Source organism: Priestia sp. JNUCC 25, from assembly GCF_053667915.1.
The window spans coordinates 2,434,913-3,351,909 of record NZ_CM132211.1 but is presented as its reverse complement, the minus strand read 5'-3'; the positions used below and the strand labels follow the sequence as shown (position 1 = coordinate 3,351,909).

Sequence of the window (916,997 nt, the reverse complement as noted above, 5' to 3'; positions counted from 1 at the left end):
CATTGAATTTGGGTGGGCAATTGAAGTTTTTGCTCATAGTCTGACTTCATACCAAGCCTTTTTTAAAAGCGACTGTAAGAGGGCTAGACCGTCACTCCCAAGAATGATTTCCGAGGGAATTATTTTAGTGGATAATGGGATTGTTCAGTCTATAAAAAAAGAAGCTGCACAATTACTAGAAAAAGGTCCGGAAAAATGGCCGGAAGAGACGATTAGATTAAAAAGATATTTTATAAGTGATGCCTTAGATGATTTAATCGGTTCTTCAAATACAGGTGAATCACTTTTTATTGCTAACACGCTCGCTTACATAACGCATGAATTTGTATTAAGAACGAACGGTCATTGGATCGGGGATTCTAAATGGATTGTACGGTCTTTGAATAACTACAATAAAAACTTTAGTAAAGAGTTTGTGGAGGCATTCGAAATCTTTTATAAAACAGGGAGTAAAGTTAAAGTAATTCAACTAGTCGATAAAGTGTTAGCACCCCATGGAGGCCGGCTGTTTGAAGGGTTTTCCTTGGGGAAAGAATGATAAAATCAGTAGCAGAGAGCTTGTTATAACCCCACTACTATTTCTTGCTAGTAGTGGAGTTGTTTTTTAGAAATATTTACGTATGCTTAAAGAGTTTGTCCGTTATCGATCGTAAACACTTGGCCGGTCACGGACTCTTGTTTTAACTGAAACAGAATAGCATCTGCGATATCTTCGGGAGAAGAAATGCGCTGAAGAGGTAAATTTCCCGCAAGCTGATACATTTTGTCTTCGTTGCCAGACCACCACCCTGTGTCGACTGCACCAGGAGAGATGCAGTTTACTCGAATATGTGGTGCCAGTGCAATCGCTAACGATTTCGTCATCGTATGAATTGCTGCTTTTGTCGCTGCATAGGGAATAGACGAGCCGATTCCAGTTGTACCCGCAACGCTTCCTACATTAACAATCGCCCCTGACTTTTGCTTTTTCATATGTGGAACGGCTGCTTTTACACAGTGAAACATACCTTTTACGTTTACATCATATAAGGAGTCCCATACGTCATCAGTTGCAGACTCTAAGTCATTCATGGGGATTTGAGCTGTAATACTAGCGTTATTCACTAATCCATCTAACCGTTCGAATTGTGCAATGGTTTGATCAATCATATTATTAACTTCGTGCTCACTGGCTACGTTCGCTTTAAAAGCAAACGCAATGCCTCCTTTTTCAGCAATCTCCTCCACAACTTTTTTCGCTTCTGTTTCTGAGGAACTGTAGTTTATCACAAGTTTTGCCTCTCTATCTGCTAACTTTAAAGCCGTTGCTTTGCCTATACCAGTGCCGCCGCCCGTAATAATAAATACTTTATTTTTAAAATTGTTCACTTCTATAAACCTTCCTTTCTCTTAACATCTTTTATTATATCTTCGATCAGAAAAAGGATATAATAGGTAATACTAAGAGCGGTATCATTTAAAATGATATCAACGGAGGAATTGAAATTGGAAAGCCAAGACTTACGAATTTTCAAATGTGTGGCAGAAACAAAATCACTATCAAAAGCTGCGGAGGTATTAGGATATGTTCAACCGCATATTAGCCAGCGGATTAAAAATCTAGAGGAAGAATTAGGCACCAAATTATTGATACGTACAAATCGAGGAGTTACGTTAACAAATGAAGGGGAAGCTTTGTTTAACTACGCCCAGCGTATTTTACTGTTAATGGAGGAAGCTAAAGCAGAAGTTAATCCGAATAAGTTTAAAAGATCCTTGATCATTGGTGCCTCGCAGACGGTTTCTGCTACTAAAGTTCCTTCTTTATTCTCATCTTTTCTGAAAGAACATCGGGATATTGAAGTTAAAATAAAAACAGATAGAAAACAAGTCTTGCAAGAAATGCTTTCGTACGGAGAAATTGACGGACTTTTTCTTAGCGGTACCTATAACGAGGCTCAGTTTGAAACGGTTTATCACTATGCAGAAAAAATGGTGCTTATCTCACCTCTATATGAAGCTCGAGAAGAAAAAGACCAACCAACGCTACTCATCAATAGTGATGGAAACTGCATCTATAGAAACAGACTATTAGAGTTTTCAAAAGAACATCATCTACATAAAGCCAACATCATGGAATTTGATTCATTAGAAGCTATTTTACAAGGCGTTCGTGATGGACTTGGAATGAGTGTAGTCCCCGCTAGTGTAGTAAAATCTCGCGGTGATATGAAAAGCATTGAATACCAAGAGCTTTCAGAAGACGTTCATATTGATTTTGTAGTAAAGAAAGGGAAGCAGCGCTCTCAAAGTCTTAAAAAGTTTATTCATTTTTTAGAGAGTTTATAAATCAAGTTTTTATCTTAAGTTCAAATCTATATGATTTGAACTTTTATTTTTGTCTACATTATGATTAAATGTTACTCCTTTTAAAATCTACTTTGATATATTGAATATATGTTTTTATAGCCGAATACTCGTCATGATTTGAAAGATAAATGGATGATATGCCAGGGACTTGTATCTTGGAGGCCGAAATAGTTTATATAAAAACAAAAGGAGTAGATTCTATGAAGGTTTCCTTTTCAAATTCTATAGAAAATGTTGAGTGGTCGAGAATGAAAGAAATTTACCGCTCTGTAGGGTGGAAGAACCATGATGAAGAAAAGGTTAAAAAAGTATTCCAATCAAGCAATGTAGTAGCGGTTGCTTATGATGAAAATAAAATAGTAGGGTTCGGCAGAGCTCTTTCAGACGGTGTGTTTAATGCTGCTATCTATGATGTTGTGGTTGACAAGCATTATCAGAATCAAGGAATTGGACAGCAAATTATAGAAAACCTGCTTGCTCAGCTTAATGATATTTCATGCGTTCATCTTGTTTCTACAGCGGGTAATGAAGAGTTTTATAGAAAAGCAGGATTTCGGAAAATGAAAACAGGCATGGCTCGTTATTTAAAACCTGCTTTAGAGGAAGAATATTTAGAATAAGTTATGTGTTAGATTGTAAACCAAGGGACATTTTAGAGTATGTACCAAATGAATAATAAAGAGAACGTAGAAAAATCTAACGTGTTCCCTTTTGGGGTGCAAACATTGCAAATCACCTCACACTTTTTGTCACCAATATTAATATAATTCTCAATGGAATTCTCTAATTAAATAAATCAATAAAAGCAGAGAAGGGACAGTAATTAAGCTGCCCCTTCACTTTAATTTCACTACCTAATCCTCATGGTTGAAGAAATTTGTTGTCTTTTATTATTGATTGTCTTCGTCGCTTTTGTACTCCAAAATATCACCTGGCTGACAATCCAAAGTCTTACATATTGCTTCTAATGTTGAAAAACGAACCGCTTTTGCTTTCCCATTTTTCAGAATGGAAAGATTCGCCATAGTAATTCCAACCCTCTCTGAAAGCTCCGTTACGCTCATTTTTCGTTTTGCTAACATCACATCAATATTAATAATAATTGCCATATCCTCCACCTCAGACCGTCAAATCATTTTCTGATTTTATGTTAATCGCTTCTTGCAAAAGCCTTTGGAGAACAGCAGCAAAAACTGCAATAACCAACGAAGCAAAAGGAATGACCATTCCAACAAATATGAGACCTGGGGCATCGTCTTTATCTGCCACGAGATAATAGACGGGCAAACCTAAGACATGCAAACTACAGATAGAAATGGCGCAGTATTTGATTCCCATTAAAATTCGAACAGACAATTCAGAGAAAGCAATGTTCTTGTCAATATAACTCAACAGTTTAACAGCTTGATAAAGGGCGAAGTAAAAAGGTAATGTTCCTCCATATAAAAGGATGAAAATGATATATTTTATGGAATGAATACCTAAGAAATCCGCTACCGCATCTGCCAGTTCAGGAACTAGAAATATGCACAAAGTGAGAACCAGAATTCCAATGAGAATAATTGCTATCTTCAAAAATAATGTGGTTGCTATCTTCATAAAAAACACCTCTCCTATATTTCGAAATGTTAATTGTTTTTTGGCTGTGAATCCATGACATTCTTTATAGGTTTTTGAAACACGTCCACAATGGCTGCGATGATACTTGTTGCCAAGATGCCCATTAGACCTAGAGATATTGGACCTGCTGCATCATCACCTGTGAATTGAGCATGCGCCCTTAAATAAACTATTGCTAACAAAATAAAGAAAATGACAGTAAAAGTGCATTTTTTTATTACCTTCAAAGATTGAAGAGATAACTCAGAGAAAGCGTTATTCTTCTCGATATAGGTTAAAAGCTTAAAAGCTTGATACCACGCCACAGAAAACGTAATACATATTCCATATGTACATACCAAAAGTGGATATAACGAATAATCACCAGGACGCTCTATAGCATCTCTTCTGGCTGCTTCAGGCAACAAAAATATACATGCGGCAAGCACTGCAATTCCAATCAGAAAAATTATTACCTTTAAGAAAGTGGTAGAACCTCGTTTAACATTCATAAAAAACACCTCACTAATAATAATACGAATTTAACATATGATTTATCGTTTTACAATAAATTATTATCGTTTTTTATTATATTATTGTTGTTATTGAAATATCCTTTTAATTTTAAACAAAATAAAAAGCATTTCTCAATACAAAGAAATGTTCTTACTTTAGAATGTTAAATTTACAACTTGTTCAACAAAACTTCCAAACAGTTTAATAAAGTGAATCAACAACGAAAGATATCAGAACCTACTTAAAATAAATAATATCCTTAAAACTCACTAAATAATTCACGGTTAAATTCAAATAACTATTTCCATATTGGAGAATTTTTATGCGAATTCCTGCTTGAATTTAAGGGGAAATAGCAAATATAGAAGTAATACCAAGCAAATAAAAAAACATGAATTCACGCTAAAAGTGCATTATGAAATTAAATTTTGCCCCTCGGAAAAGAATCCGTAAATAAAAATCTATGTCCTTTTTTCTTTTTGATGTTGAGACTATGGAATCTGTATATTTCTATTTAATAATATATGGTATTATTTTCTTTATATGGGATGTATTTAAAATGAGTATTCCGAAGGAAAATAAGCCGATTTTACTGACAGTTATTTTGATGGCGGCTGCGTTTGTTGTATTTTTTGCAAATTGGCTGTTTCCGCAAAATTCAATTTTTCCAAATGAAACCGGTGATTTGACGATGCCGCTGTGGCTGTTTTTCGCGATAGACGCTGGCTTTATTGTGGCATTAGTTTTAGGAGTCCGAACGAAAAAACCGAGCGTTGTGTGGTTTAGCATTATAGCAAACAGTATTTTTTTTATTTTGCTTTCTGGCTTAATTTTTTTACTAGCAATTGCGAATGGCATTTCTGAACCGTAAGCTTATTATTTTTATTAATGGATCGTTGCGCTTGTAACGTTTTTATCGTTAGCCAGTCCGTTTCTTTACTTTTACTTGTTTGCTTATTTGTTTGGAAGACGATTTAGTAAAAAAATTGAACGGCCTTTTAACGAGCTGATGACGGCCGCGAAAAACATTCAGCATAATAATTTGGATTTTTCGCTGTCCGTGACTCAAGACGCAAAAGAATTAAGCCAGCTGCTGCATGCCTTTGAAGAAATGCGAAAAGAATTAAAGCAATCGCTAGCTAAACAGTGGCAGCTAGAAGAAGACCGCAAAGATATGACGGCTGCGATTGCACATGATTTACGAACGCCTCTTACAATTATTCACGGTCACACCGAAATTTTAGTAGAAGGAAGCAAAAAGGACCCAGAGAGGCTTAGTCGATATTTACATACGATCTACACAAATACACAGCGTTCGATTCAACTATTAAATCAGCTGCAAGAAGTATCAGTCATAGAAAATCCAGGCTTTGCCGTAAAGAGTGAGCCTATTAATATCAACACATTTGTTCATGAGAAAGCAAATGAATTTCAGCTTTTATGTCAAAAAAAAGAGATTACATTTGTGTCGTCGCTTAGTGAAACAGAAGGGCCAAACCAATTTTACGGAGATCCTCAGCGCATTTCTCAAGTGTTAGATAATATCATCACAAACTGTATTCGCTACACGCCTGAACGCGGAGAAATAGTTTGGAATATCGTGATTCATCACAACGAAGTAATCTTTGAAATACATGATACGGGCCCTGGGTTTACACTATCCAACAAAGAACAGCTGTTTAAAAAGTTTTACAGAGAAGATGCGTCAAGGGCAAGCGGCCACGGAAACTTAGGGCTAGGTCTTTATATTGCTCATTCCATTGTGAAAAACCACGGAGGAAGCATTACGGCCGATAATAAAGAGACGGGAGGAGCGTTGTTTAAGATTGTTCTTCCGGTGGGGAAAGAAGTAAAACCATAAAAAAGAACCCTCCAAAAGGAGAGCTCAAAAAAGGGTAAGTAAGAAAGAAATGTACATGTTCCTTTGGGGAGACTGCATCTGTACAGTAAAATTTATACCCGGTATACCTCTATTGAAACGTTGAAAAATAATTCAATTTTATTTGTTTAAGAAGTCTCTCATAAATTCATTCACTTTTTCTGGCTGCTCATGTTGGGGCGCATGTCCCATACCGTCTAAGCGGTGGATCGTTACATTTGGAACGTACTCTTCAATGCCATCTAAATTACTGTTTTCAAACGCTTCGTCCGCATTTCCCCATACAATTAAAGTCGGAGACTGAAATACTTTATGCGGCAGGGCTACAGGTTTATGAACGCGCTCTTCAAATGGATAAAGAGAAGACGCACGGTAGTAGTTAAGCATGGATTTCATTGCATTTGGCTGGTTCCACGCCTCTACATATTTAGCTTCTTCTTCTTTGGTTAAATAGCCTTTTTTAATGCCCGGCTCCGTCAGCATTTTTCTTAATTTTTCACTATTATTCGCGAGTAGCTCATCTTGAGAATTTGGCTGTTGGAAAAAGCTCATATAGCTGCTGGCTTCTCGTTGAGCAGGATTTTCAGCAAGCTCTCTTATAAATGTGTAAGGGTGCGGTGCATCAAACATCACTAACTTTTTGACATACTGGGGATATGTATAAGCAAATGCCCATGCAACAGCGCCGCCCCAATCATGTGCCACTAACACACACTCTTTTTCATCAAACGCTTCAATTAACTGTTTTACATCTTCCATGAGAAGGGGCATGCTGTAAGAAGAAATTTCTTCTGGCTTATCTGATAAGTTATAGCCTCGCATATCTACAGCTACCACGCGATAATCTTTCGAAAACTCTTCTAACTGATGGTGCCACGTATACCAAAAGTAAGGGAAACCGTGTAAAAACAGCATTAGTTCGCCTTCACCTTTTGTCACGTAATGAAGGTTTACATCATTCACTTTTACATAACCATCTTTAAACATCCTACTCATCCTTTCGCTTTTAACCTTTATTATAGAAAAACTTTACTCTTTATTAGTTGAGGTATCAAATAATAAGCTTTCCTTATACAATAAATGAGCTATAAATCTCTTTTAAAACCCTTATTTTGGTTATTGTTTGTGAAATATAAATCAAGTCTTATTTTAAATAATCGTAATCTATTAGAAAAACTTGGAATTTTAAAGGTTATGTAATAAGATAGTATATGATAAATATTTCCATATATAGGAGGGGCATATGCAAAAAAAAATTCTACATACGGTGCTTTCACTTGCGGTAGGAGCAGGAGTGTTTGCTGTTGGCGGAGTTCTTACTCAAGCTAAGAGTCAAGATGAAAAGATAAGTAACACATACGCAATTGCTTTTAAAAATGGATTACCAGACAACTATCAAGAGATTATTCAAAAAGCTGGTGGGAAAGTCACTAAAGCTCTGCCGGAAGTAGGAGGAATAGAGGCTCAATCTGAACAGTCTTCTTTTCTTAACAATTTAAAAGGAAATTCTTCAATCGAAGCTGCTAACAGGGAAATTCCTCTAAGCTTGAAAAAAACAGCAGTTAGTCCTTATAACTATCAGTCTAGTATAATCAGCTCACAGAATTCAGAGAATTATTGGGACTCTCAATGGGATATTCAACGAGTGACAAATGACGGAAAATCTTATACGGTAGAAACAGGCGGGTATAAAAATAAAGATGGTAGTACAACTCATAAAGCAGTGGTAGGAGTAATTGATACCGGTATTGATGAGTCTCACCCTGATTTAAAAGATAATATACTAGGCGGACGTAATCTTGTTCCGGCTGGAATGGACGAATCGGAAACAGGGGATCCTGCAGATATAAAAGATCGTAACGGACACGGTACGCACGTTGCTGGAATCATTGGAGCGAATGGAAAAGTAAAGGGAGTGGGACCGGAACTTGGAATACGTTCTTATCGCGTACTGTACTCAGAGCAAGCTCTAGGACTGCCATCTTGGATTATAGACGGAATTATTGCCGCAACTAATGATAAAGTAGATGTTATTAATATGTCTCTTCGTTTCTATAATAATAACAAGATGACTATTGAAGGAGAAAGTTATAAATCAATCGCTGAAACGCTGCTTTGGAAAAGAGCCATTCAGTATGCCGTGAAAAATGGCGTAACGGTCGTAGCCGGTAGCGGAAACGAAAGTTTAAATTTGGATAATAAAAAGGAAGTAAACGACTTTTTAAATACCTTGTATGAACCATATGGTATAAGTGTCAAAGGGCCAGCAACTGTCGTACCGGCGCAAATGCCAGGAGTGATTAATGTTTCGGCTTCCACAAAATGGTCGACTCAGCAGCTTGCTTTCTACTCTAATTATGGAAACAGTGCCATTGACGTGGCGGCTCCAGGAGGGGATTTTGGAGAGAAATATGCCAAAACCAATGATCCTGCAGCGGCTGATCCAAGCAATTTAATTCTGAGTACATGGCCTACGTATTTAGGAACTTCCTATGAGTTAAACGCCGGTACTTCCATGGCAACTCCTCAAGTAGCTGGAATTGCAGGAGTTCTTAAAGCAGCTCATCCTGAGTATAAACCCGCTCAAGTAACAGCACGTATTAAGCAAACAGCTTTTGACTATGGAAAAAAAGGACAGGACGCTTTATTTGGTTCAGGAGAAGCAAATGCCTATAGAGCGTTAAAAGATATAAAGAACTAGCGCTTGTAATAAATACAGCAAAAAAAGCCTTTCTAAAAATAATTTTTTAGAAAGGCTTTTTTAAAATTCACCGGCCTTGGCAATTCCTAAATTAGATTCAAAGTCGGTAATGTATACACAGGCATTTGTATATTTATCATAGGAATTATAGCTAAGGTCTCTGCTTACATTATAATCTCCACTTATAGGTTTATAGAATTGAATCGATTTAATTTGATCGTTGAGAGACAAATCAAAATTATAAGTGGCTTTTTTTAATTGTTCGAGCTGCAGCTTGGTGAAACTATCGCGATGCTTTTGGATTTCATCTTGCATGAGCTCTATTTTATATTTAGATACGGTGTTGATATGATCAATCGCAGGCCCCATATCTTTTTTTATTTGTGCTTCAGAAGAATGGAAGTGTTTATCATCAAATGAATCTGACACGTTATTGCTTCCTTCCCAAGTTTTTGTTGCATCTATAACGTCATGCATATTGTTCATGAGCGTAACTTCATAGATGGTCTTGCTTGAATTAAATCTTTAATAGGATTTTACATATTCTTTTTCTGTTAATGCATCTACATCTCTTTTTAATTGCGCTATGCTTTCTTTTAGTTCACTATCACTTTGTGTTTCTATTTTTGTTGTACTACTAATAGACGCAGACAGCAGGTTAAAATCGTTTTTGTAGCTTTGAAACGTTTTATCCTCTATCTTTCCATCTTTATTAATTAAGCGTTCACACTCGTTTTCCAGGAATTTCAGCTCTATGGCCAGCTCTTTTTTTGCCTCGCTTCCATCTATGCTTTCATTGTTTGAACGTGTAGGACTGCACCCCATTAATCCAAGCGCCAAAGCTATCGTAATGGTCCCTGTTGTTATCTTGCTTATGCTCCTCATGTTGAAACTCCATTTCTATTTGTTTATTACTTACGTATAAAAACTATATCATATAAATGGAATATTTATCTTTATATACTATTAAATGTTACATTTCGTATAGATAAACTAAAAAAAGTATTATAATGGAATTCATAAAAGTAGTGCTGAAAGAAGATAAATATAATAGAAAAAAATAACCATGTACTTATACTATTAATGTGACTTCTAAAGGAGGAAATCAATATGACTGGAATTGCCAAAACCCCCGAACCGCCTTATTATGCCGTTATTTTTGCTTCTGAAAGAACAGAAGGCGAGAAGGGTTACGGAATCATGGCAGACAAAATGGTAGAGCTTGCATCTGTACAAAAAGGCTTTTTGGGAATAGAAAGTGCCAGAGATCAAGATTTAGGTATTACCGTTTCATATTGGGATTCATTAGAATCAATAAAAATGTGGAAAGAAAACTCAGCGCACCGTGCAGCTCAGCACAAAGGAAAAACAGAATGGTATCAAACGTTTTCGCTTAGAGTGTGCAAAGTGGAAAGACATAGCTTTTTTGAGATGTAGGGCGTATATGCTTAATTGTTTTAAAAAGGGGAGAAGCCGTTATGTTTTTAGCTATTATAGGATTTATAGCCGTTTTTATCACTTTGTGTTCATTAGAAGCAAAGCTAAGAACGATTGTCAAACAAAATGATAGAATCATTGAATTACTTGAGAGACAGAATAGAGAGTAAGAAAACGCTAATGAACTCAACGTTTATGATATCATCTCCTGACTTTAGTTACGGGAGACGTTTTATTTTAAGAGTGCATAAAAAAAACCTCAGTAGGAGGTCTAGTTATTGCTTTTAAAAGCACTTATAACAAGCTCATTTACTGTCGGATGTCATCTAGAGGCTGTATTAAAAGCTAATTATAAAGTGAGGTTATTATTTATCGTTTCACCAGAAAATATGAGCTCAATTTCTTTATTTCTTACTTGTGATCTTTCATTTAATCACCGTATTTTTTTCTGTACATGAGAAACGTTATTAAATATACAACTGAAATTGTCGTTAGAAACATTAACGGCGAAATGCCATTGCCATCATAAGAACTTTTCCCTTGAAAAGTCCGATAAATGGACTCTACAACATCTAAAATTAGTACACCAATAACGATCATAAATGAATATGATTGAGCCTTCGTGCTGATAAACTTCTTTCTTTCGTCACCTTTTCGCGAAGATGATGAAACAAAAATCAAAATTCCGCAAACTAACAGGATGAATGAATACACAATTTTAACCCAATCCATTTTACTCCTCCTTATAATAAATGTAAAAAGTATTTTACATTTATTATTGTAGCATCAGTTCCAAAAATGTCAAACTCTTTTTACATTGTAAATTATTTGTATGGAAGAACTGCTATAAAAAAGTCGATATCTTTAAAATGGTTTTATAAAACAAAGTCACGTTACAAAGTGACTTAAATCAACTTCACTGCTAAAATGGAAGTAACAGGAATTTTTGTGTTTCACCAACTAAAAGTGAGGTGGGTTGTTTGATTCTTCATAAAAAAGCAGTATCCCTTGCCGCTTTTTTCTTACTGCTGTTAGTAATAAGCTCAAATTACGTATTGTATCATTCCTCTTTTGGACTTCAGTCGTTGCCTGCTGATCTAACCGGAGTGGTAGTAGGTTCTATTTTAGATTTAAGCCTTGTCGCTCCGCTCTTGTTTTTAGCTTGGCAACGTAAGTTCAGCGTAAAATATTTTATCGTATTAATGGCCACAGGCCTTATTGCTGCGCGTTTTATCATTCCAAGTGAATACTTCGCTTCTTTTCAGTCGGTTATGTGGCTAGGAGTTGGCATAGAAGGACTACTTATTTTGTTTGAACTTTCACTGCTATTTATGCTAGTTAAAAACGTACCGCCTATTTTAAGAAGGATTAGATCAAGCTCTTTACCGCTTTTATTTTCCTTTTCGCATGCTATAAACGAAAAGTTTCCCAAACAACCGTTTATACACGTACTGTGTTCAGAAATGCTGATGTTTTATTATACGTTTGGAACGTGGAAGAAGCAGCCGAGTACTGAAGGGAATACGTTTACTCTGTATAAACGCTCAAGTTTTATTACGTTTCAAATTATGATTATTCATGCGATTGTCATTGAAACATTAGGTCTTCATTGGCTGCTGCATAATACGTCTATAATTCTTTCAATCGTTTTACTGATCCTTAATATTTATAGCATTGTTTTCTTCATAGGAGATATTCAAGGATTAAGGCTTAACCCTTTACGAGTGGAAGATGATTGTATATACATTTCGTTTGGCTTAGCTAAGCGTATGGAAATCTCTTTTAAAGATATTGAAGAAATAGTAGAAGACACTCACATCCTCCAACAAAAAATCCCTAACACCACGATTGAATTTATCGCACGCGATTTTGAAAAAGTTTATCCTGATCTTTTACTAATACTAAAGTCTCCAATTGAAGCGACGCTTTTTATGGGAATCAAAAAGAAATATCAGCAGGTCGCCATTCGAGTAGATGATCCTCATGTGTTTAAAAAAATAGTTAAAGAGCGTTTGGAGAAAGCTCAGCGGGATGAGTTAATCTAGAGTTCTAGAAAGATAAGGCCTTATAGAGATATCTATAAGGTCTTTTTGCTAATGATTAGCTACCGGACATAAATAGTGAAGTGTTAGCTTTATTTTAGTAAAATGGAAGTAATAGGTAAAGTGGTAAAGGGGGATAGGATATGGGGATTTTTTTTAGAGGACAAGAGAAATATTTAAACTCTGTAGAATGGTTATCTAAAAACTCAATCCATTTAAGCGAACCGACTGAATGTACGCCTCAAGAGTTTGAATTTCTCCGTCATATCGTAAAAGATAAGCGAATTGTGTGGTTAGGGGAAAACGGCCATAACATAAGAGAACATAATATGATGAAGTCAAAAATAATAGAATTTCTACATAAAGAAATGGATTTTACCGTACTGGCATTTGAAAGCGGCTTAGCCGAATGCTTCAGCGCTAATGAGTTAAAGGAAGAGTTTACAGATGAAGACTTTTTAAAAAACGCGATTTATTCTTTATGGGCAACAAAAGAAAATCTGCCTTTGTTTCAGCTAATGAAAAAATCAGATTTAAGTTTAATAGGAATAGATATTAATCCTTCTTCTAATCCTGATCTTTTCGTAAAATTTGTTCAGCAGCTGAGTTCCGTAGTGTCTGAAGACGCGATAGAAAAGATAGAATACATTGAAGCAGGCGTGTATAAATGGTACTACCAACTAGGGCAATATAAAGCGAGAAGAAAAAAAGTTCCAGCAGAAATGCTACATGAGTTTGCAGAGTTTAAAGAAAAAGCAAGCGCAGTCATAGGAGATTTAGAAGCCTCTCTACATGAAGAATACGTTTTGCGTCTTGAAAATCACGAGCTTGTACGTCAGTTTAAAATAATCCTTCGTTGCCTGCAAAATCGCTTGTATTTTATAAACCATTTTCATAACAACTACCGAACATATAAAAAAGTAAGAGAAAAACGAATGAAGGAAAATTTAGAATGGATTTGTCAAGAACTGTATCCTAATGAAAAGATTATTATCTGGGCACATAACCTTCATATTTTTAAACAATACAAAACGTTTACAGGGTTTGAACCATTAGGAGCAATTGTCTCTAATAAAATAAAAGAACAGTCTTATTACTTAGGCCTATTTATGTATGAAGGTGAAATACATACGGACACGGGACAGCCATATAAAATGGAGAAGCCGCCTAAAAAAAGTCTAGAGGACTATATGCATCAAGTGCAGTCACCGGCTTTATTTACGGATTTTTCACAGCTTGAAAAAAACTCAGGCAACAAGTGGATATTCACTAAAACCATCTTTTTAGAAAGTGGTACCATGCCAACTTTATTTGTACCGCGTGACCAGCTAGATGGTGCTTTACTTGTTGAGTCTGTTTCTCCGCCCGAGTATCTTAAACGCAAAAAAAATAAATAAGAAAACGTAATGAACAAAGAGGTCATGCACATTGAAAATCTATAAATTCAGCAAAGAACATGGCAAAAAAGTAGAAAGATATCAGTCGCATTTAGCCACTTACGTAAAAATGGCACAAACAAAGGAAGCAGCTACCATTGGCTGTATGTATATAGAGGGAGAAGGAACAGTAGGGTATCACGAAGCGCCTATCGCTCAGCTGTTTATCGTAGTCGAAGGTGAAGGGTGGGTAACAGGAGAGGATCAAAGACGAATTCCGATTAAACGTGGAGAAGCGGCACTGTGGGAAAAAGGAGAATGGCATACTTCGGGAAGTGCAGAAGGCATGACGGCGATTGTCATTCAATCGGAGGTTTTACACCCCGAAGAATTTATGGAGGCGAAAGAGCATGCTTAGATAGAGTTATCCAAGCATGCTCTCTTTTATAGGACTTTAAATTTTTTAAGCGCAAACTCAATTCCGTCTTCACCGGATTTCTTCGTAACAAAATCAGCGGCGCTTTTTAACGTATCAGATCCGTTGCCCATCGCAATTCCAAGGCCGGCTAATTCTATCATATCAATATCATTTTCTCCGTCGCCAAATGCGATGGCCTCAGATTGATGGATGTTAAAATAATGTAAAACCTTCAGGATAGCTACCGATTTTGTGATTTCTTCTTGAAGAACACTTACGACAAAAGGGTGCCACCTTTTAAACAGTAAATGAGGAAATCGCTGTGCATAATGCTCTGCGGTTTTGTCATCGGCATACAAGCACATTAAATAAATGTCTTCATCATAAATACGCTTATTCATTTTAGGATAATCATTGAGAGATAACGTTTCCTTCAGTGCTTTTAAAATATTGTCATCTTTAATCCCGTTCATGCTGAGCTCTTTTGTGTAAAATGAAAGACCGTGATTTTCTGATGCTGCGTATTCAAAAACTTCGCGCGCAACGTGCTTATCCATGGACAGCTTATGAATAACTTTTTCATTGTGTACAGTAAACGCTCCGTTCGCGGTAATGAGCGTATCTATACCTAATTCTCTAATTTCTTCACAGAGAGATAAAGGCCTGCCTGTCGCGGCTACGACTTTTAATCCTTTAATTTTTAGGCTTTTTACAATCTCTCGAGTCTTAGCGGAGATCGTCCCTTTTTCGTGGTGCGTAAGGGTTCCATCTACGTCAAAGAATACAATTTTATAGCTCATCGTAATCTCCTTATTTAAACAGCTCGATCTTTTTTTACATTTACAAATAATAATGCACAAACTAAGATAGCTGCCGCATATAAAAACGCCGAAACAACTGGTTTATGTAAAAAAGCAGTATGGTTGTATGAAGAGTCATACAAATAAAGAGCGGCTAAAAATAGAAAAGGCAGTAGTTTTTTCATGCTGTCACCTCCTGGTTTTATTATACATATTTTCCTTGGATTTGTATGTAATCTTAGTGAGAGCGATAGAATAATAGTATTTTACATAAGCAAAGAGAAAGAGAAGTGACGAGTATGACTGTACATCACTATATAGGTTCTCCTCATGAATTACCGACAGGAAGCTTTGGCATAAAAGAAAAGTTGGTGACTTTATCCGAAGTTTCTTCTTTTAATCGAAATCCAAAGAAAGAAAAGCTGATTACAATCTATGAAAAAGAAGAAGATGCGTACGGTATTAGTATCAATTACTTAACCGACGGGTACAGCGATATAAAGCATGTATTCACCTTATCATATATCTACGAATTATCTTGCGATGTGCACCCTAAATCCATGAGAGAGCTTTTTACATATATTGAAGAACACCTTATAGAAGGCTGTCATATCGAATTATATTCTTGCTTGGACGGTGATGAAGCGGAAGAAAAAGATTCAAGTCTAGATACGAGTATTAACTTAAAAACCTTGTATTTTGGAAAGCATTACAAATTAGACAAGAAGAAGTACATCTATGAATTAGGGGAAGTGTTTACATTTGAAGACAAACAATTTGTAGTGGTGGTTAAGTGAGTTGGTTAGCCTATAACTTCTGGTTAAGAGTTATAGGTTAACCGCATTGATATTTACAAAAAAGGCTTAATATACGGAAGACTTAAACCAAAATAAATAACAAACGACATCAGTAAGTAACAGCCAATAACACTTCTTCTAACGGGTTTAGAAGCTTTCTTCAACCAGCCCCAGTGCTTATCGTCATAGTCAAAAATAAAGTAATCCAAAATGACGGAAAACGTGATAATAGCAGCAATCATTAATAGGCCCATATGTATCCTCGCTTTCGATTTATGAAATTATTCCTATTTATAATAATATACCTTATTATTCCATTCATTACAAAGTGATACTTCTATAAATGGTTTATTGATACTACTATATTATGGTAAAATTCACAGAGTATAGTAGTATCATTTTTTAAAGAAAGATGGGAAGAAGTTGGACGTAGTAAAAGAAGTAAAATTATTAAAATACCAAATGAGTCTGATGAAACATATGGTTAACGCAGAGGAACATCCTTTTTTTATGTTTGCGATTGATCATGAATTTGAAGAAAATCAAGTAAATGCATTCTTAAAAGCACTAGGTGTATTTAGCCTCCGAATAAAAGGTGAAGACATTTCAGTATTGTATCAAGATGATTATTTGTTCTCTCAATTTAATCTTCCGTTAGATAACGTATATGCGTCATCACAACCTACTTTAGAAGAATTAGAATTATATGTTTCTAAAATCTTTTATCAGAAATTTGAACTAAAGTATTTATTGTACAGTTTAAAGAAGCAGTTTATTCAAACTGAAGTCTGTGATTTTTTCTTGCAGCGTTTGAAAACAGATTTGAAATAAATAATTTAAGAATGTGTTTAAACGTGGAAGTTTCAAAGGTAGAGGAGGTTAGTTGAAATGGCACGAATTATTAATTTCTGGTCATTTATCTTTACGCTACTGTGCGTTGGTTTCTTTTTCATTGCCTTTTATTATCCAGCATTATTGAATACAAATCTTTGTTTAGCAATCATTCTATTTTTAACAGGAATCGCAGGGTTCTTTGGAATAAACAATTGGGCATCGGCTCTAAGAAGTATTCTAACAGTGGTAATTAGTGCTGGGTTAATTCTAGTTACAGGATTTATTATCTTCATCGGCAATCTTTTTTCATAGTAGGTACATAAAGGTACGACTAAAGGTTCTCGTTTAGAGAACCTTTTTTAGTGCAGACGCAATTATCCAGAAAATAAAAATGAAAATATAAAAACCTTTTTGCAAAACGCTTCGTCTAAGAACAAGAAAGGAGAGGCAAAAGTGAAAGAACTGACCGTAGAATGGATACAAGTACAAGACAAAGAACTAGTTATAGATGAAATTATGGATCGACACGGACAAGAAATCCTGCAGCTTGCTTACTCATATGTAAACAGCGTAGCCGTTGCAGAGGATTTAACACAGGAGATTTTTATTAAATGCTACAAAAACCTATACAGGTATAGCGGTAAATCTAAGTTTCGAACGTGGTTATGGCGAATTGCAATCAACCACTGTAAAGACTTTCTGAAAAGCTGGTACAACAAAAACATAATACCCACGACAGATTATTTCCCAAATCATATAAGTGAAAAAGAAGATATAGAGGAAGCTGTTATTCAACATGAAGAAGATCACGAGCTGATGTCAGCTATTATGAAGCTGCCGACTAAATATAAAGAAGTGATTTACCTCTTTTATTATGAAGAATTATTGATTAAAGACATCGCGTTAGTAACCAAAACCGGAACGAATACAGTAAAAACGAGACTGAGACGTGCAAAATCACTTTTAAAAGAAATATTGGAGGAATGAGTCATGGATAAACGTCTTAAAAACCTTAAAAAAACAATGAATCGTGAAGTATTTGCTCAGCTGAAATTTACGGAAAATCATAAGAAAAGCATTCGAGAAAAAATTAAGCAAGAGACTCATAGTGACGAAGAAATTTTGATTGCTATTATGCAGCTACTTTTACAGAAAAAAACCGGCTATCAGTTAATCAGCTTACTACAAAGCCGAGGAATTTTAAACTTTAAAGAAAACGAAGGTTCTTTATATGTCATCCTGCATCGATTAGAGCTAAGAAACTTATTGACGAGCAGTTGGCAAGAAGACGGAGCTAAGTTCTATCAATTAAATAAAAAGGGACGCAAACTGCTCAAAAAAGTGGAAGAGCAGCCATTATCTAACCATTTAAGTTTTAAAGAAATACTAGAGGGGTGAAGGAGTATATGAGTGAACAAAGAAATTCGTTTTTGGAACAAGTGCAATCGCAAATTAAATCAAAAGAAGCCAGAGCATTTGTTTCGGCAGAATTGCATCATCATTTAAACGAAGTAAAAAACTATTGGCTTCAAAAAGGAATAAGTGAAGACCAAGCAGAAGAAAAGGCCGTTACTCAAATGGGAAACCCTATCAGCATTGGTCAAAACCTTAACCGTATTCATCGTCCAAAAGTAGACTGGATGACCTTAATTTTATTTGCAGCAGCCCTCTTTTTGGGGTTTCTACCACTATTGTTTCAAGGGAATATAGCCAACCATCATTTCTCTACGTATAAGGTTGTCTTTATTATCATGGGAGGGATGCTAGCTTTAATTATGATGTTTATAGACTATAGAAAGTTAGCCAATAAAGGGTGGTTATTCTATTTATTAGGTACCTTACTCTTATTATTTCTGACAAAGAATTTTAACACATTTACAGAAGGTCAATTCGTTTTCAAAGTAGGGCCTCTAAAAATTGAAGGTTTAATGACCATTCCTTTTTTCTTTTTAGCATGGGCGGGGTTCTTTCAAAGCAATCGCTTTAAAATGTGGAAATTTCTTCTTTTATTTGTTCTGTCACTGTATTTCTTTTTAGAATTTAGCCTTACAACCCTCTTCATATATGTAATCATGACTTTTACGATGATCTGGTGGAGTAAGTTAAATAAGAAGAAGATAGCGATTGTGTTAGGATCTGTCTTTGCATTAGTTGCTACCTGGGGAGTAATTGGATGGATGACCGTTGCTTATTATCAGAAGAAAAGACTGCTTTCATTTATAAACCCTTATAATTCAGAAGAGTACTTTGATCTTTCAAAGGTTCATCATTTATTTATGGATGCAGGATGGTTTGGGAAACATTTATTGGTTGATCAAATGATTCCTCAAGCAAACACAAACTTTGTATTCCTAAGCTTTACTTATTATTACGGGTGGCTGTTTGCAGCTATTCTTTTTCTAGTTCTTTCTTTAGTTTTCGTCAGAATTGCGTTTATTGCTAAAAGAATTGGTGATTCGTATACTAAACTGCTGCTAGTAGGAGTTATGATAATTTATACGATACAACTTGTTGGTCACGTGGGAATGATTGTCGGATTCTTCCCTATGACAAACATGTCTTTACCGTTTATTAGCTATGGATTAATGCCGGTTCTGTTAAACGCATTCTTAATAGGAATTGTGCTGAGTATTTATAGACGCAAGGATTTACTGTCTACAAACACCGTGCATGCTAATCAGCAATAAATTATAAATTGAGAGACTCTTTTATAAACAAATAATGGATTATTCACTTTGTAAAGACAAACAAAACAAACGCTGGCATTCATTTGTCAGCGTTTGTTTATAGGTCTCTTAACCCTTTGGTGTAGCTGCTCGATTCTCGTATATCTTTTCAATAATTTTATACGTAACTCCAGTTAAAACAGACAGTATTAACACCTTTCCTATAAGGTTAAGACCATAGTTATATTTTAGGTAGTCTAGTAGTACTGCATATACAAAGACGCAGATACCTAATATGACATGTTTCATAAATAACTCCTTTGTCATTGACTTAATACAGCTATATTTTAACGTATAGAAGAGGGTTAAATCGTTAACCCTGTTTTAAAAAAGCTTGTTGAGTGATAAGGTGCAGTCTAAGCCAGTTATTTGCATTCAAAAGAATAGTCATTGGTAATTGAATTATGTATTTCTACTCTTGCTTCTCCGCCGTTATCATAACATTTTGAGGTGAACGTTTTTATCTCTGTACTATTAAAATAGCTAGCACAGTTAATCAACACAGAGACTACTAGTAGTAAAATAAGTAAAACAATTACTATTTCTTTTATTTTGGATTCAACGATAGGTTTAATTTTTTATTCTCCTTTGCAATTTACATTAAAAGCTATAGGCGTAGTAACCATAAAACATAATAAATGTTTAGCTTTCAAGAGCTTGATCTTCGGATAGTCGAAAATCAAGCTTTTATTCTTTAATATAGAAATTTCAATAATCCTATCTAAACCACGATTTTCTTAAATTTTTTAATTTGCCTGTTTTATTCATAGTCAACCGTCGTCCCCGCAAACATAAACGTAATAATTCCTAATACAAAGAACAGCTGAGAAATTACGCCTACTATACTGCAAATCAACCCGGCAATCGCGAGTCCTTTACCGCCTTGATTGGAAGCAGCTATTTGATTTGATGCTTTTTTGTAGAAGATAATGCCAATAATACCTGTAATAAACCCGATGATTGGAATAAAGATGGATACGATGCCTAGAGTTAGAGAAACAATAGAGTTGGTGTTTATTTGAGGTTTTGTATTAGTTTCCAATAGATTCACTCCCTATTAATTATATTTTTCGATTATACCATAAAAAGGAATAATATCCTTTTTGCTAATAAAAGTAGAAATTTTTAGAATTATATGTGTCCCAGTATATTTTCTATACGTCATTTCATCAAACGTATAATGACATGTATAAAAAGAAACCTACTTTTTTGACTCCTATAAGGAAATCGGTTTTGCGGGCTACCTTAGATTAAATGTGCTTCACAAAACATTTAACCTAAATTAAGGAAAATATGATACAATAATCCATAAGGGTGTGAATAAAGTGAAGAAAAAGGATCTTTTATAGGAGATCTTTTTTTATTTGTGATTTCGCTAAATAGGTAAGGCAAGAATAGTACAGGCAGATGTTGTCATACACATTACGGTCATAAAAAATGAACGAAGAAGCAATAAAGCCTTATGTTGTCATCGAATTTTTGTAGTTTACTAGTTATAATTGGTAAAGAATGGTCGTTTTTGTAAATAAAAGGTGATGTTTCGTATCATCAAAACGGTTAAATCTTTGATTTTTATGATTACACCTAACTACTAATAGAGAAAGTGAAGTGAGCAAATGACAAATCTTTTAGAAGTTAGAAACATAGCAAAATCGTTTGGTCAAAATGAGGTTTTAAAAGATGTTTCATTTCATGTACCCCCTGGATCAATTGTAGGATTTATTGGTGACAACGGAGCGGGGAAATCAACGACGTTTAAAGCAGTACTAGGATTAATTTCGAGAGATAGCGGCACTGTAGAAATATTTGGTGAAGACAATTTGAATAAAAATGCCACGATTAAAGAAGATATTGGAGTGGTATTTGATGCGATTAATCTGCCGGTTTCTTTAACTATCAAACAGCTAAACAAAGTCTTCAAAAGTCTATTTAACTCTTGGGATGAAGCCGATTTTTACCGGTTGATTCGTTCTTTTTCACTGCCAGAAGATAAAAAAATACATACGTTTTCACGAGGCATGTCGATGAAATTATCTCTAGCTGTAGCGCTGTCTCACCGTGCTAAATTATTGCTGTTAGATGAAGCGACAGGAGGACTGGATCCTTCGTCTAGAGAGCAAATATTAGATGAATTAAAAGCATTTGTCAGCAATGGCAACAGCGGAATATTACTTTCGTCTCACATTATAAGCGACGTCGAAAAAATCGCGATTCATCTTGTTGTGATTAAAAATGGTGAGGTTTTATTAAATGAAGAAAAAGAGAAAGTTTTTCGGGAGTATGCAATTGCCGTTATGAATGAAGAACAGCTGAACTTACTTCCAGAAGATATAGTCGTGGCAAAAAGAACGTATGATAAATCTATCCCCGTACTAGTATCAGATAAGCATCAGCTGCCAGATAGAACTTTAACTGAACCGATGTCGATGGAAGAACTAAGCGTGCTTTTAACAAGGAGTGAAAGATAAATGAGAGGTCTGTTGTTAACGAACTACTACCTCATTCACCGAAGCTTTTTGACGTACACAGCGCTCGCCATAGTTATTTCTGCGGTCATCTTTTATTTTGCGGATCCTTCATTTTACCGTATTATAGCGATGTTAATTATTTTATTGATGGCAATGCCAGTGCTTGAAGTGATCAAATTAGAAAGTAAGACCGGCTATGACAAATACGTGCTTACTCTTCCGGTTAGTCGAAAAAATGTGGTGCAAAGTCACTATGTTTTTTACTTTTTAATTGTCGTCAGCGGAACCATCCTATCCTATGGTGTTTTTTCAATGTATTCGCTTATTTCCAAGAGTGCAGTAGAGGATATAGTAAATATCGTTGCGTTTGGTACATTTATCGTACTTTTTGCAGGTGCACTTGCTTATCCGCTTCTTTACGTATTCGGGGCAGAGAAATCTGACGGAATAGTACTTGGAGGTGGAATGGGCGGCCTTTTCGTTGCAATTGCTTTACAGGGAGCTGTTGGTTATTTCGTCGAGATATTAGCGGCATCAAGCTTACCGATCGCTTCTTCTTTGCATGTTCCTATCTTATATACTCTTTTTGGGATGGTAATGTATATTGCTTCTTACTTTATTGCGCTGTCTATCTACCGGAAGAGAGAATTTTAGTATGAATTGTTTTTAAAGTAAATACTACAAAGCGTTCTTCAAGGCTATTTATCAACAAATACTTCAAACAAAAAACAGCCACAACATTTGATAAACTAAGCAAACAAGATTTCAAAAATATAACGAATATGATTGGCGATAAAGCTTAAGTGATGAGCACTTTAAAAAAAGTTAATTGTGTCCTCTATGCACATGTATTATAGTAAAAGATGCAGTTTTAAAATGGGAAAGGAGATTATATGGGGAATTTGTTTAAACAGGCTTCAAACGTATCAAAAAACGCTTTTATTGCTACACTGATTTTGTATATCGTTATTGTAGCATCTTTTATTCCGTCAATTGTATTTGCAGGAGCTTTCTTTGCTATAGTAATTAAAATAGCAGCAGCACTTTTAATCTTAGTAACAATCCTAGGAATGATTTATTCGCTCTTCATTAAAGGCGGTCAAAAATTTCTTTTTTTACTGTTACATGCCGCTTCTTTATTTATTGTTTTGTTTAGTATCTCTGCTTTTATGCTCGCTAAAAGCGCTGAGTTGACATAGTGAAGAGGAATTACATATGCAAAAAGGCAGGAGAAATCCTGCTTTTTTATTTTTGTGCAATTTCAAGGTGGTTTGTATTTTCTGGAGAAACGCTGCTAACTATTTGCTTTTCCTTAAAGAGACTTGTTTAACAAGAAAAAAAGAAGAAAAAGGAGATGTTTTAATTTGGAAATATTCATAACCTTAGCAGCAGGTGTGGGGTTTCTTTTCTCTTTTTTATATTCATCCTGTTATAAGTAAAAGAAAGGGGAAACCTTTGAGTGAAAGTGAAAGCCAAAGCTATATATTGAGAGGAGTAGCTGTAGTCGCTCTTTTAGCCAGCTTTATTTTAGGAAGTTACTTTTTATAAAAGAATGATAGATACATAATGTTAAGCGCATCTCTCAATCTAAAAAAAGTGCTTATAAATAAACGATGTACTAAGACTCTCCGCTGAAGGTGACGAGAAAAACTTACACATGATGTAGTGGGTCTAGGCAGGGCATAGAAAGGAGCATAAGATGACGAAAAGGTATAAGCATCTGTTGATTCCCTTTGCTATAGGCTTTTTAAGCTTCGTATGTTTTATGATGTATAGTAAAGCAGCAGGAAATACGAGTCTTCAGCTAAACCAGGCGCTGTTTATTTCAATAGGTATAGGTATTGGTGCAATCCCGGTCTCATTTTTTATAGAGTACCAAAAGAAAAAAGGAAATAAAAAGTTTCATAGCTAATCTATATACCGAATGCCCTCTAGTTGTTTATTCTGTTGAAATAGATGTGATGAAATAGATGTGATGATCTGTTTATTTTTGCAAAGATTGGTATGTTTGCCTTCGTTATTTTACTGCATATTGCCTTTCGAAAACTGGTTTTTTATGCTCATGAAAAACAAAAAACATCCCCAAAAGAAGCAAGCAGGGTATGAATAGGAGGAGTTTTGGTTGTTTTGGTTATTTTGATCATCTTGTTATCTATCCTAAACCTTTTGGAGTTTTATTATGGTGATTAGATATAGAAGTAAAAGAATTGCCTCCTAGCAAGTAGGAGGCAATTCTTAATCGCTGTCTAGGTAAGATAGCTCCGGTTTTAGTTTAAGCTCATGCTACAATCATTTTACTTTCTTTATTAGGAAGGTTGAAAGTCTTAATTAATCTTTCATTTCTTTTTTCGAAGGTAAAAACATTTATCTTTAATTACTCTTACTATACAAGCTGAAATGTAGATGGTACTTATTTTAAAAGGGAGCTTTCTGTTGACTCGGAATATACCAAGTTTGGCATTGTAATTTCAAGGAAATGCTTAATTACTAATGCGCATGCACCCAATTCATATGCCTTTTTTCCAGTTGAGGAGATTAATAATTCACGGTAGTGACTTATAGAGGAAGAAAGGCTGCTCTTAATTTTTTGTATAGAATCTGGGTATCGAGAAAGTAATTCACTATCGATAATTAAAATTTCAGGATTGTAGATATTAATGACATTATTCAAACCAATTGAAAGGTAATGAATAAAATTCTCCATTTCTTGATGGGTTTCAATATCTTTTCTATTAAGCTCTTCTTCAATATGTTTAAAAGACATATTACGAACTTGTTTTCTTTGGGAAAGGTTCTTTAAAAAGCTTGACTCAGATGCATATTTCTCCCAGCATCCTTTGTTTCCACAGGCACAAAGCTCTCCATTTGGTTGAACAATCATATGACCAATTTCTCCTGCATAGCCATCATGACCTTTAGATAATTTGTTGTTTATTAAGATTCCAAGACCTATACCTGAACGAAGCGTTATACATACTAAGTTATCAGATTTATGATGTGTATAAGCTCGTTCAGCAAAAGCTAGTAAATTTGCATTGTTTTCAAGATAAACATTCACCTTTACTGCTGCTTCTAAGTCTTCTTTTAAAGCAATTTCATGCCACTGCAACCTAGGGATGTAGTGAATAATTTCATCAGTGGTAACAAGACCATGTATCGAAATAGCTATACCAATCAGGCCGTATCTAGACATAAGACATTTATCTTTATATTCATTAATTTTTTTTACTAATACACTAAGTATATTTGAGTAATTTGTATCGTGTATTTTGACTTTATCTGAAGAAACTGGACGTCCAAGAAGATTAGAAAGAGTAAATGAGATTTGACCATAATCTAGATCAATTCCTAGTGCATATCCTGCCGTTTCGTTCAAAGATAACATTATAGGCTTTCTTCCAACGTTTGAATAGTCTTGCTGTGTCTCAATAATAATATCTTCTTCAAGTAGACTTGCAACTTGTGCTGAAATAGTAGCTTTTGTTAATGCTGTAACCTTAGACAATTCAGCTCGTGAAATCATTCCTGCCTCTACAATTTTGCTAATAATTAAAGATCGATTTAATTTTTTGATATAAGCTGCATCACCGTTAGGCATAAATATATCCTCCAAATTTTCGTTGACATTGTTTTTTTATTATAGCATCTTCGTGTGGAAAAATATTAATTGTAAAATTTAAAATATTTAATTGACTGAATTTTGTATACATGCTAAATTATTTCTATAATTAATTAGTTTAGTAAACGAACAAATTAATTATAACAGAAAATGAAAGTGTTTACATATCCTTTTAGCCATAAAGTCAATTTTGTTTCCTTAGGAGGAAAATAACATGAAAGAGTTTTTAGCAGACGATTTCTTACTATACACACCTACAGCTGTTAAGTTATATAAATACATTGCTAAAGAAATGCCGATCTTTGATTTTCACTGCCATTTAGACCCAAAAGAGATTTTAGAAAACAAACAATATAAAAACCTTACTCAGCTGTGGTTAGCAGGAGATCATTACAAGTGGCGAACAATGAGAATGAATGGTATAGCTGAGCATTTCATTACGGGAGAAGCTAGTGATTGGGAAAAATTTTTTGCTTGGGCAGAAACGGTGCCCTCTTTAATTGGAAATCCGTTGTACCACTGGACTCATATGGAATTAAAGAATTTTTTTAATATTGATAAAAGGCTTAGCCCGGATACGGCACTTGAAATTTGGAACGAATGCAACGAAAAACTGCAAAGTGCCGAGTTTACACCTCAATCGTTAATTAAGAAATCTAATGTACAATTTATAGGGACTACGGATGATCCTACCTCTACTCTTAAATATCATCAATTGCTAAAGCAAAATTCTACGTTTGAAACAAAAGTTGTTCCAACCTTTCGTCCTGATGGAGCAATGTTTATTGAACGTCCAACTTTTCAGAGATGGATCAAGAACCTTGAACACGTAGCTCAGAAACAAGTAACATCTTTAGCAACTTTAATTAAAGCTCTTAAACAGCGAGTTGATTATTTTCATGATAATGGGGGAAGAGCAGCGGATCATGATATTCCTTACATGAAATACCAAGAGGTGACTCTAGCAGAAGCGGAAATAATTTTTACGAGACGTATGAATGACGAACTTCTTTCACAAGATGAGTTAATTAAGTACCGATCGTTTCTTTTAAAAGAACTAGGAAAAATGTACGCTCACAAACAATGGGTAATGCAACTACACATCGGAGCTATGCGAAACAACAATACAAAAATGAAAAACCTTTTAGGAGCGGATGCAGGGTTTGATTCAATTGGAGAAGCTGATATCGCACGAGGATTATCGGAATTTCTGAATGCGCTTGATCAAGAAGATGCGCTTCCGAGAGTCGTGTTATTTAATTTGAACCCTAAAGATAATCCTGTACTTGCCGCTATGATGGGGAATTTTTATGAAAATGGCGTTCCTGGAAAAATTCAGTTTGGGACAGCTTGGTGGTTTAACGACCACATTGATGGAATGGAGAGACAAATGAAAGATTTTGCTAACGTTGGGTTACTCAGTCATTTTATCGGTATGTTGACAGACTCTCGCAGCTTTCTCTCCTATGAAAGACATGATTATTTTCGTAGAATACTATGCAATTTAATTGGCGAATGGGTAGAGCAAGGAAAGGTTCCCAATGATTCTACAGTTCTGCAAGCGCTGATTGAAAATATTTCTTATTACAACGCAGAGAGATACTTTTTACAACGTTAACATGAATAAAGTTCTTTTTCTTATTACGGATAATTCTAATGTTACAGATTAAAAGAAAGGAGAGAAAAAGATGGGTATTTTGCAAGATTTATTAAAAGATATTCCTATTCCTAAAATGGCCAAGGTACAAGTGGCATTTGATGATACAAAAATTCATGACGTTCAACATGTATTAACGGAAAAATTAAATCAAGAAAACATAAAAAGAAGAATAACACCTGGAATGGAAATTGCCATTGCAGTAGGTAGTAGAGGGCTTGATCAAATAGTCGAAATGACAGCTACCACAGTACAATTCTTAAAAGGACTTGGAGCTAATCCTTTTATTGTTCCAAGCATGGGTAGTCATGGCGGAGCAACTGCTGAAGGCCAGCAAGAAGTTTTACGCCATCTTGGAATAACCGAAGAGAGTGTACAATGTGAGATTCGTTCTTCAATGGAGGTAGTGGAAATTGGACAATTATCCAATGGATTACCTGTCTTTGTAGATAAGCATGCTTCAAAAGCTGATGGAATTATCGTTGTAAATCGAATAAAACCACATACAGCTTTTCGCGGTCCAGTGGAAAGTGGTCTCATGAAAATGATTAGCATTGGTTTAGGAAAACAAAAAGGGGCAGAAGCTTGCCATCAGCTAGGATTTAAATATATGGCTGAAAACGTTCCTGCAATGGCTAAAGTTATTATGCAAGAACTTCCTGTTCTATTTGGCATTGCTAGTATTGAAAACTCATTTGATAAAGTAGCTGTAATAGAAGTATTGCCGTCTGAACAAATTGAGGATAAAGAGACGAATCTACAAATTATAGCTAAACAGCTTTTACCGAAACTGTACTTTGATGAGCTAGACGTGCTGGTTATTGATGAAATTGGTAAAAATATTAGTGGGGATGGAATGGATCCTAATGTCACAGGACGCTATCCAACTCCATATGCTCATGGCGGACCGGCCGTTAATAAGATGGTTGTTTTGGACTTGACTCCCCAAACAGAAGGAAATGCAAATGGAGTCGGAACTGCAGACTTTACAACTCAAAGATTAGTAGATAAAGCAAACCTAGAATTTATGTACGCCAATGGCTTAACTTCAACAGTTGTGGCGCCTACAAAAATACCTACTACGTTACCTAATGATCGCCAAGCCATTCAGGCAGCTATTAAAACGAGTAATATATTAGACTTTACTCAAGTAAAGATGGTGCGAATTAAAAATACGTTAGAGCTAAGTGAAATTGAGGTTTCTGAGGCATTGCTAAATCATATCCATTCTCATCCTCATATGCAACAAAGTTCAGAGCTGTATTCTATATCATTTAATAAAGAAGGAAATTTTTTGAGAGTGGAGGACAGAAATGAAACAATTATTTGATTTAACTAAAAAAACTGCAGTCGTAATTGGTGGAAATAGTGTTTTAGGTTCATCTATAGCGATAGGACTAGCTAATCATGGAGCAACAGTTGCTATTGTAGGACGTAATTTAGAAAAAGCAGAAGATGTAGTGAAGGAAATAGAACGTAATGGAGGAAAAGCAAAAGCTTTTCAAGCTGATGTCAGTGCTCGTGAATCCTTAATTGAAGTAGCTAGTGCAATTGAAAAATGGTCAGGAGGATGGGATATTCTTCTTAACGCTCCTGGTAAAAATAGTGGAACTCCTTTTTTTGAGCTAGATATGGACGAATGGGATGATATTATGGATGTCAATCTAAAAGGGGTTGTACTTACGTGTCAAATTTTTGCTGAAAAAATGATCGAACAAAAAAGAAAAGGCAGTATTATTAATATTTCTTCTGTTTCTTCGACTACTCCGTTATCTAAAGTATTTACGTATTCTGTGTCAAAAGCCGGTCTTAATAGTGTAACGCAATTTTTAGCTAGAGAGTTAGCTCCGAACGGTATTCGAGTCAACGCAATTATTCCTGGATTTTTTCCAGCAGAACAAAATAAAAAATTACTAAGTTCACAGAGGGTAGATTCAATTATGGGACATACACCTATGAAGCGGTTTGGTAAGCCAGAAGAACTACAAGGAGCAGCTGTTTGGCTTTCTTCAGAAAAGGCTTCTAGTTTTGTAACAGGAACGCTAATACGGGTTGATGGTGGATTTGGAAGCATGACAATTTAAAAGTAAGAAGATTGTCAAAGACGGGAGGATAAGAACATGTTGGGCAAAAAATACGAGATTTTAACTTCTATTCTTCGAGATATGGAATCAGTTGTTGTAGCTTTCTCCGGAGGAGTCGATAGCACTTTCTTATTAAAAGTGGCTGTTGAAACATTAGGAAATGAAAATGTGATTGCAGTAACTGCAGATTCGGAGACCTATCCATCAAGTGAACTGGAAGAAGCCAAGGTGCTAGCAAGGCAAATTGGGGTAAGGCATCAGATCATTGAGACATCAGAATTAGCTATTCCAGGCTATTCGGAAAACAACAAAAATAGATGTTATTTTTGTAAAAGTAGCTTATTTGATCATCTGAAGCCAATTATTGAAGAATACCAATTTAAAACGATTGTATATGGTGCTATAGCGGATGATATGAATGAACACCGACCTGGCATGAAGGCTGCAAAGGAAAAAGGAATACGAGGACCTCTACTAGAGGCTAATTTGTTTAAAAAAGAAATTAGAGAGTTATCTCAGCAATTAGAGTTACCAACTTGGAATAAGCCTTCATTTGCTTGCTTATCTTCTAGAATTGCTTACGGTGAGTATATTACGAAAGAAAAATTAACCAAAGTAGAAAAAGCAGAAGCCTATTTAAAAGAGCTAGGTGTTGGTCAAGTGAGAGTTCGAACCCATAAAGAGATTGCTAGAATTGAAGTGGAACCTCAGGATATGAACTTTATTATGGAAAAAAATAATATCATTACTAAGAAATTGAAGGGACTAGGCTATAAATATATTACATTAGATTTGACTGGTTATCAAAGTGGTAGCATGAATCAAGCCTTATCCAAAGTGGAATAGTGACACTAAACTTCACTGAATAAACAATCTAAGGTGTGTGACGAACAATGATAAAAGAAATTTTGAAACAAGTTCAGCAAGGGAAACTAACTGTGGCAGATGCTGAAAAAGAGTTAGCTACATATGAGGATCTAGGTTTTGCTAAGGTAGATTATCATCGAAAAAAACGTCAAGGTTTTTCAGAAGTAGTATTTGGTGAAGGGAAAACAGCCGAACAAATCATTTCTATTATTAAAGCGCTGCAACTGAAAGATAAGTCGGTGCTTGTGACGCGAATATCAAAAGAAAAAGCAAATCAAGTGCTTGAAGCATGCCCAAGTTTTGCATATAACGAGGTAGCAAAAATTCTCTTTTGGAAGGACTCGGATCAGGATTCTTTTTTTGAAGGATATATTGCCATTGTTTGTGCAGGAACCTCTGACTTGCCTGTGGCAGAAGAAGCTGCAGTAACTGCAGAAATACTCGGGTGTAAAGTTCGCCGTATTTATGATGTAGGAGTAGCTGGTATTCATCGACTCTTAAATAATATTGATGAGATTCAAAATGCTACTGTGACAGTGGTAGTAGCTGGGATGGAAGGAGCTCTTCCAAGCGTTGTTGGTGGGTTGGTTTCTCATCCTGTCATTGCTGTACCTACTAGCATTGGTTACGGAGCAAATTTTAATGGATTATCAGCTTTATTAACTATGCTAAATTCATGTTCTTCCGGAATTAGCGTAGTTAATATTGATAATGGGTTCGGCGCTGCTTACAACGCTGCTTTGATTCACCGATTAATTCAAAAAGGAGCTAAACATAATGAGAACGCTTTATCTTGACTGCTTTTCAGGCATTAGTGGTGATATGTTCATTGGTGCACTTATTGATGCTGGAGGAGATTCAACTCTTTTAGAAGAGGAGCTTCAAAAACTAAATATTTGTGAAGAGTATAAATTGAGCTGGAGAAAAGTTGTGAAAAATGGAATCTCTAGTACGAAGCTTGATGTAGAGTTAGCGGAAACAGTTGATCATGCGGATGGCCATCAGCATGATCATAAACATAATCATAAACATGAAGATGTCGACCACAATCACGAACATGAACATACCGACCATCATCACAAGCATGAACATAGCGATCATCACGAACACAGCCATCACCATCACCATAGTCATCGTGCCTACCAAGATATTGTAAAGCTGATCGACGGAAGTCAATTATCTCAAGAAGTGAAAGAAACTTCGTTGAAAATTTTTAGAAAAATTGGGGAAGCTGAAGGTCTTATTCACGGTATTTCTTTAGAAAAAGTACACTTTCACGAAGTCGGAGCTGTAGACTCGATTATAGATATTGTAGGAGCTTCTATTTTGATAAACAAACTAGAAATTCAAAAAATAAAATCATCACCTGTTTGTGTAGGTGCTGGTAAAGTACATATTGATCATGGGATTTATCCAATCCCTGCACCTGCTACTTTAGAAATATTAAAAGGTGTTCCTCTTCAGCAAAGCAATATAAAAAGCGAGTTAACCACGCCTACAGGTGCAGCTATTGTATCAGTGCTTTCAGAAGAATTCTGTACAGTTCCTTCCATGACAGTACAATCAGTGGGGTATGGAGCAGGAACAAAAGATTTTGAAAAACATCCTAATGTGCTCCGAGTAATTATTGGTGAGGAAAATTGAAAGTCTGAAGTATCCTATCTCAAAGTAAACAGGAACTAAAAGAAAGGAGAGACTATTTTGTCTTCACACATTCCTCCTAACTTGGAGCACATCGATCGTAAAATGATAAAAATGGAAGTGAATCTTGACGATATTTCTGGCGAATTACTGGGATATATTATGGACTTGCTTTTAGAGTCCGGAGCCAACGACGTCTTTTACACGCCTATTTACATGAAGAAAAACAGACCAGGTGTTTTACTTCAGCTGCTTTGTGCAGAGGCATATGTAGATAAAATAAAGGAGATTTTATTTCAGGAAACAACAACTTTGGGAATTCGCTATTATCCATTGTCGGTTCACCGGCTGGAACGAGAATTCCATAAAGTAGAAACCGAATGGGGAAGCGTTACAGTAAAAACCGGACTTATGAAAGGTGAAGTTGTACAAAGGGCACCAGAATTTGAAGATTGTAAGTTCATTGCTGAGACTTACAGCGTTCCTTTAAAAAAAGTATATGAACAAGTGTGGAAAGAGTTAAAGAAAAGAGAAAATTGATGCTTTAAGTTTGTGGGCTACTAACTTAAAAAGAGACATCTGAAAGGAGTGTGATAGATTTTAAATATTGAAACATCTATGTCTACTTCTTAATGAAAGGGTTTACAAAAGGGGATTGTAAATGGGAGAAAGAGGGGATAGTTATATGGCATTACCAGTGGTTCCAAGTAAAAGGCCAGTAGTTACGGTTTCTAAAAAGCTAACTTTCAAAGAAAAGATGTCTTATGGTTTTGGTGATATTGGTAACGGACTTATGTTTGATATGGGACAGTTATACCTTCTGAAATTTTATACAGATGTTTTGGGAATCTCTGCTTACTGGGGAGGGCTAGTATTTTTAATTTCTAAAATATTTGACGCGTTTGCAGATACAAGTGTTGGTGCATTTGTAGATTCAAGAACAAATATCTCAAAAAGAGGAAAGTTCCGACCTTTCATTTTATGGGGAACAGTTCCTCTAGCATTAATGACGGTCATCTCGTTTTTGGCTCCAAACTTTTCAGACACCGGAAAGATTGTTTGGGCATTTGCCACCTATATGGGATTTGGGCTAGCCTATTCATTTGTTAATATCCCATATGGTTCTTTGTCTGCAGCGATGACACAAGATCCAATTGACCGTGCATCTTTGGGTTCATTTAGAGCAATTGGTAGTCAAACAGCTCTTCTTATTTCAGGAGTAGTGGTAATTCCTATTGTGCTACAGTTTGCTAATAAAGAAGTCGGGTACATCGTAGCTATATCTGTGATGTCAATATTCGGAATTTTGTTTCATTTAATTTGCTATCGTAATACTAAAGAAAACGTTATTAGAGCCCCAAGAAAAGAAAAGGTGCCTTTATCTAAACTATTCAAAGCATTGTTTTCAAACCGTCCTCTTATTGTATTGTGTTTAGCAGCGTTATTCATGATTGCTTCTTCCAATATTCGCAACGCTGTTCAGTTGTACTATTTGGAGTATAATTTAAAAAGCCCAGAATTAATGGCAATACTTTCCTTTTTGAGTATAGGGCTTGCTGTAGTTGGTTCAATGTTCATTCCGGCAATGGTAAAAAGAATAGGGAAGAAAAATACATTCATGCTTGGGCTTTTAGTTTGCATTGCCTGTGACGTTTTAAATTTTATATTACCAACGAGTACAGTAACGTTTTTAACTGTTTTTTCATTAGGAAACTTTGCATTAGCATTTGCGCTTGGTCTACCGTGGGTAATGATTGCTGATTCCATCGACTATCATGAGTGGAATTCGGGAGAACGTACAGAAGGCATTGTTTACTCAACATACAGTTTCTTCCGAAAGCTTGCGCAGGCTTTGGCAGGTTTTATTCCAGGAGTTGCACTGAGCTTAATTGGGTACGTTCCAAATATTCAGCAGTCTTCAGATACATTGTTAGGTCTTAAGGGGTTATTATTTCTTGCTCCGGCGGCTCTTAATATTATTGGATTAATCATTTTATTTTTCTTTTATAACCTTACAGATAATTTATACAGTAAAATTGTTGCCGACTTGAAAGAGAGAAGCAGCTTTAAAAAAATTTGATAAAAAGTATTTTGAATAGGGGCTACTAAAGACAATATTTATAAACTTTTATTAGGAAGCAGCTTGACACACTATTTTATAATACATGCATAGTAAAGGAGATACCACATGAGTATTAAGGAAAATTATCAATTTACTTTCATAAATGAAACTGATAACATTCTTCAATTTGAACTAGCAGAGAATAACATATATGCGAAAATTATGATACTTGAAACAGATATTATCAGGATTTTGTTTACAGACGGTGAGGAATTACAACTAGATAAAACTTGGAGTGTCGCACCCGGGCAGTCAGATGTTCCATTGGAGGGGCGCAAACGTTTGGATACAAGCGGTTTTTCACTACCAAGCTATGAGTTTAGTAATAATAACGGTGAATGTACCGTAGAAACTTCAGCATTAAAGCTTAATGTTGATTTAAATGGATTTAAGATTAGCTGGTTTTACCGTGAGGATTCTGGGTGGGTGAATTTTGCGAATGACCGAAAAACTCAGGCGTATAATTTTGATGGTTCACTTGGTGAGGGGATCGTTCATTATTTAAAGCGTGATTTAGGTGAACAATATTTTGGATTAGGAGAAAAGACAGGATCAGTTGATAAACATGGAAAGCGCTATCGAATGCAAGCAATTGATGCAATGGGGTATGATGCAGAATATAGCGATCCTCTTTATAAACATATTCCTTTTTACATCACAAGGCATAGAGAAACAGGATTCTCATTTGGGGTCTTCTATGATAATTTGTCCAGTTCAATTTTCGAACTAGGTACGGAACTCGATAACTATCATGAGCTATACAGATACTATCAAGCTAAACAAGGTGATTTAGATTACTATATTATTGGAGGCCCAAAAGTTAAAGATGTTACTCGGAAATTTTCATGGTTAACTGGACAAACAATCTTTCCACCGAAGTGGAGCTTGGGGTATTCTGGATCGACAATGAGTTATACCGATGCTCCAGATGCACAAATGCAGTTAAACGAATTCTTAAAGCTGTGTGAAAAACATGATATCTTATGTGATTCATTCCAATTGTCGTCGGGCTATACGTCAATTGAAGATAAGCGTTATGTATTTAATTGGAACCAATCAAAAATTCCTTCACCAAAAAAGATGGTAAACGACTTTCATGATAAGGGTTTACGTTTATGTGCAAATATTAAGCCCTGTTTATTAAAAGATCATCCCTTATTTAATGAGTTAAAAGAAAAAAAGATGTTTATAACAAATAGTCATAAAGAAGAACCTGAAATGGCACAATTTTGGGATGAAATAGGTGCTTATTTAGATTTTACCAATAAAGAAACCTACGACTGGTGGAAAGGGCAAGTAAAAGAAAAGCTATTGGATTATGGAATTGATTCCACTTGGAATGATAATAATGAATTTGAAATCTGGAGTAAGGAAGCCATCTGTCACGGTTTTGGGAACAATAAAGAGTTTGAACTGATTCGTGCACTTCATCCACTGCTTATGATGAAGGCTTCCTATGAAGCACAGTTGGAACATAACCCTCGGTTGCGTCCTTATTTAATATCACGATCCGGCTCTGTGGGAATGCATCGTTATGTGCAAACATGGACAGGCGATAATCGCACCAGTTGGAAAACGTTAAAATTCAATATCAAGATGGGGATAGGGCTAAGTTTATCCGGTATTTATAATTTTGGACATGACGTAGGTGGATTTTCTGGCCCTGCTCCTGAACCTGAATTATTCGTAAGATGGATACAAAATGGAATTGTTCATCCGAGATTCACTATCCACTCTTGGAACGATGACGAGACAGTTAATGAACCTTGGATGTATCCTGAAGTTCTAGACTCAATTAGAGAATTAATTAAATTTAGAACAAAAATAATTCCATATATTTATAGTGAGTTGCGCGAAACCTCTAATAGCTACCATCCTATTATAAGGCCTACTTTTTATGATTTTGAACATGATGAAACTACCTTTGAAGAAAATGACGACTTTATGCTAGGCGATTCTCTGCTGGTTGCTTCCGTTGTTGAAAAAGGAAAGAAAGAGCGAGAAGTGTATTTGCCAAATAATCCTGGAGGATGGTACGATTTTCATGTTGGAACGTGGTATGAAGGGGGAAAAAAGGTTGAAATTCCTGCACCTTTACACTATACGCCGCTGCTAGCTAAGGCGGGAGCAATCATCCCGATTAATGAAGCAGAAGTAACTTTTTCAACGAAGAATATGGATGAAAGAGGATTTTTATTATTTCCTTGTAGAGGGAAAGGGAAATCTTCTTATAGCTTATATGAAGATGATGGGTTAACAAACGAATATTTGCACACATTTGCGTACATTCATGTTGATATGGAAACTACAGAAGATGAGATTCAAATAAACATTAACAAGGAAGGTTCTTATGAATTGCCTTATAACCAGATTACGTTTCACCTTCCGGAAAAAGAGCAGCGCAAGCTAACTATCAATGGATTAGATCAAAATGTTGGAAAAGGAACATTTAGTTATAATCTGAGCTGTTAATAAATATAATCATTGACCCTATAGCTACTATAGGGTCTAGTTGTTTTTATTTCTACATTTATAGCGCAGTTGAGTAAAAAAGATTTATTTACAGCGATAAGTATCAAAAATTGTATGCCTAGAAGACTCTGTTTCAAGCCTCTACCTAGGGTCTGCGTGAATAAAGACTTCATTATTCCCTCAGTTTATAGCTCTTAAAGTCTTATATCGAGAAAATCGTACCGGTTTTACCTAGCTCTATCTAAAAAATAACTAAAAGAATAAATAGTAAGAATTCTTAAGAAAATTTTAATAACTTGCTAATAAACTTCTAATTTCCTCTTTATTTTTTTGTAAGTTGTCTCCTTTAAAATAGAAGTAATCGAGTAGCCCACCTTATTTTGAACGAATGAAAGTTAAATAAGGTTGTATGACCAAAATACGAATGGGTAACCTCACTACTTAAAATGGAGGCTGATGTAGACTTATGAATCTAGAGGTTTTTCGAAATTACTCCTTGCAGCATTTGAAGAAAGATATACTATCAGGTATTGTTGTTGGCATTATAGCTATACCTTTAGGGTTAGGATTTGCGATAGCTTCTGGAATATCGCCTGTTACAGGACTTTATACAACGATTGTAGCAGGGCTGCTAATTGCTATTTTAGGTGGATGTAGGTTTCAAATCGCGGGACCTACCGGTGCGTTTGTTCCTGTTTTATTAGGGATTGTGTTGCAATATGGCTATGAAAACTTATTAATTGCCGGCTTTATGTCCGGAATTCTCCTCATTATCTTTGCGCTATGTAAAGTAGGAGCTTTAATCAAGTATTTTCCTTCGTCCATTATTGTAGGGTTTCAGTCAGGGATTGCGCTGATTATCTTCAGCGGGCAGATTCCAAACTTCCTTGGGTTACACGCTATTGAAAAATATCAGTATTTTCATTTGAATATAAAAGAGATCTTTGGTAATTTACATTTCATCAACATCTATAGTATTGCTACGGCAGCGATATGCTTACTAACCATTTTAATTGTTCTTTATTTTTCACCTAAGTCGCTTGGGATGTCCTATCTACTCGGAATCATTGTATCAACGGGCTTGGCATCTTTTTTCTTTTCCAATCAGTTTGAAACCATTGGCTCCATTTATGGAGAGATACCTCGCCATTTCCCGGCCCCAGCGTTTCCAGATATAACAGTAGAGCGGGTTGTCACTCTTTTACCTTCTGCGTTTGTGATTGCTGTACTTGTAGGGTTACAGTCTTTGCTGACAGCTCGCGTTGCAGATGAAATGACAAAATCAAAGCACAGCAGCAAAAAAGAACTGATCGGTCAAGGAATTGTAAATATGGTAACGCCGATGTTTTCAGGTATTCCCGCAGCAGGAGAGATTGCAAGAACCGTTACCAATATTAAAAACGGCGCTTCCTCTCCAATTGCAGGCATCACGCATGCTATCTTTGTTTTGATTGTGCTGTTAGTGTTAGCTCCGTACGCTTCATACGTGGCGCTTGCCAGTCTTGCACCAGTTCTAATGGTCGTGGCATGGAATATCAGTAAAAAAGAACAGTTTGCAAAGGTGATAAAAGAAAAATCATTCCATTCATTGGTTTTACTTACGACATTTTCGTTAACGGTGTTTACAAACCTGACGATCGGAATAGCCGTTGGATTATGTTTGTGTGGTGCACACTTTATGATAAAAAAGAGCAAAGAAAAACAAAAGTTATTAAGAAAAACGAGTTAATTTTACTAAGTGAGATGAATGAAGTAATAGAAAAAGGCCTCTAAGATAGAGGCCTTTTTTTCTTTGGTGGAAAATTTTATAGTTATTGACAATCGTTATCACTGACGTATAATATATACAGAGTAATAATTGATAAAGATTATCATTATCAAATAAGAACAACGTGAAAAAGGAGAAGGTTAAACTGAAGAAGCTATTTTTTATACCATTTCTACTTATACTGGCTATTATCGTGAGCGCTTGTGGAAACAGCGAAACGACAAACGGAAAAGATAAGGGAGATACTAAAAGTGAAACAATTACATATAAATCAGAAGCTGGACCTGTCAAAGTTCCTAAAAACCCTAAAAGAATAGTGGCTCTTAGCAACGGCCCTAATGTAATGTCTTTAGGAGGAAAGCTCGTTGGGATTGATGAATGGAGCAGTATGAACCCGCTTTTTAAAGAAAAAGTAAAGGGAGTAGAAGTAGTATCAGAGGATGATTTAGAAAAGATTATGGAGCTGAAACCAGACTTAATTATTGCTGGATCTGAAATGAAGAACATCAAGAAACTAAATAAAATAGCTCCTACCGTTGTCTTTACTTGGGGTAAATTAGATTATTTGAATCAGCAAATAGAAATTGGAAAGCTTTTAAACAAAGAAAAAGAAGCGAAAGAATGGGTGAATGATTTCCAAAAACGCGCAGCGGCTGCAGGAAAAGCAATTCGCAAAAAAATCGGTAAAGATGCGACTGTTTCTGTGATTGAAAGCGGCAATAAAGAGTTTTATGTATTTGGAAATAACTATGCGCGCGGAACAGAAGTATTGTATCAGGCAATGAAGCTAAACATGCCTAAAAAAGTAAAAGAGAAAGCACTTGAATCGGGTATCTATACGTTTTCTTCAGAATTACTTCCTGAGTTCGCGGGCGATTATATAATCTTGAGTAAAAGTACGGATGGCGATAATTCGTTTTTAAAAACAAGTGTGTGGAAGAACATACCTGCGGTTAAGAACAATCGTGTGTTCGAAATTAACACAAAAGCTTCGACCTACAGTGATCCAATAACATTGGAATATCTTTTAGGATTTTTCGAAAAATCGTTTCTTGAAAAATAATAGGTGAGATATATTTTTTATTTGAAAATTAGCACGGTTCTACACGAACAAAGCTTAGATATAAACGGAATGGATACGCCCTCTATAAACTATTATTTCAATTTATAGGAGGCGTATTGTCCGTCTTCATTACTTTCCTTCAAACCAGCAGCGAGCGTTATCAAAAAGCATATGCTGAATCTGCTGTTCCGTTACGCCTTTTCTTTTTAACTCAGGAACGACTTCTTCTAATACAAAGCTCATCGACCATTTTGGAAAACGTTCTTCAATCACGCCTTCTGGAAACCAGTCCATTGTACAGCAGTAGTCTTGTGAGAGAAACATGCGGTTTGAATATCCTTGTTTAGCTAACTCAATAACCGTGTTGTTTCTATTTTCAGTTGAACATTCTCTTGTTAGGCCGTAGCGGTCCATTCCAATAAAAGCACCTTGAGTTAATATGTTTGAAATATACTCAAGATTATCCGTATCTCCCGTATGTCCAATCAGAATTTGATTTGGATTAGCGCCTTCATCCAGTAAGATGTCAAGCTGCTTCAAGCCCGTACCGCTTGCAGGATGTGAATGCGTCATAATCGGCACGCCTGTTTTTTTATGAGCTCGTGCTACAGCGCGCATTACTTTTTCTACATCAGCCGTTACGCCAGGTGCATCCGTAGCGCATTTTAGAAAACCTGCTTTGATCGACGTGTTTTGAATGCCGACTTCAATGTCTCGAACAAACAGGTCTGCCATATAGTCAATGCTTCGAGTTTGAAAATGGGTAGGGATGTAGTTATACGTATAAATTCCTGTGGCTGCGACGATTTGAGTGTCCGTTTCACGGGCAATTCGTTCAATAAAACGAATATCCCGTCCTTGTTCCATCACCGTAGGATCACAGATTGTTTTGACTCCGAGTGCCTTCGCACGATTTACTTGTTCTACTGCTTTTGCAACTTCTTGTTCTTCATCATACAAATGAGGAAACTGCGCATGAACAGATTCAGAACGAACGCGCATATGTTCATGGATTAACGTTAGCCCTAGTTCTGACGTATGGACTGGGCCTGTTACCGAATTGATAAATGTCATAGTACGATTCCTTTCATCATATACCTGTAAATCAAACAGCGAGTGATTAGGTACAGTTTTAATATAATCTGTTTTTATATATAGACTACTGTTATAAAAAACACATATTGCATTATACAATATATGTGTTGTCTTACACAACAGGCGGGACTTTTACTCACTATGACAAAAAATCCTTCTTTCCAAACAGAAAGAAGGACTAGTTATATTGATGATTACCCAGCATTTACGCTGTAATTATCACCGTTTAATTTACGGAATTTCATATAGCTGCCAACTCTCCAAATGACAATATATATAAAAGCTAGTGTCATCGTTAAGACCGCGAAGTCTATGGAATCTAAGCCTTTGAAGTATTGGCTCAAAGCCATTCTTATAAAGATAATGGCGATAATCACATATTTAAAATTCTTATTTGGCTTTGAATAAATAAAGCCATCTTCTCTTACTTCATAGTCTGTTTGGCTAAGCATAATGAGTCCGAATATAGCACCTAGTACACCAGCAATCATCATTTCCCAGTAGGGAGGTAAGTGAAAGGGCTGGCCTGGTATGTGCATCATCTGACTTAGACTAAGTGAAAATGCAATTAATATGAACAAAATAGGAGCTAATATACCAAGTCCATTCCTTTTAATGGGTCTATGTCTCCTTTTAACCCTTCTCCAAATAATGAATCCAATAAGAGCGATAACCAATATATAAATAAATAGCATTTCCATCGTCATGTTTCCTCCTTTTTTATTTCGATGTTCGTACAATCCACTATTTAGTATAAACAATAAAAGGATGGAGATAAAAGTGCATTCTTTCATTTTTACACATGAGAATTCTCATTATTTTTTATGACTGCCGTTTTAGTTTTTTGTATATGCTTCATTAACTGTTTATCTCTTTTTTACCATAATATGTTAGAATTATAGGAAGCGTAGGGTAAATAAATTTTGTTTGCACGCTGTCATAGTTATAGAGGTGAATGAGTTGAGGTTAGGAAATCAATTGCAAAAGTTAAGAGAAGAACAAAAGATGTCGGAAGAAGAGGTTGCTGAGCAGCTGAGTGTATCGGTACAGCACATACATAAGTGGGAGAATAATAAAAGCTATCCTGACATTCAGCATCTTTTAAAATTAAGCGACATCTACGAGACGACTATTGATGAATTTATTAAAAAGGATGCCACATTACAAAACAGAATAAACATTCGTGAAGAAGAAAAAGAGGACGACGATGAACTGTTTCACCCAGGTTTTTATATCGGAATAGGTATTATGTTTCTTGGTACTTTACTTAGCCTGATTATCGGCAATCTTACAATTACGATGGTGTCCAATATCGCTGGAATGTTAATTACTTGTTTTTATAAAGATATCTTAAAACTTTTAAAAGACGTCAAAAAGGATTTTTATGAACAAGGATGAAATAGCAGAAAAACGATGAGGTGTACCAGGTGAAAGAATTGAATTTGAATTTTATGATCATATCTCTTTTATGTTTAGCCAGCTATTACTTATTTCGAGTGGTTGCATACGCTTTAGCAAGAAAGTATGTAGATAAAACGTCTGAGGGAAATGTTTTGAACTGGGCTGTAAATGTACTTGTTAGAGGCGGTAAAAAGATCGAGCTCAGTGATTATGTCACATGGGCAGGATTTTGTGCGTTTTTGTACCTTGTATAATCACAGTAAAACAGTAGAAAGCCATCTCCTTATTTTAAACGGATAGAACGTTGCCTTAAACTTTACTCAGTACTTTCTACGAGCTCAAATGATAAAAGAGTCAGTAACATATAAAATTCTTAAAGCGAATAGTATAGGTTATTAATGAACGCTAAAGGAGAAAGTTGGTTTAGTAATGATTAAGTCAAAACTTTTGTGGAAAGTTATTGGTCTAGAAATCTTAGTCATTTTTTGGTTTGTGGTAAACGGTGCATACGTGAGCATGACGCATCCTACTACACATTATCTTCAGTTTTTAGGAATCGTCCCTTTGGCGATTGGAATAGCATTTTATCTAACAAAAACAAAAAAGTGGCCGCATTTTTTCTCCTTTCAACAAAACATGTCGTTTAGAACGAGAATCTATTTTTAAGCGGTTATGCTTTCTATTTATGGAATCGAAAATCTACTTTATCTGTATCTGTTTCTCATAATCAAGTTAGTGGCTAATTAAAAGAGGTTGAGACAAAAGTAGTTTAGTTGAAGGTGAATCCGAACGAGGGATGGAGAATCAAACTCGTTCGGATTTTTTTGTTATTGTGATGGACGTAGGTTTCGTTTATGTGGGTAGGTGCTTCTAGCGGTTGATTGGAGGGCATGGCGAAGACTCCTGCGGGAAAAGCGGAATAGGTGAGACCTCGCAGGAACGTAAGCGACGAGGAGGCTCAGCGGGCGCCCGCGGAAAGCGAAGCCTTGCACGGAAATCAACAGCGATGTAGCGAGTGACCTAAACTAGCTCATGTATCCAATTTGCTAGCCTTTAGATTGAATTGCTTTAGTTGTGTCTTACTCTCTTTTTAGTGTTTCGAAGCAGGTATTAATCTACCCAAAGCTGAATAACTTCTATGGCTAATGTTACTACATTTAATTTGTTGGGACTTCATTAAACGCAAAAGGGGAGAACTATATGTTTGAAGAAAAAGTAGGGATTATTACGGGTGGAACGTCGGGGATTGGCTTAGCTACAGCGGAATTACTCGCAAAAGAGGGCATGCATGTTGTGATCGCTTCTAGAAACAGTGAAAAAGGAGAAGAAGCTCTTTCTATATTAAGAAAGTGGTCTCCTCGATCTATTTTTATCAAAACCGATGTAACGAATAGTCAAGATGTTAAAAACCTTGTTAGCCAAACATACTCTACATTTGGAAAAATTGACGTGGGCTTTAACAATGCGGCTAACACTGAGGCTTCCTCTAGTGCTACCCATGAATTCAAAGAAGAAGACTTTGACCATTTAATAAACGTTACGTTAAAAAGTGTATGGCTTTGTATGAAATATCAGCTGCAGGTAATGACCAAACAAAATAGCGGGGTCATTGTAAATACATCGTCAATGGACGCTATTTTATGTTCAGCAGGGACTGGCGTATATGCGGCTGGGAAAAGCGGTGTGATTGCTTTAACGAAGTCAGTTGCTCAAGAATATGGCCATCAACATATAAGAATTAACTCTCTGTGCCCAGGTGCATTTCGTACGCCTATGTTAGAAGAAAGGTTTTCAAATCTATCTGAAGACGAAAAAGCAAAGCTCAATGAATCCTATCAAAAGCTAAACGCGCTGGGCAGAATTGGTGATCCGATTGAAGCCGCAAAAGCAGTAAAGTGGCTTCTTTCGGATGACGCATCTTTTGTTACGGGTCAAAACATTATTGTAGACGGTGGGATTGGATTTAGGTTTGAGTAAGAATAATGGAATAAAAAGATATTTAAGGGGATGCGTATGTCTTTCATTCTTAATAATTGTATGGCCATTAGCATAATTTTTGTCTTAATACTGTTTGTAAGTATCGTATGTAACAAAAGAACAGTCGCCCTTGTTATTTCATTCGTTACTATGTTATTTGGTTCATTTTTACTTCTTTATGCTTTTGCGAAAATAAGCGGGTTTGATGCTCTAGACATTCAAATAAAAGGTTTAATGATTATCGGAGAAGGTTTACTCTTACTTGTTGTTACAAGCGTATTTATTTCCGTCCAAGAGGCAAAAAAGAAAACGATGTAAAGTAAAAGAGAAACTGGCTGCTAAAGGCGGTGATGAAATGGCAATTGGAGTGGCATTAACAGTTTTAGTAGTAGGGCTTATGTTTGCAAGCGGACTAAGCCGAGGGAAAACAGCTAAAAGAAAATATATAGTGTGGAGAACAACGATTATATTGATCGTAGCTCCATTTTTTTCATGGGTGGTTTCGGTTCTATATGCTATTAGTCAGGAAGAAGGTTTTGCAGGAGTTGCATTAATGATGTTATTGTTTCCTATTTTCTTTTTAATAGGACTCGTTACGCTTTTAACAGGAGTCTTTAAAAAAGAGAGTGTGAATAAATCTATTTAAAAAAAGAAGGAACAATCAAGAGTACAATTGATGGTAATATAAATCCGAAATAACTAAGGTAAAACCTTTAATCTATTAATAAAAAAAGCCAATTCGAGTTAAATTCGAATTGGCTTTTGCATTTTTCGGAACGACTGTTGTACAAATACACCTTTGGCTAAAGCAAGAATCTCTTCTATTACTCTTCTGATTTTGAAGATAGCACTTCTTTTTTTAGAAAGAAGCATAAAACAAAGGCAATGATCGTAAGTACAAATGCGTAAGTATAGATATGCTGAAACGATTCAATAAATAAAACTTTAATTTTCATAAATAATTCTGGAGTAAGTCCACTTGGAATTCCTCCTGCTGCCAGGCTATTCATGTTATTTGCCATACTTTTAGGCAATTCATCGCCTAAACTGCTTAGATTTGACGTAAGTGTGGAAGATAATAGCGTCCCAAACATACTTACTCCGACAGTTGCGCCAATAGACTGAAACAATGGAACGGTTGCCAAGGCAATTCCTTTGTGTTCTTTTTCTACAGATTCTTGAACAATTAAGTTATCTCCACCGAACATAACGCCTAAACCAAGACCGGTGATAAAAAAGAAAATAATGACCTGCAGGGTAGTGGTACTAATATCTAATTTAGAAAATAAATAAAAACCGATAACAGGCATAATGAAAGAAATCACGAATAATTCGCGGTACCGAACTTTTGTTAATAGAAATCCAGAAACGATTGAGGTTGCAACAGCACCTACCATCATGGGCAAAGTTAAATACCCAGATTCTGTAGGAGTAAGGCCTAATACATTTTGTGCAAAGTAAGGGAAAGATGAGAATGAGCCCATCAATCCACAGCCTACAGTAAAAACAAGCAGTGACAATACTAAAATATTACGATTTCTAAATAGATGCAGCGGTACAATAGGTTCAATCACTTTTGATTCCACCCAAATAAACAGTCCAATTAAAATCACGCCTACACATAGTAGCGAAACGATAAATGGAGAGCTCCACGTATACCCTTCGTTCTCGACTAAAACAGGCGTAATTAATAACGAAATGATTGCAGCTACTAGAAGAATAGCTCCTGCCCAATCAATTGTTACTTTTTTTCTTTCATGTACTTCTTTTAACCCACTTGCTAAAAAAATGACTGCTATTAATCCCACTGGAATATTCACGAAGAAAATCCAATGCCAGCTTGCTTGATCTACAAAAAAGCCTCCCATTAGCGGGCCTAAAAGCATAGGGATAAACATTACTGGTCCCATAAACGCTTGAACTTTTGCTCGTTGTTCAACAGGGAACAAATCACTCGAAATCGTCATGGCTAATGGCATGAGGCCACCCGCGCCAAGTCCTTGAATTCCTCTTCCAATTAAAAGCATAATCATTGAATGAGAAAGCCCGCATATAATGGAGCCTCCAATAAAGAAAGCCATAGAAGCGAAGTAGACTTTTTTTCGACTAAATAAATCGGCTAATTTTCCTAGTATAGGCATGAAAGCAGATAGAGCTAGCATATAGATGCCTGCAACCCAGCCATACATAGATAATCCGCCAAGATCACGTATAATCGTTGGCATGGCTGTATTTACAACTGTTTCATCAAGCTCAGAAAAAATAATTCCAATCATTAATCCAGTCATTACTAGTATTTTATTGTTTTTATTATTTAAAACTTGTTCTCCAACATTTGAGATGTTTTCCATATTGCGTTTCCTCTCGTGAAATTATTAGAAATGATCACTAAACAGCATGTGAATCATTTCTCGTTATTATCTCTATTAGTCTCTCGGGGATTTCGGTTTCTAAATCTCGGTGTTCTAAATTCAGCACCGTCTCCCCAAGGTCCGCGCCCAAAACTTCTTGGACCATGCTCTGGATCACCACCAAAAAATCTGTGGTGAGGTCCAAATCCTCGTAGGTCATTATGGCGTCGAAATTCTTGATTTTCATCATGACCTTGTTTTAACATTTCTTCATCTAAATAAGTATTTAACTTTTGCATTAAATGTGAAAGAGTATCCTGCTCTTCTTCTGAAAGAACATCAAAGATGCCTGAGTTATTGTCTTGTTCCTCCGTAGCCTCGATAGCTTCTAGTCCAGCTTCTGTTAGCTCAACGGAAAGTACTCGCCGATCTTTCTCAGATGGCGTACGAACAATGTAACCTTTTCTTTCTAACTTACTAAGTAATTCACCTATTGACTGAGGTCTCATATCCAGTAAGTACGACAGCTCTTTTTGTGTAGTTTTAGGCTGCAATTTTAATAATTTTAATATCCGTCCTTGCCCCCGGTGCTGATCACCTAGTGCTCCAGCATCTCTTCGATTAATAAAGTAGTGTCGCTGGTATCTTGCCAGCTGTCTCTGGAACCTGAAAAATTGATCAATCAAATCTTGCTCGTGTAAATATTCGTTATCTCTTTCATTCATGATAAAAGCCTCCTTACTAATTTAACGCTGCACTTATCTACATAAAAAATTTTATCCTTTTAATAAGATAGGAAGGATTCATTTGAAATAAAAATAAGGTACCTTATCAAATAATAAAGGTACCTTACTAAAATGTCAATTTCTTATAAAAAAGATACTTTGACAAAGTTAAACATATGCATAAAAGCTGTATATTCTATAGAAATCCCTTACTTGATTAAGTAAGTTTGCTAAAAGATATGATTACAAAATAAAGTGATAAAGCTAACTGTACTAAGTTAGCTTTATCACTTCATGGCGTTTTTCAATACGTTTTTCGATTTTCTCCATTGCTTTTTTATCTTTTAATAATGCTTGTTTATTTTCTTTTACTAGCTCTTCAAAAGATTTTTTCTGTTTAAACAAACTAACACTTCTTTCTCACTATCGTGTTTTTGAATGATGAGGGGTATGGTTATTTGTCCTCGGCATTAAAATGAAACGACTTCTCAGACTTTGCGATAACAACAGTAGCTAAAGAGTTTCCTACGACATTTAATGCTGAACGGCCCATGTCTACAAAGAAATCAACTGCTAATAATAAAGCGACTCCTTCTGCAGGTAAGCCAATTTCTTTCGCGGCAGCTAACAGTACAACGATGACAGCCGAAGGAACGCCTGCTAATCCTTTCGTCATAAGCATTAATAAACCAATGATCACAATAATTTGTTCAAGACTAAGAGGTAGGTTATATACATTGGCAAGAAAGATAATCGCTACACTAATATAGATGCTAGCTCCATCTAGATTAAAAGAATAGCCGGTTGGTAATACAAAAGAAGTGACAGAACGTGACACTCCGAACTTTTCTAATCGATGAATCAGCAGCGGCATAGAAGCCTCTGAGCTGCGCGTTGTAAACGTTAATAAAATCAAATCTCCGGTTCTTTTTAACAGTTCCTTGTAAGGGATACGGAAAATAAGTGCGATAATCGGAAACACAACAAATGCCGTAACGGCAAAAGATAAGTACGTAATACCTACAAATTGACCTAAAGAAAGCAAGCTGCCAATCCCGTATTTAGCCACGCTAAATGAGATAAATCCAAATACGCCAACTGGGGCAAACGATACCGCGTATTCGACTACTTTAAACATAGCTTGTAGCCATGCTTCAAAAAATGTAATAACCGGCTTCGCTTTATCTTCAAGTGATGTAAGAGCTAACCCTACAAAAATACCAAAGAAAATAATCGGCAACAGCTTTCCTTGTGCCATTGCTTCTACAATATTGCTTGGAATAATACTTAAGAAAAACTCTCCAAAGTCGATGCCTTTTGCTAGGTTTCCTAACGAGGAAGTATCCACTGCACCTACATGCATATGTCCACCTACATTTGTTACTTTAGCAATGAGTATTCCTAATATAATTAATACTGTAGTCACAATCTCAAAATAGAGAAGCGTTTTAAACGCTACTCGTCCCAGCTTTTTTGTATCATGCATCCCTGTGATTCCTAATACAATCAATGGGAAAACAAGAGGGACAATAACCATTTGAATAAGCTGGATAAACGCTTTTCCTACTATTTCTAACTTTAAACCAACTTCTTTACTAACATAACCAACGATCAATCCAAGAATTAATCCGATAATTACTTTTAATCCTAAATTAAGCTTAAATTTCTTTTTTGCAGCCATCTGTCCAATTCTCCTTGTAGTGTAGTATTGTTTTTGCTTTAGTAACCTTTGAGAATTAGACAAGTACACATGCTATTATTATGCTTATTCACTATCGAAAGTGCGTTCACCTAAAATACCTCCTTAAAATATCTTTTTACATACTAAAACAATTATTCCTATAAGTAAAGTGTGGATTTTGTTTATTCTTCGGGTTTTTATCTAAAATTACTGGGTTTACTTCTAAAAAAAGTAATATAAATAAAGTCGAAAAAAGCACAAAAACTCTGATTTACTAGGGTTTTTGTGCTTTTATTAATGACTAACAAATTGATGAAGATATCATATCTTATAATTCTTATAAAAATACTATAAATTATATTTTATATATGGTATTATGTTTACAGAATTTAAAGGAGTGTGTATGATGCCGTTTAGTTATGTTTCTCACTTATATTGTCCTAAATGTAAAAATGAATATAGTCCAAAAGAAAAACATCAATTATGTGAATGTGGCTCACCTTTATTAGTAGCGTATGATTTAGAGAGACTGAAAGACAATCTAAGTCCAGAAGATGTCCAAAGCAGAGAACCAAATCTATGGAGATATCATGAACTGCTTCCAGTAGAAGATCCAGAAAACGTCGTTTCCTTAGGAGAAGGGATGACTCCGCTTATAAAAATGCCTAAGCTAGGTAAAGAAATGGACATTCCAAACTTATATATGAAAGATGAAGGTATTATTCCAACGGGATCATTTAAAGCTAGAGGCGCCGCTGTAGGGGTGTCAAAAGCAAAAGAACTTGGCGTTGAACAGTTAGCGATGCCTACAAATGGGAATGCCGGAGCCGCTTGGTCGCTTTATTCGTCACGCGCTGACATAAAAGCAACCGTTGTAATGCCAAAAGATGCGCCTGTTATTACACGAAATGAGTGTGCTGTCGCTGGAGCTGACCTTTACCTAGTCGATGGACTCATCAGCGATGCGGGTAAAATTGTCGGTGAAGCTATTAAAGCCTGGGGTCTTTATGACGCTTCTACGCTTAAAGAGCCGTATCGAATTGAAGGTAAAAAAACAATGGGCTTGGAAATTGCTGAACAGTTTTCTTGGAATCTTCCTGATGTAATTTTATATCCAACAGGAGGAGGCGTTGGATTAATCGGAATCTACAAAGCGTTAAATGAATTAAAAGAGCTTGGCTGGATTAAAGGTGATCTTCCTCGTTTAGTTGCGGTACAAGCTGAAAACTGCGCGCCTATTGTAAAAGCATGGAATGAGAGAAAACAAGAATCTGAATTTTGGCCGGATTCTTCAACCATTGCCTTTGGTATCAACGTACCAAAAGCAATCGGGGACTTTCTTGTTTTAGAGGCCGTATACAATACAAATGGATGCGCGATTGCGGTGGACGAAGATAAGATTGTGGAGGAACAAAAAAAGGTTGCGCAGCTTGAAGGTTCGTTCATTTGTCCTGAAGGTGCTGCTACATTCTTAGCTGCACGCCGTTTAAGAGAAGAAGGCTGGATTAAAGAAAACGAAACGGTTGTTGCTTTAAATACAGGGCTTGGAGTTAAATATCCAAACACGGTAGATATTGAAGTACCTATTTTAGAGCGAAATGGCAGCCTTACTAAAAAATAAAATAAAAAAACATCCAAATAGATCTCCGACTTTAAGCAGTCTAAGCGGAGATCTATTTTTTAATTTGATCCTGTCCAAATCATAAATAGTAAATTCAAAATTTAGATTATTTTAAATATATTGACTTATTTTTGTTAGTAATCTATTATTCAATTAAACAAATTGATTTACTAGGAATTAAAGCTGAATGTAATGCTACCAGGCAACTGGGGCCGGACGATCGCTCAAGCGAATAGACTGGTCCTTTTTGTTTTTTAGAAATACGGCTATACTCACTCTAGAAAATGAATTTGTCATAAAAAATGAAAAGCTCTCTTTTTAGGGAACTTACGAGGAGGACGTATCATGAGTACAGTTAGCAAAAGCGCAGCAAATTCGGTTTTAGAAGTACAGCCCATCGCTGGTCACATTGGAGCAGAAATAAAAGGAGTGCATTTATCTTCAAATTTAAATGCCGAGACACTCAATGCCATTAACAAAGCTTTGCTAAAGCATAAAGTGGTCTTTTTTAGAGGCCAAGGGCATATTGACGATGCTGAACAAGAGGCCTTCGCTGCGTTATTTGGTGAACCGGAAGCGCATCCTACCGTTCCGATAAAAGAAGGCAGCAATTATTTATTTGAACTTGATTCTGAACGAGGAGGACGAGCTAACTCTTGGCATACCGATGTAACGTTCATCGATACATACCCGAAAGCATCGATCCTTCGAGCTGTAGTTGTCCCAGAAGCAGGAGGAGATACAGTTTGGGCAAATACAGCCGTTGCCTATCAAAACCTTCCTTCAGAGCTGCGTCAGCTAGCTGATCAGCTTTGGGCCGTGCATACGAATGACTATGATTACGGAGGAAGACATCCTAATCGCTCACAAGAAGATTTAGAGCGTCACCGTAAAGTATTCGCTTCTACTGTATATGAAACAGAACATCCAGTCGTAAGAATTCACCCGGAAACGGGAGAGCGTACGTTAGTGTTAGGACATTTTGTTAAAAAAATTAAAGGGTTATCTTCTTCGGATTCAAATCATCTTTTTTCAATTCTGCAAGACCATGTAACAAGACTAGAAAACACGGTTCGCTGGCACTGGAAAGCAGGTGATATTGCGATTTGGGATAACCGCGCAACCCAGCACTATGCAATTAATGACTACGGAGAAAAGCACCGCGTGATGAGACGAGTTACTTTGGCTGGAGAAGTGCCTGTGAGTATCGACGGGCAAACGAGTATTACTTATAAAAAAGAAGAATGAAATCAGGTTCTATTTTGTACCAGCATGTTTCTTTCAAAGCAAAGGCAGGTGAGAAAAGTTTCGCACTTATAATAAGAAGAGGCTGAGACAAAAATCTTTTAGTTGAAGTGAAATCCGAAATGTTAATCAAAATTATTGATTAACATTTCGGATCTTTTTGTCATGGTGAACATAGATTTAATGTGTTTGGCTGCTTCTAGCTTTTGGTTGGAGGGCAAGGCGAAGACTCCTGCGGGAAAAGCGGAATAGGTGAGAGCCCGCAGGAGCGTAAGCGACGAGGAGGCTCACCGGCCGCCCGTGGAAAGCGAAGTCTTGCACGGAAATCAACAGCGTTGTAACAAGCAGTTCAGCTCATTTATCCCATTTGTTCGTCTTTAGATTGAATTGATTTCGTTATGTCTCAATGCCTTCTTATGGGTCTTTATACAAAGTGACACGCTACAAAATGATTAGAACCGACATCTTTGTAGTCAGGTGGAATATCTGCACATTTCTTCTGGGCAATCGGACATCTTGTCCTAAACTTACACCCAGAGGGAGGTGTAATCGGACTTGGTATTTCACCTTTCAAAATGATTTTTTCTCTTTTGATGGTTGGATCAGGTATCGGTATGGCAGATAAAAGCGCTTTTGTATAAGGGTGCAGTGGATTTTTGAATAATTCATCTCTTGATGCTTGCTCCACAATATTTCCTAAATACATAATAGCAACCTTGTTACACAGGTGCTCGACGACGCTTAAATCATGTGAAATAAACAGATAAGACAAATTTTCTTTTTCTTGAAGTTCACTAAACAAATTAATAATTTGAGCTTGAATTGATACGTCCAGTGCAGATACTGGCTCATCTGTTACAACAAATTCAGGGTTTAAAGCCATGGCTCTGGCAATGACAATTCGCTGACGCTGTCCGCCTGAAAATTCGTGCGGGTATCTGTCTATATGGTAAGGAGATAAACCGCATTTCTCCATAATCGACAAGACGTGATCTCTTACGTTAGTTCGGGAAGCTAATTTATGTTGAATCATAGCTTCTCCAATCGCTTCGCCTATTCTAATTCGAGGGTTTAAAGAACTAAAAGGATCTTGAAAGACGAGCTGTGACTGCAAACGGTAATGAATCAGCTCTTTTTTTGACAGCTTAAAAACGTTCTTTCCTTTAAAAAATACGTCTCCGCTTGTTTTATTATGAAGTCTTAAAATGGTTTTTCCTAAAGTAGACTTACCGCTTCCTGACTCACCAACCAATCCGAAAATGTCACCTTTTTTAATTGAAAAAGTTACTCCGTCCACCGCTTTTACTTGTTCGTTTACTGATTTAAATAACGTAGATTTGGAGGAGTAAAATTTTTTTAAGTTGTTTACTTCTAACAGCGTTTCACTCATTGATCTTTACCTTCCTTATAAAGCCAGCAGGCTGTGTAGTGGTCATTTTCTGAAATGAAGGGAGGAGCTTGTGTTTTGCAAATATCCATACAGTGTTCACAGCGCTCGCTGAAATAACAACTTTCTGTAAGGTCCGTAAGTTTTGGTACTTGCCCTGGTATCGAATGCAGCCTTTGTGTTCGTTTGCCGATAACCGGCTTTGAGCGAAGCAGACCCTTCGTATAGGGGTGTTTTGGATTTTGAAATAGCTCAACTACCTGTGCTTTTTCTACGATTTTACCTGCATACATCACCATTACGGTATCAGCCATTTCAGCTACAACGCCGAGATCATGTGTGATAAATAAGATTGATGTACCAAGATCATGTTTTATAGTTTGTAATAGATCTAATATTTGAGCTTGAATCGTTACATCTAGAGCAGTAGTAGGTTCATCGGCAATTAATAGCTTAGGGTTGCACCCGAGTGCAATCGCAATCATAATCCGCTGAAGCATACCGCCGCTTAGCTCGTGCGGATAACTTTTTACTATTTTTTTAGCATTGGGTATCCCTAAAAGCGTAACAAGTTCAATGGCTTTATCATAAGCTTCAGCTTTACTAATAGATAGATGCTCTAATAGAGTCTCGGTAATTTGGTCTCCAATAGTGAATACTGGATTTAGAGATGTCATCGGTTCTTGAAAAATCATCCCAATGTCTTTTCCTCTAATTTTTCTCATCTCTTTTTTTGTTTTTTCTAATAGATTTGATCCATTAAATAAAATCTGACCGTCTGTAATTTCCCCTGAATCAGAAAGCAGCTGCATAATGGATAGAGCCATTACGCTTTTCCCGCATCCTGATTCACCAACGATACATACCGTTTCACCGGGATTAATGGAAAAGCTGACGTTGTTTACTGCTGTAACCGTACCTCCTTCCGTATGAAAAGAGGTGTGTAAGTCTTTTAATTCTAGTAAAGGTGTATTCATCTATTCATTACCTACCTTTTCATTTTAGGATCAAGCGCATCTCTTAAACCGTCTCCAAGAAGATTAATAGAAATGACCGTTAAAAAGATGGCAGCGCCTGGTGGAATCCAAAGCCAAGGTCGCTTTTTAAAATCAACTAAATTATTAGCTGCATCAATCATATTTCCCCAAGAAGGTGTAGGGGGAGTGACGCCTAGTCCCAAGTAGCTTAAAGCAGACTCACTTAAAATAGCTCCTGCTACGTTTAAAGTAGCAACAACCAATAATAAAGGGAAAATATTAGGGATTAAATGATAAAAAATCTTTCTTTTATCGCTTAAACCTAATATTTGTGTGGCTTGAATAAAAGGCTGTTCACGCAGTGAAAGAACTTGGCCGCGAACAAGCCTTGCAAGTCCCGGCCAGCCAATTAAACTGAGCATTAGCATAATAATATAAATACGGTATTCAGAAGGCGTTTTCCATTCTGATAAAATAGCGCCCATGATCAATAAAAGAGGAAGGCCAGGTATAGACATCAATATGTCAGCTAGCCGCATCAGCACTTGATCAATGATACCTCGGTAAAAACCAGCAACGGCTCCTAAAACAGAGCCAATTAAAACGGATAGAACCATAGAAGCAATTCCTACAGTGAGAGAAATTTGACCAGCAAGCATCAAGCGGGTAAGTACATCTCTTCCGTACTTATCTGTACCTAACCAATGCTCTGCGCTTGGCGGATGATTCATTAAATTAACGTTTACGGTACTATTAACATAAGGAGAAAACAAAGGGCCAATAAAACTAAAAGCAATCATGGCAAGCAAAAAGAATAATCCGCTTATCGCTAATTTATTTTTTCGCAGCCGCATATACGTTTGTTTCCATAGTGATATTGGTTTTGAAACTGCGTCTTTTTGCGGCTGATCTGTTACTAATGAAGTTTCCATACAATAATCGCCTACTTTAACCGGATTCGCGGATCGACCGCTGCATATGTAATATCTGCTAAAAAGTTACCTATAATCGTTAAGAAAGAAAGTAGCATCGTAAAAGACATTAAGACTGGATAATCTCTAAAGCTTAATGCTTCGAGCTGAATTCTGCCCACCCCGGGCCAGTTGAAAATTTGTTCTGTTATAATCGCACCGGAAAATAGCCCGGGCAGTTCAAAAGCTAACAGCGTAATAGCAGGAAGCAACGCATTTTTTAACGCGTGCTTAAAAATGATAGAACGTTCTTTTAATCCTTTTGCACGTGCTGTTCGTATATAATCTTGCCGAACGACTTCAAGCATTCCTGTACGAAAATATCTGGTTAATGAACCTACGCTTAGAAGAGTCAAAATCGCCACCGGCAGTACCATATGTTTACTCACTTCTAGCAGATAAGCTAGCTTTGTTGTATTGCTGCCTGTATCAATCATCCCTCCAATTGGAAGAATTCCTAAATCAACAGCAAAAAATTTAATAAGCAATAAACCAATAAAGAAAGAAGGGAAGGACATAGCAGCAAAAACACCAAGTGTAACGAAACCATCGAACCAAGAGTACTGTTTTACAGCTGAAATAACCCCTGTAAATAGAGCGATTGTCCAGGTGAAAAATAGAGAAACTGCAGCTATAAGAAATGAGTTCCAAATGAATTTATTTAATAATGACGTTACAGGTTCTTGGTACTTTAATGAAAAACCAAAGTCACCTTTTACTAAATCTGTAAACCACCTTACGTATCTTTCTAAAATCGGCTTATCAAGTCCATATAATTTTCGTAGTTCCTGAGCTCTTTCCGGAGTCAGTTTAGGGTTTGAATCGATATAATCCCCGGGCAATAAAGCAAAAAGAACAAAAATAAGAAAAGATGTTCCAATTAAAATAGGAATCATTTGTAAAAATCGATAAAAAATATATTGTTTCAATACGTGTTCCTCCCTAAAAGTGCCCGGGGGCTAGGACCAGGCACTATTTTTTACCTATACATGAAAGGAGACTTCACTCTTTAATTGAAAGGTTTGGAAGGCTCGAAGAAATCCCAGTGAAATTATCTGGATTAAGTCCACTAATGCGTGCATTATTAGCGTGAATGACTTTGCGGTAATTCAGTAAAATAACGGGTGGATCATCAGATAATTCTTTATACAGTTCATGGTAAATCTTTTTGCGTTCGTTAATATCCGTAGTGCTAACGCTTTCTTCTAGCAATTTATCTACTTTAGGATTTGAATAGCCTGCTGAATTATCAGGATGAGTCGAAGCTAAATCAGCGACTGCATCGTCAGGATCAGAAAGCATAGGGGTAGAAACGGCAGCTAAGTCGTAATCTTTTTTATTCAGCTTAGTCAAAAGCGTATTAAAGTCTAATACTTCCGGGTTAAATTGAATGCCGAGCGCCTTGTAATTTTCTTTTGCGATTGGAATAAAGTCGTCGTCATTTCTGCTTGTTAAATAACTAATTTTCAGCTTCGTTTCACCTTTAGCTCGTATTCCGTCTTTTCCGACTTTCCATCCTGCTTCATCTAATAGCTGTTTAGCTTTTTTGACATCATATTTATATTTGTTGATACCATCCTCTGTGTATGCCCATGAAACAGGAGAAACAGGTACATTGGCGACAGTGCCATATCCTTTATACGTAACATCCGTAATTTTTTGACGATCAAGTCCGTATATCAATGCTTGTCTGACGGCTTTATCTTTCAAATAAGGCTTAGTATTGTTAATATACGCGTAGCTATAAGAGTTAGCGGTTGTCACTTTGATATTTGCAAAACCTAGCTCTTTAAGCTGCTCTACGCTTTCCGGTTCTGCTGGAAAACGGTCATAGTCTGTTTCGCCTGCTTCAAATAGCTGAGAAGTTGTTTCCGGCGTGGTTACTTTATAAATGAAATTCTTCACTTTAGGCGGGCCGTCATAATAGTTTTTATTTGCAACATAGCGTATTTCTTGACCGGGAATATATTTTTCCAGTTTATAAGGTCCAGATCCTACAGGCTTAGAGTAGAGCTTCTTTAAATAATCTAAATGAGCGTACGTATAGTCTTTTCCGTAATAATCTTTTGATAGCACGATACCGCCTAGTAATAAAAGAGCTTTTGCGTTTACTTTTTCCGTTGTGATTTTAATTGTTAAAGGATCAACCACTTTGATTCCTTCTATTGTTTTTGCTTTTCCATCTTTATAGTCTTTTCCACCTTTAATTGTAGCGGTCGCTAAGTCACCCCATCCGTCATAAGCTGGATCGTGAAGAAGTGTTAATGTAAAAGCTACGTCATCGGCAGTAAGAGGGGAGCCGTTGCTGAATTTTAAATCATCTTTTAAGTGAAACGTATAAACAAGCTGATCATCTGAGATTTCCCAACTTTTTGCTAAAATCGGAATGGGTTTTCCGTTTTTATCTAAATCTACTAAAGGGCTAAAGATAGGACTTGTTGCGTTTCCATCCCAGCCGTTGTCGTAGAAATAAGGCAAAAAGACGCCTCCGGGAGCTGACATTCCAGCAATAAACGTATCTTTTCTTTCTAGCGCTTTGGCTGGAATATTTCCTGTGTTAGAAGCCTTTATTACCTGATCTTTTATTTGTTTAATATCGGCCGTCTGTACAGCAGAAGTTGTTTCCTTATTAGCTTTTTCATCTGTGCTACTATTTAGTGCACATGCCGATAAAAAGCTAGCAAAAGTCATTGTTAACACTAAACCAGTCATTTTTTTCATCATTTTCCACCCCAAGTTATATTTTATTTGTGCAAAACCAGTAAACTTTTTTATCACTTCCAGTTCTATGTATAATAAAACATGTAATTCTTATCGAAAAAGTATGTTTTATTTTATGATATTTCTAAGATATGGGAGAGTCAATAAGTATCAAAGTGACTTCAGTTAAAGAAATATGACTTATCATAAAAAGTAATTTCTTGAAAATAAAAACTTAAAAACAGCACGCCGCACATTGTAAAACGTTTTCATTTATCATAGAAAAAATGTAAAAAAAGTATTATGTGTAAATTATTGTTATAATTGTGAATCTTTATATTCAATATAATACGGATACATTTAGGTTTAAAGTTTGTCTTAGGGGGTATTCGAAAAAGGAGAGATGGCATCTTTACATCCAGAGAAACAGCTTGGTGAGGAAGTTGAATTCATTTGGTATATACTCAACTTGAAGAATATGCCAAAAGTCGCATTGTAAACCCGCTTGCTTTTACAGTAGAAGACCTACTTGAAGCCACGAACGATTATACGGAGAAAGGAGTTGAATTTCTATCCCTAGAACCCCAGCCAACTCTTAAAGTTTTATTCTATGGACCGAATCATCCATTGCTGCACTTGTTAGAACGAGCTTTATATTTATTTTTAAGGCTACATAATTTTTGTAATAGAAACAGTGTATCTATTACAAAAATAAAGCTTATATCTAATGGGTTGTAACAATAATTGTCAGATAACCTGAGTGGAAATTGCTACCAAGCACATTGTGAACCAGATGCGCTATCTTTAATGACAAATTACTATTTCAGTGACTGTAATTCCATCGAAAACGATCCCTATTTTAGGCGAAAATCGTTTTTTAAATAGCAATGAATTGTACGTTGAAATAAAAAAAGTTTATTTTGGTTTTAATTCATTTATTTGTTAGCGTTCCTTCCTCAGCATTTTTTGGCTTCAATCCCTTTAGCCATAACCTTTTTTAATATTTAACATCACATGAATAGTTTTCATTTTTTACTTAAAAATAAGGAGTGTTCCAACACATTTAAGTGTGAAATACAGTAAGTCAAATTTGACTTTACTACTCAGTCTTGTATAATCGTATACCGCGGAGGTGACGTAATGAAATGAAGTTTAATAAGAAAAAAATTAACGTCGTAGATATTGACAATGCTAAAAAAAGCGTCTTTGCTACAGGAGTAGGAAACGCGATGGAATGGTTTGACTTTGGCTTGTATTCATATTTAGCCGTAATTATTAGTCAAAACTTTTTTAGCGCAGTTGAAAATGATCAGCTCAAATTAGTGTTCACATTTGCCACATTTGCGATTGCCTTTTTAATGCGTCCATTAGGCGGTGTTATATTCGGTAAAATTGGGGACAAGTTAGGAAGGAAAGTCGTTTTAACCACCACCATTATTTTAATGGCCTTTTCCACATTACTCATTGGGTTGTTACCTACATATGATCAAATCGGTATATGGGCACCCATCCTTTTATTAATTGCACGAATCATTCAAGGTTTTTCAACTGGTGGTGAATATGCTGGTGCGATGGTGTATATTGCAGAATCGTCTCCAGATAATAAGCGAAATGTACTTGGAAGTGGACTAGAAATCGGTACACTTGTTGGTTATATTCTTGCTTCACTGCTAGCTAGCTTACTATTTTTTATTCTGTCGGATAAACAAATGGCCTCATGGGGCTGGAGAATTCCCTTCTTATTAGGATTACCTTTAGGACTTATTGGTTTTTATTTACGAAGAAGTTTAGGGGAAACACCTATTTTTGAAAATGAACTTTCCAACGAAGACGAAGTTGAAGAAGAAAGCTTCCTCTCTATTTTAAAAAATCACAAAAAAGATGTGTTTGTTTGTTTCGTAGCCGTGGCTTTCTTTAACATTACAAACTATATGCTATTATCGTACATGCCTTCTTATTTAAATGAAATTATTGGTTTATCAAACACAGTTGGTACGGTATTAATTACGGCAGTTATGATTTTAATGGTGCCGCTTGCTCTTATGTTTGGAAAACTGAGTGACAAAATCGGAAACAAGAAAGTTTTCTTAATCGGTTTAGGCGGATTGAGCTTACTGTCAGCCTTTTCGTTCTATTTAATTAACTTAAATGGTTTAGTCTTTGTTTCAATCGGTATTCTTATTCTAGGTGTTTTACTTGCTACGTATGAAGGAACAATGCCAGGAACGCTGCCAACAATGTTCTACACAGATATTCGCTACCGAACATTAGCGATCACGTTTAATGTTTCAGTTTCTATCTTTGGAGGAACGACGCCATTAGTTGCGACATGGTTAGTTCACGCAACAGGCAATCACTTGGCTCCAGCGTTTTATTTAACCATTGTGAGCATCATCGGATTTTTCGTGATTTTATTCTTGTTTGCGAACACAGCAGGAAAATCACTCAAAGGTTCATACCCAACGGTTGCTTCTAAATCTGAATACAATGAAGCTGTTGAAAATCCAAAAGATTCATTATGGTGGCACACAGAGCAAACAGAAAAATAAAGTAAATAAAAAGCAGCTGCTACATTAACTGCTGCGCAAAATATGAACACTGAAAAAGAGTCTTCTCCTTGTATAGCATAGAGAAGGCTCTTTTTATCATTCAATAATTTATCCCATTCCCTGTATTTGCTATCTTTGATTCTGTATGTTACGATTAAGTTAATTATTTTTGTTCGGTATAAGATTGAGAGAAGAGAAATCTCTTCCATAGAATTTTTTATCTTAAGATAGTATGGTTGGACAAGGGTAGTAATACAAGCGTGGAGTATTCCACACCAGGAGGCACTATTATGGAACAAGGTACAGTGAAATGGTTTAATGCAGACAAAGGCTTCGGCTTTATCGAAATTGAAGGCGGAGACGATGTATTCGTACATTTCAGCTCTATTCAAGGTGAAGGCTTTAAATCGCTAGAAGAAGGTCAAAAAGTGACGTTTGATATCGAACAAGGCCAACGTGGAGCACAAGCTGCTAACGTTCATAAAGTAGCATAATTAAAACTAAAAAAGACTCCACATAGGGGTCTTTTTGCTTTGGATTTTAATAATTTAAAAAGATTACTTAAAAAATAAGTAAAGACATTGGAGACAGAATGCTATTAAAGAAGAGTTACCTATATGTAAAATCCCGTGTCGCAAAAAAATAGAAAAAACCCCCTTATGGTTATAGAACTGTATGCTTTAGGAGTACATATACGCCTGAAGGTATCAAAAATAACTAACCTTCGCTGGATTAGCCTTGAGAGATGCACATTATATTTCCCGATAAATAAAGTTAAAAATTTGATTATTTTTGATACGAGAGAGGATGAGGAATATGAGTATAGGCTTATTTTCTAATGGAGAAATTGTAAATATAAAAGCATCTAATGAAAGAGTAATCATCTTAAAAAGCCATTATGTAAAAAATATGAAAAGATACTCTTATACAGTGGATAAATATCCAAGTACGTTTTTCTTTGAAGAAGAATTAATGAAACATGAATAAATATTGATTTATAGTTTGGATTTTGTCTATACTGTGCTATACTGAATTTACCATTTGTATTACCGATTACTATTTTTGTATTAATAAGCCCTATTCCTCAGTGGATAGGGTTTTATTATGACATTTTCAAGGAAATGAAAAAGACAGACTCCATGGAGTCTGTCTTTTTATATTTATGATGGATTAAGCTTTTTGAACGTTAGAAGCTTGAGGGCCGCGTTGACCTTGTTCTACGTCAAATGTAACTGCTTGACCTTCGTCTAAAGATTTGAAGCCTTCGCTTTGGATTGCTGAGAAATGTACAAATACATCGTCTCCGTTTTCGCGTTCGATGAATCCAAAACCTTTTTCTGCGTTAAACCATTTTACTTTACCTTGTTCCATAATTGTTGCCTCCTAGTGTGACACGCACACATTGTGTTACTATCCTTGCCCAAATCTACAGACGAAAGTTATTTAACTTATCAATCTTTACCGAACAAAAATAATTCTTCTTAAACTTAACAGAAATAGGGACTTATTGCAAGGATAGAGTCTGTACAGCTAGAATTTCTCTTTTATCTATGTTTGCACTATGTGAGCTAAAAAACGATACGTAAGCCTCCTCAGTTCAAATAAAGAGAATGTTTGTGGTACACTTAAATAGTAAAAAACATTTAAAAGTGAGGAATTATATGAACACAACTAAAAAACATCACAGGCCTAAGCGGCTAAAAATTGCTTTCCGAGCATTAATGGTCATTATCGGAGGAATTATTGCAGCTTACGGCTTAGAAACTGTCTTAATTCCAAACCATGTTTCAGATGGAGGGGTAACAGGCATTAGCATCGTCGCTTCAAACCTATTTGGCTTGCCACTTGGGGTTCTCATCGCCGTTATCAACATTCCTTTTGTATGGTTAGGATATCAACAAATTGGGAAAAGCTTTGCCATATTTTCCATCCTCGGAATTGTCTCATTAGCTGTCGGCACTAGCCTCATGCATCACACTCCAGCAATTATTGAAGGAGATACACTACTCGTAACCGTTGTTGGCGGTATTATCCTTGGGTTTGGAATGGGAATTGCACTTCGTAACGGCGGGGCCTTAGATGGCATCGATATGCTGGCCGTGCTGCTTTCTCGAAAACTGCCGTTTGGAACAAGTGATCTTATTTTGTTCTTAAATGCATTTGTATTTATTTTCGTTTCATTAGTATTTGGTCTGCAAGGCGCGATTCTTTCTGCAATTGCATACTTTATTGCATCCAAAGTTATTCACATCGTAGAAGTAGGGCTAAGCGGATCGAAAACTTTCCAGATTATCACTTCTCAGCCTGCGTTAATGGTAGAGACAATACGTGATCGTTTAGGTCGAAGCGCTACATACAAAGAAGCTTACGGCGGTTATTCTCATGAGAAATTTAAGGAAATCACATGCGTAATCAACCGCTTGGAAGAAAGCAAAATGAAAGAAATTATCAACGAAATTGACCCGACGGCTTTTGTTACGGTATATGACGTAGCGGAAGTTAAAGGCGGTAATTTCAGAAAGAATAATATTCACTAAGTACACGAATCACTATATTTGTACGAACACTCTACCATATTCTCTTTTAGTTAGGCGTGTAGAGATAAGAAAAAGCAGCGTGATATCTTGCATCCGCTGCTTTTTCTTATCATAAAATCCATTTGCCACAAGCCGCCTGTTATATAGCTAACTTGCTCAGCGGAGGTTTTTAAAACGTGATACTTTGAAAAAGTGAAGCGGTCAGAATTAAAGTAGATAGGGTACCTGCAGACATTAATGTGAGGATTTTTCCTTTGTTTTTCTTCTTTGAAGATTTGAGCATTTTTTGTGATACAGCATTCCATATTATAATAGAAGCAATTGCTACTAGTAAAAGCCAAATATGATTTCCTTCTTTGTTAATGAATAAACAGAAAAAATCTCTGAACATAAAAGAACAGAGATTCAACAGAATGATGGTTCTTATATAATACAAAGGATGACTTTTCCTGTCTCAGAAAGGTCATCTTTATCGTACCATCACCAAGGACTTGGCGCTGTGCGTTTTCTCACAGCGGGGGAAGAAAAAATCTGCTATTGTATAGAGGTCGGAGTAAACTTTCTTGATTATGTACGCTTCTTTCATATGTATCGAACCTGCTGATCTCAGTCAGCAGGTTTTTTTATGTTATCACTTAGTTTTCATCTTTAAGCGGAAAAGGCCGGTTAATCTTTATGGACAAATAGACTTTATACCATTTTACCTATACGTAAAATAGGTTAAAATAAAGAGGTGAGGCATGGAGAGAAAAGAGTTAAATAAGAGGTGCGTAACATTATAATCACAATTTATCTTACAGGGTTATGACGGTGATTATACTAAATGGTGAACGTTGAAAGGGGATACATAGTTTTGAACACAAAATATCTAGATTTACTTGCACAAAAGTATGATACGGAAGAAAAAGTGGTAACCGAAATTATTAACCTTGAAGCTATTCTTCATCTGCCAAAAGGGACCGAGCATTTTGTCAGCGATTTACACGGCGAGTATCAAGCCTTTCAGCATGTGCTGCGAAACGGTTCGGGGAATGTAAAAGAGAAAATTAAAGATCTTTTTAAAAACGTATTATCTGACAAAGAAATCAATGAATTTGCGACATTAGTCTATTACCCTGAAGAAAAATTACGGTTGATCAAAGCACAGTTTCGAAACAAAAAGGAACTCTATCAATGGTATACAGAAATCATTGATCGTATGCTTAATCTTATTTCGTACGCTTCTTCTAAATACACGCGTTCTAAACTGCGTAAAGCATTGCCAAATCAATTTGTGTACATTATTGAAGAACTGCTATATAAAACGGATGAATTTACAAATAAAGAGCAGTACTACACGAAGATTGTTCAGCAGATTATCTCTTTAGGACAGGCTGATAAGCTTATCGTAGGCCTTGCTTATACAACACAAAGGTTGGTTGTTGACCATCTGCACGTAGTAGGGGATATTTATGACCGTGGACCTGAACCGGATAAAATTATGGATACGCTGATTAACTATCACTCCGTTGATATTCAGTGGGGAAATCACGATGTGCTATGGCTAGGCGCTTTTGCGGGTTCGAAAGTGTGTCTTGCCAATATTATTCGTATCTGCGCAAGATACGACAATCTAGATATTATTGAAGATGTATATGGCATTAACTTGAGACCGTTGCTTAACCTGGCGGAGAAATACTATGATGATAATCCTGCTTTTAGACCAAAAGTAAGCTCGAGTGACAAACTATCCGATCACGAGCGACTACAAATTACGAAAATTCATCAGGCCATTGCGATGATTCAATTCAAGCTTGAAAGTCCGATTATAAAAAGACGTCCTTTCTTTAATATGTCGGAAAGGCTTTTGCTTGAAAAAATTGATTATGATAAAAATGAAATTACGATATACGGAAACACGTATCCGCTAGAAAACAGCTGCTTTGCAACGGTTAATCCGGCGCAGCCTGATCAGCTATTAGAAGAAGAAGAGCAGGTAATGGAAAGACTGCTGCTTTCTGTGCAGCATTCGGAAAAGCTGGCGAGACATATGAAGTTTCTTATGAAAAAAGGCAACCTTTATTTGAAATACAACGGAAACTTATTAATACACGGCTGCATTCCTTTAGATGAAGAAGGAAACATGGAAAAAATGACGATTGAAGATAAAACGTATGCAGGCCGCAACTTGCTTGATGTGTTTGAACATTATTTACAAGAGGCTTTCGCACATCCTGAAGAAACGGATGATTTGGCAACAGATATGGTCTGGTACCTATGGACAGGAGAATATTCATCACTCTTTGGGAAACGTGCAATGACCACGTTTGAAAGATATTTTATCAGTGATAAAACAACGCATAAAGAGAAGAAGAATCCGTATTATTACTTACGGGAAAATGAGGAAGTCTGCCGAAACATCCTGGAAGAATTTAATCTAAATCCTGATCATGGTCATATTATTAATGGTCATACGCCAGTCAAAGAAATTGAAGGAGAAAACCCGGTCAAAGCAAATGGAAAGATGATTGTCATTGACGGCGGCTTTTCAAAAGCGTATCAGTCCACAACAGGAATTGCTGGCTACACTTTATTATATAATTCTTACGGCATGCAGCTAGTCGCTCACAAACACTTCAATTCAAAAGAAGAGATTTTATTAGAAGGAACGGACGTCTTATCCGTAAAGCGATTGGTTGATAAAGAACTAGAAAGAAAAATGGTTTTAGAAACAAACGTCGGAGAAGAATTGTTAAAAGAAATTTCTATTTTAAAAGATTTAAGAAAATATCGCTATAGTTAAAGATAAAAAAGAGCAGTATGCCCCTGGGGCTTCTGCTCTTTTTTATTTAGCGGTACTACACCGTCATTTCCCAGCTCGACATTTCCAGCCAGTTCTCTTGTTCACGATAATCAGGCATGATTTTCCCGACAAGACGCCAAAAGGACCGGTCATGATTCATATGAACCATGTGGCACATTTCATGAACGACTACGTAATCAATGACGTGCTGCGGTGCCATTGCCAGCCGCCAGTTAAAGGTTAGCTGACGCTTAGAATCACACGTGCCCCACGCTTTTTTGCTATCGGAAATCGAAATGGAGCGCGGCTTTGTTTTAAAATGTTTTTGATAGGAGGAGATACTCTTGGTTACTAACGCTTTACATTGTTGATAGTAAAAGCGTTTGAGCGCTTGTTTTATCGCTTCATCGTCGTGCTGATTGACATAAATCTGAAGCGTGTTCGCTTCAAACAATACAGAATCCTTTGTAATGGTCGAATCGTGATGAATCTGTATCGGATAGTTTTTTCCTACATACAAAAAGCGTTCTCCGTGTTCATAGACTTTTTTCTTTGGTCCATGCGTTCTATCTTTCATTTCGTTTATTTTTTGCTGAATCAATGCCCAGTTGTTCTCTAATAAGATACATACTTGTTCAGTAGACGTTCCTTTAGGAGCAAGAACTTCGACCGTTCCGTATCCGTCTACTTTAATCGCAAAAGAACTTCGGTTTTTATATCGTATTTCGTAATGGATACTCTGATTTGAAAAAGTGTGTATCATTTTATCCTCTATATTGTACGGTTAAGCCTCTTAGGAATTTTCGAGCAAAATTCTCTTTGCACGGTTTGTAATTTTTGTGGCCTTTTTTTCGTAATAAAGCACCTAATTCTGCTTTAGATACGCGTATTCCACCGTCGTCGAATACTTCTAACATCTCTTCACTGGTTAGGGACAAAGCAATTTTTACTTTCTTTAATAAGACGTTGTACATATTTTGATTGCTCTGAACCGGCGCTGGCGGTGCTTGCCCTGGTTTAGGGTCTTGTTTTCCTCTTTTAAAGGTAATAAAACCGTTTAAAAAAGAATCTAACATACCGTTACTGCACGAGATGTGTTCGTCCGCATGAACTGCATCCTCGTCTTCTTCGTCCGGTGTTCTCGTAAGGATCTTTAATACGTCTTCTTTTGTTACGTCTACTCCGCCAAGATTAAAGATCTCTACCATTTCTGTATTTTTTAAATCCAAGGCATATCGTAATCTAATTAAAATATCGTTATTATCCATTCTTGCTCCTCCTATAACTTGCTTGCTGTATGTAAAAATCGTGACTGCCACAATCTGAACGGACTTGGTTAATATCAGTACAATTATAGTAACAGGTTCCGCTGGAATTCTAAGTTATTCCATTCATTTCTACAAACATATAACTTCTCATATTTATCAGCCTTCGTCAACTCTTGAAAAAGAAAGATTTGCTCATATTATGCCCGAAGAGACTCTTTACCATAACAAAAATTAGGCGCCGCAGTCTGCTAAAGGAAGCAGAGGCAGCTTTCTTTTTTTAAGAACGTTTAGGACAATTTTTGAAGTTGGCGGATCCCTGTGTGCTGCTAGAATGATATATCTTACTAAATAAATAGTTTTACGTATTTATTAAGTATGTAATTAGGAGTATGATAGTAGTAAAAAAAGAAAGAGGTCAACAAATGAATTCAACGTACTCACCAAGAGAATCAACCAAAATCAAAGCTTTATCCATGCATGCGCTTTTTATCGCACTGACGTTTGTAGCGACAATGTTTATCAACATCAAGCTTCCAATCATGGGTAACGGAGGCCTTATCCATTTAGGCAACGTTCCTCTTTTTATAGCAGCCTTTCTTTACGGCAAAAAGACAGGAGCCATCGCTGGGGCTTTTGGAATGGGTTTATTCGACCTCATCTCCGGCTGGACAGCATGGGCGCCGTTTACGTTTATTATCGTAGGTACAATGGGCTTTTTAGCAGGTCTTATCTCAGAAAAAGCACCTGGTAAAAGAGCACTTGTGAACACACTGGCAGTTGTTGCTGCGCTGATTGTAAAAATCGTAGGCTACTATTTTGCCGAAGTGATTCTTTACGGTAACTGGATCCTTCCGCTTGGCTCTATACCAGGAAATGTGATGCAAGTTGTTATCGCCGGTATTATCGTCGTTCCGCTTGTAGGACGTTTAAAGAACAGAGCGGTACAGATTTAATTGGTCAATCGTAAGTCGTTTTACCATTATCCTATCCTTAAGTGATATACTTGATAGATATTCATCAAGTGAAAGGAGCGGAAAACACCATGAAATATTTAAAATCACAGATGAAGCAGCTCATTAAAGACAATCAGGAACTGCAAGGTAAGCTGAACGGACTGATGAAAGAGCACAGCCTTGAAAAAAACTTTGCTCTTAAAGCTCTGTACCATGCAGAAGTAGCTGAAGGCGGGAAATATCAGCTTGCCTATCAAGCATTAGACGCACCGAAAAAGTAATGGCCTTGTTGCTCATTCGTATATTTCTTCATTATAAAAAGGCAGCCAAATCGCGTATTTGGCTGTCTTTTTTAGCAAATAGAATGACATAGAATTATTTTGGGTTTTGCACAACTTCTTTCTAACTGCTTAAATCTTGATAAATAGGGTATTGAAAAATAAATGCTAGCGATCGTTCTAATTATATAAGAAAAGAGGAAAATAGCGATGACCGTATCTGCTTTAGAACAAGCAAAAGTAGAATTATCAAATGGAGAAACAGTAAATTACCGAATGAAAAAGGGCGGAAAAGAGGTACTTTTGTTAATTCACGGAAACATGAATTCTTCCCTTAACTGGGATGTGTTAATGAACGAACTTCCAGAACATATCACAGCTTATGCGATCGACTTAAGAGGATTTGGAGACTCCACTTATCATACACCTATTCACACAATCAAAGACTTATCAGATGATGTCAAACTGTTTGCAGATGCTTTAAAGTTGTCTGCTTTTACAATAAGCGGGTGGTCATTAGGAGGAGCAGTTGCTATGCAATATGTGATTGATCATCCGAATGATGCTAAAAAATTAATTTTATTAAGCTCCGTCAATATCAAAGGCTATCCGATTCCAAGAAGAACGTTTCTAGAACTGCCTATTCCTAACAACTTTATACAAACCAAAGAAGAAGTAAAAGAAGCATTTAGAATGGTAGAAAACGCGAAAGAAACAAAAAACACATGGTTTTTAAAAATGATGCTGCGTCAATTTTTATATACAAAAAATAAGCCGTCTGCTGATCAATTTGAAAAATATTTAGAAGAAACGATCAAGCAGCGCAACTTAATTGATATCAATTACGCACTCATGAGATTTAATATTTCAAACGATTTTAATGGTGTTGTGGAAGGGACAGGAGAGGTGGGAAAAATCACGATTCCGACTATGGTTATTCAAGGAGACGAAGATAAGATGGTTTCGACAAGAGATGCATCTGACATCGCGAAAGGCATAGGGGAAAATGCGACGTTAAAAATTATGAAAGGTGTAGGTCACTGTCCGTTGTTAGATGATTTAAGCAGTTTAATGGACTTATACAACACTAATTTAAGCATGGCTTAAATTAGTGAGATTTTCGCTGTTAACAGAAGTTTTATTATTGCTAGATGCAGCATGTTCTAAATCCACACAAGCAAAATGAGCTGCCTGCAAAATGCTTTGAGATGAACAAAGCCTGTTACCTTCTGAGGAAGCAGACAGCTAGTAAATAAAACAATCACAAAAAACGTAAGGTCTTTTCAAAAAGGCTTACGTTTTTTTATTGAGTGGACTTATTATATTTAATGTTGTTTTTCAAAATAAAGAAACAGATTGGTAATCCATTTTGATAGCAGTATCACAGCCAGATAAAATACAAATAAATAACCGTAAGTAGCCCATTCATGCAGCTGGAAAAAGCCAATCCCTGTTAATAGCGGTTTGAAAATAAAAGCAAAAAACAAACAAAGAGCAGTTGCATATACATAGTAATTTTTATGATGGTTAATTGTCCACTGATAAAGAAGCATAAAAGAGACAGGAATAAGCGAAGCATCTAGGCTAAAGCTTACGGGTATGATTGTGTTGATTTGGTAAGGATACGTCCACAGCCCGTTATAAACTCCAGCGGTGTCAATATAGTGAAACCAAACGTGCACGTTAAATCCATAAAACCCTAAGTGAAAGGCTTTTTTTCGGTCAATTAAAAAATAGAGAATGACTAAAGGTAAAATGAAAGCGCCCAAGGTAACCCAAAACTGCCAAGAACTTGGAGTGGAGTAGTGCTGCCAATATTCAGCCCACGTTTTGGCTAGATTTTCTTGTATGCTATGTATTTTTTTAAGATATTCCTGTTGGTTTGGTGTCAATGCAATCCATCCTTTTTAAGTAAGCAAAATTTCGTTACTTTTAAAATGCCCTTTTCTTAAATTTTGGATACCTTTTCCTATTAAGATGTTCGTAACTTTCTGAGGAGAAATTATGCTTTTGATACATTAAGTGTAAAGTATGTAGTATTTCATTCTTTTATAGGCACTCCTCGGCTTTCCGCTATGCTAAAATAGTAGCTATAAAAAAGAAGAAATAAGGGAGCGTATAAATAGTCATATTTTAAACATAGTGATAGCAGTTTTGTGTATGATGGTTGGTTTAATGATCCTTTCTTTATCTCGGTCATTATCCGATGAATCAATGAAGCGGGTTCGGATTAAAGGTCTCCTTATCCCCATGTATTGGATAGCTAAAGGATGCTTTGGCGTATCGTTTGAGCGGTTTGTACGTAAATCGATGTATGTATTTGGAGTGATCTGCATGCTTACGTCGGTCTTGCTGCTCGGAGAGGCCGTTTATCAGCTCATCATTTAAAAAGCAGTTACAGCGACTGCTTTTTTTCCATTTTTATGAAACTTTTAGCGCAGTTTTTACGTATAAAAGGTATCAAAAAAATAGTAGAAAAAAGGAGTGGTTTTTTGTCTCCAGAAAAGAAAAAGACAGATTATCTAGGAATGGGGTTAGGGATGGGCGTTGCGATGGGGGCTTCTCTCGGTATGCTTATGGATAATATTGGGTTCGGCATTGCGATTGGAACGGCCTTAGGAGTTGCTTTTGGAACGGCAATGAACCAAAGGAATAAAAAGGAATAAAGTTTTGAAAGAAGGAGTTCAGAATGAAGTATTTTGACGAAGCAAAAGAACTATGGTTAAACTATGTCCCGAGAAATGGGCAGTCGGATATCGTAGAAGGAGAAGTCATCCGGGCCATTGAAAAGCTTCGCTGTGAAGCTCAAGGCAACGGAAATGCCAATTGGGACGGCGGATTTGAGATGCTGGTGTTATATATACTAGACGTATTGAATGATCCGGACGTATTCAGCACAGCTATGTTAGCCGAAATAAAAGCCGATGTTCACACCTTGCTCACTTCGGCAGAAGATCCGTATTTAGAAGACGACGTATACGATCGTTTGACCGACCGCGTCATTGAGTGGCATATAGCCAAAGGCGGACCTATCAAACGAGAAAAAAATCCTCAATTGTATAGATAAACGTGAGAAAGGAGCTGTTTTAAACAAGCTCTTCTTTTTTTGAGTTTCTGAAGCTTTATTTAACCAACGGGTATCTAATTGCATCATGTGCTAAATAAATACATATAAAAAAGCAGCGGTTTACATCGCAGCAGTGTAGCATAAGCTTCTTAAAAAATCGATTCATAAATGGTTAAATGTTTGCTGACCTCCATAAAAAGTTCATAACTGACGCTGTTGCAAACACGTATAGTATTATATCTTTTACTAAATAAGAGATAAAGGAGAAGCGCCGATGTATATTCCAAAGTATTTTAAAGTGAATGAGGAACAAATAATGTATGAATTTATTGAAGACAATGGATTCGCCACTTTGTTTTCGTATCATAATGAAAAGCCTTATGCTACTCATTTGCCCCTGATGTTAAACCGGAAAGAAAAAGCTTTATACGGACATTTTGCTCGTCCGAATCAGCAGTGGAAAGATGCTGAAAATCAAGAAATTTTGGTTGTGTTTCAAGGGCCTCACTGTTATATTTCACCTTCTTGGTATGAAACGAATCAAGCTGTACCAACATGGAATTATGAAGCTGTTCACGTGTATGGAACCATGAAAATGATTGAAGAACCAACAGAACTGCTTGGGCTGCTGAGAAAGATGGTGGAGAAATATGAAAGCCCGAGCAGTACATATACACTAAATGACGTTGATCCTGCTTATATGAATGGTTTAAGCAAAGGAATCATTGGGTTTAAAATCGACATCAGCAAAATGGAAGGTAAACAAAAGATAAGTCAAAATCATTCAGTCGAAAGACAGCAGTTAGTCATAGAAAAATTAGAGCAGACATCTCGTGAAAATGAAACAAAAATTGCGGAGCTGATGAAGCAAAATGTGCAGCGCGTGCTTAAGAAGTAACCGCTGTTGGAAAAGATCAGCAGTTTGTTAAAGGGAAGATAAAGAGAAACTAACTATGTGTTTAGTTTCTTTTTTATGTTCACAACATTTTCTTGTTATTGACAAACAGGCTGTATATCCTTTAAAATTATCTTTAATTAAAGATAATTAAATTAAAGATAATTTTAGTGGAAGTTAAAAAATTTATATATTATGAAAAGAGGCGGAGCAGATGGAATTGTTAGGGTTGCATCATGTATCTATTTTGACGGGGAAAGCTGAGAAAAACTATCAGTTTTTCACCAAAGTTTTAGGCATGCGATTAGTAAAAAAAACGGTTAATCAAGATAACACTCAGTCTTACCACTTGTTTTATGCAGATGGAGAAGGGACGCCAGGAACGGAAGTAACGTTTTTTGATATTCCGGGGCTTGCAAGAACGCATCAAGGTGCATCTGACATTTCGACTGTTTCGCTTCGCGTTAAAAGTACGGATTCTTTACACTTTTGGAAAGAGCGCTTCGAGCAGTACGGAGTGGAATATGAAGAAATAGCTAAACGAGCTAATCGTGATACGTTAGCATTTAAAGATTATGAAGGGACACGTTTGCTTCTTGTTGCGGACAACGGTGAAAAAGGGGTAAGAGCAGGTGTGCCGTGGAAGCGCGAAGACATTCCGTTAGAACATGCGATTATCGGTTTAGGACCGGTCACGCTAACGGTGGGTACGGCAGAACCAACTGTTGACGTACTGACAAATATTATGGGATTTCGCTACGTGGGTTCTTATCCATCTCTTGCAGGAGATCATAGAGATATTTTGGTTTATACAACAGGTGAAGGCGGAAGCGGAGCCGAAGTTCATATTGAAACGAGACCCGATTTGCCGAAAGTTCGCTTAGGGCGCGGTGGCGTTCATCACGTTGCATTCCGTGTTCCAAATGAAGAAGAATACAATAAGTGGGCAAGTCGATTAAATGAAAACAGTCTGCCGAATTCCGGTAAAGTAGAACGATACTATTTTAAAGCACTTTATTTCAGAGAACCAAACGGCATTTTATTTGAATTATCAACGGACACACCTGGATTTGCGACCGATGAACCGCTTGAAACGATGGGCCAAACATTAGCGCTGCCGCCATTTTTAGAGCCTAAGCGCAAAGAAATCGAAGAGAAGCTGAGACCGCTAGATTTGGACGAAACGCTATAGAATTCTTAAGGTGCCTGCCGCCTATTAAGACATTAAAAAACTCCAGTATTAATACTGGAGTTTTTTAGGTTAACACTCATCGTGCCAGAAACCGCAACCACATGCACCAATAATAATGAGTAAAATAAACAGTACGATGATAATGGCGAAACCATTACATCCATGGTGAGGAACGCCATATCCACATTCAGGAACCACATATCCATAGTCAGGCATTGAATATCCGCAGTGTGGAATCATATGATCATAAGCAGGAGCTGTATAGCCGTGGTGAGCCATAGCAGGTGAGAACGGCATATTTTCATTAGAACTAAAAGGTGCGTTTACGTTATTATGCATTTTGATATCTTCCCTTCATTTATAAAGCTTTGATAACTTATTCATATGTTCCAAGGTCCTCATATGAAGCTTATTCACAGCCCAATTATGGTTGATTAACTATATTTTATGGTGAATGGAAATGAAGCAGTGAGTTTTACGATGCTTGCGGCCTTATAAGTTATGTCAGAAGGGAAGGGGTTTACCTGATTTTGATTGCATACCGCTGTTTCTAGAACGGGTTATGATGAACGTTTTGATTTTCTTAATTCTATATCGTATACGTACCCAAGCTTTCGATGGTTCATAACGTCTTCAGGGGTTGTATTCCAAGGATACATCGGATCTCTAAAGTTTTGACCAAATGGCCCGTTTTTCATCGGCTGATAGTTTTGATTGCGATGAAAAATTTGCCATACAGCCCAAATACGATCCACATTTGCGTGGTGTAAAAAGAAGACAGGATCATTCGGAGCAGTAGGGACAACGCCCATCTGTCCGCCAACCCAACGGTGTACGCGATTGTGAAGCTGTGGCCCGTTAATAAATCCTTCAAGCTGATTACGAAAGCTGTTTTGGCTGGTCATATCCCAAGGCGGCGTGTCATATTGAGTTATTTTTAAAGCATCGAGCACATCATCTCGAGTAGGCAATGTAGGTGCCTCTTTAGTTGCTCCAAAATTACGTTTTAGCCCTCCAGAAGGATTTCCTTGTTCATCGATCGTCGTCCAGCGCCCAGCTGCAAATGGCCCGGTATCGACGATAAAATCTTTTTTTGGATTTCCGTTTCCTCCCATAAAATCTGCACTCCAAATTTGTGACTGTGAGGGATCCTGCAGCTGTGCGTCCGTTTCCCATTCCCAATAAGGAAGGGTTACTTCTGGATTGATTGATTGAAGGTCACGTTCGAATCGTAAAAGGTATTCACGATGCCACGGCAAAAAAGCAGAACTCATATGTGCTGCATTTCGATCGCTGCCCGGAGGAGTATGAAATTTACCTGCTGCACCATGCCAGGCTATATAGCGGTCATATATCCCTTTTTCCTTTAGTATTAGCACGGTACGAACAAAATCTCTTTTTTCCGTGTCGGTAAGCCGTAATACGTTTTTTCTAACTCTGTACTTGTTACTCATTTTTTAACCTCTTTCTAAAAAAGAAGCAAGGGGCTGTTTCTTTTTTATATTTAGAATATGTCCAAGAGGTAAGAGTGCTACTGTAAATTTACAGAGACTTTTTTAAAGGTGTAAATCATAAATAGAGGTAAAATAATAAAAGCAGGCATGCGCCTGCTTTTATTCACTGCATTATTATTAATGACCAATTGGATACATGGTCGTTACGCTGTAGTCGTAGTCTTTGCCTCTGTAGTCAGTATACACAACTCTAACTTCTTGGTTTAAGGAACTAATATACTTTTCTTTAACGTAGTTGCCAGATTTATTATTGGTGCCGTCGTCACCTTCGTTGATGACTTCTTCAGCAACAGACATCGCTTGTTTTTCATTTAAATACTTGCTGAATTGGCTTTTACCTTGGTAATTGTCAACGCCTGGTTTTTGCATATGCGCGACAATGTGGCAATATCCGTATTTATCATTTCCTTCTTGTAAGACAAGTTCTTTGCCGGTAAATAACCTGTCGCTTTGAGTCTCTGCAGAGCATTGGTTGCTTGATGTAGTGTCCGATGTGCTACTCGATGTGCTGCTTGAATTTTCATGCTGCTGAATGAGGGAAATGGGCGAATTGTTGGTAAATACAGCGATGAGAGCAATAACAAGTGCTACAATAGTGTATAGTATTTTGCTGTTTTTAAAAAAATCCATTTCTTTATGTGTCTCCTTTTTGAATCAACGTTAAAATCAAATCGACTTTCTTTTCTAGCTGATCAATTAAGTTTTGTTTTACTTGTTCTGATTGTAATAAAGCGCTTCTTAGTTCGTCCATATCTTTTTGCATATACGCACGGTTTTCTTTTTCTTGCTGCAGCTCTTTTTGAAGAGCGTGTATCGTGGACAGCAATTCTTTATCTTGGTTCATTTCTGCGTTCACCGCCTCTGTGTTGATAAAAAGCAACTTATGCCTACTATATAAAATACCACTATCTCCGCTGTAAATCGACTATTTGGATAGGAAATGAGTCCTCCCGGGTGAGGTTTTAGCAGGATATTGCTAGTTGAGAGGAGAATAGTATGGTTTACCGTAGGTAGATAAGCTGCGCAGAAAAGAGGGAAGAAAATGTTTCCGGAATTAGAGACAAAACGGCTGATATTAAGAAAAATTGTAGAAGATGATGCCGGTGAGATTTTAGAATGCTTTTCTGATGAAGAGGTGCTGCGCTATTACGGGCAAAAACCTTTAGAATCGATCAACCAAGTGAAGGAGATCATTAAGGATTTTTCCAAAGGCTACGAAGAAAAGCAATTGATTAAATGGGGGATTCAGCTAAAAGGAAAAGAAAAGCTGATTGGAACAATAGGGTTTCAAGAGTGGTCTTCTGAGCATAAGAAAGTAAACGTAAGCTATGCTCTTTTTCCAGAGTATTGGAACAAAGGATACGCAACAGAAGCCGTTCATGAAGCGATTTCTCATGGCTTCAACGAACTTCAATACAATCGCATAGGAGCGATTGTATTTACACAAAATAGTGGATCTATCGCCTTGTTGAGCAAATTAGGATTTAAAAAGGAAGGGATGCTAAGAGAGTACATGTTCCAAAACGGCATCCCGTTTGATACATATGTTTATTCGCTGCTGCGCGGGGAAGCCAAGATATAATTGTGAGCATAAAAAAAAGGAACATGGGGAGATGTTCCTTTTTTTATGCTTACATTTTTTGTTAGAACGTACGTGCAGCTTCTTTAGCGCGAGCAATGCCGTCTTCTTTAATTTCTTGTGCTTTATCTGGCATTGCAGCCTGTCCTTCTACAAATAGGCTTCCAATAGAAGGAACCCCGAAGAAGTTCATCATAATGCGCATATAGCGGTGACCCATTTCTAGTTCACCAGCAGGGCCGCGAGAGTAGATACCGCCGTTTGCTTGAATATGATACGCTTTTTTATCTGTTAATAGACCTACAGAACCTTCTGCTGTATATTTAAATGATTTTCCAGCTACTGCTACAGCATCTAAGTATGCTTTCATCACTGGTGGGAATGAGAAGTTCCACATTGGTGTAACAAATACATATTTGTCTGCTTGAGCAAATTGGTCACTTAACTCGTTTAAGCGAGCAACTTTGCGCTGTTCTTCAGGAGTAAGCGCGTCAAATTCTGCGCCGCTTCCAAGTTTACCCCATCCGCTGAATACATCGCCGTCGATGTGAGGGATATGTTCTTGATATAAATTAACATGAACAATCTCATCCGTTGGGTTTACTTCTTTATACTCGTTAATGAATGCGTCTCCCGCAGCCATACTGAATGATTGCGTAGCATCGTTAGGGTTTGCTGTAATATATAATACTTTTGCCATAATTCTTTTCACCTTTCTGTCTTCAATATATAAATGTTGTTTCATGAATTAAAGATAATATGTTCGAAAACATCTACTACGTTATTAATAGTAACTTACGTAACAAATTTAGTCAAAGGTTTTTTATTTGGTTTTATCATGTTTAAAACTTTTCTTGCTGATAACATATTTTCTGTTTTTATGCGTAAACCCTTTTAAGAAAAGGATTTACGCGTCTTACAGTACGATTTTAAATGTTATGATTTGAAAATAAATATCTTTTTTTGAAGGTGAATAATTTAAAAAAGAAAAAAGAAAAACATATATTTACATAACCTGCGTTATGAATAGTAACAAAAAATAACAGCGTTTCATCTTTCCTTTAAACCTATTTTCAGTGCAAACCGAGCAGGAAGGTGATCATTATTTCAAGGGAAATATAAGGGAGGGAAGAGTAAAGAAAAAGACCTCGATCTGCTTCGAGGTCTTTTTCGTTTCTATTGAATTTAAAATGTTTTGGCCATTGAATGGGCTTTTTGGAATGCTTTTTCTTTAATTTGCGGAATTTGATCCGGGAATTTTACTTGTCCTTCAATAATAATGCTTTCAAACGCTTCAATGCCAAAGAAATCCATCATAATTTCTAAATAGCGATGACCCATTTCTCTTGCCATTTCAGGGCCTTCTGAATACACGTCTCCGCGGGATTGAATGTGTATCGCTTTTTTTCCTTTAAGCAATCCCTGAGCGCCTTCTTTTGTATATGTAAAGGTTTTACCTGACACGGTGATCGCATCAATGTACGTTTTCATAATCGCAGGAACCGAAAAATTCCACATTGGCGTGACAAAAATATATTTGTCAGCGAGTACGAACTGTCCGCCTAGTTCGGCTAATCGTCCCACTTTTAATCGTTCATCCGTTGATAAATCCTGAATGGAAGAGTGAGAACGAAGCTTTTTCCATCCGTTAAATACGTCTGCATCTAAGTATGGAATATCTGCTTGATATAAATCTAAATGAACCACATCATCTTCTGGATGTGTTTGCTTATACACGTCGATAAATTCTTTCCCCACAGCCATGCTAAGCGATTCGTCTTCAGCTAAAGGGTGTGCAGTAATATAGAGAACATTTGCCATGATGCTCATCCTTTCTACGGAGTAATTTTAGTAACTGACATTAATCTTGGACCCAGCTTTCTGCCCACTGGCTAATCGGCCCTAATATTTTGCCTAGCTCTGTTCCTTTTTGAGTCAGCGAATATTCAGAACGAATAGGGCGGTCGGGAATAACATTTCGGACAACGATGCCGTGGTCTTCAAGCTCTTTAATCCGTTCTGTCAAAAGCCTTCTGCTTAAGGCTGGTATACTTTCATTTAATTCACTAAAGCGTTTAGGACCGCTCATAAGTACATAAATGATTAATCCTGTCCACTTCTTGCCAATCAGTTCGAAACTTTTTTCTACTTTAGGTTGAATATCTTTTGGTTCGTCCATATTACGTATCCTCCTTCAAACAATATGGATGAAAAATAACTTATGCATTTATTGTAACAGAAAAAGCATAAAAACATGTGGAAACTTTGGGTGAAGCAGGGTGAAATGAATAATTTCACTAGTATTTGTACCTTGCTTTTCACTTTTTGAAAATCTTTCACACATAGGCTTGTTACAGCATACGATGTACGAATTCATTTTAAGAAAAGGTGGTATGGCCATGGCAGGAGTTATTAACATCTGTAACACAAGAATTAATGGTATGGCGAGGAACGGATCGATGAATTTTGGAGAAGTTCTTCACAACGGACACACAGCGGATGTTAAATCTGTTGGAATCAACTCAACCTATGGAGACATTTCAGCTGCTTGTGCGCGAATGAAAAACACAAATATGGATGCAGATATATTTGATCAAACGGCTGTTGCGAATATTGACGGGGTATATGGAAATCAGCAATAGAAATCATAGAGATAAAGCGGCTTATAACAAGCAAAGTTATAAGCTGTTTTTTAATGTTGTTGTATAGTAGGATACCTTCTATTTACTAATGATAAGCGAATGTAAATGTTCGTTCTAATTATAATGATAGAGCGAATCTGTTATATACGCCTTTTCTAAAAAAATTATATATTGTACAAGCACCCGGTCATTTATTGAATAGTATATAGAGGAAAAACAAAGAAAGGATGATTAAAATAGACTTGTATGATTCCTATTACAACCGTTCTGATGGAAAATACTATATTAAAAAGAAAAGAATCTTAAACCCTTAAAAGAGTCTAAAAATAAAAGGGATAAAGTAGATAATCCATTATATAAAATGAGTATAAAAAATAATCACAAACACCCTATTAAAGTTAGCATCGTTATGCCCACTTATAATAAATATTATCAAACCTCTCTTTCGCTTTACGGTTTATCAAAACAAACGTTTCCTTAAGCTGAGTATGAAGTCATTTTAGTGGATGACGCTTCTTCCGATAATACGCCCAACATTTTTAAAGAAGCTGATGTCCCGTTCAAATTTAAGTATATCGGTATGAAACAAAATAAAGGGCGTTCCTCAGTACGTAATATAGGAATTAATCATGCTGAAGGAAATCTTTTAATCTTTTTAGATGGAGAAATGCTAGCGCCTCCTGCTTTTATTGAAAATCACTATAAACATCATGTGCATGAATCCAATCTTGTGGTTACTGGTGCCATGCATTATGAGGGAGTCTACACGTTTATTATGCCAGACTATAATGAAGATCAAGTGGCTCACTTGAAAGAACTAGTCAGCAGGGATCCTGAGTATAGAAGATTGTATGAAAACTATGAACAGACGCAGCAGCATTCAAATGTTCCTTGTCCTCTTGTAACAAAAGAAGATATTAATACAAACCGTTTTCAACGTTTATCATTTCCTAATCGTTATTTCCTTAACAGCGGGCTAAAACATTTCGGAGAGCGACTTGAAGGATTTACACTACCTTATATTGCATTTTTAAGTGGAAATGTATCAGTAAGAAAAGCGAACTTAAAAAAATCCGGTCTTTTTGATGAAACGTTTGTTGGCTACGGGGCAGAAGACTGGGAGCTTGGATATAGATTGTATAAAAATGGGGTGCAGTTTGTTTTAGATCCCTCTACGGTTGCCTATCATCAGGAACATGGGATATCGAAGCGGAAAGTGAAAGAGCAGTGGGGCAATCACTATCGTTTTGTTAAAAAACATCCCAATATAGACGTTCTTATTCTATCTCTTGAATGGAAAGAGCTTCCGTTTATGCATATGCACCAAACACTAGTTGAATATAAAGAGCTGAAGAAGCGTTTTCCTGACGAATACAATGAACTTACACATGCTTTTCGCGTCATGCTTTTTAGAATTATTGAGTATTTAAATAATGGATAGCCTGTGACGAAACTATATGAACTTCCTCCAGGCTCGGAAGAAAGAATAAAAATTCATCAGCAGCTTGAAACGCTGCGCCCCCGCGGATTTGACTACTTGGCGAGTTCTTTTGAACAAATCTATTACCTTTAGTAATTAACACTTTCAAAGAAAATATAGTATCGTCTCGTGAAAATCGTCTCACTGCAAAAACCCCTCAACTTACGCAAAAAAATTGAGGGGTTTATTTCTATATCTATTTTTTATATAAGGGGAGAACACATGAATCAAAATTCACCAAAATATGTTGCTTTAACGTTTGATGATGGGCCCTCAGCCTACACCGTTGCTATTTTAAAAATTTTAAAAAGATATAATGTACGTGCGACATTTTTTGTCGTAGGTGCAGAAGCGGAAAAATTTCCAAGATTAATCCGACGTATTCATAGAGAAAAGCACGTAATTGGAAATCATACGTGGAGTCATCCTGATATTACAACTCTTTCTAAACGCGAATTATGGAAAGAAATCACTTCTACAAATGCTCAAATAGAGAAAATAATAGGTTGTTCTCCAAAGCTGTTTCGTCCACCTTACAGTTCGATAAATGATACAGCTCTTGCTGATATTAAAGAATTGGGAATGACGTCTGTTCTATGGAATGTAGATAGTCAGGATTGGCGTGAAGAAGATCCATTGGCCATATGCAAACATACGATTAAAAATCTACAAGAAAAGAATCTTATTGTCATGCACGATGGGGATCGATACGGCAGCGGAGCGCGAGACCAAATTGTTACTTCATTGCCGAAACTTATTAAGTATTTAATAAATAACGACTATCAATTTGTAACGGTTCCTGAATTTCACCGAGTGGCATTCAAAATTGAAGGATGGTCTTAAGCAAAAAAAGGAATACCCAAGAGGTATTCTTTTTTCTATTGTGAAACAAGATAAAATCGAGAAGGGTTACATGTGCTAATTGATAGAAAGACTAGGTAGAGAAAAGTATTTCACCTTATAGAGGAATTGATTGTTAGGAGATGTCTTACTTATACGTTCAATATAAATAAAATTGGTAAAAAATGAATCTTTTTAGAGCATGATTCGTACTAGTAAGTAGATACATAATTTTGATGAAGAAAAGAGGTAGTACATTGAAAAACAAAGGTTTGATCGCTACGATCATTGTGCTAGTGCTTGTTGTAATTTACGGAGTGAGCTCTTACAATAGTCTCGTTAGCGCAGAGGAAGATGTAGATAATAAATTTTCACAAATAGATAATCAACTGAAAAGAAGATCTGATTTAATTCCGAACTTAGTGGAAACCGTAAAAGGCTATGCTAAGCATGAGCAGGAAGCAATTGATTCGGTCACTCAGGCAAGAGCGCAGCTAGCGGGAGCTAAAACTCCTGAAGACAAAGCTGATGCTAATCAACAGTTAAGCGGTGCATTAAACCGCCTGCTCGTAGTGGTTGAAAAATATCCGGATTTAAAAGCGAATGAAAACTTCAGAAGCTTAATGGACAGTTTAGAAGGAACAGAAAATCGACTCGCTGTAGCGCGTAAAGACTATAACGATGAAGTTGCAAAATACAATAAATCGGTTAAGAGATTTCCTAAAAGCATGTTAGCGGGTACGTTCGGCTTTGAAAAAAAGCCATATTTTGAAGTAACAAATGAAGAAAAAGAAGCGCCGAAAGTTGATTTTGGGAGCGATAAGTGATGAAATTTCTTGCTTCGTTTGCTTTATTATTGTCTCTTTTATGTAATACGGTAAGCGTTGCTTTTGCTGCACCTGATATTCCAAATCCGGTAGGCGATATTTATGTTCAGGATTTTGCTCATTTATTAAACGATCAGGAAAAAGCTGATATAAATCAAATGGGCAGAAAGTTAGATGATGAAACGAAAGCTCAAGTAGCGATTCTTACCGTGAATTCATTAGGTGATGCGGATGTAGAAGAGTACGCAAATGAAGCGTTTCGAAAGTACAAACTTGGTGATAAAAAGCTGAACAATGGCGTTCTTATTTTGCTCGCTAAAAAAGAACGAAAAGTTCGAATCGAAGTAGGATACGGGTTAGAAGGAGCCATCACCGATATCAAATCGGGAGAAATTTTAGATTCTTATGCTATTCCTAACTTAAAAAATGGCAAATACGATACGGCGCTAGAAAGCACATACAAAGCTGTTTATAACCAAGTCGTAAAAGAGTATGATTTAGGAACAGATTTTGAACAAAAAGTACCAAAAGCAGATGCTCCCTCTGATAGCGGCGTTCATTTAACAACTCTTCAAACGCTGCTGATTGCAGCTGTTATTGTGGGCTTGCTTATTCTCGACTTCGTCTTTTTTAAAGGAGCGATTACACAATTTCTGCTAAACTTCCTTGTGATGTTTGGAGGAAGAGGCGGTGGCAGCGGCGGCAGCGGTCCTCGCGGAGGTGGAGGCGGCAGTTCTGGAGGCGGTGGAGCGAGCCGAGGCTGGTAAAAAGATAAGAGTAAAAAGAGGCTGGGATAAAATTAGGTTAGTGGAAGGAAGATACGAACGAGATGGATTCTTAATTGAGAATCCAACGCGTTCGGTTTTTTTATTTGTATGGTGAACATAGCTTTCATATCTTCATTCAGTTCCTTCTAGCAGTTGATTGGAGGGCAAGACGAAGACTCCTGCGGGAAAAGCGGTACAGGTGAGACCCCGCAGGAGCGCAAGCGACGAGGAGGCTCACCGGCCGCCCGCGGAAAGCGAAGTCTTTCACGGAAATCAACTGCGGTGTCAAAAGCGGTTCAACTCATGTATCCTAGTTGTACGTATTTAAATCGAATTAATTAGGTATGTCTCAACCTCTTTTTTGCTTTGTACAGTTATACCTTAAAAAATAGATTTTTTCCATTATATAAGCATAATCAGAAAAATTTAGGGAACTAAGAAAAAAGTTAGAGATTTACAAATAAAAAGGAAGGTTTTATATGAATACATTTAGATGGATAGCGGCAAGGAAACAGCTCTCTCCTCGTGCTTTTAAAGATGAGCTAAATAGCCAAATATGGTTTAGTCCCTTAATTTATGCTCTTTTTTCTGTCCTTTTAGCTGCATTGACGCTGTTTCTTGATTATTACTGTAAAGTAGGAGAGAAGGTTCCTTCATTTTTTTCAATCAACATGGATTTAACCAATACGTTAGTGAGTACGATTATGCCCGGAATTCTATCGATTACGACGTTTACCTTTAATTTAATGCTTGTTGTGTTTACATCATTTGCAGCTCAGTTTTCTCCTCGCGTGTTAAAAAACTTTGCTTCTTCTAAATCTACTCAGCGAATTCTGGGGATTTTTATAGGGAGTTTTTTGTATACACTTTTTGTTTTTTTATTTTTAAACAGCTCTCAAGTAGACGGATATTTTGCGATTCCATTTGTGACGACGGCGCTATCGGTTTTTAGTGCGGGCACGTTTGTCTATTTTATTAATCACTCTGTGAAGTGGCTGCAAGTAAATCATATGACTCAATCGATGAAAACAGCGTCCATAAAAGCAATTAAGACAACAATCCGCGAGGAACTGGAGATTCATCGAACGCAGTCTAGTCATAGCGAACAATTTTCCTTTCCAGAAGGAGAAAAAAAGCCGGTATGTATTCAAACATCTGGCTATATTCAAACAGTGAACTACAGCCAATTGATTCACTGCGCCAAAGAGCATAATTTAGTTATAAAAATGGAGCGTGAAGTAGGGGATTATGTGCTCAGCGGAACCGTATTATTTTATTATTGGCATAGAGATTCGACAGAGCAGGATGAAATGGATTGTACCGCCTTTCACCAATATATCCATGTAGGGAAATCTCAGACTGATATTCAAGATACTACGTATATCATTACGAAGTTTGTGGAGATGGCAGTTAAATCACTAGGGAATGATGATTTCAAAACGGCGGTTAACTCCATTCATCAAATTAGCGATATTCTTCGGGAAATTTGTGAAGCTAGTCAATTTTCTTCTTATTTAGTGGATGACAGCGGCGTGATACGAATGGTGATTCCTGATAAAAAATTTGAGGACTTTTTATATGATGGATTCGCTAATATCCGGCACTATGCGAGGCGGAATATTATCATTACGATGGAGCTGCTCAAAACGCTTGGAAATCTCGCTGAGACTATTGGACCAGCTTTTTACGATGACATCTGGGAGTTTGCTGTATACATTTCTAAAGGCTTTGAAGAAGAGTATTTATTTGTTCAAGATAAAAAGTACTTTTTACATATTCTTTATGATTTAGCTATTTCTACAAAAAAAGAAGAGCAATATGAACAAATCGCCAAACAAATGAAGGGATAAAAAAGCCGAAGTCAGACGCTGACATCGGCTTTTTCTTTATTTATTTGAACGTTTTAAGATGCTTTTAGTATGTGAAAATGTATCGAAGCTTGCTTTTCCGTGATACGCACCCATTCCGCTGTCACCAACGCCTCCAAACGGAAGATAGTGAGATGTCATATGGTTAATCGTATCGTTAATAGAACCGCCGCCGAATGACACGCTGTTTAAGATGCGATCTTGGACTGCTTCATCTTCAGAGAAAAGATAAAGTGCCAATGGTTTTGGACGTTTTACGATTGCTTCAATTACTTCTGAGATTTCATCGTATACGATGACTGGAAGAATTGGTCCAAAGATTTCATCTTGCATCACATTGTCTTCCCATGAGATGTTGTCAAGAACAGTTGGTTCAATAAACAGACGAGAACGATCCGTTTTGCCTCCAAAAACGATATCTCCGTTTGTTAAGAAGCTGTTAAGACGATCAAAATGCTTTTCGCTCACTACGTGAGGGAAGTCTAGATTTTGTGAAACATCTTCGCCGTACGTGTTTGTTACGACTTGTTTTAGATTAGCTAGCAGCTCGTCTTTTACATTTCGTTGAACAAGAATGTAGTCTGGCGCTACGCAAGTTTGGCCAGCATTTGCAAATTTACCGCGCGCAATGCGTTTAGCTGCTTCTTCAATATTAGCATCTTCGTGTACAATTGTAGGACTTTTTCCGCCTAGTTCTAGCGTAACAGGCGTTAAATGTTTAGCAGCAGCTTCTGCCACAATTTTGCCGACCATTGTACTTCCTGTAAAGAAGATGTAATCAAAGTTTTCTTTTAGTAAAGCAGTGCTTGTTTCCACTTCACCTTCGACTACAGTCATGTATTCTTCAGGGAAGTTTTCATTAAACATCTTAGCAAGAAGGCTTGACGTATGAGGTGTTAATTCAGAAGGCTTTAACACCACGCAGTTACCTGCAGCAATCGCGCCTACTACTGGTGATACAGCAAGTTGGAACGGATAGTTCCAAGGTGCAATCACTAGAGCTAAACCGTACGGATCTTGATAAATATAGCTTTTTGCTCCGGCGTGAGTAGATGGTGTTTCTACTTCTTTTGGCGCTGCCCATTCTGCAAGATTCTTAACTGCAAAGTCGATTTCGCTTAGCACAAGACCAACTTCTGCACGTTTTGCTTCAAATTCTGGTTTGTTAAGGTCAGCTTTTACTGCTTTTAAAATGTCGTCTTCATGACGTACAACAAGTTCTCTTAATTTCTTTAGCGTTTCGATACGGAACGCAACGTCTTTTGTTTTACCGCTATTAAAGAATGAAAGCTGTTTTTTTGTAAGTTCTTGATAGTTATTCATTGGAAAGTCTCCTTTTACTTCACATTTTTAGCTCTTTATTTATTGAATAGAACTAGCTGCTTATTTCCAAGTTGTAACCGTATTGACCGGTAAACGGTAAGAAGCATGGCCTTCGCTTGCTGCTTTTCCGATTGAGATAAGCATAATCGGAACATAACGTTCTTTATCCAGACCGAATGCTTCTGCGATTAATTCTTTTTCGTATCCGCCGATTGGATTTGTATCATATCCGTGAGCGCGAGCAACAAGCATAAGCTGCATAGATACAAGACCTGAATCTATTAAAACGATGTCTTTCATATCAGCTTTTGGCATGTTTTCGTAAATCGGCTTAAAGAAATTTAGCTGCTGTTCTTTAATGTCTTGAGGCATATAGCCAAGCTCTACGGCTTTGCCAAAAATTTCGTCTGCATATTCGACGTTGTTCATGTCGCCAAATACAGCAATAACAGCTGAAGATGTATTAACTTGTTCGCTGTTAAATTTCGCAAGTTCAGCTAATTTTTCTTTTCCTTCGGGTGTTTCAATCACAACAAAGCGCCATGGCTGCATATTAACAGAAGAAGGAGCGCGCATAGCTTCGGTAAGAATTTCCTCCATTTCCTCACGGCTGATTTTTACTGAAGGATCATATTTTTTAATTGAACGGCGTTTTAAAGCAATTTCGTTAAAGTCTTTTGTAGTCATAGTCATTATTCCTTTCTTTTTAGGCGTTAAACTTATTTATTTTCATTTCCATATTTTTGATTGTGGACAATTGTTTGATATATCAATAATTGATACATCAACAATATAATACATTGATTTAAGAATTGCAAGGGAAAAAGTTTAAACTTGTGAAAAGGTGTTAACTTAGAAGTGGGAAGACTCATTCTCCAGGGAACAAACAAATATGAGGAAAGTGAGAGATAAAAATAAATTATAAAAATGATCAAACAAAAAGTTTGACTACTTTATCTCTCTTAGTTACGATAAGTAACGAAAAGAAACAAAAGTGAATTTGTCTCTTTTTAAATGACGTACAGTTTGAGAAAGAAGAGACAAAGAGATATTTCTTCTCTATTTAAAAACCTAAACTGTATTTATAATTAGTACAGTATAGCAAGACATATCACGCAGGAAAAGTAGGAGGACTTCAAGATGTACACAGATTTAAAAGATAAAGTAGTAGTTGTAACAGGCGGATCAAAAGGATTGGGTCGCGCAATGGCCGTTCGTTTTGGTCAAGAGCAGTCAAAAGTGGTTGTAAACTACCGCAGCAATGAAGAAGAAGCGCTAGAAGTAAAAAAAGAAATTGAACAAGCTGGTGGCCAAGCAATTATTGTTCGAGGCGACGTAACAAAAGAAGAAGACGTTGTGAATCTTGTAGAGACAGCTGTTAAAGAGTTTGGCACATTAGACGTTATGATTAACAATGCTGGTGTTGAAAACCCGGTTCCTTCACATGAATTATCGTTAGAAAACTGGAATCAAGTAATCGATACAAACTTAACAGGCGCGTTTTTAGGAAGCCGCGAAGCGATTAAATATTTTGTTGAAAATGATATTAAAGGAAACGTTATTAACATGTCCAGCGTTCACGAGATGATTCCTTGGCCACTATTTGTTCACTATGCAGCAAGTAAAGGCGGTATGAAACTAATGACAGAAACATTGGCTCTTGAATATGCGCCAAAAGGTATCCGCGTAAATAACATTGGACCAGGCGCGATCGATACGCCAATCAACGCTGAAAAATTCGCAGATCCGGAACAGCGTGCAGACGTAGAAAGCATGATTCCAATGGGCTACATCGGCAACCCGGAAGAAATTGCATCAGTTGCAGCATTCTTAGCATCGTCACAAGCAAGCTACGTAACAGGTATTACACTATTTGCTGATGGCGGTATGACAAAATATCCTTCTTTCCAAGCGGGAAGAGGTTAATAAATAAAGCTGAAAGAAAAAAGACCTTGGGATATCCCGAGGTCTTTTTTGTATGCAACAAACACAGGTTTAATTTACTAAATATTGAAACTTTTATTGAAGTATTACGTATATAAACTAACGACAAATAAAGGACGTGTTGATATGCTACCGGAAACGATTCAACAAAAAGTAGAGCAGTATAGAGGTTTTTATATCAGCTTAAAAAATGAACTCAAATGGAAAGTGGCAGATCACAAGCAGTTTATGGCTATCGCTTCTATGTATGTAGTGAAAGGCAAATCGCTTCAGCTTCAGCCTTATATTGAGTTAAGTGACTATATTAAAAATCAAGTAGGAATGTTTTCTACATTAAAATCATCGCAGCGGTTTACGATCGCAGCCATGCTGGATACCCGCTATGAGAATCCAAAAGAAACGTTTCATGAATTTCTGGATGTATATGATAAATTGGTACAAGGCGGGTTTACTAGAGGCGCATTTACGTATATCGCGGCTTCTGTTATGCTGTCGAATGAGTCGAGTCGAAGTCATAAAGAAATGGTTCGAAGGTCAGTAGAAATTTATCAAGGCATGAAAAAAAAGCATCTCTTCCTCACATCAAGCGGTGATGTACCTCTTGCCGTTTTATTAGCTGAAACGAGCGAGTCTGTTGATGATTTGATGCATGAAATTGAACACTTTTATACCACATTGGCGCAGCATGGATTTAAAAAAGGAAATGACCTTCAGTTTTTAAGTCATATTCTCGCAAACGATAAAAACTTACATGGAGATACCCTTATTGAAAGGTGCCTAGCAGTAAAAGAAATCTGTGAATCGGCAGGTATGAAAGTAAAAGCAATGCATTACCCAGTCCTTGGCTTATTAGCACTGTTTGAAAAACCGGAAGCTGAAATTGAAATTATCCATGAAGCGGTAAAGCAGCTGAATGCAGATAAACTTTTTAAGTGGCAGAAAGACATCAATGTTATGCTGGCGGTTAATCTGGTTATCAGTGAAAAGCTAAAGGATTCTAGACTGGTCGAAACAGGCATCTATACAACGATTGAAACGATAATTCAAGCCCAGCAAGCGGCTATGCTAGCGGTTATTGCGAGCACTTCAGCGGTTGCTACTACGACTACTACTTGATAAATGAAACGGCTATAAAAAGAGGCTGGGACATAACTACATGAATCTAACCTAAAGGTGAATCAATGGGATAAATGAGCTGAACCGCTTATAACACCGCGGTTGATTTCCGTGCAAGGCTTCGCTTTCCGCGGGCGGGAGCTGAGCCTCCTCGTCACTTACGCTCCTGCGGGGTCTCACCTGTTCCGCTTTTCCCGCAGGAGTCTTCGCCTTGCCCTCCAATCAACCTCTAGAAGTACCATATACATGAAACCTACGTTCACCATGCCGATGAAAAAATCCGAACGAAGTTGATTCTCCATCAAGAATCTTGATTCCTCGTTCGAATTTACATTTAACTAGAATACTTTTATCTCACCTTTTCTCTTAAAAAGTATAAACCTCGCCATCATCTGGAATAAAGACGCGGGACGCCATATCTTTTTCGTTGATAAAGCCTTTTAGCTCTTCTCTTGATAACGTCCAGTGATTTACAGCTTCCATATGGACAGAAACAATCGTAGCATGAGGGGCCGCTTTAAAAACTTGGTAAATATCTTCTTTCCCCATCACAAGAGAACCGCCTTCTAAAAATTGATTATCTCCGCCGTTTACGACAATGATCTCTGGTTTATATGTATTGATTTCTTCTTCAACAGCGGAATACCATACCGTATCTCCAGCTACATAAAGCGTTTTTTCATTCTTATGTTTAAAAACAACGCCGCACACTAAACCAGTACGCTTTAAAATTTCTCCTCTTCCGTGTTCACCTTTTGTTTTGATTAATTCAACGCCTTCAAAAACCGTGTTTTGCGTAAGTACTTCTACATTTTTAAAACCAGCTTCTTTTACTACTGCGGCATCTTCTTCATTTTGAACGAACATTTTGATGTCTTTTGGCAAAGCCTGTTTAGCAGCATCGTCAAAATGGTCTAAATGGAGGTGAGTGACAATAACCGCATCTACATCAGCAATAATTTCTTCAACGGATATCGGTAAGTTCACTAAAGGGTTGTTTTGATCTTGTCTGATCGAATTTGGGAAAGGAGGGTACGTGCCTTTCTCCGCTAACATAGGATCAATTAAAAACGTTTTTCCTCCGTATTCAACAATTAGAGTAGCGTTACGAATATGTCTAATCTTCATCTGTATCTCTCCTTTTTTTGATCTACGTATAGTTTATAGGATACTCTAGTTGCAAATACATAGATAAAATCAAGTCTTTTAACACTTTCACTTGATAAATGAAAGAATAGTAGTCAAAAGCAAAAAGAACCGAAACAGTGCTGTTTAGGTTCTTTTTAGGATTTCTTTTATCTCTTTATATATACGTACTTGGTTGCGTCCATGTTGTTTGGCAGCGTACAGGGCGATATCTGCTTTATTCAACAGCTCATCTAACGTTTCATTTTCTTGTTTTTCCGCTTGTGCTACTCCAAGACTTAGCGTAATAGAAATGGTTTCTTCATTAATCAGTAAGGGCTGAGTCTCGACGTGACGGCGAATTTGGTCAGCCAGCGTTTCGCCTTCGGATAAAGTATAGCCCTTTAGCGCGAGTACAAATTCTTCACCGCCGTACCGAGCAAAAAGGGCTCCTTGCGGTAATACGGACTGGCAGGCTTTTACGACATGTACAAGCACCTGATCGCCGGTATAATGACCATACGTATCGTTCACTTTTTTAAAATAATCTATATCAAGTAAAAGAAGCGTAAAAGAAGATGCGGGCTTTTTTGCTTCATCGAATGCTTGCTTGCTGTGCTGAAAAAATGCCCTGCGATTATAAATTTGCGTCAGCTCATCGTAATAAGCTTGATTTTCAAGCTTTAGCTGAAGTCTTTTTAGCTCTGTGATATCCGTAAAAATAAGCAGCAAGCCGTGACTGTTGTTGGCATACTGCAAAGGAGAGGTGCGAACTTGATACGTATACTGAGATTGATCCCCAGAAAAAAGCTGCAGCTCTTGACTGCTGTTTTTATTTTCTAATGTAAAAGGAAATGAATTGCCCGATAGCGTGAACCAAATATCAGCAAAACGTTTTCCAAACATCGCTTTTTTCAGCTGCGGAAACATGTTCTTCGACGCTAAGTTAAATTCAATTAATCTGTAAGCTTCATCAAGCACGATAACACCGTCATTGATGCTGTTAAATATCGCATCTTTCGCAACGGGCATGACTGTAAACATACGCGATGAGTTAATGGACCATAAATATAAAAAAGAAGAAATCCATAAAACCATGGGAACTGGATCAATTCCCTGCGGCGTAAAGCCCATTAAATAGACAAAAGCTGTGACGATAGGGACTAATTGCCCGACCATTAATGCAATTAACTGCAGGCGGTAAGCTTTAGCTGTTTCTTTCCAGCGGTAAACGGCGAGCAAAAAAGCAACAAACATAGACGAAAAGATGAACATTCCATGAATCATGTACCAGGTCCCAATTTCTTGATGAATGTAAGGAGCACCTAAAACTGGGTCAATTTCAAACACTCGGTAATGAAGGTGATGCCAGTCATTTGTTGCGACCATGATCAAACTAATAAAAGGAATGATAAAAAGGGAAAAAATATGTTTTTTCCTTACTTTTATGCCGACATACTGCATAACAAACAGCAGTCCTGCAGGGGGCGAAAAAGGCATGCCCACGTATTGAATGACGGTCCAGAACTTCATTTCCTCAAGGTTAACGGATAGCAAGCTAAATGCCGCACCCATACAATAAATAGTGGTGAAACCTGTATGAAGAATAAATAAATGCGCAATGTTAGCGTAGTGGTGACGCTTAATAAATACGTAAAAACATAAGTATAGATTAAGAACACCGGACGTGCAGATAAGCGTTATATAAGCTGTTAAATCTAAATTCACAATTGTATCCCTCATTAAGAAAGCATTTTTAGTTAAATGTAGCACAGTTGAAATAAAATGTGGATGTTTTATGTAGGAAATGAGCAGTGCCGGAGATAGTAGAGGGATACCTCGTTTATAAGCAGCTTCTTTATGAGAATAGTAGATTGTTAAAAATTCAGCATTTTATGTATTGACATCGCTTTCATAGTGGAATATAATTTCAGTAATAACTTAAAACTGGATTGTTACTGATTCGATCAGGCATTACCTGTGTTAAAAATACGTGAGGTGTTCATGTGTTTTTAAGATGGGATTTTTACGTTTGTTCTGATGTGGGGGAAGCATCTATGAAATTTGTTAAAGTATTTAATAATAACGTAGCATTGGTCAAAGACTCCTCTAATGTAGAATGGGTCATCATGGGAACAGGCGTCGGTTTCCAAAAGAAAAAAGGTGATCCAGTTGATAAGGCTGTCATTCGACGAAAGTTTGTGGCGGAGTCGTCCAATATTCGTAGACCGCTGGCTCAAATTCTAGAGAGCATCAAACCAGAAATTCTCGAGGTTTCTGTAGAGTTAATCAAGCAAGCAGAAAGAGAAATAGGTGAGCCTTTTCGCACCAATATTCATTTGACTCTTGCGGATCACTTAAATTTTGCGATTGAACGAAGCCATAATGGCCTTGAATACGCGCAGCCAAGCCGCTGGGAAGTCAAGAAGCTTTATCCGAAAGAGTATAATGCTGCGGTTAACGCGATTCGACTAGTGTATGACCGGCTTGATGTGCTGCTTCCTAAAAGTGAAGAAACGTTTCTCACCTATCATTTTGTAAACGCACAGAATGTACAAGCAAAAGTGGAAGAAACGATGAAGATGACTGAAGTGATTAATCGAATTATCGATGTTGTTCAATATCATTTTCAGCTCAAACTTGACGAAGAATCCATGAACTATTCTCGCTTTGTCACGCATCTACGATTTTTTGTTTTACGTCAGCTGGATCAGAACCCACATGTTTCTCCGGAAGTTGATGCTACGCTGCTGGATGTCGTAAAAACAAAGTATGAAAAAGCATATAAAGCTGTTGAAAAAGTGGCTAATTTACTTCATAAACAGCATGGTTGGTCTTTAACTTCAGATGAAAAGCTTTACTTAACGCTACACATTTGGCGAGTGACGAATCTAGTAGAAACTGAATAATCGTTCTTCATTGGAGGATTGTTACTGACTCGATCAGGCATTACCCAAGCAGACATTTGCATGTATCAAACATGCGGTGATCTGTTTGGGTTTTTTTATTGAAAAAAGGAGGGATATAAATGACTTCACATAAAGAAACGGCTAAACAAGTAGTAGATAAAATCGGTGGAGCACAAAATGTTAATCAGGCTTGGCACTGCGTGACGAGACTTCGCTTTAATCTCCATGACAAGAATAAGGTGCAGGTGGAGGAAATTAAGCAAATAAAAGGGGTGATGGGCGCTCAATTTTCCGGTGATCAGTTTCAAGTCATTATTGGAAACAGAGTCGCTGAAGTCTTTGAAGAAGTTGAACCATTGCTGGGCAGTGGAAGAGCTACCGAGGATAAAAGCAGCCAAAAACAAGGCGTTGTTTCACTTCTAATGGATAGTATTTCAGGAATTTTTACTCCTATCTTACCAGCCCTTATTGGTGCGGGTATGCTAAAAGCTTTTGTCGCTTTATTTGCTACGCTAGGATGGCTGAGCATAGAAAGTGATACGTACGCAGTGCTGAATGCAATTGGGGACGGAGTCTTTTACTTTCTGCCATTTTTCTTAGCTGTTTCAGCAGCTCGCAAGTTTAAAACAAATGAATACTTAGCGCTTGCTTTAGCAGCTGCCATGCTGTATCCGACCTTTGTAGATGCAGCGAGAGGCATTACGAAAATAAAAGAATTTACGTTATTTGGAATCGATTTTATATCCATTCCAGTGGTTAACTATACGTCTAGTGTAATACCGATTATTTTAGGTGTACTTCTATTAAAATATATATACAAATTTGTTCGTTCATGGATGCCGGCTACCGTTACGGTCATGTTTTCACCACTGCTTGCACTTCTAATCGCCGCACCTATTACGTTATGGTTAATCGGTCCGCTTGGAACGTATATGGGAGACGGATTAGCAAGTATGTTCTCATGGATGTTTGAAACAGCAGGTCCGCTGGCAGGTCTTTTACTAGCAGGTCTTATGCCTCTTATTATCATGACCGGTATGCACTATGCAATAGCTCCTATTGCGATTCAAAATCTAAAAGTATATGGATTTGACAATGTTTTGATGCCGATGATGTATATCAGCAACCTTGCTCAAGGAGGAGCCGCTTTTGGAGTAGCGTTGAAGACAAAAAATAAAGATTTAAAACAAGTTGCGTTTTCATCAGCTATTTCAGCTGTTATCGGAATTACAGAGCCTGCCATGTACGGGGTAAACATGAAGTTGAAAAAACCTTTTTATTACGCTATTGCCTCTAGCGCACTGCTCGGTGGCTTTGCTGGATGGTATGGGTTTAAAGCTTTTACATTAGGAGGATTAGTCGGAATCTTTGCTATTCCTACGTTTGCAGATCCAAGCGGGGCAGCAGGCAATTTGATTGTCGCAGTAGCGCTGCTGGCAGGGGCCGTTATTTTACCAGCCGTCTTGGTCCTTACTCTTGGGTTTAAAGATATTGCTTCAGAAGAACCAGAAAAAAATACAATAAAACTTGAAGAACATCCTGTCAAGGAAGAAGCGCCACTGCAAAATGTTTCTCTAGCAGTAGAGGAGAAAAAAAGTGGTAAAACAAAAAGCGTCTTCTCTCCGTTACACGGAGAACTTGTACCGCTGCATCAAGTGTCAGATCCAACATTTGCTCAAGAAATTATGGGTAAAGGAATTGCGATTAAACCTAGTGAAAACCGCGTAGTCTCGCCTATCGCTGGAACGATTATGGTGTTGCCTGATTCTCAACACGCAATTGGCATTAAAGGAGAAGACGGAGAGGAAATTTTAATTCATATTGGAATTGATACCGTTTCTTTAAAAGGAGAGCACTTTAAGGCGCTGGTGAAAGAAAAAGATCATGTAAATGCAGGGCAGCCGCTAGTTGAATTTGACCGACATGCGATTGCAGAAGCTGGATTTGAAACTGTTACGATGGTTATTGTCACAAACACCGCAGAGTATTTAGATGTGCTGTCTGTCAATGAAATAGGTCTAATTTTTGAAGGGGAACAGCTACTTTCTGTAGTAAAATAAATGCTATTTTTAATAAAAATATGAGAAAAGGACGTGGGGACTATGTTAACAAATGATACTGTATTTAAAAAGGGATTTTTATGGGGAGGAGCAACAGCTGCTAACCAAATTGAAGGAGCTTATGACGTTGATGGAAAAGGGCTGTCTACTGCAGATATGATCCGATTTGTCCCAAAAGACGAACGAACTGGTTATTCGATGGATGTAAAAGCAGATTATATTGAAGATGTGCTTAACAACAAAGTAAACGATCGTTTTCCAAAGCGTACGGCTATCGACTTTTATCATCGCTATAAAGAAGATATCGCATTATTCGCGGAAATGGGGTTTAAAACTCTTCGCATTTCGATCAACTGGGCGAGAATTTTCCCTAATGGAGATGATGTGAAGCCAAACGAAGCAGGGTTGCAATTTTACGATAACCTATTTGATGAAATGTTAAAGTACGGAATTGAGCCGTTAGTGACGCTTTCGCATTATGAAACGCCGCTGGAGCTTACGCGTAAATACAACGGCTGGTACAGCCGCAAGCTAATTGGCTTTTATACACGCTACGCAGAAACGGTATTTACACGCTATAAAAACAAAGTGAAATACTGGCTGACGTTTAATGAAATCAATGTGATTACCCATAGTCCTTATACAGGCGGCGGTATTTTAGTTGAAAACGTTCCAAATCAGTCAGCAGAACAAATTGCGTATCAAGGAGCGCATCATCAGTTTGTTGCGAGTGCACTTGCCACTAAGCTAGCTCACGAGATTATTCCTGATGTACAAGTAGGGTGTATGCTTGCGCGTATGACAACGTATCCTGTGACGAATCATCCGGACGATATTTTACTAGCACAGCATAAAAATGACTTGAACTTATTTTTTACAGATGTTCAAGTGCGCGGAGAATATCCAAAGGTAATGGAGCGTTACTTTAAAGAGAACAACATTCAAATCGTAAAAGAAGTAGGGGACGATGAAATTATCAAACAATATCCCGTTGACTTTATTTCATTTAGCTACTATATGTCTCTTTCTGTCACAACTCAAAGTGAAGAAGAAAATGTCCTAGGAAATATGATTGCGGGAAGTGTAAAAAATCCTCACCTTCAAACGTCCGATTGGGGATGGCAAATCGATCCGAAAGGACTTCGCTATACGTTACAAGATTTTCATAACCGTTACGGCAAACCGCTGTTTATTGTTGAAAATGGGTTAGGAGCTCATGACAAAGTAGAAGAAGACGGCTCGATTCATGATCCGTATCGTGTAGATTACTTAAGACAGCATATTGAGCAAATGAAAGAAGCCGTCAAAGATGGTGTAGACTTAATGGGCTATACAGCGTGGGGACCTATTGATTTAATCAGTGTGTCAACAAACGAAATGTCAAAACGATACGGCTTTATTTACGTAGATCAAGACGATGAAGGAAATGGTACGCTTGAACGATCTAAAAAAGATTCCTTTTACTGGTATAAACAAGTGATTCAGACAAATGGAGAAGATTTATCTTCATCTCCAAAAATCAAAGTTTCTCAGTAAAAAACACATGCCTGAAAACACGAGATGTTCCTTAATCTGCGTGTTTTCAGGCATATTTTAATTGGTGCACAGCCTATTTAAGTTCATCGTTTTACAAAGATGCCACCTGCATTTTTTTCTGTCTGAAAAAGACCCAATCTTTAAAACCTATTTCTTTAAGGCGCTTTTTTACTAGTTCAAAGTCGTCTCCAATGCGCTTCGGGTCATGGGCATCGGAACCAAATGTAATGCGTACCCCGTAGCGCAGAGCTCTTTCCAAAATGTCGTCTGCAGGATACCAGCCTCCGCAGTCTTTGGTTTTGCCTGATGTATTCACTTCTATGGCAATATCATGTGCTGAAATCACTTTTAGCGTCTGATCAATGACAGCCGTCTCGATAGAAGAAAAAGAAGGGTAGAATCCTTTCATGGCATCAATATGGCCAAGAATCTGAAACATTCTGCTCCGGGCGGATTCTTCGATCAATTGATAATACGTTTCTTTCGTGCGCTGCTTTTCTTGCTGAGAAAGACCTTCCCAGCGCGTTTTATGAAAGATGCTGACTTCATCAACTCGATGGACAGAGCCGATTATGTAGTCAAACGGATATTTTTCATAGTAGCTACGATATATCTTCGCATGCTGGGGAAAGAAATCAGACTCTACGCCTAACAGCACTTCAATTTTTTCTTTATATTCTTCTTTTAGTTTCAAAATCTCAGCTACATATCCGGAGAATGCGCTTTTTCCCATAGCAATGTGAGGATACGGCTGGTCTTCTTCGCTCGCAAAATAAGGAGAATGATCCGAAATCCCAATGATATCAAGGCCTTTATCAATAGATGCCTCTATATAATCTCGAATCGTTCCGCGAGCGTGTCCGCATCGGTCGTGATGGGTATGAAAATCAAATTTTAAATCAGCGTTCATTTTTCATCACCTCTGTTACCTTTTTATGTAGTGTATAAAATATTCTACAAAGAAACAAAGTATCCCCCGTAGAAATGGATGAAGAGAATATTTCTTGGCTTGCTGGTGAGTCATCTACTAAAAAGATTGTACAGAAAGAGGTTATTTTATTTAATTTGCTGCAAAAATTGACATGGAATCCATACCAAAAGTTACATTTGATTCGGCAAGCTAAAACGCATATACTACTCATACACGATCTGAAATAACGTTCAGGTAATCGCTGCATCATTTGATGTAGAGGAAAGTCCATGCTCGCACGGTGCTGAGATGCCCGTAGTGTTCGTGCCTAGTGAAAAAATAAGCTAGGGCAGCTTGGCTTATAGCTTAGCTGACGGCGGGAAAAACCACCTAAGTCTTTGGATATGGTTGAGTATCCCTGAAAGTGCCACAGTGACGAAGCTTTGCTGGAAACAGCAAAGGTGGAACGCGGTAAACCCCACGAGCGAGAAACCCAAACAATGGTAGGGGAACTGTCTCAAAGGAATCTAACGGAGAGACGGACGGTTACATGCGTAATCGTAGATAGATGATTACCGCCTGAGTACGAGATTAAAATCGTTTGCAGTACAAAGGTACAAAACATGGCTTATCGAACGTTGTTGAAACAGAGACTGACTATAAAATACGTAACTCAAACAAACCAGTGAGGTTTGTTTTTTTATTTGTTCTTTTTTTAAATTATAGCGCAAATGCGTTGATGGAGTGCTTGAATTTTCCTTATCGTAGCAAGAGGAATTAAGGTATATGTAAATACATATTAACTAAATTGCTGTATAGTTTACTTGTACTCACTAAACATGGGGAAAGGGAGAATATTCATGATTAAGAAAATGGAACATACAGCCATTATTGTTGGAGATATGGATGAAACGATTCACTACTACTCGGATATGTTTGGCTTTAAAGTTCGCCTTAAAGGCTCTACCGAAAAAAGAGAGATGGCTTTTTTGTATCTTGAAGAACAGCCAGGAATTGAAATTGAGCTCATTCGAGATATTGATCCGATTGGCAAGTATAACAAAAGTGGGATTGTTAACCACCTTGCATTTACGGTAGAGGATATAAATAAGGCGATTCAACATTATAAGAGCAAAGGAATTGAATTTTTATCATCGGAGCCTCAGCCAACGCTCGAAGGGGGACGTATGATTTTATTTCACGGACCTAATGATGAATTGCTGCAGTTAGTAGAACGAGTTAAACTCTAAAAAAGGTTACTTTAAGGGGTACATACAAGAAAAAATGTGTTTTAGATTCTCAAAAAAGACCTTTCTTTTATGGTGATAGAAAGGTCTTTTTGATGTGTAGTTACTATGATAGATCAAGTATCTTTTTAATAATTTTCTTTAATATTGGCAGCGCGTCTTGTCTTTATTGAGCTTTTTAAAAGAAAACCAGAAAGGATAAAAGCAATTAGTAAAAAAACAATAATCATACAAATCAAGCCTTTCCAGCCAAACATTGACCAAAAGACTCCTCCTAGCGTTCCGCCTACGCTTGAACCCGTGTAATATAGAAACAAATAAAGTGAAGAAGCCTGAGCTTTATTTGTTAAAGCGCGCTGACCTACCCAGCTGCTGGCAATCGAATGGCTCCCGAAAAACCCAAACGTAAACAAGCCCAAGCCAGCTACTTTAGCAAGTAAAGCAGGATCTAACGTTAAAACGACACCAGCTAGCGTAATCGAAAGGTTGGTCATAAGTATTTTTTGTTTTCCGTAGCGGTCTACCAGCCTGCCGGTCCACATCGAACTAAACATTCCGATAATAAGAATTAAAAAGATCCAGCTGACAATCGTTTGGCTTAAGGAATAAGGGGTAGCGGTTAGTACATAACCGATATAGTTAAATAAGGCGACGTTGCTGCCTAACAGCAAAAAGCCTAAGCCGTATAAACAAACTAATCCTGGATCTTTAAGATGATCAAGCAGCGATTTCCCTAGCTTTCCAACCTCTAATTTACGAGATTGAAAGTGCTGTGAAGGAGGCAGGCTAATCCAAAAGATAACGGTCGCTGCTATACTTATAATACCAATTCCTGCTATTGCACCGTGCCAGCCGAAATACTCACTAAGCGTGCCGGAGATCACTCTTCCGCCAACGGCGCCAATTGCATTGCCGCTTATGTAGAGGCCCATTGCTGAACCTAGACTTTTTGCTTCGATTTCTTCTCCTAAATAAGCCATTGCCACTGAAGGCAGCCCGGCTAGCGTAATTCCTAGCATTGTTCGAAAAAACAATAGAACGTGAAAAGTAGGACTACATGCAGTCAATAGGCATAACACAGAAGCAGCAAGCATGGAATAGACCATAACAGGCTTTCTTCCCCATACTTCCGATAACGAACCGAAAATAAGCATACTAATAGCCAAAGCTATGGTTGTAACGGAAAGCGATAGGCTAGAAGTCGTCGGAGAAATATGAAATTCTTTTGTGAACGCCAGCATTAAAGGCTGAGCGCAGTATAAAATCGCAAACGTATTAAACCCTGCTGCAAAAAATGCAAAGCTCGTTTTGCGAAAAACGGGCGTTCCTTTCTTTATGTAACTCATAGAGCAACCAGCTTACGCTTTCTCAGATGTACGATACGTTTCATAACAAATCCTTCTTTCTGCTAGAAAATGATGATTATAAAATTTTGTAGGAGCTGTATACAGCAGTCGTTAAAAGAAACTAAAAACATCCTCGAGTATGTTTCCATTTTTTATCGTAACACCAGCTATTTATAATGTATAATTCATTATAATCATATTTTTCATACATCTATGTAATGAATAGAACGGTTAATAAGGAGATGGTACAAAGTGGAGTGGCAGCAGTTTAAATACTTTCAAACGCTTGCACGTACGCAGCATATGACGCGCGCCGCAGAAGAGCTGTTAATTACGCAGCCTGCGCTCAGTCGTTCAATTGCTCGTTTTGAAGAAGAAGTAGGAGCGCCGCTATTTGACCGGCAAGGACGTTCCATTATATTAAATCAATATGGTAAAGTTTTTTTAAAGCGTGTAGATAACATAATGAAAGAATTTGATAAAGGACAGGAGGAAATTCAAGCGCTGCTAGATCCTGAAAAAGGGCAGGTGTCACTTGGATTTTTACATACGCTCAGCACAGATTTGATTCCAGATTTAATCGCTTCGTTTCGCAGTTTGTATCCTAAGGTGAATTTTCAGCTGAGGCAAAGCCCTTCTCACGTTCTTCTTGAGCAGCTGCAGGTGGGCGAACTAGATCTTTGTTTGATTGCGCCTATGGAAGAGAAATCGATCATCAAGTGGCAGCACCTTTGGAGTGAAGAGCTGTTTGTGATTGTGCCAAAAAATCATCGGTACGCTCGCTGTGAGAGTATCCCACTAGAAGAAATTGCTGAAGAATCATTTATTCACTTAAAAGAAGGCTTTTCTCTTCGTCTTACGTTTGAGCAGTTATTTGAAGAGACAGGGGTAAAGCCTCACATCATGTTTGAAGGAGAGGAAGCTGATACCGTAGCGGGACTTGTAGGAGCCGGCTTAGGAATTTCTATCCTTCCAGATTTACACGGAATAGATCAAAGTAAAATAGTGAAAATCCCATTAGCTAAAGCCAATTGCCACCGAGTAATTGGACTAGCTTGGATTGAAGGAAGATATCTATCACCGGCTGTTAAACAGTTTAGAAACTTTGTTTTACATAAATTCCATGAGCAGAAATAAAGGTGTTTCGTAGCCTAGACTTGTTTACAAACTCAGTCCTTTTTTCTTTTAAATAACCTTTTTAAAATTGATCTCTTTTTACCTACTACGCTGCTTTCTTTTGAAGCTTCTACTAATTCTGAAATGGCCTGCTGTTCACGCAAGCTTTTACGCAAAGATTGAATAAGCTGCTTATCTTTTTCCTGAAGAATTTGTTTTGTATCAGGCTCTTGTTGGGGTGAAGGCTGTACCGGCTGTTCGGGAGGTGTCGGCTGCTGGTCAGCTGCTTCTGCTGTGTTCTCTGTGTTCTCTTTGTCTTCGGCTTCTTCTAGAGACACGGCAGCTTGATCCTCGCTTGTAGTTAAAGAGAATTCTTTTTGCAGCGCTTCATTGATTTCTTCTGCTTGACAGCCCTCATCATAAAGCTGCTTAATTTTCAGTAAAACGGTCGCAGCCGCAGCTTCATATTGTTTTGGTCGATGATCCTCTTTTTGTATAAAGAAATATTGGAATTTATCTATATATCTTCTAATCGTTGAAGTAGGAATACTCGTTTCTTCAGATAACTCTTTTACACTAAGCCATTTTGTCATTTTCTCACCACTTTTTAAATGATTACTTATTCGTCAGCATCAATTTGAAATTGTACTAGTATCTACTGTTTATCTTATCATGTAACGCTTCTACGTACCTTGCTGTGTTGGTTTCTGTAACGTTTTTATAATCACAGTGTCATAAATGAGGTATAAGCTGCCACTCGCACAAAGATTTGTTAGTTGAAGAATAGGAAATAATCAGTAAGCATTTGTTTGGAGTATGTTGAACAATGATGAGCGTACTTCTTATTATTATCTTATAATGTTGCTGAAGAAAAATCGAGTGATTACTTCACTGTTTAATGATTATGGTAATGTTGTACTAAAGAATAAAAGGAGGGGCAGCATGAGTTTTACAGAACGAGCAGTAGCACTTATTAAACAAATACCATCCGGGAAAGTAATGACATACGGACAAATTGCCGGCCTGGCCGGTAGTCCGCGAGGTGCAAGGCAAGTTGTACGAGTACTGCATTCGATGAGTAAGAAACATAATCTCCCCTGGCACAGAGTCATTAATTCTAAAGGAGAAATTGGGTTTAAAGACGAAGAAATGTACGTTGTTCAAAAACTTTCACTTGAAGCGGAAGGAATACTCGTTTCTTCGGATGGAAAGCTTGATCTTAAAGTCTATCTCTATGAACCTGACGAGCATAAATGACAAAACAGATTGAGACAGAACGAAACCAATTCCATCTAAAGGCTAACAAATGAGATAAAGGAGCTGAACCGCTTGTGACACCGCTATTAAATTCCGTGCAAGACTTCGCTTTCCGCGGGCGGTCGGTGAGCCTCCTCGTCGCTTGTGCTCCTGCGGGGTCTCACCATTTCCGCTTTTCCCGCAGAAGTCTTCGTCTTGCCCTCCAATCAATAGCTAGAAGCACTTACATTTACCCTGCCAATGAAAAATCCGAACGAGTTTGATTCTCCATCAAAAATCAAACTCGTTCGGAACTTCCTTCAACTAACATATTTTCTTATTTATGTTTTTCAAAAGCCAGCTTTAATCCAAACCCGATTAAAACGACTCCTGTTGCTTTATCCATAAAGCGCTGAACGCTAGGTGTTGTGAGCCATTTTCGTAAGTAGTTAATAAAAAAGACGAATACGAAAAACCACGTGATAGCAAGGATCGTATACGTTATTCCCATAAGCAGTAATTGAAGCGTTACGTTTTGATCACTTTGAACAAATTGAGGTAAAAAAGTTAAGAAAAACACCGCCACTTTTGGATTAAGGACGTTTGAGACAAGACCTTGACGAAAAGCAGACGTTTCTTTTGACTTCTCCTCTTTTATAGGAGAAACTGTATCGCTTTTTTTAGAAAGAAAAGCAGAGATTCCTAAGTACATTAAGTACAGGGCTCCTGCGTATTTTACCACTTCAAAAGCCAAAGCTGACTGAAGAAGAAGAGCAGATAAACCAAACGCGGCGGCGAGTGTATGAACTAAAGAGCCGCTCGCTAAGCCTAATGCCATTTTATAGCCGCCCGTTTGCCCATCTGCCATCGTTCGTTTGGTGATAAGAGCCGTATCGATACCAGGGCTCATAATAACAAATAATGTGAGAACCAAAAAAGTGAAGATGTCGTTCATTTTTTTCTTCCTCCTTACTGTGATAGTATTAAACTGTCTTTTATTTATTAAATATAATTTAACATAAGTAGCGCCATTTATTAAGTTTAATTTAATAAAATTAAATGTAATTAAACATATTTTACGGAGGAATCATCATGGAAAACATAGATATTGGAAAAAAAGTAGAGAAATTTCGAAAAGCAAAGGGGCTAAGCAGTCGAGAATTAGCCAAATTAGCGGAGATTACGCCGTCTATGTTAAGTCAAATTGAACGGGGATTAGCTAATCCGTCCATTTCAACGCTTAAAATTTTAGCTAAATGCCTCGATGTTCCTACTTTCAGCTTTTTACTTGAAGAAATAAATACCTCTCATTTAGTCGTACGGTCGAACGAGCGTAAAACGATGAAAGTAAAAGAGTTAACGTATTCGCTAGTATCACCAGACTTTACGGGAAATCTAGCTACGGCGATCATGGAAGTACCGCCGATGAAGTCTTCATCAGAATCTCCTTTAGCACATAAAGGGGAGGAAGTGGCATATGTCTTAGAAGGAAAAATTAAGGTGTATTTGGAAGAGGAAGTATACGTGCTAGAAAAAGGAGACAGCGTCAAAATCCCTTCGCATCTGAAGCACAAATGGGACAATCCGTTTGAGGAGAAAGCGGTGATTTTATTCTCAGTTACACCGCCTGTTTTTTAAAATACTTACGGTTTTCATACTGCTCATCTTCAGTGTTAGCCACTTTTATTATATAAATGTGATAAAGCTATCATGTTCGTGGGGATAAACAATTGATAAAATAGCATTGTTGGGAATCTCTACCTAAGAGAATACATACTAAATACTTTTTTGAAAGGTGTTGAAGGGTAATGAAGACATGGAAAGAGATGTTTCGTACTTCAAAGCTTAAAAAAATGATGCCTGTACTCGCTCTGTCGTGCGCGGCGGCTGTAAGCTTTTCAAGCAGCGAGGTACATGCTGAAACGGTAAAATGTCAAAGACAAGAAACTAAGAGTGATCGAGAGTTTGCTAAGCTTGAAGAAAAATATGATGCGAATCTTGGCGTTTTTGCATTAGATACGGGTACCAATAAAACGGTAACGTATCATCCGGATGAGCGTTTTGCTTATGCGTCTACTCATAAAGCTCTTGCTGTCGGTGCACTTTTACAGCAGAAGTCAATCGAAGATCTCAATGAACGAATCTTTTATACGCGCGATGACCTTGTAAACTATAATCCCATTACAGAAAAGCACGTGGATACAGGCATGACTCTTCGAGAACTTGCGGATGCATCGCTTCGCTACAGCGACAATACGGCAGGGAACTTAATTCTGCAGCAGCTGGGCGGACCGGATGGATTTAAAGAAGCTTTAGAAAAAATAGGAGACGATGTAACGCTGCCTGAGCGGTTTGAGCCGGATTTAAATGAAGTGAATCCAGGAGAAACCCACGATACAAGTACACCGAGAGCGCTCGCTACAAGTCTTCAAAAATATGTACTTGGACAGGCACTTCCTGAAGACAAACGTGCACTTTTAACAGATTGGATGAAGCGAAACACAACAGGGAATGCGTTAATACGAGCGGGCGTGCCGAAAAGCTGGGAAGTAGCCGATAAGACAGGCGCAGGCTCGTACGCGACGCGAAATGATATTGCCATCCTTTGGCCGCCAAAAGGAGATCCAATTGTTCTTGCGATCCTTTCCAATCGTACGGAAAAAGATGCGGAGTATAATGATAAACTGATTGCAGAAGCGGCTAAACAAGCGGTGAAGACCCTTAAAGTTACTCGGAAATAAAATTGGATAATAGTAGTTTAAATGTAAAAGAAAGATTGAAAAGATTGATAGAACATTCTATTATTAATTAGAAAAAATACAGGAAGGAAGTATCTCTTATGAAAAAGATTTTTCCAATTGTTCTATCTTTCGGTTTATTAACGAGCGTATCTTTTAGCACAGTTTCAAACGTAGATGCGGCAGCTAAATCTTACAAAAACTGCACGGAATTAAACAAAGACTATAAAGGCGGCGTAGCTCGTGCGGCCAATGTAACAAATAAAGGCGGCAAAACAAAGTACAAACCGTATGTGTCAAAATCACTGTATGATGTCAATAAAAAGCTAGATCGAGATAAAGACTACATCGCCTGTGAAAAATAAATACTAGCTGACTCATCCAAGCGCCTATTGTAAGCGCTTGGATTTTTTAATATCATCAACTTCTGTATGTTGCGAGCTGAGGTCAAAAATTAGTCAAATCGCACAAAATAATATCAGAAAATTCACATAAATAATAATGAACTTCTGTTGGGATTCGTATACACTATGTACATGTTAAGTTAACTTAACTTACATCTAATGTTAGAAGCTAGAGGGGAAACATCATAAAAAAGGAGTTGAGTATATAGTGTCTACAAATGCAACAAGTTCCGTTATAGAAGAGATGCATTCTCATCAAGATAGAAGTCTTGATCCGTCACTAAAGCCAAAAGTGGAAAGTGATCGAAAGCTAACTCCGATGTCCTATATGTTTATGTGGATTGGAGACGGCGTTAATTTAGGAAATATGACGCTTGGCGCAAGCTTAGTAGTAGCAGGTACTGCGGTATTAAATCTTTTTCAAACGTTTGTGGCAGCGAGTATTGCCATTGGTATTATTTCTACTTTTTTTGTATTAAACGATCGAATTGGCTATAAGACGGGCATACCGTATGTGATGCAGCTTCGAATGTCTTTCGGAATAAAAGGATCCGTCATATCGTCTCTTTTACGAGGTATTCCAGCTATCATTTGGTACGGTTTCCAAAGCTGGACAGGCGGTACCGCTTTAAACGAAATCGGGAAAATTGTGAGTAAAGGGTCTTTTGACAATCTTGTTCTTTGCTTTATTATCATTCAGCTGCTGCAAATTGTGCTTTCTCTGTACAGCTTCCACGCGGTTAAATGGGTAGAGATGCTTGCTTCAATCATCATATTGCTTGGTCTTGTTTACGTATTTGGCGTTCTTTTAACTTCTCATAGTGAGGTAGTAGGGGAGAAGTGGGTACATACAAAAGGTTCATGGGGACTTCCGTTCTTTTCTTTCATTATGATGTTTATGGGAAATTATGCAGCGATTTTTCTAAGCGCAGCCGATTACTCTAGAGAACTGAAGACAGGAATTAGCGACACAAAGCGTGGGTTCTTATACTTTACACCGATTCTAGTAGCCTACGGATTCGTTCTTACAATCGGGGCAATGCTTGCTTCTGCTACGGGTATTTCCAATCCAGTTAAAGCGTTCGCGGTTGTAGTGGATAATTCATATATTACCGTCGCTGTATCAGCTTTTATTGTGATTGGGGTTATTGCCGTAAACATGGTGGCGAATATTATTCCACCTACGTATGTGATTACGCTGCTGACAAAAGCAAATTATAAAGTGGCGGTGACCATTACTGGACTGCTTGCCTTTTGCTCGTTCCCTTGGGTGCTTGTTCAAGATTCGTCAGCTGCAGGTCTTGGGCTGTTCATTTTGATTTACTCTGCTTTTTTAGGTCCAATTGTTTCTATTTTACTAGTTGATTACTATATTTTACGAAAACAAAGAGTAAACGTAGAAGAATTGTATCAAGAAAAAGGGCCGTTTTCCGGCTACAATCCGTGCGCCATGCTTGCGATGCTCATCGGCGCAGGTGCTGCGTTTATCGAAGTCGATTTAGGCTGGATTATAGGAGTGGTAGTTGCAGGAGTTACGTATATTCTTTTAACGAAATTTGCTTTTAAACATTCAAAATTTAAAAAAGGAACCATCTTTGAATACTAACATTCCATCGATAAAAGCCTTTGCTTTCTGCAAAGGCTTTTATCGCGTCAGATTAAATCTCTTTGTCTAGTTTCCTAAAAAGTGGGTAAAGTAAAGAAGAGAAAAAAGTTACCTCTATTATGAGTTGCTTTTACAGGAGCGCATCTAATGTATCGCATCAATCATAGTTTAAAGGAGAGGGCAGAGTATGTATGAATTTAGAGTGTATACTCTTCGAGATGGAAGCGAAAAGGTAATCAAAACGCTGAAACATGAATCGTTTGCTGATGAAATTCAACGAGCGGGAATTAAGCAAACAGAAATTGCTCAAACACAGCTAGTAGATAAACCGAGATAAGGCATTTGCCTTTATTTTTACACGTTTTAAAAAAGCCGGATTCCTATGTCTTTACGCGGGAGTCCGGCTTTTTCTAATTTCTTATAGTTCTTCACCATTTGTTTCAATTACATGTTTATACCAGTTAAAGGAATCTTTTTTGTAGCGCTTCATTGATCCGTTTCCTTCGTTGTCACGGTCGACATAAATCATGCCGTATCGCTTTTTCATTTCGCCTGTTGTAAAGGAAACAATATCAATAATTCCCCACGGCGTGTAGCCCATTAAATCAACACCATCGTACGTCACAGCTTTTTCTAACGCTTCGATGTGGGATTTTAAATATTCAATTCGTGATGCGTCATGAATGGATCCGTCTTCTTCAACTGTATCGATAGCGCCAAATCCGTTTTCTACGATGAACAGCGGAATTTGATAGCGGTCGTAGAAGCGGTTTAACGTATAGCGCAAGCCCGTTGGATCAATCGACCAGCCCCAATCGCTTGATTTGATATAAGGATTTGCTACGCCGTTTGGCAATCCTCCGTTTACGATATCGCCTGTGTTATCAGCTTCAACGTCGCTTTTAACCGTTGTTGACATGTAATAGCTGAAGCCTAAATAATCCACCTTTCCGTTTCGTAAAATTTCTTCGTCGCCTTCTTCAAACGGAATACGATAGCCTTCTCGTTCGAACTCTTTTAACGCATAGCTTGGGTAGTAGCCGCGAACTTGAACGTCAGGGAAGAAGTAGCGCTGTCTCATTGTTTCTTCTGCTAACATCACGTCTTCAGGGTTTGAAGAATACGGATAGATTGGTACATGTGACACCATCGCTCCGATTTGGAAATTTGGATTAATTTCTTTTCCTTTTGACACGGCAAGAGCACTTGCCAGCAGTTCATGATGTCCTGCTTGATACATCACTTCTTTTGCGTTTTCACCCGGTTTTACAGAAACGCCGGAGTTCGTCCATAAGAATAGAGGGTTGTGTACGTCCATTTTGTTGTTGATTTCATTAAACGTCATCCAGTACGTGACTTTGTCTTTGTAGCGGTCGAAACAAACTTCAGCGAACTTCACGAAGCAATCTACTGTTTTTCGGCTTCTAAATCCGCCGTATTCTCGAGCCAAATGCAGGGGCATTTCAAAGTGAGACAGCGTAATAACCGGCTCAATGCCGTGTTTTAACAGTTCATCAAATACATCGTCGTAGAATTTTAGTCCTTCTTCGTTTGGCTCAGCTTCATCGCCCTTAGGAAAAATACGACTCCAGCCAATAGACGTTCGTAAACATTTTAAGCCCATTTCTGCAAACAGTGCGATATCTTCTTTGTAGCGGTGGTAAAAATCAATTGCTTCGTGATTTGGATAGAATTTATCTTCTTCCACTGTTTCAGTAATTTGTCGCGCTACACCGTGCGCACCTGCAGTCATAACGTCTACTACGCTCGGTCCTTTTCCACCTTGGTTCCATCCACCTTCAAATTGATGAGCTGCTAATGCGCCGCCCCATAAAAAATCTTTTGGCATCTTTGTCATTGTTAGTTCCTCCTTATTTCACTACGGTAAATAATGTTTGATCTAGCCCGCTATTTTCAACATCTTCAACAATCACTTCGCGGTAAGCGCTTGAATTTGTGATAATAACCGGCGTAATGGTTTGTAATCCTTGTTTTTTAATAAATTCTTTATCAAATTCTATTAGTAAATCGCCTTTTTTAAATTTTGTACCGTCTTCTACATGCAGCGTAAACGGCTTGCCGTCTAACGTAACGGTATCTAACCCAATATGAACAAGCAGCTCAACGCCGTATTCTGAACGAAGGCCAATGGCGTGCTTCGTTGGTGCTACCATGACTACCGTTCCGTCAAAAGGTGCATAAAGCTTATTATCTGAAGGATCAATCGCTAATCCTTCTCCCATCGCACCTGAGCTGAATACTTCATCGGGTACGCTAGAAAGAGGGATGACTTTCCCGCTAAACGGTGCGCTGATTGTTTCTTCATTTTCTTTTGGATTACTTACAGCTACTTCGTTTAAAGGAGCAGCAGCTGCGTCTTTTGCTGCATCTTCTCCGTAACCAAATACTTGAATAAGCAGAACGGGAAGAATGATTGCAATGGCACATCCAATTAAAATGCCCCAGATCGACATCGGGTAGTCCTGACTGATACCGTTTACAATGGTCAGCGGTCCAGGCAATCCTGCGTAAGCAAAGTAGTAAGGGTGAAAGAAGCTTGCTACAACAGCACCAATAGCACCTGAAACGCATCCAAAGATAAACGGCTTTTTAAAACGTAGGTTTACGCCGTAGATGGCTGGTTCGGTAATACCGAATAATCCTGTTATCCCAGCTGATACGCTGACTTTGCGTGCTTCTTGGCTTTTTGCTTTTAAAATAACCCCAAGTACCGCTCCGACTTGAGCTACCACGGCAATTGTTTGATACGCTTGAAACGAATCTCTGCCGTTTAAATCAAAGTTTGCAAGCACCATCGGCGTAATTCCCCAATGTACGCCAAAGATAACAACAATTTGCCAGAAGCCGCCAATGATTGCTCCAGCTAAGGCAGGTACGTTTTCAGCTAAAAAGTTATAGCCATGAGCGATTCCATTAGCGCCCATCGTGGTAACAGGACCAATAAGCAAAATTGTTACAGGAACCATAATTACCATACATAAAAATGGGACAAACAGCGGTCTAACCACTTCATGAATGCTTTTGTTTAGGAACCTTTCAAGATAAGACAAAATCCATACTAAAAATAAAGGCGGTAAAACAGAAGAAGTATAGACCGTTTCGGATAAGGGAAGACCTAAAAACGAAATGCTGCTTCCATCGGCAATTTTGGCCGCCATTTCTGCCCATGTTGGACTGACTAATGCGGCACAGCACGCCACTGCGATGTAGGTGTTGGTTTTAAAATGCTTGGATGCTGTGATGGCAATAAAAATAGGTAAAAAAACAAATGGTGCCCATGAAATGAAGCTTAATACTTGATATGTGCCCGTTTTTGCAAAGCTGTTAGAGACTAAGTTAATTAAAATTAACGAGCCCTGTAAAATTCCTGCTGCTGCTAGGATGTATACAAACGGCGCAAACACCGCTGACATCGTAGCAATCACACGATTTAAGATTGTTCCTTTGTTTTCAGATTGTTCCTCTGTGGTATCCAAGTTTACTAAACTAGCAAATTCTTCATAAACATCTCCTACGTGCTGCCCAATAACAACTTGAAACTGTCCGCTGTTTTCAACGACTGTAATAACACCAGGCATAGAAGACACCTTGCGTTTGGCTTCTGGCTTTGAGCGCTTTAACACAATTCGCAGTCTCGTAGCGCAGCGTGTAGCGCTTACGATATTCTCTTCGCCGCCTACCGCATCTAAAATGTCTGCTGCAAGCTTGTGATAATCTCTAATTTTCCCTCCCATATGTTCAACCCCCTTGTTGAGTATACGCTTTCAGTATAATTGTACCGATACAATTTATCAATACCCAAATAAAATAATAATTAATGAATAATTTAAGTTTATGGTATGGAGTTAGATTATGGTATAATCGTGTTATTCTTGAGACAAATTCAGTAAAGAGGTATAGCTATGATTAAATACCAACAAATTGCAATTGAAATTGAAACCTATATTGAAGAACACAAGCTTCAACAAGGAGAAAAGCTGCCGGTATTAGAAACGCTGATGGCGCAGTTTAAAGCAAGCAAAAGTACCGTAACAAAAGCCTTAGATCTGCTAGAGAAAAAAGGCGTTGTTTTTCAAGTGAGAGGAAGCGGCATTTTTGTCCGTCGCCATAAACGAACAGGCTATATTGGCTTGCTTTCCAATCAAGGATTTACGAGTGAACTTGAAGATTTTCAGTTAACGTCGGAAGTGATTGAGTTAGATGTACGAAAGCCGACGCAAGAAGCCGCGTTAAATTTAAACATAGAAGAAAATAGTGACGTCTATTATGTAAAAAGAGTACGGTATATTAACGGCCAGACGCTTTGTCTAGAAGAATCGTTTTATAATAAATCCATCGTTACGTACTTGAATAACGAAATTGTTTCTCAGTCTATTTTTCATTACATTAAAGAAGGACTTGGCTTAAAAATCGGGTTTTCTGATCTATATCTTCACGTCGGCAAGCTGAACGGAGAGGAAGCGAAGTACCTAGGATTAAAAGAAGGAGATCCTAAATTATTTATTGAAACACTCTTTCACTTAGCTAACGGACAGCCGTTTGATTTTTCAAAAGTAACGTATAACTACGAACAGTCTCAGTTCTTTTTACAAGCAACGAGTCACGTTTTATAAAAAAAGTGTCCGTCTCTCAATTCTTGCAGGTGCTATGATTGGTTTTGTAGTTAACATAAGTTGTGCATTATTAAAGTTAATTAAAAATAAAGTGGAGTAAACTTATTCGGGGCGGTGGAGGTTTTGAGTGAAAGTATCATTATTCAGCCATATACGAGCAAGTATCAACAGCAAGTAGTGGATTTAATTCTTCATATTCAGCAGCAAGAATACCAAATTCCAATAACGGAAAAAGATCAGCCTGATTTGTTTGAAATCGAAAGCTTTTATCAACAGGAGAATGGAAACTTCTGGGTTTCTGTTTGCGACGAAAAAGTAGTAGGAAGCGTAGCTTTAATAGACATTGGCAGCCGTCAAGTAGCGCTGCGGAAAATGTTTGTAGCAAAGCCTTATAGAGGAGCAAACTTCAAAACAGCTCACCGGTTATTGCATACAGCCATCGCGTGGGTAAAAGAGCAGGAAGTGGAAAGAATATATCTAGGAACCACATTACAATATAAAGCTGCTCATCGATTTTATGAGAAAAATGGGTTTCAACATATAGAGAAAGAAAAGCTGCCTAAGAATTTCCCGGTGATGAACGTAGATAAAAAGTTTTATACATATAAGGTATAAGCTAAGCCTTTGTGCAAAATCATATCGGTTATTGTAATGAACGGTAGATATGAGAGCTGTGTTTGTAGCAAAACATATAAAAAAGACGGTCTATGCATATTAGATCGTCTTTTTATATAGCCTGTTTATAAGGATGGATGATAACCCAAACGGTAATGAACAGCTCAACGTTACAATGAGGATTCGCGGGAAGAGACTAAAAGCGGATATCCCGTCGCTTAGCAAAAATAAAGTTAATACGGCGAGTGCTCCAACGATACCGAAAAGAAGATATAGAATTAGTTCAATTAATATCTTAAGTGAATTTATGTATTTCATGATGCTTGTTATAGCTATTGAACAGGGGATGCCTACTATAATGATGAATGGAGTCGTAAGATACACACCAATAAGCAAAATTGATAGATAGTCTAGTATACCTGTATAGCCAAGGGAATTTAATTCAAATATTTCGATGCAAACTGCACCGCCGCATATCGATGAAGCAATAGTTGCAAGTATTTGTTTAATAAGCTTCACAGTCGTTCTGCTAGACGTACTTTTTTATCTAGAATAGCAATATAGTTTGAAAAATACTAGCATCTATTAAAAGAAAAGTGGATATAGGCGTTGGAACTGCTAAAAGAAAGCTTATACCTTAGCTTAATGACAAAAGCCGCTAGGTCAACGAATCTAACGGCTTTTACTTTGGCAATGTCTCTTGATAATGAACTCTTTTTTCAAGTAGGAAATTGTCTAACTGAGCAATTAAAATCCCCGCAACCACAATAACAGAACCAATCAGTTCTTTAAGCGTAAACAGCTCATGCAAAAAGAGAACGGCAAACAGCGCAGCAAAAATAGGCTCTGTTGCAAAAATAAGTCCTGTGTGAGTAGGAGTTGTATAGCGCTGCGCAATAGCTTGACAAATGAATCCAATCGCGCTGCAAAGAACGCCAAGACCTAATATTGCAATCCATGATGATAAAGTAGTTGGGATGCTAGGGTGTTCAAATAAAAAGCTGCAAGTCAGTGCAAATAATCCAGCAAACCCTAGCTGTAAAATGCCGAGAGCAATTGGGTTTTCGTTTTTCGTAAACGTGCCGGTCAGCGTGATATGAATGGCATAACATAGCGCCGTTCCAATGCAAAGTAAATCACCAGCATTCATATGAAAGGAGTGCTTTAAAGTTAAAACACCTATACCAGTTAGGGTAGTGATAACGCCAAGCCCAATCGGCCAAGAAGGAAGCTTCTTCACTAAAAAGCAGTTAAGCAATGGAACAAAAATGACCGTTAAACTGACAAGAAATCCGGCATTTGAAGCAGACGTCATGCTGACGCCAAACGTGACAAATGAAAAAACGGAAAACAGTAAAAAGCCTAAAATAGCTGATGATCCAATTGTTTTGCGTGTGATTTGTCGTAAAGGCTTATAGAAAAAGAGTCCGGCAATAAAAAAAGCAATCAAACATCTAAGTGCAATAATAGTAAATGACCCGAGCGAACTCAGCCCCATTTTCATAAACACGTACGACATGCCCCAAAATACGTTTACCCCAATCATCATCATATTTGCTCGCGTGCGGTAACTCACGTTCAACCCTCCATTGTTTATAATATACTCACAGTATACAAAGGAATTTGATATTAATAAAATGAATCTTTATAATGATGAACGTGAATTAAATTCATGTTGAGGCGGGAGAAAATGAGCTTAGTAAAATATGAAATATTAAATAAAGTAGCGGAAGTGAAAAGCTTTACAAAAGCGGCAGATGCGCTGGCGCTCACGCAGTCAGCGGTCAGTCATGCCATTACAAATCTTGAATCGGAATTTGGATTTCTGCTTGTGAATCGAAACAGATCAGGTATTACCTTAACAACAGAAGGCGAAACGATGCTTCTTGCCATTCGGAAAGTGCTGCAAGAAAATGAAAAAGTTCATCAAGAAGCAGCCAGTCTGTTAGGTCTTGCAAAAGGAACGATTAAAATCGGTATTTTTAAAAGCGTGTCAACCAAATGGCTTCCTGAAATTATTCGGCTGATGGAAAAAAACTACCCTGAGATTCAAATTCAGCTCAAAGAAGGCGACTACCTTGAAATTGAACAGTGGCTGCTAAGCGGAGAAATAGACTGCGGTTTTATTAACATTACGCATTCAAGTCAATTTCATATTATTTCTTTAAAAAAAGACCGGCTGCTGTGTGTCGTATCGGATCAAAGTGCTCTATATCATCAGAAAACCGTTTCTTTTGAAGATTTAGAGAAAGAACCGTTTATTATGCCGACGTACGGCGGTTATCATGATATTAAGCAATTGTTTGAAGAACATGGCATTCAGCCTGACATCCGTTTTGAATTAATGGATGAAAGTGCTATTTTATCGATGGTTACGCATCACTTAGGAATTAGCATTTTACCTGAAATGCTTTTGGATTCGATCCCGCAGGAGCTGCGTGCGATTCCGTTTCAAGTAGACAGCTACCGTTCAATTGGTCTAGCTACTCGTTATCATCTTTCACCTGCAGCCAAAAAATTTGCTGAAACAACGCAAGCATGGCTGCAGGATTCGGATAAGTAGGAGATTATTTATAGAGCAAAATCGGTTAATTCATAAGACTCTTAGGAACTAAGCGCATCTTTGTGCTATAATAAAGCTATACAATTACCTATTAGTCATCATTGATGACTAATTTTTTTTGGAGGATAATATGGAAGATTTATTACAATTAAAGAACAAGAACTTTGTTATTATGGGAGTTGCCAACGACAGAAGTATTGCTTGGGGTGTTGCAAAAGCCCTTCATCAAGTAGGAGCAAACTTAATTTTTACATACCGTAAAGAACGTTCACTAGGAAAATTGAACAAGCTGTTAGAAAAAAATGAAATGCAAGCGACATTAATTGCAGAATGTGATGTAAACAGCGACGAAAGCATTGAAGCAGCTTTCAAAAAAATCGGAGAAGAAGCAGGCACAGTTCACGGAGTGATTCACTCTGTTGCGTTTGCTCACTCAGAAGATTTAAACGGTGAGTTCATCAATACATCAAGAAGCGGATATGCATTTGCTCAAGATACAAGCGCTTATTCATTTATCGCCGTAGCGAAAGCAGCAAAACCTCTTATGACAGAAGGCGGTTCTCTTGTAGCGATGAGCTATCTTGGTGCAGAGCGCGCAGTTGAAGGCTATAACGTAATGGGCGTAGCAAAAGCAGCGCTTGAGTCTTCAGTAAAATACTTAGCATTAGACTTAGGGAAAGACAATATCCGCGTAAATGCGATTTCAGCAGGCCCAATTCGTACACTTGCAGCGAAAGGCATTTCTGACTTTAACCAAATTCTTCACCATGTTGAAGAAAAAGCACCTCTTAAGCGTAACGTAACGCAAGCAGAAGTTGGCGACATGACGGTTGTATTACTGAGCCACCTTTCACGCGGCGTAACGGGAGAAATCGTACACGTGGACGCTGGTTACAATATTGTAGGTTAATTCCTAAACACCTTCTCGAATGAGAAGGTGTTTTTTTCATGGGAAGACAAATGCATCCAAAAAAACACAGACCTCTTAAAGAAGTATTATTAGCAATAAGGTGAATCATAAGAAATATTCATTCTATACTTCTAGATAAATACGTGCTTCCACTTGTAAACCAAAAGCTCATGCCTATAAGTAAAGAGAAAAAAATACGTAATTTAATTCACAATTAATCAAACGCCTATATTTTAAAATAGATAAGCTCTAAATCCTAAAAAGAACATATGATGTGGCAAAGGAAAAGGAGTTGACGAAATATGCATCAAGGACAGCAACATTATATTCCATGGGAACAATGGCATCATCAGCATCCTCAAGGCACGTGGAATCAGTGGCATCAGCAACATCCTCATGTACCTTGGGAGCAGTGGCATCATCAGTATCCGCACGGTACGTGGAATCAATGGCATCAACAACATCCATACACACCATGGAATCAGTGGCATCATCAGTATCCGCACGGTACGTGGAATCAGTGGCATCAGCAAAATCCATATGTGCCATGGAATCAGTGGCACCAGCAGCATCCACACAGTTCATGGAATCAATGGCATAATATTTATCATCAAAGCTAATCAGCTTTTTACCATGAAAGGTCCGGTTCTCCTTAAGAACTGGACCTTTTGTGTGTAGACGTGAATGGTGCAGTGAGCTTGATTTTTAGCGCTGTATATGAGCGACGATGATGAAAAATATGTTTGGTCGATAGGGTAGGGGGTACATATATAAAGCGAGTGAAAGACCAACATTCATAATGCCTAAGCTGTATAAAAGGGACTAGTTCGAGGTAAAACAACTATGTAAATGAGCAAAATTAAATATAATTTTCCCGCTTGACAATATACCTGTAGGGGTATAATATAGAGCGTGTAAACAACATTAATTCAATAGTAAGGCGGTGATGGTTATGCTGTATATAGCAGTGTTGTTGCTTGCTATTTTATTTATTGCATACAGACGTTATTATCCCGTTAAAAGAATACAGTGCATACGTGAATCTGAAGCGAAAAAACTTGGGCGAACGGTTGTAGATATTCGTCATTATCATGAAGTTCGCGATTCTATTGGTATAGTTATTCCGTATGCGTACCTCAAACGCTTTTATTCAGAAATTCTACAGGGCAGCGTTCATCTAATTGCCGGAGATAGAGTGGAATTAAATTTAAGCGTAAGTTTCTTACAAAAAAGAGGTTTTAAATTGCGCAGCTATGAGTTAGCAGCGTGTAAGTGTAAAAGTAAAGGAAAGAAAGGGGTATTCGATTATGGAGTATAACCAACAAGTGAAAAATCGCCTGCGCCGCATTGAAGGGCAGCTAAAAGGCGTACTCAGCATGATGGAGCAAGGAAAAGACTGCCGAGACGTCGTGACTCAATTATCTGCTGCAAGAAGTGCCATTGATCGCACGATGGGAGTCATTGTGAGCAGTAATCTTGAACAGTGCGTCAGAGAAAGCCTGGAGCAAGGAGAGCCAACGGAAGGTTTAGTGAAAGAAGCTGTACAGCTGTTAGTGAAAAGCCGCTAAGTGTCATCACCTTATTAAAGTTGACGAATATCATTATTTAGTATAATATACCCTTACAGGTATATGTATATAAAAAGGAGAGATAAATACTATGAAAATTGATCAAGTTTTAGATGCAAAAGGATTAGCTTGTCCAATGCCAATCGTAAAAACAAAAAAAGCAATGGATACTTTAACAACAGGCCAAGTATTAGAAGTGCAAACGACAGATAAAGGTGCTAAAAGTGATTTAACAGCGTGGGCAAAATCAACAGGACACGAGCTTATTGATTTTAAAGAAGAAGGCAGCATATTTATCTTTTACATTCAAAAAGGCTAATTTTTTTTAGAATTAAATATACCCCATGGGGTAATAGGAGGAACAACATGACTGAACAAAAGAAACGAACAACGATTGTATTATTTAGCGGGGATTATGATAAAGCGATGGCAGCTTATATTATTGCCAACGGAGCGGCTGCTTATGACCATGAAGTGACGATATTCCATACGTTTTGGGGATTGAATGCGCTTCGTAAAGAAGAAATGGTGCCGGTGAAAAAAGGATTTTTAGAAAAGATGTTTGGCAAAATGATGCCGCGCGGTGCGGATGAAATGGGCTTATCTAAAATGAACTTTGCAGGTATGGGACCTAAAATGATTAAAAACGTAATGAAAAAGCATAACGCTCTAACGCTGCCGCAGCTTATTGAAATGGCGCAAGAACAAGATGTGAAGCTAGTGGCTTGTACGATGACGATGGATCTTCTAGGATTACAGGAGAAAGAGCTGCTAGATAATATTGAATATGCGGGCGTAGCAGCATATTTAGCCGACGCAGAAGACGGAAACGTAAACTTATTCATCTAAAAGATAACTCATGAAGCGAGGGTCAATATGATTATCAATGCGCTTATTATCGTCTTTCTGTTGTGGTTTTTGTATCAACGTTTTGCACCAGTAAAAGGTATTCAGCAAATAGCCACAACGGAGTTAAAAGCAAAGTTAAAAAATAAAAATAACCAGTTTATCGATGTGCGAACACCGCATGAATTTCGTACCAAACATATTAAAGGATTTCGAAACATTCCTTTATCAGAACTGCCAGCCCAAACAGGCCAGCTTTCAAAAGACAGAGAAGTAGTCGTTGTTTGTCAAAGCGGAATGAGAAGTATGAAAGCAAGTAAACTGTTGAAAAAGCAAGGTTTTACATCCATCACCAACGTTAAAGGCGGCATGAATACGTGGAGATAAATCAAAAAGGAGGAGACGTAGCGTGAAGACAATAGCAGCACAAGAAGTAGAACAATTAGTAAAAAAACAAGAACAAATTCACATTTTAGATGTACGTGAAGTAGAGGAAGTAAAAGCAGGTAAAATTCCAAACGCGTTAAATATCCCCCTTCCTTTATTGGAATTCCGTATGCATGAGTTAGACAAAGCAAATAATTACATTGTCGTCTGTCGTTCTGGAGGCAGAAGCGGAATGGCAGCTCGTTTTCTTGAGCAGCAAGGCTATAGTGTAACGAATATGACCGGCGGAATGATGGAGTGGAAAGGGGAAACGGTCTAATTTTTTTGGATAAAAATATACCCCTGCTAGTATTTAAATCAAGGAGGAAAAAGAAATGATGCAAGCAAACTTCGTATTAGATGCAAAAGGACTAGCATGTCCAATGCCAATCGTAAGAACAAAGAAGAAAATGAATGAATTAGAAGCAGATCAAGTACTAGAAATTCAAGCAACGGATAAAGGCTCTACGGCTGACTTACAAGCGTGGGCAAAAAGCACAGGTCATGAGTATTTAGGTACCGAGACAGAAGGTGACGTTCTTCACCACTTTCTTCGTAAAGGCGGTGCCGAAGAAAACGTAACGCCCATTCCTGAAATTTCATTAGAAGAATTTGCGAAAAAAGTAGAGAATGAAGAACATCTTCATATTTTAGACGTTCGTGAAGTAGAAGAATACGATGAAGCTCATATTCCAGGCGTAGTTCATATTCCGCTTGGTGAAGTAGAAAAACGTTCGAATGAGCTAAATAAAGAGAATGAAATTTATATTATTTGCCACTCTGGAAGACGAAGTGAAATGGCAGGGCAAACGTTGAAAAAGCAAGGATTTAAACACTTAGCTAACGTGGTTCCTGGTATGCGTGACTGGACAGGTAAAGTAGAATAACCAATGAATCATAGTGAATTAAAAATTTTGATGTTTTATATACCCAAGGAGGTATTTTAATATGACAGTACATTTTCTTACTGCAAAAGAAGTTACATCTAAAATTATTAATAAAGAACCGCTATTTATCTTGGACGTTCGTAATGAAAGTGATTTTGGCGATTGGAAAATTGAAGGTCATCAATTTCAGCATTTAAATGTTCCATACTTCGATCTTTTAGACGGAGTAGAAGAAATCTTAGAAAAAATCCCTTCTGATAAAGCAGTGTTAGTTGTCTGCGCCAAAGAAGGTTCATCGGTGATGGTAGCTGACATGCTTTCAGAAGCTGGCCTTACAGTATCGTACCTAAAAGGCGGTATGAAAGCGTGGAGTGAATATTTAGAGCCTGTTAAAGTCGGAGATTTAAAAGACGGCGGAGAGATCTATCAGTTTGTTCGTATCGGTAAAGGATGCTTATCTTATATGATCGTATCGAACGGTGAAGCTGCTATTATTGATGCGACGCGTATGGCGGATGTGTATATTAGCTTTGCCAAAGAACTTGGTGTCACAGTTAAGCATGTGTTTGATACTCACCTTCATGCAGATCACATTTCAGGAGGAAGAGTTATTGCTGAAGCAACAAATGCAGCTTACTGGCTGCCTCCAAAAGATGCAGAAGAAGTGATTTTTGACTACAAGGCGTTAGAAGAAGGCAGTGATGTCGTGATTGGTAACACAACGATTACGATTCAGCCTCTTTATTCACCGGGTCATACGATTGGATCAACTTCTTTTATCGTAGACGATCAATACTTGCTTTCAGGTGATATTTTGTTCATCGATTCAATTGGACGTCCTGATTTAGCTGGTATGGCTGAAGACTGGGTAGGCGATCTGCGCGAGACGCTTTATACACGCTATAAAGCATTATCAGATGAGTTAATCGTATTGCCAGCTCATTTTATGATTATTGATGAGCTAAATGACAACGGCAGCGTGGCTGAAAAGTTAGGTACTTTGTTTGCTAAAAATCATGGATTAAATATTGAAGACGAAGCAGAGTTCAGACACTTAGTAACAGATAATTTACCGCCGCAGCCAAATGCATATCAAGAAATCCGTGAAACTAATATGGGAAAAGTAAGTCCAGATGAAGAAAAACAGCGTGAAATGGAAATTGGACCAAACCGCTGTGCGATTCGCTAAGTAAAAAATTCAACTCAAACAAAGGAGAGAGAGAAATGGAATCAACTAAAATACTAGATGCAAAAGGGCTGGCATGTCCAATGCCGATTGTTAAAACAAAAAAAGCAATGAATGAACTAGAAGCAGGTCAAGTGCTAGAAATTCACGCAACGGATAAAGGGGCGAAAAATGACCTTGCAGCCTGGGCAAAATCTGGCGGTCATGAGCTTCTTCAGACAGAAGAAGGCGACGTTTTTAAGTTTTGGATTAAAAAAGGATAAGAAATAATGGACGAAAAGGGTATCTCTTGTAAAAGGTACCCTTTCCTTATATGAAACGGAGCGACTATAGATGGACGTTACATTTATCATCACGCTTTTTCTTATTGGATTTATTGGGTCGTTTATTTCCGGTATGGTCGGTATTGGCGGGTCTGTTATTAATTATCCGATGCTGTTATATATCCCTCCATTAGTAGGAGTAGGAGCATTAACGGCTCATCAAGTCTCAGGTGCAGGAGCTGTTCAAGTGTTCTTTGCGACAATAGGCGGCGTATGGGCGTATCGAAAAAGCGGATTTTTAAACAAATCATTAATTTTATATATGGGCAGCAATATTCTAATCGGCAGCATGCTTGGAAGCTACAGCTCACATTATATGAGTGAACAAGGATTAAATGTTGTATATGGAGCTTTAGCTCTTATTGCGGTTATTATGATGTTTATTCCAAAGAAAAATTTAGATGAGATAAAAGAAGGCGAACTTCAATTCAATAAAGGATTAGCTTCTATTTTATCACTGCTTATCGGAGCCGTAGCAGGCGTGTTAGGAGCAGGAGGAGCCTTTATTTTAGTTCCTGTGATGCTCGTGGTACTTAAAATTCCAACTCGAATTACTATCGCAACTTCACTAGCCGTTACCTTTATTTCTTCCATTGGTTCGACGGTTGGAAAGCTGATAACGCAGCAAGTCCCTTTTATACCTGCACTTATTTTAGTTGCTGCAAGCCTAATTGCCTCTCCAATTGGTGCAAAAGTGGGGCAGAAAATGAATACAAAAGTGCTTCAGTGGATCCTTGCCGGTTTAATTTTAGCAACGGCAATTAAGATTTGGTGGGGGCTAATATAAAAAAGCTATGGATTCCCATAGCTTTTTTATATTGTTTCATTACTTTCCACATACGTTTCAAGCGCAGGATGAAATTCTTTTTGATAGTGGTTAGACGGACATACTTTCACAACAGTAGAGCGAAGAGCATTGGATTTTGATGTATTTAACACTTGCTTGCATTTAGGGCATCGTTCATTAAACAGAAAATGAAGCCATTTCACTTTTCATCACTCCTGTACTAAAACCTTTAAATCTTATCGAGTTAATAAGGACTATAACGAGTTTTATACGGCAGGTCAATGAAAAGGGAAGGAATCTTACAAAATAGTTTACTGAGATAAATATATTCGCATAAAAAATTAAGAATTTATAGAATTTATTGTTTATTTATTTGATTTTTATGTTATCCTTTTTAACATACATTAAATACAAGGCCATAATTATCGTACGACCTTTGATTTGTATTACAAATAGTGAATGAGAAAAATATGTACCGAAAGGAGAACGTGGCATCAAGAAGAAATGAATAGTCAGAGAGCAAGCAGATGCTAGTTGTCTATTAAAAAGGAATCTCCCAAGGCTTCTGCTTTAATTTTTCTGACTATTCGAATAATTAACTGGTTATTAAAAGTTTAAAATCTAGAAAAGGAATGATCATCAATGAAAGATAAATTTGCCCAACGAGCTAGTCTTGTAAAATCCTCTGAAACGCGCGAAATTTTAAAAGTAACGGAACGACCAGAAGTGATTTCATTTGCAGGAGGACTTCCAGCGCCGGAGCTATTTCCCGTTGAAGCAATGAACGATGCGTGCCGCGCCGTATTAAATGAAGACGGAGCCGCTTCGCTTCAATACAGTACAACAGAGGGGTATATCCCTTTAAGAGAAGCAATTTCTAAACGAATGCAGGACATCGGCATTGAGTCCACTGTTTCTAACATTTTAATTACGTCCGGATCTCAGCAGGCAATCGATCTTACCGGAAGACTGTTTCTTAATGACGGAGACGTGGTAATCTGTGAAAGTCCAACGTATCTAGCAGCCATTAACGTCTTTAAATCTTATAATGCAACGTTTGTAGAAGTGGACATGGACGAAGACGGAATGATTATGGAAGAGCTAGAGAAAAAGCTTCAGGAAAATCCGCATGCGAAATTTATCTATACAATTCCAGATTTTCAAAACCCTACAGGGCGCACATTAACGCGAGAAAGACGTCAGCGAATGATCGAGCTTGCGAACGCATACGACGTTCTAATTGTAGAAGATAATCCGTACGGAGGCGTTCGATTTGCAGGAGAAACGCTGCCGCCGGTTAAGCATTTTGATACAGAAGGCAGAGTTATTTATATCAGCACATTTTCTAAAATCTTTGCACCGGGTCTTCGAATCGGCTGGGTGTGTGCAGATGAAGCTTTTATTGATAAGTACGTAGCGTTTAAGCAAGTGGCTGACTTGCATACGGACAGCTTTGCTCAGCGCGTAACGGCTAAGTACATGGAGCTTTATGATATCGAAGAGCACATTCAAAAAATTAAAGCCGTATACAAAGAGCGATGTACCCAAATGTTATCGTGCATCGAAGAGTTTTTCCCGGAGAATTTGTCTTACAGTAAGCCAGAAGGCGGATTGTTTATTTGGGTGGAACTGCCCCAAGGAATTGATTCAGCGCATATCTTTTCAGAATGTCTAAAAAACAACGTAGCCTGTGTTCCGGGAACTCCTTTCTTTCCAAACGGAACAAGAAACAATGCGCTGCGCTTGAATTATTCTAATATGTCTGCTGAACAAATCGTTGAAGGCATGAAGCGTATGGGAGACGTATTGCATCGTGAATTGACAAGGGAAACGACTGTTTTATAAAAAGATGGAAAAATCAAATAAAGCAATTTTATTGATTCATGAAATATACGGTGTGAACAATCATATGAAGTTTATGAAAGAGAAATTGTCTAAGTTAGAGGCAGATATTATCTGTCCTAACTTATTATCTAAAGACGCTCCTTATAGCTATGAAGAAGAACGAATGGCATATCAAAACTTTGTTCAAAACATTGGTATTGATGAGGGTTCAAGACAAATTACTAACATGTTAATTCAACTAAAACAGGAATATGAAGAAGTAGGAGTTATAGGCTTCAGTGTAGGAGCCACAATATCGTGGCTATGCAGTGAAAACAATTTGTGTGACTTTGTGATAGGCTGTTACGGATCGCGTATTAGAGATTATATAAATAGACGTCCTGTGTGTCCAACTCTTCTTATTTTTCCTGCTGAAGAGCAAACATTTGATGTAGACTCTTTAATAAACTCATTAGAGCAAAAAAGAGAGCCGCTTTTGAAAATCAAAAAGTTTTATGGATTTCATGGGTTTATGAATCCTTTTTCAAAAACCTTTAATAAAGAATCAGCAGACCAAGCCTTCCAAACCATAAGTGATTTTCTCGAAAAAAACTTAGCTGATAACCAGTATTATAATGAAAGTGATACCTTACAATAAGCAGAAACTGACCCTTTTTCAGTACATATACATGTATTAACATTTTCTTTAGACGTATTGAAAAGGGGCGAGGTTATGCTAAAGTCAGTTGAAATTGTAGGAACAGCAGTAAAGCTAGTACCGCTTGAAAAAATGCATGAGCAAGGACTCTATGAAGCTGCAAAACCGAAAGAAATTTGGGAGCATCTCCCGGTAAAAGTTCATAGTCTAAGTGATATAAAACGGCTGATTGAAAGTGCTTTAAAAGCCAAGCAAGAGGGAAGAGAGCTGCCTTTTGCTGTATTTGATATAGAGTCACATTCGATTGTAGGAAGCACGAGATTTTTAGATATATCGCTTCCTAACAAAAGCGTAGAAATAGGGTGGACGTGGTATCATCCATCCGTGTGGCGAACGCGAGTTAATACGGAGTGTAAGTATTTATTATTAAAATACTGTTTTGAAGAGCTGAAGCTTCATAGAGTTCAATTTAAAACGGATGTGCAAAACAAACGGTCCAGAGCGGCCATTATGAGGTTAGGGGCCACTCAAGAAGGCATTATCAGAAAACACATGGTTTTACCTGAAGGATACGTCCGAGATTCGGTTATCTTCAGTATTATTGATGACGAATGGCCGGCGGTAAAAAAGCGATTAGAAGAATTTTTGCACGCAGCCAGTAAGGTAAACAAAGAGAATGTAAGTAATTAATTGCATGTAAACAAGAAAAAGCACAAGCTTAGCCTGTGCTTTTTATCTTTAGAGAGCCGCTTTAATAATTTTTTTGTAGTAAAGAACAGACAGAATACCAAAAATAGAGTAGAGGGCGGTATAGATAATCATGACGATAATCATAGGTGTCCAAAGTTCAGTTCCAAACAAGAACCAGCCGGATTGTACGGCAAAATAGCTGTGAAGCAAGCCTACGATTAACGGAATGCCGAAGTTAAAAAGCTGCTTAATTTTTATTCCTGTTAACAAGTCTTTTTCGGTAAAGCCTAGTTTTCTAAGAATTGTATAGTTTGGCTTTTCACCTTCACTTTCATCCATCTGTTTGAAGTAAAGAATACACCCTGATGTGATTAAAAAGGCCAGTCCTAAAAAAGCGACAATAAACATAACTAGACCCATAGTTTGCTTTTGACTTTTTACCATTTCGATACGCGAGTCATTTAAGCTATCATCGCTGAATTTCATCTCTCCGAAAAGCTGATTTGCTTTTGGTAAGTCATCTTCTTTTGATATATCTATCCCTGTGTACACAGAAGATTCTTTTTGAATAGAAGGATCGGCGTCTTTTTCCAGTTCATTAAACACGGAATCGTCTACAATCACAGTAGGCATACCGCTCGTAAAATAGGTAGATAAGAGAAATTTTCGATTTAAACCTATATACTTTTGCGGAATGACTTCTTTCTTTCCTTTTAGCTCGATTTCTCCGGAATCTTTAAATGAATTTACTCGTTGAAGCATATCATTATAGCCGGTAAATAAAGTTTCATTTTGAGCTACGTTTACACCACTAACAGATTTTTCACTCACAACCGAAAAAATCATAGCGGACGAGTCTACCATTGGGCCTTCCAAATTATTTTCTAAGATGTTTTTTACGTTTGCTTTTACTTGGATGACGTCGATCTTTTTTTCCGTATAGGCTATTTTCTTTTGATTTAGCGCGTTTTTAAACGAAGCAGCGTCTTTTGGACTGTTGATAGAAAAATTATTAGGTACATAATCTTCAGCCGACTTTTCAGCAGAGTAATAAGAGATGTAGCTCAAGCACAACAGACCAATAGCAAGAGCCGATACGGTTGTAATAACCGTCAGCAATAATGCGTTTGATTTCATCCGAAACATAATAGAAGAAAGAGATAATACGTCGTTAATTGACAAATAGCCTTTTTTGCTTTTTCGCATAAGATTTAATAAAAATCGAACCGAGCCTTTATAAAACAAATAGGTTCCGAGGATAACTGAAGCTAAAATAGACACCATTGCGATTGACAAAGCATTCATGCTTGTAAAAGAACCGTCAAACAATTTAGCAGAAATATAGTAGCCGGAAGCAATAAAGATTATGCCAAGAATTCCGATAATAATTTCAAGTATACTGATTTTTTTTGTTTTGCCTTCTGTTGATGAAGTAACGCGGAATAGTGCTAAAATGGTCTGTCTTTTAATAAAAAGATAGTTCATCGTCATAATTAGCAAATAGATGACTCCAAACACAATCAGCGTTTGAATCAAGGCTTTTTCTGAAAAGTGAAGTTTGGCAATGCCTTTTGTATCGGTGATTTTAAATAAAATCATAATAATTACTTTAGAAAACGAAAATCCAATTAAAATGCCGACAATCAGCGAGCTAAAGTACAGCATAAAATTTTCAGCCGTCAAAATACGGAAAATTTTTGTTTTGGTCATGCCAATTAGCTGAAATAAGCCAATTTCTTTGCTGCGTCGTTTGATAAAAATGGTATTTGCATATAAAAGAAAGATAGAGACAATGGCTACTAGTAAAACGGAAGCCGCTCGAACTGCTGCGCCTCCTTTAATGGAACCTTTGGTTGCATCAAGAGCCGGATCATACTGCAGCGTTACAAAAGCAAAATATAAAGCAGCGCTGAAAACCAGTGCAAAAACGTATAAATAATAGTTTTTTACATTCTTTTTGAAGTTGCGGAAAATCAGCTGATTAATGTTCATGTTGAACTCCGCCTAGCACGCCTTGAGTTTTCATAATATCGTCAAAAAAGGCTTTTTGCGTTTGATCGCCTTTGTACAGCTGCGTATAAATTTGTCCGTCTTTTATAAAAATGACTTTGCTGCAGTAGCTGGCTGCCACTGGGTCATGCGTTACCATCACAATACTTGCGCTTCTTTTGTCATTAAGCTCGGTCAGTTTGTTTAACAAATCGCTTGCCGCTTTTGAGTCAAGTGCACCGGTTGGTTCGTCAGCAAAAATCATGCTTGGCTCATGAATAAAGGCTCTTGCAGCGGAGGTACGCTGTTTTTGTCCACCGGAAATTTCACTTGGATATTTGTCTTTCAGCTCATAGATGCCAAGCTGTTTGGCTAGCGCGTCAAATTTTTTATGAGCTACTGCTGAAGGAGTTTTCGCAACGGAAAGAGGCAAGAGAATATTTTCTTTTACTGTAAGCGTGTCGAGTAAGTTATAGTCTTGAAAGATAAAGCCCAAATGTGTTTTTCGGAAGTTTGCTAACTGCTTTTCTTTCATTCTGCTAATTTCATTTCCTTCGATTTTGATGGTTCCTCCGTTGATTTTATCAATGGAGGAAAGCACGTTCAGAAGCGTCGTCTTGCCTGAGCCTGAAGCGCCCATAATTCCTACAAATTCTCCTTTCATAATGGTAATATCTACGCCTTTTAATACTTCTTGTCTATTAAATTTATTTCCGTAGCTTTTATGAATATTAGTTGCTTCTAATATGTTCATATGTATTCACTCCTTTAATCTGATACGTTTATTATAGAAAAAGGGCTTTAGCTTTTCCTTTGATTCACCGAACAAATAACGAAAGCATGTGACATTTTTGTCACATGCTTTTCATATCCACAAAATCATTTGATTTAGGAAAGGCAAGTGTAAACGTTGTGCCTTCATTAAGAGCAGACTGCACGCCAATGTGAATCGAAAGAGCGTGGGCAGCTTTTTGAGCTAGATACAGACCCATGCCAGTGGCACGGCTGTCTTCATGCTGCGTAGTTGAGGTGAAACCTTTCTCAAAAATGCGGGGCATATCTTGAGGAGAAATGCCCCGTCCGTTATCTTTTACCTCGATGTATACTTGACCATGGTGCTCGTAGCTTCTAATCATCACATCAGATTCTTCACTGTACTTGACTGCGTTTGTTAATAGCTGTCTCATAATAAACGAAAGCCACTTTGCGTCACACAGTACACGTTCTGCCTGTAGGTCCACATCAAACCCAATATTTTTTTGCATGCACCAAGCTTGCAGCGTTTTGATTTCAGTGAAAATAAGGGACTCTAAATCCAGATGTTCAATATACATATCATTTTCGATAAAGAAAATGCGCTTTTGATGCAGCTGTTGATCAAGTAAAAAGTGAATACGGAGCCACTCGAACGTCAAGTTTGCTTTAACTTCTCGATTTTCTAAGCGTTCAATTATTAAATGCATTGCAGTTAACGGCGTTTTAATTTCGTGAATCCAAGCTAACAGTTCATCTTTTTCCTGCGTCACGTGCAGCTGAGTTTGCACGCCATCTTTTTTCGCTTGTTCTAATTGTTGCATCAGATTTCGCTGAACAATCTTTTCAAAAGGACGCAGCGGATGAGAAAAAGTAGAAGAATCAAAGAAGTCTTCTTCATCTTTTAGCTTTTGATAAAATTTCGTTTCTTTGTGATAGCGGAAGACGCAGAAAATAAGAAAGATAATGGATGATAAAAACACGATATAGAGAATCGAAGACAGAGGAATAGATTCATCAATATACGCGATAAATAGCATAAAAAAATGTATGATAAAAAAGAAAAGGATCCAGCTTAGACGCTCGCGAATAAAGAGTTTAATCATAGCGTTCCTCTTCAATGGCTACGTAGCCTTGGCCGACTTTTGTTTCAATAAAAGTTCCCAGTCCAATTTCATCCAATTTTTTTCGCAGGCGATTGACGTTTACCGTCAGCGTGTTGTCACTGATAAATCGTTTATCTTCCCACAAACTATTAATCAGTTCATCTCGGCTTACAATCGTATTCTTTTTATGTATTAAGCATTTTAAAATAAAGATTTCATTTTTGGTTAAATCAATAGCTGTAGATTCGGTTGATACTTTATTTTTTTCGTAATCAATCGTTGCGCCTTGCCACGAAAGAAGGTTTACTTGCTCAACGCTGTAATTATACACGCGGCGGAGAAGGGCTTGTATTTTTGCTACAAGCACATCAAAATGAAACGGCTTTTGCACAAAGTCGTCTGCTCCAAACTGCATAGACATTACCATATCAGAAGGATGATCACGTGAAGATAGAAAGATGATAGGGATTTTTGAATGAGAACGAATCATTCTGCACCAGTGAAATCCGTCATACTTCGGCAGCTGAATATCCATAATAACCAAATCAGGTTTTACCTCGCTAAACTCCTGCATAACGTTACTGAAATCACGGATGCCGTAAACATCATAAGACCATTGCTCCAACCGCTCTTTCAGTTCGTTAAACAGCGTTACATCGTCTTCAATTAAAAAAAGTTTAAACAATAACACGTACCACGCTTTCTGTTTTTATACTTATTTTATAGCAATATCCTTTTATTTACCATATGTGATAGTAGATTCACCGGCGTTCTTTATAAAATGTGAAAGAATAGCTTTCGACGAGCATAGTTTATAAACATATATTGAACTCTAGCGAGAAAAGGAGAGCTGTTATGAAAGCAATGGTATGTACAAAGTATGGTAAACCAGATGTTCTTCAGCTTCAAGAAGTGGAAAAGCCTATTCCAAAAGAGAATGAAATACTGATAAAAATTTATGCCACCACGGTCACATCGGGCGACTGCAGAGTGAGGAGCTTTAATAGTCCACTGCTGTTGTGGCTTCCATTGCGAATAGTTTTGGGGTTACGGAAGCCTAGAAAATCAATACTAGGTGTAGAGCTGGCCGGAGAAGTAGAAGACGTCGGAAAGAACGTAACGCGGTTCAAAAAAGGCGACCAGCTGTTTGCAATGACAGGTATGAAGTTCGGAGGATATGCGGAATATATCTGCTTACCAGAAAAGGGGACAATAGCCGTAAAGCCAGAGAATGTAACCTATGAAGAAGCCGCCTCTATTTCTTTCGGCGGCACGACGGCTCTGCATTTTTTTAGAAAAGGAACCATTCAAACCGGGCAAAAGGTGCTTATCTACGGTGCTTCAGGTGCCGTAGGAACTGCCGCTGTACAGCTTGCTAGCTATTACGGAGCTGAAGTGACAGGCGTGTGCAGTGCTAAAAATAGTGAACTAGTAAAGTCTTTAGGAGCAGACCGCGTCATCGACTACCAAAACGAAAATTTTACTGAAAAACAAGAAAAATACGATCTTATCTTTGATGCCGTTGGAAAAATCACAAAAAATCAGTGCAAGGAAGCGTTAGCCTTAAATGGACGCTTTGTTTCGGTCGAAGGGCAAGGAATTGCTAAAGTGCAGACGAAAGATTTATTACTTCTTAAAAAACTGATGGAAGAAGGACAGATCCAATCAGTGATTGATAGATGCTACTCTTTAGAACAAGTTCCAGAAGCTCATGAGTATGTAGAAACCGGACATAAGATAGGGAGCGTAGTCATTACGTTAAAAAAGTAAAAAAGAGAATCTCTATAAAAGATCCTCTTTTTTATGATATTAAACTTTACTCTCCGCCTTTAATCCAAAGTTCAAGAGGAAGCCCTACAAGGTTCTTTCCGATCCATTCTCTGGCAATATTATTAGAAGGGCCCATAGCAATGCCCGCTCTGGCATCTCGGAACAAACGTTCAATAGGGCCTTTTTTATAGCCGTATCCGCCGCTTACATCCAATGCAATTCGCGTTGCTTTGTTGGCTACTTCTGAAGCGTGCACTTTAAATTCAGTCAGCGGGAGGGTAAGGACACCTTGTGCTTTTTGTTCAGCTTGTAAAATATCAAGCTGTTCTGCCAAGTCAATTTGCCATGGTTTTGTGCTTTCAATGAGGACTTTTGCTTCAGCAATCTGCTGGCGAATGACTTGATAGTCGCTAAGCTGGTTATTAAAATCGCGGTGAATCGTTCGCGTTGCATGGTTAACCGCAAGCTCTAGCGCATGTTCCGCTACTCCAAGCCAAGCAGAACCAAGGCCAATTAAATAAATAGGGGAAACGCCGTTTAAGACGATTTCTTTCCCTGTTTCTTCACTGCCTAGAAGATCTTCTTTTGGCACGTGTACATTTTTATAAGAAATCGGACCGCTGTGATTACCGCGAACGCCCAGCGCTTCCCATGGACTTGCGGTGATGCCGTCTGATTTTCCATCTACAATAAAAAAGCTAATATCCGTTGCTTCTTGTGCTTCAGGGCTGCGTGTTTGAACGACATAAAAATCAGCTTGCCCGGCGCTCGTAGTAAATGATTTGTCAGCATTAACTACATAATCTTCGTCATTTCGCTGCGCTTGACTGAAGTTGTACCACCAGTGTCCTCCTGAGGCTTTTTCACTTGTAGAGTACGTACCAATCAGCCCTTGGTCAATTGGTTGTAACCAACGTTTCTTTTGATCGTCATTTCCGTACAGCGTGATAGTTTGAATCGCTCCGACATGCATCACGTAAACTAAAGCAGTAGAAGCACAGGCTTTTGCAATTTCTTCAGCTACAATCGCAAAAACCACGTGATCAAGTTCTAAGCCGCTGTATGCTTTTGGTACAAGAATATTTCCCCAGCCTGCTTTAATAAGCGCTTCTAAATTTTCTCGTGGAAAAACGCCTTCTTCATCTGTAAGGGCTGCATTAGGCCGGATCACTTCATCTACAAGAGAAGCGATTTTCTCGCGGATGGACGCGTAATAAGCGCGCGTTGATTGATTGTATACAGGACGTGCAGAAATTTCGACTGACATAACATACCTCCAAAAATTTTAATGTTTGTTACGATAAACTATTTACAATGCGCCCGCTTTTTCTTTTAGTTCCTGTTCTTTTTGTCTTACGAGCGGAATGATGGTTTCGCCAAACGTTTTGATTTCTTCTTCATAATGTAAAAAGCCTGTCAAAATAATGTCCACGCCGATTTTTTTCAGTTCGATAATTTGATTGGCGACTTGTTCGGCTGTTCCGATAAGGCCAGTTCGAAAGCCATCATTGTACTGAACTAAGTTTTCAAATGAAGAGTTTGCCCACATGCCTTCACCTTGAGGAGAAGCTTTGCCCGCGAATTTCACTTGACTTTCAAACCCTTCAACGGCTTCTTTATCCGCTTGTAGAACAATTTCTTTTAGCACTTGTTTTGCTTTTTCTTCTGTTTCACGGACAATGACAAACCCGTTCACGCCGAATTGAATATCACGGCCGTTTGCGTTTGCTTTTACATCTTCAATTTGGTTTTTTAAGTTTTCAATCGAGTTGCCGTTCATGAAATAAACGTCTGATACTCGGCCTGCCATTTCACGGGCGGCTTTAGAGTTTCCTCCTTGAAATACTTTTGGCGGCTGAAGAGGCTTTGGTTTTAGCGGTGCGTCATTTAATCGGTAAAAGTCTCCTTTGAACGTAGTCGTTTCGTTTTTCCATAGTTCTCGAAGCACGTTAATAAATTCTTCAGAACGGCGGTAGCGCTCGTCATGATCTAACCATGGTTCGCCGTAGCCGTTAAATTCGCCTTTAAACCAGCCGCTTACAACGTTCACAGAGACGCGTCCGCTGCTGATATGATCAATAGTCGAAATGATTTTAGCAAATACGCCGGGATGCCATAGCCCCGGAAGAACCGCTGTAATAATGTTGATTTTTTTAGTAGTGGCAGCCAGTGCAGAAGCGAGAGTCGCAGCTTCTAGTTGATTTTCAGCTCCATAGCTTGCAAAAAATCTAGTTTGCAAGAGAACATAATCAAAGCCCACCTGCTCGGCAATTTGCGCATACCGGCTGTTTGCTTCAAATGACCACTCTGTTTTTTGAGGAATGTTGGAAATGACAAGGCCTCCGCTTACGTTCGGGGCCCAATAAGCAAATTGCAAACTCATATGTAACGCCTCCTTAGTTAAGTAGTGAAAATAAATGAGCTGGGTAAAACATTCATCTCCTTAAATGCCAAAGACTCTTATCTCGCTTCAAGTTGAAGAGAAGATAAGAGCCTTCAGTAGCCTGACAGGCGGTACGGATGCTGAATGTACATATAGTAGTTATATCACCGGTTATTCCGATAGTCAAAGTGAGTTTTAAGAAATTTAAAAAGAATGAAATCGTAATTAAGTTTAACTAAAGAAGGAAGAGATCATCTATTTTAACCAAAAACAAACTTGACTTATAGGAATAGTGAGTATACTATTCAAATATGTTAAACAAATGAGAAATAAACATCTATTTTTTCTAAATAAATAGCCGTTTAAAAACGATCGACCAGACGACTGGAGATGCTTTGAACAATCAAAGCATCTCTTTTTTATTTGTCGTAAAAAGGAGGAAGTATACGTTGAGTGAAAAAAGAAAGCTGAAGCTAGGAGCAAATATTAAAGGACTTGGAAATACGACGGATGGATGGAGACATCCGGACGTAGAGCCTGATGCGAGCATTAATATTGAGTTTTACAAGAGGCAAGCGCGTATATTGGAAAAAGGACTGTTCAGCTTTGTCTTTATTGCGGATGGGTTAGCAATATCAGAAAAGTCCATTCCTCACTTTTTAAATCGTTTTGAGCCCATTACGCTGCTGTCAGCTATTGCTGCTTCTACGAGTCACATTGGACTAGTTGGGACCGTTTCAACAAGTTTCAGTCAGCCTTTTACCATCGCTCGTCAGCTGATGTCTCTTGATCATATCAGCGGCGGGCGAGCGGGATGGAACGTAGTCACTTCTCCGCAAGAAGGGGCAGCGCGCAATCACAGCAGAGGATATCTTCCTCTTCACAGCGAACGATACGAAATTGCAAAAGAGCATCTCGACGTAGTAAAAGGGCTGTGGGATTCGTGGGAAGATGATGCTTTTACCTATCAAAAAGAAACCGGTCAGTTTTTTGATCCAAAGAAAATGCATACGCTTGGATTTAAAGGCAAGCACTTTCAAGTTCAAGGGCCGTTAAATATTGCTCGTTCAAAGCAGGGACATCCTGTTGTGTTTCAAGCGGGTTCATCAGAAAGAGGAAGAGGATTTGGCGCAGAAAATGCGGATGCGATTTACACCAATGCACATACACTAGAAGAAGCGCAGGCATTCTATCAAGATATGAAAAACAGAGCAAAAAATCACGGGAGAAATCCTGAAGAGCTTCTCATTTTTCCAAGTATTGATTTAATTATAGGAGATAGCGAGGAAGATGTAGAAAGAAGATATGGAGAGCTTGCCGCTTTCATTCCAATTGATCATGCCATTACATATTTAGCTCGTTTTTTTGATGACTACGACTTTCAGCAATTTGACGTAGACGCACCGTTTCCAGAGTTAGGCGATATCGGAGCAAATGCGTTTCAAAGCACTACAAATAAAATTAAACAAGCGGCGGCCGCTCGAAAGTTAACGTTAAGACAAGTGGCACTTGAAACGGTTTTACCGCGTTCACCGTTTTCAGGAACACCTGAGCACGTAGCGAATGAAATGCAAAAATGGCATGAGCAGGAAGCAGCGGATGGATTTGTGCTTCGCCCGTTTATGAGCGAAACGTTTCATCAGTTTGTGGAAAAAGTGGTGCCTATTTTACAAGAGCGTGGGCTTTACGATACTGCTTATAAAAGCGATACGCTGCGCGGAAATTTGAACCTTTCCGTTCCAGCCAATCGATATAGTCAAACAAAGGAGGAGTATGTGTATGACAGTCAAATTAATCAGTGAATACAGCGTCACAGAAAGCTTAAAAAAGCAGGTAATTGAGTGGAGAAGACATTTTCATCGCTATCCTGAATTATCGTTTCAAGAACACCGAACGTCTCAGTTTGTTGAAGATACGCTTCGTTCGTTTGGAAGCTTTATCATTACTCGTCCTACCCCAACAAGCGTGGTGGCTAGATTAGTAGGAAAAGAAGAGGGAAAAGTGGTTGCGATCCGGGCGGATATGGACGCGCTGCCGATTGAAGAAGAAAACACGTTTGCATTTGCCTCGGTTCATAAAGGCGTGATGCATGCATGCGGACATGACGGTCATACGGCTATTTTATTAGGAGTAGCTTCTGTTCTTTCTCAGTTAGGAGATGAATTTAAAGGAGAAATCCGCTTGATTTTTCAACACGCAGAAGAGCTGCTGCCAGGAGGGGCACAGGAGCTTGTTAAAGAAGGCGCGATGGAAGGTGTGGATTACGTAATTGGCACGCATTTGAATTCTAGTCTTCCCATCGGAGAAATCGGCGTGCTTGCAGGTCCTATGATGGCTTCGCCTGACATGTTTAATATATCGATTAAAGGAAAAGGAGGACACGCCGCAGCGCCTCACGAAGCAGTTGATGCTATTGTTGTAGGAGCGCAAATTGTGACGAACCTTCAAACGATTGTTTCAAGAACGACCAATCCAATTGATAAATTAGTCGTATCGGTTACACAATTTCACGGAGGAACTACGCACAATGTACTTCCTGATAAAGTGGAGCTTAACGGTACCGTTCGCAGCTTTGACGCAGCTCTGCGAGAAAAAGTTCCGGCACAAATTGATCAAATTGTAAAAGGACTAACAGAAGCCTACGGTGCAGAGTACACGTTTACGTATGAAAAAGGCTATCATCCCGTCATTAATTCTGAAGAAATTACAAGGTTAATTGAAGAAACAGCTATCGAAGAATATGGAGAAGAACGTGTAAAGACGCTGTCTCCTAAAATGGGAGGAGAAGATTTTTCAGCTTATCTGCAGGAAACGGAAGGAGCATTTTTTAACATCGGAGCACGAAATGAAGAACAGGGCATCGTATACCCTCATCATCATCCGAAGTTTACGGTAGATGAAGACTCGCTTGAAATTGGAGTAAAGATGTTTTTGCGCATAACAGAAAAGCTATTGGCTCGTTAAAAAAAGAACAAGAACCTATTTGGTTCTTGTTCTTTTTTATGTATTCTTATTTCGTATCCTTATAATTCGTCGCAAATCCTGCTGCAATTAAACCAATCAAACCCAGCACTCCTACAATAACGGTTATGACCATTACGTTCACCTCAGTCGCCCTTAATAATACGCTATCATTTGTTTAATTTTACCATTAGTCTTCATATGAAAGAAGCTTTTCTTTTAAAGACTCTAGCTTTTTAAATTTTTGATCATAGCTTTGCCGTTTTAACATGTCGTTGGTTATTATCAGCGCATCTTCTTTACGCCCTGCATACAAGTAGGCTTCAATGACTTCGTCGAATCCTTCTGAGTAAGGGAATTCTTCATATTTTGCTAGTTTAAATGAGGCGTCGTAGTGTTTCGTTGCTTTTTCGTATTGCTTTAGTTTTAAAAGCATACGCCCATTTGCTAAATGTAAATCTGCTCGTTCTAAATTGGTAAGGGTATGGAGTTCAATCCCTTGGTTGCGTATATCAAGGGCATCTTCATAGCGCTTTTTTTCTTCTAGCTCAAACGCTTTCTCATAAAAATGGTCAAACTTCGTTAGGGGTCTTCTTGATTTATAGAACTTGTAAATGCCGTATAGGATCAAAAGCAGTAACCAGAGCAATTTGTTCAACTCTCTTTCATCTCTGTATGTATAATATTTATATTAAAGGAAATTAAATTCAGTTGATAGATTTATTCAAATAAAGACGTTTGAGGGGGAATACGATGGTCATCAACCAGCGAATCTATAATGTAAAAGGACTTCAGTACATCATTCGCTCAGCTGCCACTAGCGATGCAGATGAATTGTCTCACCTAAGAGTTCAGCTAGACGGAGAAACGGAAAACTTAGATCGTGAACCAGGAGAAGGGTATATGAATAAAGGGGACTTTGAAGAGCTTATTAGTCGTGACACGGAAAGTAAACGAAACTTATTTTTAGTAGCGGTTGTACATAATGAAATTGTCGGATTTTCAAGGTGCGAAGGTAATGAGTTGAAACGATTTGCCCACAAAGTAGAGTTTGGCGTATGCATCGCACAAGAACGTTGGGGATACGGAATTGGCAAAGAGCTTTTACAGCAGTCTATATTATGGGCAGATAGTGCGGGCATGAAGAAAATGACGCTGAATGTGCTAGAGACCAACAAAAAAGCGATTGATTTATATACAAAGTTCGGGTTTGAAATAGAAGGGGTATTAAAAAATGACAAGCTGCTGTCAGACGGCAAGTTCTATGATACGGTTGTGATGGGGCGCTTTGTAGAGCTTTTTTTGCGTCCTTATTCTATCGATATTTAAAGAAAAAAACACCTTCAAGCATACTGCACTTGAAGGTGTTTTGCGTGTTTTCCGTTTTTACTAGAATGATGGTTAATGATAGACCTCGCTTTTTTTACTAAAGCTTTTATTGCTTTCAAATCCTTGTTCTTCTTCTTTTTCGACATCTGTGCCAATAGGCTCCCACTTAATAAGAATCGTCGCGATCAATCCAATAACGGGAACGATTGTAAGGACGAGAAACGTCGTATAGATCCCGCCAATTGAAAGGACAACCGGAAATAAGTAAAAACCTAAAATACTGCCGATACGCGTTGTTCCTTGTCCCCATCCAGAGCCCAGTCCTCTCAGTTCAGTCGGGTAAGAAAGAGTGGCCATTGTCATTCCTTGCGCTCCGGGGCCAAAAGATTGACCAAAAATAAATAAAGCAATAAATAAAATCGGCAGCGCAATAAAATGTGTATCGCCTGTGAGCCCCATCAGGACTAAGCTTAAAGAGCAAATGGTATACCCTGTAATGGCAAGTTTTCTTATGCCGACTTGTTCAGTTAGCCTTGATTGTGTAAAGCCGCCAATAATACCAAATAAATTAAAGAAAAGAGTACCGATAATTGCATAAATCATTCCTTTGCCAAAAATAAGCGTGGAAATGGTTGGGATATAGAAGCCAACGGCAAAGTACTGCATACTTTGAGTAGCCGTAATGATGGAAGCTAGAAATGTCCGAGCCCGATACTTTCCTTGGAAAATCGCTTTGTAAGACAGTTTTTTTGAACGAGATAAAGGTTCTTCTTTTGCATTATTGGCTACTGTGACTTCTATGTCATAGGTTTTCTCTAACACTTTGACCGCTTCTTTAAGCGGAAGGTGATGAGCGGCCCACATCGGGCTTTCATCCATGTAGCGGTAGCGCAAAATTAGCACGATTAGTGCAGCAACAGCTCCAAATCCTACTGACCAGCGCCAAATATCCTCATGCTGCCCGAGCAGATAAAAAGGCAGAACAACAAGTCCAGTAACAGTTGCGGCCACGTACCACAGGGGACACCACAAGTTCACGTATTGACCTTTTTTCTTTAAATCGCTGAACTCCGCAATAAAGCTGAGCGCTACCGGAACATCTAGCCCTACACCTACACCCATTAAAAACCGAAAGATAAATAACCAAACTAGATCAGTCGCTAAAGCAGCGCCAAGAGCTGCGAACACCATAAAAAATAAATCAATTAAAAACATTTTGTTGCGGCCGAATTTGTCGGTGTAATATCCTCCTACAGTAGCCCCTAACAAAGCGCCAAAGGCCATAATAGCGGTGAGGCTTCCAAGACCCGCAGGAGAAAGGTTAAACTGTTCTTTTAACTGATCAGCTCCAATTCCGAGACTGGTAAAGTCATAGGCGTCGACAAAAATGCCGCCTAAAGCTACCAAAATGATTTTCCAGCTTTTAGACGTAACTGGATTTGAATTAACAAAGTTGATAATGTCTTGACGCGATTGAATTACGTGTGTGTTGCTGCTTCCCATTTCTTAACCTCCAATCTGCATGTAACGAATGTTAAAAAGGACGATCGCCAATAATAGCCGCGCGCTCAGCTTTTCGGATATGAGGATAATAGTCCGATACAGCATAATGCTGTGTTGCACGGTTATCCCAAAAGGCAATTGAATTTACTTCCCAACGAAACCGTACTTGGTATTCTGGAACATGAGCTTGCCTAAACAAAGATTGAAGTAACTGTTCGCCTTCAGAATGTTCTAAACCTACAATATGAGTAGTAAAGGATGAATTGACAAAAAGCGTTTTACGACCTGTTTCAGGGTGAGTACGTACAATAGGATGTTCAACCGCTGGAAACTCTCGTTGAAAAGCCTTCAGTTCATCTGGTTGTAATAAATGAGCAAAAGAAGGAGTGAAGTCATGAATAGCCTTCAAATGTTCAATTTGTTTTTTTATGGACTCAGGCAAGTTGTCATATGCTGCAGCCATATCTGCCCAAAGCGTATCGCCGCCCACAGGAGGCACTTCAATTAATCGAAGTACTGAAGCTTTAGCAGGGCTTTCGCGGAATGTGACGTCTGCATGCCAAACATTTTCAGATCCTCCTTGTTTCTGATTTCTAGAGAATTGTACAATTTCTTTCGCTTGCTCTTGTGAAGCAGGTTTGTAAAAAGGGTGTACTTCAAGATCTCCCCATAGCTTTGCAAAAGCAAGATGTTGTTCGCTTGTAATTTCTTGATTGCGAAAAAAAAGCACTTTCCATTCTAAAAAAGCCCGATTTAATTCTTCTTGCACTTCTTTTGCAAGAGGCTTGGATAAATCTAGACCTTCGATTTCAGCACCGATAATCGGTGTGAGGGGCTTGATGGAAAAGAAAGTATAAGGCTTTTCTTCAACACCATCTGGCAACCGTTTTAACAAACGAGGACCTTCTTTTACCTCGCGGTTAAGAAACTGAAGTGGCCTTGGGTAGCTAGAAAGATTATTAGACACTGTGTTCATCTCCTTATGCTTGTTCTCTTATCTTTGAAATGAAAAACTGTCGCAGTTCCATGAACTTTTCGTGATATTGAAAAGTTCCTTCTTCGTAACGTCCCGACTGTAATGGATTTTGCGTATCTAAGACGACTCTTCCGGGCTTTGGGTGCATCACAATGATTCGAGTTGCGAGTTTAAGAGCTTCTTCTACATCATGAGTAATAAAAAAGATGCACTTTTTTGTTTGGTTCCAAATGGTTAATAAATGTTGCTGCATCGCTTCCCGCGTTAGCGCATCAAGAGCACTAAAAGGCTCATCCATTAAAATAACTTTAGGGTCTGTCGCGAGTGTTCGAGCAATGGCTGCTCGCTGCTTCATTCCTCCTGACAACTGATGGGGAAGTTTTTTAGAAGCAGACGTTAGATCAACCAGCTGCAGGTAATTTGCAACAAGCTGTTTACGTTCTTCTTTGGCGACTTTTTGCATCTTCAATCCAAATTCAATGTTTTTTTCAATAGTCAGCCAGGGAAATAGATTAGGATGCTGAAAAACAACGCCAACGTCTGGATTAGGCTTGGTCTGTTCATCTCCATGAATCATGACTGTACCTGTTGTAGGCTGTTGGAAGCCTGCTAGAATATTTAAAAGTGAAGATTTGCCACATCCAGATGGCCCTAATACACAAACAAGCTCATGCTCATATAAAGAAAGATTAATATTTTGTAGTATGAGATGCTCACGTTTTGTTTGAGCATAAGCGAAATCAACGCTTTTTACATCGACGACTTTAGGCTTATGGACACGTTTAGGTCTTTCTTCAACAGCAACACTAGTTTTCAAATGTATCACTCCTTTTGACCGAGAAAGTATCCCTCGACTGACCGCAAGAGATACTTCCCGCTACTATTTAGAAAAATTATTTAGCAGTGCTTGTTGATACGTTTTTAAATCGGGAGAAGAAGGAATATCTTTTTGAGCTTCTAGAAAATCTCCTGTATCTTTTAACACATGCGCCAACTTACCATTAGATTGAAAGTATGCTTTTTGATCTGATTTATTTAGCCAGGTTAGCTGCTGCATCGTTTTTAAGCTTTGTTTTGGTGTTAAGTTCAATTCTTTAGCCAATAGTTCTGCTGATTTTTCTGGATTTTTGTGATAATAGTTAACGGATTCATTTAAGATCGAAATATATCCTTTCACAATATTCGGATATTTTTTAGCGAAATCCTCATGAACAATTCCAAATTCTCCTGTAATGCTTCCTTGCTTGGCTACTTCTTTGGATGAAATCAACACGTTTCCGTCAGCATGAATTAAATTTGTTTGCAGAGGCTGCCATACATACGCACCGTCAATATCACCGCGATTCCAAGCGGCTAAAATATCGGGAGACTGCATGTCTAATAGTGTGATATTTTCTTTTTTAAGATCAATGTTTTTGTTTTTTAACGCACTTAGTAAGCTGTAGTGGGCCGTTGAACTAAAAGTAGTGGCAATTTTTTTTCCTTTTAAATCCTCTAAAGATTTTATGTCCGCACCTTTTTTTACTACTAAGGCTTCACTTTCGCCGATAATATCATGTAAATAATACACTTTGTAAGGAAGTTTATTAGCCACTCCTATTGCGCCGGGCGGTGTTCCAACGAGTCCAAAATCAATGCTTCCTCCCGCAATGGCATTGTTGATATCTCGGCCTGACTCAAATTTAATCCATTTAATTTGAGTTTCTGGATATTTCTTTTCTAATGAGCCACGGGCTTTTGCTAACAATTCTCCATTAGGTGAAGCTTGATAGCCTAAACGTATTTCTTTCGGTACATCATTTTCAGAACCAGATGTAGTGCTCGAACAGCCGGAAACGACTAATATAAAGCATAGCAATAAACCAAGTATTCCTTTTTTCATCCATGTTCCTCCTAAGTAAGCTCTATTTTCCTACCCATGAAAAGGCTAAGCGTTGGTAAAAGCGAATAATGCTATCAATAAGTATAGCGATTAGACCCATGATAATAATGCCCACAAAGACAATATCACTTCGCATATATTTGCTTGCATCAAGTACCATCCAGCCAATTCCTGAAGTAGCTGCAACCATTTCAGCAGCGACTAACGTTGCATAGGTGATTCCAATGGACGTGCGTAGTCCTGTCACAATATCCGGCAGAGCAGATGGAAGAATGATGTGAATAAATACATTAAACTTTGATGCACCTAATGTTAGTGCCCCGTTAATTCGGTCCTGCGGTACGCGTTGTACGCTTGCAACTGTTGCGATAAATAGTGGAGCGAAGGCACTTAAAAACAGTAGTGCTACTTTAGATCCTTCATCAATTCCTAACCATAAAACAAGAAGTGCATAGTAAGCTAACGGAGGAAGCGGACGATAAAATTCAATAATTGGATCAAAAATTGCCAGTATGTATTTAGAGTAGCCACATATAATCCCAAGCGGAATAGCTGTAAGCAAAGCAAGCAGCAAGGCTGTAAATAACCTATACAAGCTTGCAGACAAGTGAGTAACAAGAGATGTTCCTTTGTATCCTTCTACTACTAAACTAATAAATGAATGCAAAACGCTCTGAGGCGTAGGTAGAAAAATTGGATCTACCCATTTAAGTGTACTTAAAAGCGTCCAAAGCAGGAGGATCATAAGTACACTCAGAAAAGATAGTCCTTTTACTTTAAATGATTTAGTTGCCACCAACGTGTTTTTCACTTTATCCCTCCTTTTTAAGTTTTTCTAAACAAAAAAGACTCTCATCTTTTAAAAAGAATGAGAGCCTCCAGTTGACTGGTAGGTTTTTAAATCCTATATGTTTAGTGAGATTAATTTACCAAAAAATTCATAGAGTTGTCAATAAGAGATAAAAATAATCGAAATAAATTCTAAGAATAACATAATCATTGACAATCCTAGCATAAACTTTTAATATATAATTAAACAAAGTGAATTACTTGGTATTAGTGATGCTGTACGAAAAAACGCGCCTACTAGGCAACTGGAGGCCAGACCATTGTGGTGAAACAAATGGACTGGTCTCCTTTTTATATTGAATGGGTATTATGGAAGAGTTGAATTCTGGAACAGAATAGTTGGTATAGATTTAGCGATGAGGAAAATAGTCGAGTGGATAATAAGTAAGGTTTTTCTTAATAAGGTTTTTGAGAGCGTAAACATTTTAAGAGGGGGATCCGTATATGACTGCCGACTTTCATTTTCATACTGATGTATTAATTATTGGAGGAGGCCCTGCTGGTGCATGGGCAGCTCTGCAAGCAGTTAAAGAAGGTGCAAAAGCTGTACTTGTTGATAAAGGATATTGCGGAACGAGCGGAGCAACTGCGCCTTCTGGTACAGGAGTTTGGTATGTAAAGCCTACTTCTGATGAACAGATGAAAGCAATGAAAAGCAGGGAAGCGCTTGGGGGATATTTAGCTGAAAGAAGCTGGATGAAACGAGTGCTTGATTGTACGTTTGAACAAGTAAATGAATTAGCTCATTTTGGCTATCCGTTTCCAGTAGACGAAAAAGGGATTTCTCAGAGAACGACGCTTCAAGGGCCTGAATATATGAGGTTAATGCGGCGGCAGCTTCAAAAAGCAGGGGTTCAGATTTTGGACCATAGCCCGGCACTGGAGCTTCTTGCAGATGAACACGGTGTGGCAGGCGCTTGCGGAATCAATAATCAAACGCAAGAAACTTGGAGAGTGGAGGCTGCTGCGGTTGTGATTGCAACGGGAGGGTGTGCATTTCTAAGCGGAGCACTCGGTACAAATGTTTTAACAGGAGACGGTTACTTATTAGCTACAGAAGCAGGTGCGGCGCTTTCCGGCATGGAGTTTTCAAATGCTTATTCGATTTCGCCAGCTTTTTCTCCAATCACAAAATCTGCATTTTATAAATGGGCTACATTTTATTATGAAGACGGTACAGTGATTGAAGGAGCCGGTTCTCATAAAGGACGTTCCATCATTGCCAAAACGTTAATGACCCAGCCCGTTTATGCAAGGCTGGACAAAGCGGATGAACGTATTCAAAAAGCCATGCGCTTATCACAGCCAAATTTCTTTTTATCATTTGATCGTCTTCATATAAATCCTTTTACTCAAATGTTTCCAATCACCTTGCGCTTTGAAGGAACCGTTAGAGGAACAGGAGGTATTCACATTGCAGATGAAACGTGCAGAACCGACATTCCAGGTTTATATGCAGCCGGAGATGCGGCAACGCGCGAATTAATTTGCGGAGGATTTACCGGAGGAGGCAGCCATAATGCAGCGTGGGCTATCTCTTCAGGCTGCTGGTCAGGAAAAGCAGCGGCAGCATTTGCTGTTAAGCAAGGGCGAAATGCCGCAAATCGACATGCCAAAGGCTTATCAGAAGCGTCAGGAGTCACAAAGTCAGTAGCTTCTTCTGATGCAGCTGATACGAAAGAAATGATAGCATCGGTTCAACGCGAAGTCTTTCCGTATGATCGAAACTGGTTCCGTTCAGAAGTAAGACTGCAAGATTCACTTATGAGGTTAAATGCAGTGTGGAATGAGTTGAAAAACGGAGTTTATGATAAAGAAAGAAACATCGTGAGAAGTCGAGAGCTTGCGGCCATGACGGCAACGGCGCGATGGATGTATACAAGTGCATTAGAAAGAAAAGAAACGAGAGGAATGCACCGGCGTGACGATTTTCCGTTTATGGATTCCAAGCAACACTACCGTATTCTAAGCGGAGGCGTACAGGAAGTCTGGGCGAGACCCTTAGGTACAAAATCTTCTAATCACGTAAAGGGGGTTATTTAATGATCGAGCTTCTTAGTGAAGACCGATGTATTAACTGCAATCTTTGTGTATCCGTTTGTCCAACAAATGTCTTTGACCGCTCTCGAATGGGAGGTGCTCCTTCCATAGCTCGTCAATCCGATTGTCAAACTTGCTTTATGTGTGAACTGTACTGTCCGGTAGATGCTTTATATGTGACGCCTTTAGCTGAACAAACTGTAGAAGTAAATGAACAGCATGTAATAAACCAGCATCTGCTTGGAAGTTACCGGGAAGCTGTAGGCTGGGGAAAAGGAAGAAAATCCACCGCTTCTTCCGATCAGTCACATATCATCTTAAATAAGAAATAAAGAAAAAAGAGCGGGCAAAGCCGCTCTTTTTTCTTTACTTTTGCGTTTCACGAACCCATTTGACAATATCATCAATGACATAAGAAGGAATGTTGGCTGAAACAGCATATTCATCGGGCGTGCTTTTTTCACCAGTTCCTTCTGTGAAAAAGTGGTTGAGCATTGGATAAAGCTTAAAAGAAGTGTTAGAACGCTGAGATAAGCTTTGTTTCCAGCCTTCAAAATCTTCCGTCGTTACTTGATAATCACGCGCTCCTTGTAAAAAAAGCCGATGCGTTATGAATATGGTAAAATAAAGAAGTTATATTATTTAGAAAATTTAAATATCTAAAAAAGGAGGCGCTTTTATGAACTATGATCCGCATTATCATCCATATCCATCATCCCGAGTTCCCGTCTATGCTAAAAAAGGAATGGTAGCTACATCTCAGCCGCTTGCAGCGCAGGCAGGCCTTGATATCTTAAAAAAAGGCGGCAATGCAATTGATGCAGCAATCGCCACAGCTGCAAGCCTCACAGTGTTAGAGCCCGCGTCAAATGGAATCGGAGGAGACGCATTTGCGCTTGTTTGGGCCAATGATCAGCTGTACGGACTGAATGCTAGCGGCCCTTCTCCTCAGTCTATTTCCATTGATGCGTTAAAGGAAAAAGGATACAGAGATATTCCTAAGTACGGAATGATTCCCGTTACGGTTCCCGGTGCTCCGGCTGCTTGGGCTGCTTTATCGAAGCGATTTGGCAAACTGCCTCTTTCTCAAGTACTGCAGCCTGCTATTCAGTACGCCAAAGAAGGATTTCCGCTAGCGCCTACTCTCGCGAAACAATGGAAACAAGCGTACGATACGTTCAAACGAGTACATACAAGCGAAGAATTTGAGTCATGGTTTCAAACGTTTGCCCCAAATGGACGAGCACCAAAAGCAGGAGAAATGTGGTCATCCACCCACCATGCCCGTACGCTTCAGCTCATTGGCGAAACAAATGCAGAAGCGTTTTATAAAGGCGAGCTTGCGGATCGTATTGATGCATTCAGTAAAAAACACGGCGGCTTTTTATCAAAAGAAGATTTGGCTGCTTATGAGCCTGAGTGGGTGAACCCGATTTCCGCTCACTACCGTGGATATGATGTGTGGGAAATTCCTCCGAACGGTCAGGGGCTTATTGCGTTAATGGCATTAAATATCGTAAAAGGTTTTGAACTTCAAGAAAAAGATGCTGTGGATACGTATCATAAACAAATAGAAGCGATAAAGCTTGCGTTTGCGGATGGAGAAAAATACATTACGGAAGAAGCAAAAATGAGCGTGTCTGTTAGTGAGCTTCTGTCTGATACATATGCAAGCTATCGTCGAAGCCTTATAAAAGAACATTCCCTGCAGCCTGAAGCGGGAGAACCTGTTGGAAGCGGAACGGTGTATTTAGCAACGGCTGATGAAGAAGGAAACATGGTTTCATTTATTCAAAGTAATTATATGGGCTTTGGTTCTGGAATCGTTGTGCCAGAAACGGGAATTGCCTTGCAAAACCGCGGCCACAATTTTTCAATGGACCCTGATCACGATAACTGTCTTGCTCCTAATAAAAAAACGTTTCATACCATTATTCCAGGGTTTCTCACCAAAAATAATGAGCCCGTAGGACCGTTTGGCGTGATGGGAGGCTTTATGCAGCCGCAGGGACATATGCAAGTTGTCATGAATACAATTGACTTTCATCTTCATCCTCAAGCCGCTTTAGACGCGCCAAGATGGCAGTGGAAAAAAGATAAAACGGTGCTTATTGAGCCGGCTTTTCCATCCCACGTGGCACAAGCGCTTGAAGGAAAAGGACATAAAATTGAAGTAGCCGTGGATTCAATGGCATTTGGGCGCGGACAGATTATTTGGAGAGATCCTGAAAGCGGCGTGCTATGCGGAGGAAGTGAATCACGAACGGATGGATTTGTAGCTGGATGGTAACGTTTAAAAAAACACAATAGGTGGAGGAAGAAGCCCGTACTCATTAGAGTTGGGCTTGTTTCATGTCTCAACCACATGTATAAATCTCTTCAAAGAACTTAAAACTAAAACAAACATTTACGTATGTATGGATAACGTGAACTTAGGGGTTATGTACGGGAAATTTACATTAGACGCTGCTGCGTATCTTTATAAATTAACATAAGCAATAATTGAGCGTGGTGAGAACAGCCGTCTCAAGCTGCCAACTGACATGAAGGTAGGCTAACAACACTTGGTGAAAGGAGCGAAAAGGTGATGAGAAATAAAAAGTTTGAAGTGGAATTTTTACGTGTAATGCTACTTATCGCCCTGGGGATTCTCCCTTTTTTATTTAGAAAACCACCGATTAAAGACTGGCTGCTGGCCTATGTATTTAACGCCTTAACAAATGGTATTATTGATAAATTTATTGTCACTCACGGCCTTCTTCGATATCCAACTCGCTTATTGAAAAAACAGTTTAGAATTAACGTGTTGTTCGATTTTTTGCTGTATCCTATGATATCCGTCATGATTAATCAAGCTACGTATTACGATAAAGGGTTAAAAGTTTTATATAAAATTATGCTTTTTACGATCCCGATGTTTTTTATTGAATTATGGGCTGAAAAACGAACGAAGCTTATCGAATGGAAAACTGGCTGGATGTGGTACCACACCATTGCTAGCGTGACGTTAAAATCGTATCTTAATCGAATGGTGATTGGATGGATTCGAAAAGTTGAAAAGAAGCAGGAAGAAATAAAAATACAATAACAGAGGTTCTAAAAACGATGTTAGAGAGGTGAACAAAGGTGCATATTTCTATCCTTCTATGGCTGATTTTTCAAAATATCCAAAAGAAAACGTGGAAAAAAATTCACGAGCTTTATGCTGGGGGATTATACGTGAGTTTTTTTAATATTCTTTATTACTTTCTCTGTAACGATAAATTGCTTTGGGATTTTAAATCTTCCCATCTTTCACTAAAAGGACTGCGCGTGCTGCACCTTATCTTCATTACACCTCTTATGATTTGGTCGTTTTTAGCTACGTATCCGCCCACACTCGTCAAACAGGTGAAGTATATCGCAAAATGGGTATGTACAGCTTCATTTATAGAATGGATTGGACTCAGGTGTAAAGCCATTACCTTTAGGCACGGCTGGCATTTAGGCTGGTCAGCACTTATTTACGTAATGATGCTTATCTTCTCGAGATGGTTTCAAAAAAAGCCTTTTGCGGTCTTGCTGCTCTCGGTTTTAGCAACAGTGGTCCTCAGCGTTATCTTTAAAGTTCCAGTGAGCAAACGGATGCTAAAACATCCGCTGAAACGAATATTGACTCGGCCTTTAAAAGATCATGTGACTCAAGCTGTTGCGAATAAAGTAAAGCGAAAATGCCTGCTTCTCAAGCTGTTCTCGTAAGTTCCTGCTCTCTGTAAAGAGCAGGTTTTTAGCTTGCTGGAGGAATAACGTCCGTCAGCAGCAGAATAAAAAAAATCAGGTCCACTCCGGTAAAGCTTAAAGAAGCAAGAAAATAAGCCGTCCAGCGCAAACGAAACGGATTATGTTCAATATTGGCTCCAGACATTAGCCTCATGGAATGAGTTTTATAGTGAGAATGAGCGCTGTTGCTTCCGCTGCTTGAAAACCAAAAAGTCAAAACTGAAAACAAAAGTCCGCTAAAAAACATAAGCTCAATAAAGCGAATAGACAAAAAAGATGAGCACGCATAGGTTAATCCAGCTTCAATAAGCAGGGTAATAACAAAAACAAGCTGAGTTTTCTTCAAAAAATCCCTCCCTTTTTTCTCTTTGTCTACTTTTCATTATACAATAATTTACATGTGTAAAAAGTCTCGAAAATGCCTTTATTATGATATAATGGTAATAAATGTATGATTGAAAAAGTATTCAAAGTTCGTATGCATCACGATTATAAGCTCTTTTATAATGATGAGACTTACTATATACGCTCCGCTTAGCTTCAAGTGCGTAGAATGAAAGTGAGGAGTGTGTATGGAGTTAGGAGAGACTGTGATTGCGATACTAGCAGCGGGAGCACTTTTGTTATACGGCACGTTAGAGCTTTAGTTTGCGCCTCGTAATTCTTCTTTTTTTAAAGGGTGGAAGCGAAAACTAGCCGTCATTTTACCGTTATATGCGGTTACATTCGGCATATGGTTCGTGTTTTTTTCGTAACAAAAAGTCTTACAAAAAGGAGGAATGAAAGATGGAAATCAATTCATACCTCACTCGGTTTTCATGTATGCTGATGCTCATGTTTGGAGGATTATTTATTATACGGTATGTAAAAACAGGTGACCTTTATTTAGATCAGCTTCTTGTCTTTGGAGCGGGTTTTGTTCTGTTTATCGGCTCACTTATTTGGAAAAGAAAACATCAGCAGCAAGGAAATAGAAAAGCTTGTTAATTCTATAAAACTGTGACAGTATAAAACAGATAAAAAATGTAATCTCGTGACCGTACTATTGTTTACGAGCTGGTGGAGGAAAAGAAAATGAATGTACCTAATTGTCCAAGCTGTCAATCACAGTATACATATGAAGATGGAAGCCTGTTTGTCTGCCCGGAATGTGCGCATGAATGGGGACAAGATGAAAAAACAGAAAGCACGGAAGAGCAGCTTACTGTAAAAGATGCAAACGGTAATCTTTTAAAAGACGGAGATTCAGTTACCGTCATCAAAGACTTAAAAGTAAAAGGAAGCTCATCGGTTGTAAAAATCGGAACGAAAGTAAAAAGCATTCGTTTAGTAGAAGGCGATCATAACATCGACTGCAAAATTGACGGATTTGGAGCGATGAGCTTAAAATCTCAGTTTGTGAAAAAAGCATAACGATAAAAAAGTCAGGATGAAGAAGACTTTCATCCTGACTTTTTTTATGCATTTTAACGGGTAAGGTGAAATATATAGACCATTTTGTCTATTTTAGAAGGAATTTAGCCCAATGTCCCGAACTTACATAAAGTGTATGAAATTTGGATATTAATGGAATGGTTGTCCGTTTCATGAAGTCAAAGGGGAGGGAGAAATGTGAAAAAGTTTTTAGCGTTTCAAATTTTAATTGCATTAGTAATCGGAGCTGTCATCGGGCACTTTTTTCCGGATTTCGGAATGGCTTTAAGGCCGGTAGGAGACGGGTTTATCCGCCTCATTAAAATGATTGTGGTGCCGATTGTCTTTTCAACCATCGTCATAGGTGCTGCGGGAAGCGGCAGTATGAAGCAAATGGGGAGTCTAGGGTTAAAGACGATTATTTGGTTTGAAATCATTACTACCATCGTATTAGGAATTGGGCTGCTGTTAGTGAATTTGCTAAAGCCCGGAGTAGGCCTCGATCTTTCTCATCTTGTTAAAAAGGATATTGGTGAATTGTCTCAGTACACCGACAAAGTCGTAGACTTTAAACAAATGATTTTGAACATCATTCCAACAAATATCGTAGATGTGATGGCAAAAAATGATTTGCTAGCCGTGATTTTCTTTGCTATTTTATTCGGTGTTGCCGCTTCAGGAGTTGGTAAAGCATCCGAACCTGCAATGAAATTTTTTGAATCTACGGCTAAAATTATGTTTAAATTAACGCAAATTGTTATGGTCACAGCGCCTCTTGGTGTACTAGCGCTAATGGCTGCATCTGTAGGGCAATACGGCATTGCACTTCTGCTTCCAATGCTAAAGCTAATTGGAACCGTCTTTTTAGGTCTTTTTATTATTTTATTTGTTTTATTTCCGCTTGTTGGGTTTTTATTCAAATTCAACTACTTTGAAGTATTCAAAATGATTTGGGATTTGTTTCTTATTGCGTTTTCCACAACAAGTACAGAAACGGTGCTGCCACAGCTGATGGAGCGGATGGAAAAGTACGGATGCCCTAAACGAGTTGTGTCGTTCGTTATTCCGTCGGGTCTGTCGTTAAACTGTGATGGATCCACGCTGTATTTATCCGTTTCATGCGTCTTTTTAGCACAGGCTTTTAACATCGATATGCCATTAACTCAGCAATTATTTATGATGCTTATACTGGTGATGACAAGTAAAGGAATTGCGGCTGTCCCGTCAGGTTCACTTGTTGTTCTTTTAGCAACAGCCAACGCAGTAGGTCTGCCGGCTGAAGGAGTGGCAATTATTGCAGGAGTAGACCGCATCATGGATATGGCCAGAACAGGAGTCAACGTCCCAGGCCACGCCATTGCCTGTATCGTCGTCTCGAAATGGGAAAAAGTATTCCGCACCCAAACGCCAATCCCGCCCGGATCTCACACGGAATCTCTATAAAACCAACCTCCGCTTTAGTCTATAGAGCGGGGGTTTTTTTGTTAAAGTTTCAAAGGGGCAGATTAGATTTTCCATACTCATTCCTCCACAAAAAAGGGGCAGCAGCCGCTTTCGTTTAGAAAATCCCCTGTGCCGTTTTTTAATCACAGGGGATTTTCTCCATAAATGTTCACAAATTGTTCACTTACGAAGAAGGAAGATAAAAAGCTATACTAAGCCAAGTAAAAAACATGAAAAGGATGAGGAATGTGCCAACAACTAAAAAAGAAAGTATGTATTTTGGAATGATGATGTGCGGAGGGATGGTGCTTGTGATGACGGTGTATAACATGTTAATGAATGACGTCATCGGGCATATCACGCTTGCAGAAGGTATTTTGAACTTGGTTATCACGTTTGTAGTCGCAATGGCTGTCGAAACTTTTTTCGTCGGTCCCGCAGCAAAAAAAGTAGCATTTTCACTGCCGTTTGATAAATCGAAACAGTTAAAAGTCGTGTTGATTTTGTCATCATGTATGGTGATCGGAATGGTGCTTTGCATGTCTGTATACGGGTTAATTACGATGTCACTTACAAAAGGTTTAGACGGAGAGCCGCTTCTTTCAAGCTATGCATTGATCGTTATGAAAAACTTTATCGTGGCATACCCGCTTCAGCTTCTCATCATGGGTCCTTTAGTTCGCGGACTGTTTATGAAATTTGTGAAAAAGAATCCGGCAGCTGCTTAAGCCAAAACCCTAAGAACGCCTATTTTCTTAGGGTTTTGTTATGCAAATCTGTTTGGTAAGAAGAGAAGAAAATTCACGTAAAGCCGCCGATACAAAGGCATCTTTTCGCGTAATAAAAAAAGTGGGAACCTTTTTATACGGTTCTGGCAGCGGAGTTAACGTTAATGAATGGTCGTGATTAGATACAATGGATTTCATCATTACAGCTACGCCCATACCAGCTTTTACACACCCAATAATCGCTTCAATCGTACCAAATTCTAATATTCGTTTTGGAAACACGCCTTCTTTTGTCAACAGCATTTCTAACGTATGTCGATATGCGCATCCGCTGCTGAAGGCTAATAAATTCATATCTTTTAGGCTGTAAAGAGAAGGAAGAGGGTGGCGGCTCACAAGTACAAGCTCTTCATCTTGAGTAAATAAAGAGTTTAGATCAGGATGTTCACAGCTGCCTGCAACAAATGCACCTTCAAGTTTTCGGGTTAAAACCAGGTGAATAAGAACATCGGTTGTATGTGTTTCTAAAATGAAGTCTACATCCGGGTAGGCAGTGCAATAAGTAGAAAGCAAAGGCGGTAGCCGAAGAGCCGCAGTAGATTCAGTTGCACCTATTTTTAAAGGCCCTATCGGTGTATGCGCACTGCTTTGCACAGTTGCCGTGGCTTCATTGGTTAAACGAAGAATTTCTTCAGCATAACGAAGCAAAAGCTCTCCGCTAGAAGTTAACGTTACGCCTTTACCGCTGCGTTCAAATAGCTGTGTGCCGAGTTCAGCTTCTAGCTGCTGAATTCGCATCGTCACATTCGACTGCACGTAGCTTAAGATTTTGGCTGCCTTTGAAATATTTTTTTCTTCTGCTACCGTTGTAAAAACAAGCAAATCTTTTATATCCATCAAATCTCCTCCTCCTCCTTCAGCTATCATTTTTATTGATGACTTTTATCTTTATTGCTTATTTTACATGATATCACCGCTACTCTACACTGAAAATAAAGGTGGAGGATAGAAAATGAGCAGACAAAAAGCTTCTTATAAGTGGATGATTTTATTTATTGCCACTCTTTCTCAGGCGTGTGCAACGTTTGTCACGTACGGGGTAGGACCATTGGCAGCGTTTTGGCAAAGATTATATGATTTATCGCAGTTTCAAACAGGACTGCTCGTATCAGCTGTTCAAATTGGCCCGATTTTTTCCATGCTGCTTTTTGGGAACTGGATGGATCGTTATGGAGAAAGGTGGCTTGTAGGAGGAGGATCTATTTTGCTGGGGATAAGCATGCTTTTTGCCTATAGCGCTGATCATTATTTGTATCTAACAGGCGTACTTCTCGCAGCAGGCGTGTGGTATGGAACAGCACAGCCAGGAGGAAGCAAAGCAGTGGTGAAGTGGTTTCCTTCTCATCATAGAGGCCTTGCCATGGGGATTCGGCAAACGGGGATACCGATTGGAGGCGCTGTCGCTTCAGCAGCATTACCGCTGCTGTTTCATCAATACGGATGGCATGGGGCTGTTCTCGTACAGGCAGCGGCAGCTATCGGAGGAGGCCTTCTTTTTTTTGTATTCTACCGAGAGCAATCATCATCGTCAGAAAAAAAGGAAACATTTACACTTCGTCAAAAAATCAAGCGCATTTCTCAAGATAAAACGCTCTATCCGCTGTTTTTTGTAGGTGTTTCAATGATTTCTCTTCAAATGATTATCGTTGCGCACTTTATGAGCTATTTAACGAAAGCCCTAAAGATGGATTTTGCTTCAGCTGGCATCCTGCTGAGCATCACATTGTTAGGCGGAATGGTGGGGAGAATTGTTTTAGCTTGGGTAAGTGATTATGTGTATAACGGAAATCGGAGAACTCCTTTGCAAGTGACGGTTTGGATGACTGCAGGACTAACAATAGCTATTTCTTATATTGGATTTACTTTGCCTTTTTGGCTACTAACTGCTTTTTGTTTTAGCCTTGGCTTTTTTGCAATTGGCTGGTTTAGTTTGTTTATCGTGCTAATAGCAGAAAAAGCGGATGATCGTTTTATTGGTTTAACGGTAAGCATTGCGTTAACGCTCAATCAATTTGCCATCGTGCTCGCACCGATTTGGTTTGGGCTCCTTGTGGATTGGCTCCGGAGTTACACGTTGGCTTTTAGTGCGGTTGCATGCTTCATTGCTTGTGGAGGAATATGGTTAAAAAAAGAGCGAGTTCCTTCATTTTTAAATAAAAACGTCACTAAATAAAAAGTGATTTAGGGCTATTTATTTAAGAATAGAGAAGACCTCTTATCCTCTAAAACGTTTCAAAGCCATGCTCCCGGGTACACACAACATTAATGAGGAGGAGATAGTATGGAAGCAAAAGCAAAGAATGTTGTGGGGGTATACGAAACGGAACAAGAAGCAGTTCATGCCGTAGAGAGTTTAAAAAAAGAAGGGTATACATCAGAAGAAATATCTATCATCGGCAAACATAAAAAGACCAAAAACGTTCAGAAAGAAACGAATACAAAAGCAGAAGGAGCAGCAACTGGAGCACTTACCGGAGGTACGCTGGGGAGCTTGACCGGAATATTAGCAGGTGCCGGGGCTCTTGCCATACCGGGAATAGGTCCAATTGTGGCGGCTGGTCCGATTGTAGCTACATTAACAGGTGCGGCAGCTGGTGCGAGCGTAGGAGGTCTGTCTGGTATTTTAGTAAGTATGGGAATTCCAAAACAGCAGGCCGAACAATATAATGATTCAGTCAAAGAAGGCAGCTTGCTTGTTTTAGTAGACAAAGAAGACTCAGATCATGATGGAAACCCGAAAGCTCCTTTAACCGGAATGATTTTATAGAACGTATGATACGTAGGAGAAATCTGTCGCAGTGCGGCAGATTTTTTTATGCGCTGGTTTTATTTAAGTGAACTTAATTAACTACAATATTCCATAATAGTTAAAAATATTAAAATATTTCATGGTGTATCGAGTAATAATATGCCTTAAATTATAATGTAATATTATTGTAACAATAATGTATTTATTGTTTTATTTTGGGATTGAAATCTTGATGAAAGCTTTAACAGAAGGATTTACGCGCAAATTCCATCCAATAATTAACTGTTAATTATTATACGCAGTAGAATAATTTTCTAATTTATTTTCGGGAATTACTTTTTAGCAAATTATTCATGTTTGAAAGAGGGCTAAAAAGTATATTTCAAAAGTATGTTTACTTAAAAAGTTAAGCAGGTTCATTAGTAGCATCATTCATTTAGCTAAATTTCGAAAGGAGCTGCTAAAAATGAGTATTCAAAAAAGTACAGATAGTTCTAGTTTAGCAGAAGTGATTGATCGAATTCTCGACAAAGGGATTGTCATCGATGCTTTTGCCCGAGTATCTCTCGTAGGAATTGAAATTTTAACGATTGAAGCACGAGTCGTTATTGCAAGTGTCGATACGTGGCTTCGCTACGCAGAAGCCGTTGGGTTATTAACCGACAAAGTAGAGGAAGAAGGGCTGCCTGGCCGAACAGAGGAGCGAGGAGCAGGGCTTAGCTTTTAAGTCTTTCAATCGTAAGAAAATTCATTAAATAAATAATAATAAGAGAAAAGAGGATGAAACATGTCAACAACTGATAATAAGGTGCAAAGTGAAAAACAAGAAAATCAGCAGCAGGAAGAAAAAACGCAAAACTCTTTAAATCTTGCTATTTTAGGAGGCGTAGTAGGAGCGGGAATTGGACTTCTTTCAAGTCCTCAAACGAGTAAAAAAGTACTCAGCCGCTTAGGACAATCAGAAATTGTACGTGCGACAGGACAAGAGTTAAGAAGAAACGCACAGGATATTCTAACGCAGCAAGCGATGGGGGCATTAAGACAGACGGCTACAGGCTATCTTGAAAAAGATAATTTAAGCAAGCTGCTGGCACCTAAAAAGAAAAAAGAAGATGCATCAAATGAACAGGGAGATTCGCAGGAAGAAGTCAGCCAAAGCGCAGAAATGGAAACGTCTCAGTACGAAGAGCTAAAAGAAGAAAATAAAAATATGAACGACCAGCTGCAGCGCATTGAAGAGATGCTAAACAAACTCATGGACGCGAAGAAGTAAGATATCCGTCCTGAAGGGGAATTTCATGGATAAAAAAGATGTGGAGAAAGCAGCCTTAAAAGCAGGAAAAAAGATCATCGATCATACGCCTGAACCTGTTAAGGAAAAGGTTAAAGAAAAGGTTAAAGAAAAAGCGAAAGAGAAGTTTGTTGAAAAAACCGAAGGGAAACTGCAGGAAAAAGCAAATGAAGCGTCAGAAAAACTGCAGAAAGCAAAAGAGAGAAACGCCAGTAAAGTACACGGCAAAGGGGAAGACGCAAAAGAAAAGCTCCAAGACGTCTTACTATCAGTAAAAAATAAGCTTAGCGATGTGAAAGAAGCTGGAGAAAACTTTCAAGAAAAAGTTTCTTCTTCAGACGATAAAGAGAAGTCAAAAAATAAGCGGAAAATAAAAGGCGCAAATCAGATTAAAAAAGCAACGGATATTAAAAGCTCTACTAAGATTAAAAGTTCCAATGATATTAAATCATCTACAGATTTAAAAACAATGGGATCATAAGCGAAAGGAGAAATGAGATATGTCTATTCAAAAAAGTACTAATAGTTCAAGTTTAGCAGAAGTCATTGACCGTATTTTAGATAAAGGAATTGTTATTGATGCTTTTGCAAGAGTTTCTGTTGTAGGAATTGAGATTTTAACGATTGAAGCACGAGTGGTTATTGCCAGTGTTGATACATGGTTACGCTATGCAGAAGCAGTAGGGCTTCTTCGTGACGACGTAGAAGAAAACGGTCTTCCTGAACGTTCAAATTCAAGTGAAGGACAGCCGCGTTTTAGTATTTAATATGAAGTGATATGGAACCTTCCTTTTTTGAGGGTGGTTCCAGCTTTTAGATTTAACTATTGGAGGCTACTAAAAATGGAAATTAAAAAAATTATGCAAGCCGTGAACGACTTTTTCGGTGAACACGTAGCTCCTCCTCATAAAATTACCTCGGTGGAAGCTACTGAAGATGAAGGCTGGAGAGTTATTGTTGAAGTCATTGAAGAACGAGAATACATGAAAAAATACGCCAAAGATGAAATGCTCGGAACGTATGAGTGTTTTTTAAATAAAGAAAAAGAAGTCATTTCATTCAAACGACTCGACGTCAGATATAGAAGCGCCATTGGCATTGAAGCATAGACGATAAGATGGCAGGAGGAACGTAAAAATGACCGTCTTAACAGACAAAAGGAAAAAAGGCAGTGGAGCTTTTATACAAGATGACGAGACAAAAGAGGTTCTTTCAAGAGCGCTGAGCTATTTAAAATCCGGCTATTCCATTCATTTTACAGGTCCTGCCGGCGGAGGCAAAACCTCTTTAGCGCGAGCGCTTGCTAAAAAGAGAAAGCGTCCTGTAATGCTGATGCACGGGAATCACGAGCTCAACAACAAAGATTTAATTGGCGATTTTACGGGATACACGAGCAAAAAAGTAATCGACCAGTACGTTCGTTCTGTCTATAAAAAAGATGAACAAGTGAGTGAAAACTGGCAGGATGGCCGATTGCTTGAAGCTGTAAAAAATGGCTATACGCTGATTTACGACGAATTTACTCGTTCTAAGCCTGCGACGAATAATATCTTTCTATCGATATTAGAAGAAGGCGTGCTGCCGCTGTATGGAGTAAAAATGACCGATCCTTTTGTGCGCGTGCATCCCGATTTCCGCGTCATCTTCACAAGCAATCCAGCTGAGTATGCCGGCGTATATGATACGCAAGATGCGCTTCTCGACAGGTTAATTACCATGTTTATTGATTATAAAGACATCGACAGAGAGACAGCGATTTTAACGGAGAAAACGGACGTAGAAGAAGATGAAGCGCGCACAATTGTAACGCTCGTAGCAAACGTGCGAAACCGCTCTGGAGACGAAAACAGCAGCGGACTTAGCCTGCGGGCTTCGCTTATGATCGCTACCCTTGCCACGCAGCAAGACATTCCTATCGATGGAAATGACGAAGATTTTCAAACGTTATGTATCGATATTTTGCATCATCCGCTTACCAAATGTTTGGATGAAGAAAATGCAAAAAGCAAAGCCGAAAAAATCATTTTAGAAGAATGTAAGAATATAGACACTGAAGAAAAGTAAAGGAGCTTGAAAACATGAGTGAAACAAACGAAACAGGTATTTATATTTTTAGCGCCATTCAAACGGATAAAGACGAAGAATTTGGCGCCGTGGAAGTAGAAGGAACAAAAGCTGAAACATTCTTGATTCGCTACAAAGACGCGGCTATGGTAGCAGCTGAAGTACCGATGAAAATTTATCATCCTAATCGCCAAAATTTATTAATGCATCAAAACGCAGTAGCAGCGATTATGGACAAGAACGATACGGTTATTCCAATCAGCTTTGGGAATGTATTCAAATCAAAAGAAGACGTAAAAGTTCTTTTGGAAAACCTTTATCCGCAGTTTGAAAAGCTGTTTCCAGCCATCAAAGGAAAAATTGAAGTCGGTTTAAAAGTAATTGGGAAAAAAGAATGGCTTGAGAAAAAAGTAAACGAAAATCCTGAACTTGAGAAAGTATCAGCATCCGTAAAAGGAAAATCAGAAGCAGCCGGTTATTATGAGCGTATTCAACTTGGAGGAATGGCTCAAAAGATGTTTACTTCCCTGCAAAAAGAAGTCAAGACAGATGTGTTTTCTCCGCTTGAAGAAGCAGCGGAAGCAGCAAAAGCAAATGAGCCAACGGGCGAAACGATGCTTTTAAACGCGTCTTTCTTAATTAACCGAGAAGATGAAGCGAAGTTTGATGAAAAAGTGAATGAAGCGCATGAAAACTGGAAAGACAAAGCCGATTTTCATTACAGCGGTCCTTGGCCTGCTTATAATTTTGTGAACATTCGCCTAAAAGTAGAAGAGAAATAACGTGCTTCACAAATTAGTAACCGCACCCATTAACCTTGTAGTGAAAATCGGCGAAAAAGTACAGGAAGAAGCTGATAAACAGCTATATGACCTTCCGACGATTCAGCAAAAACTCATTCAGCTTCAAATGATGTTTGAGCTTGGTGAAATTCCGGAAGAAGCGTTTCAAGAAAAAGAAGATGAATTGTTAATGAGGTACGAAATTGCGAAACGCAGAGAAATTGAACAATGGGAAGAGCTAACACAAAAAAGAAATGAGGAATCCTAGATGGGAGAATTACTATATTTATACGGTTTAATTCCAACAAAAGAAGCAGCAGCCATAGAGCCGTTTCCATCTTATAAAGGGTTTGACGGAGAACATTCACTGTACCCAATTGCGTTTGATCAGGTGACGGCTGTAGTTTCTAAGCTGGATGCTGACACCTATTCAGAAAAAGTGATTCAAGAAAAAATGGAGCAGGATATGAGCTGGCTGCAGGAAAAAGCATTTCATCATCACGAAACGGTAGCCGCTTTGTACGAAGAATTTACGATCATTCCATTAAAATTTTGTACCATTTATAAAGGTGAAGAAAGTCTGCAAGCAGCTATTGAGATTAACAAAGAAAAGATAGAGAATTCACTGACGCTGCTTCAAGGAAATGAAGAGTGGAACGTGAAAATTTACTGTGATGATACAGAGCTTAAAAAAGGAATCAGCGAAACGAATGAAAGCGTGAAAGTGAAAAAAGAAGAAATTAGTCACTTATCACCAGGAAGACAGTTTTTTGAAAAGAAAAAAATAGATCAGCTGATTGAAAAAGAATTAGAGCTTCACAAAAATAAAGTGTGTGAAGAGATACATGACAAGCTTAAAGAATTATCGCTTTATGACTCTGTTAAAAAGAATTGGAGCAAGGACGTAACGGGCGCAGCTGAACAGATGGCGTGGAACAGCGTGTTTCTTCTCCCGTCTCTGCAGATCACTAAATTTGTAACCGAAATAGAAGAGCTTCAGCAAAAGCTTGAAAATAAAGGCTGGAAATTTGAAGTGACGGGACCATGGCCGCCCTATCATTTCTCCAGCTTTGCGTAAAGTGAGGAATTAACATTATGTCTCTTAAACAATCCATGGAGAATAAAGATATTGCTCTTATTGATATTTTAGATGTCATTTTAGATAAAGGAGTCGCCATTAAAGGAGACTTAATCATTTCCATAGCTGGCGTCGATTTAGTGTATTTGGATTTGCGGGTGCTTATTTCTTCGGTTGAAACGCTTGTCCAAGCAAAAGAAGGAAATCGCAAACCAATCACTTCTGAACAATTTGATAAACAAAAGGAGGAATTAATGGATGCAACGGGTCAGCCAAGCAAATGGACGAATCCACTTGGATCCTGATCAAGCTGAACAAGGCTTAGCGCAGCTTGTGATGACAGTTATTGAGCTATTGAGGCAAATCGTTGAACGTCATGCCATGAGGCGGGTGGAGGGTGGAACGTTGACGGACGAACAAATTGAAAACTTAGGAATTGCACTAATGAACTTAGAAGAAAAAATGGACGAGTTGAAAGAGGTGTTCGGTCTGGATGCAGAAGATTTAAATATTGATCTTGGACCGCTAGGCAGCCTGCTTTAAGCGGTCAGTAGGAGGAACAGTATGGCAGTCGAACATAATATGCAGTCAAGTACGATTGTAGATGTGCTCGAAAAGATTTTGGATAAAGGAGTCGTTATAGCGGGGGACATCACCGTAGGAATTGCAGATGTCGAGCTATTAACGATAAAGATCCGCTTGATTGTGGCTTCGGTTGATAAGGCAAAAGAAATCGGCATGGACTGGTGGGAAAATGATCCGTATCTCAGTTCAAAAGGAGCAAATAACAAAGCGCTCGAAGAAGAAAATAAAATGCTGCATGAGCGGTTAAAAACGCTTGAAGAAAAAATAGAAACGAAACGTTAAAAACTGTACGCTACTTAAAAAATGGAGGGATTTACAATGGCAACTGAAACAAAATTAGATAACACACAGGCAGAAAACAAGGAAAATAAAAATGCGGAAAACGGTTCAAAAGAAAAAAACGGTTCAAAAGCAAGCAAAACAACAAGCAGCGGGCCAATCAAACGAGCGGTAGCAGGAGGCATCATCGGTGCAACGATTGGATACGTATCGACTCCTGAAAATCGAAAAAGTCTCCTTGACCGCATTGATACAGACGAATTAAAAAGCAAAGCATCTGATTTAGGAACAAAGGTAAAAGAAAAATCAAAAAGCAGCGTGGCCAGCCTGAAAACATCTGCGGGAAGCTTGTTTAAAAAAGATAAAGATAAATCAAAAGATGATGAAGAAAACGTAAATTCTTCTAGTAGCGAAACAGAAGACGATAACGTTCAAGAGTACGACGAGTTAAAAGAAGAAAATCAAACTCTTCAAGATCGCTTATCACAGCTTGAAGAAAAAATGAACATGCTTGTTGAGCTTAGCCTCAATAAAAATCAAGACGAAGAAGCGGAAGATACGGATTCCGACGAAGAAGAGAACGATGAGAACGAGCAGGACGATGAAAACGAAGAAGAAACATCTAAGCCACGTAAAAAGGATAAAAAAGAAGCTGAGCAAGAAGAGGAAGAAGAAAGTGAAAGTGACGAAGACAGCGAGGAAGAAGAGGAAGATTCTCGCTCAAACAAAAAAAATAAAAAAGTAAAAACAGAAGAAGAAGACGAAGATGAAAGCGAAGAAGAAAAAAAGGAAGGGAAACCAAAAAAGTCAACAGCTAAAAAATCAAAAAATACAAAAGCAAAGAAAAACACGGACGAAGAAGATGATGAAGCAACATCTCTTTCTAGTGAAGACGATACAACAGCCTAAGACGTAAAGGAGGAAAGAAAGACATGAGTACAGGCCCTTCTTTTTCAACTAAAGACAATACGCTTGAATACTTTGTGAAAGCTTCTAATAAACACGGCTTTTCACTTGATATTTCATTAAATGTAAACGGCGCTGTGATTTCCGGTACCATGATTTCAGCAAAAGAATACTTTGATTACTTAAGCGAAACGTTTGAAGAAGGCAGTGAAGTGGCTCAGGCGCTAAGCGAACAATTCTCTTTAGCAAGCGAAGCGAGCGAATCAAACGGAGAAGCAGAAGCCCATTTTATTCATTTGAAAAATACAAAGATTTACTGTGGAGACAGTAAATCTACTCCTTCTAAAGGCAAGATCTTTTGGAGGGGGAAAATAGCAGAAGTAGACGGGTTTTTCTTAGGAAAGATTTCTGATGCAAAATCAACGAGTAAAAAGAGTTCATAAAAAACGGCGGGGTGATTGCCCCGCCGTTTTTTAGTGATGTGATGAGATGTGCAGCTTCTTTTTTCGATACATGAGCGGAGTCATCTTCATTTCTTTTCGAAACTGATTAATAAAATAGCTTGTACTATTAAACCCTACTTGATAGGCGACTTCCGTCACATTTGCTTCTGCTTGCTGCAGCATAACTAAGCTTTGCTGAATTCGATAGTTTAATACATAGGTCAAAGGCGATTTTTTTAACATTTTCTTAAAATATCGACAGCATTCAGAACGGCTCAATTGTCCGGCTTTGGCAATATCATCGAGCGTAATCTTTTCAGCAAAGTGCAAATGAATCCAATTGAGCATTTGCTTCATCCGCTGATTTTTGATCATTTCTTTTTCATTGTATTTCAGCTGCAACCCGTTAAGAATTAAATTTTTCCACAGTATGCTGAGTTCAGAGGCAATCTCTATTTCATAGTGGTGTGGCTGCTTATGAATCCATGTGTGTATCTTATGTATAGACTCTAACACGTTATTTCCCCAGGCTTGCTTTGGACTGATGAATAAATGTGATAGATTCGTTGCATGAATGTAGGGATAAACGTAATTTGTAAAAAGCTCTTGCGGCACAAGAAAATGAGGAGAAACATTTAAACAAATGTACACGCAGCCGGATTTGTTTATATCTTCAGTCATATGAAGACATCCGCTGTTAATAAACAGTCCGTAGCCTTGTTTTACAGTCACTGTTTTTTCATTTATTTGAAAAGACGCATCACCTTTTATAACCAATACAAATTGAAGCTCATCATGCCAGTGAAGAGGGATGTAGCCGTTTATGTGATCGCCGATCGTCGTTTGATAACATGCTACTGGTAGCTCAACGGTGCGATGGGTCGTTAGCTCTTTTAAGTTTTCATCAATTTTAAAATGGGCTGCTGGCATACATGGTCACCTCAATATATTTATATTTTTTAATGCAATATGCGTATTTTTCGCCCCGTTTTTCACTTATTATAACACTATTCTTATAATAAAAGTGAGGGATGAAAGATGAACGATCTCAGCAGAAAAAAAGGGTTCTTCTTTGTAACAACTGGAGCTATATGTTGGGGGATGGGAGGAACGGTTGCTCAAAAGCTTTTTCAAGAATTTGAAATCAGTGTAGACTGGCTTGTTTCAGTACGGCTGCTCATTGCGGGTTTTTTGCTGCTAATGATTTCATGTATAAAGAGTAATCGTTCTCACATACTTGGAGTATGGAAGAACCGAAAGTCAGCTTTTCAGCTCGTCGTTTTTGCCATAGTTGGTATGCTTGCCGTTCAGTATACGTATATGGCTTCTATTAAGCATGGAAATGCAGCAGTAGCTACGCTGCTGCAGTATTTATCACCGGTGATGATTATCATCTATTTGCTTTTGCGCAAGCAGTCTATATTTACGCGACAAGACGTCATCACTGTTTTGCTGGCACTGGGGGGCTGCTTTTTTTTATTAACAAACGGCTCTATTTCTCAGCTGTCTGTTCCCGTATCTGCCGTTGTTTGGGGAGTGCTGTCAGGCGTAGCGGCTGCTTTTTATACGCTGTATGCGGTGCCGCTGATTAAAAAGTACAGTTCGCTTGTCATCGTTGGCTGGTCAATGGTAATTGGGGGAAGCGTAATGAGCTTTATTCATCCTCCTTGGGAAGCGTCAAGCTTATCACCAATAACCTGCGGATATATTTTATTTGTCATTATTTTTGGCACGATGCTTGCTTTTTGGTTTTATGTAGAAAGCCTGCAAAGTCTTTTACCTAAAGAAACGAGTTTGCTTGGAAGTTTAGAGCCTTTAGCCGCTGTTATTACAACCGTTGTTTGGCTGAAAGAGCCTTTTGGTTTTTATCAATGGATTGGCACAACTTGTATTATTGGATTAGTTCTATTACTCACACGAACGAAACAAGCATCTTCTGAGACGACACTTTCAGCATAAATGGGGGCTTGCTAAAAGAAGAAGCAAACAAATGTCACTTTGCCGCCGAATCTGTAGAAACTCGTTTGACTTTTAAAATCTTTACATATTGAATAAACACTCTTTCTTTTGTAGAGACATTTAATTTAGCAAGTCTTGATGCGTCATCTCGGTTTTTAGCAGATTCTATCACAAAAGTTCCTTTGATTTTGGCTTCATCTTTTAGAACGGAATACTGTATTTCAAATCGTTTTGCTTTCGGTTTCTGCATAGTGATTGATAAGCTCCTTTGCCTGATAGATTAATGTATTGCTATGAAATAAGCTTCGATAAAAAGGAAGAAAACAACGTAACATATACTACTAAATGAAATGCACAGCGGCAGTGACTTTTATCACACCACAACCTAGTATTTCATCTTTTTACCAAAAAAGATAGGGTGTTTTACCGTCGTTGCTTATAAAATCTTTTATTCTTTCTGCTTGACCTAGAGTTAACTCTATGGTTTATCTTGTAGTAGTATCATTTCAAGGAGGGGCTTTATATGAAGTATCATACAATTGCTAATACTGACTTACACGTATCAAATTTAATTATGGGAAATATGCGTTTAACAGAGCTTTCTTTACAAGAAGCAGAGAAGCTAATCCGCACAGCGATGGAAGAAGAAATTAACTTTTTTGACCATGCTGATATTTATGGTCCTGATTATGTAGGACAATGCGAAGAGTATTTTGCAAACGCTATACAAATGAATTCAAGTCTTCGTGAGAAAATGGTGATTCAAAGTAAATGCGGCATTAACTCAGCGAAAAATTACTATGACTTTTCAAAGAAGCATATTATAGACTCTGTTAACGGCAGCTTAGAGCGTTTGAAAACAGATTACTTAGATCTTTTATTACTTCATCGCCCAGATCCGCTAATGGATCCTGAAGAAGTAGCAGAAGCGTTTAATGAGCTTCAAAGCAGCGGAAAGGTACGTCACTTTGGTGTGTCGAACCACAACCCAGCGCAAATTCAGCTGCTTGAAAAATACATCGGCCAAAAGCTTGTCGTAAACCAAGTGCAGTTCAGCATCGCACATACGCCAATCATTGACTCTGGTATTTCTTTAAATATGGGCATCGACCAAGCTGTGAACCGCGACAGCAGCGTGCTTGAATATTGCCGTTTAAATGATATAACGCTTCAAGCGTGGTCGCCATTCCAAAACGGATTTTTCGAAGGACCTTTCCTAGGGGATAAAGAGAAATTTGGAAAGCTAAACGAAGTGATTGATCGCATCGCAAGTAAATATAGCGTGACGAATACAGCGATTGCCGTTGCGTGGATCACAACTCATCCTGCAAATATTCAAGTAGTGCTTGGTACTACAAATATTCAGCGTATGAAAGATGCAAGTAAAGGTTCAGAAATCAAGTTAACGCGCGAAGAGTGGTACGATATTTATAAAGCCGCTGGCAACATGGTGCCTTAAGCGCTGCAGTTCTTAAAATAAAGAAGGTAACTCCGTTCGGATATAGAACGGAGTTACCTGCGTTTTACGATAAGTAACTACTGGTTAAGCTAGAAAAAGATTTAGCAGCAGCTCAATTATTTTTGTGACGCCAAGACCTAACAAAAAGGCAATAAAACCGCCAATTACAATGGTAAGCATCATGCGAGCAGTATTCATCGTATTCATCCTTTCAGGTTTAAATATATGTTGCTTGCTGCTTGTACAAAAAATCTGCAGCATAAAGAGCTCAATGAAGAAGACTATAAAAGAATAAACCCTCGAGATAACTAGAGGTCAAGACAAACTCATCATGTTTTTCTGAGAAGTTTAAGGTGTAGGAGGAAGCAGTATGACGTATACCATTTCACAAGTTGCAAAGAAATTGAACGTGACAATTTATACCATTCGCTATTATGATAAAGAAGGGCTTTTTCCATTTTTAGATCGTACAGCGTCAGGGAATCGTATTTTTAAAGAACAAGATATTGAATGGATTGATTTAATTTGCTGCTTAAAAAGCACAGGTATGCAAATCAAGGACATTCGGACGCTTATTGAAAACTGTACGCTTGAAAATGCCGTGCTTGATAAAAGTCTGCAAATGCTGATGGATCATAAAAAAGCGGTACAAAAAGAAATCGAAGAAATCTATCACAAGCTTGAGACGATTGATTATAAAATTAAGCACCTGCCGGAAATGTACGAGCGAATTGTTAACAAGCCTTCAAACTAAACAAAAAAGGAAGCATAAAAATGATCGAAAAAGTAGTACCTCTCACTGGAGAGAATATGCAGCAGTGCATTAACTTGTATATGAATGTATTTACAAAAAAACCTTGGAATGAGCCTTGGACAGAGAAATCAGCTAGAGAAAGGCTGACTGATTTACTGAACACACCTAAATTTATGGGTTATTTATTTTATGACCAAGGAGATTTGATTGGAATGATTGCAGGTCACGCGAAAAAATCATACAGCGGTATGACCTTTTACGTGGCCGAGCTTTGCGTCAGCGCAAGCGTGCAAGGAAAAGGATATGGTTCAGCTATCTTAAGCCGGTTTGAGAATGAACTTCAAAGACACGATATCAACAGCTTGTATCTCTTGACGGCGACTAGAGGAGCTGCACAGGCGTTTTATGAAAGAAACGGCTATACTGTAAATGATCAGCGCGTTGTCTTGAAAAAAACGTTTGTTTAATGTTTAGCATCTACATAGAGCAGGAAGAGAGTTGCGGAGTGACTCTCTTTTTAATTAATCTTTTTATCTTCTATTAATATGTAGAAGAAAAGGAACTATGAACAAGAAAAATAAGATGATGGGAAGAAGTAGACAAGAAACCGCAGGTTAAAAAATCCATTTTTTTACGTTAGTCTTATTATTATCCGGTTCATAAGCACATTTAAAAACAGTGCCCATTATGTGGACACTGCTTTTTCATAATAAAGTGGAAAGCTAGCTTTTGGTAAAAAAATTAGTGGAAATGAAGCTGTTCATCATTATTTCTAATGATTAGCAACCGCCAAATCCTCCCCAGCAAGCACAGCCGATGATGATTAATAAAATGAATAATACGATGATTAAAGCAAAGCCACTGCCAAACCCGCAGCCGCCGCCGTAACCGTAACCGCCATAACCACAGCCACCATAGAAGCCCATATATTTCACCTCCAAGTTCTGAGTACATTTTTAACATATGCCTGAAATGCAAAAGTGCTCCAAAAATATCCAATGATTTCAATGAAAATAAAAAAAGATAAGAAAATAAGATGGACACGGTACTTTTTTTCACTTTCTACATAGGATGAATCATCCCAAGATCTCATATATGAGCCCCCATGTTATAACGAAGCAGGCTAATACCACTTCCTCCTTAGCCTGCGTACATAATGAAAAAGAAGCCGAAGAATTTTTTCTTCGGCTTCTTATTTTTTACTATGAAATAAACACGTTAGTACTTTCCGTATACCATTCTAAGTCAGGATCCGCTTCTTTTTGTATGTATTAGGTACTAAAGAGAAATCAAGCTCATTTTCATATAAATCTAGTAATTTGCTTTTTTTCGTAATTCTTTTCCCTTATTTTCAGCATAACCAAGATATTTGCCTAAGACAGCGAATAGGTAAATGCATATTCATGAGTGAAAGCAAAAACAAAAAAACGGAGGTTTCTCTTATGAATTCAGAAATGCATTTTTTACCTACTATGTATTCTCAAGATCATCATCAACTACAACACGCAGATGAAAGGTTTATTGGCAGACCGTTTGGTTTCGGACGCCCGTTTGGCTTTGGCAGACCATTCGGCTTTGGCTTTGGGGGTCCATTTTTAGGAGGATTAGCAGGAGGGCTAGTAGCAGGCTCACTGTTATCACCATATGGCTATGGTGGCTACGGCTACGGTTACGGTGGTTATCCGTATGGCGGTTACGGCGGCTACGGCGGTTATGGCTTTGGCTGCGGCTGTTAAACGCAAGTAAAAGAAAAATCTCAGAAGAAGTCTTTTTTACATCATTCTTTTCTATAAAGAAGTCTGTTTTGGAACGTAAGGATTTATATCCATCAGCAGTTAATCAGAGCGTGCACTCCGCTTAATATAAAAAACCATCTGGTGATTTTCCAGGTGGCTTTTGCGTGGAGTTTTTTATGTAGTGAAGAAGTTATATATTTACGCACTTACTGGAAGTCTGTGTCTAAAGCAGAAGATCACAACATGATGTTTATCAATACTTTAGTCGTGCACTTTATATGCTCATGGTATTAAGAGTCATGATTAATTCTATTGTATAGAAGATTAGTTTAATGAATGGCTTCTTTAATCACTTGACCTCTACGTTAATAACCTGCTTACTATTCTCGAAAAGCTTAACCCACATACTTTCATCCTGCTGCATGCAAAAATTAGCTTATATTGGGCATAATACAGAGAAGAAAGGAGGCGTTTGCATGGATTTATTATCTGGAAACCCTTATTGGCAGACAACTGTAGCGAAGCCGCCTGTATACCCATCTCTAGAGGAAGATATTGAGTGCGATGTTCTTATTATTGGAGGAGGAAGTTCAGGTGCACAATGTGCTTACTATTTATGTGAGCAGGGGCTTGATGTTGTGGTTGTTGATAAACGTAAAGCAGGGCATGGAAGTACAATTGTAAATACCTCTCTTATTCAATATTTAGGAGATAAATTGTTTTACGAATTAGTCAACACGTTTGGAGAAGAAAAAACAGTCCGTCATTATAAGCTGTGCGAACAGGCTATTACAGATATTGAGGAAGCAGCTAAAAAGCTTCCGATTAATGCAGAATTTATAAGAAGAGACAGCTTGTATTATGCAAGTTATGAAGAAGATATCACGAAGATAAATAAAGACTATTTTTATATGCAAAAGCATGGATTTGAAGCTGAAATCTTATCAGAAGACCAAATTGAAAAAGACTATGGATTTAAAAAACGAATGGCAATGCTTATTAAAAATGATGCAGAGCTGAACCCTTACAGCTTTACACTCGGTCTGTTAGAGTATGGAAAACAGCATGGGGTTCGGATGTTTGAAGAAACAGAAATTGTCGGTCAAAAGTTAGAAAAAGATGAAGCTGTATTTTTCACTAAAAATAAATCACAAATCAAAGCTAAATATGTCATTATGGCAGGAGGCTATGAAAATCAAGAATTTAAGAGAGAGAAAAAAGCTGTACTCACAAGTTCCTATGCTATCGTTACGACTCCTGTAAAGGATTTTACAGGATGGAAAAATCGAAATTTAATTTGGGAAACCGCTCGACCGTATATTTACATGAGAACAACTTCCGATAATCGGGTCATTATAGGCGGTCTTGATGAAAACACGATTGTGCCGCAAGAACGTGATGCCAAACTCGTTCATAAAAGAGACAAACTTTTAAAAGAGTTCAATAAGCTTTTTCCTCATCTTCAAGTTGAAGCTGATTATTACATAAGCGCTTATTACGGAGGCACTCATGACGGGCTTCCCCTTATCGGAATATATGACGAAATGCCTAACTGTTACTTTCTAAGCGGATATGGAGATAACGGAACGGTGTATAATATGGTGCTAGCTAAAATCATAGCAGAACATATTACAACGAAGAAAAGCAGTGATTTAGAACTTTACATTCAAACGAGAAAAGTTTAATATGTGAGAAAATGGAAGGTTTTTAAAAAGCCTTCTTTTTTTACATATATTTCTTGAAGTAGAGGAGAGACATAGTATGATAGAGGGTCACTCTATTTATTTACGCCCGTTAACTGTCAGCGATGCGCATGACAGCCTTCGGTTACAAAAGGACAATCGCGGCTTTTTTGAACAGTTTTCTATGATTCGAGAGCATTCTTTTTATACGTTGGAAAGCCAAGTAGAAAAAATTCAGCGTCATGAAGAGAATAGGAAAAACGATGAAGAATACTATTTTGGTCTTTTTCACAAAGAGAATAATAAGTTGATTGGCACCATTAGTCTTTTTCAAGTGCTGCGCGGATCTTTACAAAGCGCGTTTATCGGCTATTTTCTAGATCAGCATCATAATGGAAAAGGGTACGCAACAGAAGCTGTAAAAGTACTTGTTGGCTATGCGTTTGAAGAGCTGCATCTTCACCGCATTGAAGCCGGCGTCATGCCACGTAATTTGCCTTCTCAGCGCGTACTCGAAAAAGCAGGGTTTCATAGGGAAGGAATTGCTAGAAAAAATGTAAATATTAATGGCATATGGGAAGACCATCAAGTCTTGGCTATCCTTAACCCTAATGATGAAATAAAAGAAATAAACGAGTTCTTAAAATTTTGATATACGTTTTTACATTTAAAATTTATAATGAGAATAAGAGAATAGAACAGTCTATATTTAAATAGTAGGTGACTAAGGTAATGGAAGAGAGGAACATCAATGAAAAAGCCGTTTGGGATGTATTGCAGATGGCTAGCGAAGTAGTCGGAAGCAGGACGCTGTTTGTAGGGATTTTCGACGAACAATTTTCAGTTATGAAAGCCTTTAATAAAGAAGGGGGCAGCCTTGTAGAGGATGGACTGACGCTGCCGTTAGAGCTTGCGGTATGCAACTTAGTCACGTGTGATGAACCCCTTGTTATTCCCAATACAATACGCGATGTTAGAACGTCTAATTTAGCCATCATTGATGGTGCTCGGGTAGGTTCTTATTTAGGAACACCTATCGTGCTAGAAGACGGGAGAATGTTTGGTACCTTATGCGCGGTCGATCCGGATCCTTATCAGTTTAGCGAAAGTGAAATTCAAGGGTTAAACCGGCTGGCTGGTATTTTGTCTCATATTATTTATAAAAATCAAGCGGCTGTTTTGCCGAAAATTGAAGAGAAAATTCTGCAGCTTGATAAACTGGCGCTCGTAGGGCAGCTAGCAGCAGGGTTAGCGCATGAGATTCGAAACCCGATGCAGTCGGTGCGCGGCTTTATCCAATTTCTATTTAATGAAAATGAACAGGCAGAGCCTTTTCAAAAAATTGTTCTTGATGAACTGGATCGTATGAATGAACTCATTAACAACTTCTTGCTTGTTACGCAGCCAACAGCGCCTAAAAAAGAAATCGTATCGATTGTAGAAGTTATTCATGATACCGTTGCTTTCTTGAAAAGTGAAGCTGCGCTGTATAATGTCGAAATGAACGTAAGAATAGAAGGAGCCATTCCGCTTGTATCAATCGATCCTGCTCAAATGAGACAAGTGTTTATGAATCTTTTGAAAAACGCCATTGAAGCAATGGAGAAAAAGAAACGCGGCGAAGTAAATCTTATTATCAAAGAATGGGAAGGTTGGGCTCTTATTGACATTCAAGATACCGGCTCTGGCATTCCGCTATCCATTATTAATAAAGTAGGAAATCCATTTTTCTCAACAAAAGATGGAACAGGCATGGGGCTAGGGCTTTCTATTTGTAAAACGATCATCAACGAGCATAACGGTAAGCTTGCGATTGAAAGTGATGAGAACGGGACGGTAGTGACGGTGAAGCTGCCTTTGACGCTTTAAGATAAAACAAAAAAGAAAGGAGAGCAAGCACTCATCCTTTCTTTTTTGCTGACCTTTTTAATATGCTGAACTGTCTTCAATCCAATATTCATAGTCTTCCGCATCTTTTTTATTTAACTTTTTACCGTTGATGTAAATTTTGTCCCATTCGTAAATTTGTTTATCCAAATAAACGTTAAACACAATGCGTACATGCTCTTTTTCTGTATAATCGTAGCCGGTAAATTGTACAACATGATGACGGCCTTCTTTTTTAATATAGTTCCATTTTGGATGATCGTTGTACGTTTCAAGCGTAATTGCTTCGTCGCCGTAGCGAACTACATCTTTAATATTCGTTTTTGTTGGTAAAAATGATAATCCCGCTCCGACTCCAAAAGTAATTACAAGCACCAAGATGCTTAAACCAATAGCAATTCCGATGTGAGTGCCGCCTTTTATTTGCAGATAAGCTTCTTTCCGCTGCTCCGGCTGAGCTTCGGCTCGAGCTAACACGTTTTTAACATGCTTATAATACCAGCGGTTTGCACATAGCCCTGTAATAAGTGAAGCGCCGCCGAACACAATTGCATCGGACCACTCTGGTATGTCTACAAAGCACAAAAGGGAAAACCAAATTACTTCAATAAGCGATAAAATAAAAAAGTGCTTATACATTTTTCGGTATGCAAACCAAGCGCTTGTCAGAAAAAAGGCTGCCCAGTTCCACGTTTTGTTTTTAGCTGGATTGGCTGTTTTTCCCCATTTTAAATCATAATACGACGTATTCGTTCGAACTACTTTATGCTCTTCTTCAAAAGAAACGAGTTCATTTACTGCTTGTTCTTCCATTTAAAACACCTTTCGTTGGTTATAATCTATCATCTAAAATGACTCTATTATTATACATTATTTCTAGTATTTTTCTATTCTTCCTTAAATTATTTTTAAAGTAAGAATATTTGTGCTATGGGTTTTTCAACAAGAAGTTTCATAAAAAAGAATAATATGGTAGATTTGAAGAAAAAGGAGCTGCTTGAGCATGAATCATTTAAAGAAAGCCCTGCACCAATCGTGGTCAATTCATTCAAGCACGAAGTGGACGGCTGATAATCCTTCTAAGGGACAGTGCGGCGTAACGGCCCTTGTCGTTCAAGATCTAAAAGGAGGATATATTTTAAAAACTCCGTGTAAAGAAGGCTGGCATTTCTATAATCAGCTTGATGGACAGCGCTGTGATTTTACACAAGAACAATTTCGCGAGCCTCTCCATTATGCAGACATTTTATCCAGTCGGGAAGAAGCGTTTATGGATACGAATAAGGAGCAATATGAGGCTTTAAAGAAAAACGTAATGACCTATTTTATACATGAAAATTTGCTTTAGAAAGGAACACATAAATGAAAAGTATTCAGTATTCCATTGTTGATGTATTTGCACAGAGAAAATATACGGGAAATCAGCTCGCAGTTTTTAAAGACGCAGGAAACCTTTCAGACAAAGAGATGCAGCAAATAGCTAAAGAAATTAATTTCTCTGAAACGACGTTTATTACGTCTTCTTCTGCAAAAGGGGAATATAACGTGCGAATTTTTACGCCTAATGAAGAAGTGCCATTTGCAGGACATCCGACGCTCGGAACCGCTTATGTTATCCGAGAAGAACTAGAAGAAAAAGATACAGAGGAGCTTATTCTTCATTATAAAGCAGGTCCTACGCCCGTTACATACGATGAACCAAAAGATGTGCTGTGGATGACACAAGGTCAGCCGACGTTTGGGAAAGTGCTTGATAAAAAGCGAGTGGCGGACGTGTTAAACCTTGATAAAGCTTATATCGACACGCGTTTTCCTGTTCAAGAAGTATCCACCGGTCTGCCGGTTATCCTTGTCCCGTTAACATCATTAGAAGCAGCTAAAGAGATAAATGTAGACAAAGAAAAATATTTCAAACTGATAGAAGACACGGAAGCAAAAGCAATTATGGTCTTTTCGCCGGAAACCTATCACCAAGATCATCAGCTAAACGTGCGAGATTTTGCCGACTACTACGGCGTTCCAGAAGATGCGGCAACCGGCAGCGCCAACGGCTGTTTAGCAGCATATTTAGTTAAATGCTGCTATTTTAATCAACCAGCTATTGATATACGTATAGAACAAGGATACGAAATAGGAAGACCTTCACTGCTGTATGTAAAAGCTAGTTATGACGGAGAGAAATTTCACATTCAAGTAGGCGGAAAAGTAGAGATGATTGCGCGCGGTGAATGGATTTTGTAACAAGCTGTTCATCTGCTGTTCACAATAAGTTCTTATCCTAATAAAAACGCAATAGGACCACGGCGTTTGGTTACACTAGTAAACAGATAGATACTGAAAGAATAAATAATGGCGGCCAAAAGGCCGCCATTTTAAATGGTTGATAAAAGGAGTGGCAGAAGAAATGATTCACATTTTACTGGCGGATGACGATGAGCATATGCGGCAATTAGTTCGTCACTATTTGCAGCTTGAAGGCTATGTGGTGCATGAAGCAGAAGACGGTGAGGAAGCTTCGGGTCTGCTGGCTAAGCAGCACATTCATTTAGCGGTTGTCGATATTATGATGCCTCATAAAGACGGGTATGAAGTTTGCGAAGAAATACGCAGCTATTATGATTTTCCCATTATTTTATTAACGGCAAAAGATCAGCTGGAAGACAAAGAAAAAGGCTTTTTAGCAGGAACAGATGACTATGTGACAAAACCGTTTGAACCAAAAGAATTGATTTTCCGAATCAAAGCCCTGCTTCGCCGGTACGAAGTGGTAAATGAAAAAATGATCGTGCTGAACAACACCTCTATCGACCGAAAAAGCTATGAAGTGCACTGCAGCGGGCGACTGTTAATTCTTCCAATGAAAGAATTTGAATTATTAGCTCAGCTTGCGAGCTATCCAGGAAGAATTTTCACAAGAGAAGAATTAATTCATCTGATATGGGGAGCGGATTTTAACGGAGATAACCGCACAATCGATGTACACGTAAAAAGGCTGCGCGAAAGGTTTGAACATACCGATGATTTTGTCATTACGACGGTTCGAGGAGTCGGCTATAAGCTTGAGGTGAAGGCAAAATGAAGACGCTCTATTTGCGGATTGTCCTGACGACCATCGCTGTAATGGTATTTAGCAGTCTCCTAGCGTTTATTTTAGCAAACGTTTATTATCAGTACAGCTTAAAACCTTATAACGATCAAAAGCTTACGCGTATGGCAAAAGACATTGCGAGCTTTTACGAAAGCAATAGGGGCGTGGATCAACAAGCTTATTTACAGCATATTAGTAAATTAGGCTATCAAATATATGTGGTGGACAGCAGCGGACATGAGACGTTTTACGGACGGAAATTTAGAAATCAGCGCTTAGAAAAGAGTGCTGTCAAACAAGTACTGGACGGAAAAATGTATCACGGAATTGCAGAATTTCCTTCACAGGTGTTTGTGACGGGATTTTTTGATAATGAGTTAGCCAATACCATCGGCGTGCCGTTAAAAGGAGAAAGTAATAAGCAGCAAGCGCTGTTTATCCGCCCTGATATTCAGCTGCAGTTCGGGGAAATGCGCATTTTTTTCTCGGTTATTTTACTGGTGATGATTATATTAAGTATTTTATTTGTACTTATTAGTACGCGTTATTTAGTAAAACCAATTGTCAAGCTAACGGAAGCGACAAAACAAGTGGCAAAAGGAAAATACAACGTCGAGCTGTACGTAAAGCGCCGAGACGAAATCGGCGCGCTTGCTTCACACTTTTCTGAGATGGCTAAAAGTTTAGAGCAGCTTGAAGAGATGCGCCAAGAATTTGTATCCAACGTGTCGCATGAAATTCAGTCTCCGCTGGCGTCCATTCAAGGATTTTCGAAAACGCTCCGTTCTGCACATCTTTCTGATGAACAAAGAAATGAGTATCTGTCTATTATTGAAGAAGAAAGCCGGCGCATGTCGTCGCTCAGCAAACAACTGCTTACGCTTGCTTCACTTGATAAAGAAAGTCAGAATATCGACAAAATCCCGTTTGATGTTGCAGCTCAAATCAAGCAAGTGCTGTTTATGACAGAGTGGAGCTGGCGTGAAAAAGAGTTAGCTATTGAAATGGATCTTCCTTCAACGATGATTTCAGGCGATCAAAAACTGCTTCATCAAGTGTGGACAAACTTGATTACAAACAGCGTAAAGTTTACGGAAGAAGGAGGAACGCTGTCTCTTCGCGTGCAGATGGAAGAAACGCATTGCCACGTTGAATTTCAAGATACGGGAATCGGCATGTCAAAAGAAAGCCTCCCGCATATTTTTAATCGTTTTTATAAAGAAGATAAAGCAAGAAGCCGGACGGAAGGAAGCAGCGGTCTTGGTTTAGCGATTGTGAAGCAAATTGTCGAAATGCACGGAGGTTCCATTCACGTTGAAAGTGAAAAAGGAAAAGGCAGCACCTTTCACGTTTATCTTCCGAAAATGTAATGAGCCGTTCATCTTCCATTCATTTTTTATTTTTATACTTTAAATAGAATTAAAAAAGGAGATGAAAGAAAGATGTTTTTGGCTTTACGTGAATTGAAACATGCGAAGCTGCGCTACTTACTCATTGGCGTGATTATGGTGTTAATTGTATGGCTTGTGCTTTTTGTATCAGGCTTAGCAAAGGGGCTTTCCTCTGACAATGCTTCAGCTGTTCAAGAAATGAAAGGAAATTACGTTGTGCTTCAAAAAGAAGCGGATCAGCGCCTGACGCGCTCTGTTATATCCGCAAACAAAACAGAAGATATTCAACAACTAAGCGGCAAGAAAAATGCTGAGCCGCTTGGTGTGATGATGACAGCCGTTATAAATGAAGGAAAACAGAAAAAAATAGACGCCTCGTTTTTTGCCATAAGCACAAGCGGCTTTTTAGCTCCGAACGTAATAGAAGGGAAGATGATTACGGACGATGCGAAACATGAAGCCGTGGCGGACTCTTCGTTAAAAGAAGAAGGAGTAAAGCTAGGTGATACGATAAAAGATACGGCTTCAGGAAAAAGCTTTAGGATTGTTGGTTTTACAAAAAATCAGTCGTTTAGTCACGCGCCTGTTATTCATATTAATCTTACAGAGTGGAAGACAATTGAAAGCACAGGTGCCTTTAATGCAGTCGTATTGAATATGAACAGCCAGCAAGCACAGACTCTTCAAAAAAAAGAAGCTGAAATCGATGTAATCAGTAAGGATGAAGCGTTAAAAGGAATTCCGGGTTATCAAGAAGAACAAGGCTCACTTTTAATGATGGTCGCGTTTCTGTTTATCATTGGAGCTTTTGTATTAGCCGTTTTTTTCTACGTGATGACGCTTCAAAAAATGAATCAGTTTGGGGTGTTAAAAGCGATAGGAGCAAAAACAAGCTATTTAGCGCGAACGATTTTATCTCAAGTGGTTGTGTTAACTTTATGCAGTCTTGCTATTAGTATTGGATTGACATACGGAGTAGCTGCTATATTGCCGGATTCGATGCCATTTCACTTGGATTTATCGCTAATCGCAGGCTGTTCGGCGCTGTTTATAGCTGTTTCTGTACTGAGTTCATTATTGTCGCTGTATCGCGTAGCAAAAGTAGATGCGGTTGAAGCGATTGGGAGGGCTGTATAATGAGTGAAGAAAAATTAGTTTTAGAGAGTGTTAGCAAGTCGTTTGGAGAAGGAGAAAACGCTGTAGTCGTGTTAAATGATCTATCGCTGCGTGTAAAAGCCGGAGAGCTTGTGGCGATTGTCGGTCCTTCAGGTTCTGGGAAAAGTACCTTTTTATCTATTGCAGGGGCGCTGCTTTCACCGTCTAGCGGACGTGTAATTATTGATGGAGACGAGATTAATAAAATGTCTCCCGGGCAAATGAACAGCATCCGCTTGAAGAAAATCGGCTTTATCTTTCAATCAGCTAATTTAATTCCGTATTTAACGGTTCGCGATCAGCTTCTTCTTGTAACGGAACTAGAAGGAAATCGAAATAAAGAAGCGAAAAAAAGATCGGATGATTTGCTTGAAAAACTAGGGCTTGCTCATCGAAAACATCACTACCCTGAAAGTCTATCCGGCGGAGAGCGTCAGCGGGTAGCGATTGCAAGAGCGTGGATGAATAACCCTGAAATTATCTTTGCAGACGAGCCTACAGCAAGCTTGGATTCAGAGCGAGGAAGAGCAGTCGTGCAAATGCTCGCAGATGAAGTGAAGCTAAGGGGCAAGTCAGCTGTAATGGTTACCCATGATCAAAGAATGCTGGATTTATGCGATCGCGTTGTGTGGATGGAAGATGGGAAATTAGTAGAATCAAATAGCGTGCAAGTCTAAAAAAGTGCTGCTCTTGTCAAGAGCAGCACTTTTTTTATGGTATAAAATTAAGCGATGGAGGCGTACTTTCTTGTTCTTCGTTAAATAAGTTAATCTCTCCTGCCGTTTTTAATGACGTTCCAGCAATTTCATTTTTCTGTCCCTGAAGCATCACTTCATCACTTGGCTCTCCTAGCTGCTGAAAAATTCCGGTCGTATGAATAATTTGACCAATCGTTTGAAGCACAATTCCCGATACGACTTGTTTGTCTCCAGGAGTTGGTCGTTCATTAAGAGAAAAGAGATTTGTAGCTCCAATCAGCTCCATAATTTGACCGATTGTTTTTAAAGAATTTCCTGCAGCAAGTAGCTCTTCAAAACTTACTTTGCTTTCTTCATTATGGGTATATTTGTCATCTTAATTTGGCGCCTCCATACGTTCACTCCTTTGTTAGTAGATGGGTTAGTTATTCATATTCCACTTCTGTAAAAAGCGTGTAGCGAAAATAAAATAACGCTATTTAGGAAGGAATAAAATAAGAAACAGGAAATGAAAGAGCCATGAAGAAATAATAAAAAGGTGATGAAATGATGAGAACATAGAAAACAGCCGCGTTTGGACTTCTCATGGCAAGCTTTACAGGATGTTCAAGCAGTGGAGTTCTTGAAGAATCTCCGCCAAAAGCGTATCTCGAAGCAAGCAACCATCTTTATGAAACAAAAGTTGGCACGTACTGCTGGAAAAACACGTGTGTGGATAAAGCAGGCCCTTTAGAATTATTAAAAACCGAAAAGCCTATTAAAGTAAAAGCAAATGAATCGCTATCGCTTGTTATCAAGTATAAGCGGCAGCCCAACGAAAAGCATATGGCACAAATACAAAACAACCATGAAGTGGAAATACCACTGAAGAAAAATAAGCTGAAAACACCTTCTAAAGCAGGCACGTACTACTACTCATATTCAGTGTGGTGGATGGATGAAAGTCAAAAAAATGTATCTAATGGAGATGCATCGTACGCGTTTGTATTGGAAGTGAAATAAGGAGAGAGCATATGCAAACCCCTATTATTCTCATTGGACCTATGTGCGCTGGAAAAACGACGGTCGGTGAAAAAGTGGCAGCCAAACTAAAGATTCCTCAGTGCTCAATGGATGAAGTGCGATTTTCCTACTACCGGGAAATAGGATTCAGCAAAAAAACACAGCAACAAATTCGAGAAAAACAAGGATTTCAAGGCATGTACGCCTATTGGAAACCGTTTGAAGCCTATGCTGTTAAAAGAATACTAGAAGATTACAAGCACGCGGTAATTGATTTTGGCGCCGGTCACTCGGTGTATGAAGACATAAAGCTGTTTCAACAAGTGGAAAAGACCTTAAAACCTTACCAGTCTCTGTTTTTACTGCTTCCGAGTACTGACAAAGAAGAGTCCATACAAATATTGCATCAAAGATTGCTTCAAATAACGGATGACAACGATGTTTTTGAACTTAACAAACATTTTGTAAAGCACCCATCCAATCAAAAGTTGGCAAAGCAAACGATCTACACAAAGGAAAAGTCGGCAGATACAGTAGCGGAAGAAATTATTTCATGTATATCAAATATATCAAAGGAGTGAAAACAATGATTACAAAAGTCGGTCAAATTATGGTATATGTAAACGATCAAGATCAAGCGGTAAAGTTTTGGACAGAAAAGATGGGATTTCATGTTATGTCTGAACAAAATAATGAACAAGGTATGAGGTGGATTGAGCTGGCACCGGCAGCGAATGCTGAAACAACCATTATCCTTCATAACAAACAGCTAATAGCAAAAATGCAGCCAGAATTAAATGTTGGGACTCCTTCACTGATGTTTTTTACAGAGAATGTGGATGAATTATACAGAGATTTAACAGCTAAAGGCGTAACGGTGGGAGAAATCGTATCTATGCCTTCAGGAAAAGTCTTTAACTTTTCAGACAGTGAAGATAATTATTTTGCAGTTATGGAAAACGCGAATAATGAATAGAGCAAAAACAAAAAACACCGGGAGCATATATATTGTCTCGGTGTTTTACAGGCAAAGCAGGATAAGTTACTTTTCATTTTCATCTGCTGATTGGCAGTAGCAATAATATTCTTTATAAATTTACTCCTTTTCTTCATTATTCAACGCTATGATTGTACAAATGTGTATTAAGAATCGCTTTAAGTTTCTAGAATTTAATAAGCCATTTCATAAATCAAGGAGTAATGCCTCTCATGATAAAACTAATAGGAAAAAAAGTGTTGCTAAGAGAAGCGACACAGGAAGATGCTAATACGCTCTATTACTGGAAATATGAAGAGAAAAAACAAGAAGCGAAAAAATGGAATGCTCCTTACATACTAGAAGAAAGGCTTACGAAAGAAAAATATATGAATTCATTTGACAAAGAGCATGAGCTTTTTCCAGACGTTCCTCAACTCCTTGCGGTCATCATTGATGAAAAAGCTGTGGGAACAGTGAGCTGTTACTGGGTGGACAAATATACAGACTGGCTGGAAACTGGAATTGTCATTTACGACTCAGACTATTGGAGCGGAGGATATGGGACAGAAGCTTATGGAATGTGGATCAACTTTTTATTTGAGTTTACACCTTTGCATAGACTCGGCATGTCTACGTGGTCAGGCAATATCAGAATGATCAAAACAGCGGCAAAAATAGGTATGAAAGAAGAAGCAAGAATCAGAGAAGCTCGTATCGTAAACGGGGAATATTTTGATAGTGTCAAAATGGGAATTCTGCGAAGAGAATGGAACAACCGGATGAAGCAGAAGCTCTAATACCCTGTGTTCTATGCTTTCCTTGCATAGAATGCCAATCTCGCTGTTTTTCTATAAGTGTTTGCTTTTTGATCCATAATTGAATTAGGCAGTTTAGTTTGATATATCCTAATAGAGGGAACAGAGGGAAGATGGGGACGTGTAAGATTTTTATATAATTTAAAACTTCTTCCTTCATGAACGGAAGAAGTTTTTCTTATGTGAAATCATGTCATATGTCAAATCTAGCATGTATAAGATAGAAAAGAGGCAATATAGCCGTCCTCTCTCATACTACAAAAAAGTTATAGCCAAGCTGTGCGTATCTTTATGAAAGAATGCACTTATGGCAGAGAGAATGATAGTTGCGATGGAGGTAACTAAATGAACGTTGATGGAGAAAATAAAGTTCCTCATTTTTATTCACTGCGGTCTGTTTCGCAAAAATTATTTGAGGTTATTACCAAACAGCTGAATGTCAGCACAACGTACGTAACTAGAAGAGGAGAAACAGCGATGACGGTCCTCAGCTCATATAACGAGGAGGAAGAGATTATTCCTGAAGGATACAGCGTTGAATACGGAGGTACATACTGCCGCTTAATTATTATGAATGACGGAGACGTTATGCATACGGCAAATCTGATGAAGGATGCCGTTACAAGACAGCTAGAAGTAACGGATCAATTGCAGGTAAAAGGTTTTTTAGGTGTCACATTAAAAGATTTAAAAGGAAATGTATTTGGAACACTCTGTGTAATGGACAAGGAAGAAAAAGAATTTTCAGGAGAAGACATTGATTTTTTACAATCAATGGCAGGTATCTTATCCCACATGATCGATCTGGATGAAACACGATATCAGATGGGATTTTTAAGCGTCCCAATTATTCCAATTACAGAAGGTGTTTCGATTCTTTCTCTTCAAGGTATTATTGATAAAGAGCGGGCGGATCAGATTATGACAGATGTGCTTCACGATGCATCTCATAATGAAATAGATTACTTTATCATTGATTTATCGAAGCTGCTTTTGAGAGAAAAAGAGTTTCCGAATTTCTTCTTTAAAATGATTACAGCACTTCAGCTCATGGGTGCACAAGCAGTTATAACAGGTGTAACGCCAACATTTGCGAAAGAGCAAATTAAAAATCATGATTTGAGAAACTTACAGTTAAAAGTCGTGAAAAATATTCAACAAGCTCTTCAATGTGTAGGGTATAACTTAATCAAAACGTGAAGCAAGCCTTGGCTCTATCAGCCAGGGCTTATTTTTGTGTACGTATATAATTCAATACGAAACGAAAAAGACAAGCTGGTATGCTCAGAAGCTGTGAAAGCATCAAATGCAGCATAAAGTGAATATAGATAAAGAATATAACTTCATTGAAGCCTTGCGTGATGATCATTACGCATCTTTTGATAGCCGTTGGAGAGGCCTGCGTATGGCTAACGATCTTTTTTGTTGTATACAAGGGGGGAAAATACATACGAGCAAACTTCAAAGAATCTACAGAAATAAACGTGAATACGAAAAAGGAGAGAACGCTCCAGCTGACGTTAAACGTAGTTGGAATCCTTATGTTTATGGGGGTTTTGATAAGGTGGTGGACCGTACCATTTTCTGTCAGCAGGGACCTTCAAATTTATTATAATCAAGGTTTTTAAATGACATTGAACGAGTGTAAAGAGTTTCTTGCGTTCGTTTTATGCGCAGCAAGCGTGTATTTTAGTTTAGTAAACGTCTACTTTTTAGGCAAAACAGGTAGAAGACTAGTCTATACCGTTCTTGTTTTATTTGCTGTTTTTAGCCTCTATATGATGCTTACGCTTCTTGCTGTAGCCACGCATTAAAGGTGTGCGTGCAGCTCAAAAGAAAGAGCTCAAACTTCCTTTCTCCTTTAAAGTGTTTTACAATTTTTCTATGTAAAAAACAGATAGGTCTTCAAACATCTTCATTAGTTGAGCTTTCATATCACTTCCACCTTTTGATATTTTTCCCCGGCATATATGCAAACATTATGTATGCTTTTACTTTCATACAATTCTATCAAATCCATTAAAGCAGTTTTATTTTCTAAATTCAACTAAAAAGTATTTTCATTATTTTTCCATAAGCTAACCGAGATAAGCTGCTATAAGGTTTAAAGAAAAAATGAAAAAATGAAATGATTTTTTACGAGTTTTATATCTTGACGAAAAAATATTTCAGGAATAAGATAGGTTACATAAAGTAACGAGTAAAAAAAAAGTTACTTTTTAAAGATTATATTTTTCCTAACAGGAGGAAGAGATATGGAAGCGATGACTTTTGTTTTATTCGGTTCAACAGGTGACTTAGCGAAACGTAAAATTTATCCTGCACTCTATAATTTATTTGTAGACGGGAAAATTCCTAAATCAATTTCTGTTGTGGGACTAGGCAGAAGGGAGATGTCAGACGCTGACTTTCAGGAAAAAGTAGAAGAGTCTATTCATACTTTTTCACGTCGCGTCGAAAAAGATTCATCTCTTATGCAGCATTTTCTTTCAGCTTTTCGCTACAGCCAATTGGATGCAACGAATACTGAAGATTATAAAAAATTGTTAAACCTAGTAGAAGCACGCGAAGCAGAACTAAACATTCCAAGCAACCGAATGTTTTATCTCTCCGTTGCACCAGAATTTTTCGATACAATTGCCGAGCATATTAAAGACAGTGGCTTAGGTGCTACAAAAGGTTGGAAACGGTTAATTATTGAAAAACCGTTTGGCCATGATCTACAGTCAGCTCGACAATTAAACGAAAACTTAAGCAAAGCGTTTAAAGAAGAAGAGATTTACCGCATTGACCACTATCTTGGCAAGTCGATGGTGCAAAATTTAGAAGCGTTGGAATTCGCTAATCCTATTCTTCAATCATTATGGAATAACGAACATATTGCGAATATACAAATTACAGCAAGTGAAACGGTCGGCGTAGAGGAAAGAGCAAGCTATTATGACCATTCAGGAGCCATTCGAGATATGGTCCAAAATCATATGCTGCAAATGCTGATGATGACGGCCATGCACTTACCGGCTCGCATTAGCGCTGATGATATTCGAAACGAAAAAATAAATGTGTTAAAAGCACTTCGTCCGCTTGTAAAAGAAGATATGGATCTAGACGTTGTTCGCGGTCAATATGAGGCCGGAAAAATAAACGGGTCTTCAGTGGAGAGCTACGTAAATGAGCCCGGCGTATCACCATCTTCGCAGACGGACACGTTTTTAGCAGCCAGACTATATATCGATAATTCGCTTTGGAAAGGCGTTCCTTTCTACATTCGTACAGGGAAAAGAATGGCTGAAAAAGCGACGCGAATTGTTATTGAATTCAAAGACTCGTTAAAAGAGTTGTACTTAGACAAAGGAGAAACAACATCTCCAAATCTGTTAATGATTGAAATTAACCCGCATGAAAATATTACGCTGCAGTTGAACAGTAAAAACCCATTTAATCATGGTCATATTGAGCCTGTACAAATTAATTTTTCAGGTCAACAAGAAGGAGCACCGGAAGCATATGAGCGTCTTATTGCAGATGCATGTGCGGGAGATTCTACATTTTTTGCTCATTGGAAAGAAGTAGAGCTAGCTTGGGAATGGGTTCAGCCGCTTCTTGAAGCATTTGAGGAAAATACAGTGCCGCTTTATAAATATGCAGCTGGTTCACACGGCCCTGATGCATCAAATGCACTTTTAGAAAAAGACGGTTTTAAATGGTGGCTGGATGAAGAAGCAGCGAGCCAATCACGCGAAGTGCAGCCAGTTTAATACAAACAAAGCGAAAGAAGGATGACACATGAGTACCAACATAGACACACTTGCAGTTAATACGATTCGCACCCTGTCAATCGATGCGGTGAACGCAGCCAATTCAGGCCACCCCGGGCTTCCGATGGGAGCGGCTCCGATGACCTATGCGCTATGGGCGAATCACTTACAGCATAATCCGGCAAATTCAAGCTGGTTTAACCGAGATCGTTTTATCTTGTCAGCCGGGCACGGTTCAAGCTTGCTGTATAGCATGCTTCATCTAAGCGGATACAATGTATCAATAAAAGATTTAAAAAGCTTCCGCAAACTAAACAGTAAAACACCGGGACATCCTGAATTTGGCCATACGGACGGCGTAGAAGCCACAACAGGTCCTTTAGGTCAAGGAATTGCAAATGCAGTGGGAATGGCAATGGCAGAAGCCCATTTAGCGGCAAAATTTAACCAGTCAAAATTCCCTGTCATTGATCACTATACGTATACGTTAGTAGGCGATGGTGACTTGATGGAAGGCATCTCTTATGAAGCGATGTCCATGGCTGGCCATATGAAGCTTGGCAAACTTATCGCTTTATATGACTCCAACGATATTTCGTTAGACGGGGAATTAAATCTTTCGTTTAGTGAAAATATCCAAAAAAGAGCGGAATCTGCAAACTGGCAGTATTTACGTGTAGAAGATGGAAATGACGTAGATGAAGTCACAAAAGCAATCGAAAAAGCGAAGCAGAACAAAGAACAGCCAACGCTCATTGAAGTGAGAACAATTATTGGATACGGAAGTCCAAAAGTAGCGGGAACAAATAAAGCACACGGCAATCCGCTTGGAGAAGAAGAAGCAAAAGCAACAAAACAAGCCTATGGCTGGGAAACGGAAGAAAACTTCTATGTTCCAGAAGAAGTAAAAGCCCATTTTGAAATGCTAGAAGAAAAAGGGATGAAAGCAGAAGCAGAGTGGAACGAGCTGTTTGCTTCTTACCAAAAAGAACACCCCATGCTCGCTGATGAATTAGAACGTGCCATCACAGGCGAAGCGTTAATTGAAGTGAATGATATTTTAACATTCTCATCAGAAAAAGCGATTTCGACTCGTGTTGCAAGCGGAGAAGCTATTAATTATTTCACTAAATCTGTGCCATCTATTTTTGGAGGCAGCGCTGATTTATCGCATTCCACGATGACGGACATTAAAGAAGAAGGCCCTTACGCACCTGGATATTTCGGTAACCGAAATATTTATTTTGGAGTACGCGAACATGCAATGGGAGCGGCCGGTAATGGAATGGCCCTTCACGGCGGTGTGAAGCCGTTTGTCAGCACATTTTTTGTTTTTAATGATTACTTGCGTCCAGCGATTCGTTTAGCTGCACTGCAAAAGCTGCCGGTCACATATGTGTTTACTCATGATTCCATAGCAGTAGGAGAAGATGGACCAACTCATGAGCCCGTTGAACATTTAGCTTCTCTTCGTGCAATTCCAGGGCTTACCGTAATCCGTCCGTCTGATGCAAATGAAACAGCAAGCGCTTGGGCTTATGCGCTTCAGCAGGTGGAAGGTCCTGTAGCCTTAGTGCTTAGCCGTCAAAACTTGCCTGTATTTGAAGAAACAAAACGAAATATCAACGACCTAGCTAAAGGAGCTTACGTACTAACCGAAACAAACGATAAACCGGAGCTGATTTTCATCGCTACAGGTTCTGAAGTAGCACTAGCGGTCAGTGCTAAAGCTCAGCTAGAACGTGAAGGTACATCCGTACGGGTTGTGGCAATGCCTAGCTGGGAGCTGTTTAACAAGCAGTCAAAAGAGTATCAAGAGCGCGTCTTGCCTGAATCTATTTCAAAACGAATCTCTCTAGAAATGGGAATTTCACTTGGCTGGGAACGTTTTGTAGGACCAAAAGGAAAAGTGTTAGCCATTGACACATTTGGTGCTTCAGGAACGGGAGCTGATGTGATGAAGCTGTTTGGATTTACAGAAGAAAACGTAGTGGCACAAGCAAAAGAATTGCTAAAGGCTTAAATAAGAAGATGAAAAGATAAATAGAAGGAGCTGTTCACATGAAAGTAGGATTAGTTGGTTTAGGGAAAATGGGGATTAACTTAGGACAAAACTTATTGGATCAGCGTCATGACGTTGTAGCATTTGACGTAAATTCAAACGCAGTGGAACAAATGAAAGGGTACGGTGCTTCAGGAGTATCAAGCTTACAGGAGCTTGTTCAGTCACTAGAAACACCAAGAGTTGTATGGCTGATGGTTCCTCATACGGTTGTTGATTCTGTTATTAGTGAAGTGAAGCCTTTTTTAGCTGAAGGAGATATCGTAATTGAAGCCGGAAACTCTCATTACAAAGAGTCTATTCGACGCTATAACGAGTTAAAAGAAAATAAAATCCGCTTTATGGACGTTGGAACATCTGGCGGAATGGAAGGCGCTCGTAACGGAGCTTGTTATATGATTGGCGGAGATCGTGAAGCGTGGGAAATTGTTGAACCTATCTTCCGCGATACAGCAGTAGAAAACGGATATTTATATGCTGGAGAAGCAGGGAGCGGCCACTTTTTAAAAATGGTTCATAACGGCATTGAATACGGCATGATGGCTGCAATCGGAGAAGGATTTGAAGTTCTTGAAAAAAGCCAATTCGACTATGATTACGAAAAAGTGGCGAGAGTATGGAACAATGGATCTGTTATTCGTTCATGGCTAATGGAATTAACAGAAAATGCATTCTCTAAAGATGCTAAGCTAGATGACATCAAAGGAGTTATGAACTCTTCTGGTGAAGGGAAATGGACGGTAGAAACCGCTCTAGACCTTCAAACAGCTACGCCGGTTATTGCGATGTCTTTACTGATGCGCTATCGCTCGCTTGAAGATGATACCTTTACAGGAAAGGTAGTTTCCGCACTTCGAAACGAGTTTGGCGGTCATGCTGTGGAAAAGAAATAACAAGTGAAATAGTGGGTATAGTAAAAAAAACTAATGGAGGAATGAAAAAATGAAATTTTTTATTGATACTGCAAACCTTGACGATATTAAAAAAGCATACAAAGTGGGCGTTTTATCTGGCGTCACAACAAACCCTTCTCTTGTTGCAAAAGAAGGCGTAAAGTTTGAAGATCGTATTGAAGAAATTTTAAAAACTGTTCCAGAAGTAGAATCCGTTTCAGCAGAAGTGACGCCGGATGCAGAAACAGCAGAAGACATGATTGCGCAAGCAGAAGAACTCATTAAAATTAACGGCGGGGACCAAAATATTACGATTAAGCTTCCAATGACAATCGCTGGATTAGAAGCGACTCGCTACCTTGCTAAAAAAGGTGTAAAAACAAACGTAACGCTTATTTTCACTGTGAACCAAGCGCTTTTAGCAGCTCGTGCAGGTGCAACATATGTATCTCCGTTCCTTGGTCGCCTTGATGATATTTCAGAAGACGGCGTACAGCTTGTGGCTAAAATTGCCGAGCTGTTCCGCATTCAAAATATCGACTCTCAAATCATTGCGGCTTCTGTAAGACATCCGGATCACGTTACACGTGTAGCCCTTGCCGGAGCCCATATTGCAACTATTCCATATTCAGTAATCGAGCAGCTTGTTAAACATCCTTTAACAGAACAAGGAATTGAAAAATTTGCGGCTGATTGGAAAAACGCTGTTCAAAACTAAGTAAAAGATAACGAACGTGCGCATTCTAGAGAAGGAATGCACGCGTTCTTTCATAATATCCCTAAAGAGGTAAACATCATGAATACAGTAGACGCTAAGATTATTAAAACCCAATACGGTTCAGAGGTTTATGTAGATGACGTAGAGCATATTAACTTTAAAAGCCTTCACGCGCCGAAAGTTAATATGCCGCTCTATCGCATTGAATTTGAAATTGGCTACTTTTTATTAAAAGAACACAGATATTACGAGTACGAAAAAAACTATTTTTGGCTTGCAGTAAGCGAAGATTTTAGTAAGCTAATTATTCAAGAACCTGATATGGAGAGCTTATTTGGAGCTAAAAGCGAAGACGAAAGAAAGGCGACAAAAGAGCTTTTAAGTCAGTGGCTCATTCATACAGAGGCTTACAAAAAGCAATTAAATCAGCATATTAATGACTGCAAGAAAAGTAATAAAACAAATGAGGGCATAACGGCTGTTTTAGAAAAGTTGCTGCATATTTCAGCAGCAGACATTGAACAAGCCCCCATTGAGAAATTAGCTTCCTCACGGTCAGTTTAACTTAAAAAAGTAGGTAGGCATTCATAGCTGCACTAGAAAAAGATGCTTCGTTTAAAACGCGAAGCATCTTTTTTTCATTCTTTATAAAGAGAGGGTTTATCTTTAGGAAAGGCTCTTTTCGCATAGAGTATTTCCTGATAAGAGGTGATAAGATACTCTTTCAGGAGGCGGTTTCTCAATGATTAAAGACATCTATGCCACGCTTTCGGACTTCACTAAAGAAGAGCAAATTCAACTATTTAACTCTTTAAAATTCCTATGTTGAAACGACTGTATTATTTATTCCGCTAAAGCCCCCGTTACTTGAATAACTTATACCAGTATAAAGTGGTTTCAATAGTAGGGTTATATGACTGTTTTAGTGTGTCAACTCCACCTAGTATGAATCCTTGTTTTACATAAAATCTGCATGCACCAAGATTATCATCTTGTGCTTCCAAGGACATTCCTATAAGTTTTCTTTGTTTTGCCCACTCTTCTGCTTTATTTAAGAGCAACTTTCCGACTCCACTGCCTCTATAATCTTTTTTAGTAGCAATGTTTTCAATATAACAAAAGTGATTCCAATCCTTAATTATTCTAATCTGTCCTATGCAAGTATTATTCATATAAGCTAAAAACAAAGCTTTATCCTCTCGGTTTATATATTGGCTCCAATCAAGTTTGTCATCTGGAAAACGTGTTTTTCTAGTTTCATCAAAAAGAACTTCTTTATAAGACCACCTTCCTGATTGTAAACTGGGGACAACTCTGCCATATAGCTTAAAATAATCATTTGTCATATTGATATTCTCTATTAAGTCATTATTTAATGGAGAAATAATGAGTTTACTTTCACTACCCAATATTACACACTTCCTTTTATGATGTTTTAAAAATATTTTATTTAAGGATAAGTAAACCCTATCTTATTCAACATTTCTGCCCGTTAGCTGACTAAGCCTTTCTTTATACAATACTATAAAAAGGAAATTTTCCCTTGTTATAATTAAAAGCAGCAATCTTTACAAAAAGTGCCTTAGGAAAATAAAGGATAGTAATAAAAAACGACATAATTGTCGTTTTTACATTGACGAATCAATTTCAGGAGGTTACATTATATTAAAACGACAACGTTGTCGTTTTAATATAAGGAGGCTGAAATGATGCTTATTACGATGTTAACAACAGGAACGCGAGGAGACACCCAGCCTTTTATGGCTTTAGGATTAGAGTTAAAAAAGAAAGGATACCGTGTGCGAATTGCGGCTTCAGAAGCTTATCAAGACTTCATAGAATCGTATGGATTCGAATATGCCATGCTTCGAGGTGATGTTTCTAAAATTATAGAGAGCGGAGCAGCAGACGATGCAATTAATGCAGACAATCCTCTCAAATTTTTTTCAAGCTTAAAAAATGAAAAGATGATGGGTATGATGGTTAATATACAAGAAGATTTGCATAAAGCCTGCAAAGGAGCCGATGCAATTGTATATCATCCAGGCGCGGCAATTGGATATTTTGCTGCTAAAGAGATGAATATACCAAGCATCTTAGCCAGCCCTTTTCCAATGACACCAACAAAAGATTATCCAGCTCTAATTTTTTACGACCGACCACGATTTGGAAAAATATATAATAAGCTGACGCATCGTATTTTTGAATGGGGATTTTGGAAGATAGTAAGTGGTCCTTTAAAAAAATATTGGGTGCAGCAGTATGGAGAAGGACCTAACGATTTTTCATGTCCGTATCCAAAGCAGCGTACAGCAGCTAACCCAACCATTATTTCATCAAGTCCCACTGTATTTTCCGTATCTAAAGATTGGCCTGAACACGTTCATTCCTACGGAAATTGGTTTATGGACAGTGACCATAGCTATCAGCCGGAAGAGAAGCTGGAAAGGTTTTTAAAGGCTGGAGAACCGCCAGTTTATATTGGATTTGGAAGTGTTGGGGATAAAAAAAATGCAGGCGAAACGACTGCTTTAGTGATTAAAGCCTTAAAACTTGCCGGGAAACGAGGTATCATCAATACAGGAGGAAGCGGAATGAATCAGACGGAAGAGATAGCAGAAGACATTTTATTTGTAAAAGATATTCCTCATGAGTGGCTGTTTCCTAAAATGTCTGCCGTTGTTCATCATGGAGGAGCAGGAACAACGGCGGAAGGCCTTCGAGCCGGTGTTCCAAGTATTATTGTTCCTTATGGAAATGACCAATTCGCTTGGGGAAGAAAAATTCATGAGCTAGGAGCTGGAGCAAAAGCCATTCCGAGAAAAGAATTGACGGCTGAAAAATTATCTGCAGCCATTTCCTATACGCAAGTTAATGAAATTCGATCCAAAGCACAAGAAATCGGAAAACAAATCCGAGCTGAAAAAGGAGCCGAAAAAGCAGCTCAGGTGATTATTGATACACTCGAGACATTCGGAAATAAATAAAAAAGTAAGCGAGCGTGAAAAAAAATGCCAAAAGTAAGGGAAGGATACGCTGAAAAAAAAAAGCAAGAGATTTTAGAAGCAGCCAAAAGAGTATGCAAGAGCAAACCGGTGCATGATGTAGCCATGCGAGATATTGTTTTGGAATCAGGAATGAGTCAAGGAGGCGTGTACAAATATTTTTCAAATCTTGATGAAGTATTTGTCGGACTTCTTAATCAAGAAAGCGTCAGCTATAAAGTAAAAGATAAAATTGAAGCCCTACTCCAGACAAAAAAAGATCCCTTTGAAGTGCTGCATAATTTTATTATGTATATTGGAGAGCATATCCAAGAATCGATGACAGCAGGAGGAGAAATTTACTTTGAACTAGTAGCGTTGTATTCAAAAGACCCTCAGCGTTTTATGAAAATTGAAGATCAGCTAGTTGAAGTATCTAACCTTAAATATATTCAAAAAAAGCTTCACGACTTTATCACGCAGCAAATAGAAGTAAAGAATTTCTCTCCGTCTGTACCAACAGATGATCTGCTAGCTTTTATGGCTACAACGATCAACGGAATTACACAAAATCCAGCGCCGGTTTACAACGTCGATGAACAGAAACAAGTTGCTGAGGCGGCAAACGTAGAACGCCATGTCAATACGCTGTCAATAGCTGTCCGAAAGCTATTAGGAGAATAAGTACAGCTGTAACATTAAAATGTGTCTTGTAATATTGCTAGCAGCATTAAGTATATTTTTAAAAAAGGTTTTTTCACTTCTCCGTCTCGCTTTGAATAGTTTTGCAAAAATTAAGCATAATACGACTGCAAACTATATTTAAGGAGATGGAAAAAATGAAAAAAGGACTTATCATTGCTTCTTCGGTTCTTTTCCTTTCAGGCCTAGCTGCGTGCGGAGGAAATAAGGACAATAACGCAATGGACAATACTCAAAATGACTTACGCAACACTTCTACAAACGACGGAGTTGATAACAATATCCCAATGGATAACACGGATCAGCCGACCAAGTCAGTTGAAGCAGCGCAAAATGTAGAAGATATGAAGGAAGTCGATGATGCATATGTGCTTCGCGATAATAATAATGCCTATGTAACGGTAGATCTAGCTGGAAATGACGCAGCGGACAACAATGATAAGGGCAAGGTCAACAACGTAACGTATAACGGCGATACTTACCATGAAGTTTCAACTGATTTTGAACAAAAAATTGCGGATCGTGTGAGAGAAGCAGATAGTAAAATCGACAAAGTATACGTAGCGTTTGTAAACACGGGCTTAGACAATATGAACAACAACAATAACGTACCTGGCGTAGATAAAAATGACAAGATGTATCGAGATGATGAAAAAGATAACAACCGTGATCCAGAAGATATTGTAGAAGATCCAAAAGATATGATGGACCGTAACAACAAAGATCAATAACATCAAAAAGGCCTCTGAATCACCAGAGGCCTTTGGTTCATTAACTAAGTTCAAGTAAAGAAATAAAAATCGGAAGAACACAGCAAGAAACGGCTGAAATAAAATCAAGCTCGTTCTGTTTTTTTGCAGAAAGCGTGAACTCCATCAAAATAATTGTCAGGATACTCATGAAAAGCGTTGCATAAAAAAGAAAATCGCGCTGACTTTCCACTAAAAACAACACCGCATTTAAAATCAAAATAACGGCATAAAGAAACTTAAGCAGCACGTGAAGCTGCATGCTGAATTTATTCTCTTGTTTGTAGCGCAAGATATAGACAAAAAAGAAAATAAATAAAGTTAATTGCCATGAGGCAGGAAGTAACTGCTGCCATAGATTGTCCAAGAAACTCATTCCTCCTATAAAACGATGATGCATATATGTATAACATACATTTTTATTTTAAAAGTGAAGAGTATCTTTAGGCAAGCACAATTCTACTTTTTTATTCTTTTTCTTATACAGACTCTCAACATAAAAAAAGAACGGTCGCGATGACCATTCTTTTTACTTCACTTCAATTAAAACCTTCGTACCGTCAGGAAACTCGTCTACTTGATGTGAGATCCAAGACCCGGCGCCTCGATTGTCTGAAGGCTTTACATATTCAATATCGGCACCGCTTCCGCCTTCTTCACAAAAGGCCATCGGAAACTCATCTCGGTCATAGCCGCTTTTAGTCGGAATGCCTTTTAAAGACTCACGGCGGTTTTCCTCAGCCCCGTCTCGGTCGATTGTACAAACAGCCGATTTTCCTTTATCGATTGCATGTTGAATGTGCGCTGCAGTTTCAGGGTAACGATCAGCAGGGAAGGTAATTACTTCATCGTAGGAGGTATTCGTTGAAGAGTTCTGCTCTAACGGATTTCCTTCAATCATAACAATAACGGCTAATACTAAAATTAAAATACCAGAAACAATTTTTTTCAATCTGTAAAACTCCTTTATAAAACGTTTATCACTTTTATTTTAAAGTAATAAGAAAAAAATGTAAAAACATATAATGGAACTAGCTAGAATTCATAAGAAAAACATAAGCTCACGTACAGCTGCTAAACGTGAGCTTATGTCTAATGATGAGAGTGATGATGATGCGTTTCGTTTTCAGCTGGCTGCAGTGAACGTAACTCTTCTTTCGATAATTTGCCTACTGCGACTTGCTGAGTAGGAAGGATGTGTTCACCGCGCGCGTTAATATCGGTTTTAACATAATAAATACCATCCTCTTTAAAGGTTGTTTTTGCTTTATACATACTGCCGTCATAGTGCGCTTTTACTGTTTCAACTTTACGGGGGGCATCTTTTTTCCACACTTTAAACTGAACGCTTTTTGCATCATCCACCGTTTTATTTTCTTGCATCACATGTACTTCTAGTACTTGTATGCTCCGTGGTTTTATAGTTTCAGGAAGCATCACATGCGCAGACAGAGGCTTTGGCTGCTTGTAGAGCTTGTCTGCGTTACTGTTTACAGAGCACGCGGAAAGTAAAATCGTACTGAGTATGACCAATCCGGGTATTTTCCATTTGTTCATTGTTACTGCACCTCACATCGTTTCATAAATCATGCGTTTAAAAACCGCTTCAATGCTGGAATTCGTTTGATGACAAAGAAATCTAAAAGCCACACGATAACTAAGGACAGTCCAACTAAAGGAAAAAGGATACCAAGCACCACGATTATACACGTCACGATTCGCATTGCATTTCCTTCAGGAACTTTAGGAGCCCCTATGTTTTTAGCTGGTTTTCGTTTCCACCACAGTAAGGATCCGCTGATGGCGATACCAGCAATTCCGATACAAATAATAAGGCCCATAAGCTGATTCATAAATCCAAACTGTGTGCCTTTATGAAGCGTAATACCGAGTGCAATCAATTTGCCCATAAATCCATAGTTGCCGTACCGATAATCAGCTAAAACAGCTCCGGTATATTGATCAAGGTGAATGGTTGCTTCATCCTGAGCTCTTGGTGAAAAAACAGAGAGCGTATACACACCTTGGGGCTCTTGCGGAATGGAAATGGTGTAGCCACCGTGAATATGCTGTTCTTTTGCAATACCTACAATGTCATCAAGCGATACTTTTGTATATTGCTGAGCTGTGGAGCTTGGAACTTCTAACGTTTCAGCTCCCCAAGGCACGTCCGCTACATCTTTTGTTTGCACGGTTGAAGTAGGGGCACTGCCTACCCAAATAGACGGAGGGTACCCAACGCCTGCGTTTGTGGCGATTTGCTGAAACGCATTGCCCCACAGTCCTGACCACGGAAGGCCTGTTAGTACGAGAAAAAGCATACCGGCTGAAATCCAAAAGGCCGGTACCGCATGAAGGTCTCGTGCAAGCACGTTTTTACCTTTTGAAAAACGAGGAATCAGTACGCCTTTTATTTTGTCTTTTTTGCGCGGCCACCATAAAAAAGCACCGGTTACAATTAAGACAATCGCCCAGCAGGCCGCAAGTTCTACGATACGATCACCGGCTGTTCCTGCCATTAGCTCTCCGTGGAATTCTTCAATTTGATTCATTAAGCGACTCGAATCATCTAATTTTCCTATGATGTGACCATTGTGAGGATTAACGAAAATCGTATATGTATGGTCTTTTAATGAGATTCCTACTTCTGAAGAACGAGTGGAGCGATCACTGGGCTTATACGTCAACACGTCAGCGCCTGGATACTTTTCCTTTACAGCCTGTACTTGTGCTGAAGGAGATACGGACTGTGACTGAGCTTGCACATGATACAAGTCGTGGTACAGTCTTTCTTCAACTTGAGGCTTGAATAAATACATGCCTCCAGTAACAGCTAATATAAGAAGAAACGGAGTAAACACTAAACCTGCATAAAAGTGCCAGCGCCATATAGCTTTGTATAGACCTTGAGAACGTGCCGTGCTTTTTTTAGTTGTACTCGTTGTTTCTTCGCGCTTTTCCTGCATCATTTTTTCCTCCTTTTTACTAACTAACGTGCTTTTATTATAGAAGGAAAGGGAGAATTAGCCATCACTCCTGAGAGTGATTGTTGGGACTTATAAGAGGAAGGTGCTAATAAAAAAACAGCTCGTGAAAGCTGTTAGTTCATTAAGCCATTTTGAAACGCATAGCTTGTCAGCTGCACGCGATTTTCTAAATGAAGCTTGCTTAAAATGTTTTTTAAATGGCTTTTTACCGTATGTTCAGAAATAAATAAATGCGCGGAGATATCGCGGTTTGACAGTCCTTTAGCCACTAATTGAAGCACTTCAAGCTCTCGTGCAGAAAGGGGAGTGTCGGGTTTTGTAATGGACGTTTCCTGAGGAAACTCTTTTAAAATTTGAAACGCAATTTCTTTTGACATAGGAACTTCATCTAAAGCGAACGCACGCAAATAGTCGTACCACACTTCAGACTGCAGGTTTTTTAACAAATAGCCCTGTGCGCCTTTTTTCAGCGCATCAAATAAATCCGTAATATCGTCTGAAACCGTGATGACCACAATTTTAACGTATGGAAACCGAAACTTAATTTGTTTAGTTGCTTCTAAACCGTCCATAACAGGCATTCCAATATCCATTAACACGATATCGGGCATTAATTTTTCGGTCAGTTCAATGGCTTCTTGCCCGTTGGTTCCTTCGCCAACAATAATAAAATCTTCATATTCTTCTAAAATATCGCGAATGCCTTCTCTCGCATGAGCATGATCATCTACAATCAAAATACGAAACGGCTGCATTTACGTAACCTCCTTTTTAATACTAACAGTCGTTTGGTTCTGTTTTCGCTGAATAGAAAAGTCCCAGTTCATATCTTTAGCACGATCTTTCATAATTTGTAAACCAAGCCCGGCCTTGAGAGATTCCGAAGTAAAACCTATACCAAAATCTGTAATTTCACAAATCCATCCGCCAGCCGTTTCACTGGCTGTAATCCAGATTTTATTTGTTTTTGCATGTTTAATGACGTTCATAGCAGCTTCTTTCACACAGGCAAACAGCTCATTTTTTTCTTTTCTGGACAGCGTTGTGTCTGACAGTCTCCAATCTAAATTTACATCTAGTAAATGAGTATGTGTTAAATCATCGACGTATTGATGAATGCTTTCAGTCCAGCTTTCTGAAGTGTCTGAAGGAGAGTGCTTTAAATTTGTAATCGCTTGGCGCGTATCGTCATGAACATGCTGCAGAGTTTGTTTCATTCGTATAAAATCAGGATCCTGCTCTAAGTTGTTTTTTCTTCCAAACTTGTTCATTTTAACAGATAAGAGAAACAGCGACTGCGCAATGCCGTCATGCAGTTCTCTCGCTAATTTTTCACGTTCAATAAGCGCAGCTTTCTTTTCTTTTTCTTGCCTTAGTTCCTCTTGTATTTTTTCTAAAATAGAAAATAAATAGCGGACAAACACAAGCGTGACAAAAAAGACAAGCAGCGGAGAAAGCACATTTCCCATATCCATTGAGATGTAAGGGAGCAAAAAGGCATGGCGAACATACTCCCAAAGCGCGATGGTCAGAGTTGGAAGAAGCAAAATCAGCCATTTGATTTGTCTATATTTCACGGTATCCCTTCTTTCGTCCATAAAATGTGTCTATATTTTATCATTTGAGCGGAAAATTACTAGAGGAAAGGAGAGAAATCACTCTTAAGAGTGATTAGTACCACCTGTAGCTGAACGGATAAAAGTAATGGAAAAAAGTCTTATCTGCAATATCATACAAGAAAAATTTTCGAGTGAATGGTATGGTTAAAAAGCTTAGTATGTGACAAGGAGGGGTCGATTGATGACAAAAGAAATTCGCACGGCGCACGTTGACGCCGATTTACATATTGAAGCTTACCGTTTTAAAGGAATTATGCAAAATTTTCCTGCTCATTTTCACGAGTATTATGTGATTGGATTTATTGAAGAAGGTCAGTGTCATTTAATTTGCCAAGGCAAAGAATACATCATTAACCCAGGAGATTTGCTGCTGTTTAATCCGTATGATGTCCATAGCTGTGAACAAATAGACGGCAAAACGCTTGATTATCGCTGTATTAACGTGACGCCAGAAGTAATGAAAAAAGCTGTTTTTGACATTAACGGCAGTGAAAGTCTTCCGCGTTTTAACAGCAGCGTGGTGCAAAGAAGTGATGCTGTCTCTAGTTTAAAAGAGCTTCATTTGCAAATTTTAAATGGTGAACGTGAGTTTAAGAAAGAAGAGTTATTTTTATATTTGCTAGAAGAACTCATGCAGGATCATTCAAATCTTTCTTTTCTTTCGTCAGCCGTTGACACGTCTCATGAAATCACAACGATCTGCAGCTATTTGGAAGACAACTATACAAACAAGATCACACTGGATGAATTAAGTCAGCTAATTGGATGGAGTAAATACCGGTTGCTGCGCTCTTTCACAAAGCAAAAAGGAATCTCTCCATACAGCTACTTGGAAACAATACGAATCAATCAGGCTAAAAAACTGTTAGAGCAAGGAAAAAAGCCGATTGACGTATCGTTTTTAACGGGATTCAGTGATCAAAGTCATTTGACTCGATTTTTTAAAAGTCAGGTTGGGTTAACACCAAAACAATACATGAAAATATTTGAAAATGAAAAGAAAACAGGATGCTAGTAATAGCTTAGAAGGGAGAGAAGAGATGTGGATCATTTAGCTGCTTACATGCTGATGGCATTGGTCATGTCCATGATACCTGGTGCTGATACAATTCTTATCATGAAAAATACGCTTCATCACGGAGCAAAAGCAGGACGTTTTACCATACTCGGCATGGCTACAGGCCTCACGTTTTGGACGTTAATTGCTGTGCTTGGCTTGTCTGTTGCTATTGCGCAGTCGGTGTATCTGTTTAACACGATTAAATACATAGGGGCAGCGTACTTATTTTACTTAGGCATCAAAATATTTCTGACAAAAAATACGCTCTCATTGGAGGCCATTTCAGAAGAAACAAAAACTGTAAAGTCTTCATCTAATCGCTGCTATAAAGAATCATATATGCAAGGGGCTCTTAGCAATTTTCTTAATCCTAAAACGGTATTAGTTTATATTACGTTTATGCCACAGTTTATTAACTTGGATGCACACACAAATCAACAGCTGCTTATGCTTGGCTTTATTCTGACGCTTATAGCGGTAGGGTGGTTTTTAATCTTGGTGTATGTAATAGATTACGTAAAAAAATGGCTTAAAAAACCGGTGTTTCAAAAAGCCTTTCAACGATGCAGCGGAGTGCTGCTGATTGGTTTTGGGATAAAAACAATAGTGTAATCGTAGTTAGTAAGCAAAAAAGCCTTATTGAAAAATAAGGCTTTTTTTACGTTTAAAAACACGTAAACGAAACAATTTGTCGTGTATCGACACCGAAAATGGTCCAAAAACGTCCGTTCCATCTAAATCCTGCAACCGATCGCGGTCCTACAAAAATAGGAAAATACCAGAAGCTAGAGCCGTTTCTAAGCCATATAAACGTATTGCGGAATAGACAAAGAGAAATGGCTCCTGGGTCAACAGCAAATGGAGTTGCCGTTTGTTGAGCTGGAATAAATGCCGGCGGAGGGGAAGTTGGAGCTTGCTGCGGGTTAGGTGTAGGTAAACCGCCTGGTGGCCTAGGTGGACCGGCCGGGAGTTGAGGTCCAGGAAATCTTGCTGGGTAAGAATAAAAATCCATATAATTAATGTCCATTTTTTTAATCACCTCTATTTTTTATCACTATTTTATAAAGTATGAGAAAGCTGCCTAAAGGGATTGGGCAACTATAACGTTTTTTACATAGGTCTTTTTTATGAAGAAAAGTTTGGTTCTTAAGTCGGGAATAAATTCCTTCATGAACTCGATAAAAGCTGAATAGGATAAAACAGAGTGTGTTTTTAGAGGAGGACTTTTCATGGATAACAATCCAAAAAAGATGTTTACACCGGTTAAGACCTATCAACCTTTCCACAGTATCTATGATCCGTGCCGGCCGATAGGAGTTAAATATTATTCTACGCCGCCTCAATTATACATGGGATTTCAGCCGCCGAATCTGCAGCAGTTTTCACCGAAAGAAGCGCTAAAAAAAGGAACGCTGTGGCCGGCTTTTTGGGACTACTATGAAAATCCATACAAAGATAAGAAGAGGGATGAAGAATGAAAAATCTACCTCCGGAGTACTATCAGGATTTAGAAGAAATACAGGCGATTGATTTTGCACTGGTAGAATTAACGCTGTATTTAGATACCCATCCAAATGACCAGCAGGCTATGCAGCAGTTTAACGAATACGCGCAGCAGGCTATGCAGTTAAAAAGAAACTTTGAAACAAAGTACGGGCCGCTCCAGCAGTATGGAAACAGCTATACCGACGGAAATTGGAGCTGGGGAACAAGCCCTTGGCCATGGCAAATATGAGCAGGTAAAGGCGGGAACTATATGTGGGTGTATGAAAAGAAATTGCAGTATCCAGTGAAAGTAAGCACGTGTAATCCAACGCTTGCAAAATATTTAATGGAACAGTACGGGGGCGCGGACGGAGAGCTTGCAGCAGCACTTCGTTATTTGAATCAGCGCTATACGATTCCCGATAAAGTTGTTGGATTACTAAACGATATCGGGACAGAAGAGTTTGCTCATCTTGAAATGATTGCTACGATGATTTATAAGTTAACAAAGGATGCAACGCCGGAGCAGCTGAAGGCAGCGGGATTAGCAGAACACTATGTGAACCATGATAGTGCACTTTATTACAATAATGCTGCTGGGGTTCCGTTTACAGCTACTTATATACAGGCAAAAGGAGATCCGATCGCAGATCTTTATGAAGACATAGCTGCAGAAGAAAAAGCAAGAGCTACATATCAATGGTTAATTGATATATCAGATGATCCTGATTTAAACGACAGCTTAAGATTCTTACGAGAAAGAGAGATTGTTCACTCACAGCGGTTCCGTGAGGCCGTGGAGATTTTAAAAGATGACAGAGACAGAAAGAAAGTCTTTTAACTAGTAAAAAAACATCCCCCTTGGCGAATGCAAACGAAAGGAGGGATGTTTTTTGTTGTGACTGCGTTGATTATACGCTAGAACTGCAGTGACAAGAAACAACCTTTAATTTCCCTTCAACATCTTTCCAAACTCGCGTATAGCTGTATTCGCCTCCGATCGATTCACCGGTTGCCAGCGACCCATTTAACGCTATTTTTGTAACGGTAACGGCAAGTTCTTGAAACAGTTTAATTTCTTGTTCCAACACTTCGATGCCCGCTATATCAAGACTTTTTGAACGATGAGCATTTATATCTTGCTCTTTTGACACCCATTGCCCAAGGTGATTCACAAAAATAAGCTCATCTGAAAGTAATTCTTCTAATAGCTCTACGTTATTAGAAAGCATGGCTGAACGAAGCATTTCTTCGTATTCTATAACTCTTGCTTGGTTCATTTTTTATCCTCCTTTACGCCTTGTGTAACTCTTTTCTATTTCCACGTTGCTTTTCCTTTAAACTTCTGCTCTTAATAAAATGTGTTAATTTATGTTAATAGAGGGGATAAGTGGACTAATTTTCTGTAAGCACAAAAGATTCTGAAAGACTCGGTTAATTACCTTTAAATGGTATAAAATTAGAATGAAAGAACCTTTTCTTTCCACTTTTTCAGTTATCTTTTTACTATTAAGATGCAGTTTTTTATACTTGTAATTGTAGCGGAATGAACGTTCATTCCGTTTTTGGAAAGAGGTGATAAAGTGGAATCTACTCCAACAAAACAAAAAGCGATTTTTTCTGCTTCGCTTCTGCTGTTTGCAGAAAGAGGATTTGATGCAACAACGATGCCAATGATTGCAGAGAATGCCAAAGTAGGAGCAGGAACAATTTATCGCTACTTTAAAAATAAAGAAAGTCTTGTAAATGAATTATTTCAGCAGCATGTGAACGAGTTTTTACAGTGTATTGAAAGCGGTCTGGCAAACGAAAGAGATGGATACCGAGATGGGTTTCATCATATCTTTGAAGGTATGGTGGCATTTACTAAAAACCATCCTCGTGCTCTTGGATTTATTAAGACTCATAGCCAAGGAGCTTTTTTAACGGAAGAGAGCCGCTTAGCATATCAAAAGCTGGTGGAATTTGTTTGCACGTTCTTCAGAGAAGGACAAAAGCAAGGTGTGATTAGAAATCTTCCTGAAAATGCGCTAATTGCTATTTTATTTGGAAGTTTCATGGAAGTATATGAAATGATTGAAAATAACTATTTATCTTTAACTGATGAACTTCTTACCGGTGTAGAAGAGAGTCTGTGGGCAGCACTTAGCAGACAATCTTGAAACTTAACAAGTGAAAGAGGGATACGATGCCAATTAAAGAAATGCCTCAGCCAAAAACATTTGGAGAGCTTAAAAACTTACCGTTATTAAACACAGATAAACCGATTCAAACTTTGATGAAAATTGCGGATGAATTAGGAGAAATCTTTAAATTTGAAGCGCCTGGCCGCGTGACGCGCTACTTATCGAGTCAGCGTCTAATCAAAGAAGCATGCGATGAATCACGCTTTGATAAAAACTTAAGTCAAGCGCTTAAATTTGTGCGTGATTTTGCAGGAGACGGTTTATTTACAAGCTGGACCCACGAAAAAAACTGGAAAAAAGCCCATAACATCTTGCTTCCAAGCTTCAGCCAGCAAGCAATGAAAGGCTATCATGCGATGATGGTAGATATCGCTGTGCAGCTTATTCAAAAGTGGGAGCGTCTAAATACAGATGAGCATATTGAAGTACCGGAAGATATGACGCGTTTAACACTTGATACAATCGGTCTTTGCGGCTTCAACTATCGCTTTAACAGCTTTTACCGAGATCAGCCGCATCCGTTTATTACAAGTATGGTTCGTGCACTAGATGAAGCAATGAACAAGTTGCAGCGAGCAAATCCAGATGATCCAGCTTACGATGAAAATAAGCGCCAGTTTCAAGAAGATATCAAAGTGATGAACGACCTAGTAGATAAAATTATTGCAGACCGCAAAGCAAGCGGTGAACAAAGCGATGATTTGTTAACGCATATGCTAAACGGAAAAGATCCAGAAACAGGTGAGCCGCTTGATGACGAGAACATTCGCTATCAAATTATTACGTTCTTAATTGCGGGACATGAAACAACAAGCGGTCTTTTATCATTTGCGCTGTATTTCTTAGTGAAAAATCCACATGTATTACAAAAAGCAGCAGAAGAAGCAGCACGAGTTTTAGTAGATCCTGTGCCAAGCTACAAACAAGTCAAACAGCTTAAATATGTGGGCATGGTCTTAAATGAAGCGCTGCGCTTATGGCCAACGGCTCCTGCGTTTTCCCTATATGCAAAAGAAGATACGGTGCTTGGAGGAGAGTATCCTTTAGAAAAAGGTGATGAACTGATGGTTCTGATTCCTCAGCTTCACCGTGATAAAACAATTTGGGGAGACGATGTAGAGGAGTTTCGCCCAGAGCGTTTTGAAAACCCAAGCGCGATTCCACAGCATGCGTTTAAACCATTTGGAAACGGGCAGCGTGCGTGTATCGGTCAGCAGTTCGCTCTTCATGAAGCAACGCTTGTACTTGGTATGATGCTAAAACACTTTGATTTTGAAGATCATACAAACTACGAGCTGGATATTAAAGAAACTTTAACGTTAAAACCTGAAGGCTTTGTTGTAAAAGCAAAATCGAAACAAATTCCGCTTGGCGGCATTCCTTCACCAAGCCGAGAGCAGTCAGCTAAAAAAGAGCGCAAAACCGTAGAAAACGCTCATAATACGCCGCTTCTTGTGCTATACGGTTCAAATATGGGAACAGCCGAAGGAACGGCGCGTGATTTAGCGGATATTGCGATGAGCAAAGGATTCGCACCGCAAATCGCAACGCTTGATTCCCACGCAGGAAACCTTCCGCGTGAAGGAGCTGTTTTAATTGTAACGGCTTCTTATAACGGTCATCCTCCTGATAACGCAAAGGAATTTGTTGACTGGTTAGACCAAGCGTCTGCTGATGAAGTAAAAGGCGTGCGCTACTCCGTATTTGGATGCGGTGATAAAAACTGGGCGACAACGTATCAAAAAGTGCCTGCTTTTATTGATGAAACTCTTGCCGCTAAAGGGGCAGAAAACATAGCTGAACGCGGTGAAGCAGATGCAAGCGACGACTTTGAAGGCACATACGAAGAATGGCGTGAACACATGTGGAGTGACTTAGCAGCCTACTTTAACTTAGACATTGAAAACAGCGAAGAAAATGCGTCTACGCTTTCACTTCAATTTGTCGACAGCGCTGCGGACATGCCGCTTGCGAAAATGCACCGTGCGTTTTCAGCAAACGTCGTAGCAAGCAAAGAGCTTCAAAAGCCAGGCAGTGCACGAAGCACGCGTCATCTTGAAATTGAACTTCCAAAAGAAGCTTCTTATCAAGAAGGAGATCATTTAGGTGTTATTCCTCGCAACTATGAAGGAATAGTAAATCGTGTAGCAACAAGATTTGGTCTAGATGCATCACAGCAAATCCGTTTGGAAGCTGAAGAAGAAAAATTAGCTCATTTGCCACTCGGTAAAACAGTATCAGTAGAAGAGCTTCTGCAATACGTGGAGCTTCAAGATCCTGTTACGCGCACGCAGCTTCGCGCAATGGCTGCTAAAACAGTCTGCCCGCCGCATAAAGTAGAGCTTGAAGTCTTGCTTGAAAAGCAGGCGTACAAAGAACAAGTGCTGGCAAAACGTTTAACAATGCTTGAACTGCTTGAAAAATATCCGGCGTGTGAAATGGAATTCAGCGAATTTATCGCACTTCTTCCAAGCATGCGTCCGCGCTATTACTCAATTTCTTCATCACCTCGTGTCGATGAAAAACAAGCAAGCATCACGGTCAGCGTTGTTTCAGGAGAAGCGTGGAGCGGATACGGAGAATACAAAGGAATTGCATCGAACTATCTTGCCAATCTGCAAGAAGGAGACACGATTACGTGCTTTGTTTCCACACCGCAGTCAGGATTTACGCTGCCAAAAGGCCCTGAAACACCACTTATCATGGTAGGACCGGGAACAGGCGTCGCGCCGTTTAGAGGCTTTGTGCAGGCTCGCAAGCAGTTAAAAGAACAAGGACAGTCGCTTGGAGAAGCGCATTTATACTTTGGCTGCCGTTCACCTCATGAAGATTATCTGTATCAAAAAGAGCTTGAAAACGCCCAAAATGAAGGCATCATTACGCTTCATACCGCTTTTTCTCGCGTACCAAATCAGCCGAAAACATACGTTCAACACGTGATGGAACAAGACGGCAAGAAATTGATTGAACTTCTTGACCAAGGAGCGCACTTCTATATTTGCGGAGACGGAAGCCAAATGGCACCTGACGTTGAAGCAACGCTTATGAAAAGCTATGCTGAAGTTCACCAAGTGAGTGAAGCAGACGCTCGCTTATGGCTGCAGCAGCTAGAAGAAAAGGGCCGATACGCAAAAGACGTGTGGGCTGGGTAAATTAAAAAGAGGCTAGGATAAAAGTAGTTTAGTTGGTTGAAGGAAGATCCGAACGATGAGTCGTTCGGATTTTTTTATTGGTAGAGTGAACGTAGATTTCATTTATTTAGTGGCTTCTAGCGGTTGATTGGAGGGTAAGGCGAAGACTCCTGCAGGAAAAGCGGAACAGGTGAGACCCCGCAGGAGCACAAGCGACGAGGAGGCTCACCGGCCGCCCGCGGAAAGGGAAGTCTTGCACGGAAATCAACCGCGGTGTCTAAAGCGATCTATACGAATTCATTTCTTCCATTTATTCGTCTTTTGTCCCCGCCTCATTTTTATAGTGTCTTAGCGTTTCTTCTGCGTGATAGCAAATTTTTTCAATTAGCTCCTGAGGTTCTTCAATAAAAGCATGGGCCCCTAAGGTATAGAAAAAAGAAGCCATGTAGTTTAATTCATTTCCATCAGTTATTGTATCGATATAGCCATTCCCATCACGCGCCATCTTTACATGATTTTCAAGCCAAGGAACGCCTTTACACTGACGAACGCCTTCGTGCGTCAAGGTTACTTTTAACGAAATCGGCTGTGAGTTTACCGGTTCTGTTTCAAGCCATTCCTTTAACGTAAGAGACATATTTTCGTCTTTTTCTAAAACCTTTAACGAGTGAATACGATCCGCTCGAAATAATAACACTTTTTGCTTATCGCAGGAATAGGCAGGGCAGTACCATAAACCGTTATGAGCATAAATGCCAAGGGGTTTGACTTGTTTTCTTGTTTGACCGGTCTGTGAATCATAAAGAAATTCAACATATTTTCCTGCAAGGCTTGCTTCTAAAAGCTCTTTTAAATAAGGAGTGTCAAGGTTTCTTTTAGGATTCCAAAACGCAATATGAGCACTCATTTTATCTACTTTTTTCTTTGTTTCCTCAGACAGGTACACATAAAATTTTTGAAGAGCCGCATGAATTCCTGCATCAAACGGAAGGTCATGATAATACTGCAGAGCCTGATAAGCAAAAAAGATAGAGATAGCTTCTTCTTCCGTAAACAAAATAGGAGGGAGAATACGATTTTTTAGCACTCTGTAACCGCCGCTCCGTCCTTTTTCACTGTAAAGAGGCAGTCCTAATTCACTTAAGTCCAGTAAATAGCGTTGAACGGTCCGCACGGAAAGACCAAATTCCTCCGCTAGTTCTTTTGCCGTAAACGTTCTTTTTGTATTAATAAACATGAGCATATCAACAAGTCGTCTAGACTTAGCCATTTATTTTCACCTTTTTCTTTTAATATGACAAAAATTGTCGTATTAAGATGATATCATACAGAAACAGTAAAGTTGAAAGGAGAAAAGGAAATGAAGAAAAAAATCGTCGTATATATTGCGGCAAGCTTAGACGGGTATATTGCAAGAGAAAACGGAGAGATTGACTGGCTGGAAAGCGTAGAAGGAGAGGGAGACAACGGCTACGAAGCATTTTATCAAACGTGTGATGCGGTCGTTATGGGAAAGGCTACGTACGACCACGTGCTGAAGCTCATATCAAATTTTCCTTATCACGATAAAAAGTGCTACGTGTTTAGCCGCTCATCTCAAGGAAAAGATCAGTATGTAGAGTTTGTAAACGAAAGCGTGGCGTCATTTCTCAACAACCTCAATCAAGATACGAAAAAAATATGGCTAGTGGGAGGTGCTGATATTCTCGCTGATTTCTTAAAAGCAGAGAGGGTAGATGAATTTATCATATCAGTCATTCCCATTTTGCTCGGGGGTGGTATTCCGCTGTTTAAACGAGGAATTCCCGAAATAAACTTGAAGCTGACTCATATGAAGCAGTACGGGCAAATTGCTCAGCTTTATTACGAAAAAGAATAAGCTTTTCGTAATAAAAACTCTTTCTGTAGTGTCAGTGTGCTCATCGTGTATTTAACATACAGCTATTGTTATTTTAGGGACAGTGACATCAAGACTGGCTTTTTTTCATAGTATATTTTTGGGGTGAGAAAATGCCAAGAGTAAATTATCGAGATTCAGACGTTGCTTTAATGGCAAGAATGATGAGAGCAGAAGCTGAAGGCGAAGGAAAACAAGGAATGCTGTATGTTGGAAATGTCATTGTCAATCGCCTGAAAGCAAACTGTTTAGATTTCAAGAATTTAAGATCCGTTCCGCAAGTTATTTATCAGGTGCAGGGTGGCAACTATTCGTTTGAAGCTGTTCAAAAAGGAAATGTATTTTATCAAAGAGCAAGAAGTGTTGAAAAAAGGTTAGCCAAAAAGAATTTGGATTATTGGAGAGAACATCCGGGGAAATATGCCCTGTGGTACTTTAACCCATCCGCTCCATGCCCTCCAACCTGGTACGATCAACCTGCTTCTGGTCAATACAAAAATCATTGTTACTATGAGCCAAAACCCGGAACATGCGCTAGCGTTTATAACGGGTAGATAGCCTGGGAAATATGCTGCATTCTGAAGGTTGGGCCTCACATCCGAATCTTTAGCTGCAGGAGACAAGGTAGTCGTTCTTCATATAATAAGAGAAAGCCCTCTTTTAATAAAGGGGGCTTTTGGTAATTGGTTCATTCATCATTTTGCTTCAAATTTTATGTTTTTACCAGCAGCAAATTCCTCTTGATTCTTCGTTTTTGTATCCTTCAATACCCAAGACGTCTTGATCTTACCTGTTGCTAAAATTTCTTTAATTTGCTTATTGTTTAAGCCTTTCGTATAAAGGACAAATTCTCTTGCATAGATGTTTTTATTTTCTTGCTCTTCATCTGCACCGCTGCCAAACCAATATCTTATTTGCTGATCGTCTTTCATGTTATTAAAAGCTTGTTTATAATTAGGCAGCTTAACTTGAATATTCGACAGGTAATCCGTACCGCGTAATGTAAGAACCACATGCACTTTGCGAAAATCTTGTTTAGAGGGGCTTGTTAATTCGGATATTTCAACTTCACTAAATTCTTTTTTCGTCAGCGGTTTAACTGTAGTAGAAGCAGAAACTTGCGGGTCTGAGTGATTTGTCGTAACTTCTTCGGTACTGCAGGCGCTTAAAATGATCACCGTTAAAAGAGCATAAACGAACCCCACTGCTTTTTTATTCATGCACGTTCTCCTTTGTCATTAATAGATAATGGTACTCATTCGTCGTATTCATTGTATTTACCTCTATTTGTTCCAATGTCTTAATCAACGAAGAAAATCGTAAAAGTATAAAAAAAGAAATGCCGAGGCATTTCTTTTTTCGTTCTATGAGTCTGGATTAAGCGAAGTATGCGTATACTCCGGCATACGCTCTTCTTTTTCCGTTAGCTGAGTATCGGGGCTTTGCTGCTCTTGTGAAATAGGAGACAGCGTAGATTTTTGTTCATGATTCATGTTTGTTATTCCTCCTTATATAAAGTGAGCTGTTAATCAAGCGAAAGCAAATCATCTTGAATTCGCTGCGTTAAAGATGCCACTTGCTGCGTTAAACTGTCATTTTCCGCCTGGAGTTTTTGATAAGACTGATTTGCTTTTGAACATAGGTAAGGGTCTGTTTCCCACCAGTCCATGCCAATTTCTCTTGCTTTATCAATAGAAGCGACAAGCAGCCGGATTTTTATTGTTAAGAGTTCAACATCAGCAATTTGCACTTTAATATCTCCAGCAATGACAAGACCTTTATCTAATACTTTTTCCAATACTTCCACAATGGTGCCCAGCTGCCCGTTATGTTCCGCCGCCATTTTTTCACTCCTTGTTATAACACTTTTCCTAGGGGACCTAGATCAATATTTAAATCTTCATTTGTAAAGTTAAATACTGATTTTAGCTCCTCCATTTTGTTCTCTAACTTCATCAACGCCACGCCCAGGTCTTCGATTTGAGCGTCCGTCAGGTTTCCGCTGTCGACTCGGCGAATCGCATGTTTTTCAATGAGCTGCCGCAGTAATTCAATGACGGTTAAAACAAGCTGCGCTAGGCCTTGTTCAGCATTTTCCGCACTCAGCTCAATGCGACCGTTTCGTTTGAGGTTATTTTCCATTTCGCAACGCCTCCGTTTCCTGTTCAAGCTGCTGAGAAGAAATGATTTGACGATCATGAGAGCCTATCAGCGTTTCTACAGAAGAAATCAATACCCGCAAATCAAGATAGACTAAATCAATTCCGGCAATTGAAATCAATAAATCACCTTTAATGGCAATTCCTTTATCGAGGATCACATCTAATATATCAATGAGGGCGATGTCTTTTTGCTCGAGCGTTTGTTTTCGCAGCGATGTCATCCCGCATCTTTCTCCGAGCGCAGAGTGTCGATATGATAAGCAGGCCATGGTCCCGTTACTTCAATGTTCAGTCCCATTTTATTGTAAAACGTTTGCTTGTCGCTAATGGCTTTTAGAAACGATTCCACATTGTTCTTTGAAAGAAGGTAGATGCTGTTCCAGCACATGCTGTAGCTCTCGCCGGTTATTTTTTGACTCCAGTTATTTTTGATTTTATGATAAGCGGCGTAAGGACTTATCTCACTGTGCAAGTGATCACAAAGCGAAAGCTGTTCTTTTTCTGTTTCTTCTTCAATCAGCCTTTCTATCTTTTTACGTTCGAAAAACTGCCTGCCCGGAGGCAACGTAGTTATTTCTTCTTTTTTCTCTTGGATAGTTTCATTATGGGTTAGCAGATAGTTCTTTAAAGAATTCGTATGGGCATACACTTTTATATTCCATTCTTCAGATCTTTTTAAAAGTTGAAGAGAAGAGAGGGTTTTTTCTTTGTTATTGACAATACTTTCTCGACAGCTTTCCTTGCTTTTGTAGACCGTACAAAATTTCATGGGAAGAAGCGTGTAGTGACTTTGTAAGAAAAGAAGAGTCTCATGGTGATGCATGGCTTTGTCCTGCAGCCATTTCATATCGTGCTCGATCTTTTCTTTCAGCATTTCTTCCGAATACTCATCGCTTGGCAAGTCGCATACAAATGCGGTAATGTCATCAAAGTAAAGAGCATAGATAGGGTTGTTCTGATCCATGCCTTCAAGTGAAGGAAAGGGCATTTCCTTAGCTTCTTCGGTTGGAACTAGACCATATAAATAAATGAGCTTTTCCATCTTTTAACCTCACTTTTGTTTCTTCGTCATTGATTCCCATTTTTTTAATTCATATTCTTTTGCTGCTTCATACCTCAGCAGCAGTTCTTTTTCTTTTTCCATATATGCATCTTCTGGTATTTCTCCAAGCTCATACATCATTTGAAGATGAACGATTTTTTGCTGAATAAAAGAGACATCGTACAGTTCTTTATCCGCTTCTTCGTTGATTTTCTGTCCGACTTTTACAATGAGCGTAACTGGAGACAGCAGCAGTTTATGAATCATACATTCTCTTCTACTTTTAGTTGAATATTAATAAAGTTATAAGCAGCCCACGGTCCGGAATATTTAAAATCGGCTTTGTGCTTCCATTTTTCATACAGGTCATTTACACGTTCATCAAACGCTGCTTCTTTTTCTCGGTCAATTAAAAAAGAAGCGTTCAAAAGCATCGTTTCGACAATAGGAGGGTTGAGTCTCGACGCTTCAGCTATCGGTTCTAAATGTTGATACAGCTCTTTTTTACAGTCGTGCTGAAGCTTTAAAAAGAATTTCTGAGCTGTTTCTCCGTGCGCAATTTGTTTATAAAAATCAGCACTGGCAGAACGCGGGTTTCGTACTTGCTGCAAAGAAGAATCTTGATTCACTTTTTGTTTCAGCCAGTCCGGTTTCCCAATTACTTTTAGTCCGACTTCTATTTTTCCTTTTAACTGTGGGAAAAGGGAGGCGAACTGTGGATATAAGTTTTCTAACAGCATTTCAACATCTTGTTGACTATGAAACACGTTGCCAAAGCTGATTGGAATAACCGAATCATGCTCATTCATTACTTTGGAAATCACCTGCTGGTGCGCTGTGACGTTCTCTTTTGTAGGATGATAAATTTTAAGAGGAAAGGCAGCGGCCACTATAGCTGCATCTCGGTAATGAATGGTAAAAGTAGCTCTTTCCTGATGATCAATCGTGACGCTGCCAAACGTATGCGCCTCGGTGGCGGGAATACTGCAAAAAATATAAATGCCCGTTTCTTCACTCATCGATTTCTGTTTCATTCCTTTCCATTAAAATAATCAGCTTACTTCTCTGCTGGAGAGCTTCGATAGCGCAGGCTGGTGCGTGAAAAAGACGTAATGTTATGCTGCTTATTGACCAGCACTTCATAGATACCAAGCAGTTCATCTTTTGCATAGCGCCTCATATACTCCTGTTCTTCAAATGCTTCAAGTGTTATTTTCCATCCTCCATTTTGAATCGATTCATACGAAATAATTCGGTGAGGAGGAGCAACGTGTTCTTTAAAAAAATCAGTCACGGATTCCATGATTTCGGCTACTTTCACTTCTCAAATCCACCTTTATGAGTTTATAAATCTAAATCTTGTAAAAGGTTTAGCTGTTCAAGTTTTTTTCCGCCGTTATTCGAAGAAAGAAAATCTTCTCTTTCATTATGAAGCAGCCGAACTGCCTCAGCATACCTCAGCCATGTGTCCACACTGGCAATAACGATTCGAGCTTCGATGGTAATTAATTCAATACCAATAACGGAAATACGAGCGAATACGTCAATTACGACGCCTTTATCTAAGATGCGGTCAACTACTTCAGCTAGACTAGAACAATCGTTTGATTTGTTAATCGTCATGATGAAATTCCTCTCATGTTGCATAGTAAAATATATACGTTTGCTAATCTTGCTATTAATGTGCGTGATATTGTTAAAAATATACAAATAAAACGCGCATAAATTAAAAAATAGTATAAAATACCATGATTATTTTTGTTTAGATACGGGTAGAGTTAAGTACATTACTTTTATCCATTGATGAATGAAAACACATACATAAAACACATACATAAAACACAAAAGGAGTGGAGAAAGATGAGAAAAGAAGAGCAGCCGGTATTATCTGATTTTATTGAAAAGGACCAATTTGAGTTAAATTCATATTTAACTTCTTTATTTGAAACGACAAGTGAAAAGGAAGAAAAAAACGGTTGATAAGCTGAGAGTGTATAGGGCTACTTTCCATGCGGAAAGTAGTTTTTTCATTTGTGAACTTGATATACTGATTGGATAAAGAGGTGAGAAAGGTGAACGAAAGAGACGTGGTTTCGAGAAGTATTTTAACAAAAGCGACGGGCTTTTTGGCATCTGGTTATACTCATAGTTTAAATCCGTATGCTGGATGTGCATTTTCCTGCAAATTTTGCTACGTGCGAGAACTGCCAATTCAGCGTTTTAAAGAGATGGAGTGGGGGACATGGCTAGAGCTTAAAGTCAACGCAGCTGAAGTCTATCAAAAAGAAATACAAAAACTGCGAAAAAAAGGGCAGCCGGTGCGCATCTTTATGTCTTCAGCGACAGATCCCTATCAGCCTGCTGAGCGTAAAGCAGGCATCACACGTGCCCTTTTAGAAACGATGATCAATCATCCGCCTGATTTTTTATTGATTCAAACAAGGTCGCCCCTTGTGACGAGGGATATTGATTTGCTTTTACAGCTTCAAAAAGTATGTGATCTTCGCGTATCGATGACTGTTGAAACGGACCGAGAAGATGTAAAACAAATTTTTTCTCCTTATGCTCCGGGGATGAAACTTCGTATGAACGCGTTAAAAAAAGTAAAAGAAAGCGGAATTTCAACGCAAGTAACCATTGCTCCAATGCTTCCTTTCACGCCTGAATTTCCTAAAAAAATAGAAGGAATGATGGACCGAATTTGCATTGATACCTTGTACTTAGGAGACGGTTCCTTAGGTAAAACGTCTAAAAGGCTAGGGATGCCTGAATTATTTGAGAAGTACGGTTTCCTAGACTGGTATGACAAAGACATTCATATCAAAGCCATTCGTTATTTTGAAAAATTTTATCCTTCTTCAATGATTTATCTTTCTCAAGAGGGATTTGCCCCATAAAAAAAGAAGGGCTAGAAGAACCCTTCTTTTTTTATATTAGTTTTTATACGTATCAAACATGTTCGTATCGTCAGGTACGTTTTCTAAATAGCTGATTTTCCCGTTTTCATCTAGCTTAGCAATATCTTTTCCCGTTTGAGTAAAGACGCTGCCAGATGCACGTTTACCGCATACTGCCCAAGGCGTTTCAAACTTATCTGTACCTTCAACTGCTTTCCAGCCTTCGAACATATGCTTAATATCAGCATTTTCTTTAAACACCATTTTCACAAACAGCTTCCAGTTTTCAATGCCTTGCTTTTCGTGGCCGTTTAAGACAAATACGATATCTTCTGAAAAAAGCCCCACTAATTCTTCAAATGCTTGTTCGCTTGTACGTGATTGATCGAATAAATCAAAATATCTATTTAAGTTTTCCATGATGATCTCCTTTGGGTGCTACAGCACCATTTTTTCTTCTACTGTTGCTTTTAGCATGTCCAGGTTTTCTTTTGGACATTTTTTGTGAATTTCATTTGTGAGCGTAGCAATGGTTTGCCGTTTTAAGATAGACTGCCACGAAGATTCGGCTTCTTCCATTAAATCGGATAATAAGCAAATATCTTTGTCTTTTAAGTTAAGCATATCGTGAAAAATACCGCTTGATGAGTAAAGAGACTGCTTACCTTCAATGGCTACGTATACGTCATAAATACGAATTTCTTCCGGCGTTTTCTTTAAGCGAAATCCACCTTTGCTACCAGGAACGGAAGCAAGTAAATCAGCGCTAACCAGCTTGCGAAGAAGCTTTTGGAAATACGTAGGCGAACCACCAAGCTGAGTGCTGATGACATCTCCTGGCAACACAGCTTTTTCAGGTAAAAACGTAAGCAGCAAAATGGCATACACCGATTGCTCAACGCCTGTTTTCATGTGCAAAAACATCATCTCCTGCTTTATGTGTACAAAGTGGATAATGATTATCCACTTTTAAGTTATCATACCGCTTATGAATCAAAAAGTAAAGCAGTTACTTAATATGCACGCGATATTCGTGTATACTGTGAAAGAAGCAGCAACAAAATACGGAGATGAGAGAATGACAACTATTGCAGATATCGCTCAGCTTGCAGGAGTAGCAAAAAGCACTGTATCCCGCTACCTTAACGGAGGGTCTGTGAGCGATGCGACGAAACGAAAAATCGAAGAGATTATTAAAGAAACAAACTATAGCCCAAATGCGTTTGCTCAAAGCTTAAAAGCGAAAAAAACAAATATCATTGGCGTAATTGTTCCGCGCATGGGTTCTTTTGCGACTTCCCGCACATTAGATGGTATTGACCAAGAACTTAGAGACCACCACTATCAAATGATTATTTCCAATTCTAATCAAGATTTAGAAAGAGAAGTCGAAAATATCTATACGCTGGCTAAGCAGAAGGTAGCAGGTATTATTCTTCTTGCCGTTCAAATCACAAAAGCTCATTTGGAAGCGTTCCGCACAATTTCAATTCCCGTTTTGCTAATTGGACAGCAGCATGAAGAAGTCCACAGTTTAATTCACCAAGACTACGAGGCTGCATGCGACATTGGAAAGTACATAGGGGAAAAAGGGCATAAAAAAATCGCTTTTTTAGGCGTAACCGAAAAAGACATAGCTGTAGGTGTAAAGCGAAAAGAAGGCTTAAAGCAAGGTCTTAAAGACAGAGATTGCGAGATCCGCTGTTATCAAACAAGCTTTAACATGAGCGATGCAATCGGGGCCGCTACGGCTGTGATGAAAGAATTTAATCCGTCCATTATTGTATGTGCGACCGATAACATTGCGCTTGGTACGTTAAAGGCAGCTTATTTAAACGGACTGCGCGTTCCTGAAGATGTATCCATTACCGGCTTTGGAGGCTATGAAATTACAGGTGTGATTCATCCCAGCTTAACAACCGTAAAATATTACTATAAAGAAGCGGGACAAATGGGGGCACAGCGAATCATTAAGCTAGTTAACGGAGAAGAAGTCGAAAAGCTTACGCTTTCGAACTATGAATTAATTGAAAGAGAGAGCGTTGATAATCGTTTTACATAAAAAACGATTGACAGAATGTAGGAGATGCTATAGTATAAGTGGTGTAAATACAAACAAATAATTGAACGTATCTCCTAAAGGGGAGTAGCTTTAACAGCAAAGTCGTCATTACAGAGATTATCTCTCGGCTTTGTTGGCGACATTATGTTGTTAGCAAGACCTTTACCGCTTATTTGGTAAGGGTCTTTTTTGTATTCAATTATAAAAAGGGAGGAAAAGGCTCGGACATTTAAAGGAGAAACGTTACATAAAAAGAGAAGGTGGAGGTAACTATGGAGGAACTAATTGGCGTATCAGTGCAAGGTTTGCTGCAAATTATTTTTCTTGATTTAATTTTAAGCGGGGATAACGCAATTGTTATTGCAATGGCGGCTCGTAACGTACCAAAAAATTTACAAAAAAGAGCGATTTTAATTGGAACAGGCGGCGCGATTGGTCTTCGATTATTATTTGCGGCTATTATTGTCCCTTTATTGAAAATACCATTAATCGGAGCGGTCGGCGGTTTGATGCTAGTGTGGATTGCATATAAATTATTAGCGGACAATCACGATCACGGTGACAATCCTCAAGGTGGAGCAACGGTATGGAGCGCGGTTAAAACCATCATTATCGCAGATGCGGTCATGTCATTAGATAACGTATTAGCTCTAGCAGGTGTAGCTCACGAATTTGTCCCGATTATGATTGGTGTATTAATTTCAATTCCGATTATTATTTGGGGAAGTAGCTTTATTATGAAAGCAATGGAAAAATTTTCGATTATCATTTACGCTGGAGCAGCGATGCTTGCATGGTCTGCTGGAAAAATGATTGTGGAAGATAAAATTATCGGCGGATTTGTTCCAACTACAGCCTTACATCTCGCTGTTCAAGTTATCTTAACCATTGCAGTTGTAGGCATTGGGTACATGAAAAACAAAAAAATGAAAAAAGAACAAGCCCACGCAGCTTAAAAAAAGAGCGTACGGATCATCCGTACGCTCTTTTTTTATGATTCGGGGTAGTGCATAAGTAAAAAAAAGCTTGCTTCTTCTTCAGAAGAATTGATATAGCTGTGAGAGGTATTTCCTGAAAAATGCAGAGCGTCTCCCGAGACTAATTCATGTTCTTCATTTTCAAAACGAACCGTTAATTCGCCTTCTTTAATAAGTAAGTATTCATCTCCTAAATGAGTTTTCGCTTCGTGCACGCATCCGGGCTTTAATGTGACGATGTAAATTTCAAACTTTTTTTCCGGATGATAAGGAAAAAAAGAATACACTAAGTAATCACCTTTGTTGTCCGTGATGGGATCTAGCTGTTTTATGCTTACTTTCTGCACATCCGGGGTGTCTTCTTTCATAAATACAGAAAAAGAGACTTGAAGGCCGTTGGCGATTTTCCAAAGCGTGGTAACCGTGGGACTGGATTTACCTTTTTCAATTTGTGCAAGCATTGCTTTACTAACACCCGTTAATTCGGAAACTTGATCAAGCGTCAAATTTCGATTTTTTCGTAATTTAACAAGATTTTTAGCAATAATATCTTGAATCGCGTCCATTGTTGTACTCCTTTAATTATTATAAAGATAGTATAACATACTGTTGTTTAATATAACGTATAGATGTATAATATAGCAGAAAAGGAGGGAGTACGGTGATTGCAGAAAAAGCAGTACAGCAAAGAGAAAAAGTGGACTTAACGTTCAGACAAGGGGCTAAGGATTGTATCCCTACGCTACTCGGTTACATAAGCATAGGGCTTGCTGCCGGGATCGTTGGAGTGTCCTCGCATCTTTCCATTATGGAAGTTACTTTATTATCAGCGCTCGTGTATGCCGGGGCAGCACAGTTTATTATTTGTGCACTGATGGTTGCGAACAGCTCGATTTCAGCTATTATTCTCACAACATTTATCGTTAACTTAAGACACTTTCTTTTGAGCGCTACGATCGCGCCTGAATTTACAAAATATTCGTTATTAAAAAACGTCGGAATTGGAGCCCTTCTAACGGACGAATCATTTGGGGTGTCTTCCAGTAAAATTGCAAAAGGTGAGCCAATTAATGACCGCTGGATGAATGGATTAAATATAACGGCTTACGTCAGCTGGATTATCGCCTGTACGACAGGAGCTATTTTTGGCCATATGCTATCTAACCCGGAAGCCTTTGGGTTTGATTTTGCCTTAACAGCTATGTTTTTAGCTCTGCTTGTTTTACAAATCGAAAGCGTGTTACCTTCAAAGCTTAATCATTACTTACGTTTAATTCTTTATATGGCGATTATTATGATTGTGCTGTCTTTTTTCGTACCTTCACATGTGGCTGTATTAATTTCAACGATTATTGTAGCGACAATTGGGGTGGTGACGGATAAATGAGTATCCACTACCCAACACTCATCATTATTTTAGGGTGTGCCCTTGTTACCGTAGTTCCTCGCATTGTTCCGTTTTTAGTTGTACGTAACATCGCGCTGCCAGAACCCGTATTAAAATGGCTATCCTATATTCCTATTTGTATTTTAACCGCACTTGTTGTAGAAAATTTTATCATTCAAGCAAATGACAGCGTAAAGATTAACTGGCCCGTCATTATCGTAGTCATTCCAACCTTACTGATTGCCCTGAAAACCAAAAGCTTATCCATCACCGTTATTAGCGGAGTTGGAATGATGGCGCTGCTTCGTTTTTTTCTTTGGTCATGAAAGCTCAAGTTATGCTCTTGAGCTTTTTTACTGTCTCCTTTACGTACGCTTTTTCATATAGTATGATAAGAGTGTAAATTAGAAGCCAATGAAAACAAAAATATAAATGAGGTGCTTTTATGAGCGGAGTAGTATCTAAATAGGAAAAATTAAATGAAATAAATTGAATAAGTAAGATGGGTATTTTTTAAAAAAATAAGGTACCCTTTGTTTGCTTATGAATTTATTTCACTGCCTATGAAGATACCTACAATGCTTTATAAAGGGTTCGGCATTTGTCGTCAGGGAGGCGTCTGTTTTTACAGAGCTTTCTTTTGTGATATGTGCCCTAGACGCCTGATTAACGCAAAAAGCTGTGGGATCACCACAGCTTTTTTTGTTTACCTTTTTCATTGCCTTCTAATAAATAGGTATCTTCATATGTGATGACAAATCATAGTGAGGAGAAAAACCATGAATACGATGACATTTGAAAAATTGCAGTATCATGAATTAAAAAAAATCGTAAAATCTCACTGCGTAAGTGAGCTGGGAAAACAATTAATGGATAAACTTCAGCCGAGCACATCTCTTAAAACAGTAAAAAACCGACTTAAAGAAACAACGGAAGCACGAAGACTTCTAGATGCTGAGAAATCACTTCCGCTATCAGGTGTCTCAGGTATAGGAAGAGTCATCGAAAAGCTTGAAAAAGGCATGATTTTAGAGCCCGAAGAGCTAATGCGCGTATCCGATTTTTTAAAAGGCTGCAGAAAAGTAAAACAATATATGGTGGATAAAGAATTTTTTGCTTCGCTCTTAAGTTCCTATGCCCATTCGATGAAAGAACTGACAAGTATAGAAGAGGAAATTAATTTTGCGATCAAGGCTGGAAAAGTAGACGCTGCGGCAAGCAAAGAGCTCAAGCGTATCAGAAGACATATAGAAGGAACGGAAGCTAAGATTTCAGAACAGCTTGCGAAATTTTTACGAAACAGTAAAAACAAAGAGTATATTCAAGACTTTTTTATCAGTAAAAAAGGAGACCGCTATACGATTCCGATTAAGGCCTCCTATAAAAATCACGTTGGAGGAACAATTGTTGAAACATCCTCTAAAGGGTCAACAGTGTTCATAGAGCCGGCATCTATTACAAAGCTGAATGCGGAACTAGCGATTTTGAAAGCAGAAGAAGAGGTAGAAGAATATCAAATTTTAGCGTCTTTAACAGGTTTAGTGTTAGAGAAGCTAGCTGATATTCATATTAATTTAGAGCTAATTAGCCAATACGACATGGTGTTTGCCAAAGCAAAATACAGTAAACAGGCAGACGGAATCGAACCTAAAATTAATGATTATGGATATATTCATTTAAAAGGCGCATATCACCCGCTGTTAACTGGTGAAATTGTTCCGCTTCACTTCGAAATTGGCGAGAATTATCGAAGCTTAATTATTACGGGACCTAACGCAGGAGGAAAAACCGTTGTCTTAAAAACGATTGGGCTACTGACACTCGCTACAATGTTAGGATTTCATATTACAGCTGATGAAGGAACAGAAATTGCATTGTTTGAGCATGTTTTTGTCGATATCGGCGACAACCAAAGTATTGAAAATGCGCTGAGTACCTTTTCCTCACACATGAAAAATATATCGGCTATTTTGCAAAAAGCAACAAACAATACGCTGCTCCTATTCGATGAAATTGGCAGCGGCACCGAACCGAATGAAGGAGCTGCACTTGCGATTGCGATTTTAGAAAAGTTTTATCATATGGGCTGCATAACGGTCGCGACTACGCATTACGGAGAAATTAAGCGTTTCTCAGAAATTCATCCTGACTTTATGAATGCCGCAATGCAGTTCAACAGTAAAACATTAGAACCGCTGTATCAACTGTTAATTGGAACATCTGGAGAAAGCAATGCGCTTTGGATTTCAAAGAAGATGAAGGTAGAAGAAAAGATTTTACAAAAAGCAAAGTTTTATATGGAAAGCAAATCGTATGATACAGAAGTCGTCAGAGAAAATAAAATAAAAAAACCAACTATTTTGAAGGAAAAGAAAAAAGACCGTGTTGAATACCAAATGGGAGATCGAGTCAAACTGTTAGATTATGAAAATCATGCGATTGTTTATAAGTCTAAAGACAACACAAACAATATAGTCGTACTCTATCAGAAGGAGTTAATTGAAGTAAACGTTAAGCGAGTAGCTCTTGAAATCAAAGCTGCTGAATTATATCCCGAAGGCTATGACCTCGATTCGTTATTTATTAGCTATAAAGATCGAAAAGAGCAGCATGATCTGCAGCGAGGATCAAAAAAAGCATTGCGGAAAATTGAAAAAGATATACGCGAAAATAGATAAAGCAGAAACCCATCACTTATAAGAAAGTGGTGGGTTTTGTTTTTATGTAGCTTCTCAAAACTACATAGAACAGATCTCCAAATAAATCTTAAAAGAATTTACATCACTTTTATAGTTGTTTATTGTTGTGGTTTTTTTGTTGTTTTAACGTGTTATAATATGAAATAGTTATAAAAACAACATAAACAACAACAATCAACATCTAAAACACTTTCATTTTGTTAAGTGTAAAAAACAGCCTCAGATATAAGTGCACTCATTATTTTTACCGCTTTCGCCCATCGTAGGAATTCTCTACGAATGAGAAAACTATTTATCAAAAACATTGTAAATGGCAAATTAAATAACGAAAGGAAAGAGGAAAATGAAAAAAATCGAAGCTGTAGTATTTGACTGGGCTGGAACAATGATTGATTACGGGTGTTTTGCTCCGCTTGAGGCGTTTTTAGAGGTATTTAAAAGACATAAGGTAGAAATTACAATTGAAGAAGCTAGAGAGCCAATGGGCATGCTGAAAATTGAACATATCCGAGCGCTTCTTAAGATGCCGCGTATTCAACGGGAATGGAAAAAGGCACACGGATCAAAGTCAACAGAACAAGATGTTGCAAAACTGAATGATGAATTTGAATCAAGCTTATTTTGTATATTAGAAGACTTCACCACGCCTATTCCTGGAGCTGTTGAGCTTTCAGAGCGTTTGCGAAACAGAAATATTAAAATAGGTTCTACGACGGGATATACGAAAAAAATGATGGCGATTGTTGCGCCAAAAGCAAAAGAAAAAGGATATTCACCGGACTGTTACTTCACAGCAGATGATGTAAAAGCAGGCCGGCCGTATCCATGGATGTGTTACCGTAATGCCATGGAGTTAGATGTCTTTCCTATGAATCGTATCATAAAAGTAGGAGACACCGTAACAGATATGCAAGAAGGAAAAAATGCCGGCATGTGGACAGTAGGCGTGATTTTAGGAAGCAGTGAGATGGGACTTTCTGAAGAAGCAGAAAAGAATATGGATCAAAAAGAATTAAAAATAAAAATGGAAGAAGTGAGAAGCCGTTTAGAAGAAGCCGGGGCAAATTTCGTAGTGGATCGTATATCTGACCTTGATCAAGTGATTAATCAATTGGAACAACAATAAAGAGGAGGATTATCATGAAAAATCCATATTTGCTTTTAACTCCAGGTCCATTATCTACGACAGCTTCGGTTCGCGAAACGATGCTGAAAGATTGGTGTACATGGGATGATGAATATAATCATCTCGTCCAAGATATAAGAAAGCGTTTAGTCAAGCTGGCAACGGCGTCTTCTTTATACACTGCTGTGTTAATGCAGGGAAGCGGCACGTTTTGTGTAGAAGCAGCCATCGGAACGTTCGTACCGAGAGTCGAAGGGAAAATCCTGATAGCAGCAAATGGAGCTTACGGCTTAAGAATGGTTCATATGTGTGAAGCAATCGGAATTAATAACACTGTATATAAAGTAAATGAAACTGAGTCTTTTGATACAGATGTGATTGAACGAATGCTTCAAGAAGACGAAGACATCACTCATGTAGCTGTCGTTCACTGTGAAACGACAACAGGAATTTTAAATCCTATTGAAGAAGTATGTTGTATTGCTAAGCGCTATAATAAAATGACCATTGTAGACGCCATGAGCAGTTTTGGCGGTATACCCATGGATATAGAGCAGCTGCAAATTGATTTACTTATCAGCAGTTCGAATAAATGCATTCAAGGCGTTCCTGGATTCGGATTTGTCATTGCTAAAACAGATGAGCTTGAAAAATGTAAAGGAAATGCCCGTTCCCTTTCACTCGACCTTTATGATCAATATAAAACGATGGAAAAGGATAAAGGGAAATGGCGCTTTACCTCCCCAACTCATGTGGTCCGGGCATTTTATCAGGCGCTACTCGAACTTGAAGAAGAAGGGGGAGTCCAAGGTCGCTTTAAGCGGTATCGAGAAAATCAGCACTTGCTAGTGACAGGGATGAGGAGGCTAGGGTTTAATACGCTGCTGCAATCAAAACAGCAGTCACCTATTATTACATCTTTTCTTTACCCTACCTATTCTTTTTTTACATTTCAAGGGTTTTATCAATCTTTAAAAAAACAAGGTTTTGTCATTTATCCAGGAAAAGTTTCTCAAGTGGACACCTTTAGAATTGGAAACATTGGAGACGTACATAAACAAGATATCGAAAGGTTGCTAGAAGCGATTCATTCGACAGTGAAGAGGAAGGAGATTCAGCAATGAACGTGTTTAGGCGGTGCCGGCAAAATTTCTCGCGAATCAGTATAAAATTTAGCGTAATACTATCTTTCAAGAGTTAAAGAAGCAAGGTCTGCATGAAGAAAAAAAATATCATCTTTACATGAGCAAATTTTTTCGTAGAGTTAGGAGTGCAATAATGTGTCTTTATTGGCCGAACAACGTAAAAAAACAATTTTAGATATGATTGAACATCAAGGGCAAGTCAAAGTAAACGACTTAGCGCACGCTTTTGATGTATCGACTGAGACTATTCGCCGTTATCTAGAAGAATTAGAAGGAGAAAAAAAGTTAAAAAAAGTGTATGGCGGGGCCGTGAAAATAGAAACAGAAATTGCTGAGCCGCCTATGTTTGAGCGAGAAGTCATAAGAAGCAAAGAAAAGAAAAAAATAGGGAGTAAAGCAGCTGAGCTGATAGAAGAAGGCAACGTTATTTTTATAGATGAAGGCAGCACGACCATGCAAATGGTTTCGTCACTTGTCAATATTTCTAATATAACGGTTATTACAAATTCCTTTCCTCTTGTGACTATGCTAATCGACTACCAAAACAAGCAGGTTTTCAGCGGAGAAGTTATTTTTCTAGGAGGTCATGTAAGAAGCAAACATTTTCGGGCTTCTGGATCCCTAGCAGAAAGGGTTGCAAAAGAATTTTATGTAGATAAAGCCTTTATTTCAATTGACGGCCTTCATCCCGAAGCTGGGATTACGAGCTTTGACTTAGAAAAGTGCCTGCTGTCTAAAATCTTCATCGCTAATGCAAACCAGACCATTGTATTGGCTGATCATTCCAAGCTAGAAGTGAAGGCGAACTACAAAATAGATTCTTTAAAGCACATTGATTATATTTTATGCACTGCTTCTCTTCCGGAAACTTGGGGAGATTTGGATGCAAGCTGGATTAAATGTTAAAAATAACAAAAGGGGAATGTTTTATAAACATTCCCCTTTTGTTAAGTACTTAAAAGGTAAGGAGGTTTTTTTAGCTATATTAATAATCTATAGGTACAAAAAAACATCTTTCACCGCTCTAATGTACTCGAGAGATGCGTTTAATAAATTATTCGTTCGTTGGAACAGGAAGACTTTTGAGCATTGAAAAACAATAAGCCATTTTTTTTGCAAAATGTAAAGGAGGCTCTACAGATTGAATATGCAGATACATAAGGACCGGTTCTGTAAAAAGCCAATGGTTATGCAAAGCGCTTACGATAAGACCTTGCCGCGCAGCAGCTTCTGTAAAACGAGGGATTTCTTCTTGTAAAATAGCAATCTCAGCCAAGTTTAACGCGTTTCCCTGTGCGTCTATTGCCTCAAATGATACACCAACAGGAACGACAGAGCTGCTTTTTCGCCCTTGAACATGAGCTTGAAAGCTTCTTTTAAGCGACACTGAGCATCCTGTTGGACTAACTTTGCTTTTAGCGTTTAAAATCTGGCCAAACTGCTGACAAATTTCACTTGTAGTATACATTATAAGCTCCTGCCTTTCTTCTATACTCTTAGTAAGCTTTATGACATAAGAGCTTCACTTATGCAAACGGTGTTCTTATAAAAAAATCCCCTTCACGATGAAGAGGATTTTTTTATTATTCAGCATGCGATGAGCGTTCGTTTAACAAATTTTCATAAAAACGGGCAAGTGAAGCAGAAAGGTATGGAATAGACCATAAAAAGCCGATTCCTAGTGTAATAATACTTAATAAAAACCAGCCAAGAAAGCTTAGCAGCAGCAGGAAGTACTGTCCTTTGTAACCATTCATCAACCTGCGGCTTTCTGTAATCGCTTGATTCATCGAATAAGTAGGATTGTCTTTACAAATATAGTACGTTTGTGAATATGCCAGTGCTTTGATAATTCCAGGAATTAGTAAAAGCAGTGACCACAGCATCACATAAAGAGTCATAAGTACATAAATCCCTAATGACTTTACATAAAGACCGAAGTCTTGGAATGTTTTGAACAAATGTCCCAATTGGACAGATTCACCTCGCGCTAAACCTAAAAATGCCCAGTAGTTCGCCATGAGAAGAGGCGAAAAGACAATAGCAAAGGCAGTTGAAATCCATGACGCCGAATCAGATTCATCTTTCATCCAATTGTCATAGCCGCCGCTTGCCACAATTTCAAATGGAATAGGCAGAAGCGTATATACTCCGTACGTCACCACCGTAAGTAAAATCGCTAGTCCCCAGCGATTTTTCAAAGAAGCTTTAGCTTCTCTTTTAATCGTCCCAATATTCATGTTGTTCCTCCTTTAATGTTGCAAAACAGTATCTTTTTGCTCGTATTAACATGTAAACCATGCACAATTGTTAATTTTGTATGAAATGAAAATAATAGTCAATAGGTTCTAAGATGAAAAGCAAAGCTCCTGTGAAAAATTTTTACTAGACAGATAGAAATCGCTAAATAGGTACAATCTGCTTTTGAAGAAGATGGATGTAAGGAAGAAAAGCACCATGCGTGATTTGGCATTTTTATATGAAGTGAAACCCTCATGGAAAGACTTTCTAAGATAAGAGGGATTTCTATGTTTGAAATGATCAAAATGATGCAACAAGTCTTAAATGAAAAGGAATTTTCTTATTGCGTTCATCAAGATCTTTTTAGTTTTCAATGGTGGCTCATAGTGGTGATAAATGCTCTTTTTCTACTGCTTTTTTACTTTTTTATGGATAGACAGCGCCTCTTTTTTATGCTGCTCGTTTTTTTATCAGCTTTGACATAGTCGGTTTGGTAGATGAATTCGGGAAATTTTTTAACCTGTGGTGCTACCCTCACCAGATGCTTCCGTTTACAGATCGCTTCAATACGGTTGACTTTGCTATTATTCCCGTAAGTATCGCACTCGTCTACCAATTTTTCAGCAAATGGAAATTTTTCTTTATCGCACATATCGTTACGTCTGCTGTTATTGCTTTTATAGGTATTCCGATATTCAAAGCGCTGTATTTGTACCAATTGCTGAACTGGACGATGTTTTATTCATTTCTTACAGTATTTATCATAGGACTTGTGGTGAAAATCATTAGCAATTGGATTGCAGGTAAGAATAGACGCTATAGCGTCAGCTGATCAACCCATACTCATATCTATACGGGATACGGGATATGAGTATGGGTTGTTTGTGTGAAAATAACGCGTTATTTCTTTATAATAGGCGTAAGAGGAGATGAATAAAAAATGGAGAACGCTACCCAAATATTTTATGAATTAGAATGCATGCACTTAAAATCAGAAGTACGAACCTCTGCTAAAGAGCTTTCAAACATTCTTTCAGATGATTACGTGGAGTTTGGCAGCTCGGGCAGGGTATGGAAACGAAAAGATTACAATAACAATCATGTACTCTCGCCAGATGTATTCGAAATCTCTCATTTTCATGTAGACGTATTGTCTTCAGACTGCGTATTAACTACCTATCATCTTATGAACCATACGGCAGAAAAAAAGACGCTTCGCAGTTCTATTTGGCGAAAAAGAGAAGAAAAGTGGCGTTTGTTTTTCCATCAAGGCACAGTGACAAACGATGATCAATAAATAAGATTATTCGGTTATTATTATACTTTCCCTCTATTTGATGCTATGATGAAAGTATATTTTGACGTAAGGGATGTTTTGAGATGAGCAAAAATAACGTAAAAAAAGAAGTGTTTTCATGGCTTAAGTCCATTGTTATTGCATTGGTTATTGTAGTGGGAGTTCGCCATTTTTTATTTGCGCCAACTACGGTTCACGGTGAATCGATGTATCCAACGTTTGAAGATTCAAACCGCGTCATTTTAAATAAAATCAGTGATGTTGATCGCTTTGATATGATTGTATTTCATGCACCGGATGCAGATGAAAATTATATTAAACGTGTAATCGGCTTGCCAGGAGATACGGTAGAAATGAAAAACGACGTTCTATATATTAACGGTAAAGCTTATAAAGAGCCGTATTTAAAAGAATCTAAAAAATCTCTTGCACCTAATGAAAAATTCACGGAAGATTTTACGCTTCAAACGCTGCCTGCAACTGATGGCAAAGTGAAGGTGCCGAAAAATTCACTGTTTGTAATGGGGGACAACCGTCCTGTAAGTCATGATGGACGAGCATTTGGCTTCATTCCACAAAAATCAGTTATCGGAAAGGTGCAGTTTCGCTACTATCCGTTAAATGAAGTAGGCGAACCGAAATAAAAAAAGGGAAAAAGGCTGGCGGAATTTAATTCGCCAGTCTTTTTTATTGGGTTAAAAGAACTGATTTTAAAAAAACGATTTGCTTTATGCAAGTTAAACATCTTCTAAAGAATTAGTAAATTAGACCTTGTTTTTTTCTTTGTTTAGGAAATCATAAGGGTGTTTAAAAAGGGACTTCTAGGTACCTATGTTACTTCAAAGTAAGAGGTGGTACTGATAGGTAAGTAGTTTTTATGGGTATACAGATATATGAAGATAAAGAAGCAAGGATTTTGGAAAGGAGCAGGTCAGCATGAAAAACGTATTAATCATTAATGGACACGAGTATTATAAAAAGTCAAAAGGAGAGTTAAATCAGACGATTTTTAACGAAATGCAGCATTTACTCACTGATCAATTTGACATTAAAACAACGGTGGTTGATAAAGGCTACGAAGTAGAAGAAGAAATTGAAAAGTGGCTATGGGCTGATGTTGTGATTATGCAGACGCCTATTTACTGGTTCAGCATTCCCGGAAAGTTTAAGCAATATATTGATCGCGTGTATATGGATAACATTTTCTTTAAAGGCTCCAGTCAATACGGGCGAGGCGGTTTATTAACGGGAAAAAAATACATGTTTTCTCTTACATGGAATGCGCCGGAAGCTATTTTCGACAATGACGAAGCTTTCTATGAAGGAAAAAGTTTAGATGAAGCCATTATGCATTTGCATAAAATGAATCAGTACGTCGGTATGAGCCCACTTCCAACGTACACTATTCATGATGTAGTCAAACATCCAAACATTGATCACTACAAGCATAAATTAGAAAATCATGTAGCAGAAGTATTTGGAATAGGAGAGCATCATTGAACTACCCCCACTTAGCAAGCCTGAAGTGGGGGATTCCTAAAATCTTTAAAGACTTAGGAACCCTTCCCGATAAAAATCGATATCTACAAAAAACCTGACTAAACAGTCGGGTTTTTTTATTCACTTTGACGCAAAAATCGTAGTCAAAAACAGTTTTTCTTTTTCTTTCTGAGCACTAGCGAAATGTCTACAATGGTAAGGAAGAGTTAACCATCAAGTTGCACAATAATTGGACCAGAAGTGGTAATGAAAGCGTAAACATTTTGGTAGAGATCAGTGATAGAATAAATTTAAGCAAGGGGGGAGCAATTGATGCATCTAGATGAAAGGAGCAGTTTAATTTTAAAACGAGTGGTTAGTAATCCAGGTATTTCCAATACGGAATTAGAGAGAAAGTATCATCTTTCACGGAGGCAGATTAGCTACAGCTTTACAAAAATTAATGACTGGTTAAAGAGTAATAACTATCCGAAAATTCAGCGAACGAACGGGGGGAAATTTATTATTGATCCTCTTCTAATGGAACTGTTTGCTGAAAAAGTCGAACACTCTGCTGGAAGTTATATTCCGTCTGAAAAAGAAAGAGCTCAATTGGTTTTGCTTATGCTATTAAGTAGCGAAGAAGAATTATCTTTACTTCATTTCTCTAGCTCGCTATCAGTGAGTAAGAATACGGTATTAAGAGATATGAAATATACACAGAAAATTGTAAATGGTTATCATCTTGAAATTGTTTATTCGCGAATGTATGGATACGACATAGTAGGAAGTGAGTGGAATAAAAGGAAGCTGCTTATTGAAGTACTGCGGACCGCCTATGACATGTATCAAGGCGAGACGTATATTCAGGCGTATACAGGAACTTCAAGAGAAGAAATTCAGAGATTAAAAGAGCAAATGGAAAAAGTAGAAAAGCGTTTAGCACTTCAATTTATCGATCAAAAAATAAAACTTCTTCCATATACAATAGCTATTTTGCTAAAACGAATTAAAAAAGGAAACTTAATTAAAGATTCTTATCATATCGACTATGAAGAACTGTCGGATACAAAAGAGTTTGAAGCTGCCGAAATTTTAATTGAAGATGCTGCTTGCATCCCAAAGGAAGAACGTTTATTTATTACATTACAATTGCTTACTTCTAACGTTCTATCCTCCCAATTTTTAAGAGAGGAAGAAACTCTTGAATTAAAATCTTCATTAAAAAGCAGCCTTGCGTTATTTGAGAAAAAAGCATGTATCACTTTTAAAGAAAAAGAGAAGCTGCTTCAAAAATTAGTGCTGCATATGAAACCAGCTTACTACCGCATTAAATATCAGCTAACTACTAACTATTCAATAATTGAAAAAGTTAGTGAAGAGTTCGAAGCCATTCACTACATTGTAAAAGACTCATTAAAGCCTTTTGAAACTTATATTGGCTGCTCTATTCCTGAAAGCGAAGTGATGTTTATTACCGTTTTTATTGGCGGACATTTAATTAACAGTGGCGAAACAATACAGCTTAAAAAGCGAGCGGTTGTTGTTTGTCCTAACGGGGTATCCATTTCACATTTGATGGAGCACACGCTGCGTGATTTATTTCCAGAGTTTTATTTCTACGAAGCTCTTTCGATTCGAGAATTTGAGCAATCAAAAGCAGAATTTGATATGGTATTTTCTCCTGTTCCTGTTCAGACTTCTAAGCATTTATTTATTGTGGAACAATTTATTACCGATTTTCAAAAGTTGCAGCTTCGGCAGCGAGTCATTCAAACCATATTCGGTTTAAATACATCCGTGGTAAACATTGAACAGTTAATAAGTGTCATTGAAAAATACGCAAAAGTTGATCAGAAGTCTCAACTTCAAAAAGCACTGCAAGATTATTTTTCTCTCCAAGTATTAAACGAAACAAGTAAAAATCAAGAATACAGTTTAGCAGATTTAATTACACCCGAAACAATTGTGCTGCGCGATCAAGTGGAAAGCTGGAAGGAAGCTATTTCAATAGCCGCTGCCCCGCTTTTACATAAAGGTATTATTACTGAAGCTTATATTGATAAAATGCAGGAACAATATCCGTCTATGTCTCCACATATTGTACTAAGACTTAATGTTGCAATACCTCACGCAAGCCCTGAGGATGGTGTTCAAGCAGTAGGCATGAGCTTACTTAAGTTAAAAGAAGGCTTATTGTGTGGAGAGCAAAAAGTTCATTTTATTGTTGTTATCGCAGCTATTGATAAAAAGAAACATTTAAACGCTATGCTGCAGCTGATGAAGTTAGCGGAAATGAACGGGGTAATAAATGAGATGAAACGGCTAAATGAAAAATACAAAATCTATGAAATAATTAAAACGCACTCTATCTAATCATGGTACAGAATGTATAGCAAGGAGGATACAATCGTGACATTACAGCCTTTTTTAAAAGAAGAGTTATTGAAGTTGAATAGTGTATGTAAAGATCAAGCCGATATTTTTGAAATGGTGTACAAAGAGGCATTTGGCAAAGGGTATGTCAGTGAAAACTTTCTGACAAAAATTAAAGAAAGAGAAGCATCTTTTCCGACAGGCCTCCAAATAGGCGATTACAGTGTAGCAATTCCTCATACAGATCCAGAGCACGTTTTTGAACAATTTATTAGTGTGGTTACCTTACAAAAACCTGTATCGTTTTATTTAATGGATGATAATACAAAAAAAGTGGATGTGCGCATTGTGCTTCTATTAGGGTTAAACCAGCCTCACACCCAGTTAACAGTACTTCAGGAGCTGATGCAAGCAATTCAAGATCAGCAAAAAATAGAGCAATTATTACAGGCTGAAAATCAAAGGGATGTTCAAGCTATTTTTAAAAGAGTTGAAAAAATTAGTACAAAAGGGGAGAAGTAAAATGAAAAAGTATACGGTATTAGTAGCGTGCGGAGCGGGAATTGCAACATCAACAGTGGTGTGTGAACGAGTAGAAAATTTATTAAAAGACAACGGCATTAACGCAGAAGTTGTGCAGTGTAAAATTGCCGAAGTAGCTTCTCGCCAAGAAGGAGCGGATTTAATTGTATCGACAACGATTTTACCCACAACGTACAGCATTCCAGCATTAAGCGCAACCTCCTATATCACAGGGATTGGCATGGAAGCACTGGACCAAAAAATAATAGATGCCTTAAATAAAACCTTTGCTAATTAATAAGTCTGAAAATTTAAAATAATAAATTAGGAGCTGAACAAAATGAAAAAATATACGGTATTAGTAGCATGCGGAGCGGGAATTGCAACATCAACAGTGGTGTGTGAACGAGTAGAAAATTTATTAAAAGACAACGGCATTAACGCAGAAGTTGTGCAGTGTAAAATTGCCGAAGTAGCTTCTCGCCAAGAAGGAGCGGATTTAATTGTATCGACAACGATTTTACCCACAACGTACAGCATTCCAGCATTAAGCGCAACCTCCTATATCACAGGGATTGGCATGGAAGCACTAGATCAAAAAATTCTGACGCATTTACAAGCATAGGTACCACGCGTTGCCTCCATTTTAGGAAATGACAAAAGAAAAATGAGGGATGGATATGGATAAACTTCTATCAGGTGTGCAAGCAGTATTAAATCTAGGACCTACAGTTATTTTACCAATTGCCATTTTTATCTTAGGCCTGTTATTTAAAACAGGAGCAAAAAAAGCGTTTAAATCCGGAATTACAATAGGAATTGGTTTTGTCGGCATCAACTTAGTTATTGATTTACTTGTAAAAAACTTAGGACCAGCAGCACAAGCAATGGTTGAACGATTTGGATTAAATCTAACTGTTATCGATACAGGATGGCCTTCTGCCGCTGCAATATCATGGGCATCTCCCGTTGCAGCTATACTAATTCCTGTTTGCTTGTTTGTAAATATTATTTTACTTTTGTTAAAACTGACTAAAACGCTTGATATTGATATTTGGAACTATTGGCACTTTATCGCTGCTGGTGCAACAGGATACGTTGTCACAGGAAGCTGGTGGTTTGCAATACTGTGTACCGTTCTGTATGAAATTGCTGTTTTATTTGTAGCAGATAAGACAGCGCCAATGGTTCAAAAATTTTACGGGTTAGAAGGAATTTCTCTTCCTACGGGCTCTACAGCTGCGTTTGGACCAATTGGTATTTTGGTAGGTATGGGTGTATCAAGGATTCCAGGGATTAAAAGGTTGAACGCAGATCCCGAATCTATTCAAAAACGTTTTGGTATTTTCGGTGAACCAATGATGATGGGTTTAATCTTAGGGTGTGTAATCGGTATATTAGCAGGGTATGACCTTGGTAAAGTTTTTCAAGTAGGTATTTCAATGGGAGCGGTTATGCTTTTGATGCCTAGAATGGTTAAAATCTTAATGGAAGGACTTATTCCAATTTCTGAAGCAGCTCGTTCTTTTCTTCAAAAACGATATGGTGATCGTGAAATATATATTGGATTAGATGCCGCTCTTGCAGTAGGACATCCATCCGTTATGGCTACAGCACTGTTACTTGTCCCCATTACATTACTTTTAGCTGTCATTCTGCCTGGGAATAAAGTATTGCCGTTTGGGGATTTGGCTACCATTCCTTTCTATGTAGCTTTTGTTGTAGGCTCATTAAGAGGGAATATTATACACTCTCTTATTTCGGGCACTGTTATGGTAGCGCTATCACTTTATATGGCAACGAATTTTGCTGATGTGCATACGCAAATGTTATCAGGAGCTCAGTTTTCTATGCCGGAAGGTGCAACACAAATTTCAAGTTTAGACATGGGAGGAAACTTATTTAACTGGCTTATTCTTAAATTCTCTCAGCTGTGGGCTTCTATTTTTTAAAATAGGCATAAACAGGAGGTAAGGCAATGAAAGCGGCTGTGCTACATGAAAAAAATAAAATTATTTATCAAGATATTGGAATTGATTCCTGCCGAGCGAATGAAGTCAAAATAAAAGTAATGGCAGCAGGAATATGCGGATCGGATACACACAAAATGACAAGCAGATGGAAGTATCCGCTGCCTGCCATTATGGGACATGAATTTGCTGGGTATATCGTTGAAAAAGGGGGAAAAGTAGTAGATTTGAACGTTGGAGACAGAGTAGCTGCTATTCCGTTTAAACCGTGCAGCGCATGTGAATATTGCCAAAAAGGGCAGTATTCACTATGCGAAAACTATGGAATGATTGGCGCGCAATCATTTGGCGGATTTGCTCAGTATGTCAATATTCCAGCTTCAAATGTTATCCAAGTAGGAGAGATGGACTTTGAAGAAGCAGCTATGATAGAACCTTTAGCAGTAGCGCTTCATGGAGTACTTAATATTCATCCGCAAATAGGAGACATTGCAGCGGTCTTTGGAGCAGGAGTCATTGGCATGCTGACGATTCAATGGTTGAAAATTGCGGGTGTAAAAGAAATCATCGCCATCGACATTTCTAGTGAAAAGCTTGCAGAAGCGAGGGCCATGGGTTGTGAAAAAGTGATTCATGCCCGTTATGAAAATGTCCTTGAAAAAATTAATGATTATACAAAAGGAAGAGGGGTGGATCTTGCACTCGAATGTGCAGGTTCCCCTTTCACTCAAGAGCAGTGCCTGCTCGTTACTCGTAAAAAAGGGAAGGTTGGATATTTAGGTATTGCTTATTCAGATGTGTGTTTATCTGAAGCAGCATTTGAGAGTATTTTTAGAAAAGAGCTTACATTGCAAGGTTTTTGGAACTCTTATTCTGCACCGTTTCCCGGGAAAGAGTGGAAAACAAGCGTTGACTTTATTTTAAATAGAAAGATTAGATTAAAAGAATTAATTTCTCATCGATTCAAGTTAGAAGACACGCAAAAAGCATTTAATATGATTATTAATCGAGAAGAAGCTTATGGAAAAGTGTTAATAATTCCAAATAAGGAGTGAAAAAAATGAAGGCAGTCATGAAGGTAGAGCCAGGCTACGATAAGATGCTGTTAAAAACAATCCCTGAATTAGAAGTTCAGAAAAACCAAGTGAAGATTAAAGTAGCGTATACCGGAATATGCGGTACGGATATTCACACGTTTACAGGTCAATATAAAAATTCCCAGACGCCGGTTGTGCTTGGGCATGAGTTTTCCGGTATAGTCGTTGAAGTAGGGGAAGCTGTAACAAAAGTAAAAGTTGGCGATAAAGTAACGAGTGAAACAACATTTGTGACGTGCGGAGAGTGTGATTATTGCTTAGAAAAAGACTATAATCTGTGCGCTCATCGAAAAGGAATAGGCACACAAATAAACGGCAGCTTTGCTGAATATGTTATTTCACGTGAGGAAAGTGTCCATGTGCTACCAGATGCAGTCGACCTAAAAGCAGCTGCTTTAACTGAGCCTCTAGCTTGCTGCGTTCATGCAGCTTTAGAAAAAACAGTTGTTAAAAAAGAAGATAAAGTATTAATTTTTGGTCCAGGTCCCATTGGTTTACTGCAAGCGCAAGTTGTAAAAGCACAAGGAGCGTTTGTTATATTAGCAGGTATAACAAAAGATCAGAAGCGTTTAGAGTTAGCTAAGTCTTTAGGAATCGACGTAACTGTAGATATCCAAAATGAAAGCTTAGAAGAAATTGTGCTAACCTATACAAAGGGATACGGTGTTGACAAGTTATTTGAGTGTTCAGGTGCTGTCCAGGCGTTAAACCAAGGGTTGCCTCTGGTTAAGAAAAAAGGAACGTTTGTACAAGTAGGGATTTTCTCCGAAAAATTAAACCTTTTAGATCAAGAATCTATCATTCAAAGGGAAATTACATATATTGGAACGCGTTCTCAGAAACCAAGTTCTTGGCATATTGCTTTGAAACTTCTTGAAGAAAAGAAAATTAATACAGAGAAAATGATCACTAAAATTGTACCTCTTGATTATTGGCGTCAAGGATTCGAAGCCGTTCTATCAGGTAATGAAATAAAAGTGCTTGTTCAGTCGTAGAAACGAACTATATAAATAATGTAAATCAGGGAGGGAGGAAGTGTGAAAGATACCCAAATGGAAGCAGGTTTATATTGTAACAGTTGCAAAGAAGAGCTTCCTCACCACGTTTATTATATTAACGGCAAAATTGTACGCGTAGAGTGTCAAGAATGTAGGCGTACAATGGTATTTAAAGTTGATGTTTTGAAAGAGTTCTATAAAGAGGTCTACAAGCGTGTCTTTACTAAACCTAACCGAGTATCAAAAGAATATAAAAAAGATATAAATAGATTTTTAACTGGAATTCCGATAAGGTTAGTGAGCAAGCCTTATCGTCTAATGAAAGATTTTAATGAATCCATGCATACTATTCACCGTTACAAAAAACGAACTGCTAGAAAATAAAGGGCGGGTTGCCTGTTGTTATAGCTGGTGCATCAATGCGTTTTTTCTAGCTACATAAAAAAGCTGCTTTCTATACATTAGATGTATAGAAAGCAGCTTTTTTACGTGACAGTTTCAAACTTCAGGGTGTGAGGTGGGATAGTTTTTGTTTACCCGTCTATATCTAAATAAAACAATCTAAATGATAATGAAGTAGAAATTATTTATTCCGTTTGTTTATAAATTGTTTAAATATAAGATGAAGCAGTTTAGCTTTGGAAAATAAGGGAAGAAGCATACTAACTTGCCTGTGTATATTTAGAAAAGGAGGGATAAAGATGTCGTTAGCTCATTTTGATGATATTTCAGAAATTTGCTATGCATGTGAAAAACAGCCTCTTGGGAAAAGACAAAAACGCATTGGCGTATGGACGGAAAAAGAAATGAGAAAGCCTGTTGAAGAGAGAGTAGAAAATCAGAAGGTGGTCGCACTTTCTCGTTAATGCAAAAAAGCCTTTAGCTCATCTAAAGGCTTTTTTACGTATTGGCGTTTGGACATGTGTGAAGGATCATAGAAGCAATCGTTATAAATCTTCTAGTCTTTGAACTTTTTTGCCTTCTATTTTATGCTGTTCCATCGTTTCTTTTAACTCTTTGTTCGCCGTTGTCATCGTTGTTTCATTTGTTACGCCCATAAATGACCAGCCGTGAGATTCAAGCCAGTACTTGAATTCCCGCAAAAACTCTTCCTGCGTTCCTCCCGTATGATAAAAAGCTCCTTGAATTGTAATAGCCGGTTTCTCCGTGTTATACGTCACATACATTTTATTTGCACACATCCAAATAGACCTCCTTTATTAATAAACAAACGTAAATTGACAAAGAAGCGCTGAACCATTCCTCAATAGTTACACTATTTCTCTATTTAACTGCTGTTTTCCTTTTTATCTCTGCGATTAATCATAATTAAATCAAGTTTTTTACAGAAAGAGGAATGTAAGTAAACAGATAAAAAGCTCGTTTCGCAATGAAATCGTCATATTTCTACATATTCTTTAAGGGTCATGTAAAAGTTGTAACATAATGAATGGCACTGTAAGAAACTTAATCCAATTAGAACAAATGTTACTGTTTTTTTTAATGAAAAGGCGAATCTATGTGCTAAGGTAATAACAGGTTCAAATTTTAGGAGGTAGTTTTTGTGAGTAAAAAACGTGTAAAAAAATGGGCAGTTGCTTCTGCAGCGTCTGTAGCATTTCTAGCAAGTCAAGGAACAGCATCAGCAGCAGCTTCGCACAAAGTCGTAAAAGGAGATACCTTGTGGGGGCTTGGCCAACAAAATGGGGTTACGGTAGATGAGCTGAAAGGTGCTAATAACCGCCAAAACGACATGATTTACGTTGGAGAAACATTAACGATTCCTGACCAGGGACAAGCACAACCTGCCGCTAGTCCGGCAACATCTGTACATACAGTAGCACAAGGCGAAACGTTATATCATATTGCAACACAAAACGGCATGACTGTGGATCAGTTAAAAGCTGTTAACGGTTTACAAAGTGATATCATTACCATCGGACAAACATTAAAACTTCAAGGAGAAGCACCGGCGCCGGCACAAACTGCTCCGTCTACATCGGTTTCTGCACAAGATCAAGATTTACTAGCTAGATTAGTAGAGGCAGAAGCAAAAGGTGAGCCGTACCAAGGAAAAGTAGCGGTAGCAATTGTGGTATTAAACCGTGTAGCTTCACCGGAATTCCCAAATAACATTCACGACGTTATTTATCAGCAGCTAGGAAACGGCGTATATCAATTTTCACCAGTAGCAAACGGAGCAATTAATCAGCCTGCATCAGAAGAATCAAAACGAGCGGTAAGCGAAGCATTATCAAACCCGCATGAAAACGATGCGCTGTTTTTCTATAATCCGAAAATCGCTGAAAGCCAATGGGTTGCAACGCAGCAAGTAACGGCAGTTATCGGAAACCATGTATTTGCAAAATAAGTAGATTTCTCTCAAATATAAACATATATTTCATATATATGTAATGTTGATGCAAAGAGTCTGCTACAGAAGTATCTTGGTTAAAGTAAAATCCAAACTATTAATATTAATAGTTTGGATTTTTAAGTCTAATTGAACCTTAAAATACCTTAACAGATCCATCTGTTAAGGTATTTTTTTGCTTAAATTTTGAGAAAACCATTGATTATTTAGAGAATAATGATATGATAAAGAAAGTCAATTGATAATGATAATCATTTACACATGATGAAGGAGGAGATAACTAGACTTATAGAGGGAAGAAAGGAGTAAGGAAAGTTGAAGTTTTATCAGTTAATTCTTGTGTTTGCTGTACTATCGATTTTGTCTCTTTTTGTAGGAGTACAAGATCTGTCAGCGATGGATCTGTTTCATTTAACAAAAGAAGAAAGCCAAACGCTGTTTTTCAGTCGTTTTCCTAGGCTTTTGAGTATTATTATGGCGGGAATGAGCCTTAGTATTTGTGGATTAATTATGCAGCAAATTACGCGAAATAAGTTTGTATCTCCAACAACGGCAGGAACGATGGACTGGGCAAGGCTTGGTGTGTTGATTTCTCTACTAGTATTTGCTTCAGCAAGTCCTCTATTAAAAATGAGCATTGCTTTCATTTTCTCACTGGCGGGCAATCTATTGTTTATGAGAATACTAGACAGAATTAAATTTAACGATACGATTTATATTCCACTAGTCGGTTTAATGCTCGGTAGTATCGTAAGTTCCTTAGCTACCTTCATTGCCTACAAATACGATTTGATTCAAAACCTTTCTTCATGGCTGCAAGGCGACTTTTCGCTAGTAGTCAAGGGGAGATATGAACTTTTATACCTTAGTATACCGCTCTTAATAATTGCTTATCTTTACGCAGATAAGTTCACGGTTGCTGGTATGGGAGAAAGCTTTTCAATCAATTTAGGCGTGAAATACAAACAAATCGTAAACATTGGATTAGTCATTGTTTCGCTTATTACTTCGATTACGATTTTGACCGTTGGCATGCTGCCTTTCTTAGGATTAATCATCCCAAATATCGTATCGATTTACCGTGGAGATCATTTGCGCAAAAGCCTGCCTCATACAGCGCTGCTTGGAGCTGTGTTCGTACTTGCGTGCGATATTTTAGGCAGAGTCATTATTTTCCCTTATGAAATCTCTATTGGGTTAATGGTAGGTGTAATAGGAAGTGCGATCTTTCTTTTTATGCTGATAAGGAGAGGTCGTTATGCATAACAAACATAAAATTATCATTCTCGCCGCGCTGGCCATTTTATCAGTGGCGCTGTTTATCAGCTATGATTTAGGCTACTGGCAGTACACGCTGCCGCGAAGAATTGAAAAAGTCGCTGCGATTGTTTTAACTGGAGGAGCCATTGCGTTTTCATCCGTTATCTTTCAAACGATTACCAATAATCGAATTCTAACTCCTAGTATTCTAGGACTAGATTCACTGTATTTATTTCTGCAAACGTTTATTGTGTACATCTTTGGCTCAACGAATATTATCATCATGAACAAAAATCTTAATTTTCTTCTTTGCGTTTCGCTGATGATTATCTTTTCGGTCTTGCTTTACATACTGATGTTCAAAAAAGCCGGTAAGAATATTTTCTTTATTTTACTGGTTGGAATTGTGTTCGGAACGTTATTTAAAAGCCTGTCTTCATTTATGGAAATGCTCATTGATCCCAATGAATTTCAAATTGTACAAGATAAATCATTTGCAAGCTTTAACAATGTTAATACCGATTTGCTATACATAGCAGCCGTCATATTTATCCTGCTTGGCATTTACGTGTGGCGCTTTACATCCATTTTTGATGTACTGTCGCTAGGAAGAGAACATGCGGTAAATTTAGGGATTGATTATGACGGGCTCGTCAAAAAAATGCTGATTGTGATTGCCATTTTTGTCTCAGTGGCTACAGCGTTAGTTGGACCGATCACCTTTCTTGGACTGCTTGTTGTGAACCTTGCGAGAGAGCTGTTCAAAACGTACAAGCACACCTATTTAATGATGGGATCACTGCTGCTTAGTGTTATAGCCCTCGTCGGAGGAGAGTTTATCGTTGAAAAAGTGTTCACCTTCAGCACCACGCTGAGCGTCATCATTGACTTTGCCGGCGGAATTTACTTTATTTATTTGCTGCTAAAGGAGAATAAATCATGGTAGAAGTAACAAATGTCAGTAAAACATACGGAGAAAAAACCGTTTTAGAAAAAACATCCGTCGTGATTCCAAAAGGGAAAATCACGTCATTTATCGGTCCAAACGGAGCGGGGAAAAGTACGCTGCTTTCAATTATGAGCCGTCTCATTAAAGCCGACTCAGGATCAATATCAATAGAAGGAAAAAATATAGAGAATATTGACAGCTCAGATTTAGCCAAAAAAATGAGTATTTTAAAACAGTCCAATCAGCTGAATATCAGGCTTAGCGTACGTGAACTCGTAAATTTTGGCCGGTTCCCTTATTCAAAAGGCCGGTTAACAAAAAGCGATGAACAAGCGGTTGATCAGGCGCTGAGTTACATGAAGCTTGAAAGTATTCAAGATAAATACTTGGATGAACTGAGCGGGGGACAGTGTCAGCGAGCTTTTATCGCTATGGTCATCGCACAGGACACGGAGTATATCTTCTTAGATGAACCGCTCAATAACTTAGATATGAAGCATTCTGTTGAAATTATGAAGCTGTTGAAACGTCTCGTAGAAGACTTAGGCAAAACCATTGTGATTGTCATTCACGATATTAATTTTGCGTCTGTCTATTCGGATTACATCGTGGCGCTTAAAAACGGTGAAGTGATCCGTGAAGGCCCAACAGAAACCATCATTCAAACGTCTGTATTAAAGGATATATACGATATGGATATTCCAATCGAAACGGTTGGTGGACAGCGTATTTGCGTGTATTTTTCATAAAATTTATTCATGAGGTGACGAAAGTGAAAAAAGTGTTATTAATGTTTGTAGCAGTCTTAACTGCGATTGTTGTAGCTGCTTGCGGTAATCAAGGAGCAAAAGAAACAACAGGTGGAGAAAGTAAGCAAAAAGAGACGGTAACAGTAACCGATCAGTTCAATAAAGACGGAATTAAAATTGAGAAAAACCCTAAAAAAGTTGTAGTATTCAGCATGGGTGCACTTGATACGCTAGATAAACTAGGGGTTGAAGTAGCGGGCTTACCAAAACAAGCGATTCCTGAGTATTTATCAAAATATCAAGATGATAAGTACGCAAATGTAGGTGGATTAAAAGAACCTGATTTTGAAAAAATTGCAGAGCTAAATCCAGACTTAATTATTATTCAAGGCCGCCAAGCAGATTCATTTGATGAATTCTCAAAAATTGCGCCGACGATTTATATCGATACGGACAACCAGCACTATATGAAGTCATTTAAAGAAAATACAAAAGTACTAGGACAAATTTTTGATAAAGAAGATCAAGCGAAAAAAGAGCTAGCAGCGATCGATAAGCAAATTGCAGATTTGAAAAAACAAGCGGACAAACTAGATAAAAAAGCGCTTGTAATGATGGCAAATGATAGCAAAATGACAGCGTTTGGTCCCGGTTCTAAATACGGATTAATCCACGACGTATTCGGTATTAAAGCTGCAGACGACAGCCTAGATCCATCGGCTAAGCACGGTCAAAGCATTGCATATGAATATTTAGTCAAACAAAATCCAGACTACTTATTCGTCGTTGACCGCGGCGCCGCAATTGGTGAAAAATCATCTGCTAAACAAATTGTTGAAAATGAATATGTAAAAGAAGTCAACGCAGTGAAAAACAATCACGTTGTGTACCTTGATCCAGGCCTTTGGTATTTATCTGGAGGAGGCCTTGAATCAATGACAGGCATGATTAAGGAAATTAAAGCAGGTATAGAGAAGTAATAGAGAAAAAGAGCTGGTTTTAACCAGCTCTTTTTTTGTGCATTCAAAGTATTCACTGTTCCGTATAAGGAATGTAAAAAGACTGCTACGAGCAGTTTTTTTGCTTATAACAAAGGGTGTTATCCACGTGTTTCAATGACGTTGTCTTTTGACTACCCAGAATAAAAAGACCGCATATGGAAACAGTAGTTATGTGCACATGTTAGAAAGATGGCACCACGGAATATGTTAGGAAGAAAAGCAACAGGTACTGTAAGTGAAAAATCCTATAGCGGACAAAAATCTACATAAGCTAGTTCAAAAACAAGCAATGTCAATAAAAGGAGTGTTTGATATGTATTATTACAAAGAAGGATTAATCAATGGCATTAAACCGGATAAGCCCGATCCTGCGGCCGCGAAGGTACTGCAAGAAGCCTTAGGCGGGCAGTTTGGTGAAATGCGGACGATGATGCAATATTTCTTTCAAAGCTCTAACTTCAGAGGAAAAGAAACGCAGTATCGCGATTTAATGAAAGGTGTTTTTTTAGAAGAAATTGCTCACGTAGAACTCGTTCAAAATACTATTAATGCATTGTTAGATGAATCTGGCGGAGCCGGGGTAGGAAGTCAAGGTTCAGATCAGGCTCCTCTTGATGAAGCCGTAAAACATGCTAATCCTCATCACTATATCATGGGCGCTCAAAGCTCACTGCCAGTAGATGCGGGCGGAAATCCATGGAACGGCTCGTGGGTTTATAATCACGGAAATCTAGTGGCTGATTTACTGAATAACGTTGTATTAGAATCAACCGGTGTTTTACAAAAAACAAGAATATACGAAATGAGTTCTAACCAAACGTTAAGAGAAACGCTAGGTTTCTTAATTGTTCGAGATAATGCTCATCAAAATGCGTTTGCAAAAGCTCTTGAAACATTAGGCGTGGACTGGGGAAAACTATTCCCTGTACCAAATTATGATATTAACAAATACCCTGAATGCAGAAAATTTGTCGAGATGGGGTATCATAACACGCAATTTGATTTTAGGTTAGATCCGCACCGAATGGGAGAAATATTCCAAGGGCAGACGCCAAGCAGAAATGGCGGAGACTTGAGCGTAACACCTCCACCGGAAGCTTTTCCAGTCCCTCATTTATCTGAAATGCCAAATGAGCATGCTCCAGGTTTAGGAGATATGAACGCATAAAAGTATGTGAATCGACTTTAATTAAACAAAGCTAAAATAAAAAACATTGACTGGGAGCTAGTAGTCAATGTTTTTTTATTTGCTTTAGCGAAATTCTTTCATTTGTCTAGCGCAAAGCACATCTCGCCATTCCTGTAAGTGCATGGTAAAGGGCTTTTTTACATCTGTTTGTGAATTTATTTGTTTTTTACAAGAAGAAAAGGGAATACTTTCTTTAATCGCTTGTGATAGAAAGCTAATAAGGGGTATGCTGCTATGAGTAACCAAAAAGATGAATTTTTATTTAAACGAGAGCTCTATCGCTTAGTACAAGAATACAAATGCTGTAAAGTTGAAGAAATTAGACGGGCAATTAAAAAGGATATTCTTCTTTTGAAGAAGGTTATAAATAACTAAAATAGATAAACACCGGCAAAAAAGCTCATGTTAGTTAATAAATGAGCTTTTTTTGCTGCTTTAAACTTGTTCAAACGAATTAGTATGTCTATAAATAGTCTCAGGAAGATTATGGACCATGTTAAACAGAGCTAACGCAGTTGTTTCTGGTTCCTCATAACGATAAATGATATCGTTTTCAATGTCGCAGATTTGAAAACCGTTTAATTGTTTTGAATAACTTAGTGTAAACCTATTGGCAAGAGTATGAGTAATGTCGCTATCTCTATAATTTACTAAATTTGCTATCATGTGCTTAATTTCAGTTAGGTTCATCCACCAAGTCACCCTTTCATGTTATTGAAGTTATCATACCATGTACAGGTAGTTTGAATGCTTTTTTTTACAATTTGTAACAACAATTTTCAAAATGAAACATAAAGGTAATAAAAAGTTAAAACGAGCAGCTTAACGCAAGCTGAACATTTCCTATGAGGGGGTAGGTTTTTCTTTGCAGTAGGTCAACTCCAACTTTTTATCTGCGATTTCTTTTAGCCCAATACGAATCATACTGAATACTAAAATCCATAATATAACCGTTAAAATTGTATGTCCAGCGGGCAAAATACCTAGTATAGGTGAGTCCCAAAGAGCGTGCATAAAAACGACAAGCAAAAATACACCGAGAAATTTTGGTTTTATCAACATGCTCCACTGAAATTTCTTATCTCCTTGGACGATGCAGACGGCAGCTCCAGTCAAGGCAGCCCAAGCTACATGTCCTCCAGGAGCAAAAATACTGCGCCAAAGTATTGTAGAATAAAGCATGTGAAAGCTGCCGGAAAGAAGTGCCCGTAAAGCATAGCCAGCGGTTTCAAAAGCAGCAAAACCAGCTCCTATTGCAGCTCCCAAGAGGAGTCCGTTAAGGATATATCTATATTTAAGATTGCGCACAAAATAAATAACCGCGATAACTTTAGCCAGTTCCTCGCATATTCCAATCACGATCACGTTTGTGTTATTTCCAAGAATATCATAAAACACAAGTGCTAATAAAAGTGAGAGGATTCCGCCAATAAAAACGACATAAACAATTTTGTAAATAGCAATATTCTGCGGAGCGTTCATTTCCCAAAAGAAAATGAGCGTAGTAAATGGCACTGCAAAAGCACCGACTACAATAAGACCGGGTATGAAGTTGATGTTTTCGAACAAGCTTACGCCTAGATATAGCCCTAAGTATGCGATAAGCGCAATAAGAAAGACCCTTGCAAAAAGCCAAGGCTTTGGCCATGTATTTACAACTTCTTCTATTTTAGGAGTCGTAAGTCCTGTTCCTACAATAAAAAGCCGTTCAGCTTCCATTTCACTGTGCTGTCGGAAGACTCGAGAGAATATATTTCGAAATTTAGGTTCAACCGAACGTTCATTTCTTGGTATTTTATCAACACGATGGGCAAACAAGTAGAATATGCTGTAGTTTTCATCACGGTCCACGATTTCATGGCCGCAATTTAAGCAGAATTTTACCCCTTCCGGATTAGAATAAGCGCAATGGGGGCATTTCATTTATCTTCCTCCTTTTTCTAGATACAAATCGTTTGACGCTTGTCTTATGACATCTTCTACATATATTATGTGAACTGATGAAAAAAGCATAAGAGGGGTTGATAGGTAATTTGCTTAAATAATGGAATGGTATGTATATAAAAGACAGAAGCTATTGCTAAAAGAGACCTCATGAAACCAAAAAAAGGCTGCGTCATAAGCCGAACATTCGACTTACAGCACAACCTTTTATATGATTGAAAATGTGGATTTAAGCCTGTTTTCTTTACAATGCTTCTACGCAATAAAAAAGCTTCCTGAAATAAAAACGATGACACCAATGACCATCATTAATATTTCGCGGTCTTTTTTTCCTGTTTTTTTATTAGCAGGAAGCAGCGATTTTGAAAGAGGCTTGGCAAAAATTATGACAAGCATGCAAACAGCAGCAAAGATGCCAAGCGCCACCTGAAAATTACCTTCAATAAAGACGCATGCCATTAAAAGTACAAGACTTATTTTTAGAAAAATTTTTGATAGGTTCACTATCAACACTCCTTTAGAACATTTAATACGAAAGACTTAGTGATTTTTTTATGTGCCTGTTGTTTTCTACGGCTTGAAGGAGAAAATGAGCGACGTCAGAACGGCTGATGTTGCGTCCGTTTTCTGGTACGCTAGCTTCTCCTATACGATAATACGTAGTTAATGGACCGCTCGTTAACCCCATTGGCCGAGCAACAGTCCAGTCGAGCCCGCTTACCTTCAAGAGCTTCACGGCTTCGTAATGATCGCGAAGCACATTTTTTAAAATACGCTGAGCAAGCCAGCCCGTCATGCCTGGAATTTCTCCGTCGATTCCGGCAGAAGCCGTGTAGGCGATACGCTGAATTCCGTTTTCGTTCATACATTGAATCAGCAGATTTGTCGTTTCTACTAAAAGGGTAGAATGCCCTAGATTTTCGGTCCCAAGACAAGAAATTACTGCATCACACCCTCGCATGGCCTGACACACTTCATAATAATCAAGCACGTCGCCTTGTATGATGTGTACGTTCGCATGCGTTATCTTAAGCTTAGATGGATTTCTCACAAATGCTTTTACATAATGTCCGTTTTTAATCGCTTGCTTTATTAATTCCTGTCCGGTCCTACCGCTTGCGCCAATCAAAAAAATGTTCATACGATCAACCCTTTCGTTTCAATGTAGGTAGTAAAAACGAAATTTTCTTTTACCATAACACATTTTTCTCGATTTAGCTTGTCAAAACATAAAAGCTGCTTACGAGATTCATCAAAGTAAGAGGTATCCTCTGTTCTTTTTTAAAACTTATGTCATAGACTGTCTAGAAAACAAAGAATTGTACGAACGGTTTATAAAGGTGTTTAATGCTATAGAAGCGAAAGGGTATTATAGGAATAAGGGACGAACAGAAGGGGCGATGCACTATGAAAAAATCGGTAAGCCGAGCACGTATCATCATAGTACTAATAGGTTTTCCGCTCATCTTTTTCATTATGGCGCTTGTGACGGGTGAGTGGCGATATATGACTTGGACCATTCCGCCGGCACTGATGTCATGTTGGACGGCACTCTTTGTATTAAGGAAGCAAGAAGAAAGATAACAGGAAATTTGAACTATTGCATCGAATTTATAGAAAAAGTATAAAATGATAGAAAGCTATAGTAAGAAAATTTAATGAAGGACGGTGTGAAGATGAACGGACAACAGTTATTGTATGGGTTGCTTACGTCTAAAGGCGATATCCTAAGAGCTGCTTATGTGTTATGTGACCACCGCATTTATACGGAAATGTCAGCACAGTATCAGCAAACGGAGCATACGGATTTTCAAGCGTCATTGGTAGAAGAAATGAAATTGCTTGAAAAACAGCCTGAAGTAGACATGCATCTGCATATTTTGCTTGAAATGGCGAAGTTTTTTGAACTTCCCGTTTCTCATGCTACAACAAATGGCGAGCTGTACGAGTTAAGCGATAACATTGGAAATTTGCTTGTATCTAAATACAATGAGCTGTTTTCAATTGCACGCTGTCATACGCTAGAAGACGTAATGCGCCATCAAATCCGACTGTTCTTTCATCTAATTGATTCGCAATACATGATTGCTACAAATCGTCAGCAAGCTGTGTTTCAGCAGCAGCTGATGAATTGGATTGAACAGCTGCCCCCCATGTATCAGGAAAGAATGATTGATGCATTAGGAGAATATCAGCAGGAAGCGCTTGTGAAACTGCTGCAAAAAAAAGGGACAATCGAGCTATACAAACAGCTTCCTCCGCACGCATACCCTGCTATTTCAGACCTTATGGCAACCGTAATGAGTATCTTTATTCCCGTTAATTACCCGCCAGCACTGCTATTTAGTATGAATGCGCCGCTGTTTTTAATGGCGAGCTTTGAAAGTCACGAAATTATTGCAAAACGCAAAGAAGCTGGAACTTTTTTACCGCTGTTATTGGTAGTTGTTCAGCTGATGTGGACGTACAAGCTTGAGCATCAGGATGAGCTGTTGAATTATCAGTCTCTGCTGATCAAGTGGTCATCTGTACACACAGGGTATCAAGATTATATGAAAAAGAAAGAGCAGTCACTGTTTGACCGTGAACGGTTAGACAGCTTTATTTATAAAACAGAGCAGTATGTTAAGCAGCTCCGCGCTACGGAGAAAAAGACGGTGAAACAAATTGAAACGCTCAAAACAGCCATCCGCCATCAGCTTGATGAAATGGAGCTCACATCGTTAAATGGAGGGCTTGTGCTTCAAAAAATGATTGAAGAGCATGAATCATTAAAACAAGATGTAGAAGAACTGCAGCGCAAGCTTTCGATTAAAGGTGACTTCTTCTCTAAAGTAAGGCTGACGTTCCGTTCTGCAGAACGGGCCGTCAAAAGCAAAGTGAAAGAGGTAGAGCGTAAAAAAGTGCTTATGCAAATGACGGACTTTATTTTAGCAAATCGCTTGCCCGTATGCGTGGATATTCAAAATGAAATTTATGATTATCAAGACGAGCTGACGACGACTATTTTTCAAATTAATCAGCAGGTCGAGCTGCTTGAAGAAACAAAACAAAGCCGCCAGCTAGCCGATGCAAAAGTACGCCGCTATGATCAAGAAATAAAGCGATTTGAACGGAACTACTATGGCTTAAAAGAAGGAACCGTTGAAGAAATGGCACAGTGAAACTGGGACAAACATATTTTATCCGAACGAGTTTGATTCTTGATGGAGAATCGAACTTGTTCAGATTTTTCATAGTGGTCGTGAACATAGGTTTTATGTATGTAATTGCTTCTAGCTGTTGATAGGAGAGCAAGGCGAAGACTCCTGCCGGAAAAGCGGAAGCAACGAGGAGGCTCACCGGCCGCACGCGGAAAGCAAAGCCCTGCAAGGAAATCAACAGCCATGTCAAGATAGATCCATACGAACTCATTCACCTCATTTGTCTGTCTTTAGATTGGCGTAATTTAGTTATGTCTCAATCTTATTCTCTGTCTGTAGGAGCGGACAGCTGATCTTTATACTCATCTACATAGAGCATGCCGTTTGTTGACACAACTGCATACAGCACTTGGTTCAACTGAAGCTGACGATTTGAAAGCTCAAGGTTGATCCACTGTTCGGTATATTGAGATGTTAAATTTTTATGAATAATTTCTCCGTCCATGATGAGTTCTACCGGTAAATTCATTTCTTTAAACGGCTTAGACAAAACGTCCTGTTTGGCAATGTTTTGATAAGCAGTTTTCTTTAATACCGACAGTTTTCCGCTTACTTCTAAAACAGCAAATTCTACTTCAGCAATGTTGAACGTTCCTAGTTCTCGTAAATGCTGATTCAAGTCGTCAATAGAATATTTGACTTTTTTCATATTTGCTTCAAGAAGCTTTCCTTTTTCCATAATAACCGTCGGGCGTCCTGTAATCCATTTTCGCAAGCGCCTGCTTTTTAGAGCTGTTGATGCTAAAAGAAAATGAATGGCTACAAGAAAAGCAAAAGAAGCGAACATCGGCAGAAATTTTAATTTTAAATCAAATCCCATATTTGCGATGAACGACCCAATAATGATGGACATCGCAAATGTAAAATGATTATTATGCGTGTTAATTTGTTTTCCAATCAGGAAAGTTGTAATGCTTAAGATAATGAAAGAAACAAAGGTTCTAAGAAGGGACGTGAGAATGTCTTCCATAGGTTGTGATGTCACCTGCTTTCTTATAAATAGAAAGAGTATCTATCTCTATAGCGTTATCCATTTAAAGGATCGTTATACAAGAAAAAACACCAAGAAGAAGTGCGGATAATGCGTTCACATTCGGCTGCTTAAAAAGGGGTGGAAAGGCTGTAGGTAAGGGATCAAAGCAAACAAAAAGAATGTGCAAATTCCTTTGAAATTTTTTGGAGGATTTGTTACAATAAAGGTGCTTATTTTTGTTCGGTAAGGATAGTTCGAAGTGTTCGTCTTGACTTATTGTAAGAGCAGGAATAGAGTAATACACAATGTGTGGATTGTCACACAAGGAGGAAAAGAGATATGTTACAAGGTAAAGTAAAATGGTTCAACGCTGAAAAAGGTTTCGGTTTCATCGAAGTAGAAGGACAAGACGATGTATTCGTTCATTTCTCTGCTATCCAAGGCGAAGGTTTCAAAACTTTAGAAGAAGGTCAAGAAGTTACATTTGAAATCGTTGAAGGCAACCGTGGACCACAAGCTGCTAACGTTCAAAAGTAATTTTTTTTATAAAGTTTAAGCCGATCAGCAGAACGTTTCTCTGGTCGTTCGTTAAACTAAACTGGGAGAAGGCCCCTTTTATAAAAGGGGTCTTTTCTTGTTCGCTTTTTACACCTTGTTGACGATTTCTTTGATTTTGTAGAAGCATTCAAATATGAAAAAAACTAGTCACGCAGTATAAAAAAAGCGTATAATGAAATGATGAAAATAGGAATTGTAGAGCAGAAAGGATTTTAAAACGTATGAACAACCAACTTCAAGAAACGATGGTCGATTCACGTCGTACATTCGCCATTATTTCTCACCCGGATGCCGGGAAAACAACGTTAACAGAAAAAATGCTGTTACTGGGCGGAATGATTCGTTCAGCGGGAACGGTTAAAGGAAAAAAATCAGGCAAGTTTGCTACATCTGACTGGATGGAAATCGAAAAACAACGTGGAATTTCGGTTACATCAAGTGTTATGCAGTTTGAGTATAAAGATCACTTTATTAACATCTTGGATACACCAGGACACGAAGACTTCAGTGAGGATACGTATCGTACCTTAACGGCTGTAGACAGTGCGGTCATGGTTATTGACGGAACGAAAGGGATTGAAGCACAAACGCTTAAACTTTTTAAAGTTTGTCGTATGCGTGGTATTCCTATTCTAACATTTATCAATAAATTAGACCGTGAAGGAAAAGAGCCGCTTGAGCTGCTTGAAGAAATTGAAGATGTACTCGGTATTGAATCATACCCTGTAACGTGGCCAATTGGCATGGGGAAACGATTCCAAGGAACGTATGACCGTTTTTCAAAACAAATTGAAGTATACCAAGGAAACAAAGAGTCATATTTTGCAGACTTTGACGGTGAAAATATCGACGATGAAATTAAAAAACACATCGATGAAATGTATTTACCAGGCTTAGTGGATGATTTATCTCTATTAGACGAAGCAGGTAATGATTTTTCAATTGAAAAAGTAAAACAAGGCCTATTAACACCTGTTTTCTTCGGAAGTGCGATTGCAAACTTTGGTGTACAGTCTTTCTTTAATTCATTTTTACAATTAACATCACCGCCGCAGCCTCGTGAATCAACGAATGGCACCGTTCAGCCTACGGATGAAAACTTCTCAGGTTTCATCTTTAAAATTCAAGCGAACATGAACCCAGCTCACCGCGACCGCATTGCGTTCGTACGCGTATGTTCAGGGAAATTCGAGCGTGGAATGAACGTGACGTTAGCAAGAACGAACCGTAAAATGAAGCTAGCGCAGTCTCATCAGTTCTTGGCATCAAGCCGTGAAACAGTAGATACAGCGTATCCAGGCGATATCATTGGCTTGTATGACTCGGGTACGTATCAGATTGGCGATACCATTGTAGGAGAGGGAAAAGTATTCGAATTTGATGCTCTTCCAAAGTTCCCGCCTGAACTGTTTGTAAAAGTTCGTGCGAAAAATGCAATGAAATCTAAGCACTTTGAAAAAGGGATTAATCAGCTTGTACAAGAAGGAGCCGTACAGCTTTACCGTACGCCGTTCTTTGGAGATTATATTTTAGGAGCAGTCGGTGAACTTCAGTTCCAAGTGTTTGAACACCGTATGAAAGGTGAGTACAACGTCGATCTTGAATTCACGCGCATGTCTCATAACATTGCAAAATGGGTAGACAAATCAACAATTGAAGATCGCATGCTAGATTCTCGCGTGATGCTAGTAGAAGATCGTGATAAACATGCCGTTCTTATGTTTGAAAACGATTTTGTATGGCGTTTGTTCCAGGACAAATATCCATCTGTTAAATTCCTAGACCCGTTTAATCTATAAAAGAGTATAAAAAAAGGAAAACGATACATACTACTTTCATAAGTAGACAGTCGATTTTCCTCCTTTGCTTAAGAGTCAGTATTTACTGGCTCTTTTTTTAGTGAGCCACTGATTTTAAATTTAAAAGAATGACTCCTGCAATGATTAATACGATGCCAAATACCATCGTGAGACTGCCGCTTTCTTTCCAAATAACTACGCCAATCACAGCTGTCACAGCAGTTCCTACACCAGACCAAATGGCATACGCAACGCTGAGTGGAATGTGCTGAAGCGATGTGGAAAGCGCATAGAAAGCAAGACCAAACCCTAATAAAACACCAAGGCTAGGCCAAAATTTTGTAAATCCGTTTGATGCTTTTAACATAGATGTACCAAATAACTCTGAACTAATTGCAATGGCTAAAAATAAATAGGCTTTCATCGAAAACCCTCCTCTGTTAATTTCCGAAGTTGTTGTTGAATCTGTTTTTGCATGTCTGGATCCACGGGTGCGAGCCCAAACATTTGACTGAACCATAATCCGTCAGCTGCTAAACGCACAATGGTAGCAAGGACTGGATCAATGGCGTCTTGTTCAATGTGCTGCTGCCACTTTTCGTATTGCTTTTGAAAGTGCTGCAGGAGTTCAGGATTGGTTGCAATACCTGCAAGTAATCCCGCGCTCATCACTTGTTCACGCTGCAAATCATGAAGCGTCTCAGAGAGATAAGCCCGGCTCCATTTGCCAGGAGAATCGTCATGTTCAACTTGTACGTTTAGTCCGTCATCATATTTCTTTGTGACTGAATACAGCATTTGCTTAATCAATTCATCTTTTGAAGAGAAGTGATACAACAAACCGCCTTTACTGACGCCGGCTTCTTTTGCTACTTTTTCAAGCGTTAACTTTCCAACACCGTCACGCTGTACAACCTGCGTAGCTGCAAGCAATATATCATCAAATGTAGACACATGAATTTCCTCCTTTTTGATTTTCCCTAGAATACTTTACCGTCTGGACGGTTTGTTTGGCAATACTTTTATTTCGAATTTCAAAAAAAATTTTTGTGCACACTAAAATATAAAGTATAAAAACAAAAATAAACGAGTAAACAAAGGGTTAATACCTTTACTATATGAAGAAAAAGAAAAAATAAAGCCTGGGTATATGAAAGAAAGGTGTGAAGAAACAGATGAGGGATGTGTATCAAAGTTTTCAAGAACTATCACAGTGTGAACGAGCGGGAATTGATTACGAAATAGAATGTGTCATTCGCCGGAGAGAAATTGTCGTGCTTGCTATTCACGGAGGAACGATGGAAATTGGGACAGAAGAAGTAGCAGAAAAAATAGCAGAAAAGCTGAACGCAACGGTGTACGTATTTAAAACGCTGAAAACAGAAAATCCGTTTGAATTGCATGTTACGTCTGCAAACTACGATGAAGAAATGGCGCGTCATCTCGTTAAAAAATCAGCGGTCACAATTTCTCTTCACGGTGCCTACAGCGACGTCTGCACGACTTATATCGGAGGAAGAGACGAAGAGTTAGAAAAAGCGGTGCGTCATGCACTCTCAGGTTTTCCGATCAGTGAAACGCCCGTACATTTAAAAGGCGTTTCACCTCGAAATATCGCAAACGGCAATCAGCGGCATAAAGGACTGCAGCTTGAAATAACCACTCCGCAGTATGAACAATTATTGAAGGATAATCAGCTGTTTAACGAGTATGTGAATGCGGTAGTATCGGCTGTGAACTCAGTGATGTAAAGATAAATTCAACAGCTTCCTGTATATTGGCTGCAATAAAGGCTGCTTGTACGTCAGCCCATTTTTCCCGTGCATGTAACGTGTCGTGCCCAGCTCCTGTTAACACTAAAATACATTGTGCTCCTGCTGCACGGGCCGCTACGAGGTCTTTCCACCGGTCGCCAATCACGATGCAGTTAGCCAAATTTAAGCTGTGCTCCTCGGCTGCTTTTAACAGCATGCCCGTCCTTGGTTTGCGGCACGAACAATTGTCCGAATCTTCATGAGGACAAAGGTAAACATCATCAAATCCAAAAGCTAAAAGCTCAGAGATAAAGTCTGATTTCTTTACCTTTCCTTTTGCAATATCGGGCTGATTCGTAAAGGAAAACAACGGAATGTTTTGTTTCTTTATGTCTATAATCGCTTGTTTTGCTTGGGGGAATAGCTGAAAATCACCTGGATATTGTATTTCATTACTGCCGCCAATTGTTCCGTCTCGGTCTAAAAATATTGCTTCAATCATATTAATCACCTCTTTTTCTATCATAATATAAAACAGGATTAATTTGGTAAAAAATTGTTTTTTGAAAAAAATCAAAGAAATATGACTGTCTTTTTACTTCTCATCATATGGATAAGTTAAATAGAAGTGGTGAGGAGGGGAAGACAAGTGAACGAAGAATCGTTTTATTCACCATTTATAAGCGAAGACGGAAAGAAAAAAACAATTGGAGAAATTGAGTTTTCAGATGTGCAGCGCATGATGGAAAAACATTTAGAAGAAGGCTATCAGCTTGAGTTCAAGCGCGAAGTAAGCTCAACGGTCAAACGGAAAATCCCAAATATCATCGCTTCGTTTGCCAATGAAAAAGGAGGGTGGCTTATTTTTGGCGTAGATGAAGACGACCATTCCATTAACCTGCTCGAGCGCAAGGAATATGAGCTGTTTATTAATAATATGCTTAAAGATGTCACCAATCCCATTCCTCGTATCGTTACGCGTTTTTTATCACCTGAAGATCACCCCAGGCAAGGTGTTTTTGTTATTTGGATTCCCGAAGGTCCGAACCCTCCGTACATGTCTTACGGGAAAATTTACAGAAGAATTGGAAGCGGCACATCTCCGGTTACGGAAATCGATGATCGCTATCATTTAGATCGACTCTATCAAAAATCCGAGGATCAAACGCAGCGAATAGAGGAATTTTGCACAAAAGAACTGTCTATCTATAACAGAAAATGGCCGATGCATGGGAAAAGCTATATTCATTACGGGATGTGTAATATGTACGTGCTGCCACTATATGATTTGCATTTAGTTGAACAAATGGAAGAAGAACGGTTAAAACAATATATTTTAAGCAAGTCTAGCGAGCCAAAACACTATCGTTTGGACGACGAGAGTACGGTGATGCTGCATACACCGTTTGTTAAAGCCTCTTATTCAGCGGAATCCATCATTTTTCGAAGCACAGATGTGATTGATGCGTATGATAAAACAATTGCGTGGGAGCAGTTTTATAACGGATCAGCTAAGTTTCATATTCCTATTCCGTACATGGAAGAATCAAAACAAATTCATGACGTATTAAAGTCAAGTATCTCAAGCTACATCGATGAGACGATTTTTGAGCAGTTTCAATATATAAACGGACCCTTTTTTCTCACATCTTTAATCAGCTGCATCGGCGGATACATTGATTGTATGATGGAATTAAAAGCAGAGCTGGAAGATATGATTATTGTGATTGACTTAGAGAACGTTCGAAACGATGTGCTTTACTTTCCGCATGAGCAATTTCAAACATTTTTAGAAGAAGAAGGGCTCGTCTTTTCAGATAAAAAGCAATACCGATTTAATCGATCATTTAAAACGACAAAATTGGGAGGTAATCTGGAGCTTCTTGCCTACGTTGATTATATCGTGACAGCGTTTGGCCTTTCAAAAAACCAGTCCATTGACTTTCTTAAACACTCATTAAATCAAGGATAAAATATACAATTTTTTGACAATAACTAAAAAAATGACAAAAGTGAAAAAAAGTATGATAATATCTTTCGTAAGTAATGAGCAAGTAAAGAAGAGAAAGGGGACTCTTTTTTACGGATGCCGTTGCTAGGTAGGGTTAAACATAAGGGGAGAAAAGGCAATGAAAAAAGCGACATCCATACTTCTAATTGTCCTAGCACTGGCTGGGTTAGGAGGAGTATGCGCTGCTTATTACCATTTGGAGCAGCAAAAGCAAACGAAAGAAATTACGTATGAACAGAAGTACATAACCGTAAGAAATGCATGAAAAAACCAGCCGATCGGCTGGTTTTTTTGGGTTTCAAGTCATAGTAAGTAAAATAAAGATTTTGCTTGTTCAGTTTTTTTAAATAACTCCAATGATGTATAGACGCAAAATAGAAAGCCAACGCTTGAAAAAACAAAAAACAAGCGGAGAAAAGGGCGTTTTTTTTGAATGCGAAAGTACGTAAAAACAACGAGTGAACATACAAGCAGTACGCTCATAGCAGCAAATCGAATCGCGAGGTCTGCTAAATCATCAACCGTACGCTGAAACAATTTTAGCGTTTCATCGTTCAAATCAGTCTCAGGAATGTTTGTTTTGTCTTGCTGATTTAACACCCCTACATCCCATTTTTCTCGACTATAATCATGAGAAACCGTGTAGTAAAACGGACCAAGCTTTTTTTCATCTGCACCTTCGTCAGCAAGTGCTGAAGCTGGATGCATGAATGCTAGAACAAAAAATAAAAAGCTCCACTTTCTCATTACCAAAGCCTCTTTCTAACTCAGACTATCTCCCATTATAAACCAAAAATTTTTATGTTTCCATCATCCCTCTTTCCTATTTCCATTTCTATATATAAAGTGAAAGGGGGAATAAAAGATGGCAGAAAAAATTCAGCATTCAAGCCAGCTTCGCTTAGTATTAGAACAAGGAATAAAAGAGGATGGAAAACCCGATTTAAAGACAAAATCCTATATGAACATTCAGCCTGGAAGTTCTGCAGATGCACTCATTACAGCAAGTGAAACCATTGCCAGCCTGCAGTCACTGCCGCTTGTTGAAATCAACGAAGTTGTCACGTTTTCACTTTTAAAATAAGAAAAGAGGTAGAGTATGAAAACTTTAACGATGCAGTTTTTGAATGAGTCACAAAAAGCAGTAAGCCTATCGATTGAATCACCAAAAGATACGTTAGACGCGGCAGCCATTACAGCAGCAATGAATGCGCTGATCGCAAGCGATGTCTTTACTTCAAGCGGCGGAGCGCTCGTTGCCAGAAAAGGCGCTCAAATCGTCGAGCGAAATGTAACCGAATTTACGATTTAAAAATGAGAGTCCTTCCACTTCGGTGCGAAGGGCTTTTTTAAAAGGAGAGAGGAAGATGACAGAGTGGTTTACGCTTGTCTCAGACGTTGGTTTTCCCGTTGTGGTGACGCTTTATTTACTTCACCGAATCGAAGCCAAGCTCGATACAGTTGTGCTATCCATTCAGCATTTAACCGATGAAGTAAAAAAGTGATTATGACAATTGTAAGGCAGTTGTCATGGAAAAGTTGACGGATTTGACACCTCACACTACAATTGGTAGTGTGAGGTGTCAAATATGAAAATTGAAAAATTCAAATTTAACGAAACCGGCCTTAATCGCTTTTTTGGCCCGCTTGAAGCAAAAATTATGACGGCTTTATGGAACGGAAGTGAAATGTCCATTAAAGATGTGCAGCACGTGCTTGAGAAAGAAAAAGCAGTTAACTTCAACACCGTTATGACCGTTATGAATCGATTGGTGGAAAAAGGCGTGTTGCAAAAGCGTTTAAAAGGACGTACGTCGATGTATCAGCCGATTCTTTCTAAAGAGGAATTTATCGACGCTCAGTCGAAAGAGTTAACGCACGAATTGATCGACGAATTTGGCTCGCTTGCTGTTACTCATATGCTTGATGCGTTAGAAGAAGTCGATGATTCACTGTTAAGCATGCTCGAATCAAAAGTCAAACAGTTAAAAAAGGATGAATAATCAATGAATCAAGGAATACTAAAGCGTTCTAAGCTTATTTTTAACCTGTGCTTTTTTATTGCCGTGACGTTGCTTATGCAAATGGGCATGTATGTGCTGCATTTGCTGTTTGGATGGAATTTATCATTTAACTTAATTTTACTTTGTAACAAAGTAGCCCACTTTTTCGGCTTGTTTTTTATTGAATACATGCTGAATGCGGTTATTTTTCATACGATGTTTGTACTGTTCATTAAAGCTGTAAAGCAAGTGATTCAAATGCGGAAAGTCCGTAAAATGATTACGAAGCTGCGAAATGAAACAACAACGGCTCACCTGCAAAAAGCGTACGGAAAGAATTTAACAGTTTTAACAACAGATCAGCCCATTGCATTAACAATGGGGTTGTTTACACCGCACATCGTTCTGTCTACAGGGTTGCTCTCAGTGCTTGATGAAAATGAACTAGAAGCTGTTATTTACCACGAGCAGTCACACGTTGCAAACAAAGATCCGCTCAAAACATTTTTACTAAGCACGCTTGCTTCTGCATTATGGTATATTCCGTTTATTAAATGGAGCCATAAACGTTTCAAAGTCATGCGTGAAGTGCTGGCTGATCAAGATGCCATTGTGAAAAATGGCACGTCTGCTCACATCGGCAGCGCCCTTTTGAAAATGGTTAAAACGGGACAAACAAGTCTTTCGTGTGCGCACGTATCGTTTGCTGATACGTCGGTTAATTATCGCATTCAATATATTTTAAATCCGGAAACGAAAATGCCGATGCAGCCTCCTGTTATTTTAACGCTGACGTCGCTATACGTGTTTTTTATTTTGTGTGCGCTAATTTTTACAGCTCTAACAGCTTTGTAAGTTTGTAAGAGAGAAAGAAAAGAAGGAGATGAGATTGTGTCAAAAGCAAAGAAAAAGAAAAAAGTAACGCCCAATCAGCAAACGTCCTCGAGCAAGTGGATTTTTTGGGTGATTGGAATTATTGCGGTCTGCATTTTAGGGTTAATCGTCCTTTCTAATATGTCAAAGGGCGGAGGAGATGAAAGGGCCGCTCTTACATATGATAATCAGCCGTATCTTGGAAAAGAGTCAGCTCCGGTAGAAGTAGTAGAGTTTGGAGATTACAAATGCCCGGCTTGTAAAAACTTCACGGAATCCTTTTTCCCGCTGATTCAAAAAGATTATGTAGATACGGGCAAAGTCAAATTCTACTTTATGAACTATGCGTTTATCAACAATGACTCATCTCGTGCAGCAGAGTTTGCCGAGACGGTATATAAAGAGCTTGGAAACGATACATATTGGAAATTCCATGAACTTCTTTATAAAAAGCAAAACGCAGCGGACGAAAAGAAAGATGTCTTAACGGAATCCTACTTAGAAGATACGCTGAAAGAAGTATCTAGCGATGCCGATGCGAAAAAAGTAGCGAGTGCATTTAAAGACGGAAAAGGAAAAGATGCGTTTGATCAAGATATGAAGACAGCCAATGATTTAGGCATCACAGGTACACCAACCATTTATGTAGGCGGCAAAAAATTCGAAGGAAAAACAATCGATGACTTTGATCAAATGGTCAAAGATGCGGCTAAGGAGAACAAATAATGAACAAGTCTTTGGTTTTCGGGTGGATTACAGCGCTTATCGCGATGCTTGGAAGCTTGACGTTTAGTGAAGTACTTCACTTTATCCCGTGTGAACTTTGCTGGTATCAGCGAATTTTAATGTATCCGCTCGCGATTGTGCTAGGTATAGCCGTGTATCGGAATGATACGTTCATCTACAAATACGTCCTGCCGTTTTCGGTGATTGGTATGGCGCTTTCAGGCTATCATTATTGCCTGCAGAAGATACCGGCTCTTAAAGCATTTGAAACGTGTACAAGCGGTGTTCCTTGCTCAGGTCAATATATTAACTGGCTTGGGTTTATCACCATTCCTTTTTTAGCGTTTATTGCGTTTACCATTATTACGATTATGATGCTTGTTCTTCGCAAGCAGACGAAAAAAGCTTAACCTCGGGGTTAAGCTTTTTTGTATGGAAACAAAAAAAGTCCCGCTTACAAGAAGCGGGTGCAAATAGGGTACATCTATGAAAAATGATGAAATTGTTTTGACAAGAACAGTATATAAAAGAAAAGTGAAAAAACGGTGAAAAGAGAAAAGCTTTTTTAAAAAATAAGGGGAAAATATGCTTTTCTTATAAAAAAAGCCCCGCTCACAAAAAGCGGGGAATAAATAGGGGTCATTTATGAAAAATGATGAAATTGCTTTGACAAACTTAGTATACAAAAGAAAAGTGAAAAAACGGTGAAAAGATGGAAGCTTTTAGAAAAAATAAAAAAAGACCTGTTTTGGGGAAACAGGTCACTAGAAAGGGAGTAAAACTATGAAAAAATATGCTAATTGGCTTTACACATACTATCTTACCGCCCAATAGTGAAAAAACAGTGAAAAGAAACATCAAACAAAAAAAGACCTGCTCTGGGGAAGCAGGTCTTCACAAAGGAGTAAAACTATGAAAAAAATATGCTAATTGGCTTCGTAAGTACTATCCTATACCTTTATGGTGAAAAAATGGTGAAAAGAGAAACGGGATATAAAAAAGACCTGTTTTGGGGAAACAGGTCATTAGAAAGGGAGTAAAACTATGAAAAAATATGCTAATTGGCTTCGCAAGTACTATCCTATACCTTTATGGTGAAAAAATGATGAAAAGAGAAGCGGGATATAAAAAAAGACCTGCTCTGGGGAAGCAGATCTTCAAAAGGAGTAAAACTATGAAAAAAATATGCTAATTGGCTTCGCAAGTACTATCCTATACCTTTATGGTGAAAAAATGGTGAAAAGAGAAGCGGAATATAAAAAAGACCTGCTTTGGGGAAACAGGTCATTAGAAAGGGAGTAAAACTATGAAAAAATATGCTAATTGGCTTCGCAAATACTATCCTATACCTTTATGATGAAAAGATAGTGAAAACGATATTAGGATATAGCTCCTATTTTTCCATATTATAGATTCATTTCTCTTTAATAGGGTATACGTTCATTAGAATCGATATAAACTTAAAGAGCTGCCAGGGAGGTATATATATGGAAAAGAAACACGAAGCAACTACAAATCAGCGCGTGGTTCACCGCGCTCGAAATAGCTGGTCAGGCTTTTTGTTTGGCGTAGGGTTAGTTGCTTTTATTGATGAAGCAGTGTTTCATCAGCTGCTTCATTGGCATCATTTTTATGATAAGTCCACAACGTCCGCTGGTTTAGTGTCGGACGGTTTGTTTCATGCATTCAGCTGGTTCGCTACAATTGCATCACTTTTTATGGTGGCGGATCTCAGGCGCCGGGGCGGCTGGTGGGTGAAAAGGTGGATAGGAGGAGTATTGCTTGGAGCCGGTGCGTTTCAGCTTTATGACGGGACCGTGCAGCACAAGCTTATGGGACTTCATCAAATTCGGTACGGAGTGAAGATTGCACCTTACGACATTACGTGGAATGTACTTGCATGTTTGATGCTGCTTATTGGCATCATTTTAACATGGTTTACACGTAAACAAGGTGCACATCATGATTAAATATGAAGTATTGTCTCAGCTTTTATTAGCTCTGCCTTTTGCCGCTGCCTTTTTTTTATATATGTGGGCTGTAGCGTCTTCGAATGCGACGTATAGAAAATGGTCATTATATAGGACGTCCAGCTGGACACTTGGTATTTTATGCGCCATATCTTCTGTAGCAGGACCGCTCGCAGCCCGTGCTCATATGGACTTTACCGCGCATATGACGGGGCATTTGCTTTTAGGTATGCTAGCTCCGCTTTTAATGGCGTTAGGAGCACCTCTTACGCTGCTGCTTCGCACGCTTCCGGTTCATGCAGCCAGAAAAGTGTCAAAACTTTTAAAAGGACGGTTTGTTCGGTTCATCAGCAGTCCGGTGACAGCTTCTGTTCTTAACGTAGGAGGACTTTGGATTCTTTATACAACAAGTCTGTATGGCATGATGCATCACTCTTTTTTCGTGCATGTCGCTGTACATATTCACGTATTTTTAGCCGGCTATTTATTCACCGTATCGATGATTTCAATTGATCCTTCACCGCATCAAAAAACTTTTACGCACCGAGCATCCGTATTGGTTCTTGCTCTTGCCGCTCACGGTATTTTATCAAAATATGTGTACGCTCACCCGCCTATGCACGTCTCGGCGGAAGGGGCGCAGCAAGGGGCTATGCTGATGTATTACGGAGGCGATTTAATCGACTTATGTTTAATTGTGCTTCTTTGTTATGAATGGTTTAAGCGGGTTCAAAAAGTATCTCTTATATAAAAAAACGCGCAGAAAGCATCATGCTTTCTGCGCGTTTTTTTAGTGAATGTTTCGTTTTTTAAAGCGTCCGCCGCGGACTTCGGTAATATCTGCAACGGCTAAAAAGGCAGTAGGGTCAAAATCTTCAACAATGGTTTTTAGCTTTGATTCTTCAAGGCGCGTAATGATGCAGAAAATCACTTTTTTATCATCGCCCGTATAAGCACCTTCACCGTGCAAATAGGTAACGCCTCGACCTAGACGCGCATTAATCGCATCGCCAATTTCGTCGGAATATTCACTAATAATCCAGGCTGATTTTGATTCTTCCAATCCTTCTACAACCGTATCAATGGCTTTAGCTGCAATGATATAAGCAAGGATGGAATACATGGCGCGGTCCCACGTGAACACAAATCCCGCTGCTCCTAAAATGAAGAAGTTGAAAAACATCACAATTTCTCCCACAGAAAACGGAATTTTTTTACTGATTAAAATGGCAAGTATCTCCGTACCGTCAAGCGCTCCGCCGTAGCGAATTACGAGTCCAATTCCAATTCCGAGAATAATTCCTCCAAAAACGGTAGCAAGGAGAACGTCTGCGGTAAACGCGGGGACTTCATGAAACATAGAAGTTAAGATGGATACAACCAGTATGCCAAAAATAGTGGAAAGGGCAAATGTTTTCCCCATTTGCTTGTACCCGATAAATACAAACGGAAGATTTAGTACAAAAAGAAAGATTCCTAGATTTACGCCAGTAATATGCGAAAGCATGATGGAAATACCGGTAATTCCTCCGTCGACAACGTGGTTTGGGACAAGGAAAATTTCAAGTCCTGTGGCCATGAGCAGCGCACCGATCGCAATGGCGACGGCCCTTCCAAATACCTGTCCCTTGGACAGCTTTCGGTGCTGAATTTTCGCTTTTTCGAGTTCTGTCATTTGCATGTCTCCTTTGATGCCTCATATGTATTTCTCACTTTAGAAAAGTGAAACTATCTTTAATTATACCTTACTATGCACAATTAGTGGGGATAGACGGCTTAATTACTTGTTTCACCATGTAAAAAAAGCCTGCTTTAGAGTCATAAGCAGGCTTTTTAAAGAGTAAAACGATGAAAAAAGATAGTTGGCTTCACGGCTTTAACTATATAGAAACTTGATGAAAAAACAGTGAAAACGCCGGCATGTGCGGTAAGAAAATCGGGGATACTAGTTAAAAAAGCCAAAAGGAGATGACGAAATGAGCGTGTGGATGATGTATAATCACTTGATGCATTCGCAAATCTTTTTAAGCAGCGTATTAATTAGCGGTATTCTTCTTGTTAGCGGAGGATTTGTGTACGGCAGAATAATGAGCAAAAAGTGAACCTAATATTGCCACGGATAGGTTGTTAATGGAAGATGCTCAATAGCTGCTTGGTTAATGTTATACTTGCTCCATAAGCTTAGCGTGGAGGTGTCAGCATGAGCAAGCATCATGATCTAACAGCATCATACGGAGAATCGTTAGTGACGTGTGAACATCAGTTTGAAGCTAGCTATTACTATCATCAAGTGCGCGAACAGTGCATGAATCACATTCATGAAATAAGCAAAGCGGTAGATGAATTCACCGTTGATTTTACAGATGAAAGCTTGAAAATATTAGAGCTTCTTTACTATGATCTAGAAGACAGCAATTGTTTTGACTATTTTTCGATGACAAAAGAAGAATTCGAAGAGTGCATGGGCGTATACTTTGGTGAAGTGGTTACGTCTACTATTGACGAAGCGCGCTGGGTTGTGAAAGAATATCCGCTTATGGAAAACAAGTATGTGACCGGAATTGAAAAAGGGAATCTTTCACTCATGTTTCCCCATGGATTTTTTAACCATAAAGAGCGTCATCCAGAGTGCGTTTTTACTCTTTATCATTTATATAAACAGCTGCAAAAATAGGAAAAAGGTGAACTTAAGTTCACCTTTTTTATTGTCCCAGCTTTATGGGAATATAAATATCCATTTCATATGTATCACTATATAAATTGCTGTGTATAGCTGTATTTACAATTTCAAGAGCAGGACCTTCAATCATGCTGTAAGGAGAGTTCGGAAGCCATTCATTCCAGATGCTGTTATACGTCGACCCAAGCGATGTAATGGGACCTCTGTGTTTAAACTGCAGGTATGTAAACGAAGGAAACGTATGAACGCTCATACCGTTTGGAATACAAGCCGTATCAGCCACTTCTGTCCCTGCAATATAAAAATAATTTTCTTTTTTCGGAGCCATGCAAATGCCTGTAACCATATGAGGTTCTTTTGAAGAGCTAATCATTTCTTTTTCTTTAAGTATTTGCTTCAAAAGATTCTCTTTTTGATACTCTCCGTTTTTTGCTATGCCTATCACTGAAAATCCTTCTTTATATACAACTTTACCTTGCATAATCCACCTCGAATTTTTCAAGCTCTAGCTTTTATTCTATCAATCATAAATTACTTTACCGTGATTGTAACATAATCTTAAGTAGATATCGATGCAGAAAATGGAACATTATAAAAGATAGCTTTTGTGAATCAAGAGATAGTTCTGGCAAGCTGATTAGTGGAGATTAGTAAACTCTTAGTCATGTTAAATAAAAGGAGAGTATATACTTTATTACCATGTAATTCATATTGGAGGTAGGAAGATGGGAGACGTAATTCAAGGTCAGCTGAACATATTTTCAGCGCAGTCTCAAAACGTGCAGACATTGACTTATGGTTCGGAAACGAGCATTTTAAGTGTAGACGCTAAGACGAAAAAAACCAACCAAAAGATGAAAATAGACGGTTTTGCTACAATTGAATCGAGTATTCCCCTTGGATTAACTAGTTATCAATATGGAGTAACACTTAGAGTATATAGAAATTCTCAGCTTTTGTTTTCACAGAATTTACAGCAGGGAGCTGCAGCCGTTTTAACACTATCATTTACTCAGCAAAACGCTCTTTCTTTTACATGGGTAGATACAGTAACATCAATTGGTACATACACGTACTCAGTGAGAATAGAGTTTTTTAGCCGGTCTTCAACCGGGGTGACTGCTCAAACAAATACACGTGCAATTGCGATTACTACATAAAAAAACAGCGCCAGAATTCTGGAGCTGTTTTTTACTGATGCAACACTTTATTTATATAACGTTTATGAAGAGTAAATCCGGGAAACTCCTTAATATAAGTCAAAATGGTAGCTAAACCAGTAGTCGTCCTGCACATTCTTTGTGTTTGAAGCGACAATATGCTCATGACCTTGTTCATCCGTGGCAATCCAATTATAGTTGATATCCATTTTAATCGGATACATATTGCCTTTTTTAAACAAAATAACGGGGGGAGTTACTTCAACAAACTCGTTTAGTTTTTTAACAACATTTTCTTTACAGCGAATTAGCTCCATGTCTTTTTCTCCTTTGGTGTTATTGCACAATCATATTTTTTGCGTTGTGCACAATATATAATTTAAAATAACAAAGGTAAGTTTAGCACATTTTACAAAAAACAGAGAAATAAAAAGGAGCGATATCGATGAATGAACAAATTTTATTAGCAGAACGCCCAAAGGGAATGCCAACAAAAGATACGTTTAAATACGAAAAAATTGAAATGCCTACAGCGAAAGAAGGCGAGGTACTTGTTCAAACACTGTACCTTTCTGTTGATCCGTATATGAGAGGACGCATGAACGATACAAAATCATATGTTCCTCCATTTGAGCTAAACGCACCGCTTGCAGGCGGCATTGTAGCACGCGTAATGGAATCAAAATCAGATCGCTTTAAAGAAGGCGATATCGTGACGGGTATGCTTCCTTGGAAACGCTATTCAGCTGCAGAAGCAAAAAACTTACAGAAAGTTGATCCAGAGCTAGCGCCAATTACAACGGCTATCGGCGTTCTTGGTATGCCTGGTCTCACAGCTTACTTTGGATTGCTTGAAATCGGTCAGCCAAAAGAAGGCGAAACAGTAGTCGTTTCCGGTGCAGCAGGTGCTGTTGGATCTGTTGTTGGTCAAATCGCTAAAATTAAAGGCGCACGTGTTGTCGGCATCGCAGGTTCTGAAGATAAAATTGCTTATTTAAAAGATGAGCTCGGATTTGATGAAGTGATTAATTATAAAAAAGGAAATGTGAAAGAAGCGTTGAAAGAAGCGTGTCCTAATGGCGTTGATGTTTACTTTGAAAACGTCGGCGGAGAGATTTCAGATGCAGTTGTTAGCTTATTAAATAAGTTTGCGCGCATTCCGCTTTGCGGCCAAATTTCACTGTATAACTTAGAAAAACAAGATGTTGGACCGCGTGTTCAAACACCTTTATTAATTAACAGTGCGTTAATGAAAGGCTTTATCGTAGCCGACTATGCGGACAAATTCCCTGAAGGCATTAAGCAGTTAGGCGAATGGGTGCAGCAAGGAAAAATCAAGTACAGCGAAAACGTTGTAGAAGGTTTTGAAAATGTACCTGAAGCGTTCCTTGGTTTATTTGAAGGAGCAAACTTAGGAAAACAGCTTGTAAAAGTAGCAGAATAAGCGTAAAAAACCGTGCGGGAATAATCCCGCACGGTTTTTTTTACATCGTTGAAGCCGTTTGTTGTTTCGCTTCTTCTTCCATATGTTCACCAGTTCGTTCGATTGGCGAGCGTTTGTGATAGCGTCCAAGCAGTCCTGTCATGATGAAGATACCAATTAACGAATAAAGAACTTGAACTACGCCGAATACCACTGTTGCAGAGCCTACAATCAACACATCTGTCAAAAGCATTGTTTTACCTGGATTAATGCCAAAGCGTTTATCAAGAAACACGCATAGCATGTTGATTCCGCCAAGAGAAGAGCCGTGGCGAAACAAAAAGATCAGTCCAATGCCGACAATAATGCCGCCCACAATCGCAGCTACAAGCGGATGCGGAAGCTCAAACGAAAAGTTGGCAGCTAATAAATCGGACATCACTGACATCAGGCTAACGCTGATGAAGCTTTTTATCGTAAATTGCAGCCCGATTTGCGTAAGAGCCATAAAATAAAATGGTAAATTGATGATGAAGAACAATACCCCAAATGAAATACCGGTTAAATGCTGCAGGACGATTCCAAGTCCTGCTGTTCCGCCAATAACGAGGTTAGAAGCGGTTAAAAATTGAATTCCGATGGCAACGCACAAACAGCCAAAGGTAATCCATCCCCATTGTTTTACGTGATTCATATCTCCATCCCCTTTTGTATATTTATACAATACTTTCGATAGAAAACACCGTCTTTTAATTCACAAAATCTATTTTACTATATATCTTTTCAAAAAAAAGCACTTTTGTGAGAGAATCTAACACAAGATTAAAAGTTAGATAATTCAGATTTATTAAGTTTTTTTGAAGCGAATGAGCGATAAACCAATATGTTTCTAAAAAAAGATTACAAAGAAAGAATGAGAAAAACGGATTTTGGAAAATGTATAAACAAATATTTGGATAATGGTTAAAAAAAGGGAGGAAACATTAGTTTGAACGAACAATTTTAACTAAAATTAAAATATAATTCGGATTTTAGTTAATATTTTGTTTAATTGAGGTAATATATAACATTATTAGTATGAAAATATGTAGAGATGGAAGTGGATGCGAAATGAATAAGAAATTATCAGCGTTGACAGGGGTGGCTGTACTTGCTTTTTCAATGACAGCATGTGCCCCTCAGCAGGAAAAAGAAGTGTCTGCTGAGAAAAAAGAACCCGCTCAACACCTCGCTGATCAGCAAATCATGGCCGACGCTTGGTACCAAACATCCGGCGAAATGAAAGCTTTGTATTACCAAGGCTATAATACAGGAAAGCTTCGTTTAGATGAGGCGCTTGCAAAAAGTACCGATAAAAAGCCTGCCATTATTTTGGATTTAGATGAGACCGTGCTTGATAATAGTCCATTTCAAGCATCAGCAATCAAAACCGGCAAAGGATTTCCTTATAAGTGGGATGAGTGGGTGCAAGCAGCAAAAGCGAAAGCAGTACCAGGTGCTGTTGATTTCTTGACGTATGCGGATCAAAAAGGCGTAGATATTTACTATATTTCAGGCCGTACAACTTCTCAGCTTGAGGCAACAATTAAAAACCTAAAGAATTTACATATTCCTCAAGCAACCAAAGACCATGTGCTATTAACGGGTCCAAAAGATGAAGGAAAAGAAACGCGCCGTCAAAAAGTAGCGACGAATCATAATGTAGTCCTGCTGTTTGGGGATAATTTATCTGATTTTAGCGGCTTTGATAAAAAGTCCATTACTGATCGAAATAAGCTTGTAGAAGAGCAAAAAGAAGCGTTTGGCCAAAAGCTAATCGTATTTCCAAATCCAATGTATGGAGATTGGGAAGGAGCTATTTATAACTACGACTACTCAATTTCGGACAAACAAAAAGATAAGCTTCGCCGCGAACAGCTTCAGTATTTCAACTAAAAAAGAGATGGAGACATAACGAAATCGCTCCAATCAACAGCTAGAAGCACCTGCATTGAAACCTTTGTTCACCATCACAATAAAAAATCCGAACGAGGTTGATTCTCCATTAAGAATCAACCTCGTTCGGATTTCTCTTCAACTCACATATTGTTGTCCCAGCTTCTTTTAATCTTTTTACTATAGCTTGTCCAACTGATCCTGCCTTTTAAGAAAGAAGCCAAGGAGCATAAGGAGCTTGCTTCCACTCGTGTTTTAACATGCCATAAATCACAAGGTCGTGGTAGTGATCATATAGGTATTCACCTTCTCTGCAAAGGCCTTCTTCTGTAAAACCTAGACGCGTAGGGATGGCTTTACTTTTTTCGTTATTAACGCCGCAGCGTATTTCGACTCGATGAAGGTTTAACGTATTAAATGCATAGTTCAGGCATCCGTGTACGGCTCTTGTCATAATACCTTTTCCTTGAAAATCATGTCCAATCCAATAGCCGAGGCTTGTACTTTTGTTTCCCCAATTAATTCCGTGAAAACCAATCATCCCGGCGATTTCTCCGTAGTACCGAATGATGGCCTGGAACCCTTGGTTATTATAGTATTGAGCTCTCCATTCAGGGATAAGTTCATCATAGTCCGCAATACTTTGCATGCTATCTACCCATGGGAGCCATTCTTTTAGGTAAGGTCTTGACTCGTTAATAAGAGAAAGCAAGGGGAAAGCGTCAGTTGATTCAATCAAATGCAAACTAACTTCGTCATCAATTTTGTATTCAAACATACGAAAGCCTCCTGTGATGATGGGCCTGCTGAGATAAGCGTAGCGTGTAGGCAGTTCTAACATCTAGTTTTTCTTTATTCTACCACAAGTAACAGAGAGGAGAACGAGGAAGTTTAGGCTAAAAGTAAATAACGCATAAAGTCGATAGGATTTTAATGATTAAAAAAATTAATAATTGAAAGCACTTTTATCAATATTTTTACAGAAAAGAAGCATATACAGTGATACAATGGAAGAAAAGATAAGGCGTTGTATGTATACATACTTTATAACAAACATGATATTGGATTGATAAAAGCAGGTGGTAAAAACATGGATGTACAACTATTAATAACGGTATTTGCACTCGGGTTTTTCGGGTCATTTTTAGCAGGTATGCTTGGAATTGGAGGATCAGTTGTTTTGTACCCGCTGTTGCTATTTGTTCCGCCTCTTGTAGGAGTGGGAATGTTCAGCGCGCACGAAGTAGCTGGTATAGGAGCCGTACAGTCGCTGTTTGCGTCTGTTTCAGGAGCTCTTGCTTACAAAAAGGGCGGCTATTTGAATAAACCGTTAATTTTATATATGGGTATCAGCGTCTTAGTTGGCAGTCTCATTGGTTCAACGCTATCAAACTCGTTTTCAGAAGGAATGATCAATTTCATTTACGGCGTGATGGCAACAATTGCTGCAGGATTAATGTTTATGCCCAAAAAAAATAATCCAGCGGCCGATTCATTCGAAGTGACGTTTTCAAAACCTTTGGCAGCAGCTCTGGCGTTTTTAGTTGGAATTTGCGGGGGGATTGTCGGAGCAGGAGGCGCATTTTTACTTGTTCCTATTATGATTACCGTGTTAAAAATTCCTGTGCGCGTAACGATTGCAAGCTCATTAGCCGTGACGTTTATTTCGTCTATGGGAACAACATTCGGTAAAGTAATGACGCATCAAGTCCTTTTGCTTCCGGCGCTTATGATTATTGGAGCAAGCTTACTAGCAGCTCCAATCGGCGCTTTTGTCGGGCAAAAGACGAAGGTAGCGTCGCTGCAAGTTATCTTAGCGATCGTTATTACGGCGACTTCGCTGAAAATATGGTTTGATTTACTAATGAAATCTATTCATTAAAAAAAGCTGCCTTTTTAAGGACAGCTTTTTTATTTTGTTGTTGATGACACAAGGTGAGCGACTAAAATATAGCGTTCAGGTGCTGAACCAACGTAGTTAAATGGATAACAGGTGCTGACGGTTAAAGTGGCTCTAGGCTTTGGCACAATAACAGTCCGGTCATCCGCATCAACGATTCGTACTTTGTTCACTTTGTATGTGAAGGTGCCTGCTGCCGTGTTCACCACGAGCGAATCGCCTTCACCCACGTCGCCAAGCTTACGAAAAACCGTATCGCGATGTCCTGATAGAACAGAATTGTCGTTTTGACCAGGCAACACGCTTCCTGCAAAATGACCCACGCCTTTTTCTAATTCATCTTCGTTCGTACCGTGATAAATCGGCAGCTTAGCGTTTAATTTAGGAATATATAATTCTCCCATTAAATCACCGATTTTTGGCTGTTTCGGGTAAGACACATTTGACACTTTCGGCTTTTTTTCCGAGCTAGCAGTACGAGAGTGTACCGCTTTTTTAGCTTCAACAGAAGAAGCTTCAGCAGAAGAGTCTGCTGTTGAAGAGTCCTTGCTTTTAGAAACTGAAGCTGCGGCTGGTTCTTCTGTATCCATTGTTTTAAATGCCAAATAGCCTCTTGCAAATTTATAGGCGTTTGTTGTTGTAAACCAAAGACCAAAGCAAATGACGGCGGCTAAAAGGGAAAGAACAATCAACCGCTTTTTGCGATTGATTGTTCTTCTTGTTTTTCTTGGTTCCATTTTATGCGCGTCTCACTTTGCGGAAAAGAACAAAGCCAGCTGCTACAAGCACTAATCCAATTAATGTATTTGTTACATAATTAGAAGCCGTTTCGGGAAGTTTTCCACCTTTAACGGTTTTTTGTACAGCGCCATTCGTTTGTTTCTTCACCGGTTCTTGTTTCTTTTCTACTGCTGGTTTTTGCGCTTGAGCTGGTTTTGCTACAGCTTCAGCAGATTTTTCTACTTCTTTTCCTGTGTCTGTGATGATATCAGAATTAAACATATCGCCTGTAATCACCATGTCTGCTAAAAATTTACCGTCTGTTGTATAAAGAGAAATTTTTAGACTTGCATTTTTTAATTCTTCTAAATTGATTAAATCAGTAAGAGAAAGCGGTCTTTCATTTCCGCCTTGTACAAGTGCAAACTTAGCGTCTAAATGGAAGATTGATAGCATTTCTTTATAAATAGACATTAATTCAGCGATTTGATCAGCAGATAATTCTGTTGCTGTATCAAAATCTTCGAATGCCGCTAAGCGCTCGCCTAATTGATCTAAGCGGTTAAGCGTTGCTTCATTTGAAAGCTCATCTTCTAACGATGTAAAATGTGCTTCAATTCGATTTAACTCTTCTGAAGTTAAGCCTAATTCAGACTGCATAAACGATAGTAAGCCGCTTAAATCTTCTTCGCTTAATTCATCATCGTAAGAAGCGTCTTCTTCGTCATATGACTCATCATCTTCATACCAGTCGTCGCCCTCTAGATAGAAGCCAACATCCTCATATAAATCATCTAGGTACACATAATCGTCTAAGCTTTGGCCATTCTCTTTTAATAACGCATTTAAGCTTGTTTTGTCTAAGTCAAAATCTGCATACACATCTTGCACGTTATGTAAGTCAGCTGCAATTGGTTCACCTAAAAAGTCTTCTAAATCTGCGATTGTATCGAAGTTTTCAAGACTTTCATCGTACAGTGAAAGCGAATATTCAACGTCGTCTTTGGTTACTTCAAAGCCTCGCGTTTGGCTTACCGATTTTAAATACTTGTTGAAATCTGCGTCAAATGTTGACGCTGCTGCGAATGAAGACGTTGGAAATACGCCTACAAACAGCAGAAATGATAATAGTATTGCCCCCAGTTTTTTCATCAATTTTCTCCTTTTTTTTACGTTTTCTACAAGATTATATAGGAAGAGTTATAAATTTACAATATATACTTATATTATATATAGCTTGAATATAGTGGTAATTTAAGGGATTTATAGAACTATAGATTTTGAGAATCCCGTATGAAAGGGAGAGGAAAGCCTCAGATAGAAAAAGGAGGAAATAAAGAAAAAGGTTTATAATTTTTTTGACAGAGGCAGAAATATAAAAAAGTACCAAAAAAGAACAGCACTTAGAAGCTGTTCTTTTTGAAATGATATGTAAGCCTTAGCATAGATAGTTGAAATTCGATACCGTTCCGCTTTAGAAAAAGATGGTTACGAGTTATGATTTTAGTAAGGATAGTGAAGAAAAGTGAGAGCGCGGTTTTGTCAGCTCTATTTTGATTCCTTTTAGCCTTAAACGTTCTACAAACTGTTTGCGTTTTTTTCGCTTTTCATGCGGGGATTGATTCATATTTGCCTCATCCTCCATATTTAGTCAAGTAGCTAACATATCATTATCATAATCAAAAGATGACGGTTACACAATAAACATTCTCAAATATTCACAAAGATTTAAAATTTGTTACATTGATAGTGTACATGTACCCCATTCTCTTTTTTTATAACATCTCAATGTGCTGTTTTTAAATTGAAGTGTTGTAAATCCTGTCGCAGGCTAAAAAACGGGATTAAAAAAACGCGCTGACTTTTATATTTTGATTCGCTGTGCTTAAAAGCTATACTAGTAGTGCGTATAGAAAAGAGTAAACCGAATTTTTATATCTCATCTATTCGTATACAAAAAAGAAAGAGGGATTTTGATGAAAACAGAACAGCAGTATTTTGAAGAAGGAAAATCAATTCAAACATATATGAACGACATGAGTACATTAAAAGAGGAAAGTTTAGCTGTTTATGAACAATTTCAGCTTCCTAAAGATGGACTCGCTGACAAATTAAAGGCTCACAAGCTTCACTTCTTAGCGATTACTGAAGATTGGTGCGGAGATGCGATGATGATTAACCCAATCATTCGTAAAGTAGCTGAAGCTGCCGGCATCGATGTGCGCGTTGCACTGCGAGATGCGGACACCGAATTAATTGACCGCCACTTAACAAACGGAGGGCGTGCCATTCCGATTATTTTAATTTTTAATAATGAGGGGAATTTACTAGGAAAATGGGGTCCTCGCGCTCCTGAAGTTCAGCAAATCGTCGATGAGCTTCGTGCCGAGCTTCCTTCAAAAGAAGACCCTTCGTTTGAAGAAAAACAAAAAGAAGTCTTTTCTTCGTTACGAAGAAGATATAAAGAAGAACCGGCTCTTTGGTCGTATGTTTATAACAGCTTTAAAGAAACGGTATTAGCTGTTGTGAAATAACTTAAAAAAGCAAGATAAAATGAAGCGCTCATTTTATCTTGCTTTTTTTCTGGTTATTGCAACAAGATCGTTTGTATATCACTTTAATGGAAAGGCAGCTCTTATGAATGTTAGTGTTCAAATCGCGCACTTTTAATTGAGAAAACGTACAAAATTCTAAAAATAAAAATATTTTTTATTCAAAACGCGTACTTTTCAACTTGATGATGATATAATAACAAATAATAAATGAAGAAAGGGGACGCGTGAATGAATGGAAAAGCTTTTGGTCAGTATTTTTAAGCAGCATTTTTAGAGTTCAACATGAATTTTATTTTTTAAATTTAATGAAAGCGCTTAATAACTAACTTCTCAGAAAATATAGAAGAAAGGTGTTAGATACATGAATAACTTACATAGAAAAATGGGAACGTTTTCTCTCATGATGGTCGGTCTTGGATCTATTATTGGATCAGGATGGCTGTTTGGGGCATGGAGAGCTGCTCAAATTGCAGGACCGGCAGCAATTGCTTCTTGGATTATTGGAATGATTGTTATTTTATTTATAGCTCTTTCTTACAGTGAACTAGGGTCTATGTTTCCAGAAGCAGGAGGTATGGTTAAGTATACGCAATACTCGCACGGCTCATTTCTTGGCTTTATTGCGGCTTGGGCAAACTGGATTGCAATCGTATCGGTTATTCCTGTTGAAGCGGTTGCTTCTGTTCAATATATGAGTTCATGGCCATGGGAGTGGGCGAAATGGACAGGCAGTTTAGTAGAAAATGGGATTCTTACTGGAAAAGGCTTGGCTATTGCTACAGGACTATTAATCATTTATTTTCTTTTAAATTATTGGACCGTAGGCTTATTTTCGAAAGCTAATTCGCTTATTACCGTTTTTAAGATTGTAATTCCAGGGCTTACAATTGGTGCTCTTTTATTCGCAGGGTTTCACGGAGGAAACTTCTCCTCTGCAGGAGGCGTTGCTCCAAATGGATGGGCAAGCGTTTTGACAGCTGTTGCTACGTCTGGGATTGTGTTTGCTTTTAACGGTTTTCAAAGCCCTATTAATATGGCGGGAGAAGCGAAAAACCCGGGACGCTCTATTCCTATTGCGGTAGTAGGATCCATTTTAATTGCGACCGTGATCTATGTATTGCTTCAAATTGCGTTTATTGGAGCGGTAAATCCTTCAGAAATCGTAAAAGGATGGAGTCATCTTAACTTTAATTCGCCGTTTGCCGATCTAGCGATTGCCTTAAATATTAACTGGCTTGTTATTGTTTTATATGCCGATGCTTTTGTATCGCCATCAGGAACAGGTATTACGTATACAGCTACCACGTCACGCATGATTTATGGTATGGAAAAAAATAAATATTTGCCGAATATACTGGGACGAGTTCATCCGCTTTACGGAGTTCCGCGTCAAGCCATGTTCTTTAATTTATTTGTCTCATTCATCTTTTTATTTTTATTTAGAGGCTGGGGAATATTAGCCGAAATTATTTCTGTAGCTACATTAATTTCATATCTTACCGGTCCTATTACCGCTATGACGTTAAGAAAAACGGGGACCGATCTTTATAGACCTTTACGTATAAAAGGGTTAAACGTAATAGCGCCTCTTGGATTTATTTTTGCTTCACTTACTCTTTACTGGGCAAGATGGCCGTTAACTGGACAGGTATTATTTATTATTTTAATTGGTTTGCCAATTTATTTTTATTACCAAGCAAAATCAAAATGGAAAGGCTTTGGTCAAAACTTCCGAGCTGGCGTTTGGATGATTGTCTACTTATTATGTATGATGACAATCTCTTGGATAGGAAGTGAAAAGTTCGGGGGACTCAATATTATTAAATACGGCTGGGATATGGGTCTGATTGCAATTGTTGCACTTTTCTTTTATGCTTGGGCACTTAAAAGCGGATACAAAACCGAGTATTTAAAAGAAGCAATCAATGTTAATAATGAAATGAAGGCAGCGGAAGCACAGACTGCCTCAGCTAAAGAACAGATCATAGAAAAACAAATTAAATAAGTAGTAAAAATGAGGCTGGGACAAAAGTATTTCAGTTGAAGTCAAATGCGAACTATTAATTATTTTTTGATTGGTAGTTCGTGTTTTTTTGTTGTTATGTTGAATATAGATTTTATGTGTATAGTTGGTTCTAGCAGTTGATTGGAGGACAAGGCGAAGACTCCTGCGGGAAAAGCGGAAGGGATGAGACCCCGCAGGAGCGCAAGAGACGAGGAGGCTCATCGGCCGCCCGCGGAAAAAGCGAAGCCTTGCACGGAAATCAACTGCGGTGTCACAAGCAGTCCAGCTCATGTATCCAATTTGTTTGTCTTTAGATTAGATTGATTTAGTTATGTTCCAGCCTCTTCTTTTGTGGATAAATTTTATTTTTTTGAATACTAGATAGTAAAAAATGCTATAATGGTGGGCAAAATCATGCAGGGGGAGAACGACTTATGGATATCGTATCAATCACTTCTTTTTTAGGCGTAGCCGCTTTGCTTACGGTTATGCCTGGACCTGATAACTTATTTGTTTTAGCACAAAGCATATCAAACGGTAGATATGCAGGAATCTCGACTTCATTAGGGCTTTGTACGGGCTTGCTTGGTCATATAGCTGCAGCAACATTGGGTCTATCGGCCGTTATCTATCAATCGGCTTTAGCGTTTGCTATTGTAAAATACGCTGGAGCAGCTTATTTATTATATCTGGCTTATAAGACGTTTACAGCAAAAGATTCCGCTCTCGCTGTTGAAAACAAAGAAGCCGTTGAGTACAAGGTGCTATATAAAAAAGGAGTGATTATGAATCTGCTAAATCCAAAAGTTTCGCTTTTTTTTCTTGCTCTTTTACCTCAGTTTGTTAATCATTCAACCGGACACGCCACACAGCAAATGCTTGTTTACGGCGCTGTGTTTTTAGTTCAAGCGCTGATTATTTTTACGTTAATTAGTCTATTTGCAGGGAAAGTAGGAGAGTTTTTGCGAAAATCTCCGGCGCTGTCTAAGCGGCTTAATCTTGTGCAAGGCTCTATCTTTACGCTTATTGGCTTAAAAATTGCTTTCAGTGAGAAATAGCAAAAGATACGACGGTAAACCTGCTTTTTATCTCTATTAAAAGGCGTGGACATAGGTTATTTAAAGGGAGATCCGAACGATAAATCCAATTCGTTCGGATTTTTTATGTCTATAGTAAAAGTAGGTTTCATGTATGTAGTTGCTTCTAGCTGGTGATTGGAGGGCAAGGCGAAGACTTCTGCGGGAAAAGCGGAATAGGTGAGACCCCGCAGAAGTGCAAGCGACGAGGAGGCTCACCGCCCGCGGAAAGCGAAGTCTTGCACGTAAATCAATAGCGGTGTAACAAGCAGTCCAGCTCATGTATCCCATTTGTTCATCTTTATTTTGTGCTTTAAAACAGCAGAGAATACCTAGCAAAATCCTGCTTTTTTGAGTGAATATTCTCGAATGTTTTAAGGGGACGAACCCTTCTTGTCCAATCACATATATATATAGAATGAGAGATAAAACATCAGGCAAAGCCGGTGTTAATCACAAGTTCTTTCATATTATGATTGAAAGGAAAGGTTCACATGAAAAAAGTATGGCTAGATGCAGGACACGGCGGTACAGATTCAGGCGCTTTAGGAAATAATTTGCGTGAAAAAGATATTACGCTGCAGCTTGTACTACACGCGCGGGCGTATTTAGAACATAACTATTCCGTAGATGTTCAAGTAACCCGTTCAACCGATGTGTTTGTTTCATTATCAGATCGAGCGAACCGGGCTAATGCATGGGGAGCGGATATTTTTGTTTCTATGCACATCAATGCTGGCAGCGGTACTGGATTTGAAACGTATCGGTATCCGTCACAAGAGGGAAGTCAATCTTCTCTTTTACAAAAAGAGCTGCACACAGAGATTTTAACAATCATGCGGAAATTTGGGACGATTGCAGATCGCGGTTTAAAAACGGCTAATTACGCTGTACTGCGTGAAACAAATATGCCAGCTGTTTTAACAGAAAACTTGTTTATCGATACGACAGCCGACGCTGAAAAATTAAAAAACGCTACGTTTCTTCGGAAAGTGGGAGAAGCGCACGCGCGTGGAATTGCTAAGTATTTAAACTTACCTTCTAATCAAATTACATTCTATACCATTCAATCTGGAGATACATTTTATAGCATTGCAAAGAAGTATAATATCACCGTTCAGCAGCTGCAGGATGCAAATCCTGGCGTAGATCCTACAAAACTGCAAATTGGTCAGCAAATTGTTCTTCCTGTCACTACGTATACCGTACAAGCAGGAGATACGTTTTATAGCATCGCGAAAAAATACAGCATGACCGTTCAGCAGCTGCAGGATGCAAACCCCGGCGTAGATCCTACAAACTTACAAATTGGTCAGCAAATTATCATTCCCGCTGTTTAATATCTGTAAATAAAAAAGATGACACGGCAGCGTGTCATCTTTTTTATTTATTGAACTAATCTTACAAGCATATGGGCAAGGTGATGCTGCTGTTCTTTGTCTCCAACCTTCCACAGTTCGTGAAGCAGGTTTTCCTCTCGATTGCGCGGCTCTTCATGCTTAGCAAGGTAATCAGCTACTTTCTGAGCTGTTTTAGCCAGCTGTTCCTCATTCATCCCTAACTTTTCGCCTTTTGAGACCTTGTCCCCTAGATAACTTTTAAATCCTTCGAAGCTAGAGAGAATATCCTCTTTTTTCTCCTCGCTCATAGAATTAATTGCTCCTTCAACTTTTGCTGAATGATTTGTTTCTACAGAATTACTCATAGTTTTTTTCTCCTCTCATGGTTATATTTGGGTGTTAGAAAGCATATTCCCTGAGGATTCAGTAAATAAACGTCCAAATGTGTTATTTTTACATTATGACATTTTACAAGGACTTAAAAAGGTGAGGTCAACCGAGAGTTTATCAACCAATAATAAAATGACAAAAAGACTTTGAATAAAGAAATCAAAGTCTTTTACTAATTTTTATTTTATACTGAAGCATCATACCTCGGGCGTAGGAGTAGGCGTAGCATAGCCTTCCTTATATTTATCATCGATTTCTTGGCGAATGTCTTCGATGCTTTTGCCTTTGCTGTAGTCTACTACAGCTTGAGCCGCTATTTCTAAACAGACGCCGCATTTTGTTCCGTGATCATCCCACGTCACTGCGCCGTTTCCTTTGTTTTCGAAGATAAAACAGTCGTAGTTGTTTTGATGATTAGCTTCTTCTCCACATCCGCAGTAGCAAGGAATGTTTTCTAGTAAGGTTTGATGCTTAGCAGCGGCTGCATAAATAAGCTGCATGTCTTCGGGCTTGTCATTCAGAAAAGAGGGAAGAGTTTCACTATTTTTTGTTTCTTCTCGTTTATCACCTAATGTGTGCTGCTGATGTTCTTCATGTTGTGTTGCTTCTGTACGTTTGCTGCCTGAACTTTCTTTACTTTCGTTTCCGGAGCCGGAGACCATGCTTGCTGCAAGGACAACTGTTATGACCTTTGATTTCATCATCAAAATGTTCATCCTTTCTTCAATTAAAGATAGAAAATGATATGTACATCCATCATGTGAAAAAGACATTATTCGTCTTTGAAGTCATTCATCAACTTTCTGCAAAATAATTTTCCGATACATACCTTTCAACATGACGCTTGAATTTTCCTTTAAGATAAGCTGATCCCGGCTTGCTTCAAACACATGTTCAAAAGAGAGCCCAATATCCGTTCCTAGTAATTTTACGAAAGGGCGGAATATTTTTTTAGCAAAAGCCGCTGATTTCTTTTTAGTTTCAAATTTATCAAAAATCAGGATAGTTCCCTTAGGCTTTACTACTCTTGTCATTTCTTTTAAAGCTTGCTCCGCATCAGGTACTACGCTAAGAATTAAGCTTGCTACAACTACATCAAACGAAAAAGAGTCGAATGTTAGCTGCTGAGCGTCCATTTGGTGGAAGGTTATAGATGGATTTTTGTATTTATCTTTTGCTTTTTGAAGCATTTCACTGGAATAGTCGATGGCTGTTACATTTACTTCATGAGGAATAAAAGCTAAATCTGCACCCGTTCCAACACCTACAAATAAAATGCGCTGTTCAGATGAAAAGTGGACGTCTTGAAAGACTTTTTTTCTGGCTTGATAAAACATCCCATTATTAAAAAACGCATCATAAAAAGGGGCCCAACACTTATAAATAAATTGATTCCAGCGGTTATTCACGTAAACCCTCCTAGAAAATAAGCTTTCCAACGCCTGCTGGAAAGCTTATGGATTATATTTATTTTTTCATTTTGAGTAAGCGAAGACTGTTTAAAATAACAAGTAGCGCTGCTCCTGTATCGCTTAAAACGGCAATCCACAGAGTAAGCCACCCTGGGAAGATAAAGGCTAAGGCAATGACTTTAACAATAATAGAAAACCAAATGTTTTGTTTGATGACAGCTAACGCTTTGCGGCTTAGCTTCATCGTATGAGGAAGCTTTTCTAAATTGTCTGCCATGAGAACAATATCAGCTGTTTCCATGGCCGTATCAGTACCAGCACCGCCCATTGCAATGCCAAGATCAGCAGTTGCGAGGGCAGGGGCGTCATTAATTCCATCTCCAACCATAGCCGTTTGATACCCTTCATGTTGAAGCTGCTGTATGGCTTTTACTTTGTCTTCAGGCAGCAAATCGGCGAAATAGCGGTCTACCCGCGACTCAGAGGCAATCATTTTAGCTGTTCCCTCGTTATCACCGGTTAACATCACAATTTGCTGCATTCCGTTTTGTTTGAGGCTTTCTAAAGCAGATACGGTTGTATGTCTGATGGTATCAGCTACGCTAATAATACCTAGAACACTTTTAGCTGTTCCGACAATAATAATCGTTTTACCTTCGTTTTGAAGCTTTTCAATATGAGACCAGCAGTGGGATAGAGGTGTTCCTAAATCTGAGAATAATTTTGCATTACCTGCGTAATAAACCGTTTCTTGAATTGTTGCCTGAACGCCTTTTCCTGTAAGGATTTTAAAATTTGATCCTTGTAAAGAATCGACTTTTTTCTCCGCTGCATAATCCACGATAGCACGGGCAATGGGATGATTCGAATAGTCTTCAAGCGTTTTTGTTATCGCTAAAAGCTGATTTTCTTCAGCAGCAAGGGAAACAACCTCTGAAACGGCTGGTTTACCTTCTGTTAGCGTTCCTGTTTTATCAAAAGCAATCGCATTGATTGCACCAGCTTTTTCTAAAAACGTCCCGCCTTTAATGAGCACGCCATTTTTCGCCGCGTTTCCAATCGCAGATACAATGGCGACGGGAGTAGAAATGACTAGCGCGCATGGGCAAGCCACAACTAATAATTCAAGCCCCTTGTAAAACCACTCACTCCATGCACCATCAAACAGGGGAGGGATGACCATAATGAATAAAGCTAAAATAAAGACGATAGGCGTGTAAATGGTTGCAAATTTATCAACAAATGCTTGAGTAGGCGCTTTTTTCTCCTGTGCTTCTTCCACTAAATGAATAATTTTAGAAATAGTCGTATCTTCGACTAGCTTTGTTACCTTAATTTCTAACGATCCGCTTTCGTTAATGGTGCCTGCATAAACAGCATCACCGATTACTTTATCAACTGGAATAGATTCACCTGTAATAGGAGCTTGGTTGATACTGGATTCGCCGTTTATAATTTCACCATCTAGCGGAATTCGGTCTCCTGGCTTTACGACAATCGTAGTGCCGATTGAAATATCTTCCGCTGCTTTTTTAATCAGCTGGCCGTTTTCTTTCACCCATGCTTCAGAAGGAGCTAAATCCATCAAACCTCGTATGGAGTTTCTTGTTTGTTCAATCGACCTTGTTTGTAGAGCAACACCTAAAGCAAATAGCCAAACGACCGTAGCACCTTCAAGCCACTCACCAATAACAGCTGCTCCAAGTGCTGCAACGGTCATTAAAACATTCATGTCTAAAGAACGGCTTTTAATTCCGTAATAAGCACTTTTAGCCGGTTTATATCCGCTAACAATCATGGCAATAGCGTAGAGTACAGTTGTCATATAAGAAGCAATTCCTGTATGAGAACCGATAAAACCTAATGCGATGAGAATACCCGAAAAAACAATCGGTCCATTTTGGCCTTTATGGTGCCGCGACTCAGCAGACTGCCTGCTGCTGGTTACTAAAGTAGCGGTATACCCAGCTTTAGATACTTCTTTAATAATGTCATCCGCTTCGTTATCGTGCTCAATTTGTGCTTTTCCCGTTGAAAAGTTAACGCGTACATCTTTGACAGCAGGAACTGTTTTTAAATGATTCACAATTGTATTCGCACAAGCCACGCAGTCCATTCCTTCAATCAAATACGTTTTCATTTTTTTATTTGATTGGATAGTCTCAATGTTAAACCCTAGTTTTTCTACTGAGCTTGGAATGAGTAACAGAGCTGACTCACTTGCCGCCGCTACCTGGAGCTTCCCTGTATTATAGTTGAGGGTTACGTGTTGAATATCGTTTAATGTTTTTAAACTTTTTTCAATCGTCGCGGCGCAGGAAGGACAATCCATTCCATATACGCGGTATTCAGCCGTTTCTTCTATGTCACTGTCGCCTGATACTATATCGTGATCACTGCAACAAGAATGCTGGCCTTTGTCGGTCGTTAACGCAATCGTATCTGAACAGCAGCTGTGACTGTGTTCATGACTCTTTGTGCCGCAGGAAGAAGGCTCTTCAGTAGATGCGGCTTCTGAAGAAGAGGAGCAGCAGGTCTTGCTTTCAATTTCTGGTGAAGAAGATCCGCTGCAGCAGCTTCCGGTATGCTGATGATTTTTTTTATCTTCGTGTTTCATTGTGTCCCACTCCCTATACGGTAAGAAAAACTTAAATGGTTACGTCTTCTTTTTTAGCAAACATGATATCAATTACTTGTTTAATATGTGCATCCCTTAAAGAATAAAAAGCTAACTTTCCTTCTTTGCGATAATTGGCAATTCCTATATTACGCAGCAGTCTTAAGTGATGAGAAGCAGTCGCAACTGTAGAGCCTACAATATTGGCTACGTCACATACACATAATTCCTCGCCTTTATACAGAGCCAAGACGATTTTAAGCCTCGTTTCATCTCCTAACGCTTTGAACAGGGCAGAAACACCTTGAACAGCTTCGGCATCGATAGCAGGCTTAATACGATTTACTTTTTCTTCATTAAAACAATAAATATCACAGCGGTCTTTTGGCATGATTTCCTCCTTCATTCAAACATTCAAATGATTGTTTGTTTATAATATATGTCAATTTTAAAAAATGTTCAAACATTTATTGATTATTCGGAATTTTTTTCTGAGCAAAACATAAATATAGAAAGTATGCCTATTAGTGTATGTACTCTGTACTAAATGGTGCGGGCGAAAAGAGAATGACTTTACATGCAGGCCAAAACAAAAAGCCACCCCTGTAGGTAGCCTTTTAATGATTTTAAAAATGATAGAAATAATGGAATATAGCTTAGACTTTGTTTACTTAATTAGCGTTTTAATCGGTTAAATAATAAATCTGCTGAATTATTTAACACCTTGTCCGACTCTTTTAATCGTTTGTCCGAGTTTTCTAAATAGGATTGAGCAGATAATACAACATCTAACGGATCCTTGACATTCTTCTTTTCGGTACATACTAAATGCCCTACACCATTTTTCCAATGAATCGTGCATTTAAAATTCACAAATGTATCATCGGTCGTTCTCAAACGCAAATGCCTGATGATGGGGTTAGATGAGGAGTGCTGTGACAGCATCCACATTGCCTGTTTCCGGTCGTCTTTATGAATAATGCTCCACAGACTGGAGACTGAAGAAAAATAAGAATGTGCTTGACTAGAAAAATGAAGGATTTCACCTTCTTGATTTAATTGAAAGTAAGGAACGGGGATCCATTTAAGTATGTTACTTTCCATCATGCACCTCTCCCAACTTAAGTAATCCCTTTTACCATATCACAATTACCTAATATTTGTATGATTTTTATTATTTTCCCCATGCTTTTCCCCGTTTTAAGCTGTAAAAGCTAAAGAATTATTCAGTTTAAAACACTTGAAAAAAGAACATACGTTCGATAAACTAAAAATTAAAGGAGCGAATTCTATGCGACAGCTACTTCAAGAAAGCTACTCTTCAAAACGACCTGTTGAAATTATTTATATGGACGATAAAGGATGTTTGACACAGCGATTTATTATTGTGTATAAAATTTATCCTCAGAGCGTAAAAGCTTGGTGCTTACTAAGGAACGAGAAACGAACATTTAAAATAGAGAATATCCTTTCATGCGGATTCAGCAATAAAAGGAAAAGCAGTTTTAGGCAGAAAGCTCACTCAATTTAAGAGGGGCTTTTTCATATCATTTCCTCTTATGGCGTGTGAGTTATTTTCATACACTATATCCACCAGAAAGGGGAATGAACATGACATTAAACCAAGGAAATAAAACTAAACACATCGCTAAAGAAAGAACGGAAAAAGATGATATGACAATGCAGGGTGAGAAAAAACAGCATGAAGCACAAAGTACCTCTTTGTCTCATAATAATTGTCGGGCAAACCTTGATGGAGATTAATCTAAAAAAGGAAAGCTTTCGTTTCCGAAGCTTTCCTTTTTTGTGTGTATCGCATTTTTAAGTTAACTCATATTTTTCTGAGCCAATTACAATATAGTCTCTCGCTTGATAGATGAATTTTACGGATTTCTCACAAACTTCGTACGAATAATTTTCTAAAACATTGTTTTTTTGATTAATATATTGCATAAAAACGCTTTGAAAATAACCGTTCTCCACAAAAAGTTCCCCGGCTTTGCACAGCTTCTCATGTGCTTCTTCCAGCCATTTTGCAATTTGACTGTCGTTGTTAGCAAATGTAAGGATGTGTGCATAGTGACCTGATAAATCCGTCATATCCTCTTTATCCCGGTCAAAATAAAACACTTTTTCTTTTTTTGACTGCAGCCTTTGTTTATGCAAAGTGATATTTTTTAACAGTTCTTTTTCAACGTCTTCTTCGGGACTTATATAGATGGGGCAGGTGCCTGCTACCTCACCTTGATCTGTAAATAATACAACATAGTACAAATCAAACATCATATCTCTCCCTTCACGTGTTCATACTATCCTATCTCGCATCCTTCACTTTTAGAATCATTTTTCTGACGTTTGTGCAACATTGGTTCTAATGTATTACTCATAAGCGAACCTCAGTTTTAACGGGAAAGAAAAGGGGAAATGAAAATAAAAATTCTGCGTTTCTTCATTATAATAAGAAAAAACGATCTGTTTACTAGTATTTAAATCTTTTGAAAAATCAAAATAAATAATGATTGATTTCGTCACTTTATTGTGGTTTCATAATAAAGTGTAAAAAGACCATTTTTCTTTCAGAGAGAAATGAGATAGAGTGCTTCTGTGTTGATTCTTTCTTTTGAATATAGTATACATACAGGGGTATAGAAATTAATTGGGAGGAAAACATGGCGATACTATATATGAGCATAGGTATTTTACTTTTATTAATTTGTTACAGTTTTTATAAACGCTATGTGCCGGTGCAGGGAATAAAGAAAGTGACGACCGTCGACTGTGCTTCTACAACAATTTCGTATGTAGATGTTCGTCATTTTCATGAAATGAAACAAAACCCCTGTCAAAAAGCAATCCATATTCCGCTTCCTTATTTAGAGAGACAGCATGCAGAAATTCCATATAAAGAAGTGGTCGTAATTGTTCCTGACAGCATTTCCCGAAATTTAAGCATTCGGCAGCTCAAAAAGCATGGGTATCAGGTCAAGGGATACATGTGTGCGGAAAGATGTGTGTAATAAAAAGAACAGCAAATGACCCTTTATAGGGTTTCCTTTTGGAAAGCTGTGATATATAAGCTGAAAGATACCTGTGTCAAAACGGGTATCTTTTTTTGTTATGAAGACGAGAAGGGGGCAGGGATCGGTTTCTTTTGGTTCAACAGCTACTGAGTCTTTTAGCGTATTTTTATGACAAAAGGTTTGAAAAATCCCTTTTGTGGTAAAAAAAAACGTAGTTCTCCTAGTGCATAGACAGAGGTTTAATAGGAAGTTATAATTTAGGCAATTACATAAAAGGGGAGTAAGCTAAGGAAGGTGAATAGATGTGCGAAAGATAAAGCGGTTGCTATTTCTGTTCATTTGTATAGCGGTTGTAATTGTTGCGTATGAGATGATTCGATATCCGATTGAAAACAATGCTGCAAGTGTGCAGCAGCATTTGCGAAATTGGGAGCATAAAGAAAGTATTGATGGTTCTGCAAGGATTACGCTGCAAGATTTTAAACGGGTTGATCACTCTAATACATACATAGCCTTATTCTCCATACCTGGTGATAAAGAAGGAATGGCCGTATTGAAGCAAGGATGGAACAAACGCCTGCGTATTGAAGTCAGTACCAAAATGAGCAATTTAGTGGATTATGATGATATCCATACAAATAAAGGGACATATGCGCTGTTTACAGGAACAAATAGAAGTAAACAAATTGAGCGAGTAAAGGCGGCTTTGGTGCACGATACATATACAATTGATGCCGCGGTCCCAAAAAGTGATTATTTTGTGCTGTATGAAAAGATACCGAGTCATATTAAACATCCGTTTCCAGCAACGACAACGCTGCTAGATAAAGCAGGGGATGATATCACGGTTAAAGAATTTATGGATCAAGAGCTGCGTGAATAACACGCAGCTCTTTTCTATAATAAAAAGCTTTTTAAAAAAATTCACGTTTTGTTCATATTTTCGAAAGAAAGAATTTTAAGCAAAAAAATCAAATATTTGCTACAAAGTAAAGGGGAATTAACGGGCAAAATAAGTTTCATACAAGGCGTCACATTTTCTTTGAAAATTTGTCACAAAATATTCAATTATGTCGATGTGTATTGATATATCAATGTTGAAGCAAACGTACAAAGCTAATTTTGCAGTTATTCCTAAAGAAATAGTTAAGAAATGGGAGCTAGATCCTTTTATTTACATTTATTCATACCAAATTATGTGATAGAATATCGCAAGGTTGAAGCACTCTAACCCCATTGGTACAGTCACTATATTAGAATATTTTTAATATAAAAAAATAAAGCAAAAGGGACGAAAAAAATGTCATTTTGTATTACAATAGTAGTGGCCTACAAATAAGGGGGAAGAGAGTCTGTATAAAAATGTCGTTATCTAGCGAAAGATAGCGCATTTTGAATGTTCATCAATATAGGCTTCGCATCATGTGTTGTTAGAAAGGAGAGTTTTAAGTGAAACCAAAAAAAGGATTTTGGAAGCTAGTAGGTTTACTATCTGCGCTTTCACTAGTATTTTTGAGCGGTTGTTCAAAGCTTGCTGTATTGAACCCGCAAGGTCCTGTTGCAAAAACGCAATCTGATTTAATCATTTGGTCTATGTGGATGATGTTGATCGTGGTTGTTGTCGTATTTGCTATTTTTATATTTGTTCTTGTCAAATATCGTGAAAAACCTGAAAACATGGACTATGAGCCACCTGAGCAAGAAGGTAACTTAAAGATGGAGGTTATTTGGACAGCATTCCCAATCATCATCTTAATTCTATTAGCAGTGCCAACTGTTAAAGCGATCTATTCTGCAGAAGAAGTACCGGCAGAATCAAAGGATAAAGATCCAATCGTGATTCACGTTACATCTGCAAACTGGAAATGGATTTTCAGTTATCCGGAACAAAATATCGAGACGGTTAACTACGTAAACATTCCAGCGGATACGCCAGTGAAATTTGAGTTAACAGCTCAAGGGCCTATGAACTCATTCTGGGTACCAGAACTTGGCGGACAAAAATATTCGATGAACAACATGTCAATGCCATTATACTTAGAAGCTGATAAGCCTGGTTCTTATATGGGACGTAGTGCTAACTTCTCTGGTGAACATTTCACTCAAATGCAGTTCGAAGTTCAGGCTCAAACGGACAAAGACTTCAAAGAGTGGGTTAGCGACGTAAAAGGCACAGCTGGTAAACTGACTGAAAAGAAATATGATCAAATCCTAAGCCCAGGCGTTGTTGGTCGTCAAACTTACAACGGTACACATTTAAAATGGATTGACCATGCAAAAGATGTATACATTCCTGGCAAAGAGCTAGAACGTGGTACAGGACATGATCACAGCAAGATGAAAGAAGACGAAAAAACGAGTAATGAAGAAATGGAAAACATGGATCACTCAAATCATGAATAACATTCATTTATTACACTAAATAACGTAATGATTGGGGGAAGACATAATGAAGCTAGATGAATTTTTCGTCACTGGCGAACCTATGATTTACGCTGCTGATGCAGCAATCGCTATGACGGTCATCGGTATCGTTTTTGTCTTAACATATTTCAAGAAATGGAAATGGTTATGGACAGAATGGTTAACAACAGTTGACCATAAAAGACTCGGTGTCATGTACATCCTTTCAGCTGTATTAATGCTTTTCCGCGGCGGAATCGATGGAATCATGATGCGTATGCAGCTTGCATTCCCGGGTATGAACATTTTAGATGAACATCACTACAACGGAGTCTTCACGGCTCACGGTGTTATCATGATCTTATTCATGGCAATGCCATTTATTATCGGACTAATGAACGTAATCGTTCCATTACAAATTGGTGCGCGTGACGTAGCATATCCGTTCTTAAACGCAATTAGTTTCTGGACATTCTTTATGGGAGCAATGCTATTTAACCTTTCTTTCGTAATCGGAGGAGCTCCTGATGCAGGTTGGACAAGTTACTTCCCGCTTGCAGGTAAAGAATTCAGTGAGGGCATCGGAAATAACTTCTATGCCGTTTCACTACAGATTGCTGGTGCTGGTACATTAATGACTGGTATCAACTTCTTTGTAACAATTTTAAAAATGCGTGCTCCTGGCATGACAATGATGAAAATGCCAATGTTTACTTGGTCAATCTTCATCACATCAATTATTATCATTTTCGCGTTCCCTGTATTAACAGTAGCGCTTGCACTTATGACACTTGACCGTGTATTCGGAACAGCCTTCTTTACAATGGCTAACGGCGGTCTTCCAATGATGTGGGCTAACTTATTCTGGATTTGGGGTCACCCTGAAGTATATATCGTTATTTTACCGGTATTCGGTGTCTTCTCAGAAGTTATCAGTACACATTCTCGTAAGAACTTATTCGGTTATAAAGCAATGGTTGTATCAATGGTCGGTATCGCATTCTTAAGTTACCTTGTATGGGTGCATCACTTCTTTACAATGGGTAACTCACCGTCAGTTAACTCGTTCTTCTCAATCACAACGATGTTAATTGCCGTACCAACCGGAGTTAAAATCTTTAACTGGCTCTTTACAATGTATAAAGGCCGTATCAAATTTACGACTGCGATGCTTTGGTCATTAGCGTTTATTCCAAACTTCGTAATCGGTGGGGTAACAGGGGTTATGCTTGCGATGGCATCAGCCGATTATCAATATCATAACAGTTACTTCCTAATCGCTCACTTCCACTATGTATTAATCTCTGGTACAGTGTTTGGCTGTTTCGCAGGTTTATACTTCTGGTATCCAAAAATTTTCGGTCACACGTTGAACGAAAAATTAGGAAAAATTTCATTCTGGATTTTTGTTGTTGGATTTAACGTATGTTTCTTCCCACAATTCTTCCTAGGTTTAGACGGTATGACTCGTCGTATGCAAACTTATGCAGACAACCTTGGCTGGAACGGATTAAACTTAGTTTCAACAATCGGTGCATTCTTAATGGGTCTTGGCTTCTTCGTATTAGTAGTTAACTTATTATACAGTGCATGGAAAAACAAACGCGACACTGCAAACGATCCTTGGGATGGTCGTACACTTGAGTGGTGGACTAAATCACCAGTTCAAGCTTACAACTTTGCAGTAATTCCTCATGTGAAAGAAATGGATGCATTCTGGCACATGAAAAAACGTAATGAAACAGAAATTAAAGCAGAAGACTTAAAACCAATTCACTTACCAAGCAATTCTGGTGTGCCGTTTATCTCAGGTATTTTCTGGTTTATCGGTGGATTTGGCTTAGTATTTGAATGGATTCCAATGGCAATCGTTGGATTAGCAGGTATTTTTGCTTGTATGCTTGCTCGTTCATTTGATTATGATCCGGGCTTCTATGTAAAAGTAGATGAAATCAAGAAGGTTGAAGGAATTACAGGGGGTGACAAATAATGGCAGGACATTTAGATAAATCATTGCCGTTAGAATACCAAGAAGAACAAAGTCGCCTGAATATCCTTGGATTCTGGATTTTCTTAGGTGCCGAGATCGCGTTGTTCTCTACGCTGTTCGTAACGTACTTAACGTACCATACGCGTACAGCGGGTGGCCCTACTGCAGAAGAACTGTTCGTTGTTAAAGATTTTATGATCGAAACGCTGTTACTACTATTCAGTAGTTTCACGATGGGAATTGCCATCTTTAAAATGCGTAATAATGATTTAAAAGGACTTTTAGTTTGGTTCGTTATTACGCTTGTCCTTGGTGGAGGATTCCTTTTCTACGAAATTCGTGAGTTTTACATGTACGCAGTTCACGAAGGTGCAACAATGCAAACAAGTGCCTTCTTATCAGGGTTCTTTACACTACTTGGAACGCACGGTCTTCACGTAACAGTCGGTGTATTCTGGGCAATCAGTATTATTATTCAATTAGTAAGACGAGGATTAACACCAGTTACTGCTCGTAAAGTATTTATTATCGGTTTATACTGGCATTTCCTTGATGTTGTATGGATCTTCATCTTCACGCTTGTATACTTGAACGGATTGGTGGGATAAGACATGGAAAATAAACAAGGCCAAAAAGCAGGTTTTCCGCTTAGTCATGTATTTGGGCTTATCCTTTCACTAGCCTTAACATTCGCAGCGCTTGGTTTAGTAGTGCTAGCTGATCTATCAAGAAGCATTACGATGACTCTTATCATGATCCTAGCGTTATTACAAGCAGCAATGCAGCTAGTAATGTTCATGCACATGACTGAAAGTGAAAATGGTAAAGTACAGGTTGCAAACATTCTTTACAGTTTCTTTATTGCACTTTGTATCGTTGTTGGTACACTGTGGATTCTTGCAGCTCACTTTAACCATTAAAAATAAAACCACTTACTTCGGTAAGTGGTTTATTTTTTTTCATTCAGTTTATATTTCAACGTTTGATATTCTCCTGTGGGAACTTTTTTTACTACTTTTCCTTTATCATCTCTATAAACATTTACTTGTTCGTACACTTCAATTCGGTATCCGCCTCTTTTTTCTGTTTTAACATGAACTTCTTTGACCGACATGTTTAATTGTTCCGCCTCGCCTTCATCTGCAGAGGTTTCAACAGCTCCTCCATCAAGTGAAAGGTGAGATAAGCTGTCAAACGACTGCTGGGAATTGTTATCAACATAGCTTGTCACGACTAAAATGCAGGCAAAAAACAATACTAAAAAAAGCGTCCGGACTTTCATCTTCATCTTAAAACACCCCCGTAAACTGACAAACCAGCACGACTGCACCTAATATCCAAACGTAAATTGCAAACGTTTTTAATGAATGATGCTTTAAATAATTGATCATCCATTTTACCGCTACATAACCAAATAAAGCAGATGAAAGGGTGGCGACGAATAAAAAGAAAACGGAAAGCTGCTCGACTTCACCTGTGACTACATCTTTTAACTGAAGTAACACCGCTCCGCAAATAGCGGGAGTCGACAATAAAAATGAAAAGTAAGCGGCTGTTTCACGGTCTAATTTTCGCATTAACGCAGCTACCATCGTTAAGCCCGATCGAGATACAGCAGGGAATATCGCAGCTGCTTGAAACGAGCCGATAAAAAAGGCATCTCCGTATGAAATATGATCCATTTTTTTATAGCCATTTTTTACGGAATCACCAAACCATAAAAGCAGTCCCGTCGCAAGAAATTCCCAGCCAATCGTTAAGCCAGATTTAGAAATACTGTCAAAATAGTCTTTGAACAAAAGACCAATCGCAACTGCAGGGATTGTTCCTATCACTAAAAGCCCTGTAAGCTTGCTAAAGGGATGACGAATAATATGCCATAGCTCACGCTTATAAAAGACAAACACAGCAAGCAGAGTGCCCATATGCAGCATCGTATCTAAATACAGTCCTGCATCGTCTAAGCCAAATAAGTGGCGTCCTAAATACAAATGCCCCGTGCTGCTTATCGGTAAAAACTCTGTAAGCCCTTGAATGATTCCCAAAATAAATGCTTCAAACCACGACATCTTATCACCTCATACAGCGTGTCCTTATTAGTAGTGTATAGAGGAAGTTCTGAGAACATGACAAAAACATGGAAGTATAGGCATTCATTTAGTGAAATAAATACATAAAAATAGGTCATAGTATAAGAAGAGACGACCATTCTTATCTCCATCTCATCCACAATGAATGGAAAGAGGTGCTAAAAATGATACGAAAATGGGTTGCTGTATGCGTCGTATTCGCTGCTTTTATTTTTCCGCAGGCAGTAAGTGCTGAACAGCCAAAAGTAGAGATATTTCAAATTGAAACGGGCAGAGTCGTTCGTTCAACGCTCAAACCCCCAAGTGTTCAAAAAGAAGCCGAAAAAAGTATTGCGTCCATTACTGGTTTATATAAAAAGGCAAGTCCGCTTCCTAAAAAAGGCTATCTTGTTAAAGTGCCTCTTGATCCAGCCGTAAAAATTGAAAATAGTGCGGTCAACACGCTGGCAAGTGAAGTTATTTTTGTTCTTGAGCCGAATCAAAAGCCAATCATGATGGTATTTGACAATGAAAATAGAACCTATTTTTTTGAATTCACTCATGATTTAACTCTTCTCAGAAAAGCATTACAGCTATAAGTCATCGAAATGATGGCTTTTTTTTACATAGACAGTTGACAGTTTATTATGATAAATGTAATATATTTAGAAAAGTCAGAAATAATAAGGGGGAGAATTATGTGATAGCTCTACGACCGTTCTCCAAAAAAGACTTTAAACAGCTAATGGATTGGATTCCCTCCGAGTCATTTATGGTGCAATGGAGCGGCTCTAGCTTTTCTTTTCCGCTTACTCCTAGACAGTTAAAACACTACATTCGATATGCAAATGAAGATGGTGCTTCTACCTATGCTTTTTCCGTCATAGATGAAAATGAACAGCTTATTGGGCATATTTCTCTTGCTCATATTGATTATTATCATAAAACAGGAAGAATTGGCCGAGTACTGCTTGGTGAAAAGTATAGAGGAAAAGGGCTTTGCTCGCACATGTTTGAAAAAGTGTTAGCTTTCGGTTTTGAAGAACTGGGTCTTCACCGAATTTCGCTCGGCGTCTTTGATTTTAACGAGCGGGCGATTCAGTCCTATGAACGAATTGGCTTTACACGCGAAGGCCTTCTTCGAGATGTCCGGCTTGTAGATGGACAGTACTGGAGCTTAATTGAAATGAGTATGTTAGAAAGTGAATGGGCACAGCGTGATGTGCATCAAAAATCAAGCTAAAATCTACTAGTGAAAAGCCAGCTTCTCAACAAGCAGGCTTTTTTGACGTGTGCTTAAATTTCTCTAAAAAGGTATAAATTTTCATTCATTAAGGCATATAGAGAGTAAGTGATGTGTAAAGGAGACCGTATGAATGAAAAAATACAAAATAGGGATCTTAGCGGCATGTATTTTGCTTTTAGGAACCGCTGGATTTGGAATTGCCTATCAACAGCAAACATCTGCTAAAGAGCAGTCTCACTCGTTTAATGTACTGGTGATGGGCGTAGATGAAAGGCCGGGAGATACAGGCCGCTCAGATGTATTAATGGTGGTCAACTTAGATACGAGCCACAATAAAGCAAAAGTTATGCCGATCCCTAGAGATACACGCGTGCACATTGATGGAAAAGGAACGGATGAGAAAATTAATCATGCTTATCGATACGGAGGGATTCCTTTAACCGTGCGCACGGTTGAGAAATTCTTAGATATCGATGTCGATTATTATGTGAAAGTAAATATGGAAGGCTTTAAAGATGTAGTAGATGAACTTGGCGGAGTGAACGTTAAGAACCCGTTTCCTTTTGTGTTTGATTCATTTATCTTTCCTGAAGGAGAAAATGCGTTGAACGGCGAAAAAGCTCTTGCTTATGTGAGGATGAGACACGAAGATCCAAAAGGAGATTTAGGAAGAAATAATCGCCAGCGCCAAGTAGTGGAAGCTCTATTAGATAAAGGAATGAACATGTCAACGGTGAAAAACATTCCAAGTCTCCTCACGCTTGTAAAAAAGCATATTCGAACGAATATTGATGTCAGCGATGCATTTACGATGTATAACATCATTAAGAATGGCCGGCCTGATTTCGAAACGGTAACGGTAAAAGGAGAAGGGCAAATGGTAGATGGTACATGGTATTATGTTGTCAAACCATCTGAAAAAAAACAGCTGAGCGCTATGTTTCAACAAACCAATGAATAAAAAAGAGGGCTGAAGAAATTCAGCCCTCTTTTTATTCACCAATTTCTTCTTGACGCTGCAAGCAGGAAATTTGTTTTTTCTCTGGATGGACACCAAATGTATAGCCCCACGTTTGCAATTTATCTAGAATGATTTCGTCTTTTTTAAAGCCAAAGATCATCACTACATCTTGGTTTTCATCTAAAAGCAAATACTTTTCATCTTTGCGCCACATCGTTAAGTTTGACGCGTAGAAAAGATTCCAGCCGTTATTCATGCGATGACCGGTTGCTTGGTTTTTATAGTTGACAATCATATTTCTTCCTCCATTAGTGAATCTTTCTAAAAGTAAAACTTCAAAGAATATTATAAACGTTCTATTCCTAGAAATCTATTATTTATCCTGTTGAGGGGAACTCGCCGTGATGTTTATAAAATACATGTGATAAAAGATTTAGTATATAAGGATATAGTTGTATAAAACGAGAGTCGATAAGTAAGAAAACGGAGAAAAGGAGGGTCTAAAAGCGTATATAATTGAAAAAAATATAAGTTATCTAGCTTTAAAGACTTAAAAACACGCTTTTCAGACCATGGACATGCTTTTTCAAATTTCTACCTACAAGAAAGAAGGCAGAGGTGCGAAATGTGTAGGTGAATCTAAATGAGTTTACGGTAAACATGAGGCCCCAAAACGTGGTACATGCTAGAAAAGGGGGAAATTCAACGATGTCAAAAAAAGCGCTATGGATTAAAAATGCTTCGCAAGTTGTAACGGCCAAAGAAAATAAAGGTCCTTTAGCTGGAAAAGAAATGAGGAACTTGACGGTGATTGAAAATGGCTCAGTCTGGATAGAAGGAGATCAAATTGTGACCGTAGGTACAACAAAAGAGCTAGAACAAAAATATGAAAGGGAAAGAAATGACGCAACGATTATTGATGCTTCTCATAAAATTGTGACTCCGGGTCTGATTGATCCCCATACACACGCTGTGTACGCTGGCTCGCGTGAAGAAGAATTTTATAGGCGGTTTGAAAGGCCAACTTCTTACTTGGATTTATTAGAAGAAGGTGGAGGTATTCACTCCACTGTCGTTCAAACACAGGAAGAGTATGCGTACCGGATTTATCAGCAGAGCTATGAGCGTCTTACGTCTTTTCTAGCTCACGGAGTCACAACTATAGAAGTGAAAAGCGGGTATGGCTTAGAACTAGAAACAGAACTAAAGCAGCTGCAAATCGCTAAAATGCTGAATGATACGCACGCAGTTGATGTAGTAAGTACCTTTTTAGGCGCACACGTCGTACCTCTTGTATATAAAAAAGATACGCAGAAATACGTCAATTTACTTATTCACGAAATGATTCCTCAAATTTCTTCTTATAACCTTGCAGCATTTAATGATGCTGTATGTCTTCCAAATGCTTTTTCATTCAAACAATGTCAAGAAATACTCGAAGCCGGGAAAAGATATGGCATGCTTCCTAAAATACATGCCGACCCCTTTGAATACTGCAGAGGAGCGGAGCTCGCAGCAGAGGTAGGAGCGATATCAGCAGATTATCTTTTGTATGCTTCTGATAAAGGATTAAAGAAACTGGCTGAAAAACGGATCGTAGCCACACTTTTACCCGGGAATTCCTTATTTGTTGGAATGAAATGGCCAGATGCTAGAAAAATGATCGATTTAGGAGTTCCGGTTACTCTTTCTACAGACTGCAATCCAGGTTCATCTCCAACGACTTCACAGCAATTTGTGATGAACCTGGCATGTATGAATATGAACATGAGTCCTGAAGAAGTGCTTGTAGCCACAACTCTTAACGCAGCTCATGCTATTAATCAAGGAGATAAGATTGGGAGTATTGAAGCCGGAAAACAGGCTGACCTAGCGATTTTTAATGTCTCTAGTTATCGAACCCTTCAATATCAGTATGGCTTAAATCATATTGACTGCGTAGTAAAAAAAGGAGAAGTAGTTGTAGAAAACGGAAAAGTTTTGTAAAACAAGTTTATAGAAAAAGAGAAAAGGGTAAAGAATAGAGAATTTGTCACACATGCAAAGGCAGGGAATTTAGATATGATTACAAAACAAAATGTTATTCCATTACTAAAAGAAGCTTGCCCATCTTTTGAGCCAAGCGAAGAAGTGGACCTCAACGATAAAGACGAGCTGCAGCATGAATTAAGCCGTGTTGCGGGTCATTTAATCTCTCTTGAATATAACGGCCAGCTCCAGCGTGAACCGGACGTATTTGAAGCGATTGAACAGCTGTATATAGAAGGTGAAGCTGATGTGAAAGAAGCTGTTACAACGGGACTCTTTCAAGCAATGCATGAAATGATTATAGATCAGCAAATTAGCCCAGAAGAAATTGGAATGCTATTAAAACCTCACTCACTGAAGTGGTGGAAAACGATTGACCATTTTAGCGAAAACAGTGCTGAACAGTAAGGAAAAAGAACGTCATGGAAACATGATGTCCGTGACGTTCTTTTCTTTTACTGTTCTTTTTTCAGCTGTCTCTCTAAAATAAAAGGACCAAATGGAATAACCGACATAAGAAATGCAAATAAAGAGCGGCCGATTGACCATTTATGCGCGAATTTCACATGAACGACTGCAAGAGCGTACAGCACAAAAAGTGCACCGTGTGCTGCGCCTACAACTGATACAGCTTCGGGTATGCCTGCTGCATATTTTAGCGGCATAGCAATGCCAAGCAGCAGTAAAAATGAAATTCCTTCTAAAATTCCTACTAAACGCAGGCGACCGATTGGTGATGTAAGAACCATGTTTTCTCCTCCCGTAACGACGGAATAAATTTCTGTATCAATGACAAAAATGTACCATAGCGAGCTCTTCATATACAAGCATCATTTGTATCTGTCACAAAAAAGTCGAAAACGCTTTAATTTGCTTTATAGAAGTATTTTGTTTGAAAAACTGACATACTCTTGTGATGCAAGGGATAAAAGAGCACACTACGTGTTGACAAGTTATTTTAATTATTTTATATGTATAGTATCGAAAACGTATGAGAGGATTTTTTACCATGACAAACCGAAAACAGCAAAGAGAGAAAATTTTAGATGCTGCTTTTGAAGTGTTCGGATCCAAAGGCTACTATGAAGCAAAAATGATTGATATTGCTAAACTAGCAGGTGTATCTAAAGGAACGCTTTACTTGTACTTTTCGTCTAAAGAGTCGCTTTATATCGCTGTGAACAATCGTTCGTTTGATGAGTTTTTGTATCATGCAAAGCGAAGAACGGATGAATGCCAAACGTTTCATGAAAAGCTGTATTCAATTGCGAAGCATCACCTGCTCTTTTTTTACGAAACTAAAAAATATCCGGACTCTTTTTGGCAAGCCCCTCACCAAATGCCAGAAATGATGGGTCGTCTTCATCAATTTTTTGAGGATTATCACGGGCTTGTTGCTAAATTGATTGAAGAGCAGAAAATAAAAAATGCTTTCTTACACTCAAAAGCGTTTTGCAGCATGTTAAATGGGTATAAGATGGATATCGTTTCCGACGATGATATAACAGAAGAAGATATCATGAACTATGCGGAGTTCATTGTGAACTTATACATTGAAGGCTGCTATTTTGAGACCCAAAAATGACTCGTCGGTACTGGTTGATAATGGAGGGATATGATGAATACCAGCAGCACAGTAATTAATTTTTCATATTTTCAAGAACAAACCGTTACCAAGGTTAACACAGACAATACCCTGCCGTTTTCTCTTGGATTTAGTAAAGGTGGACTTGTGGCAGAATGTCCATGGAGACTAAAAAACAAACGCAGCATCTTGCTTGGTCAAGCGGACTGGAAATCGCTACATTCTGCCGAGCAGCGTCAGCAAGTCGAAGCACTGCTGCTTGGCCAGCACATTATCTCTATACAGTGGTATGAAGATATCGGTATACTTCGAATTACATTTTCTAATGGGTATGCGCTAGATATGTTTCACGACAGCTCTTTTTTTGAAGGTTGGGATTTATATGGTCAAGACGGCTTTTCTTTTATCTCGCTGCCAGGGGGAGCGTGCGACCATCAAATTTCAGTTTGTATAGACAGTTCATCAGCACATGAAAGGAGGTGAGTTTTTTTTGCGAAAAACTGACCCGCGGGTACTCTAAAATTGTTAAAAAAAAATAAAACGGGTCTGCAGCTATTAAAGGATGAAGGCTTTTCAAATAACTTAGTTACGTAACGGAGGAAAAAGATGAATTTTTTGACGAGATTTAGTTTAAAAAATGCGGTAGCTGTGTTTATCGTTTCATTTTTACTTATTTTAGCGGGGCTATATTCATTTTCAAAACTAAAAATTGATTTACTGCCGAATATCGAATTTCCGCAGCTGTCCATTGAAGCAACGTATCCCGGGGCTTCTCCTGATGACGTAAATGAAAGCGTCACGTCGAAAATCGAAGACCAAGTGAAAGGAATTGAAGGCGTTAAAAGCGTACAAAGCGTATCGTATGAAAACGTCGGTATTATTAATTTAGAATTCCCGTTTAATACGGATTTAGATAAAGCTGAACAGCAAATTAACTCGTCGATAAAAGAATTAGATTTACCAGAGTCATCAAATGTAGACGTAAACCGTTTTTCATTTGGTTCATTCCCGATTTTCAACATTTCACTGTTTGCGAAAGATGATGCAAATCTTGAAAAAGTATTAAACGATGAAGTGATTCCTGAATTGAATAAAATTCAAGGTATTAACTCCGTCTCAGTTGGCGGCGTGAAAGAGGACCTTTTACAAATTACGGTCGATAAAGAAAAAGCAGCTCAAGCTGGCTTAACGCTTGATGGGATGAAAGAACAAATTAATCAAAAAGCTGTTTCATTCCCAGCAGGAACATTAAACGGAAAAGAGCTTCAAATTCCAGTGCGAGTAGAAGAAAAAGTTGCGACGATCGATGCATTAAAGAAAATCCAGCTGAAATCTACGATGAATCCTGAAGCAAAGCCTGTGAAGCTTGGCGATATTGCCAAAGTCGAAGCCGTAACAGAACAAGGCGAATATACACGCTATGACGGCAAAGATGCACTGTCGATGGCCATCACAAAAAAACAAGATGCTAATACGGTTGAAGTGGCGAGCGAAACGATGAAAATTTTGAAAAAATATGACGATCAGTTAGACTACGCAATCGGCTTTGACTCAGCTGACGGCATTGAAAAGTCTGTTGAAACATTAGTGCGCGAAGGATTGCTCGGAGCATTATTTGCGTCACTTGCCGTGCTGATTTTCTTGCGTAACTTCCGCGCTACGATCATTGCCATTATATCGATTCCATTATCGCTGTTAGTATCAGCTATTTTCTTAAATCAGCTTGATATTTCACTTAACATTATGACACTAGGCGGAATGGCTGTAGCCGTTGGGCGCGTAGTGGATGACAGTATTGTTGTGATTGAAAATATTTTTAGACGCGTTCGCCGTTCAGAAGAAGGCATGAGCAACGAGCTTGTCGAATCGTCCACAAAAGAGATTTTAAAAGCCATTACCTCGTCTACCATTACAACGGTTGTCGTATTCTTGCCAATCGGCTTTGTAGGAGGAATTACAGGAGAGTTCTTCTTGCCGTTTGCCTTAACAGTTGTTTTTTCACTGTTAGCATCTCTTCTTGTAGCGATTACAATCGTGCCGATTTTAGCAAAGTTTGCATTTAAAAAAGTCCCGCCTGAAGAAAAAGAAGGAAAGCTGCAGCGCGGATATGCAAAAGCGATTGCATGGTCGCTTAATCATAAAATCAAAATTTTAATTTTATCCTTTATTTTACTGTTTGGCTCATTTGCGCTTGTTCCTTCACTTGGCTTTACGTTTATTCCAAATGAAGAACAAAAAATGCTTCAGGCCAACGTTCAATTACCGGCATCTACATCACTTGAAAAAACAAACGATGTATCTTTAAAAATTGAGAAGATGTTTGCGGATCAAAATGAAATTTCAGATGTGACTACGGAAGTTGGATCACGCGACTTTTCAACAGGTGTAAAACGCCCGAACCAAGTTGGCTATTTCTTGAACGTAAAAGAAGGCGTGAATGTTGATACGTTTATTGATAAAGTTCAAAAGAAAATGGAAAGCATCACGAAAGAAGAATCACCGAAAGCAACAGTTAATGTACAAGAAGCATCAACAGGAGGGCCTCCTACAAATAATAACGTAACGGTTGATTTATATTCTTCTAATTTAAATGACTTGCAAAAGGCAGCTAAGCAAGTGGAAAACCACTTAAACAAAGACAAACGTCTTAAATATGTAACAAATAACTTCTCAGATAAGCAAAAGCAGCTTGTAGTAGAAGTAGATCCTGATAAAGCCGCAGAGTACGGAGTATCTGGATTTCAGCTGCTTGGTACAATCTCTGATCAAACCAAACCAGTATCCGTTGGAGACTTAAAATTAGATAATACAAAACGAGCGGTTCAGCTTTCGTACGATAAAGACCTTAGTTCAGTAAAAGAAATTAAAGATCTTCAAGTATTTACAGAACGAGGGCCTGTGTTAGTAAAAGATATTGCTGACGTTCGTACAATTGATACGTTCGCTTCTATTCAAAAGCTTGACGGCAAAGTATTTGCGCGAGTGGAAGCAGATATTAAAGGCGATGATGTTCAAGCTGTGACCAAAGATGTTGTAGATGGAGTAAAAAAGTTAGACTTGCCAAAAGATGTGAGCTTGGACGGTGGAGGCGGAAGCGACGAGACAGTGGAAGTCTTCCAATCTCTAGGTCTAGCTATTTTAACGGCAATCGGCCTTGTGTATTTAACGATGCTCGTTACGTTTGGAAAAGCGCGTATTCCATTTATCATTTTATCGTCACTCATTTTTGTGCCAATCGGTTCGTTAGTTGGTCTAGTACTTGCAAAAGAACCGCTGTCCGTCAGCGTCATGATTGGATTCTTAATGCTGATTGGAATTGTTACAACAAACGCGATTGTACTTGTAGATCGAATTACCCAAAATCGTGAACAAAAAGGCATGACGATCCGCCAATCCCTTATTGAAGCTGGGAAAACGCGCTTGCGTCCAATTTTAATGACGGCGTTTGCTACCATTGCTGCATTAATTCCGCTGGCGCTTACTACATCAAGCGGAACGCTGATTTCAAAAGGCTTAGCTATCACGGTGATCGGAGGGCTTGCGTCATCTACCCTTCTTACCTTAATTATTATTCCAGTGGTATACGAACTCTTCTTCGCAAAGCAAGTGAAAAGAGAAAAACAGCTGGAAAAAGAAACGACATAAGAACTATTTTCTAATAGAGGAAAATATGACCATAGACTATATGTTATAATAAAAGTACGTTTTAACCCCTTATATTATAGAAAAAGAAGCGGCGCTTTCAAGCGCCGCTTCTTTTTTATGTAAAATCATTATTTACAAAAAATGATTAAATGTCTTGTATGGAGGGAAAGAGTGTTAACAGGAAGCTTTACTATATCATCGTAGAGTTATCTAAAAAACATACAAAGTACAGGAGTGTCGTTTTCGTGAGTTCAACAAAGAAAGTTGTATTTATCAGTTCCATTATCTTAAATGTCCTTTTCATAGGTGTTTTTGCTTTTTATGCAACAAGCAGCAGCGCGATGAAAAATCCGCTGTCATCTAAGGATTCGTCTAAGCAAAGCTATAGAGATAATCCTTATTACATTGAACGGACCACTTTGTTCAAGCAATTAAGTATTCCTAAAGAGTCAATCGTATTTCTCGGTGATAGCATTACCCAGCGCTCTGAATGGAGCGAACTTTTTCATAATAAGCAGATTGTCAATCGAGGCGTAGCCGATGATACAACAGAAGGGGTATTGCATCGTCTAAAAAGTATTACAGATGCTAAGCCAAAAAAGATTTTCTTAATGATTGGCATTAACGATTTAAATGAGCAAAAATCTGTAAAAAAAACCAAAGCCAATTACGCTGAAATTCTTGAACGTATTCATAAAGAATCACCGAATACAAAAGTCTATATTCAAAGTGTACTGCCCGTGAACAATAAAAAATGCGGCGACGCAGTGGACAGTAAAGATGTTATCGCATTAAATAACTATTTAAAGCGTCTAGCTAAGAAACACAATGATTCTTACATTGACCTGTATTCGAAAGTATCTACACATAATCAGTTAAAAAGTAATTTCACGGTTGATGGTCTTCATTTAAAAGGCCAAGGCTATGCTATTTGGAAACAAGAGGTTCAGGCATACGTAAACCAATAAAAAAAGCGCTCCGAAAGGAGCGGTTTTTTTTAGATAAGCTCTGGTAAATGTTTTTTAGCATCGTATTCGACAAGAGCATCTCCGTTTTTGATGCGCTGTAAATAATCAGGATTTGAAATAAGCGGGCGGCCAATAGCAGCTACGTCGATCCAGCCGGCTTGCAGCGCTTTTTCAGCTGATTCAGGCGTTAAGTCACCTACGCCGATAATCGGTCCATCCCAGTACTTACGCGTAATTTCATAAAGATTTTGACCGTTTTGAACATCTTCATAAAAATCCAGCATAGACGGATGGATGATCTCAATTCCTGTTTCTTTAAACGCTTCTGTATACGTTTGAATAGCTTTTTCAGTGTCGTCCCAGCGGTAGTCTGGTTTATCAAGCTTATGAGGAGAGAAGCGAATCACAACGCGCTCTTTTCCAATGGCGTCGATAACAGCCGAAATCACTTCTTTCATAAACGTTAATCGCTGTGCAAGGTCGCCTCCGTATTCATCAGTGCGTTTATTAGACCAGTCTGAATTAAACTGATCGATTAAATAGCCGTGAGCACCGTGAATTTCAACGCCATCAAATCCTGCTTCAATGGCATTTTTAGCGGCTTGAGCGTACTGTTCTACAACTTCTTTAATATCTTCTTTTGACATTTCTTCAGGCTCTTCGTAGGGCTTGCGGAAACGAGGCACTTGGCCTTGTGCCGCAATAGCGGAAGGGGCCTGAGGCTTATGCCCATTGATTAACCCGGAATGACTCAAGCGGCCAACGTGCCAAATTTGAGCGATAATCGTGCCGCCTTCTTCATGAACAGCTTCTGTTACAGGCTTCCATGAATCAATTTGTTCTTGGGTATAGATACCCGGAACGCCAGGATTTCCTTTTGCGCGTTCGCTGATAACAATTCCTTCACTAATAATTAAGCCAATACCATCCTTTGCGCGGCGGCGGTAATAGTCTACAACGTCTTGACCGACTACGCCTGTCTCTGGATCAGCAAAGCATCTTGTCATCGGTGCCATTGCTGTACGAGTGTGTAAATCAAATGCTTCAATGTTTGTTGGTTGGAATAGTTTTTCAAATTTACTCATTTTATATTCAGCTCCTTAAGAGGAAAGTATAGCTGCGAACGTTTTGCAGCGGGTTCAGTTTATTGTAACAGGGGATTTGTTTTATCTTCAAACATTTCGACTTCCGAAAAAGTTCAGAAAAAAAAGCCGGCTGTCTTTACAGCCAACTTTTACAACATTAATGCTGTTTGTTAGGAAGTTTTTTCTCAGGATGCCCAGTAGCTTGACCCTGCTTGTTTTTACGCTGCTTTTCTTGATTGTCATTCAGTTTTTGAACAAATTCATTTGTGTTTTCCATTATCCAAACCTCCTTTATGAACTTTCCCTGTTACTATAACCCATTGCACGTAAAAACATGACGCGAATCCGTTAAAAGCAACTTCATATGTGCACTGGTATATAGAAATCAACAGGAAAATCGTGTATACTGTTGTAAAAATAATGTTAATGTTTCGTGAGTTTATAATTTCTTATTCATTCATGAACAAGAAAAGGTGTTACGCAATGAGTGATTTTTTTAGCGGGAAAGAAATGTCGTTTATTTTGATTTTGACATTCAGCGTATACATATTTGTCTGGAATGTGCCCCTTCAGGCGACAAATGCCATGATGATCTACTTTATCCTGCTGTTTTTGTATACAGTCAGTAAACTGCTTTTTTCTCCTCAGTTCCGACAATTTCCGCTTGTTAAGGTGCTTTTGGCCATTTTATTCGTTCTTATGCTGGCTGAAATAATCGTTGCTTACAGCACTCATAGCATAAAGATTACAGATTTAAATCATATTTTCGATTATTTTAGTCATATGGATTTGTATTCATAGTATGTACAGCAAACAAATGATTTACGACGATATCCTCTCCGAGTGCTGGCTGTGCTTTTTTATATTTTTTACACACTGCTTGCACAAGGAAAGAGAAAGCGTACGTTCTTTGACCAAAAGATCAGGGGAATGCCAAATTTCTTTGAATAGCTCTGTTAAGATGCTTTCGCAAGCATGTGGATCTTTTACTGCTGAATAGACAAGACGATACAAAAGCGATTCATATCGATTGTAAAGCTGATGAAGTGCTTCTTTCTTTCGGATTTTTATCTCTTGAATGAGTAAAAGATCATTGTTCATAACCGAGCCCCTTCGAAAATCAATTATAGTTCATTGTACCCTCGTTAAGATGAGTATAAACACCTAAAAAGGAGAGGCTTATGAGCGATGTAGTATCAAAAAAAACAAGGCAAAATATTCAACGAGATATCGAACAAGGGAACTTGGGGAAAGTGAGAGACCGCCTGCACGGTTTGCTCGTTACCTATCCAAATGAGCTGATAAACTTATTGTAGCTGGATGTGCATTGATTTTCCTTACAGTCGTCAGTTTACTAATCATTGGCGTATATACAGTTTGTACATGGCTGTTTTCATGAAGAAAAGGTGCACAGATGTGCACCTTTTCTTTATGAATGCTGCTTCACTACGTGATTTACAATTTTTTCGGCTGCAGCGGCGGGTCCAGCTGCCTGTTCGAAACTTACGTTGATTTCTTTTATCCCTTTCTTGTAGCGGTCGTCATGTATGACTTCGTCAACGGCACTCCTTAAAAGCGAGGCATTTACCGTTTCTTTTGCTAAGCGATACCCGGCGTTTAGCTCCACGAGCCTTTGAGCAACGAGCGGCTGATCTTTTCCGTGAGGTAAAACGACTAACGGTACGTTAAAATGAATAGCTTCATTTACACTGTTCATGCCTCCGTGCGTGATAAAAACGTCAGCTTCTTTTAACACGTCAAGCTGAGGAACATAGGGCGAAATAATAAAATGCTCTGGTGCTTTTCTTATCTTTTTAAAATCAGCCCGGTCTCCTGCTGCAATCACAACTTTTCCATCAAAGTCGCTAAATGCGTCGATGCAAAGGTTAAAAAAGCCTTCTACATCGTCGAGTACTGTTCCCATTGAAACATAAAGAACTTTTTCATCTTTTAGCTTTTCTAACGGAAAATCATGAGAGGTGTGACGCTTTGGAAAGCTTGGCCCAATAAATAAACAGGATTCATCAAAACGTTCATGAAGCGGCTGAAAAAAGCGGCTTGTGTATACGACCGTTAATTCGCCTTCATTGTTCATAAATTGAAGCAGATTTTTAGGTTCTACGCCAAACTGATTTTTGAGCAAGCTGAGCCCGTACTGAGCTTTTTCGTCAGGTTTAAATGGAACGTCTGAATCGGGATGCAGAGGCATCATTGCTAAGCGTTCTTTTGGCATTAAAAAAGAAGCAGATGATACAATCCCGGGAATTCGCAAATAATCACGTACTAATTCCCCTGCTCCAAACTTGTCGTAAAACACAAAGTCAAAGTCAATTTTTTTTGATAATGTATGAACAAGCTTCAGCGTATCTAAAGACGTTTGGATGTGGATATTTAAAAAGGCGTTGATTCCTTGAGCAGTTTCAGGCTTGATGGATACACCGGTTAATAAGTCCCGGTGAGTGTGTACGATAGCCCCGGCGTTTTCAAGACGCTCTTTAAAACGCTCGGCCGTAATGTAATGAACGGTATCACCTCGATCTGAAAAAGCTTTTACCATTCCAAGCGTTGGGTTTACGTGACCTTCAGCGGGAAAATTGATCATTAAAATGTTTGCCATTTTTTCACTTCACTTTCGGTAAGATTTCTTCAAGCGTAATCAAATATAAGGAAGTTGACAACTAATTTGGCTAGCGCATTTATCTTTTAAAACCTTAACTTTGTGTATAAAATGTGAAAAAATATAACTTTTTTCCTAAAAAATAACATCATTAAGCGGAGGTTATGGTAGAATTTTGAGAGCACTAGAGAGAAAGAATCATTTTTGGAGGTTGCTATTTTGAGTACGTTATCAACAAATTCAGAGCCGGTTTTAAAGCCTAAAAAGAAAAAAGAGTTTACTTACTTCACGCTGCTTCTATTTATCGTGTTAGGCTTTGGCCTGCAGATTATAGCCGGAATTGGAGTAGCTATTTACGATGAAGTTACGGGTTCAAATATGACGGGAATTTTATTAGAAGGGCCATATGCCCTGCTGGTAGACGCGGCGTTTTTTCTAGGCGTTGCGGTGCTGTACAGGCCTGTGCGCAGATTTTTAAAGCCTATGTGGAACGTCTCAGTATTAAAAGAAAGAAAAACGTATGTATATATTGTGGTAGGCTTTTTAATTGTAGCCGCGGTGCAGTACGTGATGCTTTCATTTTTAAACGTAGAAAGCGCAAATCAGCAGCAAAAAGATTTAAACCAAGGCAGTTTTAATCAAACGCTGCTTTCAAGCTGGATATTCTTTATAAGTGTAGCAGTCATTACGCCTATTAAAGAAGAGCTGCTTTATAGAGGTGTTTTATGTGGTTTTTTAACCAAACGCCATCACGTGTTTGTAGGCATTTTCGTTTCCGCTATTGTATTCGGTCTGTTACATATTGGCTTTCCGATTACAGCTACCGTCATGGGACTTGTCTTTGCCATTATTTATTATCGAACAAAATCTATTTTTCCATCTATGATTTTACATATGCTGTGGAATGGATTAGTGAGTATAACCGTCTTCTTTTAAAAGCCGCTTAAGCGGCTTTTTTATTTGGATAAAGATGCAGAATGCTTTACGCGAATTTTCCCAACAATTAATAATCCAAGAGGGTAAAATAGTCCAAATAACAGACTATACGGAATCCACGTATCTCTGTCCCACGTTTGTTCATATGGAATGCTTGGATACACGATAAGTGAAAATGTAACGGCAATAATGCCTAGCGGAAGAGTTAAAATTCGGTAGTTTTTTAATTCAAGAATTTGAGCGAGTCCAGAAACGGTCGCATAATAGTAGAGAGACGTTTTAAAATAAAGAGATAAAAACCACATAATAGCCATAATTACTTCAATATTTTTCAGAAAATCCGCAACTTCGATCCGTCTTGCAAGCTCATAGCTTGGATATAAAGCAATACGTGTATACGTATTTCCAAGTACAAGAATGCCAAGCAATAAGATAATAATCATAATGCCTCCGCCGATTAAGCTTCCCGTAAAAAAAGCGCGGTTTCGCTGATCTGGTTCCGCTACGTGAGCAGGGAAAACGGTTAGCAATACAATAAAAGTGAGAGAAGTAATACTTGTAAATACCAGAATAGATCTGATAATAGGCTTAACGCCTACCTCTAACAAAGGCTGCAAATTCTCATAATGAATTTGAGGGAAGATCGAAAAAACTAAGATTAAGAACGGAATAACAAACCAAGGAAAGAGAATTTCAGCACAGCGGGCAATCGTTTCAATGCCAAGCCGAACGCCGACAATCACAATTCCCATAAACAAAATATGAACAGCAAGCATAGGTGTTTGAATAATAATGCGAGTTGTTAGAAACGAGCCCACGTAAAACAAAACTTGACTGCAAAAAAGAAGAGTAGAAGCGACAAATAAAAGAGATACAAACTTTCCTAGCCACTTGCCTAAAATGGCTTCGTTTAGTTCCATGAGCGTTTTATTAGGATAAAGGCTAGAAAGTTTGATATACATCCATACAAGAAAAACGCCTACACCTACGCCTAAAATAGCTGGAATCCATGCCTCTTGTTTAGAATCAGCCGTTAAGCTTCCAGGAACGACTAAAATGGTGTCGCCTAAACTATAAAAAATGACGAGTATTCGAAACTGTGCTGCGGATAAATTCATCTGACTATGCACATTGTTCACTTCCTTTTATTTCAACAGACTGAACAAAAAATCACTAAAAGGTTTTAATAAAAAAGCAATGCCGTCCCCGGGGTTAGGAACCTCCACACCGCCGTATTTTAAACTAACAATTAAAATACTTACTATGAACAAACTCCAAAAAATTTGCTTTTCTTTTTTACTGTTCACTTTTTTTAAATAAGGTATTTCTACTAAACAAACAGCTGCACAAAGTAAAAAAATCCCTAAAAATATAAGCATGTATCAACCTCAATTAGTAACCCTTTAAAAATGATGAAGGGATGTTAAAGACGCCTGTGTTTCAAATATAGTATGATCCAAAAAGGCTTGATTTATGAAAAGTAAGACTAAAGCCAGGGCAAAACCGTGTTATAATGACCAAGTTGAGCGTTATAATAGAAAAAACAGCATGATTACAAACAAGTAGATACATAACAAGGCAAGGATGGGAGAGATATATATGGCAGATGAGCTCAAAAAAATGCTAGATGACAAAGAAAAGGTGCAGCTTATTATCGCCGCTGTTGTCATGCTTGGAGGCCTGGTCGTTTTGTTAAAAAGCGTTGCAACAGGGCAGGCCATGGGTCAAAAATGGCTAGAAAGTCAAGGGAACGCAGACACGGATCTGTATCTTGAAACGATAAAAAGCTACATACATCTGTATCAAATTGTGGGTGGCGTCATGTTTGGAGGAGGCCTTCTCACGTTACTTCGTGCTAAACTAAAGAAATAAAGCGGCAGCAAAATAAAAGATCATAGTCCAAAAGAAGTGTCATATCTTTTTAATAACTTAAAAAATAGTGAAAAGGAGTTATGTATGAATAATGAAGAAAATACACCGGCTTATCATCTGTTTATGATGATAGGAGCGCTTGCTATGCTGATTTTTGGTGTTGTCGGTTTCTTTATTCAGTATCCTGCTACGTTAAGTTTTGTGATGTGTATTGGTGGAAGTATCATATTTTTGCTGCATTTATTTGAATATATGAAACCTAAAAATGAACTATAGCATCTTCAAACGAGGAAATCTAGAAGCAAAGGAAGATGAGAAATGCGGAAACACCGTACGTATGAAACGCTAGTTGATCTTTATCAAAAAAGCGCCAAAATTCATTATGAAATCGATTATCGAGATAAAAAATCTGTAAAAAAAGGCAATCGAGCTGCAGAAGATATGAAAAAAATTGCGCAGCTCATTCATTTATATTATCCAGGCATGCTGTTTGAATTTGCAACATTGCTGACGAATCCTACTTATCGAATTGACCTATGGGCTGCACATCATATTTTAGAAATCATGAGCTATTCACCAATGCTTGAGGACAACGCGCTTTCCGTCATTGAACGCTACGCCGACGAAAATGATTTTACAGCTTTAGGAAATCGCATGTGGTTAGATCAGTGGAGAGAAAAACAGCGCTAAAATTGGGCTAAGCAAACAAGAATAACCAAAAGGAAGATGGATATATGAGTTTATGTACATTAAAGAACGGTATAGGCATCAGCATTCGAGAAGCAGCACCGAAAGACGCAGAGAAAATGATTGCTTTTTACAACCGGGTAGGAGGAGAAAGCGATTTTCTTTCATTTGGAGAAGGTGAGTTTCTTACACCTCTTTCAGAGTACGAACTGTTTTTAGCTTCTGTAAAACAAGAGCAAAATGCTCTTATAGTTGTGGCTGAAAAAGAAGAGAAAATCATTAGTATTGCATCCATCACCTCGTCTCAAAACCCGCGTAATAAGCATGTGGGAACCCTCGGTATTGTAGTAGAGAAATCTTATAGCGGGCTAGGGTTAGGCAGACAGCTAATGATTGAGCTGATTGAATGGGCACGTACGAATAAACAAACAAAAAAAATCGAACTTGTGACGCGAGAAGATAACCAAAGAGCTATTTCTTTATACAAGCAGCTAGGGTTTCAAACAGAAGGATTAAAAGAAAAAGACACCTATATAAATGGCGTGTACTATAATACAATGCTTATGGGTCTTCACTTATAAAAAGAGGCTGGGACAAAAGTATATTAAGTGAATGAAAATCCGAACGATGAATCGTTCGGATTTTTTCATTGTGGTGATGAACATAGGCTTCCTATAGGCAGATGCTTCTAACGATTTTGGAGGCTCAGCGGCGCCCGCGGAACGCGAAGCCTTGGACGGAAATCAATGGCGGCGGAACAAGCAGGTCAGATCATGTATACCAATGGTTCGTCTTTAGATTGAATTGACGTAGTTATATCTCACTCTTTTTTTGTTTATTGTTTTTTAGCTTCCGCAAATACACTCATCGCCTCGTTCATAAATTTGGCTAATCCTTTTCCATAGCGATCAATGTTAGTTGTAAATCGCTCATCTTGCACATACATTTCTCCAAGACCTTTAAAGGCTTCTAATGAATATGTTCCAAAGTTCTCATTTAAAAATTGATACCATGTCGCAATAGCTTTTTGAGCTTCTGTAGAGGATGGTGACAGATCACGAAGCGAAGCTAAGTGAGTGTAGATACTTTCCCATTCATTTGATATGCGCTGCTGTTCTTCTTGTGAGAAGCTTTGTACTTTTTCATTCGCTTCATCTACCCGCTGATTTCCCCAGCGCTTCCGTGCTTCTTCTTCATAGGGGTTATGCGAAAAATCCAGTCCTTTAAACCGCTCTTTTTCGTTCATTTCAATCGCTCCTTTTTCATATTGAATCGTTTTATTAATGGTTACAATCATTTGATCGAGCCGACTGCGTTTTTCAATCAGCATGTTTTTTTGCAGTATCAACGCTTCTGTGCGGTTAAACGTCGGATCTGTTATAATCTCGTGAATTTGTTTTAAAGGGAAGCCAAGTTCTTTAAAAAATAATATTTGCTGAAGCATATCGAGATTAGCCAGTGAATAAAGCCGGTAGCCGGATTCACTAACGGCATCAGGTTTTAATAGCCCGATTTCATCATAATGATGCAGCGTGCGGACGCTGATTCCTACTAAGTCAGCAACTTCTTTTACTTTTCTGTTCATTCTTTCATCTCCCTTCTGAAATCTACTATAAAATATAACGCAGCGTAAGGGTCAATACTAAAAAAGAAATAATTGACTTTTAGTTTATATGCATTTATATTTAATTAGCATTAACTATTTATAACATGAAATAAATAAGCAAGCCTGGAGGAATAGATGTGACAAAAAGCAATCAGTATCTTGGAGAGATTCGTTCATCGCTTCAAGTGCTATTTGAAAAAATGCAACCTGAAATGATGGAGAGCCTAAATGAGCATGAGATGACTCCTACGCAATTATTTGTTCTTTCTTATTTAAAGAAAGTAGGGAGCAGCAAGGTTTCTCAAATTGCAGAACTCATGGATGTCAAACCGAGCGCCGTGACTCTTTTAGTAGATCGTCTTGAACAACACAATTTTGTTGTAAGAGAACATAATAAAGAGGACAGACGAGTCGTTGATATTACCTTAACGGAGTTTGGGCATCGCAAGCTTGAAGATGTGCTGAATGGTCGAAAAGCCATTATGGACCGCTATCTTTTGCATTTAACAGAAGAAGAGCTTTCTATGATGGCTTCTATTACGAAAAAGCTTGCAACGTCAGCTGCTTCTTATAAAGATAAGCAGCAGTAACAAAAAAGAGGAGAGACACACGATGGAAAATCAAAAAAATTCAAAGCGCACGCTCTTATTAATTGGGTTAATTATTGCGATGTTCTTTTCTGCACTTGATGGAACCATTGTCGGAACAGCTATGCCAAGAATCGTAGGAGATCTTGGTGGATTGAGCATGATGACATGGCTGACAACAGCCTATTTATTAACGTCGACAACGGTTGTTCCGATTGCAGGGAAACTCGCTGATTTAGTAGGACGCAGAGTAATTTATGTTACAGGACTTATTATTTTTATGGTCGCTTCTGCTCTATGTGGAATGGCAAATAACATGACAGAGCTTATTTTATTCCGTGCATTACAAGGAATTGGCGGTGGCGTTATGATGCCGATGGCAATGATTGTAATCGGTGATTTATTTACAGGAAAAGCACGAGCAAAATTTCAAGGAGTATTCGGAGGAATTTACGGCCTTGCTTCTGTCATTGGTCCACAAATTGGCGGATGGATTGTTGATTCACTGAATTGGAAATGGGTGTTTTACATCAACTTGCCGGTAGGGATACTCGCTACCGTTTTTATTGCACTGGGACTTCAAGGAAAGAAACATACGGGACCTGTGAAATTCGATGTAGCGGGTATGTTCACAATGGTTATCGGAGTAGTGAGCTTGCTTCTGGCCCTGAGCTTTGGAGGAAAAGACTACGACTGGAACTCTTGGCAAATTGTTAGTCTATTTACACTGGCTGTTGTTGGGATCATAAGCTTTATTATTGTGGAAACGAAAGCCAAAGAGCCGATTCTTCCGATGTATTTATTTAAGAACCGAACGTTTACGCTTTTAAATATCATTGGCTTTTTTATGAGCATCGGCATGTTCGGAGCCATTACGTTTGTTCCGTTCTTTATGCAAGGAATCGTTGGAGTCAGCGCCTCGGAATCCGGTACCATTATGACGCCGATGATGATTTCAATGATTGTAACAAGTATTATTGGAGGGCAGCTTGTTTATAAAGTTGGAATCAAGCCTCAAATCGTAACGGGTATGCTCATTATGGCAGGAGGGTTCTTCTTGTTAACAACATTAGACCTTCATACTAGCAAACTTGTTGCCACTTCTTATATGGCCATAATCGGTTTAGGAATGGGTCTTGTGATGCCAATTTTAACACTTGCTCTTCAAGAGAGCTTTTCAAAAGAAGAGCTCGGTGTGGTTACATCATCAAGTCAATTTTTCCGTTCAATTGGAGGAACGTTCGGTATTACCATTTTAGGAGCGGTGATGAATGCAAAATCAGGTACGCTTCTTACTGACAAACTCGTTCCATATTTAAACACATTGCCTGCTCAAGCAAGTGCTTTTGCGGACGGGTTTAAAAAAGCGATTGATACGAATCCTGAAAGTGTGCTGCAGATGCTGTTTAGCCCCCAAGCGCTAAAGAGTATTCCAGCTGCCCTTTCAGACAGCATTGTGCCAATTTTGAAGACCTCGCTAATGAGCGCATTACACAGCGTCTTTTTCATGGGCTTAGCTTTTATTATTTTAGGAGCGGTATGCACATTGTTCTTAAGGCAGATCAAGCTTTCAAATAAAAAAGCCGAAGAAAAACCAGAAGAAGGCATTGCTGAAGTAGAGCCATCACGTTAAAAAAAGCGCACAAATTTGTGCGCTTTTTTCTATATTAACTAGTTGTTTCATTAGGCTTACGAAGAAAAGGGGATTGTTTAGACGTGTCATACGAAATTTGATCAAGCAAATACGTTAAATATAAGTTCAGTTCAAACCGATCTTCCGACACAAAATCTGTAAGCGCTTGCTTATTATCTTTCCACATGAGAATTCCTCCTTAATTTTACATACTAATGAATGGATTTAATATCAGAAAGCTGAAGGGAAACAACGGCTTCATTTTCGTCTTTTACGGATAGAATTTGCTGATGGAGATTTAAGTTGTGCACGCGGCCTTTGCACGTTTGCAACGTTCCATCTTTATAGTAAGAAACAGTTATCGTCCCACTTTTCGTTAATTCTCGTAAAAACATTCGAGAAGCCTCCTTAAAAAAGATTACCTGATTTAAAAGCCAGTCCTTTCATTTGAGATGAGCAAAAGGGAATTTTATGTACTGCAAGCTTCCCTTTATATTCTCCAACGTGTATGAATAGATCGAATAAAAGGTTGCTAGCCCACCTATAAACTGTCCTAAATTTCAGAATATACTGTCTTTTCTGTATAGTGTTTTTTAAAAGGATTAATGTTACATTTATTATGTAACATTCTGATGAGAAAGAAAACCGTTTCTACAAAACTTATCTAAAAATTACAAAATATTCATATTCATGTGAAGGATGTAGAATGAACAAATATAGAAGTAACTGTGTTTATAAAAAACGTAACTACAGCTTCAATTATTAATGATCTTAATACTAGTTATCAATTATATGTATTTTACTAATTTATTCTTCTCCGATAAAATGCAGGTAGACGAATTTGATAAGAATTTTCTAATGATTTATATAATTAAATTTGATATAATCTATAGGAATAATAATGTATGAAGGGAAACATCATTGATTAATTAGACACAGGTATTAAATGTTGTTGAAGATGATTCGTAAAAGCATACATATTTAAATTATATATTTTTGTGAGGTGGACAGTGTTGCAACTTAAGGTAGTAAACAGCCCTTTTAATCAAGAACAAGCAGATTTGCTTAATCGCCTTCTGCCGACATTAACAGAAGCACAAAAAATGTGGTTGAGCGGTTATTTAACAGCATCTCAATCTACGTCTGCCGAAGGAACGCCAGACGTTTCTACAGCAGCGCCTGCTCAAACGAAACAGACAGTTTCAAAAGACGTAACGATTCTTTATGGATCACAAACAGGAAATGCTCAAGGACTTGCTGAAAATACAGGCAAAACGCTTGAAGCAAAAGGCTTTAATGTAACCGTATCTTCTATGAATGATTTCAAACCAAATAATTTAAAGAAACTTGAAAATTTATTAATTGTCGTAAGTACACATGGAGAAGGAGAGCCGCCTGATAATGCGCTATCTTTCCATGAATTTCTTCACGGCCGTCGAGCGCCAAAACTTGAGAACTTCCGTTTCTCTGTTTTATCGCTTGGAGACAGCTCATACGAATTTTTCTGTCAAACAGGAAAAGAATTTGATGTGCGCTTAGCAGAACTTGGCGGTGAAAGACTGTATCCGCGCGTTGACTGTGATTTAGATTTTGAAGAGCCCGCAAATAAATGGCTTAAAGGTGTTATTGATGGATTAAGCGAAGCGAAAGGACACAGCGCTTCGGCAGCTGTTCCAGCGGAAGCTCCTGCAGGAACTTCACCATATTCAAGAACAAATCCTTTTAAAGCAGAAGTGCTTGAGAACTTAAACTTAAACGGCCGCGGATCAAATAAAGAAACGCGACACTTAGAACTATCTCTAGAAGGTTCAGGTTTGACGTATGAACCAGGAGACAGTTTAGGTATTTATCCTGAAAATGACCCGGAGCTTGTTGATCTTCTTCTTAACGAATTCAAGTGGGATGCAAGTGAAAATGTAACGGTTAATAAAGAAGGAGAAACGCGTCCTCTTAGAGAAGCGCTAATCTCTAATTTTGAAATTACCGTTTTAACAAAGCCGCTTTTAAAGCAAGCAGCTGAGCTTACTGGAAACGATAAGTTAAAAGCGCTTTTAGAAAATCGCGAGGAATTGAAAGCATACACACAAGGCCGTGATGTGATTGACTTAGTTCGTGACTTCGGCCCATGGAACGTATCGGCACAAGAGTTTGTAGCCATTTTACGTAAAATGCCAGCGCGCCTTTACTCGATTGCAAGCAGCTTATCAGCAAACCCTGATGAAGTTCATCTAACAATCGGAGCGGTACGCTACGAAGCGCATGGACGCGAGCGTAAAGGTGTTTGTTCCGTCCTATGTTCAGAACGTTTGCAGCCAGGCGATACGATTCCTGTATATCTTCAAAGCAATAAAAACTTTAAGCTTCCTCAAGATCAAGAAACGCCAATTATTATGGTAGGACCTGGTACAGGTGTGGCTCCGTTCCGCTCATTTATGCAAGAGCGTGAAGAAACAGGGGCAAAAGGCAAGTCATGGATGTTCTTTGGAGATCAGCACTTCGTAACAGACTTCCTTTACCAAACAGAATGGCAAAAGTGGTTAAAAGATGGCGTACTGACAAAAATGGACGTGGCGTTTTCACGCGATACTGAAGAAAAAGTATACGTACAAAACCGTATGCTCGAACATAGTAAAGAATTATTCCAATGGTTAGAAGAAGGCGCATCTTTTTATGTGTGCGGAGATAAAACAAATATGGCACGCGACGTGCACAACACGCTAGTTGAAATTATCGAAACAGAAGGCAAGATGAGCCGTGAACAGGCGGAAGGTTACCTTGCTGAAATGAAGAAACAAAAACGTTATCAGCGTGATGTATACTGAGGATTGAAAGGAGATTTTCAACATGGTAAACAAAATTTTAAAAGCGCCCGAAGGTCCTCCAAGTGACGTTGAGCGCATAAAAGATGAAAGTAATTATTTGCGCGGTACATTAGGAGAAACAATGCTCGACCGCATCAGCTCAGGTATTTCTGAAGACGATAATCGTTTGATGAAGTTCCACGGAAGCTACTTGCAAGATGACCGAGATCTTCGTAATGAACGTCAAAAACAAAAGCTAGAGCCAGCTTACCAATTCATGCTTCGCGTCCGTACGCCAGGCGGTGTTTCAACACCAGAACAGTGGCTAGTGATGGATGATTTAGCACAAAAATACGGAAATGGAACGTTAAAGCTGACAACTCGTCAGGCATTCCAAATGCACGGAATTTTAAAGTGGAACATGAAGAAAACGATTCAAGAAATTCATGCTTCTTTATTAGATACAATTGCAGCTTGCGGAGATGTAAACCGTAACGTAATGTGCAATCCGAATCCGTATCAGTCAGAAGTGCACGCTGAAGTATTCGAATGGTCAAAAAAATTAAGTGATTACTTATTGCCTCGTACAAGAGCGTACCACGAACTTTGGCTAGATGAAGAGAAAGTGATCAGCACACCGGAAGTGGAAGAAGAAGTGGAACCAATGTATGGTCCGCTCTATTTGCCAAGAAAGTTCAAAATTGGCGTAGCGGTTCCACCGTCTAACGATATTGACGTGTATTCACAAGACCTTGGCTTTATTGCCATTTTAGAAGACGAGAAACTTGTTGGGTTTAACGTAGCAATCGGTGGCGGTATGGGTATGACGCACGGAGATAAAGCAACTTACCCTCAGCTTGCAAAAGTGATTGGATTCTGTCGACCTGATCAAATTCTAGAAGTAGCTGAAAAAGTCATTACGATTCAACGTGATTATGGAAACCGCTCTGTACGTAAAAACGCGCGTTTTAAATACACGGTTGATCGTCTTGGATTAGAAACGGTAAAAGAAGAGCTTGAAAATCGTCTGGGCTGGAGCTTAGACGAAGCAAAATCTTATCACTTTGATCATAACGGCGACCGCTACGGCTGGGAAAAAGGTGTAAAAGGAAAATGGCACTTTACTCTTTTTGTTCAAGGTGGACGTATTGCTGACTTTGAAGACTATAAGCTTATGACGGGTCTTCGTGAAATTGCAAAAGTTCATAGCGGTGATTTCCGTTTAACGGCCAATCAAAATTTAATTATCGCGAACGTATCAACTGAAAAGAAAAAACAAATTAGTGACCTCATCGAACAATATGGACTAACTGACGGCAAGCATTATTCGGCTCTGCGCCGCAGCTCATTAGCTTGTGTATCGCTTCCAACTTGCGGGCTTGCTATGGCGGAAGCTGAGCGTTATCTCCCAGTTCTTCTTGAGAAAATTGAAGCAATTGTAGATGAAAACGGCCTTCGCGATAAAGAAATCACCATTCGTATGACGGGCTGTCCTAACGGCTGTGCACGTCCTGCTTTAGGTGAAATTGCTTTTATCGGTAAAGCACCGGGCAAATACAATATGTATCTTGGAGCAGCATTTGATGGAAGCCGCTTAAGTAAAATGTACCGTGAAAATATCAGTGAAGAACAAATCTTAAACGAACTGCGCGTCTTACTTCCTCGCTATGCAAAAGAGAGAGAAGAAGGCGAGCACTTTGGTGACTATGTCATCCGCGCTGGTGTAATCGAAGCTGTAACAGACGGCACGAATTTCCACGCATAATACGTATGAAGGGACCTTTCTAAACTTACAGAAAGGTCCCTTTTTTCTATTTTAATATTCTCTAACAAATACTGCTACTCCAAATACTCCTAATCTTTCAGCGGTAATTTGTTCAAATCCGTTATCAAGTAAACAATGTGCTGCACTTCGGTAGCGCTGACCTTGAGCTAACAAGCGTCCGCAAGGATTTGCGCTGCCGATTACCGTTGCTTCTACGACAGTACGAGGGGCTTGTCTATCCAAAGGATTTCGCTCCCACAGAATTGTCACCACATCCGGAGGACGTGGGATAGATACATTACCTGTGTGTTCATGCATAGCCATCACCTCCTTACACTATAGTAAATGCAAAAAATGGAAGACTGCTTGTACACACGCTGATTTTTATTAAAAAAGGCGTTCACCTATGCCTAACTCGGCTGATTTCATAGCAATGAGGTGATCAATAGAAACGGCTGGCAGAAAAAAAGAATGCTATAATGTAAAAGAAAGGAATTTTTATCAAGGAGGGAGAAACATGCAGCAAAAACGAGTAGTGGTTATTACAGGGGGAGCAAGCGGAATTGGCAAAGAAACTGCCTTAAAGTTTGCGCAAAAAGGAGACGCGGTGGTCATTGCTGATTATGATAAAGGGAAAGGAAAAGAGACCCTTCAAAAAATTGAAGAAGCTGGAGGGAGCGCTTTATTTGTGCAAACAGACGTCACAAAGTTTGAAGAAGTGGAAGCGCTGATTGAGGAAACTGTGAACCGCTTTGGGCGAATTGACGTGATGTTTAACAATGCAGGTATTGGACGCCCTACATCTATTTTAGATCAAGACTTAGAAGAATATCATCGTATTATTGACGTGAATCAGCACGGCGTTACATATGGGATTATGGCAGCGGGCAGGAAAATGAGAGAGTTAGGTATTAAAGGCGTCATTATCAATACGGCATCTATTTTTAGCTTCTTAGCCTCACCCGGTACCTATGCCTATCACGCAACAAAAGGAGCTGTTGTGATGATGACGAAATCAGCTGCGCTAGATCTCGCTAAATACGGTATTCGCGTCGTCGCCATTGCGCCAGGATTTGTTGATACGCCCATTATTCAAGGCTATAAAGACAACGGTATGATTGAAGGAATGAAAGCTAAAACGATGAGCAGGGAGCTCACTACACCAAAACAAATTGCAGATATGGTTTATTTGCTTTCCTTAGAAGAAGCGGGAGCTGTAAACGGCAGCGTCATCATGGCTGATGATGGGTATGCGGCATTTAAATAAAAGGAAAAAGGATTCTTTTTAAGAAAAGAATCCTTTTTTATTATGTAGTAGGCAGGGAACTATAAACAAACGTATCGTGAGCTTTTCCGTTTTGATACATATAGTTTTTTAACACTCCTTCTTTTTGAAACCCGAGCTTTTCAAGCACATGCTGTGATGCTTTGTTTTCAAGAAACACAACAGCTCCAATCCGCACTAGCTGAAGGGTATCAAAGCCATAAGCCATAACAGCCGAAGCAGCTTCCGAAGCATAGCCGTGACCCCAGTGCTGAGGGTGCAGCTCATAGCCAATTTCCGCGCGCTTATGCTTTTGGTTCCACTGATTAAATCCAACTGTCCCAATTAATTCCCCCGTATCGAGCCGTTCAATTCCCCAGCGCATGCCTTTTTGATTTCTGTAATTTTCAGCAAAAATATCAATCAGAACCAGAGCTTCTTGAATAGTTGTGAATTTTTCTTGCCCGTAATATCTAATAACTTCTTTCTGAGAGAAGCAGTCAAAAATAGTATCTGCATCGACTTCTGTTATTTCACGCAGTGTAGTGCGAGGTGTAAGAAGAATAGGAAACATACTTTTCTCCTTTCTATTTTATATAGAAAGATTTCGTCAGCTCAGAGAAAATACCTTTTATTTTATTTTTCTGTTATAAATTAAGTGGAAATACGAGCTAAACGACTGAGAAAAAGACAGGAAAAACTTCTAAATAACGCAAACAGTTGTTACATACTAGCACTAAAAACAGTATACTAAAAAAACAAATAGAGCTAGCTGCACGTAGAGCAGCTAGCTTTCCTGTAGGAAAGAACCTATTTTTTAGTTAACTGATTGCGATCTTCAATTTGAGGAGGCTCTTCAAGCCATCCGTTTTGAATCATAATTTTGCCGCCTTCTTTCGCCAAACTGTAAATGTCTTTTGTAAGCTGGAGCATCTTTAATGGCAAATCACTTCTTAAACTAAAGGCTCCTCCTAAAGCATTACTCCCCAGACCGAACGTACTCAAAAGACTCGTATTGTACATCATCAGCTTATCTGAAAAAGGAGGAACGGTTGAATTCGTCGCTTTTCCGGCATGAGTAGCCGGGGGTTCTATGTAGCTATGGCGTAAAATATCACCTAGTTCTGTTTCAATTTTCTTCGAAAGCTTCATACCCCTGACAAAATGCTGCTGTGCTTCTTTGTTGTTGGCCACTTGAGCAAAACCAATCATCAGCTGCATTCCTACAAGATTTGTATCAACAGCATGTTGAATAAGTGACACTTCAATGGTATTCAGCGATCTTTTTTCGCTAAACCAGCTCAATCCGCCTATATAGTTTTGTTCATGGACAAAATGGACTTCCTTAGGCATAGAAACGTATGGGGGTTTTGCGATGACACCCGTTTCTAGCAATACTTGTGTGGATTGATTGTATATGTCCTGTGCTTCTGCTGTTGCCTCTACGAAGAAATTTCGGACATCTTCTCGGTAAGACATGGTCGAATGCAAAGCAAACAGTCCTGTTTCAATTTGAGACATTAAGCGTATATACATGACTTCGAACATGTGGTCATATAGTTTAGGAACTCCTACATTCACGTCATCTTTCGTAAAACCAATTGGGATAACAGCGCCTTCGTTCTCAAATATTTCTTTAATTCGAGCTACACTTTTTAAAGATCGGCTATAATATAGCTCAAAAAGTTCTTTGTAATCTTGTTTATCTTCCAGAAAATATTCTAGAAACCTCAAAATCATCGTTTTTTCCTGATAAGTCATCCATAAGTTAGCAAGCTCCGAGGACGTGAGCGGCGGAAGTTTTGATGTGCTCATTGTACACATTCCTCCTGAAAATAGTGATAGGTAAATATTTATAGCTTCATTAGTATTTCTTTTATTTATAGGAATATTCTTCTTTTTAATTTATTGAAAAGCTTCATTAGCCGTTATTATAGTAAGATAATTGAAGGAAATAAAGCTTACCAACAAGTCAGTTGTATGATAACTGATATGAATAAAACTAAGTTTTTCTATTACTTTAAATAATTTGACAATTGATGTTATTCTTACTATTATGGAAACATAAGTTTTACATATATTGCTAGAGTTCGACAACACATTCTCGCAGCACTATAAGTAAGGAGCTTACGATGAAGCACATTGTCCAAGCAACAGATCATCCTAGAACGAAAGACACATTAAAAGAAGATTTACGCAGGTTAGGCATAACACAAGGGATGACTATCATCGTTCATTCTTCGCTATCTTCATTAGGGTGGGTAAACGGAGGTTCAGTAGCCGTTGTTCAAGCTTTAATGGAGACAGTGACAGAGGAAGGAACGATCGTGATGCCGTCACAGTCGGTCGATCTTTCGGATCCATCAGAATGGGGCAATCCGGCTGTGCCAAAAGAGTGGTGGGAAACTATTCGGGAAACGATGCCTGCATATGATCCGGCCCACACGCCAACAAGCGGGATGGGACAAATCGTGGAAACTTTTCGAACATACTCTGGCGTAAGAAGAAGCAGCCATCCAATGTATTCATTCGCCGCTTGGGGAAAGGACAGCGAAGACCTCTTAAGAGATCATCCCCTTGAATTCAGTTTAGGCGAAAATTCTCCTCTTGAAAGGCTTTACAAAAAACATGCCTTTGTTTTATTATTAGGTGTCGGGTTTGGGAACAATACTTCTTTTCATCTAGCGGAATATCGTATTCCATATCGAAACGTGATTCAAAAAGGGTCTCCAGTTATGGATGCAGGAAAGCGAGTATGGAAGACATATAAAGAATTAGAGTTTCGAGAAGAGCTGTTTGAAAAGATAGGTGAAGCGTTTATTGAAGCAAAAGGAATAAAAGCTGAAAAAATCGGTTCAGCACGTGCATACTTCTTTTCAATGCCTAAAGCCGTTGATTTTGCTGAAACGTATTTGAAAGCGCTACAGTAAGTGGTTGTATGCTTTTAAAGTTGTCTGTATATCAGACAACTTAAAGTGAGAGCCAGCGACCCCTCTGGAATCTAAATTAAACAAGCGCAGAAGTCATTCAAGCAAGATAGTTTACTTTTTATGTTCCTTGTTTCATAATGGCACTTGTCTGTGAATTTATTCGGTCAGGTTGTCTTACAATTATGGAGATAAAAAGCAAGTGTTAAATAAATTCATTAAAAAATTTAAATGTATAGAAAAAAGGAGAGAATACAATTATGTCACTACGTGATCAAGCACTACATATGCATCAAGAAAAACAAGGTAAGTTAGAAGTTAAATCAAAAGTTGAAGTTCAAAACGCTCAAGATTTAAGCTTAGCTTACTCTCCGGGAGTAGCAGAACCTTGTAAAGAAATTCATGAACATCCAGAAACGGTGTATGATTACACAATGAAAGGAAACATGGTCGGCGTTGTGACAAATGGTACCGCTGTTCTTGGCCTTGGAAACATCGGACCTGCGGCTTCACTTCCCGTTATGGAAGGAAAAGCAATTTTATTTAAAAGCTTTGCAGGCGTAGATGCATTCCCAATTACACTTGATACAACAGATACAGATAAAATTGTTGAAACTGTGAAATTAATGGCTCATACATTCGGAGGCATTAACTTAGAAGATATCGCAGCTCCACAGTGCTTTGAAATTGAAGAGCGCCTGAAAAAAGAAGTAGATATTCCTGTGTTCCATGATGATCAGCACGGCACAGCAATCGTAACGGTAGCAGGACTTGTAAATGCACTGAAAATTGTCAATAAATCAATGAAAGACTTAAAAATCGTCTTAAACGGAGCAGGAGCTGCCGGCATTGCCATTACAAAGCTTCTTTATTCTTACGGTGTACGTGACATGATTATGTGTGATACGAGAGGTGCTATTTATGAAGGCCGCTCTCAAGGTATGAACAAAGTGAAAGCTGAAGTGGCTTCTTATACAAACGTAAATAAAGAATGCGGTACGCTAAGCGATGTAATTAAAGGCGCAGATGTATTTATCGGTGTATCTGCAGCAGATGCATTATCTCAAGAGATGGTTAAATCAATGAATGAAGATGCAATTATCTTTGCGATGGCAAATCCTAATCCAGAAATCAAGCCAGACGCTGCAAAAGAAGCAGGAGCGGCTGTTATTGGAACAGGTCGTTCAGACTTCCCTAACCAAGTAAATAACGTTCTTGCATTCCCTGGAATTTTCCGCGGTGCGTTAGACGTTCGCGCTACTCATATCAACGAAGAAATGAAAAAAGCTGCTGTTGAAGCAATTGCAGCCCTTATTACAGAAGAAGAGCTAAACGCAGATTACGTTATCCCTGGACCATTTGATCCTCGCGTAGCGCCAGCTGTAGCAGAGTCTGTAGCAAAAGCGGCAATGGATTCAGGCGTTGCCCGCATTACAATTGATCCAGCACGTGTAAAAACACATACAGAACAATTAACAAAAATCGAAAACTAATAACGGGTAAAAAAGCCCTTTGAAACGCTGTTTCAAAGGGCTTTTTGTTTTAAAGACCTGCTGTAACCGCTGTGAAATCTAAACGTAACACCATTTCATCTCCCATATGATGTACAATAAAGAGAAAAGAACCCAGGTTTTGTATCATAAAGGGAGGAACAAAGATGTACACCGTATTTTCAACATTTAATGTACCGGATGAAAAAGCTGAAGAAGTGATTGGAATTTATAAAAATCGTTCAAAATCAGTCGACGAGGCTCCAGGATTTGTAGACTTTCTACTTCTTCAAAACGATAAGCGAGCAGGGGAGCTCACCGTTCAGCTTACATTTGATACGAAAGAGAATTATTTAAGCTGGGTACGAAGCGAAGATTTCAAGCGTATTCATGATTTAGAGAAAAAGTACCCTGATCAAGAACTGGCAGCCGTCATCCCAAAAGTTTCTCAGTACAAAGTGGTGGCACGATGAGTTCACTTCCCGTTAATAAGATCGTCGAAAGAGTAACGGAGAAAATCTACGAGTTAGAACCTTCTTTGCTCGAAAAATTCGGAGAGCGCGGTAAAGAAAGATGCCATGAAGATAATCATTATCATATGAAGTATCTTGAGACAACATATAAGTTAGACAACCTGAAAATTTTTACGGACTATGCCTTATGGTTAAACAATTTACTCACAAGTAGAGGCATGAAAACACAGCATATTATTGATAATTTTAATTTTATACAAGAAGCGCTGTTTGAATTAGATAATTACGGTGATAAACAAGTACAGGCGTATGTGACTTACTTAGAAGAAGCAAATCATATACTGAAGCAACAGCAGCTTTAAAAAAGAGGCTAGAACAAAAGTGTTTTAGTTGAAGGGAAATCCGAACGGGTTTGATTCTTGTTAGAGAATTCAATCTGTTCGGATTTTTTCATGGGTAGGGTAAACGTTGGTTTCCTGTATGTAGTTATGTCTCACTTTTTTTGTTTTACATATGTATAAAGGTGGAAATAAAAAAGAAAAAGGAGAATACATATGCAAAAACAGCTAACAAAAGGAATCCTTTTCTTAATTACTCTATGTATGATTGGAAGTGCGGCAGCTTGTTCAGGTGAACCAGCTAACAAGACAAAATCTGATAATCATAAAGCAGAGGAAAAACCAATTGAAGACCGTCAAGAATTGACAAAGCTACAGCAGTATTCGAGCGACCCAGACATTAAAAAGGGGAAAGATGAAGATTTTGACTTGATCGGTACGTTAAAAAAAGACGCTGAAAAAGAAATGACGCTGAATATCGATGATCAACTCGTTAAAGTACCAAAAAGCTCTGGGATGGAAGTGGAAGGCTCACAGCTAAAAGATATGATTAATAAAGAAGTAGAAGCTGAAATTGACGCAGCTAAACAAGAAGCAACTAGTATTGAATTAACTCCAAAAGCAAAAGCAGATAAAAATGGTGTGTATGAACAAGATGGAGACGAACGTAAAATTGTAGGTGTTTTTATAGAAGAAAGTAACAAACATATAACGGTAAAAGTTCCAAACGGCAAAAAAACGTATCAAAAAAGCACAGACTTTGAAAAAGAAGAAAAGGGCAGTTTAAAAGAAAAGACGGTATACCTTGAAATCAACTCAGCTAATGAAGTAGAAAGTATAGAAAAAGAAGACCGTGAATAAATAAAGCTAAAGTTCTTCTTTCCCTCCTTGCTCTCTTGACTTTTCCAACTGTGTCACTTAACGTTACAGTAGAGAAAGAAAAAAGGTGGTTTATGGAAGATGAACAGTGAATTTACCATTGCCGTGCACAGCTTAGTGTTCCTAGCAAATTTACCAGATCACCGAGCAAGCAGTGAATTGATTGCTTATAACATCTGTACCAATCCTGCACGGGTTCGGAAAATAATGAGTACACTCAGAAAAAACAACTTGGTTCGGACAAAAGAAGGGCTAGGCGGCGGTTATACTTTAGGCTGCAGTCCTGCTGAAATAAGTCTTGGATTGATTTACCGAGTTATATCGACAGGAACGCTGAAGCCTCACTGGTGCAGCGGCGACCCTGACGCTGACTGTATTGTGAAATCAAACATTCAAACAGTGATGGACGACATTTTTACAGAGAGTGAGCAAAGCGTAATCAGGCATTTAGATCAAATTACGATCGAAGACGTGCTGAAAAAAGTTAGAACTGCTCACTAAAAAGCACCTTGCTCATGCAAGGTGCTTTTGTTACGACTCTTCGGAAGCGGCTGTTTCAGCCGCTGCTGCTTTTAAGCCGTCATTTACTTTTCTTCCATTCTCTAAATACTCTGTTTTGAAACCGCTTTTTAAAGCCCATGTGTAGAAGAGAAGAGAAACAACAACAATAATTCCCATATCCCATCCATATTTAATGACATTAAGGCCCCCAAACTTTTCGCTTCCAAGCCATGAAATAGTCATCATACAAAGTAAGTATACAACCATCCATACGCCGCCTTTGAAGTTCTGTCGAAAGCCTTTCCATTTAGCCTTTGCTTGATAATAAAAATAAATAGGCAGGCCGATTAAAATAATAAACAAAACTTGTCCAGTTAGCGGCCAGCGCGCCCAATATAGCGTTAATGAAGCAAAAATAAAGCCGAGCGGCGCAATAATGCTTAATCCTTTTAAACGAAGGGGACGATATAAATCGCTTCCAGTTCGTCTTAGCGTCATAACTGTAACAGGACCTGTAATGTAAGAAATAAGCGTAGCGACTGAAATAATTTCAGCAAGCACGCCCCAGCCCCGAAATAAAAACAAAAAGACAAGAGAAACAGCTAAGTTAAAAAACATGGCTTGACGCGGAACACCATAAATAGGATGAAGGCGTCCTAGAACACTTGGCAAATATTTATTTTGTTCCATACCATAAATCATTCGAGCAGTAGTAGCTGTATACGTAATACCTGTTCCAGATGGTGAAACAAACGCATCTGCATACAGGACAATTACAAGCCAGTTGATGTTAAGCGCAATGGCTAAATCTGCAAATGGAGAGTTGAAATTTAAATGACTCCATCCCTTCGCAATATCAGAAGGGTTTACCGCACCGATAAAAGCAATTTGAAGAAGCAAATAAATGACTGTAGCCACTAAAATTGAGCCTACAACCGCAATCGGAATAGCTCTTCCAGGATTCTTTGCTTCTCCAGCCATATTAATGGGGCTTTGAAAGCCGTTAAAAGCGAACACAATTCCAGACGTAGCAACAGCTGTTAGCACACTAGCCCAGCCGTTTGGTGCGATGCTGCTTCCAGAAGTGAAGTTCTCTCCGTGAAAGCCTACAAATAAAAGTGCTCCAATTGTAAGTCCCGGTATAACAATTTTAAAAATAGTGATTAACGAGTTGGCCTTGGAAAATAGTCCAACTGTCCAATAATTCAGTAAAAAGTAAATAATCAATAGCACAGTAGCGATAGCTAATCCTTCGCCAGTTAACGTTCCTTTTTCTACGAGGTGGCTTGTCCACTGTGCCCACTTCCAAGGCCATGAGCTCATATATTGTACAGAAGCTACTGCTTCGACTGGAATAACGGATACAATCGCAATCCAGTTTGCCCAAGCAGCAATAAAACCAATAAACGAACCGTGCGAGTACTGCGTATACTTGACCATCCCGCCAGCTTCGGGAAACATGGATCCTAATTCACTGTAAGAAAGTGCAATAAATAAAATAACGACCATTCCAATGACCCATGATAAAATAGCAGCCGGACCTGCAATTTGAGCTGCTCGCCACGCTCCAAATAACCAGCCGGAACCAATAATTGATCCAAGTCCCGTCATGGTTAACGCGAATGTTCCCATTCTTCGATGTAAATTGTTCATCTGACTAACACCTTTCATATAAAATAAGTCTTTCAATTAAACGTTGTTGCTTTATTATTATTATTCTGAAATCTTTGGTTGTCAACTTTTGTCGTTACATGCAGTTCTTGATACCTATTGATTTCCATTTATGCAGGACAGCTATCCTCAACCTTTCTGCCAAGGTAATTAAAGCGCTTTACTTTCTTTTTTATCCTACAGGAAACCCTACAGAAATAGATACAATCCGACAAAAAGTTATCAACTTCGTACCTTATGCACTAGCAATATGAAAAAATTAGGGGATAAGTGGTAGTTATATTCCCTAAATACGTGAAGAAAAAACATACTCCATAATAAAGCCCCCTTTGAATAGAGGAATAAATACCTTCAAAAGGGGGGAGAGTTGGAATTTTATCTTTCTTGATGTTTATACTCGAGTAGTTTTACGACGTTTTCTACATCATTTTCAGCAGAAAGTTCGTTGATATTCACTTTATAAATAAGCGTATCCGTTGCAAAAAATTCATCTTCTCCCTCGGGTTTTACTTTTAAGTTCAAGATTTTCACCCGCACAATATGAGTGAACTTACCGCCTTTGCCGGGCTGTATTTCACCCATTTGTATCCCGATATCATCTTTTTTAATCGGGCGAACTTTTACTTTTTTATGCTGTTTACCGTAAACCTTCTCATAATGAGAAGTAATATCTTGATGTACCCAAGGTTCAAGAGATTGATAAATAAAATCTTTTACAACAGGCTGACTTACGTGTGATTCTATATTTTCTTCTGGTATATTTTCTTCTGCGGAAATGGAAAGCGTAAAACAAAAAAAGACAAATGCTGCTAAAAATAAAAATTTTCCCACGAAAAAACCCACCTTACCTGTTCGTTTATGTAGCTGATTTTCTAGATCTGCCTCTTTATCTTTTGAACAAAGGCAGGAAGGTATGCACAATTTTTTTTGTGGAATTTACCTTATTTAAAATCAATTTAGTTTAAATAAAATATGTTCTAAATAATTGATTGAAAATTCAGATGTGGTTTACGTACAAAAAATAGCCAAGTGTGCCTTTACATAAGGACACTTGGCTATTTTCATGAACATTTTATGCTGCTGTTTTCTTATTGCCTTTAAAAATAAAATAAAGAGCTAATAGCATAAATGCTACACCAATCCAGCGGGATAGATCAAAGGGTACTTCCTTGCTTCCAAACCAGCCAAAATGGTCAATAATCATACTTGCAAATAACTGACCGATAACAGTTGAGATATTAGCTGCTGTTACACCAATTTTAGGTACAGCTAAAACAGTTAAAAATAAATAAGATGCTCCGAATAAGGCGCAGGTAAGCTGCCATTTAGGGACATCAAAAACAGAGAGAATGTTTCCTTGACCAAAGAATACAACGACAATCGTTAAAATCATGGCACCTATCGCAAAGGTTAAAAAAGCTGTTTCAAACGTACCTGTTTTTTTACTTAGTGTACCGTTAATAGAAGACTGAGCGCTTAGCGTTAATCCTCCTATTAAGGTAAGTATCACCATCAATAAACTCATCGTAAAACCCTCCTAGAAAATAAGCACAAGCGCAATTCCCATACATACAATAGCCATTACGCGTTCTTTGTTAATTTTAATTTTGCTGCTGCCAAGCCAACCAAAATGCTCAATGATCATGCTTGTAATCATTTGGCCCACAATAACAGCAACCATTGAAACGCCAATTCCGATAAAGGGGATACTAATCACTAGAATTGTTAAATAAACCGTACCTAATAAACCGCCGGTTAAATTCCACTTAGGCGCTTTTAAGACGTAAGGTAAATCTCCCTTTCCAGCAAATAAAGTGGTCAGACCTAAAATGAGCGTTCCCATAATAAAAATATAATAACTGCTTTCAAGTTTTCCCACTGTTTTTCCGAGTTCTCCGGCAATAGCGCCTTCCATACTTAAAGCCGCGCCGCCTAGAACCGCAACCAAATAAACCAACAACTTCACATTTATCACTCCAACACTTCTTTATATTTGTATATCTAGAAAAATAGATATAATGAGTGAAAAAAACTCGTTAAAGTTTTTTTCGTAAGAATGAAGAAAGCTCTTGAAGCGTTTCTTCATTTCGGCGATAGTATGTCCATTGACCGTGCCGAATTGACTCTAACAAACCTGCTTTTTGCATCATGGAAAGATAACTGGACACTGTGGACTGAGACAGCTGAGCTTTTTCCTGAATATCTCCCACGCAAACACCGCCTCTGCTGCTGACCTCCTTAGGCAAATGTGCTTGTTTGTCTTTAAAATGCTTTTCAGGTTCTTTTAACCACTCCAATATATTTAATCGAGTTTCATTAGATAATGCTTTAAAGATATCAATAGGTTTCATACTTATTATTTTATTCGTCACAGCTCAGATGTCAAATGTTCAAGTTTGCATTTTATAGCTAAATAAAAAGCGATGGGTTGAATTATAACAGCTGTAAACAAAAAGTCAACTTATAAAAGAGTATAAAGAAGAACGTTTTATTCGGCTGTTTTTCTACTTATATAATTAAAAAGCACCTTATTTTTTGAGTAGAACAGATGACATATTCCTTATTTTTTAAGGGGTAGTTTAGTAAAATAGAAAAAAGTGAATAACAAAAGAAGCTAGTCTATTTACTCAGGGGGAGGGCTGCATATGCAAGGGAAAACAAAACAAGTGCGCTTTCGTAATATGGTAGCGTATGGATTTGGGGATTTGTTTGGCGGAGGATCCTTTTTTATTATCGGCACATTATTTATGGTTTTTTTAACAGATGTAGTCGGGCTTTCTCCTGTAGAAGCAGGAACGATTGTAGCTCTTGGAAAAGTGTGGGATGCTTTGTTAGATCCAACCATTGGGTACATATCTGATCATCTTCAGACAAAAAAAGGACGAAGAAGAGTCTTTTTTCTTTTTGGAATCATTCCAGTTGCCATCACGTTCAGCATGCTTTGGATTCCTATTGAAGGTTCGCATATGTTCAAATACACCTATTTTATCTTAGCCTATCTTTTGTTTAACACGGCGTTTGGTATGGTGATGGTCCCTTACAACACGCTAGCAGCAGAAATGACTACAGATTATAGTATTCGTTCGAAAATGACGGGAATACGCATGGTCTTTTCACAAGGCGCTTCATTTTTAGGCGCTTTCTTTCCAAAACGAATCATTGATGCATTTCCAGGTGGACAAGGGTATTTAATCATGGGAATTATCTTTGGTCTTCTTTTTGCTCTTCCATGGATTTTTGTCTATAAAGGAACTTGGGATAGCGGAGAAGTAGTGGAACGAAAAAAGAAAAGCGGATTTTGGTTAGAATTTAAGCAGCTTTTTATCAGTTTTGGAAGTGCATTTAAAAATAAGTCGTTTAACGTGTATCTTGCCATGTACTTAGCATCTTACATTGCAATGGATGTATTTAATGCTCTTTTCTTTTATTTTATTGCCTATTACATGCTGCGCGAAGCTATTTATGCAGACACCCTAAGCTTTGTGCAAATTACACAAGTGCTATTTATTCCTCTTGTTACGTACATAGCCATTAAGTTAGGAAATAAATTAACCTATAACTTCAGCATGATCATCTGGGGAACGGGCATTGTTTTATTCAGTTTCCTAACAACAGATAGCTCGTTAGTTCTTATTTATTTAGCAGCATTTTTCTTAGGAAGCGGTCATTCTGGAGCGATTATGATTCCATGGAATGTACTGCCGTTCGTATCAGATGTAGATGAAATGATTACGACAAAAAGAAGAGAGGGCGTGTATGCAGGGCTGATGTCGTTTATTCGAAAATCTTCTCAGGCGCTTGCGATTTTTCTTGTTGGTGTTGCCTTAAAGAATATTGGTTATGTACCAAACGCCGAGCAGTCAGCGTCTACGCTGGCCGGCTTACAAAAGCTGTTCATGATTGTACCTGCTATTTTGATTCTCGCTGGAATTATCGCAACCATATGGTTTAAAATAAGTCCGGAAAATCACAAAATCTTATTAGCTGAAATTCAAAGAAGAAAAAAGGGAGGCCGAGCGAAAGACGTTACTCCTGAAGCGCAAGCGGTTTGTGAAAGTTTAACGGGTTATAAATACGAACAGCTTTGGAAAGACGTAACCATTTCAAAAGAAATTCGAGATAAAACGGTTGTTTAACCTTGAACTTCGCGAAAAAGCGCAAAATTTTCCGCGCAAGCATTCGCTAATTATATCCAATAAGAAACTTCCTCTGACGTATTGCCTTTTGACAAGAAAAGAAATTCTCCTGTCTATCGACTCATTTTTCAGGTGAATTTTAGAAAGGAAGGATTTCTTACCATTAAAGATGTGCAATTTGGCACGTCTTGATAGGGTGGATTGTACAACTTATAATAAAACTATAAACTAGCCACAGGCGCTTTCAAGGCGCAGGTATAAATTAGAAAGAAGGAAGGTACAGTTTATGCCAATTCGATATGTTTGTCCACAATGCCAAGGAGCCGGTAAGAAATTTGGATTTATAAAGTGCAAAGTGTGCAACGGCGAAGGAAACATTATCATGTCTTCTAATGAGCCAGATCCAACTAAAAATAAAAAATTAAAATCATCTTCTAAACAAGACAAAGCAATGTAAGCTATTGCTAGTAAAGGTATGTATGAACCCCGCTTTTCTATAAAAAAGCGGGGTTTTCTGCTAGACAGACAAACGCTTTTCTTATGATACAATAAAATGAAAATCGCTAAAATAAGGGATAGGGAACTGAAAGAAGAGGGAGATAGATGGAATACATCGCAAAACAATTTACGCCGCAGTTAGAACAACATATACATACAGTTGAAAGATCTATGCAAGAACTTCTCAAATCAATATATGCACAATATAAAGAAGCTTTTGAAAAAAAAGGGATGGAGCTTTCTGTAGGTGTGATCCGTGAAGGAGAAAATCCTTTTCAGCTCGGTTACCACGCCACTATTCACGTGGGTATTTTGGAAAAAGATGAGTTTTTAGACGGTCTTTTTATTCCTGTCTGGCACTGTGTACGCACGTTTTGGGGCATCCGTTCTTCGAGGAAGCTCCCAGGCAGCAAGATAACCGGAGAGCTGGTGGAAGAAACAGAAGAGGAAATAACAAAAGAAGTAGTAGGCTATTTAGAAATGCAGCTAGAAGATTAGAAGCACCCTGCTTCTAATCTTCTTTAAATTGAAGAAGGTGTAGTTTCTTTTTCAATTTGTCTTTTAGCACGAATAAAAGCTGTCAGCTGCTGAATTTCTTCTTGAGATAGTTCCGCACCGTCAACCGTAATCGTATGAGTTTGAGGCGATGTTAATTCAATGGGTGCATCTGAAAGAGAATGAGGTTCCTTTTCCTTACCTAGCAAGTAGTCTGTTGATGTATCAAATAGTTCTGCGATTGTAACGAGTGCTTCAAGAGAAGGACGACGATAGCCAGATTCGTATCCTGCGTAGGTGCTTTTAGCAATTTCAAGCTGGTCAGCTGTATATTGAAGAGACCATTTTTTTTCTTTCCTGAGTTGAGCTAATCTGCTTAACATTCATGACGCTCCTTTGTAGGTGTAGTATGTAAAAAACCGAGGCATTCAGCTCGCGCGCAGATCTTTGTAATCAAACCGTGAGCTAATTTACATTTTTATTCATTATATCATTGCTGCAGAGAAAAGTGTACGCGAAACGAATAATTTTTCTCTTGATTTATTGATTTTTCGTTACTATAATTACAGGTGAAGTACGCGAAATGAATATAATTTATTTGATAGATTGTCAGGTTTTTTTACAAAAATTAAGCAAAGGGGATGTCGGTTTTGAAAAAACTATTATTGTTATCAACTGGTGGAACGGTCGCTTCACTTGAAGGTGAAAATGGACTTGTTCCTGGAATGGAGCCAGATCAATTACTAAGCTACATACCTGATTTAAATGAACACTGTCAAATTGACAGCAAATCTCTTATGAATCTTGATAGTACAAATATGCAGCCAGAATGTTGGATAGAGATGGCAAAAGCGATCGAAGAGCATTATAATGAATACGATGGTTTTGTTATCACCCATGGAACTGATACAATGGCCTACACATCGGCAGCTCTTTCTTACATGCTTCAGCATTCTAAAAAACCAATTGCGATTACAGGATCTCAAATTCCTATTTCATTTAGTAAAACGGACGCGAAGCGCAATATTGCAGATGCGATTCGCTTTGCTTGTGAAGAAACAGGCGGAGTCTATGTAGTCTTTGACGGTCGTGTGATTCAAGGCACAAGAGCAATCAAGCTTCGTACAAAAAGCTATGATGCATTTGAAAGCATTAATTATCCATACGTGGCGTCTATCCATGATAATACGGTGGAATATACAAAACCCGTTCGCTCTAGTAAAGAAGAGTTGACGGTTAATACATCTCTTTGTACGGATGTAGCAGTTGTTAAACTGTTTCCCGGCATTAAACCTGAATTTTTCGATGGATTAAAGGATGTATATCAAGGCGTTGTTGTTGAAAGCTATGGAAGTGGAGGTATTCCATTTCAAGTTCGCAACATTTTAGCCAAGCTTGTTGAGTTAACAAACCACGGTGTATCCGTTGTCATTACGACTCAATGTCTTGAAGAAGGAGAAGACATGGGCATTTATGAAGTAGGCCGAATGATTAATCATGACAGCGTCGTGCGCTCAAAAAACATGAACACAGAAGCCATTGTTCCTAAATTAATGTGGGTGCTCGGACAAACGAAAGACCCTCACCAAGTTAAAAAGATGATGGAAACGTCGATTGCAGAAGATATTAATTAAAAAGAAAGCAGGTACAGCTATGAAACAAGAAACAGCAGGATATCGTACAGAAGCTGATTTTCTAGGAGAAAAACAAATCCCAGCAGACGTATACTACGGTGTACAAACCGCACGTGCCGTAGAAAATTTCCCGATTACGGGTTATAAAGTACATGAAGAAATGATTAAAGCGCTTGCTATTGTAAAAAAAGCGGCAGCGCTTGCAAATATGGATACAAAGCGCTTGTATGAGGGTATTGGAAATGCGATTGTGCAAGCAGCTGATGAAATCTTAGCAGGTCAGTGGCATGAATACTTTATTGTGGACCCTATTCAAGGTGGAGCAGGAACGTCAATGAATATGAATGCTAATGAAGTTATTGCAAACCGTGCTCTTGAAATTATGGGAAATAATAAAGGGGAGTATGGTAAATTAAGTCCTAACAGCCATGTGAATATGTCTCAGTCAACAAATGATGTATTTCCAACGGCTATCCATATTTCAACGCTGAACTTATTAAATAAACTTCTTGTTACAATGAATGATATGCATGATGTGTTCAAGCGAAAAGCGCAAGAATTTGATCATGTAATTAAAATGGGCCGTACGCACCTTCAAGATGCTGTACCCGTTCGTCTTGGTCAAGAGTTTGAAGCATACAGCCGCGTGTTAGCGCGCGACATTAAGCGTATCAGCGCAACGCGTGACCACTTGCATGAAGTAAATATGGGGGCGACAGCTGTTGGAACAGGCTTAAATGCAGATCCTCGCTATATTGAAAATGTAGTCAAACACTTAGCCGATATCAGCGGTCTGCCGCTTGTGCATGCAGAGCATTTAGTGGACGCTACTCAAAATACAGATGCTTATACAGAAGTATCTGCAGCGCTTAAAATCTGTATGACGAATATGTCTAAAATTGCAAATGACCTGCGTTTAATGGCCTCTGGACCTCGTGCAGGTCTAGGAGAAATCAGCCTTCCAGCCCGTCAGCCTGGTTCTTCAATCATGCCAGGAAAAGTAAACCCGGTTATGGCTGAATTAATCAATCAAATTGCGTTTCAAGTAATGGGAAATGACCAAACGATCTCTCTTGCTTCAGAAGCAGGTCAGATGGAGCTTAACGTCATGGAACCTGTGCTTGTATTTAACTTGCTTCAATCAATCAGCATCATGAACAACGGTTTCAGAAGCTTTACAGATCACTGTTTAGCAGGAATTGAAGCAAACGAAACGCGCATGAAAGAATATGTAGAAAAAAGCGTAGGAATTATTACAGCTGTTAACCCTCACTTAGGCTATGAAGTCGTATCGCGTATTGCGCGTGAAGCGATTTTAACAGGAAAACCAATTCGTGAGCTTTGCCTTCAATACGATGTGTTAACAGAAGAGGAATTAGATCTCATTTTAAATCCATTTGAAATGACGAACCCTGGTATTGCAGGAAGTTCATTGTTTGATCGACAATAAAAAGAACGGCTTCCTTATGGAAGCCGTTTTTTTTATGAAGACATGTGATGAATGACGCGGCGCATTTTCTGAGCTGTTGCAGCCAAGACGTCATCTTTTTCAGCATATTGAGGAATTTGCGTATAAAAACCTCCGAAACACTCCTCTTTATATCTCGGAACGATGTGCATGTGAAAGTGAGTTAACTCGTTAAACATCCCGCCGTTTTGAGAGAGAGTAACTCCGTCTGGAACAAAGAGCGTCTTCACTGCTTTTGTCATTAGCTTCGCTGCATTCATCACGGCCAGTATGTGTTCAGTATCAAATTCGTCGATTTCCACTATATGTGTTTTAGGAAGAATTAAGACGTGTCCTTCGTTAAATGGCTTGTGATCTAATAGGCACGTCACAAACGAATCTTCAAATATCACATGCGATTTCTCTTGGTTATTTGCTAATCGACACCCTAAGCAATCTATACGTGGATTCACCATCATACGTTCTCTCCTTTTTAAGATAACTAAAGTGTAGCACGAGAAGTATCAGGAGGAATAGTTTGAAATATACACAGGTATTTTTTCGCTTAGTAAAGAGAGCCCGGATATATGACCTGGGCTCTTTGTTTTGTTCTTTTTATATGGTTAGTTGTTTTATCTAAAATTTACCATGGTTTTAATTGTAAAAATAAAATCTTTACAGTATAATGATAGTGTAACAGTTAACTGTAACTAATAAGGGGGGATTGTTTGAATACATATACAGGAAAGCAAATTACGGAGTTATTAAATAATGAAGGTGCGGACTTGAACCTGCGTACGGTACGGTATTACACGCAAATAGAAATTGTTCCTCCGCTAGTGCTAGTAGGGAATAAGCGTGTCTATACAGATCAGCACGTTCACTACTTTCGAGCCGTTTTAACATTATCAAAAGCAGGTGAGTCACTAGCTTCCATTCAAAAAACGCTGTGTTCCATGAGTGATGAAGAAGTAAAAAATATCGGTGCGCAGCTCCCTCTTTACCAAAGCAAACAAATTCAAAATCAAGAAATGCATCAAGTCAATGAAGATGTGTTTGTAGCTATGAATCGAAATTTATCAGCGGACGTACGGCAAAAAGTAATTGAGTCTGTTACTCAAATTTTAAAGGATCATTCATCGCATGATTAAATTAGCTGTGGCAAAATCAGTAATGGAAAAAGAAGAAGGAATGAACCACCTTTGTATTACATTTGAACGTTCGCAAGTAAAAGTAACAAATATCACGATTGATATTCAGCTGCCCGAAGGTCTGTTTAAAACGACAAACTTAAATGGATACCGGGAAAACAGACAGGGGCAAATCGAAGTAAAACATATCGACGATGAACCTCTATTAATAGAGCTCTACACGGAAGAGACTGTTTTATATCCACAGGCAGAGATTGCAGTTGCTGTGACTTACCGCGATGAAACCTTGCATATACAGCAAGAAAGGCATTCTCTAATGATTAAATTTACGGATGAAGAGTTGATAGGGGATTCATTTTTAAATCATGAAATCAGTGCAAAAGTGAAAAAATTTTCTCGTACTAATTCAGTGGAAAGAGGCGGTCACATGAACTTAACTCCATATGTAGTAGAACAAACAAGCAAAGGAGAGCGTGCCTATGATATTTATTCAAGGCTGTTGCTCGACCGAGTGATTATGCTCACAGGTGAAGTTACGGATGAGGTGGCTACTAGCATTATTGCTCAGCTTTTATTTTTAGATGCAGAAAACCCAGAAAAGGATATCAGCATTTATATTAATTCACCGGGAGGATCTATTACAGCGGGCATGGCTATTTTTGATACGATGCAGCTTATACGTGCAGATGTAAGCACATTGTGTATAGGGCTAGCGGCATCTATGGGTTCATTTTTACTAGCGGGCGGTCAAAAAGGGAAACGTTTTGCTCTTCCTAATAGCGAAGTGATGATTCATCAGCCGCTAGGAGGAGCAAAAGGACAAGCAGCTGAAATTGAGATTCGAGCGAAGCGTATTTTGCGGTTAAAAGACCACCTAAATGAACTGCTGTCTGAACGAACAGGGCAATCGCTGTCAACGATTAAAAAAGACACTGATCGAGATACATTCTTTACAGCGGATGAAGCAAAAGAATATGGCATGATTGATCAAATTTTAGTTCATCAATAAGGAGGATACCGTGTGGAAAAAACAAATCGTTATTCAGTAGAATATGAATGGGCGAACGTGATTTTTTATCAAGAAGTAGAAGCAATGACTATACAAGAAGCAAAAGAGCGAATTCAACATGCAAAAATAAACGCCGCTATTCGCGCTGTTCATGTCATAGAAGATGTCGAATCGTAACGAAAAACTGGATCCTTTCGGGGATTCAGTTTTTTTGAGCAAATGAAGCAGGGATTTATATGAAGAAAGGAGAATGCAAAAAGAGATTTAAAAACGAGCAGCTGGTAGCATCATTCAGCAAGAACATCTCATTTCAATTACACAAAGAAAGGTAGATGTAAATGAAAAAAGTATGGTCTGGATTAGTTGTTCTCATTGCTATTTGTTGGGTGATAACAGGATGTCAGCAAAGCAGTGCTTCAAGCGGTACTGTTGAACAAAAGCTCGTGATCGAAAAATACATAGCCGATAATCAATATGGCCATGCGGTTAAAATGAAAGATCAAAATCAAGTACAGAAAGTGCAGCAGTGGTTAAAAGATGTATCATGGAGAGAAGAAAAAGCTGAAATGATTCGAAAACCTAACTACATTCTTCACTTTGAACCGGTGGAAACAAAAAAGGATATAAAGGTACAATCTTATCGGATGTGGGTCAACTTAGGAAACGAAACCGTTGAATTAGCTACAGATACACACTACGCACAGTTAAAGGGCAAACAAGCAAGATCATTTATTGAATTAGTAGAGCCCAAATAGAAAGCAACTATAAAACAATGTCCAATGAAAGCTAAAACTGCACTTGTTCATATTGGAGCTACCTTCACCGATATGCTTGATGATCTCGAAGGCACAGGGCTGCTCCTTACTAACGCGCTTGATATGAGGGTGTAGAAGTATTAAATGTGAGAGGTGACAAGCAGCCATTTTTAAATGTAGCAATAAAGAGTTACACTTACAGGTAGGTTCATTGTTAAAACATTTTGCTATAAGAAGTAAGGGAAAAAGAGAAATCAAGACGCTGATTTCTCTTTTTTATTCAGGCATGTCGATGATTATTATTTCCGCGCATTTTGCGTAAAACAAAACTCACAATTAAGACTAAAATAACAGCACCAATAATAGCAGGAACAATTGCGAATCCGCCAATCTCTGGACCAAAATCTCCAAAAATTAGAGAGCCTAACCATGCTCCAATAAACCCGGCAATGATGTTTCCGATAATTCCACCTGGAACATCTCGTCCTGTCAACGCACCGGCAAGCCAGCCGATAAGTCCTCCAACAATAAGCGTCCAAATAAATGACATATACCTAACCTCCTTTTTATAGGGAATTCCTTTTCAGTCTTTCCTAAAACACACTTTGTCATGCGACATGCTTGCTGCATACCCTTTTACATTTTTTTATCTATTTATCATATATGCTAAGATAGCCCAACATTAAATTGAAGAGTTATGTATGAGAATCCACTGTGAAAGTAACGATAAAATGAAGGAGAGAAGTTCAGCTCGTGTACGTTTTAGATTCAATTTAGCTCATTCTATTCGTAAAAGGGGACATCCGGTTCATTTTTTAAAGCTTTTTCCCTTAGTTTTACTTTTTTTAACGGTATTTGTGATATCATTTTAAGTAAACAAATTCTTAACGGGAGAACAATATGGAGTCATTATTATTAGATAAAAAGCTTAAACACATTACGAATTTAATTTTAGAAAAAAAAGAAGAGTTCTCAAAACAAAAAAAATATGAAGAAAAAGATATTCAACAACAACTAGAACCGTGGCGCGTTCATTTAATTCAAATATATGCTGATTCTGTCTCAACAAATGATACCAAAAACTTTGAAGTACTTGAGGAATGGGGAAGAGAAGTAGCGAATTTACTCGTTGTCCTTCAGCTTCCGTTGGATGTAGCATTAGAAGAAATCAGCTATTACCGAAATGTTATCGGAGAAATTATTAAAGAAGAAGCAAAAGCTGAGACGTTTACGTTTGATGCCTTCTATCAAGTTATTTCTCGTTTCAACGTAGTAGTAGACAAGGCTGTACACTGGGTTAGTAAATCATATATGACGGACTTTGCAAACAAAATTCAATCCGCACGCTATGCAATTGATGAACTTTCAATTCCTGTGGTACGCATTACGAAAGAAATTGGCGTGATTCCTCTTGTTGGCGATTTAGATACAAATCGCGCTCAAATTTTAATGGAAAATGCGCTTCAACACGGCAGCGACTACAAGCTAAATTGGCTGATTATTGATTTATACGCGGTTCCAATTATTGATACGATGGTAGCGGACCAAATTTTTAAAGTAATCGGTGCTTTAAGATTATTAGGAATTCAAGTGGTTTTAAGCGGGATTCGCGCTGAAATTGCTCAGACGATGGTGAACTTAGGGTTAGATTTGGCTGACATTACGACTTTCAGCAGCCTTCACCAAGCAGTGGAATACGTTAATCAAGCGGACTAATACAACACAAAAGCCCATGATATGGTTACATACTCACGGGCTTTTATTGGTAGAAGAAAATTTGAAGTTTATTTAATAAAGCATCTAATGATTGACTAACTTGAAGTGTGTTAGGACTTGTCATTCCTTCACGGACAGCCGTTTGAATCATTAACGTTCGTGTCTGTTCGATTTCTTCTATTAGTATTTGGTACATGGATTTGTCTTTTGAGTGGGTTGAAAGCAGCATGTTAATTCCTCTTTTTTCTATAGTGATTATGGTTAAATTAACATTAAGAGGTTTATTTTTCAATATTATGAAATTAAAAATAGTAAATTTTAAGAATTTTTCATATAAAAAAAGAACCTCTTTTTCAACAGAGGTTCTTTTTCTAATATAATAATTTATTAGGCATGTTTATGATTACCACGCATTTTTCTCATAATGAAACTTACGATTAACACTAAAATGATTGATCCGATAATAGCAGGAATAATAGCAAATCCACCTACAACTGGTCCGAAGCTTCCAAAGATAGCTGAACCTAACCAAGAACCGATAAAACCGGCAATAATGTTACCAATAATACCTCCTGGAACGTCTCTTCCCGTAATTAATCCGGCAAGCCACCCAATAATACCACCTACAATAAGTGCCCATAAAAATGACATAAATATCATCCTCCTTTTTAATGATGTATTGCTTATATAGGTTAATACCCCACTTAAAAGAAAACTATTCACTGAATAGCAAAAAAAATAAAAAAAACTTGTAAAAGGATTTAAGAACTGCGATAGAGTCATAGAAAATAGACTAACTAGTATATAATAGAAAAAGGAACATAGTTTAGAAGAGAAAGGAGACATGAAGTGAAAATAAAAAATCAAAGCGATGTAGTAGAACAGCACTTGATTCAGCACTGGATGTATTTTCAGCATACGAAGAAATCTGTGAAGGTGGATACGTCAGAAATTAAATGGATTTCTGCATCTCCTTACAATCGGGGTATATATGCAGGAACCCGTCATATTGAGCCTGCGTTAGGGATATGCTCTCGGGAAGGGGAGGAACCTTTATGGATTGTTGGTCCATCTTCATATGATAACCTTGGGCCAGTTCTTCATAAAAATGGATTTGTTCCTTATGAAAAATGGATCGGAATGATTCAGCACATTCAAGAAAAAGAATACATACATACAGGAGTAGAAGGGTTTCAATGTAAGCGAGTGCGCACAGAAGCTGAATTGAAAGAATGGATAACGGTATACATAGACGGCTATCAAAAACCAAAAGAATATCAAGCTGACTTTCTTGAAAGGTTTAGGCAGCTTATGCAGCACACTGACCAATATCAGTTATATCTGGGTCTTTATCACAACCGGCCAGCTGTAGCTGGGTCTCTCTTTTTTTATGACGGTACAGCGGGTTTGTATTGTATCACTACAGCTAGACATATGAGGAGAAAAGGCCTGGCCACCGCATATTTGAAGGAAGTTCTTACTGAAGCAAAAAAACAGGCGGATACGTGTATTTTGCATGCTACAAATGCAGGAAAGCCAGCCTATGAAAAACTTGGTTTTACAGCGGTTAACGAATTTGATGTATATAGATGGAGAAATAGAGATAGAACATAATGTGTTGCGGTTTGTGAGGAAAGAGACAAATTTCGACAAATTTTTAAAAAAGTGTAGCTTCCACTTCGTTTTTGGTGTATCCTAGGAAAAAGCAGCAGCATGAGCTAGTGTTGTACAGAGAACACAGATAAAAGGAGTCATTATGAAACATTTTTTTAAAACGAGCACGTTTTGGATAGGTTTGGTTATCGGAATCGCGCTCACATTTGGAGGATATTTTACTGTTACTAGTATTTATGATTATTATTTAGGACGAGAACAGCTGAAAGTATTGACTGCCTCTCAGAAAAACCTTCAAACTGCTTTTAAAGAGTATAATCAGCTTATGTCCGAAAAAAAAACCAAAAAGCAATTTATCAATGAACTCGATGATATTTCAAATACTATAAACTATGAATATAATGAATTAGCTTCCCTTGATCCTACGATGAAAACGATGTATAAGCATACGGGCGTCATCGATGATATGGAACTGATGATTGATAATATCGATAGCATTTATGAATTAACGATGAATGATCACAAAGACGCAACAAAACCGCTTCAAACCTACGTATCTGATTTAATGGAATATGTAGAAAAAGATATGAAAAAAGAAATAAGCATGCTAAGTAAATAGAAAAAAACAGCTGTCTAAACAAATAGGCAGCTGTTTTTTTGTTGATTATAAAAGGAATCTTTTGGTTGCAGGCGAAAGAGTATACTATGCACCCACTCACTTACGTGCACCACGTTTACAAAAAAGGGAGGACATAGTATGAAAAAAGTGGTGGTTATTCTATTTAGTTTGTTTTCATTAGCCGCATGTCAGGTTCCTACAGCTGAAACGCTTGAAGATCCTTATCCACCCGCTATAAAAATAATAGCGGAAGGCAAAGAAGCCATCATCAAGCCTTTATTTTTTTGCTGGACCGAATGTGAAGCTGATTTTGGCGAACGAAAAAATTTTAGACAAATTGTTATGAAAGATAGTATTCCCGTCTCTCAAGGTGGTCAAGTGTCCATTAAAATAGATGGTAAAAAACCTAATGCGCTTTATTACAAACAAATTCGCAATCAGTCTATTTACGAAAACATAGTAGAAAAAAAGGACATAAAAAAAACATCTGCTATTACAGTAGATTCTACCTCTCGCAGTGATCGGTATATACTCGTAGCGGACTGGAAAGATAGCAAAGGAAAAAAGTTAATCGGGCGTGTCTACTATACTCCAGTAAAATTTGAAACGCCATAGATATGGCTCTCTATACTGTTGTAATAGAGAGCCATATGCTTAACTAATAGAATTAAGTGCTTGTGCAAGAGAAGAAGTAGTTTTAACATGTTCAAATGAAAGCCCTAAGCGAATGGCAGTTTGAGAAATTTCCGGTCGAATTCCAGATAAAATTGTTTGCACACCAATTAAACGAAGAGCTTTTACCAAATTAAAAATCTCTTGTGCCATCATCGTATCAATCGTAGCTACACCGAGCAGGTCAATACATAAATGTTCAACGCCTTTTTCCGAGCATTGCTGAAGTGTATTTTCTAAAATAAACTGACTTTTGACCGTTCCAATATCCCCCACAAGAGGCAAAAGTGCAACTTTGTTTTGAAGCATGATGACAGGAGAACTTAATTCATTAATTAACTCTTTCTGAGCGTTCAGCTGTTCTTGCGTATTTTTATGATATTCTTGAATAAAGATATAAATAGATAGATCAAAAGCTTTAACAATAATGTCATACCACATAAATATCTTATCTACGCTTACCTCATTGGAATGCAAAGAGATAAACTTCTTTAAATAATTAACGACAATTTTTTGTGAATTAAAATATTCTCGAATAATAAAGTGAAGAGGCGTACTTAAATGCTTTGGATCACGTGCTAGTTCTATCGACCACTGCTGAAAATCTGAAAAAAAATACTCCTCATCCTTTATAAATACGTCAAATAAATGCTGAAAATAATCTTGATTTTGCTGCTTCAGTTCTTTCACAATTGCTGGATTTTCACTCGAATAGACAGAAAACTCATTTTCATCGTCGAGCTGATTGTACCAGTCTTCAGTTAATTGAAGAGAATGTTCTTTGAAAAAATGATATAAGTCCTGATTTTTATGCATGAAGACTCTCCTTATATATGTATAGTCTAATTGATTTATAAATAAAGGCATAAAAGCATCCCCTGATCTAGAGTGAGGATGCTTATAAATAAATCCATTATGAAGCGCATTTATTTTCCTATACGCCTTATTTTCCCTAACTGTATACTCTCAAACCCAATTTATAAAAAAATAAACATTTTTTAACTAGCATATTCATGCATTTTAACTATTTTTCATAAAGAACCACTTCTTATGCTTATAGCTTTAGCTTCGGCAAGGCATCTTTAATGCTTTGATAGACTAAAATAAAGGACATATCATCTTCTATAGTGCTCATATGTATGGCCATGTCAGGAGAAATTCCTGTTAAAACAAGCTGAGTTCCCATGAGCTTCAGCCAATTGTAAATATTAAGAATATCACGGCCGAATGAATCATTAAATTGCGCTAATCCTGAGACGTCTAGGATTAAATAACGATCTTTGCTGCTTGTATTACGCGCGGTGAAGCTATTAAATAGCATTTCTATACGCCGTTCGTTTAACGTTCCGATTAATGGAAGAACAGAGATTCCTTCCTCTATTGGCACGATAGGAGTGGATAGCCTTTCCACTTCTTCCAAAGCCTGCTGAAGCTGTTCCTGGGCTGTAATTTCTATTGTTACGTCTTTTTGAACACCGATAAAGTAGTATTTATCTTCTTCTTCTATATATGTTGGGTCAATCGTTAGCTGATTATGAAAGAAAGAGCCGTCTTTTCGATAATTAACAAGCGTAACAGAGACTGACTGATTGCGGCTGATAGCGCTGCGAATTTCATCAACGTGGTGCGGGTTTGTAAGAGGACCTTGTAGAAAACGGCAATTTTCCCCTAATACTTCTTCTTCCTTATAGCCGGTCATAAGGGAAAACCCTTGATTGAGGTAAATAATTGGGTTATCAGGCAAAGAAGGGTCTGTCACGATAATACCAGATTGTGAGCTATGAAGGGCTTTATTTAAAATGGACCATTTTGAATCTTGAGCTTCAGGTGTAGTCAATGCATTCCCTCATTCCTTGGAATTTTTATAAAAATATTGTGACATAAACACGTCAAAAAAACAATTTTCGACGCGTTTGCTTCTAGAGAAAGAATGAAGATAAGGAAAAATATGTTATAATAATTTCAGGAGCAAAGGGAGTGTGAACAAACGTGATAACCATCAATTTATTTAACGTTAGTTTCTTTGTGATGGCGCTAGTAGGCTTTATTCTCATTTTTTGTTTGCGGCTAAAGTTCAAGCGGCCACTGTCATTATTTAAATGGTCTTTTTTGTTCGGAACGATGCTGCTGTCGCTAAGTTTATACTTGTTTATGGCGACCAGCCAATATATTCATTTGATATGCAATACAATCGGCTCAGTTATGACAGCGCTCTATCTTATCAGTATTATGGTCGGAGCAGAAGAGTCATAAATACATATGTTTGAAAGTCTATTGAAAGTGGAAGATAAGTAGAAATGCTTAAAAGAGAACGAGACGAACTTACATTCTTTGAGCCGAAATGATGACAACTGGAAAAACACCTCGGTAAAAAATGCCGAGGTGTTTTTCGTAAATAAAAGGGAAAGGAGAATATTTAGAGAAATACTAGTCATATTTTACTGAGTGTAGTAGAATAAAAAGTTATTATTCTATTTTTAGGTTGTTGCTATTGGCAACATGTGTTAGTCTAAAAGTGGTATACATTTTAGGCGATCTTGAAAAAGAGAGACGAGAAGCTTTTATTCAAGTTTCTTAAAAGCTTTACGTTTACTGAGGTGAAACAATGAAATCTCAAGTACAAAAATTTGTAGGCTATTTATTAGCTGGTGATCAAGACAGCGCTTGGGAAATTGTGCTAGAAGAAATCCAACAAGGAAAGAACAGCCTAGATATTTATGAAAATTTAATTACAACCGCAATGCGAGTAACTGGAGATATGTGGGAAGAAAATATCATTTCTGTAGCTGATGAGCACGTCGCCACTACGACATGTGATTATGTGCTAACTCGCTATCGCTTTTATAAAAAAATTCAGGGACACGCTTCAGACATCGCTCCAAAGGCACTGCTTCTATGTTTGGAACAAGAACAGCACTTTATTGGTTTAAAGATGGTGGCTTTATTGTTTGAAGAACACGGGTGGAATACTCGCTTTTTAGGGGCTAATCTGCCTCTGGAATACGCCGAGAAAATGGCTATGGAGTGGAAACCACAAATGGTAGGATTATCTGTCAGTATTCCTTATCATATTGAGAGGCTTGCTGAATATACCAAAACTTTGGACAAATTAGAACCAAGACCAACTGTAATGGTAGGAGGGCGCTTAGTTTCTCAAATTGATTTCCGTTCCTACTGTTCTGAGCATACACGCCTAATTCCGGATCTTCACCAACTAAATAACTGGTTAATCAGTTATCACAAAGGAGTGGAAGTTAATGTCGATGCTTGAATATGTTCCAATTCCTTACTTTTTAGTGGATACTGAATTTAATATTTTGGAATGGTCGCAACAATCAGGTCATTTATTTAAGCCTTCAGCTAATTTTTTAGATCTTGTAGACGTATTTAGTCAAGAAAAGGCGAGAAAGTTTTTAAGCTTGCGCCAAAAAGATTCTCGAGAACTGTCGGTAGACGAACCCCATGATGAGCAAACTCTTGTCCAAAGCCGAGGCCAGGCTATTCAGAAAGTAGAGCTTGTGATGCAAACCAATGATTCGCCTTATTCACTGTTTGAATGCTTAATTCAATGGGATAGTGATATAGGTCATTTAGTTTGTATTCGCCAAGATGAACGTATACAAGAGCTAACGAATCTTGTTCAAGACCATCGGAAACGATTAGCAGATACAGATTTTGAACTGCTTGAACAAAAAGAACGTCTTGAAAAATCATTACAAAAAATTAAGCAATTGTCCGCTTCTTTTATTAAATTATCCTCTAAAGTAGGACTTATACCTCTTTTTGGAGACTTAGATACAGATCTTGTAGCTGAAAATACGTGCATTTTGCAAAACTTTGCGCATGAAGGAAATTACACCACGCTTCTATTTGACTTTGGAGGCTTAGATATATTAACAACCGAAGGAATTCAAGCTTTTGCAGGCTTTATGCAGTCCTTCTACCTCATGGGTATCACATGCTACATTATCGGCATGAAGCCTCACCATACGGCTGCTTTGAAAAATAGAACGTTTGGTGATCAAATTATTTATATGAATAATCTTAGTGAAATTATTGCTGTGAATAAAAATGTGAGTTAAAAGAGTGGAGGAGAAGAAAGAATAACTTTCTTCTCCTCTTTCTGTATACACTTCTTCGCTTACAATTAAACATTCTTTTTATATTTCAGCTGAAAGGATAGCATTAAGACGTTGAAGTCCAATATTCAAATCAGTATCACTAAGAAGGGAATAGCTTATTCGAATGTAAGCATGAGGAGGTTTGTGAACGAAACAAGCTTCACCAGGTAAAAAGCAAACATTATGCTCCTGGGCTTTTTTTAATAATGCGAATGTGTTTACATTTTGCGGCAGTTTTAACCATAAGTTGAAGCCTCCTTTAGGGACTTGGAATTGAACGTAGTCGGAAAGAGGCGAAAGCAGGTCGCTTGCATGATCTCTTCTCAATTGCAAAGCGATCCTCAGCTTTTCCATATGCTGTTTCATTCGCTCAGTGCGTAAGAAAGCTAGCACAGCTTTTTGAGTTAGTAAGGGACTACCAATATCCATCAATGCTTTAACCGCATATAGCCAATCAAATACAGAACCTTGTGCATAAAGTAATCCAATTCGAAGTCCTGGAGCCAAAGTTTTACTAAACCCCTTCAAGAACAAAACATGCCCATTTTTATCAAACGTTTTTATCGGTGGAGGCACTGATATATCATCGAAATAAATCTCTCCAAACGAATCATCTTCAACAATAAAAAAGTGATACAATTCGGCCAAATCAACTAGTTCTTTGCGGCGCTGTCTGCTCATTAGTATACCTGTAGGGTTTTGAAAAGAAGGGTTTACGTACAAAAGCGAAGGCTTTATTTTTTGGCAGACTTCTTCTACTAAATCAGATTGTATTCCTTCTTCATCTAGTTCAATTGAAATGACGTTAACACCTTTATTGGTGAAGACATCAATTGCAGCTCCGTAGCATGGACTCTCTACTATAACCGTATCCCCTGGCTTTAAAAGCGTTTGAGCAATTAAATCAATACCTTGCTGAGCGCCACTTGTAATCATGATTTCATGAGGATCAGCTTTTATTCCTTGCTCTCTCTGTAAATAAGAAGAAAGCTCTATGCGAAGCTCACGATCTCCTTGAATTGGACCGTATGTGGCTAAAACAAGCTCATTGGTACGTAAAAGACTTTGCATTTCTTGCGCTAAAAACTGATTAGGAAGGAGACGAGGGAAAAGAATAGCCTGAGAGAAATCATAATATTTACGATCACGATTTAAGCTATACTGAGAGCGCGTGATATTTACGTTTAATTCATCTTGCCATGAAAAATTATTTAATACCTTGGAAGAACGTTTAGTAACCCCTTTAACAAAAGCTCCTTTTCCTGACTGTATTACGATTAATCCTGATTTTTGTAAGAGCTGATACGATTTTCGTACCGTTAATAAGCTTATTTCTAACTCTTGTGATAGCTTGCGTAAAGAAGGGAGCTGATCACCAGGTTTTATCATGCTCGTTTGGATGCGATAACGAATCTGCTCATAGATTTGCTGATAAATGGGGGTAGAAGATTTTTTATGTACATTAAATCTCATTGTGTCACCTAACTATTCTTTTTCTTTAGTTAACCTCAAAATAAGCATGGGCGCAACTGGAAAAACAGCAACTGTTATAGTCAAGGTTTTACTGTTATACTTCCTTTCTTTTATACTCGTGGCATGTTTAAAGGAGGAAGATATATGATTATTATTAATTACGTACTTATCTGTTTTATTTTCGGCACGACATTCTTAACTATTAAATTAGGGATTGAAGCAGGAATGCCTCCACTTTTCTCAGCTGGAACTCGCTTTCTTTTAGCAGGAATATTAGTAATCTCGTACTTTGCATATAAAAAAGACGTTCGACGCTCGTTATTACTTTCAAAAAAAGTGATGATGGTAGGGTTTTGTTTGACCTTTATGACATTTTCAACACTCTATTGGGCAGAACAACATGTGACATCGGGTCTTGCAGCTGTTTTATCTGCTACTGGCCCAATGATGATATTGCTTATTCAAGTGATGCAAAGAAAAATGGAATTAAAAAAAGAGCAGTTATTCGCTTTGCTTCTGGCTTTTACCGGTGTTATTTGCATTTCACTTCCAAATGTGACAGCCACTATGTCTTATTCGCGGACGTTAGGGTGTATCATTATCATAGTAGGAGAAGTATTTTACGGCATAGGCAGCAATTATTCGAAAGCTTTGTTAAATAAACTAAAAGAAGTATCACCGTTTTTAATTAACGGTATTCAAATGTTTTACGGGGGAATATTTCTACTGGTGCTATCTTTATGTACAGAGCAGATCCATGTTTCCACTATTATGCCTTGGAACGCAGTATGGTCTATTGTATATTTAATTTTTGTTGGTTCAATTGCTGGACACGGCTTATATTATTGGCTAATAGCCCAAACAAATCCGGTTTTTCCATCTACGTGGTTGTATGTATCTCCTTTAATCGCGGTGTTAATCGGTTATGTAGTCTTAAATGAAGCTATCACGCCTTCTATTATTGGCGGAGGCCTTCTTATTTTAATAGGAGTGTTTATGGCCAATCGTGAAGCTTTGGGAGTACATTTTAAAAAAGGTGTGCTATTCAAAAAGCAGCTGTAAAACAAGTCGCCATTTGCTGACTTGTTTTTAGTCAATCGGATGACAAAGAAGATTGAAGAAGATATCAAAGATGACTAAAAACCTCTTCCTAATGAAAGAAGAGGCTTTTTTGTTAAGAGTTTGCTGACATCGTATGAGACGGTAAAATGATATCTTGGTCGACGAGAAAGGACAAAAGTTCTCGTGTAGCATATGACATATAGCGATCTTTTTTCAAAATGATCCCGAGCTCCCACATTGGAGTAGGGGCGGCAATTGGAATACTTTTAATAAAGGGATTATTGATTTTCGGAAACACGGACTTTGGTAAAATAGCAATACCTAATTCAGAAGCAACTAGTTCAATAATCAAATCCCATTGAGAACTTTCGTACGCTATTTTTGGATGAAAACCCGCTTGAATGCACTCATGAATAATGCGATCATGAAGAGAGAAATCTTTGCTGAACAGAACAAACGGCTCTTCTCTAAGCTCGCTCAAAGCAACAATTGATTTAGCTGCCAGCGGATGCTCATGATGAATGTATAAATTAAACTCTTCTTCAATAAACGGATAGATGTGAAAAAGAGGGTTTTGAATAGGCAACACGATAATGCCAAGGTCTACTTGTTCGTTTTCTACAAGTTCGACAATTCGCTTTGCGCCAAGCTCCACAAGCTCTAATTTCACCTGAGGATGTTTTGATGTAAAGTTTTTTGCAATCATCGGGAAAACAACAGTCCCTACTAAAGGAGGAATTCCTACTTTAATATCTCCTGTAGGCAGATTCCGTAAATCATCTAACAGAGCATGCAGCTCGTGAAGAGTGGATACCAGCTTTTGGCTTTGCCCATACACAATCTGTCCTGCATCGGTTAACGTCAGCTTTCGAGTAGAGCGATCAAAAAGATCTACGCCGAGTTCTTCTTCTAGTTTCTTTACAATTTTACTTAATGCTGGCTGAGACAAGTGAATTGCAGCTGCTGCTTTCGTGAAACTTTTTTGATTAACTACTTCCATGAAATGTTGCAGTTCTCGAATATCCATAAATTCTCCTCACTAGTATTCTTAGTTTTCATACTATTTATTCTATTTATCTATTTTACTTATGATTCAAATAAATGTAAACTCTTACATAAGGAAGTGAATAGTGATTCATCTAAAAATAGTACATCAAATTCCTCTAAATACGTTAGAAACCCGCATGTTTGTAAGCGTTAACAAAAAGCACCCTCGAAGAAAATTCTAGAAAAATATTTTTTTCTCCCGTAAAACAAAGCCGCGAGCGCAGAAATAACAAGTGTTGAAATGTTCATTTTGTATACTGTTCTGACAATTAAGAAAGAGGAATAAAATGGTATAGTGCACCACTAAGGTGAGTCTATTCATTCTGCAAACGAGCCGTACATAGAAAAAAGGCCTGTTTGTTAAAAATAATTGGGGGAGTGGTTGAGATGACATACGTTAAAGGACTAGAAGGAATCATTGCAGCTGAAACAAAAGTCGGGCATGTTGATGGAGAGAAAGGTCAGCTGATTTATCGCGGATATTGGGCAAAAGATTTGGCGATCAATTATTCTTTTGAAGAAGTTTCTTATTTAATTTGGAACGGCACGCTGCCAAATCATGATGAGTTAAAAGCATTTAAACAAAAAATGGTGACTCATCGTACGCTTCCAGCTAATATTGTTGCGTTAATGGACTGTTTGCCAAAAGATACAGAAGTGATGAGCGCGCTTCGCACATGTATCTCAGCATTAGGAGACCCTTCATACAGCTGGCCTCCGACAAAAGAGCAGGCGCTTGCGATTACAGCGGTAACACCTACCATTATTGCCTATTGGTATCGTAAAATGAATGATTTAGAAGTAGTAGAACCTAACGAGCATTTGGATCATGTAGCAAACTATTTATATATGATTAACGGGGAAATTCCAGATCAAAGTTTGGTTACTGCGCTGAACGCATATTTTGTTTTGACAATTGAACATGGGATGAACGCCTCAACCTTCTCATCACGCGTTATTTCATCTACCGAATCTGACATGGTTTCAGCTATTTGCGGAGCAATTGGCGCGATGAAAGGTCCGCTTCACGGAGGAGCTCCTTCTGGTGTTATTACCATGTTTGATGAAATTGGAAGTGAAGAGAATATTGAGCCTTGGGTTCGTAAAAAATTAGATAATAAAGAGAAAATTATGGGATTTGGTCATCGCGTTTATCGTACACATGACCCAAGAGCAGAAGCATTAAAAGAAGTATCGAAACAAATCTCAGGAGACAACGGGCTATTTGATTTAATTGTTAAAATTGAAGATAAAACCATTGAATTACTCAATGAATACAAGCCGGGTCGAGGCATTTATACCAATGTAGAATATTTCGCTGCAGCGGTTATGAAAGCGGTTGAGCTTCCGTCTGAACTATTCACACCAACCTTCACAGCAAGCCGTGTAGTTGGATGGACAGCTCATGTCGTAGAGCAGTCAGAAAATAATCGTATTTACCGACCTCAGTCTGCGTATATAGGTTATACGCCAGTTGAACAAAATCAATAAATAAACTCGGTTTCACATAAAAAACGTCGGTAGATCCGACGTTTTTTTCATATGGTTAAATATATTCTTTTTGAGAATAAAATCGCTTTAATAAATAGAATAATCCGACTGCTAAGCATAAACTTGCTGCAGCTAAGCTAGAGGTAATCATGGCGTGCTCACCTTCGGTAGGGGTATGTGAAAGTTTATAGCTGCTGTAGCATAAGAGAGCTGTGATACATAAACAGCAGGAACTAATCAATCCATAACGCTTTTTGAAGCCAATAATAGATAGTAATACAATCAAATAAATTCCGCTCACCATCATCATAATTGGAAACTGAGGGTGGAATTTAATTGTATATAACAAATAATCGATGTGAGAATAGTGATGAACCGCCGAGGACTTTGTTAGCCCTCCGGTCAAACTAGCTGATAAAGGTCCTTCAAGCATCGAAGAGTCGTTATACCAAGTAGCGACTGAGGAAAGTAAAAAAACAAAACAACTTGCAAATAGCTGCGTCATGCATTTTATTGACACGTATAGAAAGCTCCTCTCAATAACCATCTTTTGTTAATACAAGTCCGAAAATTATTATAGCAGGTTTTGAAAGTAAAAAAAGTACTATTGGAATGGTTTCATAAAACGTTCATATTTGAAAAGGTTTGTTTTTTAAAGAGAAAGGGAAAAAAAGTGAAACGGAAGATATGAATAGAGGAGAGAGAAAGATGAAAGCAGCAGTGATTTTGAATCCAAACGCAGGAAACAAAAAATTAGTAAATGAAATTGACTTTATATGTGATCGGTTAAACACTGCATTTGAGACGGTTACTTTATATAAAACAGAGCAACCTGGAGATGGTGCCGATCTGGTAAGAAAATTGGAAGGCAAAGCGGATGTCATTATTGGAGCAGGAGGAGACGGGACAATTTATGAGCTCATCAACGCTCTTGCTCCGCTGCAGCAACGTCCTGTATTTGCTATTTTACCTGGAGGAACGTGCAACGACTTTTCGCGTGCAATTGGAATGAATCAAAATCCTTTAAAAGCGGTGGAGCAAATTATAGAAAAGCAGACGGAGGCAGTGGATGTTGGAAAACATGGCGAAGATTATTTTTTAAACTTTTGGGGAATCGGCCTCGTAGCTGATGTATCTGAAAATATTTTAGAAGAAAATAAAGAGAAATTTGGTAAGCTCTCTTATTACATGAGCGTAGGTAGAACTTTAAATCAAGCAGAGCCTTTTCAATTAAAAATGACGAGCGAAAAAGCTTCCTATGAAGGAGAAGCTGTTATGGTGTTAATTGGAAACGGTCCCTTTTTAGGAGGAACTCGCGCTATGCTAGGAAACAGCTCATTTCAAGACGGATTATTAGATGTATTCGTTATTAAAGAAATGGGAATCGAGCCGGTTATGGCATGGTTACAAACAAGCCCTGATGAGGAACAGCTTAACCCTGAAAGCAACCTTATGCATTTTCGTGCAAAAGAAGTTCATATTGAAACTACTCCTGAAAAAACGGTAGATTGTGATGGAGAAAAAGAAACGACGACACCTTCAACGATTACGGTTCTCCATAATCACATAAATATGATAGTCGGAAACAGATAAAAAAACGCTGGAAGTTCCAGCGTTTTTTTTATGAAGACAGCCATCGCGGAGAAGTAAAGAGCATAATCATTATGCTGCTCATCGTAATAACAAGCATGGAGTAGCAAAAAGCAGTAAATCCGATAATATGTAAGCCCACTATCATAATCGTACTGTCTAAGATAAAAATGGTTATTCCTATATTGATTTTCCATTTTTTTGATACAATAATGGCAATTAAATCAAGCCCGTCCGAACTGATGCCGTAGCGAAGCATCAGTCCTATTCCCATTCCTACGAGTGCGCCTCCAAGCAGTGAGCTAAAGAGCAAAGGAAGCTCCAGCGTGCCTTCGAGAATAGACAGCCATTCTGTCATAAAAAAAGAAACAAATAAACCTATACTTCCATAAAAAAAGTTTTGACGATGACGAAAAAAAGCATATAAATAGACAGGTACGTTCAAAAAGAAAATGGACATTCCGATAGGAGTTCCAAACACATAATATACGATAAGCCCAAATCCTATAAGTCCACCGTCTAGTAAGTGATACGGAGCAATAAATCCGTTTAGCCCTAGTCCAATTAATAAGCTGCCACAGCAAATCGAAACCACTCTCGAAAAAATATTCCTCACCCTATACGTTAAATTTTAATAGGAGTAATCGTTCATCTATATATATGGCAAGCTTGGGTTATTTAGAAGCAAAAAGAAAATTATGTAAAAAGTATTGATTCTATAACTCTGATATTCTATAGTTAATCTAACTTCGTTTTCACGACAATTTCTTGATTTTTTACGATACTGTTTAACTGTTTGTATTTTTAATATATAAAAAAGTTGTGTTCGGTAAAAAGCATACGATTGTAATAAGTCGATAAAAGCAAGCCGCTATATAAAGGGGTTGATTACGTGTAGGATTCTCTTTCTTTTCAGTCATACTAAAAAGAAAGAGGGATTGTCGTGAAAAATCGTTCCGTAATTTTTTATGGTTTGGTCAAAGTCAAGCCGATTTAGCAGATGTATTATATATTGTTGCGTTAATCAGCATTCTTTATGCTCAAAATAGTTCTCCCGTGCTGCTTTCATGCATTCCGTTTACCATTACGACTGCTAAGTTTTTGAGCAGTTTTACTGTGCCTTTTCTTATAGATCGCTACAGGGCTAAGCGTATTCTTGTTGTGTCTCAGCTGTTAAAAACCAGTGTTTTGTCTATGTTTTTCTTGTGGCATATGTCGCTTATCAGCATGCTGTGCTGCGTGGCGCTTATTGCTTTTTTCGATGGGTGGGCAGCTCCGGTTCAAAGCTCTATGCTTCCTCATTTAGTAGATAAAGAGAAGCTGTTGAAATGGAACAGTATGTTTAATGTCACCGATCAAACGATTCAAATTGCAGCCTATCCGCTTGGAAGCTTTCTGATCATTAGCTGGGATGCTACTGGCCTTTTATGGCTGTCATTTTCGTTATTCAGTTTGTCAATCGTATTTATGCAGTCCATTCGCATTAACGCTCATTCTTCTAAAACGAAGCAAAAACAAGGGTTAAAAGAGGGATGGAAGCTAATTTGGCATTATCCGCGCCTGCGGGTTTTATTAGTCATGGAGGTTTTAGAAGGGATGGCTGCCGGCGTTTGGGCATCAGCAATTGTCTACGTGTTTGTGAAAGAGATATTAAATAAAAATGAAGCTTGGTGGGGATATATCAACAGCAGTTTTTTTGTTGGAACGGTTCTTGGAGGTTTCGTTTTGTTGAAGATTTCAGTTGAACAAGAGAAAAGTCTTTATCATATCGTAACATTAGGCAGTCTTTTATCAGGTTTCTTTACATTATTGTTCGGAGTGATGCCTGCTCCTTTTCTTTCACTTTTACTTAGTTTTGCTATTGGTATTGCCCTTCAAATAAGCGCTACGTGTTCTTACACGCTTACACAAACGGCCGTTCCTTTAGAAAAGCTTTCTAAGGTACTTTCCGCTACGCTTAGCGTTTCATATGTTACGTTTGGGCTTTCGGTGCTGCTGCTTGGAGCTGTTGCTTCGCTAAATGTGACGGCGGCGTTTCTAACAGCAGGAGGACTGATTGTAATCAGCGGCTGTGTAGGTTTATTCTTACGAAATTATGCGCTTGCTAACTAAAAAAGGTTGCTATTTGCAACCTTTTTTAAAACATTGTATTTTCTCTCCTCAACCATAAGCCATATAAGGTTGTTTGCTTTAAATATCCCTTATGTAAAAGTAGGGAGCTTTTCACGAAAACGAAAGGAAAAAAAGTATGGTTATCGAATTATGTTAAGAGCGTTGAGCTAAAAGCGTTGAGCTAAAAGGAGTGATTAAATGGTTGTCATTCGACAGGCGGTTGAAACTGATCGAGAGCGACTGGCTACGTTAATGCAAGAATATATAGTAAAATTCTGTGAGCAGCCTGCCCCTTCCCGGAAAGCTTTAACTTTACATATTAAGCGCTTATTGAATAATCCTTCCTATGGTATCCAGTTTGTTGCTGAATTGGAAGGGAAACTAGTAGGTTTTGCGACGGTGTACGTATCGTGGAGCACCTATTATTTTAAAGAAACAGCCATCTTAAAAGACTTGTACGTATCTCCTTTAAACAGAGGAAATAAAATTGGTGAACGTTTGTTTAAGATCTGCCTTGCCTATTCTCAAAAGTATGAGTTTGCAGGTATGACCGCTGAGTGCAGCAGTGAAAATAAAGTTGCTCAAAACCTTTATCAAAAAATGAACGGTAAAGAAAATGCAGGGGTTCAATACCGTTTTTTTTAAGAGAAGTGCAGCTTTTACTTTTAAGACTTCTACTAAATGGCAAAAATATGTTATAGTATGAAAAGTGAAATTGATGAAAATGTCGGTGGGCTATATGTTAGATGATCGTATCAATAGTAGGGGGAAGTTGGACTAGCTGTTTGAAAGGCGGCCATCCTATTTTTAGTATAGCCGCAAGGAAGGAGCAGGACCTTGAAAAAAAATCCAATCTTAAACGCGTGGAAAATAGTAACTGCAACGAGCGGTTTTTTACTTGCGCTGTTTATCTTTAAAGTCCGAAAAGGAAGATAACCATATAAAGAAAGCTCCTCGATTGAGGAGCTTTTTATGATTTAAGAATAGGAAACGTCAAGGGAGTCACTGTTGATAAAGAATCTCTGTAAGAATGATAGGTGAAATAATGACGTGTTGGACTATAAATAGTCATGTAAAGTAAATAATCATAATTCGTTTCCATATAGAAAAAAACGCCGTCTACGTGGAGTGTATAGAAAGAGTACGACATCCCGAGCAGCGTTTGCTTTTGTACGCTTGTGCTTGGGTTTTCTTTAATCCATTCATACAGTTCAAACGCACTCACTCCTGGTGATGATTGCAGCGTATGTACTTTGTCATATAACTTATCAGATACATCGGAAACCGACTGTTTTAATTGGTGAAATAAGTTGGACATTTGTTCTTTCATTATGGTGAGCTCCTTTACGGGTAGTCAGCTATTAGCATGCTCAAAGAAATCCACGCTTATGTATAAGTTAGTGGATGGCTGATTTGAATTTGCCGCCATGCGCTTCTTGGGTATCCATAATGGTTGTAAATGCATGCGGATCTATTTCGGAAATAATGGTTTTAAGCTTGGTAATTTCTAAACGCGTCACAACTACGTATATGACTTCTTTTTCTGTACCTTCAAATCCGCCTTTACCGTAAAGCTTTGTAACGCCGCGTCCTAGACGATGTGTAATAGCATCTGACAGCTCTTCGTAGTGATTTGAAACAATAAAGGCTGCTTTTGTTTCATCAAGACCCTGAATAATCGCATCGATTGTTTTAGAAGCAATATAGTACGTAAGGATCGAGTACATGGCCTGTTCCCAACCTAGCACAAACCCTGCCCAAGCAAAAATGAAGATATTTAAAAACATCACAAATTCGCCCACAGAAAACGGGATTTTTTTTGTTAATAAAATACCTAAAATCTCAGTTCCGTCTAACGCTCCGCCGTGACGAATGACCGTTCCTACACCTGCTCCTAACAGTAGCCCGCCAAATACAGTAGCAAGAAGCGGTTCAGATGTTACAGCTGGAACATGGTGCAATTGAGATTCTACAATGGATAAAGCAACAACTGCAAACATAGATGAAAAGCAGAAGTTACGACCAATTTGTTTGTATCCACTATATAAAAAAGGGAGATTAAAGATGATGATAAGAAGACTGAACGGCAATTTCGTTAAGTAAACTAAAATTAGAGAAATACCGATAATACCGCCATCAATTACGGAATTTGGGACTAAAAATAATTCGATAGAAACGGCAGCCAAGGAAGCCCCAATTAACATCATAATGTAGCGATAAATGAGCCGACCTGCCTTTTCCTTTTTGTGCTGTTTCGTTGTCATAAAATCTTTCCTTTCAAAATACTGCCTATACGCAACTCTTACTAGTATAACTAAGTCTTGGGAACTCTATCCAATTATCTATTTTAAAAAAGACTAGCCAGAATAAACAAAATCCTGTTAAATTAAACGGTAGACATTTGCTGAAATAAAGGAGCTGTACATATGATAAACGTTTATATTCCAGCGCTTCAAACAAGCGCTGGCGAAAAAGCGGCACGCTATATTGATACATTAACCAAACCGATAGGAAGCCTTGGAAGACTCGAAGAAATAGCAGTGGAATTAGCGGCCATGACCGGGGAAGTTTTTCCGACAGTCACGCCGCCAGGAGTCCTCGTTTTTGCAGGCGATCATGGAATTGTAAAAGAAGGAGTTTCAGCTTATCCGCAAGACGTAACGGCACAAATGGCGCTGAATTTTTTGCAGGGAGGAGCAGCTATTAACGTGTTTAGTCAGCAAATAGATGCACAGTTCAAACTGATTGACATCGGCATTGCTTCTGACCTTTCCCATAAGGACCTTGTACAACGCAAAGTGAAGCTGGGGACAGCAAGTTTTTATAAAGAAGACGCGATGACGCGCAGTGAGGCAGAACTGGCTGTTCAAGTCGGATATGAAGAAGCTGAAGAGTTTATTGCCCAAGGAATTAAATGTTTGATTGTAGGAGAAATGGGCATCGGAAATACTACGTCAAGCACGGCTATTTTAGCTGTATTGACAGGAGAAAAAGTCTCTAAGCTTGCGGGAATGGGCACAGGGATTTCTGATGAACAACTGCGCCACAAAGTGAACGTGATTGAAGAAGCGCTGCAAAACAGGCACATTAACCCTCAGGATCCGATTGATATTATTAGTAAAATAGGGGGTCTTGAAATTGCCGGGATGACAGGTGCTATGCTGGCGGCAGCTGCTCACCGTATTCCTATTTTAGTAGATGGTTTTATTTGTACAGTTGCAGCCCTTCTAGCAACAGAAATCAATACACAAGCAAGAGACTATATGTTTGCTAGTCACGAATCTGTTGAACAAGGCCATGCGTGTGCAATGAAGCTTCTTGGCAAGAAACCGCTCCTCAACCTCAATCTTCGTTTAGGTGAGGGAAGTGGAGCTGCTGTTACATTTCCGCTGCTGCACTCGGCTTCACTGATGATTGCCAATATGGCTACGTTTCAATCTGCTGGAGTGTCTGAGAAAGAATAAACCTAAAAAAGACATGGAAACAAAACCATGTCTTTTTTCTTTATTTTATAAAAAAATCTTATATTTTTAACATCATAAACCAATAAATGCTAAAGCTAGCACCTGTTAAAATAAATGATCCAATAATTAACAATACCAGTGCAACGCGTCGTTTAATCGCTTGAATTTCTCTATCTTTTGGCAAACGTCCCATTGGTCTTCCTCCATTATGTAAATATTTCACGTATTTTCCTATTTTACTCCGCTTTAAAAAGAGAGAACATATGTCAAAGTTACTAAAAACCAAATTATTTTACAAAAAAATTGTATCCCCATTACAGCAGGGCAAAGAATACGTATTTTTTCAGTTAGAAAAGGACTGCTCTAAAGGTTTACTTACATGGCAACAACCTTTATCATATAACTGACTATACTATGATGTTATCCAAAGTTGGAAGAAATCTCAATAAATGTGAGTGTTATAATTACATGATAAGAGTCAGAAAATTTTAAAAAAGAGTGTGAGCAAACAATGAACGGTATGTTGATTATTCGGAACGGTGCTCCTTTTTATGAAGGAGCTTCCGTGCCTATTCCAAAAGATAAAGCCTGTATTATCGGACGAAGCAGTGAAGAATGGGAGCCTTATCTGGCCTTTCAAAGTGCTTACATTTCGCGCAAGCATTTTGAAGTAACGTACGAAAGCAATGCCTTTTTCATTACAGACTTGTTTAGTAAACACGGGACAAAAGTAAACGGAGAAGAGTTACAGCCTGGAACCCCTCGTTTATTGAAAGAGCAGGATGTCATTACCTTAGCAAATGAAGAGGCAGCTTTAGTATTTAGAAATGATGATATGGATGCAACCCTCGATTTAGGACCTTTGCTAAAACAAATAAATAAGCCATTTTACACATTAGATCCAATTTTGCAGAAAGTAAAAATAAAAGAGGAAACGTATATTCTGTCAGATAAAGAATACGCGTGCTTAGCTTATCTTCTAGAATACAACAATCAATTTGTTTCAAAAGAAGCATTAAAAAAAAGCATTTGGCCTGAACGAGTAGAGTCAAATGGAGAAATTCTAGTAGCAGCGGAAGAGCTGAATGCGCTGATTTACCGGGTTCGCAAAAAAATAGGAACATATTTAGAAATCGAAGTGATTCGAGGAAAAGGATATTGGCTGCACTTTAACGAAAATGGACGTGAATAGAATCACGTCCATTTTTTAATCTCGTTTTACAGCATGTACACGTATATGTTTAGCTTCTGCTAGCCAAGATCCATTTTGAAATAGTTTATCTTGCATTCGATTTTCTAAGCGCGTAATGAGGACATTTTTAGTTTCTGTCGTCACGTGAGCAAAAAGAGGGGCTGCATTTGTTTCCAGCCAATTACGCAAGCCGTTTTCCCCTTTTAACAAGAAGGGACGGCTGTAGTGAATAGCCGTGGTGACTTGAAAATTCTGTGATTCCAAAAGAGAAGAATATTCAGCTACAGAAGGAAAGTACCATGGGAAATCTACATCGTTATAAGGGATATCAAACGTTTTAAATTGACGAATGATTTCTGTGAAAATTTCGTCCATGTTTCCTTTTCCCCAAAATTCTGCTACAAATCGGCCATTTGGTTTTAAAGCATTGTAAATGTTTTTAATGACAAGGTGAGGGGGACGGATGTCGTGTAAAGTTGCATTTGAAAAAACTGCGTCAAATTGTTCGTAATAAGGAAGGTTAAGGGCATTTAACTGTTCAAAGGATAAAGTTGGGTACTGATGACGAGCCTGTTCAATCATATTTTCAGAGCAATCGATGCCCGTTGCACGGACATGAAGCTTATTGAGCTGCGAAATAAATTCGCCAGTGCCGCAGCCAATATCTAAAATATGTTCGCCAGCTTGAGGAGAAAGAAGGTTCATAGCACTTCCTCCAAATGAAGAAACAAACGGAAGATGATACACTTGAGCAATTTTTTGTTGATTAACAGTTTGACTCATGAAGTGATTCCTCCTTTGTAAAAGATGATGACTATCGTTTTATAAGAAGAAACAAGCTTTGAATAGTAGATATGAAGTTATTGATAGAATTATACCATATATCTTACTTATTATGGCGAAAACTGCAAAGAAAAAGCGCACCAAACTTCTAGCTTGAGCGCTTACAAGCACGAACTATTTTATAATCATTAACCAAACTGAACAAATAGAGGAAGATCTGTATGACCCATCTCACGTACGTAGACGTATAAATTTCCTTTATGATGAATTTCATGGTCAATGGCCATTTGTAAGAGTTGACTTCCGGGAAGCTTTCTTCCAAACGCTGCAGTGGTGTCAATTGTTTTGTTTAAATCATCTTCGCTAAGTGAACGTAATACGTCTACTGTTTTTTGCGTATATTCAGCTGCAAGGTCCGATAATGATTTACCGCTAAAATCAGCTTTTTGACCAAGTGGAGATAAATCACCGGATTTTACCACTGATGCAAATGCATAAAAAGATGTTAAAATATGCGTAGATAAGTCAAAAGCGGACATAGATGTCGGGGCAGGATTGTATTCGTAGTGACCTGCTTCAATTTTGTTGATTAATTCATTAGTTACGTTTCGATGTGCTAAAAAGTGATGAGTAATTTGTTCAACTGTCATGATGAAAGGCTCCTTTATTATGTATTTCGCTTCTGAGTATAGCATCTGAAACTCAGAAGGCGAAGAAAAAACTTTAACAAAAAGAAAAACAGCTGCATATGAGCAGCTGCTTTTCTTTTTATTAGAAATTACGTTGTTTTAACTCTTCAAGTAATAACTCCATACCTTCGCGGCTTAAAGTTAATTTGCCATCTGCGATTGTTACGTTGTCAGAAGATACTTCGCCAGTAATCGCACAAGCACCGTTCGGCTCATATTTCTTTAAAATAATTCGATCTGTTTCGACAAAAATTTCAACAGGATCTTTTACATCTATTTCAAGAACACGTCTTAACTCTTTAGGAATTACGATACGACCTAAATCATCTACTTTTCTTACAATACCAGTCGATTTCATTTTTTAATCACCTTTACTTTTATATTTTATTGAGTACGCAAAATATTATTTTTGGAATTTCTAAGATGATTATATACTAGATAACCGCTAAATTTGTCGAAGTTATTAATATGTAAATGAACTGTAATATTATTGAAATATTATCTGTAAATACAAATCCTCCTACAATATGGAATATGTAGGGCTCTTTGTATGATATAGGAGATGCAGGAATTAATTACATTTGACATACCATTTTTTTTATGTTTATGCAGCAGCCTGGGGGTAGGCTACATGTAAGCGTGGAAGCAAACAAGTTGAAAAAATGAAGAAAATATGATTAAATTTAAAAAGTAACTTGTTCAAAATAATTAAATCGTAATGATTACGTATTTCAAATAAAAAATTGATAAAACGAAAGGATGACAAAGAGTTTGGCTAAAAAATCAAAAGTTGTGAAAGAACAAAAGCGTCAAGAGATGGTAGCGAGATATGCGCAATTACGCCAAGAGCTGAAGGAAAAAGGAGATTACGAAGCGTTAAAAAAATTGCCTAGAGATTCTTCACCAACCCGCTTAAATAATCGCTGCCGTGTTACCGGTCGTCCGCGAGGCTATCTTAGAAAATTTGAAATGTCACGCATCGCTTTTAGGGAATTGGCCTACAAAGGACAAATTCCAGGTGTTAAAAAAGCAAGCTGGTAGTATAAAAGCCCTCATTATGAGGGCTTTTATTATTTATTAGCTGCAAAATATCGAGCAATTCCTTGGTAAATACCTGTAGATATTTGCTGCTGATACGCGTTAGAAGAAACAATTTGCTCATCGTGAGCATTTGATAAAAAGCCTAGTTCAAGAAGTACAGCACGCTGGTTGTTTTCTCGAGTAACATAATAATCTCCAAAACGAACCCCCATATCCTTCATAGAAGGCGCGTTTTCAGCCATGCTTTCTTGAATGTATTTTGCTAATTCTTTATCTTTGGCTTCACTGTAATAAAATGATGCGATGCCGTTTGCAGAAGATGAAGTAGAAGCGTTATAGTGAATGCTGATAAATGCATCTGCATGCTTTGCTTCACTAACGTTCACTCGTCCGCTTAGTGAGATAAAAGTATCGTTTGAACGCGTCATAAATACATTTGCTCCAGAATTAGCTAGGCGGCTTGCCACAAGTTTTGCTGTTGTTAACGCTAAATTTTTCTCAATCGATGACTTGCCTGAAGTGCCAGGATCATATCCGCCGTGCCCAGCGTCTACTACAATAATTTTATCTTTTAAAGCAGCAGATGAGGAAGGCAAACTAGCTGAAGTTGTAGAACCAGCCGCAGCTGTTAACCCTTTTGACACCCATGCTGTTTGACTTGCAGAGTACTGAATTTGCACCCAGTCATTCGTTTCGCCTACTTTTTTGAATCGTTCACCTGCTTTTGCTACACGAATGATTCCCGCACTTAAGCTAGGCTGACTGCGCAAATTTGAAGCTTTTGTAATTTGAATCGACTGGGCTGGTTGTGAAGACTGTCCAGAATCAGCTTTTAGATACTGACTCGCCACCCAGCCGGTTTGACCCGATGCCGTTTTAATCTGCGACCAAGATCCGCTTACTTTTACCACCGTTACTTTTGAATTGCGCGATAAGCTCGTCACGATGGACGCGCCTGTGCTTGCAGAAGAACGAACGTTTAATGAGCTCGCGTTAACGACCGCTGAGTGTGATGATGTGGACCCAGAATCTTTAGCTGGCGCAGAAGAAGCAGAGCCTGCTTGTAAATACTGACTCGCCACCCAGCCGGTTTGACCCGATGCCGTTTTAACCTGCGACCAAGATCCGCTTACTTTTACCACCGTTACTTTTGAATTGCGCGGTAAGTTTGTCACGATGGATGCGCTTGTGCTTGCAGAAGAACGAACGTTTAATGAGCTCGCATTAACGACCGCTGACTTCGATGTCGAATTTGCGGTAGACGTACTGTTTGTTTGCGTTTTATTTATGTATTGAGATGAAATCCAAGCTTCTTTACCGCTATAGGTAATTTTAGCCCATCCTTTGCTTTCATCTACTATATCAACGGTGTTTCCCTTCGTTATTTTTCCAACGATAGCACCGCTTGTACTAGGCGTTGCACGTACATTTAACGATGTAGCAGTTACTTTGGCCGATTCAGCTGCATCTGCATCAATTGAGTGCAAAAGCAATGAAGAGCTTAAAAGAACAGAAGAAACGGCTGTGTACATGACATGTTTTTTACTCATTTTTTCCTCCTTGCAAATTACAAATTTCAACATAAGGTTATTGGTATACAAAGCATATATCGGCAAATAGTCCAAAATTTTGAGTGAAATCTACTATTATCTCATAATACCGATATTATCCATCATACTATATGTCGAAATTCAATTGTATAATGAATTTGAACTATCTGCCATCCTTACCGATAAAATTTTACATTAATGTAAAATATAATTATGTTAAAGGTGGAATATAGAGATATTAAAAGCATTTAGTCCTTTGTTTATCGACATTTTGAGGACGTGTTTTATACTAGAAAAAATGTAAAATAGTATAAAACAGCCGGATGTGAATAGGATAGAGGAGAGATGGAAGATAAAATCGTGTCTATCTTTTGGAGGAGGAAACATCCACAATTATGAAACATTTAGAATAAAAATAACAAAAATATATAAAATAATAAAAAGCCTGTCTATATTGCTGTAAAGCTCGTAGCATAAACTAAAAGTGAATAGTTAGAAAATTCTTTCTTTTTATTTTGAAACATGATACAGTATAAAAAAGTGAAAGGGTGGAAACTGATATGCGAAAGATTGTTCAGTATGAAACAAAGTGGTCGCTTTTGTATCAAATGGAAAAAGAAGCGTTGCTTAATACACTAAAAGACTTTTCAGTAGACATCGAACATATTGGAAGCACGTCCGTTCCAGGATTGGCAGGTTCACCAATCGTTGATATTTTAATCGGAGTCAAACGCGAAGAAGACATAAATGAAGTGCGGGCTATATTAAAAAATAAATCTCACGTATATGTAGGGGAAAAAGAGATGTTTGTCTTATTAAAAGAAGGCGTTCCAGCTGCACACTATCCTCCAATTATGACAGCTAAAAATGCCCGTAGGCTCATTCCACATGATGCTAGAAGAAGTCATGTGTATGTAACGGTCAGTGAATCTCCTTACTGGAACGAACGAATTAATTTCAGGGAGCAGTTACGCTCGAGCGAACGTGCTAGAAAAAAATATGAAGGTATGAAATACGAGCTTTCAAAACGATTGTGGAACGATATTTCTACCTATGAGTACAAAAAAGAAGAATTCATTCAGCGCAGTCTATAAAAAACGTCATTTCAATTGAAATGACGTTTTTTAATTAATTATCTTGTAAAACAATGGTCTCAAGCTTGTCAGCAGTATTTACTGCGAGAACCGTATAGTTTTTACCGCTTTGAAGATTTGTTCCAGGAAGACTTAGTATTTCTTTTCCATCTGCTGTGGAAACAGATAGATCATACGAACCCGGATTTACTACTTGATAACCTGAAATGCTTTTAAAAGACAGATCTTTAAATAAAGGAGCAGCACCTTTAGGACCTACGTTTACCGCAGGAGCATCAGGAGATAAATGAGCAACACGTAAGCTTGCTTTTCCATCCATTCCTTGCTTATTATTCGTGAAAGCCTGTAGTTCAAGATTTTCCGCTTTATTTACAGCGGCCACTGTATACGATTTTCCACCGTCTACAACAAGGGTAGCTTCGATGATGGAATCTTTTGTTCCTTTTGTCTTCGCTTCGTATACTTCTACTTTATGAGAACCGGCTGACAAAGGCAAGGAGTTGGAGACATCTTTAAACTTTGCTCCTTCTACTATAGCTTTGTCATCCACAAAAATGTCTACAGCCGGAGCATCCGGTGAAGCATGAACGATGCGAACTTCTGCATTTTGAGCTGTTCGCTCATCTGCAGCAGGAGGTGTTTCAGCGGCAAATACTAACATGCGGCTAAGTGCCAAGAAGGCAATCACTGCTGCCATTACGAATAGTCGTTTCATCAAGTATCACTCCTTTTTTAGTATACACAGCTTTATGTAAAGAGAAGGACTGTGCAGTTGTTAGCGTACACTAAATAAAATCAACTATTCGTTTGTTTGTTAACTTTTGATATGTTTACTGAGATTTCTGACGAAAAAATCGAAGAATAGCCAAAATATTGTACAGAGCTGTTAAGAGCCATGTCAATAAAAAGCTTAGGCCAAGCCCAATATTGGCATCTATATACGTATGCGTGAAGTCGTCATATACGACGTAGGAAAGAGGAGCAATCGACAGTAAAAATAGAAGAAAAAACAAAAGCTTTTTCCATCTGTTTAAAGTGAAGGTTAAATAAAAGAAAAGGAAAGCGGCGAACAATAGAAGACCGTCTCGAATAGCCCAAGGCAAAACGCCGATATGTGGATTAGCGAGAAGAAAAGTCGGGACAATCGAAAGGAGGAAAAGGAGAGAAAGTAAAGTTACGTGAAGTGTGTGCTTTTTTGTAAAAGCCGGCACCAATAAAAACGCTGCGGTTGCACTTAAAAGAAAATTACAAATTAAAATAAACTCCATATCAACACCTCATTTATTGAGTATTACTTTTAGTCTATTCAGCACGCTGTTAAAGTAGATAAAAAAGCTGCGATGTTCATCGCAGCTTTTGGTTATTCGAATTTAAATCCTTGTTTTTCAAGCATCGCTCGAACTTCTGGATAATAAATGGTTTTGTAAATAGCTGATACAGTTTGTGACCAGTTGCGGTCATCAGCACCGTTTGTTCTCTTTTTCATATACTCTGCCATTTCAGCATCATAGTCTTGAATCAATGACTTCAAGTCGTGATTATAGCTTTCACGATGGTGCACAGCAGCTTGTGGCAATCGAGGCTTTTTCGCAGAATGATCTGACGGATGTCCAACCACAAGACCGCTTACTGGGAATACGTATTCCGGTAAATCGAGCAGTTCAATGACTTCTAGCGGCTTTCTGCGAATTCCTCCGATTGGGACTGTACCTAAACCGAGTGATTCTGCTGCAACTGTTGCGGCTTCTAAAGAAATTCCAGCATCAGTTGCCCCGACTAAAATTGATTCAAGCCCATCGGTTACGCCAAGAGGGGCATCGTTAAGCTCAGCTGCAATCTTAGCACGATTAAAATCTGCACAAAAGATTAAAAATAGAGGAGCTTGGTCAATCCACGCTTGGTTGCCGGCAAGCTCTGAAAGTTTTTTCTTCTTTTCTTTATCTTGGACGCTAATAATAGTTACTTGCTGTCCATTAATAGAAGAAGCGGCTGACTGAGCAGATTGAATAATCGTATCTAAATGTTCGTCACTTACTGCTTCGTCTGTATACTGACGGATAGAACGATGATCTTGAATTGTACGAATTGCTTCATTCATGATGCGTCATCCTTTCAAAGAAGTTATGATTAACCTTGTAATGTTTTTACATCTAAAGGTGCTACAAGTACGCCAGTTTGAGCAAATGCTACAAAACTTTGGAAGTGAGCTGATTTATTGTGTGCTTGAATTGCTTCTTTGCTTTTCCACTCTTCAATCATCATAAATGTGTTAGGTGTAAAAGCATCTTCAAATAGTTGATAGTTGCTGTTTCCTTCTTCTTGTAAAGAATGCTTAATTAGTTCTTGTACGTTTTCTAAAAATTCTTCTCTTTTTGCTGGGTTAACTTTCATTGAAGCTTGTAAATGAATCATGGGTGATTCCTCCTTTAATAATGATGGTGCTTTATATTATTTGTTTTGTTTTTAATCTTTCATTCAATTTACGATTAAAATGAAGATAAGTTCGAATATCATCGAACAATGAAACTATAACACCGATTAAATAACAGTGCAAGGAATTTAGTTCGAAAGTTATCGAACATTGATACACAAAAGAAGCTGTGTTATATTTTAAGCATGAGAAAACCTTATCAACCACCGAAATCTGAAATTAAATTAACGCCTATTTTACATGCGTTGAGTGATCCTAACCGGCTGCGAATTGTACAGTGTTTAGCGACAAGAAAGGAGCAGACCTGTTCGTATTATCAAAAATTAAATGTATCAAAATCAACGCTATCACATCATATTAAAGTACTTCGCGAAGCTGGAATTATCAAACTACGTATAGAAGGTACGCAGCACTATTATTCCTTGCGTTTAGAAGAACTTGAGGAATTGTTCCCAGGTCTGCTTCCTTCCATTATAAATATAGATGAGCAATTATTTTAAAAGCTGAACGATGTTTTGTTCAGCTTTTTTGTTCAAAATAAATGTGTGCATGCAGGCTGCATCCGGGATTAAAAGAAGAACGACAGTGAGGGCAAGTCGAGTTACAGGTTAAGTATTCATTAATTGATAGCTCATGTTTACATACTCCGCAAAGAATAGCTTTTTTATTAAACATAGCTTTTGGCCACCTTTTAATATCATGATCAGCATGTCCGTTATGACATTGATAGCATGGATAATATGTATTACAGCAATAAAATTTTATTGCGATAATATCTTTAGCTGTATGATAGTGCGTACAGCGCGTTTCAGAATCCACCGTATCACCTTTTACTGCAGGTACAGATTTGTTCATTATCATCACTCCCTATGAAAAGTATAGCATGCTTTTATACGCCTTATCATACATATGTAAAAAGAAAAATGCTATAATAAAACCATCGTTTTACATGTCAGATTGCATGCTAAAAAGATCAGATAAAAATTGATGTCAAAACAGATCGATTAAGTGAAGTAAAGAGAGGAAGAAAAAATGAGTAAGCAAGTTATCGTTTTTACCGGAGGCGGAACAGCTGGACACGTAACACCAAACATTGCCATTATGAAAGAATTAGACAGTGAAAAATGGGATATCCATTATGTCGGTTCTCACAATGGTATTGAGAAAGAATTAATTACAAAATTAAACGTTCCATATCATGCGATTTCAAGCGGGAAGCTGCGTCGATACGTAGATATGGAAAATGTAAAAGATGTATTTCGAGTAGCAAAAGGAGTTGGCGATGCACGTCGCGTGCTGAAAAAGTTAAAGCCTTCTCTTGTGTTTTCAAAAGGCGGTTTTGTCACAGTTCCTGTTGTAATGGCTGCTAAATCGCTAAACATTCCCGTGTTCATTCATGAAAGTGATTTAACACCGGGACTGGCAAATAAAATTGCGCAGAAATTTGCCACTAAAGTTTTCACTTCTTTTGATGAAGCGGCAAACTATTTTCCAAAAGAAAAAGTGCAGGTTGTTGGTTCACCTATTCGAAAAGAATTATTTAGCGGAAGCGCAGCGAACGGGGAAAGCTGGCTTCGCTTTTATGATAAGCGCCCAATTTTAACCATTATGGGCGGAAGTTTAGGAGCACGTCGCATCAATGAAATTGTTCGAGAGTCCTTGCCTGAACTGCAAAAGAAATTCCAAATTGTACACCTGTGCGGAAAAGGCAATGTTGATACAAGCCTTGAAAAAGAGTCGGGCTACCGTCAGTTAGAATATGTAAATGAACAGCTTCCAGATGTTCTAGCGGCCACTGATTATGTGATTACACGCGGCGGATCAAATGCTATCTTTGAGTTTTTAGCCCTTCATAAACCGATGATGATTATTCCTTTGTCAAAAGCACAAAGCCGCGGAGATCAAATTTTAAATGCACAGTCCTTTAAGAAAAAAGGCTACTGTATGGTTGTGGAAGAAGAACAGTTAACAAAAGAAGTGTTTTTGCGGGAAGTAAATGAGCTTCAGCAGCAGGCAAGTACGATGAAGCGTACAATGCGTGAAGCAACAAAAACGGATGCCATTTCAATTCTTGTAAATGAAATTGAGAAAATGAGTTAAAAAAAAGGCTGGGACAAACGTACTTTAGCCGAAGTGAAAAACGAACCATTGATCAAGGTGTTTGATTAGTGGTTCGTTTTTTTTGTTAAAGTGAACGTAGGTTTCACCTGTTCAGATCCTTCTAGCAGTTGATTGGAGGGCAAGAAGAAGCCTCCTGCGGAAAGCGAAGTCTTGCACAGAAATCAACTGCGGTGTCACAAGCGGTTCAGCTCATGTATCCCATTTGTTCATCTTTAGATGGGCTACATTCAGTCACAACCTTTTTTTCTTCGAATCTATTATTTTAAAATAATGAATATACATAGAAAAATAAAGCTTTTAAAATTTCAAAAAATGTTGTTGACAGTAAATTTTAACAGGAGTAAGATTACTCTCATGAAACGTTCCACTGTGAAACGCTGAGTCTTTTCTGAAAGAGAAGGAAAGAGCGGAGGACCCAATTATCAGGGGTGAATCTCTTAATTGAGTAGGGTTACTTTCTTGACCCGAACCCGTCAGCTAACTTCGTAAGCGTTAAGAGAGAGGATGGTGTAATCGTGGTCGTTTTCTATAACAGCGGATAGTACGCTCCTTTCAAAATATAGGTGAAAGGAGCGTCAAGATGCATTTATCTAAGCAAATGATTCAATTGATTGAATACCGAGCAATGTGCGACCAGCAATCTTTTGATCTAGCAAACCGCTATTTGTCTACGTTAGCTAATCAAAGTTTTAAACGCAGCAGTAAAAAACATAATTAAGTCTAAAAATTAAATAACAAATATACGCTTAATCAATTATGAGCGGGGGACCCAATATTTTGTACGTATGTACTAGGGGTGAATCTCTTAACTGAGTAGGGTTACTTCCATAACCCGAATCCGACAGCTAACTCCGTAAGCGTTTTGGGAGTAAAAAAATTCGTGTCGATCACGGCTTATTTGTCGTGCATTAAACCGCGGAAGAGAACTCTCTTCTGCGGTTTTTTTAATGGGGAAAATAGGAGAGCAGGCTATGTCTGCACCGTAAAGAGGATATAGTAGGGCTTTTAAAACGAGAGCAACAATACGTGAGGATTAAACAATCAAAGATAACCTTTCGCAGCTAGCTCACTTGGGCGTGATGCTTTACGCACAGAAACAGTCACTACGCTTAATCATGGGTGGTAAGAAACAGTTAGGAGGGAGCAACTTGGATATAATCATGCTTGGAACGCTTGCCATATTAACAGCTGCTATGTACGGAATTATTTGCTGGTCGTCTCATGTAGTAGACGAAAGAGAGGAGAAGTGAACATGTCGTTCATTTTGTTAGGTATTTCAGTTCTCGTTTTAATTTATTTAGTATATGTACTGTTAAATCCAGAACAATTTTAATAAGCGGAGGAATAAAACGTGGGAATTTTTCTACTATCAGTTGCGCTGCTGCTTGTTTTTGTAGCGCTTATTGCAAAGCCCGTAGGTATTTATATAGCGAATGTGTTTTCAAACGATAAAAACACTAGCTTGGTAGGGAAGATAGAATCGGTGATGTTTAAAGCGGCAGGAATTAAAGGGCATAATCAGACGTGGAAGCAATATGCACTTGCTCTCGTTTTGGCGAATACGTTTATGATTTTTGTGGTGTATCTTATCTTCCGGTTTCAAGCGGTACTGCCGCTTAACCCAAGCCACATCAAAGGAATGGATCCGGCCCTTGCTTTTAACACGGCCATTAGTTTTATGACAAATACGAACTTGCAGCACTACAGCGGTGAATCAGGTTTGTCTTATTTCTCGCAGATGGCCGCCGTTGTATTTATGATGTTTGCTGCACCAGCAACAGCCCTTGCAGTAGCAATCGCTTTTATTCGTGGGTTGGCAGGGAAGGACATGGGAAACTTTTTTGTTGATTTTGTGAAATCAATTACGCATGTTTTACTTCCTATTGCTTTTATAACAGGCATTTTATTTGCGTTTTTAGGTGTTCCTCAAACGTTAAGCGGAACGGTGACTGCCCATACATTAGAAGGGGCATCCCAGCAAATAGCAAGGGGACCAGTTGCTTCTTTTCTTTCAATCAAAGAGCTAGGCAACAACGGAGGGGGATTTTTTGGTGTCAATTCAGCTCATCCATTTGAAAATCCTAATGCGTGGAGCAATGTATTACAAATCGTCCTTATGCTTTTGTTGCCAACCGCACTTCCTTTTACGTACGGAAAAATGATCGGACAGCGTAAACAAGGTCGCATCTTGTTTATATCGATGAGTATGCTCTTTATTGTTATCTTAAGTACAGCGTTTGTAACAGAGTGGGGTGGCAACCCTAGACTTGATGCTTTTCATTTGAATGAAGCGAGCGGTTATATGGAAGGGAAAGAAGTTCGTTTTGGTGTCGGCATGTCAACTCTGTACGCCATCGTGACGACAGCAAGTGAAACAGGCGCAGTCAATGCCATGCACGATACCCTTACGCCTCTTACCGGGTTATTGACACTTGGAAATATGATGTTAAATACCGTATTTGGCGGTGTCGGAGCAGGATTTATGAATGTCATGATGTACGTCATCATCGCCGTATTTTTATCAGGTTTAATGGTTGGAAGAACCCCGGAATACGTAGGTAAAAAAATTGAAGGAAAAGAAATGAAGCTCATTGCCGTGACGCTTATTCTGCAGCCGCTGCTAATTTTAGGGGGAACCGCCGTAGCGTTCACTACTCATTTAGGAATGGAAGGTATATCAAACCCAGGCTTTCACGGGTTAAGCCAGGCACTGTATGAATTTACGTCGTCAGCAGCAAACAATGGATCCGGTTTTGAAGGACTCGGTGACGCAACTCCGTTTTGGAACATTTCTACGGGAATTGTTATGTATATTGGACGCTACTTCGGACTAATTACGATGCTGGCGGTATCGAGCTCACTAGCATCTAAGCAGCTTGTTCCTGAAACACCTGGGACATTTAAAACGGATACGTCTTTATTTAGCGGCATTTTAATTGGAACTACCGTTATTGTAGGGGCGCTTACGTTTTTCCCGGTGCTTGTACTTGGGCCGGTTGCTGAGTATTTGACACTGTAATCAAGAAAGCGGAGGATTATAATGAATAAACGGAATTTTACGAATAATCTTGAATTAGATCGTAACAGTCACATTCAAGGTACTGTAGATAAACAAACTTCATCGATTTTTATTCAATCAGTAAAGCAGGCTTTTATCAAGCTAAGTCCAATAACGATGATAAAAAACCCTATCATGTTCGTAGTAGAAATCGGGTTTGTTATTACGCTTTTTTTAGCTGTTGTTCCAGACCTTTTCGGAGAAAGTACAGTAAGCGCAGGCTTTAATATTGCCGTATCCCTCGTTTTATTTTTCACAATTGTTTTTGCTAATTTTGCAGAAGCATTAGCAGAAGGACGAGGAAAAGCGCAGGCAAACTCATTAAAGCAATCGAAAGGTGACATTACAGCTAATAAACTTCAAAACGGGCAAATGATACAAGTTTCGGCATCGCAACTAAAAAAAGGAGACATCGTCGTCGTTTCACAAGGCGAGATGATTCCTGGAGATGGAGAAATCATTAAAGGACTGGCGTCTGTTGATGAATCGGCTATTACGGGTGAATCGGCACCTGTTATGAAAGAAGCAGGGGGAGATTTTAACTCTGTAACGGGAGGTACAAGAGTTGTCAGCGATGAAATTACAGTTAAAATTACGTGTGAGCAAGGTGAATCATTTTTAGATAAAATGATTTCGCTTGTTGAAGGAGCAGAGCGTCAAAAAACGCCAAATGAAATTGCGCTAAACACGGTTTTAACAAGTCTGACGATTATTTTCTTACTAGTTGTTGTGACGCTTCCTGTATTTACAAATTACTTACATTTTCAGCTCGACACGGCTATTTTAATTTCACTGCTCGTCTGCCTCATTCCTACGACAATTGGAGGATTATTATCGGCTATTGGAATTGCTGGGATGGACCGAGTTACTCAGTTTAACGTGATCGCCATGTCAGGAAAAGCAGTAGAAGCAGCTGGTGACATCAATACAATTATTTTAGATAAAACCGGCACCATTACGTTTGGAAACCGAATGGCTCATCAATTAACGACTGTAGAAGGCATAGACGAACGTGAACTTTACAAATGGGCGTTTGTTTCTTCTCTTTACGACGAAACGCCAGAAGGGCGCTCAGTTGTTGATTTTATTCAAAACCGTATGGGAGTAGAAGATCTTAGAAAAACGCAGGGAACATTTGTAGAATTCAAAGCTGAAACGCGAATGAGCGGTATTGACTTAGAGAATGTATCTGTACGAAAAGGAGCAGTGGACGCCGTCACGGCATGGGTAGAGTCAAAGGGCGGGAAGGTTCCTTCTGATTTGCAGCAAAAAGCAAACGAAATTGCAGGAGCTGGTGGCACGCCGCTTGCCGTCGCCGATGATGATAAAATCTATGGCTTAATTTATTTAAAAGACACGGTAAAACCAGGAATGAAAGAACGCTTTGATGAACTTCGTAGAATGGGTATTAAAACGGTTATGTGTACAGGAGATAATCCGTTAACCGCTGCAACCATTGCAAAAGAAGCTGGAGTAGATGAATTTATTGCGGAATGCAAGCCAGAAGACAAGATTCAAGTAATTAAATATGAACAGCAGCAAGGAAAGCTAGTTGCTATGACAGGTGACGGGACAAACGATGCCCCTGCGCTTGCTCAAGCTGATGTTGGCTTAGCAATGAACAGCGGAACCTCAGCTGCTAAAGAAGCAGCAAATATGGTGGACTTAGATTCTGATCCCACTAAAATCATTGAAGTCGTTTCAATTGGAAAACAGCTATTAATGACAAGGGGTGCCTTAACTACATTCAGTATCGCAAACGATATTGCTAAGTATTTCGCTATTATTCCAGCCATGTTTACCTTGGCGATTCCGCAAATGGAGGCTCTTAACGTAATGAAGCTGAATTCACCTCTATCTGCCGTATTGTCAGCGCTTATTTTTAATGCGGTCATTATCCCGCTGTTAATTCCCTTAGCCATGAAGGGAATTGCGTATAAGCCGATGAGTTCTAACGCCCTGCTGCGAAAAAATTTGTTCATTTACGGATTAGGTGGGGTATTGGTTCCCTTCATTGGGATTAAAGCGATTGACTTACTACTTTCATTTGTAATGTAGAGGAGAAGAAACGATGATACAAACAGAACGAATGGGAAGCATTATTGTTCGCTTAACAATTATGATGATAATTCTTTGTGGTCTTATTTATCCTGTTGTGATGACAGGCATTGCTCAGACGGCTATTCCAAGTAAAGCAAATGGCAGCTTAATCTATTCAAACAAGCATCAAGTTATCGGTTCTAAGCTGATAGGGCAGCAGTTTACGAGCAATGCATTTTTTCATGGCAGAGTCTCTAGTATTGATTATAACGGGGCAGGGTCTGGCTCGTTGAATTTAGCACCTTCAAATAAAGATCTTACGAACCGTATCGAAAGATCAGTAGCGGCGTGGAAAAAAGAAAACGAGGTACCAAAAGGCGGAATTCCAATTGATGCCGTCACAAATTCGGCTTCTGGACTCGATCCGGATATTACGCCACAAGCTGCATATGCACAAGTAGAGCGCGTAGCAAAAGCAGCGCATATTAACACCAACACGCTAAAAGAGCTGATCAAAGAACATACTCAGCAAGGAGCTTTTGGTGCAAAACGAGTAAATGTAGTAGAGCTAAATTTAGCTGTTCAACGAGAGCGCTAATTACATGCACTCGCTTCATGTATTGAAGCGAGTGTGATAAAGGGGCCTGAACAATGAAAGAAAAAGAAGCTCATCCATACTTTCGAAGAAAAACTCCGGAAGAACTATTGCGTGAACTTCATGATCAGAAGCGCGGAAAGCTTAAACTCTACATCGGTGCGGCGCCGGGAGTAGGAAAGACGTATAAAATGCTTCAAGATGCGCACGATTTAGTCAAAGAAGGCGTAGATGTCGTAGTTGGATATGTAGAAGCACACGGCAGGAATGAGACTGAGGCGATGATCGGAAATCTAGAAGTAATCCAAAAAGAAACCATTTTTTATAAGGGAAAAGAATTACAAGAGCTTGATTTGCTGGCGATTGTAAGAAGGCGGCCAAAAGTTGTAATTATCGATGAACTCGCTCATACAAATGTGCCGACAAGCCGCCATAAAAAACGTTTTGAAGATGTTTCTTACCTGCTCAACCAAGGTATTTCAGTCATGTCAGCAATGAATATTCAGCATATGGAAAGCGTACATGATCTCGTATATGCTGTTACCCAGGTAAAAGTTCGTGAAACAGTGCCAGATTTATTTATCCAGCAAGCAGATGAAATTCAGCTTGTGGATGTTACGCCAGAACAGCTGCAAAAGCGTCTTCGTGAAGGCAAAATATACGAAGTTCATAAAATTGAACAAAGCCTGCAGTCTTTTTTTAAGCTCGCAAATCTCCATGCCCTTCGTGAATTAACGCTCAGAGAAATAGCGGATGAAGTGGACGGTAAGCTCATTCATTCCCATGAAATTGGCGTAACAGGTATTTGCGAACGCATTTTAGTATGCATTCAATACAGTGAAACAGCTGAAAAATTGATTCGAAGAGGCTGGAGAATGGCAAACCGATTGAAAGCAGATTTGCTGCTGCTTCATGTTTTGACAGGCGAGCAAACTGAAAGGCAAAAAGCACAAATCAAAGAGTGGCAGGAATTTGCTGATCGCTTTCACGCATCGCTAATTGTTGAAGAAGCTAAAAAGCAAAAACCAGCTGCAGTGATTGTGAACGTAGCCAAGCAGTATCGCGTTACTCAAATCTTACTAGGACAATCAGCGAGGACAAGGTGGGAAGAGATTCGAAAAGGGTCTATTGTGAATACGATTATGAGACAGACTCATAACATCGACATTCATATTGTTTCAGATTCAGCAAAGCAATGACAATAAAATGGATGTATAATAAAAGGAGAATATGAGTGAATATTGCGTTCTTTTTACTCCCCAAAAAAGAAGTCGTTACCCTGTCGACACAGTCAACTGTTCGTCAAGCATTGGAGAAAATGGAGTATCATCGCTACTCTTCTGTACCGCTCATTAACCAAAAAGGAGAATATGTAGGGACTTTGGCAGAAGGAGACTTGCTATGGAAAATAAAAAGCCTAAAGCATATAGAACTTCATGAGCTAGAACACCTACGAATTGAAGAGGTCCCAAGGCATCGCGATTATGAACCTATCACCATTAATGATGAAATGGAAAGTATTTTGTCACGCGCGTCTGAACAAAATTTTGTACCAGTTGTAGATGATCAAAATATTTTTATTGGACTCGTGCGGCGAAGAGAGATTATAGAGTATTGTATCTCTCAACTTTTTATACATGGAGAAACGCCTTTAAATGTGAAGATTTAGTTAAGTTTGCGTAAAAAACGTAATTTTTACATAAAAGGTAGTCTGTTTTTATATAATTAATGTTATAATAAGAGATGTAAAGACGAAACTTGCGTAATGTAAGCCTCTAACATTTGTTAGAGGTTCTTTTTTTACATAACATAAAACATTTGATTTCAGTTCTTCCTATGATTAAGTTAGAATAAGTGTTAAAGTAAGAGGTTTCTTGCTTTTTTACATAAGAAAAGTGAGCTGTACAAAGGAGACAAAGTATATTGACTACGGAAAAAACAAAAAGCGATCAATTACGCAGCATATTCAAAACTATTATCTTCGCTATCGCTCTAGTATTTATGATTCGCGCATTTTTATTTTCTCCGTATATTGTAGAAGGCGCTTCAATGAACCCAACGCTGCATAACGGAGAGCGTTTGTTTGTGAATAAACTGTCGTATTCGCTCCATGATATTCGCCGCGGAGATATTGTGATTATTAAAGATGAGGCTAAGAATAAGCATTATGTAAAAAGAGTAATCGGTCTGCCAGGTGAAAAAATCGAAATGAAAAAAGATCAGCTTTATATTGATGATAAAAAAGTAAGTGAACCTTATTTAAAAACGAATCGTCAAATTGCCAATAACATGGATATGGAGCTCACAGGAGATTTTGAACCCGTTCAAATACCTAAAAACGAAGTATTTGTAATGGGTGATAACCGTCTGTACAGTATGGATAGCCGCAATGGTCTAGGTCTCATTGATGAGAAACGGATTGTCGGAAAAAGCGAATTTGTATTTTACCCCATTAAAAAAATAAGAAAAACAACGTAAAAAGAAATGCCGGCGAAGGTATTTCTTTTTTTGTGCCTATGTCTACTCGGCTTCTAGATGGGCAAGCTAAGGAAAAAAGGTGTGAATTAATTGAAGACAGCCTATGAAAAATTATTTAAACATTTTAAATTTGTTGATGCTCTTGAGATGAAAAACCGATTAGCAATGGGACCTATACTCACATACGCTTCACGGGAAAACGGAGAAATATCCGATATCGATCTGACTTTTTACGAAAAACGAGTAGGGGGCGTCAGTACGGTAATTGTCGGCCCCGCGTTTATCACAGAAAATGGCCAAGTAGCACATGGTCAAATCGGCATTCATCGTGATCAGGTCATACGAAAGCTTCATCAACTAACTCAAATGATTCATAGGAGAGGAGCTAAAGCGATTCTTCAACTATCGCACGGGGGAAGAAAGTGCGTAGAAATGAAAAATAAATGGCAAGCCATTAGCCCAAGTGAAAAGCCTCATAAACGTAAAGGCAAAAAGCCTGTTCAAATGAACGAGCGCGATATAACTTATATTGTTCAAGCGTTTGGCGAAGCTACCACTAGAGCTATGGAAGCAGGATTTGACGGAGTGGAAATTGACGGAGGAAATGAATGTTTACTGCAGCAGTTTATGTCAAGGCAAGCCAATGAACGAAGCGATTCTTATGGGGGAAGCGCAGAAAACCGCTTCACTTTTGCACTTGAAGTTATTCGTGAAGTGACGCTTCGAGCAGCACATGCGGGCAAACCATTTATTGTGGGGTATACATTAGCGCCTAAAGAAAAAGGCTATTTAGGAAATAAAGTGGAAGATACATTTGAGTGGATTGATCGTCTTGTTCATACAGAAATTGATTATTTACATATCAGTGCTTTGCATGAATCTACCTTGGATAGTGAAGAAAATCGTTCACTTCTTTCTTCGATTATTAAGCACGTCAATCACCGTGTCCCTCTTGTAGGTACAGGAGGACTTACGGCAACAGAAGTAGCAGAAGCTTTTGAGCAAGGTCTGGCTTTAATTACGATTGAACAAGCATTAGTCGTACAGCCAGATTGGGTAGAAAAAGTGATAAATAGCGACGAGCCTGCTTCTATGGATATGACGTCATTAGATAAAGATGTGAGTTTGCCTCCTGAAGTGCTGGCTCATTGGAAAGACATGCATAAAAACGACCGCCCTTATTAAGTGAGCGGTCGTTTTTATGTGGTTGACTTAACAAGAAGAATTTTATTTTACTGATACTATAACCAAGCAGCATACATAGACTAAAAGAAAAAATCAAAAACACAGTTGACTTCTAGGAATAGTTAGGATTACAATATAAACAACTTATTCATAAAACGGACAGCTGATCGGACATACCGAAGGCTTCTAGCAAACAACTGTTGGAGGCCTTTTTGTGCTTTCTAACAGAAGATGAAAGTGGAGGGACAACATGAAAAAGTTAATTACGTTTGCACTTATTGGCTTTTTAGCTCAGTTAATTGATGGATCACTCGGAATGGCATACGGGGTGACATCAACTACGCTGCTTTTAACGTTTGGAATTGCACCAGCTGTGGCTTCCGCATCTGTTCACTTAGCAGAAGTTGTAACAACAGCAGCTTCTGGTGTTTCACATATTAAATTTGGAAACGTAGATAAATCGATGGTGTTAAAACTAATTATCCCAGGTTCCATCGGAGCTTTTGTAGGAGCCTGCTTTCTAAGTAATTTACCTGGAGATGCAGTAAGGCCTTACGTTTCAACATTCTTATTGCTCCTAGGAGTTTATGTGTTATTTCGTTTTTTATTTACGTTTAAAACAAACGAAGAAAAGAGCACCAAACCTTTATCGACGAAGCAGTCCATTCCGTTGGGATTAATTGCTGGATTTGCTGATGCTACAGGAGGAGGAGGCTGGGGGCCGATAGCAACGCCTGTATTGCTAGCTAAAAAAGGCACAACAGCCCGGAAAGTCGTTGGAACCGTGGATACAAGTGAATTTGCTATTGCCGTCTCGGCTACACTTGGCTTTTTAATTTCTCTTGGCTGGGAGCAGGTAAACTGGTTCTGGGTAGGCGCCCTTATGATTGGCGGAATTATCGCGGCTCCGATTGCTGCATGGTTTGTTCGTATTATCCCGGCTCACTTGCTTGGTTCACTTGTTGGTGGATTTATCATTTTAACAAATGCTCGAACACTCTTAAACACATGGGTATCCAGCAGCTCAACTCAGATAGCTGTATATGCATTCATACTTATTGTGTGGGCCGCAGCGATCATTTACTCACTGTTACAAGGAAAAAAATATAATCAAAATCGAAACGTAGAAGTTTCGTAATAAAGAGGATGGAATAAAAGTAGCTTAGTTAAAGGAAGATCTGAACGCATTTGATTCTTGATGGAGAATCAAATGCGTTCAGATTTTTTTATGGTTAGAGTGAAGGTAGTTTCATGTATGTAGTGGTTTCTAGCTGTTGGTTGGAGGGTAAGGCGAGGACTCCTGCGTGAAAAGCGGAACAGATGAGACCCGGCAGGAGCGGCCGCCCTCGGAAAGCGCAGCCTTGTACGGAAATCAACAGCGGTGTAACAAGGGATCCATATTAGCGTATTATCCTATTTGTTCGTCTTTAGATTGGGGTGATTTCGTTATGTCTCAATCTCTTTTATTATCTGAATTCCGTAAAATAGAGAAGCGTAGATATTTTTTTTGCGTCTTATGATACAATAGACGAGTTCATTCATGAGTGGGAATACTTTCTAACACATATAAAATTCATTGAATCGTCGAGGTGTGAAGAGTAAGTGGTCTATTTTATTTTAGTATTAGTAGCAGCTATCGAAGTAATTGTCTTATTGATTAATCGACCTGTATTTGCAAACATTCCGTATGTTCAAGTATATATTGTTCCTTTGTTAGTAGTAATTGTGATCACGATGTTGCTTTCGCGAAATCCAAAGAGATTTATGCGGTGGTTTAAACAAGGGCTTATTACGATTTCAGTCGTTGTGCTTGTATTCGTACCGGTTCTCTATGCCAAAAATCTCCCGCTGTATGGTTATAATGAAGCAAAAAAAATGCTTGCGCAAAGAGAACAGCTCTTGCTAAGTCAGTTCCAAAAAGGAAAATACGTATATCCAGCAAAAGACAGCCCTAAAAAATACCGTTATCTATTTAAAGTCAATCGTGGAAACGGCATGCTTGAATATGTATTCGACCCATACACAGGCGGTTATGAAGTTGTGACAGATGTGATAAAAAAATAAAGGTTTAGCTTATCTAAAGCTAAGCCTTTTAATATGAGAAAAATTGAAACTTTTTGAAAATCTGTACGTATTTATTAAAGAACGTTCACAAAAAAGTCACAAAAGGAGTTGCATAATGGGAAAGTTAGAATACCGACTGCTAAAGCCTGATGATACATTTGTATCTATTTATCACTATCAATCTATTGAACTTGAACAAATTTTAGCAAGAAGAGAATGCGAATTTTTTGTTAAAGAAGGAGTAACGTATAAACAAACTTCATCTGCAGTCGAAGATGATATACATATTATTTATGTAAAAGAACATGAACATGGACCGAAAGAGCAAGCAGAAGATGATCACAGAGAGATTACATTAGAAGTCCGCGAACTGAATTCTCTTCGAGGACATCCGATTTTATTCGTCTCTTCATTTCATACGCATTTGGACGTACTAAGCTATATCGGAACAGTTTATACATACTACAATGGATGGGAATGGGAAAGAGACTCTGCGGAAATTGATGAAGATCGCAGCGTGTACAGTTTATATGTAACAAAAACAGGCGTAACGTATGAAGGGGGAAAGGCGTAATGTCAAAAACAAAAAAAATGATGACCGGGGTTTTGACCACAGCTTTAATGACATCGCTCGTTGCCTGTGGTTCAACTGATCAGGCAAGACCAGCTAAACCGAAAGATAAATCGTGTGACAAGTGGAAATGGGATGAAGATACCCAAACGTACTACTGTTCAGATTCTTCTTCTTCCCACAGCGGCTCATATTATCACGGAGGCCGCTACTACGGCTCTAAAAAACAGTTGACCTCATCATCGGCCTATAAATCATTTAAATCAAGCAGCTCGTATAAATCTGGAATTGGGAGCGGCTCTAAAGGCGGTTTTGGCGGGTAATGCATAAAGAAAAGCGAGAAATGTTTTATAAAGAAATTGAAGATTTTTGGCACGATTTATACGGAACAGAGTATGCTCTTTATGACGTACATATAGAGTCTTCTCATATCATTGATTCTATTAAAGAAGCTTCAAATCAAATTGGGGAATTATTTTTTAAAACTGCACCTTTACTTCGTTCGTTAGATGATCAGACGCTTTTTTCTTTAGGATTTCCAAAAGACAGCCTCCCGTACCTACGACTGAAAACGATGGAAACGGAAAGTGTGATTTTGCGCCTTGATTTTGCTGTTACGACTGATCAAATCAAGCTTTTAGAACTAAATGCGGATACGCCTACGTTCATTAAAGAATTATTTCATGTAAATGAGTTAGTCTGTCGTCATTTTCAAGTGCAAAACCCTAATAAGCTTGAGGAAGAAAAGCTTGCTTTAGCATTAAAACACGCCATTTTTGAAGCTTATAACGAGCTCGATAGAACGAACTATCCAAACGTCGTTTTTTCTTCTCATGATACACATGAAGAAGATAAGCTAACGACTCTTTATTTAATGAAGCTAGCCGATGTAGATGCTACATACGTTCCATTATCGCAGCTTCGAATTGTCCCTTCCTCTACAGTGGAAGAAGGTGAACATATAGAAGCGGGCGTGTATGATCAATATGGACAAAAAATAGACGTACTTTATCGCCAAACTTATCCGCTTGAACATTTAATTGAAGATGAAGATCCGAGCACGCATGAAAAAGTCGGACACATGCTTTTAACATTGGCACAGCAAAAAAAAGTAGCCATAATCAACCCGCCTTCTGCATTTTTACTGCAGTCCAAAGCCGTGCAAGCACTCATTTGGGCTTTGTATGAACAACATCACCCTTTCTTCACTAAAGAAGAGCATCACATCATTGAAACGTACTTTTTACCAACGTATTTAGAAGAAGATCCATTTATTGAAAGAAAACAAGCATTTGTGAAGAAACCATCTTTTGGTCGTGAGGGAGATACCGTTGAAATTTATAATGAAGATGGAATCAAAATAGACGAAGATCAGCATAAAACATATCAAGAATACACGGCTGTGTATCAACAGTTTATTCCATTGCCAACTGCAACGATGAAGACTCAAACGCAAACAATAGAGGCTCATATTATGTACGGGTGCTTTTTATTAAATGGAAAAGCAAGCGCAGTAGGAATACGAGCTGGAAATCAAATTACGGATAACGAATCGTATTATTTGCCGATTGGATTAAAATGAAAAGGGGAATAAAAATGACACAATGGATTGATTGGGCTAGTATAGGGAGTTTTTTATCTCACGTAGCAGTAGGGTTAGGGCTATTATTTATCGGAGTTATGGTATTTGAATTAACAACAAAGTTTAATGACCGTGAACTCATAAAAAAAGGCAATGTGGCGGTTGCTTTGAAGTTATGGGGAAAAGGAATAGGGCTTGCTATTGTCATTTTTACTGTATGGAGCAACAGCTTAAATTTGGTAGATGCAACTCTTTGGGGAGTAGTAGGTATCATTACTCAAGTAGTGGCATATTGGGTTATTGAATTTATCATGACGCCTAAAACGAGCCTAGCCAAAAAAGTAGAAGAAGGAAATGTAGCGGTTGGAGTAACTCTTTTTGCAGCGTCGGTTGCCGTCGGCCTTATTGTGGCCGGAAGCTTAACATATTAAAAGAAGGCGATTCCTGTTTTACGGGGAATCGCTTTTTTTATGTCCCGATTGCTCGTGTTCACTTAGTAATAATGTACGTGTATTTTCACGATCGGCACGAACAATTTTTTGCTGTGTGTAAAGCGGAATGACAAAGAGCAAAATAAATAAAAAAACATAGCTCATTTTTGTTATCCTCCCATGTAAATTGTAAACGCCTGCTAATAGTGTGTGACAAACAATACGTAAATATAGCATATTTGATTGGATGAACTGGAAAAAATTGAGGGATACAAAAAGAATATAATCTTACCTTCAACAAAAACTAAAAGCAGTATAGAGGCACGTCTTTTATTAAGAAAGGAGTTGGGAAAAGTGAAAAGGTGGCTCATTTTGTGCTTAATGATTATAATCGCAGCTGGATGTGGACGCCCAGATGAAACGTCTCAACCGAGCATTTTCCTTATACCAGAAGGGTACAAAGGATGGGTTATGGTCGAATATGACAAAGATAACGGAAATCCCAGCAAGACAGAAGGAGACTACATTGTATTTAAAGTAAATGACCAGGGAGTCGGGAAAACCAAAACGCTTTTAAGCGGCGGCGGCTGGGCAAGAAATAAATATTTCTATGTAAATAAAAATGGAGAGCGAAAGCAATTGAAGCAGGGGAAGATGATTCATGGAACGACTCAAGGTAACAAAAATCATACGGTAACCTACTTTTTCGTCGGCACCGCAAAAGAGTTCGATAAGGCCGGAGACTATCGAAGAAAACTTACCGAAGAAAGTTCTTCGTAAAAAAAGAAACGTTGCCTCTTCGGCAACGTTTCTTTTCTATCTTCATTTGAATGTGCAAAAGACGGTGTCTTTTAAACGTTGAATTTCGTTTAATGCTTCTTTCTGCTTATGAATTACCCAATCTGGCAATGAATGTTCAACCGACAGCTCGTCGAAACAAGCCCCGCATGTTTTAACTTCAATATAAGATTCAATATACTGAAGGTGATCTAAGTTATAAGCCCAAAGTCGACGTTCAGGGCATATCGTTTCTAAGTAAAGCGGGAGCTGAAAAAAAGGATCTACTGCTTCAGAAAGTTCTAACGGTCCTTGGCTATCAGCATTGGTTACGTCTAGATAACCGCAGTGAGGACACGTGCATGAGTGCGTTGACCCGCTCAATTTTTTATCCAGTTTTACAACTCGCGCACATAGTTCGCAGTTTGGACATTTTACTAAGATAAAATCAAGGAACTTATCTAAAAATTGTTGCTGTATTACTTGCTGATTTGTCATTTTTTGTACCTCTAACTGTCAAACTTTTTTTAGTTACGAAAATAAATCATGAAACCTACATACTATTCATAACACATGATGGGGGTTAAAACAACAAAAACCCTTTTCGACAGAAGGGTTGTATGATATAGTATGACAAATCAGAATAAATAAAGAAAAATGGTGAGAAAAAATGAGTCAAAACGAACAATGGACCTCAAAACTCGGCTTTATCTTGGCATCTGCCGGTTCCGCGATTGGAATCGGAGCCATTTGGAAACTGCCTTATGTAGCCGGAACAAGCGGAGGAGGGGCCTTTTTTTTACTGTTTATCTTGTTTACAGCAATTATTGGTTTGCCGCTTTTGCTTGCTGAATTTGTACTAGGTAGACATACACAAAAGGAAGCAATTCGTGCTTATGATGCAGTTGCTCCCGGTTCTCTATGGAAAGGAATCGGGTATTTAGGTGTGATTACATGCTTCATTTTATTATCTTTCTATAGTGTAGTAGGAGGATGGATTTTACAATATATTTTTGCAAGCGTCACGGGTCAGCTGAATGGAGTAAGTGACTACGGGAGTTTATTTAACTCGACCATTGCTAATCCAACAAGTGCTGTTATCTCTCAATTTGTTTTTCTTCTTTTAACAATTGTTGTAGTCGCAAGAGGCATTCAAAATGGTATTGAAAAAGCAAACAAAATTTTAATGCCTGCTCTCTTTATTTTATTTATTATTATCATTATTCGTTCTTTAACATTAGACGGAGCGATGGAAGGCGTATCTTTCTTTTTGTATCCAGATTTTTCAAAGCTTACATCCCAAACCATTTTGTTTGCCATGGGACAAGCATTCTTTTCGCTTAGCGTAGGCGTTTCAGTTATGGTTACGTACAGTTCGTATCTATCTAAGCAGCAAAACTTGCCAAAATCGGCTATTTCAATTTCAGCGTTAAATATTTTGATTTCTTTACTAGCAGGACTGGCAATTTTCCCTGCGGTCTTCTCAATGGGTGTAAAACCGACGGAAGGACCAGGTCTTTTATTCATTGTATTGCCTTCTATTTTTGAACAGCTTCCGTTCGGAATTGTGTTTCAAACTTTCTTTTTGGCGCTGTTTTTATTTGCCACTTTGACATCTGCGTTTTCGATGTTAGAAATTATTGTTGCTTCTTTAGCCAAAGGAGAGCAGCATAAGCGTATAAAGCTATCTTGGATTTCGGGCTTGCTAATCTTCGTGGTAGGAATACCTTCAGCGCTATCGTATGGTTTATTAAGTGACGTATCGATCTTTGGAAAAAGCATCTTTGACGCTTTCGATTTTCTTGTAAGTAATATCCTTATGCCACTAGGTGCTCTTTTAATCGCCATCTTTGTTCCTTGGAAAATGAAAAAAGATGTGCTAATTGAAGAATTTAAGCACGGTTCAACGAATGTGAAGCGCTGGTTCTCTTTATGGCTTCTTGCTATTCGATACATTGCACCTGTTTTAATTATCATTGTATTTCTTAATATGCTAGGCTTTATCTAACGAAAAAACGCTGTTAAAACGCTTGGTTTTAACAGCGTTTTTTTGAAGGAAGAGGAGGAGTATGATGCTTGATTTCTTGTATGATATGTTTGTAGGGGCAGGGGTATTTATTTTATTAATAATTCTGTTGCTAGTAGCGAGAACGTCAGGGAAACGCAAGAAATAGGCGGGTATAATTCCCAGTGTAAAAACCGCAAAAAAGACTAACACCACAGAATTAAACTATGATAATATATTATCCTATGAGCATAATCAATGCTCACATATGTTGTGATGAAGCGTTTTTTTAGAAAGAGGGATCATCTTGAGTGGAGAAGTTCTTGTCAAGATTTTATCTCAAGCGTATGAACAAAAAAAGACATTACCAATCGTCTCATTCTCGTCTTTTTTTGAACAAAAAAAGGTGGGCTTTCGTTTAAATAACGATGTGTCCGCTGATATTATCTACCATACGCTTATGTGTATTCAGAGAAAAACGTGTGTCCAAGATGTGTTAGTGGAAGTACTAAAAGTTGATAGTCCAAACAATGACGGGGCATTTTCTGATTGTGTATATATTTTAGCAAATGGTACAAAACAGCAAGTGAAAGAATGGGTTCAACCCTTACATCCTAAAAGAGTGAAACAAGGATATCAGCACGGGACACCCATTGATGCGCCACAGTTAAAAAATGACTACCACGTGTTTGCCGTTACTTGGTCATAAGCGTTTAACCCAAAAAACATCCTGCTGTCGCTGCAGGATGTTTTTTGTTAATAAGGATGAGCATCGTGACCTTTTTCATTAGCTTCTTCTACCGCATCAGCAGCTTTGTTGCTTCCTAAGGGTGAACCGCCTTCTTTTGGCAATTTCCCGTATGTAGGAGTCATTTCTGCTCCCATTTCAATTTCTAGGGAACCATCATCATGCATCAGAAGACCAATGCCATTTGCTACTCGATTGCCGTAGTCAAAATCACATTGAGTTAAAAGCTCAATCATCTTTGTTTGAACGGTATGGTGACAACATTTTAAGCCGTCTACTAAATTTTGAATAAGCTCATCACGTTCCCAGTCCTCTAGTAAACGATAGCGTTCACCAGCTTGCTTAAAGTCATTTGTACGATCAATTTTTTCTTTTTTTACATTTCCTTCAACATAAGGCTGATGAGGTTTTGGATGGTCATGCGCTTCTTGAAGACCTCCAAGAGAAGAAGGCTCATAATTCACGTGCGGGTTCTGACCTGGAGCAGCATCTACATGATAGGCCATTTGACCGTCGCGTTGATTTGTTGCTACATGTTTTTTCGGCGCGTTAATAGGCAGATGCAAGTAGTTTGTTCCCACCCGGTGACGCTGCGTGTCGGAATAGGAAAACGTTCTTCCTTGCAGCATTTTATCATCAGAAAAATCTAGCCCGTCTACAAGTACACCCGTACCAAATGCGACTTGCTCCGTTTCAGCAAATACGTTGCTTGGATTTTTATCTAGGACCATTTTACCTACTGGGAGAAATGGAAATTGGTCTTCCGGCCAAATTTTCGTGTCATCAAGCGGATCAAAATCCAGTTCAGGATGCTCTCCATCTTCCATGATTTGTATACAAAGTTCCCACTCGGGGTAGTTACCGCTCTCAATCGCTTCATACAAGTCTTGAGTGGCGTGACTGATATTTTTAGCTTGAATTTCTTCTGCTTGCTTTTGGGTCAAATTTTTAATTCCTTGTTTTGGTTCCCAATGGTATTTCACAAGAAACGCATCGCCATCTTTGTTTACCCACTTATATGTATTAACACCGGAACCTTGCATTTGCCGATAGTTAGCAGGTATTCCCCAAGGTGAAAATAAAAAAGTAATCATATGCATAGCCTCAGGGGTGTGAGAAATAAAATCAAAAATACGCTCGGTATCTTGACGGTTTGTCACAGGATCGGGCTTAAAAGCATGAATCAAATCAGGGAATTTAATAGCATCGCGGATAAAAAATATTTTAAGGTTATTTCCTACTAAGTCCCAGTTTCCGTCTTCTGTGTAGAACTTTACAGCAAACCCCCTTGGGTCTCGCATTGTTTCTGGAGAGTCCTTTCCATGAGTTACGGTAGAAAATCTCACAAACACGGGCGTCTGTTTGCCTGCTCCTGAAAAAACTTTTGCGCGGGTGTATTTTTCAACGGGCTCGTCTCCAAGCTTTCCGTACGTTTCAAAATATCCGTGAGCTCCCGTTCCCCGGGCATGAACAACACGTTCCGGTATACGTTCACGATCAAAATGCGAAAGCTTTTCAATCAGCTGGTAATTTTCAAGAGTAGCAGGTCCTCTGTTGCCTACCGTTCGAGAATTTTGGTTATCACGAATGGGGTGACCTTGACGCGTCGTAAGCGTCTGCTCGTTTTCTCCGGCTGCATAGCGTTGGTCTTCCGAGTCACCTGATCCGCTAACATTTGTACCATGAATGCCTTTATGGCTCATAAAATAATCCTCCTTGTTTCAAACATAACAAGACTATTTTTTTCAGCCTTCGCTTTTTTATTCATTAATATGGAAACAATATAAATTTTTAGAAGAAAAGCTGTTTTACTAAAGAGGGGAACAAGTCCGCTAAACGAATAAATTTTAAAAAAGTTTCACATTTCAAAAAAAAATAAATTGTTTTTTTTGAAATATAAAGATAATGTTACGGGTGATTTTTTACCTATTATTAGTGTAGGAAAAGGAATAATATTGGAATATATTAGCTTTTTTGTCGAACTTATTAAGTGTTAAACGACAATAAACTACGACAATATACACCATACAGCTGCGCTACTGTCGTTTCCTGTAACATAAATGTAATATTAGTGATGTTATTTTGTAATAATGTGTTGTTACAATGTAAACGTCTTATAGATTAGTAGATTATGGCATTGGAGGAACCTTTTTTTATGAAAAAGTTGATATATTCGTTAGCGTTATGTGGATCTTTAACAGTAGTACCTACAATTAGTGAAGCTGCTTTAGGAGATGCTACGCTACACCCAGGAACAAGTAATTCAGATGTGAAAGAATTACAGCAAAAATTAAAAAACAAAGGTTATTTTACATACGGTACAACAACAAACTATTACGGTTCAATCACGACTAGCGCAGTAAAGTCGTTTCAGCGTGCAAATGGTTTATCTGCAGATGGTATTGCAGGTCCATCTACATTTAATAAGCTGCTAGGAAGCGGAAGTTCATCAATTAGCTCAAGTTCATTGCTGCGCGTTGGTTCAACTGGACCAAACGTACAATCTTTACAGCAGCAGCTAAAGAATAAAGGCTATTTTAAAGGGACTACGACTCAATACTTCGGTTCAATTACAAAAAATGCAGTAATGGCATTTCAACGTGCAAACGGACTGTCTGTGGACGGAATTGCGGGTCCAGCTACGTTAAGTAAATTAAAAAATGGCGGTTCTAGCGCTTCAACTGGTGGTTCTAGCTCTAGCAACTCAACTATTTTACGTCAAGGTATGAAAGGTTCAGCAGTAAGCAGCCTTCAGCAAAAACTAAAAAATAAAGGTTACTTCTCAGCTGGTGTAACAGGCTACTTTGGCTCAATTACAACAAGTGCAGTAAAATCATTTCAACGTGCAAATGGTTTATTAGTAGACGGAGAAGCGGGTCCAGATACGCTGAATAAATTAAATTCAAGCAGCTCTAGCAGCTCAAAACCTTCAACATCAACAGGAAGCAGCACAAGCTCAAGCTCAGCTTCAAAAGTTATTTCATATGGTAAACGTTTTATGGGAACACCTTATGTTTGGGGTGGAGCTGCGCCTGGAGGCTTTGATTGCAGTGGTTACCTTAACTATGTATATCGCAATGCAGTAGGTGTAAGTCTTCCTCGTACAGTTGCTAGCATCTATCAAACTGGTACGCGTGTAAGTTCACCTCAGCCTGGCGATATCGTTTTCTTTGAAACGTACCAACCAGGAGCTAGTCATGCTGGAATTTATATCGGGAACGGTCAATTCATGCATGCAGGTTCTTCAACAGGCGTGACAATCACATCACTAAGCAACTCTTACTGGTCAAAACGTTACTTAGGAGCAAAGCGTTACCTATAAGAGTGTAACAAAAAGGAGTAGTTGCAGAACTATTCCTTTTTTCTATGCAACATAAACGTAAAAGTAGGAAATTTTTGCGCGATTTGGTATGATAACTAGGGAACAAATAAAAGGAGTGTATAACATGGCTATTGTAGATGTAACCATTATTCCGGTAGGTACGGAAACGCCAAGCGTGAGTCAGTACGTAGCTGATATTCAAAAAGTGTTGGCCAAGCATGAAGATGAAATTACATATCAATTAACCCCTATGAATACATTGATTGAAGGGGAATTAAGCACGCTGCTAAAAATTGTTCAAGAGATGCATGAAGTACCTTTTGAAAATGGTATTCAGCGCGTATGTACAAATTTACGAATTGATGATCGCCGTGATAAAGAAAATCATACGATGGCTGGGAAATTACAATCAGTACAGTCTAAATTAAAAGCAAAATAAATAATATGCAATACAATAAAAAACGCTTGAGTATCCACTCAGGCGTTTTTTATTGTATTTATACTTAATTAGCATGCACAAGAGAAAAAATTTGAAAAGCTACGCGCAGCCGAAGGGTTTCCTCTGACGTGTGAATAGGTCTTTTTAATAATTCTTCGCATTTTTCAATTCGATAGATCACCGTGTTCCGGTGAACGAATAACTGCTTAGCAGTCTCTGAGATTTGGCAATTGGAATTTAGATATGTTTCAAGCGTGTCAAGTAAGATGGAGCGATCTTTCTTGTCGTACTGCAGCAAACCGTCTAATGTTTGAGAATAGTAATCTTGTAAATCGTTTGCTGGAAGCAACCTCAGCAGTTCTTTAAACTGTTTTGGCTGATAAAATTGAATAAGCTTCGACTGATCTTTAAAATGGATGGTTTCAAGAGCTTCAACAGCTTCTTTATATGAGTCAGCGATTGTAAGTAGGGATTGGCTTTGGTTTCCAACTCCAAATGACATTCGCTTATCGTAGTGACGGTAAACAGCTTCCTGCAAGCGATGCAAGCATTCTATAATCATAGGTTGAGAATGAGGTGTAAACAAAAGAATATAAAGATTGTCATAGAAAAACAAAACGGCCTCTGTATGACCTGTTGATAACTCATATTGAAGGAGCTCATAGATCATATCATCATCGCTGTAAGGCGTGAATGTAGAATGGATTTTCCCGACGGCGCAAATATAGCTGTTTCCTGCTGATAAGCCCATCATCTGTGCTTGAAAGGAAGCATCTTCAAGCGTTTTATAATAATTGTTAACAAGCTGATTAAAAAAATCGTTTTTTCGTCGCCGTTCAGCTTCATACAAAGCCTGCTGTCTCATCATTTCGAAGGATAAAACGTTTGTCGCTTGTTCAATCGTTAGGAGCGCTGAATCGGATAAAGAAACTTGGTGTTCAATAAGTAAATAACTGTACTTTCTTGTATGAGTAGCAATCGGAAAAAGCGTAACGGTTTTTTTGGTGTGTAAAAAGGAAAAGGTTGTATATTTTGACGTTCGTAAAAACAGCTGCTTAGCGCCCGCTACCGCTTCTTCCATCGGGAGTGGAAAGGGTTCGCGTTTGTTTGTATAAAAGAGTTCATGGCCATGGGTATCAAAAAGGGCAACGTGAGCATTGCATAACGTTTGAATAGATTGCATAATTTTCTCAATGCCTTTTCCTTGTAAGATGTACGAGGAAAATAGCTGATGTGTGACCATCGCTTGCTGAAGCTCGGCTGTTTTTTTATCTAAAATAAAGCTGAGAGATTCGTTAATAACTGCGCCTAACGTTTCGTCCGTTTGGAAATCAATGATCGGAAAGTGAAGTTCATCAGCTAGCTGACAAATAGAAGCAGGAACGTGTTCGAAAAAGCGCTTCGTTTTGATGGCCAATCCTGCACATTTCTTTTTAGCCATTCCTTCTACAAGTTTTGCTAAGCTTTCTTCATGTTCTTTGAAATGATAACCCGTTGTAATTAAAAATTCTCCTTCTTTTAAAAAAGATAAAATATCGGGTGCGTCCATCATATTGACGTTATGTACTTTGCGGGTGACTCCTTTTTGCCCGGCTACTACAGATGCTTTTTCATAAATTGGAATGCGTAAAAGAGTTTGTAGTTCCATTATTCATTACTCCTTTTGTTAAAAATTCTCACATTTCCCTGCGCATATCTTTATCTATCTTTTATTTTATAAGAAAGTTTAGTTAAAATAAATAAAATTTTCAGAAAAAAATGTATAAATTGTTAATGAAGAAGTGTATTCAATTCTGTAAGATAAAATAAATAACATATAATGTTAGAAAAAGTTACGTATATAAGACTTTGTATATTTAGTGATAATAGCCAAAAAAACACTAAATCATTGTAGGAAGTGTCAATGAAAACAATCAGTCATTTTCTTAAAATGAAGATAGCAGGAGGGATAGCAATGGTTGCAGATATGACGGGAAAATCTAAGCTTTGTCAGCAAATCGAAGAAAACGTTAGCTGGTTGTCACAGTTTGGGTTAGATGAAAAAAAAGGCGTTACGAGGCTTTTATATACCGAACAGTGGAATGCAGCTCAAAAAGCATTGGAAGAAAAAATGAAGGGACTTCACCTCAAAACGTATTACGATGATGTAGGAAATTTATTTGGACGGTTGCAAGGAACGGGTTCAGAACAACAAGTTATTTTAACAGGATCCCATATCGACACCGTGATAAACGGAGGAAAGTATGACGGGGCGTTTGGTGTTGTGGCAGGTATCATTGCTCTGCAGTACCTATATGCGCATTACGGCTCCCCTACAAAAACCTTAGAGGTCGTATCACTTTGTGAAGAAGAAGGTAGCAGATTTCCTCTTACGTATTGGGGATCAGGTAATATGAATGGATTACACAGCAAAAGTGATGCAAAACATGTTATAAATAAAGAAGGGGTTAAGCTGGATGACGCAATGAAACAGCTTAATTTCGGAAAAGGCCTCCACAGCGAGCCATACCGCACGGACATCGCTTCTTTTATTGAACTGCATATCGAACAAGGAAAGCAGCTTGAAATGTCTCGTTGCGATATCGGAATTGTTTCTAGTATCGTCGGGCAGAAACGATTTACAGTATCTGTTAAAGGTGAAAGTAACCATGCGGGCACAACCCCGATGAACATCAGAAAAGATGCATTTTATGTGAGCTGCAAACTTGCTAAAGCATTTATTGAATTGAGCGAAAAATATCATAACGCTTTATACGTAACGGTTGGCAAAATTACACTTTCTCCAAATGCACCGAATGTAATACCAGGATATGTAGAATTCACGGTCGATATAAGACACCATGAATATGAGGTTTTACAAGAGGCAGAACGAGAAATGAAGGAAATTATAAAGCGAACAGCAGGGGATTTAGAAGTGAATATCGACTGCTGGATGGATGAAAAACCTGTCGCCATGAGCGAAGAATTATCTGAACTTTCCAAAATTATTTCCTCGGAAAAGAATATCTCCTCCCGAGAAATAGTAAGCGGTGCAGGACACGACTCGCAGGTATTCGGACGAAGAGTTCCCACATGTTTGTTATTCGTACCGAGCCAAGATGGAATCAGCCATTCCCCAAAGGAATTCACCAAAGGAGAACAGTTAGAAAAAGGAGTAAAGGTCTTAATAGAACTATTATATAAACTTGCCTACTAGGAGGAATTTGACATGACTATAACAAAACAGCTTCATACACCGCCGCGTACGATTATGACACCCGGACCCGTAGAAGCAGATCCCCGCGTATTAAGAGCATTAGGAACACCTATTTTAGGTCAGTTTGACCCCGCATTTACGCACATTATGAACGAAACGATGGAAATGCTTCGTGAACTATTTCAAACCAAAAACAAATGGGCTTTTCCCGTTGATGGAACGTCTAGAGCTGGGATTGAAGCAGTTCTTGCAAGTGTAGTTGAGCCTGGAGATAAAGTATTTGTCCCGATTTTCGGCCGCTTCGGCTATTTATTAACGGAAATTGCCGAGCGCTACGGAGCTGATGTACACAATATTGAATGCGAATGGGGAGAAGTGTTTGACCCTGAAACAGTTATCCATGAAATAAAAAAAGTGAATCCGAAAATTGTTGCAATGGTTCATGGTGAAACGTCTACAGGAAGAATGCAGCGGCTTAAAGAAATTGGTGCTGCATGCCGCAACCAAGATGTTTTATTTATCGTCGACGCAGTAGCCACTATTGGCGGTACGGATGTAAAAGTAGATGAGTGGAACATTGACGCATTGATTGCAGGTACACAAAAGTGTTTATCTGTTCCGTCGGGCATGGCACCTATTACGTACAATGATCGTATTGAAAAAATTATCATGGAACGAAAAAAAGTTGAAAAAGGAATCGCAACAAAAGCGGATGCTCAAACTGTTCGTCTGCGTCCGAATATTATCAGCAACTATTTCGATTTAAGTCAGCTTCAAGACTATTGGAGTGAGCGCAGGCTAAATCATCACACGGAAGCAACGTCCATGCTCTATGCTTTAAGGGAAGGGCTGCGCGTTATTTTAGAAGAAGGATTAGAGGAAAGATTTGCAAGGCATCGTCTCCATGAAAAAGCACTTGTAGCCGGTATTAAAGCAATGGGATTATCGTTATTCGGAGATGAGCATTCAAAAGTTCCAACCGTTACTTGTGTTTTAATTCCCCCAGGTATTGACGGAGAGACAGTTCGTTCTACGCTTCTTGAACAATTTGGGATTGAAATTGCAAGTTCTTTTGGGCCGATGCACGGAAAAATATGGCGTATCGGTACAATGGGATACAGCTGTCGAAAAGACAACGTTCTATTTACATTGGCTGGTCTTGAAGCAGTGCTTATTCGAAACGGGGCAAGCGTGAATGCAGGTGCTGCTTTGCAAGCAGCATTAAAAGTTTACGAGGAAGAAGTAGCGTTGTCTAGCCTGTAGAGATTCGTTTTATTCATCATATAAAGAAAAGAGGAGATTTTCTATGAGTGAATACTTTTTTACACACCCCTATGCATCGCAGCGTACGTGTACGTTTGGAAAAAACGGAATGGTAGCAACCAGTCAGCCTCTTGCCGCTCAAGCGGGTCTTGAAATGTTGAAAAAAGGAGGCAATGCGGTAGATGCTGCTATTGCCTCCGCGGCTTGTTTAACGGTTGTAGAGCCTACGTCAAATGGAATTGGCGGAGACGCATTTGCTCTCGTGTGGATAAATGAAGAGCTATACGGACTCAACGCGAGCGGTCCTGCTCCTGCTTCTATCTCTATTGAGGCTCTGCGTGCCATGGGGATAAAAGAGATGCCCGCTCGCGGTTTTGTTCCTGTTACGGTCCCAGGTGCCCCGAGTGCGTGGGTAGAACTGTCAAAACGCTTTGGGCGGCTATCGTTAAAAGAAGTGCTGCAGCCTGCTATTTCATATGCACAAGAAGGCTTCCCAATCTCCCCGATTTTAGGGTACAATTGGGAACGAGCGTTTGAACGATTTACACACGTGTTAAAAGGTGACGAATATAAGCAATGGTTTGAGACGTTTGCCAACAATGGATCAGCTCCTAAAGTAGGGGAAGTGTGGCGATCACCGGACCATGCTGCTACGCTGCTTGAAATTGCCGAAACGAATGGAGAATCTTTTTACAGAGGGGATTTAGCTGATAAAATAGCAGGTTTTTCGAAAAAATACGGCGGATTTTTAGCAAAAGAAGATTTAGCAGCTTTTAAAGCAGAGTGGGTGAAGCCAATTTCAACTTCTTACCGAGGATATGATGTGTGGGAAATTCCGCCTAACGGCCAAGGCCTTATTGCACTTTTAGCTTTAAATACGCTAAAAGGCTTTTCTTTCGATGCCAAAGATTCTGTCGATACATATCACAAGCAAATTGAAGCCATGAAGCTAGCGTTTGCAGATGGACAAAAATTCATTACAGATGCTGATAAAATGACAGTAGCAGTTGAAGATTTGTTGAATGATTCTTATGCAAACAAGCGCAGAGGACTGATTGGTGAAAAAGCGCTTATTCCCGAAGCCGGACAGCCGTCTCATAGCGGCACGATCTATCTAGCGACAGCTGATGGAGAAGGAAACATGGTATCATTCATTCAAAGTAATTACATGGATTTTGGCTCAGGACTTGTCGTACCTGATACGGGCATATGCCTGCAAAACCGCGGGCATAATTTTTCGTTAGACCCACAGCACCATAACCGATTAGAGCCAGGAAAACGGACCTATCATACCATTATTCCTGGATTTTTAACAAAGAATAAAAGTGCTGTAGGTCCATTCGGTGTAATGGGCAAATTCATGCAGCCTCAAGGACATGTGCAAGTCGTCATGAATATGATTGATTTTCATCTAAATCCTCAGGCAGCTTTAGATGCACCAAGATGGCAGTGGATTGAACATAAAAAGGTTCTTGTGGAAAAAGAAATGCCTTCACATATTGTAGAAGCATTAGAACGCAAAGGGCATGATATTCATGTGGCTACGAGCAGACATACGTTTGGAAGAGGGCAGATTATTTTGAGAGATGAACAAACCGGCGTATTATACGGCGGCACAGAAGCGCGAACAGACGGAGCGGTCGTTGCTTATTAGATCACAGAGAAAGGAGCGCGAGAAATGCGACAATTGGATATTTTTATAGCGTTTTTTCGCTCAGGTATGCTCGGCTACGGAGGAGGACCTTCAGCTATTCCACTCGTAAAAAAAGAAGTGGTCGATACGTACAAATGGATGGATGACGATGAATTTGGCGATTTGTTAGCAATCGCCAATACGCTGCCTGGGCCTATTGCTACAAAGCTGGCTGGATACATCGGCTATCGAGTCGGCGGTATTTTGGGTCTCGGGACAGCTTTATTTGCAGCCGTTATTCCAACCGTTTTTTTAATGGTATTGCTGTTAACAACTTTAACGCAATTTAAAGATCAGCCGTGGGTTATGGGCATGACCAAAGCAGTTGTTCCTGTAGTGGGAGTTATGCTCGCGGTTATGACGTGGGACTTTTTTAAAAAATCAACATCTGGTTTAGGGTGGACGCCAGCTATTATCTTACTGATTATTAGCTTAGGATTAATGGAATTTGCCCATATCCATCCAGCGGTCATTATTATTGTTCTTATGGCGGCAGCTTGGATTCCGCTAAAACGAAAAGGAAAAAAAGGCGAAAGTGCTGAACACAAGCAGAAGAGGGAATCGGTATGATTTATATTCAGCTATTTATGGCGTTTTTTGTTTCAAATATTTTAGGCTATGGAGGCGGACCTGCGTCGATTCCGCTTATTCAAAAAGAAGTCGTAGATCGCTACCATTGGCTTACCGTCAAAGAGTTTAGTGAAATGCTGGCAATTGGAAATGCGCTTCCTGGTCCGATTGCAACAAAAATGGCGGGGTTTATCGGATATCAGCAGGCAGGGATTTTAGGCTCTGTGATTGCTCTTTTTGCAACGATTGCTCCATCGGTTTTACTTTTAGTTATTTTACTTCGAATATTATTTAAGTATAAAGATTCGCCAAATGTTAAGAAAATGACGAACTACATTCGTCCCGTTATCGCCATTTTACTGGGCTTGATGGCGTATGAATTTTTTATGAATTCATACGGTGATTCAGGTATATGGCAAACTTTATTTTTAGTAGTAGCCAGCTTTCTTTTATTGGAAAAATTACGTGTGCATCCAGCGTTCGTTATTGTCGGAGCACTCGTATACGGAGCTGTTTTTCTTGCTTAAATGAAGCTCTCAAATAATGAGAGTTTTTTTGTGTAAAAGAGACGAAAAGAGGGGAAGTCATGGTTGAAAAAGCAGCGCTAGAAAACGTTCAGGATTTGGTTAAACTGCGAATGTTGCTCATGAAAGAACTAGGAGAATTAAACGGGAACGAGGAGCTGTTTCAAAAAGCTACAGAAGAATATTTTACTGCAAATATAAATAATCCAAATAGCTATACGGCTATTTTAAAAGCGGATGGAGAAATTGTATCAGCAGGAAGCATCGTCTTTTTTATACGTCCGCCTTCACCGAGTAACCTCCAAGGAAAAGAAGCATATGTTATGAACATGTATACAGCTTTTGATCACCGAAAGCACGGCTACTCTTCAGCTATTTTAAAGCATTTGATGCAGTACTGCCAAAAAAGTGGTGTAAATCGAATATGGTTAAATGCTTCTTCCGCTGGAAAAAGCTTGTATCAAAAACATGGGTTTATTGAATGTGAATCTGAAATGGAATACAAGTTTGAAAAAAATTAGAGCAGCAAAACTCTTGATAGAGATGGGTTTGAAGGAGCTATGGTTTTTAAAAAATAAAAAAAATTGATAAAAAGTGTTGACGAACATAAAAAAACCATTCATAATACAAATCAACATCACACAACATTACACACAACTTGGAAGCGACAAACAGTTTCAAACGATCGGAACTGATTATCCAAGTACACATACATAGTCAATACTGAGCGTTGATAGGAGCACTAGTAGAAAAAATTTCCCTGTAACAGAGAGCTGACGGTTGCTGCGAGTCAGAACACAAATTTTTTCGAAGTACATTCCTTGAGCATCTTTTCCGAGTAGGAAAAGACGGCCTGGCCGTTATTTTAATGAAGAGGCAAGCAAAATGCTTGCAACTAGGGTGGTACCGCGAATTTTCGTCCCTACTGACTCTTAAGAAAAATCTTAAGGGTGAGTAGGGACTTTTTGTATTTCGGTCCATTATAATTTTATATCCATTACAAGCGATGAAAAGAGCATAGTAGCAAAATCTTCCCTGTATTCAGAGAGCTGATGGTTGGTGCGAATCAGTACAAAAGAGATTGCGAATTACATTCTTGGAGCTTTCTTTTGGCGATAGTCAAAAGCGGCAATAGCCGTTATCTTAATGAAGAGGCAAGCAATGCTTGCAATTAGGGTGGTACCGCGATCAATTCGTCCCTACTGATACAATCAGTAGGGACTTTTTGTATATCCGCATAAGCGGCTGTGTAGGTGTAAAACGGATTTTTCAATACAAACTAAACGAGAAGATCCGTTCAAGGTTATAAAATCAAAGGAGGATTTTTAAAATGACAAAATCACTAGAACAATTACGAGGACAAATCGACGAAATAAATTTAGAAATTTTAGAATTATTAAATAAACGCGGTGAAATCGCACAAGAAATTGGAAAAGTAAAAGGTACACAAGGTGTGAATCGCTTTGATCCAGTGCGTGAACGTAAATCGTTAGATCAAATCTTAGCTAACCATAATGGACCATTCGAAGCTTCAACAATTCAGCATATTTTCAAAGAAATTTTCAAAGCAAGCTTAGAGCTTCAAGAAGACGATCACCGCAAAGCACTTCTTGTATCTCGTAAAAAGAAATCTGAAGATACAATCGTTGACATCAACGGTACAAAAGTAGGACCTGGAAACTTAGAATTTGTAATGGGACCATGTGCAGTAGAAAGCTACGAACAAGTAAAAGAAGTGGGCTTAGCCCTTAAAGAACAAGGCATTACGTTAATGCGCGGCGGAGCGTTCAAACCACGTACATCACCTTACGATTTCCAAGGTCTTGGAGTGGAAGGGTTAAAAATCTTACGTCAAGTAGGCGATGAGCTAGGCCTATCAATTATCAGTGAAATTGTTTCTCCTCAAGATATTGAAACGGCTCTAGACTACGTAGATGTGATTCAAATTGGTGCACGTAACATGCAAAACTTCGAGCTATTAAAAGCTGCAGGTTCTGTAGACAAACCGATTCTTTTAAAACGCGGATTGGCAGCAACAATTGAAGAATTCATTAACGCTGCTGAATACATTATGTCTCGCGGAAATGGAAACATTATTCTTTGTGAACGCGGTATCCGCACATACGAACGTGCAACACGCAACACATTAGATATCTCAGCTGTTCCAATCTTGAAAAAAGAAACGCATTTACCAGTTGTAGTAGACGTAACGCATTCAACAGGACGCAAAGACTTATTATTACCATGTGCAAAAGCAGCGATTGCTATCGGCGCAGATGCTGTAATGGCAGAAGTTCATCCAGACCCAGCGGTAGCACTATCAGATTCAGCACAACAAATGAACATTCCTGAATTCCACAAATTCATGGAAGAATTAAAAGGTGCAGCAGTAAAATTATCTTAATTTCATAGTGATACAGTGATAAGAAACTAGTAGCAAACATTTCCCTGTCTCAGAGAGCTGACGGTTGGTGGAAGTCAGTACACAAATGTGAGCGAATTACACTCTTTGAGTACTCTTTTACAGAGCGGTCAGCAGATCGTTAACAATTCGAGGTGGCAAGCAATGTTTGCAACTAGGGTGGTATCGCGAGAAAAACTCGTCCCTATGACATAGGGGCGAGTTTTTTTATTTTTTATAACAGAAAGGAATCGATAATATGAGATATTTAACAGCAGGAGAATCGCACGGACCTCAATTAACAGCGATTATTGAAGGAGTACCGGCAGGGCTTGAATTAACAGCCGAACATATTAATGAAGATTTAGCAAGAAGACAAAAGGGACATGGGCGCGGACGCCGCATGCAGATTGAAAAAGATCAAGTTCAGATTAAAGGCGGGGTTCGCCACGGTGAGACGCTTGGTTCACCCATTGCTTTAGTCGTTGAAAACAAAGATTTTACTCACTGGAGAAATATTATGGGTGCTGATCCAGTTGATCATGATGAAGAAGTAAAGCGACAAATTACAAAGCCTCGTCCAGGTCATGCGGATTTAAATGGAGCGATTAAATACGGTCACAGAGATATGCGAAACGTATTGGAACGTTCATCTGCTCGTGAAACGACGGTGCGAGTAGCCACAGGCGCAGTTGCCAAACAAGTACTAAAAGCTGTAGGCGTAAATATTGCGTGTCACGTGCTTGAAATCGGCGGTGTGAAAGCTGAAAAAACGGCATATGAGTCACTGACAGAACTTCAGGAAAAAACAGAAGCGTCACCTGTTCGCTGTTTAGATGAAGAAGCAGGACAGAAGATGATGAAAGCAATCGATGATGCAAAAGAAAATGGAGACAGCATTGGTGGCGTAGTGGAAGTAGTAGTAGAAGGAATGCCTACTGCAGTGGGAAGTTACGTGCACTATGATCGTAAGTTAGATTCAAAGCTAGCTGCTGCTATTATGAGCATTAACGCGTTTAAAGGCGTTGAAATCGGCGTAGGCTTTGAAGCAGCTCGCAGACCGGGAAGCGAAGTTCATGATGAAATTCTATGGGATGAACAAAACGGCTATACGCGTAAAACGAACAATGCAGGAGGTTTAGAAGGAGGCATGACAACAGGGATGCCGATTGTTGTGCGAGGCGTCATGAAACCTATTCCTACCTTATACAAGCCGCTGCAAAGTGTAGATATTGATACAAAAGAACCATTTGCTGCAAGTATTGAACGCTCAGACAGCTGTGCAGTACCGGCGGCAGCGGTTGTAGCAGAATCAGTGATTGCTTGGGAACTAGCATCTGCTATTATCGATCAATTTGGGGCAGATCGAATTCAGTTAATTCAAGAAAACGTAAAAAAACATGAAGAATACGCAAAGCAATTTTAATGAATAGAGGAGAATGAAAGGTGAAAACACGTGTATTACTTATTGGCGTCGGCCTTATTGGAGGATCATTAGCGCTAGCTATGAAGAAGCATCGTCACGTCACAGTCGTTGGAGCTGATATCAATACAAATGAAGTACAAGTAGCCAACCAGCTAGGTATCGTTGATTATGTAGCTGAAGATATAAAAACAGAAGCAGCCCAAGCAGATTATATCGTGCTTGCTACTCCAGTAGAGTACACGACAGCATGGATACACGACCTTTCTACTTGGAAGCTTAAAGAAACGGTTATCGTAACGGATGTCGGAAGTACCAAAGGTGAAATTATGAAAGCAGCCGAAGCGCTGAATAAGAAACGTATTTCATTTATTGGGGGGCATCCGATGGCTGGTTCTCATACGAGCGGTGCAGTCAATGCACGAGCGGATTTATTTTGTTCGGCGCGCTATATTTTAACGCCGTTTGAAAATGAGCAAAAAGAAAAAATAGATGCGCTTATGCATTTGCTAGAGCCTACAGGTGCACAATTTGTACCGCTTGATGCAGCTACTCATGACCAAATCACTGGAGTTGTCAGTCATTTACCTCATGTGATTGCGACCAGTCTTGTAAGACAAGTAAAAGGATATTCAGCACAGAATCATCTTGTCACGGAAATGGCAGCAGGCGGTTTTCGAGATATTACGAGAATTGCTTCAAGCAATCCTCATATGTGGAGAGATATACTAAAACAAAACCGTTCTATGCTTTTAACATTGCTTGATGACTGGATGAAAGAAATGGAACAAGTAAAACTATTAGTAGAAAAAGGTGACGGTCACGAATTATTTGATTACTTTTCAGATGCCAAAGAATTTCGTGATTCGCTTCACGCATAAAAGGAGAGACATATTGTGACAGTAAAAGCTTTACGAGGAACGATTCAAATTCCAGGAGATAAATCCATTTCTCACCGCTCCGTTATGTTTGGTTCAATCGCAGAAGGAACAACAACGATTAAAGGGTTTTTGCCAGGTGACGATTGCCTTAGCACCATTTCCTGCTTTCAAAAACTAGGTGTAGATATTCAAATGATTGATGAACAAAGCGTCGTAGTCAAAGGAAAAGGGATACAAGCTCTAAAAGAGCCATCTGATATTTTAGATGTTGGAAATTCGGGCACAACGATTCGCCTTATGATGGGAATTTTAGCAAATACACCCTTTCATTCAACATTGATTGGAGACGAATCCATTGCCAAACGCCCCATGAAGCGTGTGACCGGTCCGCTTCGTGATATGAATATTCATTTAGACGGTCGAAAAGATGCTAATTTTACACCGCTTGTTATTCGAGGTGGGCAAGCAAAAGGTATACACTATACATCTCCCGTTGCAAGCGCACAAGTAAAATCAGCTATTTTACTTGCTGGACTGCAGGCGGAAGGAACAACTTCTGTAACGGAACCGGCGAAATCACGTGATCATACAGAACGTATGCTAGAGGCATTTGGTGTTAAAGTCGAAGAAGAAGGCTTAACGGTTTCAATTGAAGGCGGTCAAACGTTAAGAGGAACGCATGTAGAAGTGCCTGGTGATATTTCGTCAGCTGCATTCTTTTTAGTAGCGGGGGCTATTATTGCAAACAGCCGCATTGAAATTCAAAAAGTTGGGATGAATCCGACTCGAACGGGTATTTTAGATGTGCTTTCAAATATGGGCGCTTCGATCGAGACAGTCAAAGAAACAAAAGAAACAGCGGAACCCTATGCAGATTTAGTTGTAGAAGCTTCTCACTTAAAAGGTACAGAAGTAGGCGGAGACTTAATTCCACGCCTAATTGACGAAATCCCAATTATTGCACTAGCTGCCACACAGGCAGAAGGAATCACGGTTATTAAAGATGCTGCAGAGTTAAAAGTCAAAGAAACAAACCGTATTGATACGGTAGTGAATGAGTTAACCAAAATGGGAGCTAACATTGAAGCAACGGAAGATGGAATGATTATTCACGGAGGTACAAAACTTCACGGAGCAAATGTAAACAGCCACGGAGATCACCGTATCGGTATGATGCTCGCTGTTGCCTCTTGTATTGCAGAAGGGGAAACAATTATTGAAAATCGTGACGCGGTATCCGTCTCTTACCCGCAGTTTTTTGCTCACTTAGAGTCTTTACAGCAGTAAATTCCCTTATTATGTTAAAATAGCAGTTTGAAAGTTATAAGGAATTTATAAAATTAAAACCAATGACTCTATATTTCGCTGGAGAAATCCGATATAATCATTACAACACCTCTAGTATTAAATAGAATTTGGTGAATGATTATGTTTTTGATGATTGTCTACATCGGGGCCATTTTATTTTTTATAAAAATGTTTATGGATCGAGATTTTATTTGGTTTTTGTTCCTATTGCCATTTTTGATGTTTGTTATGTTTTTTGAAACAGACTATCTTGATCATGTCCCTGAATCTGGAAGGTTAATTATCTTTACGTTTTCTTTTTTAGTCATTTATGCAATGGTTTTGGTGTATAATCGATATTTTAGAAAAGAAGGATGTAAAGAGTAAACTCAAATGTGAATCCATTGATAATGATAAAAAAAGCATGCCCTACGGCGTGCTTTTTTTATCGCTTGAATTGACATCCACTGGCGTAAGCGGCTTTTTAGCAGGGCCTTCTACCACAGATCCGTCGTAAGAGAAACGAGAACCGTGACAAGGGCAGTCCCACGTGCGGTCACCAGCGTTCCAATTCACTTCACATCCTAAGTGCGTGCATGTAGTATCGACGCAGTGAAGCTTCCCTTGAGGGTCTTTATAAGCCCCCGTACGTTTGCTGTTTACATATACGACCGACCCTTCATCATTTTGGAGCTGATCCAGTCCTTTTTCAGGCATTGAAAACTTACCGGTAATAAAGTGTTCAGCCACATCAAGATTTTGACGAAAGAAATGCTTAAGGCTAGGGTCTGCATAAAAACGAGATGGATTATACAACTCTGCATATGGGTTGTCTTTTCCGGTTATTGCATCTCGAATAATATGTGCTGCAATGGTACTATGAGTCATTCCCCATTTTTTAAATCCGGTGGCAATAAAGATATTTGGCTTGCTTTCTTTAATGGGACCGATATATGGAATTTTATCAAGCGTAAATAAATCTTGTGCAGACCATTTATAACGAAAATGTTGAACATTAAAATTTTCTTCAGCGAACCTCTGAAGGGACTCATAGTGGAACATAGTATTAATTCCTTGTCCAGCTTTGTGGCCTTCTCCACCAATTAAGATGAGTTCTTCTCCGTCAACTTTTGTTGAACGCAGCGAATGAGTAGGCTGATCAGCACTTAAATACATGCCTCCAGGGTAAGCTTGTTCAACTTTTGCTGCTAACACATACGAACGTTTGGCATACATGCGCGTATAGTAAAAGCCCGCTCCATCATAAAATGGAAAGTGTGAACACGCCACTACGTATTTGCAAGAAATTCGATGTCCGTCTCTTGTGACAACGGTGGGCGATGTGCTTTCTTCTACGTCCGTTGCTACGGTGTTTTCAAAAATCAATCCGCCGCTTTCTGTGAATTTTTTTACTAAATGAAGCAGATATTTTAACGGATGAAACTGAGCTTGATCTTTCATAATAGCTGCTGCCCTAATATCAAAATTAAAAGGAAGCTCTGTTGCAAATTCACATGGAATATGTAATCGCTGATAGGCTCGAAATTCTTTACGAACTCGATGATCAAACTCCAGCGTTTCTCCATATAAGTAAGCATCTTGTACCGAAAAGTCACAGTCAATGTTCTCCGTTTGAATTAAGTTTTTCATAAACTGCAGAGCTTGTTCGTTTGCTTTATAATACAGCAGCGTTTTTTCTTCGCCAATATGTGAAAGCAGTTCATCGTAGATAACGTCATGCTGAGCTGTAATCTTTGCTGTTGTGTGACCGGTTGTACCATTTAAAATATTATCAGCTTCAATTAACGCCACGTTCAGTCCTTCTTTTTGTAATAAATAAGCTGTTGTAATACCGCTAATACCGCCTCCTACTACTACAACATCAACTTTTCGATTTTCTGAAAGAGATGGGTATGTTGGAAACTTTAAATGATCGCGCCAGTAGGGCTCAGTATCCTTTGGGATATTTGCCAATTTATTCACCTCCATATGATAAGTCTTATTTTTACCATAGTTTTCTAAAAAATGTATGCAAAATAAAGGAATCTACTCTAATAGCATCTCTTTGCTATACCTATTTAAGCAAAGTAGGGGAAAGAGTGATTACAATCAGCCTTTGTACGATTGTTGCGAACGAAGCAGAGGTTAAACGAAAATATTTGCTCTTCAAGATTCTTCTTTTTCAACGTGGCTTCCGCACCTGCACCTCGCCATTTGCTACGAAAGGATTGGTGAATAAAAAGCAAAGTATGAAATAGTAAAGGTTACAGATTTAAACATGAAGAGCAATAAATTCATATAAATGATAGGGAGCATCATATAATAAAAGTATAGAGGCTTAATTCGGCAAAAGGTATTTAAACATCAAGGTCCAAATAAAAGGGCAAACGGCATGTTTGTCCTTTTTTCATGATTATAGTGACAATTTTCATATATAGTAATAAAGTATATATATAGCAAAAAAATCCCAAATTTTAAGAAGATAAAAAACGGCTTAAAACCAAAACAAGTTGTACTCTTAGAGTATGTAGAACGTGCAAAAAAACGAAATAATATGTAGTATTGTAATACAGGACGTAATTGGGAAGAAAAATGAAAACGTTGACAAAAAGAGGAGGGGTACCGTGTTGGGTTCACTACCTAATGTTATAAATACGTCAACGCTTGTGTCTTCAAGTGAACAACAAGAAGCGTCATCTGAATCATTTAAAACATATACTCATAAAGGGAAAAAATTCAAGGTCTATTTACCTAAATCCTATCATATTTTAAAATCTTACCCACTAATGGTTATGCTGCATGGATGTACACAAAATGCAGATGATTTTGCGATAGGCACGCAAATGAATGAGCTCGCCGACGAAAAGGAATTTATTGTCGTATATCCACAGCAGTCTTCTAACTCAAATATGAATAAATGCTGGAACTGGTTTGAACCTCTTCATCAAATTAGAGGGTTTGGCGAGCCAGCTATTATTGCAGGGATTGTAAAAAAAGTCCAAAACATGCACTTTATTCAGAAAAATAAAGTGTTTATTGCCGGTCTGTCAGCAGGAGGAGCAATGAGCATCGTTATGGGGGTAACTTATCCAGAACTGTTTGCTGGAATAGGTGTGTCAGCAGGTATCGAATATCAGGCGGCTCTTAACGTATTTAATGCGTATTCTGTCATGGCCAGTAAAGGTCCTTCCCCCGTTAAACAAGGAAGAATTGCTTATCAGCAAATGGGAAAACGGGCAAAGCCACTGCCGCTCATTGTATTTCATGGTAACGCTGATTCTACGGTAAATGTAGCCAATGCAGATCAAGTGGTTCACCAGTGGATTACAACGAATAATCTTGCTTATAACGGAAGAATAGATGGATGGATTCAAGATAGCCCGGTTAAAACGAGAGAAGAAAAAATTCTCTTTGGACGGGATTATACAACATATCGCTACGAAAGCAGTAAGGGAGAATTGGCTATTGATAAATATATTATCAATGGAATGGGGCATGCATGGTCAGGAGGGAATTCAGCCGGCAGCTATACAGACCCTAAAGGCCCCAACGCTAGTCGAATCATGTGGGACTTTTTCATGAGTCAAAAAGTATAAACAGAGCATATAATGAGGTTCAGTTGCGTTCTTATCGCAGAGAAGAAGAGCTGAAAGTAGCTCTTCCGGCCCTTATTAGTATAAAGAAGCAGCTGCAGGAGCCATTATTTTAACTAGACGTGTTTTTCTAAAAATTAGGATTTGATTATTTAGAAAACGGGTACTGTAATAAAGAAAATAAGAAGCCAAAATTACATAGCTTAGGATTGACAGCTTATAGTTGTAAATGTAAGATAACTGCGAGCTGCATTTTGTATGATTAAAACATTAAAATAAGCCGAAAACTGAAAAAATAAATAGAAATTGTAAGATGAGCGGGTAAGGAAAAGGAGATTAAAAAATGAATATTGCATTTTTCTTAGTACCAAAAAGTGATGTTGTAACACTAAATATTCAATCCACATTAAGACAGGCTCTTGAAAAAATGGAGTATCATCGCTATTCTACAGTTCCGCTGGTTGACGATGATGGTAAATATGTGGGCGTTCTTACTGAAGGAGATCTTCTTTGGAAGTTAAAAAGCCTAGGAGACTATCGCTTTCAAGATACGGAAAATATTAAATTAACAGAGATTGACCGCTATCAAGATTATAACCCAGTTGCTATATATGATGAAGTTCAAAACATCCTTTCAAAGGCAATTGACCAAAATTTTGTTCCTGTAACGGATGATCAAGGGGTATTTATTGGAATTGTGAGAAGAAGAGAAATTCTAGAGTTTTATGCAGAAAGCGCAAGTAAAGTGAAAAATCAAATATAAAAAAAGCCATCTCTAGATGGCTTTTTTTCTTGTCTTATCTCCCCCGTACATACTCCTAAAAACAGGCTTAGGTCATGGCCCACAGCAATGCACTTCCTTGTACTAGTTTACATAATCTATTTATATATAGGTATAAAATTGCCTATATAAATCTTATTTATAGATAAGGATGGTTTATGTGAGTTACAACAATAAAAAGAAGTGTTGCTGGTGTTCTAATCAGTATTATTACAAAACTTCTGGCTATGATCCAAGAAGTAGCCATGAAGGAAAATGCTGTCATAACGATTATAAGCATAACGATCATTGTCCTAAACATGATGATGATCATCGTTCTGGACATAAAAAATGCCATCATGATGGCAACCATGGCGGAGGTCACGACGGTAACCATGGCGGAGATCATGGTGGCAACCATGGCGGAGATCACGGCGGCAACCATGGCGGAGGTCACGGCGGTAACCATGGCGGAGGTCACGGCGGCAACCATGGCGGAGGTCACGGCGGTAACCATGGCGGAGGTCACGGTGGTTGTAAAAGACGTCGCTGCTGTTGGGGCTGGGTGTTTTAATTTAATAAATAATTGAATTAAAATGAAGCGTTGATTTAGCAGAAAGAACTCAAGAAATTGAGTTCTTTTTTTGTAAGTTGAAACTTATAAACGGTATACTTCGTATATATAGTAAGAGCATTTTGGAGGAGGAAAAAAAATGTTTAAAAAAATGTTTGCTAAAATTGGAGTTGGAGCTGCCAAAGTAGATTTACGACTAAATGAAACGGCCTATACGCTCGGTCATGTAATTGAAGGAGCTATTATCATCCAAGGTGGAAACGTTCAGCAACATATTAATTTAATTGATGTTGAATTTTGGCTTGAAGTTCAAATGAAAAGCGGTCAAATGCATACACATCGTGTGGAAAGCCTGCGCGCAGCTTCTTCATTTACAATTAATGAAGGCGAGAAAAAAGAAATTCCATTTACATATCATTTACCTTTGGATCTTCCAATCTCTGCGAGCAACGTTAGCTATTTCTTTAAGACACACTTAGATATTGAAGGGGGAGTAGACTCAACAGACCGGGACCCTGTGCGCATTAAAGCTCCAAAAAGCTTATATCAGCTAGTAGAGGGCTTTGAAGCACTTGGGTTTAGAGAAAAACATCATTCAGGAAAATTTAACGGATACAAACAAGAATTTTCATTATTTCCTACAGACTTCTTAAAGGGATATGTAAATGAGATTGAGTTTGAGGTAGCCATTGAACGAAAAGGTATCCGCGTGCTGTTGGAGCTAGATTTGCCTTCTTTCGGCCGAGAGAGGGAAATAAAAAATGAACTCTTTTTTACAAATGATGAACTAAGCCAGACATCTACTATCGCTCGTTTGCTGGAAGAAGCGATGGAAGAGATGATGGAAAATCCTCGAGACTATGAGTATTATAAGCCTTCTCACTATGATCAGCATTCACACCACCCACGTATGAGCGGGTTAGGAGGAGCAATGGGAGGCTTTGCAGCCGGTATGTTAGGCGGACTACTTATTGAGAATTTGATGGATGATATGTTTGAAGACTCGGCGCTTGGTGAAATTGGAGAAGATATTGAAGAAGCCGGGGAGGATCTGTTGGATGGAGATTTTTTTGATGGAGGAGACGATTGGTAAAAGGGATTTTGAATAAATAAAAAGGATGATTAATGATGATCATCCTTTTTTTCTTTCTTCTTTCTTTTTTTTACTTCTATATACTTAATGTGAAAATCCTCTATAATCAGAACTTTAAAGTAAAATTGCTCATGCTGAATGATATCATTTTTGGTCACATCAAACTTTTCGGTTAACACCCACCCGGCAATGGTATCTACTTCTTCGTCGCTAATATCCGTACCGAGTAAATCATTTACTTGGCTAATGAGCATTTTTCCGTCAAGAATATAATGGTCGTCTTTAATTTTTTGTACATAAGGAATTTCGTCCGTATCAAACTCATCTCGAATTTCTCCCACAATTTCTTCAATAATATCTTCTACTGTAACAAGCCCAGCGGTTCCGCCATACTCATCAAAAAGAATAGCCATTTGAATACGTTCTTTTTGCATCTTTACAAGCAAGTCATGAATGGGTACGGTTTCAATTACTTTAAAAATAGGCTTGACGTATGACTCTAACGTATTGGTGCCGTCTTTTTCGTTGAATACAATATCATTATAAATTTCTTTGATATTAACGAGACCGATTACTTTATCTTTATCCCCATCTTCAACAATTGGATAGCGCGTATATTTTTCGACATTTGCGATTTGCAAAAAAACCTCTACGACGTCGTCTTTGGAAGCACTCACAATTTCCGTACGAGGGACCATTACTTCTTTAGCTAAACGATCGTCAAAATCAAAAATTTTGCTCATATATCGATATTCGGATTGATTGATTTCACCGCCTTCGAAGCTCTCAGATAACAAAATGCGCAACTCTTCTTCACTATGAGCAGCTTCATTTTCTGAAATCATCGTTATACCAAAAATCTTGGTCAACATACGAGCTGATCCGTTTAATATTTTAATGAACGGATACATAAGTTTGTAAAACACGATAATCGGTTTTGCAAAGTTCAGCGTAATTTGTTCAGCCATTTGAATAGCAAACGTTTTAGGAGCTAATTCCCCCAAGACAACATGTAAAAAAGTAATAACAACAAATGCAATGACAAAAGATAAAATACCAGCAAGCGGTTCATTCGTATGGAAGGTAGTAAAAAGAGGGTGAAGCAACCGATCTAGCGTTGGTTCACCAAGCCAACCAAGCCCGAGAGCCGTGATGGTGATACCAAGCTGACAAGCGGATAGATATTCATCTAGATGCGTAATAACGTGTTTGGCAGATACAGCTTTTTTATGTCCTTCTTCTAGAAGCTGATTGATTTTTGAACTTCTTACTTTTACAATAGCGAATTCTGTCGCTACAAAAAAAGCAGTTAATGCAATTAAAACTGCGACTAATAGTAATTTTACGGCGATCATCAAAGTCACCACCTTGTACGTAAATGTATATCTTAAGTGTTAGCCAAAGTGGAGAAAACATGTATTAAATCGAGAAAAGAAAAACGTACATAAAAAAACTGCTTCTATCTTTAAAAAGAAAAAGAAGCAGTTTATTATGTTACATGTTCATTTAGGGGAATTAATCTTAACTTTACCATCATGGTCTATCACATATCGGTTCTACAGTTCAACTGACTTTTAGCAAACGTATTGCGAGTGTGTTATGACACCTCCTTTAACTGTAATCCGAGTATATATGATGCATCTCTCACTCCTTTCTATTAGTTAATTGTATTATAATACATAATTAATCAAAATACTACAAATATTCAGAAAATAATTCAAAATGCATAGTTTTTTGTCATTTTCTGAAATATACACACAAAACGAGATTGAGATATAACAAAATCAATACAATCTAAAGACGAATAAACTGAGTAAATGATCTAGTATGGGTCGTTTGGTAACACTGCTGTTGATTTCCGGGCAAGGCTACGCTTTCCCTCCAATCAACAGCTAGAAGCAACTCCAAACATATTAACATTAAACCTATATTCACCATACCAATGAAAAGATCCGAACGATGAATCGTTCGGATCTTCCTTCAACTAAAATACGTTTGTACCAGCCTCTTTTTAATTAATGCAGCTTATGGTTATTAGGCATCTGAGGAGAGGCAGTAGCTTTTGCAAAACTTGTGATCATTTGCTGCATATCTTCTTTTGCAAGCTGCGGCACTTGATAATAATGGTGTTTATTTTGATAAAGAGAAATTTCATAAGCCATTTCAATCCAATTAGGAACACTGTCTCCGAATATTCGGCGAACAACAGGATTTGTTATTTCTAAAGCGGTCATGGTTAAAAGAGATGCTTGAGACTTAACTAGACCTAGCATATGACCTGATATGCCTTTTTCATTGATTTCCTCAACGGACTGATTCGGCTTTTTAGGCTGCGAAGGCTTTAAGCCATAAACAAAGGTATGAGACTGCTTCATGTTATATACATGTGTAGAATCGGCCGGCTTTTGACCAGTAGAAAAAGCTTCTACGATTAAATTATATTCATTTAAAATAAACTGATATTGCCGATCAATGATATCAAGCAGCTCTTGTTCTTTTACATATTGCCTAAACATCATAAACTGATCCATTACATTAATCGAGCCGGCAAGTGTTTCATGAACGTCAAATAGTTCATGCCCTCCATGGTTCAATTGAGGGGGTACAGCTCCAGTTTGCATGTTTGTAGGAAGTTCGTGATTATTCATACTAAGTCCTCCTTAAAATCGGTATCGACTATAGTCTTTAAACTTCTTCAGGTTTTATACTCAAACTTGATTTATTCATAAAATGTTACTCTACATAACTTAATTTACAACTAGTTATTTAATTAAAAGGTAAAAGTGAAAGGGTTTTATGAAAAAAAAGCGAATATCAATAACAATTCACGATCTATAGATAGGGGAATCAAAAAACATGAATGAGCTGCTGTCATACTCAAGTGAATTAAAACACGAAGCAAATCAACTGGTGGTATCCAATCATTTATTGGATCTGTTAAGAGAATACGGTTGTCCTCTCTCAGGGGAAAGTTTTGAGTTAAATGTCATGACAAATCGCATCATTAATTTTTACGTAGGAAATGATGAAATGGATGAAGAATCTATTTTTCACATGGGGTATCAGCTTACAAAGCGTTTTAACCCTTATAAGATGATATTTGCTAATGAAAAAGATAAGTACCAGTGGAGTCTGTATATGATTCAGAAGGGAGAAGAGTGGAAGCTTGATATTTCCGTGCTTCCAGAAAATATCGTGAAAGGCAAAGTTGAGAAACAAGAGTTATTAAAATCACTTCTCACTGAAAAGAAGCGGGAATGCATTTTATTTTTCAAGCAGCAAAGCGGATATAATCGCTATTATACGAGTGATCATGTCTATAAGGCTGTACTAGAAGATGACATTCACGATGATATGTCTTTTTTTATGTGGCTGCAAAGACAAAAAAAAGTAAATCAACAAACGTAAAAAAGAGCCGCTTAGGCTCTTTTTATGCGTTTACGGATGTTTTTACAGGTAAAGCAGCTTTTAGCATCCAAATATGTTTTTCAATGTTGCCGATTGTTCCAATGAATAAGTCAGCTGTTACGTGATCGTGTGCTGCTTCAGCGTTTTCAACTGCATTTTTTAGGTTTTTAACAAGTAGCGTATAGTCATTAATTAAGGTTTCTACCATTTCTTCACTCGTTTGCTCGTTTCCATCTTCAGAAAGAGTAGCTGCTTGCAAAAATTGCTTCATTGTAGCAATTGGGCTTCCTCCAATGGCTAGTAATCGTTCTGCATATTCATCTATATAGTCCGCCGTCTCATTATAGAGTTCTTCAAATTTTTCATGAAGCGTAAAAAATTGAGGCCCTTTTACATACCAGTGAAAGCGATGTAGCTTCGTATACAATACGTTAAAATCGGCAATTTGTTGGTTCAATACGTTTTCTAAATTCATAGTTAATAGCCTCCTAATGAGTTGTTATTATCTTATATTTATATTATATCAAATATCAAATTAAAATCAATACTTATTTATAATTATTATTAAATAATAATCAGGGTGCTTTTAAATTATAGCTATTCTCTTTAAAAACTCTAAAGATATGATAGGATAGAGCAAGAGTATTGAAAGGAAGAAGGATTAGTTATGCATATTACACCAGAAGCAAAACAATTAATTAACAATATACTTGAAGAGCAGGAGATAACAGGAATTCGCTTGTACTTCAAAGGAATTAGCTGTGAAATCCCTAATATTGGGTTAGCTTTTGAAGAGCCTTTTGAAAATGATGAAATGTATGAAGTCGACGGAGTACAAGTAGCAATGGAAGCTTCTATTGTGCCTTATACAAATGAATTAATGTTAGATGTTCATACAACGCCGTACGGTCCAGGTTTAGCATTAGTTGGGGCTAAAGAGGCTGAGTAAAAAATTTATGTAAGAGAAGCTAACAGGTTTGTTGTTTGTTTTGGTAAACCTTGGTTTACTTAATTCAAACGTTAGTGAAATGGAGGGGGACCTATGCTTCTTTCTCATCATGTAACGGTTGAACAAAGGCAGCAAATCAAACGCTTTAAGCAGCAAATACAAGACGCAAAAACGCTAGATGAGCGCCGTTTGTATCAAGCCCAGCTAAATAAATTTGTTGAGCGCCTATTTATTGAGAATCGCTTGCAGCGCAGCGGCGAACAATAAAAAACACCTAGAAAAGAAGCCTTCAAAGAAGGTTTCTTTTTTTTAAGTAGATTATTATACTTTTAACTCTTGTAATTATTCATTTTCTTATATATCGCCCTTTATCTACTTGAAATCCGGTTTTCTGTATGAATATAGCACTAAAAACGTGTAAGTGACTATTAAATGAAAGCGCTTTCTGTTATAGTGAAGGTATAGAATTGTACTTGTTCACCTACAATGTTCATAAGGAGTGGTTTGTATGATTGAAAGAGGAAACTTCTTAATTGGTTTAGCGTGGGGAACATCTTTGAGCATACCTTTATGGATCGCCTTCTTTGGCTGGATAAAATTAGTTTGGCGCTTGCTTTAAATAAATAAAAACAAAAAAAGTAAAAAAACTTCAGTGGATATGCGCTGAAGTTTTTTTAAATAGAATAAATAGGTATTAAGAACTATTAAATAAATTATAATTTATAACGATAAGTAAATAAGACTACTATAAATATTGTTTTTGGATTTTTTAAGATTCTAATGTTTTAGGTCTTATTACACAACGGAAAGCAGGAGTACAAATTGAAAAGCTATCGTTTAGTAAGTTTCTCTACCTTATGTATCTGTCTACTTGTTTTATTCATTTCACCTTTTCAAGATACATCTAGTGCGTCAACTGATAAATATCAAAATTTCAAGCAGCTCTCACAGCACGAGTTTTCAGCTAGCTATAAAGTGACGACCAAAGAAACAAAAAGCCCTGTCCTTATCTTTGCTCCACACGGTGGAGGAATTGAAGGGGGGACAAGCGAAATTGCCAAAGAGCTTGGCAAACAAAATGCTCTTTACCTATTCGAATCGTTAAAGTCGAAAGGGTCACGAGACCTGCACCTCACAAGCACTCATTTTGATGAGCCCACAGCGCGTAAGATGGTAAGCAAGTATGATAATGTTTTATCACTTCACGGGTATTCTGGGAACGAAAAACATATTTTTGTGGGGGGAACTGATCGGGAGCGTGCAAAAAAATTAACGCAATTATTAAATCAAAATGGATTTCCCGCGGAACTGATTACAAAAGGGCACGATGAGATTGCAGGCATTAACCCTGGAAATATTGCAAATAAAAATCGTACCGGGAAAAGTATTCAATTGGAGATTAGCCAACCGCTGCGAAGTGCTATGTTTCATTCATTCTCTTCAAAAGGAAGAGCTTCGTCTAAAACTCAAACTTTTTATAGGTTTACAAATGTGCTTTCTACATTTGTTTCCACTTCTTACTGAATCCAAAAAAGAATGCTTTCACAAGCATTCTTTTTTTATAAACTAGTTTCGCTACTCGTGACTTATAATAGGTTTCCAGTTAAAATCTTTTACATCTTGAACAGAGGGCTTTCTCACGTGCTGTAAGCTTTCTTTATTACACGCTCCATAAACTATAAAATTTTCCTGAGCTTCTATTAAAGAAATAGAGTTGGCTCCTAATTCGTTGGCATTCAGCTTTTGGTACGGATCGTCTTCCCAAAAACATATCTCACAAATATCATAGTCACCATCACTGTCTAACGATTGATAACCACAGCAAGGGCATGTATACTTTTTCATTGTTTCTATCCTTTCTGTATGGGATTTTAAGCTAGAAAAAAGTCAGCCATCTTATTTAACTATTTTACTATATTCAAGGATAATCTGAAAGAATATTCAAAAAATTAAAGCGGCATCTTCCCTAGGATTTGTGAACATTTTATAACGAATTGGTAATAGTTATTGTGAGACTGAGTAAAAAAGGAGTACACTTACTAGGAAAATAGATCGTGTTCGAAAACGTCTACATAAAAGCATTTTTGGATATGATGAAAAAAGAAAAAAGAGATAGGGAGTCATAAATATGAAAAAAATAATAGGTTTACTTTTAGCATGCTTTTTAGCTGTTCCGACAGTTAGTTTTGCTCATACACATGTGCAAACAACAGTGCCGGAAAATGGTGCAACTGTTACAGCTCCTCTAAAAGAAATTAAATTAACCTTTGAAACACACATCGAGAAAATCAGTACTGTAACCGTTACAAAAGATGGACAAAAAATTTCACTTGCATCGCAAAAAGTAGAGGGTCATGATTTAATAGCTTCTCTCGATCAGCCTCTTGAAAACGGATCTTACACAGTGAACTGGGAAATTGTAGGGGAAGATGGTCATGTAATGAAAGATTCGATTGCTTTTAAAGTAGATGTGAAAGATGAAGCGAAAGAAGAGAATACTCAAGCAGCCGGAAAAGATAGTGAAAAAAAGCAAGACGCCACGCAATCCGAACAGCACCAAAAAAGTGCAGTAGCAAATGATGAAAAAACAGAGAACAATGATTCTTCATCGTTTTTTGTTATCATGATTATTGCTATTGTAGTGGTGGTTGGAGCATTACTCTTAATCTTCAGAAAGAAAAAGGCTTAAAAAGATGAGTATTTTGTTGCCTGTTTTTGAGTGGTTCACATACGTAGGTCTTTCCTTATTATTAGGATTTGCTGTACTGCAATATGTACCTCTTACAAAAAAGCCAACAATTTTATTATCAAAGCGATGGCTACTTGCAAGTGCAGCGGCTGTCGCTATTTTTTCGGTTGGAAATTCGCTTGAGATTATTTTATCTTTTTCAAAAATAAGAGGGTTAGGTGAAACAGTTCGTCTTGTATTATTGGAAACAAGAACCGGACACGCCTGGATCTTTGTTGTGCTGATTGCTATTTTATGTATGGTTGCTGTTTCAATAGAGAGCCACCCTCATATGTATACATTACTGACTGTAGCCTTGGTGGGAGGAATCGCCTACGCAAGTCACGCAGCATCCGCTTCTGCGCTTAGCGGCATGCTTTCTCATTCTCTTCATATTTTAGCAGTTGGACTGTGGGGAGGGGTGGTTCTGATTGTTGCCGCTTTTTCAAAAGAAACCTCCAATTGGAAAAGTTTCTTAAGCTGGTTTACTCCTTTTGCAATCGCTTGTTTTGTGCTTCTTTCATTAAGTGGGTTCATTTCGATGGTCATTATCATGGGGCTGTCCAACTACGTAAATTCATGGGCTACAGATTACGGGCAGTCTCTTTTACTAAAGCATATTACGATTATTCCGCTGCTTGCATTTGCCGTCATCAATGGCTTTCTTATGAAAAAAACGATAAAACATCCAGAATATAAGCCCGTGATGTGGATTCGAGCAGAAAGCATTATTTTGCTTATCATTTTTTTATTTACAGCTATCATGGTGACGCAATCGCCGCCAACTAATATAAGTCATATGGCAATGGATTCATCGATTCTTCCGTTTATCTATGGGAAACAAGTGACGCTCCCTCTAACGTTTCACGTAACGATTGTAGGAATCCTATTCTTATTTGTCGCACTGCTGTTTTTTGTGTATTTACTTGTTTGTTTTTACAAAAAGACAGTATGGCTTAGCGTATTAAGTGCGGGTTTGTTTGTTTTTGCTTTTTATATTGCGATGATGACAAGTATTCAAGTCTAAAAACAGTGAGAAATATCTCACTGTTTTTTTATTAGCCATTAAAAGCTGTGTTATCTCTCGGGCCTTTTCCCGGAGAAGGAGGCATCGGCATATGGGAATTAGAACCAGAGCCGGACGTAGAGCCGCTTGGAGGCGATATATTTCCTACGTTTCCAAAAATAATGATCCCGCCAGAAATTGTTCCAATAGAAACAGATTTAATATAAACAGACATTCTTATTCAACCTCTCATCTAGTAAAAGAGTTCAGTGTACCATAGTATATGACCAGCTTGTCATTTTCGTATAGACGAGTTTGAAAAATAGGTAAAAGCTTAGAAGTTCAGGTTGAGAAAGGAAATGGTGTAAAATAAGATAGAACTTTGAAGGTAAAGTGTGTGGTGTCTGCCTAAAGTGTGTATACCACCTATTAAAAGAATTAGAAAGGAACTAAGATGAATACGCAAAAAGGAATTCATTTTTCATTTAAAAAATTATGGTTGCTAACGACCCCTCCGACAGGAAAGCTACTCATTTCGTTTATACTGGCCTTAATTAATACCGGAGCGTCGCTTTCTATTCCTCTTGTCATTAAAGAAGTGATGGAGAAAATTGCAATAGGAGTCTCACCGCAGCTTATAGCAGGACTCCTTGTTTTATTTGCTGCTCAAATGGTAACAAGCGCAGTATCTCTTTATCTCCTTGCTCAAGTAGGGCAAGGTGTTGTAAAAGAACTCAGACATAAAGTGTGGAACAAGCTCATAAAGCTTTCGGTTTCATTTTACGACCAAAACCGTTCCGGTGAAATGGTAAGCCGCATTACAAATGATACAACCATTGTGATGAATTTATTGTCAACAGAAATGATTGACTTTGTTAAAAATATTTTATCTATTATCGTTGCCATTGTTATTTTATTTACGCTTGATGTACCCATGACGCTCATTTTATTAGCGGTTATTCCCGTTATGTTTGTACTGGTTATGCCGCTAGCGCGAAAAATACATAAAATTTCACGTGAGCAACAGGATAAAATGTCCAAGCTTACGGCTTTTTTAGCTCAAATGCTGAGTGAAATCCGCTTGATTAAAGTATCCGGTTCAGAGAAAAAAGAAGTTGATTCCGGCTTACAATCGTTTCAGTCACTCTACCTCTTCGGTGTAAAGAGAGCTAAAATTGAAGCCATCATTACCCCGATTATTAGCACGGTGATGACCGCTGTTATGATTGCCATCGTCGGGTTTGGTGCATACCGGGTGAGTGAGGGATTTATCACTGCAGGAGAGCTGGTGGCTTTTGTTCTTTACCTTTTTCAAATTATGGTTCCGGTTGGTTCACTTACCCGATTTGTTACGAGCTTTCAGCAAACCAAAGGAGCTTCAGAAAGAATCTTTGATATATTAGCTGAGAAAGAAGAGAACTATGAAAATGGAGAAGTGCTTGAACAGGTAGGGAGTTTAAGGTTCGATAAAGTTGCTTTTCAATATGAAGATAAACCAGTATTGCAGGAAGTTTCATTTTCTGCTAAAAAAGGAGAAGTTACCGCTTTTGTTGGACCTAGCGGAGCTGGAAAATCTACTGTTTTTTCCCTTATCGAACGCTTTTATGAGCCTTCATCGGGGCGCATATTCTTGGATGGAACAGACAGTCAAAACGTCAACTTACGTTCGTGGCGTCACCTGTTTAGCTATGTTCAGCAGGATTCTCCGATTTTAGCAGGAACAATTCGAGAAAATCTCATTTACGGATTAGAGCGGCATGTGACAGATGAAGAAATAGAAGAAGCAGCGAAGTTAGCGAATGCTCATCATTTCATTCAGTCCTTTGAAGCTCAATATGAAACAATGATTGGAGAAAGAGGTATTAATCTCTCAGGAGGACAGCGACAGCGTATTGCAATTGCCCGAGCGCTGTTACGCAATCCCCAGTTTTTACTACTGGACGAAGCGACAGCTAGCTTGGACTCCGAATCAGAAAAGCTTGTGCAAGAGTCATTGGAAACGGTAATGAAAGAACGCACATCACTCGTCATTGCCCATCGTCTATCTACGGTCATTAATGCGGACCAAATTGTTGTAATAGAAGAAGGGCAGGTTACAGGAAACGGAACGCATAAAGAGCTGTTAGCCTCTCATTCTTTTTACCGGCGTTTGGTAGAGCAGCAGTTTCAAACATCCCTATAGAACAAACAAAAAAAGACTGCTTTCAAGCAGTCTTTTTTTAGTTTATTTATTTAGCTTTTTGACTAATTCATCACCCATTAACTCAGAAGAAAAAGGATCTCGGCTTGTGACAATTTGATCATTTGCCCAAACGGCATATGCTTTTTTATCCATCTCAGGGATGTAGTTAGCCACTTCACGAAGTTCTTGTTCTAAACTGTATGGTAAAAAGGGAAGTACTTCTTCCGGTTCGATTTCATCAGGATAACCGGTTACGTCTAGTCCTTTAATTAACAGTTCATCATCGGATCCTTTCAAGAAAGCAAAAACAGAAGGTCCGTGACACTCAGCTGCTAAAATACCTCCGTTGTCGTACACTTTGTTCATAAGTGCATGCAAGTCCACATTTTTTGCTAAGTCAAACATAGCGCCGTGGCCGCCTACTACTAAAATAACGTCATAGTTCTCAGCATCTACTTCTTCAAGTTTCATTGTCTGATCCGCTCTTCCTGATTCATATAATTGCTTATACGTTCCGTCTGGATCAAAGTCTTCTGAAATACTTCGAACGTCTACTTCCGGCTTACCTCCAAAAGGTGAGGCTAAATCAACGGTGTGCCCTGCGTCCTCAAGCTTTTGCAGCGGAGCAAATAATTCTTCTGCCCACCAACCTGTGTGATAATCTTTCTCTTCGTATCCGCTTGATAATACAGCTAACACTCTTGCCATGTTTATACCTCCTAAATAATGCAAAACGTATAGTGATACATATCATGTATTCATTGTGAACTGTACCCTATATAAAAAAACTTTAAACACTGGCAAGTTATGAAAAGGTAGCGTGAATCATAAACAAAACCAAAAAAGAGATAGCAAATTTAAGATGCCACTTTTTATCTGTACGCTTATAGCGCTTCACGCCCATCACGAGTAAACAAGCTAGAACAGCCATCGTAATAATTCCTGAAAAGTACGTAAAATTTGCTTGAAATCCTTTTATTAAAGCCATATAACCATGTAAAATAATCAAGGCTGTTGATATAAGAGCAATGGGAACGTGCCACTGACGAACGTACTTGGCTAAAAATTGGATAAGCGGTTTTAACTCAAAATTTCCTTTTTTTATGTGCGATAACGGTTTCCATTTTAATAATAAAAAAATAGGATAAATGGCTAAAGCTGCAAAGAAACCAATTCGTGCGATTGAACCAAGCTCTTTAAAATTCCCTTCATATACTTTAGAATCGAGCGGAAGGGAATGTTTATAAATAGGGATGTAAATAAGCCCTGCTACAACTAGTAAAAAAGAGATAGTAAAGATAAAGATCACTTTTTTGCGCTCACTTTTATTTTTGATTAATGTCTGTAGCCATGATTTTTTAGCTGGAGATTTAGCTGAATTCATTTTCTTCCTCCTCGGAAAAAACTAGTTAGTATCAGTATGAACTTTTTTTCTTAAAAAATCTTTAAAAATCCTTCTTTTTTAGAAAAATTCATTTTTTTCTTTGCAATACGCGTTATAGTTAAACAAAGGGTTTAAAAAGGAGATGAATACATGAAAAAAAGAATAAGTATATCTATAATCAGTCTTTGTTTACTTTTAACGGCCTGTGGTCAGGAACCTGCTCAAAGCACAAATGCTGAGCAGCCAAAACCGTTGGACGTAAATCTTCAAGGCCCAGGGGCGTTACAGAAAAATGAAAGCGGTATCTACAAAGCCGAAGTTACATATGGAGACGAAAAAGTGAAAAATGATGATGTTGAAATGATTGAATTTGAAATAGAGAAAAAAGATGGCGAAGGGAAAGGGAAGATGCTAAAGCCTAAACAAGTAGGAGAAGGTGTATATGAGATACAAACATCTTTCTCTGAGCCTGGCACATATACCGTGCAATCACATGTTTCTGCAAAAGGGACGCATAACATGCCTCTTATAACCGTTACGGTTAAATAAAAGAAGTCAAGGATTCTAATTCCTTGGCTTCTTTTCGTTTAGTATGTCCATTGAATTCCCATTCTACAAGGGGAAAAGGTTATTTGGAATAGGATGATTTTTTCTATCATCAATTAAAGTAATGCACTGAGCCAGCTGTTCAATTCCTCGTTTGATCGTATTCGTATTTACTTGTGAGATGCTTAATCGGAGAAGAGTGTCTCGTTTGTATTCTGGTAAAAAAAATCTAGAAGCATCATCAACATATATGTGCTGCTCGTTTAGCATGTGAACGATCTGTTTTGCTGTCACATGCTCAGGCAAACTAATGGATAAATAGAATCCTGAAGTTGGTTTAGAAAAGTGTGTATGAGCGGGTAACAGTGAATCACATGCTTCTACAAGAGTTTGCATTTTGGTATGGTATACCTCTTTTATCTTTTTAAGATGACTAGTAAACATGCCGCTTTTTAAATAAATTTCAAGAGCACCTTGGGAAAGCGCTGAACTATTAAAATCTGAACTGAACTTATATCGTAAAAAGTTGCTATTCATTAACGAAGGAAGCACGACAGCAGCAATACGTAACCCAGGAAGAAAGATTTTCGAAAAGCTTTTAATGTAAATAACTCGTCCAGAAGGATTAAAAGAAAATAAAGGATCTGATTTTGCATCGGGATCAAGGTCGCCTAAAAAGTCATCTTCCACTATATACATCGTATTTTTCGGCTAGCTCCACGATTTTTTCCTTCTCAAAATTTGTATAACAATGCCCAAGAGGATTGTGAAATCTTGGAATAATATAGAAAAATTTTATATCATTATTTCGAAAAATGTACTCCAAACGATCAAGATCAATCCCTTTCATCGATAGCTCGATCCCAAAAGCAGTAGCTTGGTGCAGCGTAAGAGACTCGATAAAACCGAAATAAGTGGGCTGTTCAATCAGGATATTATTTTTTCCATTTGGAAATGGCATAGAAACTAGTAAGTGAAGAGCTTGCTGAGACCCGGATACAACAACTAACCTTTCAGCTTGAGTGAACACCTGTAGGTTCTGCAAGTGTTTCACTAACTGTACCCGTAATGAGTAAGAGCCTTGTTGATCAGAGTATGTAAAAAGCTCTTCTTTGTAGTGTTCAATCGCTTGGTTTATACAATGCTGAAATTCAAGATAAGGCATAACGTTTTTATCTGGACCAGCAGACAAGAAATCAATCACTTCATTTTCATTTGTCCTATGTTGAAATTCTGCCACAACGTAGTAGCCGCTTTTAGGAACAGAATAAATTAAATGCTCTTTTTCTAGTTCACTGTACGCTTTGATAACGGTATTCTTGCTGCACGAAAAATGTTGGGATAGTCGGCGAACAGAAGGGAGTTTACCACCTGCAATAAGCGATCCAGTTGCTAGGCCAAGCTTAATTTCTTCCATGATTTTCAGATATTTCAAACTCATAGGTCCTACTCCTTTAATTTGTACCCGTACAGATAGGTAAAAGAATGATTTATTTTAGTAGTTGTCCTGCGCTATCCTTTTAATTATATCAGAACTTTTTTTAGAAAAATGGTACAGTTCTGAAAAATAAAAAGACAGGGGTAGGGTAAGATGCAAAAAGAAACGAGAGAGAAAATGGGCTTATTGTTGGGGTTAGTAGGCGTTATCTGTTTTAGCTTAACCCTTCCTTCTACAAGCATTGCAGTGGAGTATTTCGGAACGACAGTCGCAGGTTTAGGAAGAACAGCTGTAGCTGCTGTTTTAGTAGCTGTGATATTGATTGTACGAAAAGAAAAATTTCCTTCTCTTCGCCAATTTAAAAGTCTGCTGATCGTAGCTTTAGGCGCAGTTTTAGGGTTTCCTCTGCTCACTTCTTGGGCAATGAAATCCTTGCCTGTTTCTCACGGAGCGGTTGAACTCGCTCTTTTACCATTAGCCACAGCCGGTTTTGCGATGTTTAGAGGGGGTGAACGTCCTTCTTTAAAATTCTGGGTCTCAAGTATAATCGGTTCGGCAGCTGTTATCGTGTATGCTCTTCACCTCGGATTCGGTCAACTGCAGTTTGCTGATGGAGCTTTACTAGCAGCGGTGCTGATACTTGGACTAAGCTACGCAGAAGGAGGGGGGTTAGCAAGAGAATTAGGCAGCTGGCAAGTAATTGCTTGGGCCATTATCATCGGTACGCCATTTTTTATGATTCCAGTGGGACTAAGCATTACAGCTGAAATGCTCCATGCGCCTTTAAAAGCGTGGGCTAGTTTGATTTATCTCTCAGTAGTGAGTCAATTTTTAGCATACGTTGCTTGGTACAGCGGGATGGCTATGGGTGGAATAGCCAGAGTTAGCCAGGTTCAATATTTACAGCCATTTTTAATGATTCTGTTTGCAGCTCTATTTCTAGGTGAAACAATTACACTTTTTACTCTTGCTATAGCAATAATTGTTGTCTTTTCGGTTGTAATAGGCAAAAACGCTTCGGTGTCAAAAAAAGAAGTGCATCCACAGAAAATGGTGAATAAAGACGCTTAACTAATATGTGAATTTGTTATATTAAAACAACATGCTCTATTCCCGTTAGCAATCAGCAGGCTCATTGGGTCTCCTGTGTTCTCTATGCAAGTTTCAAGAGCCAAAAGATAAGAAATGAATGAATTTCCTATGTAAAAAAGGTATATAACGGTTTTTTTTTACATAGGTTGAACATTATACAAGAACTTGTACACCGAAAAATACAATTAGACAAATAATTCGTATAAAGCTTGTCATATACATAGAGAGAAGAGGTAGTGATGAAAAAGGACGGGAAATAGAGGAGATAACGAGATGAACACTTTTTTGAAAGGAACGTTTATTCTAGCAGGTGCTGCCTTTGCAGGAGAGTTAATTGAATTTCTTGTAAATATGGTACTTGCTAGAGAATTAGGAAGGGAAGGCATGGGCATGTACATGACTGTTCTTCCTATCATTTTTCTTATTGCCACCGTAGCTAACTTAGAACTGCCTATTTCTATTTCTAAATTTTTGGCTGAACATCATCGCAAAGAACATCAGCATATGATGAAGCATGCCACCATTTTTGCGACTGCTGTGAGCTTGGGAATCTTTTTTATTACACTGGCCGTATTAGCAGCCTTTCCATTTTTTAGTCACTATCATCCTTACTTGAAATGGGTCGTACTATGTTTCATTCCGGTTGTTTCATTTTCAGCGGTGCTTCGTGGATATTTTACGGGTAAAAATAATATGACGACTATCGCTGTGTCTAATTTTATCCGCAAAGCCTTTCAGCTAACGATTTTATTTGTTGTTTTTCAAATGTTTGCTTTCACAGATGTTAAAATGTCGCTGTTTATTGCGATTTGTACGCTAATTGGAACCGAAGCTGTTATTTTACTTTATTTTTTTATCACGTATGTTACTCAGTTAAGTGTTTTATCAAGAGGGCACAGACCTCTGCTTTCTCCAAGTGAGATTCGGAAAAAGCTGTTAGGCGTCTCACTTCCGACCACGGGACTGCGTTTATTTAATGCGGTATGTAATGCTATTCAGCCGTTTTTAATCAAACACGCGCTCGTTTTATCGGGCATGACTTTAACCGGGGCAACGCAGCATTTTGGTATGCTAACAGGGGTAGCGATGTCGATCGGATTTTTTCCAGCTTTCTTTGCTCATTCTCTTTTAGTGGCACTAATACCTGCTGTATCTGAAGCTCATGCGAAAAATCAGGAAGAACAGCTTCAAAGACTTTTGACTCAAAGTATGCAAATGACATTTTTATATGGGATTCCGTCTATAGTGGCGATGTATTTCTTTGCTGAGCCGCTTACTAACTTGTTTTTTCATTCTACAGAGGCCGTGTACTATTTAAAGGCTTTATGGCCGTATTTTCTTTTTCACTTCTTTGCCGTCCCACTTCAAGCTTATTTAATTGGACTTGGCTATGTAAAAGATGCTTTTTATCATACGATTTGGTCTCATATTGTATCTTTTTCCCTGATGTTTTTCTTAGGATCACAAACAAATATTGGCATGCAGGGAATTATTATCGGGATGAACTGTGGCGTGGTTGTCTTGACCGTTCTGCATTATGTAACGATTTGCAAAGTCATTAACGTTTCCTTTTTTTCACTTAAGCATAAAACGCATTTATCTTAAAAAAACCTCCAACAGTGAAGTTGGAGGTTTTTTGGTTACCAGTTATTCATAATTGAGCTAAACAGTGTAGCAGGGTCTTGTCCGCCGCCGCCTGATAAGTATTTCGTTGTTTGCGTAGAATTAGCATTATCAAAGCCAGCGTGGATAGAAACGACTGCATCATCGGTATACCCGACAAACCAAGCATCTTTGACATCGTTGGTTGTACCGGTTTTACCTGCAGCATCTCGTGAAGAACGAGCGTTAACACCTGTTCCATAGCTTTTTTCAATCACATCCTGTAGCATGGATGTCATTGTATCGGCATTTTCTTCACTCATTACTCGCTCTGTCTGAATGTCTGGCTTTTTCACTTCACCGTCGCGCATCTCAATTTTTCGAATTGCGTACGGCTTAGTCATGACGCCTTTGTTAGCAAAAGTTGTATATCCTTGTGCTAACTGAAGGGGAGAGAACGTTGTGGTCGTTCCTCCCAGAGCAAGCCCTAATTTTGACTTATCGTCATCTTCAAGAGGAAGTCCAGCTTTTTCCATGAATTTTGCGCTTGTATCAATACCAATTTGTTTTAAAAGCCAAACAGCTGGAACGTTAAGCGAACGAGTAAGTGCTTCACGCATTGTCACATGCTTTTGATATTCACCTTCTGCGTTTTTAGGGCTATATCCACCGCCAAAGTCTTGTCGTTCGTCACTTAAGAGTGAAGTTGGTGTATAATCTCCAGTTTCTAAGGCTGGACCATATACGGCTAAAGGCTTAATAGCTGAACCAAGCTGATAGCCGCTTGTAGCACGGTTTAAGCCGTTTCGCTCATAGCTGCGTCCTCCATACATCGCTGAAATTCCACCTGTTTTAGGGTTAACAGCCGAAATCCCAACCTCTACTTTGCTGTTGATGGCATCATCTCGGAACGTATGATTTGCTACAGAGTTATTAATCGATTCCTGTAAATTAGGATCTAAATCTGTATAAATGGCATAACCACCCTTATAAAGGTCATCAGCAGATACGCCATACTGTTGAGCAGCTTCGTTAATTACATAATCAATAAATGCTTGATTTGAGTTCGGTTTTTTAACCGGAATACTAGGCTTGACTACACGTTCGTTTAACGCTTGCTGATACTGAGTATCACTAATAACGTTTTGGTCATGCATCAGTTTCAATACAACGTTTCGTCGGGCTGTCGCTTTTTCTGTACTATTGCTTGGTGAATACGTACTCGGCGCTTTTGGCAGTCCTGCTAAAAGCGCAGCTTCGCCTACGGTTAAATCTGATACAGGCTTATTAAAATAAAGCTGAGAAGCTGCACCAATACCATATACACCGCTTCCGAAATAAATTTGATTTAAATATAATTCCAAAATTTGATCTTTTGTAAATTGTCTTTCTAAGCCTAGTGATAGAAACATTTCATCTACTTTACGTTTAATGGTCTTATCACTAGATAAGTAAAGATTTCTTGCTAACTGCTGTGTAATGGTACTTGCGCCTTCAGCTTTACTCATTGTTACAATGTTCTTAAAAAGGGCGCGGCCAATACCTTGTAAATCAATCCCAAAATGCTTGTAAAAGCGACGGTCTTCCGTTGCAACAAACGCCATTTTTACATAATCGGGAATTTCATTGCTCGAAACATTTTGACGGGGAACGGTTTTATACAATTCGTCAATCTTACGGTCATTTTTGTCATAGACTACCGTACTTTGAACCGACTGCAGTTTCGAGTAAGATAAATCAGCCGTTTGCTGAAATTGCTTTAATACATAGGTAACTCCTAGCATTACAATTAAAACAACGACTAAAAAGGCTAAAATAAATTTCCTCATGTTGGTTCACTCCACTAAGTAATAATTCCATGTTTACACATAGCTACATTCTTCGTCTTTACAAGGTCGTTATGTAAAGAATGCTAAAGTTTGTTGATCCATTCAATCTTTTAACAGAGAGATGGATGATAAAGTATTAACGTTCACAAGCTGACGCGCTAAGTTTAATAAAGGCTATTATTCAAGTGCAGGTAAGTTTTTAGGGTATAAGATGATTGACATAAATAGCTCTTTACGCAGTTATTTTTTGCTTACTCGCAGATGTTTCGTTTTTTTATTAAACTGAAACAAAGTGAAATACAATCATCTGAACTTAGTTTACCCATAAATTTGTGTTTGTCAAATAAAGTCGTATAAAGCACCATTCGGGGCTTTGTTCCCCTTTATGAAAAAACAAGCTGGTATTTTACGTTCTGTTTCTCATAGAAAAAAGTTGTTATAACACGTATAAGAAATAAGATTTAGTACGTTCGGGTATAAATGCTGATATCTGTTGAAAGTAACGAAATAAAGCAAAAATTAACTAATTTATCAGACTAGGGCACTTTTTATACGAAGGAGGACGGGCGAGTTTTAATCATTATCCACCTTTTGACGGGAGCACTTAGCTAAAAGTGGAATATTTCTTTCCCCGTTGTAAGTCAAACGAATTAAATACCTAGCTGCATATGAGCAATGGCTGTATGAAGTTATTCAGTATTATGTGATACTGCCAGCAAAACATACAGGTATTTCTTTGACAGTAGTTCCTTTACAAATGCTTCGAAAGTTCTTATAATAAATTTATCTTTAATTCGAGATATTTAAAAGGAGTGGATATACGTGAAACATATTTTTAAAAAAGGAACGGACGAGACGAAACCGACTTTGTTGCTGTTGCATGGTACAGGAGGTACAGAACAAGATCTGCTTCCTGTTGCAGATATGATTGATTCCTCTTGCTCGGTATTATCTGTAAGAGGAAATGTACTAGAAAACGGAATGCCCCGTTTCTTTAGACGTTTACAAGAAGGAATATTTGATATAGAAGATTTAATTGAACGCACAACAGAACTTCATCAATTTTTAGACGAAGCGGCTGAAACATATTCATTCGACCGACACAACATCGTAGCTGTAGGCTACTCAAATGGTGCCAATATTGCAGGAAGTTTGCTATTTCATTATGAGAATTCTTTAAAAGGGGCGGCTCTTCTTCATCCGATGGTTCCAAGAAGAGGAGTTGAAGTGCCTAAGACGGACGCCTCTATCTTTATCGGCGCAGGCACAAACGACCCTATTTGCCCAGCATCAGAAACAGAAGAACTTTCTGCGCTTTTAGAAAAAGCCGGAGCAGACGTACAGGTGCATTGGGAATCATTTGGACATCAGTTAACACGAACAGAAATTGAAGCAGCTGAAAAATGGTATCGGTCAAAATTTTAATTTAAAAACTTTTCGCACTCGTGCGGGAAGTTTTTTTATTTTTAAAAAATAATGACAGTTATCGTACAAAAGATAGATATAAATGGTAAAAAGTACTTTTTTTACTGAATGAAGGGAAATTTTATGATATCATTTTATTTCCGGTATATCTTTGCAGAACAGCTATTTTTAGGTAAAGTATCAAATTATTTTAAAATTCCTGGTTTCTATCACAAAAAAATGAAACCAAAGTCTGAGTAAACCGTTATAATAAATGCAGGATTTAAATTCAAAAGGATGGTTAAAAGCATATGACTCGTTTTTTTATTGTTTTACTTTTCGTTCTAATGGTTATATGTGTATATACCATTATTTCGCAAACCCTTTATCGTCGCTATCATTCATCAGTCATAATAAAAGGGGAAAAAAAGCATAAAATAGCTATAACATTTGACGACGGGCCTCATCCTGTTTATACACCAAAAATTTTGGACTTGTTCAAACTGCATGAAATGAAAGCTACTTTTTTTATTGTGGGAGAACTAGGGGAGAAACACCCGTCTATTTTAAACAGAATGATCGATGAAGGACATGAAGTAGCTATACATCATCATCGTCATGTGAGTGCATGGACGCAAACACCTTGGCAATTAAAAAGACAAATTCATCAATGTGCACAGGTTATAAAGAAAGTAACAAATCAAAAGCCGCTTTTTTATCGTCCGCCGTGGGGACATTTAAATATGAGCAGTTTATCAATGGCCAAGCCATATCACCTTGTGATCTGGACAGGAATCTTTCAGGATTGGACACTAAAAACAACGAAAACGGCATTAGTTCAAAAACTAATGCGTAAAGTAGAAGATGGAGCCATTTTTGTGTTACACGATAATGGAGATACCCCGGGAGCAGATGAAAAAGCACCTGAAATGACGATTGCGGCGTTAGAAGAATTTTTACCTTACTTAAAACAGCAAGGGTATGAAAGTATAACCATGCAGCAATTGATGAATCAATCGTAAATAGAGGAGCGAGCAGTGGACTTAACAATTATTTCTCAGTATATACATTCCTATGGTTATATTGTTATTTTACTTGTACTTTTTTGTGGGATTGTTGGAATTCCAGCGCCTGAAGAATCATTTTTAATATTATTAGGCATGTTTATTGCCAAACATCAGCTGAACTTATACGAATCATCTCTTTTTGCTTTTTTAGGTGTTATAACTGGAATGCTTACTGCTTACGGGCTAGGAAGGTATGCGGGAACCCCATTTTTTGATAAATACGGAAAATACGTAGGGTTAACCAAAGAGAAAATTGAAGCGGCAAGCGGCAGCTACCATAAATATGGGATATGGACCATTTTATTTGGTTTATATATTCCAGGCTTGCGTCAAATTAGCCCATATATGGCGGGAATAAGTCGCTATCCGTTTTTGCTTTATTTATTGTTATCGGTAGTAGGAAGTCTAGTATGGGTCCTTTCTTTTCTAATTCTAGGTTACTACGTAGGAGATCGAATTCATATTTCGTATATTATCATGGGCGCTGTAGCTTTTTTTGTCATTTATTTACTTATAAAAAGAAAAAGAAACCGAAAACGTCTTGAGAGGAGGGATGGTCAATGAGGAAGGTTTTATTCTTACCGCTTTTTCAGATGCCATCTGGTCATCACCAAGTAGCAGACGCCGTTATGGATGCCATCATGGAGCGTTTTTCGCACGTTATTTGTCAAAAAATTGATTGTTTAAGCTATTGGAGCAAACCGCTTGAACAAATGATTTCATCTATATACATGAAATGGATTTCTGTTTTTCCAAAGCAGTTTGAAAAATTTTATTACGGTCATGTATACAAAAAAAACGACCATACGATGGATGATTTTGTTGTGAAAAAGTGGCCGATTATCGAATACCATATGAAAAAATTAATTGATGCAGAGCAGCCGGACGTCATTGTTTGTACACACAGCTTTCCTTCCTGTGTATTAAGCGGGTTAAAAGAAAAAGGAATCATTGATCTTCCTATTATAAACGTATACACAGACTTCTTAGTAAGCGACGTATGGGGTAAAAATGGAATTGAGCTTCACTGCGTGCCTGATCAGGATACAAAAGCGTTTTTACAAAACGTTCACGGTGTAAAAGAGTCTTCTATTTATGTAACGGGCATTCCCGTTCATAAAGCGTTTTTAAAAAGACGGATTGACCATCTCATGCCACAGAAACATATACTGATTGCCGGAGGGAATTCCGGCCTTGGAAATGTACGCAAAATGCTTCAGCAGCTTCCGCAAAACTGTACGTATATGTATTATGTGCTGTGCGGAAAAAACAAAAAGTTGTATCAAGAACTAATAAAATTGAACCACCCGAGAATTAAAGCGGTCTCGTATGTAAAATCGAGAGAGAAAATGAATGATTTATATGAGGGAGCAGATGCCATTGTCACAAAAGCGGGGGGAGTGACAATTAGCGAAGCCCTTCACAAGAGACTACCTATTTTTATTCACTCATCTCTTCCCGGTCAAGAACAAATTAACATTGAATATCTAAAAGAAAAAGAGCTGCTGATACCGCTTAATGATGCTGAAGCCTTTGAACAGCAGCTTAAGAACATTTTAGAAAATGATGTGAAACGAAACCGGTTGATAAAACGGATGGACGAATATGTAGACAGCTTAGAAGTAAAAGTAGATCGCGTGCTTGCAGATCACTTTAAGCTGTATCGATATGAGACAAGTCAAAATCAATTTTAAGCAGAACATTGGTTATTTCTTTTTACATTCGATAAACTAACTGTAGAGATAACATCTGTAGAAGGTTAGATGAAGTAAAAGGAGATTATAATATGAACTCAGTTATTGAAACGATTTTAAATCATCGTTCTATTCGCAAATATGAAGACAAACCATTGTCGAAAGAGCAAATTCAGAAGATTGTAGAAAGCGCACAGGCAGCTTCCACATCAAGCTATATTCAAGCGTATTCCATTATTGGAGTAAAAGATAAAGAAACGAAGCGAAAGCTTGCTCAATTAGCAGGAAATCAGCCTTACGTAGAAACAAATGGACACTTCTTTGTATTTTGCGCTGACTTTCATCGTCATGATGTCATTGCGGAAATGGAGAAAAAAGATTTATCGACAGCGCTCGAAAGCACAGAGCAGTTTATGGTAGCTATTATTGACGTTGCCCTTGCTGCGCAAAATGCAACGCTTGCTGCTGAATCAATGGGACTTGGAGCTTGTTACATTGGCGGTTTGCGTAACGAATTAGAAGAAGTAAGCAAATTGTTAAAACTGCCTCATCATGTAATCCCGTTATTTGGTCTAACGGTTGGACATCCAGCGGGTATTACGGATAAAAAGCCGCGCTTACCATTTAAACATGTGTATCATGAAGAAACATATGAGCCGAATGATGAGCAGACGAAAAAAGAATTAACAGCGTATAACGAAGAAATTTCTACTTATTACAACGAAAGAACAAATGGCAAACGCCAAGACACATGGACTGGTCAAATGGCTGAAATGCTTTCCAATCCTAAGCGTATGTATATGAAAGAATTTGTTGAAAAGCAAGGATTTAACAAGAAATAAAAAAGCTGGGACAAAAGTAGTTTAGCCGAATTGAAAAACGAACCGCTGATCAAAATTTTTGATTAGCGGTTCGTTTTTTTTGTTATGAAAAAAACTTAATATACCCGTTAAATGATCAATAAAAAAGAAGAGGCATAGCCAGCAATGGTAGAGAAATTTAACTATTTTAGTAAAAACAACAATAAAAAGCAGTAAAAAGTAGAAACGTTTCATCATATAGCCAAATTATCAGAAATATTACGATTGAATGTTCTGTTTTGTTAAGTTTTGTAATAAAAGTAGCACGGCTCTGTAACGGCTGTGAAATGTGAGGATGATATCATTCAATCATTGAGTAAATAAGGAGGTATTCTTAATGAAAAAATTTATATTTACTCTAGGAACAACAGCAATCCTTTCAGCAGGATTTGTAGGTGCAGCTTCTGCTTCTACAAGCGGAACGTATCACGTAGAAAAAGGTGATACGTTATGGAAAGTCGCTCAAAAGCACAGCGTGAGCGTAGACGAGCTAAAAGATGCAAACAACTTAACATCTAATATTATTTATCCAAATCAAGAATTAAACGTAGCTACTATAAAAGAAATGACGCACAAAGTTCAGCAAGGAAACACATTATGGTCCATCAGTCAGCAATACGGCGTGACGGTAGATCAAATTAAAGAATGGAACGGACTGAAGTCAGATTTAATTTATCCTGGCGAACAATTAAAAATTCAGTCTCCAAACGGTCAAGCTCAGCAATCAAGCCCTTCAGTAGCCCAAGCTGCTCCAGAAGCTCAGCAAGCTCAAGCACCGGCTGAACAAACTCAAGAAGAACAGCAGCAACCTCAAGCTGAACAGGCTCAAAAAGAGCAGCAGCAGGCTCAAGCTGAACAGGCTCAAAAAGAGCAGCAGCAGGCTCAAGCTGAACAGGCTCAAAAAGAGCAGCAGCAAGCTCAAGCTGAACAGGCTCAAAAAGAGCAGCAGCAAGCTCAAGCTGAACAAGCTCAAAAACAACAACAACCTGCTGAATCGTCACAACAAGCCAGCGGTAAATCAATGACAGTTGAAGCAACTGCCTATACGGCTAATTGTGCTGGATGTAGCGGTACAACTGCTACAGGAGTGGATTTAAAAGCAAATCCAAATCAAAAAGTAATCGCTGTTGACCCTAGTGTTATTCCATTAGGTTCGAAAGTTTATGTAGAAGGCTATGGTGAAGCTGTAGCTGCCGATACAGGTGGAGCAATTAAAGGCAATCGAATTGATGTATTCGTTCCTTCTGAAGGTGATGCTCAACAGTTCGGAAGAAAATCTGTTAAAATCACGGTTATGAACTAAGAAGTTCTTTATAAAATTGCTAGTCTAGTATAGAAATACATAGCTAGTAAAGCAAAAGAGGTGCCTTATGGCACCTCTTTTTACTTTATAATACGCTTTGCTCCTGCATAGCTGTTTTTCCAGTAAGCTGTTGAAAGTGATTGCGTTTTAACGCCTTTGCTGCTGACATAAATGAATTCTTGTTTGTCTAGGTAAATTCCTACGACTGAAACAGATTTGCCGTTTTTAAAGAAAACTAAATCTCCAGCCTGCAGGCTGTTTTGCTTTACGTCCGTGCCGCTTTTATACTGATCTGCTACTGTACGGGGGATAGAAATATTTGAACCCGCGTTTTTATATACATACTGTGTGTACCCTGATACATCAAAACCTTTTGGTGTCGTACCTCCATATTTATATGGCTTTCCAATTAGCGTTTTGGCATACGATACAATTTGCTGCTGTTTTGAACTAACAGAAGCTTGAGGTGCTGGAGCCGGAGAAGGTGCGCTTGTACTTTTCACTTTCAGCACTTGTCCAACTTTTAGCGCATCTGTTTTTAAATTGTTTAATTTTTTTAATTCAGCTACCGTCATGCCGTACTTTTTAGCGACTGCTGTCAGCGTGTCTCCTTTTTTCACCGTGTAGGTGCCATTACTATCAGCCGGTGTAGATGGAGCTGTTGGTGAAGGTTGAATATCTTCATCAAGCAAATAACTCATATTTGCGTTAAACGTTACTTTTCGCTTCGTTTTATAGCTCTTCGCTTTTTGCTGAAATTGCGTATTGTATGCGTTGATTTCTTTTTCAAAATTTGCAGAGATCTTATTAAATTCCGCGTCACTTACATCTCCATACGCATAGTCTTCAAGATCCACAATGTAATTGTAAAGAGCAATTAAGCTGTCGTATAAATACCCTTGAAGCTGATCAGCTTCTGAATTAAGGTGATTCATCGCATAATTTTTATCAGTCTTTGTTAGAAACTGGTCAATTTGATCCGCAAGCTGATCATATGCCGCTAACGCTTTTTCGTCATCTTTTATTCCTTCAATTTCTTTTAGCTTTTTTTCTACGGTTTTATAAAATGGTGCGTAATAATCTGCTAGCGAATTAACGTCTTTTTGATAAACGCTGACAGAAGAAGCAGCATAAGCAGAGTGACTAAAAACAGGCGTTGCCACCGATGCTCCTACTAAAACGGATGCTGCTATAAATGGTACAAGTAGTTTCTCTTTTTTCATTTGTAAAGTCCCCCAAATATCCAAATAATAGTATAGCAGATAGATTATACTATACTAGGTTATAAAAGAACTAGTACTTTTCCTTTAATTTCATATTTTTTAGCAGTTTGCGTACCTGATAGAAGATAATCTGAAGAACAAAGAAAATATGTGATACAATGTACAAATATTCAGTTAAAAAGGAAGTGTACGATATGCAGCAATTTATCAAAGAAATAGCGCGCGGAAAAAGAGGATCAACTGACTTAACGTATGAACAAGCAAAAGAAGCAGCTCGCTTAATTGCTTCTGGACAAGCTACGGATGCTCAGATCGCTGCTTTTTTTATCGCAGAACGTATTAAAACTGAAAATGCAGATGAACTATTGGGATTTGTTCATGCTTTTCGCGAAAAAACAAAAGAAATACCGCTGTCTCAGCCGTTAAAAGATAAATCAATTGATTTTGCAAGCCCTTATGCAGGGAGAAATTCATTTTTTGCGACCATTCCTGTATCGATTTTATTAGCTGAAAGAGGTGTGCCAGCTTTTTTACACTGTACAGAAGCACTTCCTCCAAAGTTTGGAACAACGATTGAAGACGTACTTCATTCATTACAGATCCCTCAAGCTCAAACGATTGAAAACATCAGTCATGCGTTTGAAACGTTAAAAATTGGCTTTGTAAATGCCGAAACAATTTCTTATCCTCTTAGTCGCATCAAAAAAATTCGTCATGAAATTGGTGTAAGGACACTTATTAATACGGTTGAAAAACTACTAAACTTATCGAATGCTTCTTCTTTAATGATGGGGGCTTTTCATCGTACGGCCATTAATAAGATTGTGCCTATTTTTGCTTCTCTGCCTTTCAAACACGTATACGTGGTACAAGGGATAGAAGGATCAGAAGATGTACCTGTACATAGAAGCAGTTTTGTTTTTACTATCTCAGAAGGAGAGATGGAGTCGTTTATTGTCAATCCAAAAGAATACGGACTGTTTGTGGAAGAAGAGCACTTTGAAAAGAAAATAAGCGTTGAAAAACAAGCGGAATATGTGACGCGCATTCTGGAGGGTGAATCTTCTTCCGAACTGACTTACGTCTATAATCAAGTAGTATTAAACGCTGGCTTGCGCTATTATTTATTTGGCTATGAAGCTTCTATTGAAAAAGGAGTAGACTATGCAAAACGTCAGCTAGCTGAAGGTTTGGGCTGGAAACACCTGCAGAAATGGAAAACACAAGCGATTTCAGAAGAGTAAAAGGTGAGCAAACATGCTCATCTTTTTTTATCGGAAGAGATAAATCCTTTGTTTTTTATCAGAAAATTTACTATAATTAGTTATGTATTTGTGTTAGAAAATGTAACATTTGATGTTAATAAGAAAATAGATTAGCAGAAAGGAAGCTTTCATTGAAACTTACGTCGAGAGAACAAGAAAAATTAATGATTGTCGTAGCTGCAGACTTAGCAAGACGCCGTCAAACAAGAGGATTAAAACTTAATTATCCCGAAGCAGTAGCTATTATTACATATGAAATTATGGAAGGAGCTCGTGATGGCAAGACGGTAGCACAGCTAATGCGAGAAGGGACCAAGATTTTAAAACGAGAAGATGTAATGGAAGGTATTCCGGAAATGATTCATGATATTCAAGTGGAAGCTACCTTTCCAGATGGAACCAAGCTCGTCACTGTGCACGATCCAATTCGTTAAGAGGAGGGAAAGATATGATTCCAGGGGAATATTTCTTAAAAAAAGACCCAATCACATGTAATAACGGAAAGAAATCAATTAGCGTGACTGTAATCAACAGAGGCGATCGACCTGTTCAAGTAGGGTCACACTTTCATTTTTTTGAAGTGAATGCTGCGCTCGAATTCCCCCGCGAAGCTTCGCTTGGCTATCATTTAAATATTCCGGCCGGTACAGCCGTTCGTTTTGAACCAGGTGATGCAAAAGAAGTCGATCTCGTTGCTTTCTCCGGAACAAGAGAAATCTACGGTCTTAACAATAAAACAAACGGATCGCTTTCTGATAGAAAGGAAGATGTATAAGATGAGTTTTCAAATGTCGCGACGTCAGTATGCAGATATGTTTGGACCAACCGTTGGAGATGCTGTTCGTTTAGCAGACACAGAGCTATTTATTGAAATTGAAAAAGATTTCACAACATATGGAGATGAAGTGAAGTTCGGCGGAGGAAAAGTCATTCGTGACGGAATGGGGCAGCATCCTCTTGCAACACGAAGCGAAGCAGCGGACTTAGTGTTGACAAATGCAATTATTGTTGATTATACAGGCATATATAAAGCAGATATTGGAATAAAAGATGGACTCATTCAAACCATCGGAAAAGCGGGCAATCCCCTGCTGATGGATGAAGTAGACATCATCATTGGTGCGAGTACAGAAGTGATTGCAGCAGAAGGGAAAATTGTAACCGCCGGCGGTATTGATGCACATATTCATTTCATTTGTCCGCAGCAAATTGAAACTGCTCTTGCCTCTGGAGTTACAACAATGATTGGAGGAGGAACGGGACCGGCTACAGGAACAAAAGCTACAACTTGTACACCCGGAGCGTGGCATATTGAACGAATGCTTGAAGCCGCTGAAGCATTCCCAATGAATATTGGCTTTTTAGGAAAAGGGAATGCAAGTGCTAAAGAGCCTTTAATTGAGCAAATTGAAGCAGGAGCGATTGGACTAAAGCTTCATGAAGACTGGGGAACCACGGCATCTGCCATTGACACAAGCTTACAGGTAGCAGACGAGTACGATGTTCAAATTGCGATTCATACAGATACTTTAAATGAAGGCGGCTTTGTCGAAGATACGATTGCAGCGATTGGCGATCGAGTCATTCATACCTATCATACTGAAGGAGCTGGAGGCGGACATGCACCTGATATTATGGAAATGGCAAGCTTTCCAAACGTGCTTCCATCATCAACTAATCCAACAAGACCCTATACTGTCAACACGCTTGAAGAACATTTAGATATGCTCATGGTATGTCACCATCTTGATCCCTCTGTACCAGAAGACATCGCTTTTGCTGATTCTCGCATTCGCAAAGAAACGATTGCAGCTGAAGATATTTTACACGATTTAGGTGTATTCAGTATGATTTCTTCAGATTCCCAAGCAATGGGACGTGTAGGAGAAGTGATTACAAGAACGTGGCAAACAGCTGACAAAATGAAAAAGCAGCGAGGGAAACTTGATGGTGACAGCGAAGCTGGCGATAACGCACGTGTCAAACGCTATGTAGCTAAATATACGATTAATCCAGCTATTGCTCATGGAATTTCCGAATACGTAGGATCAGTAGAAACAGGGAAAATGGCTGACTTAGTCCTATGGGAGCCAGCGTTTTTTGGAATAAAGCCTGACTTGATTGTAAAAGGCGGTTTGATTGCACACAGCTTAATGGGAGATCCTAACGCTTCAATCCCAACTCCACAGCCGGTTTTATACCGTCCGATGTTTGCTTCTTATGGAAAAGCAAGAGCTAAAACGTCTTTTACGTTTGTGTCAAGAGCAGCGTACGAGAACAAAGTGGGCGAGAAACTGGGGTTGCAAAAGCTGCTTAAACCGGTCAAAAATATTCGTCAATTAAAAAAAACAGATATGAAGTTAAACGGGGAAATGCCTAAAATTGAAGTTGATCCCCAAACCTACGAAGTCAAAGTAGATGGACAAATGATTACATGTGAAGCAGCAGAAGTTGTGCCTATGGCGCAGCGATACTTTTTATTTTGAGGTGAAAGAAATGGTAATCGAAAAAATTATCGGAAATATGGCAACATTAGAAAAAAGGGCTCCACATATAGAAAAGGTATATATCGAAAGTGATCACTTAGTAAAACGAGTTCAGCGCGTTGTAACAGATCACGGTAAGGAACTAGGAATTCGTCTAAAAGAAAATCGCGAGCTCACTGATGGCGACGTGCTGTTTATGGATGAAAGCAATATGATTGTTGTGCAGGTGCTGGCAGACGATATTTTGACGATTCAGCCGATTGATATTCAGCAAATGGGAGAAATTGCTCATCAGCTTGGCAACCGCCATTTGCCGGCACAGTTTGAAGGTGGAGACATGCTCGTACAGTACGATTATTTAGTCGAAGAATTGCTCCGGCAGCTTGATATTCCCTATAAGCGCGAAAAAAGAAAAGTAAAACAAGCTTTTAAGCATATCGGACACAGTCATGACTAATTCATTGCTTTCGCTGATTCAACTATGTGATTCAAATTTTCCATCCGGTGCATTTTCACATTCGTTTGGCTTTGAAACGTATATTCAGCGAAACCAAATTTACAACACAGAAACCTTTCAAGAAGCGCTTCGTACATACCTTGATGTTCAGCTCACGTATACGGACGGCTTAGCATGCAGACTGGCTTATGAGTATGCGGCTCATGACCAGTTTAACGAAATTATGAGAGTGGATCATGAATTATACGCTCTTGCTTTGTCAAAAGAAACAAGAGAAGGGACAAGACGCGTGGGCCAGCGCATGTTAAAACTTTGCTTAGAGTTATTTCAAGGCTCTTATTTAGAAAAGTATATGAGTGAGGTAAAAGCAAAGAAGGCGTATGGACATCCTGCTGTTGTATTTGCGTTAGCCAGCCTGCAGTTAAATATCACAAAAGAAGACGCAATTTTAAGTCACTTGTACGCTAGCATTTCTTCGTTAATCCAAAATGCTGTTCGCGGCATACCGATCGGTCAAACGGATGGACAAAAAACGCTCGTTCTTTTTCAGCCGCTGCTGCAGCACGCACTTCAGCATATTTTACAAGCAGATCAAGAGGAATTTGGTGCCGTGACACCAGGGTTAGAAATCGCTCAAATGCAGCATGAACAATTGCATGTCCGATTGTTCATGTCATAAAAAAGGAGGGAAGGCCTTCTAACGATGAAGGCGTAAAAAATGAATGCAATTAAAATTGGAATTGGTGGACCTGTTGGTGCAGGGAAAACAATGTTAGTAGAACGATTAACGCGTGCACTAGAAGGACAGCTAAGCATGGCGGTCGTTACAAACGATATTTACACAAAAGAAGACGCGCAATTTCTAGTAAAAAACAGTATTTTACCGGAAAATCGCATCGTAGGAGTAGAAACAGGAGGATGTCCTCATACGGCCATTCGAGAAGATGCATCTATGAACTTTGCTGCGATCGATGAGTTAGTGGAACGTCACCCGGATGTTGAACTTATTTTTGTAGAAAGCGGAGGAGATAATTTAGCCGCAACGTTTAGCCCAGAGCTCGTTGATTTTTCGATTTATATCATCGACGTAGCACAAGGGGAAAAAATCCCGCGTAAAGGCGGTCAAGGAATGATTAAATCTGATTTATTCATTATCAACAAAACAGATTTAGCCCCGTATGTAGGAGCCAGTTTAGAAGTAATGGAAAAAGATACAATCCAAGCGAGAGGGCACAAGCCTTTTGTTTTCACCAATTTAAAAGAAGATAAAGGGCTCGACCAAGTGATAGAATGGATTAAAAAAGAGGCCTTTTTAATCGGCCTTGAATCATGAGCTACACGGGTTATTTAGAGCTTCGAGCAGAAAGAAACAGTGAGCGAACCGTTATTAAAGATACGTACCATTACGGGGCTTTCAAAGTTGCCAGACCTATTTACATGACTCCTGAATCCCCTTTTGTCTATATGCTTCACGTAGGCGGAGGATACGTAAGCGGAGACAAGTATAAAACGATGATAACGGTAGAGAAAAATGCCCAGCTGACGGCTACTACTCAATCTGCGACAAAGGTGTACAAAACACCGAACGAAGCTGTTTTACAAGAAACGTGTATAACTCTTGAAGAACAAGCCATCATGGAATATATACCAGACCCGCTTATTTTGTATGAAAATGCTGCATTTGTTCAAGAAATAACGGTTTATATGGCACAAAACGCTGCTTTGTTTATGTGTGACAGCATAACTCCGGGGTGGTCGCCGGATGGGCAGCTGTTTCAATATACCTCTATGCGTTCCAAGCTTAAACTGTATGTAAACGAGCAGCTGAAGGTATACGATCACTTATACTTGAAGCCAGAAAGCCATTTGCGCGGCATGATGAAAATGGAAGGGTATACTCATTTTGGATCGATTATCATTGTTCATCCAAACGCCGACGATGCATTTATAGCGAAAGTACATCAGCTGTGCGAAGAGGCAGGCTGTAAAGTAGGAGCTTCCGCACTTCCGATCCCCGGATGTGCTATTCGAATATTAGCTGCTAGTACACAAGAAGTTGAAGACATAATCGCTAAAGTATACGGATTCTTCCGACAGCATTTACTAAAAGCTGAAGTATCACTTTTGCGTAAGTATTAAAGAGGCTGGGACAAAAAATATGTGAGTTGAAAGAAGATCCGAACGAGCTGGATTCTTAGTGGAGAATCAAATTCGTTCGGATTTTTTTATTGGTAGGGTGAACGTAGGTTCCCTGTATTTAGCTCCTTCTAGCCGTTGATTAGAGGACAAAGCGACGTCTTGCACAGAAATCAACTGCTGTGGAACAGGCAGTCCAGATCATTTATCCTACTTGTTCATCTTTAGATGGAATTGTTTTCGTTATGTCTCATTCACTTTTAGAACCACAGGCTAAACAAGCCGTTGCTTACACCTAAATTATACATATAATAAAGGCCAAATATAATGCTGACAGCGCCTGTTACCTGCATCAAGCAGCGGTTTAACGTCACTTGTTTTTTAGTTGTAACGAATGGAATCCCAATAACCGTTGTAAATAACAGCATGCCAAGACAAGTGCCGATTCCAAAAATGATAATGTACAGAGCACCTTGCCATACGTGAGTAACGGTGCTCATCGTTAATACAACCATCGCTGCGCTTCCGGCCAGTCCATGAACAAAGCCAATGCCCAATGACTTTAAGTAAGACGTTTTTTCGTGATGCGTATGTACTTGTTTTTTGTAAGACAGAAAAGATGTAAAACCGAGGTAAACGAGCATAATGCCTACTAAAAATTCAAGTGACATGCTCATACGTTCAGAAATACTGCTTTTTAACACCATTAAAATCATGCCAAAAATAAACAGCGTAAGCGTATGACCAATCCCCCAGTATACTCCTGCAAGCGAAGAGCGCCACAGCTTTTTACTTTTTGAAGCAATGGTTGATACAGCGATAATATGATCTGGTTCTAGAGCATGCTTGATTCCTAAAAAAAACCCTAGTATTAAAATTGAAAAAAAACTTGTTTCCATGTCAGCTTTCTCATCCTTTCGTACGTATAAAACTAGTATATCGTACGTTTTTGTTTTAATAAACAGAAAATTCTAAACGAAAATGTCTGGTCGAATAGCTAAACTATTTATCAATTTACAATAAGTTACAAATATTAAAGGAGATGTAGTATAAAAATTTTACATTTACAAAAACTATGAGTAAATTATTGTGAGGTTGATAACTATGGACAAAATTTCTACTGATATCATGCTGTGGAGTTCTTTTATACGTCAAAATGTTAGGACAGAACGTGACTAGACTAGAAGCTCTTTTATGGAGCATTGCGTTGCCGGGCTTTGGACAATTACTAAACAAAAAACATATAAAAGGAATTTTGTTTATTGTACTTGAATTTCTCATTAATATGGGCGCAAATTTTAATGAAGGTATTCGCTTAAGCTTTTTAGGAGAAACAAGGCAGTCCCTAGAGGTAATGAACATGCAGTGGTTAATGTTTTATCCATGTTTGTATTTTTTTGCAATTTGGGATGCTGTTAAAGAAGCAGAAACCGGCGCATCGAGATTTACATTTATTCCTTTTGTCTCCTGTGCTTATTTTGTTACAGTAGGCATTATGTATTCCTCAGTAACAACCATCAACGGTGTTTTTATAGGACCAATTTGGCTTCCTATGCTGTCTGTTATACCCGGACTTGTTGTCGGGCTCATTGTCAAAAAGCTATTAGAAGTGTATATACATAAGAAAAAATAAACGTCATTACAATCTATACATCCGTAGATTTTAATGGACGTTTATTTTATTTTTGTTTATAAATAAGTAATAAAGTCTCTTATTTAGGGAACGTACTAACAGCGGCTGTTTTTACATAATTTTAAGAGAGCGCGGACTACTCATAAAAAAGAGCACATTGAAAATGGAGAGAATGTGTACAAGCTTATATAATAGCACTTTGACAAAAAGAAGCTGGAGAGAAGGTGGATAGAGGATGATCACAAATGGTATTTATCGTTTTTTTCTTATCTGGTACGTATGCGGAGTCGTCTTGCTTTCCTTCGATTTGCTGCCTTCATGGTTAGAATGGGCAAACGCGGTCTTTTTACACTTGAGCAGTCTTCTTGCTCTTATTTATCTAGCTAAAGCTTATGGAGTAAGGCGGGCACTGCTCATTGCGATATTTGTGACAGGCGCATCTATTTATATCGAAAGTCTAGGTGTTAAGTATGGATTTTTATTTGGATCCTACGATTATGAAAAAGATTTTGGCGCCAAAATCTTAGGGGTTCCTCTGACCATTGGTTCGGCTTGGTTTATGGTTGTGATCACAAGCAGAATATTAGCTCTGGGAATTATGAAACGTATGGAACTGCCGTTTATTGTACATGGAATTGCCTATGCAGTCATTAGTTCGCTTTTTGCTGTTATTATGGATTTGGCTATTGATCCTGTTGCCTATGTTGTTAAACAATATTGGGCGTGGGAAGGGGACAGCTTTTATTATAATATTCCTTTATCAAATTTCTCCGGCTGGTTTTTATTGTCTTTCTTCATTCAGCTGGTCGTATATTTCTTTTTAGCTAAGTCTCCTAAAGAGGAAAATCCGGTGTGGGAAAAAAGAATGGTATTTTTGTATAGTGCAGTTGTCATGATGTTTGTGATTGTAGCGTTAGCGAATGGCCTATGGCTTGTCGTATGGCTGACGATGATTCCTTTTCTTATTCTTTATATTGTGTATAAAAAGGAGACTCGCTTATGATTTACCCGAAGAAAAACTCAATATTTGAGCGATTTTTTCAACTGTTTGTCACATATCAGCTTAAAAAGCAATTTTATCGTATTCATTTACATATAGAAGGGCTCCCAAAAGATAAAAAAATTTTATTAATTGCTAATCATTCCAGCTGGTGGGACGGTTTAGTGACATTTTATTTAAATAACGCGGTATTAAAAACAGATCTATACGCTATGATGTCCGAACAAGGAATGAAGGATTTTCCTTTTTTTCAACGAATCGGAGCTTTTTCAGTAAATGCAGCGTCTCCGAAGCATACGGTGGAATCGTTAAGGTTTGCCAGTAAGCTGTTAGAAGAGAAAAAAACGGTGCTTATTTTTCCCCAAGGAAAAGAAGAGCATCTTGAAAAAAGACCGTTAACTTTTTCTGAAGGACCTGCTTTTCTTCTAAAGAAGCATTCTGACGTTGAAGTTATTCCCATTACGTATTATTATACGTTTCGCCATGATCAGCGACCGGAGCTTTTTATCTGGGTAGGGCAAGCTGTTTTTTACGACTCATCTAAGGCAAGAGAAGAGATAACCAACACGCTAGGCGGTGCAGTCACTGCTCAGCTCGATTATCAAAAACAGAAAATAATTCAAGAAAACGATGAGGAATTTACGGTTTTATTAAAAGGAAAAAAGACGCTTAGTGAATGGTTAACGTGGTGGAAAGCGAAGGTGAAAGAATGATTTACTATATGCTTTTATTTATTTTTATGCTGCTTCTAACCATTGTAAATATTAAAGCAATGCCTAAATTAAAAAGATACGAGCCAGATTCCAAAACACCTCAGCCTCTTATTTCTATTTTGATTCCAATGCGAAATGAAGAACGAAATGTAAAGCGAATCATTTCCTCTATTAAAGGATTAACGTACAGCAATCTAGAATGTGTCATACTAGACGATCAGTCCACAGATCAAACACGAACACAGCTGTTGAAAGAAATTCACGGGGATCCGAGGTTTACCATCATAGAAGGAAAAGAGCTGAGAGAGGGCTGGGTCGGAAAAGTTCATGCCTGTCACCAGCTGTCGCAAGCTGCAAATGGAGACTATTTATTGTTTGTAGATGCAGATGTAGCACTAAAAGAACGTACACTGGAACATACTTTGGCCACAGCACAAGCGACAAAAGCCGCTCTTTTAACAGGTTTCCCTCGTTTTCCCGTAAAAACGTGGTTAGAAGCATTGGTTGTTCCGCTTCAGCATGTGGTTGTTTTTAGTTATTTACCGGTTGTCGTAGCTAATCGTAATAAGATGAGCAAAGCTTCAGCGGCTCACGGTGCTTTTATGTTTATAAAAAAAGAAACATACGAGGCCGTAGGAGGACATGAAGCCGTCAAATCTTCACTAGTAGAAGATGTCCACCTAGCCCAGCTTTTTAAGCAAAAGAAACACCGCGTCATTTTAGCTAATATTACCTCTCATGTTAGCTGTTATATGTATGAAACAACAGAAGAAGTATGGAACGGTTTTGCTAAAAACATCTTTGTAGGTCTGGGCCGCTCCGCTAAAGCAGTTTGGGTACTAAGCGTTTTTTTTGCCTGTTACTATGTGCTGCCGCTTCCTTTTTTTATAGCAGGAATATTCACAGGCAACATGCTTTGGATTCTGCCTTTTTGCATTATGCTTTTTCAGCGGTTTTTAATTGACCGGTCGGCTCAGCAAAAAGGGCTTTTGTTTTGTACGATGCCCGCGTCGGCAATTGTGCTGATGCTGCTGATGAATCATTCCATGAAGCGTGAACGAAAAAGGCAGGGATATGAATGGAAAGGAAGGCATTATCAATGAAAAAAGTACTAATAGTTGGGGCAGGGTTAGGCGGATTAGCTGCAGGAGTTCTTCTTCAAACAAAGGGGTTCGATGTCACAATTGTGGAAAAAAACGAGCATGTAGGCGGAAAAATGATGCCTGTGCAGCTAGGAGAATATTCTTTTGATTTTGGGCCTAATACCATTACAATGCCCGAAGTTTTTCAGTGGTTATTTGAGCAAGCGGGTGAACGCCCAGAAGACTATATGCCTCTTGTCAAACTAACGCATCATACGAATAATTTCTTCACCGACGGCTCCCAATTTTCCATGTCTATAGATGAAAGAAAGATGATTCAGCAGCTTGAACGTCTCGATCCCTTTGCTGCGGAGCAATACCCTGCCTATTTAAAAGAAGTAAAAAGAATATACGACATTGCAAAAAGCCAATTTTTCTACCGGACATTTTCATCGTGGAAAGATTACACAAACCCTTCTTTATTAAAAGCATTGCTGCAAGTAAGGCCGTTTGAAACAGTAGATACGTTTCATCAGCGTTTTTTTCGAAACGAAAACATTCGAAATGCATTTAATCGATATGCAACCTATATCGGATCTTCACCTTATACATCACCCGCTACGTTTTCACTGATTGGACATTTAGAAATGAATGATGGGGTGTACTATGTAAAAGGAGGAAATCCTAGAATTGCAAAAGGGCTGGGACATGTATTCCAAAAAGCTGGAGGAAAGCTGTATACAAACTGCAGCGTTACTGAAATAATCGTAAAAAATAAACGGGCTGTCGGAGTGGAAGTAAATGGAGAAGAAAAGATAGACGCGGATGTCGTTATTGTGAACGGGGACTTGCTAAAAGCCTATCCGGCACTTGTAAAAGAACAGGATAGACCTCATTTTAAAAACAAAAAAGCAGCTGAATTCGAGCCTTCCATATCAGCTTATGTGATCATGGCAGCTGTTAAGAAGCGTTTTTCTCAGCTGATTCATCATCAAGTGTATTTTTCTCAGGATTATAAACAGGAATTCTATGAGCTATTTCAGCAAAAAACGCTTCCAACCGATCCCACCATCTACATTTGTAATTCTTCATATACCGATAACACGGTAGCTCCGGGTGATAATTTATTTATTTTAGTGAATGCTCCTGCTGTGAAAGAAGAGAATCAAGAAGAAATGAAAGCTTACAGAGAAGTTGTCTATCGCAAGCTTTCTCAGTTTGGTTTAGATATCGAGCCTTCGCTTGTACATGAACGAATTGTTACTCCATATGAAATTGAACAAACGTTTGGCGCATTTAAAGGTGCTTTGTACGGCGTGAGTTCAAACCGGAAAATGGATAGTTTTCTTCGCCCAAGCAACGTCTCAAAAGATGTTAAAAACTTATATTTTGTAGGAGGAACGACTCACCCTGGAGGAGGGTCTCCTATGGTCACGATTAGCGGCATCAATGTAGCTATGCTTATTTCATCTTCCTAATTGATAAATCAGGATTGTCAAAAAGTTTAGTTTTTTGGTACTATAAGAAAGTGCAGAGGCTGTTAACCTACTGTTCTTACGGATGGAAAAAATGAAAAAACATGTTACATAACGAAGTTGAAAAGGTGATTACATAACTATATGATTGTATTTACGTGTCTTATTATTATCATAAGCATTATCCGTCCGCACTTGGAAAGCGTGACTGTTAAGCGACTTGCTTCAGAAGGCAAAAAAGTTCGCTACTACAAAGAACAGTTCTTTTTTTATGTGCTAATTTTACTATTTTATATTGCGGTGATGGTATACCATAGGGTTCCAATTTCTATGTTAGGATTACAGGGAGTATATCTCGATACGATTCATCGCACGGCTCCGTATCCAGCGTGGATTGAATATTTGCTGCTTTTAATCTTTGCAGGCTTTATCATTCTTTCCATTATGCTTCAATGGATGAAAGATCATGGAGAAACGGTTTTTGTGGAACAGGAAATGCCCACGTCAATTGAGGCAACCGTTCCTAAAACGGAAAGAGAGCAAAAGTGGTGGCTAGCATACAGCGGTATTTCCAGCTTCGTAGAAAGCACCGTCTATTTTCCTAGCTTTTATTTATATAGTCACTATATATTAGCCATTGAAAACACATGGGTATTGGCCGTCTTAATTGGTATTGGTTATTTCCTATCACAGCTAGCTTTCCAGCGTGACCGTTTAAGTGTCCAGACGCTGTTAGTTGGTATCGGGCTAGGCGCTTTATTTATCATGACGAAGTCAGTTGTCATCATGGTCTTGTACTATGGCTTTAGCTTTTTGATTTATGATATTTACCAGCAAGATCGCAATCTAGTAAAAAGCACAGATGGTCACTAAGAAACAACACGGCATAAAGCTGTGTTGTTTCTTTTTTTTATAATTTATAAAAAAAGCTTGAAAAGCGCTTTCAATAGTCTTATAATTTAGATAAATCGATTTACTAAACCGGTTTAGTAAGTGGTTAGTTAGCATAATAAGAAAGGTAGGTCGATTTATGAATAGTATCATTATCCCGTTAAATGCATTTGAAACAACAGGCTTTCAGCACACCATGATTGGGAAAATACATGAGCAGCAAGTACATGGAGTGGAAATTCGAAGAGAGTTAATGAAAAAAGTAGATCAAGAGATTGAGCTTATTGCCGAAGAATTAAAAAAATATCCGCTTTTTACAGTATATTCGGCTCCAATTGAACTGTGGAGAGAAAATGGAGAGTTAAACACACAAGAATTAAAAGCTATTCTTGAAGAAGCCGTATTACTTGGCGCTCAGTGGGTAAAAGTTTCTCTTGGTTTTTATCAGCCCCAATCGCCTATAGCAGATTTACAGCAGCTATTAGAAGCATTTCCAGCTTTACGTCTATTTGTAGAAAACGATCAAACCAGTCACGGAGGCAACATAGCATCTCTGCACGCATTTTTTGATAACGCTTACGAAGTTCCTGTTTCCATGACGTTTGATATTGGTAATTGGCTTTATGTACATGAACAACCCCAGGAAGCAATCAAAAAGCTAAGGTCATTTGTGGGCTATATTCATATTAAACACGTAATAAAAAACAGCGGAAAGCTAGTGACCACCGCTATATCAAACGGTTCAAATGAAATGTGGAAAGATATTTTGAAAGGGTTTTCTCATTCTACTTTTAAAGCTTTAGAGTTTCCAATCGATGAACCAGAACAAGTTCCAGGCTTCATTTCATTGGTGCAAGCAGCAGAACAGGAGGAAGTGCAATGAATTCATTAGACGTTATTACCTTCGGAGAAGCAATGGCGATGTTCATGGCAGAACAGCCGGGACCGCTGCATGAGATTAAGCGTTATACGAAAGAACTAGCCGGAGCAGAAACAAATGTAGCAATTGGTCTCGCTCGTCTCGGTCTGCGCGCAGGCTGGGTGAGCAAAGTCGGCAACGATCCTTTCGGTACGTTTATTATGAAACGGCTACAAGAGGAGTCAGTCAACACCGATTGTGTACTAGTAGATAGCGAGCATGCAACAGGCTTTCAAATTAAATCAAAAGTGGAAGTGGGAGATCCGGAAGTTTGTTACTTCCGAAAAAATTCAGCAGCCAGTCACTTGCACTCCAGCGATTTTAATCAAAACTATTTTTTAGCGGCAAAACATATGCATATGACAGGCATACCGCTTGCTGTGTCAGCAAGTATGCGCGATTTTGCTCTACATGCACTTACATCGATGAAAGCAGCTGGAAGAACGGTTTCCTTTGATCCAAACCTTAGACCCACTCTTTGGGCATCGAAAGAAGAAATGATTATTACAATCAATGAAGCTGCTAAACAAGCAAACTACGTTCTGCCGGGTATTGAAGAAGGAAAAATCTTAACCGGCTACGAAAATCCAGAAGACATTGCTTCTTACTATTTAGATGCAGGCGTAGAGCTTGTCGTTATTAAACTAGGTGAACAAGGAGCCTTTTTTAAGACGGCTAAAGAGCAAGGAATGGTTGAAGGAATAAAAGTGAAACAAATAGTGGATACAGTCGGAGCAGGAGACGGTTTTGCAGTAGGACTGTTAAGCGGACTTCTTCAAAATGATTCTCTTACTCAGTCTGTAAGGAGAGCAAATGCTATTGGGTCATTAGCTGTACAAAGCCCTGGAGATAACGACGGATATCCAACTGAACAGCAGTTGCAAAGATATATGGAATCCCAAAAACAAGGAGTGAAGTGATAATGAAACAGCAGCTAGCAAAAAAAAGATGGCTTCGGTTAATTCCTATCGTATTTATTACGTATAGCCTTGCATATTTAGACCGTGCAAACTACGGGTTTGGAGCAGCAGCAGGGCTGGCGGAAGATCTTCATATTACACCAGGTATTTCGTCTTTATTAGGATCGCTCTTTTTCTTAGGTTATTTCTTCTTTCAAATTCCAGGCGCTCACTATGCTGAAAATAAAAGCGCCAAAAAGCTGATTTTTTGGTCTCTGATTTTATGGGGAGCACTTGCTACAGCTACAGGTATGGTAAGCCACGTTGGATTTTTGTTTGTTATTCGGTTTGCTTTAGGCGTAGTTGAAAGTGCCGTTATGCCTGCTATGCTCGTATTTTTAAGCCACTGGTTTACAAAAGCAGAGCGTTCTCGAGCCAACACATTCCTAATTTTAGGAAACCCTGCAACCGTCCTTTGGATGTCGATTGTTTCTGGATATTTGCTAGAATCGTTTGGCTGGAGATGGATGTTTATTTTAGAAGGTTTTCCAGCTGTTATTTGGGCGTTTTTATGGTGGAAACTAGTAAACGACGAGCCAAAAGATGCAGGCTGGCTGTCGAAAAAAGAAAAAACAGATTTGCATGAAGCATTACAAAAAGAACAAGAAGGAATTAAACCTGTTAAAGGCTATAAAGAGGCTTTCAAAAATCGTACTGTCATTTTATTAAGCATTCAATATGCTTTATGGAGTATCGGCGTCTACGGATTTGTTATGTGGCTTCCTTCTATTATTAAAGCAGCGCCTAACATGAGTATAGTAAAGACCGGTTGGTTAGCGTCCGTTCCTTACGTATTAGCAGTCGTATTAATGTTAACGGTTTCATATTTATCAGATAAGTTTTTAAAACGAAGCGCATTTGTATGGCCGTTCTTATTGGTAGGAGCGCTTGCCTTTTACGGATCATACTTAGTTGGCACAAGCAACTTCTGGCTTTCTTTTACTTTACTCGTTATCGCCGGAGGGACAATGTACGCTCCGTACGGACCGTTCTTTGCAATTATCCCTGAAATTTTACCGCGTAATGTTGCCGGAGGAGCGATGGCTTTAATTAATAGCATGGGCGCACTTGGCTCATTTGCGGGTTCTTATATCGTAGGGTTTTTGAATGGATCAACAGGAGGATTTGGCGCTTCCTATATCTTTATGGCGGGATCATTATTCCTTGCTGCCATTCTAACTATTGTCGCAACGAAAAAGCCAAGAGAAGTTCAAAGTGTAAAGCCAGTTGAAACAACAGCTTAATGCAACGATAGAAAAGGAGAATTCAAATGCATATTGAGAAAATTACAAGTAGCGGTATTGTAGCGGTCATTCGAGGAGCAAGTGCTGAGCGAATTATTCCGCTTGCCTACGCGTTAAAAGAAGGCGGAGTAACAAACCTAGAAATTACAATGGAAAACCCTGCTGCCGTAGAGGTTATTAAAGAGTTAAAAAATGAATTTGACGACTCGATGTTTATTGGAGCAGGAACTGTTCTAGACGAAGAAACAGCACGAATTGCTATTATGGCAGGAGCGTCATTTATTTTTTCTCCTACGGTTAATGAACGAACAATTAAAACGGCTAAAAGATACGGAGTCATTAGCGTTCCGGGCGCTTTTACACCCACTGAAATTTTAACAGCCTATGAATGCGGTGCAGATATGATTAAAGTCTTCCCGGCAAGCGTAGTGGGCCCCGCTTATTTTAAAAATATAGCAGGACCGCTTCCTCATATTCCATTAATGCCAACGGGCGGCGTTACGGCTGAAAATGCAGGAGCTTATATTAAAGCTGGAGCAGCTGCTATTGGGGCAGGAAGCACATTAGTGGATGGAAAGCAGCTTCCAACTCCTGAATACTTACTTCAAGTAACAAAGGAAGCGAAGCGTTTTACTCATGAAATTCAAGAAGCTAGGCTTGCGTACGTTTAATAAATAAAGCCTTCTGCTAGCAAGAAGGCTTTTCCTTTTTCGTTTTTTTCGTTTACACTAGGAGTAGCATAATTTTAGGGATTGAATGAAAAGGACGGATTATGATGCAAAAAGTTACTATGCTGGACGTTGCAAAAGCAGCAAATGTCTCCAAAAGCACCGTATCACAATACATTAACAAGCGGTATGAATATATGGGCGAAGAAACACGAAAGAAAATTAAAGAAGCGATTGATACACTCGGCTATCAGCCCAACTATCTAGCAAGGAGCTTAAAACAAAAGCGAACGTCGATGATTGGGATTATTGTCGCGAATATTATGCACAGATTTTCTACTGAAGTCATTCGTGCAATTGAAGACTATTGCCATTCACAAGATATACATGCCATCATCTGTAACGCAGATGATGACCCTGATAAAGAAAAGAAATATATTAATATGTTAAAAGCAAAGCAAGTAGATGGCCTTATTTTATTTCCAACGGGAGCCAATACTTCTCTTTATGAGCAGATGATCAAAGAAGAATATCCGGTTGTTATTATGGATCGTAAAATTCATGATGTAAAAGGAAAAATTCCATCCGTAGTGGCAAACAACCAAGAAGCCACAAAACAGGCTATTTTGCATCTCCTCGAGCTTGGACATAAGCATATAGCGATTATTACAGAACCATTAACTATTACACCCCGGATTGAACGTGTAGAAGGGTACAAAGAAGCGTTAACATCAGCCAATATGCCTGTAAATGAATCCATGATTATCAACTGCAAAAAAGCGGACATGCAAAAAGCGCTTGAGAAGCTATTTGCAGCCGATAATCCGCCGACAGCGCTGCTTGCTGGAAACGATTTAGTATTCATTGAAGTGCAGAAATTTATTAAACAACACGGATTTAATATCCCAAATGATTTATCTTTAATTGTTTATGATAATATTCCTTATGCAGATGTAGCAACGCCTGCTGTTACGACGATTTCGCAGCCCGCTTTTGATATGGGAACAAAAGCAGCAGATTTACTTATTAAACAAATTTTGAAAGAAAAGATAGCTTATGAAGAGTACCAGTATGAGTGTGAATTAATTATTCGAGAAACAACTTTGTCGCATTAAGCTAAAAAGAGCGCCTATGGCGTGCTCTTTTTAGCTCATCAAAATATTGGTTTTTTTTACGCTGTTACTAAACCGGTTTAGTAGAAAGTGAGGAAAAAAAATATGAAGATACAAGTAGCATTAGATCGTGTCACAATTGAAGAAGCTATTATCCTTGCCAAGCTGGCAGAACCCTCTGTTGATTGGATTGAAGTAGGTACATCTCTTATAAAAGAGTATGGAATTGAAAGCATTTATAAAATCAAACAGGCATTTCCACACAAGACGATTGTAGCAGATATCAAAACAATTGATAACGCAGAGTATGAGTTTACAATGTGCTATCAAGCAGGTGCAGATATAGCAACAGTCATGGGCGTATCACCTTTACCTACGATAGATACTTGCGCAAATGTCAGCGAAAAATGGAATAAAAAAATGATGGTTGATTTATTAAACACATCAAGCAGCTCGCAAAAGCAAGTAGGTATTTATAGAAACGCTATTTTTTGCCATCATATCAGCAAAGACGAGCAAGAAAAAGAAGGAAAATCGCTGAGTCAAATAAATTTGCGGCAATATTTTCATTCAGATGCCCAAATAGCAGTAGCAGGAGGAATTAATCCAGCCTCAGCAGCATCGTTACTTCAAATGAAAGCGGACGTCGCGATTATTGGATCAGCGATTACAAAAAGTGCGGATGTGGCAAAGGCATCTGCTGAATTTCAAAACTTATTTATGAGCAGGGGGAACGTATAATGACAAAAACACAAACGATTTTAGACGAAATTACGGCCGTAATGAATCACATAAAAGAACCGCAAATAGAAGAAGTAGCGTTTTCACTTTACCAAGCGAAACGAATTTTTGTTATAGGCGAAGGCCGCTCTGGGTTAATGGGCAAATCATTTGCGATGAGACTGATGCATTTAGGTGCGACAGTATATGTTGTAGGGGAGACCATTACTCCTTCGATTGCAGCAGGTGACGTGTTGGTGGCCGTATCTGGTTCAGGAAAAACACAGCAAGTGGTGAGTGTAGCTAAAAAAGCCAAAGAAGTAGGATGTTCAGTTATCGGCATTTCAGCTAGTACAGAATCACCGTTAACTGCTCATACTGATGAGCTGCTGCACATTCCCGCTGCAACCAAATACCGAAGCGAAAATGAAGCCGCTTCTATTCAGCCTTTAGGCTCATTATTTGATCAATGTGCTCACGTTGTATTTGATGCCATTTGCTTAGAATACGGGAATTTGAATCACACGGATCATGAACAGGCGTTTAAGCAGCATAGCAATTTAGAATAAGAGGAAAGAGGCTAGAACAAAAGTAGATTATTTAAAAGAAAATCCGAACGATGAATTGAGATTCTTGATAAAGAATCACATTCGTTCGGATTTTTTCATTGGTACAGGTGAGCGTAGGTTTCATGTGTGTAGTTGCTTCTAGCTGTTAATTGAATCGATGTAGTTATGTCTCATTCTCTTTTGATACAGGCAAGTCTAAGTCTGAACGTTTACTTCAGTTTTGTTTATTGCGAATATATTCCTTCTCTTCAAAGTAAATGACAGCATTTTTATGCTGAAATTGCTATAATATACAAGCCGGTACATATACTAAGGCGACTGAAAATAAAGGAGTTTTGATTAATGACAAAAATAAAATTAATTTCACATAACGATTTAGACGGGGTAAGTCCAGCACTGTTGGGTCGGTTAGCGTTTAGCGATGACAACTTTGATTACAGCACGGTAAGCATTGGCCGCATCAATGACACAGTGACACATTTTATTGAAGAAGAAAACGATGGAGACACAGCTTTATACATAACGGATATTAGCGTAAATGAGGAAGTAGCGGAAAAATTAAATGAACTGGTAAAAAAAGGCCAGCAAATCACTCTTATTGACCATCATATCTCTGCTCTTCCACTAGCTGAGAAATACGATTGGGTTCATGTTATTGCGGAAGATGAAAACGGTAAAAAGACGGCAGCTACATCTCTTTTCTATGACTACTTAGTGCGCCGCAACATGCTCCAAAAAACGGCGTTGCTTGATGAGTACGTAGAACTTGTGCGCTTATTTGATACGTGGGACTGGTTCCATGAAAATAACTTGAAAGCAAAGCGCCTTAATCACCTATATTATCTAATCCCGCATGAAGAATTTAAAGAAACCATTCTAGAAACACTTCGTGAATCGTATCATACTGAAAATCAAGAATTTACGTTTACGGACAAACACGAAATTTTACTAGAAGCAGAAGAAAAAAAGATTGAAAAATACATTTATGACAAACAAAAACAAATCATAAAAGAAAGGGTTGAAATTGATAAAACAGCGTACAACGCAGGGATTGTATTTGCAGATACATATCAGTCTGAGCTAGGAAATGCACTGTGTCTAGAAAACGAAGATATCGACTTTTCCGTTATGGTGGACATGGGACGCCAAAAGATTGGCTTCCGTGCAGTAAAAGACGAAATCAACTTAGCAGAAATTGTTGGGCACCTTGGAGGAGGAGGTCACCCAAAAGCTTCTGGATGCAAGTTAACGGCTGAAACGTTTGCTCTTTTCGTCACGGATCACTTGTTTAAAGACGAAGAAAAAAGTGAATAAAGCGTATAAGGAGGAGATGATATGTCGTTTAAAGATTTAGTTGTTGTTGTTACCGGAGCTGCGAACGGAATAGGTAAAGATGTATCCCGCGCATACGCGAAACAAGGAGCAAAAGTGGTATTGGCAGATGTGGACGAAACCGAAGGAGAGGGTCACGCGGAAGCTATTCAAAGACAAGGCGGAGAAGCCATTTTTGTGAAAACAGACGTCCGAAAAGAAGGCGACATTTTAAATCTCGTTGAAAAAACGGTCAGTACGTATGGAACGATACATATTTTGATTAATAATGCAGGCGTTTCCCGCTGGAAATCACCGTATGAGCTAACCATTGATGAATGGGATGACATTATCAATACGAACCTGCGCAGCGTGTTTCTATGCTCTCGCGAAGCAGCTAAGGTGATGAGAAAAAACGAAAGCGGAGGCTCCATTGTAAACTTAGCTTCTACAAGAGCTACAATGTCTGAACCTCACACAGAAGCCTATGCGGCTACAAAAGGAGGAATCGTTGCTTTAACTCATGCACTTGCCATTTCACTTGGTGATGACAATATCACAGTAAACGCTATTTCTCCAGGATGGGTTGAGACATCTGACTACGATGGCCTTCGTGAAATCGATCATACGCAGCATCCGTCTAATCGGGTGGGAACGCCAGCCGATATTTCAAGGGCGTGTATGTACTTAACAAACGTTGAAAATGATTTTGTAACAGGAGTTAACCTCGTAGTAGACGGGGGAATGACGCGAAAGATGATTTATGAACATTAAGCATCTGTGAAAAAAGACTGCCGTATCTAGCGGTCTTTTTTCATATAATCAAGAAAGGAAAAAGATAATCATTTTTTTCTTGACAGACTAAAATAATCATTGTAAAGTAAGTTACATAAAGTAATTAAATTTCAATTAATATTTTTTTAGTTTAATATCTCGAATTAGAGATATAAGAATTCATTATACCTTGTTTATCTCCTTTTATCAGGGGGAAGGGTATAAACATGCAATTTAAGTTAAAAAAACAAACAATTAGGAGTGTGGAAAATGGGTTTTTTAGATAAATTATTTGATAAATCAAGTGATCAACAACAGGTTGGAAAAGATTTTTATGAAGCAATTAAAAATCGACGTTCTATTTATGCAATTGATAAAAATGTAAAAATATCAGAAGAAAAAATTGAAGAAATTATTAACTTTGCGGTGAAACATACCCCTTCATCATTTAATTCTCAAAGCGCACGCGTAGTTGTTTTATTTGGCGAACAGCATGATAAAGTATGGAATATTACGAGAGAAACGCTTCGTAAAATTGTTCCAGCTGAAAATTTTTCAGATACGGATCAAAAAATGAACTTATTCGGAAGCGGCTATGGAACAGTTCTTTTCTTTGAAGATCAAGAAGTAATTGAAGGATTGCAAAAGCAGTTCGCATCTTATAGCGAAAATTTCCCGGTTTGGTCTAACCAATCATCAGGTATGCTGCAGCATGTGATTTGGACAGCGCTTGAGCTGGAAGGCCTAGGAGCAACTTTACAGCATTACAATCCATTGATTGACGATGAAGTAAAAGCAGCTTGGAATATTCCAAGCTCATGGAAATTAATTGCTCAAATGCCATTTGGTAATCCTGTGGCGCCAGCGGGCGAAAAAGAATTTCAACCGCTAAGTGAACGTGTAAAAGTATTTAAATAAGAAAAAAGAGGTACGGACAAAATTATTTTAGTTGAAGCAAAATCCGAACGATGAATCGTTCGGATTTTTTCATTGGTATGGCAAGCGTAGGTGTTGCGTATGTAGCTGCTTCTAGCGGTTGATTTCGTTATGTCTCAGACCCTTTTTTTAGTAAATAGTTTGAATATTCTTTTATGTTTAACCTAAGAAAAATGCGGTTAAATAGGAGGAGTAGTCCTCAAATCTTCTGTGGAATTTATGCGCTATACATAAGCAATTCAACGATGTTTTACAAAAAAATAAAGTTTTTAACTTGGTTTTTTAGAGAATATTTGTTAACATATCCACTTGTGAGGTCTTAGTAAGAGGAGGATGATGTAAAGAATCCCATATCGGACGCAAGGGCGTAGATATGTGGAGTGGGAATTTTAAAGGAGGATTTTATGTCTGATCAAGGAAATCAAGGAAAATTTAAAAAATCAATATCGTTACTTGACCTAACGTTAATTGGGATGGGAGCTATTTTTGGTTCCGCCTGGTTATTTGCGGTTAGTAACGTAGCGTCAAAGGCTGGTCCAGCCGGAAGTTTTTCGTGGCTGATTGGCGGAGTCATTATTTTACTTATCGGTTTAGTGTATGCTGAACTTGGAGCAGCGCTGCCGCGTACCGGTGGAATTATCCGTTATCCGGTTTACTCGCATGGTCATTTAGTGGGTTACTTAATTTCATTCATTACCATTATTGCTTACACAAGCTTGATTGCCATCGAGGTAACGGCTGTACGTCAGTATGTTGCGTTTTGGCTTCCTGGTCTAACTAAACATGGTTCTGAATCGCCTACTACAATCGGCTGGTTATTTCAGTTCGCGTTATTAACGCTATTTTTTATCATTAACTACGTAAGTGTAAAAGCATTTGCTAAGTCAAATGTCATTATATCTGTGTTCAAATATGCGGTTCCTCTTACAATTATCGTCGTGTTAGCTTATCACTTTAAATCAGCTAACTTTACAACTGGCGATTTTGCTCCGTTTGGTTTTAATGGTATTCAAGCAGCCATTTCAACAGGTGGCGTTATGTTTGCTTACCTAGGACTTCACCCTATTGTTTCTGTAGCCAGTGAAGTTAAAAACCCGCAGCGTAATATTCCAATCGCGCTCATTATCTGTATTGTACTTTCAGCGATTATTTACACAGCACTGCAAGTATTGTTCATTGGTAACATCCCGGCTGATATGCTATCAGGAGGATGGGGAACAATTCAAGAGCAATTCTCTTTACCATTTAAAGATATTGCACTTATTTTAGGCCTTGGCTGGTTAGTAACGCTTGTTATTTTTGATGCTATTTTATCACCAGGCGGTAACGGGAACATCTTCATGAATACAACTTCTCGTTTAGTTTATGCTTGGTCTCGTAATGGAACATTATTTAAACGTTTCTCAAAAGTAGATAAGAAAACAGGAATTCCACGTGCATCACTATGGCTATCATTTGGAATGTCCGTATTCTGGACACTGCCATTTCCTTCTTGGGAAGCGCTAGTAAACGTATGTTCAGTGGCACTTATTCTGTCTTATGCGATTGCGCCAATTTCAGCTGCTGCATTCAGAGTAAATGCAAAAGACCTTAAGAAGCCTTTTAAATTAAAAGGCATGAGCGTTATTGCTCCTGTTTCATTTATTTTCTGTTCATACATCGTATATTGGTCAGGATGGACGACAATTTCTTGGCTGCTAGGATCACAGCTTCTAATGGTTGTTATCTACGTAGCGTTTAAGAAATATGTACCAACTGACGTCGTAAAATTTGCACAGCAGCTTAAATCTGCTTGGTGGCTAGTTGCTTATTATATTATTATGCTTGTTATCTCTTATCTAGGTTCATTTGGTGGAGGACAAGGTGTGCTAAGCAACCCGCTTGACTTAATTTTAATTGCTCTTGTTTCACTTGGTATTTTCTACTGGGCGAAATACACAGGTTTACCAAAAGCAGTTATCGATACAGATGATTAATAAAAAACACGGCATGAATTCATGCCGTGTTTTTCGTTTGTATAGGCGTGTACTCTATTTATTTATCAAACAGCCATGTTTTTAATATAGCAGCATACTCACGAAAGTAGGCTTGAAGTTTAATTGAATTTGGTGTCTTTGCGCCTAAAGGATAAACATCAAAACCTTGGCGCTTGGCAATAATAGAAGCGCGAAACAAATGAAAATCACTGCTAACAAGCACGACTTTTTTGTGTTGAATATCAACTTTCTGTTTAGTAAAAGTAAAATTCTCAAAAGTAGAAGTTGACTGATCTTCTTTTATAATTCGATTCTTTTTAATTCCTTCTTTCCGCAGAAAACGATAGGCTGCCTCTGCTTCAGAAATTTCTTCATCGGATCCTTTTCCGCCCGTTACGATAACTTTTGTTTGTTGATGTGCTTGTAAATAAGATAAGGCCGTCTTTACTCGTTCTTTTAAACTAGGAGACATTTGATCACCATCTACTTTAGAACCTAAAACGAGGACATAATCTGCGTTATGTGGAACAGACTTGTGAGCAGTTTGATACATACAAAAAGATATAATTACTATATAAAGAACAAGCGAACCAATAAAGGTATAAATCATTTTTTTCTTCAACTGTGAGCACCTTCCTAGCTATTTCATAAGATGTTTGGAAAATAATTGTTATTATAGCATACGAGACCCAAATAAGTATAAGCACAGTAATATATAATAATAGAAGAAAATCGTTATTGTGAATGGTTATAAAATTCGTTACAATAAAGAATAAATGATTTTAAAAGTGCCTCTAAGGAGGATAATAGGGAAATCGGTGTAAATCCGGTGCAGCCCCCGCTACTGTAAATGTGGATGAACCTGCAAAGACCCACTAGTCAAACTAGGAAGGGTGCAGAAGTAAAATGAAGCATAAGCCAGGAGACCTGCTTTTAAAAACCCCTTATTTTTCGGTGGGAGAAATAAGTCAAGACAATGTGTTAATGAGCGCATGACCAAACCTTGACTTTTACAGTTAAGGTTTTTTTATGTGGTAGGGAGTGGAAAAAGTGAAAAAAGGAAAACCGCTTATGATTCAAGGAACGCACTCAGACGCTGGAAAAAGCATGATTGCTACAGCATTTTGCCGTATTTTTAAAGAAGACGGCTATCAAACTGCACCGTTTAAATCGCAAAATATGGCGCTTAATTCATACATTACAATGGATGGAAAAGAAATTGGCAGAGCGCAAGGAATTCAAGCAGAAGCGGCTGGAGTAGAAGCAACAACCAATATGAACCCTATTTTAATTAAACCAACTCGTGATCATGAATCTCAAATTGTCGTTCACGGAAAACCGCTACGTAATATGTTTGCTTTTCAGTATCGGCAAGAATTTTTTAATGAAGGTTTAAACGTTATCACGGAAGCTTATAAAGAGCTTGCCAGTCATTATGATCGAATTGTGATTGAAGGCGCTGGAAGTCCTGCTGAAGTCAATTTGAACGATCGGGAACTCGTAAATATGCGCGTTGCAAAAATAGCCCAAGCGCCTGTTGTGTTAGTAGGAGATATTGATAAAGGAGGAGTTTTTGCGAGCCTAGTGGGTACTCTTCAATTGCTTCCAGATGAACACAAGTCTAGAGTTATCGGGGTGTTAATTAATAAATTCCGAGGAGATTTAGAACTTTTAAAACCAGGTTTGAAGTGGTTTGAAGAATACACGGGTGTTCCGGTTCTAGGAGTTATTCCTTATATGAACAACGTGGAAATTGATGCGGAAGATTCGTTATCACTTAGAAATTACTCAACGCTTGTGAATCCGTTAAAAGAAATTGATATTGCGGTTATCTCGTACCCGCGCATCTCAAATTTTACAGACATCGATCCTTTAAGCTTAGAAGAAGACTGTCACGTGAGGCTTATAACCAAGCCGTCGCAATTAGGTACGCCTGATTTAATTGTTTTACCAGGAAGCAAAAATACGATTGAAGATGCTCAGTTTTTACAAGAAAGCGGCCTGGCTCTAGCCATTAATCAAGTTTTGAACACAACGAACGTTCACGTCATTGGCATCTGCGGAGGATATCAAATGCTAGGGGAGACAATTACAGACCCTGATGCAGTAGAATCTCGGATTGAATCCATTAAAGGGCTGGGCTTGCTTCCGGTGGAAACCGTTATGACAACCAGCAAAAAAACAGAAAGAGTTTCTGGGTATGTCCAGCTAGAAAGTGAAAGAGTTTCGATTGAAGGCTACGAAATTCATATGGGAAAGACGTTTTCTAAGAGCACCACGGAAGCTTTTGCAGTGGTAGAGCATGAAAAAGAAGGAACGGTTAAAGACAACGTCATTGGCACGTATGTTCATGATGTGTTTCATAACGATGCTTTGCGCAGAGCTTTGCTTAATCAAATTCGTAAACATAAAAAATTGCCGCCTATTACGGACACATTCAACAGTCGCCTGCAAAAAGAGGAGTCTTTTTCAAAAGCAGCAGCATATGTGAGAGAAGCCGTAGATATGGAAAAGCTGTATCATTTAATAGACAACTATAAAAGCCCGGAGCAAACACAAAAAGTATAGCTTGTAGGGGCTTTCGCTTGTTTTTTTACCGAGAACTTTAGTACGCTATTCTACGTTGCCTAGTTCAACAGTCTAGCACTCGTAACAAATAAAAGATGATTGTTTCCAACTTAATGCATGGTGGAAGCATGGTTTATGGACAGGAAAATGAATGGTTAATGTAATGTAAAACATCACGCCTCGTTTCCTAGAGGAGCTGAACGTATTGATTTTTAAACGTATTTTTTTTAACAAAGCATCTATTTTATACATAGTCAGTTTATTTATTGTATGTACTTCGGTAATTATGGGCGTATTTATTGGTACAGTTTCGTTAACCGTAGGAGATACAATCAAAATTATTATTGGCCACCTTACCGGGCTATCCTTATATCACGGTCCGGAAAACATGGATTTAATCATTTGGCAAATTCGTTTTCCAAGAGTACTGGTGGCATTTTTAGTAGGAGCTTCGCTTTCAATAGCAGGGGCTGCCTTTCAAGGGCTATTAAGAAACTCTCTTGCCGATCCTTATACGATCGGGGTTTCCTCAGGTGCAACCCTTGGCTCTGTCATGGCAATTTATTTTCATTGGAGTATTTTTGGTTTGTCTATCTTCACGCTGCCTGTAGTCGGCATTGTATCTGGTTTTATTACTCTTCTTTTAGTTTTTGGTATTACGAAACTCGCAAGCGGCAATTTGGCCAATGAAACCATCATCTTAGCGGGGATTATTTTATCATCCTTTATGAGCGCGCTTATTTCATTAATTGTGGCTCTTTCTCCCGAAGAAGATGTAAGGCAGGTTTTATACTGGCTAATGGGAAGCGTATCAATGAGAGGATGGTCTCATATTCAAATTTTAGGGCCGTTCTTTTTGATCGGTACAATTATGCTGTTGTTACATGTAAAAGAGCTGAACGGCTTAGCATTTGGCGATCAATCCGCTCAGTTTATGGGAATAGACGTAAAGAAGAAAAAAAGAATGATTTTAATAGGTGCATCCGTATTAACAGGGGCTGCGGTATCAGTATCTGGGGCAATTGGATTTGTTGGCTTAGTTATCCCCCACGTAGTGCGTCTCGTAGCGGGAGCTAATCATAAGCATGTACTGCCGCTTTCTATTTTAATTGGAGGAAGTTATTTGGTTTTAGCAGATTTATTGGCACGAACGATATTAGAACCTCGTGAACTGCCGATTGGAGTCGTAACCGCCTTAATTGGTTCGCCAATTTTTACCCTGCTCCTTGTAAAAGAACGTATGCGGAAGAGAGGAATATCATGATTGAACTATATAATGTGACAGGAGGATACGATAAGCAGCAGCCAACCGTTCGTGACATCACGTTCACCGTAGACAAAGGTTCTTTTGTCGCTTTACTAGGACCAAATGGAAGCGGGAAAACAACGCTTATTCGCTTAATTATGAATGTATTAACCATTCAATCAGGAGAAGTGAAGGTGGAAGGAAAGTCAGTGAAGGCTTATTCACCAAAACAACTGGCGCAAAAAGTTGCAGTCATGACGCAAGAAAATCAAATTGGGCTAGAATTTACGGTTCAAGAAATTGTTTCACTTGGACGTTACCCTTATCAGGCAAAAGGATTGTTTAGCACTGTATCAGCACAGGATGAAGAAGTGGTGGAAAGCGTGATGAAATTAACAAACGTCTGGCACTATAGAAATCATACTTTTCAATCGCTAAGCGGTGGAGAAAAACAGCGGGTTTTACTGGCTAAAGCACTAGCGCAAGAACCTGACTACTTACTTCTTGATGAACCAACGAATCACTTAGATGTAAAACATACAATGGAACTGCTTCAGCTGTTAAAAACTTTACAGCAGGAAATGAGCTTAACGGTCCTGGCCATTTTGCATGATCTCAACATCGCCTCGCTGTTTGCAGATAATGCCGTGTTGCTGAAAGATGGAAGAGTAGAAGAAACTGGGATGGATGCTATTTTTCAGGATGCAGCTACGTTAAAAAGAGTATATGGGGTTGATTTGCATGTATTTCACCATCCCGCTGTGAACAAGCGACAAATTGCTTTTGTGCCGCCGTATCAATATCCAGAGACGGACTTCCATGAGTTGTATCAGTTACAAAAGGAACCGGACAACCTATGTTTATCCTTTGTTCGTCCTTTGAGAACTCTTTCACTGGGTTCAAATGAAACAGGTCTAGACTGGTGTCAAGAAATTGTTCAACAGCAAAGCAGTGCTAACGCGGCGTGGAAATCTGCGTCTTTATATAGTCATGAAGTTCGCTTAAAAGACGATAAAGGTTACTCGTGGCTGGCTGTGCTGACACATGGACAAAAAGAAAACGAAGTAAATATTGTTCTACTAACAAATGCGCCGCTTTCGGACGGGAACTTACTTCATGCTGCGATGAAGGTAATTGAGTACCGATCTTTCTTAGGAAAAACAGGACGTATTGTTGTAGCATCATCTCATCATAAAGAAGAAAATCAAGAAGAAATTTCAGAGTTCTTGATGGAACGACTCCAAAAAGAATTACAACTATTTATGGAAACAAAAATGACCGACAGTTGCTTTAAATAAGCAGTAGCGGTCATTTTTTATTCTTCGGAGTGATCATCAGACTTTTCTGTTTCACCTCCTGAACTCATCGTTGTCTCAGTTGTATGTTCATCAATCTTTTTTTCTTTTAGCTTAACAGAAAACAAGTCTTTGACTTCTTCATCTACTTGATCAGAGTCAGCGCTGTAAGTGGTGCCGATGTTTAAGTGACCGGTCAAATCTTTAATGCCTAGCTGGCCGAAATTATTACTAAGATCAATTTTGTCTAACAATACTTTTTCGACCATGATTTTTTCAACAACAATGGACTGCTTTGGCTGAGTTATTTCATCAATCTTTTTGTCAAGAGTTTTCACCATCTCATATAAGGCTGTATTGGACGATTCTTCCTTTAACGCAGAGAGCTGATTTTGAATAGCTTCGAAATTAGGAGCTGACTGCATAGCCGAGAGTAAATGAGCTGTTTGCTCGTGCAGTTGAGACAGTGATTGAATAAGGTGAGCTGATTCATTTAATTGCTGATGAAGCTCTTCTATTTTAGGGATCGCGTCGGTTAAACGCGTCACTTGATCAATAATTCCCTGCAGGTTCAGCGCTGAATCTGACAAAAGAGCAGGTTTTGTGAATTCAGCTTCAGCAGAGGTCTTAGGCTCCATTTGGCTAGGCAACTTCTTTGGCTGTTGAGGGGGTTTTTTTAGATTAGACTGTTTTTTAGCTTTCATCTTTTCGGGTAATTCTTTCCGCTTTTGATTAGAACGTTGGTCTATGGGACCTGCTTTTTTTTGAGTTGGAAGGGAAGACGGATTTATTTTACGGACTGTTTCAATTTTAGGCGATTGTTTAAACCACTTAGAAAACATGAAATTCCCTGCCTTTCATGCTACGTATAGTTCTGCACAATAAATTACAAATCAAATTTCACATGCAAAAGACCATCTTTAAATGATGCGTGACACGGCGCTTCCCCTACAGCAGGCGGAAGGATGATTGATCGTTGAAACGTTCCTTCACGTCTTTCTTTGTGAAGAACATTTGCATCCTTCACGGTTAAAAGAGATGAACCGGATATGTGTAAAGTATTTTCGTGCATGGTCAATTCGACATCTGTTCGTTTAGCACCGGGTATTTCAATTACAACTAACAGCTGATTTGCCCATTCATATACATCAATTAAAGGATAATCTCGATACTCATTTACAATTTGAGGAGAAGCATCTGCTTCCGTATCATTCTGTTCTTCATGATCATCATCAAAAATCTTTTCCCAAAATTTCGTATGGTTTTCTTCTTGTAACGTTTCTGCCCACTTTTTAAATTTTCCATGATTCATATTTGTCACCTTCTTAAGAAAAATAAAACAAGGCCTTTTGCAGCTTTCTATTTTATATGTATGCATGAAAATAGAAAAAAACGTCCACTTTAATCTAAATCGTGGACGTCTATTTGAGACATAGGAATATTAACATGTTTAGGCATCCGGATTTCCAACACTCCGGAACGATATATGGCGCGTGTGCCTTTTTTACGAACCGAACAAGGAAGCTGAATTTCTTCTTTGAAGGATTCTTCTCCATCTATTCCTTCAATCGTACACACATATGGCGTATGATAGACTTTAATGCTTGATACAATATCGCGGTTAGGGATTTTTAGCTGTACAATGCATTCATCTAATGTATTGATGACGTTTGAATCAAATCTTCTTGGCTTTTGTCCATGACCTTCAGTTCCCATATCCTGCTGTTCTTTCATCATGTCTTGGGCTTGCTTAAAGAATTCATTTCCTTGCATAAAATCCGGAAAAGAATGGGACATCGTAGAAGAAATCATTTGCTGAATATACTTATTCATGTCTTTAGATGCCATTCCTTTTGGGATATTTTCCATCATTCCTTTAAAGGGAGATTTTCCAAATGGAAACATATTTACACACCTCCTTGTAATGTGCCAAGTAAAACGCCAAAATTATTAAAGCTAAATTTGATTTCCAATTGGAGCTGAAGGGTTTGCAATTTGATCTTGATCGCTTACACCAGGATCTAACACGCCCGTATTCATTTGAGAGCAAGTAGGAGAGAAGTTACCTAAAGAGAAATTCGCGCCGTTAAACTTTGAGTTCGCCGTGTGACTGTTTTGAATGGTGGAACCAAAATCAATATTTGCGTTTTGCGTGACACCGTTTGTTACGATATTAAAACCGTTAATTTGAAGAGGCATAAAGAGACTCCTTACTGTTTTTATTCATTCCGCTCTGACTATCGCGTTAAGAGAGAATGTATTCACCGTTTGTCGTCATGCTGTTGACAAGCATTGCCCTATATCACTGCTGATAACCATTGACATGATCAACGTTTGCAATATCTGTTTGGTCATTTGTATCAGGATCGATATAAATGTTTCGCATTTTCGAGGAAGCAGGTGAGACATCGCCATAAGAAGAGTTCGTACCAGTGGATTTTGAATGAGCCGTGTGACTGTTATGGAGTGCTTCGCCAATGTTGACAGAACCGTTGCTTGAGATACTGTTGATCTTTAAATTATAAATGTTAATAACACTTGGCATACGCTCTCACCCTTTTCTATGGTTGATTAATGTATCCTATGATGATAAGTGCCTAAACGTTCACAATTCCTCATAACTAAAATCGCCTTTTCCGATTGAAGGAAAAAGCGATTGAGAGAGGATTACTTAATGATATGATGGGCTTATGAAATGGGTGCAATATGATAATTCTTTTTTTCTAAAATGTAAGAGATGCTTTGTTGGACAGTGGAAAATGTTCGCCAATTAAACTGAGAATCTACAAGCGAAAGAGCCATTTTTGAAGAAAGACCAACAATAAGGCAAGTGGTACCAATCAAACGCAAAGCATCGTGAAGCGTGTTAATATAATAACCGTGTTCTTCATCTAACGAATGAAGGGAAGATAAATCAATAAGCAAATAGCGCGCCTGTTCTTTTACAACTGCCTCCAATACCGTTTCAGTTAGCTTCTTTCCACGTTCTATATCCATCTTACCGGTAATGGGCACAGCTAAAACCTCGTCCCATATCTTTAATAAAGGCGTGGACAAATCCTCAATTAACCGTTCTTTTTCAAGCTCTGCTTCGGCTTGATCTGTAAAGTCTAATAGCATAAGCAAGTAGCCATAACGCTCGCCGTCTTTTGTATCAATAGGGTGAATCACAGCTTCTGCTACGTATTGACTGCCAATCGTTATACGCGTTCGGTAGGTTGTATGAAGAGAGGTGAGTAATTTTTCCGCTTCTTCAGAATTGGAATGAAAGAAGTCCATATGCTTTCCAATTAACTCTTCGATATGAGATAACTGGTAGATTGGGAGTACTGGCTGGAGTGTTTCAATTGCTCTTGCATTCATCCACTGCACACGATAGTCTTTATCTGCAATGATCATGGTTTCTTGAATATTTTCTAAAATCAAATGTCCATTAAGCTTTTGTGGAAGTCGTCCAATTCCATTCATTCTCCATCTCTCCTTATGTGTGTATTAAGTTTATGTACATCTACTTTATATTTTACAGTGAAAAGAATGAAGAAGGCTATAAGAAATTTCTTAACGTGTATAGGGATCATGGTATGTAAAAAAACGTAGGAGTAAGCACTCGCTTCAATCAAAAAACTCCCCTGTGCAAAAGGGGAGTTCACCTTACTCATATGATTTAATAAAATCAACGTTGTATTTTTCAACGCTTGATAAGTAGGAATCTCTAAATGATGAATCAGGCGTATACCATGACTTTTCATAAAAATAGGCTTGAAGATCTTTCGATTTAAATACATACCCATGCCGCGCATAGATTTCATTTCGAGCTAGCCTTAGTTCACTCGAGCTCAAACTGCTAATATCTCTATAGCTTAATTTGTAAGAATCCGAACCAGGAAGAATATAAGAGCTTGAAGTAGCATAAGAGCGCGGCCCAGGCACGATCACTTCTCGTTCTTTTATGACGGTTTTTTCCTTTTCGACGGGCGGCGTTTGTATATTTAACATAATACTTTCTTCACTTTGAATAGTGTAGGGACTGCTTTTGAGCGTTGTGCCGTCTTTTTGCACTTCAGCATGAACAGTGACGCTTCCATCCGTGGCAACAGGCCCTATTTGTGATGAGCTATTCACCTGCAGTCCCGTGCTTTTTCCATTTACGAATAAGATAGCGTCATCTCTATTCGATGAGATTGTAACGTAAGCCCCTTTAAATACCACAAATATATTTTCTTCTTTTTGCCGGTGAAAATTTACAGTGGTTTGGTCTGTAAGTTTTCCGTAAGAGCTTTCATAAGAAGCTGTAAGCGGGTAATTTCCAATCATAAAAGGCCCTATTTTTTGCGTTTGATTCTTGGATATCGATTGTTTTGTATCATTGACTGTAACCGTTGCATCCTCTGGCGTGGTGAGGGAGATATAATATGATGACGGCACAACCACGTACTGTTTTTTGAAGAGTAGTGAATGTTTCTGTTCTTTTATTGTGAAGTAGATACTCGATTTATTTTTTAAATCATTTTCAACGTCTCGTAAAATAGAACCATCGGAAGTTGCATCTAACAGTGCTTGAATAGATGTGTCATTAATAACTATAGTAGACTGCGAAGAGTCTAATAACTCTCTTAACACAGCTGTATCTTTCGATTCTAATGCCTCAATAAAGCGGTCAGCCGTCTTTTCTTCTGAGCCAGAGAAAAAGAAATAAAATACAAAAGTTAAAAGAAGTATAAGCGCAATACCCCCGCCAATATACCAGCTCTTTTTATGCTTAGCTGCAGCTGGCGACACGGTGAAAGAAAAGCCGCAGTTATTGCAAAATAATTGGTCTGTGCTTGCACTGGCCCCGCATTTTGGACATTGATTCATTCACACCATTCCTTTCTTTTCATTCCATTAAATGTATGGAACGTGTAGGTAAAACAGACCATTAAATTGGAAAAAGAATAGATTCAACAAGAAAGATAAACACACCAAACATGCACAGAAAAGGTGAGGTATGCTATGATAAGAACTATATATTAATCCGATAGGGACACTCTGTCATATAAAAAGGAGATGAAGCAAATGAGTGTTTCATTTGTAAATAAAAATCAAGAGTCTACGTATGAAAAATTGCTGCCTCTAGTCGAAAAATTTAAGAAACGAGCTTTTAAAATAGATGAAGAAGGTACGTTTCCCTTTGAAAATATTCAAGAGTTAAAAGAAGCGGGCTATACACGTCTTTCTCTCGAAAGCAAATATGGCGGAAATGAATTACGCCTTTATGATTTTTTATTATTTCAAGAATTAATTGCTCAAGGAGATGCTTCTACGGCTCTTAGTATTGGATGGCATATGGGGATTACAATGGACTTGCGTGAAAAACAGCCTTGGAATCAGCAAATCCTCGATTTTATTTTTAAAGAAATAGAAAAAGGTGCACTTATTAACACCGCTGCTACTGAACCGAAGACAGGAAGTCCTACTCGAGGAGGAAAACCGGAAACGACAGCCGTAAAAACAAAAGAAGGCTGGCGAATCAACGGCCGAAAAACATTCACCACGATGTCTCCAGTGTTAAATTACTTTTTGGTAAAAGCAAGCATTGAAGGTGAAGAAGAGATCGGCTTATTTTTAATTCCTCGTGAAACAAGCGGACTTTCAATAGAAGAAACATGGGATATGATTGCAATGCGCGGGACAGGAAGTCACGATCTTGTGCTAGAAAACGTCGATATTAAATACGACTTTCTTGTTGAACGCCTCGGTGGTTTTAAAAAGAATGAGCCAAGCGGCTGGCTTCTTCATATACCAGCTTGCTACATGGGTACAGCCATCGCATCAAGAGATTATGCTGTCGCATTTGCTACAGAATATTCGCCTAATAGTATTGAAGGGACGATTAGCGAGTTGCCAAATGTGCAGCGTTTAGTAGGAGAGATGGAACTGGAACTCATGCAGGCGCGTCACTTTATGTACAGCGTGGCAAGTAAATGGGATGAGGCCAGCGACCGAGCAGCATTAGCGGGAGAGTTAGCAGCTGTCAAACACGTAGTGACCAATAGTGCCTGTACGGTTGTTGACAAAGCCATGCGCATAGTAGGAGCACGTAGCTTGCAGCGCAGTAATCCGTTGCAGCGCTATTATAGAGACGTGCGTGCCGGGCTTCACAACCCTCCAATGGATGATATGACGATTGTTAATTTAGCGAAGCAGGCGTTTACTAGATAAAACTTAATAACATGTTAAATGATGAAAAACTGTTTATTATAGGCTATTCTATAATAAGCAGTTTTTTCGTTGCAAGAGGAGGAATTGAAGATGAAGTCCGTAAGAGAAATTCAGCTGACACCCTATAATATCGCGTGGGAAAAGGAATTTTCAAAAGAAGCTGCCACCTTAACAACTATAATGTCAGCTCAAGTTTTAGAGGTTCATCATATCGGAAGCACTGCTGTTCCCGGCTTAAGCGCAAAACCGATTATTGATTTACTTATTGAAGTGAAAGATATAAAGAAAGTAGATACATATAATCAGAGGATGGAACAGCTTGGTTACGAAGCGAAAGGTGAAAACAGCATAAAAGGAAGACGATACTTCCAAAAAGGCGGAAATGAAAGAACGCATCATGTTCATATTTATGAAAAAGGCCACCCAGAAATTAATCGGCATATATGGTTTCGAGATTATCTGCGTACTCACCCTGATACAGCAAAAGAATACGAAACGTTGAAAATAGAACTAGCGCATCGCTATCGCTTTGAACCAGAAAAATATGTGGAAAATAAAACGAATTTTATTCATAAAATAGATGGGCTAGCTTTAAAATGGAGAAAGGGAAGCAGCAATAAGAATAGGAAAGATGATCTTAGATAAAAAGGAGGAACGAGCTTGACTCCAGTTCTAAATCGACATCCAAATACAGGAAAAAAGAAAAAAACAATATGGATCAGCCTGATATCCTTTGTTATTCTTTGTTTTGTACTTTGTACGGCAATTTCTCTTTATGTAGGCATAAGCCTGACAAAACTAGATAAAAATCCTGCTGTGAAAAATCCTGGTGATTACGGCATGCACTATAGCAATCAAGTATTTTTGAGCAAAGACGGAATAACCCATTTAAAAGGATGGATGATTGAACCAACGGAACAGCCAAAAGCGACCATTATTATGTCACATGGATACGGAAATAACCGTGAAGCACAAGGAGCTGGCTTTCTGCCCCTGAGTAAAGAATTTGTAAAAGCGGGATATCGGGTAGTCATGTTTGACTTTAGAGATTCAGGAGACTCAGAAGGAAATCAAACGACGATTGGTGTAAAAGAACAGCTCGATTTATTAGGCGTTATTCAGAAAATAAAAGAAACAACAAAAGAGCCAATTGTGCTCTACGGCATTTCAATGGGAGCAGCCACTTCTTTATTAGCAGCTTCTCAAGATGACGACATAAAAGCAGTGGTAGCCGATAGTCCTTTTAGTGATTTAACCTCTTATTTAAAAGAAAACCTATCTGTATGGTCTCATTTACCAAACTTTCCGTTTACACCGCTGACAATGGCCATTCTTCCTGTTATTGCAGATGTAAATCCTGCTGAAGCTAGTCCCATTAAAGCGGTCGAGCATATTTACCCTCGACCAATTTTATTTATACACAGCACAGGAGATACAAAAATTCCTTACACTGAAAGTGAAAAAATGGCTAAAACGCACCCGGATGCTTTTCACTTCTGGAAAACTGATAAAGCAGAACACGTTCAAAATTATCATGTATACAAAAAAGAATATGTAAAGTGCGTATTATCTTTTATTGAGCAATCGCTGTAAAAAAAAGAGGCTGGGACAAAAATATTTTAGACGAAATGTAAAACGAACCATTGATCAAGACTTTTGATTAGTGGTTCGTTTTTTTGTTAGGACAAACGTAGATTTCATGTGTGTAAATCTTTCTAGCAGTTGATTGGAGGGCAAGACGAAGACTCCTGGGGGAAAAGCGGAACAGGTGAGACCCCTCAGGAGCGAAAGCGACGAGGAGGCTCAGCGGCCGCCTGCGGAAAGCGAAGTCTTGCACGGAAATCAACTGCGGTGTCTCAAGCAGTTCAGCTCATATATCCCATTTGTTCATCTTTAGATGGGATTCATTTCGTTATGTCTTAACCTCTTTTAGCCGTTGATTTTACCTTGTTCTATAAGCTCAGCATATAAATTACGAAGAATGTAGGTTTTGTAACTTTCTAGCTTTCTTCCATCGATTTTAGAGATATTGGCGGCTTTTAACTGCTGAACAAACCAGCCCTTTGAATAGATATGAGCCATTGTTAATCACTCCTTCAAAAAGATCCACTCTAAATAATTAACTATATTCATAAAAGGAACTAAAAAGAAGTGAACGAAGCAAATGAATTGACGTTCATTTTTTACAGCGTTATACTGCTCTACAGCTACTTATAAAGGAGGAAATGAACAATGAGTAAACAGTATATAAACGTAAATGGCGTTAATTTGCACTACATAAGCAAGGGGCAAGGAGATCTTATGCTATTTCTTCATGGGTTTCCTGACTTTTCGCATATTTGGCGACACCAGATAGATGAATTTTCTAATGATTTCCACACAGTTGCTTTGGATTTAAGAGGATATAATCTATCTGAAAAGCCAAGCGGACTGGAATCATACGAAATTGATGTATTAGTAGAAGATATCCGTCAAGTGATCGAAGGTTTAGGATATAGCTCCTGCACGCTAGTTGTACACGACTGGGGAGCAGGAATCGGCTGGACATTTGCTTATCGCTACCCTGAATATGTACAAAAATTAATTGCTTTTAACGGTCCGCACCCTTATACATTTATGCGTGAGCTTAGAACAAATAAAAATCAGCAAAAAGCAAGTGAGTATATGAAATGGTTTCAAAAACAAGAAGCACAGGACTATATGGAACGAGATAACTTCTCAGGTTTACGTAAGCTTGTGATCGACCCAGCTGTAAAAAAAGGATATCTAACAGCTGATGATGTTCAAGCATACATGAACTCTTGGGAAAATGGCTCTGTGCTGTCCATGCTAAGTTATTACCGCAACTTAAAGATTTTCACAGAAGAAGACCTTCAAAGAAAATCTTTGTTTCCGTTAGAAGAAGAAGTGTTAAACATCCCGGTACAAATTATTTGGGGAAATCAAGATCCTACTTTTATGCCTGAAAACTTAGATGGTATTGAAGAATATGTACCAAACATATCTGTTCACCGATTAGCTGAAGCATCTCATGCTCCTCAGCATGAAAAGCCTCAAGAAGTAAACGACGTGATGTGGAATTTTTTAAATAAGTAAAGAAAAAAAGAAAGGTTTCCTCTAGAAACCTTTCTTTTTCTTTTGAATTTAAAATAATTTTTTAAAAAGTGATCCAACAGAATAAGGTGATCGTTAGGTAAGTATAAAAGGAAGGAATTCTTGAAAAAAGGCGGGTAAAAACTTTTTAAAAAAAGTGATCTATCTGAACAAAGCGTCCGTTAGATAAGTAGAAAGGGAAGGAATTCTTCAAGAAGATGACATTAAAAAATTTTTTTAAAAAAGAGTGATCCAACGTCACTCAGCAATCGTTTAGTAGATAGAAAGAGAATACTTCCTAAAAAGGATCATTAAATGTGAGGGAACATGAAAGTTTAATATATATAATATTCAAAATGTTCAATCTATTTAATGATTTAAGATGTAGTAAGAATGAAAAAAGAGGCGTACATCAACTAAAAATGAGGAGAGTGGAAAATGATGAAATTAAGTAAAAAATTAATGATTCCTGTACTAGGAGCTTCACTATTGATGCCGACTATTGCAAATGCAGAGGAAGCAAAACCAACGGCAGTAACAAAAGCTTCAGATCTACGAGCGAACTTAGACTACCTATTATCTGAACATTTTACGCTTGCCGTTGCCGCTATGACAACAGCCTATGACGGTTCTAAAGATGCTGACGCTGCGTTCAAAGCACTCGATCAAAATGCCGTCGACATGGAGCCAGCTATTGCTTCTATCTATGGTGATAAAGGAGCGGCTGAGTTTGAACGAATTTTCAGAGAACACAACAATTACACAGATGATTTTGTAAAAGCAACAAAAGAAAACGACAAAGAAGCCATGGCGGAAGTAGATAAAGAAGTAGATCAATTCGTGAATGAATTTGCTAAATTTCTAAGCACTGCTACGGAAGGTAAACTACCTGAAGATGCAGCAAAAGAGGCGCTTCGCGTTCACGAAGATCAAGTAAAAGAAACGTTTGAAGATTATGTAGAAGGTGACTATGAGGCAGCCGCGAAGACATACCGCGAAGGATATCAGCAAATGTTCGCAATTAGTAAAGCGTTATCAAATGCAATCGTAACGCAGATGCCCGATAAATTCGACAACACAAAAGTGGATACACCAGCAGCAGATTTACGTTCTTCATTAAACAGCTTAGCAGCAGAACATTTTGCTCTAGCAACAATGGGAATGGAAAAAGGGTTTAACGGTTCAAAAGATTACGACTATGTTAGCTGGTTGGAAAATGCCAACACAGCAGATTTTAAAGCTGCAATCGGCTCAGTATATGGCGATGAAGGAGCTGCACAATTCGAAAAAATTTGGCAAGGAGATCACATCAATGCCCAAGCTGAATTAGTAAGTGCACAAGTAAAAGGCGATGAAGCAGGAGAAAAAGCTGCAAAAGATAAGCTCCATAAATTCGCGCAAGAATTTGGTACATTCTTAGGAACAGCAACAGATGGAAACCTTCCAACTGCAGACGCACAGGCAGCTATAAAAGCACACGAGGATACGGTTATTAAAACATTTGAACAATATGCATCCGGTGACTACGCTGGAAGTTATGATACGTATCGTGAAGGGTATAAATTAATGTTTGGTGTTGGCCAAGCTTTAGGTGAAGCAATCGTAAAACAAAACCCCGATAAGTTTGCTGAAACAGCTATGCCAACAGATATGCCGAAAACAGGTATGGGCGGGGCATCTGAATCAACGATGAATCCACTAACAGCGATCTATATTGCACTAGGTTCGTTAGCTGTGTTAACAGCTGGAGTTATTTTACGCAAGAAACCAGTAAGCAAATAATATTTTTTCTCCTTTTCCTTATGAATTAAAAGTCAAGAGTCCTGAAAAAAGAAGAGAGGCTGTTCTCTCTTCTTTTTTATAAACAGCTGTGAAATGAGGTGACGATGTGAAAAAAGCGATTGTTCTCGCCTACTGTATATTAAGTTTAGTCCTGCTTGTTAGCGGCGGACTATATTTTAAAGAACAAATGGTAGAAGCAAAAGAAACAAAGCAACAGGCTGCAGCTAAGCAAAAAGAAAAAGAAGCACAATCAAAGGATCTAAAAAGCCGGGTAACGCTTGAAGAAGAATTTGCTGTACTAAAAAAGCATAAAACAGAAGCCAAACAGTTAAACAAAGAATTCAAAGGAATCATCCCTGAAAAAGTGTCCATTCCTGCTGTTCATGTGGAGGCTTCAATTGAAGAAGTAGGATTATTAGACAGCGGTGAAATGGCAGCTCCATCTACAGAAAATGGAGTTGCTTGGTTTGAACCAGGAGCTAAACCTGGCGTAAAAGGAAATGCTGTATTAGCAGGACACGTAGACAGTAAAACCGGCCCTGCCGTCTTTTACAACCTAAAAAACTTAAAAAAAGACGATGAAATTACCGTAAGAGATGCACAGGGGACCACACTTACTTTTGTTGTTAAACGTATAAAAAGCTATCCGCGAGATAAAGCACCTCTAAACGAAATTTTTGGGTACAGCAACAAACGTAATTTAAACCTAATTACGTGCACAGGCACGTTTGACCGTGCGGAAGGAACCCATCAAGAGAGGTTAGTTGTCTATACAGAACTAAAAGCTGACCAAGCAAAAGAATTGGAGCGTGAAGCAACTGCACCACAACCTCCTACACATGTAAAGATGAGCGGTAATTTGCTTACGTGGTACGCGGTACGAGAAGGTAATATTATCGGCTACCGAATTTATAAAAAGAATCCAGGCGGAACATTTGTCCATATTGGCAGCGTTTCGGAATTTGAGCGAAAAAGCTTTGCTGACTCCGACGCATCTCAAGCTCGTTACTATGTAACAGCTGTTAATGAGTCAGGAAAAGAGTCCGCTCCGTCTAGTATAGCGAAATAACAAAAAGCTCTCTTCAAACGGAGGGCTTTTTGTTATTTTTGATTGTCGATTAAAAAGATATCTTCTGCCTTTCTATTTATCTAAATGCTATTAGTTTTAATAGATAAATAAAAATTCCTTAAAAATAATACTTGAATAATATAAATATTCAGATTATTATGTACTAATAATCTTTTTTGGTAATTAAAAGGAAAAATCCAAAAAATTCTAAACGAAAAAGGAGAGAAAGTATGGCACAACCTAATTTGCAAACAGAGCAAAAATCGCATCCAACAACCTTTCTAGACAAACTATTAGGAAGGGTAGAAGCAATCGGAAACAAACTACCTGATCCTTTTATTTTGTTTGTATGTCTAGCGCTTATTATCGTAGTAGCATCTGTTGCTATTAATAGTATCGGAGTAACGGTGGTCCATCCCGGTACTAATAAGACTCTTCCAATTAAAAGTTTGTTGTCGCATGAAGGCATTCAGTATATCTTAACATCGATGCTGACCAATTTCACTGAATTTAAGCCCCTAGGACTTGTACTTGCTATGATGCTTGGAGTCGGACTTGCAGAAAAAGTAGGTCTGCTTGAAGTGGCCATAAAGAAAACGATTTTGAATGCTCCAAAAGCTCTTATTACATACGCCATCATTTTTACAGGAATTATGGCCAACTTAGCGGCAGATGCCGCTTTTGTCATCGTGCCTCCGCTTGCCGCAATGATTTTTTATACAGTAGGAAGGCACCCGCTTGCTGGATTAGCAGCAGGATTTGCTGGGGTGGGATCAGGCTTTACAGCGAATCTTATTATATCCGGAACCGACGGATTGTTATCAGGCATTTCTACTGAAGCTGCTAAAACAATTGACCCAAGCGCTGCTGTCAGTCCTGCAGCGAACTGGTATTTCATGGCGGCTTCTGTATTTGTTTTGACCGTTATAGGAGCGATCGTCACCGAAAAGATTGTAGAACCTAGGCTGGGCAATTATAAAGGGAAAAAACGCAATGATTTTGGTGAAATTAGTGAGGCAGAAGCAAAAGGATTAAAAAACAGTATCGTTGCTACATGTATTTATGTCGCTGTACTAGCTGTTTTCTTATTTTGGCCCAACTCTCCTCTACGAAATGAAGACGGTGGAATTGTGCCATCTCCTTTTTTAGATGGTATCATTCCGATCACGCTGCTGTTTTTTGTGGTAGTTGGCTCTGTTTACGGAATAACAGTAGGGAAAATCAAAAGTTCTAGAGATGTACCTGCTTATATGACTGATTCGATGAAAGATATGGCTAGCTATATTGTTCTTATTTTTGCGGCTGCTCAATTTATCGCTTACTTTAATTGGACTAATATTGGAACGTGGATTGCAGTAGAAGGAGCGGATGCATTAAAAGCACTAAATCTAACTGGACTTCCAGTTGTGGTTGGTTTTGTATTTTTAACTGTTGTTCTAAGCCTTCTTATTTTTAGCGGCTCCGCTCAATGGGCGCTAGAAGCACCTATTTTTATTCCATTGTTCATGCTGTTAGGATACAACCCTGGATTTATTCAAGCAGCATACCGAATAGCGGATTCTTCCACGAATGTAATCACTCCTTTAAATCCATACATGATTGTTATTTTAGCCTTTATGAAAGAATACGAGCCTAAGGCAGGACTTGGCACAATTATTTCACTTATGCTTCCTTATACTCTAGCTTTTTTAGGAATTTGGATTGTTATGTTGCTTATTTTTGCAGTATTCGGTATTCCTCTAGGGCCTGGTGTATATATGTATTTGTAAAGAAAAATCCTCTTCTACTCCAAGAAGAGGATTTTTTTATGTCAGAAACTCTAACACAAACAAAAAATAGTTCAGCTTATGTGTACATAGGAGAATACATAAGAAAAAGAAAACAGTATGAAAAAATAAAAGTTTTCTGAATAAATTTGCAAAAAGTAGTTGCTAAATACATATAAATCAAATATGATAGTAAACATAACAAGAGATGTTATATAATCTAACATTAAATTTAGGGGTTATTTATTCGTACTTAAGGGGGAAATCATCATGCAAATGGGCGATTCAGTATTTATGTTTTTTTCAGCATTATTGGTTTGGATTATGACACCAGCTATTGCATTGTTTTACGGGGGCATGGTTCGAAGTAAAAATATGTTAAGTACCGCGATGTATAGCGTAGGTTCTTTAGCTGTTATATCTGTTCTTTGGATAGTGGCAGGCTATTCGTTAGCTTTTTCTACCGGTGGCAATGCTTTTATTGGTAACTTGGACTGGGTGGGATTAAAAGGAGTCGGGTTCACTCCAAACGGGGACTACAGTGCTACGATCCCGCATAATATGTTTATGATGTTTCAGCTGACATTTGCTGTACTAACAGTAGCTATTATCTCTGGAGCTTTTGCAGAGCGCATGAAGTTTTCAGCATTTATCTTATTTGCTATCCTATGGTCATTATTTGTATATGCACCAGTAGCACACTGGGTTTGGGGAGTTGGCGGATGGCTTCGTGAACTAGGAGCTATTGACTTTGCCGGAGGAAACGTCGTTCACATTTCATCAGGTGTAGCAGGATTAATTCTAGCTCTTGTTGTTGGAAAACGAAAAAATGCCGATGCCGCAGCACCTCACAATTTACCGTTAACTCTTTTAGGCGGAATGCTGATTTGGTTCGGGTGGTTTGGTTTTAACGTTGGAAGTTCTTTAACTATTAACAGCGTTGCAATGACGGCTTTCATTAACACGAATACAGCGGCAGCAACAGGAATTATCGGCTGGCTTGTAGTAGAGTGGATTATCAATAAAAAACCTACGCTGCTTGGAGCCGTTTCGGGAGCGATTGCTGGACTTGTAGCTATTACACCAGCTTGTGGATTCGTTACACCGTTTGCCTCTATTGTAATTGGTTTTATCGGCGGAGCAGTTTGTTTCTGGGGTATCTTCTCACTTAAAAAGAAAATCGGTTACGACGATGCGTTAGATGCATTTGGTCTTCACGGTATTGGGGGAACATGGGGAGGTATTGCAACAGGTTTATTTGCCACAACTTCTGTAAATGACGCCGGTGCGAATGGTTTATTCTACGGAGATCCAAGTCTACTTTGGAAACAGCTGGTGGCTATCGTAGCAACGTACCTATTTGTCGGTATTGCTACCTTCATTATTGTTAAAGTGGTTGGATTAATCGTATCTCTGCGTGCGACACAAGAAGAAGAAACGCTTGGGCTTGATATTACGCTGCACGGTGAAAGAGCGTATCACGAATCAAATATGTAAAAGGGGTGGACACAGTGAGTGATGTTTTAACAAAAATTGAAATTATTACACGCCCTTCAAAGTTTGAAGAGCTTAAGCAAGAACTGGCGAAAATTGGCGTTAGCGGTATTACAGTTACGGATGCACTGGGGTGCGGGTTGCAAAAAGGCATTACGGAGCTTTATAGAGGCGTTAAAAAACAAGACAATATGCACGCACGAATTAAAGTAGAAATTGTGGTGTGCGAAGTTCCTGTATCTGACGTTGTTGATAAAGCAAGAAAAGTACTAAATACAGGTCAGCCTGGAGATGGGAAAATATTTATCTATGAATTAAAAAATGCCATTAAGATCCGAACAGGGGAAGAAGGATCACAGGCATTACGAAATAATAGTTAAACTTAGGGAGAAAGAGAAAACAAAGGGTCATATAAAAGGTGCATACTATGCACCTTTTTTTAGGTTGAATAGTTACACAGCATGTTTCCTTACGGTGACATGCTTTTTTGTTATATATATAGCCAAAAAGTATATCGCAAAAAATAAGTGAATATAATTAAAATTATTTTTATAAAATTAAGAAAATTATAAAAATATGTGTCATTGTTACTGACAAGTTTGGTGAAATACTGCTGTTTATCCTTTTATAATAGTAAAAAATAACTATATTTTTACTTTTATTAGTTTCTCTTTATATATGAGAGCAAATCGATTATGAAAGGATGTGAAAAAAGATGTACATAAACAGCAAGCTGTTTCACCGTTTTCAGAAATGACATTTGTTGCAAAGATAAAAAGCGTTCTAGACGCGAACAAAGGGAGGGAAAATCGTTATAAAAGACTAGCCGCTATTAAGCGTTTTATAACGATTACTACATGCTAAGTAAAAAAATGTTATCTATTTTAGCAACAACGGTCTTATCGGTAGGGTTTGTAGCTGGCTGTGGGAGCAACAGTACATCGGGAGAAGATAAAGGCAGCAATGTTATAAAAATTGCTACACAAAGCCCTTTGTCAGGAGGTAGTGCGACGTTAGGTGAAGCAATCAAACTGGGAGCTCAGCTAGCTCTTGATGAAGAAAAAGACACGTTTAAAAAATTAGGATATAAACTTCAGCTTGTACCGTATGACGACCAAGGCGACCCGAAAAAAGGTGTAGCGAACGCTCAGTTAATCGGATCCGATAAAGCCGTCTATGGAGTGATAGGACATTTAAATTCAGGGGTTACCATTCCTTCATCTGAAACGTATGAGAAATATTCAATTCCAATGATTTCTCCTGCAAGTACAGCAACGGACGTAACAGACCGAAAGTTAAAAACGGTTAACCGCATTGTAGCGCGCGATGACTTCCAAGGGCCTGCAGGAGCTGAATATGCTGTTAAAGAGTTGAAAGCAAAAAATATTTTTGTCATTCAAGATAAAACAGCTTACGGACAAGGGCTTGCAGATGCTTTTAAAACAGCAGCTGAAAAAGAAGGAGCAAAAATTGTTGGATTTGAAGGAATTACGGTTGGAGAAAAAGATTTTAACGGTGTGTTAAATCAAGTCTCTAAAGAAAAGCCGGATCTCGTTTATTTTGGTGGTCTTTATGCAGAAGGCGGACTTTTAATTAAACAAGCTCGTGACAAAGGAATTACCGCTAAGTTTATGGGAGGGGATGGCTTAGACTCATCAACTTTAGTTGATATTGCCGGAGATGCTGTAAAAGATACATATCTTACGTCAGTAGCAGGCGATGCTTCCAAGACGCAATTCGCTAAAAATTATGAGAAGAAATTCAATAAAAAAGTAGAGTCATATTCTGTATACGGGTATGATTCCATGAAAGTTATGCTTCAAGGTATTCAAAAAGCAATTGAAGACAATGATAAAAAGCTTCCTTCTCATGAAGCAGTACGTGACGCCGTACGCGGTATTACAGAATATAAAGGAGAACTTACGCAGGTAGGATTTGATGAGAAAGGAGACAATAAATACGCTAAAATCTTTATCTATAAGTTTGACGCTCCTTCGTACCCAGCTAAATTAGAAGGAGAAATCTCACAGTAAACCTAAGAAAAGAAAGGTATGGATGTTCCGTACCTTTCTTTTCTTAAAATCGATTTTATAGGACGAAAGGGACGAGGTTATATGTTTGCTCATATTATACAAACACTGCCGCAAGTGTTAATTGACGGACTAACATTAGGAGCTGTATATGCAATTATTGCCCTAGGTTATACGATGGTATATGGCATTTTAGAACTCATCAATTTTGCACACGGCGAAATTTTTATGTCAGGCGCCTTTATCGGAACCGCTATTTTAATAGGGTTAACAGGCGTAGGTTGGATTGCAGCTTTTCCAGCTGTTGTGACGTTAATTTTAGTTCTTCTTATTACGAGCGTTGCGACTGGGTTTCTTGGTATGGGAATTGAAAGAGTAGCTTACCGCCCCCTGCGCAAGTCTTCTAAACTAATTACACTTATTACAGCTATCGGAATGTCGTTTCTATTACAGGATTTTGTGCGCTTCATTACGGAACTTAAGAATGGTAACTATATTGTTAATACCCCTGCTTTATTTTCAGGAAAAGTATCGGTTAGTGCTTCTTCTCTTTCATCATCATTTGATGATGCTACATTTAAAGTAACGTTTATCGTAGTGTTACTTGTTGCTTTTTGTTTAATGATCGGACTTGAAATTTTCGTCAATCGGACCAAATGGGGAATGGCAATGAGAGCTGTAGCTCAAGATCCCGATACAGCTTCATTAATGTCCATTAATGTAAACAAAGTTATTTCTCTTACTTTCTTTATTGGTTCGGCTTTAGGAGGCGCGACCGGTGTGTTATTTGCGCTTCATTACGGAACAATTGATCCTTACATTGGGTTCATATTAGGATTAAAAGCTTTTACAGCAGCTGTTTTAGGAGGTATAGGCAATATACGAGGCGCAATGTTTGGAGGGCTAATGCTTGGCATTCTTGAAATGTTTGCAGCTGCGAATTTATCAACAATCACCGGCAATGTTTTAGGAGCAGAGTATAAAGATGTATTTGCATTTGCCATTTTGATTTTGGTGTTAATTTTTAAACCAGAAGGCTTATTTGGAAAAGCCGTTACAGAAAAAGTGTAGGTGATGAAGATGAAAAAAATAATGAGTAGGCTTGAAGGAAACAAAAAGGCGCAAATCATTCTATTTTTTATATATGTAATTGCAACAAGCGGTAGTTTAATGCTTGCCCAAAAGTCCGTTGTCGCATTTTTACTTCTTTTATTTTCATTATTACTTCTGTATTTTATGTCTCTTTCGACTAAATTAAAATGGCTAATAGCAGGGGTCATTTTAATTGTGCTGCTTCCTTTTTCAGCTAGCCAAGGCCCTGCTTATGAATCCTATATGGAAGTATCTACACTAGTAGGCATCTATATTGCTATGGCACTTGGGTTGAACATTGTAGTGGGGTTAGCCGGATTATTGGATTTGGGATTTGTTGCTTTCTTTGCAGTTGGGGCTTACACGTATGGAATTTTTGCGACCAATCAAGCTGCTAATTTTATGCCTTTTGGTACGTACCCATTATCAGGAGAAAGCTTTTGGTTTTTTATTATTGCAGGGTGCCTAATAGCCGCTTTATTTGGAGTTTTGCTTGGTATACCTGTGCTGCGCGTAAAAGGAGACTATCTAGCTATCGTTACGCTTGGATTCGGGGAAATTATTCGAATTGTATTTAACAATTTGGATAAACCAATCAATATTACAAACGGAGCAATGGGGCTGTCCTCCGTGACGCCGCCTTCTATTTTTGGGATTAACTTAGTATATCCAAGTCAGTTTTATTATGTAGTATTAGTCATCTTAGGGGCGGTTATTTTTATTGTACGGCGATTTGAATATTCTAAAGTAGGACGATCGTGGAAAGCGGTTCGTGAAAATGAAATTGCAGCTCAAGCGATGGGAATTCACCTTGTCAGAACAAAGCTGCTTGCGTTTGCTATCGGTGCCTCTTTTTCAGGCATGATGGGAGTGGTCTTTGCCGCTAAGCAAACCTTTGTTGATCCAACCAGCTTTACGCTGTTAGAATCTATCACGATTTTAGTCATGGTTATTTTAGGAGGAATGGGGAGCGTTCCAGGCGTCATACTTGGAGCGGCGGTTGTAACCATTCTTAATCTTCAAGTATTAACGGAGCTCACCGATTGGTTTAATCAACTGAGTTTAAGCGGAGTTATCTCTATACCGGATGCACTTTCGCCAGCTAAAATGCAGCGATTTATTTTTGGCGGACTTCTTATTCTATTTGCTCTATACAGGTCTCAGGGATTGCTTCCTGCTAAACAGCCTACGTTCGATTTGAAAGAGCTGAAAGAAGAAGCGGAAGAAGAAGAAATACAGCCTGTGATTTCAACGGCTGAGAAAAACGTCAATCTATAGAGGTGAAAGAAATTGTCTATTTTAGAAGTGAAAAATGTAACCAAGGCCTTTGGCGGTTTAGTTGCCAATCAAGACGTAACAATGGATATTCAAAAAAATTCAATAACAGCTGTAATAGGACCAAACGGCGCTGGAAAGACTACATTTTTTAATATGGTGACAGGTGTTTATCAGCCAACCTCAGGTGATATTATGTTAAATGGTCAATCTATAACAGGCCTAAAACCTCACAGCGTATCAAAACAAGGGATTTCTCGGACATTTCAAAACATCAGGTTATTTAGTAATATAACGGTGTTAGAAAATGTATTAGTTGGGATGCACAACCATTTGAAAGCAACCACTTTTGAAACGCTGTTGAATTTACCTCGAGCAAGAAGAGCGGAAAAAGCAGCTAAAAAAGAAGCGTATAAGCTGTTAGAATACGTTGGGCTAGAAGCTTTATATAACGAAGTAGCCAATAACTTATCGTATGGAGCGCAGCGCCGACTCGAAATTGCCAGAGCGTTAGCTACTAGACCCTCACTGTTATTATTAGACGAACCGGCTGCTGGTATGAATCCGCGTGAAACAAAAGAGCTGACAGATCTTATTCACACGATACGAAAAGACCGGGAAATAACCATTTTATTAATTGAGCATGACATGAAGCTCGTTATGGAAATTTCTGATCATATTATTGTATTAGACCATGGAATAAAAATTGCAGAAGGAAATGCTGAACATATCCGTACGCACCCGAAAGTGATTGAAGCCTATTTAGGGAAGGGAGCGGCAGGGGAGATAGACAGAAAGGAGAAAAGTACATGACTCTATTAAAGTTAACTGAAGTTGACACCTTTTACGGAGGAATTCAAGCGCTTAAAGGAATAACGATTGATGTAGAAGAAGGAGAAATTGTGACTCTTATTGGAAGCAATGGAGCTGGTAAATCTACCACACTAAAATCCATTAGCGGTCAAGCTCCTGTCAAAGCAGGTAGTATCGTGTATAAAGGCACCCATATCACGAAATTCCCTCCTCACCAAACGGCCCGGCTAGGAATAGCTCACGTGCCAGAAGGAAGAAAGATTTTTCCTAAGATGACGGTAAAAGAAAATTTAACGATCGGAGCATTCTCACTTTCTAATAAAAAAGTAATAGAAGAAAATATGGCTAGAGTACTCACATATTTTCCAAGGCTAAAAGAAAGGTTGACTCAAAAAGGAGGAACGATGAGCGGCGGTGAACAGCAAATGCTAGCCATCGGGCGAGCGCTTATGATGAACCCCACTATGCTTATGCTAGATGAACCTTCTATGGGGCTTGCTCCTATCATTGTAGAACAAATATTTGAAATCATTATGGAGTTAAATAAAAACGGCATGACGATTTTACTCGTGGAACAAAACGCTTATCAAGCACTGCAAATCGCGCACCGAGGCTATGTGATTCAAACGGGAGAAATTATTCTGCAAGGGAAAGGCTCGGAATTAATTCATAATGAAAAAATAAAAGAAGCTTATTTAGCTTAAAAAACAAACCGCATCGCGTTTTAACGCTGCGGTTTGTTTTTGTTCACAAGGGATGATTTGGATAAAGCAGCTAAGCATTGCTATTATCTGGTTTAGTTCCTTAATTAAGTAGGGAACGTTTAAAATAAGATTATTGAATAAGTGAGTAATTAGATAACCTCCTAGCTGAAAGAAATGATTCAATTTAAAGCTTTTTTATAAAAAACAAAAAAAGTTGAAACTTTTTTCATTAAAAAACGTTTATAAAGTAATAGAAAAAAATGGGTACGGTTATTTACACTCAAAAAGGAAGTGAGAGCGTGGCGACGCTGAAAACTAATTATTTGACTGACTTATGCTTAATCTATAGAGAAAGTCAATTTTATGTAATGCAAATACCTAGTTTCTACAAAAAAATGGCTAGCAAATACTTTCAGTTTCAGCCCCAAGAAAAAATAATTGCGTATTTACACAGCTCTTTTATAGCAGGCCTAGATAAAAGGGGAATTTGCTTTACAAATAAGGGGATTTACTGGAAAAGCAGAGGGATGAAAAAAGGAAAAATGTTATGGGAAGAGTTCGCTAACATTCAATCCATTACCATTCGAAAAGAAGAAATGATTTGTTTTAATGACGTGGAGAAATTTCAAGTCAATCAAAACGATTACTCAGCTAGAAAGCTAGTATCTCTATTAAAAAAAATCAAGAAATTTATTCGCACTCATTCCCATGAATATATGTGTCAAGACTATATATATCCGTGTGTATCCTCAAAAGAATTAACTTCTATTTGTTCATCTTTTCAAATTCATCAAACCCCTGATCCAAAAGATGCGTTGTCGGTAGAAGGACAACTATGTGAAGAAGTTGAAAAAGAGATGCGAAACAGGCTCTATTTACCTGCTAAAGAAAAAATTGTAGCTCATTTAAATACATATCCTCTTCAAAAAACCGAGGGGATTACCGTTTGTTCTAAAGGAATTTATTTCTCAAAATCTTTTAAAACAGTTTACTACCCTTGGCACTTATTTCGCCACGTGAGTATTTCAGTGGAAACCGAGGAATTAAAAATTGCTAAAAAACATTCGTTATCTCTCAACTCAGCTGCCGTATCAAGCGGGGAAGTAATGCTGTTTCTCAAACAAATTAAACAGCATGTGCAGGCTTTGCATGAAAAAGAAGTCGATATTAAACAAGATAATAAGTTTGCATGGAAAATGTTAATTTAAAAAACAGGTTACGCGTAATCTGTTTTTTGTTTTATAGTTCTTTAGAATCATTTATTTGGAATATTGAAAGACATCATACAAGTAAACAAGACTAGAATATTGGAAGTTAAGAAATTTTTTCCATGACTATAAGGTTAATTTTACCAAAATATCTTTTTCGTTTGGATAATTATGCTAAAATAGAGCTCGAGTTTATTTTAAGGAGCTGACAACAAGATGGAACGTAATTATTCAATTGATTTTATTAAGTTTTTTGCTACAGTGTTTGTGGTTTGTATTCATGTTAATCCATCACATGACGATTTCTTTTTAGGGAACCAGGAAAATGTGCTAGATGTCATTGTTGACACATTTGCACGATTCGCGGTTCCTTTTTTCTTTATTGTATCAGGGTATTTGTTTATGAATAAAATTCAAAAACATCCAAAGCCTTCTGCATACTTAAAAAAATACACGTGGAATATTTCAAAGCTTTATGCATGTTGGTTCGTCTTTTATTTATTGTTTGGTGTAGTTCTGCGCTTATTTCAGAACCACGGAACATTAGCAGAACGAAAAGGTGCAGTAGCTGATTATCTAACATCATCCATCACATTCAAAGATATCTTTTATTATGGAAGTGACACAAGTGGATTTCAGCTTTGGTACTTGATTGCATTAATTTGGGCTGTTGTCATCGTTTTCTTATTTCAAAGATGGAAAAAGATTGGCTTATTAATGCTTATCAGCACCGTATTATATGTAACTGGGTTATTTGGGCAGTCTTATTCTTTATTTTTTCCACTTTCTTTTCAAACGAGAGATGCCCTGTTCTTTGGTTTGTTCTATACAGTATTAGGAGCTATGTTTGCCCTTTACGGTAAGCAAATTCTGTCAGTATTAAACGCAAGGCCAATGGTTTATTTAGCCAGCTTTTTTGTGTTTTCAGCGTTAGAGATCGCCGAGCGTTACTGGTTGGTCAATATCCAGCACAGCAAGCCCGGAGACTATTTTATTTCTACGATTTTTTTATCGGCATCATTGTTTTTATTCGTATTGAGCAGTCCAGCTCTTGGCAAAAACTCGTTTTTTTCAAAAGTTGGGAAAAATTCAGTTGGCATTTATGTAGTGCATATATGTATATTAAATGAGACCTATCGATTGCTTCGTTCTATAGATTCTTCTTTCTTTACGAATAGTGTCGTTGCCTACGTACTTATCGTTCCAGCAGTTTTTTGGTGCTCGTACTATTTATATAGAGGAATTCAATGGACAAAGGAAAAATTACATGTGAAGCCGCACAAACATCCAATCACAAAACTACAGCATAAATAAAAAGAGCTGGCTAACTAAGCCAGCTCTTTTTATGATGCAATAGCGTACAAAAGCTGCCTTTGCAGTTGAGGGGATAAGGAAATATTTTGATACAATTCGTAAATATGATGTTCGTTCCGGTGATAACAAATCCAATCCTTGTATGTTCCTTTTAAGAAGATGCGAAAAAACACGATTCGCTTATTCGTGCCGCCTGTTTTTAATTCAATTTTCAAATCATCTGTTTCTAATGTATACTGTACTGTAGAAGAAGAAAGAGCAAGTTTAGTTGTTTTTTTACTTGTTTTAATGAATTCGGCAAGTTCAATGATCTTCATTTTTTTACCTCACTCTATTGTAAATTAGGGGTATCTTATACGTATGATGTGTACAAAGAAAATAGAATTGTTTTTTTATAGCTTAGAAGAATGATCTTCAGCCCCTTCGTTAAGGGATTTGCATAAAAGGTTGACGTTTTCTTTGAATACAAATAAAATGCATATTAAGAAGTATTTCCCTCATTGTAACTACAGAAAAAGAAGAATTAAGGGGGCTCAATATGTTGACTGACTTAGTTGTAAGTCAAAAAGTAGTCAAGGTAAATGAATTTACTGTTGTAGGAGTGCCTATTCGAACGGATGAACCTGTGGAAGAAACGGGCACAGGTCTTATTCCCAAGCACTGGCAGACTTTTTATAAACAACAGTTAGCTAATAAAATCGCCAATAAAGTAAATGGTAATACATTTGCTCTTTATACAGAATTTGAATACAATCAAAAAATGGATTTTACATTTGCTCTCGGATATGAAGTTTTACCCGGCGGCGAACTGAAAGATGATATGAGAGAGTTCATCATCCCAGAAGGTGAATACATGGTGTTTACAACAGCTGTTGGTCCAGCTAGACAGGTAGTCGTAGAGGCTTGGGCTTATATTCGCGAGTGGGCTAAAAAAAATCATCGTGCCTATAAAATAGATTTTGAATTATATGATGAACGCTGTATTGATCCTGAGTACAGTCAAGTTGATATTTATGTTTCGATTTAATAGCTAGTTTTGCTAAGTAGTTAAGATGCAGAGAAACGTTTTTGCTGCGTTCTTACTTTTAACGATAGGAATACAAAAGGGGTTTAGCGAGAGTGATCAGCAACGATTTATTACAAGCTTTAAAAGACGGATATAAACAGAGAATTAAATGGGTACTTATAAGTCAAATGGCACTGTTCATCACCGTAGCAGTCATACTTGTATCAAATTTTGTCACTAAATTTTCGTTTAACCAATTAAGCTTTATTTTTGTTTTGGTTAGTATAAGTTCGCTGTTATCAGGGATAGAGCACGTATTGTTAAAACGTGAGAAGTGGCAATGGGTTTTTGATTTTATTTTAGCTGCTTTTTTTATTGGTTTATCTATTTTTTTACACCGTTAAAGCGCCTAGTTCAGCGCTTTTTTATTTTGGGCAGCTCCGCACACAATTTTCGGACCTTTCTAGTATAAACAAAAATAGGTATTTATGACGAAAACAGTCAGAAAATTTAGTAAAAAGGTCTTGTATCTTGTCTTTATTTCGATTATGATAAGTTTACACCGTTCGTATTCACTTCTTTAGATGTCAGTACCTCTATTTTTACACTACAGAAAAGAGGTGAAGCCATTTCTTCAGTTTTCCTGCTAGCCTGCATACTAACCCTTTTAGCTATTTTATTTAGTAGCAACTACCCTCAAAATTAAAGGAGAGATCCGCGCTTATGTCAAAAGCTCCTGCAAAAAACGAAATTGAACTTCAACTATCTGAAACGCACTTTTTTCAACTGCTTGATTTAATTTATTTAGGTAACTGGATGGTCACAGCATGCTCTGGAGTGGAAGATGAACATGCACAAGAATATACGGATGTAGAAAAACAAATGTTTTCTCACGCAGAGCCTTTCCTTGAAAAAGGGCCTTTTCACACGCTAAACAGTGAGATTATGTTTACAGAAGAACATGAAGATTCTCTTCAAGATATTATTGGAGAATACGATAACGAAGTGTTTTGGGAAGCGCTAGCCTATCGCATGGCTAAACGAGATGTGATAGAACAAATAGGACCCATTAAAGAAATAAAAAATGAAGTTTTTATGCAAATTTTCCATCGAGAAATGGATTATATACGAGAGTTTGAGGCAAATGGAATTAAACGAATAACCATACCGCCTCTGCAGTAAAGGAGACAAATCGGCTTTCAAACTTGAAGGCCGATTTGCTGTTAAGCTGAAGCTTTCCTATTCCGTCTGAGAGGCGGGAAAGATCGGTATGTAAAGCTCCTCCATAACCATTCACACGGACCGTAATAGAAATAATAAAGCCACCACTTATTAAAAAAAAGCTGGAGTGTATATATAATGAGACAAATAATCGTGCTTTCTGTTAAGGTAAGAGTTCCGTATAAACCAAAGGCTCGAACCATCCACAGGCAAATTAAAGTTTGGCTAAGGTAAGTTGTTAATGCCATTGTTCCACTATACTTAAAAAGACCCAGCATCGAAGCGTAAGGAGAAAATTGCAGAAATAACAGTAAGGTGGTAAGATAAAAAAAACATAGAAAAATGCCGCTCAAACTTGTAAAAAGGTGAATGGCCGCCTGCTGATAGAGTCCATATTTTAAAATTTCTAGTTTTAAGATAGCGAGAATGATAGTTAAAGTAAAACCTGCTGCGCCTGTTATTAACTGAATTTTCTTAAAAAAAGAACGATTTTGTTCGATATTATGTACTAATCCTTTTTTAGCAGTATATAAGCCAAATAAAAACATAGAAAATACGGGAAAGATAGAAAACGGTAGATTTAATAGCATAGGCACCACTTCAACATTCAAACGATAAAACAGCCAAGATAAATAGTCTGCTTGCCTGTAGGTGGATAAATATTGAGTTAAGGCATGTTCATGTAAAACCTTATACTCCAACTGAGCCTCCTGCAAGACGTGGGCCGGAATAAAAAACTGCATGCAAGCCAAAAGATAAAAAAAGCATAGCAAGCCTATTGCCCACAGCAAAATCGTCTTGGTTTTTCGATTATAAAAAAACAACACTAAAAAACCGCCGACAGCATACACATGCAAAATGTCTCCATACCAGAAAAAGACAAGATGAAAAAGCCCGATTAATAGCAAAGAAGCCATTCTTCTTGACCATAAAGCAGCGGCAAAGTAATGCTTTTCTTCAGCTCTATGCAAAAAGATTCCGCATCCAAGTCCAAATAAAAAAGAAAAAATCGTAAAAAACTTCCCTTGGACAAATAGCTGCAGGCATAAATCAATATAAGCATCTATTCCTTCATATTTATAAGAAACATTGTACAGCTGAAAAATAAATATCGGAGAAGTAAAAGCCGGTATATTCACTAAAAAAATGCCCAGCAAAGCAATGCCTCGAATAATATCAAGAACAACAAGGCGTTCGTTAAGGGGAAGTGGAGAAGGATTCATCACTGTCGCTCCTTTTGGTTAGATATGTACATCTTAACACGACAGCGGCGAAAAAATAGGTGGAAATATAAAAAATAAGCGGAAAGATTCATAGCTTTATGAACAAAAAAGTTGGATAATAATGGTATGGTTATCCACATCAAATACGAAAGGTGGAGAAAAGGATGAAAACAGCACTTGTGTTAGGTGGAACTCGTTTTTTTGGAAAAAATTTAGTCCAGACATTGCTCTCTAAAGGAGTTAAGGTTACGTTAGCAACGCGAGGTAAAACACCAGATGATTTCGGCGACCGAGTTGAACGGATTTTTCTTGATCGTGTAGAAAAAGATTCTGTAATCGAAACAACACGAGGAAGAAAATGGGATGTTATCTTCGATCAAATATGCTATTCTTCACACGGCGCAGCTGTGGCTGTTGAAGCTTTTCGTCATAGTACCAGTCACTATGTACTCACCTCGACTCTTTCAGTATACGGTTCTTTAGAAAAAACGTGTTATGAAGAAGATTTTGATCCATACAAGTATCCTATTTCATATACACGTCGTGAAAATATTTCCTACCAAGAGGGAAAACGCCAAGCTGAAGCGGTATTTTTTCAAAAAGCACCGTTTTCGGTAACGGCTGTCCGTTTTCCAATTGTAATGGGAAAAGATGATTATACGGATCGCTTACGTTTTCACGTAGAAAAAATTATGCATGAAGAAGAAATTGGTATACCGGCTATTGAAGCAGAAATGAACTTCATTTCACAGGAAGAAGCCGGTGAATTTTTAGTCTGGTGTGCAGAACAGAAGCTAAAAGGACCGATTAACGCTTGTTCAAATGGTACTATTTCACTCAAAAATTTATTTTCATATATTGAACAAGCAGCGAATAAAACAGCAAAAACAACTTCTCGTTTAACAGATGAAAATAGTTCTCCTTACGGAGTAGATCATTCTTGGACGATGAGCAATGAAAAGGCTAGCTTTTGGGGATATTCATTTACAAACCTGGAGGAATGGCTGCCATCATTAATCAAAGCTTTCGTTGAAAGCGAAAAGAAAGTACCTTTAAGTTAAGAAAAAACAAAGACTGCACCTTTTAGCAGTCTTTTTGCTGTGACAAGCAGAACATTTTTATTTTATACATAAAAAGGGTACGCTAGGTACACATCATTATATAGAAGAAAGAAGGATAAACTATGGCAAAACATCACTTTCATTTGCAAGCAAATTGGCCAGGAGGCCGAAATGAAGTAGGTACAATTGAATCAGGACAATTAAAAACAAAAATTTCCATTCCGCCAGAAATGGACGGGCCAGGAGTGGGAACAAATCCAGATGAAATGCTCCTAGGGGCAGCAGCTACGTGCTACATCATCACGCTTGCAGCGATGTTCGAAAGAAGCGGAATCCGTCAGGAGGCTTTAACGATGGAATCAGAAGCTATTGTGGACGTGACGAATGGTGTATTCACATACGAAAAAATTATTCATAAACCTCATGTTATCATCACATCTGAATTTGCGGCTCAAGAAGAAAAAATCAATCGACTTATAAAAAAAGCAGAAACATCCTGTATGATTTCAAGAGCAATTCAAGGAAATGTTGAGATTAAATTAGAGCCTCAGCTCACAGTAAAAGCGTAATGGACCCATTACGCTTTTCTTATGTTTATTTCTAAAAAAAGCACATTTAAGATTGTAAAATACTCAAATTTGAATATAATAATTTAAGTAGCTATCATTTCTGTTCATCAAAAAGATGACGCGAAAGGAGGAACTGAAATGGTTTCATCGGAAAAAAATATTCGTTTTATCGTAGCAGGATTACTGCTCGGTATTTTTATGTCAGCCATGGATAATACCATCGTAGCGACGGCTATGGGGAAAATCATTTCTGATCTAGGTGGGTTAGATAAGTTTGTTTGGGTTACGTCCGCCTATATGGTTGCCGTGATGGCAGGTATGCCGATATTTGGTAAACTGTCTGATATGTACGGCCGTAAACGGTTTTTTATTTTTGGATTGACGGTATTTTTACTTGGATCTGCATTGTGTGGCCTAGCGCAAAGCATTGTGCAGCTAAGTATTTACCGAGCGATTCAAGGAATTGGAGGAGGAGCGCTTCTTCCGATTGCTTTTACCATTGTATTTGATATTTTCCCTCCCGAAAAACGCGGGAAAATGACGGGATTATTAGGTGCCGTTTTTGGCTCAGCAAGTGTATTTGGTCCGCTTCTTGGTGCATACATTACGGAATACATCAGCTGGCACTGGGTGTTTTACGTGAACGTGCCGATTGGACTTTTATCGTTATTTTTTATTGTGCGCTTTTATAAAGAATCAACAAGTCATAAAAAACAAAAAATTGACTGGGCTGGTGCAGCCACTCTTGTAATTTCAGTAGTTAGTTTAATGTTTGCTCTTGAACTTGGAGGGAAAGAGTACGATTGGTCTTCTCCGCAAATTTTATCTCTTTTTGCTATCTTTGCTGTGGCGCTATCACTCTTCTTTTTTGTGGAAAAACGCGCGCAAGAGCCGATTATTTCATTTTGGATGTTCAAACGCCGTTTATTTGCAACATCACAAATTCTCGCTTTCTTATACGGAGCAACGTTTATTATTTTAACGGTATTTATTCCTATTTTCGTTCAAGCTGTGTATGGAGGTTCTGCTACAAATGCAGGTTTAATTTTAACTCCTATGATGTTAGGCTCGGTAGCAGGAAGTGCTATCGGCGGGATTTTTCTCACAAAAACAAGCTTTCGAAACTTAATGATTATGTCCGTTTTTTCATTTGCAGTAGGAATGTTTTTATTAGGAACAATGGAACCTGATACACCTCGTTGGATGCTAACGGTATTCATGATTTTGACTGGGTTTGGCGTCGGATTTAGCTTTTCTCTTTTACCAACTTCGTCAACGCATAAGCTGGATCCACAGTTTAGAGGTTCTGCCAACTCAACGAACTCATTTGCGCGTTCTTTAGGCATGACGCTGGGAGTTACGATTTTTGGAACGATTCAAAGCAATACATTTACAAATGAGCTGCAGCGCAATTTTCAAGGTATGGGAAATGGATCACAAGGAGCATTTTCTCAAATAGGAGATCCGAGTGCAGTTTTTCAATCAAGTGCCCGAAACAGCATTCCGCCTCAAATATTAGATAAGATTGTTGATGCTATGTCTACATCGATCACGTATGCATTTATGCTTGCTCTTATTCCAATTGCAGTAGCTATCATTACTGTCTTTTTAATGGGAAATGAACGAGTGGAAGTTCCTCCTAAAAAGCGGGTAGAAGCTAAGGAACCTGCAGCTCAAAAATAGAAAAAGCACGAAGATGTTCGTGCTTTTTTTACTAAATAAGATGCATGTCAAGAGGTGAAAGGTGTTATGAGTGTTAAATTAGTCATATTGGGTTTATTAATGGAAGGAAATAAGCACCCTTATGAGATTCAGCAAACCATTAATGAAAGACAAATGAAGCACTATATTAAACTTGCAAGCGGCTCTTTATATTATGCTTTTGATACGCTTGAAAAAAATCAGCTGGTGAAAGTAGTCGATGTGATTCGAGAGACAAACAGACCTGAAAAGACCGTTTATTCTATCACGGATGCAGGAAGAGAAGAATTTGAGCGCCTTTATTTTGAACAGCTATTAAAAAAAGAGCATATGCATAGACCAGTTTATGCTGCGCTTTCATTTACTTCTTACGTAGATCAAGAAAAAGTGGCTTCTGCTTTAGAAAAAAAGATTGAGGAAACGGCAGCTTATTTAGAAAAAATGCAAAATTTGTACCAAGTTAAAAAGGTGGATCATTCCATTGCAAATCTGTCGATCATTATGCGCACGATTATGCATTTGAAAGTAGAACTAACTTGGTTCACTCATTTACTCGAAGCGGCGAAAAGCAACAAGCTTACAGAAGTAGATGATGGTTATTTTGAAGACGTTGAAAAAATCGTAGATGAGTTTTAAAAAAAGAAGCAAAACGCTGCTTCTTTTTTTAATGGTCATAAAATACATTTCAAGCAATTTAATTTTGCCAAAAGCTAGGTCAATAACAATTAATTAACACCTGATTCGACCTTTAATCAGCTTTACTTATAAAACGCTTTCAAAAAGTAGTAAGACTATTAAAAAAGTAAAAAAAATTAAAGAAATATAGCGATTTCATTTTGATTGACGAGTAAAAGAGTGGTAAAATATAAGCAGATATCAGATACACACGCAGTGAGATTTATCACTCGTTGTAAAGATGTCAGACGATAAGGTAATCGACATTCAAAATGGAAAGATTGTTGAGTACGACAATTATTATAACTCGTTGGGGGTTTTATCATGGGTAACGAAACGTCGAATAGAGGGGAGCCTTGGCAAGGATTTTTGGGTCCGAACTATGGCTATGTATTAGAACAGTATGAGTTATATGAAGAGCAGTCAGATCTAGTAGATCCAGAGTTAAAAGAATTATTTGATTATTGGGGTGCTCCTCCATTAAACGAAAGTGAGCAAGTTCAGCAAGCTGAATACGCACAGGCTGCACCTTCAGCTAACACATCTAAAATTGCATCGGCTATTAAGCTAGCGGAAAACATCCGTGCTTATGGTCATCTATACGCATCAATTAAGCCTCTTGAAAGCGAGAAGAAAGATCCTGTCTTGCTTCATTTGGAAGATTACAATTTAACGCAAGAAGATTTAAAATCAATTCCGGTTGACATTTTATGTACAAATGCGCCATCACACGTCAAAAATGGTTTAGACGCAATTAACTATTTAACAGATGTCTACACAAAAACCATTGCGTTTGAATTCCATCACGTACATAATATGGAAGAGAATAAGTGGCTGACTGATATGGTCGAGTCAGGTGCTATTTTCCAACCTCTTTCAAATGAGAAAAGAACTTCTATATTAAAGCGTTTAACAGAAGTAGAAGGCTTTGAACAATTTTTACACCGTACATTTGTCGGACAAAAACGCTTTTCTATTGAAGGCGTAGATATGTTAATTCCACTTGTAGATGAACTGATTGCACGCTCAGTGGAAACAAGCCCAAAAACGGTTAATATCGGTATGGCTCATCGTGGACGCTTAAATGTATTGGCACACGTATTAGGCAAGCCGTATGAAATGATTTTTGCAGAATTCCAGCATGCACCTAACAAGGAATTAGTTCCTTCAGAAGGTTCAATCGGTATCAACTACGGCTGGACGGGAGACGTAAAATATCACCTGGGTGCCGACAAACAAATTAAAGCAGAGAACACAGTTCGAGCTCGTTTGACATTGGCTAGCAACCCGAGTCACTTGGAGTTTGTTAATCCGGTTGTGGAAGGGTTTACAAGAGCGGCTCAAGATGAGCGTGATGTGAATGGATACCCAAAACAAGATGTAAAAAAATCGTTCGCGATTTTAATTCACGGAGATGCTGCGTTCCCTGGTGAAGGTATTGTACAAGAAACGCTGAACTTAAATCAATTGACTGGTTATCAAACAGGTGGAACAATCCACATTATTGCTAACAACATGATTGGATTTACAACAGAAAGCGTCGATTCTCGTTCAACGAAATATGCAAGTGACTTAGCAAAAGGGTTTGAAATTCCAATTGTTCACGTAAATGCGGATGATCCGGAAGCCTGTTTAGCTGCTGCTTACTTTGCTTATGAGTATCGCAGACGCTTTAACAAAGATTTCTTGATTGATTTAATTGGATACCGTCGATTTGGCCACAATGAAATGGATGAACCGTCTGTAACGCAGCCGAAGATGTATGAAATTGTGACAAAACGTCCAACCGTTCGTGCTATGTATGCAAAGCAGCTTGAAGAACAAAACGTGATTCAAAGCGGCCAAGCAGATCAAATTAATGAAGAGTTACAAGCGAAGTTAAAAGCAGCTTATGAGAAAGTACCGCCAAAAGCTGAAAAGCAACATAGAATCATGGAAATGCCACAAGCAGTCTTCAAAGGAATTTCAGATATTGATACATCTGTTACAAAAGAAGAGCTGTTTGAAGTAAATCAAGAGCTAGTGAAATACCCTGAAGGATTTAACGTATTTCCAAAACTTGATCGCATCTTATCTAAACGTGCCAAAGCGTTTGAAGAAAATGAAAGCGTAGATTGGTCATTGGGTGAAGCATTTGCATTTGCTACGATTTTAAGAGACGGCACGCCAATTCGTATTACAGGCCAGGACTCTGAACGTGGTACGTTTGCACATAGACATCTTGTTCTTCATGATCATAAGACAGGGGATGTTTACTCACCACTACACGCAATGAAGAACGTAAGCGCTTCCTTTGATATTCGTAACAGTCCATTATCTGAAGGATCCGTGCTTGGATTTGAATACGGCTATAATGTATTTGCTCCTGAAACGCTCGTTCTTTGGGAAGCACAGTTCGGTGATTTTGCCAATGCAGGCCAAGTTATTATTGACCAGTTTATTGCAGCAGGCCGTGCTAAGTGGGGACAAAAATCTGGAATGGTTTTATTGCTGCCACACGGCCATGAAGGTCAAGGGCCAGAACACTCAAGCGCTCGTCTAGAACGTTATTTACAGCTAGCTGGAGAAAACAACTGGACAATCGCAAACGTAACAAGCGCTGCACAATATTTCCACTTACTTCGACGACAAGCTGCCATTTTACAGCGCGAAGAAGTAAGACCGCTAGTAGTTATGACACCAAAAAGTTTGCTTCGTAATGCTTTTAGTGTGTCAAACCTTGAAGAGTTTACAAAAGGCTCTTTCCGCTTAGTAGTAGAACAGCCTGGATTAGGCAAAAAAGAAGATGCAGTTGAACGAATCGTTCTGTGCAGCGGAAAAATCAGCAGTGAATTAACGGAACGCTTAAACAAAGCAGAAGATGATAAAGATTGGCTACACGTCCTTCGTCTAGAACAAATTTATCCGTTCCCAAGACGCGTAATTGCTGAAATCTTTGCTCGCTATAAAAATTTAAAAGAGATTGTCTGGTTACAAGAAGAGCCGGAAAACATGGGCGCATGGAACTATGTAGAAGATCGACTGCGTGAAGTAGCACCAGAAGGAGCTACGGTTGACTACATCGGCCGCACAAGACGCTCAAGTCCAGCTGAAGGAGATCCAACAGTTCACAGACAAGAACAAGAACGTATTTTACAAGATGCATTAACTAAAAATGAAATTGCTAACGACGTTGTTACACGATAAGGAAGGGGAATGAACCATGGGAGAGATTAAAGTACCGGAATTAGCAGAATCAATTTCTGAAGGAACAGTTGCACAGTGGCTAAAACAAGTAGGAGATTTCGTTGAAAAAGGCGATTATATCGTTGAACTTGAAACAGATAAAGTTAACGTTGAAATTACAGCTGAAGACTCTGGTGTATTAACGGAACTTCTTGCTGGCGAAGGCGACACAGTGCAAGTTGGTGAAACAATTGCACGTCTTGAAGCGAAAGAAGGAGCTTCAGCACCAGCAGCACCAAAAGCTGAAGAAAAACCAGCAGAGGAAGCACCAAAGCAAGAAGCGGCTCCAGCTCAGCAAAAAACTGTTGAAGAAGTAGCGCCAGCAGCTGAAGCGCCTCAGCAAGGAAATCAAAAACAATGGCTAATTGCTTCTCCTGCAGCTCGTAAAGCAGCAAGAGAACGCGGGATTAAGCTAGATCAAGTGCCAACTACTGATCCTCTTGGCCGTGTGCGCAAACATGATATTGATTCGTATGCAGACCAAAAATCAAATGAGCAAAAGCAGCAGGCACAAGCAAGTAAGCCAGCTAACCCGGTATCTCCGTCTCCAGCGGCAAGTGAAAATAGCGACAAACCTGTTGAACGCGAACGTATGTCACGTCGTCGTCAAACAATTGCCAAACGTCTTGTTGAAGTTCAGCAAACAGCGGCTATGCTAACAACGTTTAACGAAGTAGACATGACTGCTGTTATGGCTCTTCGCAAACGACGCAAAGACAAATTCTTTGAACAGCACGACGTAAGACTTGGCTTTATGTCATTCTTTACAAAAGCAGTAGTAGCAGCACTTAAAAAGTATCCATTATTAAATGCTGAAATTCAAGGAAACGAGTTATTAATTAAAAAATTCTATGATATCGGTATTGCTGTGTCAGCTCCAGACGGTCTTGTTGTTCCAGTTGTACGTGATGCTGACCGCAAAACATTCGCTGGTATCGAAGGATCTATCGTTGATTTAGCGAAAAAAGCGCGCGACAACAAATTATCATTAAAAGATTTACAAGGTGGAACGTTCACAATTACAAACGGCGGCGTATTCGGTTCATTAATGTCTACACCAATTTTAAACGGACCTCAAGTTGGTATTTTAGGAATGCACAAAGTTCAGCTTCGTCCGGTAGCAATTGATGAAGAGCGTATCGAAAATCGTCCGATGATGTACATTGCACTTTCTTACGATCACCGTATCGTTGACGGCAAAGAAGCCGTAAGCTTCCTAGCTACTGTTAAAGAACTATTAGAAGATCCAGAATCTTTATTACTAGAAGGTTAATAAAAAGAACCTGCTATTTTCTTAGAGAATAGCAGGTTCTTTTTATGTTCGTTTAATGCCTGCAATATAAGCAGGACCTAGAAAAGTCATGCTAGCGAGTGTCAGGGCCATTTCTCGCGGTGACTGCTTCATATCTTGTTCTAACCAGTGCTGAATGACTCCAAGATGCGCTGACGTTACGTAAGACATTAAATATTCAAGTGGAACAAGCGGAGATATTTTATTATCAATGAGCTTTAATTTTTCTAGCATATTGGTTTTCATGACTTCTTTAATTTTAAGATAAAATCCAGGATTCCCTTTTGGACCAAGCATAACCTGCATAAAACGCGCATTTTCTTGAATATACTCAAAAAGTGCGATGATAAACGGTAAAGGCTGTTCTTGCAAATTAGCAGACACAATCTCATTGGGATTTGCTTTCTTGATAAATTCTTGTATCTCTTGAATAACTTCATTTTCGCTTTTTTCAAGTAAATCGTATTTGTCTTGGTAGTGTAAATAAAAGGTTCCACGATTAATATCCGCTTTTTTTGTCAGATCTCTGACCGTTACTCCTTCAAACCCTTTCTCTTCCATCAATTCTGTTAAAGCATCTCGAATGAATCTTTTCGTTCGAATAATTCGGCGATCTGTTTTTGAATTACCCACAGTTTTTAAACACCTACTTTTTTTCTTTAATAATGAACAGTTATATGCTTTGTGTTAAGTAAGCAACATTCTTACGATTATTGCATATTGAGAATGCAGGTGAATTTATTATAATTTACATAGTGATCACTAATCAACAGCATGTACATTATTTTTTTCTTTCGTCAAAGTCCATATCTTTAAAATGAAAAGGGGACGTTTATATGAAATTAGTTCACCAAAAATGTATATACTTTTCACCAATTACAGTGGTAGCAGTTATTTTCATTTTTATCCTAACGTTAATTCCTTCAGTAAACCAAGCACCTAAGAATTTGCCAATCGCATTCGTAAATGCCGACGAAGGAATGACAGTTCCAGCAAAGGGTAAGGTAAATATAGGAGATCAAATAAAACAAAATATGAAGAGTTCAAGCACTGAACAGTCTTCGGTTAAATGGATTTTTGTATCAACTACTAAAGAAGTTGAAAAAGGATTAAATAATCAAAAATACTATGGGGCGCTTATCATTCCAAAAGATTTTACCAAAAAACAGGCGACTCTTCAGACGGCTCAGCCGAATGCACCCGCTATTAGATTATTAGTGAATCAAGGAATGAATACAGCTGCTTCAACAATAGCAAGTCAGGTGCTAAACGGAGCAGTTGATAAGATGAATGAAAATATGCGCTTGCAGATAGTAAAAAGATTTGAACAAAACGGAACGCAACTAAGTGCAAACCAAGCATTAGCACTCGCTGCACCGATTCAAAAAACAGTTATAAACGTAAACGAAACAGGGACTCATAGTGTCAACGGAAATGCCCCCGTTTCATTATTTCAGCCGCTGTGGATGGCGAGTATAGCAGGGGCAGCAGTTGTATTTCTCACTATCAAAAAAATCACGTTTTCTTCTCGTAAAGAGAAAATCGTTAACCAAGTAGGGTTCGTAATCATCGGGGGTATACTTGCTTTAGCTGCAGGTTTCGGGCTAGCGTGGCTGGCTGAAATGGTTGGAATTACTGTTCCTTCATTTTTAGATACAGCACTATTCTTAGCTATTGCTTACTTCAGTTTTTTCACTCTGATATCAGCCGTACTTTCATGGCTAGGACTAAAGGGACTTCCGATTTTCGTTATTATTCTATTTTTTGGCGCACCTTTGCTTTCAATGGCCCCAGAGATTATGCCTGATTTTTATAGAGAGTGGATTGATCCATGGCTACCAATGAGGTTTATGGTAGATGGCGTACGAGAACTATTTTTCTTTGGAGAACATCTGACATGGAATCATTCTGTATCTGCTCTAGCTCTTATCTCTTTAATAAGTTTATGTGCTGTGTTTGCTTCTGCTTTACCTGCATCTTCTGTAAAAAAAGAGAAGTCTCACTCAATATAAAAGATACTGTAACTGAATGAAAAGGAGAGATGATGATGAATCCACAAATCCTAATCGTTGGTGCCGGCCCTACTGGCCTCGTTATGGCCTACAATTTAGCCAGACATAACATTCCTTTTCGAATTATTGATAGAAGCGACGGGCCTGGGCAAGCCTCCCGGGCAATGGCTATTTTACCGCGAACCCTTGAATTTTATCAGCAGTTCGGTTTTGTAGATGAAGTCATAGACCACGGGATTAAGATGGAAGATGTATACGTCCGAGTAAAGAATAAAATAAAAGCAAAAGTTCATCTAGGATCTTTAGGAGAAGGATTAAGTCCTTTTCCTTTTGTTCTTACATTTCCACAGGACGACCACGAGCGGTTTCTACTTGAAAAATTAAAAAACCTTGGGATTGAAGTAGAATGGAAGACGGAGTTACTATCTCTAGCTGAACACGGAGAAGGGGTAAAAACTTTATTAAAAGCCCAGCAAGAGGAAACCGCTTATTTTAAGTATATTTGTGGATGTGACGGAGCACACAGTACAGTTCGGAAACAAATGAAGATAGAATTTAAAGGAGAAAAATATAAACAGCATTTTTATGTGATGGATGTTGAAGGCTCTGGTGAAATGATGAAGAATCAAAAAATCAGTATTTCATTTAGCAATGAAGAATTTTTGATTTGTATGCCTGTTAGAAGTAAAGGAACGTATCGAATGATCGGCATTATTCCTTCAGCTTTTGGGGATCAAAACGATGTAAAAGCTGAAAACATTCACGCTTTTCTTCAACAAACATTTGGTGCTCAGGTTGAGGGTATAAATTGGTTCTCGACATATCATATCCATCACAGAGTAGCAAGCCGTTTCCGACAGGGGCGTACTTTTCTAAGTGGAGATGCAGCCCATATTCATAGTCCTGCAGGCGGACAAGGAATGAACACAGGAATTGGAGATGCAATCAACCTTTCATGGAAATTAGCAGCTGTCCTTCAACACAAAGCGGCACTTTCCATATTAGATACATACGAAGAAGAAAGGCTGCCTTTTGCAGAGCTGCTTGTAAATACAACTGATCGCGCTTTTAAGCGAATGGTGGCACGAGATAAAACGAGTCAATTTTTTAGAAAGCATATCTTTCCGCCTGTACTATCCTTTTTATTTCGTTTCCCTTATTCCCGTCACAAAGCATTTACGATTTTATCTCAAATCCGCATTAAGTATCGAAATAGTAACCTAAGCAGCGGGCAAGGGACAAAGGTGCAAAGTGGTGATCGGTTACCTTATGTAGAAGGGAATTTTGAATATTTACAGTCATTAAACTGGCAAATACATGTCTATGGAACAGCAGCAGAGAAGCTAAAAAAGAGCATGCAAGAAAGAGGCTTCTCCTTGCACGAGTTTTCTTGGAACCCTTACTTGAAGAAAGCAGGGCTTCAAAAAGATGCTCTATACGTTATTAGACCGGACGGATACATTGGTTTTATTAGCAGCGAGCAGCGTATAGATCTGCTTCATCAATATTTGAATACGCATAAAATCCTTCCTTTTACAAATGAATATTAGATCTAAAAAAACGCCATCTTATATGGTGTTTTTATTTTTGTTTACAATTTCGAAACAACTTGGAGATGTTTTTGGGAAAGCTGTTTGATAAGATAGACGAATAGAAATATCAAATGAAAGTACGTGATACATTGAATAAAAGGATTTTAGTAGTTGATGATGAAAAAAGTATTGCTACAGCCATATCCTATGCTTTCAAGCGCGAAGGATATATTGTAGACACAGCATCTGACGGTGAAGAAGCGCTTGAAAAAGTAACAAGCTTTCAACCTGACGTGATGATATTAGATGTGATGATGCCGAAATTAACCGGCTATGAAGTATGCCGAAAACTTGAGAATCGAAGAGGAATGGGGATTATCTTGTTAACGGTTAAAAATGACATCGTCGATAAAGTTCTAGGTTTAGAGTTAGGCGCAGATGATTATATGACCAAGCCGTTTGATGTAAGAGAACTTGTAGCTAGAGCTAAAGCACTTGTTCGGCGAATGGAAAAAAATGAAGCTCCTGAAGCTGTGGGAGAAATCACGGTAGGAAAAGTGAAGGTGAACTTAATTCAGCGCACGTTACATGTTGCCAATGATTTAGTAAAGCTTACACCAAAGGAGTTTGATCTTATTGCTTTATTACTTGCTAATTTAGAGAGAGTGTACACACGAGAAGATTTACTAGATCTTGTCTGGGGAATGGATTATGCAGGCGGTACACGTACGGTAGACATTCACATGCAGCGCCTTCGAAAAAAAGTAGGAGAAGCAGAACCTTATTTGCTTCAAACGGTATATGGCGTTGGATATAAAGCGACAGCAGGGATCAATGAATGAAAATCAGCCTAAAAGCTAAAATGGGACTCGTTCTTGCTTTTTTAATTATTTTAACAGTAACCGTACTGAGCGTACTTGTGTTAAAAGGAATTGAGACAAATCAGCGTGATCAGCTAGAAAGTGAACTTATTCAAAAAAGCAAAGCAGCCGAGCAAACGATTCGTCAAAGTTATGTAACCGGTGACACGTCTCTGAATACAGATTCTTTTCTTCAGCAAAAAGGACAGCGTCTTGCCTCTTCGATTGCATCACAAAGCGGAATGCAAACAGTCCTATATAATCAAAAAGGACAGGAAGCAGGAAGCTCTATTCCCATCGGCCAAAAAGATGTGGATGTTTCTGACACGCTTAGCTATGCTTTGAAAGGAAAAATAGCTTATCAAATCTCGGGTTCTTCCCTTATTTACTTTGCACCTGTGTCAATCGATAATCAATTTATTGGAGCCATTCGTTTTGACCATTCCCTAAAAAATAATCAGCAGTTTATAGCTGACATTAGACACCTATTTCGTACTTGGGGAACGATTGCAGCAGCAGCAGCTTTTTTAATTGGCTATGCTTATTTTTACCGTATTGCTTCGCTTATTGCTAGCCTTCAAAAAACTTCACAGCAGATTCGAAAAGGTCGTTATTTAACCGACCTGCCGTTCAAACGGCGCGATGAACTCGGGGAGCTCAGTCAAGGCTTGTTTTTTATGAGTACGTCGATTGAAAAAAATATCGATCAAATGAATGAAGAAAAAAGAAAGCTTGAGTTCGCTATTTCGAAACTGCAGTCTCTTGAACAGCAGCAAAAGCAGTTTATCGGTAACATCAGCCACGAATTTAAGACGCCTTTAACATCGATCAAAGCTTATGTTGACTTACTTGATATGTATCCAGATGATCCTCAGCTTATGGAAGACGGCGTGCAAAATATTCGTAAAGAAACGAATCGCCTTCATGAAATGGTAGATAAAATCTTAAAACTTTCAGCGCTTGAGAAATATGATTTCGAGCAGCGGCCAGAGCAAGTTGAATTGAAGCGGCTTCTAGAAGACATATGCGATCGTATGAAAGGAAAAGCAGCTAAATTTGATTTGACTCTTCATACAAATATAAAACAAGCAGTTGTTTGGGCTGATCGTGAAAGCTTAATACACATTTTTATCAATTTAATTGACAATGCTATTAAATATAATGAACCAGGCGGAAAAGTGGAAGTAACGTCTTATACTTTAGAGAATTCTATTATTGTAGATGTAGCTAACACCGGGATAGGGATTCCACCCGAAGCAGAAGAAAAATTATTTCAACCATTTTTCACCGTAAATAAAGATCGGTCGCGTTTATCCGGAGGTACAGGCCTTGGCTTAGCATTAGCCAAAGATTTAACTGAAAAGCAAAAAGGCGTTATCAAGCTGCATCATTCTGATTCTAAATGGACGATTTTCAAAGTGTCGTTTCCTTTGAAAACAGAGAAATGAGTTAGCTAAAAGGAGTGAACCGTTATTGAAACGGTATAGATTAATGATATGTATAGCAAGCACTTTTCTTATTTTAACATCATGCGGACAAGAAGAAAGCCATAGAGAAACCGTTGAAAAACCCGACAAGAAAATTACTGTATTGGACCAAGTAGATAAAGATGGAAAAGTAGAAGTGAAAGACGTTCAGGATATTAACGGCGTAAGGGCGTTTCAATTTTTAAACGAAAACACAATGATTGTTAGTAAAGAAAATAAACAATTTCGTTCGCACGATTTCGGTCCCAAAGAGGTATATGCACAGAATCTAGCCACTTATAATCTAAAAAACAAGTCTACTTTTGTGTTGCATCCAAGCAATGAAATTCAACATGCGGCAAAGCTTTCTCCGAATGGTGAATATCTTTTTTATAAAGTAGCAAAAGGTGAAGATACATTTGGTTATATAATGAACCTTCAAACAAAAAAAACGGTTAAAATAAAGAATGTTCTTCTCTATCCATCAAGCGGAGAGTGGCTTAATAATTCAGAAGTAATGTTTATTACAATGGAAGGAAAGCTTTCTAAAGCAAATGTAAAAGGAGAAGTAGAACCTCTGTTGCACAGAGACGATCGAATCTTAGATGCAGTTAAAGGAATAGGTGGCATTTATTATATTGGTGTAAACAACCAGCTTTTTTTTCTTCATAACGAACAGACGGACCCTGAAAAAATCCGAGATAATGTGGTTTCTATTATCCCGTCTCCAAACGGAAAACAATTAGCGCTCGTTCAGCAAAAAGATGCCCAAACGAGAACGCTGTCTATCACAGATTTAAAAGGATCAGAGGCCTTTCAGCTTGCTCTGTCCACTCAAATTTTTGGTGTAAGCTGGTCTCCCGACGGCTCGAAATTAGCTTATAACTTTATTTCTGAAAAAGAGGGAGATAAAGGGATATTCATAGCAGATGGATTAACAGGAGATGTTACACACCTAAACGTAAATTTAGACTATGCCGCTGATCAGCTTGATTGGAGTCAATCAGGAAATAAACTAGTTGCATCGAGCTTTACGCAAAATCAAGTTCATACGTATATTATCTTTTTAAAATGAGGCTGAGACAAAAGTAGTTTCATTAAAGTGAAACACGAACTATCTATCAAAAATGGATAAATAGTTCGTGTTTTTTTATAATCATGGTGAACGCAGGTGTTTCTAGCTGTTGGTTGGAGGGCAAGGCGAAGACTCCTGCGGGAACAGCGGAACAGATGAGACCCCGCAGGAGCGAAAGCGACGAGGAGGCTCATCGGCCGCCCGCGGAAAGCGAAGCCTTGCACGGAAAGCAACAGCGTTCGAGCAAGCAGTCCAGATCGTGTATCCAGATTGTTCGTCTGTGGGTTGGGTTCATTTCGTTATGTCTCAGCCTCATTTCTATTTTTTACACCTTAAATTTTTTTAAGAGTGTTTACAAGTTTGAAACAACTGAATAACAGACAGAAACATTTATATTTTATCCTTTCTTTATAGGCTTTTGTAGCGCATCAAAAGCCGTTTGAAAGGAGTAAGACATCATGAAATACTTTTTATTTATTTGTTCTTTAGCTTTTACGCTGATGATAGCAGGGTGCGGAACAAGCAATTCTTCATCAAAGCCTGCCAGAGAATTCACAAAAAATGGACAGGCTCAAAAACTAGAAAGCTCATCAGCTTCTTCATCTTTAACGAAATCTAATGTAGACGAAACAGTGGTAATAGCCAATCCAGAATCGGTTACGGCTTTAGTTAATAAAAAGCATCAGCTTCCTGAATCCTATCAGCCTTCTGATTTAGTCTATGCCGACGTTCCGTTTATCTTCAACGAAAAAATAGAAAAACGAATGCTTAGAAAGCCTGCGGCACAAGCGCTTGAAGAACTTTTCCGAGATGCTGAAAAAGAGGGAATCAGCTTACTTGGTGTATCTGGTTATCGATCTCACGAGCGTCAAAAAGAGCTTTTTGCATTTTATGCAAAGCGAGACGGTGAAGAACAAGCACGCACCTATAGCGCCTACCCTGGAACAAGTGAACATGAAACGGGACTAGCAATCGATGTCACGGGAGGAAGTGGAATGTGTGCTGCAGCAGACTGCTTCGCTGATACACCAGAAGCTCATTGGCTTTCAAAAAATGCCTATCAATACGGATTCATTATTCGATACCCTGAAGGTGACGAGCAGGTTACCGGCTATAAATACGAACCATGGCACCTTAGATATGTAGGGAAAAAAGCAGCCGCATCCATTTTTAATCAATATGCAACGTTAGAAACCTATGCAAATAAGAAAAAAGTTTAATCAAAAGTTCTATAACTGGAGAACGAAGAAAAGAAAAATCAAAAGTCAGGTTTATCACTCTCACATATGATACAAACTGATACTATAACATGCTTGCTATAGAGGAAGGGTATCAATGTATAAAGATATTGCGATTGAACTGATATGTGGATTTTTAGCGCTATTTATTATGCTGAAGCTTTTAGGTAAGACACAGTTTGCTCAAATCACTCCGTTTGACTTTATTACAACGCTTGTCCTGGGAAATATTGTGGGGGATGCAGCTCTTGAAAAAGGAGTAGAGTTAACTGAAATTCTTTATAGCGTTTTGATTTGGGGGCTTCTGATCTACACAGTGACAAAGCTATCTCAAACCTTTACAGGGTTTAGAGGAATTCTTGAAGGAAAGCCTTCAATGATTATTTATAAAGGGAAAATCCTTTATAAAGAGCTTAAGAAAAACAACTTGGACTTGAATCAGCTTCAGCATCTAATGAGACAGCAAGGGTATTTTTCACTGTATGAAGCAGAATACGTCATTTTAGAAACAAATGGAGAGGTGAGCGTCGCTCCTAAACACGAATTCGGCCCTCCAACGAAAAATGATTTAAACATCCCTTATTCTCAAACCAATTTACCTATTGCTTTAATCATGGATGGAAAAGTAGTGCCTGGTAATTTGAAAGAAGCAAACGTAGATGAAAAATGGTTAAAAAAACAGCTTGCAATCAAGAAAATTAAAAAATACAGCGAAGTTTTTTATGCTGAATGGCAGCAAGAGCGAGGACTGGAAATAACAAAATTCTAAAAACCCTTTCCTTTTAAGGAAAGGGTTTTTAGCTTTCTTTTAATAGCTTAGCAAAATCTTCAATCGTTGTAGAATACGTGACGTACAGACGAGGAATAAGATAGTTTTCATTCTTTTGTCCGCTTTCAGTAAAAAATTTTGGAATGGTTGAAAGACCAAATGTATAATTTTTTTTTGTTTCTTCCACTACGCGGCTATTGACCTTTCCATAGGGGTAAGCAACAGCAATAACGGGCTGGCTCGTAATGGCTTCAATTTTTCGTTTTGAATCAGCTAGCTCATAGGATAAATTTTTCGTCTTAGTTAAATCCGGATGAGTAGCGGTATGAGACTGAATAGAAAAAAATCCTGAATCAACAAATTTTTTTAAATCGGCTGGCGACAAACGGTTGGGACGGCCGATAAAATCTGAAATCACAAAAATTGTAGCCGCTGGATGAAATTGAGGGCTGGCTGCTCTTTGAAAAATAGGCAAGATAGTAAGATTATTTTTATATCCATCGTCAAATGTAATAAATATAGGTTTTTTCACACGCTTTAGTTCCTGCCATTTTTCAAATGTTAGCGGCGTATATCCTTGCTTTTTAAGATAAAGAAGTTGTTTCTCAAAATTTTCAGGCGTCACATACAGTTCTTTTTCCCCATGGCCTGTGTAGGCATCAATAGAATGGTAAATCAGGACAGGCACTTTCACTTGGCTAAAAGCGGGGGAAGGGAAAATAACAGTTAGCACTAAGATAACAAAAACCGAAATTTTTCTCATAACAATCCTTTCTGTTGCACAGTGGTGACGAGACTGTTTTAGTATGTCAAAAGAAAAGGAATGTATAAGCCAAGCTTTCTTTTTTACAAATATAAGCCTTCTTTTTTAAATATTTTATGCAGAACCAAGTGCTCAGCAGAGTTCACAACTGCAAACTGTTTTTTAGAAAGAGAATGGGGAGAAAAACGCATTAACTTAGTAAAGTCTGATGGCAGCGTAGTATATAAAATATCAGTAGAGAGTATAGGGGCAGACAAAGGTGTTTTCGAGCCGATGTGAAAACCCCAATCTCCAAAAGAAGGAATAATGGTGTGGTAGCTCAACGTATAAAACTGAGAAGCTTTCATCGTCTTATTAATGCTCCAAAAAACGATAGGTGTGTCTCTAGGAGAATTTGACTGACATACGACCAAGCCGCTGCGCGATAGTGAACGTTGGAGAAGTGCGTAAAATTCTTTTGTATAAAGAGCACTTATTTTTTTGTTGGTAGGATCAGGAAAGTCAATAATGATGATGTCATAACACGCTGAATTCAAAGAGAGGTAGTCAACAGCATCTTGAATATGAACGGTGACACGAGAATCTTCAAATGAGCGTTGATTTAACTTCTTTAATTCTTCTACATTCATCGCAGCATTTACAACGTCAGCATCTATTTCCACAAGGTCTATTTCTTTAACTTCTTTATATTTAAGGACTTCTCGTAAAGCTAAACCATCTCCACCCCCTAGAATAAGAATGCGGTGAGGACGTAAGGAAGCTGCAAAGATAGGGTGGACAAGAGCTTCATGGTACGCATGTTCATCCAATGAACTAAATTGCAGCTGTTCATCCAAATACATTCGAATATCAGATGCTTTAATCAGCTGAATATCTTGAATACGGTTTTTTTGATGAAACAAAATGTCATGCTGGCCTGATAAGAGTTGCTTTAGACTAACGTGATCTGAGTCATCTCCACGATTGAGAAGACGAGTGCTTTCAGCATGCTGACGATTTTTTGTTGGAGTTTCGGCGTGTTGAATTCCGCGAGAAATCGAATACACAACAGCTTTTTTTGAAGCTAATTGCTTGAGTAACGCATAACCAATTTCAATTATTTCTTTGTCTCCGCACGTATAAAAATCTAATGAAGCGTAGTTTTCCTCCGGCCACGTATGAATAGACAAGTGAGAGGTAGCTAATACGAGAATGCCTGTAATGCCTTGGGGCGTAAACTGGTGAAAATAACAGTGCAAAACTTCCATCTCTGCATCTAGTGCAGCTTCAACAAGAATTCTTCTTAAAAGTGAGGGGTCGTTTAATATCACTTCATCGCATTCGAACGCATCCATTAGCAAGTGTTTGCCTTTAATATCCACTACTTCAGCCTCCTTTTTGAGCATTATTTTCACTATCTTATGAAACTTTTTAGAAAAAGGAAACGTAAGCACGTTATTTTATGGATATTTTCGGGAAATAACTAGTTATCTTCTCGTAGAAAAGAAGCTGGGACAGACGTATTTTCGTTGAAGGAAGATCCAAACAATCAATCGAGATTCTTAACGGAGAATTCAACTCGTTCGGATTTTTTCATTATGATGGTGAACGTAGATTTACCGTATGTAATAGCTGTTAATTGGAGGGCAAGGCGAAGACTCCTGCGGGCAAAGCGGAACAGGTGAGACCCCTCAGGAGCGTAAGCAACAAGGAGGCTCATCGGCCGCCCGCGGAAAACGAAGTCTTGCGCGGAAATTGACAGCACTAGCTCACTTACCCAATTTGTTCGTCTTTACATTGGATTAATTTCGTTATGTCTCAACCTTTCTACTCTTTATCAGTATTAAACCAGCCTTTTCGCTTGAACCATAGAATTAATCCAAGCGTTATCAGTCCCATGAAGCCAAGCACAAAGAAATAGCCATAGTGCCACTTTAGCTCAGGCATATTTTCAAAATTCATTCCGTATACGCCAACGATAAAGGTAAGGGGAATAAAGATAGATGAAATAACAGTCAGTGTCATCATGATTGAATTCATCCGGTTTGAATTAAGAGAAAGATAATTATCGCGCATATCAGACGTCATTTCCCGATTTGATTCAATCATATCGGCTAATTTTAATAAGTGGTCATAGACATCTTTAAAATACCTTTTTTGTTCAGGATGAACATCTAAGCGTTCAGAATTTATAACACGGTACAATAAATCGCGCATAGGCAAAATGGTTCTTCTGATTTTCAGCAAATCACTTCGAAGTTTGAATACATCTTCCATTAAAACAGAGATGGATTTTTTTGCATCTATGTTTTCTATATCATTCAGCTCATCTTCAATCTGATATACAGTGGGGAAATATTCATCTACCACTTTATCCATCACAGAATACGCAAGATAGCTTATCCCTTTTTCTTGAATCGAAGGTGTATGAAGCAGCTTTTCCCATACTTTATCAATTGCAGCTGACGGGTGAAAATGAAAAGTAACCATATAATTTTCGCCGATAAAAAGGTCAACTTCCTCAGCTTCTAACGTTTGACGATTTAACGAATGAAGGACAAAAAAACTGTATCCTTCATAATAATCGAGTTTTGGACGCTGCAGAAAATGAAAGCAATCTTCAATCGCTAACGGATGAAAGTGAAAGGATGATTGAAGCAGCAGCGCTTCTTCTTCAGAAGGGCAGTTAAAGTCAATCCAATAGTACTGAATAGAGGGGTCGTGAATCTGATCTAATTGTATATGTTTCACAAGTTTGTCATCGTTCTTAAGAGCTAACGTTCGTATCATTTAAAAACTCCTTTGTGTTTTTATAGCTATTTTCAATGTAGCATAAAATCATAAACTACACGTATTTTAAAAAATAATTTTCTTTCTTCTCTTTTTATAAAACTAGTAAGGGTGAAAAAGTTAAATTATAATGATAGTAGTAGCTCGTATGGAAAGGGGAATCGTTTTGAATAAAAATGAAGCACTTCGAATGTTTTTTTTAAAACATGCAGATCAACTGACGGAAGAATGGTATGAAAGCATTGAAGACAATGACCCAGAATCGGTTTATGCATCTACTCATCCGGAAGTCATTTCAGTATTAAAAGATCAAAATAATGAATTTCATTTATACATAGCCGATGTATTTATAAAAAATGAAAAAGAATTTTTTGATTCATTTGAAACGTGGATTTTAAAGATTGCGGAAGACGGAGAGCATGTAAGAACACCTATTCATTATATTATTCGAGAATTTTTCCGAGTTAGAAAACAGTATTTAACGTATTTAAATCAATTTGTAGAAGAGTGCGAGCAAGATATTACGCAAGAAGAACTAGATGAATGGAACGAATTGATTGTACGCGTGTTTGATATCACCGTTTATAAATTTGTAGAAGAGCACCATCAGCATTCAAAGCGGTTGCTTGAAGCACACAAAGAACTGATTAATGAGCTGAGTTCGCCAGTTATTCCACTAAGCGATCATATTGCGATTCTTCCGCTTGTTGGGGACATCGACACAGCAAGAGCGCGCCGAATTTTAGAAAATACGTTAACTCGCTGCGCTGAACAGCAAGTGAATCACCTTTATATTGATATTTCAGGAGTAGTTATTGTTGATACGATGGTTGCTCATCAGATTTTCCAGCTGATTGATGCATTAAAATTAATAGGTGTAGAATCAACTATCTCTGGGGTACGTCCTGAAATCGCAATTACCGCTTCTCATTTAGGTTTATCGTTTGAAAATATATCAATAAAATCAACCCTTGCTAACGCGATGGCTTCACGTATGAGGAAATAGAGCAAACAAGAATTACTTTTAATTCTTGTTTTTTTATCCTAATTCATACTTGACATATAGGTTAAAGAGGTATTATGATTTTACTAATTTAATAAATAAAAAGAGTAGTATTACATACGCTAATATAAAAATGCATCTCTGTAATTAGCGGACAAGAATTGAACAAACAACATGAAAACGCTTTATATAGAATACGAGAATATTTAGGAGGAAATAGAAATGAACATCTTATGGTTTTTCCCTACAGCAGGCGACGGACATTATCTAGGCACAACCGAAGGAAGCAGAACAAGCGACATTCACTACTTAAAGCAAATCGCACATGGACTGGATTATCTAGGATATGACGGCGCTTTGTTGCCTACTGGTTCAAATTGTGAAGATTCATGGGTGATTGCGTCGGCACTTGCTTCCGTTACGAATCGACTGAAGTTTTTAATTGCACTTCGCCCGGGTGTAATGTCGCCAACACTTTCAGCACGGATGGCTTCGACATTCGATCAAATGTCAAACGGCCGACTTATGTTAAATATTGTGACGGGAGGAGATCCCGTGGAGCAAGCAACGTACGGTAACTATTTAAGCCACGATAAACGCTATGAGTTAACAGATGAATTTTTAACGATTTGGCGAGATGTAATGGAAGGAAAAAAAGTCGACTACAAAGGAGAACATGTTGATGTAACAGGCGCGTACATTCCATCGCCTCCTGTCCAAAAACCGTATCCTCCGCTGTACTTTGGCGGGTCTTCTCCAGCAGGAAAAGAAGTAGGAGCAAAGCATGCAGATGTATATTTGTTATGGGGAGAACCGCCCGCAGTGATTAAAACAAAAATTGATGAGATGAAAGAAAAAGCTGCAAACGAAGGTAGGGACATTCGCTTTGGTATTCGCCTGCACGTTATTGTAAGAGAATCGGAAGACGAAGCGTGGGAATCTGCAGATAAATTAATTAAACATGTTGATGATGATACGATCAAAGCGTTTCAAGATAAGTTTGCGTCATTTGACTCCATTGCCCAAAAAACACAGTCAAGTTTGCACAGCGGCACAAAAGATCGAGGGGCACTGGAGATTGCTCCGAATCTATGGGCGGGAATTGGCTTAGCACGAGAAGGTGCTGGAACTGCTCTTGTTGGAAGTCCTGAAATTGTAGCGGATCGTTTAAAAGAGTACAAAGAGCTAGGAATAGATACATTTATTTTATCAGGCTACCCGCATCTAGAAGAAGCATATACGTTTGCTGAGCTAGTATTTCCACATATTCAAAAAGAACGAAGCAAGAGATAATTCTTGCTTCGTTCTTTTTGAATCGTAAAAAATTAAATACCCCAGTTGACTTATAGGAATTATAGGTGTATTATAAAGATAGTTCATTTAGTCAGAAAATTTGTGATAAAGGGTGAAGAAAATGGAACGTTATGACGTAATTCAAGGCGCAGAATCTTTTTATTATAAAGGCAACGACATTGGTATACTTGTTTCTCATGGATTTATGGGGACTCCTCAAAGTATGGAATATATCGGAAAAGAATTAGCTGAAAAAGGTTTTACTGTGTACGGTTTGCGACTAACGGGACATGGTACTCACTACTATGATATTGAACAAACAACGTACCAGGAATGGAAGCAAGACTTTTTAAATGGGTATCAGCGTTTGAAGCAAGAATGCCGTCATGTATTTATCTTAGGTCAGTCCATGGGAGGCACTCTTACCTTTCATACAGCGAGTCAAGGACTAGATCTTGACGGAGTTATTGCAATCAATCCGGCTATGACGTCCATTCCTTCAATGGAGCCTTATCGTTCTCGTCATACGCCTCGTTATTTAAAAGAAGAGCATCCTGATATTAAAGATCCAAACGTACATGAAATTACGTATGATAAAGTACCAGTGCGTTCTATGCGTGAGCTGCTTTCTTTAATGGATGAAACGAAAGAACGCTTATCTTATGTAACGTGCCCGGCTTTAGTACTAACATCAACAGTTGATAACGTAGTACCGCCTGAGAATTCAGCTTATATCTTAAACCATATTCAATCAGCAGAAAAAAGACAGCACATGCTTCGAAACTCTTACCATGTTGCGTCGATGGATTTTGATAAAGACACAATTGTTGCACAAACAGCACAGTTTGTACAAGCAACAGTTGCCAAAAAAAAAGTGCATGAGCGAATTTTTTAATTTTTAAATTCGCTCCGTTTCTTTTTTACTTCAAGTAAGATAAAATGAATCTTGAATGAAAACAAAGGAGTGTACATACATGATTCATTTAGAATGGAACGATCGTCCAACAATTAAACAAGTAAAATGCATACATACAGATGCAAAAAAATTCGTGGTTGAAAATGTCTTAACAGCAGGAAAAACATATGATGTGAAAAACGAAACAGAAGAGTTTTATTTTGTTGTTGATAACACTGGCCAAGTCGGCGGCTTTTATAAAGAATACTTTGAAGGCTAAACAAAAAATCATCGTCTCGGCGATGATTTTTTTATTGCAATAATTACCTGGAGCTTCTCTTAATGAAAACGAATGAACATACTTTTAAAGAGAAATTCCATATATCTAATCATTTCGAAAAAAGCTTTACGATAAAAATAAGATGTAAGACCTAAATTCTTCCGTTTCTTGTTCTGATTAAAAGGGTAACTGACTATAAATACCCATGACAACAATTATTTTACAATGTAAAATGAAAGCGACGCTTAACAGAAAAAGGAAAAGAGGGGGTCATACGATGAAAAAGCGTAATACAGCAGCTTTTACATTTTTAGCATGGACAGCTTTTATTACAGCACTATTAGCTATGTTTATAGGAATTTATACCTTAGATGCATCATTACCGGTAAAAGGTTATTATGCCGTTGGAACATTATACTTAACGATGTCTGCTTTTGTGCTTCAAAAAACCATTCGTGATAACGAAGAAGATACGGCGCACGAACGCAAATATGACAAAGCAGAAGAAGAATTGTAGAGCTAAAAAAGAGCATTTTTCTAGCTCCTTGAAAAACATCCCCATTTTTGGGAGATGTTTTTTTATATAAAAAAACAGGGAACTTGTCACTCCATGTCGTATTAATAAAGAAGGAGGCGATTGAATTGACACAACTAATGATTAATAACGTAAATTTTCACGTTGATATGTTTGAAGAAAAAATGATTACTGATGCGAATACAGGTGAAGAGTTGAAAAGGCTAAACTTTTCTTTTTCGGTTGTAGGCAAAGCAGCTTATGATAAATATGATGCATTTTTTGAGGATCCGTATTTTGAAGTAACAAATATGGAGACAAAAGAAACGCTAACACTAAAAAACATTTCGCACAGCACATTTTATCAGTCACCTGAAATTACAGATCATACAAATATTGTTTTCAGGGTGAAGCTGCAGCAAGAACCTGTTAAAGCAAAAGAACAAGTGAAAAATGAACAGCCAACAGAGAGCACAGTAAACGAAATGCTTTTATCTAGAATAAAGTTTAAGGCTCTTGTCGAATTACTTGAAGAAAAAGGACTTCTAACAGAGAAGGAATTGTATACTAAAATTGAAGAAGTAGCAGAACGAGATTTTGATATTCTAAGAGATGAATTAAGTCATTCTAAAAAAGAGGTAAAAGCGTAAAAATACCCCATTCTGCAGGGGGATTTTTTATTTATATCCATTAATTTATAACCCTTTTGATAAATCGTTCATATATTACATCACGATGAAAATAAAAAGGGTGAGGATAATGCCGATTGTTATTAATCATGTAGTGATTCCAAACGTTACAGGAGGAGTCGTTACGTTTGGCGACACGTACTATGTTTCTCCAAAAAGTAACAGTAAAACTGCACAAGGTTCGGGCTCTTCAAATACAGGAATTTGTGTAAATACAAATTCGGGACTTTCTAATACAAATACGCTCGATCCGGATGGTTCTGACCAAACCGGCTTTGGAAACGGCTAAGGAAAGAGATATTTTACTCTTCTTTCTACACGCCTTTTCAGTATTCGTTTTATCCGCATTTTATGCCTTCATTTGCACGTCCAATTGGATTTGTCGTGTCACCTGATGGAGCAATGGACAACTGGTGGGGGAAAAAACCATATTGGTGGGGAAAAATTACGCCTTCAGCGGGCGTTTTTCCTCCCGTTACCCAGTACTATACGGGTAATTTAGTTCCTTATAGTTTAAGGAGCTATTATTAATATGAAAAAGAAGTTCAGATTAAGCTACCTTGTTGGCGTCTATTTCCTGAAAATAGGCGTTTTTTTCCGTTTTACTTGATTCAAAGTTATTTTTGCTGAATAATAAGGAAAAGAGAATTTTTAGAAGTAAGCTGTACGTAAGGAGATGTTCAATCATGACAGATAAATGGAGAGTTCATAAAATAAAAAGTGATTGTGAACCTTGGCTGTTTTTAGAAGGCTGGGAAAAAGATATTATTGAAACCATTGAATTTGAAAAAAAAGAAGAAGCGCTTCGCTACTACGCGATGATGATTTATGAATTTCATCAAAAATACGCGAGCGTGCGAAGTGATGAACTAGCGCTCTTTAGCTTTTGGAACGAAGGCGAAAAGGAATTTTGCGAGGCCTGTGATGATGATCTTCAAATCTTCCACGGTGTTTTATTCGCTAAAAACGATGAAGTCTATTCATTAGAAGAAGATGAAGAAGGATTAAAAATGCTTCGTACTAAATAAAAACGTCCTGCGGGGCGTTTTTTTTATATAAAAAATGAACGATTTCAATCGCTAAAGCGTCATATAGGTGATGAAACAAAAAGGAGGGGTGACCGCTTTGGAACAAGATGATTTCATCCTTGTCCAAAAAGCATTACAAGGTGATGATGATGCCTTTTCATTATTATTTCAGCGCTATCATTCATTTTTATATAAATACCTTTTAAAGCTGACATTAGATGAGGACTTATGCAGTGAATTGTGTCAGGAAGCAATGATGAAGTGTTACGTGAATCTTTCTTCATACAAAAATGAAGCAAAGTTTTCGACTTGGATGATATCCATTGCTTCAAGACTTTACATGGATTATTTGCGGAAGCAAAAACGTGAAAAAAGCAGTCTCCAGCGAATAAAGCAGTCTTTATCGCACCAGCTTCAGTGGAAAGCTAAATACAAAGGAGTGGAATGGAGCGAGATGTTTTCCGATTTTAATGAACTCGATTCGCGCTTTCGAATTCCTGTCTTGCTTCGACATTATTACGGATATACATACGATGAGATTGCCCATATGCTGAATATGCGAGCAGGAACGGTCAAATCAAGAGTAAATAAAGGAGTAAACATACTGAGAAAGGAGTGGAAAGAATGAGAGAAGAAAATGACAATCAGTCCTTACATTCTTTAAAAAAAGATTGGGAGCAGCTAGAGAGTTTAGCAAGTCATGAACGTATTTCTCTTCATGCAATTCAAGAACAGCTTCTCATTCAAAAACAAAAGCAGAAAAAAGCTTTCCGGAAAGAGTTATGCTTATTTACATTAACAGCACTTGTTATTTTAACGGTAATGGCAACTGCTATTTTACAAATACCTGCCTTATTTATCGCCATTGAAGTAATTGGGATCATTGTTGCTCCTATTTCTTTTATCGTTTTTCACTATAAACGAAAAAAGGAGATGTTTTTATAATGAATGAAAAATGGATTCTTGTGCTGTTTATTTCACCATTTCTCCTTCTTCAAAGCTTTCTACTTTTTATCAATGCAAAAAAACGCGGCGCTCATCCATGGTTTTGGGGAATATGGGGACTGATTCAAATTCCAATGCCAACGCTGTTTTATTGGTTTTTTATTATTTGGCTTCCAGCACGAAGAAAAAGGGGGATGTAAATGAAGGACATTAATTGGTTGTTAATTGCTCCAATTCTATTCTTACAATTGCTTTTAATGATTCCAGCATTGATAAGCTGCATAAAGCAAGAAGAGACAAACGGGCCAAAATGGTTATGGGGACTCATCATTTTATGTGTAAGTACAGTTGGCCCCGTTTTATATTTTGTTTTAGGACGTAAAAAACAGTGAGGTGGAGCTAAGATGTTTATGCAAGTAGAAAGACTGACAAAAGCGTATCGTAATATAACTGTTGTGAATAACCTTTCATTTAATCTCGACAAAGGAAAATGTGCAGCGTTGTTAGGCCCTAATGGTGCAGGTAAGACGACTACTTTGCATATGATTGCAGGTCTTACTGCACCTAATAAAGGGAAAATTTCTTTTGAAGATAAACAACATCAAGACGTACGATCATTTATTGGCTTTCTGCCACAGCATCCTACGTTTTTTAATTGGATGACGCCTCAGCAGTATTTAACTTTTTTAGGTCTTTTATCTAACATTTCAAAAAATGTGCTTTCCCAACGAATAGATGAAGTACTTGAAACTGTAGGTTTAAAAGGAAAGGAAAAGCAGAAAATTGCTGGCTTTTCTGGAGGAATGAAACAACGTTTGGGCTTGGCGCAAGCCTTGTTACATAAACCTGAACTGCTAATTCTAGATGAACCGGTTTCGGCTTTGGATCCTGAAGGCAGAAAAGATGTCCTAATGATTATCGAAACATTAAAAAAAGATACAACCATCCTTTTTTCAACTCACATTTTGCATGATGCAGAACAAATATGCGATAACATTATCATGATTAAAAACGGACGTATGAAATGGAATGGAACAAAGAGTTCGCTGCGCCAAGAGTTTACGGCTCCTGCTTTTACGATTGAAACAGAAGAAAGGCTCCCTGCATCACTTAGCAGTCTGCCAAGTGAACAGGTGCTGTTTCATTCTCCTTATAAAGCCACTGTAGGTGTAAAAGATACATCTCAGCAGCAGCAACTGCTTCAACTGCTTGTTGATCAACAAGCAAACCTTGTTTTATTTGAACGAAAACAGCATTCTCTCGAAGATGTGTATCTAGAGGTGATGAACAAATGAACACATTTGGAGTCTTATTTAAAAAGGAACTGCATGAATTATTTGCGAACGGCAAAGGAATTTGGCTGCCAATTTCTCTAATTTTACTAGGCATCACACAGCCTTTAACGAATTATTATATGCCACAAATCATTAACATGGCAGGGAATTTACCAAAAGGAGCAATTATTCAACTTCCTACGCCCACCGGTCAAGAAGTAATGCAAGGTGTCCTTTCACAATATAGCACAATAGGAACCTTACTGATTGTACTAGCAAGCATGAATATGATTTCAAATGAACGACAAAATCATGCTGCTGTACTTGTTATGATGAGACCGGTGAGCATCATTCAATACATTATGAGTAAATGGGCTGCGCAAATCGTACTGGTCATTGGCTCAACGTTTATAAGCTATATAGCAGCATGGTATTATACAAATCTTTTATTTTCATATGTGGATTGGACTCATATGCTAGTTAGCTTTCTTTTATACAGTCTGTGGCTGATTTTTATCTTGTCCGTTTTAGTGGCAGCTGGAACATTCCTTTTACAAAGCGGAGGGATTGCTGGAGTAAGCATTTTGATCATTGCGTTACTTTCATTTTTGAGTACTTTGTTTACGAATCAATTAAAGTGGAGTCCTGCAGCACTGTCACAATACGCCGCTCGTCTGCTTGAACAATTGCACTGGTCACAAAGTTTCACCTATACCGTAGTTGTTACGTTAATGAGCAGTTTTTTTCTTTTAATTGCTGCTGTTCATAGATACAAAAAAGTGGAATATGTATAAAAAGACTTCGTTAACGAAGTCTTTTTTCTAAGGGATTAATTTGCAAATCCATGCAATATAAAGAGCAGCGGGGACTAAGAGAATCTGGGCACACACTGTCCCGCACAAACGAGAGATGACGAGTGTACCAACCATTTTGTTCATAGATTGCTTAGTGGATTCACCTTTCATTACCTTTTCAGTTAAAATGGCTACTTGCGGATCTACAAACACAGCAAGGGTAATCATCGCTAGTCCGTTAATAAGGCCAGACGACATCAGAATTGATTTAGAAAGAGTAGGCTCGAGCGTAGAAGCATAAAGAGTGGAAAGAACACCTACTGTATAAATGGTCGTAGCCATTAAATTCAAAAGAAGCAACCGCTTGGGCACTCCGCCTATTCGCAGCTGAGACAGCATAATCCACCTAGGACGCTTCACGTGTTTTTTTGCTTTCTCAAGCGTATGTATGGAAGCAATATTTTTCATCATTTTGGGTACAGATCCCGCTACTTCTAAGTGTGAAATCATTCGAGAGAAGATTGATACAAAGCTAGGAATTAAAAGAGCACCTGCGATTGTCCCAATAGAGGCCGCGAGCAAGATAGTTTGAAGCTGATGAAGCAGAACGGGCAAATCTTCTTTAGACTGAACCGCATCTCCTAATTTGCCGGTCAGCGGAGCTTGCACCATATTAGCTGTTCTTGAAACAATGACAATGATATTAAAAAGAGATAGAGCCACGACTAGCTTCCGAGTTTTCAAGCCCGCAAGTCTCACAGAGTAGGCTAGTGTTTCAATCATGTGAATAATTCCTACAAATACACAAATAATAAGTAATTTTTCTATCATAATAAGCAAGTTCCTTTCTTTGATACATGCACTTCCTTATTATGTATAAATTTGGTTCATTTGTAAATAAAAAGCCGCTTGCTACTCTTGGTAGCAAGCGGCTTTTTATTATCGATGCTGGTTAATATCACGCAGTATATCTTTGCTAGCCTGATAATCTTTTTCTCGTTCTTTTTCCACCTGTAGACGTTTGTCTAGTTTACGGCTATATTCAGCATACCCCACGCCGTGAGAAAGCTGCATGGCCTTTTCCATTTCTGACGTGTACGTTAGGTGAAGTGCGATAATGAATCAATCCTTTCAGCATTTTTCACTTGTGGCACATGTATTGCTGCTCAAGTGTTTGGATGTTTATGATTCTTGAAGTCTTTCTAGAAATCGTTTTCCCTGTCGCTCTGGATCTAAACATCAAATGATTAAAATTTCATAACATTCCAGGTAAAAGCCTTTTTTTCTTGCGTAGTATCCCATATAATAGCAGGAACAACGTTTTTAAAGGAGTTATATATGAACAATACAAAACGAGTATGGTTTGATTTACTTTTTTATATCGCTATTCCTTACCTAATATGGAACCAAGGAAAAGACATTATTGGTGATTACTATGCCATTTTGCTTTCAACAGCACCAGCGTTTGTGTATACCATTTATACATTTATTAAAGATCGCCAGTTTAACGTAACAGGATTGTTTATTGTCATTACGCTGCTGGCACGTACCATTATTGATTTAATTTCAGGAAACGCAGCAACGATGTTAAACAATCAAGTATACTTTATGATTGGACTGGCTGTAGTTGTCCTTTTTACCATTGTGATAAAAAAGCCAATTGGTTTGTACTTTTTTGTAGATACGGCTTACTTAATGGGCTATAAGCGAGAAGACTCTCTAAAACTCTTCCACCAGCCTGATTTATTCAAAATGATGAACTGGCTTACAGTACTGTTCGCAGGTCGCTACGTATTTTTAGCAATTGTAAAATACGTATTGATTCAAAAGTACGGAGTAGAAGGGTACGGGAACATGATTGTATTCCGTCAGGCCGTTACGTGGGCATTCTCCATTTTAATTGCTGTCTACACGTATTTTATCTATAAAAAAATTCAAGATAAAACAGGGATTGATAATCCAATGAATCCAAATGTAAATGAATAAAAAAGAAGCGTGCGTTTAACTAACGTACGCTTTTTTGTTACAAAACAGTGAACAGTGCTCGAAACACTAACATCTTATTTAAAATTAATAGTAAAATAACGCTATTAAAAACGGGATGAAAGTAGGTCAAGAAATGAAACTATTATTAGCATGTCAAAAGCAGCCTTATCGGATTTTAGAAATGATTATGGTGTTTTTCACTTTAATTTTTGTTGTACTGTCGTTTTTCGATTACCGTCAGCTGTTTTTTCTTGTGTTTACCCTTGGAATTGTATTTGCTATTCGAGCGTTTGAAATGCAAGAAGGAGAGAAAAAGACTCAAGGAAACATCTGGCTGCTTGTTGGTGTTGTGATGATTTTGCTAGATATAGTTTTATTTGTTGTATATGCCATTAATCGATCTTAAATAAAACAAAAAAAGCTTCCGTTCAGAGGGGTACCTCTAGATACGGAAGCTTTTTTTGTTTAAGGAATCATCCACGATAATACATTAGATTGTAAAAATGTTAATACGCAGACAATCAGCAGTAAAAATAAGCTGTGCTTCACCGTGAAACGAAACAAATCGGACTCTTTTCCCGCCAACCCGACCGCAGCACAGGCAACGGCGATGGACTGCGGTGAAATCATTTTACCGGTTACTCCACCAGAAGAGTTTGCTGCAAGCGCAAGAAGCGGGTCCATTCCAATAGACGTAGCCGTGATTTTTTGCAAGTTGCCGAATAATAAGTTGGCTGAAGTATCTGATCCTGTAATAAAAACACCGAGCCAGCCGAGTACAGGAGAGAAAAAGGGAAATAACGCGCCTGTTTTAGCTAACAGCAGTCCTAAGGTTGTACTCATTCCAGACGCATTTGTCACGTAAGCAAATGCCACAACGGACATAATGGTAAGCAGTGGCAGCGCTAATTCTTTGCACGTCTCGTTAAACGTAATGAACCAGTCTTTCCAAGAGATGTTGACGATAAATTTTGTGACAACAGCAGACAACAGGATAGCTGTGCCCGCAGCGCCTAATAATTCTAACTTATACACTGCCGCAATCGGTTCTCCATTTCCATTTAAAATTAAATTATTTAACCAAGGTACTTCTGGCATAAACGTTAAATAATGTCCGATGGAATTGATAGCGCTCAAAAAAGCGTTAGCTCCTTCATAATGTCCTGTCAAAGCGGTTTTAATTTGAGGAATTCCCCATATAGAAATAAAGATCGTTAAAATTAAAAAAGGTGACCACGCCTTTGCAATTTGAGCCCCCGTGAATGCGGGTTGATCTTGAGTTTCTCTTGGCTCAGCTGAAGCGGAAGCTACTTCATGTGCTGCTTTTTCAGATTGAAAGCGAAACGTTGTTTTCGGTTTCCAGAATTTTAAGAAAATAGCGAGTGCAAAAAGTGAAACGAGTGCCGATAAAATATCGGGAAGTTCAGGTCCTAAAAAGTTAGAGCTGACAAACTGGGTAAGGGCAAAAGAGACGCCGGATACTAGAATAGCAGGGAGTACTTCTAATGTTTTCTTAAATCCTGCCATTACAAAAACCAAATACAGCGGAATAAATACAGAAATAAAAGGAAGCTGGCGGCCTACCATTTTAGAGATTTCCATTGCCGCTACTCCAGTAGGACCTTCCATAGCCGTAATAGGAATACCGATTGCACCAAAAGCAACGGGTGCTGTGTTTGCTAATAAACATAAGCCAGCGGCATATAGTGGATTAAATCCTAAACCTACCAGCAGAGCTGCTGAAATAGCAACAGGTGCGCCGAAACCAGCGGCCCCTTCAAGAAAAGCCCCAAACGAAAAAGCAACCAACAAAGCTTGAAGTCTGCGATCTTCTGTAATAGATACGACAGAGGTACGAATAATATCAAACTGACCGGTTTTTACGGTTAGTTTGTAAAGAAAAACGGACGTAATGATAATCCATCCAATCGGCAGTATACCGTATACGGCTCCTTGACTGGCTGACATAAAAGCCATGCTAGCCGGCATTTTATAAGCAAGTATTGCAACAGCAAGCGCGACCAGTAAAGTTGTAACTCCAGCCATATAACCTTTCATTCGTTTAATAGCCAGAGCCCAAAAGAAGTAAAGAATAGGAATCAAAGCGATTAATGAAGACCAAATGACGCTGTTTCCTACAGGAGTGAACTGCTGTGTCCATGTCATAACTAACACCTCATTTTCAAATTAGTGAACTATAAATTTAGTAAAACGAAACCATTAAAACTACGATGATAAGGTCATCTGATGACTTATGTAAAAATGAATTCGCTTACATTATATTCTAATCCTTTTATGATAGGCAAGTACTAAAAGAAACTTTTTTTCAAAAGAACGGACATTTTTTTGTTGATAAGAAGAAAATATTGGTTGAAAATCCCAAGAATAGGTGATTTAATGATTGTAAGCGCTTAAAATATATCTTTTCATCTATTCTACTAATTATCCTTCTTATTAATCTACTACTTTCAGTCGTATTACACATGGCACTTCTTTATGTTACTAGTGAAACGTTGTTTGCTATTACAAAACGAGAGGAGTCAATTTATTGAGTACGTTAGAGCTTCCAGGTCATTTAAAATCCATTTTATCTCATCCTTCCACACTTGAAGAACAGCATATGAATCAATTCCTTGGAAATAACGGAGCGCTTCGTGTTAAGCCAACTTCAGAACAAGAAATAGCAGCCGTTTTAAAGTATGCGACGGAACACGGAAAAAAAGTCGTCATTGAAGGGAGTGGTACAAAAAAGGGATTTGGCGGACTTATAGATACAGCAGACCTTTTGCTTTCGCTGACTGAATACAGCGGAATTGTTGAACATACAGTAGGTGATATGACGGTTACTGTAAAAGCTGGTACGCCGTTTGGAGAGCTGCAAACGTATTTAAAAACGCACAATCAGCAAGTTTCACTTGATCCAGCTCTAGGAGACTACGCTACAATCGGCGGAGTTATAGCAGCGAATGAAAGTGGTCCAAAGCGCTTGTCTTATGGATCAGCTCGAGATGCAGTAATCGGTATGAGAGTCGTATATTCAGATGGAACCATTGTTCGTTCAGGGGGAAAAGTCGTCAAGAACGTGGCTGGTTATGATATGAATAAGCTGTTTATTGGTTCAATGGGAACGCTCGGCGTTATATCCGAAATAACGTTAAAGCTGCGTCCGCTGCCTAAGTATCAAAGCATTGTCTTTATTTCTTTTTCAACAGGCAATATCGAAGAAATTCATGCGTTTGTTAGCAAAGTCTTAGATTCAATTATAGAGCCCGTTGCTTTGGAATTATTAAATGCCTCTCTAGCTGAAGATGTAATAGGGCAGCATCTGTTTACGCTTGTGATCAGCTTTGAAGACGTGGAAAGTTCCGTACATTATCAAGAGAATTATATCAAAAGCATTCAGCCTGCTGATACAATTTTAAAAATACTGCAGGAAAAAGAAGCCGAGGTATTTTGGGGGTTTTTTAGTAACATTAGTCCAAATGGTGCACGTTGTTCTTCAGAAGAAGAAACGGAAGCCACTTTAAAAGTCGGCGTACCAAATATGAATGTACTGGATGTGATAACTAAAAGTACGGTGTTAAAAACGTCCCGTCCAATGCTGATAAAAGCACATGGAGGAGTTGGACATGGTCTTTGTTCGATCTACATAAAAGGCTCAGAAGATGCCATTCTTTCCGTTATTACTTCATTTACTGAAACTGCTAAAACGTACGGAGGATATGTGGTCGTTAAACATTTGCCTTTTATACTGCGCCAAAAAGTAAATGTATGGGGCGAAGAACCTTCTCACTTTCCGTTACTAGCAGGAATTAAAGCAAAGATGGACGCTAAAAACGTGCTTAACTATAAACGATTTATAGGAGGAATCTAAGTGAATTCAGCGAAAGCGGATATCAAAGATGCTCCATGTCAAAGCGTTAGCAATTATTTGTGGAAAGACGCGCCAGACGAAAAAAAATGGGCGGATTGTGTACACTGCGGAATGTGCTTGGAGTCTTGTCCTACTTATGAAATAACGGGGCAAGAACAGCATTCACCAAGAGGACGCGTGCACCTTATCAAATCGGTAGCAGAAGGGAAAATAAGCGTCAATGAGCAGTTTACAGACCCTGTGTTTGCCTGTTTGGACTGCCGTGCCTGTACAACTGCTTGCCCTGCAAATGTAGACGTTGGCGGACTCATTGAAGAAGCTCGCGGCCAAATTCGTCAGGCGATGCCTTTGACCGGCTGGAAAGGGATGATCAGCAAATTTTTTCTTAAGGAACTTTTTCCTCATTCCCACCGCTTGGAAGCTGCAGGAAGCTTATTAAAGCTGTATCAAAAAAGCGGAATGCAAAAAATGGTGCGCGCAACAGGCATGTTAAATATGATGCCAACACATCTATCAGAAATGGAATATGTAATGCCTAAGATTACCCGTTCTGTTCGGAAAAAATATAAAAAGAAACGCGTTCTAAAAGCAAAAGCAGAAAAAAAAGCAGAAGTTGCTTTTTTAACTGGCTGCATCATGGACGTCATGTTCAGTGATATTAATGAAGCGACTCTTAATGTATTAAGAAGAAACGGAAACGACGTTGTTATTCCTCAGTCTCAGACTTGCTGTGGTGCTTTGCACGTTCATGCAGGAGACAGAGACATGGGAAGGAAGCTTGCAAAAAAAAATATAGAGGCGTTTCAACATGCGGACACTATTATTGTAAACGCTGCGGGATGCGGCTGCATGTTAAAAGAGTATCCTGAACTGTTTAGAGAAGAAGAGCAAGAGTGGCTTGAAAAAGCCGAAGTCTTTGCTGAAAAAGTCCAGGATATTTCAAAATACCTTCACGATACGGGATATCGCCCTCCGCAGACAAAGCTGAATACGCGCATTACGTATCACGACGCTTGCCATTTAGCTCATGGCCAAGGAGTTAGAGAAGAACCAAGAGATATTTTACTCTCTATTCCCGGAGTTGAAATGGTTCATATGGCTAATGCCGACCGGTGCTGTGGAAGTGCAGGAATTTATAATTTAACAAATCCTGATATGGCGGGAGCTGTGCTTCAAAGTAAAATGGAACATGTGCCTCATGACGTAGAAATGATTTCAATGGGAAACCCGGGCTGCATGCTGCAGATGGCAGTAGGAGTAAAAAAATATGGACGAAGTCAGCAGATTGTTCACACGGTACAGCTTTTGGAGTGGGCCTATCAAAAAGAAGAGGAGGAAGCACATCGTGTTGAAGAAAAATAGAATAAAAGATCTTCACGTAAAAAATCTTTCTCAACTAGTAGACCCTCATTCTATTTTGCATCATAAAGAAGATTTGCTTGCGTACGACTGCGATGGCTTTACCATTCATAGACATTTGCCTAAAGCGGTGTTATTTCCTCAAAATACGAAAGAAGTTTCTAGCATTGTTAAATACTGCAATGAACATGATTTGCCTTTTCTTGCAAGAGGAGCAGGCACAGGACTGAGCGGGGGAGCGATTCCTCTTAATAACGAAGTGGTTATTAGTTTAGTGAAAATGAAGCGCCTTCTTAGCGTCGACTATGAAAACAGGCGTGCCGTTGTAGAGCCGGGATTTATTAATCTTAAATTAACCAATTCAATCTCTGAAAAAGGATATTATTATGCACCGGATCCTTCGAGTCAGTATTGCTGCACAATTGGTGGAAATGTAGCGGAAAATGCAGGAGGGGCACACTGTCTTAAATATGGGGTAACTACCAACCATATTTTAGGGTTAGAGGTGGTGCTTCCAAATGGAGATGTAATTGAGCTTGGCAAGCAAGGTATTCCAGACGAACCGGGATATGATCTATTAGGACTTTTAACAGGATCAGAAGGGACGTTAGGAATCGTTACAAAAATTACGGTACGCATTTTGAAAAACCCCGAAGCAAAACAAACGGTTCTTGCCTATTTCGACCGCGTAGAAGACGGCAGCCAAGCGGTATCAGACATTATATCAGCCGGCATTGTGCCTGCTGCGCTTGAAATGATGGATAAAACCGCCATTGAAGGAGTGGAAGCTGCTGCGTTTCCAGTCGGACACCCTAGAGATATTGAAGCTCTTTTATTAATTGAAGTAGACGGCATTTCAGACGGTATCGAAGAGCAAATCCTTCGTATTTTAGACGTATGTAAAAAACAAAACGTACGGGAAGTGAAAGTAGCTGAAAGTGAAGAAGAGCGCGCGAGGTGGTGGGCAAATCGTAAGACAGGATTTGGAGCGATGGGAGCTATATCCCCTGACTATCTCGTACAAGACGGCGTTATTCCAAGAAGTAAACTGCCTCAAGTGCTGAAGCGAATTAACAAAATTAGCGAAGAATCTGGCCTTCGCATTGCCAATATTTTTCACGCCGGAGATGGGAACTTGCATCCGCTTGTATTATTTGATGCTAGAAAGCCCGGGGAAACTGAAAAAGCACTCGACGCCGGAAGCGCATGTTTGCAAGTATGTGCAGAAGCAGGAGGAACGATTACCGGCGAACACGGCGTGGGCATTGAAAAAAAAGAAGAAATGCGATTTGTTTTCAATGAAGATGAAATTCAAGCACAAACGAATATACGAGAAGTATTTAATCCTAAAAATCTATTAAATGCAGGAAAGCTGTTTCCAAGTCCGAGCCGCTGCGCTGAAGTCAAAAAAGAAATGAAAAAAATAGAATATTTTTAGAAAATTCTTGAAAATATATTCGGTCGATGATATGATTTTTTTAACAAAAATAAAACGCTGTTTCGTAATAAGAAACAGTACCGCATATGTTCGTCTTAATCATTTTGGCAAAAAGAAATGAAAGCGCGTCCAAATTTAAAAATGTAAAAGAGTAAGAGGAGGAAACAGACGGTGACAAACTACAAACAAGTTGGAAATCTAAAAGTAGCTCCAGTTCTCTATCAATTTATCAATGAGGAAGCTCTTCCGGGCAGCGGCCTAAGTACAGAAAATTTTTGGTCTGATTTTGAAGCGTTAGTAACCGAGTTAACACCCGTAAATAAACGTTTGTTAGAAAAGCGTGATCAACTGCAAGCTCAAATTAATGCGTGGCATCAAGAAAATCCTGACGGTGACTTTAACGAATACAAATCGTTTTTAACGAGAATTGGCTATTTAGAAGACAAGACAGAAGATTTCCTTATTGGTACAGAAGGAGTAGACAGCGAAATTGCCTATCAGGCAGGACCGCAGCTTGTTGTACCTGTAAATAATGCCCGGTATGCTATTAACGCTGCTAATGCACGTTGGGGAAGTCTCTATGATGCTCTTTACGGCACTGATGCAATCAGTGAAGAAAATGGAGCTTCGCGCACGAGTTCTTATAATCCAATTCGAGGAGAAAAAGTTATTGCGTTTGCGAAGAATTTTCTTGATGAAGTTGTTCCGCTCGTTCAGTCTTCTCATGCGGAAGTGGTTCAGTACAGCCTTGAAAATGGAAAGCTTGTCGCTCAATTAAACGATGGCAGTTTAACCGAATTACAGGAAGAAGAGAAATTTGTAGGGTATCAAGGGGAAGAAGAAAGCCCTGATGCTCTTTTATTCAAAAACAACGGGCTGCATTTTGAAGTTCAAATTGATCGTACGGATTCGATTGGTAAAACAGACGATGCGGGTGTAAAAGATATTTTAATGGAAGCAGCTCTTACGACGATTATGGACTGTGAAGATTCAGTAGCGGCAGTAGACGCAGAAGATAAAGTAGATGTTTACCGCAACTGGCTGGGATTAATGAAAGGTGATTTGACGTCTACTTTTAAAAAAGGAAGTCAAAACATAACAAGGCGTTTAAATCCAGACCGTACCTATATTTCTCCCGGCAAGAAAAAGATTTCACTGTCTGGCCGTTCGCTTATGTTTGTTCGAAACGTTGGGCATTTAATGACAAACAGCGCTGTTTTAGATCGAAATGGCAACGAAATCTATGAAGGTATTTTAGACAGCGTGATTACTAGTTTAATTGCCAAACACACCTTGCTTAAAAACGGCACGTATCAAAATTCTAAAAAGAGTTCTATCTATATCGTTAAACCGAAAATGCACGGCTCCAAAGAAGTAGCTTTTGCCAACACGTTATTTAATTCAATTGAAGATATGCTAGGGCTTGAGCGTCATACGATTAAAATTGGCGTAATGGACGAAGAGCGCCGCACGACGCTTAATTTAAAAGCGTGTATCAAAGAAGTAAAAGACCGAGTGGCTTTTATTAATACTGGATTCTTGGATCGAACAGGTGACGAAATTCATACCTCAATGGAAGCGGGCGCTGTTATCCGTAAAAATGATATGAAAGCGTCTAGATGGCTTCAAGGCTACGAGCAGTCTAATGTAAATGTAGGATTAGCAAGCGGATTCCAAGGCCGCGCTCAAATCGGAAAAGGAATGTGGGCAATGCCGGATATGATGGCGGAAATGCTTAAACAAAAAGTGGGGCATTTAAAAGCAGGAGCGAATACGGCATGGGTACCTTCACCAACAGCAGCAACGCTTCATGCTCTTCACTATCATCAAATTGATGTAAGAGATGTTCAAAACGAATTGCTTACTCAGTCTACTGATTTACAAGATGACATTTTGCAAATTCCTGTGGCAGAAAAACCAAATTGGAGCAAAGATGAAATTCAGCAGGAGCTCGACAACAATGCTCAAGGAATACTTGGGTATGTAGTGAGATGGGTCGACCAAGGAGTAGGGTGCTCAAAAGTACCGGATATTAATAATGTAGGGCTAATGGAAGACCGGGCAACGCTTCGTATTTCCAGTCAGCACGTAGCTAACTGGCTTCATCATGGAATTTGTACAAAAGAACAAGTAACGGAAACGCTAAAGCGAATGGCAAAAGTAGTGGATCAACAAAATGAAAATGATCCTCTGTATCAGCCAATGGCATCGAACTACAGCACATCCATTGCTTTTCAGGCAGCCTGCGATTTAGTATTTCAAGGCTATGATCAGCCAAACGGTTATACGGAGCCAATTTTACACCGTCGCCGTATCGAAGCAAAGGCAAAAGCAGCTATAAAACAGTAAAAAAATGGCCTGTCAGCATAGAGATGGCAGGCTGTACTTGCATCTCAAGAATCTGACTATCTACTATCCTTATTAAAATCAAGCAAATGGGAAAAGGAGTTATGTCATGAAATTTGTAAGGTTCGCTGTACAAGATAGCCGTCATACAGGTGTACTAAAAGAGGATACGATCGGCGTCATTAAAGGAAATATATTTGAGAAATGGGACTATACAGGACAGACTTTTTCACTGAGTGAAGTAAGGCTTTTGGCTCCTTTAGAGCCGATTCAAATTATTGGAATAGGTGCAAATTATGCAGCCGCGAAGTCGGAGCTGCCAAGAGAACTGCCTTCTATTCCTGTCTTCTTTTTTAAGCCCGTATCCTCTGTGATTGGTCCAAACGAAGACATTGTCATTCCAACTGCGATTAAGCACGTCAAGTTTGAGTCTGAGCTTGCAGTTATTATTGGAAAAGAAGCAAAGAACATCGCAAAAGAAGACGTGCTGGACTATATATTTGGGTATACAATTGGAAACGATGTAACGGCTCCGGATTATTTTCATGAAGACGGGCACTGGACCATTGGAAAATCCTTTGATTCATTTACGCCTCTTGGCCCTGTAATCGAAACGGAGCTTGATTTTAAATCCATTCATGTAAAAGCGTTTTTAAATGGCGTTGAAAAACAAAACAGCTCGACAGATTTAATGATTATTTCCGTTGAGCAAATGATTGCTTACCTTTCTACTGTTATGACCCTTAAGCCGGGAGATGTGGTTTTAACAGGAAGTCCGGTCGGCGCGGAGCTGGTGAGCGCAAACGATGTCATTGAATGCACCATCCGAGAAATTGGAACCCTCCAAAATCCGTTTGTTGCAGAGAAAGAACGCGTAAACGTATAAGAGTGATAAAAAATGCCCGGCAGTAACACGACACATAAAGGAGAGAGAAAAATGGAGAGAGAAAACATGGTGAAGTCTGTAAGCCGGGCGTTGGATATTGTCACAATTGTCAGCATGGAAAGAGAAGGGGTAGGCGTCACAGAAATCGCAAAGCAAATGGACATCAATAAAAGCTCCGTATACCGTATTCTAACTACTCTTGCTCAGTACGGCTATATTGAACAAGATCAAGAAACCGGGCGGTACAAGCTTGGGTATAAGTTTTTAGAAGTAAGTTCAAAACTTTTAGATTCTATTGATCTACGAACGGAAGCAAAGCCGTTTTTGCAAGAACTTGAAAGTGAAACAAATGAAGTTATTCATCTTGTTGTCTACGATCAAGGTGAAGTAGTGTATATTGAAAAATTAGAAGGCAATCAGACGCTGCGCATGCATTCAAAAGTGGGGAAAAGAGCCCCTATGCACTGTACGTCTGTCGGTAAAGCTATCCTAGCTTTTTTACCGCTTAACACGGTAACAAGCATTCTTGAAAGAAAAGGCTTACCAGCTCATACAGATCACACCATTACAGATGAAGAAAGCTTTCTTCGAGAACTTTCAGAAGTAAAACAAAAAGGATATGCGCTGGATTTAGAAGAAAATGAATATGGAATTACCTGCATAGCAGCGCCTATTTTTGATCACCTTGGTCAAGTCGTTGCCGCAGTCAGCATTTCCGGTGCTACTATGCGTATGACAAATGAGCGATTAACGTATCTTCAAGAACGCATGGTTGATATAGGCAAGAACATTTCGGAGCGGCTCGGCTACAAAACTGAATCTGTGAAAGACAAAAGTTTGTTCTGATTCTTAGAGAACAAACTTTTGCTATATAATAATCTGTAAAATAACGTAATTATATTATGTAAACTATAGGCTAGGATTTTTAATTGATGTTTTATTCATGATACAATAAAGTTGTTAGAATATATACGTAAAGGAGCTAAATTATGGAACAGTTTGAGCGCAATATTGAAAAGTACGCCGAGCTAGCTGTAAAAGTCGGTGTAAACATTCAAAAAGGGCAAGTATTAAACATTAATGCCGATATTTCTTCCGCTGATTTTGTTCGTGAAATTGCGAAAAAAGCGTACGAAGCCGGAGCAAAGTCTGTTGATGTAGACTGGCATGACGATCATTTAGTTCGTTTGAAATATGAAAAAGCGGATGAATCTGTATTTAATGAATTTCCTGCTTGGAAAGCTCAAGCAAGAGAAGAGCTTGTGAAAAACGGAGGCGCTGTTTTATCTGTAATTTCAAGCGGTCCTGACTTACTAAAAGGAGTAGACGGCAAACGTATTGCTGCGTTCCAAAAAGTAAGCGGAAAAGCAATGAAAAAATTCCGTGAAGCGATCCAATCCGATAAAATCAGCTGGTCCATCGTAGCTGTTCCTTCAAAAGACTGGGCAGCTAAAGTATTTCCTGACGTTCCAGAAGAACAGCAGCAAGAAAAACTGTGGGAAGCTATTTTTAAATCTGTGCGCGTAGACCAAGAAGATCCAGTGGCCGCATGGGAAGAGCACAACGCTTCATTACATACAAAAGTAGACATTTTAAATGAAAAGAGATTTGCTAAGCTTCACTATAAAGCGCCAGGAACAGATTTAACAATTGAGCTTCCTGACAAACATATTTGGGTTGGCGCAGGCAGTGTTAATGAAGACGGTAACTCGTTCATGGCCAATATGCCAACAGAAGAAGTATTTACACTTCCAAAAAAAGACGGCGTAAACGGTCAAGTAACAAGCACAAAACCGCTTAGCTACGCAGGAAACTTAATTGAAAACTTCACGCTAACATTTGAAAACGGAAAAATTGTTGATGTAAATGCAGAAGAAGGCGAAGAAACGTTAAAGCACCTAATTGAAACAGATGAAGGTGCCAAATACTTAGGAGAAGTAGCCTTAGTACCGCATCAATCGCCAATTTCTCAGTCAAACATCATCTTCTACAACACGCTGTTTGACGAAAATGCATCCAATCACTTAGCTATCGGCAGCTCGTATTCCTTCTGTTTAGAAGGCGGAAAAACGATGTCTAAAGAAGAGCTATCACAAAACGGAGCAAACGACAGCATCACCCACGTTGACTTCATGATCGGCTCAGCTGAAATGGACATCGACGGCATCAAAGCTGACGGTACAAGCGAGCCTGTGTTTAGAAAAGGGAACTGGGCGTTTTGAATTAAATAAATAACAATAATAAAAGCTTCTGCGCTACGTCCCCAGAAGCTTTTATTGTGACCACTAAATTTCTGTAAAACTGAGATTTATATATCTTACACGCCATTACGCTTTAAAACAAAACGATAGCATAATCTTCACTTTAAAGTTTGTACATCTGTATCAGAATCAGGCGCAAAGTTTGTAACTTCTAATACTATAGGAGAACCAACCAAAATGGTAGATCCAGCAGGAATTCAGGTATATATTTCCGAAAAAAGTTCGCATCTTTGAATACTATACGGTAGCCGGAGGCAGCAAGCGCATCTTTACAGATCAAAATGCATTAAAAGAATACGGCACTCAGCATATATTGGATCCTGAGAGCTACTCATATAGTAATCTATTCATAAACGGTGTGTTACAGCCTTCCTCCAATTACAGCGTCCAAAAAGGACTTCTTATCATTAACACAGAGGATATTCCTTTAGAAAAATCACCCGTGATTTTACAAATGATTAAAGTAATCTAACTTTCAACCACAAAATGCGAAGTACACATGCCTGCACATAAAAAACAAGGTGAACGTTAGTCAGTTCCACCTTGCTGTGATTCTTCTTTTTTAACCGGAGAGTCACGCTTGAACATGTGATAGTAGGTAAACCCTAAGCATAGAGCGCCAGCGATTGAACAAAAATATTGCAAAAAACGGACAAAATCCATTGGAATGACCTCCCATTTTCAGTTTCGCTTCTAGTATGTACAGGGAAGTGAAATAATATGTGAAAAAGGGAGGTTTTCTCTTATAGTTCGTATGGTTCTTGAAGAGTAAGGTAAGGCTGCAGATCTTCAAGACCAAGACGCTTATTTAATTGTCTTTTCATTAAATCGTACTGGTAGATGAGGTGAAATTGATTTTTTTTCGGTGTTTCACAGCGAATGTATGTTTCTTGCCCGTTCTTGTCTGTGAAATGAATGGTTAATTCACCGAAATAGCGTTGAACAGGAGCTCCGTGAAGGCCTTTTTCATTTTTGACAACCTTTGAAAATTCTGCTCGTTGAATACGGTTAAATGGAATAATAGCTACTTGATTGATAACAAGACGCTGATCGTACATGTCAATTTTAGATATGGAAATTTGATTAATTCCTTCTGCAAATTTAACATGTCCGTTTACAGAAACAAGCGGTTTGCGATCCTCAGGATCAACAGCGCCTTGAGGTCGCTTAATGACGTAGAAGCTAGCTACGCCAAGTGCTACGACACCAACTATAACAATAAGTGCAAACATCATTTTGCATTCCACCTCCTGAATAGATGTGTAATCTGAATTTAACAGCAAGCTGTTTCAGTTGCCATATTGCCTCAACAATGAGGGTAGAGAAAAGCAGTTCGGCAGTTCATTACAAGTATATACATACGTTCGACAATATGGTGTGATATTCCTTCTTATTATGACTTTTTTACGACAAAATGGGCAAAACTCTTTTCGAAAATGAAGCGAATCAGTTACAATTTAAGGATAAGGTACCAAATTTCTTTTCTATCTCAAAAAAGTGCAGAAAAGCGTAAAAAATTCTAGGTACTTTCTCATATTTTTACTATTTTTATAGAATTTATCCCAATTTCTAATCCTTTATCGTGTATAATCTCTTGTGTGCAGCATGATATACATAAAGGTGTAAGGAGGCACAGTTCATTGTCTTTATCAGCAAAAAAGATATTATTATTAGTTTTAGTAGTTATATGTTTAGTGTTAGTTGTGATGCAATTCATAAATCGATCAGCAGAGCCGACTTCCGAACAGGCCCAAGAAACACTGAGTAAGCTTCCTGAACAAGAAACCGTTAAAGAAAAAGCAAAGGGCGACGAGGAAGCGCACAAATATCGAGTGTATTATATTACTATTGAAAAAATCGAAAATGGTACATACAGCGGAACAACAAAAGAAGGAACGGGCATTAAATTTTCCGATAAAAATTTAAATGAACCGATTCCAAGCAATTTGAAAAAAGGGGATATCGTTAAAGCATACTTTGATCTTGAATATAGCACAAAAGGTCTAGTCAAAGTAGAAAAGGTAGACGAGATGCCCGATGATGACGAGAGCTCAAGTTAATTGAGCTCTTTTTTTGTATTTTATGAATGTGGTAAAATATTGAATATATAGACGCGGTATAGGGGGAAGAAGATGATAGCAGCAATTATAGTAGGAGCGGTAATTCTTTTAGCTTTGATTATTAAAGGGATTGGAAAGCCAAGGGGATTTCGCTTGTATAAAGAGGAGCTTCCAGATGAGCTCGGAATACATAAAGGTAATGGTTTTGAAGATATTGTTCATTCACTAGAAGATTCGTTACCGAAAGCCTATGTTCAACAGGTGAAACAGCGTATGAAAGGGCGAAATACAAAAGCCGATGAAGTAGAATGGACGTTTTTTGAGATGAAGCGCTACATTTTATTAAATGCAGTCATCAAAGACGTACCTATGTTTAGTGCAAAAGTAGATGAAGTGTGGCACGAAATGATCATGTTTACAGTGGATTATGAGCGTTTTACAGACCGTTTTTTTGACCGTTTTTTACATCACCAGCCAAATGTAGACACTACGCCATCACCACAGCCGGATAAGCGCGCCTTCTTTGATTGGATGTATGCTCATTTGTTTGACATAACGGGCAACAGCCGACTGCTTTGGGGGAAATTTTTTCAGCATCCGCTTGATAAAAGTACACTTCAAGATTTTCAAAGGTTGTCAGAAGATGAATTGCTAGATCGCTATTTTTTAAGAAACGGCAAATGGGAAGAACAGCAGAGACATTTGATTCAAGCGTTAAAAGAAGAAATTAAGGATGCAAAAAAACGAATGAAATCGGGAGGATCGTCGTACTTAAAAAAAGCATTCAAAAAAGGGAATGTATCAAACGAACTTCTTTTTCAAGGCTTTGTTTTTTATTCACTTTACGAAGCTACCGACTTTTCAAGACATATGAATGAACTGCTGCTATACAAAAAGACAATCTATGCGGGAGATACAGCCTCGTACAGCGGCTATAGCTGTTCAAGCCCATGGGAAGACAATCGCCACCATCATCACCACGATGGAGGGCATCACCATCATGACAGCGGCAGCAGCTGTTCGAGTTCAAACTGCAGCAGCTCAAGCTGTGGGAGTGGATGCAGCAGCAGTTAATAAAGTAAAAAAACTCGTATAAAACGAGTTTTTTTACTTTAAATGCAACGACGACAAAATGGTTCACTGACAAGCAATGAAAAATTTGGTATAATCGTTACGTTTTTAAAAAAGGAGAGACAGCGAAAATGAATATTTTATGGGACTTTGATGGAACCATCTTTGATACCTATCCAACGATTGTAAAAGCATTCAAAGAATTACTAACAGATCAAACGATTTCAGAAGGCGATATTTTAAAACAAATGAAGATATCTTCTGACGTAGCAATTAAGCACTTCGATATTGAAAAGTCTTTGTTTGATAAACACTTCCATGTGCTCGAACAGAAAATCAATCCTAAAGATAAGCCTGCTTTTCCTCACGTAGAAGACGTACTGAGCTTTGCGGATACAAATGTAATTGTTACGCATAAATCTAGACAGTCTACTCTTGATATTCTTGCATTTTTTAATATGGAGCACTATTTTACGGAGATCATTACAAAAGATGATGGCTACAAACGAAAGCCTGATAGCGGCGCTTATGCATATCTTCACGATAAGTATCAGCTCGATTTAGTGATTGGAGATCGCGAGCTTGATCTAAAACCTGCCCGTGAACTGGGAATCAAAACATGTGCATTTCAAAATGACGACATTGAAGCAGATTATCACCTTACATCATACGATCAATTTTTTACAACTGTCGTAAATAAAAACTCGTGAAGCTATTCTTCACGAGTTTTTATTTGTTCAGGCTTATGTACTTCGGGAATTTCACCGAGCGTATAGTTCGCTACTTTTGTAATGTTACTATTAGCAAAAAAGTAAAACTCTCCGTCAACTCCGCGAATTTTTGTCGTGCGCAATCCAATTTCTTCAACAGTTCCTTTCGTATCATTTATGGATACGTGATCTCCTACTGAGAATTGATCTTCAAACAGAATAAAAAAGCCGTTTAAAATATCTTTAATCAAATTCTGTGCACCTAAGCCTGTAATAAATCCTGCTACGCTAATACCAGCTAAAAGTGCTTTCATATTAATTCCGATTGCTTCTAAAGACGTAATAAGTACAATAAAATACACGACGTACATGACAATGCTCAGACAAAGCTTTTTCAGCGTTATTTCTTTACGTTCGTTGTACCTCAGCAGCTTAGTTTTAAATCTGAAATCAAAGATTTTATTAATTACACTACGAGCAAACCGGATGACAATTTGAGCAATAATAAAAATCAAGATAATCTTTATGATTACTTCACTAATGTCAATCCACTTACCGGTATTAAATAAAGTTTGCTGCACCCAATGTATGTCTTTCATGACTAAGTCCCTTTCTTGCTTTATAAAATTTTCTCTACTGAATAGTATAATTTATTTTGGAAAATATACTACTAGAATTTATTAAGAAGTGTTTGAACTATTGTTTTATTTTAATTTATTTGTATTTGGTATATGTAATGAAAACTCCTTATTTTAGAAAAAGTGAAAATCCTCAGGTATAGATATTTTTAAAACATTTCTTTATACAAATATTAAATAAAACCTTATAGCAGAGATTAGTATAGATATTATTAACAAACATTATATACAGATATTAAAGAGAGGAAAAAACTCTAAAAACCCAATGGTATCAAGGGTTAGAGAAGAAATAGCTTTTCAATAAATAACTGTGTGGAAAATAGACCTTTTTTGTGAACAGCATCCTTTAGCTAAAGGATGTTTTTTTATAACAACAGATATGGAAACCATTTTATTTACTATGTTTTTTCTTCTGCAATAGATGGATTTTAAAACCAATGGTATGAAGATTGCTGTTAAAAGTATGAATTATTTCCACTGTGGATAAAAGTAGTCGTGTTAAAGAGTAAATGACCTGGAAATCATCGTTAATAAAAAAGTAAAAGGGATGTTTTTATTAACAAGGAGGATGATATAACAGTCATTGAATATGTTTTCTTTCTTTTGTGGATAAGTATGAAGGTGTTTTTTTAGTAATATTCCGTAGTTGTACACAAGAAATATCATTTATTTGAACTCATTACGTTTATATAGATAGGATAATGGAATTGGATAGCTGCAAAAATGGGTGCTTGTTTGCGCTATTTGTATCAAAAAGAGAAGAGAAGGGAGATAAAACAAAAAAAAGGCATGCCAAATAAGCCCCTTATGAAGCTGTAAGTTCAGCAGGGACTTGATCTTGAAGATTTTTTGAAAGCTCTTTTCGAATGAGCGTACGGATTTTTCCACCGTAATTTTCAACGACTTGAGCATCATGGCTGAAGAAGGCCTGTTCAATCAGAGAATAAAGGGCAGACTTCACTCGTTCAATACCATATTCAAAAGAAAGCTGAACCAAATCAGCGATGTCTTCGTTTTGGAATGAAGACATAACAATTCCTGTAGAATCTGTGCTGTGTCCAGATAATTTTACAAAAGTCTCTTCAATAGTACGTCGAATCGCCGCATCGTATTGCTCTTTCTTTTCTTGTTTTGACATCTTGCCATTTTTAGCTCCGTCTTTTAAAACAAAGAAAATAGTAGATCCTTGGACAACGGTTTTAAATGCGCTCGTCTGCGTTTCAGCTATTTTTTGCATCATACCTTTGTAGTGAGTATATTTCGGTGTGAAAATTTTATAGTCATTAAAGCTAATTTTTGAAGTGTTTTCTCCAGGATTAAAATGACGCTTAATCGTATCGTTGTCATAAACCAATTCTTTGCGAAGCTCTAAGCGAAGGGCATTTACATTTTCAATTAGAATAAGTTCTTCAAAGCGAGTATATTCTAATTCCATAAACCCAAAGCCGTGTTCTTCAAAATATTGAGGGTAGGGAACAATACAAATATTGATTCCTTTGCCGCTGCGAGAATAGGAAATTAATTCTGTTTCTGCTAATACTACATTGTTGTTGCGAACTGTTCGAACTGTACAATTCAACGCGGCTGCAATCTCTTTTTCAGAAACATCACAAATAATACCTCTTTCATCAACGTGAAGGAAGTGATAAAAAATTAATTGTGAAATTTGAGATTTAGATAAACGGTGATGTTCTGCCACTGTTTTGATTGTAGGGTTCCCATGAGCGTCTAGGTCCATGTGATCTTCAATATCTTTATATTTTTCTACGGTGCTAGACAATTGGCGAATAATTTGTTTTCCAATTTTCGCAAATTCTTTTTTTATCATGAGAATCCCTCCAATCTATTTCACATCAACAATAATTTATTAGGGTAAAATAACAAAGAATACCTTGTGAAAATTATATCAATAAGAAATAGAATCGCAAACGAACGAGTAGTACGCTAAAAACGGCAAAAGGTTCAAAGAATGCTGTCATATCAAGGGGTTCAGCGTATAGGTTTTTTAGTACGACAAAAACGGCAAAAGCAAGCAAGCGCCGGTAGAACAGTGTTTGTTACGATCAGTAAAAATCAAAAAAAACTTTATGCGTTTTAGTACGACAAAAACGGCAAAAGGCTTAGTATAGTACGCCAAAAATAGCAAAAGTGAAAAGTGGTACGCTAAAAACAGCAAAAGTCATCTTGATTCACCTAAAAAAAGGTAAAAAAATCACTTCTCTGATCGTTGTAAATAACACAATGAATTTTATTAGTACGTCAAAAATGGCAAAAGCTATTTTTAGTACGTGAAAAACGTCAAAAACGACGTAGTAGTACGACAAAAATAGCAAAAGTTTTCGTTTGGTACGTCAAAAATGGCAAAAGCTTTATATATGCTGCGAAAAAAATAAAAAATGGGGTTTGAAAAGGCAATAACAAAGGGAAAAGCAATGTTTAGTACGCAGAAAACGGCAAAAGTAATGAAGGAGTACGTCAAAAACGGCAAAAGTAATGAAAGAGTACGTCAAAAACGGCAAAAGGTAGGATTGTTTTACGGAAAAAGAGAATAATTAACAATTAATAAGTGATTACTAGTAAATAAAATGAATTTAGTACGTCAAAAATGGCAAAAGAATCAGAGTGGTACGTCAAAAACAGCAAAAGGTAGTAATTAGTACGCTAAAAATGGCAAAAGAAGCGAAAAGGTACGTAAAAAACGGCAAAAGCTTCTGGTTAGTACGTTAAAAATGACAAAACTTCCAAACTATGAAATAAAAATAGTGGGATATTTTGTATCTATAAGCTGAAAGTGGCAAAATATCAAATAAAAAAAGGAAGGGAACAATTTACCCTTCCAATGTTTCTCTATGTTCTCCTCCAAAATAGTCTTGAATTTCATAATTTTGAAGAGGAATAAAAGAGATTTCAAATCCTTGAAGTTTTTGCTGATAACTTTGAATCAGCACTTGATTGCTGACAAACTCTGCTAGAGATTCATTAATTAATTTTAGATTGACATCAATTTTCTTTGAACGAAAACGAACTTTTGAAGCAAAATATTGATACGGGTAAAAATGGGTGTAAGACTTCTCTTGTAAATAACAATCTAATCGCTCTTTTTGAAATGCATACAGCAGCAAAGAAGACAGCGAATTATCTTTAAACTTTTTAATAACGTCACTGTAAATTTGTACAAACTGCTGATTTAAAAAGCCTTGATGCGTATCGTCGCTAAATACGATGGTTGCATATCGTCTGCCAGTTACTTCATCGGTTTCAATAACAGCTTTTTGGAAGAAGTTTATCGCAAATTTTGTATCTCTGGAATTTTTCTTCTTCGCTACACCTTCTACGTGGTATCTGGCAATTTTCATAATGCGGGCTTCAACCGCTTCATAGTTTTTTACACCTTTTGAATTATAAATTTCTTTAACGATATCCGCTAAATCAAGAGTCACCGTCTTTTCTTTATAAAACATCTCGTCGCGCTGTGAAAGAGCAAACTGGATAATTTGAGAATCTTTTGGATCTAAAACCATATTTCGTTTGGAAAGAACCGTTTGATTATCATTGACAGGGATAATGGTGCGAATGAAATATTCTTCATCAACTTTATAGTCATTATATAAAACGACTTCTTGGGAGTTTGTTTTAACTTCCATATTGGTTTTAAGAGAGTGACTTTCATTTGAGAAGATAGGGGCCTCTACCCACGAATTCAATCGTTTATCAATCCAGTTACTCAAATTTCCATTGTATTTTTCTAATATGATTTCAGCAATTAAAAAAGTAAAGTCTGTGTGAAATGCTTTCTCTATTTGATAATTCATCTTTGAATCTAAATAAGGAAAATCGGTAATGTTTGTTTTTTTACTTTTAGCCCATGCCTCTACTTCTTTTAACTTTATCTTTAAAATATCTTCAGGTTTTTCCACGCCAAACAGCTTTTTTAAGTGTTCGGTATCCACTTTTTTATCCATCACTTTTTTGGCCAATTCAATGTCTTCAAAAATAGGATTAGGCTTTTGGGCTTTAATATCTTTTTTTAACGTTTGTAGCCAGTTTTTCTTATTCGATTGTCTTCTTTTGTAGGCTGGGTTTCTTATTTCCTTAGGATTTATTAATTTATTCTCTAAAACAAACGTATCTTGCAATATATTTAAAATGTAGTCTTCTATAAAATCTTTTTCATTCGAAAAAAACGAATGAGAATCATATAAAAAGTCTATGCACTTTGATTTGATATTGTCATCGATCGCATCGCTGATTTGTTTAATAAGGTAAGGAGAAAAATTGGATGGTTCGTTCATGTTGACCTCCTCTGTATGTATTTAATCTGTAACAGTCTTATTATATCTTTTTTGAACGATACTCTAAAGGCTAAAAGGAAAATTCGTTTTTATGAATGCTGTTTTATATCAAATTAGCCTAGCTGGCTATTAGTATATAAAGGCTTATTGCAAATATAAAATTCTTTCTTTATAGCGCTTGTACAATATAAGTACGTACTTTAGATGTAAGGAGAGTATTATAGTAGTTTTATAAAAGAGAAAAGCAAAGTACATTCATTGAGTTTGAAAATGGAAAAGTTTATACTTGCCAAGTACACTCTTTTTACAAATAGGGGGAATAAATATGTTGTTAAAACCTAAAGCAATTTTTTTAGATATGGACGGTACGATATTAAATCGCTCCAACAAAGTAAGTATTCAAACAAAAGAAATCATTGACGAATTACGAAAACAGGGAATTTTTGTTTTTATTGCTACGGGAAGAGCGTTTGATGAAATAGAAGAGTTAGTTCCTGAAGGCTTTCAAGTGGATGGATTTATCACGTCAAATGGCATGGCAGGATACCTAGGAAAAGAATCAGTCTTTCAGCACTCGCTTTCGCTCCAGTTGGTGGAAACTATTATTGAAAAAGCAAGAGCGAACAAGGTATACTACGAGCTTTTCCCGTATGGCACACCTCGCGTGACGTTAAAACAAGATCAGTCCTATGTGGAAAATGAAATTAGAGAGCCAAAGCCAGACAGTGTGGAAATTAACGAATGGCTTTCCCGTAAACAAGCGATTAAAGAAGAAATTGACTGGAAAGATTCCGTAGAAGGAAGCGAATTTTCAAAGTTCTATTTCTTTGCAAGAACGCACGAGCATATCGATAAATGGAAAGAGGAGCTTGAAGAACTTAAAAAAGAAATCGACTTTACAACTTCTACTTCATCTAAACACAATGTTGAAGTGATGGTGGCAAACGTAAATAAAGCAACAGGAATTCAGCAAATGCTAAAACATTTTAATTTGCCCGAGCAAGACATTCTAGCGATTGGCGACAGCAACAATGATTTACCAATGTTTCAGTTTGCCAGCTATGCCGTAGCGATGAAAAATGCGCCGGATCATATTAAAGAAATTGTCGATGACGTAACGGAATTTAACTGTGACGAAAACGGCGTATCTCATTATCTTTCTAAATTTTTATTGCAAAAATCTGCTAGAAGTAATCCCGTTTTATAAAAATTAATCTATTTCACGACAATGCATTATAACCAACTATTCAAAACATCGTCTTTTAGGCGGTGTTTTTAGTATACAGAAAGTGAAAAGTAAACCGTTCATTATTTTTAGTTATAGCACTCTTAGCTAAAAAGAATAGATAAGAATAAATCTTCTATAATTTAAAAATCATGTTATAAACAACATAATTATACAACTATCCTCGTACCTATCCCTGCAAAACGCCTCTCAGCCCTGATGAGTGCCACCATGCCAAAGCATAAAACATTTTAAAATCTAAACTTTTTCTTTCTTCAAACTTTTTATAAAATGCGGAGAAAAGGGATTGTATCTCCGTATATTTAATGCTAATATAACATTTAATGAAAATAGTATAACATATTTAATTTTATTTCATAATTAGTATGACACAAATTCTGAATTTAATCGTTTTGTTAAAGTGTTTATAATCACAGTGACCAGCATATTTATCTATTCATTACTATTAAATTGTGTATCTTGTAAGCTGCTAAATAAAAAATACTAGCGTTATTAAACTATTAAAATCAAAGAATAGGAAGATTTAATGTGAATAAAAGAAAAATTGTCTATATAGTTTCCGACTCAGTAGGTGAAACGGCTGAGCTGATGGTAAAAGCAGTTTTAACTCAATTTAGTGGAGAAGATATTGAAATTCAAAATACTTCTTACGTAGAAGATGAGGGAAATATTGATAATATCATTGCTGAAGCAAGGTGTAACCAGGCCATCATTGCGTATACTATCGTCATCCCACCTTTAAAACAGTATCTTGATCAAAAGGCACAAGAAGAAGGAATTGTAGCTATTGATTTAATGACCCCTCTTATGAGTGCCTTTAGCCAAACCTTTAATAAGGAACCTAATCTTCAACCGAGATTAACGAGAAAGTTAGACGATAACTATTTTCGAAGAGTAGAAGCAGTTGAATTCGCTGTTAAATATGATGATGGACAAGACTTCAGAGGTATCAAGCGAGCTGATCTAGTGTTGATTGGTGTTTCGAGAACATCTAAGACGCCACTTTCTATGTATTTAGCTCATAAGAGTCTTAAAGTAGCGAATATACCGTTAGTTCCAGAAGTGACGCCTCCTGATGAACTTTTTACTATTCCGAAAAATAAATGTATTGGTTTAGTTATTACACCGGATAAGCTCAATGAAATCCGAAAAGAACGATTAAAAAATTTAGGTTTAGCGTCTCAAGCCAATTATGCCAATGTAGATCGAATCCTTGAAGAGCTGGACTATGCTGAGAAAATTATGAAGCGCATTGGCTGTCCTATTGTTAATGTCTCAGGTAAAGCAGTTGAAGAAACCGCTGAAGTGATATTGAGCATGTTAAAAAAGGACAAGATGAAAGGGTATGTATAAAAACTCCCATTATGTAAGACAGATAACTTGTCAGACATACTTAATCTATAGAGAGTCAGGTAGAACAGGCGTGTTGCTAAAAGGTGCTTTTTTAAAATATAAAAGATAAGGAAGATTGTGATGAGCAATGTATATAAAAAAACAGACGTTATCTTAATTGGGGCCGGAGTTATGAGCGCAACGTTGGGATCTTTACTAAAAGAGTTAGCGCCGGAATGGGAAATCAAAGTATTTGAGAAACTCGCAGATGCAGGAGAAGAAAGCTCGAATGAATGGAATAATGCAGGGACGGGCCATGCTGCACTGTGCGAGTTGAACTATACATCTGAACAAGCTGACGGATCTATAGATATTACGAAAGCAGTGCGAATTAATGAACAGTTTCAGCTTTCAAGACAGTTTTGGTCGTATCTTGTAAGCAGTAATTTAATTCATCATCCGCAAGAGTTTATTATGCCAATCCCTCATATAAGTTTCGTACAAGGAGAAAAGAACGTATCCTTTCTGAAAAAACGTTTTGAAGCGCTATCAAATAATCCGTTGTTTCAAGGGATGGAGTATTCGGATCGTCCTGAAAAGTTAAAAGAATGGATGCCGCTTGTTATGAAAGGCCGTACATCGACTGAAGCAATTGCGGCAACCAAAATTGACTCAGGGACGGACGTGAACTTTGGAGCTTTAACTCGTATGTTGTTTACACATTTAAAAAGTAAAAGCGTAGAAATAAACTATAACCACAGCGTTGAAAATCTGACACGTACCGCAGACGGCTCGTGGGAAGTAAAAGTACATGATATTCATAGCGGCAAACAGGAATATCACACGGCGAACTTTGTTTTTATCGGAGGAGGAGGCGGAAGTCTGTCTTTACTCCAAAAAACGGGTATTCCTGAGTCCAAACATATTGGAGGGTTCCCGGTAAGCGGATTATTTATGGTATGCAATAACCCCGAAGTTGTAGCGCAGCATCACGGGAAAGTGTACGGAAAAGCAAAGGTTGGCGCTCCGCCGATGTCGGTTCCGCACCTTGATACACGCTATATCGACCGCAAAAAAACACTGCTGTTTGGACCTTTTGCCGGATTTTCACCAAAGTTCTTAAAAACGGGTTCAAATTTGGATTTAATCAATTCTGTAAAACCGAATAATATCTTAACGATGTTAGCAGCAGGCGTCAAAGAGATGGGCTTAACGAAATACTTGATTCAGCAGGTGCTGTTGTCCAATGAAAAGCGTATGGAAGAACTTCGCGAGTTTATTCCAAACGCAAAAAGCGAAGACTGGGATATCGTCGTAGCGGGTCAGCGTGTACAAGTAATCAAAGATACGGAAGCCGGAGGTAAAGGAACTCTTCAATTTGGTACAGAAGTTGTGAGTTCAGCTGATGGTTCCGTTGCTGCATTGCTCGGGGCTTCGCCAGGTGCTTCCACTGCCGTTCATGTCATGCTTGAAGTGCTGGAAAAGTGTTTCCCGCAGCATATAGAAGAATGGGAATCGAAAATAAAAGAAATGATTCCTTCTTACGGCTTATCTTTGGTAGAAAATCCAGCGCTTTTTAACGAAATTCATGCTTCTACAGCACAAATGCTTGATTTAAGTAAAAAAGAACTTGTGTACCGATGATTTTAGGCAGCCTTTGACACGTATGCTTTAAATTAAAAGAATTTTTTAGAAGCTGTTGTAAAGTATTCAAAATATAGGTGAAACATATAAGAAAAAATGAGGGAGCTTCGTTATATAACGGGCTTCTTTTTATTTATTTCCTTTGCTAGCAGAATTTACTTCGTATTCATGATATAATTACTTATTAGTAAGCGTTTACATATAATGGAGTGAAGAATTGGAAAATAGCTATTTCGAGGAGCCGATAAAAGATGATTCTAACTAATACATCTTTACTGACGAAAGAACAAACGATTTTTAATCATACAGGGAATAAAATTAAATTAGAAGACAGAGAGATTGATATTGTTGCTCGATTTGAAGAGCCTCTTGTTCTAGTTTTAGGAAATGTACTAAGTAACGAAGAATGTGACGAACTTATACAGCTATCCAAAGATAAAATGCAGCGATCAAAAATTGGTGCTGCACGTGAAGTAAACAGTATTCGAACGAGCAGCGGCATGTTTTTTGAAGAAAGCGAAAACGAGCTTGTACATCAAATCGAAAGAAGACTTTCTAAAATAATGGGACCATCTATTGAATATGCTGAAGGTCTTCAAGTTTTAAAATACTTGCCTGATCAAGAATACAAAGCACATCACGATTATTTCACTTCTGCAAGTAAAGCATCTAAAAACAACCGTATTAGTACATTGGTTATGTACTTAAACGATGTCGAAGAAGGAGGAGAAACTTATTTTCCTAAGCTGGGTCTTTCCGTATCTCCGACAAAAGGAATGGCCGTGTACTTTGAATATTTTTATAGTGATGCTGAACTTAATGACCGTACTCTCCACGGGGGAGCTCCTGTTATAAAAGGAGAAAAGTGGGTCGCTACCCAGTGGATGCGCAAACAAAAAATTCGATCGTAAAAACAAAGGTTTGAAGAGCCCTATTATTGTTAGTGAGGGCTCTTATTTATGTTACAAAAAAATAGCAATCATGTTAGCCAGTTATTATATTGAAATATTCATACTTGTTCTATTTGTGCGGCTATTCCCTATTCTTATAAGCCGGTAGACGATAAATGTATTTGTAGTGTAAAATATCCTCATGATTAAAAATTTGGATACACTAAAACGAAAAATGTGTTCGTGAGATAAAAATAAAATAGATGCTATTTAAAAGAATGACTTTAAAACAGGTAAGCAATTTTTATAACAGTTGCACGAAAAAACTCGTGAAAGGTATTTTCACGAGTTTTTGTTTTTAGGTGATTTACACTATTTATAAAATCATTTTACTTTTATATAGTAGATAGGGAACGTGTTAAAGGAGGACCCGGGTTTTGAAAGAAATAAAAGCAATTATTTGCACGATGCTTGCGATGTTTATGCTGCTTCTTACTGGATGCAGCGATGAGCAGGCAAGTCATTCAACCACATCTTCTACCGATACAAAACAAGCAGTTCAAGTAGAAGGTTCATCAGATCAAGAAAACGATCATAGTCCTTCTAAAGCAAATCGTGAAGATGTAGTAGGTGAGGCGGCTACGGTAGAAAGAGTAGTGGACGGCGATACGCTTAAAGTGAAAATGCTGAACGGAAAGAGAGATCGCGTGCGATTACTTCTTGTTGATACCCCAGAAACAAAGCATCCCAAACTAGGCGTACAGCCCTTTGGTCCTGAAGCATCTGCTTACACAAAAAAAAGACTAGAAGGACAGGAAATTACCCTTGAATTTGATGTGCAAGAGCGTGATCAATATGGACGCTTGCTTGCTTATGTATGGATAGACAATGAGCTGTATAATGAAGAGCTGCTAGCAAAAGGGCTAGCCCGCGTAGCAGTATTTCCTCCTAATACAAAGTACGTAGATGAATTTAAGAAAATACAGGAGCAGGCTCGAAAAAGCGAAAAAGGCATCTGGAGTATTGAAAACTATGCACAAGAAAAAGGGTATAACACGGATGCTGTAAAAAATCAGTCCTCTTCTAATCAAAAAGATATTCAGTCTGCCAAAAGCTGTGAAGGTAAAATAAAAGGAAATCAAAACTCTAAAATTTATCACGTGCCAACAGGGGCACACTACAACCAAACCATGAACAACGTCATTTGGTTTTGTACCGAAAAAGATGCGCAAGAAGCAGGATACAAAAAAGCAAAAAACTAACAAAGAAATTCAGTAACTGCTGAGTTTCTTTTTTTTTGAGTTCAGTAAGTATTTGTATAGGAGTGGCTAAATACCACCATCCAACAAAGAGCGACCAATCCGTATAAGAAGACGCAGTGGCCATATGAGCAGCTGAGGCACTTGTAAAAGAATTTCTGCTAAAACTTCCCATCCACTTACCGTAGTGTCTTTCTGCTGACGGCGTTTTTTCATAGTCATCATCCATTCATTTGAAAATATACATTAATTATACAATGAAAGGAAGATTAGGAGTTAATTTTTTCTTTCTTTTCTTTTTCGTGTTAAAGTAGATAGGTAAGAAGGTTTGCTACAAATAACGCAAGCGAAGAGAATAAAGGGAGTTTGAAAATCGTGAAAATAAGGAAAGCAAGAAAAGAAGATGCTTCTGCTGTAACGGAATTACTTTATGACATGCTTGGCAGTATTGCACGCTCTCACACGGCGGCTACAACGAATGAAGAAGCGCTTTTAAGACTTAAAGCGTTTATTCTGTCTGAGAAGAATCGCTATAGCTATCATCATATTACAGTCGCAGAAGTCGACGAGAAGGTAGTTGGACTTATGCTTTGCTACGAAGGAAGTATGTTACAAACGCTTTATGAACCAGTTAAGCGTTTTGTACGTGCTAAACTTAATAATCCAGCGTGGGAAATTGATATAGAAACTGAACATGGAGATTATTATATTGACTCTCTATGTGTAGATGAAGCTTACCGTGGAAAAGGGATAGGAACGGCTCTTTTAAATGTAGCCAAGCAAGAAGCCAAAAAGCGTAAGATGTTTTTATCGTTAAACGTTGAATATAATAACGTAGAAGCCAAAAAATTGTATCAGCGTACAGGCTTTCAAGAGCATAAAACCATTTTTATTGATAAAAAACCATTTTTTTATATGAAGACTGCCTGAGCATCTTTACGGTAGTATTTTTTGTGATAAAATGGATATATAAGTAAAATGATAAGAACCAACAGCTCAGCACTTTTGCTGAGCTTTCCTGTAAATCGCGTAAACGTATCAAAATGGAAAGAATCCTACATCCAATGGACCATAAGCAAGCGGTCATGAAAGTATGTTTGCTGATGTGCCACATGAAAGGAGCGTGCATGAACATCAGAGATCTTCCGTTTAATATGAGTTATCGATTTAATGAACAGCTTCGAGAAGTTCCGATTAACCCACACCAAATGAAGCAGGGAATTATCTATTTAAAGAAACGAGCTCTTGAAGAAGAGGATGAGTGTGCCGCTGCTAAAACATATGGACATATTGGCGTATATGAGCGCATACTTGGAGAATTAACGAGCAGTGAAAGACATCTGCTGCTGGCCATTTATCTATATGACCGACATGCTGATACAATAGGTGAATTTTTGAATACGATCCGACTTGGACATACATATCACTGGCAAGAACAGTGGGATAAAGCGAATGAAACGTTTCAGTTACTCATTGAACAATTAAAAGCAGATGAAGACCTTCACATATATGAAGACTTTGTCTATCAGTATTATGGAAAATGTTTACTTGATCAGCGGGTTGTTTCCAGAGCACATCACTATTTTCAACGCGCGTTAGAAATTCGATTGAAAAAAGGCGATAAAGAATTAATTGAGTCAACTAATTCCTGCATCCGTCTTTGTTTAAATAAATTAAAACATTCTTAGTATACATAAAAGATAAATGACTCATAGCCTTGGTTACACATAATGCATAAACTTTCCGTTTGACAAACGTATGTGAACATATTATAGTCATACATGGAAATTTAAGAATACGTAATATAAAAATTAAACATAAGCGTCTCTTCTCTTTTGGAGAAGGGGCTTTTTTATGTGGATTTTTATGCCGAGGAGGGTTTAATCGATGAGTAAAACAGTAAAAGATGTCATCTTTTTATTAATAGGTTCGTTTGTATTTTCACTTGCAGTTAACATGTTTGTCATTCCAACAGGACTAGGTGAAGGTGGAGTTACGGGTATATCAATTATTTTATATTATACAACCCATCTTTCAACGGGCATCACTAACTTTATTTTAAACGGTATCTTGCTTATCGTAGGGTATAAATTTTTAGAGAAAAAAACCATCGTCTATACGATGATTACGATTATCGCTACATCTATTTTTCTTCACGTAACTGAAGGCTGGGGTCTTCATCTTCATGAAGAGCTCATTGGCATGGTTTTTGCCGGTGTACTGCTAGGCGTTGGAATTGGGATGATTTTGCGAGTTGGTGGAACAACAGCAGGTTCAGCCATTATTGCTCGAATTCTAAATAAGTTTTTAAACTGGAAAGTCAGTCATGCACTTTTAATTGTTGATTTACTAGTTGTATTAGCTTCTTATTTTATTATTGGAATCGAAAAGCTACTATTTACGATCGTCATGCTGTACATTACAACAAAAGTAATTGACTTCGTTATTGAAGGGTTTGATGCTAAAAAGGCCGTTACCGTTATTTCAAGCAACAAAAATGAAGTAGCGGATCAAATCAATGAACAGCTTGATCGCGGAGTAACGATTTTAAACGGCCGAGGGAACTATACGAAAGAATCAAAAGAAATCTTGTATGTGGTCATTAACAAACAAGAGCTCATTAAGCTTAAAAAGCTGATTAAAAAAATTGATGATGAAGCATTTGTGATTGTACACGATGTACGGGATGTAATTGGAAAAGGCTTTCTAAGCGCATAGAGCTGTGGTTCCTGGCAATTTTTTCTGACGTTGGTGTTTTCCGAAAAAGTATGATATAAGTGTGTCTAAAGACAATTCAATATACGAAAGGAAGAACCCATATGCGTAATAAAAGGCATGTAAAACGTCTTCTTCAACGTCGAATTCGTTCTTTACGATACGTTGTCTTGATTTTATTTACGATACTGATCTTAAAGTACGTTAGTGAAATTATGTAACTTTTTTGTATGAGTCTTATCGCTCATTTGGAGTGCTTTTTCTTTTAAATTAGTAAACCAATTTGTATAATGGGTTTTAAGAAGGAGGCGTTCCATGAGCATTCCCAAACCATTAGTTCAGCTTAATCAACTCTTTATCGTTATAACGGTTTTGATCGCTTTACTTGCGGCAAAGTGGCTTTTACTTTTGCCTTTTCTCGTTGGAGTAGTCACACTTGCAACAAAGCGTAATCCCGTAATTATGGCAGGGAAAAAGCTTCTCAAAAAGCCTGCTTCTTCTTATCAAATGGAAGACCGGGATCAGCAGCTTTTTAACCAATGGATTGCAACGATATGTATGGGGGTTGCTTTCATTTCATTTTTAATGGGTTATACGCTTGTCGGCTATGTATTTAGTATAATGGTGATTCTTGCTGCTGGTGTAGCGCTGATGGGATATTGTATAGGCTGCACGATTCGTTATCGATATATGATGTGGAAATATAAAAGAAAAAAACACGCTGCATAAACAAAGCCTCGAGAAGGCTTTGTTTTTTTATGTTCATTTGTATGCGTTATCACTAAATTCAATCATCATAACGGGTGAAAACAAGTGTTAGAGCGCCAATATCCTTTAAAAACCTTTGTTGACAAAGTAAGGTAAACAAATTAAACTTTTTATGATAATAATAATCGTTACGATTTAAAAGGAGGGGTAAGTTATAGTTAGAGACAGTACATAAAAGAAAGATAGTTTTGAATAAAGGAGGGGTTTATATGAGAAAAAGGATAAGTCTGCTATGCTTAACGCTTGCTGCGATAGGTATGCTAGCGGCATGTTCGGCTAACTCTGCGAGTACCGAAGAAAAGAGTGAAAAAAAATCACTTACTTTTGTATCGAATTTTCCAAGTGACACGCTCGATCCACAGTTGAATTATACAACTGTACGAGCCGGTATTGCCGAAACGTTAGTAAAAGTTGATGAGCAATTACAGATTGAACCATGGCTTTCAAAAAAGTGGAAAACAGAAGATGATGGAACGACCTGGGTATTTGAGATTAGAGACGGGATTACGTTTCAAAATGGCAAGGATCTGAATGCTGAAGCCGTGAAACATTCGTTAGAAAGAACGATAAAAGAAAGCGAAGCAATGAAAAGTGCACTTAAAATTAAAAAAATGAAAGCCAGTGGCCAAATCTTAACCATTACAACAACAGAGCCGCTTGCCACGCTGCCTTCTGAACTTGTTCATCCAAACACGGCAATTATTGATGTAGATGCTCCAGATACAAAAAGTAAACCCGTGGGAACAGGGCCATTTAAAGTAGCTTCGTTTAAACCGGATAATGAAATGAAAGTAAAAAAATATAAAGAATACTGGGGCGGGGAACCAAAATTGGATGAAGTTGTGTTAACATTTAATGATGATGAAAATGCACGAACGTCCGCTTTGCAATCAGGTGAAGCCGATATTGTGTACCGTCCGGCTATTGAAAGCTTAAACACATTAAAAAAAGATTCTTCTATTGTAGTAGATATACAGCCGAGCCTGAGAAATCAAATGCTTTTCTATAATTCAAGGCAAGAAGCGTTTAAAGATAAAAATGTGAGAAAAGCGTTTGATGTATTATTAAATCCAAAAGATGTTGTCGATACAGCGCTTGCAGGTCAAGGATCCCCGGCAAATGGTCCATTTTTAAAGAGTTTAGATTTTTCGAACGATCAAAAAACGAAAACCTATGGACCAAGTGAGGCTCAAAAATATTTAGAAAAAGCCGGTTATATACTCAAGGATGGAAAAGCAATAAAAAATGGAAAACAGCTTTCCTTTAAGCTTGTTACATATCCTTATCGTCCAGAACTGCCTTTAATGTCACAAATGCTTCAGTCAGAAGCAAAAAAGATTGGTGTAAAAATAGACATTCAACAAGTGGAAAATATGGACGAGTATATGACAACAAAAAATGATTGGGGAATCGTTACATATAGTCTAGTAACCGCGCCGCGAGGAGATGCAGGATATTTCTTTAATGCTCTTTACATGGAGGGAGGAGCATTTAATGTAGGTCATTTTCATGAACCAGCATTAACTTCCATTATTAATAAACTCAATAAAACAGTTGATCAACAACAGCGCAATAAGTTAGCAAGACAAGCCGGAGAAATAGTAGAAAAAGAAACGCTCCACTCTTCGATTGTTCATCCGAATAATTTTGTGGCCTATAGAGACAATGTGAAAAATTGGGTCACAACCAAAAGTGAATACTATGTGATAACAAAGGATTTAGATGTGAAGTAGATATGAAATTAATTAGTAAAAGAATAATAGAATTACTCATTTTTTTAGTTATACTATCGTTTCTCAGCTTTGTTTTAATGAAGCTGGCTCCAGGAGATCCAGTTAAGCAAATGCTTCGCGTAGATGACGTGGCAGTTTCTGAGGAACAAATGAATAATTTGAGAACAGAGCTAGGATTTGATGAACCCGTATATATTCAATATGTAAAGTGGCTGAAGCGCTTTTTTCAGTTTGATTTAGGGTCTTCGTATATGACAAAAGAGCCTGTCATCGATGAATTAGCAGAGAAGTTTCCGGCTACGCTGCGCTTGACGGCTGCATCTTTGGTTGTGATGCTGTTAATAGCTGTGCCACTCGGCACGCTGTCAGCACTGTATCCGAACAAGTGGATTGATTATCTCAGCAGAAGTATTTCCTTAATTGGAGCGTCTATTCCAAGCTTTTGGCTCGGCCTTTTGTTTATACAGCTGTTCTCTGTACGTCTTCAATGGCTTCCTTCAATGGGTACAGGCACAGCAGCCCATCTTGTGCTGCCTTCTTTAACACTTGGTTTTGCCATGTCCGCTGTGTACATGCGAATGGTTAGAGCAAGTCTGCTAGAAGGATTGAAACAAGATTTTGTACGATCCGCTCGAGCAAGAGGAATAAGTGAAAGTCGAATTTTTATTTTTCACGCGTTCCGGTATAGCTTAACGCCGCTTCTTACTATTTTAGGGACGAGCTTAGGCAGTTTGCTTGGAGGAACGGTCATTATTGAAGTCCTTTTTGCTTATCCTGGAATTGGAAAATTAGTTATTGATGCGATTATGAATCGTGATTATCCTGTCATTCAAGGGTATATTTTGTGGATGGGCCTGTTTGTTGTTTTAATTAATTCACTTGTGGATTTGAGCTACAAATATGTAAATCCCCAGCTCTATGTAAAGGGAGGGGATAAAAGGTGAAAAAAACTCAGCTTCCTTTTGTAGTGATAAGCGTGTGTGGTATTGCGCTTATTTTATTTTGTCTGTTTGGAAGTCAGCTAACACCAATGGATCCCACACAAGTCAATATGCAAGATCGGCTTCAAAAATCCACCGGTGATCACTGGTTAGGAACTGATCACTTAGGCAGAGATCTCTTTTCACGAATCGTAGCTGGAGCTCAGACCACAATTGGGACTAGTTTTCTTGTCTTAGCTCTTTCTCTTTTGATTGGAGTACCTGTTGGCTTAGTTTCAGCGTATATTGGAGGGAAAATAGACCGCTTTTTAATGAGAATTGTAGACGCTTTTTTAGCTTTTCCTGACTATATTGCAGCCATCGTCTTAAGCGGACTGTTAGGGCCTGGATTATTTAACTTAATTGCTGCGATGGTTATTGTAAAGTGGGTTGGTTATGCAAGGGTAGTGCGCAGTATTGTGCTTCAAGAAAAGTCAAAAGAATATGTGCTGGTCGCTAAATTAAACGGAGTGGGAACACTACCTTTAATCCTGCGCCACTTTCTTCCTCATGTTGGAGGACATATTCTTGTTCTTGCTACGCTGGATATAGGGAAAATTATTTTAATGATGGCTTCATTATCCTATATTGGACTAGGGACTCAGCCGCCTACTCCGGAATGGGGAACGATGCTAAATGAAGGCAGGGCCTACTTTTACAATGCTCCGCAGTTAATGTTGATACCAGGCGTGGCCATTATTTTATTTGTGCTGGCGTTTACAGCTTTAGGTGAATATATTCGAGGGAAATATCAAGTTAATCGATAAAAGAGGTGATCGTCATCGTTTTAGAAGTAAAGCATCTAGCCATTCATAATAAAACAAAACAAATCGTAAAAGACGTTTCTTTTACAATCGAGCAAGGACAGTGGATGGCGCTCGTTGGAGAAAGCGGAAGCGGTAAAAGTATCACTGCTGCTTCGATAGGAGGACTGCTGCCTTCAGGTGTAACGCTTAAAGAAGGATCTATTATCTTTAAGCAGAAAGGAGAGGCGCCTATCCTTGGAAAAGATATTTCGTATATCTTTCAAGATTATCGAAGCGCCTTTACTCCTTTTTTAACAATTGGAAAGCAGTTTGATGAAACGATTCGTACACATAGTAAGCTTGCTAAAAAAGACAGGACTGCTGCCATTTTTCAGGCTCTAAAAGCTGTGAATTTACCTAATGAACGCGTGTATAAAAGCTATGCTTCTCAGCTGAGCGGAGGACAGCTTCAGCGAGCAGCGATTGCTTTAGCACTGGTGATGAAGCCTGCCTTGATTATTGCAGATGAACCAACCACGGCTTTAGATAGCGTGTCAGCAGCTGAAGTTCTTCAGCTGCTGCATAAGCTGAAAGAAGCAACAGGCTGTGCCATTTTGTTTATTACCCATGATTTGCGTCATGTGCGGAAATATGCAGACCGGGCAGCCATTATGTTAGCAGGAGAGATCGTGGAAGAAAACAGTATCGAATCTCTGTTTCACGCTCCGCATCACTTTTATACAAAAAAACTGTTTAACGCCATTCCTTCTTTACAGAAAACGCCTGATCGATTGTTAGATACGCAGAAAAAAGTGTTGATATAGGAGTGAGATATGAAAGAAAAAAGTATATTACGCGTCACGCAGCTGGTGAAACAGTATAAAGACATTAAAGCGCTAAATAATGTTTCCCTGCATATCGATAAAGGAGAATGTGTAGGAATTGTCGGAGAAAGTGGAAGCGGCAAAAGTACGCTTGTAAAAAGTGTACTAAGGTTAACAGAAATTCAGCAGGGAGAAGTATGGTTTGCCGAGCAGCCTCTTCACCGGTTAAAAGGAAAAAAACTTCAGCAAGCTCGTCTAGGCATGCAAGTTGTATTTCAAAACCCTGCGGCTTCTTTTAATCCAAAAGTAAAAATCATCGATTCTTTGCTCGAGCCTTTGCGGCAGCAGCGAACCGTTCCTTCATTTTTATCTCATGTGAGCGGAAATGAAAAAGAAATCGCTTTTTATTTGTTAGAAAAAGTCGGGATTAGCGCAGAATATGCGTTGAATTATCCTCATGAACTCAGCGGTGGACAGCTTCAGCGTGTAGCGATTGCGCGTGCCATTAGCGTAGGTCCGTCTCTGGTGCTATTAGACGAACCAACAGCGAGTCTTGATGTTACGGTACAGGCAAAAATTTTAAATTTATTAAAAGATTTGCAGGAGACGTTTCAGCTATCTTATTTGTTTATTTCGCATGATTTAGCGGCAGTAAAATTTATGAGCAGTCGCATGATGGTTATGCAGCAAGGCGAGGTTATCGATCAATTTGACCGTGCAAAGCTATTTGATAAAAACAGGCATCCCTACACAAAAAAGCTTGTGCGTTTATTTGAATAGAGAGTGAAGCTCTTCGTTTAATATACTAAACGAAGAGCTTTTTTATAAATGAGAATGAGACAAAATCAGGGACGCGGCGGTGGAGTATGCATATGTATAAAATGATAGCCTGCTTGGCAAAGCATGACAAAACTAATGCTGAGTACAACGAGAGGAATTAGCTTGTTTTTTCCTCGTTCTTCATATAGTCCGGCTGCGCTTAAAAGGAAGCCAATAGCAGCTAAAGGAGGAGAGACGCGAAAGAATAAATCTACAGCGGTAAACGCTTGGTTTGTATATTTATAATAAAAAAATAGACCTGTAATCAATAAAAATAGTCCAATCCAAAACAGCGTAAGTTTTCCAAAAAGGGTTTTAGGCACTGCGATTTCACTCCTTTTGTCAGTCAAGTACCATAAAATACTAGCATAAAACGCTCTAGTTTGCATTAGAGAAAAAGAACGTGAATTATACAATATGTGTAAAAAAACAGGTTTGAAGTAGGAGGAGATGAAGTATTCAAAGCGCTTCATGTAAAAAAATACATATCGTTGGGTCTGTTGGAAGTGGAAAAACAACTCTTGCCCGTTTATTATCCCATGAATTAAAAGTTCCTCACTACGAACTTGATAATATTATGTGGGAACGAACATATGAAGGAGATAAAAGAAGAAGTGAAGCGGATAGAAAAAAGTGTTTACATCATATTGCAGCTTCAAAAGAATGGATTATAGAAGGCGTACACTATACGTGGGTGAATGAAAGTTTTAATGAAGCTGACCTTATTATTTTTCTCGACATCCATTATCTAAAAAGAATAGGGTTTATTATAAAAAGGTATGTTCTGCAAAAAGCTAAAATAGAAAAAGCAAATTATGCACCGACGTTTTCTATTTTCATTAAAATGTTTCAGTGGAATGCGGATTTCGAAAAGCAAAGTAAACCTGAAATTTTGCATACCCTTTGTACGTCATATAACGATAAACTTATAATAGTGAAAAAGAGAGAAGAGATAGAGCACTTTATATCGTAAGAAAACGCCGCTCAGTTGATGAGCGGCGTTTTTTGGTTTTTATTCTATCAACATAGAAGCGCCTTTTTTTTCACAAGCTTTTGCAAGGTTTTTGAGCAGCTGATTAAGAAACTCTTTGTCCATTTTAAGCCACTCTTCTTTTTGCAGCCCTTCTACGATATAGGAAGAAAAAAACCAGACGTCGTTTTTGATGGCAGAGCGATTTGTTTCAGCGATTACGGTTAATGCCTTAATGACAGCAGACATCACGGAAACATCTTCTTTTCCATAATGGCGAATTTGATAGAACGCTTTGTACAAATAATCCCTAAAAGAAGGTTTTTCTAGCATCACTCGAATGCGTCCTGCTTCATCGCAATAATAAGGAGAAGAAGAATAGCTTTTTCCGAGTTTGATAAACACTTGCGTGAGCTGTTCAATGCAGTTAATAGCTGTTTCAGGATCATTAATAGCTGGTGAAATAGCTCTTAATGCAATTTCACTTAGCTTTTGAATACCTAATTTTACGTCTTGAATCGATTCTTGATCATTTGTAATAAACAAGCAATGAAGAAATTTTTCATGTTCTAACGTTTGGTTATGATTGATCACCGTTAACAGCGGCGTGTCTGCTTCTACATACTCACCGGGTGCTTTTTCGAGTTTAACAATGACATTTAGTTTGGATGCTAGTGTTGTTAAATGCTTTAGTTCGATATATTGAATATATCCTTGTTTGATACTTTTAATTTGAATCGTTTTTTTACTCCCAAAATCAAGATGTATTTCATTCTTTGATTCAGGGGTCTTTTGTTGTTCTAGCCGTCTCTCTTCAATAGTGATCATCGTTTTTTTTGCAATGTTTGAAATTAAATTTCCGACTTTAATCCAGTTGATGACGTGGTGAATCAAAAATACAAACATCCCTAAGCAAATGAATGCTACCACGATGGCTAATGAAGGAACAATAAAGGTATTATTGACTTGGTTGCTGCGAACTTGAATGAGCACTACAAGCACGTATACGTATCCACCGATAAAAGTGCCAAGCACGCGCTGAGTTTTGGCATCTGTATTAAAATTTTGAATCGTTCTAGGAGAAAACTGACCTACAAACGTAGTCAGTACCACTAAAACAGAAGAAAAGGTAATCGTCGTCATCGTTAATAAGGAATTTGATACTGAACTCAAAATAGTATGAGCAAGCTCTTTATCTGTTAGAAACACGGAAGGAACTAATTTTAACCATTGTTTATGAGCTGTTAAATATCGATCTAAAAATGTACTAATAGTGGCTAAAACAAAAGCAACAATTCCATATAAAGAAGGAGTGATCCAAAAATTAGCTTTTATTCGGTTTTGCTGTAGCTTTATTGACATAACGAAATCTCCCGTATCATGATTTAATAAGTTCGGCCTTCTTTTAGCATGGAGAAAAAAGTTAGTCATACTTATCCACCTATTATTACCCGCATCTGCATGTGAAAAACTTCTTTAAGAAAAGTTTTATCATTCATTTGTAAGGGGTAGAGATCAAAAAGGAGGGGAGAGCCGTGGCATTTGATTATTCACTTGACTTTGAGCATATCGATTTTAGAAAACATCCTGAAAAGTATAGAGTAGGAAAAGGAGAACAAGGAGTTCTCCTTGTTGAGCCATACAAAAGTGAAATTCTTCCTCATTGGCGTTTTCGAACACCTGAAATTGCTGAGGAATCCGCGGACGCCATTTATCAGCTTTTTTTAACCTACAAAGAAAAAAGCGATTTTGTTGGAATGGACATGGCCCGGAAATTTCTCCAAATGGGATACACGCGATCCAGGCGCTACGCGAACTACAAAGGCGGAAAGAAATACAGCAAAGACGGAGAGCGTAATGAACGGCAAATTGATGAACAAAAAGCAGAATCGGCGGCTATTTTTATGAAAAAATGGAAGGAGGTACGAGAGAATAAAGAGTACTTGACATTTAAAAAAGAGCATCAAAAAAAGTACGGATAATCAGCTGTTATCCGTACTTTTTTCCTTTGTTATTTCGATTCGTTTAATATGGTGATGTTCAATATCAATGACTTTAAATGAAAAACTTTCGTTTGTGATGCTGTCACCTTTAGCAAGATCAAACTTTTCGGTCAGCATCCAGCCGCCAATGGTATCAACGTCTTCTTGTTCAATATTTGTTCCGAGTAAATCGTTTACTTCTTCAATCAACACCTTCGCATCGAGTACGTAGTGATTTTCATTAATTTTGTGTACGTCCGGTATTTCATCATCATCAAATTCATCACGAATTTCACCAACAATTTCTTCTAAAATGTCTTCTACCGTTACAAGCCCTGTTGTTCCTCCGTACTCGTCTATTAAGATGGCCATGTGAATTCTGTCTTTTTGAATTTTAAGCAATAAGTCGTAAATGGCGATGGAATCAATGACTTGAATGATGGGTTTCATATACGTTTGCACGGTACGTGGTTTAATATCATCTTCTTTTATGTAATCCGCTAATATTTCTTTAATATTAACTAATCCCACCACTTGATCTTTGTTTCCATCTACAACTACTGGATAGCGAGTATATTGCTCTACTCTAGCCATTTTTAAGAATTCTTCTATCGTTTCCTCTGCTGATACGCTAACAATTTCCGTACGAGGCACCATGATTTCTTTAGCCGTACGATTATCAAATTCAAAAATATTATTCATGAACTTAAATTCCGATTGATTAATTTCACCGCTCTCATAGCTTTCAGATAAAATAATTCTAAGCTCTTCTTCACTATGAGCTACTTCATTTTCAGAAGCTGGCTTCAGGCCGAATAATCCGACAACGCCTCTTGCTGAGTGGTTTAAAAGCCAAATAAACGGATAAAGTAACTTAGAAAAAAGAATAAGAGGACGGGAAAATAACAGCGTCACTTGTTCGGCTTTTTGAATCGCCACTGTTTTGGGCGCAAGTTCTCCAGCTACCACATTTAAAAATGTGACAATCGAAAAAGCAAGAACAAAAGATATAACATGCGAAAGTGATGTAGCAAAAGGAAGCATGTCAATAAGCGGCTCTAATAAATGACCTACCGTAGGTTCACCTATCCAGCCTAGACCCAGTGCGGTAACCGTAATGCCCAGCTGTGTGGCTGAAAGATAACCATCTAAATTTGATACTACTTTTTTTGCTGCTAAAGCGTTCCGGTTTCCTTCTTCAATTAACTGGTCGATTCTAGTCGACCGTACCCTAATGACGGCAAATTCCGTTGCAACAAAAAAGGCTGTTAATATGATTAATACGATGAATAAAATGACATTTACTGTTTCCAAATTTATCTCCTTACCCCGTTGAAACGGATAAGGGAACACCTCCCTTTTCAAAGTTTGATGAGCTGATTTATATGGTAAATAAAGAATATCATGTATACTGTTCCCTTAATGTCCGTAGAAATAAACTTACCGAAAAGAAAGAGCACTTTTTAATAACCCGCAACATTTTTTGGCAGAAAAAGCGTAAACTAAACACTATAAAATGAATGAAAAGAGATAACGTGATACCTTTAAAAGGATGTAAATAGAAGTAGGAGTCGATTGTTTTTATGGAATTTTTTCTGACGATATTAGTGTTATTGGCTTTGATTGGTCTATCTAATATCATTAATCATTTTGTACCATTTATTCCTGTTCCATTAGTTCAAATAGCTTTGGGAGCAGGGCTTGCTATCTTGCCATTTGGCGGAGATGTACATTTAGAGCCTGAGTTATTTTTTATTTTATTTATTGCCCCGCTATTATTTAATGATGGGAAAAACGTGTCAAGAGCTGCTCTTTGGAAGCTTCGTACACCTATTTTATTACTAGCGCTGGGACTGGTTTTTGTAACCGTGGCAGTAGGGGGATATCTAATCAATTGGCTCATCCCTTCCATTCCGTTACCGGCGGCATTTGCACTAGCCGCTATTTTGTCCCCAACAGATGTAGTGGCTGTTGGAGCTATGGCGAGCCGAGTGAAGCTGCCTAAGCGAATTATGCATTTGCTTGAAGGCGAAGGGCTGATGAATGATGCCTCTGGTCTTGTAGCGTTTCAAGTAGCAGTAGCTGCTACCGTAACGGGCGTCTTTTCGATAGTAGATGCTACATTTCAGTTCCTTTTGGTAGCGCTGGGCGGTTTGTTTGTAGGAACATTTATCGCTTTTCTGATTATCAGACTGCGTGTACTTGTTCGACGTTTAGGAATGGAAGATATTACGATTCATATGTTAATACAAATTCTAACTCCATTTGTTATCTTCTACATTGCTGAACATTTTCATTTATCAGGAATCTTGGCAGTTGTAGCAGGCGGCATTGTGCATGCGATTGAGCGCGACCGAGAGGAATCACCTAACCAGCAGCTTAAAGTAGTATCAAAAAGTACTTGGACGGTTATTTTATATTTGTTAAATGGCTTGGTGTTTGTACTGCTTGGTCTGCAAATACCTAAAGTGGCGAAAGCAATTATTCAAGATCCAAACTTTAATAATGGACAAGTTCTTTTTTATATTTTGATTATTACTGTCTTTTTGCTTGTACTACGATTTATTTGGGTGATGGTGTCATGGTCAGTAGGCTGGTATTACAAAAATAACAAGCATCTAAAACCTGAGCCTCGGTCTATTGGCATTATTACGGTTTCAGGTGTACGAGGAGCTGTTACGTTAGCCGGAGCGTTTTCGATTCCATATACGCTTGATAACGGCAGTGATTTTCCGGAACGCTCTCTGATTATTTTTCTAGCAGCAGGCGTTATATTGTTAACCTTAGTTGCGGCAAGTATTCTTTTACCTGTTATTGCGAAAACAGAAAAGGCGCCGAAGAAGCCTGAGCGCAATACAAAAGAAGTTAAAGCACGCATTAAAGTGCACAAAGCTGCTATTCAACGGTTAAAAAGAGAAATGACCGAGGAAAATCGTGGAGCAGCCCTTTCGTTAATTTCAACGTATAATACAACAATTAATAACATCATCGTTAAAACTCATCCTTTAGAAGCCTCTGAAAACAAACAGTATGAAGAAGAAATTCGATTGCTGGCTCTTCAGGCCAAGGGGAAATTGGTGGAAAAGCTATTAAAAGAGGAAAAAATAGACCGTGAGACAGCGTATATTTGTTTGGAACATACACACAAGCTTGAAATGGCTGTAACCAATCGTGTAAGGTACAAATTATTGGTGAGCTGGATGAGGTTTAAAAAAGTTTTATTATTACTAGTCCGAATTTTTTCACCGAATAAGCAGGTGTTAAGAAAACAAAGCTTGCGAAGAAGAAGCAAAGTGAACAAAGTACGTATTCAAATGATTGAAGAAGCGATAAAGGTCATTAAAGAAAATATGAACGAAGAAAATCGAATGATTTCACTTGCTATTATTAGTGAATACCATAGATCCATGGCAAGACTTAGAAAAGAGAGTACGGAGTACAATTCACGCAAACGTAAAAAAGCAACGAGAGATTTATGTTATAAAGCGTTTCATACTGAGCGGGAAACGGTGCAAGAACTTTATGAAAAAGGAGAAATTACGCGTGAAATCGCTCATAATATCCGAAAAGATATCGCTTTGCGTGAAGCATTAACAATTGAAGAAAATGGTTATTAAAAAGTCGCAGGGACTGATCTCTGCGACTTTTTCAGGAATGTTTTTCCAGTAATCTTCATTCTATTGCTTTTCAAAAAGATAAAGTTTTCCGTTAACAGCAATATCAAACCGAGGCCCTTTAAAACCGCGTTTTATAAGTTCTTTACGCATAAACTTCATAATGCCTCCGTGGCTGACAATCAGCAAATCGTCTTCTGACTCGGAAATGGCGCGATCTAGCACTGCTGCTACTTTTCTCTTAGTCTCGGCCATATCTTTACGAGCTTGTTTGTTGATAAGTCCGGATATGCGAAACAGTAAGGCCCAGAGGATAAAAGGAAGTTTAAATTTTAATGGAATAATAGGCATAGGTATTTCTCTAAGTTCCGGAAGAAGAGTGATCTCTTGTTTATAAATATGCTTTGCCGTTTTGTGTGCTCGCGGCATATCGCTTGAAAAACAGCGTTTCCATTCGATATTATTCAAATCAGTCTCTCCATACGTAATATCTGATTCATCATATTCCTGAAACCAAGCCACTAGTTCATTGGTGGATAAGCGGTGGTTTTCTGGAAGCCCTTTGTTTACTTTGTAATGACGTACTAATGCTACTTTCATTGTATGATCTCCTTAAAAGCTAAGCGCCAAAAACATATACTGGGCGCAGCTTGATTTTCTTACTGAACGTTATTTTCATCATGCTGCACCTCCTTTCAAATATTTGTAAAAACAGTATAAAATGGATTGAGAAAATTGTAAATATAGTAAAAAAGAGTTTACATAAAATAATTGGAAAATGAAACCTTTTTACAACTTAAAACGTATTACTTATAGATAATTCAAACAAATTGAAATACATATAAAAGGGTGGATTACAATGATGGATACAGAGAGAAAAGTGAACATCAGAGAAGAGTTTGGAACTTTATTTGCACAAGGGGATTTTAAGGAGCTTTATGATTGTGTAAGCGAAGAATTTAAACGTCAAGTTTCGCTTCAGCAATTTTTGGAGCAGAGCAAATTGTTTAATCAAGGAGAACAGTTCTACAGACTAGAAACAAATCTCTATTTAACTCCTCACATTGAGCAGTTTATTTGGTTAAATTCCATGCAGACAAAAGCCATCAGCGTTATGTTTGATGAACATAACATTATACAAGCACTTGTGATTGCTCCTATAGAATCATTTTCAGAGAGAGAGCGATGGAGTACAAACAAATATACGATGCCGATTCAAAGTGAATGGTTTGTCTATTGGGGAGGAAAGCATGAGGTGTTGAACTATCACCATCCAGTCGAAAACGAAAGGTATGCGTATGATTTAGTCGTGCGAAAAGGAAAGCAAAGCTATAAAAATGATGGAATGAAAAACGAAGATTACTATGCCTATGGAAAAAAAGTTGTAGCTCCGCTAAAAGGAGTCGTCGTTTCAGCAGTTGATGGACAAGAAGATAATGAAATTGGGCACACGAATAAAAAAAGTCCTTTTGGAAATCACGTTATCATTGAGCATGAAGGAAAAGAATACAGTGTGATTGCACATTTGAAGAAAGGGTCGGTTTCTGTGAAAAATGGAGACGTGGTTCGTAAAGGAACGCTGCTCGGAAGGTGTGGAAATTCCGGGAATTCGTCAGAGCCACACATTCATTTTCACGTCATGGATGCTTCTGACATCGAAACTTCAAAAAGTTTGCGAATTCAGTTTCATACGGCTGTTGAACCGATTCGCGGAGATACGGTTATTCCATTTTTCTATTGATTAAAAAGCCATAGCGTTTGCTGTGGCTTTTTATGCAGGGCTTTCCTCAAATATAAAGTCAAGCAGCCGTTGAAACAAGTAAAGGATAATGGCTACGGTTGTCATGACAAGGAAAAGCCCAAAATGACTGATATCATACAGATTATAAAGCCCAATTTTAGCGAGAAAAGGAACAATAACATAACCATGAATCAAATCCAAAATAATGTTAACAATTATGTACAAGATAAACCCGGGATATGTAAGGTAAAAGACAAAGATCGTAATCACAATATGAAGGCAATAAATCGTTGCTCCCATGCTAGTAAGAAAAAATACGTTTTCTTGAACCGTCCACCAGTGCATTTTTTCCGCTACTTGATAGGCGATTGTCATCATTAATGCAGCAAATAACCCTACAGTAAAAAATCGTTTAACACGCTGTTTATCAAGCAGCAGCAGTAGAAACCATGGAATAACAAGAATCCCCCATAATATAATTTGATTCATTCATCTTCCCACCTTTTATTTATCAGTAGTTCTTAGTGTAAGAAAGAATTGTAAAAATATACATTTTATAAAGGAAACGTTTACAATGAGGTTTCTTATCTATATACTAATTCTTGAATACTTGTATACAAGTTGGCTAAGGAAGTGATGACACATTAAAAAGGTAACCTACCCGGAAAGATGGCTTCGCGGAGCCTCGCTGGGAGAACAAGTTGTAAGCAAATTAAGAATTCAAATTATGAGCGGCGAACTGAAGAAAGGAACCATACTATCAGAAAATCAGCTATCGGCAGAGTTTGGAATGAGCCGATCTCCTATAAGAGAAGCGCTGCGAATCCTTTCAAACGAAGGGCTCATCGACTTACAGCGAATGGGAGCAGTAGTTATTGGTTTAACAGCTAGAGATTTATACGAGCTGTACGATGTTCGTTTGCTTTTAGAACATTTTGTCTTAGAACGTTTATCTGAAGTCAATCATGATTCGCTTATTAAGAAGCTGGAGCAAAGCATTGATCAAATGAACATGGCAGCTAAATACGATGACTATGTAGAATTTGCTTATCAAGATTTGCGGTTTCATGAGCTCGTGATTATCGAAGCAGATCACAAGCGGATATTAAAATTGTGGGAAAGCATTCGTGAAATCATTTTAGCGGCTCTTTTAATTACTACTGAAAAAAGATTTCGAGATGACAAAAAAGCCGTGATGCCGCTGATTGAACAGCATCATGAAATGATTAAGGCATTAAAGTCTCAAAATATAGAACGTATTCAAGATGAAGTGAAGCGTCACTTTGAAGACACGCGAAATACGATAACAGCTTCACCTTTGAATGAAGCATAAAAAAGGGATAAAAGCTCCAAATGATTTTGGAGATTTTTATCTTCAACTTGTCGACAAGTATACAAAGGGGATGGAGAAATGAAAGCAGGTGTCTACGTTTCAGAAACAAAAGCCGTTATGCAGCAAAAAGCGAAACCGGTCATAAAAGAAGGAGAAGCGCTTGTAAAGGTATCTCATGCTGGAATTTGCGGAACGGATATGATGATTTATTTTGGAAAACACCCTAGAGCACAAGCGCCACTTATTATGGGACATGAATTCAGCGGAGTTATAGAGGAGATCCAAGGGGAAACGGAATTTTCTTTAGGTGACCGTGTAGCAGTTGAGCCTACGCTTAGCTGCGGAACTTGCGAAGCCTGTGTAAGAGGGCAGTTTCACGTTTGTAAGAAGTTAAAATTAATTGGGATTGATCAAGATGGAGGGTTCGCGCAGTACGCAGCTGTTCCAGTGAGCCGTCTTCACCTATTGCCAGAGAATCTGTCCAGCGCACACGCAGCTCTTGCAGAACCCGTAGCCGTTGCCGTACATACAGTGCGACGCTCGCGGTTGAAAGTAGGAGACCAAGCTGTCATTTTAGGAGCAGGACCTATTGGACTGCTGATCGGGATGATTGCGAAACGAGCAGGAGCAAAAAAAGTAATGATCTCAGATATTAGTTCTTACCGCTTAACTAAAGCAAAAGAACTTGGCTTTATACCAATTGATGCAATGAAAAAAGACGTCGTAAAAGAAGTGCGTTTGCTTACGAATGACGTCGGTGCAGACGTTGTATTTGAAGTAGCTGGAAATCAAATTACAGCAAAACAAATGGTTGAAACAAGCCGTATTCAGGGAGAGATTGTGGTGGTGAGCGTATACAAAAAAGCTCCAGAAGTAGATTTAGCAGTGATGCACTTTAAAGAAATTTCATTAACTACAACGAGATGTTATACAAAGGAAGATTTTCAGACGGCTATTGATTTACTGGCAAGCGGTGAAATAGCAGCAGATTCTTTAATTTCTCATAAGCTGCCGCTTGAAGATATTCAAGCGGGGTTTGAGTTTATGCAGCGGCCTGATGAATCACTTAAGGTTTTATTTGTACCAAACGGAGAGGAGAATGAACAATGACAGTAGATTTATTTTCTTTAGATGGTAAAGTAGCAGCGATTACGGGGGCAACAAGAGGAATTGGAAGGTCAATGGCGATTGCTTTGGCAGAAGCAGGTTCGGATATCGCTCTGCTGCAGCGATCAAAGGAGTTTCTTGGAGTAAAAGAAGAAATTGAACGTCTCGGAAGAAAATGTTTTATTGTTAATTGTGATCTAGAAAATGCTTCTGAAGTAAGCGAAGCGATCTCATCGGTTGTTGCTTATTTTGGCAAGCTCGATATTTTAGTGAACAATGCTGGCATTCAAAGACGTTCACCCGCTGTAGACTTTGCAGAAGAAGATTGGGATGCTGTTATGAATGTTAATTTAAAAACCGTATGGTTGTTATGTCAGCAGGCGGGCCGACAAATGCTTAAACAAGGAAGCGGAAAAATCATTAATATGGCATCTTTGCTTTCTTATCAAGGAGGTATTACCGTTCCGGCCTATGCTGCAGCAAAAGGCGGAGTTGCTCAGCTTACAAAGGCTTTATCTAATGAATGGGCAGCAAAAGGCGTAAATGTTAATGGAATTGTACCAGGGTATATTGCTACTGATATGAATGAAGCGCTTATTAACGATGAAACGCGCAGCAGACAAATCATTGAACGTATTCCCGCAGGCAGATGGGGGCAAGCAAATGATTTTAAAGGAGCGGTTGTCTTTTTAGCATCTGATGCATCTGCTTATATTCATGGGCACTTACTTGCCGTAGATGGAGGCTGGCTAGGAAGATAACGCATGAATGAACGAATTTTTTCATATCATGAACAAACTTAATTAAAAGGAGCGTTCTTGGTATGAAAAGGTGGATGTTAAATGTGGGTATTGCTGTCACAGTGCTTATAACTGCTTGGACGGTGTATACAAAGCCTGAAGAGAAAGAAGTTTCGCTATTTTCTTACGATCAGCCTTCTATAGTTGTTCAAAAAGAAAGCACAGACTTTGAAAAAGCGTTAAAAGCTTTTTTGACGCAGCATGGCTTTCAAGAAGTTAGGGTGCTGAACAACTATGCGGAAGCTCAAGTTCTGGTTCTTCTGCCCCGCGAACACCTTTCTTCCCATAAGAAAAGAGAAATTCAGCAGATGGTAAATCAACTTGCCAAACAGTATCACGTTAATCCTAATGTAGTTAATGTTCAGTTATATGAAAAAAAGTAAAAAGCCTTTTATCAAGGGAAATCCCCCTCGATAAAAGGCTTTTATTACTCTTTTTTCTTCTCTTGTTCAGCGAGCTCTTCTTGTCTTTTAAAATGTGATTTTCCTAACGCATACACAAAACTAAAAAACAAAGGAAGTAAAATAGTCAGCAGCAAAAGGCGGGTAAGCATATCGCCCAAATCATTTCTCGTTAAGTAAATATTAATAGCTGCAATGACAATATAAATAAAAATACCGAGGTTTCGTAAAAATCTCTTTAGCATAGATACATTCATTTTTTTCACCTTACTTTTATATACTCACATTTAAGGTAAAGGAAACGATTCATAAAAGCAACCTATTTACTACAAAGCAAGAAGGAATATAGGAATTTATAATGAATATTTATAGGTTGCCTGAAAATCATGGGAATAAAAATCCTAACATGCAACCGTTTTATAAAGCTGCCCGCTCCGAGTACACTGAGTGCACCGAGTCAGCTATAAACAGCTGCCTTCTCTTCAATCAGCTTTATTTCTTAAAAAGGTAAGGTGATGAGATGAAAAGAGTACTGGTAATGGGCGTTTCTCCAGGAGTAGGAAAGTCTACATTTGCCAAGAAATTAGGGGAAAAGCTTGATCTAGAAGTATATCATTTAGACAGTCTGTATTGGCAGCCTGGCTGGACGGAAAGAGACAATGATAGCTTTAGAGAATTGCAGGAGCACATTGTAAAAAAAGACAGCTGGATTATCGACGGAAACTACAGCAATTCGTATGACCTGCGAGTGAAGCGTGCAGATACCATTATTTATTTAGAGCTGCCGCTAATCGTTTGTGTGTACCGAGTAATAAAGCGGAGAATCGTATATGCAAGAAAAACGCGTGAAGATATGGCAAAAGGATGTCCTGAAAAAGTAGATTGGTCATTTTTTACGTTTATTCTTACTACGTATCGAGAGCGGCAAAAAAAGATGAGAAACCGGTTTAAAAAGCTTAAAAATGATGAGGATTGCAAGGTTTTTATGCTGATGAACAGAAAGGACATCGAGAACTATATACAAAACCTATAGGGGGAGTATGAGGTGAATTTTGAACAAAAATAGCCACGTAACAAGTTCGCTTGTTACGTGGCTTTATTAAAAAAACAATCATTCTTGCGTAATCTTCAACATTCCTTTTTCGTCGAGCGCAACCGTTAGAGAATGATTGACCTTTGCCATTAATGGATGAACTTCAGAGTCTCGGTTCGAAAAAAACCACCGCCTTTTAGGCGTACCTACAAGAAAAAACGCACTGCCGCTTCCTAAAAAATTAAAGGTCTCGTTTAATAGCCTGTTGTTGCGCACGGTGATACCGGAGTTAATAAGCTGTGTCCCTACAGAGTGGACATGAGGAGTTGTCAAGTTGATTTCTCCTATGCTTAAAAGCGACTTAGAAGAAAAGGGGTCCTTGGATGACGGGCAGTCCGAATGTCTTGAAATGTATTCAACAATATTATGAGCAGGGTCTTCAAAATAAAAGGAATGAGCATCAAATGCTTCAAAATAAATCTCATCTTTCTTCTCTTCTGTATTGAGGAAGACTATCTGAGTAGCCCATTGCTTTGCTTCCATAAAGCGGTTTGCTGGAATATTAAAAGCAAAATGGTAAAAGGGCTTCGTATGTAGAGAACTTTCTTTAAAGGTTAGCTCACTTTCACCAACCTTGATGGAAAAAGAACGCGGTGAAGCGGCGGTTAATGGAAAATCGAGAGAATTTACATAAAAATCCTTCATTGTGTCCAATAAGTGGGTGTACAGGACAGCTTGATTAATAATCATAAACCATTCCTCCTCGTTTAAGCGTTGTCTAAAATGGTATTACACAAATCTTTCGCTCTCTTTTTGATTACTTCTTTTCCAGCGAAGCTGAAAAGAGCCTTTATGCTCGGAGCCTACAAAATTAATACGATATCTTCTCGTTTTTTCAGGTGTTAAATAAAGAGAGTTATTAGTCATTTCAAAAAATCGTGTCTGTTTTGGATCTTCTACGTACAGGGACAGGTCTCCGCTTTTGGTGTTTTTAGATAGCGTAAAAGCGTAGGTTACGCCTTTTTTGAGTTTAATGCTCCGGGAGTAGCGGCCCGTAAAGCTGTCGTATTCTCCAAAGAAAACCTCACTTCGTTCCTTTTTTATTTTGCCTCCTAAAATTTGATTTTCCTGACCGTTAAAGTTAATAAGTAAAAAAGCGATAAGAACAATAAGAAAACTATATTTAAACATAAAAACCTCCATCTACTAAATTATAGATAGTTTTGGATTTCGTCAAATAGTGTTATAGTTCGAAAGGGGAAAATTAACAAAAATGAATTATCTTTTTGCATGTTACGTCTAACAGAAAGGAGAAAAGAATTGACTCAGCGTTTTTATCTTTTAGCAGCAAGTCAAGTAACCGCAAATGTAGGTTTTGTTCTTTATACAATGGCCGTCACTTATGAGAATCATCAGGCTAACGTATCTTATGGAGCATGATATAAAAGAGCTGTTAATAGAAAGCCAGGAGGAAGGCTTTTTCTTTCTTACCAAGCTAGTAGCGGAGTATAAAAACGGGCAAAACGTATTTAACAAAACAGGCGAAAGATTGTGGGGAGTTTACGGTGAACAAAACAAATTAATTGGCGTAGCCGGCCTTAATCAAAATCCTTACAGCCAGTATGTTAACGCTGGAAGAGTAAGGAGGTTTTATGTTTCAGCTCAGTTTCGCAGAAAGGGTATAGGCAAACGACTTTTAAAAGAAATTATTCACTATGCAGAGAATTATTACGACAGTCTCGTTCTCTATACAGACACGGACGAAGCGAAGTTATTTTATGAACGAAACGGTTTTAAACGCGTATACAATCAGCATAAAATCACTCATGAATATAAACTGAAAAATGTTCATTAATCAGCCTAACGGCGTTTAATTCAATTAGGGCATTAAAATAGTATACTAATAACGCTCAGAAAAAATCTGAGCGTTATTAATTACCATGCATCAACTGAACCCGTTACTCTTTTTAGTTTGCTTTTTTAAGTTTAAGAGCTGTTTTAGGAACAGGGCTTTTTTTGACAATATACAAACCGCTAAAAATAATAAGTCCTCCAAGAAGCTGCATAGCATTGATGGTCTCTCCAATAGCTACAGCAGCAAAAACAACGGCGAACAAAGGAATAACATACATGTAAACCATTACTTTTGTAGAGCCAATTTTTCCAATTCCTACATACCACATCACCAGCCCGTACACCGTCACGAACAAAACAGAGTATGCCAGAGAACTCCAGCTGCCTATATCTGTTGGCCAGATAAGCGTTTGATAGGTGAAAAGACAGTAGACAGTAAGCGGAATAGCTCCGATTAAAGCAGACCAGGCAGTCACGCGCAAAGCAGAATATTTTACGACTAAAGGTTTTGCTAAAATCGGGTACCAGCCCCAAGAAATGGCTGCCACAATCCCCATGATGTTTCCGAACCATGCAAGCTGCGACAGTGCATGACTAGAGTGACCAAACAGCAGTACAAACGCAGCCCCGAAAAAAGCAAGCACAGAGCCTAGCTGTGTTTTTAACGAAAAAGCTTCATGCTTATATAATATAGCTAAGATTCCTGTAAAAATAGGAGACATCGAAATAAGTAAAGAAGCATTTGTAGCTGTTGTATACTTAACAGATACCATAAACAGCGTTTGATAGAGCGTAACGCCTACTATGCTGACCGCTATTAAACGTCCCCAGTCTTTTTTTTCGATACGAATGCCTCGCTCTATTATTCCTGTAATAAGTAAAAGAATAGGAGCAACCATTATAAAACGCAGTGCGCTAAATTGAATGGAAGACATATGAGCAACTCCAAATTTTCCGATTGTATAATTGGCTCCCCAAATTAACGCAACGGATAATAATATCCATTCCAGCCAGCCTTTTTTCATGTAATCACCTCGAATAAGTATAGAAACTAAATAAGTGCGAATATCCTTAGTTACAAAGTATACAGGAAGAAATTATGTAAAAGGCCAGCCAATTTAGCTATTTTTATCTCATCCACTTGTTTTTAATACAAACAAAAAAGCAGCTGCATTAGCTGCGTTCATGACTGTTATCCACATTGTTCTATCTCATCTAATCGCACAAGTTCGACTTTAAAAGCATGATCAATCGGTCGGATTTCACAGTATCCTGAATCATATACGTGAATCAGTACAAAGCGTTTTCCTTTATATAATACTTCTTTGTAGGCTGTCACGAGATACACCCTTTCTTTTCATAGGTTTGTTTTTCATTCTATGAACAAAAAACGGCGTAATTGCCTAATATAAAAAGAATTTTTAAGGTGGATAAAATTGCTTGGCAAAACGAGTTCGCTTATACTGTACTGTGATTCTATTTGCGTATAAGTTCTAATTACTAGAACAGCTTTAGCATATGGACAACGAAACAAAACAGCAGTACATAAGGAGCAGCATATGGATATTAACTATTTATATACATTCAAAGAAGTAGCGAAGTGGGGGAGCTATACACGAACGGGCGAGGAGTTAGGGTATGCTCAGTCAAGCGTTACCACTCATATAAAAAAATTAGAGGATCATTACGGTCAAAAACTATTTGAACGAACTGGACAAAAAATGAAGCTGACTCAGCCTGGTGAAGAATTGCTTTATTATGTGAATCAAGTAACCGAGTTATTAAATGAAGCAAAAGAGCGCCTTACTACGAACGAAGATGCTAGAGGAACCGTTTCAATAGGAACCGTGGAGTCGCTGGCCGCCTATTTTATTACACCGTATATTCGTGAATTAAAAAAGCAGCACCCTTCTCTAAAGATTATGCTAGAAGCGGGTTTATGTCCAAATTTAACACAAGGAATTATTGACGGAAAGTATGATGTAGCCGTTTTGCTTGATCGCCTTCAAACATCTTCAAGTTTAGAAGTGATTCCTATTCGAAAAGAAAACATGGTTATGATTGCTTCGTCTTCTCATTCTTTTAGTAAAAGAAACAGCGTTCTAATGGAAGAGTTTGAGGGAGAGACCATCATTTTAACTGAGAGCGGCTGCCCTTATCGCACGCTTTTAGAAGAGATGATGCGCAGCAGCGGTATTCATATGCAATCGGTCATCTCGTTTAGCAGTCTTGAAGCGATTAAACAGTGCGTAGCGGATAATTTAGGTATTGCTCTTGTACCGGAAATAGCGGTAAAACAAGAGATGGAAAGCGGAAAACTGATTAAAATCCCGTTTGACCACGAAGAGTTTTATCTTTATTCACAGCTCATATTCAAAAAGAAAAAGTGGCTGACGGCACCCATTCAACAATTTATTTCACTTGTTCAAGAAGGTTATCAAAAATATTGATAATAGATATAGATAATCTTCAATAATGATGAAGTTGTTTTCGTGCTACACTTTTTATAAAACATGAAACTAGAGGTGTAGAACATGAATATATTTTTGCAGCACAATCCTACAAAATTATACTTTGGAAAAAATCAAATTACGAAGCTATCCCAAGAGCTTGCTTCTTATCATAAACAAGTAAACGTTCTGTTAGTATACGGAGGAGGAAGTATCAAACGAAATGGCGTATACGACGAAGTGAAAGCTGAACTTCAGTCTATTAACGCGGTTGTTCACGAGCTGTCTGGTGTAGAACCTAATCCTCGTTTGACTACGGTAGCTAAAGGCGTTGACATATGTAAAAAAGAAAACATTGATTTTCTCTTAGCCGTTGGGGGAGGAAGTGTAATCGATTGTACAAAAGCTATTGCAGCTGGAGCCGTGTATGAAGGAAATACATGGGATTTAATTACACGTAAAAAAGAGATTACAGATGCGCTTCCTTTTGGAACGGTATTAACACTTGCAGCAACAGGATCTGAAATGAATTCAACTTCTGTTATTACAAATTGGGAAACAAAAGAAAAGCTAGGTTGGACGTCTTCTCACGTATTTCCCGTCTTTTCTATCTTAGATCCGGCGTACACATTTTCAGTGCCGCGCGATCAAACCGTCTATGGAATTGTTGACAGTATGTCGCATGCGCTTGAACACTATTTTCATCGCACGGAAAATACGCCGATGATGGACGGCTTTATTGAATCTTTACTAAGAACGGCTGTACAAGAAGGTCCTAAGCTTCTTAAAGACCTGACTTCTTATAAGTATCGTGAAACGATGATGTATATCAGCACGACGGCGTTTAACGGAAGCTTAGCAAACGGAACGGACGGGGGAGACTGGGCTACTCATCGTATTGAACATGCTCTGTCGGCCGTATATGATATTCCCCACGGAGGCGGTCTTGCTATCTTGTTCCCTAACTGGCTGGAGCACGTTTTAAAAGAAGATCCTTCTCGTGTAAAACAATTGGCTGTAAACGTATTTGGCATTGATCCAGCGGGAAAAAGCGATGAAGAAACAGCAATGGAAGGAGCAAAAGCGCTTCGCACTTTCTGGAATGACTTAGGAGCCCCGAACAGCTTGCGTGACTATGATATTGATGATTCTGAATTTGATGCGATTGTTGAAAAGACCTTTGTAAAACCAGGTGTTGGAACTTATAAAGAGCTTGATTATGCAAACGTTCGAGATATTCTAGAAAGATCCAAATAAAAAAGACGAGCTGCCTGCTCGTCTTTTTTATTTGTACTCAATAATCCATTAGAAAATAAAGAAAAAGAAAAAAGCACAGCACGATGCATCCTGCTCCTACCGTTATTTCGGAAAATCCTTGAATAAACGTACTTTTAGGACTGCCTCCTTCATTTTGCAGCTGAAATACACGTTTTCTTTTGCGCTCATGTACGATTACCAACGAACCAAAAGCAACCGATAATAAGGTAAAGAGCGGCACCGCGATTAAAAACAACTTGATGGAATACGTCCAGTACGATATGTACAGCATATAATACATTGCGCCAGTACTCAGGGCAAAGAATGTTAAAGAAAATACAAACCACTTAGTAAAAGGGTTTTTGCTCATGAATTGTTCACTTCCTTATATCAAGTTCTTCTATGATCTAGATAATAAAAGCCTTCTACCATTTTACCAAAACTTTTTAGTACGTTCTATCGATTGTATCGATTGATCACGAACGCGTGCATATCGTTGGCCACGAAATTTTATCAAGAGGACTAGAAGAAGACGGAAGTATTATACCGCCTTTTAAAATGTTTGAAGCTGCTCAAATAAGAAATAAAACCTTCGCTCTTGACCGAGCCTGCCGCTTAGAAGCTGTAAAAAATGCTAGTATTATTGATCGTCAGCTGATTTTTATTAACTTTATTCCTACAGCAATATATAATCCTGAGCATTGCTTGGCATCTACATTTGCGTTAATTAAAGAATTGAATATAAAGCCCGAGCAAATTGTATTTGAAGTGATTGAAACGGAGGATGTTCAAGATATTGAGCATTTAAAAAACATTTTAAATTATTATCGTTCCCACGGATTTAAATATGCTTTAGATGACGTAGGAGTTGGTTATAACACGCTGAATCGGCTTTTAGAAGTGGAGCCTGACATCGTGAAATTGGCATTTGAATTCACAAACGGAGTCAGTAAGAATGAGAAACAGAAAAAAGTGGCCCAAGAGATGTTAACTATCACCCATAGAATGGGGGCGAAGGCTCTTGCAGAAGGGGTAGAAACAGAAGAAGATTTAAAATGCCTGATAGAGATGGGCTATGATTTGTTTCAAGGGTATTATTTTGCAAAGCCTCATCCTGAACCGTTAAAAGAGATTCATTCTATTTACGTTTAGTAACAAAAAGCAGAAGAAGAGCAACTTCTGCTTTTTGTATGAATGAAAGTAAGAATACTCAAAAAATAAACAATTCACTTTCATTTTGCTAAATAGTTTACAGGGAAAGGGAAGTGCTATAAGATGATAAATATTAATTCTTAGTATTTCTATCAGAAAAGGAGTGGATGATTTGGCACAAACGTTGCACTCATCATATAAATCGAAGTCAACCACTGTTGTAACAGAATTAAGCCCTATGCAAAAGCCATTATTTGCAGGAGGGGTTATAGCAGCAGTTATTTTGCTTCTTGCGATTGTGCTCACGACTAACTGGACGCAAGGTGTGTTATTTATTATTGGCCTAGCGTTAGGGATGACGCTTCTGTACGCACGCTTTGGCTTTACATCAGCATTTCGCCGACTGGTATCTGTCGGAAATGTTCAAGGTTTACAGGCGCATATGCTTATGCTAGCGATTGCTTCAACGCTGTTTGCTATCATTTTAAGTACAGGCTTTAGCTTTACAGGCGTAACGCCAAAAGGATATGTTTCACCTGTAGGAGTCAGCGTGATAGTTGGTTCGTTTATGTTTGGAATTGGCATGCAGCTAGGAAATGGATGTGCCTCAGGAACGCTGTATTCGTTAGGCGGCGGCTCTTCTTCCATGATTTTAACGCTTTTATCCTTTATTGTAGGTTCTATGTTCGGGGCGTATCATTTGCCATTTTGGCAAAAACAACCTTCGCTTCCCCCTATTTCATTAGCTGAATCGACAGGCCTTGGTTATTTTGGTGCTTGGATTGTACAGCTTATCGCGTTCGCAGCGATTTACTGGATTACGATTCAAATTGCGAAAAAGAAAAATCCGCCTATGATGAAGCAGCTTCCTACGACAAAAGGGTGGAAAAAGATCATTCGCGGCTCTTGGCCTCTATTTACTGCGGCGATTGTGCTGGCTGTATTAAATGCATTGACGCTGGCTGTAAGAGGAAATCCTTGGGGCATTACTTCTGCCTTTGCTTTATGGGGCGGAAAAGCGATGATGGCAGCTGGAATAGATGTATCAAGCTGGGGATTTTTCCAAGGTGCAAATGGAGAAGCGCTAACGCAAAGTGTATTAGAGGACTCTACTAGCGTGTTAAACTTTGGGATCATCCTAGGAGCTTTCATTTCAGCGACGGCGCAAGGAACGTTCAAACCAGGGAAAATTAAGCCCGGCGTCGCAGGAGCAGCTGTTGTTGGCGGCCTTTTAATGGGGTATGGTGCGCGTCTTGCTTTTGGCTGTAACATCGGCGCTTACTTTGGCGGCATTGCCTCATTTAGTCTTCACGGATGGGTATGGATGGTTATGGCGATGCTTGGCACAGGCGTAGCACTATTTATCCGACCGTTATTTGGACTCAAAAACCCTAAATCTAATGATTCGATTTGTTAAGTTTAGATAAAACCTTCTTTGCATGAGCAAAGGAGGTTTTTATTTTAGGTGATGTTTGGAATCGCTGTGCTATTTTGTGAATCACTTGAAGTTTAGTACAGCTCATCAGTTTTCTCCGCAGCGTTTGCGCTACTTTTCTCTTAGCTAAAATCTCTTGTTCTAACCCAAAAAGAATATAAAAACTTCCTTTTTTTATAAAATTTTCACTTATTTTGCCGATATAACAGGAAGATTGTATGTATTTGGCGAAATGTACATTAAACACCATGTCCAAACACAGTTATTAAAACGTAAAAAGGGGTTTTAACGTTACATGAACAAGTATTTAAAAAAAGCTGTTATTTATGGAAGTTTGTGTTTTTTACTGGGAGCATGCGGAGGAGCAGGAGAACAAACATCTTCTGAACCACAGAAAAAAGAAGAAGCTGTAAAATCTAAAGAAGCGACAAAAAAAGAAAAAAAAGAGGGCATTAATACAACCATTAAAATTAGCGCAGCGGGAGATTTTACTTTAGGAAATGATGAAAGCTTCAGCTATGATTCTACTTTTAATGACGTAGCGGCAAGAAATGGCCTTCCGTATTTTACGCAAAATGTAAAGTCGATTTTTGAACAAGATGATTTAACAACGGTTAACTTAGAAACGACGCTGACAAATGCGACCGAAAAAGCAAGTAAAACATTTCGTTTTAAAGGTGACCCTTCTTTTGTGAATATTTTAAAACAAGGAAGTATTGAAACCGTTAACTTAGCTAATAATCATACACGTGATTATTTACAGCAAGGATATGATGATACAAGAGAGAACTTAAAGAAAAGCGGAATAGGCTATTTTGGCTATGAAGATACATACATCACAACGGTAAAAGGAGTCAAAGTAGGATTGCTTGGATATCCGGGCTGGGATGACACCAAAGAAATAAGAAGTCAGATTAAAGACGGAATTAAGTCTTTAAAAGAAAAAGGCGCTAAAATTATCATTGTGCATTTTCACTGGGGATCTGAGCGACACTATGTTCCTGATACAGCGCAGCAAGCATTGGCGAAATATACAATTGATAACGGAGCAGACTTGATTTTAGGTCATCATCCTCACGTTGTTCAAGGAATTGAAGAGTACAAAAATAAATTTATTGTCTATAGCTTAGGAAACTTTATGTTTGGCGGAAACAAAAATCCAAGTGATAAAGATACATTTGTATTTCAGCAGACGTTTACGATTAAAGATGGAAAGCTAACGACTAATAAAGACATCAACGTCATTCCATTCCGTATTTCTTCCACAACGGCGCGAAACGACTACCGACCTACGCCTTTAACAGGAGCGGAAAAGGACCGAGTGAAAAATAAACTGATTGATGTCTCCAATCAAATCAAACAGGAAAAATGGACGGTTTACGATGAAGATAGTAAATGAAGCTCTCAGCATTGAGAGCTTTTTTTTTTATAAAATAAAGCGAAAATAACCAAAAAAATGATATAATGTAAAAAAATAGATTAAAGGTGGAATTATGGTTAATATAGGTGATATTATTTTTCAAATTCTTATGCTGCTTATCTTGATAGGAATAGCAGGAGTAATAATTGCATTTATTATAGGCTTAAAAAGGTTGATTCAAAAGCAGGGGGCAAATGAAAAAAGGCTTCAGCGCATGGAGCAAAAGTTAGATGATATGCTGAAAAACAAAGAGTCTTGACTATACAGAAGCACTGTCAATCCATCAGTGCTTCTGCACTTGACATTTTATAAAAAAGCAGTAAGATATGTATACATCATTCATATAGGGAGGAAGTTACATGGCAAAGTCAAAAGCAAAAAAAATGCGTGATAAAATGACGCGTGAAGGAAAGCGAAATCCAGAATTAAACCGCAGCCTGTTTGTATTTGCAGACATGGACACGCGCAAAACCAAAACAAAGAAGGAAAAACTTCAGCACCAGCATACAAAACATAAAAAACGATTATCAGACGGAGCGTACAGTACCGGAGATGATCGTTTTTTTATTGCGTTTCATACATCTGCAAAATGAAAAAAGAGCTTTTGGCTATCCATCTTCACTTTGCCCAAACATTTTTACTGTAAACTTTCACAAAAAACCCTTATGATAGGAAAAGAAGGGGATGAACTAAGAATGCTTACGATTGAAAAAGTACCTAAAAACCAAGCGGGCGTTTTGCAAAATTTGTATTCTCTTTATCTCCACGATTTATCTGTGTATACACCTTCTTTAGATATTCGCGAAGATGGAGCTTTCCATTTTGAAGAGCTGCCTCTGTTTTGGAAAGTAGAAGGCCTCTCGCCATACTTTATTAAAGTAGATGATAAGCTGACGGGCTTTTTTTTACTTCTTGAACAGCCCGCACTTCAGCAAGAAGCAGATTACTGCATCAATGATTTTTTTATCTTAAACAAATACCGAGGGCAGGGCATCGCTTCCAAAACGGTAAAAGACATTTTCTCTCATCGAAAAGGAACATATATGATTATTGAGCTTGCAGGCAATAAGCGGGCTATTTCATTTTGGAAACATATTTATAAAAGCTTACATATTTCCTTTCAAGAAAAGAAAATTGAACTTGACGGAGAGCCAACTCTTATTCAAACATTTAGTGTGTAAAACCCTTCTGAAAAACGGAAGGGTTTTTATTAAACTAAATATTAACAATTTTCAACAAATTATGTATAATTAAAGATGCTTGTCGACATTTATTCACAGGAGTATTCCTGTAAAGGAGGAGTAAAATGAAAGCGTTATCTAATTTCTTTACGGCGCTTGTGCAGCGTTTTTTACCTGATCCGTTTGTGTTTGCTTTAATCCTGACGCTGATTTTATTTGTATCAGGTATTGTTTTTACTCCTCACGGGCCGATTGAAATGGTTCAGTTTTGGGGAAGTGGATTTTGGAACCTTTTGGCATTTGCGATGCAAATGAGTTTAGTGCTTGTCACGGGACATGCGCTTGCCAGCTCGCCGCTTGTAAAGAAGTGGCTTGTGAACATAGCACTGTTAGCCAAAACTCCGGCGCAAGGGGTAATTCTTGTCACGCTTGGCGCAGCTATGGCCTGTATGATTAACTGGGGGTTTGGCTTAATTGTAGGTGCGCTGTTTGCGAAAGAAGTAGCGAAACGCGTGCCGGGATCTGATTACCGGTTTTTAATTGCCTGTGCCTACATAGGGTTTTTAACATGGCACGGAGGCTTGTCAGGTTCGATTCCTCTTGTCGCTGCTACACCTGGAAACCCAATGGAAAAAACGGCTGGACTTATTCCGCTGTCAGACACGATTTTTACAGGCTACAACTTATTTATTACCCTCGCATTATTAATTGTCCTTCCTATTATGACAAGACTGATGATGCCGACGGGAAAAGAAGTGGTAGAAATTGATCCAAGACTGTTGGCAGAAGATGAAATGGCTCCGGCTACAGTTGTTGAGACATCTTCTTCTAAGCCAACATTTGCTGTACGCATGGAGAACAGCAGGTTTTTAAGTCTGACGATTGCGCTGCTTGGGTATTCATATTTAATTTATTATTTTGCTACAAACGGCTTTAAAATGGATATTAACACAGTGAATTTATTATTTTTCACGACGGGTATTTTGCTTCACCGCACGCCTTTATCCTATATGAATGCCGTTTCTAATGCTGCGAAAGGAACCGCTGGGATTGTGATTCAGTTTCCATTCTACGCAGGTATTCAAGGCATGATGGAGCTATCAGGCTTAGGCGGGAAGCTAACGAACGCATTTATCTCGATTTCAAATGAAACGACATTTCCGTTTCTTGCGTTTTTAAGTTCTGGCGTTGTGAACTTTTTTGTTCCGTCAGGAGGAGGACACTGGGTTGTACAAGGACCTTTTATTATGCCGGCAGCTGAACAGCTCGGCGTAGATCCGGGAGTCGCTGCGATGGCCATTGCCTACGGAGAAGCATGGATGAATATGGCGCAGCCGTTTTGGGCACTGCCTGCACTAGCTATCGCAGGGCTCGGAGCACGCGATATAATGGGCTACTGCGTGACGACCTTAATTGTATCAGGCTTTATTTTTGCTATAGGACTAACGTTTTTCTAATACGAAAAGGTCAGCTGAAAAGCTGACCTTTTTTCATTATTTTCTTCTTTCCAAGCGTATCTATCTACTTTATAAGCCAACTTCGCGGGCACTCCAGTCCCAAAATTCTTCTGCGAGCCGCTCATCTTTTGCTCTTGAAGAAGGGGGAGTCACGCGTTTTTTATAAAAGTAAGCGCCGCTAATATGCGTTACTTCAGGGCTGTCTGCTAAATAAATAGCCGTTTCAGCACCTTGAAGAGGTGTTAAAAAGAAAGGGCGAAGCACGGCGTGAACGCTTTTTCCGAAACCCGTTTGACGGTTAACGCCGATAGCGGTAGAAACGGCTCCGGGGTGAAGGCAATTTACGGTTACCGAAGTGTCTTTTAACTTTTTACTTAAATGGACCGTAAATAAGTTATTCGCTAATTTAGACTGCGAGTATCCTCGCCATATTCCGAATCCTGTTGTTAAGTGAGGGCTGTTGAAGTCTATTTTTCCAGCTTTATGAGCACCGGACCCAACGTTTATAATGCGTCCTTGCTGAGATTTTTTCAGCGGATCTAAAAGTAAATTAGTTAACAAAAAGTGACCCAAATGATTGACACCAAGCATCATTTCAAAGCTGTCTTGGGTTGTTTCACGCTTGATTGTCACCACGCCCGCGTTATTAATCAGCACATCAAGCACGCTGTAACGAGACGTAAAGTCTTCACTGAAAGCTCGGATACTGTCGAGAGAAGCTAAGTCACAGGTCATAAGAGATATGGAATCCGAGCCGCTTTGACGCTTCGCTTCTTCTAAAGCGGGATTTCCTCTTTCTTCATTTCGGCAAACCATAATGACTTCGAATCCTTTTTTGGCTAGTTCAATCGTTGCAGCCAGTCCCATTCCTGAATTGGCACCCGTAATTAACGCTCGTTTTGCTGTCATGAGTATGTCCCTCCCAACTACATCTTTTTTCTAGTGTATAAGATAAGAAGATACGTCGTCCACTTCTAGCTTTTTCTTTTATTTCTTTCATGTTTTAAAAAAGGGCGTAAAATTTGCACAGAAGAGAAAATGTTGCACAAAGGTCAATATTTTACACCCTACTCGTCAATTAAAGCGGTTTCATAAATAGCGGATTTCGCTAAAATAAGACATAGGGAGGTGCTAGTAAGATGAATAGCCAAAGTAAATTACAGGAGACAGAATATGTTCCTTTAGAGCAAGAACTTAAAAGAGAACCATCGATTAATACGAAAAAACGTAAAAATTTGAAAAATGTAGGTTTATTTGCACTATTTGTAGGGCCCGCACTTTTAGCGTTTTGTGTGATTGTACTTATACCATTTTTTACAGGGATTTATTACTCATTTACAGACTGGAACGGAGTAAATGGTACGATTAACTGGGTGGGACTTGATAACTTTAAGTACTTGTTCACCGAAGATAAGCAGTTTCAGCAATCGTTTTGGATCACAACAAAATATACGGTCGTTGCGATTATCTTAACGAATGTGGTTGGATTCGTGTTAGCAATCCTTGTTACTCAGATGTTAAAAACACGAAACATTTTACGTACGGTTTTCTTTATGCCGAATTTAATTGGCGGACTTTTACTAGGATTTGTATGGCAGTTCATTTTCGTAAAAGGATTTGCATCTATCGGACAAATTACGGGAATCTCGCTTTTTGAACTTCCTTGGTTGGGAGACGCAAAAACAGCATTTTGGGGCATCGTGATTGTAAGTGTATGGCAAGGAGCAGGCTATATCATGCTTATTTACACAGCAGCACTGCAAAACGTACCGCAAGAGCTGATTGAAGCAGCAAAAATTGACGGAGCAAGCAGATGGCAAATTCTTCGTCATATTACAATTCCAATGGTAGCGCCGGCAGTAACGGTTTGTTTATTCTTAACGATTTCATGGTCATTCAAAGTATTTGATGTCAACTTATCATTAACAAACGGTGGTCCATTCAAATCAACAGAAATGTTAGCGCTTAACATTTATACAGAAGCATTTGTTAATAACAGATACGGTCTAGGTGAAGCAAAAGCCTTAATTTTCTTCATCGTCGTAGCAGCGATTACGATTATTCAAGTAACATACACGAAGAAGAAGGAGGTTGAATCGTAATGGGAAACAAATATACGAGCAAAACCTTTATTGTTGAAATTTTAGCGGTCCTGCTTGGACTTGTGTTCTTGGTTCCCTTTTATTATGTGCTTTCAAACTCGTTGAAGTCATTTGCAGAAATTTTGTCAAACACATCGGCACTGCCAACAACGATTCAGTTTCAAAACTTTGTTAATGCATTCAACCAAATGAATTACTTAAAAGTGCTTAGCAACTCGCTAATCATTACAGTCATCAGTAACGCAGTTCTAGTCATCTTCTGTTCAATGGCAGCTTACATGCTGGTTCGAACAAAGAAAAAAATCAGCAGCATTATCTTTATGGCATTCGTAGCGGCAATGGTTATTCCGTTTCAATCTATCATGATTCCGCTTGTAAAAGTAGCAGGAAACTTAAATCTGTTAAACAGCATTTGGGGTATCGTGATTATGTACTTAGGCTTCGGTTCTGGTATGACGATTTTCTTATACCACGGATTTATTAAAGGAATTCCAGTCGAGCTAGAAGAAGCGGCAATCATCGACGGATGCTCACGTCTAGGCGTATTTTGGAGAATTGTATTCCCATTATTAAAGCCAATTACAGTAACCGTTGTCATCTTAAACAGCCTATGGATTTGGAATGACTTCTTACTTCCGTCTCTTGTTCTGCAAGATCCTGAACTAAGAACGATTCCGCTTGCGACATTCTTCTTCTTTGGTCAGTATACAAAGCAGTGGGATTTAGCACTAGCAGCACTTGTAATCAGTATTATCCCGCTATTAATCTTCTTCTTTGCAATGCAAAAACACATTGTTAAAGGAATTACAAGCGGTTCAATTAAATAATAGAAACGGCAACAGGGCTGGTTTTGAGGATGAGGCATCAAAACCAGCAGCAAATAGGGAGGAACGGAAAATGGCATTTAAAATGAAAAAATGGCCTTTAGCAGTAGGTGTTTTATCGGCTACGCTTTTATTTTCAACTGCGTGTTCAAACGAAAGCGCATCTGGTAATAAAAAAAGCGGCGGAGATCAAGTGGTAGTAGATGTATTTCAAGGAAAAGTAGAAATTGCTGATCAGCTAAAAGCTCTAACTGATCAATACACAAAAGAACATCCAAACGTAAAATTTAATATCCAAACGGTGGGTGGAGGAGCTGACGGTGCAGCTGCTTTAAAAGCGCAGTTTGCTTCAGGCAATGCACCTGACCTTTTCACAAACGGCGGATATCAAGAGGCAAAAACGTGGAAAAATAAATTAGAAGATTTATCCGATCAGCCTTGGATTGATGACGCGTACGAAAACACACTTACACCAATGACGATGGACGGTAAAGTATATGGACAGCCAATCAGTCTTGAAGGCTATGGATTTACATATAACAAAAAACTGTTCAAAAAAGCAGGCATTAAAGAACTGCCAAAAACGTATTCAGAATTAGAAGCAGCGGCTAAAAAGCTGAAAGCTGCCGGCATTACGCCATTTTCTATCGGCTACGGCGAGTGGTGGGTGCTTGGAAACCACGGCTTAAATATTCCATTTGCCAGTCAAAAAGATCCCGATGCATTTATTAAAGGATTAAATGACGGCAGTGCGAAAATCGCAGGAAATGAGCAGTTCAAACAGTATGTAAAGCTGCTTGATTTAACAGTAAAATATGGAAACAAAAATCCTTTAACGACGGACTACAACACGCAAGTAACAAAATTTGCGAACGGTGAAGCAGCGATGATTCAGCAAGGAAACTGGATTCAGCCAATGCTTGATAAAATTACGCCGAACATGGATGTAGGCATTTTACCTATGCCGCTAAGCGACGATGCGGCTGTAGCTGACAAGCTTGCAATCGACGTTCCAAGCAACTGGGTTATTCACAAACAAGCACCAGCGGCAGATAAAAAAGCAGCAAAAGACTTCTTAAACTGGATGGTCACATCTAAAGAAGGCCAAAAAGCGTTAGTAGAAGACTTTAAGTACATTCCAGCCTTTAAATCAATTGAAGCAAAAGACATCGGACCTTTAGGCGAAGAACTTCTTAAATATTCTAAGGATCAAAAAACGATTCCTTGGGAATGGACAAAGTTCCCTGAAGGCGTAACGCAAAAATTCGGAGCGGATGTACAAGAATACATCGGCGGCCAAACATCTGAAGATGAGCTATTAAAATCATTAGATAAAAGATGGGCTGAATTGAAGTAATAGAAAAGACAACCTTGGGGTTGTCTTTTTTTTGTGGGTACACAAACCAGAAACATAGCTGTATTTATCTAAAAAAAAAAGGCGGCAGAATTTATGTGTTCTGCCGCCTTTCTGCGTTATCACTTAACTTCTTGGCCAAAGCATAACGGCTACGCCAATTAGACACACAAGTCCGCCAATCCAATCATATGTATCGGGCATTTTTTTATCAACCCACCACGCCCAAAACAGGCTTAAAACAATAAAAATGCCGCCGTAAGCTGCATATACACGTCCAAAGTCCGGAAACGACTGCCACGTAGCAATGACGCCGTACAGCACCAAAGCAATACCGCCCAGCAGCCCTAACCAGCTTGATGCTCCTTCGCGCAGCCACTGCCAAATCAAATAGCCGCCGCCAATTTCAGCGAGACCCGCTAGGATAAAAAGAAAAATCGCTTTAATCATAAACTATACTCCTTATATCATCATTTCTTCTCTTTATTCTATCTTACTTTTTTCGTTTGATGGACCATTTGTTCGTTTTAAATAAGTGTACTGGAAAGCATTCCTTTATCAATTTGTCTTCAAACCTGCTAAACTATTAATAGTATGAATTCATTATAAAACGTTTGTAAGAGTACAAAGAGTCATCCAATTATTGATGCTCAGCGCACTTTTACAAAAGGTAGAAGTTAGTAGTAAAGGGACTATTTAAAAGAATAAAACGTTTAACAGTATAAAGCAGTAAAAAGAATGCAGATATAGGGGTTTGGTAAAATGAGTTTAGATCATAAAGTGATACGCATTGAGCTGCCTACGCCATTTCCAATTGGACCAGTGAATGTGTTTTTATTAAGAGCAGACAAGTTAACGTTAATTGATGCAGGGATGAAAACCAAAGAAGCGTGGAATGTTTTTGAAGAGGCGCTTCGTAAAGAAGGATATAAAGTAACAGATATTGAACAAGTTATTCTTACTCATCAGCATCCGGATCACACTGGATTTTTAGAATGGCTGCCGAGTGATATACCGGTTTACGGTCATAAGCTTGTGGAGCCTTGGATTTACCAAGATGAAGAGTTTGTTCAGCAGCATAATGAGCTATACCGTAATTTCCTTATCGAGTTTGGAGTCAGTGATGATGTAATGGATACATGGCTTCGTAAAGCAACGGCTGCAATTCAAGTATATTCACCTAAAGGGCAGAAGCTAGCAGGGTATTTGAAAGAAGGAGATACACTTCCGTATGCGAGTGAGTGGGAAGTAATTGAAACGCCGGGACATTCCTTAACTCAGCTGATGTTTTACAATCGCAAAGAAAAAGTCGCGTTTGGCGGAGATCATATTTTGCCAAAAGTACCGTCCAACCCATATTTAGAGCCAACCATTCAAAATCCTAAGCCAAAGCCGCTATTGGACTACTTGGCGTCTCTTGAAAAAACGTTGAACTACGACATTGATTTGATTTATAGCGGTCATGGTGAACCGCTTAATGACATTCATTCTTTAATTATGGAACGTATTCAAAAGCAGCATAAATGGGCGCTGCGCGTGTTACAAGCAATGGGGGAAGGAAAGAAAACAACGCTTGAAATCAGCGCTGCTTTTTTCCCGGATATGTATCAAAAAGCACCCGACTTTATTTTCTCAGAAGTGTACGGCCAGCTTACGTATTTAGAGAAAGAAGGATACGTTGAATTAACAAAAAATGAAGAAGGCGTCTTGCTGTGGGAAACTACACGTGTGCTTGCTCCTCAGTCATAACATAAAAAAACCAGCTTCTTTAAAGAAGCTGGTTTTGTCTGCTTATAGTGAATGCAAGCGCTCAATGCGTTTTTCAAGCGGCGGGTGAGTAGAGAATAAGCGAGAGAACTTTTCTTTACCGCTAATTTTAAAAGCAGCAATGGATTTTTGACGGTTATCTACTAATGAAGTAGTATGACGAAGCGATTCTAACGCATAAATCATTTTTTCCTTGCCGCCGAGTTTAGCTGCAAGCTCATCGGCCTTAAATTCACGTCTTCTTGAATGCCAGAAGATAATCGGGCTGCTTAAGATACTAAAGAGAATCTCAAATACAATCGATGTAAGGAAATAAACAACCATCGCAAACTCTTCTCGCACAAAGTTTGACACCGCTTTGGCTACTAAACGAGAGAAGAAAATAACGAATGTATTTAATACTCCTTGCAGAAGCGTAGTTGTGACCATATCACCGCTTTTAATATGCGCTATTTCGTGAGCGATAACGCCGCTGATTGCATCGCGGTCCATACGTTCAAGCATTCCGCTTGAAACTGCAACAAGCGAGCGTCTTTTACTTGGCCCAGTTGCAAAAGCATTAACTTCCGCTGAATGATAAATTCCGACCTGAGGCATTTTTCTTAATCCTGCAACAGATGCAAGTCGGTGCGTTTCTTCGAGAACAAATCGTTCGTATTCACCTTGAGGGGAACGTTCATCAATAACTTGAACACCCATCATCCACTTTGCCATCACGCGGGACATCATAAGAGAAATAATCGCGCCGCTGAAGCCGGCAATTACGCTAAATGCCAGCAGGCCGCCGTAACCGCTGCTTCCCATATAGCTTTGAACACCTAATAAAGATGTAATGGTTGTGATTGTAATTAATACTAAAATATTAACGAAAATAAACAGTGAAATTCGTTTTAGCACAAGTCTTCCTCCTTTAACTAATACGTGCATGATAGGTATACGGTTGGAGGAGAGAAAAGGTTTCATTTATTTATTCAAAGTTATTAAAAAGGTTATTATGCTAAGTTATTAAATAGTAAATATCAAATTACAAAATGAGATACAAAAAGTAGCGGGATGTATGATTTACTTTATAATCAAGAGCATTTTTTAAAAGAAATTTTATAATTTACGTCTATCTTAGGACGAGAAGTACTAAAATAATAAAAAAAGGTGTTCAAATCATGAACACCTTTTTAGTAAAAATATTTAAAGATTAATAGTAAATAACTTTATTACGTTTAAAAATTAACCTTTGGTTCTGTACCTAATTTAATACGTTTGAAGTTTTTAATATGTTTCCATGTAATGAAAACAAAAATAACGGCTGCAAATACCATTAATACTACATCGCCTACATAAATTGATGCTAAAAAGGCAACCAATGCGCCAATAGGTGAAGATAAGGATACGTATTTAGAAATTTTGAGAGAAATTAAAAAAGCAAGAACCCCTAGAATGAAAGCTAATGGTGAAAATGCAAGGAATACACCAGCCGCAGTCGCTACAGATTTTCCTCCTTTAAACTTTGCAAAAACCGGATAGCTATGTCCAAGAATAGCGATAAATCCAGGGACAAGCATATGCAAGTGACTATTCATCATAAGCGGTAAACAGACAGCTAGCGAACCTTTTGCTATATCGCCGATCAATACTATAATACCTGCTTTCTTTCCTAAAGTGCGAAAGGTATTAGTAGCTCCTAAGTTACCGCTCCCGTGCTTGCGAACATCGGTTTTGTAAAATCCTTTTCCAATCACTAAAGCAAAAGGAATTGATCCAATGAAATAAGCTAATAAGATAATTATGGCGTTTGTTAGTACGTTCATTATTGGCACCTCAAATTGTGTTGTTATTATTCATTTTATAGCAAGATATCAAGAGTAAAGTTTATTTTGTTTCTGAACACTTCTATCAGTATGTAATGCTTCCCAGGGAGTAAATTGTGGTTTCTTAAATAGTGGAAGGTAGCTTTTATATGGATAGAGGGTGCTGGCTGTTTCGGTAGAGTATGTGTAAATTCAACTGTATTTTTAGCGGGATAACTTCATGACTTTATGCTAAGATGTTTTTGAATTTTCAAGCCTTCCTACGTATTAGGACGAATCCACATGTCCATTATAAATATGTAAAAAAAGAAAAGAGAGTAGGCGGAAAGGCAAAAATAAAAAACTTGCTACAACACCAGCGAAGTTTTTTGCGCATAAGCCGTTCTGATTTTTTCTACAAAATAAAGAACTTGTAATACAATTTTTAAAATATAACATAAATGTTTAAGGATTAAAAGATATTTTGGGTATATTGTATTAGAAGGAATGTCTTTTAATATTTTTTTATAAAAAACAAGACAAAAAAATTAACAAATCCAAAAAAATATAATAAAATGTAAAACAGTGTTTCGAAATATTAACTTCTTAAAATTGAAAGGGGTTCTGCACTTGTTGTGGACAGATATCAAAGAACGAGAAGTAGTTATGTACAAAAACTGCCAGGCGAAAATTTTAGAAAAAAAAGGGCCGAATAAAATAGTCGTTCGAAATCTAGAATTCCCGGAAAAAGGCGATTGGATATCAGCCGAGCTTGATTTTGAAGCTGTTGAAAAATTTGAGGAGAGTCGAGAACACTAATACTAAAAACATTTTATAATTCTTTTATTTGTTATATAAGAAAAAGCCGAGCTTACATTTTGAGTTCGGCTTTTTTGTTTATATCTAATTCGCTCTCTTTACGAAGAGCTCCTCGTTATTACATGTAAAACGACGCTTTTCCTCGCGTTTATTTTCCACTATTAAACTATTTCTACATAAAAACTTATTTTCGTTTGGGGCTATCAGCTTATTTTAGCACGCGTATTTTTGCCACTTTTTTCATATACAAACGTTCAGAAACAAAACTTTTGTGCATACATTGAAGACAAAGGGGGAGGATACAATGGGAAAAGCAAGTCGTATATTGAAATGGGTCAGCGGAGGTTTAGAGGCTCTTTGGGGGATTCCCCTCTTAGGCGGCACCTTGGTTATAAGTCTAGCCTACACGCCGCTCATTCTAATGCTCGCATTGCATATTGTAGGTTTAGTATTTGCCATTAAAACAAACAAAGTTCGGACAGGGCATATCATGGGAATTGTCTGTTCCGCTATTGCCTGGATTCCAATTGTCGGTATGATCATGCACATTTTAACGGCTATTTTCTTACTGATAGAAGCAGCCAAAGATAACGAGCTATCTGAAGACGCAGCATAAAAGAAAAGCCGCCTGATCTTTAGGTGGTTTTTTGTATTTACTACCACAGACTTGGAGGCTATATTGTTTTGGAAAATCCTTTTTATGTTAGAATATTAGAAGTATTTTCTAAAAAAGGGGGTAAACATAATAGACAAAGCCAATCAAAAAAACAAAAGAATTTTTACAGCAGGACTCATATTAGTTGCTCTTGTAAGCTTTATATTTTTACTATGGAGTAAAGGATGGGTAATTCCTAATGCGATAAGTGCCAACCGCTATGATGTAAAAGGCGTAGACGTATCTTCTTATCAAGGGGAGATTGATTGGAGCGTGCTGAGTAAACAAGATATTCAGTTTGCTTTTATCAAAGCAACGGAAGGAAGTTCATTTCAAGATCCTTTATTTAAACAAAACTGGGAACAAGCAAATCGGAAAAACATGCGGATCGGAGCTTATCATTTTTTTAGCTACGATAGCAAAGGTTCTACACAAGCGGCTAATTTTATCAAAGCGGTCTCTCTTAAAAATAACGATTTGCCTCCAGTGATTGATGTAGAATTTTACGGAGATAAAAAACAAAACCTTCCGTCTCAGAAACATGTATACAAGGAGCTTTCTAGCATGATTAAACGTCTTGAATCTCATTATGACAAGCGCGTCATTCTTTATACGACGCCTAAAGCGTATGACTTGTATATTAAAAACAGATATCCTGAGTGTGATATTTGGATTCGCGATGTTGTGAAAAAGCCTACTCTTGAAGAACAGAAGAAATGGACGTTTTGGCAGTATACGGACAAAGGGCGGTTAAGCGGCTATAAAGGTAAAGAAACGTTTATTGATTTAAATGTGTTTAACGGAAACAAAGCAGAATTTGAAAAATACTAGTTTACTAGAAAGGTAAGAGATGGAGGAAAAAATAATGCCTACTTACAACAAGCTAGTGCGAGATAAAATTCCCACGATTATTGAACAAAGCGGAAAAACCTTCAAATCACGCGTGCTCCAGCGAGAGGAATATCAACATGAGCTGACGAAAAAGGCAAAAGAAGAGCTTCAAGAGTACATAGAAGCCCAAACGCATCAAGAGGCTATTGAAGAGCTTGCAGATTTACTGGAAGTTATGCACGCGCTAGCAGCTGTGCACGGGGCCACGCCAGAACAACTTGAGAAAGTGCGTGAGGAGAAGGCGAAGGAGCGCGGGAAGTTTGATGATCGGGTTTATTTAGTGGAAACAGAGGAAGTGTAGTTTGATGGTGCAATAGTGGAGGGAGCGAGCGGTGGCAGGTGAGTTTTAATTTAAAAGTAGGAGAAATAAAAAAAGCTTATTTAACAGAACAAGAAATTTGGAAGATTATTAATCAATTTTTCGCTAATGGTCACTTTACCACAACGTATAAATATGGATTAATGAAAGCTTTAATTGAAAACCTATATAACGTTGACAATCGGTTAGTACTCACGTTTGATCAAGTGTATTTTTCATTTGCTAAAATATATTGGAATTTGGTTATTCATCATGATTTAAATCAATTAAATACACACAATAGACAAGCTGGAATTCAAAAAGAGTTAAAGGAATTTCAGTTAATGCATGGTGTCCCCAATAAAGTAGTATTTGATCGTTTACCAAGTAATCTTCAATTGCAGTTAGTAGAAAGAACTAAAAAAGTGGGGGCAAGGTATGTAGTAGGGGCGTTATACGGAGATATGGAAGGTTCTATTTATGAGTTTGATAAAAGAACAGAATACATAAAGTTTAATAGCAGTATGTATATTTTTTTACAAAAATATAGACAAATTGTTACTCATTTAACCAATTATCATTTGGCGAAATTTTTAGAAAAGCATAATGACAAAAATAAATTAGATGATGTCTTGTTGAAAGTGGAAAATATTTCAAAACGTGAATCGCTGCATGCATTCTATAACATACTTTGGAAATACGAAACAAAAGAATGTTTTTATTGTGGAAAACGTCTTTCTGATAAACGCATCGCTACTCATGTAGATCATTTTATTCCATGGAGTTATATCCAATCAGATAATATGTGGAATTTAGTGTTAAGCTGTCAAATTTGCAACACAAAAAAGAGCAATAAACTTGCTAAGAGTGTATACCTCGAGAAGATGTTTGTTCGTAACGATAATCTTAAATTAACAGCAGTTCACAATGATTTTAACTATTATTCGGAGCGTAAGTTAGAAGCTCTTTATGAGTATGCTGGAATGAATGGATACGTAGAAAACTGGTCTCCTTAACCCCAAGTATTTGTCTTTTCATCTCAGTTACAAAATCCCCTCTTGAAATTTTGTTCACCAAACAAGTAAACTAAAGACATAAGTTTGGTAAAATAGGGATAAGAAATTCATGAGGTAAGGGAGAACAAATCGATGGAGATGGATCAAGAGAAATTTAATAAAGTGATTGAAGCGGCAAGGATGTATTATATTCTTGATTATAATCAAAGTGAAATTGCAAAAAAGCTTGGTGTATCAAGGCCTACGGTTTCTCGATTGCTGCAGACAGCAAAAGAAGAAGGCATTGTTCAAATTAAAATTGTGGATTCATCTATCAATAGTGAAAAATTGTCTTATCAGCTTGAACAAAAATTCAATTTAAAAAAAGCAATTGTCACACCGGTTCCTCAATATGAAAATCACATTATTAAAAGTCATCTAGGCGTGGCAGCAGCTGACTATCTCTATGACATCGTAAAAGATGGAGACATTATTGGGGTGACGTGGGGAACAACTCTTTATCAAGTGGCCATCGATTTAAAACAAAAGTATGTGAATGACGTGCAGGTTGTGCAGTTAAAAGGCGGAGTAAGCCATTCGGAAACGAGCACGTATGCTTCTGAAATTATGTACTTATTTGGAAAGGCATACAATACGCCTCCTATGCACCTTCCTCTGCCTGTGATTGTCGATCACGTGGTAGTTAAAAAAGCAATGGAAACGGATCGTCATATTAAGCGCATTTTAGATTTAGGCAAACAAGCCAATATTGCCGTATTTACTACGGGACCCATTAAAACCGATTCGCTGCTTTTTCAGCTTGGCTACTTTTCCGAACAAGATGTAGAGATGATTTCCTCGCGAGCAGTAGGAGACATTTGTTCACGCTTTTTTGATAAAGATGGACAAATTTGCAATGAAAGCCTGGACGAACGGACGCTTGGACTTGATTTGGAAGAACTAAAGAAGAAAGAGTACGCCATTTTAGTAGCCGGCGGCGACCAGAAAATTGACAGTATTTACGGAGCGCTGCAAGGAAAATTTGCAAATGTGCTCGTTACTGATCAGTTCACGGCGCGCTTTTTGTTAGATAAACAAGAGTAAGGGAGATGAAGACGCTGTTTTTTCAAGAGCAAAAGCTTCATCGGATTGAAATAGTAGAAGATAGTGTATCTTATTCGGAGTCATCTCTGCAGGCACAGCGAAATCGGTATCCTTTTCAAGCAGACGTTTCAAAAGACGGAGTGATTGCCAAAGGAACCACGGGCTATATCATTAAACGGTGGGGAAGAATGTATTTTTCTCCTTATGCTAATCAAAAAGGAATTGAACGGTTTACGCCGCCTGATCAGCCATACGTATTAATTCCTTATAAAAAGGTAAAGAATAAGTACCGAATCATGTTGTTATTTGTGATAAAAGCTGAAAAATAAGGGAAGACTTCTGAGTGCGGAAGTCTTTTTTTATTCACTAAAACAGCGGCTATAAATATTTTTGAACAAATGTAAATATATATGTTTACAATTGTTCAAAGCTATTATATAGTAAGGGTGTAAGTTGTTGAAAACGTTTTAGTGGATGCACAATATGCAGATACTTTTAGGGGGAAAACGTCATGAGAATGGTTGACTTAATTGAAAAAAAACGTAATGGACATGAATTAAATAAAGCTGAAATTGATTTTATTATTGAAGGTTATACAAAAGGGGATTTACCTGATTATCAGCTATCGGCATTTGCGATGGCAATTTACTTTCAAGGAATGACACAGGAAGAACGCGTGAATTTAACGCAAGCAATGGTTGAATCAGGCGATCAAATCGACTTATCAAAAATTGAAGGTATTAAAGTAGACAAACACAGCACAGGCGGCGTAGGTGATACAACAACACTTGTATTAGGACCTTTAGTAGCTGCGGTTGATGTACCGGTTGCCAAAATGTCTGGCCGCGGCTTAGGACACACTGGCGGTACGATTGATAAACTTGAAGCAGTGCCTGGCTTCCACGTTGAAATTACAAACGAAGAATTCATTCGTTTAGTAAATACAAATAAAATTGCCGTTATCGGTCAAAGCGGAGACTTAACGCCAGCGGATAAAAAACTTTATGCGCTTCGTGATGTAACAGCAACAGTTGATTCGATTCCGTTAATTGCAAGCTCAATTATGAGTAAGAAAATTGCAGCTGGAGCAGATGCAATTTGCCTGGATGTAAAGACTGGGAACGGCGCGTTTATGAAGAAGCTTGAAGACGCTGAAGAATTAGCAAAAGCAATGGTTGAAATCGGAAAAGGCGTAGGCCGAAACACAAAAGCAATCATTTCCGATATGAGCCAGCCTCTAGGTTTTGCGGTTGGTAATGCGCTTGAAGTGAAAGAAGCTATCGACACGTTAAAAGGCGAGGGACCTGAAGATTTAACAGAGCTTTGCTTAACGTTAGGAAGTCACATGGTTGTACTTGCTGAAAAAGCAAGCAGCTTAGATGAAGCGCGTGCAATGCTTCAAGAGGTAATTAAAAACGGAAAAGCACTAGAATCATTCAAAACATTCTTAAGCGCACAAGGCGGAGACGCTTCTGTTGCAGACGATCCGTCTAAATTACCGGATGCAGCGCACAAAATTGAAGTGCCAGCAAAAGAAGATGGATACATTTCAGAAATCGTTGCAGAAAAAATCGGCGTAGCAGCAATGAAGCTAGGTGCAGGACGCGCAACAAAAGAATCTGAAATCGACTTAGCAGTTGGTATCATGCTTAATAAAAAAGTTGGAGATTCAGTGAAAAAAGGCGACTCTCTTGTTACCATCCACAGCAACAGCGAAGATGTACAGGAAGTAATGGATATCGTTTATGATTCTTACAGCACGGTTGCTGAAAAAGTGGAAGCTCCAACGTTAATTTATAAAGAAATTCATTAAGAAGTAGAGAGGAAGAACAAAATGAGTCAAAACATTACGGGTATTATTGATCATACATTATTAAAAGCAGACGCAACAGAAGAGCAAATTACGGTTTTAGCACAAGAAGCAAAAGAATATTCATTCGCTTCGGTTTGTGTAAACCCAACGTGGGTAAAAAAAGCAGCTGAGTTATTAAAAGATGCTCCAGAAGTGAAGGTATGTACGGTAATCGGTTTCCCTCTTGGAGCTACTACTTCAGCAGTAAAAGCATTCGAAACAACAAATGCAATCGAAAACGGTGCAGATGAAGTAGATATGGTAATCAACATCGGCGCGTTAAAAGATAAAAACTATGACTTAGTGCAAAGCGACATTCAAGCAGTAGTAGATGCTGCAAAAGGCAAAGCGCTAGTAAAAGTAATTATTGAAACAGCTCTTTTAACAGACGAAGAAAAAGCAAAAGTTTCTGAGCTAGCTGTAAAAGCTGGAGCTGATTTTGTAAAAACTTCAACGGGCTTCTCTACAGGAGGCGCAACGGTAGAAGACGTAGCGCTTATGAGAAAAACGGTTGGACCAGATGTAGGTGTAAAAGCTTCTGGAGGCGTTCGAGGCTTAGAAGATGCAAAAGCAATGATTGAAGCTGGTGCAACACGTATTGGTGCAAGCTCTGGCGTATCAATTGCAAAAGGTCAATTAAGCAACTCTGATTATTAATAAATGACAGCAGGTTAGTACTAGCTAACCTGCTGTAAACTAAGCAAAGGATGATGACTGTGGAGCCAAAACAATTAATAGATGAAGCAATCGCAGCAAGCAAACAAGCACATGTACCATATTCTCATTTCCATGTTGGTGCAGCTCTTTTAACAACCGATGGGAAGATTTATCGTGGATGCAATATTGAAAACGCTTCCTATGGATTGACGAACTGTGCTGAGCGAACGGCTATTTTTAAAGCTGTTTCAGAAGGGGACAAGCAGTTTTCAGCTATTGCAGTTGTAGGAGATACGGACGGCCCAATTTCTCCTTGCGGCGCATGCAGACAAGTATTAGCTGAGTTCTGTGATGATCACACACAAATTATCTTAGCAAACCTAAAAGGAGATTTTGTGATTACCAACATCAACGAAATCTTACCGGGCTATTTTTCATCAAAAGACTTACAAAAATAAGTAAGCAGTGGAGGATACTATGAAATATTTAATTGGCATCTTAGGGTTACTCGTTGTCTTTGGATTAGCGTATCTTGCAAGTAATAACCGCAAAGAAATCAAATATAGACCAATCATTATTATGGTTGTGATTCAAGTTCTTTTATCAGCTTTACTTCTAAATACAAAGTTTGGCTTGATTATTATCAATGCGATTGCCAGCGTTTTTGGAAAGCTGCTTTCATACGCAAACCAAGGAGTAGAGTTCGTATTTGGAGGCATTGCGAACAAAGGATCAATGCCGTTTTTCTTAAACGTCCTGCTTCCAATCGTTTTTATCTCTGTCTTGATTGGGATTTTACAGCACTTTAAAATTCTTCCTTTCATTATGAAATGGATTGGTTTAGTTCTCAGCAAGATTAACGGAATGGGAAAATTAGAGTCTTATAACGCAGTAGCTTCTGCGATTGTAGGTCAGTCAGAAGTATTTATTACTGTTAAAAAGCAACTAGACAAACTGCCGCCAAACCGTTTATATACGCTTTGTGCATCAGCTATGTCGACTGTTTCTATGTCAATTGTCGGTGCTTATATGACAATGATTGAACCAAAATACGTAGTAACAGCGATCGTTATTAACTTATTTGGCGGATTTATTATTTCTTCTATCATTAACCCTTACACAGTAACGGATCAAGAAGATATTTTAGAGGTACAAACAGGTCATAAGCAAACGTTCTTCGAAATGCTTGGCGAATATATTATGGATGGATTTAAAGTAGCGATTATCGTAGGCGCGATGCTGATTGGTTTCGTTGCGCTGATGGCTGCGATTGATAACGTGTTTGAAATGTTATTTGGTCTGTCGTTCCAGCATCTGCTTGGCTATGTGTTTGCACCGTTTGCATTCATTATGGGTGTTCCTGCTTCAGAAGTAGTAGCAGCCGGTGGAATTATGGCAACAAAACTTGTAACAAATGAATTTGTGGCAATGATGAGTCTTTCGGATATGGCTTCAACATTCAGTGCTAAAACACTTGGAATTGTATCTGTATTCTTAGTATCATTTGCTAACTTCTCATCAATCGGAATCGTGTCAGGAGCTGTTAAAGGCTTAAGCGAAAAGCAAGGAAATACAGTAGCGCGCTTTGGTCTTCGTTTACTGTACGGAGCTACGCTTGTAAGCGTATTGTCAGCGATTGTTGTCAGCTTTATTTTATAAGTGTAATAGAAACAGAAAGAAAAGCAGTTTCCTTTTCAAAAGGAATTGCTTTTTCTTTTTTACATGTAAACCGTAACTCCGCACACCCTAAAGAAAAACATCCACACAGAGGAGGACAAGAAAAGCTGGGGGCTTTTCTTACTGAAAAATGGATCAAATTGGACTATTGCTGTCAGGTGCAGCTTTATTTTTAAACGGACTGATGCTGCTTGGAAAAGCAGATGAGAAAAATGTAGGCGTATTTAACTTATTTGTTGGAGCTTTTCAAGTTATTGTTCCGTTTTATTTAATTATTACATCAGACCAAAGCAACTGGATTTTATATGAAAGAACGGCAATCTTTTTATTTGGCCTCACGTATTTGTATGTAGGGGTGACGGTATTAAAAGGAATGCAGGGAACAGGACTTGGCTATTACTCGCTTTGGGTATCGATTATCGCTTTGGTGTACGTGACCGTTTCTCTTGTTCATTATCATGACGTAGTTAACGCTATTACATGGATTCTTTGGTCATTTTTATGGTTTTTATTTTATGTGCTTAATACGAGCAAAAAAGATGTATCTGCATATGTAGGGAAAGTGGCGATTGTACAGTCTTGGGTGACCTTAACAATTCCAGCGCTGTTTTCGCTAACGGGCGTATGGGGAAATAAAGATATGTACAATATGTGGGGAATCGTGCTGGTAGCTTCCATCATTTATTTTGTATACGTAGGATATCGACTATTCTTTTCTCAGCCGAAAAAAATGATTTTGAAATAAAGTATTTACAAAAAATAGATAATAATGGTAAGATGTTAGAAATTAAATGCCGTGAAGAGAAAAGTAGACAGCGCGTATTCTTAGCAGAGAGCTCCGGAAGCTGAAAAGGAGCAAGAGAAACGCTGTTGAAGCAAGCCTCTGAGCAGCGCATTGGATCTAACGTGATAGTGCGACGGCTGCTTCCGTTACAAAGCTAGAGTATAAGCGAAAGCCGTACTCGATAAGGTTTATATGGCGACATATGAACAAACTAGGGTGGCACCGCGATTCATAATCTCGCCCCTAAGACACATGTCTTGGGGGTGGGATTTTTTTATTGACTGTAATCAATAATGAAGCGGAGGCCTTTCTTTTATGAAAAATAAGCTGTTGTCTTGGAAATACCCGTTTTTATTGCTGTTTGGAATTGGCACTAGCAATATCGGCGACTGGATTTATTTAATTGCTTTAAATGTCATGATGCTTGATATGACGAATTCGCCGCTTGCGGTTTCAGGGCTATACATGATAAAGCCGCTTGCTGCGCTATGTACAAATATATGGTCTGGAAGCTTAATTGACCGCATGAATAAACGGAAGCTTATGATGTTTTTAGATTGGATGCGCGCGGGGATTATTGCTTGCTTTCCGTTTTTCTCATCCATACTGATCATTTATGTGCTGGTATTTATCATCAGTATGGCAAGTTCAATGTTTCGGCCGGCATCGATGGTTTATATCACAAAGCTTATTCCAAGTGAAAAACGAAAAAGATTTAATTCGCTGCGCAGTTTGATTGACTCAGGAGGCTTTCTTCTTGGTCCGGCCGCAGCCGGTGCGTTATTTATGATTGGAACGCCTGCTTTTGCTATCTATGCCAATGCTGCAGCGCTGGTATTGTCAGGGGTGGTTACTTTGTTTATGCCGAACCTGGATACAAAAACAGAAGTTAAAGAAAATAAGCTCTCTGTAAACACCATTAGAGAAGACTGGAAAGCGGTGTTTCGTTTTAGTAAAACAAACAAATATACTATGACGATTTATGTGTTATTCAGTTTTTTAATGGTCATGGCTACAGCAATTGATTCACTTGAAGTTTCGTTTGCAACAAAAGTCATTCATTTGTCCGAAAGCGAGTACGGGTTTTTAGTGAGCGTAGCAGGTGCAGGCATTATGATTGGCGCAGTTATTAATACACTGTTTGCTAAGAAGCTGTCCACGAACTTTCTAATAGGTACCGGCAGTGTAGGAGTATCGCTTGGCTATTTGCTGTATGCGTGTTCGTCTTCTCTTCAAACCACTGGAACAGGATTTTTTAGCTTATCTTTTGCGTTAGCTTTTGCAAGTGCTGGTTTTCAAACCTTTTATCAAAACAGCATTCCCGTTGACATGATGGGCAGAGTAGGAAGTATCTATGGACTGCTTGAGTCACTGCTGATCATTATCATGACTTTTTTATGCGGCATGGCTGCGCACATCTTTTCGATTCAAGGAGCTGTAGTTGGTGGAAGCCTGATTATGTTTTTAAGTACGATTATATTGTTTTTGTGCACGTTAAAGCCTACGTTTTATAAAGTGAATTTGGTCAAAAAGCAAGGAATCTAACGCACCGGTACTATTGGACAAATAAGTTAAGAAGCCGATAAAAAGAAATGAATACAGAATAAAGGATGAGAAAGCACAGTGAAAATGAAAGATGCGTTAAAGAAAAAAGGAATGTTTGTTAAAAAATTACCGAATCAAGGTGAGTTCTTCCGAAAGCGGTGGGAAAATGAATTTGCAAGTGCTTTAAGCGCATCGCAAAAAAAGAAAATTTATATGGACCAGTTTCTGTGGCATGCATTTAGCTATGAAAAGCTCCCTTGCTTACAAGGAGAACAAGCGATTCAAGCGTTCGAACAGCAAATAAAGAACGACTGTTATTTGTTGTTTGAGCATGATGAACGGGTGCTGCAGCTATCTAAATGTAAGCATCTAACAAGCGCTGATTTAAGTAAAAATACAAACATGTATTTAGAAGATTTATATGTGGTTGATGAAGATTTCACATGGACTTACGTGATTACCCATGAAAGCTCATGTGGACCTTACTTTTACCGAACATAATAAAGATAGAGCCTGCCGTGTTTATTAATATGGCAGGTTTTTTCTATAAAAGAACATTTTATTAATTAAAAGTAATTATAGTAATACAATGGTTTTTAATCTAAAATTTTTGGGTATTTATTACTAAATATTATCCATATATATCCTATATATTACCATTTGGGGTTTTTTAAAAAAATAGGATATGAAATTAATTTTTTGTATGCTAAGGCAATTACTGCTAGTAAGCTTGTCTTACAAAATTTGTTTTGAAAAAGGAGGTTTTTGTATGAAATGGTATCTACATGTACTTAAAAATTATAGAACGTTTCAAGGGAGAGCGACGCGTAAAGAGTATTGGATGTTTGTCTTATTTAATTTTATTATATGGTGTGTGCTTTCAGCTATTGAACTTATAACAGATATGCCTCCGTTTTTGCGTATAGTTTATCTTGTTGCAGTCTTCATTCCATCTCTTGCTGTGACGGCACGCCGATTGCATGACATAGGAAGAAGCAGCTGGTGATATTTAATTAACTTTGTTCCAGTTATCGGAGGCATTTGGCTGCTTATCTTATTTTGTCAAAGAAGCGAAGTAACAGCCAATATTTACCACACAGACACGCAGGCATCTTAACCAGAGTAGTTTATTAGTTTAAAAAGTTAGTAAACTAAACGTGCGAATTGTTTCTAATTAAAAAGAGGTTGGGACAAAAGTAGTTTAGTTCGGATTTTTTCATAGTGTGATGGTGAACGTAAATTTTATGTATGTAGGTTCTTCTAGCAGTTGATTGGAGGGCAAGGCGAAGACTCCTGCGGGAAAAGCGGGACAGATGAGACCCCGCAGGAGCGCAAGCGACGAGGAGGTTCAGCGCCCGCCCGCGGAAAGCGAAGCCTTGCACGGAAATCAACGGCGGTGTCATAAGCGGTTCAGCTCATGTGTCTGATTTGTTCGTCTTTAGGTTAGATTCATTTCGTTATGTCCCGGCCTCTTTTTTCATTTTCCCACACGCTGCTGGGAATTTCTTTTCGAAGAACAGGTGCAATATCACTTGCAAAGCGCTCTAGCTGTTCGCGCTGTTCTGCTTCGCTTAGACCGTCTACGCTGATGCTCAGCACTTCGTTTCCATAAGCATGGTAATAGTCTATTATTTTTTCAATGATTTGCTCCGGGCTTCCTACTAAAGCAGGACCGTGTTGAACGATGTCTTCGAGTGACGTGAACGGCGATTGATTATGTTTGGCTGCTTCCGTATTGCTAAAGGCGTTATAGTACGGGCGATAGCGGCGAATCGCTTCTTCCCCTGTATTAGAAATATATAGGCTGCTCGCCCCCGAACCGACGATGGCCTTGCGTGGGTCATGGCCATAATAAGCCAAACGTTCCCGGTAATGGTCAATCAGCGCTTTATATTTAGCCTGAAGATGGAAGGAATTAGATGAAAATAGCGGCTCTCCGTATTTTGCCGCAAGTTCTGTAGACAGCGGGCTTGACGCGCTTCCATGCCAAACGGGAATAGAAGGCTGAAACGGGCGAGGCTGAGTCGTAACGTTAGTTAAAGGCGGACGATAACGGCCGCTCCACGTGACATTTTCTTCTGTCCAAAGCTGTTTCAAAAGAGCGTATCTTTCAGCAAGAGACTCCCATTGTTCTTCTTCTGTAATGCCAAAAAGCGGATAATGACGCGGGTCGTTGCCTTTTCCAATAATCAGTTCAAGGCGTCCACCCGACAGGTGATCAAGCGTTGCATAATCTTCAGCTACTCGTACAGGATCTAAAATGCTTAGAACCGTAACAGTAGTAAGAAGACGAATGTGTGACGTTTTAGCAGCGATTGCACTTAAAACAACGGGAGGAGAAGAAGACAAAAAAGGAGCTCCGTGTCTTTCGCCGACTCCGTAAGCATCAAAACCTAATTTTTCTGCCAGCACTGCTTGATTTAACACATGCTGAAATTTTTCTTGAGCAGTTAATGTTTCTCCAGTAACCGGGTTCGGGATGTTTTGAATAAGACTAAATAAAGCAAATTTCATACGTTTTACCTCCAAAAGATAAATTGGTGGATGACAATAAAAAAAGCAAACGTACACTCATTATCGTGTCCATTTGCCTCCAGTTGACTGGTAGATATGTAGTTTCATTGTTTTATTAGTTGTATCTTAAGCGGTAGACACCAAGCTGTCAAGATAATCTTTTTCTAAAAACCCACTTGATTTATCGGTTAACTAGTATTATGATGTGAATAATCTTACACGAAGTAAGCCCACTGGTTAACCAGAGGCTCTTGATGAAGCAGATGCTTTATCAAGAGCCTCTTTTTATTACATAATATAGGGATTTAGGGGAGGAACGCATGAAAAAATATTGGCTGTTTTTACTTTCAATTGTAGTAGCTGTTAGCGTGGCAGGCTGCGGAACAAACGTATCTTCAAGTGCAGGAAAAAAGAAAGAAAAAGATGTTCAAACGATTGTTGTTGGAACAGGCACTCAGTTTCCTAATATTTGCTTTATTGATGATAAAGGCAAACTGACCGGCTATGATGTAGAAGTAGTAAGAGCAATCGACAAAGAGTTAAAGGATTATAAATTTGAATTTAAAACGATGGAATTTTCAAATCTGCTTCTCAGCTTAGAAAGTAATAAAATTGATATGATTGCTCATAATATGGCTCAAAACGCTGAGCGAAAGAAAAAGTTTTTATTTAATGATGAAACATATAATTATTCTCCGCTTTATGTAACGGTTCCTAAAAATCGAAATGATATTCATTCCTTAAAAGATTTAGAAGGTAAAAAAATGATTGTAGGAGCTACAAGCAATGCGGCCGTTTATCTAGACAAATACAATCAAAAACACGGCAATAAAATCGATGTAGTTTACGCCGGTCAAGGTGCGGATGATGCCACAACTCAATTAAAAACGGGCCGAGCAGATGCTACGCTTGCGACACCATTTTCCATCGACTTTAGCAATCAAGCGCTGAAATTTCAGCAAAAAACGGTTGGAGATATCGTGATTAATTCAAAAGTATATTTTATGTTTAACAAAAAAGACGAAAAGTTAAAGTCGGAAGTCGATCAGGCGATTAAAAAGCTGAAAAAAGACGGTACGTTAAAAAAACTCAGCACAAAATGGCTAGGAGAAGACTATACGGTGCAAAATTGACTATAGCAAAAAAGCAGCTGCCCATACAGCTGCTTTTTTTGTATGATATAAATCCAATAGATAGAAGAAACGATCTGCAAAGAAAACAAAAATTAGTGTATAGTAGAGCTATAAGTACTATAAAAGCAGGACCGCAGTAGGAGGCAATTCATTGATTACGGATTTACAGCGCGGAGATTTCTTTCAAAAAGGACATCGTTATCGCAGAAAACAAATTCATAAGCTTTATAAAGGGCAAGAACAAAGCGAAATATCAACGCCAAAAGCGCATCCATATATTTTTATTTTCACAAAAGAAAGCGGAAGTGAATACGGAACAGGACATGGGTGGAACAGAGATAAAACCTCTTTTTTCTATACGGGAGAAGGTCAAAGAGGATCGATGCAGCTCATTAAAGGCAATAAAGCGCTTCGCGAACATTTCCAATCGGGAAAAGCCGTTTACTTGTTTCACTACGTGGAGCCTGGAGTGGTCGAGTTTGTGGATGAAGTGACGTATATTAATCACCAATTAGAAATCATGTGGGACTCAGACGGAGAGCTTCGTGAAGCCATTATTTTTGAACTTGAACGAAATCCTGTAATTGAGGAAAAAGCAGCAAAGCTGGACGTTTCACCTTATTCAACTGAACAGCTTCGTCATATAGCATTAGGGGAAGAAAAAAAGACAAGTGTTTACGAACAAACGGCAGCTCTTAAACAATATGTTCACAAACGCGCAGCAGGTATTTGTGAAGCCTGCGGAGAAAGCGCGCCGTTTATCGCAAAAGATGGAAGCTCCTTTTTGCAAATGTATTATCTTTCAAAGCTTTCAGAGAGCGGGCTCGCTAAGCCAAAGGACGCTGCGGCACTATGTCCCAACTGTTATAGTCGTCTACGCTACGGGAAAGATAGTGAAGTATATAAAGAAGAGCTGATTACTAAAATTAATGAAAAAGAAGCAGGAAAGAAAAATGAGTAATATCGTCTTTTTTCATTTTATAAAAAACCGTCTCTAGGCAGGGCAGCTGCCGAGGCGGTTTTTTTGTATGTAGAATGATTTCAAAAAATAAAGACAATAAAGTGTATAAAAATAATAGAAAAACAGATAATGAAAAACTGAAGCTTTCGTTTAAAAAATAGTAAAAGCTGGGGTGATGTGGTGTGGCAGACAAGTATGACTGCGTTATTATAGGTGGAGGAATTGCAGGACTTCAAGCCGCTATTCAGCTTGGAAGATATAAGCGCAGTGTATTGATTATTGATTCAAACGATGGACGTTCCAATCTTTGCAAAAATTATCAAAATATATTGGGATGGCCTGAGGGAATAAGCGGGCAAACTCTAAGAGAAGCGGGAAGGCAGCAAGCAAAAAGCTACGGTATTCAATTTGCAGAAGAACGTGTTATTCAATGTCAAAAGGAAATAGAGGGGTTTAGCGTCATTACAAACTCTGCTAACTACGAAGCAGCTACTTTACTGTTTGCGACGGGAGTAGTAGACCGGGTTCCGCCTGAACTTCAGCAAGAGCTATATCCCTGTATGGGAAAAACAGTATATGTATGTCCCGACTGTGACGGATATGAAGTAAATAATAGAAGGGTATTAGTACTAGGGTCGGGAAAAGCAGGAGCCAGTTTATCTCTTACGTTAACATATTGGACAAATGACATTACGTACATTAATCATGACAAAAAAGAGATTGGACCTTTAGCAGATACCTTGATGCAAAAGGGAATTACCTATAAAGAAGCGGCAATAAAAAAAGTCATAGCTGAAGCAGAAATGTTAAAAGGAGTCATCCTCGAAAACAATGAATTTATCTATGGAGAAAGAGGTTTTTTAGCGTTTGGAGGAAATAAAGTTCGAACAGAATTAGCCCATGAGCTCGGAGTAGAACTTCTAGAAAATCAGCACATTATCGTAAATCCGCGTACAAAAGAAACAAATGTTTCAAACGTGTGGGCAGCAGGAGACATTGTGGCTCATTCTGAACAAGTTACGGTAGCGATGGGAGAAGGTTTACAAGCCGCTATTTGGATACACAAACGCTTGTTAGAGCTTCATGAAAAATAATTGTTTTTTTATAAAAAAAGTTAAGATTGCATGTTTTGTTTCCTTTTTGTTAGGGAAATGGAAATGAAAGAAAGAAAAAAATGATTAAAAATGAGGAGAAGGAGTGGCAAAAAAGTGGTATATAGTCAAGTGGTAAGAAAACCTGAGTTTCAACAAGCGGAATCGGAAGGGTTAAATGAAGCCATTCACGAGTACATAACTCGTCGTACACGTCACAATGCACCGGTTGTGGATGCGCTTCGATATATTATGACCATTGAACATAAACATGAACGTATGCAGGTAGCAGCAGAACTGTTCGGATCAGCTATTCAGCGTGTAAAAGATCAAGATATTATTCAATATCTAAAAAAGTGCGGAAGCTACAAAAGAATTTCTGATACGACGGAATAAAACCGTTCTCTTTGAAAAAGCGCCTTTAATGGAAAGGGGCTTTTTTTGTTTCCTCCATTTAAAAGCGAAGGCAAATACATAGAATTCTTCCAGTTTGTGCATAGTAAATGAAGCAGAATTAATTGAGGAAGAGACAGAGTTTTGTATCTGACTACGTGAATGAACATTAAAGTAGAATACAATCTTCATTTGTACAGATACCCACTCTTGAATAAATAAAGCTATACGTATGTAGCCCTAGCAGGAGGTTTAGTATATGAGTCAAGAAATACCGTTAAGTTCAAGTGAAATTGCTACTCTTTGGATGACCTATCAGCAAAAGACAATGATCCGAAGAATGTTAGAATATTTTATTGCGCACGCAGAAGATGACCAAGCAAAAGAAATTATGCAAGATACGCATATGCAAATGGTGAATTATATTGAAGATATCAAAACGATTCTAAAAAATGAAGGGGCAGCCATACCGGTAGGATACACAGAAAAAGACGTAAATGTCGGTGTTCCTAAGCTTTATGATAAGATGTTTGATATTATGTTTCTTCGCCTTTTAAAAGAAATTAGCATGGGGCTACATACGCTTCATTTAACCATGTCCTACAGAAAAGACATGATCTCTCTATATAAAGAGCTTACCGCTTTCACGCAAAGTGGCTATGACAAATGTGTAGATTATCTTCAGGAAAAAAACGTGCTTCCAAGGCCTCCAGCTGTTTCAGTACCTAAAACAGTGAAGTTTGCTGAAGGTACAGATTACATGAATGGAATCCATTTATTTTCCAGTAAACGTGCATTAAATACTGTAGAGGTAGCACATATTTACTACGCTATTGAAACCAACGTTCTTGGCATGCAAATGATCACAGGGTTTGCTCAAGTAGCAAGTGAGCCTGAAGTGAAGAAGTACTTTGTAAAAGGAAAAGAGCTGGCTAAAAAAGTTGTAAGTGATTATAGTAAAATTCTTTTGGAGAGCGATATTCAGACGCCTGCGACGTGGGGAGCGAAAGCGACCGAGTCAAAAGTAGCACCTTTTTCAGATAAACTAATGATGTATTGTGTGAGTTTATTCTGCAGTTTCGGGCTAGGAAGCAACGCTTTAGGGACTGCGTTTAGTTTACGTGGAGATCTTCCTCTTACTCTTGTCAGTACGGCCAAAGACATTTTAACATACGGGCAAGACGGGGGGAAAATCATGGCCAAAAACGGATGGCTTGAGGAACCGCCAAGTATGGAAGACCGAAATGATTTGATTAAATAGAAAAGCATAATATATTACGAAAACTTCTTTTTGTGAAAGAATTTTTTTCTTTTGCATAAAAAATGTCGGCATTTGTTCGTTTAACGTTTTGTTTTTTGAATAAAAAGGATATATAAACTATAAATTTACAATTTTATGCTAAAAAAGGAGGGTGTTGCATATGAAGTGGTACATAAAAGTGTTGAAAAATTACGGGACGTTTTCTGGCAGAGCAAGCCGAACTGAATACTGGATGTTTGTGTTAGTTAACTTTGTTATTTCATTTATTCTTTCGTTCATTCAGTTCGTGATTGATAAGCCTCTTTTTCTGCCGGTAATCTACTCGTTATTGGTTGCAGTCCCTTCGTTAGCGGTAGGAGCAAGAAGGCTCCACGATACAGGAAAAAGCGGATGGTGGCAGCTTATTACATTGGTTCCACTGATTGGCGGTATTTGGCTGATTATTTTATTCTGTCAGCCTAGCGATCCAAAAGAAAATCGTTTCGGTACAATGGCCAAAGCAGCATAATTAGAACTCCCCCTTAGGTAAGGGGGAGTTTTTTAGTGGACAGGTTCTACTATAGCGCCATCATAAGCCGATTGGTAAATAGCTCTTATGTCTTTCTCATGAAGAGGCAAAGGGCTGCGAGCAAGAATTCGTTTTTGCTGGACGCCATCTGCTGTCAGCTTTTGAAGGGCACTTTCTGGAATATTAAAGCCGCGAAGGGTTTGAGGAATGCCGACGTCTTCAACAAGTGACTGCAGCTGCTTTACACACTGATAAGAAGCTTCTTCTTCTGATAAAGAGCTCACGTTTCCGCCTAGTGCTTCAAAAATATCACGCATCTTCGCCACGCAGCTGCTGCGTATGTAACCCATCACATATGGAAGCAATACGGCGTTTGATTCACCGTGAGAAATATGAAACTGTCCACCTAATGGATAAGCAAGTGCATGAACACCTGCAACACCTGCATTAAAAAACGCAAGCCCTGCTAAATAGCTTCCGTAGCTCATCTGAGTTCGCGCTTCTTTATCTTTGCCATTTTCTACAGCTGTTCTTAAAGAAGAGCTAATCATGCGTATAGCCTTTAGTGCTAAGGCATCGGTTGCTGGATTTGCATTTACTGATATATAAGCTTCAACAGCATGAGTTAATGCATCAACCCCTGTAGCCGCCGTTACTTTAGGAGGCATGCTAAGCGTAAGCTCGGGATCTACAATCGCAACGTCCGCAAGCAAATAGTCGTGGGTCACAACATCCTTGGTGCTTTCAAGAGACAGCACAGAAATATTCGTTACTTCTGAACCCGTGCCGGAAGTAGTGGGAATTAAAATTTTTGGAAGACCTTTTTTTGAAATTTGTTTCGTACCAGTTAAGTTCAAGTATTCTTCTACAGCTCCGTCATGAACGGCTAAAACGGCCGTAAGTTTTGCTAAATCTAACGCGCTGCCGCCGCCAACGCCAATGACTAAATCAAATTTTCGGTTTTTTGCGTAGGATACGAGTTTTTCACCGAGTGCTAAAGGCGGCTCTGGTGCCGTATCTGCATATACATCTACTTCGTATCCGTTTTTGATAAGGGGAGAACTCACTTTATCTACAAGTCCAATATCTTTTAAAACAGGGTCTGTGACAATTAAAATATGAGCAGGGTGATATTTTTTTACTTCCGGAAGCAGTTGCTGAAGTGATCCCCATCCTGTATAGCTAAGAGGGGTAAAAACTAGTTTTGACACAGTCATTCTTTTATCCTCCTATAGGCACTGTTTTGTTGGCGGTTTCAAAGATGTGGTTTTGCTTCTACGTATATTATAATGAAGTATCGCAAATTTTTCATTGAATGCAAATTAGCTGTCACGAAAAAATTGAGCTTTACTTCACAGAAACAAAGGATGGGGAAATGTTGAGATACGTAACAAAAGAATTAGCTCAGAAAATTGTATGTAGAACGATGGAGATTATTGATTGCAACATTAACGTGATGAACGAAAAAGGAGTCATTATTGGTTCGGGTGACAAAAATAGAATTGACCATATTCATGAAGGAGCGTTAATGGTATTAAAAAACGGAAGCCCGTATGAAATTACTCAACAGCAGGCCGACTTGCTGCGCGGGGCCAAACCAGGCGTGAATTTGCCTATTTTCTTTAACGGAGAAATTGTTGGAGTCGTGGGATTAACAGGACTGCCAGAACAGATTCGTAATTACGGAGAGCTTGTGCGCATGGCGGCTGAAATGATTTTTCAAGAAATGATTTTAATAGAGGAAATTCAATGGGACGAACGATTAAAAGAAGAGGTGGTTCATCAGCTTCTTCGACAAGAAGAGCCGCTTGACTCTTTATTTTTTGACCGGACGAATCGCTTTGATATTAACTTATACCTTCCACGAGTGGCACTCATTGTTACAGCTGAAAATCGTCATAAAGTCATGAAACGTGTAAAGAAATATATAACTAATAATGACTTATATGCTATGCTTCCAGACGGAGTGGTCATATTAAAATCTATAGAAGCAGGCAGCGCTAGCAGCTATGCGGAACAGCTGGAAAAACAGCTTCGGGCGTCTGGTATGGTGTGTAAGTTAGCGGCAGGATCTGTTCAAGCTGACTTTAAAGGCCTTCATATATCTTATCAGCAGGCAAAAGATACGCTTGCCGTCGGTTCTAAGCTTCACCCAGAAGCTGTTTTCTACTGCTATTCGGATTATCAAATTCCCGTGCTGTTACGTCAAAGCGCCGGTTTTCAAGAAAATCATGAGCTGTTGCATCACTATGAAAAGCTTAAGGAATACGATAAGAAAAAAGAACTTATCGAAACGTTAACGGTCTACATAGAAGAAAATGGCGAAGGAAGCACGGCAGCTAAAAAGCTTTTTATACATCGAAATACGCTAAGCTACCGTCTAGATAAAATCCAAAGCATCACAGGAAAAGATCCAAGGAAAGTAAAAGACCTTCTCGAACTGTATGTAGCGCTACTGCTATCTAAAATTTCATAATTGTGCACGTGCATAAAAGATCTTGCGATAGTGAGGTCTTTTTCTGTTGAAGTGACTAATGAAAGAATATAAGATAGCGCTTACAATTAACGTTAGGGACAGGAGAAACAAGAAAGGGGATGGCTTTATGGACGTTCAAGTAAGCGCGTTAGGCGCGATTTGTGCATTAGTAATTGCTATTATATTAATCTTAAAGAAAGTGGCTCCCGCATACGGAATGATAGCCGGAGCTTTAATTGGAGGACTGATTGGCGGAGTTAATATTGCTGATACTGTTAATTTAATGATTGAAGGAGCGCAAGGCATCATTCCCGCAGTGCTGCGGATTCTTGCAGCCGGTATATTGGCTGGGGTATTAATAGAATCAGGTGCTGCAGCGGTTATAGCAGAAACCATTGTAAAAAAACTAGGGGAAACAAAAGCGCTTTTAGCTCTAGCGCTAGCCACACTCATTCTTACGACAGTAGGTGTGTTTGTTGATGTGGCTGTAATCACAGTGGCGCCTATTGCTTTAGCTATTGCTAAACGTACAGGTATGTCAAAGCCTGCTATTTTACTAGCAATGATTGGAGGGGGAAAGGCAGGGAATTTAATGTCTCCTAATCCTAACGCCATTGCTGCTTCAGATGCATTTAATATTCCTCTTACATCCGTGATGGCTGCAGGAATCATTCCCGCTGTATTTGGCGTAGCGGCCACTTATCTAGTAGCCAAACGATTAGTGAAAAAAGGAACAATGGTTCAAGCTGAAGAAATAGATACAGTGGATGCAAGCAGCTTGCCGCTGTTTTTAACAGCCATCATAGCACCAATTGTTACCATCGTGCTGCTGGCGCTGCGACCGCTTTTTGATCTTAATATTGACCCGATGGTTGCTCTTCCTGCAGGAGGGATCGTTGGTGCCATCGTAATGAAAAAAGGAAAACAGCTTAATACATACGCTATTTCAGGGTTAGGAAAAATGTCAGGTGTAGCCATTATGCTGCTTGGAACGGGGACATTAGCAGGAATCATTGCTAACTCCCAGCTAAAAGACGTTATTATTCACGGCTTGTCTGCCATTGGATTGCCAGCTTATGTTTTAGCACCGGTTTCAGGTATTTTTATGTCAGCGGCAACGGCTTCGACAACTGCAGGAACAGCAGTCGCAAGCCAAGTTTTTGGCTCGACGATTTTAGAGCTGGGCGTTTCTGCTTTAGCCGGGGCTGCTATGGTACATGCCGGAGCAACCGTACTTGATCACCTTCCGCACGGAAGCTTTTTCCACGCAACGGGCGGAAGTGTAAATATGAAAATAAAAGAACGTTTAAAATTAATCCCTTACGAATCGCTTATTGGACTCATTATGGCAATTGTATCCACGCTTATATTTGGTGTATTAAAGCTATACGGGTAAAAACAAAAAGGAGTGTTTCTATGAAAATTGTGATTGCACCGGATTCATTTAAAGAGAGCTTAACGGCTTTGCACGTTTGTGAAGCGGTGGAAAAAGGAATAAAAACTCATTTTCCTAACGCGGAGATTAGTAAAGTACCTATGGCAGATGGAGGAGAAGGAACCGTTCAGTCGCTTGTAGACGCAACGGATGGAGAGATTATACAAACAAAGGTAACCGGACCTTTAGGGAAAGAGGTGGAAGCTTTTTACGGAATTCTTGGAGACGGCAACACAGCTGTTATTGAAATGGCAGCCGCTTCAGGCCTTCATCATGTTCCCGTGGATAAACGCAATCCGCTTATAACAACAACGCGAGGAACCGGCGAGCTCATTCTTAAAGCGTTAGATCACCAAGTGAAGCATATCATTATTGGCATTGGAGGAAGTGCTACAAATGATGGAGGAGCCGGTATGGCAAAAGCTTTAGGGGCAAAGCTTCTTGATGCTAACGGAGCAGAAATAAAAGAAGGAGGCGGCAGCTTAGATCAGTTAACTGCTATTGATCTGACAAACTTGGATTCCAGGCTTGCTGAAGTCAAAGTAGAAGTGGCGTGCGACGTAGACAATCTGTTAACAGGTAAAACCGGAGCATCCGCGGTATTTGGCCCTCAAAAAGGCGCAACTCCTGATATGGTTAAACAGCTTGACCGTAATCTAGCTCATTACGCAGCGGTTATTGAAAAAGAAATGGATATTCATATTCAGAACGTCCCTGGTGCCGGAGCGGCAGGAGGGCTTGGCGGCGGCCTGCTGGCATTTTTATCTGCGGAGTTAAAGCCAGGTGTAGACATTGTGATTAAAGCAACTGAGCTAGAAAACTATATTAAGGATGCCGATCTTGTCATTACCGGTGAAGGAAGAATTGATGGTCAAACCATTTACGGAAAAACACCCATTGGCGTAGCAAAAACAGCAAAAAAGCATAGCGTTCCGGTGATAGCAATAGCAGGCAGCATTGGAGCAGGAAGCGAAGCTGTGTATGAACATGGTATTTCGGCTTTATTTAGCGTCGTGCCCGGAGCGGTCGATCTGTCAGAAGCGCTGGAAAAAGCCGATGAAAACATTGAAAGAACGGCTAAAAACGTAGCGTCAGTTATACGTTTAGCCATAAAATAAAGGACTTAAAGTTCTTCTTATTCTCTTTTTAATAAATGTTAGAAGGTTTCTTCCATCAGAAGGGACCTTTTTTTCGTTTAGGGCTGAAGTAGGCTGCTATCATTCTTTTGAAATTTTAATGTTATAATTAACCAATTGTTAAAATGATTTATATATAAATGAGTTTCAAAAAAGTTGATAGGAAAAGGAGAAACATGATGAAAAATCAAGTTCGTTTACTGAGAGATAAAGAATTAGAAGAAGCAGCAATTATCTATACAAACGTTTTTAGTGGTTCACCGTGGAATGAGCCTTGGAGTAGGAACACTGCTTATGCCCGTTTATATGATATTAGTAAAACTCCAGGGTACATAGGGATAGGTTACTTCCATAGTGAAAATAATAAACTCATAGGATTTATAGTAGGAAATGAAGAACAATGGGCGAACTATAAGACGTTTTATTTAAATGAAATTTGTGTGTTAACCAGCATTCAGCAGACTGGAGTAGGAACAAGCCTTTTAACTTTTCTGAAAGAATTGCTTGTACAAAGGAAGGTAAAAGAAGCATATGTGTCTACTGAAAGAGGTCAAGGCAAACCAGCACGTTTTTTGAAAAGAAGGGTTTTATCATCCATAAATCCCGTATATTGATGACGGTAAATATAGATTGAATATAAGGGAAAGAATGTAGGGGATTTGCTTTGTCGTTTTAGAAGAAAAGTGCAATAACTAAACGTAAGCAGTGTATTAGAGTAGGAGGAAATAACCCATGGCTTTTTCGTTACTAATTTTAGTCGCTATTTTAATGGTTAGTATTCCGCTGATGATCATTATCGTTAAAACGGTTTGGCACCGAAAACTTCCTCGTAATTACTACACGCCGTTTGATTATCTTGCTGTACAAACAGAAGAGGAGTTTCATGAAGAACAAACCGAACGAGAAATAGAAGAAAGAGAAGGAGATGTTATAAAAAGAAAGAGCCAAAACTAGTTTTCAGCTCTTTCTTTTTGCAGCCCAATCCTCCACAATTTCCGTAAATTCACCTAGGTGTTCTTCAAATATCCGTTTTCGATGTCCGTTTGCTCCGGATGGATGTGGAAAGCCAAATAAATACGTATGCCGAGAAAGCGAAGGTTCACTTGAAAGTTTTCTTAAAACATTTTCAACTGCTTTTCCTAGCGGAACGATTAAGCACGGATTCTTTATTTCGTTCAATTCCTGTGGAAACACTTCAAAAGCATAGCGAGAAAGAAGCGCTGAGCGTTCAATTGGCGGCTGATGTCCGGTATAGTTTTTTCCTTTATAAAACACGGGATATTTCAGTACAGACGTTGTATGCAGTAAATCTCGCTGTGAAGCAAATAACTCAGCGGCACTGTTAATACCCATGGCTTTTGCAATTCCGCATTGATCTAACATGTCTATTAAATTGACTCTCATCGTCCCGCTAAAGCTAGCGGTTTTTTTTGTTTCGTACAGCACTTGTTCAACCTGGTGATGAGCCAGGCTGGAAATGCATTGTTTAAAAGCTGTTTTCATTTGAAACCACCCTGGTGTGATGCCTGCAATAACAATATGAGCGTCTGGATTTATGTAGTCGTTATGAGGCGAGTAGTACATGCTTAATTCATGTTCTTGCCCGATTAAAAAGTCTTTTTGCAACAGCTGTTCTTTCGTAAAATTTATGTTATGCAATTGTTGAATGGCAGGCAGACATTGTTGGAAATAAGAATGTTGGCTAATCATAGGCTCTCTCTTTCCTTATCAGTATTTCTTCTTTTATTTTCCCCAACAAACCGTTTTTTAATATTTACTAAAAGTTTACTTAAGTTTTAGTGCGGTGTGATAAAAACAAAGTAGTAATAGCAGTGATTTTGTCATTTTAAAGGCGGAGCTAACAAAATAAATGAGAATTTTGGAGAATTTTTTGATAAATTTACTGAAATTTTAAAAATATTTATTGAAAGCGTTTTATTAGTGTGCTATTCTTCCAATATAAGAGATAAATATTTAGTAAAAATAGAAGATTATAATAGAGAGGTAAAAAGATGGCAACTTTAAAAGATATAGCGGCGTACGCTAATGTTTCCAGTTCAACTGTATCAAGAGTACTAAATAATGATCATACGCTTTCTGTATCTGAGGTTACCCGTGAACGTATTCTGCATGCAGCCAAGGAGCTGCAATATACGCCTGTGAAGATACGAAAAGGAACGGCAAACGGAAAAGACCTCGAAGCTCCAAGAATAGGTATTATTTTTGCTCAGTCCCTTGAAGAAGAACTAGTAGACCCTTTTTTCTCCTCTATTCGCCATGGAATAGAAAGTGAATGCTCGGAAAAAGAAATTTTTACAGTAAAGTCATTTAGGCTAAAAGGCATGAAGCAAGAAGAGCTGCTGCAGGATCTTGATGGAGTGATTGTAGTGGGAAGAGTTAGTCCAGAAACGGTTCAAGAAGTGAGCGATCATTTAGATACTATTGTTTTTATTAATCACAAAGCGGATGAGGATTTGTACGATTCGGTCATGATTGATTTTGAGAAAGCTACTAAACACGCATTAAATCATTTATTTGGCCTCGGTTATAAAAAAATTGGCTATATCGGAGGGACAGAAAGAGAACATTATATAAATGGAAGCTCTATTATTGAAGATCAGCGTCAAACGGTTTTTGAACGCGTTATGCATGAAAAAGGCCTGCTCGATTCTGAGAAAGTTTATATAGGAGAGTACTCAATGACTGAAGGGTATGAGCTAATGGGACAAGCGATTAAGCAAGGAAATCTTCCTGAGGCATTTTTTATCGCAAGTGATGCAATGGCGATAGGAGCAATGCGTGCCCTACAGCAATCAAATATAAAGGTTCCTGAAGACGTAGCGATTGTAAGCTTTGATGATGTGGATATCGCAGCATTTGCGAGCACGCCACTCACCACGGTTAAAGTATATACTGAAGAAATGGGAAGGCAGGCTGTTAAAATGCTAGTAGATCGGTTAAGCGGCAGATCCGTTCCTTTAAAAGTCATGGTGCCGACTAAATTAATTTATCGTGAAAGCTGCGGAGCCTTACTCAAAAAACAGTAGCCTAAAAGTTATAACTTGAAAGGGGGTGATAGAAAAGAAGAATTCATACATAAAGAGTGATAAGGGGGAAGAAAAATAGAAAAAAACATAGAAAAAGCAGGTTAAAAAGCCCTAGAAACTACATACTTATTGGCAGATAAGTATGTAAATGAAAAAGCTTTTTCATCTCTAGGGCTCTTTGAACCTTTGTAAAAGTATAGGATTAAATTATAAGTGACTTTATTTCGTTGTGCAATGAATTTGTCTACGTATAAATGACTGAATATTCAGTTGTTTGTGTCTTGATAGAGTATAAGGAGGAAAGAAGATAAATGAAAAAGCTTACGTATCTTTTCGTTCTATTACTAGTCTTTTCTGTTGTGGCAGCGGGCTGCGGAAATAAAGAAGCGGCAACAGGCGGAAATGGGAAAACAACGTTAACGCTTTTTTCTACGATGAGTAATAAAGGCGAGAGAAAAGCGCTTCAAAACGCGATTGCAGAATTTGAAAAACAAAATCCAGATATTAAAATTGATGCGAATTTTCCGGGTAACGGCTATGAAGATATGCTTCGTGTGAAAATGGGTGCAAATGATATGCCCGATTTATTTGATACGCACGGCTGGTCTCAGCTTCGCTACGGGGAGTATGTAGCAGATTTAAAAGATATGGATTGGGTTCAGCATTTAGATCCGGCGCTGAATCAAATTTTAAAAGATAAAAGCGGCAAAGTGTATGCGTATCCTTTAAATCAAGCAAAAGACGGAATTAGCTATAATGCGACGTTATTAGAAAAGTACGGAATAAAGCCTCCTAACACAATGGATGAATTTATAACAGCGTTAGAAACAGTAAAGAAGAAAAGTAAAGGAGAAGTAGCGCCTTTATGGATTCCAGGAGGAGAAAACGGCAATATTGCTCAAGTATTTGATCAGCTGGCTACACCTCAGCTTATTACAGCAAAAAATAAGAACTATGCTAAGCAGTTAGAAAAAGGAACATTTAATTGGTCAAACTACACGCCGCTAGCGGAAACAATGGCAGAAATGAAGAAAAAAGGGTTATTGAATGAAGATGTATTAACCGCAAAAGTATCTCAAGCAACGGAATTAATGGCTCAAAATAAAATTGCTTTTACATTTGTTGGAGGATCTCTTGGACCTGATGCAACAGAATTAAATCCTGAAGTAAAAGTAGGAACGGTACCGGTGCCTGCTATTCATAAAGGCGGTACGCAAAGCTGGATTGGCGGAGAGCGCTTTACCCTTGCTGCTTGGAAAGATTCTAAGCACCTTAAAGAAGCGAAGAAATTTATTGAATTTGTGTCACAGCCGGAAGTTGCTAAAAAGATTGCCGAAGGAACGTCTTCAGCATCGGCTCTGACAAACAATAAAACACAAAACTACTACTCTGCATACTACGATAAGTATAGCGATATCAAAGTTGAGCCATACTTTGACCGAAAGTATCTACCGAGCGGCATGTGGGCAGTGATGTCTTCTACAGGTCAAGAATTGCTAGCGGGAAGTTTAACGCCGAAGCAATTATCAAAAGAGATGGAAAAAGAGTACAAGCGTCTGAGTAAACAATAAAATAGTGTGCAAAATTTCCTTGTTCGCCGAGAAGCAGGGAGATAGGCTTCTGCTTCTTTTCAACACAAGCTGAAATAGGAGTGAACACGATGAATGAATTAGTCAGGAAAGAGCCGGTTTCCGTAGTAAGAGATACGGAAAAACGAAAGGAAAAATTAAAAACAGAATCCTCTTTATGGTGGATGTACCTTCCCGGCTTAGTAATTATCACCGTTTTTATTATCTATCCTTTTATTAACGGAATTAGACTTTCCTTTACTAATTGGAATGGATTTTCACAAACGTACGATTGGATTGGACTTCAGCAGTATAAACGTTTGCTTGCAGATCCAACGACTTGGCTTGTGATAAAAAACACGCTGCTCTACGGAATAGGCAGTACTATTTTTCAAAATATTATTGGCTTGTTATATGCTTTGCTTCTGAATCAAAGCATTAAAATGAAAGCTGTAACAAGAACAATTGTCTATCTTCCGGTTATTATCAGCCCAATTATTATGGGATATATCTGGTACTTCTTTTTTGCCTACCAAGGAGGCGCTTTAAATGACCTTCTTGTATTTTTAGGCTTTGAGAAGATTAATGCTTTGGGAACTCCGGAGCTTAACTCTTGGATTATCGTGTTCGTCAATACGTATCAATTTGTTGGAATTGCGATGATTATTTATTTAGCGGGGCTGCAAAGTATTTCAAAAGATTACTACGAGGCAGCACAGCTTGACGGAGCATCTGCTCTTCAGCAGTTTAAAAATATCACCCTTCCATTGCTTATGCCTTCTATTACAATTAACGTCGTTTTAAATATTATCGGGGGGTTAAAACTGTTTGACGTAATTGTTGCGCTGACAGGAGGAGGACCTGGAGATGCATCACAGTCGATGTCTACTTTTATGTATGACTTATATTTCAGAAGACAAGACGCCGGCTATGCAGCAACTCAAGGTGTGTGCATGGCGCTCATTATTTTAGTCATTAGCTTATCAGCACTTGTGTACTTTAAACGAAAGGAGACAGAAGCGTGATGGACTATACAAATAAACGGAAAAAACGATTTTTTACCTTTCTAGCTCTTTGTATAACGCTCGTTCATATTGTCCCTTTTTATATTCTTGTTACGACTTCTTTAAAAGCAACCGGGGATTTTAGTTCCAAATGGGTATTTCCAAAAAGCATACACCTTGAAAATTTCACAGCGGCTTGGGAGCAAGCGAACTTAGGAAACTCTTTTGTTAATACATTTATCATTACATTCGTTTCGGCGATTCTGCTTATTTTTTTAGGATCAATGGCTGCGTATCCTTTAGCGCGCCGACAAACGAAATTAAATAAGTACGTCTATTTTATCTTTATTGCCGTGATGGTAATACCGCCTTTAACAGCGCTAGTTCCGCTGTACAAAATGGTTGTGAATATGGGAATGATGAACACGTACCAAATTGCCATTTTAAATAATGTCGCAGCATTTTTGCCGCTAACGATCTTTTTGTATGCGGGCTTCATTCGCTCCACTATTTCTAAAGAGCTCGAGGAAGCAGCAAGAATTGACGGTGCCGGTACGTTAACGATTTTCTTTAAAATCGTATTTCCACTGCTAAAGCCTGTTACTGCATCCATTCTAATTATTGCCAGCGTCTATATTTGGAACGACTATCAGTTTGCAATCTTCTTCCTTCAAGATAAGGAAATGCATACATTAACCGTTACGTTAGCAAGCTTTTTTGCCGAAAATCAAAATAATCTTAGCTTAGTAGGAGCAGCTGCGACTATTGCGATGCTTCCAATGACCATTTTATTTTTAGTGCTACAAAAATACTTTATTGCAGGGCTTTCATCAGGATCTGTGAAAGGATAAAACCAATACGAGGAAGGAAGATGACGATGTCTAAAATCACATTTATCGGAGCGGGAAGTACAGTTTTTGCAAAAAATATTTTAGGAGACTGCATGTTTGTGCCTGCTTTAGCTGGCTTTGAATTTGCGCTATATGATATAGATGCCGAGCGTTTAAGAGATTCGGAAAATATGCTAAACAATTTAAAAGAAAACTATAAAGTGAATATTACGGTTAAAGCCTATTTAAATCGAAGAGAAGCTTTAACAGGAGCAAAGTATGTGATTAACGCGATTCAAGTAGGCGGATACAAGCCAAGCACCGTCATTGACTTTGAAATTCCTAAAAAATACGGCTTGCGTCAGACGATTGGAGATACAGTAGGAATTGGAGGGATCTTCAGATCACTGCGCACGATTCCGGTGCTGTTTGATTTTGCAAAAGACATTGAAGAAGTATGTCCGGATGCGCTGTTTTTAAATTACACCAATCCAATGGCAACACTAACGGGTGCAATGCTGCGCTATACCAATGTAAAGACGGTAGGCCTTTGTCACAGTGTTCAAGTATGTACAAAAGATTTATTTGATTCTCTCGGAATGGATCATGAAGGAATACAAGAGAAAATCGCAGGCATTAACCATATGGCATGGCTGCTAGAAGTAAAAAGAGATGGACAAGACTTATACCCAGAAATCAAGCGTCTAGCAAAAGAAAAGCAAAAGACAAAGCATCACGATATGGTGCGTTTTGAGCTAATGGATAAGTTCGGCTACTATATTACCGAATCGTCTGAGCATAATGCAGAGTATCATCCATACTTTATTAAACATAAATATCCAAATCTTGTTGATCAGTTTAACATTCCTCTTGATGAATATCCTCGCCGATGCGAAGAGCAAATAAGCAATTGGGAATCAATGAGAGAAGAAATGGTCAACAACAGTCAGCTAACTCATACGCGTTCACATGAGTACGGCTCTAGAATCATTGAAGCGATAGAGACAAACGTGCCGTTTAAATTTGCCGGTAACGTATTAAATACCGGAGGCTTAATTAGTAACCTGCCGACAAAAGCGTGCGTAGAAGTTCCATGTGTTGTAGACCGAAGCGGCATTATGCCGACTTATGTAGGAGACTTACCTGAGCAGCTTGCGGCGTTAAATCGCACGAATATTAATACTCAATTGCTAACAATTGAAGCAGCTGTCACTAGAAAAAGAGAGCACATCTATCAAGCTGCGATGCTAGATCCTCATACAAATGCGGAATTATCCATGGATGACATCATTCGTATGTGCGATGATTTAATTGAAGCTCATGGTGAGTGGCTGCCTGATTTTACAGGTAAAGTGAACCAATACGTGTAATAAAAGAATCCTCGGCTGTGATCGGCTGAGGATTTTTTGTGCTTAGGAAAAGAAGGGAATATCATCCAAATGGATATTGACATTTAAAAAACTTCATCATACACTGTAAGAAGCAAGTCATTTCATACTAAGAAAGGAAAGGTACCGTAAACAATGGATAAGTAATCCTATTTTTTTAGACATTCTTTTAAAACTTTATTTTAAATGAACATTTGTCTAGATAGGATTAGTCTGTACATTTTTAGGTGCCATTTCTATATGTCTTATATGAATTGATTTCTCCCTTTTTTCACTCTATAAAAGGGTGCATATTTGCGTATGCCTAATTATGACCTCTAATCCTCTCTAGAAATCCTAGGGAGGTTTTTTTATGTTATTGTTAGAAGCTATAAATATTGAAAAAAGCTATGGAGACCGCCTGCTGTTTCAAGCAGAGAAGCTTCAAGTACATCGCGGAGAGCGAATTGGAATTGTTGGGAAAAACGGAGAAGGCAAATCGACGTTGCTTCATATTTTAATGAAAAAAATGAGTCCAGATCAAGGAATTGTGCAAACGTATGGCCGTTCCTCACTGATTCCGCAGCTTGATGTTCAACCTACAGGAGCTGTATCTCCCGAGATGAAAAGTCAGTGGAACGTGCCAAATGAAGCCGACTTTCTTAGCGGAGGAGAAGAAACCAGAAAGAAAATTGCTGCTGCTCTTTCATCGGGCGCGGAACTTCTTGCAGCCGATGAGCCAACGAGCCACTTAGATGTAAAAGGCGTAGAGAAATTTGAAGAAGAAATGAAGGCTTTTACAGGCAGTTTGCTGCTGATTTCACATGATCGAGAATTATTAAACCGCCTCTGTACGTCCATTTGGGAAGTAGAAGACGGCAAAGTTCACTGCTATGAAGGCAATTATCAAGAGTATGTGACGCAAAAAAAACATGCAGTTGAAAGACAGCAGTTTGAGTATGAGCAGTATGTAAAAGAAAAGCAGAGGCTTGAACTGGCTTCTGAAGAAAAAAGCCAAAAATCAAAGTCGCTTAAAAAAGCGCCGAGCCGTATGGGGAACTCTGAAGCGAGACTTCATAAACGAGCGGTCGGAAAACAAAAAGCCAAGCTAGATAGAAGCGCAAAAGCGATTGAAACAAGAATTGAAAAGCTAGAGAAAAAAGAAAAGCCAAAAGAAATGGAAGAAATTCATTTTGATTTATCTCAATTTCACCAAGTACACAGCAAGCAGGTACTAAGCTTTGACAAAGTCTCGGCATCAGCTGGTGACCATATCTTGTTTCAAAACCTAAAAGGCGGTGTGAAGCCAGGCGCGAAAGTAGCGATTGTCGGTCAAAACGGCGCCGGAAAATCTACGCTGCTGAATATGATTGAGCAGCAAACAGAAGGCATCACGGTTGCCAAGCCTGTAAAACTTGGCTTTTTCCATCAGCGTCTTGAAAATCTAGATCCCGCTAAAAACATTTTAGAAAACATTAAAGAAGACAGCCCGTACACCGAACAATTTATTCGTACGGTACTATCGCGCTTACTTTTTAAACGTGAAGACGTGTATAAAAAAGTAGAGATGCTAAGCGGAGGAGAACGAGTGAAAACGGCATTAGCAAAAGTCTTTTTAGGAAACTATAACGTTCTTCTTTTAGATGAACCGACCAACTATCTTGATCTTCATACAAAAGAAGCGCTTCAAGAAGTGTTAAAAGCTTATCCAGGGACGATTTTATTTGTGACGCACGACCGTTACTTTGTTAAAAAGCTTGCGACGCATGTTTTGACGTTAAAACAGTCTAAAGCAGAGCTCGCGGCGATTGAAGATACGGGTAAAAGCAAAAAAGCGTCACAGCAGCAAAATGAAGCCGAGAAACTTGCGCTTCAACTAGAATTAACAAAAGTAATTAGCGAGCTTTCCATCACGCCAGAAGGAAAAGAAAAGCAGCGGCTTGAAAAAAGATATGAAGAGCTGTTAGAAGAAAGAAAACGATTAAATAGAAAGGAAGGATAATATCACTTCGCCTAACAATGAATACAATGATGTTACTGAACATCAAAAGCGTATTGAAGGAAAAATAACGGATATGAATATAAAAGGAACGCCCAAAAGAATAAAATGGATTGGCTATGGAATCATCATTTTCTTTGTGATCCTTATTCTAACGATGATCATCGGCGTATTTATCAATTAAAATAAAAAACAGCCGCTTCAACACTGAAGCGGCCGTTTTTTATTTGCCTACTTTTGTAACGATCGCATCTCCGTTTTTTCCAACTCGTACAGTAGCAAAACGAGCTTCGCTTTCCACTTTGCTGCCGGTTCCTTCTGGAATAAAGTAATGCTCAATTCCGTACTGAATTCCCCATTCGTGATACGTCCCCGTAATGACAACGTCTTTCTTTTTAGAAGTATACGGCTTATTCCAGTCATCATCCGCTTGGTAGATTTTTGCGTATTCATACACGCCTTGTTTGTTCGGGCGAAGAACGAGCTTCACTTTTTCACCGTCTTTTACATGAGGTAATGTAACGTGCGCAATGTCGTAATTCAGCTCAACGTAATCGCCTTGCAGCAGCGAGCGCGGATCGATCGGCTGTAAAGCGAGCTTAATTTCTTTTCCGTTTTGAAGAAGCACTTCGTTTTTGGTAAAAATGCCGCCCAGAATAATGAGCTGAACAAGAATGATGATCCATACAGCGGTTCGGCTGCGGTCAAGAAACGAAGGCTGCGGCTGATCAGGCGTTGACAGGTCCCATTTCCTGCTTAGGAAAAGAAAGATAAGACCTAAAATAACAAGCACAAGTGATTTATTAAATAAATCCCACACAAAGTCGTAATATTTCATCGCTAAAAAAACAAACCAGAAAATCATGCCGACAATAAAATCATATTTTGGCTCTTTTCGTACCGTCACAAATAAGAAGACAGTCGAAATCACAAAAAACACCGTGCAGTAAATGATATTTAGAAAAGAAGGTTCGCTTAATTCAGTCAGCGACAGTAAAAAGATAAAAGCAAGAAGCAGCGCTGCTTTTTTAAACGCGTGGTGTACGTTTATCGCGTATACAGCGGCATTTAATAGAAACAAAGCGAGCAGCACATAATCTATTTTGATAGTGTCATAGTAAGTAGTCGGAACCTTTATTAACAGAAGCCCTTGCACTAGCACAAAAAGCAACAGGCGAACGGGCGTATGTTTAGTGAATACTAAAAGCGCTACAAGTGCGATGACGTAGATAAAAAACAGAATGTCGTTCACAAAAAAAGAAGCGCCGCCGCTAATTAATACGCCCATCATTAAAAGCGTATATTTTACCGTTGGAATATCTGCTTTAATCAAATAACATGCCACAATCAACAAAACGCCGATCACAAGCATTCCGTTCGTTGGGTATGTTCCTGTAATAAGTGTGATGAGTCCTCCTAAAGAGCTGCTGCCGATCACCGATGCAATAGCCGTAATCCCAATTACCGCTATTCGTTTGATTACGCGGAGCGAGGTTTTTTGTGCTGACGTGTTGGCAGTGAGCCATTTGACAAACCACACGCTTGCACCAATAAATAAAATCACGAATCCTAACGCTAAAAAAAGCGACCATTCAGCGTAGTGTTTAAAAATAAAAGAGAAAAACTGTTCAATGACAAATAAAGCAAATGCCACGATGGAAATCCCTAAAAATGACCTTTGCGGCTCCACTTTTGAAAAATAAAAAAAGGAGCTTAGTAAAAACAGCAAATAAAAAATAATAAGACCAATCCGTAAGCTAGAGCTGCCTGTAAAATCCGGCAGGGAAACAGTTAAAAAAATGTAGTGAAACAAACAAAACGCCGCATACATGATCACAGGAGACGAGCGCTGTTTCTTTTTTATGATCCAAAAGATGAGTAAGTTCACAAACGCCATTCCTGCGTAAAGTAAAAGCGTCTCGTGTTCGCCTCGCTGTGAAACTGCGCCTGTTGGTGAAATAAAAAAAGCCATGGTGAATTGAAATAAAACAAACGATAACACGTAAAACGGCTGATACTTTGTAAAAAAGCTAAACAAAATAACCGGCACAAGCCAAATTAAAAACAGCCAGTACGATTCAGCGTGAGTGTTGTAAATTTGAGAAAGAAGCGCGATGCTTAATCCAAATGAAAGAGCGCCGGCCAAAACCGTCCAGTGACTTAAAAACGCCTGCTGAGGAAGGAGCTTTCGCACCGCAAACGCACTTCCGTAAAACAGCAGCATCAGCCCCACGCTCAGCGCAATTTTAGTGTAGCGGTCAAAGCCTTGCCAGTTCGATGCAAAGAAATATAAAATGCCGGACAAAACAAGAGTCAACCCCAGTAAATAACCGAGTCTTACGAGCTTTTCTCTCATACTCAACCTCCTCTTTATATTATGTATATACTAGCGCATGTTTAAATATTTGGAAATAGAAAGAATGAATGCGCTTTAACAAAAAAATTGTGTAAAAAGGCCTTTTAGTGGCGTGGAAATAACAAGTGAAGTAGTCCAAAAATCTTGATAAATTGTCAATGGTAAGATAGCCTGAAAAATGGCAGAAAAAAGGTGGGAAAATCGAAATTGGCGAGGAAGGAATATGGACTTATATTGATTGGGATATTCCTCCAAATCAAGTTTCTTATCCTGGAGGTTTTCCGGACTTTAAATCTGCTGGGTTGGTAAGACAAGAAGTTCCGATAGGTGAATTTAATAGATATGACATTGATTTTGCTAAGGCTAATGAATTAGCTCCAAATGGACCGAAATTAGATGAAAACACGTGGCACCATCATCAAGATTTAACAACAATGCAAGAAGTTAATAAAGAGATGCACAGAAGATTTCGACATATGGGTGGAATGGCATTAGCTAAGAAGTTAAAAGATTAAATGGGAGTGAAATAAATGAATTTAAATGCTTTTGGTAAAGCAACTGAAGAATCGATTGAAGAATTAGAAGAGTTTTTAGGATTTTTACTTCCGGAAGATTATAAAAAATTTTTAAGTGAATATAACGGGGGGACTTCGAAAGTTAGGTATAGTAAATTTTTTGTTAAAGAATTAAATCAGGAAATCCCTTTAGATGTCTTGTATGGTATAGGTGTAAAAAGAACTTTTGATTTAAGTGAATGCTATGAAGAGTTTGAAGAAGATATGTTACCGAATAGTTTAATAATAGGAGATGATCCAGGTTCAGGATTAATGGTACTTATTACAGATACTGAAAACCATGGTGTATATTATTGGGATCACTCTTTTTATTTTCCGCAGTCTAGTGAAGAAGAAAATACGTATAAAATAGCTGATAGCTTTAAGGGTTTTATTAATGGATTGAAGAATCCTTAGTTACCAAATTTTATATGTTGTAATTAATAATTTAAGAGATTAAGCAAATATACGAAATGGATTACAGTGACTTTATAAATGCTAAAACTATAATTTACACATGAGAACGCCAAAAAATGTGGTTTGTAGTCAAAGATAACAAATATATATGTGGGTGAGTAGAAAATAAAGTGTATTTGCAGTCGAAAGAAAAAGAGTAGACTATTAAAAAGTGCATACTCCATGATGGTTGTACCATCATGGAGTATGCTGTGCAATGATAGAATAGAAAAAGAAGTACGGTCTTAGGGGATATAGTATATTACTAGGCTATTAGGAGGTTTTTCATGTTAATAGACAAACAGCCAGTCATCCAAGACTTTTTTTCTTTGATGAAGAGTGATCGACTTAATCTACTAGAGTGTTTGTCTAATAGAGAGCCGTGGTAAAATCATATGATGGGATATGATCTTCCAGAGCATTCTGAAGGGATTGAATTTAAGGAAAGAATCATAATATTTATTAACACAGTAGCACAATACAGGTCCTTATTTAATATATAGAACAGTTGTAATATATTTACTTTTGGCAGATTGTTAGTATTTGGTATATCCTATTTTTGGATTAAGAGTTACGTAGATTTAACTCTTTATACATAAAATACTAATTGAAAGAAGGAAGAACCCGTAATGAGTAAGAAAAAATGGTTAATAGGAGCAAGTACATGTTTTCTAGTATTAGGGCTTGCGGCTTGTTCGAGCGGAGAATCAGAAAAGGCTAGTGGAAATGAGAAACACTCAGCTGAATCATCAGAAAAGAAATCAGACGATAAAGAGCTAAATGTTGATGCGAAGTTTGATAAAGAAAAAAACGGATAAATTCTACAATACGGTCACCAAAAAATTAGGTAAAACTGCTAATGTTGATGATCTTACGATTAAAGTAGACTCTCCACAAGTCGTGCCGGATGATGAGTTATCTAAAAACAAAAACGGACAGTTTATCAAAATGAATATTACGATTGAGAATAAAGGAAAGAAAAATCATAAAATAAGTGAGCTACTTCATTTTGATATTCAAAAAGGAGACACTCAATACTTTGCTACGGTTGTTTCTGGTGCCACAGAGAATCATTTGAACGGAAACATTTCACCAGGAGAAAAACAAAGCGGTATTGCAACGTTTGATATACCAAAAGAAGGCGATTTTAAGTTTGAATTTAGCGGTTTTAGTAAAAATCGTGGTGTTTGGACGTTTACACAAGATGATATTCAACCAGCTCAATAAGAATCAAAATAAGTCACGTGCTAATCGTGGCTTATTTTGATTGAACTCATCAACAACCATGGCTCATAAATAAAGTAATTAAACAAATTTAAAATGAAAGGAGCATGTAAATTACTGTTAAGTATGTCCTATGTAAAAGTCAACATACATGTTAGGTTTTATAACATAAATTTCTGAATAATCATTTACTTATTCACTTATTTCATGGTATGTTATATGACATAGATATTGTAACTTGCAATATGAGCTGAAAATTAGTCATTGCAATATATACTTATTTTTCTAAAAATGCACCTGGACGAGCCGGTGCTCTATACATATATGAATACATCTACGTATAACTAGTCAAAAAGAATGAAGGCATTTCTAATTATAGTGCTGTTTGTTCTTTCAAATGAGTATAGTTATAGTAGGTGAAATTTTCAAGGTAGTTATTTTGGTTTTTAAGCTGAATTTTTTGAATAGTTTGTTATTTTATTAATCAATGCTTTGCCACTTAGAAGTAGGTATAAAAGTTTACTAATAAAAGAAAATGCAGACGTAATTTAATAAGTTTTTTGGAATTTGTGGGCGATTTTCTCACTTTTTTATCATTTTTGAATAGTTTATAATCATCAGACAATTATACTGTGATATAGTTATAAGTGAGACAGAAAAAGGTGTGTTCTTAGGTCGCACCTGAATTTTTTTACTACGTAAGCAGGAGCGCCTACATCTTTTTACAAATATAGGGGATGAGGAAGGTTATAATGAGCAACGTACAGAAAAAAACAGACGTTATCTTAATTGGTGCCGGAGTCATGAGCGCAACTTTGGGATCATTACTCAAAGAGTTAGCACCTGAATGGGACATTAAAGTATTTGAAAAACTCGCAGACGCAGGGGAAGAAAGCTCGAACGAATGGAATAATGCAGGGACGGGCCATTCTGCGCTGTGCGAACTAAACTATACATCAGAAAAAGCTGATGGATCTATAGATATAACAAAAGCGATCCGAATTAACGAGCAGTTTCAGCTGTCAAGACAGTTTTGGTCTTATCTGGTAAGCAGCAAGTTGATTCGCAATCCGCAAGATTTTATCATGCCAATTCCGCATATGAGTTTGGTACAAGGGGAAAAAAATGTATCGTTTCTGAAAAAGCGTTTTGAAGCGCTGTCAAACAATCCGTTGTTTCAAGGAATGGAGTATTCCGACAGTCCTGACAAACTAAAAGAATGGATTCCGTTAATCATGAAGGGGCGCACGTCAAATGAACCAATTGCCGCAACTAAAATTGATTCGGGAACAGACGTAAACTTCGGTGCTTTAACACGCATGTTGTTTGACCATCTGAAGAATAAAGGGGTTCACGTTCATTACAAACGAAGTGTAAAAGATATTAAACGTAAAAGTGACGGTATGTGGGAAGTAAAAGTCGCAGATGTAGACAGCGGCAAAGTTGAGTACCACACGGCAAAATTCATCTTTATCGGTGGTGGAGGCGGAAGCTTGCCTTTACTTCAAAAAACAGGTATTCCTGAATCCAAGCATATTGGAGGATTCCCGGTAAGCGGATTATTTATGGTATGTAATAACCCTGAAGTAATTGCGCAGCACCACGGGAAAGTATATGGAAAAGCAAAAGTCGGAGCTCCACCAATGTCGGTTCCGCACCTTGATACACGCTATATTGATAACAAAAAGACGCTGTTGTTTGGTCCATTTGCTGGCTTTTCACCGAAGTTCTTAAAAACAGGTTCAAACCTGGATTTAATCAGTTCTGTAAAGCCGAATAATATTTTAACCATGCTAGCAGCAGGCGTCAAAGAAATGGCATTAACAAAATATTTAATTCAGCAAGTGCTGTTATCAAATGAAAAACGTGTAGAAGAATTGCGTGAATTTATCCCGAACGCGAAAAGCGAAGACTGGGATATCGTCGTAGCAGGCCAGCGTGTGCAGGTAATCAAAGACACGGAAGCTGGAGGAAAAGGAACGCTTCAGTTTGGTACAGAAGTCGTAAGTGCCGCTGATGGTTCTGTTGCTGCACTTCTTGGCGCTTCTCCTGGTGCGTCAACGGCGGTTCACGTTATGCTTGAAGTATTGGAAAAATGCTTCCCAGAAAACATGAACAAGTGGGAGCCAAAAATAAAAGAAATGATTCCTTCCTATGGCATGTCGTTAGTTGATCATCCAGACTTCTTTAACGAAATTCATGCATCTACTTCACAGACGCTGGGTTTAATTAAAAAAGAGTCTGTTTATAGCTAAAGATTTTACGGCGTAACAAACAGCACATGTGTATGTGAAGAAATCTACAGGCGTGCACAAACACCACCTTTTCTTGAGGTGGTGTTTTAATGATCTTTATATGTAGGGTTTGATTTAAGAGCGGTATTGATTGCTTCCAGGCTGAAGTTTTAACTGCTTCCACGCTGCAATCGCATCATCGCGGCCTTTTCCCTTGTTTTTCGGGTCGTTAAAAAAGTCGCGGATAAAGCGGTTGTATTCAAACTGAGGCGCAATTTCTTTTTGATAGGAAGGCTGCTTTTTTCGTTCTTCTTCTTCATACCACGCTTTTACCGCATCTCGATAGGTTTTCCCTACATTTTCTTTAAAGTAGTTTTGAATATAGGTGAAAAAATGAAATGTAGGATGAATGGCTTCTTTAAAAAAAGCCCGTACTCCTTGACTGCAGCGGTGATTTTTCCCAATGACGGTATCTAATGTTAGTGGCGCTTGCGTTTTAGAGGACGAGCGTCTTTTAGACGGTGTTTTTGATTGTTGAGTCTCACCGGTTGTTAAAAACACTTCAATTCTTTTTGAAAGTTCCATTTTAAATCCAGACGGGCTCATGTTATTTTCTCGGCAAAATTGCTGCAGCTCGGTTTTGAGCCAGTAAAAATCCGTAAAGTCAGTGATAGATAAGTTTTTTGAAAATTCTGGTCTCATTGTTTTCACCTCCATATATTTACAAAAAATATAGAACATTTGTTCTTGTTGGTCAATTGTTTTTAGAGAAGTACGAAGAAATGTCTTTTATGTTTCTTCCTACATAGTGAGAAGAAATAGGCCGTTTATTCACGTCTCTTGCCCAAATAGAAAGCTGACCGATGTGATGGATTTCATGAATGATGATGTGATGTAAGATGTCAGCTTCTGTGTAAGAAGTAGAATCCCAAGGGACTGTTATATACCTTTTGTTAGAAAAATTCAAATGGCTTAGAAAGTCGGCAATGTCAGGTCTATGTGCAGAAGAGAGCGCTTGAAGCTTTTCAAGCGTATCGTGTTCTTCAAAAGAAAGAACGATATCTTGTTTACCTTGGATGGCACGTATCCAGCTGTATTCCACATCAATAATATGAAAAAAAGTTTGTGAAATGCTACTCATTCCTCCAGTCCGCTTCTTCAACAGTTCTTCTCTTGAAAGTTGATAACACCAGCTAAACCATTCATCTCTCACTTGCCAATTATATTCAAAAAAATGAATCATCTACCGCACCTCACATGTTTTTTTACCTCTTATTTAAATTAGATGAACGCTGGTAAATTCCTTTTTATAAAGAAGAAAAAGCGTCTAGGCAGGGTGTCTCTTGCAAATTCCAAAATCAAACAATTACAATAATAGAAAGGAGTTGATCACATGACGCTACATAAAAAAGTCCTTTCTACGATTCTAGGAGGAGCTGTTGGAGACGCTTTAGGTGTTCCAGTTGAGTTTAAAAAACGCGATTCATTTCAAATTACGACTATGACCGGCTCCGGTACATACAACCAGCCTAAAGGAACGTGGTCAGATGATACATCTCTGACGATGTGCTTAATTGATAATTTAATAGACAAACAAGATGAGTATGATTTAATGCAAAAGTTTGCGAACTATTGGTCGGATGGCTACTGGACGCCGTACGGAGAAATGTTTGATATTGGCATCGCAACAAGCGAAGCGATTCGCCGCTATAAAAGCGGACTTCCTAAAGAAGAGTGGGGAGGAAGCGCTGAATACGATAACGGAAACGGAGCGCTTATGCGTATTGCTCCGCTTGCGTTTACACTACGTCAGGAACCTAGCTTTATAAAAAGAAAAGAAGAAATAGAAAGAATTGCGCACGTCACGCACCGCCACTTGCGCTCTACGCTTGGCTGCATTCTATATGTGGAGCTGCTTATTCGTCTCCTTCACGGCGACGAACCCTTTGAAGCATATGAAAAAGCGGTAAATCTCTGTCAAAAGCAGTTAACAGGTACGGAGTATGAAACAGAGTTTTCTTCGTACGAACGAGTGTTAAACCTAAGCTTGCCGCACGCAGGGAGAAATGCAATCGGGTCAACCGGATATGTCGTCAGCTCGCTAGAAGCATCGTTTTGGTCTTTTCTTCAAAGTGACGACTACGAAGAAGCTGTACTTACCGCTGTGAATTTAGGAGAAGACACAGACACAATAGGCTTTATTACGGGTACTGTGGCAGGAGTATATTATGGGCTGGATGGCATTCCTGAAGAGTGGATTTTTCAGCTTGCTAAAAAAGAAGAGTTAGAGAAAGCTTGTAAGAAGTTTGCGGATATATGTTAACGGATCATAAAAATTACTTTAAAGTTCGGAGGAGATAAAGTGAAGTTTTGTATGAGTTTTGGCGATACCAATTTTATTGGAGTAGCCAACGCAAAAGAATATCAATCATTTGTCGATGAGGATTGGGAGCTAGACCAGCTTCTGAACCACTTCGGCAGGGAAATGAAAAAGAGAAATATCCTAGTATGTCAAATGACAGAAGAAGGAATTGAACACTCTTGGAACGTAGAAGTGAAGATTGGAACAGAGTCGGATATAGATACATACTTTAGGAAAGCAACAGGTTATATAAATATAACCAATCATCAGCTTTATCTCGTAGATTATGACTGCCTTACGATGGCCGCCCAGTTTGAAGATCAGTTAGTGCCTGATGAAAACTGTTCTAAGTATAGAATTGATATTAAAAATGGTATGTACAAGCTCGAGCTTATTCAATTTTATAATGTTGACAAAAATGAGTATATAGGAAACGACCAAACGGATCTTTTATTGAACTTTATTAAGGTGGAGCACGTTGAAGAAACAGTCAATGAGGTATTTTGGTGTACGTATTAAGTAGTAAACGTACATGGAGGCTACTAACTCAGAGGCTGGTTGTACCGTTCTAAGGCCTCTATCTTATTTATGTAAAAAGATGGCGTGACATATATTCACTGAAACCCTCTGGCTTTGCGTCAGAGGGTTTTTATGGTCAAAATCATTTATAGTATACTTTTACATAACATACAAACTAAACGTTAAAGAAAGGTGAGTACAATGCCAAACGCATGGGATGCAGAACAAATCGTATCAGTACCGCTTGCCAAAACGCTAATCGAGACGCAGTTTCCAGACCTTGCGCCCGCTAAAATTTTACTACTTGGCTATGGCTTTGACAATACGGTTTATCAAGTAAACGGCCGCTTTGTGTTTCGGTTTCCAAGAAGAGAACTCGCAGTAAGACTATTGAAAACAGAAAATCAGCTTTTACCAAGCCTTGCTTCTCATCTGCCGCTATCCATTGCCGAACCCATTTTTTTCGGTAAGCCGAATGCAGGATACCCTTGGCCGTTTACGGGCTATCACTACGTTCAAGGAAATCCGCCTGCGCGATTAACAGAAGAGGAACGTACGCAATCTGCTTCTATACTAGCAAGATTTCTTCGTACGCTGCATCACTATCCTCATTTAAAAGCCCAAGAGCTTGGCGTGCCGTTTGATGAGCTAAATCGGCTTGATATGATGAAGCGAAAGCCTGCGCTAGAGAAATATGTTAAGCAAATGAAAGAGCGTAACCTTTATTCTAACCAAGGGGTTCTTGAAGACTATGTAAATGACATACAAGAAATTAAGTATCAAGAAAAACATGTACTAGTTCACGGAGATCTTCATATTAAAAACATGATTGTTGATCAAAACAATATGGTTTCAGGCATTATTGACTGGGGAGACGTTCATATTGGTCATCCGGCAGTTGACCTAGCGATTGCCTACAGCTTTTTACCTCCTAAAGGAAGAGCACGTTTTTTCAAAGAATACGGAGAAGTAGATGAAGAAACGCACAGACTGGCAAAATGGAAAGCCGTATTTACAACCGTAGTGCTTGTGGCACATAGCTACGATCAAGGAGATAAACAAACGTTAGCAGCAGCTCTAGAAAGCTTGAACCTTATCTTTCAAGAGTAATAAAACTGTAATAGAATTTCTGTTAAATTCCTGTATAGTTAAAAAAGGATAAAAATAAAAACAACAGGTGAAGCAAACGATGAATACAAGCCACTGGAATGAATCAGCAGCACATTTACTAGAAAGGTGGATACAGCTATATAAAGAAAAAACATCTCTTATCGGGGAAACGGAATCTTTAAACATGCTAAAAGAAGAAGTAGACGGGATGGATAAAGAAAAATTTCTCTCCATAGTAGAACGTCATCTGCAGAAAGTGTATGAAGAACTAGAAAAAGAACGTACAGAGTCTAATATGAACAACATTGAATATACAATGATGACATTTCTTTCAAGCGATTATCCGGAGTACATAAAAAAGCGTCAAAGCAATATGAAACAGATCCAACAGTTAACAAGCATACATAAGAATGTGACAGAGCTTTTCGGAAAAGAACTTTCTTCCGAAGCGGATATGGTGGCATTTAGGAATGACTTTTTTCAACTAACAGAAAAAAATGCTAACACGTCATTGCTAAAAGAAATCAAGGAAAGCTGGAATGCTTATTTGCCAGCATTCATTGACTTTCAAAACAAGCACGAACATGTAAAACAAGCGATAGCCACAGTACTTGAAGAAGCCAAGAGCTTAAAGCAAGAGTGGCATCAGCTAAGCAAAAATAAATTGGTGACCAAACAAAAAGCGACCGCCTTTCGCACAAAGCAGCATGAGCTAAATGAAAGTATCCGAAAAACCACTACTGCACAAAAACAATTACTCGAACTTCACTGGCCTGATATCCGCAGTCAGTTTGATGCGCTACAAGAAAAAATGAGTAAGAGTCTTTCTACTGTGCTGCAAGAAACGCAACGCAGTATGGAAGTCGTTAGCCAAAACGATGCAAGTGAACACGCCAAGTTAAAGCAATCACTTACGGACCTAAATGGAGTCCACGAAGTTGACGTTCATCAAACGTGGTTAGCGGCTTTTATTAAAAAATCACGACCATTTTTTAACGAACTGAGTGAAGATATAAAGGATACTAGGTGTCGGGAACTGTGGAATCGAATTTACGGCATGTATAAAGGAATAGCAGTAAACGAGTTTATTGTTGCATATGAAGAATTTTTAGCACTTCAGCCGCTTGGAAGTGTAAAAAGCACGGAAATACCAGGGTCATTAGCTCGGTTGAAGCTAGATATAAACCCTGTTACGCTGCCAGCCTACGCAGACTTTCCCGTGCTGAAAAAACAGCAAGCATCACGACGTACTTTTCCTGTTTTAATAGGAGGCGCTATCGTCCTTGTCTTATTACTGACGATTGTATACATGAATCGTGACAATCAAACGGCAGAAACAAGCGCAGACATAAAAGCCACGACCAGCACCAAGCCGTTAAAAAATGAAGAACCTAAGCCAGCTGACGTAAGCAAAACAGAGCTTGAAAACTTTTTTATCTCCTATAAAGCCGCTTACTTTTCAAGCTTAAACAGCGGCGACTTTAGTTCGATGGCGCCTTATATTGACTCGGATCAGCCAGTGTATAAACAGCTAAAAAGCTATATCACATCACTTGCCGGCAAAACCGTATCGTTTGCTAACGATCAGTTTCTCGTGACAAAAACAGAATCACATAACGACGGAACCTATGACATTTATACAAGCGAAGTATACACGTTCACCGACTCATATGACGCGAGCACGCAGTTTAAAAAAGAACGAATTTATCATGTGAAAGCTGCTGGCAAAGACAAACTTCAAATTACTAAAATTGATACATTAACAGATGAGCAGACGCCGGTGGAAGAGTGAGTGGTTTCTGAGAGATTATGAATAACCGCTAGTTCCTTTTGGGAGCTAGCGGTTGTTTTGGTTGGGGGAGAGGGAAGTGGTTTGAGTGACTGCTACGCTGCCAGCGTGGATATCTTATCATAAAAAGTCCAAATAGGTGCAATAAAAACAAAAAGTTCATTTATAGTACAATTGTATTAATTCCAGTTTTTTTCAATGAAATGAAACGCAGGTCGTAAATTAGTTTTATTAGCAATTGAAATAAGAGCGGGCACCACTGAAGGGTCCGTTTTAGAGAAATTAGGAATCCTCGGATTTAACCGGAAAAACTGATCGCCTAAAAGCTCAGAGCTAACCATTGATTCATAATAGCTCGATCCACCAGAGATAATCTGAAGAAACGGCAGCAACGGTTCATTAGGAGACCGGTCTAAAAGTACACCCCAATTTGGCGGCAGGTCCTCCATATCTTCTGGTCGTATGTTATCGGCACTTACCATTCCCCATCCCTTCGTATCTCTTCTTAATTGAGTTGGCTGTTCACCTGTGCCGATGGATAATACGGCAATTTGATCCAGCGGCTGCTTTGCTTTTCCCACTGCAAATGCGATACTAGCTGTACTGGTGTTAGTTGCTACTGTATACCCATCCACATAGTTTTGATAAGCTCTTTGCGTTGCAGGGGCAGCGCTGCTCCTAAGTATTACGTCACTCGCTTTTTCATTAAGATAGGGAGAGCCAGGGAAATTATGAAATAACACAGGATTCCAACGGTTCAGCTCCGGTGCAAATAAGTGAAAGGCAGGCACAACAATTCGTTTCTTTAAGTCTCTAAGGCGAAGGTCTCGGGGGAAAAATGTTCGTATGGCTTTAATAAAACCAGAATAGGGTAATTGTTGGTTAAAAACAGGTCCGCCCGGTCGGGAAATGCTGAATGCTGGTAAGATGTGATCTTTGAAAAACTGAAACGTTTCTTCTGGCGATCTTCCGCTTGCTAATGCAAGAGCAGTAAATGAACCAATCGAATTTCCTGAAAAAACATTGGTTTCACTAATTAACTTGGGGTTTTGATGAGCCAATCTATTCAAAAGCTGTAAACTTAAAGCACCTAAAGTACCGCCTCCATCAAAGGTCATAATCCGATATTTTGTCAAAGGTGATTTCTCCTTTCGAATCCCATCAGAGTTATCATTCTGTATATGTTTATTTTATTTGTTATAGAGGTATGATTATCTCTTTTGCAGATTCTTCAGGATTCAAGTTATGCAGATAAGCATACGAGGAACCCCTCCAGTAAGTTTTCTACTCTCTATTTCTCCCTTTTAAACTGTGTGTCTTTTCTGAAGAAAATTCATAGGATATAGCATCTTATCTGTATTAAGAAAGGGGTTATATCGTGGAGGAAACAAAGCTTACTGGACGAATCGTTACACCTGATGATGCGGAATATGATCAGGCTAGAACAAATAATAATTTAGGTGTACCTAAATTTCCAAGAATAATTGTATTTTGTCAGAATACAAACGATGTAGTAAATGCATTGAAGTGGGTAAAGGAAAATCATGTCCCATTTCGAATAAGGAGCGGCAGGCATAGCTATGAAAATTTTTCATTATTGAACGGTGGATTAGTGATTGATGTTAATGAAATGGATAGAATCACGTTCAACTCTAAAGACATGACAGCGAAAATAGAAGCAGGAGCTAATCTAGGGAAAGTATATAATGAATTATGGAAAAAGGGAACGACTATCCCTGCAGGAACGGAAAGCAGTGTTGGTCTTGTAGGCCTTGTGCTTGGCGGAGGAATTGGGATGTTATCAAGGCCGTTTGGGCTTACCTGTGATAATTTGGTTGAAGTTGAAATGGCGATCGTAAATGAACAGAGAGAAGTTGAACTCATTAAGGCAAATAAAAATCACAACAGTGATCTCTTTTGGGCGTGTTGCGGCGGTGGGGGCGGAAACTTTGGTATTGTTACGTCTCTTACCTTTAAGGTGCAGCCTATTTCAAAGGTGTCAATCTTTTCAATTACATGGGAATGGGAAGATTTTGAAGCTGCTTTTGATGCATGGCAGCACTGGGCCACAAATACCGATAAGCGCTTAACTTCGGAGATTGAGTTAAAATCGAAAGAAGCGAATCAGATTATTGCTCAAGGTGAATTTGTTGGTTCATCATTCAAGTTAAAGGAACTTTTGCAGCCTTTAATAGACGTGGGTTGTCCTAAAAAAGTAGTAATAAAGGAAGTTTCATATATTGAAGCTGTACAATTTTTTGACGATCCGAGCGGAAACCAACCCGCCCCTCGAAAAAGGTCAGGTTCTTTTCTTAATAAATCTTTTCCAAAAGACGCTATTTTAACAATGAAGCATTTTTTAGAAAATGCTCCAAATGAAAAATCTAGTATTTGGCATCAGTCTCTTGGGGGAGCAGTGGAGGAAGTTGCCTCTAATGAAACGGCCTTTTATTATAGAGATGCTATTATCGCACAGGAGTACCTTGCTACATGGAGCCATCCTTCAGAAGAGCGATCAAACATTAGATGGATTGAAGAATTAAGAAATGCTTTATCGAGATATACAACTGGAGATTATGTGAACTGGCCGGACCGGTTCATCAGAGATTGGCCAACAGCTTATTATGGAGAGAATTTTAAAAAGCTTCGAGAAGTGAAACGAGCATATGATCCATGTAATCTATTTCATTTCCCTCAAAGCATTCCGCCATTTGTTAACTGGTTTTAAAGATCATCTTTCAAGTCGTAGAGGCAAATAATACCCACCTTAAATGAGGTGGTTTTTTGTATACATTGCCTTTTTCTATGAGCGTGAAAAAGGCAGCAAACAGTGGTAAGTAGTTATTTTATCAATAGACGACTGCATTATAAGAAAAAACATATATAAATTTCATAAACATTGACATTCCCTTCCAAACCGCATACAATAGCTACTAATAAAAGCACACAAATTCGTTGAAGAGAATCAGTACCCTGCAAGTTTGTTCCACAGAGAGCTGGTGATAGCTGAAAGCCGGTGTTCAAGCTGCAGGGGAATATCCTCTCTGAGAAGTCAAACTGAACTGTAAGTAAGTTTGAACGGTAGTCTACCGTTAAAAAGAACGCGTATGATTGTACGTTGCTGAGTGCTATTGATGAACGGATCAATAGAAGCCAGGGTGGTACCGCGGTTTAAAACCCGTCCCTAGTCATAGGGACGGGTTTCTTTGTGTGCTTTTAACTTTAAAAGGAGTGGTATCACATGAAAGAAGTGAATGTAAGGGAGTCTTCGCAAGAGCGCGAACAGCGTATCCAGCAGCAGTGGAAAAAAGGAAATGTGTTTCAGCAGTCGGTTCAAAATCGAGAAGGGCATCCTTCGTTTGTATTTTATGAAGGGCCTCCTACAGCAAACGGTTTGCCTCACGTTGGGCACGCGCTAGGCCGGACGATTAAAGACGTGGTGGCTCGTTATAAGACGATGACAGGGCATCAAGTGATTCGAAAAGCAGGCTGGGATACGCACGGACTGCCGGTGGAGCTCGGTGTAGAAAAGCAGCTCGGAATATCAGGGAAGCATGACATTGAAAAATACGGCGTAGAAGCTTTTATCAACAAGTGTAAGGAAAGTGTGTTTGTGTATGAAAAGCAGTGGCGCACGTTCACGGAGCAGCTTGGCTATTGGGTTGATATGGAAGACCCTTACATCACCTTGGAGAATTCGTACATTGAAAGTGTATGGAACGTGCTTGGCACGATACATGACAAAGGACTTCTTTATAAAGGCCACCGCGTATCACCTTACTGCCCGAGCTGTCAAACGTCGCTGAGCTCGCATGAAGTAGCGCAAGGGTATAAAGATGTAAAAGATTTAACGGTAACGGTGAAATTTAAAGTGAAAAACCGCGATAATGAGTATTTTCTAGGCTGGACAACAACACCTTGGACGCTTCCATCAAACGTAGCGCTTGCGGTGCATGAAGAGATGAACTACGTTCGCGCCGAGCAAGGCGACAGCGTGTATATAGTGGCAGAAGCGCTCGCAGACAAAGTGTTAAAAGGAGAGTATACGGTTTTATCTCAACATAAAGGAAATGAGTTAAAAGGGATGTCGTATGAGCCGCCGTTTAATTTTGTGAAAGTGGAAAAAGGGCATGAAGTGGTGACGGCTGATTACGTAACGGATCAAAGCGGAACAGGAGTTGTTCATTTAGCACCTGCATACGGTGAAGATGATTACAGAGTGGTAAAAGAAAACGGCTTTTCGTTTGTGAACGTGGTGGATGAAAAAGGACAGTACACGGCTGAAGTGCCGCCGTTTCAAGGACGTTTTGTGAAAGACTGCGACGTTGATATCGTGCGCTATTTAGCGAATCAAGACGTGCTGTATCATAAAGAAAAGCATGAGCACAGCTATCCGTTTTGCTGGAGATGCGACTCGCCGCTTCTTTATTACGCAAATGAAAGCTGGTTTATCCAAACGACGGCGTTAAAGGAACAATTTTTGAAAAACAACGAAAGCGTGACCTGGTACCCGGATCATATCAAGCACGGCCGCTTTGGCAACTTTTTAGAAAATATGGTGGACTGGAACATCAGCAGAAAACGCTACTGGGGAACCCCGCTGAACGTATGGGAATGCGGGAAATGTCAGCATCAAGTAGCCCCGAAAAGCATCAAAGAGCTGCAAAATCATGCGTCTCATTCTGTGGATGACAGCATTGAACTTCATAAGCCTTATGTAGATGACGTGCAGCTAACGTGTCCGGTCTGCAGCGGAGAAATGAAGCGAACGCCGGAAGTAATTGACGTTTGGTTTGACAGCGGCTCGATGCCGTTTGCGCAGTATCACTATCCGTTTGAAAACAGCGAGCTGTTTCAAAAGCAGTTTCCAGCAGACGTCATCGCAGAAGGAATTGATCAAACGCGGGGCTGGTTTTACAGCTTGATGGCAGTTTCAACGCTGTTTACAGGAAAGGCACCTTATAAGCGCGTTTTGTCTCTTGGGCACGTGTTAGATGAAAACGGTCAAAAGATGTCTAAAAGTAAAGGAAATGCGCTGGACCCTGTTGATCTTATTCATACATTTGGTGCCGATGCGCTTAGATGGGCGCTTTTAGCAGACAGTGCGCCTTGGAATCCGAAGAAATTTTCAGAGCGCGTTGTGCAAGAAGCGAAGTCAAAAGTCATCGATACACTCGTGAACGTGTACGGCTTTTACGTGCTGTACGCTAAGCTTGACGGCTATAATCCCGAGCAAACGTATGAATTGAAAAAAACAAAATTGGATGAGTGGATTCTTTCACGTTTGCACAGCACGGTTAAGCGAGCAACAGTACATCTTGAAGATTACGGGTTTACAAGCGCCGCTCGTGAAATCGCGGCATTTATTGAAGAGCTAAGCAACTGGTATGTACGACGTTCTCGCGATCGCTTTTGGTCAGAAGGGATGGAGGGAGAAAAAGCAGGGGCTTACGATACGCTTCATGAAGTGTTAGTCACGCTTAGTCAGCTGTTAGCGCCGTTTACGCCGTTTGTTGCGGATGATATTTATGAAAATCTGACAGGAAAAAGCGTTCATTTGGCAGACTATCCTGTGTATGATCAAACCAAAGTGAATGAAAAGCTGGAAAAAGAAATGGCAGCGGTACTGCAAGTAGTTGAACTAGGCCGAAGCATCCGAAATACGCATTCGTTAAAAGTAAAGCAGCCTCTGCAAAGTCTTTCGCTTGTGGTAACGGAAGAAGATGTAGAGTGGGAAGCATACCATAATGTCATCAAAGATGAGCTTAATGTGAAGAACTTTAATGTGGAGCAAGACGACGACAAACTTGTTTCGTACGTGTTAAAACTTGATTTTAAACAGGCTGGACCGAAGTTTGGAAAACGAGTAAATGAGGTCAATCAAGTATTAAAGAACCTTTCAGAAGGTCAAGGAAAAGAGTTTGTTGAACAAGGCAAGCTAAGTGTTACGCTTGGTTCAGGAGAAAGCTTAACGCTTGAAACGGCTGACGTACTCGTTGAAAAAGTTCCGAAAGAAGGTTTTGCGGTTGCATCGAACGGCATGTATACCGCCGTGTTGGATACGGCGTTAACCGAAGAACTTGTGCAGGAAGGGGTCGCTCGCGAAGTAATTCGAGCGGTTCAAGATTATCGTAAAAAGCTGGATTTACCCGTGAATTTACGTATTGATTTAGAGCTTAGCGGAGATGAAGAAGTGAAGGAAGCCGTGGCGAAGTTTGAAACGCTGCTTCAAGAAAATCTTCTGCTGCACAGTCTCAGTGTGAAAGAAACTATCAAAAACGGAGAGACGGTAAAAGTCGGAACAAAGCAAGTTACACTTCGCGTTTTAAATCAGAACTGATAAAAAGTACTTACCTCATAATGGGTAAGTGCTTTTTTACCTTTAATCAAACTGCCCGAGAACATTTTTAAGACTCGGCCAAACGATTTCAAAAGGAGCTGCTAATACATACTCTTTTCCATTTTCATCTTTAAAGTGCTGCACAAAACGGTATTTTCCTACCTTGTAATTAGGAGTTGCGATATCTTGTTTGAATGATTTCCCTGGCTTCAGCGTGACGGTTTTATCAGGAAACTCTAATCCGTTTAGCACAACTTTGTACCACTTGCCGTCTTTTAAGTGATCCGCCGTATTTTCGTAAGGAATTGTTAAGGTATGCGTCGAATTGTTTTGAATAACAAAAAAGCCAAACTGCGTTTTATCGTATTTTTTACTGACAGCAGATAGCGTAATGGTTCCTCCGTCCGTGTTGATGGAAGATGGGATGTCTTTTTCTTGTTTGGCTCCTAAATCCATTTTTTGACCGTTATAATCGATATAGCCAAAGATACAAAACAAGATAATAAAAATGCCTAGTATTAGTATAAGTGTTCGTACTATTTTCAAAAGCTTTGCACCACCTTTTTATCACTCTTCCATTATACGGAAATTCATCTATGAGAAGTAGTATGAATTTACCTTGTATCTATGATCTTTTTGAAAGGAAGGATGGAAATGAGACAAATTATAGCCATGGGCGGCGGAGGCTTTTCAATGGAGCCGGATAACTTGCTGCTGGATCAGTACATACTTTCACAAGCTCATACGAACGTACCAAAGATCTGCTTTATCCCTACAGCAAGCGGAGATGCGGATAATTATGTAGAAAGGTTTTATGAAGCGTTTGAGAAGTTAATATGCACACCGTCTCATTTATCGCTGTTTTCTCAAAACTTTATAGATTTAAAAGCATATGTACTGCAGCAAGATATTTTGTATGTAGGCGGCGGTAATACAAGGAATATGCTTCTTTTATGGAAAGAATGGGGATTGGATACGATTTTAAAAGCAGCTTATAAAAAAGGAATTATTTTAGCAGGAATAAGCGCAGGTTCACTTTGCTGGTTTGAAGAAGGTGTCACTGATTCAATGAACAACAACCTGTCTAAAATCGACTGTCTAGGGTTTTTAACCGGCAGCAACTGTCCTCACTATGACGGAGAAAGCAATCGAAGACCTTCGTATCATGAATTAATTGCAAGCGGGGAAATGAAAGAAGGCTATGCTGTAGATGATGGAGTCGCGCTGCATTTTAAAGATGAGAAGCTATCCGCATCAGTTAGCTCAAGACCAACAGCAAAAGCGTATGCTGTTAATCGAAAAGCAAGTAAAGTCATTGAGCATGAACTCCCGGTGACGTATTTAGGTGATGGCAAGCAATAAATGGCCGCTTCCCGTGTTTCTCTGTATAAAATGGAGCTTATTCGTACATACATAAGCAGAGACTCTATATAGGAGGTTACTTCAGTGAGTTATGAACGATACTGGGGAAACATACATGAACAAAGCGATAAGCTGCAGGAGTTATTATCGTCGTATTGGCATCAGTATTCAGATTTTGGAAACTGGCAGTTTTGGGTGGTGCTTGCTTCGCTCGTTCTTCCTCTTGTGTTGTTGTATTTTACCGTAGACCGGACGCGGATTTTTGAGGTGTTTTTCTTCGGTTACACAGTGCATATGCTTTGGGCATATATTGATATTGCACTTGGACGAAGCGGTTATTTGACGCATACATTTTTCTTAACGCCTCTGCTTCCGAACGCAACAAATATTACGGCTTCTATTTTGCCGGTAGGATTTCTGCTGCTTTATCAATATTGTACAAATCATCAAAAGAATTTTTATCTGTATACAATTCTTTTGAGCGCTGTTTTTTCGTTTGGACTGGCGCCTCTTGAACATCATTTTAAATTCATTGATTCAGGAAAAGGAATGAGTTTGTTTTATATTTTTCTTATTGATATAGGAATAACGCTAGTGGCGTACTGGGTTACAAGGCTGCTTGTAAAAGTAAAAGCTGCAGCCTATGATAAAGTGGAAAAAGAACGATGAAAAAATGTTTGAAGGTTTTCAGTTAGGGGTATACATATATTTAGAATAAATCGAGGTGAAAAAATTGTATTACTATCGCATTTCAGAAGGACAAGACGAAATGTACTCTGAGACAATTGTTGTCCATGAAGAACAGTTTGATCAAGGTACATTCGAAGAAATGGTAAAAGAAGCGATGGTCGATAAGCCCGGCAAAATCGACCAGGTGGACATTGTGAAATATTTAATTGGACATTATCATTTCCAAGTTGCATATATTGAAGCAGCCTTTCATAGCACGTATATAGAAGAACAATAATGTTATGTATTCGTTAAGAAACCCCGTTGCATTGGCAGCGGGGTTTTCTTGTCTTTACCAATATCGATAGTGATAGGGGTTTTGAGGGGAGTAATAAGGATTCTGAGGCGGAGGATACTTATAAGGAGGCGTCTCGTGGCTAGCGGAGCCTGCTTGTTTTTTCTGTTTGTAAGGCCCTTTTTCTACGCATTCGTCCGTTGGTCCAATCACGATAGTTTGATTCTTTAACGGAGCCAGCGTTTTCTTTAGCTGCTCCGGATCTAAGCAGTACGTATGAGCAAGTACTTCAATAGGCGTCTTATTTAAAATATCCGATCCAAAAATGTATTCCGGATACGGAGCGTCAAAAATGGCAAGTAAATGCGTATTGTCTTCAGACGCAATTTCCCAGTGCCACCAGCCTTGAGGGATGTTGGCTACTTGGCCTGGGGCAATTGGAATATTTGTGACTTCATTGTTAAACGGATTGATTAATGAAACGACGGCTGATCCTGAAATGCAGTAGACAAGCTCCGAGGCATTTTGATGATAGTGCGGTTCGACCACGCGGCTTTCGCTTAAGTAAATATCGAGCAATGATACGTTTCCTAATGTATTGAGCACATCCCGGCCTAATCGGTTAATGTAATTTTGATCATTTCGCGTATTAAGTCTGTTTTTATTTACATCAGAGAAGTATTGTACGTTCGGATTATTATAATCCATATAGGACGTTGACAAGGGTCTCCAGCTCCTATCCTTGAATTTTTTATGATGCTGTATCGTATGTGGAGAGTTTTATTTCGTGACAGAAGCCCAGGAAGATGTAGGCAACGGCCTCTTTTGGATAAGGTGTACAATCATTTGTCCGCTGGTTTTCATATACTGTGACAGGTTCTTTTTTCACAGAACCATGATCAATGTCAGACACATATGACGTATCATTTTAAGGAAAGTGAGTTGCAGAGCTGTTGCTTGATCAATATGAAAAAATAAATAGTACGTATGATAAGATAGATGAACTTCAGCTGCCATTTGATAAGCCTGTTTTAGTGGCGATCGAGTGGAACGGAGTGCTGTTTGAGTTTTTAGTCAGATTAAAAAAAGAGTCTTCGCATTTGCTTGTGTTTGGTTCAGGCGGAGGAGCAAGTCAGGAAATGCCGGCAGGACCTCCATATTTTCAGCGGCATTCGTGGATGAATGAATTTGAAGATTCGATTATTTATTACAACGACCCCACGCTTTATTTAGGAAAAGTGTCGCTTGCGTGGGGACAAGGGACAAGCGACCGTTTTTATTTAAAAGACATTGCGGTTTTAATTGAAAAATTCATGAAAAAAGTGCAGATGAATTCGTCTAACGTATTGTTTTACGGCTCTTCGGGCGGAGGATTTATGTCAATGTTTTTAGCGGGGTACGTAAAAGGAGCAAAAGCGCTTGTAAATAATCCGCAGACGTGCTTGACAAAGTGGCTGAAAACGCCGGTTCGACAAGTGTTTAATTTATCTTATCCCGACCTGACTGAAGAGGAAGTGATAGTCTCATACGGTGAGCGAATCAACGTAGTGAAGTTTTTCCGCCATATTAACTATGTGCCAAAGGTGTATTACTTGCAAAACGGAGCGTTCGAGTATGATATGAACAATCACTTGCTGCCGTTTTTAACGGATATGCAGGATATGCCTGACGACTGTGAAATAAATAATGTAAAAGTGGAGCTCTATTACAATCCAAAGCTGAAGCACGCGGCTGTTAGTAAGCAAGAAACGATTGATTATGTGAATATGGCAAAGAATATATAAGAAAAAAGGCAAGAGTTCAAGTGTAAAGGAACCTTTGCCTTTTTTATGTCGAATTTTCTAACTCAATAGATACAAGTAGGCAGTTATGTTGCTTTTTCTTTTGAATATGATAGTGAAGATGAGGTGTAAGGAGGGGAAGTATGGCCGATCAAGATGAGAGAAAAAGATACTTGATGGAAGTTCAGACCTGGCTTGAACAAGTGTGTGACCCTGTATTTGAAGAAGCCATTACAGAAGTAGATATAACGTCATATATCACGCGCACGCAAGAAGACGTTCTTGAATATTTAAGTGAAGAAGATGTTAACGAATATACGTTAGAAGAAATCAACAATGCGGTGCGGCATATTGATAAAGTTTTAAAAGAGCGACTTGGAGATGACGGCAGGGAGCGGGAATCTATAGCGCCGGGACGACACGAGCTGCCGCCGCTTAGCTATAGCTATTCAGCTCTTGAGCCGTATATTAACCGGGAAATTATGCGTCTTCATCACAGCAAGCATCACCAAAGCTATGTCGATGGATTAAATAAAGCAGAGCTCATGCTGCAGCAAGCCCGTAACACAAATAATTTTGACCTCATAAAACACTGGGAACGGGAAGCTGCTTTTCATGGATCTGGTCATTATCTGCATACAATCTTTTGGGAAATTATGAGTCCAGAAGGAGGAGGAAGACCGAGACGACAGCTGTTGCAGCAGCTTCAAAAAGACTTTGGCAGCTATGAGAAATTTATGATGCACTTTTCTCAAGCTGCTAAAAAAGTAGAAGGTGTGGGGTGGGCAATTTTAGTATGGTCCCCGCGTTCGCGCAAGCTCGAAGTTCTGCAAGCGGAGCGTCATCAGCTGCTTACGCAGTGGGACACCATTCCGCTGCTTGTATTAGACGTATGGGAACACGCTTATTATTTGCAGTACAAAAATGAACGTGATCCGTACGTTGACAACTGGTGGAAAATAATTTACTGGCCGAATGTAGAAAAAAGGTTTGAGGCAGCTAAAATGCTTCAGTGGCAGCCATATTGAAAATTAGTGTAACCATTATAATTTAAAGATAAAAGAAGCTGGGACCACAGTATTTTAATTGAAGTAAAATCCGAACGAGTTTGATTCTTGATTGAGAATCAAACTCGTTCGGATTTTTTCATTGTTATGACAATCATGTATGTAGTGGCTTTTAGCTGTTGATTGGAGGGCAAGACGAAGATTCCTGCGGGAATAGCGGAACAGATGAGACCCCGCAGGAGCGTAAGCGACGAGGAGGCTCATCGCCCGCCCGCGGAAAGCGAAGTCTTGCACGGAAATCAGCAGCGGTGTAAAAAGTGATTTATATTAGATCCTTTATTTCATTTTTTTATTTTTAAATAAACTGTGTTCTAAATAATCAATTTAAAATAAAGCATAAGCCTCTAGAACCAGTTGAATGTTACAAATGAAACAATTACGTATAAATGTGTGTAAAACCCCCGTTATATGCCTAAATATGTATGTTTTTAAAGTGTGAAGGTGATTATTTTACTAGTTTAAAAGGAAGAATCTTTATTTTTACTGTAACTAAACTATCAAACTATTGACATGTTACTGAAATATAACTGTAATATTCATGTGTTATTTTTTATGTATTGGTAGATAAAGGGGAAATCAATTACATGAAAAAGACAATGATTACGTTCAGTTTAGTTCTAATGTCACTGTTCGGAGTGGCAAGTGGTGCATCAGCTGCAACAAATACATATACAGTAAAAAGCGGAGATTCGCTATACAAAATTGCAAAGACATATAAAGTATCGGTTAGTCAGCTGAAACAGTGGAATAACTTAAAGTCAGACAGCATTCATCCAAAACAAGTATTAAAAGTATCTCAAGCAAAATCAAGCACGCCTGCTAAAGCAGCGCCTGCGAAGTCTTCAAACGTTGTGAAAGAATTTAAAGTAACAGCAACAGCGTACACAGCGAACTGCAAAGGCTGCAGCGGAAAAACAGCGATTGGAATTGACTTGAAAAAGAATCCAAATCAAAAAGTGATTTCTGTCGATCCAAAAGTGATTAAACTTGGTTCAAAAGTATACGTAGAAGGTTACGGCACGGCAATCGCAGCTGATACGGGCGGTGCGATTAAAGGAAATAAAATTGACGTTCTTCTTCCTTCTCAAAAAGAAGCGTTAAAATGGGGAAGAAAAACAGTAAAAGTTCAAATCTTAAAATAAGTATTTCTTAAGGAAATGAGAGCCTTCGTTGAAGGGCTCTCATTTTTTTCTTCATTAAAGGGCATGCTACTTTATATATACTGATGGAAAAGTTTTACGAAAATGATCATATTTGTTGACAAATATTTCGGAAACAGATATATTTATCCGGTATATAATTAAGTTCATTAAATATTCGTGACATAAATTAATAGAATGAACACATAAAATATATTCTTAACCTGTTTGTCATCTGAAGATTTACATACAGATAATTTTAAAGGGAAAGGTCTTGTTAAAATGAATACACAAACACAACAGTCCGATCAAGCCCGAACTCGGTCTATTTTTGGCGTAATGATAATGGGAGCGCTCGTCGCTTTTTTAAATCAAACGCTGATTAACATTGCGCTTCCGCAAATGATGGATCATTTCCATGTAACGGCGGCTACGGGCAACTGGTTAACAACCATCTTTATGTTAGTAAACGGAATTGTTATTCCAATTACAGCATTTTTAATGAATCGATTTACTACAAGGCAGCTGTATATTACAGCAATGGGTCTGTTTACAGTAGGAACACTGCTTTGCGGTATTGCACCGACATTTTCCGTTATTTTAGTGGGACGCGTCGTGCAAGCAGCAGGAGCAGGGATTTTATTTCCGTTAATTACCAACGTTATCTTTACATTATTCCCACCTGACCGACGCGGCTTTGCGATGGGAATTTTTGGTGTAGCGATGAACTTCGCACCGGCAGTAGGTCCGACGCTTTCTGGTTTAATAGTTGAGCACTACTCATGGCGCGTTTTATTCTTTATGATGTTTCCAATTGCACTTATTAACGTAATTGCGGCGATTATTTTAGTGAAAAATGTGACAGAAACAAGCCGACCTAAGCTAGACGTGCTTGGCGTTATTTTATCAACAATTGGATTTGGCGGCTTGCTGTATGCGTTCGCTACGGGCGGTACAAAGGGCTGGACCAGCACTGAAGTACTAGCCATGTTCATTGTAGGCGGTATTTCAATTCTGTTCTTTATTTTCCGTCAGTTAAAAATCGATGAGCCGCTTCTTGAATTCCGTATTTTCCGTTACCGTATGTTCACTTTAACAACAATCATTAACGTGATTGTGACAATGGCAATGTTTTCAGGTATGATTTTAATGCCGATTTATATGCAAAACGTACGTGGTTTTTCACCGTTTCTTTCAGGCTTGCTGTTACTGCCAGGGGGAATTGTAATGGGGATTATGTCTCCGATTACAGGACGGCTGTTTGATAAGTTCGGCGCAAGATGGCTTGCTGTTATTGGTTTAGCGATTACCGTTGTGACAACATATGAATTAACAAAACTTGAAACGACAACAACATTTATGTATGTAATGATTGTTTATACTGTTCGTATGTTTGGTATGTCGCTGCTCATGATGCCAATCTTTACAGCAGGGTTAAATGAACTTGCGCTTAGCTTAAATAAATACGGCACAGCGATGGTTAATACGCTTCGAATGGTTGCTGGAGCTGTAGGAATGGCGTTCTTTGTCTCCATTATGATGAATCAAGGTGAAAAACACGTGAAAAACATCGTGATGAATCAGCAAATTTTGCCGACAGATAAAGGCAGTATGGCTGAAGCCGTGAATCAAGGTACGGCAATGGGCATTAACGATGCGTTTATGATCGCAACGATTTTAAGTGTGATCGCGTTTGTTTTAGCCTTCTTTATTCGTAAAACATCACCAAAAGAAGATACTATTACAAATCGTGTAAAAAAAGCAAGCTAATAAAAAATCCGTGCCTTTTGGTACGGATTTTTTTATGAGTTAAACTTGTCTTTTTTATAGTCAATATAAAGGGATCCGTCTGACTGAACTTCAGCATAAAACACTTCATCAATTGATTTGACTCCAGCTTTTTCAATCTGCTTATGAAGCCAATTGTTATCTAAATGCAGGTCCTTTAACGCATCTTCATTCGCTTTTCCATCGTAAATAACGCCTATTGAAGTGGGAAATAAAAGCGTTTTTGACCACGAGTTCGGCTTTTTATCTTGTTTTTGCATAACGGAAAGGTTTCCGTTGATTTCTAATATGGCGTATTCTACATCTTTTATGGAAAATACGTTTTGCTGCCTCAGCATGCCTAAAAGAGATTCAATATCTAGCCGTACTTGTTTTAATGCCTTTTCCATCACTTTTCCTTGCTTAATCACAATTTTGGGTTCGCCGGTAATAAGATGCCGTGCTTTTTTCGATTTCATTCCAATATAGCCCATAGCGATCGTTAAAAATGTCCAACCTAGCAGTGAATAAACCCCTTTATCAATCTCTACTCGCTCATCAGTGGAGAGGGAAGAAGCGATATTACCAATCGTAATTGCCGTAATAAATGTAAATACATTTAACTGGCTGATTTCTGTTTTTCCCATGAGCCGCGTTAAAAGAAGCAGCACAAAAAATGAACAGGCGATTCGAAACGTCGATTCAGCATAGCCCATACATTTCACCCTTCCTTCATTTCATTGTTTTATGTTGTGAAAAAATAGAAATTTTATGCAGTTCAAAAGATAAATTCCATGCTTCTTTCCCACCCGCTTTTGCTTTTGCGCTACAATAAAGAAGCAGCGTGTTTGACTAGACAAAAGAAGGTGAAAAGATGAAACCATTTAAAGCTCCAGCATTATTAGACGTTATCAGCGAATTGTTCTCTGATGAAGCGTCGATTGCCGTTTCAGATCTAGAAACGTACGTGTATTACCGGGCAAGTAAACGAATTAATTTAAAAATTAGCCCTGGAGATCAAATTAAAAAAGGAACGATTACATATAAAGCATTAGAACGAAAGCAAAAAGTATCGGAATTTATTCACCGAGACGTGTTTGGCACGCCTTACTACGGCATGGCCGTACCTTTCTTAGATGAAGGAGAGGTTCAAGGGTGCGTGACGGCGATTTTTCCCGCGTTAACGAGCGGAAAGTCAGTTGTGACGTTAAAGGTGAACGAGGGATGGATACCGGTTCCTTTCTCAAAAATCATCTACGTAGAAGCGCGTGACCGAAAAACATATGTGTACGCACAGAAGTATACGGGTACGCATAAATACACGTTAAATGAATTTGATTATGTGCTTCCAAAAGAAGAGTTTGTGCGCTGTCATCGTTCCTTTATCGTCAATGTGACGCAAATTCAAGAAATTTATCCTGATACACATTCAACTTTTTTATTAGTGATGAGCAACGGAGAAAAAATTCCGGTCAGTCAGTCGTACGCCAGCTATTTTCGAAAGCTGCTTGGGTTTTAACCGTCATTTTGCTTAATTATCATCAAATATGCTGTTTTATCGCTATTTTTGTCCATTTCATTCCAAAAACTCTTGTGAACGCTCTTTTTACAGTAAAATGGTAAAAAAGAGCAAAAACAAGGAGTGAACAGAATGGAAAACGTTTGCAGTCGAATTAAGCATGAAGCACTAAAGAATCGCGTTGTCTCTGCTGAAGAAGCAGCGTCCTGGATTCAAGATGGAATGACTCTTGGTCTAAGCGGTTTTACACGCGCGGGGGATGTCAAAGCTGTACCGTTTGCACTAGCGAAACGAGCGGAAACAGAACCGATAAAAGTAAGCGTGTATACCGGTGCTTCACTTGGGTCAGATGTGGATAAGCTATTTGCAGAAAAAGGCATGTTAAACAAACGCCTTCCGTTTCAAGCGGACCCGACGATGCGTAAAAAAATTAATGAAGGTGAATTTCAGTTTATTGACCAACATTTATCGCATACTTCTGAATGGGTGCGTTCAGGCGTGTTAGATTCAATAGATTTCGCTATTTTGGAAGCGGTTTCTATCACGGATGACGGAATGATGATTCCAACAACGTCAATTGGCAATTCGATGGTATTTGCCGAGCATGCAAAATCTATTATTATTGAAATTAACACAGCGCAGCCAGAGCTGTTAGAAGGCATTCACGACCTGTATGACCCAGGCGTTCAAGGACAGCGAGATGCAATTCCTTTGAAAAAATCTGATGACCGGATTGGTTCGTTAGGCATACCAATTGATTTAGATAAAGTAAAGGGTATTGTATTTACAAATCAGCTAGATTCACCGTCTACGATTGTAGCACCTGACGAAGAAACGGTTGTGATGGCTCAAAATTTGATTTCATTTTTACGTGAAGAAATTAAAGAAGGGCGATTAACTGAATCGCTTGCTCCTTTACAATCTGGAATTGGATCTGTGGCAAATGCGGTTTTCCACGGTTTGTTAGATTCAGAGTTTCATGATTTAGAGGTGTATTCAGAAGTATTGCAGGACGCCGTGTTTGATTTATTTGACGCAGGAAAAGTTACGTTTGCCTCTTGCTGCTCAATTACGCTTTCAGCGGATAAAATGAAACAAGTTTTCTCTAATTTTGAAGCCTATCGAGATAAACTGATTCTTCGTCCGCAGGAAATTTCAAACCATCCCGAAGTCATTCGTCGCTTAGGACTGATTTCAATTAATACTGCGCTAGAACTAGACATTTACGGAAACGTTAATTCAACGCATGTGATGGGAACAAAAATGATGAACGGAATCGGAGGTTCAGGGGATTTTGCCCGAAATGCGCGCCTTGGTATTTTTGTAACAAAATCAATTGCTAAAAACGGCGATATTTCAAGTATAGTGCCATTTGTTTCGCACGTTGATCATACTGAACACGATGTGGATGTAATTGTAACAGAGCAAGGATACGCAGACTTGCGCGGACTCGCCCCAAGAGAACGTGCAAAGCGCATCATTGAAAATTGTGCCCATCCAATGTACCGCGACCAGCTTATGGCGTATTACGAAGAAGCGCTCACGCGAGGCGGACAAACACCGCACGTTCTTGAAAAAGCCTTTTCTTTTCATACGTCTTATCAAAAAAATGGAACGATGCGAAAAATTGTAGAGCAAACAAAGTAAAAGAATGCTTTGTCTCATGACGAGATAAAGCGTGTTTCTGCTGAGTCAGAAACTTGTGTTTGTTATCTCTTTGAATTACGATGAAAGGGAATACATAAAGAAAACGAGGTAACTTATATATGAAAGCATTAGTATTTGAAAGGTTTGGAGGACCTGACGTTCTTCACTATCAAGATATACCGAACCCCTCTATTGGTCCAACAGACGTACTAGTAAGAACAAAAGCAATTGGACTTAATTTTGCTGATGTGTACCGAAGAAAAGGAAACTACCACTTAACGGGTAAACCTCCGTATATTTTAGGATATGAAGGAGCAGGTGTGGTAGAAGAAGTAGGAGCAGAAGTAAGTCACGTTAACGTAGGAGACCGTATTGCTTTTGCTGACGTCCCTTTTGCAAATGCAGAGCTTGTTGCCGTGCCACAGGATAAAACCATTGCGGTACCCGATGATATTTCGTTTGATGCAGCTGCTTCTGTGCTTTTACAAGGGTTAACGGCGCACTATTTAACACAAGACAGCTACGGCATTCAGCCTGGCGATTATGTGCTTGTTCACGCAGCTGCTGGAGGCGTAGGTCAGCTTTTAGTTCAAATTGTCAAGCTATTAGGCGGACAAGTCATTGGCTTAACGTCATCTTCTGAAAAAGCAAAAGCAGCGGCTCAAGCAGGCGCTGACTATGTCTTTTTATACGAAGATAACTGGGTGGAACAAGTGAAAGATGTAACGAAGCGAGGCGCAGATGTTGCCTACGAATCTGTAGGAGTTACGCTAGAAAAAAGCTTTGAAGCCGTAAAAACAGGCGGGACCGTGGTATTTTACGGAATGGCAGGAGGCGATCCGGCCCCGGTCGACCCGCGTATGCTGATGGATACCTCTAAAACGCTTACAGGCGGAGACTTGTGGAACGTGCTTGTGTCATATGAAGAACGTAAAGTACGTTCACAGCAGCTGTTTGAGTGGATCAGTAAAGGTCAGCTTGTGCTAACCGATCCCGTGGTGTTTGATTTAAAAGACGGAGCAAAAGCACATGAGCTGCTTGAAAGCCGGAAAAGTACAGGGAAAATTTTGTTAAGACCGTAAAAGAAAAGCCCTTTAGTCAAGGGCTTTTTTCTGTTAGTAAAGGAGAAACTAAGGAACTGTCTAATATATATAGTAGATAAGTAGAGTGAAAGAGGTGAAGGTAGATGAAACATGCATTGATTACAGCGGGTCATAAAGGTATTGGCAAGAAGGTAACAGAACAGTTTTTAAAAAAGCAGTATTCCGTTACCGTCCATTTTCGAAGTGATAAAAATAAAGTGCGAGAACTGCAAGAAGAATGGCATCAATATAAAGACAACGTACAGTTTGTAGAAGGAGATATAACGAATAAAGCAGATATTGAACATGTCGTTGCGCAGGCTATGGAGCAATTTGGACGTATTGATGTTTTAATTAATAATGCAGGTCCGTATGTATTTGAAAGAAAAAAATTAATAGAGTACACAGACAGTGAATGGTATGAAATGCTGGAAGGGAATTTAAGCTCCGTTTTTCATTTTGTAAAAGCTGTTGTTCCAGTTATGAAAAAACAGCAGTTTGGAAGGGTTATTACATACGGTTTTCAAGATGTAGAGCATACCCCTGGATGGATGTACCGTGCGGCTTTTAGTGCCGCTAAGTCAGGGCTAGCTTCTCTGACCAAATCGCTTGCTCTAGAAGTAGCCGAATACGGGATTACGGCCAATATGGTCTGTCCCGGAGATATTGTGGGAGACATGAAAGAAAATGATATCATAACAGCAAGATTACTAGAAGACAAGGAAACGCCTGTCGGTCGATCAGGGACAGGAGAAGACATTGCGCGTATTATTGAGTTTCTTTGTGATGAAAACTCAGATATGATTACAGGCAGCATTATATCCGCTTCGGGTGGAGTAAACGTTTTTCATAAAAGTAAAAAAATAAGCCCCTGACGTTGATGCAGGGGCTTGTACGTTACAGCAGTGATTCTCCGCCATCAATAAACATTTCACTTCCGGTAATATGTTTGGACGCGTCAGAAGCTAAAAAGAAGATTAAATCTGCTACTTCTTCGGGCTTAGCCGAGCGTTTAGCAAGCGGCTGATTGCCATTTGGATATTCAATTGGAATCGCGACTTCTTTTAATTTGTCTTCTTGACGGAATGTATTGCTTTCAATATTTGTATCAACTGCTCCTGGACAAATGACGTTTACCCGTATTCCGTATGTAGAAAGTTCAAGAGCTGCCATTTTGCCGAAAGCCATTTGGCCAGCCTTTGAGGAACTGTATGCGCTCATGCCGATATTTGAAAATGTACGGTTGCCGTTAATCGAGCTAGTAATAATAATGCTTCCTCCCTGAGCTTTCAAATAAGGAATAGAATGCTTTACGGTTAAAAAAGTACTTGTTAAATTTGTATCAATTGTTTTTGTCCAATCTTCTGGTGATAGTTCTTCAATAGAAGAGAACGTACCGTTGATGCCTGCGTTAATAGAAACAATATGTAATTGACTCCATAAGCTGCTGATCGTTTCGATACTCTCTTTTATACTTTCAGAGTCAGATACGTCTGTTTTAATGGCTATACACTCTCCGCCGCTCGACATGATGGTCTCTTTTACTTCTTGTAATTTTTCTTCCTCTAAATCTAAAAGAGCAACGCGCGCTCCTTGTTCAGCTAATGTAATGGCTGAAGCACGTCCAATTCCAGACGCCGCTCCCGTCACAAGCGCAACTTTCCCAGTTAATGCAATCATTTGTAACCCCTCCATATAAAAATGTTGTTTCCTTTCTTTAGCCTATACGAAGGAAATAAAAACCTCTTTTAAAATATTTGTGTTTAAATTTGCTGAAAGATGCCAAAAGGAAAAGAGAAAACAGCGGCGAATTATTAATATGACGCCAGAACATGGAAAAGCTAATGTCAAATGACCCTACTTGAGTAGCTAAAGATATACCCTGTCTTTTCAGAAGAATGTTTATATAAAATTTTACATCAGAGGGACTTGCAAATCGTTCCTTGAAAGCTTACACTAGTAAAGCACAGAAAAAGGACGGTGTTTTATGAAGAAGAAAAATAATGTGATTCCATTCCCGCAAAGAAGGGAAGCGGCTGCTTATGTTCCCGCTTCTATTAGCTTAGATAAGGATATTGTGGAATTTTTAGAAATTATGAATTTTGAAGATCGCAATGATTTTTTAAACGAAATGATTGATTCATTTTTTAAATATGTAAAAGGTGAAGAAGACGAAGTAAGATAAAAGGTAACGTAAAGACATCCAAAGAGATGTTTTTTATTTTGTGACCAATTGCTTAAAAGGCATGCTTAAGCCTCGTATAGTTATTTATGGTATAGTATACATTAGATACTATCTAGCAGGTGCAAATGCGAGGAGTGATAAGATGAGTGGATTTAAAAAAGACATTCGTGCCGGATCTGAAGAAACACACTCACTAGAACAATTAAAGCATGAAATGGAGCAAAGCCTGTGGAATTTAAGAAAAGATTTGCGAAATGAAAATCGCTCGGAAACGGAAATGGCAATGATTAAAATTTCGCTGCTGTCACTATTTGAGGAACAGGCAAATAAATTGAGTGAAACTGAGCATTCTGACTACCTTGCCGATTACCACAAAAGAGTCGAGCAGTTATTCGACAGGTATAGCTATAAATAAGACAAGCATCCTTGCGGGGATGCTTGTTTTTATTTGAGCAAAATTCGCTTGTATTCATTGCGCTTCAGAGGTTTGGATACATACCCGTCGGCTTCTAGCTGATAAATAATGGTGGCAGCTGCATACACGCTAAAGGCATGATCAAGACCAAAGTAGTCTTGCAACGCGGCGACGCTCACTTCCTCTTGAAAGATTTTACTGCGATTCGATAAGACAATAGGGTAGACGTTTTTAACGATTTGCTTTGAAATTTCGAGTGTTAACATATTAAATCCCTCCCGTTTGAGTGTACATAACTAAACGTATTCAGCACGGTGTACATTCATGAAAAAGGGAGCGATTACATTTTTAAAAGATAAAGAAAAGAGGAGTAAATGCCCATAAAATCAAATGTTTTATCTCTTTGTGGGGCATGTTTGAAAAACGCAGTATTTTTAGTGTATGACAAACATTTTCAAAAGTTCTATGGAATTATTAGGAGCAATTTAACTAAATCCACATATCTTAAAGTATAGCAAATGGAGGTGAAACACATGGGATACTACGGAGGTTACGGATACGGTTGTGGTTATGGCGGCGGTGGCTGCGGCGGCGGTTTCGCTTTAATCATTGTACTTTTCATCTTATTAATCATCATCGGCGCTTCTTGCTTCGGCGGCGGCTGGTGCTAATTATTAAAAAATGATGACGACGCAACATCCACACTTTATTTCTTCAACTATTTCTTCCACAAAAGGTCTCTTCGGGATGAAGAGACTTTTTTAGTTTATTATTTATAATAACGTGTACAAACTACACGTTAAAAAGGTTTTATGCATGGTTCTACATAAAAAAAAGACTCTGATTTCAGAGTCTTTTTCTACTTATGCTTTTTGAACGTTAGCAGCTTGAGGTCCGCGTTGACCTTCTTCAACGTCGAATGTTACAGCTTGACCTTCGTCTAAAGATTTGAATCCTTCGCTTTGGATTGCTGAGAAATGTACGAATACATCGTCGCCGTTTTCGCGCTCGATAAATCCGAAACCTTTTTCTGCGTTAAACCATTTTACTGTACCTTTTTCCATGAATGTTGCCTCCTCGTGTGCTATGCACACATTGTATTACTATCCTTGCTCATGATCAAAATCTTTAAGACGAAAGTATTCACCTATCGATTGTTGCCGAACAAAAATAATTCTTCTTATAGAATAGCAAAAGTTAATGATAATTGCAAGGAATGAAGAAAATTTAACGAAAACGGTCATTCATTTAATGAAAGAAAACGAAAATTATACGAGTGAAAATAAGTAAGAAAGAGCGTATCAGGTCACACTATCTCTATATTTAAGAAGAAAGGGGTCAGTCATATGTTTAAACAAAAAGCAGGGGAAAAACTGATTGAACTGTTAATTGAATGGGGCGTTGACCATATTTACGGCATGCCAGGAGACTCCATTAATTCAATTATTGAACCGCTTCGCAAAGCCCAGGACAAAATTAAATTTATTCAAGTGAGGCATGAAGAAGCGGGAGCTCTCGCAGCGGCTGCATATGCAAAGCTAACGGGTAAAATCGGTGTATGCACGGCTATTGCCGGACCGGGAGCGATTCATTTACTGAATGGTTTGTATGATGCAAAGTTAGACAAAGCTCCCGTTTTAGCACTTACGGGGCAAGTGGAGTCTGATCTTATCGGAAGCGATGCGTTTCAAGAAATTAATTTAGAGCGAATGTTCGATGACGTGGCTGTATATAACCAGCGAATCATGTCCGCTGAACAGCTTCCCACTGTTGTCAATCAAGCGATTCGAACAGCTTATGCTAAAAAAGGTGTGTCTGTGTTAACCATTCCCGATGATATCCCTCGTTTTGAAATCGGATCAGAAGCACGAGAAACATCAAGCATAATCGTTAAACAAGACGTCTTTCCTCACAGAGAAGACCTTGAAAAGGCAAAAGATTTGATTGGTAAAGCAGAAAGTCCGGTTATTTTAGCCGGTCGAGGCACACATGAAATGAGAGAAGAACTGCTTGCGTTTGCAGAGAAAATCGCAGCACCTATTGTTCTTACGCTTCCTGGAAAAGGCGCAATACCGGATGAACATCCGTATTGTCTTGGAGGACTTGGATTAATCGGGACAAAGCCAGCGTATGAAGCGATGCAAGAAGCGGATACGCTCATCATGATTGGAACGTCCTATCCGTTTACAGGCTTTTTGCCAGACCATGCGAAAACGATTCATATTGATATTGATCCTGCACAAATTGGCAAAAGATATCCTGTAGATGCAGGGCTTGCCGGAGAAGCAAAAACAACAATTCAGTGGTTCTTAGAAAACGTTGGCCGCTCAGAGCATCGCCAGTTTTTAGAGCAAAGTCAAGAACGTATGAAAAAGTGGTGGAGTCAGCTTGATACCCAAGAGGCAAAAGAAAGTCTACCTATCAAGCCTCAGCGAGTAATTCGAGCGCTTCAGCACGTAGCGGCTGATAACGCGGTCTTGTCCGTAGATGTAGGAAACGTCACAGTATGGATGGCGCGTCATTTTCGTATGACAAATCAGCAGTTTGTGATTTCAAGCTGGCTAGCGACTCTCGGATGCGGGCTGCCGGGCGCACTTGCTGGAAAAATTGCTTATCCGGATAAGCAGGTGTTTGCGGTCTGTGGAGACGGCGGCTTTGCGATGACCATGGCAGATTTTATTACAGCTGTTAAATACAATCTTCCGCTAGTTGTGGTGCTATTTAATAACCATAAAATCGGTATGATTAAATTTGAACAAGAAGTAATGGGAAATGCTGAATTCGGCACAGACTTAACAAATCCGAACTTTGCCAGGTATGCAGATATTTGCGGAGGTGTTGGCTACCGAGTAGAAAAAGAAGAAGAGTTGCTGCCAGCTTTTGAAAGTGCTGTTAGACAAAACAAGCCGTGTATTATCGATGTAATCGTTGATGCAAACGAAGCCCCTATGCCAGCTAAGATTACGCTAGGGCAAGCAACGGGTTATGCCAAGCATATGGTGAAAGAATTGTTTCAAGAAGGCAAGCTAGATTTACCTCCTCTATAAAAAAGAGGCCGTGACGAAAGTAGTTTAGTTGAAGAAAGATCCGAACGATGAATCGAGATTCTTGATGGAGAATCAACTTCGTTTGGGTTTTTTTTATTGGCATGGTGAATGTAGTTTTCATGTATTTCGTTGCTTCTAGCAGTTGATTGGAGGGCAAGGCGAAGACTCCTGCGGGAAAAGCGGAATAGGTGAGACCCCGCAGGAGCGTATGCGACGAGGAGGCTCATCGGCCGCCCGCGGAAAGCGAAGTCTTGCACGGAAATCAACTGCGGTGTACCAAGCAACCCATATGAGCTCATGTATCCCATTTGTTCGTCTTCAGATTGGACTGGTGTGGTTATGTCTCAATCTCTTTTTTATGGTGAAATTTATTCAATATGATTAACTATAAAATTATTATGTAAACTAAAATACCTAAAAATGAAAAATAGCTACTATTATAATTTTTGATAAAGTGGATGAGCAAAAAAACACCGAATTGGAGGGTCTTTTTTTATAAAACTGCTTTAAGATAAGAGAGATAAAGGATAAACTACTAATAAGAAAGTTTAAATGTAAGGACTGACGCCGCATGAACTGGAGACCAGATCGCGCTAGCAAAAAAGCGATTTATAAACAAATTGCAGAATATATTGAAAGCTGTATTTCATCGGGAGCGTTTCCGCCGGATTCTATGCTGCCATCAGAACGAACGCTTGCTGCTGAGCTAAACGTGAACAGAAGCACGGTAGTAGCTGCTTATGAAGAGCTGCAGGCACTTGGAATCGTAGAACGTAAAAAAGGAAGCGGCACGCGAGTTAGTTCGAGCATCTGGGGAATTTCCCGTAAACGTATTCCAAACTGGGGGAGATATGTAGAAGACGGTTCATTTTTGCCTAATTTACCGCTCGTACAGCGAATAAGAAGCGAAGCTTTGCGAACAGATTTTGTAAACTTAGCCAGCGGAGAATTAGCCCCTAGCTTGTTTCCAAGTGAAGATTTTCAGCGGATATTAGCGGGCATGCCGTTTAATGAGCATTTAGGCTATGATCATCCGCACGGCAATGAACGTCTGCGTGACGCTATTGCTGCTCATGTTCATGAGTACCGGAAAATCTCCACCGATGCTAATTCCATTTTAATCACATCAGGTGCACAGCAAGCACTTCATTTGATTGTGCAGTGTTTGTTAAAACCAGGAGATGCAGTAGCGATTGAAGATCCGTCTTATAGCTATTCACTGCCGCTTTTTCAATCAGCAGGTTTACGAACGTTTTTGCTGCCTGTAGATAAAAATGGAGCCAACCCGGACGACTTAGTAGAATTACATAAAAAGCATCGCATTCGTATGGTTTTTTTAAATCCGTATTATCAAAACCCGACTGGTATTGTGTTATCAGAAGCGCGTCGAAAGCGGTTTTTAGAGCTTTCTTCAGAATACGGCATTCCGCTTATTGAAGATGATCCTTATTCACTCACGGCATTTGACGGAAATGTACATCAAACGCTGAAATCGATGGACGAGAACGGAAATGTCCTCTATATCAGCTCGCTTTCTAAAATCGTGGCATCGGGCCTTCGAATTGGCTGGATAGTGGGGCCAGAGCAAGTGATTCAGCGCCTGGCAGATGCTAAGCAGCAAATTGACTTTGGTCACAGCATCTTTCCGCAGTGGATTGCTTATCAATTCTTAGATTCTCCTACGTTTTCTTCGCATATTGAAAAGCTTAGACAAGAGCTCAAAAAGCAAGAGTATGCCCTGTCGTCGAGTCTGAACGAGTTGCTCGGATCAAAAGTATCTTTCGATTCGCCTCAAGGCGGGATTCACTTATGGTGCAAAGTGAATCAGCCGGTCGATGACTATCGTCTATTGGAAGAATCGCTTAAAAGAGGAGTGGCTTTTGTCCCAGGAAGCGTGCTGAGTTCTCAAAGCGGAGCTATTCGCTTTACGTTTGGCAGAGGAGAAGAAGAGGTGATTCGAGAGGGAATTAAACGATTTGCGAGCGCCCTAGAGAGTCTGGAATAGCTATAAACATAGGTAAACATGCCGGATGAAAGTTTTATTTTATTATTTCGTATAGATTGTTATGATCTTGTGCTATACTAAGAGTACCATTAACTTTACTTCTGTATTTGTACCGACTGGCCCTGTTGAAAAACAGGGCTTTTTTTTATGTTTGTACACAAAAAAACAGATCCTTTAAAGGATCTGTTTCTGATATGTTGTGTTTCTTATGCTTTTTGAACGTTAGCAGCTTGAGGTCCGCGTTGACCTTGTTCTACGTCAAATGTTACAGCTTGACCTTCGTCTAAAGATTTGAAGCCTTCGCTTTGGATTGCTGAGAAGTGTACGAATACATCGTCTCCACCTTCGCGCTCGATGAATCCAAAACCTTTTTCTGCGTTAAACCATTTTACTTTACCTTGTTCCATAATTGTTGCCTCCTCGTGCGGACTCGCACATTGTGGTACTATTCTTGCTCAAATCTAAAGACGAAAAGTGACAATACTCATACATCCCCACCGAACAAAAATAATTCTCTTACATCTTAGCAGAAATTTCCTATGTTTGCAAGCGCTTTATTTAAAAACCATTCGTATTTTTTTGACAAGTTTTTCATAAATCATGTCTAAAAAATGTCACATTTTGAACATTATAGAAAGGCTATTCTTTGTATTCGCTTTTACTGTAGTTATATAATAATGAAAATGTGCTTTTTCTAAAGATAGACGACAAGTATAAGAAACGTACATACTGAGTGCTGAAATGGAGTGGTAAAGATGAAGGTGGGTTTAATTGGTTTAGGAAATATGGGATTACCGATGGCGGAAAATATGATAAAGGCGGGTCATGAACTTGTTATTTATAACCGCACTGCTTCGAAGGCGGAAAGTCTTGTGAAAAAAGGAGCAAAGGTTGTGGAGACACCTGCTCAAGCAGCACAAGAAGCGAATCTTGTATTTACGATTCTTTCCAATGACAAGGCTTTAGAAGAAGTAACGCTTTCAGAAGCCGGTGTACTTGCAGGCCTTCAAGAAGGTGGTATTCACGTCTCAGTGAGTACTATTAGCGTAGATTTGTCGGAAAAATTAACAAGTGCACATGCTGCATCAGGACAGCATTTTGTTGCAGCGACTGTTTTAGGTCGCCCCGACGCAGCAGCAGCTGCGGCTCTCAAAGTAATAGTTGCAGGTAATAAAGAAGCAAGAGAGCACGTTTGGCCGCTGTTTGAAGCGATTGGTCAAGCTATTTTCACTGTAGGAGACGAGCCTTACTTATCAAATGTAGCTAAGCTTGGCAATAATTTTTTATTAGTTTCGATGTTAGAAGCTGTTTCTGAAGCAGTAGTCATGGTAGAACAGTATGGCATGCAAGCGGAGGAGTTTCTTGAAGTGGTTAATAGCTTATTTGCATCTCCTGTGTATAAAAATTACGGCAATTTAATTGCTAAAAGAGACTTTGAACCAGCCGGGTTCAAGCTGGAGCTTGGACTAAAAGATGTAAACTTGGCTATTGATGCAGCCAAAAAAGTGTCCGCTCCGCTTCCGTTAGGAGAGCTTGTGAAAGGTCATTATGAACAAGGAATCGAAAATGGCTGGGGTCATTTAGACTGGTCCGCTTTACTAAAAACAGTTGAAGCTCTAAAAAAAGATAACTAAAAAGACGAAAAGGAGTGCAGCCAGTGAAAGCGAAAGGAAAGTGGGTATGGATTGTATCCTTTATTTCGATTATTTCGTGTCTGCTGTTTGCAGCTGGGCTTGGAATGTCTATTTATGATTATGTTAGCGCCTCAAAAGCTACTGTAAAAGAAATGGCAAAGCCAAAGCAGGAAACAAGCAGCAGTAACAAAAGTACAAAGAATTATACGATTGTCGCTTTAGGAGATTCACTGACAAGAGGAACAGGAGACGCAGCGGGAAAAGGATACGTTGGGTATTTAAAAGAGAATCTTGAAGAAAAAACGAAGAAGAAAATTCTTTTAAGTAACTTTGGAATAAAAGGTCAAACGTCTTCGCAGCTGGCAAGTCAAGTAAAGCAGCAGCAAATTCAGCGGCAGATTAAGTCGGCAGATACCGTGCTGATCACCATTGGAGGAAATGACTTATTTCAAGGCGGACAAACGCTGCAGAACTTAAATAAAAACAATATTCAAAAGCTAGAAAATGACTATTTAAAAAACGTAGACAGCATCTTAAAAAGCATCCGGTCGGCAAATAAAGACGCAACAATTTTTTTAATTGGTTTATACAATCCGTTTAGTAACCTGCAAGATGCAAAAACGACAACGGCTATTGTACGAGAATGGAATTACAGAAGCAGTGAATTAAGTGCTAATTATAAGCAAACTGTTTTTGTACCGACCTTTGATTTGTTTCAGCTAAAGGTAGATGACTACTTATATACTGATAAGTTTCATCCGAATGCAAAAGGCTACAAGCTGATCGCAGAACGTGTAGCATCGCTTATTACATGGTAAGGGAGGGAATGATATGAGTGAAGTAACGCTTTCAGTAAAAGGACTGAGAAAAGTAATAGGAAAACGTGAAATCATCAAAAATATTGATTTTGAACTAAAAAGAGGCGAAGTATTTGGTTTTTTAGGGCCAAATGGAGCTGGTAAAACAACAACGATCCGAATGCTTGTCGGCTTGATTCGCCCGACGGCTGGTTCGATTTCTATCTGTGGGTACAGCGTATCGAAGCAGTTTACAAAAGCGATGGAGCATATCGGCTGTATTGTTGAAAATCCTGAGCTGTATCCATACTTAAGCGGTTGGGAAAATCTGCAGCACTTTTCACGCATGATTCCTTCTATGACGGAAGAACGCATTCATGAAGTGGTGGAATTAGTTGGCTTACAAGAGCGTATCCACGACTTAGTTCGCACGTATTCATTAGGTATGAGGCAGCGTTTAGGAATTGCGCAAGCGCTTCTCGGAAAACCGAAAGTGCTCATTTTAGATGAGCCAACGAACGGACTCGACCCATCTGGGATTCGGGACATGCGTAAATTCATTCGCTTTTTAGCTGAAAGTGAAGGTCTAAGCGTCTTAGTATCGAGTCATTTGCTGAGTGAGATTCAGCTGATGTGTGACCGAGTAGCGATTATTGCAAAAGGAGAAGTTATTCACACAGAATCGGTGAAGACCCTGTTAACTCAGCAAGAGCGCTTACTGTGGAAGCTAGATCCGCAGCCTGCGGGAATAGACGTCTTAAAACAAGTGACGGACTTTGTGCAAGTGCAGGGGGAGTATGTCACGACGTTTTATGAAGAATCTGAAGTGGGAGAGTGGAACAAACAGCTCATTCAAGCAGGAGTAACGGTAAAAGAAATGAATCGAAAGCTTCCAACTCTTGAAGATTTATTTATCGAAATGACAGGAGGCGAATCGATTGATTAGTTTGGTTCAAAATGAAATGATCAAGCTCGTTCGAAAAAAGCGCCTGTTAATCGTTACCCTTATTATGGGCGTTTTGATTTCCATGTTCACATATGCTCAGCTTCGCGAAACGCAGCGCCTTCAAGAAAAGCTAGGAACGACCGATTGGCGCAGTACGCTGCAGCAAGAAATTATCGATACGCAAAACCGGCTGAGCGGAAGCCAAATTTCAGATGATTGGCGCAAGCAGCTTGAAATTCGCGTGGCGCAGCAACAGTATTACTTAGATAACGATATCAATCCTTCAGAACCAGGAGCCCCAACGTTTGTGCGAGGGTTCATTGAAAACGCCATTCAGCTTTTGCTGCCGCTGATGATTATGATTATTGCAGCGGATTTAGTGTCTTCAGAATACAGCTTGGGATCCATCAAGGTATTGTTGACGAGGCCTGTGAAACGCTGGAAAATCCTGCTTAGTAAATATATCACGCTCGTCATGTCCGTCTCGTTTTTAATTTTAATGTTTGGCGTTTTGTCGTATCTCATTTCTGGTGTTGTATTTGGATTTAAAGGCTGGACAGCGCCTATTCTTACGGGATTTAGCGTGCAGGGCAATGATTTGAATACAGCGAACGTTCATTTAATTTCGCAGTGGAGATATATTTTAATGGAATTTGGCCTTGCTTGGTTTGTATCACTTGTTGTTGGAACGCTTGCTTTTATGCTGTCCGTTTTAATTAAAAGTACGGCTGCTGGTATGGGTGTGATGCTTGCTTGTTTGATTGCAGGTACGATTTTAAGCAGTATGGTTTCTTCGTGGAATTCAGCTAAGTACTTGTTTATGGTCAATTTAAATTTAACTTCTTATCTGCAAGGCACAGCTCCTCCGACTGAAGGAATGACACTAGGATTTTCCTTGGGTGTTTTAACCATTTGGGGACTTGCCGGGCTGCTCGTGTCGTTTCTGGTATTTACCAAAAAAGATGTGTACTAATTCCATATAAGTTGACGATAATCAGGAACATACGTTATGATTGTTTTAACAAAAAATGCTGTTTTGTTCAAAGGGGAGTAGCTCTTGCAGTAAAGTCGTCATTTCGAGATTATTATCTCCGGCTTTATTGACAATGCAAATTGTTAGCGAGACCTTTGCCAATGTTGCCATTGGTAAAGGTCTGGATAAAAACACCTTTACCACATGTGGTAAAGGTGTTTTTTGTCATTTCAAAATGAGAGAGGAGCTTAAAAATGTCAAAACTATCGAGACTGTTAAAAAGCCCCGCTGTAAAAAAAGGAATAAAAAAAGCTGTACCTATTATTATGAAAGAGTTAAAGAAACGAAAATCGAAAAGAAGATAGCAGAAAAGAAAATAAGAAAGGTTGAGTGCTAAGTGAAAAAGTGGATGCTAGTCATATCAACTGCTGTTCTTTTTATGGTCGGAGGCTGTTCTTTTCTTGAAGATACAAGCAGTACGTTGAACTACGCAAACGATGCGAAAGATTACGTGAGTGAAGCACAAAAGTTTGCTGAAGAAATACCGCCTCTAGCGGAAAAAGCTGTTAATGACGACGAGGCAATAAAGAAGCTAGAGCAAAAGCTGCAGCAAATGAAAGGGAAAGCTGAAGAATTTAATAAAACAAAAGCTCCTGACATCGCTTCTGATGTGCACGATCAGCTTGTTCAACAAAACGAAAAAATCATTAGTGGAATTGAAGCGTATGAAGCCAATATAAAGGATGGCAGCTTCAATCCAGAAGCGCTAAAAAACAGTGAATTGTTTCAATCAATTCAAGATGTATCAAGTATTATGAAACAAATTAAAGAATTAGGTCAGTAAGAAAACGCAACTGAGAAAAAAGTATGTTAACTAAAGAAAATCCGAACGATGAATCAAGGTTCTTGATGGAGAATCAACTTCGTTCGGATTTTTTCATTTGTAAGGTGAACGTAGGCTTCACGTGTATAGGTGCTTCTAGCTGTGGATTGGAGGGCAAGACGAAGACTCCTGCGGGAAAAGCGGAATAGATGAGACCCCGCAGGAGCGCAAGCGACGAGGAGGCTCATCGGCCGCCCGCGGAAAGCGAAGTCTTGCACGGAAATCCACAGCGGTGTCACAACCGATTCATACTAGCTCATTCATCCTCTTTGTTCGCCTTTAGATTCGATTGATGTAGTTATGTCTTATGACTCAACATCGTTTTCTTGTTATAAATGTAAAATTATATAAATATATCTATTTATTAGAAGGCAAAAACCTTCTCTTTCTTTTTTACATCTACGAAATTTTGTTAGAAGCTGTGACAAACTTAATGTCTGCTTTTCATATCCTATGTATAGTACATATATACACACCGCTTGAAATAAATTTTTTTTAAAATTAAAAGAGGGCGTGGGAACGTTGATGTATTAGGTAATAAGACTCATTTAAAAAGGAGGGTTCATCCAATTAATAAAAACTATAGTCTTTGGTTTTAAAGAGAGAAACTAAAAAAATTTTTTCGGTTTACAAAAAGTTAATAAAACGCATACAAATGGTTTACTAAAAAATCAAAAAATTTACATCCTTTATAAATCTTTTCTGCTATACTATTTTTGAACAGTTGCTAGATTTATAGCGATGATAACTTACTTGAAAGGTGAATGGTAGATGAAAAAGAACAAAAGTAGTAAAACGAAAAAAATCCTATCCACATCACTGGCACTTTCTCTATTATCTATGCCTCTTTTAACTACACAGGCAGGAGCGGAAGAACGTCATCCTGGACAAAGCTCACAGCAAAGCAAGCATCAAGGCCATAATAAAAAAGATGCGCTTGTGAACATACGCCTGATGGAAACAACCGATGTTCATACGAATCTATTAAACTATGATTATTTCAAAGATGCCTCTTACGAGAAAGTGGGTTTAGTTAAAACCGCTACCTTAATCAAAAATGCTCGAAAAGAAGTAAAAAACAGCTTATTAGTAGATAACGGAGACCTCATTCAAGGAACGCCCCTAGGCACGTATAAAGCTAAGATTGACCCGCTGAAAAAAGGCGAAGTTCATCCTGTATTTAAAGCGATGAATCAGCTAGATTATGATATTGCAACGCTTGGAAATCATGAGTTCAACTACGGATTAGACTTTCTAAAAGAAGCGTACAACGATGCGAACTTCCCTTACATAAATGCCAATGTCTATGTTGACGATCATGACAGCAACCCGAAAAATGACAAAAATAAATTTACGCCTTATAAAATTATGAATAAAAAAGTCGTTGATGAAAACGGTAAAAAACGAACGATTAAAGTCGGTTTCATTGGTTTTGTGCCGCCTCAAATTAACGATTGGGACAAAGCAAACCTTGACGGAAAAGTCATTACAAAAGGTATTGTAGAAACAGCCAACAAGTACATTCCAGAAATGAAGAAAAAAGGTGCGGACGTAGTTGTCGCGATGGCTCACTCTGGGTTTAGCAGCAATAAGCAAAACACGGAAGATGTGATTTACTCATTAAGTGAAGTAAAAGGCATTGATGCTATTACGTTTTCACACACGCATAAAGTCTTCCCTGCTAAAACGGAAGCTGCGCTAGACGGTTTGTTCCTCGGAGCAGATAAAAAGCCTCTTCCTGGCGTCGATAATGCAAAAGGAACAATCAACGGCGTTCCGGCTGTCCAAGCAGGTTACGGCGGAGGATCACTTGGCTTAATTGACTTAACGTTAAAAGAAGAAAAAGGAAAATGGAAAGTAGTAAACTCTCAATCGTCCACGCGTGAAACGTATAAAGACGTAAAAGATGCGTCAGGGAAAACGGTTACGCAAAGTACGGTAGAACCGGATAAGGGTGTTGTTAAAGCGGTTCAAAAAGATCACGATGCAACGGTTAAATACGTGAACACACCAATCGGTAAAACGACGGATGATATTCACAGCTATTTTTCTCTTGTGAAAGATGATCCATCTATTCAAGTTGTAACAAATGCACAAAAAGACTACGTGGAAAAATACGTTTCTCAAAACAAGCCGGAATATAAAGACCTTCCGATTTTATCAGTCGGAGCACCTTTTAAAGCAGGAAGAAACGGCGTAGATGAATATACGGAAATTAAAAAAGGTGACTTAACGATTCGAAGCGCAGGTGACCTGTATCTATATGACAACACGTTAAAAGCGGTCAAAGTAAAAGGTTCCGTTATAAAAGACTGGATTGATATGTCTGCCGGTAAGTTTAATCAAATTACACCGAATAAAACGGAAGAGCAGGAATTATTAAATCCAAGTTTCCCTGTTTATAACTTCGACGTCATTGACGGCGTTCAATATCAAATTGACGTCACTAAACCAGCAAAATACGATGTGAATGGAAACGTGATTCATGCGGATTCAAGCCGAGTTGTTAACTTAACGTATAACGGTAAACCAGTTGACTCGAATCAAGAGTTTATCGTTGTGACAAATAACTACCGAGCTGGCGGAGGCGGAAACTTCCCTGGTCTAAAAGGAAGCGAGCTTGTGGTGGATTCAGCGGATGAAAACCGTCAAATTCTAATGGACTACATCACCGAGCAAAAAGAAATTACGCCTACAGCTGACGATAACTGGTCCATTGCACCAATTAACGGAACGGCTAACGTGACGTTCACAAGCTCACCGCGCGGAGAAAGCTATTTAACTGAAGGAAGCAACATTACGTATACAAATAAAACGGATGACAAAGGATTTGGCATTTACAAAATCAACCTAAACGGTGAATCCAAAGATAATACAAAGGTACAGCTTTTAGGCATGAACGACCTGCACGGTCAGCTCGATACAGATACAAAAATTACGTCAAATGGCCAATCGCTGTTAGCTGGAAATATGAAGTATACAGCAGCAGCTATTCGTAAACAAGAAGCTGAAAATCCGAATACGCTTTTAGTTCATGCTGGAGATATGATTGGCGGAAGCCCGTTAGTTTCAGCGCTGTTTCAAGATGAGCCAACGGTTGAAGTGATGGAATCACTTGGATTTGATGTAGGCACGCTTGGAAATCATGAGTTCGATGAAGGCATTGCTGAGCTTCACCGTATGATTGAAGGGGGAGACCATCCAAAAGGAACAAAAGGATACGACGGCATGAATTTCCCGGTTATAGCGGCAAATGCTTATGATACTTCAACGAATAAATTAATTACAGAACCTTACGCGATAAAAGAAGTAGGCGGCAAGAAAATTGGATTCATCGGCGTTGTAACACAAGAAACGCCAAGCATGATTGTTCGTAAAGGAAATGAAAACTTAAAAATTACGGATGAAGCAGAAGCAATTGATAAATATACGGCAGAGTTGAAAAAGAAGGGTATTAAAGCAATTGTAGTACTTGCTCATAATCCATCTAATCAAAATGGAACGTCTACCGAATTTGATGCAGCCGATATCGCTAAGAAAATTGATGATGAAGTTGACGTTATCTTTTCAGCTCACAATCACGTATACAACAACAAAGTAGTAGATAACAAACTAATCGTTCAAGCTTATTCATACGGTTCAGCGTTTTCTGACGTAGACGTTGAAATCGATAATACGGGTGAAATCGTGAAAAAAGATGCAAAAATTGTGACCGTTTATCAAAAAGACTATACGCCAGATCCTGAAGTTTCAAGCATTATGAAAAAGTATGAAGACTTAGCAGCACCTATTAAAGCAGAAGTTGTTGGAAATTCATCTACTGCTCTAGCAAAAGGTTATCCATCTAGCGGAGCAACGGGCGATATCGCGCTTGGAAACTTAATTGCTGACGGTATGAAAGCAGAAATGAAAGCTGACTTTGCGTTAATGAATGGCGGAGGCGTTCGTTCACAGCTTGATTCTGGTGACGTCACATACGGTGATTTATTTGCGATTCAGCCGTTTGGCAACGTCTTAAATAAAGTAAAGCTAAGCGGAGCAGATTTAGAAACGGTGTTAAACAATCAAATTACATCATCCGGCTTAGATTTCCATATTGCAGGCTTTAACTATACGTGGGATGGAAGCACCAATAAAGTAGTCGATATCACGCTTCCAGATGGAAGTAAAATTGACAAAGAAAAAGAATATACAGTAGTAGTCAATAACTATATGTATGGAAATGAAAAATACGGTATTGGCGCACTTTCTTCAGATATGGAAGTGGGACCAGAAGATTTACAAGCAACGGTAAACTATATTAAAACACTTAATAGCCCGTTTGAATACAAAGCAGAAGGACGTATTCAAAACGTGGCAGCTGCTAAAACAGCTGAACAGCAAGAGCCCACTTTCAAAATAGCTCAATAAGCCAAAAAAGACTGTCTCATAACCCGGATTTCCGGTTTAGAGACAGTCTTTTTTTAGTAGGCTGACTTACCTTTTAAACTTTAAATCAACTAATTTATGTCACAACAGACCGCTTAATTTTTGAAACAATCACCAGATTGTGGTATTCTTTCCATGGAAAGAAGATTTACGTAAACGTTAAAAGTGGTATAAAAGATTTCACTATTTTTTCATTTATTTGCGCTATGATATAGAGCTATATAGAACCTGAAATAGAATATGTTCGTTACAGTAAAGGAGTAAATAAAAGTGGCTATTAATCTACAAAAAGGTCAAAAAATTGATTTAACAAAAGGAAGAGAAGGCCTATCTTCTATTACAGTTGGATTAGGATGGGATCCTGTAAAAAAACGCAGCTTTTTTGGTTTCGGAGGAAACGGACCAAGTATCGACTGTGATGCATCTGTTCTTATGCTAAATTCAAACGATAAGCTTGTAAGTAACTCAGCCGTTGTGTATTTTGGAAATCGTCACAGTAACTGCGGGAGCGTTAAGCATTCAGGCGATAACCTTACCGGAGCAGGTGAAGGAGACGATGAACAAATTTTTGTTGATTTAAAAAAAGTTCCTGGAAACGTACATAAACTTGTGTTTGTGGTCAACATCTATCAGTGTGTTGAGCGAAACCAAGATTTCGGTATGATTAAAAATGCGTTTATTCGCGTTGTAGACAGCGCTAAAAACGAAGAACTTGTCTACTTTAATTTATCTGAAGACCATTCAGGAGCAACCGCTTTGTTTGCAGGTGAAATTTACCGAGACGGGAAAGAATGGAAGTTTTCCGCAACTGGAGATGCAACGAGAGATACTGGATTAGGTGAAATTGCAAATAAATATACAAAATAAACAACTTGAAAAGAGGGAAACGAAATGGCTATTAATCTTTCAAAAGGACAAAAAGTAGATTTAACAAAAACGAATCCAGGATTAACAAACGTCGTGGTAGGTCTTGGATGGGACGTAAATAAGTATGACGGTGGAAACGATTTTGATCTAGATTCATCTGTTTTTTTATTAAACGGCGCAGGAAAATGTGCTTCAGAATCTGATTTTATTTTTTACAATAATACGACGGGTGCAAACGGAGCGGTTGAGCATACCGGAGATAACCGTACAGGCGTAGGTGAAGGAGACGATGAGCAGGTTCAAGTAGATTTGAAAAATGTGCCTCAATCTATTGAACGTATCGCGTTTACCATTACGATTCATGAAGCGGAAGCACGCGGTCAAAACTTCGGTCAAGTAAGCAACGCCTATGTTCGTATTTTAAATGCAACAAATGACGAAGAGTTAATTCGTTATGATTTAGGTGAAGACTTCTCTATTGAAACAGCAGTCGTGGTAGGCGAGCTGTACCGACACGGTGGAGAATGGAAGTTTAATGCTATTGGCAGCGGCTATCAAGGCGGCTTAGCGGCACTTGTAAACGACTTCGGTTTAAATGCCTAATCATTAAAGTAAGAAAATGTACGGAGGATGTTTTTATGTCAATTTCTTTATCAAAAGGTCAGCGCATTGACCTAACCAAAACGAACCCAGGATTAACAAAAGTAATAGTAGGTCTTGGGTGGGATACAAATAAATATGCTGGATCTCAAGATTTCGATTTAGATGCATGTGCATTTTTAGCCAATAAATCAAGCCAAGTTGTAAATGACGAGGAGTTTGTTTTTTACAACAATTTAAAAAGTCCAAATGGAGCTGTGGAGCATACCGGCGACAACCGTACAGGTGCAGGAGATGGAGACGATGAGCAAATCGCCGTTGATTTTTCTCTTCTTCCTGACCATGTTGAAAAAATCGGAATTAGCGTCACGATTCATGACGCGGATGCTCGAGGACAAAACTTTGGACAAGTATCCAACGCGTTTGTTCGTTTGATTGACGCTGAAACAAATGAAGAAGTGCTTCGATATGACTTAGGCGAAGATTTTTCGATTGAAACAGCTGTCGTTGTATGCGAGCTATACAAGCACGGAAACGATTGGAAGTTTAATGCTATTGGCAGCGGATTTTCCGGTGGCTTGGCCGACCTTTGCCGCAACTACGGATTATCCGTATAAAAAAGGCATGGGATAAATGAAAAAGAAAGGGTGCTTTAACGAGTACCCTTTCTTTTTAGCATGTATATGTCTGAAAAGAAAGGAGCTGTAAGGCGTGAATAAACTAATTGATCCTCATATCATTAATCTTAACGAGCAAAATGGAACTTCTCTTTTTTCTAAAGATGTTTCTCTGCGAGGTGACTTTATACAAAATGAGCAGCAAACTTCCTATAAACAAGTGGCGGGAAGGTATTTAGGCACTCATCTTGATGCGGACGAGTACGCAGCTTTTCTTTATGAACTTGCGCATTCATCATCATCGATCCTTGTCCTGCACGATAAGCTTGATAAGTCCATTTCAAATGATAGATTAAAAGAAGTCCAAACGATTCTTAAAATTAATCAAGAAGAACGCGGTCTTTCTGTCAATCGACTGTTTGCTTTTTTAGAAGGAAAAAAGCTGATCGTGAAGTCAGAAAATCCCGCTATACATAGAAGAGTACGTGAAAAATTTATTGAAACGTTAACGTGTTTTAAAGAACAGCACGCAGAGGGCTTTATGGATGCACAGTTTCAACGCGTATTAATCGATTTAATAAAGTGGCAGTGGAATCATGTGAAATCTTGGATGCTGGATAAAGCCTTTCCCGAGCACGCGCCTCGCATCATGTGGTACGGAGATGCGAATAAAAGCGAGCAGTATTTTCTTCATTATTTGATTTTACTAGGTTTTGACGTCCTCACCTTTCATCCAGAGGGAAAGGATAATTTAAAAGAAGTAGATAAGAATCAACATTTAACAACGGTTTATACGTTTCCTTCTACTAGCTCGCTTTTTCCTTTTCCAATGGATAAACCGGTTCGAAAAGGTACGGTAGCATTTAGAGCGTCTCAAGAAATTGAGCAAGTGCTTCATTCAGAGGAGTCCATGCTGTATAAACCGTGGCAATTTCGTTCGTATTTTCCAACTTCAGTTACTCTTAAAACGACGTATGATGAGGTTTTTTTATTAATGAGAGAACGGGCGTTTATTCGTCCTAATTTTGGAGTGTCAAAGCCATATGTACACGTGCCGGTCTTGTTCTCAAAAGTACTTGGCATTTCTAGAAATCGAAAAGAGTACTGGAGTAAAGTGCATGAGCTCATGCAAACGGAAAATGAGTTAGCTCTGACGATTGATTCTGTTCCTTTTGCCAAAAAGATAGAGGGGAATAATCACTTTCACTATCAAGGAGCTCTCGGAAGTGATGGTACGCTCAGTCCAGATAAAATGATTGAAAGCAACTGGTGGCGCTATAAAGAGCTGCCTATCGGGCTTCAGAAAGGGCTCGCTGCAGCTATTTCCAGGTATTGTGCACATTCAAAGCTCCTTCGGTTAGATCATGAAGATGAGTATCAGCATCAAATGTACTTGTTTAATCAGTCTTTGAAGCTTCCAAACAACGTGCTTCGCATGCTTCAAAAATTTGATTATACGCAGCACGTCCCCCGGCTCATTATTTATCACGGAAATGAACATGAAACGTTTACGCGTGAAGATGCAGCTTTACTGCTTCTATTAAATGAATTCGGCGTTGATATTGTTCTTTTTAATCCGACGGGTCAACTGGATATAGAAGCGTTCGTCGAAGAAAAATATTTCGATATGCACTGGCTAGAAGATATTAGCTTTAATGAAGAATTCAAAGAGCCGTCGCTCATTCAAAAATGGTTAAAACGAATCTTTTAAAGAAAGAAGGGTTTTTAAATGGCAACAAATGAATTACAGCCTTTAGATCTAAACCAAGCGGAAGAAGCTTTAGAAACAAAGCCTAATGAAGTAAAAGCAAAACTGCGAGAAGAACCAGAAGTACGTCGCTTAGCAGAACAAATTGATTATAAAAATCAGCTGGCTCTGCTTGAATATGGGAAAGAAACGGCCAATGAAATTTCCTCGTTTTCTGGAAAAGTGCTTAGTACAATTAAATCGTCCAGCATGGAAGAGTCAAGCCAATTATTAAAGCAGCTTGGAAAGATTATGGATAAATTTGACGCAAAGGATTTTGTTGAAGATAAAGGGTTTTTCTCTAAGCTTTTTAAACGCGGTCAAAAAATAGTGGATAAGCTGTTTCAAAAATATGAAACAATGGGCTCTGAAATTGATAAAGTATATGTAGAGATTACAAAATATGAAACGGAAATGAAGCATTCGACCACAACGCTTGAACAGCTTTACGAGCAAAACTATCAGTACTATATGGAGCTTGAAAAATATATTGTAGCGGGCGAAGTAAAAGTAGAAGAATTAAAACAAGAGTTAAAGGTGCTTGAAGAACGAGCGTCGAGTGGAAACCAGCTGGCGGCAATGGAGCTTCAAACCTTAAAAAACGCAGTTGAGCTGATGGAGCAGCGATTATATGACTTAGAAATGGCAAAACAAGTATCTTATCAATCTGCTCCTCAAATCCGTATGCTACAGCGAGGAAATACAAAGCTGATCGGAAAAATCAATTCTGCGTTTATTACAACGATTCCTATTTTTAAAAATGGACTTATTAACGCAATTGCAGCAAAACGCCAAAATTTAGTAGCCGAGTCAATGAACGAATTAGACAAACGCACAAATGAACTGCTCATTCGAAATGCAGAAAACATTTCACAGCAAAGCGTTAAAATTGCCAAAATGTCCGGTGCTCCTAGCGTAAAAGTAGAAACGATGGAGGAAACGTGGAATATTATTATGAAAGGAATGCAGGAAACAAAAGCAATCGAAGAAGAAAACAAGCGTCTGCGTGAAGAAGGACTTGTTCGCTTGGAGCAATTTCAAGAAAACTTCAAGGCGCTTGAGCATAAGATGTAACGACAAAGCGGGAATCTTCACGATTCTCGCTTTTTTTTTCATATACATTTGCTAGAAGTCTGAATTGTTTAGAAGAGATTAGTCAAAAGCATGAAAGGGTATCAGATATAAAAGAAGTATTATCCAAAATAAGATAGTTATTTCCAGAAGGCGTTTGTGTACTTTTATAATTTAAGTTAAAAACGTAAAAAACTTAATGTTTTTAAGTTTTTTTCTGGCTTTTAGTTTTTATTTGCGCTACAATTAGCTCATATCAAAGTGAAAAAGGAGGGTATTCGGATGTATCAAGAGCAGCGCATGAGTGCGATTGTTGAATACCTTCATACACACCGTACGATTACGTTAGACGAAATTTGCGATATGTTTACCGTTTCAAAAGATACGGCGAGGCGTGATTTAGTCAAGCTTGAAGAACACGGTGAGGTTATGAGAGTCAAAGGCGGGGCGACGCTATCGTCAAGTCACATCGTTGATTATAGTGAACGAACGCCTACCAAAGCGAAAGAACAAATCGCTAAAGAAGCAGCTTCGTTAATTTCGGCGGGCTATGATGTACTTTTAGATACGTCTTCTACCATCGCACTGATGGCGAAGTATATGGATGTAAAGCATGCAACTGTTATTACGAATTCCATTGATAATGTGGATTTGCTCGATCAATATACGACGTGTGATACGTTTTTGCTGCCGGGCAAGTTTAACGGGAAAAACCGTAACGTCACCGGGCCAAGAACGATTTCTACGTTGCAGGAATACAAAGTAGATCAGCTGTTTTTAGGGACATGCGGCGTTGGGGCAGAGAGTATTACATCTCCAAGTGAAGAAGAAGCGTTTTTAAAAAGACAGATGATTCAATGTGCAAGACAAGTGATTATGCTTGCGGATCATACGAAGTTTGAACGTGAATTTTTACACCGAGTATGTGATATGAGCGACATTGATATCTTGATTACAAATAAAGAGCCAGAAGCGGATGTAAAAGAAAAAATAGAACAAAATCAAGTGCGGCTTATCGTCACAGATTTTGATAAAGGAGAGGAAAAACGATGAAAAAAATAAAAGTAGGATTAGTAGGATACGGATTTTCAGCAACGGTCTTTCACACGCCTCTTTTAAGCGTGTTAGACGAATTTCATATTTCAAAAGTCATGAGTTCAAATCCTGAAAAAGTGAAGAGTGACTTAGAAGACGTTGAAGTAGTGAGCACTTTATCTGAACTTCTAGAAGATGACAGCATTGATTTAGTTATTATTACAACGCCTAGCGGCATGCACTATGAAATGGTGAAAGACGCACTTCGCGCAGGCAAGCATGTAATTGTTGAAAAGCCGATGGTTGTATCGGAAAAAGAAGCAAATGAATTAATTCAATTAGCAAAAGAACAAGATGTTCAACTAAGCGTCTATCATAACCGCAGATGGGATAATGATTATTTGACGGTGAAACAGCTGATTGAAGAAGGGAAATTAGGCGACGTTAAAATGTATGAAGCTCATTTTGACCGCTATCGTCCGGCTGTTCGAGACCGCTGGAGAGAAAATGAAGGACCTGGGTCAGGAGCGCTTTACGATTTAGGCTCTCATTTAATTGACCAAGCCTTACATCTTTTTGGAATGCCTGAATTTGTTCAAGCTGATGTGTTTGGTCAGCGAGATCATGCACGTACGGATGATTACTTCCACGTAGTGCTTGGATACGGTTCTCTTCGCGTTATTTTGCATTCAAGCGCTATTGTGCCAAGCAACGGGCCGCGCTTTCAAGTTCACGGAACAGAAGCAAGCTATATCAAATACGGGATTGACGGCCAAGAAGATATGCTAAGAGCCGGCAAGAAGCCTGTGAATGATACGTGGGGAGCAGATCATCCTGAACACTACGGTAAGCTGACAACGGGCGAAGGAGAAACAACAGAAATTGAAACGCTGCACGGTTCTTATGTGACGTATTATCAAAAAATTGCCGACAGCCTGCTTCGAGGAGAAGAACTTCCGGTTTCAGCAGAAGAAGCTCGTGACGTGGTTAAAGTTATTGAAGCGGTATTTGAAAGCAGCAAAGAAAAACGAGCGGTTTATTTTAACTAAGGAGCGAGAAACAGTGAGTAATCATTCGGCAGAGACGCTGCTTGAAAAAGTAGTTCAACAGGAAAAAGAACTGATCTTTCATCAATTTACAAATGACCAGGCTCTACAGCTCGGAACGGCCATTATTAATGAAGCAAAAAGCAAGGGTAAGGCAGTAACCGTAAGTATTAAACGAAATGGTCAAACTCTCTTTCATCATGCGATGGAAGGGGCTATTCCCGATCATGAAGAATGGATTAAACGAAAATCAAACACCGTTCTTCGCCACCATCACAGCTCGTATTATATGAAGCTGTACTGCGAGTTAAAAGATCGTTCTTACGCGCAGTTTTACGCAGCGAATCCTCAGGAATTCGAAGCAGTAGGAGGGTCATTTCCGATTTCGGTTAAAAACGTTGGCGTAATTGGAAGCATCACCGTATCAGGCATGTCACAAGAAGAAGATCATGCACTTGTGGCAGATACGATTCGTAGCTTTTTGCAATAAAAATAAGCGGACTTCGTTGGAAGTCCGCTTATTTAATTAAAAGATGAGTGGCGATAAGGCGTGTGTTTTTTCTACGTAAATAAAAGCATCATATCGTTTTGACAAGCGAGAAGGAACATAATTTCCGTATTGTTCAACCTCTGGGTCATATACAACACCAATGGCGCGGTGGCCTATCGTTGAATGAAAAAATGTTCGATTTTCCTCTGTAAACATGAGGTATTGATCAAAAGCACCTGCTCGGTGGATGGTATCTTCCCAGCTTCCTTCCATAGCTGGAGGAACGGTTAATTCCTGATGAGGATTACCCCAGCTATCAGAAGCAATGACCGTGCCGTGATAAGTTCCGAATCCGACGGCGTAAACATGCTTCTTTCCGTATTCTTCACGGGTAAGCTGACCTACATTCACCATGCCGCTGCTTTTCATGTCCGTTGCTCTTGCATCTCCGATATGAGTGTTATGCTCCCATACAATTCCTTTAGCGCTATCTTTGTAGTAAGATTGAATATATTTTAAAGCTTCTACCATATGACGATCCCGAATATTCCACGATTCATTGTCGTTGGTAATCATCGTATGATAATAAGCTTCAGCATTGCTTGCTACCAGCGCATTTACCTGCATACTAAGCGCAGCTTCAGGCTCATGAGTATAGGTATCTTTCTTTTGCTGAATGGTTTGTAAAAGCTCTAAGATTTCTACCATGCAGTTTTTTCCGTAAAAGGCAGAAGAAATTCCGTACATCTGTGCTTCGCGATGAAAAGGTTCAAAGCATTCAAAGGCTTTTTTCGCTTTCTTTGCATCAGAAGCGTGGTTGTTTTCTAAGTACTCAATAATAGCTTCCATCGATTCCCACAGGCTGTATACATCTAAACCGTAAAAACCTACTTTTGGCTGATGTGCTGGCAAGTTGTTGTTATAATCACGAAGCCATTCAATCAATTCTTTTATTTCTTGATTGGCCCACATCCATGAAGGCCAGCGGCTAAAAGATTTTAAGACATCTTCGGCATCGGCGTACTGAGTTGTATATCCTTTAATATAGCGATTAACTTCAAAACACGAAGGCCAGTCTCCTTCCACTGCTATAAAAGAAAAATCATGATGCTGAATTAATTCTTTCGTAATAGCTGCTCGAATTTCGTAAAATTCAGATGTGCCGTGAGATGCTTCACCGAGAAGTACGTATTGAGCGCGGCTTGCTGTGTTAATAAGCGGCAGTAAGTCATCGATATTAACAAAAGGGATGGAATATTCTTTGATGGCTTCTATCATTTGATTGGTTTTTAGCATATGATCACCTTGTTTTTAAGAAATGGATAGCAAGAGCTTCGTACAACAAGTCTTGCTACCAGTTAAAGGGTTCTTATTTCTATGGATTACCTGCTGAAATGCTTAATGGCAGAATCATTTAAAGAAAAATCTTCTTTAGTAAGCACCGTTTGATTCTGTGTTTCACATTGTTTAGCAGGATGTTCTTCTTTTTTAGAAACAACAGAAAGTCCTTTGTTGTTGTCATATCGATTGTTTGTTGACATTATTGTTCACCTCTTATATCTAGTGTTTGAGGTACAGAAAATAAAATAAGAAGAAATATCAGGAATACCTTAAAAAGAAGTGTACCCTTTAAATTATTTGAACTCATGCAAGAAATTGTCTACACTAAACACTGATACATAAATCGAGTGAGGAGAACGTGAAGAGTTTATGAAGTTGATTTCGTGGAACGTAAATGGCATTCGCGCGTGTGTGCGAAAAGGATTTTTAGATTATTTTCAAGAAGTGAATGCAGATGTATTTTGTATTCAAGAGACGAAGCTGCAGGAAGGACAAATTGATTTGCAGCTAGAAGGGTACGAGCAGTACTGGAATTACGCCGTGAAAAAAGGCTATTCCGGAACGGCTGTTTTTACAAAGCAGAAGCCTTTATCCGTTTCATACGGTGTGGATAAAGAATCAGAAGACGAAGGGCGTATTATCACGCTTGAGTTTGAACAATGCTATGTAGTAAATGTGTATACGCCCAATTCTAAAAGAGATTTAGCAAGGCTTGAAGAAAGGCTTCAATGGGAAGACGATCTGCTCGTGTACTTAAACAAATTAAATAGCCGTAAAGCGGTGATTTTGTGCGGAGACTTAAATGTAGCCCACGCAGAAATTGACTTGCGCAATCCAAAGCCAAACCGAGGCAATTCTGGTTTTACCATAGAAGAGCGAGGGAAAATGACGACGCTTCTTGCTAGCGGATTTCTTGATACATTTCGTTATTTGTATCCGAATCAAGAAGGAGCCTATACGTGGTGGTCGTATATGAACAAAGTGCGAGAACGAAATATCGGGTGGCGCATTGATTATTTTATCGTATCAGAGAGAATTAGAGACGTTATTCAAGGAGCTGCTATTCATCCGCATGTAATGGGAAGCGACCACTGTCCTGTGATGCTAGAATTAAATGTACCCCATCTATGATATCTTTCTATATAATAGAAGAAAAACGGAAAAAAGGTTGGTTCACGCGAACGGTTGCGGTATAGTAAACATAGCGAAAAGTACAGAATGTTCTATGAGATAAAGGGGGAGACAGAGGTGAAGCGAGACTCGCTGCAAACCATTGAGCACGAAATTGCGCTGCTTGTTCGTCTAACAACGACGCACAGTCCTAAGCTTGGAAGCTTGGACCGCTCTGAGTATTTACTGTTAAGCGAGCTAGATCAGCGCAGTCCGCTCGGGATTAATGCATTAGCTGAAAATTTAAAGCTGAGCTTATCTACAGCTAGCCGGCAAGTATCTGCGCTTGAGACTAAACAGTTTGTTCGCCGCTTTCCAAGTCCGGAAAACGGGCGGATTAGTTTAATTGAAATGACGGATTCAGGAAAAGAGATTTTGCAGCATGTACAAAGCAAGCGTAAACAAGCCTATGCTGAAGTATTAGAAGATTGGTCGGAAGAAGAGATTTTAGCACTGGAAAAAAGCTTATCCCGCTTGAATCACGATTTTAAAAAATGGCGCAGTAATGGATGTTAAAGCGAATACATATAGATGAACAAAAAGGCTATTGAAAAATAGTCTTTTTAAGTTGAAACAAAGAAGTTGATTTCTTCTTTAAAAGATGTATAATATGTAGTGCTGCTATAACTTGCATAATACAACTTGTACAATAAAATATGTAAGGAATTGTTAGTCATATGAAAAGAATTTAATAAAAGGAGGAATAAATATGAGTCAGAATAATCCAGCAGTAGCCTCCGACAAACAAGGTTTAAGCGTACCTAAATACTTAATTATGGCGATTTTAACGCTATTTTCAATTGGCCCTCAGTATTTTTTGAATTTATCTTACACGGTCAATCAAGTATTGATTCAAAATCGATTTGATGCGAGTACACAAAGCTTACTATTGCCATCTATTATTTCTAACTTGGCATTTGGACTTGGAGTACCTATTGGTCCGATGCTGACGAAAAAATATGGCGTGCGTAAAGCATACTTAACGTTCGTTTTAGTCTTTTTAGCAGGTTCGATTATCAACGTTTTTTCTGAAAATGTGGCGTTTTTATCCCTTGGTCGTCTGATTCAAGGCTTAAGCTCAGGAATGCTGTTTTTAACCATTATTCCAGCTGCGCTGATCTCGTTTCCGAATAAAATCCGAAACTTCTTTTTAGTGTTAGCGATCGGCGGACTGTTCGGTTCAACGGCGATTGGAGCCTTTTTAGGTGCTGTATCTCTTAGCATGGATAATTGGCGCTGGGTTTTTGTTTTAGGAATAATAGCTTCTCTTGTCTGTCTGTTTATTGGGTATAAGGTATTGCCTGCTCATGATCCAACTCAGCAAGAAGAGCGTCCAGTAGATAAGAAAAGTATCTTTATCCTTAGTCTTATTATGATTTTACTAGTATATCCACTGTATGAACTAAGATATGAAGGATTCGCTTCTATTCAAGTGTGGCCATTCTTATTGGCTGCAGCAGGGTTAGTTGTCATTTTTGTTTTAGTTGATTTAGCGGCTGAAAATCCGTTAGTACCATTAAAATCGCTGCTAGCCGTAAAACCAGTTGCAGGTACAATTATGGCAATTGGCGGTCATATGGCATATATTCTAGCAATCGCAGGTATTAATGGCGTCATGCAAAATGTGCAAAATGCATCGTACACCACGCTTTCTTATTTTTATTTATACTTTTTTGTTGGGGTACTGATTTCAGCATTTGCCACGACATTCTTGTATGACAAGTTTGGTCCAGGTTACCTTGGAGCGATTGGATCACTTCTCATTGTCATTGTAGGATTTAGCTGGGTGAACGTATCAGCCGATACATCACTAGTAAGTTTATATGTTCACATTATGCTCTTTGGTATGGGTGTTAGTATGGCACTGGTATCTGGTGCGCTAGGAGCGGCATTAGCCGGAGATTTACATCAAGCTTCGATGCGTTCGATTTCACTGCACTCCATTCGAAATTTACTAGGAGCCATTATAGCACCTGTAATAGGATGGTTTGTTGTTCGACAAAACGCGATTTATTATGAAGATTTCCGAGGACAAATTAGCTCAGTAGATCCTCAGGTGAAGCTGCAGCTGTCTGAAATGATTAAACGTTATATGGGTATGGGAATGAGTCAAGCGGACGCAAAAACATCGGCTGTGACAGCTGTTGTAGCAAGCGCTAAAAAAGCGTCGATTTTACATGCGTATCACAACTTATTTTTCATGCTTGGTATTTTAGGCGTAATCATGCTCATTGCTTCACTAAGTAAAGCGTGGAGCGGTCAAAATAGAATTCTTGTTCAAAAAGAAGAGGTGCAAGAAAAAGCTGAGCCGCAAGAAGAAAGAAAAATGCTGCCGGCGCCTCAAACAGAAGAAACATCTGTATAATATACTAACTATAGAAAGAAGGAATTCCGATGAGTAAAAGTCGTTTATTGGTTACTAACATTGTTGGAATCATTGTGATTTTATTACTAGTAGGTTTTGGTGGATATTATTTCTACGAAAAAGCAAATTATGTTAAAACCGATGAAGCGCAGGTAGAAGCACCGCTTTCACAAGTTATGGCTTCAGCTAACGGTCAGTTAAGCGAATGGAATGTAAAAGAAGGAGACAGCGTTTCTCAAGGTGACTCTGTTGGAAGCTTAAAAGAAGGCGACAAATCAACAGACGTAACGTCTATGATCGACGGAACAATCATTAAAAACAACGCGTCTCAAAATCAATTAGTAAAAGCTGGCGATGTATTAGCACAAACAGCTGATTTATCTAAAATCTATATCAATGCAAACATTAAAGAAACAGACCTAGGTGATATTGAAGAAGGAGACAGCGTCGACATTACAGTGGACGGAGATTCAGGTAAAGTCTTTAAAGGTCATGTTGAAGCAATCGGCCGCGCAACAAACTCAGTGTCTTCTATGCTTCCTGCTCAAAATACAGGAAACTACACAAAAGTAACGCAAAAAGTACCGGTGAAAATTTCAATTGATGATGCATCAGATAAAGTTCTTCCAGGTATGAATGCGGAAGTGAAAATTTCAATTTAACAACGGAAAAAAAGCTGCTTCCTTCAAGGGAGCGGCTTTTTTTATGCCTAAACAAATAAAATAAAAAATGTGCTAAAAAGGGGATGTATACAAAGGAAATGTGTGGTAAGATACTTCTTGTTTGAAATTGGATATCGGTAAAGAAGGTGATGGGATGACCGCGGTCGAAACAAAAAAAGGGCCAAAAGAAAAGCTGAATTTGTTTTTCTTAACGTGGCCGATCTTTTTAGAAGTGTTTCTTTTTATGTTAATGGGGATTGCTGATACCTTTATGCTAAGTGCGCTGTCGGACGATGCCGTATCAGGAGTCGGAGCAGCCAATCAATACCTTCACATTGCGATTTTGGTGTTAGAGGTCATTGGCAACGGGGCGGCAATTGTTGTCTCTCAGTATTTAGGATCAAAACGGTATATGGAAGCGTCAAAGATTTCTGCTTTGGCCGTTACGTTAAATTTAGGAGTCGGGCTAGTCATTAGCGCGGGTTTTCTTTTGTTTTCAAGACATATGATGGAAGCTATGAACTTACAAGGTGACGTGCTAATGTATGCACAAAGCTATTTATCCATCGTCGGAGGAGCTATTTTTCTTCAAGCGATTATTAACTCGCTTGCAGCGATTATTCGCGTACACGGCTTTACGAAGCAGGCGATGTTTGTTTCACTTGGAATGAACATTTTTCATATTGCAGGAAACTATGCTTTAATTTTCGGGAAGTTCGGCTTTCCGGAAATGGGCGTGCAAGGAGCAGCGATTTCATCTGCGTTCAGCCGATTCGTTGCGCTGATTGTGTTCTTTTGGCTGCTGTATCAAGTGATGGAATATAGAGTGAAATTTCAGTACTACATTACGCTTTCAAAAGAATATATCGGTAAAATTTTAAAAATCGGTATTCCGTCGGCTTTTGAACAGGTTATGTATCAAGGCTGTCAAATTGTCTTTTTATACTATGCAACCTACTTAGGAGCAGAATCACTCGCTGCGAGACAGTACGCGATGAACATTTCGATGTTCATTTACTTGTTTGCCATTGCGATTGGAATGGGTACAGCGATTATTGTCGGCCGTTTAGTAGGCGGAAACGAAAAGGATGAGGCGTACCATCGCGTATGGAAAAGCGTCAAATGGGCCAGTGCCGTAACGATGATGATGGTTGTTCTTGTGATGACATTCAGAACACAGCTGATCAGCGTGTTTACAGACAATCCGCATATCATTGAGCTTGGGGCGACGGTGCTGCTTCTGAGTATTCTGCTTGAAACGGGAAGAACGATGAACATTGTGCTGATTAACTCGCTGCGGGCAGCGGGAGATGCCAAATATCCGGTGTTAATTGGTGCCATGTCGATGGTCATGATGAGCTTGCCGCTCGGTTATTTCTTCGTTTTCCATTTAGACATGGGGCTTGCTGGCATTTGGCTTGCCATTGCAGCCGACGAATGGACGCGCGCAGTTATTATGTTTTTCCGCTGGAAAAGCCGGGCGTGGGAAAACTACGGACTTGTACAGCATGAACCAGCAGCTGAAGAACCAACGCCGGTTCAAGTATAAAACAAAACCTCTGCAGAATGTGCAGAGGTTTTTTGCTATGTAAAAAAGCGAAGTGAAATTGGTCTTTTTACGCAAAAAGCTTTAATTTATGGCAGAAAACGGGTATGGGTACAAAGGAATGGTTTTATTCTACTTATTCTTTATTTTAGATAACGGTATATGGTTGGATGACGTATTTAGACATGAGTCTTTTTTCTCTGATTTTCCATTTTTATCTCAATTCATGAAACTAGAAGCATAAAAAAGAGAGTTTTTTCCTATTTAGCTATAATGAGACAAATTTTATACTTATAATTATTGGATTAAACTCGAATTGTGCGGAACAGGAGGAACGATATGGGGTTAGGAAGCGTATTAGACGGACTGCTGGGTGAAGTATCTGGAAGAGTCTCAGATGTAGAAGGAAAGATCTCTAAGCTAAGAACAGCTAAAAGTAAAATTGAGCATGAACAAGCTGTTTCATTACAAGAAATTGAACACATCAAAAAGCCTGAGCTGGGAGACAAATGGACGGGTACGTTATCGGATGATTTTGACGAAAAACGTACGGCAGCCTACGACAACATAAAAGGCATTTTAGACGGTGATTACGATGGATACATTCGTGAAATTGAAACAAAGATATGGGCGCTAGAAGCTGAAAAAGGAGCTTTGAGTGGCTTGAACGCCGTTATTGGAGAAGCGGATTCTTTATTAGCTAAAGGTGAAGAAGCCTATGACGCAGTAGAAAACAAGATTAGTGAAATTAGAAGGGGGCTGTTTTCATGACAATTAAGCTTGATCACGCTGACGTTATCAAAAAGCTTGAAGCAGTCAGCACAGCGATTGGAAATTTATCCATTAGCAAAATGCCTGACCTTGGAAAAAACAGCCTTGATACTACAGAGAAATGGGAAGCGCGCGAAGAAGAAATTCAAACGCTTATTTCTACTTATATAAAAGCACTAAACAAAAACGTAAAAGATACAAAATCTAATGTAGACTTACTAAAAGAACAAGACGAATCTATTATCCATTCGTAGCAGCAAAGGGGGATGACTGTGGGAAAGGTATACGATGCAAAAGCGCTGTTTGATGTAGCAAAAGACAGGGAAAAAGCCTACAATGAGTTACTCAGCCAGCTGGGTGAACTGAAAAAAGCGCTGCAGGGCGTAGCGGACTTAGAAGGCAGCTTAGAAGGAAAAGGCGCTGACAATATAAAATCTTTTTATAAGCAGCACGCCGATACGGCCGGACAGTGGGAAAACTTAATTAAAATGCAGCAAAGCTATTTTTCAACGCTTCACGTTAAAGCTGAAAAAGCAAAGCTATCAGGAAGCACGATTGTAAATGAATCATTTTTAGAAACGGAGCTAAAAAACGCCAACAGCAATGCTAAACAAATGGTTGCGCAGCAGCACGAAGATCTGCAGAGTATTTTAAACGGCATCGATGATATCGTCTCTATTTCAGCGTTTTCAACGAGTGAGTTTAACGATAAAATAGAAGAAGCAGAGAAAAAACGCACCGATACAATTGAAGCAGTGAACCAGCTAGACGCTGAATGGTCAAAAGAATACAGCGAAATGGACGACTTCTATGCGGTAGTGGATATGCTAGTAAGCGGCTTAGAGCTTGCTACGAGTCAAGGAGGAAGTGTCTATCAGCTTGCCTTTGACGAAAAAGCCTATCACGACAGCGAGCTGTATAAAGTTCAAACAAAGCTAAACGACTATGCAACTTCATATGTTGACTACAACAAGCAGCAAGAAGAAGTATACGAGCTGGAAAAAAAGCAAGAAGAAGAAGCAAACAAGCCGTGGTATGAAAAAACGTGGGACGCGGTTTCTACCTTTACAGGAGAGGTCAGCGGATATTATGATTATAAACGAGCAGCAGAAGGCGTGGACCCTGTTACGGGTGAAAAACTTTCCACCTCACAGCGCGTCGCAGCGGGAGCCATGGCAGCAGCCGGCTTCATTCCGGTTGTCGGCTGGGTAGGAAGAGCCGCAAAAGGCGGAAAAGCAATCTACAAAACAGCTAAAGGCCTAAGCGCAGCCGATCACGCCTTAGACGCCTACAAATCCGCCAAATCCTTCAAAGTCCTGGAGCAAACCGAAAAAGGTCTCTACGGTCTTGTGGCTGCAAACGGGCTAGGAGAATACATGACCGGACGCGACATGTTCGGGAATAAAATCAGTGAAGAGCAGCGTAAAGCTAGTCTTCTGCAAGCATTAGGAATTGCTGGAGCTGGGGCGCTTTCTACGAAGGCAGCGGGGAAAACAGCGAAAGCAGGCGCTAATGCCGTGGCAAACGGAGCGAAGAAACTTAGTGATATGCGGAATGTACTTAGCAAACAAGCGACTCAACGTATTATGCCGCCGCTGCAAAGCGCTCAGAAAGCTTATCGTTCTTCTTCGAATTATATCAAAAAGAAAATTAGTCAAGCCGGAGATATTAAGCTGGCTCCTAAGAAGGTCCGAGTAGTAGAAGAGCCGATCACTGGAACGCGTATGCCAGTGGTAGATGAGTGGATTACTGGAAAAGATGTTGGGCGGATGTTTTCGGTATCAGGCGAAGATAGTACCAACTTACAGCACTTTAATACAGGCTCCCATACAGTAGCTAATGCTAAAAATAATCGAATAGAGTATTTGCGTAGTAAATATGGGAAATTTACTTCAGAAGAATTACATCAGAGAATTAATTTGCGTGATGCTGTAGCCAAAGAAGTTGAAAGATTAGATAAGCTAGGTCTCACTAATAAACAAATGGGACCAGCAGTTGCAGGAACATTTGATAAGACGACTGGTAAATATTATTTTGGAATTAACAATACCCGTGGTGATGTGCCAGAAATACTACATCCAACCATTGATGATAGAATAAATAATATGCCAGAAGATGTTTTAAATGGCTACACTTTCACTTATGGAGCAGGCTCTCATGCGGAAGTATATTCTTTGAATCAAGCACTACTTGCAAACCCTAATGCGAACCCTGACAATTTTATTACACATGTTGTTAGGTCTGGGAAAAAATTGAAGCCGGCAGGTATGATGATGCCAACCTGTCCTCATTGCAATTTTATAACTGAAGGATTTGAATTTAGTTCAGAGGTGAAAAAACATTGAAGGAAGAAAATAAGATTTTAAGTAAACAATATATTGTGGAAAACGGGAAAAATTTTGATGAGAGCTTATGGTTTACTTCTTATGGTGCTGAAGTTTTAGATAATCCAGAAGATGAAGGAGGCAAACCTTTTACTGGGATAGCCTACGAAATTTATGAAAATGGAAATTTGGCTTATTATGGTTATTATAAAGAAGGTTTTATGGAAGGGGAATATGTGGAATTTTATACAAATGGGCAATTGAAGTCCATAGAATATATGATAAAAGGACAGACAAGAGGAATAAGGAAAATGTGGCATGACACCGGGGAAAGAAAATACGAGGGGGAACATAAATTTGGTATCTGTTTATATTGTACTGAATGGGATAAAAAAGGGGAAATAATTAGACAGAAATTTTCTCCTACAGATAGTGAGTTAAAAAGGTTGGGTAGGTTTTCTGATCACGAACTAAGAGGTTAATATGAATATCGGAAATATGAAGGAGAAATTTTCAGAAATTCAAAGTGAATTATTAGGAAGAGTCAATTTAGAAAATAATTTTAATAAGGAAAATATATCTACAGTTGGGGGCGTAGATATAGCTTATTGGAATAGAAATGAAGTTTCTTATGGAACATGTTCTATAGTGATAATAGATTTAAAAACAAAAGAAATAATTGAAACAGTTTACAGTTATGGAAAGGTAGCAGTCCCTTATATGCCAGGATTTTTAGCTTTTAGAGAGTTACCTTTAATCCTAAAGGCAGCCGAAAAATTGAAAATAATACCTGATTTGTATATGTTCGATGGGAACGGATATTTACATTATTGTCATATGGGAATAGCTACACATGCATCATTTTTCTTAGATAAGCCTACTATTGGAGTAGCTAAAAGTTATTTGAAGATCAACAACGTAGACTTTACTATGCCGGAAAATATTAAAGGAGCTTATACAGATATTATAATAGATAAAGAAGTGTATGGAAGAACATTAAGAACAAGAAAAGGTGTCAAACCTATTTTTGTTTCTTGTGGAAATTGGATTGATTTAGACACAAGTATTGAAATAGTGATGAAATGCGTAAATGACGAAAGTCGGTTACCAATTCCAGTTAGATTAGCAGATCTAGAAACCCATAAAATGAGAAAACAATTGTCTCAATAATAAATAAAAAAAGATGCTTAGCATGTTAGGTGAGCATCTTTTTTATATCTAAATAATTTTAATGTGCAATAAATCTATGTATTTGTCTGTTATATATAATTCAAGGTCGGCAATGTGTAAAGTTTTTGTTTTAAGTGCTTATTATTGGGTCGAAACTCTCTATATCATAGCGTGTTGCAGCAGCCGGCTTCATTCCGGTCGTCGGCTGGGTAGGAAGAGCCGCAAAAGGCGGAAAAGCAATCTACAAAACGGCTAAAGGCCTAAGCGCAGCGGATCACACCTTAGACGCCTACAAATCCGCCAAATCCTTCAAAGTCCTGGAGCAAACCGAAAAAGGCCTCTACGATCTTGTGGCTGCAAACGGGCTAGGAGAATACATGACCGGACGCGACATGTTCGGGAATAAAATCAGTGAAGAGCAGCGTAAAGCTAGTCTTCTGCAAGCATTAGGAATTGCTGGAGCTGGGGCGCTTTCTACGAAGGTAGCGGGGAAAATGGGACAAAGCCTTGCGACCAAAGGAACCGAAAAGCTCAACAACATGCGCAACACGCTTCGCACAAGCGCCGTTGCCAACGTCACAAAACAAGCCTACCAAAGCGTCAAAAACGCACCGGCCTCTTGGACACAGTCGCTACATAAAACGTATAACAACATCCTAGACAGCAGCATGCCAAGACTGGGGCCAGAACTTGTGCCGGCTGGTCCAGCACTTGCCCAGCAGACGGTGAGAGAGACCTTGCAGAATGTGAAGCAGCAGACGATGCAGATGATTGGTAAGATTTCTGTTAAAGATAAGCCAGTGAGCGAATATCTTAATGATATAACTACATCAGGTAGAGTCAATAAGGACAAAATGAATCAGCTTAAAAATGCTATTCAAAATAATAGGTTTAGTGTAGAGGAACTTTCAGAAATTAGTGGGAAAATGTCTGAACTAGGCATTACAAAAGAATATAATGAAGTACTCTTAAAAATTGATTTTGGAAAATATCTCACGGGATTAATAGGTGGCCCACCTGAGGCTATGATAAATCCACATGCTCATCATATTTTATTTAAGAAAGGTCTTGGTCAAAAGCAGAAAGAGTTGGTGCAAGAAGGGCAAGAAATATTAAGAAAATATGGAATTGATCCGATAATTGGGCAAGAAAACCTTGTCTGGGCACCGAATGCTGTGGTAGGACAACATAGTATTGACGCCTTAGAAATTGTTGTTCATAGATTAAAAGCTGTTGAATCAGAAGGTGGAGACTTGGATGATATTGTTGACGCTCTTGAAGAGTTAGGTAACTTAGCGAGTAGAAGATAGTGAAGGAGGATGTATTTTGGATCAAAAAAGTATTAATAAATCGATAAGAAATGCCATTAAAGCTGGCGATATAAATTTAGTGAAAAAACTAATAGGTGATGATATAGAGACTTTAAACACTATGACTGCATTTGGTACTTGGTTACATGTAGCTGCTAAAAAAGGGCACTTTCAAATAGTAGAGTATTTAGTTGAAAAAGGAATTGACGTTAATGCTAAAGGTGGAACATTTGATGCTTCTGCGTTAAATTTAGCAGCTGGATCTGGTAATTTAGCTATAGTAAGATATTTAATAGAATCTGGGGCAGAATTAGATGTGAGTCTAGCGAAGAGAAATCCACTTTTTGGAGCAATTTATGGAGGACATAAAGAAGTAGTTAAATATTTAGTTGAAAAAGGAATAGATATTTCAATTAAATACACGGGAGAAAATATCAAAAATATGAATGCCTATGAATATGCTAGGGAGTTTGGACAGACCGAGATTGCTGAATATTTAAAGCAAAAGATGAATGAAAAAGAATAAACTTGAAATTAGCTTTACAGTTATAAGTATTAATGCAAAAAATGAAATGATAAAAGATCTTGATGGGTAATATTCCTTTCAAGATCTTTTGCTTTGTTAAAAATTATGGATGATAAAAGTTCAAGTATCTGTGTGAAAAGATACGGATGGTGCTTGCGTTTTTTATGAGTGTGAGGTTGTGGAACAAATTAACTCAATCTATTGAAATCAAAAAAGTCCTCTATGGTTTTGTTGTCTCAAATGGCTTAGGAAAATACATGAATGGACGTGATTGTTGGGGAACAACTTAGTGTAGGTAAAATAGCTAACAATCATTCTGGTGGTGTCTGGTTTAGTATGGAGAAAGATTGGGCAAATGCTTTAAAGGAAGACCCTCCTAAAAAGTATCGGTAAAAATATTTCCCTCTTATCAAGGGGATTTAATACGCCCTACTTAAATTTAGAATAGCATATCAAATTGAAGCTGAAGAATTAGAGAGAGTAACAGTTAAAAACCAGGCAGGAGGATAAAATTTATGCAAATGGAAAGCCAGTTACAGGAATTGTATCAAGAAATAGCAGAAACAGTTAATAATATGATTCCAGAAGAATGGGAGAAATTTTACTTTTATGCACAGATTGATGAATCTGGAGGGCGAACTTACTTTTTTTATAAATACATTAGAGATCATAGCTACAAATATAGTCTAGATATACTGAAACACTTTAACATATCGGAACTAGAATTTAACAATGAAGAAGATAAGCTTTTTGATCTGAGTGAACAGCTTAGAGAAATTTTAAAAGAAAATAACCAAGAACTATGGTATTCTTTTACGCTAATGTTAGACCAAACAGGGAAGTTCTCTGTATCATTCGATTATACAGATTGGTTTAATACAGATTATGGATTTGTAGCACAGAAAAAGATTTGGAAGTACAAATATTTAAATGAAGTACCAATAGATGAAAAAACCAAAAATTTAATAGAACAATATTTAAAAGAGTATCCACATAATCCTATTTAAATTATTAGATGAATTATGGAAGGGGTTTCAGGGAACTAATGGTAATTTTCCTGATGCTGTGAACTGATGAAGAAGCCGTATGAACAAAAATATCTTAGGAGGTTTCTATGGATAATAAGGAAAAAGCAGTAAAAACCTATGATTTTATTAAGAACGGTGATACAGAACAAGCAAAAGAGATTCTGATTGCAGATAAAAGGTTGCTTGAGTTTATAACTCCTTTTGGAACGTGGCTACATGTGGCTGCTAGAGCTGGTAGTCTTGACATGGTAAAGTTCCTAGTTGAATACGGGATGGATATTAACATAAATGAAGGTGTACCAAAGTCAGCGCCAATTGCACATGCAGCGAGTGTAGGTGAATTTAACATAGTTCAGTACTTATACGATAGAGGTGCAATATTAGATGTAAGCGATTCAAGTAGAAATCCTTTATTTTCAGCGATTTATGGTGGTCATCTTGATATTGTAAAATACCTTGTTCAGAGTGGTATTGATATTACTGTAAAGTATACGGGGGATACGATGAAAGATATGGATGCCTATGAATTTGCGATTGAAAGAGGACAAATAGAAATTGCTGAATATTTAAAGCGAAAGCTGAATGAAAAAGTACAAAAGAGAGTGCTTGAAGACTAATAAAATCGTATATAACAGGTCACAAAGCTAATAAAAACAAGGAGGTTCATCTCATGCTAGAACCTATATATGCTGAAAACGTAATTGTCGGAGTGGTACATAAAAAGCAGTTTCAATGGTATGTAACCGATCGAGAGCTATGGTATTTAGATTATGTAAAGTTTGCACAAGCTTTTGAAAATGAAGGTGATTCAGCGGTTAATGAATACATCGAACCTGAACGAAAAGGGATCGAAGTTCTCAGCAATGAAAATGCTGAGCTTTTTTTAAAACGTATAGAGTCGTATCAAGCAGACACAACTACTCTTTTAAAGCTGTTTGAAGATAAAATAGAAAGCGTAGATGAAGAAGACGTATTAGATTTTAGCCCTTCGTTTTTGGTGGATTTTGATCAAAAGACGTTTTACTCACTGTTTCCTGAGCCGGCTTCATTTGAAGAATATGTTCCAAGCGATTGGAAAGGAACGTATAAAGACTTTACAGGTTTGATTCCAAAAATAGAAAAGTATTGGGTAAATAAGGACGGGGAAAATTTATTTGAGCTGTGAAAGCAAACAGGGCATGGAGGGATAATGTTGTTTCGTGTTCAAACATTCATTAAGCGTCCAGGTATTTTGATTACCGATTTATCATCTCTATATGAAAAGGAATCTACCTATTTTATCGAGATATCAAATGAAGCAGAACTCATTCGTTACGGTAATCAGTTTGATTTTACCTGTCTTGAAGGAGCTATTAAGCTTGAATGCTACGGTGAGTCGCTTCTTGATGTATCTGCATGGGATGTTATAGATGGGATGTGGCTTTATTTGTTGGATGCAATGGAGAATTTAAAAGAGACCGGGTATGGAGAGATGAATTTTCCAAATCAAGCGTTAGTATTAACCTTAAAATCGGCTTCTGAACAGTTTGTACTGTATACCTTGCATACATCTCCTCCCGTAAAAGCAGTGCTTCCAAAACAAGACTTTTTTATGATGGTGTTAGGAGGAGCGGAGCAGTTTTTTAAAACGATGGAGAGATGTTTTAAAGGGAACTTTCAGTATTTCAGTGAAATTAAACGTATTGAAGCGTTAAAAAGGCAGTAAGGAAGACGAGGTTGCTAGTAAAAGACTACAGGGACTATGGCCACAGTTTGACGGCAAGTGTAATTACTCGGCGGGCGCTGCCTTTTTCGAGCTGTTGTCCGATAGCACTTGATGTTTGCACCCAATTCACTTCATCCGGATAATTCGTAATCACTCCGTCACTTTTTGTTTTCCACAAAAATGAAGCCGGAAGCCGCTTGCTTCCAGACCACGGTGATATTTTCATTCCGGCAGAATGGACTTGGTGGATGAGAGTAGGCGTTAGGATGTCATAGGACGGGTTAAAGTAAGTGGCAAAAGCGGCTAATTGCTGAATTGAGTTTGGGTTTGCATCTCGTTCTGAAGAAGTTAGTATGCCTATAGGAACATTTGGGAGAAGCTCATGCATCTTTTTCATGGATGAAACGTTAAAAGACTGAATGATAATGTGATCGAGCTGTCGCTTGTTGATTTCAAAAGCTACTTTTCTTTCAATTCCAGGATAAAGTTCCGGAGCTTTTAACTCTATCAATATACCGATTTTTCCTTGAAATTCATCTAACACTTGTGAAAGAGTTGGAATTTTTTCATTCGTAAAAGAATTGTCTTTCCAGCTTCCTGCGTCCAAGCGCTGAAGCTCAGCGTACGTTAATTCTCGAACGTGCCCGCTTCCGTTTGTCGTTCGGTCTACGGTACGGTCATGCATAATAACGAGTACACCGTCTTTGCTTTGCTGCACGTCAAGTTCAATGTAATCCGCATTCATTTCTAGCGCTTGGTGAAAAGCAGCCATTGTATTTTCAGGTGCGTAAGCGGAGGCTCCTCGGTGCGCGATATTTGTGAGTTTTTCTTCCGTGCGTGCAAAAGCAGAAGAGGCAATCGAACAGCATAACAAGGCGACGGCGCTTAGACCAGCTAAATATTTTTTCATCACGTTTCTCTCCTATGCGTTGATATAGAAATAGCGTAACGAAAAAATGTGATGCTGATATAGCGAAAGTATGTAGAAAGCGTTGACATTTCGTAAAGAAAAATAGGGACTTTTTCCTGGTGATGTTTACAAAAAATGCGTAAAAGAATAGTGATTTTAATTAAATATTAAGGAAACAGCGCTATAATAAAAGGTGTAAAAAAGAATAGGAATTTCTTAGAAAATAGTTGTATAATAGGTGAGTCAGTCAATGAAAGGAATGGAACATGGATATTCAGTACATACATACGTTTACGATGCAAACAAAAGAGGAGTGCCGGACGCTTCAGCAAAAGCTAAAAGCACAAATTGATTTAACATCACGCGTCAAAATGGCGCATATACATAACTGTGCTGGTGTTGATGTTGCGTATTGGGAAGAAAACGGCGTATTCTACGGAGCGTGCAGCATTGTAGTGGTTGATTATCAGACGAAAAACGTTGTGGAAAAAGTGCACAGTGTAGGAGAAGTAACGGTTCCTTATCTTCCTGGGTTTCTAGCTTTTCGAGAGCTTCCTTTAATACTTGAAGCGGCTAAAAAACTTCAAGTAGAGCCCGATGTGTTTTTATTTGATGGCAACGGATATTTGCACTATGAGCATATGGGAGTAGCCACACATGCTTCGTTTTTTCTCAATAAACCCATCGTTGGAATTGGGAAAAGCTATTTAAAGATCAAGGGATATGACTACGTTATGCCTGAAGATGCAGCAGGCGCTTATGAAGATATTGTGATTGATGGCGAAGTTTATGGTAGAGTAGTAAGGACAGCAAAAGGAGTAAAGCCTATTTTTCTGTCGTGCGGAAACTATATTGATTTGGACATGTCGTATCAGCTCATGATGCATTTTATTTCCAAAGAAAGTAAGCTTCCGATTCCGGTGCGCCTAGCAGATCTGCATACGCATGAGCTGCGGAAAAGGTATCGGCAGTCAACAGGGAAGTAAGCTGTTCATAATGAGTTCATAGTTTCCTTTTATACTGATGGTTGGAATATAGTAGTAGTGTAAAATTATTAAAGAATGAGTAAGGTGATTAAAGGTGAGTTCATTTGTTGCGAGTATTTTAGATTTTCTAACGAGCCTTGGCTATCTAGGTATTGCGCTCGGTTTAATGATTGAAATCATTCCAAGTGAAATTGTACTAGCTTACGGAGGGTATATGATTTCTCAAGGTATGATTAGTTTTCCTGGAGCAGTCATTGCCGGAATTATTGGCGGAACGATTGCACAGTGGTTTTTATATTGGATTGGAGCCTACGGAGGACGTCCGTTTCTTCAAAAATACGGCAAGTACTTATTTATTCATGATAAGCATATTGATCTTGCGGAAAACTGGTTTAATAAATACGGCGCGGGCGTTGTTTTCTCTGCTCGTTTTGTCCCGGTTGTTCGACATGCAATTTCGATTCCTGCAGGTATTGCTAAAATGCCGTTTTGGAAATTTACGTCTTTAACCGTGTTAGCGATGATTCCTTGGTCGATTTTATTTATTTACTTAGGGGGAAAGCTAGGCGAGAACTGGGCGAACATTGAAGACGTAGCAAGCAAATATACGCTTCCGTTTGTAGTTGCGGCATTTGTTATTATTGTTCTTTATTTCGTATTCAAACGCACGCGTACAAAGCGCGTATAAGATCGTTTTTTGACTGAAAGCATGGCAAAAAGCCATGCTTTTTTTGCATGCGCAACCAGAAGCTCTTTTATTTGCTCATGACTTCTTCAAGTGCTATTATTTTTCATACGCACTAAAAAAGGAGACGATTTAACGTGGTACAAGAAATTGTATTAAATGATACGCCTATTCAAGTTTACAGCTATGAACAAGAGATTGTAAAAGGCAAAACGAAAATTTCAGTTGATTTTAAAGTAACAAGTGAGGAATATCATGATATTACTACACTGTTATATAAAGGCACCTTTCATGTAAATGTCCCGGAAGAAGATCTGGATTTTCAAGGAACGATTCATCAGTACTCCACATCTTTTACAAATTTATATGAAAAAGGACAGGTAGGGGATTTTTCATTAAGTTTAATTGAAGTGAACGAATAAGGAGCAGATGCGTGATGAAAGTAAGTATACTCGACCAATCGCCCGTTTCATCCCATCAGACCCCAGCTGAAGCGTTAAAAGCATCAATGCAGCTGGCCAAGGCTGGTGACAAGCTTGGCTATGAACGCTACTGGATTGCAGAGCATCATGATTTGTCTGGACTTGCCTGTTCGGCTCCTGAAGTGATGCTTGGCTATATCGGCGCACAGACTAATACGATTCGAATTGGATCGGGAGCGGTGCTGCTGCCTCACTACAAGCCGTATAAAGTAGCGGAAACGTATAACATGCTGGCAACGCTGTTTCCAGGGCGCATTGATTTAGGAATTGGGCGCGCGCCGGGTGGATCGGCTGAAGCAACAAATGCGCTGTCGGATAATTTCTTGCAGCAAGTATTTAAAATGCCTGAACTTGTTGAAGAGCTTCTTCAGTTTTTAGACGATAAATTTCCGGCTGAACATGAATACGCAAAGCTTTCAGCTTCGCCGCTGCCGCCGGTCTCTCCCGAACCTTTGCTTCTTGGCACAAGTAAAAAAAGTGCTGAGCTCGCCGCTAGAAACGGAATGGCCTATACGTTTGGACAGTTTATGAGTGAACAAGACGGTTCAGCTATTATTGATCAGTACAAACAGGCATTTCAGCCAAGACAGGGCGGAGATCAGCCCTATGCGATTGTCACTGTATCGGTCATTTGCGCTGAAACAACCGAGCAAGCGCATCTCATCGCAACGAGCTCACTCGTATGGAAAATTCAGCAGGATAAAATGGAAGCAAAAGGCGTGCCTTCTATTGAAGAAGCGGCCAGCTATCCGCTTACAGAAGAAGAAGAGAAAAAAATCAAGAAAATGAAAGAAGCCATGATTATCGGAAATCCAGAAGAAGTACATGAGCGTCTTCAAGAAGTTCAAGCACGCTACGGAGCGGATGAACTCATGCTTGTCACCATTACGCACGATCCGGCTGACCGATTAAAATCATATGAGCTTATAGCAGAGAAATGCAAAAAATAAGAGCCGAATGTCGGCTCTTATTTTTTATGCCCGTAATAGCGTTCGTATAAGTGTTGAAATGCTTCTATGGCATGTAAAAAAGAAGCGGCGTCTTGGCGGTCTTCTATTAACCAGCACGTGGCTAGTACAGAATGAGCGTATCCCCACAGTAAGATTCGTTTTTTACTTACGTTCAGTTCTTTGACAAATATATTGATTCGATGGTCAATTGTCTCTGCCACGTTTGTCTTAGGCAGATGATTTAAAAGAAAAGGGACGATTTCGTACTCTTTTTCTCCAATTAACCCTTTTGGGTCAATTATTTTCCACGCTTCACCAGACTGTAAGATGTTATCATGATGCAAGTCGCCGTGAAGCAGAAAAAGCTGCTGAGAAGTGCGGTTTAATTCAGAGAAAACGGCTAGTGCGTGTTGAAGTGTTTCTGCAGAAAGAAGACCAATACCGTTGGGATATGTTTTTACACACGTTCGAAGCTGTTTCTCTCTTTTAACCGCTGTGTCGATAGTGGAGTCTGAGTGCGGCATGCGCCATAGAGATTTCATGAGCCCAGCAGCGATTAACGCAGCTTCGTCTTTAGTTGAGAAAGAGGAAAGCGGGCATCCGGGAGACAGCTTTTCGAGCAGTGAAATGCCTTTTTCAGCATCGCTGTCCACTATTTTTACCGTGTTCTCACCAGCTAGTGCTATCAGTGCTTCTTGCTCATAAAGCAACTCTGAAGGCTCTACAAAAAATTTGACAACTAGTTCGCTTCCATCTGCTTTACGCGCAGGAGCAACAAAGTGGTAAGAAAGAGGGAAGTGAATGTGAATATTGATACGCCAGCGCTCTTCACAGTAGTGAATAAGCTGAGGAAAGTCAGCTAACCACTTTTGACCTTTATGAGAGTGAAGGTGAGTAACGGTGTCACAAAATGTTTGAGGCAGCGTATACATGCGTTTATCTCCTTTGTCGTTTCCAATTTTTTCTGATAAACTCATCATATACAGCCTACATAGAATCTGTAAAGAAAGAGGAGATCGTACACATGAAGAAAAAGAAGGTGAAATCTCCTTGGGCTCTCGCGGGGTTTCCGATTTATATCATTGGATTTTCACTTTTACTTGCTGGAGGCGCACCGGAGTGGTTAGAGACAGTGAGTAAAATCATGATTGCTCTTGGAGTCATTTTGCTTATCATTGCAGGAATTGATCTTAAAAAACGAAAAAAATCAGTACAAGCCTAAAAAACTGCCAAACGGCAGTTTTTTTATTTGAAGAAAGGGTAACAAGATAACTAGATAAAAATGTTGAATTATTATTCTGTTTGATGTATAAATATAATATAGAAAACAACGGTATTGAGAGGAGAATGAACGTGTCTTACGTAATAAAAAAAGAGGTTCCGTCATTTGAGCAGTTTGCTGCTTTGCATGAAGCGAGCGGATTACATAAAAGTAAAAAAGGCAATTATACAAAAGAACAGCTGTTTGAGGCTGCAGCCAACAGCTGGTTTAGAGTCGGTATTTATGACAATGAACAATTAATTGCATTCGGACGTATGATTTCAGACGGAATTTATCAAGCGCTTATTTGCGACGTGATGGTAGATCCCTCATACCAGAACAAAGGACTTGGAAAGCAAATTATTCAAGAGCTGTTGACGAAGTGCCAAGAAAGCGGAATTGAATCGATTCAGCTGTTTGCAGCAAAAGGAAAGCATCATTTTTATAAAAAATTAGGGTTTCAAGAAAGAGAAGAAGACGCGCCAGGTATGTCGCTTGTTATGTAAAAAAGCTCAGTGATCAATCATACTCACTGAGCTTTTTGTATTATGCCGTTTTTAAAACCGTACTTTTTTGGACTAAATTCCAAGCAACTTTTACTAAATAAACAACAAGCAAAACGTTCAGCATAGACGTAGCAAACATAGAAAATGGATAGGACGTGCTGTTTTGCATATTGCTGTCACCGTATAAAACAAAAAAAGTGTTCATGAAAATACTGATGCTAAATCCAAGGGATAAGTAAAGCAAGTTTTTGTCTTTTAAATAAATATAAGCGAGCAAAGCAAGCGCTGCTGCTGGAAATAAGTAGCGTTCATGCATGCTTGAAGCAAACGTAAATACCCCTGAAATTTGAATAAGCGCTGCAAGAGCGGCGTATTTAAAGCTGCGCCCTTTTATATAAATAAGCCATGAAAAAACAGTTGTCGCGACGATAAAAATAAGTCCCCACGTATGATAGCTGAAAAACAGCAGCGTTGCAGAGCTGTCTTTATAGTTTGCGCCTATTAAACTAAAGAAGTTATAGGCGTTAACAGAGGCATACGGGTATTCTCCAATGGTTGATGAGAATAAATCAATAATCCACGTTGGACTTTTTCCAATTGAAAAAGGCAATAAAATCGCTGCAGCAGTGAAAGCCGCCGTTAAAGCAATGCCGAAGAAATGTTTTACTTGCTTTAGGCGAATGAGTTCAAAAAACAAAATGGGCAGGATAATAATCGCCTGCGGCTTCATTAAGACCGCTGCTGTAAAAATAACGGCTGACGCGTAAATTCTTTTTTCCGTAATCATCACAATCGCTAGGACAATAAGCAAAGTGAAAAATGAATCGACTTGTCCCCAAAACGTTGAATTAACTAAAATGGCCGGATTAAATAAATACCCAATTGCTAACAGATATGCAAAAGAAGGTGCTAAGTATTTACGAGCTAAACGATAGAGTAAATAAGATGTGATGACATCTGCTAAAATAGGCGGGATTTTAATCAACAGCGAAAAATACTGCTGAAAATCCGGTAAACTGCCAACTTTCCCAACGATAAACAAGATATAAATATAAAACGGCGGATAATCGCTCCCGCTTTTAGCGTAGAAATTGGAAAAATGATTGGCCGCAACCGATGCCCAGTTTTTGAAAAGCGACGCATCCATATGAGAGCCTACCCACGGAATCAGCGCAATCCGGATAAATAGTCCAGTGCCAAGTAATGACCATAAAATAACGCGAGAATGCCCTATCGAATGATGCCATTTCTTTTTCTTTAATAATCCGTAAACGAAAGCTGCTGCTATAAAAAAGCCCACCGTATAAAGAGCTAGCGGTGTTTCATAGTCCTTATTAGCTCCTTGACTTCCGGCACCGTTATCCATAGATAGATTATGAAAAGGCGTTACGTGTTCTCCGGAATTGCTAGACGAAGCGGGACCGTTTCCTGAAGGGAGACGATGATCCCTCGAATTATTATCAGGAGCAGATATACCATTAGTAATCTTTTTTAACTGATAACTTTCTTGAATCGAAAATAAATGTTCTTCTCCTTTGTAGTGTGATAGTGAAACGATACTGAAAACAAATGCTAAAAGAAAAGCTGCCGTTACGATAAAAGCCGTTCTTTTTTGTAGTATGTTCATATAAAATCCTCCGATGACAATGTATCGAATAAGTAGTAGTGTGTCTCCATACTATAAGGGGAGTTGGTGAAAATAAAGTGAAACTTCTTTAATAAAGAGCGGAAGCGAGAGCATAAAAAAACAAGGCCTTAGAAGACCTTGTTTTTTATATTGCTTATAGTACAGCATCAAACTTATTCACTTTCCACTGTGAACCAGATTTATAAAATGTAACGGTGCGTTTTACACTTCCTCCGTCAACCGTTGGAACCGTAAATTGATAAGAGCGAACATCGGCACGCTGATAAGTTAGTTTTACTTTTGCTTTGTTCCACTCTAGCATGCTGAATCCGTCACCGACAGGACGAGCAAGCTTTCCGTTATATGTGATGTAGCGATAATTTGTTAATCCTTTTTGAATAGCACTGTTTGTAAAAGTTTCAGATAAGTAGCTTACTAGTTTGCTTTTTGTATTAAAATCTTGACAAAGATATGAGTACTGAGTGCCTTTATAATTAAATGTTTTTTGAGTACATAAATTACCTTTAGATCCATGAAGTGCATTCCAGAAATGGTTGCTTGCGTTTGCTGCAATTTTTACCGCATTAGTCGTTGATAGATTTTGTGATGCTGCTTGAGCTGTAACTCCTGTGCTTAGTGAAAAGAAAAGAGCAAGTGATGCTAAGATTATTCCAATTTTTTTCATTTCCATTTCCCTCCTACTCATTCATTGAAATATATGTAACATTCATGTTGTTAATATTACAATTGTTACATTTATATTACAATACTTCTTTAAAGAAATAAAGAGTATTTCTTATATATGTTTGAATTATTCCCGTATTTTCTTAAATAAAACGTAGAATTAAAAGAAAACATATAAACAGTATGTCAATTATGTGTCACATATTTCGTCGCTTTACAAGTTCGTATATAATAGGAATAAACCGACCACTATGCTGATGTAGATAAATAGGTCAGGCACAAAAGGAGAACGTAGACTAATGGGTGTTTCAGAAGTAACATCAGGAATTATTATTACCACTGCTGTAATTGCTATTGTGATTATTACAGTTGGTGTTTTGGCTACAATGATTGCGATTGCGAAGAAAGCAAATAAAAAGTAAGTATGTAGAGGAGAGTTAGTATAGTAACTAATTCTCTTTTTTTTGAAAAAAACCTATCTCTATTTTTATAATAAAAATGCATAAATAACGCGTGCATTATTCATAGAAAAAAGCAGGAGATTTACGTTTTGAAGCTAATAGATACATAAGGCAAGCTGCGCACTTTCATTACAAAAACAATGGAAGGGGTTCTAACAGACTTCAAGTGATATCGCCTATTTTATGTCATAATGAATGATATTCATTAACCCCGCACCTTAGACGCACTTTATAACCAAATAATGAGGAGAGTGGTTGAGTTGCAACGACAAAAAGTAGCAGTGAATGGAGAAAGGTTAAAAAATACGCTTGAACGATTTGCCGATTATGGACGAACACCTAATAACGGTGTAACCCGCTTAGCGCTGTCAGAAGAAGACCGCTTAGCACGAGACTATTTTTGTTCATGCTGTCGTGACCTTGGAATGGATATTAAAATTGACGATCTTGGATGTATTTACGCCACGCTTGAAGGACTAGAAGATAAGCCGCCTGTTGTGATTGGCTCACACATGGACAGCGTAAAAAAAGGCGGAAGGTTTGATGGAATCCTCGGTGTAGTTGCAGGATTAGAGTTAGTAAGAACGCTCGTTGAACATAATATTAAGCCGAAGGTGCCGATTACCATTGTTAACTTTACGAATGAAGAAGGAGCGCGTTTTGAGCCTTCTATGATGGCTTCAGGTATTTTATCGGGCAAATTTCAAAAAGACGTTATGATGAAGAAGACGGATGTTGACGGCGTGACGTTTGAGCAAGCTCTTCAATCATGCGGATATGAAGGCGATACGAGTAACCGCCTTACTGAAGCATCGGCATTTGTAGAATTACATATTGAGCAAGGGCCTATTTTAGAACGAGAAGCCAAATCAATCGGTGTAGTGGAGTGCGTGCTCGGCATGGTATGTTATGAAATTGAAGTTACCGGGGAGTCAGACCACGCCGGGACGACGCCGATGGATATGCGGAAAGATGCGCTTTTTGCAACCAATAATTTAATTGCTGAAGCTCGTCATGAGCTCGGCAGATTAGATTCAAATTTAGTCTATACAATGGGTCGTATGAACGTACTGCCTAATATTCATACCGTTATTCCAAATAAAGTTATTTTTTCGCTTGAAGCGAGACATACGGATGAAGACGTCATTGCGTCCGTGGAAAAGATCATTCAGTCACTGCCTGATCAAGCGGAGCTGTTAGAAGGCTGCGAAGTGCGGGTGACCAAGCTTTGGGGACGGGATACCGTATGGTTTGATAAAACCGTTTGCGATGAAGTGGAAGAATCCGTTCGTTCGCTTGGGTATTCCTACAAGCGAATGGTAAGCGGAGCTGGACATGACGCACAGTTTTTAGCTACCTATATTCCGACGGCTATGATTTTTATTCCGAGCGTAAACGGAAAAAGTCATTGTGAAGAAGAATTTACTCCTTGGGAAGAATGCGAAAAAGGTGTAAATGTACTTTTAGAGACGGTGATTAAGTTAGCTCAGAAGTAACGGAGCAAAAGAGTAAACCTGCGGAGGTTTGCTCTTTTTTAGTGCTTAGAAAGACTGCGAACTATCGCATTGAACTTTTGGTTTATTATGGCTACAATAAATGAGAAGCATGCGGATGGATGTGAAAGAAGGATGTGAAAAAAAGTGAGATGTTCTCACTTAAAGAAATGAAAATTACTATTATTATTGCAGATGATAATTCGTTTATTCGAGAAGGAATGAAAATTATATTAAATACATACGAGGAGTTCGACGTTGTCGCTACTTTAAAAGATGGTCAGGAAGCCGTTCAATATTGCAAAAACCATTCCGTCGATATTGCATTGTTAGATGTAAGAATGCCCGTTATGGACGGTGTAGAGGCTACAAAGCTTATTTCAGAGTTAACGAAAGCAAAGCCGCTTATTTTAACTACGTTTGATGATGATGAATATATTATTGATGCCGTAAAAAACGGAGCTAAAGGCTACTTGTTAAAAAATACAGAACCGGAGCGCATTCGAGACGCAATCAAAAGTGTATTCAACGGACATACGGTTCTTCAAGATGTTGTGCTTGATAAGATTAAATCAAGTTTAAACGCTGCAACTGAGCGTGAGTCAAAAGCGGATATGACACAGTTTACAGAGCGTGAAACGAGCATTATGACGCTTATTGCCAAGGGGCTTTCGAATAAAGAAATTTCTAAAACGCTTTTTATTTCAGAAGGTACCGTAGCAAACTATATTAGTTCGATTTTAAGTAAAACGGGACTTGAGCATCGCACTCAAATTGCTATTTATTATTTAACCGGTAAAGGGAAGTAGGGCTATGGAAGTCGGATTAATGATGACTAAGCTCATCCTTATACTGTTTTTGGCTATTACGTACATTCAGTTTAATTATGTACACTCGATTTCAGCTATTGTGTTAGCACTGCTTCTTTACAGCTGTGTTAATATTGCAGCGTCCATTGTGAAAAAGAGCGTCTTCAAGCGCATGTTTATTGTTATTTCAATTGTCCTTATTCTATATTGTGCGTATAAACTTCATCCTTTGTTTTTTCTTCTTTTGCCGCTAAACCTTTGTGAGCTTGTTGGAGAATCAGTCGTAAAAAAATGGATGGTGCTGCTTGTTTTGCTTCCAATGCTGCTTCTTCCCTCTGACATTAGCGCGCTGTATGTGTTAGTCGCTGCGTTTACTTTCTTTATTTATACAGCAGCAGCTCTCTATCAAAAACGAACGATTAATTATGAGCAAAAAATTGATGAAATGAGAGTAAGTATGCAAAAGCTGCAAAAACACGTGAATGAAAATAAAGAGTATGTAAGGCAGTCTCAATATGCTTCAAAGTTAGAAGAGCGAAATCGATTATCGCAGGAAATTCATGATAAGATTGGTCATTCAATGACAGGAGCGCTTATTCAAATGGAGGCAGCAAAGCATGTGATGAAGCAAGACGAGGAAAAAGCGCTGTCTCTTCTTCAAAATGCGATTACGATTTCCAAAGAAGGTATTGAAGAAATTAGGTTAACGTTAAAAAGTATAAAGCCTCCCGCTGAGCAAATAGGAATCAGCCGGCTTAAATTATTTATTGGTGAGTTTGAGGCTAAGCATAGTATCGCAATGCCTCTTGTATACAAAGGTAATTTAGATCTTATCACGCCTCTTCAGTGGAAAATTATCCATGAAAATATAACGGAAGCTATTACAAATGCCTTAAAATATGCAGAAGCAACGATGATTGCCATTGAGCTTCATGTACTAAATAAAATGGTTAAAGTAGAAGTCAAAGACAATGGAAAAGGGGCTCACTTGTTTCAAAAAGGACTTGGCATAGCAGGGATGGAAGAGCGAGCCGCTTCCATTAACGGAACGGTGATCGTTGATGGGGCAAACGGGTTTTCTGTTACAACGCTGCTGCCGATAGGTGAGAAACTTCATACATAAATAATGAGATTTCTCATGGGAAAAAGGTGAACTTATGCACTGACGTAAGTTTGCCTTTTTTTCATAAAATAAGGATATACCAACACACTAGAGGTGAAATGATGAACGTATTATCAATTCAAAAACTAACAAAGAAATTTGGAGATTTTATTGCAGTAGATAATTTGTCTTTACAAGTAGAAGAAGGAGATATATTTGGGTTTTTAGGAACAAACGGAGCAGGAAAAAGCACAACGATTCATATGGTTGCTAGTCTGCTTCAAAGCAACAGCGGTGATATTGAAGTGCTAGGGAAAAATATAAAGAAACATCGAAATTTCGCAAAGATGAACATCGGGATCGTTCCGCAAGACTTAGCGATTTATGAAGATTTGACAGCATATGAAAATGTGAAGTTTTTTGCCGGACTTTACGGATTAAGAGGATCACTTCTTAACGAACGAGTGGAAGAAGCTTTAGCGTTTGTAGGGCTTTTAGATAAACAAAAGGCTTATCCGAAAAGCTTTTCAGGAGGTATGAAAAGAAGGTTAAATATCGCATGCGCAATTGCTCATCGCCCAAAGCTTATTATAATGGATGAACCGACGGTTGGTATTGATCCTCAGTCGCGAAACTATATTTTAACATCTGTAAAAAAGCTAAATGAAATGGGAAGCACAATCATTTATACAAGTCACTATATGGAAGAAGTAGAAGAGGTATGTACAAAGATTGCCATTATTGATCACGGCAAAATCATTGCGGAAGGAACAAAAGAGCAGCTAAAAGCGATTATCACCGATACAAAAGATATTTGGATTGAAGTAAAAGCAGCGGATGATATAGATTGCAGCGGTCTAAAAGAAATTCCGGGAGTAACAGCCGTTACGTATGAAGATGGAATCATTAAAATTAATTCAAATGCCGAAGTGAATAACTTAAACAAAGTCATTCAGTATTTAATGACACATCATATCGAAATTAAAGCAGTCAAGGAACAAGCCCCAAATTTAGAGACGGTCTTCCTCACGTTGACAGGGCGCAGTCTAAGAGATTTATAAAAGAAAGGAGGAATAATGAATGAATATTATTGCAATTGCTTTGAAAGAAATGAAAAGTGATCTGCGAGATAAGCGTGCATTTATCTTTATGATTCTTTTTCCGCTAGCTCTTGTCCTTATTTTAGGAACAGCTTTGTCTCAAGCCTTTAATAATGACATGACGATAGATGACAGTTACGTTCTCTACAAAATGGACACAAGTAATGAAGAATCTGCTGCCTTTAAGCAGTTTGCTACAAACGCAGAAAAATCTGGCATTCACTTTAAAGCGTTGAAAAAAGATCAAGATGGAAAAAAAGAAGTAAAAGAGCAGCGCTATACAGCTTATGTAGAAGTGAAAGACCAAGGCATTCATCTCTACGGAAATGAAGAAAACAGCATTGAATTCAACATGGTCCAAGGTATGTTAAGCACCTTTGTTGATAAGTACAATGTGGCTATGGAAGTGGCCAAAGTAAATCCTCAGCAAGTGGATAATCTGCTCCGTGCTTCTAAGCATGACTATATTCAAGTAACATCTCTTCATTCTCAAAAACAGCCAAATTCAATAGACTACTACGCCATTTCAATGACAACTATGATTGTTTTGTACGGATCTATCTCAGCGAGTTATTTAATTAGAGGAGAGCGTATGCGAAATACAGCTAGTCGATTAGTAGCCGCGCCGATTAAAACGGCTGAAATTTTTGTCGGGAAAATTTTAGGCACTGTTTTGGTTCACGCCATTTGTGTGTTAGTCGTCATTATGTCGACTAAATATTTTTTTGATGCCAACTGGGGAGAACATTTACTCCTAGTACTGCTGATGTTAGTATCTCAAATTCTTTTTGCTATTAGCTTTGGATTAGGAGTTAGCTACCTTACGAAGACAGAAGCAGCGGCAAGAGCAATTATTATGGTTGTTATTCAAGTATCTTGTATTGTAGGAGGAACCTATTTTCAAAATGGATCTGGAGAGGGCTTCGTCAATGTATCGCCTTTAACCTGGATGAATAATGGACTTATTAAATTGATTTATACAAATGATATCGGCGCTTCTCTTTCAGTTATTGGGTTGAATGTAGGCTTCTCGATTTTATTCTTGGGCGTGGCAATTATGCTTTTGAGAAAAAGAGAGGGGTTATAATATGAAAAATATCATGTGGCTTGTAACAAATATGCTAAGAAATATGCTGCTTAGAAACAAAAGGACGCTTGTGCTTGTTATTGGTTTGCCTATTGCAGGGGTTTTAATGTCCGTTCTTATTTATGGAAATGCAGGAGGGACTTCGGTGAATATCGGAGTTGTCAATCACGACTCAACGGATATTACAAAAGATACCGTTCAGTTTTTAAAAGGGCTGCACAAAACAAATGTTAAAATGCTCACGGACAAAGAAGTGGATCATGAGATTACGTCAAAGAAAGTTGATGCGGTTATTACCTTTGAAAAAGGGTTTTCTGACAGCGTCAAAGCGAACAAACCAGATCATATTACAATCACTTCAATAAAAGGAGCAGAAGTAACGAGCTTTATTAAGTCTTATTTATATCAATATATTGATAATGTTTCTGCGCTGAATCAAGCTGCTGAAGGCGACGATGCTGCGTTTAAACAAATGTATGAGAATTATCAAAAAGCGCCATTCCACGTCTCAACGCATGCCCTTGAAGACAAAGGAACCGATCAAAACATTGTCAAGCAGACAATTGGGTATTTAATTATGTTTATGCTTTTTTCTGCGGTGAATTTATCAGCTCTTATCACAAAAGAAAAAGAGCAGCGAACGTATTTTAGACTGTTAGCTTCGCCAGTTAGTGCAAGGCAATACGTGATATCCAATGTTATTACAAATATGATTTTATTAACTCTGCAAGTAATGATTACACTTGTTTGTATTACGACTCTTTTTCACGTAGATATGAACATTCCCGTATGGCAGCTATTTTTTATTTTAGTTTTGTTTGGTCTAGTAGCCATCGGCTTGTCTCTTGTAATTATCGCTTTTACAGAAAGTTCAAAAGCAACGAATGGTCTTCAGACGCTTATCATCACGCCAACTTGTTTACTGTCAGGGTGCTTTTTTCCGCCTGAATTTATGCCGGATGTGATGCAGAAAATAGCCGACTTTCTTCCTCAAACGTGGGTATTAAGTACGTTGAAAAGTGTTCAACAAGGAGCTGATTTAAGCAGCCTATGGTTAAATATCAGCATTTTACTAGCTTTTGCACTCGTTTTTTTCCTGCTGTCTATTTATAAATTAAATCGAAATAATACTGTTCAAAAGTTTATTTAAATGGTAAAGTCAGAGAATACCTCTGGCTTTTTTTGTAATTTTTAAAAAGTTACAAAAAAAGATTGAAAAATATAAGATGAAATTTTAGAATGAAAGAGGAAAGGGGTATACAAAAAGAGAATAAATAGGGGAGAAAAACGAAGTTCATGTTGGTTTTTTGCACAAATAAATGAAATCGCTTACATAAGTCAGCATGAAAATACGGAAGGAGAGATTGTCAGCGAGATAACAAAGGGGGAAAAACAGTGGGAATTTATGAACTACTTGTACCACGCACGGTTTTATATGGAGAAGGATCATTTTCTAAAATTGGAGAAAAGGCTGCACTGCTTGGGACAAAGGCATTGCTTATAAGTGATGACGTTATGGCGAAAGCAGGGAATGTAGAAACTTGCCGTCGTTACTTAGCCGAGGCTGGCATGGACTGTGCCGTGTATACAGGCGTAAATTCAGAGCCGACAGATATTCATCTAGATGAAGCGCTCGCCATATGTAAAACGGAGCAGTGCGATGTGGTTATTGCCTTAGGGGGAGGCAGCTGTATCGATACTGGAAAAGCGGTTGCCATTATGATGACAAATGAGGGGCATCTACGAACGTATTTTCAAAATCAACAAGATTTTCAAGATAGTCCTCTTCCTTTAGTTGCCGTGCCTACGACTGCTGGAACAGGCTCAGAAGTGACTAAAGCGACGGTTATTACAGATACGGCGTACGATGTAAAAATGATGCTCGCAAGGCCTCAATTATTGCCTGATACAGCCATTGTTGATCCGTTATTAACTCTATCATGTCCGAAACACGTAACGGCAGCTACAGGAATTGATGCACTCAGTCATGCAGTGGAAGCGTATTTGTCTAAAAAAGCACATCCTTTTACAGATTCACTTGCGCTTCAAGCAATTGAGTTAATCATGAAAAATATCCGTATTGTGTACAGAAATGGAGAAAATGTTCAAGCAAGAAACGAAATGGCCTATGCTTCTATGCTGGCAGGAATGGCGTTTTCAAATTCATCTGTTGCTCTAGTGCACGGTATGTCAAGACCTATTGGCGCGTTATTCCATGTGCCCCACGGTATTTCTAATGCGATGCTCCTGCCTGCGGTTTTGGACTATACAAAAGAGGCTTCAATCGATCGTTTAGGTGAAATAGGACAAGCTCTTTTTCCGAACGTATCATATACAAAAAAAGAAGGAGCAGATGTGTTAATTGAAGCCATCAAGCAGCTTTGTATCGACTTAGAGATTCCTAATCTTCAATCGTGGGGCATTGATCGTCAGCTATTTTACGCGGCGGTTGAGAAAATGGCAGCGGATGCGATTCAAAGCGGAAGTCCTGCTAATCATCCGATCGTACCGACGGCAGAAGAAATTATTCAGCTTTATTACACGTGCTATGAATATGAGTTTGAGTCTGCACTTTATAAAAAATAAGATAAATTCAAAACAAATTGAATAAGGGATGAAAGGGGAAACGTTATGGATTTGCTGATTATTTTGCTGTCTCTGGGGCTTTTGATGCTGGTTGCTTACCGCGGATTTTCAGTTATTTTGTTTGCTCCACTTTGTGCGCTGCTAGCCGTTATTTTAACGGAACCAAGCTATGCACTCCCGTTTTTCTCAAACGTTTTTATGGAGAAAATGGTTGGGTTTATTAAAAACTACTTCCCTGTCTTTCTATTAGGAGCAGTCTTCGGAAAGATGGTTGAAATGTCTGGAGTCGCTGAATCGATTGCGAAAACAATTGTTAAAGTAGTAGGGGCTAAACGTGCCATCTTGGCTATTGTTTTAATGGGGGCAATCTTAACCTACAGCGGCGTAAGTTTATTCGTTGTTGCGTTTGCAGTTTATCCGTTTGCGGCTAACTTGTTCCGCGAAGCGAATATTCCAAAACGATTAGTACCGGGAACGATTGCATTAGGAGCTATTTCGTTTACCATGGATGCACTTCCGGGTACACCGCAAATTCAAAACGTTATTCCAACGACTTTTTTTAAGACAGACATCTATGCTGCTCCAACACTGGGGATTATCGGATCGGTTATTGTCTTTAGCTTAGGTCTTTGGTATTTAGAAAGCCGAAGCAAAAAAGCAAGAAAAGCTGGAGAAGGCTACTACGGATTTAATAATGAACTAGCGGCTGCTGCAGAACTAGAAAAAGAGTCTGTACCTTCTACGACACCTAACTATGAACCTAGCGTAGCAAGACAGATTTTAGCATTTGTGCCGCTTGTGCTTGTAGGGGTCGCAAACAAATTTTTTACTGTTTCTATTCCAAAATGGTACCCAGAGGGTTTTGATTTTGCCAAAATTGGCCTTGAAGCGTTCGGAAAAGTAGATTTAACCGCAGTTGTTGGTATTTGGTCAGTGGAATTGGCACTTGTTATTGGAATTATCACAACGATTGCGTATGACTGGAAGAGAGTGACTACCGGTTTCCAAGCGGGTCTTAACGCAAGTATTGGCGGAGCGCTTCTCGCTGCGATGAACACGGGAGCTGAGTATGGCTTTGGAGGCGTTATTTCATCTCTTCCTGGCTTTGCAACCGTTCGTGACGGTATTTCACATACATTTACAAATCCGCTTGTCAATGGAGCCGTTACGACAAACATTTTAGCCGGTATTACGGGCTCTGCTTCTGGAGGTATGGGAATTGCGCTTAGTGCGATGGGAGATAAGTATGTAGAAGCTATTAATCAGTACAACATACCTCCTGAAGTTATGCACAGAGTTGTAGCGATGGCATCAGGCGGTATGGATACGCTTCCTCATAACGGAGCCGTTATTACACTGCTCGCTATTACCGGGTTAACCCACAAGCAGTCTTACCGAGATATTTTTGCCATCACTGTTATAAAAACGCTTGCATGTTTCTTAATCATTGGAATCTACAGCTTAACTGGACTCGTATAACAAATAAAGAGGCTGAGTTTAGTTGAAGAAAGATCCGAACGATGAATCGTTCGGATTTCTTTATTGTTGCAGTGATTTAGTTGTATATCAAGCTTTTGGCTATAAAACAGATTCTTTGACTTTCTAAACTGTAAGTATTATGATTACACTACTTTCTGCAGTACTATATGCCGTTACATTAATTCTTAGCATGTTTATGAAGAAAGGAGAATGACTGTGAAGCTATTTGAAGGAAATTTAAAAGTAGGCGACTGGGTCAAAGGGAAGTCTCGCGACGGTGAACTTATATACGGATATATTAAAACGATTAATCCATCTAAAAAAGCAGCACTAATCAACGTTGTGAAAAGTGATGATGAAAAAATGGTCGGCACAACCATTGGCATGATGGATGAAAAAATAGAAAAGCTGCCCCTTCAAAAAACGGCGCACGAAGAGCAAATTCTTTCATTAATTGATCTCGCGCTGCTAACGAAAGACGAAGCTTGGTTTATTGAATTAACAGCTGAATTAAAAAGATTACAAGATAAAAAGCAAGGCTGACATTCCTAATAAGGAATGAAGGCCCTGCTTTTTTTATTATTCCTAGGGGGAAAAGCAGGAATGGAAAGCAGCTTGCGAGAAGAAGTAAATGACGACATTAAAAGAAAAGGTGATAAAAGATGAGTAAACGTGTCTTGATTTTAACAGGAGATGCCGTGGAGGCTTTAGAAGTTTTTTATCCGTATTATCGCTGTTTAGAAGAAGATATTCAGTGTACCATTGCTTCTCCCGTGAAAAAGAAGCTCCAAACGGTTGTTCATGATTTTCTTCCAGAAATGGAAACATTCACAGAAAAAACGGGATATAAAATTGATTCTCACGCTTCTGTAGATGAAGTGGATCCCGCTGATTTTGACGGACTTATTATTCCTGGAGGACGAGCGCCTGAATATATTCGAATGAACACAAAAGTTCAGGAAATTGCCGCTCATTTTTTAAAAGAAAACAAACCTTTAGGCGTTATTTGTCATGGTCAGCTCGTGTTAACGACGGTTAGAGAGTATCTGCAAGACAGAGAAGTGACAGCGTATCCTGCTTGCCGTCCGGAAGTAGAAGCGGCGGGTGCAGTATTTGTTGAACAGACGCTTCACGTAGACAGAAACTTAGTAACCGGACAAGCTTGGCCAGATTTACCTAAATTTATGAAAGAATTTTTTAACGTGCTAAAAAAAGCTGAAAAAGTGAACGCATAATAAAAAAGCGGGCTGAGAGAAAAGAATTCTTTCAGCTCTTTTAAATGATGATAGGTGAGGTGTAAACAACGTGCAGCTTGTGTCTGAACTTTCAAAGAAAATTATAAAAGAAGTGCAGCTTGTGATGAAAGAACATGTAATTGTAACAGATCCACGCGGAATTATTATTGCGTCAACAGAAGAAAAACGGGTTGGTTTTTTTCACGAAGGCGCGTGGAACGTGATGCAAAGAAAGCAAAAACTATATATATCCAAAAAAGAAGCAGCGGATTTAAAAGGAGTTAAGCCTGGCATTAACTTGCCTATCAGTTATCAAGGAGAGATTATTGGGGTTATTGGCATTACAGGTACTCCAGAAGCCGTTGAGCCTTTTGCAGACATTATTCGAAGATTAACAGAGTTAATTATTCGCGAGGCATATTACATAGAAACAAAGGAATGGGAAAATAAAGGAGTGGAAGCTTTTTTTCGTGAATGGATTTATAGCCAGCAGGTAGATGCAGAATTTATTGAACGAGGCCATATTTTAGGAGTGCAAGTAGACAGTTCTTATTGCTGCACGCTGTTTCAAATTGACTCATCTCTTTCGAAAAAGAAGCAGCAGCAGGTACAAGAAACAATTCGCTACTGGTTTGAAAGTCATAAAGCTGACAGAGATTATATCGCAAACTGGGGATATGATCGTTTGCTTTTACTGAAAGAAGCGGTAGGTGAAAAGGCAAGGCAAGGATTTAAAGAAGAATTAAAAAAATGTCAGCAGTACATTCAAGCAAACAACCAAGTTATGATCACTATTGGCGTAGGAAAGCCAGCGGAGAAATTTGATTTGCATGCTTCATATGAAGAAGCGAAAAAAGCGCTTAAAGTGGCTTCAAAACGTCAAACCGTTGTTTTTTATGAGGAGCTGCTGATGGACATGATTTTAGAAGACGTTTCTGAACCTGTAAAAAAGGAATTCTTGAGTCGAGTGCTTTCGTCCATTCAAAAAGAAAAAGAGCTTCTCGAAACGCTGAAATACTATTTAGCCAACGATCAATCGTTAAAAAAAACGGCGTTTGATTTACATATTCATATCAATACGCTTCATTACCGCTTGAAGCAAATGAAAGAACTAACAGACATTGATCCAAAAAGCGTAAAAGGTATCACGCTTTTTTACCTTGCGCTATCTTTACTAGAGTGAAGTGCGTCCTTTGTTAGATAAACATACAAAAAAAGAGTTTTTAAAGCGCTTTTTTTTAGTTCTTTATCTATAGTCCCTCGTTGCTTCTGTAACTATAATAAGAGTAAGAGATACATATAAGGAGGAACGTTATGCTTAATGAACGAACAAAAGCAAAGCTCATTGAAGTTGTAGGATCAGCCAATTTTCAAGATAGCAGTGAAGCAAGACTCGTGTATTCCTATGACGCAACACCTAACTTTCAGTCGCTTCCTGATGCGGTTATTATGCCTGAAAACAAAGATCAAGTGAAAAGAATTTTAACGATATGCAACGAAGATCACGTGCCCATTGTTCCAAGAGGTTCAGGTACAAATTTAAGCGCAGGAACGTGTCCCACGCAAGGAGGAATTGTTCTTACCTTTAACCGAATGAATAAAATTTTAGAAGTTGATGAAGAAAATTTAACGGTTACCGTTCAGCCGGGTGTTATTACGTTAGATTTAATTAACGCTGTAGAGGCAAAAGGTTTATTTTATCCTCCTGATCCAAGCTCTATGAAAATATCAACCATCGGAGGAAACATCAATGAATGCTCAGGAGGATTACGAGGCTTAAAATATGGCGTGACAAAAGATTACGTTCTTGGTCTTGAAGTAGTTCTTGCAAACGGCGACTGCATTAAGACGGGAGGCAAGTTAGCTAAAGATGTAGCTGGATACGATTTAACGAACTTGTTTGTCGGTTCTGAAGGAACGCTTGGCGTCGTGACAGAAGCGATTTTAAAGCTCATTCCAATACCAGAAACAAAACAAACCTTGCTTGCACTGTTTGAAGACATGGATGCAGCTGCTAAGACCGTTTCAGCTATTATTGCACATAAAATTATTCCAGCTACGCTTGAATTTTTAGATCAGCCGACGTGTGAAGTAGTAGAAGATTTTGCACAAGTTGGCCTTCCAACAGATGTAAACGCTGTCTTGTTGATTGAACAAGATGGTCCGCCAGAAGTAGTGAAGCGCGATATTGAAATGATTTCACGCATCTGCACCGAAGGAAACGCTGTATCGGTAAAAGTAGCCGCTTCGCAAGCAGAAGCAGAAGCGTTAAGTACAGCAAGAAGATCAGCCCTTTCTGCTTTAGCACGGATGAAGCCAACGACGATTTTAGAAGACGCAACCGTCCCACGGTCTAAAATTAGTGAAATGGTCAAAGCGATTAATGAAATTGCTGTAACATATAACGTTAAGATCTGTACGTTTGGTCATGCGGGAGACGGAAATCTGCATCCGACTTGTTTAACAGATGCGCGTGACAAAGAAGAGCTTCACCGCGTCGAACAAGCTTTTGAAGCAATTTTTCATAAAGCCATTGAGCTTGGAGGAACGATTACAGGTGAACACGGAGTGGGAGAAATGAAAGCACCGTATTTGGCATTGAAGATGGGCGGAGAAGGAGTAGCTGCGATGAAAGCAATTAAGTATGCTTTGGACCCGCAAGGAATTATGAATCCAGGGAAAATTTTTGCTAAAGACACGAGAAAAAGAGTGGTGGTTCGTTCATGACGGCAACAAAAGACATTCAGCAAGCATTCAAAGAACGGTTAGATTATGACGAGTTAATGAATTGTATGAGATGCGGTTTTTGTTTGCCAAGCTGTCCGACGTATGGCCAAACGAATCAATATGAAGCAGCGTCACCGCGCGGGAGAATTGCTTTGATGAAAGGAGTGGTAGATGGGCTCATTGAACCTGATGAATCCGTTGAAAAGCAATTGAACCTTTGCCTTGGCTGCCGAGCGTGTGAGCCTGTTTGTCCTTCGGGTGTAAAGTACGGACATTTACTAGAAGAAGCGCGTGATATTATTCAGCAGAAGAAAAGACATAAATGGCCGGTAAAAGCGCTCAGGCATATGGTGTTTGAACAGCTTTTTCCGCATAAAGAACGATTAAAAAATGTACATTCTCTGCTTGCTTTCTATCAAAGAAGCGGCTTGCAAAAAGCTGTTCAAAAAACAAACATACTAAACGCCCTTCCTGGTAATCTAGCGCAAATGGAAAAAACGCTTCCGCCTGTGCCAACAAAAAAAGAAATGAAGAAACGGCCTTTTTTATTTGAAGCAGAAGGAACAAGAGAGCGTACGGTTGCTTTTTTTACAGGGTGTTTAATGGATACGATGTTTATGGAAACAAACAACGCCACGATTGTACTTTTACAAAAAGCGGGGTGTAAGGTCGTCATACCAGAGGTGCAGACATGCTGCGGCGCGCTGCATGCGCACGGAGGAGAAAAAGATCAGGCAAAGAAGTTAGCGAAGCAAAATATTATGGCGTTTGAATCCATTCAAGCGGATGATATTGTTCTTAATGCAGGAGGCTGCGGTGCGCTGTTGGTAGAATACGATCATTTATTAAAAGAGGAACCGGAATGGAAAGAAAGAGCAGCGGCTTTTTCTGCCAAAGTTAAAGATTTTTCAGAGATTTTATTGCAGCAGCAGTTTGTGGAAAAACAAAAGTTATCGCTGCCAAGTCAAATTATTACGTATCAAGACTCGTGTCATTTAAGAAACGTGATGAAAACATCCAGTGCACCGAGAAAACTGATCCAAGCGATTAACGGAACGGTGTTTAATGAAATGGAAAATGCGGATCATTGCTGCGGCTCAGCCGGTATTTATAACTTAACGGAACAAGAGATGTCTATGCAAATTTTAGATTACAAAATGGAAAAAGTGAAAGAAACGCATGCACATACGATTGTAACAGCGAACCCGGGCTGTCTCATTCAAATGAAGCTAGGGGTAGTCAGAGAAGGAGTAGAAGAAAGTGTAAGGGCCGTTCATCTTGCAGATTTACTTCTTGAAGCAGTAGAAAGCAAATAAAAAGGCCGGACACGTCCGGCCTTTTTATTATTTGAACAGCTGAGAAACAATTTCGTACGAACGAAGGCGAGCTTTGTGATCGTAAATTTGAGCGTTAATCATCAGTTCATCTGCTTCTGTTTCTTCAATAAACTGTTCAAGCTTGACTTTAATCGTCTCAGGGCTTCCGACAATAGAAGAGCCCAGCTGCTGTTGAAGAGAAGCTTTTTCAAAGTCAGTCCATAGTTCATCCATATTATCCACAGGAGCTTTTAGTTTACCCGGTGTGTTTCGAATTAAATTTAGAAACTGCTGCTGCATAGAAGTAGCCAAACGTTCAGCTTCTCTATCTGTATCAGCAGCGATTACGTTTACACCTAACATTGCATATGGTTTCTCTAAAACGTCGGACGGCTTAAAATAACGGCGATACATGTTAAGAGCTGTCATTGTATTATTAGGTGAGAAGTGACTTGCAAATGAAAATGGCAAGCCTAGCTGTGCAGAAAGCTGTGCGCTAAAACCGCTTGAGCCAAGCAGCCAAATCGGAATATTTAAACCTTGACCCGGAACAGCTTTGACGCGCATCTGACTTTCTGAAGCAGGTTTAAAGTACTCTTGCAGTTCAGCTAGCTGTTCTGGGAAGTCACTGCCGTCGCTTCTGCGGTCGCGTCGCAGTGCTTGTGCTGTCAGCTGATCTGTCCCTGGCGCTCTTCCTAAGCCTAAATCAATACGTCCTGGAAATAGTGATTCAAGCGTGCCAAAATGCTCAGCAATAACAAGCGGAGAATGGTTAGGAAGCATAATACCTCCAGACCCTACGCGAATATGTGACGTGCCTGCAGCTACATGACCAATCACAACAGATGTAGCGGAACTTGCGATACCTGTCATATTATGATGCTCAGCTAGCCAATAGCGGTTATACCCCCATTTTTCAGCGTGCTGAGCTAAATCTAATGTATTTCTAAGTGAGTCAGATACAGTTCCTCCTTCAACTACAGGAGAAAGATCTAATACGGAAATCGGAATATCTTTTAATGCTTTACTCATCAATTTCATCTTCTTTCTTTAAAGACTTCATAGGCCTTGTTATTTCAATGGAATACAAGTATTTTAACAATAATCTTTCGAGTTCCAAAATATTTTGCTTCGGTTATTTTTCTTTAAGTTATTGTTCTTTATTTACACAAGTTTTTAAGAAGCAAAAAGCCTGTACGGCATAAGGCAGAAGCCGCCTCTTTCTATAAAAAGCTGTCATATTTTATAGTAGAAGGGAGGATGAACATGGTTACTTTAAATGAACTAAAAAGCAAGCAGTACGATATGATATACAGTTTAGGCTATAACTGTTTTTCAGGGATATACATGAAAAAATATTTTTTGCGAAAACAAGCGGGCGTGATTGATTGGTGTATTAGCATTTCTCTTTCTCATGTCAATCAGCTGTTGAAAAATCGTTGTAAAGACTTATTTGTATATGAACACTTAACCTATATTAGTTCTTTCGGAGATGGTTCCACGCTTAGACTGCGTGATAAGGTGTATCAAATTGATTCTGCTCATGATTTTCCGTCGTCTATTAATACAGAGAATAACTGGCTTTCATATAATGAAGTCAAAGAAAAATATGAACGGAGAACGGAGCGATTTTTAACGTCGATGGAGACCAGTTCTTGTATATTGTTTATTCGTATGGGTGGAACGTATGAAGAAGCGAAAGAATTAGAGCATATTTTAAAGGGAATGGTCAAGAACGATTTCTATATACTGCTGCTGACAAACAGTGAAAAAGAACTTTTATCCGCAGCTAACTGGGACTTGCCTTATACATGTGTCTTACATGCACCTATTTTTTCAATGGACGTGCTGCGCGATGATAAAGTATGGGAAGAGCTCTTAAGCGGGCTTGTTATAAAATAAAAGGAACTCTTTTTGTTTAATACGGGAATGAAAAAGCTCGTTTTTTTCATAGACTTTGTTATATCTGTGTATCAAAGGAGATGAAAAGATGGAGTCCAATGTGCGGAAGGCGATAAAAGAAATTGTATGGCTGTTGCTAGAACAAGACCAGCGCTGGAATGAGTATCTAGTACAGCTGGAGGATTTGAAAATACAAGTGGATTTGAATAGTTCCGCATATGAAGTTCTGAGAAAGATGACGGGTAATTACGAAGTGCTGCTTGAACATATGGATCTCATTCAGCAGTTTGAAAATCATTCTAAAAGTGAAACAGCGCTGAATGACTTAGTTACCATCGTTATGAAGCATTACTCATTAAAAAGTTCATAAGCCTGCTTTGTGCAGGTTTATGGAGTTTAAGCTCTCAATGGAATTCGGTAGAGATAATCGTTTATAATAAGTACATATGGTGATGAAAGGGTGATCGATATGGAAGAGAAACAAGAAATTGTACCCGTTCGTACAGAGGAAGCAGCCAAATATTACTCGGAAGAAAAATTTTGGGACAAGCTTAAAAAGTTTGGTAAAAAAGCGGGAGCAAACGTTGTTTATGCCGTATTGCTTTTATACTACACGCTGCAAAAGCCTGATATTCCGCCAAAAGCAAAAGCAGTTATTATAGGAGCATTAGGTTACTTTATTCTTCCTCTAGATTTAATTCCAGACTTCGCAGCAGGAGTTGGATTTACAGATGATTTAGGAGCTCTAGGGCTTGCATTGATTCAAGTTGCCATGTACATTGATGAAGGTGTTAAACTGAAAGCAAAAGAAAAAATTAAAACGTGGTTTTCAGAAGACCACAATTTTTCCATTATTGATGCTAAAATAAAGTAACGTTATGATCGAAATGTAATTATTAAATAAAGTGAGCAAAAGAAGGTGATAGATGAATCATCTTCTTTTCAACCGTTAATATGTAGTTCTTTATGACTATATTAATCCATTTTATGTAAAAAAAGCAGGATTAAAATATTTTTTTCATTAAAATTTTAATCAATGTAATTGAATAATTGCCCTACAAATGTTAAGTTAAAACATGTTCATAAATTCGTCACAGAAAGCAATATACAAATAAGTAAGATGGTTTGTAAAAACTTTGTGAAATTATGGAACTTTTTAACTGAGAGTTTCAAACTCTTAGAGATTCTTCCTCATCAATCAGAAGTAGCTTTCTTTCGTCACAAGATTAAGCATCTTTCATTTGAAGGTGTTTTTTTTCAGCCTAAGTAAGCCAACAACATGATTGTATGACAAGTTTTTACTAAGGTTGTATAGTTACTGTATTGTATGACAAGTTTTGTGTGATTTGATGTTAAATAAATGAACAGCTTCGAAGTAAATAAATGATTGCAGAAAAACAAAGTCCATGCGTTTTCATGAACCATTATACGTTACTTCATATTTGTAGAGATGTTTAGCAAAAGGGGAGATGAATGGCCTGACGTAAACAATATCCATAGACAAGCCTTAGAAGATAATTATCTTTCTAAGAAAGCAAATTTATATGATTGATTCTAATCTAAACAATGGAGTGTTCAAAAATGGAAATTAGTCAAATCTTTATTATTTTAACCCCAATCTTTTTTGTTATTTTGCTAGGTTATTTAGCAGGGTATTTTAAAAAGTTTGATGCAACAACATCTAAAGGGTTAAATACGCTTGTAACAAAATTTGCGTTACCTGCACATCTATTCGTTGGTATTACAACAACATCAAAACAAACGCTTATTGAAAAATGGCCGTTTTTACTAGCATTAGTTCTTGGTATTATTGGATTTTATGTTCTTTTCTTACTTGTTGCAAAATATGTATTTAAATACTCTTTAACAGGCGCGTCTATGTTTTCTTTAAACTCTACGCAGCCAACGTTTGCGTTTATGGGTATTCCAGTATTAGGTAGCTTGTTTGGCGCGGATGTAGTAGCAATTCCAATCGCAATTACTGGTATCGTAGTAAATGCGATGCTTGATCCTTTAGCAACTATTATTGGTACGGTTGGACAGCGTGAAAGAAGTGAAGGCGATTCAGAAGAAAGCTTATTTAAAGTAACGATTAAATCAATCTTACACGGTCTCTCTGAGCCGTTAGCCTGTGTTCCGTTAATCGCAGTAATATTAGTATTATGCGGCTTCCAAGCTCCAGATTTACTATCAAGCAGCTTAGATCAAATCGGTTCAATTACATCTGGTGCGGCTCTATTCGCAGTTGGGGTAACAATTGGTATCCGTAAAATTCAATTTAGCCCAGCGGCATTTGGTATTGCGATTTTAAAAGTGGCTATTCAGCCGCTTGTAATGTTAGGAATTGCAACAGCAATGGGTCTATCATCAGCTGACATTGTAAAATTAGTATTATTAGTAGCGTTCCCAGGTTCAGCTGTAGCAGCGATGATTTCAGTTCGCTTTGACAGCCTAGCTGGTGAAACAGCTTCAGCATTCGTACTTAGTGCCATTATGTCACTTGTTACATTACCGCTGTTAATTTCTTGGTTAATGTAGTCACATATATCAATATAAAATAAAAAAAGGCTTTGCTATTTTAGCAAAGTCTTTTTTTATTTTATATTTAAAAAAGCTTTAAAAATTCTTGGGCGATTTTGGGAAGATAACTGTCGGTACGCCACGTAACTAAAGGCTCAATTACAAATGGATTATCTTCTATGTTTAAAATTTTAATATGTTCTAGTGAAAAAGAAGATAGCATCGAATAAGGAACAATGGCAGCACCAAGGCCACGACATACTAAATTAAGAAGCATCGCTGAATCATGGCATTCGCATAAAATGTTAGGTGTTATACCCATCTTTTCAAATTCCTTCACAATGCGATTATATATGCTTATTTCCCGGTTTGAGCGAAGAAGAATAAGAGGGAGAGAAGCAATTTCAGCGACTGAAATCTTTTCTTTTGCATAACCACTTTCTTTGGGAACGGCTACAACAAAAACATCTGGTGCAAGTGTTTTTGTTTTGACATGTTTATAAGGTAAGTCAGTAGTAGTGACTGCTACATCAATTTTTCCTTCCGTTAATAATTCGTTTAAGTGAGCTGGTTCGTTTTCATAGATATTAAATGTGCTGTTTGGATATTGTTTTTGAATAAGAGTTAGCTTATCGAGAACCGTTGATGCACAGTAGATTGTACATCCGATTTCAAGTTTTTCATTTGTTACGTTTTTACATTCCTGTACTTCCAATACTGATTTTTCGACCCTTTGCACAATTTCTTTCGCTCGTTTTAAAAAAAGCTCTCCTTCTACCGTTAACAATAAGCGCTTGTTATTATTTCGTTCAAAAAGCAAAAGGCCCAGCTCATTTTCGAGCTGTTTTAGCTGCCTGCTTAAAGGAGGCTGAGCCATATGCAGGCGCTTTGCTGCTTTGGTCACATTTAATTCTTCAGCTATGACAATAAAATAATGCAGCTGTCTTAATTCCACTGTATTCAACTCCATACTTTAAAGGTATTATTATATATTTTATCAATATTTTAATTGTATGGAAAATGAGTGTAAAGTTAAATGTGTAACCAAAGCAGAGAGGAGGAAGAGAAATGAAAATAGCTGTAGGAATCACAGGAGCCACGGGAGCTATTTTAGGTATTCGAATTTTAGAGCTTTTGAAGAAGGCTTCTGTTGAAACGCATTTAGTCATGTCGCCTTGGGCTCATGCCACAATTAAGCTGGAAACACCCTATAGCGTTCAGCAAGTAGAAGCGCTAGCAGATTATTGTTATTCATATCAAGACCAAGCAGCAAAAATTTCGAGCGGTTCTTTTCGCATAGATGGAATGATTGTTAGTCCTTGCAGCATGAAAACATTAGCATCTATTCGAATGGGACTAGCAGATAACTTAATAGCGAGAACAGCAGATGTGATGCTAAAAGAAAGAAAGCCACTGGTGCTACTTCCTCGAGAAACGCCTTTGAATACGATTCATTTAGAAAACATGCTGGATCTTTCAAAAATGGGAGCTATCCTCGTGCCTCCTATGCCGGCATTTTATAACAAGCCTGAGACGATTGAGGATATTGTCACCCATATTGCTGTTCGAACTTTAGATCAATTAGGAATTGAGCTTCCTGAGGCAAAAAGATGGAATGGAGTTAAACATTTATCACAAGGAGGAAAATAAACATGGCTTATAAAGACTTTAGAGATTTCCTTAATACGCTACATAAAGAAGGGCAGCTACTGACGGTTACAGATGAAGTGCAGCCTGATCCAGATTTAGGTTCAGCAGGTCAAGCCATCAGTAATTTAGGAGACCAAACGCCGGGATTATTATTTACCAATATTTATGGGTACAACAATGCAAAGGTAGCTCTAAACGTAATGGGTTCCTGGTCAAATCACGCGTTAATGATGGGACTGCCTAAATCAACTCCTGTAAAAGAACAGTTCTTTGAGTTTGCTCGGAGATATGAAAAATTTCCTGTCAAAGTGAAAAGGGAAGAAACAGCGCCATTTCATGAGTGTGAAATTAAAGATGATATCAACTTATTCGACCTTTTGCCATTGTTTCGCTTAAATCAAGGAGACGGCGGCTATTATCTAGATAAAGCGTGCGTCATTTCTCGTGATCAGCATGATAAGGAGAATTTCGGCAAACAAAACGTGGGTATATATCGTATGCAGGTCAAAGGGAAAGACCGTCTAGGCATTCAGCCCGTGCCACAGCATGATATTGCCATTCACTTGAAACAAGCCGAAGAAAAAGGTGAAAACCTCCCTGTCTCAATTGCTTTAGGATGTGAACCTGCGATTGTCACAGCAGCCGCTACGCCGCTTCATTACGATCAATCAGAATATGAAATGGCAGGAGCTATTCAAGGTGAGCCGTACAGAATTGTGAAGTCTCAGCTTTCTGATTTAGATGTACCGTGGGGAGCAGAAGTGATTTTAGAGGGAGAGATCTTAGCTGGTGAACGCGAGTATGAAGGTCCTTTTGGTGAATTTACAGGTCATTACTCCGGTGGCAGAAGCATGCCTGTTATCAAAATCAATCGCGTATACCATCGTAAAGATCCTATTTTTGAAAGTTTATATATCGGTATGCCTTGGACAGAAACAGATTATTTAATTGGAATCAATACAAGCGTTCCTTTATATCAGCAGCTAAAAGAAGCATATCCTGAAGAGATTGAAGCTGTGAACGCGATGTATACTCATGGTCTCGTTGCTATCGTTTCAACAAAAAGCCGATACGGAGGATTTGCTAAGGCTGTTGGTATGAGGGCATTGACTACGCCCCATGGATTAGGATATTGCAAGCTAGTTATTTTAGTAGATGAAGACGTGGATCCGTTTAATTTACCGCAAGTCATGTGGGCGCTATCAACAAAAATGCACCCAAAACATGATGTTATAACAGTGCCTAATCTTTCAGTTCTGCCACTTGATCCAGGATCTGAGCCGGCTGGTATTACAGATAAAATGATTTTGGATGCTACAACACCAGTTGCACCGGAAACAAGAGGTCACTATTCTCAGCCTTTAGATACACCACTTGAAACTGAAAAATGGGAAAAAATCTTAACGAATATGATGCAAAAATAAACAAGGAGGAATCGACATGCATACTTGTCCAAGATGTGAAACCAAACAAGCAAACGTAGTATCTAAATCACCAGTTGAAGGAGCCTGGGAAATTTATTTATGCGACGTGTGTTTGTTTACCTGGCGTTCTTCTGAACCTGAGACCATCACCAATCCTGAAAAATACCCTGGACCATTTAAAGTCAATCCAAAAGACGTACCGCTGGCAACGCACGTGCCTCCTGTGCCACCCCGATCTTAATAAGCAAAGGCGGTAAGTAAAATGAATAAAGCAGAGCTGCCAAAAGCCGTGCGCGTATTTTTAAATGGAAAAGACTTAGAAAGAAAACAGCGTGATGCGATGTTGCTATCTACAGTGACATCCGAGGGTTTTCCTCATGTAGCAATGATTAGCGCAGGAGAGCTGATAGCTATTAGCTCTTCACGCGTCAAGCTGTTAGTATGGAAAAATACAACATCTTCAAAAAACATGATACAGAATCATAAGGCAACCGTTACATTAGTTGTTGAAGGAAAAGCTTATTACATTAAATTTTTGCTAAAAAAAGAAGCTCCTGTGTTATCAGGCTATGAGTTATTTACGGGAGAAGTAGCCGCTGTTAAAGAAGATTACGCAAAATATGCAGTTTTAACATCAGGAATTCAATTTCAGCTTCATGATTCCAAAGAGGTACTGAGCCGCTGGAAGCAATCAATTGAGGCTGTTCTTTCTACTGAAAAAACCGATTCTTAAAAATAAGAATCGGTTTTTTAGCTGTAGTGGAATTTTTTCAAATAGCATGCTAGCTGAACTTTTAATAGGTGTTCACTGTTTGTAAATGATATGTTCATTTTTTCTTCAATTTTTTTCAACCGCTGATAGAGTGTATTAACATGAATATGAAGCTGCTTAGCTGTAAGTGAAGCAGAGCGGTTATTATCGAAATACGCTTCTAGCGTTTGCTCTAAAGGTTCGTCGTTTAAATGATTGTTCTTAAGAGGGAGAAATACTTCATCAATAAAGGTTTTTACTTCTTCTTTCGATTGATTAATAAATAGCCGGTTAATTCCTATTTCCTCATACAATATGCATCCATCTTGCTGCTGAGACAGAAGGTAAGAGATAGCTTTTTCAGCTTCACTATAACTTTTTCCTATTTGAGTAAAGTGAGAATACCGACTTCCAATACCTATTTTTATATGACATTCATTGTAGTAACGCCATTTTGAGAGCAAATCTTCTAATTGTTTGATAATAGCACGGTGTTCTTCATGAGGATCAAGCGTAAATACAATGGTTACTTTGGTGTCGAATCCGTATACGACCGGTGCTTTTGAGCTGAAAATCGATTTGATGTCAGATACAAGGCGATGAAGGTGTAAGTTTAAGAGCTGCAGGTCCGCTTGTGAACGAATGGTAATGAGAGCGACTAGAATATGCTTTTTTGTATCAATGTTTAGCTCAGCTGCTTTTTGATATAGCAAAGTAGTGTCATAACACGATAAGTATTCACTAAATAATTCATGTGTTCGCTTGTAAAATAAATCAACTAACGTTTGTTTTTTCAGCATTTCTAATGCAATAACAGAGCTGCTTTGTTCGAGTGCCACTTGATCTAGAGAGGAAAGATCTCCTTGATTTGCCTGCATAATAAGTAACCCTAAGAGCGTGTCAATGCCGTGTATGGGGTGAATATAAACACTGTGTGCCTCATTGTTTGCCTCAATAGTATAAAAACAAGGCTTTGTATGTGAAAGAAAATGCGTGTGAAATTCAGCTGTTTTTGTGTCTATATCAAAGAATTTCAAGAAGCCATAGGTCTTATTATCAACAAAATCTACAATGGTGACAGGAGATGTAACCATTCGGCGCAATTCGGTAAGTATTGGTTCAATTCCTTTACTTTGAAGTGAAACATTCATGAAGGTGCGATGAATTTGATCGCGACGTATTAAAAGTTCATTTTGTTTTTTTACATCTTCAAAAAGCGCTGAGTTTAAGAGAGCAATCGATACTTGATCGGAAAAGCTTTCTAACAATTCTTTATCCTCTTCATTTAAAAGAGGGGTTGTACCATTTTGATAAATAATGAGTACGCATACCGTCTGTTCTTCCATACAAATAGGGACAGAAATAATAGATTGAATGTTTATAAACGTATAGGACTGATTAAGATAATGAATATTATCGTCAGTCATAGTAGAAGAATCGCGTAATATATCTTTTAAGTTCGTATACATATAGCTTTTATTATGCTGAAATGTCTTTCCGATAATTCCTTCGCCAACTTTCATTTTCATGTTTTGAATTTCATTGTTTGGCCCCCCGGACCAGGCGCGAGGCAAAAGAAATTGCGTGGAAGAATCAAACATCCACAGCACGCCCATATCCGCAACAGAAATAACTGAAAGAGCATTTTCAAGAATTCTTGTTAATAGATAATCTGAGTCTTGTAAAAGTGAGATTTCCTTAATGCTTTTCATAAGCACGTTTAAAATATGCTCATGCCGCTCTAGCTTTTTTTGCAGCATATAAGGAGAAACGGTAGCTGATAGCTGTTTTATTTGTGGGGGTGTCCAGTCATGCTTAGCAAATATGCGAACAACAAACGCATAGCGGTTTGGAAAGGATAAGTAAATTTCCTCGAACTCTTCATATGCCGTATGCTTTTGAAAGGAATCACTGCCGTTATGTAGGCTAGTGGGAGTAGTGTAAGTCAGGGATGAGCATGAAGAACTGGAAAAAATCACGTTGAAATTTGCAGAATCAATACTTGCCCAAATCTGATAAGAACTGTTTTTAATAATAGATGTAAGATAACCTTTCATATTAGCTAATAAATCACTCACGTCAACAACCCCTTATAGACTACTTAATGTAAAAAAATACATAGTTATAGTTCTTATTATATAGAAATACACATTGAAAAAATAGTCAGAATTTTTTAATATTTATATAACGAATTAATTTGTTACAAAACATTACATTAAATGGAATAAAAAGGGGATGAGCGCATTTATGCTAGCAAGGTCAAACTGGAAATATGTCATTTTATTCTTATTATTTTTAGGCTGGTCGCTTGGAAACTTAGATCGTTTTATTATTAATTACGCTATTTTAGATATTTCAAAAGATTTACATCTTAATGCCTCTTCTACAGGCATCATTTTAAGCAGTTTCTTTGCAGGCTATGCACTGATGCAAATACCTGGGGGGTGGCTAGCAGACCGCTTTGGATTTAAAAAAGTCATTACAATTGCCGTGCTTTTATGGTCTTTGTTTACGGTGTTTACGGGAATGGCCTGGTCTTTTGCTTCTATTATTATCATTCGCTTTTTATTTGGTTTAGGGGAAGGGAGTTATTTTCCATCTGCATCAAAAGGAATCGCAGGGTGGTTTCCTCAGCAAGAACGCAGTAGAGCCATGTCCTTTTTGTTATCGTCAGGTACGATTATGGGCGTGGTTACACCGATTCTAGCGACGCAGTTGATGCAAACGATAAGCTGGAGAAGTATCTTTTATATCATAGGAGCCATCGGGCTCGTTATTACAGTTCTGTTTGTATTTTTATTGAAAGAAAAGCAGCAGGGAGAAAAAACGGAGACTTCTGCTATTCCAGCTAAGCAGATGACATTAAAAGAAATTGTCAAAACTCCGATGATTTGGAATTTATTTATTGCATACTTCAGTATCTACGCCATTAACTGGGGACTCATGTCGTGGATGCCTACATATCTAGCCGAAGTAAGACATCTGAATTTAACGGACATCGGTTTTCTTTCCGCTATCCCAGCATTTGTAGGTATTATCGGGATGTTTGTTAGCGGCTTTGTTTTAGACAAGCTTCCGGATGGAAAAGACAAGACGATAGCGGCGGTGTTTGGTTTACTGATGGGCGTTTTTCTTTGCTTAATGGCCATTTCACCTAGCGTAGGCATGTTTATCGTTTTTCAAAGTGCAGTCACCTTACTGTTTTCGTTTAATGTGATTTTAATCGCTTCAGCTCCTTTAAAAATGTTGCCTGAATCAGTGGTCGGTTCAGCAAATGGTTTTATTAATACAGGAGCTCAAGCAGCCGGCGTATTAACACCGATGCTCATTGGCTTTTTAGTACAATCGTTTGGCGGGTCGTATAATGCAGCATTTGCTTTATTAATTATCTGCGCTCTTGTCTGTGCTATTTCGTTGTTTTCGATTCGACCTGCAAAAGTGGTAGTGGAAACACAAAACGCTGTTAAATAATGAAGAAAAAAGGAGAGGGTTTCATGGATATTATAAAAGAAGTCGAAAAACTTATTGAAAAAAAGCGAAACGAGCTAACTCAAATCAGTGATCAAATATGGGAATATGCAGAAACGAGGTTTGAAGAGTATAAGTCGGCACAGCTGATCTGCGACATGTTAGAAAAAGAAGAGTTTATGCTTCGTACACATATTGCCAACCTTGAAACAGGTTTTATTGGAAGTTACGGGCACGGTTATCCGATCATCGCTATTCTCGGTGAGTACGATGCGCTTACCGGGCTGAGTCAAAGAGATAAATGTGCAGTAGCAGATCCACTCAAAAAAAACGGAAATGGCCATGGGTGTGGACATAACCTACTTGGTGTAGGCTCACTAGCAGCTGCACTTGCTGTCAAAGAATATTTAAAAGAAAAAAATGTTCCGGGGACCGTTCGATACTATGGATGTCCAGCCGAAGAAAGTGGTTACGGAAAGACGTATATGGTACGAGAAGGATTTTTTCAAGATGTAGACGTCGCGTTTTCATGGCATCCGGCTACCGTTAATGGTGTTATGCACACGTCATCGAATGCGGTTATGCAAGCAACTTTTAAATTTAAAGGAAGAAGCAGTCATGCAGCTGCTAGTCCTCATCTTGGCAGAAGCGCTTTAGACGCTGTAGAGTTGATGAATATTGGTGTAAATTATATGCGTGAACATATGATAGATGAAGCGCGCGTACACTATGCCATTACAAATAGCGGAGGCATCTCTCCTAATGTTGTTCAAGCAGAAGCGGAAGTGATGTACTTAATTCGTGCTCCGAAGCCATCTCAAGTAAAAGAACTTTATGAACGGGTTGTGAAAATTGCAAAGGGAGCGGCTTTAATGACTGAAACACAAATGGAACAGCAAATTCAAGGAGCCTGCGCTAACCTAATTCCAAATCAAACAATGGAGCAGCTGATGCATAAGCAAATGATGCAGATAAATTTGGCTGAAGTGAAACAAGAAGAAATAGCTTTTGCCAAAGCTATTTACGAGTCTACATCCGCTGAAGATAAAGAAGCAGCAAAAAAACAAGTGGGTTCACTGCTAGACAGAGCTTTAGCGGATCATCCAGTCTTCAACCAAATTGCTCCTATGTCTAAAAATGTTTCCTTCATGACAGGATCAACTGATGTCGCAGACGTTAGCTGGAATGTTCCAACTGCACAGTGCGTGACCGCAACGTGGGCTTATGCTACCCCGTTTCATACATGGCAAGCTGTTGCTCAAGGGAAAACGGAGTATGCCCATGATGCAATGTTATTGGCTGGAAAAGCCATCGCGGCTACGGCAATTGAAATGATAGAAAATCAAGAGCTGATTAGTCAAGCGAAACAAGAGCTGGAGGATAGGCTAGAAGGGGAAAGCTATGAATGTCTTGTGCCTTCGCATATACAGCCACCTAATTACTCAGAAAGTGAGGAGGAAGACTACAGCGTGGTATAAAAAACGAGGCGGGGAAAAACGTATTTTCGTGTAAGGAAGATCCGAACGATGAATCGTTCGGATTTTTTTATTGTTAGGTTGAACGCAGGTTTCATTTATCCCGTTTGTTCTTCCTTAGATTGGATCGATGTAGTTATGGCTCAATCTCTTTTTTTGTTTTCATTAAAAATAAATGGTTAAAAATATCTCTCTTTGCTGAACCTAACCCTATCTAATTGTTTAGGAAAAGAGGTAAAAAAACATGAGGGCATATAAAGTAGAAAAAGATGGGTCAATTTCAACTTCACTAAAAGGAAAATCAGTTTTATCCACTTCTTATTTAAATAAAGGTTCTGCCTTTACTGAAGAAGAAAGAGAAAACCTTCATCTGCAGGGACTTCTTCCTCCAACGGTTTTAACGTTAGAAGAACAGGTGAAGAGAGCATATGAGCAGTTCAAGAAAGCACCGAATGATCTTCAAAAAAATAATTCGTTGAATGATCTACATAACCGAAACGTCGTCTTATTTTATCGTTTATTAACCGATCATTTAAGTGAAATGCTTCCTATTATTTACACGCCTACTGTAGGTCAATCCATTCAAGAATACAGCCATGAATACCACCGTCCTGACGGACTATATTTATCTGTAAATGAAGCGGATCGATTAAGTGATGCGATTGAAAACTTAGGACTCGACAGCGAAGATATTGATTTGCTTGTTGTAACGGATTCAGAAAGTATTCTCGGCATTGGGGATTGGGGTGTAGGAGGGATAAATATTGCAGTTGGAAAGTTAGCGGTCTACACAGCTGCAGCAGGAATTGACCCAAGCCGCGTACTGCCTGTTGTTCTCGACATGGGGACCAATAACAAAAAGCTTCTTGAAGATCCTTTGTATTTAGGAAATCGTCATGAACGAGTAAAAGGAGAAGACTATAATCGTTTTATTACTCAATTTGTAAAAGAAATAACGACCAAGTTTCCTAAAGCGCTTCTTCATTGGGAGGATCTTGGGAATATTAACGCGCGTCACATTATGAAAGAATACGGCGATAAAATTTTAACGTTTAATGATGATATTCAAGGAACGGGAGTAATTACTCTTGCAGCCGTTTTAACAGCAGTGCGTATTACAGGAACGCCTTTAAAAGATCAGAGGGTTGTTGTATTTGGACCGGGATCTGCTGGAATTGGGAATGCTGATCGTATTCATAGTGCGATGATGCTTGAAGGGCTGTCTGAAGAAGAAGCATATGATCGTTTTTGGGCATATGATTACAGAGGTCTGTTAACCGAAGATATGGAAGATTTAGCTCCTTTTCAACAGCCGTATGTTCGCCAAAATGAAGAGATTAAAGAATGGGAAAAAGATAATGAAAATAAAATTTCACTGTTGGAGCTTGTCAAGCAAGTGAAGCCAACGATTTTAATTGGAACGTCAGGCGTCACGGATGCTTTTACCGAAGAAATTATTAAAGAAATGGCAAAGCATGTAGAGCGCCCGGTGATTATGCCGCTTTCAAACCCAACTAAACTTGCTGAAGCTGTTCCGGAAAATATTATAAAATGGACGGAAGGAAAAGCCCTTATTGCAACGGGAAGTCCATTTGAACCCGTTGAATATAACGGGCACACTTATGAAATCGGACAGGCTAATAATGCGTTTGTATTTCCGGGCCTTGGTTTAGGTGCAATTGTGGTTCGCGCTCAAAAGTTTACGGAATCTATGTTTGCAGAAGCAGCCAATGCAGTAGCGCGTATAGCAGAAACAGATACAAAAGGAGATACGCTTCTTCCCAACATTAAAGATCTTCAAAAAGTATCAAAGGCGGTTGCTGTAGCAGTTGCCGATGCTGCTGTAAAAGATAACGTAGCAACTGTTGCCGAGCAAAATGTAAATGAACTTGTAGAAGCAGCGGTATGGCAGCCTGTTTATAAACCGGTTAAGGCAAAAAATGAATGAGGTGAATGATAAATGAGCATAGGTCAAATTTTTCTCATTCTCGCGCCTATCTTTTTTGTCATTTTGCTTGGTTATTTAGCAGGGCACTTTAAAAAATTTGATAAGCAAACGTCTAAGGGGCTCAACACATTAGTAACGAAGTTTGCGCTTCCTGCACACCTATTTGTAGGTGTAACGACAACGCCAAGAAAAACACTCATAGACGAATGGCCGTTTTTAGTAGCGCTGATTTTAGGAATCGTCGGGTTTTATCTCATTATATTGCTCGTCGTGAAGTATGCAGGGAAGCATACGTTAACTGCCTCTTCTATGTTTGCCCTAAACTCAGCTCAGCCAACGTTTGCTTTTATGGGCATCCCAGTACTCGGAGGATTGTTCGGTGCAGGCGCAGTAGCGATTCCAATTGCCATAACAGGAATCGTGGTGAATGCGATTTTAGATCCGCTGGCAACGATTTTAGGAACCGTTGGACAACGGGGGCGAAAAGAAGGGGAAGAGAAAACAAGTTTATTTAAAGTAACGGTTCATTCCATTTTGCATGGTTTATCTGAGCCTTTGGCATGTGTACCGTTAATTGGGGTGATTTTAACGCTTTGCGGCTTTCAGTCACCTAAACTTTTACAGGATATGCTTGATCAAATCGGAAGTATCACATCGGGAGCGGCTTTGTTTGCGGTAGGAGTAACGATTGGAATTGGAAAAATTAACTTCAGTAAAGGTGCGCTTGGGATCGCTGTCTTAAAAGTGGCGGTTCAACCCATCGTTATGCTCGGAATTGCAGTATGGATAGGGCTGTCTTCAGATGAAGTGACAAAAGCTATTTTACTGGTAGCTTTTCCTGGGTCTGCTGTAGCTGCGATGATTGCTTTGCGGTTTGAAAGTTTGGAAAACGAAACCGCATCTGCTTTTGTCATTAGTGCTATTTTATCGTTGATTACGCTGCCGCTTCTTATTTCTTGGCTTATGTAAATAAAAACGAAAGAGGAGAATTCCTCTTTCGTATTAAGACGGATTAATAAGCTAATGCAAATAATCCTTTGATATGAGATAAGTAACGAACGTTACTTGCTTCTTTCATAAGTGATGCTGGTAAACCTTTTAATTGCGTTTTGTTTCCGCCGATTGTACCAATTGCATCTTTGCGTCCAAGACTTCCTAGTGTACCAGAGAAGACAGGAACGAATGATTCCATTGCTCCGCCGCGAATAGCTACTGCTAAGTTCACGCCTACAACTTCACCCATTTGCCAAGCTAATTGAGCAGTAGGTGGGTAAGGGCGACCTTCTGGACCCATTACAACCGCTGAGTCACCAGCAAGGAATACATCTTTATGAGATGTAGATTGTAAGAATTCATTTACAAGTGCACGACCGCGGTTTACTTCGATACCTGAGTTAGCAACTACAGAGTTACCTTGAACTCCGCCAGTCCATACCATTGTTTTTGTTTCGATTTTGCTGCCGTCTTTAAGTTCAACAGTTGTAGCATCCATTTTTGTTACAGGTGTACCAGTAACAAATGTAACGCCACGTTTTGTTAAGCTTGATTGAGCGCGCTCTACTAATTCAGCAGGGAAGCCTGGAAGAACTGTAGGAGCTGCTTCTACACAGTATAGAGAAATTTCTTTTGGATCAACACCGTGTTTTAGACATAGGCTTGGCATTAAGTCAGCGTATTCACCAACAAGTTCGATACCTGTTAATCCGCCACCGCCAACTACGATTGTACCGTCAGCTTTATTTTTTGTTTTGCTGTATTCAGCGATACAAGCTTCTACGTGTGCACGTAAACGGTTTGCATCATTTACTGATTTAAGAACGAAGCTGTGCTCTTCTAAACCAGGGATACCGAAGTAAGCAGTTTCACTACCTAACGCTGTAACAAGGTAGTCGTAGCTTAATTTTGTACCATCTTCAAGAGATACTTCACGTTGATCTGGTGAGATTTCTTTTACCGTTGCAATTTTTAAATCAACGTTGTAGTTTTTAAGTAATTTATCAAGTGGTAAAGCTACCGCTTGTTCAGAAACGCCGCCTACAGCTAGACGGTGTAATTCTGTAATGATTTGGTGAGTAGCAAAACGGTTCACTACTGTAATTTTTGCTTCATCCGCACTTAGGTGTTGGCGAGCTGTCATTGCAGTTAATAAACCACCGTAACCGCCGCCTAAAATTAAAATATGTTTTGACATAGTCGATCCTCCGTCCACACTTTTTAATGAAAATTATTTTTGTTTTTCGTTTGTAATGTCTAAATACGCTTGTGCAAAGCGGAATAGTTTTTGAGCTTGTGGATCTTTAAGCATGCGTAATAAACCGAATAAACCGATTGAATTAGAAGCGTTTGCTTCTGCACGATCGTTTGCTTCGATTGCAGTAGCTGCAAGACCTTTTACTGTTCCTTCTACTGGCTCGATAAATTCTTTTACTCCACCAAGTAGATCTTCTTTTAATACGTCGTCAGTTAATAATGATTGCGCAACGTCGTAAGTTTTTGTAAGCACCGTTACCATTTCAGATAATTTTGGTAAATTATCTACAAGAACAGTAAGAGCTTCTTGTACTTCAGGCTTTAACAATTGATCTAACACATCCGCTTGACCTTTGTTAACTGCCGCTTCTGTTTGTACAGCAGCATTTTCCTCTGCAGCTGATTTTTGAATAGTTGATTGAGACATGAAAAGTCCTCCTTTGCTGGATACTGTTGCATATGTAGTTCCTAGTTATCTGCTAGACTTTCAAACTACATTGTGAAGTTGTGAAATCTTGCACATAATTCTATTTTAATTTTAATACGAGATAAAATCAACTCATTTTGTTGAAAAAATAAGTGAAGAACCTCGTAACCCTTTGTTTAATAAAAGTTTATAAAAAATAAAGCGAATAATTGCCTAGGTAAATAAAATTAAAATAGGGAACTAACATGATTCCTCTTCCTACGATAAAACAAATAACGTCATATTTCAACACATAGGAACTTAATATTCTATAAGTATTAAAAAGATAGGGCGCATTTACTATTTAAAGAGTTTTCAAAAAATTACATTGACTTACTATAGTGTTCTACATATAATCATAATATAACATCTTATGTAAGGAGATATAACATGGTTATAGTGGATGAACTTTATCATAATGTGGTCATTACATTGCCTCAATTAAAATTAATTGAATTTATAATGAAGTTAAAAGAAGCTAAAGCACAAGAAATAGAAGATATAAAAACGAAAATTAGTAAATACGAAGAGAAGAAACGTGCTGAAGAAGCTTGGTATCAATCACTATCACCGTTTCGTAAATTTTTTACCGGGCGTCCTTTAAGTCAGCATCAAGCGGTCGAGTATATGGTATACGTAAAGGAACGCTTTAAAAAAATTGATCACCTTAAAGCACAAATGCGAGAACTTCATGAAGTTCTTGAATTAATAAAAGCGGAAAATGAAGAAACAAGTGAAATTACGCTTTCGCCTGCTATTGTACAAGAAATAAAACGATTAAAAAGCAGTGGAGGCGTTGGGATATGAGTGTTAATGAACTAAGTTTAGGGATAAATACAACGTGGGTCGTGTTAACAGCGGCGATGATTTTGTTAATGGAAGGCGGCTTTGCCTTGCTAGAGGCAGGTTTTGTCCGCTATAAAAATAGCGTGAATATTATTATGAAAGTATTCGCTGATATTACAATAGGAACGCTTTGTTTCTATTTAATTGGTTTTGGATTAATGTACGGCGATGATTTAGGTGGAGTTGTCGGTAAAAGCGGTTTTGCGCTCTCAGGTAATTTATCGCACCTTGACATTCCAATTGGGCTTGAAACGTTTTGGCTGTTTCAATGTGCGTTTGTTATTGCGGTCATTTCTATCGTTTCTGGAGCGGTGGCAGAACGAATTAATTTCCGCGCATATCTTTTATATGCGATTTTGATGACTACATTTATTTATCCTATAGCCGGCCACTGGATTTGGGGAGGCGGATGGATTAGTAAGTTAGGGATGCTTGATTTTGCCGGTTCGGCAGTTATCCATGCTCTTGGCGGTTTTTCAGCTTTAGCAGCTGCAATAATGATTGGACCGAGAAAAGGGAAGTTCACGAAAAATGGAATTAGTTCTGTTTCTCTTCCAAGCAATTTGCCGCTTGCATCAGTGGGTGCTTTTTTATTATGGTTTGGATGGTTCGGGTTTAATGCAGGAAGTACGCTAAGTGCCACTGACGTTAGAATTGGTCACATTGCTATTGTCACAATGTTATCAGCAGCAGCAGGCGGAGCAGCTACTTTATTTTATACTTTATTTCGCTACAACCGTTCAGATGCACCTTCTGTAATAAATGGATCGCTTGCTGGACTGGTTGGCATTACGGCCGGGTGCGCTTTTGTTAACACACCATCTGCTATTTTTATTGGAGCTGTATCTGGCTTATTAATGATGGCAGCTACAAACTGGCTCGAAGCACGTCAAATCGACGATCCTGTAGGAGCTTTTCCTGTACACGCTGCTTCGGGAATATGGGGCACGTTGGCTGTGGGCTTGTTTTCTACAGACGGCGGTGTGTTTACAGGAGGAGGCTGGACGTTACTTGGCGTTCAACTTCTTGGGTTAATCGCTCTATGCGCTTGGGGATTTGTTACGACGTGGATAGGGTTAAAGGTTATTTCCTTGGTGGTTCCGCTTCGATCTACGGAAGAAGAAGAAGAAGTGGGCTTAGATATCAGCTACCACGGTATCATGGCAGCTCATCAAGCTCCTGAATTTATTGAATATGAAAACTACTATGCGGAAGTAAAAGAAAAAGCCGCAGATTCGTAATAAAAGGCCGCGCTTTATAACAAAAGGGCGGCCTTTTTATGTGGAAAAAATAGATGTAAAATACTAGGTTTAAATGATTGAAAAGTCAGAATATTTGTGTTATATTATAAAAAAGCCAAGGAGTTGATTTCTTATGAAAAAGAATTTACTTAATTCACCGCAAAAATCCAACGGAAAGGTGCTTGATGCATTATTCGCTGAGATGATTTTAGACAAGGCGATTGCAGAATTTCGTAAAGCACAGCTAAAAGAAGAAATCGACCGCACGCTATTGATGAAAAATAAAGAAGAGTTTTTAAAACTCTCATCAGAACTTAAACAAATTTCTTAATTACTTACTATACTTCACACACCATCTATTTTTAGGTGGTGTGTTTTATTTTTGAGACCTACTAAAAGGGATTAATTAGTAATAATTATGAATATATTCCTATTTAAAACTTTATTTACATTAATTGTATCGACTTCTTTTATGGATTTTTTTAACATAAACAAGAATTAAAGAGGAGGGGTTTGATTGGGACATCTATTATTAGTAGATAGCTTGATTGCAGGTATTGTTTGCATTGTGTTAGGAATTTTATTTAGAGCTCATAAAACAAGCAAATTTTTGTATGGCATAGGGATTGTGTTTGGTCTTATTTTTGTCATCGGGACGGTCACTCATTCTCCATCTAATACAGAAACTTCATCAGTTACAGCTGAGAAAGTAGAAGCAAATCAAAAAGACAGTAAAGACACGTCAGAACTTAAAGCTCTCGTTACTAAGGGAATGACAGATAAGGAATTTCAAAAAGAAAAAGAGAAAGCCGCTTTTCAACAGTCAGACTTAATTGCGTTAGGTAACGGAGAAGTCGGATATGTAATCAAAGCTGAAGACGGTTACGTTGTAGCTGATACGAATGGCGAAACCATTTCAAGCGTTGAAACGTTTAAAACGGCTGATGAAGTAGAACAGTATGAATTAAATGAAGTTAAAAAAGTACATAAAGATGTAAGAGCAGTTGATGCTCATTATACGGCTTCAGATTTAGAAAGCTTAGAAGATTTTGATCAAAAAATTAATGAAGTGCTGAAGCGCGTTAATCTTACAAAAAAGGAGTTTAATGAACTAAAATTAAAGGATGTTAAAACATTAACTTCTCATGAAATAGAAGTAATGAAGGCTATACGTGACTCTGTTTCTCCCCTTACAAAAGATACGCTGCTGCAAAAAACGATCCCTGCTAAAGATATTGAAAAGTATGTAGATGGATCTTATACAGCAGTGGGAGGATATGTAGCTAAAGCTGAAGATGTTCATGATATTACTTCGTACAAAGATTTTGTTGAAAGCTTACGTTTAGATTACACCGATGGTTCAGGCAAAAGGCCGTTTCCTGAAGAAGGATCGACGTACGGTGTAATCAAATTTAAATCGCAAGCGATAAGCCACGTTGATATTCCCTACGGAACTGTGTTCGGAGGAAAAACAACAGACGGACCTCCATGTACGCTTAATGGGTTTACAGGATCTCGAAACGGGGAAACCGTTCCAGAGTTCAAATTTGATAACTATTATCCACCAGCAAACGGAGCGGAACTATACCAAGTGGTAAATAGGGAAGAAGTACTTTTAGCTACCTATGTGGCAGAAGAGAAACGATTTGTACCAGCGGTTGCTAACCCAATGTAAAGGACTGGTTTTTTGTGATTCGAAAAGGTTTGTATGCAGCATATAATGAACGAGATTATGAATGTTATGAAACGGAAAACGGGTGTGTAAAGCTAATTAGCTATGATGAAGGCGATGTAGCAAACGGATTCATTCCATACAATGACACGACTTTTACAAAAGAAGTTCCTCGTGATGCTGTTGAAGAAGTGTTTTTTGTAGCTCCGTATGCTACTTATCAAAATGAAACGTTTGGTGTGTCAGATGCTTCTAATCATCGAGTGCTTTTGACCACATCTGAAAAAGAAAAAGCTGATAAATATCATTTTCAACGTACGGATAAATATCTATACGAAAAACATGTGTTAAGAGAAGAAGTGAAGTTAATGGAGAAAAAAACTCCTTATTCATAAGACGCCATAATAAAAAGAGGATGCACTCGCATCCTCTTTTTATTTAATTAATTTTCTTGAAGTGTTTCTGTTCGTATTATCATTTGTACGAAGGAAGGTAATGCCAAGACCGATTAATCCTCCTACAATAGCAGGAACTACCCAGCCGAGACCCACTCCATACATAGGCAGAATCGATGTAAACAGATCGTTTACTGCCGCAATTTTGAATCCAGCAGCATTTAAGCCATCAAATAAACTAACGATAAACGTGAACAGAAGGCTTACTTGGTAAACTTCAGAACGGCCTTTAAATAAAGGATGTAAGAATGTTAAAGCAATTAACACAATAGCTAACGGATAAATAGCTGTTAAGACCGGAACCGAAATAGCGATTAATTCCGTTAAACCAAAGTTCGCTACAACGGCGCTGAATGCTGATAAAATAACAGCAATTAATTTATAAGAAACCCTTGGAAACAGCTTATGGAAGAAAGATGAACAAGATGTTACAAGGCCTACACTTGTTGTTAAACAAGCAACGGTAATCATCAGACCTAAAAGAATTCCTCCGTAAGAGCCAAAGTAGTAATTTGATACTTCAGCCAAAACCGTACCTCCGTTATCAAGACGTCCAAGCTCTGATACGCTTGAAGCACCCATATAGGACAATGCACTATAAATAAGAGCTAAAATAACGGCAGCGATAGCCGTAGCTTTTGCACAAATTGTGATGATTTGTCGGTTAGTTTTTGCTCCTTTTTCTTTAATTGCATTAATAATAATGATTCCAAAAACAAATGATGCTAGTGTATCCATTGTTAAGTAGCCTTCTTGGAAGCCTTTAAAAAATGCGTGTGTTGTATAAGCTTCGCTTGGTGCTTCAAATTTTCCAATTGGGTTCACGACGGCTACAACTACCAATATTCCAATAAACGTTAATTTAATAGGTGTTAAAACTTTTCCTACTAAATCGACAATTTTCGCAGGGTTTAGCGAAAAAAAACAGGTAATAGTAAAGAAAATTACCGTGAAAATGATAAGGGGAAGGTGCCCTGAATTTTCTGATAAAAAAGGCTTAACGCCGATTTCGAACGAAACGCTTCCCGTTCTCGGCATCGCAAAAAGCGGTCCGATTGCCAAGTATAAAATTGTAGTAAAGATAATACCGAAAGCTGGATGTACGCGACTAGCTAAAGACTGCAGATCCTCTTTTCCGGAAAAACCAAATGCGAGAACACCTAGAAGAGGTAGACCTACACCCGTTACTAAAAATCCAGCGTTTGCTGACCAAATATTGCTTCCAGCAGACTGACCTAACATTGCAGGGAAGATTAAATTACCTGCGCCGAAGAATAGGGCAAAAAGCATAAAGCCAATAACCACTATAAATGAAAAAGGAACTTTGTTTGACACATTAAAACCTCCAAAATTATAAATGCTTTTTATTATCGTGTTGAATAATTAAAATTTTCAGAATTTTATATTCGAATAATAAAAATAAACATGTATCGTATTATACTAACCTAAAATGCATATTTCAATATAAAATTTTATTTTTTTAATTTATTCGCTGAAATAGCAAAAATAGAAAAATACTTAGCAAAAAAATCTCAATATACAACAATTATTTGATATGATAAAACAGAACCGTGGCTTTTAAAAATTCGCATGTGCGGCCTTACATCCTTTTAGTAAAGAATTGTTTACACAAGGTGCTTTAAGGATGTATATTTATACACGGTTCGCGGAACCGCATATGCTCGATGGATGAAAGTCAACTGTGCGAAAGGAGCAAGAAAGTGAAAAGGTTAGGTCTAGCAACTCAGATTCTAATTGGACTGATTTTAGGCGTAGCTGTAGGTGCTATTTTTTATGGAAGCGATACAGCCATTTCTATTTTACAGCCGGTTGGAGACATATTTATTCATTTAATTAAGATGATTGTCGTACCGATCGTGATTTCAGCATTAATCGTAGCGGTCGCAGGAGTAGGCGATATCAAAAAATTAGGTAAGCTTGGCGGAAAAACAATTCTTTATTTTGAAGTTGTTACAACCATTGCTATTGTAGTGGGGATTATTGCCGCGAACTTATTCCACCCTGGTGCAGGGGTTGATATGGGACATATTGAAAAAAGTGATATTTCTCAATATGAGGCAACGGCAAAAACGTCTGAAAGTACAGGGATTGCTCAAGAGCTTCTTCATATTGTTCCGACAAACGTCTTTCAATCGGTAGCAGAAGGCGATCTTTTACCAATCATTTTATTTTCCGTACTGTTTGGTGTAGGCGTAGCTTCGATTGGAGAGAGAGGAAAACCTGTTTTAGCCTTTTTTGAAGGCGTCTTGGATGCAATGTTTTGGGTAACTAATTTGGTGATGAAATTTGCTCCAGTAGGTGTATTTGCACTTATTGGTGTTAATATTATAAAGTTTGGTGTCGGATCACTTATTCCATTAGGAAAATTAGTGTTCGCCGTTTACTTCACCATGATTTTCTTTGTGCTTGTGGTTCTTGGGATTATTGCTAAAATGGCTGGAACAAGCATGTTTACGCTGATAAAAGTGTTAAAAGACGAGCTGCTTCTTGCTTTTACAACGGCAAGTTCAGAAGCCGTTTTACCATCTCTTATCAAAAAGATGGAAGACTTCGGTTGTTCTAAATCGGTTACATCGTTTGTTATTCCAACGGGCTACACGTTTAACTTAGATGGTTCAACCATTTATCAGGCGCTGGCATCGCTGTTTATTGCTCAAATGTACGGCATCGACCTTTCCATTATGGATCAAATTCAGCTCCTTCTTGTGCTAATGTTAACCTCAAAAGGAATGGCTGGTGTACCAGGGGCATCGTTTGTAGTTGTACTTGCTACACTTGAATCTATGGGCTTCCCTCTTGAAGGCATGGCATTTATTGCAGGAATTGACCGCATTCTTGATATGATGCGTACCACAGTTAACGTAGTAGGAAATGCTTTAGCTGCTATTGTAATGTCCAAGTCTGAAGGCGAGTTTGATAAGCAAAAATCATTAAATTACACAAATGAATTAAAGAAATCAAACATAGCTTAAAACAAAAAAGCCGGGCAGCTGCCCGGCTTTTTTGTTTGGAGCTGCCTGTTATCTTTTTTGAAACATATGGTAAAATAAAAGAAATGAGAGACAAAGGAAGTGTCATAATGACGGAAACTGTTCAGTTAATTAAAAAGCTTGTTTCGATTCCCAGTCCTTCTGGAAATACAGAAAAGGTAATTTCATTTGTCGAAGACTATGTAAAAGAGCTAAATATTCAAACGTATCGCAATCGAAAAGGAGGCTTAGTCGCTACTATTCCCGGTAAAGATACAGATCACCACCGCATGCTGACGGCTCATGTCGATACATTAGGTGCTATGGTAAAAGAAATCAAACCGAGTGGACGTCTGAAAATCGACCTGATTGGAGGGTTTCGCTACAATTCTATTGAAGGAGAATATTGTGAAATTGAAACTTCATCAGGAGAAGTATTTACAGGAACCATCCTTATGCATCAAACATCTGTTCATGTGTATAAAGATGCAGGGAAAGCTGAGCGGAATCAAGAAAATATAGAAATTCGACTGGATGAAAAAGTACATAGCGCAGAAGATATTCGCAGCCTTGGAATTGAAGTCGGCGACTTTGTTTCGTTTGATCCTCGTGTAGAAATAACAAAAAGCGGTTTTATTAAATCTCGTCATCTCGATGATAAAGCAAGCGTAGCTTTATTGCTTCAGCTCATGAAAACAATTCAAGAAGAACAGATCGAACTGCCATACACTACGCACTTTCTCATTTCAAATAATGAAGAAATTGGGTACGGAGGAAATTCCAACATTACGCCTCAAACAGTAGAATACTTAGCGGTTGATATGGGTGCTATGGGAGATGGACAATCTACTGATGAATACACCGTGTCTATTTGTGTAAAAGATTCAAGCGGCCCATATCATTACGGTTTGAGAAGGCATTTGGTGGAGCTAGCTAAGCAGCATGATATTCAGTACAAATTAGATATTTATCCGTTTTACGGATCAGATGCTTCTGCTGCTATTCGTGCCGGACACGATATCGTACACGGCTTAATTGGTCCAGGAATTGATTCTTCTCATGCGTTTGAGAGAACGCATCAAGATTCATTGAATCATACGTATAAGCTTCTTTATTACTATGTGCAGTCGAACATGGTTCTGCTTTAAGAAAGGAATATTTAATTAATGTATTTTTATGCAAAATAAAGAACAGGACGGGATTGTGATGTCTGTCCTTTCCTTTCCTAAAAAAGAAGCCGGCTGTCCGGCTTCTTTTTTTAATAAATACTATATATTTTTTTACTGGTGAAGCAACAGTGGGTTAAAAAAGCACCTTTTTTAAAGAGGTACAATACTGCTTAAACCTTTTGTACATTGTGTTCATTTACAGAAGTTAAAATGTTTTTAAATTTTTAAAAGTTTCTTGTGACAAGTTTTGTAGAATGGGTTTTCAAAAGGAAATGGTTTCGGCATAATGTGGATATAGCGATCACTACAATAATCGGAGGCGAATCTTTTCATGTGGGTACTGACGGTATATGCTGGAAAAGAAATGAAAATGTTTGAATTTGAAACTGAAAAACAGGCGAGAGAAGCTTTTGCTAAAACAAATGGCTGTAAAGTTCTTTCAGAAGTTGTGTATTATAATGATCCTCATTTAACATTAGTAGCTATATAATGAAAAAACAAGAGCTGATTTTATGCTCTTGTTTTTTTATAGATACTTGTATCTTCCGAAAAGAATAGAGTTGAAATAAAAAAAAATGTACGCTATGATATGGTAGTTACTTCTATTATTCTGATAGTTTAAAAGGTTCATATATATCAAACAGCAACAGTAAAGATGCCAAGAAGGCTTAATAGGGAAACTGGTGAAATGCCAGTACTGTCCCCGCAACTGTAAGTGTGGACGAACGAGTATAACCACTGTGAAAAAATCACGGGAAGGTTCTCAAGTAGAATGATACACAAGTCAGGAGACCTGTCTTTATTGTGAAGTTTCTATTTCTCCGGGGAGCGGGAAGGGAAACGTTGGCTTAAAGTGGCATTCGTGTACACTCTTATTCTGACGTTTTACCCGCTCGCATATTAGCGAAGCGGGTTTTTCTCATATCCTAAAACTACATATCGTGCAAAAAAGGTGCGCAATGTTCACATTGCGTTAAATGGGAAGTCTGGTGTAAAGCCAGCGCGGTACCCGCCACTGTGAAGAGGAGCTGATTGCATATGCCACTGTATTCGGGAAGGCGCAATCAAGTGATGAATCGAAGTCAGGAAACCAGCCTTTTTCTAATGCGAAGCTTACCCTACGGGATATAGGTGGAAGTGCAAAAACTTAGTTTGAATTTTCTGCGCCTCTATCATTGATAGAGGCGCTTTTTTTAGTAAAGGAGCGAATGAGTGTGACGACGTGGAACTTAAATGGAACAAAACATCACGTATTGATTTGTAATGGAAGCAGCTGTATGAGAAAAGGTGGAGAAGAAGCCACGCAGGCTATTCGAAATAAAGTGACGGAACTGGATTTGGATGAAACGGTTCATACAACGCGTACGCGCTGTAACGGACGATGCAAAGATGCTCCTGTAGCTATCGTCTATCCTTCAGGAGATTGGTACAAGCAGGTCACTGAAACCGTGGCTCACCGGATTGTCAAAGAGCATTTAGCAGGAGGCTGCAGTATAAAGGAATCGCTTATTTATGAATGTGATCAAAATGGTTTCGTTTCTCCGGAAAACAGTGACTCCATAGAAGGAATTGACAAAGTAAAAAGTAACGCATAAAGGAGGAGCTAGCATGAAAGGTAAACTGTTAGTTATTGGATTTGGGCCAGGAAGCTTTGAACATATTACACAGCGAGCAAGAGAAGCCATTCAAGAAAGTGATATGATCATCGGTTATAAAACCTATGTGGAACTAATTCAAGGACTGTTAACGAATCAGCAAATTATTAGTACGGGAATGACCGAAGAAGTAAGCCGTGCACAAGAAGCTGTAAAGCAAGCTGAAGCGGGCAAAACCGTAGCTGTCATTTCAAGCGGAGATGCAGGAGTATACGGAATGGCAGGCCTTGTGTATGAAGTGTTGATTGAAAAAGGCTGGAAAAAAGAAACGGGCGTAGAGATGGAAGTAATTCCTGGCATTTCGGCTATTAATTCATGCGCATCTCTCCTTGGAGCGCCCGTGATGCACGATGCTTGTACGATTAGTTTAAGTGACCACCTTACGCCTTGGGAGCTAATCGAAAAAAGAATTGAAGCAGCTGCACAAGCAGATTTCGTAGTGGCTTTTTACAACCCAAAAAGCGGAAGACGAACAAGACAAATTGTTGAAGCGCAAAGGATTCTATTAAAGTACCGTTCCCCTGATACGCCTGTTGGTCTTGTTAAAAGCGCTTATCGTGACCGTGAAGAAGTCGTAATGACCAACTTAAAAGACATGTTAAACCATGAAATAGGCATGCTGACTACCGTTGTTGTCGGAAATTCATCTACATTCTTTTACGACGATTTAATGATTACACCGCGAGGATATCAGCGGAAATATACCCTCAACCAAACGGAGCAGCCGCTAAGACCGCATCAGCGACTTCGAAAAGAAGCAGAACCATGGGCTCTCGATCAAGAAGAGACTGTAAAGCAAACAGCTTCAGCTATTGAAGCAGTTCAGAACACAAGAGAAGAAAAAGCAACTTCACGAGCTCTTGCAGAAGAAGCGCTTCAAGCAATTTTAGGTGAATCCACTTCTGCGGTCGTACACCAGCCAATCGAGTCTATCTTTGAAGTAGCAGTTAGTCCAGGACTTGCAAATAAGAAATTCACGCCTGTTCAAATGACAACACTAGCGGAAGTTGTTGGTGAAAAAGGTACGATGGAGTATACACCTGACCATCAAATTAAACTGCAAATTCCAACGGCTCAGCCAGATGTGATTATTAAAAAGCTCCAAGCAGCTTCCTTTTTACTATCTCCGGTCGGAGACGTGTTCACAATCAAAGCGTGTGATTTTTGCGATGGAGAAAAAAGCGATGCTATTCCACATACGGAAGAATTACAAAAGCGCCTCGGGGGAATGGACATGCCAAAAGAGCTGAAGCTTGGTATCAATGGATGCGGTATGGCTTGTTACGGCGCTGTTCAAGAAGATATCGGCATTGTCTATAGAAAAGGTGCGTTTGATTTATTTTTAGGAGCTAAAACGGTTGGACGCAATGCGCATTCAGGTCAAATTGTGGCGGAAGGCATAGCACCCGATGAAATTGTTGAAATAGTGGAGAACATTATCCATGAATATAAAGAAAAAGGTCATCCTAATGAGCGATTTCATAAATTCTTTAAGCGTGTGAAGAACGTTTATGGATTCGACTATCAAGATATAACACCAAAAATAAAAGTAGAACCAGCTCCGTGTGGAGATTAAAAAATAGGAGGACATTATATGAAATCAGTTTTATTTGTCGGTCATGGAAGCAGAGATCCTGAAGGGAACGATCAAATTCGGGAATTTATTTCGACTATGAAGCATGATTGGGACGCATCTATTTTAGTAGAAACGTGTTTTCTAGAATTTGAACGCCCAAATGTAAGTCAAGGCATTGATACATGTGTGGCAAAAGGAGCACAAGATGTAGTTGTAATTCCAATTATGCTTTTGCCTGCTGGACACTCTAAAATACATATTCCGGCGGCTATAGATGAAGCAAAGGAAAAATATCCACACGTAAACTTCGTATACGGACGTCCCATTGGCGTTCATGAAGAAGCCCTTGAAATTTTAAAAACGAGATTACAAGAATCAGGAGAGAATTTAGAAACTCCAGCTGAAGACACGGCTGTTATTGTCTTAGGGCGAGGAGGAAGTGATCCTGATGCAAACAGTGATTTATATAAAATTACGCGCCTTCTTTGGGAAAAAACAAATTATAAAATCGTCGAAACTTCTTTTATGGGCGTGACCGCACCACTGATTGATGAAGGCGTGGAGCGATGTTTGAAATTGGGCGCTAAAAAAGTGGTTATTCTCCCGTATTTCTTATTTACAGGAGTATTAATTAAGCGATTAGAAGAAATGGTGAAGCAGTATAAAATGCAGCATGAAAACATTGAGTTTAAGCTAGCCGGCTATTTCGGTTTTCACCCAAAACTGCAGACAATTTTAAAAGAACGTGCTGAAGAAGGATTAGAAGGTGAAGTGAAAATGAACTGCGATACGTGTCAATATCGCCTCGGCATTATGGAGCATATTGATCACCACCATCATCACGATCATGACCATGACCATGATCACGGACACCATCACCACGATCACCATCACGACCATCAACACCGTGAAGATAAGGTCGGCGAGCTAAAATGATTTTATTGTTAGCCGGAACTAGCGATGCACGTGCATTAGCCGTGCAAGTGAAAAAAGCAGGTCATGAGGTTACGGCAACGGTTGTAACCGAAAACGCAGCTATCGAATTACAGCGTGCAGAAGTGAAAGTGAAAATTGGACGTCTCACAAAAGAAGATATGACGGATTTTGTAAACGAACATCGTGTAAAAGCTATTGTGGATGCAAGTCATCCTTTTGCGGAAGAAGCATCTAAAAATGCTATCGGTGCGGCTGCTGAAACAGCGATTCCTTACATACGCTATGAGCGGGCTTCGCAGGCTTTTACCTATGATAATATGACGATGGTTTCTACGTATGAAGAAGCAGCAGAAGTAGCAGCTGAGAAAAAAGGAGTTATTATGCTGACAACAGGCAGCAAGACGCTGCAGGTTTTTACAGAAAAGCTGCTTCCTCTTTCAGATGTACGGCTTGTTGCTCGTATGCTTCCAAGGCTGGATAATATGGAAAAGTGCCAGCAATTAGGATTTCCGCAAAAAAATATTATTGCTATTCAAGGGCCGTTTACAAAAGAGTTTGATCGAGCGCTGTATAAGCAATACGGAGTGACAGTCATGGTCACAAAAGAAAGCGGAAAAGTTGGATCTGTGGATGAAAAAGTGGAAGCAGCTAAAGAGTTAGGCTTAGATATTATTATGATTGGGCGACCGAAAATTGAGTATGGGACCGTGTATTCCACGTTTGAAGAAGTGGTTCATGCTTTAGTAAACCAAACTAGGAGTTGATTGAGATGGATTTTCGTACAGAATTTAAACCGTTAACTGTTCAGCCTCAGCAAATTGAAGGAAAAAGTTTTGAAATGATTACAGAAGAGCTTGGGCCTCATCCGTTTACAGACGAACAGTACCCAATTGTTCAGCGCGTAATTCATGCGTCTGCAGACTTTGAGCTTGGACGCAGCATGCTGTTTCATCCGGATGCGATTCAAGCAGGAATTAAAGCCATTCGCAGCGGCAAGCAAGTGGTTGCAGATGTACAAATGGTGCAAGTAGGAACAAACAAGCAGCGAATTGAAAAACACGGCGGTGAAATCAAAGTTTATATTTCAGATCCGGACGTAATGGAAGAAGCAAAGCGCTTAAATACAACGCGTGCAATTATTTCTATGCGAAAAGCCATCAAAGAAGCAGACGGAGGAATTTTTGCAATTGGGAACGCACCCACAGCTTTACTTGAATTAATTCGTTTGATTAAAGAAGGAGAAGCGAAGCCTGGGCTTGTTATTGGTCTGCCGGTAGGATTTGTTTCAGCAGCTGAATCTAAAGAAGAACTTGCAAAACTTGACGTGCCGTTTATTACAAACATCGGGCGAAAAGGCGGCAGTACGGTAACGGTTGCTGCATTAAATGCAATTTCAATTCTTGCAGATCAGGTGTAACGCATGAAGGAAGTACCAAAAGAACCTAAGAAACTCAGAGAAGGCTATACGACGGGCGCTTGTGCAACGGCAGCTACGAGAGCAGCTCTGCTTACGCTAATTTCAGGAGAAGTGCAAGATGAGTCAACGATTTACTTACCTGTCGGCCGCTTTGCTACATTTCATCTTGAAGAATGCGAGTATCGCACAAGCAGCGCTGTAGCTAGCATCATTAAAGATGCTGGAGACGATCCCGATGCCACGCACGGAGCGCTGATTATTTCTGAAGTTTCGTGGTGTAATGGTGCAGACATTATCATTGATGGAGGAGTGGGAGTAGGGCGTGTGACAAAGCCCGGCCTCCCAGTTCCTGTCGGTGAGGCAGCCATTAACCCTGTTCCAAGAAAGATGCTGAAAGAAACGGCTGAGCAGCTTCTAGCTGAATACAATATACAAAAAGGCGTTAAGATTGTCATCTCGGTTCCTGAAGGAGAAGAAATGGCGAAAAAGACATTAAATGCGCGTCTAGGTATTTTAGGAGGCATTTCGATACTGGGGACGCGGGGGATTGTCGTTCCGTTCTCAACAGCTGCTTATAAAGCAAGTATCGTGCAGGCCATCAGCGTTGCTAAAGCGAGTAATTGTGAGCACGTTGTCATTACGACAGGGGGCCGAAGCGAAAAGTATGGAATGAAACAGTTCCCTGAACTTCCGGAAGAAGCATTTATCGAAATGGGAGATTTTGTTGGATTTACTTTAAAACAATGTAAAAAGCAAGGAATGAAAAAAGTGTCGCTTGTAGGCATGATGGGAAAGTTTTCAAAAGTCGCGCAAGGCGTTATGATGGTTCATTCAAAAAGTGCACCCATTGATTTTAATTTTTTAGCAAAAGCGGCTTCTGAGTCAGGCGCTTCTGCTGAACTGGTAGAAGAAATAAAAGGTGCAAACACAGCTTCTCAAGTGGGAGATTTAATGACGCAAAGCGGTCATCATCAGTTTTTTGAAAAACTGTGCGAGTACTGCTGTTTATCAGCATTAAAGGAAGTAGGGGACGGAATCGATGTCGATACGTCTCTTTACACATTAAAAGGAGATTTTTTAGGACAGGCGGTGCAACATGGCAATTAAAATTATTGGAATTGGTGACGATGGGAAGTTAAGTTTGCTTCCTATGTATGAACAGTGGGTGTATGAAAGTGATGTGCTAATTGGAGGAAAGCGTCACCTGGATTTTTTTCAAGATTTCGAAGGAGAAAAAGTAGCGATTGAAGGGGGTCTTTCTCCTCTTGTTGAACGTTTAAAAAACGAAGAAGGAAATGCGGTTGTGTTAGCCTCAGGCGACCCGTTATTTTACGGAATTGGGAGCTATCTTTCTACGAAGCTAGACGTTGAAATATATCCTTATTTAAGTTCTATTCAGCTTGCATTCTCACGTCTAAAAGAGCGATGGCAAGACGCTTATTTTACAAGCGTGCACGGCAGAAGCATGAAGGGACTGGCTCAGCGCATTGACGGCTATAAAAAAGTGGCGATTTTAACCGATGAGCAAAATTCTCCTAGTGCTCTGGCAAACTACTTATTATCATTCGGCATGACAGAATACAAGATGTTTGTGGCAGAGAACCTAGGTGGAGAAACGGAGCGCTGTCAGCTGCTTTCGCTGGAAGAGGCGGCGAATCAACTCTTTTCTCCGCTTAATGTCGTGATATTAAAGCAGGTAGAAAAGAGCCCAGTCTGGCCTCTTGGAATAGAGGACGATGAATTTATTCAACGCAAGCCGGACAAAGGACTTATTACCAAAAAAGAAGTTCGTACACTTAGTATTAGCGCCCTGCAGCTAAAGAGAGACAGCGTCGTATGGGATATCGGAACATGTACGGGTTCAGTCGCAATTGAAGCGGCTAAAATTGCGCGTGAAGGACAAATTTTTGCCGTGGAAAAAAATGAAGCAGACTTAGAAAACTGCAGGGAAAATCTATCGAAATTTCGAGTAGACGCCCACACTGTGCACGGAAAAGCACCGGAAGGACTCAATGAGTTTGCTGATCCTGATGCGGTGTTTATTGGAGGTACAGCAGGAGGCATGGAAACAATTTTAGATGTTTGCTGCAGTCGATTAAATTCAGGAGGGCGCATCGTATTAAATGCCGTAACGATTGAAAATTTAGCAGAAGCGATGAAAGCTTTTAAAGAACGAGGCTTTGAGACTGCTGTTACCCTTGCACAAATTTCGAGAAGCAAGCCCATTTTACATTTAACGCGATTTGACGCTTTAAACCCCATTTATATTATTACAGCCAGAAGAGGAGAATGAATATGATTGGAACATTGTACGGACTTGGAGTTGGACCGGGAGATCCAGAACTTATTACAGTAAAAGCATTTCGTAAATTAAAAGAATCACCTGTTATTGCGTATCCTAAAAAGCAAAAAGGAAGCAAAAGCTATGCCCAAAAAATTATTGATGTCTATTTCAGTGCAAATGAAAAAGATATGCTTGGCCTTGTGTTTCCAATGACAAAAGATCCTGCTATTTTGGAAAGAAAATGGACCGAAACGGTAGAACGAGTATGGGAAAAGCTCGAGGAAGGAAAAGATGTAGCATTTGTCACAGAAGGCGACCCTATGCTTTACAGTACGTTTATTCACATGATGCGCCTGATGCAAGAACGTCACCCTGAAGCTCCGATTCAAGTAATTCCTGGTATTTCATCCATTAATGGAGCTGCATCTCGTTTAGGTATTCCGTTAGCAGACGGTGATGAACACGTAGCAATTGTTCCTGCTCGTGAAGATTATGAAACAATGAAAAAAGTATTAATGGAAAACGACTGCGTCATTTTTATTAAAGTGGCCAAAGTCATCGATTTTATGGTTGGTCTTTTAAAAGAGCTTGATCTGCTTGAAAAAGCGTCAGTGGTGACAAAAGTAACGTCAGATGAAGAAATTATCTGGAAAGCTTCAGAACTAGAAGGAGCCGATTTACAATACTTAACGCTAATGGTGGTGAGAAAATGAAGTTATACATAATCGGAGCTGGACCCGGAGATCCAGATTTAATTACCGTAAAAGGCTTAAAATTACTTCAGCAAGCAGATGTTGTCTTGTACGCTGACTCACTGGTAAGTCAAGAGCTAGTTGCTAAGTCTAAACCAGGAGCTGAAGTGTTAAAAACAGCGGGTATGCATTTAGAAGAAATGGTCGGTACGATGCTTGATCGCATGCGTGAAGGAAAAATGGTTGTAAGAGTTCATACCGGAGATCCTGCTATGTACGGAGCCATTATGGAACAAATGGTACTTTTAAAAAGAGAAGGCGTTGATATTGAAATCGTTCCGGGCGTCAGCTCCGTATTCGCTGCTGCAGCAGCGGCTGAGGCAGAATTAACCATTCCAGATTTGACTCAAACGGTTATTTTAACTCGTGCTGAAGGAAGAACGCCTGTGCCTGAGTTTGAAAAATTAACCGATTTAGCAAAACATAAATGTACGATTGCGTTATTTTTAAGCGCGACGCTCACAAAAAAAGTAATGAAAGAATTTATAAACGCCGGTTGGAGTGAGGATACGCCGATTGTAGTAGTCTATAAAGCAACGTGGCCAGATGAAAAAATTGTTCGCACAACGGTAAAAGACCTCGATGACGCTATGCGAACAAACGGCATTCGCAAGCAGGCGATGATTTTGGCAGGCTGGGCACTTGATCCACACATTCATGACAAAGATTATCGTTCAAAACTTTATGATAAAACATTTACCCATGGCTTTCGAAGAGGAGTGAAGTCGGAATGATTCAACTCCAAGAAGGAAGAAAAGCCCTCATTACACAGCGCGGGGATTATGCTGTCGTGGCCATCACGAAGCACGGCGTAGAAATTGCAAGAAATCTAGGCCGTACTTTTCAGCAGTCTGATGTGTATTACATGAGCAAGTTTGAAAAAGGAGACGAACAAGAGCAGAACATTCAGCTGTTTTCAGGAAGCGTTCGGATGCTTTTGCCTTCTCTTTTTGAATCATATAAAGGACTTATTATTATTATCTCACTGGGAGCAGTTGTACGTATGATTGCACCTATTTTAAAAGATAAGAAAACGGATCCTGCGGTTGTTGTCATTGATGATAAAGGCGAAAATGTCATCAGCGTGCTTTCAGGTCATATCGGAGGAGCAAATGAGCTTACGCGTGAAGTTGCGGCAGCTCTTGAAGCTCATCCTGTTATTACAACAGCATCCGATGTGCAAAAAACAATTCCGGTTGATTTATTTGGTAAGCGCTTTGGATGGGTGTGGGAATCAGCAGAAAAACTAACGCCTGTCAGCGCTTCTGTGGTGAATGAAGAAGAAATAGCAGTGGTTCAAGAATCAGGTGAAAAGAACTGGTGGCATTATGAGCACCCTGTTCCAGCTAACATTAAAACATATTCATCGATTCAGACAGCTCTTGAAGCATCGCCACATGCTGCTTTGGTCGTAACGCATCGCAATTTAAAAAAAGAGGAAGAAGCAATCTTAGAAAACGGTGTTCTTTACCGGCCAAAAGTATTAGCGATTGGGATGGGATGCAATCGAGGGACAAGTACAGCTGAAATTGAAACCGTTATTGAAAAAACGCTTGCTGAACTTCAGTTTTCAATGAAAAGTGTAAAAGCATTATGTACAATAGAGTTAAAGAAAGATGAAGAAGGGCTGTTAGAAGTGGCGTCTAAGTACGGCTGGGAGTTTGTCTATTATTCGCCCCAAGAGCTAAACAGCATAAGTATCCAACAGCCTTCAGATACTGTCTTTAAATATACAGGTGCATATGGCGTTAGTGAACCTGCTGCTATGTTATACAGCGGTGCTGATAAGCTTGAACTTGTGAAGAAAAAGTCAGGGAATGTAACCATTTCAGTGGCACTTATTCCATATGACTAAAGGAGAGAACAACATGTCAAACAGAAGACTCGTCATTGCCGGTACCGGAAGTGGCGTAGGGAAAACAACCCTTACAATCGGGCTGATGGCAGCATTAAGACAAGCCGGTTACAGAGTTCAAGGGTTTAAATGCGGACCCGATTATATTGATCCAACGTATCATACGGCTGTTACAGAACGAACGTCTCGAAATATAGACAGCTGGATGCTTGAACACGATATGGTTAGAGAAATTGTCGCTCGTACTAGTGAAGATGCTGATATTTCCATCATGGAAGGAGTTATGGGATTTTTCGATGGGAAAAATCCGTTAACGAATGAAGGAACAACAGCAGAAATCAGCTTAATCACCAATAGCCCTGTCCTTTTAGTTGTCAACTGTGCTAGTATGGCTAGAAGTGCAGCGGCGATTGTAAAAGGGTTTCAGCAATTTTTACCCGAAGCGAACATCGTCGGGGTGATTGCTAACCGGGTTGGAAGTGAAGGACATTATAAACTTGTTAAGGCAGCGATTGAGCAGGAATGTCATATCCCTGTAGTAGGCTACTTGAAAAGAAACGATGATCTTACGATTCCTGAACGTCACCTCGGGCTCATTCCGTCGATTGAACGAGGAGAGTTAACACCGTTTTTTGAACAGTTAGGAAAGCTTGTTCATGATACAATTGATATCGAAAAAGTATATGAACTGGCTTTAGCTCCTAAAATAGAAATTAATGATCCTATCTTTACAAAGCCGTCCGTACCTCAAGTGAAAATTGCTGTAGCAAGAGATGCGGCTTTTAACTTTTATTATGAAGAAAATTTCGAATTGTTAAAAGCTTACGGAGCAGAGCTTGTAGAATTTTCGCCTTTAAAAGGAGAAACGGTTCCGCAAGATGCTGACGGTCTTTATATAGGAGGCGGATTTCCAGAAGAATTTGCTGAAACGCTGGCTCAGCAAATCGACGTTAAAAATTCTGTTCGAGCAGCCATCCAAAAAGGAATTCCTACGCTTGCTGAGTGCGGAGGCTTTATGTTCTTAACAGATGCTATTGTCACAACAGATGATACATGCCATGAAATGGTGGGGCTTATTCCCGGACAAGTAAGAATGCAGACAAAATTAGCTGCTTTAGGATACCGAGAAGTGACGGGAAAGCCGGGGAATTTTTTATTTAAAGGCGATATACGAGCTAAAGGCCATGAATTTCATTATTCAACCTTTCATTCAGAGAAAGAGTTTTCGCCTGCCTATGATACAAAAGGGATGCGAGGAATGAAAGAAGAAGGCTATATGAATAATAATTTAATTGCCGGCTATACGCACTTTCATTTCGGCTCTTCTACGGAGATGGTAGAAAACTGGGTGGAACAGTGTAAAGCGGTAAAAAAAGAAAGAAGAGATGCCGTGTGACAGTTGGAAAAGTATATTTAGTAGGAGCCGGACCAGGAGATCCGAAGCTAATAACCGTATATGGAATGGAGTGTATTCAAGAAGCAGATGTTATTTTATATGACCGCTTAGCCAACGAACAGTTGTTAAACTATGCTAAAAAAGATGCGGAGCTTATTTTTTGCGGGAAATTACCGGGCAAGCACGGAGTCATCCAAGATCGTATCCACGAACTGCTTGTTGAAAAAGCACTTCAAGGAAAAGTAGTGACGCGCTTAAAAGGAGGCGATCCTTTTGTGTTTGGCCGCGGAGCAGAGGAAGCTGAAGTACTTGCTACTCAAGGAATTCCTTACGAAGTCGTTCCTGGTATCACGTCAGGAATTGCAGCTCCAGCTTATGCAGGAATTCCGGTTACCCATAGAGATCATGCCACTTCTTTTGCGATTGTAACGGGTCATGGAAGAGAAGAAAAAGGAAAAGATTATTTAAACTGGTCAGCGCTTGCTCAAGGAATAGATACAATTGCGTTTTATATGGGTGTTGGAAATTTACCTCATATATGCAAGCAGTTGATGGACCATGGACGAGATAAACATACGCCAGTAGCGCTTGTCCAATGGGGAACGACGAAGTATCAGCGCACCGTAACGGGAACGCTTGCCACAATCGAAGAAATAGCAAAAAAAGCAGAAATTGCTCATCCTGCCATCGTGCTTGTAGGTGAAGTAGTGACAATTAGAGAAAAAATAAAATGGTTCGAAGAAAGAGCGGAAAATATTCTGCTTTAATGTTAAAAGGAGGAGACAATATGACGATTATCTCACAGCTAAAAGAACGAAGAGCGGTACGAGATCATGAAGCACGTGAAGTGGAGCAAGAGAAAATCGAACAGCTGCTTGAAGCAGCGACGTGGGCTCCAAATGACCGAATGAGAGAGCCTTGGAGCTTTTATGTGATTCAAGGAGAAGCAAAAAAGAAGTATGAAGAACTGGCTGAAGCTTATTTAAAGGAGCGCTTTCCTACAAAGCCTCATTTAGTAGAAAGTTCGTTAAAAGCAGTAAAAAATACGCCTGTACATATCGTCGTAACAGCTGACACAGTTGAAGGAGACGAAGAAGCCACTGAAGACAACAAATATGCGGTTTCATGCGCGATTCATTCCATGTGGCTAGCAGCTAAAGAACTAGGTCTTGGATTCGTTTGGAGGACAAGAGGTGTTGGTCTTGTTCGAGACGAGAGGCTGTATGAGTTTATCGGCAAGCCTTCAGGTAAAGTCGTAGTAGGAAACGTATTTCTAGGCTATCCAAATGAAGAGTCTCTTACAAAAATGAAAGAGCCTGCTAGAACACCGTTTACAGAAAAAACAACATGGCTGTAAACTGAAATTCGAAGAAAAAGAGGTTTTTAGATTGAAAGACAAACGGGGTCTTACGTTAATTTATACCGGAGACGGTAAAGGAAAAACAACCGCTGCTTTAGGTCTTGCGTTGCGCGCTACGGGACGCGGACAAAAAGTATTAATGATTCAATTTATTAAATCTCCTCAGCGTACATATGGCGAAAAGCTGATGTTTGACAGAATAGGAATTGAAATGATTCAAACAGGAGTGGGCTTTACGTGGACAAAAACACCGCCTGAACATCGCGAAGCTTTGCAAAAAGCTTGGGCGCTAACGAAGGAAAAAGTCTTCTCGAACGAATATGATGTAGTTATTTTGGACGAGTTAAATAATGCACTGGCTATCGAGAAATTTCCTATTGATGATGTGCTACCGCTACACGAAGTAATTGACCTTATTCAAAAGCGCCCTGAGCATATGCATTTGGTCATTACGGGGCGTTCTGCCAAAAAAGAAGTGATGGATGCAGCAGATCTTGTGACGGAAATGAAGCCTCATAAACATTATTATGATGAAGGAATTCCTGCTGTAAAAGGAATTGAATTTTAAAAAGCCCTCAGTGAAGAGGGCTTTTTTTATTGAGCAGGGGCATCTACTTTTTCAGCTTGCCAGTAAAATTGGCTAATGACATCAGACAGTGCTTTTGCTGTGTTGGTTAATTCGTCAAAGTTATTATCAACTCCGCCCACTTCAATTAAAATCGCATTTTTAGAAACATCTTGATTATATACACCGTTACCGCTGGATTTGTTTTTGCCAATAACTCCGCGGCTTAACCCAGGATATTTCTTTTCAAGACCTTCATGAAGCGCTTTTGCCATCTTTAAGTTTTGTTCAAAGTTTTGATTTGCTTTCCCTAAAACAAACACAACTTTTGCATACGATTTATTGTTAATCTTAATAGTTGTATTATCTTTTCGAAGCGAATCTCGATGCAAATCGATAAAGTAAGTTAAATCTCTATTCTCAGTCATCGCCGTTTCAATTACTGTACGAGACATGGCATACGATTGGTTGGTGTTCCAACCTTTTTCTTTTAATTTCTGTCCAATATTGGTTTGATCTACTTCTGTTCCAATTCCCTGAGCCTCTAAATCTTTTCCTAGCATATTTGCGACTATATTAATATTGGTTTTGCTATCTACAGCTTTATTAGCATCTGGATCACCTTCAAGTCCTAACAGAGGCAAGTAAGATTCCCAGCTGTGCGTATGATAAATATAAAATACCTTTTTTCCGCCAGTTGTATTATTATTTGGAGCATTCGTACCATTGTTTTCTTTAGGTTGCTGAACTTTTGTAGTAGAATTTCTTTCTTTTAGCGTTTCATCTAACGGCGGTGCAGATTCTCTAGGGAAGTTTGTGAAATTTGTGCCTTCACCGGCGATGATAATATTGGAGTCATAAATACTGAATCCAGGAAGTTCTGAACCAAACAAGCTTCTCGCGTCTTCTGCTCGAATACTTGTTGATAACTCTAGCAGTGTAGAAGAAAGACCTGGAGGCGAGTAATTTTTATCAAAAGCCGTTGAAAAATGATGATTTTCCTGGCTCATCAAATAATAAAGGCTTTCTGCTTTATGCCTCGATAACGTTTGATAGACAATAGAAGAATTGAACTGTTCTTTAAATGCTGAGTAGCTCACTAGAACAATGATAGATGATGTCATTAAAACAATGGATAAAATAACAAGAACCATCTTATATGTTAACACTACAAAATTGGCGCGATTACTAGATTTCAATGGCGAAATCTCCTCTCTATGTCAGCATCAGGCTAATAGGTATGAAGGACTTTGCTAATCTAGTAATGATTATATGAATGGAGACTTCTAATTATGATAAGCATTTAATAGAGAAAGTAGTCTTCAAAATCAAAAAAGAAGAATCACGCGAGATATAATCTCATATTCTCCGTGATTCTTCTTCAAATAGACGTCGGATGGCTTCGCCTTTTGGAGTGAGGCTGAATCCTTTTTTCTCTTTTTTTAGCAGCTGATAGTTTTGTAATTCTTGTAAATACGTAACGATGCGCTTGCGCTTTACGGAACTTAACAATCCAAATGCGGGTATTTTATCGAGCTCTTTTTGACGAATGCTGTTAGTAGAAACACCTTCTAAAATTTGTACGTAACTCTGCTGAGTTTCCGTGTTCTTTAAGGTATCTATAAGTGTTAGTAACCGTAGCATTTGGTTTGAATCAAAAGTTATTTGACCGATTTTTAGCGGAGTCGAAAGCAGATCCTGACGCTGCTTATGAAGTTCATTTTCTATCTTAGCGCTTATTTCTGTCAGTTTCTTTTCTATTTCGTTTGGATCCATACAACATGTAAATTTGTTTGTTTCCTGCAGCAGGGTGACATCTGGAAAATTCCATTGTGAAAACCATTGAATGGAACCAACTTCGAGCTTTGCATTCGGTGTTTTTACTTGTAATACCTTTTGAATGAAGGAAAGAAAGGGATCGTTTACCTGTAAAACTTGTCTTTGATTAAGTTGATAAGTGGTTAGGCTGCACAATTTGTCTTGGATTTCTTTGATGTGCACTTCATGATGCTTTAAAAGACTTTTCCATTTAAAAAAGACCAGTAGTTTTTGAATCACTTCTTCATTTTCATCTATAATCTCTTCGAACTGCCGCTGAGTTGTAGCTAAGCGTTTCGCTGCTAGCACTGCATTATACTCATCATCGAGTGAAATAGCATCATTTGCAACATCATATGTTACGGCGAGACCTCTGTTTTCTGAAGTTAAGCGAATGATCTCGTTTTCTCCGTGAACAGTTAATACCGTATCTTCCGTATCTGAAAATCCTCTCTCAAAGGCGGTGTAAGGAAGAGATCGAAAAGGTCTCATAATGATTTCAATCCGATTGCGCCAAAAAGCAATTTGCTCAGGGTTTTTCATAATAAAAAGCAAAGGTGATTTTTTTGATTGTTCAATTGCTTCAATCACATCTGCATTTCGATGATAAAGGGAAATGAGCGGATGTTTGAAGAAACACTTATTAATATGTTGAATCCATTCTTCTTTGGAAGAATCATGTATCCTAGCGCAAAACATGTAATCTTTCATAATACTTCCGAGGTAGTTTTCCAACTCGTTTTTAGTTAAAACCGTAAAATCTTGAGAATAAAACTCATCATGATGAATAGGAATGCCGCGATTCTTATTATATTCTTTCCATAGAAATGAAGTTGGTTTCCAAAAGTGAGGATAAACGTCTTCATTTTTATCAATTGCGACAGGAAAACCGCCCCTATGACTTCCATATAAGAACGTTTGAAAAAGGACTATATCTTCTTGAGATAACTCATTCATTACTCGCTCAAAGTAGTCATTTAAACGTCCAAGTAGCCCTTTAGTATGTTTACTTCCTACGGACCGAATCGATTTATTTTTGCGTCCGAGCGGAAGGAATGTTAAGTGGTTGTAAGCTTTAAAATCAACAGGCAAATTTTCTGGTAAAGTCATTTGTCTAACTCCTTTCATTTATTGAGTATTCTACCTATTAAAGAAGAGAAGAAAAAGTTTTAGTGTGTCTTGAATATAAGAGTTATTTTTTAAAATTTTCTGTTAATTAATCTGTAGAAATCAAGAAAAGGGATTCAAAGTAATTTTGAATGGGTATAGTAATAAAAATTTTGACACATATTATCGAATATATATGAATGTTGTCAAAAAAAACAACAAAAGTGATGATTCATCCAAAGGAGGAAGCTTATGGAGAATAAAGGTCCGTTTAAAAAGACGATATCCCTATTAGATTTAACATTGATTGGATTAGGGGCTATTTTTGGCTCCGCTTGGCTGTTTGCCGTTAGTAATGTCGCTACGCAAGCCGGTCCTGCAGGAAGTTTTTCTTGGGTTATTGGTGGAGTTATTATTTTATTAATAGGCCTTGTATACGCTGAGCTAGGGGCTGCCTTGCCTCGTACAGGAGGAATTATTCGATATCCTGTTTATTCACACGGTCATCTTGTAGGCTATATGATTTCATTTATTACTATTGTAGCGTACACTAGCCTAATCGCTATCGAAGTAACAGCTGTGAGACAATATGTGGCCTACTGGTTTCCAGGTTTAACAAAAACTGGATCTGATTCACCGACGATATCTGGATGGATTCTACAATTTGTGTTGCTTTGCTTATTCTTTTTACTCAATTACTGGAGTGTAAAAGCATTTGCGAAATCGAATATTATTATTTCTATTTTTAAATATTTTGTGCCGCTTACAGTAATCGTAACGCTGGCATTTTATTTTAAGTCAGGAAACTTTACGATGGGAGAGTTTGCTCCCGGGGGGTTTGATGGTATCCAGGCCGCCATTGCCACAGGCGGGGTTATGTTTGCCTACTTAGGCCTTCATCCAATTGTATCGGTAGCTGGAGAGGTAAAAAATCCTCAGCGTAATATTCCAATTGCTCTTGTGATTTGTATCATTCTAGCAGCTCTCATTTATACTGCTCTACAAGTATTATTTATCGGAGCTATTCCATCTGACATGATTAAAGGCGGTTGGTCCGGCATTCAAGATAAATTCTCACTGCCATTTAAAGACATCGCTGTTGTTCTTGGTCTTGGGTGGCTAGCAACACTTGTTATTTTAGACGCCATTTTATCACCAGGTGGTAACGGTAATATTTTTATGAATACAACATCTAGACTTATCTATGCTTGGTCTCGTAACGGTACGCTATTTAAAACGTTTGCTCATGTGGATAAAAAAACAGGGATTCCTCGATCATCTCTATGGCTTTCATTAGGACTTTCGATTTTTTGGACACTGCCATTTCCTTCATGGAATGCACTCGTAAACGTATGCTCTGTTGCGCTTATTCTTTCTTACGCAATTGCACCAATTTCATCAGCGGCCTTTATGGTGAACGCAAAAGATTTGGAAAAGCCTTTTAAATTAAGAGGAATGAGTATAATTGGTCCATTATCCTTTATTTTTGCTTCCTTTATTGTCTACTGGTCAGGATGGAAGACTATTTCATGGCTGTTAACTTCTCAATTGGTTATGTTTGTTATATATTTGATTTTTGCTAAATATGTGCCTAAAAACGAAGTAAGTCTTCGTCAGCAGATTAAATCAACTTGGTGGTTAGTTGCTTATTATATCATCATGCTCTTTATTTCTTATATTGGTTCGTTCGGCGGAGGAAAGGGTTTGATCGATACGCCTGTAGACTTAATTATCATAGCGGTCGTATCTCTTGGGATTTATTATTGGGCTAAATATACGGGCCTTCCAAAAGCGCTTATTGATTACGATCACCATCCTGAACAGGAAGAAAAAGCACCTGTATAACCTGTAAAGCAGCGATATTCGCTGCTTTTTTCTATGTTATTTGAACATGAATTTCTAAAGTTTGTCGTATAATTTAGTAGGAAAGAAGGAATTAGCACATTATTGTTTAATTAATGTAATGTAACCGTTTTAAATCCAACGCTTGGAGGAAGAGTATGATTGAAAAAATAATAAATTCACTTCGAAAGCGGCTGTGGGAAAACAATAATGTTATAGAAGTGTGTAAAAATGAAGGAGAAGTATACAGAACCACTTGTACTTTTTTTGATGGAGTAAGCAAGAATCAACTGAATGTTTTTGAAGAAGAAATGCATGTATCACTTCCTGAAGACTACAAGCAGTTTTTGCAGCTAACAAATGGGTGTAATTTGTTCATTGATGCTGACAAAAAAATAGCAGGGAATCTTTATAGCTTAGAAGATGTAAGAGAAACAGCTTATAAAAGTCAGAGTCTCTATATGACAATTGGGTCTGTTGGAGAAGAAGAGATTATCATTGACTCTAAAAAATCAGCGCACTCTGCATATATAATAGTAAAAAAGCGGAACGCATCGTTTCAAGATGCACATGTATTACATATGAATTTTCAGAAATGGCTGGATTGTTTTATAGTGAGTCAAGGGAATTGTTTTTGGCACTGGAATGAGCTTTGTAATAAAGTTCATTCAACGGACAAAAAGACGACGGCTCAATAATATTATCTTCTCGAACTTAAAAGCAGAGCGTATAATCGTTCTGCTTTTTGTATAGTCATTATAAGCTAGAACAGCGCAGCGATTCTAAAAGGTTATGAGTATGATTGTATAGAAATTTTCTAATATCTGAGTTGTTGATAAGTTTGGTCCTAAAGCATTAGTCACTCCAGGTTTTGTGCTCGTTATCCTATCTCTTGTACTTTTTAGTCAACTCGCTGCTTCTACGAGTGTAGCTTATGTTGTTGCGCTACACGTGATGATGTTGATTGGTACTTCTATGGTGACGATGCCTGCACAGACTACCGGGTTAAATCAGCTCCCTAAGCAGCTGTATCCTCATGGCACAGCAATAATGAATACATTACACCAAGTGTCCGGAGCAATTGGAACTGCGCTATTTGTCAGTATTATGTCTTCTGGAAAAGAGAGTTACGTAAAAGGGGTAAATGAACCAAATACAGCTTTAGCAAAAGTGAATGGACTGATTTCCGGATTGCAGCAAGCATTTTTTATTGCTACTATCGTTGGAGTGATTGCCCATGTCTTATCTTTTTTTCTAAAACGAACTCAAGCTCCAGAAAATTCTTCGACAGGAGTTCCTATCACATAAACGAGCACACTAGTGTGCTCGTTTATTTATATAGAAGGAAGACGTTCCCAACCGTATGCTTCGTCTTCAACTTTAGTTTCTCCAAACTGACTTGTGCGATTCAAGATTTTTTTGCCGCCTGATTTTTTATAAAACTGAACGGCTTTCTTATTTTTCTTCATAGCCCAAATAATCATAGACGTATATTGCTGATCAGCAAATTCTTTTACTGAATGAGAAAATAGAAGGTGACCAATTCCTTGGTTTTGCACTTCCTTGCAAACGTATAGCGCGTATATTTCAGCACAGGACAAATGAGGCTTACCTGCTGAAAAGCCGACAATCTTTCCTCGTTCATCGATAGCGAGCAAGATAAAATGAGAAGGCTCGGTAAGAAAAAGGGACCATTTTTCTGTACTTTGTTTATAAGATAAGCTTTTTAAATAAGCATCAGGTACTAATCCTTTGTATGTAATGCGCCAGCTGTCAACGTACAGACGGGCAACAGAAGGGATGTGAGAGGAAGTAGCTTTAATAATTTTCATTAAAAAATCTCCTTTTTAAAAATATTAAGGCATATAGTATACCTTTCAGCCTAAGAATATTATGAAAAATAGATCATAATTTTCCAGTAATTCATAAAATGGTAAAAAAGGTGGTGTTCATTCTCACTCTATCACGGTAAAGTGAGAATATACATTTGTTTTGTTGTTTTAATTTTTGCTATATGTATAATGTCTAACGATCTATTTGTTATTCACCTTTACTAGTCTATCAAATAGTTTTGTTAAAGCCAAAGGGGCATAGGGTAAGTAATGTCAATTCAGCTGCGTTTTATTTTAACGTATATCAGTATTGTGTTTGTCTTTATTATTTTGCTTTTTTTATCGGGCTTTCTCATTTTCTTCTCCATTACTGGAGACGCTGATTTTGTAAGAAAACTGTACAGTCACTCCTATGAGTATAAATTGTTAACGCCAGAAGAAGAAAATGCATTCTTAGATTTAAAGTTATTGAGTGAAGAAAAACCGGAGCAGCTGCTGCGGCCGGAGACGGTTAAAAAATATGAATTTGAAAATATTGATATTGTGATTCAAAAAAATACAGAGGTTGTATATGCTTCAGAATCCATTAAAGGAGAAAACCTCCGTAAATACTTGCCAAAGCATCAAAAAAGTAAAGGAAATCATTCGTATCAGCAGGACATGCTGCGCATAGGCAAGCAGTACTTTACATATATCAACCTTGATTTTCCTTTCTCAAATCAAGAAAAAGGAAGCATTTACGTTTTGCGAAAAATCAGCCCTTATGTAGGCATTATTAATCGAATTTTCCCTTTTTTAATCTTTCTACTATTAATTTTAGTAATTGTGATTATTGGATTTTTAAACTATCTTGTTTCAAGAAGCATTATTAAACCCATTCGTGAATTAAAAGAAGCGGCTGAAAAAATAAAACAAGGTGATCTTCACTTTGAGATCTCTGCTAATTCAAAGGATGAAATAGGCGAATTAACGCAAGCTTTTGAAGAAATGAGGCAAAAACTAAAATCTTCTGTTGAACTGCAAATTCAATATGAAGATAATCGAAAGCAGCTGCTTTCAAGTATTTCACACGATTTACGAACTCCTATTACTTCCATTGTAGGATATGTAGAAGGAATTCAAGATGGAGTAGCTAATACGCCAGATAAGCTTTCTAAATATTTGTTAACGATTTCAACGAAAGCAAAAGACATGAATGCGTTAATCGATGAGCTGTTTTTATTTTCTAAATTGGATTTGCACGAAATTCCATTTGTGTTTAAAAAACTTAATATTTCTGCATTTATGGAAAGTTATGTGCAAGAGCTTCAGTTTGAAATGAGCGAACATGATATTGATGTTTTATTTTCTAATGATTCTCTAACGACGCTGTATGCAAAGGCAGATGCTGAGCAGCTGCGAAGAGTTTTAATAAATTTAACAACCAACAGCATTAAATTTATGGATAAAGAAAGAAGAAGAATCGATATCGTTCTTTCTGCTACCGAAAGTGAACTCATTATTGAAGTGAAAGACAATGGCGCAGGGATTTCATCGGAAGCATTAGCGCATATTTTTGACCGGTTTTATCGAGCAGAACAGTCCCGCAATAGCAATACTGGAGGAAGTGGACTTGGACTGGCCATTGCAAAACAAATTGTTGAACGCCACGGGGGAGACATCTGGGCATTAAGTAAGCTTGGCGAAGGAACAAGTATTTTCTTTTCTTTGCAAAAAATGAATGAAAATGGTGATACACATGAAGAAGATATTGTTAATTGAAGATGAAGTAAGTATTGCTGAATTGCAAAGAGATTATTTAGAAATTAACGATTTTGAAATAGACGTTCAATATAGCGGTGATAAGGGATTAGAAAAAGCGTTAAATGAACATTTTGATCTGGTTATTTTGGATATTATGCTCCCTAAAGTGAGCGGATTTGAAGTGTGTAAGCAAATTCGAGCTGCAAAAGATATTCCAATCATTTTAGTTTCAGCTAAAAAAGAAGAAATCGATAAAATTAGAGGGCTCGGGCTAGGTGCAGATGACTATATTACCAAGCCATTCAGCCCTGGGGAGCTGGTCGCAAGAGTCAAAGCGCATTTAGCGAGATATGAAAGACTCTCTGATAAGCAGGAAAAGCGTATGATTCGTATTCATGGCTTAGCGATTGACAGGCTCGCTAGAAGAGTATTTGTCAATGATAAAGAAGTGTTTTTTACAGCGAAGGAATTCGATTTGCTGAAGTTTATCGTTTCTCATCCAAATCAAGTATTAAGTAAAGAACATCTATTTGAAAAAATTTGGGGATTTGATTCTTCAGGAGACATTTCAACCGTAACAGTTCACATTCGAAAACTAAGAGAAAAGTTAGAAGAAAACCCAGCAGATCCTCAGTACCTAGAAACGGTTTGGGGAGCAGGGTACCGGTTTAATATTTAAAAAAAGAGATCGGAACGATTAATCGTTCCGATCTCTTTTTTATTACGTAGTAACGATTCTATGACGAGCTTTAATCTTACTCACGGGAGGTTCGGAAGAAAATATATTTTTTTCACCGATTTTATCATATAGACCGGTTGACTTTAACATTTCTTTTGGCTGGTGCTGTAAGCCGGAAATAACGACTTGGCTATGCGAATCTTTCAAACGTTCGACCACCTTCGATAGTAAAGCTTCTCCAGATGTATCAATAAAGGATACTTGGCTCATTCGAAGCAATAAAACTTTTGGTTTCGCTTCAGCGATGTTATCAAAGGAATCTTCTAATACTTCAGCCGATCCAAAGAAAAGAGATCCTTGCATGGTATATTCCATCAATTCAGATTTGTGAGCGTTTTCAGATGTTTCCGCTAAAACCTTGGAAATCTTCAGTGATCCGCTCATTCGTTTCACGAACATGACAATAGCTAAAAGTAGACCCACGCCTACACCTGTTGTTAAATCGATTGAAACTGTTAATAAAAACGTAGCTACAAGTACAAATGAATCAGCCGACTTGGTTTTTAAAATATGCGCAAATTCTTTACGCTCACTCATATTCCAAGCCACAAACATTAAAATAGGTGCCATACTTGCCAGCGGAATGTTTGATGCATAAGGAGCAAGCATCACAAGGACCAATAAAACAACTAAGCCGTGTATGACTCCTGATAATGGAGAAGCTGCTCCGTTTTTGATATTGGTAGCTGTTCTGGCAATGGCACCAGTTGCTGGAATTCCTCCAAATAGCGAGGTAGCGATATTAGCAATTCCTTGGCCCACAAGCTCTTTATTGCTATTATGCTTGGTTTTGGCCATATTATCAGCAACAACAGCCGATAGTAAAGATTCAATACCTCCAAGCATCGCAATTACGCAGGCAGCTGGAAATAGCATCACGATGTTATCCCATGTTAAATCTGGGAAGCTAAAAGATGGTAGTTTACTCGGAATGGCACCGTAAGTAGAGCCAATCGTTGCAACTTTTCCTGGGAACAGTGTAATGGCTACAAGCGTGGAGACAAGAAGACCTAGAAGGGCACCGGGAATTTTAGGTAAAAACTTTGGCGTTGTAATCACGATAGCTAAACAAATAGCGGCTATGATGACGCTGTAAATGTTAATCGTTGCAATTTTTCGTAGGATTTCAATCATATTTAAATGAAATTCCTCATGTTTTGCAATTCCTTTTAATCCTAAAAAATTAGCGATCTGACCTGAGAAAATAATAATCGCAATTCCTGCTGTAAATCCAATCGTCACAGGGCGCGGAATAAACTTTATAAATTTCCCTAGCTTAAATATTCCGAGAAGCGTAATCATAATTCCAGCCATAAAGCCGGCAATAATGAGGTTCTCATAACCATATTGCATGACAACTCCAAGCAGCACCGGAACAAATGCTCCTGTTGGACCTGCAATTTGAAATTTCGATCCGCCTAATATTGAAACCATAATCCCTGCGATAATGGTTGTATAAATCCCGTATTCAGGTCTTACACCAGAAGCGATGGCAAAGGCCATTGCTAAAGGAATAGCAACGACCCCAACAACCAAACCGGCGATAATGTCTTTTTGTAAATGCCGTGCTGAATAGCCTTGAAATCGGTTATCTTTTAGCATTCGATAAAATCCTCCTTCATGAGCTTACGGTTTCAGTTCGGTCTTGGGAATAGCCGTTTACAACAACGTCAAGCTTTCCTGTTGAAGGATGAATAACCATTCCAGAAACAAGCACGTCTTTTGGTAATAAAGGGTGATTTCGAATCATATCCACACTGTTTTCGACACTATCTTCTACACACTCAAACCCAGTCAGCCATGATTCTAAATCAATACCGGCATATTTTAGATTACGAATCTGTTCCATGCTAATCCCTCTTTGTTCAGCAGAGGCTAAAATAGCTTCAGCTTTCATGCCCGTCATTCCACATTCATGATGACCGATGACACATACTTCATCAGCTTGCAAAGCGTAGACGGCAACTAATATACTTCTCATGACGCTGCCAAAGGGATGGGAGATAACAGCTCCGGCATTTTTCACTATTTTTGCATCTCCATTTTTTAGCCCCATGGCTTTAGGAAGTAATTCTAACAAACGTGTATCCATACAAGTTAAGATCACTATTTTTTTGTTAGGGAATTTGGATGTTTGAAAAGCCTCAAATTGATTATTTGTTACAAATTTTTCATTAAACTTTAAAACTTCAGATAGACAAGTCATTGTTTTCCTCCTGCGTTATTTATTTTTAACTTATTTTTTAGTCTAAAGATAAGAGTTAAAAACGAACTAAATAAAATATTAAAATTTTCTTAAAATATTCAGAAAAAACTTATAAATAAATCAAATTTATATGCGTGAAATTATGTAAGCGCATTCTTTATTTGTTTTCACGAAAAATAGGAATTATATGTTAAAATGGTACAAAGTTGGAATTGTCTAAAAGAATGGTAGAGAGGAGGAAGGCAAAAGTGAAGGCTCTTATAGCAATAGGCATTATTTTCTGTTGTTTAGTAGGGTGCAGTTCTAATGCCCAAGTCACCAACGACAAAGAAATGGGGGAGAATATTCAGCAATCATTTGAAAAAAAAGGTGTGAGCTCAGTGGATGTATCGAAGTTAAGTGATTTTAAATGGGAAAAAGGATATTTATTAACAAACAAAAGCAAGAAAGCCGACGTAGAAAAACTTGTAAACGCACCGGTTAGTGAAGAGGTGATGAAAAAAATATCTGCTGCTAATCAAATGCTTGTGTTTGTACACGAAGGAGAAGTTGTCCGCTATGTAGAACTACCCCAAGATTTCATAGCGCATGATAAAAACCAACTTGAATTTTCATCTGCTCATTCTGAACTAAAATTTAATAAAAAAAGGGAGGGCAAGCCTATAAAAGCAGGAGAAAAAACGTTAAGTTCAGAAGATGCTTTAACTGTAGAATCAATTATGAAACAAATTCAATGGAAAAAAGCTGATTACAGCGTCGCTCTTGATCCAGATGTACAGCTTACTTATGAAGGCGTCGTATACAATGTACGATTCACCGCCGAGAGTGCGGAACTTACTTCTAAAAGAAGAGGAGTATACGGCAAAGTAACAGGAGAAACAGCACAGCAGCTATATGACATATTGATGTAACCTATTGATTTATCAATAGGTTTTTTTGTGCACATATTTTTTAAATTTACATAAAATGTCTTTATATTATTGACATTAACGTTAACGTTAATCTATAATAGTAATATAGAATTGACGTTAACGTTAATGTTAAAGGGAGGTGAAGGGGAAAGCATGTATCTAATCGATGACGTGACGAAAATGACCGGTTTGACCAAGCGGGCTCTTCGGTATTATGAAGAGATTGGACTCATTTTGCCCCCACAGCGGACAAAAGGAAATGCACGGATTTATTCCGAAGAAGAGGTAAAAGAACTAAGAAAAGTAGCAGAAGCAAAAGAAGTTCTCGGTTTTTCTTTACAGGAGCTGCAGCAGTTTATGTCGCTTAAAAGAATGATTGAAGAAAGAAGTGAGCAGCAAGGATTATCAGCGAAAGAGATAACTAAAATAGAAAATTTACTGGAAAATCAAATCAAGATGATTGAATTTAAAGTGGTTAAAATGCAGGCATTTAAAACAGAATTAGAAGAAATGCGAGAATCTGCTATGAAAATACATGAAAAAACAAAAACAAAAGGAGAGATGAAAGAGTGGAAGGACAGCATTCAAATAACCGATTAGGTCAAATTATTACGGTAGTAGCTACTTTTTTAGCATTTATGGGAATCGGGGTAGTAGATCCGATTTTACCGGAGATTGCTAAGCAAATTGGAGCTTCTCATTGGCAAGTAGAAATGTTATTTACTTCCTATTTATTAATGATGGCTATTATGATGATTCCAGCAGGCATCTTAGCATCACGTGTAGGAGACAAGCGTTTGATGGTAACAGGACTTATCATTGTGACGATTTTTGCAGCCTTATGCGGGTTTTCTAACAATATTCCTCAGCTTTCCATTTTCCGAGCAGGATGGGGACTTGGTAATTCGTTTTTCTTTGCAACAGCTATGACGCTGCTTATTGCATTATCAGGTGAAGTAAAAAAAGCAGTAGGATTATATGAAGCTGCGATTGGTTTGGGAATGGCCGGAGGACCGCTTGTAGGAGGCGTGTTAGGAAATGCTTCTTGGAGATTGCCGTTTTTCGGTACAAGTGCTTTAATTTTTATCGCCTTTATTTTAGTATTAACGATTGTTAAACAGCCTACAAGCACTAAGCCTCGTAAAGCAGCGGGTTTTAAAGACATGGTTAAACTTTATAAATTAAAACCATTTACTCAAGGCGCTGTATCAGGCATGCTTTATTACTACGGATTTTTTACAGTGTTAGCTTATACGCCGCTTATTCTATCGATCGGAGCTCTTCAAATTGGCTTTGTTTTCTTTGGATGGGGATTATGTTTAGCTTATGGCTCAGCGGTTTTAGCGCATCAGTTAGAAAAAAGATATCAGCCAAAACAAGTGTTACATGTTAGCTTAATTGTTTTTTCACTTATTTTAATTTGTTTATTTGCTTTTGATGCAACATGGTTGCGCATTGTTTTAATCATGGCAGCGGGTCTTGTATCAGGACTTAATAATGCATTATTTACGAGTCATGTAATGGAAGTATCTCCTTATGAACGAGGACTTACATCTGGAGGATATAATTTCTTAAGATGGTTAGGTGCAGCGTTTGCTCCTTTATTATCAGGAGTTATCGGCAATGCCGTAGCGCCTCAAGCTCCTTTTCTCGTAGCGGCGATTCTTGGGTTGCTAGCTTTTCTTATTATGGTTATAAAAGTAAAAACAACTTCTCAAACGAATGAAGCTGTATCTAAATAAACGTTGAAATAAAAGGCTTTTTCTTGTGAAAAGCCTTTTATTTTGTTTTATGTTATAATAGTAAAAACGTTTTTAATTATAAAAATGAAACTTTATACCAACTTGTACGTATACTTTATATGTACATAAATCTTTTTAGGAGCGTGATGCCCATGGCCACCTGTCAAAATTGTAATCATAAATGGAACTGGAGGACAACCTTTAAACAACTGTTAACATTTAGAAACGTTTTAGAATGCCCACACTGTGACAAACAACAGTATATCTCTGCAAAATCCCAAAAGCGATTATCAATCTACTCATTTGCACCCCTTATTATTTGGCTTATTCTCTCACTATTTGACTTTTCCTTTCCATCCATTGTTGTCGCGGAGCTTATTTTCTTCATAGCAGCGGTTATTATGATGCCACTTTCTTATGAAGTAAGCAGCGAAGAAGAACCCTTGTGGTAATAAAAAAACCTTCCGTTAAAACGGAAGATTTTTTTATGCGGCTTTACCGTCTAGCTGTTGTCCGTGATGGCGCTGATAATACACCCACCCAGCATTCAATAGTAGAAGAACACTGGTTGTTAAGAATACGTAAGGAATTCCTTTAGCTCCGGCAATTTGTCCGCCAATGACTGGACCGGCTAAATTCCCAAAGTATTGCGCTGTTTGATTATAGCCAAACATTTTACCTGTAATAGAGTCCGGCACAATTTTCTTCAAATAAGAATTAATAGAAGGTAATAATCCTCCCATTGCGAAACCGAGTAAAAAACGAAGTAAGAATAGCTGCCAAGTACTATGCACAAAGGCCTGCAAGCCGCAAATAATCGCTACGATAAGCAAGCATATTTGAAGCACATTTTGAGGACCCACGCGATCGCTGACTTTGCCAAGTTTTGATGCAGCTAAAATATTTGAAATTCCTGTTGCTGCCACGACAAAGCCTGAAATAAGGGCAAGGTGATCGGTATGAGTAGACAGTTGTTTTACATACAGTGTAACGATTGGCTGAATAGCCATAACCGCAAGCTGCAGCAAAAAAGTTGTAACAAATACACCAATCACGGCCTTTGAATTTTTAAGAGACAGTAACCCAATATTAGATTCTTTCGTCGTTTTCGCCGTCTCTTTTTTGTCTTCTTGAATTAAATTTACAATTAAAAAAGACAAAAACATAAATGCACCCGTCACGAAAAAGACGTGGCGTAGCCCGATTGTATCTCCTAAGTATCCGCCTACTAGCGGTCCTAATAAAGATCCTGATACAGCCCCTGTAGACAACGTACCTAATGCTTTACCGCTGTGCTCTTTAGGTGTTTGAGTCGCTACTAACGTAATGGCTGCAGAGATGAAGCCGGAAACGGCCCCCATTAAAAAGCGCAGTCCGACAAGCTGATAGACATTTTGCACAAAACCAATAGAAGTCATAACAATTGCCATACCCAAGCTTGCGCGAAGGAGCATAAGCTTTCGCCCATATTTATCGGCCAAACTCCCCCATAAAGGAGAAACGATAGCCGCCATTAAAAAGGTAGATCCAAATGCAATACCAGCCCATCTGCTGATGGAGCTTGTATCGTGAACTCCCAGCTTTTCAATATAAAGCGGTAAAAACGGAATAACTAAACTCATCCCGGCTGTGGTGCAAAAAGAACCGAACCAGCAAATGTACAAGTTTCGTTTCCATAATTCCATTCTATTTCCTTCTTTCGTTGTGCCGCATGGCGTGAAAACAACAAAAGAGCGAAACCATAAGGCCTGCTCTTTTAGCATATATGCAGCATCTTTTTATCAGTTTAAATTATACCATATACCAGAAATATTTAAAAATAAAATGATTCACTTAGTGAACTATTAACGTGAAATGAAAACAGAAAGATGTGCTGTGTGTACGCTCGGCTTAGAACATAAAGTGACCCTTGTTTCACTTATTACCTTATGCTGTGACAGTGGGGATTATGTAAAGAACTTACGCATCACTGAAAAATGCGTCAGATAATCTGTCCAAAATATACGTTATATCCGCAAATGTTGTCTATTTATCAAATAATGTGTAAAACAACCTGGTGAAAAGAGTGAATTTTCTGTTTTTTAACTCTATATTAAAACTATGTTCTCATTATTCATAATGTGCAAAGTGTTTTAAGGGGGAATTCATATTGGAACAAATGATTAGTACAATAAGTGAAATGATTTGGAGTACGCCGATGCTTTATCTATGTATAGGAGTGGGGCTTTTATTTACTATTCTCACTAGATTTGTACAAGTTCGATATTTGAAAGATATGAGCACCCAAGCGCCAGATGGTTCGTTCATTGTGGATCATTTAAAAGGAGTTGAAGCCGGGCCTCAATATACGCAGCAAGCAGTTGAGACGGTGCTTCCTGGATTCGGATCAGGGTTTGTAGCTGTTTCTCTCGTGTTTTTCGCCTTTACTACGATTATGTCGCAGTATTATATTGCGGAAACGAACTTAGCTTACGTAATGAAAGGCAAACAAAATAAAATAGTATCCATGTTCCTAAAGGCAGCTCTTTTAGCCACTACTTTATACGGATCTATCCGAACGGCTGAAGCTGCATGGGCATTAGCAGACATCGGAGTTGGAATAATGGTTTGGCTCAATTTAATTGCAATTTTGATTTTAGCTAAGCCTGCTTTAATAACTTTAAAAGATTATCGCCAGCAGAGAAAACTAGGGATAGACCCTATCTTTTCTCCAAGGAAATTAGGAATTCAAAACGCTGATTATTGAGACGAGGAATATCAGCATGATCAAGATAAGGAAAATGTTTCATAAATCAAAAAAGCCAGCTGGGGTTATCCCGCTGGCTTTTTTGATTTATGAAGAAGCTCTTTTGACCGCTTGAAGATGGTAATGATTCGTTCTTTTCCGGTATAATGTGGCGTGAAGCGTCCTCAATTTATTTTCGTTTGAGCATTTATTTATAATAGAAGACATATAAAAGGACGGTGGTATGTAAATGACTAAAAAAGAAAATGAATCCATTTATATTCAGCAGCATTTAGCAAATGAACGAACGTATTTAGCGTGGATTCGAACGTCTATTGCCACACTCGGCATTGGCTTTGTTGCAGGCGGCCTACATTTCAATTCTGGAAAAAAATTAAGTGAAGCAGCCGATACCCTTATTATTGCTGTTATTATCTTTTCTTTAGCTGCAAGTGGAGGTTTGCTTCTCTTCTCAACCTATCATTATTTTTCAACCCGCAAAAAAATTAACAGCCAAACGTATCAATCTTCTCACGCTTTGGTTATTTTTGTTTTAATGATTATGCTGATGCTGATCGGCGCTCTTATGTTTTACTTTTTTAACATAGCGTAAAAAAGTTTAAGATATAAGAAAGAAGGGAAAGCAGTCCCAGAGAATTTACGGTTTTATGAAAGAAAAAGAAGATCTATTGATATGGTGGTAATGGCAGATGTAATTATAATAATATCTTCTTTATGAACCGACTGTATAATTTTACAGGTTAAATTCTTTGTTAACCGCGGATAATGGAAAAGGAAAGCTTTATAAGCCGAAACTTATCCAATACATGTTGAACATAAAAATTGAATATGAATTTCACTGTAGAGTGAAGCGAAAGTAAAGGAGAACGCTGTTATGATTCAAACATCTAAGACCGTTGCCGCTCGTTTTTTTACGGAGCGTTTCTTTGATCAGGCTGCTCAAACAGCCTACTATTTTTTGTTATCTTTTGTACCGTTTATTATCTTTCTTTTTTCTCTGCTGAGTTTCTTTCCAATTGATACAAACAATTTGCTGATATTTATTGAACCATTTACGCCTAAAAGCGCCTACGACGTAATTGAAAAGTCAATTGAAACAGTTAACAATAGCGGGAAAAAAGTTTTATCTTTTAGTTTATTGGCGACTTTTTGGCTCGCATCTATGGCTATACAATCTTTGGTTCGCTCGTTAAATGATGCGTATCATATTCAAAGAAAACAAACGTTTTTGCGCGGTTTAATCAATGATTTAATTTTAACTTTTGGTTTTATGGTTGTGGTAGCCATTTCATTATTTGTACCAATTATTGAAGAGGTCATTCGACATTTGGTACTAACAAAAGTCCATGTTCCTGACATATGGTTTCAAAGCTGGACGACAATTAGATGGGGAATTGGGACATTATTTTTATTAGGCTTTTTTATTCTTTTTTACAAACTGATGCCAAGCGCAAGAGTAACGTGGAAAGATGTACTTCCAGGAGCTGTTTTCTCCACGCTAGGATGGCAAGTTGTATCTACCGGATTTGGATACTATGTCCAGTTTGGAAGCTACTCGCAAATCTATGGTCAGCTTGGAAGTATTATTATTTTAATGGTCTGGTTTTATTTAACGGCCGCTATTTTATTAATTGGCGGTTTAATAAACGGTAATAAGTTCATCAAAGCTCACAAGACAACGTATAGAGACGCGGAAAATGACTAGGGAAACCTAGTCGTTTTTTTATATTCAGTTTTACAGTTAGAAAGTTTATCAAAAAATATTGCGGGTAACTATTGAATATCTCGTTGCCTTCCCTTTACCCACAACAAAAAAGCAGTAGGAGTTCACGTTGAGATGAGGTGGAAAATTGAATAATTTTAATCGGTTTTTAATCGCAATTATTGGAATTGCAGGACTGATTTGTTCCGGTATGTTAGCACTGATGGTTTATAGGGTTCCTCACCTTTCAAACTGGTTAGAAAAGTGGCAGCATCAGGAGTGGTTTTACTACACAATTTTATCAATAAGCGCATTTTTAACAGTTATTTTTATTATTTTTCTTTTAACAGGCATATTTAGCAGACCGCCTAAAAAGAATTTAGCAATTGTAACCGGTGAAGGCAAAATAACAATTTCTAAAGCAACGATCGAATCTACAGCTTTACGAGCAATTAGAAGCTTTCAGGGAATACGCTCTCCTGAAGTCCAGGCATCTATTCATTCTCGCAAAGAAAAAGTTAGTCTGTATATCAACTGTTCGTTGTTTGGACGAGATGGATTACCAACGCTAGGAAAAGAAATGCAGCTTGAAACAAAACGCGCCGTGGAGGCCTTACTCGAGCTTCCCGTTCACTCCGTCCGTATTGACTTAACAGATACACAAACACGAAAGAAAGAGCGTGTTGTGTGATGAAGGAGGGACATAATGGGTACTCCAGATAAATTGATTCCGTACCGTGGCCGAGTACTTGGTATTCTGGCAGGTTTAGTGTTGGCAATTTTGTTATTAACAATTGGTTTTGGTCCCACGCTGCTAATTGTAGCTTTTATGGGAATTGGTTATGTAATTGGGAAGTGGCGAGACGGTCATTTAGACATAAATGCTTGGGTAGGATTCTTTACTAAAGGAAGATAGGAAATCACTTTAAGGGAGATGTTAGTTATGGCAGTTAATGAAACAAATACAGCAGTAAAATCTCAGGAAAATACACATCAAAATACATTAACATTTGAAGATCAAGTTATTAAAAAAATTGCTGGAATTGCAGCTAATGAAATAAAAGGGATTTTATCAATGAGCGGCGGATTTATGAGCGGGTTAACAGATCGCCTCCGCAGCACTGAAGATATCACAAAAGGGATTAACGCTGAAGTAGGAGAAAAGCAAGTTGCCCTTGATTTAAAAGTAATTGTCGAATACGGAAAAAATGTTCCAGCCATTTTCTCTGAAACTGTTAATAACGTAAAAAAATCAGTTCACGAGATGACGGGATTAGAGGTAGTAGAAGTAAATATGCATGTAGAGGACGTAATGACTCGCTCTGAATTTGAAGCGAAAACGGATCGAGACAAAGAGCAGGAGTCAAAGCGTGATCTTGAATAAAATATAAAAGGTAAACACTTCCATTCATCATATATTCTTTGTATGATGAATGAGAAGTGTTTTTTTATGGGAGGGAGAATTCTATGATTTTGGTTAGTTCCTGCTTAGCAGGTCAAGGGTGCAAATATAATGGAAGCAGTGCCTTAGTTAAGGAAATTGAAGCGCTCGTTGAAAATAAAGAAGCAGTGATGATGTGTCCGGAACTGTTAGGTGGATTTCACACACCTAGAGAACCGGCAGAAATTATAAAAGGAACGGGAATAGACGTAATAAACGGAAATGCGCGAGTTATTGAACGATCGGGAAAAGACGTCACAGACATATACATAGACGGGGCCTATAAGGCACTGAGCATCGCAAAAGAAATAAAAGCTACTGTTATTGTACTAAAAGAAAACAGCCCTTCATGTGGAAGTGAACATATATATAACGGAGCATTTTCAAATGTTAAAATAGCCGGTGAAGGGGTAACGACTGCGTTGCTAAGAAAGCATGGTTTTATCGTTATGTCCGAATCTCAATTTGCAGCTGAAATGCATGGAGACCAATCATAATCAAAAAAAGCGTACACCATGTGTGTACGCTTTTTTATAAAATTTTATTTACTGTGAAGCGTATCTGCTGTGCTTTCTGTTCGTGTTACCGCATAAAGAGAGCAGAAAAGACCAAGCAAAACAAAAATAGACCCGACCCAGCCGTTATAAATAACAGAGTATTGATTAACGACAATTCCTCCAACATAGGAGCCGATCGCAATTCCTACGTGTGAAATCGCTGCATTAGTGCTGATTAAAATGTCCGACGTTTCGCGTGCACTATGAATAATTAAATTGCTTTGAGCTGGTGAGACCGCCCAGCTGAGCGCACTCCAAATGATCATAAGAAGCAAGAACACAACAAATGGTAAATGAACGCCAAAAGGCATAGCAATCATGCTAACAAAAAAGAGAGCAATCATGGTGATAACAGAAGAAGAAGGGTTCCATCTATCAGAAACAGCTCCTCCAAGTCCTCCTCCTGCCACGGCAGCAAGACCGAAAATACCATAAATAATGGTCACCATCGTTGTATTTAATCCTAGCGTTTCTTGTAAAAATGGTGTGAAGTACGCATAAAGAGTTAAATGACCCGCAAGTACAAACAATGTTGCTAGGTGAATAGCGAGCATTTTTTTATTCCGTAAAGCTTTTACCTGAGTTTTTAACGGTACAATTGGAGCAGGAGCTAGACGCTCCATTGTAAACCAAACGGTAATCATAATAATGGCAGTCAAAATTGCAATCATAACAAATACTTGACGCCAGCCAAGCGCATTTCCAATCAAAATACCAAGAGGAATACCTAAAACAAGTGAGCCGCTGATTCCCATAAATACGATGCCAATTGCTCTGCCTTGGTATTCAGGTTTTACCATTCTAGAAGCCATTGTGGTAGATAATACAATGATAAAAGAACCGCTCGCAGCAGCAAGAATACGTCCAATTAGTAGCATATAATAGCCCGAACTGTAGGCTGAAAATACATTGCTCAATAAGAAAATAAATAATGTCCACATATAAACTTTTTTACGCTCTATCTTAGCCGTCACATTTAGTAAAATCGGCGCAGACAAGGCATAAACAAACGAATAAATAGAGATTAAATAACCTGCTTTTGCTAATGATACATGAAATGCATCGGCAATTAAGTCTAAGATGCCTCCTAGAATTAATTCGACCGTTCCAACAACAAAGGAAGCAATCGCAAGTATGTAAACTTTTTTATTCATCAAAAAACCCCCTCTTTGAAAAGTTACAACTAGAATAGTAACCTTTTTTAAAAGAGATTTCAATAGGTAATATTAAAAAGGTTACTAATGAATTAGTAACCTTTTTAATATCGCAGTCGAGTAAGCAGCTCCATGATCTCAGGATCTTGAAGAAGCTGCTCTTGATATTTCTTTGTAATATGGGTAAGTGCGACGTCATGATAAAAGAAATCAGCAAAAACTTTTACAAGCGGCTGCGACATGGTTTTTATTGCTTTCCATGTCTCATGTTCAATGCCGGCAAATAAAAGGTAAGCGTCGTCAACAATAATCAACTGCGACGGCTCAAGGTTTTTATGATCATCTATTGGATTTAATGTATGTAAATGTTTGAGGGTAGTCTGCAAGTTTCCTATGGTTAAGACCTCGACGTTTACGCCTTGTTTCTCTTTTTCTTCTAGCAATGAGCGGTAATGTGCTAACTCATCATTCCACGCGGATAAAATAATAGAAGATTCCGCTTCATGAATCAACTGTTCAATGTGAGCAGAAATAGAGGATTTATCTTTTAAACTCCAAACATGATCATCTGTAAACGTTTTTTTAATTTTATATGTTTTTAATTCATTAATGTCATTTTCAAAATCAGCAGTAAGTTTTTGAATGACGGTTTGAAGGGCTACCGCTGAGTAAAGTTTCTTTTTCCCGGACAATGTATTTACTACAATACCTTTATCAATTAAACGATTAAGCACTTCATAAATTTTTGCTTTTGGAACATGCGAATACGTAACAATGGAACTAGCATCCAACGGGCCATCATTCGCAAGCAGCGCTTCATATACTTGACTTTCATACTGAGAAAAACCAAATTTTTGCAGCATAATTTTCTATTCATCATCCTTTCTTTTTTTAAGTATATCACGGTTCGTAAAAGTATTACTAATTGTATCAGATATAATAATCTTATTAAACTATGTTCTAAATAATCATTAAAAATAAGATAAGCTATTAAAGGATCTTTATTACAGTAAAAATATTTTTAACCATATACTTTCTATACTAAAACATTCAACATTGGGTAAAGAAAAGAAAGAGGTGAAAAAAATGAAGAAAAATGAAAAACTACTGTTGAAAAAAATGAACATAAAACAGCAAAGAGAAGTGGCTGCTCAGCTTGAAGACGTACTGGATTCCTTACTGTCCCTTGAAGAAAAATTATGCTCAGCACCTGATAATAGCGAGTGGCTTTCTTTACAAGCTCAGCTTGAAAAAAGAGAACATGAGCTGAAATTCAAGCATAAAATGCTGTGCGAAGAATGGACAGCACTATAAAAGACAGGCATTTTGTCTGTCTTTTATTGCATCTAAATTTTCATCACTCGAATAGGGCTAACCATCAAAATAGCTAAAATAATCATAAGGTAAGGGTTTACGTAATAAAACATACCAAGCAGTGCGATAATTAGAGCTGGAAAAGGAATAGGAAGCCCTATAAAATAACCTATGGTTGGATTTGCACTAAATTTAGCTAATCTTAATGCGCCCATGCTTGGATAAATCATAAAAGCGAGTACGGTTAGCCAAGAGTGGGGAGAAAGAGTATGAAATAGCATTGCAGGCGCTACGCCAAAGCTTATAATATCAGCCAAAGAATCTAGCTCTACACCAAACTCACTGTTAACTTTCAGCTTTCTCGCAATTTTGCCGTCAAATAAATCGAAAAAAGCGGCTAGAAAAATAAAAAGAGCAGCTAAGCGTTCGTAGCTATTCATATTAAAAGCTATGGAAAATACGCCGCTTAGCAAATTTCCAATCGTAAAGAGATTCGGAACCCATTTTAACAGTCGAAGAATCAATGTCATACAACCGCCTTTCACAGTGTGTACGATTAGTGTAACTGTTAAATCATATTATTATGTGAGATGTCAGATAAAAAGAAGGCAGTATTGAAACCTGGCTGTCGTTCCTGTAATATATATCGTATAATACGATAATAACTAAAAATACGATATAAAGGAGCAAGATCATGAAAGTAGGGGAGTTAAACAGCTATTGGACGTCTATTTATTATCATTTGCACTATACGCATCAAGAGAAAATTACACACCAAACAATACGTCTTTTACAGCATATAGATAAATCATCTTCGGTTGGAATAAAAGAAATTGCGGATTATTTACACGTTTCACATAATACGGCATCTGAACACGTAAAGAGAAATATTGATAAAGGGTATGTATATAAAAATAGAGATATACATGATGAAAGAAAAGTAATTCTGCATTTAACAGAAGCAGGAAAAGACCTATTAAAACGGAATTCAAGCTTGGATGAAGAAAAAGTATCAGCTATTTTACGCGAAATGACAGCATCTGAAAAACAGCTGATTCAACAGGCTTTTCAGTTATTGAGTGAGCGTGCAAAACATGTATAGTATCATCAAAATTTTAATGTCGGCTCTTATTATTGCAGGGGTAACAGAAATGGCCAAAAGAGTTCCGACATACGGTGGAATTGTGGCTGCCCTTCCAATTGTGAGCTTACTAAGTATTATATGGTTATCAGTGCAAGGAGAAAAAAAGGAAGTGGTCAGTCAGTTTACACTAGGCGTTCTTTATGGACTGCCAGGCACTATTTTACTACTTGCTGTCGTCTATATTTGCTTAAAAAACTCTCTTCATTTGTTTATGAGTTTATCGATAGGAGTTATGTGTTGGGGCCTGTTTTTAGGCCTTCAAAGGATAGTGGTTAAACTAATTAATACATAAACTATTGGAATTTAATCCAATTTTCTGTAAAATGAAAGTCTAAGTAAAAGATAGGAGCTGAGTAGAGTTGAGTTTAGCAGAGAAAAAGTTAGGAATTGACCGAGTTGTTTTTATCGGCAGAACGTTTGAAGAGTATAGAGCTATGTTTAATTTGAATGAAAAGTATTTAAAAGGAAAAAAAGTGTTAGATTGTGCTAGCGGGGCCTGTTCTTTTACTGCTCATGCCTTGCAGCAAGGTACGGAGGCTACTAGCTGTGATATTGCCTATAAATTTACGGCAGAAGAGCTTGAAAAGAAAGGAAGCCTGGATTTAATTCATACGATGAATCAAATGCAGCACGTACAGGAACAGTATGTGTGGAAGTATTTTTCGTCTATTGATGATTTAACTGAACATCGAAAAAGAGCATTAAAAGATTGTATTGCTCATATGAAAAAGAACCCCGAAGCCTATCAGTACGGAGCACTTCCTAATTTGCCGTTTCAAAAGAACGAGTTTGATTTAACTCTTTGTGCAAACTTTTTATTTATGTACAGTGACCGGTTAGATTATACGTTTCATTTAGAAGCTTTAAAAGAACTGATACGCGTTACAAAAGAGGAAGTACGTTTGTTTCCTTTAACGAATTTAAGCGGCAAGATTTCTACCTATTTGCGGCAGCTGTTAGAAGAGATTGCGCCTCTAGTAAAAGGAACAGAAATAGCAGACGTCCCGTATGAATTTCAAAAAGGTGCCAATCAAATGCTGAAGATATATGTATAACAAATATAACGAAAGCCGCTTTTAGTTAAAGCGGCTTTTTAACATTCAAACGTTTTTTGGCAGTTTGAGTATGCTTCGTTATGGTTTCAGATCCAAGCGCTTTAGCTAAACCGAACGAAGGCATATTCACATATACTGATTCATAATTTCCTGCAGAAATGACATACGTTTCATGATAAATGCCCACTGCATTCGTTTTTGAAGCCTTTTTATAAAAAGAATTCCAAGCTTTTAAGTGCTGAGGACCTTTGGCATAGGAGGTCAATTGATCAACTGACTCCCAATATTGAATCAGCGTGATGGTTCTTAAATTAAAAGTTCCTTGCAAAGATAAAAATCCAAGGTTTTTGTTTGCATACAATTCGCGAATCATAGGAGGCATTGCTTTAAATACAGGGAACCATTTGTGTACGGCTGTCCATTTATTAATACGCATTCCTATAACAAAGACGACCAAATCCTTACCGGGCTTAGCCATCATACGATTGGAATGAATCATAAATTATGCGCCTCCTCATCATATAATTTATTAATCGTATCTTTGCACCATTCTATCGAAGCACACGTTGTTCGTTTACCGTAGTCTAGGGTAATAAGCCAATACGTTCTGTCGGGAGAAGGGCTGTTAGAAATGCTGTCTTCAATTCCGCAATACATGTGATAACGTTCAGTTAGTTTCTGCTGAGCGTTTTTTAACTGGGAAATTGTGAGCTGCTTTTCTTGCTGACTACTAAAAAAGAGTTTTAGCAAAATTTCATTTCTTTCTGAAGGGAGCTGTTTAATAGGTTCACGCAGCCAATCTTGCAGAACTTCTTTTCCTTTAGTTGTTATTACATACTCTTTTTTATCTGGTTTATCAGTTTGAGCAACGGAATTGACCGTTGCTAGTTCATCATTCAAAAGCTTTTGTAAAGTGGGGTAAATTTGGCCATAACTGATTTTCCAAAAATGATTTAAACTTCGATCCATTAACTGCTTAATTTCATAACCAGTTCTGCATTCCGTGGTAAGCAGTCCTAAAATTGCATATGTTGTTTGATTTTCCTTCATTTATTTTCCTCACCTATATCTTTTTGGTATATATTACCATAAACAGGATAATATTCAATAAAAAAACGCGAGAGTTATGCACTCTCGCGTCTAAAAAAAGGTTTGTATTGCTGAACCATCATTTGCGAAGCAGCAATAAATAAAAAGATAAAGCCTCCACACATTAGCAACATGACAGCACCTATTCTCCATAAAAGCTTTGGCATCAGCATATCTCCTTTTTTGAAGTTATTACCTATAGTGTAAAGAATAGCTTGCAAAAATTCTAGTCATAACTAGATATAATTTTATGACTTTTTTAGATTGACTCTTCCTTTGGATCATCTTCATCAAAAATAGGAACTTCCGTATATGTTTCTTCTTTTTCGAAAGCGGAAGAAGAATTTTCTTTTTCCTCTTGTGCAGGTTGTGCAGGCTTCGTTTCTCCAGAAGAAATATCTGATTTAGCGTTTTTTAACTCTTCCATGTCTTTTTGGATTTGGTCCGTGAAATCCTTTGGTATAGCTCCGCTTCCGTATGTAGCTCCGATGTTTAAAGTACCGCCGAGTTCTTTAATGCCAACTTGGCCAATATTATTGTTTTGTTCGTATTTATCAAGAAAAAATTTATCAATATGAATAGGCGGGGGAGCATTTTCTAAGAGTGCGGCTCTTTGGTGAATCGCTTTTACTTCTTCTTGAAGGGCAGACGTTCGTTTTAACATGTCCACCTGTACTTCAGTTAAAAGCGACATGCTGCGCTCTAATGCTGAAACTCTTTCATCTAGTTCGGTCATTCTTTCGAGATAAGGAGCCATTTTTTTCTCTACAGATTGTTCTATCAAGCTAGTTAAATCCGGATAAGGTACAGTTTCTATCTTTTTATCGCGAGGGGGTTGCGTGGAGATCACTTGTTCCAATTGCGCTACTTTTTCCTTTAAAAATTGAAGCTGGTTAGCAATCTCTTTCTTATCTTTTGCATATGCTTGTTCAGCATTTTTATGAGTGCTTCTTTGTGAAGGTGAAGAATCATTGGAGTGCGAGGGCTGAGCCTCCAGCTTTTTTTTGAGCATTATGAGAGAACCAATTTGCGGTTCGAGTTTTAAAAAACGGTTCATGTGAACTTCAAGCGTGTTAATGCGCTTGATTTGATGTTTGAAGTCCTCTAGCTCAGTATGAAGCTGTTGGTTAGTCTGTTTGGGGTTGAAAAATCCTTTCATAGACATTTCGCTTCTCCTCATCTTGGGCTTATTTCCGATGTAATAACAGTTAGATAAATATATATTGGTCCAGTTTGGAAATTCACGTTAAATTCTTTGCGTTTATAAATGCTTATGTGAACTATTGAATTTCATTCATAAAACTACTAAGCCTTATTCAATGTGAATACGTTCTTCTTGGAAAAACTGCCTGTGATAAGAAAGAATAAGCAGTCCATTTTCAAATTTCGCACGCAGATGATGCGCATCCGTAGGTTCTGGCAATTCAATAATTCGGTTAAAGTCTCCAGAAGGTCGTTCTTGTACAACCGGCTGTCCTGTGATGAGAGGGTGCGGTGAGCCTTTTAACAAAAGCCGGCTGCCTGAAACAGACACCTGCAAATTTTCTTTTAGATAGCCGGGCAAGTCAGCGATAATAATGATTTCATGTGGGGTAACGTAAATGTCAACAGGTGGAAAATTACTTTTAGAAGCCTGAGGTGCCTGATATGAATCAGGAGCATTCATATCCATATTTTCTTTCATAAATTCGTTAAAAGCAGTTTGATCAAAAACACCGTTCCAAAAGTCATTTGTTTGATATTTTTTAGCAAATTCCATCCACTGCATAAGTTTATCAAAGTCCATATGGTTTCCTCCTTACCACACATCATAAAAAGATGGAATTTGAATATAGTTTGAAAGGGGGGTGGTTTAAATGGCAGGTGCATCTATAAATATTAATATTTTAATGCTAAAGATAAATTCCTTTGAAAATGCGTCTGCAGTAAATATCGGACAGAATTTACTAGCAGACTGGAATAATTCAGATAAAAAAACACAGGGATTTGGGCAAAATTTTGGTGATGATAGCGGCTTTATAGGAACGAGAAGCTGTGTCGATGATCGAGATCAAATTGACAGCCCATCATCTTTTCAAAAAGTGCCCATTTCATAGAAAAAGCCTAATAAATATAGCCAGTTCAGATGCAGGTTATATTTATTAGGCTTCCGGTTGAATGCTAATAGACGAATAGATGAAGATATGCTGCTAGTTGTGCGCAGTAGAGGTAGAGGAAATGAAAAAAATTAAATTACGCTATTTTTAACTGAGTTTGAATCATTTACATCTGAGTCTATAATCCATGAGAACGGAGTTACGTTCGGAGAAAAATCTCCGTTTGATTCTCCCAGACCTTGATTACGTTTATAAGATACGAACACATCAAGCTGCTGATTAGGTCCTATGCTTAAAACGGATGAATTATCCAAAACGTTCACTTTGAAGGCTTGTAAGTTAATGACCATGGGCGAAAAAATCATATGGTTTCCTCCTTATTTATCATTTTTTGTTGCAAATGCATCTACATAATCATTATCTACAGTTTTTTGAGCAGATCCTGCTGTAAAACATTGATCAGCGTGCTGCTGTCCGAAGGCCTGATTTTTCTTTGCTGTGACATATCTTGTAACTTTTGACGTATTTCCAATAGAAATACTGCTTGCTTGATCAGCACTGCGAACGTTCAATTTTCCTAGGTTGATTTTTGTTGAGTCGAATAGCATATTATTCTCCTTTCAAACGACAGTTCTTCTAAGTCTTTAAAAGCTTATTGTAGCTTCTTTGAAAATATGAATAATACATGGATTCATTCAGAGAGTAGAAGTGGTCTACTGTAGCGTATTGTAGTTCTGTGTAAAACGTGAAAAGATTTTAAAACCTCGACAGGAAAAGGAGGGAATAATAAAAATGCACGATATTTTACATGCTGTAAACACATCAACAGTAAAAAGTGTGTTGGCAACGATTGTTCATGTAGAAGGATCCTCATATTTAAAAGAAGGAACGTCCATGCTGTTTCAAGAAAATGGGGAGAACATTGGGATGTTAAGCGCTGGTTGTGTAGAAGCAGATATTGCTGAGCGCGTAAAAGAGTTGTTCGACACTGAGCACGTATTAACCGTTACGTACAATTTGAAAGAAGAAGGTGATGCAGGATGGGGACAAGGAGCAGGCTGCAATGGAATCCTGTATATTCTCCTAGAACCTGTAACTGCGAGGATGAAGAAAAATCTTTTGCGAGTAAAACGTCATTTAGATAACCGAAATCCTGTTTTACATATTAAAAAATTAGAAAAAAACTTTACTCAAACAACCTCTTTTTATGTAGAAAAGACGGGCGAAACATTTGGTGCAAATAGCGACGCATCATCTTTTGCAACAGATGATTGGAATGGGAGAAAGAGCGGTATTCAACTTTCAAATTGCTCCCTGCTCACATATGCTCATCTATATAAACCAAAGCCTCGTCTAGTTATCTGGGGAGCAGGTGCCGATGCAAAATATTTAGTAGCACTTGCTGTTAGTACAGGTTTTTTTGTTACCTTATGCGACTGGAGACCGGCTTTATGTAATAAGGAACATTTTCCGCTAGCAGAGGAAATACATATTGGATTTCCAGAGGAAGTAGACAAACACTTGTCCGTTCAGCGCGATGATTTTGTTGTGATTATGACCCATAATTTTTATCGTGATCAAGAAATTCTGTCGCTATTAAAATCAAAAACTGTGAAGTATATAGGAGTTTTAGGACCCAAAAAGCGAACGCTTCGATTATTGAATACCGATATTCCCTCCCATATTCATTCGCCCGTGGGACTTTCCATAGGAGCGGTAGGGCCGCAGGAAATTGCGGTTAGTATTGTAGCTGAGTTAATTGGAACCCTTCGAATGTGTGATGGGAAAAAGGGGTGAAAATGCCCGTTTTAAATGTTGTAGCTGTTTATCTTGCCGCAGGATCTAGTAAAAGGATGGGCAGCAATAAGCTGCTTCTGCCTTTAGGGAATGAATGTTTAGGTAGTAAAGCTTTACAAGCCGCCGTTTGTTCAAAAGTGAATCATACAATAGTAGTGACAAAGAAAGGCGATAATCTTGAGTGGATTGAACCTATTCTTTTTTCAGAAGCATATCAGCAGAAGTGGAGTCATATTTCTTGTAGTAGCGCCTTAAAAGGTCAGTCAGCGTCTTTAAAGTACGGATTACAAAAAGCAAAAGAACTAAGTGCTGATGCTGTTATTGTACTCCTAGCAGATCAGCCTCTTATAAGTATCGTGCTGATTAATACATTTGTTTCTCTGTTTGAGAACCATTCCTCCGTTCCCTTTATTTCTTCTTTTTATCAAGGAATCGCCGGAGCGCCGGTTTTATTTTCAAAACAAATGTTTCCAAGTTTGGATAAGCTGCAAGGAGACCAAGGAGCAAGAAAAATCATAAGACAAAACGGAACTGAAAATGGAATATTTTATGAATGTACCGACGCTTCCCTTTTTATGGATGTTGATACAAAACAAGCGTATGAACGTATTAAAAAGATATATAAAGAGAAATGTAGACGGGTTTGATTGACGGAGGTGAAAAGAGTGGAGATTATTGGGAAAAACGTGATTCGAAAAGATGCGTTAGAAAAAGTGACGGGAACAGCTCGGTACACAAATGATTACAGTTTTAAAGGTTCCCTTCACGCCAAAATAGTAGTCAGTCCTTACGCTCATGCAAGAATTCAAGCGATAGACATTCAAGCAGCGATTGCTATTCCCGGTGTTCACGCGGTTGTGACGGGAGAGCATCTGCCGTTAACAGGAGAAGGAGTTCGTGACCGGCGACCGCTTGCGTTTGAAAAAGTGCGGTATCACGGAGAAGCCGTAGTCCTTGTAGTAGCAGAAAACCCTGCACTCGCCGAGCGTGCGGCGAGCTCTGTTCATATTCAATATGAGCCGTTATCTGTCGTTCATTCTCCTAGCGCCGCTATTGAGCCAAATTCTCCTTTAGTACATGAAAATATGCACACCTACAAGCATGATGAAACGGTTTATCCAGAGCCCGGTACCAACGTAGCTAACAGAGTTAAAATACGAAAAGGCAATATGGAAGAAGGCTGGAGTAAAAGTGAGCTAGTAGTGGAAGAAACGTTTTCTTTGTCTCCTTCAGATCACGCGGCGATGGAAACAAGAAGCGCCGCTGCTGAAATTCTTCCGAATGGAGTAGTTAAAATTATCACTTCTTCTCAAGCTCCTTTTATGGTGAAAAAATTAATCAGTGAGTACTTTGAAATTGAAGCGGGAAAAGTGATCGTTGAAACACCGCTAGTAGGAGGAGGGTATGGAGGAAAAGCTGCTGTCCAGCTGGAGCTGCTTGCTTATCTAGCTTCAAAAGCTGTTGGTGGAAGGCTGGTTAAAATATTGAACACAAGAGAAGAAGATATGCTCACTTCGCCTGTTCACATCGGTCTAGACGCTAAAATTAAGCTAGGTTGTTCTAAAGAGGGACTCTTGCAGGCTGCTGACATTCTATATTTGTTTGACAGCGGTGCTTATGCAGATAAAGGAACGGATTTAAGTAAGGCTGCAGCAGCTGACTGTACGGGGCCTTATCGTCTTGAACATATCTTCTGTGATTCATTATGTGTATATACAAATCACCCTTACGCTTCCCCTTTTCGAGGATTCAGCCACTCTGAACTATTATTTGCATTTGAGCGTACGATGGACATCCTTGCTAAAAAAGCAGGTATAGATCCTTTGGAATTTAGAGAAAAAAACGCTATTTTACCAGGTGATACTACGCCTACACAAGTCCGTTTGACTTCTAGCAACGTTGGTAACTTACCAGAGTGTATTCGGCGCTTAAAGCAGCTAATCAAATGGGAGGAAGGACAGAGAACAGTTCATGAAAACGGCCTTATTACCGCCAAAGGGATTAGCTGCGTCTGGAAAACCTCGACTATTGAAACAGACGCGGGTTCAGGTGTTATTCTAACATTCAATCCGGATGGAAGCGTAAATTTAATGTCTGGCGTTATTGAATTAGGCACGGGAACAAAAACTGTGCTCGCGCAAATCTTGGCTGAAAAACTGCAGATGCGCATGGAACGTATTCATGTGCGAATGGAAGTAGATACTCAAACGACTCCTGAACATTGGAAAACGGTGGCTAGCCGAGGAACTTTTATGGCAGGAAGAGCGGTTTTAAAAGCCGCTGAAGATGTGATTAACCAATTAAAAAAGATAGCTTCTCATATATTCCGAGCTTCTGAAGAAGATATCGAAATAAAACATGAAAAAGTTTTTTTACGGGATGAGCCTCAAACCTCTTTGGACTTTAAAGAAATTGTGTATGGCTACAAATACCCGAACGGAAATGCAATTGGAGGGCAAATCATAGGGAGGGGTAACTATATTTTAAGAGGAATGACCTACTTAGATAAAGAAACAGGAGCCGGGCGTCCGGGGCCTGAATGGACCGTAGCAGCTGAAGGAGTTGAAGTGGAATATAATCCTAGAACGCATCGATATCGTATTGTAAAAGCTATTTCTGTTATTGATATAGGAACCGTGTTAAATGAGAAAATGGCAAGAGGTCAAGTCATGGGTGCGATGAGTATGGGACTATCGTTTGCGGGTAGAGAAACATTTTGGTTTGATTCAAACGGACGTATTTTAAACCCTCAGCTTCGGAAATATCGTCCCCTTCGCTACGGAGAGCATCCGGAGTACGTAGTAGACTTTGTTCATACACCTCAAATAGATGCAGCGTACGGCGCTCGGGGAGTCGGAGAACACGGGCTGCTTGGTATGCCAGCTTCTTTAGGAAACAGCTTAACGGTGGCAGCAGAAACAGAATTAAATCAACTTCCTCTTATCCCAGAATTGATTTGGAGAATGAAAGAAGGGAATGCAAATGATTTCGTTTGACTTTGAATATTATAAACCTGCAAGCGTTTCAGAAGCGATTGCCTTGTTTCAAGAGTTAGAGAATCAAGGGAAACAGCCGCGTTATTATGCTGGAGGCACTGAAATTCTGACATTGGGCAGATTGGGTTTGTTTGTTACCCATGCTGTTATTGATATAAAAAATATACCAGAGTTTCAAAAAGCAGAAGTTGATGAAGACTGGATGATTTTTGGTGCAGGTGTAACGTTGACTGAACTGGAAGAGAAAAACTTATTTCCTTTATTAAGTAAGTCTGCTAGCGAAGTGGCTGATCACACGGCTCGAAATAAAATAACGCTGGGAGGAAATATTTGTGGGCATATCTTTTATCGAGAAGCCGTGTTGCCGCTGCTTTTAACGGATAGTCAACTCGCAGTGGCAGGTCTCACTGGAACAAATGTTTATTCGATTCACGATCTTTTTCACCGGCGTTTGCAGCTGAAAAAGGGAGAACTTCTTGTTCAGATGTTTGTTGAAACGAAGTATGCTGCCCTGCCATACGTGAGTATAAAAGAACGTCAGCAGTGGGATACAGGCTATCCGTTAGTTACAATAGCGGCGTTAAAAACAGAAAAAAACATTCGAGTAGCTTTCAGCGGGGTATGTTCATTTCCTTTTCGCTCAGAAGAAATAGAAGAAGTGCTAAATCATGAAGAAACGCCATTAGAAGCTCGAATTCAAACTGCTCTTGATTATATACCGGCTCCAATTTTAAATGATGGAGAAGGATCGGATCGATATCGCAAATTTGTGATTAAAAATTTATTGTTTGATATTTTCAAAGAGCTGGGAGGAACGTAATGTGCTAAGAGATGAAAGGTATAGAATAACAGTTAAGCTAAAGGTTAATGGGGAAGAAAAAATGGTTGATATCCGAACAGCAGATACGCTGCTTTACGTATTAAGAGAAAAGCTGGGCCTTACCGGAGCAAAACCAGGCTGTTTAAATGGAGACTGCGGAGCTTGTACAGTAGGGATAAATCAGCGGCCAATGAAATCCTGCCTCATGTTAGCGGCAGAAGCAGAAGAGAAAGAAATAATGACTATAGAAGGACTGAAGAGTTCACCTATGCAAAAAGCTTTTATTGAACACTTTGCTTTTCAGTGCGGTTATTGTACATCGGGTTTTATTATGAATGCTCATTTGCTTTCCAAACGCCATCCTTCAGGAAGTGACGATATTATAAAGGAGTGGTTAGCTTCTAATATATGCAGATGTACAGGATATAAAGAAATTGAAGACGCAGTAAAATCTGTTTTACACTTTTCGGAGCGCGAGTGAGAAAAGAAAAAGCAGAATTAGAATAACACTTACACGTGTTTAGAATAGTATGTGCTAAGGGTGTGGAGAATGTGGAATGGAAAAGCGGCTTTGACAAAGAAAGGGAACTTATCTTTGCCATTCAACGAGATCTGGATGTAGTAACGGCCATATTATTATTAACTGGCCAAATAACAATTATAGGAGTATTTGTGACACCCGGAGCTTTTCGTGTTTCAGTAGGCGGACCTATTACAGGAACCAGTCGCATCGAAGGAAAAGACGGAAATGTGGGAATTAATATTATTATTGATATGATTGATGTGTTTCTTGCGGCTTTGCTGCTTAATAACCAGATTAATGTGTCGGGCGCCTTTATTTCTTCTGGAAGATTTACCATTAACGTAAGTGGGCCTATTTTTGGCGTTCCCAAAACAGAACCTGCATTAAGTGAACTGAATCAATCCTCTCAGTTTTTTCATCGTACGGTATCAAAACATTTTTATGTAAATCCTGACTTAGTTGAAAAATTTACAAAGGACTGATTAAAATGTCATTAACAGATATACCTACAGTAAGACCTTCAGAGACGAGTATTTTTCTTATCGCCCTGCCGCTTATTATTTTTATCTTTTTCTTTACTCAGCCAAAAGCATCAGACGTTAAATAATCATGTAGCATAATGGGGGGGTATCCCTGGGCACACAAGCTGCTTATTTTTCTGTTCGTATCATTGCCTCTTCATTTATTAAGCCCCTAACGCTTTTCTTTTCTGTCATGTTTCATTAAAATGAACATAAACATATATGTAGAGAAAAGAATAATGTAGTGTTTCCTAACGTTATAAAATAGCTTACTATACGAAGAAAGCGTCTATAATAAAAGAAATGAACCTTTTGCGTGGTCAGCTGACGATGCTTTTTATTTTTACAAACTGCAGTGAAGGCAGAAAGGAGAGAATTCGATGAGTTTGCGCGAGCGGCTGCTGTATGTAGCGGAACATTATAAACAAATGGGTGGAGACGTACTTGTAAAACATGAAATAGAAAATATGCTTACACGCAGGCTTCCGATTTCTCTTTATCGATTGGAGCATATAAATCGAGAAGAAATGCGTATATCGGGACAGCACGCTGAAACATTTCCTTACGTGACCCTTGCGAATAAGAATATAGAGAGTGACGTGATGGTCGCGTATTTATTCAGTGAAGACGGTCAGCGCATTTACTTAGTCATGATGAGAGGAGACTCAGAAGAAGGAACTGATCTGAAAGACATTCGATTTTTCACTCCTGAACATGCCCGCGTATTGAAAGATAATCATATTGTCATTGGTACAAGCATGGAAGCGAAAAGCTTTGAGGATAGAGTAGCTCTTTACCTTCCTTACAATATAGCAGACTTACCTAGCAATGATCAGCTGCAAGATGACTTGCATTTACTGCTAAGTATGCATGAACAGTATATAAAAACATACGGAATGAGCAAAGAGATGCTGGGAGACAAAGACGCCATCGTCCATATTCATGAGTATATTAGGAAATCTGGATTTACATATGAACGACATGATATAGCCAACGCCTACTTTGCTTTAAAGACCAAACCGTTTATTGTTTTATCAGGAATGAGCGGGACAGGAAAAACAAAGCTTGCTCAGCTCTTAGCAGATAGTATCGGTGCCACGATTGAAAATGGAAGACAAGTGCTCATTCCGGTTCGACCCGATTGGCACGATAGTTCAGATTTATTAGGATATATTGATTTAAGAGGAGATTTTCGCAGAGGATCGTTTCTGTCGATTATGCAGCAAGCCATTCAGCATCCAGCTTACACATATGTTGCTATATTGGATGAAATGAACTTAGCTCGAGTTGAACATTATTTTAGCGATATTTTAAGCGTGATGGAAAGCAGGAGCTGGTCAAAAGGGAAAATCAAAACGGCTCCATTATTTCCTGGACATAAGATGTTCCGAGATATTTATTTGCCATCTAATCTTCTCATTATCGGTACAATTAATATGGATGAAACAACTCATGGGTTTAGTCAAAAGTTGTTAGATCGTACCAACACCATTGAGTTAAATAAGATTCAACTAGATTCTTTTGATTTTTTAGATGATAGAGATCCGGCTCAGCACGGCATTCAAAATGTACAAATTCAAAGTCAATATGTTCACTTAAAAGATGCGTATGTTGAACATGCTGAGCTCATTCACGAAGTAACAAATGAACTGCTAACCGTCAACGAGATGCTTATAGAAGTCGATCTGCAAATAGGTTACCGCGTACGCGACGAAATATGCTTTTATTTGATTTACGCGGTAAAAAGCGGGATGTTTACATTTGATCAGGCGTTTGATTTTCAGATTTTGCAAAAAGTTTTGCCTCGTATTTCAGGAAGCGATGGGTACACATTTGATTTATTAAAAAACCTTTATTATTACTGTACAAATACACTGTTAGATGATGAATTTGAGACAGCTGTCGTAAATGCAGATGGAATGAGATTTCCTAAAAGCGCACGCAAAATAATGGAGATGATGAGACGTTTTGAAATATACGGATACACGTCATTTTGGATTAATACCGTACGTTGAAATTGAAACTGACACGTGTACGGTGGTTATAAAAGGGAAAAATAAGAAAAAAATAAAATCTGCAGAAGAAGTGATGTTTTTTTCTTGTACAGGAAAAGGAATTACACATGTAAAAGTATTAAATCAAACAAAAGGCATGATGACTTCAAAACCGCCGCTTGAGCCTTTATTTTTTGAAAATGAAACCTATCAAATTACAGTTGTTTCTAAAAATGAAACAAGCCTGTTTGTTAACCACGATTCAAAAGCAGTTGAACAAAGTTTTCAAAGCGTAGGATTTCCCTACATTTTGACGGGAAATATAAGCTTTCAAAATGAAGTAGGGTATTCTACGTTTCATGTTTACAGCGAAAGAGAAAAAGAGCTGTCCTTTACTCTTGAAATTTTCCCCTCAAAGATGAGCTACAAGACAGATTATGTACACATGGTTGATGAAGTGAACGGATACATTCATGATTTGGCATACGATATGCTTCGTAAAACATATATTGAAGCAAAATCTGTTTGGTCTAAGCAAGCAACATGGACGGAATTTTATCATGTTCTCTCTCACTATATGAAACCCTTTCTTCATTCTGTGCGTCAGATTGAAAATCAGCCGTTTCAATCGGTAAAAGTTGAACATGAGCTCATGAGAGGCGATCAAATAAAAAAACAAGATAGCCGTGCTATATCATTTGTCCGAACCCACCCTACCTATCTTGCACCTTCAAGCAGAGGGATTAAAGTTAATCGAAATATAAAAGTAGTACCCACAAAAGCGATTGGCACCAGGCATGTGTCTACCTATGATAATCTGGAAAATCAAAGTGTAAAATGGATGATGACGCAGCTGTATCATAAGCTAACTGCACTAATTGACAAATTGATAAAAGATAGATATGTAAAAAAAGAAGCCATATCGGCTTTAGAAACTAATCATACCGAATTAAAAAGACTGTTAAATAATGCGTTTTGGCAACGGGTGAAGACCCTACAAGCTTCAACTCTTCCTTCTACCCTACGGACGGCACCCCGCTATCGGGAAGCAAGCAGATACTTTATGTTCTTAACGCGAGGATTGGCTCTTAACGGAGAGTTTTACCACCTTTCATTAAAAGATATCGCAACTCTCTACGAATACTGGACGTATGTTAGTCTTTTAAAGAAGTTGCAAACTTACGGCAAGCGGATAGAACAAAACATCATGACAACGACAGAACAAGGGTTGAACGTCAGGATGCAGCCGTCTTATCATCGTTTTCAAGTGGGGAAAGCAGAAGCCACGCTATGGTATCAGAAAGCATACCATCATACTCATACCGTTATTCAAAAGCCGGACTTGCTGCTTGAAGTAAAGCAAGGGGAGAAAAAAAGTGTATATCTTTTTGACGCTAAGTATCGTATCAAACCAAATCACGATACGCCCTCTCCTAGAGAAGAAGATATTAATACCATGCATCGTTACCGAGACGCTATTGTAGAGGAAAATGGAATAAAACCGGTACAAACAGCGATTGTGCTTTTTCCAGGGAAAGCAGAGGGCTATAAGCAGCATCATTTTTATAAAAGTATTGAACGTGTTGGAGTTGGTGCGCTGCCTTTTTTGCCGGGAGAAGAAGGGCTAGTAGAAGAATTTATTGAAACTATTTGTACGGTAGAACCACATTTTTTCAGCGCTGAGTAGGTGAATAGGTAGAAAGTGAACAAGTCTTTTTTTATGCGTTGACATAGTGTTAAGTTTTTTATGTTTTGATGACATTTCGAGATTTTAGTTGTATTTTCCTGTTGAATTTTCTAGAATAGTAGAGAATAAAACCGTATCGAAAAGAAGTCGTATCATGTGCAGAGAACGTATCAGGAGGACAACGAAGTGAAAAAGATTCTACTATTCACGTTAGTAGCGCTATTGGCAACTTTTTTTATTGACAGGGTATACAGCGAACGCAACCAAGCGCAACTTCAGCAAACTGTAATCAATGAAATTAAAAAAACAAATCAAAGTAAAGAAGAAGCTTCCATCCTTGATTTTAATGAATTATGTGATTTTAGATGGGATAAAGTATATGTTTTTGGACCGGAAACGACTCGCAGTGAGGTAAATGAAAAGCTGGGCTTCACGTGGTCTGAAGCAAAAGCAAAAGGTATTGGAAAAGATAAAAAAGATAACTTTATTGTCTTTGTAGAAAATAATCAAGTAACGCAATATTTAAAAATACCGGCATCATATGGAACTATTGTTCCTAAGACTTCTGTTGCAAATGAAAGCTAACGAATTTCTTCGTTAGCTTTTTTATGCTTTCTTTTTTAAGGATGAAGTTTTTTTCTCTGCTGTTGATTTTGTCGGGTGTAAAGTAGAAGGATCTATGCTCACTTTTAACATTTCCATTAAATGTCGAATATCTCGTTCTTCGCTTCCGCTGCCTTTTGTAACTTCGCCTTGATTTATTTTTTGTTGAATGACGTTTTGTAAGGCGTCTCGGTAGTTGTTTTTGTAAATAGATGGATTAAAAGAAGTAGATAGCTTATCAATTAATTCCACCGTCACTTGTGTATCACTTTCATTAATGGAAGAAGTACTGGATAAGTTAGGCACATCTGTGACTGAACGAAGCTCTTCTTCAAAATGCATCGTGTGAAGAACAAGAGATCCGCCCACGGAACGAATAATTGCCATTTGCTGTTTGGAATATAAAAATACATTCGCAATACCGACTTTATTCGTTATTTCAAGTGCATTTAATAAAGTATAATAAGCTTTTAGGCTTGTTTCCCCAGGAGAAATATAGTAGGGCTTATCAAAAAACAGGGGATCAATGTCATCTAACGAAACAAAGTGTAACAATTCAACGGCTTTGTTTGCTGCAAAGGGCTCTTTGACACTGTCAATTTCCTGTTGTGAAAGTACAACAAACTGACCGGTCGCGGTTTCGTATCCTTTAACCAGTTCATCGGATTCTACTTCTCGTCCACACGTTTGGCAATGTTTTTCTTGATGAATAGGTGTATGGCAAACGGAGTGTAGCGTGCGCAGCTTTACATCTTTTTCTTCAATTGCTCCGTGCAGTTTAATAGGGATATCAATTAATCCAAAGCTGATTTTACCTTTCCAAGCAGTATGAAGCATAAACGTTCTCCTTTTACTCTTTTTTAGTAGTGTGCCGTAAAATAAATTAGATATCCCATTGTTTTGAAAAGAAGAATATTCTAAAAAAACTATGTGCTAAATAAACAATTAAATAGTTCCAATAAAGCTGCAGAGACAACATCTGCAGCTTTATTGGAACTCAATAGGGACTATTTGCTGATTAGATTCATTTGTCTCATGTTTAGAAATCGTAATTTCAAGGATTTCGTTACTAAATGTAGCGGTAATTTTTTTATTCATCAATGGAAATGGAAAGTCGATTGTACGTTCAACGCTTTCTTCCGTTTGTTCTCTTGCAAGCGTTCCTTGCTTTTCATCATGAAATTCTCTAATGCAGTATTTTTTGGCTGTCAGCTGTAAGTGGTCAGCTTGTATCTGAACGATAATATCCTTAGGGTGATACCCTAATAATTCAGCTTCGACAATAAATGATTGTTCTGTTTCAAATAAATCTATACGAACGGAATCATAATCTAAATAACTCATAAAGGGATTTGAAAGCATGACTTCTAACAACTCTTGAAAGCCTTTTACAAACATTTGGTCTGCTGGCAGACGCTTGTTTTTCATTTCTGCGTTCCTCCATTATTTAAACTGTTTCACTTTACTATCATATGCGCGTTTATGTACTTAGTGAACTCCTGCGCAAAGAATAAGCTTGAAGTACTAGCTGTCTTTTCTACGCATAAAAAAGCAAGCTCTGTAGAGAGCTTGCCGCTGTTTTACATATCATGTCCGCTATTGTGTTTTTGGCGAGAATGCTTACGGTTTTTTACTTTATGAGATCCGCTTAGCGGTTCTGGCTGTCCAGAATTGCTTTTTGGCGCATTTCTTCTGATGTCTTTGCTGCTGTTTTTGTTCATAGTTAAAGCCTCCCTTTCACTTATTAGGGTAGGATAGTGACAGGGAATTTATCCAATGAAAAATTCCCCTTTCTAAAAATAGGTTTAACAAAAACAGGAAATGGGAACAGGAAAAAAGCGTCATATATAATGACGCCTTCTCGTTAGATTTCATGGAGTTAAACGATTTTGCTTTTCTAACTAGTGATTAGTATATCCAATAAGAGATTGTTTTATTGATTTTTTTTGCGTTTTTTATTATTTTGTTTCTGTTGTTCCGTTAATGGTTCATTTGAAAACTCTTCATTATAACCCGATCCTTTTCCTTGAGCGCTAGCCGCGTTAGCTCCAGGAATGACGTGGTTTGACTTGCGTTTAGCCATGTTGAATCACCTCCGTTTCTAGCATGCGTAAAAATCAATGAAATATGAATTATTAGAAAAATAAAAGGAAGATGGAAAAGGTTATAAGTGAAACTTATGTTAATTAATAACATTCTTTTTATTTACTTATGTATAATATTATATTAAGATAGATGGTGAAGGGAATAGAGGATGGGGTAAGTAAATCCTTTATACATAGAATTTTAAGGGGGTAAAAGCAATGACTAAAAAAGACGTTTTTAACGCTCGTTCGTCATTCGATCTTAATGGCAGCACATATAATTATTACCGCTTACAAGCTTTAGAGGAAGCAGGTTTAGGTAACGTATCTAAGCTGCCGTATTCAATTAAAGTATTATTAGAATCTGTTCTTCGTCAGGTAGATGGCCGTGTTATTACAAAAGAACACGTCGAAAACCTTGCAAAATGGGGAACAAAAGATATTAAAGATATCGATGTTCCTTTCAAACCATCTCGTGTTATTCTTCAAGATTTCACTGGAGTTCCAGCGGTTGTAGACTTAGCGTCACTTCGTAAAGCAATGGCTGATTTAGGAGGCGATCCTGACAAAATCAATCCAGAAATTCCAGTAGACCTCGTTGTCGACCACTCCGTACAAGTTGATAAAGCAGGTACAGCTGACTCATTACGAATTAATATGGACCTTGAGTTTCAACGTAATACAGAGCGCTATAATTTCTTAAGCTGGGCTCAAAAATCATTTAATAACTATCGTGCAGTTCCGCCAGCTACTGGTATCGTGCACCAAGTAAATTTAGAATATTTAGCAAACGTTGTTCATGCTGTTGAAGAAGATGGTGAATTTGTAGCTTTCCCTGATTCTCTAGTAGGTACTGACTCTCATACAACGATGATTAATGGTATCGGTGTCTTAGGATGGGGTGTTGGCGGTATTGAAGCGGAAGCAGGTATGCTTGGTCAACCTTCTTATTTCCCAGTTCCTGAAGTAATCGGTGTTAAACTTGTTGGTGAATTACCAAACGGCACTACAGCTACAGACTTAGCTTTAAAAGTTACGCAAGTGCTTCGTCAAAAAGGAGTAGTCGGAAAATTCGTGGAATTCTTCGGTCCTGGTGTAGCAGAACTTCCATTAGCTGACCGTGCAACAATCGCTAATATGGCTCCTGAATACGGTGCAACATGTGGATTCTTCCCAGTTGACGCAGAAGCATTAGCATACATGCGTTTAACTGGAAGAGATGAAAAAGACATTCAGATTGTCGAACAATATACAAAAGCAAATGGTTTATTCTTCACACCAGAAAATGAAGATCCAATTTTCACTGACGTTGTTGAGATTAACCTTGCTGAGATTGAAGCAAATCTTTCTGGTCCAAAGCGTCCGCAAGATTTAATTCCACTTTCTCAAATGCAAACAGAATTCAAGAAGGCTTTAACAGCTCCTGTTAGCAACCAAAGCTTCGGACTTGATGCTAAAGACGTGGATAAAGAAATTACGTTTAAGCTTGCAGACGGTTCAGAAACAACAATGAAAACAGGTGCCATTGCCATTGCGGCTATCACAAGCTGTACGAACACATCAAATCCTTACGTATTAGTAGCAGCTGGTTTAGTTGCGAAAAAAGCGGTAGAAAAAGGATTGGATGTTCCAGCTTACGTGAAAACTTCTTTAGCACCAGGTTCAAAAGTAGTAACGGCTTACCTTCAAAATTCAGGGCTGCTTCCATACTTAGATAAAATCGGCTTTAACATCGTAGGTTATGGCTGTACCACTTGTATCGGTAACTCTGGTCCATTAGAAGCAGAAATTGAAGCAGCGATTGCAGACAGCGACTTGCTTGTAACGTCTGTTCTTTCAGGAAACCGTAACTTTGAAGGACGTATTCATCCATTAGTAAAAGGTAACTACCTTGCTTCTCCGCCGCTTGTTGTAGCATATGCACTGGCTGGAACGGTAGATGTAGATTTACAAAAAGATCCAATCGGTATTGATACAGACGGCAATGAAGTATTCTTTAGCGACATCTGGCCTTCTCAAGATGAAATTAAAGAAGTTGTTAGCCGTACCGTAACGCCTGAATTATTCCGTAACGAGTATGAGCGTGTATTCGATGATAACGAGCGCTGGAACGAAATTAAAACAAGCGAAGATGCGCTTTATACGTGGGAGAATGATTCAACGTACATTCAAAACCCACCTTTCTTTGAAGGCTTATCAGAAGAACCAGGTGAAGTAGAGGCGTTAAATGATCTTCGCGTAGTAGCGAAATTTGGTGACTCAGTGACAACGGATCACATTTCACCAGCGGGTTCAATTGCAAAAACATCACCTGCAGGTCTTTATCTTCAAGAAAACGGTGTAGAGCCAAAAGACTTTAACTCATATGGTTCTCGTCGTGGTAACCATGAAGTAATGATGCGCGGTACGTTTGCAAACATCCGCATTAAAAACCAAGTAGCTCCTGGTACAGAAGGCGGCTGGACAACATACTGGCCAACAAATGACGTAATGAGCATTTATGATGCTTGTATGAAATACAAAGAGCAAGGTACAGGTCTTGTTGTACTTGCAGGCAAAGATTACGGCATGGGAAGTTCTCGTGACTGGGCAGCAAAAGGCACAAATCTTTTAGGTATTAAAACAGTAATCGCTGAAAGCTTCGAGCGTATTCATCGTTCAAACCTAGTATTAATGGGTGTTTTACCTCTTCAATTTAAAGATGGTGAAAGCGCGGATACATTGGGTTTAACTGGAAAAGAAACAATTGCAGTAGCAGTTGATGAAACAGTAAAACCACGTGATTTTATAAAAGTAACAGCAACTGATGAAGCTGGAAACAAAAAAGAATTTGAAGTACTGGTTCGTTTCGATAGTGAAGTTGAAATTGATTACTATCGCCACGGTGGTATCCTTCAAATGGTGCTTCGTGATAAATTACAGTCTAAAACACATGCGTAAGTTATAAAGAAAAAGAGCGGTTCACGAGAACCGCTCTTTTTTTATGCAAACGCACCGTTTTCGACAAAAAGTGAGAGGGAAATATGCTATATTATAAAAGAAAATGCCCTATAAAAGGATTATTTTAGTAGATATTGCACATATCTATTAGTACATAGATTATCACTTTTTAGAAGAAATAAAGGAGCCGATCATATGGTTAAAAAAATAATTGCGGTCTTGCTTCTAGTAGGATTTCTTAGCTACGCACTTTGGCAAGGGCTTTCTCCAAATGAAGCATCCGATAATTCTAACTTAAGCGAATACAAGGATTTAAATATCAAAAAAGGCGATAGTGCTCGTCAGGCTTCGGGTCAAGCTTATGGGTTGGAACCAAAAGATACAGCGCCTCCGTTTACACTGTCAGATACGAGCGGGAAATCCGTTCAATTATCGGACTTTAAAGGAAAAAAAGTTATTTTAAACTTTTGGGCAACATGGTGTCCGCCGTGTCAAAAAGAAATGCCCGATATGCAAGCATTTTATGAGAAATATGGAAACGATGTACAGCTGCTTGCGGTTAATTTAACTTCGTCAGAAGGCAGTAAACAGGCAGTATCTAAGTTTCTTAAAGAAAAACAGTTTACGTTTCGTGTATTATTGGACGACCAAGATAGTGTAGGGAGTGAAAAATATCGAGTCTCCACCATTCCGACATCTTACTTTATAGATGAAGAAGGGAAAATTGTTCAACGAGTGAATGGTCCAATGACGCTTAAACAAATGGAAAACTTTGCTCAACAAGCAGCGAATTAACTTCGCTGCTTGTTTTATTAAAAATGAAACTTATTTCCTTTACCATCGTATACATAGATAAGTCAGTAAACATGTCAAACTTTCTTACAACTTTTCAAAAAGTATGTTTACTTATCTGACAAATTGGTTACAATATAGATAGTTGTATGATATCAGTTTCTTTAGATTTTTCAGATTTTTCATAAAAATTACATAAAGTAGGTGTTGTAATCATGAGAAAATTACGCAAACGTTCATTTGAAGAGTTAGTGCAAGAAAATAAAACGCAGCTGTTAAAAGATCAGTCAGAAATTGAACGCATTGAAATGGAAATTGAAAAGCGGTTAGAAGATCGTATGCTTGAAAGAGCTGAATAACTTTAAAGTAAGTTGGTTAGAGTAACGGTGAGGAGGGGATAAGCATGGGAAATCCTAAAAAACAAAGCAAACCTTTTGTTCCGAATCACATCGGCACTCAACCGAGAGAAGCTGGTGGAAACAACGGAAAACAAATGCAAGATACATCCGGCAAGCATCCTCAAGTTATTCAAACCAAAGGTGAATGAATAAAAAGTCGCTGAATTCAGCGACTTTTTATTATTTGAATTCTACCGTGAATAAATAAACGTAAGGATTGCTCGAAATAAGCTCTTTAACGACTTCTTCATCGTCGGTTGAAAGCGGAGCAACTCGTATGCCACTGCCAGCGTCACCAAATAAAGCAGCAACTGGATATGTTTTATTCATTTTTACCGTTTGTTTTTTCTCTAATCCAGTAAAGGAATAGCCGTTCATTTTTTTTGGCTTTTCCGCTTCTATTCCTAGGTTTGTATCGTTGCTGCCTACATAAACATAACTTTGTGAGTATCATCATCGATATTATATGTAATAGCAAACATGTCAAATTCTTTTGAAACAGTCAACCCTCCTGAAAATAAAGGTTCTTTGGCTTTTCCCTTTTCGTAATAAGTAGCTTTTACATAAGCTTCTTTTGCGTCACTAGGAGCTTTCACATCGTATGCAATGATATTGCTTTTGTAGTCCAGGTTTGTCACAGCTAACATTTTTTCTTCATGTTTTGAGTAATGATGAGGCTTCATAAAGGCACTTGCTGTCAATTTTGATGCCAATGAGGTTTGCGACATAAAAAATACGGCAAGCACTGCAATAAAGATGACGCTTAGTACTGCTATCATTCGTTTGGTCATAGAGATTCCCCCTTTGTATGTATATATTACCATATTATGTATGTTTTATATATACATTTTAACTTAATTATAATTATATTATGTAAACTAAAATCATTTTTTTCCACTTATAGAGATGAACAAATCCGGCATACTACAATTGTAACAAAGTTATTTTGAGGAGGAAGATACAATGGCATGGAATAAACCGAATCCAGACGATCGCAGTGATAACGTTGAAAAATTACAAACAATGGTGCAAAATACAATGAAAAACATTGAAGAAGCAGAAGAAGCTGCTGCATGCAGCACTGAAGAAGAACGTCAGCGCATTCAGCAAAAAAATCACAATCGCGAAGTAAGTATCGAAGCAATGCGCAGCGAAATAAAAGATGAGTCAGAAGCTCGTCAAAATGGTTACGAAGGTACGATTTAATAAATAAAACAGCGACAATAAGCAGCTAAAAATAAACGGTTTTAGCTGCTTTCTTTCTATATTTTTTTAGTAAGGTCAATAATAATACAAACTAGCGAAGAGGTTTATGTAAGTGAAAAAGCACGTGAAAAAGAAAGTAGTAAGGATTTTGGTCAGTTTACTTGTCGTCTTGATTATTGTGGGCTCTTATCAAACGCATAAGCCCTTGCCTAAAGGAGTTTCATACGAAAGTAAGCCCCACAAAGTAGAAGATGTATTTCTTTTATCAGACCTAACGTATCAAGACCAGCAGACATCTGTTTCTGAACAACATATTTTTCAAGCAGTTACGAATGCGATTGATGAAGCAAAAGCTTTTATTATTATGGATATGTTTCTATTTAACGGCTACTATAACCAAGGCGAAACGTTTCCTCACCTTAGTGATACGCTTGCAAGTAAGCTGATTGAAAAGAAACGAAAACATCCTAATATCGCAATCGTCTTTATTACAGATGAAATCAATACAACCTACGGCTCACATGATTCAAAGTGGTTAGATTCACTGCGGCTAAACGGAATCAAAGTGGTGCAAACCAATTTATCTAAGCTCAGAGACTCCATTCCACTGTATTCTTCAGTGTGGAGAACTTTTGTTCAGTGGTTTGGTGAAAAAGGAAACGGATGGATAACAAATCCGTTTGGTACCAATGCGCCTAAAGCGACGGTCCGTGCTTATTTAAAGTTGTTAAATGTAAAAGCTAATCACAGAAAAGTAGTAGCAACAGATCAAAGCGTTATTATCTCTTCTGCCAATCCTCATGATGCAAGTTTTTATAATTCTAACATGGCCTTTGAAGTAAAAGGGAATATCATTGGAGATGTGGTGAAAAGTGAACAAGCGGTGTCAGATTTTTCTTATGGAGGAAAGTTACCTCGGTATAAGAAAAAAGAAAAAGAAAAGGGAGACCTCTATGTTCAGCTGTTAACAGAAGGTAAAATCTATAAGCACGTATTACATGATTTACATCATGCTAAAAAAGGCGACGATGTATGGCTTGGCATGTTTTATCTTGGAGATCGCGACGTAATAAAGGCGCTTTTGAAAGCTTCCAAACAAGGAGCAAACGTACGATTAATTTTAGATCCTAATGAGAATGCGTTTGGAAGAAAAAAGTTCGGACTGCCTAACCGTCCAGTAGCAGCAGAACTTGTAAAAAAATCCAAAGGAGATATTAAAATTCGCTGGTATCATACAGGGAAAGAACAGTATCATTCTAAAACTTTATTTATTCGAAACAAAAAAAATGCAACTATTATTGCAGGAGCAGCAAATTTCACAAAACGAAATTTGGCTGACTTGAACTTAGAAACGGATATTAAAGTATCAGGACCTTCTAACAAAAAGGTTATGACCGAACTAAACGCTTATTTTGACCGCTTATGGACAAATAAAGACTACACATATACACTTCCTTATAAAAGGTATGAAAATAAAATGACGCGGCTGGAAATGCTGATATATCGCATTCAAGATGCGCTTAGTCTTACAACATATTGAGTAATAACCAAACTAGTAGGAGTATATTCTCCTTATATGGTAAGATAAAACAGGAACAGTGCAAGAGGAGGTAGAATCATGCTAGTATCGAAGAAAGAAATCGAAGTGCGCTATGCAGAAACCGATCAGATGGGCGTTGTGTATCATGCTAACTATTTAGTATGGATGGAAATAGGTCGAACGCAGTTTATTAGTGATTTAGGTTTTAGCTATGCACAAATGGAAAGCGACGGTGTGCTGTCGCCAGTTATTGATATACAGGCTTCATATAAAAAGCCGCTTCATTATGGCGAGACAGCTGTAGTACATACTTGGGTTGAGAACTATGATGGTCTACGCGTTGTGTACGGCTACGAAATTTTTAATTCAAATGAAGAACTTGCGTTAGCAGGAACATCGTCACACGTATGTGTGAAAAAAGAAAACTTTAAGCCTATTTCGATTCGCCGTAATTATCCGGAATGGCATAAAGCCTATGAAGATGCCAAAAAGCAGGGTTAATCGCAAGAATAAAAAGCATCGATAAATCGATGCTTTTTTCTTACGCTTCGTAATGAAAGTGAGGTTCTTTTGTTTCTTCATTATAATTTACGGTCAAATCATGACCATCAAAGTACCAAAGGTCTTCATCTTCTACGAAGAATGTTAAACCGTCAACTTTTGTTTCAACGCCAACGTTTTTAGGAGAATCTGTGTTTACACCTAAAGAAAAACCTTTTTGAACGTTGCTGCATCCGCCGTAGCGAACAAAAAAGCGAATTGTTTCGTTTCCTTCTAGCATCATTTCATCTTTGTACCACGTAGCTGCTGCTTCTGTTACTGTTAATTTCATTAATTATGCTCCTTCCAATACTGCGGATACATTTATTATAGTAGAAAGGTAGATAAATTACCAATATATACGAATCCAGCTAGGAAGGAATGAGATAAAATAAAACGATTTAATATAGAGGTGAAGGCTTCATTTCTATATTAAATCGTTTCATTCTTTCATTTGAAATCATATTGTTTTCCAATGGTTTCCCAGCAGTGAACGCAGTAGCGGCTTCCTTCTAGCTGTGAATCCATTTTCTTATTTCGTTTGCAAATAGGGCATTTTTTCTTCACATCATTCACCTCCTTATTTTAGTATCAGTATAACTAATAAATAATAAATGTATTCGCTTACAAAACGGTTATAAAAAAAGAAATAAGAGGAAGCTTCTCTTATTTCTTTTTACCTGACAAAAATGTGACTTTCGGTTCTGTTTTATTAAGAATTCGGGTAATGTTTGCGCGGTGTCTGTAAATGACAAAGGCTACAATTAAACCAATAATCATAATAAGCATGTAGTCTTGCTTAAATAGCGTGTAGATAAAAGTTAATACCCCGGTAACCATTGATGACAATGATACATACTTCGTTATGTATAAGCAGATAAAAAAACATAATAGTACGAAAGCAAATAAAAGAGGTTCATAACATAAAATCACTCCGGCGGACGTGGCAACAGCTTTCCCGCCTTTGAATTTCGCGAAAACAGGAAAAATATGACCAATGACAGCAAATAAACCAATAAAGAGAATGTTTTGATTCGTATCAAATAAAAGCGGTAAAGAAGCTGCTAGGGTTCCTTTTAGAATGTCTCCAAGCGTAACGATAATTCCGGCTTTTACGCCCAATGTACGAAATGAGTTGGTGCCGCCTAAATTGCCGCTTCCATGCTCTCGTATATCGATGCCGTATCCTAGTTTTCCAACAACTAGTCCAAAAGGAATAGAGCCCAAGATATAGGCAAGAATAGGTAATAAATAATTCATGTTTGAAAGCTCCTTTATTTCTATATCGTTTCTATTTTACCATGAGATACTTAAAAAAACATAGCTAGTTTTGGGTGAGAGACAATTATTTTAAAAAAAGAAGACGTTTACAAAAATAGAGAAAACGGGTACTATATGCAGGAAATCAACTGTAAATCGCGAATGTTGTTCAGTACATATTATATAGCTAAGAGAGGTAATAGACATGTCCATTAAAATTCCTTCCCGTCAAGAGCTTGGTAAAATATTAAAAAAAAGCAAGCGCATTGCTGTAGTAGGTTTATCAGATAACCCTCATCGAACGTCTTATATGGTTTCAGAAGCCATGCAGCAGCAAGGTTACGAGATTATTCCGGTGAACCCGACAATCAACTCAGCGCTCGGCGTAAAAGCCGTATCTTCATTAAAAGAAATTGAAGGGCATATTGATATCGTTAATGTATTTCGTCGCTCTGAGCATTTGCTTGAAGTTGCAGAAGAGTTTTTAGAAGTAGATGCAGACGTATTTTGGGCACAATCTGGTTTAATTAATGAAGAAGCATATGACCTGCTCGCTAAAAAAGGGTATACTGTAGTTATGGATCGTTGTATAAAAGTTGAGCATGCTTTAACAAAGTAAGATCTATAAGCAGAACAACCAACCCATGCACACTGCTTGCATGGGTTTCACCATGCGTTGAAATAGTAAGAGCGTTTCCGCTACAATAGACGTTAGACAGCTAGCTTTATAATGCTTATAATCCATGAATACACAAGATATTGCTTTTATAATACGGAAATTTGTGCTAAAATCTTGTAAGTACGCAAAAATAGAAACATACGTTCTGTTGATGCGAACACTATAAAATTAAAAGATAGGATACATGATCATTTATTCTTAGACACGAAGCGCAAACGTTTGTGTTTCATACATAATGTAGTAATGTTCGTTGTGATGAAAGGGGTAGTATGAATGGCTCGGAAACAACAATTTAATTATAATGAAGATGCAATTCAAGTACTAGAAGGATTAGATGCCGTTCGTAAACGTCCTGGTATGTATATTGGAAGTACGGATACACGAGGTCTGCATCATTTAGTATATGAAATCGTCGACAACTCTGTTGATGAAGCTCTAGCAGGCTACGGAGAAGAAATTATTGTAACCATTCACAAAGATAATTCAATTTCTGTACAAGATAAAGGTCGAGGTATGCCAACGGGCATGCATAAATTAGGAAAACCAACGCCTGAAGTTATTTTAACCATCCTGCATGCAGGAGGTAAATTCGGACAGGGTGGATATAAAACAAGCGGAGGCTTACACGGAGTAGGTGCATCTGTTGTAAATGCGCTGTCTGAATGGTTGACTGTAACCATTCATAGAGATGGATTTATTTATGAACAGCGTTTTGAAAATGGAGGAAAGCCGGTTACGACGCTAGAAAAAATAGGAAAAACGAAAAAAACGGGAACAACGATTCATTTCAAACCGGATGCCACGATCTTTTCAACAACTGTGTATAATTATGATACGCTTTGTGAACGGCTCCGCGAATCGGCTTTTCTGTTAAAAGGATTCAAAATAGAGTTAATCGATAAAAGACATGATCGTCACGATATCTTTCATTATGAAACAGGTATTCAAGCCTTTGTTTCATATTTAAATGAAGAAAAAGATTCACTTCATCCAGTCGTCTTTTTTGAAGGGATTCATCATAATATTGAAGTTGAATTTGCCTTTCAATTTAATGATGGTTATTCTGAAACCATTTTATCATTTGTTAATAATGTTCGTACCAAAGATGGTGGAACGCATGAGTCCGGTGCAAAAAGCGCTATGACGCGTGCATTTAATGAATACGCCCGTAAAGTAAGCCTGCTAAAAGAAAAAGACAAAAACTTAGAAGGAACGGATATACGAGAAGGCTTAGGAGCCATCGTTTCCGTTAGAATACCTGAAGAGTTGCTTCAGTTTGAAGGTCAAACAAAAGGAAAGTTAGGTACAAGTGAAGCTCGTTCGTCCGTAGATGCAGTTATTTCTGAAAAACTTGCCTATTTCTTAGAAGAAAACCCAGACGTAAGCTCTCTTCTTGTAAAAAAAGCAATCAAAGCTGCTCAAGCGCGTGAAGCAGCACGAAAGGCGAGAGAAGACGCAAGAAACGGGAAGAAACGAAAGCGTCAAGAAACCGTTCTAAGCGGGAAGTTAACGCCTGCGCAATCAAGAAATCCTCAGCGAAACGAACTGTACTTAGTCGAAGGGGATTCCGCCGGAGGTTCAGCAAAACAAGGAAGGGACCGCCGCTTTCAAGCTGTGCTGCCACTGCGAGGGAAGGTTATCAATACCGAAAAAGCCAAGCTTCAAGATATTTTTAAAAACGAAGAAATTAGTACGATCATCCACGCGATAGGCGGAGGAGTAGGAGCAGATTTCACCATTGATGATATTAACTACGATAAAATAGTCATCATGACCGATGCGGATACGGATGGCGCTCATATTCAAGTGCTTCTCCTAACGTTTTTCTACCGCTATATGAAACCGCTTGTGGAAGCAGGGAAAGTATTTATTGCTCTTCCACCGCTCTATAAAGTAAGCAAAGGGTCAGGTAAAAAAGAAGTGGTTGAATATTCATGGAGTGACGAAGAATTGCAAGGTGCTATCGATAAGGTAGGAAGAGGGTATATGATTCAACGCTATAAAGGTCTCGGTGAAATGAACGCAGATCAGCTTTGGGAAACAACAATGAACCCAGAGACGCGTACGCTGATTCGTGTCCGTATTGATGATGCTGCTCGCGCTGATCGTCGTGTGACCACTTTGATGGGCGATAAAGTAGAACCACGCAGAAAATGGATTGAAAGCAACGTAGCGTTTGGGTTAGAAGAAGATCCAAATATTTTAGATAATGAAAATGTATTAACGGTCGCAGAGGAGGACGTACAATGACACAAACAGAACGCTTTTTAGATTTACCTCTTGAGGATGTACTAGGCGACCGTTTTGGTCGATACAGTAAATATATTATTCAAGAGCGTGCACTGCCGGATGCAAGAGACGGGTTAAAACCCGTTCAGCGCCGTATTTTATATGCAATGCACGTAGATGGGAATACAGCAGAAAAAGGCTTTCGCAAGTCAGCCAAAACTGTAGGGAACGTAATTGGTAACTATCACCCTCATGGTGATTCATCTGTATATGATGCCATGGTTCGAATGAGTCAAGAATGGAAAGTTAGAAATGTATTGATCGAAATGCATGGAAACAACGGAAGTATTGATGGAGATCCCCCAGCAGCAATGCGTTATACAGAAGCTCGCCTTTCATCGATTGCTGCAGAACTTCTACGAGATATTGACAAACAAACGGTTGAGTTTGTGTCTAACTTCGATGATACAAGCAGCGAACCAACTGTGTTACCGGCTATGTTTCCTAACTTGCTAGTAAATGGATCCACGGGTATTTCAGCTGGTTATGCTACAGAACTTCCGCCTCATCATTTAGGTGAAGTAATTGACGCAACGATCATGCGAATTGATAAACCAACGTGTACAATTGAAGAGTTGATGACGGCTATTCAAGGTCCTGATTTTCCTACGGGAGGAATCATTCAAGGGGTAGACGGGATTAAGAAAGCCTACGAGACAGGTAAAGGGAAAATTATTATTCGCGGAAAAACGGAAGTGGAGTCCATTCGCGGCGGAAAACAGCAAATTGTCATTACAGAAATTCCGTTTGAAGTAAACAAAGCTAACCTTGTTAAGAAAATGGATGAGCTTCGTTTAGATAAAAAAGTGGAAGGCATTGCTGAAGTTCGCGATGAAACGGATCGTACCGGTCTGCGCATCGTAGTAGAATTAAAAAAAGATGCAAATGCTCAAGGAGTACTTCACTATCTTTATAAAAATACGGATCTGCAAGTACCTTATAATTTTAACATGGTTGCTATTGCTAAAAAGCGACCAAAGCTTATGAGCTTGGCTAACATTCTTGATGCTTATATTGATCATCAAAGAGAAGTGGTAACAAATCGTTCTAAATACGAACTGCAAAAAGCACGTGAACGTGAACATATTGTAGCGGGATTGATTAAGGCACTGTCGATTTTAGATGAAGTTATTGCGACGATTAGAGCTTCTAAAGATAAGCGCGACGCTAAAAATAATTTAATTGCCAAATATGAATTTACAGAACCTCAAGCAGAGGCGATTGTATCGCTTCAATTATACCGTTTGACAAACACGGACATCACAGCTCTACAAGCGGAAGCTGAAGAGCTAGGTGCTAAAATTAACGAGTTAGAAGAAATCTTACATAGCGAGAAAAAACTTTTTAATGTAATCAAAAAAGAATTACGCCGTGTAAAAAAGCAATACAGTACAGAACGCCGCTCAAAAATTGAAGCGGAAATCGAAGAAATTAAGATTAATCTAGAAGTGATGGTTCCATCTGAAGAAGTGATGGTGACAGTCACAAAAGACGGATACGTAAAACGAACAAGTCTTCGTTCTTACGCCGCGTCTAACGGGCAAGACTTCGGTATGAAAGATACGGACCGAATTTTAGCGAAGTATGAAATTAATACAACCGAAACCCTTCTCATCTTCACAAACAAAGGGAATTATTTATATATGCCAGTGCACGAACTTCCGGATATCAGGTGGAAAGACATGGGGCAGCATATCATGAACATTGTTCCAATTGATAAAGAAGAGCAAATTGTACGGGCGATACCGGTGAAAGAATTTAAAGAAAATCAGTATCTGCTTTTCTTTACGAAAAATGGTATGGTCAAAAAATCAGAATTACTTCAATATAAAGCACAGCGCTACTCCAAAGCTCTTGTCGCCGTTAATTTAAAAGGCGATGATGAAGTAGTCGATGTATATCAAACCGATGGTAAAAAACAAGTGTTTATTGCCACTCGCTCTGGCTACGGACTGCGTTTCCGGGAAGAAGAAATAAATATTGTAGGAACTCGCGCTTCCGGTGTGAAAGGAATTAACTTAAAAGACGATGATTATGTTGTAAGCGGCGTTATCTTCGATGAAGATGAAGCTCTATCAACTGAATTATTTATCGCCACGCAGCGAGGAGCTGTGAAAAAGACAAAAATTACTGAGTTTGAAGAATCAGCACGAGCAAAACGAGGGCTAGTGATGGTCCGAGAACTAAAATCTAATCCGCATCAAATTGCAAAAGTAAAAGCAATCTCTAAAGAACATTACATGATAGTGGAATCATCTAAAGGTCAAATCGAGCAGGTTGATCCGTCTACAATGCGAGCTAGCGACCGATACAGCAACGGTTCATTCGTATTGGACCAAAGCGAAGCTGGCAATTTAGTTGATGTGTGGATGGAAGAAAAATAACAAAAAAAGTAGTAAAGTTTTTAACGCTTTACTATTTTTTTTGTTTAATATTTTTAAATTAAACTATGTTCTAAATAAACAATATAAAAAATTCCCTACTCCTTAACCCAAATAAACATCATATACCTCCTACACAAGCCTCTAAGAAACTTTTGAATGTTCCAATTGTCCTAAACATATATATATAAGAACATCTAGGAGGTGTTATAGATGAACTATTTTATTCACGTAACTCCTAAGACTAAACTCTTTGTTCGGGATATTGGAAAAGGGGAACCCGTTCTTTTCCTCCACGGGTGGCCTGTTAACGCTAAAATGTACGAATACCAATTTACAACGTTGCCGGCCCGCGGTATTCGATGTATCGCTCCTGATCTTCGCGGATTCGGAAAATCAGATGCGCCTTTCACCGGCTATTCTTACAATCAATTAGCGGATGATATTCGAATGTTAGTAGAAAGACTGGAGCTTAAAAATTATACGCTCGTAGGCTTTTCTATGGGGGGAGCCATTGCCATTCGATATATGAGCAGACATTTAGGATATGGCGTGAAGAAGTTAATTTTATTAGGAGCAGCGGCTCCAAGCTTTATTCAAAAAACTGATTTTCCATATGGACTTCCTTCTGAAGAAGTAAATACAATTATTCAAAATACGTATAGAGATCGTCCTAACATGCTTGAAGAGTTTGGCAAAAAGTTTTTTAATCAGCCTATTAGCTCAGCTTTTAGAGGGTGGTTTCAAGATTTAGGTTTAGAGGCATCCGGTCATGGAACGATTAAAACTGCGGTGTCTTTACGAGACGAAGACTTGCGAGAGGATTTGAGTCAAATTTTCGCTGAGACATATATATTACACGGAAAAAAAGATCAAATTTGTCCATTTGATCTTGCAAAAGTTATGAATCGTCATATTTCATTTTCTACACTTCTTCCATTTGAAAATAGTGGACACGGTCTTTTTTATGATGAACGTGAGAAAGTAAATGACACTCTTATTGAACTCATCGCTAAAAGCTCAGCCTATAAGTAAGGATATACATTTAAAACCGAATTGGCAGCCAAATAAAAAAAGTAAAAAACCGGCACCTAACGTAATGAAGCGAAGAAGCTTAGGCGTGATAAATTTTCTTGTAAAATGAATGCTGCTGGCAATATTTAAATTCCAAAGAAGGATGCCAAAGATAATAAAGAAACTGTGAAAAAAGACAGATAGCCACGTTTGACTTTGGAGGCTTTCGCTTAAGCTTGACCCAAATACACCAAACCAAAACACAATATTTAAAGGGTTCATAAGAGCAATGAAGAAACCTGTGAAAAACGACTTATCTCTTTTAATAGAGGGTTTGTTTACATCTATTGAAAAGGAACGAGAAACAGCTTGTTTCATACTTTGAAAGCCAACAAATGTGAGCATGACAAAACCAGTTGCATACAAGGAAACAGTAACAGCCTGCATCTGAACAAAGGGCGTTAACCCTATTAAAATGAGGAGCATAAATAAAATATCGGCCGTCATGCCTCCTAAACCAACTAGCCAAGAAGCCCAAAATCCTCTTGTCAGCCCTTTTTTAATCATCTCTATATTAATTGGACCTACCGGTGCTGCGAGACTAATACCTAGAATTATTTGTTTTATAGCAATCAAAAACCACTCCACAAACACAGCCTCCTTTCTAACTTGTCCAATAGTAGCTTATATATATATAGATTAGAGTTTTATAATTTAGAAGCGGCATTTAGTTAAAAATGCTCATAAACTTTCTTTTCTTTAATACACATGTAACGTTGAGTTCCATAAGGAGGGTTTTAATGGCATCAAAAATGCTTTTTCGAGCCAATGAGATTTTAGAGTCAACGCATGTCCCGTTTTGGGGAAAAGATGCTTTTCAATATTTCCAAAGCGATATATTATCAGAAGAAAATCCATTTCCTTGTATATTAGGGGTAGAAGGCTTTAAAAAAGATTTACTGCGTTTTTCATTTGTGACTACTCCTTATAACTACCAAGATATTAGGAATGCAGCGTCGGCACTTAGAGAATACATAGATACGTTCAAGACCATAGGTCGCTATACATCTTTTGTGTTATTCTTTAAGCCTGAACATAAAGAACGATCAATGGAAGAGTACGAAACGATGTTTTGGGATACGCTGACGTTTCTTCATCAAATTGATCAAAAGAAATGGCCGCAAGACATTCCAAAAGATCCAAAAGATCCATTATGGGAATTTTGCTTTCACGGAGAACCTATTTTTGTCGTATGTAATACGCCTGCTCATTCTTTGCGTAAAAGCCGTAAGAGCAGAGGATTTATGATTACATTTCAGCCTCGGTGGGTCTTTGAAGGTATGACAGGAGATTCAAAAATAGGGCGGCACGTACAAAAGGTGGTCCGCGATCGGTTAAAAACATATGATGACGTATCAGCTCACCCTGAGTTAGGATGGTATGGACAGCAGGGAAACCGAGAGTGGAAGCAATATTTTTTACATGATCATAACAACTATACTACCGGACAGTGTCCGTTTAAATTAAAAAGGAGTGAGCAGCATGGACGTAAAAAAAGCCTCTATTAAAAAAGGAGTTGGCGGAAAGTTTGAAGAAGTAATTAAAGAACTGCTTCCGGCGTATACTGGATACGTTGAAGTACAGCACGATATTGCTTTTCAAACGCACCCATCTCATACGCATCCAACTGATGAAATTCTTCATATACTTGAAGGATCTATTTATTTTACAGTTGAACGTGATACGGTTCTATGTCAGGCAGGAGATCGGATACATTTACCGAAACAAACGGTTCATTCTTCAAAAGCCGGTCCTGATGGGTGCACATACGTTATTTCCATTTTAAAATAAAGACGAAAGAAGATGATGCTTATGCTACGTTCCCGACCAGTGCTGCTGCTTATCGATGTACAAGAAGGATTTTATTCACCCGAGTGGGGGGAAAGAAACAATTTAGATGCAGAAAAACATATGCTGACGCTGCTGCAAGCATGGAGGCGCCAAGATTATCCTGTCATTCACGTACAGCATGCATCAGGAAATCCAAATTCTCCTTTACACCCAAGTTCGAAGGGGTTTCAGTTCAAAGAAGGATTTGGTCCACAAGAAGATGAATACTTAATTCGCAAACACGTGAACAGCTGCTTCATTGGAACAGAGCTAGACAGCTATTTAAAAGCAAATGGCTATGATACGCTTATCTTAATAGGACTAACTACTAATCACTGCGTCTCTACGACTGCTCGCATGGCTGGAAATCTAGGGTACAGGACGTACGTTGTAAACGATGCAACAGCTTGCTTTGATTGTATGTCCTACGATGGAAAAACAAGGCTTCCTGCAGAAGATGTACATACATTCGCATTGTCTTCTTTGCATGAGGAGTTTGCAACGGTCGTTTCTACAAAAGAGACACTTCAAGTTCTTCAAACCTTTCAATATGCTCAAAATCATAACTGATGTGCATGCGCACATCAGTTTTTTATGTAGATTATGTTTATTAAAAGAAGTAAAATAAAGATAATTCTATACTATAAGGAGTTTGTACATATGATCATTCGTTATGCTAAAGAAGAAGATTTACCTATGCTTGTTGAAATTTATAACCAGTCTGTTCAAACAAGTGCTGCTACTTTTGATTTAACGCCTGTAACAGTAGAGCAAAGAAGGAGCTGGTTTGATAATCACATTAGCAATGAACTTTTTCCGCTTATTGTAGCGGAAAAAGATGGGGTAGTAGCGGGCTATGCTTCGCTTTCTTCTTATCGAGATAAAGAGGCGTACATTCAAACGGTAGAGCTATCGATTTATATTGATAAAAACCAGCAGGGACATGGCATTGGAAAACAGCTTATGAAGCGGATTTTGGAATTAGCTAAAGAACTCAACCATCACGTTGTCATTTCAGGGATTACAAAAGGGAATGATATCAGTGTCAAAATGCATGAGCAATTTAATTTTACATTTTGCGGAGAATTTAAAGAAGTAGGCTGGAAATTTGATCAGTGGCAAGATGTGCTTTTTTATCAGCTTATTTTATAAGATGTATGACACCTTTACACATTGTAACGTTTTAGTTTCGTGTGTAAAGGTTATTAACATAATAAGTCGTTTTATTATGTTAATACGAAAGGTGTTAGCTATCATGAATACACATTTTCAATATCAGCATCTAAGAGCTATTCCGAAAAGATGGTCCAAAAAAGAGCTGCATATCCAGCTGAATAGAATCAAGCACAATTCTGAACTATCTACTATAGCAGCAGATCTGCTTTTTCATCTGTTAGAATGTACCCATTCGGGCCTTCAAACTAAACAAGAAATCATAGACTACATCCAAAGCATTCCTACTCATCAACTTCCATCTTTTGTAACCCATTTAAGCAGGTTAATTCAGCATATTTATTATATAGAAGCTGCTGATTACTGTAATCGTCCCCTCAAAGGTTATATGCTTGTTATGAAAAACCAGCCCGCCCATATATCTCTTTATTTTGCTGATCAGATCACATAAAAAAGCTCTCTATTCAAAAGAATAGAGAGCTTTTTTTATTCGTATTTTTTCACTGTTACTTGACATTCTTTTAACGGGATAAGTTTCGACTTTTTCGTCCATTTGTATCCTAACCAAACAATTAAGAATAAAGGCAGTCCGATATAGGAAACAAGTACACCGTACCAGTCAATCGAGTCACCCATAAACGCCGAATAGTTTTGGCCTAAAATAACAACGGCACATAAAATAAAGGCAAAGATAGGGCCAAATGGGAAAAGTTTTGCATGATATGGAAGTTCACTCAAATCATGACCTTGGGCAACAAATGCTCTTCTAAAACGATAGTGGCTGATTGCAATTCCTAACCAAGCAATAAAACCAGACATACCAGAAGCGTTAAGTAACCACGTGTATACCGCACCGTCTCCAAAAAATGAAGCACCAAATGCAAGTGTACCGACAAGTGCCGTTGCGATTAAAGCATTAACCGGAACGCCTCGTTTATTTACTTTTGCTAAGAACCTCGGTGCTTTTCCATCTTTCGCTAAGTTCCAAAGCATACGCGTAGAAGCATACATACCTGAGTTACCAGCAGATAAAACGGCTGTTAAAATAACGGCATTGATAGCTGATGCTGCAAACGCCAGACCTGCTCGTTCGAATATTAGAGTAAACGGACTGACCCGCACATCATCACTTGCTAATGAATCCGCTGTGTATGGAATAAGCATCCCAATAACAAAAATAGCTAAAATATAAAATAACAAGATGCGCCAGAAGACTTGTTTAACTGCGCGAGGAACCGTTTTTTCCGGATCTTCACTTTCTCCAGCTGCGACTCCAAGCAACTCTGTTCCTTGGAATGAAAAACCAGCAGCCATAAAAATACCTAAGACAGTAAAGAATCCACCGTGAATGGGTCCATCACCAAGCGTGAAGTTTTTAAAACCTGGTGCTTCATTGTTAAAGATACCAAAAATCATCATAATACCAATAACTAAAAAGATGATAACCGTTACTACTTTAATTAATGAAAACCAAAATTCAGATTCGCCAAATCCTTTTACAGAAAGGTAGTTAAGCCCAAACATAATTAATAAAAACAGGGCACTCCATAAAATAGAAGAAGAGTTTGGGAACCAAAATTTCATAATAAGGGCTCCAGCAGATAATTCAGCTGCAATCGTAATAGCCCAGTTATACCAATAGTTCCAGCCGAGAGCGAAACCAAAGGATGGATCTACAAACCGAGACGCATACGTACTAAACGAACCAGCTTCAGGCATATAAGCTGCGAGCTCCGCCAGGCTGGTCATCAAAAAGTAAACCATGACACCAATAATAGCGTAAGCTAAAAGCGCTCCCCCAGGTCCTGCTGTATGAATTGCTCCACCACTTGCTAGGAATAAGCCGGTTCCGATGGCTCCTCCTAATGAAATCATCGTTAAGTGGCGAGATTTCAACCCACGTTTTAATTCTTGCTGCTCTTGCATAGATAAATACTCCTTTCGAATGTACGGAAAGAGACGGGATAACATAAAAAAAGCCCGCAGTATATGTGCGCGCTTTTAAATCTGAAAACCGCGTCAACCTTCCGTGAAGATAGCTCTTCACATCACTTGCATGATGTGACAGTTCTGTTCCTGTTCGGAGACAGCCCCAGCTTAAATCAACCGAGAAGTGATCTAAACTTCGGCAATTTTTCCTTTCAAGCAACATCCTCAATGTTCTCTGCATTTCAGTTGCTTTACTATTAAAAACTGCGACCTCTACCTCATCGATTAGGATGAGGGTTTTTTATATTCATTTGACATAAAAGAAGTATATCAAATACTAAAACGATTGTCATTATAAAAAATAGATTCAGAAAATAGAAACATCTTTGAAATCTCTCGAATCTATTTTGTTACATATGGTACAATAAATGTTGTCATAATACTACATAAATATCCGAACGTACCACAGGGGGAGCCGCCGTGCTGAGAGTGAACAAATTGTTCAGACCCTTCGAACCTGTTAGTTAACGCTAGCGTAGGAATGTGGGAATAGTAGCATATATTTGCTTACTCCTGTGTAAACCGTTTGATATGAATGATTCAAAAACAGGAGTGAGAAACGTGAATAAAGCATTACCTTTACAGGCTAAAATTGAAATAGCTATTTTTGCAGCATTGGCTTTTTTAATTGATCTTTTACCTTCTATAAAAATTGCAATAGGCGTAAGCATTTCGTTCTCTATGGTTCCTATTTTTATTATGTGCTTTCGATGGGGAGTCAAAGGAGGAGCTTTATCTGGATTTTTATGGGGAATATTGCAATTAGCTTTAGGAAATGCATATATTTTAACCCCGTTGCAAGCTTTTATAGAGTATATTATCGCCGTTACCTTTATTGGGTTTGGTGGAATTTTTTCGGGTTCTATTAAAGGATACTTAGCTAATAACCAGAGATCAAAAGCTTTCTTTTTCATTATCTTATCTTTAATTATAGGCAGTTTCGCGCGTTATTTTTGTCATTTCATTGCAGGCTTAATATTTTGGGGATTTGCTGCACCAAAAGGAATGCCCATTCTATGGTATTCTTTCTCAATGAACGGGATTTCTATGATTGGGTCGTTGCTATCGTGTCTAATCATCCTTTCACTATTAATTCCATCCGCATCAAGAATGATTGTAACTAAATCACGCTCATAATAAAAAAGACTAAATCTACCAAGATTTAGTCTTTTTTGTCATTTGTCACCTTTGTTTACACAAAAGTGTGTCAGGTTTGATAACATAGTTAGTGAAATATTCAAAAAACTGTTTTATGATAATCACCATATTCAAACGAGATAAGGGATTGATAGCATGCTACAGAAATGGATCACGAGCATAGGTTTAGATATTGGAACAAGCACAACAAAACTGATTGTAAGCAAGCTGCTAATAGCAAATCAACAAAATCAGTTTACGCTGCCAGGCTGTCAAATTATTGATCGTCGCGTAACGTATGCAAGTTCTATCTATACCACCCCTATGCTAAACGATGTTGAAATCGATGTTCAAAAATTAACGGTACTACTAGAACAAGAGTATAAGAATGCAGGAATCTCCTTAGATCAAGTGGAGGCGGGCGCTGTAATCATTACAGGAGAAACGGCTAGAAAGCAAAATGCAGAAAGTATCGTTCACTATCTAGCCGAACATGCTGGGGGTTTTGTTGTTGCAACAGCCGGCGCTGACTTGGAAGGAATATTAGCAGCAAAAGGATCAGGAGCAATCGAACGTTCTGCTGAAACAAATGCAGTAATTGCCAATATTGATGTAGGAGGAGGCACTGCTAACATCGCTTTATGTCAAAATGGAAAAGTGATAGAAACGTTTACACTGCATGTAGGCGGGAGATTAATTCGACTAAATGAAGACGGTCTTGTTACCTACATTTCGTCTCATTTAACTGAATTTTTGAAAAATAATTCTTTAACACTGCGAGAAGGTGAAAAAGCAACATTTGAAAAGCTCTCGTCTATCTGTCAATTACTAGCTGAAGAAACCGTGAATTATGTAAAAGCGCTGAATCAAAATTCCTCGCTGCTCGTTTCTCCTCATACAAGATCTTCTATACATCCTGAAACGATCATGGTTTCAGGAGGAGTAGGAGCAATGATGGAGAAGCAAAAGCCAAAAACAGTGAAGGAAGTGGCCATACACGGAGACGTTGGTCCGCTTCTAGCATATCATTTTCAATCCATCCAAGTATCTCAAGCCGCTGAGACAACGCGCGCTACTGTCATTGGAGCTGGTATGCAAAATACAGAAGTTAGCGGATCAACCGTATACATTAAGTCTAAAAAACTGCCGCTGAAAAACATTCCGATTATAGAAATACCCGTACAGCCAGAGGAGGAGTGGAATCCGCAGCTGTTTCAAGAAAGAGCTCGAGCGTCATGTATGCAGGCTTCAACTATTTTCAGTGCAGAAGATCCTCCCGTTGCTATTGTTTTATCTCATTTTCCTTACTGCAGCTATAAGATGCTGCAAGAATTAGCAAAAGTAATAAGCGCTGAATTTATTGCTTGTTTTAAGAGAGCTAAGTGCCTCGTTGTTTTATGCGAGCAAGATATTGCAAAAGCCTTAGGACAAGCACTAGCTAAACAGAGAAAAGAGTTAGAAATTATTTGTTTAGATCAAATTGATTTTACACACGGAGATTACATCGATCTAGGGTTACCAGTAGCTGGAGAAGCAATCTCTGTTTCCGTTAAAACGCTCGCTTTTTCATCCTAATCCACTAAATATACAAGGAGGAAACGATGTTTAAAACTACACGATTGTTAGGAGAAACATTTTCATTTTATAGCTTAAAAGAAATCATGGCCAAAGCAAACGAAGAGCGTTCTGGAGATCAGCTCGCGGGAGTTAGCGCTGAGTCAATGAAAGAACGAATGGCAGCAAAGCAAGTCCTAGCTGATATCACACTTGCTGATATTCGAAACTACCCGCTGCTCAGCGCAGATGAAGACAACGTCTCGGCGTTAATCGAAAGTCAAATTGATTCATCCGTTTACGACATTATAAAAAATTGGACAGTAGGGGAGTTAAGAGAATACATCTTATCTGATGAGCATACCGGAGAAGACCTTCTTGCGCTTAGCAAAGGATTAAGCAGCGAAATGATTGCGGCAGCTACTAAAATTATGTCCAATTTAGATTTAATTCAAGGAGCAGCCAAAATAGAAGTGCAAACTACTTGTCAAACGACTATCGGCCAAAAAGGCGTATTGGCTTCAAGAGCCCAGCCTAATCATCCTTCAGATAACTTAAAGGGAATGAGAGCATCTCTCTACGAAGCGTTAAGCTATGGAATTGGGGATGCGGTTATTGGAATTAACCCCGTTATTGACACAACGGATAATATCTACGCTCTTTTAAATGAAACAAAAAATATAATCAATGAATGGTCCATCCCTACTCAAAACTGTGTGTTATCACATGTAACAAGTCAGATGAGAGCAATCGAAAAAGGAGCATCTGCTGACTTGATTTTTCAAAGTTTAGCAGGAACAGAAGCCGGTAATGACTCATTTGGGATTTCACTGTCTATGCTCAATGAAGCAACAGCGTTAATTCATGAAAAAGGTACAGCAAAAGGTCCGAACCGCTGGTATTTTGAAACAGGACAAGGTTCTGAACTGTCAGCAGAAGCTCACTATAATATTGATCAAGTAACGCTCGAAGCTAGATGCTACGGCTTAGCTCGTCACTACAAGCCTTTCTTAGTTAACACGGTTGTTGGATTTATTGGACCTGAATATTTATATAACAGCAAACAAGTCCTACGAGCTGGGCTAGAAGATCACTTTATGGGCAAAATGCACGGCTTGCCTATGGGAGTAGACGTATGTTACACCAATCACATGGATGCTGATCAAAATGACATGGATAATTTAAGTATGCTTCTAGGAACAGCTGGAGTGAACTTTGTCATAGGAGTGCCCATGGCTGATGACTGCATGCTAAACTACCAGTCTCTTAGTTATCATGACATCGCAACGGTACGTAATGTGTTAGACCGTACCCCAACGCCTTTATTTCAAAAGTGGCTTGAAGATCAGCGTATTATGGAAAACGGACGCTTTACATCTAGAGCCGGAGACCCAACTATTTTTATGAATTTGATTTAAGGAAGGTGCTTACTATGATACCAAAGTCAAATCGCGATCCGCTTGAAACACTTAAACAATTTACCCCTGCCCGCATAGGTGTCGGCCGTACAGGAACAAGGCCGCTAACAAAAGACGTTTTATCTTTTCGCACGGATCATGCTGCAGCCGTGGATTCTGTATATGGAGCAGTTTCAGAAGATATTTTAGCTGAGTTTAACCTTTTCACTGTGAATACACGCGTGAAGTCAAAAGAACATTATTTAAAACGGCCGGATCAAGGAAGGTTATTAGCAGATAACGCTAAGAAAGAAATTTTTAAAAACTGCGTGCAGCAGCCTGATGTACAAGTAGTAGTCTCAGATGGACTGAGTGCCAAGGCAATCGAAGAAAACATAAGCGACGTGTATCCAGCTTTAATTGACTCCCTGCAGTCATATAGGCTTTGTATCGGGACTTCATTTTTTGTAAAAGGGGGACGAGTTGCATGCATGGATGAAATTGGCGAGATCATAAAGCCAAAAGCACTTGTGCTATTGATTGGAGAGCGACCTGGACTGGTCAGTGCTGAATCAATGAGTGCTTACATGTGCTATGAACCTAGCAAAGGCAAAAAAGAGTCTGATCGTATGGTTATTTCTAATATTCATAAAAGAGGGACGCCTCCTATTGAGGCAGCCGCACATATCGGTACCATGATTGACAAAATGATCAAGCAGCAAACAAGCGGTGTACATCTTATTGTTTAAACATCAAAAGGAGGAGAACGTATGGCGTTACAAAAACAATTAAAACCTATTCATTTATGGGCTATTTCAGTGGGCATGGTTATTTCAGGACAATACTTTGGGTGGAATTACGGGTTTGAACAAGGCGGGATTATTGGGCTTGCAATCGCAACCTTAATTGTAACCGTGTTTTACACAACGTTTATGTTCAGTTATGCAGAGCTTTCAACATCTATCCCGCAAGCCGGCGGACCTTCAGCTTATGCAAGAAGAGCACTTGGACCTTTTGGGGGATATATCGCAGGAATTGCCTGCTTGCTTGAATTTATTTTTGCTCCCCCTGCTATTGCAGTGTCAACAGGAGCATACCTACACTTCCTTATTCCAGCCGTTAACCCTGTATACGCAACGGTAGGTGCCTTTATTTTCTTTGTTTTATTAAATTTAATCGGGGTAAAAGAAGTAGCGGTGATTGAGCTTACAGCTACCATTGTTGCAATAATTGGTTTATCTATTTTTTATGTAGCTGGTTTGCCTCATGTACAAACATCGAATATTTTTAATGATCATTCATTTATTAACGGGCCAACAGGGGTACTAGCAGCTATTCCATTCGCTGTTTGGTTTTATCTGGCAATAGAAGGAGGAGCAATGGCAGCGGAAGAAGTGGAAAATCCTAAGAAAAACATTCCTAAAGGATTTATTGGAGCGATTATTACTCTAGCAACCGCAACGTTGTTTACACTATTTGTAACAGCAGGACTTGGCGAAGGAAGCGGGAAGCTAGCCGATTATCCACTTCCACAGGCACTGTCTTCTGTATACGGAAACGGCATTTCAACCGTTGTTGCTATTATCGGCCTATTCGGTTTGATTGCTAGCTTAAACGGAATCATCATGGGATTTTCAAGACAAACCTATGCGCTTGCACGAGATGGGTACTTCCCTAAATTTCTTGCTAAAACGAATAAAAAAGGAGTTCCTGTCGGCGGTTTGTTGATTCCGGGAGCAATCGGCGTGATTTGTGCAGGATCTGCAACATTTGCCAATGCACTTATTATCTTATCCGTGTTCGGAGCAATGATGATGTACTGCATCAGTTTAGTTTCTCTTTTTATTTTACGCAAAAAAGAACCTAACTTGTCTCGTCCTTTTAAAGTAAACTACCCGGTCGTGCCAAGCATTGCCTTAGTATTAGGGATTCTGTGCTTGTACAGCATCATAAAATACAGTGTTCTTACAACAAATTTAATGCTGTTTGGCGTTTCTCTACCTTTAATTTATGTGATTCTTGGAATTTTCCTTCTTTCAATTATTTACTATGTCTTTTATGGCTCTAGACAGCTCAAAAAAGAAGCAGCCAATTCATATCGAGAAGCATCCATTAAATAGGAGGAAAAACGGCTGGCTGTAAAGGCAAGCCGTTTTTCTTGTAAAATTAAAGGGTTGAGCGTTTTTTTGTAGAATGATATACTAGGTCTGTTTGTTGGAAGAATATACATACATTTATATTAGATAAAGAAGGGGCAATTATGATGAACAAACGTAATACAATCATTATCACGGTTGTTTCATCTATTCTGTTATCAGCCTGTCAGCAAGAAGAAACATTAAAAGACGGAAATACAATGATAGTAGAAAAAGATGCAAAAAAAGTACTAAACGAACCAAAAACACAGGTAGAAAGCATTCAATCAATTGATTTAAATAAAGAAGCAATGAGCGGGAAATTTATTACAGCCTGGATGACTGATTACTTTTCAGCGTTTGGAAAAGCAGTGGATCAAAACTCCTTTGATGATTTAAAAGCTTTTTTGAAAGCGGACAGTTCTTTTTATAAAGAGCAGAACCTTCTTGTTGAAAATTTCACACGCCAAGGCATCGAGCAGAAGAAGCAAACGTTTCATATTGTCAATTGGTATGAAGAACCTAACCATGTGTTCAAAATACAAACCCACGAGGAAAGCTTATTAAAGCAGCCGGGTAAAGATCCTTACACTAAAATTTGTGACCGCCTTTATACAGCCGTTTATCAAAACGATACGTTAAAGTTATCGAGTGTAGAACCATTTGACTTTTCATCTAAACCAAATGCAAGCACTGAAACTCCCACTACACAAACAACAGATTTACACGACTACGATGGAAAATGGACCACTGGCAATGATAACGGATCTCCTATCATTCAATTTCTTGCTACATCCAACTCGGAAGCAACGATTAAAATAAATTCGTACCAGCCACCTAGCAAAACCCGCGTGTCAACCGTTGAACAAAAAAATATTCGCTTTGAAAATAACCAAGCAGCCATTAAATATGAAAATGATGGACAAGGAAATAAAGGAACAATTGTCATTACGCTCAAAGAAAATTCCATCTCATTACTTGCTAAAACAGATCAAAATAAAAAGGCAAAGTGGGGAATTCCAAGCGGTGATTACGTGCTCGATACGTTTGAGAATTAAAGATCATTTTAAAAACAGACCAAATTCGGCATTGAGGAGGACACCTTATGCATAAAAAATGGACGATTGCATTCGTTCTACTGCTGCTAATGGTTTTGACAGCCTGTCAAGAAAAAGAAACAGTTAAGTTATCCAAACCAACCGAACCTTCCTCAGATGAAGTGATCCCAAAAGATCAAGCTAAGTCATCTCCTCCTCCTGATCTTGTATCAGAAAAAAAAGCGGAAAAAACTGCGGTTGAGACGATGAACAAAATTTCAAGTACCTATAAAGAATTAGGCCAAGAGTACGAATGGGAAAATGAATCTAACCCTGCTGATTATGAAACGCTAAAAAAAGCGTTAACGCCATACGCAACTTCATCTTTAATTGCAACAAAGCTAAAAAGTATTTCTACTAATTATTACTGCAAAGAATGCAATATGAGCTTTTTTCCTGATGTAACTCATCTTATTCGATTTGAACTTATTAACAATCACGCTGGGCAATTTTCGGTCTCGGCTATTGAGCCAATTAGTAAAGAAGGAAGCGGTGGACTGACCATCTACATGAATTTTAAATACGTCAATAAGCACTGGAAGTTAAATGAATGGGATGAAGTTACCTATCATCAAAAATACCTCAACATTACGGCCGATGAATATATCGAATACGTGAAGTCAATTAATCCTTCTAGTGATATTTCATACCAAGGTGAAACAACCCGTACAAACGAAAAAGGGGAAAAGGAAGAAATCTTGGTTTTCAAAGAGAACAATACAAAGTATGCCATCAGCAAAAACAGCTCTCAGCGAATCGACGATTTTAAAGAAGATAAAAAAGAAAAAGAAGAGAAGGAAGAAAAAGATTTTAATTTAAAAAGCATCCAAAAAGTTGATCAAGAAACAGCGGATATTTTTATTGAACATTATTTGCGAGATTTAACAAAGTCCATTAACACGAATAAATTTGAACACGTACAGCCTTATATCCAGCGGGATAGTGTTTTGTGGAATGATCAAAAGCAGCTTGTGAAAATGCTGTATGAAAGAGACATTCGAGAAGAACTCGTTGATTATTCGGTATTAGACGTGGAATCTGTGAGTGAAGAAGAGGGCGAAGCGGTCTATACAATCCAAACGAAAGAAGTCATTTCAATTACAACGAACGGTCAAAGTCAGGAAAAAGAGTATTATCGAACCTATACCGTTTCCTACAGCAATAAACAGCTGCACCTGACTAAAATTGAATCACTTTAAAAAACATCACGCTCTGCGTGATGTTTTTATGTATACACAATTTGTGTAATTCCTATCATGATAGATTTTAACGTTCCACCATAAAAAGCAAATATTTAGAAAGAGCATTTAAAAAAAATACTTTACTATACTAACGCAAGATAACTCTTCCTTATCAAGCGTTCATATGATAAAGTAGAGAAATAAACAGAAAACAGAATTTATTTTACATATAATGGATTTTTGTATTAAAATCTTTAAAAACTGACTTTCTAAATTGAGTTTTGAGAGGTTTTTAAAAACTTTTAATGGTATTTGTTGCGAATTTATAAAAAATCGTTATATCGAATCCTAGATCATTTAAAAGGGATATCGTTGTTTTTAATCATTAGGAGGGGTAAAATGGAAGAATTTGAATTGTCGCCTGCGAAAAATTCGTTTCGCCAACTAAAAGAGCAGTGGGAAGAGGCAGAGCTGTTAGATGAAGATAACAACTTGAATTTAAAGCACATTTCAGATGAAGAATTTATTCAGCTCTTTTTTTCAATGCGTATTATCAAAAAATCACTTTCTCCTCATACAATCAGATCTTACAACCAAGACATGAAAACGATTCTGTCTTTTTTCTATGAACGAGAGATTACATTAAAATCGATTGGATTTATGGAAGTCAAATTATTTAATGAAGAAATGATGAATCAATATGCCAATCGCACCGCTGCAAGAAAACTGGAATTTTTTAGAAGAATGCTAGAGTTTGGACACGCTACTCATTTTTATCCTTCGCTGTATACGACGTGGATTGAAAAACCATCTATTTCTAAAGGACATTACAGCGACAAGGAAAAACAAAATCGCACCGAGTACCGAGAGCTAACCGACCGCGAAGCCCAGGTGATTGTAAATGCGTTAGAATCAGTCGTGCGCATTCGTCAGCATGAAAAGGAATTCAAAGCGCGCAATCGCTTAATGGGAATGCTTTTGTATATGAGTGGAATGCGTTCAAGTGAACTGCTGAGTTTAAATTGGGGAAGCTTCCGCGAAGACCGTCGCGGAAATTTGGTTGTAGATGTGATTGGTAAAGGAAAAAAAGAACGAACGATTCCTGTGTTTGATGATGTGAAAGAAACGCTTTTCACTTACCGTCAAGCGTTAAATGAAAGCACTGAACTAAGTCCTTTTGACACCGACCCGCTTTTTTACTCCATTAAAGAGTACTATCGTACCGGCGAAAAGAAGCGATTATCCTATACAACGTTGTATCGAACGATTAAATCAGCTGTTTATAAAGTAAAAGGAAACGCGTCTATTTCTCCTCATTGGTTTCGTCACACCTTTATTACAAACAGTTTAGCTAATGACGTTCCGCTTGCTGTTGTGAAGCAAGTAGTAGGGCATTCTTCTATTGCTACAACGAACGTTTATCTTGAAAAACTTCAAGAAGATACGGTATACGACGCGTTTCGAAAATCAGGTTATCGCTAATTACTTATAATATTTTTATGTAAACTAAAAAACATATATTTTCATTTTTACTGCTTATGCGTATGAAATAAGTTGTATAAATGAATAAGTTACTTTTCCTACAATATAATGGTAGAAAGTCGATAAAGGAGGGAGCTACCTATGACGGCTAAACATCCGCTTCACTACCATTTCGGAGAAGTAACGGAGCTTTTTCATTACATATACGAAGTTTGTGAAACAGCAGGTATTTATATTGACTGGAGCGGAACAGCCCAAACCGTTCAGCTATATCGAAGCGAAGAATCTTTTTTATCCGGAGAACGCTACATCGGAGCGATTCAGTATGAGGGAAGCAATCAGTTTCAAAAAAGATGGCCTTCTACCGTCAGTTTGAGATTTCGACGTGCGAACTTGTCGTTTATTTTAAAATATTGTTTAGAACAAATTGAAGACTACCGCAAAGACACGAACAAAGAACCCTTCATTAATCCAAATGCAGAATCCATCGCGTTTAAATTCACCTCTTTAACAGATGAAACCAAACAAGTGATTTCAAAAATCAAAGAAGTACTATGCATCGCCAACTACGTGTAAAACCCCGCAGAATGTTAGCTGTGGGGTTTTGGGTATTTAACGCAGGTCTTCTGCGTCTTGAAGCAATTGCTCGGCGCGGTATTCAAGTTTTTGTAAAGTTTCGGTATAAATTTTCACCTGCTGTTCGTTTAATTCGGACGTCAATTCGAAAAATACCTGCTCCACAGCAGGCGTTACGTCTGTTTTTAAACGCAGGCCGTCTTCTGTTATTTGAATAAAAAACGAGCGGCGATCTTCTGGATTTCTGATACGCTGAATCCAATTTTGTTTTTCTAGTAAATCTAAAATTTTAGTCAGCGTCGCTTGATCCTTATCCGCTCGTTCAGCTAATTGTTTCTGCGTACTATATTCAGCTTCTGATACGCGTTTTAAAACGGTCCACTGTTCTGGCGTAATCCCAAAAGGGCGCAAGCGTGCGGCAACTACTCTGCTTAAGCGCTTACTTGTACGAACTGTGGGAATGCCGAATATTTCTTCTAACGATTCCATATAAAACCTCCTGCATACATACATGCTGTGATTATATCAGCTGTTTTTATTTCTGTAAATTTGTTTGTAAAGAGGAAGCTTTATAAAAATAAATTTACAGAATAAATTGCAAATACACTAGACTTATTGTGTGTATCCTTGTAATCTAGTGTAAGAATAGTTAAACTTTTTCAAAAACAGTAGGGGGTACACACATCCATGATTAAAGCGGTATTTTTCGACTTAGATGACACGCTACTTTGGGACCAAAAAAGCGTAAAAGAAGCATTCGTTGCAACATGTACATATGCAAGTGAGAAATATAATTTAAAACCTGAAGAACTAGAAGAAGCGGTGCGTAAGGAAGCAAGAGAATTATATGCTTCGTATGAAACCTATGAGTTTACGCAAATGATTGGCATTAATCCATTTGAAGGATTATGGGGAAATTTTTTAGACGATCATGATGAATTCCGCAAAATGAAAGATATTGTTCCTACTTATCGCAAAGAAGCTTGGACTCGAGGTCTTCGTGCCCTAGGAATTCACGATGATGCTTTTGGAGCAGAGCTAGCTGAGCGTTTTCCATTAGAGCGCCGCAAAACACCGTTTGTATACGAAGAAACGTTTAAAGTACTTGATCAATTAAAAGGAAAGTACAAGCTGCTGCTGCTAACAAACGGTTCACCTGACTTACAAAATACCAAATTAGATATTACATCAGAACTAGTTCCATATTTTGATGAGATTGTGATTTCAGGTGCATTTGGCCGCGGTAAGCCTGATCCATCTATTTTCGACCATGCTTTATCACTTATGGATTTAAAGAAAGATGAAGCGATTATGGTTGGAGATAATTTAATGACAGATATACTGGGTTCTTCTCGCGTTGGAATGAAATCTGTATGGATTAATCGTCACGATAAAGAGCGAAATGAAGTCATTCCTACTTATGAAATTACCCATTTAAGTGAACTGCATTCAATTTTAGATGAACTAAATTCATAATACGAACAAACAAAAAAGAGGCGGAAATCGTCTCTTTTTTGTTATAAAAATAAGCACAGCAGTCTTTGCAGGTCCTATATCCGTTCCAAATCCCACTGACTTCATTCACATTGTACTAATCTTATCCTTGATTCCTAGATAAATACCATATAGCATAGTATATAGACTAGTCATTGGAGGAATAACATGAAGAAAATAGTTACCAGAAGCCTTGTAGCTGCTGCTTTGTTCACAAGTCTCGCCGCTTGTGAAGACAAACAAGGCGATACGCACGTCACTTACAAAAACCCTCAACCTAAACATACCCCGGGAACAGACACCATTTCAGCAACAGATGAAACGATGGCCCCTGTAAGTCGGGTAGCTCAAGAAGATGAAACCGATGATCGATTAGCATTTGGAGAACGATCAAAACACGGTCAATATTATGTGTCCACAATGGATGCGCAATTTTATCCTGTTAAAGGAGCTAAACAAGTAAACACCCAGTACATTGTCGTATCCGTTCAGTTTCAGCGAACACCTAATGAACATTCGACTGTAGTATTAAACGACACAACGTTTACATTACAAGATACAGTAACTCATCAAACTTACGAACCGTCTGATGGAGGAAATTTATCGACAGAAACCCCGCACACCCTGTGGACAGCTTTTTCATTACCGTCACTATCTGACGATGAACCACTCAACCTCGATGTTGCATTTAAAATTCCAAAAAAGGCCAACCATACGTATAACCTGTTAATTACACAGCAATCAGAACGAGCCGATGTGTTTAAGTTTGAAGAAGCCAAACAGAATTATTAATTACATACAGAAAAAACGCCCGTCTTTTGTTTTATCGAAAAAGAGGGGGTTTTTTGTAACATCATCCTGTTTCTCATAGAAAGCGTTAACTATACTACAACCCCTGAATAAAAAGAAGGAATATACAAGGGAAGCGGAGTAAACGATAGACACAAAAAGAAAAAGAGAATAGACATAAAGCGCGTTAGTGTAGTCAAGTTCAAAAAGAACGTGTATCATTGTAACTGCTGGTAACAAAAGATAGACATAAAATATAAATAAAAAAGTTATGAGAAAGGAAAAGGTGCGTACATCACGTTAAAGACATATGAATCATAAACATACAAAAACAACTACTGAATTTAGTAATAAAAAAATAAACATGCATTTAAATAGAAAGCTATCAGCCGCTATTATAGCTGCGTTTCTTTTTACTTTACTTTTTTGTTTTATGCCAGGTATAAAAGAGTCAATTCCCAATTTTTCTATTAAAAAAATCAGTCCGCATGTCATTGATTTATTTCCTTTATACCTTTTATTTTTTACACCCTTCTTCTTAATAATGGGGACGTTAGGCACGGTTATCGTTGATTTATTAGTCAGTGCTTTCGTAAAAGAACGTAGTAAAAAAATTGATTTTATCATGTCATTCATATTTCACGCCATTTTTGGGTTATTAATGTTTGAATTCGGAATGATGGGCGTCATTCTTATTTTTATTGTTGATCGCATTCTTTCAATCCGTAAAGAAAACTATTCTTATTTATCCCCACTGGGTTGCATAGTACTGCCGGCCATTATTGGAACTCTCGTCTACTTCATTTTTACTATCGTTTAATAAAAAAAAACAAAAAAGAGACCCAATTGTTAGACTATATCTAACTTTTTAGGGTCTCTTTTTTGTTTTTTCTTGAAAGTTTGATTTACTATGCTATCGTTTGATAAATCAAAAAGATATTTAAACAAATGACTAATGCAGCTATCACCCAAGCTACAGTGGTTGTTGCTTTATGATTAACCAATCCGCCCATGATTTTTTTATTACTCGTAAACATAATAAGAGGAACGAGCGCAAAGGCAATTCCGAACGATAAAATAACTTGACTGACAACTAGTGCACTTGTTGGATTTACGCCCAATCCGATAATCAAAAGCGGCGGAATAATTGTAATGAACCGGCGAAGATATAAAGGAATTCTGCGTTTAATAAATCCTTGCATGATGACATCTCCAGACATTGTTCCGACCGAAGAACTTGAAAGTCCTGAAGATAATAATCCAACTCCGAACGCAATAGCTGCAAAGGGACCAATTAAATGTTCAAATTGTGTAAAAGCCACGTCCAAATCTTGCACGTTTAGTCCGTTTTTAAAGAATAGAGCGGCTGCGACAATCAGCATGCTTGCATTAATTGCACCAGCGATAATCATGGCAATCACAATATCAATAAATTCAAAGCGGAAAATCGCTTTTTTCTCCGATTCTGTAGTTCCTACCACGCGGCGCTGCGTAAGAGCTGAGTGCAAATAAATCGCGTGTGGCATAACTGTAGCACCCAAAATCCCAGAAGCTAACAGCACGCTGTCTGTTCCGTGAAACTGAGGGACAAATAAGCCGTGGACAACACTTGCGCCGTCTGGATGCGCAAGAAACATTTGAGTCCCAAAAGCTAATACCACAATAAAAACCATCGCCGCAATAGCTGCTTCTAGCAGTCGAACACCTCGTCTTTGTAACTCTAAAATAGCAAAAGAGCCTACCGCTGCGATAAGTGCAGCTGGGAACAGAGGAATATGAAATAATAAATAAATTCCAAGAGCAGCCCCAATAAATTCTGCTAAATCCGTCGCCATAATGACCAATTCTCCTTGGATCCAAAGCCCAAAAGAAACGAAGGACGGGAAGTGTTCCTGTGCTATCTCGGGTAAATTCAAGCCCGTTGCAATCCCTAATTTAGCTGATAACGATTGAATTAAGACAGCCATTAAGTTAGAAATTAATACAACCCAAAGCAGCATGTATCCGTATTGAGAGCCTGCTGCAATATTAGTAGCAAAATTACCTGGGTCAATATAAGCAACCGCTGCGATAAAAGCAGGCCCTAAGAAAGGTAATAATCGCTTAATTCCTTTTGTTTTACCCGACAATACGTCTTGAGCACTTAGCTGCATAGCTGATAATGCTTTACTGCCGTTTTGATCTTTCATGTCTAGTGCTCCTTTCTTTGATGAACAATAAATAGCCCAAGCTAATTTTTTTATATGAAGTATAAAATGTTTCCTTAATGCAAATTATATGCTAGCAAAGGTTCTTTTGACAATAAAAAAGTTTAGCAAAAAATATAGATCATCTTCAGCTGTTTTTATCCTGTTTGGCACAATTCTTTAAATGCACAGCCGTGACAGGAGGCAGGCGTATCTGTTTGAGGGAAATGCTCAAGCGGAAGAGGCTGATTTACCTCTGAGTCTTCCAAAAAAGTTTTCATATAATCAATGCTTGTATCAACTTGCTGAAGAACAGCTTCAATTTCGTGAAGAGTAAGCTGATACGTACGCGCACTGCCTGAAAGCAAGTATTCGTTTCGGACTTTTATCTGATCAACGGAAATATTATATTCAGCTAGCACGTAGAGGGCGTATATCGCCAGTTGAAACAAATCATCTTTTGTTTGTTTACTTATTTTCCAATCAACAATCGTAAATTCGTCTGTGACTGGATTTTTAAAAAGAGAATGAAAAGGCGCATATACTTTATGATCATACACATTTATAGAACGAAACGACTGATGAGGCTCCACTTCTAAAAAAGGTGAAGATACGATGTCGCAAAAAGATTTACTTTGTAAAAAGTGATGTACACAAATGTGTACCCGTTTTTGCATGTCTTTAAGGTCTTTTTTAGAAATATAGCCGTTTTCGTAGAATTCTAAAAGCATCTTATACTGAGCAGGCTTATGATACCAAAGCTCTCCATAGTCAGTAGAATCACGCAGTGCGTTATTTAGTAGCTGCTGCACTTTCTCCGCTAAGTTCCGTTCATTTGGGACAAGCTTTGTAGATGTATAGTCAGAAATGGCCTCTGTAATCACTTGACGCACGGCTTGTCCGGCGTACATAGATAAAGTGGAAACCTTTTTTAAACGATAAGCGCTCTGAGACTGCGCAGAAGCGCTGTCAAGCCATCCGTTATGTGAGACATAATAATGATATGCATACTTTCGGTTGCACTGTGTGACCATTTTATGTCTGGAGTACGACCATGAAAATTCAGGGAAATCAGTGATTTGAAACAAGCTATTCACATCCTTTTTCAAAAACTGCGTATAGGTTGGTCTATTAGTATATTCGTACATGAGTTAAAATAGACTGAAAATGTAGAGAGTGAATAGCTACGCATGCATATTATTTTGTGGATTCTCGCGAAATATGTATAAATAGAAAAAACTATTTAAAAATTGATTGCTTTTTTCTGTGGCGGATGTTATATTAATAAAGCGATGAGCTAATTTGTGTAAGTCGAAGGACATGCTTTCGAGCTAAACGTGTGAATGTGGTCACACGGTCCCCGCCACAAACGCATCAAAGACGTCCTACGTGGACGTCTTTTTCATTTTATAAAAAAGAGAGCTTATGCTCTCTTTTTTTGTGTGAGATTATTTACTGAAGAAGTTAGGGTTTTTATTTGAATGCTTCACTATATTTTTAATACTTCTTTTTCACCGTTTTTTATTCCATACATCGTTTCCTACTTGCAACAAGAGTTTTCTTATCCGATTTTCTCGACCAAACATAAATATATAAAAACTTACTGTATTTGCACATTTGCCGCATATTGCATTGTTCCTCTTGTAGAGTTAATCGCAATATCAACAACGTACAAACCTTGATTTTTAGGAACCTTAAATTCATTATTTTTGACAAACAGCTTGGTTTTTTCACCGTTATCTCTCCATATATGCACACTCACACTACGAATATAAGCACCGTCTAAGTTCGAAAAATGGAGCTTAACCAATTGTTGCTGCTGCAATGGGATACTTTTTTGCTGCGATATGTATGTATATAAATCATATACATTTATTTCTTTTTTTGTTGTTGAACGGCCGTTTGACCAGTTAATAGAACCTTTGTGAAGGTGATAGGTATGTTCGTTGACCGCAAGCGCAGCTTCAGGTTTGTTTTGATCGTATTCTTCCTCTAGAAAGAAAGCACTGTTCTTAAGTAAAAGTAAGAAGAACACTATAACAGATCCTAGACCGCTTAAGACATATACACCACATTTTGCGGGTTGTACTTTCATAATAATTTCCTTTCATAGACCAATAATTAAGGAGGATATGTACATAAAATTTCCACTTTTTCTATTTTAAACGATTACAAGTAAAATTACATTTATTGCTTTCTTTCTTCATGAAAAACAGGATAATAGTCATATGTTTTCTATAAAAGGTCTCCTTAGATCAAAATCAAACCCATAGAAAAGGAAGAAAAATGGAAATTAAAAGAGGGAATCTAAAAAATTTACAGAAGTTGATAAGTGATTTAAAATTATACAGAGGAAAAAAGCATTTCAAAAAAAGGGAGATTAGTAGGTTTTTTGTTCTACTTCCGCTTCTTAAAAAGTCGTATTTTTCGTAAGAAACTGTAAAGCTATATTTTATAAAGGTGAACCAATACATATACAAACAAAAGGGACACACAAAAAGGGGGATCAGCATGCAAATTAGAGAACTAGAATTACATGATGCTGCAAACTTTGTAGATTTGCTTAAACAGATTGAAGAAGAAAGTAAGTTTATGCTGTTTGAAAGCGGAGAGCGAAAGCTGAGCACAGATCAGCAGGAGAAAAACATCGAAATCTTTAAGCAGCAGCCAAACTCTACGATTATTGTAGCAGAAGAAAACGAGATGCTTGTGGGATATATAGCTGCAACAGGGGGGGAAGCTAACCGAAACGCTCACATCGCTTCTCTAACATTAGGTATTCGAAAGACGTTTCAAAATCAAGGGATTGGGACAGCTTTAATCGGTGCACTTGAAGAATGGGCGAGAGAACACCGTATTCATCGTCTTGAACTGACAGTCGCTATACAGCATGAAAAGGCTCTTTCTTTATATGACAAAGTAGGATTTGAAATTGAAGGAACAAAAAAACATTCACTGCGAATTGGCGGTTTGTTTATTGATGAGTACTATATGTCTAAATTGCTCAACTAAAGAAGAAACGACGTTTAAAGACGCCGTTTCTTTTTTTAGCTTCCTCTATAAATTTGGTATCCCCACGGTGACACAAGCAAAGGGACGTGATAATGTTCTTGTTCAGAAGACAATCCGACTCGAACAGAAACCTGATTTAAAAAGGGGGGATTTGTTGTTTGGACCTCTTGTTTTTTATAATATTCCCCAATATGAAACAAAAGTTCATAATCTCCTGATTCAAACGCTTCAGAAGAGAAGAGCGGAGTTGCTAACCTCCCGTCTTCATTTGTAGTACCGTGTGAAATTTTTATTCGTTTACTTTCCGACTGAATATGATAAAAATCAACTTTGACAAAAGCAGCCGGACATCCGTGGGTAAGATCTAAAATATGCGTTGTGATTTTAGTCATGCTCGTTTCTTTGTCTCCTTATCTTCAGTAATTTTATCAGTTAAGCGAAAGAAAGCAATTTTATATACTTCTTCTAACGCTGTATCAAACTCTGTTTGCTCGGTATTTAGTAAACGACTTTGCATTGCCTCGTAGATATCTTCTTTTTGTTTGCCTCGTACTGCCAAAATAAAAGGAAAAGGAAACTTCTCCATATACGTTCCATTGAGAGAAGAAAACTGTTCATACTCATCTTGCGTTAAGTTTTGTAAGCCTGCTTTGGTTTGTTCTTCAGTAGAAGCAGATGTCATGGCAATATTTTCACCTAGATTTGGATGAGCTTGCAGCAGCTGCAGCTGTTTTTCTACAGATGCTTGCGCTACAATTTCTTTCATCATGGCATGAAGTTGTTCAACGGAAGAGAAAGGGCCTTTAGAATAAGCCTCTTCTGCAACCCAAGGTGAATGTTCAAATATATCACCAACTAGTGAAACAAAATGCTGCTTGCTAAGCTGATTTACATACTGTACGGATACGTTATTCATACTACACCACCTTTATTTTATTTCTGAATAATCTGTCTTCTCCAAAGAGACAGAAGGTACTTTTCGTTCAATTGCTGCGTTAAAAAAGAGATTTAATAAAATGGCAGCCAAACTTCCTGTAATAACTCCATCACTTACAATTACGCGCAAAGCATTTGGGAGCTGAGCGAATAAATCGGGTACCACCGTTACACCAAGGCCGAGTGAAAGAGAGCACGCAATAATCAGCAAATTCTCTTGTTTGGACAAATCAACAGCACTTAGCATTTTGATGCCTGATGAAATAACTAAACCAAACAACACGACCATTGCTCCTCCTAAAACAGGGGTGGGAATAATGGTTGTAAAAGCAGCTATTTTCGGAACAAGCCCCAGTAATACGAGAATGAAGCCGGCTACTACCACTACATTTTTTGTTTTCACTTTCGATAATTGAACCAGTCCTACATTCTGAGCGAATGTATTGTAAGGGAAAGCATTAAATAGCCCTCCAAGAACAATGGCGATTCCTTCGGCACGGTAGCCTTTTGTAAAATCCTTTTCCGTTAATTCCCGATCACACAGCTTTCCTAACGCTAAAAATACGCCTGTAGACTCAATAATAATGACCAAGCATACGAGAATCATTGTTAAAATAGGGCCGATTTCAAAAGTGGGCATCCCAAAATAAAAAGGAGTGGGAACGTGCAGCCAAGAAGCTTCATTAAAATTAGTGAAATCAACTTTTCCCATTAATACAGCGGCTATTGTTCCGGCTACAATTCCAATCAACACAGAAAGAGAACGAAGAAAACCGCTGAAAAATCGATTTAAAATTAAAATAAGCGCTAGAACACCAAAAGAAAGAAGAAGATTAGAAAGAGAACCAAAATCTTTGCTTCCCACTCCTCCTGCCATATTTCGGACAGCGGATGGTACAAGCGATAAACCAATCATCGTCACAACCGTTCCGGTGACAACGGGAGGGAAAAATTTAATAATTTTGCCTAAAAAACTTGCTGCCAGTACGATGAAAATACCACCGGCAATAATCGCTCCGTAAACAGCGCTAATTCCATATTGAGTTCCAATTGCAATCATAGGAGTCACCGCTACAAATGAGCTTCCGAGTACAACAGGAAGACCAATACCAAACCACCTGTTCGTCCATGCCTGCAGCAGCGTAGCTAGTCCGCATGTTAGTAAATCAATGGCCACAAGATAGGATAAGTCATGGGCATTTAAATTCAATGCGCGCCCCACCATCAGCGGAACGAGAATGGCACCCGCATACATAGCAAGTACGTGCTGTAATCCCAATGAAGCTAGTCGAAACGGTCGATTTTGGTTATTCACCTAAAAACCTCCTTTAATTATATCACATGTAATGTCAATAAATATTACATTTATAATAATACATTAATAGTAAAATGTTTTTTAAGAGATGTCATTAGTTAAGTTGACTAAAAATAGAGGATTCGATATCTACTTTTTTACAATATATAGAGAAGCAGGTAAGCTATCTTGTAAAAAGATGTTACATTAATTTTTAGTACCAACTCTTAATAGTAAGTGATATAATTTTTGTATATATTTTCAAATAATAGAGGGAAGAGGAAATGTTTATGTATAATCTTGCGGCTCACGTATGTAAATTTTTATTAAAAAGAAGAGGTAAGCTTTACATAAGGAATAAAGAGTCTTTACCAACAAACACAGGTTTTGTGATCGCTTGTTCGCATAAGGGATGGGTAGACGTTGTGGCGCTTGGTGCGGCTATTTTGCCTCACCAAATTCATTTTATGGCAAAAAAGGAGCTTTTTAATCATATACTCACTAGTAATGTATTAAAAAAACTCAACGCATTCCCAGTAGATCGTAACAACCCGGGACCCAGCAGCATTAAAACACCTATTAAATTAGCAAAAGAAGGACATATCGTCGGGATTTTTCCTAGCGGCACGCGAACAGAGGAAGACGTTCCCTTAAAAAGAGGAGCAGTCACTATAGCGAGTATAGCAAAGGTTCCTATTGTACCCGCGGTTTACAAAAGACCCGCAAATGTAAAAGAACTATTTTTGAAGGTTCCTATTGTTATCTCCTTTGGAAAACCTATCTACCTTGGAGAAGATAAACTGACAAAAGATCGCCTTGCCGACGTGTCAAACCATTTAACAGCTTCAATTCGTGCGTTAGAGGAAACAGCAAGATAACTTCATAGCGGAGGTGCATCATGAAGGATTGGGTACAGAGAAAGTTAAACGATGTAATTAGTGATGATGTGCAGGCAAAAATGAAAGAAAAGATGGCTGAAAGTGGCGTAACCGTTCCTATATCCGCTTCTATGCTCATGCGAATTTTTCAAAAGCAAATGACAAAGCAAGATCAAATTCAGCAATTCTCTATTTCATTTCAAGACTCCTATATTCACGTGAATGGAATTATTAAAAAATTTCTGGTGAGAATTCCATTTTCCATTGTGCTAGAACCTCTTGAGGCAAAAGAACGTACGCTTCTATTCAAAATCCATGAAATGAAACCTCTTAATCAAAATTGGATCAACTATCGAATTTTTCACAAGCCGCCTGTTACTACGTATGAAGAAAAACAAATTCATATCAATCTCAATGAAATTGATAAAGTGAAGGTCATTCCAGTAGGGAAAATCAAACAATTTTCAATACAAGATGAAAAGCTTCGAGTGAAAATTGGTTTATAAATAGTTATAAATAAAATGTAGAAATAGTTTTTGTAGAAAGAAAACCTTTTCAATTCAGCACTTAATTCGATTAGGTGCTATTTCTTTATAATTTTTATAAAATTTTTAGAATTTTTCGTCTCTAACTATTGTGACACTCTTCCCTAAAGTTGTACAATGTAACTTATATAGAGGTTTAAGCGAAAAACCCGTAAATATAAAGAGCAAGGAGAAACAACTATGACAACTTATTCAATCGATGTAACACTAAGTCAAACAAAAAAAGAAAAGCCGCAATCTGATCAATTGCAATTCGGGAAAGTCTTTACGGACCATATGTTCATTATGGATTATACAGAAGGCCAAGGATGGCACGATGCTCGTATTGTCCCTTATCAACCTATCACATTAGATCCGGCATCCATGATCTTTCATTACGGGCAGTCTGTTTTTGAAGGACTAAAAGCATATGTAACAAAAAAAGAGCAAGTATTATTATTTAGACCAGATGAGAACTTCAAACGTTTAAATAAATCAAACGATCGTCTTTGTATTCCTCATGTTGATGAAAACTTAGCTCTAGAAGCGTTAAAGCAGCTGATTAAAATTGACCGCGAATGGATTCCTACTGCTGAAGGTACATCACTATACATTCGCCCGTTTGTCATCGCAACAGAGCCTTACTTAGGAGTAGCGCCATCTGACCGCTATCAATTTATCATTATTCTTTCTCCAGTTGGTTCATATTACAAAGAAGGGATTGCTCCTGTAAAAATTGCGGTTGAAAGCGAATTTGTTCGTGCTGTAGCCGGAGGGACAGGGACAGCTAAAACAGGCGGAAACTATGCTTCAAGCTTAAAAGCTCAGCAGCTTTCTGACTCAAAAGGCTATTCACAAGTACTGTGGTTAGACGGAGTTGAACGCAAGTACATTGAAGAAGTAGGAAGCATGAATATTTTCTTCAAAATCGATGGAGAAGTAGTAACGCCATCTGTGAACGGAAGCATTTTGGAAGGAATTACGCGTAAATCTATCATTGAGCTGCTAAAACACTGGGATATGCCTGTAACTGAGCGCCGTATTTCTATGGAAGAAATTAAGCAAGCTTATTCCGAAGGCAAACTAGAAGAGGCATTTGGAACAGGTACAGCTGCAGTTATTTCTCCAATTGGCGAACTATTTTGGAATAACGAGAAAATGGTCATCAACGATGGAAACACAGGAGAAGTATCACAAAAACTGTATGACACTCTAACAGGTATTCAAAATGGTACAGTGGAAGACCCATTCGGCTGGGCAGTGGAAGTAGAATAAATTTCGGTAGTCAAATATCTTTTTACGTAAAAGAAGCGGACAGCTCCCGCTTCTTTTTTTATTGCCGAATAGTCCAAAAGAAACGAGTTATTTTTTGAATATTTAGAACTATTTATATACTTTTATTGTAAAATAAAATATAATTTTCCTTATAAAAGCAATACTTTGTCTTTATTGAAATTCACAGCATTACTTATTCGTTATAAGGGGGAATAAAATGCTTTTTTTATCACATGATGAAAAAATTAAACAGCTGGCTTCACACTTAGCTGAACGACTCGAAAGAGAATTAAGCCAAGAAACCTCAGATGAACAAATGCACGTGCTCATCGGCTACTTGTTTGCTTCTCATTTAATCGAGCACCGTCCCACGGGTTATTACGTAAGGTCTCAATACCCTGAGCAGCTAAAAGATTTATATGAAACTTTACACGTCCATCAATAAATTGTCTCTTCCTCTTTTGTCCTATATCGTGTAGAATTTTAGAAAATATATGATTTTCTAGTTGATGGCAGAGCTAGGATATAGCGAGGTGTGGCATTTACCTTTAAATGATTAAGTAATGGCTTTAGAGGTGAATAATGTTAGCACAGATCAAAGAAATGAGTTTAGATAAAAATCGTCGTAATCCACATTACCGCGTATTGTTGCAGTGTCCAGACGGGAGTGAACTATTCATTCACTTTAATTATACATACCGATCAAAAACATATTGGTCAAGAGATGTATATTACAACAATGTTCATAAAAAATCTCAGCTTGCTTGGTATACCCAAAGCGTAGAAGGAATGACGGCTCAGCAGTTTCTAGAAGAGCTAGGAGCCAAAGTAAATGAACATTTCGATTTTACACTGCGACGATAACCAAAAAAAGCACCTCTTATGAAGGGGTGCTTTTTTTTTGGTTGTTTTACACAAATAAGGACAGAGTAATGTATATTCTCTTTTTTTTGAAATGAAAGGCGGAATGTTCATGGCGCAAATTGTAATGTGGATGTTTTTTATCGGTCCTTGGCTATTGCTTTTTGCAGTGGATAAAGAGCGAGTGAAGCGGTATATGGCTGTATAACTATTTGGAGTGGTATTGTTAACGATGGTTTTTCAAATTGGAGATGGCTTTAACTGGTGGGAAGTGAATAAAACTCTTTTTTTTCTTCGTTAATATGACGCCTTTTCCTTTTGGCATATTTATAATAGGCACGCTTTTTATTTTTTATTTTACCTATCCTGGATTTTGGATGTTTATGATTATCAATGCAGCATTTGATTTGTTTCAAGCATTTGTTATGAATCCTATTTTTGAAAAGCTAAATATTTATACACTGAAGGAAATGAATCATTTTTTATTATTTGTACTAATGATGGTTGTTGCTGTTCTACTTTTTCTTTATCAAAAGTGGCAAGATACTGCGTTTAAGTTATCTATCAAGTAATAGAGTGACGGGTTGTGTTTTATCGCTAACTTTTATATAATGAACGTATAAAACCCTCTATTTATATCGGAAATAGAGGTGTTTTTACTATGAAAAAGATACAAAATGGCAAAATATCTGCGGATGAATATCATTTTTCGCAAAAAAATTAAAATAATGTAAAAGTTTATGTTAAAATGGCAATGTTGCGTGAACGAATTAACTAAATTTACGCAAGAATGCTATTTACATACGTAAGAAGGAGAGAGATTTAAGATGGCAAAGACGTTAATTTTTGGACATAAAAATCCTGACACAGATACAATCTGTTCTGCAATTGCATACGCTGATTTAAAGAATAAATTAGGTGTAGACGCTGAACCAGTTCGATTAGGCGATATTAACGGTGAAACGCAATTTGCTCTTGAAAAGTTCAACGCTGAACTACCACGTTTCGTTGATGAAGTATCTAAAGAAACAAATGAAGTTATTTTAGTGGACCACAACGAACGCCAACAAAGTGCAAACGATATTGATCAAGTTCGTGTGCTTGAAGTAATTGATCATCACCGTATTGCTAACTTTGAAACAGCAGATCCTTTATACTATCGTGCAGAGCCAGTTGGATGTACGGCAACGATCTTAAACAAGATGTATAAAGAAAACGGCGTAGAAATCGAACCTAACATCGCAGGTCTTATGCTATCAGCTATCATTTCTGATTCTTTATTATTCAAATCACCAACTTGCACAGACCAGGACGTTGCAGCTGCTAAAGAATTAGCGGAAATTGCAGGCGTAGATGCAGAAGAGTACGGATTAGCAATGCTGAAAGCTGGAGCTGACTTAGGCGATAAAACAGCTTCACAATTAATTTCATTAGATGCTAAAGAATTCAGCATGGGTACAAGCAAAGTAGAAATTGCACAAGTGAATGCAATTGACGTAAACGACGTTTTAGTGCGCAAAGTTGAATTGGAAGAAGCTATTACTAAAACAATCGAAGAAAAAGGATTACAATTATTCCTTTTAGTTGTTACAGATATTTTAAACAGCAACTCTACTGCATTAGCATTAGGTTCTGCTGCTTCAAAAGTAGAAGAAGCATACAACGTAACGCTTGAAAACAATACAGCTGTCTTAGAAGGCGTTGTATCACGTAAAAAACAAGTAGTGCCTGTATTAACATCTGTATTTGCTTAATCAAAAAAACGGTTCGTGTCTAGACACGAACCGTTTTTTTGTCCATTTGCACGTCAAGCCAATTTAGTATATCTTCTATCACTTCATCTTTATTTAATTCATTAAGCAACTCATGACGGCACTGTGTAAAAAAGCGGTAGCTTACGTCCTGCAATCCGGCTTTTTTAAAGTCGTTATATACTTTGAGTACCCCTTTTGTATAGCTGCCTACTGGGTCATGTTCTCCAGATATTAAATAAACAGGCAGGTTTGATGGTACTAGCTTTATATTAGCTAAGTTAGAGATTTGTTTGATTCCTGTTAATAAGTCATAGAAAAATCCCGCTGTGAAAACTCCTCCGCAGTAAGGGTCATTTACATATAAATCTACAGCCTCATTATCTTGACTTAACCAATCAAAAGGTGTTCGAGCAGGATGAAAGGATTTGTTATACTGTCCAAAAGAAAGTTTATCAAGCAACGGACTAGCAGATCGTAATCCTTTTCTTTTTTTCTCTATTGTCGCAGCTAATATGCCGCCCTTCAGTGAAAGGGAAGGAATGCTGCCAGTACCTGAGAGCATCACACCATGAATGTGCTCTGTATTCAATTGAATATATCTTCTCGTTAGAAAAGAACCCATGCTGTGACCGAAAAGAAAGATTGGTAGACCAGAGTGTTCCGTTGAAATGTGCTTAGTCAGCGCAATCATGTCGTAAACTACGGTGTCAAAACCATTTTCTTCAGCAAAAAAACGCTTTTCTTCATCTTTTAAAGCTGTTTGACCGTGACCGCGGTGATCATTTCCATATACGATGTAGCCATGTTGAGTTAATACATTAGCAAAGTATTCGTAGCGTCCAATATGTTCGGCCATCCCATGGGCTATTTGAACAACGCCTTTTGCAGAATTGTTTTCAACATCCCATTTTTGTGCAAATATTTCTTTTTCCTGATGACCTCTGTAATAAAAGGATTGTTTCATGCTCAGCATCCACCTTCTGCCCCCTTGTAAAATAAGGGATATGTGTATATATTATACTAATTTATGCGGGTGATTTTACTATTTTGAAATAAAAAATGATTATTTTGTCATAAACCTTTACAAACCTTTATGTGATTTGTTAAATTAGTATTTATATTAAAAATTATTAAACAATTTAAAAAGATTCAGTTTTTAATAGGTTAGATGAATACGGAGGGAATTATTGTGGCAGAATTAAGAAGTAACATGATCAAAAAAGGATTCGACAGAGCACCGCACCGCAGCCTACTGCGTGCAGCTGGTGTAAAAGAAGAGGATTTCGGCAAACCGTTTATTGCGGTTGTCAATTCATATATTGATATTGTACCAGGTCATGTTCACTTGCAAGAGTTTGGTAAAATCGTAAAAGATGCGATTCGCGAAGCTGGTGGCGTACCTTTTGAAATGAACACTATCGGTGTAGATGACGGTATTGCGATGGGCCATATCGGTATGCGCTATTCATTACCAAGTCGTGAAATCATTGCTGACTCAGTTGAAACGGTAGTATCTGCTCACTGGTTTGATGGAATGGTATGTATTCCAAACTGTGATAAAATCACGCCTGGGATGTTAATGGCTTCATTACGTCTGAATATTCCGACAGTTTTTGTTAGCGGCGGACCAATGAAGGCTGGCGTAACGAGCGACGGTCGTAAGATTTCTCTTTCTTCAGTATTTGAAGGCGTAGGAGCTCATCAAGCTGGTAAACTTGATGATAAGGGATTACTTGAATTAGAACAATTCGGCTGTCCGACATGCGGATCTTGTTCAGGAATGTTTACAGCGAACTCAATGAACTGCTTAGCTGAAGCGTTAGGACTTGCTTTACCTGGAAACGGTACAATCTTAGCAGTTGCTCCTGAACGTAGAGAATTCGTTAAGAAATCAGCTAAACAGCTTATGGAATTAATTAAATTAGATTTAAAACCACGTGATATCGTAACAGAAAAAGCAATCGACAACGCGTTTGCTTTGGACATGGCGTTAGGTGGTTCTACAAATACAGTTCTTCATACGCTAGCTCTTGCGAATGAAGCTGAAATTGAGTATCCATTAGAGCGTATTAATGAAGTGGCAGAACGCGTGCCTCACTTGGCAAAACTGGCTCCGGCTTCTGATGTATTTATTGAAGACTTACATGAAGCAGGAGGCGTATCAGCTGCTTTAAACGAGCTATCTAAAAAAGAAGGGGCTCTTCATCTAGATACTATGACAGTTACTGGAAAAACGCTAGGTGAAAACATTGCCGGATGCGATGTAAAAGACTATAACGTTATCCATCCAATCGATAAGCCGTTCACCGAAAAAGGCGGACTTGCTGTATTATTTGGTAACTTAGCTCCAGACGGCGCGATTATTAAAACAGGCGGTGTTCAAGACGGCATTACTCGCCACGAAGGACCAGCAATTGTATTTGAGTCTCAAGACGAGGCGCTGCACGGTATTGCTAACGGCAAAGTAAAAGAAGGACATGTCGTAGTCATTCGTTATGAAGGACCAAAAGGCGGCCCGGGAATGCCTGAAATGCTAGCTCCAACTTCTCAAATCATGGGAATGGGACTAGGTGCAAAAGTAGCTCTATTAACGGACGGACGCTTCTCTGGCGCTTCTCGTGGATTATCAATTGGCCACGCATCTCCAGAAGCTGCTGAAGGCGGCCCGCTAGCATTTGTAGAAGATGGCGACCACATCGTAATTGACATTGAAGATCGTTCGATGAATGTTCAAGTTTCTCCAGATGTTTGGGAAGAACGAAAAGCAAACTGGAAAGGCTTTGAGCCAAAAGTGAAAAAAGGCTATCTTGCAAGATATTCTAAACTTGTAACTTCTGCAAGCACAGGCGGAATTATGAAAATCTAATAGTACAAAAAAGGCTCTCAGTAGAGAGCCTTTTTCTTTACTGAAGTAACTGTGTACAAGAAGATTTTTAAAACGTAAATTCTTTTTTCATTATAACGTGTGGAATACCGTCTTCCATAAATACATCAGAAACAGTCTTATACCCTAATTTATGATAAAATGATTCAGCTTGAACTTGACCGTGAAGCTTAGCTTGAATTAATCCTTCTTTTTTCGCTGCTTCTTCCAAGCTGGCCACCACTTCTTTTCCGAGCCCGTATTTTCTAAATTCCTTTAATACGCATATCCGCTCTATTTTGGCGTAATCGTCTACTATGCGGAATCTACCAGAAGCTGCCGGTTCATTGTTAAAGTAAATCAACATATGTTTTGCCGTTTCTTCATGTTCATCAAATTCATCTTTTAATGGCACGCCTTGTTCTTCAACAAACACTGTTTTACGTATATGAAATACTTCTTCAAGCTGCTCTTTTGTTGTAACTTGCTTAATTTTCATTAAAATCCTTCCTTTGCTGCGAATTTATGATTCTTTTTTGTATAATAAAGATATCTGATATAAAAGAGTATAAAGGAAAAACAAAATGTTGTAAATGCAACAAAAAAAACAAACAAGTGAAATATTACATACATGATGTTTTAATTTCTCGCTGTTTGAACTGTATCAGTAGCATTAAATTTAAATGCTGAGCGAAATATAATCAAAAAATAGCGCTTCAGCTTTTAACAAACTTTAGGAAGAATTAAAATCAACTGGAACATGTTACAAAAGGAAAGAAAATGTATTATGAAGCGCCATGGCTCTACATAACTTGTAAAAAGAGAAATATTCACAATAGTAGTAGGATGAAAAAGGGGAATGTATCATGCAAATAACCTTAGTGTATAAAGATGAGCAATCGAATAAATTTTGGAAAGTTGAAAGAAGAGACAGCAAGTTAGTCATTCACTTTGGAAAAGTTGATACAGCCGGTCGCATGCAAGTAAAAGAGTTTGCTTCCGCAGAAGCTTGTGAAGCGGAAGCTGAAAAGCTGATTCGTGCAAAATTGAAGAAAGGGTATAAGCCTTTAACTTGTTCAATGCAAGTAATGAAAGACAGCACGATGTCAGAGGATCTCTTTTGGGAACTGATAAAAAAGGCGAAGACAAAAATAGATGTCGACGAGCAAATGGAATGGCTCCGCTCAACGCTAGCAAAGCGTTCTGAAAAAGACATTTTCCGCTTTGATCAGCTGTTAAATCAGCATTTTGATCAATCCTATACTTCTTCATTGTGGGCAGCAGCTTATATTGTAATGGGCGGTTGTTCAGATGATTGTTTTGATTATTTTAGAGCGTGGCTTTTATATCAAGGAAAAGACATTTATTATAAAGCAATTGAATCTCCTGAGACGATGATTTCTGTTCTTCAACCACTAGAAGTAGAAGGCTATGCTCCTCAATTAGAAGAATTACTTGCTGTAGCGTGTGAAGCTTATGAAGAAAAGACAGGTTTAGATAACGACTACTATTATGATAAATATGACCAGTTTGATCCAATCTGGTACGATGAGCAAGATTTGGATCTTGATTGGGATGAAGATGATGAGGATGGTTTACAGATGCGATTCCCTGTGCTTTGGAATCGCTATTGGAACAATCATCTCGAATATTAAAAAGAGGAGATGAAAACCTTTAAACAGATTTTCATCTCCTCTTTTCTTATTTTGATAGAGTACGTGAAGGACCGGCCGAAGACAGTTTTGTTTTTTTGTTTAGCATACTGTTCATAATCATTCCGATTACGATTACCATCATACCAGCTAAAGCTATCCCTGTTGGCACACGCCCATTTAATAAAAACACTTCTCCAAACACTGTAAAAATCATGCTGCCCGATTGAGTTGCTTCGACAGCTCCCAGCAAAGCTAAATTTTCTTTTGCCAAGTCTGTTGCGTGAAAGAACGTCATTGTCGCAATTACACCTGAACTCATCGCTAATATAAAAGCTTGCGAAAACTGAGGAGCTGTCGGCATACCAGTTGTATAAAATCCATATATCGCATAGATGATACTTAGCGGTATACTGCCGATAGCCATACCTAAAACACGTTGAAATGTATCTAATTTCCCTTTGCAAACTTCCATCATTTTTCGATTTCCAAGCGGATATAAAAAAGCAGCCATGACGACAGGGAGAAAACCCAACACAAACTGTGAAAGCGTGATGTTTTCAGCTTCTTTAACTTGCATGAGAATCACACCCGCTAAAATAAACGTTGAAATACCAAGCGTTTTGAGTGGAATGTTTCCTCTTACTTTTTTGTTTCCGTCTGCAGTTTGAATCGTTACATAGAAAAGTGGAGAAATGAGCGCACCTGCCAAGATCGTTACTTGCCACGTTCCAGCTATGAGCCATGACGGTCCAAAAAGTGAAGAAAAACTTAATAATGAATAAAATCCAATTCCTGCAAGAGTTCCCCAGCCTAACCAAGCGAAAGGATGCTTTTTCATTTCCATCCATAATGGTGTAAACTTCTTTTGTACAAGTACTAAAATGAGTAAAATAGGTAGTGCTAATAAAAAACGAAGAGATGCTGTCCAAGCCCAGCTTGTTCCAGATACATTCATGGCGCGATTCACAATAAATGTAGCAGAAAAGAACATGGACGAGAGAAGCCCCCATAAAATTGCTTTCATACTTTTTCCTCCTAATTAATAAAAATACCTAAATATATATTATAGTATACTTAGATACAAAAAAAGTGTACCATAATATACAAAAGAAAGGAAGGTAAAAATGCATTCAGAAGAAATGATGAAAAAGGTAGGCAACGAGCTTAGAAAAATAAGAACACAGCGAGAATTCACACTCGATGAATTAGCAGATAGGACGGGAGTGAGCAAACTTACGTTAGGGAAAATTGAAAGAGGGGAGACTAATCCAACCCTAGGAGTAATGTGGAAAATAACAACAGGTTTAAATATCCCTTTAACTAAATTAGTGTCAGTAGAACCTTCAGTGGCTGTATCTAAGTGCGGAGAAGGTTTTTCTCTCAAAGGACCGGACGAAGCGTGGAAAGTAGAATTTATTTTTCAAAATCAAATAGATTCAACTATTGAAATGTACCGAGCCTTTCTTTCTCCTCTCGCTACATACTGTCCCGAACCTCATCATAAAGGATTAATTGAAGTAGCAACGGTAATGGAAGGAAGAATCAAAATGAAAATAGAAGAAGAGCTATACGAGCTAAAACAATTTGACTCTATAAAATTTGAAGGAAGTCATGTACACTCATACAAAAATCTTGAAGAACGTCCCGCTGTTCTGCATTTACTGCTAAAATATGAGGAGTAAAACGGCAGAGCCGCAGTAAAACGAACCATAAAAAATGATTCGTTTTACTGCGGCTCTAAGAGCTGTTTATTCATCAGCTTGTTTTGATAACTAATGTATTTCTTCACCCTGATGATAATTAATGAATATTCTTCAATCAAACGGTGGATAGATTGAACCATACACTCTGGGTAATGATGTTTTTTCTGTAAATATACTTTATACTTTCGAATTTGTCTTTCGAAATATAAAATAACTTGTTCAGGTGTTTTTACCAGTAAAGATTGCATGTATTCATCTACTTGCTTTTCGAGAAACGAATAGCGATTCGTGATAAAAAATGTCTTCATCTTATTTTCCTCCCTATATGTTAGTGGTACAAAAAAGAAACCCTTGTGCTAGGATTTCTTTTTTGCTTTTTATTTGAATCAGCTGTGCGCAACTTTTAGGCACTGATACTTGAAATCGAAGACTGTCTATATTTTTTTATTTTGCATTTTATATATGTAGGCGTTTCGCCGAAAAGATTTGCTACATGTGCAATAGCTCCATAATACGTTTTAGCATCCATCATTTCTTTATTCACAATATAGTCATACAGGGATGATTCAATATCATCAACAAAAGCTAAAATGTGACGCTTTTCGAATAGGAGTTGATAAAGTTCATTAATTAAGTATGGGCTTTGATCAAATTTGTCTTGAAGCTGCTCTACTCGATACTTTGTCATAGGCACTTCACACAAGATAATGTATCGTAACTCTTCTAAAAATAATTTATTCATCTTTCTCACATCCCTATTCTGTTAATAATTATATAATAGCACTATGCCTTCATATTTGGAAGCGTTTTCAATGTATTAATTTTAATATTTTTTTCTTCTCATTTCCTTTCGTTTTTTCTTTTCTTACGTGAATTATCTGTAGTATAGTTCGTTTTACGTAAAGACTCTAGCTAATTGTTAAACTACCTGACATACTTTTTGAAATTTTTATTATTGATGTCAAAAACTCTTACATATCTAAGCGCAAACACCTTAAAAATAACGTCCTATGAGCCGGAATCGTCTTTAATTGTGATAAAATAAAAAATGGAAAATACATCATATAGGAGAGAGGCTATGGAAAAAGATCATATTTCAGAGCTTAAGATTTTAAAAGACATTGCCGAGATTTTAAATGAAGGCACTAATTTACATACAATGCTTCACGATGCTCTTTTAAAACTGCTGCAAATAACAGATTTACAAACAGGATGGATCTTTTTTATTGACGAAAATGGAAAACATGAGATGATTGCCGCTCAGCATTTGCCGCCGGCTTTATTAAATAAAACCGCTCAGCCTATGTGTAACGGAAGCTGCTGGTGTGTTGATCGGTATATGGATGGCCGGCTTCAAAAAGCGTCTAATATTATGGAGTGCAAGAGACTTGAAGATTCCGTCATTCATGAGTGGGGGGATACACACGACATTACCCATCACGCAACGGTTCCTTTACAAGCAGGGGATGAGCGCTTTGGATTATTAAATGTAGCTGCCCCTCATAAAATTCATTTTGAACAGCGAGAGCTTGATTTATTAGGATCCGTCGCTCTTCAAATTGGCACGGCTATCAAGCGGATTAAGCTGACTCAATCTCAGCAGGAGGTAAAGCTTATTGAAGAAAGAAACAGACTGGCAAAAGATCTTCACGATTCTGTTAATCAACTGTTATTTTCAATTAATGTCACAGCCAAAGCCGGAAGCAGCTTAGCGAAAGATGTGCAGTTAAAAGAGACTTTTTCCTTAATCCAAGAAACCGCTCAGTATGCTCAAGTGGAAATGAAAGCATTAATTTGGCAGCTTCGTCCTCAAGGGTTAGAAAACGGCATCGTCAGTGCGTTAAAAAGCTATGGTCAAATGCTAGGTCTTAACGTAACAGAACAAATTAAAGGTGTGTCGGTTTTGCCTGCTGTGATTGAAGAGACACTGTGGAGAGTCGGCCAAGAAGCTTTTAATAATTGCCGAAAGCATGCGGGTACAGCAGATGTACATTTAAACGTAAATATAAGCAGAGAACAAGTGATTATGAAAGTCCAAGATAGCGGCAATGGGTTTATGTATAGTGCTTCAGCAGAATTGCCGACGCTTGGATTAAAAACCATGCAAGAGCGAATAAAAAGATTAAATGGAAAACTATCTGTTACAAGCAGCATAGGAAACGGAACGGTTGTGGAAGTATCTATTCCTCTTTCATAACAGAAAGGAGCGCATATGAAAATAAAGATTCTAATCGCAGATGATCACCACGTTGTCCGAAAAGGGCTTGTCTTTTTCTTACAGACGCAGCCAGACTTAGAAATTGTAGGAGAAGCTTCTAACGGAGAGGAAGCTTTAAAGTTAGCGACATCCCTAGAACCACACATTGTTTTAATGGATTTATCGATGCCGGTTCTCGATGGAATCGAAGCAACAAAAGAATTAAAAAAACAAGCACCGCATATACAAGTCATGATTTTAACAAGCTTTTCGGATCAAGACCATGTGATACCGGCACTAGAAGCTGGAGCTTCAGGCTATCAGCTAAAAGAAAGTGACCCAGATGAACTTGTAGCAGCTATTCGAAAGCTAATGAACGGAGAAAATCAGCTTCATCCAAAAGTCACCACACACTTGCTAACACGCTTAACTAAAAGCAGCGAAAAGAAAGTCAATTTTATTGACCACTTAACAAAACGAGAAAAAGACGTATTAAAAGAAATTGCAAAAGGAAAAAGCAACAAAGAAATCGGTGTTGCCTTACATATTACGGAAAAAACAGTAAAAACACATGTATCTAATATTTTATCGAAGCTTGGGGTTCAAGACCGCACGCAAGCTGCTCTATATGCTGTGCAGCACGGAATTTCCTAACCTACGACTTTAGTTGTAGGTTTTTCTCTGTGCTTCTCCGTCTATATTGGTAGCTTTCTTTCTATCAATAGCATGACGAAAAAAAGTTCAATCATCCCTATACTATACGTATAACCAAACGACAGAGGAGTAGATAAACATGAACATACTTATCATGAATGGAAGTCCTAGAGAAACAGGTCGAACAACACAAATGACGAGAGAGCTTCACAAAAGCTATCAAAGTTCTTTTCTAGATTTAAGCCAATTATCGCTTCCTATATTCACAGGTGAACCTCATCAGTATGAAACAGAAGAAGTACAAGAGCTAATTGAAAAAACAGAAAAAGCAGATGGTATTTTACTTGCGACGCCCGAGTACCACGGAGCTATGAGCGGAGCGTTGAAAAACGCATTTGACTTCTTAAACAGTGCGTATTTTGCGCATAAGCCCGTAGCACTTTTAGCAGTATCAGGAGGAGGAAAAGGAGGCATTAATGCTTTAAATAACCTTAGAACCGTTACACGCGCTTTGTATGCGAATGTTCTATCTAAGCAGTTGGTATTAGACCCTGCAGACATCTTGGAAAAAGGGACTTTACGAAAAAACGCAGCTAACGGAATTCATGAATTAGTTAATGAGCTGACTCTGTATACACAAGTGTCTAAGCAAATTTTAGAAGCTAAGCAAAATGTTTGATGAAGGCGCTCCATAAAGACCGGCGCTTTCAGGCCGTAGTAGCTGCTAATGTTTTATCCTCTATCGGCTCCGGTATTACGATGCTTGCCATTCCTTTACTGTTAGTTGCATCTCCACATGGAAATAGACTATTTGGCACGATTATGCTGATTATGACGGTGATTAGCTTTATGGCTACTCCTTATATAGGTGTTCTGATTGATCGAATGTCACGAAAGAAAATGCTGTTAACCGTAGAATTGATAGGTTTTATCACGGTCATGTTATTTGTAATCGTCGGTTTTGTTACCGATTATTCAACGATTCACTACGTAATTTTGTACGGAACCGGAAACCTTTACTACACGTTTTTTTATCCAACGATTTTTGCTTTAAATCAAGAAGTTTTTTCAAAAGATGCGTTTCAATCATTAAACAGTATCATGGAAATACAAGGTCAGCTATCGAGTATGCTTGCAGGCGCTATAGCGAGTCTAGTCATTACTCGTTGGTCGCTTCAGTGGATTTTAACAGTAGATGCATCTACGTATATAGCTGCATTTCTTTGTCTATGGAGTATTCCATATAAACAAAGCGGTGAACGAAGCGACAAGAAACACACTGCCATGAAAGAAGGTTTAACATTTATAAAAGAAAATCGCTCCGTCTCTATTTTTTTACTGCTTTCTTTTATGCCTTTCATCGCTGTGATGATGACGAACTATTTATTTCCTATTTATCTGACTCAACAATTAAAAGCAAGTCCAGCAGCATATGGAATTGAAAGTGCGGTATATGGTTTCGGGGCATTAACGGCAGGGGTATTCATCGTATCTATTATGAAAAGAACAGGCACTGAGCTAGCCGTTATGCTTAATATAAGCCTTTTTGCACTCGGTATATCTATCCTCTTCTTTATGAAACTTCTGCCGATTTATTTTTCTGTTGTGTTTCTTCTTGCTTTTGCAAATGCAGGTACAAGAGTAGCTCGAAATACGTTTATGATGCAAAAAATACCGAATATCATCGTGGGAAGAGTCGACAGCTGTTTTCGCTTTATTACGTTAGGAATTCGGATTTTACTGATTTTCTTCTTTACGTACGTTACGGCTAACGATCGTATAGGACTGGCTTTTTTAGGGCTGAGTCTACTTTTATTATCATCGGCTGGAGCGGGCTGGATACTCTACAAAAGAAAAAAGCGAAAACAGTCTGCATTGCTTAAGAGTGTTTTATAATGTCTGTTGCATGTTATAATAGAGAAATTGACAAATAATGTTCAACGTTTATGACGTTGAACATTATTTGTTCTGAATAGAAATTAAACAGAAACAGCATTGACTGTTATGCGATTGGAAGATTGTGAAGCGATGATAAATAAAACATTAAACAAAGAACAATTAAAAGATTCGTACTCAAGCAGAACGTACTATAGAGGACACACGTATTACAAGCAGGGACGTGTGCTCGACTTGGAATACAATGAACAGACCACTACGTGGACAGCAGCCGTTCGAGGGGCGGAAATGTATACGGTAATGGTTGAACAAAAAGGAAATTCTTTTTATTCATTCTGCGATTGTCCTGCTTATCACGAGTTTTCAGAATGCAAACACGAAGTAGCTGTTTTATTAACCATTTGCGATGAGCGAGCAAAGCCGCAGCCAATTAAAACGAAGCCTTTTCGCCAAAGCAAAGAATACGAGAATGTAAATCATTTTATCGACTTATTTTCAAGTTATCAGCAAACAATAAGCGACCACAGAAAATATGCAGATAAAGATCCGTTGAAAGTGGAATTTATTTGCAAGTCTTACTCAGAAGAATTTTTACGTTCAGAAGGAATGTACGTGGCGCTTGAAATGAAAGTAGGCGTCGACCGGACGTATGTAGTAAAAAACATTCAAGAATTTTTAACAGACGTTAAAGAATTCAAAACTCACGAATTTACCAAGCGCTTCGAATATGACCCGGCGGAACATTTTTTTATAGAAGAAGATAGGAAAATCATTGAGCTGCTGATGGATATTATGACAAATGAATCATTTTATAAAAATTCTTATTCCATGTATCGTTCGTCTGCAAATAACAGAGAACTAATCATTCCCTCTATCATAGCCAAAGAGTTATTTCAATTGCTCAAAGATCGGAGCTTTATATTTATTCATGACGGGCACTCATATGAAAATATTATCTTTGCTGAAAGCTCAGCTCCTTTTTCGTTTCAATTAAATAAGCACCCGGCAGCTGGATTTGAGTTAGACTTTACTGAACTTCATCAAGCTTCATTTTTTGATCGATACGGGTGGCTATTTTTAAACGGGACGTTTTATGAGCTATCTCAAGATCAGCGTATGCTTCTTGAAGGGCTTCGAAAAACGGCGCCTTTGAAGCCAGTCGTACCTATAGCAGAAGAGCAGATGGGCAATTTTTTATCACACGTCGTTCCAGGACTAAAAAAAGTGGGAAAAGTGGATATCGCAAAAGAAGTATCCCATCAGATTATTGCACCTGAACTAAAAGCAAAAGTATTTATTGACCAGGAAGATGAACAGCTGTTTGTGACGCTTCGGTACCACTACGGAGAGATTTCAATTAATCCATTTTTACCTCAACCTGAAAAGTACGATAAAATCTTAATACGAGATTTAGAAAAAGAAGACCGCGTGATGGATTTAATTGAAACAGCTCCTTTAAACATTTATAAAAACCAGCTGTATTTAAATCAAGATGAATCATCTTTATATGAATTTTTGTTTCATATTGTTCCAAAGCTTGATGAAATAGCGGATGTGTATATTACGGATGAGATGAAAGATTATGCTTATACGGATTTTTCTGCGCCAGTAACAACGGTTGACATCAAAAACAGCAATGGATTATTAGAAATTAATTTTGATTTAGGAGACATTAATCATCAGACCGTTCAAGCTGTTTTAAAATCTGTTTTAGAAAAGAAAAGCTATCATCGTCTAGATAACGGTGCGTTTATTCCTCTTGAAAACGAAGGCTTTGAGCATATTCAAAATCTGTTTCGTGAGCTGAACGTAACCGAGAAAGACTTAAAGGATAACTCATTGCAAGTACCTTTATACAGAGGGATGCAAGTGGAAGAGATTATGAGTGCGGGTGATAAATCAGCTGCTAAGTTTGGCTCAGCATTTAAAAGGTTACTTACACAGCTCAAATCCCCAGAGGAAATGGATTGGGAAGTACCGGAATCCTTGCAGGCATCACTGCGTGATTATCAGTACAATGGGTTTAAGTGGTTTAAATCTCTGGCTCACTACTCTTTAGGAGGCGTGCTGGCTGATGATATGGGGCTTGGAAAAACGCTTCAAAGCATTGCCTATATCCTATCCGAAAAAGAGCTTGATGAAGATAGCAGTGCTTTTTTAATTGTTGTGCCGGCTTCCTTGATTTATAACTGGCGCAACGAATTGGAGAAATTTGCACCGAATTTAACGGTTCAAACCATTACAGGAACGCCGAGCGAGCGTGAGGAGAAGCTAAAACGCACAGCTGACGTATGGATCACATCTTATCCAACGCTGCGTCAAGATATTGATTTGTATCAGCACCTTCATTTTCATGCTTTAATTCTAGATGAGGCTCAGAGTATTAAAAATCATACAACGAAGACAGCAGTAGCTGTTAGGACTATTTCAGCTAAAAAACGTTTTGCGCTGAGCGGTACCCCTATTGAAAACTCACTTGATGAGCTTTGGTCAATTTTCCAGACCATTCTTCCTGGTTTATTTCCAGGGCTTCGCCAGTTTAAAAACATGTCATCGGAGCAGGTCAGTCGAATTGTAAGACCATTTTTACTGCGACGAGTAAAAAAGGATGTGTTAAAAGAACTGCCTGATAAAATTGAAACAACTCATTTATCTGAGCTGACTAAAGAACAAAAAGAGTTATATGTAGGCTATTTAGAGCAATTAAAATCATCTTTAGCCGGTGAAGATTTTAATAAAAACCGAATGAAGATCTTAGCGGGATTAACAAGACTTCGCCAGATTTGCTGTCATCCGTCTTTATTCGTTGAAAATTACGAAGGGTATTCAAGCAAATTAGAGCAGCTGCTTGAGATTACAAGAAGTGCGGTTGCCAATGGAAAACGCTTGTTAATCTTTTCTCAGTTTACAAGCATGCTTCACATTATTCGAGAAGAGCTTCAAAAAGATAATCTCTCATACTTTTATTTAGACGGTCAAACGCCATCAAAAGAACGGGTGGAAATGGCGGATCGGTTTAATAATGGAGAACAAGACATTTTCTTAATTTCATTAAAAGCCGGAGGCACAGGCTTAAATTTAACGGGAGCCGATACGGTTATTTTATATGACTTATGGTGGAACCCGGCGATTGAAGAACAAGCGGCAGGCCGTGCACACCGCATTGGGCAAAAAAATGTTGTGCAGGTCATCAAGCTTATTTCTCAAGGAACCATCGAAGAAAAAATTTACGGCTTGCAGCAAAAGAAAAAAGAACTCATCGAACAGGTTATTCAGCCGGGAGAAACAATGCTTTCCAGTTTGACAGAAGAAGAGCTTCGAGAACTGCTTAGTATGTAGCAAAGGATGTGTGAGGAATGAAAAAATGGGCGTTTGTATCAGATTTTGATGGAACAATTTCAAAAAAAGATTTTTACTGGATTGTGATTGAAAAGTATTTTCCAGAAGGTGAAGAACTTTTCCACCGATGGAAAGCAGGAGAAATGAAAGATATTGATTTTTTATCTACTGTTTTTCAATCCATTCACCAGGAAGAACCGAAAATTTTAGAAGAAGTAGGGAATATTCCAATTGATGAATACGTGCCCGCTTTTATTAAAACTGTTCAGAAAAACGGCGGGGATTTTTATATTTTAAGCGCTGGAACAACGTACTATATTAAACCGATTTTAGATAAATACGGTGTTGAAAAAGTGGAAGTTTATTCGAATGAAGGATATTTCCATCAAAACAATGTTCACTTGCGTCTAGACCCTGCTCACAGATGGCATTCAGAACGCTACGGCATTGATAAATCTGCTGTTATTCAAGAACTAAAAGAGACATACGAAACGATTTATTTTGCTGGAGACAGCGAGCCGGATTCACATCCGGCAAAATATGCAGATGTCACATTTGCAAAAGATTCTTTGCAGGATTTACTGCGCGAACAAAACGTTTCATTTGTTCCAGTTGAGACATTTAAAGATATTGAGCGGTATTTAATGCAGCACAATGTGATAAGCAAGACATAAAAACAGCGGTATTATTTGATTACTTCAAATAATACCGCTGTTCCTATTCCGCCTCCGCTCCCTAAAGCAGCTATTACATATCGCACGTCACGGCGCCTGCTTTCATAAAAAAGACGCGTGGCTAAAATAGCTCCTGATGCTCCGTATGGGTGTCCCAGCGTCAACGCTCCTCCGCGAATATTTACTTTCTCTTCTGATATCCCCAGTTCTTGCATACAAGCAACAACTTTAACGGCAAAGGCTTCATTGATTTCAAATAGGTCAATGTCATCTATCGTAAGAGAATTTCGCTTCAAGATATTTTTAATCGCAGAGACGGGCGCAATAGCAGGGTATAGAGGCGACACGCCTGAAATATCAGCGTCTATAAAACGTAAAACGGGCTGAAATCCTAAGGCGCGTGCTTTTTGCTCTTCCATCACAAGTGTAACGCAGGCCCCGTCATTAATTCCACAGCTGTTGGCTGCAGTGACGGTACCGTCTTTTTTAAAAAAGACGGGGCTGGCTTTTTGAAGCAGCTTTGTTAGGTTTCGGTTTTTCATAAACGCTTCATCATGCATCACATTTGAAAGAGGAAGCGTTTCTTCTTCAAACAATCTCTTTTCAAAAGACTCCCAGCTTCTTTCATGGCTTAAAAGAGCATACCTATCCTGCTGGTCTTTAGATATATTGTATTGCTGGGCTACGTTTTCTGCTGCGATCCCCATGTCAGGGTCACCAATTTTATCAGGAGAAAAACGTGCTCTTTTTTCAAAAGGAGAAGTACTTGTACTTTCAACTCCTCCAGCTAAATAACACGTTCCAGCGCCAGCTTTTATCAAATAGCTGGCCATTCGAATAGCCTCTAAGCCCGCTCCGCACTGACGATCAATGGTCATTCCCGGGATAGAAAAAGGGAGCTCTGCTTCTAAGGCGGATAGTCTAGCTACATTTCCTCCTGGACCTACAACATTGCCTAAAATAATGTCATCAATTTCATGCTCGATTCCAGCGCTAAGCTGTTTTAATAAAGGAGCCGCTAGCTCTTGAACGCGAAAATTTTTAAGTGCGCCGTTTTCTTTTCCAATCACTGTACGCTTCGCTTTTACAACTGCTGCTTGATACATGGTCATCACTTCCTTACATAGAAGCCGTTTTAGAACGGCCAGGTACCGCTACTGCTTTTCGAACTTTTGTAATTAAATACGCCGCGACCGCTGCTTTTATGAAGTCACCCGGAAGATAAACAAAGCTTAGCTGAAGGGACTTCAGAAACGGAATGTGAAGCTGCATTGCCTGTACAGGAATGCCGCATGCGTATACTAACACAATGCCAAATAACACATTTACGGCAAATGCCTTTGCAACCGTTACATTTTTAAATCGTGACAGAGTCCAGCCAATAAAGAAAGCTGCAAACACATAGCCAATGATGTATCCAGCACTCGGACTCAAAAATACGCCAATCCCTCCGCGTCCTCCAGCAAGTAAAGGAACGCCAGCTGCTAGCAAACATAAAAAAAGAAATTGACTTAAAGCTCCTAGTCTAGCTCCAAGAATTCCTCCCGATAGCATAACACCCATAGGCTGAAGGGTAATTGGAACGGGTGTAAAGGATAAAAAAATAGGAGGGACGAGGCCTAGAGCTCCCATTATAGCCGTGAATAATGCAACGTACGTCATATCTTTTGTTTTCATCGTAAACCTCCGCTATGTATGATAAAACATGACTATCGTATCTTATAAAACTCAAATTAGTCAACTTAATTTTTATATAAGTTTACATTTTTGTTTTCTCAAACGTACATTTACGATACACTAAAAGTAAAAGAAAAAGGGAGTTTAAGCAGTAATGAAACGAATTGAAGAACTAATTTTTTATCAGTGTCAACAAACGCCTGGCAACCTGGCACTATCGAATTCTATTAATAAGCTAAGCTACGGTCAAATGTGGGATCATGTATGCAAAGCCGAAAATCAGCTGCAGGAAAAAGGGATGGAAAAAGGGGAGCTCGTTGCGTTAAGCATGCCAAACAATGTAGAAGCTGTTGTGTCATTTTTAGCGATTTTAAAAGCTGGTGGAATTGTGATGCTTTTACATAATGAGTTAACAGAGGCGGAAGTGGATACCTATTTTTCTATTCAATCCCCAAATTGGCTATGGAACACATCTTCTTTAACTAACATAACAAAAGAAAAACCAATCCTGCCCGTACGGCGAGTGAATGCACTGTCCGATTTATTTTTATTTGGATTTACCTCTGGGTCAACAGGGAGACCAAAAGGATTTGTAAAATCGCATTATTCTTGGTCTTCATCATTTCAAGAGTGGTCCGATATATTTTCTTTAGAGCAACACGACAAAGTGCTTGTTCCTTTACATATCTCGTATTCTGCCCAGCTTTACCCGGTTCTGCATGCGCTTTGCAGCGGCATGCACGCTATCATGCTAGAATCGTTTACACCTTCGGCTGTTTTTAACAAGGAAGCTAGCTGTATGTCTATTACACCCGCATTAATTTCTCCGTTGCTTCGTTATGTACAAAGCAGACCAAAAGAAAAACGACTTCTGCCAAAAACCGTAATTTCAGTAGGCAATAAATTATCTCCTTCCGTTCGAAAGAAATTTTCACAAGCGTTTCCTAATGCCTATCTGTATGAATATTACGGATCTTCTGAAATGGGATTTGTTACGGTGCTTTCACCACATACAGCTGAAACGCTGCCTCATACAGTAGGCTATCCTGTTGACAGCGTAGACGTTTTAATCCTGAACGAGCGTGGAAAAGAAGTAAAAAAAGGAGATAAAGGAACACTATTTGTGAAAACAACTCAAGCATTTGAAGGGTTTGTTAAGGACAGTGAAGAAACGAACCGCTCATTTTTTAACGGATATGTTACGTCGCATGATATTGCGGTTCAGCTTCAAGACGGAAGCATTACCATCGTAGGAAGAGACAAAAACGTGATTAAAAGCAGCGGAAGCTTAGTGTATGCTGAAGAAATCGAAGAGTTGCTTTTGCAAATACCCGGCGTTAGCGAAGCAGCCGTTTTTAGCGTAGTAGATGCTGAACGTTCAGAAGTAGTCGGTGCAGCAATTGTCTTAGAGAACGTTTCTCTTTCTGATGTGAGACAAGCACTGACAAAACGAGTATCTGCTTATAAAATCCCGCGCATATGGAGAGTTTTAACGTCCTTTCCGCGAATGAAAAATGGTAAAATTGACAAAGCAACGATATACAGCTACTTTGCAGAGAAAGAAGGGAAGACATATGATTTCATTTGAACCTATTACAGCTGACACGATGTATATTGTGTCAGAGATTATCAATTCAAACGAAGCTTATAACGTGTTAGAAAACGGCAAAAAAGAGCGGGGTGAAGAAGAGCTTTTTAAAGAATACATGAACGAAAAAACAGACAGTTACTTTATAAAAGCCGACGATACATACGTAGGGGTTATTGATTACATGAAACAAAACCCAAACGATGACCATCCGTGGATTGGAGCATTTATCATTCATAGCGCCTATCACAATTTCAGTTTTGGAACGCAGGCGTATCTAGCGTTTGAAGACAAGCTAAAAGAAGAGGGAGTTTCCGTTCTACGCCTTGGCGTTCTGTCTCAAAATCCTAGAGCCAAGCTGTTTTGGGAGCGCCTTGGTTTTACGCATTATGCCACTAAGCCGCTTCATCATAATCAAGTTAACTGCTTGGGAAAAGAGATATAAAAGAAATCCGTGGGTTCATCCACGGATTTCTTTTATATTATTTTGTTAAAATCGTCGCATTCGCCGGAATCACAAGCTGATTTTTGACTTTCTTAGCACCTTTTTCACTAGCAAAAATCAATTTACCTTTCGCTGCTACAGATACTCTTACAGGTTGATTTGAAATATTATGATACACGCTAATCGAGTTGCCTTTATACGTACGGCTATAAGCAACAACTTCTTTACTGTCTACTGAAATAGATTGAAGCGTTCCTTTTACTAACTCTTCGTGCTGCTGGCGCACACGAATCATTTCACGGTAATGATTTAACAAAGAATCTTTTTGTTTTGTTTGGGCTTCCACAGACACACCGTTGCCGCCTTTGTTGTATACAGCTGTCTCCCAGCTAGTTTGTCCAAGTCCGTTTCCTTCGTACCAGCGGAACGGTTCACGGATTAACTCATCAGGCTTTTCACCGGTCATGCCGATTTCTTCACCGTAATAAATATACGGGTTGCCAGGAAGCGTAAGTAAGATAGAAGCAGCTGATTTTGCTTTGTTCACATCGCCGCTCAGCTCACTCATGACGCGGTTTTGGTCATGGTTGGTTAAGAAAATGCCGTCAATTTTATTTGGATTGTATGATTTGAACAGCTCATCAGTTGCCGCTGCTGCAGTAGCGATTCCTTGATCATTTCCCGCTTTTACAGAGCTGACAATTTTTCCTGCTAAATCAAAGTTAAATAAAGAATCAAGCGATTGATAGTAAGGGGCTACCACTTCCGGTTGATCCCATACTTCACCCGTTAGATATACGTTAGGGTTTTCTTTTTTCATCGCATCTCTAAACTCATTCCACCAAAGGATATTTTTCTTAGCGCCTTCAGGTGTTTGACCTTTAAAGATATGAAGGGCAGCATCTAAGCGGAAGCCATCAACGCCTTGCTTTAGCCAAAACTTTCCGACGTTAATCATTTCTTTTCTTACTTCAGGGTTATCGTAATTTAAGTCAGGCATTCCTTCCCAGAACGTTCCGTAAAAATACTCTCCGTTTGGAGCTTTATGCCATACTTGCTGTCCCCAAGATCCTTTTTCATTCAGGTCGGTATTTTTATCAGCCCAAATATAGTAATCTCTGTACTTGCTGTTTTTATCTTTTAACGCAGCTTGAAACCAAGGGTGTTCACTGCTCGTATGATTCACAACGAGGTCCATAATAACTTTTACGTCTCGTTTGTCTGCTTCTTTCATCAGTTTGCGAAAATCTTGCAGACTTCCATACTGCGGATCAATATTATAATAGTCCGTTACATCATATTTATGATAGCTAGGAGAAGGGTTTACGGGCATCATCCAAATCCCGTTTACTTGAAGATCATTTTTTGTATGAGAATTGCCGTCATTTAAATAATCCAACTTTTGTGTCAGACCTTTTAAATCACCATGTCCATCTTTATTTGTATCGTAAAAAGAGTTTACATACACCTCATAAAAGACACCGTTTTTATCTGCTGCTTCAGACTTACCTTTATGTACGGTTTCGGCGTGAACGCCTGTTGATAAGCTAGCAGCCAGCGGCAGTGTTAGTGCTAAAGCTGTCCATTTTTTTCCTTTCATCGTTTCATCCCCTTTTTTTGCAATCGTTTGCATAAATTGACTACAATTGAAATATAGCACCTATTTGAAAACGATTACAACGAAAATTTCATTTTGATTATTTTGAACTAGTAATTTTTCTGACAACCTGTTTGTTTACTGCGTCTAATGACATTGAGCGGCTGCGTTATATTAAGGCTATAGATAGAAGATAGCAATAAAATAAGGGGTTATTATCCAAGTAAAAATAATGACTATGTCAAATATTCTGACAATGTTGTTGTTCAATTCATCATCTCGTGCTAAAATCCAAATATAACTGAAAAATGGTACTGTAGTTCCGAAAAACGGAACTTAAAGTATTGATGCAGATAATAAAGCTTGAATTTTATTTACTATCTGCAAATGATTACGCTTACATTAAAAGGGTTAAGGGGGAAGAATGCATTGAGTAAAGTAGATTTAAACTGTGATTTAGGTGAAAGCTTTGGTGCTTATCGTATTGGCAATGATGAAGCCATTTTAGAGCACGTGACGTCTGTGAACGTAGCCTGTGGATTTCATGCAGGGGATCCGAGCGTCATGAGAAAAACGGTGAAATTGGCCGCTGAAAAAAAAGTGCAAATTGGGGCTCATCCTGGTCTGCAGGACCTTATCGGTTTTGGACGCAGAAACATGAATATTTCGCCTCAAGAAGCCTACGATATCGTGGTTTATCAAATTGGGGCATTAAACGGTTTTTTGCAAGCGGAAGGGTTATCGATGCAGCATGTAAAACCTCACGGTGCACTATATAACATGGCTGCTAAAAACAAAGCGTTGTCTGAAGCAATAGCAAAAGCTGTTTACAACGTAAATCCTGAGCTGATTTTGTTTGGGTTATCTGGAAGTGAGCTGATTCAAGCAGGTAACAGAATTGGTTTAAAAACGGCTAACGAAGTATTTGCAGACCGTACCTATCAGTTAGACGGTTCTCTCACTGCTCGCACAGAACCAAATGCTTTAATTGAAAATGATGACGAAGCTGTTTCTCAAGTTATTACAATGGTGAAAGAAGGGAAGGTAAAATCTCAGCAGGGCAAGGATGTAGAATTGCAGGCAGATACGATTTGCATCCATGGAGACGGAGCTCACGCACTTGAATTTGCCCGTCATGTCAACCGTTCTTTACGAGCATCAGAAGTGGTAGTTAAGGCTATTTCAAAATAAAAACTACATACAATCAGGAGGAAGATGATATTGGAGCCAATTAAAAAATCAACACCTCAGCAAAAACTTTCGGCTGCGCCTAAAGTAAACTGGACGTTAATGCTTGGAGCCGCTTTTTTAATGGCCACATCGGCTATTGGACCAGGCTTTTTAACTCAAACTACTGTATTTACACAAAATTTAGCTGCAAGCTTCGGATTCGTTATTTTAATTTCAATTATTCTTGATATCTTTGCTCAAACCAACGTATGGAGAATTATTGCTGTTTCTGAAAAACGCGGACAAGAAATCGCCAACATGGTATTTCCTGGATTAGGATACGTGCTCGCTATTTTAATTGTTATTGGAGGACTTGCTTTCAATATTGGAAATATTGCCGGTGCCGGGCTTGGATTAAATGCGATTACGGGTATTTCTCCAACAGCCGGCGCTGCGATTAGTGCAGTTATTGCCGTGCTAATCTTCGTTGTAAAAGAAGCTGGAAAAGCAATGGATCGCTTCACGCAAATTGCAGGTTTTGTCATGATTGGGCTCATGCTATACGTAGCTGCTACCACTTCACCTCCCGTTGGAGAAGCTGTAGTGAAAACTTTTGCTCCTGACAAAATTGACATTATTGCGATCGTTACGCTTGTTGGAGGAACAGTCGGTGGTTATATCACCTTTGCTGGCGGACATCGTCTTTTAGATGCCGGCGTAAAAGGCATCGATTCTTTACCTCAAGTAACAAAAAGTTCTGTAACAGGAATTCTCATCACTTCTGTTATGCGAATCGCGTTGTTTTTAGCTGTACTTGGCGTTGTGTCTAAAGGTTTACAAATTGACCCAGCCAATCCTCCGGCATCCGTGTTTCAGCTCGCAGCGGGAAACGTCGGTTATAAAATCTTTGGTATTGTTATGTGGTCTGCCGCTATTACGTCTGTGGTAGGAGCTGCTTATACATCCGTTTCGTTTATTCAAACGTTTAGTGAAAAACTTAATAAAAACTCAAACTGGATTATTATTGGATTTATTATTATTTCAACTCTGTCGTTTGTCTTAATTGGAAAACCTGTAAAAGTTCTTCTTTTAGTTGGAGCAATCAATGGATTAATTCTGCCGATCGCTCTTGGGACGTTACTGGTTGCTGCTTACAAAAAAAGCATCGTTGGCGAGTATAAACATCCTTTATGGCTTACCATTTCTGGTGTACTTGTCGTTATTGTAATGGCTTTAATGGGCGGCTATACGTTAATAGATCAACTTCCTCAATTATTTAAATAAAACAATGTGCCCGCACGTAAGTTGCGTGCGGGCAATGATGGGAGATAGAAACATGACAACCCTTTCACAGCTAACTCCAGCTGAACTTCGTCAGCAAATCCGTAACAATCAGCTTATTCAACCAACAGCAGGCATGGCAAACGGCTATGCTCAAGCTAATTTAGCTATTTTACCAAAGCAACAAGCTTTTGACTTTCTATTGTTCTGTCAGCGTAACCCTAAATCGTGTCCTCTTTTAGATGTCACAGACGTTGGATCTCCGGTGCCAAAATTTGCAGCTCCATCCGGAGATATTCGTACAGACATTCCAAAGTATCGAATCTATGAAAATGGGGAACTAGTAAAAGAAGTAACCGATATCACAGATTACTGGACAGAAGATATGGTTGCTTTTCTTATCGGCTGCAGCTTTACATTTGAACACGCGCTTTTAAACAACGACATACCTGTTCGTCACATTGAAGAAAACTGTAATGTTCCTATGTATAAAACAAATATTTCATGCGCTGAAGCGGGAATATTCCACGGCTCGACGGTAGTTAGTATGCGTCCAATTCCTCAGCAAGACGTAGTGCGGGCAGCCCAAGTAACTTCACGTTTTCCAGCTGTGCACGGGGGGCCTGTTCACATTGGAGATCCGGCTGCAATAGGGATCCAAGACCTGCACTCTCCGGATTTTGGTGATGCTGTTTCGATTAAGGAAGGGGAAGTGCCCGTATTTTGGGCTTGTGGTGTAACTCCTCAAGCAGTAGCAATGGCAACAAAACCTTCTATTATGATTACACATGCTCCCGGGCATATGTTTATCACAGATATTCGAGATGAAAAACTAGGTGTTTTATAAAAGAAAGAGGTGTAGGTATGAATCAAACCGTAACAAAAGCGTCGGCTGTTATTTCTCCGCTTGGCGACTCAGCGCTTGTTATAACGTTTGGAGATAGTATTCAGTACGATATTCATAAACAAATTAAAACGTGTAAAGATTCGATAGAATTAAATCCATTCCCTGGGTTTATCGAATGCGTGCCGGCATTTACAAATCTTACAATTTTCTATAACCCTCTTGAAGTTGTAGCAGCCGTGGGAAAAAAGCAGAAGAAGGAATTTGTTTCTCCTTTTGAAGTAGTGTCTTCTATCGTTCAAAGTAAACTAGAAAACGAACAGACAGAAAAAGAATTAGACCATCGTACGGTTTCCATTCCAGTTTGCTACGGAGGCGAGTATGGACCTGACCTTGAATATGTCGCTCGTCACCATAACTTAACAACTGAAGAGGTAATTAGTATTCATTCTGAAGGTGAATACTTAGCGTACATGATTGGGTTTGCTCCTGGATTTCCATTTCTAGGAGGATTATCTGAAAGAATTGCTACACCTCGCCGGCCGTCTCCTCGCACCTCTATTCCTGCCGGTTCGGTTGGTATTGCGGGAATGCAAACAGGAGTGTATCCTATTTCTACTCCCGGAGGATGGCAGTTAATTGGTCAAACGCCTATTAAACTGTTTTTGCCGGAACAAAATCCCCCAAGTTTGCTGCAGGCTGGAGATATTATAAAATTCGAGCCTATCTCTAAAGAAGAGTATCAAGAAATGCAGGCAAAGGAGGGGGAGAAATGAGTATGCGAGTCAGTAAAGCCGGGTTATTAACGAGCATTCAAGATTTAGGCAGAAGAGGGTTTCAGCAGCACGGTGTGATTGTAAGCGGTGCAATGGATTCTTATTCCCTTCGAATTGCTAATTTACTAGTTGGTAACGATGAAAAAGAAGCAGGACTTGAAGTTACGCTAATGGGGCCTACCCTTGAAATAGAAAGTGATTGTTTAGTAGCAATTACCGGAGGAGATTTAGCTCCTTCGGTCAACGGAAAGCTAGTCCCGATGTGGAAACCTTTGTTTATTCCAAAAGGAAGCACTTTATCATTTGGTCCTTGCAAAACTGGGTGCCGTTCCTATCTATCTGTAGCAGGAGGATTTGCTATTAATGAAGTGTTAAATAGTAAAAGTACGTATTTAAGAGGTGAAATCGGGGGCTACAAAGGAAGAGCACTACAAACAGACGATGTTTTACCTCTATCTGTTCCTGCTGTTTCAAAGCCTGCTTTTCTTTCAAATGAACTGATAAACGGAGTATATACTTCTTCATGGTCCGTAAATTATAAGGAACTTGTTCATTTTACAAAGAAACCCGGTGTCCGTGTTATTAACGGCAGTCAATACGATTTATTTACAGCTGAAAGCAAAAGTCATTTTACGAAAGAGCCTTTTAAAGTATCGAATCAATCAGATCGAATGGGCTATCGAATGGATGGACCTTCTCTTCAGCTTCAAGAAAAAAAAGAGTTATTGTCCGAAGCTGTTTCAAAAGGTTCTGTTCAAGTCCCGCCGGATGGAAATCCCATCATCCTGTTAGCAGACCGTCAAACCACGGGGGGATACCCTAAAATTGCTCAAGTCATCACAGCGGATTTACCGCTTTTAGCTCAAGTAAAGCCTGGAGAATCCATTTACTTTTCTCACATTTCGCTTCATGAAGCAGAAAAAATCTATTTAGAAAAAGAACAGATGCTTCAAGAATTGAAGATTGCTGTTAACCTTGCGTCAACTAAATAACACAAAACGGGAGTGACAAGAAATGATAAACGTACGTGAATTGCAAGAAGTTGTTTCATTAATGAATGAATCTGGTATTCAAAAGCTCCATATTGAACATGAAGGAACAAAAGTTGTCATTGATAAAGCAGGAATTCCTTTAGAGGACACAGCTGTTACAGAAGTGAAAACAGATGAAGTAAAAGCCGCTGCCACTGAGCAAGCGCCTCAAGATTCTATGTCTGTAAACGCAGCAGACAATAATGAAAAGCAAATTTTATCACCAATGGTCGGAACCTTTTACGCCAAGCCAGAAGCAGACGCCGATCCCTTTGTTCAAGTAGGACAAACCATTGAACATAAAGATGTTGTATGTGTGATTGAAGCGATGAAGCTGTTTAATGAAGTCGATGCGGGAATGGAAGGAGAAGTGCTTGAAATTCTTGTGAAAGACGGGGATGTCGTTGAGTTTGGACAGCCTTTATTTACCGTAAAATCACGCTAAAGTATACATACTGTCAGGAGGAGTCATTATGTTTAAAAAGATCTTAATCGCAAACCGCGGCGAGATTGCAGTTCGTATCATTCGGGCTTGTAAAGAGATGGGGATTGCAACCGTGGCCGTGTATTCAGAAGCAGACAAAGATGCACTTCACGTGAAGCTAGCAGATGAGTCATTTTGTATTGGCAAAACGTCTTCTAAAGAAAGCTACTTAAACATTCGTAATTTGCTTACCGTAGCGCAAGTAACCAAGGCAGACGCTATTCATCCCGGCTATGGGTTTTTAGCTGAAAATGCTGATTTTGCTGAGATGTGTGAATCCTATGATATTACCTTTATTGGTCCAAAAGCGGAAGCCATCCGTAAAATGGGGGCAAAAGCTGTAGCGCGAGATACAATGAAACAAGCCGGCGTGCCTATTGTACCTGGCACGGAAGGACTGATTGAAGATAGCAGCACTGCTATGCCAGTAGCACGAGAAATAGGCTATCCAATCATCGTAAAAGCTACAGCGGGCGGTGGCGGAAAAGGAATGCGTCTAGCTCATAGCGAAGAAGAGCTAGAAAAAGCCATTCGTCAAGCTCAGCATGAAGCAGAAACAGCCTTTGGAAACGGCGGCGTATATCTTGAAAAGTACCTAGAAGAGCCAAAACACATCGAAATTCAAATCATTGCTGATGAAGAAGGGAATGTGGTTCATTTAGGTGAACGAGATTGTTCGATTCAACGCCGTCATCAAAAATTGGTAGAAGAAGCTCCGTCTCCTGCGGTAGATGAAAACCTTCGTGCTAAAATGGGCAAAGCGGCGGTCTCGGCAGCTAAAGCAGTTGATTATACAGGTGTCGGAACAGTCGAGTTTCTGTTAGATAAGCACGGGCATTTTTACTTTATGGAAATGAATACACGAATTCAAGTTGAACACCCCGTTACAGAACTTGTAACAAACATTGACTTAATTAAAGAACAAATTTCAGTAGCAGCAGGCTACCCGCTATCATTTTCTCAGCAGGATATTCAGTTAAAGGGATGGGCAATTGAATGTCGGATCAATGCAGAAAATCCGGCTAAAAACTTTATGCCTTCCCCTGGAAAAGTCGAGATGTATTTACCTCCTGGCGGCTACGGGGTTCGTGTAGACAGCGCCGTTTACCCAGGCTATGAAATTTCCCCATTTTATGATTCAATGGTGGCGAAATTAATTGTAACAGGGAAAGATCGAAATGAAGCGATTCAACGAATGAAACGCGCGCTCGAAGAATTTATCATTATAGGTATTCATACAACCATTCCTTTTCATTTAGAATTACTGAACCATCCTTCTTTTAAGGAAGGGGATTTTACAACCAAATTTCTAGAAAGTAACCCTATTTCAATTAAAGAACTAGAAACGGTGTAAGAAAGGAAAGTGCTCTTATAAAGGAGTGCTTTCCTTTTTTTCTTCATGTATAATAAAAAGAACATATCATTAGCTAGTAAGCTATACGTCTATCAAATACATGTATTCGCACAAATAAGGGAGAAGGTTTTATGCAAGCTAACAATAAAACAGTGGTTAAATCCATGCAGATTCTCACGCTTTTTATCAAGCACCCTAAGCTGACCTTCACAGAAATGATGGAATATTCAGGCGTTCCGAAAACTTCTTTGCACCGGATGGTTGGTTCGCTTGAAGAGATGGGATTTTTAACAAAAGACGAGCAAGGATACTATTCGCTAGGACTTTTATTCTTGCAATTTGGTCAGCTAGTGGCTAATCGCTTAGATATTAGAAATATCGCAAAGCCTGTAATGGAAGCGCTCCGAGATGAAGTAGAAGAAGCGGTTAATTTAATTGTACGAGATGGGAATGAAGCTATGTATATTGAAAAAGTAGATACGCTTCATCCAGTGCGCCTTTATACATCAATTGGAAGGCGTTCACCTCTTTATGCAGGAGCTTGTTCACGCATTATCTTGGCGCATTTACCCGAAAAAGAACAAGAGGAATATATTACTCAAACGGAGCTAGCTCCAATAGGTATTGGAACCATTACAGATCAAAAGAAGCTAAGAAATGTATTAAAAGAAGCAAAAGAAAAAGGGTATACCATTAGCACCTCTGAATTAGAAAACTTTACAACATCCGTGAGCGCGCCGATTGTAAATCATCAAAATGAAGTGGTTGCAGGCATTAGCGTAGCGGGAATTGAAGCGAGATTTCAAGGAGACAGACTGCCGTTCATTATTCAAAAAGTAACAGAAGCAGCGAGCCTAATTTCTGAAAAACTCGGTTATCAAGGATCATTAAAGTAGCATACATAGAAAAATGGAGGTAGACCATTGAAACGATTAGAAGGAAAAACAGTCGCACTCGTAGGTCAGCGTAAAGTAGAAGAAATCAGCAAAATTGTTGAAAACCTTGGCGGGACCCCGCTTGTACGACCTGCACAAGGAACAATCTTTTTAGATGACACACACTTAGAAGCAGATATTAAAGAACTGGTAAAAGGAAATTATGATTGGTTTATTTTTACGACAGGCGTCGGGACGGAAATTTTGTATAAAACAGCAGATAAGCTAGGACTGGCGGATGAATTTCTGTCTTCTTTAAAAGCAGCTAATATTGCTGCACGCGGGTATAAAACCGTAAATATGTTAAAAAAGCTCGGTGTTACTCCAACCGTTCGAGATGATGATGGAAGTACAGCGGGACTAGTCAGGGCACTTCATTCATTTTCTTTTGAAGGAAAGCATGTAGCGCTTCAGCTTCACGGAGATCCTGCACCAAAATTGATTGACTTTCTATCGAATCAAAAAGCCCAATTTAAAGAGATTTTACCGTATCAGCATATTCCGCCAAAAGCAGAAATCATGGAACAGCTTATAAACGAATTAATAAGCGGAAAAATTGATGCTGTTAATTTCACAAGCGCTCCGCAGGCCCGATTTTTATTTTCGTTTGCAAGAGAACACGGACAAGCTGATCACATTCGAGAACTCTTTAAAAGCTCTGTAGTAGCTGTATCCGTAGGAAAAGTAACCGCTGCTGCTTTAAAAGAAGAAGGAGTAGATCGTATTGTTATTCCTGATCAAGAAAGAATGGGAAGTGCAATTGTAGCTTTAGAACATTATTATCAGCAGCGTGATTAACAAAAGGCCTTCTCGCCTCACAGTGAGAAGGTCTTTTGTATGACTTCATCCAAGCGTTGTCGAATATTGTTTGATAATTACCTATCACTCTCTTTTTAAACACGTGCAAACGACAGATAAACATAGATTTGTTACTATTTCAGAAAATCATTTTCAAATATTGTAAAAATAGTAGAAAAAGGTAAAAAAACAGATGTAGATGTTAAAAAATTGTTACGTTCTCTTTAGCAATAACTTATATCCAACCAGCTTAAAAAATCTTGATCGCCTATTTTATCATGTTAAAAACAGTGCTGTGTAAAGCCCGGTAGATTATTTATTTTAACAGGGATATAAAGGTGTATTTTTGCAGGTGAAAGATGAATGTATACACAAGCGTTAATTGTTACACTACTGAAATACAATTGTAATATTGTTATTCTTTTTTTCAACGTTTATCGTGGTATAATTTTCGTAGATTTTCATTAGCATATTTAGCTATTTATCGACAAATACAGTGAACTTTACATAAATTGTCAGACTTTTATACATATTGATACATAATTAGAAATTACTAGTTTAACAGAGCAAGAAAGCGGAGGAATTCATATTGAAAAAGAAAATGCTTTTACTTAACACAACGGTTTTATTAGGCCTGGGAGGAGTTTTATCAACTCCAACGTATGCCTCTACCATTCAAGATATGGAATCGCAAAAATCTCAAATTCAAAACCAGCGTCAAGATGTGCAATCTAACATCAAAGCAGCTTCTGATGAATTGACACGCCTTCAAGCAGAACAAGATCAAATGAAAGCACAGCTTGAGCGATTAACAATAGCAGAAGAAGAAAATAATAAAAAAGCCCAAAAAACAGAAGCCGATATTAAAGAAACGTCTAAACAAGTAGAGCAGCTTGAAAAAGAAATTAAGCTGCTTCAAGAAAAACTTGAAAAGCGAAACGATATTTTAAAAGATCGTGCACGTTCCCTGCAAGAAAGCGGCGGTAACGTAGAGTATTTACAAGTTTTACTTGGTTCTTCAAGTTTTGGTGATTTTGTAGACCGCGCGCTAGCTGTTTCGACTATTGTAGATGCAGACCGTGGTATTTTAAAAGAAACTAAAAATATGCAAGACGAATTAAAAACAAAACAAGCGGATGTTAAATCTAAGCTTGCTAGCTTAGAAGACATGAAGGCGGAACTGGATGAAATGACTGTCCAGTTAGCAGCTCAAAAGAAACAAAAAGATGCACTGGCAAAAGAACTAAAAGATAAAGAAGCAAAAAATGAAGAACTAAAAGCTTCTCTACAAGCAAAAGACAGCTCTCTTGCAAATGAACAGTCTACGCTTGAACAAAATATTAAAGATCAAAAAGCTGCAGAAGAAGCAGCAAGAAAAGCAGCTGAACAAGCGGCTAAAGAGGCAGCTAAGAAAGCAGCTGAGCAAGCTCAAAAAGCAGCGGCTGCACCAGCTGAAAAAGCCGATTCATCGTCTGCTAAGGCAGAAGCACCAAAAGCAAGCAGCAATGATGTGGCACCTACAAGCGCTCCGGCTCCAAAAGCTAGCAATGTTGTAACAGTAGGAAACCGCTGGATTGGAAACTCTGCTTACGTATTTGGCGGAGGACGCAGCCAGTCTGATATTAGCCACGGTTTATTTGACTGCTCGTCATTTGTACACTGGGCATATTCTCAAGTAGGCGTTAACCTTGGACCTCTTGGATCTGTAAGTACAGAGACGTTAAAGCATGCTGGAACACAAGTGTCTTCTAGTCAAATGCAACCTGGCGATCTTGTTTTCTTCGATACCTATAAAAAAGACGGCCACGTTGGCATTTATGTAGGAGGCGGCAAGTTCATCGGTGCTCAAAGCTCAACAGGTGTTGCAATTGCAAACATGAGCAGCGGCTACTGGAAACAAAAATTCAACGGACGCGTAGTTCGTATTTAATAGGGTATAGTAAAAAGAAAACATCCAATTTGGGTGTTTTCTTTTTACATTGTAAGGAGCGTATGACTATGAATTCTATTTTTGATCACATACAACCCAACTTAGATATTTTATTTGTCGGTTTTAATCCAAGCATCCGTTCCGGGGAAACGGGGCATCATTTTGCGAATCCAACCAATCGTTTCTGGACGATTCTTCATAAAGCAGGTTTGACAGATCGTAAATATCATCCGGAGGAAGATCACTCGCTGCTCCAGCTAGGATACGGTTTAACCAATATTGTAGAGCGTCCTACAAAGGCAGCTGATGAGATTACAAAAGAAGAATATGCAGAAGGCAGAGAAATCTTAAAGAAAAAAATAGCTACATATACGCCTAAAATCGTTTGTTTTGTTGGAAAAGGTGTCTATCAGCAGTACAGCGGGCGCAAGCAAGTAAAGTGGGGTAAACAAGAGAAATCGATGGTATCAGGAATAATGGACTTTGTTGCCCCGTCTTCAAGCGGGCTCGTTCGAATGAAAGTAGATGAAGTAGTCGCTATTTATGCAGAGCTTCCGAAGCTGCTGCGTACATTAAAATAGAGAAAGCCTTGAGGCTTTCTCTATTTTGTAAACGAAATATCAATTTGAATAATTTCTGATCGGCTCCCGATTCGAAGCGGAGGACCCCAAAAGCCAAATCCTGAAGAGACAATGGTATGCAGTTGATTAGTTTGCTTGTAGCCCCAATCAATTTCAAATAACCGCTTGGTGATTAAATGATTAGGTGCCATTTGCCCTCTGTGAGTATGACCGCATAGAAGTAAATCTACGCCTGCTTGTTCCGCTTCTTTTAAAGAAAGCGGCTGATGATCCATTGCAATGACAGGTAGGGAACGATCCGTTTCACTCGCTAAATCGAAAAAGCTGTCTCGTTTTTTGTCCGTCTTGTCTTTTCTTCCTATTAAATACAAGCTATCACCTATGTTTAACACTTCATCCATTAAAATAGGAATGTTCATTTCCTTCATTCTTTCCACAAACTGAGGGATCTTCCCGCCGTAATACTCATGGTTTCCTAAAATTCCATATGTGCCTAAAGGGGCTTTTAGCTGTTTCATCATAGAATCCATTTCTTTTTTAAAGAATACGTGGGGATCATCGTCAATAATATCTCCAGGAAGTAAAATAAGATCCGGCTGTATCTTTTGTACATGAGTGATTAACCGCTGCAAATGTTTTTTGCCCGACAATGTGCCAAAGTGCATATCAGATGCTACAGCAATGCGAAGGTTTTTCCGATTCGTCTTTTTAGCAAGTGAAATCGTGTATTTTCTTACCACAGGACTGTAAGCATTATACGTACCATAAGCAAAAATGAATAAAAAAGCGGCAATCATGAAAAATCCAATTGAATCGATAGCTGTAGAAAGTGAAGCGCCTAGAAGAGTAAGAATATATACGGCTAGATTACTTATAGGAAGCAAAAGCACCGAATATTGAATAAATCCTAACCAGTACGATCCCACAATTTTAAATATGCTCACTTGTTGAAACGCACGACTGATGATAAAGGAATAAGCAAAAAAGACAACGATCACCGTAAGAATCCATTTGTTTTCCACTTCAAACATTGTGTGAAGCCACATCCAAGCGTTCCATCCGATGTACAGAACGAATAAATTATATAAAATAACAACTAAAATAGACCTTACTAACACACTTACTTTCATACGCTAACCTCTTTTCTTTCATCTGTAATTCCACTATAGCTCATTTTTATTGCTTCAACAAAATTTTATCTCTTCTTCTTATCAATAAAATTTTTGCTTGTCACACAAACGAAAAAACACACCTGTTTTAGAGGTGTGTTTTTTGTATTAATGATGGTGATGCGCGTGGTGAAGGCTGCTAATCACAAATTCAGGCTCTGGAACGTGGAAATATTGAATCCATACGCCTTCTAAAAATTTCTCGCGTTTATCTAAAATGATATCGATATCTTTATCTGTTTTTACGATTTCATCATGTTCAGTCGGCGTATCAAATTTCCAATCATAATGCGCGTGATCACCGTGGTCGATAGTTACATATACACGAATCATTTTTCCTTGACCTTCTGGGCTAGCCAACGCATTTTTTAACACTTTTGCTGCGTTTCGATTAATTTTTACTTCCATTTTGAAAACTCCATTCTGTAACTTAGTATGTAACGTATTTTCGCAAACTTAAACGAAAAAGAGAAATTTTTTGCCTGACGCTCCGTATAGAGTTGCTTCATTCCAACGTAATACGCTACACTACACCATATTGAATGAAAAAGGAGCGTATCATAAATGAAGATTGTTATTTTAGGTGACACTCATATTCCAAAAAGAGCGAAACATTTTCCGAAAAGACTCCTAACCGAACTGAAAACAGCTGATGCTATTATTCATACTGGAGACTTTCAAACGATAGATGTATACAATGACCTGCGTGTGTTTGCTCCTGTACACGGGGTAATTGGAAATGTAGACAGTGAAGAGCTTCAGCAAGTACTTCCATCTTCATTACTTCTTCCGTTTGACGACGTTACGATTGGTGTAACCCACGGTTATGGCAAAGGAAAAACGACTGAAAAACGTGCGCTTTTGGCATTTGAACATGAACAAGTTGACGCAATAATTTTCGGTCACTCTCACATTCCTGTTCATAAGCAAATTGGTGATATTACGTTGTTTAATCCAGGTTCCGCTACTGACAAGCGGCGTGAAAAGCAATTTTCGTTTGGACTGCTGTACATACAAAAAAACACGCTGCATTTTGAACATGTTTTTTATGATTCTAAGGACTAAAACGAGAGAGGGCTCTTGTTTTAGCATTTTTACGTTGTATGGTCTAAATGAGCAATATATTCGTGAAGCTTATTTTCTTCGTAATCATTTAAGTCATGCATCGGAATAACCTGCTGAGTTTGAGGATCCGTTCCTCTTACTTCTGCAATTTTTACTCCTTCTTTATAGATATTAAAAATATCTTTTTCTTCCCCGCGCTGAACCTTTTCTGTTTCAAACATTGAAAAAGACTTGCTGTTTTTACTTTCTTCCATTAAAATCACCTACTTTTTTTATCGTACTCTTATCTTTTCACACCCATTGTTAATTATGTATACACTCGATGACTAAAGGAATATGAAGTCTTGCCGATAGAAAGAAAGTGCACGATCACTTTTAACTACGGAGAGAGAGGCTACATAGCATGGAGAGAGTAAGAAAAAAAAGGTCCCTTAATAACTTTAAGACAAAGCTGGTGCTAGCATTTGCAGCGATCTTGTTAGTGCCATCTGTTACGATAGGTGTATCAGCTTACATAACGGCGAAACATGAAATTGAAAACCAAATTATTAACACAGCACAGCAAAATGTACAGTCCATTAATTCAGTGATTGACGATACCATTGGACCAAAAATTCATGATGTAGAGTTTTTTGCATCAGTGGTAAACAACGAGCGCTACAATGAAAAAGATATGGCTACTTTAAGCAAAGATTTTAACTTATATGCTTCGCTTCATCCAGAAGCCGTCAGCATTTTTACAGGAAATCAGCAGGGGAAGTTTATTCAATCGCCTAAAAAAGTGATACAAGCAGGCTATGATCCCAGAAAGCGAGATTGGTACAAGCTAGCCATGCAAAACAAAGGAAAAACAGTTGTCACTGAACCTTATCCATCAGCCTCTACAGGTCAGACCGTTATTACTGTAGCGAAAACAACGGCGGATGGCACAGGGGTTATTGCTTTAAATTTAGATATAAGCCGCATCAATAAAGCTGTCAGCAAAGTAAAAATCGGAGAAAAAGGATATCCATTTCTTTTGGATGGAGAAAGAAAATATATTGTTCACCCTACGGAAAAAGCAGGTACAAAAGCGACAGATTCTCTTTTTGACAAGCTTTATGCAAAGAGCTCCGGGTCTTTTGATTATACCTTTAACGGGGATGAAAAAAAGATGGTCTTTACTACAAATAAAACAACAAGCTGGAAAGTTGCAGGCACTATGTACTCATCAGAAGTTAGTGAAGCAGCACAGCCTATCTTTTACAAAACACTATTTATTATTGTAGCTTGTCTGATAATCGGGAGTCTTACCATTTTTGCGGTGTTGCAATCGATTATTAAACCGCTCAAACAGCTTAAGAATCAGGCTCTGAGCGTTAGTGAAGGAGATCTAACAACAGCGATTATCGTCAATTCAAAGGATGAAATCGGCGAGTTAGGGTATGCTTTTAGTCAGATGCAAAACAATCTTCGCACATTAATTCAAAATGTTGAAATGAGTGCAGAACAAGTGGCTGCTTCTTCAGAAGAGCTAACGGCCAGCTCACAGCAAACGAGCGCTGCGACTGAACAAGTATCGGTTGCGATACAAGAAGTGGCTTCTAGCGCGGAAAAACAAACGGCTGTTATTGACCAAAATGCAGCTTCTTTAGATGAGATTGTCCAAGGAGTTTCTACCATTGCCAAGCGTACAGAAATTGTTTCTCAGCTATCAAATCACACAACGTCTGAAGCTGTAGAAGGCGGAAAAGCCGTGAGAGAAACGGTCGAACAAATGGAATCCATTTCTCAATCCGTCGAGCTGTCTAATACAACGATTCGTACTTTGTTTCAACGTTCAAAAGAAGTTGGAACCATTTTAGAAGTAATCAGCGGCATTGCTGCTCAAACAAATTTACTAGCCTTAAATGCTGCAATCGAAGCGGCACGAGCTGGAGAACATGGAAAAGGGTTTTCCGTTGTAGCAGCGGAAGTGAGAAAGCTGGCAGAACAATCACAAGTGTCCGCGTCTCAAATTTCTGAGCTTATTCAAGCGATTCAACAAGATACTCAGGAATCTGTACATACAATGGAGCAAGTTACAAACAAAGTTGAAGAAGGACGAACAATATCACAAACGGCTATTCAAAAATTCGAACAAATTCTAAGCAGCATGAATGAAACGACTCCGCAAGTAGAAGAAGTTGCTGCGACTGCTCAGCAAATTTCAGCAGCGGTTGAAGAAGTGGCCCGTACAGCGGGTGAAATGGCGATCCTTGCTAAAGGAAATGCAGCTACATCTGAAGAAGTGGCTGCATCAACTGAAGAACAGCTGGCTTCAATGGAGGAAATTGCTGTTTCCGCACAATCTCTGTCTCAAATGGCAGAACAATTAACAGCGCTCATTAGCAAATTTAATTTGTAAACTTTCGTCAAATCGTCATAGACCTCTTTTATATTGGAAAAAGTAGAACATACACACATGAAAGAGGTGACAGTATCTGATGGAGCAAACAAAAATGACCTTTGAGCCAGCTTCAATTAACGATGATATGCATGCGAAGCTTAAACAGCTAGAAGAGCAGTTTCAACAAACGTTAGGAAAAAGAGTAGCTTTAGTTGCATACGAAGCTGAAAAATAAAGAAACAAAAAAAGAAAAGACCCAGTGTCTTTTCTTTTTTTGTTTCAATAAGGTTAACATACATTAAATTACAAATTTTTTCATATACTTTCTCAAAATAAGTTGTAAATTAGTGTAAAATTACACTTTTATAGTGTTATTCCACTTTTTATATGGTATAATTTCACAGAAATAAAGAAAGGAGCTTACAGCTTAGAATGAAGAAAAACGTGTTGTTAGGAACTTTTTTATCTTTTTATCTAGTAGGTTCATATGCCTCCTATCATATTTATAAACAGCAGCAAAGCCACCCTGTAACGGGGGATGTTGCTCAGCTTCTTCCTACAAAAGTCAAAGAAATAAAGCATGGAACAACTGAAAAACAGCTGAAAGATTGGGTGAAAACCGCTTCACAGCATCATGAAAAAATAGCGATTTCAGGGATGCAGCACAGCCAAGGAGGGCAGACGTACTATCCTAATGCTATTTTACTTGATATGAAGCAGTACAATAAAATTATAGATTACAAGCCCCGCCAAAAAGAAATTACAGTTCAAAGCGGGACAACATGGAATGACATTCAGCAATATATACATAAAGACGGTCTTGCTCTTAAAGTTATGCAATCACAAAATATTTTTACCGTTGGAGGTTCTATTAGCGTGAACGTACACGGCAGAGATATTCGATACGGCTCTTTAATGGATACGGTCAAATCTATGCGTCTCCTGCAGGCGGACGGATCTATTATCGAGATTAGCCGGACAAAACACCCTGAGCTGTTTTCTTTAGTAAACGGAGGCTACGGGTTATTTGGGATCATTTTAGATGTGACGCTTCGTTTGACGGACGATGAATGGTATGAAGATGAAATTATTCGCTTAGATTATAAGCAGTATACAGCGTATTTTAAAAACTACGTACAGCATAACCCTGACGTTGGTATGCATATGGCGCGTATTTCTGTTTCTCCTAATCAATTGCTAACAGATATGTACGTCACAAACTACCGTTTATCTTCTCAAAATACTTCTACTGCAAACGAACCGCTCAAAACAGAAAAAATAGTGGCACTTCCTAAATTTATGCTAGGGCTGTCTCGGTACAGTGACTGGGGAAAAGATATGTTGTGGGAAACACAAAAGGCTTATTTCTTAAGACAAAATGGACGGCCTGAAACAAGAAATAATGTTATGCGTTCTGAAAGTGATTTTATGGAATACGAAAGTGCTAGCCGGACGGAAGTTTTACAAGAATACTTCGTTCCGGTGGATGAATTTGCTTCTTACATCGATGATTTACGCGAAGTGTTAGCAACAGAGAAATTAAATTTACTGAACATTACTGTTCGCTATGTAGAGAAAGACAATAAAGCAGTCATGTCTTATGCAAAAGAGGATATGTTTGCTCTCGTTTTACTTATTAACCAAAAAAAGGATCACCAAGGCATCTCTGATACACAAAGAGTTGTCCGACAAATGGTGGATGTGACGCTGCAGCATCAGGGAAGCTATTATTTGCCTTACTACGGCTACCCAAGTAAGAAGCAGTTAGAAGAGGCTTACCCTCATACAACCGCCTTTTTTAATTTAAAAAGAAAATATGATCGGAACGAAACGTTCGTTAATTTATTTTATAAGGAGTATGGAAAATGACGTACAAACAACTCTTACACTCACAAAGCCTGATGATTACCGCAAGCAGTATTGTTTTTCCTTTTTACCTTTTACTGCTTCGAAATCTTGGCGATAGTTATTCACAATTTGGCTTAGCTTACGGAATTTTCGCTTTAACCGCAGCTTTGAGTCATCCGTTGATCGGTTCATGGAGTGACAGAGTAGGAGAAAAGCGCTTGCTTCTTTTATATACGTTTGGGATGGCCGTTGTTATGCTTGTTATTCCTGTTTTAACAACGATCACGCAGGTGTATATCGTTCAGGTTATAATGGGGCTACTTGGAGCTCTTCAGAAAACTTCAGAAAAAATAGCGTTATCTAGGCAGACAGATCGTGCTCATACAGGAAAACAAGTAGGACACTATCATTTATGGACCTCTATATGGGCAGCTTTAGCCGTGATTGCAACAGGGTATATCATTGATTTTCTGACAATCGGCAGCCTTTTTTACATCACTTCGTTTATGTACGTAGCAGCAGGGGTATTAATATGGCAAAAACCAAAAACAATTGAGCTTGAACGCCACCATTCGCTGTAAAAGTTTATATGGACAGGTCGCTTGAATTTTTTAGTTCGTATTATAAGATACTATAAAAAATTTATGTTCTCCCGATATAAGTACTGAAAGGAGAAACGTTTATGCAAGGTATAAGTATATCAGGGCAAGATGCATGGTCTTCTATTATAGTATCGTTCGCTATTTTCATCATTATATGGGGTCTGATTCCAGGCTTAACTATAAAGTATGTATGTAAAAGTCAAGCACTAGGTATAGCAAGTTTTTTTATTGGTATTGCCTATGGGGTTAAAGCGGGTCATTTCCTTATTTAAATACGGTTTGGCGTAAGTAAGCTTGGACCACTATTAGCTAAGTGGTAATCCCTTTTGTTTCCTGTTATTTTTTTAGAGCAATTCTCTATAATAACAGTTAAAGAGGTGAATCCGATGACAGATAACAATGTTGGGTTTGGAGTTAGCGGAGGCGAAGAGACTAGAAAAAAGTCTACTGTTTCTAGTGAAGCTCCTATATCTAATGATGTACAACAAAACCAAAAACAAGATAACTACGAAAAGCTTAGCCATCAACTAAATTCATTATCTGATGATGAATTTAGAGCAGATCGTGATGAAGATTAAGGGTTACCTATCAAAAAAGAATATTTAAATTAAATAAAGTATTATGAAAGTAAACTAATTGGATTCCATGACTTTAACATGATAGCATTAACTACTGGTACAAACATACCACTTGACTATTTTGACATGCTATTTTGTCAAAGTTCTTAGTTATTTCTTTGATAACTGAGAATCCATTTGTAACCTTTAAGTAGAGATATAAAGGTAATCCTTCACTTTAATAAGTGAAGGGTTTTTTTTATCATTTCGTAATGATTTTGCGATTGTTTGGATTAACGGGGATAAAACAGATACATTGTATACAATGTAAACGTCGTCATGTATAATGTAACTTATTCTTAGTTGAAAACTTGAATGAGCAGGATAGACATACTCGAGATAAGCGGGGGCATACACCAGTGTCTAAGAAAATACATGATTTTAATGATATTATCCGAAAGCTGCGCAAAAAACTTTTTGGAAAAGGTCCAGAACGAATTCATACTGTATTTGTTCAAAATATGGCTATTTCAACTTTGTACGGCAACTTAACGCCAGCTGAACAATTTATCGCGAGAACAACCGAAGGTAAAGAGACGGTACATATGGCAAGAACAAAGCTTATTCAAAACCTGTACGCTTCATCTCCTCCAGAGGGGCTTGAAGACTTGTTAGGAGCTAAGCTGGAGTACTTATTTTCTGATATCAAAGTAGAAGAAGATATCGCTGTTTCTGTGTTTGTGTTTGAAACCAATATTCAGTAGAACAACGTAAAATACATAATTTAATTAAATGAAAGAGAAGTAGGATCTGCTTGTTTTTTATTTGATTTTATTATAGATAATGATGACTGATATACTGTAAAGAAAGTGCAGGATTATTAGGCAGCATTCAAAAACCTTGTGTAAAAGGTGTTTTTGAGTGCTGCCTTTTTTAGTTAAGGAGGAGTTTTATGGCATTTCACAAGCCGGATAAAATGTTAAACATCGCTTTAGAAGCAGGGATTTCAAAAACGAAGCTGTCCCTTTCTTCCATTCTCATGCTTGGGTTTTTAGGAGGCGCGTTTATTGCGCTTGGCTTTTTACTAGATGTACGCGTAATTGGTAATTTACCAGCTGAATGGGGAAGTTTATCGAATCTTTTAGGAGGGGCCGTCTTTCCTGTAGGTCTTATGCTGGTTGTACTTGGGGGAGCGGAGCTTATTACAGGGAATATGATGTCTGTTTCCATTGCTCTGTATGCAAGAAAAATTTCACTTCGTCACTTGCTTCATAACTGGTTTTGGGTCACGCTTGCTAACTTTTTAGGTGCCGCATTTATCGCATATTTCTTTGGACATATTGTAGGTTTAACAGAAACAGGGCCTTTTTTAGATAAAACGGTAGCAATTGCTCAGGCTAAAATTGATGAATCGTTTTTTAAAACGCTTATTTCCGCTGTGGGCTGCAACTGGCTTGTATGTTTAGCTATTTGGCTTTCATACGGTGCTGAAGATGTTACGGGGAAAATTCTTGGTATTTGGTTTCCTATTATGGCATTTGTTGCGATTGGCTTTCAGCACGTTGTAGCCAATATGTTTATTATTCCCGCTGCTATTTTTGCAGGTCACTTTACTTGGTTTGATTTTATGACAAATATTGTCCCTACCTTTATTGGAAATATGATAGGTGGAGCTGTATTTGTAGGTCTTATTTATTTTTCTTCTTATCAACAAAAACAAAAAGAACAATTAAAAAAAGCTTCTTAAGCGGTTTTATCAGTTGTCATTAAAAAAAGCAGTCTCTTAGTAAAGAGGCTGCTTTTTTGATAGTGAAAGGTGAAAAAATGTGTTTTTAACAATTTATGTATGATAACATATAAATCAATTAAGGTTGGGTAAACGTTCAAATTCGTTTTTTATTTTCATAATAATATTATGGTTAACTAGATGATAAGGAATACATGCATAAGGGAAAGAAAGATTGAATATTGGTATAGGGTTAATTCTACTATCTGTCGCACTACTATTTCTTATATCAGGAATGTTTTTACGCAAGAAGAGAAAAAAGGTATGTAGCAACAGTTTGTTAATCGCAGGAACATTGATTTTATCAGCAAGTCTATTATTACTTACTGGTTTATATGATCCATATGCAAATCATATTTAATAACTTACTAACGGAGAGTGAAGAAATTGAAGTTCATGTTTGCTGTTTTATTGATTATATTTGGTAGCATTTTAGTTGGGTTGACTAGTAACAGTCTAGGCGCGACAGGTAATAACATCATGCATTTAGCTGGAATTGGGTGCCTTATAGCAGCTATTTTTATAGCAAAAGGCAAAAAAGATACCAAAAGCCGTACAAAAAAGGAATGCGATGTTTAATCACGCATTCTTTTTTGATGTAAGCAGCTCTAATTCTTTGCCGTCCACTTTTTCTTACGATTATTATAAAATAGAGAGTAACAGCTATACATACAGCAGTAAGGTGGTATTTAACAATGAAACAATCTAATAAAACAATCGGCATTGCAGCGCATGTGGATGCAGGGAAGACTACGTTTTCCGAGCAGCTTCTTTATCATACAAAAAGTATTAAACAGCGAGGAAGAGTTGACCACAAAGACTCCTTTCTTGATACCCATGCGATTGAAAAAGAACGAGGAATTACGGTATTTGCCGATCAAGGAACTTTTTCATATAACGGTTCTACTTACTATTTAATTGATACGCCGGGCCACGTCGATTTTTCACCTGAAATGGAACGTTCTATTCAAGTGATGGACTATGCCATTGTTATCTTAAGTGCAGTAGAAGGAGTCGAAGGCCATACAGAAACGGTTTGGCAGCTGCTTCAAAAACATCGTGTGCCCGTATTCTTTTTCATCAATAAAATCGATCGTGTAGGAGCAGATCCTGAACGTGTTATAAATGATATTAAACACAACTTAACCCCCGATGTTTTTGACATAACGTCAGAGCTTCTAGATGGCTCGTTAAGTGAGGAACTTATTGAATTTATAGCTGAAAAAGATGAAGAGCTTCTAGATGCATTTATGGAAGGTAAGAATGATCAAGCTTATTGGAGAGCGGCTATGCAAAAGCTTATTCAAGCCAATCAGCTTTTCCCGTGTGCGAGTGGTTCAGCTTTACAAGACATCGGTATTAAAGAATTTTTAGAGAAGGTTGATTTGTTAACAGAAACTCGCTACTCGAAGGAAGAAGCATTTTCAGGGCGTGTATATAAAATTCGGCACGATGAAAACGGCATGCGTATCACGTTTATCAAAGCTCTTAGCGGGACACTGCAGGTGCGTGATGAAGTGGCTTATGAAAAAAACGGAGAGCTATACGAAGAAAAAATTACTCAAATTCGCGCTTATAACGGAAGCACATTTAAAAACGTTAATGAAGGTTCAGCCGGCGAACTTTTTGCAGTTACAGGATTGTCTTCAGCATCGATTGGAGACGGTCTTGGAACGTTAAAAGAAAGCCGGTCCTACGAGCTTTTGCCTACGTTAAAATCAAAAGTTGTTTTTGAGCCTTCTGTTCATCCAAAAGAAGGAATTAAACTTTTTCGATTATTAGATGCTGAAGACCCTTCTTTACATGTGACGTGGGAAGAAAGGACTCAAGAACTTCATATTCATGTGATGGGAGCAATTCAGCTTGAAGTTCTCGAAAAACTGATAAAAGAACGTTTTAATATAAACGTACAGTTTGAAGAACCAGAAATTTTGTACAAAGAATCCATTCAAAATACAGTGATGGGCTACGGGCATTTTGAACCGTTGAAACACTATGCAGAAGTTCATTTGAAAATAGAAGCAGCGGAACGAAACAGCGGAATTACTTTTGAAAATGCTTGTCACGCCGACGATTTGTCCGTTGGGTATCAAAATCTAGTCCGTCAGCATATATTTGAAAAGCCGCATCACGGTTTGCTGACAGGTTCGCCTATTACTGATATAAAAGTGACGTTGTGTACCGGACGAGCTCATAACAAGCATACAAGCGGAGGAGATTTTAGAGAAGCAACGTACCGAGCATTACGACAAGGGTTAGAAAAAGCCAAAAACATTGTGCTGGAACCGTATTATGACTTTAAAATTAAAGTAGATATTGATCAAATGGGAAGAGTATTAGCTGATGTTCAAAGCGCACACGGTCGCTTTGATTCTCCTGTAACAACCGAAAACAAAGCGATTATTACAGGAAAAGTTCCTGTTGCTACTTTTATGACCTACGGTTCGACGCTAGCATCTTTTACGCATGGAAAAGGAGCGATGTCTCTATTATTCGGAGGGTATGAACGCTGTCATAATGAAGAAGAAGTTATTGAACGAATCCGCTACAATAAAGAGGCGGATCCCGAATACAGTTCATCCTCCGTCTTTTGCGCCAAAGGACAGGGCTATACGGTTCCTTGGAAAGAAGTAGAGGAAAAAATGCACTGTTTATAAAAAGCACTGTAGCAATCGCTACAGTGCTTTTTCGTAATAGTCTTTCATTAGTTATTTTCTTCATATCTTTACAATAAAAACCACATTATAGTATAGTTTACTTATATTTCTAAAAAAGAGGTGATAGAAACGTGGATGCCACTGTTAAAACAACTAAAAGTGGGATAATAGGTGGGATTCTTGGAGGAATTTCACTTTTATATGTCATTATTAATACTTTATTGATCCTTAACTTTTTTACAGGACTTATTGCGGCTGAAAAGCTTCAAGGACTGCCTATTATCGCACCTATCTTTTTAGTTCCGCTCATGATTGTTCCTGCAATTATTGGTTTCTTTATAAAAAAAGACAAGCTCTGTCTATGGGCGATTATTTTAAATATCATCTTGTTTCTTGTACCAATTAGCTACCCTGTCATCGGTACATTAGTATTTGGCCCTTAATTAAAAAACGAACAAACTTTATATTGAAGTTTGTTCGTTTTTTAATATCATATAACCACTATTGAGCCGGAGCAGTAGCTGTACTGCTGTTTTCGTCTTTCACCATCATCCTTACGCCTTGTACAACCGCAATTCCTTCCCACTTATCAAGATCAGGTTCGAGAAATTCTAAAGCAAACGTGTGGGGACGTAATGACAGAAAAGAAGAGAGTGTGCGGACTTGAATGATAGGAACGCCGGAACGCAAAACGTCGAATTTGCGATCTGTTATATTCCCCGTAATTTCATATGTATCGCCATCGTTTCTGATATAAAGATACTTCTTTTTAAAAAAAGTGAATTTCCGTTGAATCATGCCAACTTCATTTCCTTGATGATCAGAAATAATCAGCTTTGGCATGAGGGCAAACATTTTAGATTTACCTGTAAATATAATTTCTTCGTCCTTTAAAATCTCAAATTTATTAGCAATAGATAACTTATATGTGACATTTCCAACAACGTCTTGTGATTCATTATAAATAGGAGATTCACCTAATTCGAAAAACTTGTCTTGCAAGATAATCCCTTGTTTCTCCATCCGAAAACCTCCTTTAGAATATATTACCATATTTTTTACCCTTAAGTTGTACCAAGCAGATTTTTATGAGTATCACTAAATAAAGGTCACCCTTATGTGCTGCGGATAATGAAAAGAATGAAAATAGGTTTCAAAGCTCATAATGTGTAAAGGAGACCTGCTTGTTATAACACCAGGTGAACGTAAAGCAATTTGTTAGATATACATAAGGAGATGATACTTTATGCCTCAATGGCACCCACATCGTGAACAAAAAAATTTACCTGATGAATTTCCTGTTAATCCGCTTTTTTCTCGACAAGGAGAAGTGACGATTCCAAGACTGCGTATCGGTGATCAAGGTATGCTTCCGGAAACGGCTTATCAAATCATTCATGACGAAATTGCTTTAGACGGAAATGCCCGCTTGAATTTAGCTACGTTTGTTACTACGTGGATGGAGCCTGATGCAAAGCGTTTGTACGGAGAATCTTTTGATAAAAATATGATCGATAAAGATGAGTATCCGCAGACAGCGGCTATTGAAGAGAGATGTGTACGTATTTTAGCGGATTTGTGGAATTCACCTAATCCTGATACCACGATGGGCGTTTCTACTACAGGTTCATCTGAAGCATGTATGCTTGGTGGACTAGCGTTAAAAAGACGCTGGCAGAAACTGCGTAAAATTAAAGGGCTATCAACGGACTGCCCCAATATTGTATTTAGTTCATCGGTTCAAGTGGTATGGGAGAAGTTCGCAAACTATTGGGACGTAGAGCCTCGTTATGTGAACATTAATCCAGATCATCCTTATTTAGATGCAGAAGGCGTGATTAATGCGGTTGACGAAAATACAATTGGCGTCGTACCGATTCTTGGAGTCACGTATACAGGGGTTTACGAACCAATTGCTGCTATCGCAAAAGCATTGGATGAGTTACAGGAAAAAACAGGGTTGGATATTCCTATCCATGTAGATGCTGCTTCTGGAGGTTTTATCGCTCCATTTCTTCAACCAGACCTTATCTGGGATTTCCGCTTGCCACGAGTAAAGTCCATTAACGTGTCAGGACACAAGTATGGTTTAGTTTACCCTGGCTTGGGATGGGTAATTTGGAGAGAAAAAGAGGACTTGCCTGAAGATCTTATTTTCCGCGTTTCTTATTTAGGGGGCAACATGCCAACTTTTGCGCTCAACTTCTCTAGACCAGGAGCACAAGTCCTTTTGCAGTACTACAATTTCTTGCGTTTAGGTAAAGACGGCTATTATGCCGTGCAAAAAACCTCCCAAGAAAACGCGCTGTTTCTTAGCAAAGAAATTGGAGAAATGGACGCATTCGAAATTCTTGCTGATGGTTCAGATATCCCGGTTCTTGCTTGGAAACTGAAAGAAGACTATACACCAAACTGGACTCTTTATGATTTGTCTAGACAACTGCGTACGTACGGATGGCAAGTTCCTGCTTACCCACTCCCAGCAGACATGGAAGAAATCACAATCATGCGCATTGTTGTTAGAAATGGATTTTCAAGAGACCTTGCTCATTTATTTATGGTTAATTTCAAACAAGCCGTTGAATTTCTTAACTCGTTGGATAGACCTGTTCTTAAAGACACGAAATACGACAATGGATTTCATCATTAACATCTGTTACGAAAACACAAAGCCGTGTTCTGAAAAAAGTATATGGCTTTGTGTTTTTTTATGCATAAAAAGATAATTTATTCAAAAAATTCCATAAACAACACAAGAAAATATTCTTATATTTTCTTAATTTCGGTATAATAACCCCTAAGGTTTTGTGGTTCTTTAGAATTATAAAAAACCTAAAAAAGGATAAAAAAAGGGGATAATAGTCTATGGAAATGTTGAAAGTTGCTTTTGGTATTCCATTATTAGCTATATTGCTAGCAGCCTGTAGCGATGAATCTAGTGAAACTGTATCGCAAAAAGAAGAGCCTACAGAGAAATCAACAGCGGGTCATACGAAAGAAAATGGCAACAAAATGGCTGTAAAAGAATCATCGCCGAATACATTACAAACAAAAGCATCAACAATTAAAAAAGCAGTTAATTCTAAAGAAGCGGATCGCGATTACTTATTAAACGTAATGAATGGTTATCAGTATATCCAAGTAGGTGACAATCAATATATTTACTATGGCATTAATCAAGAGCAAAATGTTTTTTGTATGATGGAAGTTAATTTTGACGCCAGTGGTGATTATGTAGAAAACATCAATTTTGTTGATAATGCTTCAGAAGAACAAATTGCTTTGCTTCAAAATCAAATGCAAGAACAACAAAAGCAATTATCTGACCTTGAACAGCAGCAAATGGAAAAGGAATTAGATGATTACTATGCGCAGCTAGAAGAAGACCGACAAAAAGAAGAAGAGGCGCAGGCAGAAGCTGATGCAGAAGCAGATCGTAAAGCGGAGGAAGAACGTTTAGCAGAAGAAGAAAAGAAACAGCAGGAGGAAGAAGCTCAGGCTGATTCAGAAGATGAGGCCCAAACGGAATCAGAACCAGAGCAAGAAGAAGATACAGAAGCAATTGAGGAAGAGGAAACAGCCGAACAAACAGTTTCCCAAGAACAAGCTATCCAGCTGGTTCGTGATCAGCAAGGCATATCTGAAGATTCACCTCTCCTTGTAGCATATGATCACGTTGACGACTCAGGAAACTATATTATCCATGTTTATGAAAATGTTGTTGATAATGAAGAAACAGGAGAAGGGCATACAGCTACACAAGGGTGGTATCAAGTAAGTCCTAGTGATGGGTCAATTACTAATGTTACGTTAGACGGTTACTAATAAAATAAGCTGTTTATTAAACATAAAAAGAGTGATACAAAATCCCAAAAGTAGCTATTATATATACTTTTGGGATTTTAATTCCTGTTGACTATAAATTGTAATAAAATGGATTTTTTAAAAATTAAAACGTAGTAACTAACGTATAGAAAAGTTTTTTCTCTATCTTTCAAAAGAACAAAAATGTTAGATACTGACACTCTTAAATACAACCGATATATGATTTATCTATGCTTCATTTTATAGTTCATTTCACTTTCGTAAAGAGAAAGTACATTATAAAACTAAACATCTTTTCCTCCACAGATATAAAAATAGTAAAAGATTTAGAGGAAGACAGCCCCATTAAAAATGGCTGTCTTTTTTTGTCGGAATTTGAATATAGAATTATATGGTTATGTTAAAAATTAAGTAGTATGATAGTCGTAGTTATAAAGTAATTACATATGGTTAAGGGAGAGATTAAATGAAGAAAAAGGGTATCATCTCATTATTATCTGTAGGTTTACTAGCTTCCTCATTATCAGTAAGCACAACTCAAGCAGCTGAAAATAACTATGAGTCTTCAAAGAAAACCATTGAAAGCCGATTGAAATCTGATAAACCGTTAAATCATAATGTTATTAATCCCTATGCGCTAAGGGAAATTAAAGAACAAACTTTAATTACATTAGAAACACCTAAAGGTTTTTCTACGAAAAAATTTAATGCATCAAGTGCAAGTATTAAGGGCAGTAGTGGTCAGCCAATGTATGAAAGTGAGCCTAATGATGATTTCAAAATAGCAGATACACTACTAAACGAGAGAGTAACATTTGGACAATTCGACGATACTCTTGATATAGATTTTTATAAGGTGAACGTATCTGGAAAAGGGACTTTACTAGTAGCGGGTGGAACAGATACTACTTCCAATATCGATTTACTATTTTTAGCAACTGAATATGAATATCAAGATCATGGTTATTTAGAATACTTAGGTTCTGAATATGATGATGGAGTGGAAGTGCAAGGATATAAAGTTAATAAAGCGGGCACGTATTACATACCTGTTTTAGATCTAAACGGAAATGATTATGATGCTATATATGGAATCTCTACTCAATTTGAAGCTGACAAAGATACTGTTGCGCCAAATAAACCTACTGTTAATAAAGTAGACAATAACGATAAAGTTATAACTGGTAAAGCGGAAGCAGGTTCAACTGTAACTGTTAATGTAGGTAAAAAACGAATTGGGTATGCAAAGGCAAGTTCAAAGGGAGCATTCTCTGTTAGTATTCCAGTTCAAAAAGCAGGCACTACGCTGAATGTAACCGCTAAAGATAGTGCGGGAAATGTAAGTAAACTTACCTATATAACAGTTGTAAAAGCTGACGTTACTCCACCAAACAAGCCAGCAGTTAATAAAGTAGATGATAATGATAAGGTTGTGACAGGAAAAGCAGAAGCTAACTCTACCGTAACTGTTAATATAGGGAAGAATAGAATTGGGTATGCAAAAGCAAATTCAAAGGGCTCATTCTCTGTTAGTATTCCAGTTCAAAAAGCAGGCACTACGCTGAATGTAACTGCTAAAGATGCTTCGAATAATGTAAGTAAAGTTACGTATGTAACTGTTGTGAAACATTAAAATTGATAAACTGTTTAGATTATCTGCGATGCATTAAGTGGTAAATCAATCCAATAATAATCACAAAAGCTAAAATCAGACTGTTAGGATAGCAGGATAGCTAGTATTATAAGCAGACCAATTGTGTCTGCTTTTTTATTTAGGTAAAATACATAACTCCGTAGTAAGTAAACTTATTTAGACCTAATTGAGGCCTAAAACTTTATTATTAATAAGGGAAGATTATAATGATGATTCCGTTCTTGAGAGTTTATGGAATGAACAGGAACAAGGGGATAAGGAAAGAGCTAAATTATGTACCAAAGAGAACGGATTTTCATCCTCTCTTTAAAGAAAGCTGGTTTAAAGGGTATAGAGTGCTCTCATCTAAAATGATAATTTTCGATGAATATTCGAGATGTTCATTATAACAAAGCAACAAATTATGATAAAAATCCAGTAAAAGACCGACATGAAAACTATTTTCCTCCGAAAACAAACCAGAGCGATTGATAAGAATATTTTCGTATTTTTTAACGATTCTTTGAGTTCTCTTTATAATTTTTACCGCATCTTTCATTTTATACATTTCATTTAACTCTTCCGCAAATATGTGGAGGTCTTTTTGTATGGTAGTTCTAAGCGCTGCATTCATTTCTTTAATGTTCTGCGGTACTTCTTCCAAAATAAATTGCTTTATCATAATGAAATCAGACTGCACTGGCTCGTTCAAAAAGCTTAGGTATATGCGAAGAGTGTTATACGCATCATACATCGGATTGTGCTTTTTACCCTCAAACTGCAAATTATATAAAGCTAACCCATTTTCTACTGATACGTTATTTTTAGAAACACGCTTTGTAAAAATTGCTTGAAAATCAACATAACGCTGTTCTATTTTCTTTATAGTAGCAAGAGAGATTTCGTGCTTTGCCGCATCTATTTTTAAACGGGATAAATCGCTGGTAGACCAGGAGAAAAAACGGGATTTTTTAATTCCGCCAATCCAGGTTAAAAAGTCTTCAAAAACATTTTTAAAATTACTTGCACCGACTAAATCAGTATCGTTAATACCGGTTAACTCTTTGCAAAAGCGGCTTAAGGACACTCGTTTTGTAGGTTGAATATAACGATCAAAAAACTCAATGTCTTCTGTCTCGATATTGTACTTCACCGCGCCGAGCCGAATTGCTTCCATATCTTCAAACGGCATTCCTTTGTTTGAACACAGCATTTCAAAATCAAAAAAGATAAATTGTTTTACATCTGCCATATTCTATGCTCCTCTCTCTAACAGGTTATTATAAGGGAATAGGTGTGAAAGAGAAAGAACTAATAAATTCCAAATCCCGAGGATAACAATGGATTATTTCAAAAGGCTAGGGGACGCTTATCAGTTTCTAGGTAGCGGAAAAGTTTTTGAAGCTCTTCGAAGGACATATAAACAGGAAGTTCTTTGTCTGATTTTGGCGCTTGGATATTAGCAGTGAAGTCTGACTTCATATAATTTTCTTTTAAGCAATATTGCCTAAGTGGCTTGATATACGACGTTGTAACGTTTCGATGATTAATTACTTAATTCTATACAAAACGACGTACACTTGAAGATGTAAGGTCATCCAAATCAAGTGAGCGATTATTTTCTTATAGGAATTCTCGATAAAGCCTTAAAGCAAGCAAACGAGTAACCAAGACAAAGCAATAGGTGATATGTATTCCAAGGGTCTAAGAGTAAGGGAGACCGCAATGATTTTATTTCTTTTTCTAGTTTACATAATATATATTCTAGGAACCAATAGATAAAACGTAAATTCTGTCTCATTACAAAAGTATACTTATGATAGTGAGACAGAATTTAAAAATGAGATAGGGTTTGTGTTTATTTAATTTAACTCACTAAACTAATTATCAGCAAGATTTGTTCTAATTGAACAAATGTGGGTATGATTTTATAGAATGTATATTGATTTCAACAGATTGTTTTTAAGTTTGATCAGTTCGACTTATATTTATAGATTTTGAAAAATAAATGAGTTTACTTGTAGGGATTTAGATTTTATACTCATTTATTTTTTCTCATCGTATTCTCAATGAACTCTTTGCAAATTGATAAAATCTGTTTACGTTTAATATTTTAAGGATTTATTTGCTACAGAACGTATATTTTTCATTTAGTACATATGTTTGCATTTTATGGATTTTTATTCATTTACAAAAGTCAAAACCTCGTATTTTCTGCAATAAAATACAGTAATTAGTATTTTTATTCTATCTGATTCCTTGTTAAAATCATTGAAAACCCCTTTCTTATCAGCTTTTTAGTGATTTTAGTTGTAGTTTCCTTTTTCATCGGGTATAATATTAAACAAATAGATGACGGTATAAATTGGATGTCATTATCCAGTTTTAAAGGAGCGATACTCATGAACATTACAATTTATTATGGAAATCATGAAGATAAAACAATTCATACAATGGATTGTCACGTAGATATCGATTTAGATGATGAAGATATGGTAGCTTTAACAGAAGCTCGTTAATGAATATATAAAAGGCTGTGGATGCTTTTCATCTTCAGCCTTTTATTTTTTGCTCTCCCTCTCCTCTTTAACTTCTACTAACCGCTACGTTTTAGAAACCTTAGTTACTTTTATTATAAAATTTCAAATTCTCCGTTAACTTCTCTTTACTTTTCGACACATTTTTTGTATCATTAGATAAGAACGTATGTTCGTTTTATTTTTATCGTATTGATGATCACAAGGAGTGTTTTTGAATGACGGTACGAAAAAGAAAAAGAAAGAAGCTCCCTCCTACCCTATCCAATACAGGCTTTATTGGATCAACGTTTGCTGATACAGATGAATTAGCGCGCAATGAATATCACTTTCCTCGTAAGCAAATGAAAATTACCCATCATGTCTTAGATGCCTTGCTTCAAGGGGCAACGCACTTATTTCAACAGCATAAAGTTGAAGCCGCTATCTCATGCGTGTATCTTCCTAAGTACAAGAAGATTGGTTTAGTCCTTTCTAAACAGCCTTTTGGCCGCAATGAAGGCATTGGGTATTTTATTAATTACTTAAAGGAAATCGGACATATTGAATGGGATGAAAAAACGAAAGACTACGAAATACATAATACGAGTTTTATCGGCGTGGTATTTGCAGATCTAGAAAAAATTGCTAAGTTCACCTTCGACTTTGAGCTGGAATTGCTGTCAAAGTTCGTTAAAGACTTAATTATTCCTGCTAAAGAGCTGTTCTTGCAGCATAATGTAAAAGCTTATCTCTCAGGCGTTGAAAATGAAGATCAGCATAAAGTAGGGTTTGTTTTATCGATCAAGCCTTATGATGAACGTAAGGAAGCAGACTTATATTTTGTGGAGTATTTAAAAGAACGTGGTTTATACGAAGAGGACGAGTCTGAAGAAGAGCTAGTACCTATTCATACAAAATGGAGCTTATTTAAATAACATACGTTATACCCGCTGTCTTAATAAGATAGGCGGGTCTTTTTTTGCTTTTTTACTAAAACCCAAAACAAATTAGTAGCAAGTACTAATAGTTAGTAATATAATAATAGTAATGATAAAAATCATTGATATCTATAATATAAGGAGTCGTTTTTATGATTCAACTAAAAGATTTAGTTCCAAGTGAACATTACAACTTAACAGAGGAAATTGAAAAACATGCATCCGATCAGCTTGCGTTAAAGTGGCAGGACGCTGACGGTGCACGTGAAGAAATTACATATAACCAGCTGTTAGCAAAAGCCAATAAAGTGGCAAACGGGTTAACAGAGCTAGGTTTAACAAAAGGCGATCACGTTTTAGTTATTGCGCCTCGCCTTATTGAATCGTACGCTATTTACTTAGCATGCTTAAAAGCAGGTATTATTGTAATTCCTTCTTCAGAACTATTACGCGCAAAAGATATCCAATATCGTTTACATCACGCTGAAGCAAAAGCGATTATTTCTTACCATCCTTTCTGCAATGAGATCGATAAGATTGAAAACTTCCCTACTTCTCTACAACATAAAATTACGTTTGGTGCTGATGTTACGTCATGGACGCGCTTAGAGTCACTTACGGCGGATGCATCAGAACAGTTCCAAGCAGCTAAAACAACTAAGGATGATACGGCATTCCTTCCTTATACATCTGGTACAACAGGACAGCCAAAAGGCGTTGTTCATACTCATGGATGGGCTTATGCTCACCTTCGTATCGCAGCTGCTGAATGGTTAGATATTAAAAAAGGAGATACGGTATGGGCAACAGCAGGTCCTGGTTGGCAGAAATGGATTTGGACTCCGTTTTTATCTGTACTTGGACAAGGTGCAACAGGCATTATCTATAACGGACGTTTTGAACCTAAAAAGTTTTTAGAAATTTTACAGGATGAAAAAGTAAACGTGCTGTGCTGCACGCCAACAGAGTACCGCTTTATGGCTAAAATTGATGAGCTTGAACGTTTTGACCTATCTCACCTTCATAGCGCTGTATCTGCGGGAGAACCGCTAAATGAAGAAGTGATTAATGTGTTTAAAAAATATTTTAATATCCAAGTACGTGATGGATACGGTCAAACAGAGAATACTCTTTTAATCGGTACATTAAAAGGTGTAAAAACAAAGATTGGTTCAATGGGTAAACCGATGCTTGAAGGATTTGTAGAAATCATTAATGAAGACGGCGAACCTTGTAAGCCTGGAGAAGTTGGAGATATTGCCGTTCGTAGAGACCTCCCTTCTCTTTTCAAGCACTACTATAAAGATATGGAGCGCACTGAGAAAACGTATAAAGGAAACTACTATTTAACAGGTGACCGCGCTTCTAAAGATGAAGATAACTATTACTGGTTCCAAGGACGCGGAGATGATATCATTATCAGTTCCGGCTATACAATTGGGCCATTTGAAGTTGAAGATGCATTAATTAAGCATCCAGCGGTGAAAGAATGTGCCGTTATAGCTAGCCCAGATGCTGATCGCGGCCATGTTGTAAAAGCGTATGTTGTTCTTGTCGATCATGTAAAAACAACAGATGCAGGGTTTATTAAAGAGCTGCAAAATCACGTAAAGACTTTAACTGCACCTTACAAGTATCCTCGCGTAATTGAATTTATTGATGAATTGCCAAAAACTAATTCAGGTAAAATTCGACGTGTGGAACTTCGTGAACGCGAGCAACAAAAAGCATAATAAATGAAAAAAAGACGTATCTGTTAGGATACGTCTTTTTTATTAGATAGCATGCTGTGAAGTACGGACATCTACCGTTAAAACACCGGTATTTACGTTTGCGTACGCTTTAATGATGACAGGGTAATCTTTGTTGTTTGTGAACTTAAAATCAGGTCCTCCCCACGATACGGTTGCATCTCTTCCTGCAGGTACATAACCTACATGTTTTGAATGGTGAGACCTAGCTGTCACTTGAAGACCAGCGCCGTCAATAGCATTAAATAGCGTAGAAGATGTTTGGCAGATCCCTCCGCCAATTCCCATCACCAGCTGTTTGTTGATGATTTCAGGAGCAGGCTGATAGCCTCTTTCTGCTGTGCGCTCCCCAACTGTTTGATTATAAGAAAATGAATCTCCAGGACCTAATACAACGTTGTTAATCGCTTCTGCGGATAGCTGAACATTTCTGTTTCGACTTGTATCACTTGGACGAAAACGTGTAGAATACGAAGCTAGCGATACATCAGCGATCCCTTGAGCAGATGCTGCCGTTACATTTGGAGCGGTTTCGTAAATCGGAACCTTTACATCCAATTGTTTCGTATTTAAGTTCTGCAGATTTTTAACAAGCTCTGCTTCTTTTAAAATGATTTGTTTGGACCCGCCGGTTAACGATCCATTTGCATCCATTTTTATGTTTTGCATAGGCGTGTCGATCCCTTTTGCCAGCTCAGACGCTAATTGCTTAATTTCTTGGTCGTATACGTCTTTATCCTTGTAATGAACCGGCTTGAATTCTTTCATTACTTTTCCTGTGCGGGAATCTTTCAGCTGATACGTTAGGTCTTCGATTTTAAGGACTGGTTTTTTCTTTTTCTCAGTCTTTTTTTCTGCTTTTTTCGCTGCTTGTTTTTGTTCTATCGCGGCTGTTTGCTTTGCAGAATGATTGGTATACATGCTGTACGCAATAAACGCACTTACAATTGTAGCGCCAAGCAAAAGCGCTCCTAAGACTTTCTTCATGTAATTGAATCCCCCCATATCTCGGCTTTACCTCAATATGTTTTTTCTATAAAAATATGTATACATTCATTTTATACAAACATCCTATAAAAGACGATCTGCCAAAGTGAATAATCACCATTTTTTATATTTTTTTCTTTGTTCAACACATGAGGTAAAGCGGAATGATGTTCATAGACCCCATTTTTTCTTATGAACTCAATAGAAAACAAATGTTGTATGCGTTTCCTGTTATTACTATTCTTATATATAATAGCACGAAAACAAGGATTTTTTAACGAATTATGGTAATTATTTTAAAATTTTTCTGACAATTTTCGCGGTGTTGTTCATTTTTCTATGGGCATTATACATGGTATAATGGTAAAAATGGAATTTGTTTTATGAGGAGGATTTACGCTTGACTGAACGTTATAGCAAAGAAGAGATTAGTCATCAGCTAGAAAGTATAGATCATGTAAAAGAAGCTCTTTTAAAATATAAAAACACCGTAATCGGTGAGAAATATGATTTGCTTCCCTACCATTTAACTTCAACAAAAGAAGCAATCTTAAAGACCATTCACGATAAAAAAAGCTGTATTGTTAGCGATATCACAAAAGTACTTGGACTCTCACCTGGTGCTATCACCATTGTATTAAATCAATTAGAAGATGATGAGCTTGTGAATCGTATTTATAAAAAGCAAAACCGCCGAAGTGTGTGGGTAGAGTTGACGGAAAAAGGCGAAAAAGTTGTCGAAATATTGCAAGCTACTCGTGTCGATTTTTGGTCAGATTTACTTTCACACTTATCAGAAGAAGAAAGAGATCAATACTTTCACATTATGAAAAAAATATCTCAAAAATTACAGCAATAAATATAAAAAAAGCGGCTATAAAGGCCGCTTTTTTATTATGCGTGTGCTAAGGCTTGTTTTTTCACTTCGTTTTTCAACACTTTTCCTACGCTGTTTTTAGGAAGTGATGAAACAAATACAACAGTTGGCACTTTATATGGTGCTAATCGTTCTTTACAGAAGTTCACTACATCTTCTTCAGTTAAAGCAGATGCTTCTTGTTTAACAACAAATGCATATGGAACTTCGCCGTACACATCATCAGGCATGCCGACAACTGTCGCTTCTAACACACCATCTGCTGCTAGGACAACTTCTTCTACTTGATCTGGGTAGATGTTGTCTCCTCCATATACAATTACATCTTTATAGCGTCCTTCAATGTAAAGAAATCCGTCTTCATCTAATCGACCTGCATCGCCCATCGCTAGCCAGCCATCTTGTAAGACAGCGTTTGTTGCTTCTTCGTTTTGCCAGTAGCCTTTAAATAGATAAGGGCTTCGTACAAGTACTTCACCTTTTTCTCCAGTTGGAACTTCTTGACGTGTTTCGGGGTCTACAATTTTAACTTCCACATGTGGAGCAGGTTTTCCAGCAGAGCTTACTTTCTTCCATCCCATTTGAGGATGCCATGAACTGATAATCCAAGCTTCTGTGCTTCCGTACCCTTGAGCTAAAATCATTCCGTTACGATCATATTGTTCAATTAAAGACTCTGATACTTTTGTTCCGCCTGACACAGCAAGTTTTAGAGGGAAATCATAGTGATCTCCTTTTTCAAGCTCTTCTACAATGTATTTTAATGCAGGTGGTAGTGCAAACAGCATTTTAATGTTTTCTTTTTCAATTACTTCAATTACTTTAGCTGGATCTGTTTCTTCAGAACATACCATTGTGTTTCCTGTGTTAATGCACATAAATAAAATGCTCATCGAACTCATGTGGAAGAATGGATGAACAAACAAATAGCGCATGCTTTTATCAATATTTGCACGTTCTTCCTGTCCGCCAGAATTTAAAAAGGCACTTACCGATCCGTGTGCAATCATACATCCTTTTGACTTACCTGTTGTACCTGATGTGAACATCATCAATGCTAGATCTTCAGGAAGTACTTCAGGAAGTGCTTCTGGTGTGTTTGTGTTATACGCTGAGAATTGAGTTGTAAATTCTTTTGCATCCTCAATTTTTAACGTAAAACTAAGTCCATCCGTTTGTTCCGCTTTTTCTAATACAGACGTAAATTCATTGTGGTGGATAATCGCTTTTAACTGTCCGCTCGTAATAATGCTATCAAGCTCATAAGGTGTCATGCTCTTACTTAATGGAACAACGACTGCTCCCACTTGTAAAATCCCCATTGTAACGACTGGGTAAGCAATGCTTGTATGAGCTAAAACACCAATACGGTCTCCTTTTTGAATTCCTTTCTCTAAGAAGTAATGAGACAATTGATTTACTTTTTCATGAAATTCATTAAATGTATAACGTTCATTATGTTCAACTAGTGCTTCATGTTGAGGAGAAATCTCTGCACGTTCTGCGACTAAGTATTGTAATGTGTTCATTTTATCCTCTCCTTTGTCCGCTCGGACTAAATATTTCGTTTATGAATATTTTAATGACTAAAACATAATAACAAAAAATTTTTCCGAAGTAAAAGTTTAAAATTATCAAAATGTGTTTATATAGGTTGTATCGGGAAATGTTAAAAGAGATACTGTTTTTAAGAAGTGTTGTATTACCAAGGGTTTGAGAAAATTTTACAAAATTTAAATAGTTCAGACACTGGGTTTAACGAACTATTTTTTTCCTTTTTTTGTTTGTAAATTAGTTTTTATTTCTTGTTTTTCATTTTTTTAATATATTTTCTTACTTTCCCCTTATTCACCGGATTTTGAGCTCATTTATTGAATGAAAACGGTGAATATGAAACAATAATATATAAGCATTTGGATTTGAAAGGAGCAAATTTAGACATGAAAGTTCTTGTAATTGGTGCGAATGGTCAAGTAGGCAAACATATTGTAAACATTTTGAATGAAAGTGATGTGCACACTGTACGTGCGATGGTTCGTAAAGAAGAACAAGCAAAAGAACTTGAGGCAAGAGGTATCGAAACGGCTTTTGCAAGCTTAGAAGGCACTGTACATGAAATTAAGGAAGTGATGAAAGGCTGTGACGCCGTTATCTTTAGCGCAGGATCAGGCGGAAATACAGGCCATGATAAGACACTTTTAATTGATTTAGACGGTGCGGTAAAAGCGATGGAAGCTGCAGAAAATTTAGGTATTAAACGATTTGTGATGGTAAGCGCACTTCAAGCACATCACCGTGAAAACTGGAATACTTCACTAATTCCTTACTATGTAGCCAAACATTACGCGGATAAAATCTTAGAAGCAAGCGGATTAACATATACAATTGTTCGACCAGGCGGATTGTTAAACGAACCAGGAACAGGACGTGTAGATGCTGGGGAGAACAAAGAGCGCGGATCCATTCCTCGCGAAGATGTAGCGCGTGTGGTAGTGGAAACGTTAAGTGAAGATCATACATTCGGACGTTCTTTTGATTTAGTTTCAGGCGATACGCCTATCGCAGAGGCTATTCAATCTATTTAATATAAAAAAAGCAGCGAATACGTATTCGCTGCTTTTTATTTATCATTTAATACATGTACTAAATGATAAATCACTTTTGCTGTCAGTCCCCATATGACTCGATCTTCATAGTAATAAAAATGTTCTTCCATCTCTCTTGTTTGCCAATTATAATTTTCACCACCAATAATCGCGTCATAAGGAAAATTATGTTCGGGTTCTACCCTGAAATGGATATTGTGTATATCAGGTTCGGTACGTTGGAAAAAAGAAAGAGGCACGGTAAATACTTCTGCTACTTCCGAAGGATTCGGTCGAAGTTCAAGCGACTCATCAATAAAACCTACATAAGGATAAATGATTGTTCCGAATTGAGAAACAATATAATCTAAAGCTTGTACTTGCTGAATAGATTCAGGCGTAATCCCTAACTCCTCGGATGTTTCACGGATAGCCGTTTCTTTTTCGTCTGCATCCGTCTTCTCGACACGCCCTCCTGGAAAACAAATTTCTCCGGGCTGTCTTCGTAAATCGAGCGCTCTTACCTCAAATAAAACATGTAGTTCCCCTTGTTTTTCAATAAGCGGAACAAGAATACCGAAGCGAGAAAACTGCTCCATCCCAAGAATTGTCGGTATCCGATTTTCTAACTTAGCTATAATACGGGATGCATCCATACGTCCACTTCCTTTCACAAAATGAATTATCAAAAGAATAGCGAGTTGTAAGCTACGATGTCAACTAACCTGCAAAAGAAAGCTGTTATCTTTAGTATATGAAGAGATCCATTCAATTGACACTACAATTGATAAAAATATATAACATGAATATAAATAAAAGCAGATAGCATCGGCTACCTGTCTTTTTGTTTTGTTTTTAACAACCCATAAATAAGTAAAAAGAATGCAACCACACTGATAAGCAATCCTCCTACTTGCTTATCAGTGAGTCCAAAACGAAGCTGAAGCCAAAAGATAACCAAGCAAATCAAAATGACACTGGTAGCTAAATAAAAGTAAATACTGTAGAAAAACGGATTCGTTCTTTTCCGTTTGTAGACAAGTAGTGAAATGCCTATATACGTACCCAATAGTGTGAGTAATACAACAACTTCCGTTAATGTTCTCACCGCATTCTCCCCTCTCCCTTTTTTCTTCTATACCCGGTTTCTTCTTTCATCAAAAGGAAGTTTGACTAAGGTATTTACAAAAAAAGCCCTTATGCCATAAAGCGGTTTCCTTCAATACACTTGCTTTTATATATCAAGAGCAAAGGTAATGACCGCTTCACAAGCTAACTCGCTGTCTACAAATGCTTTTCCTTTTCCTCTTACAATCTTTCCGCGCTGCTTGAGGACCTCAAATTCTAAACGCAGTGTATCTCCTGGCCTTACTTGACGCTTAAAACGACATTCGTCTATTCCTGCTAAAAAAGCAAGTCTTCCTTTTTGTTGGTCATCCGCAGCCATGGCAAATCCACCGAGCTGAGCAAGAGCTTCTACAATAAGTACCCCTGGCATTACCATATAGTCGGGAAAGTGGCCTTTGAAAAAAGGTTCATTTGCTGTTACTTGTTTGATTCCTACCGCAAGCTTTCCTTCTTCTTGCTCTAAGATGCGATCAACAAGTAAAAAAGGATAGCGGTGTTGAAGGGTATGTTTTATTTGTTTTATATCTTTCATATGTATGGCTCCTTTTTCTTATAATAAGGGGTCCTTACCGTCAAATGCAGGAAACGTATCTGGATGAAGAAGCGGCGCGAGTTTTTTTAACCCTAACAGCAACCTAGGTGAAGGACGACAATACAGCCATTCTTCTAGTACATATACGCGATGTTCTTTTATGGCAGACATGTCAGACCAGTTCGGTCTCTTGTGTAAAATCGTTGGATTCACTTTGTTTGTCTGTACGCCCACCCAAGCCAAACACACATGAAGTGGATTTCGTTTGAGCACTTCTTCCCAATCACTCTGTACATTTGCTTCTTTATGATCAGCAAATATATTTTCTCCTCCCGCTAACTCACTAATTTCAGTCAGCCAGTTTGCTTTGCCAGGAGTAAAGACAGGTTTTGGCCACCATTCCCAGTATACAGTGGCTTTTTCATCAATTTGATTTGCAATCCCTTTATATGTAGAAAGAAACTGATCATAACGCTTTAACAGTTCAGCTGCTTTTGTTTCAATGTTTAATCGCTGACCTAAATCCTGTAGATTTTGACGGATATCTTCTAGCGAATTAGGATTATATACAACATAAGGAAGCTTTCGTTTTTTTAGTTCTTCAATATTTCGCTCCATTCCAGGAACGCTTAGTGATGCTAGGACTAAATCGGGTTTAGCTTCTTCCACCGCGTCCATATTAATAGATAAATCGGGACCTAAACGCGGCAGACCTTGAATAGACTGCGGCCAATCGGAATAATCATCTATTGCTACGAGCAAATGCTCACATTTTAAATACGCTATTAGTTCTGTATTGCTTGGACAAAGCGAAACAATTCGCATAGTTCCCCTCCTGCATTCATTTCTTTTTTTCTATTATACAATAGATCCACATATAAAAAGCAGAGACTTTCACTGAAGTCCCTGCTTGTGGTGCTCTCTCTTATCCGCCCATCGCGTGATAAAAGAAGTAAAAGAAACCTAAACAGCCAAGTGAACTAATGCTTGTAGTTAAAATGCCGATTGAAAGCAACACCTGTCCGTCTTTTTTTTGTTTGTATCGCAGCATATAATAAAAAGCTAAACAGGTGCCAAGAAGTAAATAAATAGCCCATATGTAAGGTAGATTCTTTAGCTGAAAAATGTATCCTTGATTAAATAATAAACAGTAAATAAAAAAAAGATTTACGATAAAAAATATAGGAAGTACACGTTTCTTCATCTATTAAACCCTCTTCTACTCTTTATTTTCTGCTATAGTTGCTCTGTTTTGATTTCTCAGTTCATCCCGTATGTCACGTAAATATTGATTTCTCTCTTTCATTCGCTTTAAAACTATAACGATAACAGCTATAATACCAGCAATGATTCCTATATAAAGAACTCCAAACACTAAGATAGGTACTACACCCCAAAGCTCCATCTCATTCCTCCTATTTTTTAGTTATTACCTTATTTTACCGTATTTTGTAAGGATGTCACGTCTTTTATCCATGAAAAAGGGAGTTTGAATATACATTCAAACTCCCTAAAGAGATAATAAAAAATAATATTTATTATAGCGCTTTGCTTTTGACACTCGCTCCCGTTCCGAAGAACTTATCAAAAATTTGATAAAGAGCAGACAGGCCAACTAACCAATAAATCGTTGTTACTAACCAATCCCAAGAGCCAAATAGCTCTTCTACTACATTCACGCCTAATGCTACAGCTAACCAATTTAAACCGCCTAAAATCACAAGAAGAGTCGTTAAACCTGAAAGAAATTTCACGTTGTCACCTCCTTGCGAACTGCATTAGGAAAAGCAGCTCATGTTACATCTTATGCGCTGTATAGATTAGTATATGCATAGGCGCTATGTAAAATAGTTATAAAGAATATGTGATTTATTCTTTTTTATTTCCTTATTGTGCAGCTGCAGCTTTCCCAATTTGCTTAATCGTTTCTACATGCATCGCTTCGTGATAAAAGCTGAATAAAAACGTTTCACCAACTGTTGTAAAGTTGATGCCCGCTTTGTTTGTAAAAGGTGTGATCAACTGTTTGTCAAACTGCTGAGGCATGAACTCTTTAATACGATGTGCTTGATCTTTCAACACATTCGCAATTTCTTCAAGAGAAGGAGCAGCCTCCGTCCAATCGGCAGGTTTTGTTCCTGCGCCGAAAAAGCTTTCATAACTCTCGGGCGTTTGCATCGCTTCACCAGCTAAGCCAAACACAAGTTTTTCTTGAATAAAGGCAATGTGTCCAAGATTCCAGCGGATATTGTTATTGAATCCTTTTGGTGTGATGTCCGCTGCCTCTTCTGTTGTTTTTTCGAGGATACTAATCGTAATTCCTCTTACAACGTCCATATGTTTTAAAATCATGTTTTCCATCGTCTAATCTCTCCTTACGTTGTCGTATTAGATAAACTATTCAATGTCTATTGTGCACAAATTATCCCTTAAATGCCACTCATAACAGTTAAAGCTGAAAATAAAAGAAAACTCAAAAGAAACATCCCCCTATATAAAAACTAGGGGGATGTTTTAAGCAGAAGACTTCAAATTTGAGACAGGTCCTTTGTTTGGCTTCGGTTTTAGCTGACCTAGCTTATTTTTTAGATAATCTTTTAATGCGCCGCGTTTTCTCTTGCGTCTTTTATCACGATTTTTAATGGGAATCTCCTCCTTTCCTTTTAGTTTTAAGACCTGTGTATTAAATGGATTCTTCTTTTATACATAAAATCCTTTTGAATTCTCAAATTTACCTTCATGTAATTCTTTCCTTTTTACAAAAAAAGACCAAAGTATCAAACCTTTGATCAATCAAGCTACATACGTAATCGACCCAATAGTGGAAATAATAGCGCTGTTTCTGTCGTACCAAACAACGGGTTCGTATCTAACTGCAAAATAACTGAGGTGAGCGGTGTGAAGCCTGACAATTTCATCTGACAGGTAAGCTGATTGCTTTGCGTCGTCTTTTCTCTTTAAATTTAACACTTCAATAATTCTTTCCCGCGTCGTAATTCCAATTCCATGACCAAAATATAGAGTTTCATCTAATACAATTGTGTTTTCACCTTTCCACTGGGGAGTATCAGGGTTATAATCAGGATTTTTAAAATACGCACAGTCTCCGGGCAAGTAGTCAGATCCTTTATAACCATGGAGCTCAAGATCTTCATCATATTGCCAATCGTGTAAGTAAAGATCAGCAAAAAGCCTGTTAAAGTTTGCTTTTCCAATATTATTTAATACAGCTTTGTAAAAGATGATGATAACAGCCGTCGCGCACTCAAACGCATATTCGTGTCCGTTGTAAAAAATATCATCGATGGCCTGATGAGGAGAAACGGTAGGCAGTAGCTGAAATCCTCCGTTATCGGTTCTTTTCCAATACTTTTCGTTACACCTAGAACGTGCAAATGTAGCAAACCTGGCACCGCTTTTGCGCAGCAACACAGACGATTCAATAATTTGTAATTTAACAGATACATCAAAATCAAGCTGGTCAAATGTAGCATACTCATACACTTCCCTATAGGCATCCATCTGTTTTAAAATGTCTGCTTTTTCTTTTGTTAACGAACTATTATTTAGATCACTTATTTTCACAATTTGTTGGTTAACTTTAATCATAGACGTTCTCTCCTTTACAGAAAATGATATCAATCACTTTCTCTAACAGGATATTGATAAAAAAAGATTTTGTGTATCTTCATTTATTTAAAATCATGAAGATTAGAAAAAACGATGAAAGAAAGTAATTTAACCAATAATCTTTTCCTTTGTTCCTTTTTGTCCTTTTGTAACCTTTTTAAATATAAAGCGAGCAACTAACACGTACAGTGGTAATACAATAATGACGGCAATAACATTTAAAATCCAAGGTATTGTCCCCATAAAAACGTTTGAAGATGCTTTATCATACCAGCTCACAATAAGTATTAAAAAGAAAACACTGGATATAAAAGTACTTATATATCCCTTCTTATAGTTTGTACTTCTCACAGCAACAACAAAGCCAATTATCAATGAAATGCCTGCTGCAATTAAGATAAAAATCAAAAATAAGTTTGCTACCTTTTGAACGTCCATTACTTCCCTCTTTCTTATAAAATTTTCACTCCAGAATCTTCGTTACGTCACTTATAAAAAAAGTGAATTTGAGTACTTTAAACTCCCTAAAACAATTAACGCCCTTTTCTAGATACAATTCCTACAGTATTTTGATTAGACGCTTCATTTTGTTTTTGATTAAAATTTAGTAAATATTCATAAAAAAGGAAGGTTAGAGAAGTCATGCCCCTAAACCCATCACACCATCCTATTATTCTATTTGATGGTGTTTGCAATCAATGGGTTCAATTTGTCATCAAGCGGGATTCACGTGCTCTGTTTCGTTTTGCATCGCTTCAATCCGATACTGCTGAAACCTTGCTGAGTCAGCATAACTACGAGGACCCACCGCTTCAGTCGGTCATTCTTCTTATGAACGGGAATCTTTACACAGAGTCTACGGCCATCCTACATATTGTCCGCCGGCTTCGGGGGCCCATTCAACTGATGACGTGTTTCCGACTTGTTCCCGCATTCATTCGAAACCCATTCTATCGTTTCATTGCACGTAATCGGTATAAGTGGTTTGGAAAACAAACGTCATGCATGTTGCCAACCCCTGAAACTAAAATGCGATTTTTGGACTAAGCATACAAATGGAGGAAAACAATGCGTTTATCAACAAAAGAGAAATTTCGTTTAAGTATTCTTGCGACCCTAAGGTGGACCATGGCCATTACGTTTCTTATTTATGGAATGGCCAAAATCTACCCAGGACAATTTATAACAGGCGATTTCGTGTTTGATTCCACAAAAGATTCTGCGATGAAACTGGCGTGGTATTTCTTTGGGTATTCTGATTTCTACAACTATTTTATTGCTGCTGGCGAATTATTAGCTGCGTTGTTATTGGTAATTCCGCGTACCGCAACACTAGGGAACATTATTTTTCTCCCCATTATTGCCAACATCACCGTCCTTAACTATTGTTTCAACATTCCTGCCAAAGTGGCGTGTGTTCCGCTGCTTGCAATGAGCTTGCTATTAGTATTGATGGAATATTCAAAGTTAAAAGGCATCTTCTTTGTCAACACTGCTACCCCAATGCAGAAAGTAGACGTTCAATCATCCGAAAGGAAGGTGACCGTTAAATGATCGTCTTTCTTTTGCCGCCCATTATCTTCGGTTTGGCATGTACCTATTATTTTGGTCTTCGAAAAGAAGACTGAACACAGACAATTCCTATTTTGTTTTGACTAGTAGTTACGGAAACCAGAGAAGTTCTCCATAAGATACTAAAAATAACTGCTGCAGGTAAGCTAATAAAAGCGCAACTTAATGCCACTTTTCAAAAACAATAAAAAAGGCAACAGCTCAACTTATGAGCTGCTGCCTTTTATTTATAGAAACACAGAAAGAACCTTTTAACGATACCAAATCGTTTTATCTTGATATGGAATACGTTTTGATGAAGGTTCTTTATTAGGATGTCCGACGTAAATTAAGCCTAAGAGCTTATCGCCATCTTCTAGAGATAAAAAGTCATTCAGTTCTGACTGATAGACAATTTCACCGGTTCTCCAAATTGTAGCCAAACCTTGTTCTTCCGCTACTAATAGCATATTTTGTATGCCTGCTGCTACGGCAGAGATTTCTTCAATTTCAGGCACTTTTCCAGAAGGACTTACTGCTACAGCAATAATGACAGGAGCGCGAAGCGGTCCTTTTTTTGCTTTTGTTGTTTTTTTCAACGCTTCTTCTTCACTTAAGTGACCAGTTTTTTGCTTCATAATACGTTCCATTTCGTCTCCTAACCGAACGCGTGAATCCCCTGTAAACACTCGGAACTTCCAAGGCTCTGTCTTTTTATGGTTAGGAGCCCAAGTGCCGGCTTCTAACATAAGGTTAATAGCATTTTCTGATACGTCTTTGTCTTGCATAGCCCCAATCGTTCTTCTGGCTTTAATAATATCTAATACGCTCATGCTTTTTGTCTCCTTTTCTGCATTCAATTTATTAGTATAGGTATGTATATATCTTATATATAGAATAATTGAAAATCATTCTCACTGTCAAATGTTTTGATTATCAATTAGGTAACGATGAATATGCCAATTTTTTAAGCGTGTTTGTTTTTTTAGCAGTTTTTCTTTTAATTATTTGGCAGTTCCGGTAAATAAAAAACGATTTGGAACATAGAGTCCAAATCGTTTTTTCATCTTATACCCAGCCGCGGAAACGAGAAGCTTCAGCTGATTTTTTGATTCCTGCCATGTAAGCAGCAAGTCTCATATCTACGTCATTTTCTTGAGAGATTTGATAGATCGTCTCAAATGAATCCACCATTACCTTGCGTAATTTGTAAGCTACTTCCTCTTCAGACCAGTAGTAGCCTTGATTATTTTGCACCCATTCGAAGTATGAAACCGTTACGCCTCCAGCACTCGCTAAAATATCTGGCACTAAAAGCACGCCTTTTTCATCTAAAATACGCGTGGCCTCAAGCGTAGTCGGTCCGTTCGCTGCTTCGACTACAATAGAAGCTTTAATGCGATGAGCGTTGCGAACCGTAATTTGATTCGAAATGGCTGCGGGCACTAAAATATCACATTCTTTTTCTAATAGTTCTTCGTTTGTCATTACATTTGTAAATAAATTCGTGACGGTACCAAAACTGTCGCGTCGATCAAGCAGGTAATCAATATCAAGACCAAGCGGATCATAAAGAGCTCCGTATGCATCTGAAATGCCAATTACTTTTGCTCCTGCATCATGCATGAACTTAGCGAGAAAACTGCCGGCATTTCCGAAGCCTTGAATAATAATTCGCGCTTCTTGCAAGTTAAGGTTTTTCTTTTTAACAGCTTCTTCTATACAAATGGTTACTCCTTTAGCCGTTGCAGTTTCGCGTCCTTGAGATCCTCCGAGTACGATAGGTTTTCCGGTAATAAAACCAGGAGAATCGAACTCACGCAGTCGGCTATATTCATCCATCATCCACGCCATAATTTGAGAGTTTGTATAGACATCCGGTGCAGGAATATCTTTAGTAGGCCCAACTATTTGACTGATGGCTCTTACATAGCCGCGGCTGAGTCGTTCTAGTTCACCAAAAGACATGTTTCTTGGGTCGCATACAATTCCGCCTTTACCGCCGCCGTACGGAAGGTCGACAATTCCGCATTTTAAGCTCATCCAAATAGATAATGCCTTCACTTCCTCTTCATTTACTTCAGGATGAAAGCGTACGCCTCCTTTAGTAGGACCGACAGCATCATTATGCTGAGAGCGGTAGCCGGTGAAGACTTTTACCGATCCGTTATCCATTTTAACCGGAATGCGAACCGTCATCATGCGCAGCGGTTCTTTCAATAAATGGTATACTTCTTCACCATAGCCTAGCTTTTGAAGCGCTTCTTGAATAACCGTTTGAGTAGATAAAAATAAATTAAGTGATTCCTGTTCTTGCTGCTGTTCTTTTTTTAATTCACTAGTTGTTTTTGTAATGGACATTCTGTTCACCCCATATTAATCATTGAATTTTCTCAACGATTTAACATGCAATTCCTGTGCCAATTTCTGCTGCTTAACAACGCTTTTATATTATAAATAATCTGTATTAGCAAGCCTTATATTCCCTGCATAGGCTGATATTAGTATATACTTAAAGAAATAAGACAAACT

1005 protein-coding genes, 1 other RNA gene, 10 pseudogenes, 7 riboswitches and 5 other annotated features (1 of these 1028 cut by a window edge) are annotated in these 916,997 nt (G+C 38.4%); of the genes and pseudogenes, 714 read left to right on the top strand and 302 right to left on the bottom strand.

What is annotated here, in order from left to right:
* On the top strand, positions 1-538 hold the 3' portion of the coding sequence (locus JNUCC25_RS17430; RefSeq protein WP_454222223.1) for a nucleotidyltransferase domain-containing protein. The gene continues 182 nt to the left of window position 1, outside the view; 538 of the gene's 720 nt are visible here — the last part of the coding sequence; the start codon falls outside the window, past its left edge; its stop codon occupies positions 536-538.
* Positions 539-624: 86 nt separating this feature from the next.
* Here JNUCC25_RS17430 and JNUCC25_RS17425 read toward each other — a convergent pair whose 3' ends face one another.
* Positions 625-1,368: an SDR family NAD(P)-dependent oxidoreductase gene (locus tag JNUCC25_RS17425; protein WP_098660552.1), complete on the bottom strand. Its 744-nt coding sequence runs from the start codon at positions 1,366-1,368 to the stop codon at positions 625-627.
* 117 nt (positions 1,369-1,485) lie between these two features.
* On the opposite strand from JNUCC25_RS17425, the gene JNUCC25_RS17420 reads away from it, so the two are divergent.
* Both JNUCC25_RS17420 and JNUCC25_RS17415 read left to right on the top strand, forming a co-directional pair.
* Complete coding sequence (locus JNUCC25_RS17420) at positions 1,486-2,328, top strand: LysR family transcriptional regulator (protein WP_116327198.1); 843 nt, start codon at positions 1,486-1,488, stop codon at positions 2,326-2,328.
* Between the two features lie 221 nt (positions 2,329-2,549).
* The gene (locus tag JNUCC25_RS17415) at positions 2,550-2,969 is read left to right on the top strand and encodes a GNAT family N-acetyltransferase (RefSeq protein WP_013058155.1); all 420 of its coding nucleotides are present in this window, start codon (positions 2,550-2,552) and stop codon (positions 2,967-2,969) included.
* Between the two features lie 270 nt (positions 2,970-3,239).
* Here the strand turns inward: JNUCC25_RS17415 and JNUCC25_RS17410 are convergent, their stop codons facing one another.
* From JNUCC25_RS17410 to JNUCC25_RS17400, 3 genes are read right to left on the bottom strand one after another with little or no spacing between them, the layout of a single operon-like run.
* Entirely contained in the window at positions 3,240-3,458 is a 219-nt protein-coding gene (locus tag JNUCC25_RS17410) for a helix-turn-helix domain-containing protein (RefSeq protein WP_013058154.1), read from the bottom strand.
* Positions 3,459-3,468: 10 nt separating this feature from the next.
* The gene (locus JNUCC25_RS17405; RefSeq protein ID WP_013058153.1) at positions 3,469-3,948 is read right to left on the bottom strand and encodes a DUF2975 domain-containing protein; all 480 of its coding nucleotides are present in this window, start codon (positions 3,946-3,948) and stop codon (positions 3,469-3,471) included.
* A 29-nt stretch (positions 3,949-3,977) separates the two neighbouring features.
* Positions 3,978-4,460 (bottom strand): DUF2975 domain-containing protein, encoded by a 483-nt coding sequence (locus JNUCC25_RS17400; protein WP_064471916.1) that lies wholly within the window; start codon positions 4,458-4,460, stop codon positions 3,978-3,980.
* A gap of 563 nt (positions 4,461-5,023) precedes the next feature.
* Between JNUCC25_RS17400 and JNUCC25_RS17395 the strand changes: the two genes are divergently transcribed.
* Positions 5,024-5,335, top strand: a complete 312-nt coding sequence (locus tag JNUCC25_RS17395) for a hypothetical protein (RefSeq protein ID WP_013058151.1) — start codon at positions 5,024-5,026, stop codon at positions 5,333-5,335.
* Between the two features lie 87 nt (positions 5,336-5,422).
* A complete protein-coding gene (locus JNUCC25_RS17390; protein ID WP_454222220.1) occupies positions 5,423-6,325 on the top strand; it encodes a sensor histidine kinase in 903 nt (300 codons plus the stop codon).
* A gap of 138 nt (positions 6,326-6,463) precedes the next feature.
* Here the strand turns inward: JNUCC25_RS17390 and JNUCC25_RS17385 are convergent, their stop codons facing one another.
* Positions 6,464-7,330, bottom strand: coding sequence for an alpha/beta fold hydrolase (locus tag JNUCC25_RS17385; protein ID WP_454222219.1), 867 nt, complete (start codon positions 7,328-7,330; stop codon positions 6,464-6,466).
* Between the two features lie 256 nt (positions 7,331-7,586).
* On the opposite strand from JNUCC25_RS17385, the gene JNUCC25_RS17380 reads away from it, so the two are divergent.
* A complete protein-coding gene (locus JNUCC25_RS17380) occupies positions 7,587-9,044 on the top strand; it encodes a S8 family serine peptidase (protein ID WP_454222218.1) in 1,458 nt (485 codons plus the stop codon).
* A gap of 60 nt (positions 9,045-9,104) precedes the next feature.
* On the opposite strand, the gene JNUCC25_RS17375 is transcribed toward JNUCC25_RS17380, so the two are convergent.
* On the bottom strand, positions 9,105-9,473 hold the full coding sequence (locus JNUCC25_RS17375; RefSeq protein ID WP_454222216.1) for a hypothetical protein: 369 nt from the start codon (positions 9,471-9,473) through the stop codon (positions 9,105-9,107).
* A 96-nt stretch (positions 9,474-9,569) separates the two neighbouring features.
* On the bottom strand, positions 9,570-9,929 hold the full coding sequence (locus JNUCC25_RS17370) for a hypothetical protein (protein ID WP_454222214.1): 360 nt from the start codon (positions 9,927-9,929) through the stop codon (positions 9,570-9,572).
* Between the two features lie 225 nt (positions 9,930-10,154).
* On the opposite strand from JNUCC25_RS17370, the gene JNUCC25_RS17365 reads away from it, so the two are divergent.
* Entirely contained in the window at positions 10,155-10,481 is a 327-nt protein-coding gene (locus JNUCC25_RS17365) for an antibiotic biosynthesis monooxygenase family protein (RefSeq protein ID WP_029323232.1), read from the top strand.
* Between the two features lie 41 nt (positions 10,482-10,522).
* Entirely contained in the window at positions 10,523-10,651 is a 129-nt protein-coding gene (locus JNUCC25_RS17360; RefSeq protein ID WP_255284994.1) for a hypothetical protein, read from the top strand.
* A gap of 259 nt (positions 10,652-10,910) precedes the next feature.
* Here the strand turns inward: JNUCC25_RS17360 and JNUCC25_RS17355 are convergent, their stop codons facing one another.
* Positions 10,911-11,213, bottom strand: coding sequence for a hypothetical protein (locus JNUCC25_RS17355; protein WP_328099269.1), 303 nt, complete (start codon positions 11,211-11,213; stop codon positions 10,911-10,913).
* A 248-nt stretch (positions 11,214-11,461) separates the two neighbouring features.
* On the opposite strand from JNUCC25_RS17355, the gene JNUCC25_RS17350 reads away from it, so the two are divergent.
* The 3 genes from JNUCC25_RS17350 (at position 11,462) to JNUCC25_RS17340 (ending at position 14,317) form a co-directional block, all read left to right on the top strand.
* Positions 11,462-12,526, top strand: a complete 1,065-nt coding sequence (locus tag JNUCC25_RS17350; protein ID WP_454222212.1) for a beta-carotene 15,15'-monooxygenase — start codon at positions 11,462-11,464, stop codon at positions 12,524-12,526.
* Between the two features lie 140 nt (positions 12,527-12,666).
* The gene (locus tag JNUCC25_RS17345; protein ID WP_078082031.1) at positions 12,667-13,920 is read left to right on the top strand and encodes an erythromycin esterase family protein; all 1,254 of its coding nucleotides are present in this window, start codon (positions 12,667-12,669) and stop codon (positions 13,918-13,920) included.
* Positions 13,921-13,951: 31 nt separating this feature from the next.
* Positions 13,952-14,317, top strand: a complete 366-nt coding sequence (locus JNUCC25_RS17340; protein WP_078082030.1) for a cupin domain-containing protein — start codon at positions 13,952-13,954, stop codon at positions 14,315-14,317.
* Between the two features lie 26 nt (positions 14,318-14,343).
* Here the strand turns inward: JNUCC25_RS17340 and JNUCC25_RS17335 are convergent, their stop codons facing one another.
* Entirely contained in the window at positions 14,344-15,117 is a 774-nt protein-coding gene (locus JNUCC25_RS17335) for a Cof-type HAD-IIB family hydrolase (RefSeq protein WP_013058144.1), read from the bottom strand.
* A 14-nt stretch (positions 15,118-15,131) separates the two neighbouring features.
* On the bottom strand, positions 15,132-15,302 hold the full coding sequence (locus JNUCC25_RS17330) for a hypothetical protein (protein WP_013058143.1): 171 nt from the start codon (positions 15,300-15,302) through the stop codon (positions 15,132-15,134).
* 114 nt (positions 15,303-15,416) lie between these two features.
* Here JNUCC25_RS17330 and JNUCC25_RS17325 point away from each other — a divergent pair, with 114 nt between their 5' ends.
* Positions 15,417-15,914 carry a hypothetical protein gene (locus tag JNUCC25_RS17325; RefSeq protein ID WP_454222209.1) on the top strand — a complete coding sequence of 166 codons (498 nt, stop codon included), beginning with the start codon at positions 15,417-15,419 and terminating at the stop codon, positions 15,912-15,914.
* 53 nt (positions 15,915-15,967) lie between these two features.
* Here JNUCC25_RS17325 and JNUCC25_RS17320 read toward each other — a convergent pair whose 3' ends face one another.
* Positions 15,968-16,168: a hypothetical protein gene (locus JNUCC25_RS17320; protein WP_013058141.1), complete on the bottom strand. Its 201-nt coding sequence runs from the start codon at positions 16,166-16,168 to the stop codon at positions 15,968-15,970.
* Positions 16,169-16,337: 169 nt separating this feature from the next.
* Between JNUCC25_RS17320 and JNUCC25_RS17315 the strand changes: the two genes are divergently transcribed.
* The 5 genes from JNUCC25_RS17315 to JNUCC25_RS17295 all read left to right on the top strand — a co-directional run bounded on the left by JNUCC25_RS17315 (position 16,338) and on the right by JNUCC25_RS17295 (position 19,435).
* The gene (locus JNUCC25_RS17315; protein ID WP_013058140.1) at positions 16,338-16,745 is read left to right on the top strand and encodes a DUF1878 family protein; all 408 of its coding nucleotides are present in this window, start codon (positions 16,338-16,340) and stop codon (positions 16,743-16,745) included.
* Between the two features lie 57 nt (positions 16,746-16,802).
* Positions 16,803-17,060, top strand: coding sequence for a hypothetical protein (locus tag JNUCC25_RS17310; RefSeq protein ID WP_078082028.1), 258 nt, complete (start codon positions 16,803-16,805; stop codon positions 17,058-17,060).
* 141 nt (positions 17,061-17,201) lie between these two features.
* Positions 17,202-17,735 carry a sigma-70 family RNA polymerase sigma factor gene (locus JNUCC25_RS17305; RefSeq protein WP_078082027.1) on the top strand — a complete coding sequence of 178 codons (534 nt, stop codon included), beginning with the start codon at positions 17,202-17,204 and terminating at the stop codon, positions 17,733-17,735.
* Between the two features lie 3 nt (positions 17,736-17,738).
* Positions 17,739-18,146, top strand: coding sequence for a PadR family transcriptional regulator (locus tag JNUCC25_RS17300; protein ID WP_454222206.1), 408 nt, complete (start codon positions 17,739-17,741; stop codon positions 18,144-18,146).
* An 8-nt stretch (positions 18,147-18,154) separates the two neighbouring features.
* On the top strand, positions 18,155-19,435 hold the full coding sequence (locus JNUCC25_RS17295) for an FtsW/RodA/SpoVE family cell cycle protein (protein WP_098277728.1): 1,281 nt from the start codon (positions 18,155-18,157) through the stop codon (positions 19,433-19,435).
* Positions 19,436-19,543: 108 nt separating this feature from the next.
* Here JNUCC25_RS17295 and JNUCC25_RS17290 read toward each other — a convergent pair whose 3' ends face one another.
* Positions 19,544-19,723, bottom strand: coding sequence for a hypothetical protein (locus JNUCC25_RS17290; RefSeq protein ID WP_078082024.1), 180 nt, complete (start codon positions 19,721-19,723; stop codon positions 19,544-19,546).
* 511 nt (positions 19,724-20,234) lie between these two features.
* Complete coding sequence (locus tag JNUCC25_RS17285) at positions 20,235-20,516, bottom strand: DUF4190 domain-containing protein (RefSeq protein ID WP_013058136.1); 282 nt, start codon at positions 20,514-20,516, stop codon at positions 20,235-20,237.
* 574 nt (positions 20,517-21,090) lie between these two features.
* Between JNUCC25_RS17285 and JNUCC25_RS17280 the strand changes: the two genes are divergently transcribed.
* The 4 genes from JNUCC25_RS17280 (at position 21,091) to JNUCC25_RS17265 (ending at position 23,854) form a co-directional block, all read left to right on the top strand.
* Positions 21,091-21,942, top strand: coding sequence for an ABC transporter ATP-binding protein (locus tag JNUCC25_RS17280; RefSeq protein ID WP_454222204.1), 852 nt, complete (start codon positions 21,091-21,093; stop codon positions 21,940-21,942).
* Positions 21,943-22,596, top strand: a complete 654-nt coding sequence (locus JNUCC25_RS17275) for an ABC-2 transporter permease (protein ID WP_078082022.1) — start codon at positions 21,943-21,945, stop codon at positions 22,594-22,596.
* 239 nt (positions 22,597-22,835) lie between these two features.
* The gene (locus JNUCC25_RS17270; RefSeq protein ID WP_029323225.1) at positions 22,836-23,141 is read left to right on the top strand and encodes a hypothetical protein; all 306 of its coding nucleotides are present in this window, start codon (positions 22,836-22,838) and stop codon (positions 23,139-23,141) included.
* 500 nt (positions 23,142-23,641) lie between these two features.
* A complete protein-coding gene (locus tag JNUCC25_RS17265) occupies positions 23,642-23,854 on the top strand; it encodes a hypothetical protein (protein WP_098288142.1) in 213 nt (70 codons plus the stop codon).
* A 498-nt stretch (positions 23,855-24,352) separates the two neighbouring features.
* Here the strand turns inward: JNUCC25_RS17265 and JNUCC25_RS17260 are convergent, their stop codons facing one another.
* The gene (locus JNUCC25_RS17260) at positions 24,353-25,540 is read right to left on the bottom strand and encodes an ROK family protein (protein ID WP_013058131.1); all 1,188 of its coding nucleotides are present in this window, start codon (positions 25,538-25,540) and stop codon (positions 24,353-24,355) included.
* Between the two features lie 235 nt (positions 25,541-25,775).
* On the opposite strand from JNUCC25_RS17260, the gene uxaC reads away from it, so the two are divergent.
* From uxaC to JNUCC25_RS17210, 10 genes and pseudogenes are all read left to right on the top strand, one after another.
* The gene (uxaC, locus tag JNUCC25_RS17255; RefSeq protein WP_029323217.1) at positions 25,776-27,179 is read left to right on the top strand and encodes a glucuronate isomerase; all 1,404 of its coding nucleotides are present in this window, start codon (positions 25,776-25,778) and stop codon (positions 27,177-27,179) included.
* Positions 27,180-27,249: 70 nt separating this feature from the next.
* A complete protein-coding gene (locus JNUCC25_RS17250; RefSeq protein ID WP_013058129.1) occupies positions 27,250-28,548 on the top strand; it encodes a lactate racemase domain-containing protein in 1,299 nt (432 codons plus the stop codon).
* Complete coding sequence (locus JNUCC25_RS17245; RefSeq protein WP_013058128.1) at positions 28,532-29,302, top strand: SDR family oxidoreductase; 771 nt, start codon at positions 28,532-28,534, stop codon at positions 29,300-29,302. The genes JNUCC25_RS17250 and JNUCC25_RS17245 overlap by 17 nt, the downstream gene beginning before the upstream one ends.
* Positions 29,303-29,338: 36 nt before the next feature.
* Entirely contained in the window at positions 29,339-30,148 is an 810-nt protein-coding gene (gene larE, locus JNUCC25_RS17240; RefSeq protein WP_057273636.1) for an ATP-dependent sacrificial sulfur transferase LarE, read from the top strand.
* A 47-nt stretch (positions 30,149-30,195) separates the two neighbouring features.
* Entirely contained in the window at positions 30,196-30,966 is a 771-nt protein-coding gene (gene larB, locus JNUCC25_RS17235) for a nickel pincer cofactor biosynthesis protein LarB (protein ID WP_013058126.1), read from the top strand.
* Positions 30,947-32,350: pseudogene (larC, locus tag JNUCC25_RS17230) on the top strand (nickel pincer cofactor biosynthesis protein LarC). Before larB ends, larC begins: the two are co-directional and overlap by 20 nt.
* A gap of 145 nt (positions 32,351-32,495) precedes the next feature.
* Positions 32,496-33,890, top strand: coding sequence for a glycoside-pentoside-hexuronide (GPH):cation symporter (locus JNUCC25_RS17225; RefSeq protein WP_029323210.1), 1,395 nt, complete (start codon positions 32,496-32,498; stop codon positions 33,888-33,890).
* A 108-nt stretch (positions 33,891-33,998) separates the two neighbouring features.
* The gene (locus JNUCC25_RS17220) at positions 33,999-36,404 is read left to right on the top strand and encodes a TIM-barrel domain-containing protein (protein WP_454222199.1); all 2,406 of its coding nucleotides are present in this window, start codon (positions 33,999-34,001) and stop codon (positions 36,402-36,404) included.
* Between the two features lie 466 nt (positions 36,405-36,870).
* Entirely contained in the window at positions 36,871-38,133 is a 1,263-nt protein-coding gene (locus JNUCC25_RS17215; protein ID WP_029323205.1) for a SulP family inorganic anion transporter, read from the top strand.
* Between the two features lie 184 nt (positions 38,134-38,317).
* Positions 38,318-39,235, top strand: coding sequence for an iron-hydroxamate ABC transporter substrate-binding protein (locus JNUCC25_RS17210; protein ID WP_454223285.1), 918 nt, complete (start codon positions 38,318-38,320; stop codon positions 39,233-39,235).
* 129 nt (positions 39,236-39,364) lie between these two features.
* Here JNUCC25_RS17210 and JNUCC25_RS17205 read toward each other — a convergent pair whose 3' ends face one another.
* Together JNUCC25_RS17205 and JNUCC25_RS17200 are read right to left on the bottom strand one after the other, a co-directional pair.
* A complete protein-coding gene (locus JNUCC25_RS17205; RefSeq protein ID WP_013058118.1) occupies positions 39,365-40,309 on the bottom strand; it encodes a phosphotriesterase family protein in 945 nt (314 codons plus the stop codon).
* Positions 40,310-40,524: 215 nt separating this feature from the next.
* The gene (locus JNUCC25_RS17200) at positions 40,525-41,031 is read right to left on the bottom strand and encodes a CcdC protein domain-containing protein (RefSeq protein WP_029323199.1); all 507 of its coding nucleotides are present in this window, start codon (positions 41,029-41,031) and stop codon (positions 40,525-40,527) included.
* Positions 41,032-41,290: 259 nt separating this feature from the next.
* Here JNUCC25_RS17200 and JNUCC25_RS17195 point away from each other — a divergent pair, with 259 nt between their 5' ends.
* From JNUCC25_RS17195 to JNUCC25_RS17165, 7 genes are all read left to right on the top strand, one after another.
* The gene (locus tag JNUCC25_RS17195) at positions 41,291-41,728 is read left to right on the top strand and encodes a helix-turn-helix domain-containing protein (RefSeq protein WP_029323196.1); all 438 of its coding nucleotides are present in this window, start codon (positions 41,291-41,293) and stop codon (positions 41,726-41,728) included.
* Between the two features lie 29 nt (positions 41,729-41,757).
* Positions 41,758-41,985, top strand: coding sequence for a hypothetical protein (locus JNUCC25_RS17190; RefSeq protein WP_078082014.1), 228 nt, complete (start codon positions 41,758-41,760; stop codon positions 41,983-41,985).
* Positions 41,986-42,160: 175 nt separating this feature from the next.
* Positions 42,161-42,397 (top strand): hypothetical protein, encoded by a 237-nt coding sequence (locus JNUCC25_RS17185; protein WP_029323192.1) that lies wholly within the window; start codon positions 42,161-42,163, stop codon positions 42,395-42,397.
* Between the two features lie 211 nt (positions 42,398-42,608).
* On the top strand, positions 42,609-42,743 hold the full coding sequence (locus JNUCC25_RS17180; protein ID WP_013058113.1) for a hypothetical protein: 135 nt from the start codon (positions 42,609-42,611) through the stop codon (positions 42,741-42,743).
* A gap of 188 nt (positions 42,744-42,931) precedes the next feature.
* Positions 42,932-43,708 carry an SDR family NAD(P)-dependent oxidoreductase gene (locus JNUCC25_RS17175; protein WP_454222196.1) on the top strand — a complete coding sequence of 259 codons (777 nt, stop codon included), beginning with the start codon at positions 42,932-42,934 and terminating at the stop codon, positions 43,706-43,708.
* A 36-nt stretch (positions 43,709-43,744) separates the two neighbouring features.
* A complete protein-coding gene (locus tag JNUCC25_RS17170; RefSeq protein ID WP_098476114.1) occupies positions 43,745-44,026 on the top strand; it encodes a hypothetical protein in 282 nt (93 codons plus the stop codon).
* Positions 44,027-44,063: 37 nt separating this feature from the next.
* A complete protein-coding gene (locus JNUCC25_RS17165; protein WP_454222192.1) occupies positions 44,064-44,354 on the top strand; it encodes a hypothetical protein in 291 nt (96 codons plus the stop codon).
* A 178-nt stretch (positions 44,355-44,532) separates the two neighbouring features.
* Here the strand turns inward: JNUCC25_RS17165 and JNUCC25_RS17160 are convergent, their stop codons facing one another.
* From JNUCC25_RS17160 to JNUCC25_RS17145, 4 genes are all read right to left on the bottom strand, one after another.
* Positions 44,533-46,059: an MDR family MFS transporter gene (locus tag JNUCC25_RS17160; protein ID WP_013058109.1), complete on the bottom strand. Its 1,527-nt coding sequence runs from the start codon at positions 46,057-46,059 to the stop codon at positions 44,533-44,535.
* A 53-nt stretch (positions 46,060-46,112) separates the two neighbouring features.
* A complete protein-coding gene (locus tag JNUCC25_RS17155) occupies positions 46,113-46,784 on the bottom strand; it encodes a MarR family winged helix-turn-helix transcriptional regulator (protein ID WP_063672167.1) in 672 nt (223 codons plus the stop codon).
* Positions 46,785-47,057: 273 nt separating this feature from the next.
* Positions 47,058-47,189, bottom strand: a complete 132-nt coding sequence (locus JNUCC25_RS17150) for an FbpB family small basic protein (protein WP_013058107.1) — start codon at positions 47,187-47,189, stop codon at positions 47,058-47,060.
* A 49-nt stretch (positions 47,190-47,238) separates the two neighbouring features.
* The gene (locus JNUCC25_RS17145; RefSeq protein ID WP_029323185.1) at positions 47,239-48,465 is read right to left on the bottom strand and encodes a dicarboxylate/amino acid:cation symporter; all 1,227 of its coding nucleotides are present in this window, start codon (positions 48,463-48,465) and stop codon (positions 47,239-47,241) included.
* A gap of 406 nt (positions 48,466-48,871) precedes the next feature.
* Between JNUCC25_RS17145 and JNUCC25_RS17140 the strand changes: the two genes are divergently transcribed.
* From JNUCC25_RS17140 to JNUCC25_RS17130, 3 genes are all read left to right on the top strand, one after another.
* Positions 48,872-50,086, top strand: coding sequence for a threonine synthase (locus JNUCC25_RS17140; RefSeq protein ID WP_097812261.1), 1,215 nt, complete (start codon positions 48,872-48,874; stop codon positions 50,084-50,086).
* 345 nt (positions 50,087-50,431) lie between these two features.
* Positions 50,432-51,334 carry a TauD/TfdA dioxygenase family protein gene (locus JNUCC25_RS17135; protein ID WP_029323180.1) on the top strand — a complete coding sequence of 301 codons (903 nt, stop codon included), beginning with the start codon at positions 50,432-50,434 and terminating at the stop codon, positions 51,332-51,334.
* A gap of 203 nt (positions 51,335-51,537) precedes the next feature.
* The gene (locus tag JNUCC25_RS17130; protein WP_255260835.1) at positions 51,538-51,672 is read left to right on the top strand and encodes a hypothetical protein; all 135 of its coding nucleotides are present in this window, start codon (positions 51,538-51,540) and stop codon (positions 51,670-51,672) included.
* Positions 51,673-51,755: 83 nt separating this feature from the next.
* Here JNUCC25_RS17130 and JNUCC25_RS17125 read toward each other — a convergent pair whose 3' ends face one another.
* From JNUCC25_RS17125 to JNUCC25_RS17105, 5 genes are all read right to left on the bottom strand, one after another.
* Entirely contained in the window at positions 51,756-52,721 is a 966-nt protein-coding gene (locus JNUCC25_RS17125) for an ABC transporter ATP-binding protein (RefSeq protein WP_029323178.1), read from the bottom strand.
* Positions 52,718-53,695 (bottom strand): ABC transporter ATP-binding protein, encoded by a 978-nt coding sequence (locus JNUCC25_RS17120; protein ID WP_064471904.1) that lies wholly within the window; start codon positions 53,693-53,695, stop codon positions 52,718-52,720. The genes JNUCC25_RS17125 and JNUCC25_RS17120 overlap by 4 nt, the downstream gene beginning before the upstream one ends.
* A gap of 11 nt (positions 53,696-53,706) precedes the next feature.
* Positions 53,707-54,627, bottom strand: a complete 921-nt coding sequence (gene opp4C, locus JNUCC25_RS17115) for an oligopeptide ABC transporter permease (protein WP_078082011.1) — start codon at positions 54,625-54,627, stop codon at positions 53,707-53,709.
* Positions 54,628-54,638: 11 nt separating this feature from the next.
* Positions 54,639-55,595 (bottom strand): ABC transporter permease, encoded by a 957-nt coding sequence (locus tag JNUCC25_RS17110; protein ID WP_029323170.1) that lies wholly within the window; start codon positions 55,593-55,595, stop codon positions 54,639-54,641.
* Between the two features lie 73 nt (positions 55,596-55,668).
* Entirely contained in the window at positions 55,669-57,390 is a 1,722-nt protein-coding gene (locus JNUCC25_RS17105) for an ABC transporter substrate-binding protein (protein ID WP_078082010.1), read from the bottom strand.
* A 1,121-nt stretch (positions 57,391-58,511) separates the two neighbouring features.
* Here JNUCC25_RS17105 and JNUCC25_RS17100 point away from each other — a divergent pair.
* The 3 genes from JNUCC25_RS17100 (at position 58,512) to JNUCC25_RS17090 (ending at position 60,902) form a co-directional block, all read left to right on the top strand.
* A complete protein-coding gene (locus JNUCC25_RS17100; protein ID WP_029323166.1) occupies positions 58,512-59,915 on the top strand; it encodes an MFS transporter in 1,404 nt (467 codons plus the stop codon).
* Positions 59,916-60,205: 290 nt separating this feature from the next.
* Positions 60,206-60,409, top strand: coding sequence for a cold-shock protein (locus tag JNUCC25_RS17095; protein WP_013056405.1), 204 nt, complete (start codon positions 60,206-60,208; stop codon positions 60,407-60,409).
* Between the two features lie 322 nt (positions 60,410-60,731).
* The gene (locus JNUCC25_RS17090; protein WP_171843224.1) at positions 60,732-60,902 is read left to right on the top strand and encodes a hypothetical protein; all 171 of its coding nucleotides are present in this window, start codon (positions 60,732-60,734) and stop codon (positions 60,900-60,902) included.
* Positions 60,903-61,085: 183 nt separating this feature from the next.
* Here the strand turns inward: JNUCC25_RS17090 and JNUCC25_RS17085 are convergent, their stop codons facing one another.
* Complete coding sequence (locus tag JNUCC25_RS17085) at positions 61,086-61,286, bottom strand: cold-shock protein (protein ID WP_013058096.1); 201 nt, start codon at positions 61,284-61,286, stop codon at positions 61,086-61,088.
* Between the two features lie 290 nt (positions 61,287-61,576).
* Here JNUCC25_RS17085 and JNUCC25_RS17080 point away from each other — a divergent pair, with 290 nt between their 5' ends.
* Positions 61,577-62,452, top strand: coding sequence for a YitT family protein (locus tag JNUCC25_RS17080; protein ID WP_013058095.1), 876 nt, complete (start codon positions 61,577-61,579; stop codon positions 62,450-62,452).
* Between the two features lie 853 nt (positions 62,453-63,305).
* A complete protein-coding gene (fbp, locus tag JNUCC25_RS17075; RefSeq protein ID WP_064471901.1) occupies positions 63,306-65,234 on the top strand; it encodes a fructose-1,6-bisphosphatase in 1,929 nt (642 codons plus the stop codon).
* A 55-nt stretch (positions 65,235-65,289) separates the two neighbouring features.
* Here fbp and JNUCC25_RS17070 read toward each other — a convergent pair whose 3' ends face one another.
* Together JNUCC25_RS17070 and JNUCC25_RS17065 are read right to left on the bottom strand one after the other, a co-directional pair.
* Positions 65,290-65,997: a M48 family metallopeptidase gene (locus JNUCC25_RS17070; protein WP_064471900.1), complete on the bottom strand. Its 708-nt coding sequence runs from the start codon at positions 65,995-65,997 to the stop codon at positions 65,290-65,292.
* Between the two features lies 1 nt (position 65,998).
* On the bottom strand, positions 65,999-66,502 hold the full coding sequence (locus JNUCC25_RS17065) for a YehS family protein (RefSeq protein ID WP_013058091.1): 504 nt from the start codon (positions 66,500-66,502) through the stop codon (positions 65,999-66,001).
* A gap of 422 nt (positions 66,503-66,924) precedes the next feature.
* On the opposite strand from JNUCC25_RS17065, the gene JNUCC25_RS17060 reads away from it, so the two are divergent.
* The 3 genes from JNUCC25_RS17060 (at position 66,925) to phaZ (ending at position 68,840) form a co-directional block, all read left to right on the top strand.
* On the top strand, positions 66,925-67,455 hold the full coding sequence (locus JNUCC25_RS17060) for an ECF transporter S component (protein ID WP_045291057.1): 531 nt from the start codon (positions 66,925-66,927) through the stop codon (positions 67,453-67,455).
* 89 nt (positions 67,456-67,544) lie between these two features.
* Positions 67,545-67,736 carry a hypothetical protein gene (locus JNUCC25_RS17055; protein ID WP_013058089.1) on the top strand — a complete coding sequence of 64 codons (192 nt, stop codon included), beginning with the start codon at positions 67,545-67,547 and terminating at the stop codon, positions 67,734-67,736.
* A gap of 207 nt (positions 67,737-67,943) precedes the next feature.
* Positions 67,944-68,840 carry an intracellular short-chain-length polyhydroxyalkanoate depolymerase gene (gene phaZ, locus JNUCC25_RS17050; protein WP_263032892.1) on the top strand — a complete coding sequence of 299 codons (897 nt, stop codon included), beginning with the start codon at positions 67,944-67,946 and terminating at the stop codon, positions 68,838-68,840.
* A gap of 218 nt (positions 68,841-69,058) precedes the next feature.
* Here the strand turns inward: phaZ and JNUCC25_RS17045 are convergent, their stop codons facing one another.
* Positions 69,059-69,625: a CBO0543 family protein gene (locus JNUCC25_RS17045; RefSeq protein ID WP_029323158.1), complete on the bottom strand. Its 567-nt coding sequence runs from the start codon at positions 69,623-69,625 to the stop codon at positions 69,059-69,061.
* Positions 69,626-69,893: 268 nt separating this feature from the next.
* Here JNUCC25_RS17045 and JNUCC25_RS17040 point away from each other — a divergent pair, with 268 nt between their 5' ends.
* The 5 genes from JNUCC25_RS17040 (at position 69,894) to JNUCC25_RS17020 (ending at position 72,887) form a co-directional block, all read left to right on the top strand.
* Complete coding sequence (locus JNUCC25_RS17040) at positions 69,894-70,121, top strand: hypothetical protein (protein WP_063672158.1); 228 nt, start codon at positions 69,894-69,896, stop codon at positions 70,119-70,121.
* Between the two features lie 104 nt (positions 70,122-70,225).
* The gene (locus JNUCC25_RS17035) at positions 70,226-70,399 is read left to right on the top strand and encodes a hypothetical protein (RefSeq protein ID WP_171843223.1); all 174 of its coding nucleotides are present in this window, start codon (positions 70,226-70,228) and stop codon (positions 70,397-70,399) included.
* Between the two features lie 23 nt (positions 70,400-70,422).
* Positions 70,423-70,800, top strand: a complete 378-nt coding sequence (locus JNUCC25_RS17030) for a hypothetical protein (RefSeq protein ID WP_013058086.1) — start codon at positions 70,423-70,425, stop codon at positions 70,798-70,800.
* A gap of 274 nt (positions 70,801-71,074) precedes the next feature.
* Positions 71,075-71,698, top strand: coding sequence for an FMN-binding negative transcriptional regulator (locus JNUCC25_RS17025; protein WP_029323155.1), 624 nt, complete (start codon positions 71,075-71,077; stop codon positions 71,696-71,698).
* Positions 71,699-71,909: 211 nt separating this feature from the next.
* Positions 71,910-72,887 (top strand): ring-cleaving dioxygenase, encoded by a 978-nt coding sequence (locus JNUCC25_RS17020; protein WP_029323152.1) that lies wholly within the window; start codon positions 71,910-71,912, stop codon positions 72,885-72,887.
* Positions 72,888-72,956: 69 nt separating this feature from the next.
* Here the strand turns inward: JNUCC25_RS17020 and JNUCC25_RS17015 are convergent, their stop codons facing one another.
* The 4 genes from JNUCC25_RS17015 to JNUCC25_RS17000 form a co-directional block, all read right to left on the bottom strand.
* Complete coding sequence (locus tag JNUCC25_RS17015; RefSeq protein ID WP_029323149.1) at positions 72,957-73,226, bottom strand: YjcZ family sporulation protein; 270 nt, start codon at positions 73,224-73,226, stop codon at positions 72,957-72,959.
* Positions 73,227-73,447: 221 nt separating this feature from the next.
* Entirely contained in the window at positions 73,448-74,341 is an 894-nt protein-coding gene (locus JNUCC25_RS17010; RefSeq protein WP_078082006.1) for a tyrosinase family protein, read from the bottom strand.
* A 177-nt stretch (positions 74,342-74,518) separates the two neighbouring features.
* Complete coding sequence (locus JNUCC25_RS17005) at positions 74,519-75,031, bottom strand: hypothetical protein (RefSeq protein WP_029323144.1); 513 nt, start codon at positions 75,029-75,031, stop codon at positions 74,519-74,521.
* A gap of 4 nt (positions 75,032-75,035) precedes the next feature.
* Entirely contained in the window at positions 75,036-75,245 is a 210-nt protein-coding gene (locus JNUCC25_RS17000) for a hypothetical protein (protein WP_029323142.1), read from the bottom strand.
* A gap of 198 nt (positions 75,246-75,443) precedes the next feature.
* Between JNUCC25_RS17000 and JNUCC25_RS16995 the strand changes: the two genes are divergently transcribed.
* Entirely contained in the window at positions 75,444-75,983 is a 540-nt protein-coding gene (locus tag JNUCC25_RS16995) for a GNAT family N-acetyltransferase (RefSeq protein ID WP_013058079.1), read from the top strand.
* A gap of 61 nt (positions 75,984-76,044) precedes the next feature.
* On the opposite strand, the gene JNUCC25_RS16990 is transcribed toward JNUCC25_RS16995, so the two are convergent.
* The 3 genes from JNUCC25_RS16990 to JNUCC25_RS16980 all read right to left on the bottom strand — a co-directional run bounded on the left by JNUCC25_RS16990 (position 76,045) and on the right by JNUCC25_RS16980 (position 78,159).
* Positions 76,045-76,680, bottom strand: a complete 636-nt coding sequence (locus JNUCC25_RS16990) for an FMN-dependent NADH-azoreductase (protein WP_013058078.1) — start codon at positions 76,678-76,680, stop codon at positions 76,045-76,047.
* Between the two features lie 485 nt (positions 76,681-77,165).
* The gene (locus tag JNUCC25_RS16985; RefSeq protein ID WP_013058077.1) at positions 77,166-77,801 is read right to left on the bottom strand and encodes an FMN-dependent NADH-azoreductase; all 636 of its coding nucleotides are present in this window, start codon (positions 77,799-77,801) and stop codon (positions 77,166-77,168) included.
* A 40-nt stretch (positions 77,802-77,841) separates the two neighbouring features.
* Entirely contained in the window at positions 77,842-78,159 is a 318-nt protein-coding gene (locus JNUCC25_RS16980; protein WP_013058076.1) for a winged helix-turn-helix transcriptional regulator, read from the bottom strand.
* Positions 78,160-78,379: 220 nt separating this feature from the next.
* On the opposite strand from JNUCC25_RS16980, the gene JNUCC25_RS16975 reads away from it, so the two are divergent.
* The 8 genes from JNUCC25_RS16975 (at position 78,380) to JNUCC25_RS16940 (ending at position 84,386) form a co-directional block, all read left to right on the top strand.
* Entirely contained in the window at positions 78,380-78,622 is a 243-nt protein-coding gene (locus tag JNUCC25_RS16975) for a spore germination protein (protein WP_029323136.1), read from the top strand.
* A gap of 502 nt (positions 78,623-79,124) precedes the next feature.
* A complete protein-coding gene (locus JNUCC25_RS16970) occupies positions 79,125-80,063 on the top strand; it encodes a glycosyltransferase (RefSeq protein ID WP_258198271.1) in 939 nt (312 codons plus the stop codon).
* A 3-nt stretch (positions 80,064-80,066) separates the two neighbouring features.
* Entirely contained in the window at positions 80,067-80,195 is a 129-nt protein-coding gene (locus JNUCC25_RS16965) for a hypothetical protein (protein WP_258198270.1), read from the top strand.
* Positions 80,196-80,324: 129 nt separating this feature from the next.
* Positions 80,325-80,945, top strand: coding sequence for a polysaccharide deacetylase family protein (locus JNUCC25_RS16960; RefSeq protein WP_029323133.1), 621 nt, complete (start codon positions 80,325-80,327; stop codon positions 80,943-80,945).
* Between the two features lie 254 nt (positions 80,946-81,199).
* Positions 81,200-81,769: a LemA family protein gene (locus tag JNUCC25_RS16955; protein ID WP_013058074.1), complete on the top strand. Its 570-nt coding sequence runs from the start codon at positions 81,200-81,202 to the stop codon at positions 81,767-81,769.
* On the top strand, positions 81,769-82,536 hold the full coding sequence (locus tag JNUCC25_RS16950) for a TPM domain-containing protein (protein ID WP_029323131.1): 768 nt from the start codon (positions 81,769-81,771) through the stop codon (positions 82,534-82,536). The genes JNUCC25_RS16955 and JNUCC25_RS16950 overlap by 1 nt, the downstream gene beginning before the upstream one ends.
* Before the next feature lie 153 nt (positions 82,537-82,689).
* Positions 82,690-82,878, top strand: a complete 189-nt coding sequence (locus JNUCC25_RS16945) for a hypothetical protein (protein ID WP_078082004.1) — start codon at positions 82,690-82,692, stop codon at positions 82,876-82,878.
* A gap of 137 nt (positions 82,879-83,015) precedes the next feature.
* Positions 83,016-84,386, top strand: coding sequence for a DUF2254 domain-containing protein (locus JNUCC25_RS16940; RefSeq protein ID WP_029323129.1), 1,371 nt, complete (start codon positions 83,016-83,018; stop codon positions 84,384-84,386).
* A gap of 36 nt (positions 84,387-84,422) precedes the next feature.
* Here the strand turns inward: JNUCC25_RS16940 and JNUCC25_RS16935 are convergent, their stop codons facing one another.
* Both JNUCC25_RS16935 and JNUCC25_RS16930 read right to left on the bottom strand, forming a co-directional pair.
* A complete protein-coding gene (locus tag JNUCC25_RS16935) occupies positions 84,423-85,727 on the bottom strand; it encodes an aldehyde dehydrogenase (RefSeq protein WP_029323127.1) in 1,305 nt (434 codons plus the stop codon).
* Between the two features lie 60 nt (positions 85,728-85,787).
* Complete coding sequence (locus JNUCC25_RS16930; protein ID WP_081715138.1) at positions 85,788-86,414, bottom strand: nitroreductase family protein; 627 nt, start codon at positions 86,412-86,414, stop codon at positions 85,788-85,790.
* 453 nt (positions 86,415-86,867) lie between these two features.
* Between JNUCC25_RS16930 and gdh the strand changes: the two genes are divergently transcribed.
* Positions 86,868-87,653: a glucose 1-dehydrogenase gene (gdh, locus tag JNUCC25_RS16925; protein WP_013058068.1), complete on the top strand. Its 786-nt coding sequence runs from the start codon at positions 86,868-86,870 to the stop codon at positions 87,651-87,653.
* A gap of 144 nt (positions 87,654-87,797) precedes the next feature.
* On the top strand, positions 87,798-88,787 hold the full coding sequence (locus JNUCC25_RS16920) for a DUF4003 family protein (RefSeq protein WP_454222178.1): 990 nt from the start codon (positions 87,798-87,800) through the stop codon (positions 88,785-88,787).
* A 366-nt stretch (positions 88,788-89,153) separates the two neighbouring features.
* On the opposite strand, the gene JNUCC25_RS16915 is transcribed toward JNUCC25_RS16920, so the two are convergent.
* Together JNUCC25_RS16915 and JNUCC25_RS16910 are read right to left on the bottom strand one after the other, a co-directional pair.
* Entirely contained in the window at positions 89,154-89,915 is a 762-nt protein-coding gene (locus tag JNUCC25_RS16915) for an MBL fold metallo-hydrolase (RefSeq protein WP_029323120.1), read from the bottom strand.
* Between the two features lie 144 nt (positions 89,916-90,059).
* Entirely contained in the window at positions 90,060-91,640 is a 1,581-nt protein-coding gene (locus JNUCC25_RS16910; protein WP_029323118.1) for a histidine kinase N-terminal 7TM domain-containing diguanylate cyclase, read from the bottom strand.
* Positions 91,641-91,969: 329 nt separating this feature from the next.
* Here JNUCC25_RS16910 and JNUCC25_RS16905 point away from each other — a divergent pair, with 329 nt between their 5' ends.
* From JNUCC25_RS16905 to JNUCC25_RS16895, 3 genes are all read left to right on the top strand, one after another.
* Positions 91,970-92,821, top strand: coding sequence for a PRD domain-containing protein (locus JNUCC25_RS16905; RefSeq protein WP_029323116.1), 852 nt, complete (start codon positions 91,970-91,972; stop codon positions 92,819-92,821).
* A gap of 119 nt (positions 92,822-92,940) precedes the next feature.
* Positions 92,941-94,881: a beta-glucoside-specific PTS transporter subunit IIABC gene (locus tag JNUCC25_RS16900; RefSeq protein ID WP_098399613.1), complete on the top strand. Its 1,941-nt coding sequence runs from the start codon at positions 92,941-92,943 to the stop codon at positions 94,879-94,881.
* A gap of 42 nt (positions 94,882-94,923) precedes the next feature.
* Positions 94,924-96,417: a glycoside hydrolase family 1 protein gene (locus tag JNUCC25_RS16895; RefSeq protein WP_454222176.1), complete on the top strand. Its 1,494-nt coding sequence runs from the start codon at positions 94,924-94,926 to the stop codon at positions 96,415-96,417.
* Between the two features lie 91 nt (positions 96,418-96,508).
* Here the strand turns inward: JNUCC25_RS16895 and JNUCC25_RS16890 are convergent, their stop codons facing one another.
* Positions 96,509-97,327 carry a histidinol-phosphatase gene (locus tag JNUCC25_RS16890; RefSeq protein WP_140456963.1) on the bottom strand — a complete coding sequence of 273 codons (819 nt, stop codon included), beginning with the start codon at positions 97,325-97,327 and terminating at the stop codon, positions 96,509-96,511.
* Between the two features lie 247 nt (positions 97,328-97,574).
* On the opposite strand from JNUCC25_RS16890, the gene rnpB reads away from it, so the two are divergent.
* Both rnpB and JNUCC25_RS16880 read left to right on the top strand, forming a co-directional pair.
* Positions 97,575-97,963: RNase P RNA component class B (gene rnpB / locus JNUCC25_RS16885), an RNA gene on the top strand.
* 224 nt (positions 97,964-98,187) lie between these two features.
* On the top strand, positions 98,188-98,577 hold the full coding sequence (locus JNUCC25_RS16880) for a VOC family protein (protein WP_013058062.1): 390 nt from the start codon (positions 98,188-98,190) through the stop codon (positions 98,575-98,577).
* Positions 98,578-98,702: 125 nt separating this feature from the next.
* Here the strand turns inward: JNUCC25_RS16880 and JNUCC25_RS16875 are convergent, their stop codons facing one another.
* The gene (locus JNUCC25_RS16875) at positions 98,703-99,920 is read right to left on the bottom strand and encodes an MFS transporter (protein WP_454222174.1); all 1,218 of its coding nucleotides are present in this window, start codon (positions 99,918-99,920) and stop codon (positions 98,703-98,705) included.
* 252 nt (positions 99,921-100,172) lie between these two features.
* Here JNUCC25_RS16875 and JNUCC25_RS16870 point away from each other — a divergent pair, with 252 nt between their 5' ends.
* Positions 100,173-101,057 carry a LysR family transcriptional regulator gene (locus JNUCC25_RS16870; protein ID WP_454222172.1) on the top strand — a complete coding sequence of 295 codons (885 nt, stop codon included), beginning with the start codon at positions 100,173-100,175 and terminating at the stop codon, positions 101,055-101,057.
* Positions 101,058-101,089: 32 nt separating this feature from the next.
* On the opposite strand, the gene JNUCC25_RS16865 is transcribed toward JNUCC25_RS16870, so the two are convergent.
* Positions 101,090-101,629 (bottom strand): MerR family transcriptional regulator, encoded by a 540-nt coding sequence (locus JNUCC25_RS16865; RefSeq protein WP_029323102.1) that lies wholly within the window; start codon positions 101,627-101,629, stop codon positions 101,090-101,092.
* A gap of 349 nt (positions 101,630-101,978) precedes the next feature.
* Here JNUCC25_RS16865 and JNUCC25_RS16860 point away from each other — a divergent pair, with 349 nt between their 5' ends.
* Positions 101,979-102,293, top strand: a complete 315-nt coding sequence (locus JNUCC25_RS16860; protein WP_029323100.1) for an MGMT family protein — start codon at positions 101,979-101,981, stop codon at positions 102,291-102,293.
* Positions 102,294-102,335: 42 nt separating this feature from the next.
* Here the strand turns inward: JNUCC25_RS16860 and JNUCC25_RS16855 are convergent, their stop codons facing one another.
* Together JNUCC25_RS16855 and JNUCC25_RS16850 are read right to left on the bottom strand one after the other, a co-directional pair.
* Positions 102,336-102,503, bottom strand: a complete 168-nt coding sequence (locus JNUCC25_RS16855; RefSeq protein WP_335389145.1) for a hypothetical protein — start codon at positions 102,501-102,503, stop codon at positions 102,336-102,338.
* Between the two features lie 106 nt (positions 102,504-102,609).
* The gene (locus JNUCC25_RS16850; protein ID WP_029323098.1) at positions 102,610-103,227 is read right to left on the bottom strand and encodes a LysE family translocator; all 618 of its coding nucleotides are present in this window, start codon (positions 103,225-103,227) and stop codon (positions 102,610-102,612) included.
* A 137-nt stretch (positions 103,228-103,364) separates the two neighbouring features.
* Between JNUCC25_RS16850 and JNUCC25_RS16845 the strand changes: the two genes are divergently transcribed.
* The 5 genes from JNUCC25_RS16845 (at position 103,365) to JNUCC25_RS16825 (ending at position 107,357) form a co-directional block, all read left to right on the top strand.
* Positions 103,365-103,910 (top strand): cupin domain-containing protein, encoded by a 546-nt coding sequence (locus JNUCC25_RS16845; RefSeq protein ID WP_029323096.1) that lies wholly within the window; start codon positions 103,365-103,367, stop codon positions 103,908-103,910.
* Between the two features lie 170 nt (positions 103,911-104,080).
* A complete protein-coding gene (gene bla, locus JNUCC25_RS16840; protein WP_082888769.1) occupies positions 104,081-105,013 on the top strand; it encodes a class A beta-lactamase in 933 nt (310 codons plus the stop codon).
* A 98-nt stretch (positions 105,014-105,111) separates the two neighbouring features.
* Positions 105,112-105,375 (top strand): excalibur calcium-binding domain-containing protein, encoded by a 264-nt coding sequence (locus JNUCC25_RS16835; protein ID WP_029323092.1) that lies wholly within the window; start codon positions 105,112-105,114, stop codon positions 105,373-105,375.
* Between the two features lie 247 nt (positions 105,376-105,622).
* Positions 105,623-107,020, top strand: coding sequence for an NCS1 family transporter (locus tag JNUCC25_RS16830; protein WP_454222169.1), 1,398 nt, complete (start codon positions 105,623-105,625; stop codon positions 107,018-107,020).
* 187 nt (positions 107,021-107,207) lie between these two features.
* Positions 107,208-107,357 carry a hypothetical protein gene (locus JNUCC25_RS16825; protein WP_013058052.1) on the top strand — a complete coding sequence of 50 codons (150 nt, stop codon included), beginning with the start codon at positions 107,208-107,210 and terminating at the stop codon, positions 107,355-107,357.
* 81 nt (positions 107,358-107,438) lie between these two features.
* Here the strand turns inward: JNUCC25_RS16825 and bglA are convergent, their stop codons facing one another.
* Together bglA and JNUCC25_RS16815 are read right to left on the bottom strand one after the other, a co-directional pair.
* Positions 107,439-108,878 carry a 6-phospho-beta-glucosidase BglA gene (bglA, locus tag JNUCC25_RS16820; RefSeq protein WP_029323087.1) on the bottom strand — a complete coding sequence of 480 codons (1,440 nt, stop codon included), beginning with the start codon at positions 108,876-108,878 and terminating at the stop codon, positions 107,439-107,441.
* 13 nt (positions 108,879-108,891) lie between these two features.
* Complete coding sequence (locus tag JNUCC25_RS16815; protein ID WP_140456960.1) at positions 108,892-110,775, bottom strand: beta-glucoside-specific PTS transporter subunit IIABC; 1,884 nt, start codon at positions 110,773-110,775, stop codon at positions 108,892-108,894.
* A gap of 168 nt (positions 110,776-110,943) precedes the next feature.
* Between JNUCC25_RS16815 and JNUCC25_RS16810 the strand changes: the two genes are divergently transcribed.
* Positions 110,944-111,654: a GntR family transcriptional regulator gene (locus tag JNUCC25_RS16810; protein ID WP_013058049.1), complete on the top strand. Its 711-nt coding sequence runs from the start codon at positions 110,944-110,946 to the stop codon at positions 111,652-111,654.
* Between the two features lie 123 nt (positions 111,655-111,777).
* The gene (locus JNUCC25_RS16805; RefSeq protein ID WP_029323083.1) at positions 111,778-112,269 is read left to right on the top strand and encodes a GNAT family N-acetyltransferase; all 492 of its coding nucleotides are present in this window, start codon (positions 111,778-111,780) and stop codon (positions 112,267-112,269) included.
* Positions 112,270-112,951: 682 nt separating this feature from the next.
* Here JNUCC25_RS16805 and JNUCC25_RS16800 read toward each other — a convergent pair.
* Positions 112,952-113,845 carry a DMT family transporter gene (locus JNUCC25_RS16800; protein ID WP_098326091.1) on the bottom strand — a complete coding sequence of 298 codons (894 nt, stop codon included), beginning with the start codon at positions 113,843-113,845 and terminating at the stop codon, positions 112,952-112,954.
* Between the two features lie 114 nt (positions 113,846-113,959).
* Between JNUCC25_RS16800 and JNUCC25_RS16795 the strand changes: the two genes are divergently transcribed.
* The 13 genes from JNUCC25_RS16795 to JNUCC25_RS16735 all read left to right on the top strand — a co-directional run bounded on the left by JNUCC25_RS16795 (position 113,960) and on the right by JNUCC25_RS16735 (position 121,765).
* Positions 113,960-114,832 carry a LysR family transcriptional regulator gene (locus JNUCC25_RS16795; protein ID WP_013058046.1) on the top strand — a complete coding sequence of 291 codons (873 nt, stop codon included), beginning with the start codon at positions 113,960-113,962 and terminating at the stop codon, positions 114,830-114,832.
* 130 nt (positions 114,833-114,962) lie between these two features.
* Positions 114,963-115,742 (top strand): enoyl-ACP reductase FabI, encoded by a 780-nt coding sequence (gene fabI / locus JNUCC25_RS16790; protein ID WP_029323075.1) that lies wholly within the window; start codon positions 114,963-114,965, stop codon positions 115,740-115,742.
* 302 nt (positions 115,743-116,044) lie between these two features.
* Complete coding sequence (locus JNUCC25_RS16785; protein ID WP_029323073.1) at positions 116,045-116,362, top strand: hypothetical protein; 318 nt, start codon at positions 116,045-116,047, stop codon at positions 116,360-116,362.
* A 332-nt stretch (positions 116,363-116,694) separates the two neighbouring features.
* Positions 116,695-117,060 (top strand): sulfurtransferase, encoded by a 366-nt coding sequence (locus tag JNUCC25_RS16780; RefSeq protein WP_454222165.1) that lies wholly within the window; start codon positions 116,695-116,697, stop codon positions 117,058-117,060.
* Positions 117,050-117,310: a metal-sensitive transcriptional regulator gene (locus JNUCC25_RS16775; protein WP_028409367.1), complete on the top strand. Its 261-nt coding sequence runs from the start codon at positions 117,050-117,052 to the stop codon at positions 117,308-117,310. Before JNUCC25_RS16780 ends, JNUCC25_RS16775 begins: the two co-directional genes overlap by 11 nt.
* Before the next feature lie 91 nt (positions 117,311-117,401).
* Positions 117,402-117,629 carry a sulfurtransferase TusA family protein gene (locus tag JNUCC25_RS16770; RefSeq protein WP_029323069.1) on the top strand — a complete coding sequence of 76 codons (228 nt, stop codon included), beginning with the start codon at positions 117,402-117,404 and terminating at the stop codon, positions 117,627-117,629.
* Positions 117,630-117,676: 47 nt separating this feature from the next.
* Positions 117,677-118,159, top strand: coding sequence for a DsrE/DsrF/DrsH-like family protein (locus JNUCC25_RS16765; protein ID WP_029323066.1), 483 nt, complete (start codon positions 117,677-117,679; stop codon positions 118,157-118,159).
* 27 nt (positions 118,160-118,186) lie between these two features.
* Positions 118,187-118,543, top strand: a complete 357-nt coding sequence (locus JNUCC25_RS16760; RefSeq protein WP_029323064.1) for a rhodanese-like domain-containing protein — start codon at positions 118,187-118,189, stop codon at positions 118,541-118,543.
* Positions 118,544-118,565: 22 nt separating this feature from the next.
* A complete protein-coding gene (locus JNUCC25_RS16755) occupies positions 118,566-118,862 on the top strand; it encodes a rhodanese-like domain-containing protein (protein WP_029323062.1) in 297 nt (98 codons plus the stop codon).
* Positions 118,863-118,917: 55 nt separating this feature from the next.
* The gene (locus JNUCC25_RS16750; RefSeq protein ID WP_029323059.1) at positions 118,918-119,469 is read left to right on the top strand and encodes a sulfurtransferase TusA family protein; all 552 of its coding nucleotides are present in this window, start codon (positions 118,918-118,920) and stop codon (positions 119,467-119,469) included.
* Positions 119,470-119,530: 61 nt separating this feature from the next.
* Positions 119,531-120,658 carry an MBL fold metallo-hydrolase gene (locus JNUCC25_RS16745; RefSeq protein ID WP_064471887.1) on the top strand — a complete coding sequence of 376 codons (1,128 nt, stop codon included), beginning with the start codon at positions 119,531-119,533 and terminating at the stop codon, positions 120,656-120,658.
* 35 nt (positions 120,659-120,693) lie between these two features.
* Positions 120,694-120,918: a sulfurtransferase TusA family protein gene (locus JNUCC25_RS16740; RefSeq protein WP_029323056.1), complete on the top strand. Its 225-nt coding sequence runs from the start codon at positions 120,694-120,696 to the stop codon at positions 120,916-120,918.
* A 70-nt stretch (positions 120,919-120,988) separates the two neighbouring features.
* Complete coding sequence (locus tag JNUCC25_RS16735) at positions 120,989-121,765, top strand: sulfite exporter TauE/SafE family protein (protein WP_263032893.1); 777 nt, start codon at positions 120,989-120,991, stop codon at positions 121,763-121,765.
* A gap of 26 nt (positions 121,766-121,791) precedes the next feature.
* Here the strand turns inward: JNUCC25_RS16735 and JNUCC25_RS16730 are convergent, their stop codons facing one another.
* Complete coding sequence (locus JNUCC25_RS16730) at positions 121,792-121,968, bottom strand: hypothetical protein (RefSeq protein WP_198530366.1); 177 nt, start codon at positions 121,966-121,968, stop codon at positions 121,792-121,794.
* A 439-nt stretch (positions 121,969-122,407) separates the two neighbouring features.
* On the opposite strand from JNUCC25_RS16730, the gene JNUCC25_RS16725 reads away from it, so the two are divergent.
* The 3 genes from JNUCC25_RS16725 (at position 122,408) to JNUCC25_RS16715 (ending at position 124,937) form a co-directional block, all read left to right on the top strand.
* A complete protein-coding gene (locus JNUCC25_RS16725) occupies positions 122,408-123,610 on the top strand; it encodes an aminotransferase-like domain-containing protein (protein ID WP_013058032.1) in 1,203 nt (400 codons plus the stop codon).
* Positions 123,611-123,614: 4 nt separating this feature from the next.
* Positions 123,615-124,247: a dienelactone hydrolase family protein gene (locus JNUCC25_RS16720; RefSeq protein ID WP_029323052.1), complete on the top strand. Its 633-nt coding sequence runs from the start codon at positions 123,615-123,617 to the stop codon at positions 124,245-124,247.
* A gap of 75 nt (positions 124,248-124,322) precedes the next feature.
* A complete protein-coding gene (locus JNUCC25_RS16715) occupies positions 124,323-124,937 on the top strand; it encodes a GNAT family N-acetyltransferase (RefSeq protein WP_029323050.1) in 615 nt (204 codons plus the stop codon).
* A gap of 48 nt (positions 124,938-124,985) precedes the next feature.
* Here the strand turns inward: JNUCC25_RS16715 and JNUCC25_RS16710 are convergent, their stop codons facing one another.
* From JNUCC25_RS16710 to JNUCC25_RS16695, 4 genes are all read right to left on the bottom strand, one after another.
* Complete coding sequence (locus JNUCC25_RS16710) at positions 124,986-126,929, bottom strand: ABC transporter permease (RefSeq protein WP_064471885.1); 1,944 nt, start codon at positions 126,927-126,929, stop codon at positions 124,986-124,988.
* Positions 126,919-127,680 carry an ABC transporter ATP-binding protein gene (locus JNUCC25_RS16705; protein WP_029323043.1) on the bottom strand — a complete coding sequence of 254 codons (762 nt, stop codon included), beginning with the start codon at positions 127,678-127,680 and terminating at the stop codon, positions 126,919-126,921. Before JNUCC25_RS16705 ends, JNUCC25_RS16710 begins: the two co-directional genes overlap by 11 nt.
* A 100-nt stretch (positions 127,681-127,780) precedes the next feature.
* Entirely contained in the window at positions 127,781-128,785 is a 1,005-nt protein-coding gene (locus tag JNUCC25_RS16700) for a sensor histidine kinase (protein WP_013058027.1), read from the bottom strand.
* Positions 128,778-129,470: a response regulator transcription factor gene (locus JNUCC25_RS16695; protein ID WP_029323039.1), complete on the bottom strand. Its 693-nt coding sequence runs from the start codon at positions 129,468-129,470 to the stop codon at positions 128,778-128,780. Before JNUCC25_RS16695 ends, JNUCC25_RS16700 begins: the two co-directional genes overlap by 8 nt.
* A gap of 170 nt (positions 129,471-129,640) precedes the next feature.
* On the opposite strand from JNUCC25_RS16695, the gene JNUCC25_RS16690 reads away from it, so the two are divergent.
* Positions 129,641-130,555, top strand: a complete 915-nt coding sequence (locus JNUCC25_RS16690; RefSeq protein WP_029323037.1) for an NAD(P)-dependent alcohol dehydrogenase — start codon at positions 129,641-129,643, stop codon at positions 130,553-130,555.
* Positions 130,556-130,601: 46 nt separating this feature from the next.
* Here the strand turns inward: JNUCC25_RS16690 and JNUCC25_RS16685 are convergent, their stop codons facing one another.
* Positions 130,602-131,822 carry an acyl-CoA dehydrogenase family protein gene (locus JNUCC25_RS16685; protein WP_454222161.1) on the bottom strand — a complete coding sequence of 407 codons (1,221 nt, stop codon included), beginning with the start codon at positions 131,820-131,822 and terminating at the stop codon, positions 130,602-130,604.
* Between the two features lie 42 nt (positions 131,823-131,864).
* Positions 131,865-132,938 carry a dimethylsulfone monooxygenase SfnG gene (gene sfnG / locus JNUCC25_RS16680; RefSeq protein ID WP_013058023.1) on the bottom strand — a complete coding sequence of 358 codons (1,074 nt, stop codon included), beginning with the start codon at positions 132,936-132,938 and terminating at the stop codon, positions 131,865-131,867.
* A 449-nt stretch (positions 132,939-133,387) separates the two neighbouring features.
* Between sfnG and JNUCC25_RS16675 the strand changes: the two genes are divergently transcribed.
* Together JNUCC25_RS16675 and JNUCC25_RS16670 are read left to right on the top strand one after the other, a co-directional pair.
* Positions 133,388-134,740 (top strand): LLM class flavin-dependent oxidoreductase, encoded by a 1,353-nt coding sequence (locus tag JNUCC25_RS16675; protein WP_029323030.1) that lies wholly within the window; start codon positions 133,388-133,390, stop codon positions 134,738-134,740.
* The gene (locus tag JNUCC25_RS16670) at positions 134,718-135,902 is read left to right on the top strand and encodes a M20 family metallopeptidase (protein ID WP_029323028.1); all 1,185 of its coding nucleotides are present in this window, start codon (positions 134,718-134,720) and stop codon (positions 135,900-135,902) included. Before JNUCC25_RS16675 ends, JNUCC25_RS16670 begins: the two co-directional genes overlap by 23 nt.
* A 187-nt stretch (positions 135,903-136,089) precedes the next feature.
* On the opposite strand, the gene JNUCC25_RS16665 is transcribed toward JNUCC25_RS16670, so the two are convergent.
* Positions 136,090-136,557: a hypothetical protein gene (locus tag JNUCC25_RS16665; RefSeq protein WP_255283909.1), complete on the bottom strand. Its 468-nt coding sequence runs from the start codon at positions 136,555-136,557 to the stop codon at positions 136,090-136,092.
* A 95-nt stretch (positions 136,558-136,652) separates the two neighbouring features.
* Here JNUCC25_RS16665 and JNUCC25_RS16660 point away from each other — a divergent pair, with 95 nt between their 5' ends.
* Complete coding sequence (locus JNUCC25_RS16660; RefSeq protein ID WP_064471884.1) at positions 136,653-137,228, top strand: GNAT family N-acetyltransferase; 576 nt, start codon at positions 136,653-136,655, stop codon at positions 137,226-137,228.
* 72 nt (positions 137,229-137,300) lie between these two features.
* Here the strand turns inward: JNUCC25_RS16660 and JNUCC25_RS16655 are convergent, their stop codons facing one another.
* The 5 genes from JNUCC25_RS16655 to JNUCC25_RS16635 form a co-directional block, all read right to left on the bottom strand.
* Complete coding sequence (locus JNUCC25_RS16655) at positions 137,301-138,731, bottom strand: MFS transporter (protein ID WP_407728151.1); 1,431 nt, start codon at positions 138,729-138,731, stop codon at positions 137,301-137,303.
* A gap of 31 nt (positions 138,732-138,762) precedes the next feature.
* Positions 138,763-139,698, bottom strand: coding sequence for a TauD/TfdA dioxygenase family protein (locus tag JNUCC25_RS16650; protein WP_029323024.1), 936 nt, complete (start codon positions 139,696-139,698; stop codon positions 138,763-138,765).
* A gap of 13 nt (positions 139,699-139,711) precedes the next feature.
* A complete protein-coding gene (locus JNUCC25_RS16645; RefSeq protein ID WP_029323022.1) occupies positions 139,712-140,524 on the bottom strand; it encodes an ABC transporter ATP-binding protein in 813 nt (270 codons plus the stop codon).
* Positions 140,525-140,587: 63 nt separating this feature from the next.
* Entirely contained in the window at positions 140,588-141,589 is a 1,002-nt protein-coding gene (locus JNUCC25_RS16640) for a taurine ABC transporter substrate-binding protein (RefSeq protein ID WP_013058015.1), read from the bottom strand.
* A gap of 22 nt (positions 141,590-141,611) precedes the next feature.
* Complete coding sequence (locus JNUCC25_RS16635; RefSeq protein WP_013058014.1) at positions 141,612-142,400, bottom strand: ABC transporter permease subunit; 789 nt, start codon at positions 142,398-142,400, stop codon at positions 141,612-141,614.
* Between the two features lie 482 nt (positions 142,401-142,882).
* Between JNUCC25_RS16635 and JNUCC25_RS16630 the strand changes: the two genes are divergently transcribed.
* Together JNUCC25_RS16630 and JNUCC25_RS16625 are read left to right on the top strand one after the other, a co-directional pair.
* Complete coding sequence (locus JNUCC25_RS16630; RefSeq protein ID WP_029323020.1) at positions 142,883-144,481, top strand: FAD-dependent oxidoreductase; 1,599 nt, start codon at positions 142,883-142,885, stop codon at positions 144,479-144,481.
* Entirely contained in the window at positions 144,481-144,810 is a 330-nt protein-coding gene (locus tag JNUCC25_RS16625; RefSeq protein WP_029323018.1) for a 4Fe-4S dicluster domain-containing protein, read from the top strand. Before JNUCC25_RS16630 ends, JNUCC25_RS16625 begins: the two co-directional genes overlap by 1 nt.
* 34 nt (positions 144,811-144,844) lie before the next feature.
* Here JNUCC25_RS16625 and JNUCC25_RS16620 read toward each other — a convergent pair.
* A pseudogene (locus JNUCC25_RS16620) lies at positions 144,845-145,078 on the bottom strand (alpha/beta fold hydrolase); the annotation flags it as partial.
* Between the two features lie 79 nt (positions 145,079-145,157).
* On the opposite strand from JNUCC25_RS16620, the gene ggt (JNUCC25_RS16615) reads away from it, so the two are divergent.
* From ggt (JNUCC25_RS16615) to JNUCC25_RS16605, 3 genes are all read left to right on the top strand, one after another.
* Entirely contained in the window at positions 145,158-146,768 is a 1,611-nt protein-coding gene (gene ggt / locus JNUCC25_RS16615; RefSeq protein ID WP_078081985.1) for a gamma-glutamyltransferase, read from the top strand.
* 297 nt (positions 146,769-147,065) lie between these two features.
* A complete protein-coding gene (locus JNUCC25_RS16610; protein ID WP_029323011.1) occupies positions 147,066-147,566 on the top strand; it encodes a CBO0543 family protein in 501 nt (166 codons plus the stop codon).
* A gap of 131 nt (positions 147,567-147,697) precedes the next feature.
* Entirely contained in the window at positions 147,698-148,216 is a 519-nt protein-coding gene (locus tag JNUCC25_RS16605) for a hypothetical protein (RefSeq protein WP_253880594.1), read from the top strand.
* A 28-nt stretch (positions 148,217-148,244) separates the two neighbouring features.
* On the opposite strand, the gene JNUCC25_RS16600 is transcribed toward JNUCC25_RS16605, so the two are convergent.
* The gene (locus JNUCC25_RS16600; protein WP_078081984.1) at positions 148,245-148,583 is read right to left on the bottom strand and encodes a hypothetical protein; all 339 of its coding nucleotides are present in this window, start codon (positions 148,581-148,583) and stop codon (positions 148,245-148,247) included.
* 440 nt (positions 148,584-149,023) lie between these two features.
* Between JNUCC25_RS16600 and JNUCC25_RS16595 the strand changes: the two genes are divergently transcribed.
* From JNUCC25_RS16595 to JNUCC25_RS16580, 4 genes are all read left to right on the top strand, one after another.
* Entirely contained in the window at positions 149,024-149,224 is a 201-nt protein-coding gene (locus JNUCC25_RS16595) for a hypothetical protein (protein WP_013058005.1), read from the top strand.
* Positions 149,225-149,311: 87 nt separating this feature from the next.
* Positions 149,312-149,650, top strand: a complete 339-nt coding sequence (locus tag JNUCC25_RS16590; protein WP_013058004.1) for a zinc ribbon domain-containing protein YjdM — start codon at positions 149,312-149,314, stop codon at positions 149,648-149,650.
* Between the two features lie 198 nt (positions 149,651-149,848).
* Entirely contained in the window at positions 149,849-151,093 is a 1,245-nt protein-coding gene (gene gltP / locus JNUCC25_RS16585) for a glutamate-aspartate/proton symporter GltP (RefSeq protein WP_016764917.1), read from the top strand.
* A gap of 248 nt (positions 151,094-151,341) precedes the next feature.
* Positions 151,342-151,821, top strand: coding sequence for a DUF2798 domain-containing protein (locus JNUCC25_RS16580; RefSeq protein WP_078081983.1), 480 nt, complete (start codon positions 151,342-151,344; stop codon positions 151,819-151,821).
* 27 nt (positions 151,822-151,848) lie between these two features.
* On the opposite strand, the gene JNUCC25_RS16575 is transcribed toward JNUCC25_RS16580, so the two are convergent.
* Positions 151,849-152,718: a LysR family transcriptional regulator gene (locus JNUCC25_RS16575; protein WP_029323000.1), complete on the bottom strand. Its 870-nt coding sequence runs from the start codon at positions 152,716-152,718 to the stop codon at positions 151,849-151,851.
* A gap of 115 nt (positions 152,719-152,833) precedes the next feature.
* Between JNUCC25_RS16575 and JNUCC25_RS16570 the strand changes: the two genes are divergently transcribed.
* The 16 genes from JNUCC25_RS16570 to gvpU all read left to right on the top strand — a co-directional run bounded on the left by JNUCC25_RS16570 (position 152,834) and on the right by gvpU (position 162,058).
* Entirely contained in the window at positions 152,834-154,054 is a 1,221-nt protein-coding gene (locus JNUCC25_RS16570) for an MFS transporter (protein ID WP_078081982.1), read from the top strand.
* Positions 154,055-154,162: 108 nt separating this feature from the next.
* Positions 154,163-154,648, top strand: a complete 486-nt coding sequence (locus tag JNUCC25_RS16565) for a general stress protein (protein ID WP_064471876.1) — start codon at positions 154,163-154,165, stop codon at positions 154,646-154,648.
* Between the two features lie 448 nt (positions 154,649-155,096).
* Positions 155,097-155,357, top strand: a complete 261-nt coding sequence (gene gvpA, locus JNUCC25_RS16560; RefSeq protein WP_013058000.1) for a gas vesicle structural protein GvpA — start codon at positions 155,097-155,099, stop codon at positions 155,355-155,357.
* A gap of 60 nt (positions 155,358-155,417) precedes the next feature.
* Positions 155,418-155,903, top strand: a complete 486-nt coding sequence (gene gvpT / locus JNUCC25_RS16555) for a GvpT/GvpP family gas vesicle accessory protein (RefSeq protein ID WP_064471875.1) — start codon at positions 155,418-155,420, stop codon at positions 155,901-155,903.
* 25 nt (positions 155,904-155,928) lie between these two features.
* Positions 155,929-156,402 carry a gas vesicle protein GvpQ gene (gene gvpQ, locus JNUCC25_RS16550; protein ID WP_064471874.1) on the top strand — a complete coding sequence of 158 codons (474 nt, stop codon included), beginning with the start codon at positions 155,929-155,931 and terminating at the stop codon, positions 156,400-156,402.
* A gap of 19 nt (positions 156,403-156,421) precedes the next feature.
* The gene (gene gvpJ / locus JNUCC25_RS16545; protein WP_013057997.1) at positions 156,422-156,688 is read left to right on the top strand and encodes a gas vesicle structural protein GvpA; all 267 of its coding nucleotides are present in this window, start codon (positions 156,422-156,424) and stop codon (positions 156,686-156,688) included.
* 75 nt (positions 156,689-156,763) lie between these two features.
* Positions 156,764-157,030, top strand: coding sequence for a gas vesicle protein GvpO (gene gvpO / locus JNUCC25_RS16540; protein WP_013057996.1), 267 nt, complete (start codon positions 156,764-156,766; stop codon positions 157,028-157,030).
* A gap of 28 nt (positions 157,031-157,058) precedes the next feature.
* On the top strand, positions 157,059-157,985 hold the full coding sequence (gene gvpN / locus JNUCC25_RS16535) for a gas vesicle protein GvpN (RefSeq protein ID WP_029322990.1): 927 nt from the start codon (positions 157,059-157,061) through the stop codon (positions 157,983-157,985).
* A gap of 14 nt (positions 157,986-157,999) precedes the next feature.
* Positions 158,000-158,767, top strand: coding sequence for a GvpL/GvpF family gas vesicle protein (locus tag JNUCC25_RS16530; RefSeq protein ID WP_013057994.1), 768 nt, complete (start codon positions 158,000-158,002; stop codon positions 158,765-158,767).
* Position 158,768: 1 nt separating this feature from the next.
* The gene (locus tag JNUCC25_RS16525) at positions 158,769-159,035 is read left to right on the top strand and encodes a gas vesicle protein GvpG (protein WP_013057993.1); all 267 of its coding nucleotides are present in this window, start codon (positions 158,769-158,771) and stop codon (positions 159,033-159,035) included.
* Positions 159,036-159,845 carry a GvpL/GvpF family gas vesicle protein gene (locus JNUCC25_RS16520; protein ID WP_078081981.1) on the top strand — a complete coding sequence of 270 codons (810 nt, stop codon included), beginning with the start codon at positions 159,036-159,038 and terminating at the stop codon, positions 159,843-159,845.
* Between the two features lie 17 nt (positions 159,846-159,862).
* Positions 159,863-160,150 (top strand): gas vesicle protein, encoded by a 288-nt coding sequence (locus tag JNUCC25_RS16515; protein WP_013057991.1) that lies wholly within the window; start codon positions 159,863-159,865, stop codon positions 160,148-160,150.
* Positions 160,104-160,388 carry a gas vesicle protein K gene (locus JNUCC25_RS16510; RefSeq protein ID WP_064471873.1) on the top strand — a complete coding sequence of 95 codons (285 nt, stop codon included), beginning with the start codon at positions 160,104-160,106 and terminating at the stop codon, positions 160,386-160,388. Before JNUCC25_RS16515 ends, JNUCC25_RS16510 begins: the two co-directional genes overlap by 47 nt.
* Before the next feature lie 21 nt (positions 160,389-160,409).
* Positions 160,410-160,712 carry a gas vesicle protein gene (gene gvpJ / locus JNUCC25_RS16505; protein ID WP_013057989.1) on the top strand — a complete coding sequence of 101 codons (303 nt, stop codon included), beginning with the start codon at positions 160,410-160,412 and terminating at the stop codon, positions 160,710-160,712.
* A gap of 36 nt (positions 160,713-160,748) precedes the next feature.
* Positions 160,749-161,618, top strand: coding sequence for a YtxH domain-containing protein (gvpT, locus tag JNUCC25_RS16500; RefSeq protein ID WP_064471872.1), 870 nt, complete (start codon positions 160,749-160,751; stop codon positions 161,616-161,618).
* Between the two features lie 23 nt (positions 161,619-161,641).
* Positions 161,642-162,058, top strand: coding sequence for a gas vesicle accessory protein GvpU (gene gvpU, locus JNUCC25_RS16495; RefSeq protein ID WP_013057987.1), 417 nt, complete (start codon positions 161,642-161,644; stop codon positions 162,056-162,058).
* Positions 162,059-162,088: 30 nt separating this feature from the next.
* On the opposite strand, the gene JNUCC25_RS16490 is transcribed toward gvpU, so the two are convergent.
* Positions 162,089-162,988 carry an AraC family transcriptional regulator gene (locus JNUCC25_RS16490; RefSeq protein ID WP_029322980.1) on the bottom strand — a complete coding sequence of 300 codons (900 nt, stop codon included), beginning with the start codon at positions 162,986-162,988 and terminating at the stop codon, positions 162,089-162,091.
* 108 nt (positions 162,989-163,096) lie between these two features.
* Here JNUCC25_RS16490 and JNUCC25_RS16485 point away from each other — a divergent pair, with 108 nt between their 5' ends.
* Positions 163,097-164,017, top strand: coding sequence for an EamA family transporter (locus tag JNUCC25_RS16485; protein ID WP_064471871.1), 921 nt, complete (start codon positions 163,097-163,099; stop codon positions 164,015-164,017).
* Positions 164,018-164,051: 34 nt separating this feature from the next.
* On the opposite strand, the gene JNUCC25_RS16480 is transcribed toward JNUCC25_RS16485, so the two are convergent.
* The gene (locus tag JNUCC25_RS16480) at positions 164,052-164,267 is read right to left on the bottom strand and encodes a hypothetical protein (protein ID WP_029322976.1); all 216 of its coding nucleotides are present in this window, start codon (positions 164,265-164,267) and stop codon (positions 164,052-164,054) included.
* Between the two features lie 273 nt (positions 164,268-164,540).
* On the opposite strand from JNUCC25_RS16480, the gene JNUCC25_RS16475 reads away from it, so the two are divergent.
* The 3 genes from JNUCC25_RS16475 to JNUCC25_RS16465 all read left to right on the top strand — a co-directional run bounded on the left by JNUCC25_RS16475 (position 164,541) and on the right by JNUCC25_RS16465 (position 166,697).
* Entirely contained in the window at positions 164,541-165,476 is a 936-nt protein-coding gene (locus tag JNUCC25_RS16475; RefSeq protein ID WP_053487497.1) for an aldo/keto reductase, read from the top strand.
* A 370-nt stretch (positions 165,477-165,846) separates the two neighbouring features.
* Positions 165,847-166,230: a MerR family transcriptional regulator gene (locus tag JNUCC25_RS16470; RefSeq protein WP_013057980.1), complete on the top strand. Its 384-nt coding sequence runs from the start codon at positions 165,847-165,849 to the stop codon at positions 166,228-166,230.
* Positions 166,231-166,250: 20 nt separating this feature from the next.
* Positions 166,251-166,697 (top strand): GNAT family N-acetyltransferase, encoded by a 447-nt coding sequence (locus JNUCC25_RS16465; protein ID WP_078081980.1) that lies wholly within the window; start codon positions 166,251-166,253, stop codon positions 166,695-166,697.
* A 312-nt stretch (positions 166,698-167,009) separates the two neighbouring features.
* Here JNUCC25_RS16465 and JNUCC25_RS16460 read toward each other — a convergent pair whose 3' ends face one another.
* The gene (locus JNUCC25_RS16460; protein WP_013057978.1) at positions 167,010-167,156 is read right to left on the bottom strand and encodes a YjcZ family sporulation protein; all 147 of its coding nucleotides are present in this window, start codon (positions 167,154-167,156) and stop codon (positions 167,010-167,012) included.
* A gap of 516 nt (positions 167,157-167,672) precedes the next feature.
* Here JNUCC25_RS16460 and JNUCC25_RS16455 point away from each other — a divergent pair.
* The 4 genes from JNUCC25_RS16455 to JNUCC25_RS16440 all read left to right on the top strand — a co-directional run bounded on the left by JNUCC25_RS16455 (position 167,673) and on the right by JNUCC25_RS16440 (position 171,517).
* Positions 167,673-167,966: a hypothetical protein gene (locus JNUCC25_RS16455; protein ID WP_035439060.1), complete on the top strand. Its 294-nt coding sequence runs from the start codon at positions 167,673-167,675 to the stop codon at positions 167,964-167,966.
* Positions 167,967-168,442: 476 nt separating this feature from the next.
* Positions 168,443-169,651, top strand: coding sequence for an NAD(P)/FAD-dependent oxidoreductase (locus JNUCC25_RS16450; RefSeq protein WP_029322968.1), 1,209 nt, complete (start codon positions 168,443-168,445; stop codon positions 169,649-169,651).
* Positions 169,652-169,727: 76 nt separating this feature from the next.
* Complete coding sequence (locus JNUCC25_RS16445) at positions 169,728-170,300, top strand: GNAT family N-acetyltransferase (protein WP_078081979.1); 573 nt, start codon at positions 169,728-169,730, stop codon at positions 170,298-170,300.
* 80 nt (positions 170,301-170,380) lie between these two features.
* Positions 170,381-171,517: a GAF domain-containing sensor histidine kinase gene (locus JNUCC25_RS16440; RefSeq protein WP_029322963.1), complete on the top strand. Its 1,137-nt coding sequence runs from the start codon at positions 170,381-170,383 to the stop codon at positions 171,515-171,517.
* Between the two features lie 57 nt (positions 171,518-171,574).
* Here the strand turns inward: JNUCC25_RS16440 and JNUCC25_RS16435 are convergent, their stop codons facing one another.
* A complete protein-coding gene (locus JNUCC25_RS16435; RefSeq protein ID WP_387568371.1) occupies positions 171,575-172,348 on the bottom strand; it encodes a DUF2628 domain-containing protein in 774 nt (257 codons plus the stop codon).
* 190 nt (positions 172,349-172,538) lie between these two features.
* Between JNUCC25_RS16435 and JNUCC25_RS16430 the strand changes: the two genes are divergently transcribed.
* The 6 genes from JNUCC25_RS16430 (at position 172,539) to JNUCC25_RS16405 (ending at position 177,846) form a co-directional block, all read left to right on the top strand.
* Positions 172,539-172,883 carry a YunG family protein gene (locus JNUCC25_RS16430; RefSeq protein WP_029322957.1) on the top strand — a complete coding sequence of 115 codons (345 nt, stop codon included), beginning with the start codon at positions 172,539-172,541 and terminating at the stop codon, positions 172,881-172,883.
* A gap of 14 nt (positions 172,884-172,897) precedes the next feature.
* Positions 172,898-173,776 (top strand): PhzF family phenazine biosynthesis protein, encoded by an 879-nt coding sequence (locus tag JNUCC25_RS16425; RefSeq protein ID WP_387568377.1) that lies wholly within the window; start codon positions 172,898-172,900, stop codon positions 173,774-173,776.
* Positions 173,777-173,939: 163 nt separating this feature from the next.
* A complete protein-coding gene (locus tag JNUCC25_RS16420) occupies positions 173,940-174,614 on the top strand; it encodes a response regulator transcription factor (protein ID WP_029322953.1) in 675 nt (224 codons plus the stop codon).
* Positions 174,611-175,993 carry a sensor histidine kinase gene (locus JNUCC25_RS16415; protein WP_263032901.1) on the top strand — a complete coding sequence of 461 codons (1,383 nt, stop codon included), beginning with the start codon at positions 174,611-174,613 and terminating at the stop codon, positions 175,991-175,993. The genes JNUCC25_RS16420 and JNUCC25_RS16415 overlap by 4 nt, the downstream gene beginning before the upstream one ends.
* Positions 175,994-176,065: 72 nt before the next feature.
* Positions 176,066-177,151, top strand: a complete 1,086-nt coding sequence (locus JNUCC25_RS16410) for an ABC transporter permease (protein WP_263032902.1) — start codon at positions 176,066-176,068, stop codon at positions 177,149-177,151.
* Complete coding sequence (locus JNUCC25_RS16405) at positions 177,151-177,846, top strand: ABC transporter ATP-binding protein (protein WP_263032903.1); 696 nt, start codon at positions 177,151-177,153, stop codon at positions 177,844-177,846. Before JNUCC25_RS16410 ends, JNUCC25_RS16405 begins: the two co-directional genes overlap by 1 nt.
* A 34-nt stretch (positions 177,847-177,880) precedes the next feature.
* On the opposite strand, the gene JNUCC25_RS16400 is transcribed toward JNUCC25_RS16405, so the two are convergent.
* Complete coding sequence (locus JNUCC25_RS16400) at positions 177,881-178,153, bottom strand: hypothetical protein (RefSeq protein ID WP_454222153.1); 273 nt, start codon at positions 178,151-178,153, stop codon at positions 177,881-177,883.
* Between the two features lie 299 nt (positions 178,154-178,452).
* Here JNUCC25_RS16400 and JNUCC25_RS16395 point away from each other — a divergent pair, with 299 nt between their 5' ends.
* The 12 genes from JNUCC25_RS16395 to JNUCC25_RS16340 all read left to right on the top strand — a co-directional run bounded on the left by JNUCC25_RS16395 (position 178,453) and on the right by JNUCC25_RS16340 (position 188,658).
* Positions 178,453-178,869: a hypothetical protein gene (locus JNUCC25_RS16395; RefSeq protein ID WP_263032904.1), complete on the top strand. Its 417-nt coding sequence runs from the start codon at positions 178,453-178,455 to the stop codon at positions 178,867-178,869.
* An 11-nt stretch (positions 178,870-178,880) separates the two neighbouring features.
* The gene (locus JNUCC25_RS16390; RefSeq protein ID WP_454222151.1) at positions 178,881-179,450 is read left to right on the top strand and encodes a shikimate kinase; all 570 of its coding nucleotides are present in this window, start codon (positions 178,881-178,883) and stop codon (positions 179,448-179,450) included.
* Between the two features lie 5 nt (positions 179,451-179,455).
* A complete protein-coding gene (locus JNUCC25_RS16385; protein ID WP_029322939.1) occupies positions 179,456-179,845 on the top strand; it encodes a VOC family protein in 390 nt (129 codons plus the stop codon).
* A 233-nt stretch (positions 179,846-180,078) separates the two neighbouring features.
* Positions 180,079-180,645 carry a GNAT family N-acetyltransferase gene (locus tag JNUCC25_RS16380; RefSeq protein WP_029322936.1) on the top strand — a complete coding sequence of 189 codons (567 nt, stop codon included), beginning with the start codon at positions 180,079-180,081 and terminating at the stop codon, positions 180,643-180,645.
* A 363-nt stretch (positions 180,646-181,008) separates the two neighbouring features.
* Positions 181,009-181,863 (top strand): GAF domain-containing protein, encoded by an 855-nt coding sequence (locus JNUCC25_RS16375; protein ID WP_029322934.1) that lies wholly within the window; start codon positions 181,009-181,011, stop codon positions 181,861-181,863.
* A 106-nt stretch (positions 181,864-181,969) separates the two neighbouring features.
* A complete protein-coding gene (locus JNUCC25_RS16370) occupies positions 181,970-182,278 on the top strand; it encodes a hypothetical protein (protein WP_253880593.1) in 309 nt (102 codons plus the stop codon).
* A 13-nt stretch (positions 182,279-182,291) separates the two neighbouring features.
* Positions 182,292-182,477, top strand: a complete 186-nt coding sequence (locus JNUCC25_RS16365) for a hypothetical protein (RefSeq protein WP_234419900.1) — start codon at positions 182,292-182,294, stop codon at positions 182,475-182,477.
* Between the two features lie 441 nt (positions 182,478-182,918).
* Positions 182,919-184,421, top strand: a complete 1,503-nt coding sequence (gene zwf / locus JNUCC25_RS16360) for a glucose-6-phosphate dehydrogenase (protein ID WP_064471865.1) — start codon at positions 182,919-182,921, stop codon at positions 184,419-184,421.
* 28 nt (positions 184,422-184,449) lie between these two features.
* Positions 184,450-186,444, top strand: coding sequence for a transketolase (gene tkt, locus JNUCC25_RS16355; RefSeq protein ID WP_064471864.1), 1,995 nt, complete (start codon positions 184,450-184,452; stop codon positions 186,442-186,444).
* 38 nt (positions 186,445-186,482) lie between these two features.
* Entirely contained in the window at positions 186,483-187,376 is an 894-nt protein-coding gene (gene gnd / locus JNUCC25_RS16350) for a phosphogluconate dehydrogenase (NAD(+)-dependent, decarboxylating) (protein ID WP_029322926.1), read from the top strand.
* A gap of 49 nt (positions 187,377-187,425) precedes the next feature.
* The gene (gene fsa, locus JNUCC25_RS16345) at positions 187,426-188,094 is read left to right on the top strand and encodes a fructose-6-phosphate aldolase (RefSeq protein ID WP_014459236.1); all 669 of its coding nucleotides are present in this window, start codon (positions 187,426-187,428) and stop codon (positions 188,092-188,094) included.
* 78 nt (positions 188,095-188,172) lie between these two features.
* Complete coding sequence (locus JNUCC25_RS16340; protein WP_029322922.1) at positions 188,173-188,658, top strand: hypothetical protein; 486 nt, start codon at positions 188,173-188,175, stop codon at positions 188,656-188,658.
* A gap of 299 nt (positions 188,659-188,957) precedes the next feature.
* On the opposite strand, the gene JNUCC25_RS16335 is transcribed toward JNUCC25_RS16340, so the two are convergent.
* The gene (locus JNUCC25_RS16335) at positions 188,958-189,503 is read right to left on the bottom strand and encodes a GNAT family N-acetyltransferase (protein WP_064471863.1); all 546 of its coding nucleotides are present in this window, start codon (positions 189,501-189,503) and stop codon (positions 188,958-188,960) included.
* Between the two features lie 297 nt (positions 189,504-189,800).
* Between JNUCC25_RS16335 and JNUCC25_RS16330 the strand changes: the two genes are divergently transcribed.
* From JNUCC25_RS16330 to JNUCC25_RS16320, 3 genes are all read left to right on the top strand, one after another.
* Complete coding sequence (locus tag JNUCC25_RS16330; protein WP_228540830.1) at positions 189,801-191,081, top strand: glycosyltransferase; 1,281 nt, start codon at positions 189,801-189,803, stop codon at positions 191,079-191,081.
* Positions 191,082-191,105: 24 nt separating this feature from the next.
* On the top strand, positions 191,106-191,762 hold the full coding sequence (locus JNUCC25_RS16325; protein ID WP_013057952.1) for a TetR/AcrR family transcriptional regulator: 657 nt from the start codon (positions 191,106-191,108) through the stop codon (positions 191,760-191,762).
* Between the two features lie 155 nt (positions 191,763-191,917).
* A complete protein-coding gene (locus JNUCC25_RS16320; protein WP_013057951.1) occupies positions 191,918-192,511 on the top strand; it encodes a hypothetical protein in 594 nt (197 codons plus the stop codon).
* 40 nt (positions 192,512-192,551) lie between these two features.
* On the opposite strand, the gene JNUCC25_RS16315 is transcribed toward JNUCC25_RS16320, so the two are convergent.
* The 6 genes from JNUCC25_RS16315 to JNUCC25_RS16290 all read right to left on the bottom strand — a co-directional run bounded on the left by JNUCC25_RS16315 (position 192,552) and on the right by JNUCC25_RS16290 (position 197,093).
* Positions 192,552-192,905 (bottom strand): DUF1516 family protein, encoded by a 354-nt coding sequence (locus JNUCC25_RS16315; RefSeq protein WP_223272376.1) that lies wholly within the window; start codon positions 192,903-192,905, stop codon positions 192,552-192,554.
* 153 nt (positions 192,906-193,058) lie between these two features.
* On the bottom strand, positions 193,059-193,481 hold the full coding sequence (locus tag JNUCC25_RS16310) for a NucA/NucB deoxyribonuclease domain-containing protein (RefSeq protein ID WP_013057949.1): 423 nt from the start codon (positions 193,479-193,481) through the stop codon (positions 193,059-193,061).
* Between the two features lie 140 nt (positions 193,482-193,621).
* Complete coding sequence (locus tag JNUCC25_RS16305; RefSeq protein ID WP_029322913.1) at positions 193,622-194,086, bottom strand: FixH family protein; 465 nt, start codon at positions 194,084-194,086, stop codon at positions 193,622-193,624.
* A 29-nt stretch (positions 194,087-194,115) separates the two neighbouring features.
* On the bottom strand, positions 194,116-195,498 hold the full coding sequence (locus tag JNUCC25_RS16300; RefSeq protein WP_029322909.1) for a PepSY-associated TM helix domain-containing protein: 1,383 nt from the start codon (positions 195,496-195,498) through the stop codon (positions 194,116-194,118).
* 131 nt (positions 195,499-195,629) lie between these two features.
* Positions 195,630-196,271 (bottom strand): response regulator, encoded by a 642-nt coding sequence (locus JNUCC25_RS16295; protein WP_057273553.1) that lies wholly within the window; start codon positions 196,269-196,271, stop codon positions 195,630-195,632.
* Positions 196,272-197,093 carry a sensor histidine kinase gene (locus tag JNUCC25_RS16290; RefSeq protein ID WP_078081974.1) on the bottom strand — a complete coding sequence of 274 codons (822 nt, stop codon included), beginning with the start codon at positions 197,091-197,093 and terminating at the stop codon, positions 196,272-196,274.
* 223 nt (positions 197,094-197,316) lie between these two features.
* Between JNUCC25_RS16290 and JNUCC25_RS16285 the strand changes: the two genes are divergently transcribed.
* The gene (locus JNUCC25_RS16285) at positions 197,317-198,150 is read left to right on the top strand and encodes an AraC family ligand binding domain-containing protein (RefSeq protein ID WP_078081973.1); all 834 of its coding nucleotides are present in this window, start codon (positions 197,317-197,319) and stop codon (positions 198,148-198,150) included.
* A 27-nt stretch (positions 198,151-198,177) separates the two neighbouring features.
* Complete coding sequence (locus JNUCC25_RS16280; RefSeq protein WP_029322899.1) at positions 198,178-198,807, top strand: LysE family translocator; 630 nt, start codon at positions 198,178-198,180, stop codon at positions 198,805-198,807.
* 52 nt (positions 198,808-198,859) lie between these two features.
* Here the strand turns inward: JNUCC25_RS16280 and JNUCC25_RS16275 are convergent, their stop codons facing one another.
* Positions 198,860-199,222 carry a hypothetical protein gene (locus JNUCC25_RS16275; protein WP_013057940.1) on the bottom strand — a complete coding sequence of 121 codons (363 nt, stop codon included), beginning with the start codon at positions 199,220-199,222 and terminating at the stop codon, positions 198,860-198,862.
* A gap of 202 nt (positions 199,223-199,424) precedes the next feature.
* Between JNUCC25_RS16275 and JNUCC25_RS16270 the strand changes: the two genes are divergently transcribed.
* From JNUCC25_RS16270 to cotJC, 3 genes are read left to right on the top strand one after another with little or no spacing between them, the layout of a single operon-like run.
* Entirely contained in the window at positions 199,425-199,673 is a 249-nt protein-coding gene (locus JNUCC25_RS16270) for a spore coat associated protein CotJA (RefSeq protein ID WP_013057939.1), read from the top strand.
* Positions 199,670-199,930 carry a spore coat protein CotJB gene (locus tag JNUCC25_RS16265; protein ID WP_013057938.1) on the top strand — a complete coding sequence of 87 codons (261 nt, stop codon included), beginning with the start codon at positions 199,670-199,672 and terminating at the stop codon, positions 199,928-199,930. Before JNUCC25_RS16270 ends, JNUCC25_RS16265 begins: the two co-directional genes overlap by 4 nt.
* Positions 199,931-199,951: 21 nt before the next feature.
* Complete coding sequence (cotJC, locus tag JNUCC25_RS16260; protein ID WP_013057937.1) at positions 199,952-200,521, top strand: spore coat protein CotJC; 570 nt, start codon at positions 199,952-199,954, stop codon at positions 200,519-200,521.
* A 70-nt stretch (positions 200,522-200,591) separates the two neighbouring features.
* Here cotJC and JNUCC25_RS16255 read toward each other — a convergent pair whose 3' ends face one another.
* Positions 200,592-200,960 carry a nuclear transport factor 2 family protein gene (locus JNUCC25_RS16255; RefSeq protein ID WP_013057936.1) on the bottom strand — a complete coding sequence of 123 codons (369 nt, stop codon included), beginning with the start codon at positions 200,958-200,960 and terminating at the stop codon, positions 200,592-200,594.
* A gap of 303 nt (positions 200,961-201,263) precedes the next feature.
* Between JNUCC25_RS16255 and JNUCC25_RS16250 the strand changes: the two genes are divergently transcribed.
* From JNUCC25_RS16250 to JNUCC25_RS16240, 3 genes and pseudogenes are all read left to right on the top strand, one after another.
* The gene (locus JNUCC25_RS16250) at positions 201,264-201,842 is read left to right on the top strand and encodes a TetR/AcrR family transcriptional regulator (RefSeq protein WP_013057935.1); all 579 of its coding nucleotides are present in this window, start codon (positions 201,264-201,266) and stop codon (positions 201,840-201,842) included.
* 26 nt (positions 201,843-201,868) lie between these two features.
* A complete protein-coding gene (locus tag JNUCC25_RS16245) occupies positions 201,869-205,018 on the top strand; it encodes a bifunctional cytochrome P450/NADPH--P450 reductase (RefSeq protein WP_029322894.1) in 3,150 nt (1,049 codons plus the stop codon).
* Positions 205,019-205,156: 138 nt separating this feature from the next.
* Positions 205,157-205,405: pseudogene (locus tag JNUCC25_RS16240) on the top strand (hypothetical protein); the annotation flags it as partial.
* Here the strand turns inward: JNUCC25_RS16240 and JNUCC25_RS16235 are convergent.
* Positions 205,308-206,267 (bottom strand): helix-turn-helix transcriptional regulator, encoded by a 960-nt coding sequence (locus tag JNUCC25_RS16235; RefSeq protein WP_029322892.1) that lies wholly within the window; start codon positions 206,265-206,267, stop codon positions 205,308-205,310. The pseudogene JNUCC25_RS16240 and the gene JNUCC25_RS16235 overlap by 98 nt on opposite strands.
* 90 nt (positions 206,268-206,357) lie before the next feature.
* Here JNUCC25_RS16235 and JNUCC25_RS16230 point away from each other — a divergent pair, with 90 nt between their 5' ends.
* Both JNUCC25_RS16230 and JNUCC25_RS16225 read left to right on the top strand, forming a co-directional pair.
* The gene (locus JNUCC25_RS16230) at positions 206,358-206,876 is read left to right on the top strand and encodes a dihydrofolate reductase family protein (RefSeq protein WP_078081972.1); all 519 of its coding nucleotides are present in this window, start codon (positions 206,358-206,360) and stop codon (positions 206,874-206,876) included.
* A gap of 131 nt (positions 206,877-207,007) precedes the next feature.
* Entirely contained in the window at positions 207,008-207,448 is a 441-nt protein-coding gene (locus JNUCC25_RS16225; RefSeq protein ID WP_013057931.1) for a cell wall hydrolase, read from the top strand.
* A 141-nt stretch (positions 207,449-207,589) separates the two neighbouring features.
* On the opposite strand, the gene JNUCC25_RS16220 is transcribed toward JNUCC25_RS16225, so the two are convergent.
* The 10 genes from JNUCC25_RS16220 to gvpA (JNUCC25_RS16175) all read right to left on the bottom strand — a co-directional run bounded on the left by JNUCC25_RS16220 (position 207,590) and on the right by gvpA (JNUCC25_RS16175) (position 211,721).
* Positions 207,590-208,114: a hypothetical protein gene (locus JNUCC25_RS16220; RefSeq protein WP_078081971.1), complete on the bottom strand. Its 525-nt coding sequence runs from the start codon at positions 208,112-208,114 to the stop codon at positions 207,590-207,592.
* A 144-nt stretch (positions 208,115-208,258) separates the two neighbouring features.
* Positions 208,259-208,387 carry a hypothetical protein gene (locus JNUCC25_RS16215; protein ID WP_013057929.1) on the bottom strand — a complete coding sequence of 43 codons (129 nt, stop codon included), beginning with the start codon at positions 208,385-208,387 and terminating at the stop codon, positions 208,259-208,261.
* A 32-nt stretch (positions 208,388-208,419) separates the two neighbouring features.
* Positions 208,420-208,737, bottom strand: coding sequence for a gas vesicle protein (locus JNUCC25_RS16210; RefSeq protein ID WP_013057928.1), 318 nt, complete (start codon positions 208,735-208,737; stop codon positions 208,420-208,422).
* A 14-nt stretch (positions 208,738-208,751) separates the two neighbouring features.
* The gene (locus JNUCC25_RS16205) at positions 208,752-209,036 is read right to left on the bottom strand and encodes a gas vesicle protein K (RefSeq protein WP_013057927.1); all 285 of its coding nucleotides are present in this window, start codon (positions 209,034-209,036) and stop codon (positions 208,752-208,754) included.
* On the bottom strand, positions 209,026-209,277 hold the full coding sequence (locus JNUCC25_RS16200; RefSeq protein WP_013057926.1) for a gas vesicle protein: 252 nt from the start codon (positions 209,275-209,277) through the stop codon (positions 209,026-209,028). Before JNUCC25_RS16200 ends, JNUCC25_RS16205 begins: the two co-directional genes overlap by 11 nt.
* Complete coding sequence (locus tag JNUCC25_RS16195) at positions 209,274-210,098, bottom strand: GvpL/GvpF family gas vesicle protein (protein WP_029322887.1); 825 nt, start codon at positions 210,096-210,098, stop codon at positions 209,274-209,276. The genes JNUCC25_RS16200 and JNUCC25_RS16195 overlap by 4 nt, the downstream gene beginning before the upstream one ends.
* Before the next feature lie 9 nt (positions 210,099-210,107).
* Positions 210,108-210,365, bottom strand: coding sequence for a gas vesicle protein GvpG (locus tag JNUCC25_RS16190; RefSeq protein WP_013057924.1), 258 nt, complete (start codon positions 210,363-210,365; stop codon positions 210,108-210,110).
* Positions 210,362-211,132 carry a GvpL/GvpF family gas vesicle protein gene (locus tag JNUCC25_RS16185; protein WP_013057923.1) on the bottom strand — a complete coding sequence of 257 codons (771 nt, stop codon included), beginning with the start codon at positions 211,130-211,132 and terminating at the stop codon, positions 210,362-210,364. Before JNUCC25_RS16185 ends, JNUCC25_RS16190 begins: the two co-directional genes overlap by 4 nt.
* A gap of 23 nt (positions 211,133-211,155) precedes the next feature.
* Positions 211,156-211,419 (bottom strand): gas vesicle protein GvpO, encoded by a 264-nt coding sequence (locus tag JNUCC25_RS16180; RefSeq protein ID WP_013057922.1) that lies wholly within the window; start codon positions 211,417-211,419, stop codon positions 211,156-211,158.
* Between the two features lie 23 nt (positions 211,420-211,442).
* Positions 211,443-211,721, bottom strand: coding sequence for a gas vesicle structural protein GvpA (gvpA, locus tag JNUCC25_RS16175; RefSeq protein ID WP_013057921.1), 279 nt, complete (start codon positions 211,719-211,721; stop codon positions 211,443-211,445).
* 449 nt (positions 211,722-212,170) lie between these two features.
* Between gvpA (JNUCC25_RS16175) and JNUCC25_RS16170 the strand changes: the two genes are divergently transcribed.
* The gene (locus tag JNUCC25_RS16170) at positions 212,171-212,995 is read left to right on the top strand and encodes an SPL family radical SAM protein (RefSeq protein ID WP_029322886.1); all 825 of its coding nucleotides are present in this window, start codon (positions 212,171-212,173) and stop codon (positions 212,993-212,995) included.
* Positions 212,996-213,031: 36 nt separating this feature from the next.
* On the opposite strand, the gene JNUCC25_RS16165 is transcribed toward JNUCC25_RS16170, so the two are convergent.
* Positions 213,032-213,415 carry a nuclear transport factor 2 family protein gene (locus JNUCC25_RS16165; RefSeq protein ID WP_013057918.1) on the bottom strand — a complete coding sequence of 128 codons (384 nt, stop codon included), beginning with the start codon at positions 213,413-213,415 and terminating at the stop codon, positions 213,032-213,034.
* 18 nt (positions 213,416-213,433) lie between these two features.
* A complete protein-coding gene (locus JNUCC25_RS16160; protein ID WP_013057917.1) occupies positions 213,434-213,913 on the bottom strand; it encodes an RrF2 family transcriptional regulator in 480 nt (159 codons plus the stop codon).
* Between the two features lie 160 nt (positions 213,914-214,073).
* Between JNUCC25_RS16160 and JNUCC25_RS16155 the strand changes: the two genes are divergently transcribed.
* Positions 214,074-215,057, top strand: coding sequence for a LacI family DNA-binding transcriptional regulator (locus JNUCC25_RS16155; RefSeq protein WP_029322882.1), 984 nt, complete (start codon positions 214,074-214,076; stop codon positions 215,055-215,057).
* Between the two features lie 272 nt (positions 215,058-215,329).
* Positions 215,330-216,013 (top strand): TerC family protein, encoded by a 684-nt coding sequence (locus tag JNUCC25_RS16150; protein ID WP_454222137.1) that lies wholly within the window; start codon positions 215,330-215,332, stop codon positions 216,011-216,013.
* Between the two features lie 35 nt (positions 216,014-216,048).
* On the opposite strand, the gene JNUCC25_RS16145 is transcribed toward JNUCC25_RS16150, so the two are convergent.
* A complete protein-coding gene (locus JNUCC25_RS16145; RefSeq protein WP_013057914.1) occupies positions 216,049-216,600 on the bottom strand; it encodes a helix-turn-helix domain-containing protein in 552 nt (183 codons plus the stop codon).
* 95 nt (positions 216,601-216,695) lie between these two features.
* Between JNUCC25_RS16145 and JNUCC25_RS16140 the strand changes: the two genes are divergently transcribed.
* The 6 genes from JNUCC25_RS16140 to JNUCC25_RS16115 all read left to right on the top strand — a co-directional run bounded on the left by JNUCC25_RS16140 (position 216,696) and on the right by JNUCC25_RS16115 (position 223,297).
* Complete coding sequence (locus tag JNUCC25_RS16140) at positions 216,696-217,421, top strand: AzlC family ABC transporter permease (protein ID WP_013057913.1); 726 nt, start codon at positions 216,696-216,698, stop codon at positions 217,419-217,421.
* The gene (locus JNUCC25_RS16135; RefSeq protein ID WP_013057912.1) at positions 217,418-217,747 is read left to right on the top strand and encodes an AzlD domain-containing protein; all 330 of its coding nucleotides are present in this window, start codon (positions 217,418-217,420) and stop codon (positions 217,745-217,747) included. The genes JNUCC25_RS16140 and JNUCC25_RS16135 overlap by 4 nt, the downstream gene beginning before the upstream one ends.
* A 453-nt stretch (positions 217,748-218,200) precedes the next feature.
* Entirely contained in the window at positions 218,201-220,099 is a 1,899-nt protein-coding gene (locus JNUCC25_RS16130; protein WP_029322878.1) for an endonuclease MutS2, read from the top strand.
* Between the two features lie 364 nt (positions 220,100-220,463).
* Positions 220,464-221,246 (top strand): phosphonoacetaldehyde hydrolase, encoded by a 783-nt coding sequence (phnX, locus tag JNUCC25_RS16125; protein ID WP_013057910.1) that lies wholly within the window; start codon positions 220,464-220,466, stop codon positions 221,244-221,246.
* A gap of 11 nt (positions 221,247-221,257) precedes the next feature.
* Positions 221,258-222,370, top strand: coding sequence for a 2-aminoethylphosphonate--pyruvate transaminase (gene phnW / locus JNUCC25_RS16120; protein WP_029322876.1), 1,113 nt, complete (start codon positions 221,258-221,260; stop codon positions 222,368-222,370).
* A 156-nt stretch (positions 222,371-222,526) separates the two neighbouring features.
* Complete coding sequence (locus JNUCC25_RS16115) at positions 222,527-223,297, top strand: DeoR/GlpR family DNA-binding transcription regulator (RefSeq protein WP_029322874.1); 771 nt, start codon at positions 222,527-222,529, stop codon at positions 223,295-223,297.
* A 148-nt stretch (positions 223,298-223,445) separates the two neighbouring features.
* Here the strand turns inward: JNUCC25_RS16115 and JNUCC25_RS16110 are convergent, their stop codons facing one another.
* Entirely contained in the window at positions 223,446-223,859 is a 414-nt protein-coding gene (locus JNUCC25_RS16110; RefSeq protein WP_013057907.1) for a DUF1259 domain-containing protein, read from the bottom strand.
* Between the two features lie 115 nt (positions 223,860-223,974).
* Positions 223,975-224,631 carry a DUF975 family protein gene (locus tag JNUCC25_RS16105; RefSeq protein WP_013057906.1) on the bottom strand — a complete coding sequence of 219 codons (657 nt, stop codon included), beginning with the start codon at positions 224,629-224,631 and terminating at the stop codon, positions 223,975-223,977.
* A gap of 470 nt (positions 224,632-225,101) precedes the next feature.
* Here JNUCC25_RS16105 and JNUCC25_RS16100 point away from each other — a divergent pair, with 470 nt between their 5' ends.
* From JNUCC25_RS16100 to JNUCC25_RS16040, 13 genes are all read left to right on the top strand, one after another.
* Entirely contained in the window at positions 225,102-225,464 is a 363-nt protein-coding gene (locus JNUCC25_RS16100) for a CBO0543 family protein (RefSeq protein WP_280167627.1), read from the top strand.
* A 108-nt stretch (positions 225,465-225,572) separates the two neighbouring features.
* Positions 225,573-225,929 carry a nuclear transport factor 2 family protein gene (locus JNUCC25_RS16095; protein WP_029322866.1) on the top strand — a complete coding sequence of 119 codons (357 nt, stop codon included), beginning with the start codon at positions 225,573-225,575 and terminating at the stop codon, positions 225,927-225,929.
* Between the two features lie 83 nt (positions 225,930-226,012).
* Positions 226,013-226,573, top strand: coding sequence for a signal peptidase I (gene lepB, locus JNUCC25_RS16090; RefSeq protein WP_029322864.1), 561 nt, complete (start codon positions 226,013-226,015; stop codon positions 226,571-226,573).
* A gap of 292 nt (positions 226,574-226,865) precedes the next feature.
* The gene (locus JNUCC25_RS16085) at positions 226,866-227,429 is read left to right on the top strand and encodes an NAD(P)H-dependent oxidoreductase (protein ID WP_029322862.1); all 564 of its coding nucleotides are present in this window, start codon (positions 226,866-226,868) and stop codon (positions 227,427-227,429) included.
* A gap of 312 nt (positions 227,430-227,741) precedes the next feature.
* Positions 227,742-229,784: a BglG family transcription antiterminator gene (locus JNUCC25_RS16080; protein WP_029322860.1), complete on the top strand. Its 2,043-nt coding sequence runs from the start codon at positions 227,742-227,744 to the stop codon at positions 229,782-229,784.
* 36 nt (positions 229,785-229,820) lie between these two features.
* Positions 229,821-230,306, top strand: coding sequence for a PTS sugar transporter subunit IIA (locus JNUCC25_RS16075; RefSeq protein WP_029322858.1), 486 nt, complete (start codon positions 229,821-229,823; stop codon positions 230,304-230,306).
* 1 nt (position 230,307) lies between these two features.
* On the top strand, positions 230,308-230,604 hold the full coding sequence (locus JNUCC25_RS16070) for a PTS sugar transporter subunit IIB (protein ID WP_029322856.1): 297 nt from the start codon (positions 230,308-230,310) through the stop codon (positions 230,602-230,604).
* Between the two features lie 42 nt (positions 230,605-230,646).
* On the top strand, positions 230,647-230,931 hold the full coding sequence (locus JNUCC25_RS16065) for a PTS sugar transporter subunit IIB (RefSeq protein ID WP_013057899.1): 285 nt from the start codon (positions 230,647-230,649) through the stop codon (positions 230,929-230,931).
* Between the two features lie 55 nt (positions 230,932-230,986).
* Entirely contained in the window at positions 230,987-232,258 is a 1,272-nt protein-coding gene (locus tag JNUCC25_RS16060) for a PTS galactitol transporter subunit IIC (protein WP_013057898.1), read from the top strand.
* A gap of 26 nt (positions 232,259-232,284) precedes the next feature.
* Positions 232,285-233,331 carry a galactitol-1-phosphate 5-dehydrogenase gene (locus JNUCC25_RS16055; protein WP_029322854.1) on the top strand — a complete coding sequence of 349 codons (1,047 nt, stop codon included), beginning with the start codon at positions 232,285-232,287 and terminating at the stop codon, positions 233,329-233,331.
* A gap of 5 nt (positions 233,332-233,336) precedes the next feature.
* The gene (locus JNUCC25_RS16050; RefSeq protein ID WP_013057896.1) at positions 233,337-234,368 is read left to right on the top strand and encodes a zinc-binding dehydrogenase; all 1,032 of its coding nucleotides are present in this window, start codon (positions 233,337-233,339) and stop codon (positions 234,366-234,368) included.
* A gap of 42 nt (positions 234,369-234,410) precedes the next feature.
* The gene (locus tag JNUCC25_RS16045) at positions 234,411-234,755 is read left to right on the top strand and encodes a hypothetical protein (protein WP_013057895.1); all 345 of its coding nucleotides are present in this window, start codon (positions 234,411-234,413) and stop codon (positions 234,753-234,755) included.
* A 317-nt stretch (positions 234,756-235,072) separates the two neighbouring features.
* Complete coding sequence (locus JNUCC25_RS16040; protein WP_013057894.1) at positions 235,073-235,237, top strand: hypothetical protein; 165 nt, start codon at positions 235,073-235,075, stop codon at positions 235,235-235,237.
* Between the two features lie 81 nt (positions 235,238-235,318).
* On the opposite strand, the gene JNUCC25_RS16035 is transcribed toward JNUCC25_RS16040, so the two are convergent.
* Positions 235,319-235,573, bottom strand: a complete 255-nt coding sequence (locus tag JNUCC25_RS16035) for a hypothetical protein (protein ID WP_013057893.1) — start codon at positions 235,571-235,573, stop codon at positions 235,319-235,321.
* A 362-nt stretch (positions 235,574-235,935) separates the two neighbouring features.
* Here JNUCC25_RS16035 and JNUCC25_RS16030 point away from each other — a divergent pair, with 362 nt between their 5' ends.
* The 7 genes from JNUCC25_RS16030 to JNUCC25_RS16000 all read left to right on the top strand — a co-directional run bounded on the left by JNUCC25_RS16030 (position 235,936) and on the right by JNUCC25_RS16000 (position 242,268).
* A complete protein-coding gene (locus tag JNUCC25_RS16030) occupies positions 235,936-236,742 on the top strand; it encodes a cell wall hydrolase (protein ID WP_013057892.1) in 807 nt (268 codons plus the stop codon).
* A 318-nt stretch (positions 236,743-237,060) separates the two neighbouring features.
* Positions 237,061-238,011, top strand: coding sequence for an ABC transporter permease (locus JNUCC25_RS16025; RefSeq protein WP_013057891.1), 951 nt, complete (start codon positions 237,061-237,063; stop codon positions 238,009-238,011).
* Entirely contained in the window at positions 238,004-238,951 is a 948-nt protein-coding gene (locus JNUCC25_RS16020; RefSeq protein WP_029322849.1) for an iron chelate uptake ABC transporter family permease subunit, read from the top strand. Before JNUCC25_RS16025 ends, JNUCC25_RS16020 begins: the two co-directional genes overlap by 8 nt.
* The gene (locus tag JNUCC25_RS16015) at positions 238,945-239,703 is read left to right on the top strand and encodes an iron ABC transporter ATP-binding protein (protein WP_013057889.1); all 759 of its coding nucleotides are present in this window, start codon (positions 238,945-238,947) and stop codon (positions 239,701-239,703) included. The genes JNUCC25_RS16020 and JNUCC25_RS16015 overlap by 7 nt, the downstream gene beginning before the upstream one ends.
* 23 nt (positions 239,704-239,726) lie before the next feature.
* Positions 239,727-240,683, top strand: coding sequence for a siderophore ABC transporter substrate-binding protein (locus JNUCC25_RS16010; RefSeq protein ID WP_029322847.1), 957 nt, complete (start codon positions 239,727-239,729; stop codon positions 240,681-240,683).
* 334 nt (positions 240,684-241,017) lie between these two features.
* Positions 241,018-241,872, top strand: coding sequence for a manganese catalase family protein (locus JNUCC25_RS16005; protein WP_013057886.1), 855 nt, complete (start codon positions 241,018-241,020; stop codon positions 241,870-241,872).
* 255 nt (positions 241,873-242,127) lie between these two features.
* Positions 242,128-242,268, top strand: a complete 141-nt coding sequence (locus JNUCC25_RS16000; protein ID WP_170960213.1) for a hypothetical protein — start codon at positions 242,128-242,130, stop codon at positions 242,266-242,268.
* 468 nt (positions 242,269-242,736) lie between these two features.
* On the opposite strand, the gene JNUCC25_RS15995 is transcribed toward JNUCC25_RS16000, so the two are convergent.
* The 3 genes from JNUCC25_RS15995 to JNUCC25_RS15985 form a co-directional block, all read right to left on the bottom strand.
* Positions 242,737-243,816, bottom strand: coding sequence for a PrsW family intramembrane metalloprotease (locus JNUCC25_RS15995; RefSeq protein ID WP_013057883.1), 1,080 nt, complete (start codon positions 243,814-243,816; stop codon positions 242,737-242,739).
* Positions 243,817-244,092: 276 nt separating this feature from the next.
* Positions 244,093-244,341: a hypothetical protein gene (locus tag JNUCC25_RS15990; protein WP_029322842.1), complete on the bottom strand. Its 249-nt coding sequence runs from the start codon at positions 244,339-244,341 to the stop codon at positions 244,093-244,095.
* A gap of 22 nt (positions 244,342-244,363) precedes the next feature.
* Positions 244,364-244,978: an NAD(P)-dependent oxidoreductase gene (locus JNUCC25_RS15985; RefSeq protein WP_013057881.1), complete on the bottom strand. Its 615-nt coding sequence runs from the start codon at positions 244,976-244,978 to the stop codon at positions 244,364-244,366.
* A gap of 535 nt (positions 244,979-245,513) precedes the next feature.
* On the opposite strand from JNUCC25_RS15985, the gene JNUCC25_RS15980 reads away from it, so the two are divergent.
* On the top strand, positions 245,514-247,001 hold the full coding sequence (locus JNUCC25_RS15980; protein ID WP_029322840.1) for a hypothetical protein: 1,488 nt from the start codon (positions 245,514-245,516) through the stop codon (positions 246,999-247,001).
* 301 nt (positions 247,002-247,302) lie between these two features.
* On the opposite strand, the gene JNUCC25_RS15975 is transcribed toward JNUCC25_RS15980, so the two are convergent.
* Positions 247,303-248,010 (bottom strand): DUF421 domain-containing protein, encoded by a 708-nt coding sequence (locus JNUCC25_RS15975; protein ID WP_064471857.1) that lies wholly within the window; start codon positions 248,008-248,010, stop codon positions 247,303-247,305.
* A gap of 342 nt (positions 248,011-248,352) precedes the next feature.
* Between JNUCC25_RS15975 and cspD the strand changes: the two genes are divergently transcribed.
* Positions 248,353-248,550: a cold-shock protein CspD gene (cspD, locus tag JNUCC25_RS15970; protein ID WP_013057877.1), complete on the top strand. Its 198-nt coding sequence runs from the start codon at positions 248,353-248,355 to the stop codon at positions 248,548-248,550.
* 242 nt (positions 248,551-248,792) lie between these two features.
* Entirely contained in the window at positions 248,793-250,370 is a 1,578-nt protein-coding gene (locus tag JNUCC25_RS15965) for a peptide chain release factor 3 (RefSeq protein ID WP_029322836.1), read from the top strand.
* A gap of 97 nt (positions 250,371-250,467) precedes the next feature.
* Here the strand turns inward: JNUCC25_RS15965 and JNUCC25_RS15960 are convergent, their stop codons facing one another.
* Together JNUCC25_RS15960 and JNUCC25_RS15955 are read right to left on the bottom strand one after the other, a co-directional pair.
* Entirely contained in the window at positions 250,468-250,794 is a 327-nt protein-coding gene (locus JNUCC25_RS15960; protein WP_013057875.1) for a DMT family transporter, read from the bottom strand.
* On the bottom strand, positions 250,791-251,324 hold the full coding sequence (locus JNUCC25_RS15955; protein WP_013057874.1) for a TetR/AcrR family transcriptional regulator: 534 nt from the start codon (positions 251,322-251,324) through the stop codon (positions 250,791-250,793). Before JNUCC25_RS15955 ends, JNUCC25_RS15960 begins: the two co-directional genes overlap by 4 nt.
* A gap of 221 nt (positions 251,325-251,545) precedes the next feature.
* Between JNUCC25_RS15955 and JNUCC25_RS15950 the strand changes: the two genes are divergently transcribed.
* Positions 251,546-252,121 carry a poly-gamma-glutamate hydrolase family protein gene (locus tag JNUCC25_RS15950; RefSeq protein WP_013057873.1) on the top strand — a complete coding sequence of 192 codons (576 nt, stop codon included), beginning with the start codon at positions 251,546-251,548 and terminating at the stop codon, positions 252,119-252,121.
* Here JNUCC25_RS15950 and JNUCC25_RS15945 read toward each other — a convergent pair.
* Entirely contained in the window at positions 252,072-252,626 is a 555-nt protein-coding gene (locus tag JNUCC25_RS15945) for an HAD-IIIA family hydrolase (protein ID WP_035439049.1), read from the bottom strand. The genes JNUCC25_RS15950 and JNUCC25_RS15945 overlap by 50 nt on opposite strands.
* Positions 252,627-252,773: 147 nt before the next feature.
* Here JNUCC25_RS15945 and JNUCC25_RS15940 point away from each other — a divergent pair, with 147 nt between their 5' ends.
* Both JNUCC25_RS15940 and JNUCC25_RS15935 read left to right on the top strand, forming a co-directional pair.
* On the top strand, positions 252,774-254,096 hold the full coding sequence (locus tag JNUCC25_RS15940) for an AlbA family DNA-binding domain-containing protein (protein ID WP_013057871.1): 1,323 nt from the start codon (positions 252,774-252,776) through the stop codon (positions 254,094-254,096).
* Positions 254,097-254,253: 157 nt separating this feature from the next.
* Positions 254,254-254,400, top strand: a complete 147-nt coding sequence (locus JNUCC25_RS15935) for a hypothetical protein (protein ID WP_454222125.1) — start codon at positions 254,254-254,256, stop codon at positions 254,398-254,400.
* Positions 254,401-254,438: 38 nt separating this feature from the next.
* Here the strand turns inward: JNUCC25_RS15935 and JNUCC25_RS15930 are convergent, their stop codons facing one another.
* A complete protein-coding gene (locus JNUCC25_RS15930) occupies positions 254,439-254,882 on the bottom strand; it encodes a hypothetical protein (protein ID WP_013057869.1) in 444 nt (147 codons plus the stop codon).
* A gap of 118 nt (positions 254,883-255,000) precedes the next feature.
* Between JNUCC25_RS15930 and JNUCC25_RS15925 the strand changes: the two genes are divergently transcribed.
* The 9 genes from JNUCC25_RS15925 to JNUCC25_RS15885 all read left to right on the top strand — a co-directional run bounded on the left by JNUCC25_RS15925 (position 255,001) and on the right by JNUCC25_RS15885 (position 260,458).
* A complete protein-coding gene (locus tag JNUCC25_RS15925; RefSeq protein ID WP_013057868.1) occupies positions 255,001-255,219 on the top strand; it encodes a DUF1659 domain-containing protein in 219 nt (72 codons plus the stop codon).
* A gap of 15 nt (positions 255,220-255,234) precedes the next feature.
* Positions 255,235-255,447: a DUF2922 domain-containing protein gene (locus JNUCC25_RS15920; RefSeq protein WP_013057867.1), complete on the top strand. Its 213-nt coding sequence runs from the start codon at positions 255,235-255,237 to the stop codon at positions 255,445-255,447.
* A 55-nt stretch (positions 255,448-255,502) separates the two neighbouring features.
* On the top strand, positions 255,503-255,640 hold the full coding sequence (locus JNUCC25_RS15915) for a YvrJ family protein (RefSeq protein ID WP_013057866.1): 138 nt from the start codon (positions 255,503-255,505) through the stop codon (positions 255,638-255,640).
* A gap of 84 nt (positions 255,641-255,724) precedes the next feature.
* On the top strand, positions 255,725-256,138 hold the full coding sequence (locus tag JNUCC25_RS15910; protein WP_013057865.1) for a BlaI/MecI/CopY family transcriptional regulator: 414 nt from the start codon (positions 255,725-255,727) through the stop codon (positions 256,136-256,138).
* Positions 256,139-256,141: 3 nt separating this feature from the next.
* The gene (locus JNUCC25_RS15905) at positions 256,142-256,993 is read left to right on the top strand and encodes a M56 family metallopeptidase (RefSeq protein ID WP_013083927.1); all 852 of its coding nucleotides are present in this window, start codon (positions 256,142-256,144) and stop codon (positions 256,991-256,993) included.
* Between the two features lie 36 nt (positions 256,994-257,029).
* Complete coding sequence (locus JNUCC25_RS15900) at positions 257,030-257,737, top strand: DsbA family protein (protein WP_029322812.1); 708 nt, start codon at positions 257,030-257,032, stop codon at positions 257,735-257,737.
* A complete protein-coding gene (locus JNUCC25_RS15895) occupies positions 257,737-258,147 on the top strand; it encodes a disulfide oxidoreductase (protein ID WP_013057862.1) in 411 nt (136 codons plus the stop codon). The genes JNUCC25_RS15900 and JNUCC25_RS15895 overlap by 1 nt, the downstream gene beginning before the upstream one ends.
* A gap of 1,077 nt (positions 258,148-259,224) precedes the next feature.
* Entirely contained in the window at positions 259,225-259,707 is a 483-nt protein-coding gene (locus JNUCC25_RS15890) for a DUF2243 domain-containing protein (protein ID WP_013057860.1), read from the top strand.
* Positions 259,700-260,458: a cytochrome c oxidase assembly protein gene (locus tag JNUCC25_RS15885; RefSeq protein ID WP_013057859.1), complete on the top strand. Its 759-nt coding sequence runs from the start codon at positions 259,700-259,702 to the stop codon at positions 260,456-260,458. Before JNUCC25_RS15890 ends, JNUCC25_RS15885 begins: the two co-directional genes overlap by 8 nt.
* Before the next feature lie 39 nt (positions 260,459-260,497).
* On the opposite strand, the gene JNUCC25_RS15880 is transcribed toward JNUCC25_RS15885, so the two are convergent.
* Positions 260,498-261,382: a YitT family protein gene (locus tag JNUCC25_RS15880; RefSeq protein ID WP_013057858.1), complete on the bottom strand. Its 885-nt coding sequence runs from the start codon at positions 261,380-261,382 to the stop codon at positions 260,498-260,500.
* A gap of 301 nt (positions 261,383-261,683) precedes the next feature.
* On the opposite strand from JNUCC25_RS15880, the gene JNUCC25_RS15875 reads away from it, so the two are divergent.
* Both JNUCC25_RS15875 and JNUCC25_RS15870 read left to right on the top strand, forming a co-directional pair.
* Positions 261,684-261,809 (top strand): hypothetical protein, encoded by a 126-nt coding sequence (locus JNUCC25_RS15875; RefSeq protein ID WP_016764808.1) that lies wholly within the window; start codon positions 261,684-261,686, stop codon positions 261,807-261,809.
* A 98-nt stretch (positions 261,810-261,907) separates the two neighbouring features.
* A complete protein-coding gene (locus JNUCC25_RS15870; protein WP_013057856.1) occupies positions 261,908-262,381 on the top strand; it encodes a hypothetical protein in 474 nt (157 codons plus the stop codon).
* 28 nt (positions 262,382-262,409) lie between these two features.
* Here JNUCC25_RS15870 and JNUCC25_RS15865 read toward each other — a convergent pair whose 3' ends face one another.
* On the bottom strand, positions 262,410-262,868 hold the full coding sequence (locus JNUCC25_RS15865; protein ID WP_013057855.1) for a GyrI-like domain-containing protein: 459 nt from the start codon (positions 262,866-262,868) through the stop codon (positions 262,410-262,412).
* Between the two features lie 244 nt (positions 262,869-263,112).
* Between JNUCC25_RS15865 and JNUCC25_RS15860 the strand changes: the two genes are divergently transcribed.
* Positions 263,113-263,547, top strand: a complete 435-nt coding sequence (locus JNUCC25_RS15860) for a hypothetical protein (protein WP_029322809.1) — start codon at positions 263,113-263,115, stop codon at positions 263,545-263,547.
* Between the two features lie 89 nt (positions 263,548-263,636).
* Here JNUCC25_RS15860 and JNUCC25_RS15855 read toward each other — a convergent pair whose 3' ends face one another.
* Complete coding sequence (locus JNUCC25_RS15855; protein ID WP_013057853.1) at positions 263,637-263,864, bottom strand: hypothetical protein; 228 nt, start codon at positions 263,862-263,864, stop codon at positions 263,637-263,639.
* A 128-nt stretch (positions 263,865-263,992) separates the two neighbouring features.
* On the opposite strand from JNUCC25_RS15855, the gene JNUCC25_RS15850 reads away from it, so the two are divergent.
* Positions 263,993-264,991: an NADP-dependent oxidoreductase gene (locus JNUCC25_RS15850; protein WP_013057852.1), complete on the top strand. Its 999-nt coding sequence runs from the start codon at positions 263,993-263,995 to the stop codon at positions 264,989-264,991.
* Between the two features lie 40 nt (positions 264,992-265,031).
* Here the strand turns inward: JNUCC25_RS15850 and JNUCC25_RS15845 are convergent, their stop codons facing one another.
* Positions 265,032-265,664: a YitT family protein gene (locus JNUCC25_RS15845; protein WP_013057851.1), complete on the bottom strand. Its 633-nt coding sequence runs from the start codon at positions 265,662-265,664 to the stop codon at positions 265,032-265,034.
* A gap of 416 nt (positions 265,665-266,080) precedes the next feature.
* Between JNUCC25_RS15845 and JNUCC25_RS15840 the strand changes: the two genes are divergently transcribed.
* Positions 266,081-266,905, top strand: coding sequence for a 5'-nucleotidase, lipoprotein e(P4) family (locus JNUCC25_RS15840; RefSeq protein WP_053487465.1), 825 nt, complete (start codon positions 266,081-266,083; stop codon positions 266,903-266,905).
* A gap of 208 nt (positions 266,906-267,113) precedes the next feature.
* Here JNUCC25_RS15840 and JNUCC25_RS15835 read toward each other — a convergent pair whose 3' ends face one another.
* The gene (locus JNUCC25_RS15835) at positions 267,114-267,683 is read right to left on the bottom strand and encodes a GNAT family N-acetyltransferase (RefSeq protein WP_013057849.1); all 570 of its coding nucleotides are present in this window, start codon (positions 267,681-267,683) and stop codon (positions 267,114-267,116) included.
* Between the two features lie 312 nt (positions 267,684-267,995).
* Between JNUCC25_RS15835 and JNUCC25_RS15830 the strand changes: the two genes are divergently transcribed.
* On the top strand, positions 267,996-268,787 hold the full coding sequence (locus JNUCC25_RS15830; RefSeq protein ID WP_013057848.1) for a sulfite exporter TauE/SafE family protein: 792 nt from the start codon (positions 267,996-267,998) through the stop codon (positions 268,785-268,787).
* 29 nt (positions 268,788-268,816) lie between these two features.
* Here JNUCC25_RS15830 and JNUCC25_RS15825 read toward each other — a convergent pair whose 3' ends face one another.
* From JNUCC25_RS15825 to JNUCC25_RS15815, 3 genes are all read right to left on the bottom strand, one after another.
* Entirely contained in the window at positions 268,817-269,542 is a 726-nt protein-coding gene (locus tag JNUCC25_RS15825; RefSeq protein WP_013057847.1) for a class D sortase, read from the bottom strand.
* A gap of 1 nt (position 269,543) precedes the next feature.
* The gene (locus JNUCC25_RS15820; protein WP_013057846.1) at positions 269,544-270,677 is read right to left on the bottom strand and encodes a processed acidic surface protein; all 1,134 of its coding nucleotides are present in this window, start codon (positions 270,675-270,677) and stop codon (positions 269,544-269,546) included.
* Positions 270,678-271,020: 343 nt separating this feature from the next.
* Complete coding sequence (locus JNUCC25_RS15815; RefSeq protein WP_013057845.1) at positions 271,021-271,152, bottom strand: hypothetical protein; 132 nt, start codon at positions 271,150-271,152, stop codon at positions 271,021-271,023.
* Positions 271,153-271,501: 349 nt separating this feature from the next.
* Between JNUCC25_RS15815 and JNUCC25_RS15810 the strand changes: the two genes are divergently transcribed.
* The 6 genes and pseudogenes from JNUCC25_RS15810 to JNUCC25_RS15785 all read left to right on the top strand — a co-directional run bounded on the left by JNUCC25_RS15810 (position 271,502) and on the right by JNUCC25_RS15785 (position 276,501).
* Positions 271,502-272,059 (top strand): thioredoxin family protein, encoded by a 558-nt coding sequence (locus JNUCC25_RS15810; RefSeq protein ID WP_029322801.1) that lies wholly within the window; start codon positions 271,502-271,504, stop codon positions 272,057-272,059.
* A 382-nt stretch (positions 272,060-272,441) separates the two neighbouring features.
* Positions 272,442-274,085: an APC family permease gene (locus tag JNUCC25_RS15805; RefSeq protein ID WP_029322799.1), complete on the top strand. Its 1,644-nt coding sequence runs from the start codon at positions 272,442-272,444 to the stop codon at positions 274,083-274,085.
* A 137-nt stretch (positions 274,086-274,222) separates the two neighbouring features.
* A pseudogene (locus JNUCC25_RS15800) lies at positions 274,223-274,404 on the top strand (hypothetical protein).
* A 115-nt stretch (positions 274,405-274,519) separates the two neighbouring features.
* On the top strand, positions 274,520-275,143 hold the full coding sequence (locus JNUCC25_RS15795) for a LysE family translocator (RefSeq protein WP_013057840.1): 624 nt from the start codon (positions 274,520-274,522) through the stop codon (positions 275,141-275,143).
* 152 nt (positions 275,144-275,295) lie between these two features.
* Entirely contained in the window at positions 275,296-275,418 is a 123-nt protein-coding gene (locus tag JNUCC25_RS15790) for a hypothetical protein (protein ID WP_255294387.1), read from the top strand.
* A 237-nt stretch (positions 275,419-275,655) separates the two neighbouring features.
* Complete coding sequence (locus JNUCC25_RS15785; protein WP_029322797.1) at positions 275,656-276,501, top strand: N-acetylmuramoyl-L-alanine amidase family protein; 846 nt, start codon at positions 275,656-275,658, stop codon at positions 276,499-276,501.
* A gap of 47 nt (positions 276,502-276,548) precedes the next feature.
* On the opposite strand, the gene JNUCC25_RS15780 is transcribed toward JNUCC25_RS15785, so the two are convergent.
* From JNUCC25_RS15780 to JNUCC25_RS15755, 6 genes are all read right to left on the bottom strand, one after another.
* Entirely contained in the window at positions 276,549-276,866 is a 318-nt protein-coding gene (locus JNUCC25_RS15780; RefSeq protein ID WP_013083905.1) for a DUF3243 domain-containing protein, read from the bottom strand.
* A gap of 222 nt (positions 276,867-277,088) precedes the next feature.
* Positions 277,089-277,595 (bottom strand): PCYCGC motif-containing (lipo)protein, encoded by a 507-nt coding sequence (locus JNUCC25_RS15775; RefSeq protein ID WP_029322794.1) that lies wholly within the window; start codon positions 277,593-277,595, stop codon positions 277,089-277,091.
* 84 nt (positions 277,596-277,679) lie between these two features.
* Positions 277,680-278,300 carry a class I SAM-dependent methyltransferase gene (locus tag JNUCC25_RS15770; RefSeq protein WP_013057835.1) on the bottom strand — a complete coding sequence of 207 codons (621 nt, stop codon included), beginning with the start codon at positions 278,298-278,300 and terminating at the stop codon, positions 277,680-277,682.
* A gap of 58 nt (positions 278,301-278,358) precedes the next feature.
* Entirely contained in the window at positions 278,359-280,920 is a 2,562-nt protein-coding gene (locus JNUCC25_RS15765; protein WP_454222117.1) for a heavy metal translocating P-type ATPase, read from the bottom strand.
* A 31-nt stretch (positions 280,921-280,951) separates the two neighbouring features.
* Positions 280,952-281,311 carry an ArsR/SmtB family transcription factor gene (locus tag JNUCC25_RS15760; protein WP_013057833.1) on the bottom strand — a complete coding sequence of 120 codons (360 nt, stop codon included), beginning with the start codon at positions 281,309-281,311 and terminating at the stop codon, positions 280,952-280,954.
* Between the two features lie 284 nt (positions 281,312-281,595).
* Positions 281,596-282,024, bottom strand: a complete 429-nt coding sequence (locus JNUCC25_RS15755; protein ID WP_016764794.1) for a PAS domain-containing protein — start codon at positions 282,022-282,024, stop codon at positions 281,596-281,598.
* Between the two features lie 507 nt (positions 282,025-282,531).
* On the opposite strand from JNUCC25_RS15755, the gene JNUCC25_RS15750 reads away from it, so the two are divergent.
* Positions 282,532-282,684 carry a hypothetical protein gene (locus JNUCC25_RS15750; protein ID WP_454222115.1) on the top strand — a complete coding sequence of 51 codons (153 nt, stop codon included), beginning with the start codon at positions 282,532-282,534 and terminating at the stop codon, positions 282,682-282,684.
* 57 nt (positions 282,685-282,741) lie between these two features.
* On the opposite strand, the gene JNUCC25_RS15745 is transcribed toward JNUCC25_RS15750, so the two are convergent.
* Positions 282,742-283,206 (bottom strand): hypothetical protein, encoded by a 465-nt coding sequence (locus JNUCC25_RS15745; protein WP_231101752.1) that lies wholly within the window; start codon positions 283,204-283,206, stop codon positions 282,742-282,744.
* A gap of 383 nt (positions 283,207-283,589) precedes the next feature.
* Between JNUCC25_RS15745 and JNUCC25_RS15740 the strand changes: the two genes are divergently transcribed.
* The 6 genes from JNUCC25_RS15740 to qoxD all read left to right on the top strand — a co-directional run bounded on the left by JNUCC25_RS15740 (position 283,590) and on the right by qoxD (position 289,253).
* Positions 283,590-283,937 (top strand): rhodanese-like domain-containing protein, encoded by a 348-nt coding sequence (locus JNUCC25_RS15740; RefSeq protein WP_013057829.1) that lies wholly within the window; start codon positions 283,590-283,592, stop codon positions 283,935-283,937.
* 307 nt (positions 283,938-284,244) lie between these two features.
* Positions 284,245-284,823: a hypothetical protein gene (locus JNUCC25_RS15735; RefSeq protein ID WP_013057828.1), complete on the top strand. Its 579-nt coding sequence runs from the start codon at positions 284,245-284,247 to the stop codon at positions 284,821-284,823.
* A gap of 566 nt (positions 284,824-285,389) precedes the next feature.
* On the top strand, positions 285,390-286,343 hold the full coding sequence (gene qoxA / locus JNUCC25_RS15730) for a cytochrome aa3 quinol oxidase subunit II (RefSeq protein WP_013057827.1): 954 nt from the start codon (positions 285,390-285,392) through the stop codon (positions 286,341-286,343).
* A gap of 46 nt (positions 286,344-286,389) precedes the next feature.
* Complete coding sequence (gene qoxB / locus JNUCC25_RS15725; RefSeq protein ID WP_013083896.1) at positions 286,390-288,333, top strand: cytochrome aa3 quinol oxidase subunit I; 1,944 nt, start codon at positions 286,390-286,392, stop codon at positions 288,331-288,333.
* Positions 288,333-288,941, top strand: a complete 609-nt coding sequence (gene qoxC, locus JNUCC25_RS15720; protein WP_013057825.1) for a cytochrome aa3 quinol oxidase subunit III — start codon at positions 288,333-288,335, stop codon at positions 288,939-288,941. Before qoxB ends, qoxC begins: the two co-directional genes overlap by 1 nt.
* A 3-nt stretch (positions 288,942-288,944) precedes the next feature.
* Positions 288,945-289,253 carry a cytochrome aa3 quinol oxidase subunit IV gene (qoxD, locus tag JNUCC25_RS15715; RefSeq protein WP_013057824.1) on the top strand — a complete coding sequence of 103 codons (309 nt, stop codon included), beginning with the start codon at positions 288,945-288,947 and terminating at the stop codon, positions 289,251-289,253.
* Positions 289,254-289,282: 29 nt separating this feature from the next.
* Here the strand turns inward: qoxD and JNUCC25_RS15710 are convergent, their stop codons facing one another.
* Positions 289,283-289,621 (bottom strand): hypothetical protein, encoded by a 339-nt coding sequence (locus JNUCC25_RS15710; RefSeq protein WP_029322771.1) that lies wholly within the window; start codon positions 289,619-289,621, stop codon positions 289,283-289,285.
* Position 289,622: 1 nt separating this feature from the next.
* Positions 289,623-290,402 carry an undecaprenyl-diphosphate phosphatase gene (locus tag JNUCC25_RS15705; RefSeq protein ID WP_025751115.1) on the bottom strand — a complete coding sequence of 260 codons (780 nt, stop codon included), beginning with the start codon at positions 290,400-290,402 and terminating at the stop codon, positions 289,623-289,625.
* Positions 290,403-290,587: 185 nt separating this feature from the next.
* On the opposite strand from JNUCC25_RS15705, the gene JNUCC25_RS15700 reads away from it, so the two are divergent.
* The 3 genes from JNUCC25_RS15700 to JNUCC25_RS15690 all read left to right on the top strand — a co-directional run bounded on the left by JNUCC25_RS15700 (position 290,588) and on the right by JNUCC25_RS15690 (position 292,609).
* Complete coding sequence (locus JNUCC25_RS15700; protein WP_013057821.1) at positions 290,588-291,001, top strand: hypothetical protein; 414 nt, start codon at positions 290,588-290,590, stop codon at positions 290,999-291,001.
* A 101-nt stretch (positions 291,002-291,102) separates the two neighbouring features.
* On the top strand, positions 291,103-291,645 hold the full coding sequence (locus tag JNUCC25_RS15695) for a GNAT family N-acetyltransferase (RefSeq protein WP_013057820.1): 543 nt from the start codon (positions 291,103-291,105) through the stop codon (positions 291,643-291,645).
* A 133-nt stretch (positions 291,646-291,778) separates the two neighbouring features.
* The gene (locus JNUCC25_RS15690) at positions 291,779-292,609 is read left to right on the top strand and encodes an LCP family protein (RefSeq protein WP_029322768.1); all 831 of its coding nucleotides are present in this window, start codon (positions 291,779-291,781) and stop codon (positions 292,607-292,609) included.
* Between the two features lie 31 nt (positions 292,610-292,640).
* Here JNUCC25_RS15690 and JNUCC25_RS15685 read toward each other — a convergent pair whose 3' ends face one another.
* Entirely contained in the window at positions 292,641-292,904 is a 264-nt protein-coding gene (locus JNUCC25_RS15685) for a hypothetical protein (RefSeq protein WP_013057818.1), read from the bottom strand.
* Between the two features lie 413 nt (positions 292,905-293,317).
* Here JNUCC25_RS15685 and hutI point away from each other — a divergent pair, with 413 nt between their 5' ends.
* The gene (hutI, locus tag JNUCC25_RS15680; RefSeq protein ID WP_454222112.1) at positions 293,318-294,595 is read left to right on the top strand and encodes an imidazolonepropionase; all 1,278 of its coding nucleotides are present in this window, start codon (positions 293,318-293,320) and stop codon (positions 294,593-294,595) included.
* Between the two features lie 75 nt (positions 294,596-294,670).
* Positions 294,671-295,045 (top strand): DUF7674 family protein, encoded by a 375-nt coding sequence (locus tag JNUCC25_RS15675; protein ID WP_029322762.1) that lies wholly within the window; start codon positions 294,671-294,673, stop codon positions 295,043-295,045.
* A gap of 47 nt (positions 295,046-295,092) precedes the next feature.
* Here the strand turns inward: JNUCC25_RS15675 and JNUCC25_RS15670 are convergent, their stop codons facing one another.
* Positions 295,093-295,386 carry a DUF3817 domain-containing protein gene (locus JNUCC25_RS15670; protein WP_013083888.1) on the bottom strand — a complete coding sequence of 98 codons (294 nt, stop codon included), beginning with the start codon at positions 295,384-295,386 and terminating at the stop codon, positions 295,093-295,095.
* Positions 295,387-295,646: 260 nt separating this feature from the next.
* Here JNUCC25_RS15670 and JNUCC25_RS15665 point away from each other — a divergent pair, with 260 nt between their 5' ends.
* The 4 genes from JNUCC25_RS15665 (at position 295,647) to JNUCC25_RS15650 (ending at position 300,835) form a co-directional block, all read left to right on the top strand.
* Positions 295,647-296,222 (top strand): TetR/AcrR family transcriptional regulator, encoded by a 576-nt coding sequence (locus JNUCC25_RS15665; protein WP_013057814.1) that lies wholly within the window; start codon positions 295,647-295,649, stop codon positions 296,220-296,222.
* 33 nt (positions 296,223-296,255) lie between these two features.
* Complete coding sequence (locus JNUCC25_RS15660) at positions 296,256-296,705, top strand: DUF6188 family protein (protein WP_013057813.1); 450 nt, start codon at positions 296,256-296,258, stop codon at positions 296,703-296,705.
* Positions 296,706-296,828: 123 nt separating this feature from the next.
* A complete protein-coding gene (locus tag JNUCC25_RS15655; RefSeq protein WP_140456938.1) occupies positions 296,829-299,867 on the top strand; it encodes an efflux RND transporter permease subunit in 3,039 nt (1,012 codons plus the stop codon).
* 245 nt (positions 299,868-300,112) lie between these two features.
* A complete protein-coding gene (locus JNUCC25_RS15650) occupies positions 300,113-300,835 on the top strand; it encodes a GDSL-type esterase/lipase family protein (protein WP_064471851.1) in 723 nt (240 codons plus the stop codon).
* Positions 300,836-300,864: 29 nt separating this feature from the next.
* On the opposite strand, the pseudogene JNUCC25_RS15645 reads toward JNUCC25_RS15650, so the two are convergent.
* Both JNUCC25_RS15645 and JNUCC25_RS15640 read right to left on the bottom strand, forming a co-directional pair.
* Positions 300,865-301,905: pseudogene (locus JNUCC25_RS15645) on the bottom strand (alkene reductase); the annotation flags it as partial.
* Positions 301,906-302,077: 172 nt separating this feature from the next.
* Positions 302,078-302,197 carry a DUF4023 domain-containing protein gene (locus JNUCC25_RS15640; protein WP_013057809.1) on the bottom strand — a complete coding sequence of 40 codons (120 nt, stop codon included), beginning with the start codon at positions 302,195-302,197 and terminating at the stop codon, positions 302,078-302,080.
* 206 nt (positions 302,198-302,403) lie between these two features.
* Here JNUCC25_RS15640 and JNUCC25_RS15635 point away from each other — a divergent pair, with 206 nt between their 5' ends.
* The gene (locus tag JNUCC25_RS15635) at positions 302,404-302,721 is read left to right on the top strand and encodes a hypothetical protein (protein ID WP_013057808.1); all 318 of its coding nucleotides are present in this window, start codon (positions 302,404-302,406) and stop codon (positions 302,719-302,721) included.
* A gap of 21 nt (positions 302,722-302,742) precedes the next feature.
* On the opposite strand, the gene JNUCC25_RS15630 is transcribed toward JNUCC25_RS15635, so the two are convergent.
* Positions 302,743-303,021, bottom strand: coding sequence for an RNA polymerase sigma factor (locus JNUCC25_RS15630; RefSeq protein ID WP_029322752.1), 279 nt, complete (start codon positions 303,019-303,021; stop codon positions 302,743-302,745).
* Positions 303,022-303,101: 80 nt separating this feature from the next.
* Here JNUCC25_RS15630 and JNUCC25_RS15625 point away from each other — a divergent pair.
* Positions 303,102-303,221 (top strand): annotated as a pseudogene (locus JNUCC25_RS15625) (DUF6584 family protein); the annotation flags it as partial.
* A gap of 128 nt (positions 303,222-303,349) precedes the next feature.
* Here JNUCC25_RS15625 and JNUCC25_RS15620 read toward each other — a convergent pair.
* Positions 303,350-304,537 (bottom strand): macrolide family glycosyltransferase, encoded by a 1,188-nt coding sequence (locus tag JNUCC25_RS15620; RefSeq protein ID WP_029322749.1) that lies wholly within the window; start codon positions 304,535-304,537, stop codon positions 303,350-303,352.
* Positions 304,538-304,756: 219 nt separating this feature from the next.
* Here JNUCC25_RS15620 and JNUCC25_RS15615 point away from each other — a divergent pair, with 219 nt between their 5' ends.
* Entirely contained in the window at positions 304,757-305,473 is a 717-nt protein-coding gene (locus JNUCC25_RS15615) for a CPBP family intramembrane glutamic endopeptidase (protein WP_053487457.1), read from the top strand.
* 20 nt (positions 305,474-305,493) lie between these two features.
* Here the strand turns inward: JNUCC25_RS15615 and JNUCC25_RS15610 are convergent, their stop codons facing one another.
* Both JNUCC25_RS15610 and JNUCC25_RS15605 read right to left on the bottom strand, forming a co-directional pair.
* The gene (locus tag JNUCC25_RS15610) at positions 305,494-306,603 is read right to left on the bottom strand and encodes a GerAB/ArcD/ProY family transporter (RefSeq protein WP_013057805.1); all 1,110 of its coding nucleotides are present in this window, start codon (positions 306,601-306,603) and stop codon (positions 305,494-305,496) included.
* 15 nt (positions 306,604-306,618) lie between these two features.
* Complete coding sequence (locus JNUCC25_RS15605; protein ID WP_013057804.1) at positions 306,619-306,852, bottom strand: hypothetical protein; 234 nt, start codon at positions 306,850-306,852, stop codon at positions 306,619-306,621.
* A gap of 220 nt (positions 306,853-307,072) precedes the next feature.
* On the opposite strand from JNUCC25_RS15605, the gene JNUCC25_RS15600 reads away from it, so the two are divergent.
* The 4 genes from JNUCC25_RS15600 to JNUCC25_RS15585 all read left to right on the top strand — a co-directional run bounded on the left by JNUCC25_RS15600 (position 307,073) and on the right by JNUCC25_RS15585 (position 308,613).
* Positions 307,073-307,345 (top strand): hypothetical protein, encoded by a 273-nt coding sequence (locus tag JNUCC25_RS15600; RefSeq protein ID WP_025751130.1) that lies wholly within the window; start codon positions 307,073-307,075, stop codon positions 307,343-307,345.
* Positions 307,346-307,429: 84 nt separating this feature from the next.
* Complete coding sequence (locus tag JNUCC25_RS15595) at positions 307,430-307,621, top strand: hypothetical protein (RefSeq protein WP_014459359.1); 192 nt, start codon at positions 307,430-307,432, stop codon at positions 307,619-307,621.
* Between the two features lie 42 nt (positions 307,622-307,663).
* Entirely contained in the window at positions 307,664-308,035 is a 372-nt protein-coding gene (locus JNUCC25_RS15590) for a hypothetical protein (protein WP_013057801.1), read from the top strand.
* 44 nt (positions 308,036-308,079) lie between these two features.
* Complete coding sequence (locus tag JNUCC25_RS15585; protein WP_029322741.1) at positions 308,080-308,613, top strand: GNAT family N-acetyltransferase; 534 nt, start codon at positions 308,080-308,082, stop codon at positions 308,611-308,613.
* A gap of 254 nt (positions 308,614-308,867) precedes the next feature.
* Here the strand turns inward: JNUCC25_RS15585 and JNUCC25_RS15580 are convergent, their stop codons facing one another.
* Positions 308,868-309,617, bottom strand: a complete 750-nt coding sequence (locus JNUCC25_RS15580; protein WP_064471849.1) for a MerR family transcriptional regulator — start codon at positions 309,615-309,617, stop codon at positions 308,868-308,870.
* Between the two features lie 158 nt (positions 309,618-309,775).
* Between JNUCC25_RS15580 and JNUCC25_RS15575 the strand changes: the two genes are divergently transcribed.
* Together JNUCC25_RS15575 and JNUCC25_RS15570 are read left to right on the top strand one after the other, a co-directional pair.
* Positions 309,776-310,228, top strand: coding sequence for a MarR family winged helix-turn-helix transcriptional regulator (locus tag JNUCC25_RS15575; RefSeq protein ID WP_013057798.1), 453 nt, complete (start codon positions 309,776-309,778; stop codon positions 310,226-310,228).
* A gap of 22 nt (positions 310,229-310,250) precedes the next feature.
* On the top strand, positions 310,251-311,858 hold the full coding sequence (locus JNUCC25_RS15570; RefSeq protein ID WP_013057797.1) for an MDR family MFS transporter: 1,608 nt from the start codon (positions 310,251-310,253) through the stop codon (positions 311,856-311,858).
* Between the two features lie 34 nt (positions 311,859-311,892).
* On the opposite strand, the gene JNUCC25_RS15565 is transcribed toward JNUCC25_RS15570, so the two are convergent.
* Together JNUCC25_RS15565 and JNUCC25_RS15560 are read right to left on the bottom strand one after the other, a co-directional pair.
* Positions 311,893-312,045, bottom strand: a complete 153-nt coding sequence (locus tag JNUCC25_RS15565) for a hypothetical protein (protein ID WP_013057796.1) — start codon at positions 312,043-312,045, stop codon at positions 311,893-311,895.
* Between the two features lie 25 nt (positions 312,046-312,070).
* Positions 312,071-312,253 carry a YolD-like family protein gene (locus JNUCC25_RS15560; RefSeq protein WP_013057795.1) on the bottom strand — a complete coding sequence of 61 codons (183 nt, stop codon included), beginning with the start codon at positions 312,251-312,253 and terminating at the stop codon, positions 312,071-312,073.
* A gap of 618 nt (positions 312,254-312,871) precedes the next feature.
* On the opposite strand from JNUCC25_RS15560, the gene JNUCC25_RS15555 reads away from it, so the two are divergent.
* Positions 312,872-314,680: an assimilatory sulfite reductase (NADPH) flavoprotein subunit gene (locus JNUCC25_RS15555; RefSeq protein WP_064471848.1), complete on the top strand. Its 1,809-nt coding sequence runs from the start codon at positions 312,872-312,874 to the stop codon at positions 314,678-314,680.
* A 22-nt stretch (positions 314,681-314,702) separates the two neighbouring features.
* Positions 314,703-316,424: an assimilatory sulfite reductase (NADPH) hemoprotein subunit gene (gene cysI / locus JNUCC25_RS15550; RefSeq protein WP_013057793.1), complete on the top strand. Its 1,722-nt coding sequence runs from the start codon at positions 314,703-314,705 to the stop codon at positions 316,422-316,424.
* A 51-nt stretch (positions 316,425-316,475) separates the two neighbouring features.
* Here the strand turns inward: cysI and JNUCC25_RS15545 are convergent, their stop codons facing one another.
* A complete protein-coding gene (locus tag JNUCC25_RS15545; protein ID WP_029322730.1) occupies positions 316,476-316,742 on the bottom strand; it encodes a hypothetical protein in 267 nt (88 codons plus the stop codon).
* Positions 316,743-316,941: 199 nt separating this feature from the next.
* Between JNUCC25_RS15545 and JNUCC25_RS15540 the strand changes: the two genes are divergently transcribed.
* Positions 316,942-317,691, top strand: coding sequence for an SDR family NAD(P)-dependent oxidoreductase (locus JNUCC25_RS15540; protein WP_013057791.1), 750 nt, complete (start codon positions 316,942-316,944; stop codon positions 317,689-317,691).
* Between the two features lie 40 nt (positions 317,692-317,731).
* Here JNUCC25_RS15540 and JNUCC25_RS15535 read toward each other — a convergent pair whose 3' ends face one another.
* Both JNUCC25_RS15535 and JNUCC25_RS15530 read right to left on the bottom strand, forming a co-directional pair.
* Positions 317,732-318,262, bottom strand: coding sequence for a GNAT family N-acetyltransferase (locus JNUCC25_RS15535; RefSeq protein ID WP_013057790.1), 531 nt, complete (start codon positions 318,260-318,262; stop codon positions 317,732-317,734).
* Positions 318,263-318,498: 236 nt separating this feature from the next.
* Entirely contained in the window at positions 318,499-319,503 is a 1,005-nt protein-coding gene (locus JNUCC25_RS15530; RefSeq protein WP_029322728.1) for a DUF3231 family protein, read from the bottom strand.
* 317 nt (positions 319,504-319,820) lie between these two features.
* On the opposite strand from JNUCC25_RS15530, the gene JNUCC25_RS15525 reads away from it, so the two are divergent.
* From JNUCC25_RS15525 to JNUCC25_RS15500, 6 genes are all read left to right on the top strand, one after another.
* Complete coding sequence (locus JNUCC25_RS15525) at positions 319,821-320,618, top strand: aminoglycoside N(3)-acetyltransferase (RefSeq protein WP_029322726.1); 798 nt, start codon at positions 319,821-319,823, stop codon at positions 320,616-320,618.
* 257 nt (positions 320,619-320,875) lie between these two features.
* Positions 320,876-322,108 carry an NAD(P)-dependent malic enzyme gene (locus JNUCC25_RS15520; RefSeq protein WP_454222105.1) on the top strand — a complete coding sequence of 411 codons (1,233 nt, stop codon included), beginning with the start codon at positions 320,876-320,878 and terminating at the stop codon, positions 322,106-322,108.
* Between the two features lie 164 nt (positions 322,109-322,272).
* Positions 322,273-322,578: an antibiotic biosynthesis monooxygenase family protein gene (locus JNUCC25_RS15515; RefSeq protein ID WP_013057785.1), complete on the top strand. Its 306-nt coding sequence runs from the start codon at positions 322,273-322,275 to the stop codon at positions 322,576-322,578.
* On the top strand, positions 322,575-322,940 hold the full coding sequence (locus JNUCC25_RS15510) for a hypothetical protein (RefSeq protein ID WP_013057784.1): 366 nt from the start codon (positions 322,575-322,577) through the stop codon (positions 322,938-322,940). Before JNUCC25_RS15515 ends, JNUCC25_RS15510 begins: the two co-directional genes overlap by 4 nt.
* A gap of 192 nt (positions 322,941-323,132) precedes the next feature.
* Entirely contained in the window at positions 323,133-323,777 is a 645-nt protein-coding gene (locus JNUCC25_RS15505; protein WP_029322723.1) for a hypothetical protein, read from the top strand.
* Between the two features lie 99 nt (positions 323,778-323,876).
* The gene (locus JNUCC25_RS15500) at positions 323,877-324,296 is read left to right on the top strand and encodes an Rrf2 family transcriptional regulator (protein ID WP_029322721.1); all 420 of its coding nucleotides are present in this window, start codon (positions 323,877-323,879) and stop codon (positions 324,294-324,296) included.
* A 30-nt stretch (positions 324,297-324,326) separates the two neighbouring features.
* On the opposite strand, the gene JNUCC25_RS15495 is transcribed toward JNUCC25_RS15500, so the two are convergent.
* The 5 genes from JNUCC25_RS15495 to JNUCC25_RS15475 form a co-directional block, all read right to left on the bottom strand.
* Positions 324,327-325,949 carry an APC family permease gene (locus JNUCC25_RS15495; RefSeq protein WP_013057781.1) on the bottom strand — a complete coding sequence of 541 codons (1,623 nt, stop codon included), beginning with the start codon at positions 325,947-325,949 and terminating at the stop codon, positions 324,327-324,329.
* 393 nt (positions 325,950-326,342) lie between these two features.
* Positions 326,343-326,798: a hypothetical protein gene (locus JNUCC25_RS15490; RefSeq protein WP_014459377.1), complete on the bottom strand. Its 456-nt coding sequence runs from the start codon at positions 326,796-326,798 to the stop codon at positions 326,343-326,345.
* A gap of 241 nt (positions 326,799-327,039) precedes the next feature.
* A complete protein-coding gene (locus JNUCC25_RS15485; RefSeq protein ID WP_454222102.1) occupies positions 327,040-327,492 on the bottom strand; it encodes a DMT family transporter in 453 nt (150 codons plus the stop codon).
* 12 nt (positions 327,493-327,504) lie between these two features.
* Positions 327,505-327,933: a DMT family transporter gene (locus JNUCC25_RS15480; protein WP_028409192.1), complete on the bottom strand. Its 429-nt coding sequence runs from the start codon at positions 327,931-327,933 to the stop codon at positions 327,505-327,507.
* A 70-nt stretch (positions 327,934-328,003) separates the two neighbouring features.
* The gene (locus JNUCC25_RS15475; RefSeq protein ID WP_013083854.1) at positions 328,004-328,318 is read right to left on the bottom strand and encodes an ArsR/SmtB family transcription factor; all 315 of its coding nucleotides are present in this window, start codon (positions 328,316-328,318) and stop codon (positions 328,004-328,006) included.
* 294 nt (positions 328,319-328,612) lie between these two features.
* On the opposite strand from JNUCC25_RS15475, the gene JNUCC25_RS15470 reads away from it, so the two are divergent.
* The 3 genes from JNUCC25_RS15470 (at position 328,613) to JNUCC25_RS15460 (ending at position 331,099) form a co-directional block, all read left to right on the top strand.
* Positions 328,613-330,103, top strand: a complete 1,491-nt coding sequence (locus tag JNUCC25_RS15470; RefSeq protein ID WP_061859310.1) for an MFS transporter — start codon at positions 328,613-328,615, stop codon at positions 330,101-330,103.
* Between the two features lie 286 nt (positions 330,104-330,389).
* A complete protein-coding gene (locus tag JNUCC25_RS15465) occupies positions 330,390-330,560 on the top strand; it encodes a hypothetical protein (protein ID WP_013057775.1) in 171 nt (56 codons plus the stop codon).
* A gap of 146 nt (positions 330,561-330,706) precedes the next feature.
* Positions 330,707-331,099, top strand: coding sequence for a hypothetical protein (locus tag JNUCC25_RS15460; RefSeq protein WP_098526441.1), 393 nt, complete (start codon positions 330,707-330,709; stop codon positions 331,097-331,099).
* A 23-nt stretch (positions 331,100-331,122) separates the two neighbouring features.
* On the opposite strand, the gene JNUCC25_RS15455 is transcribed toward JNUCC25_RS15460, so the two are convergent.
* Positions 331,123-331,479: a helix-turn-helix domain-containing protein gene (locus JNUCC25_RS15455; RefSeq protein WP_454222100.1), complete on the bottom strand. Its 357-nt coding sequence runs from the start codon at positions 331,477-331,479 to the stop codon at positions 331,123-331,125.
* 267 nt (positions 331,480-331,746) lie between these two features.
* Between JNUCC25_RS15455 and JNUCC25_RS15450 the strand changes: the two genes are divergently transcribed.
* The gene (locus tag JNUCC25_RS15450; RefSeq protein ID WP_013057772.1) at positions 331,747-332,730 is read left to right on the top strand and encodes an asparaginase; all 984 of its coding nucleotides are present in this window, start codon (positions 331,747-331,749) and stop codon (positions 332,728-332,730) included.
* Between the two features lie 19 nt (positions 332,731-332,749).
* Positions 332,750-334,180: an aspartate ammonia-lyase gene (aspA, locus tag JNUCC25_RS15445; protein ID WP_013057771.1), complete on the top strand. Its 1,431-nt coding sequence runs from the start codon at positions 332,750-332,752 to the stop codon at positions 334,178-334,180.
* 32 nt (positions 334,181-334,212) lie between these two features.
* Here the strand turns inward: aspA and JNUCC25_RS15440 are convergent, their stop codons facing one another.
* Positions 334,213-334,656, bottom strand: a complete 444-nt coding sequence (locus tag JNUCC25_RS15440; protein ID WP_035439043.1) for an HIT family protein — start codon at positions 334,654-334,656, stop codon at positions 334,213-334,215.
* Positions 334,657-334,905: 249 nt separating this feature from the next.
* On the opposite strand from JNUCC25_RS15440, the gene JNUCC25_RS15435 reads away from it, so the two are divergent.
* The 4 genes from JNUCC25_RS15435 (at position 334,906) to JNUCC25_RS15420 (ending at position 337,092) form a co-directional block, all read left to right on the top strand.
* Positions 334,906-335,328: a MerR family transcriptional regulator gene (locus tag JNUCC25_RS15435; RefSeq protein ID WP_013057769.1), complete on the top strand. Its 423-nt coding sequence runs from the start codon at positions 334,906-334,908 to the stop codon at positions 335,326-335,328.
* 427 nt (positions 335,329-335,755) lie between these two features.
* Complete coding sequence (gene clpP / locus JNUCC25_RS15430; protein ID WP_013057768.1) at positions 335,756-336,337, top strand: ATP-dependent Clp endopeptidase proteolytic subunit ClpP; 582 nt, start codon at positions 335,756-335,758, stop codon at positions 336,335-336,337.
* A 12-nt stretch (positions 336,338-336,349) separates the two neighbouring features.
* Positions 336,350-336,514 carry a hypothetical protein gene (locus JNUCC25_RS15425; RefSeq protein WP_013057767.1) on the top strand — a complete coding sequence of 55 codons (165 nt, stop codon included), beginning with the start codon at positions 336,350-336,352 and terminating at the stop codon, positions 336,512-336,514.
* Between the two features lie 161 nt (positions 336,515-336,675).
* Complete coding sequence (locus tag JNUCC25_RS15420; RefSeq protein ID WP_013057766.1) at positions 336,676-337,092, top strand: hypothetical protein; 417 nt, start codon at positions 336,676-336,678, stop codon at positions 337,090-337,092.
* 280 nt (positions 337,093-337,372) lie between these two features.
* Here JNUCC25_RS15420 and JNUCC25_RS15415 read toward each other — a convergent pair whose 3' ends face one another.
* Positions 337,373-337,642 carry a GlsB/YeaQ/YmgE family stress response membrane protein gene (locus JNUCC25_RS15415; protein WP_013057765.1) on the bottom strand — a complete coding sequence of 90 codons (270 nt, stop codon included), beginning with the start codon at positions 337,640-337,642 and terminating at the stop codon, positions 337,373-337,375.
* Between the two features lie 350 nt (positions 337,643-337,992).
* Between JNUCC25_RS15415 and JNUCC25_RS15410 the strand changes: the two genes are divergently transcribed.
* A complete protein-coding gene (locus JNUCC25_RS15410) occupies positions 337,993-338,808 on the top strand; it encodes an STAS domain-containing protein (protein WP_013057764.1) in 816 nt (271 codons plus the stop codon).
* Between the two features lie 43 nt (positions 338,809-338,851).
* Here JNUCC25_RS15410 and JNUCC25_RS15405 read toward each other — a convergent pair whose 3' ends face one another.
* Positions 338,852-339,037, bottom strand: a complete 186-nt coding sequence (locus JNUCC25_RS15405) for an aspartyl-phosphate phosphatase Spo0E family protein (RefSeq protein WP_013057763.1) — start codon at positions 339,035-339,037, stop codon at positions 338,852-338,854.
* A 158-nt stretch (positions 339,038-339,195) separates the two neighbouring features.
* Complete coding sequence (locus JNUCC25_RS15400; protein WP_013057762.1) at positions 339,196-339,459, bottom strand: GlsB/YeaQ/YmgE family stress response membrane protein; 264 nt, start codon at positions 339,457-339,459, stop codon at positions 339,196-339,198.
* A gap of 198 nt (positions 339,460-339,657) precedes the next feature.
* On the opposite strand from JNUCC25_RS15400, the gene JNUCC25_RS15395 reads away from it, so the two are divergent.
* From JNUCC25_RS15395 to JNUCC25_RS15385, 3 genes are all read left to right on the top strand, one after another.
* Positions 339,658-340,422: a GNAT family N-acetyltransferase gene (locus tag JNUCC25_RS15395; RefSeq protein ID WP_029322712.1), complete on the top strand. Its 765-nt coding sequence runs from the start codon at positions 339,658-339,660 to the stop codon at positions 340,420-340,422.
* 142 nt (positions 340,423-340,564) lie between these two features.
* Entirely contained in the window at positions 340,565-341,041 is a 477-nt protein-coding gene (locus tag JNUCC25_RS15390; protein WP_013057760.1) for a hypothetical protein, read from the top strand.
* A gap of 138 nt (positions 341,042-341,179) precedes the next feature.
* Positions 341,180-341,656: a hypothetical protein gene (locus tag JNUCC25_RS15385; protein WP_057273501.1), complete on the top strand. Its 477-nt coding sequence runs from the start codon at positions 341,180-341,182 to the stop codon at positions 341,654-341,656.
* A gap of 39 nt (positions 341,657-341,695) precedes the next feature.
* Here the strand turns inward: JNUCC25_RS15385 and JNUCC25_RS15380 are convergent, their stop codons facing one another.
* Positions 341,696-342,529: an STAS domain-containing protein gene (locus tag JNUCC25_RS15380; RefSeq protein WP_029322709.1), complete on the bottom strand. Its 834-nt coding sequence runs from the start codon at positions 342,527-342,529 to the stop codon at positions 341,696-341,698.
* A gap of 238 nt (positions 342,530-342,767) precedes the next feature.
* A complete protein-coding gene (locus JNUCC25_RS15375) occupies positions 342,768-343,550 on the bottom strand; it encodes a PAS domain-containing protein (protein ID WP_013057757.1) in 783 nt (260 codons plus the stop codon).
* Between the two features lie 152 nt (positions 343,551-343,702).
* On the opposite strand from JNUCC25_RS15375, the gene JNUCC25_RS15370 reads away from it, so the two are divergent.
* From JNUCC25_RS15370 to JNUCC25_RS15360, 3 genes are all read left to right on the top strand, one after another.
* Positions 343,703-343,966: a hypothetical protein gene (locus JNUCC25_RS15370; protein ID WP_078081959.1), complete on the top strand. Its 264-nt coding sequence runs from the start codon at positions 343,703-343,705 to the stop codon at positions 343,964-343,966.
* Positions 343,967-344,318: 352 nt separating this feature from the next.
* Complete coding sequence (locus tag JNUCC25_RS15365; RefSeq protein WP_013057755.1) at positions 344,319-344,984, top strand: cobalamin B12-binding domain-containing protein; 666 nt, start codon at positions 344,319-344,321, stop codon at positions 344,982-344,984.
* A complete protein-coding gene (locus JNUCC25_RS15360) occupies positions 344,971-345,795 on the top strand; it encodes an STAS domain-containing protein (RefSeq protein ID WP_013057754.1) in 825 nt (274 codons plus the stop codon). The genes JNUCC25_RS15365 and JNUCC25_RS15360 overlap by 14 nt, the downstream gene beginning before the upstream one ends.
* A gap of 78 nt (positions 345,796-345,873) precedes the next feature.
* On the opposite strand, the gene pdxR (JNUCC25_RS15355) is transcribed toward JNUCC25_RS15360, so the two are convergent.
* Complete coding sequence (gene pdxR / locus JNUCC25_RS15355) at positions 345,874-347,307, bottom strand: MocR-like pyridoxine biosynthesis transcription factor PdxR (protein ID WP_013057753.1); 1,434 nt, start codon at positions 347,305-347,307, stop codon at positions 345,874-345,876.
* A 144-nt stretch (positions 347,308-347,451) separates the two neighbouring features.
* Between pdxR (JNUCC25_RS15355) and JNUCC25_RS15350 the strand changes: the two genes are divergently transcribed.
* On the top strand, positions 347,452-348,369 hold the full coding sequence (locus JNUCC25_RS15350) for a DMT family transporter (RefSeq protein ID WP_029322707.1): 918 nt from the start codon (positions 347,452-347,454) through the stop codon (positions 348,367-348,369).
* A gap of 112 nt (positions 348,370-348,481) precedes the next feature.
* Here the strand turns inward: JNUCC25_RS15350 and JNUCC25_RS15345 are convergent, their stop codons facing one another.
* Positions 348,482-349,396, bottom strand: a complete 915-nt coding sequence (locus JNUCC25_RS15345; RefSeq protein ID WP_013057751.1) for a LysR family transcriptional regulator — start codon at positions 349,394-349,396, stop codon at positions 348,482-348,484.
* A gap of 407 nt (positions 349,397-349,803) precedes the next feature.
* Between JNUCC25_RS15345 and JNUCC25_RS15340 the strand changes: the two genes are divergently transcribed.
* The gene (locus tag JNUCC25_RS15340) at positions 349,804-350,907 is read left to right on the top strand and encodes a citrate synthase/methylcitrate synthase (protein WP_013057749.1); all 1,104 of its coding nucleotides are present in this window, start codon (positions 349,804-349,806) and stop codon (positions 350,905-350,907) included.
* Between the two features lie 55 nt (positions 350,908-350,962).
* On the opposite strand, the gene JNUCC25_RS15335 is transcribed toward JNUCC25_RS15340, so the two are convergent.
* Complete coding sequence (locus JNUCC25_RS15335) at positions 350,963-351,427, bottom strand: DUF4306 domain-containing protein (protein WP_253880584.1); 465 nt, start codon at positions 351,425-351,427, stop codon at positions 350,963-350,965.
* 188 nt (positions 351,428-351,615) lie between these two features.
* Between JNUCC25_RS15335 and JNUCC25_RS15330 the strand changes: the two genes are divergently transcribed.
* The gene (locus JNUCC25_RS15330; RefSeq protein ID WP_025751162.1) at positions 351,616-352,500 is read left to right on the top strand and encodes a diacylglycerol/lipid kinase family protein; all 885 of its coding nucleotides are present in this window, start codon (positions 351,616-351,618) and stop codon (positions 352,498-352,500) included.
* Positions 352,501-352,528: 28 nt separating this feature from the next.
* On the opposite strand, the gene JNUCC25_RS15325 is transcribed toward JNUCC25_RS15330, so the two are convergent.
* Positions 352,529-353,092, bottom strand: a complete 564-nt coding sequence (locus JNUCC25_RS15325; RefSeq protein WP_029322703.1) for a YitT family protein — start codon at positions 353,090-353,092, stop codon at positions 352,529-352,531.
* A 323-nt stretch (positions 353,093-353,415) separates the two neighbouring features.
* On the opposite strand from JNUCC25_RS15325, the gene JNUCC25_RS15320 reads away from it, so the two are divergent.
* Together JNUCC25_RS15320 and JNUCC25_RS15315 are read left to right on the top strand one after the other, a co-directional pair.
* Positions 353,416-354,609, top strand: a complete 1,194-nt coding sequence (locus tag JNUCC25_RS15320; RefSeq protein ID WP_366557425.1) for an MFS transporter — start codon at positions 353,416-353,418, stop codon at positions 354,607-354,609.
* A 198-nt stretch (positions 354,610-354,807) separates the two neighbouring features.
* Complete coding sequence (locus tag JNUCC25_RS15315; protein WP_013057744.1) at positions 354,808-355,254, top strand: GNAT family N-acetyltransferase; 447 nt, start codon at positions 354,808-354,810, stop codon at positions 355,252-355,254.
* 325 nt (positions 355,255-355,579) lie between these two features.
* Here JNUCC25_RS15315 and JNUCC25_RS15310 read toward each other — a convergent pair whose 3' ends face one another.
* Both JNUCC25_RS15310 and JNUCC25_RS15305 read right to left on the bottom strand, forming a co-directional pair.
* The gene (locus JNUCC25_RS15310) at positions 355,580-355,939 is read right to left on the bottom strand and encodes a hypothetical protein (protein WP_029322698.1); all 360 of its coding nucleotides are present in this window, start codon (positions 355,937-355,939) and stop codon (positions 355,580-355,582) included.
* A gap of 67 nt (positions 355,940-356,006) precedes the next feature.
* Positions 356,007-356,873, bottom strand: a complete 867-nt coding sequence (locus tag JNUCC25_RS15305) for a YitT family protein (RefSeq protein ID WP_013057742.1) — start codon at positions 356,871-356,873, stop codon at positions 356,007-356,009.
* A 162-nt stretch (positions 356,874-357,035) separates the two neighbouring features.
* Here JNUCC25_RS15305 and cobT point away from each other — a divergent pair, with 162 nt between their 5' ends.
* The gene (cobT, locus tag JNUCC25_RS15300) at positions 357,036-358,073 is read left to right on the top strand and encodes a nicotinate-nucleotide--dimethylbenzimidazole phosphoribosyltransferase (RefSeq protein WP_029322696.1); all 1,038 of its coding nucleotides are present in this window, start codon (positions 357,036-357,038) and stop codon (positions 358,071-358,073) included.
* A 58-nt stretch (positions 358,074-358,131) separates the two neighbouring features.
* On the opposite strand, the gene JNUCC25_RS15295 is transcribed toward cobT, so the two are convergent.
* Positions 358,132-358,266 carry a hypothetical protein gene (locus JNUCC25_RS15295; RefSeq protein ID WP_013057740.1) on the bottom strand — a complete coding sequence of 45 codons (135 nt, stop codon included), beginning with the start codon at positions 358,264-358,266 and terminating at the stop codon, positions 358,132-358,134.
* 318 nt (positions 358,267-358,584) lie between these two features.
* Here JNUCC25_RS15295 and JNUCC25_RS15290 point away from each other — a divergent pair, with 318 nt between their 5' ends.
* Positions 358,585-359,265 carry an FHA domain-containing protein gene (locus JNUCC25_RS15290; protein ID WP_029322694.1) on the top strand — a complete coding sequence of 227 codons (681 nt, stop codon included), beginning with the start codon at positions 358,585-358,587 and terminating at the stop codon, positions 359,263-359,265.
* A 15-nt stretch (positions 359,266-359,280) separates the two neighbouring features.
* On the opposite strand, the gene JNUCC25_RS15285 is transcribed toward JNUCC25_RS15290, so the two are convergent.
* The 3 genes from JNUCC25_RS15285 to JNUCC25_RS15275 all read right to left on the bottom strand — a co-directional run bounded on the left by JNUCC25_RS15285 (position 359,281) and on the right by JNUCC25_RS15275 (position 361,095).
* Positions 359,281-360,048 carry a class I SAM-dependent methyltransferase gene (locus tag JNUCC25_RS15285; RefSeq protein WP_013057738.1) on the bottom strand — a complete coding sequence of 256 codons (768 nt, stop codon included), beginning with the start codon at positions 360,046-360,048 and terminating at the stop codon, positions 359,281-359,283.
* 188 nt (positions 360,049-360,236) lie between these two features.
* Positions 360,237-360,698 (bottom strand): DinB family protein, encoded by a 462-nt coding sequence (locus tag JNUCC25_RS15280; protein ID WP_029322691.1) that lies wholly within the window; start codon positions 360,696-360,698, stop codon positions 360,237-360,239.
* 121 nt (positions 360,699-360,819) lie between these two features.
* On the bottom strand, positions 360,820-361,095 hold the full coding sequence (locus JNUCC25_RS15275) for an AbrB/MazE/SpoVT family DNA-binding domain-containing protein (RefSeq protein ID WP_013057736.1): 276 nt from the start codon (positions 361,093-361,095) through the stop codon (positions 360,820-360,822).
* Positions 361,096-361,508: 413 nt separating this feature from the next.
* Here JNUCC25_RS15275 and rpsN point away from each other — a divergent pair, with 413 nt between their 5' ends.
* The gene (gene rpsN, locus JNUCC25_RS15270) at positions 361,509-361,778 is read left to right on the top strand and encodes a 30S ribosomal protein S14 (protein ID WP_013057735.1); all 270 of its coding nucleotides are present in this window, start codon (positions 361,509-361,511) and stop codon (positions 361,776-361,778) included.
* A 29-nt stretch (positions 361,779-361,807) separates the two neighbouring features.
* Here rpsN and JNUCC25_RS15265 read toward each other — a convergent pair whose 3' ends face one another.
* A complete protein-coding gene (locus JNUCC25_RS15265) occupies positions 361,808-363,328 on the bottom strand; it encodes an SH3 domain-containing protein (protein ID WP_029322688.1) in 1,521 nt (506 codons plus the stop codon).
* A 560-nt stretch (positions 363,329-363,888) separates the two neighbouring features.
* Here JNUCC25_RS15265 and JNUCC25_RS15260 point away from each other — a divergent pair.
* Positions 363,889-364,422 (top strand): GrpB family protein, encoded by a 534-nt coding sequence (locus JNUCC25_RS15260; RefSeq protein WP_064471844.1) that lies wholly within the window; start codon positions 363,889-363,891, stop codon positions 364,420-364,422.
* A 34-nt stretch (positions 364,423-364,456) separates the two neighbouring features.
* Here JNUCC25_RS15260 and JNUCC25_RS15255 read toward each other — a convergent pair whose 3' ends face one another.
* The 4 genes from JNUCC25_RS15255 to JNUCC25_RS15240 form a co-directional block, all read right to left on the bottom strand.
* On the bottom strand, positions 364,457-365,137 hold the full coding sequence (locus tag JNUCC25_RS15255; protein ID WP_064471843.1) for a DUF4397 domain-containing protein: 681 nt from the start codon (positions 365,135-365,137) through the stop codon (positions 364,457-364,459).
* Between the two features lie 115 nt (positions 365,138-365,252).
* Complete coding sequence (locus JNUCC25_RS15250) at positions 365,253-365,690, bottom strand: hypothetical protein (RefSeq protein WP_064471842.1); 438 nt, start codon at positions 365,688-365,690, stop codon at positions 365,253-365,255.
* 92 nt (positions 365,691-365,782) lie between these two features.
* Positions 365,783-366,520 carry an oxygen-insensitive NADPH nitroreductase gene (gene nfsA, locus JNUCC25_RS15245; protein WP_013057730.1) on the bottom strand — a complete coding sequence of 246 codons (738 nt, stop codon included), beginning with the start codon at positions 366,518-366,520 and terminating at the stop codon, positions 365,783-365,785.
* Between the two features lie 29 nt (positions 366,521-366,549).
* Complete coding sequence (locus JNUCC25_RS15240) at positions 366,550-366,834, bottom strand: putative quinol monooxygenase (protein WP_064471841.1); 285 nt, start codon at positions 366,832-366,834, stop codon at positions 366,550-366,552.
* A 204-nt stretch (positions 366,835-367,038) separates the two neighbouring features.
* Between JNUCC25_RS15240 and JNUCC25_RS15235 the strand changes: the two genes are divergently transcribed.
* Positions 367,039-367,353, top strand: a complete 315-nt coding sequence (locus JNUCC25_RS15235) for an ArsR/SmtB family transcription factor (protein WP_013083811.1) — start codon at positions 367,039-367,041, stop codon at positions 367,351-367,353.
* 19 nt (positions 367,354-367,372) lie between these two features.
* Here JNUCC25_RS15235 and JNUCC25_RS15230 read toward each other — a convergent pair whose 3' ends face one another.
* Positions 367,373-367,708: a CHY zinc finger protein gene (locus JNUCC25_RS15230; RefSeq protein ID WP_029322681.1), complete on the bottom strand. Its 336-nt coding sequence runs from the start codon at positions 367,706-367,708 to the stop codon at positions 367,373-367,375.
* 177 nt (positions 367,709-367,885) lie between these two features.
* Between JNUCC25_RS15230 and JNUCC25_RS15225 the strand changes: the two genes are divergently transcribed.
* The 16 genes from JNUCC25_RS15225 (at position 367,886) to JNUCC25_RS15150 (ending at position 382,978) form a co-directional block, all read left to right on the top strand.
* Positions 367,886-368,953 carry an undecaprenyldiphospho-muramoylpentapeptide beta-N-acetylglucosaminyltransferase gene (locus JNUCC25_RS15225; RefSeq protein WP_029322679.1) on the top strand — a complete coding sequence of 356 codons (1,068 nt, stop codon included), beginning with the start codon at positions 367,886-367,888 and terminating at the stop codon, positions 368,951-368,953.
* 386 nt (positions 368,954-369,339) lie between these two features.
* A riboswitch (cyclic di-AMP (ydaO/yuaA leader) is annotated at positions 369,340-369,482 on the top strand.
* Between the two features lie 72 nt (positions 369,483-369,554).
* Positions 369,555-369,692 carry a hypothetical protein gene (locus JNUCC25_RS15220; RefSeq protein ID WP_454222089.1) on the top strand — a complete coding sequence of 46 codons (138 nt, stop codon included), beginning with the start codon at positions 369,555-369,557 and terminating at the stop codon, positions 369,690-369,692.
* Positions 369,693-369,707: 15 nt separating this feature from the next.
* A riboswitch (cyclic di-AMP (ydaO/yuaA leader) is annotated at positions 369,708-369,848 on the top strand.
* Between the two features lie 378 nt (positions 369,849-370,226).
* Complete coding sequence (kdpF, locus tag JNUCC25_RS15215) at positions 370,227-370,307, top strand: K(+)-transporting ATPase subunit F (protein WP_063611563.1); 81 nt, start codon at positions 370,227-370,229, stop codon at positions 370,305-370,307.
* Positions 370,308-370,331: 24 nt separating this feature from the next.
* The gene (gene kdpA / locus JNUCC25_RS15210) at positions 370,332-371,993 is read left to right on the top strand and encodes a potassium-transporting ATPase subunit KdpA (RefSeq protein WP_029322677.1); all 1,662 of its coding nucleotides are present in this window, start codon (positions 370,332-370,334) and stop codon (positions 371,991-371,993) included.
* A 21-nt stretch (positions 371,994-372,014) separates the two neighbouring features.
* Positions 372,015-374,090, top strand: a complete 2,076-nt coding sequence (gene kdpB, locus JNUCC25_RS15205) for a potassium-transporting ATPase subunit KdpB (RefSeq protein ID WP_454222087.1) — start codon at positions 372,015-372,017, stop codon at positions 374,088-374,090.
* 13 nt (positions 374,091-374,103) lie between these two features.
* Complete coding sequence (gene kdpC / locus JNUCC25_RS15200; protein ID WP_029322673.1) at positions 374,104-374,670, top strand: potassium-transporting ATPase subunit KdpC; 567 nt, start codon at positions 374,104-374,106, stop codon at positions 374,668-374,670.
* A 53-nt stretch (positions 374,671-374,723) separates the two neighbouring features.
* A complete protein-coding gene (gene kdpDN, locus JNUCC25_RS15195) occupies positions 374,724-375,866 on the top strand; it encodes a KdpD-like non-kinase potassium sensor (RefSeq protein ID WP_098288066.1) in 1,143 nt (380 codons plus the stop codon).
* Positions 375,867-375,901: 35 nt separating this feature from the next.
* The gene (locus JNUCC25_RS15190; RefSeq protein ID WP_029322670.1) at positions 375,902-376,336 is read left to right on the top strand and encodes a CBS domain-containing protein; all 435 of its coding nucleotides are present in this window, start codon (positions 375,902-375,904) and stop codon (positions 376,334-376,336) included.
* Positions 376,337-376,590: 254 nt separating this feature from the next.
* Positions 376,591-377,145 carry a signal peptidase I gene (lepB, locus tag JNUCC25_RS15185; protein ID WP_013057720.1) on the top strand — a complete coding sequence of 185 codons (555 nt, stop codon included), beginning with the start codon at positions 376,591-376,593 and terminating at the stop codon, positions 377,143-377,145.
* 90 nt (positions 377,146-377,235) lie between these two features.
* The gene (locus JNUCC25_RS15180) at positions 377,236-378,330 is read left to right on the top strand and encodes an oxidoreductase (protein WP_029322667.1); all 1,095 of its coding nucleotides are present in this window, start codon (positions 377,236-377,238) and stop codon (positions 378,328-378,330) included.
* 250 nt (positions 378,331-378,580) lie between these two features.
* Positions 378,581-379,468, top strand: coding sequence for a sulfite exporter TauE/SafE family protein (locus JNUCC25_RS15175; RefSeq protein ID WP_013057718.1), 888 nt, complete (start codon positions 378,581-378,583; stop codon positions 379,466-379,468).
* Between the two features lie 464 nt (positions 379,469-379,932).
* Positions 379,933-380,394, top strand: a complete 462-nt coding sequence (locus JNUCC25_RS15170) for a hypothetical protein (protein ID WP_013057717.1) — start codon at positions 379,933-379,935, stop codon at positions 380,392-380,394.
* A gap of 115 nt (positions 380,395-380,509) precedes the next feature.
* Positions 380,510-380,968, top strand: a complete 459-nt coding sequence (locus JNUCC25_RS15165; RefSeq protein WP_053487435.1) for a hypothetical protein — start codon at positions 380,510-380,512, stop codon at positions 380,966-380,968.
* The gene (locus JNUCC25_RS15160; RefSeq protein ID WP_029322662.1) at positions 380,968-381,288 is read left to right on the top strand and encodes a hypothetical protein; all 321 of its coding nucleotides are present in this window, start codon (positions 380,968-380,970) and stop codon (positions 381,286-381,288) included. The genes JNUCC25_RS15165 and JNUCC25_RS15160 overlap by 1 nt, the downstream gene beginning before the upstream one ends.
* Entirely contained in the window at positions 381,288-382,547 is a 1,260-nt protein-coding gene (locus JNUCC25_RS15155) for a glutathionylspermidine synthase family protein (protein WP_454222083.1), read from the top strand. Before JNUCC25_RS15160 ends, JNUCC25_RS15155 begins: the two co-directional genes overlap by 1 nt.
* A gap of 14 nt (positions 382,548-382,561) precedes the next feature.
* On the top strand, positions 382,562-382,978 hold the full coding sequence (locus JNUCC25_RS15150) for a DUF350 domain-containing protein (protein WP_013057713.1): 417 nt from the start codon (positions 382,562-382,564) through the stop codon (positions 382,976-382,978).
* 18 nt (positions 382,979-382,996) lie between these two features.
* On the opposite strand, the gene JNUCC25_RS15145 is transcribed toward JNUCC25_RS15150, so the two are convergent.
* Complete coding sequence (locus JNUCC25_RS15145) at positions 382,997-383,143, bottom strand: hypothetical protein (RefSeq protein ID WP_016764718.1); 147 nt, start codon at positions 383,141-383,143, stop codon at positions 382,997-382,999.
* A 189-nt stretch (positions 383,144-383,332) separates the two neighbouring features.
* On the opposite strand from JNUCC25_RS15145, the gene JNUCC25_RS15140 reads away from it, so the two are divergent.
* Positions 383,333-383,758 (top strand): DUF6843 domain-containing protein, encoded by a 426-nt coding sequence (locus tag JNUCC25_RS15140; protein WP_013057712.1) that lies wholly within the window; start codon positions 383,333-383,335, stop codon positions 383,756-383,758.
* A 42-nt stretch (positions 383,759-383,800) separates the two neighbouring features.
* Here JNUCC25_RS15140 and JNUCC25_RS15135 read toward each other — a convergent pair whose 3' ends face one another.
* Positions 383,801-384,253 (bottom strand): hypothetical protein, encoded by a 453-nt coding sequence (locus tag JNUCC25_RS15135; protein ID WP_013057711.1) that lies wholly within the window; start codon positions 384,251-384,253, stop codon positions 383,801-383,803.
* Positions 384,254-384,425: 172 nt separating this feature from the next.
* Between JNUCC25_RS15135 and JNUCC25_RS15130 the strand changes: the two genes are divergently transcribed.
* Both JNUCC25_RS15130 and JNUCC25_RS15125 read left to right on the top strand, forming a co-directional pair.
* Positions 384,426-385,763, top strand: coding sequence for a sodium-dependent transporter (locus tag JNUCC25_RS15130; protein ID WP_029322655.1), 1,338 nt, complete (start codon positions 384,426-384,428; stop codon positions 385,761-385,763).
* Positions 385,764-386,067: 304 nt separating this feature from the next.
* Positions 386,068-386,469 (top strand): hypothetical protein, encoded by a 402-nt coding sequence (locus tag JNUCC25_RS15125; RefSeq protein ID WP_013057709.1) that lies wholly within the window; start codon positions 386,068-386,070, stop codon positions 386,467-386,469.
* A gap of 47 nt (positions 386,470-386,516) precedes the next feature.
* Here the strand turns inward: JNUCC25_RS15125 and JNUCC25_RS15120 are convergent, their stop codons facing one another.
* Complete coding sequence (locus JNUCC25_RS15120) at positions 386,517-388,211, bottom strand: catalase (protein ID WP_454222080.1); 1,695 nt, start codon at positions 388,209-388,211, stop codon at positions 386,517-386,519.
* A gap of 452 nt (positions 388,212-388,663) precedes the next feature.
* Between JNUCC25_RS15120 and JNUCC25_RS15115 the strand changes: the two genes are divergently transcribed.
* Together JNUCC25_RS15115 and JNUCC25_RS15110 are read left to right on the top strand one after the other, a co-directional pair.
* Positions 388,664-389,830, top strand: coding sequence for a C40 family peptidase (locus JNUCC25_RS15115; protein ID WP_016764712.1), 1,167 nt, complete (start codon positions 388,664-388,666; stop codon positions 389,828-389,830).
* Positions 389,831-389,954: 124 nt separating this feature from the next.
* Positions 389,955-390,269, top strand: a complete 315-nt coding sequence (locus tag JNUCC25_RS15110; RefSeq protein ID WP_013057706.1) for an MTH1187 family thiamine-binding protein — start codon at positions 389,955-389,957, stop codon at positions 390,267-390,269.
* A 64-nt stretch (positions 390,270-390,333) separates the two neighbouring features.
* Here JNUCC25_RS15110 and JNUCC25_RS15105 read toward each other — a convergent pair whose 3' ends face one another.
* Positions 390,334-391,917: a PucR family transcriptional regulator gene (locus JNUCC25_RS15105; protein WP_064471837.1), complete on the bottom strand. Its 1,584-nt coding sequence runs from the start codon at positions 391,915-391,917 to the stop codon at positions 390,334-390,336.
* Positions 391,918-392,223: 306 nt separating this feature from the next.
* Between JNUCC25_RS15105 and allC the strand changes: the two genes are divergently transcribed.
* The 11 genes from allC (at position 392,224) to JNUCC25_RS15050 (ending at position 403,894) form a co-directional block, all read left to right on the top strand.
* The gene (gene allC, locus JNUCC25_RS15100; protein ID WP_263033219.1) at positions 392,224-393,465 is read left to right on the top strand and encodes an allantoate deiminase; all 1,242 of its coding nucleotides are present in this window, start codon (positions 392,224-392,226) and stop codon (positions 393,463-393,465) included.
* 12 nt (positions 393,466-393,477) lie between these two features.
* A complete protein-coding gene (locus tag JNUCC25_RS15095) occupies positions 393,478-394,728 on the top strand; it encodes a pyridoxal-phosphate-dependent aminotransferase family protein (protein ID WP_454222078.1) in 1,251 nt (416 codons plus the stop codon).
* Positions 394,729-394,771: 43 nt separating this feature from the next.
* Positions 394,772-396,382 carry a gamma-glutamyltransferase gene (ggt, locus tag JNUCC25_RS15090; protein ID WP_064471835.1) on the top strand — a complete coding sequence of 537 codons (1,611 nt, stop codon included), beginning with the start codon at positions 394,772-394,774 and terminating at the stop codon, positions 396,380-396,382.
* Between the two features lie 24 nt (positions 396,383-396,406).
* A complete protein-coding gene (locus JNUCC25_RS15085) occupies positions 396,407-396,991 on the top strand; it encodes a chromate transporter (RefSeq protein WP_013057701.1) in 585 nt (194 codons plus the stop codon).
* Positions 396,988-397,518: a chromate transporter gene (locus JNUCC25_RS15080; RefSeq protein WP_013057700.1), complete on the top strand. Its 531-nt coding sequence runs from the start codon at positions 396,988-396,990 to the stop codon at positions 397,516-397,518. Before JNUCC25_RS15085 ends, JNUCC25_RS15080 begins: the two co-directional genes overlap by 4 nt.
* Before the next feature lie 59 nt (positions 397,519-397,577).
* Positions 397,578-398,036 carry a GNAT family N-acetyltransferase gene (locus JNUCC25_RS15075; RefSeq protein ID WP_029322642.1) on the top strand — a complete coding sequence of 153 codons (459 nt, stop codon included), beginning with the start codon at positions 397,578-397,580 and terminating at the stop codon, positions 398,034-398,036.
* A gap of 200 nt (positions 398,037-398,236) precedes the next feature.
* Positions 398,237-398,442, top strand: a binding site (T-box leader).
* 70 nt (positions 398,443-398,512) lie between these two features.
* Positions 398,513-398,719: a binding site (T-box leader), on the top strand.
* 126 nt (positions 398,720-398,845) lie between these two features.
* Positions 398,846-399,919, top strand: a complete 1,074-nt coding sequence (locus JNUCC25_RS15070; protein WP_013057698.1) for a bifunctional 3-deoxy-7-phosphoheptulonate synthase/chorismate mutase — start codon at positions 398,846-398,848, stop codon at positions 399,917-399,919.
* 6 nt (positions 399,920-399,925) lie between these two features.
* Positions 399,926-400,126, top strand: a binding site (T-box leader).
* Positions 400,127-400,175: 49 nt separating this feature from the next.
* On the top strand, positions 400,176-401,342 hold the full coding sequence (aroC, locus tag JNUCC25_RS15065) for a chorismate synthase (protein ID WP_013057697.1): 1,167 nt from the start codon (positions 400,176-400,178) through the stop codon (positions 401,340-401,342).
* A gap of 20 nt (positions 401,343-401,362) precedes the next feature.
* The gene (locus tag JNUCC25_RS15060) at positions 401,363-402,220 is read left to right on the top strand and encodes a prephenate dehydrogenase (RefSeq protein ID WP_013057696.1); all 858 of its coding nucleotides are present in this window, start codon (positions 401,363-401,365) and stop codon (positions 402,218-402,220) included.
* A 15-nt stretch (positions 402,221-402,235) separates the two neighbouring features.
* A complete protein-coding gene (aroA, locus tag JNUCC25_RS15055) occupies positions 402,236-403,507 on the top strand; it encodes a 3-phosphoshikimate 1-carboxyvinyltransferase (protein WP_064471834.1) in 1,272 nt (423 codons plus the stop codon).
* 141 nt (positions 403,508-403,648) lie between these two features.
* Positions 403,649-403,894: a hypothetical protein gene (locus JNUCC25_RS15050; protein WP_013057694.1), complete on the top strand. Its 246-nt coding sequence runs from the start codon at positions 403,649-403,651 to the stop codon at positions 403,892-403,894.
* 42 nt (positions 403,895-403,936) lie between these two features.
* On the opposite strand, the gene JNUCC25_RS15045 is transcribed toward JNUCC25_RS15050, so the two are convergent.
* Positions 403,937-405,481 (bottom strand): FAD-dependent oxidoreductase, encoded by a 1,545-nt coding sequence (locus JNUCC25_RS15045; RefSeq protein ID WP_029322637.1) that lies wholly within the window; start codon positions 405,479-405,481, stop codon positions 403,937-403,939.
* A gap of 650 nt (positions 405,482-406,131) precedes the next feature.
* Between JNUCC25_RS15045 and JNUCC25_RS15040 the strand changes: the two genes are divergently transcribed.
* The 4 genes from JNUCC25_RS15040 (at position 406,132) to JNUCC25_RS15025 (ending at position 409,527) form a co-directional block, all read left to right on the top strand.
* Positions 406,132-407,103 (top strand): extracellular catalytic domain type 1 short-chain-length polyhydroxyalkanoate depolymerase, encoded by a 972-nt coding sequence (locus tag JNUCC25_RS15040; RefSeq protein ID WP_016764703.1) that lies wholly within the window; start codon positions 406,132-406,134, stop codon positions 407,101-407,103.
* A gap of 340 nt (positions 407,104-407,443) precedes the next feature.
* The gene (locus JNUCC25_RS15035) at positions 407,444-407,863 is read left to right on the top strand and encodes a CBS domain-containing protein (protein WP_013057690.1); all 420 of its coding nucleotides are present in this window, start codon (positions 407,444-407,446) and stop codon (positions 407,861-407,863) included.
* Positions 407,864-408,126: 263 nt separating this feature from the next.
* On the top strand, positions 408,127-408,450 hold the full coding sequence (locus JNUCC25_RS15030) for a hypothetical protein (RefSeq protein WP_454222074.1): 324 nt from the start codon (positions 408,127-408,129) through the stop codon (positions 408,448-408,450).
* Between the two features lie 123 nt (positions 408,451-408,573).
* Positions 408,574-409,527: a sporulation protein gene (locus tag JNUCC25_RS15025; protein ID WP_454222072.1), complete on the top strand. Its 954-nt coding sequence runs from the start codon at positions 408,574-408,576 to the stop codon at positions 409,525-409,527.
* A gap of 29 nt (positions 409,528-409,556) precedes the next feature.
* Here JNUCC25_RS15025 and JNUCC25_RS15020 read toward each other — a convergent pair whose 3' ends face one another.
* Both JNUCC25_RS15020 and JNUCC25_RS15015 read right to left on the bottom strand, forming a co-directional pair.
* Positions 409,557-410,882, bottom strand: a complete 1,326-nt coding sequence (locus JNUCC25_RS15020) for a hemolysin family protein (protein ID WP_013057688.1) — start codon at positions 410,880-410,882, stop codon at positions 409,557-409,559.
* 660 nt (positions 410,883-411,542) lie between these two features.
* Positions 411,543-412,175 (bottom strand): spore coat protein, encoded by a 633-nt coding sequence (locus tag JNUCC25_RS15015; RefSeq protein ID WP_013057687.1) that lies wholly within the window; start codon positions 412,173-412,175, stop codon positions 411,543-411,545.
* Between the two features lie 208 nt (positions 412,176-412,383).
* On the opposite strand from JNUCC25_RS15015, the gene JNUCC25_RS15010 reads away from it, so the two are divergent.
* Positions 412,384-412,935 carry a hypothetical protein gene (locus JNUCC25_RS15010; protein WP_057273470.1) on the top strand — a complete coding sequence of 184 codons (552 nt, stop codon included), beginning with the start codon at positions 412,384-412,386 and terminating at the stop codon, positions 412,933-412,935.
* 22 nt (positions 412,936-412,957) lie between these two features.
* Here the strand turns inward: JNUCC25_RS15010 and JNUCC25_RS15005 are convergent, their stop codons facing one another.
* Positions 412,958-413,410 carry a Dps family protein gene (locus tag JNUCC25_RS15005; RefSeq protein WP_013057685.1) on the bottom strand — a complete coding sequence of 151 codons (453 nt, stop codon included), beginning with the start codon at positions 413,408-413,410 and terminating at the stop codon, positions 412,958-412,960.
* A 192-nt stretch (positions 413,411-413,602) separates the two neighbouring features.
* On the opposite strand from JNUCC25_RS15005, the gene JNUCC25_RS15000 reads away from it, so the two are divergent.
* The 3 genes from JNUCC25_RS15000 (at position 413,603) to JNUCC25_RS14990 (ending at position 415,408) form a co-directional block, all read left to right on the top strand.
* Positions 413,603-413,884 (top strand): hypothetical protein, encoded by a 282-nt coding sequence (locus JNUCC25_RS15000; RefSeq protein ID WP_013057684.1) that lies wholly within the window; start codon positions 413,603-413,605, stop codon positions 413,882-413,884.
* Positions 413,885-413,977: 93 nt separating this feature from the next.
* A complete protein-coding gene (locus JNUCC25_RS14995; RefSeq protein ID WP_013057683.1) occupies positions 413,978-414,151 on the top strand; it encodes a hypothetical protein in 174 nt (57 codons plus the stop codon).
* Positions 414,152-414,706: 555 nt separating this feature from the next.
* Positions 414,707-415,408, top strand: a complete 702-nt coding sequence (locus JNUCC25_RS14990; RefSeq protein ID WP_057273469.1) for a poly-gamma-glutamate hydrolase family protein — start codon at positions 414,707-414,709, stop codon at positions 415,406-415,408.
* A gap of 51 nt (positions 415,409-415,459) precedes the next feature.
* On the opposite strand, the gene JNUCC25_RS14985 is transcribed toward JNUCC25_RS14990, so the two are convergent.
* On the bottom strand, positions 415,460-415,729 hold the full coding sequence (locus JNUCC25_RS14985; RefSeq protein ID WP_013057680.1) for a CPCC family cysteine-rich protein: 270 nt from the start codon (positions 415,727-415,729) through the stop codon (positions 415,460-415,462).
* A 283-nt stretch (positions 415,730-416,012) separates the two neighbouring features.
* Between JNUCC25_RS14985 and JNUCC25_RS14980 the strand changes: the two genes are divergently transcribed.
* Together JNUCC25_RS14980 and JNUCC25_RS14975 are read left to right on the top strand one after the other, a co-directional pair.
* Positions 416,013-416,573, top strand: a complete 561-nt coding sequence (locus JNUCC25_RS14980) for a copper resistance CopC family protein (protein WP_013057679.1) — start codon at positions 416,013-416,015, stop codon at positions 416,571-416,573.
* A gap of 4 nt (positions 416,574-416,577) precedes the next feature.
* Entirely contained in the window at positions 416,578-417,639 is a 1,062-nt protein-coding gene (locus JNUCC25_RS14975; RefSeq protein WP_231101747.1) for a copper resistance D family protein, read from the top strand.
* Positions 417,640-417,670: 31 nt separating this feature from the next.
* On the opposite strand, the gene JNUCC25_RS14970 is transcribed toward JNUCC25_RS14975, so the two are convergent.
* On the bottom strand, positions 417,671-417,853 hold the full coding sequence (locus JNUCC25_RS14970) for a hypothetical protein (RefSeq protein WP_064471830.1): 183 nt from the start codon (positions 417,851-417,853) through the stop codon (positions 417,671-417,673).
* Positions 417,854-418,072: 219 nt separating this feature from the next.
* On the opposite strand from JNUCC25_RS14970, the gene JNUCC25_RS14965 reads away from it, so the two are divergent.
* Positions 418,073-419,800 (top strand): ABC transporter ATP-binding protein, encoded by a 1,728-nt coding sequence (locus JNUCC25_RS14965; protein WP_454222068.1) that lies wholly within the window; start codon positions 418,073-418,075, stop codon positions 419,798-419,800.
* Between the two features lie 42 nt (positions 419,801-419,842).
* On the opposite strand, the gene JNUCC25_RS14960 is transcribed toward JNUCC25_RS14965, so the two are convergent.
* Both JNUCC25_RS14960 and JNUCC25_RS14955 read right to left on the bottom strand, forming a co-directional pair.
* Positions 419,843-420,508: a type 1 glutamine amidotransferase domain-containing protein gene (locus JNUCC25_RS14960; RefSeq protein WP_013057675.1), complete on the bottom strand. Its 666-nt coding sequence runs from the start codon at positions 420,506-420,508 to the stop codon at positions 419,843-419,845.
* 97 nt (positions 420,509-420,605) lie between these two features.
* Entirely contained in the window at positions 420,606-421,184 is a 579-nt protein-coding gene (locus JNUCC25_RS14955) for a hypothetical protein (protein WP_064471829.1), read from the bottom strand.
* Between the two features lie 150 nt (positions 421,185-421,334).
* Here JNUCC25_RS14955 and JNUCC25_RS14950 point away from each other — a divergent pair, with 150 nt between their 5' ends.
* On the top strand, positions 421,335-421,733 hold the full coding sequence (locus JNUCC25_RS14950) for a FixH family protein (RefSeq protein ID WP_029322606.1): 399 nt from the start codon (positions 421,335-421,337) through the stop codon (positions 421,731-421,733).
* 63 nt (positions 421,734-421,796) lie between these two features.
* On the opposite strand, the pseudogene JNUCC25_RS14945 reads toward JNUCC25_RS14950, so the two are convergent.
* A pseudogene (locus JNUCC25_RS14945) lies at positions 421,797-423,171 on the bottom strand (aminotransferase-like domain-containing protein).
* 150 nt (positions 423,172-423,321) lie between these two features.
* Between JNUCC25_RS14945 and JNUCC25_RS14940 the strand changes: the two are divergent.
* The gene (locus JNUCC25_RS14940) at positions 423,322-424,239 is read left to right on the top strand and encodes a DMT family transporter (RefSeq protein ID WP_029322602.1); all 918 of its coding nucleotides are present in this window, start codon (positions 423,322-423,324) and stop codon (positions 424,237-424,239) included.
* 294 nt (positions 424,240-424,533) lie between these two features.
* Positions 424,534-425,865, top strand: coding sequence for a polysaccharide biosynthesis protein (locus JNUCC25_RS14935; protein ID WP_013057669.1), 1,332 nt, complete (start codon positions 424,534-424,536; stop codon positions 425,863-425,865).
* Between the two features lie 35 nt (positions 425,866-425,900).
* On the opposite strand, the gene JNUCC25_RS14930 is transcribed toward JNUCC25_RS14935, so the two are convergent.
* Positions 425,901-427,691, bottom strand: a complete 1,791-nt coding sequence (locus tag JNUCC25_RS14930) for a transglycosylase domain-containing protein (RefSeq protein ID WP_029322600.1) — start codon at positions 427,689-427,691, stop codon at positions 425,901-425,903.
* A gap of 822 nt (positions 427,692-428,513) precedes the next feature.
* Between JNUCC25_RS14930 and JNUCC25_RS14925 the strand changes: the two genes are divergently transcribed.
* From JNUCC25_RS14925 to JNUCC25_RS14900, 6 genes are all read left to right on the top strand, one after another.
* Positions 428,514-429,116 (top strand): alpha/beta hydrolase, encoded by a 603-nt coding sequence (locus JNUCC25_RS14925; RefSeq protein WP_029322598.1) that lies wholly within the window; start codon positions 428,514-428,516, stop codon positions 429,114-429,116.
* 290 nt (positions 429,117-429,406) lie between these two features.
* Positions 429,407-430,117 carry a polysaccharide deacetylase family protein gene (locus JNUCC25_RS14920; RefSeq protein ID WP_013057666.1) on the top strand — a complete coding sequence of 237 codons (711 nt, stop codon included), beginning with the start codon at positions 429,407-429,409 and terminating at the stop codon, positions 430,115-430,117.
* 15 nt (positions 430,118-430,132) lie between these two features.
* Positions 430,133-430,726 (top strand): DedA family protein, encoded by a 594-nt coding sequence (locus tag JNUCC25_RS14915; RefSeq protein ID WP_013057665.1) that lies wholly within the window; start codon positions 430,133-430,135, stop codon positions 430,724-430,726.
* Positions 430,723-431,856 carry an MGDG synthase family glycosyltransferase gene (locus JNUCC25_RS14910; protein WP_013057664.1) on the top strand — a complete coding sequence of 378 codons (1,134 nt, stop codon included), beginning with the start codon at positions 430,723-430,725 and terminating at the stop codon, positions 431,854-431,856. Before JNUCC25_RS14915 ends, JNUCC25_RS14910 begins: the two co-directional genes overlap by 4 nt.
* A gap of 92 nt (positions 431,857-431,948) precedes the next feature.
* The gene (gene nfsA, locus JNUCC25_RS14905; RefSeq protein WP_029322595.1) at positions 431,949-432,698 is read left to right on the top strand and encodes an oxygen-insensitive NADPH nitroreductase; all 750 of its coding nucleotides are present in this window, start codon (positions 431,949-431,951) and stop codon (positions 432,696-432,698) included.
* 355 nt (positions 432,699-433,053) lie between these two features.
* Positions 433,054-434,019, top strand: coding sequence for a 3D domain-containing protein (locus JNUCC25_RS14900; protein ID WP_064471823.1), 966 nt, complete (start codon positions 433,054-433,056; stop codon positions 434,017-434,019).
* Positions 434,020-434,099: 80 nt separating this feature from the next.
* Here the strand turns inward: JNUCC25_RS14900 and JNUCC25_RS14895 are convergent, their stop codons facing one another.
* The gene (locus JNUCC25_RS14895) at positions 434,100-435,242 is read right to left on the bottom strand and encodes a C40 family peptidase (RefSeq protein ID WP_029322591.1); all 1,143 of its coding nucleotides are present in this window, start codon (positions 435,240-435,242) and stop codon (positions 434,100-434,102) included.
* Positions 435,243-435,436: 194 nt separating this feature from the next.
* Between JNUCC25_RS14895 and JNUCC25_RS14890 the strand changes: the two genes are divergently transcribed.
* From JNUCC25_RS14890 to JNUCC25_RS14855, 8 genes are all read left to right on the top strand, one after another.
* The gene (locus JNUCC25_RS14890) at positions 435,437-436,486 is read left to right on the top strand and encodes an anthranilate phosphoribosyltransferase (RefSeq protein WP_029322589.1); all 1,050 of its coding nucleotides are present in this window, start codon (positions 435,437-435,439) and stop codon (positions 436,484-436,486) included.
* Positions 436,487-436,638: 152 nt separating this feature from the next.
* Positions 436,639-436,941: an urease subunit gamma gene (locus JNUCC25_RS14885; RefSeq protein ID WP_013057659.1), complete on the top strand. Its 303-nt coding sequence runs from the start codon at positions 436,639-436,641 to the stop codon at positions 436,939-436,941.
* Between the two features lie 14 nt (positions 436,942-436,955).
* Positions 436,956-437,282: an urease subunit beta gene (locus JNUCC25_RS14880; RefSeq protein ID WP_013057658.1), complete on the top strand. Its 327-nt coding sequence runs from the start codon at positions 436,956-436,958 to the stop codon at positions 437,280-437,282.
* 1 nt (position 437,283) lies between these two features.
* On the top strand, positions 437,284-438,993 hold the full coding sequence (ureC, locus tag JNUCC25_RS14875; protein ID WP_029322587.1) for an urease subunit alpha: 1,710 nt from the start codon (positions 437,284-437,286) through the stop codon (positions 438,991-438,993).
* Positions 438,994-439,003: 10 nt separating this feature from the next.
* Positions 439,004-439,450: an urease accessory protein UreE gene (ureE, locus tag JNUCC25_RS14870; protein WP_013057656.1), complete on the top strand. Its 447-nt coding sequence runs from the start codon at positions 439,004-439,006 to the stop codon at positions 439,448-439,450.
* Positions 439,443-440,129, top strand: coding sequence for an urease accessory protein UreF (locus JNUCC25_RS14865; RefSeq protein ID WP_013057655.1), 687 nt, complete (start codon positions 439,443-439,445; stop codon positions 440,127-440,129). Before ureE ends, JNUCC25_RS14865 begins: the two co-directional genes overlap by 8 nt.
* A gap of 39 nt (positions 440,130-440,168) precedes the next feature.
* On the top strand, positions 440,169-440,783 hold the full coding sequence (gene ureG, locus JNUCC25_RS14860) for an urease accessory protein UreG (protein WP_013057654.1): 615 nt from the start codon (positions 440,169-440,171) through the stop codon (positions 440,781-440,783).
* Positions 440,780-441,589, top strand: coding sequence for an urease accessory protein UreD (locus JNUCC25_RS14855; protein ID WP_029322584.1), 810 nt, complete (start codon positions 440,780-440,782; stop codon positions 441,587-441,589). The genes ureG and JNUCC25_RS14855 overlap by 4 nt, the downstream gene beginning before the upstream one ends.
* Positions 441,590-441,846: 257 nt before the next feature.
* On the opposite strand, the gene JNUCC25_RS14850 is transcribed toward JNUCC25_RS14855, so the two are convergent.
* Positions 441,847-442,485 (bottom strand): HoxN/HupN/NixA family nickel/cobalt transporter, encoded by a 639-nt coding sequence (locus JNUCC25_RS14850; RefSeq protein ID WP_013057651.1) that lies wholly within the window; start codon positions 442,483-442,485, stop codon positions 441,847-441,849.
* A gap of 272 nt (positions 442,486-442,757) precedes the next feature.
* Here JNUCC25_RS14850 and JNUCC25_RS14845 point away from each other — a divergent pair, with 272 nt between their 5' ends.
* The 17 genes from JNUCC25_RS14845 to JNUCC25_RS14765 all read left to right on the top strand — a co-directional run bounded on the left by JNUCC25_RS14845 (position 442,758) and on the right by JNUCC25_RS14765 (position 459,568).
* Complete coding sequence (locus JNUCC25_RS14845) at positions 442,758-443,219, top strand: hypothetical protein (protein WP_029322582.1); 462 nt, start codon at positions 442,758-442,760, stop codon at positions 443,217-443,219.
* A 235-nt stretch (positions 443,220-443,454) separates the two neighbouring features.
* Positions 443,455-444,222 (top strand): carotenoid biosynthesis protein, encoded by a 768-nt coding sequence (locus tag JNUCC25_RS14840; RefSeq protein ID WP_454222061.1) that lies wholly within the window; start codon positions 443,455-443,457, stop codon positions 444,220-444,222.
* A complete protein-coding gene (locus JNUCC25_RS14835) occupies positions 444,219-444,932 on the top strand; it encodes a lysophospholipid acyltransferase family protein (RefSeq protein WP_029322579.1) in 714 nt (237 codons plus the stop codon). The genes JNUCC25_RS14840 and JNUCC25_RS14835 overlap by 4 nt, the downstream gene beginning before the upstream one ends.
* A complete protein-coding gene (locus JNUCC25_RS14830) occupies positions 444,896-446,035 on the top strand; it encodes a glycosyltransferase (RefSeq protein WP_454222060.1) in 1,140 nt (379 codons plus the stop codon). Before JNUCC25_RS14835 ends, JNUCC25_RS14830 begins: the two co-directional genes overlap by 37 nt.
* Entirely contained in the window at positions 446,032-447,492 is a 1,461-nt protein-coding gene (locus tag JNUCC25_RS14825) for a phytoene desaturase family protein (RefSeq protein ID WP_280167210.1), read from the top strand. Before JNUCC25_RS14830 ends, JNUCC25_RS14825 begins: the two co-directional genes overlap by 4 nt.
* Positions 447,493-447,633: 141 nt before the next feature.
* Positions 447,634-448,362: a hypothetical protein gene (locus JNUCC25_RS14820; RefSeq protein WP_454222058.1), complete on the top strand. Its 729-nt coding sequence runs from the start codon at positions 447,634-447,636 to the stop codon at positions 448,360-448,362.
* Positions 448,363-448,519: 157 nt separating this feature from the next.
* Positions 448,520-449,263 carry a sugar phosphate isomerase/epimerase family protein gene (locus JNUCC25_RS14815; protein ID WP_029322571.1) on the top strand — a complete coding sequence of 248 codons (744 nt, stop codon included), beginning with the start codon at positions 448,520-448,522 and terminating at the stop codon, positions 449,261-449,263.
* On the top strand, positions 449,260-450,219 hold the full coding sequence (locus JNUCC25_RS14810; RefSeq protein WP_029322569.1) for a sugar kinase: 960 nt from the start codon (positions 449,260-449,262) through the stop codon (positions 450,217-450,219). The genes JNUCC25_RS14815 and JNUCC25_RS14810 overlap by 4 nt, the downstream gene beginning before the upstream one ends.
* 2 nt (positions 450,220-450,221) lie before the next feature.
* Positions 450,222-451,502, top strand: a complete 1,281-nt coding sequence (locus tag JNUCC25_RS14805; protein ID WP_029322567.1) for an MFS transporter — start codon at positions 450,222-450,224, stop codon at positions 451,500-451,502.
* Positions 451,503-451,528: 26 nt separating this feature from the next.
* Positions 451,529-452,173, top strand: coding sequence for a bifunctional 4-hydroxy-2-oxoglutarate aldolase/2-dehydro-3-deoxy-phosphogluconate aldolase (locus JNUCC25_RS14800; protein ID WP_013057641.1), 645 nt, complete (start codon positions 451,529-451,531; stop codon positions 452,171-452,173).
* A gap of 101 nt (positions 452,174-452,274) precedes the next feature.
* Positions 452,275-453,285 (top strand): LacI family DNA-binding transcriptional regulator, encoded by a 1,011-nt coding sequence (locus JNUCC25_RS14795; RefSeq protein WP_013057640.1) that lies wholly within the window; start codon positions 452,275-452,277, stop codon positions 453,283-453,285.
* A gap of 102 nt (positions 453,286-453,387) precedes the next feature.
* Positions 453,388-454,023 carry a 3-hexulose-6-phosphate synthase gene (gene hxlA, locus JNUCC25_RS14790; protein WP_013057639.1) on the top strand — a complete coding sequence of 212 codons (636 nt, stop codon included), beginning with the start codon at positions 453,388-453,390 and terminating at the stop codon, positions 454,021-454,023.
* Complete coding sequence (hxlB, locus tag JNUCC25_RS14785) at positions 454,023-454,571, top strand: 6-phospho-3-hexuloisomerase (RefSeq protein WP_013057638.1); 549 nt, start codon at positions 454,023-454,025, stop codon at positions 454,569-454,571. Before hxlA ends, hxlB begins: the two co-directional genes overlap by 1 nt.
* A 342-nt stretch (positions 454,572-454,913) precedes the next feature.
* On the top strand, positions 454,914-455,885 hold the full coding sequence (locus tag JNUCC25_RS14780) for a DHH family phosphoesterase (RefSeq protein ID WP_013057637.1): 972 nt from the start codon (positions 454,914-454,916) through the stop codon (positions 455,883-455,885).
* 21 nt (positions 455,886-455,906) lie between these two features.
* Positions 455,907-456,656, top strand: a complete 750-nt coding sequence (locus JNUCC25_RS14775) for a glucose 1-dehydrogenase (protein WP_064471818.1) — start codon at positions 455,907-455,909, stop codon at positions 456,654-456,656.
* Positions 456,657-456,926: 270 nt separating this feature from the next.
* Positions 456,927-457,574 (top strand): nitroreductase family protein, encoded by a 648-nt coding sequence (locus tag JNUCC25_RS14770; RefSeq protein WP_013057635.1) that lies wholly within the window; start codon positions 456,927-456,929, stop codon positions 457,572-457,574.
* A gap of 422 nt (positions 457,575-457,996) precedes the next feature.
* A complete protein-coding gene (locus tag JNUCC25_RS14765) occupies positions 457,997-459,568 on the top strand; it encodes an APC family permease (protein WP_013057634.1) in 1,572 nt (523 codons plus the stop codon).
* A 58-nt stretch (positions 459,569-459,626) separates the two neighbouring features.
* On the opposite strand, the gene JNUCC25_RS14760 is transcribed toward JNUCC25_RS14765, so the two are convergent.
* A complete protein-coding gene (locus JNUCC25_RS14760; protein WP_078081942.1) occupies positions 459,627-460,190 on the bottom strand; it encodes a YdcF family protein in 564 nt (187 codons plus the stop codon).
* Positions 460,191-460,337: 147 nt separating this feature from the next.
* Positions 460,338-460,517: riboswitch (cobalamin riboswitch) on the top strand.
* Between the two features lie 92 nt (positions 460,518-460,609).
* Between JNUCC25_RS14760 and JNUCC25_RS14755 the strand changes: the two genes are divergently transcribed.
* The 3 genes from JNUCC25_RS14755 (at position 460,610) to JNUCC25_RS14745 (ending at position 464,680) form a co-directional block, all read left to right on the top strand.
* Positions 460,610-462,136: a cobyric acid synthase gene (locus JNUCC25_RS14755; RefSeq protein WP_454222054.1), complete on the top strand. Its 1,527-nt coding sequence runs from the start codon at positions 460,610-460,612 to the stop codon at positions 462,134-462,136.
* 205 nt (positions 462,137-462,341) lie between these two features.
* Positions 462,342-463,400: a FecCD family ABC transporter permease gene (locus JNUCC25_RS14750; RefSeq protein ID WP_013057631.1), complete on the top strand. Its 1,059-nt coding sequence runs from the start codon at positions 462,342-462,344 to the stop codon at positions 463,398-463,400.
* Entirely contained in the window at positions 463,397-464,680 is a 1,284-nt protein-coding gene (locus tag JNUCC25_RS14745) for an ABC transporter ATP-binding protein (RefSeq protein ID WP_029322552.1), read from the top strand. The genes JNUCC25_RS14750 and JNUCC25_RS14745 overlap by 4 nt, the downstream gene beginning before the upstream one ends.
* Before the next feature lie 17 nt (positions 464,681-464,697).
* On the opposite strand, the gene JNUCC25_RS14740 is transcribed toward JNUCC25_RS14745, so the two are convergent.
* From JNUCC25_RS14740 to JNUCC25_RS14710, 7 genes are all read right to left on the bottom strand, one after another.
* Positions 464,698-465,519, bottom strand: coding sequence for a hypothetical protein (locus tag JNUCC25_RS14740; RefSeq protein ID WP_078081940.1), 822 nt, complete (start codon positions 465,517-465,519; stop codon positions 464,698-464,700).
* 44 nt (positions 465,520-465,563) lie between these two features.
* On the bottom strand, positions 465,564-465,989 hold the full coding sequence (locus JNUCC25_RS14735) for an Hsp20/alpha crystallin family protein (RefSeq protein WP_013057628.1): 426 nt from the start codon (positions 465,987-465,989) through the stop codon (positions 465,564-465,566).
* Positions 465,990-466,078: 89 nt separating this feature from the next.
* A complete protein-coding gene (locus JNUCC25_RS14730) occupies positions 466,079-466,582 on the bottom strand; it encodes an Hsp20/alpha crystallin family protein (RefSeq protein WP_013057627.1) in 504 nt (167 codons plus the stop codon).
* 51 nt (positions 466,583-466,633) lie between these two features.
* Positions 466,634-466,876 carry a spore germination protein gene (locus JNUCC25_RS14725; protein ID WP_029322547.1) on the bottom strand — a complete coding sequence of 81 codons (243 nt, stop codon included), beginning with the start codon at positions 466,874-466,876 and terminating at the stop codon, positions 466,634-466,636.
* A gap of 103 nt (positions 466,877-466,979) precedes the next feature.
* Positions 466,980-467,222, bottom strand: coding sequence for a spore germination protein (locus JNUCC25_RS14720; protein ID WP_013057625.1), 243 nt, complete (start codon positions 467,220-467,222; stop codon positions 466,980-466,982).
* Positions 467,223-467,365: 143 nt separating this feature from the next.
* Entirely contained in the window at positions 467,366-468,145 is a 780-nt protein-coding gene (locus tag JNUCC25_RS14715; protein ID WP_064471816.1) for an STAS domain-containing protein, read from the bottom strand.
* A 183-nt stretch (positions 468,146-468,328) separates the two neighbouring features.
* On the bottom strand, positions 468,329-469,534 hold the full coding sequence (locus tag JNUCC25_RS14710) for a TcaA 3rd/4th domain-containing protein (protein ID WP_078081939.1): 1,206 nt from the start codon (positions 469,532-469,534) through the stop codon (positions 468,329-468,331).
* Between the two features lie 198 nt (positions 469,535-469,732).
* On the opposite strand from JNUCC25_RS14710, the gene JNUCC25_RS14705 reads away from it, so the two are divergent.
* The 4 genes from JNUCC25_RS14705 to JNUCC25_RS14690 all read left to right on the top strand — a co-directional run bounded on the left by JNUCC25_RS14705 (position 469,733) and on the right by JNUCC25_RS14690 (position 472,801).
* Positions 469,733-470,878, top strand: coding sequence for an acyl-CoA dehydrogenase family protein (locus JNUCC25_RS14705; protein WP_029322539.1), 1,146 nt, complete (start codon positions 469,733-469,735; stop codon positions 470,876-470,878).
* Between the two features lie 90 nt (positions 470,879-470,968).
* Positions 470,969-471,523: a GrpB family protein gene (locus tag JNUCC25_RS14700; protein ID WP_013057620.1), complete on the top strand. Its 555-nt coding sequence runs from the start codon at positions 470,969-470,971 to the stop codon at positions 471,521-471,523.
* A gap of 15 nt (positions 471,524-471,538) precedes the next feature.
* Positions 471,539-472,471 carry an alpha/beta hydrolase gene (locus JNUCC25_RS14695; protein WP_454222050.1) on the top strand — a complete coding sequence of 311 codons (933 nt, stop codon included), beginning with the start codon at positions 471,539-471,541 and terminating at the stop codon, positions 472,469-472,471.
* 129 nt (positions 472,472-472,600) lie between these two features.
* Positions 472,601-472,801: a hypothetical protein gene (locus JNUCC25_RS14690; protein ID WP_081252147.1), complete on the top strand. Its 201-nt coding sequence runs from the start codon at positions 472,601-472,603 to the stop codon at positions 472,799-472,801.
* Between the two features lie 6 nt (positions 472,802-472,807).
* Here JNUCC25_RS14690 and JNUCC25_RS14685 read toward each other — a convergent pair whose 3' ends face one another.
* Complete coding sequence (locus tag JNUCC25_RS14685) at positions 472,808-472,960, bottom strand: YflJ family protein (RefSeq protein WP_013057618.1); 153 nt, start codon at positions 472,958-472,960, stop codon at positions 472,808-472,810.
* Positions 472,961-473,110: 150 nt separating this feature from the next.
* Here JNUCC25_RS14685 and JNUCC25_RS14680 point away from each other — a divergent pair, with 150 nt between their 5' ends.
* The 13 genes from JNUCC25_RS14680 to JNUCC25_RS14620 all read left to right on the top strand — a co-directional run bounded on the left by JNUCC25_RS14680 (position 473,111) and on the right by JNUCC25_RS14620 (position 488,518).
* Positions 473,111-473,974, top strand: coding sequence for an alpha/beta fold hydrolase (locus JNUCC25_RS14680; RefSeq protein WP_064471813.1), 864 nt, complete (start codon positions 473,111-473,113; stop codon positions 473,972-473,974).
* Between the two features lie 435 nt (positions 473,975-474,409).
* Positions 474,410-475,753, top strand: coding sequence for a hypothetical protein (locus JNUCC25_RS14675; protein WP_014459522.1), 1,344 nt, complete (start codon positions 474,410-474,412; stop codon positions 475,751-475,753).
* Positions 475,754-475,859: 106 nt separating this feature from the next.
* Complete coding sequence (locus tag JNUCC25_RS14670) at positions 475,860-476,822, top strand: class F sortase (RefSeq protein WP_098278754.1); 963 nt, start codon at positions 475,860-475,862, stop codon at positions 476,820-476,822.
* Between the two features lie 230 nt (positions 476,823-477,052).
* A complete protein-coding gene (locus JNUCC25_RS14665) occupies positions 477,053-478,591 on the top strand; it encodes an AbgT family transporter (protein ID WP_454222047.1) in 1,539 nt (512 codons plus the stop codon).
* Between the two features lie 267 nt (positions 478,592-478,858).
* A complete protein-coding gene (locus JNUCC25_RS14660) occupies positions 478,859-480,085 on the top strand; it encodes an ammonium transporter (RefSeq protein ID WP_013057612.1) in 1,227 nt (408 codons plus the stop codon).
* A 14-nt stretch (positions 480,086-480,099) separates the two neighbouring features.
* Positions 480,100-480,462 carry a P-II family nitrogen regulator gene (locus tag JNUCC25_RS14655; RefSeq protein ID WP_013057611.1) on the top strand — a complete coding sequence of 121 codons (363 nt, stop codon included), beginning with the start codon at positions 480,100-480,102 and terminating at the stop codon, positions 480,460-480,462.
* A 477-nt stretch (positions 480,463-480,939) separates the two neighbouring features.
* Entirely contained in the window at positions 480,940-482,115 is a 1,176-nt protein-coding gene (locus JNUCC25_RS14650; RefSeq protein WP_013057610.1) for a branched-chain amino acid ABC transporter substrate-binding protein, read from the top strand.
* A gap of 81 nt (positions 482,116-482,196) precedes the next feature.
* A complete protein-coding gene (locus tag JNUCC25_RS14645) occupies positions 482,197-483,183 on the top strand; it encodes a branched-chain amino acid ABC transporter permease (RefSeq protein ID WP_014459527.1) in 987 nt (328 codons plus the stop codon).
* A gap of 9 nt (positions 483,184-483,192) precedes the next feature.
* The gene (locus JNUCC25_RS14640; RefSeq protein WP_029322521.1) at positions 483,193-484,482 is read left to right on the top strand and encodes a branched-chain amino acid ABC transporter permease; all 1,290 of its coding nucleotides are present in this window, start codon (positions 483,193-483,195) and stop codon (positions 484,480-484,482) included.
* A gap of 12 nt (positions 484,483-484,494) precedes the next feature.
* On the top strand, positions 484,495-485,292 hold the full coding sequence (locus JNUCC25_RS14635) for an ABC transporter ATP-binding protein (RefSeq protein ID WP_029322519.1): 798 nt from the start codon (positions 484,495-484,497) through the stop codon (positions 485,290-485,292).
* Positions 485,289-485,996 carry an ABC transporter ATP-binding protein gene (locus JNUCC25_RS14630; protein ID WP_029322517.1) on the top strand — a complete coding sequence of 236 codons (708 nt, stop codon included), beginning with the start codon at positions 485,289-485,291 and terminating at the stop codon, positions 485,994-485,996. Before JNUCC25_RS14635 ends, JNUCC25_RS14630 begins: the two co-directional genes overlap by 4 nt.
* A 527-nt stretch (positions 485,997-486,523) precedes the next feature.
* Complete coding sequence (locus JNUCC25_RS14625; protein ID WP_223268888.1) at positions 486,524-487,204, top strand: hypothetical protein; 681 nt, start codon at positions 486,524-486,526, stop codon at positions 487,202-487,204.
* A gap of 216 nt (positions 487,205-487,420) precedes the next feature.
* Positions 487,421-488,518 carry an acyltransferase gene (locus JNUCC25_RS14620; RefSeq protein WP_029322512.1) on the top strand — a complete coding sequence of 366 codons (1,098 nt, stop codon included), beginning with the start codon at positions 487,421-487,423 and terminating at the stop codon, positions 488,516-488,518.
* 29 nt (positions 488,519-488,547) lie between these two features.
* Here JNUCC25_RS14620 and JNUCC25_RS14615 read toward each other — a convergent pair whose 3' ends face one another.
* Positions 488,548-488,835 carry a hypothetical protein gene (locus JNUCC25_RS14615; RefSeq protein ID WP_013057603.1) on the bottom strand — a complete coding sequence of 96 codons (288 nt, stop codon included), beginning with the start codon at positions 488,833-488,835 and terminating at the stop codon, positions 488,548-488,550.
* 221 nt (positions 488,836-489,056) lie between these two features.
* Between JNUCC25_RS14615 and JNUCC25_RS14610 the strand changes: the two genes are divergently transcribed.
* The 3 genes from JNUCC25_RS14610 (at position 489,057) to JNUCC25_RS14600 (ending at position 490,706) form a co-directional block, all read left to right on the top strand.
* On the top strand, positions 489,057-489,545 hold the full coding sequence (locus tag JNUCC25_RS14610; RefSeq protein WP_454222043.1) for a GyrI-like domain-containing protein: 489 nt from the start codon (positions 489,057-489,059) through the stop codon (positions 489,543-489,545).
* Between the two features lie 92 nt (positions 489,546-489,637).
* Positions 489,638-489,928: a hypothetical protein gene (locus tag JNUCC25_RS14605; RefSeq protein WP_140456923.1), complete on the top strand. Its 291-nt coding sequence runs from the start codon at positions 489,638-489,640 to the stop codon at positions 489,926-489,928.
* 319 nt (positions 489,929-490,247) lie between these two features.
* Positions 490,248-490,706 carry a hypothetical protein gene (locus JNUCC25_RS14600; RefSeq protein ID WP_013057600.1) on the top strand — a complete coding sequence of 153 codons (459 nt, stop codon included), beginning with the start codon at positions 490,248-490,250 and terminating at the stop codon, positions 490,704-490,706.
* A gap of 41 nt (positions 490,707-490,747) precedes the next feature.
* On the opposite strand, the gene JNUCC25_RS14595 is transcribed toward JNUCC25_RS14600, so the two are convergent.
* Positions 490,748-491,968: a DUF418 domain-containing protein gene (locus JNUCC25_RS14595; RefSeq protein WP_140456922.1), complete on the bottom strand. Its 1,221-nt coding sequence runs from the start codon at positions 491,966-491,968 to the stop codon at positions 490,748-490,750.
* A 164-nt stretch (positions 491,969-492,132) separates the two neighbouring features.
* Here JNUCC25_RS14595 and JNUCC25_RS14590 point away from each other — a divergent pair, with 164 nt between their 5' ends.
* The 6 genes from JNUCC25_RS14590 (at position 492,133) to odhB (ending at position 500,472) form a co-directional block, all read left to right on the top strand.
* A complete protein-coding gene (locus JNUCC25_RS14590; protein WP_140456921.1) occupies positions 492,133-493,029 on the top strand; it encodes an NAD-dependent epimerase/dehydratase family protein in 897 nt (298 codons plus the stop codon).
* 122 nt (positions 493,030-493,151) lie between these two features.
* The gene (locus JNUCC25_RS14585) at positions 493,152-493,598 is read left to right on the top strand and encodes an OsmC family protein (protein ID WP_013057597.1); all 447 of its coding nucleotides are present in this window, start codon (positions 493,152-493,154) and stop codon (positions 493,596-493,598) included.
* 138 nt (positions 493,599-493,736) lie between these two features.
* Positions 493,737-495,281: an MDR family MFS transporter gene (locus JNUCC25_RS14580; protein WP_057244592.1), complete on the top strand. Its 1,545-nt coding sequence runs from the start codon at positions 493,737-493,739 to the stop codon at positions 495,279-495,281.
* A 66-nt stretch (positions 495,282-495,347) separates the two neighbouring features.
* Positions 495,348-495,935, top strand: coding sequence for a PadR family transcriptional regulator (locus JNUCC25_RS14575; protein ID WP_013057595.1), 588 nt, complete (start codon positions 495,348-495,350; stop codon positions 495,933-495,935).
* 363 nt (positions 495,936-496,298) lie between these two features.
* Positions 496,299-499,160: a 2-oxoglutarate dehydrogenase E1 component gene (gene sucA / locus JNUCC25_RS14570; RefSeq protein WP_029322500.1), complete on the top strand. Its 2,862-nt coding sequence runs from the start codon at positions 496,299-496,301 to the stop codon at positions 499,158-499,160.
* A 16-nt stretch (positions 499,161-499,176) separates the two neighbouring features.
* The gene (gene odhB / locus JNUCC25_RS14565) at positions 499,177-500,472 is read left to right on the top strand and encodes a 2-oxoglutarate dehydrogenase complex dihydrolipoyllysine-residue succinyltransferase (protein WP_029322499.1); all 1,296 of its coding nucleotides are present in this window, start codon (positions 499,177-499,179) and stop codon (positions 500,470-500,472) included.
* Between the two features lie 42 nt (positions 500,473-500,514).
* Here odhB and JNUCC25_RS14560 read toward each other — a convergent pair whose 3' ends face one another.
* Positions 500,515-501,123 carry a TetR/AcrR family transcriptional regulator gene (locus JNUCC25_RS14560; RefSeq protein WP_013057592.1) on the bottom strand — a complete coding sequence of 203 codons (609 nt, stop codon included), beginning with the start codon at positions 501,121-501,123 and terminating at the stop codon, positions 500,515-500,517.
* A 203-nt stretch (positions 501,124-501,326) separates the two neighbouring features.
* Between JNUCC25_RS14560 and JNUCC25_RS14555 the strand changes: the two genes are divergently transcribed.
* From JNUCC25_RS14555 to JNUCC25_RS14520, 8 genes are all read left to right on the top strand, one after another.
* Positions 501,327-502,502 carry an ABC transporter permease gene (locus JNUCC25_RS14555; RefSeq protein ID WP_454222038.1) on the top strand — a complete coding sequence of 392 codons (1,176 nt, stop codon included), beginning with the start codon at positions 501,327-501,329 and terminating at the stop codon, positions 502,500-502,502.
* Positions 502,503-502,537: 35 nt separating this feature from the next.
* A complete protein-coding gene (locus JNUCC25_RS14550) occupies positions 502,538-504,052 on the top strand; it encodes an FAD-dependent monooxygenase (protein ID WP_029322490.1) in 1,515 nt (504 codons plus the stop codon).
* A 131-nt stretch (positions 504,053-504,183) separates the two neighbouring features.
* Positions 504,184-504,876, top strand: a complete 693-nt coding sequence (locus JNUCC25_RS14545; RefSeq protein ID WP_454223284.1) for a response regulator transcription factor — start codon at positions 504,184-504,186, stop codon at positions 504,874-504,876.
* Positions 504,873-506,342: a sensor histidine kinase gene (locus JNUCC25_RS14540; protein WP_078081929.1), complete on the top strand. Its 1,470-nt coding sequence runs from the start codon at positions 504,873-504,875 to the stop codon at positions 506,340-506,342. The genes JNUCC25_RS14545 and JNUCC25_RS14540 overlap by 4 nt, the downstream gene beginning before the upstream one ends.
* A 25-nt stretch (positions 506,343-506,367) precedes the next feature.
* The gene (locus tag JNUCC25_RS14535; RefSeq protein ID WP_454222035.1) at positions 506,368-507,435 is read left to right on the top strand and encodes a TolB family protein; all 1,068 of its coding nucleotides are present in this window, start codon (positions 506,368-506,370) and stop codon (positions 507,433-507,435) included.
* Positions 507,436-507,544: 109 nt separating this feature from the next.
* On the top strand, positions 507,545-507,781 hold the full coding sequence (locus JNUCC25_RS14530; RefSeq protein ID WP_064471808.1) for a hypothetical protein: 237 nt from the start codon (positions 507,545-507,547) through the stop codon (positions 507,779-507,781).
* A 112-nt stretch (positions 507,782-507,893) separates the two neighbouring features.
* A complete protein-coding gene (locus JNUCC25_RS14525) occupies positions 507,894-508,655 on the top strand; it encodes a M15 family metallopeptidase (RefSeq protein WP_029322479.1) in 762 nt (253 codons plus the stop codon).
* Positions 508,656-508,770: 115 nt separating this feature from the next.
* Positions 508,771-509,442, top strand: a complete 672-nt coding sequence (locus tag JNUCC25_RS14520) for a DUF421 domain-containing protein (RefSeq protein WP_029322477.1) — start codon at positions 508,771-508,773, stop codon at positions 509,440-509,442.
* 28 nt (positions 509,443-509,470) lie between these two features.
* Here JNUCC25_RS14520 and JNUCC25_RS14515 read toward each other — a convergent pair whose 3' ends face one another.
* From JNUCC25_RS14515 to corA, 3 genes are all read right to left on the bottom strand, one after another.
* Positions 509,471-510,205: a polysaccharide deacetylase family protein gene (locus JNUCC25_RS14515; RefSeq protein WP_029322475.1), complete on the bottom strand. Its 735-nt coding sequence runs from the start codon at positions 510,203-510,205 to the stop codon at positions 509,471-509,473.
* An 83-nt stretch (positions 510,206-510,288) separates the two neighbouring features.
* Complete coding sequence (locus JNUCC25_RS14510) at positions 510,289-511,566, bottom strand: polyamine aminopropyltransferase (protein ID WP_057273431.1); 1,278 nt, start codon at positions 511,564-511,566, stop codon at positions 510,289-510,291.
* 445 nt (positions 511,567-512,011) lie between these two features.
* Positions 512,012-512,974: a magnesium/cobalt transporter CorA gene (corA, locus tag JNUCC25_RS14505; protein WP_013057582.1), complete on the bottom strand. Its 963-nt coding sequence runs from the start codon at positions 512,972-512,974 to the stop codon at positions 512,012-512,014.
* 130 nt (positions 512,975-513,104) lie between these two features.
* Here corA and JNUCC25_RS14500 point away from each other — a divergent pair, with 130 nt between their 5' ends.
* From JNUCC25_RS14500 to JNUCC25_RS14435, 14 genes are all read left to right on the top strand, one after another.
* Positions 513,105-513,980 carry an STAS domain-containing protein gene (locus JNUCC25_RS14500; protein ID WP_454222032.1) on the top strand — a complete coding sequence of 292 codons (876 nt, stop codon included), beginning with the start codon at positions 513,105-513,107 and terminating at the stop codon, positions 513,978-513,980.
* Positions 513,981-514,199: 219 nt separating this feature from the next.
* Positions 514,200-515,270: an FMNH2-dependent alkanesulfonate monooxygenase gene (ssuD, locus tag JNUCC25_RS14495; RefSeq protein ID WP_013057580.1), complete on the top strand. Its 1,071-nt coding sequence runs from the start codon at positions 514,200-514,202 to the stop codon at positions 515,268-515,270.
* A gap of 121 nt (positions 515,271-515,391) precedes the next feature.
* A complete protein-coding gene (locus tag JNUCC25_RS14490) occupies positions 515,392-516,165 on the top strand; it encodes an alpha/beta hydrolase (RefSeq protein ID WP_013057579.1) in 774 nt (257 codons plus the stop codon).
* A gap of 79 nt (positions 516,166-516,244) precedes the next feature.
* A complete protein-coding gene (locus JNUCC25_RS14485; protein WP_013057578.1) occupies positions 516,245-516,445 on the top strand; it encodes a DUF6501 family protein in 201 nt (66 codons plus the stop codon).
* A 277-nt stretch (positions 516,446-516,722) separates the two neighbouring features.
* Positions 516,723-516,962 carry a YiaA/YiaB family inner membrane protein gene (locus JNUCC25_RS14480; protein ID WP_013057577.1) on the top strand — a complete coding sequence of 80 codons (240 nt, stop codon included), beginning with the start codon at positions 516,723-516,725 and terminating at the stop codon, positions 516,960-516,962.
* A 125-nt stretch (positions 516,963-517,087) separates the two neighbouring features.
* Positions 517,088-517,609, top strand: a complete 522-nt coding sequence (locus JNUCC25_RS14475; protein WP_057273417.1) for a hypothetical protein — start codon at positions 517,088-517,090, stop codon at positions 517,607-517,609.
* Between the two features lie 109 nt (positions 517,610-517,718).
* Entirely contained in the window at positions 517,719-517,937 is a 219-nt protein-coding gene (locus JNUCC25_RS14470; protein WP_013057575.1) for a spore germination protein, read from the top strand.
* A gap of 397 nt (positions 517,938-518,334) precedes the next feature.
* Positions 518,335-518,676: a DUF1033 family protein gene (locus JNUCC25_RS14465; RefSeq protein WP_013057574.1), complete on the top strand. Its 342-nt coding sequence runs from the start codon at positions 518,335-518,337 to the stop codon at positions 518,674-518,676.
* Positions 518,677-518,773: 97 nt separating this feature from the next.
* Complete coding sequence (gene sigY, locus JNUCC25_RS14460) at positions 518,774-519,304, top strand: RNA polymerase sigma factor SigY (RefSeq protein WP_013057572.1); 531 nt, start codon at positions 518,774-518,776, stop codon at positions 519,302-519,304.
* A complete protein-coding gene (locus JNUCC25_RS14455) occupies positions 519,301-519,621 on the top strand; it encodes a YxlC family protein (protein ID WP_013057571.1) in 321 nt (106 codons plus the stop codon). The genes sigY and JNUCC25_RS14455 overlap by 4 nt, the downstream gene beginning before the upstream one ends.
* On the top strand, positions 519,621-519,821 hold the full coding sequence (locus JNUCC25_RS14450; RefSeq protein ID WP_013057570.1) for a hypothetical protein: 201 nt from the start codon (positions 519,621-519,623) through the stop codon (positions 519,819-519,821). The genes JNUCC25_RS14455 and JNUCC25_RS14450 overlap by 1 nt, the downstream gene beginning before the upstream one ends.
* On the top strand, positions 519,822-520,013 hold the full coding sequence (locus JNUCC25_RS14445) for a PLD nuclease N-terminal domain-containing protein (RefSeq protein WP_013057569.1): 192 nt from the start codon (positions 519,822-519,824) through the stop codon (positions 520,011-520,013).
* A gap of 12 nt (positions 520,014-520,025) precedes the next feature.
* Positions 520,026-520,916: an ABC transporter ATP-binding protein gene (locus tag JNUCC25_RS14440; protein WP_013057568.1), complete on the top strand. Its 891-nt coding sequence runs from the start codon at positions 520,026-520,028 to the stop codon at positions 520,914-520,916.
* The gene (locus JNUCC25_RS14435) at positions 520,913-521,689 is read left to right on the top strand and encodes an ABC transporter permease (protein ID WP_013057567.1); all 777 of its coding nucleotides are present in this window, start codon (positions 520,913-520,915) and stop codon (positions 521,687-521,689) included. Before JNUCC25_RS14440 ends, JNUCC25_RS14435 begins: the two co-directional genes overlap by 4 nt.
* 27 nt (positions 521,690-521,716) lie before the next feature.
* Here JNUCC25_RS14435 and JNUCC25_RS14430 read toward each other — a convergent pair whose 3' ends face one another.
* On the bottom strand, positions 521,717-522,520 hold the full coding sequence (locus tag JNUCC25_RS14430) for a lipid II flippase Amj family protein (protein ID WP_013057566.1): 804 nt from the start codon (positions 522,518-522,520) through the stop codon (positions 521,717-521,719).
* Between the two features lie 108 nt (positions 522,521-522,628).
* Positions 522,629-522,775 (bottom strand): hypothetical protein, encoded by a 147-nt coding sequence (locus JNUCC25_RS14425; RefSeq protein ID WP_014459567.1) that lies wholly within the window; start codon positions 522,773-522,775, stop codon positions 522,629-522,631.
* 252 nt (positions 522,776-523,027) lie between these two features.
* Between JNUCC25_RS14425 and JNUCC25_RS14420 the strand changes: the two genes are divergently transcribed.
* Both JNUCC25_RS14420 and JNUCC25_RS14415 read left to right on the top strand, forming a co-directional pair.
* Complete coding sequence (locus tag JNUCC25_RS14420) at positions 523,028-523,675, top strand: VC0807 family protein (protein WP_029322461.1); 648 nt, start codon at positions 523,028-523,030, stop codon at positions 523,673-523,675.
* 133 nt (positions 523,676-523,808) lie between these two features.
* Positions 523,809-524,081 carry a hypothetical protein gene (locus tag JNUCC25_RS14415; protein ID WP_223260190.1) on the top strand — a complete coding sequence of 91 codons (273 nt, stop codon included), beginning with the start codon at positions 523,809-523,811 and terminating at the stop codon, positions 524,079-524,081.
* 59 nt (positions 524,082-524,140) lie between these two features.
* Here the strand turns inward: JNUCC25_RS14415 and JNUCC25_RS14410 are convergent, their stop codons facing one another.
* Positions 524,141-525,841, bottom strand: a complete 1,701-nt coding sequence (locus tag JNUCC25_RS14410; protein ID WP_029322459.1) for an L-lactate permease — start codon at positions 525,839-525,841, stop codon at positions 524,141-524,143.
* A 382-nt stretch (positions 525,842-526,223) separates the two neighbouring features.
* Between JNUCC25_RS14410 and JNUCC25_RS14405 the strand changes: the two genes are divergently transcribed.
* The 8 genes from JNUCC25_RS14405 to JNUCC25_RS14370 all read left to right on the top strand — a co-directional run bounded on the left by JNUCC25_RS14405 (position 526,224) and on the right by JNUCC25_RS14370 (position 536,311).
* Complete coding sequence (locus JNUCC25_RS14405; protein ID WP_029322457.1) at positions 526,224-527,549, top strand: FAD-binding oxidoreductase; 1,326 nt, start codon at positions 526,224-526,226, stop codon at positions 527,547-527,549.
* A complete protein-coding gene (locus JNUCC25_RS14400; protein WP_029322455.1) occupies positions 527,550-528,911 on the top strand; it encodes a (Fe-S)-binding protein in 1,362 nt (453 codons plus the stop codon).
* Entirely contained in the window at positions 528,895-530,346 is a 1,452-nt protein-coding gene (locus tag JNUCC25_RS14395; RefSeq protein ID WP_029322453.1) for an FAD-linked oxidase C-terminal domain-containing protein, read from the top strand. Before JNUCC25_RS14400 ends, JNUCC25_RS14395 begins: the two co-directional genes overlap by 17 nt.
* 171 nt (positions 530,347-530,517) lie before the next feature.
* Entirely contained in the window at positions 530,518-532,695 is a 2,178-nt protein-coding gene (locus JNUCC25_RS14390) for a malate synthase G (protein ID WP_063671903.1), read from the top strand.
* Positions 532,696-532,801: 106 nt separating this feature from the next.
* A complete protein-coding gene (locus tag JNUCC25_RS14385; protein ID WP_064471804.1) occupies positions 532,802-533,578 on the top strand; it encodes a fumarylacetoacetate hydrolase family protein in 777 nt (258 codons plus the stop codon).
* A gap of 51 nt (positions 533,579-533,629) precedes the next feature.
* A complete protein-coding gene (locus JNUCC25_RS14380) occupies positions 533,630-534,424 on the top strand; it encodes an IclR family transcriptional regulator (protein WP_013057552.1) in 795 nt (264 codons plus the stop codon).
* 143 nt (positions 534,425-534,567) lie between these two features.
* The gene (locus tag JNUCC25_RS14375) at positions 534,568-535,800 is read left to right on the top strand and encodes an aminopeptidase (RefSeq protein ID WP_053487397.1); all 1,233 of its coding nucleotides are present in this window, start codon (positions 534,568-534,570) and stop codon (positions 535,798-535,800) included.
* Positions 535,801-536,023: 223 nt separating this feature from the next.
* Positions 536,024-536,311, top strand: coding sequence for a DUF4183 domain-containing protein (locus tag JNUCC25_RS14370; protein ID WP_078081927.1), 288 nt, complete (start codon positions 536,024-536,026; stop codon positions 536,309-536,311).
* Between the two features lie 56 nt (positions 536,312-536,367).
* Here the strand turns inward: JNUCC25_RS14370 and JNUCC25_RS14365 are convergent, their stop codons facing one another.
* Together JNUCC25_RS14365 and JNUCC25_RS14360 are read right to left on the bottom strand one after the other, a co-directional pair.
* Positions 536,368-536,502, bottom strand: coding sequence for a hypothetical protein (locus JNUCC25_RS14365; protein WP_013057550.1), 135 nt, complete (start codon positions 536,500-536,502; stop codon positions 536,368-536,370).
* Between the two features lie 80 nt (positions 536,503-536,582).
* Positions 536,583-537,074, bottom strand: a complete 492-nt coding sequence (locus tag JNUCC25_RS14360; protein ID WP_029322444.1) for a hypothetical protein — start codon at positions 537,072-537,074, stop codon at positions 536,583-536,585.
* Between the two features lie 405 nt (positions 537,075-537,479).
* Here JNUCC25_RS14360 and JNUCC25_RS14355 point away from each other — a divergent pair, with 405 nt between their 5' ends.
* The 3 genes from JNUCC25_RS14355 to JNUCC25_RS14345 all read left to right on the top strand — a co-directional run bounded on the left by JNUCC25_RS14355 (position 537,480) and on the right by JNUCC25_RS14345 (position 539,680).
* Complete coding sequence (locus JNUCC25_RS14355; RefSeq protein WP_013057548.1) at positions 537,480-537,899, top strand: hypothetical protein; 420 nt, start codon at positions 537,480-537,482, stop codon at positions 537,897-537,899.
* 72 nt (positions 537,900-537,971) lie between these two features.
* Entirely contained in the window at positions 537,972-538,973 is a 1,002-nt protein-coding gene (locus JNUCC25_RS14350) for a glycine-rich domain-containing protein (RefSeq protein ID WP_064471803.1), read from the top strand.
* A 128-nt stretch (positions 538,974-539,101) separates the two neighbouring features.
* A complete protein-coding gene (locus JNUCC25_RS14345; RefSeq protein WP_013057546.1) occupies positions 539,102-539,680 on the top strand; it encodes an HAD-IA family hydrolase in 579 nt (192 codons plus the stop codon).
* A gap of 2 nt (positions 539,681-539,682) precedes the next feature.
* Here the strand turns inward: JNUCC25_RS14345 and JNUCC25_RS14340 are convergent, their stop codons facing one another.
* The 3 genes from JNUCC25_RS14340 to JNUCC25_RS14330 all read right to left on the bottom strand — a co-directional run bounded on the left by JNUCC25_RS14340 (position 539,683) and on the right by JNUCC25_RS14330 (position 544,610).
* Positions 539,683-540,279, bottom strand: a complete 597-nt coding sequence (locus JNUCC25_RS14340; RefSeq protein ID WP_029322439.1) for a mechanosensitive ion channel family protein — start codon at positions 540,277-540,279, stop codon at positions 539,683-539,685.
* A gap of 844 nt (positions 540,280-541,123) precedes the next feature.
* The gene (locus JNUCC25_RS14335) at positions 541,124-542,146 is read right to left on the bottom strand and encodes a hypothetical protein (protein ID WP_029322436.1); all 1,023 of its coding nucleotides are present in this window, start codon (positions 542,144-542,146) and stop codon (positions 541,124-541,126) included.
* A gap of 1,000 nt (positions 542,147-543,146) precedes the next feature.
* Positions 543,147-544,610, bottom strand: coding sequence for a hypothetical protein (locus JNUCC25_RS14330; RefSeq protein ID WP_013057542.1), 1,464 nt, complete (start codon positions 544,608-544,610; stop codon positions 543,147-543,149).
* Positions 544,611-544,935: 325 nt separating this feature from the next.
* On the opposite strand from JNUCC25_RS14330, the gene JNUCC25_RS14325 reads away from it, so the two are divergent.
* From JNUCC25_RS14325 to JNUCC25_RS14260, 14 genes are all read left to right on the top strand, one after another.
* The gene (locus JNUCC25_RS14325; protein ID WP_064471802.1) at positions 544,936-545,817 is read left to right on the top strand and encodes an HAD family hydrolase; all 882 of its coding nucleotides are present in this window, start codon (positions 544,936-544,938) and stop codon (positions 545,815-545,817) included.
* Between the two features lie 567 nt (positions 545,818-546,384).
* Positions 546,385-547,209, top strand: coding sequence for a pyruvate, water dikinase regulatory protein (locus tag JNUCC25_RS14320; protein WP_029322432.1), 825 nt, complete (start codon positions 546,385-546,387; stop codon positions 547,207-547,209).
* 120 nt (positions 547,210-547,329) lie between these two features.
* Positions 547,330-548,832, top strand: a complete 1,503-nt coding sequence (locus tag JNUCC25_RS14315) for a malate:quinone oxidoreductase (protein WP_013057539.1) — start codon at positions 547,330-547,332, stop codon at positions 548,830-548,832.
* Positions 548,833-549,083: 251 nt separating this feature from the next.
* Positions 549,084-549,743: a 2OG-Fe(II) oxygenase gene (locus JNUCC25_RS14310; RefSeq protein ID WP_013057538.1), complete on the top strand. Its 660-nt coding sequence runs from the start codon at positions 549,084-549,086 to the stop codon at positions 549,741-549,743.
* A gap of 416 nt (positions 549,744-550,159) precedes the next feature.
* A complete protein-coding gene (locus JNUCC25_RS14305; protein WP_013057537.1) occupies positions 550,160-550,984 on the top strand; it encodes a thermonuclease family protein in 825 nt (274 codons plus the stop codon).
* 372 nt (positions 550,985-551,356) lie between these two features.
* Positions 551,357-551,911 (top strand): GNAT family N-acetyltransferase, encoded by a 555-nt coding sequence (locus tag JNUCC25_RS14300; RefSeq protein WP_029322429.1) that lies wholly within the window; start codon positions 551,357-551,359, stop codon positions 551,909-551,911.
* Positions 551,912-552,108: 197 nt separating this feature from the next.
* Entirely contained in the window at positions 552,109-552,669 is a 561-nt protein-coding gene (locus JNUCC25_RS14295) for a hypothetical protein (RefSeq protein ID WP_013057534.1), read from the top strand.
* 199 nt (positions 552,670-552,868) lie between these two features.
* Positions 552,869-553,699 (top strand): YitT family protein, encoded by an 831-nt coding sequence (locus JNUCC25_RS14290; protein WP_064471801.1) that lies wholly within the window; start codon positions 552,869-552,871, stop codon positions 553,697-553,699.
* A 312-nt stretch (positions 553,700-554,011) separates the two neighbouring features.
* Entirely contained in the window at positions 554,012-554,425 is a 414-nt protein-coding gene (locus JNUCC25_RS14285) for a DUF4395 domain-containing protein (RefSeq protein WP_013057532.1), read from the top strand.
* Between the two features lie 248 nt (positions 554,426-554,673).
* Entirely contained in the window at positions 554,674-556,197 is a 1,524-nt protein-coding gene (gene nikA, locus JNUCC25_RS14280; protein ID WP_029322425.1) for a nickel ABC transporter substrate-binding protein, read from the top strand.
* A gap of 2 nt (positions 556,198-556,199) precedes the next feature.
* On the top strand, positions 556,200-557,141 hold the full coding sequence (nikB, locus tag JNUCC25_RS14275) for a nickel ABC transporter permease (RefSeq protein WP_013057530.1): 942 nt from the start codon (positions 556,200-556,202) through the stop codon (positions 557,139-557,141).
* Positions 557,138-557,944, top strand: coding sequence for a nickel transporter permease (nikC, locus tag JNUCC25_RS14270; protein ID WP_013057529.1), 807 nt, complete (start codon positions 557,138-557,140; stop codon positions 557,942-557,944). The genes nikB and nikC overlap by 4 nt, the downstream gene beginning before the upstream one ends.
* A 5-nt stretch (positions 557,945-557,949) precedes the next feature.
* Entirely contained in the window at positions 557,950-558,747 is a 798-nt protein-coding gene (locus JNUCC25_RS14265) for an ABC transporter ATP-binding protein (RefSeq protein ID WP_029322423.1), read from the top strand.
* Positions 558,748-558,756: 9 nt separating this feature from the next.
* Positions 558,757-559,527, top strand: coding sequence for an ABC transporter ATP-binding protein (locus JNUCC25_RS14260; protein ID WP_029322421.1), 771 nt, complete (start codon positions 558,757-558,759; stop codon positions 559,525-559,527).
* Between the two features lie 65 nt (positions 559,528-559,592).
* On the opposite strand, the gene JNUCC25_RS14255 is transcribed toward JNUCC25_RS14260, so the two are convergent.
* Positions 559,593-559,889, bottom strand: a complete 297-nt coding sequence (locus tag JNUCC25_RS14255; RefSeq protein ID WP_029322419.1) for a hypothetical protein — start codon at positions 559,887-559,889, stop codon at positions 559,593-559,595.
* 254 nt (positions 559,890-560,143) lie between these two features.
* Between JNUCC25_RS14255 and JNUCC25_RS14250 the strand changes: the two genes are divergently transcribed.
* Positions 560,144-560,539 carry a P-loop NTPase family protein gene (locus JNUCC25_RS14250; protein ID WP_317175648.1) on the top strand — a complete coding sequence of 132 codons (396 nt, stop codon included), beginning with the start codon at positions 560,144-560,146 and terminating at the stop codon, positions 560,537-560,539.
* Between the two features lie 39 nt (positions 560,540-560,578).
* On the opposite strand, the gene JNUCC25_RS14245 is transcribed toward JNUCC25_RS14250, so the two are convergent.
* The gene (locus tag JNUCC25_RS14245) at positions 560,579-561,898 is read right to left on the bottom strand and encodes a DUF2254 domain-containing protein (RefSeq protein ID WP_317175647.1); all 1,320 of its coding nucleotides are present in this window, start codon (positions 561,896-561,898) and stop codon (positions 560,579-560,581) included.
* A 173-nt stretch (positions 561,899-562,071) separates the two neighbouring features.
* Here JNUCC25_RS14245 and JNUCC25_RS14240 point away from each other — a divergent pair, with 173 nt between their 5' ends.
* Positions 562,072-562,518 (top strand): DUF4385 domain-containing protein, encoded by a 447-nt coding sequence (locus JNUCC25_RS14240; protein ID WP_013057523.1) that lies wholly within the window; start codon positions 562,072-562,074, stop codon positions 562,516-562,518.
* Here JNUCC25_RS14240 and JNUCC25_RS14235 read toward each other — a convergent pair whose 3' ends face one another.
* Positions 562,519-563,832, bottom strand: coding sequence for a hemolysin family protein (locus JNUCC25_RS14235; protein WP_013057522.1), 1,314 nt, complete (start codon positions 563,830-563,832; stop codon positions 562,519-562,521).
* 269 nt (positions 563,833-564,101) lie between these two features.
* On the opposite strand from JNUCC25_RS14235, the gene JNUCC25_RS14230 reads away from it, so the two are divergent.
* Positions 564,102-566,135, top strand: coding sequence for a Na+/H+ antiporter (locus JNUCC25_RS14230; RefSeq protein ID WP_064471798.1), 2,034 nt, complete (start codon positions 564,102-564,104; stop codon positions 566,133-566,135).
* A 60-nt stretch (positions 566,136-566,195) separates the two neighbouring features.
* Here JNUCC25_RS14230 and JNUCC25_RS14225 read toward each other — a convergent pair whose 3' ends face one another.
* Positions 566,196-566,732 carry a histidine phosphatase family protein gene (locus JNUCC25_RS14225; protein ID WP_013057520.1) on the bottom strand — a complete coding sequence of 179 codons (537 nt, stop codon included), beginning with the start codon at positions 566,730-566,732 and terminating at the stop codon, positions 566,196-566,198.
* Positions 566,733-566,991: 259 nt separating this feature from the next.
* Between JNUCC25_RS14225 and JNUCC25_RS14220 the strand changes: the two genes are divergently transcribed.
* A complete protein-coding gene (locus JNUCC25_RS14220) occupies positions 566,992-567,873 on the top strand; it encodes a M23 family metallopeptidase (protein ID WP_029322411.1) in 882 nt (293 codons plus the stop codon).
* Positions 567,874-567,903: 30 nt separating this feature from the next.
* Here JNUCC25_RS14220 and JNUCC25_RS14215 read toward each other — a convergent pair whose 3' ends face one another.
* Positions 567,904-568,362, bottom strand: a complete 459-nt coding sequence (locus JNUCC25_RS14215; RefSeq protein ID WP_013057518.1) for a hypothetical protein — start codon at positions 568,360-568,362, stop codon at positions 567,904-567,906.
* Between the two features lie 199 nt (positions 568,363-568,561).
* On the opposite strand from JNUCC25_RS14215, the gene JNUCC25_RS14210 reads away from it, so the two are divergent.
* From JNUCC25_RS14210 to JNUCC25_RS14195, 4 genes are all read left to right on the top strand, one after another.
* A complete protein-coding gene (locus JNUCC25_RS14210; RefSeq protein ID WP_454223283.1) occupies positions 568,562-569,206 on the top strand; it encodes a GntR family transcriptional regulator in 645 nt (214 codons plus the stop codon).
* Positions 569,207-569,284: 78 nt separating this feature from the next.
* On the top strand, positions 569,285-570,316 hold the full coding sequence (locus JNUCC25_RS14205) for a zinc-dependent alcohol dehydrogenase (protein WP_064471797.1): 1,032 nt from the start codon (positions 569,285-569,287) through the stop codon (positions 570,314-570,316).
* Positions 570,313-571,074 carry a glucose 1-dehydrogenase gene (locus JNUCC25_RS14200; RefSeq protein ID WP_013057515.1) on the top strand — a complete coding sequence of 254 codons (762 nt, stop codon included), beginning with the start codon at positions 570,313-570,315 and terminating at the stop codon, positions 571,072-571,074. The genes JNUCC25_RS14205 and JNUCC25_RS14200 overlap by 4 nt, the downstream gene beginning before the upstream one ends.
* Positions 571,075-571,136: 62 nt before the next feature.
* Entirely contained in the window at positions 571,137-571,496 is a 360-nt protein-coding gene (locus tag JNUCC25_RS14195) for a hypothetical protein (protein ID WP_029322406.1), read from the top strand.
* A gap of 44 nt (positions 571,497-571,540) precedes the next feature.
* Here the strand turns inward: JNUCC25_RS14195 and JNUCC25_RS14190 are convergent, their stop codons facing one another.
* Entirely contained in the window at positions 571,541-571,771 is a 231-nt protein-coding gene (locus JNUCC25_RS14190) for a hypothetical protein (protein ID WP_454222018.1), read from the bottom strand.
* A 263-nt stretch (positions 571,772-572,034) separates the two neighbouring features.
* On the opposite strand from JNUCC25_RS14190, the gene JNUCC25_RS14185 reads away from it, so the two are divergent.
* Positions 572,035-572,547: a P-loop NTPase family protein gene (locus JNUCC25_RS14185; protein ID WP_029322402.1), complete on the top strand. Its 513-nt coding sequence runs from the start codon at positions 572,035-572,037 to the stop codon at positions 572,545-572,547.
* A gap of 78 nt (positions 572,548-572,625) precedes the next feature.
* Here JNUCC25_RS14185 and JNUCC25_RS14180 read toward each other — a convergent pair whose 3' ends face one another.
* Together JNUCC25_RS14180 and JNUCC25_RS14175 are read right to left on the bottom strand one after the other, a co-directional pair.
* A complete protein-coding gene (locus JNUCC25_RS14180; RefSeq protein WP_029322399.1) occupies positions 572,626-573,297 on the bottom strand; it encodes a glyoxalase in 672 nt (223 codons plus the stop codon).
* A gap of 39 nt (positions 573,298-573,336) precedes the next feature.
* A complete protein-coding gene (locus tag JNUCC25_RS14175; RefSeq protein WP_029322397.1) occupies positions 573,337-573,738 on the bottom strand; it encodes a hypothetical protein in 402 nt (133 codons plus the stop codon).
* Between the two features lie 238 nt (positions 573,739-573,976).
* Between JNUCC25_RS14175 and JNUCC25_RS14170 the strand changes: the two genes are divergently transcribed.
* A complete protein-coding gene (locus JNUCC25_RS14170; RefSeq protein ID WP_240524271.1) occupies positions 573,977-574,402 on the top strand; it encodes a GNAT family N-acetyltransferase in 426 nt (141 codons plus the stop codon).
* Positions 574,403-574,514: 112 nt separating this feature from the next.
* On the opposite strand, the gene JNUCC25_RS14165 is transcribed toward JNUCC25_RS14170, so the two are convergent.
* Both JNUCC25_RS14165 and JNUCC25_RS14160 read right to left on the bottom strand, forming a co-directional pair.
* Complete coding sequence (locus JNUCC25_RS14165) at positions 574,515-575,426, bottom strand: DMT family transporter (RefSeq protein WP_029322393.1); 912 nt, start codon at positions 575,424-575,426, stop codon at positions 574,515-574,517.
* A gap of 167 nt (positions 575,427-575,593) precedes the next feature.
* On the bottom strand, positions 575,594-575,740 hold the full coding sequence (locus JNUCC25_RS14160) for a hypothetical protein (RefSeq protein WP_013057506.1): 147 nt from the start codon (positions 575,738-575,740) through the stop codon (positions 575,594-575,596).
* Between the two features lie 220 nt (positions 575,741-575,960).
* Between JNUCC25_RS14160 and JNUCC25_RS14155 the strand changes: the two genes are divergently transcribed.
* On the top strand, positions 575,961-576,851 hold the full coding sequence (locus tag JNUCC25_RS14155; protein ID WP_029322391.1) for a LysR family transcriptional regulator: 891 nt from the start codon (positions 575,961-575,963) through the stop codon (positions 576,849-576,851).
* An 84-nt stretch (positions 576,852-576,935) separates the two neighbouring features.
* On the top strand, positions 576,936-578,108 hold the full coding sequence (locus JNUCC25_RS14150; protein WP_064471795.1) for an iron-containing alcohol dehydrogenase: 1,173 nt from the start codon (positions 576,936-576,938) through the stop codon (positions 578,106-578,108).
* 37 nt (positions 578,109-578,145) lie between these two features.
* Here the strand turns inward: JNUCC25_RS14150 and JNUCC25_RS14145 are convergent, their stop codons facing one another.
* Positions 578,146-578,478 (bottom strand): hypothetical protein, encoded by a 333-nt coding sequence (locus JNUCC25_RS14145; RefSeq protein WP_013057503.1) that lies wholly within the window; start codon positions 578,476-578,478, stop codon positions 578,146-578,148.
* Between the two features lie 116 nt (positions 578,479-578,594).
* On the opposite strand from JNUCC25_RS14145, the gene JNUCC25_RS14140 reads away from it, so the two are divergent.
* From JNUCC25_RS14140 to JNUCC25_RS14110, 7 genes are all read left to right on the top strand, one after another.
* Positions 578,595-579,260 carry an EAL domain-containing protein gene (locus JNUCC25_RS14140; RefSeq protein WP_029322387.1) on the top strand — a complete coding sequence of 222 codons (666 nt, stop codon included), beginning with the start codon at positions 578,595-578,597 and terminating at the stop codon, positions 579,258-579,260.
* A gap of 172 nt (positions 579,261-579,432) precedes the next feature.
* Positions 579,433-580,677, top strand: a complete 1,245-nt coding sequence (locus JNUCC25_RS14135) for a YeeE/YedE family protein (protein ID WP_029322385.1) — start codon at positions 579,433-579,435, stop codon at positions 580,675-580,677.
* A 313-nt stretch (positions 580,678-580,990) separates the two neighbouring features.
* Positions 580,991-582,094: a CapA family protein gene (locus JNUCC25_RS14130; protein ID WP_057273382.1), complete on the top strand. Its 1,104-nt coding sequence runs from the start codon at positions 580,991-580,993 to the stop codon at positions 582,092-582,094.
* A gap of 94 nt (positions 582,095-582,188) precedes the next feature.
* Positions 582,189-582,374 (top strand): DUF4083 family protein, encoded by a 186-nt coding sequence (locus JNUCC25_RS14125; protein ID WP_013057499.1) that lies wholly within the window; start codon positions 582,189-582,191, stop codon positions 582,372-582,374.
* A 100-nt stretch (positions 582,375-582,474) separates the two neighbouring features.
* Positions 582,475-582,708, top strand: a complete 234-nt coding sequence (locus tag JNUCC25_RS14120) for a hypothetical protein (RefSeq protein ID WP_013057498.1) — start codon at positions 582,475-582,477, stop codon at positions 582,706-582,708.
* Between the two features lie 102 nt (positions 582,709-582,810).
* Positions 582,811-583,296 (top strand): GNAT family N-acetyltransferase, encoded by a 486-nt coding sequence (locus JNUCC25_RS14115; protein ID WP_454222013.1) that lies wholly within the window; start codon positions 582,811-582,813, stop codon positions 583,294-583,296.
* A 125-nt stretch (positions 583,297-583,421) separates the two neighbouring features.
* Positions 583,422-584,753, top strand: coding sequence for a TIGR00366 family protein (locus JNUCC25_RS14110; RefSeq protein ID WP_029322379.1), 1,332 nt, complete (start codon positions 583,422-583,424; stop codon positions 584,751-584,753).
* A 69-nt stretch (positions 584,754-584,822) separates the two neighbouring features.
* On the opposite strand, the gene JNUCC25_RS14105 is transcribed toward JNUCC25_RS14110, so the two are convergent.
* The gene (locus JNUCC25_RS14105) at positions 584,823-585,662 is read right to left on the bottom strand and encodes an SDR family oxidoreductase (RefSeq protein WP_057273381.1); all 840 of its coding nucleotides are present in this window, start codon (positions 585,660-585,662) and stop codon (positions 584,823-584,825) included.
* 230 nt (positions 585,663-585,892) lie between these two features.
* Between JNUCC25_RS14105 and JNUCC25_RS14100 the strand changes: the two genes are divergently transcribed.
* The 3 genes from JNUCC25_RS14100 to JNUCC25_RS14090 all read left to right on the top strand — a co-directional run bounded on the left by JNUCC25_RS14100 (position 585,893) and on the right by JNUCC25_RS14090 (position 589,036).
* Positions 585,893-586,855: a carbohydrate ABC transporter permease gene (locus JNUCC25_RS14100; protein WP_013057494.1), complete on the top strand. Its 963-nt coding sequence runs from the start codon at positions 585,893-585,895 to the stop codon at positions 586,853-586,855.
* Positions 586,855-587,682 (top strand): carbohydrate ABC transporter permease, encoded by an 828-nt coding sequence (locus tag JNUCC25_RS14095; protein WP_013057493.1) that lies wholly within the window; start codon positions 586,855-586,857, stop codon positions 587,680-587,682. Before JNUCC25_RS14100 ends, JNUCC25_RS14095 begins: the two co-directional genes overlap by 1 nt.
* A gap of 70 nt (positions 587,683-587,752) precedes the next feature.
* Entirely contained in the window at positions 587,753-589,036 is a 1,284-nt protein-coding gene (locus JNUCC25_RS14090) for an ABC transporter substrate-binding protein (RefSeq protein ID WP_064471794.1), read from the top strand.
* A gap of 123 nt (positions 589,037-589,159) precedes the next feature.
* Here JNUCC25_RS14090 and JNUCC25_RS14085 read toward each other — a convergent pair whose 3' ends face one another.
* Positions 589,160-589,483, bottom strand: coding sequence for a YnfA family protein (locus JNUCC25_RS14085; RefSeq protein ID WP_014459650.1), 324 nt, complete (start codon positions 589,481-589,483; stop codon positions 589,160-589,162).
* 312 nt (positions 589,484-589,795) lie between these two features.
* On the opposite strand from JNUCC25_RS14085, the gene JNUCC25_RS14080 reads away from it, so the two are divergent.
* Complete coding sequence (locus JNUCC25_RS14080; protein ID WP_064471793.1) at positions 589,796-590,782, top strand: MBL fold metallo-hydrolase; 987 nt, start codon at positions 589,796-589,798, stop codon at positions 590,780-590,782.
* Positions 590,783-590,824: 42 nt separating this feature from the next.
* Here JNUCC25_RS14080 and htpX read toward each other — a convergent pair whose 3' ends face one another.
* Positions 590,825-591,697, bottom strand: a complete 873-nt coding sequence (gene htpX, locus JNUCC25_RS14075) for a protease HtpX (RefSeq protein ID WP_251386054.1) — start codon at positions 591,695-591,697, stop codon at positions 590,825-590,827.
* Between the two features lie 320 nt (positions 591,698-592,017).
* On the bottom strand, positions 592,018-592,605 hold the full coding sequence (gene plsY, locus JNUCC25_RS14070) for a glycerol-3-phosphate 1-O-acyltransferase PlsY (RefSeq protein ID WP_029322369.1): 588 nt from the start codon (positions 592,603-592,605) through the stop codon (positions 592,018-592,020).
* 609 nt (positions 592,606-593,214) lie between these two features.
* Between plsY (JNUCC25_RS14070) and JNUCC25_RS14065 the strand changes: the two genes are divergently transcribed.
* From JNUCC25_RS14065 to JNUCC25_RS13990, 16 genes and pseudogenes are all read left to right on the top strand, one after another.
* Positions 593,215-593,403: a hypothetical protein gene (locus tag JNUCC25_RS14065; RefSeq protein WP_253880568.1), complete on the top strand. Its 189-nt coding sequence runs from the start codon at positions 593,215-593,217 to the stop codon at positions 593,401-593,403.
* A gap of 304 nt (positions 593,404-593,707) precedes the next feature.
* Positions 593,708-594,019 carry a hypothetical protein gene (locus tag JNUCC25_RS14060; protein ID WP_057273377.1) on the top strand — a complete coding sequence of 104 codons (312 nt, stop codon included), beginning with the start codon at positions 593,708-593,710 and terminating at the stop codon, positions 594,017-594,019.
* Positions 594,020-594,148: 129 nt separating this feature from the next.
* Positions 594,149-594,889 carry a glycoside hydrolase family 25 protein gene (locus tag JNUCC25_RS14055; RefSeq protein WP_078081922.1) on the top strand — a complete coding sequence of 247 codons (741 nt, stop codon included), beginning with the start codon at positions 594,149-594,151 and terminating at the stop codon, positions 594,887-594,889.
* 34 nt (positions 594,890-594,923) lie between these two features.
* Positions 594,924-595,250, top strand: a complete 327-nt coding sequence (locus JNUCC25_RS14050) for a nucleoside triphosphate pyrophosphohydrolase (protein ID WP_013057482.1) — start codon at positions 594,924-594,926, stop codon at positions 595,248-595,250.
* Positions 595,251-595,288: 38 nt separating this feature from the next.
* On the top strand, positions 595,289-596,263 hold the full coding sequence (locus JNUCC25_RS14045) for an HNH endonuclease (protein WP_064471791.1): 975 nt from the start codon (positions 595,289-595,291) through the stop codon (positions 596,261-596,263).
* Positions 596,264-596,401: 138 nt separating this feature from the next.
* On the top strand, positions 596,402-597,346 hold the full coding sequence (locus tag JNUCC25_RS14040; protein ID WP_029322361.1) for a sugar-binding transcriptional regulator: 945 nt from the start codon (positions 596,402-596,404) through the stop codon (positions 597,344-597,346).
* A 5-nt stretch (positions 597,347-597,351) separates the two neighbouring features.
* A complete protein-coding gene (locus tag JNUCC25_RS14035) occupies positions 597,352-597,675 on the top strand; it encodes a hypothetical protein (protein WP_064471790.1) in 324 nt (107 codons plus the stop codon).
* A 182-nt stretch (positions 597,676-597,857) separates the two neighbouring features.
* A complete protein-coding gene (locus JNUCC25_RS14030) occupies positions 597,858-599,159 on the top strand; it encodes a pyrimidine-nucleoside phosphorylase (RefSeq protein WP_013057477.1) in 1,302 nt (433 codons plus the stop codon).
* A gap of 21 nt (positions 599,160-599,180) precedes the next feature.
* Positions 599,181-599,855 (top strand): deoxyribose-phosphate aldolase, encoded by a 675-nt coding sequence (gene deoC, locus JNUCC25_RS14025; protein WP_013057476.1) that lies wholly within the window; start codon positions 599,181-599,183, stop codon positions 599,853-599,855.
* Positions 599,856-599,914: 59 nt separating this feature from the next.
* Positions 599,915-600,313, top strand: coding sequence for a cytidine deaminase (locus tag JNUCC25_RS14020; protein WP_013057475.1), 399 nt, complete (start codon positions 599,915-599,917; stop codon positions 600,311-600,313).
* A gap of 19 nt (positions 600,314-600,332) precedes the next feature.
* Positions 600,333-601,514: a NupC/NupG family nucleoside CNT transporter gene (locus JNUCC25_RS14015; RefSeq protein ID WP_013057474.1), complete on the top strand. Its 1,182-nt coding sequence runs from the start codon at positions 600,333-600,335 to the stop codon at positions 601,512-601,514.
* A gap of 148 nt (positions 601,515-601,662) precedes the next feature.
* The gene (locus JNUCC25_RS14010) at positions 601,663-602,277 is read left to right on the top strand and encodes an AmiS/UreI family transporter (protein WP_013057473.1); all 615 of its coding nucleotides are present in this window, start codon (positions 601,663-601,665) and stop codon (positions 602,275-602,277) included.
* A 42-nt stretch (positions 602,278-602,319) separates the two neighbouring features.
* Positions 602,320-602,564: a binding site (T-box leader), on the top strand.
* Positions 602,565-602,631: 67 nt separating this feature from the next.
* Positions 602,632-603,861, top strand: a complete 1,230-nt coding sequence (locus tag JNUCC25_RS14005; RefSeq protein ID WP_064471788.1) for an MFS transporter — start codon at positions 602,632-602,634, stop codon at positions 603,859-603,861.
* 84 nt (positions 603,862-603,945) lie between these two features.
* The gene (locus JNUCC25_RS14000) at positions 603,946-604,362 is read left to right on the top strand and encodes a DUF4275 family protein (protein ID WP_213018284.1); all 417 of its coding nucleotides are present in this window, start codon (positions 603,946-603,948) and stop codon (positions 604,360-604,362) included.
* A gap of 268 nt (positions 604,363-604,630) precedes the next feature.
* Positions 604,631-604,978: pseudogene (locus tag JNUCC25_RS13995) on the top strand (DUF805 domain-containing protein).
* 150 nt (positions 604,979-605,128) lie between these two features.
* Positions 605,129-605,266 carry a hypothetical protein gene (locus JNUCC25_RS13990; RefSeq protein ID WP_013057469.1) on the top strand — a complete coding sequence of 46 codons (138 nt, stop codon included), beginning with the start codon at positions 605,129-605,131 and terminating at the stop codon, positions 605,264-605,266.
* Positions 605,267-605,310: 44 nt separating this feature from the next.
* Here JNUCC25_RS13990 and JNUCC25_RS13985 read toward each other — a convergent pair whose 3' ends face one another.
* Positions 605,311-606,375 (bottom strand): LLM class flavin-dependent oxidoreductase, encoded by a 1,065-nt coding sequence (locus JNUCC25_RS13985; protein WP_078081921.1) that lies wholly within the window; start codon positions 606,373-606,375, stop codon positions 605,311-605,313.
* 320 nt (positions 606,376-606,695) lie between these two features.
* On the opposite strand from JNUCC25_RS13985, the gene JNUCC25_RS13980 reads away from it, so the two are divergent.
* From JNUCC25_RS13980 to JNUCC25_RS13955, 6 genes are all read left to right on the top strand, one after another.
* Positions 606,696-607,508 carry an amino acid ABC transporter substrate-binding protein gene (locus JNUCC25_RS13980; RefSeq protein WP_029322351.1) on the top strand — a complete coding sequence of 271 codons (813 nt, stop codon included), beginning with the start codon at positions 606,696-606,698 and terminating at the stop codon, positions 607,506-607,508.
* A 151-nt stretch (positions 607,509-607,659) separates the two neighbouring features.
* Positions 607,660-608,469, top strand: a complete 810-nt coding sequence (locus JNUCC25_RS13975) for a hypothetical protein (protein WP_013057466.1) — start codon at positions 607,660-607,662, stop codon at positions 608,467-608,469.
* Positions 608,470-608,651: 182 nt separating this feature from the next.
* Entirely contained in the window at positions 608,652-609,563 is a 912-nt protein-coding gene (locus tag JNUCC25_RS13970) for an NAD(P)/FAD-dependent oxidoreductase (protein ID WP_078081920.1), read from the top strand.
* Positions 609,564-609,677: 114 nt separating this feature from the next.
* Positions 609,678-609,956 (top strand): hypothetical protein, encoded by a 279-nt coding sequence (locus JNUCC25_RS13965; protein WP_013057464.1) that lies wholly within the window; start codon positions 609,678-609,680, stop codon positions 609,954-609,956.
* 256 nt (positions 609,957-610,212) lie between these two features.
* On the top strand, positions 610,213-611,214 hold the full coding sequence (locus JNUCC25_RS13960) for a DUF3231 family protein (RefSeq protein WP_029322345.1): 1,002 nt from the start codon (positions 610,213-610,215) through the stop codon (positions 611,212-611,214).
* A gap of 160 nt (positions 611,215-611,374) precedes the next feature.
* Entirely contained in the window at positions 611,375-611,722 is a 348-nt protein-coding gene (locus JNUCC25_RS13955) for a DUF805 domain-containing protein (protein ID WP_013057462.1), read from the top strand.
* Positions 611,723-611,754: 32 nt separating this feature from the next.
* Here the strand turns inward: JNUCC25_RS13955 and JNUCC25_RS13950 are convergent, their stop codons facing one another.
* Positions 611,755-612,939: an iron-containing alcohol dehydrogenase gene (locus JNUCC25_RS13950; protein WP_029322344.1), complete on the bottom strand. Its 1,185-nt coding sequence runs from the start codon at positions 612,937-612,939 to the stop codon at positions 611,755-611,757.
* 158 nt (positions 612,940-613,097) lie between these two features.
* Between JNUCC25_RS13950 and JNUCC25_RS13945 the strand changes: the two genes are divergently transcribed.
* The 5 genes from JNUCC25_RS13945 (at position 613,098) to JNUCC25_RS13925 (ending at position 617,723) form a co-directional block, all read left to right on the top strand.
* Positions 613,098-614,198, top strand: coding sequence for a sugar diacid recognition domain-containing protein (locus JNUCC25_RS13945; protein ID WP_223268892.1), 1,101 nt, complete (start codon positions 613,098-613,100; stop codon positions 614,196-614,198).
* A 127-nt stretch (positions 614,199-614,325) separates the two neighbouring features.
* Complete coding sequence (locus JNUCC25_RS13940; protein WP_013057459.1) at positions 614,326-615,594, top strand: GntP family permease; 1,269 nt, start codon at positions 614,326-614,328, stop codon at positions 615,592-615,594.
* Between the two features lie 20 nt (positions 615,595-615,614).
* Positions 615,615-616,751, top strand: coding sequence for a glycerate kinase (locus tag JNUCC25_RS13935; RefSeq protein WP_078081919.1), 1,137 nt, complete (start codon positions 615,615-615,617; stop codon positions 616,749-616,751).
* Positions 616,752-616,948: 197 nt separating this feature from the next.
* Positions 616,949-617,383, top strand: coding sequence for a GNAT family N-acetyltransferase (locus JNUCC25_RS13930; protein WP_013057457.1), 435 nt, complete (start codon positions 616,949-616,951; stop codon positions 617,381-617,383).
* A gap of 118 nt (positions 617,384-617,501) precedes the next feature.
* Positions 617,502-617,723 (top strand): DUF3951 domain-containing protein, encoded by a 222-nt coding sequence (locus JNUCC25_RS13925; protein ID WP_013057456.1) that lies wholly within the window; start codon positions 617,502-617,504, stop codon positions 617,721-617,723.
* A 3-nt stretch (positions 617,724-617,726) separates the two neighbouring features.
* Here the strand turns inward: JNUCC25_RS13925 and JNUCC25_RS13920 are convergent, their stop codons facing one another.
* Positions 617,727-618,479, bottom strand: a complete 753-nt coding sequence (locus tag JNUCC25_RS13920; protein WP_078081918.1) for a uracil-DNA glycosylase family protein — start codon at positions 618,477-618,479, stop codon at positions 617,727-617,729.
* Positions 618,480-618,781: 302 nt separating this feature from the next.
* Between JNUCC25_RS13920 and JNUCC25_RS13915 the strand changes: the two genes are divergently transcribed.
* The 6 genes from JNUCC25_RS13915 (at position 618,782) to abc-f (ending at position 626,587) form a co-directional block, all read left to right on the top strand.
* Positions 618,782-619,816 (top strand): LacI family DNA-binding transcriptional regulator, encoded by a 1,035-nt coding sequence (locus tag JNUCC25_RS13915; protein WP_013057454.1) that lies wholly within the window; start codon positions 618,782-618,784, stop codon positions 619,814-619,816.
* Between the two features lie 311 nt (positions 619,817-620,127).
* On the top strand, positions 620,128-621,387 hold the full coding sequence (locus JNUCC25_RS13910) for an ABC transporter substrate-binding protein (RefSeq protein ID WP_013057453.1): 1,260 nt from the start codon (positions 620,128-620,130) through the stop codon (positions 621,385-621,387).
* An 89-nt stretch (positions 621,388-621,476) separates the two neighbouring features.
* Positions 621,477-622,409, top strand: a complete 933-nt coding sequence (locus tag JNUCC25_RS13905) for a carbohydrate ABC transporter permease (RefSeq protein WP_013057452.1) — start codon at positions 621,477-621,479, stop codon at positions 622,407-622,409.
* Positions 622,409-623,239 (top strand): carbohydrate ABC transporter permease, encoded by an 831-nt coding sequence (locus JNUCC25_RS13900; protein ID WP_064471783.1) that lies wholly within the window; start codon positions 622,409-622,411, stop codon positions 623,237-623,239. Before JNUCC25_RS13905 ends, JNUCC25_RS13900 begins: the two co-directional genes overlap by 1 nt.
* 26 nt (positions 623,240-623,265) lie before the next feature.
* Positions 623,266-624,588: an alpha-glucosidase/alpha-galactosidase gene (gene melA, locus JNUCC25_RS13895; RefSeq protein WP_013057450.1), complete on the top strand. Its 1,323-nt coding sequence runs from the start codon at positions 623,266-623,268 to the stop codon at positions 624,586-624,588.
* Between the two features lie 370 nt (positions 624,589-624,958).
* Positions 624,959-626,587, top strand: a complete 1,629-nt coding sequence (gene abc-f / locus JNUCC25_RS13890) for a ribosomal protection-like ABC-F family protein (protein ID WP_078081917.1) — start codon at positions 624,959-624,961, stop codon at positions 626,585-626,587.
* A 220-nt stretch (positions 626,588-626,807) separates the two neighbouring features.
* On the opposite strand, the gene JNUCC25_RS13885 is transcribed toward abc-f, so the two are convergent.
* Entirely contained in the window at positions 626,808-628,940 is a 2,133-nt protein-coding gene (locus JNUCC25_RS13885) for a GDYXXLXY domain-containing protein (protein ID WP_078081916.1), read from the bottom strand.
* Between the two features lie 200 nt (positions 628,941-629,140).
* Here JNUCC25_RS13885 and JNUCC25_RS13880 point away from each other — a divergent pair, with 200 nt between their 5' ends.
* From JNUCC25_RS13880 to JNUCC25_RS13860, 5 genes are all read left to right on the top strand, one after another.
* A complete protein-coding gene (locus tag JNUCC25_RS13880) occupies positions 629,141-629,455 on the top strand; it encodes an HNH endonuclease (protein ID WP_328125985.1) in 315 nt (104 codons plus the stop codon).
* 15 nt (positions 629,456-629,470) lie between these two features.
* Positions 629,471-629,911 carry an SMI1/KNR4 family protein gene (locus tag JNUCC25_RS13875; RefSeq protein WP_078081914.1) on the top strand — a complete coding sequence of 147 codons (441 nt, stop codon included), beginning with the start codon at positions 629,471-629,473 and terminating at the stop codon, positions 629,909-629,911.
* Positions 629,912-630,579: 668 nt separating this feature from the next.
* The gene (locus tag JNUCC25_RS13870) at positions 630,580-630,768 is read left to right on the top strand and encodes a hypothetical protein (RefSeq protein ID WP_064471780.1); all 189 of its coding nucleotides are present in this window, start codon (positions 630,580-630,582) and stop codon (positions 630,766-630,768) included.
* The gene (locus JNUCC25_RS13865) at positions 630,737-631,177 is read left to right on the top strand and encodes a DUF4352 domain-containing protein (protein WP_172802877.1); all 441 of its coding nucleotides are present in this window, start codon (positions 630,737-630,739) and stop codon (positions 631,175-631,177) included. Before JNUCC25_RS13870 ends, JNUCC25_RS13865 begins: the two co-directional genes overlap by 32 nt.
* A gap of 749 nt (positions 631,178-631,926) precedes the next feature.
* A complete protein-coding gene (locus JNUCC25_RS13860) occupies positions 631,927-633,429 on the top strand; it encodes a malate:quinone oxidoreductase (protein WP_013083523.1) in 1,503 nt (500 codons plus the stop codon).
* 114 nt (positions 633,430-633,543) lie between these two features.
* Here JNUCC25_RS13860 and JNUCC25_RS13855 read toward each other — a convergent pair whose 3' ends face one another.
* Together JNUCC25_RS13855 and JNUCC25_RS13850 are read right to left on the bottom strand one after the other, a co-directional pair.
* A complete protein-coding gene (locus JNUCC25_RS13855; protein WP_078081912.1) occupies positions 633,544-634,110 on the bottom strand; it encodes a DUF6434 domain-containing protein in 567 nt (188 codons plus the stop codon).
* 52 nt (positions 634,111-634,162) lie between these two features.
* Complete coding sequence (locus JNUCC25_RS13850; RefSeq protein WP_029322303.1) at positions 634,163-634,651, bottom strand: DinB family protein; 489 nt, start codon at positions 634,649-634,651, stop codon at positions 634,163-634,165.
* A 150-nt stretch (positions 634,652-634,801) separates the two neighbouring features.
* On the opposite strand from JNUCC25_RS13850, the gene JNUCC25_RS13845 reads away from it, so the two are divergent.
* The 4 genes from JNUCC25_RS13845 to JNUCC25_RS13830 all read left to right on the top strand — a co-directional run bounded on the left by JNUCC25_RS13845 (position 634,802) and on the right by JNUCC25_RS13830 (position 639,191).
* Positions 634,802-635,731: an ADP-ribosylglycohydrolase family protein gene (locus JNUCC25_RS13845; RefSeq protein WP_078081911.1), complete on the top strand. Its 930-nt coding sequence runs from the start codon at positions 634,802-634,804 to the stop codon at positions 635,729-635,731.
* Between the two features lie 51 nt (positions 635,732-635,782).
* The gene (locus JNUCC25_RS13840) at positions 635,783-636,289 is read left to right on the top strand and encodes a hypothetical protein (protein WP_172802894.1); all 507 of its coding nucleotides are present in this window, start codon (positions 635,783-635,785) and stop codon (positions 636,287-636,289) included.
* 201 nt (positions 636,290-636,490) lie between these two features.
* A complete protein-coding gene (locus tag JNUCC25_RS13835; protein ID WP_078081909.1) occupies positions 636,491-637,399 on the top strand; it encodes a phosphotransferase in 909 nt (302 codons plus the stop codon).
* A gap of 79 nt (positions 637,400-637,478) precedes the next feature.
* Complete coding sequence (locus tag JNUCC25_RS13830; RefSeq protein ID WP_064471778.1) at positions 637,479-639,191, top strand: TcaA NTF2-like domain-containing protein; 1,713 nt, start codon at positions 637,479-637,481, stop codon at positions 639,189-639,191.
* Positions 639,192-639,367: 176 nt separating this feature from the next.
* Here the strand turns inward: JNUCC25_RS13830 and JNUCC25_RS13825 are convergent, their stop codons facing one another.
* Positions 639,368-640,324, bottom strand: coding sequence for a patatin-like phospholipase family protein (locus JNUCC25_RS13825; RefSeq protein ID WP_029322294.1), 957 nt, complete (start codon positions 640,322-640,324; stop codon positions 639,368-639,370).
* A gap of 242 nt (positions 640,325-640,566) precedes the next feature.
* Here JNUCC25_RS13825 and JNUCC25_RS13820 point away from each other — a divergent pair, with 242 nt between their 5' ends.
* Together JNUCC25_RS13820 and ileS are read left to right on the top strand one after the other, a co-directional pair.
* Positions 640,567-641,916, top strand: coding sequence for an FAD-binding oxidoreductase (locus JNUCC25_RS13820; RefSeq protein WP_078081907.1), 1,350 nt, complete (start codon positions 640,567-640,569; stop codon positions 641,914-641,916).
* Between the two features lie 218 nt (positions 641,917-642,134).
* Positions 642,135-642,377, top strand: a binding site (T-box leader).
* 52 nt (positions 642,378-642,429) lie between these two features.
* Entirely contained in the window at positions 642,430-645,528 is a 3,099-nt protein-coding gene (gene ileS / locus JNUCC25_RS13815; RefSeq protein WP_078081906.1) for an isoleucine--tRNA ligase, read from the top strand.
* 42 nt (positions 645,529-645,570) lie between these two features.
* On the opposite strand, the gene JNUCC25_RS13810 is transcribed toward ileS, so the two are convergent.
* Positions 645,571-646,074 carry an immunoglobulin-like domain-containing protein gene (locus JNUCC25_RS13810; RefSeq protein WP_064471771.1) on the bottom strand — a complete coding sequence of 168 codons (504 nt, stop codon included), beginning with the start codon at positions 646,072-646,074 and terminating at the stop codon, positions 645,571-645,573.
* Between the two features lie 108 nt (positions 646,075-646,182).
* Here JNUCC25_RS13810 and JNUCC25_RS13805 point away from each other — a divergent pair, with 108 nt between their 5' ends.
* The 3 genes from JNUCC25_RS13805 (at position 646,183) to JNUCC25_RS13795 (ending at position 647,857) form a co-directional block, all read left to right on the top strand.
* Positions 646,183-646,890 (top strand): Type 1 glutamine amidotransferase-like domain-containing protein, encoded by a 708-nt coding sequence (locus JNUCC25_RS13805; protein WP_078081905.1) that lies wholly within the window; start codon positions 646,183-646,185, stop codon positions 646,888-646,890.
* A gap of 84 nt (positions 646,891-646,974) precedes the next feature.
* Positions 646,975-647,559 carry a hypothetical protein gene (locus JNUCC25_RS13800; RefSeq protein ID WP_098277974.1) on the top strand — a complete coding sequence of 195 codons (585 nt, stop codon included), beginning with the start codon at positions 646,975-646,977 and terminating at the stop codon, positions 647,557-647,559.
* A gap of 64 nt (positions 647,560-647,623) precedes the next feature.
* Positions 647,624-647,857, top strand: a complete 234-nt coding sequence (locus tag JNUCC25_RS13795) for a hypothetical protein (protein WP_013057425.1) — start codon at positions 647,624-647,626, stop codon at positions 647,855-647,857.
* A 54-nt stretch (positions 647,858-647,911) separates the two neighbouring features.
* Here JNUCC25_RS13795 and JNUCC25_RS13790 read toward each other — a convergent pair whose 3' ends face one another.
* A complete protein-coding gene (locus tag JNUCC25_RS13790; protein WP_013057424.1) occupies positions 647,912-648,577 on the bottom strand; it encodes a cupin domain-containing protein in 666 nt (221 codons plus the stop codon).
* Positions 648,578-648,807: 230 nt separating this feature from the next.
* Here JNUCC25_RS13790 and JNUCC25_RS13785 point away from each other — a divergent pair, with 230 nt between their 5' ends.
* The 5 genes from JNUCC25_RS13785 to JNUCC25_RS13765 all read left to right on the top strand — a co-directional run bounded on the left by JNUCC25_RS13785 (position 648,808) and on the right by JNUCC25_RS13765 (position 653,611).
* Positions 648,808-649,638, top strand: a complete 831-nt coding sequence (locus JNUCC25_RS13785) for a glycosyl transferase family 2 (RefSeq protein ID WP_098277973.1) — start codon at positions 648,808-648,810, stop codon at positions 649,636-649,638.
* Positions 649,639-649,778: 140 nt separating this feature from the next.
* Positions 649,779-650,663, top strand: coding sequence for a superoxide dismutase (locus JNUCC25_RS13780; RefSeq protein WP_078081902.1), 885 nt, complete (start codon positions 649,779-649,781; stop codon positions 650,661-650,663).
* Positions 650,664-650,821: 158 nt separating this feature from the next.
* Positions 650,822-650,956, top strand: a complete 135-nt coding sequence (locus JNUCC25_RS13775; protein WP_255256021.1) for a hypothetical protein — start codon at positions 650,822-650,824, stop codon at positions 650,954-650,956.
* Between the two features lie 330 nt (positions 650,957-651,286).
* Positions 651,287-651,844: a 3D domain-containing protein gene (locus JNUCC25_RS13770; RefSeq protein ID WP_013057420.1), complete on the top strand. Its 558-nt coding sequence runs from the start codon at positions 651,287-651,289 to the stop codon at positions 651,842-651,844.
* A gap of 279 nt (positions 651,845-652,123) precedes the next feature.
* Positions 652,124-653,611 (top strand): DHA2 family efflux MFS transporter permease subunit, encoded by a 1,488-nt coding sequence (locus JNUCC25_RS13765; protein ID WP_029322259.1) that lies wholly within the window; start codon positions 652,124-652,126, stop codon positions 653,609-653,611.
* A gap of 32 nt (positions 653,612-653,643) precedes the next feature.
* On the opposite strand, the gene JNUCC25_RS13760 is transcribed toward JNUCC25_RS13765, so the two are convergent.
* Positions 653,644-654,324: a YetF domain-containing protein gene (locus tag JNUCC25_RS13760; protein WP_013057418.1), complete on the bottom strand. Its 681-nt coding sequence runs from the start codon at positions 654,322-654,324 to the stop codon at positions 653,644-653,646.
* A gap of 158 nt (positions 654,325-654,482) precedes the next feature.
* Between JNUCC25_RS13760 and JNUCC25_RS13755 the strand changes: the two genes are divergently transcribed.
* The 4 genes from JNUCC25_RS13755 (at position 654,483) to JNUCC25_RS13740 (ending at position 658,731) form a co-directional block, all read left to right on the top strand.
* Complete coding sequence (locus tag JNUCC25_RS13755; RefSeq protein WP_013057417.1) at positions 654,483-655,127, top strand: LytTR family DNA-binding domain-containing protein; 645 nt, start codon at positions 654,483-654,485, stop codon at positions 655,125-655,127.
* A gap of 132 nt (positions 655,128-655,259) precedes the next feature.
* Positions 655,260-656,774: an acetyl-CoA hydrolase/transferase family protein gene (locus tag JNUCC25_RS13750; protein WP_078081900.1), complete on the top strand. Its 1,515-nt coding sequence runs from the start codon at positions 655,260-655,262 to the stop codon at positions 656,772-656,774.
* A 119-nt stretch (positions 656,775-656,893) separates the two neighbouring features.
* A complete protein-coding gene (locus tag JNUCC25_RS13745; protein WP_078081899.1) occupies positions 656,894-657,856 on the top strand; it encodes a quinone oxidoreductase family protein in 963 nt (320 codons plus the stop codon).
* 104 nt (positions 657,857-657,960) lie between these two features.
* Positions 657,961-658,731, top strand: a complete 771-nt coding sequence (locus JNUCC25_RS13740) for an SDR family oxidoreductase (protein WP_035439008.1) — start codon at positions 657,961-657,963, stop codon at positions 658,729-658,731.
* A gap of 22 nt (positions 658,732-658,753) precedes the next feature.
* Here JNUCC25_RS13740 and JNUCC25_RS13735 read toward each other — a convergent pair whose 3' ends face one another.
* Positions 658,754-659,536 (bottom strand): SDR family oxidoreductase, encoded by a 783-nt coding sequence (locus JNUCC25_RS13735; RefSeq protein WP_013057413.1) that lies wholly within the window; start codon positions 659,534-659,536, stop codon positions 658,754-658,756.
* 307 nt (positions 659,537-659,843) lie between these two features.
* Here JNUCC25_RS13735 and JNUCC25_RS13730 point away from each other — a divergent pair, with 307 nt between their 5' ends.
* Complete coding sequence (locus JNUCC25_RS13730; protein ID WP_013057412.1) at positions 659,844-660,041, top strand: hypothetical protein; 198 nt, start codon at positions 659,844-659,846, stop codon at positions 660,039-660,041.
* 142 nt (positions 660,042-660,183) lie between these two features.
* Positions 660,184-660,456: a hypothetical protein gene (locus tag JNUCC25_RS13725; RefSeq protein WP_029322248.1), complete on the top strand. Its 273-nt coding sequence runs from the start codon at positions 660,184-660,186 to the stop codon at positions 660,454-660,456.
* A 29-nt stretch (positions 660,457-660,485) separates the two neighbouring features.
* On the opposite strand, the gene JNUCC25_RS13720 is transcribed toward JNUCC25_RS13725, so the two are convergent.
* Positions 660,486-660,722 carry a hypothetical protein gene (locus JNUCC25_RS13720; RefSeq protein ID WP_013057410.1) on the bottom strand — a complete coding sequence of 79 codons (237 nt, stop codon included), beginning with the start codon at positions 660,720-660,722 and terminating at the stop codon, positions 660,486-660,488.
* A 267-nt stretch (positions 660,723-660,989) separates the two neighbouring features.
* Here JNUCC25_RS13720 and yjcZ point away from each other — a divergent pair, with 267 nt between their 5' ends.
* Entirely contained in the window at positions 660,990-661,127 is a 138-nt protein-coding gene (yjcZ, locus tag JNUCC25_RS13715; RefSeq protein WP_013057409.1) for a sporulation protein YjcZ, read from the top strand.
* Positions 661,128-661,319: 192 nt separating this feature from the next.
* Here the strand turns inward: yjcZ and JNUCC25_RS13710 are convergent, their stop codons facing one another.
* The gene (locus tag JNUCC25_RS13710; RefSeq protein WP_013057408.1) at positions 661,320-661,520 is read right to left on the bottom strand and encodes a cold-shock protein; all 201 of its coding nucleotides are present in this window, start codon (positions 661,518-661,520) and stop codon (positions 661,320-661,322) included.
* A 282-nt stretch (positions 661,521-661,802) separates the two neighbouring features.
* Here JNUCC25_RS13710 and JNUCC25_RS13705 point away from each other — a divergent pair, with 282 nt between their 5' ends.
* The 3 genes from JNUCC25_RS13705 (at position 661,803) to pdxR (JNUCC25_RS13695) (ending at position 665,508) form a co-directional block, all read left to right on the top strand.
* Positions 661,803-663,503, top strand: a complete 1,701-nt coding sequence (locus JNUCC25_RS13705) for a pyruvate oxidase (RefSeq protein WP_029322246.1) — start codon at positions 661,803-661,805, stop codon at positions 663,501-663,503.
* A gap of 142 nt (positions 663,504-663,645) precedes the next feature.
* On the top strand, positions 663,646-663,888 hold the full coding sequence (locus JNUCC25_RS13700; protein ID WP_454221992.1) for a hypothetical protein: 243 nt from the start codon (positions 663,646-663,648) through the stop codon (positions 663,886-663,888).
* Positions 663,889-664,074: 186 nt separating this feature from the next.
* A complete protein-coding gene (gene pdxR, locus JNUCC25_RS13695; protein ID WP_013057406.1) occupies positions 664,075-665,508 on the top strand; it encodes a MocR-like pyridoxine biosynthesis transcription factor PdxR in 1,434 nt (477 codons plus the stop codon).
* Between the two features lie 206 nt (positions 665,509-665,714).
* Here pdxR (JNUCC25_RS13695) and JNUCC25_RS13690 read toward each other — a convergent pair whose 3' ends face one another.
* On the bottom strand, positions 665,715-665,915 hold the full coding sequence (locus tag JNUCC25_RS13690; protein WP_013057405.1) for a cold-shock protein: 201 nt from the start codon (positions 665,913-665,915) through the stop codon (positions 665,715-665,717).
* A 348-nt stretch (positions 665,916-666,263) separates the two neighbouring features.
* On the opposite strand from JNUCC25_RS13690, the gene JNUCC25_RS13685 reads away from it, so the two are divergent.
* The 14 genes from JNUCC25_RS13685 (at position 666,264) to JNUCC25_RS13620 (ending at position 682,642) form a co-directional block, all read left to right on the top strand.
* Complete coding sequence (locus tag JNUCC25_RS13685) at positions 666,264-667,142, top strand: NAD(P)-dependent oxidoreductase (protein WP_064471760.1); 879 nt, start codon at positions 666,264-666,266, stop codon at positions 667,140-667,142.
* A gap of 23 nt (positions 667,143-667,165) precedes the next feature.
* Positions 667,166-667,960 carry a GDSL-type esterase/lipase family protein gene (locus JNUCC25_RS13680; RefSeq protein ID WP_064471759.1) on the top strand — a complete coding sequence of 265 codons (795 nt, stop codon included), beginning with the start codon at positions 667,166-667,168 and terminating at the stop codon, positions 667,958-667,960.
* A gap of 13 nt (positions 667,961-667,973) precedes the next feature.
* Complete coding sequence (locus JNUCC25_RS13675; RefSeq protein ID WP_013057402.1) at positions 667,974-668,885, top strand: ABC transporter ATP-binding protein; 912 nt, start codon at positions 667,974-667,976, stop codon at positions 668,883-668,885.
* Positions 668,878-669,858, top strand: coding sequence for an ABC transporter permease (locus tag JNUCC25_RS13670; RefSeq protein WP_064471758.1), 981 nt, complete (start codon positions 668,878-668,880; stop codon positions 669,856-669,858). Before JNUCC25_RS13675 ends, JNUCC25_RS13670 begins: the two co-directional genes overlap by 8 nt.
* A gap of 397 nt (positions 669,859-670,255) precedes the next feature.
* Positions 670,256-670,702: a DUF6376 family protein gene (locus tag JNUCC25_RS13665; protein WP_013057399.1), complete on the top strand. Its 447-nt coding sequence runs from the start codon at positions 670,256-670,258 to the stop codon at positions 670,700-670,702.
* An 810-nt stretch (positions 670,703-671,512) separates the two neighbouring features.
* On the top strand, positions 671,513-675,151 hold the full coding sequence (locus JNUCC25_RS13660; protein ID WP_029322232.1) for a multifunctional 2',3'-cyclic-nucleotide 2'-phosphodiesterase/3'-nucleotidase/5'-nucleotidase: 3,639 nt from the start codon (positions 671,513-671,515) through the stop codon (positions 675,149-675,151).
* Between the two features lie 288 nt (positions 675,152-675,439).
* The gene (locus JNUCC25_RS13655; RefSeq protein ID WP_013057397.1) at positions 675,440-676,036 is read left to right on the top strand and encodes a TerD family protein; all 597 of its coding nucleotides are present in this window, start codon (positions 675,440-675,442) and stop codon (positions 676,034-676,036) included.
* A gap of 24 nt (positions 676,037-676,060) precedes the next feature.
* Positions 676,061-676,639, top strand: coding sequence for a TerD family protein (locus JNUCC25_RS13650; protein WP_013057396.1), 579 nt, complete (start codon positions 676,061-676,063; stop codon positions 676,637-676,639).
* Between the two features lie 35 nt (positions 676,640-676,674).
* Positions 676,675-677,253, top strand: a complete 579-nt coding sequence (locus tag JNUCC25_RS13645) for a TerD family protein (RefSeq protein WP_013057395.1) — start codon at positions 676,675-676,677, stop codon at positions 677,251-677,253.
* 94 nt (positions 677,254-677,347) lie between these two features.
* Positions 677,348-678,964 carry a YceG family protein gene (locus tag JNUCC25_RS13640; protein ID WP_029322230.1) on the top strand — a complete coding sequence of 539 codons (1,617 nt, stop codon included), beginning with the start codon at positions 677,348-677,350 and terminating at the stop codon, positions 678,962-678,964.
* Positions 678,965-678,982: 18 nt separating this feature from the next.
* On the top strand, positions 678,983-680,074 hold the full coding sequence (locus JNUCC25_RS13635) for a toxic anion resistance protein (RefSeq protein WP_029322228.1): 1,092 nt from the start codon (positions 678,983-678,985) through the stop codon (positions 680,072-680,074).
* 279 nt (positions 680,075-680,353) lie between these two features.
* Positions 680,354-681,124: a DeoR/GlpR family DNA-binding transcription regulator gene (locus JNUCC25_RS13630; protein ID WP_029322226.1), complete on the top strand. Its 771-nt coding sequence runs from the start codon at positions 680,354-680,356 to the stop codon at positions 681,122-681,124.
* A complete protein-coding gene (locus JNUCC25_RS13625; RefSeq protein ID WP_064471756.1) occupies positions 681,121-682,155 on the top strand; it encodes an oxidoreductase in 1,035 nt (344 codons plus the stop codon). The genes JNUCC25_RS13630 and JNUCC25_RS13625 overlap by 4 nt, the downstream gene beginning before the upstream one ends.
* 13 nt (positions 682,156-682,168) lie before the next feature.
* Positions 682,169-682,642 carry a heme-degrading domain-containing protein gene (locus JNUCC25_RS13620; protein ID WP_029322221.1) on the top strand — a complete coding sequence of 158 codons (474 nt, stop codon included), beginning with the start codon at positions 682,169-682,171 and terminating at the stop codon, positions 682,640-682,642.
* Between the two features lie 36 nt (positions 682,643-682,678).
* On the opposite strand, the gene JNUCC25_RS13615 is transcribed toward JNUCC25_RS13620, so the two are convergent.
* Positions 682,679-683,938 carry an erythromycin esterase family protein gene (locus tag JNUCC25_RS13615; RefSeq protein ID WP_029322220.1) on the bottom strand — a complete coding sequence of 420 codons (1,260 nt, stop codon included), beginning with the start codon at positions 683,936-683,938 and terminating at the stop codon, positions 682,679-682,681.
* An 86-nt stretch (positions 683,939-684,024) separates the two neighbouring features.
* On the bottom strand, positions 684,025-684,183 hold the full coding sequence (locus JNUCC25_RS13610) for a hypothetical protein (RefSeq protein ID WP_171843219.1): 159 nt from the start codon (positions 684,181-684,183) through the stop codon (positions 684,025-684,027).
* A gap of 169 nt (positions 684,184-684,352) precedes the next feature.
* Between JNUCC25_RS13610 and JNUCC25_RS13605 the strand changes: the two genes are divergently transcribed.
* The 18 genes and pseudogenes from JNUCC25_RS13605 to JNUCC25_RS13520 all read left to right on the top strand — a co-directional run bounded on the left by JNUCC25_RS13605 (position 684,353) and on the right by JNUCC25_RS13520 (position 698,560).
* Positions 684,353-685,114, top strand: coding sequence for an exodeoxyribonuclease III (locus tag JNUCC25_RS13605; protein WP_029322218.1), 762 nt, complete (start codon positions 684,353-684,355; stop codon positions 685,112-685,114).
* Positions 685,115-685,231: 117 nt separating this feature from the next.
* Complete coding sequence (locus JNUCC25_RS13600) at positions 685,232-685,669, top strand: MarR family winged helix-turn-helix transcriptional regulator (RefSeq protein ID WP_013057387.1); 438 nt, start codon at positions 685,232-685,234, stop codon at positions 685,667-685,669.
* 193 nt (positions 685,670-685,862) lie between these two features.
* On the top strand, positions 685,863-687,518 hold the full coding sequence (locus JNUCC25_RS13595) for an MFS transporter (protein WP_064471755.1): 1,656 nt from the start codon (positions 685,863-685,865) through the stop codon (positions 687,516-687,518).
* Between the two features lie 29 nt (positions 687,519-687,547).
* Positions 687,548-688,180: an HlyD family secretion protein gene (locus tag JNUCC25_RS13590; protein ID WP_013057385.1), complete on the top strand. Its 633-nt coding sequence runs from the start codon at positions 687,548-687,550 to the stop codon at positions 688,178-688,180.
* A 154-nt stretch (positions 688,181-688,334) separates the two neighbouring features.
* The gene (locus JNUCC25_RS13585) at positions 688,335-689,729 is read left to right on the top strand and encodes an MATE family efflux transporter (RefSeq protein ID WP_078081897.1); all 1,395 of its coding nucleotides are present in this window, start codon (positions 688,335-688,337) and stop codon (positions 689,727-689,729) included.
* Between the two features lie 336 nt (positions 689,730-690,065).
* A complete protein-coding gene (locus tag JNUCC25_RS13580) occupies positions 690,066-690,497 on the top strand; it encodes a YwqH-like family protein (protein ID WP_078081896.1) in 432 nt (143 codons plus the stop codon).
* Complete coding sequence (locus JNUCC25_RS13575; RefSeq protein ID WP_013083474.1) at positions 690,494-690,751, top strand: YwqI/YxiC family protein; 258 nt, start codon at positions 690,494-690,496, stop codon at positions 690,749-690,751. Before JNUCC25_RS13580 ends, JNUCC25_RS13575 begins: the two co-directional genes overlap by 4 nt.
* An 18-nt stretch (positions 690,752-690,769) precedes the next feature.
* The gene (locus JNUCC25_RS13570) at positions 690,770-692,842 is read left to right on the top strand and encodes a T7SS effector LXG polymorphic toxin (protein ID WP_078081895.1); all 2,073 of its coding nucleotides are present in this window, start codon (positions 690,770-690,772) and stop codon (positions 692,840-692,842) included.
* Complete coding sequence (locus JNUCC25_RS13565) at positions 692,839-693,303, top strand: toxin-antitoxin system YwqK family antitoxin (protein WP_016766119.1); 465 nt, start codon at positions 692,839-692,841, stop codon at positions 693,301-693,303. The genes JNUCC25_RS13570 and JNUCC25_RS13565 overlap by 4 nt, the downstream gene beginning before the upstream one ends.
* Position 693,304: 1 nt before the next feature.
* Positions 693,305-693,991, top strand: a complete 687-nt coding sequence (locus JNUCC25_RS13560) for an endonuclease V (RefSeq protein WP_029322206.1) — start codon at positions 693,305-693,307, stop codon at positions 693,989-693,991.
* A gap of 173 nt (positions 693,992-694,164) precedes the next feature.
* Positions 694,165-694,503 (top strand): annotated as a pseudogene (locus tag JNUCC25_RS13555) (T7SS effector LXG polymorphic toxin); the annotation flags it as partial.
* The gene (locus JNUCC25_RS13550; RefSeq protein ID WP_253880837.1) at positions 694,486-695,301 is read left to right on the top strand and encodes an AHH domain-containing protein; all 816 of its coding nucleotides are present in this window, start codon (positions 694,486-694,488) and stop codon (positions 695,299-695,301) included. The pseudogene JNUCC25_RS13555 and the gene JNUCC25_RS13550, both read left to right, overlap by 18 nt.
* A gap of 16 nt (positions 695,302-695,317) precedes the next feature.
* Positions 695,318-695,827, top strand: a complete 510-nt coding sequence (locus JNUCC25_RS13545; protein WP_029322202.1) for an ankyrin repeat domain-containing protein — start codon at positions 695,318-695,320, stop codon at positions 695,825-695,827.
* Positions 695,828-696,088: 261 nt separating this feature from the next.
* Positions 696,089-696,220: a hypothetical protein gene (locus JNUCC25_RS13540; RefSeq protein ID WP_255260857.1), complete on the top strand. Its 132-nt coding sequence runs from the start codon at positions 696,089-696,091 to the stop codon at positions 696,218-696,220.
* Positions 696,221-696,348: 128 nt separating this feature from the next.
* Positions 696,349-696,834: an immunity protein YezG family protein gene (locus JNUCC25_RS13535; protein ID WP_029322200.1), complete on the top strand. Its 486-nt coding sequence runs from the start codon at positions 696,349-696,351 to the stop codon at positions 696,832-696,834.
* A gap of 107 nt (positions 696,835-696,941) precedes the next feature.
* Positions 696,942-697,472, top strand: a complete 531-nt coding sequence (locus JNUCC25_RS13530; protein ID WP_029322198.1) for an ankyrin repeat domain-containing protein — start codon at positions 696,942-696,944, stop codon at positions 697,470-697,472.
* Positions 697,473-697,525: 53 nt separating this feature from the next.
* Positions 697,526-698,020 (top strand): hypothetical protein, encoded by a 495-nt coding sequence (locus JNUCC25_RS13525; RefSeq protein ID WP_029322197.1) that lies wholly within the window; start codon positions 697,526-697,528, stop codon positions 698,018-698,020.
* Positions 698,021-698,044: 24 nt separating this feature from the next.
* Positions 698,045-698,560, top strand: a complete 516-nt coding sequence (locus JNUCC25_RS13520; RefSeq protein ID WP_140456838.1) for a hypothetical protein — start codon at positions 698,045-698,047, stop codon at positions 698,558-698,560.
* A gap of 34 nt (positions 698,561-698,594) precedes the next feature.
* Here the strand turns inward: JNUCC25_RS13520 and JNUCC25_RS13515 are convergent, their stop codons facing one another.
* Positions 698,595-699,470, bottom strand: coding sequence for a glycerophosphodiester phosphodiesterase (locus JNUCC25_RS13515; RefSeq protein ID WP_078081894.1), 876 nt, complete (start codon positions 699,468-699,470; stop codon positions 698,595-698,597).
* A 266-nt stretch (positions 699,471-699,736) separates the two neighbouring features.
* Between JNUCC25_RS13515 and JNUCC25_RS13510 the strand changes: the two genes are divergently transcribed.
* From JNUCC25_RS13510 to JNUCC25_RS13495, 4 genes are all read left to right on the top strand, one after another.
* A complete protein-coding gene (locus JNUCC25_RS13510) occupies positions 699,737-700,456 on the top strand; it encodes an endonuclease V (RefSeq protein WP_078081893.1) in 720 nt (239 codons plus the stop codon).
* A 94-nt stretch (positions 700,457-700,550) separates the two neighbouring features.
* Complete coding sequence (locus JNUCC25_RS13505) at positions 700,551-701,144, top strand: DedA family protein (RefSeq protein ID WP_013057365.1); 594 nt, start codon at positions 700,551-700,553, stop codon at positions 701,142-701,144.
* A 134-nt stretch (positions 701,145-701,278) separates the two neighbouring features.
* Positions 701,279-701,563 carry a DUF3219 family protein gene (locus JNUCC25_RS13500; RefSeq protein ID WP_013057364.1) on the top strand — a complete coding sequence of 95 codons (285 nt, stop codon included), beginning with the start codon at positions 701,279-701,281 and terminating at the stop codon, positions 701,561-701,563.
* Positions 701,564-701,577: 14 nt separating this feature from the next.
* Entirely contained in the window at positions 701,578-702,573 is a 996-nt protein-coding gene (locus JNUCC25_RS13495) for an LLM class flavin-dependent oxidoreductase (RefSeq protein ID WP_078081892.1), read from the top strand.
* 17 nt (positions 702,574-702,590) lie between these two features.
* Here JNUCC25_RS13495 and JNUCC25_RS13490 read toward each other — a convergent pair whose 3' ends face one another.
* Positions 702,591-703,553 (bottom strand): aminoglycoside phosphotransferase family protein, encoded by a 963-nt coding sequence (locus JNUCC25_RS13490; protein ID WP_253880561.1) that lies wholly within the window; start codon positions 703,551-703,553, stop codon positions 702,591-702,593.
* 44 nt (positions 703,554-703,597) lie between these two features.
* On the opposite strand from JNUCC25_RS13490, the gene JNUCC25_RS13485 reads away from it, so the two are divergent.
* Positions 703,598-703,795: a hypothetical protein gene (locus JNUCC25_RS13485; protein WP_013057361.1), complete on the top strand. Its 198-nt coding sequence runs from the start codon at positions 703,598-703,600 to the stop codon at positions 703,793-703,795.
* A 131-nt stretch (positions 703,796-703,926) separates the two neighbouring features.
* Positions 703,927-704,340 (top strand): GNAT family N-acetyltransferase, encoded by a 414-nt coding sequence (locus tag JNUCC25_RS13480; RefSeq protein ID WP_013057360.1) that lies wholly within the window; start codon positions 703,927-703,929, stop codon positions 704,338-704,340.
* A gap of 40 nt (positions 704,341-704,380) precedes the next feature.
* On the opposite strand, the gene JNUCC25_RS13475 is transcribed toward JNUCC25_RS13480, so the two are convergent.
* Together JNUCC25_RS13475 and JNUCC25_RS13470 are read right to left on the bottom strand one after the other, a co-directional pair.
* Positions 704,381-705,967, bottom strand: coding sequence for a glycosyltransferase family 39 protein (locus JNUCC25_RS13475; RefSeq protein WP_013057359.1), 1,587 nt, complete (start codon positions 705,965-705,967; stop codon positions 704,381-704,383).
* Between the two features lie 154 nt (positions 705,968-706,121).
* Positions 706,122-706,658, bottom strand: a complete 537-nt coding sequence (locus JNUCC25_RS13470; RefSeq protein ID WP_013057358.1) for an IseA DL-endopeptidase inhibitor family protein — start codon at positions 706,656-706,658, stop codon at positions 706,122-706,124.
* A gap of 292 nt (positions 706,659-706,950) precedes the next feature.
* Between JNUCC25_RS13470 and JNUCC25_RS13465 the strand changes: the two genes are divergently transcribed.
* The 14 genes from JNUCC25_RS13465 (at position 706,951) to JNUCC25_RS13400 (ending at position 722,046) form a co-directional block, all read left to right on the top strand.
* Positions 706,951-707,073, top strand: coding sequence for a hypothetical protein (locus JNUCC25_RS13465; RefSeq protein ID WP_013057357.1), 123 nt, complete (start codon positions 706,951-706,953; stop codon positions 707,071-707,073).
* A gap of 299 nt (positions 707,074-707,372) precedes the next feature.
* Positions 707,373-708,608 (top strand): Zn-dependent hydrolase, encoded by a 1,236-nt coding sequence (locus JNUCC25_RS13460; protein ID WP_013057356.1) that lies wholly within the window; start codon positions 707,373-707,375, stop codon positions 708,606-708,608.
* A 167-nt stretch (positions 708,609-708,775) separates the two neighbouring features.
* Positions 708,776-709,414 (top strand): response regulator, encoded by a 639-nt coding sequence (locus JNUCC25_RS13455; RefSeq protein ID WP_013057355.1) that lies wholly within the window; start codon positions 708,776-708,778, stop codon positions 709,412-709,414.
* Between the two features lie 4 nt (positions 709,415-709,418).
* The gene (locus JNUCC25_RS13450; protein WP_029322180.1) at positions 709,419-710,537 is read left to right on the top strand and encodes a sensor histidine kinase; all 1,119 of its coding nucleotides are present in this window, start codon (positions 709,419-709,421) and stop codon (positions 710,535-710,537) included.
* 101 nt (positions 710,538-710,638) lie between these two features.
* Positions 710,639-711,577 (top strand): ABC transporter ATP-binding protein, encoded by a 939-nt coding sequence (locus tag JNUCC25_RS13445; protein WP_013057353.1) that lies wholly within the window; start codon positions 710,639-710,641, stop codon positions 711,575-711,577.
* Between the two features lie 19 nt (positions 711,578-711,596).
* Positions 711,597-712,703 (top strand): ABC transporter permease, encoded by a 1,107-nt coding sequence (locus tag JNUCC25_RS13440; protein WP_078081890.1) that lies wholly within the window; start codon positions 711,597-711,599, stop codon positions 712,701-712,703.
* Between the two features lies 1 nt (position 712,704).
* Positions 712,705-713,853: an ABC transporter permease gene (locus JNUCC25_RS13435; RefSeq protein WP_029322174.1), complete on the top strand. Its 1,149-nt coding sequence runs from the start codon at positions 712,705-712,707 to the stop codon at positions 713,851-713,853.
* Between the two features lie 245 nt (positions 713,854-714,098).
* Positions 714,099-715,289, top strand: coding sequence for an iron-containing alcohol dehydrogenase (locus JNUCC25_RS13430; protein WP_078081889.1), 1,191 nt, complete (start codon positions 714,099-714,101; stop codon positions 715,287-715,289).
* A 45-nt stretch (positions 715,290-715,334) separates the two neighbouring features.
* Entirely contained in the window at positions 715,335-716,768 is a 1,434-nt protein-coding gene (locus tag JNUCC25_RS13425; RefSeq protein WP_078081888.1) for a GntP family permease, read from the top strand.
* Between the two features lie 216 nt (positions 716,769-716,984).
* On the top strand, positions 716,985-717,311 hold the full coding sequence (locus tag JNUCC25_RS13420; protein WP_013057348.1) for an IDEAL domain-containing protein: 327 nt from the start codon (positions 716,985-716,987) through the stop codon (positions 717,309-717,311).
* A 119-nt stretch (positions 717,312-717,430) separates the two neighbouring features.
* A complete protein-coding gene (locus tag JNUCC25_RS13415; protein WP_013057347.1) occupies positions 717,431-718,003 on the top strand; it encodes a DJ-1/PfpI family protein in 573 nt (190 codons plus the stop codon).
* A 70-nt stretch (positions 718,004-718,073) separates the two neighbouring features.
* Positions 718,074-719,186 carry a CdaR family transcriptional regulator gene (locus tag JNUCC25_RS13410; RefSeq protein ID WP_078081887.1) on the top strand — a complete coding sequence of 371 codons (1,113 nt, stop codon included), beginning with the start codon at positions 718,074-718,076 and terminating at the stop codon, positions 719,184-719,186.
* A 131-nt stretch (positions 719,187-719,317) separates the two neighbouring features.
* Positions 719,318-720,730, top strand: a complete 1,413-nt coding sequence (glcD, locus tag JNUCC25_RS13405) for a glycolate oxidase subunit GlcD (RefSeq protein WP_029322166.1) — start codon at positions 719,318-719,320, stop codon at positions 720,728-720,730.
* Positions 720,727-722,046, top strand: coding sequence for a (Fe-S)-binding protein (locus JNUCC25_RS13400; protein WP_029322164.1), 1,320 nt, complete (start codon positions 720,727-720,729; stop codon positions 722,044-722,046). Before glcD ends, JNUCC25_RS13400 begins: the two co-directional genes overlap by 4 nt.
* Positions 722,047-722,073: 27 nt before the next feature.
* On the opposite strand, the gene JNUCC25_RS13395 is transcribed toward JNUCC25_RS13400, so the two are convergent.
* Positions 722,074-723,078: an LLM class flavin-dependent oxidoreductase gene (locus JNUCC25_RS13395; protein WP_029322162.1), complete on the bottom strand. Its 1,005-nt coding sequence runs from the start codon at positions 723,076-723,078 to the stop codon at positions 722,074-722,076.
* A gap of 234 nt (positions 723,079-723,312) precedes the next feature.
* On the opposite strand from JNUCC25_RS13395, the gene JNUCC25_RS13390 reads away from it, so the two are divergent.
* The 4 genes from JNUCC25_RS13390 to JNUCC25_RS13375 all read left to right on the top strand — a co-directional run bounded on the left by JNUCC25_RS13390 (position 723,313) and on the right by JNUCC25_RS13375 (position 726,486).
* On the top strand, positions 723,313-723,948 hold the full coding sequence (locus JNUCC25_RS13390; protein ID WP_035439002.1) for a DUF1796 family putative cysteine peptidase: 636 nt from the start codon (positions 723,313-723,315) through the stop codon (positions 723,946-723,948).
* Between the two features lie 88 nt (positions 723,949-724,036).
* On the top strand, positions 724,037-724,318 hold the full coding sequence (locus JNUCC25_RS13385; RefSeq protein ID WP_013057341.1) for a hypothetical protein: 282 nt from the start codon (positions 724,037-724,039) through the stop codon (positions 724,316-724,318).
* A gap of 99 nt (positions 724,319-724,417) precedes the next feature.
* Positions 724,418-724,822 carry a YkvA family protein gene (locus JNUCC25_RS13380; RefSeq protein WP_029322158.1) on the top strand — a complete coding sequence of 135 codons (405 nt, stop codon included), beginning with the start codon at positions 724,418-724,420 and terminating at the stop codon, positions 724,820-724,822.
* A 707-nt stretch (positions 724,823-725,529) separates the two neighbouring features.
* Positions 725,530-726,486 carry an AEC family transporter gene (locus tag JNUCC25_RS13375; RefSeq protein WP_029322155.1) on the top strand — a complete coding sequence of 319 codons (957 nt, stop codon included), beginning with the start codon at positions 725,530-725,532 and terminating at the stop codon, positions 726,484-726,486.
* Positions 726,487-726,553: 67 nt separating this feature from the next.
* Here the strand turns inward: JNUCC25_RS13375 and JNUCC25_RS13370 are convergent, their stop codons facing one another.
* Positions 726,554-727,423, bottom strand: a complete 870-nt coding sequence (locus JNUCC25_RS13370) for a LysR family transcriptional regulator (protein WP_029322153.1) — start codon at positions 727,421-727,423, stop codon at positions 726,554-726,556.
* Positions 727,424-727,536: 113 nt separating this feature from the next.
* On the opposite strand from JNUCC25_RS13370, the gene JNUCC25_RS13365 reads away from it, so the two are divergent.
* The 4 genes from JNUCC25_RS13365 to JNUCC25_RS13350 are packed head-to-tail and all read left to right on the top strand — an operon-like array spanning position 727,537 to position 730,275.
* The gene (locus tag JNUCC25_RS13365) at positions 727,537-728,118 is read left to right on the top strand and encodes a non-oxidative hydroxyarylic acid decarboxylases subunit B (RefSeq protein WP_454221973.1); all 582 of its coding nucleotides are present in this window, start codon (positions 727,537-727,539) and stop codon (positions 728,116-728,118) included.
* Between the two features lie 2 nt (positions 728,119-728,120).
* Positions 728,121-729,542, top strand: a complete 1,422-nt coding sequence (locus JNUCC25_RS13360; RefSeq protein WP_013057336.1) for a non-oxidative hydroxyarylic acid decarboxylases subunit C — start codon at positions 728,121-728,123, stop codon at positions 729,540-729,542.
* Between the two features lie 16 nt (positions 729,543-729,558).
* A complete protein-coding gene (locus JNUCC25_RS13355) occupies positions 729,559-729,783 on the top strand; it encodes a non-oxidative hydroxyarylic acid decarboxylases subunit D (protein WP_029322150.1) in 225 nt (74 codons plus the stop codon).
* A 21-nt stretch (positions 729,784-729,804) separates the two neighbouring features.
* A complete protein-coding gene (locus tag JNUCC25_RS13350; protein WP_013057334.1) occupies positions 729,805-730,275 on the top strand; it encodes a pyridoxamine 5'-phosphate oxidase family protein in 471 nt (156 codons plus the stop codon).
* A 17-nt stretch (positions 730,276-730,292) separates the two neighbouring features.
* Here the strand turns inward: JNUCC25_RS13350 and JNUCC25_RS13345 are convergent, their stop codons facing one another.
* The gene (locus JNUCC25_RS13345; RefSeq protein ID WP_454221970.1) at positions 730,293-732,371 is read right to left on the bottom strand and encodes a helix-turn-helix domain-containing protein; all 2,079 of its coding nucleotides are present in this window, start codon (positions 732,369-732,371) and stop codon (positions 730,293-730,295) included.
* A gap of 169 nt (positions 732,372-732,540) precedes the next feature.
* Here JNUCC25_RS13345 and JNUCC25_RS13340 point away from each other — a divergent pair, with 169 nt between their 5' ends.
* The 4 genes from JNUCC25_RS13340 to JNUCC25_RS13325 all read left to right on the top strand — a co-directional run bounded on the left by JNUCC25_RS13340 (position 732,541) and on the right by JNUCC25_RS13325 (position 738,153).
* Positions 732,541-733,764, top strand: a complete 1,224-nt coding sequence (locus JNUCC25_RS13340) for an MFS transporter (protein WP_029322148.1) — start codon at positions 732,541-732,543, stop codon at positions 733,762-733,764.
* Between the two features lie 23 nt (positions 733,765-733,787).
* Positions 733,788-735,239, top strand: a complete 1,452-nt coding sequence (locus JNUCC25_RS13335; protein ID WP_454221968.1) for a M20 family metallopeptidase — start codon at positions 733,788-733,790, stop codon at positions 735,237-735,239.
* A 241-nt stretch (positions 735,240-735,480) separates the two neighbouring features.
* On the top strand, positions 735,481-737,184 hold the full coding sequence (locus JNUCC25_RS13330) for an NAD-dependent malic enzyme (protein ID WP_029322145.1): 1,704 nt from the start codon (positions 735,481-735,483) through the stop codon (positions 737,182-737,184).
* A gap of 12 nt (positions 737,185-737,196) precedes the next feature.
* The gene (locus JNUCC25_RS13325) at positions 737,197-738,153 is read left to right on the top strand and encodes an AEC family transporter (protein WP_013057329.1); all 957 of its coding nucleotides are present in this window, start codon (positions 737,197-737,199) and stop codon (positions 738,151-738,153) included.
* A 43-nt stretch (positions 738,154-738,196) separates the two neighbouring features.
* Here JNUCC25_RS13325 and JNUCC25_RS13320 read toward each other — a convergent pair whose 3' ends face one another.
* Together JNUCC25_RS13320 and JNUCC25_RS13315 are read right to left on the bottom strand one after the other, a co-directional pair.
* Positions 738,197-739,375: an NAD(P)/FAD-dependent oxidoreductase gene (locus JNUCC25_RS13320; protein ID WP_013057328.1), complete on the bottom strand. Its 1,179-nt coding sequence runs from the start codon at positions 739,373-739,375 to the stop codon at positions 738,197-738,199.
* 33 nt (positions 739,376-739,408) lie between these two features.
* On the bottom strand, positions 739,409-739,861 hold the full coding sequence (locus JNUCC25_RS13315; protein WP_013057327.1) for a DUF1641 domain-containing protein: 453 nt from the start codon (positions 739,859-739,861) through the stop codon (positions 739,409-739,411).
* Positions 739,862-740,290: 429 nt separating this feature from the next.
* Here JNUCC25_RS13315 and JNUCC25_RS13310 point away from each other — a divergent pair, with 429 nt between their 5' ends.
* The 5 genes from JNUCC25_RS13310 (at position 740,291) to JNUCC25_RS13290 (ending at position 744,054) form a co-directional block, all read left to right on the top strand.
* On the top strand, positions 740,291-740,707 hold the full coding sequence (locus tag JNUCC25_RS13310; protein ID WP_013057326.1) for a hypothetical protein: 417 nt from the start codon (positions 740,291-740,293) through the stop codon (positions 740,705-740,707).
* On the top strand, positions 740,704-741,987 hold the full coding sequence (locus JNUCC25_RS13305; RefSeq protein ID WP_025751686.1) for an ammonium transporter: 1,284 nt from the start codon (positions 740,704-740,706) through the stop codon (positions 741,985-741,987). The genes JNUCC25_RS13310 and JNUCC25_RS13305 overlap by 4 nt, the downstream gene beginning before the upstream one ends.
* A 133-nt stretch (positions 741,988-742,120) precedes the next feature.
* The gene (locus tag JNUCC25_RS13300; protein ID WP_013057324.1) at positions 742,121-742,318 is read left to right on the top strand and encodes an IDEAL domain-containing protein; all 198 of its coding nucleotides are present in this window, start codon (positions 742,121-742,123) and stop codon (positions 742,316-742,318) included.
* Between the two features lie 186 nt (positions 742,319-742,504).
* Positions 742,505-743,662, top strand: coding sequence for a hypothetical protein (locus JNUCC25_RS13295; RefSeq protein WP_029322142.1), 1,158 nt, complete (start codon positions 742,505-742,507; stop codon positions 743,660-743,662).
* A 14-nt stretch (positions 743,663-743,676) separates the two neighbouring features.
* On the top strand, positions 743,677-744,054 hold the full coding sequence (locus JNUCC25_RS13290) for a hypothetical protein (RefSeq protein WP_013057322.1): 378 nt from the start codon (positions 743,677-743,679) through the stop codon (positions 744,052-744,054).
* A 39-nt stretch (positions 744,055-744,093) separates the two neighbouring features.
* Here JNUCC25_RS13290 and brnQ read toward each other — a convergent pair whose 3' ends face one another.
* Positions 744,094-745,449: a branched-chain amino acid transport system II carrier protein gene (gene brnQ / locus JNUCC25_RS13285; protein WP_013057321.1), complete on the bottom strand. Its 1,356-nt coding sequence runs from the start codon at positions 745,447-745,449 to the stop codon at positions 744,094-744,096.
* Positions 745,450-745,835: 386 nt separating this feature from the next.
* On the opposite strand from brnQ, the gene JNUCC25_RS13280 reads away from it, so the two are divergent.
* From JNUCC25_RS13280 to cobO, 17 genes are all read left to right on the top strand, one after another.
* Positions 745,836-747,107 (top strand): cation:dicarboxylate symporter family transporter, encoded by a 1,272-nt coding sequence (locus JNUCC25_RS13280; protein ID WP_029322137.1) that lies wholly within the window; start codon positions 745,836-745,838, stop codon positions 747,105-747,107.
* Positions 747,108-747,214: 107 nt separating this feature from the next.
* A complete protein-coding gene (locus JNUCC25_RS13275) occupies positions 747,215-748,252 on the top strand; it encodes a M42 family metallopeptidase (RefSeq protein ID WP_029322135.1) in 1,038 nt (345 codons plus the stop codon).
* Between the two features lie 352 nt (positions 748,253-748,604).
* Complete coding sequence (locus JNUCC25_RS13270) at positions 748,605-748,763, top strand: hypothetical protein (RefSeq protein WP_013057318.1); 159 nt, start codon at positions 748,605-748,607, stop codon at positions 748,761-748,763.
* A 146-nt stretch (positions 748,764-748,909) separates the two neighbouring features.
* Positions 748,910-749,088: riboswitch (cobalamin riboswitch) on the top strand.
* 118 nt (positions 749,089-749,206) lie between these two features.
* A riboswitch (cobalamin riboswitch) is annotated at positions 749,207-749,386 on the top strand.
* A gap of 101 nt (positions 749,387-749,487) precedes the next feature.
* Complete coding sequence (locus JNUCC25_RS13265) at positions 749,488-749,868, top strand: (2Fe-2S) ferredoxin domain-containing protein (RefSeq protein WP_013057317.1); 381 nt, start codon at positions 749,488-749,490, stop codon at positions 749,866-749,868.
* Between the two features lie 13 nt (positions 749,869-749,881).
* Positions 749,882-751,504: a precorrin-3B C(17)-methyltransferase gene (gene cobJ, locus JNUCC25_RS13260; RefSeq protein ID WP_029322133.1), complete on the top strand. Its 1,623-nt coding sequence runs from the start codon at positions 749,882-749,884 to the stop codon at positions 751,502-751,504.
* Between the two features lie 18 nt (positions 751,505-751,522).
* Positions 751,523-752,440: a sirohydrochlorin chelatase gene (locus JNUCC25_RS13255; protein WP_064471739.1), complete on the top strand. Its 918-nt coding sequence runs from the start codon at positions 751,523-751,525 to the stop codon at positions 752,438-752,440.
* Positions 752,437-753,204, top strand: coding sequence for a precorrin-6A reductase (gene cobK / locus JNUCC25_RS13250; RefSeq protein WP_013057314.1), 768 nt, complete (start codon positions 752,437-752,439; stop codon positions 753,202-753,204). Before JNUCC25_RS13255 ends, cobK begins: the two co-directional genes overlap by 4 nt.
* A 5-nt stretch (positions 753,205-753,209) precedes the next feature.
* Entirely contained in the window at positions 753,210-753,857 is a 648-nt protein-coding gene (locus JNUCC25_RS13245; protein ID WP_013083415.1) for a precorrin-8X methylmutase, read from the top strand.
* A 3-nt stretch (positions 753,858-753,860) separates the two neighbouring features.
* Positions 753,861-754,964, top strand: coding sequence for a cobalt-precorrin-5B (C(1))-methyltransferase (locus JNUCC25_RS13240; RefSeq protein ID WP_028413119.1), 1,104 nt, complete (start codon positions 753,861-753,863; stop codon positions 754,962-754,964).
* Entirely contained in the window at positions 754,954-756,150 is a 1,197-nt protein-coding gene (locus JNUCC25_RS13235) for a bifunctional cobalt-precorrin-7 (C(5))-methyltransferase/cobalt-precorrin-6B (C(15))-methyltransferase (protein ID WP_029322125.1), read from the top strand. Before JNUCC25_RS13240 ends, JNUCC25_RS13235 begins: the two co-directional genes overlap by 11 nt.
* A 2-nt stretch (positions 756,151-756,152) precedes the next feature.
* The gene (cobI, locus tag JNUCC25_RS13230; RefSeq protein ID WP_029322123.1) at positions 756,153-756,854 is read left to right on the top strand and encodes a precorrin-2 C(20)-methyltransferase; all 702 of its coding nucleotides are present in this window, start codon (positions 756,153-756,155) and stop codon (positions 756,852-756,854) included.
* A complete protein-coding gene (gene cobM, locus JNUCC25_RS13225) occupies positions 756,851-757,627 on the top strand; it encodes a precorrin-4 C(11)-methyltransferase (RefSeq protein ID WP_013057309.1) in 777 nt (258 codons plus the stop codon). The genes cobI and cobM overlap by 4 nt, the downstream gene beginning before the upstream one ends.
* Complete coding sequence (locus JNUCC25_RS13220; protein ID WP_013057308.1) at positions 757,624-758,748, top strand: cobalt-precorrin 5A hydrolase; 1,125 nt, start codon at positions 757,624-757,626, stop codon at positions 758,746-758,748. Before cobM ends, JNUCC25_RS13220 begins: the two co-directional genes overlap by 4 nt.
* 13 nt (positions 758,749-758,761) lie before the next feature.
* Positions 758,762-760,144, top strand: coding sequence for a cobyrinate a,c-diamide synthase (locus JNUCC25_RS13215; RefSeq protein ID WP_013057307.1), 1,383 nt, complete (start codon positions 758,762-758,764; stop codon positions 760,142-760,144).
* Positions 760,141-760,911, top strand: coding sequence for a uroporphyrinogen-III C-methyltransferase (gene cobA, locus JNUCC25_RS13210; RefSeq protein ID WP_013057306.1), 771 nt, complete (start codon positions 760,141-760,143; stop codon positions 760,909-760,911). Before JNUCC25_RS13215 ends, cobA begins: the two co-directional genes overlap by 4 nt.
* Before the next feature lie 20 nt (positions 760,912-760,931).
* Positions 760,932-761,501: a nitroreductase family protein gene (locus JNUCC25_RS13205; protein WP_013057305.1), complete on the top strand. Its 570-nt coding sequence runs from the start codon at positions 760,932-760,934 to the stop codon at positions 761,499-761,501.
* A 31-nt stretch (positions 761,502-761,532) separates the two neighbouring features.
* Complete coding sequence (cobO, locus tag JNUCC25_RS13200; protein WP_013057304.1) at positions 761,533-762,072, top strand: cob(I)yrinic acid a,c-diamide adenosyltransferase; 540 nt, start codon at positions 761,533-761,535, stop codon at positions 762,070-762,072.
* Between the two features lie 26 nt (positions 762,073-762,098).
* Here cobO and spoIIP read toward each other — a convergent pair whose 3' ends face one another.
* On the bottom strand, positions 762,099-763,268 hold the full coding sequence (gene spoIIP / locus JNUCC25_RS13195) for a stage II sporulation protein P (protein ID WP_029322119.1): 1,170 nt from the start codon (positions 763,266-763,268) through the stop codon (positions 762,099-762,101).
* Positions 763,269-763,428: 160 nt separating this feature from the next.
* Positions 763,429-764,997 carry an RQC-minor-2 family DNA-binding protein gene (locus JNUCC25_RS13190; protein WP_454221961.1) on the bottom strand — a complete coding sequence of 523 codons (1,569 nt, stop codon included), beginning with the start codon at positions 764,995-764,997 and terminating at the stop codon, positions 763,429-763,431.
* 249 nt (positions 764,998-765,246) lie between these two features.
* Here JNUCC25_RS13190 and JNUCC25_RS13185 point away from each other — a divergent pair, with 249 nt between their 5' ends.
* From JNUCC25_RS13185 to JNUCC25_RS13175, 3 genes are all read left to right on the top strand, one after another.
* The gene (locus tag JNUCC25_RS13185) at positions 765,247-766,839 is read left to right on the top strand and encodes an APC family permease (protein WP_064471735.1); all 1,593 of its coding nucleotides are present in this window, start codon (positions 765,247-765,249) and stop codon (positions 766,837-766,839) included.
* 155 nt (positions 766,840-766,994) lie between these two features.
* The gene (locus JNUCC25_RS13180; RefSeq protein ID WP_013057300.1) at positions 766,995-767,534 is read left to right on the top strand and encodes an SMI1/KNR4 family protein; all 540 of its coding nucleotides are present in this window, start codon (positions 766,995-766,997) and stop codon (positions 767,532-767,534) included.
* Positions 767,535-767,709: 175 nt separating this feature from the next.
* The gene (locus JNUCC25_RS13175) at positions 767,710-768,144 is read left to right on the top strand and encodes an MFS transporter (protein WP_223268900.1); all 435 of its coding nucleotides are present in this window, start codon (positions 767,710-767,712) and stop codon (positions 768,142-768,144) included.
* A 26-nt stretch (positions 768,145-768,170) separates the two neighbouring features.
* Here JNUCC25_RS13175 and JNUCC25_RS13170 read toward each other — a convergent pair whose 3' ends face one another.
* The gene (locus JNUCC25_RS13170) at positions 768,171-768,668 is read right to left on the bottom strand and encodes a GNAT family N-acetyltransferase (RefSeq protein WP_029322110.1); all 498 of its coding nucleotides are present in this window, start codon (positions 768,666-768,668) and stop codon (positions 768,171-768,173) included.
* 270 nt (positions 768,669-768,938) lie between these two features.
* On the opposite strand from JNUCC25_RS13170, the gene JNUCC25_RS13165 reads away from it, so the two are divergent.
* Both JNUCC25_RS13165 and JNUCC25_RS13160 read left to right on the top strand, forming a co-directional pair.
* Positions 768,939-770,429, top strand: a complete 1,491-nt coding sequence (locus tag JNUCC25_RS13165; RefSeq protein ID WP_029322108.1) for a sensor histidine kinase — start codon at positions 768,939-768,941, stop codon at positions 770,427-770,429.
* A complete protein-coding gene (locus JNUCC25_RS13160; RefSeq protein WP_035438997.1) occupies positions 770,407-771,090 on the top strand; it encodes a response regulator transcription factor in 684 nt (227 codons plus the stop codon). Before JNUCC25_RS13165 ends, JNUCC25_RS13160 begins: the two co-directional genes overlap by 23 nt.
* Before the next feature lie 42 nt (positions 771,091-771,132).
* On the opposite strand, the gene JNUCC25_RS13155 is transcribed toward JNUCC25_RS13160, so the two are convergent.
* Entirely contained in the window at positions 771,133-772,752 is a 1,620-nt protein-coding gene (locus JNUCC25_RS13155) for a SulP family inorganic anion transporter (RefSeq protein WP_029322105.1), read from the bottom strand.
* 16 nt (positions 772,753-772,768) lie between these two features.
* The gene (locus JNUCC25_RS13150) at positions 772,769-773,356 is read right to left on the bottom strand and encodes a beta-class carbonic anhydrase (RefSeq protein WP_029322103.1); all 588 of its coding nucleotides are present in this window, start codon (positions 773,354-773,356) and stop codon (positions 772,769-772,771) included.
* Between the two features lie 248 nt (positions 773,357-773,604).
* Between JNUCC25_RS13150 and JNUCC25_RS13145 the strand changes: the two genes are divergently transcribed.
* The 4 genes from JNUCC25_RS13145 to JNUCC25_RS13130 all read left to right on the top strand — a co-directional run bounded on the left by JNUCC25_RS13145 (position 773,605) and on the right by JNUCC25_RS13130 (position 776,461).
* Positions 773,605-774,267, top strand: a complete 663-nt coding sequence (locus tag JNUCC25_RS13145; protein ID WP_029322101.1) for a hypothetical protein — start codon at positions 773,605-773,607, stop codon at positions 774,265-774,267.
* Positions 774,268-774,420: 153 nt separating this feature from the next.
* Positions 774,421-774,867 carry a MerR family transcriptional regulator gene (locus JNUCC25_RS13140; protein WP_013057292.1) on the top strand — a complete coding sequence of 149 codons (447 nt, stop codon included), beginning with the start codon at positions 774,421-774,423 and terminating at the stop codon, positions 774,865-774,867.
* Positions 774,837-776,009 carry an MFS transporter gene (locus JNUCC25_RS13135; RefSeq protein ID WP_064471733.1) on the top strand — a complete coding sequence of 391 codons (1,173 nt, stop codon included), beginning with the start codon at positions 774,837-774,839 and terminating at the stop codon, positions 776,007-776,009. Before JNUCC25_RS13140 ends, JNUCC25_RS13135 begins: the two co-directional genes overlap by 31 nt.
* Before the next feature lie 152 nt (positions 776,010-776,161).
* Complete coding sequence (locus JNUCC25_RS13130) at positions 776,162-776,461, top strand: TIGR04104 family putative zinc finger protein (RefSeq protein WP_028413131.1); 300 nt, start codon at positions 776,162-776,164, stop codon at positions 776,459-776,461.
* A 33-nt stretch (positions 776,462-776,494) separates the two neighbouring features.
* Here JNUCC25_RS13130 and JNUCC25_RS13125 read toward each other — a convergent pair whose 3' ends face one another.
* Positions 776,495-777,694, bottom strand: coding sequence for a multidrug efflux MFS transporter (locus JNUCC25_RS13125; RefSeq protein WP_029322080.1), 1,200 nt, complete (start codon positions 777,692-777,694; stop codon positions 776,495-776,497).
* 593 nt (positions 777,695-778,287) lie between these two features.
* On the opposite strand from JNUCC25_RS13125, the pseudogene JNUCC25_RS13120 reads away from it, so the two are divergent.
* From JNUCC25_RS13120 to JNUCC25_RS13090, 7 genes and pseudogenes are all read left to right on the top strand, one after another.
* Positions 778,288-778,755: pseudogene (locus JNUCC25_RS13120) on the top strand (alanine:cation symporter family protein); the annotation flags it as partial.
* Between the two features lie 229 nt (positions 778,756-778,984).
* A complete protein-coding gene (locus tag JNUCC25_RS13115) occupies positions 778,985-779,347 on the top strand; it encodes a YidH family protein (protein ID WP_029322076.1) in 363 nt (120 codons plus the stop codon).
* Positions 779,348-779,629: 282 nt separating this feature from the next.
* A complete protein-coding gene (locus JNUCC25_RS13110; RefSeq protein ID WP_078081880.1) occupies positions 779,630-780,460 on the top strand; it encodes a YihY/virulence factor BrkB family protein in 831 nt (276 codons plus the stop codon).
* Between the two features lie 145 nt (positions 780,461-780,605).
* Positions 780,606-781,148: an alkaline shock response membrane anchor protein AmaP gene (gene amaP, locus JNUCC25_RS13105; RefSeq protein WP_013057286.1), complete on the top strand. Its 543-nt coding sequence runs from the start codon at positions 780,606-780,608 to the stop codon at positions 781,146-781,148.
* A gap of 15 nt (positions 781,149-781,163) precedes the next feature.
* Positions 781,164-781,373, top strand: coding sequence for a DUF2273 domain-containing protein (locus tag JNUCC25_RS13100; RefSeq protein ID WP_029322072.1), 210 nt, complete (start codon positions 781,164-781,166; stop codon positions 781,371-781,373).
* A 27-nt stretch (positions 781,374-781,400) separates the two neighbouring features.
* The gene (locus JNUCC25_RS13095) at positions 781,401-781,841 is read left to right on the top strand and encodes an Asp23/Gls24 family envelope stress response protein (protein ID WP_029322070.1); all 441 of its coding nucleotides are present in this window, start codon (positions 781,401-781,403) and stop codon (positions 781,839-781,841) included.
* Positions 781,842-781,924: 83 nt separating this feature from the next.
* Complete coding sequence (locus JNUCC25_RS13090) at positions 781,925-782,395, top strand: DUF523 domain-containing protein (RefSeq protein WP_029322068.1); 471 nt, start codon at positions 781,925-781,927, stop codon at positions 782,393-782,395.
* 44 nt (positions 782,396-782,439) lie between these two features.
* Here JNUCC25_RS13090 and JNUCC25_RS13085 read toward each other — a convergent pair whose 3' ends face one another.
* Together JNUCC25_RS13085 and JNUCC25_RS13080 are read right to left on the bottom strand one after the other, a co-directional pair.
* On the bottom strand, positions 782,440-783,609 hold the full coding sequence (locus JNUCC25_RS13085; RefSeq protein WP_013057282.1) for an MFS transporter: 1,170 nt from the start codon (positions 783,607-783,609) through the stop codon (positions 782,440-782,442).
* Positions 783,610-783,713: 104 nt separating this feature from the next.
* Positions 783,714-784,472: a TrmB family transcriptional regulator gene (locus JNUCC25_RS13080; protein WP_029322064.1), complete on the bottom strand. Its 759-nt coding sequence runs from the start codon at positions 784,470-784,472 to the stop codon at positions 783,714-783,716.
* Between the two features lie 223 nt (positions 784,473-784,695).
* On the opposite strand from JNUCC25_RS13080, the gene JNUCC25_RS13075 reads away from it, so the two are divergent.
* Entirely contained in the window at positions 784,696-784,923 is a 228-nt protein-coding gene (locus JNUCC25_RS13075; RefSeq protein WP_016764339.1) for a hypothetical protein, read from the top strand.
* A 32-nt stretch (positions 784,924-784,955) separates the two neighbouring features.
* Here the strand turns inward: JNUCC25_RS13075 and pssA are convergent, their stop codons facing one another.
* Complete coding sequence (gene pssA / locus JNUCC25_RS13070; protein WP_170959531.1) at positions 784,956-785,447, bottom strand: CDP-diacylglycerol--serine O-phosphatidyltransferase; 492 nt, start codon at positions 785,445-785,447, stop codon at positions 784,956-784,958.
* 170 nt (positions 785,448-785,617) lie between these two features.
* Here pssA and JNUCC25_RS13065 point away from each other — a divergent pair, with 170 nt between their 5' ends.
* The 3 genes from JNUCC25_RS13065 to JNUCC25_RS13055 all read left to right on the top strand — a co-directional run bounded on the left by JNUCC25_RS13065 (position 785,618) and on the right by JNUCC25_RS13055 (position 787,122).
* The gene (locus tag JNUCC25_RS13065) at positions 785,618-786,025 is read left to right on the top strand and encodes a MarR family winged helix-turn-helix transcriptional regulator (RefSeq protein WP_078081879.1); all 408 of its coding nucleotides are present in this window, start codon (positions 785,618-785,620) and stop codon (positions 786,023-786,025) included.
* Positions 786,018-786,359: a DUF3147 family protein gene (locus JNUCC25_RS13060; RefSeq protein ID WP_064471732.1), complete on the top strand. Its 342-nt coding sequence runs from the start codon at positions 786,018-786,020 to the stop codon at positions 786,357-786,359. Before JNUCC25_RS13065 ends, JNUCC25_RS13060 begins: the two co-directional genes overlap by 8 nt.
* Positions 786,360-786,426: 67 nt before the next feature.
* The gene (locus tag JNUCC25_RS13055; RefSeq protein ID WP_013057277.1) at positions 786,427-787,122 is read left to right on the top strand and encodes a class I SAM-dependent methyltransferase; all 696 of its coding nucleotides are present in this window, start codon (positions 786,427-786,429) and stop codon (positions 787,120-787,122) included.
* A 25-nt stretch (positions 787,123-787,147) separates the two neighbouring features.
* Here the strand turns inward: JNUCC25_RS13055 and JNUCC25_RS13050 are convergent, their stop codons facing one another.
* The 5 genes from JNUCC25_RS13050 to JNUCC25_RS13030 all read right to left on the bottom strand — a co-directional run bounded on the left by JNUCC25_RS13050 (position 787,148) and on the right by JNUCC25_RS13030 (position 789,997).
* Entirely contained in the window at positions 787,148-787,621 is a 474-nt protein-coding gene (locus JNUCC25_RS13050; RefSeq protein WP_013057276.1) for a DUF4188 domain-containing protein, read from the bottom strand.
* Entirely contained in the window at positions 787,618-788,172 is a 555-nt protein-coding gene (locus JNUCC25_RS13045; protein ID WP_013057275.1) for a PadR family transcriptional regulator, read from the bottom strand. The genes JNUCC25_RS13050 and JNUCC25_RS13045 overlap by 4 nt, the downstream gene beginning before the upstream one ends.
* 74 nt (positions 788,173-788,246) lie before the next feature.
* Positions 788,247-788,378 (bottom strand): hypothetical protein, encoded by a 132-nt coding sequence (locus tag JNUCC25_RS13040; RefSeq protein ID WP_013057274.1) that lies wholly within the window; start codon positions 788,376-788,378, stop codon positions 788,247-788,249.
* A gap of 92 nt (positions 788,379-788,470) precedes the next feature.
* Positions 788,471-789,376 carry a hypothetical protein gene (locus JNUCC25_RS13035; protein WP_454221952.1) on the bottom strand — a complete coding sequence of 302 codons (906 nt, stop codon included), beginning with the start codon at positions 789,374-789,376 and terminating at the stop codon, positions 788,471-788,473.
* A gap of 147 nt (positions 789,377-789,523) precedes the next feature.
* Positions 789,524-789,997 carry an Hsp20/alpha crystallin family protein gene (locus tag JNUCC25_RS13030; RefSeq protein ID WP_013057272.1) on the bottom strand — a complete coding sequence of 158 codons (474 nt, stop codon included), beginning with the start codon at positions 789,995-789,997 and terminating at the stop codon, positions 789,524-789,526.
* Between the two features lie 70 nt (positions 789,998-790,067).
* On the opposite strand from JNUCC25_RS13030, the gene JNUCC25_RS13025 reads away from it, so the two are divergent.
* Positions 790,068-790,307: a hypothetical protein gene (locus JNUCC25_RS13025; protein WP_013057271.1), complete on the top strand. Its 240-nt coding sequence runs from the start codon at positions 790,068-790,070 to the stop codon at positions 790,305-790,307.
* Positions 790,308-790,438: 131 nt separating this feature from the next.
* Here the strand turns inward: JNUCC25_RS13025 and JNUCC25_RS13020 are convergent, their stop codons facing one another.
* Complete coding sequence (locus tag JNUCC25_RS13020; protein ID WP_013057270.1) at positions 790,439-790,672, bottom strand: hypothetical protein; 234 nt, start codon at positions 790,670-790,672, stop codon at positions 790,439-790,441.
* 12 nt (positions 790,673-790,684) lie between these two features.
* Positions 790,685-790,915 (bottom strand): hypothetical protein, encoded by a 231-nt coding sequence (locus JNUCC25_RS13015; RefSeq protein ID WP_013057269.1) that lies wholly within the window; start codon positions 790,913-790,915, stop codon positions 790,685-790,687.
* A gap of 184 nt (positions 790,916-791,099) precedes the next feature.
* Here JNUCC25_RS13015 and JNUCC25_RS13010 point away from each other — a divergent pair, with 184 nt between their 5' ends.
* The 9 genes from JNUCC25_RS13010 (at position 791,100) to JNUCC25_RS12970 (ending at position 801,230) form a co-directional block, all read left to right on the top strand.
* Positions 791,100-792,104: an XdhC family protein gene (locus JNUCC25_RS13010; protein ID WP_029322057.1), complete on the top strand. Its 1,005-nt coding sequence runs from the start codon at positions 791,100-791,102 to the stop codon at positions 792,102-792,104.
* 2 nt (positions 792,105-792,106) lie between these two features.
* The gene (locus tag JNUCC25_RS13005) at positions 792,107-792,751 is read left to right on the top strand and encodes a nucleotidyltransferase family protein (protein WP_029322055.1); all 645 of its coding nucleotides are present in this window, start codon (positions 792,107-792,109) and stop codon (positions 792,749-792,751) included.
* An 18-nt stretch (positions 792,752-792,769) separates the two neighbouring features.
* Positions 792,770-795,100, top strand: coding sequence for a xanthine dehydrogenase family protein molybdopterin-binding subunit (locus JNUCC25_RS13000; RefSeq protein ID WP_064471730.1), 2,331 nt, complete (start codon positions 792,770-792,772; stop codon positions 795,098-795,100).
* A complete protein-coding gene (locus JNUCC25_RS12995) occupies positions 795,087-795,920 on the top strand; it encodes an FAD binding domain-containing protein (RefSeq protein ID WP_029322051.1) in 834 nt (277 codons plus the stop codon). Before JNUCC25_RS13000 ends, JNUCC25_RS12995 begins: the two co-directional genes overlap by 14 nt.
* 1 nt (position 795,921) lies before the next feature.
* Positions 795,922-796,401 carry a (2Fe-2S)-binding protein gene (locus tag JNUCC25_RS12990; protein WP_013057264.1) on the top strand — a complete coding sequence of 160 codons (480 nt, stop codon included), beginning with the start codon at positions 795,922-795,924 and terminating at the stop codon, positions 796,399-796,401.
* Between the two features lie 71 nt (positions 796,402-796,472).
* On the top strand, positions 796,473-796,925 hold the full coding sequence (locus JNUCC25_RS12985) for a hypothetical protein (protein WP_029322049.1): 453 nt from the start codon (positions 796,473-796,475) through the stop codon (positions 796,923-796,925).
* Between the two features lie 419 nt (positions 796,926-797,344).
* Positions 797,345-798,979, top strand: a complete 1,635-nt coding sequence (locus tag JNUCC25_RS12980) for an MrcB family domain-containing protein (protein WP_029322048.1) — start codon at positions 797,345-797,347, stop codon at positions 798,977-798,979.
* A complete protein-coding gene (locus tag JNUCC25_RS12975; RefSeq protein WP_098757283.1) occupies positions 798,933-800,645 on the top strand; it encodes a DUF2357 domain-containing protein in 1,713 nt (570 codons plus the stop codon). Before JNUCC25_RS12980 ends, JNUCC25_RS12975 begins: the two co-directional genes overlap by 47 nt.
* A 186-nt stretch (positions 800,646-800,831) precedes the next feature.
* Positions 800,832-801,230, top strand: a complete 399-nt coding sequence (locus JNUCC25_RS12970; protein WP_013057259.1) for a hypothetical protein — start codon at positions 800,832-800,834, stop codon at positions 801,228-801,230.
* A gap of 21 nt (positions 801,231-801,251) precedes the next feature.
* On the opposite strand, the gene ku is transcribed toward JNUCC25_RS12970, so the two are convergent.
* The 4 genes from ku to sspO all read right to left on the bottom strand — a co-directional run bounded on the left by ku (position 801,252) and on the right by sspO (position 803,331).
* The gene (gene ku / locus JNUCC25_RS12965) at positions 801,252-802,085 is read right to left on the bottom strand and encodes a non-homologous end joining protein Ku (protein ID WP_013057258.1); all 834 of its coding nucleotides are present in this window, start codon (positions 802,083-802,085) and stop codon (positions 801,252-801,254) included.
* Positions 802,086-802,235: 150 nt separating this feature from the next.
* Entirely contained in the window at positions 802,236-802,676 is a 441-nt protein-coding gene (locus tag JNUCC25_RS12960) for an Hsp20/alpha crystallin family protein (RefSeq protein WP_029322042.1), read from the bottom strand.
* A gap of 152 nt (positions 802,677-802,828) precedes the next feature.
* Positions 802,829-802,969, bottom strand: a complete 141-nt coding sequence (locus JNUCC25_RS12955) for a small acid-soluble spore protein P (protein ID WP_013057256.1) — start codon at positions 802,967-802,969, stop codon at positions 802,829-802,831.
* A 212-nt stretch (positions 802,970-803,181) separates the two neighbouring features.
* Complete coding sequence (sspO, locus tag JNUCC25_RS12950; RefSeq protein WP_013057255.1) at positions 803,182-803,331, bottom strand: small acid-soluble spore protein O; 150 nt, start codon at positions 803,329-803,331, stop codon at positions 803,182-803,184.
* 220 nt (positions 803,332-803,551) lie between these two features.
* On the opposite strand from sspO, the gene acnA reads away from it, so the two are divergent.
* The 4 genes from acnA (at position 803,552) to JNUCC25_RS12930 (ending at position 807,611) form a co-directional block, all read left to right on the top strand.
* The gene (gene acnA, locus JNUCC25_RS12945; protein WP_078081877.1) at positions 803,552-806,272 is read left to right on the top strand and encodes an aconitate hydratase AcnA; all 2,721 of its coding nucleotides are present in this window, start codon (positions 803,552-803,554) and stop codon (positions 806,270-806,272) included.
* Between the two features lie 195 nt (positions 806,273-806,467).
* The gene (locus tag JNUCC25_RS12940) at positions 806,468-807,067 is read left to right on the top strand and encodes a TlpA family protein disulfide reductase (protein WP_078081876.1); all 600 of its coding nucleotides are present in this window, start codon (positions 806,468-806,470) and stop codon (positions 807,065-807,067) included.
* 212 nt (positions 807,068-807,279) lie between these two features.
* Positions 807,280-807,423, top strand: coding sequence for an FbpB family small basic protein (locus JNUCC25_RS12935; protein WP_013057252.1), 144 nt, complete (start codon positions 807,280-807,282; stop codon positions 807,421-807,423).
* A 44-nt stretch (positions 807,424-807,467) separates the two neighbouring features.
* On the top strand, positions 807,468-807,611 hold the full coding sequence (locus JNUCC25_RS12930) for an acid-soluble spore protein N (RefSeq protein ID WP_013057251.1): 144 nt from the start codon (positions 807,468-807,470) through the stop codon (positions 807,609-807,611).
* A 31-nt stretch (positions 807,612-807,642) separates the two neighbouring features.
* Here the strand turns inward: JNUCC25_RS12930 and JNUCC25_RS12925 are convergent, their stop codons facing one another.
* Together JNUCC25_RS12925 and JNUCC25_RS12920 are read right to left on the bottom strand one after the other, a co-directional pair.
* A complete protein-coding gene (locus JNUCC25_RS12925; RefSeq protein WP_253880553.1) occupies positions 807,643-807,840 on the bottom strand; it encodes a hypothetical protein in 198 nt (65 codons plus the stop codon).
* Between the two features lie 47 nt (positions 807,841-807,887).
* On the bottom strand, positions 807,888-808,253 hold the full coding sequence (locus tag JNUCC25_RS12920) for a hypothetical protein (protein WP_253880551.1): 366 nt from the start codon (positions 808,251-808,253) through the stop codon (positions 807,888-807,890).
* A 172-nt stretch (positions 808,254-808,425) separates the two neighbouring features.
* On the opposite strand from JNUCC25_RS12920, the gene tlp reads away from it, so the two are divergent.
* From tlp to JNUCC25_RS12905, 3 genes are all read left to right on the top strand, one after another.
* Positions 808,426-808,668, top strand: coding sequence for a small acid-soluble spore protein Tlp (tlp, locus tag JNUCC25_RS12915; RefSeq protein WP_013057249.1), 243 nt, complete (start codon positions 808,426-808,428; stop codon positions 808,666-808,668).
* Positions 808,669-808,780: 112 nt separating this feature from the next.
* On the top strand, positions 808,781-810,208 hold the full coding sequence (locus JNUCC25_RS12910) for a phospholipase D family protein (RefSeq protein WP_029322036.1): 1,428 nt from the start codon (positions 808,781-808,783) through the stop codon (positions 810,206-810,208).
* A gap of 78 nt (positions 810,209-810,286) precedes the next feature.
* Positions 810,287-810,709, top strand: coding sequence for a YbgC/FadM family acyl-CoA thioesterase (locus tag JNUCC25_RS12905; RefSeq protein WP_029322034.1), 423 nt, complete (start codon positions 810,287-810,289; stop codon positions 810,707-810,709).
* A gap of 40 nt (positions 810,710-810,749) precedes the next feature.
* Here JNUCC25_RS12905 and JNUCC25_RS12900 read toward each other — a convergent pair whose 3' ends face one another.
* Together JNUCC25_RS12900 and plsY (JNUCC25_RS12895) are read right to left on the bottom strand one after the other, a co-directional pair.
* Positions 810,750-811,040, bottom strand: a complete 291-nt coding sequence (locus JNUCC25_RS12900; RefSeq protein ID WP_029322031.1) for a HesB/YadR/YfhF family protein — start codon at positions 811,038-811,040, stop codon at positions 810,750-810,752.
* 374 nt (positions 811,041-811,414) lie between these two features.
* Positions 811,415-812,008, bottom strand: a complete 594-nt coding sequence (gene plsY / locus JNUCC25_RS12895; protein WP_013057243.1) for a glycerol-3-phosphate 1-O-acyltransferase PlsY — start codon at positions 812,006-812,008, stop codon at positions 811,415-811,417.
* A 205-nt stretch (positions 812,009-812,213) separates the two neighbouring features.
* On the opposite strand from plsY (JNUCC25_RS12895), the gene JNUCC25_RS12890 reads away from it, so the two are divergent.
* From JNUCC25_RS12890 to JNUCC25_RS12875, 4 genes are all read left to right on the top strand, one after another.
* Complete coding sequence (locus tag JNUCC25_RS12890; protein WP_013057242.1) at positions 812,214-812,627, top strand: CoA-binding protein; 414 nt, start codon at positions 812,214-812,216, stop codon at positions 812,625-812,627.
* Positions 812,628-812,960: 333 nt separating this feature from the next.
* Positions 812,961-814,937 (top strand): DNA topoisomerase IV subunit B, encoded by a 1,977-nt coding sequence (gene parE, locus JNUCC25_RS12885; RefSeq protein ID WP_013057241.1) that lies wholly within the window; start codon positions 812,961-812,963, stop codon positions 814,935-814,937.
* The gene (gene parC, locus JNUCC25_RS12880; RefSeq protein WP_454221943.1) at positions 814,934-817,360 is read left to right on the top strand and encodes a DNA topoisomerase IV subunit A; all 2,427 of its coding nucleotides are present in this window, start codon (positions 814,934-814,936) and stop codon (positions 817,358-817,360) included. Before parE ends, parC begins: the two co-directional genes overlap by 4 nt.
* Before the next feature lie 210 nt (positions 817,361-817,570).
* Positions 817,571-818,392 carry an alpha/beta fold hydrolase gene (locus JNUCC25_RS12875; RefSeq protein ID WP_013057239.1) on the top strand — a complete coding sequence of 274 codons (822 nt, stop codon included), beginning with the start codon at positions 817,571-817,573 and terminating at the stop codon, positions 818,390-818,392.
* On the opposite strand, the gene JNUCC25_RS12870 is transcribed toward JNUCC25_RS12875, so the two are convergent.
* Entirely contained in the window at positions 818,378-819,019 is a 642-nt protein-coding gene (locus JNUCC25_RS12870; protein ID WP_029322025.1) for a LysE family transporter, read from the bottom strand. The two genes, JNUCC25_RS12875 and JNUCC25_RS12870, sit on opposite strands and share 15 nt — an antisense overlap.
* A 152-nt stretch (positions 819,020-819,171) precedes the next feature.
* Between JNUCC25_RS12870 and JNUCC25_RS12865 the strand changes: the two genes are divergently transcribed.
* The 5 genes from JNUCC25_RS12865 (at position 819,172) to JNUCC25_RS12845 (ending at position 821,885) form a co-directional block, all read left to right on the top strand.
* The gene (locus tag JNUCC25_RS12865) at positions 819,172-819,939 is read left to right on the top strand and encodes a YqcI/YcgG family protein (protein WP_078081875.1); all 768 of its coding nucleotides are present in this window, start codon (positions 819,172-819,174) and stop codon (positions 819,937-819,939) included.
* The gene (locus tag JNUCC25_RS12860; RefSeq protein WP_013057236.1) at positions 819,914-820,222 is read left to right on the top strand and encodes a cupin domain-containing protein; all 309 of its coding nucleotides are present in this window, start codon (positions 819,914-819,916) and stop codon (positions 820,220-820,222) included. The genes JNUCC25_RS12865 and JNUCC25_RS12860 overlap by 26 nt, the downstream gene beginning before the upstream one ends.
* A gap of 21 nt (positions 820,223-820,243) precedes the next feature.
* Positions 820,244-820,831: a cysteine hydrolase family protein gene (locus JNUCC25_RS12855; RefSeq protein ID WP_013057235.1), complete on the top strand. Its 588-nt coding sequence runs from the start codon at positions 820,244-820,246 to the stop codon at positions 820,829-820,831.
* A gap of 90 nt (positions 820,832-820,921) precedes the next feature.
* Positions 820,922-821,413 (top strand): GNAT family N-acetyltransferase, encoded by a 492-nt coding sequence (locus tag JNUCC25_RS12850; RefSeq protein ID WP_029322018.1) that lies wholly within the window; start codon positions 820,922-820,924, stop codon positions 821,411-821,413.
* Between the two features lie 103 nt (positions 821,414-821,516).
* Positions 821,517-821,885, top strand: coding sequence for a hypothetical protein (locus tag JNUCC25_RS12845; protein WP_064471725.1), 369 nt, complete (start codon positions 821,517-821,519; stop codon positions 821,883-821,885).
* Positions 821,886-821,920: 35 nt separating this feature from the next.
* Here the strand turns inward: JNUCC25_RS12845 and JNUCC25_RS12840 are convergent, their stop codons facing one another.
* Complete coding sequence (locus JNUCC25_RS12840) at positions 821,921-823,360, bottom strand: amino acid permease (protein WP_013057233.1); 1,440 nt, start codon at positions 823,358-823,360, stop codon at positions 821,921-821,923.
* Positions 823,361-823,462: 102 nt separating this feature from the next.
* A riboswitch (Lysine riboswitch) is annotated at positions 823,463-823,647 on the bottom strand.
* Positions 823,648-823,821: 174 nt separating this feature from the next.
* Positions 823,822-823,922: riboswitch (TPP riboswitch) on the top strand.
* Between the two features lie 32 nt (positions 823,923-823,954).
* On the opposite strand from JNUCC25_RS12840, the gene thiT reads away from it, so the two are divergent.
* The 9 genes from thiT to JNUCC25_RS12795 all read left to right on the top strand — a co-directional run bounded on the left by thiT (position 823,955) and on the right by JNUCC25_RS12795 (position 833,982).
* Positions 823,955-824,560: an energy-coupled thiamine transporter ThiT gene (gene thiT, locus JNUCC25_RS12835; RefSeq protein WP_078082265.1), complete on the top strand. Its 606-nt coding sequence runs from the start codon at positions 823,955-823,957 to the stop codon at positions 824,558-824,560.
* Positions 824,561-824,716: 156 nt separating this feature from the next.
* Positions 824,717-826,135, top strand: coding sequence for an ethanolamine ammonia-lyase reactivating factor EutA (locus JNUCC25_RS12830; protein ID WP_454223279.1), 1,419 nt, complete (start codon positions 824,717-824,719; stop codon positions 826,133-826,135).
* A 26-nt stretch (positions 826,136-826,161) separates the two neighbouring features.
* Entirely contained in the window at positions 826,162-827,532 is a 1,371-nt protein-coding gene (locus JNUCC25_RS12825) for an ethanolamine ammonia-lyase subunit EutB (protein WP_029322014.1), read from the top strand.
* Positions 827,533-827,546: 14 nt separating this feature from the next.
* Positions 827,547-828,260: an ethanolamine ammonia-lyase subunit EutC gene (gene eutC, locus JNUCC25_RS12820; RefSeq protein WP_029322012.1), complete on the top strand. Its 714-nt coding sequence runs from the start codon at positions 827,547-827,549 to the stop codon at positions 828,258-828,260.
* A 21-nt stretch (positions 828,261-828,281) separates the two neighbouring features.
* Positions 828,282-829,631 (top strand): ethanolamine permease, encoded by a 1,350-nt coding sequence (eat, locus tag JNUCC25_RS12815; RefSeq protein ID WP_407728408.1) that lies wholly within the window; start codon positions 828,282-828,284, stop codon positions 829,629-829,631.
* A gap of 140 nt (positions 829,632-829,771) precedes the next feature.
* Positions 829,772-830,704, top strand: a complete 933-nt coding sequence (locus JNUCC25_RS12810) for a TcaA NTF2-like domain-containing protein (RefSeq protein ID WP_454223278.1) — start codon at positions 829,772-829,774, stop codon at positions 830,702-830,704.
* Positions 830,705-830,751: 47 nt separating this feature from the next.
* A complete protein-coding gene (locus tag JNUCC25_RS12805; protein WP_454223277.1) occupies positions 830,752-831,942 on the top strand; it encodes a TcaA NTF2-like domain-containing protein in 1,191 nt (396 codons plus the stop codon).
* Positions 831,943-832,323: 381 nt separating this feature from the next.
* Entirely contained in the window at positions 832,324-833,406 is a 1,083-nt protein-coding gene (locus tag JNUCC25_RS12800; RefSeq protein ID WP_013057225.1) for a tyrosine-type recombinase/integrase, read from the top strand.
* 141 nt (positions 833,407-833,547) lie between these two features.
* Positions 833,548-833,982 carry a hypothetical protein gene (locus JNUCC25_RS12795; RefSeq protein WP_013057224.1) on the top strand — a complete coding sequence of 145 codons (435 nt, stop codon included), beginning with the start codon at positions 833,548-833,550 and terminating at the stop codon, positions 833,980-833,982.
* Positions 833,983-834,018: 36 nt separating this feature from the next.
* On the opposite strand, the gene JNUCC25_RS12790 is transcribed toward JNUCC25_RS12795, so the two are convergent.
* Entirely contained in the window at positions 834,019-834,471 is a 453-nt protein-coding gene (locus JNUCC25_RS12790; protein WP_029322006.1) for a MarR family winged helix-turn-helix transcriptional regulator, read from the bottom strand.
* Positions 834,472-834,669: 198 nt separating this feature from the next.
* Here JNUCC25_RS12790 and JNUCC25_RS12785 point away from each other — a divergent pair, with 198 nt between their 5' ends.
* The 3 genes from JNUCC25_RS12785 to JNUCC25_RS12775 all read left to right on the top strand — a co-directional run bounded on the left by JNUCC25_RS12785 (position 834,670) and on the right by JNUCC25_RS12775 (position 837,085).
* Positions 834,670-835,458, top strand: a complete 789-nt coding sequence (locus JNUCC25_RS12785; protein WP_064471723.1) for an HAD family hydrolase — start codon at positions 834,670-834,672, stop codon at positions 835,456-835,458.
* Between the two features lie 186 nt (positions 835,459-835,644).
* The gene (locus JNUCC25_RS12780; protein WP_029322002.1) at positions 835,645-836,268 is read left to right on the top strand and encodes a hypothetical protein; all 624 of its coding nucleotides are present in this window, start codon (positions 835,645-835,647) and stop codon (positions 836,266-836,268) included.
* Between the two features lie 307 nt (positions 836,269-836,575).
* Positions 836,576-837,085 (top strand): hypothetical protein, encoded by a 510-nt coding sequence (locus JNUCC25_RS12775; protein ID WP_078081874.1) that lies wholly within the window; start codon positions 836,576-836,578, stop codon positions 837,083-837,085.
* A gap of 88 nt (positions 837,086-837,173) precedes the next feature.
* Here JNUCC25_RS12775 and JNUCC25_RS12770 read toward each other — a convergent pair whose 3' ends face one another.
* From JNUCC25_RS12770 to JNUCC25_RS12760, 3 genes are all read right to left on the bottom strand, one after another.
* Complete coding sequence (locus JNUCC25_RS12770) at positions 837,174-838,454, bottom strand: Nramp family divalent metal transporter (RefSeq protein ID WP_029321999.1); 1,281 nt, start codon at positions 838,452-838,454, stop codon at positions 837,174-837,176.
* Between the two features lie 155 nt (positions 838,455-838,609).
* Positions 838,610-839,548 (bottom strand): PD-(D/E)XK nuclease family protein, encoded by a 939-nt coding sequence (locus tag JNUCC25_RS12765; protein ID WP_223272359.1) that lies wholly within the window; start codon positions 839,546-839,548, stop codon positions 838,610-838,612.
* 503 nt (positions 839,549-840,051) lie between these two features.
* Positions 840,052-840,546 (bottom strand): hypothetical protein, encoded by a 495-nt coding sequence (locus JNUCC25_RS12760; RefSeq protein ID WP_029321995.1) that lies wholly within the window; start codon positions 840,544-840,546, stop codon positions 840,052-840,054.
* A 416-nt stretch (positions 840,547-840,962) separates the two neighbouring features.
* Here JNUCC25_RS12760 and JNUCC25_RS12755 point away from each other — a divergent pair, with 416 nt between their 5' ends.
* Entirely contained in the window at positions 840,963-841,463 is a 501-nt protein-coding gene (locus JNUCC25_RS12755) for a GNAT family N-acetyltransferase (RefSeq protein ID WP_029321993.1), read from the top strand.
* Between the two features lie 35 nt (positions 841,464-841,498).
* Here the strand turns inward: JNUCC25_RS12755 and uraH are convergent, their stop codons facing one another.
* Genes uraH through JNUCC25_RS12740 form a run of 3 tightly spaced genes read right to left on the bottom strand, consistent with a single transcriptional unit; the run spans position 841,499 to position 843,714 of the window.
* Complete coding sequence (gene uraH / locus JNUCC25_RS12750; protein WP_029321991.1) at positions 841,499-841,855, bottom strand: hydroxyisourate hydrolase; 357 nt, start codon at positions 841,853-841,855, stop codon at positions 841,499-841,501.
* Complete coding sequence (gene uraD, locus JNUCC25_RS12745) at positions 841,852-842,379, bottom strand: 2-oxo-4-hydroxy-4-carboxy-5-ureidoimidazoline decarboxylase (protein ID WP_013057214.1); 528 nt, start codon at positions 842,377-842,379, stop codon at positions 841,852-841,854. Before uraD ends, uraH begins: the two co-directional genes overlap by 4 nt.
* 12 nt (positions 842,380-842,391) lie before the next feature.
* Positions 842,392-843,714: a nucleobase:cation symporter-2 family protein gene (locus JNUCC25_RS12740; RefSeq protein WP_029321989.1), complete on the bottom strand. Its 1,323-nt coding sequence runs from the start codon at positions 843,712-843,714 to the stop codon at positions 842,392-842,394.
* A gap of 269 nt (positions 843,715-843,983) precedes the next feature.
* Here JNUCC25_RS12740 and JNUCC25_RS12735 point away from each other — a divergent pair, with 269 nt between their 5' ends.
* From JNUCC25_RS12735 to JNUCC25_RS12705, 7 genes are all read left to right on the top strand, one after another.
* On the top strand, positions 843,984-844,571 hold the full coding sequence (locus JNUCC25_RS12735) for a lysophospholipid acyltransferase family protein (protein ID WP_263032980.1): 588 nt from the start codon (positions 843,984-843,986) through the stop codon (positions 844,569-844,571).
* Positions 844,572-844,591: 20 nt separating this feature from the next.
* Positions 844,592-845,077, top strand: coding sequence for a hypothetical protein (locus JNUCC25_RS12730; protein WP_013057211.1), 486 nt, complete (start codon positions 844,592-844,594; stop codon positions 845,075-845,077).
* A gap of 219 nt (positions 845,078-845,296) precedes the next feature.
* Positions 845,297-846,370 (top strand): branched-chain amino acid aminotransferase, encoded by a 1,074-nt coding sequence (locus JNUCC25_RS12725; protein WP_013057210.1) that lies wholly within the window; start codon positions 845,297-845,299, stop codon positions 846,368-846,370.
* Positions 846,371-846,587: 217 nt separating this feature from the next.
* Entirely contained in the window at positions 846,588-846,815 is a 228-nt protein-coding gene (locus JNUCC25_RS12720; RefSeq protein ID WP_029321985.1) for a hypothetical protein, read from the top strand.
* Positions 846,816-846,952: 137 nt separating this feature from the next.
* On the top strand, positions 846,953-847,234 hold the full coding sequence (locus tag JNUCC25_RS12715) for a hypothetical protein (protein WP_029321983.1): 282 nt from the start codon (positions 846,953-846,955) through the stop codon (positions 847,232-847,234).
* A gap of 380 nt (positions 847,235-847,614) precedes the next feature.
* Complete coding sequence (locus JNUCC25_RS12710; protein ID WP_223272358.1) at positions 847,615-847,803, top strand: hypothetical protein; 189 nt, start codon at positions 847,615-847,617, stop codon at positions 847,801-847,803.
* A gap of 255 nt (positions 847,804-848,058) precedes the next feature.
* Positions 848,059-848,985, top strand: coding sequence for a manganese-dependent inorganic pyrophosphatase (locus tag JNUCC25_RS12705; protein ID WP_013057209.1), 927 nt, complete (start codon positions 848,059-848,061; stop codon positions 848,983-848,985).
* 19 nt (positions 848,986-849,004) lie between these two features.
* Here JNUCC25_RS12705 and JNUCC25_RS12700 read toward each other — a convergent pair whose 3' ends face one another.
* Positions 849,005-849,949 carry an alpha/beta hydrolase gene (locus JNUCC25_RS12700; protein WP_029321980.1) on the bottom strand — a complete coding sequence of 315 codons (945 nt, stop codon included), beginning with the start codon at positions 849,947-849,949 and terminating at the stop codon, positions 849,005-849,007.
* Positions 849,950-850,174: 225 nt separating this feature from the next.
* Here JNUCC25_RS12700 and ilvD point away from each other — a divergent pair, with 225 nt between their 5' ends.
* Positions 850,175-851,851: a dihydroxy-acid dehydratase gene (gene ilvD, locus JNUCC25_RS12695; RefSeq protein ID WP_013057207.1), complete on the top strand. Its 1,677-nt coding sequence runs from the start codon at positions 850,175-850,177 to the stop codon at positions 851,849-851,851.
* Between the two features lie 67 nt (positions 851,852-851,918).
* On the opposite strand, the gene JNUCC25_RS12690 is transcribed toward ilvD, so the two are convergent.
* The gene (locus JNUCC25_RS12690; RefSeq protein ID WP_029321978.1) at positions 851,919-852,347 is read right to left on the bottom strand and encodes a GNAT family N-acetyltransferase; all 429 of its coding nucleotides are present in this window, start codon (positions 852,345-852,347) and stop codon (positions 851,919-851,921) included.
* Between the two features lie 367 nt (positions 852,348-852,714).
* On the opposite strand from JNUCC25_RS12690, the gene JNUCC25_RS12685 reads away from it, so the two are divergent.
* Positions 852,715-853,503, top strand: coding sequence for a DUF4240 domain-containing protein (locus JNUCC25_RS12685; protein WP_029321977.1), 789 nt, complete (start codon positions 852,715-852,717; stop codon positions 853,501-853,503).
* A 46-nt stretch (positions 853,504-853,549) separates the two neighbouring features.
* On the opposite strand, the gene JNUCC25_RS12680 is transcribed toward JNUCC25_RS12685, so the two are convergent.
* A complete protein-coding gene (locus tag JNUCC25_RS12680) occupies positions 853,550-854,527 on the bottom strand; it encodes a DMT family transporter (protein ID WP_013057204.1) in 978 nt (325 codons plus the stop codon).
* Positions 854,528-854,627: 100 nt separating this feature from the next.
* Between JNUCC25_RS12680 and JNUCC25_RS12675 the strand changes: the two genes are divergently transcribed.
* On the top strand, positions 854,628-855,185 hold the full coding sequence (locus tag JNUCC25_RS12675) for a helix-turn-helix domain-containing protein (RefSeq protein WP_029321974.1): 558 nt from the start codon (positions 854,628-854,630) through the stop codon (positions 855,183-855,185).
* Positions 855,186-855,229: 44 nt separating this feature from the next.
* On the opposite strand, the gene JNUCC25_RS12670 is transcribed toward JNUCC25_RS12675, so the two are convergent.
* Both JNUCC25_RS12670 and JNUCC25_RS12665 read right to left on the bottom strand, forming a co-directional pair.
* Positions 855,230-855,514 (bottom strand): hypothetical protein, encoded by a 285-nt coding sequence (locus JNUCC25_RS12670; RefSeq protein WP_029321972.1) that lies wholly within the window; start codon positions 855,512-855,514, stop codon positions 855,230-855,232.
* A gap of 95 nt (positions 855,515-855,609) precedes the next feature.
* Positions 855,610-855,948: a hypothetical protein gene (locus tag JNUCC25_RS12665; protein WP_013057201.1), complete on the bottom strand. Its 339-nt coding sequence runs from the start codon at positions 855,946-855,948 to the stop codon at positions 855,610-855,612.
* A gap of 336 nt (positions 855,949-856,284) precedes the next feature.
* Between JNUCC25_RS12665 and JNUCC25_RS12660 the strand changes: the two genes are divergently transcribed.
* From JNUCC25_RS12660 to JNUCC25_RS12635, 6 genes are all read left to right on the top strand, one after another.
* A complete protein-coding gene (locus tag JNUCC25_RS12660; RefSeq protein ID WP_064471722.1) occupies positions 856,285-857,403 on the top strand; it encodes a GAF domain-containing sensor histidine kinase in 1,119 nt (372 codons plus the stop codon).
* Positions 857,404-857,418: 15 nt separating this feature from the next.
* Positions 857,419-858,057: a response regulator gene (locus tag JNUCC25_RS12655; protein WP_013057199.1), complete on the top strand. Its 639-nt coding sequence runs from the start codon at positions 857,419-857,421 to the stop codon at positions 858,055-858,057.
* A 139-nt stretch (positions 858,058-858,196) separates the two neighbouring features.
* Positions 858,197-858,736 carry an NADPH-dependent FMN reductase gene (locus tag JNUCC25_RS12650; protein WP_029321968.1) on the top strand — a complete coding sequence of 180 codons (540 nt, stop codon included), beginning with the start codon at positions 858,197-858,199 and terminating at the stop codon, positions 858,734-858,736.
* Positions 858,736-859,953 carry an MFS transporter gene (locus tag JNUCC25_RS12645; protein ID WP_064471721.1) on the top strand — a complete coding sequence of 406 codons (1,218 nt, stop codon included), beginning with the start codon at positions 858,736-858,738 and terminating at the stop codon, positions 859,951-859,953. Before JNUCC25_RS12650 ends, JNUCC25_RS12645 begins: the two co-directional genes overlap by 1 nt.
* Positions 859,954-860,085: 132 nt before the next feature.
* Positions 860,086-863,292 (top strand): DEAD/DEAH box helicase, encoded by a 3,207-nt coding sequence (locus JNUCC25_RS12640; RefSeq protein WP_098399471.1) that lies wholly within the window; start codon positions 860,086-860,088, stop codon positions 863,290-863,292.
* Between the two features lie 17 nt (positions 863,293-863,309).
* On the top strand, positions 863,310-863,966 hold the full coding sequence (locus tag JNUCC25_RS12635; protein WP_064471719.1) for an MtnX-like HAD-IB family phosphatase: 657 nt from the start codon (positions 863,310-863,312) through the stop codon (positions 863,964-863,966).
* Positions 863,967-863,977: 11 nt separating this feature from the next.
* Here the strand turns inward: JNUCC25_RS12635 and JNUCC25_RS12630 are convergent, their stop codons facing one another.
* Positions 863,978-865,072, bottom strand: coding sequence for an acetyl-CoA C-acyltransferase (locus tag JNUCC25_RS12630; protein WP_029321961.1), 1,095 nt, complete (start codon positions 865,070-865,072; stop codon positions 863,978-863,980).
* A 13-nt stretch (positions 865,073-865,085) separates the two neighbouring features.
* Positions 865,086-865,643 carry a biotin transporter BioY gene (locus JNUCC25_RS12625; protein WP_029321959.1) on the bottom strand — a complete coding sequence of 186 codons (558 nt, stop codon included), beginning with the start codon at positions 865,641-865,643 and terminating at the stop codon, positions 865,086-865,088.
* Positions 865,644-865,797: 154 nt separating this feature from the next.
* Here JNUCC25_RS12625 and JNUCC25_RS12620 point away from each other — a divergent pair, with 154 nt between their 5' ends.
* Both JNUCC25_RS12620 and JNUCC25_RS12615 read left to right on the top strand, forming a co-directional pair.
* Positions 865,798-867,231: a class I adenylate-forming enzyme family protein gene (locus tag JNUCC25_RS12620; protein ID WP_064471718.1), complete on the top strand. Its 1,434-nt coding sequence runs from the start codon at positions 865,798-865,800 to the stop codon at positions 867,229-867,231.
* The gene (locus JNUCC25_RS12615; protein ID WP_013057191.1) at positions 867,218-867,676 is read left to right on the top strand and encodes a GNAT family N-acetyltransferase; all 459 of its coding nucleotides are present in this window, start codon (positions 867,218-867,220) and stop codon (positions 867,674-867,676) included. The genes JNUCC25_RS12620 and JNUCC25_RS12615 overlap by 14 nt, the downstream gene beginning before the upstream one ends.
* 37 nt (positions 867,677-867,713) lie before the next feature.
* On the opposite strand, the gene JNUCC25_RS12610 is transcribed toward JNUCC25_RS12615, so the two are convergent.
* Positions 867,714-869,309, bottom strand: a complete 1,596-nt coding sequence (locus JNUCC25_RS12610; protein ID WP_064471717.1) for an alpha-amylase family glycosyl hydrolase — start codon at positions 869,307-869,309, stop codon at positions 867,714-867,716.
* 393 nt (positions 869,310-869,702) lie between these two features.
* Between JNUCC25_RS12610 and pxpA the strand changes: the two genes are divergently transcribed.
* The 11 genes from pxpA to mug all read left to right on the top strand — a co-directional run bounded on the left by pxpA (position 869,703) and on the right by mug (position 880,457).
* Positions 869,703-870,464, top strand: coding sequence for a 5-oxoprolinase subunit PxpA (gene pxpA, locus JNUCC25_RS12605; protein ID WP_029321953.1), 762 nt, complete (start codon positions 869,703-869,705; stop codon positions 870,462-870,464).
* A 24-nt stretch (positions 870,465-870,488) separates the two neighbouring features.
* On the top strand, positions 870,489-871,727 hold the full coding sequence (locus tag JNUCC25_RS12600) for an NRAMP family divalent metal transporter (RefSeq protein WP_035438981.1): 1,239 nt from the start codon (positions 870,489-870,491) through the stop codon (positions 871,725-871,727).
* A gap of 52 nt (positions 871,728-871,779) precedes the next feature.
* Positions 871,780-872,571: a putative hydro-lyase gene (locus tag JNUCC25_RS12595; RefSeq protein ID WP_013057187.1), complete on the top strand. Its 792-nt coding sequence runs from the start codon at positions 871,780-871,782 to the stop codon at positions 872,569-872,571.
* Positions 872,572-872,588: 17 nt separating this feature from the next.
* Complete coding sequence (pxpB, locus tag JNUCC25_RS12590; RefSeq protein WP_029321948.1) at positions 872,589-873,344, top strand: 5-oxoprolinase subunit PxpB; 756 nt, start codon at positions 872,589-872,591, stop codon at positions 873,342-873,344.
* A complete protein-coding gene (locus tag JNUCC25_RS12585) occupies positions 873,341-874,336 on the top strand; it encodes a 5-oxoprolinase subunit C family protein (RefSeq protein WP_029321946.1) in 996 nt (331 codons plus the stop codon). The genes pxpB and JNUCC25_RS12585 overlap by 4 nt, the downstream gene beginning before the upstream one ends.
* A 22-nt stretch (positions 874,337-874,358) precedes the next feature.
* Complete coding sequence (accB, locus tag JNUCC25_RS12580; RefSeq protein ID WP_013057184.1) at positions 874,359-874,820, top strand: acetyl-CoA carboxylase biotin carboxyl carrier protein; 462 nt, start codon at positions 874,359-874,361, stop codon at positions 874,818-874,820.
* 28 nt (positions 874,821-874,848) lie between these two features.
* Positions 874,849-876,213, top strand: coding sequence for an acetyl-CoA carboxylase biotin carboxylase subunit (gene accC / locus JNUCC25_RS12575; RefSeq protein WP_029321941.1), 1,365 nt, complete (start codon positions 874,849-874,851; stop codon positions 876,211-876,213).
* A gap of 131 nt (positions 876,214-876,344) precedes the next feature.
* Positions 876,345-877,109 (top strand): IclR family transcriptional regulator, encoded by a 765-nt coding sequence (locus JNUCC25_RS12570; protein WP_013057182.1) that lies wholly within the window; start codon positions 876,345-876,347, stop codon positions 877,107-877,109.
* A 27-nt stretch (positions 877,110-877,136) separates the two neighbouring features.
* On the top strand, positions 877,137-877,946 hold the full coding sequence (locus JNUCC25_RS12565; protein ID WP_029321939.1) for a uroporphyrinogen-III synthase: 810 nt from the start codon (positions 877,137-877,139) through the stop codon (positions 877,944-877,946).
* Positions 877,947-878,535: 589 nt separating this feature from the next.
* Complete coding sequence (locus JNUCC25_RS12560; protein WP_057273232.1) at positions 878,536-879,876, top strand: coiled-coil domain-containing protein; 1,341 nt, start codon at positions 878,536-878,538, stop codon at positions 879,874-879,876.
* Between the two features lie 68 nt (positions 879,877-879,944).
* Positions 879,945-880,457 (top strand): G/U mismatch-specific DNA glycosylase, encoded by a 513-nt coding sequence (gene mug, locus JNUCC25_RS12555; RefSeq protein ID WP_013057179.1) that lies wholly within the window; start codon positions 879,945-879,947, stop codon positions 880,455-880,457.
* Between the two features lie 20 nt (positions 880,458-880,477).
* Here the strand turns inward: mug and JNUCC25_RS12550 are convergent, their stop codons facing one another.
* Both JNUCC25_RS12550 and JNUCC25_RS12545 read right to left on the bottom strand, forming a co-directional pair.
* Positions 880,478-881,587, bottom strand: a complete 1,110-nt coding sequence (locus JNUCC25_RS12550; RefSeq protein WP_013057178.1) for a metallophosphoesterase — start codon at positions 881,585-881,587, stop codon at positions 880,478-880,480.
* Positions 881,588-881,734: 147 nt separating this feature from the next.
* Positions 881,735-882,034, bottom strand: a complete 300-nt coding sequence (locus JNUCC25_RS12545) for a hypothetical protein (protein WP_013057177.1) — start codon at positions 882,032-882,034, stop codon at positions 881,735-881,737.
* A gap of 156 nt (positions 882,035-882,190) precedes the next feature.
* Between JNUCC25_RS12545 and JNUCC25_RS12540 the strand changes: the two genes are divergently transcribed.
* The gene (locus JNUCC25_RS12540; protein ID WP_064471714.1) at positions 882,191-882,691 is read left to right on the top strand and encodes a metallophosphoesterase family protein; all 501 of its coding nucleotides are present in this window, start codon (positions 882,191-882,193) and stop codon (positions 882,689-882,691) included.
* A 29-nt stretch (positions 882,692-882,720) separates the two neighbouring features.
* Here JNUCC25_RS12540 and JNUCC25_RS12535 read toward each other — a convergent pair whose 3' ends face one another.
* The gene (locus JNUCC25_RS12535) at positions 882,721-882,945 is read right to left on the bottom strand and encodes a hypothetical protein (RefSeq protein WP_014459961.1); all 225 of its coding nucleotides are present in this window, start codon (positions 882,943-882,945) and stop codon (positions 882,721-882,723) included.
* Between the two features lie 149 nt (positions 882,946-883,094).
* Between JNUCC25_RS12535 and JNUCC25_RS12530 the strand changes: the two genes are divergently transcribed.
* The 11 genes from JNUCC25_RS12530 to JNUCC25_RS12480 all read left to right on the top strand — a co-directional run bounded on the left by JNUCC25_RS12530 (position 883,095) and on the right by JNUCC25_RS12480 (position 892,952).
* Complete coding sequence (locus JNUCC25_RS12530) at positions 883,095-885,077, top strand: methyl-accepting chemotaxis protein (protein ID WP_098287536.1); 1,983 nt, start codon at positions 883,095-883,097, stop codon at positions 885,075-885,077.
* Positions 885,078-885,156: 79 nt separating this feature from the next.
* A complete protein-coding gene (locus JNUCC25_RS12525) occupies positions 885,157-885,294 on the top strand; it encodes a hypothetical protein (protein ID WP_014459963.1) in 138 nt (45 codons plus the stop codon).
* A gap of 197 nt (positions 885,295-885,491) precedes the next feature.
* Entirely contained in the window at positions 885,492-886,928 is a 1,437-nt protein-coding gene (locus tag JNUCC25_RS12520) for an FAD-binding oxidoreductase (RefSeq protein WP_078081865.1), read from the top strand.
* Positions 886,925-887,488, top strand: coding sequence for an MFS transporter (locus JNUCC25_RS12515; RefSeq protein WP_078081864.1), 564 nt, complete (start codon positions 886,925-886,927; stop codon positions 887,486-887,488). The genes JNUCC25_RS12520 and JNUCC25_RS12515 overlap by 4 nt, the downstream gene beginning before the upstream one ends.
* Positions 887,489-887,589: 101 nt before the next feature.
* Positions 887,590-887,781: a hypothetical protein gene (locus tag JNUCC25_RS12510; RefSeq protein WP_064471712.1), complete on the top strand. Its 192-nt coding sequence runs from the start codon at positions 887,590-887,592 to the stop codon at positions 887,779-887,781.
* Positions 887,782-887,895: 114 nt separating this feature from the next.
* Positions 887,896-888,087, top strand: coding sequence for a hypothetical protein (locus tag JNUCC25_RS12505; RefSeq protein WP_028408436.1), 192 nt, complete (start codon positions 887,896-887,898; stop codon positions 888,085-888,087).
* A 398-nt stretch (positions 888,088-888,485) separates the two neighbouring features.
* Positions 888,486-888,830 (top strand): DUF2294 domain-containing protein, encoded by a 345-nt coding sequence (locus tag JNUCC25_RS12500; protein ID WP_013057171.1) that lies wholly within the window; start codon positions 888,486-888,488, stop codon positions 888,828-888,830.
* A gap of 188 nt (positions 888,831-889,018) precedes the next feature.
* Positions 889,019-889,813, top strand: coding sequence for a formate/nitrite transporter family protein (locus JNUCC25_RS12495; protein WP_013057170.1), 795 nt, complete (start codon positions 889,019-889,021; stop codon positions 889,811-889,813).
* 435 nt (positions 889,814-890,248) lie between these two features.
* Entirely contained in the window at positions 890,249-890,431 is a 183-nt protein-coding gene (locus JNUCC25_RS12490) for a hypothetical protein (protein WP_231101803.1), read from the top strand.
* Between the two features lie 116 nt (positions 890,432-890,547).
* Positions 890,548-892,509, top strand: a complete 1,962-nt coding sequence (locus tag JNUCC25_RS12485) for a GTP-binding protein (protein WP_078081863.1) — start codon at positions 890,548-890,550, stop codon at positions 892,507-892,509.
* Between the two features lie 131 nt (positions 892,510-892,640).
* Positions 892,641-892,952: a hypothetical protein gene (locus JNUCC25_RS12480; RefSeq protein WP_013057166.1), complete on the top strand. Its 312-nt coding sequence runs from the start codon at positions 892,641-892,643 to the stop codon at positions 892,950-892,952.
* Positions 892,953-893,010: 58 nt separating this feature from the next.
* Here the strand turns inward: JNUCC25_RS12480 and JNUCC25_RS12475 are convergent, their stop codons facing one another.
* Entirely contained in the window at positions 893,011-893,532 is a 522-nt protein-coding gene (locus JNUCC25_RS12475) for an LURP-one-related/scramblase family protein (protein WP_029321919.1), read from the bottom strand.
* Between the two features lie 223 nt (positions 893,533-893,755).
* Between JNUCC25_RS12475 and JNUCC25_RS12470 the strand changes: the two genes are divergently transcribed.
* The 3 genes from JNUCC25_RS12470 to JNUCC25_RS12460 all read left to right on the top strand — a co-directional run bounded on the left by JNUCC25_RS12470 (position 893,756) and on the right by JNUCC25_RS12460 (position 897,967).
* On the top strand, positions 893,756-895,159 hold the full coding sequence (locus JNUCC25_RS12470; protein ID WP_454223276.1) for a glutamate decarboxylase: 1,404 nt from the start codon (positions 893,756-893,758) through the stop codon (positions 895,157-895,159).
* 215 nt (positions 895,160-895,374) lie between these two features.
* Complete coding sequence (locus JNUCC25_RS12465) at positions 895,375-896,334, top strand: hypothetical protein (RefSeq protein ID WP_454223275.1); 960 nt, start codon at positions 895,375-895,377, stop codon at positions 896,332-896,334.
* 466 nt (positions 896,335-896,800) lie between these two features.
* A complete protein-coding gene (locus JNUCC25_RS12460) occupies positions 896,801-897,967 on the top strand; it encodes an Ig-like domain-containing protein (RefSeq protein ID WP_029321913.1) in 1,167 nt (388 codons plus the stop codon).
* Positions 897,968-898,283: 316 nt separating this feature from the next.
* Here the strand turns inward: JNUCC25_RS12460 and JNUCC25_RS12455 are convergent, their stop codons facing one another.
* The gene (locus JNUCC25_RS12455) at positions 898,284-899,219 is read right to left on the bottom strand and encodes a 3'-5' exonuclease (RefSeq protein WP_064471709.1); all 936 of its coding nucleotides are present in this window, start codon (positions 899,217-899,219) and stop codon (positions 898,284-898,286) included.
* Positions 899,220-900,722: 1,503 nt separating this feature from the next.
* Between JNUCC25_RS12455 and JNUCC25_RS12450 the strand changes: the two genes are divergently transcribed.
* Together JNUCC25_RS12450 and mbcS are read left to right on the top strand one after the other, a co-directional pair.
* A complete protein-coding gene (locus JNUCC25_RS12450; RefSeq protein WP_013057158.1) occupies positions 900,723-901,421 on the top strand; it encodes a hypothetical protein in 699 nt (232 codons plus the stop codon).
* 155 nt (positions 901,422-901,576) lie between these two features.
* Positions 901,577-903,157 (top strand): acyl-CoA synthetase MbcS, encoded by a 1,581-nt coding sequence (gene mbcS / locus JNUCC25_RS12445; protein ID WP_035438978.1) that lies wholly within the window; start codon positions 901,577-901,579, stop codon positions 903,155-903,157.
* 42 nt (positions 903,158-903,199) lie between these two features.
* Here mbcS and JNUCC25_RS12440 read toward each other — a convergent pair whose 3' ends face one another.
* Entirely contained in the window at positions 903,200-904,162 is a 963-nt protein-coding gene (locus JNUCC25_RS12440; RefSeq protein ID WP_013057156.1) for a VanW family protein, read from the bottom strand.
* Positions 904,163-904,562: 400 nt separating this feature from the next.
* Here JNUCC25_RS12440 and JNUCC25_RS12435 point away from each other — a divergent pair, with 400 nt between their 5' ends.
* On the top strand, positions 904,563-905,021 hold the full coding sequence (locus JNUCC25_RS12435; RefSeq protein ID WP_013057155.1) for a MarR family winged helix-turn-helix transcriptional regulator: 459 nt from the start codon (positions 904,563-904,565) through the stop codon (positions 905,019-905,021).
* A gap of 35 nt (positions 905,022-905,056) precedes the next feature.
* Here the strand turns inward: JNUCC25_RS12435 and JNUCC25_RS12430 are convergent, their stop codons facing one another.
* Positions 905,057-906,568, bottom strand: a complete 1,512-nt coding sequence (locus JNUCC25_RS12430; RefSeq protein ID WP_029321906.1) for a class I adenylate-forming enzyme family protein — start codon at positions 906,566-906,568, stop codon at positions 905,057-905,059.
* Between the two features lie 411 nt (positions 906,569-906,979).
* Here JNUCC25_RS12430 and JNUCC25_RS12425 point away from each other — a divergent pair, with 411 nt between their 5' ends.
* Positions 906,980-907,624, top strand: coding sequence for an SDR family oxidoreductase (locus JNUCC25_RS12425; protein ID WP_098526480.1), 645 nt, complete (start codon positions 906,980-906,982; stop codon positions 907,622-907,624).
* A gap of 35 nt (positions 907,625-907,659) precedes the next feature.
* Here JNUCC25_RS12425 and JNUCC25_RS12420 read toward each other — a convergent pair whose 3' ends face one another.
* The 10 genes from JNUCC25_RS12420 to JNUCC25_RS12375 all read right to left on the bottom strand — a co-directional run bounded on the left by JNUCC25_RS12420 (position 907,660) and on the right by JNUCC25_RS12375 (position 913,352).
* Positions 907,660-908,280 carry an NUDIX hydrolase gene (locus JNUCC25_RS12420; protein WP_013057152.1) on the bottom strand — a complete coding sequence of 207 codons (621 nt, stop codon included), beginning with the start codon at positions 908,278-908,280 and terminating at the stop codon, positions 907,660-907,662.
* Between the two features lie 176 nt (positions 908,281-908,456).
* On the bottom strand, positions 908,457-908,732 hold the full coding sequence (locus JNUCC25_RS12415; protein ID WP_016764214.1) for a hypothetical protein: 276 nt from the start codon (positions 908,730-908,732) through the stop codon (positions 908,457-908,459).
* Between the two features lie 126 nt (positions 908,733-908,858).
* Entirely contained in the window at positions 908,859-909,284 is a 426-nt protein-coding gene (gene fabZ / locus JNUCC25_RS12410) for a 3-hydroxyacyl-ACP dehydratase FabZ (RefSeq protein ID WP_013057150.1), read from the bottom strand.
* Between the two features lie 18 nt (positions 909,285-909,302).
* Positions 909,303-910,109: a cobalamin-binding protein gene (locus JNUCC25_RS12405; protein ID WP_013057149.1), complete on the bottom strand. Its 807-nt coding sequence runs from the start codon at positions 910,107-910,109 to the stop codon at positions 909,303-909,305.
* Between the two features lie 100 nt (positions 910,110-910,209).
* Positions 910,210-910,488 carry a hypothetical protein gene (locus JNUCC25_RS12400; RefSeq protein WP_013057148.1) on the bottom strand — a complete coding sequence of 93 codons (279 nt, stop codon included), beginning with the start codon at positions 910,486-910,488 and terminating at the stop codon, positions 910,210-910,212.
* Between the two features lie 15 nt (positions 910,489-910,503).
* Positions 910,504-910,689, bottom strand: coding sequence for a hypothetical protein (locus JNUCC25_RS12395; protein WP_013057147.1), 186 nt, complete (start codon positions 910,687-910,689; stop codon positions 910,504-910,506).
* Positions 910,690-910,822: 133 nt separating this feature from the next.
* A complete protein-coding gene (locus tag JNUCC25_RS12390; RefSeq protein WP_013057146.1) occupies positions 910,823-911,038 on the bottom strand; it encodes a DUF378 domain-containing protein in 216 nt (71 codons plus the stop codon).
* A gap of 133 nt (positions 911,039-911,171) precedes the next feature.
* A complete protein-coding gene (locus tag JNUCC25_RS12385; protein WP_098277892.1) occupies positions 911,172-911,645 on the bottom strand; it encodes a DinB family protein in 474 nt (157 codons plus the stop codon).
* 432 nt (positions 911,646-912,077) lie between these two features.
* The gene (locus JNUCC25_RS12380) at positions 912,078-912,893 is read right to left on the bottom strand and encodes a protein-glutamine gamma-glutamyltransferase (RefSeq protein ID WP_013057144.1); all 816 of its coding nucleotides are present in this window, start codon (positions 912,891-912,893) and stop codon (positions 912,078-912,080) included.
* Between the two features lie 129 nt (positions 912,894-913,022).
* Positions 913,023-913,352 carry a hypothetical protein gene (locus JNUCC25_RS12375; RefSeq protein WP_013057143.1) on the bottom strand — a complete coding sequence of 110 codons (330 nt, stop codon included), beginning with the start codon at positions 913,350-913,352 and terminating at the stop codon, positions 913,023-913,025.
* 204 nt (positions 913,353-913,556) lie between these two features.
* Between JNUCC25_RS12375 and JNUCC25_RS12370 the strand changes: the two genes are divergently transcribed.
* Together JNUCC25_RS12370 and JNUCC25_RS12365 are read left to right on the top strand one after the other, a co-directional pair.
* The gene (locus tag JNUCC25_RS12370; protein WP_140456821.1) at positions 913,557-913,961 is read left to right on the top strand and encodes a thiol-disulfide oxidoreductase DCC family protein; all 405 of its coding nucleotides are present in this window, start codon (positions 913,557-913,559) and stop codon (positions 913,959-913,961) included.
* Between the two features lie 21 nt (positions 913,962-913,982).
* A complete protein-coding gene (locus JNUCC25_RS12365; RefSeq protein WP_064471697.1) occupies positions 913,983-914,468 on the top strand; it encodes a hypothetical protein in 486 nt (161 codons plus the stop codon).
* 269 nt (positions 914,469-914,737) lie between these two features.
* Here the strand turns inward: JNUCC25_RS12365 and JNUCC25_RS12360 are convergent, their stop codons facing one another.
* Complete coding sequence (locus JNUCC25_RS12360; protein ID WP_078081857.1) at positions 914,738-915,298, bottom strand: nitroreductase family protein; 561 nt, start codon at positions 915,296-915,298, stop codon at positions 914,738-914,740.
* Between the two features lie 235 nt (positions 915,299-915,533).
* Positions 915,534-916,826: a Glu/Leu/Phe/Val family dehydrogenase gene (locus tag JNUCC25_RS12355; protein WP_064471695.1), complete on the bottom strand. Its 1,293-nt coding sequence runs from the start codon at positions 916,824-916,826 to the stop codon at positions 915,534-915,536.
* Positions 916,827-916,997 lie beyond the last annotated feature (171 nt).

Bases quoted from the DNA above. Each gene is read 5' to 3' on its own strand.
- JNUCC25_RS17415 (WP_013058155.1), top strand. From the start codon at position 2,550: ATGAAGGTTTCCTTTTCAAATTCTATAGAAAATGTTGAGTGGTCGAGA.
- JNUCC25_RS17410 (WP_013058154.1), bottom strand. From the start codon at position 3,458: ATGGCAATTATTATTAATATTGATGTGATGTTAGCAAAACGAAAAATG.
- JNUCC25_RS17405 (WP_013058153.1), bottom strand. From the start codon at position 3,948: ATGAAGATAGCAACCACATTATTTTTGAAGATAGCAATTATTCTCATT.
- JNUCC25_RS17400 (WP_064471916.1), bottom strand. From the start codon at position 4,460: ATGAATGTTAAACGAGGTTCTACCACTTTCTTAAAGGTAATAATTTTT.
- JNUCC25_RS17395 (WP_013058151.1), top strand. From the start codon at position 5,024: ATGAGTATTCCGAAGGAAAATAAGCCGATTTTACTGACAGTTATTTTG.
- JNUCC25_RS17385 (WP_454222219.1), bottom strand. From the start codon at position 7,330: ATGTTTAAAGATGGTTATGTAAAAGTGAATGATGTAAACCTTCATTAC.
- JNUCC25_RS17380 (WP_454222218.1), top strand. From the start codon at position 7,587: ATGCAAAAAAAAATTCTACATACGGTGCTTTCACTTGCGGTAGGAGCA.
- JNUCC25_RS17370 (WP_454222214.1), bottom strand. From the start codon at position 9,929: ATGAGGAGCATAAGCAAGATAACAACAGGGACCATTACGATAGCTTTG.
- JNUCC25_RS17365 (WP_029323232.1), top strand. From the start codon at position 10,155: ATGACTGGAATTGCCAAAACCCCCGAACCGCCTTATTATGCCGTTATT.
- JNUCC25_RS17360 (WP_255284994.1), top strand. From the start codon at position 10,523: ATGTTTTTAGCTATTATAGGATTTATAGCCGTTTTTATCACTTTGTGT.
- JNUCC25_RS17355 (WP_328099269.1), bottom strand. From the start codon at position 11,213: ATGGATTGGGTTAAAATTGTGTATTCATTCATCCTGTTAGTTTGCGGA.
- JNUCC25_RS17345 (WP_078082031.1), top strand. From the start codon at position 12,667: ATGGGGATTTTTTTTAGAGGACAAGAGAAATATTTAAACTCTGTAGAA.
- JNUCC25_RS17335 (WP_013058144.1), bottom strand. From the start codon at position 15,117: ATGAGCTATAAAATTGTATTCTTTGACGTAGATGGAACCCTTACGCAC.
- JNUCC25_RS17330 (WP_013058143.1), bottom strand. From the start codon at position 15,302: ATGAAAAAACTACTGCCTTTTCTATTTTTAGCCGCTCTTTATTTGTAT.
- JNUCC25_RS17325 (WP_454222209.1), top strand. From the start codon at position 15,417: ATGACTGTACATCACTATATAGGTTCTCCTCATGAATTACCGACAGGA.
- JNUCC25_RS17320 (WP_013058141.1), bottom strand. From the start codon at position 16,168: ATGGGCCTATTAATGATTGCTGCTATTATCACGTTTTCCGTCATTTTG.
- JNUCC25_RS17310 (WP_078082028.1), top strand. From the start codon at position 16,803: ATGGCACGAATTATTAATTTCTGGTCATTTATCTTTACGCTACTGTGC.
- JNUCC25_RS17300 (WP_454222206.1), top strand. From the start codon at position 17,739: ATGGATAAACGTCTTAAAAACCTTAAAAAAACAATGAATCGTGAAGTA.
- JNUCC25_RS17295 (WP_098277728.1), top strand. From the start codon at position 18,155: ATGAGTGAACAAAGAAATTCGTTTTTGGAACAAGTGCAATCGCAAATT.
- JNUCC25_RS17290 (WP_078082024.1), bottom strand. From the start codon at position 19,723: ATGAAACATGTCATATTAGGTATCTGCGTCTTTGTATATGCAGTACTA.
- JNUCC25_RS17280 (WP_454222204.1), top strand. From the start codon at position 21,091: ATGACAAATCTTTTAGAAGTTAGAAACATAGCAAAATCGTTTGGTCAA.
- JNUCC25_RS17275 (WP_078082022.1), top strand. From the start codon at position 21,943: ATGAGAGGTCTGTTGTTAACGAACTACTACCTCATTCACCGAAGCTTT.
- JNUCC25_RS17270 (WP_029323225.1), top strand. From the start codon at position 22,836: ATGGGGAATTTGTTTAAACAGGCTTCAAACGTATCAAAAAACGCTTTT.
- JNUCC25_RS17265 (WP_098288142.1), top strand. From the start codon at position 23,642: ATGACGAAAAGGTATAAGCATCTGTTGATTCCCTTTGCTATAGGCTTT.
- JNUCC25_RS17260 (WP_013058131.1), bottom strand. From the start codon at position 25,540: ATGCCTAACGGTGATGCAGCTTATATCAAAAAATTAAATCGATCTTTA.
- uxaC (WP_029323217.1), top strand. From the start codon at position 25,776: ATGAAAGAGTTTTTAGCAGACGATTTCTTACTATACACACCTACAGCT.
- JNUCC25_RS17250 (WP_013058129.1), top strand. From the start codon at position 27,250: ATGGGTATTTTGCAAGATTTATTAAAAGATATTCCTATTCCTAAAATG.
- JNUCC25_RS17245 (WP_013058128.1), top strand. From the start codon at position 28,532: ATGAAACAATTATTTGATTTAACTAAAAAAACTGCAGTCGTAATTGGT.
- larE (WP_057273636.1), top strand. From the start codon at position 29,339: ATGTTGGGCAAAAAATACGAGATTTTAACTTCTATTCTTCGAGATATG.
- larB (WP_013058126.1), top strand. From the start codon at position 30,196: ATGATAAAAGAAATTTTGAAACAAGTTCAGCAAGGGAAACTAACTGTG.
- JNUCC25_RS17225 (WP_029323210.1), top strand. From the start codon at position 32,496: ATGGCATTACCAGTGGTTCCAAGTAAAAGGCCAGTAGTTACGGTTTCT.
- JNUCC25_RS17220 (WP_454222199.1), top strand. From the start codon at position 33,999: ATGAGTATTAAGGAAAATTATCAATTTACTTTCATAAATGAAACTGAT.
- JNUCC25_RS17215 (WP_029323205.1), top strand. From the start codon at position 36,871: ATGAATCTAGAGGTTTTTCGAAATTACTCCTTGCAGCATTTGAAGAAA.
- JNUCC25_RS17205 (WP_013058118.1), bottom strand. From the start codon at position 40,309: ATGACATTTATCAATTCGGTAACAGGCCCAGTCCATACGTCAGAACTA.
- JNUCC25_RS17200 (WP_029323199.1), bottom strand. From the start codon at position 41,031: ATGGAAATGCTATTTATTTATATATTGGTTATCGCTCTTATTGGATTC.
- JNUCC25_RS17185 (WP_029323192.1), top strand. From the start codon at position 42,161: ATGATTAAGTCAAAACTTTTGTGGAAAGTTATTGGTCTAGAAATCTTA.
- JNUCC25_RS17175 (WP_454222196.1), top strand. From the start codon at position 42,932: ATGTTTGAAGAAAAAGTAGGGATTATTACGGGTGGAACGTCGGGGATT.
- JNUCC25_RS17170 (WP_098476114.1), top strand. From the start codon at position 43,745: ATGTCTTTCATTCTTAATAATTGTATGGCCATTAGCATAATTTTTGTC.
- JNUCC25_RS17165 (WP_454222192.1), top strand. From the start codon at position 44,064: ATGGCAATTGGAGTGGCATTAACAGTTTTAGTAGTAGGGCTTATGTTT.
- JNUCC25_RS17160 (WP_013058109.1), bottom strand. From the start codon at position 46,059: ATGGAAAACATCTCAAATGTTGGAGAACAAGTTTTAAATAATAAAAAC.
- JNUCC25_RS17155 (WP_063672167.1), bottom strand. From the start codon at position 46,784: ATGAATGAAAGAGATAACGAATATTTACACGAGCAAGATTTGATTGAT.
- JNUCC25_RS17145 (WP_029323185.1), bottom strand. From the start codon at position 48,465: ATGGCTGCAAAAAAGAAATTTAAGCTTAATTTAGGATTAAAAGTAATT.
- JNUCC25_RS17140 (WP_097812261.1), top strand. From the start codon at position 48,872: ATGCCGTTTAGTTATGTTTCTCACTTATATTGTCCTAAATGTAAAAAT.
- JNUCC25_RS17135 (WP_029323180.1), top strand. From the start codon at position 50,432: ATGAGTACAGTTAGCAAAAGCGCAGCAAATTCGGTTTTAGAAGTACAG.
- JNUCC25_RS17125 (WP_029323178.1), bottom strand. From the start codon at position 52,721: ATGAGTGAAACGCTGTTAGAAGTAAACAACTTAAAAAAATTTTACTCC.
- JNUCC25_RS17120 (WP_064471904.1), bottom strand. From the start codon at position 53,695: ATGAATACACCTTTACTAGAATTAAAAGACTTACACACCTCTTTTCAT.
- opp4C (WP_078082011.1), bottom strand. From the start codon at position 54,627: ATGGAAACTTCATTAGTAACAGATCAGCCGCAAAAAGACGCAGTTTCA.
- JNUCC25_RS17105 (WP_078082010.1), bottom strand. From the start codon at position 57,390: ATGATGAAAAAAATGACTGGTTTAGTGTTAACAATGACTTTTGCTAGC.
- JNUCC25_RS17100 (WP_029323166.1), top strand. From the start codon at position 58,512: ATGAAGTTTAATAAGAAAAAAATTAACGTCGTAGATATTGACAATGCT.
- JNUCC25_RS17095 (WP_013056405.1), top strand. From the start codon at position 60,206: ATGGAACAAGGTACAGTGAAATGGTTTAATGCAGACAAAGGCTTCGGC.
- JNUCC25_RS17090 (WP_171843224.1), top strand. From the start codon at position 60,732: ATGAGTATAGGCTTATTTTCTAATGGAGAAATTGTAAATATAAAAGCA.
- JNUCC25_RS17085 (WP_013058096.1), bottom strand. From the start codon at position 61,286: ATGGAACAAGGTAAAGTAAAATGGTTTAACGCAGAAAAAGGTTTTGGA.
- JNUCC25_RS17080 (WP_013058095.1), top strand. From the start codon at position 61,577: ATGAACACAACTAAAAAACATCACAGGCCTAAGCGGCTAAAAATTGCT.
- JNUCC25_RS17070 (WP_064471900.1), bottom strand. From the start codon at position 65,997: ATGATACACACTTTTTCAAATCAGAGTATCCATTACGAAATACGATAT.
- JNUCC25_RS17065 (WP_013058091.1), bottom strand. From the start codon at position 66,502: ATGGATAATAACGATATTTTAATTAGATTACGATATGCCTTGGATTTA.
- JNUCC25_RS17060 (WP_045291057.1), top strand. From the start codon at position 66,925: ATGAATTCAACGTACTCACCAAGAGAATCAACCAAAATCAAAGCTTTA.
- JNUCC25_RS17055 (WP_013058089.1), top strand. From the start codon at position 67,545: ATGAAATATTTAAAATCACAGATGAAGCAGCTCATTAAAGACAATCAG.
- phaZ (WP_263032892.1), top strand. From the start codon at position 67,944: ATGACCGTATCTGCTTTAGAACAAGCAAAAGTAGAATTATCAAATGGA.
- JNUCC25_RS17040 (WP_063672158.1), top strand. From the start codon at position 69,894: ATGATGGTTGGTTTAATGATCCTTTCTTTATCTCGGTCATTATCCGAT.
- JNUCC25_RS17030 (WP_013058086.1), top strand. From the start codon at position 70,423: ATGAAGTATTTTGACGAAGCAAAAGAACTATGGTTAAACTATGTCCCG.
- JNUCC25_RS17025 (WP_029323155.1), top strand. From the start codon at position 71,075: ATGTATATTCCAAAGTATTTTAAAGTGAATGAGGAACAAATAATGTAT.
- JNUCC25_RS17020 (WP_029323152.1), top strand. From the start codon at position 71,910: ATGGAATTGTTAGGGTTGCATCATGTATCTATTTTGACGGGGAAAGCT.
- JNUCC25_RS17015 (WP_029323149.1), bottom strand. From the start codon at position 73,226: ATGCATAATAACGTAAACGCACCTTTTAGTTCTAATGAAAATATGCCG.
- JNUCC25_RS17010 (WP_078082006.1), bottom strand. From the start codon at position 74,341: ATGAGTAACAAGTACAGAGTTAGAAAAAACGTATTACGGCTTACCGAC.
- JNUCC25_RS17005 (WP_029323144.1), bottom strand. From the start codon at position 75,031: ATGGATTTTTTTAAAAACAGCAAAATACTATACACTATTGTAGCACTT.
- JNUCC25_RS17000 (WP_029323142.1), bottom strand. From the start codon at position 75,245: ATGAACCAAGATAAAGAATTGCTGTCCACGATACACGCTCTTCAAAAA.
- JNUCC25_RS16995 (WP_013058079.1), top strand. From the start codon at position 75,444: ATGTTTCCGGAATTAGAGACAAAACGGCTGATATTAAGAAAAATTGTA.
- JNUCC25_RS16990 (WP_013058078.1), bottom strand. From the start codon at position 76,680: ATGGCAAAAGTATTATATATTACAGCAAACCCTAACGATGCTACGCAA.
- JNUCC25_RS16985 (WP_013058077.1), bottom strand. From the start codon at position 77,801: ATGGCAAATGTTCTCTATATTACTGCACACCCTTTAGCTGAAGACGAA.
- JNUCC25_RS16980 (WP_013058076.1), bottom strand. From the start codon at position 78,159: ATGGACGAACCAAAAGATATTCAACCTAAAGTAGAAAAAAGTTTCGAA.
- JNUCC25_RS16975 (WP_029323136.1), top strand. From the start codon at position 78,380: ATGGCAGGAGTTATTAACATCTGTAACACAAGAATTAATGGTATGGCG.
- JNUCC25_RS16960 (WP_029323133.1), top strand. From the start codon at position 80,325: ATGAATCAAAATTCACCAAAATATGTTGCTTTAACGTTTGATGATGGG.
- JNUCC25_RS16950 (WP_029323131.1), top strand. From the start codon at position 81,769: ATGAAATTTCTTGCTTCGTTTGCTTTATTATTGTCTCTTTTATGTAAT.
- JNUCC25_RS16940 (WP_029323129.1), top strand. From the start codon at position 83,016: ATGAATACATTTAGATGGATAGCGGCAAGGAAACAGCTCTCTCCTCGT.
- JNUCC25_RS16935 (WP_029323127.1), bottom strand. From the start codon at position 85,727: ATGAATAACTATCAAGAACTTACAAAAAAACAGCTTTCATTCTTTAAT.
- JNUCC25_RS16930 (WP_081715138.1), bottom strand. From the start codon at position 86,414: ATGACTACAAAAGACTTTAACGAAATTGCTTTAAAACGCCGTTCAATT.
- gdh (WP_013058068.1), top strand. From the start codon at position 86,868: ATGTACACAGATTTAAAAGATAAAGTAGTAGTTGTAACAGGCGGATCA.
- JNUCC25_RS16920 (WP_454222178.1), top strand. From the start codon at position 87,798: ATGCTACCGGAAACGATTCAACAAAAAGTAGAGCAGTATAGAGGTTTT.
- JNUCC25_RS16915 (WP_029323120.1), bottom strand. From the start codon at position 89,915: ATGAAGATTAGACATATTCGTAACGCTACTCTAATTGTTGAATACGGA.
- JNUCC25_RS16905 (WP_029323116.1), top strand. From the start codon at position 91,970: ATGAAATTTGTTAAAGTATTTAATAATAACGTAGCATTGGTCAAAGAC.
- JNUCC25_RS16900 (WP_098399613.1), top strand. From the start codon at position 92,941: ATGACTTCACATAAAGAAACGGCTAAACAAGTAGTAGATAAAATCGGT.
- JNUCC25_RS16895 (WP_454222176.1), top strand. From the start codon at position 94,924: ATGTTAACAAATGATACTGTATTTAAAAAGGGATTTTTATGGGGAGGA.
- JNUCC25_RS16890 (WP_140456963.1), bottom strand. From the start codon at position 97,327: ATGAACGCTGATTTAAAATTTGATTTTCATACCCATCACGACCGATGC.
- JNUCC25_RS16880 (WP_013058062.1), top strand. From the start codon at position 98,188: ATGATTAAGAAAATGGAACATACAGCCATTATTGTTGGAGATATGGAT.
- JNUCC25_RS16875 (WP_454222174.1), bottom strand. From the start codon at position 99,920: ATGAGTTACATAAAGAAAGGAACGCCCGTTTTTCGCAAAACGAGCTTT.
- JNUCC25_RS16865 (WP_029323102.1), bottom strand. From the start codon at position 101,629: ATGACAAAATGGCTTAGTGTAAAAGAGTTATCTGAAGAAACGAGTATT.
- JNUCC25_RS16860 (WP_029323100.1), top strand. From the start codon at position 101,979: ATGAGTTTTACAGAACGAGCAGTAGCACTTATTAAACAAATACCATCC.
- JNUCC25_RS16850 (WP_029323098.1), bottom strand. From the start codon at position 103,227: ATGAACGACATCTTCACTTTTTTGGTTCTCACATTATTTGTTATTATG.
- JNUCC25_RS16845 (WP_029323096.1), top strand. From the start codon at position 103,365: ATGGAAAACATAGATATTGGAAAAAAAGTAGAGAAATTTCGAAAAGCA.
- bla (WP_082888769.1), top strand. From the start codon at position 104,081: ATGAAGACATGGAAAGAGATGTTTCGTACTTCAAAGCTTAAAAAAATG.
- JNUCC25_RS16835 (WP_029323092.1), top strand. From the start codon at position 105,112: ATGAAAAAGATTTTTCCAATTGTTCTATCTTTCGGTTTATTAACGAGC.
- JNUCC25_RS16825 (WP_013058052.1), top strand. From the start codon at position 107,208: ATGTATGAATTTAGAGTGTATACTCTTCGAGATGGAAGCGAAAAGGTA.
- bglA (WP_029323087.1), bottom strand. From the start codon at position 108,878: ATGACAAAGATGCCAAAAGATTTTTTATGGGGCGGCGCATTAGCAGCT.
- JNUCC25_RS16815 (WP_140456960.1), bottom strand. From the start codon at position 110,775: ATGGGAGGGAAAATTAGAGATTATCACAAGCTTGCAGCAGACATTTTA.
- JNUCC25_RS16810 (WP_013058049.1), top strand. From the start codon at position 110,944: ATGATTAAATACCAACAAATTGCAATTGAAATTGAAACCTATATTGAA.
- JNUCC25_RS16795 (WP_013058046.1), top strand. From the start codon at position 113,960: ATGAGCTTAGTAAAATATGAAATATTAAATAAAGTAGCGGAAGTGAAA.
- fabI (WP_029323075.1), top strand. From the start codon at position 114,963: ATGGAAGATTTATTACAATTAAAGAACAAGAACTTTGTTATTATGGGA.
- JNUCC25_RS16785 (WP_029323073.1), top strand. From the start codon at position 116,045: ATGCATCAAGGACAGCAACATTATATTCCATGGGAACAATGGCATCAT.
- JNUCC25_RS16780 (WP_454222165.1), top strand. From the start codon at position 116,695: ATGCTGTATATAGCAGTGTTGTTGCTTGCTATTTTATTTATTGCATAC.
- JNUCC25_RS16775 (WP_028409367.1), top strand. From the start codon at position 117,050: ATGGAGTATAACCAACAAGTGAAAAATCGCCTGCGCCGCATTGAAGGG.
- JNUCC25_RS16770 (WP_029323069.1), top strand. From the start codon at position 117,402: ATGAAAATTGATCAAGTTTTAGATGCAAAAGGATTAGCTTGTCCAATG.
- JNUCC25_RS16765 (WP_029323066.1), top strand. From the start codon at position 117,677: ATGACTGAACAAAAGAAACGAACAACGATTGTATTATTTAGCGGGGAT.
- JNUCC25_RS16760 (WP_029323064.1), top strand. From the start codon at position 118,187: ATGATTATCAATGCGCTTATTATCGTCTTTCTGTTGTGGTTTTTGTAT.
- JNUCC25_RS16750 (WP_029323059.1), top strand. From the start codon at position 118,918: ATGATGCAAGCAAACTTCGTATTAGATGCAAAAGGACTAGCATGTCCA.
- JNUCC25_RS16745 (WP_064471887.1), top strand. From the start codon at position 119,531: ATGACAGTACATTTTCTTACTGCAAAAGAAGTTACATCTAAAATTATT.
- JNUCC25_RS16740 (WP_029323056.1), top strand. From the start codon at position 120,694: ATGGAATCAACTAAAATACTAGATGCAAAAGGGCTGGCATGTCCAATG.
- JNUCC25_RS16735 (WP_263032893.1), top strand. From the start codon at position 120,989: ATGGACGTTACATTTATCATCACGCTTTTTCTTATTGGATTTATTGGG.
- JNUCC25_RS16725 (WP_013058032.1), top strand. From the start codon at position 122,408: ATGAAAGATAAATTTGCCCAACGAGCTAGTCTTGTAAAATCCTCTGAA.
- JNUCC25_RS16720 (WP_029323052.1), top strand. From the start codon at position 123,615: ATGGAAAAATCAAATAAAGCAATTTTATTGATTCATGAAATATACGGT.
- JNUCC25_RS16715 (WP_029323050.1), top strand. From the start codon at position 124,323: ATGCTAAAGTCAGTTGAAATTGTAGGAACAGCAGTAAAGCTAGTACCG.
- JNUCC25_RS16710 (WP_064471885.1), bottom strand. From the start codon at position 126,929: ATGAACATTAATCAGCTGATTTTCCGCAACTTCAAAAAGAATGTAAAA.
- JNUCC25_RS16705 (WP_029323043.1), bottom strand. From the start codon at position 127,680: ATGAACATATTAGAAGCAACTAATATTCATAAAAGCTACGGAAATAAA.
- JNUCC25_RS16700 (WP_013058027.1), bottom strand. From the start codon at position 128,785: ATGATTAAACTCTTTATTCGCGAGCGTCTAAGCTGGATCCTTTTCTTT.
- JNUCC25_RS16690 (WP_029323037.1), top strand. From the start codon at position 129,641: ATGAAAGCAATGGTATGTACAAAGTATGGTAAACCAGATGTTCTTCAG.
- JNUCC25_RS16685 (WP_454222161.1), bottom strand. From the start codon at position 131,822: ATGTCAGTCGAAATTTCTGCACGTCCTGTATACAATCAATCAACGCGC.
- sfnG (WP_013058023.1), bottom strand. From the start codon at position 132,938: ATGAGTTTGCAATTTGCTTATTGGGCCCCGAACGTAAGCGGAGGCCTT.
- JNUCC25_RS16670 (WP_029323028.1), top strand. From the start codon at position 134,718: ATGACAGTCAAATTAATCAGTGAATACAGCGTCACAGAAAGCTTAAAA.
- JNUCC25_RS16660 (WP_064471884.1), top strand. From the start codon at position 136,653: ATGGTCATCAACCAGCGAATCTATAATGTAAAAGGACTTCAGTACATC.
- JNUCC25_RS16655 (WP_407728151.1), bottom strand. From the start codon at position 138,731: ATGGGAAGCAGCAACACACACGTAATTCAATCGCGTCAAGACATTATC.
- JNUCC25_RS16640 (WP_013058015.1), bottom strand. From the start codon at position 141,589: ATGAAAAAAGGAATACTTGGTTTATTGCTATGCTTTATATTAGTCGTT.
- JNUCC25_RS16630 (WP_029323020.1), top strand. From the start codon at position 142,883: ATGACTGCCGACTTTCATTTTCATACTGATGTATTAATTATTGGAGGA.
- JNUCC25_RS16625 (WP_029323018.1), top strand. From the start codon at position 144,481: ATGATCGAGCTTCTTAGTGAAGACCGATGTATTAACTGCAATCTTTGT.
- ggt (WP_078081985.1), top strand. From the start codon at position 145,158: ATGAACTATGATCCGCATTATCATCCATATCCATCATCCCGAGTTCCC.
- JNUCC25_RS16610 (WP_029323011.1), top strand. From the start codon at position 147,066: ATGAGAAATAAAAAGTTTGAAGTGGAATTTTTACGTGTAATGCTACTT.
- JNUCC25_RS16595 (WP_013058005.1), top strand. From the start codon at position 149,024: ATGGAAATCAATTCATACCTCACTCGGTTTTCATGTATGCTGATGCTC.
- JNUCC25_RS16590 (WP_013058004.1), top strand. From the start codon at position 149,312: ATGAATGTACCTAATTGTCCAAGCTGTCAATCACAGTATACATATGAA.
- JNUCC25_RS16575 (WP_029323000.1), bottom strand. From the start codon at position 152,718: ATGGATATAAAAGATTTGCTTGTTTTTACAACGGTAGCAGAAGAAAAA.
- JNUCC25_RS16570 (WP_078081982.1), top strand. From the start codon at position 152,834: ATGAGCAGACAAAAAGCTTCTTATAAGTGGATGATTTTATTTATTGCC.
- JNUCC25_RS16565 (WP_064471876.1), top strand. From the start codon at position 154,163: ATGGAAGCAAAAGCAAAGAATGTTGTGGGGGTATACGAAACGGAACAA.
- gvpA (WP_013058000.1), top strand. From the start codon at position 155,097: ATGAGTATTCAAAAAAGTACAGATAGTTCTAGTTTAGCAGAAGTGATT.
- gvpT (WP_064471875.1), top strand. From the start codon at position 155,418: ATGTCAACAACTGATAATAAGGTGCAAAGTGAAAAACAAGAAAATCAG.
- gvpQ (WP_064471874.1), top strand. From the start codon at position 155,929: ATGGATAAAAAAGATGTGGAGAAAGCAGCCTTAAAAGCAGGAAAAAAG.
- gvpJ (WP_013057997.1), top strand. From the start codon at position 156,422: ATGTCTATTCAAAAAAGTACTAATAGTTCAAGTTTAGCAGAAGTCATT.
- gvpO (WP_013057996.1), top strand. From the start codon at position 156,764: ATGGAAATTAAAAAAATTATGCAAGCCGTGAACGACTTTTTCGGTGAA.
- gvpN (WP_029322990.1), top strand. From the start codon at position 157,059: ATGACCGTCTTAACAGACAAAAGGAAAAAAGGCAGTGGAGCTTTTATA.
- JNUCC25_RS16530 (WP_013057994.1), top strand. From the start codon at position 158,000: ATGAGTGAAACAAACGAAACAGGTATTTATATTTTTAGCGCCATTCAA.
- JNUCC25_RS16520 (WP_078081981.1), top strand. From the start codon at position 159,036: ATGGGAGAATTACTATATTTATACGGTTTAATTCCAACAAAAGAAGCA.
- JNUCC25_RS16515 (WP_013057991.1), top strand. From the start codon at position 159,863: ATGTCTCTTAAACAATCCATGGAGAATAAAGATATTGCTCTTATTGAT.
- JNUCC25_RS16510 (WP_064471873.1), top strand. From the start codon at position 160,104: ATGCAACGGGTCAGCCAAGCAAATGGACGAATCCACTTGGATCCTGAT.
- gvpJ (WP_013057989.1), top strand. From the start codon at position 160,410: ATGGCAGTCGAACATAATATGCAGTCAAGTACGATTGTAGATGTGCTC.
- gvpT (WP_064471872.1), top strand. From the start codon at position 160,749: ATGGCAACTGAAACAAAATTAGATAACACACAGGCAGAAAACAAGGAA.
- gvpU (WP_013057987.1), top strand. From the start codon at position 161,642: ATGAGTACAGGCCCTTCTTTTTCAACTAAAGACAATACGCTTGAATAC.
- JNUCC25_RS16490 (WP_029322980.1), bottom strand. From the start codon at position 162,988: ATGCCAGCAGCCCATTTTAAAATTGATGAAAACTTAAAAGAGCTAACG.
- JNUCC25_RS16485 (WP_064471871.1), top strand. From the start codon at position 163,097: ATGAACGATCTCAGCAGAAAAAAAGGGTTCTTCTTTGTAACAACTGGA.
- JNUCC25_RS16480 (WP_029322976.1), bottom strand. From the start codon at position 164,267: ATGCAGAAACCGAAAGCAAAACGATTTGAAATACAGTATTCCGTTCTA.
- JNUCC25_RS16475 (WP_053487497.1), top strand. From the start codon at position 164,541: ATGAAGTATCATACAATTGCTAATACTGACTTACACGTATCAAATTTA.
- JNUCC25_RS16470 (WP_013057980.1), top strand. From the start codon at position 165,847: ATGACGTATACCATTTCACAAGTTGCAAAGAAATTGAACGTGACAATT.
- JNUCC25_RS16465 (WP_078081980.1), top strand. From the start codon at position 166,251: ATGATCGAAAAAGTAGTACCTCTCACTGGAGAGAATATGCAGCAGTGC.
- JNUCC25_RS16460 (WP_013057978.1), bottom strand. From the start codon at position 167,156: ATGGGCTTCTATGGTGGCTGTGGTTATGGCGGTTACGGTTACGGCGGC.
- JNUCC25_RS16455 (WP_035439060.1), top strand. From the start codon at position 167,673: ATGAATTCAGAAATGCATTTTTTACCTACTATGTATTCTCAAGATCAT.
- JNUCC25_RS16450 (WP_029322968.1), top strand. From the start codon at position 168,443: ATGGATTTATTATCTGGAAACCCTTATTGGCAGACAACTGTAGCGAAG.
- JNUCC25_RS16445 (WP_078081979.1), top strand. From the start codon at position 169,728: ATGATAGAGGGTCACTCTATTTATTTACGCCCGTTAACTGTCAGCGAT.
- JNUCC25_RS16440 (WP_029322963.1), top strand. From the start codon at position 170,381: ATGGAAGAGAGGAACATCAATGAAAAAGCCGTTTGGGATGTATTGCAG.
- JNUCC25_RS16435 (WP_387568371.1), bottom strand. From the start codon at position 172,348: ATGGAAGAACAAGCAGTAAATGAACTCGTTTCTTTTGAAGAAGAGCAT.
- JNUCC25_RS16430 (WP_029322957.1), top strand. From the start codon at position 172,539: ATGAATCATTTAAAGAAAGCCCTGCACCAATCGTGGTCAATTCATTCA.
- JNUCC25_RS16425 (WP_387568377.1), top strand. From the start codon at position 172,898: ATGAAAAGTATTCAGTATTCCATTGTTGATGTATTTGCACAGAGAAAA.
- JNUCC25_RS16420 (WP_029322953.1), top strand. From the start codon at position 173,940: ATGATTCACATTTTACTGGCGGATGACGATGAGCATATGCGGCAATTA.
- JNUCC25_RS16415 (WP_263032901.1), top strand. From the start codon at position 174,611: ATGAAGACGCTCTATTTGCGGATTGTCCTGACGACCATCGCTGTAATG.
- JNUCC25_RS16410 (WP_263032902.1), top strand. From the start codon at position 176,066: ATGTTTTTGGCTTTACGTGAATTGAAACATGCGAAGCTGCGCTACTTA.
- JNUCC25_RS16405 (WP_263032903.1), top strand. From the start codon at position 177,151: ATGAGTGAAGAAAAATTAGTTTTAGAGAGTGTTAGCAAGTCGTTTGGA.
- JNUCC25_RS16400 (WP_454222153.1), bottom strand. From the start codon at position 178,153: ATGGAGCTGATTGGAGCTACAAATCTCTTTTCTCTTAATGAACGACCA.
- JNUCC25_RS16395 (WP_263032904.1), top strand. From the start codon at position 178,453: ATGGCAAGCTTTACAGGATGTTCAAGCAGTGGAGTTCTTGAAGAATCT.
- JNUCC25_RS16390 (WP_454222151.1), top strand. From the start codon at position 178,881: ATGCAAACCCCTATTATTCTCATTGGACCTATGTGCGCTGGAAAAACG.
- JNUCC25_RS16385 (WP_029322939.1), top strand. From the start codon at position 179,456: ATGATTACAAAAGTCGGTCAAATTATGGTATATGTAAACGATCAAGAT.
- JNUCC25_RS16380 (WP_029322936.1), top strand. From the start codon at position 180,079: ATGATAAAACTAATAGGAAAAAAAGTGTTGCTAAGAGAAGCGACACAG.
- JNUCC25_RS16375 (WP_029322934.1), top strand. From the start codon at position 181,009: ATGAACGTTGATGGAGAAAATAAAGTTCCTCATTTTTATTCACTGCGG.
- JNUCC25_RS16370 (WP_253880593.1), top strand. From the start codon at position 181,970: ATGCAGCATAAAGTGAATATAGATAAAGAATATAACTTCATTGAAGCC.
- JNUCC25_RS16365 (WP_234419900.1), top strand. From the start codon at position 182,292: ATGACATTGAACGAGTGTAAAGAGTTTCTTGCGTTCGTTTTATGCGCA.
- zwf (WP_064471865.1), top strand. From the start codon at position 182,919: ATGGAAGCGATGACTTTTGTTTTATTCGGTTCAACAGGTGACTTAGCG.
- tkt (WP_064471864.1), top strand. From the start codon at position 184,450: ATGAGTACCAACATAGACACACTTGCAGTTAATACGATTCGCACCCTG.
- gnd (WP_029322926.1), top strand. From the start codon at position 186,483: ATGAAAGTAGGATTAGTTGGTTTAGGGAAAATGGGGATTAACTTAGGA.
- fsa (WP_014459236.1), top strand. From the start codon at position 187,426: ATGAAATTTTTTATTGATACTGCAAACCTTGACGATATTAAAAAAGCA.
- JNUCC25_RS16340 (WP_029322922.1), top strand. From the start codon at position 188,173: ATGAATACAGTAGACGCTAAGATTATTAAAACCCAATACGGTTCAGAG.
- JNUCC25_RS16330 (WP_228540830.1), top strand. From the start codon at position 189,801: ATGATGCTTATTACGATGTTAACAACAGGAACGCGAGGAGACACCCAG.
- JNUCC25_RS16325 (WP_013057952.1), top strand. From the start codon at position 191,106: ATGCCAAAAGTAAGGGAAGGATACGCTGAAAAAAAAAAGCAAGAGATT.
- JNUCC25_RS16320 (WP_013057951.1), top strand. From the start codon at position 191,918: ATGAAAAAAGGACTTATCATTGCTTCTTCGGTTCTTTTCCTTTCAGGC.
- JNUCC25_RS16315 (WP_223272376.1), bottom strand. From the start codon at position 192,905: ATGAGTTTCTTGGACAATCTATGGCAGCAGTTACTTCCTGCCTCATGG.
- JNUCC25_RS16305 (WP_029322913.1), bottom strand. From the start codon at position 194,086: ATGAACAAATGGAAAATACCCGGATTGGTCATACTCAGTACGATTTTA.
- JNUCC25_RS16300 (WP_029322909.1), bottom strand. From the start codon at position 195,498: ATGATGCAGGAAAAGCGCGAAGAAACAACGAGTACAACTAAAAAAAGC.
- JNUCC25_RS16295 (WP_057273553.1), bottom strand. From the start codon at position 196,271: ATGCAGCCGTTTCGTATTTTGATTGTAGATGATCATGCTCATGCGAGA.
- JNUCC25_RS16285 (WP_078081973.1), top strand. From the start codon at position 197,317: ATGACAAAAGAAATTCGCACGGCGCACGTTGACGCCGATTTACATATT.
- JNUCC25_RS16275 (WP_013057940.1), bottom strand. From the start codon at position 199,222: ATGGACATTAATTATATGGATTTTTATTCTTACCCAGCAAGATTTCCT.
- JNUCC25_RS16270 (WP_013057939.1), top strand. From the start codon at position 199,425: ATGGATAACAATCCAAAAAAGATGTTTACACCGGTTAAGACCTATCAA.
- JNUCC25_RS16265 (WP_013057938.1), top strand. From the start codon at position 199,670: ATGAAAAATCTACCTCCGGAGTACTATCAGGATTTAGAAGAAATACAG.
- cotJC (WP_013057937.1), top strand. From the start codon at position 199,952: ATGTGGGTGTATGAAAAGAAATTGCAGTATCCAGTGAAAGTAAGCACG.
- JNUCC25_RS16255 (WP_013057936.1), bottom strand. From the start codon at position 200,960: ATGAACCAAGCAAGAGTTATAGAATACGAAGAAATGCTTCGTTCAGCC.
- JNUCC25_RS16245 (WP_029322894.1), top strand. From the start codon at position 201,869: ATGCCAATTAAAGAAATGCCTCAGCCAAAAACATTTGGAGAGCTTAAA.
- JNUCC25_RS16235 (WP_029322892.1), bottom strand. From the start codon at position 206,267: ATGGCTAAGTCTAGACGACTTGTTGATATGCTCATGTTTATTAATACA.
- JNUCC25_RS16230 (WP_078081972.1), top strand. From the start codon at position 206,358: ATGAAGAAAAAAATCGTCGTATATATTGCGGCAAGCTTAGACGGGTAT.
- JNUCC25_RS16225 (WP_013057931.1), top strand. From the start codon at position 207,008: ATGCCAAGAGTAAATTATCGAGATTCAGACGTTGCTTTAATGGCAAGA.
- JNUCC25_RS16220 (WP_078081971.1), bottom strand. From the start codon at position 208,114: ATGAATAAAAAAGCAGTGGGGTTCGTTTATGCTCTTTTAACGGTGATC.
- JNUCC25_RS16215 (WP_013057929.1), bottom strand. From the start codon at position 208,387: ATGAATCATGAACAAAAATCTACGCTGTCTCCTATTTCACAAGAGCAG.
- JNUCC25_RS16210 (WP_013057928.1), bottom strand. From the start codon at position 208,737: ATGGCGGCGGAACATAACGGGCAGCTGGGCACCATTGTGGAAGTATTG.
- JNUCC25_RS16205 (WP_013057927.1), bottom strand. From the start codon at position 209,036: ATGGAAAATAACCTCAAACGAAACGGTCGCATTGAGCTGAGTGCGGAA.
- JNUCC25_RS16200 (WP_013057926.1), bottom strand. From the start codon at position 209,277: ATGACATCGCTGCGAAAACAAACGCTCGAGCAAAAAGACATCGCCCTC.
- JNUCC25_RS16195 (WP_029322887.1), bottom strand. From the start codon at position 210,098: ATGGAAAAGCTCATTTATTTATATGGTCTAGTTCCAACCGAAGAAGCT.
- JNUCC25_RS16190 (WP_013057924.1), bottom strand. From the start codon at position 210,365: ATGATTCATAAACTGCTGCTGTCTCCAGTTACGCTCATTGTAAAAGTC.
- JNUCC25_RS16185 (WP_013057923.1), bottom strand. From the start codon at position 211,132: ATGAAACAGAAATCGATGAGTGAAGAAACGGGCATTTATATTTTTTGC.
- gvpA (WP_013057921.1), bottom strand. From the start codon at position 211,721: ATGACGATTAACAAATCAAACGATTGTTCTAGTCTAGCTGAAGTAGTT.
- JNUCC25_RS16165 (WP_013057918.1), bottom strand. From the start codon at position 213,415: ATGGAAAACTTAAATAGATATTTTGATTTATTCGATCAATCACGTACA.
- JNUCC25_RS16155 (WP_029322882.1), top strand. From the start codon at position 214,074: ATGACAACTATTGCAGATATCGCTCAGCTTGCAGGAGTAGCAAAAAGC.
- JNUCC25_RS16150 (WP_454222137.1), top strand. From the start codon at position 215,330: ATGGAGGAACTAATTGGCGTATCAGTGCAAGGTTTGCTGCAAATTATT.
- JNUCC25_RS16145 (WP_013057914.1), bottom strand. From the start codon at position 216,600: ATGGACGCGATTCAAGATATTATTGCTAAAAATCTTGTTAAATTACGA.
- JNUCC25_RS16135 (WP_013057912.1), top strand. From the start codon at position 217,418: ATGAGTATCCACTACCCAACACTCATCATTATTTTAGGGTGTGCCCTT.
- JNUCC25_RS16130 (WP_029322878.1), top strand. From the start codon at position 218,201: ATGAATACGATGACATTTGAAAAATTGCAGTATCATGAATTAAAAAAA.
- phnX (WP_013057910.1), top strand. From the start codon at position 220,464: ATGAAAAAAATCGAAGCTGTAGTATTTGACTGGGCTGGAACAATGATT.
- JNUCC25_RS16110 (WP_013057907.1), bottom strand. From the start codon at position 223,859: ATGTATACTACAAGTGAAATTTGTCAGCAGTTTGGCCAGATTTTAAAC.
- JNUCC25_RS16105 (WP_013057906.1), bottom strand. From the start codon at position 224,631: ATGAATATTGGGACGATTAAAAGAGAAGCTAAAGCTTCTTTGAAAAAT.
- JNUCC25_RS16095 (WP_029322866.1), top strand. From the start codon at position 225,573: ATGGAGAACGCTACCCAAATATTTTATGAATTAGAATGCATGCACTTA.
- lepB (WP_029322864.1), top strand. From the start codon at position 226,013: ATGAGCAAAAATAACGTAAAAAAAGAAGTGTTTTCATGGCTTAAGTCC.
- JNUCC25_RS16085 (WP_029322862.1), top strand. From the start codon at position 226,866: ATGAAAAACGTATTAATCATTAATGGACACGAGTATTATAAAAAGTCA.
- JNUCC25_RS16080 (WP_029322860.1), top strand. From the start codon at position 227,742: ATGCATCTAGATGAAAGGAGCAGTTTAATTTTAAAACGAGTGGTTAGT.
- JNUCC25_RS16070 (WP_029322856.1), top strand. From the start codon at position 230,308: ATGAAAAAGTATACGGTATTAGTAGCGTGCGGAGCGGGAATTGCAACA.
- JNUCC25_RS16065 (WP_013057899.1), top strand. From the start codon at position 230,647: ATGAAAAAATATACGGTATTAGTAGCATGCGGAGCGGGAATTGCAACA.
- JNUCC25_RS16060 (WP_013057898.1), top strand. From the start codon at position 230,987: ATGGATAAACTTCTATCAGGTGTGCAAGCAGTATTAAATCTAGGACCT.
- JNUCC25_RS16055 (WP_029322854.1), top strand. From the start codon at position 232,285: ATGAAAGCGGCTGTGCTACATGAAAAAAATAAAATTATTTATCAAGAT.
- JNUCC25_RS16050 (WP_013057896.1), top strand. From the start codon at position 233,337: ATGAAGGCAGTCATGAAGGTAGAGCCAGGCTACGATAAGATGCTGTTA.
- JNUCC25_RS16040 (WP_013057894.1), top strand. From the start codon at position 235,073: ATGTCGTTAGCTCATTTTGATGATATTTCAGAAATTTGCTATGCATGT.
- JNUCC25_RS16035 (WP_013057893.1), bottom strand. From the start codon at position 235,573: ATGTGTGCAAATAAAATGTATGTGACGTATAACACGGAGAAACCGGCT.
- JNUCC25_RS16020 (WP_029322849.1), top strand. From the start codon at position 238,004: ATGCATAACAAACATAAAATTATCATTCTCGCCGCGCTGGCCATTTTA.
- JNUCC25_RS16015 (WP_013057889.1), top strand. From the start codon at position 238,945: ATGGTAGAAGTAACAAATGTCAGTAAAACATACGGAGAAAAAACCGTT.
- JNUCC25_RS16005 (WP_013057886.1), top strand. From the start codon at position 241,018: ATGTATTATTACAAAGAAGGATTAATCAATGGCATTAAACCGGATAAG.
- JNUCC25_RS16000 (WP_170960213.1), top strand. From the start codon at position 242,128: ATGAGTAACCAAAAAGATGAATTTTTATTTAAACGAGAGCTCTATCGC.
- JNUCC25_RS15995 (WP_013057883.1), bottom strand. From the start codon at position 243,816: ATGAAATGCCCCCATTGCGCTTATTCTAATCCGGAAGGGGTAAAATTC.
- JNUCC25_RS15985 (WP_013057881.1), bottom strand. From the start codon at position 244,978: ATGAACATTTTTTTGATTGGCGCAAGCGGTAGGACCGGACAGGAATTA.
- JNUCC25_RS15980 (WP_029322840.1), top strand. From the start codon at position 245,514: ATGAACGGACAACAGTTATTGTATGGGTTGCTTACGTCTAAAGGCGAT.
- JNUCC25_RS15975 (WP_064471857.1), bottom strand. From the start codon at position 248,010: ATGGAAGACATTCTCACGTCCCTTCTTAGAACCTTTGTTTCTTTCATT.
- cspD (WP_013057877.1), top strand. From the start codon at position 248,353: ATGTTACAAGGTAAAGTAAAATGGTTCAACGCTGAAAAAGGTTTCGGT.
- JNUCC25_RS15965 (WP_029322836.1), top strand. From the start codon at position 248,793: ATGAACAACCAACTTCAAGAAACGATGGTCGATTCACGTCGTACATTC.
- JNUCC25_RS15960 (WP_013057875.1), bottom strand. From the start codon at position 250,794: ATGAAAGCCTATTTATTTTTAGCCATTGCAATTAGTTCAGAGTTATTT.
- JNUCC25_RS15950 (WP_013057873.1), top strand. From the start codon at position 251,546: ATGAGGGATGTGTATCAAAGTTTTCAAGAACTATCACAGTGTGAACGA.
- JNUCC25_RS15945 (WP_035439049.1), bottom strand. From the start codon at position 252,626: ATGATTGAAGCAATATTTTTAGACCGAGACGGAACAATTGGCGGCAGT.
- JNUCC25_RS15935 (WP_454222125.1), top strand. From the start codon at position 254,254: ATGAAAAAAGCGACATCCATACTTCTAATTGTCCTAGCACTGGCTGGG.
- JNUCC25_RS15930 (WP_013057869.1), bottom strand. From the start codon at position 254,882: ATGAGAAAGTGGAGCTTTTTATTTTTTGTTCTAGCATTCATGCATCCA.
- JNUCC25_RS15925 (WP_013057868.1), top strand. From the start codon at position 255,001: ATGGCAGAAAAAATTCAGCATTCAAGCCAGCTTCGCTTAGTATTAGAA.
- JNUCC25_RS15920 (WP_013057867.1), top strand. From the start codon at position 255,235: ATGAAAACTTTAACGATGCAGTTTTTGAATGAGTCACAAAAAGCAGTA.
- JNUCC25_RS15915 (WP_013057866.1), top strand. From the start codon at position 255,503: ATGACAGAGTGGTTTACGCTTGTCTCAGACGTTGGTTTTCCCGTTGTG.
- JNUCC25_RS15910 (WP_013057865.1), top strand. From the start codon at position 255,725: ATGAAAATTGAAAAATTCAAATTTAACGAAACCGGCCTTAATCGCTTT.
- JNUCC25_RS15905 (WP_013083927.1), top strand. From the start codon at position 256,142: ATGAATCAAGGAATACTAAAGCGTTCTAAGCTTATTTTTAACCTGTGC.
- JNUCC25_RS15895 (WP_013057862.1), top strand. From the start codon at position 257,737: ATGAACAAGTCTTTGGTTTTCGGGTGGATTACAGCGCTTATCGCGATG.
- JNUCC25_RS15890 (WP_013057860.1), top strand. From the start codon at position 259,225: ATGGAAAAGAAACACGAAGCAACTACAAATCAGCGCGTGGTTCACCGC.
- JNUCC25_RS15885 (WP_013057859.1), top strand. From the start codon at position 259,700: ATGATTAAATATGAAGTATTGTCTCAGCTTTTATTAGCTCTGCCTTTT.
- JNUCC25_RS15880 (WP_013057858.1), bottom strand. From the start codon at position 261,382: ATGACAGAACTCGAAAAAGCGAAAATTCAGCACCGAAAGCTGTCCAAG.
- JNUCC25_RS15875 (WP_016764808.1), top strand. From the start codon at position 261,684: ATGAGCGTGTGGATGATGTATAATCACTTGATGCATTCGCAAATCTTT.
- JNUCC25_RS15870 (WP_013057856.1), top strand. From the start codon at position 261,908: ATGAGCAAGCATCATGATCTAACAGCATCATACGGAGAATCGTTAGTG.
- JNUCC25_RS15865 (WP_013057855.1), bottom strand. From the start codon at position 262,868: ATGCAAGGTAAAGTTGTATATAAAGAAGGATTTTCAGTGATAGGCATA.
- JNUCC25_RS15860 (WP_029322809.1), top strand. From the start codon at position 263,113: ATGGGAGACGTAATTCAAGGTCAGCTGAACATATTTTCAGCGCAGTCT.
- JNUCC25_RS15855 (WP_013057853.1), bottom strand. From the start codon at position 263,864: ATGGAGCTAATTCGCTGTAAAGAAAATGTTGTTAAAAAACTAAACGAG.
- JNUCC25_RS15850 (WP_013057852.1), top strand. From the start codon at position 263,993: ATGAATGAACAAATTTTATTAGCAGAACGCCCAAAGGGAATGCCAACA.
- JNUCC25_RS15845 (WP_013057851.1), bottom strand. From the start codon at position 265,664: ATGAATCACGTAAAACAATGGGGATGGATTACCTTTGGCTGTTTGTGC.
- JNUCC25_RS15840 (WP_053487465.1), top strand. From the start codon at position 266,081: ATGAATAAGAAATTATCAGCGTTGACAGGGGTGGCTGTACTTGCTTTT.
- JNUCC25_RS15835 (WP_013057849.1), bottom strand. From the start codon at position 267,683: ATGTTTGAATACAAAATTGATGACGAAGTTAGTTTGCATTTGATTGAA.
- JNUCC25_RS15830 (WP_013057848.1), top strand. From the start codon at position 267,996: ATGGATGTACAACTATTAATAACGGTATTTGCACTCGGGTTTTTCGGG.
- JNUCC25_RS15825 (WP_013057847.1), bottom strand. From the start codon at position 269,542: ATGGAACCAAGAAAAACAAGAAGAACAATCAATCGCAAAAAGCGGTTG.
- JNUCC25_RS15820 (WP_013057846.1), bottom strand. From the start codon at position 270,677: ATGAAAAAACTGGGGGCAATACTATTATCATTTCTGCTGTTTGTAGGC.
- JNUCC25_RS15815 (WP_013057845.1), bottom strand. From the start codon at position 271,152: ATGAATCAATCCCCGCATGAAAAGCGAAAAAAACGCAAACAGTTTGTA.
- JNUCC25_RS15810 (WP_029322801.1), top strand. From the start codon at position 271,502: ATGAAAACAGAACAGCAGTATTTTGAAGAAGGAAAATCAATTCAAACA.
- JNUCC25_RS15805 (WP_029322799.1), top strand. From the start codon at position 272,442: ATGAATAACTTACATAGAAAAATGGGAACGTTTTCTCTCATGATGGTC.
- JNUCC25_RS15795 (WP_013057840.1), top strand. From the start codon at position 274,520: ATGGATATCGTATCAATCACTTCTTTTTTAGGCGTAGCCGCTTTGCTT.
- JNUCC25_RS15785 (WP_029322797.1), top strand. From the start codon at position 275,656: ATGAAAAAAGTATGGCTAGATGCAGGACACGGCGGTACAGATTCAGGC.
- JNUCC25_RS15780 (WP_013083905.1), bottom strand. From the start codon at position 276,866: ATGAGTAATTCTGTAGAAACAAATCATTCAGCAAAAGTTGAAGGAGCA.
- JNUCC25_RS15775 (WP_029322794.1), bottom strand. From the start codon at position 277,595: ATGATGAAATCAAAGGTCATAACAGTTGTCCTTGCAGCAAGCATGGTC.
- JNUCC25_RS15765 (WP_454222117.1), bottom strand. From the start codon at position 280,920: ATGAAACACGAAGATAAAAAAAATCATCAGCATACCGGAAGCTGCTGC.
- JNUCC25_RS15760 (WP_013057833.1), bottom strand. From the start codon at position 281,311: ATGCCAAAAGACCGCTGTGATATTTATTGTTTTAATGAAGAAAAAGTA.
- JNUCC25_RS15755 (WP_016764794.1), bottom strand. From the start codon at position 282,024: ATGGAAAGTAACATACTTAAATGGATCCCCGTTCCTTACTTTCAATTA.
- JNUCC25_RS15750 (WP_454222115.1), top strand. From the start codon at position 282,532: ATGACATTAAACCAAGGAAATAAAACTAAACACATCGCTAAAGAAAGA.
- JNUCC25_RS15745 (WP_231101752.1), bottom strand. From the start codon at position 283,206: ATGATGTTTGATTTGTACTATGTTGTATTATTTACAGATCAAGGTGAG.
- JNUCC25_RS15740 (WP_013057829.1), top strand. From the start codon at position 283,590: ATGGCGATACTATATATGAGCATAGGTATTTTACTTTTATTAATTTGT.
- qoxB (WP_013083896.1), top strand. From the start codon at position 286,390: ATGAAGCTAGATGAATTTTTCGTCACTGGCGAACCTATGATTTACGCT.
- qoxC (WP_013057825.1), top strand. From the start codon at position 288,333: ATGGCAGGACATTTAGATAAATCATTGCCGTTAGAATACCAAGAAGAA.
- qoxD (WP_013057824.1), top strand. From the start codon at position 288,945: ATGGAAAATAAACAAGGCCAAAAAGCAGGTTTTCCGCTTAGTCATGTA.
- JNUCC25_RS15710 (WP_029322771.1), bottom strand. From the start codon at position 289,621: ATGAAGATGAAAGTCCGGACGCTTTTTTTAGTATTGTTTTTTGCCTGC.
- JNUCC25_RS15705 (WP_025751115.1), bottom strand. From the start codon at position 290,402: ATGTCGTGGTTTGAAGCATTTATTTTGGGAATCATTCAAGGGCTTACA.
- JNUCC25_RS15700 (WP_013057821.1), top strand. From the start codon at position 290,588: ATGATACGAAAATGGGTTGCTGTATGCGTCGTATTCGCTGCTTTTATT.
- JNUCC25_RS15690 (WP_029322768.1), top strand. From the start codon at position 291,779: ATGAAAAAATACAAAATAGGGATCTTAGCGGCATGTATTTTGCTTTTA.
- JNUCC25_RS15685 (WP_013057818.1), bottom strand. From the start codon at position 292,904: ATGATTGTCAACTATAAAAACCAAGCAACCGGTCATCGCATGAATAAC.
- hutI (WP_454222112.1), top strand. From the start codon at position 293,318: ATGTCAAAAAAAGCGCTATGGATTAAAAATGCTTCGCAAGTTGTAACG.
- JNUCC25_RS15675 (WP_029322762.1), top strand. From the start codon at position 294,671: ATGATTACAAAACAAAATGTTATTCCATTACTAAAAGAAGCTTGCCCA.
- JNUCC25_RS15670 (WP_013083888.1), bottom strand. From the start codon at position 295,386: ATGGTTCTTACATCACCAATCGGTCGCCTGCGTTTAGTAGGAATTTTA.
- JNUCC25_RS15665 (WP_013057814.1), top strand. From the start codon at position 295,647: ATGACAAACCGAAAACAGCAAAGAGAGAAAATTTTAGATGCTGCTTTT.
- JNUCC25_RS15660 (WP_013057813.1), top strand. From the start codon at position 296,256: ATGAATACCAGCAGCACAGTAATTAATTTTTCATATTTTCAAGAACAA.
- JNUCC25_RS15655 (WP_140456938.1), top strand. From the start codon at position 296,829: ATGAATTTTTTGACGAGATTTAGTTTAAAAAATGCGGTAGCTGTGTTT.
- JNUCC25_RS15640 (WP_013057809.1), bottom strand. From the start codon at position 302,197: ATGGAAAACACAAATGAATTTGTTCAAAAACTGAATGACAATCAAGAA.
- JNUCC25_RS15635 (WP_013057808.1), top strand. From the start codon at position 302,404: ATGAGTGATTTTTTTAGCGGGAAAGAAATGTCGTTTATTTTGATTTTG.
- JNUCC25_RS15630 (WP_029322752.1), bottom strand. From the start codon at position 303,021: ATGAACAATGATCTTTTACTCATTCAAGAGATAAAAATCCGAAAGAAA.
- JNUCC25_RS15620 (WP_029322749.1), bottom strand. From the start codon at position 304,537: ATGGCAAACATTTTAATGATCAATTTTCCCGCTGAAGGTCACGTAAAC.
- JNUCC25_RS15605 (WP_013057804.1), bottom strand. From the start codon at position 306,852: ATGCTTATATTTTTAGGGATTTTTTTACTTTGTGCAGCTGTTTGTTTA.
- JNUCC25_RS15600 (WP_025751130.1), top strand. From the start codon at position 307,073: ATGGCAGATGAGCTCAAAAAAATGCTAGATGACAAAGAAAAGGTGCAG.
- JNUCC25_RS15595 (WP_014459359.1), top strand. From the start codon at position 307,430: ATGAATAATGAAGAAAATACACCGGCTTATCATCTGTTTATGATGATA.
- JNUCC25_RS15590 (WP_013057801.1), top strand. From the start codon at position 307,664: ATGCGGAAACACCGTACGTATGAAACGCTAGTTGATCTTTATCAAAAA.
- JNUCC25_RS15585 (WP_029322741.1), top strand. From the start codon at position 308,080: ATGAGTTTATGTACATTAAAGAACGGTATAGGCATCAGCATTCGAGAA.
- JNUCC25_RS15580 (WP_064471849.1), bottom strand. From the start codon at position 309,617: ATGAACAGAAAAGTAAAAGAAGTTGCTGACTTAGTAGGAATCAGCGTC.
- JNUCC25_RS15570 (WP_013057797.1), top strand. From the start codon at position 310,251: ATGGAAAATCAAAAAAATTCAAAGCGCACGCTCTTATTAATTGGGTTA.
- JNUCC25_RS15565 (WP_013057796.1), bottom strand. From the start codon at position 312,045: ATGTGGAAAGATAATAAGCAAGCGCTTACAGATTTTGTGTCGGAAGAT.
- JNUCC25_RS15560 (WP_013057795.1), bottom strand. From the start codon at position 312,253: ATGTTTTTACGAGAATTAACGAAAAGTGGGACGATAACTGTTTCTTAC.
- cysI (WP_013057793.1), top strand. From the start codon at position 314,703: ATGGTAAACAAAATTTTAAAAGCGCCCGAAGGTCCTCCAAGTGACGTT.
- JNUCC25_RS15545 (WP_029322730.1), bottom strand. From the start codon at position 316,742: ATGCATGAACACACAGGTAATGTATCTATCCCACGTCCTCCGGATGTG.
- JNUCC25_RS15540 (WP_013057791.1), top strand. From the start codon at position 316,942: ATGCAGCAAAAACGAGTAGTGGTTATTACAGGGGGAGCAAGCGGAATT.
- JNUCC25_RS15535 (WP_013057790.1), bottom strand. From the start codon at position 318,262: ATGTTTCCTATTCTTCTTACACCTCGCACTACACTGCGTGAAATAACA.
- JNUCC25_RS15530 (WP_029322728.1), bottom strand. From the start codon at position 319,503: ATGAGCACATCAAAACTTCCGCCGCTCACGTCCTCGGAGCTTGCTAAC.
- JNUCC25_RS15525 (WP_029322726.1), top strand. From the start codon at position 319,821: ATGAAGCACATTGTCCAAGCAACAGATCATCCTAGAACGAAAGACACA.
- JNUCC25_RS15520 (WP_454222105.1), top strand. From the start codon at position 320,876: ATGTCACTACGTGATCAAGCACTACATATGCATCAAGAAAAACAAGGT.
- JNUCC25_RS15515 (WP_013057785.1), top strand. From the start codon at position 322,273: ATGTACACCGTATTTTCAACATTTAATGTACCGGATGAAAAAGCTGAA.
- JNUCC25_RS15510 (WP_013057784.1), top strand. From the start codon at position 322,575: ATGAGTTCACTTCCCGTTAATAAGATCGTCGAAAGAGTAACGGAGAAA.
- JNUCC25_RS15505 (WP_029322723.1), top strand. From the start codon at position 323,133: ATGCAAAAACAGCTAACAAAAGGAATCCTTTTCTTAATTACTCTATGT.
- JNUCC25_RS15500 (WP_029322721.1), top strand. From the start codon at position 323,877: ATGAACAGTGAATTTACCATTGCCGTGCACAGCTTAGTGTTCCTAGCA.
- JNUCC25_RS15495 (WP_013057781.1), bottom strand. From the start codon at position 325,949: ATGAACAATTTACATCGAAGAATGGGAACATTCGCGTTAACCATGACG.
- JNUCC25_RS15485 (WP_454222102.1), bottom strand. From the start codon at position 327,492: ATGAGTTTATTGATGGTGATACTTACCTTAATAGGAGGATTAACGCTA.
- JNUCC25_RS15475 (WP_013083854.1), bottom strand. From the start codon at position 328,318: ATGAAACCTATTGATATCTTTAAAGCATTATCTAATGAAACTCGATTA.
- JNUCC25_RS15470 (WP_061859310.1), top strand. From the start codon at position 328,613: ATGCAAGGGAAAACAAAACAAGTGCGCTTTCGTAATATGGTAGCGTAT.
- JNUCC25_RS15465 (WP_013057775.1), top strand. From the start codon at position 330,390: ATGCCAATTCGATATGTTTGTCCACAATGCCAAGGAGCCGGTAAGAAA.
- JNUCC25_RS15460 (WP_098526441.1), top strand. From the start codon at position 330,707: ATGGAATACATCGCAAAACAATTTACGCCGCAGTTAGAACAACATATA.
- JNUCC25_RS15455 (WP_454222100.1), bottom strand. From the start codon at position 331,479: ATGTTAAGCAGATTAGCTCAACTCAGGAAAGAAAAAAAATGGTCTCTT.
- aspA (WP_013057771.1), top strand. From the start codon at position 332,750: ATGAAACAAGAAACAGCAGGATATCGTACAGAAGCTGATTTTCTAGGA.
- JNUCC25_RS15440 (WP_035439043.1), bottom strand. From the start codon at position 334,656: ATGATGGTGAATCCACGTATAGATTGCTTAGGGTGTCGATTAGCAAAT.
- clpP (WP_013057768.1), top strand. From the start codon at position 335,756: ATGAACTTAACTCCATATGTAGTAGAACAAACAAGCAAAGGAGAGCGT.
- JNUCC25_RS15420 (WP_013057766.1), top strand. From the start codon at position 336,676: ATGAAAAAAGTATGGTCTGGATTAGTTGTTCTCATTGCTATTTGTTGG.
- JNUCC25_RS15415 (WP_013057765.1), bottom strand. From the start codon at position 337,642: ATGTCATTTATTTGGACGCTTATTGTTGGAGGACTTATCGGCTGGCTT.
- JNUCC25_RS15410 (WP_013057764.1), top strand. From the start codon at position 337,993: ATGGAGTCATTATTATTAGATAAAAAGCTTAAACACATTACGAATTTA.
- JNUCC25_RS15405 (WP_013057763.1), bottom strand. From the start codon at position 339,037: ATGCTGCTTTCAACCCACTCAAAAGACAAATCCATGTACCAAATACTA.
- JNUCC25_RS15400 (WP_013057762.1), bottom strand. From the start codon at position 339,459: ATGTCATTTTTATGGGCACTTATTGTAGGTGGTATTATTGGGTGGCTT.
- JNUCC25_RS15390 (WP_013057760.1), top strand. From the start codon at position 340,565: ATGAAACATTTTTTTAAAACGAGCACGTTTTGGATAGGTTTGGTTATC.
- JNUCC25_RS15385 (WP_057273501.1), top strand. From the start codon at position 341,180: ATGAAAAAAGTGGTGGTTATTCTATTTAGTTTGTTTTCATTAGCCGCA.
- JNUCC25_RS15380 (WP_029322709.1), bottom strand. From the start codon at position 342,529: ATGCATAAAAATCAGGACTTATATCATTTTTTCAAAGAACATTCTCTT.
- JNUCC25_RS15365 (WP_013057755.1), top strand. From the start codon at position 344,319: ATGAAATCTCAAGTACAAAAATTTGTAGGCTATTTATTAGCTGGTGAT.
- JNUCC25_RS15360 (WP_013057754.1), top strand. From the start codon at position 344,971: ATGTCGATGCTTGAATATGTTCCAATTCCTTACTTTTTAGTGGATACT.
- pdxR (WP_013057753.1), bottom strand. From the start codon at position 347,307: ATGAGATTTAATGTACATAAAAAATCTTCTACCCCCATTTATCAGCAA.
- JNUCC25_RS15350 (WP_029322707.1), top strand. From the start codon at position 347,452: ATGATTATTATTAATTACGTACTTATCTGTTTTATTTTCGGCACGACA.
- JNUCC25_RS15345 (WP_013057751.1), bottom strand. From the start codon at position 349,396: ATGGATATTCGAGAACTGCAACATTTCATGGAAGTAGTTAATCAAAAA.
- JNUCC25_RS15340 (WP_013057749.1), top strand. From the start codon at position 349,804: ATGACATACGTTAAAGGACTAGAAGGAATCATTGCAGCTGAAACAAAA.
- JNUCC25_RS15330 (WP_025751162.1), top strand. From the start codon at position 351,616: ATGAAAGCAGCAGTGATTTTGAATCCAAACGCAGGAAACAAAAAATTA.
- JNUCC25_RS15315 (WP_013057744.1), top strand. From the start codon at position 354,808: ATGGTTGTCATTCGACAGGCGGTTGAAACTGATCGAGAGCGACTGGCT.
- JNUCC25_RS15310 (WP_029322698.1), bottom strand. From the start codon at position 355,939: ATGAAAGAACAAATGTCCAACTTATTTCACCAATTAAAACAGTCGGTT.
- JNUCC25_RS15305 (WP_013057742.1), bottom strand. From the start codon at position 356,873: ATGACAACGAAACAGCACAAAAAGGAAAAGGCAGGTCGGCTCATTTAT.
- cobT (WP_029322696.1), top strand. From the start codon at position 357,036: ATGATAAACGTTTATATTCCAGCGCTTCAAACAAGCGCTGGCGAAAAA.
- JNUCC25_RS15295 (WP_013057740.1), bottom strand. From the start codon at position 358,266: ATGGGACGTTTGCCAAAAGATAGAGAAATTCAAGCGATTAAACGACGC.
- JNUCC25_RS15290 (WP_029322694.1), top strand. From the start codon at position 358,585: ATGAACGGTATGTTGATTATTCGGAACGGTGCTCCTTTTTATGAAGGA.
- JNUCC25_RS15285 (WP_013057738.1), bottom strand. From the start codon at position 360,048: ATGAGTCAAACTGTTAATCAACAAAAAATTGCTCAAGTGTATCATCTT.
- JNUCC25_RS15280 (WP_029322691.1), bottom strand. From the start codon at position 360,698: ATGACAGTTGAACAAATTACTCATCACTTTTTAGCACATCGAAACGTA.
- JNUCC25_RS15275 (WP_013057736.1), bottom strand. From the start codon at position 361,095: ATGAAATCGACTGGTATTGTAAGAAAAGTAGATGATTTAGGTCGTATC.
- JNUCC25_RS15265 (WP_029322688.1), bottom strand. From the start codon at position 363,328: ATGAGTAAAAAACATGTCATGTACACAGCCGTTTCTTCTGTTCTTTTA.
- JNUCC25_RS15260 (WP_064471844.1), top strand. From the start codon at position 363,889: ATGCGAAAGATTGTTCAGTATGAAACAAAGTGGTCGCTTTTGTATCAA.
- JNUCC25_RS15255 (WP_064471843.1), bottom strand. From the start codon at position 365,137: ATGAAACGACTATTCGTAATGGCAGCAGTGATTGCCTTCTTGGCACTT.
- JNUCC25_RS15250 (WP_064471842.1), bottom strand. From the start codon at position 365,690: ATGGAGTTTATTTTAATTTGTAATTTTCTTTTAAGTGCAACCGCAGCG.
- nfsA (WP_013057730.1), bottom strand. From the start codon at position 366,520: ATGAATGAAGCAATTCGTACAATTCAAGATCATCGTTCTATCCGTCAG.
- JNUCC25_RS15240 (WP_064471841.1), bottom strand. From the start codon at position 366,834: ATGATTCATTTACAAGCTTCAATGAAAGTTAACCCAGCAAAAAGAGAA.
- JNUCC25_RS15235 (WP_013083811.1), top strand. From the start codon at position 367,039: ATGAGAAAACCTTATCAACCACCGAAATCTGAAATTAAATTAACGCCT.
- JNUCC25_RS15230 (WP_029322681.1), bottom strand. From the start codon at position 367,708: ATGAACAAATCTGTACCTGCAGTAAAAGGTGATACGGTGGATTCTGAA.
- JNUCC25_RS15225 (WP_029322679.1), top strand. From the start codon at position 367,886: ATGAGTAAGCAAGTTATCGTTTTTACCGGAGGCGGAACAGCTGGACAC.
- JNUCC25_RS15220 (WP_454222089.1), top strand. From the start codon at position 369,555: ATGCATTTATCTAAGCAAATGATTCAATTGATTGAATACCGAGCAATG.
- kdpF (WP_063611563.1), top strand. From the start codon at position 370,227: ATGTCGTTCATTTTGTTAGGTATTTCAGTTCTCGTTTTAATTTATTTA.
- kdpB (WP_454222087.1), top strand. From the start codon at position 372,015: ATGAATAAACGGAATTTTACGAATAATCTTGAATTAGATCGTAACAGT.
- kdpC (WP_029322673.1), top strand. From the start codon at position 374,104: ATGATACAAACAGAACGAATGGGAAGCATTATTGTTCGCTTAACAATT.
- kdpDN (WP_098288066.1), top strand. From the start codon at position 374,724: ATGAAAGAAAAAGAAGCTCATCCATACTTTCGAAGAAAAACTCCGGAA.
- JNUCC25_RS15175 (WP_013057718.1), top strand. From the start codon at position 378,581: ATGAAAAAGTTAATTACGTTTGCACTTATTGGCTTTTTAGCTCAGTTA.
- JNUCC25_RS15165 (WP_053487435.1), top strand. From the start codon at position 380,510: ATGGGAAAGTTAGAATACCGACTGCTAAAGCCTGATGATACATTTGTA.
- JNUCC25_RS15160 (WP_029322662.1), top strand. From the start codon at position 380,968: ATGTCAAAAACAAAAAAAATGATGACCGGGGTTTTGACCACAGCTTTA.
- JNUCC25_RS15155 (WP_454222083.1), top strand. From the start codon at position 381,288: ATGCATAAAGAAAAGCGAGAAATGTTTTATAAAGAAATTGAAGATTTT.
- JNUCC25_RS15150 (WP_013057713.1), top strand. From the start codon at position 382,562: ATGACACAATGGATTGATTGGGCTAGTATAGGGAGTTTTTTATCTCAC.
- JNUCC25_RS15145 (WP_016764718.1), bottom strand. From the start codon at position 383,143: ATGAGCTATGTTTTTTTATTTATTTTGCTCTTTGTCATTCCGCTTTAC.
- JNUCC25_RS15135 (WP_013057711.1), bottom strand. From the start codon at position 384,253: ATGACAAATCAGCAAGTAATACAGCAACAATTTTTAGATAAGTTCCTT.
- JNUCC25_RS15130 (WP_029322655.1), top strand. From the start codon at position 384,426: ATGAGTCAAAACGAACAATGGACCTCAAAACTCGGCTTTATCTTGGCA.
- JNUCC25_RS15120 (WP_454222080.1), bottom strand. From the start codon at position 388,211: ATGAGCCATAAAGGCATTCATGGTACAAATGTTAGCGGATCAGGTGAC.
- JNUCC25_RS15115 (WP_016764712.1), top strand. From the start codon at position 388,664: ATGAAAAAGTTGATATATTCGTTAGCGTTATGTGGATCTTTAACAGTA.
- JNUCC25_RS15110 (WP_013057706.1), top strand. From the start codon at position 389,955: ATGGCTATTGTAGATGTAACCATTATTCCGGTAGGTACGGAAACGCCA.
- JNUCC25_RS15105 (WP_064471837.1), bottom strand. From the start codon at position 391,917: ATGGAACTACAAACTCTTTTACGCATTCCAATTTATGAAAAAGCATCT.
- allC (WP_263033219.1), top strand. From the start codon at position 392,224: ATGGTTGCAGATATGACGGGAAAATCTAAGCTTTGTCAGCAAATCGAA.
- JNUCC25_RS15095 (WP_454222078.1), top strand. From the start codon at position 393,478: ATGACTATAACAAAACAGCTTCATACACCGCCGCGTACGATTATGACA.
- ggt (WP_064471835.1), top strand. From the start codon at position 394,772: ATGAGTGAATACTTTTTTACACACCCCTATGCATCGCAGCGTACGTGT.
- JNUCC25_RS15085 (WP_013057701.1), top strand. From the start codon at position 396,407: ATGCGACAATTGGATATTTTTATAGCGTTTTTTCGCTCAGGTATGCTC.
- JNUCC25_RS15080 (WP_013057700.1), top strand. From the start codon at position 396,988: ATGATTTATATTCAGCTATTTATGGCGTTTTTTGTTTCAAATATTTTA.
- JNUCC25_RS15075 (WP_029322642.1), top strand. From the start codon at position 397,578: ATGGTTGAAAAAGCAGCGCTAGAAAACGTTCAGGATTTGGTTAAACTG.
- JNUCC25_RS15070 (WP_013057698.1), top strand. From the start codon at position 398,846: ATGACAAAATCACTAGAACAATTACGAGGACAAATCGACGAAATAAAT.
- aroC (WP_013057697.1), top strand. From the start codon at position 400,176: ATGAGATATTTAACAGCAGGAGAATCGCACGGACCTCAATTAACAGCG.
- JNUCC25_RS15050 (WP_013057694.1), top strand. From the start codon at position 403,649: ATGTTTTTGATGATTGTCTACATCGGGGCCATTTTATTTTTTATAAAA.
- JNUCC25_RS15035 (WP_013057690.1), top strand. From the start codon at position 407,444: ATGAATATTGCATTTTTCTTAGTACCAAAAAGTGATGTTGTAACACTA.
- JNUCC25_RS15030 (WP_454222074.1), top strand. From the start codon at position 408,127: ATGAAGGAAAATGCTGTCATAACGATTATAAGCATAACGATCATTGTC.
- JNUCC25_RS15025 (WP_454222072.1), top strand. From the start codon at position 408,574: ATGTTTAAAAAAATGTTTGCTAAAATTGGAGTTGGAGCTGCCAAAGTA.
- JNUCC25_RS15020 (WP_013057688.1), bottom strand. From the start codon at position 410,882: ATGATCGCCGTAAAATTACTATTAGTCGCAGTTTTAATTGCATTAACT.
- JNUCC25_RS15015 (WP_013057687.1), bottom strand. From the start codon at position 412,175: ATGAATAATCACGAACTTCCTACAAACATGCAAACTGGAGCTGTACCC.
- JNUCC25_RS15010 (WP_057273470.1), top strand. From the start codon at position 412,384: ATGAATGAGCTGCTGTCATACTCAAGTGAATTAAAACACGAAGCAAAT.
- JNUCC25_RS15005 (WP_013057685.1), bottom strand. From the start codon at position 413,410: ATGAATTTAGAAAACGTATTGAACCAACAAATTGCCGATTTTAACGTA.
- JNUCC25_RS15000 (WP_013057684.1), top strand. From the start codon at position 413,603: ATGCATATTACACCAGAAGCAAAACAATTAATTAACAATATACTTGAA.
- JNUCC25_RS14995 (WP_013057683.1), top strand. From the start codon at position 413,978: ATGCTTCTTTCTCATCATGTAACGGTTGAACAAAGGCAGCAAATCAAA.
- JNUCC25_RS14985 (WP_013057680.1), bottom strand. From the start codon at position 415,729: ATGAAAAAGTATACATGCCCTTGCTGTGGTTATCAATCGTTAGACAGT.
- JNUCC25_RS14980 (WP_013057679.1), top strand. From the start codon at position 416,013: ATGAAAAAAATAATAGGTTTACTTTTAGCATGCTTTTTAGCTGTTCCG.
- JNUCC25_RS14975 (WP_231101747.1), top strand. From the start codon at position 416,578: ATGAGTATTTTGTTGCCTGTTTTTGAGTGGTTCACATACGTAGGTCTT.
- JNUCC25_RS14970 (WP_064471830.1), bottom strand. From the start codon at position 417,853: ATGTCTGTTTATATTAAATCTGTTTCTATTGGAACAATTTCTGGCGGG.
- JNUCC25_RS14965 (WP_454222068.1), top strand. From the start codon at position 418,073: ATGAATACGCAAAAAGGAATTCATTTTTCATTTAAAAAATTATGGTTG.
- JNUCC25_RS14960 (WP_013057675.1), bottom strand. From the start codon at position 420,508: ATGGCAAGAGTGTTAGCTGTATTATCAAGCGGATACGAAGAGAAAGAT.
- JNUCC25_RS14955 (WP_064471829.1), bottom strand. From the start codon at position 421,184: ATGAATTCAGCTAAATCTCCAGCTAAAAAATCATGGCTACAGACATTA.
- JNUCC25_RS14950 (WP_029322606.1), top strand. From the start codon at position 421,335: ATGAAAAAAAGAATAAGTATATCTATAATCAGTCTTTGTTTACTTTTA.
- JNUCC25_RS14940 (WP_029322602.1), top strand. From the start codon at position 423,322: ATGCAAAAAGAAACGAGAGAGAAAATGGGCTTATTGTTGGGGTTAGTA.
- JNUCC25_RS14935 (WP_013057669.1), top strand. From the start codon at position 424,534: ATGAACACTTTTTTGAAAGGAACGTTTATTCTAGCAGGTGCTGCCTTT.
- JNUCC25_RS14930 (WP_029322600.1), bottom strand. From the start codon at position 427,691: ATGAGGAAATTTATTTTAGCCTTTTTAGTCGTTGTTTTAATTGTAATG.
- JNUCC25_RS14920 (WP_013057666.1), top strand. From the start codon at position 429,407: ATGACTCGTTTTTTTATTGTTTTACTTTTCGTTCTAATGGTTATATGT.
- JNUCC25_RS14910 (WP_013057664.1), top strand. From the start codon at position 430,723: ATGAGGAAGGTTTTATTCTTACCGCTTTTTCAGATGCCATCTGGTCAT.
- nfsA (WP_029322595.1), top strand. From the start codon at position 431,949: ATGAACTCAGTTATTGAAACGATTTTAAATCATCGTTCTATTCGCAAA.
- JNUCC25_RS14900 (WP_064471823.1), top strand. From the start codon at position 433,054: ATGAAAAAATTTATATTTACTCTAGGAACAACAGCAATCCTTTCAGCA.
- JNUCC25_RS14895 (WP_029322591.1), bottom strand. From the start codon at position 435,242: ATGAAAAAAGAGAAACTACTTGTACCATTTATAGCAGCATCCGTTTTA.
- JNUCC25_RS14890 (WP_029322589.1), top strand. From the start codon at position 435,437: ATGCAGCAATTTATCAAAGAAATAGCGCGCGGAAAAAGAGGATCAACT.
- JNUCC25_RS14880 (WP_013057658.1), top strand. From the start codon at position 436,956: ATGATTCCAGGGGAATATTTCTTAAAAAAAGACCCAATCACATGTAAT.
- ureC (WP_029322587.1), top strand. From the start codon at position 437,284: ATGAGTTTTCAAATGTCGCGACGTCAGTATGCAGATATGTTTGGACCA.
- ureE (WP_013057656.1), top strand. From the start codon at position 439,004: ATGGTAATCGAAAAAATTATCGGAAATATGGCAACATTAGAAAAAAGG.
- JNUCC25_RS14865 (WP_013057655.1), top strand. From the start codon at position 439,443: ATGACTAATTCATTGCTTTCGCTGATTCAACTATGTGATTCAAATTTT.
- ureG (WP_013057654.1), top strand. From the start codon at position 440,169: ATGAATGCAATTAAAATTGGAATTGGTGGACCTGTTGGTGCAGGGAAA.
- JNUCC25_RS14855 (WP_029322584.1), top strand. From the start codon at position 440,780: ATGAGCTACACGGGTTATTTAGAGCTTCGAGCAGAAAGAAACAGTGAG.
- JNUCC25_RS14850 (WP_013057651.1), bottom strand. From the start codon at position 442,485: ATGGAAACAAGTTTTTTTTCAATTTTAATACTAGGGTTTTTTTTAGGA.
- JNUCC25_RS14840 (WP_454222061.1), top strand. From the start codon at position 443,455: ATGATCACAAATGGTATTTATCGTTTTTTTCTTATCTGGTACGTATGC.
- JNUCC25_RS14835 (WP_029322579.1), top strand. From the start codon at position 444,219: ATGATTTACCCGAAGAAAAACTCAATATTTGAGCGATTTTTTCAACTG.
- JNUCC25_RS14830 (WP_454222060.1), top strand. From the start codon at position 444,896: ATGGTTAACGTGGTGGAAAGCGAAGGTGAAAGAATGATTTACTATATG.
- JNUCC25_RS14825 (WP_280167210.1), top strand. From the start codon at position 446,032: ATGAAAAAAGTACTAATAGTTGGGGCAGGGTTAGGCGGATTAGCTGCA.
- JNUCC25_RS14820 (WP_454222058.1), top strand. From the start codon at position 447,634: ATGATTGTATTTACGTGTCTTATTATTATCATAAGCATTATCCGTCCG.
- JNUCC25_RS14815 (WP_029322571.1), top strand. From the start codon at position 448,520: ATGAATAGTATCATTATCCCGTTAAATGCATTTGAAACAACAGGCTTT.
- JNUCC25_RS14810 (WP_029322569.1), top strand. From the start codon at position 449,260: ATGAATTCATTAGACGTTATTACCTTCGGAGAAGCAATGGCGATGTTC.
- JNUCC25_RS14805 (WP_029322567.1), top strand. From the start codon at position 450,222: ATGAAACAGCAGCTAGCAAAAAAAAGATGGCTTCGGTTAATTCCTATC.
- JNUCC25_RS14800 (WP_013057641.1), top strand. From the start codon at position 451,529: ATGCATATTGAGAAAATTACAAGTAGCGGTATTGTAGCGGTCATTCGA.
- JNUCC25_RS14795 (WP_013057640.1), top strand. From the start codon at position 452,275: ATGATGCAAAAAGTTACTATGCTGGACGTTGCAAAAGCAGCAAATGTC.
- hxlA (WP_013057639.1), top strand. From the start codon at position 453,388: ATGAAGATACAAGTAGCATTAGATCGTGTCACAATTGAAGAAGCTATT.
- hxlB (WP_013057638.1), top strand. From the start codon at position 454,023: ATGACAAAAACACAAACGATTTTAGACGAAATTACGGCCGTAATGAAT.
- JNUCC25_RS14780 (WP_013057637.1), top strand. From the start codon at position 454,914: ATGACAAAAATAAAATTAATTTCACATAACGATTTAGACGGGGTAAGT.
- JNUCC25_RS14775 (WP_064471818.1), top strand. From the start codon at position 455,907: ATGTCGTTTAAAGATTTAGTTGTTGTTGTTACCGGAGCTGCGAACGGA.
- JNUCC25_RS14770 (WP_013057635.1), top strand. From the start codon at position 456,927: ATGGGTTTTTTAGATAAATTATTTGATAAATCAAGTGATCAACAACAG.
- JNUCC25_RS14765 (WP_013057634.1), top strand. From the start codon at position 457,997: ATGTCTGATCAAGGAAATCAAGGAAAATTTAAAAAATCAATATCGTTA.
- JNUCC25_RS14745 (WP_029322552.1), top strand. From the start codon at position 463,397: ATGATTGAACTATATAATGTGACAGGAGGATACGATAAGCAGCAGCCA.
- JNUCC25_RS14740 (WP_078081940.1), bottom strand. From the start codon at position 465,519: ATGTTTTCTAAGTGGTTTAAACAATCGCCTAAAATTGAAACAGTCCGT.
- JNUCC25_RS14735 (WP_013057628.1), bottom strand. From the start codon at position 465,989: ATGAATCATGGAAAATTTAAAAAGTGGGCAGAAACGTTACAAGAAGAA.
- JNUCC25_RS14730 (WP_013057627.1), bottom strand. From the start codon at position 466,582: ATGTTTCCATTTGGAAAATCTCCCTTTAAAGGAATGATGGAAAATATC.
- JNUCC25_RS14725 (WP_029322547.1), bottom strand. From the start codon at position 466,876: ATGCCTCTTCAAATTAACGGTTTTAATATCGTAACAAACGGTGTCACG.
- JNUCC25_RS14720 (WP_013057625.1), bottom strand. From the start codon at position 467,222: ATGCCAAGTGTTATTAACATTTATAATTTAAAGATCAACAGTATCTCA.
- JNUCC25_RS14715 (WP_064471816.1), bottom strand. From the start codon at position 468,145: ATGAATGGAATTGGACGACTTCCACAAAAGCTTAATGGACATTTGATT.
- JNUCC25_RS14710 (WP_078081939.1), bottom strand. From the start codon at position 469,534: ATGAATCAATGTCCAAAATGCGGGGCCAGTGCAAGCACAGACCAATTA.
- JNUCC25_RS14705 (WP_029322539.1), top strand. From the start codon at position 469,733: ATGAGTGTTTCATTTGTAAATAAAAATCAAGAGTCTACGTATGAAAAA.
- JNUCC25_RS14700 (WP_013057620.1), top strand. From the start codon at position 470,969: ATGAAGTCCGTAAGAGAAATTCAGCTGACACCCTATAATATCGCGTGG.
- JNUCC25_RS14685 (WP_013057618.1), bottom strand. From the start codon at position 472,960: ATGGCTCATATCTATTCAAAGGGCTGGTTTGTTCAGCAGTTAAAAGCC.
- JNUCC25_RS14680 (WP_064471813.1), top strand. From the start codon at position 473,111: ATGAGTAAACAGTATATAAACGTAAATGGCGTTAATTTGCACTACATA.
- JNUCC25_RS14675 (WP_014459522.1), top strand. From the start codon at position 474,410: ATGATGAAATTAAGTAAAAAATTAATGATTCCTGTACTAGGAGCTTCA.
- JNUCC25_RS14665 (WP_454222047.1), top strand. From the start codon at position 477,053: ATGGCACAACCTAATTTGCAAACAGAGCAAAAATCGCATCCAACAACC.
- JNUCC25_RS14660 (WP_013057612.1), top strand. From the start codon at position 478,859: ATGCAAATGGGCGATTCAGTATTTATGTTTTTTTCAGCATTATTGGTT.
- JNUCC25_RS14650 (WP_013057610.1), top strand. From the start codon at position 480,940: ATGCTAAGTAAAAAAATGTTATCTATTTTAGCAACAACGGTCTTATCG.
- JNUCC25_RS14645 (WP_014459527.1), top strand. From the start codon at position 482,197: ATGTTTGCTCATATTATACAAACACTGCCGCAAGTGTTAATTGACGGA.
- JNUCC25_RS14640 (WP_029322521.1), top strand. From the start codon at position 483,193: ATGAAAAAAATAATGAGTAGGCTTGAAGGAAACAAAAAGGCGCAAATC.
- JNUCC25_RS14630 (WP_029322517.1), top strand. From the start codon at position 485,289: ATGACTCTATTAAAGTTAACTGAAGTTGACACCTTTTACGGAGGAATT.
- JNUCC25_RS14625 (WP_223268888.1), top strand. From the start codon at position 486,524: ATGAAAAAAGGAAAAATGTTATGGGAAGAGTTCGCTAACATTCAATCC.
- JNUCC25_RS14620 (WP_029322512.1), top strand. From the start codon at position 487,421: ATGGAACGTAATTATTCAATTGATTTTATTAAGTTTTTTGCTACAGTG.
- JNUCC25_RS14615 (WP_013057603.1), bottom strand. From the start codon at position 488,835: ATGAAGATCATTGAACTTGCCGAATTCATTAAAACAAGTAAAAAAACA.
- JNUCC25_RS14610 (WP_454222043.1), top strand. From the start codon at position 489,057: ATGTTGACTGACTTAGTTGTAAGTCAAAAAGTAGTCAAGGTAAATGAA.
- JNUCC25_RS14600 (WP_013057600.1), top strand. From the start codon at position 490,248: ATGTCAAAAGCTCCTGCAAAAAACGAAATTGAACTTCAACTATCTGAA.
- JNUCC25_RS14595 (WP_140456922.1), bottom strand. From the start codon at position 491,968: ATGAATCCTTCTCCACTTCCCCTTAACGAACGCCTTGTTGTTCTTGAT.
- JNUCC25_RS14590 (WP_140456921.1), top strand. From the start codon at position 492,133: ATGAAAACAGCACTTGTGTTAGGTGGAACTCGTTTTTTTGGAAAAAAT.
- JNUCC25_RS14585 (WP_013057597.1), top strand. From the start codon at position 493,152: ATGGCAAAACATCACTTTCATTTGCAAGCAAATTGGCCAGGAGGCCGA.
- JNUCC25_RS14580 (WP_057244592.1), top strand. From the start codon at position 493,737: ATGGTTTCATCGGAAAAAAATATTCGTTTTATCGTAGCAGGATTACTG.
- JNUCC25_RS14575 (WP_013057595.1), top strand. From the start codon at position 495,348: ATGAGTGTTAAATTAGTCATATTGGGTTTATTAATGGAAGGAAATAAG.
- sucA (WP_029322500.1), top strand. From the start codon at position 496,299: ATGGGTAACGAAACGTCGAATAGAGGGGAGCCTTGGCAAGGATTTTTG.
- odhB (WP_029322499.1), top strand. From the start codon at position 499,177: ATGGGAGAGATTAAAGTACCGGAATTAGCAGAATCAATTTCTGAAGGA.
- JNUCC25_RS14555 (WP_454222038.1), top strand. From the start codon at position 501,327: ATGAAATTAGTTCACCAAAAATGTATATACTTTTCACCAATTACAGTG.
- JNUCC25_RS14550 (WP_029322490.1), top strand. From the start codon at position 502,538: ATGAATCCACAAATCCTAATCGTTGGTGCCGGCCCTACTGGCCTCGTT.
- JNUCC25_RS14540 (WP_078081929.1), top strand. From the start codon at position 504,873: ATGAAAATCAGCCTAAAAGCTAAAATGGGACTCGTTCTTGCTTTTTTA.
- JNUCC25_RS14525 (WP_029322479.1), top strand. From the start codon at position 507,894: ATGAAATACTTTTTATTTATTTGTTCTTTAGCTTTTACGCTGATGATA.
- JNUCC25_RS14520 (WP_029322477.1), top strand. From the start codon at position 508,771: ATGTATAAAGATATTGCGATTGAACTGATATGTGGATTTTTAGCGCTA.
- JNUCC25_RS14515 (WP_029322475.1), bottom strand. From the start codon at position 510,205: ATGAGAAAAATTTCGGTTTTTGTTATCTTAGTGCTAACTGTTATTTTC.
- corA (WP_013057582.1), bottom strand. From the start codon at position 512,974: ATGATACGAACGTTAGCTCTTAAGAACGATGACAAACTTGTGAAACAT.
- JNUCC25_RS14500 (WP_454222032.1), top strand. From the start codon at position 513,105: ATGATAGTAGTAGCTCGTATGGAAAGGGGAATCGTTTTGAATAAAAAT.
- ssuD (WP_013057580.1), top strand. From the start codon at position 514,200: ATGAACATCTTATGGTTTTTCCCTACAGCAGGCGACGGACATTATCTA.
- JNUCC25_RS14490 (WP_013057579.1), top strand. From the start codon at position 515,392: ATGGAACGTTATGACGTAATTCAAGGCGCAGAATCTTTTTATTATAAA.
- JNUCC25_RS14485 (WP_013057578.1), top strand. From the start codon at position 516,245: ATGATTCATTTAGAATGGAACGATCGTCCAACAATTAAACAAGTAAAA.
- JNUCC25_RS14480 (WP_013057577.1), top strand. From the start codon at position 516,723: ATGAAAAAGCGTAATACAGCAGCTTTTACATTTTTAGCATGGACAGCT.
- JNUCC25_RS14470 (WP_013057575.1), top strand. From the start codon at position 517,719: ATGCCGATTGTTATTAATCATGTAGTGATTCCAAACGTTACAGGAGGA.
- JNUCC25_RS14465 (WP_013057574.1), top strand. From the start codon at position 518,335: ATGACAGATAAATGGAGAGTTCATAAAATAAAAAGTGATTGTGAACCT.
- JNUCC25_RS14455 (WP_013057571.1), top strand. From the start codon at position 519,301: ATGAGAGAAGAAAATGACAATCAGTCCTTACATTCTTTAAAAAAAGAT.
- JNUCC25_RS14450 (WP_013057570.1), top strand. From the start codon at position 519,621: ATGAATGAAAAATGGATTCTTGTGCTGTTTATTTCACCATTTCTCCTT.
- JNUCC25_RS14445 (WP_013057569.1), top strand. From the start codon at position 519,822: ATGAAGGACATTAATTGGTTGTTAATTGCTCCAATTCTATTCTTACAA.
- JNUCC25_RS14440 (WP_013057568.1), top strand. From the start codon at position 520,026: ATGTTTATGCAAGTAGAAAGACTGACAAAAGCGTATCGTAATATAACT.
- JNUCC25_RS14435 (WP_013057567.1), top strand. From the start codon at position 520,913: ATGAACACATTTGGAGTCTTATTTAAAAAGGAACTGCATGAATTATTT.
- JNUCC25_RS14430 (WP_013057566.1), bottom strand. From the start codon at position 522,520: ATGATAGAAAAATTACTTATTATTTGTGTATTTGTAGGAATTATTCAC.
- JNUCC25_RS14425 (WP_014459567.1), bottom strand. From the start codon at position 522,775: ATGGAAAAGGCCATGCAGCTTTCTCACGGCGTGGGGTATGCTGAATAT.
- JNUCC25_RS14420 (WP_029322461.1), top strand. From the start codon at position 523,028: ATGAACAATACAAAACGAGTATGGTTTGATTTACTTTTTTATATCGCT.
- JNUCC25_RS14415 (WP_223260190.1), top strand. From the start codon at position 523,809: ATGAAACTATTATTAGCATGTCAAAAGCAGCCTTATCGGATTTTAGAA.
- JNUCC25_RS14410 (WP_029322459.1), bottom strand. From the start codon at position 525,841: ATGACATGGACACAGCAGTTCACTCCTGTAGGAAACAGCGTCATTTGG.
- JNUCC25_RS14385 (WP_064471804.1), top strand. From the start codon at position 532,802: ATGAAATTTGTAAGGTTCGCTGTACAAGATAGCCGTCATACAGGTGTA.
- JNUCC25_RS14380 (WP_013057552.1), top strand. From the start codon at position 533,630: ATGGAGAGAGAAAACATGGTGAAGTCTGTAAGCCGGGCGTTGGATATT.
- JNUCC25_RS14375 (WP_053487397.1), top strand. From the start codon at position 534,568: ATGGAACAGTTTGAGCGCAATATTGAAAAGTACGCCGAGCTAGCTGTA.
- JNUCC25_RS14365 (WP_013057550.1), bottom strand. From the start codon at position 536,502: ATGGATTTTGTCCGTTTTTTGCAATATTTTTGTTCAATCGCTGGCGCT.
- JNUCC25_RS14360 (WP_029322444.1), bottom strand. From the start codon at position 537,074: ATGATGTTTGCACTTATTGTTATAGTTGGTGTCGTAGCACTTGGCGTA.
- JNUCC25_RS14350 (WP_064471803.1), top strand. From the start codon at position 537,972: ATGATAGCAGCAATTATAGTAGGAGCGGTAATTCTTTTAGCTTTGATT.
- JNUCC25_RS14345 (WP_013057546.1), top strand. From the start codon at position 539,102: ATGAATATTTTATGGGACTTTGATGGAACCATCTTTGATACCTATCCA.
- JNUCC25_RS14340 (WP_029322439.1), bottom strand. From the start codon at position 540,279: ATGAAAGACATACATTGGGTGCAGCAAACTTTATTTAATACCGGTAAG.
- JNUCC25_RS14335 (WP_029322436.1), bottom strand. From the start codon at position 542,146: ATGATAAAAAAAGAATTTGCGAAAATTGGAAAACAAATTATTCGCCAA.
- JNUCC25_RS14330 (WP_013057542.1), bottom strand. From the start codon at position 544,610: ATGAACGAACCATCCAATTTTTCTCCTTACCTTATTAAACAAATCAGC.
- JNUCC25_RS14325 (WP_064471802.1), top strand. From the start codon at position 544,936: ATGTTGTTAAAACCTAAAGCAATTTTTTTAGATATGGACGGTACGATA.
- JNUCC25_RS14315 (WP_013057539.1), top strand. From the start codon at position 547,330: ATGAGCAATGTATATAAAAAAACAGACGTTATCTTAATTGGGGCCGGA.
- JNUCC25_RS14310 (WP_013057538.1), top strand. From the start codon at position 549,084: ATGATTCTAACTAATACATCTTTACTGACGAAAGAACAAACGATTTTT.
- JNUCC25_RS14295 (WP_013057534.1), top strand. From the start codon at position 552,109: ATGAACATCAGAGATCTTCCGTTTAATATGAGTTATCGATTTAATGAA.
- JNUCC25_RS14290 (WP_064471801.1), top strand. From the start codon at position 552,869: ATGAGTAAAACAGTAAAAGATGTCATCTTTTTATTAATAGGTTCGTTT.
- JNUCC25_RS14285 (WP_013057532.1), top strand. From the start codon at position 554,012: ATGAGCATTCCCAAACCATTAGTTCAGCTTAATCAACTCTTTATCGTT.
- nikA (WP_029322425.1), top strand. From the start codon at position 554,674: ATGAGAAAAAGGATAAGTCTGCTATGCTTAACGCTTGCTGCGATAGGT.
- nikB (WP_013057530.1), top strand. From the start codon at position 556,200: ATGAAATTAATTAGTAAAAGAATAATAGAATTACTCATTTTTTTAGTT.
- JNUCC25_RS14260 (WP_029322421.1), top strand. From the start codon at position 558,757: ATGAAAGAAAAAAGTATATTACGCGTCACGCAGCTGGTGAAACAGTAT.
- JNUCC25_RS14250 (WP_317175648.1), top strand. From the start codon at position 560,144: ATGTGGGAACGAACATATGAAGGAGATAAAAGAAGAAGTGAAGCGGAT.
- JNUCC25_RS14245 (WP_317175647.1), bottom strand. From the start codon at position 561,898: ATGTCAATAAAGCTACAGCAAAACCGAATAAAAGCTAATTTTTGGATC.
- JNUCC25_RS14230 (WP_064471798.1), top strand. From the start codon at position 564,102: ATGGAATTTTTTCTGACGATATTAGTGTTATTGGCTTTGATTGGTCTA.
- JNUCC25_RS14225 (WP_013057520.1), bottom strand. From the start codon at position 566,732: ATGAAAGTAGCATTAGTACGTCATTACAAAGTAAACAAAGGGCTTCCA.
- JNUCC25_RS14220 (WP_029322411.1), top strand. From the start codon at position 566,992: ATGATGGATACAGAGAGAAAAGTGAACATCAGAGAAGAGTTTGGAACT.
- JNUCC25_RS14215 (WP_013057518.1), bottom strand. From the start codon at position 568,362: ATGAATCAAATTATATTATGGGGGATTCTTGTTATTCCATGGTTTCTA.
- JNUCC25_RS14205 (WP_064471797.1), top strand. From the start codon at position 569,285: ATGAAAGCAGGTGTCTACGTTTCAGAAACAAAAGCCGTTATGCAGCAA.
- JNUCC25_RS14200 (WP_013057515.1), top strand. From the start codon at position 570,313: ATGACAGTAGATTTATTTTCTTTAGATGGTAAAGTAGCAGCGATTACG.
- JNUCC25_RS14195 (WP_029322406.1), top strand. From the start codon at position 571,137: ATGAAAAGGTGGATGTTAAATGTGGGTATTGCTGTCACAGTGCTTATA.
- JNUCC25_RS14190 (WP_454222018.1), bottom strand. From the start codon at position 571,771: ATGAATGTATCTATGCTAAAGAGATTTTTACGAAACCTCGGTATTTTT.
- JNUCC25_RS14185 (WP_029322402.1), top strand. From the start codon at position 572,035: ATGAAAAGAGTACTGGTAATGGGCGTTTCTCCAGGAGTAGGAAAGTCT.
- JNUCC25_RS14180 (WP_029322399.1), bottom strand. From the start codon at position 573,297: ATGATTATTAATCAAGCTGTCCTGTACACCCACTTATTGGACACAATG.
- JNUCC25_RS14175 (WP_029322397.1), bottom strand. From the start codon at position 573,738: ATGTTTAAATATAGTTTTCTTATTGTTCTTATCGCTTTTTTACTTATT.
- JNUCC25_RS14170 (WP_240524271.1), top strand. From the start codon at position 573,977: ATGGAGCATGATATAAAAGAGCTGTTAATAGAAAGCCAGGAGGAAGGC.
- JNUCC25_RS14165 (WP_029322393.1), bottom strand. From the start codon at position 575,426: ATGAAAAAAGGCTGGCTGGAATGGATATTATTATCCGTTGCGTTAATT.
- JNUCC25_RS14155 (WP_029322391.1), top strand. From the start codon at position 575,961: ATGGATATTAACTATTTATATACATTCAAAGAAGTAGCGAAGTGGGGG.
- JNUCC25_RS14150 (WP_064471795.1), top strand. From the start codon at position 576,936: ATGAATATATTTTTGCAGCACAATCCTACAAAATTATACTTTGGAAAA.
- JNUCC25_RS14145 (WP_013057503.1), bottom strand. From the start codon at position 578,478: ATGAGCAAAAACCCTTTTACTAAGTGGTTTGTATTTTCTTTAACATTC.
- JNUCC25_RS14130 (WP_057273382.1), top strand. From the start codon at position 580,991: ATGAACAAGTATTTAAAAAAAGCTGTTATTTATGGAAGTTTGTGTTTT.
- JNUCC25_RS14125 (WP_013057499.1), top strand. From the start codon at position 582,189: ATGGTTAATATAGGTGATATTATTTTTCAAATTCTTATGCTGCTTATC.
- JNUCC25_RS14120 (WP_013057498.1), top strand. From the start codon at position 582,475: ATGGCAAAGTCAAAAGCAAAAAAAATGCGTGATAAAATGACGCGTGAA.
- JNUCC25_RS14115 (WP_454222013.1), top strand. From the start codon at position 582,811: ATGCTTACGATTGAAAAAGTACCTAAAAACCAAGCGGGCGTTTTGCAA.
- JNUCC25_RS14110 (WP_029322379.1), top strand. From the start codon at position 583,422: ATGAAAGCGTTATCTAATTTCTTTACGGCGCTTGTGCAGCGTTTTTTA.
- JNUCC25_RS14105 (WP_057273381.1), bottom strand. From the start codon at position 585,662: ATGACAGCAAAACGAGCGTTAATTACGGGTGCCAATTCAGGAATGGGA.
- JNUCC25_RS14100 (WP_013057494.1), top strand. From the start codon at position 585,893: ATGAATAGCCAAAGTAAATTACAGGAGACAGAATATGTTCCTTTAGAG.
- JNUCC25_RS14095 (WP_013057493.1), top strand. From the start codon at position 586,855: ATGGGAAACAAATATACGAGCAAAACCTTTATTGTTGAAATTTTAGCG.
- JNUCC25_RS14090 (WP_064471794.1), top strand. From the start codon at position 587,753: ATGGCATTTAAAATGAAAAAATGGCCTTTAGCAGTAGGTGTTTTATCG.
- JNUCC25_RS14085 (WP_014459650.1), bottom strand. From the start codon at position 589,483: ATGATTAAAGCGATTTTTCTTTTTATCCTAGCGGGTCTCGCTGAAATT.
- JNUCC25_RS14080 (WP_064471793.1), top strand. From the start codon at position 589,796: ATGAGTTTAGATCATAAAGTGATACGCATTGAGCTGCCTACGCCATTT.
- plsY (WP_029322369.1), bottom strand. From the start codon at position 592,605: ATGAACGTACTAACAAACGCCATAATTATCTTATTAGCTTATTTCATT.
- JNUCC25_RS14060 (WP_057273377.1), top strand. From the start codon at position 593,708: ATGGGAAAAGCAAGTCGTATATTGAAATGGGTCAGCGGAGGTTTAGAG.
- JNUCC25_RS14050 (WP_013057482.1), top strand. From the start codon at position 594,924: ATGCCTACTTACAACAAGCTAGTGCGAGATAAAATTCCCACGATTATT.
- JNUCC25_RS14040 (WP_029322361.1), top strand. From the start codon at position 596,402: ATGGATCAAGAGAAATTTAATAAAGTGATTGAAGCGGCAAGGATGTAT.
- JNUCC25_RS14035 (WP_064471790.1), top strand. From the start codon at position 597,352: ATGAAGACGCTGTTTTTTCAAGAGCAAAAGCTTCATCGGATTGAAATA.
- JNUCC25_RS14030 (WP_013057477.1), top strand. From the start codon at position 597,858: ATGAGAATGGTTGACTTAATTGAAAAAAAACGTAATGGACATGAATTA.
- deoC (WP_013057476.1), top strand. From the start codon at position 599,181: ATGAGTCAAAACATTACGGGTATTATTGATCATACATTATTAAAAGCA.
- JNUCC25_RS14015 (WP_013057474.1), top strand. From the start codon at position 600,333: ATGAAATATTTAATTGGCATCTTAGGGTTACTCGTTGTCTTTGGATTA.
- JNUCC25_RS14010 (WP_013057473.1), top strand. From the start codon at position 601,663: ATGGATCAAATTGGACTATTGCTGTCAGGTGCAGCTTTATTTTTAAAC.
- JNUCC25_RS14005 (WP_064471788.1), top strand. From the start codon at position 602,632: ATGAAAAATAAGCTGTTGTCTTGGAAATACCCGTTTTTATTGCTGTTT.
- JNUCC25_RS14000 (WP_213018284.1), top strand. From the start codon at position 603,946: ATGAAAGATGCGTTAAAGAAAAAAGGAATGTTTGTTAAAAAATTACCG.
- JNUCC25_RS13985 (WP_078081921.1), bottom strand. From the start codon at position 606,375: ATGAAATTTGCTTTATTTAGTCTTATTCAAAACATCCCGAACCCGGTT.
- JNUCC25_RS13980 (WP_029322351.1), top strand. From the start codon at position 606,696: ATGAAAAAATATTGGCTGTTTTTACTTTCAATTGTAGTAGCTGTTAGC.
- JNUCC25_RS13960 (WP_029322345.1), top strand. From the start codon at position 610,213: ATGAGTCAAGAAATACCGTTAAGTTCAAGTGAAATTGCTACTCTTTGG.
- JNUCC25_RS13955 (WP_013057462.1), top strand. From the start codon at position 611,375: ATGAAGTGGTACATAAAAGTGTTGAAAAATTACGGGACGTTTTCTGGC.
- JNUCC25_RS13950 (WP_029322344.1), bottom strand. From the start codon at position 612,939: ATGACTGTGTCAAAACTAGTTTTTACCCCTCTTAGCTATACAGGATGG.
- JNUCC25_RS13945 (WP_223268892.1), top strand. From the start codon at position 613,098: ATGTTGAGATACGTAACAAAAGAATTAGCTCAGAAAATTGTATGTAGA.
- JNUCC25_RS13940 (WP_013057459.1), top strand. From the start codon at position 614,326: ATGGACGTTCAAGTAAGCGCGTTAGGCGCGATTTGTGCATTAGTAATT.
- JNUCC25_RS13935 (WP_078081919.1), top strand. From the start codon at position 615,615: ATGAAAATTGTGATTGCACCGGATTCATTTAAAGAGAGCTTAACGGCT.
- JNUCC25_RS13930 (WP_013057457.1), top strand. From the start codon at position 616,949: ATGAAAAATCAAGTTCGTTTACTGAGAGATAAAGAATTAGAAGAAGCA.
- JNUCC25_RS13925 (WP_013057456.1), top strand. From the start codon at position 617,502: ATGGCTTTTTCGTTACTAATTTTAGTCGCTATTTTAATGGTTAGTATT.
- JNUCC25_RS13920 (WP_078081918.1), bottom strand. From the start codon at position 618,479: ATGATTAGCCAACATTCTTATTTCCAACAATGTCTGCCTGCCATTCAA.
- JNUCC25_RS13915 (WP_013057454.1), top strand. From the start codon at position 618,782: ATGGCAACTTTAAAAGATATAGCGGCGTACGCTAATGTTTCCAGTTCA.
- JNUCC25_RS13910 (WP_013057453.1), top strand. From the start codon at position 620,128: ATGAAAAAGCTTACGTATCTTTTCGTTCTATTACTAGTCTTTTCTGTT.
- JNUCC25_RS13905 (WP_013057452.1), top strand. From the start codon at position 621,477: ATGAATGAATTAGTCAGGAAAGAGCCGGTTTCCGTAGTAAGAGATACG.
- JNUCC25_RS13900 (WP_064471783.1), top strand. From the start codon at position 622,409: ATGGACTATACAAATAAACGGAAAAAACGATTTTTTACCTTTCTAGCT.
- melA (WP_013057450.1), top strand. From the start codon at position 623,266: ATGTCTAAAATCACATTTATCGGAGCGGGAAGTACAGTTTTTGCAAAA.
- abc-f (WP_078081917.1), top strand. From the start codon at position 624,959: ATGTTATTGTTAGAAGCTATAAATATTGAAAAAAGCTATGGAGACCGC.
- JNUCC25_RS13885 (WP_078081916.1), bottom strand. From the start codon at position 628,940: ATGAGAGAAAAGCTCGTAAGACTCGGTTATTTACTGGGGTTGACTCTT.
- JNUCC25_RS13875 (WP_078081914.1), top strand. From the start codon at position 629,471: ATGAATTTAAATGCTTTTGGTAAAGCAACTGAAGAATCGATTGAAGAA.
- JNUCC25_RS13870 (WP_064471780.1), top strand. From the start codon at position 630,580: ATGAGTAAGAAAAAATGGTTAATAGGAGCAAGTACATGTTTTCTAGTA.
- JNUCC25_RS13865 (WP_172802877.1), top strand. From the start codon at position 630,737: ATGCGAAGTTTGATAAAGAAAAAAACGGATAAATTCTACAATACGGTC.
- JNUCC25_RS13860 (WP_013083523.1), top strand. From the start codon at position 631,927: ATGAGCAACGTACAGAAAAAAACAGACGTTATCTTAATTGGTGCCGGA.
- JNUCC25_RS13855 (WP_078081912.1), bottom strand. From the start codon at position 634,110: ATGAGACCAGAATTTTCAAAAAACTTATCTATCACTGACTTTACGGAT.
- JNUCC25_RS13850 (WP_029322303.1), bottom strand. From the start codon at position 634,651: ATGATTCATTTTTTTGAATATAATTGGCAAGTGAGAGATGAATGGTTT.
- JNUCC25_RS13845 (WP_078081911.1), top strand. From the start codon at position 634,802: ATGACGCTACATAAAAAAGTCCTTTCTACGATTCTAGGAGGAGCTGTT.
- JNUCC25_RS13840 (WP_172802894.1), top strand. From the start codon at position 635,783: ATGAGTTTTGGCGATACCAATTTTATTGGAGTAGCCAACGCAAAAGAA.
- JNUCC25_RS13835 (WP_078081909.1), top strand. From the start codon at position 636,491: ATGCCAAACGCATGGGATGCAGAACAAATCGTATCAGTACCGCTTGCC.
- JNUCC25_RS13830 (WP_064471778.1), top strand. From the start codon at position 637,479: ATGAATACAAGCCACTGGAATGAATCAGCAGCACATTTACTAGAAAGG.
- ileS (WP_078081906.1), top strand. From the start codon at position 642,430: ATGAAAGAAGTGAATGTAAGGGAGTCTTCGCAAGAGCGCGAACAGCGT.
- JNUCC25_RS13805 (WP_078081905.1), top strand. From the start codon at position 646,183: ATGAGACAAATTATAGCCATGGGCGGCGGAGGCTTTTCAATGGAGCCG.
- JNUCC25_RS13780 (WP_078081902.1), top strand. From the start codon at position 649,779: ATGGCCGATCAAGATGAGAGAAAAAGATACTTGATGGAAGTTCAGACC.
- JNUCC25_RS13770 (WP_013057420.1), top strand. From the start codon at position 651,287: ATGAAAAAGACAATGATTACGTTCAGTTTAGTTCTAATGTCACTGTTC.
- JNUCC25_RS13765 (WP_029322259.1), top strand. From the start codon at position 652,124: ATGAATACACAAACACAACAGTCCGATCAAGCCCGAACTCGGTCTATT.
- JNUCC25_RS13760 (WP_013057418.1), bottom strand. From the start codon at position 654,324: ATGGGCTATGCTGAATCGACGTTTCGAATCGCCTGTTCATTTTTTGTG.
- JNUCC25_RS13755 (WP_013057417.1), top strand. From the start codon at position 654,483: ATGAAACCATTTAAAGCTCCAGCATTATTAGACGTTATCAGCGAATTG.
- JNUCC25_RS13750 (WP_078081900.1), top strand. From the start codon at position 655,260: ATGGAAAACGTTTGCAGTCGAATTAAGCATGAAGCACTAAAGAATCGC.
- JNUCC25_RS13745 (WP_078081899.1), top strand. From the start codon at position 656,894: ATGAAAGCATTAGTATTTGAAAGGTTTGGAGGACCTGACGTTCTTCAC.
- JNUCC25_RS13740 (WP_035439008.1), top strand. From the start codon at position 657,961: ATGAAACATGCATTGATTACAGCGGGTCATAAAGGTATTGGCAAGAAG.
- JNUCC25_RS13735 (WP_013057413.1), bottom strand. From the start codon at position 659,536: ATGATTGCATTAACTGGGAAAGTTGCGCTTGTGACGGGAGCGGCGTCT.
- JNUCC25_RS13730 (WP_013057412.1), top strand. From the start codon at position 659,844: ATGAAGAAGAAAAATAATGTGATTCCATTCCCGCAAAGAAGGGAAGCG.
- JNUCC25_RS13725 (WP_029322248.1), top strand. From the start codon at position 660,184: ATGAGTGGATTTAAAAAAGACATTCGTGCCGGATCTGAAGAAACACAC.
- JNUCC25_RS13720 (WP_013057410.1), bottom strand. From the start codon at position 660,722: ATGTTAACACTCGAAATTTCAAAGCAAATCGTTAAAAACGTCTACCCT.
- yjcZ (WP_013057409.1), top strand. From the start codon at position 660,990: ATGGGATACTACGGAGGTTACGGATACGGTTGTGGTTATGGCGGCGGT.
- JNUCC25_RS13710 (WP_013057408.1), bottom strand. From the start codon at position 661,520: ATGGAAAAAGGTACAGTAAAATGGTTTAACGCAGAAAAAGGTTTCGGA.
- JNUCC25_RS13705 (WP_029322246.1), top strand. From the start codon at position 661,803: ATGTTTAAACAAAAAGCAGGGGAAAAACTGATTGAACTGTTAATTGAA.
- pdxR (WP_013057406.1), top strand. From the start codon at position 664,075: ATGAACTGGAGACCAGATCGCGCTAGCAAAAAAGCGATTTATAAACAA.
- JNUCC25_RS13690 (WP_013057405.1), bottom strand. From the start codon at position 665,915: ATGGAACAAGGTAAAGTAAAATGGTTTAACGCAGAAAAAGGTTTTGGA.
- JNUCC25_RS13685 (WP_064471760.1), top strand. From the start codon at position 666,264: ATGAAGGTGGGTTTAATTGGTTTAGGAAATATGGGATTACCGATGGCG.
- JNUCC25_RS13675 (WP_013057402.1), top strand. From the start codon at position 667,974: ATGAGTGAAGTAACGCTTTCAGTAAAAGGACTGAGAAAAGTAATAGGA.
- JNUCC25_RS13660 (WP_029322232.1), top strand. From the start codon at position 671,513: ATGAAAAAGAACAAAAGTAGTAAAACGAAAAAAATCCTATCCACATCA.
- JNUCC25_RS13650 (WP_013057396.1), top strand. From the start codon at position 676,061: ATGGCTATTAATCTTTCAAAAGGACAAAAAGTAGATTTAACAAAAACG.
- JNUCC25_RS13645 (WP_013057395.1), top strand. From the start codon at position 676,675: ATGTCAATTTCTTTATCAAAAGGTCAGCGCATTGACCTAACCAAAACG.
- JNUCC25_RS13635 (WP_029322228.1), top strand. From the start codon at position 678,983: ATGGCAACAAATGAATTACAGCCTTTAGATCTAAACCAAGCGGAAGAA.
- JNUCC25_RS13630 (WP_029322226.1), top strand. From the start codon at position 680,354: ATGTATCAAGAGCAGCGCATGAGTGCGATTGTTGAATACCTTCATACA.
- JNUCC25_RS13625 (WP_064471756.1), top strand. From the start codon at position 681,121: ATGAAAAAAATAAAAGTAGGATTAGTAGGATACGGATTTTCAGCAACG.
- JNUCC25_RS13615 (WP_029322220.1), bottom strand. From the start codon at position 683,938: ATGCTAAAAACCAATCAAATGATAGAAGCCATCAAAGAATATTCCATC.
- JNUCC25_RS13610 (WP_171843219.1), bottom strand. From the start codon at position 684,183: ATGTCAACAAACAATCGATATGACAACAACAAAGGACTTTCTGTTGTT.
- JNUCC25_RS13605 (WP_029322218.1), top strand. From the start codon at position 684,353: ATGAAGTTGATTTCGTGGAACGTAAATGGCATTCGCGCGTGTGTGCGA.
- JNUCC25_RS13595 (WP_064471755.1), top strand. From the start codon at position 685,863: ATGAGTCAGAATAATCCAGCAGTAGCCTCCGACAAACAAGGTTTAAGC.
- JNUCC25_RS13590 (WP_013057385.1), top strand. From the start codon at position 687,548: ATGAGTAAAAGTCGTTTATTGGTTACTAACATTGTTGGAATCATTGTG.
- JNUCC25_RS13585 (WP_078081897.1), top strand. From the start codon at position 688,335: ATGACCGCGGTCGAAACAAAAAAAGGGCCAAAAGAAAAGCTGAATTTG.
- JNUCC25_RS13580 (WP_078081896.1), top strand. From the start codon at position 690,066: ATGGGGTTAGGAAGCGTATTAGACGGACTGCTGGGTGAAGTATCTGGA.
- JNUCC25_RS13575 (WP_013083474.1), top strand. From the start codon at position 690,494: ATGACAATTAAGCTTGATCACGCTGACGTTATCAAAAAGCTTGAAGCA.
- JNUCC25_RS13560 (WP_029322206.1), top strand. From the start codon at position 693,305: ATGAATATCGGAAATATGAAGGAGAAATTTTCAGAAATTCAAAGTGAA.
- JNUCC25_RS13550 (WP_253880837.1), top strand. From the start codon at position 694,486: ATGGGACAAAGCCTTGCGACCAAAGGAACCGAAAAGCTCAACAACATG.
- JNUCC25_RS13540 (WP_255260857.1), top strand. From the start codon at position 696,089: ATGGACGTGATTGTTGGGGAACAACTTAGTGTAGGTAAAATAGCTAAC.
- JNUCC25_RS13535 (WP_029322200.1), top strand. From the start codon at position 696,349: ATGGAAAGCCAGTTACAGGAATTGTATCAAGAAATAGCAGAAACAGTT.
- JNUCC25_RS13530 (WP_029322198.1), top strand. From the start codon at position 696,942: ATGGATAATAAGGAAAAAGCAGTAAAAACCTATGATTTTATTAAGAAC.
- JNUCC25_RS13525 (WP_029322197.1), top strand. From the start codon at position 697,526: ATGCTAGAACCTATATATGCTGAAAACGTAATTGTCGGAGTGGTACAT.
- JNUCC25_RS13520 (WP_140456838.1), top strand. From the start codon at position 698,045: ATGTTGTTTCGTGTTCAAACATTCATTAAGCGTCCAGGTATTTTGATT.
- JNUCC25_RS13515 (WP_078081894.1), bottom strand. From the start codon at position 699,470: ATGAAAAAATATTTAGCTGGTCTAAGCGCCGTCGCCTTGTTATGCTGT.
- JNUCC25_RS13510 (WP_078081893.1), top strand. From the start codon at position 699,737: ATGGATATTCAGTACATACATACGTTTACGATGCAAACAAAAGAGGAG.
- JNUCC25_RS13495 (WP_078081892.1), top strand. From the start codon at position 701,578: ATGAAAGTAAGTATACTCGACCAATCGCCCGTTTCATCCCATCAGACC.
- JNUCC25_RS13490 (WP_253880561.1), bottom strand. From the start codon at position 703,553: ATGATGAGTTTATCAGAAAAAATTGGAAACGACAAAGGAGATAAACGC.
- JNUCC25_RS13485 (WP_013057361.1), top strand. From the start codon at position 703,598: ATGAAGAAAAAGAAGGTGAAATCTCCTTGGGCTCTCGCGGGGTTTCCG.
- JNUCC25_RS13475 (WP_013057359.1), bottom strand. From the start codon at position 705,967: ATGAACATACTACAAAAAAGAACGGCTTTTATCGTAACGGCAGCTTTT.
- JNUCC25_RS13470 (WP_013057358.1), bottom strand. From the start codon at position 706,658: ATGGAAATGAAAAAAATTGGAATAATCTTAGCATCACTTGCTCTTTTC.
- JNUCC25_RS13465 (WP_013057357.1), top strand. From the start codon at position 706,951: ATGGGTGTTTCAGAAGTAACATCAGGAATTATTATTACCACTGCTGTA.
- JNUCC25_RS13455 (WP_013057355.1), top strand. From the start codon at position 708,776: ATGAAAATTACTATTATTATTGCAGATGATAATTCGTTTATTCGAGAA.
- JNUCC25_RS13450 (WP_029322180.1), top strand. From the start codon at position 709,419: ATGGAAGTCGGATTAATGATGACTAAGCTCATCCTTATACTGTTTTTG.
- JNUCC25_RS13445 (WP_013057353.1), top strand. From the start codon at position 710,639: ATGAACGTATTATCAATTCAAAAACTAACAAAGAAATTTGGAGATTTT.
- JNUCC25_RS13440 (WP_078081890.1), top strand. From the start codon at position 711,597: ATGAATATTATTGCAATTGCTTTGAAAGAAATGAAAAGTGATCTGCGA.
- JNUCC25_RS13435 (WP_029322174.1), top strand. From the start codon at position 712,705: ATGAAAAATATCATGTGGCTTGTAACAAATATGCTAAGAAATATGCTG.
- JNUCC25_RS13425 (WP_078081888.1), top strand. From the start codon at position 715,335: ATGGATTTGCTGATTATTTTGCTGTCTCTGGGGCTTTTGATGCTGGTT.
- JNUCC25_RS13415 (WP_013057347.1), top strand. From the start codon at position 717,431: ATGAGTAAACGTGTCTTGATTTTAACAGGAGATGCCGTGGAGGCTTTA.
- glcD (WP_029322166.1), top strand. From the start codon at position 719,318: ATGCTTAATGAACGAACAAAAGCAAAGCTCATTGAAGTTGTAGGATCA.
- JNUCC25_RS13400 (WP_029322164.1), top strand. From the start codon at position 720,727: ATGACGGCAACAAAAGACATTCAGCAAGCATTCAAAGAACGGTTAGAT.
- JNUCC25_RS13395 (WP_029322162.1), bottom strand. From the start codon at position 723,078: ATGAGTAAAGCATTAAAAGATATTCCGATTTCCGTATTAGATCTTTCT.
- JNUCC25_RS13390 (WP_035439002.1), top strand. From the start codon at position 723,313: ATGGTTACTTTAAATGAACTAAAAAGCAAGCAGTACGATATGATATAC.
- JNUCC25_RS13385 (WP_013057341.1), top strand. From the start codon at position 724,037: ATGGAGTCCAATGTGCGGAAGGCGATAAAAGAAATTGTATGGCTGTTG.
- JNUCC25_RS13380 (WP_029322158.1), top strand. From the start codon at position 724,418: ATGGAAGAGAAACAAGAAATTGTACCCGTTCGTACAGAGGAAGCAGCC.
- JNUCC25_RS13375 (WP_029322155.1), top strand. From the start codon at position 725,530: ATGGAAATTAGTCAAATCTTTATTATTTTAACCCCAATCTTTTTTGTT.
- JNUCC25_RS13365 (WP_454221973.1), top strand. From the start codon at position 727,537: ATGAAAATAGCTGTAGGAATCACAGGAGCCACGGGAGCTATTTTAGGT.
- JNUCC25_RS13360 (WP_013057336.1), top strand. From the start codon at position 728,121: ATGGCTTATAAAGACTTTAGAGATTTCCTTAATACGCTACATAAAGAA.
- JNUCC25_RS13355 (WP_029322150.1), top strand. From the start codon at position 729,559: ATGCATACTTGTCCAAGATGTGAAACCAAACAAGCAAACGTAGTATCT.
- JNUCC25_RS13350 (WP_013057334.1), top strand. From the start codon at position 729,805: ATGAATAAAGCAGAGCTGCCAAAAGCCGTGCGCGTATTTTTAAATGGA.
- JNUCC25_RS13340 (WP_029322148.1), top strand. From the start codon at position 732,541: ATGCTAGCAAGGTCAAACTGGAAATATGTCATTTTATTCTTATTATTT.
- JNUCC25_RS13335 (WP_454221968.1), top strand. From the start codon at position 733,788: ATGGATATTATAAAAGAAGTCGAAAAACTTATTGAAAAAAAGCGAAAC.
- JNUCC25_RS13330 (WP_029322145.1), top strand. From the start codon at position 735,481: ATGAGGGCATATAAAGTAGAAAAAGATGGGTCAATTTCAACTTCACTA.
- JNUCC25_RS13325 (WP_013057329.1), top strand. From the start codon at position 737,197: ATGAGCATAGGTCAAATTTTTCTCATTCTCGCGCCTATCTTTTTTGTC.
- JNUCC25_RS13320 (WP_013057328.1), bottom strand. From the start codon at position 739,375: ATGTCAAAACATATTTTAATTTTAGGCGGCGGTTACGGTGGTTTATTA.
- JNUCC25_RS13315 (WP_013057327.1), bottom strand. From the start codon at position 739,861: ATGTCTCAATCAACTATTCAAAAATCAGCTGCAGAGGAAAATGCTGCT.
- JNUCC25_RS13310 (WP_013057326.1), top strand. From the start codon at position 740,291: ATGGTTATAGTGGATGAACTTTATCATAATGTGGTCATTACATTGCCT.
- JNUCC25_RS13305 (WP_025751686.1), top strand. From the start codon at position 740,704: ATGAGTGTTAATGAACTAAGTTTAGGGATAAATACAACGTGGGTCGTG.
- JNUCC25_RS13300 (WP_013057324.1), top strand. From the start codon at position 742,121: ATGAAAAAGAATTTACTTAATTCACCGCAAAAATCCAACGGAAAGGTG.
- JNUCC25_RS13275 (WP_029322135.1), top strand. From the start codon at position 747,215: ATGACGGAAACTGTTCAGTTAATTAAAAAGCTTGTTTCGATTCCCAGT.
- JNUCC25_RS13270 (WP_013057318.1), top strand. From the start codon at position 748,605: ATGTGGGTACTGACGGTATATGCTGGAAAAGAAATGAAAATGTTTGAA.
- cobJ (WP_029322133.1), top strand. From the start codon at position 749,882: ATGAAAGGTAAACTGTTAGTTATTGGATTTGGGCCAGGAAGCTTTGAA.
- JNUCC25_RS13255 (WP_064471739.1), top strand. From the start codon at position 751,523: ATGAAATCAGTTTTATTTGTCGGTCATGGAAGCAGAGATCCTGAAGGG.
- cobK (WP_013057314.1), top strand. From the start codon at position 752,437: ATGATTTTATTGTTAGCCGGAACTAGCGATGCACGTGCATTAGCCGTG.
- JNUCC25_RS13245 (WP_013083415.1), top strand. From the start codon at position 753,210: ATGGATTTTCGTACAGAATTTAAACCGTTAACTGTTCAGCCTCAGCAA.
- JNUCC25_RS13240 (WP_028413119.1), top strand. From the start codon at position 753,861: ATGAAGGAAGTACCAAAAGAACCTAAGAAACTCAGAGAAGGCTATACG.
- JNUCC25_RS13235 (WP_029322125.1), top strand. From the start codon at position 754,954: ATGGCAATTAAAATTATTGGAATTGGTGACGATGGGAAGTTAAGTTTG.
- cobI (WP_029322123.1), top strand. From the start codon at position 756,153: ATGATTGGAACATTGTACGGACTTGGAGTTGGACCGGGAGATCCAGAA.
- cobM (WP_013057309.1), top strand. From the start codon at position 756,851: ATGAAGTTATACATAATCGGAGCTGGACCCGGAGATCCAGATTTAATT.
- JNUCC25_RS13220 (WP_013057308.1), top strand. From the start codon at position 757,624: ATGATTCAACTCCAAGAAGGAAGAAAAGCCCTCATTACACAGCGCGGG.
- JNUCC25_RS13215 (WP_013057307.1), top strand. From the start codon at position 758,762: ATGTCAAACAGAAGACTCGTCATTGCCGGTACCGGAAGTGGCGTAGGG.
- JNUCC25_RS13205 (WP_013057305.1), top strand. From the start codon at position 760,932: ATGACGATTATCTCACAGCTAAAAGAACGAAGAGCGGTACGAGATCAT.
- JNUCC25_RS13190 (WP_454221961.1), bottom strand. From the start codon at position 764,997: ATGACTTTACCAGAAAATTTGCCTGTTGATTTTAAAGCTTACAACCAC.
- JNUCC25_RS13185 (WP_064471735.1), top strand. From the start codon at position 765,247: ATGGAGAATAAAGGTCCGTTTAAAAAGACGATATCCCTATTAGATTTA.
- JNUCC25_RS13180 (WP_013057300.1), top strand. From the start codon at position 766,995: ATGATTGAAAAAATAATAAATTCACTTCGAAAGCGGCTGTGGGAAAAC.
- JNUCC25_RS13170 (WP_029322110.1), bottom strand. From the start codon at position 768,668: ATGAAAATTATTAAAGCTACTTCCTCTCACATCCCTTCTGTTGCCCGT.
- JNUCC25_RS13165 (WP_029322108.1), top strand. From the start codon at position 768,939: ATGTCAATTCAGCTGCGTTTTATTTTAACGTATATCAGTATTGTGTTT.
- JNUCC25_RS13160 (WP_035438997.1), top strand. From the start codon at position 770,407: ATGAAGAAGATATTGTTAATTGAAGATGAAGTAAGTATTGCTGAATTG.
- JNUCC25_RS13155 (WP_029322105.1), bottom strand. From the start codon at position 772,752: ATGCTAAAAGATAACCGATTTCAAGGCTATTCAGCACGGCATTTACAA.
- JNUCC25_RS13150 (WP_029322103.1), bottom strand. From the start codon at position 773,356: ATGACTTGTCTATCTGAAGTTTTAAAGTTTAATGAAAAATTTGTAACA.
- JNUCC25_RS13140 (WP_013057292.1), top strand. From the start codon at position 774,421: ATGTATCTAATCGATGACGTGACGAAAATGACCGGTTTGACCAAGCGG.
- JNUCC25_RS13130 (WP_028413131.1), top strand. From the start codon at position 776,162: ATGGCCACCTGTCAAAATTGTAATCATAAATGGAACTGGAGGACAACC.
- JNUCC25_RS13125 (WP_029322080.1), bottom strand. From the start codon at position 777,694: ATGGAATTATGGAAACGAAACTTGTACATTTGCTGGTTCGGTTCTTTT.
- JNUCC25_RS13115 (WP_029322076.1), top strand. From the start codon at position 778,985: ATGACTAAAAAAGAAAATGAATCCATTTATATTCAGCAGCATTTAGCA.
- JNUCC25_RS13110 (WP_078081880.1), top strand. From the start codon at position 779,630: ATGATTCAAACATCTAAGACCGTTGCCGCTCGTTTTTTTACGGAGCGT.
- JNUCC25_RS13100 (WP_029322072.1), top strand. From the start codon at position 781,164: ATGGGTACTCCAGATAAATTGATTCCGTACCGTGGCCGAGTACTTGGT.
- JNUCC25_RS13095 (WP_029322070.1), top strand. From the start codon at position 781,401: ATGGCAGTTAATGAAACAAATACAGCAGTAAAATCTCAGGAAAATACA.
- JNUCC25_RS13090 (WP_029322068.1), top strand. From the start codon at position 781,925: ATGATTTTGGTTAGTTCCTGCTTAGCAGGTCAAGGGTGCAAATATAAT.
- JNUCC25_RS13085 (WP_013057282.1), bottom strand. From the start codon at position 783,609: ATGAATAAAAAAGTTTACATACTTGCGATTGCTTCCTTTGTTGTTGGA.
- JNUCC25_RS13080 (WP_029322064.1), bottom strand. From the start codon at position 784,472: ATGCTGCAAAAATTTGGTTTTTCTCAGTATGAAAGTCAAGTATATGAA.
- JNUCC25_RS13075 (WP_016764339.1), top strand. From the start codon at position 784,696: ATGAAGAAAAATGAAAAACTACTGTTGAAAAAAATGAACATAAAACAG.
- JNUCC25_RS13065 (WP_078081879.1), top strand. From the start codon at position 785,618: ATGAAAGTAGGGGAGTTAAACAGCTATTGGACGTCTATTTATTATCAT.
- JNUCC25_RS13060 (WP_064471732.1), top strand. From the start codon at position 786,018: ATGTATAGTATCATCAAAATTTTAATGTCGGCTCTTATTATTGCAGGG.
- JNUCC25_RS13050 (WP_013057276.1), bottom strand. From the start codon at position 787,621: ATGATTCATTCCAATCGTATGATGGCTAAGCCCGGTAAGGATTTGGTC.
- JNUCC25_RS13045 (WP_013057275.1), bottom strand. From the start codon at position 788,172: ATGAAGGAAAATCAAACAACATATGCAATTTTAGGACTGCTTACCACG.
- JNUCC25_RS13040 (WP_013057274.1), bottom strand. From the start codon at position 788,378: ATGCCAAAGCTTTTATGGAGAATAGGTGCTGTCATGTTGCTAATGTGT.
- JNUCC25_RS13035 (WP_454221952.1), bottom strand. From the start codon at position 789,376: ATGTCTATGAAAGGATTTTTCAACCCCAAACAGACTAACCAACAGCTT.
- JNUCC25_RS13030 (WP_013057272.1), bottom strand. From the start codon at position 789,997: ATGGACTTTGATAAACTTATGCAGTGGATGGAATTTGCTAAAAAATAT.
- JNUCC25_RS13025 (WP_013057271.1), top strand. From the start codon at position 790,068: ATGGCAGGTGCATCTATAAATATTAATATTTTAATGCTAAAGATAAAT.
- JNUCC25_RS13020 (WP_013057270.1), bottom strand. From the start codon at position 790,672: ATGATTTTTTCGCCCATGGTCATTAACTTACAAGCCTTCAAAGTGAAC.
- JNUCC25_RS13015 (WP_013057269.1), bottom strand. From the start codon at position 790,915: ATGCTATTCGACTCAACAAAAATCAACCTAGGAAAATTGAACGTTCGC.
- JNUCC25_RS13010 (WP_029322057.1), top strand. From the start codon at position 791,100: ATGCACGATATTTTACATGCTGTAAACACATCAACAGTAAAAAGTGTG.
- JNUCC25_RS13005 (WP_029322055.1), top strand. From the start codon at position 792,107: ATGCCCGTTTTAAATGTTGTAGCTGTTTATCTTGCCGCAGGATCTAGT.
- JNUCC25_RS12995 (WP_029322051.1), top strand. From the start codon at position 795,087: ATGATTTCGTTTGACTTTGAATATTATAAACCTGCAAGCGTTTCAGAA.
- JNUCC25_RS12980 (WP_029322048.1), top strand. From the start codon at position 797,345: ATGAGTTTGCGCGAGCGGCTGCTGTATGTAGCGGAACATTATAAACAA.
- ku (WP_013057258.1), bottom strand. From the start codon at position 802,085: ATGCTTCATACTGCTTGGAAAGGTAAAATCAGCTTTGGATTAATTGAT.
- JNUCC25_RS12960 (WP_029322042.1), bottom strand. From the start codon at position 802,676: ATGAAAAACAAGCGTCTGCCAGCAGACCAAATGTTTGTAAAAGGCTTT.
- JNUCC25_RS12955 (WP_013057256.1), bottom strand. From the start codon at position 802,969: ATGAACAAAAACAGCAGCAAAGACATCAGAAGAAATGCGCCAAAAAGC.
- sspO (WP_013057255.1), bottom strand. From the start codon at position 803,331: ATGGCTAAACGCAAGTCAAACCACGTCATTCCTGGAGCTAACGCGGCT.
- acnA (WP_078081877.1), top strand. From the start codon at position 803,552: ATGACTAAAAAAGACGTTTTTAACGCTCGTTCGTCATTCGATCTTAAT.
- JNUCC25_RS12940 (WP_078081876.1), top strand. From the start codon at position 806,468: ATGGTTAAAAAAATAATTGCGGTCTTGCTTCTAGTAGGATTTCTTAGC.
- JNUCC25_RS12935 (WP_013057252.1), top strand. From the start codon at position 807,280: ATGAGAAAATTACGCAAACGTTCATTTGAAGAGTTAGTGCAAGAAAAT.
- JNUCC25_RS12930 (WP_013057251.1), top strand. From the start codon at position 807,468: ATGGGAAATCCTAAAAAACAAAGCAAACCTTTTGTTCCGAATCACATC.
- JNUCC25_RS12925 (WP_253880553.1), bottom strand. From the start codon at position 807,840: ATGAACGGCTATTCCTTTACTGGATTAGAGAAAAAACAAACGGTAAAA.
- JNUCC25_RS12920 (WP_253880551.1), bottom strand. From the start codon at position 808,253: ATGACCAAACGAATGATAGCAGTACTAAGCGTCATCTTTATTGCAGTG.
- tlp (WP_013057249.1), top strand. From the start codon at position 808,426: ATGGCATGGAATAAACCGAATCCAGACGATCGCAGTGATAACGTTGAA.
- JNUCC25_RS12905 (WP_029322034.1), top strand. From the start codon at position 810,287: ATGCTAGTATCGAAGAAAGAAATCGAAGTGCGCTATGCAGAAACCGAT.
- JNUCC25_RS12900 (WP_029322031.1), bottom strand. From the start codon at position 811,040: ATGAAATTAACAGTAACAGAAGCAGCAGCTACGTGGTACAAAGATGAA.
- plsY (WP_013057243.1), bottom strand. From the start codon at position 812,008: ATGAATTATTTATTACCTATTCTTGCCTATATCTTGGGCTCTATTCCT.
- JNUCC25_RS12890 (WP_013057242.1), top strand. From the start codon at position 812,214: ATGTCCATTAAAATTCCTTCCCGTCAAGAGCTTGGTAAAATATTAAAA.
- parE (WP_013057241.1), top strand. From the start codon at position 812,961: ATGGCTCGGAAACAACAATTTAATTATAATGAAGATGCAATTCAAGTA.
- parC (WP_454221943.1), top strand. From the start codon at position 814,934: ATGACACAAACAGAACGCTTTTTAGATTTACCTCTTGAGGATGTACTA.
- JNUCC25_RS12875 (WP_013057239.1), top strand. From the start codon at position 817,571: ATGAACTATTTTATTCACGTAACTCCTAAGACTAAACTCTTTGTTCGG.
- JNUCC25_RS12865 (WP_078081875.1), top strand. From the start codon at position 819,172: ATGGCATCAAAAATGCTTTTTCGAGCCAATGAGATTTTAGAGTCAACG.
- JNUCC25_RS12860 (WP_013057236.1), top strand. From the start codon at position 819,914: ATGGACGTAAAAAAAGCCTCTATTAAAAAAGGAGTTGGCGGAAAGTTT.
- JNUCC25_RS12855 (WP_013057235.1), top strand. From the start codon at position 820,244: ATGCTACGTTCCCGACCAGTGCTGCTGCTTATCGATGTACAAGAAGGA.
- JNUCC25_RS12850 (WP_029322018.1), top strand. From the start codon at position 820,922: ATGATCATTCGTTATGCTAAAGAAGAAGATTTACCTATGCTTGTTGAA.
- JNUCC25_RS12845 (WP_064471725.1), top strand. From the start codon at position 821,517: ATGAATACACATTTTCAATATCAGCATCTAAGAGCTATTCCGAAAAGA.
- JNUCC25_RS12840 (WP_013057233.1), bottom strand. From the start codon at position 823,360: ATGCAAGAGCAGCAAGAATTAAAACGTGGGTTGAAATCTCGCCACTTA.
- thiT (WP_078082265.1), top strand. From the start codon at position 823,955: ATGAATGATTCAAAAACAGGAGTGAGAAACGTGAATAAAGCATTACCT.
- JNUCC25_RS12830 (WP_454223279.1), top strand. From the start codon at position 824,717: ATGCTACAGAAATGGATCACGAGCATAGGTTTAGATATTGGAACAAGC.
- JNUCC25_RS12825 (WP_029322014.1), top strand. From the start codon at position 826,162: ATGTTTAAAACTACACGATTGTTAGGAGAAACATTTTCATTTTATAGC.
- eutC (WP_029322012.1), top strand. From the start codon at position 827,547: ATGATACCAAAGTCAAATCGCGATCCGCTTGAAACACTTAAACAATTT.
- eat (WP_407728408.1), top strand. From the start codon at position 828,282: ATGGCGTTACAAAAACAATTAAAACCTATTCATTTATGGGCTATTTCA.
- JNUCC25_RS12810 (WP_454223278.1), top strand. From the start codon at position 829,772: ATGATGAACAAACGTAATACAATCATTATCACGGTTGTTTCATCTATT.
- JNUCC25_RS12805 (WP_454223277.1), top strand. From the start codon at position 830,752: ATGCATAAAAAATGGACGATTGCATTCGTTCTACTGCTGCTAATGGTT.
- JNUCC25_RS12800 (WP_013057225.1), top strand. From the start codon at position 832,324: ATGGAAGAATTTGAATTGTCGCCTGCGAAAAATTCGTTTCGCCAACTA.
- JNUCC25_RS12795 (WP_013057224.1), top strand. From the start codon at position 833,548: ATGACGGCTAAACATCCGCTTCACTACCATTTCGGAGAAGTAACGGAG.
- JNUCC25_RS12790 (WP_029322006.1), bottom strand. From the start codon at position 834,471: ATGGAATCGTTAGAAGAAATATTCGGCATTCCCACAGTTCGTACAAGT.
- JNUCC25_RS12785 (WP_064471723.1), top strand. From the start codon at position 834,670: ATGATTAAAGCGGTATTTTTCGACTTAGATGACACGCTACTTTGGGAC.
- JNUCC25_RS12780 (WP_029322002.1), top strand. From the start codon at position 835,645: ATGAAGAAAATAGTTACCAGAAGCCTTGTAGCTGCTGCTTTGTTCACA.
- JNUCC25_RS12775 (WP_078081874.1), top strand. From the start codon at position 836,576: ATGAATCATAAACATACAAAAACAACTACTGAATTTAGTAATAAAAAA.
- JNUCC25_RS12770 (WP_029321999.1), bottom strand. From the start codon at position 838,454: ATGAAAGATCAAAACGGCAGTAAAGCATTATCAGCTATGCAGCTAAGT.
- JNUCC25_RS12760 (WP_029321995.1), bottom strand. From the start codon at position 840,546: ATGAAAGTACAACCCGCAAAATGTGGTGTATATGTCTTAAGCGGTCTA.
- JNUCC25_RS12755 (WP_029321993.1), top strand. From the start codon at position 840,963: ATGCAAATTAGAGAACTAGAATTACATGATGCTGCAAACTTTGTAGAT.
- uraH (WP_029321991.1), bottom strand. From the start codon at position 841,855: ATGACTAAAATCACAACGCATATTTTAGATCTTACCCACGGATGTCCG.
- uraD (WP_013057214.1), bottom strand. From the start codon at position 842,379: ATGAATAACGTATCCGTACAGTATGTAAATCAGCTTAGCAAGCAGCAT.
- JNUCC25_RS12735 (WP_263032980.1), top strand. From the start codon at position 843,984: ATGTATAATCTTGCGGCTCACGTATGTAAATTTTTATTAAAAAGAAGA.
- JNUCC25_RS12730 (WP_013057211.1), top strand. From the start codon at position 844,592: ATGAAGGATTGGGTACAGAGAAAGTTAAACGATGTAATTAGTGATGAT.
- JNUCC25_RS12725 (WP_013057210.1), top strand. From the start codon at position 845,297: ATGACAACTTATTCAATCGATGTAACACTAAGTCAAACAAAAAAAGAA.
- JNUCC25_RS12720 (WP_029321985.1), top strand. From the start codon at position 846,588: ATGCTTTTTTTATCACATGATGAAAAAATTAAACAGCTGGCTTCACAC.
- JNUCC25_RS12715 (WP_029321983.1), top strand. From the start codon at position 846,953: ATGTTAGCACAGATCAAAGAAATGAGTTTAGATAAAAATCGTCGTAAT.
- JNUCC25_RS12710 (WP_223272358.1), top strand. From the start codon at position 847,615: ATGATTATCAATGCAGCATTTGATTTGTTTCAAGCATTTGTTATGAAT.
- JNUCC25_RS12705 (WP_013057209.1), top strand. From the start codon at position 848,059: ATGGCAAAGACGTTAATTTTTGGACATAAAAATCCTGACACAGATACA.
- JNUCC25_RS12700 (WP_029321980.1), bottom strand. From the start codon at position 849,949: ATGAAACAATCCTTTTATTACAGAGGTCATCAGGAAAAAGAAATATTT.
- JNUCC25_RS12690 (WP_029321978.1), bottom strand. From the start codon at position 852,347: ATGAAAATTAAGCAAGTTACAACAAAAGAGCAGCTTGAAGAAGTATTT.
- JNUCC25_RS12685 (WP_029321977.1), top strand. From the start codon at position 852,715: ATGCAAATAACCTTAGTGTATAAAGATGAGCAATCGAATAAATTTTGG.
- JNUCC25_RS12680 (WP_013057204.1), bottom strand. From the start codon at position 854,527: ATGAAAGCAATTTTATGGGGGCTTCTCTCGTCCATGTTCTTTTCTGCT.
- JNUCC25_RS12675 (WP_029321974.1), top strand. From the start codon at position 854,628: ATGCATTCAGAAGAAATGATGAAAAAGGTAGGCAACGAGCTTAGAAAA.
- JNUCC25_RS12670 (WP_029321972.1), bottom strand. From the start codon at position 855,514: ATGAAGACATTTTTTATCACGAATCGCTATTCGTTTCTCGAAAAGCAA.
- JNUCC25_RS12665 (WP_013057201.1), bottom strand. From the start codon at position 855,948: ATGAATAAATTATTTTTAGAAGAGTTACGATACATTATCTTGTGTGAA.
- JNUCC25_RS12660 (WP_064471722.1), top strand. From the start codon at position 856,285: ATGGAAAAAGATCATATTTCAGAGCTTAAGATTTTAAAAGACATTGCC.
- JNUCC25_RS12655 (WP_013057199.1), top strand. From the start codon at position 857,419: ATGAAAATAAAGATTCTAATCGCAGATGATCACCACGTTGTCCGAAAA.
- JNUCC25_RS12650 (WP_029321968.1), top strand. From the start codon at position 858,197: ATGAACATACTTATCATGAATGGAAGTCCTAGAGAAACAGGTCGAACA.
- JNUCC25_RS12645 (WP_064471721.1), top strand. From the start codon at position 858,736: ATGAAGGCGCTCCATAAAGACCGGCGCTTTCAGGCCGTAGTAGCTGCT.
- JNUCC25_RS12640 (WP_098399471.1), top strand. From the start codon at position 860,086: ATGATAAATAAAACATTAAACAAAGAACAATTAAAAGATTCGTACTCA.
- JNUCC25_RS12635 (WP_064471719.1), top strand. From the start codon at position 863,310: ATGAAAAAATGGGCGTTTGTATCAGATTTTGATGGAACAATTTCAAAA.
- JNUCC25_RS12630 (WP_029321961.1), bottom strand. From the start codon at position 865,072: ATGTATCAAGCAGCAGTTGTAAAAGCGAAGCGTACAGTGATTGGAAAA.
- JNUCC25_RS12625 (WP_029321959.1), bottom strand. From the start codon at position 865,643: ATGAAAACAAAAGATATGACGTACGTTGCATTATTCACGGCTATAATG.
- JNUCC25_RS12620 (WP_064471718.1), top strand. From the start codon at position 865,798: ATGAAACGAATTGAAGAACTAATTTTTTATCAGTGTCAACAAACGCCT.
- JNUCC25_RS12615 (WP_013057191.1), top strand. From the start codon at position 867,218: ATGATTTCATTTGAACCTATTACAGCTGACACGATGTATATTGTGTCA.
- JNUCC25_RS12610 (WP_064471717.1), bottom strand. From the start codon at position 869,309: ATGCAAACGATTGCAAAAAAAGGGGATGAAACGATGAAAGGAAAAAAA.
- JNUCC25_RS12600 (WP_035438981.1), top strand. From the start codon at position 870,489: ATGATATTGGAGCCAATTAAAAAATCAACACCTCAGCAAAAACTTTCG.
- JNUCC25_RS12595 (WP_013057187.1), top strand. From the start codon at position 871,780: ATGACAACCCTTTCACAGCTAACTCCAGCTGAACTTCGTCAGCAAATC.
- pxpB (WP_029321948.1), top strand. From the start codon at position 872,589: ATGAATCAAACCGTAACAAAAGCGTCGGCTGTTATTTCTCCGCTTGGC.
- JNUCC25_RS12585 (WP_029321946.1), top strand. From the start codon at position 873,341: ATGAGTATGCGAGTCAGTAAAGCCGGGTTATTAACGAGCATTCAAGAT.
- accB (WP_013057184.1), top strand. From the start codon at position 874,359: ATGATAAACGTACGTGAATTGCAAGAAGTTGTTTCATTAATGAATGAA.
- accC (WP_029321941.1), top strand. From the start codon at position 874,849: ATGTTTAAAAAGATCTTAATCGCAAACCGCGGCGAGATTGCAGTTCGT.
- JNUCC25_RS12570 (WP_013057182.1), top strand. From the start codon at position 876,345: ATGCAAGCTAACAATAAAACAGTGGTTAAATCCATGCAGATTCTCACG.
- mug (WP_013057179.1), top strand. From the start codon at position 879,945: ATGAATTCTATTTTTGATCACATACAACCCAACTTAGATATTTTATTT.
- JNUCC25_RS12550 (WP_013057178.1), bottom strand. From the start codon at position 881,587: ATGAAAGTAAGTGTGTTAGTAAGGTCTATTTTAGTTGTTATTTTATAT.
- JNUCC25_RS12545 (WP_013057177.1), bottom strand. From the start codon at position 882,034: ATGGAAGTAAAAATTAATCGAAACGCAGCAAAAGTGTTAAAAAATGCG.
- JNUCC25_RS12540 (WP_064471714.1), top strand. From the start codon at position 882,191: ATGAAGATTGTTATTTTAGGTGACACTCATATTCCAAAAAGAGCGAAA.
- JNUCC25_RS12535 (WP_014459961.1), bottom strand. From the start codon at position 882,945: ATGGAAGAAAGTAAAAACAGCAAGTCTTTTTCAATGTTTGAAACAGAA.
- JNUCC25_RS12530 (WP_098287536.1), top strand. From the start codon at position 883,095: ATGGAGAGAGTAAGAAAAAAAAGGTCCCTTAATAACTTTAAGACAAAG.
- JNUCC25_RS12525 (WP_014459963.1), top strand. From the start codon at position 885,157: ATGGAGCAAACAAAAATGACCTTTGAGCCAGCTTCAATTAACGATGAT.
- JNUCC25_RS12520 (WP_078081865.1), top strand. From the start codon at position 885,492: ATGAAGAAAAACGTGTTGTTAGGAACTTTTTTATCTTTTTATCTAGTA.
- JNUCC25_RS12515 (WP_078081864.1), top strand. From the start codon at position 886,925: ATGACGTACAAACAACTCTTACACTCACAAAGCCTGATGATTACCGCA.
- JNUCC25_RS12510 (WP_064471712.1), top strand. From the start codon at position 887,590: ATGCAAGGTATAAGTATATCAGGGCAAGATGCATGGTCTTCTATTATA.
- JNUCC25_RS12505 (WP_028408436.1), top strand. From the start codon at position 887,896: ATGACAGATAACAATGTTGGGTTTGGAGTTAGCGGAGGCGAAGAGACT.
- JNUCC25_RS12495 (WP_013057170.1), top strand. From the start codon at position 889,019: ATGGCATTTCACAAGCCGGATAAAATGTTAAACATCGCTTTAGAAGCA.
- JNUCC25_RS12490 (WP_231101803.1), top strand. From the start codon at position 890,249: ATGTTTGCTGTTTTATTGATTATATTTGGTAGCATTTTAGTTGGGTTG.
- JNUCC25_RS12485 (WP_078081863.1), top strand. From the start codon at position 890,548: ATGAAACAATCTAATAAAACAATCGGCATTGCAGCGCATGTGGATGCA.
- JNUCC25_RS12475 (WP_029321919.1), bottom strand. From the start codon at position 893,532: ATGGAGAAACAAGGGATTATCTTGCAAGACAAGTTTTTCGAATTAGGT.
- JNUCC25_RS12470 (WP_454223276.1), top strand. From the start codon at position 893,756: ATGCCTCAATGGCACCCACATCGTGAACAAAAAAATTTACCTGATGAA.
- JNUCC25_RS12465 (WP_454223275.1), top strand. From the start codon at position 895,375: ATGGAAATGTTGAAAGTTGCTTTTGGTATTCCATTATTAGCTATATTG.
- JNUCC25_RS12460 (WP_029321913.1), top strand. From the start codon at position 896,801: ATGAAGAAAAAGGGTATCATCTCATTATTATCTGTAGGTTTACTAGCT.
- JNUCC25_RS12455 (WP_064471709.1), bottom strand. From the start codon at position 899,219: ATGGCAGATGTAAAACAATTTATCTTTTTTGATTTTGAAATGCTGTGT.
- JNUCC25_RS12450 (WP_013057158.1), top strand. From the start codon at position 900,723: ATGACGGTACGAAAAAGAAAAAGAAAGAAGCTCCCTCCTACCCTATCC.
- mbcS (WP_035438978.1), top strand. From the start codon at position 901,577: ATGATTCAACTAAAAGATTTAGTTCCAAGTGAACATTACAACTTAACA.
- JNUCC25_RS12440 (WP_013057156.1), bottom strand. From the start codon at position 904,162: ATGAAGAAAGTCTTAGGAGCGCTTTTGCTTGGCGCTACAATTGTAAGT.
- JNUCC25_RS12430 (WP_029321906.1), bottom strand. From the start codon at position 906,568: ATGAACACATTACAATACTTAGTCGCAGAACGTGCAGAGATTTCTCCT.
- JNUCC25_RS12425 (WP_098526480.1), top strand. From the start codon at position 906,980: ATGAAAGTTCTTGTAATTGGTGCGAATGGTCAAGTAGGCAAACATATT.
- JNUCC25_RS12420 (WP_013057152.1), bottom strand. From the start codon at position 908,280: ATGGATGCATCCCGTATTATAGCTAAGTTAGAAAATCGGATACCGACA.
- fabZ (WP_013057150.1), bottom strand. From the start codon at position 909,284: ATGAAAGATATAAAACAAATAAAACATACCCTTCAACACCGCTATCCT.
- JNUCC25_RS12405 (WP_013057149.1), bottom strand. From the start codon at position 910,109: ATGCGAATTGTTTCGCTTTGTCCAAGCAATACAGAACTAATAGCGTAT.
- JNUCC25_RS12400 (WP_013057148.1), bottom strand. From the start codon at position 910,488: ATGAAGAAACGTGTACTTCCTATATTTTTTATCGTAAATCTTTTTTTT.
- JNUCC25_RS12395 (WP_013057147.1), bottom strand. From the start codon at position 910,689: ATGGAGCTTTGGGGTGTAGTACCTATCTTAGTGTTTGGAGTTCTTTAT.
- JNUCC25_RS12385 (WP_098277892.1), bottom strand. From the start codon at position 911,645: ATGGAAAACATGATTTTAAAACATATGGACGTTGTAAGAGGAATTACG.
- JNUCC25_RS12380 (WP_013057144.1), bottom strand. From the start codon at position 912,893: ATGATTAAAGTTAACCAACAAATTGTGAAAATAAGTGATCTAAATAAT.
- JNUCC25_RS12375 (WP_013057143.1), bottom strand. From the start codon at position 913,352: ATGGACGTTCAAAAGGTAGCAAACTTATTTTTGATTTTTATCTTAATT.
- JNUCC25_RS12370 (WP_140456821.1), top strand. From the start codon at position 913,557: ATGCCCCTAAACCCATCACACCATCCTATTATTCTATTTGATGGTGTT.
- JNUCC25_RS12365 (WP_064471697.1), top strand. From the start codon at position 913,983: ATGCGTTTATCAACAAAAGAGAAATTTCGTTTAAGTATTCTTGCGACC.
- JNUCC25_RS12360 (WP_078081857.1), bottom strand. From the start codon at position 915,298: ATGAGCGTATTAGATATTATTAAAGCCAGAAGAACGATTGGGGCTATG.
- JNUCC25_RS12355 (WP_064471695.1), bottom strand. From the start codon at position 916,826: ATGTCCATTACAAAAACAACTAGTGAATTAAAAAAAGAACAGCAGCAA.